This is a genomic window from Flavobacterium phycosphaerae, assembly GCF_010119235.1.
In the GTDB taxonomy this organism is placed as follows: domain Bacteria; phylum Bacteroidota; class Bacteroidia; order Flavobacteriales; family Flavobacteriaceae; genus Flavobacterium; species Flavobacterium phycosphaerae.
The window spans coordinates 1,072,915-1,995,660 of the sequence record NZ_JAAATZ010000001.1 but is presented as its reverse complement, the minus strand read 5'-3'; the positions used below and the strand labels follow the sequence as shown (position 1 = coordinate 1,995,660).

767 protein-coding genes, 16 tRNA genes, 3 rRNA genes and 26 pseudogenes (2 of these 812 cut by a window edge) are annotated in these 922,746 nt (G+C 37.8%); 399 read left to right on the top strand and 413 right to left on the bottom strand.

Going from position 1 to position 922,746, the window contains the following annotated elements:
• The 4 genes from glgB to GUU89_RS15325 all read right to left on the bottom strand — a co-directional run.
• Nucleotides 1-1,099: the 5' portion of a 1,4-alpha-glucan branching protein GlgB gene (glgB, locus tag GUU89_RS08775; protein ID WP_162127555.1), read on the bottom strand. It extends 806 nt beyond the left edge of the window; the window shows 1,099 of its 1,905 coding nt (coding positions 1-1,099); the start codon lies at nucleotides 1,097-1,099; its stop codon lies beyond the left edge, outside the window.
• A 175-nt stretch (nucleotides 1,100-1,274) separates the two neighbouring features.
• On the bottom strand, nucleotides 1,275-2,897 hold the full coding sequence (locus GUU89_RS08770) for a trehalose synthase (RefSeq protein ID WP_162127554.1): 1,623 nt from the start codon (nucleotides 2,895-2,897) through the stop codon (nucleotides 1,275-1,277).
• 2 nt (nucleotides 2,898-2,899) lie between these two features.
• Nucleotides 2,900-4,354 carry an alpha-amylase family protein gene (locus GUU89_RS08765; protein WP_317163875.1) on the bottom strand — a complete coding sequence of 485 codons (1,455 nt, stop codon included), beginning with the start codon at nucleotides 4,352-4,354 and terminating at the stop codon, nucleotides 2,900-2,902.
• 71 nt (nucleotides 4,355-4,425) lie between these two features.
• A complete protein-coding gene (locus tag GUU89_RS15325) occupies nucleotides 4,426-4,839 on the bottom strand; it encodes a maltotransferase domain-containing protein (protein WP_317163874.1) in 414 nt (137 codons plus the stop codon).
• A gap of 75 nt (nucleotides 4,840-4,914) precedes the next feature.
• Here GUU89_RS15325 and GUU89_RS08760 point away from each other — a divergent pair, with 75 nt between their 5' ends.
• Both GUU89_RS08760 and GUU89_RS08755 read left to right on the top strand, forming a co-directional pair.
• Entirely contained in the window at nucleotides 4,915-5,778 is an 864-nt protein-coding gene (locus GUU89_RS08760) for an alpha/beta fold hydrolase (RefSeq protein ID WP_162127553.1), read from the top strand.
• Nucleotides 5,779-5,788: 10 nt separating this feature from the next.
• The gene (locus tag GUU89_RS08755; protein WP_162127552.1) at nucleotides 5,789-6,433 is read left to right on the top strand and encodes an endonuclease III domain-containing protein; all 645 of its coding nucleotides are present in this window, start codon (nucleotides 5,789-5,791) and stop codon (nucleotides 6,431-6,433) included.
• A gap of 501 nt (nucleotides 6,434-6,934) precedes the next feature.
• Here GUU89_RS08755 and rrf read toward each other — a convergent pair.
• From rrf to GUU89_RS08725, 5 genes are all read right to left on the bottom strand, one after another.
• A 5S ribosomal RNA gene (gene rrf, locus GUU89_RS08750) occupies nucleotides 6,935-7,044 on the bottom strand.
• A 138-nt stretch (nucleotides 7,045-7,182) separates the two neighbouring features.
• Nucleotides 7,183-10,062, bottom strand: a 23S ribosomal RNA gene (locus tag GUU89_RS08740).
• Between the two features lie 115 nt (nucleotides 10,063-10,177).
• Nucleotides 10,178-10,251 (bottom strand) — tRNA-Ala (locus GUU89_RS08735).
• 134 nt (nucleotides 10,252-10,385) lie between these two features.
• Nucleotides 10,386-10,459 (bottom strand) — tRNA-Ile (locus GUU89_RS08730).
• A gap of 88 nt (nucleotides 10,460-10,547) precedes the next feature.
• Nucleotides 10,548-12,059: ribosomal RNA gene (locus GUU89_RS08725) — 16S ribosomal RNA — on the bottom strand.
• Together the 16S, 23S and 5S rRNA genes with 2 tRNA genes alongside form the textbook arrangement of a ribosomal RNA operon.
• 736 nt (nucleotides 12,060-12,795) lie before the next feature.
• Between GUU89_RS08725 and GUU89_RS08720 the strand changes: the two genes are divergently transcribed.
• The 10 genes and pseudogenes from GUU89_RS08720 (at nucleotide 12,796) to GUU89_RS08675 (ending at nucleotide 23,155) form a co-directional block, all read left to right on the top strand.
• The gene (locus tag GUU89_RS08720; protein WP_317163897.1) at nucleotides 12,796-13,935 is read left to right on the top strand and encodes a methionine aminotransferase; all 1,140 of its coding nucleotides are present in this window, start codon (nucleotides 12,796-12,798) and stop codon (nucleotides 13,933-13,935) included.
• A gap of 70 nt (nucleotides 13,936-14,005) precedes the next feature.
• Complete coding sequence (locus tag GUU89_RS08715) at nucleotides 14,006-15,616, top strand: hypothetical protein (protein ID WP_162127550.1); 1,611 nt, start codon at nucleotides 14,006-14,008, stop codon at nucleotides 15,614-15,616.
• Between the two features lie 143 nt (nucleotides 15,617-15,759).
• On the top strand, nucleotides 15,760-16,695 hold the full coding sequence (locus tag GUU89_RS08710) for a T9SS type A sorting domain-containing protein (protein ID WP_162127549.1): 936 nt from the start codon (nucleotides 15,760-15,762) through the stop codon (nucleotides 16,693-16,695).
• Nucleotides 16,696-16,843: 148 nt separating this feature from the next.
• Nucleotides 16,844-17,724: pseudogene (locus GUU89_RS08705) on the top strand (SDR family oxidoreductase).
• 167 nt (nucleotides 17,725-17,891) lie between these two features.
• Nucleotides 17,892-18,656: a ParA family protein gene (locus GUU89_RS08700; protein ID WP_162127548.1), complete on the top strand. Its 765-nt coding sequence runs from the start codon at nucleotides 17,892-17,894 to the stop codon at nucleotides 18,654-18,656.
• Between the two features lie 5 nt (nucleotides 18,657-18,661).
• The gene (locus tag GUU89_RS08695; protein ID WP_162127547.1) at nucleotides 18,662-19,561 is read left to right on the top strand and encodes a ParB/RepB/Spo0J family partition protein; all 900 of its coding nucleotides are present in this window, start codon (nucleotides 18,662-18,664) and stop codon (nucleotides 19,559-19,561) included.
• Complete coding sequence (locus GUU89_RS08690) at nucleotides 19,561-20,115, top strand: DUF5683 domain-containing protein (protein ID WP_235922011.1); 555 nt, start codon at nucleotides 19,561-19,563, stop codon at nucleotides 20,113-20,115. The genes GUU89_RS08695 and GUU89_RS08690 overlap by 1 nt, the downstream gene beginning before the upstream one ends.
• A gap of 1 nt (nucleotide 20,116) precedes the next feature.
• Nucleotides 20,117-20,821 (top strand): 4-hydroxy-tetrahydrodipicolinate reductase, encoded by a 705-nt coding sequence (gene dapB, locus GUU89_RS08685; RefSeq protein WP_162127546.1) that lies wholly within the window; start codon nucleotides 20,117-20,119, stop codon nucleotides 20,819-20,821.
• Nucleotides 20,822-20,889: 68 nt separating this feature from the next.
• Nucleotides 20,890-22,443 carry a signal peptidase I gene (gene lepB, locus GUU89_RS08680; RefSeq protein ID WP_162127545.1) on the top strand — a complete coding sequence of 518 codons (1,554 nt, stop codon included), beginning with the start codon at nucleotides 20,890-20,892 and terminating at the stop codon, nucleotides 22,441-22,443.
• 94 nt (nucleotides 22,444-22,537) lie between these two features.
• Nucleotides 22,538-23,155 (top strand): WbqC family protein, encoded by a 618-nt coding sequence (locus GUU89_RS08675; protein WP_162127544.1) that lies wholly within the window; start codon nucleotides 22,538-22,540, stop codon nucleotides 23,153-23,155.
• Here GUU89_RS08675 and GUU89_RS08670 read toward each other — a convergent pair whose 3' ends face one another.
• The 6 genes from GUU89_RS08670 to GUU89_RS08645 all read right to left on the bottom strand — a co-directional run bounded on the left by GUU89_RS08670 (nucleotide 23,156) and on the right by GUU89_RS08645 (nucleotide 29,241).
• Complete coding sequence (locus tag GUU89_RS08670; protein ID WP_162127543.1) at nucleotides 23,156-24,205, bottom strand: endonuclease/exonuclease/phosphatase family protein; 1,050 nt, start codon at nucleotides 24,203-24,205, stop codon at nucleotides 23,156-23,158.
• 7 nt (nucleotides 24,206-24,212) lie between these two features.
• Nucleotides 24,213-25,076, bottom strand: coding sequence for a rhomboid family intramembrane serine protease (locus GUU89_RS08665; RefSeq protein ID WP_162127542.1), 864 nt, complete (start codon nucleotides 25,074-25,076; stop codon nucleotides 24,213-24,215).
• 38 nt (nucleotides 25,077-25,114) lie between these two features.
• Nucleotides 25,115-25,876, bottom strand: coding sequence for a rhomboid family intramembrane serine protease (locus GUU89_RS08660; protein ID WP_162127541.1), 762 nt, complete (start codon nucleotides 25,874-25,876; stop codon nucleotides 25,115-25,117).
• A complete protein-coding gene (gene mutL / locus GUU89_RS08655; RefSeq protein ID WP_162127540.1) occupies nucleotides 25,873-27,720 on the bottom strand; it encodes a DNA mismatch repair endonuclease MutL in 1,848 nt (615 codons plus the stop codon). Before mutL ends, GUU89_RS08660 begins: the two co-directional genes overlap by 4 nt.
• Nucleotides 27,721-27,881: 161 nt before the next feature.
• A complete protein-coding gene (ribH, locus tag GUU89_RS08650) occupies nucleotides 27,882-28,373 on the bottom strand; it encodes a 6,7-dimethyl-8-ribityllumazine synthase (protein WP_162127539.1) in 492 nt (163 codons plus the stop codon).
• Between the two features lie 73 nt (nucleotides 28,374-28,446).
• A complete protein-coding gene (locus GUU89_RS08645) occupies nucleotides 28,447-29,241 on the bottom strand; it encodes a tetratricopeptide repeat protein (protein WP_162127538.1) in 795 nt (264 codons plus the stop codon).
• A gap of 178 nt (nucleotides 29,242-29,419) precedes the next feature.
• Between GUU89_RS08645 and recF the strand changes: the two genes are divergently transcribed.
• From recF to GUU89_RS08595, 10 genes are all read left to right on the top strand, one after another.
• Entirely contained in the window at nucleotides 29,420-30,499 is a 1,080-nt protein-coding gene (gene recF, locus GUU89_RS08640) for a DNA replication/repair protein RecF (protein WP_162127537.1), read from the top strand.
• Between the two features lie 40 nt (nucleotides 30,500-30,539).
• Entirely contained in the window at nucleotides 30,540-31,235 is a 696-nt protein-coding gene (locus tag GUU89_RS08635) for a rhodanese-like domain-containing protein (protein ID WP_162127536.1), read from the top strand.
• Nucleotides 31,236-31,237: 2 nt separating this feature from the next.
• On the top strand, nucleotides 31,238-31,912 hold the full coding sequence (locus GUU89_RS08630; protein WP_162127535.1) for a DUF2461 domain-containing protein: 675 nt from the start codon (nucleotides 31,238-31,240) through the stop codon (nucleotides 31,910-31,912).
• A 5-nt stretch (nucleotides 31,913-31,917) separates the two neighbouring features.
• Nucleotides 31,918-32,985, top strand: coding sequence for a glycosyltransferase (locus GUU89_RS08625; protein WP_162127534.1), 1,068 nt, complete (start codon nucleotides 31,918-31,920; stop codon nucleotides 32,983-32,985).
• A 2-nt stretch (nucleotides 32,986-32,987) separates the two neighbouring features.
• Nucleotides 32,988-34,835: an asparagine synthase (glutamine-hydrolyzing) gene (gene asnB, locus GUU89_RS08620; RefSeq protein ID WP_162127533.1), complete on the top strand. Its 1,848-nt coding sequence runs from the start codon at nucleotides 32,988-32,990 to the stop codon at nucleotides 34,833-34,835.
• 40 nt (nucleotides 34,836-34,875) lie between these two features.
• Nucleotides 34,876-35,889: a UDP-N-acetylmuramate dehydrogenase gene (murB, locus tag GUU89_RS08615; RefSeq protein WP_162127532.1), complete on the top strand. Its 1,014-nt coding sequence runs from the start codon at nucleotides 34,876-34,878 to the stop codon at nucleotides 35,887-35,889.
• Between the two features lie 95 nt (nucleotides 35,890-35,984).
• Nucleotides 35,985-36,536: an FMN-binding negative transcriptional regulator gene (locus GUU89_RS08610; RefSeq protein WP_317163872.1), complete on the top strand. Its 552-nt coding sequence runs from the start codon at nucleotides 35,985-35,987 to the stop codon at nucleotides 36,534-36,536.
• Nucleotides 36,537-36,684: 148 nt separating this feature from the next.
• Nucleotides 36,685-37,791, top strand: coding sequence for a glycosyltransferase (locus GUU89_RS08605; protein ID WP_162127531.1), 1,107 nt, complete (start codon nucleotides 36,685-36,687; stop codon nucleotides 37,789-37,791).
• Entirely contained in the window at nucleotides 37,782-38,333 is a 552-nt protein-coding gene (locus GUU89_RS08600; protein ID WP_162127530.1) for an RNA polymerase sigma factor, read from the top strand. The genes GUU89_RS08605 and GUU89_RS08600 overlap by 10 nt, the downstream gene beginning before the upstream one ends.
• A 171-nt stretch (nucleotides 38,334-38,504) precedes the next feature.
• Entirely contained in the window at nucleotides 38,505-39,338 is an 834-nt protein-coding gene (locus GUU89_RS08595; protein ID WP_162127529.1) for an energy transducer TonB, read from the top strand.
• Nucleotides 39,339-39,405: 67 nt separating this feature from the next.
• Here GUU89_RS08595 and GUU89_RS08590 read toward each other — a convergent pair whose 3' ends face one another.
• Entirely contained in the window at nucleotides 39,406-40,356 is a 951-nt protein-coding gene (locus GUU89_RS08590) for a PhoH family protein (RefSeq protein ID WP_162127528.1), read from the bottom strand.
• A gap of 123 nt (nucleotides 40,357-40,479) precedes the next feature.
• Between GUU89_RS08590 and GUU89_RS08585 the strand changes: the two genes are divergently transcribed.
• From GUU89_RS08585 to dnaN, 5 genes are all read left to right on the top strand, one after another.
• Nucleotides 40,480-41,304 (top strand): SAM hydrolase/SAM-dependent halogenase family protein, encoded by an 825-nt coding sequence (locus GUU89_RS08585; protein WP_162127527.1) that lies wholly within the window; start codon nucleotides 40,480-40,482, stop codon nucleotides 41,302-41,304.
• A gap of 4 nt (nucleotides 41,305-41,308) precedes the next feature.
• Nucleotides 41,309-41,605, top strand: coding sequence for a putative quinol monooxygenase (locus GUU89_RS08580; RefSeq protein ID WP_162127526.1), 297 nt, complete (start codon nucleotides 41,309-41,311; stop codon nucleotides 41,603-41,605).
• A 17-nt stretch (nucleotides 41,606-41,622) separates the two neighbouring features.
• Nucleotides 41,623-42,348 (top strand): gliding motility-associated ABC transporter permease subunit GldF, encoded by a 726-nt coding sequence (gene gldF, locus GUU89_RS08575; RefSeq protein WP_162127525.1) that lies wholly within the window; start codon nucleotides 41,623-41,625, stop codon nucleotides 42,346-42,348.
• Complete coding sequence (gene gldG / locus GUU89_RS08570; RefSeq protein ID WP_162128654.1) at nucleotides 42,345-44,036, top strand: gliding motility-associated ABC transporter substrate-binding protein GldG; 1,692 nt, start codon at nucleotides 42,345-42,347, stop codon at nucleotides 44,034-44,036. Before gldF ends, gldG begins: the two co-directional genes overlap by 4 nt.
• Before the next feature lie 144 nt (nucleotides 44,037-44,180).
• Nucleotides 44,181-45,299, top strand: coding sequence for a DNA polymerase III subunit beta (dnaN, locus tag GUU89_RS08565; RefSeq protein ID WP_162127524.1), 1,119 nt, complete (start codon nucleotides 44,181-44,183; stop codon nucleotides 45,297-45,299).
• 55 nt (nucleotides 45,300-45,354) lie between these two features.
• On the opposite strand, the gene GUU89_RS08560 is transcribed toward dnaN, so the two are convergent.
• Nucleotides 45,355-46,188, bottom strand: a complete 834-nt coding sequence (locus GUU89_RS08560) for a universal stress protein (protein ID WP_162127523.1) — start codon at nucleotides 46,186-46,188, stop codon at nucleotides 45,355-45,357.
• A gap of 177 nt (nucleotides 46,189-46,365) precedes the next feature.
• On the opposite strand from GUU89_RS08560, the gene GUU89_RS08555 reads away from it, so the two are divergent.
• From GUU89_RS08555 to GUU89_RS08540, 4 genes are all read left to right on the top strand, one after another.
• Entirely contained in the window at nucleotides 46,366-47,292 is a 927-nt protein-coding gene (locus GUU89_RS08555) for an ABC transporter ATP-binding protein (protein WP_162127522.1), read from the top strand.
• Nucleotides 47,282-49,504 (top strand): redoxin family protein, encoded by a 2,223-nt coding sequence (locus GUU89_RS08550; RefSeq protein ID WP_162127521.1) that lies wholly within the window; start codon nucleotides 47,282-47,284, stop codon nucleotides 49,502-49,504. Before GUU89_RS08555 ends, GUU89_RS08550 begins: the two co-directional genes overlap by 11 nt.
• A gap of 48 nt (nucleotides 49,505-49,552) precedes the next feature.
• The gene (gene mnmE, locus GUU89_RS08545; RefSeq protein WP_162127520.1) at nucleotides 49,553-50,950 is read left to right on the top strand and encodes a tRNA uridine-5-carboxymethylaminomethyl(34) synthesis GTPase MnmE; all 1,398 of its coding nucleotides are present in this window, start codon (nucleotides 49,553-49,555) and stop codon (nucleotides 50,948-50,950) included.
• A 122-nt stretch (nucleotides 50,951-51,072) separates the two neighbouring features.
• On the top strand, nucleotides 51,073-51,495 hold the full coding sequence (locus GUU89_RS08540) for a DUF1801 domain-containing protein (protein WP_162127519.1): 423 nt from the start codon (nucleotides 51,073-51,075) through the stop codon (nucleotides 51,493-51,495).
• Nucleotides 51,496-51,603: 108 nt separating this feature from the next.
• Here the strand turns inward: GUU89_RS08540 and GUU89_RS08535 are convergent, their stop codons facing one another.
• The 4 genes from GUU89_RS08535 to GUU89_RS08520 form a co-directional block, all read right to left on the bottom strand.
• The gene (locus GUU89_RS08535) at nucleotides 51,604-53,043 is read right to left on the bottom strand and encodes a TolC family protein (RefSeq protein WP_162127518.1); all 1,440 of its coding nucleotides are present in this window, start codon (nucleotides 53,041-53,043) and stop codon (nucleotides 51,604-51,606) included.
• Nucleotides 53,036-56,203 carry an efflux RND transporter permease subunit gene (locus GUU89_RS08530; protein WP_162127517.1) on the bottom strand — a complete coding sequence of 1,056 codons (3,168 nt, stop codon included), beginning with the start codon at nucleotides 56,201-56,203 and terminating at the stop codon, nucleotides 53,036-53,038. The genes GUU89_RS08535 and GUU89_RS08530 overlap by 8 nt, the downstream gene beginning before the upstream one ends.
• 20 nt (nucleotides 56,204-56,223) lie before the next feature.
• A complete protein-coding gene (locus GUU89_RS08525) occupies nucleotides 56,224-57,306 on the bottom strand; it encodes an efflux RND transporter periplasmic adaptor subunit (protein WP_162127516.1) in 1,083 nt (360 codons plus the stop codon).
• A 173-nt stretch (nucleotides 57,307-57,479) separates the two neighbouring features.
• Nucleotides 57,480-57,875, bottom strand: coding sequence for a hypothetical protein (locus tag GUU89_RS08520; RefSeq protein WP_162127515.1), 396 nt, complete (start codon nucleotides 57,873-57,875; stop codon nucleotides 57,480-57,482).
• 298 nt (nucleotides 57,876-58,173) lie between these two features.
• On the opposite strand from GUU89_RS08520, the gene GUU89_RS08515 reads away from it, so the two are divergent.
• The 11 genes and pseudogenes from GUU89_RS08515 to GUU89_RS08470 all read left to right on the top strand — a co-directional run bounded on the left by GUU89_RS08515 (nucleotide 58,174) and on the right by GUU89_RS08470 (nucleotide 68,554).
• Complete coding sequence (locus tag GUU89_RS08515; protein WP_162127514.1) at nucleotides 58,174-60,141, top strand: PAS domain S-box protein; 1,968 nt, start codon at nucleotides 58,174-58,176, stop codon at nucleotides 60,139-60,141.
• The gene (locus GUU89_RS08510; protein WP_162127513.1) at nucleotides 60,138-60,545 is read left to right on the top strand and encodes a response regulator; all 408 of its coding nucleotides are present in this window, start codon (nucleotides 60,138-60,140) and stop codon (nucleotides 60,543-60,545) included. The genes GUU89_RS08515 and GUU89_RS08510 overlap by 4 nt, the downstream gene beginning before the upstream one ends.
• Nucleotides 60,546-60,611: 66 nt before the next feature.
• Complete coding sequence (locus GUU89_RS08505; protein ID WP_162127512.1) at nucleotides 60,612-61,403, top strand: sulfite exporter TauE/SafE family protein; 792 nt, start codon at nucleotides 60,612-60,614, stop codon at nucleotides 61,401-61,403.
• Nucleotides 61,404-61,465: 62 nt separating this feature from the next.
• Entirely contained in the window at nucleotides 61,466-62,878 is a 1,413-nt protein-coding gene (locus GUU89_RS08500) for an MBL fold metallo-hydrolase (protein ID WP_162127511.1), read from the top strand.
• 79 nt (nucleotides 62,879-62,957) lie between these two features.
• Nucleotides 62,958-64,118 carry a TlpA disulfide reductase family protein gene (locus GUU89_RS08495; RefSeq protein WP_162127510.1) on the top strand — a complete coding sequence of 387 codons (1,161 nt, stop codon included), beginning with the start codon at nucleotides 62,958-62,960 and terminating at the stop codon, nucleotides 64,116-64,118.
• 151 nt (nucleotides 64,119-64,269) lie between these two features.
• Nucleotides 64,270-64,351 (top strand) — tRNA-Tyr (locus tag GUU89_RS08490).
• A gap of 273 nt (nucleotides 64,352-64,624) precedes the next feature.
• On the top strand, nucleotides 64,625-65,860 hold the full coding sequence (locus GUU89_RS08485; protein ID WP_162127509.1) for a site-specific integrase: 1,236 nt from the start codon (nucleotides 64,625-64,627) through the stop codon (nucleotides 65,858-65,860).
• Between the two features lie 191 nt (nucleotides 65,861-66,051).
• The gene (locus tag GUU89_RS08480) at nucleotides 66,052-66,633 is read left to right on the top strand and encodes a helix-turn-helix domain-containing protein (protein WP_162127508.1); all 582 of its coding nucleotides are present in this window, start codon (nucleotides 66,052-66,054) and stop codon (nucleotides 66,631-66,633) included.
• 71 nt (nucleotides 66,634-66,704) lie between these two features.
• Nucleotides 66,705-67,091 (top strand): annotated as a pseudogene (locus GUU89_RS15410) (MauE/DoxX family redox-associated membrane protein); the annotation flags it as partial.
• A 39-nt stretch (nucleotides 67,092-67,130) separates the two neighbouring features.
• Nucleotides 67,131-68,270 (top strand): hypothetical protein, encoded by a 1,140-nt coding sequence (locus GUU89_RS08475; protein WP_202924442.1) that lies wholly within the window; start codon nucleotides 67,131-67,133, stop codon nucleotides 68,268-68,270.
• A 17-nt stretch (nucleotides 68,271-68,287) separates the two neighbouring features.
• Nucleotides 68,288-68,554 (top strand): hypothetical protein, encoded by a 267-nt coding sequence (locus GUU89_RS08470; RefSeq protein WP_162127507.1) that lies wholly within the window; start codon nucleotides 68,288-68,290, stop codon nucleotides 68,552-68,554.
• A gap of 39 nt (nucleotides 68,555-68,593) precedes the next feature.
• Here the strand turns inward: GUU89_RS08470 and GUU89_RS08465 are convergent, their stop codons facing one another.
• The 3 genes from GUU89_RS08465 to GUU89_RS08455 are packed head-to-tail and all read right to left on the bottom strand — an operon-like array spanning nucleotide 68,594 to nucleotide 75,560.
• The gene (locus GUU89_RS08465) at nucleotides 68,594-71,143 is read right to left on the bottom strand and encodes an alpha/beta hydrolase family protein (RefSeq protein ID WP_162127506.1); all 2,550 of its coding nucleotides are present in this window, start codon (nucleotides 71,141-71,143) and stop codon (nucleotides 68,594-68,596) included.
• Complete coding sequence (locus GUU89_RS08460; RefSeq protein WP_162127505.1) at nucleotides 71,143-72,531, bottom strand: RagB/SusD family nutrient uptake outer membrane protein; 1,389 nt, start codon at nucleotides 72,529-72,531, stop codon at nucleotides 71,143-71,145. The genes GUU89_RS08465 and GUU89_RS08460 overlap by 1 nt, the downstream gene beginning before the upstream one ends.
• 17 nt (nucleotides 72,532-72,548) lie before the next feature.
• A complete protein-coding gene (locus GUU89_RS08455) occupies nucleotides 72,549-75,560 on the bottom strand; it encodes a SusC/RagA family TonB-linked outer membrane protein (protein ID WP_162127504.1) in 3,012 nt (1,003 codons plus the stop codon).
• A 702-nt stretch (nucleotides 75,561-76,262) separates the two neighbouring features.
• Here GUU89_RS08455 and GUU89_RS08450 point away from each other — a divergent pair.
• The 10 genes from GUU89_RS08450 (at nucleotide 76,263) to GUU89_RS08410 (ending at nucleotide 87,274) form a co-directional block, all read left to right on the top strand.
• Nucleotides 76,263-76,505, top strand: coding sequence for a helix-turn-helix domain-containing protein (locus GUU89_RS08450; RefSeq protein ID WP_162127503.1), 243 nt, complete (start codon nucleotides 76,263-76,265; stop codon nucleotides 76,503-76,505).
• 144 nt (nucleotides 76,506-76,649) lie between these two features.
• Nucleotides 76,650-76,775: a hypothetical protein gene (locus tag GUU89_RS15125; RefSeq protein ID WP_262886107.1), complete on the top strand. Its 126-nt coding sequence runs from the start codon at nucleotides 76,650-76,652 to the stop codon at nucleotides 76,773-76,775.
• 54 nt (nucleotides 76,776-76,829) lie between these two features.
• Nucleotides 76,830-77,339, top strand: a complete 510-nt coding sequence (locus GUU89_RS08445; RefSeq protein ID WP_162127502.1) for a hypothetical protein — start codon at nucleotides 76,830-76,832, stop codon at nucleotides 77,337-77,339.
• Nucleotides 77,340-77,523: 184 nt separating this feature from the next.
• Nucleotides 77,524-79,071 carry a type I restriction-modification system subunit M gene (locus tag GUU89_RS08440; RefSeq protein ID WP_162127501.1) on the top strand — a complete coding sequence of 516 codons (1,548 nt, stop codon included), beginning with the start codon at nucleotides 77,524-77,526 and terminating at the stop codon, nucleotides 79,069-79,071.
• Complete coding sequence (locus GUU89_RS08435; protein WP_202924441.1) at nucleotides 79,055-80,341, top strand: restriction endonuclease subunit S; 1,287 nt, start codon at nucleotides 79,055-79,057, stop codon at nucleotides 80,339-80,341. Before GUU89_RS08440 ends, GUU89_RS08435 begins: the two co-directional genes overlap by 17 nt.
• Nucleotide 80,342: 1 nt before the next feature.
• The gene (locus tag GUU89_RS08430; protein ID WP_162127500.1) at nucleotides 80,343-81,554 is read left to right on the top strand and encodes an ATP-binding protein; all 1,212 of its coding nucleotides are present in this window, start codon (nucleotides 80,343-80,345) and stop codon (nucleotides 81,552-81,554) included.
• A complete protein-coding gene (locus GUU89_RS08425; RefSeq protein ID WP_162127499.1) occupies nucleotides 81,541-84,645 on the top strand; it encodes a type I restriction endonuclease subunit R in 3,105 nt (1,034 codons plus the stop codon). Before GUU89_RS08430 ends, GUU89_RS08425 begins: the two co-directional genes overlap by 14 nt.
• A gap of 35 nt (nucleotides 84,646-84,680) precedes the next feature.
• Entirely contained in the window at nucleotides 84,681-85,586 is a 906-nt protein-coding gene (locus GUU89_RS08420; protein ID WP_162127498.1) for a DUF5655 domain-containing protein, read from the top strand.
• A gap of 3 nt (nucleotides 85,587-85,589) precedes the next feature.
• Complete coding sequence (locus tag GUU89_RS08415) at nucleotides 85,590-86,414, top strand: HipA family kinase (RefSeq protein ID WP_162127497.1); 825 nt, start codon at nucleotides 85,590-85,592, stop codon at nucleotides 86,412-86,414.
• Entirely contained in the window at nucleotides 86,411-87,274 is an 864-nt protein-coding gene (locus GUU89_RS08410; protein ID WP_162127496.1) for a hypothetical protein, read from the top strand. The genes GUU89_RS08415 and GUU89_RS08410 overlap by 4 nt, the downstream gene beginning before the upstream one ends.
• A gap of 9 nt (nucleotides 87,275-87,283) precedes the next feature.
• Here the strand turns inward: GUU89_RS08410 and GUU89_RS08405 are convergent, their stop codons facing one another.
• On the bottom strand, nucleotides 87,284-88,342 hold the full coding sequence (locus GUU89_RS08405; protein ID WP_162127495.1) for an HNH endonuclease domain-containing protein: 1,059 nt from the start codon (nucleotides 88,340-88,342) through the stop codon (nucleotides 87,284-87,286).
• 113 nt (nucleotides 88,343-88,455) lie between these two features.
• Here GUU89_RS08405 and GUU89_RS08400 point away from each other — a divergent pair, with 113 nt between their 5' ends.
• From GUU89_RS08400 to GUU89_RS08385, 4 genes are all read left to right on the top strand, one after another.
• Nucleotides 88,456-89,028, top strand: coding sequence for a DUF6088 family protein (locus GUU89_RS08400; RefSeq protein WP_162127494.1), 573 nt, complete (start codon nucleotides 88,456-88,458; stop codon nucleotides 89,026-89,028).
• A gap of 2 nt (nucleotides 89,029-89,030) precedes the next feature.
• Entirely contained in the window at nucleotides 89,031-89,984 is a 954-nt protein-coding gene (locus GUU89_RS08395; RefSeq protein ID WP_162127493.1) for a nucleotidyl transferase AbiEii/AbiGii toxin family protein, read from the top strand.
• Between the two features lie 97 nt (nucleotides 89,985-90,081).
• Nucleotides 90,082-90,429: a phosphotyrosine protein phosphatase gene (locus GUU89_RS08390; RefSeq protein ID WP_162127492.1), complete on the top strand. Its 348-nt coding sequence runs from the start codon at nucleotides 90,082-90,084 to the stop codon at nucleotides 90,427-90,429.
• A gap of 417 nt (nucleotides 90,430-90,846) precedes the next feature.
• Entirely contained in the window at nucleotides 90,847-91,680 is an 834-nt protein-coding gene (locus GUU89_RS08385) for an RteC domain-containing protein (RefSeq protein WP_162127491.1), read from the top strand.
• Between the two features lie 34 nt (nucleotides 91,681-91,714).
• Here GUU89_RS08385 and GUU89_RS08380 read toward each other — a convergent pair whose 3' ends face one another.
• Entirely contained in the window at nucleotides 91,715-92,425 is a 711-nt protein-coding gene (locus GUU89_RS08380) for a hypothetical protein (RefSeq protein ID WP_162127490.1), read from the bottom strand.
• Nucleotides 92,426-92,902: 477 nt separating this feature from the next.
• Between GUU89_RS08380 and GUU89_RS08375 the strand changes: the two genes are divergently transcribed.
• From GUU89_RS08375 to GUU89_RS08355, 5 genes are all read left to right on the top strand, one after another.
• Nucleotides 92,903-94,513: a tetratricopeptide repeat protein gene (locus GUU89_RS08375; RefSeq protein WP_162127489.1), complete on the top strand. Its 1,611-nt coding sequence runs from the start codon at nucleotides 92,903-92,905 to the stop codon at nucleotides 94,511-94,513.
• 95 nt (nucleotides 94,514-94,608) lie between these two features.
• Complete coding sequence (locus GUU89_RS08370; RefSeq protein ID WP_162127488.1) at nucleotides 94,609-94,902, top strand: helix-turn-helix domain-containing protein; 294 nt, start codon at nucleotides 94,609-94,611, stop codon at nucleotides 94,900-94,902.
• Nucleotides 94,903-94,910: 8 nt separating this feature from the next.
• On the top strand, nucleotides 94,911-95,753 hold the full coding sequence (locus GUU89_RS08365; RefSeq protein ID WP_162127487.1) for a transcriptional regulator: 843 nt from the start codon (nucleotides 94,911-94,913) through the stop codon (nucleotides 95,751-95,753).
• The gene (locus tag GUU89_RS08360) at nucleotides 95,686-96,348 is read left to right on the top strand and encodes a P-loop NTPase family protein (protein ID WP_235922010.1); all 663 of its coding nucleotides are present in this window, start codon (nucleotides 95,686-95,688) and stop codon (nucleotides 96,346-96,348) included. Before GUU89_RS08365 ends, GUU89_RS08360 begins: the two co-directional genes overlap by 68 nt.
• A gap of 12 nt (nucleotides 96,349-96,360) precedes the next feature.
• Nucleotides 96,361-97,005: a hypothetical protein gene (locus tag GUU89_RS08355; RefSeq protein WP_162127486.1), complete on the top strand. Its 645-nt coding sequence runs from the start codon at nucleotides 96,361-96,363 to the stop codon at nucleotides 97,003-97,005.
• A gap of 283 nt (nucleotides 97,006-97,288) precedes the next feature.
• On the opposite strand, the gene GUU89_RS08350 is transcribed toward GUU89_RS08355, so the two are convergent.
• Nucleotides 97,289-97,615 (bottom strand): hypothetical protein, encoded by a 327-nt coding sequence (locus GUU89_RS08350; RefSeq protein WP_162127485.1) that lies wholly within the window; start codon nucleotides 97,613-97,615, stop codon nucleotides 97,289-97,291.
• A 637-nt stretch (nucleotides 97,616-98,252) separates the two neighbouring features.
• On the opposite strand from GUU89_RS08350, the gene GUU89_RS08345 reads away from it, so the two are divergent.
• Nucleotides 98,253-98,555: a hypothetical protein gene (locus tag GUU89_RS08345; RefSeq protein WP_162127484.1), complete on the top strand. Its 303-nt coding sequence runs from the start codon at nucleotides 98,253-98,255 to the stop codon at nucleotides 98,553-98,555.
• Nucleotides 98,556-99,120: 565 nt separating this feature from the next.
• Here GUU89_RS08345 and GUU89_RS08340 read toward each other — a convergent pair.
• The 15 genes from GUU89_RS08340 to GUU89_RS08270 form a co-directional block, all read right to left on the bottom strand.
• Nucleotides 99,121-99,693: a Crp/Fnr family transcriptional regulator gene (locus GUU89_RS08340; RefSeq protein ID WP_162127483.1), complete on the bottom strand. Its 573-nt coding sequence runs from the start codon at nucleotides 99,691-99,693 to the stop codon at nucleotides 99,121-99,123.
• Nucleotides 99,694-99,695: 2 nt separating this feature from the next.
• On the bottom strand, nucleotides 99,696-100,274 hold the full coding sequence (locus tag GUU89_RS08335; protein WP_162127482.1) for a Crp/Fnr family transcriptional regulator: 579 nt from the start codon (nucleotides 100,272-100,274) through the stop codon (nucleotides 99,696-99,698).
• Between the two features lie 41 nt (nucleotides 100,275-100,315).
• A complete protein-coding gene (locus tag GUU89_RS08330) occupies nucleotides 100,316-100,753 on the bottom strand; it encodes a cyclic nucleotide-binding domain-containing protein (RefSeq protein ID WP_162127481.1) in 438 nt (145 codons plus the stop codon).
• Nucleotides 100,754-100,877: 124 nt separating this feature from the next.
• Nucleotides 100,878-101,486, bottom strand: coding sequence for an outer membrane beta-barrel protein (locus tag GUU89_RS08325; RefSeq protein ID WP_162127480.1), 609 nt, complete (start codon nucleotides 101,484-101,486; stop codon nucleotides 100,878-100,880).
• Between the two features lie 137 nt (nucleotides 101,487-101,623).
• On the bottom strand, nucleotides 101,624-104,008 hold the full coding sequence (locus GUU89_RS08320; protein ID WP_162127479.1) for a TonB-dependent receptor: 2,385 nt from the start codon (nucleotides 104,006-104,008) through the stop codon (nucleotides 101,624-101,626).
• A 289-nt stretch (nucleotides 104,009-104,297) separates the two neighbouring features.
• Nucleotides 104,298-104,936: a Crp/Fnr family transcriptional regulator gene (locus tag GUU89_RS08315; RefSeq protein ID WP_162127478.1), complete on the bottom strand. Its 639-nt coding sequence runs from the start codon at nucleotides 104,934-104,936 to the stop codon at nucleotides 104,298-104,300.
• 307 nt (nucleotides 104,937-105,243) lie between these two features.
• Nucleotides 105,244-105,564, bottom strand: coding sequence for a hypothetical protein (locus GUU89_RS08310; protein WP_162127477.1), 321 nt, complete (start codon nucleotides 105,562-105,564; stop codon nucleotides 105,244-105,246).
• Between the two features lie 41 nt (nucleotides 105,565-105,605).
• Nucleotides 105,606-106,043, bottom strand: coding sequence for a DoxX family protein (locus GUU89_RS08305; RefSeq protein WP_162127476.1), 438 nt, complete (start codon nucleotides 106,041-106,043; stop codon nucleotides 105,606-105,608).
• A 190-nt stretch (nucleotides 106,044-106,233) separates the two neighbouring features.
• On the bottom strand, nucleotides 106,234-106,836 hold the full coding sequence (locus tag GUU89_RS08300) for a Crp/Fnr family transcriptional regulator (RefSeq protein ID WP_162127475.1): 603 nt from the start codon (nucleotides 106,834-106,836) through the stop codon (nucleotides 106,234-106,236).
• A 127-nt stretch (nucleotides 106,837-106,963) separates the two neighbouring features.
• Nucleotides 106,964-119,029: a LamG-like jellyroll fold domain-containing protein gene (locus GUU89_RS08295; protein WP_162127474.1), complete on the bottom strand. Its 12,066-nt coding sequence runs from the start codon at nucleotides 119,027-119,029 to the stop codon at nucleotides 106,964-106,966.
• A gap of 255 nt (nucleotides 119,030-119,284) precedes the next feature.
• Nucleotides 119,285-121,120 (bottom strand): M61 family metallopeptidase, encoded by a 1,836-nt coding sequence (locus GUU89_RS08290; protein ID WP_162127473.1) that lies wholly within the window; start codon nucleotides 121,118-121,120, stop codon nucleotides 119,285-119,287.
• Nucleotides 121,121-121,165: 45 nt separating this feature from the next.
• Nucleotides 121,166-123,526 (bottom strand): alpha/beta fold hydrolase, encoded by a 2,361-nt coding sequence (locus tag GUU89_RS08285; protein ID WP_162127472.1) that lies wholly within the window; start codon nucleotides 123,524-123,526, stop codon nucleotides 121,166-121,168.
• A 46-nt stretch (nucleotides 123,527-123,572) separates the two neighbouring features.
• A complete protein-coding gene (locus GUU89_RS08280) occupies nucleotides 123,573-124,430 on the bottom strand; it encodes a helix-turn-helix domain-containing protein (RefSeq protein ID WP_162127471.1) in 858 nt (285 codons plus the stop codon).
• Nucleotides 124,431-124,981: 551 nt separating this feature from the next.
• A complete protein-coding gene (locus tag GUU89_RS08275) occupies nucleotides 124,982-126,391 on the bottom strand; it encodes an ABC transporter permease (protein ID WP_162127470.1) in 1,410 nt (469 codons plus the stop codon).
• On the bottom strand, nucleotides 126,388-127,254 hold the full coding sequence (locus tag GUU89_RS08270) for an ABC transporter ATP-binding protein (RefSeq protein ID WP_162127469.1): 867 nt from the start codon (nucleotides 127,252-127,254) through the stop codon (nucleotides 126,388-126,390). The genes GUU89_RS08275 and GUU89_RS08270 overlap by 4 nt, the downstream gene beginning before the upstream one ends.
• A 280-nt stretch (nucleotides 127,255-127,534) precedes the next feature.
• On the opposite strand from GUU89_RS08270, the gene GUU89_RS08265 reads away from it, so the two are divergent.
• The 4 genes from GUU89_RS08265 to GUU89_RS08250 all read left to right on the top strand — a co-directional run bounded on the left by GUU89_RS08265 (nucleotide 127,535) and on the right by GUU89_RS08250 (nucleotide 132,660).
• The gene (locus GUU89_RS08265; protein ID WP_162127468.1) at nucleotides 127,535-129,664 is read left to right on the top strand and encodes a tetratricopeptide repeat-containing sensor histidine kinase; all 2,130 of its coding nucleotides are present in this window, start codon (nucleotides 127,535-127,537) and stop codon (nucleotides 129,662-129,664) included.
• Nucleotides 129,665-129,680: 16 nt separating this feature from the next.
• Nucleotides 129,681-130,328, top strand: a complete 648-nt coding sequence (locus GUU89_RS08260) for a response regulator transcription factor (RefSeq protein ID WP_162127467.1) — start codon at nucleotides 129,681-129,683, stop codon at nucleotides 130,326-130,328.
• 150 nt (nucleotides 130,329-130,478) lie between these two features.
• Entirely contained in the window at nucleotides 130,479-131,318 is an 840-nt protein-coding gene (locus GUU89_RS08255) for a T9SS type A sorting domain-containing protein (RefSeq protein WP_162127466.1), read from the top strand.
• Nucleotides 131,319-131,391: 73 nt separating this feature from the next.
• The gene (locus GUU89_RS08250) at nucleotides 131,392-132,660 is read left to right on the top strand and encodes a T9SS type A sorting domain-containing protein (RefSeq protein ID WP_162127465.1); all 1,269 of its coding nucleotides are present in this window, start codon (nucleotides 131,392-131,394) and stop codon (nucleotides 132,658-132,660) included.
• A gap of 162 nt (nucleotides 132,661-132,822) precedes the next feature.
• Here GUU89_RS08250 and GUU89_RS08245 read toward each other — a convergent pair whose 3' ends face one another.
• The 7 genes from GUU89_RS08245 to GUU89_RS08215 all read right to left on the bottom strand — a co-directional run bounded on the left by GUU89_RS08245 (nucleotide 132,823) and on the right by GUU89_RS08215 (nucleotide 139,229).
• Entirely contained in the window at nucleotides 132,823-133,800 is a 978-nt protein-coding gene (locus tag GUU89_RS08245) for an alpha/beta hydrolase family esterase (RefSeq protein ID WP_162127464.1), read from the bottom strand.
• Between the two features lie 220 nt (nucleotides 133,801-134,020).
• Nucleotides 134,021-134,440: a DUF6196 family protein gene (locus GUU89_RS08240; protein ID WP_162127463.1), complete on the bottom strand. Its 420-nt coding sequence runs from the start codon at nucleotides 134,438-134,440 to the stop codon at nucleotides 134,021-134,023.
• 570 nt (nucleotides 134,441-135,010) lie between these two features.
• A complete protein-coding gene (locus GUU89_RS08235; protein WP_162127462.1) occupies nucleotides 135,011-135,994 on the bottom strand; it encodes an alpha/beta hydrolase family esterase in 984 nt (327 codons plus the stop codon).
• Nucleotides 135,995-136,109: 115 nt separating this feature from the next.
• Complete coding sequence (locus tag GUU89_RS08230) at nucleotides 136,110-136,949, bottom strand: alpha/beta hydrolase family protein (protein ID WP_162127461.1); 840 nt, start codon at nucleotides 136,947-136,949, stop codon at nucleotides 136,110-136,112.
• 180 nt (nucleotides 136,950-137,129) lie between these two features.
• Complete coding sequence (locus GUU89_RS08225; protein WP_162127460.1) at nucleotides 137,130-137,885, bottom strand: alpha/beta hydrolase; 756 nt, start codon at nucleotides 137,883-137,885, stop codon at nucleotides 137,130-137,132.
• Between the two features lie 42 nt (nucleotides 137,886-137,927).
• Entirely contained in the window at nucleotides 137,928-138,569 is a 642-nt protein-coding gene (locus GUU89_RS08220) for an NAD(P)-dependent oxidoreductase (RefSeq protein ID WP_162127459.1), read from the bottom strand.
• 63 nt (nucleotides 138,570-138,632) lie between these two features.
• Nucleotides 138,633-139,229: a Crp/Fnr family transcriptional regulator gene (locus GUU89_RS08215; protein ID WP_162127458.1), complete on the bottom strand. Its 597-nt coding sequence runs from the start codon at nucleotides 139,227-139,229 to the stop codon at nucleotides 138,633-138,635.
• 617 nt (nucleotides 139,230-139,846) lie between these two features.
• Here GUU89_RS08215 and GUU89_RS08210 point away from each other — a divergent pair.
• Nucleotides 139,847-140,476, top strand: coding sequence for an SOS response-associated peptidase (locus tag GUU89_RS08210; RefSeq protein ID WP_162127457.1), 630 nt, complete (start codon nucleotides 139,847-139,849; stop codon nucleotides 140,474-140,476).
• On the opposite strand, the gene GUU89_RS08205 is transcribed toward GUU89_RS08210, so the two are convergent.
• The gene (locus GUU89_RS08205) at nucleotides 140,473-141,255 is read right to left on the bottom strand and encodes an XRE family transcriptional regulator (RefSeq protein WP_162127456.1); all 783 of its coding nucleotides are present in this window, start codon (nucleotides 141,253-141,255) and stop codon (nucleotides 140,473-140,475) included. The genes GUU89_RS08210 and GUU89_RS08205 overlap by 4 nt on opposite strands.
• A 98-nt stretch (nucleotides 141,256-141,353) precedes the next feature.
• On the opposite strand from GUU89_RS08205, the gene dinB (GUU89_RS08200) reads away from it, so the two are divergent.
• The 8 genes from dinB (GUU89_RS08200) (at nucleotide 141,354) to GUU89_RS08165 (ending at nucleotide 150,357) form a co-directional block, all read left to right on the top strand.
• Entirely contained in the window at nucleotides 141,354-142,505 is a 1,152-nt protein-coding gene (gene dinB, locus GUU89_RS08200) for a DNA polymerase IV (protein ID WP_162127455.1), read from the top strand.
• A 105-nt stretch (nucleotides 142,506-142,610) separates the two neighbouring features.
• On the top strand, nucleotides 142,611-145,673 hold the full coding sequence (locus GUU89_RS08195; protein WP_162127454.1) for a DNA polymerase III subunit alpha: 3,063 nt from the start codon (nucleotides 142,611-142,613) through the stop codon (nucleotides 145,671-145,673).
• A gap of 32 nt (nucleotides 145,674-145,705) precedes the next feature.
• Nucleotides 145,706-146,350, top strand: a complete 645-nt coding sequence (locus tag GUU89_RS08190; protein WP_235922008.1) for an HD domain-containing protein — start codon at nucleotides 145,706-145,708, stop codon at nucleotides 146,348-146,350.
• A gap of 1,029 nt (nucleotides 146,351-147,379) precedes the next feature.
• Nucleotides 147,380-147,847, top strand: coding sequence for a DUF6943 family protein (locus tag GUU89_RS08185; RefSeq protein WP_162127453.1), 468 nt, complete (start codon nucleotides 147,380-147,382; stop codon nucleotides 147,845-147,847).
• 20 nt (nucleotides 147,848-147,867) lie between these two features.
• The gene (locus tag GUU89_RS08180) at nucleotides 147,868-148,047 is read left to right on the top strand and encodes a hypothetical protein (protein WP_162127452.1); all 180 of its coding nucleotides are present in this window, start codon (nucleotides 147,868-147,870) and stop codon (nucleotides 148,045-148,047) included.
• 11 nt (nucleotides 148,048-148,058) lie between these two features.
• Nucleotides 148,059-148,712, top strand: a complete 654-nt coding sequence (locus tag GUU89_RS08175) for a hypothetical protein (RefSeq protein WP_162127451.1) — start codon at nucleotides 148,059-148,061, stop codon at nucleotides 148,710-148,712.
• Between the two features lie 8 nt (nucleotides 148,713-148,720).
• Nucleotides 148,721-149,074, top strand: a complete 354-nt coding sequence (locus GUU89_RS08170) for a PcfK-like family protein (protein ID WP_162127450.1) — start codon at nucleotides 148,721-148,723, stop codon at nucleotides 149,072-149,074.
• Nucleotides 149,071-150,357, top strand: a complete 1,287-nt coding sequence (locus GUU89_RS08165) for a PcfJ domain-containing protein (RefSeq protein ID WP_162127449.1) — start codon at nucleotides 149,071-149,073, stop codon at nucleotides 150,355-150,357. Before GUU89_RS08170 ends, GUU89_RS08165 begins: the two co-directional genes overlap by 4 nt.
• Before the next feature lie 204 nt (nucleotides 150,358-150,561).
• Here GUU89_RS08165 and GUU89_RS08160 read toward each other — a convergent pair whose 3' ends face one another.
• The 5 genes from GUU89_RS08160 to GUU89_RS08140 all read right to left on the bottom strand — a co-directional run bounded on the left by GUU89_RS08160 (nucleotide 150,562) and on the right by GUU89_RS08140 (nucleotide 154,950).
• Nucleotides 150,562-150,780, bottom strand: coding sequence for a hypothetical protein (locus GUU89_RS08160; protein ID WP_162127448.1), 219 nt, complete (start codon nucleotides 150,778-150,780; stop codon nucleotides 150,562-150,564).
• A gap of 9 nt (nucleotides 150,781-150,789) precedes the next feature.
• Nucleotides 150,790-151,533, bottom strand: a complete 744-nt coding sequence (locus GUU89_RS08155; RefSeq protein ID WP_162127447.1) for a hypothetical protein — start codon at nucleotides 151,531-151,533, stop codon at nucleotides 150,790-150,792.
• A gap of 322 nt (nucleotides 151,534-151,855) precedes the next feature.
• Nucleotides 151,856-152,617: a hypothetical protein gene (locus GUU89_RS08150; protein WP_162127446.1), complete on the bottom strand. Its 762-nt coding sequence runs from the start codon at nucleotides 152,615-152,617 to the stop codon at nucleotides 151,856-151,858.
• Nucleotides 152,618-153,564: 947 nt separating this feature from the next.
• Nucleotides 153,565-154,257: an SIMPL domain-containing protein gene (locus tag GUU89_RS08145; RefSeq protein ID WP_162127445.1), complete on the bottom strand. Its 693-nt coding sequence runs from the start codon at nucleotides 154,255-154,257 to the stop codon at nucleotides 153,565-153,567.
• 51 nt (nucleotides 154,258-154,308) lie between these two features.
• Nucleotides 154,309-154,950, bottom strand: a complete 642-nt coding sequence (locus GUU89_RS08140; RefSeq protein WP_162127444.1) for a rhomboid family intramembrane serine protease — start codon at nucleotides 154,948-154,950, stop codon at nucleotides 154,309-154,311.
• A gap of 102 nt (nucleotides 154,951-155,052) precedes the next feature.
• On the opposite strand from GUU89_RS08140, the gene GUU89_RS08135 reads away from it, so the two are divergent.
• Nucleotides 155,053-155,925 (top strand): lysophospholipid acyltransferase family protein, encoded by an 873-nt coding sequence (locus tag GUU89_RS08135; protein ID WP_162127443.1) that lies wholly within the window; start codon nucleotides 155,053-155,055, stop codon nucleotides 155,923-155,925.
• A gap of 40 nt (nucleotides 155,926-155,965) precedes the next feature.
• Here the strand turns inward: GUU89_RS08135 and GUU89_RS08130 are convergent, their stop codons facing one another.
• Nucleotides 155,966-157,450, bottom strand: a complete 1,485-nt coding sequence (locus tag GUU89_RS08130) for an aminotransferase class V-fold PLP-dependent enzyme (protein WP_162127442.1) — start codon at nucleotides 157,448-157,450, stop codon at nucleotides 155,966-155,968.
• A 140-nt stretch (nucleotides 157,451-157,590) separates the two neighbouring features.
• On the opposite strand from GUU89_RS08130, the gene GUU89_RS08125 reads away from it, so the two are divergent.
• The 5 genes from GUU89_RS08125 (at nucleotide 157,591) to GUU89_RS08105 (ending at nucleotide 161,538) form a co-directional block, all read left to right on the top strand.
• Nucleotides 157,591-158,460, top strand: coding sequence for a M73 family metallopeptidase (locus GUU89_RS08125; RefSeq protein WP_162127441.1), 870 nt, complete (start codon nucleotides 157,591-157,593; stop codon nucleotides 158,458-158,460).
• Nucleotides 158,461-158,638: 178 nt separating this feature from the next.
• Complete coding sequence (locus tag GUU89_RS08120; RefSeq protein ID WP_162127440.1) at nucleotides 158,639-159,145, top strand: hypothetical protein; 507 nt, start codon at nucleotides 158,639-158,641, stop codon at nucleotides 159,143-159,145.
• 208 nt (nucleotides 159,146-159,353) lie between these two features.
• A complete protein-coding gene (locus tag GUU89_RS08115; RefSeq protein ID WP_162127439.1) occupies nucleotides 159,354-159,782 on the top strand; it encodes a PaRep2b protein in 429 nt (142 codons plus the stop codon).
• A 47-nt stretch (nucleotides 159,783-159,829) separates the two neighbouring features.
• Nucleotides 159,830-160,930, top strand: coding sequence for a sensor histidine kinase (locus GUU89_RS08110; RefSeq protein ID WP_162127438.1), 1,101 nt, complete (start codon nucleotides 159,830-159,832; stop codon nucleotides 160,928-160,930).
• On the top strand, nucleotides 160,927-161,538 hold the full coding sequence (locus tag GUU89_RS08105; protein WP_162127437.1) for a response regulator: 612 nt from the start codon (nucleotides 160,927-160,929) through the stop codon (nucleotides 161,536-161,538). Before GUU89_RS08110 ends, GUU89_RS08105 begins: the two co-directional genes overlap by 4 nt.
• 859 nt (nucleotides 161,539-162,397) lie before the next feature.
• Here GUU89_RS08105 and GUU89_RS08100 read toward each other — a convergent pair.
• Nucleotides 162,398-163,063, bottom strand: a complete 666-nt coding sequence (locus GUU89_RS08100; protein WP_162127436.1) for a hypothetical protein — start codon at nucleotides 163,061-163,063, stop codon at nucleotides 162,398-162,400.
• Nucleotides 163,064-163,351: 288 nt separating this feature from the next.
• On the opposite strand from GUU89_RS08100, the gene GUU89_RS08095 reads away from it, so the two are divergent.
• The 3 genes from GUU89_RS08095 to GUU89_RS08085 are packed head-to-tail and all read left to right on the top strand — an operon-like array spanning nucleotide 163,352 to nucleotide 164,585.
• Nucleotides 163,352-163,636, top strand: coding sequence for a hypothetical protein (locus tag GUU89_RS08095; protein WP_162127435.1), 285 nt, complete (start codon nucleotides 163,352-163,354; stop codon nucleotides 163,634-163,636).
• A gap of 24 nt (nucleotides 163,637-163,660) precedes the next feature.
• Nucleotides 163,661-164,131 carry a DUF1572 domain-containing protein gene (locus GUU89_RS08090; RefSeq protein ID WP_162127434.1) on the top strand — a complete coding sequence of 157 codons (471 nt, stop codon included), beginning with the start codon at nucleotides 163,661-163,663 and terminating at the stop codon, nucleotides 164,129-164,131.
• A 25-nt stretch (nucleotides 164,132-164,156) separates the two neighbouring features.
• Complete coding sequence (locus GUU89_RS08085) at nucleotides 164,157-164,585, top strand: hypothetical protein (RefSeq protein ID WP_162127433.1); 429 nt, start codon at nucleotides 164,157-164,159, stop codon at nucleotides 164,583-164,585.
• A gap of 31 nt (nucleotides 164,586-164,616) precedes the next feature.
• Here GUU89_RS08085 and GUU89_RS08080 read toward each other — a convergent pair whose 3' ends face one another.
• Complete coding sequence (locus tag GUU89_RS08080) at nucleotides 164,617-165,345, bottom strand: biotin--[acetyl-CoA-carboxylase] ligase (protein WP_162127432.1); 729 nt, start codon at nucleotides 165,343-165,345, stop codon at nucleotides 164,617-164,619.
• Nucleotides 165,346-165,437: 92 nt separating this feature from the next.
• Here GUU89_RS08080 and rsfS point away from each other — a divergent pair, with 92 nt between their 5' ends.
• From rsfS to GUU89_RS08045, 7 genes are all read left to right on the top strand, one after another.
• Nucleotides 165,438-165,809 (top strand): ribosome silencing factor, encoded by a 372-nt coding sequence (gene rsfS / locus GUU89_RS08075; protein ID WP_162128650.1) that lies wholly within the window; start codon nucleotides 165,438-165,440, stop codon nucleotides 165,807-165,809.
• A gap of 18 nt (nucleotides 165,810-165,827) precedes the next feature.
• On the top strand, nucleotides 165,828-167,750 hold the full coding sequence (ftsH, locus tag GUU89_RS08070) for an ATP-dependent zinc metalloprotease FtsH (RefSeq protein WP_162127431.1): 1,923 nt from the start codon (nucleotides 165,828-165,830) through the stop codon (nucleotides 167,748-167,750).
• 115 nt (nucleotides 167,751-167,865) lie between these two features.
• Complete coding sequence (locus tag GUU89_RS08065; protein ID WP_162127430.1) at nucleotides 167,866-168,471, top strand: LUD domain-containing protein; 606 nt, start codon at nucleotides 167,866-167,868, stop codon at nucleotides 168,469-168,471.
• A gap of 1 nt (nucleotide 168,472) precedes the next feature.
• The gene (locus GUU89_RS08060) at nucleotides 168,473-169,276 is read left to right on the top strand and encodes a phosphatidate cytidylyltransferase (protein ID WP_162127429.1); all 804 of its coding nucleotides are present in this window, start codon (nucleotides 168,473-168,475) and stop codon (nucleotides 169,274-169,276) included.
• On the top strand, nucleotides 169,266-169,919 hold the full coding sequence (locus tag GUU89_RS08055) for a phosphatidylserine decarboxylase family protein (protein ID WP_162127428.1): 654 nt from the start codon (nucleotides 169,266-169,268) through the stop codon (nucleotides 169,917-169,919). The genes GUU89_RS08060 and GUU89_RS08055 overlap by 11 nt, the downstream gene beginning before the upstream one ends.
• Nucleotides 169,920-169,930: 11 nt before the next feature.
• On the top strand, nucleotides 169,931-170,206 hold the full coding sequence (locus GUU89_RS08050; RefSeq protein ID WP_162127427.1) for an acyl-CoA-binding protein: 276 nt from the start codon (nucleotides 169,931-169,933) through the stop codon (nucleotides 170,204-170,206).
• A gap of 2 nt (nucleotides 170,207-170,208) precedes the next feature.
• Nucleotides 170,209-170,988, top strand: a complete 780-nt coding sequence (locus GUU89_RS08045; protein WP_317163868.1) for a superoxide dismutase — start codon at nucleotides 170,209-170,211, stop codon at nucleotides 170,986-170,988.
• Nucleotides 170,989-171,041: 53 nt separating this feature from the next.
• Here GUU89_RS08045 and GUU89_RS08040 read toward each other — a convergent pair whose 3' ends face one another.
• The 4 genes from GUU89_RS08040 to GUU89_RS08025 form a co-directional block, all read right to left on the bottom strand.
• On the bottom strand, nucleotides 171,042-173,081 hold the full coding sequence (locus tag GUU89_RS08040) for a M13 family metallopeptidase (protein WP_162127426.1): 2,040 nt from the start codon (nucleotides 173,079-173,081) through the stop codon (nucleotides 171,042-171,044).
• A 140-nt stretch (nucleotides 173,082-173,221) separates the two neighbouring features.
• Entirely contained in the window at nucleotides 173,222-173,416 is a 195-nt protein-coding gene (locus GUU89_RS08035; RefSeq protein WP_162127425.1) for a hypothetical protein, read from the bottom strand.
• A 58-nt stretch (nucleotides 173,417-173,474) separates the two neighbouring features.
• Nucleotides 173,475-173,810, bottom strand: a complete 336-nt coding sequence (locus tag GUU89_RS08030; protein WP_162127424.1) for a hypothetical protein — start codon at nucleotides 173,808-173,810, stop codon at nucleotides 173,475-173,477.
• A 74-nt stretch (nucleotides 173,811-173,884) separates the two neighbouring features.
• Nucleotides 173,885-175,306 (bottom strand): MBL fold metallo-hydrolase, encoded by a 1,422-nt coding sequence (locus GUU89_RS08025; RefSeq protein ID WP_162127423.1) that lies wholly within the window; start codon nucleotides 175,304-175,306, stop codon nucleotides 173,885-173,887.
• A 174-nt stretch (nucleotides 175,307-175,480) separates the two neighbouring features.
• Between GUU89_RS08025 and porX the strand changes: the two genes are divergently transcribed.
• The 4 genes from porX to GUU89_RS08005 all read left to right on the top strand — a co-directional run bounded on the left by porX (nucleotide 175,481) and on the right by GUU89_RS08005 (nucleotide 179,141).
• Nucleotides 175,481-177,034 carry a T9SS response regulator signal transducer PorX gene (gene porX, locus GUU89_RS08020; RefSeq protein WP_162127422.1) on the top strand — a complete coding sequence of 518 codons (1,554 nt, stop codon included), beginning with the start codon at nucleotides 175,481-175,483 and terminating at the stop codon, nucleotides 177,032-177,034.
• A 15-nt stretch (nucleotides 177,035-177,049) separates the two neighbouring features.
• A complete protein-coding gene (gene tsaE, locus GUU89_RS08015; RefSeq protein ID WP_162127421.1) occupies nucleotides 177,050-177,457 on the top strand; it encodes a tRNA (adenosine(37)-N6)-threonylcarbamoyltransferase complex ATPase subunit type 1 TsaE in 408 nt (135 codons plus the stop codon).
• A 44-nt stretch (nucleotides 177,458-177,501) separates the two neighbouring features.
• A complete protein-coding gene (locus GUU89_RS08010; protein WP_162127420.1) occupies nucleotides 177,502-178,695 on the top strand; it encodes an alanine dehydrogenase in 1,194 nt (397 codons plus the stop codon).
• A 65-nt stretch (nucleotides 178,696-178,760) separates the two neighbouring features.
• On the top strand, nucleotides 178,761-179,141 hold the full coding sequence (locus GUU89_RS08005; RefSeq protein ID WP_162127419.1) for a DUF4258 domain-containing protein: 381 nt from the start codon (nucleotides 178,761-178,763) through the stop codon (nucleotides 179,139-179,141).
• A 521-nt stretch (nucleotides 179,142-179,662) separates the two neighbouring features.
• Here GUU89_RS08005 and secDF read toward each other — a convergent pair.
• A pseudogene (gene secDF, locus GUU89_RS08000) lies at nucleotides 179,663-182,634 on the bottom strand (protein translocase subunit SecDF).
• 442 nt (nucleotides 182,635-183,076) lie between these two features.
• On the opposite strand from secDF, the gene GUU89_RS07995 reads away from it, so the two are divergent.
• A complete protein-coding gene (locus tag GUU89_RS07995) occupies nucleotides 183,077-184,300 on the top strand; it encodes an NADP-dependent isocitrate dehydrogenase (RefSeq protein ID WP_162127418.1) in 1,224 nt (407 codons plus the stop codon).
• Nucleotides 184,301-184,346: 46 nt separating this feature from the next.
• Here the strand turns inward: GUU89_RS07995 and GUU89_RS07990 are convergent, their stop codons facing one another.
• The gene (locus tag GUU89_RS07990; RefSeq protein ID WP_162127417.1) at nucleotides 184,347-185,069 is read right to left on the bottom strand and encodes a hypothetical protein; all 723 of its coding nucleotides are present in this window, start codon (nucleotides 185,067-185,069) and stop codon (nucleotides 184,347-184,349) included.
• Between the two features lie 182 nt (nucleotides 185,070-185,251).
• Here GUU89_RS07990 and GUU89_RS07985 point away from each other — a divergent pair, with 182 nt between their 5' ends.
• The 7 genes from GUU89_RS07985 (at nucleotide 185,252) to uvrB (ending at nucleotide 192,826) form a co-directional block, all read left to right on the top strand.
• A complete protein-coding gene (locus tag GUU89_RS07985; protein WP_162127416.1) occupies nucleotides 185,252-187,648 on the top strand; it encodes a TonB-dependent receptor in 2,397 nt (798 codons plus the stop codon).
• A 4-nt stretch (nucleotides 187,649-187,652) separates the two neighbouring features.
• Nucleotides 187,653-188,168, top strand: coding sequence for a DUF4249 family protein (locus GUU89_RS15320; protein ID WP_317163867.1), 516 nt, complete (start codon nucleotides 187,653-187,655; stop codon nucleotides 188,166-188,168).
• Nucleotides 188,093-188,473 (top strand): DUF4249 family protein, encoded by a 381-nt coding sequence (locus tag GUU89_RS15315; protein ID WP_317163896.1) that lies wholly within the window; start codon nucleotides 188,093-188,095, stop codon nucleotides 188,471-188,473. Before GUU89_RS15320 ends, GUU89_RS15315 begins: the two co-directional genes overlap by 76 nt.
• A gap of 93 nt (nucleotides 188,474-188,566) precedes the next feature.
• Nucleotides 188,567-189,229, top strand: coding sequence for a thiamine diphosphokinase (locus GUU89_RS07975; protein WP_162127415.1), 663 nt, complete (start codon nucleotides 188,567-188,569; stop codon nucleotides 189,227-189,229).
• 13 nt (nucleotides 189,230-189,242) lie between these two features.
• Complete coding sequence (rlmF, locus tag GUU89_RS07970) at nucleotides 189,243-190,202, top strand: 23S rRNA (adenine(1618)-N(6))-methyltransferase RlmF (RefSeq protein ID WP_162127414.1); 960 nt, start codon at nucleotides 189,243-189,245, stop codon at nucleotides 190,200-190,202.
• Nucleotides 190,199-190,780: a GDP-mannose pyrophosphatase NudK gene (gene nudK / locus GUU89_RS07965; protein ID WP_162127413.1), complete on the top strand. Its 582-nt coding sequence runs from the start codon at nucleotides 190,199-190,201 to the stop codon at nucleotides 190,778-190,780. Before rlmF ends, nudK begins: the two co-directional genes overlap by 4 nt.
• A gap of 48 nt (nucleotides 190,781-190,828) precedes the next feature.
• Nucleotides 190,829-192,826, top strand: coding sequence for an excinuclease ABC subunit UvrB (gene uvrB / locus GUU89_RS07960; RefSeq protein WP_162127412.1), 1,998 nt, complete (start codon nucleotides 190,829-190,831; stop codon nucleotides 192,824-192,826).
• 81 nt (nucleotides 192,827-192,907) lie between these two features.
• On the opposite strand, the gene GUU89_RS07955 is transcribed toward uvrB, so the two are convergent.
• Together GUU89_RS07955 and GUU89_RS07950 are read right to left on the bottom strand one after the other, a co-directional pair.
• Nucleotides 192,908-193,339 (bottom strand): Hsp20/alpha crystallin family protein, encoded by a 432-nt coding sequence (locus tag GUU89_RS07955; RefSeq protein ID WP_162127411.1) that lies wholly within the window; start codon nucleotides 193,337-193,339, stop codon nucleotides 192,908-192,910.
• A gap of 196 nt (nucleotides 193,340-193,535) precedes the next feature.
• Nucleotides 193,536-193,889 carry a tellurite resistance TerB family protein gene (locus GUU89_RS07950; protein WP_235922006.1) on the bottom strand — a complete coding sequence of 118 codons (354 nt, stop codon included), beginning with the start codon at nucleotides 193,887-193,889 and terminating at the stop codon, nucleotides 193,536-193,538.
• A gap of 106 nt (nucleotides 193,890-193,995) precedes the next feature.
• Here GUU89_RS07950 and GUU89_RS07945 point away from each other — a divergent pair, with 106 nt between their 5' ends.
• The 5 genes from GUU89_RS07945 (at nucleotide 193,996) to GUU89_RS07925 (ending at nucleotide 197,156) form a co-directional block, all read left to right on the top strand.
• On the top strand, nucleotides 193,996-194,466 hold the full coding sequence (locus tag GUU89_RS07945) for a hypothetical protein (RefSeq protein ID WP_162127410.1): 471 nt from the start codon (nucleotides 193,996-193,998) through the stop codon (nucleotides 194,464-194,466).
• Nucleotides 194,467-194,484: 18 nt separating this feature from the next.
• Nucleotides 194,485-195,285 (top strand): alpha/beta hydrolase, encoded by an 801-nt coding sequence (locus GUU89_RS07940; protein WP_235922004.1) that lies wholly within the window; start codon nucleotides 194,485-194,487, stop codon nucleotides 195,283-195,285.
• 75 nt (nucleotides 195,286-195,360) lie between these two features.
• On the top strand, nucleotides 195,361-195,780 hold the full coding sequence (locus GUU89_RS07935) for a DUF1456 family protein (protein ID WP_162127409.1): 420 nt from the start codon (nucleotides 195,361-195,363) through the stop codon (nucleotides 195,778-195,780).
• A gap of 63 nt (nucleotides 195,781-195,843) precedes the next feature.
• Nucleotides 195,844-196,809, top strand: coding sequence for a hydrolase (locus GUU89_RS07930; protein ID WP_162127408.1), 966 nt, complete (start codon nucleotides 195,844-195,846; stop codon nucleotides 196,807-196,809).
• Between the two features lie 131 nt (nucleotides 196,810-196,940).
• Entirely contained in the window at nucleotides 196,941-197,156 is a 216-nt protein-coding gene (locus GUU89_RS07925; RefSeq protein ID WP_162127407.1) for a YgaP family membrane protein, read from the top strand.
• 222 nt (nucleotides 197,157-197,378) lie between these two features.
• Here the strand turns inward: GUU89_RS07925 and GUU89_RS07920 are convergent.
• From GUU89_RS07920 to GUU89_RS07900, 5 genes and pseudogenes are all read right to left on the bottom strand, one after another.
• Nucleotides 197,379-198,265, bottom strand: a pseudogene (locus GUU89_RS07920) (bifunctional 5,10-methylenetetrahydrofolate dehydrogenase/5,10-methenyltetrahydrofolate cyclohydrolase).
• Between the two features lie 82 nt (nucleotides 198,266-198,347).
• Nucleotides 198,348-199,685, bottom strand: a complete 1,338-nt coding sequence (gene ffh, locus GUU89_RS07915) for a signal recognition particle protein (RefSeq protein ID WP_162127406.1) — start codon at nucleotides 199,683-199,685, stop codon at nucleotides 198,348-198,350.
• Between the two features lie 139 nt (nucleotides 199,686-199,824).
• The gene (locus tag GUU89_RS07910; RefSeq protein ID WP_162127405.1) at nucleotides 199,825-200,286 is read right to left on the bottom strand and encodes a hypothetical protein; all 462 of its coding nucleotides are present in this window, start codon (nucleotides 200,284-200,286) and stop codon (nucleotides 199,825-199,827) included.
• Nucleotides 200,287-200,501: 215 nt separating this feature from the next.
• On the bottom strand, nucleotides 200,502-200,990 hold the full coding sequence (locus GUU89_RS07905) for a hypothetical protein (RefSeq protein WP_162127404.1): 489 nt from the start codon (nucleotides 200,988-200,990) through the stop codon (nucleotides 200,502-200,504).
• On the bottom strand, nucleotides 200,978-201,520 hold the full coding sequence (locus tag GUU89_RS07900) for a hypothetical protein (protein WP_162127403.1): 543 nt from the start codon (nucleotides 201,518-201,520) through the stop codon (nucleotides 200,978-200,980). Before GUU89_RS07900 ends, GUU89_RS07905 begins: the two co-directional genes overlap by 13 nt.
• Before the next feature lie 103 nt (nucleotides 201,521-201,623).
• Between GUU89_RS07900 and GUU89_RS07895 the strand changes: the two genes are divergently transcribed.
• From GUU89_RS07895 to GUU89_RS07885, 3 genes are read left to right on the top strand one after another with little or no spacing between them, the layout of a single operon-like run.
• Nucleotides 201,624-202,145, top strand: a complete 522-nt coding sequence (locus GUU89_RS07895; protein ID WP_162127402.1) for an RNA polymerase sigma factor — start codon at nucleotides 201,624-201,626, stop codon at nucleotides 202,143-202,145.
• A gap of 34 nt (nucleotides 202,146-202,179) precedes the next feature.
• Entirely contained in the window at nucleotides 202,180-203,088 is a 909-nt protein-coding gene (locus GUU89_RS07890) for a FecR family protein (protein WP_235922002.1), read from the top strand.
• Nucleotides 203,088-205,610, top strand: a complete 2,523-nt coding sequence (locus tag GUU89_RS07885; RefSeq protein WP_162127401.1) for a TonB-dependent receptor — start codon at nucleotides 203,088-203,090, stop codon at nucleotides 205,608-205,610. The genes GUU89_RS07890 and GUU89_RS07885 overlap by 1 nt, the downstream gene beginning before the upstream one ends.
• A 35-nt stretch (nucleotides 205,611-205,645) precedes the next feature.
• Here GUU89_RS07885 and argS read toward each other — a convergent pair whose 3' ends face one another.
• Nucleotides 205,646-207,424 (bottom strand): arginine--tRNA ligase, encoded by a 1,779-nt coding sequence (gene argS, locus GUU89_RS07880; RefSeq protein WP_162127400.1) that lies wholly within the window; start codon nucleotides 207,422-207,424, stop codon nucleotides 205,646-205,648.
• Nucleotides 207,425-207,622: 198 nt separating this feature from the next.
• Between argS and GUU89_RS07875 the strand changes: the two genes are divergently transcribed.
• The 3 genes and pseudogenes from GUU89_RS07875 (at nucleotide 207,623) to GUU89_RS07870 (ending at nucleotide 214,752) form a co-directional block, all read left to right on the top strand.
• Nucleotides 207,623-212,236, top strand: coding sequence for a T9SS type B sorting domain-containing protein (locus tag GUU89_RS07875; protein WP_162127399.1), 4,614 nt, complete (start codon nucleotides 207,623-207,625; stop codon nucleotides 212,234-212,236).
• A 320-nt stretch (nucleotides 212,237-212,556) separates the two neighbouring features.
• Nucleotides 212,557-212,676: pseudogene (locus GUU89_RS15005) on the top strand (carboxypeptidase-like regulatory domain-containing protein); the annotation flags it as partial.
• 12 nt (nucleotides 212,677-212,688) lie between these two features.
• Entirely contained in the window at nucleotides 212,689-214,752 is a 2,064-nt protein-coding gene (locus GUU89_RS07870) for a TonB-dependent receptor domain-containing protein (protein ID WP_235922001.1), read from the top strand.
• Between the two features lie 93 nt (nucleotides 214,753-214,845).
• Here GUU89_RS07870 and GUU89_RS07865 read toward each other — a convergent pair whose 3' ends face one another.
• The gene (locus GUU89_RS07865; RefSeq protein WP_162127398.1) at nucleotides 214,846-215,853 is read right to left on the bottom strand and encodes a 3-oxoacyl-ACP synthase III family protein; all 1,008 of its coding nucleotides are present in this window, start codon (nucleotides 215,851-215,853) and stop codon (nucleotides 214,846-214,848) included.
• Between the two features lie 215 nt (nucleotides 215,854-216,068).
• Between GUU89_RS07865 and GUU89_RS07860 the strand changes: the two genes are divergently transcribed.
• Nucleotides 216,069-218,483: a S9 family peptidase gene (locus GUU89_RS07860; RefSeq protein ID WP_162127397.1), complete on the top strand. Its 2,415-nt coding sequence runs from the start codon at nucleotides 216,069-216,071 to the stop codon at nucleotides 218,481-218,483.
• Here the strand turns inward: GUU89_RS07860 and GUU89_RS07855 are convergent.
• Nucleotides 218,460-219,434 (bottom strand): ABC transporter ATP-binding protein, encoded by a 975-nt coding sequence (locus GUU89_RS07855; RefSeq protein ID WP_162127396.1) that lies wholly within the window; start codon nucleotides 219,432-219,434, stop codon nucleotides 218,460-218,462. The genes GUU89_RS07860 and GUU89_RS07855 overlap by 24 nt on opposite strands.
• Nucleotides 219,435-219,614: 180 nt before the next feature.
• Here GUU89_RS07855 and GUU89_RS07850 point away from each other — a divergent pair, with 180 nt between their 5' ends.
• Entirely contained in the window at nucleotides 219,615-221,387 is a 1,773-nt protein-coding gene (locus tag GUU89_RS07850) for a beta strand repeat-containing protein (RefSeq protein WP_162127395.1), read from the top strand.
• Nucleotides 221,388-221,477: 90 nt separating this feature from the next.
• Here the strand turns inward: GUU89_RS07850 and GUU89_RS07845 are convergent, their stop codons facing one another.
• From GUU89_RS07845 to GUU89_RS07830, 4 genes are all read right to left on the bottom strand, one after another.
• Nucleotides 221,478-222,788, bottom strand: coding sequence for an ABC1 kinase family protein (locus GUU89_RS07845; RefSeq protein ID WP_162127394.1), 1,311 nt, complete (start codon nucleotides 222,786-222,788; stop codon nucleotides 221,478-221,480).
• The gene (locus GUU89_RS07840) at nucleotides 222,785-223,459 is read right to left on the bottom strand and encodes a TetR family transcriptional regulator C-terminal domain-containing protein (protein WP_162127393.1); all 675 of its coding nucleotides are present in this window, start codon (nucleotides 223,457-223,459) and stop codon (nucleotides 222,785-222,787) included. The genes GUU89_RS07845 and GUU89_RS07840 overlap by 4 nt, the downstream gene beginning before the upstream one ends.
• A 157-nt stretch (nucleotides 223,460-223,616) precedes the next feature.
• Nucleotides 223,617-224,312, bottom strand: coding sequence for an OmpA family protein (locus tag GUU89_RS07835; RefSeq protein WP_162127392.1), 696 nt, complete (start codon nucleotides 224,310-224,312; stop codon nucleotides 223,617-223,619).
• Nucleotides 224,313-224,317: 5 nt separating this feature from the next.
• Complete coding sequence (locus tag GUU89_RS07830; protein ID WP_162127391.1) at nucleotides 224,318-224,794, bottom strand: lipocalin family protein; 477 nt, start codon at nucleotides 224,792-224,794, stop codon at nucleotides 224,318-224,320.
• A 177-nt stretch (nucleotides 224,795-224,971) separates the two neighbouring features.
• Here GUU89_RS07830 and htpG point away from each other — a divergent pair, with 177 nt between their 5' ends.
• Both htpG and GUU89_RS07820 read left to right on the top strand, forming a co-directional pair.
• Nucleotides 224,972-226,873 carry a molecular chaperone HtpG gene (gene htpG, locus GUU89_RS07825; protein WP_162127390.1) on the top strand — a complete coding sequence of 634 codons (1,902 nt, stop codon included), beginning with the start codon at nucleotides 224,972-224,974 and terminating at the stop codon, nucleotides 226,871-226,873.
• 127 nt (nucleotides 226,874-227,000) lie between these two features.
• On the top strand, nucleotides 227,001-227,414 hold the full coding sequence (locus tag GUU89_RS07820; protein WP_162127389.1) for a DUF2721 domain-containing protein: 414 nt from the start codon (nucleotides 227,001-227,003) through the stop codon (nucleotides 227,412-227,414).
• Between the two features lie 58 nt (nucleotides 227,415-227,472).
• Here the strand turns inward: GUU89_RS07820 and GUU89_RS07815 are convergent, their stop codons facing one another.
• Nucleotides 227,473-228,213 (bottom strand): hypothetical protein, encoded by a 741-nt coding sequence (locus tag GUU89_RS07815; protein WP_162127388.1) that lies wholly within the window; start codon nucleotides 228,211-228,213, stop codon nucleotides 227,473-227,475.
• A 448-nt stretch (nucleotides 228,214-228,661) separates the two neighbouring features.
• On the opposite strand from GUU89_RS07815, the gene GUU89_RS07810 reads away from it, so the two are divergent.
• Nucleotides 228,662-229,015 (top strand): helix-turn-helix domain-containing protein, encoded by a 354-nt coding sequence (locus GUU89_RS07810; protein ID WP_162127387.1) that lies wholly within the window; start codon nucleotides 228,662-228,664, stop codon nucleotides 229,013-229,015.
• 83 nt (nucleotides 229,016-229,098) lie between these two features.
• Here the strand turns inward: GUU89_RS07810 and carB are convergent, their stop codons facing one another.
• Together carB and rpmH are read right to left on the bottom strand one after the other, a co-directional pair.
• Nucleotides 229,099-231,951: a carbamoyl-phosphate synthase large subunit gene (carB, locus tag GUU89_RS07805; protein ID WP_162127386.1), complete on the bottom strand. Its 2,853-nt coding sequence runs from the start codon at nucleotides 231,949-231,951 to the stop codon at nucleotides 229,099-229,101.
• 279 nt (nucleotides 231,952-232,230) lie between these two features.
• Nucleotides 232,231-232,392: a 50S ribosomal protein L34 gene (gene rpmH / locus GUU89_RS07800; protein WP_007136275.1), complete on the bottom strand. Its 162-nt coding sequence runs from the start codon at nucleotides 232,390-232,392 to the stop codon at nucleotides 232,231-232,233.
• 156 nt (nucleotides 232,393-232,548) lie between these two features.
• On the opposite strand from rpmH, the gene GUU89_RS07795 reads away from it, so the two are divergent.
• Nucleotides 232,549-233,064 carry a DUF2892 domain-containing protein gene (locus GUU89_RS07795; RefSeq protein WP_162127385.1) on the top strand — a complete coding sequence of 172 codons (516 nt, stop codon included), beginning with the start codon at nucleotides 232,549-232,551 and terminating at the stop codon, nucleotides 233,062-233,064.
• Nucleotides 233,065-233,114: 50 nt separating this feature from the next.
• Here the strand turns inward: GUU89_RS07795 and GUU89_RS07790 are convergent, their stop codons facing one another.
• Together GUU89_RS07790 and GUU89_RS07785 are read right to left on the bottom strand one after the other, a co-directional pair.
• Nucleotides 233,115-234,008 carry a lytic transglycosylase domain-containing protein gene (locus GUU89_RS07790; protein ID WP_162127384.1) on the bottom strand — a complete coding sequence of 298 codons (894 nt, stop codon included), beginning with the start codon at nucleotides 234,006-234,008 and terminating at the stop codon, nucleotides 233,115-233,117.
• Nucleotides 234,009-234,126: 118 nt separating this feature from the next.
• On the bottom strand, nucleotides 234,127-234,792 hold the full coding sequence (locus GUU89_RS07785) for an alpha/beta hydrolase (protein ID WP_162127383.1): 666 nt from the start codon (nucleotides 234,790-234,792) through the stop codon (nucleotides 234,127-234,129).
• A 68-nt stretch (nucleotides 234,793-234,860) separates the two neighbouring features.
• Here GUU89_RS07785 and GUU89_RS07780 point away from each other — a divergent pair, with 68 nt between their 5' ends.
• On the top strand, nucleotides 234,861-235,172 hold the full coding sequence (locus tag GUU89_RS07780) for a GNAT family N-acetyltransferase (protein WP_235922000.1): 312 nt from the start codon (nucleotides 234,861-234,863) through the stop codon (nucleotides 235,170-235,172).
• A gap of 64 nt (nucleotides 235,173-235,236) precedes the next feature.
• Nucleotides 235,237-235,578 (top strand): hypothetical protein, encoded by a 342-nt coding sequence (locus GUU89_RS07775; protein WP_162127382.1) that lies wholly within the window; start codon nucleotides 235,237-235,239, stop codon nucleotides 235,576-235,578.
• Here the strand turns inward: GUU89_RS07775 and mtaB are convergent.
• From mtaB to GUU89_RS07760, 3 genes are all read right to left on the bottom strand, one after another.
• On the bottom strand, nucleotides 235,575-236,903 hold the full coding sequence (gene mtaB, locus GUU89_RS07770; protein WP_162127381.1) for a tRNA (N(6)-L-threonylcarbamoyladenosine(37)-C(2))-methylthiotransferase MtaB: 1,329 nt from the start codon (nucleotides 236,901-236,903) through the stop codon (nucleotides 235,575-235,577). The two genes, GUU89_RS07775 and mtaB, sit on opposite strands and share 4 nt — an antisense overlap.
• Nucleotides 236,904-237,048: 145 nt before the next feature.
• The gene (locus GUU89_RS07765; RefSeq protein ID WP_162127380.1) at nucleotides 237,049-238,224 is read right to left on the bottom strand and encodes a GlmU family protein; all 1,176 of its coding nucleotides are present in this window, start codon (nucleotides 238,222-238,224) and stop codon (nucleotides 237,049-237,051) included.
• 105 nt (nucleotides 238,225-238,329) lie between these two features.
• Nucleotides 238,330-238,581, bottom strand: coding sequence for a type B 50S ribosomal protein L31 (locus tag GUU89_RS07760; protein ID WP_162127379.1), 252 nt, complete (start codon nucleotides 238,579-238,581; stop codon nucleotides 238,330-238,332).
• A 225-nt stretch (nucleotides 238,582-238,806) separates the two neighbouring features.
• On the opposite strand from GUU89_RS07760, the gene GUU89_RS07755 reads away from it, so the two are divergent.
• The 5 genes from GUU89_RS07755 to GUU89_RS07735 are packed head-to-tail and all read left to right on the top strand — an operon-like array spanning nucleotide 238,807 to nucleotide 244,584.
• A complete protein-coding gene (locus tag GUU89_RS07755) occupies nucleotides 238,807-239,337 on the top strand; it encodes a DUF4199 domain-containing protein (RefSeq protein WP_235921999.1) in 531 nt (176 codons plus the stop codon).
• Nucleotides 239,338-240,297 (top strand): glycosyltransferase family 2 protein, encoded by a 960-nt coding sequence (locus GUU89_RS07750; protein WP_162127378.1) that lies wholly within the window; start codon nucleotides 239,338-239,340, stop codon nucleotides 240,295-240,297. It begins immediately after the preceding gene.
• Nucleotides 240,298-240,329: 32 nt separating this feature from the next.
• Nucleotides 240,330-242,057 carry a phospho-sugar mutase gene (locus GUU89_RS07745; RefSeq protein WP_162127377.1) on the top strand — a complete coding sequence of 576 codons (1,728 nt, stop codon included), beginning with the start codon at nucleotides 240,330-240,332 and terminating at the stop codon, nucleotides 242,055-242,057.
• Nucleotides 242,057-243,883 carry an ABC transporter ATP-binding protein gene (locus GUU89_RS07740; protein ID WP_162127376.1) on the top strand — a complete coding sequence of 609 codons (1,827 nt, stop codon included), beginning with the start codon at nucleotides 242,057-242,059 and terminating at the stop codon, nucleotides 243,881-243,883. The genes GUU89_RS07745 and GUU89_RS07740 overlap by 1 nt, the downstream gene beginning before the upstream one ends.
• Complete coding sequence (locus GUU89_RS07735) at nucleotides 243,883-244,584, top strand: hypothetical protein (RefSeq protein ID WP_162127375.1); 702 nt, start codon at nucleotides 243,883-243,885, stop codon at nucleotides 244,582-244,584. Before GUU89_RS07740 ends, GUU89_RS07735 begins: the two co-directional genes overlap by 1 nt.
• Here GUU89_RS07735 and GUU89_RS07730 read toward each other — a convergent pair.
• Genes GUU89_RS07730 through GUU89_RS07720 form a run of 3 tightly spaced genes read right to left on the bottom strand, consistent with a single transcriptional unit; the run spans nucleotide 244,581 to nucleotide 249,518 of the window.
• Nucleotides 244,581-245,294, bottom strand: coding sequence for a hypothetical protein (locus tag GUU89_RS07730; protein WP_162127374.1), 714 nt, complete (start codon nucleotides 245,292-245,294; stop codon nucleotides 244,581-244,583). The two genes, GUU89_RS07735 and GUU89_RS07730, sit on opposite strands and share 4 nt — an antisense overlap.
• A 39-nt stretch (nucleotides 245,295-245,333) precedes the next feature.
• Nucleotides 245,334-247,811: a TonB-dependent receptor gene (locus tag GUU89_RS07725; RefSeq protein ID WP_162127373.1), complete on the bottom strand. Its 2,478-nt coding sequence runs from the start codon at nucleotides 247,809-247,811 to the stop codon at nucleotides 245,334-245,336.
• A gap of 9 nt (nucleotides 247,812-247,820) precedes the next feature.
• A complete protein-coding gene (locus tag GUU89_RS07720) occupies nucleotides 247,821-249,518 on the bottom strand; it encodes a M23 family metallopeptidase (protein WP_162127372.1) in 1,698 nt (565 codons plus the stop codon).
• Nucleotides 249,519-249,706: 188 nt separating this feature from the next.
• Between GUU89_RS07720 and GUU89_RS07715 the strand changes: the two genes are divergently transcribed.
• The 3 genes from GUU89_RS07715 (at nucleotide 249,707) to rny (ending at nucleotide 252,069) form a co-directional block, all read left to right on the top strand.
• Entirely contained in the window at nucleotides 249,707-249,997 is a 291-nt protein-coding gene (locus GUU89_RS07715) for a hypothetical protein (protein WP_162127371.1), read from the top strand.
• 4 nt (nucleotides 249,998-250,001) lie between these two features.
• Nucleotides 250,002-250,295, top strand: coding sequence for a cell division protein ZapA (locus tag GUU89_RS07710; protein WP_162127370.1), 294 nt, complete (start codon nucleotides 250,002-250,004; stop codon nucleotides 250,293-250,295).
• 211 nt (nucleotides 250,296-250,506) lie between these two features.
• Complete coding sequence (gene rny, locus GUU89_RS07705) at nucleotides 250,507-252,069, top strand: ribonuclease Y (RefSeq protein ID WP_162127369.1); 1,563 nt, start codon at nucleotides 250,507-250,509, stop codon at nucleotides 252,067-252,069.
• Nucleotides 252,070-252,113: 44 nt separating this feature from the next.
• Here the strand turns inward: rny and GUU89_RS07700 are convergent, their stop codons facing one another.
• The 5 genes from GUU89_RS07700 to GUU89_RS07680 all read right to left on the bottom strand — a co-directional run bounded on the left by GUU89_RS07700 (nucleotide 252,114) and on the right by GUU89_RS07680 (nucleotide 255,482).
• The gene (locus tag GUU89_RS07700; protein WP_162127368.1) at nucleotides 252,114-252,509 is read right to left on the bottom strand and encodes a response regulator; all 396 of its coding nucleotides are present in this window, start codon (nucleotides 252,507-252,509) and stop codon (nucleotides 252,114-252,116) included.
• A 70-nt stretch (nucleotides 252,510-252,579) separates the two neighbouring features.
• On the bottom strand, nucleotides 252,580-253,479 hold the full coding sequence (gene xerD, locus GUU89_RS07695) for a site-specific tyrosine recombinase XerD (protein WP_162127367.1): 900 nt from the start codon (nucleotides 253,477-253,479) through the stop codon (nucleotides 252,580-252,582).
• Nucleotides 253,480-253,555: 76 nt separating this feature from the next.
• Nucleotides 253,556-254,140: a porin family protein gene (locus tag GUU89_RS07690; RefSeq protein ID WP_162127366.1), complete on the bottom strand. Its 585-nt coding sequence runs from the start codon at nucleotides 254,138-254,140 to the stop codon at nucleotides 253,556-253,558.
• 122 nt (nucleotides 254,141-254,262) lie between these two features.
• On the bottom strand, nucleotides 254,263-254,775 hold the full coding sequence (locus GUU89_RS07685) for a porin family protein (protein WP_162127365.1): 513 nt from the start codon (nucleotides 254,773-254,775) through the stop codon (nucleotides 254,263-254,265).
• Between the two features lie 125 nt (nucleotides 254,776-254,900).
• Nucleotides 254,901-255,482: an outer membrane beta-barrel protein gene (locus tag GUU89_RS07680; protein ID WP_162127364.1), complete on the bottom strand. Its 582-nt coding sequence runs from the start codon at nucleotides 255,480-255,482 to the stop codon at nucleotides 254,901-254,903.
• Nucleotides 255,483-255,765: 283 nt separating this feature from the next.
• Between GUU89_RS07680 and aroQ the strand changes: the two genes are divergently transcribed.
• Nucleotides 255,766-256,179, top strand: a complete 414-nt coding sequence (gene aroQ / locus GUU89_RS07675) for a type II 3-dehydroquinate dehydratase (RefSeq protein WP_162127363.1) — start codon at nucleotides 255,766-255,768, stop codon at nucleotides 256,177-256,179.
• Between the two features lie 18 nt (nucleotides 256,180-256,197).
• On the top strand, nucleotides 256,198-258,678 hold the full coding sequence (locus GUU89_RS07670; protein ID WP_162127362.1) for a DUF5686 and carboxypeptidase regulatory-like domain-containing protein: 2,481 nt from the start codon (nucleotides 256,198-256,200) through the stop codon (nucleotides 258,676-258,678).
• Nucleotides 258,679-258,962: 284 nt separating this feature from the next.
• Here the strand turns inward: GUU89_RS07670 and GUU89_RS07665 are convergent, their stop codons facing one another.
• The 6 genes from GUU89_RS07665 to GUU89_RS07640 all read right to left on the bottom strand — a co-directional run bounded on the left by GUU89_RS07665 (nucleotide 258,963) and on the right by GUU89_RS07640 (nucleotide 266,648).
• On the bottom strand, nucleotides 258,963-259,730 hold the full coding sequence (locus GUU89_RS07665) for a sulfite exporter TauE/SafE family protein (protein WP_162127361.1): 768 nt from the start codon (nucleotides 259,728-259,730) through the stop codon (nucleotides 258,963-258,965).
• Nucleotides 259,731-259,778: 48 nt separating this feature from the next.
• Nucleotides 259,779-260,228 (bottom strand): hypothetical protein, encoded by a 450-nt coding sequence (locus GUU89_RS07660; RefSeq protein WP_162127360.1) that lies wholly within the window; start codon nucleotides 260,226-260,228, stop codon nucleotides 259,779-259,781.
• 2 nt (nucleotides 260,229-260,230) lie between these two features.
• Nucleotides 260,231-261,541, bottom strand: a complete 1,311-nt coding sequence (gene murA, locus GUU89_RS07655; RefSeq protein ID WP_162127359.1) for a UDP-N-acetylglucosamine 1-carboxyvinyltransferase — start codon at nucleotides 261,539-261,541, stop codon at nucleotides 260,231-260,233.
• 84 nt (nucleotides 261,542-261,625) lie between these two features.
• Nucleotides 261,626-262,339 (bottom strand): DUF4290 domain-containing protein, encoded by a 714-nt coding sequence (locus tag GUU89_RS07650; protein ID WP_162128644.1) that lies wholly within the window; start codon nucleotides 262,337-262,339, stop codon nucleotides 261,626-261,628.
• Nucleotides 262,339-262,623, bottom strand: a complete 285-nt coding sequence (locus GUU89_RS07645) for a DUF493 family protein (RefSeq protein WP_162127358.1) — start codon at nucleotides 262,621-262,623, stop codon at nucleotides 262,339-262,341. Before GUU89_RS07645 ends, GUU89_RS07650 begins: the two co-directional genes overlap by 1 nt.
• Nucleotides 262,624-262,724: 101 nt before the next feature.
• On the bottom strand, nucleotides 262,725-266,648 hold the full coding sequence (locus GUU89_RS07640) for a BNR-repeat neuraminidase N-terminal domain-containing protein (protein WP_162127357.1): 3,924 nt from the start codon (nucleotides 266,646-266,648) through the stop codon (nucleotides 262,725-262,727).
• Between the two features lie 284 nt (nucleotides 266,649-266,932).
• Here GUU89_RS07640 and GUU89_RS07635 point away from each other — a divergent pair, with 284 nt between their 5' ends.
• From GUU89_RS07635 to GUU89_RS07615, 5 genes are all read left to right on the top strand, one after another.
• Nucleotides 266,933-267,469 carry an AAA family ATPase gene (locus tag GUU89_RS07635; protein WP_162127356.1) on the top strand — a complete coding sequence of 179 codons (537 nt, stop codon included), beginning with the start codon at nucleotides 266,933-266,935 and terminating at the stop codon, nucleotides 267,467-267,469.
• A gap of 92 nt (nucleotides 267,470-267,561) precedes the next feature.
• Complete coding sequence (locus tag GUU89_RS07630) at nucleotides 267,562-269,454, top strand: RecQ family ATP-dependent DNA helicase (RefSeq protein WP_162127355.1); 1,893 nt, start codon at nucleotides 267,562-267,564, stop codon at nucleotides 269,452-269,454.
• Nucleotides 269,455-269,456: 2 nt separating this feature from the next.
• A complete protein-coding gene (gene fmt / locus GUU89_RS07625) occupies nucleotides 269,457-270,404 on the top strand; it encodes a methionyl-tRNA formyltransferase (protein WP_162127354.1) in 948 nt (315 codons plus the stop codon).
• Between the two features lie 145 nt (nucleotides 270,405-270,549).
• On the top strand, nucleotides 270,550-270,852 hold the full coding sequence (locus GUU89_RS07620) for an HU family DNA-binding protein (protein WP_158592531.1): 303 nt from the start codon (nucleotides 270,550-270,552) through the stop codon (nucleotides 270,850-270,852).
• Nucleotides 270,853-270,971: 119 nt separating this feature from the next.
• Nucleotides 270,972-271,532 (top strand): YqgE/AlgH family protein, encoded by a 561-nt coding sequence (locus GUU89_RS07615; protein WP_162127353.1) that lies wholly within the window; start codon nucleotides 270,972-270,974, stop codon nucleotides 271,530-271,532.
• Here the strand turns inward: GUU89_RS07615 and GUU89_RS07610 are convergent.
• Both GUU89_RS07610 and GUU89_RS07605 read right to left on the bottom strand, forming a co-directional pair.
• Nucleotides 271,529-272,364, bottom strand: a pseudogene (locus tag GUU89_RS07610) (aminotransferase class IV). The gene GUU89_RS07615 and the pseudogene GUU89_RS07610 sit on opposite strands and share 4 nt — an antisense overlap.
• Before the next feature lie 49 nt (nucleotides 272,365-272,413).
• Complete coding sequence (locus GUU89_RS07605; protein WP_162127352.1) at nucleotides 272,414-272,806, bottom strand: START-like domain-containing protein; 393 nt, start codon at nucleotides 272,804-272,806, stop codon at nucleotides 272,414-272,416.
• A gap of 145 nt (nucleotides 272,807-272,951) precedes the next feature.
• Here GUU89_RS07605 and GUU89_RS07600 point away from each other — a divergent pair.
• From GUU89_RS07600 to GUU89_RS07590, 3 genes are all read left to right on the top strand, one after another.
• Nucleotides 272,952-273,025, top strand: a tRNA-Met gene (locus GUU89_RS07600).
• 294 nt (nucleotides 273,026-273,319) lie between these two features.
• A complete protein-coding gene (locus GUU89_RS07595) occupies nucleotides 273,320-278,026 on the top strand; it encodes a LamG-like jellyroll fold domain-containing protein (RefSeq protein WP_162127351.1) in 4,707 nt (1,568 codons plus the stop codon).
• A 258-nt stretch (nucleotides 278,027-278,284) separates the two neighbouring features.
• A complete protein-coding gene (locus GUU89_RS07590) occupies nucleotides 278,285-283,969 on the top strand; it encodes a choice-of-anchor D domain-containing protein (protein WP_162127350.1) in 5,685 nt (1,894 codons plus the stop codon).
• 65 nt (nucleotides 283,970-284,034) lie between these two features.
• Here GUU89_RS07590 and hisS read toward each other — a convergent pair.
• A pseudogene (gene hisS, locus GUU89_RS07585) lies at nucleotides 284,035-285,392 on the bottom strand (histidine--tRNA ligase).
• Nucleotides 285,393-285,536: 144 nt separating this feature from the next.
• On the opposite strand from hisS, the gene GUU89_RS07580 reads away from it, so the two are divergent.
• Nucleotides 285,537-286,781 (top strand): ABC transporter permease, encoded by a 1,245-nt coding sequence (locus tag GUU89_RS07580; protein WP_162127349.1) that lies wholly within the window; start codon nucleotides 285,537-285,539, stop codon nucleotides 286,779-286,781.
• Here the strand turns inward: GUU89_RS07580 and prmC are convergent.
• Both prmC and GUU89_RS07570 read right to left on the bottom strand, forming a co-directional pair.
• Nucleotides 286,772-287,629: a peptide chain release factor N(5)-glutamine methyltransferase gene (gene prmC / locus GUU89_RS07575; RefSeq protein ID WP_162127348.1), complete on the bottom strand. Its 858-nt coding sequence runs from the start codon at nucleotides 287,627-287,629 to the stop codon at nucleotides 286,772-286,774. The two genes, GUU89_RS07580 and prmC, sit on opposite strands and share 10 nt — an antisense overlap.
• Complete coding sequence (locus GUU89_RS07570) at nucleotides 287,630-288,115, bottom strand: GNAT family N-acetyltransferase (protein ID WP_162127347.1); 486 nt, start codon at nucleotides 288,113-288,115, stop codon at nucleotides 287,630-287,632.
• Between the two features lie 108 nt (nucleotides 288,116-288,223).
• Here GUU89_RS07570 and ribD point away from each other — a divergent pair, with 108 nt between their 5' ends.
• Genes ribD through GUU89_RS07555 form a run of 3 tightly spaced genes read left to right on the top strand, consistent with a single transcriptional unit; the run spans nucleotide 288,224 to nucleotide 290,480 of the window.
• Nucleotides 288,224-289,267 carry a bifunctional diaminohydroxyphosphoribosylaminopyrimidine deaminase/5-amino-6-(5-phosphoribosylamino)uracil reductase RibD gene (ribD, locus tag GUU89_RS07565; protein WP_162127346.1) on the top strand — a complete coding sequence of 348 codons (1,044 nt, stop codon included), beginning with the start codon at nucleotides 288,224-288,226 and terminating at the stop codon, nucleotides 289,265-289,267.
• Nucleotides 289,260-289,868, top strand: a complete 609-nt coding sequence (locus GUU89_RS07560; RefSeq protein ID WP_162127345.1) for an HAD family hydrolase — start codon at nucleotides 289,260-289,262, stop codon at nucleotides 289,866-289,868. The genes ribD and GUU89_RS07560 overlap by 8 nt, the downstream gene beginning before the upstream one ends.
• 3 nt (nucleotides 289,869-289,871) lie before the next feature.
• On the top strand, nucleotides 289,872-290,480 hold the full coding sequence (locus GUU89_RS07555; RefSeq protein ID WP_162127344.1) for an IMPACT family protein: 609 nt from the start codon (nucleotides 289,872-289,874) through the stop codon (nucleotides 290,478-290,480).
• Nucleotides 290,481-290,486: 6 nt separating this feature from the next.
• Here GUU89_RS07555 and GUU89_RS07550 read toward each other — a convergent pair whose 3' ends face one another.
• Nucleotides 290,487-290,885 (bottom strand): acyl-CoA thioesterase, encoded by a 399-nt coding sequence (locus GUU89_RS07550; RefSeq protein WP_162127343.1) that lies wholly within the window; start codon nucleotides 290,883-290,885, stop codon nucleotides 290,487-290,489.
• Between the two features lie 188 nt (nucleotides 290,886-291,073).
• Between GUU89_RS07550 and dnaA the strand changes: the two genes are divergently transcribed.
• From dnaA to GUU89_RS07535, 3 genes are read left to right on the top strand one after another with little or no spacing between them, the layout of a single operon-like run.
• On the top strand, nucleotides 291,074-292,501 hold the full coding sequence (dnaA, locus tag GUU89_RS07545; RefSeq protein WP_162127342.1) for a chromosomal replication initiator protein DnaA: 1,428 nt from the start codon (nucleotides 291,074-291,076) through the stop codon (nucleotides 292,499-292,501).
• Nucleotides 292,502-292,541: 40 nt separating this feature from the next.
• Entirely contained in the window at nucleotides 292,542-293,009 is a 468-nt protein-coding gene (locus GUU89_RS07540) for a low molecular weight protein-tyrosine-phosphatase (RefSeq protein ID WP_162127341.1), read from the top strand.
• Nucleotides 293,006-293,728 carry an SAM-dependent methyltransferase gene (locus GUU89_RS07535; protein WP_162127340.1) on the top strand — a complete coding sequence of 241 codons (723 nt, stop codon included), beginning with the start codon at nucleotides 293,006-293,008 and terminating at the stop codon, nucleotides 293,726-293,728. Before GUU89_RS07540 ends, GUU89_RS07535 begins: the two co-directional genes overlap by 4 nt.
• A 43-nt stretch (nucleotides 293,729-293,771) precedes the next feature.
• Here GUU89_RS07535 and GUU89_RS07530 read toward each other — a convergent pair whose 3' ends face one another.
• The 4 genes from GUU89_RS07530 to dapF all read right to left on the bottom strand — a co-directional run bounded on the left by GUU89_RS07530 (nucleotide 293,772) and on the right by dapF (nucleotide 297,779).
• A complete protein-coding gene (locus tag GUU89_RS07530; protein WP_162127339.1) occupies nucleotides 293,772-294,407 on the bottom strand; it encodes a peptidoglycan-binding protein LysM in 636 nt (211 codons plus the stop codon).
• 97 nt (nucleotides 294,408-294,504) lie between these two features.
• Nucleotides 294,505-295,419 carry a DUF2279 domain-containing protein gene (locus GUU89_RS07525; protein WP_162127338.1) on the bottom strand — a complete coding sequence of 305 codons (915 nt, stop codon included), beginning with the start codon at nucleotides 295,417-295,419 and terminating at the stop codon, nucleotides 294,505-294,507.
• A gap of 3 nt (nucleotides 295,420-295,422) precedes the next feature.
• Nucleotides 295,423-297,003, bottom strand: coding sequence for an endolytic transglycosylase MltG (gene mltG / locus GUU89_RS15310; protein ID WP_162127337.1), 1,581 nt, complete (start codon nucleotides 297,001-297,003; stop codon nucleotides 295,423-295,425).
• Nucleotides 296,997-297,779, bottom strand: coding sequence for a diaminopimelate epimerase (gene dapF / locus GUU89_RS07515; protein ID WP_162127336.1), 783 nt, complete (start codon nucleotides 297,777-297,779; stop codon nucleotides 296,997-296,999). The genes mltG and dapF overlap by 7 nt, the downstream gene beginning before the upstream one ends.
• Nucleotides 297,780-297,913: 134 nt before the next feature.
• On the opposite strand from dapF, the gene GUU89_RS07510 reads away from it, so the two are divergent.
• The 3 genes from GUU89_RS07510 (at nucleotide 297,914) to GUU89_RS07500 (ending at nucleotide 301,447) form a co-directional block, all read left to right on the top strand.
• The gene (locus tag GUU89_RS07510; protein WP_162127335.1) at nucleotides 297,914-299,302 is read left to right on the top strand and encodes a Do family serine endopeptidase; all 1,389 of its coding nucleotides are present in this window, start codon (nucleotides 297,914-297,916) and stop codon (nucleotides 299,300-299,302) included.
• A gap of 179 nt (nucleotides 299,303-299,481) precedes the next feature.
• Nucleotides 299,482-300,930: a glyceraldehyde-3-phosphate dehydrogenase gene (locus GUU89_RS07505; protein ID WP_162127334.1), complete on the top strand. Its 1,449-nt coding sequence runs from the start codon at nucleotides 299,482-299,484 to the stop codon at nucleotides 300,928-300,930.
• Between the two features lie 148 nt (nucleotides 300,931-301,078).
• The gene (locus GUU89_RS07500) at nucleotides 301,079-301,447 is read left to right on the top strand and encodes a hypothetical protein (protein WP_162127333.1); all 369 of its coding nucleotides are present in this window, start codon (nucleotides 301,079-301,081) and stop codon (nucleotides 301,445-301,447) included.
• Between the two features lie 65 nt (nucleotides 301,448-301,512).
• Here the strand turns inward: GUU89_RS07500 and GUU89_RS07495 are convergent, their stop codons facing one another.
• Nucleotides 301,513-303,777 (bottom strand): aconitate hydratase, encoded by a 2,265-nt coding sequence (locus tag GUU89_RS07495; RefSeq protein ID WP_162127332.1) that lies wholly within the window; start codon nucleotides 303,775-303,777, stop codon nucleotides 301,513-301,515.
• 165 nt (nucleotides 303,778-303,942) lie between these two features.
• Nucleotides 303,943-305,058, bottom strand: a complete 1,116-nt coding sequence (locus GUU89_RS07490; protein WP_162127331.1) for an acyltransferase family protein — start codon at nucleotides 305,056-305,058, stop codon at nucleotides 303,943-303,945.
• Nucleotides 305,059-305,078: 20 nt separating this feature from the next.
• Here GUU89_RS07490 and GUU89_RS07485 point away from each other — a divergent pair, with 20 nt between their 5' ends.
• Nucleotides 305,079-306,212: a hypothetical protein gene (locus GUU89_RS07485; RefSeq protein ID WP_162127330.1), complete on the top strand. Its 1,134-nt coding sequence runs from the start codon at nucleotides 305,079-305,081 to the stop codon at nucleotides 306,210-306,212.
• On the opposite strand, the gene GUU89_RS07480 is transcribed toward GUU89_RS07485, so the two are convergent.
• From GUU89_RS07480 to GUU89_RS07465, 4 genes are read right to left on the bottom strand one after another with little or no spacing between them, the layout of a single operon-like run.
• Complete coding sequence (locus GUU89_RS07480; RefSeq protein WP_162127329.1) at nucleotides 306,209-307,162, bottom strand: AAA family ATPase; 954 nt, start codon at nucleotides 307,160-307,162, stop codon at nucleotides 306,209-306,211. The two genes, GUU89_RS07485 and GUU89_RS07480, sit on opposite strands and share 4 nt — an antisense overlap.
• A gap of 47 nt (nucleotides 307,163-307,209) precedes the next feature.
• Nucleotides 307,210-308,637: a peptidylprolyl isomerase gene (locus tag GUU89_RS07475; RefSeq protein WP_162128643.1), complete on the bottom strand. Its 1,428-nt coding sequence runs from the start codon at nucleotides 308,635-308,637 to the stop codon at nucleotides 307,210-307,212.
• Entirely contained in the window at nucleotides 308,600-309,448 is an 849-nt protein-coding gene (locus tag GUU89_RS07470) for a peptidylprolyl isomerase (protein WP_162127328.1), read from the bottom strand. The genes GUU89_RS07475 and GUU89_RS07470 overlap by 38 nt, the downstream gene beginning before the upstream one ends.
• Before the next feature lies 1 nt (nucleotide 309,449).
• Complete coding sequence (locus tag GUU89_RS07465) at nucleotides 309,450-311,417, bottom strand: peptidylprolyl isomerase (protein ID WP_162127327.1); 1,968 nt, start codon at nucleotides 311,415-311,417, stop codon at nucleotides 309,450-309,452.
• A 253-nt stretch (nucleotides 311,418-311,670) separates the two neighbouring features.
• Between GUU89_RS07465 and GUU89_RS07460 the strand changes: the two genes are divergently transcribed.
• Together GUU89_RS07460 and GUU89_RS07455 are read left to right on the top strand one after the other, a co-directional pair.
• Nucleotides 311,671-313,260 (top strand): peptide chain release factor 3, encoded by a 1,590-nt coding sequence (locus tag GUU89_RS07460; protein WP_162127326.1) that lies wholly within the window; start codon nucleotides 311,671-311,673, stop codon nucleotides 313,258-313,260.
• Nucleotides 313,261-313,380: 120 nt separating this feature from the next.
• Nucleotides 313,381-313,548 carry a hypothetical protein gene (locus GUU89_RS07455; protein WP_162127325.1) on the top strand — a complete coding sequence of 56 codons (168 nt, stop codon included), beginning with the start codon at nucleotides 313,381-313,383 and terminating at the stop codon, nucleotides 313,546-313,548.
• Between the two features lie 146 nt (nucleotides 313,549-313,694).
• On the opposite strand, the gene GUU89_RS07450 is transcribed toward GUU89_RS07455, so the two are convergent.
• The 26 genes from GUU89_RS07450 to GUU89_RS07325 all read right to left on the bottom strand — a co-directional run bounded on the left by GUU89_RS07450 (nucleotide 313,695) and on the right by GUU89_RS07325 (nucleotide 355,627).
• Nucleotides 313,695-313,889 (bottom strand): hypothetical protein, encoded by a 195-nt coding sequence (locus tag GUU89_RS07450; RefSeq protein ID WP_162127324.1) that lies wholly within the window; start codon nucleotides 313,887-313,889, stop codon nucleotides 313,695-313,697.
• A gap of 105 nt (nucleotides 313,890-313,994) precedes the next feature.
• On the bottom strand, nucleotides 313,995-317,198 hold the full coding sequence (locus GUU89_RS07445; RefSeq protein ID WP_162127323.1) for a T9SS type A sorting domain-containing protein: 3,204 nt from the start codon (nucleotides 317,196-317,198) through the stop codon (nucleotides 313,995-313,997).
• A 39-nt stretch (nucleotides 317,199-317,237) separates the two neighbouring features.
• Nucleotides 317,238-328,742 (bottom strand): Ig-like domain-containing protein, encoded by an 11,505-nt coding sequence (locus tag GUU89_RS07440; protein ID WP_162127322.1) that lies wholly within the window; start codon nucleotides 328,740-328,742, stop codon nucleotides 317,238-317,240.
• A gap of 56 nt (nucleotides 328,743-328,798) precedes the next feature.
• Nucleotides 328,799-329,989: a fibronectin type III domain-containing protein gene (locus GUU89_RS07435; protein ID WP_162127321.1), complete on the bottom strand. Its 1,191-nt coding sequence runs from the start codon at nucleotides 329,987-329,989 to the stop codon at nucleotides 328,799-328,801.
• Nucleotides 329,990-330,221: 232 nt separating this feature from the next.
• Complete coding sequence (locus GUU89_RS07430) at nucleotides 330,222-335,858, bottom strand: T9SS sorting signal type C domain-containing protein (protein ID WP_162127320.1); 5,637 nt, start codon at nucleotides 335,856-335,858, stop codon at nucleotides 330,222-330,224.
• A gap of 691 nt (nucleotides 335,859-336,549) precedes the next feature.
• A complete protein-coding gene (locus GUU89_RS07425) occupies nucleotides 336,550-336,858 on the bottom strand; it encodes a DUF3467 domain-containing protein (protein WP_162127319.1) in 309 nt (102 codons plus the stop codon).
• A 2-nt stretch (nucleotides 336,859-336,860) separates the two neighbouring features.
• The gene (gene rpoC / locus GUU89_RS07420; RefSeq protein WP_162127318.1) at nucleotides 336,861-341,168 is read right to left on the bottom strand and encodes a DNA-directed RNA polymerase subunit beta'; all 4,308 of its coding nucleotides are present in this window, start codon (nucleotides 341,166-341,168) and stop codon (nucleotides 336,861-336,863) included.
• A gap of 247 nt (nucleotides 341,169-341,415) precedes the next feature.
• Nucleotides 341,416-345,228 carry a DNA-directed RNA polymerase subunit beta gene (rpoB, locus tag GUU89_RS07415; protein ID WP_162127317.1) on the bottom strand — a complete coding sequence of 1,271 codons (3,813 nt, stop codon included), beginning with the start codon at nucleotides 345,226-345,228 and terminating at the stop codon, nucleotides 341,416-341,418.
• Between the two features lie 258 nt (nucleotides 345,229-345,486).
• Nucleotides 345,487-345,861 carry a 50S ribosomal protein L7/L12 gene (gene rplL, locus GUU89_RS07410; protein ID WP_131476759.1) on the bottom strand — a complete coding sequence of 125 codons (375 nt, stop codon included), beginning with the start codon at nucleotides 345,859-345,861 and terminating at the stop codon, nucleotides 345,487-345,489.
• A gap of 53 nt (nucleotides 345,862-345,914) precedes the next feature.
• Nucleotides 345,915-346,415 carry a 50S ribosomal protein L10 gene (gene rplJ, locus GUU89_RS07405; protein WP_162127316.1) on the bottom strand — a complete coding sequence of 167 codons (501 nt, stop codon included), beginning with the start codon at nucleotides 346,413-346,415 and terminating at the stop codon, nucleotides 345,915-345,917.
• A 23-nt stretch (nucleotides 346,416-346,438) separates the two neighbouring features.
• On the bottom strand, nucleotides 346,439-347,128 hold the full coding sequence (gene rplA / locus GUU89_RS07400) for a 50S ribosomal protein L1 (protein ID WP_162127315.1): 690 nt from the start codon (nucleotides 347,126-347,128) through the stop codon (nucleotides 346,439-346,441).
• A gap of 3 nt (nucleotides 347,129-347,131) precedes the next feature.
• The gene (gene rplK / locus GUU89_RS07395; RefSeq protein WP_162127314.1) at nucleotides 347,132-347,578 is read right to left on the bottom strand and encodes a 50S ribosomal protein L11; all 447 of its coding nucleotides are present in this window, start codon (nucleotides 347,576-347,578) and stop codon (nucleotides 347,132-347,134) included.
• A gap of 65 nt (nucleotides 347,579-347,643) precedes the next feature.
• Complete coding sequence (nusG, locus tag GUU89_RS07390) at nucleotides 347,644-348,195, bottom strand: transcription termination/antitermination protein NusG (RefSeq protein ID WP_162127313.1); 552 nt, start codon at nucleotides 348,193-348,195, stop codon at nucleotides 347,644-347,646.
• A gap of 11 nt (nucleotides 348,196-348,206) precedes the next feature.
• A complete protein-coding gene (secE, locus tag GUU89_RS07385) occupies nucleotides 348,207-348,404 on the bottom strand; it encodes a preprotein translocase subunit SecE (RefSeq protein ID WP_162127312.1) in 198 nt (65 codons plus the stop codon).
• An 18-nt stretch (nucleotides 348,405-348,422) separates the two neighbouring features.
• A tRNA-Trp gene (locus GUU89_RS07380) sits at nucleotides 348,423-348,493 on the bottom strand.
• Between the two features lie 63 nt (nucleotides 348,494-348,556).
• The gene (tuf, locus tag GUU89_RS07375) at nucleotides 348,557-349,744 is read right to left on the bottom strand and encodes an elongation factor Tu (protein WP_162127311.1); all 1,188 of its coding nucleotides are present in this window, start codon (nucleotides 349,742-349,744) and stop codon (nucleotides 348,557-348,559) included.
• Between the two features lie 57 nt (nucleotides 349,745-349,801).
• Nucleotides 349,802-349,873, bottom strand: a tRNA-Thr gene (locus tag GUU89_RS07370).
• Between the two features lie 146 nt (nucleotides 349,874-350,019).
• A tRNA-Tyr gene (locus GUU89_RS07365) sits at nucleotides 350,020-350,101 on the bottom strand.
• A 32-nt stretch (nucleotides 350,102-350,133) separates the two neighbouring features.
• Nucleotides 350,134-350,207: transfer RNA gene (locus GUU89_RS07360), tRNA-Thr, on the bottom strand.
• Nucleotides 350,208-350,298: 91 nt separating this feature from the next.
• Complete coding sequence (hpf, locus tag GUU89_RS07355) at nucleotides 350,299-350,601, bottom strand: ribosome hibernation-promoting factor, HPF/YfiA family (RefSeq protein ID WP_162127310.1); 303 nt, start codon at nucleotides 350,599-350,601, stop codon at nucleotides 350,299-350,301.
• Between the two features lie 32 nt (nucleotides 350,602-350,633).
• On the bottom strand, nucleotides 350,634-351,530 hold the full coding sequence (locus GUU89_RS07350; RefSeq protein ID WP_162127309.1) for a tyrosine-type recombinase/integrase: 897 nt from the start codon (nucleotides 351,528-351,530) through the stop codon (nucleotides 350,634-350,636).
• A gap of 68 nt (nucleotides 351,531-351,598) precedes the next feature.
• Nucleotides 351,599-351,793: a 30S ribosomal protein S21 gene (gene rpsU / locus GUU89_RS07345; RefSeq protein WP_162127308.1), complete on the bottom strand. Its 195-nt coding sequence runs from the start codon at nucleotides 351,791-351,793 to the stop codon at nucleotides 351,599-351,601.
• Nucleotides 351,794-352,053: 260 nt separating this feature from the next.
• Nucleotides 352,054-353,226 (bottom strand): acyl-CoA dehydrogenase family protein, encoded by a 1,173-nt coding sequence (locus GUU89_RS07340; protein WP_162127307.1) that lies wholly within the window; start codon nucleotides 353,224-353,226, stop codon nucleotides 352,054-352,056.
• 16 nt (nucleotides 353,227-353,242) lie between these two features.
• Nucleotides 353,243-354,124 (bottom strand): ComEA family DNA-binding protein, encoded by an 882-nt coding sequence (locus GUU89_RS07335; protein ID WP_235921997.1) that lies wholly within the window; start codon nucleotides 354,122-354,124, stop codon nucleotides 353,243-353,245.
• A 3-nt stretch (nucleotides 354,125-354,127) separates the two neighbouring features.
• Entirely contained in the window at nucleotides 354,128-354,355 is a 228-nt protein-coding gene (locus tag GUU89_RS07330; protein ID WP_121311682.1) for a PspC domain-containing protein, read from the bottom strand.
• Nucleotides 354,356-354,358: 3 nt separating this feature from the next.
• Complete coding sequence (locus GUU89_RS07325; protein WP_162127306.1) at nucleotides 354,359-355,627, bottom strand: DUF2851 family protein; 1,269 nt, start codon at nucleotides 355,625-355,627, stop codon at nucleotides 354,359-354,361.
• Nucleotides 355,628-355,684: 57 nt separating this feature from the next.
• Here GUU89_RS07325 and GUU89_RS07320 point away from each other — a divergent pair, with 57 nt between their 5' ends.
• The gene (locus GUU89_RS07320) at nucleotides 355,685-357,334 is read left to right on the top strand and encodes a PNGase F N-terminal domain-containing protein (protein ID WP_162127305.1); all 1,650 of its coding nucleotides are present in this window, start codon (nucleotides 355,685-355,687) and stop codon (nucleotides 357,332-357,334) included.
• A 56-nt stretch (nucleotides 357,335-357,390) separates the two neighbouring features.
• Here the strand turns inward: GUU89_RS07320 and GUU89_RS07315 are convergent, their stop codons facing one another.
• The 5 genes from GUU89_RS07315 to GUU89_RS07295 all read right to left on the bottom strand — a co-directional run bounded on the left by GUU89_RS07315 (nucleotide 357,391) and on the right by GUU89_RS07295 (nucleotide 367,325).
• Nucleotides 357,391-358,752, bottom strand: a complete 1,362-nt coding sequence (locus tag GUU89_RS07315) for a pyridoxal-phosphate dependent enzyme (protein WP_162127304.1) — start codon at nucleotides 358,750-358,752, stop codon at nucleotides 357,391-357,393.
• Between the two features lie 176 nt (nucleotides 358,753-358,928).
• Nucleotides 358,929-360,860, bottom strand: a complete 1,932-nt coding sequence (locus tag GUU89_RS07310; protein WP_162127303.1) for a putative porin — start codon at nucleotides 360,858-360,860, stop codon at nucleotides 358,929-358,931.
• A gap of 95 nt (nucleotides 360,861-360,955) precedes the next feature.
• Nucleotides 360,956-362,323, bottom strand: a complete 1,368-nt coding sequence (locus GUU89_RS07305) for a T9SS type A sorting domain-containing protein (RefSeq protein WP_162127302.1) — start codon at nucleotides 362,321-362,323, stop codon at nucleotides 360,956-360,958.
• 135 nt (nucleotides 362,324-362,458) lie between these two features.
• Nucleotides 362,459-364,267: a RagB/SusD family nutrient uptake outer membrane protein gene (locus GUU89_RS07300; RefSeq protein ID WP_162127301.1), complete on the bottom strand. Its 1,809-nt coding sequence runs from the start codon at nucleotides 364,265-364,267 to the stop codon at nucleotides 362,459-362,461.
• 22 nt (nucleotides 364,268-364,289) lie between these two features.
• Nucleotides 364,290-367,325, bottom strand: a complete 3,036-nt coding sequence (locus GUU89_RS07295) for a SusC/RagA family TonB-linked outer membrane protein (protein ID WP_162127300.1) — start codon at nucleotides 367,323-367,325, stop codon at nucleotides 364,290-364,292.
• Nucleotides 367,326-367,497: 172 nt separating this feature from the next.
• Between GUU89_RS07295 and GUU89_RS07290 the strand changes: the two genes are divergently transcribed.
• Nucleotides 367,498-368,097, top strand: coding sequence for a ribonuclease HII (locus GUU89_RS07290; protein WP_162127299.1), 600 nt, complete (start codon nucleotides 367,498-367,500; stop codon nucleotides 368,095-368,097).
• A 13-nt stretch (nucleotides 368,098-368,110) separates the two neighbouring features.
• Here the strand turns inward: GUU89_RS07290 and lipB are convergent, their stop codons facing one another.
• Complete coding sequence (lipB, locus tag GUU89_RS07285) at nucleotides 368,111-368,803, bottom strand: lipoyl(octanoyl) transferase LipB (protein WP_162127298.1); 693 nt, start codon at nucleotides 368,801-368,803, stop codon at nucleotides 368,111-368,113.
• A gap of 227 nt (nucleotides 368,804-369,030) precedes the next feature.
• On the opposite strand from lipB, the gene lysS reads away from it, so the two are divergent.
• The 3 genes from lysS (at nucleotide 369,031) to GUU89_RS07270 (ending at nucleotide 371,673) form a co-directional block, all read left to right on the top strand.
• Nucleotides 369,031-370,722, top strand: coding sequence for a lysine--tRNA ligase (gene lysS / locus GUU89_RS07280; RefSeq protein ID WP_162128641.1), 1,692 nt, complete (start codon nucleotides 369,031-369,033; stop codon nucleotides 370,720-370,722).
• A gap of 109 nt (nucleotides 370,723-370,831) precedes the next feature.
• The gene (locus GUU89_RS07275; RefSeq protein ID WP_162127297.1) at nucleotides 370,832-371,275 is read left to right on the top strand and encodes a hypothetical protein; all 444 of its coding nucleotides are present in this window, start codon (nucleotides 370,832-370,834) and stop codon (nucleotides 371,273-371,275) included.
• A 257-nt stretch (nucleotides 371,276-371,532) separates the two neighbouring features.
• Nucleotides 371,533-371,673, top strand: a complete 141-nt coding sequence (locus GUU89_RS07270) for a hypothetical protein (protein WP_162127296.1) — start codon at nucleotides 371,533-371,535, stop codon at nucleotides 371,671-371,673.
• Nucleotides 371,674-371,725: 52 nt separating this feature from the next.
• On the opposite strand, the gene hemL is transcribed toward GUU89_RS07270, so the two are convergent.
• The 5 genes from hemL to GUU89_RS07245 all read right to left on the bottom strand — a co-directional run bounded on the left by hemL (nucleotide 371,726) and on the right by GUU89_RS07245 (nucleotide 377,103).
• Entirely contained in the window at nucleotides 371,726-373,012 is a 1,287-nt protein-coding gene (gene hemL / locus GUU89_RS07265; protein ID WP_162127295.1) for a glutamate-1-semialdehyde 2,1-aminomutase, read from the bottom strand.
• A gap of 34 nt (nucleotides 373,013-373,046) precedes the next feature.
• Nucleotides 373,047-373,952 carry a glucosaminidase domain-containing protein gene (locus GUU89_RS07260; RefSeq protein WP_162127294.1) on the bottom strand — a complete coding sequence of 302 codons (906 nt, stop codon included), beginning with the start codon at nucleotides 373,950-373,952 and terminating at the stop codon, nucleotides 373,047-373,049.
• The gene (locus GUU89_RS07255; protein WP_162127293.1) at nucleotides 373,945-374,847 is read right to left on the bottom strand and encodes a 1-aminocyclopropane-1-carboxylate deaminase/D-cysteine desulfhydrase; all 903 of its coding nucleotides are present in this window, start codon (nucleotides 374,845-374,847) and stop codon (nucleotides 373,945-373,947) included. Before GUU89_RS07255 ends, GUU89_RS07260 begins: the two co-directional genes overlap by 8 nt.
• A gap of 80 nt (nucleotides 374,848-374,927) precedes the next feature.
• Nucleotides 374,928-376,736 carry a T9SS type A sorting domain-containing protein gene (locus GUU89_RS07250; RefSeq protein ID WP_162127292.1) on the bottom strand — a complete coding sequence of 603 codons (1,809 nt, stop codon included), beginning with the start codon at nucleotides 376,734-376,736 and terminating at the stop codon, nucleotides 374,928-374,930.
• Nucleotides 376,737-376,782: 46 nt separating this feature from the next.
• Entirely contained in the window at nucleotides 376,783-377,103 is a 321-nt protein-coding gene (locus GUU89_RS07245) for a hypothetical protein (RefSeq protein ID WP_162128640.1), read from the bottom strand.
• Between the two features lie 31 nt (nucleotides 377,104-377,134).
• Here GUU89_RS07245 and GUU89_RS07240 point away from each other — a divergent pair, with 31 nt between their 5' ends.
• The 3 genes and pseudogenes from GUU89_RS07240 to GUU89_RS07230 all read left to right on the top strand — a co-directional run bounded on the left by GUU89_RS07240 (nucleotide 377,135) and on the right by GUU89_RS07230 (nucleotide 379,879).
• The gene (locus GUU89_RS07240; RefSeq protein WP_162128639.1) at nucleotides 377,135-377,317 is read left to right on the top strand and encodes a DUF5522 domain-containing protein; all 183 of its coding nucleotides are present in this window, start codon (nucleotides 377,135-377,137) and stop codon (nucleotides 377,315-377,317) included.
• 30 nt (nucleotides 377,318-377,347) lie between these two features.
• On the top strand, nucleotides 377,348-379,333 hold the full coding sequence (locus tag GUU89_RS07235; protein WP_162127291.1) for a urocanate hydratase: 1,986 nt from the start codon (nucleotides 377,348-377,350) through the stop codon (nucleotides 379,331-379,333).
• Nucleotides 379,334-379,349: 16 nt separating this feature from the next.
• Nucleotides 379,350-379,879: pseudogene (locus GUU89_RS07230) on the top strand (DUF4136 domain-containing protein).
• Nucleotides 379,880-380,057: 178 nt separating this feature from the next.
• Here the strand turns inward: GUU89_RS07230 and GUU89_RS07225 are convergent.
• The 16 genes from GUU89_RS07225 to GUU89_RS07150 form a co-directional block, all read right to left on the bottom strand.
• Complete coding sequence (locus GUU89_RS07225; protein WP_162127290.1) at nucleotides 380,058-382,109, bottom strand: alpha-ketoacid dehydrogenase subunit alpha/beta; 2,052 nt, start codon at nucleotides 382,107-382,109, stop codon at nucleotides 380,058-380,060.
• A gap of 121 nt (nucleotides 382,110-382,230) precedes the next feature.
• Entirely contained in the window at nucleotides 382,231-383,301 is a 1,071-nt protein-coding gene (locus GUU89_RS07220) for a branched-chain amino acid aminotransferase (RefSeq protein ID WP_235921996.1), read from the bottom strand.
• Between the two features lie 4 nt (nucleotides 383,302-383,305).
• Complete coding sequence (locus GUU89_RS07215; protein WP_162127289.1) at nucleotides 383,306-384,616, bottom strand: dihydrolipoamide acetyltransferase family protein; 1,311 nt, start codon at nucleotides 384,614-384,616, stop codon at nucleotides 383,306-383,308.
• Nucleotide 384,617: 1 nt separating this feature from the next.
• Nucleotides 384,618-385,214: an acyltransferase gene (locus GUU89_RS07210; RefSeq protein WP_162127288.1), complete on the bottom strand. Its 597-nt coding sequence runs from the start codon at nucleotides 385,212-385,214 to the stop codon at nucleotides 384,618-384,620.
• A gap of 74 nt (nucleotides 385,215-385,288) precedes the next feature.
• Complete coding sequence (locus GUU89_RS07205) at nucleotides 385,289-386,041, bottom strand: enoyl-CoA hydratase/isomerase family protein (RefSeq protein WP_162127287.1); 753 nt, start codon at nucleotides 386,039-386,041, stop codon at nucleotides 385,289-385,291.
• A gap of 154 nt (nucleotides 386,042-386,195) precedes the next feature.
• Nucleotides 386,196-388,691 carry a phenylacetic acid degradation bifunctional protein PaaZ gene (paaZ, locus tag GUU89_RS07200; protein ID WP_162127286.1) on the bottom strand — a complete coding sequence of 832 codons (2,496 nt, stop codon included), beginning with the start codon at nucleotides 388,689-388,691 and terminating at the stop codon, nucleotides 386,196-386,198.
• 25 nt (nucleotides 388,692-388,716) lie between these two features.
• Nucleotides 388,717-389,919, bottom strand: a complete 1,203-nt coding sequence (gene pcaF / locus GUU89_RS07195; protein ID WP_162127285.1) for a 3-oxoadipyl-CoA thiolase — start codon at nucleotides 389,917-389,919, stop codon at nucleotides 388,717-388,719.
• A 135-nt stretch (nucleotides 389,920-390,054) separates the two neighbouring features.
• Complete coding sequence (locus GUU89_RS07190) at nucleotides 390,055-390,462, bottom strand: PaaI family thioesterase (RefSeq protein WP_162127284.1); 408 nt, start codon at nucleotides 390,460-390,462, stop codon at nucleotides 390,055-390,057.
• Nucleotide 390,463: 1 nt separating this feature from the next.
• Nucleotides 390,464-391,612: a 3-hydroxyacyl-CoA dehydrogenase NAD-binding domain-containing protein gene (locus tag GUU89_RS07185; RefSeq protein WP_162127283.1), complete on the bottom strand. Its 1,149-nt coding sequence runs from the start codon at nucleotides 391,610-391,612 to the stop codon at nucleotides 390,464-390,466.
• Nucleotide 391,613: 1 nt separating this feature from the next.
• Nucleotides 391,614-392,399, bottom strand: a complete 786-nt coding sequence (locus GUU89_RS07180; protein WP_162127282.1) for an enoyl-CoA hydratase-related protein — start codon at nucleotides 392,397-392,399, stop codon at nucleotides 391,614-391,616.
• A 62-nt stretch (nucleotides 392,400-392,461) separates the two neighbouring features.
• Nucleotides 392,462-392,962, bottom strand: coding sequence for a 1,2-phenylacetyl-CoA epoxidase subunit PaaD (paaD, locus tag GUU89_RS07175; protein WP_162127281.1), 501 nt, complete (start codon nucleotides 392,960-392,962; stop codon nucleotides 392,462-392,464).
• A gap of 1 nt (nucleotide 392,963) precedes the next feature.
• Complete coding sequence (gene paaC / locus GUU89_RS07170; RefSeq protein ID WP_162127280.1) at nucleotides 392,964-393,716, bottom strand: 1,2-phenylacetyl-CoA epoxidase subunit PaaC; 753 nt, start codon at nucleotides 393,714-393,716, stop codon at nucleotides 392,964-392,966.
• Between the two features lies 1 nt (nucleotide 393,717).
• Nucleotides 393,718-394,002, bottom strand: a complete 285-nt coding sequence (paaB, locus tag GUU89_RS07165; RefSeq protein ID WP_162128637.1) for a 1,2-phenylacetyl-CoA epoxidase subunit PaaB — start codon at nucleotides 394,000-394,002, stop codon at nucleotides 393,718-393,720.
• A 54-nt stretch (nucleotides 394,003-394,056) separates the two neighbouring features.
• Nucleotides 394,057-395,013 (bottom strand): 1,2-phenylacetyl-CoA epoxidase subunit PaaA, encoded by a 957-nt coding sequence (paaA, locus tag GUU89_RS07160; RefSeq protein ID WP_162127279.1) that lies wholly within the window; start codon nucleotides 395,011-395,013, stop codon nucleotides 394,057-394,059.
• Nucleotides 395,014-395,165: 152 nt separating this feature from the next.
• Complete coding sequence (gene paaE / locus GUU89_RS07155) at nucleotides 395,166-396,236, bottom strand: 1,2-phenylacetyl-CoA epoxidase subunit PaaE (RefSeq protein WP_162127278.1); 1,071 nt, start codon at nucleotides 396,234-396,236, stop codon at nucleotides 395,166-395,168.
• Nucleotides 396,237-396,351: 115 nt separating this feature from the next.
• Nucleotides 396,352-396,927, bottom strand: a complete 576-nt coding sequence (locus tag GUU89_RS07150; protein WP_162127277.1) for a TetR/AcrR family transcriptional regulator — start codon at nucleotides 396,925-396,927, stop codon at nucleotides 396,352-396,354.
• A 91-nt stretch (nucleotides 396,928-397,018) separates the two neighbouring features.
• Here GUU89_RS07150 and GUU89_RS07145 point away from each other — a divergent pair, with 91 nt between their 5' ends.
• Nucleotides 397,019-397,327, top strand: coding sequence for a rhodanese-like domain-containing protein (locus GUU89_RS07145; protein WP_162127276.1), 309 nt, complete (start codon nucleotides 397,019-397,021; stop codon nucleotides 397,325-397,327).
• On the opposite strand, the gene GUU89_RS07140 is transcribed toward GUU89_RS07145, so the two are convergent.
• From GUU89_RS07140 to alaS, 12 genes are all read right to left on the bottom strand, one after another.
• The gene (locus GUU89_RS07140; RefSeq protein ID WP_162127275.1) at nucleotides 397,324-397,971 is read right to left on the bottom strand and encodes a response regulator; all 648 of its coding nucleotides are present in this window, start codon (nucleotides 397,969-397,971) and stop codon (nucleotides 397,324-397,326) included. The two genes, GUU89_RS07145 and GUU89_RS07140, sit on opposite strands and share 4 nt — an antisense overlap.
• A gap of 2 nt (nucleotides 397,972-397,973) precedes the next feature.
• Nucleotides 397,974-399,638, bottom strand: coding sequence for a tetratricopeptide repeat-containing sensor histidine kinase (locus GUU89_RS07135; protein ID WP_162127274.1), 1,665 nt, complete (start codon nucleotides 399,636-399,638; stop codon nucleotides 397,974-397,976).
• A 340-nt stretch (nucleotides 399,639-399,978) separates the two neighbouring features.
• A complete protein-coding gene (locus GUU89_RS07130) occupies nucleotides 399,979-401,889 on the bottom strand; it encodes a tetratricopeptide repeat-containing sensor histidine kinase (RefSeq protein WP_162127273.1) in 1,911 nt (636 codons plus the stop codon).
• Nucleotides 401,890-401,946: 57 nt separating this feature from the next.
• Nucleotides 401,947-402,222, bottom strand: a complete 276-nt coding sequence (locus GUU89_RS07125; protein ID WP_162127272.1) for a hypothetical protein — start codon at nucleotides 402,220-402,222, stop codon at nucleotides 401,947-401,949.
• A 37-nt stretch (nucleotides 402,223-402,259) separates the two neighbouring features.
• Complete coding sequence (locus GUU89_RS07120; RefSeq protein WP_162127271.1) at nucleotides 402,260-402,721, bottom strand: hypothetical protein; 462 nt, start codon at nucleotides 402,719-402,721, stop codon at nucleotides 402,260-402,262.
• Between the two features lie 71 nt (nucleotides 402,722-402,792).
• Nucleotides 402,793-403,335, bottom strand: a complete 543-nt coding sequence (locus tag GUU89_RS07115) for a DUF6252 family protein (RefSeq protein ID WP_162127270.1) — start codon at nucleotides 403,333-403,335, stop codon at nucleotides 402,793-402,795.
• An 80-nt stretch (nucleotides 403,336-403,415) separates the two neighbouring features.
• Nucleotides 403,416-404,834: a hypothetical protein gene (locus GUU89_RS07110; protein WP_162127269.1), complete on the bottom strand. Its 1,419-nt coding sequence runs from the start codon at nucleotides 404,832-404,834 to the stop codon at nucleotides 403,416-403,418.
• Between the two features lie 67 nt (nucleotides 404,835-404,901).
• Nucleotides 404,902-406,740 (bottom strand): outer membrane protein assembly factor BamB family protein, encoded by a 1,839-nt coding sequence (locus tag GUU89_RS07105; RefSeq protein WP_162127268.1) that lies wholly within the window; start codon nucleotides 406,738-406,740, stop codon nucleotides 404,902-404,904.
• Nucleotides 406,741-406,767: 27 nt separating this feature from the next.
• Nucleotides 406,768-407,139 (bottom strand): hypothetical protein, encoded by a 372-nt coding sequence (locus GUU89_RS07100; protein WP_162127267.1) that lies wholly within the window; start codon nucleotides 407,137-407,139, stop codon nucleotides 406,768-406,770.
• Between the two features lie 75 nt (nucleotides 407,140-407,214).
• The gene (locus GUU89_RS07095) at nucleotides 407,215-408,165 is read right to left on the bottom strand and encodes a GSCFA domain-containing protein (RefSeq protein ID WP_162127266.1); all 951 of its coding nucleotides are present in this window, start codon (nucleotides 408,163-408,165) and stop codon (nucleotides 407,215-407,217) included.
• A 36-nt stretch (nucleotides 408,166-408,201) separates the two neighbouring features.
• Nucleotides 408,202-408,993 carry a hypothetical protein gene (locus GUU89_RS07090; protein ID WP_162127265.1) on the bottom strand — a complete coding sequence of 264 codons (792 nt, stop codon included), beginning with the start codon at nucleotides 408,991-408,993 and terminating at the stop codon, nucleotides 408,202-408,204.
• 199 nt (nucleotides 408,994-409,192) lie between these two features.
• Nucleotides 409,193-411,829 (bottom strand): alanine--tRNA ligase, encoded by a 2,637-nt coding sequence (gene alaS / locus GUU89_RS07085; RefSeq protein ID WP_162127264.1) that lies wholly within the window; start codon nucleotides 411,827-411,829, stop codon nucleotides 409,193-409,195.
• A 235-nt stretch (nucleotides 411,830-412,064) separates the two neighbouring features.
• On the opposite strand from alaS, the gene GUU89_RS07080 reads away from it, so the two are divergent.
• From GUU89_RS07080 to GUU89_RS07045, 7 genes and pseudogenes are all read left to right on the top strand, one after another.
• Nucleotides 412,065-413,045, top strand: coding sequence for a peptidoglycan DD-metalloendopeptidase family protein (locus GUU89_RS07080; protein ID WP_162127263.1), 981 nt, complete (start codon nucleotides 412,065-412,067; stop codon nucleotides 413,043-413,045).
• A 33-nt stretch (nucleotides 413,046-413,078) separates the two neighbouring features.
• Nucleotides 413,079-413,411 carry a MerR family transcriptional regulator gene (locus GUU89_RS07075; RefSeq protein ID WP_162127262.1) on the top strand — a complete coding sequence of 111 codons (333 nt, stop codon included), beginning with the start codon at nucleotides 413,079-413,081 and terminating at the stop codon, nucleotides 413,409-413,411.
• Nucleotides 413,412-413,474: 63 nt separating this feature from the next.
• Complete coding sequence (locus tag GUU89_RS07070; RefSeq protein WP_162127261.1) at nucleotides 413,475-414,068, top strand: LemA family protein; 594 nt, start codon at nucleotides 413,475-413,477, stop codon at nucleotides 414,066-414,068.
• Nucleotides 414,069-414,077: 9 nt separating this feature from the next.
• Nucleotides 414,078-414,515 (top strand): TPM domain-containing protein, encoded by a 438-nt coding sequence (locus GUU89_RS07065; RefSeq protein ID WP_162127260.1) that lies wholly within the window; start codon nucleotides 414,078-414,080, stop codon nucleotides 414,513-414,515.
• A 131-nt stretch (nucleotides 414,516-414,646) separates the two neighbouring features.
• Nucleotides 414,647-415,317 (top strand): annotated as a pseudogene (locus tag GUU89_RS07055) (TPM domain-containing protein).
• Nucleotides 415,318-415,334: 17 nt separating this feature from the next.
• Nucleotides 415,335-415,748: an RrF2 family transcriptional regulator gene (locus GUU89_RS07050; RefSeq protein WP_162127257.1), complete on the top strand. Its 414-nt coding sequence runs from the start codon at nucleotides 415,335-415,337 to the stop codon at nucleotides 415,746-415,748.
• A gap of 81 nt (nucleotides 415,749-415,829) precedes the next feature.
• Complete coding sequence (locus GUU89_RS07045) at nucleotides 415,830-417,254, top strand: alginate export family protein (protein WP_162127256.1); 1,425 nt, start codon at nucleotides 415,830-415,832, stop codon at nucleotides 417,252-417,254.
• Nucleotides 417,255-417,303: 49 nt separating this feature from the next.
• On the opposite strand, the gene GUU89_RS07040 is transcribed toward GUU89_RS07045, so the two are convergent.
• Together GUU89_RS07040 and der are read right to left on the bottom strand one after the other, a co-directional pair.
• Nucleotides 417,304-420,084 (bottom strand): outer membrane beta-barrel protein, encoded by a 2,781-nt coding sequence (locus GUU89_RS07040; protein WP_162127255.1) that lies wholly within the window; start codon nucleotides 420,082-420,084, stop codon nucleotides 417,304-417,306.
• Nucleotides 420,085-420,186: 102 nt separating this feature from the next.
• The gene (gene der, locus GUU89_RS07035; RefSeq protein WP_162127254.1) at nucleotides 420,187-421,494 is read right to left on the bottom strand and encodes a ribosome biogenesis GTPase Der; all 1,308 of its coding nucleotides are present in this window, start codon (nucleotides 421,492-421,494) and stop codon (nucleotides 420,187-420,189) included.
• A 93-nt stretch (nucleotides 421,495-421,587) separates the two neighbouring features.
• Between der and GUU89_RS07030 the strand changes: the two genes are divergently transcribed.
• A complete protein-coding gene (locus tag GUU89_RS07030; protein ID WP_162127253.1) occupies nucleotides 421,588-422,091 on the top strand; it encodes a hypothetical protein in 504 nt (167 codons plus the stop codon).
• On the opposite strand, the gene era is transcribed toward GUU89_RS07030, so the two are convergent.
• Nucleotides 422,092-422,976: a GTPase Era gene (gene era, locus GUU89_RS07025; protein WP_162127252.1), complete on the bottom strand. Its 885-nt coding sequence runs from the start codon at nucleotides 422,974-422,976 to the stop codon at nucleotides 422,092-422,094.
• A 115-nt stretch (nucleotides 422,977-423,091) separates the two neighbouring features.
• On the opposite strand from era, the gene GUU89_RS07020 reads away from it, so the two are divergent.
• Together GUU89_RS07020 and GUU89_RS07015 are read left to right on the top strand one after the other, a co-directional pair.
• A tRNA-Met gene (locus GUU89_RS07020) sits at nucleotides 423,092-423,164 on the top strand.
• Nucleotides 423,165-423,224: 60 nt separating this feature from the next.
• Nucleotides 423,225-423,671, top strand: a complete 447-nt coding sequence (locus GUU89_RS07015) for a KTSC domain-containing protein (protein WP_162127251.1) — start codon at nucleotides 423,225-423,227, stop codon at nucleotides 423,669-423,671.
• A gap of 79 nt (nucleotides 423,672-423,750) precedes the next feature.
• On the opposite strand, the gene GUU89_RS07010 is transcribed toward GUU89_RS07015, so the two are convergent.
• Complete coding sequence (locus GUU89_RS07010) at nucleotides 423,751-424,605, bottom strand: leucine-rich repeat domain-containing protein (protein ID WP_162127250.1); 855 nt, start codon at nucleotides 424,603-424,605, stop codon at nucleotides 423,751-423,753.
• A gap of 204 nt (nucleotides 424,606-424,809) precedes the next feature.
• Here GUU89_RS07010 and GUU89_RS07005 point away from each other — a divergent pair, with 204 nt between their 5' ends.
• From GUU89_RS07005 to GUU89_RS06975, 7 genes are all read left to right on the top strand, one after another.
• Nucleotides 424,810-425,292 carry a DUF1761 domain-containing protein gene (locus tag GUU89_RS07005; RefSeq protein WP_162127249.1) on the top strand — a complete coding sequence of 161 codons (483 nt, stop codon included), beginning with the start codon at nucleotides 424,810-424,812 and terminating at the stop codon, nucleotides 425,290-425,292.
• Between the two features lie 54 nt (nucleotides 425,293-425,346).
• Entirely contained in the window at nucleotides 425,347-426,495 is a 1,149-nt protein-coding gene (locus GUU89_RS07000) for an 8-amino-7-oxononanoate synthase (protein WP_317163866.1), read from the top strand.
• Between the two features lie 29 nt (nucleotides 426,496-426,524).
• Nucleotides 426,525-427,727, top strand: a complete 1,203-nt coding sequence (locus GUU89_RS06995; protein ID WP_162127248.1) for a helix-turn-helix domain-containing protein — start codon at nucleotides 426,525-426,527, stop codon at nucleotides 427,725-427,727.
• Nucleotides 427,728-427,847: 120 nt separating this feature from the next.
• Entirely contained in the window at nucleotides 427,848-428,513 is a 666-nt protein-coding gene (locus GUU89_RS06990; RefSeq protein WP_162127247.1) for a GIN domain-containing protein, read from the top strand.
• A 48-nt stretch (nucleotides 428,514-428,561) separates the two neighbouring features.
• Nucleotides 428,562-428,906, top strand: coding sequence for a hypothetical protein (locus GUU89_RS06985; protein ID WP_162127246.1), 345 nt, complete (start codon nucleotides 428,562-428,564; stop codon nucleotides 428,904-428,906).
• Between the two features lie 2 nt (nucleotides 428,907-428,908).
• Entirely contained in the window at nucleotides 428,909-429,397 is a 489-nt protein-coding gene (locus GUU89_RS06980; protein ID WP_162127245.1) for a DoxX family protein, read from the top strand.
• Nucleotides 429,394-429,750 (top strand): hypothetical protein, encoded by a 357-nt coding sequence (locus GUU89_RS06975; protein ID WP_162127244.1) that lies wholly within the window; start codon nucleotides 429,394-429,396, stop codon nucleotides 429,748-429,750. The genes GUU89_RS06980 and GUU89_RS06975 overlap by 4 nt, the downstream gene beginning before the upstream one ends.
• 30 nt (nucleotides 429,751-429,780) lie before the next feature.
• Here the strand turns inward: GUU89_RS06975 and GUU89_RS15305 are convergent.
• Nucleotides 429,781-431,690, bottom strand: a pseudogene (locus GUU89_RS15305) (ABC transporter ATP-binding protein).
• A gap of 65 nt (nucleotides 431,691-431,755) precedes the next feature.
• Here GUU89_RS15305 and GUU89_RS06965 point away from each other — a divergent pair.
• Nucleotides 431,756-432,139 carry a DUF983 domain-containing protein gene (locus GUU89_RS06965; RefSeq protein WP_162127243.1) on the top strand — a complete coding sequence of 128 codons (384 nt, stop codon included), beginning with the start codon at nucleotides 431,756-431,758 and terminating at the stop codon, nucleotides 432,137-432,139.
• Here the strand turns inward: GUU89_RS06965 and GUU89_RS06960 are convergent.
• From GUU89_RS06960 to topA, 7 genes and pseudogenes are all read right to left on the bottom strand, one after another.
• Complete coding sequence (locus tag GUU89_RS06960) at nucleotides 432,129-433,172, bottom strand: NAD(P)/FAD-dependent oxidoreductase (protein ID WP_162127242.1); 1,044 nt, start codon at nucleotides 433,170-433,172, stop codon at nucleotides 432,129-432,131. The genes GUU89_RS06965 and GUU89_RS06960 overlap by 11 nt on opposite strands.
• A 62-nt stretch (nucleotides 433,173-433,234) precedes the next feature.
• The gene (gene porN / locus GUU89_RS06955) at nucleotides 433,235-434,212 is read right to left on the bottom strand and encodes a type IX secretion system ring subunit PorN/GldN (protein WP_162127241.1); all 978 of its coding nucleotides are present in this window, start codon (nucleotides 434,210-434,212) and stop codon (nucleotides 433,235-433,237) included.
• A gap of 43 nt (nucleotides 434,213-434,255) precedes the next feature.
• Nucleotides 434,256-435,806 (bottom strand): type IX secretion system motor protein PorM/GldM, encoded by a 1,551-nt coding sequence (gene porM, locus GUU89_RS06950; protein WP_162127240.1) that lies wholly within the window; start codon nucleotides 435,804-435,806, stop codon nucleotides 434,256-434,258.
• A 56-nt stretch (nucleotides 435,807-435,862) separates the two neighbouring features.
• Nucleotides 435,863-436,495: a type IX secretion system motor protein PorL/GldL gene (gene porL, locus GUU89_RS06945; protein ID WP_162127239.1), complete on the bottom strand. Its 633-nt coding sequence runs from the start codon at nucleotides 436,493-436,495 to the stop codon at nucleotides 435,863-435,865.
• Between the two features lie 54 nt (nucleotides 436,496-436,549).
• On the bottom strand, nucleotides 436,550-437,962 hold the full coding sequence (gene porK, locus GUU89_RS06940) for a T9SS ring complex lipoprotein PorK/GldK (protein ID WP_162127238.1): 1,413 nt from the start codon (nucleotides 437,960-437,962) through the stop codon (nucleotides 436,550-436,552).
• Between the two features lie 247 nt (nucleotides 437,963-438,209).
• Nucleotides 438,210-439,361, bottom strand: a complete 1,152-nt coding sequence (locus GUU89_RS06935) for a formimidoylglutamase (protein ID WP_162127237.1) — start codon at nucleotides 439,359-439,361, stop codon at nucleotides 438,210-438,212.
• Between the two features lie 3 nt (nucleotides 439,362-439,364).
• Nucleotides 439,365-441,865 (bottom strand): annotated as a pseudogene (topA, locus tag GUU89_RS06930) (type I DNA topoisomerase).
• A 636-nt stretch (nucleotides 441,866-442,501) separates the two neighbouring features.
• On the opposite strand from topA, the gene miaB reads away from it, so the two are divergent.
• The 9 genes from miaB (at nucleotide 442,502) to GUU89_RS06885 (ending at nucleotide 452,419) form a co-directional block, all read left to right on the top strand.
• Nucleotides 442,502-443,950, top strand: coding sequence for a tRNA (N6-isopentenyl adenosine(37)-C2)-methylthiotransferase MiaB (gene miaB / locus GUU89_RS06925; RefSeq protein ID WP_162127236.1), 1,449 nt, complete (start codon nucleotides 442,502-442,504; stop codon nucleotides 443,948-443,950).
• A 10-nt stretch (nucleotides 443,951-443,960) separates the two neighbouring features.
• Nucleotides 443,961-445,223: a sigma-54 interaction domain-containing protein gene (locus GUU89_RS06920; protein WP_162127235.1), complete on the top strand. Its 1,263-nt coding sequence runs from the start codon at nucleotides 443,961-443,963 to the stop codon at nucleotides 445,221-445,223.
• Nucleotides 445,224-445,263: 40 nt separating this feature from the next.
• On the top strand, nucleotides 445,264-446,103 hold the full coding sequence (locus GUU89_RS06915) for a hypothetical protein (RefSeq protein WP_162127234.1): 840 nt from the start codon (nucleotides 445,264-445,266) through the stop codon (nucleotides 446,101-446,103).
• A gap of 40 nt (nucleotides 446,104-446,143) precedes the next feature.
• Complete coding sequence (locus GUU89_RS06910; protein WP_162127233.1) at nucleotides 446,144-446,647, top strand: LptE family protein; 504 nt, start codon at nucleotides 446,144-446,146, stop codon at nucleotides 446,645-446,647.
• Between the two features lie 5 nt (nucleotides 446,648-446,652).
• A complete protein-coding gene (locus tag GUU89_RS06905) occupies nucleotides 446,653-447,477 on the top strand; it encodes a tetratricopeptide repeat protein (RefSeq protein WP_162127232.1) in 825 nt (274 codons plus the stop codon).
• 3 nt (nucleotides 447,478-447,480) lie between these two features.
• Nucleotides 447,481-447,819 carry a preprotein translocase subunit SecG gene (gene secG, locus GUU89_RS06900; RefSeq protein ID WP_162127231.1) on the top strand — a complete coding sequence of 113 codons (339 nt, stop codon included), beginning with the start codon at nucleotides 447,481-447,483 and terminating at the stop codon, nucleotides 447,817-447,819.
• Between the two features lie 136 nt (nucleotides 447,820-447,955).
• Nucleotides 447,956-448,231: a co-chaperone GroES gene (locus tag GUU89_RS06895; RefSeq protein ID WP_162127230.1), complete on the top strand. Its 276-nt coding sequence runs from the start codon at nucleotides 447,956-447,958 to the stop codon at nucleotides 448,229-448,231.
• A gap of 47 nt (nucleotides 448,232-448,278) precedes the next feature.
• Nucleotides 448,279-449,910 carry a chaperonin GroEL gene (groL, locus tag GUU89_RS06890; RefSeq protein ID WP_162127229.1) on the top strand — a complete coding sequence of 544 codons (1,632 nt, stop codon included), beginning with the start codon at nucleotides 448,279-448,281 and terminating at the stop codon, nucleotides 449,908-449,910.
• Between the two features lie 169 nt (nucleotides 449,911-450,079).
• Nucleotides 450,080-452,419: a hypothetical protein gene (locus tag GUU89_RS06885; protein WP_162127228.1), complete on the top strand. Its 2,340-nt coding sequence runs from the start codon at nucleotides 450,080-450,082 to the stop codon at nucleotides 452,417-452,419.
• Nucleotides 452,420-452,456: 37 nt separating this feature from the next.
• On the opposite strand, the gene GUU89_RS06880 is transcribed toward GUU89_RS06885, so the two are convergent.
• The 10 genes from GUU89_RS06880 to xrtF form a co-directional block, all read right to left on the bottom strand.
• Complete coding sequence (locus GUU89_RS06880; protein WP_162127227.1) at nucleotides 452,457-453,140, bottom strand: DedA family protein; 684 nt, start codon at nucleotides 453,138-453,140, stop codon at nucleotides 452,457-452,459.
• An 84-nt stretch (nucleotides 453,141-453,224) separates the two neighbouring features.
• Nucleotides 453,225-453,968, bottom strand: coding sequence for a DUF2490 domain-containing protein (locus GUU89_RS06875; RefSeq protein ID WP_162127226.1), 744 nt, complete (start codon nucleotides 453,966-453,968; stop codon nucleotides 453,225-453,227).
• Nucleotides 453,968-454,603, bottom strand: coding sequence for a carbonate dehydratase (gene can / locus GUU89_RS06870; RefSeq protein WP_162127225.1), 636 nt, complete (start codon nucleotides 454,601-454,603; stop codon nucleotides 453,968-453,970). Before can ends, GUU89_RS06875 begins: the two co-directional genes overlap by 1 nt.
• A 97-nt stretch (nucleotides 454,604-454,700) precedes the next feature.
• A complete protein-coding gene (locus tag GUU89_RS06865; protein ID WP_162127224.1) occupies nucleotides 454,701-455,042 on the bottom strand; it encodes a heavy-metal-associated domain-containing protein in 342 nt (113 codons plus the stop codon).
• A gap of 17 nt (nucleotides 455,043-455,059) precedes the next feature.
• Nucleotides 455,060-457,081, bottom strand: coding sequence for a TonB-dependent receptor plug domain-containing protein (locus tag GUU89_RS06860; protein WP_202924439.1), 2,022 nt, complete (start codon nucleotides 457,079-457,081; stop codon nucleotides 455,060-455,062).
• Nucleotides 457,082-457,130: 49 nt separating this feature from the next.
• Entirely contained in the window at nucleotides 457,131-457,523 is a 393-nt protein-coding gene (locus tag GUU89_RS06855) for an HYC_CC_PP family protein (RefSeq protein WP_162127223.1), read from the bottom strand.
• A gap of 59 nt (nucleotides 457,524-457,582) precedes the next feature.
• On the bottom strand, nucleotides 457,583-458,938 hold the full coding sequence (locus GUU89_RS06850) for an MBL fold metallo-hydrolase RNA specificity domain-containing protein (protein WP_162127222.1): 1,356 nt from the start codon (nucleotides 458,936-458,938) through the stop codon (nucleotides 457,583-457,585).
• Between the two features lie 2 nt (nucleotides 458,939-458,940).
• On the bottom strand, nucleotides 458,941-459,771 hold the full coding sequence (locus GUU89_RS06845) for an ATP cone domain-containing protein (RefSeq protein WP_162127221.1): 831 nt from the start codon (nucleotides 459,769-459,771) through the stop codon (nucleotides 458,941-458,943).
• A 47-nt stretch (nucleotides 459,772-459,818) separates the two neighbouring features.
• Nucleotides 459,819-460,265: an exosortase F system-associated membrane protein gene (locus tag GUU89_RS06840; RefSeq protein ID WP_162127220.1), complete on the bottom strand. Its 447-nt coding sequence runs from the start codon at nucleotides 460,263-460,265 to the stop codon at nucleotides 459,819-459,821.
• Entirely contained in the window at nucleotides 460,240-460,797 is a 558-nt protein-coding gene (xrtF, locus tag GUU89_RS06835; RefSeq protein WP_162127219.1) for an exosortase family protein XrtF, read from the bottom strand. Before xrtF ends, GUU89_RS06840 begins: the two co-directional genes overlap by 26 nt.
• 71 nt (nucleotides 460,798-460,868) lie before the next feature.
• On the opposite strand from xrtF, the gene GUU89_RS06830 reads away from it, so the two are divergent.
• From GUU89_RS06830 to rpe, 5 genes are all read left to right on the top strand, one after another.
• On the top strand, nucleotides 460,869-461,324 hold the full coding sequence (locus GUU89_RS06830) for a GAF domain-containing protein (RefSeq protein WP_162127218.1): 456 nt from the start codon (nucleotides 460,869-460,871) through the stop codon (nucleotides 461,322-461,324).
• A 106-nt stretch (nucleotides 461,325-461,430) separates the two neighbouring features.
• Nucleotides 461,431-461,700 (top strand): 30S ribosomal protein S15, encoded by a 270-nt coding sequence (gene rpsO / locus GUU89_RS06825; RefSeq protein WP_162127217.1) that lies wholly within the window; start codon nucleotides 461,431-461,433, stop codon nucleotides 461,698-461,700.
• A gap of 140 nt (nucleotides 461,701-461,840) precedes the next feature.
• On the top strand, nucleotides 461,841-464,018 hold the full coding sequence (locus tag GUU89_RS06820; RefSeq protein WP_162127216.1) for a polyribonucleotide nucleotidyltransferase: 2,178 nt from the start codon (nucleotides 461,841-461,843) through the stop codon (nucleotides 464,016-464,018).
• Between the two features lie 142 nt (nucleotides 464,019-464,160).
• Entirely contained in the window at nucleotides 464,161-465,024 is an 864-nt protein-coding gene (locus tag GUU89_RS06815; RefSeq protein WP_026711939.1) for a sigma-70 family RNA polymerase sigma factor, read from the top strand.
• 120 nt (nucleotides 465,025-465,144) lie between these two features.
• Nucleotides 465,145-465,807, top strand: coding sequence for a ribulose-phosphate 3-epimerase (gene rpe / locus GUU89_RS06810; RefSeq protein WP_162127215.1), 663 nt, complete (start codon nucleotides 465,145-465,147; stop codon nucleotides 465,805-465,807).
• A gap of 164 nt (nucleotides 465,808-465,971) precedes the next feature.
• On the opposite strand, the gene GUU89_RS06805 is transcribed toward rpe, so the two are convergent.
• The 15 genes and pseudogenes from GUU89_RS06805 to mraZ all read right to left on the bottom strand — a co-directional run bounded on the left by GUU89_RS06805 (nucleotide 465,972) and on the right by mraZ (nucleotide 482,349).
• Nucleotides 465,972-466,045: transfer RNA gene (locus tag GUU89_RS06805), tRNA-Arg, on the bottom strand.
• Between the two features lie 12 nt (nucleotides 466,046-466,057).
• Nucleotides 466,058-466,507, bottom strand: a complete 450-nt coding sequence (locus GUU89_RS06800; protein WP_162127214.1) for a GatB/YqeY domain-containing protein — start codon at nucleotides 466,505-466,507, stop codon at nucleotides 466,058-466,060.
• A 202-nt stretch (nucleotides 466,508-466,709) separates the two neighbouring features.
• Nucleotides 466,710-468,682, bottom strand: a pseudogene (gene ftsZ / locus GUU89_RS06795) (cell division protein FtsZ).
• 37 nt (nucleotides 468,683-468,719) lie between these two features.
• A complete protein-coding gene (gene ftsA, locus GUU89_RS06790) occupies nucleotides 468,720-470,105 on the bottom strand; it encodes a cell division protein FtsA (RefSeq protein WP_162127213.1) in 1,386 nt (461 codons plus the stop codon).
• 6 nt (nucleotides 470,106-470,111) lie between these two features.
• Nucleotides 470,112-470,834, bottom strand: coding sequence for a cell division protein FtsQ (locus GUU89_RS06785; RefSeq protein ID WP_162127212.1), 723 nt, complete (start codon nucleotides 470,832-470,834; stop codon nucleotides 470,112-470,114).
• Entirely contained in the window at nucleotides 470,831-472,171 is a 1,341-nt protein-coding gene (gene murC, locus GUU89_RS06780) for a UDP-N-acetylmuramate--L-alanine ligase (RefSeq protein ID WP_162127211.1), read from the bottom strand. The genes GUU89_RS06785 and murC overlap by 4 nt, the downstream gene beginning before the upstream one ends.
• 1 nt (nucleotide 472,172) lies before the next feature.
• Nucleotides 472,173-473,264: an undecaprenyldiphospho-muramoylpentapeptide beta-N-acetylglucosaminyltransferase gene (gene murG / locus GUU89_RS06775; RefSeq protein WP_162127210.1), complete on the bottom strand. Its 1,092-nt coding sequence runs from the start codon at nucleotides 473,262-473,264 to the stop codon at nucleotides 472,173-472,175.
• A 1-nt stretch (nucleotide 473,265) separates the two neighbouring features.
• Nucleotides 473,266-474,555 (bottom strand): FtsW/RodA/SpoVE family cell cycle protein, encoded by a 1,290-nt coding sequence (locus tag GUU89_RS06770; protein WP_162127209.1) that lies wholly within the window; start codon nucleotides 474,553-474,555, stop codon nucleotides 473,266-473,268.
• A 69-nt stretch (nucleotides 474,556-474,624) separates the two neighbouring features.
• Nucleotides 474,625-475,959 (bottom strand): UDP-N-acetylmuramoyl-L-alanine--D-glutamate ligase, encoded by a 1,335-nt coding sequence (murD, locus tag GUU89_RS06765; protein WP_162127208.1) that lies wholly within the window; start codon nucleotides 475,957-475,959, stop codon nucleotides 474,625-474,627.
• A pseudogene (gene mraY, locus GUU89_RS06760) lies at nucleotides 475,959-477,184 on the bottom strand (phospho-N-acetylmuramoyl-pentapeptide-transferase). Before mraY ends, murD begins: the two are co-directional and overlap by 1 nt.
• A 4-nt stretch (nucleotides 477,185-477,188) precedes the next feature.
• On the bottom strand, nucleotides 477,189-478,652 hold the full coding sequence (locus GUU89_RS06755) for a UDP-N-acetylmuramoyl-L-alanyl-D-glutamate--2,6-diaminopimelate ligase (protein ID WP_162127207.1): 1,464 nt from the start codon (nucleotides 478,650-478,652) through the stop codon (nucleotides 477,189-477,191).
• The gene (locus tag GUU89_RS06750; protein WP_162127206.1) at nucleotides 478,649-480,658 is read right to left on the bottom strand and encodes a penicillin-binding protein; all 2,010 of its coding nucleotides are present in this window, start codon (nucleotides 480,656-480,658) and stop codon (nucleotides 478,649-478,651) included. The genes GUU89_RS06755 and GUU89_RS06750 overlap by 4 nt, the downstream gene beginning before the upstream one ends.
• Nucleotides 480,649-480,996 carry an FtsL-like putative cell division protein gene (locus GUU89_RS06745; RefSeq protein WP_162127205.1) on the bottom strand — a complete coding sequence of 116 codons (348 nt, stop codon included), beginning with the start codon at nucleotides 480,994-480,996 and terminating at the stop codon, nucleotides 480,649-480,651. Before GUU89_RS06745 ends, GUU89_RS06750 begins: the two co-directional genes overlap by 10 nt.
• Nucleotides 480,993-481,901, bottom strand: a complete 909-nt coding sequence (gene rsmH, locus GUU89_RS06740) for a 16S rRNA (cytosine(1402)-N(4))-methyltransferase RsmH (RefSeq protein ID WP_202924438.1) — start codon at nucleotides 481,899-481,901, stop codon at nucleotides 480,993-480,995. Before rsmH ends, GUU89_RS06745 begins: the two co-directional genes overlap by 4 nt.
• Nucleotides 481,876-482,349 carry a division/cell wall cluster transcriptional repressor MraZ gene (gene mraZ, locus GUU89_RS06735; protein WP_162127203.1) on the bottom strand — a complete coding sequence of 158 codons (474 nt, stop codon included), beginning with the start codon at nucleotides 482,347-482,349 and terminating at the stop codon, nucleotides 481,876-481,878. The genes rsmH and mraZ overlap by 26 nt, the downstream gene beginning before the upstream one ends.
• Before the next feature lie 390 nt (nucleotides 482,350-482,739).
• On the opposite strand from mraZ, the gene GUU89_RS06730 reads away from it, so the two are divergent.
• Together GUU89_RS06730 and yihA are read left to right on the top strand one after the other, a co-directional pair.
• Nucleotides 482,740-483,504 carry an alpha/beta fold hydrolase gene (locus GUU89_RS06730; protein ID WP_162127202.1) on the top strand — a complete coding sequence of 255 codons (765 nt, stop codon included), beginning with the start codon at nucleotides 482,740-482,742 and terminating at the stop codon, nucleotides 483,502-483,504.
• Between the two features lie 45 nt (nucleotides 483,505-483,549).
• Entirely contained in the window at nucleotides 483,550-484,167 is a 618-nt protein-coding gene (yihA, locus tag GUU89_RS06725) for a ribosome biogenesis GTP-binding protein YihA/YsxC (protein ID WP_162127201.1), read from the top strand.
• A gap of 26 nt (nucleotides 484,168-484,193) precedes the next feature.
• On the opposite strand, the gene gldC is transcribed toward yihA, so the two are convergent.
• Both gldC and gldB read right to left on the bottom strand, forming a co-directional pair.
• Entirely contained in the window at nucleotides 484,194-484,529 is a 336-nt protein-coding gene (gldC, locus tag GUU89_RS06720) for a gliding motility protein GldC (RefSeq protein ID WP_162127200.1), read from the bottom strand.
• Nucleotides 484,522-485,484 carry a gliding motility lipoprotein GldB gene (gldB, locus tag GUU89_RS06715; protein WP_162127199.1) on the bottom strand — a complete coding sequence of 321 codons (963 nt, stop codon included), beginning with the start codon at nucleotides 485,482-485,484 and terminating at the stop codon, nucleotides 484,522-484,524. Before gldB ends, gldC begins: the two co-directional genes overlap by 8 nt.
• 97 nt (nucleotides 485,485-485,581) lie before the next feature.
• On the opposite strand from gldB, the gene nadE reads away from it, so the two are divergent.
• Nucleotides 485,582-486,388 carry an NAD(+) synthase gene (nadE, locus tag GUU89_RS06710; protein ID WP_162127198.1) on the top strand — a complete coding sequence of 269 codons (807 nt, stop codon included), beginning with the start codon at nucleotides 485,582-485,584 and terminating at the stop codon, nucleotides 486,386-486,388.
• A 73-nt stretch (nucleotides 486,389-486,461) separates the two neighbouring features.
• Nucleotides 486,462-487,091, top strand: a complete 630-nt coding sequence (locus GUU89_RS06705; protein ID WP_162127197.1) for a response regulator transcription factor — start codon at nucleotides 486,462-486,464, stop codon at nucleotides 487,089-487,091.
• Nucleotides 487,092-487,121: 30 nt separating this feature from the next.
• Here the strand turns inward: GUU89_RS06705 and dnaG are convergent, their stop codons facing one another.
• From dnaG to GUU89_RS06680, 5 genes are all read right to left on the bottom strand, one after another.
• Nucleotides 487,122-489,110, bottom strand: coding sequence for a DNA primase (dnaG, locus tag GUU89_RS06700; protein WP_162127196.1), 1,989 nt, complete (start codon nucleotides 489,108-489,110; stop codon nucleotides 487,122-487,124).
• 105 nt (nucleotides 489,111-489,215) lie between these two features.
• Nucleotides 489,216-490,238 carry a hypothetical protein gene (locus GUU89_RS06695; RefSeq protein ID WP_162127195.1) on the bottom strand — a complete coding sequence of 341 codons (1,023 nt, stop codon included), beginning with the start codon at nucleotides 490,236-490,238 and terminating at the stop codon, nucleotides 489,216-489,218.
• A 24-nt stretch (nucleotides 490,239-490,262) separates the two neighbouring features.
• Entirely contained in the window at nucleotides 490,263-491,012 is a 750-nt protein-coding gene (locus GUU89_RS06690) for a hypothetical protein (protein WP_162127194.1), read from the bottom strand.
• 12 nt (nucleotides 491,013-491,024) lie between these two features.
• Nucleotides 491,025-491,585: an RNA polymerase sigma factor gene (locus GUU89_RS06685; protein ID WP_162127193.1), complete on the bottom strand. Its 561-nt coding sequence runs from the start codon at nucleotides 491,583-491,585 to the stop codon at nucleotides 491,025-491,027.
• 146 nt (nucleotides 491,586-491,731) lie between these two features.
• A complete protein-coding gene (locus GUU89_RS06680) occupies nucleotides 491,732-492,709 on the bottom strand; it encodes a polyprenyl synthetase family protein (RefSeq protein ID WP_162127192.1) in 978 nt (325 codons plus the stop codon).
• A 107-nt stretch (nucleotides 492,710-492,816) separates the two neighbouring features.
• Between GUU89_RS06680 and GUU89_RS06675 the strand changes: the two genes are divergently transcribed.
• A complete protein-coding gene (locus tag GUU89_RS06675; RefSeq protein ID WP_162127191.1) occupies nucleotides 492,817-493,695 on the top strand; it encodes a hypothetical protein in 879 nt (292 codons plus the stop codon).
• A 59-nt stretch (nucleotides 493,696-493,754) separates the two neighbouring features.
• On the opposite strand, the gene rlmN is transcribed toward GUU89_RS06675, so the two are convergent.
• Entirely contained in the window at nucleotides 493,755-494,795 is a 1,041-nt protein-coding gene (gene rlmN / locus GUU89_RS06670) for a 23S rRNA (adenine(2503)-C(2))-methyltransferase RlmN (protein WP_162127190.1), read from the bottom strand.
• Between the two features lie 60 nt (nucleotides 494,796-494,855).
• On the opposite strand from rlmN, the gene GUU89_RS06665 reads away from it, so the two are divergent.
• Entirely contained in the window at nucleotides 494,856-495,497 is a 642-nt protein-coding gene (locus GUU89_RS06665) for an O-methyltransferase (RefSeq protein WP_162127189.1), read from the top strand.
• Between the two features lie 9 nt (nucleotides 495,498-495,506).
• On the opposite strand, the gene GUU89_RS06660 is transcribed toward GUU89_RS06665, so the two are convergent.
• The 7 genes from GUU89_RS06660 to GUU89_RS06630 form a co-directional block, all read right to left on the bottom strand.
• The gene (locus tag GUU89_RS06660) at nucleotides 495,507-496,064 is read right to left on the bottom strand and encodes a phosphatase PAP2 family protein (protein WP_162127188.1); all 558 of its coding nucleotides are present in this window, start codon (nucleotides 496,062-496,064) and stop codon (nucleotides 495,507-495,509) included.
• Nucleotides 496,064-496,387 carry a Sec-independent protein translocase subunit TatA/TatB gene (locus GUU89_RS06655; RefSeq protein ID WP_162127187.1) on the bottom strand — a complete coding sequence of 108 codons (324 nt, stop codon included), beginning with the start codon at nucleotides 496,385-496,387 and terminating at the stop codon, nucleotides 496,064-496,066. Before GUU89_RS06655 ends, GUU89_RS06660 begins: the two co-directional genes overlap by 1 nt.
• A 43-nt stretch (nucleotides 496,388-496,430) precedes the next feature.
• Nucleotides 496,431-498,665 (bottom strand): M1 family metallopeptidase, encoded by a 2,235-nt coding sequence (locus tag GUU89_RS06650; RefSeq protein ID WP_162127186.1) that lies wholly within the window; start codon nucleotides 498,663-498,665, stop codon nucleotides 496,431-496,433.
• A 59-nt stretch (nucleotides 498,666-498,724) separates the two neighbouring features.
• Complete coding sequence (locus GUU89_RS06645; protein WP_235921995.1) at nucleotides 498,725-499,108, bottom strand: DUF6702 family protein; 384 nt, start codon at nucleotides 499,106-499,108, stop codon at nucleotides 498,725-498,727.
• Between the two features lie 133 nt (nucleotides 499,109-499,241).
• Nucleotides 499,242-499,556: a hypothetical protein gene (locus GUU89_RS06640; protein WP_162127185.1), complete on the bottom strand. Its 315-nt coding sequence runs from the start codon at nucleotides 499,554-499,556 to the stop codon at nucleotides 499,242-499,244.
• A 35-nt stretch (nucleotides 499,557-499,591) separates the two neighbouring features.
• Entirely contained in the window at nucleotides 499,592-499,990 is a 399-nt protein-coding gene (locus GUU89_RS06635) for a hypothetical protein (RefSeq protein WP_162127184.1), read from the bottom strand.
• A 52-nt stretch (nucleotides 499,991-500,042) separates the two neighbouring features.
• A complete protein-coding gene (locus tag GUU89_RS06630; protein ID WP_162127183.1) occupies nucleotides 500,043-500,810 on the bottom strand; it encodes a hypothetical protein in 768 nt (255 codons plus the stop codon).
• Between the two features lie 121 nt (nucleotides 500,811-500,931).
• On the opposite strand from GUU89_RS06630, the pseudogene pepE reads away from it, so the two are divergent.
• A pseudogene (gene pepE / locus GUU89_RS06625) lies at nucleotides 500,932-501,641 on the top strand (dipeptidase PepE).
• Nucleotides 501,642-501,733: 92 nt separating this feature from the next.
• Here pepE and GUU89_RS06620 read toward each other — a convergent pair.
• Nucleotides 501,734-501,806 (bottom strand) — tRNA-Gly (locus tag GUU89_RS06620).
• 154 nt (nucleotides 501,807-501,960) lie between these two features.
• On the opposite strand from GUU89_RS06620, the gene GUU89_RS06615 reads away from it, so the two are divergent.
• Entirely contained in the window at nucleotides 501,961-502,398 is a 438-nt protein-coding gene (locus tag GUU89_RS06615) for a GNAT family N-acetyltransferase (RefSeq protein ID WP_162127182.1), read from the top strand.
• Nucleotides 502,391-503,974, top strand: coding sequence for a L,D-transpeptidase family protein (locus tag GUU89_RS06610; protein WP_162127181.1), 1,584 nt, complete (start codon nucleotides 502,391-502,393; stop codon nucleotides 503,972-503,974). Before GUU89_RS06615 ends, GUU89_RS06610 begins: the two co-directional genes overlap by 8 nt.
• On the opposite strand, the gene GUU89_RS06605 is transcribed toward GUU89_RS06610, so the two are convergent.
• A complete protein-coding gene (locus tag GUU89_RS06605; RefSeq protein WP_162127180.1) occupies nucleotides 503,966-504,673 on the bottom strand; it encodes a murein L,D-transpeptidase catalytic domain family protein in 708 nt (235 codons plus the stop codon). The genes GUU89_RS06610 and GUU89_RS06605 overlap by 9 nt on opposite strands.
• 190 nt (nucleotides 504,674-504,863) lie before the next feature.
• On the opposite strand from GUU89_RS06605, the gene GUU89_RS06600 reads away from it, so the two are divergent.
• From GUU89_RS06600 to GUU89_RS06590, 3 genes and pseudogenes are all read left to right on the top strand, one after another.
• On the top strand, nucleotides 504,864-507,320 hold the full coding sequence (locus GUU89_RS06600) for a DUF5916 domain-containing protein (RefSeq protein ID WP_162127179.1): 2,457 nt from the start codon (nucleotides 504,864-504,866) through the stop codon (nucleotides 507,318-507,320).
• 39 nt (nucleotides 507,321-507,359) lie between these two features.
• Nucleotides 507,360-508,876, top strand: a pseudogene (gpmI, locus tag GUU89_RS06595) (2,3-bisphosphoglycerate-independent phosphoglycerate mutase).
• Between the two features lie 70 nt (nucleotides 508,877-508,946).
• A complete protein-coding gene (locus GUU89_RS06590) occupies nucleotides 508,947-509,309 on the top strand; it encodes a hypothetical protein (protein ID WP_162127178.1) in 363 nt (120 codons plus the stop codon).
• Nucleotides 509,310-509,463: 154 nt separating this feature from the next.
• Here GUU89_RS06590 and GUU89_RS06585 read toward each other — a convergent pair whose 3' ends face one another.
• The gene (locus GUU89_RS06585; protein WP_162127177.1) at nucleotides 509,464-510,732 is read right to left on the bottom strand and encodes an acetyl-CoA hydrolase/transferase family protein; all 1,269 of its coding nucleotides are present in this window, start codon (nucleotides 510,730-510,732) and stop codon (nucleotides 509,464-509,466) included.
• 146 nt (nucleotides 510,733-510,878) lie between these two features.
• On the opposite strand from GUU89_RS06585, the gene GUU89_RS06580 reads away from it, so the two are divergent.
• Genes GUU89_RS06580 through GUU89_RS06555 form a run of 6 tightly spaced genes read left to right on the top strand, consistent with a single transcriptional unit; the run spans nucleotide 510,879 to nucleotide 517,593 of the window.
• A complete protein-coding gene (locus GUU89_RS06580) occupies nucleotides 510,879-511,553 on the top strand; it encodes a TetR/AcrR family transcriptional regulator (RefSeq protein WP_162127176.1) in 675 nt (224 codons plus the stop codon).
• A 2-nt stretch (nucleotides 511,554-511,555) separates the two neighbouring features.
• Nucleotides 511,556-513,223, top strand: a complete 1,668-nt coding sequence (locus tag GUU89_RS06575) for a peptidase domain-containing ABC transporter (protein ID WP_162127175.1) — start codon at nucleotides 511,556-511,558, stop codon at nucleotides 513,221-513,223.
• A 2-nt stretch (nucleotides 513,224-513,225) separates the two neighbouring features.
• A complete protein-coding gene (locus tag GUU89_RS06570; protein WP_162127174.1) occupies nucleotides 513,226-514,572 on the top strand; it encodes an HlyD family secretion protein in 1,347 nt (448 codons plus the stop codon).
• On the top strand, nucleotides 514,572-515,957 hold the full coding sequence (locus GUU89_RS06565; protein WP_162127173.1) for a TolC family protein: 1,386 nt from the start codon (nucleotides 514,572-514,574) through the stop codon (nucleotides 515,955-515,957). The genes GUU89_RS06570 and GUU89_RS06565 overlap by 1 nt, the downstream gene beginning before the upstream one ends.
• A gap of 47 nt (nucleotides 515,958-516,004) precedes the next feature.
• Nucleotides 516,005-516,823 (top strand): type I methionyl aminopeptidase, encoded by an 819-nt coding sequence (map, locus tag GUU89_RS06560; RefSeq protein ID WP_162127172.1) that lies wholly within the window; start codon nucleotides 516,005-516,007, stop codon nucleotides 516,821-516,823.
• On the top strand, nucleotides 516,823-517,593 hold the full coding sequence (locus tag GUU89_RS06555; protein WP_162127171.1) for a class I SAM-dependent methyltransferase: 771 nt from the start codon (nucleotides 516,823-516,825) through the stop codon (nucleotides 517,591-517,593). Before map ends, GUU89_RS06555 begins: the two co-directional genes overlap by 1 nt.
• A gap of 51 nt (nucleotides 517,594-517,644) precedes the next feature.
• On the opposite strand, the gene GUU89_RS06550 is transcribed toward GUU89_RS06555, so the two are convergent.
• The gene (locus tag GUU89_RS06550) at nucleotides 517,645-520,449 is read right to left on the bottom strand and encodes a M16 family metallopeptidase (protein WP_162127170.1); all 2,805 of its coding nucleotides are present in this window, start codon (nucleotides 520,447-520,449) and stop codon (nucleotides 517,645-517,647) included.
• A 185-nt stretch (nucleotides 520,450-520,634) separates the two neighbouring features.
• On the opposite strand from GUU89_RS06550, the gene GUU89_RS06545 reads away from it, so the two are divergent.
• From GUU89_RS06545 to GUU89_RS06525, 5 genes are all read left to right on the top strand, one after another.
• Entirely contained in the window at nucleotides 520,635-521,885 is a 1,251-nt protein-coding gene (locus GUU89_RS06545) for a type IX secretion system plug protein (RefSeq protein WP_162127169.1), read from the top strand.
• Nucleotides 521,886-521,959: 74 nt separating this feature from the next.
• Nucleotides 521,960-522,346, top strand: a complete 387-nt coding sequence (gene apaG, locus GUU89_RS06540; RefSeq protein WP_162127168.1) for a Co2+/Mg2+ efflux protein ApaG — start codon at nucleotides 521,960-521,962, stop codon at nucleotides 522,344-522,346.
• A 139-nt stretch (nucleotides 522,347-522,485) separates the two neighbouring features.
• Complete coding sequence (pruA, locus tag GUU89_RS06535; RefSeq protein WP_162127167.1) at nucleotides 522,486-524,114, top strand: L-glutamate gamma-semialdehyde dehydrogenase; 1,629 nt, start codon at nucleotides 522,486-522,488, stop codon at nucleotides 524,112-524,114.
• Between the two features lie 134 nt (nucleotides 524,115-524,248).
• Entirely contained in the window at nucleotides 524,249-525,472 is a 1,224-nt protein-coding gene (locus GUU89_RS06530) for a T9SS type A sorting domain-containing protein (RefSeq protein WP_162127166.1), read from the top strand.
• A 124-nt stretch (nucleotides 525,473-525,596) separates the two neighbouring features.
• A complete protein-coding gene (locus GUU89_RS06525) occupies nucleotides 525,597-526,604 on the top strand; it encodes a T9SS type A sorting domain-containing protein (protein ID WP_162127165.1) in 1,008 nt (335 codons plus the stop codon).
• 29 nt (nucleotides 526,605-526,633) lie between these two features.
• On the opposite strand, the pseudogene rsmG reads toward GUU89_RS06525, so the two are convergent.
• A pseudogene (gene rsmG / locus GUU89_RS06520) lies at nucleotides 526,634-527,262 on the bottom strand (16S rRNA (guanine(527)-N(7))-methyltransferase RsmG).
• A 108-nt stretch (nucleotides 527,263-527,370) separates the two neighbouring features.
• Here rsmG and GUU89_RS06515 point away from each other — a divergent pair.
• From GUU89_RS06515 to GUU89_RS06460, 12 genes are all read left to right on the top strand, one after another.
• Entirely contained in the window at nucleotides 527,371-528,465 is a 1,095-nt protein-coding gene (locus GUU89_RS06515; RefSeq protein WP_162127164.1) for a fatty acid desaturase family protein, read from the top strand.
• Between the two features lie 57 nt (nucleotides 528,466-528,522).
• A complete protein-coding gene (locus tag GUU89_RS06510; RefSeq protein ID WP_162127163.1) occupies nucleotides 528,523-529,710 on the top strand; it encodes a pyridoxal phosphate-dependent aminotransferase in 1,188 nt (395 codons plus the stop codon).
• Between the two features lie 11 nt (nucleotides 529,711-529,721).
• Nucleotides 529,722-530,063 carry a DUF6370 family protein gene (locus GUU89_RS06505; RefSeq protein WP_162127162.1) on the top strand — a complete coding sequence of 114 codons (342 nt, stop codon included), beginning with the start codon at nucleotides 529,722-529,724 and terminating at the stop codon, nucleotides 530,061-530,063.
• A gap of 58 nt (nucleotides 530,064-530,121) precedes the next feature.
• Nucleotides 530,122-530,697: a Crp/Fnr family transcriptional regulator gene (locus GUU89_RS06500; protein WP_162127161.1), complete on the top strand. Its 576-nt coding sequence runs from the start codon at nucleotides 530,122-530,124 to the stop codon at nucleotides 530,695-530,697.
• Nucleotides 530,698-531,032: 335 nt separating this feature from the next.
• Nucleotides 531,033-531,749: a pirin family protein gene (locus GUU89_RS06495; RefSeq protein WP_162127160.1), complete on the top strand. Its 717-nt coding sequence runs from the start codon at nucleotides 531,033-531,035 to the stop codon at nucleotides 531,747-531,749.
• Between the two features lie 52 nt (nucleotides 531,750-531,801).
• Nucleotides 531,802-532,086, top strand: a complete 285-nt coding sequence (locus GUU89_RS06490; RefSeq protein WP_162127159.1) for a GNAT family N-acetyltransferase — start codon at nucleotides 531,802-531,804, stop codon at nucleotides 532,084-532,086.
• A 35-nt stretch (nucleotides 532,087-532,121) separates the two neighbouring features.
• Nucleotides 532,122-532,529: an OsmC family protein gene (locus GUU89_RS06485; RefSeq protein ID WP_162127158.1), complete on the top strand. Its 408-nt coding sequence runs from the start codon at nucleotides 532,122-532,124 to the stop codon at nucleotides 532,527-532,529.
• 1 nt (nucleotide 532,530) lies between these two features.
• Entirely contained in the window at nucleotides 532,531-532,734 is a 204-nt protein-coding gene (locus GUU89_RS06480) for a (4Fe-4S)-binding protein (RefSeq protein ID WP_394350908.1), read from the top strand.
• 61 nt (nucleotides 532,735-532,795) lie between these two features.
• A complete protein-coding gene (locus tag GUU89_RS06475; protein ID WP_162127157.1) occupies nucleotides 532,796-533,326 on the top strand; it encodes an NADPH-dependent FMN reductase in 531 nt (176 codons plus the stop codon).
• Between the two features lie 38 nt (nucleotides 533,327-533,364).
• A complete protein-coding gene (gene fabD, locus GUU89_RS06470; RefSeq protein WP_162127156.1) occupies nucleotides 533,365-534,234 on the top strand; it encodes an ACP S-malonyltransferase in 870 nt (289 codons plus the stop codon).
• Nucleotides 534,235-534,320: 86 nt separating this feature from the next.
• Nucleotides 534,321-535,757, top strand: coding sequence for a peptidoglycan DD-metalloendopeptidase family protein (locus tag GUU89_RS06465; protein WP_162127155.1), 1,437 nt, complete (start codon nucleotides 534,321-534,323; stop codon nucleotides 535,755-535,757).
• Nucleotides 535,758-535,769: 12 nt separating this feature from the next.
• On the top strand, nucleotides 535,770-536,021 hold the full coding sequence (locus tag GUU89_RS06460; RefSeq protein ID WP_162127154.1) for a hypothetical protein: 252 nt from the start codon (nucleotides 535,770-535,772) through the stop codon (nucleotides 536,019-536,021).
• A gap of 50 nt (nucleotides 536,022-536,071) precedes the next feature.
• Here the strand turns inward: GUU89_RS06460 and galE are convergent, their stop codons facing one another.
• Genes galE through GUU89_RS06445 form a run of 3 tightly spaced genes read right to left on the bottom strand, consistent with a single transcriptional unit; the run spans nucleotide 536,072 to nucleotide 538,362 of the window.
• On the bottom strand, nucleotides 536,072-537,085 hold the full coding sequence (galE, locus tag GUU89_RS06455) for a UDP-glucose 4-epimerase GalE (protein WP_162127153.1): 1,014 nt from the start codon (nucleotides 537,083-537,085) through the stop codon (nucleotides 536,072-536,074).
• Between the two features lie 2 nt (nucleotides 537,086-537,087).
• Nucleotides 537,088-537,228 (bottom strand): hypothetical protein, encoded by a 141-nt coding sequence (locus GUU89_RS06450; protein WP_162127152.1) that lies wholly within the window; start codon nucleotides 537,226-537,228, stop codon nucleotides 537,088-537,090.
• 3 nt (nucleotides 537,229-537,231) lie between these two features.
• Nucleotides 537,232-538,362, bottom strand: a complete 1,131-nt coding sequence (locus GUU89_RS06445; protein ID WP_162127151.1) for a DegT/DnrJ/EryC1/StrS family aminotransferase — start codon at nucleotides 538,360-538,362, stop codon at nucleotides 537,232-537,234.
• 96 nt (nucleotides 538,363-538,458) lie between these two features.
• Here GUU89_RS06445 and GUU89_RS06440 point away from each other — a divergent pair, with 96 nt between their 5' ends.
• The 3 genes from GUU89_RS06440 to GUU89_RS06430 all read left to right on the top strand — a co-directional run bounded on the left by GUU89_RS06440 (nucleotide 538,459) and on the right by GUU89_RS06430 (nucleotide 542,254).
• Complete coding sequence (locus GUU89_RS06440; RefSeq protein WP_162127150.1) at nucleotides 538,459-539,694, top strand: 3-deoxy-D-manno-octulosonic acid transferase; 1,236 nt, start codon at nucleotides 538,459-538,461, stop codon at nucleotides 539,692-539,694.
• Nucleotides 539,695-539,731: 37 nt separating this feature from the next.
• Complete coding sequence (locus GUU89_RS06435) at nucleotides 539,732-541,879, top strand: S46 family peptidase (protein WP_162127149.1); 2,148 nt, start codon at nucleotides 539,732-539,734, stop codon at nucleotides 541,877-541,879.
• A 156-nt stretch (nucleotides 541,880-542,035) separates the two neighbouring features.
• Nucleotides 542,036-542,254, top strand: a complete 219-nt coding sequence (locus tag GUU89_RS06430; protein WP_162127148.1) for a hypothetical protein — start codon at nucleotides 542,036-542,038, stop codon at nucleotides 542,252-542,254.
• Nucleotides 542,255-542,320: 66 nt separating this feature from the next.
• Here GUU89_RS06430 and GUU89_RS06425 read toward each other — a convergent pair whose 3' ends face one another.
• From GUU89_RS06425 to mutS, 4 genes are all read right to left on the bottom strand, one after another.
• Nucleotides 542,321-542,671: a DUF1508 domain-containing protein gene (locus tag GUU89_RS06425; protein WP_162127147.1), complete on the bottom strand. Its 351-nt coding sequence runs from the start codon at nucleotides 542,669-542,671 to the stop codon at nucleotides 542,321-542,323.
• 57 nt (nucleotides 542,672-542,728) lie between these two features.
• Nucleotides 542,729-542,814: transfer RNA gene (locus GUU89_RS06420), tRNA-Leu, on the bottom strand.
• Nucleotides 542,815-542,825: 11 nt separating this feature from the next.
• A tRNA-Gly gene (locus GUU89_RS06415) sits at nucleotides 542,826-542,898 on the bottom strand.
• Between the two features lie 142 nt (nucleotides 542,899-543,040).
• Nucleotides 543,041-545,647, bottom strand: a complete 2,607-nt coding sequence (mutS, locus tag GUU89_RS06410; RefSeq protein WP_162127146.1) for a DNA mismatch repair protein MutS — start codon at nucleotides 545,645-545,647, stop codon at nucleotides 543,041-543,043.
• 153 nt (nucleotides 545,648-545,800) lie between these two features.
• On the opposite strand from mutS, the gene GUU89_RS06405 reads away from it, so the two are divergent.
• Both GUU89_RS06405 and GUU89_RS06400 read left to right on the top strand, forming a co-directional pair.
• Nucleotides 545,801-546,265, top strand: a complete 465-nt coding sequence (locus GUU89_RS06405) for a DUF1573 domain-containing protein (protein ID WP_162127145.1) — start codon at nucleotides 545,801-545,803, stop codon at nucleotides 546,263-546,265.
• Nucleotides 546,266-546,343: 78 nt separating this feature from the next.
• Nucleotides 546,344-546,874, top strand: a complete 531-nt coding sequence (locus GUU89_RS06400; protein WP_162127144.1) for an RNA methyltransferase — start codon at nucleotides 546,344-546,346, stop codon at nucleotides 546,872-546,874.
• On the opposite strand, the gene folK is transcribed toward GUU89_RS06400, so the two are convergent.
• The gene (gene folK, locus GUU89_RS06395; RefSeq protein ID WP_162127143.1) at nucleotides 546,871-548,007 is read right to left on the bottom strand and encodes a 2-amino-4-hydroxy-6-hydroxymethyldihydropteridine diphosphokinase; all 1,137 of its coding nucleotides are present in this window, start codon (nucleotides 548,005-548,007) and stop codon (nucleotides 546,871-546,873) included. The genes GUU89_RS06400 and folK overlap by 4 nt on opposite strands.
• Nucleotides 548,008-548,185: 178 nt before the next feature.
• Between folK and GUU89_RS06390 the strand changes: the two genes are divergently transcribed.
• Nucleotides 548,186-550,774, top strand: a complete 2,589-nt coding sequence (locus GUU89_RS06390) for an AsmA-like C-terminal region-containing protein (RefSeq protein ID WP_162127142.1) — start codon at nucleotides 548,186-548,188, stop codon at nucleotides 550,772-550,774.
• 34 nt (nucleotides 550,775-550,808) lie between these two features.
• Here GUU89_RS06390 and GUU89_RS06385 read toward each other — a convergent pair whose 3' ends face one another.
• Nucleotides 550,809-551,603 carry a DUF2797 domain-containing protein gene (locus GUU89_RS06385; protein ID WP_162127141.1) on the bottom strand — a complete coding sequence of 265 codons (795 nt, stop codon included), beginning with the start codon at nucleotides 551,601-551,603 and terminating at the stop codon, nucleotides 550,809-550,811.
• A 96-nt stretch (nucleotides 551,604-551,699) separates the two neighbouring features.
• Between GUU89_RS06385 and GUU89_RS06380 the strand changes: the two genes are divergently transcribed.
• The 3 genes from GUU89_RS06380 (at nucleotide 551,700) to GUU89_RS06370 (ending at nucleotide 556,573) form a co-directional block, all read left to right on the top strand.
• Nucleotides 551,700-553,226 (top strand): GH3 auxin-responsive promoter family protein, encoded by a 1,527-nt coding sequence (locus tag GUU89_RS06380; RefSeq protein WP_162127140.1) that lies wholly within the window; start codon nucleotides 551,700-551,702, stop codon nucleotides 553,224-553,226.
• A gap of 163 nt (nucleotides 553,227-553,389) precedes the next feature.
• Nucleotides 553,390-554,271 carry a DMT family transporter gene (locus GUU89_RS06375; protein WP_162127139.1) on the top strand — a complete coding sequence of 294 codons (882 nt, stop codon included), beginning with the start codon at nucleotides 553,390-553,392 and terminating at the stop codon, nucleotides 554,269-554,271.
• Between the two features lie 100 nt (nucleotides 554,272-554,371).
• The gene (locus GUU89_RS06370; RefSeq protein WP_162127138.1) at nucleotides 554,372-556,573 is read left to right on the top strand and encodes a TonB-dependent receptor domain-containing protein; all 2,202 of its coding nucleotides are present in this window, start codon (nucleotides 554,372-554,374) and stop codon (nucleotides 556,571-556,573) included.
• Nucleotides 556,574-556,845: 272 nt separating this feature from the next.
• Here the strand turns inward: GUU89_RS06370 and clpX are convergent, their stop codons facing one another.
• The 6 genes from clpX to GUU89_RS06340 form a co-directional block, all read right to left on the bottom strand.
• Complete coding sequence (gene clpX, locus GUU89_RS06365; RefSeq protein ID WP_162127137.1) at nucleotides 556,846-558,078, bottom strand: ATP-dependent Clp protease ATP-binding subunit ClpX; 1,233 nt, start codon at nucleotides 558,076-558,078, stop codon at nucleotides 556,846-556,848.
• Nucleotides 558,079-558,163: 85 nt separating this feature from the next.
• Nucleotides 558,164-558,820, bottom strand: coding sequence for an ATP-dependent Clp endopeptidase proteolytic subunit ClpP (clpP, locus tag GUU89_RS06360; protein WP_162127136.1), 657 nt, complete (start codon nucleotides 558,818-558,820; stop codon nucleotides 558,164-558,166).
• A 153-nt stretch (nucleotides 558,821-558,973) separates the two neighbouring features.
• Entirely contained in the window at nucleotides 558,974-560,302 is a 1,329-nt protein-coding gene (tig, locus tag GUU89_RS06355; protein WP_162127135.1) for a trigger factor, read from the bottom strand.
• 89 nt (nucleotides 560,303-560,391) lie between these two features.
• The gene (locus GUU89_RS06350) at nucleotides 560,392-560,736 is read right to left on the bottom strand and encodes a phage holin family protein (protein ID WP_162127134.1); all 345 of its coding nucleotides are present in this window, start codon (nucleotides 560,734-560,736) and stop codon (nucleotides 560,392-560,394) included.
• Nucleotides 560,737-560,741: 5 nt separating this feature from the next.
• The gene (locus tag GUU89_RS06345; protein ID WP_162127133.1) at nucleotides 560,742-561,503 is read right to left on the bottom strand and encodes an alpha/beta fold hydrolase; all 762 of its coding nucleotides are present in this window, start codon (nucleotides 561,501-561,503) and stop codon (nucleotides 560,742-560,744) included.
• A 41-nt stretch (nucleotides 561,504-561,544) separates the two neighbouring features.
• Nucleotides 561,545-562,258, bottom strand: a complete 714-nt coding sequence (locus GUU89_RS06340; RefSeq protein ID WP_162127132.1) for a pyridoxine 5'-phosphate synthase — start codon at nucleotides 562,256-562,258, stop codon at nucleotides 561,545-561,547.
• Between the two features lie 115 nt (nucleotides 562,259-562,373).
• On the opposite strand from GUU89_RS06340, the gene GUU89_RS06335 reads away from it, so the two are divergent.
• The 9 genes from GUU89_RS06335 to murI all read left to right on the top strand — a co-directional run bounded on the left by GUU89_RS06335 (nucleotide 562,374) and on the right by murI (nucleotide 570,640).
• The gene (locus tag GUU89_RS06335; protein ID WP_162127131.1) at nucleotides 562,374-563,033 is read left to right on the top strand and encodes a CBS domain-containing protein; all 660 of its coding nucleotides are present in this window, start codon (nucleotides 562,374-562,376) and stop codon (nucleotides 563,031-563,033) included.
• Nucleotides 563,034-563,036: 3 nt separating this feature from the next.
• Complete coding sequence (locus GUU89_RS06330; RefSeq protein ID WP_162127130.1) at nucleotides 563,037-563,918, top strand: NAD kinase; 882 nt, start codon at nucleotides 563,037-563,039, stop codon at nucleotides 563,916-563,918.
• A 165-nt stretch (nucleotides 563,919-564,083) separates the two neighbouring features.
• On the top strand, nucleotides 564,084-564,770 hold the full coding sequence (porG, locus tag GUU89_RS06325; protein WP_162127129.1) for a type IX secretion system protein PorG: 687 nt from the start codon (nucleotides 564,084-564,086) through the stop codon (nucleotides 564,768-564,770).
• Between the two features lie 3 nt (nucleotides 564,771-564,773).
• Nucleotides 564,774-565,514, top strand: a complete 741-nt coding sequence (locus tag GUU89_RS06320) for an isoprenyl transferase (RefSeq protein WP_162127128.1) — start codon at nucleotides 564,774-564,776, stop codon at nucleotides 565,512-565,514.
• Complete coding sequence (gene bamA, locus GUU89_RS06315; RefSeq protein WP_162127127.1) at nucleotides 565,447-568,242, top strand: outer membrane protein assembly factor BamA; 2,796 nt, start codon at nucleotides 565,447-565,449, stop codon at nucleotides 568,240-568,242. Before GUU89_RS06320 ends, bamA begins: the two co-directional genes overlap by 68 nt.
• 35 nt (nucleotides 568,243-568,277) lie before the next feature.
• Nucleotides 568,278-568,832, top strand: coding sequence for an OmpH family outer membrane protein (locus GUU89_RS15300; protein WP_317163865.1), 555 nt, complete (start codon nucleotides 568,278-568,280; stop codon nucleotides 568,830-568,832).
• Between the two features lie 56 nt (nucleotides 568,833-568,888).
• Nucleotides 568,889-569,266: a hypothetical protein gene (locus GUU89_RS15295; RefSeq protein ID WP_317163864.1), complete on the top strand. Its 378-nt coding sequence runs from the start codon at nucleotides 568,889-568,891 to the stop codon at nucleotides 569,264-569,266.
• Nucleotides 569,267-569,295: 29 nt separating this feature from the next.
• Entirely contained in the window at nucleotides 569,296-569,796 is a 501-nt protein-coding gene (locus GUU89_RS06305) for an OmpH family outer membrane protein (protein WP_162127126.1), read from the top strand.
• A 64-nt stretch (nucleotides 569,797-569,860) separates the two neighbouring features.
• Nucleotides 569,861-570,640, top strand: coding sequence for a glutamate racemase (murI, locus tag GUU89_RS06300; RefSeq protein ID WP_162127125.1), 780 nt, complete (start codon nucleotides 569,861-569,863; stop codon nucleotides 570,638-570,640).
• A gap of 97 nt (nucleotides 570,641-570,737) precedes the next feature.
• On the opposite strand, the gene GUU89_RS06295 is transcribed toward murI, so the two are convergent.
• The 4 genes and pseudogenes from GUU89_RS06295 to GUU89_RS06280 all read right to left on the bottom strand — a co-directional run bounded on the left by GUU89_RS06295 (nucleotide 570,738) and on the right by GUU89_RS06280 (nucleotide 578,934).
• Nucleotides 570,738-571,253, bottom strand: a complete 516-nt coding sequence (locus GUU89_RS06295) for a gamma carbonic anhydrase family protein (protein WP_162127124.1) — start codon at nucleotides 571,251-571,253, stop codon at nucleotides 570,738-570,740.
• 37 nt (nucleotides 571,254-571,290) lie between these two features.
• Nucleotides 571,291-572,288, bottom strand: a pseudogene (locus GUU89_RS06290) (PorP/SprF family type IX secretion system membrane protein).
• A 5-nt stretch (nucleotides 572,289-572,293) separates the two neighbouring features.
• On the bottom strand, nucleotides 572,294-577,069 hold the full coding sequence (locus tag GUU89_RS06285; protein WP_162127123.1) for a T9SS type B sorting domain-containing protein: 4,776 nt from the start codon (nucleotides 577,067-577,069) through the stop codon (nucleotides 572,294-572,296).
• On the bottom strand, nucleotides 577,063-578,934 hold the full coding sequence (locus GUU89_RS06280; RefSeq protein WP_162127122.1) for a choice-of-anchor L domain-containing protein: 1,872 nt from the start codon (nucleotides 578,932-578,934) through the stop codon (nucleotides 577,063-577,065). The genes GUU89_RS06285 and GUU89_RS06280 overlap by 7 nt, the downstream gene beginning before the upstream one ends.
• A gap of 130 nt (nucleotides 578,935-579,064) precedes the next feature.
• Here GUU89_RS06280 and GUU89_RS06275 point away from each other — a divergent pair, with 130 nt between their 5' ends.
• From GUU89_RS06275 to GUU89_RS06260, 5 genes are all read left to right on the top strand, one after another.
• Nucleotides 579,065-579,961, top strand: coding sequence for a NifU family protein (locus GUU89_RS06275; RefSeq protein WP_162127121.1), 897 nt, complete (start codon nucleotides 579,065-579,067; stop codon nucleotides 579,959-579,961).
• A 148-nt stretch (nucleotides 579,962-580,109) separates the two neighbouring features.
• On the top strand, nucleotides 580,110-581,417 hold the full coding sequence (locus tag GUU89_RS15290; RefSeq protein WP_317163863.1) for a thioredoxin domain-containing protein: 1,308 nt from the start codon (nucleotides 580,110-580,112) through the stop codon (nucleotides 581,415-581,417).
• Nucleotides 581,418-581,425: 8 nt separating this feature from the next.
• Entirely contained in the window at nucleotides 581,426-582,130 is a 705-nt protein-coding gene (locus GUU89_RS15285) for a hypothetical protein (RefSeq protein WP_317163862.1), read from the top strand.
• Between the two features lie 46 nt (nucleotides 582,131-582,176).
• Nucleotides 582,177-582,407, top strand: a complete 231-nt coding sequence (locus tag GUU89_RS06265) for a hypothetical protein (protein ID WP_162127120.1) — start codon at nucleotides 582,177-582,179, stop codon at nucleotides 582,405-582,407.
• A 191-nt stretch (nucleotides 582,408-582,598) separates the two neighbouring features.
• Nucleotides 582,599-583,432, top strand: coding sequence for a mechanosensitive ion channel family protein (locus GUU89_RS06260; RefSeq protein ID WP_162127119.1), 834 nt, complete (start codon nucleotides 582,599-582,601; stop codon nucleotides 583,430-583,432).
• A gap of 57 nt (nucleotides 583,433-583,489) precedes the next feature.
• Here the strand turns inward: GUU89_RS06260 and GUU89_RS06255 are convergent, their stop codons facing one another.
• From GUU89_RS06255 to GUU89_RS06225, 7 genes are all read right to left on the bottom strand, one after another.
• Nucleotides 583,490-583,879 (bottom strand): hypothetical protein, encoded by a 390-nt coding sequence (locus GUU89_RS06255; RefSeq protein ID WP_162127118.1) that lies wholly within the window; start codon nucleotides 583,877-583,879, stop codon nucleotides 583,490-583,492.
• Entirely contained in the window at nucleotides 583,876-584,538 is a 663-nt protein-coding gene (locus GUU89_RS06250; RefSeq protein WP_162127117.1) for a hypothetical protein, read from the bottom strand. Before GUU89_RS06250 ends, GUU89_RS06255 begins: the two co-directional genes overlap by 4 nt.
• Nucleotides 584,539-584,543: 5 nt before the next feature.
• Nucleotides 584,544-586,931 carry a DUF5686 and carboxypeptidase-like regulatory domain-containing protein gene (locus GUU89_RS06245; RefSeq protein WP_162127116.1) on the bottom strand — a complete coding sequence of 796 codons (2,388 nt, stop codon included), beginning with the start codon at nucleotides 586,929-586,931 and terminating at the stop codon, nucleotides 584,544-584,546.
• A gap of 13 nt (nucleotides 586,932-586,944) precedes the next feature.
• Entirely contained in the window at nucleotides 586,945-588,078 is a 1,134-nt protein-coding gene (locus GUU89_RS06240) for a hypothetical protein (protein WP_162127115.1), read from the bottom strand.
• A 444-nt stretch (nucleotides 588,079-588,522) separates the two neighbouring features.
• The gene (tsaB, locus tag GUU89_RS06235; RefSeq protein WP_162127114.1) at nucleotides 588,523-589,188 is read right to left on the bottom strand and encodes a tRNA (adenosine(37)-N6)-threonylcarbamoyltransferase complex dimerization subunit type 1 TsaB; all 666 of its coding nucleotides are present in this window, start codon (nucleotides 589,186-589,188) and stop codon (nucleotides 588,523-588,525) included.
• 12 nt (nucleotides 589,189-589,200) lie between these two features.
• Nucleotides 589,201-590,529 carry an efflux RND transporter periplasmic adaptor subunit gene (locus GUU89_RS06230; protein WP_162127113.1) on the bottom strand — a complete coding sequence of 443 codons (1,329 nt, stop codon included), beginning with the start codon at nucleotides 590,527-590,529 and terminating at the stop codon, nucleotides 589,201-589,203.
• A 3-nt stretch (nucleotides 590,530-590,532) separates the two neighbouring features.
• Complete coding sequence (locus tag GUU89_RS06225; protein ID WP_162127112.1) at nucleotides 590,533-591,978, bottom strand: TolC family protein; 1,446 nt, start codon at nucleotides 591,976-591,978, stop codon at nucleotides 590,533-590,535.
• A 197-nt stretch (nucleotides 591,979-592,175) separates the two neighbouring features.
• Here GUU89_RS06225 and GUU89_RS06220 point away from each other — a divergent pair, with 197 nt between their 5' ends.
• Complete coding sequence (locus tag GUU89_RS06220) at nucleotides 592,176-593,567, top strand: DUF4403 family protein (protein WP_162127111.1); 1,392 nt, start codon at nucleotides 592,176-592,178, stop codon at nucleotides 593,565-593,567.
• 11 nt (nucleotides 593,568-593,578) lie between these two features.
• Here the strand turns inward: GUU89_RS06220 and GUU89_RS06215 are convergent, their stop codons facing one another.
• The 29 genes and pseudogenes from GUU89_RS06215 to GUU89_RS06075 form a co-directional block, all read right to left on the bottom strand.
• Entirely contained in the window at nucleotides 593,579-593,836 is a 258-nt protein-coding gene (locus tag GUU89_RS06215) for a hypothetical protein (protein ID WP_162127110.1), read from the bottom strand.
• On the bottom strand, nucleotides 593,826-594,428 hold the full coding sequence (locus tag GUU89_RS06210) for a DUF420 domain-containing protein (RefSeq protein WP_162127109.1): 603 nt from the start codon (nucleotides 594,426-594,428) through the stop codon (nucleotides 593,826-593,828). The genes GUU89_RS06215 and GUU89_RS06210 overlap by 11 nt, the downstream gene beginning before the upstream one ends.
• Nucleotides 594,421-595,106, bottom strand: a pseudogene (locus GUU89_RS06205) (SCO family protein). Before GUU89_RS06205 ends, GUU89_RS06210 begins: the two are co-directional and overlap by 8 nt.
• Nucleotides 595,107-595,118: 12 nt before the next feature.
• Nucleotides 595,119-595,775 carry a TlpA family protein disulfide reductase gene (locus GUU89_RS06200; RefSeq protein WP_162127108.1) on the bottom strand — a complete coding sequence of 219 codons (657 nt, stop codon included), beginning with the start codon at nucleotides 595,773-595,775 and terminating at the stop codon, nucleotides 595,119-595,121.
• A gap of 77 nt (nucleotides 595,776-595,852) precedes the next feature.
• Nucleotides 595,853-596,209 carry a cytochrome C oxidase subunit IV family protein gene (locus GUU89_RS06195; RefSeq protein ID WP_162127107.1) on the bottom strand — a complete coding sequence of 119 codons (357 nt, stop codon included), beginning with the start codon at nucleotides 596,207-596,209 and terminating at the stop codon, nucleotides 595,853-595,855.
• A 20-nt stretch (nucleotides 596,210-596,229) separates the two neighbouring features.
• Nucleotides 596,230-597,261, bottom strand: a complete 1,032-nt coding sequence (locus tag GUU89_RS06190) for a cytochrome c oxidase subunit 3 (RefSeq protein WP_162127106.1) — start codon at nucleotides 597,259-597,261, stop codon at nucleotides 596,230-596,232.
• A gap of 43 nt (nucleotides 597,262-597,304) precedes the next feature.
• Nucleotides 597,305-597,895: a cytochrome c oxidase subunit 3 gene (locus GUU89_RS06185; protein WP_235921993.1), complete on the bottom strand. Its 591-nt coding sequence runs from the start codon at nucleotides 597,893-597,895 to the stop codon at nucleotides 597,305-597,307.
• A 1-nt stretch (nucleotide 597,896) separates the two neighbouring features.
• Nucleotides 597,897-598,799, bottom strand: coding sequence for a heme o synthase (cyoE, locus tag GUU89_RS06180; protein ID WP_162127105.1), 903 nt, complete (start codon nucleotides 598,797-598,799; stop codon nucleotides 597,897-597,899).
• A 128-nt stretch (nucleotides 598,800-598,927) separates the two neighbouring features.
• Nucleotides 598,928-604,831: an SdrD B-like domain-containing protein gene (locus tag GUU89_RS06175; RefSeq protein ID WP_162127104.1), complete on the bottom strand. Its 5,904-nt coding sequence runs from the start codon at nucleotides 604,829-604,831 to the stop codon at nucleotides 598,928-598,930.
• A 701-nt stretch (nucleotides 604,832-605,532) separates the two neighbouring features.
• Nucleotides 605,533-606,261, bottom strand: a complete 729-nt coding sequence (locus GUU89_RS06170; RefSeq protein WP_162127103.1) for a hypothetical protein — start codon at nucleotides 606,259-606,261, stop codon at nucleotides 605,533-605,535.
• A 32-nt stretch (nucleotides 606,262-606,293) separates the two neighbouring features.
• Nucleotides 606,294-608,411, bottom strand: a complete 2,118-nt coding sequence (locus tag GUU89_RS06165; protein ID WP_162127102.1) for an energy transducer TonB — start codon at nucleotides 608,409-608,411, stop codon at nucleotides 606,294-606,296.
• 16 nt (nucleotides 608,412-608,427) lie between these two features.
• On the bottom strand, nucleotides 608,428-609,171 hold the full coding sequence (gene deoC, locus GUU89_RS06160; protein ID WP_162127101.1) for a deoxyribose-phosphate aldolase: 744 nt from the start codon (nucleotides 609,169-609,171) through the stop codon (nucleotides 608,428-608,430).
• 51 nt (nucleotides 609,172-609,222) lie between these two features.
• Nucleotides 609,223-609,576: a VanZ family protein gene (locus GUU89_RS06155; RefSeq protein WP_235921991.1), complete on the bottom strand. Its 354-nt coding sequence runs from the start codon at nucleotides 609,574-609,576 to the stop codon at nucleotides 609,223-609,225.
• Between the two features lie 15 nt (nucleotides 609,577-609,591).
• Nucleotides 609,592-609,972, bottom strand: a complete 381-nt coding sequence (gcvH, locus tag GUU89_RS06150; RefSeq protein ID WP_162127100.1) for a glycine cleavage system protein GcvH — start codon at nucleotides 609,970-609,972, stop codon at nucleotides 609,592-609,594.
• Between the two features lie 77 nt (nucleotides 609,973-610,049).
• A complete protein-coding gene (gene sov, locus GUU89_RS06145; protein WP_162127099.1) occupies nucleotides 610,050-617,354 on the bottom strand; it encodes a T9SS outer membrane translocon Sov/SprA in 7,305 nt (2,434 codons plus the stop codon).
• A gap of 3 nt (nucleotides 617,355-617,357) precedes the next feature.
• Nucleotides 617,358-617,939 carry a Holliday junction branch migration protein RuvA gene (ruvA, locus tag GUU89_RS06140; protein WP_162127098.1) on the bottom strand — a complete coding sequence of 194 codons (582 nt, stop codon included), beginning with the start codon at nucleotides 617,937-617,939 and terminating at the stop codon, nucleotides 617,358-617,360.
• A gap of 83 nt (nucleotides 617,940-618,022) precedes the next feature.
• Nucleotides 618,023-620,314 (bottom strand): NADP-dependent malic enzyme, encoded by a 2,292-nt coding sequence (locus GUU89_RS06135; protein WP_162127097.1) that lies wholly within the window; start codon nucleotides 620,312-620,314, stop codon nucleotides 618,023-618,025.
• Nucleotides 620,315-620,390: 76 nt separating this feature from the next.
• Entirely contained in the window at nucleotides 620,391-621,317 is a 927-nt protein-coding gene (gene queG / locus GUU89_RS06130; RefSeq protein ID WP_162127096.1) for a tRNA epoxyqueuosine(34) reductase QueG, read from the bottom strand.
• A 34-nt stretch (nucleotides 621,318-621,351) separates the two neighbouring features.
• A complete protein-coding gene (locus tag GUU89_RS06125; RefSeq protein ID WP_162127095.1) occupies nucleotides 621,352-622,668 on the bottom strand; it encodes a hypothetical protein in 1,317 nt (438 codons plus the stop codon).
• Nucleotides 622,665-623,066, bottom strand: a complete 402-nt coding sequence (locus GUU89_RS06120; protein ID WP_162127094.1) for a hypothetical protein — start codon at nucleotides 623,064-623,066, stop codon at nucleotides 622,665-622,667. Before GUU89_RS06120 ends, GUU89_RS06125 begins: the two co-directional genes overlap by 4 nt.
• A 59-nt stretch (nucleotides 623,067-623,125) precedes the next feature.
• Nucleotides 623,126-624,148 (bottom strand): Holliday junction branch migration DNA helicase RuvB, encoded by a 1,023-nt coding sequence (ruvB, locus tag GUU89_RS06115; protein ID WP_162127093.1) that lies wholly within the window; start codon nucleotides 624,146-624,148, stop codon nucleotides 623,126-623,128.
• A 287-nt stretch (nucleotides 624,149-624,435) separates the two neighbouring features.
• A complete protein-coding gene (locus tag GUU89_RS06110; protein ID WP_162127092.1) occupies nucleotides 624,436-626,235 on the bottom strand; it encodes a cytochrome c oxidase subunit I in 1,800 nt (599 codons plus the stop codon).
• A gap of 26 nt (nucleotides 626,236-626,261) precedes the next feature.
• A complete protein-coding gene (locus tag GUU89_RS06105; RefSeq protein WP_162127091.1) occupies nucleotides 626,262-627,443 on the bottom strand; it encodes a cytochrome c oxidase subunit II in 1,182 nt (393 codons plus the stop codon).
• A 19-nt stretch (nucleotides 627,444-627,462) separates the two neighbouring features.
• Nucleotides 627,463-628,788, bottom strand: coding sequence for a quinol:cytochrome C oxidoreductase (locus GUU89_RS06100; protein WP_162127090.1), 1,326 nt, complete (start codon nucleotides 628,786-628,788; stop codon nucleotides 627,463-627,465).
• Nucleotides 628,789-628,815: 27 nt separating this feature from the next.
• A complete protein-coding gene (locus tag GUU89_RS06095) occupies nucleotides 628,816-629,376 on the bottom strand; it encodes a c-type cytochrome (protein ID WP_162127089.1) in 561 nt (186 codons plus the stop codon).
• 8 nt (nucleotides 629,377-629,384) lie between these two features.
• Nucleotides 629,385-629,912 carry a DUF3341 domain-containing protein gene (locus tag GUU89_RS06090; protein ID WP_162127088.1) on the bottom strand — a complete coding sequence of 176 codons (528 nt, stop codon included), beginning with the start codon at nucleotides 629,910-629,912 and terminating at the stop codon, nucleotides 629,385-629,387.
• 8 nt (nucleotides 629,913-629,920) lie between these two features.
• Nucleotides 629,921-631,330 (bottom strand): NrfD/PsrC family molybdoenzyme membrane anchor subunit, encoded by a 1,410-nt coding sequence (gene nrfD, locus GUU89_RS06085; RefSeq protein ID WP_162127087.1) that lies wholly within the window; start codon nucleotides 631,328-631,330, stop codon nucleotides 629,921-629,923.
• A 39-nt stretch (nucleotides 631,331-631,369) separates the two neighbouring features.
• On the bottom strand, nucleotides 631,370-634,414 hold the full coding sequence (locus GUU89_RS06080; protein ID WP_162127086.1) for a TAT-variant-translocated molybdopterin oxidoreductase: 3,045 nt from the start codon (nucleotides 634,412-634,414) through the stop codon (nucleotides 631,370-631,372).
• 32 nt (nucleotides 634,415-634,446) lie between these two features.
• Nucleotides 634,447-635,792 (bottom strand): annotated as a pseudogene (locus GUU89_RS06075) (c-type cytochrome).
• Between the two features lie 219 nt (nucleotides 635,793-636,011).
• On the opposite strand from GUU89_RS06075, the gene GUU89_RS06070 reads away from it, so the two are divergent.
• The gene (locus GUU89_RS06070) at nucleotides 636,012-636,401 is read left to right on the top strand and encodes an SPOR domain-containing protein (RefSeq protein WP_162127085.1); all 390 of its coding nucleotides are present in this window, start codon (nucleotides 636,012-636,014) and stop codon (nucleotides 636,399-636,401) included.
• 37 nt (nucleotides 636,402-636,438) lie between these two features.
• On the opposite strand, the gene infB is transcribed toward GUU89_RS06070, so the two are convergent.
• Genes infB through rimP form a run of 3 tightly spaced genes read right to left on the bottom strand, consistent with a single transcriptional unit; the run spans nucleotide 636,439 to nucleotide 640,972 of the window.
• Nucleotides 636,439-639,216, bottom strand: coding sequence for a translation initiation factor IF-2 (gene infB, locus GUU89_RS06065; RefSeq protein ID WP_162127084.1), 2,778 nt, complete (start codon nucleotides 639,214-639,216; stop codon nucleotides 636,439-636,441).
• A gap of 38 nt (nucleotides 639,217-639,254) precedes the next feature.
• Nucleotides 639,255-640,496: a transcription termination factor NusA gene (gene nusA, locus GUU89_RS06060; protein ID WP_162127083.1), complete on the bottom strand. Its 1,242-nt coding sequence runs from the start codon at nucleotides 640,494-640,496 to the stop codon at nucleotides 639,255-639,257.
• A gap of 8 nt (nucleotides 640,497-640,504) precedes the next feature.
• Nucleotides 640,505-640,972, bottom strand: a complete 468-nt coding sequence (gene rimP, locus GUU89_RS06055) for a ribosome assembly cofactor RimP (protein ID WP_162128632.1) — start codon at nucleotides 640,970-640,972, stop codon at nucleotides 640,505-640,507.
• Between the two features lie 174 nt (nucleotides 640,973-641,146).
• Here rimP and GUU89_RS06050 point away from each other — a divergent pair, with 174 nt between their 5' ends.
• Complete coding sequence (locus tag GUU89_RS06050; RefSeq protein ID WP_162127082.1) at nucleotides 641,147-641,971, top strand: universal stress protein; 825 nt, start codon at nucleotides 641,147-641,149, stop codon at nucleotides 641,969-641,971.
• Between the two features lie 145 nt (nucleotides 641,972-642,116).
• Here GUU89_RS06050 and GUU89_RS06045 read toward each other — a convergent pair.
• Nucleotides 642,117-642,187, bottom strand: a tRNA-Gln gene (locus GUU89_RS06045).
• A gap of 223 nt (nucleotides 642,188-642,410) precedes the next feature.
• Here GUU89_RS06045 and GUU89_RS06040 point away from each other — a divergent pair.
• Together GUU89_RS06040 and GUU89_RS06035 are read left to right on the top strand one after the other, a co-directional pair.
• Entirely contained in the window at nucleotides 642,411-645,689 is a 3,279-nt protein-coding gene (locus GUU89_RS06040) for a glycosyltransferase family 117 protein (protein WP_202924437.1), read from the top strand.
• Nucleotides 645,690-645,759: 70 nt separating this feature from the next.
• Nucleotides 645,760-646,395, top strand: a complete 636-nt coding sequence (locus tag GUU89_RS06035) for a polysaccharide deacetylase family protein (protein ID WP_162127081.1) — start codon at nucleotides 645,760-645,762, stop codon at nucleotides 646,393-646,395.
• Between the two features lie 188 nt (nucleotides 646,396-646,583).
• Here the strand turns inward: GUU89_RS06035 and GUU89_RS06030 are convergent, their stop codons facing one another.
• Nucleotides 646,584-647,138: a helix-turn-helix domain-containing protein gene (locus tag GUU89_RS06030; RefSeq protein WP_162127080.1), complete on the bottom strand. Its 555-nt coding sequence runs from the start codon at nucleotides 647,136-647,138 to the stop codon at nucleotides 646,584-646,586.
• 347 nt (nucleotides 647,139-647,485) lie between these two features.
• On the opposite strand from GUU89_RS06030, the gene GUU89_RS06025 reads away from it, so the two are divergent.
• Both GUU89_RS06025 and GUU89_RS06020 read left to right on the top strand, forming a co-directional pair.
• Nucleotides 647,486-648,031, top strand: coding sequence for a hypothetical protein (locus GUU89_RS06025; RefSeq protein ID WP_162127079.1), 546 nt, complete (start codon nucleotides 647,486-647,488; stop codon nucleotides 648,029-648,031).
• 31 nt (nucleotides 648,032-648,062) lie between these two features.
• The gene (locus GUU89_RS06020) at nucleotides 648,063-648,398 is read left to right on the top strand and encodes a hypothetical protein (protein ID WP_162127078.1); all 336 of its coding nucleotides are present in this window, start codon (nucleotides 648,063-648,065) and stop codon (nucleotides 648,396-648,398) included.
• A gap of 95 nt (nucleotides 648,399-648,493) precedes the next feature.
• Here the strand turns inward: GUU89_RS06020 and GUU89_RS06015 are convergent, their stop codons facing one another.
• From GUU89_RS06015 to GUU89_RS05990, 6 genes are all read right to left on the bottom strand, one after another.
• Nucleotides 648,494-648,790, bottom strand: a complete 297-nt coding sequence (locus GUU89_RS06015; protein WP_162127077.1) for a thioredoxin family protein — start codon at nucleotides 648,788-648,790, stop codon at nucleotides 648,494-648,496.
• A 75-nt stretch (nucleotides 648,791-648,865) separates the two neighbouring features.
• Nucleotides 648,866-650,098 (bottom strand): metallophosphoesterase, encoded by a 1,233-nt coding sequence (locus tag GUU89_RS06010; RefSeq protein WP_162127076.1) that lies wholly within the window; start codon nucleotides 650,096-650,098, stop codon nucleotides 648,866-648,868.
• A gap of 155 nt (nucleotides 650,099-650,253) precedes the next feature.
• Nucleotides 650,254-650,499: a hypothetical protein gene (locus tag GUU89_RS06005; RefSeq protein ID WP_235921990.1), complete on the bottom strand. Its 246-nt coding sequence runs from the start codon at nucleotides 650,497-650,499 to the stop codon at nucleotides 650,254-650,256.
• Nucleotides 650,500-650,599: 100 nt separating this feature from the next.
• Nucleotides 650,600-651,976, bottom strand: coding sequence for a sensor histidine kinase (locus GUU89_RS06000; protein ID WP_235921989.1), 1,377 nt, complete (start codon nucleotides 651,974-651,976; stop codon nucleotides 650,600-650,602).
• Complete coding sequence (locus GUU89_RS05995; protein WP_162127075.1) at nucleotides 651,936-652,610, bottom strand: response regulator transcription factor; 675 nt, start codon at nucleotides 652,608-652,610, stop codon at nucleotides 651,936-651,938. Before GUU89_RS05995 ends, GUU89_RS06000 begins: the two co-directional genes overlap by 41 nt.
• Before the next feature lie 273 nt (nucleotides 652,611-652,883).
• On the bottom strand, nucleotides 652,884-653,078 hold the full coding sequence (locus GUU89_RS05990) for a hypothetical protein (protein WP_162127074.1): 195 nt from the start codon (nucleotides 653,076-653,078) through the stop codon (nucleotides 652,884-652,886).
• Nucleotides 653,079-653,249: 171 nt separating this feature from the next.
• Here GUU89_RS05990 and polA point away from each other — a divergent pair, with 171 nt between their 5' ends.
• From polA to GUU89_RS15275, 13 genes are all read left to right on the top strand, one after another.
• Nucleotides 653,250-656,102: a DNA polymerase I gene (gene polA, locus GUU89_RS05985; protein ID WP_162127073.1), complete on the top strand. Its 2,853-nt coding sequence runs from the start codon at nucleotides 653,250-653,252 to the stop codon at nucleotides 656,100-656,102.
• Between the two features lie 93 nt (nucleotides 656,103-656,195).
• Nucleotides 656,196-657,098, top strand: a complete 903-nt coding sequence (locus tag GUU89_RS05980; protein ID WP_162127072.1) for a nucleotidyltransferase domain-containing protein — start codon at nucleotides 656,196-656,198, stop codon at nucleotides 657,096-657,098.
• A complete protein-coding gene (locus GUU89_RS05975) occupies nucleotides 657,091-658,554 on the top strand; it encodes a B12-binding domain-containing radical SAM protein (RefSeq protein ID WP_162127071.1) in 1,464 nt (487 codons plus the stop codon). Before GUU89_RS05980 ends, GUU89_RS05975 begins: the two co-directional genes overlap by 8 nt.
• Nucleotides 658,544-659,320 carry a class I SAM-dependent methyltransferase gene (locus GUU89_RS05970; RefSeq protein ID WP_162127070.1) on the top strand — a complete coding sequence of 259 codons (777 nt, stop codon included), beginning with the start codon at nucleotides 658,544-658,546 and terminating at the stop codon, nucleotides 659,318-659,320. Before GUU89_RS05975 ends, GUU89_RS05970 begins: the two co-directional genes overlap by 11 nt.
• A complete protein-coding gene (locus GUU89_RS05965; RefSeq protein ID WP_162127069.1) occupies nucleotides 659,317-660,687 on the top strand; it encodes a B12-binding domain-containing radical SAM protein in 1,371 nt (456 codons plus the stop codon). The genes GUU89_RS05970 and GUU89_RS05965 overlap by 4 nt, the downstream gene beginning before the upstream one ends.
• Entirely contained in the window at nucleotides 660,687-661,811 is a 1,125-nt protein-coding gene (locus GUU89_RS05960) for a hypothetical protein (RefSeq protein WP_162127068.1), read from the top strand. The genes GUU89_RS05965 and GUU89_RS05960 overlap by 1 nt, the downstream gene beginning before the upstream one ends.
• Nucleotides 661,801-662,547 (top strand): glycosyltransferase family 2 protein, encoded by a 747-nt coding sequence (locus GUU89_RS05955; protein ID WP_162127067.1) that lies wholly within the window; start codon nucleotides 661,801-661,803, stop codon nucleotides 662,545-662,547. The genes GUU89_RS05960 and GUU89_RS05955 overlap by 11 nt, the downstream gene beginning before the upstream one ends.
• On the top strand, nucleotides 662,544-664,097 hold the full coding sequence (locus tag GUU89_RS05950) for a glycosyltransferase family 87 protein (RefSeq protein WP_162127066.1): 1,554 nt from the start codon (nucleotides 662,544-662,546) through the stop codon (nucleotides 664,095-664,097). Before GUU89_RS05955 ends, GUU89_RS05950 begins: the two co-directional genes overlap by 4 nt.
• The gene (locus GUU89_RS05945; RefSeq protein ID WP_162127065.1) at nucleotides 664,094-665,251 is read left to right on the top strand and encodes an MATE family efflux transporter; all 1,158 of its coding nucleotides are present in this window, start codon (nucleotides 664,094-664,096) and stop codon (nucleotides 665,249-665,251) included. The genes GUU89_RS05950 and GUU89_RS05945 overlap by 4 nt, the downstream gene beginning before the upstream one ends.
• A 3-nt stretch (nucleotides 665,252-665,254) precedes the next feature.
• Nucleotides 665,255-666,730, top strand: a complete 1,476-nt coding sequence (locus GUU89_RS05940) for an aryl-sulfate sulfotransferase (RefSeq protein WP_162127064.1) — start codon at nucleotides 665,255-665,257, stop codon at nucleotides 666,728-666,730.
• Nucleotides 666,723-668,246, top strand: a complete 1,524-nt coding sequence (locus GUU89_RS05935) for a B12-binding domain-containing radical SAM protein (protein WP_162127063.1) — start codon at nucleotides 666,723-666,725, stop codon at nucleotides 668,244-668,246. Before GUU89_RS05940 ends, GUU89_RS05935 begins: the two co-directional genes overlap by 8 nt.
• A complete protein-coding gene (locus GUU89_RS15280; protein ID WP_317163861.1) occupies nucleotides 668,247-668,504 on the top strand; it encodes a class I SAM-dependent methyltransferase in 258 nt (85 codons plus the stop codon).
• Nucleotides 668,505-668,533: 29 nt separating this feature from the next.
• Nucleotides 668,534-668,908 carry a methyltransferase gene (locus GUU89_RS15275; RefSeq protein WP_317163860.1) on the top strand — a complete coding sequence of 125 codons (375 nt, stop codon included), beginning with the start codon at nucleotides 668,534-668,536 and terminating at the stop codon, nucleotides 668,906-668,908.
• Here GUU89_RS15275 and GUU89_RS05925 read toward each other — a convergent pair.
• Nucleotides 668,889-669,914: a LacI family DNA-binding transcriptional regulator gene (locus GUU89_RS05925; protein ID WP_162127062.1), complete on the bottom strand. Its 1,026-nt coding sequence runs from the start codon at nucleotides 669,912-669,914 to the stop codon at nucleotides 668,889-668,891. The two genes, GUU89_RS15275 and GUU89_RS05925, sit on opposite strands and share 20 nt — an antisense overlap.
• 270 nt (nucleotides 669,915-670,184) lie before the next feature.
• On the opposite strand from GUU89_RS05925, the gene rplM reads away from it, so the two are divergent.
• The 6 genes and pseudogenes from rplM to GUU89_RS05895 all read left to right on the top strand — a co-directional run bounded on the left by rplM (nucleotide 670,185) and on the right by GUU89_RS05895 (nucleotide 674,306).
• Nucleotides 670,185-670,640, top strand: coding sequence for a 50S ribosomal protein L13 (rplM, locus tag GUU89_RS05920; protein ID WP_162127061.1), 456 nt, complete (start codon nucleotides 670,185-670,187; stop codon nucleotides 670,638-670,640).
• Entirely contained in the window at nucleotides 670,640-671,026 is a 387-nt protein-coding gene (rpsI, locus tag GUU89_RS05915) for a 30S ribosomal protein S9 (RefSeq protein ID WP_162127060.1), read from the top strand. The genes rplM and rpsI overlap by 1 nt, the downstream gene beginning before the upstream one ends.
• 176 nt (nucleotides 671,027-671,202) lie before the next feature.
• A pseudogene (gene rpsB / locus GUU89_RS05910) lies at nucleotides 671,203-672,011 on the top strand (30S ribosomal protein S2).
• Between the two features lie 120 nt (nucleotides 672,012-672,131).
• Nucleotides 672,132-673,100 (top strand): translation elongation factor Ts, encoded by a 969-nt coding sequence (gene tsf / locus GUU89_RS05905; protein ID WP_162127059.1) that lies wholly within the window; start codon nucleotides 672,132-672,134, stop codon nucleotides 673,098-673,100.
• Nucleotides 673,101-673,329: 229 nt separating this feature from the next.
• Nucleotides 673,330-673,845: a leucine-rich repeat domain-containing protein gene (locus GUU89_RS05900; protein WP_162127058.1), complete on the top strand. Its 516-nt coding sequence runs from the start codon at nucleotides 673,330-673,332 to the stop codon at nucleotides 673,843-673,845.
• A 20-nt stretch (nucleotides 673,846-673,865) separates the two neighbouring features.
• Nucleotides 673,866-674,306 carry a T9SS type A sorting domain-containing protein gene (locus tag GUU89_RS05895; protein ID WP_162127057.1) on the top strand — a complete coding sequence of 147 codons (441 nt, stop codon included), beginning with the start codon at nucleotides 673,866-673,868 and terminating at the stop codon, nucleotides 674,304-674,306.
• A 41-nt stretch (nucleotides 674,307-674,347) separates the two neighbouring features.
• Here the strand turns inward: GUU89_RS05895 and GUU89_RS05890 are convergent, their stop codons facing one another.
• Nucleotides 674,348-676,465 carry a M3 family metallopeptidase gene (locus tag GUU89_RS05890; RefSeq protein ID WP_162127056.1) on the bottom strand — a complete coding sequence of 706 codons (2,118 nt, stop codon included), beginning with the start codon at nucleotides 676,463-676,465 and terminating at the stop codon, nucleotides 674,348-674,350.
• A 172-nt stretch (nucleotides 676,466-676,637) separates the two neighbouring features.
• Here GUU89_RS05890 and GUU89_RS05885 point away from each other — a divergent pair, with 172 nt between their 5' ends.
• The 3 genes from GUU89_RS05885 to GUU89_RS05875 all read left to right on the top strand — a co-directional run bounded on the left by GUU89_RS05885 (nucleotide 676,638) and on the right by GUU89_RS05875 (nucleotide 679,297).
• The gene (locus GUU89_RS05885) at nucleotides 676,638-677,999 is read left to right on the top strand and encodes a fibrobacter succinogenes major paralogous domain-containing protein (protein ID WP_162127055.1); all 1,362 of its coding nucleotides are present in this window, start codon (nucleotides 676,638-676,640) and stop codon (nucleotides 677,997-677,999) included.
• 97 nt (nucleotides 678,000-678,096) lie between these two features.
• Nucleotides 678,097-678,747 (top strand): queuosine precursor transporter, encoded by a 651-nt coding sequence (locus GUU89_RS05880; RefSeq protein ID WP_162127054.1) that lies wholly within the window; start codon nucleotides 678,097-678,099, stop codon nucleotides 678,745-678,747.
• The gene (locus GUU89_RS05875) at nucleotides 678,737-679,297 is read left to right on the top strand and encodes a DNA-3-methyladenine glycosylase I (protein WP_162127053.1); all 561 of its coding nucleotides are present in this window, start codon (nucleotides 678,737-678,739) and stop codon (nucleotides 679,295-679,297) included. Before GUU89_RS05880 ends, GUU89_RS05875 begins: the two co-directional genes overlap by 11 nt.
• 3 nt (nucleotides 679,298-679,300) lie before the next feature.
• On the opposite strand, the gene aat is transcribed toward GUU89_RS05875, so the two are convergent.
• The 4 genes from aat to GUU89_RS05855 all read right to left on the bottom strand — a co-directional run bounded on the left by aat (nucleotide 679,301) and on the right by GUU89_RS05855 (nucleotide 684,385).
• A complete protein-coding gene (aat, locus tag GUU89_RS05870; RefSeq protein ID WP_162127052.1) occupies nucleotides 679,301-679,942 on the bottom strand; it encodes a leucyl/phenylalanyl-tRNA--protein transferase in 642 nt (213 codons plus the stop codon).
• Between the two features lie 122 nt (nucleotides 679,943-680,064).
• On the bottom strand, nucleotides 680,065-680,442 hold the full coding sequence (locus tag GUU89_RS05865) for a DUF3127 domain-containing protein (RefSeq protein WP_162127051.1): 378 nt from the start codon (nucleotides 680,440-680,442) through the stop codon (nucleotides 680,065-680,067).
• A 2-nt stretch (nucleotides 680,443-680,444) separates the two neighbouring features.
• Nucleotides 680,445-681,320 carry a flavin reductase family protein gene (locus GUU89_RS05860; protein ID WP_162127050.1) on the bottom strand — a complete coding sequence of 292 codons (876 nt, stop codon included), beginning with the start codon at nucleotides 681,318-681,320 and terminating at the stop codon, nucleotides 680,445-680,447.
• Between the two features lie 122 nt (nucleotides 681,321-681,442).
• The gene (locus tag GUU89_RS05855; protein WP_162127049.1) at nucleotides 681,443-684,385 is read right to left on the bottom strand and encodes a T9SS-dependent choice-of-anchor J family protein; all 2,943 of its coding nucleotides are present in this window, start codon (nucleotides 684,383-684,385) and stop codon (nucleotides 681,443-681,445) included.
• Between the two features lie 32 nt (nucleotides 684,386-684,417).
• Here GUU89_RS05855 and GUU89_RS05850 point away from each other — a divergent pair.
• A pseudogene (locus GUU89_RS05850) lies at nucleotides 684,418-685,571 on the top strand (sensor histidine kinase).
• Here GUU89_RS05850 and GUU89_RS05845 read toward each other — a convergent pair.
• The 4 genes from GUU89_RS05845 to greA all read right to left on the bottom strand — a co-directional run bounded on the left by GUU89_RS05845 (nucleotide 685,572) and on the right by greA (nucleotide 687,651).
• Nucleotides 685,572-685,934: a hypothetical protein gene (locus GUU89_RS05845; protein WP_162127048.1), complete on the bottom strand. Its 363-nt coding sequence runs from the start codon at nucleotides 685,932-685,934 to the stop codon at nucleotides 685,572-685,574.
• The gene (locus GUU89_RS05840) at nucleotides 685,889-686,710 is read right to left on the bottom strand and encodes a transglutaminase domain-containing protein (RefSeq protein WP_162127047.1); all 822 of its coding nucleotides are present in this window, start codon (nucleotides 686,708-686,710) and stop codon (nucleotides 685,889-685,891) included. Before GUU89_RS05840 ends, GUU89_RS05845 begins: the two co-directional genes overlap by 46 nt.
• A gap of 72 nt (nucleotides 686,711-686,782) precedes the next feature.
• Nucleotides 686,783-687,172, bottom strand: coding sequence for an HIT family protein (locus GUU89_RS05835; protein ID WP_162127046.1), 390 nt, complete (start codon nucleotides 687,170-687,172; stop codon nucleotides 686,783-686,785).
• 2 nt (nucleotides 687,173-687,174) lie between these two features.
• Complete coding sequence (greA, locus tag GUU89_RS05830) at nucleotides 687,175-687,651, bottom strand: transcription elongation factor GreA (protein ID WP_162127045.1); 477 nt, start codon at nucleotides 687,649-687,651, stop codon at nucleotides 687,175-687,177.
• 163 nt (nucleotides 687,652-687,814) lie between these two features.
• Here greA and GUU89_RS05825 point away from each other — a divergent pair, with 163 nt between their 5' ends.
• Nucleotides 687,815-688,234, top strand: a complete 420-nt coding sequence (locus GUU89_RS05825; RefSeq protein ID WP_162127044.1) for a hypothetical protein — start codon at nucleotides 687,815-687,817, stop codon at nucleotides 688,232-688,234.
• Nucleotides 688,235-688,270: 36 nt separating this feature from the next.
• Here GUU89_RS05825 and GUU89_RS05820 read toward each other — a convergent pair whose 3' ends face one another.
• The 6 genes from GUU89_RS05820 to GUU89_RS05795 all read right to left on the bottom strand — a co-directional run bounded on the left by GUU89_RS05820 (nucleotide 688,271) and on the right by GUU89_RS05795 (nucleotide 694,564).
• Complete coding sequence (locus GUU89_RS05820) at nucleotides 688,271-690,391, bottom strand: TonB-dependent receptor (protein WP_162127043.1); 2,121 nt, start codon at nucleotides 690,389-690,391, stop codon at nucleotides 688,271-688,273.
• 220 nt (nucleotides 690,392-690,611) lie between these two features.
• Nucleotides 690,612-691,013: an alternative ribosome rescue aminoacyl-tRNA hydrolase ArfB gene (arfB, locus tag GUU89_RS05815; protein WP_162127042.1), complete on the bottom strand. Its 402-nt coding sequence runs from the start codon at nucleotides 691,011-691,013 to the stop codon at nucleotides 690,612-690,614.
• Nucleotides 691,013-692,605 carry a DUF4301 family protein gene (locus GUU89_RS05810; RefSeq protein ID WP_162127041.1) on the bottom strand — a complete coding sequence of 531 codons (1,593 nt, stop codon included), beginning with the start codon at nucleotides 692,603-692,605 and terminating at the stop codon, nucleotides 691,013-691,015. The genes arfB and GUU89_RS05810 overlap by 1 nt, the downstream gene beginning before the upstream one ends.
• The gene (pnuC, locus tag GUU89_RS05805) at nucleotides 692,572-693,189 is read right to left on the bottom strand and encodes a nicotinamide riboside transporter PnuC (protein WP_162127040.1); all 618 of its coding nucleotides are present in this window, start codon (nucleotides 693,187-693,189) and stop codon (nucleotides 692,572-692,574) included. The genes GUU89_RS05810 and pnuC overlap by 34 nt, the downstream gene beginning before the upstream one ends.
• Nucleotides 693,183-693,935 (bottom strand): geranylgeranylglyceryl/heptaprenylglyceryl phosphate synthase, encoded by a 753-nt coding sequence (locus GUU89_RS05800; RefSeq protein WP_162127039.1) that lies wholly within the window; start codon nucleotides 693,933-693,935, stop codon nucleotides 693,183-693,185. The genes pnuC and GUU89_RS05800 overlap by 7 nt, the downstream gene beginning before the upstream one ends.
• On the bottom strand, nucleotides 693,935-694,564 hold the full coding sequence (locus GUU89_RS05795; RefSeq protein WP_162127038.1) for a 4'-phosphopantetheinyl transferase family protein: 630 nt from the start codon (nucleotides 694,562-694,564) through the stop codon (nucleotides 693,935-693,937). Before GUU89_RS05795 ends, GUU89_RS05800 begins: the two co-directional genes overlap by 1 nt.
• Before the next feature lie 140 nt (nucleotides 694,565-694,704).
• On the opposite strand from GUU89_RS05795, the gene ahcY reads away from it, so the two are divergent.
• From ahcY to GUU89_RS05780, 3 genes are all read left to right on the top strand, one after another.
• The gene (gene ahcY, locus GUU89_RS05790) at nucleotides 694,705-696,021 is read left to right on the top strand and encodes an adenosylhomocysteinase (protein WP_162127037.1); all 1,317 of its coding nucleotides are present in this window, start codon (nucleotides 694,705-694,707) and stop codon (nucleotides 696,019-696,021) included.
• A 114-nt stretch (nucleotides 696,022-696,135) separates the two neighbouring features.
• Nucleotides 696,136-696,411 carry a hypothetical protein gene (locus GUU89_RS05785; protein WP_162127036.1) on the top strand — a complete coding sequence of 92 codons (276 nt, stop codon included), beginning with the start codon at nucleotides 696,136-696,138 and terminating at the stop codon, nucleotides 696,409-696,411.
• Nucleotides 696,412-696,519: 108 nt separating this feature from the next.
• Complete coding sequence (locus GUU89_RS05780) at nucleotides 696,520-697,230, top strand: hypothetical protein (protein WP_162127035.1); 711 nt, start codon at nucleotides 696,520-696,522, stop codon at nucleotides 697,228-697,230.
• Nucleotides 697,231-697,295: 65 nt separating this feature from the next.
• On the opposite strand, the gene rpmA is transcribed toward GUU89_RS05780, so the two are convergent.
• Both rpmA and rplU read right to left on the bottom strand, forming a co-directional pair.
• Nucleotides 697,296-697,556 carry a 50S ribosomal protein L27 gene (rpmA, locus tag GUU89_RS05775; RefSeq protein WP_131474614.1) on the bottom strand — a complete coding sequence of 87 codons (261 nt, stop codon included), beginning with the start codon at nucleotides 697,554-697,556 and terminating at the stop codon, nucleotides 697,296-697,298.
• A 24-nt stretch (nucleotides 697,557-697,580) separates the two neighbouring features.
• Nucleotides 697,581-698,000 (bottom strand): 50S ribosomal protein L21, encoded by a 420-nt coding sequence (rplU, locus tag GUU89_RS05770; protein ID WP_162127034.1) that lies wholly within the window; start codon nucleotides 697,998-698,000, stop codon nucleotides 697,581-697,583.
• A 214-nt stretch (nucleotides 698,001-698,214) separates the two neighbouring features.
• Here rplU and GUU89_RS05765 point away from each other — a divergent pair, with 214 nt between their 5' ends.
• Both GUU89_RS05765 and GUU89_RS05760 read left to right on the top strand, forming a co-directional pair.
• Nucleotides 698,215-699,543: a M16 family metallopeptidase gene (locus tag GUU89_RS05765; RefSeq protein WP_162127033.1), complete on the top strand. Its 1,329-nt coding sequence runs from the start codon at nucleotides 698,215-698,217 to the stop codon at nucleotides 699,541-699,543.
• Nucleotides 699,544-699,553: 10 nt separating this feature from the next.
• Nucleotides 699,554-701,608, top strand: coding sequence for a M16 family metallopeptidase (locus tag GUU89_RS05760; protein ID WP_235921988.1), 2,055 nt, complete (start codon nucleotides 699,554-699,556; stop codon nucleotides 701,606-701,608).
• Nucleotides 701,609-701,659: 51 nt separating this feature from the next.
• On the opposite strand, the gene GUU89_RS05755 is transcribed toward GUU89_RS05760, so the two are convergent.
• Entirely contained in the window at nucleotides 701,660-702,526 is an 867-nt protein-coding gene (locus tag GUU89_RS05755; RefSeq protein ID WP_162127032.1) for a DMT family transporter, read from the bottom strand.
• A 120-nt stretch (nucleotides 702,527-702,646) separates the two neighbouring features.
• On the opposite strand from GUU89_RS05755, the gene GUU89_RS05750 reads away from it, so the two are divergent.
• A complete protein-coding gene (locus tag GUU89_RS05750) occupies nucleotides 702,647-703,030 on the top strand; it encodes a heavy-metal-associated domain-containing protein (protein ID WP_162127031.1) in 384 nt (127 codons plus the stop codon).
• A 46-nt stretch (nucleotides 703,031-703,076) separates the two neighbouring features.
• On the opposite strand, the gene gldD is transcribed toward GUU89_RS05750, so the two are convergent.
• From gldD to mutY, 4 genes are read right to left on the bottom strand one after another with little or no spacing between them, the layout of a single operon-like run.
• Entirely contained in the window at nucleotides 703,077-703,595 is a 519-nt protein-coding gene (gene gldD, locus GUU89_RS05745; RefSeq protein ID WP_162128627.1) for a gliding motility lipoprotein GldD, read from the bottom strand.
• 55 nt (nucleotides 703,596-703,650) lie between these two features.
• Complete coding sequence (locus tag GUU89_RS05740) at nucleotides 703,651-704,946, bottom strand: gliding motility-associated protein GldE (protein WP_162127030.1); 1,296 nt, start codon at nucleotides 704,944-704,946, stop codon at nucleotides 703,651-703,653.
• A gap of 25 nt (nucleotides 704,947-704,971) precedes the next feature.
• A complete protein-coding gene (locus GUU89_RS05735; protein WP_162127029.1) occupies nucleotides 704,972-705,409 on the bottom strand; it encodes a single-stranded DNA-binding protein in 438 nt (145 codons plus the stop codon).
• 41 nt (nucleotides 705,410-705,450) lie between these two features.
• Nucleotides 705,451-706,536 carry an A/G-specific adenine glycosylase gene (gene mutY / locus GUU89_RS05730; RefSeq protein WP_162127028.1) on the bottom strand — a complete coding sequence of 362 codons (1,086 nt, stop codon included), beginning with the start codon at nucleotides 706,534-706,536 and terminating at the stop codon, nucleotides 705,451-705,453.
• 103 nt (nucleotides 706,537-706,639) lie between these two features.
• On the opposite strand from mutY, the gene GUU89_RS05725 reads away from it, so the two are divergent.
• Nucleotides 706,640-706,963 carry an HU family DNA-binding protein gene (locus GUU89_RS05725; RefSeq protein ID WP_262886121.1) on the top strand — a complete coding sequence of 108 codons (324 nt, stop codon included), beginning with the start codon at nucleotides 706,640-706,642 and terminating at the stop codon, nucleotides 706,961-706,963.
• Nucleotides 706,964-707,354: 391 nt separating this feature from the next.
• Nucleotides 707,355-708,898, top strand: a pseudogene (locus tag GUU89_RS05720) (Rne/Rng family ribonuclease).
• Between the two features lie 76 nt (nucleotides 708,899-708,974).
• Here the strand turns inward: GUU89_RS05720 and GUU89_RS05715 are convergent.
• Entirely contained in the window at nucleotides 708,975-710,300 is a 1,326-nt protein-coding gene (locus tag GUU89_RS05715; protein WP_162127027.1) for an O-antigen ligase family protein, read from the bottom strand.
• A 417-nt stretch (nucleotides 710,301-710,717) separates the two neighbouring features.
• Here GUU89_RS05715 and GUU89_RS05710 point away from each other — a divergent pair, with 417 nt between their 5' ends.
• The gene (locus GUU89_RS05710) at nucleotides 710,718-712,367 is read left to right on the top strand and encodes an O-antigen ligase family protein (RefSeq protein ID WP_162127026.1); all 1,650 of its coding nucleotides are present in this window, start codon (nucleotides 710,718-710,720) and stop codon (nucleotides 712,365-712,367) included.
• Between the two features lie 2 nt (nucleotides 712,368-712,369).
• On the top strand, nucleotides 712,370-714,067 hold the full coding sequence (locus tag GUU89_RS05705; RefSeq protein ID WP_162127025.1) for a T9SS type A sorting domain-containing protein: 1,698 nt from the start codon (nucleotides 712,370-712,372) through the stop codon (nucleotides 714,065-714,067).
• A gap of 30 nt (nucleotides 714,068-714,097) precedes the next feature.
• Here GUU89_RS05705 and GUU89_RS05700 read toward each other — a convergent pair whose 3' ends face one another.
• Together GUU89_RS05700 and GUU89_RS05695 are read right to left on the bottom strand one after the other, a co-directional pair.
• Nucleotides 714,098-714,850 (bottom strand): SIMPL domain-containing protein, encoded by a 753-nt coding sequence (locus GUU89_RS05700; protein ID WP_162127024.1) that lies wholly within the window; start codon nucleotides 714,848-714,850, stop codon nucleotides 714,098-714,100.
• 85 nt (nucleotides 714,851-714,935) lie between these two features.
• Nucleotides 714,936-715,379, bottom strand: coding sequence for a nucleoside deaminase (locus GUU89_RS05695; protein WP_162127023.1), 444 nt, complete (start codon nucleotides 715,377-715,379; stop codon nucleotides 714,936-714,938).
• Nucleotides 715,380-715,417: 38 nt separating this feature from the next.
• Between GUU89_RS05695 and GUU89_RS05690 the strand changes: the two genes are divergently transcribed.
• Nucleotides 715,418-717,211 (top strand): 1-deoxy-D-xylulose-5-phosphate synthase, encoded by a 1,794-nt coding sequence (locus tag GUU89_RS05690; RefSeq protein WP_162127022.1) that lies wholly within the window; start codon nucleotides 715,418-715,420, stop codon nucleotides 717,209-717,211.
• Here GUU89_RS05690 and GUU89_RS05685 read toward each other — a convergent pair.
• The 4 genes from GUU89_RS05685 to GUU89_RS05670 are packed head-to-tail and all read right to left on the bottom strand — an operon-like array spanning nucleotide 717,208 to nucleotide 719,769.
• Nucleotides 717,208-718,542: a deoxyguanosinetriphosphate triphosphohydrolase gene (locus GUU89_RS05685; RefSeq protein WP_162127021.1), complete on the bottom strand. Its 1,335-nt coding sequence runs from the start codon at nucleotides 718,540-718,542 to the stop codon at nucleotides 717,208-717,210. The two genes, GUU89_RS05690 and GUU89_RS05685, sit on opposite strands and share 4 nt — an antisense overlap.
• Nucleotides 718,543-718,588: 46 nt before the next feature.
• Nucleotides 718,589-719,038 (bottom strand): GNAT family N-acetyltransferase, encoded by a 450-nt coding sequence (locus GUU89_RS05680; protein ID WP_162127020.1) that lies wholly within the window; start codon nucleotides 719,036-719,038, stop codon nucleotides 718,589-718,591.
• A gap of 1 nt (nucleotide 719,039) precedes the next feature.
• Entirely contained in the window at nucleotides 719,040-719,543 is a 504-nt protein-coding gene (locus GUU89_RS05675) for an RDD family protein (RefSeq protein ID WP_162127019.1), read from the bottom strand.
• A gap of 4 nt (nucleotides 719,544-719,547) precedes the next feature.
• Nucleotides 719,548-719,769 (bottom strand): hypothetical protein, encoded by a 222-nt coding sequence (locus GUU89_RS05670; protein ID WP_162127018.1) that lies wholly within the window; start codon nucleotides 719,767-719,769, stop codon nucleotides 719,548-719,550.
• Between the two features lie 116 nt (nucleotides 719,770-719,885).
• On the opposite strand from GUU89_RS05670, the gene GUU89_RS05665 reads away from it, so the two are divergent.
• Nucleotides 719,886-721,436, top strand: a complete 1,551-nt coding sequence (locus GUU89_RS05665; protein ID WP_162127017.1) for a glycosyltransferase family 2 protein — start codon at nucleotides 719,886-719,888, stop codon at nucleotides 721,434-721,436.
• 56 nt (nucleotides 721,437-721,492) lie between these two features.
• Here the strand turns inward: GUU89_RS05665 and GUU89_RS05660 are convergent, their stop codons facing one another.
• The 7 genes from GUU89_RS05660 to GUU89_RS05630 all read right to left on the bottom strand — a co-directional run bounded on the left by GUU89_RS05660 (nucleotide 721,493) and on the right by GUU89_RS05630 (nucleotide 732,172).
• A complete protein-coding gene (locus GUU89_RS05660; protein ID WP_162127016.1) occupies nucleotides 721,493-723,928 on the bottom strand; it encodes a ribonucleoside-diphosphate reductase subunit alpha in 2,436 nt (811 codons plus the stop codon).
• 219 nt (nucleotides 723,929-724,147) lie between these two features.
• The gene (locus tag GUU89_RS05655; RefSeq protein WP_162127015.1) at nucleotides 724,148-725,125 is read right to left on the bottom strand and encodes a ribonucleotide-diphosphate reductase subunit beta; all 978 of its coding nucleotides are present in this window, start codon (nucleotides 725,123-725,125) and stop codon (nucleotides 724,148-724,150) included.
• Nucleotides 725,126-725,466: 341 nt separating this feature from the next.
• Nucleotides 725,467-726,027: a hypothetical protein gene (locus tag GUU89_RS05650; protein ID WP_162127014.1), complete on the bottom strand. Its 561-nt coding sequence runs from the start codon at nucleotides 726,025-726,027 to the stop codon at nucleotides 725,467-725,469.
• A 68-nt stretch (nucleotides 726,028-726,095) separates the two neighbouring features.
• Nucleotides 726,096-729,494, bottom strand: a complete 3,399-nt coding sequence (locus tag GUU89_RS05645) for a hypothetical protein (RefSeq protein ID WP_162127013.1) — start codon at nucleotides 729,492-729,494, stop codon at nucleotides 726,096-726,098.
• Nucleotides 729,495-729,577: 83 nt separating this feature from the next.
• The gene (locus GUU89_RS05640; RefSeq protein WP_162127012.1) at nucleotides 729,578-730,831 is read right to left on the bottom strand and encodes an aspartate kinase; all 1,254 of its coding nucleotides are present in this window, start codon (nucleotides 730,829-730,831) and stop codon (nucleotides 729,578-729,580) included.
• A 3-nt stretch (nucleotides 730,832-730,834) separates the two neighbouring features.
• On the bottom strand, nucleotides 730,835-731,278 hold the full coding sequence (locus GUU89_RS05635) for a GNAT family N-acetyltransferase (RefSeq protein ID WP_162128626.1): 444 nt from the start codon (nucleotides 731,276-731,278) through the stop codon (nucleotides 730,835-730,837).
• 36 nt (nucleotides 731,279-731,314) lie between these two features.
• Entirely contained in the window at nucleotides 731,315-732,172 is an 858-nt protein-coding gene (locus GUU89_RS05630; RefSeq protein WP_162127011.1) for a M48 family metalloprotease, read from the bottom strand.
• 136 nt (nucleotides 732,173-732,308) lie between these two features.
• On the opposite strand from GUU89_RS05630, the gene fbp reads away from it, so the two are divergent.
• Nucleotides 732,309-733,316 carry a class 1 fructose-bisphosphatase gene (gene fbp, locus GUU89_RS05625; RefSeq protein WP_162127010.1) on the top strand — a complete coding sequence of 336 codons (1,008 nt, stop codon included), beginning with the start codon at nucleotides 732,309-732,311 and terminating at the stop codon, nucleotides 733,314-733,316.
• A gap of 29 nt (nucleotides 733,317-733,345) precedes the next feature.
• Here the strand turns inward: fbp and GUU89_RS05620 are convergent, their stop codons facing one another.
• Nucleotides 733,346-733,777, bottom strand: coding sequence for a tellurite resistance TerB family protein (locus GUU89_RS05620; protein WP_162127009.1), 432 nt, complete (start codon nucleotides 733,775-733,777; stop codon nucleotides 733,346-733,348).
• A 150-nt stretch (nucleotides 733,778-733,927) separates the two neighbouring features.
• Between GUU89_RS05620 and GUU89_RS05615 the strand changes: the two genes are divergently transcribed.
• From GUU89_RS05615 to GUU89_RS05605, 3 genes are all read left to right on the top strand, one after another.
• On the top strand, nucleotides 733,928-734,521 hold the full coding sequence (locus GUU89_RS05615) for a HupE/UreJ family protein (RefSeq protein ID WP_162127008.1): 594 nt from the start codon (nucleotides 733,928-733,930) through the stop codon (nucleotides 734,519-734,521).
• Nucleotides 734,522-734,663: 142 nt separating this feature from the next.
• A complete protein-coding gene (locus GUU89_RS05610) occupies nucleotides 734,664-735,092 on the top strand; it encodes a deoxycytidylate deaminase (protein WP_162127007.1) in 429 nt (142 codons plus the stop codon).
• A gap of 26 nt (nucleotides 735,093-735,118) precedes the next feature.
• Nucleotides 735,119-736,687, top strand: coding sequence for a S41 family peptidase (locus GUU89_RS05605; protein ID WP_162127006.1), 1,569 nt, complete (start codon nucleotides 735,119-735,121; stop codon nucleotides 736,685-736,687).
• A gap of 1 nt (nucleotide 736,688) precedes the next feature.
• On the opposite strand, the gene GUU89_RS05600 is transcribed toward GUU89_RS05605, so the two are convergent.
• From GUU89_RS05600 to GUU89_RS05590, 3 genes are read right to left on the bottom strand one after another with little or no spacing between them, the layout of a single operon-like run.
• Nucleotides 736,689-737,297 (bottom strand): FAD-dependent oxidoreductase, encoded by a 609-nt coding sequence (locus GUU89_RS05600; protein WP_162127005.1) that lies wholly within the window; start codon nucleotides 737,295-737,297, stop codon nucleotides 736,689-736,691.
• Nucleotides 737,298-737,300: 3 nt separating this feature from the next.
• Nucleotides 737,301-737,498 (bottom strand): hypothetical protein, encoded by a 198-nt coding sequence (locus GUU89_RS05595; protein WP_162127004.1) that lies wholly within the window; start codon nucleotides 737,496-737,498, stop codon nucleotides 737,301-737,303.
• 38 nt (nucleotides 737,499-737,536) lie between these two features.
• Complete coding sequence (locus GUU89_RS05590) at nucleotides 737,537-738,112, bottom strand: MarC family protein (RefSeq protein WP_162127003.1); 576 nt, start codon at nucleotides 738,110-738,112, stop codon at nucleotides 737,537-737,539.
• A gap of 125 nt (nucleotides 738,113-738,237) precedes the next feature.
• Here GUU89_RS05590 and GUU89_RS05585 point away from each other — a divergent pair, with 125 nt between their 5' ends.
• Nucleotides 738,238-738,810, top strand: a complete 573-nt coding sequence (locus GUU89_RS05585; protein WP_162127002.1) for a DUF3109 family protein — start codon at nucleotides 738,238-738,240, stop codon at nucleotides 738,808-738,810.
• A 35-nt stretch (nucleotides 738,811-738,845) separates the two neighbouring features.
• Here the strand turns inward: GUU89_RS05585 and GUU89_RS05580 are convergent.
• Nucleotides 738,846-738,919: transfer RNA gene (locus tag GUU89_RS05580), tRNA-Ala, on the bottom strand.
• 163 nt (nucleotides 738,920-739,082) lie between these two features.
• Between GUU89_RS05580 and GUU89_RS05575 the strand changes: the two genes are divergently transcribed.
• The 8 genes from GUU89_RS05575 (at nucleotide 739,083) to GUU89_RS05545 (ending at nucleotide 746,388) form a co-directional block, all read left to right on the top strand.
• Nucleotides 739,083-740,966 carry a T9SS type A sorting domain-containing protein gene (locus GUU89_RS05575; protein ID WP_162127001.1) on the top strand — a complete coding sequence of 628 codons (1,884 nt, stop codon included), beginning with the start codon at nucleotides 739,083-739,085 and terminating at the stop codon, nucleotides 740,964-740,966.
• Nucleotides 740,967-740,988: 22 nt separating this feature from the next.
• Nucleotides 740,989-741,738 (top strand): T9SS type A sorting domain-containing protein, encoded by a 750-nt coding sequence (locus GUU89_RS05570; protein WP_162127000.1) that lies wholly within the window; start codon nucleotides 740,989-740,991, stop codon nucleotides 741,736-741,738.
• A 52-nt stretch (nucleotides 741,739-741,790) separates the two neighbouring features.
• A complete protein-coding gene (locus tag GUU89_RS05565) occupies nucleotides 741,791-742,270 on the top strand; it encodes a TlpA family protein disulfide reductase (protein WP_162126999.1) in 480 nt (159 codons plus the stop codon).
• A 3-nt stretch (nucleotides 742,271-742,273) separates the two neighbouring features.
• Nucleotides 742,274-743,953, top strand: a complete 1,680-nt coding sequence (locus GUU89_RS05560; RefSeq protein ID WP_162126998.1) for a DUF6029 family protein — start codon at nucleotides 742,274-742,276, stop codon at nucleotides 743,951-743,953.
• A gap of 43 nt (nucleotides 743,954-743,996) precedes the next feature.
• Entirely contained in the window at nucleotides 743,997-744,827 is an 831-nt protein-coding gene (locus GUU89_RS05555) for an Omp28-related outer membrane protein (RefSeq protein ID WP_162126997.1), read from the top strand.
• An 82-nt stretch (nucleotides 744,828-744,909) separates the two neighbouring features.
• Nucleotides 744,910-745,083 (top strand): hypothetical protein, encoded by a 174-nt coding sequence (locus GUU89_RS14785; RefSeq protein ID WP_202924436.1) that lies wholly within the window; start codon nucleotides 744,910-744,912, stop codon nucleotides 745,081-745,083.
• 39 nt (nucleotides 745,084-745,122) lie between these two features.
• The gene (locus GUU89_RS05550) at nucleotides 745,123-745,581 is read left to right on the top strand and encodes a 6-pyruvoyl trahydropterin synthase family protein (RefSeq protein WP_162126996.1); all 459 of its coding nucleotides are present in this window, start codon (nucleotides 745,123-745,125) and stop codon (nucleotides 745,579-745,581) included.
• A 33-nt stretch (nucleotides 745,582-745,614) separates the two neighbouring features.
• Nucleotides 745,615-746,388, top strand: coding sequence for a UDP-2,3-diacylglucosamine diphosphatase (locus tag GUU89_RS05545; protein WP_162126995.1), 774 nt, complete (start codon nucleotides 745,615-745,617; stop codon nucleotides 746,386-746,388).
• Here the strand turns inward: GUU89_RS05545 and GUU89_RS05540 are convergent.
• The 3 genes from GUU89_RS05540 to recJ form a co-directional block, all read right to left on the bottom strand.
• Nucleotides 746,372-747,121, bottom strand: a complete 750-nt coding sequence (locus GUU89_RS05540) for a hypothetical protein (RefSeq protein WP_162126994.1) — start codon at nucleotides 747,119-747,121, stop codon at nucleotides 746,372-746,374. The two genes, GUU89_RS05545 and GUU89_RS05540, sit on opposite strands and share 17 nt — an antisense overlap.
• Nucleotides 747,122-747,575: 454 nt before the next feature.
• Nucleotides 747,576-747,902, bottom strand: a complete 327-nt coding sequence (locus tag GUU89_RS05535) for a GIY-YIG nuclease family protein (RefSeq protein WP_162126993.1) — start codon at nucleotides 747,900-747,902, stop codon at nucleotides 747,576-747,578.
• A gap of 72 nt (nucleotides 747,903-747,974) precedes the next feature.
• Nucleotides 747,975-749,663: a single-stranded-DNA-specific exonuclease RecJ gene (recJ, locus tag GUU89_RS05530; protein WP_162126992.1), complete on the bottom strand. Its 1,689-nt coding sequence runs from the start codon at nucleotides 749,661-749,663 to the stop codon at nucleotides 747,975-747,977.
• A gap of 141 nt (nucleotides 749,664-749,804) precedes the next feature.
• Here recJ and ade point away from each other — a divergent pair, with 141 nt between their 5' ends.
• A complete protein-coding gene (gene ade / locus GUU89_RS05525; protein ID WP_162126991.1) occupies nucleotides 749,805-751,427 on the top strand; it encodes an adenine deaminase in 1,623 nt (540 codons plus the stop codon).
• Here the strand turns inward: ade and rsmI are convergent, their stop codons facing one another.
• On the bottom strand, nucleotides 751,428-752,126 hold the full coding sequence (gene rsmI, locus GUU89_RS05520; protein ID WP_162126990.1) for a 16S rRNA (cytidine(1402)-2'-O)-methyltransferase: 699 nt from the start codon (nucleotides 752,124-752,126) through the stop codon (nucleotides 751,428-751,430).
• Entirely contained in the window at nucleotides 752,126-753,061 is a 936-nt protein-coding gene (locus GUU89_RS05515; protein ID WP_162126989.1) for a hypothetical protein, read from the bottom strand. The genes rsmI and GUU89_RS05515 overlap by 1 nt, the downstream gene beginning before the upstream one ends.
• Before the next feature lie 196 nt (nucleotides 753,062-753,257).
• Here GUU89_RS05515 and GUU89_RS05510 point away from each other — a divergent pair, with 196 nt between their 5' ends.
• The 7 genes from GUU89_RS05510 to GUU89_RS05480 all read left to right on the top strand — a co-directional run bounded on the left by GUU89_RS05510 (nucleotide 753,258) and on the right by GUU89_RS05480 (nucleotide 761,176).
• Nucleotides 753,258-753,893, top strand: coding sequence for a thymidine kinase (locus GUU89_RS05510; RefSeq protein ID WP_162126988.1), 636 nt, complete (start codon nucleotides 753,258-753,260; stop codon nucleotides 753,891-753,893).
• A 22-nt stretch (nucleotides 753,894-753,915) separates the two neighbouring features.
• Nucleotides 753,916-756,360 (top strand): bifunctional UDP-N-acetylmuramoyl-tripeptide:D-alanyl-D-alanine ligase/alanine racemase, encoded by a 2,445-nt coding sequence (locus GUU89_RS05505; protein ID WP_162126987.1) that lies wholly within the window; start codon nucleotides 753,916-753,918, stop codon nucleotides 756,358-756,360.
• 78 nt (nucleotides 756,361-756,438) lie between these two features.
• Nucleotides 756,439-756,816 (top strand): large conductance mechanosensitive channel protein MscL, encoded by a 378-nt coding sequence (mscL, locus tag GUU89_RS05500; protein WP_162126986.1) that lies wholly within the window; start codon nucleotides 756,439-756,441, stop codon nucleotides 756,814-756,816.
• Between the two features lie 137 nt (nucleotides 756,817-756,953).
• The gene (locus tag GUU89_RS05495) at nucleotides 756,954-757,943 is read left to right on the top strand and encodes an aspartate-semialdehyde dehydrogenase (RefSeq protein ID WP_162126985.1); all 990 of its coding nucleotides are present in this window, start codon (nucleotides 756,954-756,956) and stop codon (nucleotides 757,941-757,943) included.
• A 112-nt stretch (nucleotides 757,944-758,055) separates the two neighbouring features.
• The gene (locus GUU89_RS05490; protein WP_162126984.1) at nucleotides 758,056-758,409 is read left to right on the top strand and encodes a hypothetical protein; all 354 of its coding nucleotides are present in this window, start codon (nucleotides 758,056-758,058) and stop codon (nucleotides 758,407-758,409) included.
• A gap of 57 nt (nucleotides 758,410-758,466) precedes the next feature.
• Nucleotides 758,467-760,674, top strand: a complete 2,208-nt coding sequence (locus tag GUU89_RS05485; protein WP_162126983.1) for a TonB-dependent receptor — start codon at nucleotides 758,467-758,469, stop codon at nucleotides 760,672-760,674.
• A gap of 127 nt (nucleotides 760,675-760,801) precedes the next feature.
• Nucleotides 760,802-761,176 carry a DoxX protein gene (locus GUU89_RS05480; protein ID WP_162126982.1) on the top strand — a complete coding sequence of 125 codons (375 nt, stop codon included), beginning with the start codon at nucleotides 760,802-760,804 and terminating at the stop codon, nucleotides 761,174-761,176.
• A gap of 50 nt (nucleotides 761,177-761,226) precedes the next feature.
• On the opposite strand, the gene mtgA is transcribed toward GUU89_RS05480, so the two are convergent.
• Together mtgA and GUU89_RS05470 are read right to left on the bottom strand one after the other, a co-directional pair.
• Complete coding sequence (mtgA, locus tag GUU89_RS05475) at nucleotides 761,227-761,907, bottom strand: monofunctional biosynthetic peptidoglycan transglycosylase (protein WP_162126981.1); 681 nt, start codon at nucleotides 761,905-761,907, stop codon at nucleotides 761,227-761,229.
• Nucleotides 761,904-763,016, bottom strand: a complete 1,113-nt coding sequence (locus GUU89_RS05470; RefSeq protein WP_162126980.1) for an NAD(P)/FAD-dependent oxidoreductase — start codon at nucleotides 763,014-763,016, stop codon at nucleotides 761,904-761,906. The genes mtgA and GUU89_RS05470 overlap by 4 nt, the downstream gene beginning before the upstream one ends.
• Before the next feature lie 216 nt (nucleotides 763,017-763,232).
• Here GUU89_RS05470 and GUU89_RS05465 point away from each other — a divergent pair, with 216 nt between their 5' ends.
• Nucleotides 763,233-767,141, top strand: a complete 3,909-nt coding sequence (locus tag GUU89_RS05465; protein WP_235921987.1) for a GEVED domain-containing protein — start codon at nucleotides 763,233-763,235, stop codon at nucleotides 767,139-767,141.
• Between the two features lie 528 nt (nucleotides 767,142-767,669).
• Here the strand turns inward: GUU89_RS05465 and GUU89_RS05460 are convergent.
• The 3 genes from GUU89_RS05460 to GUU89_RS05450 are packed head-to-tail and all read right to left on the bottom strand — an operon-like array spanning nucleotide 767,670 to nucleotide 778,194.
• Nucleotides 767,670-769,541: an OmpA family protein gene (locus tag GUU89_RS05460; RefSeq protein ID WP_162126979.1), complete on the bottom strand. Its 1,872-nt coding sequence runs from the start codon at nucleotides 769,539-769,541 to the stop codon at nucleotides 767,670-767,672.
• 21 nt (nucleotides 769,542-769,562) lie between these two features.
• Entirely contained in the window at nucleotides 769,563-770,483 is a 921-nt protein-coding gene (locus GUU89_RS05455; RefSeq protein WP_162126978.1) for a PorP/SprF family type IX secretion system membrane protein, read from the bottom strand.
• Between the two features lie 28 nt (nucleotides 770,484-770,511).
• Nucleotides 770,512-778,194, bottom strand: coding sequence for a choice-of-anchor J domain-containing protein (locus GUU89_RS05450; RefSeq protein ID WP_162126977.1), 7,683 nt, complete (start codon nucleotides 778,192-778,194; stop codon nucleotides 770,512-770,514).
• Between the two features lie 187 nt (nucleotides 778,195-778,381).
• On the opposite strand from GUU89_RS05450, the gene hflX reads away from it, so the two are divergent.
• Nucleotides 778,382-779,602: a GTPase HflX gene (hflX, locus tag GUU89_RS05445; protein ID WP_162126976.1), complete on the top strand. Its 1,221-nt coding sequence runs from the start codon at nucleotides 778,382-778,384 to the stop codon at nucleotides 779,600-779,602.
• 11 nt (nucleotides 779,603-779,613) lie between these two features.
• On the opposite strand, the gene GUU89_RS05440 is transcribed toward hflX, so the two are convergent.
• Complete coding sequence (locus tag GUU89_RS05440; RefSeq protein WP_162126975.1) at nucleotides 779,614-780,396, bottom strand: THC0290_0291 family protein; 783 nt, start codon at nucleotides 780,394-780,396, stop codon at nucleotides 779,614-779,616.
• A gap of 265 nt (nucleotides 780,397-780,661) precedes the next feature.
• On the opposite strand from GUU89_RS05440, the gene gdhA reads away from it, so the two are divergent.
• From gdhA to GUU89_RS05410, 6 genes are all read left to right on the top strand, one after another.
• The gene (gene gdhA, locus GUU89_RS05435; RefSeq protein ID WP_162126974.1) at nucleotides 780,662-782,005 is read left to right on the top strand and encodes an NADP-specific glutamate dehydrogenase; all 1,344 of its coding nucleotides are present in this window, start codon (nucleotides 780,662-780,664) and stop codon (nucleotides 782,003-782,005) included.
• A gap of 122 nt (nucleotides 782,006-782,127) precedes the next feature.
• Nucleotides 782,128-784,422: a type IX secretion system anionic LPS delivery protein PorZ gene (gene porZ, locus GUU89_RS05430; protein WP_162126973.1), complete on the top strand. Its 2,295-nt coding sequence runs from the start codon at nucleotides 782,128-782,130 to the stop codon at nucleotides 784,420-784,422.
• 57 nt (nucleotides 784,423-784,479) lie between these two features.
• On the top strand, nucleotides 784,480-785,193 hold the full coding sequence (gene recO, locus GUU89_RS05425) for a DNA repair protein RecO (RefSeq protein WP_162126972.1): 714 nt from the start codon (nucleotides 784,480-784,482) through the stop codon (nucleotides 785,191-785,193).
• Between the two features lie 93 nt (nucleotides 785,194-785,286).
• On the top strand, nucleotides 785,287-788,688 hold the full coding sequence (gene ileS, locus GUU89_RS05420; RefSeq protein WP_162126971.1) for an isoleucine--tRNA ligase: 3,402 nt from the start codon (nucleotides 785,287-785,289) through the stop codon (nucleotides 788,686-788,688).
• A 12-nt stretch (nucleotides 788,689-788,700) separates the two neighbouring features.
• Nucleotides 788,701-789,081 carry a TraR/DksA family transcriptional regulator gene (locus tag GUU89_RS05415; RefSeq protein ID WP_131474676.1) on the top strand — a complete coding sequence of 127 codons (381 nt, stop codon included), beginning with the start codon at nucleotides 788,701-788,703 and terminating at the stop codon, nucleotides 789,079-789,081.
• 88 nt (nucleotides 789,082-789,169) lie between these two features.
• On the top strand, nucleotides 789,170-789,805 hold the full coding sequence (locus GUU89_RS05410) for a lipoprotein signal peptidase (protein WP_162126970.1): 636 nt from the start codon (nucleotides 789,170-789,172) through the stop codon (nucleotides 789,803-789,805).
• On the opposite strand, the gene GUU89_RS05405 is transcribed toward GUU89_RS05410, so the two are convergent.
• Nucleotides 789,774-790,340: a 5-formyltetrahydrofolate cyclo-ligase gene (locus tag GUU89_RS05405; RefSeq protein ID WP_162126969.1), complete on the bottom strand. Its 567-nt coding sequence runs from the start codon at nucleotides 790,338-790,340 to the stop codon at nucleotides 789,774-789,776. The two genes, GUU89_RS05410 and GUU89_RS05405, sit on opposite strands and share 32 nt — an antisense overlap.
• Nucleotides 790,333-791,571 (bottom strand): pyridoxal phosphate-dependent decarboxylase family protein, encoded by a 1,239-nt coding sequence (locus GUU89_RS05400; protein ID WP_162126968.1) that lies wholly within the window; start codon nucleotides 791,569-791,571, stop codon nucleotides 790,333-790,335. The genes GUU89_RS05405 and GUU89_RS05400 overlap by 8 nt, the downstream gene beginning before the upstream one ends.
• A gap of 105 nt (nucleotides 791,572-791,676) precedes the next feature.
• Here GUU89_RS05400 and uvrC point away from each other — a divergent pair, with 105 nt between their 5' ends.
• The 11 genes and pseudogenes from uvrC (at nucleotide 791,677) to GUU89_RS15265 (ending at nucleotide 805,995) form a co-directional block, all read left to right on the top strand.
• Nucleotides 791,677-793,476, top strand: coding sequence for an excinuclease ABC subunit UvrC (gene uvrC, locus GUU89_RS05395; protein WP_162126967.1), 1,800 nt, complete (start codon nucleotides 791,677-791,679; stop codon nucleotides 793,474-793,476).
• A gap of 9 nt (nucleotides 793,477-793,485) precedes the next feature.
• Nucleotides 793,486-795,698: pseudogene (locus GUU89_RS05390) on the top strand (patatin-like phospholipase family protein).
• 54 nt (nucleotides 795,699-795,752) lie between these two features.
• Nucleotides 795,753-797,225: an amino acid permease gene (locus GUU89_RS05385; protein WP_162126966.1), complete on the top strand. Its 1,473-nt coding sequence runs from the start codon at nucleotides 795,753-795,755 to the stop codon at nucleotides 797,223-797,225.
• A 261-nt stretch (nucleotides 797,226-797,486) separates the two neighbouring features.
• Complete coding sequence (locus GUU89_RS05380; RefSeq protein ID WP_162126965.1) at nucleotides 797,487-798,644, top strand: homogentisate 1,2-dioxygenase; 1,158 nt, start codon at nucleotides 797,487-797,489, stop codon at nucleotides 798,642-798,644.
• A 52-nt stretch (nucleotides 798,645-798,696) separates the two neighbouring features.
• Nucleotides 798,697-799,857 (top strand): 4-hydroxyphenylpyruvate dioxygenase, encoded by a 1,161-nt coding sequence (gene hppD / locus GUU89_RS05375; protein ID WP_162126964.1) that lies wholly within the window; start codon nucleotides 798,697-798,699, stop codon nucleotides 799,855-799,857.
• A 289-nt stretch (nucleotides 799,858-800,146) separates the two neighbouring features.
• Complete coding sequence (locus GUU89_RS05370) at nucleotides 800,147-800,923, top strand: DUF3108 domain-containing protein (protein WP_162126963.1); 777 nt, start codon at nucleotides 800,147-800,149, stop codon at nucleotides 800,921-800,923.
• A complete protein-coding gene (locus tag GUU89_RS05365) occupies nucleotides 800,923-801,858 on the top strand; it encodes a tryptophan 2,3-dioxygenase family protein (RefSeq protein ID WP_162126962.1) in 936 nt (311 codons plus the stop codon). Before GUU89_RS05370 ends, GUU89_RS05365 begins: the two co-directional genes overlap by 1 nt.
• A gap of 17 nt (nucleotides 801,859-801,875) precedes the next feature.
• Entirely contained in the window at nucleotides 801,876-803,102 is a 1,227-nt protein-coding gene (locus GUU89_RS05360) for a M23 family metallopeptidase (RefSeq protein ID WP_162126961.1), read from the top strand.
• A 98-nt stretch (nucleotides 803,103-803,200) separates the two neighbouring features.
• Nucleotides 803,201-804,844 carry a glucose-6-phosphate isomerase gene (pgi, locus tag GUU89_RS05355; protein ID WP_162126960.1) on the top strand — a complete coding sequence of 548 codons (1,644 nt, stop codon included), beginning with the start codon at nucleotides 803,201-803,203 and terminating at the stop codon, nucleotides 804,842-804,844.
• 83 nt (nucleotides 804,845-804,927) lie between these two features.
• Complete coding sequence (locus GUU89_RS05350; RefSeq protein ID WP_162126959.1) at nucleotides 804,928-805,350, top strand: hypothetical protein; 423 nt, start codon at nucleotides 804,928-804,930, stop codon at nucleotides 805,348-805,350.
• 84 nt (nucleotides 805,351-805,434) lie between these two features.
• Nucleotides 805,435-805,995 (top strand): septal ring lytic transglycosylase RlpA family protein, encoded by a 561-nt coding sequence (locus GUU89_RS15265; RefSeq protein ID WP_162126958.1) that lies wholly within the window; start codon nucleotides 805,435-805,437, stop codon nucleotides 805,993-805,995.
• On the opposite strand, the gene GUU89_RS05340 is transcribed toward GUU89_RS15265, so the two are convergent.
• Nucleotides 805,996-806,463 carry a CYTH domain-containing protein gene (locus GUU89_RS05340; RefSeq protein ID WP_162126957.1) on the bottom strand — a complete coding sequence of 156 codons (468 nt, stop codon included), beginning with the start codon at nucleotides 806,461-806,463 and terminating at the stop codon, nucleotides 805,996-805,998.
• 40 nt (nucleotides 806,464-806,503) lie between these two features.
• On the opposite strand from GUU89_RS05340, the gene dinB (GUU89_RS05335) reads away from it, so the two are divergent.
• Nucleotides 806,504-807,586 (top strand): DNA polymerase IV, encoded by a 1,083-nt coding sequence (gene dinB / locus GUU89_RS05335; protein WP_162126956.1) that lies wholly within the window; start codon nucleotides 806,504-806,506, stop codon nucleotides 807,584-807,586.
• A 50-nt stretch (nucleotides 807,587-807,636) separates the two neighbouring features.
• Here the strand turns inward: dinB (GUU89_RS05335) and GUU89_RS05330 are convergent.
• The 6 genes and pseudogenes from GUU89_RS05330 to GUU89_RS05305 all read right to left on the bottom strand — a co-directional run bounded on the left by GUU89_RS05330 (nucleotide 807,637) and on the right by GUU89_RS05305 (nucleotide 812,886).
• Nucleotides 807,637-808,400 (bottom strand): annotated as a pseudogene (locus GUU89_RS05330) (Bax inhibitor-1/YccA family protein).
• Between the two features lie 31 nt (nucleotides 808,401-808,431).
• Nucleotides 808,432-809,862 carry a pyruvate kinase gene (gene pyk / locus GUU89_RS05325; protein WP_162126955.1) on the bottom strand — a complete coding sequence of 477 codons (1,431 nt, stop codon included), beginning with the start codon at nucleotides 809,860-809,862 and terminating at the stop codon, nucleotides 808,432-808,434.
• Between the two features lie 5 nt (nucleotides 809,863-809,867).
• Nucleotides 809,868-810,356, bottom strand: coding sequence for an IPExxxVDY family protein (locus GUU89_RS05320; RefSeq protein WP_162126954.1), 489 nt, complete (start codon nucleotides 810,354-810,356; stop codon nucleotides 809,868-809,870).
• Nucleotides 810,357-810,469: 113 nt separating this feature from the next.
• Nucleotides 810,470-811,210 (bottom strand): ribonuclease III, encoded by a 741-nt coding sequence (gene rnc, locus GUU89_RS05315; RefSeq protein WP_162126953.1) that lies wholly within the window; start codon nucleotides 811,208-811,210, stop codon nucleotides 810,470-810,472.
• 7 nt (nucleotides 811,211-811,217) lie between these two features.
• Nucleotides 811,218-812,471 (bottom strand): beta-ketoacyl-ACP synthase II, encoded by a 1,254-nt coding sequence (gene fabF, locus GUU89_RS05310; protein WP_162126952.1) that lies wholly within the window; start codon nucleotides 812,469-812,471, stop codon nucleotides 811,218-811,220.
• 178 nt (nucleotides 812,472-812,649) lie between these two features.
• Nucleotides 812,650-812,886, bottom strand: coding sequence for an acyl carrier protein (locus GUU89_RS05305; RefSeq protein ID WP_007137004.1), 237 nt, complete (start codon nucleotides 812,884-812,886; stop codon nucleotides 812,650-812,652).
• A gap of 176 nt (nucleotides 812,887-813,062) precedes the next feature.
• Here GUU89_RS05305 and purN point away from each other — a divergent pair, with 176 nt between their 5' ends.
• Both purN and rnhA read left to right on the top strand, forming a co-directional pair.
• Entirely contained in the window at nucleotides 813,063-813,632 is a 570-nt protein-coding gene (purN, locus tag GUU89_RS05300) for a phosphoribosylglycinamide formyltransferase (RefSeq protein WP_162126951.1), read from the top strand.
• Between the two features lie 11 nt (nucleotides 813,633-813,643).
• Entirely contained in the window at nucleotides 813,644-814,123 is a 480-nt protein-coding gene (gene rnhA / locus GUU89_RS05295) for a ribonuclease HI (RefSeq protein ID WP_162126950.1), read from the top strand.
• Between the two features lies 1 nt (nucleotide 814,124).
• Here rnhA and GUU89_RS05290 read toward each other — a convergent pair whose 3' ends face one another.
• The gene (locus tag GUU89_RS05290; RefSeq protein ID WP_162126949.1) at nucleotides 814,125-814,544 is read right to left on the bottom strand and encodes a hypothetical protein; all 420 of its coding nucleotides are present in this window, start codon (nucleotides 814,542-814,544) and stop codon (nucleotides 814,125-814,127) included.
• Between the two features lie 98 nt (nucleotides 814,545-814,642).
• On the opposite strand from GUU89_RS05290, the gene GUU89_RS05285 reads away from it, so the two are divergent.
• Nucleotides 814,643-815,569, top strand: a complete 927-nt coding sequence (locus GUU89_RS05285; protein ID WP_162126948.1) for a PfkB family carbohydrate kinase — start codon at nucleotides 814,643-814,645, stop codon at nucleotides 815,567-815,569.
• A gap of 111 nt (nucleotides 815,570-815,680) precedes the next feature.
• Nucleotides 815,681-817,579, top strand: coding sequence for an amidophosphoribosyltransferase (locus tag GUU89_RS05280; protein ID WP_162126947.1), 1,899 nt, complete (start codon nucleotides 815,681-815,683; stop codon nucleotides 817,577-817,579).
• A 602-nt stretch (nucleotides 817,580-818,181) separates the two neighbouring features.
• Here the strand turns inward: GUU89_RS05280 and GUU89_RS05275 are convergent.
• Nucleotides 818,182-818,790 (bottom strand): superoxide dismutase, encoded by a 609-nt coding sequence (locus tag GUU89_RS05275; protein ID WP_162126946.1) that lies wholly within the window; start codon nucleotides 818,788-818,790, stop codon nucleotides 818,182-818,184.
• Between the two features lie 113 nt (nucleotides 818,791-818,903).
• Here GUU89_RS05275 and GUU89_RS05270 point away from each other — a divergent pair, with 113 nt between their 5' ends.
• The 6 genes from GUU89_RS05270 to GUU89_RS05250 all read left to right on the top strand — a co-directional run bounded on the left by GUU89_RS05270 (nucleotide 818,904) and on the right by GUU89_RS05250 (nucleotide 828,139).
• Nucleotides 818,904-819,425, top strand: coding sequence for a GNAT family N-acetyltransferase (locus tag GUU89_RS05270; RefSeq protein WP_162126945.1), 522 nt, complete (start codon nucleotides 818,904-818,906; stop codon nucleotides 819,423-819,425).
• Complete coding sequence (locus tag GUU89_RS05265; protein WP_162126944.1) at nucleotides 819,425-822,574, top strand: UvrD-helicase domain-containing protein; 3,150 nt, start codon at nucleotides 819,425-819,427, stop codon at nucleotides 822,572-822,574. Before GUU89_RS05270 ends, GUU89_RS05265 begins: the two co-directional genes overlap by 1 nt.
• A gap of 25 nt (nucleotides 822,575-822,599) precedes the next feature.
• The gene (gene kbl, locus GUU89_RS05260) at nucleotides 822,600-823,790 is read left to right on the top strand and encodes a glycine C-acetyltransferase (protein ID WP_162126943.1); all 1,191 of its coding nucleotides are present in this window, start codon (nucleotides 822,600-822,602) and stop codon (nucleotides 823,788-823,790) included.
• A gap of 132 nt (nucleotides 823,791-823,922) precedes the next feature.
• Complete coding sequence (locus tag GUU89_RS05255) at nucleotides 823,923-825,317, top strand: OmpA family protein (RefSeq protein WP_162126942.1); 1,395 nt, start codon at nucleotides 823,923-823,925, stop codon at nucleotides 825,315-825,317.
• Nucleotides 825,318-825,380: 63 nt separating this feature from the next.
• The gene (locus GUU89_RS15260; protein ID WP_317163857.1) at nucleotides 825,381-825,719 is read left to right on the top strand and encodes a hypothetical protein; all 339 of its coding nucleotides are present in this window, start codon (nucleotides 825,381-825,383) and stop codon (nucleotides 825,717-825,719) included.
• Nucleotides 825,720-825,745: 26 nt separating this feature from the next.
• Nucleotides 825,746-828,139 carry a PD-(D/E)XK nuclease family protein gene (locus tag GUU89_RS05250; RefSeq protein WP_317163856.1) on the top strand — a complete coding sequence of 798 codons (2,394 nt, stop codon included), beginning with the start codon at nucleotides 825,746-825,748 and terminating at the stop codon, nucleotides 828,137-828,139.
• Here GUU89_RS05250 and GUU89_RS05245 read toward each other — a convergent pair.
• Nucleotides 828,136-828,948 (bottom strand): alpha/beta fold hydrolase, encoded by an 813-nt coding sequence (locus GUU89_RS05245; protein ID WP_235921986.1) that lies wholly within the window; start codon nucleotides 828,946-828,948, stop codon nucleotides 828,136-828,138. The genes GUU89_RS05250 and GUU89_RS05245 overlap by 4 nt on opposite strands.
• Before the next feature lie 125 nt (nucleotides 828,949-829,073).
• Between GUU89_RS05245 and GUU89_RS05240 the strand changes: the two genes are divergently transcribed.
• Nucleotides 829,074-829,466, top strand: coding sequence for a DUF1398 domain-containing protein (locus GUU89_RS05240; protein WP_162126941.1), 393 nt, complete (start codon nucleotides 829,074-829,076; stop codon nucleotides 829,464-829,466).
• 51 nt (nucleotides 829,467-829,517) lie between these two features.
• Here GUU89_RS05240 and GUU89_RS05235 read toward each other — a convergent pair whose 3' ends face one another.
• The 5 genes from GUU89_RS05235 to GUU89_RS05215 all read right to left on the bottom strand — a co-directional run bounded on the left by GUU89_RS05235 (nucleotide 829,518) and on the right by GUU89_RS05215 (nucleotide 832,841).
• Entirely contained in the window at nucleotides 829,518-830,810 is a 1,293-nt protein-coding gene (locus tag GUU89_RS05235; protein ID WP_162126940.1) for an aminopeptidase P family protein, read from the bottom strand.
• Between the two features lie 108 nt (nucleotides 830,811-830,918).
• Entirely contained in the window at nucleotides 830,919-831,416 is a 498-nt protein-coding gene (locus tag GUU89_RS05230) for a GNAT family N-acetyltransferase (RefSeq protein WP_162126939.1), read from the bottom strand.
• A gap of 70 nt (nucleotides 831,417-831,486) precedes the next feature.
• Nucleotides 831,487-831,849 carry a nuclear transport factor 2 family protein gene (locus tag GUU89_RS05225; protein WP_162126938.1) on the bottom strand — a complete coding sequence of 121 codons (363 nt, stop codon included), beginning with the start codon at nucleotides 831,847-831,849 and terminating at the stop codon, nucleotides 831,487-831,489.
• 81 nt (nucleotides 831,850-831,930) lie between these two features.
• Nucleotides 831,931-832,275, bottom strand: coding sequence for a DHCW motif cupin fold protein (locus GUU89_RS05220; protein ID WP_162126937.1), 345 nt, complete (start codon nucleotides 832,273-832,275; stop codon nucleotides 831,931-831,933).
• Nucleotides 832,275-832,841: a Crp/Fnr family transcriptional regulator gene (locus tag GUU89_RS05215; protein ID WP_162126936.1), complete on the bottom strand. Its 567-nt coding sequence runs from the start codon at nucleotides 832,839-832,841 to the stop codon at nucleotides 832,275-832,277. The genes GUU89_RS05220 and GUU89_RS05215 overlap by 1 nt, the downstream gene beginning before the upstream one ends.
• A 113-nt stretch (nucleotides 832,842-832,954) precedes the next feature.
• Here GUU89_RS05215 and GUU89_RS05210 point away from each other — a divergent pair, with 113 nt between their 5' ends.
• From GUU89_RS05210 to GUU89_RS05185, 6 genes are all read left to right on the top strand, one after another.
• Nucleotides 832,955-833,818, top strand: coding sequence for a hypothetical protein (locus tag GUU89_RS05210; protein WP_162126935.1), 864 nt, complete (start codon nucleotides 832,955-832,957; stop codon nucleotides 833,816-833,818).
• Nucleotides 833,819-833,979: 161 nt separating this feature from the next.
• Nucleotides 833,980-834,837 carry a succinate dehydrogenase cytochrome b subunit gene (locus tag GUU89_RS05205; protein ID WP_162126934.1) on the top strand — a complete coding sequence of 286 codons (858 nt, stop codon included), beginning with the start codon at nucleotides 833,980-833,982 and terminating at the stop codon, nucleotides 834,835-834,837.
• Nucleotides 834,838-834,855: 18 nt separating this feature from the next.
• Nucleotides 834,856-836,865, top strand: a complete 2,010-nt coding sequence (locus GUU89_RS05200) for a fumarate reductase/succinate dehydrogenase flavoprotein subunit (RefSeq protein ID WP_162126933.1) — start codon at nucleotides 834,856-834,858, stop codon at nucleotides 836,863-836,865.
• Nucleotides 836,866-836,872: 7 nt separating this feature from the next.
• A complete protein-coding gene (locus GUU89_RS05195) occupies nucleotides 836,873-837,634 on the top strand; it encodes a succinate dehydrogenase/fumarate reductase iron-sulfur subunit (RefSeq protein ID WP_162126932.1) in 762 nt (253 codons plus the stop codon).
• Nucleotides 837,635-837,716: 82 nt separating this feature from the next.
• Nucleotides 837,717-840,530, top strand: a complete 2,814-nt coding sequence (locus tag GUU89_RS05190; protein WP_162126931.1) for a GH92 family glycosyl hydrolase — start codon at nucleotides 837,717-837,719, stop codon at nucleotides 840,528-840,530.
• Between the two features lie 2 nt (nucleotides 840,531-840,532).
• Entirely contained in the window at nucleotides 840,533-841,303 is a 771-nt protein-coding gene (locus GUU89_RS05185; protein ID WP_162126930.1) for a nitrilase family protein, read from the top strand.
• Here the strand turns inward: GUU89_RS05185 and GUU89_RS05180 are convergent.
• The 3 genes from GUU89_RS05180 to GUU89_RS05170 all read right to left on the bottom strand — a co-directional run bounded on the left by GUU89_RS05180 (nucleotide 841,300) and on the right by GUU89_RS05170 (nucleotide 844,104).
• Nucleotides 841,300-842,901, bottom strand: a complete 1,602-nt coding sequence (locus tag GUU89_RS05180; protein ID WP_162126929.1) for an Ig-like domain-containing protein — start codon at nucleotides 842,899-842,901, stop codon at nucleotides 841,300-841,302. The two genes, GUU89_RS05185 and GUU89_RS05180, sit on opposite strands and share 4 nt — an antisense overlap.
• 90 nt (nucleotides 842,902-842,991) lie before the next feature.
• Nucleotides 842,992-843,345, bottom strand: a complete 354-nt coding sequence (locus tag GUU89_RS05175) for a hypothetical protein (protein WP_162126928.1) — start codon at nucleotides 843,343-843,345, stop codon at nucleotides 842,992-842,994.
• 75 nt (nucleotides 843,346-843,420) lie between these two features.
• Nucleotides 843,421-844,104: a ComF family protein gene (locus tag GUU89_RS05170; RefSeq protein WP_162126927.1), complete on the bottom strand. Its 684-nt coding sequence runs from the start codon at nucleotides 844,102-844,104 to the stop codon at nucleotides 843,421-843,423.
• Nucleotides 844,105-844,201: 97 nt separating this feature from the next.
• Here GUU89_RS05170 and GUU89_RS05165 point away from each other — a divergent pair, with 97 nt between their 5' ends.
• The 13 genes from GUU89_RS05165 (at nucleotide 844,202) to GUU89_RS05105 (ending at nucleotide 856,916) form a co-directional block, all read left to right on the top strand.
• A complete protein-coding gene (locus tag GUU89_RS05165) occupies nucleotides 844,202-845,743 on the top strand; it encodes a glycine--tRNA ligase (RefSeq protein WP_162126926.1) in 1,542 nt (513 codons plus the stop codon).
• Entirely contained in the window at nucleotides 845,737-847,044 is a 1,308-nt protein-coding gene (locus tag GUU89_RS05160) for a M48 family metalloprotease (protein WP_162126925.1), read from the top strand. The genes GUU89_RS05165 and GUU89_RS05160 overlap by 7 nt, the downstream gene beginning before the upstream one ends.
• Before the next feature lie 12 nt (nucleotides 847,045-847,056).
• Nucleotides 847,057-848,622 carry a DUF6770 family protein gene (locus GUU89_RS05155; protein ID WP_162126924.1) on the top strand — a complete coding sequence of 522 codons (1,566 nt, stop codon included), beginning with the start codon at nucleotides 847,057-847,059 and terminating at the stop codon, nucleotides 848,620-848,622.
• A 334-nt stretch (nucleotides 848,623-848,956) separates the two neighbouring features.
• On the top strand, nucleotides 848,957-849,847 hold the full coding sequence (locus GUU89_RS05150; protein WP_162126923.1) for a LytR/AlgR family response regulator transcription factor: 891 nt from the start codon (nucleotides 848,957-848,959) through the stop codon (nucleotides 849,845-849,847).
• 32 nt (nucleotides 849,848-849,879) lie between these two features.
• Entirely contained in the window at nucleotides 849,880-850,419 is a 540-nt protein-coding gene (locus tag GUU89_RS05145) for a response regulator (protein WP_162126922.1), read from the top strand.
• A 481-nt stretch (nucleotides 850,420-850,900) separates the two neighbouring features.
• Entirely contained in the window at nucleotides 850,901-851,278 is a 378-nt protein-coding gene (locus GUU89_RS05140) for a hypothetical protein (RefSeq protein WP_162126921.1), read from the top strand.
• Between the two features lie 211 nt (nucleotides 851,279-851,489).
• The gene (locus tag GUU89_RS05135) at nucleotides 851,490-852,968 is read left to right on the top strand and encodes a tetratricopeptide repeat protein (RefSeq protein ID WP_162126920.1); all 1,479 of its coding nucleotides are present in this window, start codon (nucleotides 851,490-851,492) and stop codon (nucleotides 852,966-852,968) included.
• Nucleotides 852,965-853,516, top strand: coding sequence for a sensor histidine kinase (locus tag GUU89_RS05130; protein ID WP_162126919.1), 552 nt, complete (start codon nucleotides 852,965-852,967; stop codon nucleotides 853,514-853,516). The genes GUU89_RS05135 and GUU89_RS05130 overlap by 4 nt, the downstream gene beginning before the upstream one ends.
• 329 nt (nucleotides 853,517-853,845) lie before the next feature.
• Nucleotides 853,846-854,103 carry a hypothetical protein gene (locus tag GUU89_RS05125; RefSeq protein ID WP_162126918.1) on the top strand — a complete coding sequence of 86 codons (258 nt, stop codon included), beginning with the start codon at nucleotides 853,846-853,848 and terminating at the stop codon, nucleotides 854,101-854,103.
• Between the two features lie 103 nt (nucleotides 854,104-854,206).
• Nucleotides 854,207-854,893 carry a hypothetical protein gene (locus GUU89_RS05120; protein ID WP_162126917.1) on the top strand — a complete coding sequence of 229 codons (687 nt, stop codon included), beginning with the start codon at nucleotides 854,207-854,209 and terminating at the stop codon, nucleotides 854,891-854,893.
• A 35-nt stretch (nucleotides 854,894-854,928) separates the two neighbouring features.
• Nucleotides 854,929-855,135 carry a hypothetical protein gene (locus tag GUU89_RS15405; protein ID WP_162126916.1) on the top strand — a complete coding sequence of 69 codons (207 nt, stop codon included), beginning with the start codon at nucleotides 854,929-854,931 and terminating at the stop codon, nucleotides 855,133-855,135.
• On the top strand, nucleotides 855,132-856,205 hold the full coding sequence (locus GUU89_RS05110) for a sensor histidine kinase (protein ID WP_162126915.1): 1,074 nt from the start codon (nucleotides 855,132-855,134) through the stop codon (nucleotides 856,203-856,205). The genes GUU89_RS15405 and GUU89_RS05110 overlap by 4 nt, the downstream gene beginning before the upstream one ends.
• Nucleotides 856,206-856,442: 237 nt before the next feature.
• Nucleotides 856,443-856,916 carry a DNA-binding response regulator gene (locus tag GUU89_RS05105; protein ID WP_235921985.1) on the top strand — a complete coding sequence of 158 codons (474 nt, stop codon included), beginning with the start codon at nucleotides 856,443-856,445 and terminating at the stop codon, nucleotides 856,914-856,916.
• 186 nt (nucleotides 856,917-857,102) lie between these two features.
• Here GUU89_RS05105 and thiL read toward each other — a convergent pair whose 3' ends face one another.
• The gene (gene thiL, locus GUU89_RS05100) at nucleotides 857,103-858,149 is read right to left on the bottom strand and encodes a thiamine-phosphate kinase (protein ID WP_162126914.1); all 1,047 of its coding nucleotides are present in this window, start codon (nucleotides 858,147-858,149) and stop codon (nucleotides 857,103-857,105) included.
• A 105-nt stretch (nucleotides 858,150-858,254) separates the two neighbouring features.
• Complete coding sequence (gene lepA / locus GUU89_RS05095) at nucleotides 858,255-860,051, bottom strand: translation elongation factor 4 (protein ID WP_162126913.1); 1,797 nt, start codon at nucleotides 860,049-860,051, stop codon at nucleotides 858,255-858,257.
• A 132-nt stretch (nucleotides 860,052-860,183) separates the two neighbouring features.
• On the opposite strand from lepA, the gene dusB reads away from it, so the two are divergent.
• Nucleotides 860,184-861,176, top strand: coding sequence for a tRNA dihydrouridine synthase DusB (gene dusB, locus GUU89_RS05090; RefSeq protein ID WP_162126912.1), 993 nt, complete (start codon nucleotides 860,184-860,186; stop codon nucleotides 861,174-861,176).
• Here dusB and GUU89_RS05085 read toward each other — a convergent pair.
• Nucleotides 861,173-862,375: an ABC transporter permease gene (locus tag GUU89_RS05085; RefSeq protein ID WP_162126911.1), complete on the bottom strand. Its 1,203-nt coding sequence runs from the start codon at nucleotides 862,373-862,375 to the stop codon at nucleotides 861,173-861,175. The two genes, dusB and GUU89_RS05085, sit on opposite strands and share 4 nt — an antisense overlap.
• Nucleotides 862,376-862,768: a 30S ribosome-binding factor RbfA gene (rbfA, locus tag GUU89_RS05080; protein WP_162126910.1), complete on the bottom strand. Its 393-nt coding sequence runs from the start codon at nucleotides 862,766-862,768 to the stop codon at nucleotides 862,376-862,378.
• 164 nt (nucleotides 862,769-862,932) lie between these two features.
• Between rbfA and mce the strand changes: the two genes are divergently transcribed.
• The gene (gene mce / locus GUU89_RS05075) at nucleotides 862,933-863,334 is read left to right on the top strand and encodes a methylmalonyl-CoA epimerase (protein ID WP_162126909.1); all 402 of its coding nucleotides are present in this window, start codon (nucleotides 862,933-862,935) and stop codon (nucleotides 863,332-863,334) included.
• Between the two features lie 50 nt (nucleotides 863,335-863,384).
• Nucleotides 863,385-863,458: transfer RNA gene (locus GUU89_RS05070), tRNA-Ile, on the top strand.
• 481 nt (nucleotides 863,459-863,939) lie between these two features.
• Here the strand turns inward: GUU89_RS05070 and GUU89_RS05065 are convergent.
• On the bottom strand, nucleotides 863,940-864,530 hold the full coding sequence (locus GUU89_RS05065) for a riboflavin synthase (protein ID WP_162126908.1): 591 nt from the start codon (nucleotides 864,528-864,530) through the stop codon (nucleotides 863,940-863,942).
• A gap of 60 nt (nucleotides 864,531-864,590) precedes the next feature.
• On the opposite strand from GUU89_RS05065, the gene pdxA reads away from it, so the two are divergent.
• The 6 genes from pdxA (at nucleotide 864,591) to accC (ending at nucleotide 869,578) form a co-directional block, all read left to right on the top strand.
• Entirely contained in the window at nucleotides 864,591-865,637 is a 1,047-nt protein-coding gene (gene pdxA, locus GUU89_RS05060; protein ID WP_162126907.1) for a 4-hydroxythreonine-4-phosphate dehydrogenase PdxA, read from the top strand.
• An 85-nt stretch (nucleotides 865,638-865,722) separates the two neighbouring features.
• Nucleotides 865,723-866,265, top strand: a complete 543-nt coding sequence (locus GUU89_RS05055; protein WP_162126906.1) for a YceD family protein — start codon at nucleotides 865,723-865,725, stop codon at nucleotides 866,263-866,265.
• 9 nt (nucleotides 866,266-866,274) lie between these two features.
• On the top strand, nucleotides 866,275-866,469 hold the full coding sequence (gene rpmF, locus GUU89_RS05050; protein ID WP_121312109.1) for a 50S ribosomal protein L32: 195 nt from the start codon (nucleotides 866,275-866,277) through the stop codon (nucleotides 866,467-866,469).
• A 157-nt stretch (nucleotides 866,470-866,626) separates the two neighbouring features.
• On the top strand, nucleotides 866,627-867,625 hold the full coding sequence (locus tag GUU89_RS05045; RefSeq protein WP_162126905.1) for a beta-ketoacyl-ACP synthase III: 999 nt from the start codon (nucleotides 866,627-866,629) through the stop codon (nucleotides 867,623-867,625).
• A gap of 24 nt (nucleotides 867,626-867,649) precedes the next feature.
• On the top strand, nucleotides 867,650-868,135 hold the full coding sequence (gene accB / locus GUU89_RS05040) for an acetyl-CoA carboxylase biotin carboxyl carrier protein (protein WP_162126904.1): 486 nt from the start codon (nucleotides 867,650-867,652) through the stop codon (nucleotides 868,133-868,135).
• Between the two features lie 96 nt (nucleotides 868,136-868,231).
• On the top strand, nucleotides 868,232-869,578 hold the full coding sequence (accC, locus tag GUU89_RS05035) for an acetyl-CoA carboxylase biotin carboxylase subunit (protein ID WP_162126903.1): 1,347 nt from the start codon (nucleotides 868,232-868,234) through the stop codon (nucleotides 869,576-869,578).
• Nucleotides 869,579-869,611: 33 nt separating this feature from the next.
• Here accC and GUU89_RS05030 read toward each other — a convergent pair whose 3' ends face one another.
• Entirely contained in the window at nucleotides 869,612-869,974 is a 363-nt protein-coding gene (locus tag GUU89_RS05030) for a helix-turn-helix domain-containing protein (RefSeq protein WP_162126902.1), read from the bottom strand.
• Nucleotides 869,975-870,339: 365 nt separating this feature from the next.
• Here GUU89_RS05030 and GUU89_RS05025 point away from each other — a divergent pair, with 365 nt between their 5' ends.
• Nucleotides 870,340-871,911, top strand: coding sequence for a T9SS type A sorting domain-containing protein (locus tag GUU89_RS05025; RefSeq protein ID WP_162126901.1), 1,572 nt, complete (start codon nucleotides 870,340-870,342; stop codon nucleotides 871,909-871,911).
• A gap of 51 nt (nucleotides 871,912-871,962) precedes the next feature.
• Here GUU89_RS05025 and GUU89_RS05020 read toward each other — a convergent pair whose 3' ends face one another.
• The 4 genes from GUU89_RS05020 to GUU89_RS05005 all read right to left on the bottom strand — a co-directional run bounded on the left by GUU89_RS05020 (nucleotide 871,963) and on the right by GUU89_RS05005 (nucleotide 878,777).
• Nucleotides 871,963-873,864, bottom strand: coding sequence for a S9 family peptidase (locus GUU89_RS05020; protein ID WP_162126900.1), 1,902 nt, complete (start codon nucleotides 873,862-873,864; stop codon nucleotides 871,963-871,965).
• A 108-nt stretch (nucleotides 873,865-873,972) separates the two neighbouring features.
• The gene (locus GUU89_RS05015; RefSeq protein WP_162126899.1) at nucleotides 873,973-875,304 is read right to left on the bottom strand and encodes a DUF5689 domain-containing protein; all 1,332 of its coding nucleotides are present in this window, start codon (nucleotides 875,302-875,304) and stop codon (nucleotides 873,973-873,975) included.
• A 3-nt stretch (nucleotides 875,305-875,307) separates the two neighbouring features.
• Nucleotides 875,308-875,940 carry a choice-of-anchor J domain-containing protein gene (locus tag GUU89_RS05010; RefSeq protein WP_162126898.1) on the bottom strand — a complete coding sequence of 211 codons (633 nt, stop codon included), beginning with the start codon at nucleotides 875,938-875,940 and terminating at the stop codon, nucleotides 875,308-875,310.
• An 11-nt stretch (nucleotides 875,941-875,951) separates the two neighbouring features.
• Entirely contained in the window at nucleotides 875,952-878,777 is a 2,826-nt protein-coding gene (locus tag GUU89_RS05005) for a carboxypeptidase-like regulatory domain-containing protein (protein WP_162126897.1), read from the bottom strand.
• 138 nt (nucleotides 878,778-878,915) lie between these two features.
• Here GUU89_RS05005 and GUU89_RS05000 point away from each other — a divergent pair, with 138 nt between their 5' ends.
• The 4 genes from GUU89_RS05000 (at nucleotide 878,916) to GUU89_RS04985 (ending at nucleotide 884,181) form a co-directional block, all read left to right on the top strand.
• A complete protein-coding gene (locus tag GUU89_RS05000; RefSeq protein ID WP_162126896.1) occupies nucleotides 878,916-880,025 on the top strand; it encodes an endonuclease/exonuclease/phosphatase family protein in 1,110 nt (369 codons plus the stop codon).
• A gap of 62 nt (nucleotides 880,026-880,087) precedes the next feature.
• The gene (locus tag GUU89_RS04995) at nucleotides 880,088-880,624 is read left to right on the top strand and encodes a 3-hydroxyanthranilate 3,4-dioxygenase (protein ID WP_162126895.1); all 537 of its coding nucleotides are present in this window, start codon (nucleotides 880,088-880,090) and stop codon (nucleotides 880,622-880,624) included.
• 158 nt (nucleotides 880,625-880,782) lie between these two features.
• Nucleotides 880,783-882,336, top strand: a complete 1,554-nt coding sequence (gene amaB / locus GUU89_RS04990) for an L-piperidine-6-carboxylate dehydrogenase (protein WP_162126894.1) — start codon at nucleotides 880,783-880,785, stop codon at nucleotides 882,334-882,336.
• Nucleotides 882,337-882,801: 465 nt separating this feature from the next.
• A complete protein-coding gene (locus GUU89_RS04985) occupies nucleotides 882,802-884,181 on the top strand; it encodes a PcfJ domain-containing protein (protein WP_162126893.1) in 1,380 nt (459 codons plus the stop codon).
• Between the two features lie 49 nt (nucleotides 884,182-884,230).
• Here GUU89_RS04985 and GUU89_RS04980 read toward each other — a convergent pair whose 3' ends face one another.
• The 6 genes from GUU89_RS04980 to GUU89_RS04955 form a co-directional block, all read right to left on the bottom strand.
• A complete protein-coding gene (locus tag GUU89_RS04980) occupies nucleotides 884,231-885,052 on the bottom strand; it encodes a hypothetical protein (RefSeq protein WP_162126892.1) in 822 nt (273 codons plus the stop codon).
• Between the two features lie 176 nt (nucleotides 885,053-885,228).
• Complete coding sequence (locus tag GUU89_RS04975; protein WP_162126891.1) at nucleotides 885,229-885,804, bottom strand: PhnA domain-containing protein; 576 nt, start codon at nucleotides 885,802-885,804, stop codon at nucleotides 885,229-885,231.
• A 22-nt stretch (nucleotides 885,805-885,826) separates the two neighbouring features.
• Entirely contained in the window at nucleotides 885,827-886,321 is a 495-nt protein-coding gene (locus GUU89_RS04970; protein ID WP_162126890.1) for a DUF6646 family protein, read from the bottom strand.
• 67 nt (nucleotides 886,322-886,388) lie between these two features.
• Nucleotides 886,389-887,126, bottom strand: coding sequence for a metallophosphoesterase (locus GUU89_RS04965; protein ID WP_162126889.1), 738 nt, complete (start codon nucleotides 887,124-887,126; stop codon nucleotides 886,389-886,391).
• Nucleotides 887,119-888,270: an ATP-binding protein gene (locus GUU89_RS04960; RefSeq protein WP_162126888.1), complete on the bottom strand. Its 1,152-nt coding sequence runs from the start codon at nucleotides 888,268-888,270 to the stop codon at nucleotides 887,119-887,121. Before GUU89_RS04960 ends, GUU89_RS04965 begins: the two co-directional genes overlap by 8 nt.
• Before the next feature lie 16 nt (nucleotides 888,271-888,286).
• Entirely contained in the window at nucleotides 888,287-889,153 is an 867-nt protein-coding gene (locus GUU89_RS04955; RefSeq protein WP_162126887.1) for an aldo/keto reductase, read from the bottom strand.
• A 251-nt stretch (nucleotides 889,154-889,404) separates the two neighbouring features.
• Between GUU89_RS04955 and GUU89_RS04950 the strand changes: the two genes are divergently transcribed.
• The 13 genes from GUU89_RS04950 (at nucleotide 889,405) to GUU89_RS04900 (ending at nucleotide 900,458) form a co-directional block, all read left to right on the top strand.
• Entirely contained in the window at nucleotides 889,405-890,409 is a 1,005-nt protein-coding gene (locus GUU89_RS04950; RefSeq protein ID WP_162126886.1) for an AAA family ATPase, read from the top strand.
• A 24-nt stretch (nucleotides 890,410-890,433) separates the two neighbouring features.
• Nucleotides 890,434-891,300 carry a DUF58 domain-containing protein gene (locus GUU89_RS04945; RefSeq protein ID WP_162126885.1) on the top strand — a complete coding sequence of 289 codons (867 nt, stop codon included), beginning with the start codon at nucleotides 890,434-890,436 and terminating at the stop codon, nucleotides 891,298-891,300.
• Complete coding sequence (locus tag GUU89_RS14975; RefSeq protein ID WP_235921984.1) at nucleotides 891,254-891,892, top strand: BatD family protein; 639 nt, start codon at nucleotides 891,254-891,256, stop codon at nucleotides 891,890-891,892. The genes GUU89_RS04945 and GUU89_RS14975 overlap by 47 nt, the downstream gene beginning before the upstream one ends.
• The gene (locus GUU89_RS14970) at nucleotides 891,877-892,329 is read left to right on the top strand and encodes a hypothetical protein (protein ID WP_235921983.1); all 453 of its coding nucleotides are present in this window, start codon (nucleotides 891,877-891,879) and stop codon (nucleotides 892,327-892,329) included. Before GUU89_RS14975 ends, GUU89_RS14970 begins: the two co-directional genes overlap by 16 nt.
• A complete protein-coding gene (locus GUU89_RS14965) occupies nucleotides 892,242-892,943 on the top strand; it encodes a hypothetical protein (protein WP_235921982.1) in 702 nt (233 codons plus the stop codon). The genes GUU89_RS14970 and GUU89_RS14965 overlap by 88 nt, the downstream gene beginning before the upstream one ends.
• A complete protein-coding gene (locus GUU89_RS04935) occupies nucleotides 892,940-893,941 on the top strand; it encodes a vWA domain-containing protein (RefSeq protein WP_162126884.1) in 1,002 nt (333 codons plus the stop codon). The genes GUU89_RS14965 and GUU89_RS04935 overlap by 4 nt, the downstream gene beginning before the upstream one ends.
• A 68-nt stretch (nucleotides 893,942-894,009) precedes the next feature.
• A complete protein-coding gene (locus GUU89_RS04930; RefSeq protein WP_162126883.1) occupies nucleotides 894,010-895,047 on the top strand; it encodes a vWA domain-containing protein in 1,038 nt (345 codons plus the stop codon).
• Nucleotides 895,048-895,806 (top strand): tetratricopeptide repeat protein, encoded by a 759-nt coding sequence (locus GUU89_RS04925; protein ID WP_162126882.1) that lies wholly within the window; start codon nucleotides 895,048-895,050, stop codon nucleotides 895,804-895,806.
• Nucleotides 895,807-895,840: 34 nt separating this feature from the next.
• Nucleotides 895,841-897,604 carry a BatD family protein gene (locus tag GUU89_RS04920; RefSeq protein ID WP_162126881.1) on the top strand — a complete coding sequence of 588 codons (1,764 nt, stop codon included), beginning with the start codon at nucleotides 895,841-895,843 and terminating at the stop codon, nucleotides 897,602-897,604.
• Nucleotides 897,605-897,612: 8 nt separating this feature from the next.
• The gene (locus GUU89_RS04915; RefSeq protein ID WP_162126880.1) at nucleotides 897,613-898,356 is read left to right on the top strand and encodes a tetratricopeptide repeat protein; all 744 of its coding nucleotides are present in this window, start codon (nucleotides 897,613-897,615) and stop codon (nucleotides 898,354-898,356) included.
• A 102-nt stretch (nucleotides 898,357-898,458) separates the two neighbouring features.
• Complete coding sequence (locus GUU89_RS04910; RefSeq protein WP_162126879.1) at nucleotides 898,459-898,815, top strand: hypothetical protein; 357 nt, start codon at nucleotides 898,459-898,461, stop codon at nucleotides 898,813-898,815.
• A gap of 80 nt (nucleotides 898,816-898,895) precedes the next feature.
• Nucleotides 898,896-899,915, top strand: a complete 1,020-nt coding sequence (locus tag GUU89_RS04905) for a phenylalanine--tRNA ligase subunit alpha (RefSeq protein WP_162126878.1) — start codon at nucleotides 898,896-898,898, stop codon at nucleotides 899,913-899,915.
• A gap of 135 nt (nucleotides 899,916-900,050) precedes the next feature.
• Nucleotides 900,051-900,458: a hypothetical protein gene (locus tag GUU89_RS04900; protein ID WP_162126877.1), complete on the top strand. Its 408-nt coding sequence runs from the start codon at nucleotides 900,051-900,053 to the stop codon at nucleotides 900,456-900,458.
• On the opposite strand, the gene GUU89_RS04895 is transcribed toward GUU89_RS04900, so the two are convergent.
• From GUU89_RS04895 to GUU89_RS04870, 6 genes are all read right to left on the bottom strand, one after another.
• Nucleotides 900,459-901,454: an NAD(P)H-dependent glycerol-3-phosphate dehydrogenase gene (locus tag GUU89_RS04895; protein ID WP_162126876.1), complete on the bottom strand. Its 996-nt coding sequence runs from the start codon at nucleotides 901,452-901,454 to the stop codon at nucleotides 900,459-900,461. It abuts the gene before it with no gap.
• 170 nt (nucleotides 901,455-901,624) lie between these two features.
• On the bottom strand, nucleotides 901,625-902,206 hold the full coding sequence (gene nadD / locus GUU89_RS04890; protein WP_162126875.1) for a nicotinate (nicotinamide) nucleotide adenylyltransferase: 582 nt from the start codon (nucleotides 902,204-902,206) through the stop codon (nucleotides 901,625-901,627).
• A gap of 1 nt (nucleotide 902,207) precedes the next feature.
• A complete protein-coding gene (gene gmk, locus GUU89_RS04885; protein ID WP_162126874.1) occupies nucleotides 902,208-902,777 on the bottom strand; it encodes a guanylate kinase in 570 nt (189 codons plus the stop codon).
• Nucleotides 902,778-902,782: 5 nt separating this feature from the next.
• Nucleotides 902,783-903,643 (bottom strand): YicC/YloC family endoribonuclease, encoded by an 861-nt coding sequence (locus tag GUU89_RS04880; RefSeq protein ID WP_162126873.1) that lies wholly within the window; start codon nucleotides 903,641-903,643, stop codon nucleotides 902,783-902,785.
• A gap of 58 nt (nucleotides 903,644-903,701) precedes the next feature.
• Nucleotides 903,702-904,583 carry a DMT family transporter gene (locus GUU89_RS04875; RefSeq protein WP_162126872.1) on the bottom strand — a complete coding sequence of 294 codons (882 nt, stop codon included), beginning with the start codon at nucleotides 904,581-904,583 and terminating at the stop codon, nucleotides 903,702-903,704.
• 13 nt (nucleotides 904,584-904,596) lie between these two features.
• Nucleotides 904,597-904,935, bottom strand: a complete 339-nt coding sequence (locus GUU89_RS04870; RefSeq protein WP_162126871.1) for an arsenate reductase family protein — start codon at nucleotides 904,933-904,935, stop codon at nucleotides 904,597-904,599.
• Nucleotides 904,936-905,004: 69 nt separating this feature from the next.
• Between GUU89_RS04870 and GUU89_RS04865 the strand changes: the two genes are divergently transcribed.
• The gene (locus tag GUU89_RS04865) at nucleotides 905,005-905,460 is read left to right on the top strand and encodes a DinB family protein (protein WP_162126870.1); all 456 of its coding nucleotides are present in this window, start codon (nucleotides 905,005-905,007) and stop codon (nucleotides 905,458-905,460) included.
• Nucleotides 905,461-905,751: 291 nt separating this feature from the next.
• A complete protein-coding gene (locus GUU89_RS04860; protein ID WP_162126869.1) occupies nucleotides 905,752-906,927 on the top strand; it encodes a cystathionine gamma-synthase in 1,176 nt (391 codons plus the stop codon).
• A gap of 64 nt (nucleotides 906,928-906,991) precedes the next feature.
• Here GUU89_RS04860 and GUU89_RS04855 read toward each other — a convergent pair whose 3' ends face one another.
• The 6 genes from GUU89_RS04855 to GUU89_RS04830 are packed head-to-tail and all read right to left on the bottom strand — an operon-like array spanning nucleotide 906,992 to nucleotide 910,866.
• Nucleotides 906,992-907,885: a DUF3078 domain-containing protein gene (locus tag GUU89_RS04855; RefSeq protein WP_162126868.1), complete on the bottom strand. Its 894-nt coding sequence runs from the start codon at nucleotides 907,883-907,885 to the stop codon at nucleotides 906,992-906,994.
• A gap of 57 nt (nucleotides 907,886-907,942) precedes the next feature.
• The gene (locus GUU89_RS04850) at nucleotides 907,943-908,452 is read right to left on the bottom strand and encodes a DUF2480 family protein (protein WP_162126867.1); all 510 of its coding nucleotides are present in this window, start codon (nucleotides 908,450-908,452) and stop codon (nucleotides 907,943-907,945) included.
• 3 nt (nucleotides 908,453-908,455) lie between these two features.
• The gene (locus tag GUU89_RS04845; RefSeq protein ID WP_162126866.1) at nucleotides 908,456-908,779 is read right to left on the bottom strand and encodes an SUF system Fe-S cluster assembly protein; all 324 of its coding nucleotides are present in this window, start codon (nucleotides 908,777-908,779) and stop codon (nucleotides 908,456-908,458) included.
• A 4-nt stretch (nucleotides 908,780-908,783) separates the two neighbouring features.
• Nucleotides 908,784-909,203: a SufE family protein gene (locus GUU89_RS04840; protein ID WP_162126865.1), complete on the bottom strand. Its 420-nt coding sequence runs from the start codon at nucleotides 909,201-909,203 to the stop codon at nucleotides 908,784-908,786.
• On the bottom strand, nucleotides 909,203-909,640 hold the full coding sequence (locus tag GUU89_RS04835; protein ID WP_162126864.1) for a hypothetical protein: 438 nt from the start codon (nucleotides 909,638-909,640) through the stop codon (nucleotides 909,203-909,205). The genes GUU89_RS04840 and GUU89_RS04835 overlap by 1 nt, the downstream gene beginning before the upstream one ends.
• Nucleotides 909,641-909,651: 11 nt before the next feature.
• Nucleotides 909,652-910,866: an aminotransferase class V-fold PLP-dependent enzyme gene (locus tag GUU89_RS04830; protein ID WP_162126863.1), complete on the bottom strand. Its 1,215-nt coding sequence runs from the start codon at nucleotides 910,864-910,866 to the stop codon at nucleotides 909,652-909,654.
• Nucleotides 910,867-910,990: 124 nt separating this feature from the next.
• Between GUU89_RS04830 and GUU89_RS04825 the strand changes: the two genes are divergently transcribed.
• Nucleotides 910,991-912,337, top strand: a complete 1,347-nt coding sequence (locus GUU89_RS04825) for a serine hydrolase domain-containing protein (RefSeq protein WP_162126862.1) — start codon at nucleotides 910,991-910,993, stop codon at nucleotides 912,335-912,337.
• Here the strand turns inward: GUU89_RS04825 and GUU89_RS04820 are convergent.
• The 8 genes and pseudogenes from GUU89_RS04820 to GUU89_RS04785 form a co-directional block, all read right to left on the bottom strand.
• Complete coding sequence (locus GUU89_RS04820; protein WP_162126861.1) at nucleotides 912,321-913,301, bottom strand: hypothetical protein; 981 nt, start codon at nucleotides 913,299-913,301, stop codon at nucleotides 912,321-912,323. The two genes, GUU89_RS04825 and GUU89_RS04820, sit on opposite strands and share 17 nt — an antisense overlap.
• Entirely contained in the window at nucleotides 913,286-913,477 is a 192-nt protein-coding gene (locus GUU89_RS04815; protein WP_162126860.1) for a hypothetical protein, read from the bottom strand. Before GUU89_RS04815 ends, GUU89_RS04820 begins: the two co-directional genes overlap by 16 nt.
• The gene (locus GUU89_RS04810) at nucleotides 913,461-914,468 is read right to left on the bottom strand and encodes a DUF2157 domain-containing protein (RefSeq protein ID WP_162126859.1); all 1,008 of its coding nucleotides are present in this window, start codon (nucleotides 914,466-914,468) and stop codon (nucleotides 913,461-913,463) included. The genes GUU89_RS04815 and GUU89_RS04810 overlap by 17 nt, the downstream gene beginning before the upstream one ends.
• Before the next feature lie 225 nt (nucleotides 914,469-914,693).
• Nucleotides 914,694-916,009 (bottom strand): annotated as a pseudogene (gene sufD / locus GUU89_RS04805) (Fe-S cluster assembly protein SufD).
• Nucleotides 916,009-916,761: a Fe-S cluster assembly ATPase SufC gene (gene sufC / locus GUU89_RS04800; protein WP_162126858.1), complete on the bottom strand. Its 753-nt coding sequence runs from the start codon at nucleotides 916,759-916,761 to the stop codon at nucleotides 916,009-916,011. Before sufC ends, sufD begins: the two are co-directional and overlap by 1 nt.
• An 89-nt stretch (nucleotides 916,762-916,850) precedes the next feature.
• The gene (locus GUU89_RS04795; RefSeq protein WP_162126857.1) at nucleotides 916,851-917,201 is read right to left on the bottom strand and encodes a four helix bundle protein; all 351 of its coding nucleotides are present in this window, start codon (nucleotides 917,199-917,201) and stop codon (nucleotides 916,851-916,853) included.
• A gap of 23 nt (nucleotides 917,202-917,224) precedes the next feature.
• Nucleotides 917,225-918,673 carry a Fe-S cluster assembly protein SufB gene (gene sufB, locus GUU89_RS04790; protein ID WP_162126856.1) on the bottom strand — a complete coding sequence of 483 codons (1,449 nt, stop codon included), beginning with the start codon at nucleotides 918,671-918,673 and terminating at the stop codon, nucleotides 917,225-917,227.
• A 9-nt stretch (nucleotides 918,674-918,682) separates the two neighbouring features.
• Nucleotides 918,683-919,011: pseudogene (locus GUU89_RS04785) on the bottom strand (HesB/IscA family protein).
• Between the two features lie 510 nt (nucleotides 919,012-919,521).
• Here GUU89_RS04785 and GUU89_RS04780 point away from each other — a divergent pair.
• From GUU89_RS04780 to GUU89_RS04770, 3 genes are all read left to right on the top strand, one after another.
• Complete coding sequence (locus GUU89_RS04780) at nucleotides 919,522-920,382, top strand: MBL fold metallo-hydrolase (protein WP_162126855.1); 861 nt, start codon at nucleotides 919,522-919,524, stop codon at nucleotides 920,380-920,382.
• Between the two features lie 72 nt (nucleotides 920,383-920,454).
• Nucleotides 920,455-922,032, top strand: coding sequence for a S8 family peptidase (locus GUU89_RS04775; protein ID WP_162126854.1), 1,578 nt, complete (start codon nucleotides 920,455-920,457; stop codon nucleotides 922,030-922,032).
• Between the two features lie 45 nt (nucleotides 922,033-922,077).
• Nucleotides 922,078-922,746: the start of a M1 family metallopeptidase gene (locus GUU89_RS04770; protein ID WP_162126853.1), read on the top strand. 1,221 nt of this gene lie beyond the right edge of the window; the window shows 669 of its 1,890 coding nt (coding positions 1-669); it begins with the start codon at nucleotides 922,078-922,080; the stop codon falls past the right edge of the window.

Here is a 922,746-nt window from a genome sequence, read left to right as displayed (position 1 = left end):
CGGCTATCGTTTGCACATCGGGGAAAGCGCTGTAAACCGCTTCGTTAAAATCTTTCAAAAAGCTAATGGTATCTAGATTTTCTCTTCCGCCATAAATGTTGGGTTCCCATTCGCCTTCTTTTCTTGAATAGTCTAAATACAACATCGAAGCTACGGCATCTACTCGCAACCCATCCACATGGTATTGGTGTAACCAAAATATCGCATTGCTTATCAGAAAAGAGCGGACTTCGTTGCGCCCGTAGTTAAAAACTAAACTTTTCCAATCAGGATGATACCCTTTTCTTCTGTCGGGATGCTCATATAAATTGGATCCATCAAAAAAGCCCAAGCCGTGCGCATCATCCGGAAAGTGCGAGGGCACCCAATCTAAAATAACACCAATTCCGGCCTGATGCAACTTATCTACCAAGACCATAAAATCCTGCGGTTTTCCAAAACGGGAGGTTGGAGCAAAATAGCCAACCAACTGATAACCCCAGGAAGGGTCATACGGATATTCCATTACCGGCATAAACTCTACGTGAGTAAAACCGGTTTCTTTTACATAATTTACCAATTGATCCGCCAGTTCAATATAAGTCAAAAAATCACCATTGCTATTTCTGCGCCAGGAACCCAAATGCACTTCGTACACCGAATACGGTTTGTCGAGTCCGTTTTTATCTTGGCGGGTATCCATCCATTTTTTGTCTTTCCACTTATAGTCTAAGTCCCAAATAATAGAAGCGGTTTCAGGCGGATGTTCACAAAACAACGCAAACGGATCGGCTTTTTCGGTAATAATACTACCGTTATTGGACTGTATTTTATACTTATACCTTGTGCCTTTGTCAATACCCGGAATAAAACCTTCCCAAATACCGGAGGCGTCCCAGCGCACGTTGAGTTGGTGCTCGCCTTGTATCCAATAATTGAAATCACCCACCACAGATACCGAACGCGCTGATGGAGCCCATACAGCAAAGCATACGCCTTTCACACCATTGACTTCGGTGAGGTGAGCACCCAGTTTTTCATATAATCGAAAATGCTTTCCGGCTTTGAATAGGTCGATGTCAAAATCGGTAAAAAGCGAATGTACTTGTACTTGGTTCATATTCTATTTTATTAAAAACCTTTTAAGTTTTATTTCTAATCAATTCAACTCCTGTTTAGCCCCGATGATTTGAAATTAAAAAGAGGACAGCCTGTGGATGTCAGGTATTTTGCTTTAGCAAAAATATGTAAAACCGAATGTCCACTGGACATTCTCCTCTTAATATCAAATGCTCCTAATACTCCATTATTGTTTGTATGCCTCGTAACGGAATCACTGCCCAGCGGGGACGTGAGTTAAGTTCGTAGCCCAGCTCGTAGACGGCCTTTTCAAGGATGCAATATTTGAGTAAAAAGTTGATTTCCTGGCTGTAGCCGATGTTCAGGTTTTCGGACTGGACTTTCTCAATATACGTTTCGAGGAAGGTGCCCACAAAATATTTGAACAGCAACTCCCCGGCTTTGAACAGTTCTTCCTGCTCAAACGGATACTTCTCAGTATTATTAAAAATCGTGGCGTAAATGGCGTAATGGAACGAGCGGAACATACCCGCCACATCTTTGAGCGGTGGTTGTTTCACCTTACGGTCGCGGATGGTACTTTCGGGCTCGCCTTCAAAATCGAGGATGTAAAAATCATCCCCATTAACTAATACTTGCCCCAAATGATAATCGCCATGAATGCGGATGCGTTCGGACTTCATCTTTGTCCAATCGAAATCAATGAAATGTTTACGGATGAGTTTTTTGTGTTCTAGGAACTGATGTGCCAAGTCGAGCGCCATGCCGTCTAATTTATGCAAACTGTTCTCGATAATATTTAACCGGTTTTGAAACTGGTACAGCAAACGGTTTTTGAGCCACACGGTATAATCACCGTTATAGGTTGTTGGCGTAAATGCAGTTTCGTGGATGTCGCTGCCCAGCGCAATGTGCATTTCGGCGGTTCGGAGCGCTAAGGTTTGCACCCTTAAGAACAAGCTCAATCCGGCCCAATCGATGATTTCGGGTGGAATTTCATTTATTTTCAATCGTTTGAACAATTCGACATTGGGCAACTTATCAATCTTAATTTTTTTACGCGACAGGTTGTCAAATACACCATCCATTTGTTCGAGCATGAACTTCCAAGCGTCACCCTGATTGGGCACCAATTCCTGCATCAATCCCAAGGTAATATTCCCTTCGGGCAACGCCAAACTGATACTTCCGGTGTAAGCCGGTGTATTTTTATATTGCATACGCTCGGTGAGGAAACGACTGATTTCGTAATCGGGATTAGTACTGACATAAATGCGGCGGAAGATTTTGAGCACAAACGAATCGTTGAAAATAATAGACGTATTGCTTTGTTCCAGCCCCATAAATTTAGAAGACTTATAAACGGTATCCGTCAGGTAACTTCCTTTATGGAAAATGAGTTTGAGATTTTTATGTTCTGTGGATTGCGCAATGTTATCAAACAACAATTGACGAAAATCATCCTGGTGCAAGGCATCGACCAAATAGCCTTCAATCGGACCGAACTTGGCCGGAGAAATAATGGTATTGGTATCCAATTCGTCAGAAGTCATAAACGCTATCGGCATAAAGTAATGCTGGTAAAAGGCTTCCTTGAAATTCACTTCGAGCAAAGCACCATAATAGGTATTCTTCTTCGACGTGATTTTAAAATGATCGACGATTTCAATATACTTAAGCGTACTCGCCTTACCGCCATACCATCGTTTGTTGATGATATAATTTTCCAAAATATCAGAAGAAAATACCTTGATAAATTCATCATCAGTGAAGGCATCCTTCCATTCGCTCTTGAATTTGAACGACGTCGCAAACGTATCTTGATTATCGTTTTTCATACTCATTTTTGTATTTTAAATAGATGGAACGGCAGCGTTGGATGCAGCTCCACAAAATTCCATTCCTTATCCCACAAGTAACTGTTCCCGGTGATTAAATCGATGACTTTGACCTGATGCCCTTCGTGTATTCCTAATTCTTTGAGTGGTAATTGCACCCAAGCTTGTTTCATATAATACGGGTCGAGGTTGCAAATCATCAGGGTTTCGTCCTGTTTGGCATCATCAAATTTATAGAACGCCAACACTTGGTCATTATCCGTATCGCAAAACTTGACATTGTTGGTTTGCTGCAAGGATGGTTGCTCATGGCGAATCTTGTTGATACGGGTGATGAGCGTGATTAATTTATTTTGAATAGTCCAGTCCCAATGAGCCACTTCGTATTTCTCCGAGTTATGATATTCCTCTTTACCCGGCATTGCTTCCGAAATCATGTATTCATACACGGGCCCATAAATTCCAACACTGGAACTCAATGTTGCTGCTAAAAAATACTTGTGCAGGTACACACTTTCATTGCTGCTTTGTAAGGCATACGGCAAAATATCAGGCGTATTGGGCCAGAAATTCGGACGGAAAAAATCGCGTTGTTCTGTCTGGGTCAACTCGTTCATGTACTCGATTAGTTCAGCTTTGGTATTGCGCCAAGTGTAGTAAGTATACGACTGTGTAAAACCTTGTTTAGCCAACTCATGCATGATTTTAGGTCTGGTAAAAGCTTCTGCCAAAAACAATACATCAGGATGTTTTTTCTTTACTTCGGCTATCAGCCAGCCCCAAAAATAAAACGGTTTAGTATGCGGATTATCCACACGGAATACGCTGATATCGCACTCTTCCACCCAAAATAAAGCTACATCGAGTAGTTCTTTCCAAAGGTTTTTCCAATCACCGCTTTCAAAATAAATGGGTTGAATGTCTTGGTATTTCTTTGGCGGATTTTCGGCATATTGTACCGTTCCGTCCGGTCGCCATTTGAACCACTGCGGAAAATCTTTTACATACGGATGATCCGGAGCCGCCTGTAAAGCGTAATCCATAGCCACTTCAATGCCTAAACTCTTGGCTGTTTTTACCAACGATTTAAAATCGGCAATGCTGCCCAATTCAGGATGTGTGGCTTTGTGACCGCCAAATTGAGAACCAATGCCCCAAGGCGAACCAACATCTCCCGGTTCAGCATTTGTGGCATTGTTTTTTCCCTTTCGATTCACTTCCCCAATGGGATGAATGGGCGGAAAATATAATGTATCAAATCCCATAGCGGCCACGCGAGGCAACAACTTTTCACAATCTTTAAACGTACCGTGTTTCCCTTTTTCCTGAGCAGCCGAACGCGGAAAAAATTCATACCATGTACTGAACAAAGCCTTTTTCCTGTCGACATACACTTTCAATTCGTGTGAGCTATTGGCTAAGATTCGGGTTGGGTAATTAGTAAAAATATGCTGCAATTCTTTAGATAAAGCTACACTAATAGCTTTGTCATATTGTTTGGTATCTTGAAAAGCTTTGATGGCTGCTGTCAGGTAATTTTTTCATCTTTGTTTACTTCTTTTAGAATCGCCTGACAATATTCTGCACCTTCTAAAAGTTCCGATTTTACTTGTTGATTGTCTTGTATTTTTCGCTCAGTGCCGTGCTGCCAGTTCAAAGCATAATCCACCCAGCCTTCAACAAAATAGGAATAAAACCCTTGCTGGTCTACTTTAAATTCGGCTATCCATTCATCATTCCCGGTTTCAGTCATTCGCACTTCCTGCCATTTCTTTTTCTTCTCATGTTTATATTTCACGCAACACGCCACTACATCATGACCATCAGAAAAAACATTGGCTTTTACCACAACAGTCTGTCCAACAATTCGTTTAATAAAAAAAGCACCTCCATCTAATTGTGGCGTAACATTTTCAATAATTATTCGGGTTTGATTTTGCATTTTGAATTATATTTATGAAGTTGAAATTTAGAAAAAAATTGGATTGCCTTATAAACCGTATGAAAATTTAGTGAAATGTCAAAAAAAGCCGTAATACCGAATCAATCTTTGCAAATTCCGAAAACAATCCTGCTAACGGCTACACTTTTACAAGCTATTTCTTCAAAATTAGCCACAAGGTTTGCTGCTCAATTATTCATAACGCCATTAAAACATAAAATTCCGAAAAGGGAATTACACATGGAAAAAGAAAGCCGGCAAACCAAATTATCTATTCCAAAAATCAAGAAAAAAATCACCGTTTATGAATACGGTTCCGGCGAAAAGAAGGTTCTTTTAGTGCACGGTTGGTCCGGCAGGGGAACGCAATTGGTAAAGATTGCCGATGAGTTGGTTGCCTTAGGCTATACTGTTGTAAGTTTTGATGCCCCGGCACACGGCAAATCGGACAGTAAAACCACCTTGATGCCTGAGTTTATTGCGGCTATTTTAGAACTCCATAAAACAATGGGGCCTTTTGAAGTTGTTATCGGGCATTCGCTTGGCGGTATGTCAATTCTCAATGCCATTAAACAAAATTTAAAAGTAAAAAAGGCCGTGATTATTGGCAGTGGCGATATCGTAAGAGACATTATTGCCGATTTCATCAAAGCCCTTGGACTCAAACCCAAAATAGGCCCTATGATGAAAAACTATTTTGAAAACAGGTACGGTGAACCCATGGAAAGTTATAATGCGTCGGGAGCGGCCATATTTGTAGCCAATCCGGTATTGGTCATTCATGACACTGATGATCCTGAGATTTCGGTAAGCGCAGCCCACAACATTCACAAACACCTGAAAAACGGGGAATTGTTTATTACACATCAATTAGGTCACCGAAAAATATTGGGAGACAAAGCCGTTATCGAAAAAATAAAAGCGTTCATAACCAACTAAAAGCACAACCATGGAAACATCATTATTCAGTCAGCAATGGCAGGAACCTTTAGAACCTCTATTGAAAAAATACAAAGGCAAAAAGCATCCTTTAGACTATAATAACATTTATGAGTTACTAATTATGGTTATCCTCTCGGCGCAGGATTCTGATGCCAATATCAATAAAATAGCACCGGCTCTTTTTGAAGTCTATCCCAATCTCGAAAGTTTAGCCGTTTCAAACACAGAATCCCTACTCCCGTTTGTTACCAAAGTCAGAAACTATAACACCAAAGCCGGTTGGATAATTGAAATCGCACAAACACTCCAAAAAGACAGCAACATTCCCACTACTATGGACGAATTAGTGGCTTTAAAAGGCATCGGAAGAAAGTCGGCCAACGTAATCATGCGCGAAGCCAAAGCTCCCGCTGAAGGAATCATCGCCGACCTACATGTCATCAGAGTAGCACCCCGCATCGGAATCATAACCGAAGCCAAAGACGGCAATAAAGTAGAAAAGCAATTAATGCAGGCATTACCCAGAGAAATTTGGGGCGAAATAGGGATGGCTATATCATTTCTGGGCAGAGAAACCTGTAGACCAAGCAATCCAAAATGCTCGGAATGTCCCGTTCAAAACCATTGCCACTATCCTTTAAAAACTATTTAATTCTTTTGGGCGTGTCCCTTTATCCTGAAAAGGATTTCAGGATAAAGGGCCGGGCTGTCCGGGCTACACGGTAGCCTCTCCCATCCCTCACGCGATAGCTTACAAAACAAAAAACCGTTACTTCTCCACCCCCGAAAGCATCCTCTTTCTAACTACTGAAGAAGTCTTTATAAGAAAGACTAGAGCTTTTTACAAATTCGTCCTGATGACTTTTACAACTGATCAGGACGAGTTGACCAACTCTTCAGGACGAGTTCAAAAAGTCATCAGGACGAATTGACGAAACTTTTCGTAAACTAGATACAAAACTAAGATATAGAGGAGCAAGCCCAGTGGACTTGCGGTACGCGAGCTTTAGCTCGCCAATACTATTGATACAAAACAAAAAACCCCATCCGTTAGGATAGGGTTTCTAAAAAAAAGGCGGCGGATCGACCAAAGGGACACGCCGCACCTATAAAAAAATGAGTCCTGACTATATTAGTCAGGACTCACTGAAAAAAAAGGCGGCGACATACTCTCCCACATAACTGCAGTACCATCTGCGCAGGCGGGCTTAACTTCTCTGTTCGAGATGGGAAGAGGTGAGCCCCGCCGCAATAACCACCTTAAGAGGTTTTGCAAGGGTGATTGTTTCCAATCAACATTACATAATATCTTAACATACTGAGATAAAGAAAAAAACAAAGATTGTCATTCCCGCGTAGGCGGGAAACAAAGAGTGCCGCTCCCCGAAGGGAGCTGGCGACGTACATAAGCTTACGGGTTATTAGTACTACTCGACTATGACATTACTGCCTTTACATCTATAGCCTATCAACGTGGTCATCTTCCACGACCCTTAAAAGAAATCTCATCTTGTGGTGGGTTTCGCGCTTATATGCTTTCAGCGCTTATCCCTTCCAAACGTAGCTACTCTGCGGTGCTCCTGGCGGAACAACAGATACACCAGAGGTTTGTCCAATTCGGTCCTCTCGTACTAGAATCAGATCCACTCAAATTTCTTGCGCCCACAGTAGATAGAGACCGAACTGTCTCACGACGTTCTGAACCCAGCTCGCGTGCCACTTTAATGGGCGAACAGCCCAACCCTTGGGACCTTCTCCAGCCCCAGGATGTGACGAGCCGACATCGAGGTGCCAAACCCCCCGTCGATATGAGCTCTTGGGGGAGATCAGCCTGTTATCCCCGGCGTACCTTTTATCCTTTGAGCGATGGCCCTTCCATGCGGAACCACCGGATCACTATGCTCTACTTTCGTACCTGATCGACCTGTATGTCTCTCAGTCAAGCTCCCTTATGCCATTGCACTCTACGCACGGTTACCAAGCGTGCTGAGGGAACCTTTAGAAGCCTCCGTTACTCTTTTGGAGGCGACCACCCCAGTCAAACTACCCACCAAGCAATGTCCCCCACATATGCGGGGTTAGACCTCAGATAAGCAAAGGGTGGTATTTCAACAATGACTCCACAACGCCTGGCGACGCCACTTCATAGTCTCCCACCTATCCTACACATCACTTATCCAAGACCAATACTAAGCTATAGTAAAGGTGCACAGGGTCTTTTCGTCCCACTGCGGGTAATCGGCATCTTCACCGATACTACAATTTCACCGAGCTCATGGCTGAGACAGTGTCCAGATCGTTACACCATTCGTGCAGGTCGGAACTTACCCGACAAGGAATTTCGCTACCTTAGGACCGTTATAGTTACGGCCGCCGTTTACTGGGGCTTCAATTCAATGCTTCTCCGAAGATAACATCTCCTCTTAACCTTCCAGCACCGGGCAGGTGTCAGGCCCTATACCTCATCTTACGATTTTGCAGAGCCCTGTGTTTTTGATAAACAGTCGCCTGGACCTTTTCACTGCGGCCAGCTTGCGCTGGCGACCTTTCTCCCGAAGTTACAGGTCTATTTTGCCTAATTCCTTAGCCATGAATCTCTCGAGCACCTTAGGATTCTCTCCTCGACTACCTGTGTCGGTTTACGGTACGGGTACTGTTAATCTAAGTTTAGAGGTTTTTCTTGGAAGCCCTTAGGCGCACTATCTCTTTGCCCGAAGGCTCCGAGTACTATCGTATTTCCCCAAGCCGCGTGGATTTGCCTGCGCAGCTTATAGGTAGGTACTTCAACGAACTATTCCGTCAGTTCGCGGCGCTTTCATCACTCCGTCACCCCATCACAATTAACAGTAGTACGGGAATATTAACCCGTTGGCCATCGACTGTTCCTTTCGGATTCGCCTTAGGACCCGACTAACCCTCAGCTGATTAGCATAGCTGAGGAAACCTTAGTCTTTCGGTGTGCGGGTTTCTCGCCCGCATTATCGTTACTTATGCCTACATTTTCTTTTCTAACCAGTCCAGCATGCCTTACGACACACCTTCAACCCTGTTAGAATGCTCCCCTACCACTTATACTTACGTATAAATCCATAGCTTCGGTAATATGCTTATGCCCGATTATTATCCATGCTCGTCCGCTCGACTAGTGAGCTGTTACGCACTCTTTAAATGAATGGCTGCTTCCAAGCCAACATCCTAGCTGTCTGGGCAGACAAACCTCGTTTTTTCAACTTAGCATATATTTGGGGACCTTAGCTGATGGTCTGGGTTCTTTCCCTCTCGGACATGGACCTTAGCACCCATGCCCTCACTGCTGGTAAACATTATATAGCATTCGGAGTTTGTCAGGAATTGGTAGGCGGTGAAGCCCCCGCATCCAATCAGTAGCTCTACCTCTATATAACTTAAATCCAGCGCTGCACCTAAATGCATTTCGGGGAGTACGAGCTATTTCCGAGTTTGATTGGCCTTTCACCCCTACCCACAGGTCATCCGAAGACTTTTCAACGTCAACCGGTTCGGACCTCCACTATGTGTTACCACAGCTTCATCCTGCCCATGGGTAGATCACACGGTTTCGCGTCTAACACTACTGACTAAAGCGCCCTATTCAGACTCGCTTTCGCTACGGATCCATGACTTAATCACTTATCCTTGCCAGCAACGTTAACTCGTAGGCTCATTATGCAAAAGGCACGCCGTCACCCCACTAAAGGGCTCCGACCGCTTGTAAGCGTATGGTTTCAGGATCTATTTCACTCCGTTATTCACGGTTCTTTTCACCTTTCCCTCACGGTACTGGTTCACTATCGGTCTCTCAGGAGTATTTAGCCTTAGCGGATGGTCCCGCCAAATTCAGACAGGGTTTCACGTGCCCCGCCCTACTCAGGATACCACTATCCTTATCTTCTCTTACTTATACGGGACTATCACCCTCTGTGGTTAACCTTTCCAGGTTATTCTAATTCAATCCGCAAGAAATGTCGTGGTCCTACAACCCCAGCATTGCCGTAACAACACTGGTTTGGGCTAATCCGCGTTCGCTCGCCACTACTTACGGAATCACTTTTGTTTTCTTCTCCTCCGCCTACTTAGATGTTTCAGTTCAGCGGGTTTGCCCATCTATCGATGTACTATGTCTTCAACATAGTGGGTTGCCCCATTCGGATATCTACGGATCAATTCGTGTGTGCCAATCCCCGTAGCTTTTCGCAGCTTATCACGTCCTTCTTCGCCTCTGAGAGCCTAGGCATCCCCCATACGCCCTTATTTTGCTTATTGTACTTTTTAGCTTTTGGCTAACAGCTAATAGCTATCAGCTAAAGCAGTGTTCTTTCTACTTTGTTATTATTTTCTTATCTCAATATGTCAATGAACTTTTTCCGTTTCCGGATCGTGGAGAATATCGGAGTCGAACCGATGACCTCCTGCGTGCAAGGCAGGCGCTCTAGCCAGCTGAGCTAATCCCCCAATCTAATTATGAATTGTGAATTATGAATTATGAATTGGCTATCCATAACCCCTCAACCCTAGAATTTCCTTTATAAACTCAAACAGCCCTTCTTAATGCGTAATTACTAATTCGTAATTCCTAATTTAAAAAGTAGTCCCGCCCAGACTCGAACTGGGGACCCCTACATTATCAGTGTAGTACTCTAACCAGCTGAGCTACGAGACTCTGTTTTTTTACTTATTATAATATTTGAACTAACAGCGAGAGTAATTGAATTGTCTAATCTAAGACCTATCCTTCTTTTTGTCTCTAGAAAGGAGGTGTTCCAGCCGCACCTTCCGGTACGGCTACCTTGTTACGACTTAGCCCCAGTTACCAGTTTTACCCTAGGCAGCTCCTTACGGTCACCGACTTCAGGTACCCCCAGCTTCCATGGCTTGACGGGCGGTGTGTACAAGGCCCGGGAACGTATTCACCGGATCATGGCTGATATCCGATTACTAGCGATTCCAGCTTCACGGAGTCGAGTTGCAGACTCCGATCCGAACTGAGAACGGTTTTATAGATTCGCTCCTGGTCACCCAGTGGCTGCTCTCTGTACCGTCCATTGTAGCACGTGTGTAGCCCAAGGCGTAAGGGCCGTGATGATTTGACGTCATCCCCACCTTCCTCACAGTTTACACTGGCAGTCTTGTTAGAGTTCCCGACCTTACTCGCTGGCAACTAACAACAGGGGTTGCGCTCGTTATAGGACTTAACCTGACACCTCACGGCACGAGCTGACGACAACCATGCAGCACCTTGTAAATTGTCCGAAGAAAAATCTGTTTCCAAATCTGTCAATCTACATTTAAGCCTTGGTAAGGTTCCTCGCGTATCATCGAATTAAACCACATGCTCCACCGCTTGTGCGGGCCCCCGTCAATTCCTTTGAGTTTCATTCTTGCGAACGTACTCCCCAGGTGGGATACTTATCACTTTCGCTTAGCCACTCAGATTGCTCCGAACAGCTAGTATCCATCGTTTACGGCGTGGACTACCAGGGTATCTAATCCTGTTCGCTCCCCACGCTTTCGTCCATCAGCGTCAATCCACTGGTAGTAACCTGCCTTCGCAATTGGTATTCCATGTAATATCTAAGCATTTCACCGCTACACTACATATTCTAGTTACTTCCCAGTAATTCAAGTCTGACAGTATCAATGGCCGTTCCATCGTTGAGCGATGGGCTTTCACCACTGACTTATCAAACCGCCTACGGACCCTTTAAACCCAATGATTCCGGATAACGCTTGGATCCTCCGTATTACCGCGGCTGCTGGCACGGAGTTAGCCGATCCTTATTCTTACGGTACCGTCAAGCTCCTACACGTAGGAGTGTTTCTTCCCGTACAAAAGCAGTTTACACACCATAGATGCGTCTTCCTGCACGCGGCATGGCTGGATCAGGCTTGCGCCCATTGTCCAATATTCCTCACTGCTGCCTCCCGTAGGAGTCTGGTCCGTGTCTCAGTACCAGTGTGGGGGATCTCCCTCTCAGGACCCCTACCTATCGTAGCCATGGTAAGCCGTTACCTTACCATCTAGCTAATAGGACGCATGCTCATCTTATACCGTTGGAACTTTAGTTATCAAATGATGCCAGTCAATAACACTATGAGGTATTAATCCAAATTTCTCTGGGCTATCCCTCTGTATAAGGTAGATTGCATACGCGTTACGCACCCGTGCGCCGGTCTCTAGTATTGCTACTATACCCCTCGACTTGCATGTGTTAGGCCTGCCGCTAGCGTTCATCCTGAGCCAGGATCAAACTCTTCATCGTATATTGTTTGCTCTTTCGAGCTAATTATTTAGACAAAGGCTAGGCTTTTCAAATCTTCCGATTCTCTTACTCTCTTTTATTTGTTTTAGAATCTCTTCTAAAACGGCTGTCAATTCAATATGTCTATGAACGTTTTCTTATCTTGTTTTTCGCCTCTCTTTCGGTTAGCGGGTGCAAAAGTAAGTAACTTTTTTATTCTGGCAAGCTTTTTTGAAAATATTTTTAATTTTATTTTCCCTCCACTTGTATTCCCAAAACTTTCAATGAACTCCCTCTCTTGCGGGGTGCAAATATAAAAACTAAATTCTTCCCAATCCAAATAAATCTCGCCCTTTTTTTGTCTTTTTTTTAATCCACTGATTTAAAGTTTTTTGCAATCACCGTTGGTCGATTATTTTTTTAAACCAATACCAAAACACTTGTATACCCCAAATAACAATGTCCACTTTTGTCCACTTTGACTTCTTTTTTGAGGGTTTTGTTCGGTAATGCTTCGGTATTGCTTCGGTAACGCTTCGGTAAAACGGCTATTTTACCGAACAACTACCGAACAAAGTACGAAGGAAACCCTAAACAAACAAAAACCGAAACAAACAAATTCGCCCAAATAGCCCCGATAGGAGCCAGCTACCCTGTAGCGCGGATAGCGGGACTACACATACTGACAAAACCAAATGCTACGCTCCTGATTTTGAAATTCAAAATTATGCTGTACTTTTAAACTTTTAAAACCTACATTATATATATGTCTAAACTTCCTCATATTGGCACCAGTATCTTTACAGTGATGTCGCAACTGGCAGCGGAGCACAATGCTATTAATTTGTCGCAAGGGTTTCCGAACTTTTCGGTGGATGAACGCTTGACTACTATAGTTGCCCGATTGGTTAAAGATAATGTGCATCAGTATGCGCCTATGGCCGGGTATCTTCCGTTGTTGGAGAAACTTGCCACGCTTACCAAGCAGTCCTATAACAGAACGGTAAATTCGAAAACGGAACTACTGATTACGGCCGGAGCTACGGAAGGTATCTTTGCCGCTGTTCAAGCTTTGGTCAAAGCCGGAGAAGAGGTAGTGATTTTGGATCCTTGTTATGATTGTTACGAAACACCTATATTATTATGTAATGCAAAACCGGTGCATATTTCCTTGCATGATGATTTTAGGCCGAATTGGGAAGCGATTGCCGCAGGTGTAACTTCAAATACCAGGATGCTGATTATTAACAATCCACATAATCCGACGGGAAAGACTTGGACGCCGGATGATTTTGACCGTTTGGAACAACTTGTGGAAGTTTATCCTAACCTTATTATAATGAGTGACGAAGTTTATGAATACATCACTTTTGAAAGGAAACATATATCAGTACATGACCGCCCTAAACTTTGGGAGCGTAGCATTAGTGTGTCTTCATTTGGGAAATCGTTTCATATTACCGGTTGGAAGGTAGGTTATGTCATTGCATCGGAGTTTTTGATGCAAGAGATCAAAAAGGTGCATCAGTTTTTGGTTTTTAGTGTAAACAGCATTTCACAAGTGGCGATTGCGGAGTATTTGGATGTTGTGAACGTAAACGAGCTTGGGAAATTTTACCAACAGAAGCGGGATTTCTTTAGAGAGTTGATGAAAAATTGTCCGTTACAACTACTCCCTTGTGAGGGAACCTATTTTCAGGTGGCCTCCTATGACGGAATTTCGACTGAAAGCGATTTGGATTTCACCCAACGACTGACTAAAGAGTATGGCGTAGCCACAATCCCGATTTCGGCTTTTTATCCGGATGGCAAAGACCATAAGTTGATTCGGTTTTGCTTTGCTAAAGACGACACTACTTTGACTGAAGCAGCCAAACGGCTTGAAAAACTCCGATAAACAAAGGATGTTTACTTGATGTCAACCTTGTTTTGCATAGCATCACTCCAAAAAAAACTATTTTTGACGCATGAATGTATTCAAATCCTTAGTTGTTGTTCTTTTAATCCTTACTCTTAACGGAGTGAGCGCACAGTCATCGGACAATAAGCTAATCCAAAAAGGTTGGTCCGAACTCATCAAGGATAATGAAAATGCAGCGTTCAAGTATTTTTGGGAAGCCAATGAAATAGCTAAAAAGCAAAACAACACCAAAGACAAAGCAGAATCTTACCTTTATCTCGGCATTTGCTCGTTTGGTTCGAGTTTGGAAAAAGGCCTACAGTTTGCCACAAAATCGTTAAACGAATACCACACACTCGAAAAAACGGATAAAGAAAAAGCCACCATCGGCAGGTATAAATGCCTGCAACTCATCAGTACTATTTACAGTCGGCAAAAAAAATACGATGATGCTTTGCGCTTGAGTAAAGAAGTTATTGCTGAATTGGAAAACAAGAATGACACCTCAGGCACTTTGGGTTTGGCTTACAACAGCGTTGGCGGTATTTATGAATTAAAAAATCAGGATGACGAGGCACAAAAGTACTACCGATTGGCTTTGATTGAATTTGAAAAAGCAAAGAATGTAGCCTACCTACCCACCTCATATTGCAAAATTGGGGAGCTTTTCAAAAAGAAAAAACAAAAAGAAATCAGCCTCACCTATTTCAAAAAAGCGCTAGCTCTAGCCGAAAAAACCGAGAACAGACAGGGACAAATCATAGCTTTAATCGCTTTGGGTAAATGGTATCTGGACTTTGACCGAAACTTTAGCGTAGCGGAACATTACTGCAATAATGCCCGAATCATCGCTATTGGTTTGAGCGATAAATTATTTGAAATAAAAAGTATTGAGATGCTGATTGACATTAAAAAAAGTCAAAGCAACTTTAAAGAAGTAAGTCAGTTGCAAAGCGAAATCATCACGCTTAAAGACAGTTTTTATTCAGCCGAAAAACAACAAATAGAAAAGAGTCTGGAAGTACAGTTTGAAGTGTCTGAAAAAAACCGAAAACTGAAACTCATCTCTGCTGAAAAAGAAGTCACGAAGTTAACCAATTATCTTTTAGTCAGTGTTTTAGGGATTTTGATTGTTGTGTTTTCGTTTTTATATTACTTTTTGAAAAGAATTAACAAACGAGACAAACAACTGCTCACTGCGAAAGAAGAATTAGTACAGTTGATGGAAGAGCAAAAAATGCTGAAAGAACAGCAATTTCAAAATGATTTGGAGCACAAGGAAAGTCAGTTAAGCGCTATTACCATTCAGATGTTGGAGAAAAATGAGCTTTTAGATGAAATTAAAACTATCCTCAACAAGAAAGAACCGAATGCTGAAAACGAACTCAAGAAACTGGTCAGCAAATACACTATTCAGGATAACAATTGGAAAGATTTTGACAACTATTTTGAAAGTGTCAACAAGAATTTCTACACCCGATTAAAACAAAAATACCCGGATATCAGCACTAATGATTTGAAAATTTGTGCGCTGATTAAGTTAAACCTGTCCATCAAAGAAATGGCTTCCATTTTAAATATTTCGCCAGACAGTGTCAAAACCGCACGCCACCGTTTGCGCAAAAAACTACAACTGAATACAGAAGAAAACTTAACCGACTTCATTCTTTCTGTCTAAAAAAGCGCTTAACCTCAATAAAATTGGGAGTTGTACACCTATTGTCAACCTGAAAAATTATTCTTCTACCCAGGTTCTCTGTACTTTTGGTTTCAGAAATTGCTATGAAAAAGAATTTCACTGAACCATCAAAAAATTACCTTATGAAAAAAAATTATTTATTTAGTACCGCTTTAGCTCTTTTGATAAGTAGCGTAAGTTTTTCACAAGTGGTCAATGGCGACTTTGAAAATGTCAAATCTAATTTCCTGCCTTCCAACTGGGGAATGACTTTTATACAACAAGTTGGTTTTGATCCTGAAACCGGAGAAAGCTTTGGAGATGAGATGCAATATACTTGGTGTATTCCCTCTATGGTATATGCTTCTTTTGAACCGCAAAGCGGCGATTATGCTATGGAAATTTCAAATGCTTTTAACATTACACAAGGTGTTGTTGTGCCGGGAATGGCAACTATTTTCAGCGACCCAGAGCAAGACAGTCCGGGTTGGAATCCGGGCATTCCGGTAGAACCGACCGACAATATCTCGATGATTGGTTTTTACTATAAATTTATGCCTGCCGGAGATGATATTGCTCAAGCCAGAATTCAAGTATCGGATAGCAATGGCATTGAAATTGGTCATGCTTTTATTGATATTTCAGGCATACACAACTCGTTTGAATATGTCTACGAACCCATTACATATACTTCGAACGCAACGCCGGCATCTATCGTTATTTCATTTACCATGGCCAAAGAAAATTCTACCCCAACCTTTGGAAGCCGATTAATTATTGACAATGTAGTGACCAATTTTGCCGCATTAAATCTGGACACCAACGAACTTAATGCCAAAGTGACTGTTTATCCAACGTTTGTTGAAAACGAATTGAATATAGATACCAAAGGACTAACAGAAGGGCAAGTTGCTTATAAAGTAATGAATACCGAAGGCAAAGTGGTAAAACAAAATGTAGTGACCGAAAATGCTAATTATATTTATACTATGGATGTCAGTCAATTAAGTTCAGGCCTATATTTTATAAAAATCGATAGTTCTTTGGGACCAATCACTAAAAAGTTTATCAAAAAATAGAAAATCGGGTTGTTTAAAATTAGTTAATTGTGGAAACCGGATTATAGTTATACTGTAGTTCGGTTTATTTTTTTGGGAGCATTTAGTTTTATATATTTACACTTCAGACTTTCGGTCAAACCGAACGAAGGTAAAAAAAGAAAACACTATGAATTTTTCAGCTAAAATGCTTCGCGATAATGCCCTAGCCGATAAAGTAATTGTAGTAACCGGTGGAGGAAGTGGCTTAGGTAAAGCCATGACCCGTTATTTCATGGAATTGGGGGCCAAAGTTGCTATCACTTCCCGTGATTTAGAAAAACTAAAAACTACAGCGACCGAATTGGAAAAAGAAACCGGTGGCAAATGCTTACCCTTACAGTGCGACGTTCGTCATTTTGACCAAGTGGAAGCCATGTTGGCCGAGGTTTTAAAAGAATATGGCAAAGTGGATGTGTTGCTAAATAATGCCGCCGGAAACTTCATTTCACCAACCGAAAGGTTATCCGCCAATGCCTTTGATACTATCATCGATATTGTACTGAAAGGCTCCAAAAACTGTACACTGGCGTTTGGTAAACATTGGATAGCCCAAAAACAAACCAATTGTAATGTCTTAAATATTGTCACCACTTATGCCTGGACAGGTTCCGGTTATGTAGTACCGAGTGCCACTGCAAAAGCAGGCGTGCTGGCCATGACCCGAAGTTTAGCAGTAGAATGGGCCAAGTATGGCATCCGTATGAACGCCATTGCTCCGGGGCCTTTCCCTACTAAAGGAGCCTGGGACCGTTTATTGCCGGGCGATTTAGCCGAAAAATTTGACATGGCTAAAAAAGTTCCTTTGAAAAGAGTGGGCGACCATCAGGAATTAGCCAATTTAGCTGCTTATTTAGTTTCTGATTTCTCTTCTTATATCAACGGAGAAGTGGTAACTATTGACGGAGGTGAATGGTTACAAGGGCCGGGCAATTCAATATTCTGGAAAAAATTCCGCAAGAAATGTGGGATATGCTTGAAATGATGATTAAGAACAAAGGAAGTAAATAGCTGTTTTAGCCATTCAAAAAGCTCGTAATTACTCATTAAAAACCTTATCACTAATCCCTTTTTTCTTATCCCTCTATTCTTCAAAACTTTACGAGAATGTTAACAAATAAGCCTTGACAAACCCATAATAAATTGTATTTTTACCGCTCAAAATCTACGAAAAACAAATGGGTAAAATCATTGCTATTGCTAACCAAAAAGGGGGTGTCGGAAAAACAACAACCTCTGTAAATCTTGCAGCATCACTGGGTGTTTTAGAAAAAAAAGTACTTTTAATTGATGCCGATCCTCAAGCTAACGCCAGTTCCGGTTTAGGTATTGATGTGGAGAGTGTGGAGATTGGCACTTATCAAATTCTGGAACACAGCAATACACCCGAAGAAGCTACTATCGCTTGCACAGCACCCAATGTATCGGTAATCCCGGCGCATATCGACTTGGTAGCCATCGAGATTGAATTGGTTGACAAAGAAAACCGCGAGTATATGTTGAAACAGGCTTTGGAAAACATCAAAGACCAGTACGACTATATCCTGATTGACTGCGCCCCATCATTAGGTTTATTGACTTTGAATGCGTTAACAGCGGCAGATAGTGTGGTGATTCCGATTCAATGTGAATATTTCGCATTGGAAGGATTAGGCAAATTGCTGAACACCATTAAAAGCGTACAAAAAATACACAATCCCAACTTAGATATCGAAGGTCTTTTACTGACTATGTATGACTCGCGATTGCGTTTGTCAAACCAAGTGGTAGAAGAAGTTCAGAAGCATTTCAATGATATGGTATTTAAAACCATCATTCAACGTAATGTGAAATTGAGTGAAGCGCCAAGTTTTGGTGAAAGTATCATTAACTTTGACGCCACGAGCAGAGGAGCCACAAACTACTTAAGTCTGGCACAAGAAATTATCAAGAAAAACAGTTAACCCCTATGGCAAAAGCTATAAAGAAACAAGCATTAGGAAGAGGATTATCGGCTTTGTTGAAAGATCCTGAAAATGATATTAAAGCCGTTGGTGATAAAAATGCCGACAAAGTGGTTGGGAATATTATCGAATTGGATATTGAAGCCATTGAGATTAATCCGTTTCAACCGAGAACCAACTTTAACGAAGAGCAGCTGCAAGAGTTAGCTTCTTCTATCAAAGAACTGGGGCTTATCCAACCGATTACCGTTCGTAAATTAGATTTTAACAAATACCAATTGATTTCGGGAGAGCGTCGTTTGCGAGCTTCCAAATTAGTGGGACTGACTACTGTTCCTGCCTACATCCGTATTGCCAATGACAATGAGTCGCTGGTAATGGCCTTGGTAGAAAACATTCAGCGTCATGACTTAGACCCTATTGAGATTGCGCTTTCATACCAACGTTTGATTGACGAAATCCAATTGACACAAGAGCAAATGAGCGAACGTGTGGGTAAAAAACGTTCTACAATAGCGAACTACTTGCGATTGTTAAAATTAGACCCGATTATCCAAACCGGAATCCGTGATGGGTTTATCAGTATGGGACATGGTCGTGCAATTATCAATATAGAAGATCAAGACGTTCAAACTGATATTTATCAAGAAATCGTTAGCCAAAACCTTTCCGTTCGTGAAACCGAAGCGTTGGTAAAAAACTACCAGGACAGCATAAAACCGGCTCCGGCTAAAGCAAAAAAAGGAACAGCTTTTACTATTGCTGACGATCAGAAAAAAGCATTTGTCAATTTCTTCGGTTCCAAAATTGATGTAAAAGTAGCCGGAAACGGTAAAGGAAAAATCACCATTCCGTTTCATTCGGAGGAAGATTTTAACCGTATTATCAAATTAATCAAAGGTTAGTGCATCGTTTTATTTACATAGCTATTCTGTTTTTTCTGTTTGGAAAACAAACTGTTTTTTCTCAGGAAATCAGTAATGCTATTGTTGCCAAAGACACCTTAAAAACGGAAGAAATCAATCCGTTAGCTCCTTCAAAGGCCGCTTTTTATTCGGCTATAGTACCGGGTTTGGGTCAGGCCTACAATAAAAAATACTGGAAGATTCCCATTGTTTACGGAGCTATCGGAACCAGTTTGTATTTTTATATTTCTAACAACAAAAAATATCACAAATACCGCGACGCCTACAAACAGCGTTTAGCAGGTGAAAAAGATGAATTCGATTATTTGGATGACAATCGATTGATTCAGGCACAGCGTTTTTACCAACGCAACAGGGATTTATCCTTATTAATCACTGTAGGTTTTTATGTCCTCAATATAGTGGATGCCAATGTAGATGCCCATTTACTCCAGTTCAATGTGAGCGATAAACTTTCTTTTCAGCCTGAAGTATATCAAAACGATATCAACTACAAAACCAATCTTGGCTTAACTTTAAACTACAAATTCTAAAATGAAAATAGCACTGTTGGGATATGGGAAAATGGGAAAAGTAATCGAAAGCATTGCTTTGGAAAGAGGACATGAAATTGTATTAAAAAAAGACGATACCACTACTTTTGACGGTTTAGAGAAAGCTGATGTAGCTATTGATTTTAGTGTTCCAACAGCCGCCGTTACCAACATAACTACTTGTTTAAACCAAGGTATACCGGTAGTTTCCGGAACCACCGGCTGGTTAGACCATTATGAAGACATGGTAAAATTATGCCAAGAAAAAAAAGGGGCATTCCTTTATGGTTCTAATTTTAGTTTGGGCGTTAATCTGTTTTTTGAACTGAATGCTTATTTGGCCAAAATGATGGCAAAATTCAGCAACGTCTACAAAGTATCGATGGAGGAAATTCACCATACGCAAAAACTGGATTCTCCGAGCGGTACTGCTATTTCGTTAGCCAAAGGCATAATCGAGAATTCAGCTTACCAATCATGGACTGAAGAAAAAGCTAACGACAACCAAATTCATATTGATGCCAAACGCATTGAAAACGTTCCGGGCACCCATAGTGTTTACTATAATTCTGAGGTAGATTTTATCGAAATCAAACACGTAGCACACAATCGTGAAGGGTTTGCATTGGGTGCTGTACTGGCTGCCGAATGGATTATTGGCAAAAACGGCGTGTTCTCGATGAAAGATGTTTTAGATTTGAAGTAACAAATCCAATACTAATTATACCTATAACCAAAAACAAAATAACCACATAACCAAATACATTTAGCATAATGACACTAATACAATGGTTTATATTTTTCCTCGCTGTTCAAATCATACATGGTTTAGGAACTTGGAAATTATACGAAAAAGCAGGAAGACACCGATGGGCAGCTTTTATTCCCGTATACAATTCTATCGTTTTGATGAAGATTATCAATCGACCAACTTGGTGGACTGTTTTACTGTTTATTCCAATTATCAACCTAATTATGTTTCCGGTAGTTTGGATAGAAACCTTAAGAAGTTTTGGCCGAAAATCTACCGCTGATACTTGGTTGGGCATTTTTACTTTCGGACTTTACCTTTATTACATCAACTATACTCAAGAGGTTACTTATATTGCTGACAGAAGTTTAGTCGCCACCACTAAAACCGGCGACACTATCAGCTCGTTGCTTTTTGCTGTTGTTGTGGCCACTTTGGTTCATACTTATGTGATGCAACCGTATACGATTCCAACTTCTTCGTTGGAAAAATCATTGCTGATTGGCGATTTCCTTTTTGTGAGTAAATTTCATTACGGAGCCCGAACTCCAATGACTACTGTAGCGGCTCCAATGGTTCATGACACTTTACCGGTTATCAAAACAAAATCTTATTTGAGCTGGCCGCAATTGCCTTATTTCCGCTTTCCGGGATTCCAAAAAATCGAAAAAAATGACATTGTTGTTTTCAACTGGCCGGCTGATACGGTTTACAAGTTTTTCGACACTTCGGGAAGAAGCATTCTAAAACCGGTAGACAAAAAATCGAACTATGTAAAACGTTGTCAAGGTACACCTGGTGATTCGTTACAAATTAAAAACGGTACGGTTTTCATCAACGGAAAAGAATTGATTTTGCCGGAAAGAGCTAAAACACAGTATTCGTACTATGTTACGTATGATATGAATACGCCAATGGATTTTGAGTATTTATTAAAACAAGTTGGTTCAACAGACGGAGCCGGTTTTAAAAGCGAAACTCGCGATACACTCTACCTGAGAGCATTAACCGCTGAAGGAGCAAAAACATTACGAACCGTTCCCGGAATCAAATCGGTTACCCAAATCATAAACAAAGACCCTGAATCCAATATTTTTACGCATAATCCGAAATGGAATGGTGACAACTTTGGTCCAATTTACATTCCGGAAGCAGGAAAAACAGTGGCTTTGAATTTACAAACCTTACCTTTTTACAAACGAATTATTTCAGTTTACGAAAAAAATACGTTGAAAGTGGTGGGCAATGACATATATGTAAATGATAAAAAAGTAACCAGCTATACCTTCAAACAAAATTACTACTGGATGATGGGAGACAACCGTCACAACTCGGAAGACAGCCGTTATTGGGGTTATGTACCCGAAGACCACATCGTAGGAAAACCGGTTTTCATTTGGATGAGTTGGGACAGCAATGGTGAAGGTCTTGGCAACAAAATTCGTTGGGAACGTTTGTTCACCACCGTAAGCGGAGACGGGCAACCACAGTCTTATTTTAAATACTTCTTAGGGTTATTGATTTTATACTTTGTTGGTGATTATTTTTGGAAAAAGAAAAAAGCGAATAAAAGTTAATTGTAAAATTTGAAGATTAAATAATTTGAAAAGGTAAAAGTCATATAGTCGTAACAGGCTTTATGGCTTTTTACTTTAAATCTACTACTGAATCATGAGCAACAATATCATTATCCATCCGAGTTACTTTCCTTCTATCAGTCATTTTGTAGCGATGGCTAAAGCCGATATCGTAACCTTTGAAATGGAGGATAATTTCCAGAAACAAACCAACCGAAACCGTATGTATATATACAGTCCCAATGGTATTCAGTTGCTTAATATCCCGATAAAACATTCTAAAGTAGCCCATCAAAAAATAAAGGAAGTTAAACTCGAAACGGCTTTCGACTGGCAGAAACAGCATTTCAAATCATTGGAAGCGGCTTATCGAACTTCGCCCTTCTTTGAGTATTTTGAAGATGATATCCGTCCTATCTTTGAAAAACAACACACTTTCCTGATGGATTTAAATTTGGAAACCATGTCTGTTGTTTCAAAATGCTTGGGCTTTGAATTTGATTATGATGAAACTTCGGAATATTTTCATGATGTAAATGACAAAACCGATTTTCGAAAGCTAATCAACGGAAAAAAAGACACTTCCCTATTCGAACCTTACACTCAAGTTTTTGGTGAAAAACATGGCTATCTTAACAACCTTAGTATATTGGATTTGCTATTCAACGAAGGCCGCTATGCTTTGGATTATCTGAAAAAACAGCCGCTGTAACTATTCAATAAATGAAAGCCTGGTCATGATCGGAAAATGATCGGAATTTTCAAATTGAGAAAAACTGGTAAAACTTTTAATTTTCATTTTCTTATCAGCAAAAATATAATCGATACGAGCCGGATAATACTTGAATTTATACGTTTGACCAAAACCATTCCCCGCTTCTTCAAAACAATCGTGTAAATCGCCTTTGATATTGCGATAAATGTATGAAAACGGACTGTTATTCATATCGCCGCAAATGATAAGCGGGTAATGACATTCTTTTTTGTGTTTGACTAAAATCTCCGCTTGTTGTTCCTGTTTTTTGAATGCATCCCGAATGCGTTTAAAAACTTGTTGAGATTTGCTTTGATTGATTGCATCTACGTGCTCCTGAATTTCATTCACATCGGGAGAAATTTTTATAGATTGCAAATGAATATTATAAACTCTGATGGTGTCTTTTCCTTTTTTAATATCGGCATAAATCACGTTGTTACCTGCTTCGGGAATTTTGAAATCGCCTTGATTAAAAATAGGGAATTTAGAAAAAATAGCCTGTCCGGTCTTGATGTGATTGCCTTCCATAAAAATGGCTTTGTACTTGTAGGCCCGCAAATCTACTTTGGCATTTTCCGAATACTCCTGAATACACAAGACATCCGGGTTTTGTTCGTTGATAAACGTTAGTATAGCATCGCCAACATTTCTATCCTTAATCCAATCGAACAGGTTGAACAAGCGAACGTTGTAGCTCATCACGGTAAAATCTTTCTCTTCCCGTTCTATATCATTCGAAGAAAACTTATAAAATTTACTGATAAACGTAATACCTAGCAATAAAACCAAGCCCGATAAAATCACTTGGCGCTTTACTTGGAGTAACCAATAGATAAAAAATAAGCCATTTAGAATAAGAAACAAAGGTAAAATCAGGGTCAATACCGAAAGTAACGGGAACATTTTAGGAGCCAAAAAGGGTAAAATGTAGGCCACAAACGTCAACACAGTCACGACTATATTACACGCAAAAACGATTTTGTTAAACAATGAAAGTTTCTTCATTTATCCTTTATTTTCCGGCTTTAAAGAGAAATTCCTTCTCCTGAGCGGTCAGACTGTCATAGCCCGATTGACTGATTTTATCCAAAATTTCATCCAACTGTTGCTGGGTTTTATCTTTGGCTACAATTTTACTTTCTCTTTTTACAGCAGGTCTTTTGGGGTTAACGTGCACTTTTTTAAACGGGGTAGATGGCTTTTTATCAAACAGCGAAGCAAAAAATCCGAAAACCGAGTTCACTCCCCGACTCAAATCAGTACCGTTTTGCAACAATTTGATGTAAATATAACCAAAAAAGGCTCCGCTCAAATGCGCAATATGACCACCGGTATTATCGAGCTGAATCTGTAACAAATCCAACAACAGAATGACAGCGGTAATATGCCATAGCTTTACATTACCAATCAACAACAATCGAATATTCATTAAAGGTTGGTAAGTGGTTGTTGCCACCAGTAAGGCCATAATAGCAGCCGAAGCACCGACCATAGCAGACGATTGATGAAGCAAATAAAAGCTCAACACAAAGCACAAACCGGCAAAAACAGCACTCAACAAGTATACTCCTAAATATTGTTTTTCAGTAAAGAAAGTCAGGAACAAACGACTGGAGAAATTCAGCACCATCATATTAAAAAACAAATGCAGAAAACCATAATGAAAAAAAGCATAGGTCAATAATGTCCATGGTTTTGTAAGCACTTCCATAGGTTCGGAAGAAACTGCCAGCCAATTAGGATAATTAAAAAAACCCAGCTTAAATTGATAGAAAAAAAGTATCGACACCAAAAAAACGGCCACATTCCAATAAATCATTTTATTGGCTATGCCTCCAATTTTATATTGCCATTTTAAATCTTCTATTATACTCATACCTTTAACAATAAATAAAGTTTACTGAATACTACTTTCTAATTCCAACGATTTTTATTAAACTGATTTTTCTTCCAATACCACATCATTAAGAAACCGGTAATGGCTCCGCCAACGTGTGCAAAATGGGCAATACCTGTACCGCCACTACCAAAAAGAGAGCTGCCTTGAAAGCCTAAAAATAAATCTACCGCAATTAATCCCGGCACAAAATATTTGGCTTTAATCGGAATAGGAATGAACATAATCCCCAATTCTGCCATTGGAAACATAAATGCGAAGGCGGTTAACAATCCGTAAATAGCTCCTGAAGCTCCGAGTGATGGGACATTGAATGAAAAATAAAATTGCTCTAATGTTGACAACGGTACCATCTCAACAATCTTTTCGTTATACTTTCCTTCTTTTAAAATCGTAGCAATAACATCATTAGGAATATGAGCATTTTGCAACGCTTCCAAAGCATGTTGATACTGAAAATAATTGAATCCGGTGTGCAGCAAAGCCGCTCCTAAACCACAGGAAATATAAAAGAAAATAAATTTTTTTGGTCCCCAAAAATGTTCCAAAGCCGAGCCAAAGGAAACCAGCGCAAACATATTAAACAAAATATGGGTAAAATTGGGCATAGCCGCATGCATAAACATACTGGTCAAGGGTTGCCAAATCCTGAAATTCGGGTGACTTGGATAATACAGTGAGAACAACTGATAAGCAACATCGCCCACTATATTGGAACCTATATAGAATATAATATTAATAATCAGTAACTGCTTTACAGTATCGGTCATGCGCATCATAAGCTGAATTTTTTATCTAAATCTTCCACACTCATCGTGATGAAAGTAGGTTTTTGAAAAGGCGATACATTGGGTTCTTTGCAGGCAAAGAGGTTGTGTACCAAGTTTTCTTGTTCTTTTTCGGTTAAATAGGTTCCGGTTTTTACGGCCAAACTTCTCGCCATCGACTTAGCAATGGTATCATTTTGGCAAAAACTACTGTCCGGAATGCCGTCTTGTAAATCACTCAATAACTCTTCCAAAACGATAGAAATTTCACTTTCGGTCACATTGACAGGTAATCCTGAAATCACAATACTATCCTGGTGTATGGCTTCAAAAAGAAAACCGGTATTTTCTAACGAGAGTTGTAGTTCTTTGATTAAATCAATCTCTGCACCCGAAAAATACAACTGCAACGGAAACAGCATTTGCTGACTCGAAGCCTGATGCACGGTCATATTCGTTAGAAATTCTTCATACAATATGCGCTCATGAGCCCGTTTCTGATTAATAATCACCATCCCCGATTTGATAGGGCTGACAATGTATTTTTTATGAATTTGGTAAGTGCGTTTAACTTCTTGTTCTATTTCATTTTCTTCAAATAAAGAAGATGACACAGCTCCGTCGTTTTCAAACGTCATTTCTGCAATCTCCTGCCCGGCTTGTTTTAAGCCAACATATAAACTCTCCCAATTGGGTTGAGCTTCCGGTTTTTTATAATTAGAAGAAAAGGATTTATTGGGTTTATCTTCAGAAAATGGATTATAACTTCTATCCACCTGAATGGTAGGATATTCGGCTTCTTTATTTTGGTATTGGTAAGGAGTGTCTAAATTGGGATCGCGATCAAAATCGAGTACCGGAGCTACATTAAATTGCCCTAAACTGTGCTTGATAGCCGAACGTAAAATGGCGTATATGGCATGTTCATCATCAAACTTAATTTCAGTTTTTGTCGGATGAATATTGATATCAATGGTGTGAGGCGGCACATCCAAATAAAGAAAATAACTGGGTTGTGCTCCATCTTTGAGCAAACCTTCGTAAGCAGCCATCACGGCATGATGCAAATAGCCACTTTTGATAAAGCGATTGTTGACAAAAAAGAACTGTTCCCCACGATTTTTCTTGGCAAATTCAGGCTTTCCTATAAAACCTTGCAGGTTGACAATTTCAGTTTCTTCTTTTACAGGAACCAATTTTTCATTGGTCTTTCCGGCAAAAATATTGACGATGCGTTGTCTGAAATTTGAAATGGGCAAATTAAACATTTCACTACCGTTGTGGTACATCGTAAAATGGATATTCGGATGCGCCATGGCTACGCGCTGAAATTCATCCACAATGTGACGTTGTTCTACGGTTTCCGATTTCAGGAAATTGCGGCGTGCCGGTATGTTGAAAAACAAATTTTTGATGGCAAAAGAAGTTCCTTTGGGTAAAACGGCCGGTTCTTGGGAAACAAATTTAGACCCTTCAATGATAATATGAATCCCCAATTCCTCTTGGTCTTGTTTGGTTTTCATTTCCACATGAGCAATCGCTGCTATAGAGGCTAAGGCTTCGCCCCGAAAACCTTTGGTATGCAATGAAAATAAATCTTCGGCCTGACGTATTTTGGAGGTAGCATGACGCTCAAAACACAAACGCGAATCGGTTACGCTCATTCCCTTCCCATTATCAATAACTTGAATCAATGATTTTCCGGCGTCTTTGATGATTAATTTGATGTCGGTTGCATTGGCATCTACGGCATTTTCTAACAATTCTTTTACGACTGAAGCCGGTCTTTGCACTACTTCACCGGCAGCTATCTGGTTGGCAACGTGATCTGGAAGTAATTGAATTATGCTTGACATTTATTAGTATTCAGTGTTCAGTAATAAGTAAACTGTGGTAAAACCAAAGTAAGCAAATTTAAGGAAAAAGTAATCGGATTTAGCGTTAATCATTGGCTAAAAATAAAAAAACCTATTCAAAACGAAATAGGCTTTTATTTATATCAGAAACAACTAATCGACTACATTGTCTTCTTCCTTAAGTCAGCCATTTTAATGGCAGCAATGGCGGCTTCTGTTCCTTTGTTGCCGTGAACTCCTCCACTCCTGTCAATAGATTGCTGTTCGTTATTATCGGTCAGTAAACAAAAAATAACCGGCACATCAGTTTGCACGTTTAAGTCTTTGATGCCTTGCGTCACACCTTCGCACACAAATTCAAAATGCATCGTTTCGCCTTTAATCACACAACCAATAGTAATCACAACATCCACTTCTTGCGTAACAATCATTCTTTGAGCGCCATAGACTAATTCAAAGCTCCCGGGAACATTCCATCGAATCAAATTTTCCGGCAAAGCCCCACAATCTAGTAAAGCGGCTTCTGCCCCAGTATAAAGTCCGTTTGTGATGTGATCATTCCATTCTGAAACTACAATTCCAAACCGAAAATCTTTAGCGTTTGGTAGTGTCTTTTTATCATAGTTCGACAAATTTTTATTTGCAGTGGCCATAAGTTGATGATTTAAAATAAAAAAGGATTAAAGATACTATCCTTAATCCTTTTATAAAATATTATTTTTTGAATTATTGTGCTAAACCAATCAAAGCATCAATACCTTGTGCTTCCGGTGAAGCATCGTAGTTGTCTTTGATATCGGTAAAATATTTTACTGCGTCAGCTTTATTACCTAGAGCTAAAGCGGTTTTACCGGCTTTTAACAAAAATCTTGGTCTTGTGAAATCGTTTTTGTTAGCATCAGCTGCTTTTAAATAAAAATCTAAAGCTTCTTTTTGCTTGTTTTGTTGCGCGTAAGCATCTCCGATAGCACCTTTAGCCAAAGTACTTAACATGATATCATCCGAAGAGAATTTTTCTAAACTCGTGATAGCTTCTGCATATTTCTTTGTATTCAAATAAGCGATACCCGCATAATAATTAGCTAAGTTACCGGCATTAGTTCCTGAATATTCTTCAGCAATTTTCACTACTCCGAATTTTCCTTCTGAACCTTTTAATACTAAATTATATAATGAATCTGCTTTGGCACCACCTTCAACCGCTTTTTGGAAGTTTTGTTGTGCTACAAATAATTCTTCAGCAGCTTCTTGTTGTTTTGGCTCAGCAATGAATTTTTGATACATCAAATAACCAACAGTTACAACTGCAACTGCGCCAAGGAAACTCAAAATGTATTTTTGATTTTTAGCTACAAAATCTTCAGCTTTAGAAGCCGTTTCATCTAAAGTATCGAATGCTTTTGCCGTTGCGCTGTCTTTGGCATCAACGTCAATTTTTTCAATATCTTCAACGAAAGTATTTACGCCTTTTTCTTCTTTTTCTTTTGGTGCTTTATATCCTCTTTTGTTAAAAGTTGCCATCTATTTTTAATTTAGTGTGCGCAAAAATAAAATTTTTATTCATATTTAAAAGCTATTTTTGTCGATATTTTTGAATAATTTGCACCTCTTTACTTTAGAGATTGAGATTAACAACAATAAATTAACCTTTTTCTCTTATATACAAGGCGTTTAAGCATTAATTTTAAACAAAACCAAATTGTTTTTAAAGCGAATTTCAGTACTCAATTACAAAAATTTTTCGGAAGCCACCTTCGAATTTGATGCTAAAATCAATTGTTTCGTAGGCAAAAACGGTATTGGAAAAACCAATATCCTCGACGCTATTTATCATCTGGCCAACGGAAAGAGTTATTTCAATCCGTTGGCAGTTCAGAATATCAAACACGGAGAAGAGTTTTTTGTAGTGGATGGGGAATTCGAAAAAAATGACCGCTCCGAACAAATTCTGTGCAGTTTGAAAAAAGGCCAAAAGAAAATCCTGAAACGCAACAGCAAACTCTACGAAAAGTTCTCTGACCACATTGGTTTTATACCTTTAGTGATTATTTCGCCTGCCGACCGGGATTTAATCATTGAAGGCAGCGAAACCCGTAGAAAGTTTATCGACAGCGTTATTTCGCAATTGGACAATACTTATTTACAGCAATTAATTCAGTACCAAAAAATCATCAGTCAACGTAATGCTTTGCTGAAGTATTTTGCTTTAAACCATGTTTTTGAGAAAGACACCTTGAGTATTTACAACGAACAATTAAACCAACTCGGGCAAGCTATTTTTGAAAAAAGAAAACAGTTTTTAAACGACTTCATTCCGATTTTTAATCAATACCATCAGGAAATTACCAACTCTGCCGAAACTGTGCAGCTGGTTTACCAAAGTGATTTGTTTGAAAATGACACTTTAACTCTGTTGGAAGAAAACATCGCTAAAGACCGAGCTCTGCAATACACTTCTGTGGGAGTCCACAAAGACGATTTGTCTTTTGAAATTGACCATCATCCGATTAAAAAGTTTGGTTCCCAAGGCCAACAAAAATCATTTCTTATCGCACTGAAATTGGCTCAATTCGACTTCGTTAAAAAACAAAGCGGCGAAAAACCCATTTTACTGTTTGATGATATTTTTGACAAACTCGATGAATTTCGCGTAAGCAAGATTATTGAAATGGTCAACAACGAAGAATTTGGACAATTATTCATCTCCGACACCCATCCGGAACGAACCGAAAACATAGTAAAAACCACCCATCAGAGTTATAAAATATTTAATCTTTAGTATGCTGCAAATTTGTAATTTAGCATCAAATTTTTCAACCATGAAATCGAAATTCCTATCCTTATTATTACTGACTTTTTTATTTGTAAGTTGCCAAGGACAACCCTCAAAAACTATTAAAACCGTTGATGTAACTGCTTTTTCTAATAAATTAAAAGCAACTGAAAATCCCCAATTAGTTGACGTAAGAACTCCCGAAGAATTCAACGTCGGACATATCGAAAACGCAACCAATATTAATTGGTTCGATGCTGATTTTGCCAACAGGGTATCAAAATATGACAAGTCAAAACCTGTTTTTGTGTATTGTAAAGTAGGTGGTCGTAGCGCCAAAGCAGCCGATAAATTAGCCGAATTAGGCTTTTCCGAAATTTACAATTTAGATGGAGGTTATATGAAATGGGAAGCGGCCAATAAAAGCAAACCCAGTGACAAAATCATCGGAATGTGCGACCAGGAATATGGTGAATTGATAAAATCAAGTACCCGTGTAATGGTTGATTTTAATGCCAAATGGTGCGCTCCGTGTCAAAAAATGAAACCTTATATTTTGAAATTTCAGTCCGAACTGAAAGAACAAATAAAAATTGTACAACTGGATGCCGATGAAAACAAAACGCTGGTAGATCAAATGAAATTAGACGGTTTACCAACCATCATCGTATATGAAAACGGCAAAGAAGTGTGGCGTAACGTTGGCTTTATTTCAGAGGAAGATTTAAAAAAACATTTGTAATTATGATTACCAAAGAAGCCTTGCAGTTCTTGTCCGATTTAGTGGCCAACAACAATACCGAGTGGATGCATGCCAACAAAAAAAGGTATGAAAATTATAAGAAAGACTATCATAATTACATAGCATCGCTTTTGGCGGAAATGAAACCATTAGACAAATCGTTGGAGTCTTTGGAAGTCAAAAACTGTACTTTTCGTATCAATCGCGACATCCGTTTTTCTAAAGACAAATCGCCTTATAAAACGAATATGGGCGTTTGGTTTACCCAAAATAAATTCCGAAAAAACAGTCCGGGCTATTATGTTCATTTCGAAAAAGGAAATTCGTTTATTGCCGGTGGCGTTTGGTGTCCGGAGCCGGAAGAACTGAAAAAAATCCGTAAAGAAATTGCCTTTTTCCACGAAGATTTAGAAGCGATTGTTACTGACAAAAAATTCAAAAAAGAATTCAACGCTTTGACACGCGACGAAACTAATACCTTGAAAAAAGCACCAAAAGATTTTGAACCCAATCATCCGGCTATCGAATTCTTAAAACTGAAAAGCTTTACGGCTTCCGAAAAAATTGATGATGCTCTTTTTACAGACCACAATTTCAGTAAAGTTATCGCGCAAAAATTAATGGTATTAAAACCTTTGAATGACTTTTTAAACAGAGCGTTGGAAACCGAAGAGTAAACCTAATGACCAAAAAAAGAATACTGTTTCTGGGAGAAACCTATAGAGCTGACGCCATCACTTGGATGAATGGTCTCAAGGAGTATGGCGATTTCGAAATTGTCACTTGGGAACTGCAAAAAAGTAGTGTAGGTTTTAGCAGAGTAAGTCGATTAATGGAACTTTTGATGGCCTTTTTTACCATTCGGAGAATTGCCAAAACATTCAAGCCCGATATGGTCATTGCTGAACGAACAACTAGTTATGGTTTTTTAGCAGCCCTAACCGGTATCAAACCGGTAGCAATTGCTCAGCAAGGAATCACTGATCTCTGGCCACACAATTCCCCTTTGTATATTTTTAAAAAAATGCTGCAAGATTATGCTTTTAGAAAGGCCGATTTAATTCACGCCTGGGGAAAAGTAATGGCGGATCATATGGAAAAAAGCAAGGTTGATATGGCTAAAGTCATGGTAATGCCCAAAGGAATTAATCTGGAACATTTTAAATTCAAAGACAATCAGGACAAAACATCCATTGAGGCCATTGTAACCCGCGCCTTGGAACCCGAATACAAACACAACAAAATCCTAAAAGCGTTTGCCATTCTGAAAAAGAAAAACATCCCGTTTCGCTTAACCATTATTGGTGACGGAAGCATGCGGAAATCACTCGAAAAACTTGCTATCGATTTAAATATTGAGAACGAGGTCGTTTTTAAAGGTCGAACACCTAATAATGAAGTGGCGGTTTTACTCCAAGATTCCAATTTTTATATCAGTATGCCGGCAACCGAAGGCGTTTCGGCTTCCTTGTTTGAAGCTATGGCCAGTGGTTGTTTTCCAATTGTGACCGATTTACCGGGTAACCGCAGTTGGATTCGAAATGGGGAAAACGGTATTTTGATTCCGAATGGAAAATTTAAACTTTTGGCTGAAGAGCTACAATATGCTTTTGAAAGAAACCTTTGGAGAAAAACAGTCGTAAATAGAAACAGAAAATTTATAGAAGAAAATGCCAATTACGCTATCAACATGAAAGCAATTGCGGAAACCTATCACCAATTAATAACTAAAAAAACAAGTGCAAAATAACCATGTGTGGCATTAACGGCATTTTAAAATTTAACCATACTAAAGTTGACGAAAAGCAACTATTGAAAATGCGGGATGCCTTGGAACATCGGGGTCCGGATGATGCCGGATATTTCATTCAGGACAATATTGGCTTGGGCCACCGACGCTTATCTATTATTGATACCAGTGCTGCGGGTCATCAACCTTTTATCTCCGAAAACAAGCGTTATGCTCTGGTTTTTAATGGTGAAATCTACAACTACAAATCTTTTTATCCTGAATTAAAAAACAAAGGCATAGTCATTAAAACCGGTTCAGACACCGAAGTTTTGTTGCATCTTTTTGAGCATTACGGCATGGATTTCCTGAAACGACTCCATGGGATGTTTGCTTTTGCCATTTGGGATACTTTGGAAAAGAAATTGATTTTGGCACGCGATAGAATGGGTGTAAAACCTTTGTATTATGCATTTTACGAAAACTCCATTTATTTTGCTTCCGAACAAAAAGCCTTGTTTACCGCCGGTGTTCCGTTAGAAATTTCGGAAAATGGTATGGATGAGTATTTTTTTAACCGATTTGTAGGAGGCGAAAATACCTTGTACAACCGAGTGAAGAAAGTATTGCCCGGACATTATATGGTGCTCGAAAACGATGGCTACACCACCAATACCAAATGGTGGAGTTTACAATCGGAAATTGAAAATCATCCCACTATTCAAAAACCAAAAGAATGGTTTGAAGAAACCTTCTTCGAATCAGTAAAACTTCGCATGGTTAGCGACGTTCCGGTTGGTGTGCTTTTGAGTGGCGGACTGGACTCTTGCTCTATCCTATCCTCCTTATATTATCAGGATTTTAAAAACATCAATACTTTCAATATCGGCTTTTCGGAAGAAGAGCATGATGAATCATTTTTAGCCAAAAATATTACAGAAGCTTATCATTATAATTTTCATCAAACCCGATTAAACAACGAATCGCTGTTTTTGAACATGATGGAATCTACCTATTACCAAGATGAACCCTTGATGCACCTTAATGAACCTCATCTTTTAGCTGTTTCTAAAACGGCCAAACCCAAAGTAAAAGTATTGCTTTCGGGCGAAGGTGCCGACGAGTTAATGGGCGGTTATGTGCGCTACAAAGCTTTGAAAAATCCATCATTGCTAAAAGTAGTTTCGGGACTGAGTTTAATGGAGCGGTTCAACAAAAAACCAAGATTTGACAAATTGTTCCGCTATTCACAAATTGATAATGTGGACGATCTAGTTATTTTTAATGGTTCCAATGTCTATCCGGAAGATATTCAGCAATTTTATGGTAAAACCGAAATGCCTTATAACATCTATCGACACAAAATTTTAGCAGAAGCCAAAACATTATATCCCAACAACCCGCAGCGTCAGGCGTTGTATTTTGACCAACATACTTATATGTGTTCGTTACTTGACCGAAACGACCGTTGTACTATGGGAACTTCTATTGAATGTCGGGAACCCTTTTTAGATCACCGATTAATTGCCGGTTTAGGAACTTTGGATGACAAATGGTTTTTTACCGGGAAAAAAGGAAAATTCATTCTCAAAGATACCATGAGAAATAAACTTCCTGAAGAAATTATCAATTTCAGAAAAATAGGTTTGAGTGCTCCTTGGTATACTTATTTAACCGAATACCCCGCCTTTAAAGAAGAACTTGATGCCTTTGCAATAAGTCCGATTTTTGAAATGTCCTTTTTAGAAAATCTGGATGGCAAAAAATTAGTAGCCGAATTGCGTCAAGGAAATTCAAAGTTGATGCCTTATATCATGCCTATTTTCATGCTGCACGTTTGGTATAAAAACTATTTTAAGAAATTCGTTTAAAATCTTTGCCTTACTTTTGTGAAGCTCAATTTCGTTTATCATGACAATCCAAGATAATTTTTCATTAAAAAAACACAACACTTTCGGCATTGAAGCCAAAGCCAGACAATTTGTAGCGGTGCATTCGGTTGAAGAACTGAAAACGGTTTTACAGCAAAATCTAAACGAGAAAAAATTCATTTTGGGTGGCGGCAGCAATATGTTACTCACACAAGACATTAACGCTTTGGTCATCCACGTCGATTTAAAAGGCAAAAAAGTGCTTAAAGAAGACGATGATTTTGTTTGGGTAGAAAGCATGGCAGGTGAAAATTGGCATGAGTTTGTATTGTGGACAATAGATCAAAACTTTGGCGGATTAGAAAACATGTCACTGATACCGGGCAATGTTGGCACCACACCGGTACAAAACATAGGAGCTTATGGCACCGAAATTAAAGATACATTCGTGTCTTGTGAAGCCATGCAAATTACGACTCAGGAAATGAAAACCTTCAGTAAAGAAGCGTGTCATTTTGGGTACCGTGAAAGCGTTTTCAAACACGAAGCTAAAGACCAATTTGTTATTACTTCCGTAGTTTTTAAATTGACGAAGCGTAATCATAAAATCAATACTTCTTACGGTGACATTACCAAGGAATTAGAAAAACAAAACGTAGTCACGCCAACATTGAAAGACGTCAGCAACGCGGTGATTGCCATCAGACAAAGTAAATTACCCGATCCGAAAGAGCTGGGCAACAGCGGTAGTTTTTTCAAAAATCCAATTATTTCAAAAACTGATTTTGAAAAAGTTCACGCTTTGCATCCTGAAATACCCCATTACATAGTATCCGAAACAGAAGTTAAAGTTCCGGCAGGCTGGTTGATTGAACAAGCTGGTTTCAAAGGCAAACGTTTTGGTGACGCGGGAATTCATAAAAATCAAGCGCTGGTTTTAGTGAATTACGGCAACGCCACCGGACAGGAAATTTTAAAGGTTTCCAAAGATATACAGGCAGCCATTTTAAAAGAATTCGGTATCACCATTGAAGCTGAAGTGAATGTGATTTAAAATAGTAATAAGGGATTAGGAAAAAGGGATAAGTCTCTAATCACTATATCAAAACTTATCCCTTATCCCTTATCTCTTTTAACTTATCCCTAAAAATGTACATCCCCGAATTATACAAAAACGAAAATCAGGAAGACATTCAAAACTTCATTCATCAGAACGGTTTTGCCATTTTGGTAAATCAAACAGATGGAAAATTATGGGCAACACACATTCCACTGGTTTTGGATGTTAATGCCGATGGAAAGCAAGTTTTAGTTGGGCACATTTCCAAACTAAATCCGCAAGGCGAAAGTTTTAAAGCTGATGATTCTGTTTTGGCTATTTTTTCGGGAGCACACTCTTATATTTCTTCTTCCTGGTATGACCATGAAAATGTGCCTACTTGGAATTATCTAGCGGTTCATGTGTATGGAAACGTAAAAATCTACACGCATGAACAAGCCGTAAATTCGCTTAAAAAATTAGTCGATAAATACGAAGCCAACTCAGAAAACCCGGTCCGAGTGGAAAAGTTATCCGAAAAAACCATGCGCGAAGCCCGTGGCATTATTGCTTTTGAAATTGAAATCACTTCAATAGAAGCGCAAAAAAATTATCCCAAAACAGAGATGATAAAAACTATAAAAATATCATTTCCGAATTAGAAAAAACCAATGACAATCAAGCAATTGCCGTTGCAGAGGCTATGAAAAAAAACAGGCAATAACTCCAGTAAAAATTCACAACTCATAACTCATAATTCATAATTGATTTTGTACATTTGCAGACCTTTTTAAAAGACGAAAAAGCACTATGTTATTATCAATTTTCTGTTTATTCATTGCCGTTGTTGTTGTTCAATTCTTGTATTATATTGTCGTTTTTGGTAAATTTTCATTTGCTAAACCGCAAGTAGCTACACCTAAAAGAATCCCGATTTCTGTAATTGTTTGTGCCAAAAACGAAGAAGAAAATGTAAAAAAGTATGTGCCGTTATTAGCCGAACAAGACTATGCTACTTTTGAAATCGTTTTGATTGACGATGCTTCAAGCGATAATACGTTAGAAATTTTTGAAGAATTTGAAAAACAATATGCCAATGTAAAATTGGTAAAAGTGGAAAACAATGAAGCGTTTTGGGGGAATAAAAAATTTGCTTTGACCCTTGGTATAAAAGCCGCCAAATACGATTATTTGTTATTTACCGATGCCGACTGCCATCCGGTTTCCAAAGATTGGATTTCGAGTATGAGTTCACAGTTTGCGATGAACAAAAACATTATTTTGGGTTATGGTGCTTATGATAAAATAGCCAATTCCTTCCTGAACAAAATCATTCGTTTTGAAACTTTATTAACGGCTACTCAATATTTTGCTTGGGCTAAAATGGGCAAACCTTACATGGGCGTTGGTCGTAATATGGCTTACCGTCGTGATGAATTTTTCAAGGTAAGAGGGTTTATGGATCATATGAAAATCCGTTCCGGAGATGATGATTTGTTTATCAATCAAGCCGCAACCGGTGACAATACAACGATTTGCTATTTGCCGGAGAGTTTTACTTACTCAGAACCTAAAACAACATTTAAAGATTGGTTTACTCAAAAGCGCCGTCACGTTTCAACGGCCAAACATTACAAACTTTTTGACCGAAACCAATTGGGGCTGTTTTATGCGTCACAATTATTATTTCTTTTGTTGCCAATTGTGCTATTAGCTTTTCAATTTCAATGGATTGCTGTGGTGAGCATTATTGGTTTTCGCTACATTTTTGCTTGGCTTACGATGGGCTTTGCTGCTGGTAAACTAAAAGAAAAAGACGTAATGTATTGGTTTCCGATTATTGAAATCATTTTGATTTTCACTCAATTAAATGTATTCATCACGAATACCTTTTCAAAACCGGTACATTGGAAATAAACAACTACATAGAAAAAGCCAAGAAAGGAGATCAAGTAGCCTTTACTTTTTTGCTCGACCATTATTGGAACGAAGTGTATGGCTTTATGCTCAAACGCACCGAAAATGAAACCGATTCGGAAGACATCACCATCGAAACGTTCTCTAAAGCTTTTGATAAAATTACCACTTACAATCCGGAATTTCAGTTCAATACTTGGTTGATTGCCATTGCCAAAAATGTACATATCGACTTGCTTCGTAAAAAAAAATCAACCCTTTTTGTCGAAATCACTGATGAAGAAGACCAACAGGCTTATAATGTAGCCGACAGTTCGCCCTCTGCCGAAGACGAATTGATTACCGAACAAAACTTATCGCGTTTGCTCCAATTCATAAAAGAATTAAAACCTCATTATCAGGAAGTCATTCAACTGCGTTATTTTCAGGAAATGAGTTATCAGGAAATAGCTGAACAACTTGGTGAACCTTTGAGCAACGTTAAAATCAAATTGCTTCGCGCCAAAAAACTGTTGGCCGAAATCATCGAAAGCAAAAATTAATTCTCCTTTTTTTTAGTATTTTAATTAAGACTTTCCAACCTTTTATCTGAAATTGTTATCTAAAATTAAAATAGTTAACAGTGACCATACTATTTTGACGTTTGCTGCGTTATATAATTAAACTCACTCTCTTATGTAATACAGATACTTAACTCTAAAACAATTTTTATCATGTCAAACGTTAGTATCTATGACAAAAACTGGATTGATCTGGTTTTTGAAGACAAAAACAAAGCTTATGGCGCTTACCAATTGCGTCAGGAAAATTCAAAAACATCTCTCTTAGCTTTACTTAGTGGCGCTTTATTTTTCTTAACTACTATTGGCTTAGGCTTATTTCTCACTTCATTTGGAGAAAAACCGCTTGCTCCCTCTGTAACAGATAAAGGAATCATTATTAAATTATCAGAAATTCATCCACCTAAAAATGATAGCCCAAAGAAGGACATCATTATACCCAACACGAAAAAACCAACTCAAAAAATTGAAAAAAAAGAATTAAAAAACCCAATCATTGTTAAAGCAAATAACAATCCGGATGAGGTGAAAAAAAACAGCGAACCGAAAAACGATCTCACTGACAATCCGAATCCGAATGGCACGAATACAACAGGATCTGTGGTTTCCACAACCGTTGACACCGGCACCAAGTTTGGAGGAACAGATAGCGGGGAGAAAAAAAGCAATACCGTAAACACTACGAACGAACTGGACAGACTTCCTGAATTTCCGGGTGGCATCAAAGCCCTTCACAAATATATTGGTGACAACATTGACAAACCTGAAATTGATGAAAATGTGGGTTCTGTTACTGCAATAGTTTCGTTCGTAATTGAAAAAGACGGTAGCATGACAGACATTAAAGTTTTACGTAGCACCGACAAAGAGTTGGAAAAAGCCGCAGTGAAAGTTTTAAAATCCTTAAAAACAAAATGGGCTCCCGGCTTTAAAGACGGCGAAAAAGTACGGACCTTATATGTGCAGCCTATCAGAGTTAATTTGTAATTCAAAAAAGGTTAATTATAAAAAGAAACCCTGTCAACTTGAAACTTGACAGGGTTTTAATTTTGTTTTAATCATTATTTTCAATGCTCTTATACGCATCAATTACTTTTTTCACTAAGCGGTGACGAACAATATCTTTGTCATCCAAATAAATAATTCCGATACCTTCAATGTCTTTTAATACCAACAACGCTTCTTTCAATCCGGAAATGGTGCGACGTGGTAAATCTACCTGCCCCGGATCACCGGTAATGATGAACTTGGCATTTTTACCCATACGCGTCAAAAACATTTTCATTTGCGAATGCGTAGTATTTTGCGCTTCATCTAAAATCACAAACGCGTGATCTAGTGTTCTTCCACGCATGAAAGCCAAAGGTGCAATTTGAATGATACCTTTCAGTATATAATCTTCCAAAGTTTGTGGCGGAATCATATCGCGCAAAGCATCGTATAAAGGTTGCATATACGGGTCAAGTTTTTCTTTCATATCGCCCGGTAAGAATCCCAGGTTCTCCCCTGCTTCTACAGCCGGTCTTGTTAAAATAATACGTTTTACCTGCTTTTCTTTCAGTGCTTTTACCGCCAATGCCACACCGGTATAAGTCTTACCGGTTCCTGCCGGGCCGACAGCAAATACCATATCGTTTTTGGCTACATAATCCACCAGTTTTTGCTGGTTAGGCGTCATCGCTTTGATGAGTTTACCACCAAGGCCGTGTACCAAAATTTTGTCATGATCCGGCATACGTTGCTCTTCGTGCGAATTGCTTTGTATCACACGGTCAATTACGTTGTCATCAATGTTGTTGTAACGGGTAAAATGTAACATCAAACGATTGAAGCGATTTTCGAACTCATCTAACTCTTCTTTCTCTCCGAAGGCTTTAAGTGTGGTGCCTCGGGCTACGATTTTGAGTTTAGGGTAATATCTTTTAATAGTTTCAAGATGGGCATCTTGAGCGCCCCAAAATTCTTTGGGTGCGATGTCGTGTAATTCAATGATACGTTCGTTCAAAAGCAGTAGTATTAAATTAAAAAAATTCGCTAAAATAAATTAGCTTTGTATCCAAATTTAATCAAATAAAAGAATAGGTTTTACAATTTCAGATTCCTATTTCAACCAAGTTATAAACAATCTATGTCAATAATCACCTTAACGACCGATTACGGAGTAAAAGACCACTTTGTCGGGGCTTTGAAAGGTAAATTACTATCGGAGTTTCGCGAAGCTGCCATTATTGATATTTCCCATCATATTGATCCGTTCAATGTAGCTGAAGCTGCTTACATCATCGGAGCCGCTTACAATAGTTTTCCAAAAGGTACCGTGCACTTAATTGGTGTGGATATCGAATTGAACACAGAAAACCAGCACGTGGCCATGCAATGGAACGATCAGTACTTTATTTGTGCAGATAACGGCATTCTGAGCATGTTGATTCAAAAGATAATGCCGCAAAAATTAGTAGCCATCAATATTCACGACCGATTGCCAAATGATGCTACCGATTTGGATGTGTTTGTAAAAGTAGCCTGCCATTTAGCCAAAGGAGGATTGCTGAATGTCATTGGCAAAGAAATCAAAACCATAAAAGAAGTCACCGAATTACAGGCCGTAGCGCAAGACAACCAAATTAAAGGGTATGTCATTTATAGCGACCATTTGGGCAATGCCGTGACCAATATTTCCAAGAAGTTGTTTTTAGAAATGGGCAAAGGCCGTCCGTATGAAATCAAATTTAAAAATCAAACCATCAAAACCATCTTACCGAAATATTCGGATATAGGAATTTCTGAAAAATACCCATTGAAGTATTATGAAGGCGAAAAGTTGGCGATATTCAACGAGGCGGGCTTTTTGGAAATTGCCATTTTCAGAAGCAATCCCGAAACAGTGGGTTCCGCTTCTTCCTTATTGGGATTGAGTTATAGAGATGGTGTTACCATTGAGTTTAAAAATTAGAAAGATGTTTGTCAGAATAGTTAAAATGAGTTTTCACGAAGAACACATTCCAAAGTTTTTGGAAAATTTTGACGTGATGAAAGAAAAGATACGCGGTGCCAATGGCAATCGTTTTTTAGAATTGTATCAGGATAAAAACAATCCGTGCATTTTCTTTACGTACAGCTTTTGGGAAACCGAACAGGACCTAGAAAATTACAGAACATCGGCTTTGTTTGATGATGTATGGACTTTCACTAAAAAACTATTCAACGACAAACCCGAGGCATGGAGTGTGGATAAAGTAGTTTCACTACCTTAAATTATTAATTATAGATTATGAAATCAATCGCATTACGAGAAATAAAATCCTTTTTTGGTTCGCCCATTGGGTATTTGGTGATTGCTATTTTCCTATTGCTCAACGGCTTGTTCCTTTGGGTTTTTGATGGTGAGTACAATATATTGCAAAGCGGGTTTGCCGATTTAAGTCCGTTCTTCACTTTGGCACCATGGATATTGATTTTCCTCATACCGGCTGTGACGATGCGCAGTTTTTCTGATGAGAAAAAACAAGGTACAATTGAACTTTTGTTAACCAAACCCTTATCGATTTGGCAAATTGTAAACGGAAAATTCCTAGGTTCATTCCTATTAATTGTATTAGCCTTACTTCCTACCCTAGTCTATGTGTATGTCATTTACGGTTTAGGCATGCCCGAAGGAAATATCGACATGGGTAGCACTATGGGGTCTTACTTTGGGCTGTTGTTTTTAATCGCTGCTTATACCGCCATCGGAATTTTCACTTCAACGCTTTCCGAAAATCAGATTGTAGCTTTCTTGCTTTCGGTATTTTTGTGCTTTGTATTTTACTATGGCTTTGAAGGAGCTTCCATTTACATCAAAGGTTTTGAAGACACCATTGCCCGCATCGGGATGGATTATCATTTCAAAAGCATGTCACGCGGCGTTTTAGATACTCGCGATGTATTGTATTTTGTGAGTGTGGCTTTCTTGTTTTTATCGTTTACTGTGTTTAAATTAAAATCTTTGAAATCATAATGAGCGCGCCAAAAAATAACTTCAAAAAAATACTGACCACCGTTGCTTTAATTGTGGTGCTGAACTTGGCCGGACATTTTGTTTTTAAACGTTTTGACCTTACGGCCGATAAAAGATATACGCTTTCGCAAACCTCCCTAACCATTGTAAGCGAAGTCAAAGAACCGCTTTATATTGATGTTTTCTTGGAAGGGGAATTTCCGGGTGAATTCAAAAAACTACAAACGGAAACACAGCAATTGTTAGAAGAATTCAAAGCTGAAAACCCCAATATCATTTTCCAATTTGTCAATCCGCTGGAAGACGAAGAACAAAAAGACAAAACCATGCAATCTTTTGTTGACCGTGGGATGACTCCGGTTAACGTTACAGTTAATGACAAAGGCCAGCAAACCCAAGAAATGGTTTTCCCATGGGCAGTGGCTACGTGTGGCAATCGTTCGGTAAAAGTGCCTTTGTTGAAAAACATGATGGGTGCGTCAACGGCTGAAAAAGTGGTAAGCTCAGTACAACATTTAGAATATGCTTTTGCCAATGCCATCAATACTATAGCCAAAACCAAACAAAAGAAAGTAGCCGTAATCAAAGGCAATGGCGAATTGCACGACATCCTGATTGCCGACTTTGTAAAATCCGTCCGTGATAATTATTACATCGGAACCTTTACTTTAGACTCGGTTGCCAAAAACCCGACGGAGAGTTTAAAATACTTGAAGAAATACGATTTAGCCGTTATTGCCAAACCAACAGAAGCCTTTACCGATGAAGAAAAAGAAGTCTTAGACCAATTTATTGTCAATGGCGGAAAAACACTTTGGCTGGTGGATCAAGTCAATATGGAAATGGACAGTTTGTACAACCAAAACGGTTCCAATTTGGCTTTTCCAAGAGATTTAGGCTTGACCGATATGTTCTTCAAATACGGCATTCGTTTGCGTCCTGATTTGATAAAAGACATCATGGCCACTCCAATAGCTTTAGCAACCGGCGAGCAAGGAAGTGCCACACAATACACACAATATCCGTGGTTTTTTTCGCCACTGATTTATCCTTCACAGGGCACTAAACATCCGATAGTGAGTAACCTTGACGGTATCAAATTTGAATTTACCAGTCCGATTGAACCTTTGAAAAACGATATTAAGAAGACCGTTTTATTGCAGTCGTCTCCATATTCCAAACTTATCGGGACGCCTTCGGAAATCAATTTAAAAATGGTATCAGAACGACCGGAACAAAAAGATTTCACCGGAACGGGTAATTTTCCGGTAGCCGTTTTATTGGAAGGTCAGTTTCATTCGATGTATGAAAACCGAGTGCTTCCTTTCAAAGATTCAACCTGGAAAAGCATTGGTAAAGACAATAAAATGATAGTCGTTTCGGATGGCGATATCATTAAAAATCAATTGGATAAAAACTTTCAACCGCTGGAATTGGGCTATGACAAATGGACCAATAATTTATACGCCAACAAAGAGTTTATGATGAATTGCGTGAATTATTTGCTGGACGACAACGGACTTATTAACATTCGCAGCAAAGAAGTAGATTTACCGATTTTGGATAAAGAAAAAGTCTATGCCAATTACACTTCGTCGCAAGTCGTAACTGTAGCAGTTCCAATTATTATTCTGTTGGTATTTGGCGTCGTATTTACCATTTTGCGCAAGCGTAAATACAGCAAGTAATGTTGATAAAAAACTTTTTGAAATCTATTAGTTTAAGATATATTTGTAAAAAATAATTTAAAATGAAATGCCTCCTGCGAGGTGCCTCATTAAATGATAGTGGATGGGCATTCCATCTTCCAATATAAAAAATAAAAAATTCAGATGAAATTCATTGTATCGAGTTCATACTTATTAAAACAACTACAAGTCTTAGGTAGCGTTATTAACAGCAGTAACACTTTGCCTATTTTAGATAATTTCCTATTCGAATTAAACAACAAAACCTTAACGGTTTCGGCTTCTGATTTAGAGACTACCATGTCGGCTACTTTAGAAATTGATTCCACCAGCAAAGGCAGTGTGGCTGTTCCGGCAAAATTGTTATTAGATATTTTAAAAACATTCCCAGAACAACCGCTAACCTTTACCGTAGAAGAAAACAGTACGATTGAAATTAGCTCGAATTCAGGGAAATATGCCATTGCTTACGCTCCGGGAGAAGAATTCCCAAAATCAGTAAGTTTGGATGATCCTTCTTCTACAATAGTGCCTTCTGAAGTTTTAGCCACGGCTATCAGCAAAACTATTTTTGCCGCCGGAAATGACGATTTACGTCCGGTAATGAGCGGAGTGTTTTTCCAATTCTCTCCGGAAGGATTGATATTTGTAGCTACCGATGCGCATAAATTAGTGAAATATGCCCGTGCTGATGTAAAAGCCTCTCAAGTAGCGGATTTCATCATGCCAAAGAAACCTTTGAACATCTTAAAAAGCATTTTAGGAGCATCTGAATCTGATGTGACTATTGAATATAACGATTCTAATGCGACTTTCTCTTTCGACAGTTATGTATTGACTTGTCGTTTGATTGACGGTAAATATCCAAATTACGAAGCGGTAATTCCGAAAGAAAATCCAAATAAATTGATGATTAACCGAGTGTTGTTATTGAACTCTGTTCGTCGTGTTGCGATTTTCTCTAACAAAACTACACACCAGATTCGCTTAAAAATTGCCGGTGCCGAATTGAATATTTCTGCCGAAGATATTGATTACTCAAACAAAGCAGAAGAGCGTTTGACTTGTGATTACCAAGGCGACGACATGCAAATCGGATTCAACTCCAGATTCTTATCTGAGATGTTGACCAACCTGCAGTCTGATGAGATTATGTTGGAAATGTCAATGCCAAACCGTGCCGGAATCCTAACACCAATTGATGGTTTAGATGAAGGCGAAACAGTAACCATGCTGGTAATGCCGGTAATGTTGAACAACTAATATAAACTAACCTTTATACCGAGAAACCGTAATTTCGAAAGAGATTGCGGTTTTTTTATTCATGCAAGGCCAAGATGGGTGTTTTTAAACTTTGTGATAGTTTTTGGGTAGTGGTAGTGGTAAACAGTTCTACAAAGAAGTTTCTTTTGTACGTCAACATAGACAGCATATCCACTTGCTGATTCACTAAGAAGTCTTCGATGGTCGTTTTAACGTGTTCGCTTGGCAGAACAAAAAACTGGTTGCTATCCTCATCTTCAAAATGGGATTCCCAACGTTTTACCGTTTCATCCGTAACATCAGAAGAAGGCGTTTTTACATACAAACATTTCACTTTGGCTTTCAGTTTCTTTGCCATTTTCACCACGTCTTCCAAGGCCTTAATGTCTTTTTGACGGAAACGGGTGGTAAAGGCAATGGTCTCTATTTTAGTATACTTTGCTCCAAGCGGAACACTCAACACCGGTACGGACACATCCGAAATCACACTGCTGGTATTGGTTCCGATGAAGGAATCAAGCCAACCGGTGGCTCCTCGGGTTCCCATTACTACAAAATCAGCATGCTCTTGTTTGACTACTTTTTTAATGTTGAACACCAAATCACCATCCATCAAGATATGATTCATCACAACATGCTCAGCATTTCGGGCTTCGGCCATCGTTCTCAGGATTGGCATTTTATCTCTGAAATGTTCAAAATTGGTTAACTCAATAGCATCGTAAATCGTGGCATAATTAATCGGCATCGACTGACTGTCAACAATGGGCAAATCAAAAGTGTGCAACAACACCAATTCGGCTTTAAACAGTTTGGCCAATTCAAGCGCATATACAAACGCATTATCCGAAGTTTCAGAGAAGTCTAAAGGAACGAGTATCTTTTTCATAAAATAGGATTTAACAAATTCAAAATTACAATTAAAGGTACTCATTTTCAATGATATTTATCAGGTAGTTTGGTTTAGTTAACTAAAATTTAATCTGACCCATGCGCCATAACTCTTTGCCTTTTTAAATACACTCCTATATTATTTTCCTTACTTTAGCGAAACTAAACACTAATCATGGCTGACTATATAATCCAAACAGAGGCACTGAATTTTCAATATTCGAAGTATAAAAAAGTATTAGAAAACATTTCCATCCACGTTCCCAAAGGTTCTATCTACGGTTTTTTGGGACCTAATGGCGCCGGTAAATCAACCACCATGCGATTGCTCACCGGAATCATCCCTGAACAGGGCAACGCCATAAAACTCTTTAACCAACCTCTACAGGAACAACTCCCGTTAGTATTTTCAAAAATTGGCTCTTTGGTTGAATCGCCGGCTTTATACCTGCATTTGAGTGGTATTGACAATTTGAGATACATTGCCAAACTCCGCAACATTCCCGAGGAAAAAGTAATGGAAACTCTGGCGTTAGTCGACTTAGCCCGAGACGGTAAACGCAAAGCCAAACAATATTCCTTGGGGATGAAACAACGTCTTGCGATAGCCATGGCCTTGCTTAGTGAACCCGAATTGCTGTTGCTTGACGAACCCGTAAACGGCCTAGACCCTAATGGGATTATCGATATCCGAAAACTGCTCATCAAACTCAATCAGGAAAAGGGCGTGACTATTTTTGTATCGAGCCATTTACTCAGCGAAATAGAAAAAATGTGTACCCACGTGGGCATTATCAGTAAAGGCAAACTGCGTTTTGAAGGAACCATGCAGGAACTTTCTAAAGCAGCGAGTATGTGTAAAATTCAGGTTACCGTTGACGATGCCCCAAAATGGCAAGCAACACTTAACACGCAATACAAAAATGTAAATCTGATTGCTCAAAACCAACTCACCTTGGATATTGGTAACAAAGACCAAATTCCGGAGTTTATTAAAACCTTAATCTCCCAAAATGCCACCGTATATGAAGTCAAGATTCTAGACGGATTAGAAGAATGGTTCATGACTATAACCGATGAAAAACATACCGATGAAAAATAATATCAGCCACTTTATCACCGCGCTAAAAGCCGAACACATCAAAAAAAGAGGCACCGGATTTTACTGGACCAGCGCTATTTTAGGAATCATTTCTCCTTTGTTGTTCTGCATTGTTACGATAGTTACAACTACTGACGAAATAAAAACAGAAATCCCCACTAACTTTTACCTGAAGTTTATAGAGAACTGCTTACTGCCGTTTGCCGATTTCTTTTTCCCGTTACTGATTATTATTATAGTGAGTCGCATTACCCAGTTAGACCATAAAAATGGCGGCTGGCAGTTGATGGAAACGCAACCTACCTATAAGTTTTCAATTTATTTCTCCAAGTTCACTACCATACTAATCGCCAATCTAATTTCGATACTGTTGTTTATGGCGGTTTCTTTATTGGGTGCTTGGCTATTGAGTTTTATTGTCACCATTCCTAAAATGGCCATAATGGAATTCCCCTTTACCGGAGTCATTCATCTCATTGCCCGTCTTTTTGTGGCTTCGTTATTGATTACCGTGGTGCAGTTTGTCATATCAGTTTTGATTCCGAGCTTTATTTGGTCAATTGTCATTGGTTTTTTCGGATTGCTGTTAACTGCTTTCTTGGCTCCGTTTGATTTAGTACCCGCTTGGTATCCTTATGAAATTCTGTCCAAAATAGCAGCAAATCCTAAAGGCAGTGACTTAGGTTATTGGTTCACTTTTTCCGACTATGTGGGCATCACCATCAGTATTGTCTTGCTCTACATTGGCTTTCAATGGTATCGTTTTAAATCGTTGCGTTGGGCTTTTAACAACAAGTCTAAAATACTAAGCTTAGTTGCTGTGGTGCTGGTTTTTGGTGGACTAACATTTTGGTTACTGCGACCGAATCAAATGCCTAATTATGAAAAAACTGTGTTTTGCGGCAAGATTGACAGCAAAGAAAAAATGAAGACCGTTTATATTGTTGACAACACCGTTCAGGATACTATTGCCAGTATTCCGGTCAAAGACAATGCGTTTCATTATGTATTCGACAAAAAAATCATTACCGATAACTACAGTTTTATTATCGATCAGAAATACAATGGCAATGTGTTTTTCGGAACCAATGACAGTATTTATCTGGAAGGAAAAATTTATGGGCCAAAATCTGATTTTACCCTAAAAGGCACCCGACTGGCCGAAAACCAAATGGGCAATGGAGAAAAACCAAGTTGGAGCATGGTTTCTTATTACTTAGAAGAAAATGTAAATCTTGACAAACCCGAAATCATCATCAATGCGTTGTATAAAGATTGGAAAGAAGAAATGCAGGCTTCAGGCAAGTTCAAAACCGTTGACAACTATATTGCGAAAAACGACTATACCGAAAGAAACCAAAAGTTAATCACCACGCGGTATTTGAATATGTGGAATGAATTTTTGAAAAAAAGAGCTGCTTTATATCCTAATCAAAGCACACCGGAAGGAGCCTCTATCAAAGAAATCAAAGCCAAGCTATCATTAACCGATGAAAGTTTGCTGAGCACCCAAGAGTATTTTGCTTACCTGACCAGCCAATTGATTGCCAACAACAAACAGGAAATTGACGATAACACCAAATCTATTTTGGCTATAGCCCAGATGAAGAAAGGCTCGTTTAAAGACAAAATGCTTTTTTGGCAAATGAATAAAAGCATCGAAGAAGCCTCAACCAGCGAGGAACGAAATCAGTTTGTAGCCAAGTATATCGGGCAATTCAGCAGTGAGCGTTACCAAAGAAAAATTAACAACATCAATAAAATTGCCGAAAGTTTAGGCAAAGGCAAACAGGCACCGGCTTTTGAAGCTACAAGTCTTGACGGCAAACCGACAGCACTGGCTAACTTAAAAGGAAAATTTGTCCTTATTGATGTTTGGGCAACTTGGTGCGGGCCTTGCAAACAGCAATCGCCTTACTTTGAAAAATTTGCTTTGAAATACAAAAAAGAGAAAATCCAATTTGTAGCACTCAGTACCGATGAAAACATTCAAAAATGGTACATCGCGGCGCAAAGCAAATCTAAATCGGTGTTGCAATGGCATGCCAATGATTTAGACGGATTTAGCAAAGCCTATAATGTAATAACCATTCCAAGGTTTATCCTTATTGACCCGAACGGCAATTTTGTGAATGCTAATCTACCGTTTCCGGCAGAAGCTTCGTTTGAATTATTGTTGCGAAAAGCCATGCATTTGCCCGAAGAAGAATAGCAAAATAGCTTTTATAGATTTAGTATCTTTGCCCCAAATGCGTAACAAATGATTTCACAGGAAACTATCGTGGCACTAGCCTCACCTTCGGGTGCCGGTGCCATTGCGGTCATTCGAATTTCGGGGGTAGCTGCTTTGCCTATAGCCGAACAGGTTTTTCAATCGGTTTCAGGAAAGGCCATCAGCAAACAAAAAACGCATACCATTCACTTAGGGCACATAGTTGAAGACGGCAAAGTGTATGACCAAGTGCTGGTGTCTGTTTTCAAAAATCCGCATTCGTATACCGGAGAAGATGTGATTGAAATTTCATGCCACGGGTCGGCCTACATTCAGCAACAAATCATACAGTTGTTGTTGCGCAAAGGCTGTCGTATGGCTCAAGCCGGTGAATTTACCTTAAGAGCTTTCTTAAACGGCAAACTCGATTTGTCGCAAGCCGAAGCTGTGGCCGACTTGATTGCTTCGGATAACGAGGCCAGTCACCAGATTGCCATGCAGCAAATGCGCGGTGGTTTTAGTAATGAAATTGCCAAACTCAGAGAAGAACTATTGAATTTTGCTTCCCTAATAGAATTAGAATTAGACTTTGCCGAAGAAGATGTTGAGTTTGCTGACCGCACCCAATTTAGGGAACTGCTTAGCCGCATTGAATTTGTTTTAAAACGATTGATTGATTCTTTTGCCGTGGGTAACGTCATTAAAAACGGAATTCCCGTAGCTATTGTGGGCGAGCCCAATGTGGGAAAATCTACTTTGCTCAATGCATTACTTAACGAAGAACGCGCCATAGTTTCAGAAATTGCCGGAACAACCAGAGATACCATTGAAGACGAGTTGGTCATCAACGGCATTGGTTTTCGTTTTATAGATACTGCCGGCATCCGCGAAACCAAAGACGTGGTAGAAAGCATTGGTATCAAAAAAACTTTTGAAAAAATTGAACAAGCACAGGTCATTATTTACCTGATTGACAGCTCACAACTGGCTTTAGACAATGAAAACCTGAAAGAAGTGCAAGTAGAATTGGAAAAAATAAAAAACCAGTTCCCTTTGAAAACTTTAGTGGTACTTGGCAACAAAGCCGATAAATTATCGGAAGCTCAAGTAACCAATTTGAAAACCAATATCCCCAACATCTTATTGCTCTCGGCCAAAGAAAAAAGAGGGATTGACGAGTTAAAAAACCAACTCCTTTCCTTTGTAAATACCGGAGCCTTGCGCAATAACGAAACCATAGTAACCAACACCCGCCATTATGATTCGTTGTTAAAAGCCTTGGAAGAAATACAAAAAGTACGCTTCGGACTAGACAGCAACCTGTCATCTGACTTAATGGCTATCGACATCAAACAAGCCTTGTATTACTTTGGCGAAATTACCGGAGAAGTGACCAACGATGAGTTACTGGGTAACATTTTTGCCAACTTTTGTATCGGGAAATAACTTACCAACACCGGCGGTTTTGTATTACCTGGTCGGTAACCTACCCAGTTCAAATTTTTACTATCTTTAGACGTCTTTTGGTGATAATAATGTCACTAAAGTATGTACCCTAATTAGTTGATATGAATGTACAAGAACAAATTGAGACCTACCTCAACAGTCAGTCCGAACCCAAACGGGGCGATATGCAAACCCTGCATCACCTCATCTTGAAACTAATGCCAAACTGCCAAGTATGGTTTTTGGATGGTAAAGATGATAATGGTAAAACGGTTTCCAATCCCAATATTGGCTACGGACAGCAAACCCTACACTATGCCGGTGGAAAAACCAGAGCATTTTATAAAATAGGCCTCAGTGCCAACACTACCGGAATCTCGGTTTATATAATTGGTCTTGAAGACAAAAACTATTTGGCTCAAACTTTCGGAAAGCAACTGGGCAAAGCCAGTGTGAGCGGGTATTGCATTAAGTTTAAAGCGCTGAAAGATATAAACCTTGAGGTGCTTGAAGCCGCCATACGCTACGGAAGTGAAGCAACCTAAGACCTCCTCGCCTAGCCGGTAAAATTGTAACTCTTTAGAATGCACAAAAAAAAGCCGCTCATTGCTGAGCGACTCTTTTCAACTAATCATAATTTAACCCAAATTAAATTATTTCCATCCGCCACCTAAGTCGCGGTAAACGTGAACAGCAGCATTGAGCTGTGCTTTTTTGGTTTCAATTAACTCCAATTTTGATTCGAGGGCATCGCGTTGTGTCATCAACACTTCAAAGTAATCGGCACGGGCTGAGCGGAATAAATCATTGGCCACTTCAATTGAGCGGTTTAAAGCCTCAACTTGTTTTGCTTTCAAGGCATAACTTTTATCCAAGTTACTGATGTTAGAAAGCTGATTAGACACTTCAACATAAGCATTCAAAATGGTACGGTCGTAATTATACAACGCCTGAAGTTGTCGGGCATTGGCACTGGCAAATTCTGCTTTAATGGCATTTCGGTTAATTAAAGGTGCCGCAATATCACCGGCCAACGAGTACAATACCGACTCGGGTGTCTTAAACAAATACGATGCTTTAAAAGCCTGCAACCCATACGAAGCCGAAATTCCTAAAGACGGATAAAACTCGGCACGCGCCACTTTTACATCCAACTTAGCCGCTGCCAATTCCATTTCAGCTTGTTTCACATCCGGACGATTGGCCAACAATTGCGAAGGAATCCCTGATTTCACCTCTGAAGGCAACAAACTTAAGAAGTCGCTGTTGTCTCTTTTAATTTCCTGCGGATAACGTCCTAACAAGTAGTTGATTTTGTTTTCCGTTTCTTTAATTTTTTGCAAGGTTTCAAACTCCATACTCTGTGAGGCCAATACTTCGGCTTGGAATTTTTGCACGGCCAATTCGGTAGCACGAGCGGCTTCTTTTTGCACTTTTACCACCTCCAAAGCATTAGTTTGCAATTGAATATTTTGTCTGATGATGGCCAACTGACTGTCTAAAGCCAACAACTCGTAATACGAATCGGCTACCTCAGCCACTAAGTTGGTCAACACAAAGTTCTTCCCTTCAATAGTAGACAAATACCGACTTACAGCAGCTTTCTTGGCATTGTGAAGTTTTTTCCAAACATCAACTTCCCAGTTGGCATAGGCTGCTAAAGTAATATCGGTTAATGGGTCGGGCATTTCTTTACCCGGTTCAATTTCGGTTGAAGCATCTCCGGCTCCTTGGCTGGTATAGCGTCCTACTTTTTCCACTCCGGTTCCGGCTTTCACCCCTACGGTAGGCAACAAAGCTCCTTTTCGTAAGCGGATGTCGTTTTTAGCAATTTCAATTTCCTGCAACGTAATCATTACCTCCTGATTGTTCTTTATAGCAGTATCAATTAAAGCTACCAAATTAGGATCTTTGAAATACGTTTTCCACGGTAGTGTGGCCATATTGGTGGTATCTTTTGCAGCAATAGCCCCAAAGGAATCGGGTACAGCTGCCGTCGCTTGGGATGGCGTTATCGCTGGTGTTTTACAACTTACCACCGCTAGGCAAAGGCCCAGCGGGATAAGATATTGATAGATTTTGAATTTATACATTGTTTTCTATTTCTTCGGTTAATGGATTTTCGTCTTCTTTTTTGACAAACTTGGTTTTTTCGGATATGCGACCAAATACATAATACAATCCCGGTATCAGCAATACTCCAAATACAGTTCCGAGCAACATTCCTCCGGCTGAAGCTGAACCAATAGTACGGTTCCCGACAGCACCGGGTCCTGAGGCAAACACCAGCGGAATCAATCCGGCAATGAAAGCAAAAGAAGTCATCAAGATAGGACGGAAACGAACCGCAGAACCTTCGATAGCGGCATCAAGCACTGATTCGCCTTGGGAATGTTTTTGAGCCGCAAACTCTACAATTAAAACGGCATTTTTACCCAACAATCCGATAAGCATTACCATGGCTACCTGAGCATAGATGTTGTTTTCCAACCCAAATAATTTCAGGAATAAGAACGCTCCGAAGACACCCACTACCAGGGAAAGAATTACCACAAACGGGAGTATAAAGCTTTCGTATTGAGCGGCCAGAATTAAGTAAACAAATCCCAAACAAATCAAGAAAATATAAATAGCCTCGTTACCACGCGCCACCTCATCTTTAGAAATACCTGCCCAGTCGATGGCATACCCACGCGGAAGCGATTTTGCGGCTACTTCATTAATGGTGTTAATAGCTTCTCCACTACTGTACCCATTGGCCGATTGTCCGCTGATTTCTGATGCAGTGTACATATTTTGTCTTGTAATCTCCGACAATCCGTATACTTTATCCATTTTCATAAAAGCAGAGAAGGGTACCATTTCGTCACGATTGTTTTTTACATACAACTTCAAAATATCCTCAGGCAATGCACGATACTCGGGAGCAGCCTGCACCATTACTTTATACTGACGTCCGTACTTGATAAAACTGATTTCGTAATTACTACCGATAAGTGTTGACAATGTATTCGTCGCATTTTCGATAGTGACTCCTTTTTGTTGAGCCAAATCATTATCAATATTCAGCATGTATTGCGGGAAACTGGCGCTAAAGAAAGTAAACACCGAAGACAATTCCGGACGCTTATTCAGTTCTTTCACAAAGTCATTACTCACCGCTTCCATCTTCTTGTAGTCACCCGTTCCGGTTTTATCTAACAATCGGAGTTCGAACCCTCCAGCCGCTCCATAGCCCGGTACGGCCGGTGGTTGAAAGAATTCAGTCGTAGCACCTGAAATATCTCTAGACTTTTCTTCGAGTTCTTTCATGATTTCCTGGCAAGAATGTGAACGGTCTTCCCAACTTTTCAGGTTGATAAGACAGGTTCCTGAGTTCGCTCCGGTACCTTCGGTAAGGATTTCATATCCCGCCAAAGACGACACCGATTGTACACCGGGAATATCTTCGGCAATTTTTTGCAACCTTTCAGAAATTTGATTGGTTCGTTCCAAAGTAGATCCCGGTGGGGTTTGGATTACCGCATAGAACATTCCTTGATCCTCATTTGGGATAAACCCGGAAGGCACGCTGCTACTCAACAAGTAAGTCCCAATACAGAACCCAATCAACATACCGAATGTAATAGTTCTTCGGTTTACAATACGTACCAATAAGTTTCGGTATCGATTAGAAACACCACCAAACCAGTTGTTAAATCCTTCTACTATGCGGTTAACCGGTGTTTTCTTTTTAGGTTGGCCGTGTGTATTTTTGAGCATCATAGCACAAAGCGCCGGTGTCAGTGTTAAGGCTATCAAACCGGATAGTACAATTGAAGTAGCCATCGTAATAGAGAACTGTCGGTAGAAAATACCCACCGGTCCTGACATGAACGCCACCGGAATAAACACCGCAGCCATTACAAAAGTGATAGCAATAATAGCTCCGCTTACTTCATGCATTGCTTCTTTGGTGGCTTTACGTGCCGAGAGGTGCTTGGTTTCCATCTTAGCATGGACCGCCTCGATGACGACTATCGCATTATCTACCACAATACCAATGGCCAATACTAATGCAAACAAGGTGATTAAGTTTAAGGTAATACCAAAATATTGCATGAAGATAAAGGTACCGATAAGCGACACGGGAACTGCAATAGCCGGAATTAAGGTTGAGCGCCAATCGCCAAGGAATAAGAACACCACTAATCCTACCAAGATAAAGGCTTCAATTAGCGTGTGAATTACTTTTTCGATAGAAGCATCTAAGAATTTAGAAACGTCATAACTGATTTCATAATCCATTCCTTTAGGGAACGAGCTGGCTTTGATTTCTTTCAGTTTGGCTTTTACATCTTTGATTACCTGACTGGCATTACTACCGTAAGATTGTTTTAATACGATAGCCGCTGATGGTTTTCCGTTCAAGTTCGAATAAATATCATACATCGAGCTACCAAACTCAACATTGGCAACATCTTTCAGGCGCAGCATTTCGCCATCGGCACTAGATCTCAGGATAATATTTTCGTATTGTTCTTTAGTGGTATATCTTCCTGAATATTTCAAAACATATTCAAAAGCTTGTGAACGTTTTCCGGAACTCTCTCCGGTTTTTCCCGGTGAAGCTTCTAAACTTTGTTGTGCCAACGCTTCCATTACCTCATCGGCTGAGATTTTATAAGCCAACATTCTGTCGGGTTTTAACCAAATACGCATGGCATATTCGCGGTTTCCTAAGATATCGGCAACCCCAACTCCGTCAACTCTTTTTAATTCTGAAAGAATATTGATATCGGCAAAGTTGAACAGGAATTTTTGGTCGGTGTTTTTATCTGTACTGTACAAATTAATGTACATCAACATATTGGATTCCTCACGCGTAATCTTTACTCCTTCACGCACTACCAAAGGCGGCAATTTATTTACTACCGAAGCTACACGGTTTTGTACGTTAAGTGAAGCTTGGTTAGGGTCGGTTCCTAAATTGAACACAATTTGAATGGTTCCTTCTCCGTCATTACCGGCATCGGACGCCATATATTTCATACCGGGTACTCCATTCAACGCTCTTTCAAGCGGTAGGATGGCCGATTTAATCATTAATTCGTTATTGGCTCCCGGGTATTCAACGGTTACGTTTACTTTGGGAGGCGATATACTTGGGAATTGCGTAACCGGCAGCGAGATAAGCGCCAGTGCCCCAAGAAATACTATGATGAGCGATATTACTATAGATAATACCGGTCGTTGTATGAATCTGCTAAACATTGTCTTTTTTTGATTTAGGGTTACTCCGCTTTTAGTTTCAGATTGGCGATAACCTCTTCAGGTTTTTGATACACATAGGTTATCTTCTCGTCGTCTTTTGCTTTTTGAACCCCTTCCAACAATACTTTTTCGTTGGCTGCAAGTCCTTTTTTCACCACATACAAATCGGGCAATTCACCTATAATTTCAAATTCTCTTGATTTGAGTTTATTGTTGCTGTCTACCACAAAAACATACATTTTATCCTGTATTTCGTAAGTAGCTTTTTGCGGAATAATCAAGGCATTTTTCACTGGCAATGTCATTTCCACTTTACCGGTTTCACCATTTCTTAAAAGCTTGTCGTTGTTTGGAAATTTAGCACGGAAGGCAATATTACCGGTTTCAGGATCAAACTCACTTTCGATAACTTCAACTTTCCCTTTGTATTTTAAACGATCGCCATTGGCTAAAATCAAACTTACCTCGCTGTCACCACGGCTTTTCACATTGGTTTGGTATTGCAAATATTCAGGCTCAGACACATTGAAATAAGAATACATTTGGCTGTTATCTGAAAGGCTCGTCAATAATTCACCTTCATCAATAAGACTTCCCAACTTTTTAGGAATACGGTCAATGGTTCCGGCAAATGGGGCTCTGATTTCGGTAAAAGACAAGTGTAATTTTGCCATGGCTACCTCGGCTTTGGCTTGCTCTAGTTTGGCTAGTGCCATAGCTTGTTCGTTTTTAGACACTACATTTTTGTCGGCTAATGTTTTCGCGTTTTGCCATTCGATAGAAGCGGCTTTGGCTTCAGCTTCGGCTTTTTGCAATTCGGCTTCATACAATTGCGGCATGATGCGGAACAGCACCTGTCCGGCTTTTACATACTGCCCTTCATCAACATAAATATTTTGCAGGTATCCTTTTTCCTGCGCACGGATTTCGATGTTGCGCACGGAACGAATCTGTGAAACATACTCCTTGGTAAAGGAAGTGTCAATTACTGCGGCATTGGTTACGGTAAATTTACCGGTTTCCTCTTTTTCTTCTTTTTTAGTGGTGCAGCTTGTTAGGCACAACAGGGCAATACAGCCCGCGAATAGAACATTTCTCTTCATGGTTTTTTAAATGAAATTGGAGCGATTAAACGCGTTGAATTCAGAAATTGTTGGATGTAAATGATAAAAACAATCAAGACAAACCAGATTGTTATTCAAGAGTGAAAAGGCTACAGCATATCCGTGAAGACATGTTAGAACATGCCTGACCGTAACCCACAGTTAAGCAGGAATCAAATTCTTAACGTTCTGTTTTTGATGTAAATCGGAGCTGAATTGTCGCTAAAGAAGTGCGGACTGGCAAACTCGTTATTGTAGTAATTTAAATGGACATAAGTAGTAAATGTTGTCAATCCGTTTTTATACAAACCGTACTTTCCAACAAAAAAATTACTATCATTTCCTTTTTTAGCCTCATCGCTACTGAGGTGTTCTTCTTCAATATCAATATCTGTATCTTCGATTACGATACTGAATGAGTCATCAATTGTGAATTTTAATTGACGGTCTTCTGATAGTTGTTGAGGGGAACAAATATATGTAGTACTAGGTTGCGTATCGGCATAAAAATTATGACTCCCGCCGCAAAGCAGTAAACACAAGTATCCTATAAAAGCAACTATTCTCATATGGAGGCCAAAAGTACTAAAAAATTGAGACGATAAAAGAAAAAAACATAGCTGTAACAAGTAAAAACTTACGAAAACGATTTCGATTATTTTAACAGACTCAATTAAATCAGAAATGCATTTAATAAAACAACCGGTAAATCCCTAACGTTCAAAAAAATATAGTTGACAGGAATAAAAAGTAGACTATTGAGCGTATTGGGAAGTGAATTCTGAAATTTATATTCCTTTACTATTATTATATTTTTATTATCTTTATGAACCTATTACTCCCCCACTAACCCGAAACAACTTCTATATGAGTTTCAAAAGAACTTGGATAAAACTTTCGAAATGGTTTTTAACAAGACCTAACACTACAGGTGCTCTTGTTTTTTTGGCCTTGATGCTATTACTCAGTTTTGTTGTGGGCTTGCGTTACAAGGTTGTTAAAGAAAACCAGCAGCGGGAAATGTCTAACATTATCAATGTAGTACATCAAAATTTTCAGCAAGTCTTGAAAAACAGTTATACTACTACCCTAACACTGGCCATGACTATTAACGATGAGGGGATCCCTGAAAACTTTGATAAAATTGCGCCTAAACTGGTCAACACTAATGCCAGTATTGATGCCGTTCAATTGGTACCAAATGGAGTGATTAAATATGTTTACCCATTAGAAGGCAATGAAGCAGCCTTGAATTACGATATTTTGAATGCGCCAAAAGTGAAAGAAGAAGCGCTGAAATCGATTAAAACCAAATTAATTTATTTTGCCGGACCCTTAAAACTAAAACAAGGCGGAATTGGTGTAGTAGGCAGATTACCGGTCTATAAAAACAATAAATTCTGGGGGTTTTCGGCCGTAATTATTAAACTGAATACCTTGTTGGAACTTTCCGGAATAAAATCAATAGATGACAGTAAATACTATTTTCAATTTTCAAAAGTAAATCCGGACACCCAAAAAGAGGAATTTTTCCTTCCAAAAAAAGAAAATTTCTCCAAAAAATTCTATCAAACCGTTATCATTCCTGATGGTGACTGGAAACTGTATCTCATCGCCCAAGATAAAAACGGTTTGCTTTATCAAATAACTACATCAATTGTTTTAGGCTTTTTATTGTCCTTAATCTGTGGTTTGTGGGTAGCTTCTATCATGAAAAAACCAGCTAAACTCCAATTGCAGATTTATGAGCAAGCGAAAAAAATACTTCACAGCGAAATCGAATTTAAAACCATATTCGAGCAAGCTCCGGTTGGTATTGCCCGAGTTGAAATGAATACCGGAAATTTTTTAGCCGTAAACGATGAATTTTGCCGGATAGTAGGGTATGATCAAAAAGAATTGAATAAAATTAATTTTCAAAAAATAACTCACCCCGATGATTTGGCTCAGGATGCTCTTTATATGGAAAAACTAAAAGACGGCAACATAGACGAATTTACACTTGAAAAAAGATACATTCACAAAACCGGAAGAACGGTTTGGGGAAATCTTATTGTATCTCGCTTATCAAAATCTGATGGAACGCCTACCAACAATATTGCCATTATAGAAGATATTACCGAAAAGAAAAGAGCCGAGGAAGAATTGAAACAATCTTTTGAAATTGTATCCGAACAAAATAAAAGGCTATTAAATTTTTCCTATATCGTTTCACACAATCTGCGCTCACACACCAGCAATATTGAAACCATTTCCAGCTTTTTAGAATCAGCCGAAACCAAAGAAGAACGAGACGAAATGATTGGTTTGCTGAAAAAAGTCTCTGCTTCATTAAATGAAACCATGAGTAATTTAAACGAAGTAGTGAGCATTAGAACCAACATTAATCTAACCATTGAACATTTAAACCTTCATGACTATATAGAAAAAGCCAAAACGGTTTTAACCGAACAAATTGTCAAAAAAGAAGCCGTCATTCATAACGAAGTGGCCACTGATATAGCGGTAGATTACAATACAGCTTATCTTGAAAGTATACTTTTAAATTTTATATCTAATGCCATACGCTATAGTCATCCCGACCGAAAGCCGGAAGTTTTTATTTCCTATGACGGAAAAACAAAAACACTGAAAATAAAAGACAACGGTATTGGTATTGACATGGTCAAAAATGGTGATAAATTATTCGGTATGTATAAAACCTTCAATGGCAATCCCGACTCAAAAGGTATTGGCTTATTTATTACCAAAAGTCAGGTGGAAGCTATGGGCGGCAAAATAGAAACCGAAAGCGAACTAAATAAAGGAACCTCTTTTACTATTTATTTCAAATGAAAAACAAGGTAATTTGCATAATCGATGACGATCCTATTTATCAATTGTTGATTAATAAGATTATTGCCATGTCGGAAACCGAATATGATGTTATTTCTTTTAAAAATGGGAAAGAAGCCATCGAAAGCTTCAAAGCGGATTTGGAAGACAATAAAGAAATGCCGGAAATTATTCTGCTAGACATTGAAATGCCTATCATGGATGGTTGGGATTTTATGAATCAAATTGAAAAATCACTTTCGGGCAAAACCAAGAAAACAGCCATTTACATTGTAAGCTCTTCTATTGCCTATGAAGATAAAGAAAAGGCCAAAACATTTCCTGAAATCATGGGATATTTTTCAAAGCCGATAGATAGCAGCAAAATCATGGAAATCACTAAACATGTCACTAAAAGTAAGTAACCTATCCTCAAATAAATCCCGATTTTATTTCGATTTATACTATTTTTACATCGTTAATTATACTCGATGCTTGAAATTTTAGGATATATCGGAGCTTTATTTATCGGATTAGTACTTGGCATTACCGGTGGCGGTGGTTCTATCTTAACAGTTCCGATATTGGTTTACGTTTTACATTTAAATCCATTAATCGCAACAGCTTATTCTTTATTCATAGTAGGTACTACTTCAACTTTTGGCACAATCAGTAATTTTAAAAAAGGGCTGGTAGTCCCAAAAACAGCAATACAATTTGCTATTCCTTCGGTAATTGGTGTTTATCTGACTCGAAAATTTGTAGTGCACCATTTACCCGATGTCATTTTTTATTTTGGAGCTGTCCAACTGACCAAAGCTACTTTTTTGATGCTCATTTTTGCTGTGGTGATGTTTTTAGCTGCTTATTCGATGCTGAAACCACCAAAAAAAATTGAAGAGAGTGAGTGGAAAACCAAAGGACCTGTTATCATCATCATACAGCTATTCTTTGTTGGTATTTTAATAGGATTAGTGGGAGCTGGTGGTGGTTTTTTGATAATTCCTGCCTTGATACAATTGGCCAAATTACCTATTAAAAAAGCCATTGGAACTTCGTTGTTAATCATTGCCTTCAACTCACTGATTGGTTTTATGGGCGATGTGCAAAATATTGCTATTGACTGGACTTTTCTACTAGTTTTCACTGCAATTTCAATTACCGGAATTCTTATTGGTTTGCGAATTCAGCAATATATAAATGAAAGATTATTGCGTAAGATATTCGGTATTTTCGTTTTAGCCATGTCAATTTTGATTTTGTATGAAGAAGTATTTTCATAAAGTATTCTAAATACAAATCGTTTTAAACCACTATTCTTTAATTTTGTACAAATTATTTTTTTATGAAAATCGAACAAATATATACCGGATGTATTGCCCAAGCTGCCTACTATTTAGAAAGCAATGGAGAAGCTGCTATCTTTGACCCTTTGCGTGAAGTGCAACCCTATTTAGACAAAGCGCAAAAAGATAATGCTAAAATAAAATACATTTTTGAAACGCATTTTCATGCCGATTTTGTTTCAGGTCATATCGATTTGGCACAAAAAAGCGGAGGAAAAATTGTTTATGGTCCAACAGCTGCACCTGAATTTGAAGCCATCATCGCTACCGATAATCAGGAATTTAAAGTAGGTGACTATACCGTTAAAGCCATTCATACGCCGGGACATACTTTAGAAAGCACCTGTTATTTACTAACCGATGCTAACGGAAAACAACACGGCATCATCACAGGAGACACGCTTTTCATTGGCGATGTGGGCCGTCCCGATTTAGCACAAGCCCTAACCGAAGAACTCACTCAGGAAAAATTGGCTTCTTATCTTTTTGATTCATTGCGCAACAAAATCATGCCCTTAGCAGATGATTTAATTGTATACCCAAGTCATGGTGCCGGCAGTGCTTGTGGCAAAAACATGAGCAAAGAAACTACCGACACTTTGGGAAATCAAAAGAAAACCAATTATGCGTTGAGAGCTGATATGACTAAAGAAGAATTCACTAAAGAGTTGTTAGACGGTTTAGGCGCGCCACCGGCTTATTTTCCTCAAAATGTGATGCTGAATATCAAAGGGTATGAGAGCCTTGACACTGTAATCAAAAACAGTAAAATAGCACTTTCTGCTGCTGAATTTGAAGCGGTGGCCAATCAAGGAGACGTTGTCGTTTTGGATGTTAGACATGAAAATGATTTTGTAAAAGCACATATTCCAAATTCGATTTTTATTGGTATACAAGGTAATTTTGCCCCATGGGTAGGGTCATTACTCAGAGATGTGAATCAAAAATTACTATTAGTTATCCCCGAAGGAAGAGAAGAAGAAACCATCACGCGTTTGTCTCGTGTTGGATTTGACCATGTGCTTGGTTACTTAAATGGTGGCATCGATGCTTGGACCACTGCCGGTTTTGAAACGGATGCTATAGCTTCTATCTCTCCGGAAACTTTTGCCAATCAATTAAAGGCCGACAGTATAGTGGTGGATGCCCGTAAACCGGGTGAGTTTGAAGCAGAACATGTAGAAAACGCTATCAATCTTCCGTTGGATAATGTCAATGAAAATTTCCAAAGTGTACCAAAAGACCGGGATTTCTTTTTGCATTGTGCCGGCGGATATCGCTCCGTGATTATGGCATCAATTCTGAAATCAAGAGGCATTCATAACATGATTAATGTAGAAAAAGGAATGAATGGCATCAAGCAAACATCAGTAAACTGTACCCAATTTGTTTGTCCTTCAACTCAAAAATAAATCATAAAAAAACAATAATAACACTTTGTTCACAAGGCAAATTAGATACATTTGCACAAAATTTTTTAATAAATATAAAATGAAAAAAGTACTTCTTTTAGTAACCGTAGCTATCGCGCTGTTTTCGTGTAGTAAAGTAGCCGATGGTGAATATTTAATTACAGGAAAAGTAAAAGGATTAAAAACAGGTTTGGTTTTTTTACAAAAAGAAAATCCAAATGGCATGGGATTATTAACTGTTGATACAGTGAAAATTGTAGATGAAAAATTTGAAATCAAAGGTAAAGCTGACGAACCTGCTATCAGCTTAATTGAAATACAAAAAGTAAACGGTAAAGTACCTTTTATTTTAGAAGAAGGTGAAATTTCTATTGAAGTAGATAAAGACAGTATTTTTAAATCAAAAATTGGCGGAACTTACAACAATGATGAGTTTTCTAAATTCAATGAAGAATCGGGTAAGATCAAAAAAGGCTTGCAGAAAAAAGTAATGGATTTCCAAATGAAAAACATGGCTAAAATGAATGAAGCCAGTCAAAAAAAGGACACCGCTACCATAAATTCGCTTAGAAAACAATACGACGAACTTCAAAAAGGCATTACTGATTATACTTTTGATTATCCAAAAACACACCCAAAATCATTCATTAGCGTTTTGATTGTTCAGGCCATGTTCAGTAATCCTAAGTTTAAACCGGCTGATATTGAAGCGATTTACACTACTTTGGATGAATCATTGAGAAAAACAAAACCGGGTAAAAAGATCAAAGAAAACCTAGAGAACATAAAAAAACAGGAAAAAGCTAAAACTACGGTAGCTGTTGGTGATGTGGCTCCTGACTTTAAAGCTCCGAATCCGGAAGGTAAAATGGTTTCTTTAAAAGAAAGTTTAGGCAAAGCTACTTTGGTTGATTTTTGGGCTTCTTGGTGTGCCCCATGCAGACAAGCTAACCCGGAAGTAGTTGCCCTTTACAGTGAACTACATGCAAAAGGGTTAAACATTATCAGCGTTTCATTGGATAATGATGCTGCTAAATGGAAAGAAGCTATAGCTAAAGATAAATTGACTTGGACGCAAGTTTCAAATTTAAAAGAAATGGATGACCCGATTGCTCTTCAATATGGTGTTACACAAATTCCTTCAACCTTCTTATTGGGGGCTGATGGTAAAATTGTAGCCATTGATTTGACTGGTGAGGCATTGAAAGCTAAAATCAATGAACTTTTAGCTGCAAAATAAAATGCTTTTCAGAATTACTATTGAAAATCTCCTTCGGGAGATTTTTTTATTTTACTCAAAACCAAACCATTAAAAAAACCTTGAAGAAAATACAGTTTTTTTATTTGTGAACATCAAAAGTGTTGTTATATTTGCAACCGCGCCAAGCGATGGGGAGATACTCAAGCGGCCAACGAGGGCGGACTGTAAATCCGCTGATTACATCTTCGCAGGTTCGAATCCTGCTCTCCCCACATAAATAAAAACAAAAAGTCTCAAAACCCTGCAAATCTTAGGATTTGCAGGGTTTTTGTTTTTCTGGTACCTCCAAAATATTCATTCAATCTTAAATCTTAGGGAGCAAAATCGAGACCCTACATTTAAACCAAACTTAGGGTCTCGCTAAATCTTCTTAAGCCTTACAAACACTGTACTTTTAGCCTGTTCACTAACCCGTTCAAAAGCTGTACATCTTGTTTGTTATTACTCAGGAATTTAAATTGAATAATAATTAAAAGGTTACCACCATGAAAACAAAAATCACTCTGCATTTCTATGCCAAGAGCACTAAAATGAATGCTGACGGCAAATTACCAATTTATATCAGACTAACTGTCGATGGACAAAGAATGGAATTTAGCACTAAAAAGTTTATTGATAAGTCGAAATGGTCCCCAGAGCTAGCCAAAATGAAAGGACAGAATGAAGAAGCCCGTTCAATTAATAGTTATCTGGATATGATGAGATCTAAAGTTTTGGGAGCTGAAATGACATTGTTGCATAAGGAAGAGCCGGTAACTGTTGAAAACGTGAAATCAATAATAAGTGGTATATACAAAAACCATAGGACGTTGGTAAAAGTATTTGAAGACCATAATAATAAAATGCGTGAATTAGTTGGAAAGCAATATGCCTGGGGAACATTGCAGCGCTTTGAAGTAACGTTAAATCATTTACAAAATTTTCTCTCATGGAAAAGTAATGACGACGATATTGCCCTAATAAAAATTGACCACGCATTTATAACAGAATTCGAGTTCTATCTAAGAAGCGTAAAAAACTGCGCCAATAACACCGCGGTAAAATACGTTAGGAATCTTAGAAAAATAGTTAATATCTGCCTGAATAATGATTGGTTAGAGAAAGACCCTTTCAGTAAATATGAAGGCAAAGTTTACGAGGTTGATAAAGAGTTTTTAACTGAAGACGAACTCAAGAAAATTTACTCCAAAAAATTCATGAATACCCGTTTGGAACAAGTGAGGGATATTTTCATTTTCTGCTGTTTCACAGGCCTTGCCTATATTGATGTGCAACAATTAAAAAGGGATCATTTAGGAATAGGTATAGATGGTAATAGATGGATATTCAAGAATCGTCAAAAAACGGACACAAGTTCAAAAATACCATTGCTGCCAGTAGCAGAGGAATTGATAAAAAAATATGAAGAGCATCCAAAATGCATAAATGAAGACAGAATACTTCCGGTGCTCAGTAACCAGAAAATGAATAGCTATTTAAAGGAGATTGGGGATGTTTGCGGAATTAACAAGGAAATTACTTTTCACATGGCACGCCATACATTTGCTACCTCTGTTACTTTAACAAATGGGGTTCCCATTGAAAGTGTTAGTAAAATGCTTGGGCATAGAAGTTTGAGAACTACACAGCACTATGCCAAAATCGTTGACAAAAGAGTAAGCGATGATATGGCTATTCTCAAAGAAAAATTATCCGGCAATTTGCTTGTAAAAAGTTCATAATCCATACAACAAAAAATAGAAATAACATTTTACCAAAATAATTTTTAATTAGTCAAGCACCGCCATAAAAGGCGGTGCTTTTTTATGAAAATCAAAACAAGAATCAGGGTGTGTAATTCCCGAATCGCACACTATAGTTCTTGAATCTCTTATATGCAATAGATAACTTCGCATCACTACAACAACTACAAATGGATCCACAAATACATGAATCAAGAATCCGGGCACTTTACAAAATGCTGTTTGAAATCATCAGCGGCAATCTCGCGCACAGGGTTCCGGCCGATACGGATGATGAACAGTTTAATGAAATAGCAAAATCTTTAAATGAGTTTGCATCAAAGTTGCAAGACGCCAATTATGAAAATCCATTCACTACGTCAAGAAAGTGGGAAGCTTCAGAATTAATCGAGCCGGTGGCGTTGATCCAAAAAGTACAGGAATACATCCTTACCCATCTTGACGAAGAACTTCCTTCCTCAAAAGAACTAGCGCAAATGTTTGGAACAAACGAATTCACTTTAAAACAAAGCTTTCGCAATTGGTCCAAAACAAGCATCTACCAATTCTACAATGACGAACGGTTAAAGAAAGCCCATTTGATAATAGAGCAAACCAGAGTTCCTTTGACCAAAATTGCCCTTTTAAGCGGCTTTAATAATTACACCAACTTCTATAAAGCTTTTAAGAAAAAGTATGGTGTGTCGCCTGCAGATGTAAAACGGAGTACCACATCTGAAACGAATAAGGACACTGACTCCAATATTGAGTAGTAAACTATTCCCAAATAACAATCGGTTAAAAATTTCATTTACAGAATTTTACTGCTCCAAAAGCGCACAAAATGAAATGCAAAGTACTCAAATCCAGTGCAATTTATAGTATAGCTATGCTGCACATACTGCTTTTTACCTACGCAGCTACTAGCAAGGTGTTGGATTTTCAGAATTTTCGAATCCAACTCGGTCAGTCGCCATTACTAAGTGCCTTTGCAGACTCAACTGCAATAGCAGTTCCTGTTGTAGAAGGCGTTCTGGTGTTTCTGTTGCTATTTCGCAAATCCCGGCTGATAGGACTTTACGGCAGTTTTGCACTAATGACCATGTTTACAGCCTATATTGTAATCATTCTCAACTTCAGTTCCTTCACCCCTTGCTCCTGTGGTGGCATCTTAGAAAAGATGAGTTGGACGCAGCACCTTGTTTTCAATATAGTATTCGTGCTACTTTCAGGGATGGCAATTGTGTCAAGTACTCCCAAAAGGATTACAATGGGCTACCTGACTCTACTCGCAACCTCAGCTATTGCCTTTATTACAGTGCTATTTCTTCTGTCAGAAGATATCATTCAGCACCGCAATAACTTTGTCAGAAGATTACCGGAGCAGTTCTCTAAAGAACACGATATCGACCTCGGATTCAATTCCTATTATTTCGCCGGAATCACCAACGGAAAAATATACCTGGGCAACACGACAGCACCTTTATTGCTTACGGAGGTTGATACCTTACTGAAAACCAAAAAGGAAATCGCCGTTCAGTTAAATAAGGTAAACTTCCCGTTCCGTTCAGTACAACTACAGGTGCATTCCAAATACTTCTTCGCCTTCGATGGTACGGTGCCGGTCGTGTTCCGGGGCAAAACAGGGCAATGGAGTGCCACACAACTACCGGGTATAAGTAGTAAGTTTTCCAATCCGGTCTTTACCGATTCAGTCTCACTGGCCTTTCGCACGCACAAACCCAATGCGGAAAATGTTTTGGCTCGTTTTGACCAGAAGAAGTGTCGAATCATAACGAATCCGGGGCTACTTCAAAAACAAATTGACGGTATTTTTGATACCGATGGCATCTTAAACTACGACCCCAACACCAACAGAGTAGTCTACCTCTACTATTACCGCAATCAGTATATTGTAGCCGACCCAACCCTCAAATTAATCCATCGTGGCAATACGATTGACACCATCAGCAAGGCACAAATCAAAGTAGCATTTAATAAAGACCGTAACGAAAAAAAACTCTCGGCCCCACCATTAACCGTCAACAAGAATGCCTATCTGTACAAAGGCTTACTATTTGTTCATTCGGCACTCATGGGGAAATTTGAAGATGCCAAAATGTGGAAACAAGCGAGCCTTGTCGATGTATATGACGTAAATAAACGCTCTTACGTAGTGAGCTTTTATATTTACAATATAGATGGCAAAAGGTTAAGCCATTTTATGGTCGAGGGAAATAGGTTTTACGGACTAATAGGCACCCATCTGGTCAGTTACCAAATGAGTCCTCTGGTAGTAAAGAGGTATGCCGCCCAGCCATTAAATACGTACCAAGACGAATCACATAACAATATAACAGGCCTGTTATCAGGAGAAGATCGAAAACCTGTGAACAGAGTAGATCAGTAACATTAAATGTATTAATCATGAAAAGATTGAGTAAATTCATTCCAATGGCCGTACTGGCCTTGGGATTGGTAGGTGCGTTAAGCTCGTTCACCTCGAGCAACAATGCCAAAGACACCGTCAACATCCAAGGGTACCTAAAAGCGAACCCTTTCGGAACGGTGTGTAACACCTCTATCATGTGTTCCGATGATATTGGACCACTTTGCACCGTTGGCAGCACCCAGGTTTGGGGTAAGGATGCTAATGGAAATTGTGTAGTTGAATTAAAACGCAACCACCAGTAGCCAAAAGCAAAGCAGTTCCCAAGGGAACTGCTTTGTTATTTAAAAAGTATCCGGTGTTAACCAATCCGGTTTAGGTCCTCCTTTCAGGTAGTAGTCCCACCACTGACTCATGCGCCGGGTTAAATCCACTTGATGTTCTGCTTTGGTCAGGCTGTGCCCTCCTCCCTCATACAGCAACAATATATTAGGTTTTCCAAGCCTACGCAAAGCCAGATGGAATTCCAGACTTTGGCGATAGTTTACCGAGTTATCCTTTGTCCCCGACCACAGTAAAAGTGGAGTTTTTACTTTGGGAGTATAAGTAACCGGAGAATTCTGCAAATACCGGTCAAAAGCATCAAAAAGCGGCACACCCATCCGCAATTGATTGGATTCATAACGCCAAGTCTCCTGTTTCAGATTGCCATCACCTACGGAAAGATAACAGCTGATACTATCGGCAAAACCGGAACCCGAAACAGCCGCGGCAAAAATATTTGTTTGAGTGACAATAAAATTAGTTTCATACCCCCCAAACGAATGCCCCACAAGGCCTATTCGCTTTTTATCCACCGATTCGTGCGCCACTACTTCATTCACAGCAGCGGTAACGCACTCTACCGCCGATTGCCCCGTTTTCCCTTCCTCATAAGCGATATCGGGCAGCAGTACAAAATAACCCTGCGACGTGAGATTGCTGATATTAAAACCATCCTGATTGCGCAGGGACGGATTAACATACTCATTGTAATACTGGGATAACCGCTCATAAATATACACGACCATCGGATAGCTTTTATCGGCATCATAGCCAGCCGGATAGAAAAGGGCTCCGTGAAGCAACTGTCCTTTAGAATTCTCATAGGAAATGCGTTTCGAGAATCCCCAATCATAGTGTTGCTGTTGCGTGTTACTTTGATACACCAACATTTGATTACCCCCCGGATGCTGCACTACCAATTGCGGCGACAGATGGTAATGCTCCCTAAGGAATGCATACACCCCGTTCGCCGTTTTGGTAATGGCGCTAATCCTGTTACTTTCAAAAACAATAGGGGTCGCACCATTTTTAGGAGTCCAGTTAAAGTAGCCGCTTTTCGACGGGCTTACCGCCCTCAACACAAGTCCGTTATTCAAATCGAGCCCGTTGTCTGAACGTGAGCCGACAGTTTCATAAGCCTTTGGGGGAACAACCCTAAAAACAGTGCTTGTTTCCCTGCCTTTGGTCAGACGATCGGCACCGCTTCCATTCGTCTTAAGACTCCAAATATCATACGCATCATAAACCAAAACGGCATCGTCATTGGGCGTCCATCCGGCTATGCCGCAAACCTGTACATCACCCGAACGGTCGTACAGCGGGTCGGTAAACGATGATCCAAGCGAAGCGGTAAGGTTATGATGGGCGGCCGTTTTGATGTCATAAACCCACCAATCCTTATCCTTAAAATAAGCGATGTAGTTCCCTTGCACCGATATTCCCATTTTTGTCCTATCGGGACTATGCTTTTCCAACACTAACCGTTCCGCACCAGTGGCAACATCCTGCAAATAAAAATCAACCGGTGCATCATAGTCAAATTGGGGTTCATGTGCCATCGGATCATAAACCAAAGCCAATTGCTGACCAGCCAGCAGTTCCTGATAAGGGAAACGAACCGAAGTCACCATCCTTAACTGTTGCGTTAGCGGTTGCCACACCGCCAGCTTGACCCTATCGTTCCAGCCGTTAATGGCCCGTTTGCGGGGGTAGGGCAATTTATCTGCGGTATTCCAAAGTTGTACACCACCAGTATCCTGCGAGGGTTGTTTTGGCTTCACCCCAAAAAACACCCTTTGCCCATCATCAGACACCGAAAGCTCCGTTACTGAAGCATGGTAAAGCTCCCCATCTTTTGGGAAATCCTTAAACTGATTCCGGTCAAAAACATAATGCTTCTTTTCGGCCAGCTGATAAAATCCAACATAAGCCTCAGCCCCTTCGGTAAGATAGGCCAAAGAAGCACCATTGGCTTGCCAAACTATGCCTTGGTATATTTGGGGTTTCACGTCAATAAGCTGTGGCTGCTCCACGCGGTTCAGGTCCAACAGCAACAGTTGGCCCTCGTAGTCGCATACCAATTGGCTACCCGCCGGATTCATCGAAAACAGCGACGCTTTGGGAATCCTTTTCAGCACCTTCCCATCCATAGCCACTACTAATAAATCACCAGCGGTTGTCCCCACATTTTCCAACAATACCAACAAACGCCCACCTAATGCCAGGCGATACTGCCCACTGTTGGGGAACTGTGATTGTGTGCCTAACTTCAGGTTTACCAGCACCACTGCCCCATCAGGATTGCGAAACACAAAATGACCGTTGGCAGCAAAACGCCCCTCCGTGCCACCGGCAAAAGAATAGGTTTTGTCCGTCCTGGTGCTTTTTACCATGAGCGTATCGACACCGCTTTCATAGGTAAGCGTGTAGCACGCCCATCGTCCATCCTCGGAAAGCTGCACTTGTTCCAACGTACTCCACAAACCATAGTCAGCTTCAGTCAACTGTTTTTTAGCCACCTGACTCCATACCGGGCAGGCAGCCAATAGTACGAATAACCACTTCTTCATTAGTAGCCGGTGTTTTGAGGTTCGAGATTTGGATTCAGTAACAACTCATTTTGAGGTAACGGGAACAAGACCTCGTGCGCATCCCAACCGGGTTTTGCCACATCGAGTACGGCGTTGGCCTCGCCCGCACGTTTTAAGTCAGCAAAGCGGTGACCGCCTTCCGTAAAGAATTCCACCCGTCGTTCCTTTACAATGGCGGTAAGTACTTCCTCCTGCGTGGCAGCAGTGGTATTCGGCAAACCCGCCAAATTGCGAATGGCATTCAAATCATCCTTCGCCCCACTCAAAAACCCCTGCTTTGCCCGGGCTTCCGCCCGAATCAAATACAGTTCCGGCAAACGCAGTACAATCGAATACTCGGTACTGCTTCCGGTAAAACTTTGTTGCTTGTATTTATAAGCATGGTACCAAGTGGTGCTCCCATCAGTTACCCCCTTTACCCAATGCAACTTGCGCAAATCACCCGGCTCAAAAGCATCCAACAACGACTGGGTCAGTGCCACAAACGGCGGCGGTCCGGCCGTAAAAATAAAGTTGGCTCCCTCCGCCGTACTGGCTCCAGAATTCTGCGGAATAAGCTGCCACAGGGTACTCGGGCTGTCCTTCAAAAAGGCACTGTCAAAATCGGTCACAAGCGCATAGGTTCCCGTTTCGTTCAGCACAGCAGAAGCAGCATTAGCCGCCTCCGCAAAGTTGCCGTTGTACAAATACACCCTGGCCAATAATGCCGTAGCGGCCCACTTATTGGGGCGCACCCGGCTCCCTCCAAAATCAGTGGTAGGCAATAAGGCCTGCGCCGTTTCTAAATCGGCAATGCAACGGCTATACACTTCGGCAACAGCTACTTTAGGTGCCATCTGGTTCTGCTGATAGTCAGTAGTGGTAATATATGGCACTGCGCCAAACAGATTCGCCAGGTTAAAATGCACCAGCGCCCGCACGAACAAAGCTTCTCCCATCAACTGGTCTTTATCGGACTGCGCCAGTTTGGTGGCATTACTCACTCCTTCATATACAGTATTGGCCGCATAAATCTGGTTGTAGCTCCTGCTCCACCATTCGGCAACAATACCGGTGGTCGGCAACACACTGTTGGTATACAGGAACTGGGTGTCGCCCGAACTGATGCCATAGTAATCCAATTCATCCGCATAGGCACCCAAGGCAATAGACATGCCCGAGGCACCACCCGATAGTAGGCCGCTATCTCTCAGCTTGGCATAAATATTCGTCATAGCAGCGTTGGCCGTAGCCCGCTCTTCAAAAACACTGCTTGAGGTCAGTTGCGAAGACGGAAGATCCACCTCTACAAAAGAATCACAGCCCGAAAACAATACCGCCAGTACCATAAGCAGTCGCACCGGCATTCTATAATTGAAGTTTTTCATAATTAAATCGTTTTAAATTAAAAGCTAAACTGCACTCCTGCCGTAAACACCTTTAAGGGTGGCAGGTACCCATACGCGGAAAATTCAGGGTCTCTGCCCTTATACCCGGTAAATGTCAACAGGTTTTGCCCCTCAAGGCTAACCTTGCAGCTGGCCCCAAAGAGCCAGCGCTCCGGAACTTTATAGCTGAGGGCTACATTTTTCAAACGCACAAATGAGGCATCGCCAATCACCGCATCACTCTCGTAATAGTTGTAGTAGGCATCCACAGCAGCACCGTTATACCCTGCCGTAAAAATTTGATACCCTGAGGTGTCACCTGCGCCTTGCCAGTGCTGCAGTATTTCGGTGGGCTGATTACCAAAGGTTCCCGGTACACCCGTCATCGCGGCAGCAGTGTAGTTGTCCTGCTTCACAAACTGAAACAGTACGTCAAGCGACCACCGTTTATACGTCAACTGGTTGCCTAGCCCGCCAAAAAAGGCCGGATTGAAATCCTTCACCACCTGCTTGTCCAGTGCAGAAAGCATCCCGTCACCGTTCAAATCGGCAAAAGTAAAAACACCCGTGGCCGGGTCAAGCCCGGTATAATGATAGACTTTCTGAATGTTTAAGGCCTCTCCTATCACAAACTGGTTGCGGTACGTCGAGGTAGCCAAATCGGGAAAGGACACCAGCTTGTTTTTCGAAAAAGAAATGTTGAAGTTCGTAGTCCAACTGAAATTCCCGTTTTGGAAATTCACGGTACGCAGGGTTATTTCAGTACCGCGGTTTTGTACGGTCGCATCGAGATTGCCTTGAATGGAAGGAAAACCGGTAGTGGCGGGCATCGGAATCCCTACCAATTGGCTCGACGAACGGTTGTTGTACCACCCCAGTGTCAAGAATATTCGGTCTTTAAAAAATCCGGCTTCTACCGCCAGCTCCAATTTTTTGTTGGTTTCCCAACCAAAATTCGGATTATACAACCGCGTAGGTTCCAACCCAATCACGCCATTATAGCTCACACCCGAAGACAAAAAAGTATCCAAAAACTGGTAATCGCCAATCAGGTCGTTCCCGGTGGTGCCATAACTTGCCCGCAGCTTTCCAAAACTGAGTATGCTGTTATCCTTCAGCAACGTTTCGTTGCCAAACAGCCAGGCCGCTCCTACCGCACCAAAGGTCGCGAACTGCCTGCCTGGTCCAAAACGGCTGCTACCGTCACGGCGACCGGTCAGGTTCACAATATATTTATCCTGATAGGAATAGTTCAACCGGCCAAAAAAAGCCTGGTAGCGATAGTCCGTTGGCTGATCCTGCAAGGTCTTTACGCTAAAAGCAGCACCCAGGTTATAGATGAGGCTGTTGTTCACAAACCCGGTACCCTCCTGCAACAGCTTGGTGCCTTGCTGCTGCTGAAAAGTACCTCCGGCCAACAGTTCCGTTTTACCATACTTCCATTGCTTTGACCAACTCAATTGCGGTTCGGCTATCCACGAACGTCGGGTCACGGTATTCACAAGCAAGCCCGAGAATTCAGGACCGGCTCCATACACAGGGTCGTAAATCGTCGAAGGTGTGGTTCGGGTTTCATCGTGCCGGGTATCGGTAATCCCAAAGGCCGATTTCACTTCCAATCCTGGCATCAGGCTGTAACCTACAGTCCCATTAGCTATAAAATCGTAAGTCTTGGTACGGTACTTCCCTTCCAAAGCCGCCAAAGGATTTTCCCAGCTGCTGCCGGCCCAATTTAAACTCCCATCATCATTATATAGCGCCGGAGCATTCGGAGCCAACAACATCGCCGTACGGGTCAAATCAACAGCCGGTTGGTTATTGTCCTGTACGGTATACCCCGTTGATAACGACATACGGAATTTTTGGTTTTCCGACTTGTGGTTCAGATTGCTGCGCAGCACACCCCTTTTATACCCAAAATCGCCCGGAAAAACCGTAGTCTCCTCATGAAACGTTCCACTCACCAAAAACTGGGTTTGGGCACTGCCTCCGCTTACCGAGGCATTGGCATCCTTATAGTGCACGGTGCCGCCCAGCAGTTCCTTTTGCCAATCCGTATAGCGGTTGGGGTCCCAGGTACCATTTACATCATAATCCATAAACGAAGGGGTAACCCCATCATTAGCAAAGGCCTCATTCCGCATCGCCAGGTACTGCTCCGTGTTCAGCAGGGTCATAAACTTAGTGGCTTGGGCTACACCCTGCGATACATTCGCAGTAAAGCGGGTCTTGCCCTGCTTCCCTTTCTTGGTGGTAATTAGCACCACCCCATTGGCACCACGCGAGCCGTAAATGGCTGTAGCATCCGCATCTTTCAACACTTCAATACTTTCAATATCCTGCGGATTAATGCTATTGAGCGGATTCGCCAGAGTGGGCAGTATGCTCGTCGTTCGGGAGTTCCCTACCGATTCTGACGAATAAGGCACACCATCAATCAGGTATAACGGGCTATTGCCTTCCGCCCTCAGGCTGTTCTGCCCCCGTATCTTTAGGTCAAACCCACCACCGGGCACGCCACTGGTTTGGGTAATACTAACACCAGCCATTCGGCCCTGCATAGTCGAGAGGACGTTGGTTACGGGTTGCTTTTCAATGTCTTTTGAGGTTATTTTGGCAATGCTACCGGTACGTTCCTTGTCTTTTACGGTGTAGTAGCCCGCATTCACGGTAACTTCTTGTAAGGTAGTGGCATCTTCAGTCATGGTAATGTTGATCACGCTGTCCGTCGCGATGGTGACGGCGACTTCCTTATAGCCTACAAATGAAAAGATAAGAATATCACCTGCAGCAGCACTAATGGCATAGCGCCCCTTGTCGTCGGTAATGACACTCTTGTCACCCCCAACTTGATTGGGGGTCCTTTTTTGGGTTATGGTAACGCCAGGTAGCGCACCATGGGCATCGGTTACGATTCCTGTAATTTGTTGTGGGTTGTTTTGGGCAAAGCAGCCGCTGCTGTAGAGCAGGCAGTAAAAAAATACCAAGAGTAAAGGCGCTCGTGCCTTGTACAATGAATTTTTATTCATAATATTGGATTGGTTAAATGAAACATTAGTTTTGTTTGTCTACCGGTCCTCTGTTCAACCGCCAAGAAGATGCAGAGGGCCTTTTTTTTGCGGATTTGTTTGAAGTTTAGATTTTGTTTGTTATACCATAGGCTTTAGGGTTTACTGATTCATAATTGTTTTGTTTTTGTTCCTTGTCTGTCATTCCCGCGAAGGCGGGACACGAGCGCCAGCAAACTGGCAAAGCAATCTAAAAACCTGCGTGGACATAGCATTATAACCCAACTCAATAAAAACTCAACTATCGCTCACACGCAGGCTGTGTAAGTAGTTGTTCAAATAGTGAATAGTGCAAAGCGAAGAAGCAAAAACTACCCGGACCAAATGGCGAACGGAGAGAAGCTAATCCCTTATCCCTCTTCCCTTTTAACTAATAAAAAAATGGTTGAACCTAAGAGCGGAGTAAACACAAAAAAGGCGCGGAACTCAGCTTATATCGACCTAAGGTACTGGTATACCTGTACACGAATAAGTGAGCCCACGCCAAAGGACGTGAGCATCTTACTTATCATCCCGTGTACTTAAAATTACCAGTTTTCTGATACGAGATTCAAAGCGAATGCTTCAATATTGTTATTTGAAGAATCGCAAATTTAATTAATTCGGTGCTAATATAAGAAAAATAATAAACCAAACATATATGTGTGCTTTTAATTTGTGGTAATGATAGAATTTTATAATGTGGAAAATGAACAACAAAATAAAGCTATCATAAAACTTGGTTTAACAATCAGAAAAATAAGAGAAGAGTCAACAGACTTTTCTCAAGATAAATTAGCTTTGGAAGTAGATTTATCAGAAAACCAAATTCGTAGAATAGAAAAAGGTCAAACTAATCCAACCATTAAAACTCTTCTTAAGATAGCCAAAGCACTAAACGTAGATATTAAAGATTTGTTTGGATAAAGAACAACTAACCAAATACCACACTGAAGTAAGATGCTGATAGGCATCTTTTTTTTATTACCAATTTGAAATACTAAATACTCCCGAATTGCATACTTTTTTATAATAGCACTTTCTATTTTGAGTTCATATAAAGCTCAAACTATGAAATGGTATGAAATTTTAACGGCTGTTCCTGTAATTGCTATTGGCGTTTTTATTGGTATCAAGATGAAAGAATTCAGAAAAGAAATTTACCATAATGATAGTTGGAAAAGTAGGAAAAAGTAAAAAAACTTACATATATTTGAATGTAGTAGATTTCAACTAAGATAATTTAAAATTATGAGTGAACAAATTAACCAATTCATTAAAGAAGTTGAAGAAGCAAAAGTGTTAATTGAAAATGAACTATCTATCAATTTAAAATTTCTTGATATCCAATTAGCATTGGCAGAAAAGTTAGGATACGAGCCTGAAGATAGTACTCGAACAGCTTCACATAATCTTACTGCAGTTCAAATATTTGAAATGCTGATAGATTTTAATTTCCCTAGAGAGACAGAAACTGTCATATTAGAAAGTTCAATTCTTCCCGAAGATGCTATAAGGAGAATTGATGAACAAAGGATTAAAAGTAAAGGTGAAATTTGGGTTATCTACAAATATGATAAAGATCCGTTGCCATCCAATCCGCATGCTCATAATGAAGCAACTGGTCAAAAATTAGATTTAAGTAATGGGAATTTATATGACAGTAAGAACAATTATTTAGGCACTAATATTTCAAAAAAAAATCTTGAACTACTACGGGGTAAAGTTATTAATATTAGCCTCCCTAAATTAAAAATCTAATTTTGGTTAGAGTTCATATCATTTTTGTTTAGTAGCTGGTTGATTAGCGAACTTGACTATTTTCTTCGCAAAAAAACTATACCTTTAACCCGCTAAATAGTCTGTTTACATCTTTACTAGTCAGAATAAACAGTACTAAAAAAAATGAATAACAGCTTTAAACAAATCACTATATAAAAACAAAATGACAAGCGAAACACAAAGATCAGAATTACTAGCTAAAATATGGAAAATTGCCAACGAAGTCCGTGGCGCCGTTGATGGATGGGATTTCAAACAATTCGTATTAGGAACGCTTTTCTATCGCTACATTAGTGAAAACTTTACTAATTATATAGAGGCTGGTGACGACAGCATTGATTATGCTGGCTTATCGGACGGTGTTATTACACCGGAAATAAAAGATGATGCCATTAAAACAAAAGGATATTTTATTTATCCAAGTCAACTATTTGTAAACGTCGCGAAAACGGCCAACACCAATCCCAACCTGAATACCGATTTAAAAGCCATTTTCACTTCAATTGAAAGTTCTGCCAATGGGTATCCTTCAGAAGAGGATATCAAAGGATTGTTTGCTGATTTTGACACCACAAGTACGAGGCTGGGTAACACTGTTGACAATAAAAACAGTCGTTTAGCGGCTGTTTTGAAAGGTGTTGAAGAATTAAATTTTGGTAATTTTGAAGACAATCACATTGACCTATTTGGTGATGCCTACGAAATTCTCATTGGCAACTACGCCGCTAATGCAGGTAAGTCAGGTGGAGAGTTTTTTACTCCAACGCATGTTTCCAAGCTTATTGCGCAATTGGCTATGCACAAACAAGAAAAAGTAAATAAGATTTATGACCCAGCGGCGGGTTCGGGTTCACTCCTGCTTCAGGCAAAAAAGCATTTTGACGCGCATATCATTGAAGAAGGTTTCTTTGGTCAGGAGATCAACCATACTACGTATAATCTGGCTCGTATGAACATGTTTTTACACAACGTAAACTACGACAAATTCAATATTGCGTTAGGCGATACACTTCATCATCCTCATTTTATAGACGACAAACCCTTTGATGCCATTGTTTCCAATCCGCCTTATTCGGTAAAATGGGTTGGTGATGATGACCCAACACTTATAAACGATGACCGTTTTGCTCCTGCCGGTGTTCTGGCTCCTAAATCTAAGGCAGATTTTGCCTTTGTATTACACTCACTGAGTTATCTATCCAGCAGAGGAAGGGCAGCGATCGTGTGTTTCCCCGGTATTTTTTACCGTGGTGGGGCAGAACAGAAAATCAGAAAGTATTTAGTTGATAATAACTTTGTAGAAACTATCATAGCGGTAGCACCCAATTTGTTTTACGGAACTTCTATTGCGGTAACAATTCTGGTACTATCAAAACATAAAACCGACACTAAAACGCAATTTATTGATGCAAGTGGTGAAGGTTTCTTTAAGAAAGTAACCAATAACAATATGATGACTGATACTCATATTGAAAAAATAATGGATTTATTTGATAGCAAACAAGATGTGAAGCATGTAGCGGTTTCTGTTGACAATACTATAATTGCCGAAAATGACTATAACTTATCGGTGAGTTCCTATGTAGAAACTAAAAACAATCGGGAGGAGATAGACATTGCAGCATTAAATAAAAAAGTTTCAAAAACTGTGGAAAAGATAAATATCTTACGTACTGAGATTGATGCCATTATAAATGAGATTGAAGCATGAGTTACTTAGAAAAATTATTGGATGGCGTTACTGTGGAATGGAAGGCGATTGGGGATATTGCTATAATATATGGGGGCTTACCGGAAAAAGTAAAGCCGATTTTGAAAACGGCAATGCTAAATATGTCTCATATAAAAATATTTTCGCAAATATTGAAGTCAATTTTGATATTCTTGAAAGTGTAGAAGTTTCTTCAAATGAAAGACAGCACGAAGTAAAATATGGTGATATTTTATTTACTGGTTCTTCAGAAATTGCAAATGAAGCTGGAATGTCTTCCGCTGTTACAACAAAATTCAATAAGAAAGTTTATCTAAATAGTTTTTCATTTGGATTAAGATTTAATAATGATATCGAAATAGTACCGGAATTTGCAAAGTATTTATTCCGTGCTGATTTTATGCGAAAAGAAATAGCAAAGACTGCCAGTGGTGTAACACGCTTTAATGTTTCTAAAGAGCGTTTCAAAAACCTCAAAATACCCATTCCTTACCCAAATAATCCCAAAAAATCTCTTGAAATGCAACAAAAAATAGTTGGCATTCTCGATTCTTTTACTGAGCTTACAGCGGAGCTTACAGCGGAGCTTACAGCGGAGCTTACAGCACGAAAAATGCAATATAGTTATTATCGGGAGAAATTGTATTCACAAGATAAAAATAAAGTGCAGCATTTACCTATGGGTGATGAAAATATTGGAGTATTTCAAAGAGGTAAGCGTTTTGTAAAAACAGATTTAATCAGTGAAGGCGTTCCTGCAATTCATTATGGTGAAATGTACACGCATTATGGTACATGGGCGGATAAAACCAAATCCTTTCTGAGTGAAGAACTTGTTAAAAGTAAAAATCTGCGTGTAGCTCAAAATGGGGATGTTGTTATCGTTGCAGCAGGTGAAACAATTGAAGATATTGGAATGGGAACGGCATGGTTAGGTGACGAGGGAGTAGTAATACATGACGCTTGTTTTTCATACAAAACTTCGCTAAATCCTAAGTTTGTGGCTTATTTTACAAGAACCAAACAGTTCCATGACCAAATTAAGAAACACATATCTTCTGGTAAAATTTCCGCTATTAACTCAAACGGCTTAGGAAAAGCGATAATTCCGGTTCCTTCTGCAGCGGAGCAAGAACGTATAGTAAGCATTTTAGACAAATTTGACATTTTAACCAGCTCCATAAGCGAAGGTTTACCAAAAGAGATAATGTTACGTAAAAAGCAGTATGAGTATTACAGAGATTTGTTATTAACCTTTCCAAAAAAATAACATGGCACAGTCATTAACAGCAACAGCGCAATCGCTTATAAATGCCAATAAAAAAGTGCAATTGATTTATGCGTTCAATGGTATTGGTAAAACAAGGTTGTCCCGTGAGTTCCGCCTTTTAGTGGCTCCAAAACAAGCGGAAGGTGAAGAAGAATCGGAGGAAGAAACAGGAATTAAAATTCTCTATTACAATGCATTTACCGAAGACTTGTTTTATTGGGACAATGACTTAGATGCTGATGTTAACAGAAAACTACTCATCCGTCCAAATGGATTTACCAATTTGGTTCTCGGTTTCCTAAAAGACCAGGGGCTTGATGAAAATATTGCTACTAATTTCCGACACTATACAAGTGATAAATTAACACCCCGCTTTAATGAGCAATATACAATCAAGGATGCAACTGATAAAGAGATTGTTGTTCCTGCCTATTCTGAGATTACTTTCTCAATCGAAGCCGGGAATGAAGAACCTATTCACAATATAAAGATTTCAAAAGCGGAGGAAAGCAACTTTATCTGGTGCGTATTTTATAGTTTATTAGAACAAATAGTTGAAATTAGAAATCTCGAACCAGAAGACCGCGCAACTCTTCAGTTTGATGATTTAGAATATGTGTTCATTGACGACCCTGTAAGTTCGTTAGATGATAACCATTTAATTCAACTTGCAGTTAATTTGGCAGACCTCATCAAGAAATCTAGAGATCTGAAATTTGTAGTTTCAACACACAATCCACTTTTTTACAATGTGCTGTTTAACGAAGTGGGAAACAAAACCTGCTACATGTTTACTAAACTTGAAGACGCTACTTATGATTTAATAGAAAAACATGGCGACTCAAACAAAAGCTTTTCCTATCATCTTTTTTTGAAGCAAACCATTGAAGAAGCAATTATTGACAACAAAATTCAGAAATACCATTTTATGCTGCTGCGCAATCTTTACGAGAAAACAGCAAATTTCTTAGGTTATCCTAAGTGGTCGGAGTTATTACCAGATGATAAACAAACATATTACAACAGAGTAATTCAATTCACAAGTCACTCCACATTATCAAATGATGTGGTTCCCGAACCTACCGAACCTGAAAAACAAACCGTAAAATTCTTATTAGATCATTTGGTAGACAATAATTATTGGAAAGAAGCAATAGTAGCTGCACCAGCGGCTCAAGTCCCAACAACAGAAACAGAACATGGCACAGTATAAAACCATAGCGGAATCTAACAATTTTATTGTTTTAGATAAATATACCAAGTTTTCAGAGCTTAATGACGCACCAACGGTTTATCAAACAGAGGCTGCTCTTGAGAAGGAATTTGTTCAGGATTTAATTAATCAAGGATATGAAAACCCCAAACTAAATTCTATCGAAGACATGATGGCTAATGCAAGAGTACAATTGCAAACATTAAACAACATGGAGTTTTCAGACAGCGAATGGACTCGTTTTGTTGAGGAGTATTTAGATAAACCAAGTGATAATCTGGTTGAAAAAACAAGAAAGATTCATGATAATTATATCTACGACTTTGTTTTTGATGATGGCCATATCCAAAACATCTACTTGATAGATAAAAATAATATCGCCCGTAATAAAGTTCAGGTAATTTCACAATTTGAGCAAAAAGGCACTCATGCTAATCGTTACGATGTTACTATTTTGGTAAACGGATTGCCTTTGGTACAAATAGAACTAAAAAAACGTGGAGTCGCTATTCGCGAAGCATTTAATCAGGTGCACCGCTACACTAAGGAGAGCCTTAACAGTTCTAATTCTCTTTTTAAATACATACAGATTTTTGTTATCTCTAACGGTACGGACAGCCGTTATTTTGCAAATACCGTGGAGCGCAACAAAAATAGCTTTGACTTCACGATGAACTGGGCAAAAGTTGACAATTCATTAATTAAAGACCTTAAAGATTTTACGGCAACCTTTTTTCAAAAAGATACTTTGCTAAAAGTGTTACTCACCTATTCCGTTTTTGATACTAGCGATACATTACTCATTATGAGACCTTATCAGATAGCAGCTACAGAACGGATGCTATGGAAAATTACAAGCTCCTATCACGCTAAAAATTGGTCTAAGGTAGAAAGCGGCGGCTACATTTGGCACACGACCGGTTCGGGGAAAACTTTAACCAGTTTTAAAGCGGCTCGTTTAGCAACACAATTAGATTTTATTGACAAAGTTTTTTTTGTGGTAGATCGTAAAGATTTAGACTTTCAAACCATGAAAGAGTATCAAAAATTTTCCCCAGACAGTGTAAACGGCTCAGAAAGTACGGCAGGTCTAAAGCGAAATATTGACAAAGAAGATAATAAGATTATTGTCACTACCATTCAAAAGCTAAACAATCTCATGAAAACCGAGGCTGATTTAGACATTTATCAAAAACAGGTGGTCTTCATTTTTGATGAAGCACACCGGTCACAGTTTGGAGAAGCACAAAAGAACCTAAATAAAAAGTTTAAAAGATTTTACCAATTTGGTTTTACCGGAACACCGATATTCCCTAAAAATGCAACTGGTGCTGACACGACTGCAAGTGTTTTCGGTACAGAATTACACTCCTATGTCATCACTGATGCCATTCGGGATGAAAAAGTACTAAAATTCAAAGTCGATTATAACAATGTCCGGGCACAGTTTAAGAGCTTTGAAACAGAGGTCGATGAAAAAAAACTAACTGCAGCAGAAAACAAAAGAGCATTTTTGCACCCAGCTCGAATTAGAGAAGTTTCCCAGTACATTCTAAAAAATTTTAGAATAAAAACACACAGGAATCAGGGAGGCAATAGGGGTTTTAACGCCATGTTTGCAGTGAGCAGTATTGATGCTGCAAAATGTTATTATGAGGAATTGAACCACCTTCAAATAAACATTGAAAACCCTTTGAAAATTGCAACGATATTCTCATATGCTGCTAATGAAGAACAAAGTGCCATTGGCGAAATTATGGATGAAACCTTTGAACCCTCTGCAATGGATCAAAGTGCCAAGGAATTTTTAACTGCGGCAATAAAGGATTACAATACGATGTTCAAAACTAGTTTTGGCGTGGACAGCAGTGAGTTTCAGAACTACTATCGTGACCTTGCCAAACGCGTAAAAAATAAAGAAGTAGACTTAATTATCGTAGTCGGTATGTTTCTTACTGGCTTTGATGCACCAACACTTAATACTTTATTTGTAGACAAGAACCTGCAATATCATGGTTTGATGCAAGCGTTTTCCCGAACCAATCGTATTTACGACGCTACAAAAACTTTTGGCAACATTATTACCTTCCGGGACTTAGAAGCAGCTACCGTCGAAGCCATAACTTTATTCGGCGATAAAAACACTAAAAATGTAGTACTCGAAAAAAGTTACAGAGAATATTTGGATGGGTTTACTGATGTAACCACAGGAGAAGCACGTAGAGGATTCATAGATATAGTGAAGGACTTAAATGAAAAGTTCCCGAATCCTGACGATATTGTAACGGAAAAAGACAAAAAAGAGTTTTCTAAAATATTTGGAGAGTATTTGCGGGTAGAGAATATACTACAGAATTACGATGAGTTTACTAAGTTAAAAGCGCTTCGGGAAATTGATAGTAATAGTCCAGAAGCTATCGAGGCATTTAAGGAAGCTTACAATGTAACTGATGAAGAAATGGTGACGATGCAGAAAATTGACTTGCTGCCAGAACGAAGCATTCAGGATTATCGCTCCACTTACAATGACATACGTGACTGGTTAAGACAACAGAAAAACGGCAAAGAATCAGAAGAATCTACTATAGATTGGGATGATGTTGTTTTTGAAATTGACTTACTTAAATCCCAAGAAATCAATCTTGATTATATTCTTGAATTGATTTTTGAGCACAATAAGAAGAACAAGGATAAAGCAACCTTGATAGAAGAAATCAGAAGGGTAATTCGTGCGAGTATAGGCAATAGGGCTAAAGAAAGTTTGGTTGTAGATTTTATAAATGAAACAGACCTTGAAATCATTCAAGATAAAGCTAATATTCTAGATTCATTTTACTCGTATGCACAAGCTAAACTGAAAACAGAGGCTTCAGAATTGATTTTAGATGAAAACTTAAATGAGGAAGAAGCAAAAAGATATATTTCTGTTTCTTTAAAGCGTGAATTTGCGACCGATAACGGAACAGACCTAAATACAATATTACCTAAAATGAGTCCATTAAACCCTCAGTACTTAACAAAGAAACAAAGTGTTTTTCGGAAGATTGCCTTATTTGTAGAAAAGTTCAAAGGCATTGATAGACAATTATAATATCTTATATTTTAACACTTTAATGATTGCATCGAATGAATTTATACAACCTTACCAAAAATAAATTAGCACAGTTAAAAGAAAAACCTTTTAAACTAGAGCGTGAAATTCAACATTTTTTTGAGCAAAATATGCTTGAAATAACTGGCCTAAAATTGGTAAAAAGTGAGTTTGTCATCAAAGGCAAACGAATTGATACATTGGCTTTTGACAATCAAGCAAACGCATTTGTGATAATAGAATATAAGCGGGATAAGAATGTAAGTGTGGTCGACCAGGGCTTTACTTACTTAAGCTTAATGCTAGAGAATAAAGCCGATTTTGTTCTAACTTATAATGAAACATTAACAAAATCATTGCACAGCACTAAAGTTGACTGGTCCCAAACCCGGGTTATTTTCGTATCGCCAAGCTTTACCGAAAATCAACGGTTGGCAACCAATTTCAAAGATATTGCCATTGAACTATGGGAAATCAAACGTTTTGAGAATGATATCATCAGCATCAGCCCTATCAAAAAAACACGCGCTGCCGAGAGTATTAAGGCCATCACACAACAAGATAGCAAAATAAAGTCGGTCACCGCCGAAATTAGAGTATACAGCGAAGAGGAGCATTTACAAGGTAAGAGTGATGATACCGTTGAATTGTACCACACTTTTAAAAATGCAATTCTCAACTTGAAAGATGATTTGGATATTAAGCCAAAAAAACAGGAAATCGGGTTTACCAATAGCGGTAAAATTTTTGCCGATGTATGCATCCTCAAAAACAGCCTAAAATTTTGGATTAATCTTAAAAAAGGACAACTGGACGACCCTAAAAAAATGTCCCGTGATGTCACTTCTATAGGACATTGGGGCAATGGGGACTATGAGATTGTTACAAATGACACAAATAATATTGAATATATCTTATTTTTGATTAAACAAGCACTATAACTATTGAGTATCCAAAACAAAAATATCATTTCAATCATCAAAAAATTTCCAACCGATGGACATAGTCCCTATTTGGCGCTTAATGATGAATTTGAAGAATTTGTAGTGAAACCACCCCAAAGCCAATATGATTTCGGTGCAATAAAAAAGGAATTTTTGTGCGCGCTATTGTTACCTCATTGGTCTTTATTGACACCTCCATTTTTTAGTTGTAACGTTTCGCAAGATCTACTTGCAGCTACATTAATGCATGATAATAGGTTTAAATTAACTGATTCTTATTTTGCATCATTATTTATAGAAGACGTTACTGAGTTAAACCAGTTATTTGAATTTAAAGGCAAAGTTGCCCTAAAAAGTATTAGAATCAAAGAAGATTTAATACGGTTGGCGTTATTTGATGTGTGGGTTGAGAATGATGACCGCAAACCGACAAACTCCAATGTGCTGCTAAAGTCAACCGAAAATCAATTCGATATTTATGCCATTGACCATGCCTTTACATTTGCTTCAGTAGCCTTAGATAGTTTATACATTGGCATTCTTAGTTTTAGTGATAATGATTCTATACTTTACAGTGAATTGGGTAAAGAACTGGTTCGCAATTGTGAAATAAATGATAATTGGCTAAAAGAGTTTGAACAATATTTCTACCTTTGCATACAAAATTGCAGGGAGAATTTCAAGGACATTATAAATAAAATCCCTGAAACTTATCAACTAACTGTTAACGAAATCAATTGTTTACAACAGTTTTTGTTTGATGATAAAAGAAATAAAGAGGTATTAAGTACGTTATTTTATATAATTAACGATATAAGAAAATGAAAACATTTTATAGTTTAATAAAGATTAGAACAAATCAATTGTCCGACGATACCGTCACTATTGGTTTGCTGCTTTACAATGAAATGGATTTCAATATTGCCTTTTCAAAAAACAAAGTGGCAGTTGCAAAATCATTGCTAAAATCAAACAATAAAATAGTTGATACAATTGTAAAAGAAATTACAAGCAGTATCAAAAATTTTAGTTCAAACAAAACCAGATATGATAATAGTCTTTGGCATCTGGAAAACAAATTCAATGCGAAATATTTTGATTATCTTTCAAAATATTCAAATGGTTTCTTGAGTTTTACTGCACCAAAATTTATTGACACTAATAATTCAACAAATAGTTTCAACAAAATGTTCACACTTTTTGTAGATGAAAAGTTTGGTTTAGAAACTTTCAATGAAGAAAAAAAGGAAATAGAACACCGTTTTAATGAGCGGGTACAGCTTAACTTAATTCAAAAAGTTGTCGAAAAAGTGCACACTAATTATTCGTTTGACAATCATATAGTACCAACCCTCTTCAATCCTTTCAACATGGATTGCATTGGTAAAAACGGTGTACTAATTGGCGCCAAGTCCTTATCGTTTACAAACTCTAAAGAGACTTTACACAAAAACATAAACACCTTTGTAAGTGTTATTGCACATTTGTCTTCAAAATACAATAAAGACATAAAAGACAACCAGTTTTATTTAATAGCCGATGAACCAAAATACAATTCGGAGGAACACAAAATTTGGAAGCAAATTCACGATGCTGATAACATCATAAAATTGATTAATTCAGACGAGTCAGAGCAAGTAGCGGAATTAATCATAGCTAAAAGAGCTACTACTTTTATAGAGTAATACTTCGGGTTATAAATACCCAAATCCATTATTATGCGCTATTGTAACTAGTGGCTGAATGCATTCTTTGTACTTACTATAGTCAAAGCTGTTGGCACTACTCAAATCCGGGTAAATAGTCAAATACTCTTCCAGCAATTTACTCTTAGGGCTTTGATGGGTTATAATTTCAAAAGCCCTTTTTTGCAGTTTAAAAAAAACATCAAAATGAGTTTCCATATTGGGCAGCTTATCGCTCTTGGTAGCGTTAAAACTGGTATCAATTGGCAGCAAATTCCATATCAAATCATGTGATACAAAGGCATGGGGCACAAAATGATCTAAGGCATATTTGTCAAGTGTCAAAGCAGTATTGGTAAAAATGCAATCTAGGGTTCCAAGTTCTTTAAAAACAATATCCCAGTAATTCTTGCGTTGGTTAGTAAGTGAGCCTCTAAATGGAGGGCGTATCAACTTATTGGCAATATCCGGCACATTCGGGTTGCGCACCTGCAAAAACAAGGTCAGGTTCCAATAAATAAAATCCTTCAGTATCCTGGCATTGGCTTGTAGGTACCCAACCCATTTAGGATTTATGACAATATGGTCATCATAAAGTGCATACAAACAATCATTTTCAAATACCTGAGAAGAAGCATAAATCCGCTTCCGGTAGGCAACATCATTCTCCCCTCCCACTTTGGCAAACCACGGAGACAAAAACCAATGCGGCACATTCTTATTAAAATGGTAAAGGGTTTGTTGTGTGGTCTTGAGTTCAGAGTTTTCTAAAACAGACAATAATAGACTTTTTTTAGTATCTAGAGTCAATCGCTCTTGTTCCAAAATAGCCTTTACCGCCTGCTGTATCAAATCCTGCTTCCCAAAAGACACATGAAAATAATTCACAGTATACCAGGCGTTGCCAATCATACGCGCAAACAAATGCCGCTTCGGTATGCTTACCTGCCCTTCTTCAACCAGTTCCAAAACAGCCAGTAACCAATAAAACTTATAGGTCGCCGAGGTATTGCCAAAAGAAGCCGCTAATTTAGCTATGGGTAGTTTATCCGAATGAGGAAGATGCATATATAATGAATTGTGGTTTTGCTAAGATAGTAAAATATAATTTTATAAAGCATTTTGCATGAATTTTTAATAAAAATATATGCAATAATAAATATTATTACTAACTTTGTCTCATGAATAAGTTACAGGAACTAAAAAAACATTTAAAACGGGGTAAGGTATACCGCAGGGCAGATTTGGCCAAATGGTCAAAATCAGTAGACCGTCATGCCGATGAATTGGTAAAGGACGGTACTTTGCAAAAGCTCGCGCAGGGGCTATACTTATATCCCGAAGTTACTGTTTTCGGAGAAGCACCTCCCGAAGAGGAAGTACTGGTTCGTTCTTTTCTTAAAGACAGTCGTTTTTTGGTAACATCCTTTAACGCTTATAATTCCCTTGGAGTGGGTACTACACAACTCTATAATCAAAAAACAGTGTATAACCACAAACGCCATGGTGACTTTAAGCTCGGGGGAAAAATATATTCCTTTAAAATGAAACCGCACTTTCCAAAAAAAGCAACTCCCGAATTCCTTTTAGTGGACATGCTCAATAACTTGGATAAGCTGGCAGAAGATCCAAACGAAGTGCTGGCCAAAGTGAAGTTCCGCGTTACTGAGATGAACAGTAAAAAATTAAGGAAATCCCTGGAGGAGTATGGTAGCCTCAAAGCAAAAAAATTATTGGAACCATTAGTAGCTTAATTATGCCTGACTACTTACACAACCACAAAGATTTTCCGGCACTGCTCCGCATCGCCGGCAAAGAATTAGGCATTGAGGAAGGCCTGGTCGAAAAAGACTATTGGATTATGCATGCCTTGTTTGGGCTCAAAAAACAGGGATACCAATTTGAATTAAAAGGCGGTACTTCCCTGTCCAAAGGCTACGGCATTATCCACCGCTTTTCCGAAGATATAGATATCCATATTAAGCCACCGGCAGAATTGGGTATCAATGAAAACCCTAACAACAGTAAGCCAAACAATGTCCAAAAAAGAAAGGATTTCTATGATGTGCTGGCAAACGAGATAAAGATTGACAGTATAATAGCAGTTGAACGCGATGAAGCTTTTGATGACACTAGGCATTATCGCAGTGGTGGTATAAGGTTGCATTATAAAAGTATTACCGATGTAGTGGATGGTTTAAAGGAAGGGATTTTGTTGGAAGCAGGATTTGATACTGTTACTCCCAACAATGCACTCACTATCTCGTCCTGGGCATTTGACAAGGCAATCCAGATGGAGGTCGTTAACTTAATTGATAACAGGGCAATTGATATTGCTTGTTACCATCCCGGATACACTTTTGTCGAGAAGCTGCAGACTGTCGCTACCAAGTTCAGGCAGGAACAGGAATCAGGTGTAGAAAGACAAAACTTGTTGCGTCAGTACTATGATATTTACAGCCTGTTAAAAGAAGAGCAGGTTAAAGCATTTATCGGAACAGCTGAATATGCTGAACATAAAATGGCACGCTTTCCGAAGATAGATTATGAGATACCAATTTCAGAAAACGAGGCGTTTCTGTTAAATGATAAAAACCTTCGCACACGTTTTATCGAACGGTATAAAAAGACAGCAGCATTATATTATAATGGACAACCCGATTTTGATGACATGCTTACTGAGATTGGCAAATGGGTAGGAAAGCTTTAAAAAAACAAAATGTTCATTATTATGAACATAAACGCGTATTTTGTATATAATAATGAACATTTTCAAGTAACACAATCCTCCCGCAGTCACACAAACAATGAATAACAAAATTCTCTTTATCTGTTCCGCCAACAAGCAGCGCTCCAAAACAGGTGAAGATTATTTTAGTATCCTCTACCCTGAACGGGAATTCCGGTCCGCGGGAACCAATCTAAAACTTTGTCAAGCTGAGGGAACAAATCCTCTCACGGAAGAAATGCTTATTTGGGCGGATACTGTTTTTGTGATGGAGAATAAACACGCTCAGCTTATAAAACAAAATACTGCAAACAAGTATCGAAATAAAATAATAGTATTGGGGATTGAAGACATTTACAAATACTATCAAAAAGAACTTATTGATCTTCTGTTGGGCAAAATCAATCCCTATTTGACAGGCAACTGACCTATTTCTCTTTTAAAACGCTCCACTTCTTTAAGTATATGTTCATCTGCCAACCGGTGCTCCTCCAAAAATCGTTTACGGTCTAATTTTACTTCTCTAAAGAAAAGAAGTATACAACTGATAAATAATAATACTGCTGGCATAAGTGCAATCATACGCATTAATATTAGTAAGAATTAAAGGTAACTATTCCGGTTGTATTATACTATGCAATTCGGGAATTACCCACCATGCAATTCGGATTTGATATTAAGAGGAGGACTGCCAGTGGCAGTCAGGTACACTAGCTTTAGCTCGTTAAGATATACTATGCGATTCGGGAATACACTATATGCAATTCGGGAATAACATACTCTACCATTTGTCGTATGTCATCCTCTCAAATAGATTTGCCCCACAACCTCAACCCAATGGCAAATGAAATTAGTTTCCGAATCCCTAATGTCTGAATTAGAGCACCAGTTAAAAATCATCCATTCCAAAACTGAGGACCCGATCCAATATGCAGAGCAGGCGATAAAAATAATAATTACTATATTGGAAAAACTAAAAACAAAATTTTTAAATCATCAATTCGAAAATAAGGCGGAAGAAGTCGATTTTTTCCGGAATATAAAACCCCGCTTTGCGGCCAAACTCATTTACTATAATGAAATCTACAATATAGAAACGGCCAAACCCTTTGGCACTAGAAAGGCAATTCGAAAACACTACAAATTAGAACTGACAAAACTGGAAAAGTACGGCAATGAAAATATCGAATTTTATAAATACTACCGCACTGGCAACAACAACCTGGATAAAAAATACTTCATTCGAGGCAAACACGATCTACGACATACATTAGACAGCTTTTACTTTCAGGCCGACCAGCGTTTTTCAACCTCGCACGACTATAAAGTGGCAAAAATTTTGGCCAATGATAATCTTAAGGTCTACTTGGAATCCGAAATTGCAAAACTGGATGATAAACAAGTTCAGAGCACCTTTAAAAAAACGCAAAAATGGACCGGTTCTAAAGTGGCACTGATAGAATTGATTTACGCACTACATGCGGAAGGCGTATTTAATAATGGTCAATCAGAATTAAAAGAAGTCGTAAAGAGTTTTGAATCTGCTTTTGGGGTTGAGTTGGGGCAGTTTCATAGAGTGTTTTTAGAAATTCGCGCAAGGAAATCCGAAAGGACAAAGTTTCTGAACTCTTTAAAGGAGAAATTAATCTTGCGAATGGATGATGCAGATGAAATATAGGAAAGTCCCTCTCGTCAGAGGGACTTATTGTTTCTTACTTATTCGAAACAATTCCTGTTACCAGGGCTGCTACTATAGCTTTTGCTTCGTTCTCTTCTGCGCCTTCTTCTGCACCATATACATGCGTTACCCAAATAAGCCAATCGGGATCTGTATTCTTTTTAGGTTTCTTTTTTGCCCTATAGGCACTAAAACGAAGTATAGATGTACTCGTCAAAATCACACGTTCGTCCTTTTCACTAAATAAAGTATTTCCTATTACTGTTTCCTCATACTTGATTACAGCATTAGCTATCTTGGCCGCATCCATTTCTGCCTCATAAAGGGTTACCATTGTAATCAGGAAATTGCTGAAACTGGTTTTTGCAATGGGAGACAAGTTACTGGCTCCGATAATTGCTCCAATATCTACACTCCTTTTTTCAGCAAGATATTGAATTCGCTCAGGTTCTAAAGGTGAGCCGATAGCATCCAATGAAACAAACGAAGTATTGGCATTTGCAAGGGTTTCTACTTGCGTAATTACCGATGCTGCATCCTTAGGCCTGTTGCTTCCATCATAATAAGCATCAAAAATTGCATCATATATCCTTCCGGCGTTATCGTGCGGATTAGCATTATTGCTGGGGAGTGTACCGCTTCCTTTCATCAGTATTGCGGAGCTCGTTTCCTGTTGGCTATTTTCTTCATTAGTACAGGAAGCAAAAAAAGTCAAAATTAGTAGGCATGAATATAAATTTTTCATGGTTCATAAATGTTTAAAATGTTACTGATTACTTTTTTTCATCAGTTCATTTCGCCCGGGGTAATCTGAACAGTGTGTAGGTTTGCTCATAACAAAACCGCTTGAATTCGAACGCAAATCTAAAAGGGCTTTTTGCTCTACACAACCCAACAACTATGGCATTCGGGAACCGCATGGTAGGTGATTCCCGAACCACATACTCAAGTTTTTTTTTAATTCTCCATCGTTCAGACGATTAAGTTGTAGTGAGGTAATTCATCGAGTTTTAGTTTTTCGAACCGATGTATTCCAGTAATTTTTTTACATTTATTCGCAAATTGCCATGGTAATAATTCGTGCGTAATGGTATAACAATGTCAACACTCAGGAATGGTTCAGAAGAAGTATATAGTTATTTTACTATTGACAGTAAATTGTGTTTTCTCGCAACGCACTAATTCGTGTTTCGACACACTTTCAGACAAAAGCTTTGAGTATTTGAAAACTAAATTTGAAGAAACACTCTATGACCGTAACAAATCAAATATTTATGTGCATTTCTGGCTTCTGAAAGCCAAGTCAAAAAGAGATAACTACCTGCAGTTAGCTCTTGCTTACAAGGCCTGCCTTATCAATGCCGACAAATCAGCTCGACCGTTTTATGCAGATAGCATGATCATTAACGCAAGAAGGACTAATGACATTGAATTAACTGCATCTGCCTATCTCACCAAAGGAATAGTCCATTACGAGCGTATGGAACATAGTAAGGCACTTGATAATTATCTAAAAGCCGATCAATATGCATCACGTACAACCAAGCCGATACTGATTAACAAGATTAAATATGGAATCGCACAGATTAAATATTACCTAGGCTTTTATGACGAAGCAATTTCGTTGCTTCAAGAGTGTGTTAATTACTTTAGGGAGGAAAATGACCGTGCATACTTAAATTCATTGCACGCTCTCGGATTAGCTTATATGAAGATTGGAAAATATGATTTGGCTTCAGAAACCAATCAGTTGGGAATTGACCAAGGGAAATTATTTGAAGACACTTCTATGGAATGCTATTTTAAACATTCCGAAGCAATCAACATGTGCTACAAAGGAAATTTCAAGTCAGCTGTAAAAAAGCTCAATCAGCTAGTACCCGATATCATTCGAATAAAAGATTATGGTAATGAATCAGCTACTTACTATTACATCGGAAAAGCATACTGGTCATTACAACAGCCGGATAAGGCAATTAATTACTTTAAAAAGGTCGACAGGATATTCGAACTAAAAAGCTACATCCTCCCAGATTTGAGAAGTGCTTATGAGTACTTAATCGACTATTATAAAGAGAAGGGCGATAGCAGAGCACAGCTTCGCTACATTAATCAGTTACTAAAAGTAGATAAGCTTTTGGCTCATGATTACAAATACCTTCTAAAGAAAATTGTAAAGGAATATGATACCAAAGAACTTATCAACGCCAAAAATGATATAGAGGATGCAATTCTGATTACACGCGTTACTGCCTGTATAGTTGTTGTATTAATGGCAATAATTATCATTCATCTTACTCATAAAAACAGGCGCAACAAAAAGTTATTTGAAGAATTAATGAATCGCGATACGGCGAATCATTTAGTCCCATTCGAAGCGACTTTCGATGAGTCAGAGATTGATTTTCAGGAATCAACAGAGACAGATAGCAAGGATAAACGCGCTCGGACTATAAGCCCCGACATCGAAGCCGCAATTGTCAAAAACCTAGAAAAGTTTGAACGTAACAAAAAATATTTGGAATACGATATGAACCTTTCAAAAATGGCTGCAATACTACACACCAATTCCAAATATGTAACACAGGTTATTGCAAAGCATCGCGGCAAAGGCACAATCGAATACATTACTGAACTAAAATTAGATTACATAGTCGAAATGCTTAAATCCGACAGCCGATTCAGGAACTATACGCATAAGGCACTGGGTGAGGAAGCAGGATTTCGTACCACACAAAATTTCACGCGTGCTTTTAAATCGCATACAGGAATCACGCCATCTTATTTCATCTATAAATTAAAGAAGTCAATAAACACAGACAGTTCGACTTGATTTACTTTTTTTTCTTTCACAACTTGTGAACGACTTGTGAAATAAAAATTTCCAAATCACACAATTTTGTGCCATAACAATGTAAAACATAAATTATGGCAGTTGAAATTCTAACAAAGGAAGATCTGAACGATTTTAGAATATTACTTTTAGATGATATTAGAGAAATCTTGCAAGGCAAAACAGACCATACCAAGCAATGGCTAAAGTCTAAAGAGGTTCGTAAACTACTCAACATTTCTCCGGGAACATTACAAACCTTACGAATAAACAAAACCTTGTCATATACTAAGATTGGTGGCATAATCTACTATGCACACAAGGATATTGAAAAATTACTTGATGAGAATAAGGTAAGCTCAGAAAGGACGCTATTTAACTCAAAGTAATTCAAATCATGAATTACATCAAGCACTTAACAGGTTTTTTCGAAAAAGTAGCAACAGATCGAAATCTAAATCCCACACATGTTAGCCTCTATATGTCGCTTTTCCAATTCTGGAATTGCAACCGGTTCAAAAATCCAATCAGCATTTCTCGTGACGAAATCATGAGAATTAGCAAAATCAGTTCAAAAGCCACCTACCACAAATGCCTTAAAGCATTACACGCACAAGGCTACATTAATTACGAACCCTCATACAATCCATTCAAAGGCAGCCATGTTTTCTTATTCAATTTTTCCGATGATTTAAAGCCTTTGCCAAAAAATACCAGTCCAAATTTTAAACCTGTCGTTGAACAGGTTGCAGACAAGTTATGTACTAGTACTGAAACAAGTCGGGAACAGCTTGATGAACAAGTCGTAGTACCTTATATAAACAATATAAACAATACAAACGATTCAAATTTTACAAAGAGTTTAAACAGCGATGAACAAACAAAAAAAAATGAAGAAGAAATTTTTGATTTTAAAACAGAGCGCGATACCAGCAAAGAAAAAAAGTTGCGCCAAAAAAAGAAAGAAGATGCTATACCATCATTAATAGTTATTCCAAGACTGGAAGAAGTGAATTACTATTTCGCACAGCAAAGCTTTCCGGAAGCGGAAGCGGTAAAATTCTTCAATTACAATAACAGCATTGGATGGATTATCGGTGGTAAGTCACCAATAACCGATTGGAAATCTGCAGCAAATAACTGGATCCTAAACGCACCAAAATTCATTTCAAATGAACGAACAGACCGAACAAAACAACTCAATACCTCCGCAGATAAAGACTATTCAGAGCCACTTTGATTATAGTGATATTTTGATTTGGATAGAAAAGAAAGGTCAGGAGTTATACGGCTCCCATTTTAAAATAATGGATAGTGACCAACCGGTTGTATACCGTTTAATTGCTTATTTCCTGAAAGACGAGCAAACGGCCTTCAGGTATAATCTAGATTTGAACAAAGGAATCATACTTTCGGGCCCGGTCGGTTGTGGCAAAACATCATTACTGACTATCATGAAACACCTCACCCCTATTCCCCATAAATTTTCTGTAAAGCCCTGTCGTGATATTAGCTTTGAATTTATTAAGGATGGCTACGAAGTAATTCATCGTTACGCTAATGGCAAACTCTACATTTCAGAGCCAAAGATATTCTGCTTTGATGATCTAGGGATAGAGAACAATCTGAAATACTTCGGCAACGAATGCAATGTAATGGCAGAAATACTCTTGAGCCGCTATGACATTTACATTGCTAAACGAATTCCAACGCACATTACAACAAATCTATCAGCATCAGAAATTGAACACCATTATGGAATTCGAGTACGGAGCAGGTTAAGGGAAATGATGAACTTGATTAGCTACGACAAAAACACTAAAGATAAACGCTAATACAGTACAAAAATGAACAATAAGACAACGCCGTTTTGGAAATGGTTCCTAGAACACAAAAACAAACTAAAGAACCTCATGAGTATAAATCATAAAGAACAAAAACATTATCTGTTTTGGCTGAATTGGCACCTCCAATTTTATTTTCCAGGACTTGAGTATATAGTAGTGCTTCCAAAAATGAAGAAAAAAAAGTCGCAGCTAATAATATCCGCAAATGGGCAACAGAAACTTTTTCAGGAAGCCATTCAACTTGAAAAAACCTCACCCAAATTATGGGATTGGAAATTCACTGCTATTATTCAGCCGCAGCAGGACATCGAAGATATAGTAGCAGGAGTTGACGAACCCTATGTATTTCAGGATATAACCCTCAAGGCAAGCGAGCTTAAATTCATTCCTTTTGAGTATGATGGTAAAAAAAAAATAGACATGATTGTTTACATGAAGAACTTTACTATCTATTCTCATAACAAAAGTCTACCAGCTTTAATCAATATAATGCTGCAGGATTTGCTCGGCGATAAATCTATGGCAGAAAACATCAACTTAGTGCAACTAGCCCAAATGCCGGCAGAGGAAGATGATGAAATGATTTACTTATATGATCTTCAGTTTTACCTAGATGATATAAATTATAACAACAAGCAAAATTAAAAAGTGAGGCTCTTGAATGCGAATAGGAAGAAATCAGTAAATGGAAAAAATCTGAAAAATTTAAAAAATAAATCACCATAGCTATCCATCTAGCCGACTAAAAGTAGTTTTATTTATTTTGAAAGGAACTACAAAATGGGGCAACACCATTCTTGGGGGCAAGGGGTGTTATTAGTAAAGTCCCTGAAGAAGTATTTTGTTTTTTCAAAAAAGTAACTCTTTTTAAAGTCTAATTTCTCTGTTTCAATTCAATGCCTCACTTAAGATTTAGCACAGTCTATAGTTAACGCCTTTCGCTACGCCGCGCTTTTTTGGACCATAGGGGCAGAAAAGCGCTAATGTTAAAATTAAAAGTACTGGTATAACCGGAAGCTTTTGCATGTGAAGGTACTGGAGGATTATTGTATAAACCGTTATATTGGAAAGCAAACGAAGCATTTATAGCATTGGAAAAGCCTCCCACTGCTACACTCCGAATACCATGATTTAAAGGAAAAGGCAGATCATCAAATGCAACTCCACAATATGGCGCTGAAGATACTGTTTGTGCAATTACATTGTTAAAAATAGTGATTGCAATAAATGTGATAAAAAGGACAATTTTAATCATAATTAATACAGTTATTCATAATGCTGGTTAACAATAATCAAAGGGACAACATCTAATTTTAACATATTTTTACTCCATTAAAAAGGCAAACATTCAACAATGCGATACAATTATTTTACTTAAAGCTTGTGCAAATTAAACTTGTAATACTAATTAAATACTGACACAAAAGCGTCAAAAATTAAATAACAAGCTATTTCATTTTTTTTAAGTAGTCTGCTAAACTAGGATTGACAAAAAATAAGCCAGCTCTTCAACAACAATCTGACCGCAAACCAATATATAAGGAAGTTAAAAGACCAATCATTTGCAACAGTTTTTAAGCATTAAAATCAAGATTACGCAACTGTAGCTACAGAATTACTGCTTGTTAAAAAATGCGTTTGAGAATTTTCCTCATAGCACTAACTTATGCGTTTAAGGATAATCTTTAAACTTACTTTTGTTAAAAGTTATTATGAAACTAGAGAAGTTGTAAATCAATTATTCTAATTTTGAGTAATGCAAAAAATAAAGCTACTTTTACATTAGGGGTCTTAAATACACTTGACTTATAAATTTATTTTTGAAGATGATGAAGTAGCTCTTCTTTTTTATTGATGAATCTTTTTTTACAATCCATTTAAAATTTTAAATCATGAAGTATAAAATTTATTTATTGTTGTTCTATACAGTTATTTTCATATCGTGCTCCAATAAGAAGAATTCAACTACGCAGGAATATACGTATGCTACTTTTAAGAATAACTTAAAAGCTGATATGAATTACAGTTCAATTATAGCAAAATTTGGTGCACCTTCAAAAGACATTGGTAGTGGCATTCACATATACGTTTATAAATTAGCGGATGACTCAGCAATTTGGATTGGCTATACTGATAAAATTATATATGCAAACCATCTAGATAAAAATCATCAGCTAATTGAGAATATTCTTTAACGATTGTGATGAATAGGATTTACCAATATTCAATTGTTGCCAGAGGCGAATAAAATAATGAAATTGGCTGTTTAAAAAATCGTAGGGAACTTTGTAATCAAGATGTTTTGAGCGCTAAACCTCATTTTAGCAGCAGGTCTTAGTACAATTTTTAAATTACAAGCATAGAAATACTAGTCAGTGACGAAAATTTTCACATCGTTGCCAATACACTAGCAGAACAGTCAATCAAAATTCATTTCAGGGTTGTACTACTTCAAAGTGTGCCAAAACTCTAATTTTTAAACCCGAAATCACAAAAGTCAGCATCGTTAACCTAAATAGTGAAAATTGCGAAAGAAATGTAATAAATGGATTCATAGTAATTTATAACGCTAGTTTACCAAGAAAAAGAATACCGCAAGTAAATGGAAAGAATAAAATGCGCCTTTTTAAAACTACCCCACACACACAAAATAAATTCTTTCGGAAAAAAAATATAATTTAAAAAATACAACTTTTTGAATCTATTTATAATTAATGCAGTACCACTAAATTAAGTTAGTAAGATAATGGCATAAAGCTTTTAAAGATTTTTACTGCCTTTTCGAATTCTGCTAAGTGTTTCTGGTTTTACTCCTAAAAATGAAGCGATGTATTGCAACGGAACTTGCTCAAGTATTTTTGGGTTTTCTGCGATCAAATCAGTATAACGCTTTGCTTGCGAGTCAATCATAAAAGAAACCTGCCTTTTCACTCCAGTCATGTAAATATTTTCATAAAGCTTTAGAAACAGCCTTCTTATACCTGGATGATGAATCATTAACCGTTCAATGGCAATAAAATTGGCTTTATAACATTCGCAATCACTCAACGCTTGAATATTTAAAAAAGTAGGTTGATGTTTTCGAATTGAAAAGAGTTCAGCATAAATGGTTGGCCCAAACAAAAACTTTGTCGTAAATTCTTCACCATCTTTCAATGCATACGCCCTAAAAACACCACTATCAAAAAAAAACAATTCAGTAACATAGGAGCCTGCCGCGAAAACATGATCCATCTTTTTTACTTTTATAGGCTGAAACACTTCTTGTAATAAGGAGAGCTCATTTTCAGACATCTCAACAAAATTTGTGGTAAACATTTTAAAATTCTCCATAATCACAGACTTTTAAAGATACGCTTCCTAATACGACTCAAAGTTTCAGGCTTTATGCCTAAGTAAGAAGAGATATACCGTTGCGGAATTTCTGCGACAACTTTCGGACGTTCTCCAAACAATTTCAAATAGCGCTCTTGTGGCGTATCAAAAATGAAGGAATGTTGTCGCATAACACCAAACAGATAGAGATGCTCTAAAAATTTAAAAAAAACTAACTCTATGTTAGGATATTGCTCTACCAATTGATCAAGGTCAGAAAATTGAGCAACCATGCAATTTGAATGCTGCAAGGCCTGAATATTCATTAGAGTGGGTTTTTTAGTACGTACCGCAATCAAATCGGTAATCATTGTTGGCCCAAAGTAGAAGTTGGTGGTAATCTCGCTATTATCTTTATTGTAATACCCTCTCATAATACCATCGTTAGCAAAGTATATACTAGATACCATATCATTCTCTAAAAAAAGATGGTCCAGTTTTTTTATAGATATCGGGCTAAAAATTGCTAGGAATGCTTCTAATTCTTCGTCAGACAACAGAGCAAACCTGGATAAAAATATTCTTAAATTATGGGTCATATACTTACTCTCTTTGAGGTTTTTAGCAGGGGTATTAGATTCTAACCGAACATATAATGGTCGTCAAAAATCATCTTAAAAAAAAGTTTATGCTTTTCTGATTTTGCACTTAGCTGAACAACATCTTCAAAATAAGCTCTAAATACACTAGCTTTTCTAACTGGAACAAAACATCTCCTGGTCTCTTTTCCATTGCATATAGCATCTAAATCGGAAAAGAAGATTGGTTTGAAATAAAATTTCACATTACAGCATCTTCCATTTTTATCAAGATATGATTTTAAAACGCCATAGTCTAAAAAGTAAATAGAGGTAACAATCTCACTTCTCTTGATCACCATCTCATCCTGCTTTAAATTCATTGGTTTAAACAAACTGGCCAAAGCAATCAATTCGGCTGCGGTAAAATTAACATATTTTCGGGAAAATTCTTCTAAACTATATAACATAGCAGTATTAAAAAAATGAGTTTGTATCATAGAAAACTATGTACAAACTCACAGTCAAACAAAACATCAAACCAATTCTAATTAAACCTAAAAAAAAGATCTTGTTAACCAAACTACCGTACTTTAAAAAATAAATAGAAATTTAAATCTTATCTCAATTACTTTTAAATGAATATCTAATACCAACATGGAGTAAACCTAAATCGCCAGTCCAAACTTCCTTTTTACCATAAGAGTCACTAAAGTCAAATTGCGCCGAAAGAACAAGATTTTCGCTTACTTTTTTATTATATCCTAATCCTATAAGATAACCAAAATTATCGGTAAAAACTTCATTGTCGTTGTTTGATGAAGTAGCAATTGTGCTTTTTGAAAACAAAATACCACAACCTACCTTTAGAAAGATTTCAGATTTATTAGAAAATGGTAAAAACACCATGGGACTTAAAATTACATTTGAATGCTTTGCTTCAATTTCCACTTTTCCACTATTAATTACCAAAACACCTTCAGCACTGATGGGAGTAATCATTGTCGAACCGTTTAATTCCAACCCAAAATTTTTGTTATACCTATACCCAACTCCAACATTAATCATTGGTGACCACTGCTTAGCTGAGCCATTAACCAGAAACGCTAAACCATCTTCCGAACGAGATAGTCCTGATGAAAAATTAAAATATACTGCATTTTTTTTTACAGTTTGACTTTGAATAATACTTGAAGTGATTATTAACAAAATTGTAAAAATATTTTTTTTCATTTTATTTAAATTTTATTTCCGTAAACAGAATAGTACAATTTATCGATGTAAAATGGATTTGTAAAAATTTAGAGTTTGCGTTGCATTTTATTGCTTACAAACTCTAAATCACCAATCAAACATGAAACGTATTACTCTTAAAACTGATATCGATAACCAAAATCGGGTTGAAAACCAATCTGGTCAATTTGGTTCACTTGCTGAGTTAAGCGGTTGTAGTCTTTCGAGAAAACATTAGTATTGTTAGTTACATTCTGAAAATCGACATAAAATTGATGTGATCTTTTCTTTTTAGAACTATTAAATTTGAAACCAAACTTTAGATCCAATCGCAAATAAGGGTCATATTGTTCACTATAGGCCTTGGCGTCATCACGTATTTCATATCCAGCAGCAACTGAGGCGGCTAAATCAACCGGCGTATAGTAACGTCCACCAGCGGTCGTAAACTTCGTATTTATCGAGAAAACATTTTTCTTAGCGCTGCCCATTTTGAATTCTTTTCCGGCCAAAACATTTACAACATAACCATTATTAAAAGGGGAATTTCGCTCTATACCATCACTACCTTCATATTTACTTTCGAAAAGCGACGAGGTAAAAAGCAAATTATATCCTTTACTGAAAAACTTTTCCAACGTAAACTCTATACCTTGGTTAAAACCTTTACCGGTGCTCACTAATGAGTTTTTATCTATCGAAAATCCAAAATCGGCACCTTCGGTCAGAGAAGAATAACTTGACGGTGTATTTTCTACTGCTGCTTTATCAATGGCCTGGTAGTAAACTTCAACTTTTGCCCTCCATTTGTCTGCAAATCTAAGATCATAACCTAAAACATAATGAGAACTTCTAACCAAATCAAGCTCTTTATTACTTTGAACCAAATTTCCATTAATGTTTTCATTTAAAAATAGTAATGGTGCAGCTACGTTTTGATGATGTAAACCGTATCCTATATTCACTGAACTCTTGGTATTGATAGCATACGTCAAAGCGGTTCTTGGCTCAAAGACAAATTCTTCATTTAAAGAAAAATATTGTCCGTGTAAACCTGCGTTAAAGGTTAACTTATCTGTCAATCTAAACTGACCCATAGCATAGGGTTGAATGATTGAGAAAGAACCATCATTATTAATTAGATTGACGAAATCAGGCTGTCCATCTCCGTTATTATCGTCTTGTCGGTCTCTGTCAAATAGCGTATTCTCTAGTGAAAAGTTTTCCAGTAATAATCCTGTTCTAAAAGTAAATTTTTTAGATATTTTAGAATTGAAAAGTGTCGAAAAGGTAAACCTGTTTTCAGTATTTTCAACTTCTGTCCATCGCAATTTAAATTCGGTAGGAGTTTCTAAATTAAAATACCTGTCTCGCTCAAAAGTTTCCCCCGAAGTAGAACCACTTAATATAGTTTTTAAATAGGATTTTGAACCAATTTCAATGGTGTGTTTTAAACCAAAAACACTAAAACCTGAGGTCACAAAACTATCTTCATCCCTTGTTGCAAAAAGGTCATCACTACTTAACTCAACATCCTTTCCAATCAGATCGATATTTGAAATACCAACAATTCCAAAAACTGAAAAATTACCTAATTTCCCTTTACCAAAATCAACATTAAATGAAAAGTCACTATAATTAGGTTGAGCTGTTGTACCAGCCAATCCTAGTGAACCAACTATTCCATAACGACCAGCTACAAGAAACGAACCTCCTTTTTTTCCCAATGGCCCTTCTGCCATTAATTCCGCTCCAGGAAATGCTGCTACACCTACAGAATATTCATATTCTTTGTTATTACCTTTTCGTAGTCCTAAATCAAACACCCCTCCAAGTGCATTACCATATTCAGCAGGAAATGCAGAAGTTATAAAATCTGAATTAGCCAATAAATTTGGATTCAATGCAGAAACTGGACTCCCTGTTGTTCCTAATGTTGAAAAGTGATTAGGGCTTGGTATAGGAATTCCTTCTAATCGCCAAAGTAAACCTGTAGGCGAGTTACCACGAACAACGATATCATTTCTACTATCATCAGCAGTAGAAACACCTGCAAAGTTAGATGCCAATCGCGCAACATCACTTCTTCCTCCGGCATATCGGTTAACTTCTTCGGGAGAAAATTGTCGAACTGATACCGCTGCTAACTTATTGATGGATTTTGCTTTGTTATTACCATCACTAACAATAACAACCTCTTCCAGCGTATCAAACTTTTCTACTAGTGATACTGAGATAATTACTTCTTTTCCACTAGTTACATCAATATCTGGCACCGTCGAACTTTCATAACCTAGAAAACTTATTCTAACAGTTTGTCTTCCCAAAGGAACATTTAATAATTCAAAACTCCCCTTTTCATCGGTAGTACATGTTTTATTCGGGTCACTTAACAAGGATATTATGGCACCGGCAATTTCTTTCTCAGACTGCTTATCAGTTACAGTCCCTCTTATTACTCCAGTTTGTGCAAAAGATACTGCACTAATAAATAATGTAAATAAAATTAATAACTTCTTCATTTGTTGTATGTTTTAGATTAGTGCAAAGTAATTTGAAACAGAAATGGTATAAATTGATGAAAGTCAATAAAACAATTTTCACTTTAAACAATACTTTTACCAGTCAATCGCAATAAATAAATCAATACTCTGACGGGAAACATTTAAGAATTATAAAACAGGTACTACTTCAAGACTTATCAGGTATCTGTAATATTTAGTAGCATCGCAACAATTACTTATTGACAAATACCGCGAAAAAAATTGAGATTCAAAATAAACAAACAAAACAACAGATTCTATGATTCAATCAAGGAGTAAGATCAGCTGTTTTTATAGACTCTCTTGAATCAAACAACCCAGTAACAGTCATCCTCTTTCTTATACGGGTTAGCGTTTGCCGCTCAACTCCAAGGTAAGACGCCAAATTGGTTATGGATATTCGCTCAAGTAAATCAGGATGCTCTTTCATAAACTTTAAGTAGCGCTCTTCAGCTGTATCAAAGAGAAAGCCTTCAATACGACGATGATGAATTTTCAATGCCTCCTCTGCAACTAACCGACCATAGCGCTCTAAAACCGGAAACGTTTCATAGCCTGCTTCAATGTGGCTAAAAGGGATTTTAACTATGATACTCGACTCTATACATTGAAAGTAATATTTAGTTGGGTTTTCCGTAATAAAAGCTGAGAAGTGTGTTGCAAATTCATTTTCCTTGATGAATTTTACAGAAATTTGATTTCCAAAATTATCGATATAATATACTCTAATCAATCCCGAATACAAAAATCCAACTTCTTTTTGCATAGTATTCGGAGAACTATAAAGTTCCCTGGCCGATACTTTAGAAACTACCAAGCCACTCTCAATATAATCCAGTGCGATTTGCGTAACTTGCGGACAAACCACTTTAATTGAATGCAAGTAAGTACGAATAGCTGTTATCAATTTTCAATAAGTTAATAATTACAAATGCTTTAAAGTGGTCCTGTTTGCGCCTTGAAATCCTTTAATAATGAAGAAACAGAAATCAAAAAAACGCGACTTGCTTTATTGAATTAATTCTAACAAAATAAATTGAAAAAAGTTTGATCAAAATTGACGAAAGTCAATAAATTGGAGTTGATAAAAAACGTAACCTTACTAACACTTTTCAATCATTAAATCCAGGAAGCAAATTAGTTAAGCAATCGTAAGTGCTGTAATCGCGCCCACAAAGTAAAAATCCCGCACTACTACTGGTCAAATAAGTGAATTATGCTCTCAATTTTTTTACCGATATCGTACTTAGTATCACGAAAATCAAAAAAGCTATATCTTCTTTCTCCTGTTTTAAATGATCAATTATCTCCTTAGAAGAAGTGCCTATGATAACATTTTTATGGTATTTGGTAATTGTTATTAACTCAAATAAATCGACTTTATCATAAACAATTAAAATACACGCCAAATAGGACTCTGCCATCATCTCAACCTTGTCTCTACTATATTTTTCGATGGTGAACAAATGTTTCAACCTCGATTTAACATAATTGGCTAAAGCTTTATTCTTATCACATATTAAAATTTTTTTCATACACTGATGCTCCATTTTACTTTATTTATGGGTTTATGGTCTTACTTGTAATCTTTCTTATATATAAGCCTATCTAGAGAGTATTCGCCTGGGCCCGTAAAAAATAGCGCAGCATAGAGTAGCAAATAGAGTATCGCATGTTCTCGGTCTGCTATAGGCTCGCCCTTGTGAATGAATAAAACAATCACCAACAGAAGAACGATAAGAGGAAAAAGAGCAAAACGGGTAAACAGTCCAAAAACTAAGAAAAGCGTGCAAACTAACTCGCAAAAAACAGTAAAGGAATAACTAAACGTTGAACCCAAATTAAATGGATCAGGCCATTCAGCACTGTCCTTTGCAAAATTGTTAAATTTTGACCAGCCGTGAAATAACATTAAAGCACAGTTGAACCGCAAAAATAGCAGGCCTATATTATACGACCAGGCCTTTGGTAATGCAACCTTTTTTAAAAATCGTTTACTTTTAAATAAAATCATAATTAGTATTATTTGAAATTTGTTGACTTCCCCTTGGCAGAATTTAGATTCTTACAGGATTTTTTTTAGTAAATGGTATAAACTACAATATATAACGTTCCTTAGCTAGCCTTTAAAAATTTCATGCAAAAGATCCGTAGGTGCATTCAAACGGCCCTACACACTTAAAGTGATGAACTGAAAATAATTTTTAATGTTGAGAACCGCTTTCCGCAATTCGTTTTCTAATTCGTGTTAATGATTGCCGCTCAATACCAAGAGATGTGCATAAGTTAGATAGGGATACTCGATCAATCAAATCAGGATACTCTTTTAAAAATTTCAAATAGCGCTCTTCGGCTGTCTCAAAAAGGAAACTCTCAATACGCTTTTGCAGTATCTTTAAAACCTCCTCGGCAACCAATCTGCCATATCTTTCCAAAATCGGAAACTTTTCGTAACCTCCTTGTATATGCTCATAGGGTATGTTAACTATGATGCTTGGCTCAATACACTGAAAGTAATATTTACTTGGGTTCTGAGTAATAAAGGCAGAAAAATGTGTTGCAAACTCGTTTTCACGTATGAATTTAACTGAAATTTGATTGCCATTGTTATCTATGTAGAAACCGCGTAGTAGTCCGGAATAAACAAATCCAATATGTCTTTGAACACTGTTTGCATCTATATAGATCTGCTTGGCTTTTAATTTAGAAATTGTTAAGCCACTTTCAATGTAGTTCAATTCATTAGCTGTTACTTCTGGGCAAAGCGCCTTCACTGAATGCAAATAGGCTTGAATAGCTTCGGTCATTTATAAATAGTATTATATAACAATGTAATTAATTTAATTAAGATCATTTGTTGCTGGAAAGCAAAACATTCATGAACATGATTGATTTCTGTTTGAGCTTCTCTACACTTTAAAATAAATTCCAACATTATTTTGCCAGTATCTTTTTCGTGATTATTCCTCCATCAGTAATGACTTTGATGATATATGTTCCTGTGGCTACGTTACCAACTTGGAGCTTTATATTAGACTGATCTTGGTCGTCTAGCTGCCACTCGGTTATTTGCTGTCCTAACAGATTATACATGGATACAGACTTAACAATCACTTCTTGAAGTACATTTTTAATGGTAATAACATTACTGGTCTGCGCATGTGTTATCGAAACACCATAAAGACCCTCATTTTCACCAACTCCAAGTGAAGAACCATCAGTAAAACGTAGTGAGAATCGTGAGTCATAAGTTCCTGAAGGTAAATAAACCTGATACGCTTGAGATTTAATGCTGTTGTATGTATCCGATTCATTATCGTAGATAAAAATATCCTGACCCTCATCAAAGTTTTCTTTATTATCAACTACAAATGTCACTAATCCCGATGTTGCATTTTTAACACCAAGGGGATAGATAGCATTGACATTAAAAAATCCTTCGCCACTAATATTGAGTTTTTCAGTACCATTAATAAAATACATATCGTTAGAAAGTGTTTCAATGCTAATACCATCATATCCATTATCGTATCCTGAAGTAGCGTGCTCATTCATAAAACCGAGTAAGATTTGGCGGTGTAGGTTATCTGTCGCATTGAATCCCAATCGAATTTTCATGAATTGTTGTTGCTCAAAATCATCCTGCGCATTATTCATTAATGGGTCAACATTGTCTGCACTTGCTCGATTTATAGTTTTAAACAGTGTAAAAGAATTAACTGTATCGTCCTCCTTGATAAACAATCTTTGCGCATTGTTAAAGGTTATTGTACCTCCACTTGTTGATCCCGTAACAAAAAAACCTTGACCTACCGGTATAAATCGCTTAGCCACCTTACTACTAGATCCTAATCCACTAATACCGGAAGGGGCAACCGGAGGCGTACCGCCAGTTTTGGTATATGTTCCATATCCTCCTTGATATTGTATCGTATAATGGGACGAATTCGTAGGATAGTGCTCCCAAAAGTATAGCGTTCCTATTAGACTGGAAGCGTTGTCATCTATGAACTTATCGGCATCAATAGCAGATGCATAGGGATTACCACAAAGATTAAGGTTACCAGGACCAACAATTGACGTAATCGTGCCACTATTAGGCTTTCCAACAAAAGTATAGTTTTGGTTTAAAGTGGAACTTCCGCTACCCTTCAAAGTGTAACCCTGACCTGCCAATAAAGTTCCATTCTGACCTACAGGTGACCAGTTTGCATAGGAATTCGTCGAATTTTGGAATTTATAAATCCAATAACTACTCAAGGTTAAAGGAACTGTAGGTGAACTATTAACGCCTGTTGTCCATGATAGATTCTGAGGCAAATTTGTAGTTCCGTCTTTCATTACACCTGCTACGGTAAACCCATGATTAATAGTACTATTATTAATTGAACTCACAGGGGAAGACCAATAATTGTAATTGAACTTATTGGATTGACCTTGTTGATCTCTTTCTAACGATCCTGCACTTGTTGCATCAAGTTCAGACTGAGCAGTCTGCACCAATTGTGATTTTCCAACTAAATCAATCTTACCATCTAATTTTAAGTACCAATCATTCTGTAATTTTGTATCGTTGGTCATATTCACGGTCAATCCTGGATCAATAAACAGACCTAAATCTGTGCTGTTTGCCGTTTCTGTTATATCATGCTTCACTTGAATGATTGCAAAATCAGAATCAAATACATCCAAACCTCTGATGTCCTTGGTAGGATCATCAACGGCGGTAGCAAAAGTACCAGTCCTTAAAGTGGTAAACGGCATCGGTGCTTCTTGAACAGCAATTACTTTATGGTTATACATTTTCATTCCTGAACCCACATCAATTGTACTTGTCGTTAGATCATCAACAATATCATCTTTGTAGGTATCCATTCTATAATAGCGGATTACATTAGCAAATGGTAGCGAACCAACATCCTTAGGCACTATTGATCCACGAACCTGTGTAGAAGAATTTTGTATCTCTTGATAAACCATTCTTTGCACCTGTAGTGCTGTCAGTGCAGTATTGAACACTCGTACTTCATCTATTTTTCCCTTAAAATAGTCGGTACTACTCAAAGGATTTTTACCAATTGTAAGTTTACTTGTATCCGAGGCAATACCGCCTCCAACTGCTTGTGAAGCAACCAACTTGCCATTTAAATAAAGTGCAAGGGTACCGCCTCCATAGGTGGCTGCTAAATGATACCATTGTGACTTGTTAAGTGCTGTACTATAAGTTAATGTTGAGCCATTAACAAGTACTTGTAAAGTTCGACTGCTAGTAACTCTTACCTGGAATTTATCTTGGCCCACAACAACACCAGTAGTGCTGAAGTTTGAATTTAAATCAACCCAAGCCATTAATGTCGCATTGGATAATCCTCCTAAAACCGAAATATTTTCAGCGTAGTCATTTCTTCCATCAAAATCCAAATAAAGTTTGCGATTCAAGTCTCTAGGTGAGCCCTTAACAGCATCATCGGTATCCAAAACATCCAAAATACCATCACTATCTGCATCTCCTGAACCATCCACCTTTCCATCACCATTGGCATCAAAACTGGCATAAAGGCCAGTTTGAATATCCTTAATGCCGTCACTGTTGGAATCCAACTGAAGATAATCAGAAATACTGTTCGCGTCCGTATCCTGAGCATAAACTCTAAAGTTAGTTCCAAATACGGTGGTGTTGTCAAAAAGATCGAGTATACCATCGGAATCTGTGTCCACCCCATCACCTTTTCCGTCACCATTAACATCGCCATCTCCATTGAGAAGACCTGCCTCGTCAACATCCCAAAAGGAATCATTATCGCTGTCCAAATCTAAATAATTGGGTATTCCATCGCCATCAGAATCAACTATCATATAGGTTGATGCACTGATCATTGTATCGATGGAATCACTTATTCCATTAGTATTAGAATCCGTCCAGTTTGCAGCATTGGATATATCCATTGTAGCGGTATTATTACTATACTGCTTAAATCCAGCTTCTTCTATGTCCGGAATACCATCATTATCAGAATCCAAATCTAAATTATCGGTAACCCCATCACCATCCGAATCTTTACAACTTTGATTAATGGTAATTTGTATATCATCAATAAAATTCCCAAAGTTTACACCACCAGTCGAAGAAATAGGAGAAAAAGCAATAACTAAAGAAGTTTGACCAGTTGGTATAACATAAGTCCCTGCATAAGCCCCCCAAGCGCTTATTCCATCAGACAATGTTGCAATAGTTGAAACAGAACCTATTGCAGCACCGACTCGAACAGCAGCCACATCAATACCTGCTCTTCCTCTGTGCTTAACACTCCAATTTATAGTACCTCCTGCTCCATTCAAACAAAATGTTTGATAAATAGTGCCGGCATTTAATTTAACAAATTGATTTCCTGTAGCAGCTGGCACACCATTAAATCCGGTGCTCCAAACTTCAAAAGAACTCTCAACCGAGTTCATCCACCCCGACATATTTGCCAGCGGTACCATACTTGACGAGGAAGTAGCTATAACAGGCGTTTCAAAATTACCATTCATAAAAGAGGCATTACTACATAAGCCGCACTCCAAAACATCTGTAATTCCATCATTATCATCATCACCATCTAAGGCATAATCCACACCATCACCATCAATATCACTTTTAACAGTTATCGTACCCGTTGCCGTTGCTGAACCACAGACACTAAGTAGTGAAATACTATAATTAAAGACACCCGATACCGTTGGAGTACCAGCTATGGTAATCGTATTACTCGACCATGTAGCAATAACCCCTGCTGGTAATCCTGATGCTGGAGCTATACCAGTAGCACCGGTTGTCAAATGAGTAATCGGTGTTATAGAAGCATTAACATTCACGGAAGGAGTCGCGGAAGCGGGTCCCACTGTTGGAGTCGGTAAAATAGCAACAGTAATTACATTACTGGTAGCACTCGAAGTAGTGGTGCACAACGCGGTGCTTGTCATTACTACATCCACCGTCTGGCCGTTGCTAAGTGTACTGGTTACATAAGTGTTTGAATTAGTGTTTTGAACCGATACCCCATTAACTCTAAAATTGTAAGTAGGAGATACACCTCCATTAGTCGGGGTAGCTGTAAATGTAACTGCACTTCCGGCACAAATTCCACTTATAGGACTAAGGGCCAATGCAACACTTGGCGTGACTGTAGTAATAACATTCATCACAACTGCATTTGAACTTGCTGTCGGATTACCACAAGAACTACCGGTCACAGAAATGCTACAACTAAAACTAGTACCATTAGAAATTGAACTTGTAGTATAAATGTTTGAGGAGCCCGTCTGAACTATTACGCTGTTTCTTCTAAAAGTGTACGTAATTGTCCCTCCACCAGTATTGTTGGCAGTAGCGGTAAAAGTAACACTAGTTCCTGAACAAATTGTATTTGCACTCGGAGTGATGCTCACTGTAGTATTAAGGGCATTAATTGAAATCGGATTTGAAGTAACTGAAACAACATTCGAACAAACACCACCGCTCACACTGAGAACACAATCAAACACATCCCCATTGGCATAAGTACTTGTAGAATAAGTACTTGAAGAGCCACTTTGCACCGTTACTCCGTTTCGCTGAAAGATATAAGTAATGCTTCCAACTCCAGAAGTATTAGAAGCCGTTGCTGTAAAAACAACATTGGCTCCTGTACATAAAGTCGTTCCAGAAGATGTCAATACAATAGTTGGACTAGTAACATTAAAGTTAAGCGTATTAGAACCCGCTACTGTAGAAGTTAAACAACTTCCACCACTAACCGTTATATTACATTTTATAGCTGATCCATTTGCAATAGTGGAACTGCTATAAACATTCGAAGCGCCACTTTGCATGATAGCTCCATTGTTTAAAAAGGTATACGTAACTGTACCGCCTCCGGTATTCATAGCAGTAGCGGTAATAGTTGCTGAATTACCAACACAAAAAGTTGTTGCAGATGAAGTGATGCTAACAGTGGGAGTACTATTTGCTCCTATCGATAATACAATCGAATTTGAAGTTGCAGTAGTACTAGATAGACAAGTTCCGCCAAGAACCGAAATATCACAACCCACTACAACACCATTGGCAGGATTTGTTAGCACATAGGAATTGATGGTTCCGTTTTGAACACTTACTCCATTTACTCTAAAATTATACGAAATAACTCCGCCACCCGTATTACTCGAAGTTGCTGTAAAAGTTGCTGAACTACCACTACAATTTGTGGTTGATGGCGTACTTAGTACTACAGAAGGTGTAGAAACTGCGTTAACCACCATGGCGATTGAATTAGAAGTAGCTGTTGTTTGTGCCAAACAAGTACCGCCACTTATACTGATTTGACAAGTCACGATATCACCTTGTAGTAAACTAGTCGTTGTAAAAGTAGAAGAAAACCCACTTTGAACGCTCACCCCATTGATCTTGAAAGAATATGAGATTGCTCCTCCTCCGGTTTGTAAAGCTGTTGCATTAAATGTTGCACTGCTTCCTAAACAGATATTTGAAGAGCTTGTTGATAAGGTAACAGTAGGTGTAAAGTTATTCACAGTTATCATTACAACTGCGTTACTACTGCAAGAACCACTAGTTACTGTGTAGGTCATTGTTGCAGTTCCTGCTGCTAAGGTAGTAACCAATCCAGAAGCATTAATCGTAGCTACTACTGCATTGCTACTTGACCAAACACCCCCAGGCGTACTATTAGATAATTGCGTAGTATCCCCTAAACATACGCTGGTACTTCCAGAAATCGGTGCAACAACAGGGTTGCCACTCGATAAAACAGTAACTAAGTTAGACTGATAAGTTGCTGTATCACATCCTGAAGCATCAGGTGTCACAACACAACTTACCACATCATTAATTTGTAAATTAGTATTAACATAGGTGCTGGAACTTGTCCCCACATTTGCGCCATTCACCTTCCATTGGTATGTGGGTGACGCACCAACATTAGATGCAGTTACAGTATAAGTTCCTGCGTTAGTATTAACAACTTTAGCGTTGGAAATTGTTCCATTGACATTGTTAATAGAAACATCAACCAAAAGCGGAAGTGATGGCGTCAGGGCACTGGAATAAAACAAAGTTCCGTTTCTGTAATACCGTACAATATTGCTTTCTACTGCTACTCTAAAACGATCACCAGCATTGTAAGAACCGAAACTACCTCTTAATGATCCTGACTCATAAACTTGGCAGGTGCCATTATTCCTCAGATTGATGGCATATTGTATAGTGTTGAAATTAGAATTAACATTTGAGGTACTTAAACCACACATTCGTTCGGCAGTAGTTTCTGTTGCAGTAAACTCCAAATATCCGTTGTTACCAACAGCGTTGTAGGAAGCGGCACCACCATTCCAGTTACCATTGGACTGTGTTTTTAGTAAACTACTTCCTAAAGCACTCACATTCTGTAAAGAAGCTGTATTCCAAACTACATCCTCAGAAACTACGTTAGGACAGGTTGCTGTAGCGACTGTTCCACGAACTACTATATCTGAACCTGTTAAATTGGCAATCGCCTTATTTACAATAGCATTTGATGCAATATTACCAGAAGCAGAACATCCAGTTACACTTGGAGTGAGTATACAGGACACTACATCATTTGGTGCTATTGATGAATTAGAATACACTGCACTATTTGTCCCTACATTTAAACCATTTAATTTCCATTGAAATGAAGGAGAAGTACCTGCATTGGTCGCAAGAGCACTAAATAAACCAGAATAGTAGTTAGAAATAAAGGCATTTGTAACCGTACCATTCACGTTGTTAATCGAAACATCCACTAACAATGGAAGAGTTGGGGAAATAGCACTTGTAAACGTTAGAACATCATTTCTGTAATACTTTACAATAGCACTCTCAATGGCGATTTTAAAACGATCACTGCCAGAAAAAGCACCAAATGATCCTCTACTTGTTCCAGATTCAAAGATTTCACAGATCCCATCGTTACGCAGATACCATGCATATTGAATAGTATTATAATTGGCATTTGTATTTGTAGAACTTAATCCAACCATACGAGCCTTGTCGGTTTCTGTGGCTGTAAATTGAAAAAATCCATTGTTTTTAACAGTATTCCAGGATGAAGCTCCTCCATTCCAGCTCCCATTTGATTGTATCTTCTGTAAGCTATTACCACTAGCCGATACATTTAATAATGAGGCAGTTTGCCAAACAATATTCTCTTCCGCAGTTTTACAAGCAGCAATATCGGCATTGGCTTGTATATAAAATTCAATTGGGGTCTGTCCGATAAAGTTATTGGAAATGGCATTTGATAGTACAGGACTTACACCAAAACAGCCACTAATAGTAGGAGTCAATTGACAAGTTATGATATCATTATTAGTCAAATTGGTATTAGTGTAGGTAGCACCACCACTTCCAACATTCATCCCATTCAATTTCCATTGAAAAGTTGGATTCAAACCAGCATTGGTAGAGGATGCTGTAAATGTACCACTGTTAAAATTTGAAACAATGGCATTGGTAATTGTACCATTAACATTATGAATTGATACATCAACCAAAAGTGGCAGCGCGGGAGCAATTGCACTAATGTATTGAAGCGAGCCATTTAGATAATATTTTACAACTCCTGCTTCAACAGCAATCTTAAATACTGAACCAGCGGAATAAGCGCCAAAATTTCCTCTAGTAGTTCCAGATTCATAGATTTCACAAATTCCATCATTACGCATATACCAGGCATACTGAATGGTATTATAATTAGAGTTAATATTCGTTGCACTTAATCCAGCCATTCTAGCAGTGTTCGTTTCAGAAGCGGTAAACTCCAAATAACCATTGTTACTTACCGTGTTGTACGAAGCAGCGCCACCATTCCAATTCCCATTGGACTGAATTTTTAGTAAACTGTTACCCGTTGCAAGCAAATTAGAATTTTCTGAACCCTTCCAAACAACATACTCGGAGGATATAATGCAACCTGTATTTACGGCAGTCCCTTGAATAAAAAATTCAATCCCTACTGGATTACTTACTTGCTGATTCACGATAACATTAGACTCAATTTGAGCATTAAAACATCCAGATAAGTCCGGTGTTAAAATACAGGAAACAACATCCCCACCACCTAAAGAAGAATTGGTATAAGTGCTACTGTTAGTACCAACACTTGCTCCATTTACATACCACTGGTAACTCGGTGAAGCGCCAGCATTCGTGGAACTTGCAGTAAACACACCAGCATTATAATTCGTAATTTTAGCGTCAGTGATGGTACCACCAATATTATGAATGGAGACATCTGCAATCATTGGCATACTTGGAATAATGGTGGAGGTGTAACGCAATACATTATTCAGGTAATATTTTACTACCATTTCTTCGACACTTACTTTAAACACAGTACCCGCGGTGTAAGCACCAAAATTTCCCCTAGTAGTTCCAGATTCATAGATTTCACATATACCATCATTACGCAAATACCAAGCGAACTGTATGGTATTATAATTAGCGTTGGTATTGACTGAACTTAAACCGGCCATTCGAGCAGTCGATGTCTCTGTAGCCGTAAACTCAAAAGAGCCATTGTTTGAAACAATGTTACGCGATGCCGCTCCACCATCCCAATTTCCATTAGACTGAATTTTAATAAGGCTGTTATCTGAAGTACTTAAATTTAACAATGAAGATGTGAGCCAACGAACATCCTCTTTGGCCACATTACAGCCGGTGTTGGCTGGTGTTCCTTGGATAACAAATTCAATTGAAGTTGGTGCTCCTACTTGAACCGTAGTGATGGCATTGGAAGCATAATTTGTGGTACCGCATCCCCCAAAATCAGGAGTTAATAGACAACTTACCACATCTCCACTGGTTAAAAAAGCATTGGAATAGGTACTGCTGTTTGAACCTACATTTGACCCATTAAGTAGCCACTGGTACGACGGGTTGGGTCCCGCACCGCTAGAAAATGCAGTAAAGGTATTATTACTTAAATTAGATACTATCGCATTTGAAACCGTTCCCAAAACATTATGAATAGAAACATCAACTAGTAAAGGTAACGACGGAACTACTGCACTTGAATATACTAGGGCACCGTTCAAATAATAATTTACCACTCCAGCTTTGACTGCTATTTTAAAAATGGAATTGGCAGCATAGGAACCGAAAGTACCTCTACTACTACCCGATTCATAAATTTCACAAATACCATCATTACGCAAATACCATGCAAATTGAATGGTGTTATAATTTGAGTTGACATTACTTGAACTCAACCCTACCATCCTAGCAGTATTAGTTTCTACACCTGTAAATTGGAAATAACCGTTATCGCTTACCCTATTCCAAGAAGAAGCACCACCATTCCAATTCCCATTAGATTGAATTTTTAAAAGACTATTAGTTGTAGCTTGAACATTTTCTAAATCTGAAATTTTCCACTTTACTTGCTCATCAACAGTACTACATGATGATGAAGCTATACCACCAGTAATATAGAAATCAATGGATGCATCCGTACCTATCGACTTATTCGTAATCGCATTGGAAGTATATGGTGTAACATTGGAACAACTAGGCAGATCAGGTAGTAAAGTACAGGTTACCACATCATTATTAGATAACGCCGTATTGGTATAGGTCGGACTGTTTGCTCCAACATTAATCCCATTTAGCTTCCATTGATAAATAGGAGAAATTCCGGCATTAGTAGCTGTAGCAGTAAACACCCCATTGTTATAGTTGGATACAATTGCATTTGTTATCGTACCACCTACAGAATTTATGGAAACATCAACCAGCAATGGTAAACTAGGAGCAATTGTACTGATATAGCGCAAGACTCCGTTTTGGTAATATTTAACGACATTAGCTTCAACCGTAATCTTAAATATATTATTAGACACATAGGCCCCATATACACCGCGACTACTCCCCGATTCAAAAACTTCCCATTGACCATCACTTCTCAAATAAATCGCATACTGAATCGTATTATAATTTGAATTTACATTAGAAGTACTCAATCCTATCATCCGAGCACTATTGGTTTCTGAGGCGGTAAATTGAAAATAACCATTATTACCTACAGTATTCCATGAGGAAGCTCCTCCATCCCAATTATTTGATTGAATTTTACGCAAACTATTTCCCGTTCCGGTAATTTGAGTGTTTGTCAATTCAGCAATTTTCCACCGAACTTCTTCGTCAGATGTGTTACAAGCTGTAGTCCCAACTGTGCCTTGAATATAAAAGTCAATACTAGTGGGTGAAGAAACTGATTTGTTGGTAACAGAATTGGAAGTCAAACTAGTAGGGGAACCACAAACGCCAACATAGCTTAATACGCACGAAACAACATCATTGTCAGATAACGCAGTAGTGCTATAGGTTGTGCTGTTTGTACCTACATTGTTCCCGTTTAATTTCCATTGATAACTCGGTGAAGACGCTACATTTACAGCGGTAGCCGTGAATGATCCTGTAGCATAATTGGATACAATGGCATTAGAAACAGTACCATTAACATTATTGATAGAGACATCAACCAATAAAGGTAGATTTGGGGCAATTGTACTGATGTATCTTAATGTATTATTTTGGTAGTACTTTATGACATTTGCTTCAACCGAAATCTTAAATACATCGGTGGTTCCATACGAGCCAAAAGAGCCACGACTGGTTCCTGATTCATATATTTCACATGTACCATTATTTCGCAAATACCAAGCATATTGAATAGAATTAAAACTAGCATTAGAATTGGTAGAACTTAAGCCAACCATCCGTTCTGTATTGGTTTCTGAAGCAGTAAATTGAAAATAACCATGATTAGACAAGGTATTCCAAGAAGCAGCACCGCCATCCCAATTGCCGTTGGAGTTTACTTTGATTAAGTTATTTCCACTTGATTGAGTATTAACTAAATCTGATAATTTCCAAACGACTTGTTCATCGGCTGAACTACAAGCTGAACTTGCTGCGGCATTTTGAATGTAGAATTCAACTCCGGATGGAACAAAAGGAATTGAAAAGTAAGCACTTTGGTTACACTCTAATGCTTGTCGATTGGCGATTGAAAGTGCCGAGGGAAAAACCAAAACCTCACCAAGATGACCTGTAGTAAATCGACTTACCGTACCACCATTAAACCAAGCTCCAATTACAAAACGGTTTTGAAGTGTATAATTGGTTCCAGAAATAGACGCAGTGGGCAAAGCAGTTCCCTCTTTAAAACCAGAAACTGTCGTGCTATTTGCAACAAATGTAAAAATTCTAGTAGTACCATTGCCAGAAAGGAAATTATCCTGAACCCCAGCTCCACTTGGGTTTGCTGCAATTCCAAAGGTCAAAGGTCTTCCAGATAAATCAGGTCGGTCTTGAATGTCAAATCCTTGCGTTGCATTGTGATTATTATCTAATAGTGTTTGAATGGTAGCCTGACTCGTACCCGTTGTTGTCCATCGTGCCACTATATTGGCCGTAAAACCAGTAAATCCAGTAGTTGGAAAAGAAGTATGGGTTAAAAAACTTGAACCGGTAAAATAAACAGACGGAACTCCATTTTGTCGCTCAATCACCCCAGCATTGACAATTCTTGGTTGGCTTGCCAATGTACTTTGTGTAACATGTCGGTTAAACCCGCTCTGATCATACCAAGTCTGAACAAAGCCATTGCCGGAACCCACGAAAGCCAACAACGTAGTTTCATCAAGCAAACCAGCAGGTGTAAAACCAATATTTTGTGTAGTATTATCACTGCTTCGGCGCACCAATATGGCATTACCGGTATAAGCGCTACTTAATTTCCTTAAACTATAAGCTCCTCCAGAGGAAGCCACTGATGTCATCCCAACATTGTTGAGCGTGTTTTGAGCATACAAACCAAAGTTTAATCCTGATAAAAACAGAAACAGTGTTGCGATTAAACTTTTAACCAATTGATACTTCTTTGTAGAAAATGAATAATTTTGTTTCATAATTCCTAGTAATAGTTTTTTCATAAGTTTTGGGGCTTATTATTTAAGTAAAAATGCTTGTTGAATTCTTTAAATTAACAGTCATTACTTTACTAAAATATATTATATGCAAAGTTGTAATATGATTTTACAACTTACCTGACACAAATGTGTCAGTACTAAAAACCCAAAAATTAAAACCATTAGTTAATTTCACGGCAGTAATTTCTCAATCAATAAATGCACAAGTGTAGAATGAATAAATTAAATTACAGTCCTAATGACAATCGTTCCACGGCACTATCCTTTTAACCAAGCGTTCTTTAGCGTTTCTTTAGTGAGATCTGTTGCTTGATAGCCTTCAATATTCTCATAATAAAGCCCTACTTTACCGGTTAATAGCTGTTCTGTTCCGTCTCGTATTATCTTTACGGTAATGGCGTCTCCATCTTTCCACTCTTTACTTTTTGTTGACAATTCAGAAATAGTTGTTGTGTCGTAATTTATTCCATTAAATGCTTTTATAATATCACCAGCTCTCAAATCCAATGCTTTCATGAACGCAGTTGTTTTACTGTTAGGGTCAATCATTAATTCATTTTTACTCTGATCAAGACTTAAACTAAACTTAGCTTCAGGTACTTTAACCGATGTTCTAGTTACCCCTACTCTAGCAAAATAATCATCATAATTAATAGATTTTGAACCTGCCACATAATTAGCTAGAAAAGTGCCAACTTCCGGAAAGGTCAACGCAGTAATTTTATCAAAAAGTTCGTCATCAGTAAACGCTCTTTTACTTCCGTATGCAACAGATAGCTTTTGCATTAAGTCTAAAATACCATTTTTACCATTACTTTTATCCCTTATAATGAGGTCTAGACACATTGCAATTAAAGCCCCTTTTTCGTACACATTTGTATACTGGTCTTTATAAGGATCCTCCAAAACATTAGTACTCATAATTGTGAAAGGCAAAGTATCATTATAGGCTTTGGCATGTTCTATTTTATCATTGAGTCTTTTGTAAAAAGCATCTTCACTAATCAAACCTTGATTAACTTGAAATAAGTTCGCAAAATATTCCGTAACTCCCTCATACAACCACAAATGTTTAGACATTTTAGGGTTATTAAAATCAAAATCTTGAATCTCTTTAGAGTGAATAGTCAAGGGGGTCACGATATGGAAAAATTCATGAGAAATCACATCCTTTAAAGTTTCCACCAGTTGTTCTCGGCCCATAACTTCTGGCATAACCACTGTAGTTGCTGTTGGATGTTCCAAGGCTCCAAAACCTCTTGCGTCCGCTTTACTCAAATCGCACAAGTACAACAAAATACTGTACTTTTTTGTCGTATCAAACGAGCCTAAAAATGTTTTTTGAGCGGTCATTACATCTTTAACTTCAGGCAAGATACTTTCGGCAGTTATTGTTCCGTTGGATGCATAGACTGATAAAAGGATTTGCATTCCATTCACAGTAAAAGAACTGTAGTTGGGTTTTGAATACATTATCGGATTTTCAACAAGTTCAGCATATCTCGATGTGTAAAAAACATCTTTAGTCTTGCTATCATCTGTATCTTGCATTGATGTTGCGCCCCATAACGCTTCAGGGTGTGTGATGGTAACTTGGTATGGTGTTGATAATAAACCAGGAAAGTATCCAACAAAGCCATGCGTATTCACCATAAAGTTTTTCCCCTCCTCAATATTAGTGCCTGCAGGAGAAAAAACATCTCCCTTTCCATGCCCTTCTCCTTTCTCAATATCGTAAGTATCGTTTACTGCATATGTAATTTTTGTGAGCTTTCTAGCATTTACTATTTTCCATGAATTAATATCGCTTTTAGTAACATTCAGTTCGTTCCCTTTAGCATCGAAAGCCCTAAACCCCTCAATAAATTGACCATAATTATCTGCTGAATAAGTACCTGGTACAATTTTTGGCAGTTGATATAGGACTACGTTTGAGGTTATTTTCGGAGGGCATACTGTAACTATAACTTTATCCTCTTTAACATTTAACAAATCAATGGCGACTTTTACATTTGAACTTGTGTTCTTTAGTTGCGCATTTACAGAACTCATAATAGAGCAAAGTAGTACTAGCGAATAAATTGATCTTTTCATAATTTTTTTTTCTAAGATTAATAGTTTATTTTTTTACTGTAAACTTTAAAATTGACCCTTCAACACATCCACCCCAATTGCGTACCCATAGGTTTTTCCAGTGGCATCTTTGTAAATTCTGATTTTATTGCAAGCCATTCCTAAATTGACCTTAGTCCAGGTTTTACCACCGTCTTTGGTTTCGTAGCCTGTATTCATGGTGCCTACAAAGCCGTGGTTTTCATCTATAAAACCAATACCAAATTCTCTTGCTCCAGCATCTTCCACTAAGTTGATTTCATTCCAAGTTTCACCGCCATCAGTTGTTTTGGCAATGCGTTGTTGTTTTACGTTGGGATCGGGATTATAGGATTGTATAGTTACATAGCCAACCTCCTTTGTTGGAAAAGAGGCCTTCCAAGTACCTTCAAATGGACGATTGGATTGGTATACCTTTTTCCATGTTTTTCCGCCATCGCTGGTTTTCAAAATCAAGGCATTCGATTTTTGTATATCTCCATCAGAGGCAGCGCAAACAAATCCATTGTCTTTGTCAAACATTTTGATATCAAAGAGCATTTTACAGTCGTTGTTCATACTATTGGAAGTCCAAGTTGCGCCACCATCGTGTGATACCATCTTATTAGCAGGAGAACCTACACGACCTACGGCATAGATATGTACTTTATAATCTATTTTTCCGTGATTAATATATTGCTCTTTAACAATATCAATGGCACAAAGTCCTTTAACATAAGGGCCTTTATAGTCAACAGGCTTCCAAGTTTTGCCACCATCTCTGGTTCCATACAAAGGAATAGAGTCCGTTACGTTTGGGAAATAATCAGTCCCAACAGTACCCGCAAAACCAACTGAACTATCCACAAAAGCAATGGTTCGGAAAAAAGTTCCTTTTTTTTCTAATTGTTTTTCCCAGGTTTCGCCGCCATTTTTTGTACTATAAATGCTTCCGTAACCATTTACATACCAACCTTCGTTTTCATTAATGAAGGTGATATCATCTTGTTTCCCCGGATAGCGTGCTGTATTCAATTTTTTCCATCCTTTTTCAGATAATGTCATTTCATCCTTTTTAGAAAGCACTTCGTTACTCCATTTTACTGCTGAAAGACCTACCTCTTGATTGTATTCATCAAATAATTGCTGAATCTGACCATTTGAAAATTTGTTGTATGCCTCCTGCATGGTTCCAGATTTAGCATAAAAATGATCTGTCGAAGGATAAGTCATCAATGTAGCATTACCTGGATGAAAGTAATTTACTACGCTAACAATTTGTTGATGGTCAGCTTTAGAAAACGCCTCAAAATCTGACTCTCCATATTGCACCAATACTTTTGCACTAGTATTTTTCCAATTTTCTAAATGCGGATAATCCTGAATTTGTCGCCAATATTCAGCATTCCTGGAGTAAATTTTACCTTTTCCATCGTATTGCCAAGTGGTTCTTAAAATACGATCTGCTGCAGGATCTTTAGCAATATCTTCCAGCTTTTCTTTTTTTACATAGAAGCGATAATTCAAATCATACTGAGCTATTACTGATTTTTCAACTTCTATTGGATTCATTCCTGCGAGAGCGTTCTGTACTCGATACATATCAAGCTGATATTCAAACCATGATCTAGCCGTAGTACCATAAACAACAACACCTGCTACTTGATTCTTAGCACTTAATGCAGGTGCAATAATTCCCCCCATCGAATGACCAACAATAATTATTTGATTAGAATCAACATACGGTAGTGATTTTAACTTTTTTAATGCGACTTCAAAATTTTCAACTTCATCCAATAAATCACAGGACTCGCAGGGTGGTGTGTCCTTGCTGTCGCCTAATCCGCTTTTCTCAACGCGGACTGTCACATAACCGGCATCAACATAAGCATCCACTATACGCTTATAGGGGTGGTTATTTGGCAAATCATCGATACTATTACATGTATATCCCGGAATAAACAACATAGCAGGCATTTTACTCTTATTGAAGGGCTTGTTGATAATTATACGAAGCTGTCCTGATTTGTATGAAACTTCATCATAAATCACCGTGGAGTTGTCATCTTTCTCATAAGGTCGGGCAATCACTTTTCCTTTCAAATTGAGTTTCTTCTTTCCTCGTAACACGGTAAGTTGAATTTCTTTTTCTGGCTCGAAGTCCAAAAAATGAGTAATGAATTCATCTACAGACAGAAAACTCTGGCTTCCAATCTTGAGAATAAGATCATTTTCTTGAAGCCTTAAGGCAACGCTTGTACCTCTTATGACTTGTAAAACTTTACAGCCGGAATTACCATTTTCAGAAACGTATTCAATTCGAGCACCCAATAGTGGTTTGCGCTCAAGTTGCGCACTTACATTCATAGAGATAACACCCAATAAAAGCAATAAAAAATTTCGAAACATGTGATTTTTTACTGCAAAGAAAGCAGGTGTTTTTATGAATAAATTGTCAAAAGTTGCTTTTTCTAATCAATCCAGGAGTTTGTCCGAATTGCTGTTTGAATGCTTTGGAAAAAGTTGGAACATCGGCAAAGCCATAGCTTATTGCTGTGAACAAAATTTCATTTCCTCTCAATAAATCCAATTTGGCGAGCTCAAGTCGTTTCCACTTTTGATATTGATATGGAGAAATGCCAAAAGCTGCTTTAAACACTCGAATAAAATGATATTTTGAAATTCCAATCTGCGAAGTAATAACTTCCAAAGAAAAATTCTCAGTTATATGTTGATCGATAAATGATTTAGCATCTAAAACTGTTCTCACAACTTCTTTGTTAGTTATAGTCTTTTTAAAATCCAACTTATTCAAATGATCAAATACAAAACGCTGATCTGAAATGATAGATTCTGCAAGGGTATAAAACAATTCGTTCTGCTGAAATTCGTTAATACATGTTCCCATTTTAATTTTTTGACTGACTTCATTTAGTCTAGGCCCGAGAAAAGTACTCTTAATATAGTAGCGATTGACCAAGAATTGATCAGAGAGCAAAAACTCAATTAAATCCGTTTCATTCAAGTCATGAAATTCAGCAACATCAGAGATAATCTTAGCGGAAATATCTATGCAAAGACCTTCAACAGCCTGCTTTTGATTGATGCATACTATCGATGAAGTATAATCATTACCGATTATATATTCTCCTTCTTTTACAGTGAATTTCTTATTATTCGCGTAGTAAGTTTCTTCACCTGATGAAACATACTTTATTCCTAATCCGGTAAAGGGCATTTCACCTTCAATTTTCGCAATTTTCGAAAACCGAACGGCATTTCCCTCGTTGTCTTTATATATAGTTTGATTCATTTCCGAATAACCGTCATTCTATTTGTATAAGTAAACTTAAGCGACGACTAATTCTACAATATCCAATCATGATTATAAAAACAAAATTGCTGCATAATACAATTGTAGTAATAGGATACTGGCGAAGATCTTTTAAGTAATATTGAATTCTCTTTCTTTGTTGAATACAATTGGCTGTTTAATATTTCATTTATCAGATAACTTTATTAATCACAATAATAGATTGCCAAACCTATATTGATTACAATTATAATTTAAGAATTAAGCTAGTAACATTTACCTCCAAAAATATTACACCTTGAACGTCTCAACTTGGTATATAAAATTTAACATCCTTATTAACCTTCAATATAACCTATCAGATTATTTTCAAAACCAACAGAAATAACAACTAGGTTTCTAATTTCGTTTTAACTTAACACTCCTAATCCAAAAAGATGCAATTAAAAAAAAGAGAATCAATACTATCTGAAAAAAAATATATCGTTGTTGGTTAACTGCGTGAATTATAAAACTAGTATTGAGTCCTGTCGAAACTAGTACGTAAGTTATCAGTAAAAAAGAAAAATCAAAAAAACGCTTACCTCCAAAAATATACCTGTAAAAACACTAAAAGAAACCAATAAAATAGCTGCTAATACCACATTAATGGCCTTTAAAAACTGCATAGAAATAACCAACCTAAACAGAATTGGTAAAGCTAGTAATACAGCTAAAGAAATTGCTGCGATTATCTGTGACACCAATAACCGTTGTAATGGTTTATAAGTACAGTATATAAAAGCATCTGTTCTAAAATCCCTCTCTTTTGTACAAAGATCAGCCCATCGGTTAACCTGCAAATACCAAAAAAGCGGCAGACCTATATGCAATGCACTTTCAAGAGGTAAAATAAATAATCCTATAAAACAACCTAAATTTAGGATCCAAAATCGGATAGGACCTTTTCTAATCAACATTAGAAACTCAAGTTTAATTAAGGGTAGTATACCAAAATCAATTTCGGATTTTATCATTTTATCCCAATATATCTTTCGTGCATGCGATTCAACTCTCGAAATTTTAGTTGAATGTCGACTTACTTTTTTTGAAGAAATAAACTTTGTATCGAAGCGATGAAAAATTATTGAACTCAGTTTAATCAACAATAAAGCCAAAAAAATCCATAAAAGTCGGGAGATGTAATAGTAACAACTTAAATCTGATCCATGAAATAGAAAATACCTCACATTTGAATGTTCGTTATAATTTATACCAACCGAAATTTCAGTAGAACCCGAAGGAAGAGTCTGCGGTACCACAGAAAGAATTTCATTCACCAGGAATTTTATCCCTAATGGATCAATCCAATCAAGATAACTTTCAGTTAATAAATTAGTGACACTTATCATTGCAACAAATACAATGAAGAAAACTAAATTCATGTAGTTTGTCCTTTGACCAAATTTTACTTCAAAAAAAACGGTAAGAGCAGATAAAAAAAAGATGCTTGGAATTGTTGTAAAAATATAAGGCGCTGCAAACTGAAAAAAATCAAAAGGATACGTATCAAACCTAAACAAGGAAAGACCCAACCCCATAAAAAAAATGATTGCAACTATAAAGAAAAGTAACAAAAAATGGCTTAATGCTTTCGCCAGTAAATAGAGAAAATTAGTGACTGAAGTGCTCGCAATAATTTGCCCCACACCAGTTTCCACATCACGTCTAATGCTATTATTAATTACATAAAAACCAATAAACCACAAAAAGAAGCTGGCCAATATCGCTGTCGAATGTCCTATCCAAGCCGCATTATTCAATCCGGTAAAGTCCCCTATTCGTATAGTGGTATAATTATCTTCTGGTAATGGTACAAATTTATATGCTGCAGCCACACTAACTAAAGTCAGAATCATGAAGGTATTGCTCCTGAAACGCTGTACGAAATCAGCACGTACAATACTAAAAACTTGGCTCATAAGTACGAATTTGACAAATATAGAAAAGCATCTTCAAGCGTAGGTTCACATGAAATTGCATGAGTTAAAACGGTGTCTGATACAACTCGTACAAGTACTCCCTCTCTCTTCTGTATTGTACTAATTACTAAAAACTTATCTTTAAACGACTGCAAATTATCTTTCGAAACTTCCAGTTCAAAGACCTTATTTTTTACGGTATCAATAATTTCTGACTGAAAACCCTTTTGCACTAGTAATCCATTTTTCATTATGACAACCTCATCAGCAATCATTTCAATATCAGCTAAAATGTGAGAGGAAAGAATAACAATACGTTCATCAGCAAGCTGAGAAATAAGATTCCTAAACCGAACACGCTCTACTGGATCAAGTCCAACAGTGGGTTCATCAAAAATCAAAACTTTAGGATCATTTAGTAATACTTGTGCAATTCCAAGCCTCTGCTTCATTCCGCCTGAATAAGTGCTAATAGGTCTATTAGAAACATCCATAAGATTTACGCCTTCTAAGAGTTGAACAACCTTTGTTTGTAAACCTTTACCACCGATACCCTTCAAGGCAGCTATATATTTCAAAAATTCATACCCAGTTAAGTTAGGATAAACACCAAAATCTTGTGGCAAGTAACCCAACACTTTACGCATACTGTTCGGATACTTTAAAATATCTTTGCCATTCAGTTTTATTGTTCCAGATGTTGGATTAGAAACAGTGGCAATTATACGCATGAGTGTCGATTTTCCAGCGCCATTGGATCCAAGCAAACCTACAATACCATTTTCTAATGTCATTGAAAAATCAACCAAACCAAACTTATCTTTAGCGTATTGCTTTGTTACATTACTAATTTTGAGTTGCATGAAAAAGGAGGTTAATTTAAAATCAGTTCCTGAAAATATATGCTAGCAAAAATAAAAAGTCAACTAGCAACCACATGACACAATTGTGTCACTAAAAAAACCTATTGTTCTATACATTTGGAAACAATCGAATACTAAAATAAGGTTTGCTTTGTTAGTTTAAATAACTACTTTCTGCCGGTAGAAATAAACTAAAAAATTGATATTATACTGTTTTTAAAACAATTAACTCAATTTTAAAAAAAGGAAGTGAATTATGAAAAGATGATAGTAACTAAATATGATGTACCCAAAACAATTTTTTTTTACAGTACTTTTTTTGGCTTTTAACATACCGTCATTTTACGGACAAACCAGTAAAATAGATAGTTTAAAAGGTGCTGTACTAAAAACGACAAATGATACATCTATCACAAAACTCTATATCGCCATCGGTACCGAATTTGAAAAAAGCAATGCCGATTCAACGTTTGCTTACTATACTAAGGCACTAATTAAGGCAAAAAAAGAGAACTTACAATTAGAGATTGCAAATACTGATATTGTCTTAGCTAAGTATTTTATAATGCATTTTAATGACTACAATAAAGCTTATGTTTATACCACTGACGCTAAAAATATTTTAGAAAAGCTCTTGCTAAAAGAGAAATCAAAAATAGAAATCAAAAAAATTCAAGAAAAATTGATAAGCGTATACAGCGGATTAAGCATTTATTATTCCAATATAGGTCAAAATGATACCTCAGTATATTATACTAAAAAAGGTCTAAGGTTAGCCAAAATCATAAATAATAAAAATCTTATTGCAAGATCTTTCTACAATTTAGGCATTCAATCGCTTAATACAAACAACTACACAGCCGCATTAAATTGGTTCTTATCGTCTTTAAAGATTAAAGAAAAAATCGATAGTAAAAATCTTCATGAAGTATACATTGCCTTGGGAGATGTTTATTCTAACTTAAAAAAATATTCAAAAGCAGTAGAATATTACTCAAAAGTTTTTACGCTACCAAATACAAACTATGATGCTAATGTTAGAAGTTATATCGCCACAGGAAACATTTATCTAAAACAAAATGAAACTGCAAAAGCATTAGCGTTTTTCACAAAAGCAGAAGTGTTGGTTGAAAAATATCATTTAAAAAGGTCTCAAGTGATGCTATACAATTCATTAGGCATCTATCATCAAATTATGGGTAATAATGATTTAGCACTTCAATATTTTTTTGAATTGCTCACAATTGGAGAACAAACTCAAAAAAAAGAAGTTATTGCAATTACAAAGCTCTCTATTGCTTCCATTTATGAGAAAAAAAATAACGACAAAATGGCCATTCAATTTGCCTCAAGCGCTTCTCAATTAGCAAAAGAAATTAGCAGATTTAATACCTATTGGGCATGTGAGCAATTACTGAGTACTTTGTATGAAAAGCAAAAACTACATCAGTTGGCACTACATCACTATAAAAAATTTATAACCACAAGAGACAGCATCGAAAATAAAATAAATACTGAAAAAATTGTTAAAGCTGAAATGAACTATGAATTTGAAAAGAAAGAAATAATTGCAAAAGCAAAACAAGACAAAGCAAGAGCCGTTGCGCTACAAGAGTTAAACAAGCAAAAATTAATACGAAACTGCATTGCAGGATTTTCATTATTGATAGTTATATTATCCATAATAATAGTTCTCAACTACAAAAAAAGAGCCAAAATTAGTAAAGCTCTCGCCCAAAAATCAGAAGAATTATACCAGCAAAAAGCAGTAGAACTGATCAAAAACGAACAAGTAAAATCGATGCGCAATTACATCAAAGGGGAGGAAAACGAAAGAAGTAGGATTGCCTCTGAGTTGCACGATGGCATAGGAGGTTCGCTCTCGGCTATTAAACTAAAATTAAGTAAAATTGCTGAAGAAGATAAAAATGAACAAATAGAAAAAGTTATAAAAAATGTAGATGTATTGTATCACGATGTGCGATCCATATCCCACAACTTGATTACTCCACAACTCAAAGATTCTATTTTTATTGAAGTTATCAATAATTTAGTCAACGACATCAAGGAGGCTACCAGCCTTGAAATTACCTTAGAATATTTAGAGGAAGATAAAATAAACCTATTATCAGAAGAAATTCAAGTAACCGTTTATAGAATGATCCAAGAATTGCTTAAAAATTCTATCGCTCATTCTAATGGAACAAAAATTGAAATTAACGTAACTAAGTTTGAGCATGAGTTAAATTTAGTAATTGAAGATAATGGAGCTGGATTTGACACTTCGAAAAAAAAATTAGGTATCGGATTGCGAAATCTAGAGGCTAGAACAAAAGCATTAGGGGGAAAACTTATTATAGACTCGGTTATTGGTAGAGGCTCAGCATTTAATATTACAATACCTTGTTGATTAGTAAAGGAAGAAAATGAAGAAAATAAACATTGCCATAGTAGATGATCATTCCCTTTTTTTAGAAGGGCTATCTTCAATTTTAAAGGATGTTGACAATTTCAATATTCTAATCACTGCTTCTAGTGCAAAAGAACTATTAAATCAACCCAATTTAGCAACTATTGATGTTTTAATAAGTGATATCAGTATGCCGGAAATGGATGGCATAGCATTAAGCCAAATGATAAAAAAACAGTATCCAACTATAAAAATCCTTATCGTATCGATGCACGAAGAAATTCAAATTATTAAAGCATTGATTAAAACGAAGATTGATGGCTATCTTTTTAAAAACGCTGATAAAAAATTGTTAGTTAGCGCAATAACAAGTGTTGCTCAAGGAAATCTTTTTTTTAGCGAGGCGATTAAAAATAAACTCATCTTTACAAATGAAGAGGAAGATGAGTCATCTACGAAATCCATTTTACCAAAACTATCATCTCGTGAAAAGGAAATTTTAGAGCTAATTGCAAAAGGATTAACCATCAACCAAATTGCAGATACGCTGTTTATAAGTCACCATACTGTAGTAAGTCACAAACAAAAACTTTTTTATAAGTTTAATGTAGATAAGATAACTAGTCTTGTTAAGAAAGCTCTAGATTTAGAAATCATCAATTAGAATTCTACCATCCCTTTTTTATATGATTTTTTTAAAACCCATCAAAAAGGGGATGTTTTATTTGGTAGTTAAAAAGTAATTTCGAACATGCTATTTCAACATCAGTTTGTTTGAAATAAAAAACGCAAAAAACTAACTAACAAATAAAAAATGAAAAAAAATTTACTCTTAGCTTTTGGGTTCTTAACCAGCATTACAAATTTTGCGCAATCAACGAACCCTGCGCCTTATTGCGCTGCCGGCTTTAAAAATGTCGCACCCTTTAACCTACCCGACCGACTTATATCAAATGTTAGTTTCGGTACTCTCTCTAATAATTCAGGTAATACAAGATGGCCAGGAGCTGCTTATGTTTTTTACAATAACCTTGCTATACCTAATATTGTTAAAGGAAATGGGTTTACGCCATTGACTGTAAATTATAATAATAACTCTACACACAGGGTTCTAGCTTTTATAGATCTCAATAGAGACAATGATTTTAATGATGTTGGTGAAACTGTTATGGATGTAATTTTCCCATTTAACACAGGCACTACTGTCAACGTTACCATTCCCAATACAGTAACTAACGGGCAAACCAGGCTAAGAGTTCTTCTATATGAAGATGACTTATTTACAGGAACAAACGGACCAAACGGACCTGTTACTCCGTGCACCAATGTCACCATAAATGGCACACCTGAAGTACTAGCCGTAGGAGAAACCGAGGATTATACGATAAACATTGTTTCAAATCTATCTTTGGACGATTTGAATCAAGACCAGTTTTCAATCTATCCTAACCCTTCACAAAATGTTGTAAATATTGAGTCTAAAAATAACTTAATCATTGAATCTGTTAAAATAGTAGACCTTTCTGGAAAACTAATTATTGAAAAAAATCAAAATACTAACCAAGTTGACATTGAAAATTTATCAAATGGTATGTACATTGTTGAAGTTGCCTCTGAAGGTAGAATTTATAAAAAGAAGCTCGTCAAAAATTAGTGAAGTAAATCTATCGTCAATAGATTAAAAAGCCCCTTTAACTATGCTGCAACTCAATTTAAAAAAAATGAAAATGAAGAAAAATGTTTCAAATTTAATTTTGAGTGTCACGCTTTTGTTGCTTTCAATCACTCAATTGCAAAGCCAAACAAAAAGAGTGCTGTTTATTGGAAATAGTTATACCTCTGTAAATAATTTACCCCAAACGATTGCCAGTGTAGCTTCATCTGTGGGAGATAATTTAATTTTTGATAGTAATACCCCTGGAGGATATCGATTTATGGATCATGCAACCAATCCCACAACATTACAAAAAATAGGAATTGGCAATTGGGACTATGTGGTTTTACAAGAGCAAAGTCAGTATCCTTCATTTCCAGATTGGCAAGTTGAACAAGAAGTTTACCCTTATGCGCAATCTTTGAATAATGCTATACTGAATGCAAACCCATGTACTGAAACTATATTTTACATGACCTGGGGACGAAAAAATGGAGACGCACAAAACTGTCCTATTTTACCCGACGTTTGTACCTATTTAGGTATGGATAATCTGCTAAACGCAAGATATAGAACGATGGCACAAGATAACAATGCTATTGTTTCACCTGTTGGAGTCGTCTGGCGGTATATTAGACAAAACTTCCCTTCAATTGAATCATATCAAGCCGACGAAAGCCATCCCTCTGTGGCAGGAACTTACGCAGCTGCATGTGCTTTCTATACCGTAATCTATAGGAAAGACCCAACGCTTATTACATTCAACTCCACGCTTTCTGCTACTGTAGCTCAAAATATTAAAAATGCGACTAAATTAGCAGTATACAACAACCTAGCTGAATGGCGCGTTGGCACGTATGATCCAGTCCCTCAGTTTAATTTTACGATTTCGGGAGGACAAGTTACCTTTAACAACACTTCTTTAAGAGCATCATCCTATATTTGGGATTTTGGAGATAGTACCTCATCTGTTGAAAGTAATCCAACCCATACTTATGCAACTACAGGTACTTTTGCTGTAAAATTAAGAGCATCCAAATGCGGAATAGAAACACAGTTGATCCAAAATGTAACTATCTCACAACTAAATACTGAAATTCCAGCAAATAATGACGCAAATCTGATGATTTATCCAAATCCTACAAATGCAACACTAAATATCCAACTGGCAAATGACCTTACAATAAACAGCCTGAAAATCTATGACATCTTTGGAAAACTAATTATTGAAGAAACTCAAAACTTAAATCAAATAAATGTTGAAAATTTCACAACAGGTGTTTATATAATTGAAGTAGTTTCAGATGAAAAAATCTACAAGAATAAGTTTATTAAAATTTAACGATAAAAACCAATAATTTAATGAGTGCTTTTGTTTAATTCTTTAAACCGTCATTTGTTTTAAATTGGATTAAAAACTATACCATTTGCAAATAAAAACTTCTTTGTAAGTATTGGCTTTACTGTGTAGTAAATTATGATACATATACTCTGTAGTACAAAATTAAGGTAAGCTCTTAAAAAAACTCCAAACTTCTTCCGCAAATTCAATATCTCGGTTTTGTACACCTTGTGCAGGAGACGAATTGGAAAATACTGTTTTGCTTGGAGCTTGATGTCCTGCATTATTTAATATGTAATAAACTAATGGATTTGCACCATTATATATTCTTTTTTCTACGTTTCCTGCATCGCTAGTGTTAAGGTCAAATGTTGAAGTTGTTGGTGTGACATTTTGCAAACCGTTTCTTTGTAACCAATAACTTAAAGTCGCTGACTGCGAAATTACTTTTCCACGATTACAATTTCCACCTACATTAGCAACACATCCACCATTTGCTGGCATTGCTGGGTCACTTGTTCCATGTGTTAGCAAAATTGGAATGGGAAGTGTGGAGCCATTTGTGCAAATTCCACTTTCAGGAAACTCAGGTAAATTGCCACTACCCACAGCTATTGCCTTAATTGTTTCTGGAAATTGAAAAGCATAAGAAAAAGTCATTAAAGCTCCATTACTTCCACCTGTCAAATACATTTTTGATGAGTTGATATTCAACTCAGCCATTAGTTTTGCATTTAATTGTTTCAAAAACGTAATATCGTCACCTTGACTGCCGGAAATATCATCACTTCTACAATCATTCCAACCAGGATTTCCTAGGTTATCAGGCGAACCTTCAGGATATACTACTAAGAATTTATCGATGTCTGCAAGTGTTCTGAAAACAGAAAGCGGATGCTCGCCAAGGTTTGAAACTCCTAATCCTGTACCACCACCACCGTGTAAAACTGTTACAACAGCATTTACAGCAGTCATTCCTGTTGGTCTATAAACTAAATATTTTCTGGTAATGTTGTTAATTGTTATATAATTTGTTGTCAAACCTTCTTGGTAAGGAATAACATTAGGATTTTGATTGTCGTTATCCTTGTTACAACCAAGGGTAAAAATTACGACAAATAATAAAAATGTTCTTTTCATATTTTTTTATTTTGATAGTTATACTTTGTTAGATATTATTTTCATTGATAGATTTAATCTTGGTACATTTTTGTGAAATAGCACACAACGTGAGTATTTGCGTTCTGGAGGGGCTTTCGAAGCCGCTTCCTTTTCCCGACACCGAACGGAATAAAGAAAGGAAAAACGTTGGATTACAAGTCAACCCCGCTTGACACAAATACAGTGTTGGTGGCAGTTTTTATTCTCTAAGCTTTCTAACAAGTTCAATTACATCATCTGCTATAGATGCCGGACAGCCCCAATAATCAAAAATTCCACCTCTTCTTGTATTTTGTCCGCATACTACAAATACACCTGTACCTAATTCTCTTTTTATAGTGCTTGCCAACCATCCAACAAAGCCACTATTGTCTAGTCCATCTTTGAAATGAAAACTAAAAAGTTTAAAGTTTTCTGTTTCTGAACTTTCTGAGGGAATCAAAAAACTCCAAACCTCTTCATCTCTGACAATTGCAAGTGCTCTCTCGTCTAATTCAAATTTTTCAATAGGGCACTCTTTAAAGAAATACTCCATGTCATATATTTTTAGTTCCGAAGTCTCAATTACTTTTCTTAACCTATTATCGGTCTGTTCTGGTGTTTCTGAGCTTATGTACATATTAAACTATTTATAATTCTTTAAAAATATTAAATCCATGTTCACCATTTCTTGATGTCCAAATAAATTGTTCTACTAATTTTATCTTTCCATTCTCAACAGAAATATCGCTTTCTTAGCTTCCATTGGAATGGAATTCCTATTTCGAAAGAGAATGGTTACCTGATAATCTTGAGATAAAGCTTTTTTAGAATTGCGTGCCCCGAAAAACCACTTGAGCCAAAAATGACTACTTTCATAGGTAATATTAAATTTCATTTGTTAAACAAAGTCGTTTTCTAATATAATTGTAAAAAAAATGAATTTTTTGGAAGGCTGTCTGTTACAATATCCTCTGAAAATAAATTAATTATTGATGTCAATTCGTTTATAATAGTGAATGAAATTATTTAATTTTCCAAATAATGTTAAAAACAGAAAACTAACTCTATTATCACTTTCTCTAATAAAATAAAAAAACTTTCGGTAAAGTATCGTAATGCCGCTTGGTGAAGTGGCTGATTTTTAATCACTTAAATTCAATTTAGCGCTGAACCCGCCATTTTGCTAAACCGCTATTGTATGCTGTTTTTATTGAAGTCCCTTAAAAAAACTCCAAACTTCTTCTGCAAATTCAATATCTCGGTTTTGTACACCACTAGCAGCCGATGAATTACTAAAAACGGTTTTACTTGGAACTTGATGTCCTGCGTTATGCAATACATAATACACAAGGGGATTCGCTCCATTATATACCCTTTTTTCAACATTCCCCGCATCGGTAACATTAACATCAAATTGTGAAACAACAGGGATCTCATTTTGCAATCCATTCCTTTGCAACCAATAGTTAATAGTTGCAGACTGCGATATAACTTTTCCTCGATTGCATTCCCCTCCCAAATTAGCTACGCAACCTCCATTGGCTGGCATGGCAGGATCACTGGTACCATGTGTAAGCAATATGGGCAAAGGAATTGAGGAACCTGTTGTACATACCCCACTTTCAGGAAACTCTGGAAGATTTCCACTCGATACTGCAATCGCTTTTATAGTCTCTGGAAATTGAAACGCATAGGAATAGGTCATCAATGCACCATTACTTGTCCCTGTTAAAAACATTTTAGAAGCGTTGATAGTTAACTCTGAAACCAATTGTGCATTCAACTGTTTTAAAAAAGTAATGTCATCGCCTTGACTACCTGAAAAATCATCACTTCTACAATCATTCCATCCTGGATTTCCCTGAATATCAGATGACCCTTCAGGATAAACTACCAAAAATTTTTCTTGATCTGCCAAGGTTCGAAAAACGGATAAGGGATGGGTACCAAGCTCGGAAACGCCCACACCAGCGCCACCTCCTCCATGTAAAACCATCACCACAGCTTTAACCGAAGTCATTCCCGCCGGGCGGTATATCAAATACTTACGTATAACAGAATTGACTGTTATATAATGAGTCGTCAAGCCCTCTGGATAAGGAATTAAAGCAGGGCTTGTAATATTCGAGTGGTCATCCTTATTACATCCAAACAAAGAAATTAACACCAATAACAGAAACGATCTAATCATTTTCTAAAAAATTTAAAATTTATACTGATTAGATAGCAATTTCAGAGAAAAGTTTAATCTAACACTTTTTTTAATCAACATTAACACTATAAATTTAAAAGAAATAATCGCTTTATTAATGACTTCCAATAAAGGAATTAAAAGCAGACTTCCCTTGAACGCTATCAAATAGTGAACCATGTTCACCTCCAAGAATCTCAACAAACTGACGGCTTTGACAATCTGTACAATTAAACACCTCTTGTTTAAAAATGGGCCAAGAATACATCTGAATTGGTGAATCATTTAGACCCTGAACAAACAAAATATCCGATTTAAATCCATTTGTAAAATTAAGTAAAGACCGTTCAAAATAAGCATTGCCATTTTCCGAAGTTAAACCATATACATTTTTTAGTTTTGTACATACTGCACTTTGCTGAACTTGCCCGCGCTCTTCAAATTGACAACGATAAACCAGATTTAAAGGTCCCGGAGCATTGGCAATTACACCATTGGTTCTGTGCATTGTATTAAGTCGGCTGACCATATGTCCGCCTTGAGAATGACCTGCCAAAAATATTTTACCTACTGTTATTCCTAATTCTTGGTTAGCGGTATTTTTTAACCACAACAGAGCGGCTTCTGCCTGAAGAATTGAATCACCTAATAGTACATTTTCTTGAGGGTAAGCTACACTAATGACCATCATATCATTTCGATCCAAAATCCCCTTGAATTTGTCAAGTGTAGTATTGGCCGCAGTCAAAATATCTTGATCACTAGTAACAGTACCGTGAAAAACCATCAAAACATCAACATTTTTCAAATTAGGTTGATCGATAATTACAGTAACAGAAATACCATCATTTTGTATGTTTTTAGTTGTACGTTCCCTTAGTTTGGTGGGAGTAAAATGGTCCTTACTACAGGAGGAACAAATCATAATTAAAAAAAGGCAGAATAATCGAGACATTCAAATAGAGATTAATAATTTAGTTTTAGACACGTTTAACCATAAAAGGTTTGTGGTAGCTGGACAATTCCAGTTACATATGAATTCAAAAAGTAAATTTTTAGATCTCAAAAATTCTGCATTAAATTAATATAATTGGTGTTTTAAATAAAATTTAGCCTAAAAGTCTCTCAATCATTTTTAACACCTCTTGTGGTTTTTCAAGGGACTTACATGGCCGCCTTCAACAACAATTATTTTAATTCGAGGAGGTATCGGAACATAATCTTCTTTACCTTTTATGGCAATTGCCTTCACTGTCAAGTTCCTTATCAAGTCAGTAACGTCTTTTGCTTTTATGATGACCGCTTCATCAATTTGAATGATCTGTTGCTTTGTCAGGACACCCATAGTCCGTTTCAGTTGGTTAAGAAGCATAGGATTATTTTTTAGCGATGATTTTCCGAACAAAAATTTTGCGGTCTGTCGGGTATAAAAATTCCGGAACATCAGTAAAGCATGTTGCATTGCAAAAATAGACTCCTGCTTTTTTGACGCAGCCAAAAAAGGCATATTACAAAAACCAATTGACGAAAACCGCTGCGGAAATTTACTCGCGGCTCGCAAAATTGTCATGCTTCCCCACGAATGTCCGACAGCTATAACCTGCTTCAAATGCAGGCTATCCAAAATCTCAAGCAGCATTATCGCACAATCATCTAGCGTCCAATTGGACGATATTGAAGTCCTGCTATTACCATGAAGAGGCATATCTATTGCTATTGTGGTACGATGATTTAGGTGTTCAATCTGATGGTCCCAAAGATGATGATCGAAATACACGCCGTGAAGAAAGATAATAGGCAAGTCTGTTGTCGCTACTTCATTTATGTAAACGGCAATATTGCCGATAGAAGTGGTTATAAATTGATGCTGTTCTTGAGCAGGATTGTTCATTCAATAAAAATTAAGGATAATTGAGTAATGATTTATTTGATACTAATTGCTGATTAAAGGAGTCAGCTTTAAGTGTGTATTTAATGTAATCTGACTAGCTACAAATGATGCCATATCTTCTGCCGTAATTGACAGTTTAAAACCTTTACCATCTAGTGTTGCTCTGCAATATCCTTTAGCAGGTTTATCAACAATAGCAGGGCAGCGAATAATCGTCCAATCTAGTTTACTGCTCATTATAATTTGCTCCATGCTGTATTTGTCTTCGCGAATTACTTTAGACCTTTTTGCAAAATAAGATAGGATAAGTTTATTAAAAAACCACGACTGAGAGGCACTGCCGTTTCCTAAATCCGCATTACTAATTGCAATTAAATGACGAACATTCCTCTTTTCCATAGCTTCAACAATTACTTCAGTAGCAAACGAAACTAAAGATGTTGAACTGCAATAACAGTTGTCTCCAACACCTAAACACTGAATAACAACATCTTGATTATGCAAAATGGATCGTATCGCTCTTCTGGAAAATTCACTTCCTTCAACAATGATGAGGTTTTTATCTTGTGGACACAAAAGATTACTGTTACTTACTAAAATAGTTACCTGATGGTTTTGTGCTAACACTTCCATTAAAATTGACCTGCCAGCGTAACTGGTAGCTCCAAAAATAACTACGTTCATTTTTACATTAAATTTTCAATGTAAAGTAAAGGTGTTTGAAAATACGCAACTGACACAAAAGCGTCAAATTGAATTTTGGAATATTTTTTTTCGAATCCGAGTAAGAGATTGACGTTCAACACCAAGATAGGTAGACAATGAGGATATAGAAACTCTATTGTACAGATTAGGGAACGTTTTCATAAAGTCAAGATAGCGCTCTTCGGCATTTTCAAACAAAAAACTTTCTATTCGTTTTTGATGGTGTTTTAAAACCTCTTCTGCAACTAATCTCCCATATCGTTCTAAGGTTAAAAATTTCGAGTAAGAATTCTGCATATGTAAATAGGGAATATTTACAATTTCGGAGGGCTCGATACATTGTATATAAAACTTGCTTGGCTTTAAGCTGATAAAGGCAACATAATTGGTAGCAAAATCATTTTCAGCTATGAAACGAACAGTAATTTCTTTGCCCTCTTCGTCAATATAAAAGGATCGAAGTAATCCTTTGGAAACAAACCCTACACTTTGTTGAAGCTCATTTGCTTCAATATAAAATTGCCTCGCTTTTAAATTAGAAACCGATAATCCGGTCTCTAGATAACTTAATTCAACATCCGTCACTTTGGGGCAAAGTGAGCGCACTGAATTTAAATATTTTTGAATAGAATCTGTCATTTTAACCTTCAAATACCAGTTTGCTAATTTAGATAAATTATTTCATTGTAAGATTTGTAGCTTCATTGACATCAAATTAGTAGTAGTCTAGAATTTTATAAAAATAGTAAGTGTTGTGGAAGATGTCTTCGTAGTAAATAAAGTAACATAGTTTCTCCAGCCTCTTGGTATCCTTCTAGGACATTTAAGTCCGAGCCTGTGGCGGACTGCCAGTCTTTCGTAGTGATTTACAACAATAAGCTAAGTCTAAATCGATTCTTTCATACTCGTCGTTTTTTATCGATAAGTACGCAAGGAAATAAGTAGTGTATTTTGCAAGTGCTCGCCATAGTGTAACTTTAATGCAATATTGATATCAAACCATAAAAACTAGTAAGAATAAATACTTAGCCGCTTTTTTGTTGAAGCATTTCAAGCTATTTAAATGTTCATGAAGTTTCCGCTCTTTAATATTCAATCATACTGTATCCAACAGAATACAAAAAAATTATTACAATAATGGAACATTATATGATGTACAAACGACAAAAAAGAAAATACCATTAATCAAAATGCTCTAAAATTTACGAGGACCGTTGCTTTTTTAATAACTTTACAAAACACTAAGTAATGGTATTATGTGCTACTACACCCAACAAGGCAAAGCGGCCGCTGAACTTACCGACTATTACAGCCGCAATATTGATAATCCTGGCAATGTACTACAATCCGATTTCATAAATGGTTTCAGCTATCCCAATCTCCCGATTGTACTCGACACTAAACCGGATATAATCACAACCAACTATACATGGGGCCTGATTCCAACCAATCGTGACAAGGACTTCAGAAAAAGCACCCTAAATGCTCGTGTCGAAACCCTGCAAGAAAAAGTATCCTTTGCCCCTTCCATAAACAACCGTTGTTTAATAATTGTCTCCGCCTATTTTGATTGGCATTGGAACGACCCTGCTGGTAAATCCAAAACAAAATATCAAATACATTCGAATACAGATGAAATCTTTTTCTTAGCTGGTATATACAATAGTTGGCAGGACAAAAACGGAGAAATTTGGAATACCTACAGCATTGTTACCACAGAAGCCAATGACTTTATGAAATACGTGCACAATCGCAAAGAAGCTGAAGGTGACCAGCGCATGCCTATTCATATAAAAAGAGAAGATGAAAAAGCATGGCTCGATGCCAAAAACAGTACTATGGATTTTGCATATCCTAACTATAATCCTCCATTGATAGGCTTTTAATTAGGCTTTTTCCGCTGTTCAAACTCAGCTCTCAAAGCGGTAAAATCATTCCTAAGACCCTGCATTACATCTTTAACACTCAGTAAACTCAGATCATCGTGCTCAAATTCCTTTGTAGCAATACTTGAGGCAAAACGCCATAGTTCAAGTATTTCAGATGCTTTAACTTCATAGGGTTCATAAATGGTATTATCAGATTTAACCTCTATCAAATCCCCCCCTCTTTTTGTAAGCCGCTTATAGGCTATGCCATTGGTTTTGGTAACTAGGATATAAGTCTTTCCATCAATTATATCGTCAAGTTTTTCCACATATTCACCTACTATAAACGAGCCTTCTTTATGTGGAGGCATCGAATCTCCCGTTACCGGGAAAGCTCTATATTTTCCATTTCTTAAAAACGGTAGCGAAATATGTTGCAATGCTTCTATAAACTCTGGATCACTGTAGCCAGAAAGATATCCCGCCTGTGCCTTTTCAGACAAAATCTCAATCTTGTTTTCCCCACTGCTGTCAACAGTAATAGGAAGCAAAATTCTGTTTTCCTCTAATTGTATCAAATTCTCATAAGGCACTCTGCGGATATCAAAAGACAACAACAAATCGATACTAACATGATAGTAACGTGAAATCTTCTGCAGGCAATCCAATGGCGGATCAGTGGTTCCTTCATACTTGGCATAACGCTCCCGCGGAATCCGCAATTCATCCGCTATCTTTTGCTGCGTCATACCACTTTTGACGCGTAGGTATCTCAGGTTATCAGAAAATATAGACATGTGTTAATGTGAATTTAATTCACAACAAATATAATAATCTTTGGTAATATGATTCTACTTTTGTAAAATATAATTTCACTTCAAAATTTAAAAATAGTATGTCACGCGCTATTGTCCACATGGATTTAGACACCTTTTTCGTCTCTTGCGTAAGGTTAGAAAACTCGCAATTAAACGGAATTCCGATTATCGTTGGTGGAGGAGAAAGAGGCGTCGTGGCATCATGTTCTTATGAAGCAAGGTATTTTGGTGTCCGTTCAGCAATGCCGATACGAATGGCAATGCAACTTTGCCCACAGGCAAAAATTGTAAAAGGTGACATGGAATTGTTTTCCAAAAAATCACACGAAGTAACCCAAATAATCGAAGAGAATTCTCCATTAGTTGAGAAAGCAAGTATCGACGAATTCTATTTAGATATTACGGGCATGGATAAATTTTATGGCTGCTACAAATGGACAAATGAATTGATACAAACCATCACAAAAGAAACGGGACTCCCAATAAGTTTTGCACTTTCCGTTAACAAAACGGTTTCAAAAATTGCTACAGGAGAGGGCAAACCAAAAGGCAATTTAGAAATTCCACAGAACATGGTTAGACCATTCCTAAATCCATTATCAATCCGTAAAATTCCAATGGTAGGCGAAGTAACTTTCAATCTACTCTCCAGACTCGGAATTCGGAACATCGAAAAGTTATCCGAAACTCCTGCCGAGGTTTTGCAAAGCATGATTGGAAAAAACGGAATTGAATTATGGAAAAAAGCCAACGGAATTGATAACACTCCAGTCCAACCCTATACCGAAAGAAAATCCCTTTCCACAGAACATACCTATCTTCAAGACACCATCGATATCAAAAAAGTAGAATCATTGATCTTAGGCATGGTCGAAAAACTCTGCTATCAGGCAAGATCAGAACAGTGGCTAGTTTCTACTCTTTCAGTAAAAATAAGATACGCCAATTTCGATACAGAAAATCAACAAAGAAAAGTAGCGTATACGTCATGTGATCATATTCTGGGAAAAGTGGCTTTGGAACTATTCAATAAATTATACAATCGTCGCATGCGCATCCGATTGGTTGGAGTAACATTTACAGGCTTAGTCCGAGGCACCTATCAAATTAACATGTTTGAAGACACCGAAGAAATGTTAGCATTATACCAAGCATTAGATAAAATGAAAAACCGCTATGGCTTCGATTCAGTCGGTCGTGCTAATGCCATATTAAAAAACAGAACTTAATAATAAAACCATTGTCACCCTAAGCTTAAACTGCCCTGAGCCCAGTCGAAGAGCACAACTAACAACTCAAAATTCACAACTCACAATTCACAATTCACAATTAAAATGTACCTCAACTGCCACTCCTTCCACTCCCTCCGCTATGGCACCATTCCTTTAGAGGATTTGGTAACACAAGCCGTTGGTTGTAGTGTTACGGCTATGGCACTAACCGATATCAATACCGTAACAGGAATCTATGATTTTATAAAAGCATGCAAAGAAGTAACCATAAAACCACTAGTGGGCATTGACTTCCGAAACAACGGTAAGCAGCTTTATATCGGACTGGCAAGGAACAGAAACGGAATTGCAGAAATGAACCGCTTAGTAACAAAGCACAATTTTGAAAATACATTACTTCCGGAAGTAGCACCAAATTTTGAAAACGTTTTTGTGATATATCCATTTGATAACGTACCGGAAGAACTCAAGGAATATGAATTTATAGGCATCTGTGCAGAACAGTTACCAAAGTTGTACAATTATGTTTGGAAAAGAAGAATTCCTAAAATGGTGGTATTACAATCCGTAACATATCGGACCAAAAAAGAATTCAACCTTCATAAAATACTAAGAGCAATCGACTTGAATATCATTGGCTCAAAATTGAGAGATACTGATTATTGCAAAGTATCAGAAGTGATGATTCCAATTAATAAACTTATGGAAAGATTTATTGACTTTCCTCAGATAATTCAAAACACCCAAACAATAATAACTGCATGCAATTTCGAATATGATTTTTACACTCCAAAAAATAAAAAGCACTACACTACAAACAAACACGATGATATCGATTTACTAACTAAACTGGCATACGAGGGAATGATTCGCCGCTATGGTGAACACAATACTGACGCCAAAGCAAGAGTGGAAAAGGAATTAAAAGTAATAAACGATTTAGAGTTCAGCGGTTATTTTCTCATTACATGGGATATTGTGCAGTACAGTATGAGCCAAGGTTTTTTGCATATTGGTCGTGGTAGTGGTGCCAACAGTATCATTGCGTATTGCCTCGATATCACCAACATTTGTCCCTTAGAACTCGACCTCTATTTTGAACGCTTTCTAAACGTGAACCGAAAAACACCTCCCGATTTCGATATTGATTGGTCTTGGCGCGAACGCGATACCATCTTAGAGTATATTTTTAATAAATACGGTAGAGATCATGTAGCCTTTTGTGGCACCAATGTCGAATTTAAATACCGCTCCATTTTTCGGGAAGTAGGCAAAGTATTTGGACTGCCCAAAGAAGAACTAGACCAGTTAGCTAAAAACCCAATAGTAAAGCATTACAAAAATGAAGTAGTCAAAATGGTTCAGGAGTATGGTATGATGCTCGAAAAATATCCCAATCAAAGAAGTATGCATTCTTGTGGTATTATCATCTCAGAAGAACCCATAACTAATTTTACCGCTTTGGAAATGCCACCAAAAGGCTTTCCCATAGTACAATTCGATATGCATGTCGCAGAAGATATAGGCTTTGACAAATTCGATATTCTTAGCCAGCGTGGTATTGGTCACATCGATGACACAGTAAAATTAATCAGAGAAAATCAAGGTATCGAAGTCGATATTCGTGATACTTCCATTTCCAAAAACGAACAAACCTGCAACAATCTGTTAAGCCAAGGCAAAACCATTGGTTGCTTCTATATAGAAAGTCCTGCTATGAGAGGTTTGCTAAGAAGATTGAAATGTGACAATTACAAAGTCTTGGTAGCAGCTTCATCCATTATCCGTCCCGGAGTAGCACAATCCGGAATGATGAAAGAATATATATTTAGACATAACTTTCCTGACCGATTCGAATATTTTCATGATGTTTTTAAAGAACAATTAGGAGAAACATACGGTATTATGGTATATCAGGAAGACGTTATCAAAATCGCATTGCATTATGGCGGGCTTCCGGCAGCCGATGGTGATATCCTTCGTCGTGCTATGAGTGGTAAAGGACGCTCTAAAGCCGCCTTGCAAAAGGTAAAAGACAACTTCTTTGATTCTTGTGCAAAACAAGGGCATCCAGTACAGTTAAGTCAGGAAATCTACAGACAAATTGAATCATTTGCCGGGTATTCGTTTTGCAAGGCACACTCGGCATCCTATGCTGTAGAAAGTTACCAAAGCCTATATCTCAAAACCTACTACCCTATTGAGTTTATGACAGCTGTAATCAACAATTTTGGAGGTTTTTATCGAACCGAAGTCTACATACACGAGGCCAAAATGTCCGGTGCAAAAATCCACAATCCATGCGTAAATAAAAGTGATTATCAAACTAAGGTATATGGTAAAAACATTTACCTAGGCTTTCAGCATCTAAAGAGCCTAGAATCCAAAATGGCTGAACTAGTTGTCAAAGAACGGCAAGAAAATGGATTATTCATTTCCCTTGAAGATTTTATCAACCGAATACCCATCGGAATCGAAGCCATACAAATACTAATCTTCATTGGCGCTTTTCGTTTTACAGGTAAACCAAAGAATGAATTACTGATAATAGCAAGATTGATTTTAATTAATTTCAAACCCGAGAACCGCAACTTAATGCTACTTCAGGAACCAGTCAAAGAATATAAATTACCGGTATTGGAGCGCTCCCCATTCGAAGATGCATTTGATGAAATCGAATTATTGGATTTTCCGGTTTCAGTTACCCCATTCAATTTATTACAGACCAAATACCGCGGCGATGTTATGGCAAACGATTTGACAAAGCATCACAAGAAAACCGTAAAAATGTTAGCCTATCTAATTTCAAGAAAACATGTTCCCACCAAACGTGGTGATATGTATTTCGGAACTTGGATAGATGCTCAAGGCGAGTTTTTCGACACAGCCCATTTTGCCGATTGCTTGCAAAAATATCCATTCAAGGGCGGAGGATGTTATCTATTGTTGGGTCAGGTTGAGGTAGATTATCATTTCCCAACCATCACCATATCCAAAATGGAAAAAATGCCATTCATCCCCGACCCCCGTTATTCTGCCACAGATGAAAAGCGTTTTCAAACCCAACATCAAATACGTGAAGATGTGAGTATGACCCATCGGGCACCCTATCCGCAGGAACATGAGATTAATCTGCCAAGGCAAAAAATGCAAAACATTCAATAAATGTAGTTGACCTGTTTTTAATAGCCAATAAATTGACTAATTTTACAAATTCTGATACACCAATGCTAACAGATACTTTCCTTCAACTCGTTAAAAAATACTCCAAAGACCACGAATTGGCCAATAACCTTTGGTTAGAGATATTCACAAAATATTCCGAACCCAAAAGACACTATCATACTATTGCTCATTTAGAAGCAGTATTTAGCGATTTAAAAGAAGTAAAAAGCAAGGTTAATGATTGGGACACAATGTTATTTGCCGTTTTTTATCACGATATAATCTACAAAGCATCAAGTAATACCAACGAAGGAGATAGTGCAAAAATAGCCATGCAAAGGCTTTCTGAAATCGGCTACCCAGCAGAAAAAGTGGCAAAATGCGCCAACATGATTCTAGCAACCAAAAAACATGAACTTTCTGAAGACAGCGATACCAATTACTTAATTGATACAGATTTAGCAATCTTGGGTAAATCATCGTATGACTATCAAAATTACACCGAGCAAATAAGAGAAGAATATGCTATATACCCCGATTTTATGTATGCCAATGGCAGAAAAAAAGCGTTACAGCATTTTCTTCAAATGGAGTCTATTTACAAAACAGAGTATTTTTCAAAAAAATACGAAAAACAGGCAAGGGTTAATATTAAGAACGAACTCGAAACATTGTAGAAATAATAACATGTCGCTTTCTGTTGCCACTCCTTGCCAACGCTCCTAAAAAAATTACCGTCACAATTATTGATACAATAATGCGTACACTGCGTGACTTGCGCCGGTAATTTTTTCTCCCAAGCTTCTTTACATAATGTGGCATTATAGCTCTAAAGAGACTATAATAACATTATGTAAAAAAGCCGCGCACCCAACGCACATTGGTTTTATAAGTGCCATTCCAATTTCAAAGCAAATACCTTTTATGAGTTTCACTCTTGCTTTTCTAAGGGAAAACTTGGCACCCATAAAACCAAAAAAAGCCAGCAAGAGTATTACTGTTTTATTTGCCTGGCACCCGCCTTACATTGCTTAGCGGCTAGCAGAAAAATTACTACCCAAATATTTAGTTGGTATACACCCTTGCTGTACAATACCATCTCTTCATCTGCTAGCCACAAAAGCAATCAGAACATCCCAATTAGCAAATAAAAAGTAATACCCTTGCCCGCGCTACTGCCCCCGTCACACTAGGTAGTAACATTTGTTGTTTTTTGAAGATGCCTGTCATTCTCAAAAGCACCATCTATTATATTGAGACATCTCTAATACTAAGAAATCTTAGCATCCTCAAAAAATCAACCCTAAGAAAGAGTATAAAATTTCAGTGCCTACTGAAAGTGTTTTTACTTTTTCTGGATATTTCAGCAGTCCCAGAAATTTTATACACTTTCCGAAGACGATCGGATATTTTATCAAAATAAAAAAGAGATAAAAAAGACTGCAAAACTAAGTTCCAGGTATTTAAAAAAGCAAGTTCAAGCCCTCCGGGTTTCAGATAAAATCTCCACCCTTAAATTTCCAAAACATCTCCTCTATATTGTTCCACACATGCATTTCAAATCTCGCATCGGGTAGTATTTTATCTGAAAAACTTGCTTTTTTAAAACCCTCCACTTCAACAGACGGCTTTCTTTTTTCTCTTTTTTTCTTTTGAAAAATTATGTGTGCGAAGCATAGCGGAGCACTTCACGTTAAATCGAAGCCATGAAATCGAAGATTCACGAACACAAAAAAAACAATGTTGAAGCTGTGAGTAAAAACTACATCATCAAAACCCACAAAAAAGGTACTACTTACCTTAAACCACATTTGTTTATCCTGAACAAAGGATTGAACAGCGGCAAGCCACAAAAAGAGCCATTCACCAACAGTTTTGTTGTCATTTTCGAAAATGAACAGGATTGCGATAGCATCTATTGGATAACCTACAGCCTTTGGCAATCCAAATTTTGGCATCGAAACCTCGTTGGCTCTGTTATTCCATTTTTGCGAATCCACGATTTTGTGAAGGAATTTTCAAGTAAAGCCGACGAAATGCTAGCCGATTTTGAACAACATCAAAAAGATGTTCACGCATTGCGGTTGCTTGAATTACAAGCTAACAATTTCCAACAAAACATCAACCTTATTAACGATATGCGCAGGGTTATCCTTCACCGCTACAGCAAATAATAATTTAAACGCCAAATATTATGACTCTATTTATTCTCTACCAAACAGACCAATGGAAAACCAAATCCTCAAGGGTTTTCTTCGGTGTATTCGATAGCCGTGTTAAAGCAATGGATTGCGCAAAATACCACAAATTAAGCGATAACAACACCAAAATTGTAATTGAAGAAGTTACACTCAATCAATGCCAATGTCAATAAACTTAAAAGTCATGAAAAACTTAGAAAAGCAATTAATAGCCGAACAACTTAAATCAAAGAAGAATAGTTTATCACTTATAAAAAAAGTCGATACCCCTAATACTAACGAATTGGATTGGGCTTTACGTTCACTACTTCCAAAAGCCAAAAGGAAATATACATTCGAAAATATTGCGATTCTCAAAGCATATTTAATAAAAAGATTGGATGCTCAAATCACTACTGAAATTCAGAGGCAAGTTGCTAAGTTAATATTCAGTGATAAACTAGAATCACTAAATGAAATTACTATTACTGTAGTATGGAGAAAGTCAGTAATGTGGGGACACAACCCAACTGCCGAATCCTATGTCAACGGAATTGGAGCTTTAACAAGTGGCTCAATCAGTGGATGCGGTTATTGTAAGCTAAGTACCGCCGTTGCTGAAGTATTGAATCAAATTCCGCAGTTTCTAAAACTAATGTACCAACTGAAGAACAAGAAATTCAAAGTTAAAAATCATGAATTATTTGGCTATGGTTCCGGCTATGGCATCTTGCCATATTTTGAGGGCGGTGTAGGCGTTAGCTGTTATGGCAAAATATTTAATGCTATAGGCTATCAATTTAGGACTATTTCAAGTGGGAAATTATTCGATGTTTTTTCAATAACCAAAATAAACTAGTACAAGCCATGGAAGAAATCAAAGACCCTTTCAAAGAAGCCATTAAGGGCTATTTAGACCAATTGGCAATCCACGATGAATTATTCGCTAAAACATTAGAAAAGCCAAATAAAAATATAGACGATTGCGCTACGTACATTTTAAACACCGTGAAGAGAAGCGGTCGGCAAGGTTTTGCCGATGATGAAATTTACAGCATGGCAATACACTACTATGACGAAGATACAATCGTGGTTGGCGAAAAGATTTCTGCTCGGGTTATAATCAATCAACCGCTTGCGGCTCCTGTTCAAAAAGGAGTTTCAAAGCCAAAATCCACTTCGAAAAATAGCAATGCCAATCAAACCACCTTATTTATATGAAGCCAAAATCCAAATTAGAGCACGAAATTGTTGCCGTTAGCAATAGTCTTCCAGCTATTGCGCACAACCAACATAAACCTGCATTTAGTAAATGCTTTTCACATTCTGCAGTCTTATCCCGAAATACTGCTTTTTGCTTGGAATGTGGTCATAATTGGAAACAAGAAATCCAAATTAAAAATCAAAAAGTAACTTGTCCACATTGTCTGAAAAAATTGGAATATACCAATAAGTATAGTAATGGTTTAAAAGAAACCGATTACTATCAGATTGTAACAGCCGTTAAAGATTTCCAAATTATTCGCATGGTTTGTATCAGTAAAACGATGAAGAAGCTACAGAAGCCTTCGTACTTTGCTCACGAGGTGATGCAGATGTTCATAACGGCTGATGGAAGTATGCGGTATCTGTCGAAGAATGTAATGGGACTGTCTATGTATATTGATCAATGGATTACCAGCAGTGATTTAGAATTAAAATCCAACTACAACACACCGCGATTAAGGTTAACACCTTCTTTTATACAGCCTAGAATTAAAGTACTGCCAATTATTAAACGTAATGGATTTTGCGGCAAGTTTTACGGGATTGCACCACAAATACTATTTCGGGAAATTCTGACGGACAGCATTGCTGAAACCTTGATTAAAAGCAACCAAATGGATTTATTGTATTACCATTTAAGGAATACTCCAATTAAGAGAGACGGCAAAATTTGGGGTGCTCTAAAAATCTGCATCCGGAATAACTACATTGTCAACGATGCTAAATTATGGGTTGATTATCTCGACTTACTAGAGTACTATTGGAAGGACTTAAAAAGCGTTAAGTATGTTTGTCCGGCAGATTTAAGAAAGGCACACGATAAACTGATGTCGAGGAAACAAAAGGAAATTATGAAAAAAACATTTGAGGAAAATAAAAAACAGATTGGGAAGAATCAAAAGCATTACCTAAAAGCTAAACAACACTTTTTCGGGCTTACTTTTAGCGAAAAGAATATCTCAATAAGTGTAATCGAATCTGTTAAAGAATTTCTTGAAGAAGCATGCTATCATAACCACTGCGTGTTTACAAATGAATACTATAAAAAGCAAAACTCGCTTATATTATCTGCAAAGGTAGATGGCATCCCAACAGAAACAATTCAACTTTCACTTGAAAATTTTGAGATTCTTCAGTCAAGGGGAAGGGGAAATAAGGCATCCAAACACAACAAGCAAATCCGCTCTGTCATGATTAGGAATTTGCACCACATTCAAAACCGAATGAAAGCTGCATAAACTAAAAAAGCCAGGTCTTGCGACTTGGCTTCCTATTTTATTTATTTTTTGTGCTTTTTAACAATACACTTGAGGATTAATGAAATTGTAAAACTGACGACTGCTCCAATAGAGGCTAAAAGTATTGTTTTCACAATATCTACCGACTGGATATTTGGCAATACGCTCAAAAATGTCCCTCCGGCGGTTCCTACTGCGGTATGGTTATCTGTTGACATTGTCATTGATTGTCGTTAACTGACTTACTGCCGAGGCAACACCACCCGCTACAACCAAATAACCACCAACTGAGGTTACTAAAACTGGTAAAGCTACAGGTGCAGTCAGGATTGTTCCACCAACGGCTGCCAATACCAAGCCAACATTTCGAAGTACTTTAAAAAATTTCGGAGTGGGAGCTTTCGCTCTGCTAACAAGTTTCATGACACAAACTTAATTGGGCAGGTTGTCCCACGAAAATAATTCGTAGGATTCAGCAGTAGTTCCCATAGAATTGCGACCGCCCGTATCATCATCATTTCCATAATCACCACTGGTTGACGTGCCCGTACCTCCATTTCGACCTCCTGTATCGGCAACGGTCCTCAAACCTGATCCCGTGTCTGAACTCTTTCCGCCTCCGATATCGGCGTTCTGATTGCTTAGCAATCCACCTCCAGAATTACGTGCGCCGGTGCCAAATGTGCAAACCTGTCCTGGAATGTATTCCAAAGATAAAACGGCAAGGTCGCCACTGCGAATATCTATAACACGACCGCCTGTATCATCATCTGAATCATCAAACGGATTGCTTCCTAAACTTCCTGGACCAAGATCACCCGGAGTATTTTTTCCACCAATTTCATAGGATAAAAACTCTCCTGTTCCAGTTCCAGTATTTGTACCACGTCCACCGATATAGTGAGGATCAAAATCATCATTTACCTGTCCAGTGTCAGATGAAGTTCCCTTTCCGCCACCACTAGAACCATTTACTCCAATTTCGATAAATCCGTAAAGACCTCCTAATCCTCCATCGCTACTTTTTCCACCACCAGTATCGTATAGATCAAAATCGTCATCGTCAAACTGCCCTGTATCACTGGAAGTACCGCGGCCTCCTGTATTTCTACCGCCAATTTCGTTGGGATATGTAAATATGTAGTTGGTTTTATTGTCGAGTGAAAGTACAATCATTCCACCGCTTGTATCACGAGGTGTACCTTGACTACCGCCAATATTTAAAAGGAAATCTCCGAACGGATCTGTACTTGGAGTTTTACTACCACCAATTGATGGATTTTGCGTTGACTGTGAATAGCCAACAAATGCGCCTAAAAAGGCGAGAGCAAGAAACGCACAGTGTTTCAAATTTGATATGAAATTTGTTTTCATGATAATAAAAATTAAAATTGATATTGATTAAATTCCAGTTATCGGACGGTGGGCCCACCTGTTACCGATTTACAACTGACCTAAAAAACGTTTTAGGATTTTTACTTTTGGCTACAAATAACCGTTAAACACCACTGTCAACTTTTGAAATTGACAACGGGTTGAATGCACCGTTTTTAAGTGGATACATCTGACCATTGACTTCCTGATAAAACTCAATTCCCAAGGCAAGGAATAAAGGTTTGGTGCTCGCCGCCGTAACCTGATTGGTCTGAGCGATTGCCGCGGTTGCCGTAGCGTCCCATGGCAATATTGCAGTTTCCGAAGTGTCCGCAATAAATGTCTCTGCCTCGAAGTCAATTTCGGCACCTCCCGAAATAATCTTAAAGTGAGTGGTTCCCGACGGCGCTGCAATCATGTTAACCGGAATAAACGATGGAATATCCACTGTTATCTCTCCTGTGGCGCGATCAATTGCACTGGTAAAGGGAGCATAAAGGCTTGTACCCAATTTACCCCGGATGTTGAATTCAAATCCAACAAGTAATTCCGCCTCTCCGTCAATCACATTTCTCAAACCACGCTCACTGACTAAATCAGCCTGAATCACTTTTACCATTTCACGGGTTAGTCTGCTAACCATTCTACCGTCGGCAGAATTCAATAGTAGAGCTCTTAGTGCAGTCCGAAGCAATTTTCCCGACTTCCCAGCCCTTCCAAACTCCGAACCGTTCTCACGTGTTCTTTGAAACGCAGGATCACTTTCTATCCTACTTTTTTCGATACCTCCTTTCTCGCGGGCGAGGTGCCCGTCTTGCGAAGTCTTGTAAAAGGTAATACCTCCGATAGTACCTTTCAGTTTAATTATGCCTTTCTGTCTTGCCATAATTTCTAAAACTTTGATTAATAATTTCGTTTTGTTACTCCCTCATTTTTCAGAATTGTTGCAACTAATTTTCGAATGATTTACACAAAGTTTCCAGTAATAGCAGGACATTTCAAAGGCTTGCAATCAAAACCCACCAATATTCGACCATAACCGCCAATAATAATTAATGGCGATTTCCTGAAATTTTATAGTTTTGTACTATGGTGTTTGAGTATGGTAACCCCATACCAAAGGCATACATAAAGTATCAATTGTTGAAATGGGAGCAAGTACTACAAGAGTGTGCATGTATCCGAAAGATGTTCAACGCATAATGGGAAAAGAATACACCCAGGCACGGTTGTATTTAAAGAAGATTAAGAAGCATCTCAATAAAGAAGATCATCAATATATTTCCGTAGAGGAGTTTTCCAGATATACTGGACTTCCATTAGAAGAAGTTTTGCGTTGCATGGTGTAGGATAAAACTTGAACAGCTTAAAGACTGTCGAACAATTGAAACTGATGGAAACCAGTTCAATTTATGGTACGAAATCACTAAATATGTTTGGAAACATCCCTGATAATTCTTAAATTTACATCATAAGATTTGATGATTTTTGCAGTACAGATGCAAAATCGAGACCCTAGTTTTTAAGGTTTTTGAAACCACCGTAAATAAAGGGGTTAGCAGATTGGTTCGAATCCTGCTCTCCCCACGAATAAATGAATTTAAAAAGAAAAACGCCAAACTTGTTTGAGCGTTTTTTTTATTTGAATTCATTTTCAGAGCGTAGCTCTGCAGGATATTGCGAAGCAAAATCCTGTTTGCAATAAGCAGAGTAATTACACAATCACAAAGTAATCCTGCCTATTTTCAGAACGTTGCGAAGCAAAATCCTCTAAAAAACAAAAAAAGCCCTTATTTTCATAAAGGCTTTTTCATTATAATTTTTATTCTTGTTTTATTCTAAAGCGAAAGTCACACTGACATTGGTATTAATCTCCAACTCGCCTACCGCCAAGGTTTCTCTACTTTGAACTGCATCGGCAGCCATTGCCATCATTCCTCCTTTATACATAGGCTGTGGCACATACACTTGTGAATTATCGGTAATCAGCAAAGCTTTACCCACTTTTTGTCCAAGTACCGAAGCATAGTCAGTTGCTTTTTGTTTGGCATTCAACATCGCATTTCTTCGGGCGTCTTTTTCATATTCCTCCATTTTAGACGACTTGAATTCCACCCCTTGTATAGTATTAACTCCGGCATCGTTTAGACCCATCATAATGGTATCGTATTTTTTCAAATCTTTTAACGTTATACTCAAGGTTTGACTCGCCTGAAAGTTGTATTTCTTTTTGTCATAGTCGTAAGTTTTATAAAGGCTCACATTATTCGTTTTATAATCGGTAGCCGGGATGCCGCTACTTTTTAAGAATTTAATCACTTTGTCTACCACTTCATCGTTTAGATTTTTAACTTCTTTGGCATCTTTGCCCGAATTTTGAAATCCAACAGTTACTACTGCCTGATCGGGGGTGATTTTTACTTTTCCTTCTCCGGTAACCGAAATTTGCGGTACTTGAGGCTTCTGCTCTTGGGCTTGAACGGTGATAGCTAAAATTAGGGCTACCAATACAACTGCTTTTTTCATAATTTATTATTTTTAATGATGATGCTTTTGAGGTTTCAAAAGTTGTGCCAATTATAATTTTCCGGCTTTGGCCATGACAAACAAAATAACAATCGGAATGGCTAATAAGATAACCATAAAAGTACTATATTCAAACAAGGCAGGCTCTTTTAACAATGTGATCGCATATCCGCCAATAGCTCCGCCAAAATGGGCTGTATGTCCAATATTGTCGCTCTTGGATTTCATTCCGTAAATGGAATACAGCAAATACCCAATTCCGAAAACATACGCCGGCATAGGAATTACTCCAAAAATACCAATGGTCATATCCGGATATAATAAAATGGCTGAGTAAATAATTCCGGTAACAGCACCCGAAGCACCTACAGCTCTGTAACTATAATCATTACCATGAAAAACCATAGTGAGTAAACTACCAAAAATGAGGCTACCGACATAGATTAAAAGAAACGTAAAATTACCAAGACCTTCATACACGACAGGTGCAAAAGAGTAAAGCGCAATCATATTAAAGGCCAAATGAAAAAAATCAGCGTGCAAAAAAGCAGAGCTAATCATCCTGAATTGTTCTCCGGCTCTAATACTGCCTACATGGAACTGGTATTTCCGAAAAAAATATTCATCGTTAAATCCTTTAAGACTGATAAGAACGTTGGCCAAAATAATGCCTATTAAAAACAGGTTGAGCATAATTGAAATATTTCCGTAAAAATAATAATACTTCTTGTAGGTTTTGTTAACGGCTGTCGATTAAAATAACTTTTAACTTTATATTTGCATAAAATTTTACGAATGCAACTTCTTGTCTTTATTCTGCTCTACCCTATTCTTTGGTTAATTTCGATACTGCCGTTTCGATTGCTTTACCTTTTTTCAGATGGCATTTATGTATTGGTATACCACGTAATTGGGTATCGAAAAAAAATAGTTCGCAACAATATAGCTATCGCCTTACCTCATTTATCTGAGGTGGAACGCTTACAAATAGAAAAAAAATTCTACCATCATATGTGTGATATGTTTTTGGAAATGATAAAAACCATGACCATTTCAAGAGCAGAGTTGGATAAGCGATACACTTTTACCAATATTGATTTGTATTTGGATTTGGAAAAAAAGCAGAAAAGCATTGCGGTATTGATGGCGCACTATGCTTCTTATGAATGGGCCATTTCTATGAACAACATCATCAATTTTGAAGGTTTTGCCATTTATAAAAAAATTGCCAATAAGTATTTTGATAAATTGGTTAGAGACATTCGTTCAAAATTCAAAGCGACTTTAATCACCAATCGGGAAACGATTAGAATCATTGAAAAAAATGCTAAAAATAAACATCTCGGCGTGTATGGTTTTGCCAGCGATCAATCGCCACAATTGAGCAAAACGCATCATTGGTCTACGTTTATGGGGGTTGAAACGCCGGTTCATACCGGAGCCGAAATGCTGGCCAAACGATTTGACATGAATGTGATATTCCTAAAAACCCGAAAAGTAAAACGAGGGTATTATGAAGGTACTTTTGAATATTTGGCCGAAAATCCTAAAGAAGTGCCCAATTATCAAATTTCGGATGAGTTTTTAAAACGGGTGGAAAAGCAAATTCTCGAAGCTCCCGAATATTATTTATGGACACACAAACGCTGGAAACACCGTAAAAATTAATTTTCAACATTTACCACATTGTTCCGTTTCAATACTCGTTCTATAATTTGAACCAGTTTTTCACCATATTTTTTTCACCTTGTAAAGCTTGTTTATGTACAAATTCATTGGTTTTGAAATTGTATTCATAATCAACGCCCCATTCTTTATGATTTTTAGCCAAAGCTTTAATGCTTTCACACACCATTTGAATTTCTGCAGTAGTAGTAGTTGGATGAATTGACATTCTGATCCAACCCGGTTTTTTGATTAAGTCACCGGAAGTAATTTGGCACACTAAATCGTTAGAAGTTTCTTTATCAACGTGCAGTAAATAATGACCGTACGTTCCGGCACAGCTGCAACCGCCACGGGTTTGGATACCGAATTTATCGTTCAGTAATTTCACGCCAAGATTAAAATGCAACTCATCAATATAAAACGAAATTACACCCAAACGGTCTTGATGTTGATTTGCTAAAATGTGAAGATTTTCAATGTTATTCAATTCAGAAAAAATATAGTCAACAATTTCATGTTCTCTTTTTAAGATATTGTCAACGCCCATTTGTTCCTTCAACTGTATGGCTAAAGCAGTTTTAATAACTTGTAAAAAACCGGGAGTTCCGCCGTCTTCTCTGTCTTCAATATTGTCTATATATTTATGTTCTCCCCATGGATTGGTCCAACTCACGGTGCCTCCCCCGGGACAATCGGGTATGTTATTTTTGTATAAATTTTTATTAAAAATCAAAACGCCTGAAGTTCCGGGACCACCCAAAAACTTATGTGGTGAAAAGAAAATAGCATCTAAATAACATTCTTCATCCGGATGCATATCAATGGCGACATAGGGTCCTGAACAAGCAAAATCCACAAAACAAACGCCATTATGCTGATGCATTAGTCTCGCAACTTCATGATATGGAGTTCTAATTCCGGTTACATTAGAACAAGAGGTTATGGAGGCTATTTTGAAACTGCGATCGTTGTATTGCTCGAGTAAGGTTTTAAATTCATTCAGGCAGAACAAACCATCTTCTGTTGCCGGTATAACAATTACATCGGCAATCGTTTCCAGCCATGAAGTTTGGTTCGAATGATGCTCCATGTGAGAAATGAACACTACGGGTTTTAGTTCTTTTGGAATTTTGGTAAACTCTTTTAAGTTTTCCGGAATTTTTAAACCGAGAATGCGCTGAAACTTGTTCACCACTCCGGTCATGCCGGTACCGGTATTGATTAAAATATCATTTTCATTGGCATTAACGTGCTTTTTGATAATATGCTTAGCTTCATGATACGCCATGGTCATGGCCGTTCCGGAAATGGTAGTTTCAGTATGTGTATTGGCTACAAACGGTCCAAATTCGTTCATCAGTTTTTCTTCAATCGGACGGTACAATCTTCCACTGGCTGTCCAATCGGTATATACCATTTTCTTTTTTCCGAAAGGAGAATCAAACTCTTGGTTTATCCCAATAATATTATCACGAAATGGTTGAAAATAGTGCTCTAATGCTGTTTTGGTTTCTGTAGTAATCATTTGGTAATCATTTGCGCCCAAAGATACATTATTTTTAATTTGGGCTAAAACAAATGACCTTTCTTGTGAAATTCATAAAAAAATCTTTTCATTTAAACCTTATCTTTGTTAGAAAGTCCAAGCATCAAATTTAAAAAGCTATGAAAAAAATTGTTGCCTTACTATTCCTTGTTTTTGGAACAACAACCAGTTTCAGTCAGGAGAATGAAAATCCTGAAAACACCGGAGTTAATTTTAGTTTAGAAGGAGCTTTGGCTATGTTTAAAAAAGCCAATTCGCTTAAAAACTTTGAACGCATCATTAATGACAAAAAGAACAATGTCAATAATCTTGACCTTAACGATGATGGAGAAATTGATTATATCAATGTAGATGACATTAAAAACGGAGATAGTCATATTCTTGTTTTAAGCACGTATCTTTCTGAAACCGAAAAGCAAGATATTGCTACGATTTCTATAGAAAAAACAGGCGAAGCACAGGCGGTTCTTCAAATTGAAGGAGACAATAACTTGTATGCCGAAAATACGATTATTGAACCTACTGAAGAAAAAGAAACGCTCAAAGAGTTAAAAGATGGCGGGCCAAATGCACCCGTTGTTGAAATTCAATCTCTAGTGGTTAATGTGTGGTTTTGGCCATGTGTAAGTTATATTTATGCCCCTCAATATGTAATTTGGAAGTCGCCATACCGTTGGAGTTTTCGTCCAAATTGGTGGAGACCTTGGCATCCTTATGCCTATAAAATTTTCTATGTTCGTTGCGCTCCTCATCGACTGTGGTACCGTCCGGGAGCCAGTCGCAGAGTGGTTGCTGCCAGAAACTCTTATACAGCAGTAAGACACACTTCAACTTTAGTAGTTCGCAATCGAAAAAATACCACTATTGTCCATGAAAAAATACGTGGAGCGAGTGTTAAAACCGTTCCTGTAAAAAGAATCAAAATAAAAAGTCCCGCTGTAAAAAGAGGTTCAATTAAAGGTATTCAAAGAGGAGGAGGCAGAAGATAGTTTAAAAAAACATAAGTTATTCTTTTTTTGGAGGACTATGATAAACGGTTATCAATCAAGACAAATGCTCTTTGTAGTATTTAAATTTCAAAAAACACATAAAAATCCCCATTGTTGGGGATTTTTTTTATAATTTAATTCCCCAAATTTGAATCTCTAATTATAAACCAAAAACAACATGAACAATCAGACTTACACCGCCACCGGTTATCTAGATTTAGGCAACCATCTTATCGCTTTAGACATTGCATTACCCAGTCCGCCAAGACGAGAGGATTTTTCAATATCTTATTATAACCTCACTAGACGATCGGAGTACAATGGTGTAAAAATGAATGTCATCTTATGTGAATTCACATATGAAAATGACCCCGGAAATCAATTTGATCCGGAAACAACTGATCGTTATAAAGTATCTGTAGATTATACAACGATTCAGAAACCAAGAGAAATACCAACGGTTGAAGATTTTAATTTTGAAGAAAACCCTCAATGTCTTTTTTTATTCTTCCACAGCACTGCAGCGGATGAATATGACAGACAGACATTTTTTGACGATTTGGAAAAATTATATTTCGGAGCTATAAAATCTTCGTATGTCTTGAGCACGGCACCATTGATGAGAACCGCTCCAATTCCTATTGGTAGGCCAAGAACCTTAGGTACTTCTTTAATCCTTAGGTAATCTTTTTAATGGTTAATTTATATAACAATAAAAGCATCCTGCTTACTATATTTTTTATGGTAAGTCAGGTATGCTTTTCTCAGTCAATTGATTTGAAAAAAATCAGCGATTTAATCCAAAAAGGTGAAAATCTAAAAGCCCTTAAGCTATTAAAATCAATTGATGAAAAAAAATTACCAAAGATAAAATTGCCAGAAAATATTTCTTGATGGGAAAAGCTTATGGCAATGAAAACATTAATGATTCAAGTTATGCTTCTTTTTTAAAAAGCGAAAAAATATACATATCTATAGACAGTATCCCCAGTGCCATGGAAGCTAAATTGGAAGTGGCCTATGGATTAAGTGTAGAAAAAACAAAATATGCAGCCTCTAAAAGATATTACACAGAATACCTGAAGTACACCTATGACACTAAAAATCCTAGGTTAATTACAAAAGGAGACTATGAAATGGCAAACTTTCTTATGGACATGGAGCCTATACTGAGTAGACAGTATTATTTCAAAGCACTAAAGCAAAACAAAATTACCAGAGATGAAAAAATGTATGGCACTATTGTCTCAGGTTTAGCTGTACTTTACAACCAAAGACTAAACCAAAGAGATTCAGCACTTTATTATTATGAAAAGCATTAGCCATTTCAAAAAAATATAAAGACCCTAACGCAATTTGTTCAAATCTTATGGAACAAGCAGGCGTTTTTTACAATAAGAAAGAATACAAAAAAGCCATTCAATTGCTAAAGGAAGCAGACAAAGTACCAATAACTATTTATGTTAAAAACATAAAAAGTCGCATCCACATGTATCTTTCTAATAACTATTCAGAAATTGGCGACTTTGAAAAAGCTTATAATGAATTAATGGATTATCTTGAAACAAACAACCAAGATGTATTTGAAAAGCAAAATCAGCAAATTACTGACCTCCAAACACGATATGAAACCAAAGAAAAAGAACTCGAAAATCTTAATCTGAAAGTAAAAGACAAAAATAACCGCTTACTCATTTTCATGTTTTTAGCACTCTTTGTCATAGTATCATTTATAGGTTTCTTCAGAATAAAAATCCTAAGCAAAAAGAAACAAATAGCCGAACAAGAAAGACTAATTGAATCTCAAAAACTGGAAAATGTTCTTCAACAACAAGAACTCAAAGAAATTGACAAATTACTGGAAGGACAAGAAAAAGAGCGCATTAAAATTGCCAATGAACTGCATGACAATTTGGGTAGTTTAATGGCTACTCTGAAACTCAATTTTCAAAATTTAAAACTTAGAGCTGATTCCAATGAAGAATCCAATCAGCTTTTTGATAAAACTGATGACTTACTTGAGGAAGCCTATCAAAAAGTAAGAGGGATAGCTCATGCCAAAAATGCCGGAGTAATTGCCAATGAAGGCCTATTACCCGCTATTTTAAACATTGCCAAAAAAGCCTCTGTTACAGGGAAATTAAACGTACAGGTTATTCCATTCGGATTGGATGAACGGCTAGAAAACACCATTGAAGTTACAATTTTCAGAATGATTCAGGAAATCCTGACCAATGCCATAAAACATGCTAAAGCCACTGAAATAACCATACATTTAACCCAACATCAGGACAGTTTAAATATTATTGTCGAAGATAACGGTAAAGGATTTAATGCGAAAAGCATAGAAAAAAATGAGGGTATGGGATTACCTAATATAGAAAAGAAAGTAGAGCACATGGGCGGCACCTTTACTATTGACAGTGCAGTAGGAAGAGGCTCCTCTATAATAATTGACATACCGTTATGATAAGATTAGCAATTGCAGAAGATCACCAAGCACTGATTGACGGAATGAAATTGTTCCTTAAGGAACAACCCGACATTGAAATTATCGGGGAAGCTAATGATGGTGAAGCTCTTATTGAGCTGGTTAGAACAAAACAACCCAGTATAGTTGTTACGGACATTCGAATGCCAAAATGCGATGGTATTTCTGCTACCAAAATCATCAAAGAAGAATTCCCTGCCATCAAAGTAATCGCATTCAGCATGTTTGATCAAGTAGAAGCTGTCGAACAAATGAAGCTAGCTGGTGCCTCGGGGTATATCATGAAAAATTCTTCTCTTCAAAAAGTATTGGAAGCTATAAGAACAGTGGACAAAATCGGTAAATATTTTGATGACGCCATCTTAACGGTTGATGATTTTACCAAAGAAGTAGTGATTCTTAGCGCAAGAGAAAAAGATATCCTGCGTCTCATTGGCGAAGGACATTCCTCTCAAGAAATTGCCGATATTCTTTCTATTGGAAAAGCTACTGTAGACACCCATCGCAAAAACATCATAAAAAAAATAAATATTCACGGTAAAACTGATTTGATTCGGTTTGCCATAGAACGAAAGTATGATTTTTAGTTAATGAAAAATATTTAAAAAAGTAAGAAAAAAGAGAAGTGAAAATCCCCATTGTTGGGGATTTTTTTTTGAAATTCATTATCGACCTTTGAACTATCAAATCATAAGAAAAAGCATAATTCAGAATGACAACCCCATAATTCATTCCGAATAGAACAAAACACAAAGCCCCGTGTCTGTATATGAATTCTGAATACAAAAGCTATACAAGCAATTTGTATTTTTTTTAAAATAAAAATTTGGTTAGTTAAGTAAGAATCCTGCCCGAGCGTAATCGTAGTTGTTTGATAGGGCAGGTTTTTTATCACAAATAATATAGGTTGGCAACAGAAGATATACCTACCTCCTCACGCCCTCTTGCAAATTTGAGACTTTTAGTAAGGGGGATAGTGAGGTGATTAGTAAAAAAGAAACAAAACTAAAATACAAAAATTATGAGTTGGAATAACGTAGACACCCAGTGCAGAATAATGTATGGAGAACAATTAACCTTAAGTTCAAAACCACAAGAACGTAAATTTATCATCCGCACCATCGCCGATGAATTTCCACATTTTTCAAGAGTAAGAATAGCGGCCACAGTAGATCATTGCTTTAAAGTTAACCAAGGCCCCATTCCACGCAGGACTTTTTTAACCTTTGTCCAAAATTTTCTTAGATAAGGAGTAAACTAATCGAACAAACCGCAATTTTAGATTTAGTTATCAAACCAAAGGCATTTGAATAAAACTAACAAGCCTAGATCAACAACTTAGTACAGCTCAAAAAGCACGTAAGTTTTGGTATAAATCAGTACTAGTTCATTAAATGCCACAATAAAGCCGATAATGTTATATTATCGGCTTTTAAATTATTATTTCTATTTTTTACTCTCAAAAAGCCTCATCATCTCATTGGCTTTATCCACTTGATTGATTGCCATTAAGGATTTAGCATACCGATAATAATATACCGGTTCTAAATCGGTCGTTATTTCAAACAATTGACAATACCATTCTGCCGCCATAACTAAATCATCATCAAAAAAGCTTCGATCTGCTACTTTTTTAAGCATTTCAACTGATTTGTATCCTTTATTTAAAACCCTTTCATAGGTATTTAAAATATTAATTTTGACAGAGGTCTTTCTTTCTTTTGAAACAATAGTGTCAATTTTAATGGGTTTTATAGTTTCATCACCAACTATTTTAGTAGAAGCGTTTGAAAAATTGTCAGCTACAATCGCCACTTTTTCTCTTACAAACTTAGGGGTTACAACCCTAACATTGTTAGGTCCCAAATCATTGGTATTGACTAAACTTAAATTTGAAACCGTATAGGTACTGGTACTGCTGCCAAAAGTTTGGTTGATCTTTTCTTCGACGTGATAAGACACAACCTTAAACTGATTATCAGATATTTTATCCGACTGTACTATGGTATTTTCCCATTTCGCGTTAGTCGCAACGCCTTCGTTGTGCTGGGCAAAACAATTAAAAGAAAAAATACCTGTAACTGCTGTAAAAAGAAGGGTATAATTTTTCATATTAACTTAAATTAAAGGTTATTACAAAAAATTTAGGGTTACATAAAGGTACTTAAATTTAGTTTTTAAATTGGATATTTTTTAATTTATTTTACTGAAAATCAATCTAAAAATTACTAAAAAGCAATACGTTATGAAAATTCCCCTAAAAACACTTTGTCGGTTTTTCACTATGCTATCTGATTATATTACAAATAATTATTAGTTTAGTGTTTAATTGCCAAAAAGTCGTAGGCATGGGCGATAAAATCAGCATCAAATTAACTGTTTGAAATTAAAAACCATTAAATGATAAAACCAACGGCCACACTAAATTTTAATGTTATTGAACATGTGATGACTGAATCAAAAATTGCTGATTTAATCATCGCACGAGATAAACAACCGCAAACTCTCGGAATGGAAATTCGTTGTCGGATTATACCGGAAAAATCAAATCCAGTCAGCCTATTTTATATTCTGGAATTCATATATAAAGCTCCTGAAAACATGAGTCATCATGATGATATCGCTGTTTTGGTAGAGGTTACTGAAGGGCCTTCTATTCAAATTCTCGAATTTAAAATCAATTAAAAAAGCCTTATAAAAACTATGATTATGACAGTAACAGCACAATTGTCCAAAAACCTAAGAGATGTTCACTTTGGTGGCAACTGGACTTGTTCAAACCTAAAAGAACAGCTGGCTGATGTAACTTGGCAGGAAGCGACCAAACAAGTATATTCGTGCAACAGTATAGCAACACTAACCTTTCATGTGAATTATTTTGTTTGTGCTGCTATGAAAGTACTGCAAGGAGGGCCACTTGATGCCCATGATAAATTCAGTTTTGATCACCCACCTATTCTTTGTCAAAAAGATTGGGAAACATTTTTAGAAAAAATTTGGAATAATGCCGAAATTTTTGCCCAATTGATAAAACAATTGGACGATAGTAATCTTTCGGAGCATTTTACAGATGAAAAATATGGCAGTTATTACCGAAATATTAGCGGTATAATTGAACACATGCATTACCACTTGGGACAAATTGCAATACTTAAAAAAATAATACGATTAGCAAATTGAAAAAAATAATCTAAAAAGAAACGATATGAAAAATATAATCTATGTGATGGTTTTACTCATTTCATCAACCTTAACACAAACCGTCAAGGCACAAGAACTAAAACTAAAAGACAACGTTGTCTTGCTTGGTGACAAACCTGCTTTTTCGTTTGACAAAAAGGCTATGAACAATGAGTTTCATCTGTACAAACTTAATACACAAGAAGAATTGGTGGTATTGAAACACCAGCATGTAGGAGCCGATACCGGTGCCCAAGATGACTTTAAAAAAATAATTTTTGCCAAACAAAATATAGTTATTGAATCGAAAGTGCTGCAAAAACGGAATTGGAAGTTCCTAATTCAATTGCTGCTCGACGAAAAAGTACTCGATCCTTCGACGGGAACGGTTGATGTTAAAAACCTAGAACGTTTTGCCGGTAAGTATGATGAAAAAATAACCCCTCGAAAGTAAAAAAAAGCCTCTAATTTCAGGGGCTTTACTTTTAAAACAACATTTTAATTTCTTTGACTTCGTAATGCATTATGCTATCATCCTCCAACAGAACGGCCAACTTACCGTCTCGAGTTACCTCTTTAATAATTCCCATAAACCGATTTCCGGTTGTGTCTTCAAAAGGCGATGGATAATCTCGTTTAAATAACATTTCATGATACGTTTCCCAGAGGGTTGTCGAATTTTGCTCCATAGTCATAACATAAGTTTCGATACTTTTTCCAAACAAAAGAGCCATTTCTTCTGGATTATACTCTTCTCCAGTTATACAAGCCAAAGAAGTCGCTTGAGGCAAGTCTTTAAAATTGGTTTGATTCAAATTGAGTCCTAAACCAACTACTGAAGTAAAACTACCATCAAACTTTAAAGTATTTTCAATCAATATGCCACCCATTTTCTTTGTGCCTGCCATAATGTCGTTGGGCCATTTTATTTTTAAGTCAGGGATTTTCAGTACACTCAAAACGTTCATTACACCAAGTATTACAGCCACATTAAAGTCGAAAAGGCGTTCGCCATCAAGTCTGATACCTTTAGCCAAAACACTCATTGTTAAGTTTTTACCCGGTTCGCTAAACCATTGCGCTCCCATTTGTCCTCGGCCTTTAGTTTGTTCTCGGGCTATGACAATAGTGTAATTTTCAAGCTCATTTTCTTTAGTCAATTGCTTAAGATAATCATTTGTTGAATCTATGGCATCGAGTTTGATGATAGGCATTAGAGGAAAGTTTTTAATAGTAAATTTTAAACTTTTGTTAAGCAAAAATAATGACAAAAGTAATACCTTTGTCCAACATACATAAATACTACATGGCGAAAAAAGCAGTTCAGACAGATGTCCTCTTAGCGAGCATCATCAAAGGCATAGAAGAAGTAAAAGGAAATGATATTGATATCCTAGATTTGAGAGACATTGACACCGCAGTTTGTGATTATTTTATCATCTGCAATGGTAGCTCAAACACCCAAGTTAACGCCATCGTTAACTCCATCCAAAAACTGGTTTCTAAAGAATTAAAAGACAAACCTTGGCACGTTGAAGGTACTGACAATGGCGAATGGGTTTTAATGGATTATGTGAACATCGTAGTACATGTTTTCCAGAAACAAATTCGTGAATTCTATAACATTGAAGGGCTTTGGGGCGATGCTAAAATCACAACCATACAAACCAATTACTAAAAAAGTTCATACTAAAAAATGGCTGACGAAAAAAAATCTAATAATTTTAAATATAGTCCGTGGTGGATTTATGCCGGTTTAATCGCCATATTTTTCGCCCTTAATTATTTTGGAGGTTCCAGTTTTCAGGATGCAGCCAAAATAACATCCTCTAAGTTCAACGAGTACCTTGAAAAAGGACAAATTGAAAAAGTGGTAATCTACAACAAAACCGAAGGAGAAGCTTATTTAACCAAAGCGGCTCTTAAAGATAAAGCGCACAGCAAAGTGGCCAAAGATATGTTAGGCAATCCTAGCAAAGGACCTCATTATTCTTTTGATATTGGTAACGATGAAGTTTTTCAGAACAAAATTGAAAAAGCTAAACTTGACGGCAAGCTTAAAGATTACGATTTCAAACCTAAAAGTAATTGGTCTGAACTATTAATCAGTTTATTGCCAATCGTTGTTATTATCGGACTATGGGTACTCATCATGCGACGCATGTCGGGCGGTGGTGCCGGAGGTGGCGGTGGCCAAATCTTCAATATCGGTAAATCAAGAGCGAAACTATTTGACGAAAAAACCGATGTAAAAATTACGTTCAAAGATGTAGCCGGATTAGAAGGTGCCAAAGAAGAAGTACAGGAAATCGTTGAGTTTTTAAGAAACCCAGATAAATATACTAATCTAGGAGGAAAAATTCCGAAAGGAGCTTTACTGGTAGGTCCTCCGGGAACCGGAAAAACGTTATTAGCCAAAGCCGTAGCCGGTGAAGCTAAAGTACCGTTCTTCTCGTTGTCAGGTTCTGACTTTGTCGAAATGTTCGTTGGTGTTGGAGCTTCTCGTGTTAGAGATTTATTCAAACAAGCCAAAGACAAATCACCTGCTATTATTTTCATTGATGAGATTGATGCTGTGGGTCGTGCCCGTGGCAAAAACAATTTCTCAGGATCAAATGACGAACGCGAAAACACTCTAAATCAGTTATTGACTGAGATGGATGGTTTCGGTACCAATACACACGTAATTGTATTAGCCGCTACCAACAGAGCCGATGTATTAGACAAAGCTTTAATGCGTGCCGGACGTTTTGACCGTCAGATATATGTTGATTTACCGGACATCCGTGAGCGTAAAGAAATATTTGAAGTGCATTTACAACCTTTGAAAAAAGTAGCTGATTTGGATGTTGACTTCTTAGCCAAACAAACTCCGGGATTCTCGGGGGCTGATATTGCTAACGTATGTAATGAAGCTGCGTTGATTGCTGCTCGTAACAACAAAACGGCAGTTGACAAACAGGATTTCCTAGATGCAGTAGACCGAATCGTTGGTGGATTAGAAAAGAAAAATAAAATCGTTACCACTGAAGAAAAACGAGCTATTGCCGTTCACGAAGCCGGTCATGCTACTGTGAGTTGGATGTTAGAACACGCAGCCCCATTAGTAAAAGTAACTATTGTTCCTCGTGGACAAAGTTTAGGTGCCGCTTGGTATTTGCCTGAAGAACGTTTGATTGTTCGTCCGGAACAAATGCTCGATGAAATGTGTGCTACCATGGGCGGACGTGCTGCCGAAAAAGTAATGTTCAATAAAATTTCGACAGGAGCCTTGAGCGATTTGGAAAAAGTAACCAAACAAGCGCGTGCCATGGTCACTATTTACGGTTTAAATGATAAACTCGGAAACGTAACCTATTACGATTCATCAGGCCAAAGCGAATACAATTTCTCGAAACCTTACTCAGAAGAAACGGCTTTAACCATTGATAAAGAGATTTCGAATTTAATCGAAACCGAATACCAAAGAGCCATTAAAATACTGGAAGACAACAAAGATAAACTAGAACAATTGGCCAATATTTTAATTGAAAAAGAAGTCATCTTTAAAGATGATTTAGAAACCATTTTTGGTAAAAGACCTTTCAATATTTCGGCGGAAGAAACTGATATAGTATAGTCAAACCGACATTTTAACATTTTTTTAAAATCTTAATTCAAAACATGCTTTTGAATTAAGATTTTTTTATCTTTGAGGGATTTCAAATTCTAAACTAGATTATACCCATACAAGCATGAGTCTTTTCAGAAAATTTTTTGGCGCTGGTAACGATGCCTCTGACGAAGAAAGTCAAAGCGAATTCAACAATACTCCTTCCAGCTTTTCGCTACTGCCTGTAGATGAAAAGTTTACTTATAATTTCAAAAAAAATGGCGGTAAGTTTTTATATTGTGAAAACTTAAACGAAGTAAAAGACCAGTTTTTAAACATACTCGAAGAAAATGATTGGTTCGAATGTGAAGCACTTTGTTATGAAACTAAATTGTTCAGCATGCTCGATGAAAATAAATTGAGTTATGACAAACCTGAAAATCCAAAATTTTTATTTGCCAGTTGTGAAAACTTAATTGCTGATGAAGGTTCGGTGCTGTTTTCTTCGAATCAAATCAAACAAAACAAACCGAATGATTTGCCGATAAACATTATAATTTTGGCCACTACCAGTCAGATTTTAGAAACCAAAAGCGACGGACTTCGTGTCATCAAAAAGAAATACGATAAAGATTACCCAACCAATATTACTACCATAAAATATTTCGAAAAAGCAAAAGACGAAGATTTCCTGCAATACGGAAGCACAGCCAAAAATTTATATCTTTTGCTGCTAGAAGATTTATAGTATGAACACAACTTTAACCAGAGCCCTTTCGGGAGCCGTTTATGTCCTCCTTCTAGTTGGCGCTACGTTATACTCTCCGTATAGTTTTTTATTGCTGTTTGGTTTGCTGCTTATTTTTTCTGTGGTCGAATTTTGCAAACTAATTCACTTAAAACCTATAGTTCCGTTGGTAATTGCTACTGGTGCTTTTATCCTTTTCAATTTAAACAACACTATAAAAACCAATGAAATCTTGTTGCTTATAGCGGCATTATTGGTCTCGTTCAGATCGTTGTTATTTCTTTTTGAAAAGCAAAGCAAACTCTTAGACCGCAATTCCAAGTATGTTTTCCTGATTGGTTATCTTATCATTCCCATCATCATTTTTACCAAAATTCCGTTTATTGCCAATGAGTATCATCCACAGGTTATCATAAGCATACTGACGATAATTTGGACCAATGATACGTTCGCTTATTTGGTGGGAAGAAGTATTGGTAAGAATAAACTTTTCGAAAGAGTATCCCCAAAGAAAACCATCGAAGGTTTTGTTGGCGGACTGATTTTTTCAATGATTGCCGGTTTTTTATTGGCTCAATTTTATTTAGACGAATCCATCATACAATGGATATTGATTGCCGTCATCGTAAGTGCTTTTGGCACATTAGGAGACTTAATCGAATCAAAATTCAAACGCAATGCGGGCGTTAAAGACAGTGGCAACATTATGCCCGGTCATGGCGGTTTTCTAGATCGCTTGGATAGTATTATATTTGCAGCACCATTTGTCTATTTGTTTTATCAAATTTTATATTATGTTTCATAAAGAAGGCGGAAAAATTATTGCAATAGCAACCTCGTTAACGGTTATTATTTTTCTTTTATCACACAAATTCGTTTCCGATATTTTCTGGTTGGAAAAAGGAATTCAGGTTGTTACCTTATTTTTCTTAATCATGATTTTACAATTCTTTCGAAATCCGAAAAGAACAGTTGAAATTAATGACAATCACATCATAGCTCCTGTGGATGGGAAAGTAGTAGTAATTGAAGAAGTTTTTGAAGAAGAATATTTCAAAGACAAACGTTTGCAGGTTTCCATTTTTATGTCGCCAATCAACGTCCATGTTACTAGATACGCTGCTAACGGAAAAATCAAATTCAGCAAATACCATCCCGGAAAATATTTAGTAGCCTGGCATCCGAAAGCCAGTACTGAAAACGAAAGAACTACGGTAGTAATCGAGACCAAAGAATTTGGTGAAATACTATACCGCCAGATTGCCGGTGCTTTGGCCAGAAGAATTGTTAACTATGCCGAAGAAGGACAACAAGTTGTGCAAGGAGAAGATGCCGGATTTATAAAGTTTGGTTCCAGAGTAGATATCTATTTGCCCTTGGGAACTAAAATAAATGTACAGTTGAATGAAAAAGCTATAGGAGGAAAAACCATAGTAGCTACCACATAAATCTTTTCAAAATGTCTGAAAAAGAATTAGAAATTCGTTTTCAGGAAGCGGTAGAAATTGCTTCCAAAATGACACAGTCATCACTGCCACAAGATGTACAGTTGCGGTTGTATGCCTATTACAAACAAGCCACTTCAGGGACAATTGATCATAACAACACGGCAAATTTTGATTTAAGAAATGCATTTAAAACCAATGCGTGGATGCAAATCAGTCATTTGAGTATTGATGAAGCTAAAGAATTATACGTAGAAGCCATCAACGAGATTGCAAAAAATAATAAATAATTATGAAGAATATTTTTTCATTTGCCTTGTGCTTTTCTTTTATTTTTTTGATGCCTTCCTGCAAAAGAAAAAAACTGGAAGAAGTAGTAGAAGTACCGCTCCCATCGGCAGAAGAGAAAGTAACTATTGGCCAACCCGATGATGTAACTGCTGATGAAGGTCAGTTTCCTTTAGGCAAATTACCTTATGAATACAATGCGCTGATGCCGAGCATTGACATCCTTACAATGGAAGTGCACTATTCAAAACATTATTTAACTTACACCAACAATTTAAACAAATTAGTAGCTGCTGATGCCACGTTAGCCGACTTGTCTATTGAAGACATCCTGAAAAAAGCAGACATGACCACCAGTAATGATTTACGAAATAATGCCGGTGGTTATTACAATCACACCTTGTTTTGGGAAGGTATGGCACCTAAATCAGGCGGGCAACCCAAAGATACTTTGGCTACGATTATTGACAGAGACTTTGGTTCTTTTGATACTTTTAAAAATCAATTTGTTGATGCAGCCGAAAAACAATTCGGTTCCGGTTGGGCATGGCTTGTTGTTGATAAAGCGGGGAAACTCGTGGTAACTAGCACACCAAATCAAGACAATCCGTTGATGCCAAAACAAACGATTTCAGGCACACCCATTTTAAATTTAGATGTTTGGGAACACGCTTACTATTTAGATTATCGTTACAAACGGAAAAAATATATTGAGAATTTCTTCAAAATCATCAATTGGAAAAAAGTTTCCGAGCGTTATGAAGAAGCTACTGCAAAAAAATAAACTCCAAAAAAAAATCCCTATCAAATTGATAGGGATTTTTTTGTGTTCCTAAATTACCAAATAACTACTCTCAAGTTATCCGGTTGGTACATTTTACTACCCGGTTTGATGTTAAACGCTTTGTAAAACTCCGGTATATTCATCAACGGCCCATTAATTCTATACTGTGCCGGCGAATGCACATCGGTCATGATTTGACGGGCTAAGGCTTCGTCTTTGGCATGAACCATCCAAGCATAACCATAAGCCAAGAAATATCTTTGTTCCGGTGTTAACCCGCTTATTTTTTCTTTGTTTTTGTACTGAAGCGATTTCTTGAAAGCTTCAAAACCCATTACCACACCACCCAAATCGGCAATGTTTTCACCTTGAGTAGCATCTCCGTTTACGAATTTCCCTTTCAAAGGTTCAAATTTGTTGAACTGCTCCACTATCAGTTTTGTTTTTTGTTGGAACTTGGCTAAATCTTCAGCCGTCCACCAGTTTTTCAAATTACCATTTTCATCATATTGACTTCCTTGGTCGTCAAAACCATGAGTGATTTCGTGCCCAAAAGTAGAACCACCAATAATTCCATACAAGATAGCATCATCCGGCATTCTTCCTTCGTATCCCGGAACCAAAATGTTACAGGCCGGAACTACAATTTCGTTGTTACTTGGGTTGTAATAAGCATTGTAAGTTTGCGGATACATGCTCCACTCGGTTCTGTCTACAGGTTGCCCGAATTTCTTCACCATATAATTATAGCTCCATTTATTAGCCGCCATAACATTGGCACAATAAGTATTTCTGTTGATTACCACTGAACTCATGTCCTTCCACTTGTCAGGGTACCCCACTTTCATTACAATTTTGCTTAATTTTTTCAACGCTTTTTGTTTAGTGACATCGCTCATCCAATCGAGTTTTTTGATATGCTCGGCATAGACATCTCTGATGTTATTTCCAATTTCTAACAGTTTTTCTTTAGAACCTTTTGGTAAATAATCAGCAACATAAACCTGCCCAACTAATTCTCCTAAAGCACCATCCGTTTGCTCTACAATGCGTTTCCATCTTGGCTTTTGTTCTTTCACCCCATTCATTACAGTTGAATAAAAGGCAAAATTTTGTTTCTCGATAGCATTGTTCAAATAAGAAGCATAACTGTTAACCAAATCCCATTTTAAATAGGTTTTCCAATCTTCGATGGAGTAATCTTTAACCATTTTATTCAATCCTTTATAAAACTCAGGCTGACCAACGATTACTGTATCGGCTGTTGCAATGCCCAATTGAGGCAATACATTTTCCCAAGCAATATTCGGAGTTGTTGCTTTGAATTGTGATAAAGACATTTTGTTGTAATTCTTAACAGGGTCACGAAGTGCTTCCAGTTTTCGACTTATCTTAGCCAAATCAGTTTCTAAAGTCAAAATGATATTAGAAGATTTTTGAGATAAAGCTGCATCCTCACCCATTAACTGCATCATTTTTTGCAAATGCTTTACATATTCCGATCTGATTTTTAAAGTTTGTTCATCAGTATTGAAGTAGTAATCTCTATTGCCCAATCCTAAACCTCCTTGACTAAAGAATATTGCATGTTTAGAACTGATTTTATCATCTTGGCTCACATAAAATGAAAACGCCGGGCTGGCTCCAATAGTATGAAGATAGCCAATGGTATTCATCAATGAAGGCACATCTTGTATGGCTTGGATTTTAGCAAATTGCATTGCCAATGGTTTTAATCCTGCTTTTTCAATAGTTAGCGTGTCCATTCCGGAAGCATAGAAATCACCGATTTTTTGTTCGTTACTTCCTTTAGCTGCATCTTCATTCTTAGCCGATTTTTCGCAAATATCTTTGATTTGAGCGTTAATGGTATCGCCAATCATTCTGAAAATTCCGTTACTGCTTTCGCTGTTTGGAATAGGATGTTTTTTAAACCATCCGCCATTGGCATAATGGAAGAAATCATCCGCAGGACTAACGGTGGTATCGCGATTGGTGATTAATGGATCTTCAAATTGTATTTCTTTTTTGCTGCAGCTAACCATAAGTAAAGCGGTCAGCGCACTGATTGTAAGTTTGGTTTTTAATTGCATATGATTTTTGTTTTGATGATTATTTGACTAAATAAAATAAAAATGTTACCAAATGTATACTATTATGTTTAATCTTTTAAAAATCAAATAAAAAAAGTGCCTGATTTCTCAGGCACTTTCAAAATAAATTAGGTTGCAATTTATTTTTTCTCTTCCATTTTTTTAGCAGCACAACATCCTGCTTTTTTCTCAGTACTGCAAGATTTTTTTTCTGCCGCAGTGCATGTTTTTTCTGTTTTAGCTTTTGCTTTTTTAGCTACAGGTTTTTCCTGTGCATTAACATTCATTGAAAATAAGAAAGCTACTAAAGCTACTGTTGAAACTAATTTTTTCATTTTTATAAGTTTTAAATATTATTATTTTTTTGAATTTAGTTATTCTGATTAATGATTTTTAAGCAACCTCTTTCAACTCCGGTGGCTGCCAAATTGTAACATTGAAGTTGGCTATCAAGTTATTATGATATTGTGTTTTTTCTTTAGCAGAGTAATCGAAAACAGCACTCAATAGTTGATAATTGGTATCAAAAACTAAAAAGGTTGCATTATTGAAATTAATATTCAACACGCACTTATCTTTTTGACAACCATTAGGCATAGCTTTATCCATTCCTTTTCCGCAACATGAATTATGGCAATTTTCAGCGAGCGTCATCTTAATCACTTTGACTGTCGGTAAAGCGGTCAAGGCGGTAAAGTAAGTACATAAGATGATTACAAAAAATTTCAAACGATTGTTTATTAGGTTACCAAATGTAAATAATATTTTGGCATATGGAAATTCTTTAACATTCTATTGGTATTTCACAACAGTGTTATCGGACAAACGTAAGCTGTTATTGGTATATCGGTTAGTTTGATTTCATTAAATCCTCCTATAACATCCGAGAAATTCTCAAATCCTCGCTGTTTTAAAATGGAAGCCGCAATCATGCTTCTGTACCCTCCGGCACAATGAATAACAAAATACTTGTCTTTTGGTATTTCAGAAAGATAATCACTAATTCTATTTAAAGGAATATTAATAGCACCAACAATATGTTCGGATTGAAATTCACTTTCTTTTCTCACATCAAAAATGGGGGTTTCATGAATTTCTTCTAAAATAACTAAATCATCCGGAGTAATTCTGTTTACGTTATCAATTTCTTTTCCCGCATTTGCCCAAGCTTCGAAACCTCCTTCGAGATAACCAATAGCATAATCATACCCTACACGCGACAACCGTATAATGGTTTCCTGAACCTTTTCCTGATTTTCGGCTACAATTAAAATCTGTTGTTTCAAATCGGGAATCAACTCGCCAACCCACATGGCAAAATTACTTTCCAGTCCGATATTGATGCTGTTTGGAATAAATCCTTTGGCAAATTCTGAGGCTTTTCGAGTATCCAAAATCAAAGCCAGCGTTTCATTGGCAACAATTTCAAAAGTTTTTACATCAAAAGGCTTTTGACCGCGATGGATAACGGTATCCAACGATTCATACCCTTGGATATTCATCAAGACATTTTTTGGAAAATATTGTGGTGGTGGTGTTAATCCGGTTAAGATAGCTACAACAAATTCGTCTTCAGACAGTTTGGGGTTTAAGGCATAATTGGTTTTCTTTTGATTCCCGAGTGTATCTGTTGTTTCTTTACTCATCATTTTGCCACAAGCACTTCCGGCACCGTGATTGGGATAGACTATCAAATCATCAGAGAGTGGCATAATTTTATCACGTAAAGAGTGGTATAAATGTCTAGCCAGTTTATCCTGCGTTAAATCGGCAATAACGTGTTGCGCCAAATCAGGACGTCCTACATCTCCAATAAATAAAGTGTCACCGGTTATGATTCCGCGTTCTTCCTCATCTTCATCAATGATTAAAAAACAAGAACTTTCCATAGTATGTCCGGGCGTATGTATGAGTTTAATTTGCATACCGCCTAAATTGAAAATTTCTCCATCATGTCCCACATGCATGTCAAATCCTGTTTGCATATTTGTCGGTCCATAAACAATTGTAGCTCCCGTTTTTTTGGCTAAATCAACATGTCCTGAAACAAAATCGGCATGAAAATGGGTTTCAAAAATGTACTTCAACTTTACGCCGTCACGTTCAAGTCTTTCCAAATAAGGTTGGGTTTCACGAAGTGGGTCTACTATGGCAGCTTCCCCTTGAGAAGTAATATAGTAAGCGGCTTCGGCTATGCATCCGGTATAAATTTGCTCTAGTTTCATGATAAAATTTTTATCAAAAGTAAATTTTACGACAGTGATTACATATGATAAATATCACTTCGTTGAGATTTTGCTTTTGCCTTGTCGGATTAGAAAACTTTTTTTAACATTTATAATAATTTTAATATTACTCCGTTTTATAATGTAGTAATTTGCGATAAATAAGTAATAACTATGGACAAGATCAAAATACTTTGGGTTGATGACGAGATTGATTTGCTCAAACCACACATATTATTTTTAGAAAACAAAAACTATAAGGTAACGACCTACAACAATGGTCGTGATGCCATTGACGCTTATGAAGACGGCAACTTCGACATAGTATTCTTGGATGAAAACATGCCCGGAATGAGCGGATTGGAAACCCTTTCGGAAATGAAAGAAAAAAAATCTTCAACCCCGGTAATTATGATTACCAAAAGTGAGGAAGAATATATAATGGAAGAAGCCATAGGTTCTAAAATTGCTGACTACCTCATTAAGCCGGTAAATCCGAATCAAATTTTATTGAGTTTGAAAAAAAATCTGGATCATTCCCGTTTGGTTTCGGAAAAGACGACTCTAGATTATCAAAAAGAATTCCGCAAAATTGCTATGGAAATGGCGATGGTCAACAACTATGAAGACTGGGTTGAATTGTATAAAAAATTGATTTTTTGGGAATTAGAACTCGAAAACATCAACGACCAAAGTATGGTGGAAATTTTGGAAAGCCAAAAAGTGGAAGCCAATGTACAATTTGGCAAATTCATTGAGCGCAATTATGAAGATTGGTTTGAACCCAAAGCGAATAAACCAATACAATCTCACACCTTGTTCAGAGAATTGGTCGTACCCGAATTGGTTAAAAAAGACAAACCCGTTTTATTTATAGTGATTGATAATCTTCGTTATGACCAATGGAAAGCCATGGAAAATACGGTGTCAAATCATTATAAACTGGAAAAAGAAATTCCTTATTTTGCCAGTTTACCTACAGCAACCCAATACGCCAGAAACTCTATTTTCTCCGGTTTAACACCATTAGAAATGGAAAAACAGTTTCCTCAATACTGGAAAAATGACGTGGAAGACGGTGGAAAAAACCTTTATGAAGCTGAATTTTTAACAGCTCATTTAAAACGTTTAGGATTAAACATCAAACAGGATTATTTCAAAATTACCAATTTGGCCAGTGGAAAAAAATTGGCGGAAAACTTCAAAGGACTTAAAGATAACAACCTGGTTACCGTGGTCTATAACTTTGTGGATATGCTTTCTCATGCTAAAACCGAAATGGATGTCGTAAAAGAGTTGGCTTCGGATGACAAAGCTTATCGTTCGCTGACCTTGAGTTGGTTTAAAAATTCACCTTTACTGGAAATTATTCAGCAAGGACAAAAATTAGGTTTTAAATTGATTATCACCACTGATCACGGAACAATAAACGTTAAGAATCCATCCAAAGTGATTGGAGACAAAAACACCAGTTTAAATCTTCGTTACAAAACCGGACGCAGTCTTACTTATGAAGACAAAGACGTTTATGCCGCAAAAGATCCTAAGAAAATTGGTTTACCAACCATTAATATGAGCAGCTCTTATATCTTTGCCAAAAATGATTTGTTCTTGGCTTACGTAAACAATTACAATCATTATGTGAGTTATTACAGAAACACTTATCAGCATGGAGGCATTTCGCTGGAGGAGATGATAGTCCCATTTTTAGTTTTTAACCCAAAATAGCATAGCCAAACACCAATGGAAATTATATTTTCAATTGACGAAATACAAGACGTTGCGCGTAAAATTATAGCCGAAAACCCTAACAAAGTAATATTGTTTCATGGTAACATGGGCGTTGGTAAGACAACGTTAATCAAAGCTTTATCTAAAGAACTTGGCGTTCATGATGCTACCAGTAGCCCAACATTTTCACTAGTAAATGAATATGAAACCGATGACAAGCAGTTTGTGTATCACTTTGATGTGTACCGCTTGAAATCGGAGACGGAAGCTTTGGATATGGGAATAGATGAATACTTATATTCCGGAAACTGGTGCTTTATTGAATGGGCCGAGAAAATTCCGAATCTGATTCCGGAAGCCCATTCCGTTATTAATTTGACGCAAACCGTTGATGGTAAAAGACATTTAAGATTGACATAATTGGATAAATTTTTGTAATTTGTGACAAAATTCAATTGCGCATCATGTCATTAACCCCATTCACCAAGCAGCAACTTTTACCTCAAGAGGAAAAATTAGAAGTTTACCGTCACAAAAGCGAACTTTTTATCGGCGTTCCCAAAGAAACTTCTTATCAGGAAAGACGCATTTGCTTAACGCCTGATGCTGTAAATTCGCTTACTTCGCATGGTCATAAAGTCATGATTGAATCGGGTGCCGGATTGAGTTCGAGTTATACTGACAAAGAATTTAGCGATGCCGGGGCTACCATTACAAAAGACACTAAGAAAGTTTTTGGTTGTCCAATTATATTAAAGGTAGAGCCTTTGACTATGGAAGAAATTGAATTGGTTAATACCAATGCCATAGTGATTTCGGCCATACAATTGAAAACCCGAAAGACAGCTTATTTTGAAGCGTTAATCAAGAAAAAAGTAACGGCGCTTGCCTTTGAATACATCAAAGATGAAGATGGCTCCTACCCTGCCGTAAAATCGTTAAGTGAAATTGCCGGTACCGCTTCAGTGCTTATTGCTGCCGAACTGATGATTAACAATCAATTCGGAAAAGGATTATTACTAGGTAATATTACCGGTGTTCCGCCTACCGATGTGGTTATTCTTGGAGCCGGAACGGTGGGTGAATTTGCTGCCAAAACCGCATTAGGGTTAGGTGCCAGTGTCAAAGTATTTGACAATTCGATTACCAAATTACGCCGCTTGCAAAATAATTTGAATCAAAGAATATTTACTTCTACCATACAACCTAAATCATTATTGAAAGCCTTACGCCGCTGTGACGTTGCTATTGGCGCAATGCGTGGCAAAGACCGTTGTCCTGTTGTCGTAACGGAAACTATGGTGGAGCATATGAAAAAAGGCGCCGTCATTGTAGATGTGAGCATTGATACCGGAGGTTGTTTTGAAACTTCGGAAGTGACTACACACGAATCGCCAACGTTTATCAAAAATAATGTAGTTCACTATTGTGTTCCTAATATTCCGTCGCGATATTCAAAGACCGCATCGCTTTCTATCAGCAACATTATTACGCCTTACTTATTACAAATTGCCGAAGATGGTGGTTTGGAAAGTGCCATTCGTTGTAACAAAGGTCTGAAGAACGGAGTTTATCTTTATCATGGCATTCTAACCAATAAAGCAATTGGTGATTGGTTCAATCTTCCGGACAATGATATTAATCTGATTGTTTTCTAAAATAAATCTATATTAAATTTATTGAATCTCTAACATTGATTACTTTTGCCAAAAATTAATCTACTATGAAATTTTACCAACGATTAGCCTACTATCTGGTAGGTTTTGTTATAGGGATGTTTTTTGTGGCTATGGTTCTTAGCGGAAAAGATACCCGATGTAACTACTTTCCCAACGCAAGAGTGCTGAATGACATTAGAAACAAACCTTTCCTCTACGACATTGAAGCCTCCAGACGACTGAGTGAAGATTGGGTAGATACTATAGATGTTAAAAATACTTTGACTGAGGGAGATGTAGATTTTGACAGAAGTAACAAACCCATAGACGGCGGCAAATTATACATCGTTTATGGTAAGACTAAAAAGAATAAAGAAATCACCTTAGAAATCATTAATTATCCTGAGAAAGCTGTTTTAAGAAACATTATTAAAAAGGATAAATAAAAAACATCGATAAAAAGAGTAGTCAAATTGGCTGCTCTTTTTTTTGCTATCAATATAATTTTAATATTAAACCGCTTTGGCACCCCAATAATTACAAGCACTGAGCTTCATTGGGTTGTTTTGTTGTGCTCTTTAGGTTGTTTGGACAGAATACTTAGCTATTCAGACGACACACTTGCCTATTCAGAAGATGCACTTGCCTATTCAGACGACGCACTTACCTGTTCAGGAGACGCACTTACCTGTTCAGACGACACACTTACCTATTCAGACGACGCACTTACCTGTTCAGGAGACACACTTACCTATTCAGGAGATACACTTACCTATTCAGACTACGCACTTACCTGTTCAGGAGACATACTTGCCTACACAAAAGGAACAAAACCTTGGACAGTGGTAAGACTAAATAATCAATTACCTTGAGAAAGTTGTTTTGGAAAAGATTTTAAAAAAGTAAAGCGCAATAAAAAAGGGTTGTCTAATGGACAACCCTTTTTCTATATGCAGTAACTACTAAATTAGTTTCCGTGTCTTTTTTCGATATCTTCAATATCTCCTTTACCCATAGTATCCACTAATACCGGAGTAGCGATGAATAATGAAGAGTAAGTACCGATTACGATACCAATCAACATGGCAAAGATGAATCCTCTGATTGATTCTCCACCAAAGATGAACATGATTAACAATACCATAATCATCGTTAATGACGTATTTAAAGTTCTTGATAAAGTTGTATTAATCGAAGCGTTTACTACATCTTTAAAGTGACCTTTTCGGTCTCCGGCCAAGAACTCACGGATACGGTCGAATACGATTACGGTATCGTTCATCGAGTATCCGATTACGGTTAAGATAGCCGCGATAAAGTGCTGATCCATTTCCATGTGGAATGGGGCGTATTTGTAGCCTAACGAGTAAACTCCTAATACGAAAATAACGTCGTGTACCACAGCAGCAAGAGCTCCTAAAGAATACTGCCATTTACGGAATGAAATCACAAGGTATAAACCTACCACTAACATAGCTCCTAAAACAGCCCAGAACGAGTTGGTTTTGATATCGGCAGAGATTGCAGCACCTACTTTAGAAGCTTGTAATACTCCTACCGTTTTACCATCGTAAGTATTGATGAATTTTTCGTAAGTCACATCAGCATTGAAGTATTTTTTCAAGCCGTTGTATAATTTTTCGTTTACTTCTTTATCAACCTCAACACCTTCTTCTTTGATTTTGTATTTAGTTGTAATTTTCAATTGATCGTCATCACCAAACACTTTGGCTTCAACACCTGTACCAAAAGCAGCAGACAATTCATCTGACACTTGTGTTGGTTCAACCGGTTTTTCGAATTTCACTTGGAACGTTCTTCCTCCAACGAAATCTACACCTTCATCTAATCCGTTGAAATAGAAAGAAACACAACTTACCACTACTACTACTGAAGAGAACAAGTAAGACCATTTTTTAACTCCGATGAAATCGAAATGGAAACCGGTAAACCAGTTTTTAGTCAAGTTCGTAGTAAATGTTAAGTTTCTGTTGGCAGCAATATCTCTGTCGATAAAGATTCTGGCAATAAAGATTGAGGTGAACAATGAGGTGAAAATACCAATCAACAATGTAGTAGCAAATCCTTGGATTGGTCCTGTACCAAAGATGAATAAGATAGCTCCGGTTAATACGTGCGTAACGTTAGCATCGATGATAGAACGCATAGCCCCTTTCCAACCGTAAGATGTTTTCACGGCATCGGCCAATGATTTTCCTTCACGTAATTCCTCTTTAGCCCTTTCGTATATAATGATGTTCGCATCAACCGCAGTACCTAAAGTTAACACAATACCGGCAATACCAGGCAATGTTAATACAGCACCTAAGCTGGCAAGAATTCCGAATAAGAATAGTAAGTTAACCAATAAGGCTACGTTAGCATACCAACCGGCTCTTCCGTAATAGAACATCATCCATAAACATACTAATAACAATCCCACTAATGATGAAGTAGTACCGGCATCAATAGCTTTTTGTCCTAAGGATGGACCTACTACTTCTGATTGTACGATTTCAGCAGCGGCAGGTAATTTACCCGCTCTTAATACGTTAGCTAAATCTTTAGTTTCTGTAATATCAAAGTTTCCTGAGATTTCAGATCTTCCTCCGGCAATTGGTCCTGAAGTTACACCCGGTGCTGAATACACCACATCATCTAAAGCAATGGCGATATAACTTTTTTGAGTATAAGCTCTTCCGGTTAATTCTTCCCAAGTTTTAGCACCTTGGCCGTTCATTTGCATTGACACAGCCGGTTTACCCATTTGGTCAAAAGTATCTCTGGCATCCACAATTACACCACCACTTAATGGAGCTGCGTTGTCTCTGTTTCCTTTTAAAGCATATAAATCAACGGTTTCCGTTTCTTTTTTAGTTTTTTCGTCAACATTTACGTTTGGTTTTCCCCAAACAAATTTAGCATAACGTTTGTCAGCCGGTAATAAAGAACGGATTTCGGGTCTTTTGAAATACCCGTTGATTGCTGCAGTATCTTTTGGAGAAGCGATAACTAAAATCGGTCCGCCTCCTTGAGAAATGAATTTATCAAATAAAGGATTGTTTCCTTTTTTAGTAGCTGTAGAATCTTTGTCTTTGTCAGTTAATAATTTACTGATAGAATCCGTTGGTTTAGCTGTAGCTGCTTTTTCTTCCGGTTTAACCGTAGCTTTCAACGCTTCGTTTGCTGAGCTTAGGAAGCCCATCATCTCTTCTGCTTTGTAGGTTTCCCAGAATTCTAATTCTGCTTTGCTTGACACTAATTTTTTGATACGGTCAACATCTTTCGCCCCTGGTAATTCGATTAAGATTCTACCGGTTTGCCCTAATTTGGCAATGTTTGGTTGTGTTACACCGAATTTATCGATACGACTTCTCAATACACCAAAAGCAGATTCAACTGATTCGTCAACTTTTTTGTTAATACTTTTTTAACTTGAGCATCAGTCATGTTAAAATCAATTTCACCTTGAAGATTTCTGTTAGCAAAAATTTCAGGAGACGCTAATTTTACCGTTCCGTTAGAGTTTTTATCAAAAGCTTCAAAGAAAGCATCTAAATACGATTGATTTCCTTGTCTGTTTTGCGTAGCATCTACTAATGCTTTGTTGAATACAGGATTTTTGGAATTGTTTGATAATTGTACCAAAACATCTTTCACAGAAATCTGAAGAATCACGTTGATTCCTCCTTCAAGGTCAAGTCCTTTGTTGATTTGCTTGTCTTTTACTTCGTTATAGGTAAACTCGGTAAAGCCTAAATTGAAAACTTTTTCTTTTCCAATAGAGTCAAGATATTTGATTTCTTTTTCAGGATGTCCTCCTGCAAAAGCTTTCGCATCATTTTTTACTTTATTGGCCACAAAAGTGAATGAAAGTTGGTAGATGCTCACCAATGCAAATAGAATTGCGAAAAATTTAACTAGTCCTTTATTCTGCATTATTACTAAAAATTAATTAATTCTTGTTTTGTTAGTGCTCGTACAAAAAATAAAACCGTTGAAATTCAAAACATTATAAGCTAAAGCATTGAATTTACAACCATTCTATTTTTTTTGAAACGTGCAAATATATAATTCTATATAAGATTAACCAATTATTTGCTGATTAATATCAAAAAAAAGAGAGCAAAACATCATACTACTATAATATGACAACTAATATTAAAGAATAGTTAAAATTGAATTGTTAAAATTACCATATACCTAATTTTTTAATTTTAAAATAACAAATTCACAATTCAATCGATTTCGCCTGAGTTATCACCCAATTTTCTATCATATTAATTATATTTGTCGTCGTTAATTTTTATTTAAAAAACCTAATCAACACCCTAAGCGTAGCTGAATTATGAGGCACGCAGCGGAATAAAACCTCAATACTATGGCAAAAATTAAAGTAGCTAATCCGGTGGTAGAAATCGATGGCGATGAAATGACACGAATTATTTGGAGCTTCATTAAAGAACAATTAATCCTTCCTTATTTAGAGTTAGACATTAAATATTATGATTTAGGCATTGAAAGTCGTGAAGCTACCAAAGACCAAATCACTATTGATTGTGCTGAAGCAATTAAACAATATAATGTAGGAATCAAATGTGCTACCATTACTCCTGATGAAGAAAGAGTAAAAGAGTTCAACCTTTCGGAAATGTGGAAATCCCCTAATGGTACCATCCGTAACATTGTAGGCGGAACCGTTTTCCGTGAACCAATTATTATGAGCAACGTGCCTCGTTACGTACAAGGCTGGACTAAACCAATCGTTATCGGTCGTCACGCTTTTGGTGACCAATACAAAGCTACCGATAAAGTAATCAAAGGAAAAGGAACTTTAACGATGTCGTTTACCAATGAAGCCGGTGAAACTACGGAATGGAAAGTGTATGATTTTAAAGGTGACGGTGTAGCGATGTCTATGTACAACACGGACGAAAGCATTTATGGTTTTGCACATTCATCGTTCCAAATGGCATTAACTAAAAAATGGCCTTTATACCTTTCAACCAAAAACACAATTCTTAAAGCCTACGACGGGCGTTTCAAAGATATTTTTGAAGAAGTATACCAACAGCACTATAAAGCACAATTTGAAGCTATCGGAATTACTTACGAACACCGATTGATTGACGATATGGTAGCTTCGGCTATGAAATGGAACGGCGGATTTGTATGGGCTTGTAAAAACTACGACGGTGATGTACAATCGGATACGGTAGCTCAAGGATTTGGTTCTTTGGGATTAATGACTTCTGTATTAGTAACACCTGACGGAAAAACCGTTGAAGCCGAAGCCGCTCACGGTACTGTAACCCGTCATTACAGAGAGCACCAAAAAGGAAGAAAAACATCCACCAATCCAATCGCTTCCATCTTTGCTTGGACCCGTGGTTTGGAGCACAGAGGAAAATTAGACAACAACCAAGAATTAATCAATTTCTGTTTGGCGTTAGAAACGGTTTGTATCGAAACGGTAGAAAGTGGTAAAATGACGAAAGACTTAGCCATGTTGGTAAAACCAGAAGGCTTAACCGATGCGGATTATTTATCAACAGAAGATTTTCTTCAAGCATTGAAAACAAACTTGGATAAAAAACTGGCTTAATTTTTTAAGACCATAACAATAAAAAAGCGACCAGATGGTCGCTTTTTTATTTCTCTTGCTTTAACTCAATTCCTTTTATCTTTCTGATTTTGACAATAGCTTTATATCCTGTATTCAAAGCCCATTGTTGATTGGTCACCACTACTTCGTGTCCATCATAAAAAACAAATTGTCCGGTATTGGGGAATAACTCTCCTGTGTTTAAAGCTTCTATCCGAATGGTATTCAAGCCTTCTTTTAAAACCAGCTTGTATTTTTTTAAATTGGACTCTAAATAAATGGACGGTATCACCAACTCATCATTGAGCCAAATGCTTACATTGTCACCATCAATGGCACCATAATCCCGACAAGCAATACTGATGTCAAAAGTGGTAACCGTAAATTCACCCAAAAACATATCGCTGTTAACAATCTCTCTCGACACCCCTTCCTGCTTCATCCTATCGTTCATTTTTTCGGTATAGGCTTTGGCAGGATTTTCAAACTGCTGTTCTTTTTCCATCACGCCTTTTTCCGCTTCGGGTTGCTTTTTCAGCAACGAAACACTTTCTGCCAGCTTGTCTTTTTTGTCAAAAATACTCGGATAGGTAATGGCTTTAGAAGAAGTAGGGGCTATTTTTCCGGAACTGTTGGTAACCGGAGCAATATTGATAGTCCTTTTGGGCAACTCAAACTGAGAAAACCCCTTGAAGGCAAACAATAAACATAAAACCAAAATCCCTGAACTTCTCATCATTAGTAAAGTTGACGGTGTAAAAGTATTCAATTTATAAACATCCTAACTTTTTAATTAACCAAAGCTTAACAGATTTTGAATTACAAATATATGCCTTGGAACCGCAACCATACATTGACTTTTGCATCTAAGGCAAAAAACTTAACATGAGTATCGTAACATTTGACAAATCAAATCGTCAAACGGGCAATCAAAACAAAATCATCAATTAAATGCAAATCAAAATCAAACTGTTGTTGCTACTCTTAGTGACAACTTTTTCTTTTGCTCAAGGTACTAGTACCAATGAGTTGCTAAAGGAAAAATTCACACTCAGCGGCACTATCTCAGATGCCAAAACCAACGAAACCCTTATTGGAGTAAACATTTTCATCCCGGAAAAAAAAGTGGGAATCGTGACCAACGAATATGGTTTTTATTCGATTACCCTTCCCAAAGGAACTTACCAAATTCAAATTAGTTATGTAGGGTATCAAACGGTTGAAGAGACCATTGCACTGACTCAGGACCTCAAGAAAAATTATTCCCTAAATGAAACGGGGGAACAGTTAGAAGAAGTGGTCATCAATACCGAAAAAACAGCAACCAACATCCGCAAACCGGAAATGAGCGTAAACAAACTTTCGGTGGCTACCATCAAAAAAATTCCGGTAGTTTTAGGCGAAGTAGATGTTTTAAAAGCACTCTTAACGCTACCCGGTGTAACCAATGCGGGTGAAGGACAATCAGGCTTCAATGTACGTGGCGGTGGGGCTGACCAGAATTTAATTCTGTTGGATGAAGCCACAATTTTCAATTCCTCACATGTTTTTGGTTTCTTCTCGGTCTTCAATCCTGATGCCATTAAAGATTTAAAACTGTACAAAGGCGGCATTCCTTCGCGCTTTGGCGGACGAGTTTCTTCGGTTTTAGACATTTATCAAAAGGACGGAAACAGCAACAAATTCAGTATGAACGGAGGTATCGGAATCATTTCCAGCCGTTTATTGGCGGAGGGACCAATTGTAAAAGATCGAGGTTCGTTTCTTTTTGCCGGAAGAGCTTCTTACGCTCATTTGTTTTTGAAATTAGCCAACAATAAAAATTCAGCCTATTTCTATGATTTGAACACCAAAATGAATTACAAACTGAACCCAAACAACAATTTGTTTCTTTCGGGTTATTTTGGCCGTGATGTGTTTAGTTTAAACAACAGCTTCATTAATACCTACGGAAATGCAACATTAAACCTGCGTTGGAATCATTTATATTCAGACAAATTATTCTCGAATCTTTCAGCGATTTACAGTGATTACTATTATGGTTTAGACTTGAATTTATTAGGCTTCAAATGGAATTCGGGTATCAAGAATTACAATCTTAAATACGATTTCAAACATTATGTAACCGATAAAATCAAGTTGAATTATGGTGTAGGTGGTATTTATTACGACTTCAATCCGGGAACTATTGAGCCATCTGATGCTGACTCCGGAATTAATTACAAACAATTAGAAAAAAAATATGCTTTTGAACCTGCTGTTTACATTGATGTAGAACAAAAAGTTTCAAAAAATCTATCCTTGTCTTACGGTTTGCGCTACAGCCAATTTTACCGTTTAGGAAGCTCTACTGTAAATCTGTATGCCAATGATGAAGCTGTTGTTTTCAATCCCGAATTACAGATTTACGAAAAAGGAACGCCTATTGATACTAAGTATTACGGACGCAATAAAGTCATGGAAAGTTTTGCCAATCTGGAACCGCGTTTTGCAGCTTCTTATCAGTTAGATGAAAATCAATCGGTCAAAGCCAGTTACAATCGCATGACACAATATTTACAGTTAATTTCAAATACCGCTTCGCCAACGCCTTTGGATGTTTGGACACCCAGCGATAAGTACATCAAACCACAAATTGCAGACCAAGTGGCATTGGGTTATTTCCGAAATTTCAAAGAAGATAAATATTCATTGGAAGTAGAAACCTTTTACAAAAAAATCAAAAACCGAATTGATTATATAGACGGTGCCGATTTAATTGCCAACGAAGCCCTCGAACAAATTATACTGAACGGAGAAATGCGAGCCTACGGTTTAGAAGTTTTGCTTCGAAAAAATACCGGAAAATTAAGCGGCTGGATTTCGTATACGCTGTCCAAATCCCAACAAAAAACTCCGGGAAGAACGGCCTCAGAAACCGGAATCAACAATGGCAGTTGGTATAATTCAGGCCATGACAAATTGCACAATCTTTCAGTAACGAGTTCGTATAATTTCAATCCTAAATGGGTTTTCGGAGCCAACTTTGTGTTACAATCCGGGCAACCGGTCACTTACCCTAACGGGCAGTATGAATACGAAGGGATTACGATTCCAAGTTATGGCTTGCGAAACAGCGACCGCCTTCCGGCCTACCATCATTTAGATTTATCTGCCACCTACACGCCTAAACCCAATAAGAAAAAAGGATGGCAAAGCGAATGGGTATTCAGTTTATACAACGTTTACGGGCGTAAAAATGCCGCATCCATTTCGTTCCGCCAAAATGAAACCACAGGTTCCAATGAAGCTATTCGATTATCGATATTCGGAGTAGTTCCGGGTGTTAGTTATAACTTTAAATTTTAATCTTATGAAAACCTTATTATATATATCCGCTATTATCATGGCTGTTTTACTAACCAGTTGTGAGGATGTTGTCAACGTTGATTTAGATACTGCCGCACCCAGATTAGTGATCAATGGCTCAATCCAATGGCAAAAAGGCACTTTGGGTAACGAACAAAAAATAAAATTAACCACAACTACCGGGTATTACGACACCGTGATTCCGTCCGTTTCAGGAGCCGTGGTTGCTGTGACCAATAGCGACAATGTTACTTTTACTTTTACCGAAGAAGTACCAAATTCCGGTATTTACTTGTGTCATAATTTTATTCCTGAAATTGACAAAACTTATGTCATGACCGTAATATTAAATGGAGAAACGTATACCGCTACTGAAACATTGAAAGGAGTATCTCCGATAACTACAATTGAACAAAATGATGAAGGGGGTTCAGTGGAACGGACATCGAAATCAAAACCTTTTTCAACGACCCCGGCAATGCTGACAATTATTATTTATTTAAATACAAAGCCAGTATAAATGCGGTGCCGAGTTATGAAGTAAGCGATGATAAATTCTACCAAGGCAATGAGTTTTTCGGATTTTATACGAATGAAGACATAGGCAGCAATGATACGCTTGACATTACTATTTACGGTATTTCAAAACGTTATTACGAATACATGAACAAATTGATTTTAATCTCCGTAGGAAGTGGCGGTCCATTTTCAACGCCACCGGCTACGGTTCGCGGGAATATCATCAATCAAACCCATCCGGATAATTATGCTTTGGGCTATTTCAATCTTTCGGAAACCGATATCAGAAATTATGTAATCCAGTAAAAGTACGCGGTAAGAGGTTCGGAGTACGAAGTTTTTTTATTTACTTTTACAAAATAACTTCGTACTCCAAACTTTTAAACTACTTACCCAAGCATGTCATCACATCATATCGTTCGCGACGACCAGGAACCGGCCTTAATCATTGCCAATGGCGAAGCTTGCAGCCCGGAATTACTAGGCCAATTGCTGGAATGGTCACCATTAGTCATTGTCTTAGATTCTGCCATCGAGCGGGTATTGGACTTGGGTATAAAAGTAGACGTGCTATTGGGCGATTTTGATCGAGGATTTGATGCCGAATACTACAAAGAAAAACAGTATCCGATAGAAATTGTCTACGCACCTAATCAGGAAAAAACCGATTTGGAAAAAGCTTTTGATTATTTAATCGAAAAAGGACACAAAGCTGCCAATGTCATTTGGGCCACCGGAAGACGTGCCGATCACACCATTACCAACCTGACCAATATTGTAGCATATCGCAACCAACTTAAAGTCGTTATTTTAGACGACCATTCTAAAGTGTTTTTATTGCAAAACCATTTTGAAAAATGGTACACGGCCAACACCATTCTGTCTTTAATTCCTATTGGAAAAGTAACCAGCATTACGACTCAAAATCTTTTTTATTCTTTGACTAATGAAGAGCTAACCATAGGCTACCGCACCGGAAGTAGTAATCATGTTACCGAGGACGGTATGGTTTCCATCACCCATGCGGATGGCGATTTGTTATTAATGGAATGTTGGGATTAAACTAAAAAACACCTTGAAAAAAACGCAAAATACCCCCGAAAAAACAGGCTTACATTCCAGAAATCCACACCGATTCCGATATGATTTTGAAGTTTTACTAAAAGCTTGTCCCGAGTTAAAAAGTTTTGTATTTGTCAATGAACATCAAACCAAAACCATAGATTTCAGCAATCCGGAAGCCGTAAAAACATTGAACAAAGCCCTGCTGATGGCGCATTACGAAATCCAAAACTGGGATATTCCAGCGGGTTATCTTTGTCCGCCCATTCCCGGAAGAGCTGATTATATTCATCACCTCGCCGATTTATTAGCCGAGACCAATAACGGAATCATACCCGAAGGCGAAAAGATTATGGGGTTAGACATTGGTATGGGAGCCAATTGTATTTATCCTATCATCGGAAATTATGCTTATGGCTGGAGTTTCGTTGGAACCGACATTGATGAAAAAGCCCTGCAGAATTGCAAAAAGATAATTGCCGATAATTCAAGACTAATAGAAGCTATAGCTTTGCAACTGCAGACAGAACCTCGGTTCATTTTTAAAAACATCATTTTGCCGGAAGATAAATTTGCGTTCACCCTATGCAATCCGCCATTCCATGCCTCACCGGAAGAAGCCGCGAAAAGTACGCTACGAAAAGTCAATGCTTTAGAAACAACCAAAACCGCTAAACCTGTTTTAAATTTTGGCGGACAAAATGCGGAGTTATGGTGCAAAGGCGGCGAGTTGGGTTTCATTACGCAGATGATTTATGAAAGCGTCAAATACCCAAAACAGTGTTTGTGGTTTACCACTTTGGTTTCCAAAAAAGATAATCTGAAAAACATTTATAAACTCCTGAATAAAGTGGGTGCCGCAGAAATTAAAACCATCGACATGGCGCAAGGACAAAAAATAAGCCGAATCGTCGCTTGGACTTTTCTTTCACCCAACCAACAACAAGATTTTATTACCCATTTAAACTCATGAAGAATCCAAAAATAGAAATTCTAAAAACTGAAATCCTTTCGGATAATTGGTATACCTTACGCAAAATCACCTACAACTATCTCAAGAAAGACGGCCATTGGGAAACGCAATCCCGTGAGGCTTATGACCGCGGCAATGGCGCTACTATTTTGCTTTACAATAAACATTCGAAAACCGTAATACTGACGCAGCAATTCCGGTTACCGACTTATGTCAATGGCAACGAAACCGGCATGATGATAGAAGCTTGTGCCGGATTGTTAGACAAAGACAATTCGGAAGAATGCATTAGAAGAGAGACCGAGGAAGAAACCGGTTATAAAATTTCGGCAGTAGAAAAATTGTTTGAAGTGTATATGTCACCGGGCTCAGTAACAGAAATCGTGTATTTCTTCGCCGCTGAATATACCAAAGCGATGAAAATAAATGAAGGTGGCGGTATACAAGAAGAACAAGAAAACATAGAGGTATTGGAACTCGATTTTGACAAAGCGTATGGCATGATTGCTTCGGGTGAAATCAAAGATGCTAAAACCATTATGTTGTTGCAATACGCAAAAATCAATGGTTTGATTTAGAAAGCATTCTTCTTATCTTTACCCATCTGAACTTTTGCTGCTATAAAAATGAAATTCCAAGTCGTATCCGAATACCAACCTACCGGCGACCAGCCACAAGCCATTGACAAATTAGTCGCGGGCATCAATAATGGCGAAAAATACCAAACGTTGCTCGGTGTAACGGGTTCGGGAAAGACTTTTACGATGGCCAATGTCATTCAGGAAGTTGAAAAACCGACTTTGGTTTTGGCCCACAACAAAACTTTGGCCGCTCAGCTATACTCAGAGTTCAAGCAATTTTTTCCTAACAACTCGGTGCAGTATTTTGTATCGTATTACGACTATTATCAACCCGAAGCTTATATTCCGGTTACCGGTGTTTTTATAGAAAAGGATTTATCCATTAATGATGAATTGGAAAAACTGAGACTAAGCACTACTTCGGCCCTATTATCTGGACGTCGTGATGTGTTGGTGGTGGCTTCCGTTTCTTGTTTGTATGGCATCGGGAATCCGGTGGAATTTCAAAAGAATGTAATTGCCATCGAAAAAAATCAACAAATTTCGCGTACCAAATTATTACACCGTTTGGTACAAAGTTTATACTCAAGAACCGAAGCTGAATTTACCCCCGGAACGTTCCGAATCAAAGGCGATACCGTGGAAATCTTTCCGAGTTATGCCGACGAACCGTTCCGTGTGCATTTTTTTGGCGATGAAATTGAAGAAATTGAAGCCTTTGACGCCAAATCTTCAAAGGTTATAGAGCGCTACGAAAAACTAAACATTTATCCCGCCAATATGTTTGTAACCTCACCTGATGTGTTGCAAGCAGCTATTTGGGACATCCAGCAAGACTTAGTTAAACAAGTGGATTATTTCAAAGAAGTGGGCAAACACCTTGAGGCCAAACGCTTGGAAGAGCGCACCAATTTCGACTTGGAAATGATACGCGAATTGGGTTACTGCTCCGGAATTGAAAACTACTCTCGCTACTTAGACCGCAGACTTCCGGGAACACGACCGTTCTGTTTGTTGGATTATTTTCCTGATGATTACTTGATGGTGGTAGATGAAAGTCACGTAACGATTTCACAAGTGCATGCCATGTATGGCGGGGACAGAAGTCGAAAAGAAAACTTAGTGGAATACGGATTCCGATTACCGGCTGCTATGGACAACCGTCCGTTAAAGTTTGAGGAATTTGAAAGCATGCAAAATCAAGTGGTCTATGTTTCGGCTACTCCGGCAGATTATGAATTACAGAAGTCGGAAGGGATTTATGTGGAGCAAGTCATTCGCCCGACGGGGTTATTAGACCCTATTATAGAAGTGCGTCCCAGCTTGAACCAAATTGATGATTTGATAGAAGAAATTCAGGTGCGATGTGAAGCGGACGAACGTGTTTTGGTCACCACTTTAACCAAAAGAATGGCCGAAGAATTGACTAAATATTTGACTAAAGTTTCCATTCGTTGCCGTTACATTCATTCGGATGTGGACACTTTAGAGCGCGTAGAAATCATGCAAGATTTGCGTAAAGGGCTGTTTGACGTTTTGATTGGTGTTAACTTATTGCGGGAAGGATTGGATTTGCCTGAGGTTTCTTTAGTAGCCATTTTAGATGCTGACAAAGAAGGTTTCCTAAGAAGCCATCGTTCCTTAACCCAAACCGTTGGTAGAGCCGCCAGAAATGTAAACGGAAAAGCGATTATGTATGCGGATAAAATAACTGCTTCGATGCAGAAAACGATAGACGAAACCAACTACCGTCGCGAGAAGCAAATGGCTTACAATACCAAACATGGTTTAGAACCAAAAGCGTTGAATAAAAGTTTAGGCAATGCGTTGAGCGGCAATTCGGTTTCAACCCAATATTTTGAAGATAAAATAGCCAAAGCCGCCGAGCCGGAAAGCCTCTATTTATCAAAACCTGAGATAGAAAAGAAAATCCGGGACATTCGCAAAGCCATGGAAAAAGCCGCTAAAGATTTAGACTTTATGCAAGCCGCAAAATTTAGGGATGAGATTCAGGCGCTGCAAACTAAATTGGCTGCCACCTAAACCAAGATTTTGAAAAGTATAGTTACCGATAAAATACTAAAGCTAAAAAAAGCGCCCTATCAGGACGCTTTTTTTATTTAATTACATTATATCTATCAATCGTTTTGGCTTTGGCAAGGCTTCTTGTTTTTTCGGCAAGGTAATATGTAATACTCCGTTTTCATAATTGGCATTGATGTCTTCTGTATTAACTGTCTCCGGTAATGTAAAAGCTCTACGGAAAGAAGTATAGCTAAACTCTCTTCTGGTGTATCTTCCGGCAGCTTCTTTTTGTTCGTTTTCCGTTTTGGTTTCTGAGGCTACGGTCAATACGTTGTGGTCAACTTCAATCACAAAATCATCTTTACTTTTTCCAGGGGCGGCCAACTCTAAAGTGTAATTTGTATCGGTTTCTTTAATATTAACCGCCGGGACAGTAGCCTGAAAATTTTGAAGTCCGCCAAACCAGTCAGGTTTTAAAAATTCATCAATAATAGATGGAAAAGTGCTGTAATTTTTTTTAACTAAGTTCATGGTTTTACAATTTAATGTTAAACATTTTTTGATAGTAAACCCAAAAAAACAAATGGTGTACCAAGACTCTTTTTAAGTCATTTTGGCAACTTGGTAAAAGAAAAAAATGAAAATTTGACGGATTTAAGAAATTATTAACTGACTAAATATCAGTTCAATTGCTCTTGAAAAACTTCCAATAAAAACTCAGGAGAAATCATCTTGTTGGGGAAGTTTCCATCGCTTTGAGTACCCGTTTGATGGCGTGTGGGTTCAGGCCCATATTGATTCCTATTTCATGGATTTTGTTTTGCTCTCTTTCGTGCAACACACCGTCACAGTGCATTAATAAAGCTAAACGATAAAACTGTTGAATGCGTTCAAACTCAGATTTGATAATGACCGGATATTCTTCATGATGAAACAAAGCTTTGAAATCTTCGTTTGTTACCTGAAGTTCTTGGGCAATCATCGTCAGAAACAAATATTCTCTCTCGTGCAATCTTCCGTCAATTACAGAAAAAGAAATCATTTCAGCCAATAGCGCTAATTTTTCTTCGTATTTTTCCATCCAAAGCTTATTTTTTAGCTAAAATATAATTTTTTGTGAAATTGTGCTACATTATTATTTTGAAAATCATTTTTGATTTAATTTTACCTGCTTAAATTTTTGACTTATGAATGCTTTTAAAGTTTTGTTTTTGGGAGTGCTCCTTTATGCGACTAATGCAACCGCGCAATATGGTAATAACTATGGCTACGGCTCACGAAACAACAATATGCCTGCTGTTCAGCAAACCCCTGAAAAAGCCACTCCTGCCGAAATTGAAAAGGCCAGAAATGAACGCGTTGACAAAATAATGACCCGATTACAGTCGGAATTAATCCTTGATGAGCTTCAGTTTATTGCTATAAAAAACGACATTACCAGCAGTACCAAAAGCATAGACATTGTCATGAAAAGTGAAAACTCTGACGAAGATAAAAACAAAGAAATAAAAGCCATTCAGGACAAAACGGAGAAAAGTATTCTGAGTTACCTCAACCCTTCTCAAAAAGAAAAGTATCAAAAGATGAAGGAAGACCGGGCGGTTGGGAAAAGCGAAAAGAAGAAGAAAAGAAAAGACAAAGAAGAAACAACCGAATAAAATTCAACCTCACTTATTTTGAAAAAAATACTGCTTCTCAGCTGTTTCCTGTTTTTCAACAAAGCCATTACCCAAGAAAGTACGGCCAGTAAACAAGTGACTACTTTTACCCTTGAAGCACCTCAATTAAAAAGCAGCAAGAAAATTTGGGTGTATTTACCCAAAGCCTATACCCTTTCCACCAAAAGATACCCGGTGATTTACATGCACGACGGACAAAACCTGTTTGATAGCAAAACGGCCGCTTTTGGCGAATGGAATATAGACGAAACGTTGGACAGTCTAAACGCTCAAGTCATTGTCATAGGCATTGAACATGGAGGCGATAAACGCATAGCTGAATTAACACCCTATCCCCATCCAAAATACGGTGGCGGCAAAGCGGACGACTATTTAGACTTTATCGTCAAAACGTTAAAACCCAAAGTTGATGCTGCCTACCGAACAAAAGCCGGGGCCAAAAATACCTGCATCATGGGGAGCTCATTAGGCGGATTGGTTTCGTTTTATGCCGCATTGAAATACCCCGAGGTCTTCGGCAAAGTGGGTTGCTTCTCGCCTTCTTTTTGGTTTAGCCGAAATGACATGAACAAGTTAATGTCCCAAACCGAAACTTTCAAAACCAAAGTCTATTTTTTGTGTGGCGATAATGAAGGTGATGCCGATGTGATTCCGGATATGGAAGCCGTAGAGCATTGGGTCAATACCAAACGCTGTGAATGTAAAAAACTAAACAAAAAAGTAATTGTCAAAGGAGGACAGCACAACGAAAAATTGTGGCGGGAGCGTTTTAAAAAGGCGTACCTTTGGCTGTTTTGAATTGTGAATTGTGAATTGTGAATTGTGAATTGTGAATTGTGAATTTGAAACAAGAACTTTTAACTTAATAAGATTATGAATAACAACGATATCTTTAAGAAACTACGGGTAGCCTTGCAACTGCGTGATGACCAAATTGTGGAAATTATGCAATTGGTGGATTTCCGAATTTCTACCGCCGAAATTGGCGCTTTTTTCAGAAATGCCGACCATCCGAAGTACATGGATTGTGGTGACCAAGTGTTGCGTAATTTCTTAAACGGATTGGTGATTCACTTGCGAGGCACCAAAGAAAATCCAAAGAACGCCATGGACGTCATCAAACAAAATCAGGCTGAAGTTAAGAAAAACATAGCCGACAAGCCTAAAGCTACTGCCAAAACGGCTCCGACAAACGACTTTAAAAAGAAGCCCGCTTCTAAACCAAAAAGCAAAAAACCGGAACCTAAAATTCAAGTAGTTGAAAAAGTTAAATTCAAAAACGGAAAAAAATAATTTTCGATTAGGGTAAATGCTATAGTAGTTTGTTATCACAGTCATTAACCAACAAAAAACCAAATGAAATTAATTAGTTACTTATGGGTTGCCGGTATGGCAATTATGGCTGTTTCGTGCAGCTCTGATACTGAAAAAGAAAACAGTACCGCTTCAAGAATAACCACAACTACTACGACACTCGCTGTCACTCCGAAGAAATTTTTATTTGATGCTACTAAAGCTGAAACCGCCGGGAACGCGGATTGGGTTTTAGATGCTGATACCTCACCGCAACGTTTTCCGACTCCGGCACAATCAAACATAACAGCTACTACAACCGAAAATTTCTGGAAAGGTGGTTTATCGGCTTGGGGTGTAGCCTTGGTTAAATTAGGTCACACCGTTGAAACTTTGCCTTCGGGAACAGCCATTACCTATGGTGGAACGGGTGCTCAAGATTTGAAAAATTATAACGTTTTTGTAATTGATGAACCTAATATCCGATTTACAGCAGCTGAAAAAGTTGCCATTCTTAATTTCGTAAAAAATGGCGGTGGCTTGTTCATGATTTCTGATCATACGGTTTCTGACCGAAATAATGACGGATGGGATTCGCCGGCGATTTGGAATGACTTGATGTCAAACAATACGGTACAAACTAATCCTTTTGGTATTGCTATTACCTTAAACAATTTCTCAGAAACTACTACTAATAGATTAGCCACTACCACCAACCCTATTTTGAATGGTTCACAAGGAACGGTATCTAATTTGAAATTTTCAGCAGGAGCTTCTATGACTATCAATACCACAGCAAATGCAACGGCGCAAGGTTTAATTTGGCGCGGCACTTCGGCACAAGGTACTTCTAATATCATGTGTGCTTCGGCTACTTATGGCACTGGTAGAGTATTTGTAATTGGAGACAGCTCACCAGCCGATGACGGAACAGGCGCTACAGGTGATACCCTTTATCCGGGTTGGACTGAGTTGGTTTCACACTCTCGCTTGCACATGAACGCCTCACTATGGTTGGCTAAGTTATAAACCGCAAAACATTATAGAAAAATCCCGAGTGAAAGCTTGGGATTTTTTATTGCCAAAACATGACATATATCAGTAAAGATTTGATTTTCAATAGCTAAATTTGATTACATTAACCATAAACACTATTTATCATGAGAAAAAACATGGGTTCATCTGATAGAGTAATCCGAGTGCTGGTGGCAGCGGTGATTGCTTTCTTATACTACAACAATACAATTAACGGGATAGTAGGCATTATCCTGCTGGTTTTTGCCTGCGTGTTTGTACTAACCAGCTTTATGAGTTTTTGTCCACTCTACGTCCCCTTTCGCATCAATACCTGTAACGTCAAAAAAGGAATAAAATAGTTTCAAGCCTAAAAAACCTGTGTTAGCACTCAGGTTTTTTTAGCGTTTTAACCTAATTCATGGGCGCAATTTTGCTTTGCTCATTATTTTTCAGAAAAAAAATTTTGACCATTTTTCTGCTCATTATTTTTTTTTGAAAAAATTTTGATCAAATTTATTTAAAAACGCACTTGTCAATCTTTACAGTAACAAAAAACCTGAGCTTTCACTCAGGTCTTTCTATTATTCCATTTTTAATCGTTTCTGTTCTCGTGCCAGTAGTGTGTTTTTCAGCAACATCGCAATGGTCATAGGACCAACTCCGCCCGGCACCGGTGTGATGAAGGAGGCTTTTCTAGAAACCATATCAAAATCCACATCTCCTGTAATTAGGTACCCTCTTGGGTCTTTATCGTCAGCCACACGAGTGATGCCTACGTCAATTACAACGGCATCGTCTTTAATCATTTCAGCTTTGAGGTAATTGGGAACGCCCAATGCGGTGATGATAATATCGGCTTGCGTAGTGATTTGGGCAATATTTTAGTATAACTATGGGTAAGCGTTACCGTTGAATTTCCGGGAAATCCTTTTCTTCCCATAAGGATACTCATGGGTCTGCCTACTATGTGACTTCTACCGATAACCACCGTATGTTTTCCTTGGGTTTCTACACCGTATCTTTCTAATAATTCCAAAATACCAAAGGGAGTGGCCGGAATAAAAGTCGTCATATCTAACGCCATTTTCCCGAAGTTCTCCGGGTGAAAACCATCTACATCTTTACTGGGATCAATCGACATGATAATGTGTTGGGTATCGATTTGTTTGGGTAACGGTAATTGTACTATGAAGCCATCAATGGTATCGTCTTCGTTGAGCTCTTTGATTTTTTTCAGCAACTCGGTTTCCGAAGTGGTGTTGGGCATTTTAATTAAAGTCGATTCAAAACCAACACGTTCACAGGCTTTTACTTTGCTGCCCACATACGTCAAACTGGCCCCGTCATTCCCCACAATGATGGCGGCTAAATGAGGTACTTTTTCGCCGTTGGCTTTCATCTTTTGGACTTCGGCTGCGATTTCGTTTTTAATGTCTTCCGAGACTTTCTTTCCGTCTAATATTTGCATGTGTAGTTATTTTGTGTGTTGTAGTTATTTTGTGTGTTGTAGTTATTGCAATAAAAAAGACGCGATAAATCGCGTCTCTACATTATTTCATGCCTTTCATGCCGCTCATCATGCGCATCAGGTTCTTACCGCCACCGCCTTGCATCATTTTCATCATTTTGCTCATTTGGTCAAACTGTTTCAGCAATTGGTTTACCTGTTCAATTTTGGTTCCTGAACCTTTGGCAATTCTGGTTTTTCTTTTGGCATCAATGATAGCCGGCTTGGTTCTTTCTTTTGGGGTCATCGAGTGGATGATGGCTTCAATATGCTTAAAGGCATCGTCTTCAATTTCTACATCTTTTAATGCTTTTCCTGCACCGGGAATCATACCGACTAAGTCTTTCATGTTCCCCATTTTTTTCACTTGCTGGATTTGCGCTAAGAAATCATCAAAACCAAATTCATTTTTGGCAATTTTCTTTTGAATTTTTCGGGCTTCTTCTTCGTCGTATTGTTCTTGGGCTCTTTCTACTAAGGAAACCACGTCACCCATACCCAAGATTCTGTCCGCCATACGTGAAGGATAGAATACATCAATAGCTTCCATTTTTTCACCGGTTCCGATGAATTTGATTGGCTTATCGACAACTGATTTAATCGAAATGGCAGCACCACCACGAGTATCACCATCTAATTTGGTTAAAATCACTCCGTCAAAGTTCAATCGGTCGTTGAATGCTTTTGCTGTATTAACCGCATCCTGCCCTGTCATAGAGTCAACCACAAACAACGTTTCCTGTGGTTTGATGGCCGCATGCACATTGGCAATTTCGTTCATCATTTCTTCGTCAATCGCTAAACGACCGGCCGTATCGACAATAACTACATTGTAGCCATTGGATTTGGCGTGTTGAATAGCATTTAAAGCAATTTGAACGGCGTTTTTATTTTCCGGTTCTGAATAAACCTCTACTCCAATTTGGTCACCCACTACATGCAACTGATTAATCGCTGCCGGACGGTAAATATCACAGGCTACCAAAAGTGGTTTTTTGTTCTTTTTGGTTTTCAGGTAGTTGGCTAACTTTCCGGAGAAGGTAGTTTTACCCGAACCTTGCAAACCTGACATTAAAATGATTGATGGCGAACCCGCTAAATTAATTCCGGTTGCTTCTCCACCCATCAACTCGGTTAATTCATCTTTCACGAGTTTAACCATTAATTGTCCCGGCTGTAATGTGGTTAATACATTTTCACCTATGGCTTTGTCTTTAACTCTAGTGGTAAAGTCTTTGGCAATTTTAAAGTTAACATCGGCGTCAAGTAGGGCACGACGCACTTCTTTCAACGTTTCGGCTACGTTAACTTCGGTAATTTTCCCATGTCCTTTAAGGATGTGGAATGCTTTATCTAGTTTATCACTTAAATTATTGAACATAATGGCAAGCTTTGTTTTTTAATGAAGTGGCAAATTTAAGGATTTGATTTTGAAGTTTTATAGTAAACCAAATAAAAAAACCACCCGCGTTGGCGAATGGTTTAAAAAGAGTAAAGCAATTATTTCTTTTTCAAATGGGTTAATTCTTGGTGAAAATCAAAATGTCGGTTTCGCCATTGCCGCCGCTAACATCGATTAATGAAATGGTGGTTGACGAATAAGTTGTCACATCCCAATCATCGGTCAAATCAAAGAAATCGGCCGGTGAACCAAAAGCAATATTAAAATCTAAATCACTGCTTGGATTGTCATCGTTACTATCATCTGTACTAACAGACCACGACCCTTGATAAGTATTGGTCCCATTGGTAGCGGTTAAAACATTGTTACTGCCAAACGTAAAATTATAGCCGGTAAAATGATTGGTTTCATCAGTCCCTGAATCGATGTAACTGGTTACTTTCCAAGTGCCCTGTGTGGCCGTATTGATTACAGGCGTTGGATCGGATGATGAGGAAGAGCTGCTGTCAGAGCTACACATTGAAGCCGTGTTCATAAAAAACACCATAGCTAAAGCCGGGTAAATAAATAGTCTTTTCATTGCAAATTGTATTGAGGGTTAATTGTTTAAAAACTTTGTAACTAAAAAAATAACAACAAAAATCAAGATCCATATCAGTACCTGATTCAGCAAATAATTGATTCTGGTTTTGTCAAAAGTAGCCATGTCGAGCCTAGTGTCTCTAAATTCATTCTGATTTAGAAACTTCTTATTAAAGATTTTCATGCCGGTAAAAGGTGGTTAAAAAATGATGGTTAGTTTTTGGTGAAACTCAGGTAATAATACAAACCACTACTACTGCTGTCGCTTTTGAGTCTGACGTAAGTACTAGTAACTTCTAAGGCCCTCCAATTGGTTTCTAAATCCTCTAAGGCTGAGCCGTCAAAATTCAGGTCTAATCGGACCGGGCTATATTCATCATGAACATCCCAATGCCCGTAAGTGGTCACATTATTTTTAACAGCAGTAACGGTTTCATTGCTGTTAAAAGTAAAACTGTAATTGGCATAATAAGAGGTCTCATCATATGAATAATAGCAGTAAGACACATGCCAAGTGCCGCTGGCTAAAACGTCCTCTAATTCGAGCGGCATTGGACCGGTGGTACATTCACTAACCGCATTATCAATGGCATCTTCCAACTGATTATTATTAGTAACCGTAACAGTAGCTGTACTGTTTGTTTTTTTGAGTGACAGCGGATAAACCATTCCCACTACTGTATTGGCATCTAAATCGTGCAAAAAATTATAAAGCTCAGTATCATTAGTAATGCTAACAGTACCCCTACTTGATTGTTGATGTTGTATTTATTGATGGTAAAAGGATAAACAAAATTAATACAATCAATTTCATGGTAATTAGAATCGTCACCAAGGGTGGCTATTATAGCATTGTATTGACTTTCGGTTACAGTCACTTCCTGATGATTTGGGTAAACCAAAGTAATAGGGAACTGAAAATGCACCACATCATCCCCTGCATAATTGTCTTTATAGTACTGAACAGTTTGGTAATTGGCATCCGAACTTACATTACAATACTGTGAATTCACGGTTACATGAACCGGCAATTTTACACTGAAGTTGCTGGTATTGTCTAAAACATTATCACAAGTGGTTTCGTATTGTGACACTCTCAAAATTAAAGAAGATATAGCAGAAGATTTACCAAAACTATTGGTTGGACTTTGTGTTATCGACTCTTCTTCATCCTGACAGGAAGAAAAGGATAACGCTATCAAAGCAAAAACAGACCAAATAAAATTTCTCATAATTGTTACATCAATTCAAAAGGGTAAACAAAGTTGCAATAAAAAACCCTACTTTCGAAAAATATTTTAAATTTAAACACTCAAACAATTGAAATAAATCAAAATGGAGAACACCGATTCTAACGGTATTTGTGAAGAATTAATTTTTTCCCGTTTTTTCAATGCCAATGTTAAGTCATTGCGGAATTATCTATATTATAAATTCGGTAACGAAGAAAAGGCCAATGACGTCACGCAGGAATCTTTCATAAAACTTTGGGAAAACTGCAAGAATGTTCCGCTTGAAAAAGCCAAATCTTATATCTATACTATCGCCAATAACGCGTCGTTAAATGAAATTGCGCATCAAAAAGTGGTCTTGAGATATGCTCAAAGCCATACTCAAAATGACCGAACCAATTTAAATCCGGAATTTTTAATTGAAGAAGAACAATTCAAACAAAAACTGGAAAAAGCCATAGCCGGATTAACAGAAGCCCAAAGGACCGCTTTTTTGTTACACCGTATTGAAGGCAAAAAATACCATGAAATAGCCGATATTTTAGCCATAAGTGTTAAGGCAGTCGAAAAAAGAATTCACGGAGCGCTAGTTACATTACGAACCGAAATTGAGCAGTTCAAGTAGGGTTTTTTACTATGCGACTGTTTAACCAAACATCATGAATACAATGGAAGAAAATTACGAATTAGCCAAATGGTTGGCAGGAGAAATGAGCGAAGCGGAATTACGCGCGTTTCAAAGTACTCCTGAATATACCACTTATGCCAAAATTGCCGACTATTCAAGTCAATTGAAAGCCCCGGATTTTGACAGCGATTTGTTGTATCAAAATACTATGGCTAATGCCAAAAAAGCACCAAAAGTAATTCCGTTCTATCAATCCAAATGGTTAAAAATTGCGGCGATTTTTGTCGTGTTTTTGAGCTTAACTTTATTTTTAAGAACCACTGTAACTTCAACCGAAGTGGCCGAAAACGGAAAGCAAACCCGTTTTTCACTGCCTGATGAATCTCGGATTGTATTAAACAGCGGTTCCGAAATACAATACAAAAAATGGGATTGGGACAACAACCGAAAATTACATTTAGAGGGTGAAGCTTATTTCAAAGTTGCCCATGGTAAAAAATTTGAAGTCAATACTCCACTGGGAACCGTAACCGTTCTCGGAACCCAATTTAATGTTAAAGCCCGCGAAAATCGTTTTGACGTAACTTGTTATGAAGGGCGTGTGAAAATAGTTCACAACCATCAAGAAGTAATTATTACTAAAGGAACTTCAGTAACATTTGATGCCGATACTTTTGAAAAACAATCAATTGAAAATACAAAACCGGAGTGGACGAACAGCCAAATTGTTTTCAAAAAAGAAAGTTTAAAGCACATTTTAGACGAATTACAAAGACAATATAACTGTGAAATCGTATTAAATGCTAAAGAAAATCTACAGTTATTCTCAGGAACTTTGCCTGCTAACGATATAAAAACGGCATTAAAGATAGTTTCCTCCACATATCATTTAAAAATTTCTAAATTTGAAACTGCAAAAGTCATTTTAGAAGATTTTTAATGTTAAACCAAAACAAGCTGTTTTTACTGGTATTGTTGTTTCTCTCCTTAATTGTTGCCAACGCACAAGAAGGTCAGAATGCAGTGCCATTGAAAACCGTTTTAGAGCAAATAAGCACCCGGCACCATATCAAGTTTAATTACATTGATTCGGAATTGGTCATCTACAAAATAATTCCGCCAAAAGAAACCGCAACCCTTGCCGAAAAAATAGCTTACCTCCAATCGAAAACCGGCTGTAAAATCAAACAGATTACGGAGAACTATTACTCTGTCATCAACAACCGAAACTTAGACAAACCGCTTTGTGGTTATCTAACCGATGAAGAATCCGGGCTTCCTGTTGACAATGCCAAAATTGCCATTTCAGAAACATCTGTTTTGGTTTATTCTAATGACAAAGGTTATTTCGAATTACCTCTGGTTTCTCCAAATACCATTGAAATTTCGCATTTGAGTTTTGAAAAAAAACAAATCAGCCCAGTTGATTTATATTTGTCCGATTGCCCAAAAATAAAACTGACATCTATCGTTCAAAAACTCGACGAAGTGGTAGCACAGCGGTATTTAACTACCGGTATTTACAAAAAAAATGACGGAAGTTTAGAAATAAAACCTAGCAAGTTCGGTATCCTGCCGGGGTTAATTGAACCCGATGTTTTACAAACCATGCAACAAATTCCGGGCATTTCATCGGTTGACGAAACGGTTTCCAATATTAACGTTCGCGGCGGCACGCATGATCAGAATCTCTTTCTTTGGAATGGTATTCGGATGTTCCAAACCGGTCATTTCTTTGGGTTAATTTCAGCCTTCAATCCGTCATTGGCACAAACCATTTCGGTGACTAAAAACGGAAGCTCTGCCTTTTTTGGCGAAAGTGTTTCCAGTTTGATTGACATCTCTTCGCACACCAAATCTATTGACAAAACCGGTTCAAGTATTAGCTCTAATTTGATTAGTGCCGAATTTTATACCAAAATCAAAACTTCAGAAAAAGCCAATTTTATTCTTTCAGGCAGACGCTCACTAACAGATTTCTTTGCTTCGCCTACCTATAAAAATTATCGAAATAAAGTGTTTCAAAATACGGTAGTTACCAATTTGAACAACAACCAAACGGTAGATTTTAAAAGCGATGAAACCTTTTATTTTTATGATTTCACAGCACAATACCAACAAAAAATCGGGCAAAAAAATGAGCTCACCGCTGATGCCATTATGATTCGGAATTCGCTTTTGGTAAATCAATTCACAACAAATGCCAGTAAAAACAGTGATTTGGCACAGGAAACTCTCGGCGGCGTGTTACATTGGAAAACCAATTGGAATAAAAACAATTCCACTGCAATACAATTTTATGGCACTAAATACGGTTTAGAATCCAAGAACGAAGCGATAGAAAGCAACCAGGTTTTGCAACAAGAAAATAGTGTTTTAGCGCTGGGAGTTCAAGTAAAAAATTCAAATAAAATTTCGAAAACCATAACTGTAAATCAAGGATATCAATTTGACGAAACGGGAGTGACTAATTTTGATGAAGTCAATTCTCCGTTCTTCTCTAGAAAAAATATTGACGTATTAAAAAGCCATGCCTTAATTGCAGAAGGGATTTTTGAGACCGAAAGCAAAAAAACGTTCCTCAAAATGGGCGTGCGCGGAAATTATTTCAGCAAGTTCAAAACCACTTTGATTGAGCCACGATTGCAGTTTAATCAGGCTTTGAATCAAAACCTTCGTTTGGAAATTTTGGGCGAACAAAAAAGTCAAACCCTATCTCAGGTAATCGATTTGCAGCAGGATTTTTTAGGTATTGAAAAACGCAGATGGACACAAGCAAACAATAACACTATTCCGATTCAAAAGAGTCAGCAGCTTTCGCTTGGCTTTAGTTATAAAAAGAACAATTGGTTGGTAACCTTAGATAACTTCTATAAAAAAATTACCGGCATTACGACAAGCAGTCAGGGTTTCCAAAACCAATTTGAGTTTGTCAAATCAAGTGGTGATTATGAAGTATTGGGCTTGGAGTTTTTGATTCAAAAGAATTTTGGCCGTTTTTACACTTGGATGAGTTACAGTTATAACGATAATAAATATTTCTTCCCATCACTTACGCCACCAGAATTTTATAATAATTTCGAATTGAAACATTGTGTTTCCTGGGCCGGAATTTATGAATGGAATGCCTTGAAATTGGCTTTGGGTTGCAAATGGCACACCGGAAAACCTATTACTACACCAGCGTCGACCACGGTAGATGCACAGAATGCCATCGTTTACAATTCGCCTAACAATGATAAACTGCATGACTTTTTTCAAATAAATTTTTCTGCTTCGAAAGAATGGAAATTGGAAGGCAATATGGCATTGGAAACCAATATTTCCGTTTTAAATATTTTGAATACCTCAAACAGCATCAACCGGTTTTATCGAGTAAATGCTGCCAACAATACTGTAGAAAGTGTCAATACTTATGCACTTGATTTGACCCCAAACCTTAATGTAAAGTTGCGGTTTTAGCCAAAAAAAGGTTGAAAAACTCCAACCTTACTTTTTTACATCCTTTCCGGAACTTCGATCCCCAGTAACTTGAACGCTGCTTTTATTGTTTCGCCCACTTTTTTAGAAAGCTGCACTCGGAATGTTTTCTTAGTTAAATTTTCTTCACCCAAAATAGACACTGCTTGGTAGAACGAATTGTATTCTTTTACTAAATCATAAGTATAATTAGCAATCAGTGCCGGACTGTGGTGGTTTGCCGCATTTTGAATTACTTCCGGGAAAAGCTCGATTTGTTTTAACAGCTCTTTTTCTTTTTCGTGAAGTTCAATATCAGTCACTGCAACGTTTAGGTCGAAATTGGCTTTTCGTAAAATCGATTGAATACGAGCATAAGTATACTGAATGAAAGGCCCGGTGTTTCCGGCAAAATCAACCGATTCTTCCGGATTGAACAAAATTTGTTTCTTCGGATCAACTTTTAAGATGTAATATTTCAGTGCACCAAGACCAATCGTTTTAAATAGTTGGGCTTTTTCGTCTTCAGAATAGCCGTCTAATTTTCCTAGTTCAGTAGCAATGTTACCTGCAGTGGTAGTCATTTCTTCCATTAAATCGTCAGCATCTACAACCGTTCCTTCGCGGGATTTCATTTTTCCGGACGGCAATTCCACCATACCATAAGACAAATGGAACAAACTTTCCGCCCAATCAAATCCTAGTTTTTTCAGAATCAGAAACAACACTTTAAAATGGTAATCCTGTTCGTTCCCCACGGTGTAAACCATTCCGCCCACATCAGGAAAATCTTTTACGCGTTGGATAGCCGTTCCGATATCTTGTGTCATATAAACGGCCGTTCCATCAGAGCGCAGTACAATTTTTCGGTCTAAGCCTTCTGCTGTCAAGTCAATCCAAACGGAACCGTCAGGATCTTTTTCGAAGATGCCTTTTTCTAAACCAAATTGGACTACATCTTTTCCTAACAAGTACGTATTACTTTCGTAATAATAGCTATCGAAATCAACGCCAAGATTTTTATACGTTTGAGCAAAACCGTCGTAAACCCATTGGTTCATGGTTTTCCAAAGTGATAAAACTTCCGGCTTTCCGGCTTCCCAATCCAAGAGCATTTGTTGGGCTTCTATTATGATGGGCGCTTGTTTTTTGGCTTCCTCTTCAGTATTGCCTTTAGCCATTAGCTCGCTGATTTCGGCTTTGTGTTTTTTATCAAATTCGACATAAAAATTCCCAACCAACTTATCGCCTTTCAATCCTGTTGATTCCGGTGTTTGACCGTTACCGAATTTTTGCCAGGCTAGCATTGATTTACAAATATGAATGCCTCGGTCGTTGATGATTTGCGTTTTGTATACTTTTTTACCCGAAGCCTTTATGATTTCGGCCACTGAATAGCCTAATAAATTGTTACGAACGTGACCAAGGTGTAAAGGTTTGTTGGTATTTGGCGAAGAATATTCTACCATTACCGCTTTATCCGTTGGTGAAATTGTACCAAATCCAAAGCGGTCATTGCTTTTAATTTCAGTGAAAAAATTAAGATAATACGCATCGGAAACCACTATATTCAAAAAGCCCGAAACCACATTGAAACGAGTTACTTCGTTCACATTGGCGACTAAATAATCTCCAATTTTGGTTCCGATTTCAATAGGATTGCCTTTGATGATTTTCAATAACGGGAAAATAACCATAGTAATATCGCCTTCAAAATCTTTGCGTGTCATTTGAAATTCAACTTTATCGGTTGAAACATCAAATAATGTTTGAATAGCGATTTGAATGTGTTGCGTGAGCAATTGTGAAAGCTTCATGGTATTTCTTTTTGGTGGGCAAAGATAAGCATTAGAATACAAATTGTAAAGGCAATGATTATATATAAAAAGGTGAATTTAAAATATATTTTTGTAAGTATTTTACTTTTTAAAATAAAAATATAATGCTTTTCATCGATTTTTTTTGCGTTTAAACGATTTTATATTCAATATTTGTTTCGTCAAAATCCCCGAGTCATGAAAAAGATACTACTATTAATCATTTTGTTATTTTCGATATTAGGTTTTTCGCAACCTATATCGGTAAGTGCAACCAGTCACACCGTACCTCAATTAGTTAACGATGTGCTTATCAATTCTCCGTGTGTATCGGCAACGAACATCACTTGGAGTACCGGAACTAATTTTGGTTCCTCTAACGGAATTGGTTTTTTCCAAAACTCCAATCCAAATTTCCCAATGAACAGCGGTGTTATATTGAGTACCGGTAACATTATGAATGCAGCGGGACCTAATACTTCCTTACTAAATGATGGTGCTGTTGCTTGGCCGGGTGATACCAGTTTAGAAGCTACTTTAGCTGCCGCCGGAATCCCAATGGTCTCCAAAAATGCGACGGTTTTAGAATTTGATTTTACACCACTTTCTCCTAACTTTAGTTTTGACTTCGTCTTTGCTTCTGAAGAATATGGAAATTTCCAATGTCATTATTCAGATGCCTTTGCTTTCTTATTGACCAATATGAATACCGGAGTTACTACCAATTTAGCCGTTGTACCCAGTACAACTTTACCGATTTCAGTAGTAACCATTAGAGATTTTCAATATAACTCTTCTTGCCCGTCGGCTAATGCCCAATATTTCGGTAGCTTTAACGGCGGATCAGCAGCGGCAGGCTCTGCAACCAACTTTAACGGTCAGACCAAAGTAATGACAGCTGCTTCTTTATTGACTCCAAATGTACCTTACCATATTAAACTAGTAATTGCCGACCGTTTAGATCCACAATCGGATTCAGCTATTTTCATTTCATCTGACAGTTTTAATATTGGACAGGATGTATTGGGCCAAGATTTAACGGTAGCGCAAAACACGGCGCTTTGTTTTGGTACATCTAAAACCTTAACTACTGGTTTAAGCACAGCGGATTATAATTTTGTTTGGAAAAAAGATGGTGACGTTTTACCTTCAGAAACAGGGTCAAGCTTAGTTATCAATCAGGCAGGAACTTACAGTGTAACCTATAATAACATCTCCAATTTTTGTCAACCTATTACTGACAACATCACGGTAGACTATTACCCAGAAATCATTACAGCAGACCCAACCACTATTTACAAATGTGATTCGGGGGCAGCTACTTATAATTATAATTTAGATATAAATACACCTGTGGTTAAAGCAGGATTAGATGCTTCTGCCATCGTAACCTACCATAGTTCACAAGCCGATGCTGATAATGGTGTAAACCCGCTACCCTTAGTATATAATACTGCCAGTGGAGCAACTATTTATGTTAGAATCAAATTACCTGCTACAGGTTGTGCTATTGTTAAATCGTTTCAACTAATGGTGTCTCCTGGGCCAATAGCTAATAAACCGGCTGATTTTGTAAAATGTGCTCGTTCACAATATTTTAACAATGCTTATTTTAATTTAACACAACAAAATGATGCCATATTGAACGGACAATCAGCTGCTGTAAATATCATTAGTTACTATACATCTCAATTAGATGCCAATACCGGAGCTAATCCGATTGAAAATGTTTTAAACGGATTGTATTCCAATACTACTATTTATGTTAGAGTTCAAAACGTAAGTGATCCATTATGTTACAGTCTTACTGATTTTAATTTAGTTATCACACCGGCTCCGATTGTAGATGATTTGGAAGATGTTGTGGCATGTTACAGCTACATCTTACCTCCTTTGGTAAACGGGAATTATTTTACCGCTCAAAACGGAAACGGAATTCCATTATTTGCCGGAAATGAGATTATAGAAACACAAACTATTTATATATTCAACCAACCTGATGGTCCGGGAACTTGTGGTTCTAATAGTTCATTTAAAGTTAAAATTATTGACCCTTCTACTTTAAGTCCTTCACACGTAACCCGATGTGGTAGTTATACCTTAACTAATGCGCCTTATGGTGGTTATTTTACAGAACCGGGCGGAATGGGAACACCGGTAGCTCCGGGGACTGTATTTACTTCTTCCCAAGTTATTCATTACTATTACATGACCGAAATTGAACCATTTTGTGTTATTGACACCGATTTTAATATTACCATCTTTCCCTTAGTTGAAGTAGGCGAAAGACCAGATGTTTTTGAATGTACTTCTTATACTTTACCGGCTTTAACTGTTGGCGATTATTACACAGGTCAAAGCGGAACCGGTACTTTATTACATGCCGGAGATGTCATTACAAACAGTCAAACTATTTATGTATATGCTTCGACCAATGCCAGTACTACTTGTAGTGATGAAGATAGTTTTGAGGTTATCATTGGTATGGTTCAGCCGGCTGATGTAAACCAATGTAACGGTTTTACACTTCCTGCCTTACCAATTGGAAATTATTTCACAGGGCCTATGGGAACCGGAACAATTATTCCGGCCGGAACAGTGATTAACGCAAGTACAACGGTGTATATTTATGCTCCTACAACCAGTGGGCTCAATAATTGTACCGATAATATGCACTTTACTTTAAGTATAGCGCAACCTGAAGTGGATGTGTTAAGTGATGTTTCTGTTTGTGAAACGTATACCCTTCCTGAATTAGTTCACGGAAGCTATCGCACCGGTATTGACGGGACAGGGATAATTTTATATCCGGGTAACGTAATTTTATCTACACAAACCATTTACATTTTTGAAAGACTAAACGCTACCTGTTTTAATCAATCAAGTTTTACGGTAACTATTAATCCTTTACCTAATATTGATTCCCGTTCGGATATTGATATTTGTGATCAATATATCTTATCTGCTTTAAATGTGGGTAACTATTACACAGGTCCGGGAGGAACAGGAACCTTGTTGGCTCCGGGAACAGTAATTACTACTTCTCAAAAAATTTATGTGTATGCCGTTTCAAATACTACACCACCGTGTACGATAGAAAACAGCTTCCAAATCAACATATTCTCAACTTCATCGGATACTCCGGCTGACGTTACTGCTTGTGACAGTTATACTTTACCGGCTTTGACTGTAAACAATAAATATTACACGTTATCAGGTGGAGCTGACGGTGGCGGAACCGAAATATTACCGGGTACTCAAATCACAACTACGCAAACGATTTATGTTTTCAAAGAATCTTTGATCAGAACATCATTCTCTTGTGTTAATGAACATATCTTTACAGTAACCATCAACAACACGCCTGTAATTCCGGCTGTTGCTAATATTACGGCTTGTAATTCTTATACTTTACCGGCTTTAATCGTTGGCGATTATTACACCGGAACTAATGCTTCTGGCACTTTATTGCATGCCGGTGATGCCATTACCAGTACGCAAAAAATTTATGTCTTTGCTCACACAGCCACCTCGCCGGATTGTACCAGCGAAACCAGTTTTGTGGCCACTATATACAATGTTGACGATTTGCCGAATACAACCATTTGTGAAAATTATACGCTGCCAGTCTTAACTGTTGGTAAATATTACACCGGAACCGGTGGAACCGGAACGATGCTGGCTGCCGGAACTGTACTTTCAAATTCACAAACCCTTTACATTTACGGAACATCTCCTTTCACACCGGGGTGCTCAGATGAAAGTTCATTTACAGTTACTATAATTGATACCCCTTTTGCCAATCCGACACCTATAATAATGAGAACGGTGTGTGATGAAGACGGAACCAATGATGGTAAAACCTTATTTGACTTGACTACTTTATCTACAACCATTCTTGGTACTCAAACAGGAAGTGAATTTACAATAGCTTATTATGAAAGTCTTACCGATGCAGCCAATCAGACCAATGCTGTTACGGCTTCTGCAAATCCGCTGGTATATGTAAGAGTTAGCAATACTTTAGCGACTAGCTGTTATGATATAAAACCAATAGCTATTGTGGTAAATAAATTACCTTCGCCTACTCCGATTGACGGAATTATATGTATCGATAGTGAAACAGGAACTCTTCTGAATCCTTATACTATGTATAGCAACTTGCCTGCGAGCGCCAACACTTTTGTTTGGACAAATGAAAGCGGTCAAACTGTAGGCACCGGAACTTCTTACCAAGCTATTTTACCGGGAGTCTACACCTTAGTAGCTACGAACAAAGTAACAGGGTGTTCTTCTGAACCGGTTACGGTTACGGTTACTCCATCAGAGCCTGCTATTGTATCTTACACGGTTAATGAAGATTTTGCCGATTCACAAAGTATCACAGTGGTGGCTATCGGACAAGGAAATAATTTTGAATATCAGTTAGACAACGAACCTTTTCAGGACAGTCCGGTATTTGACCATGTCTTTTCGGGCATGCATACTATCACGGTAAGAGATAAATACGGTTGCGGAAGCACAACTGTTCAGGCATTAGTGGTTAATTATCCTAAATTCTTTACGCCAAATGGTGACGGGTATAACGACACATGGAATATCAGAGATTTAGCAGACCAAAAAACCGCCATGATTACCATTTTTGACCGCTATGGAAAAGTATTAAAATATTTAAGACCAAACAACAGCGGTTGGGACGGAACCTATAACGGAAGCCTAATGCCATCTGATGATTATTGGTTTAGTGTTAGCTACACAAATAAAGACAACGAAGAAAAAGAATTCAAAGCCCATTTCGCAATGAAGCGATAACTATCAGCCTTAACCTACTATTTGAACTCCCAAGCCCCAACTTGGGAGTTTTTTTATGTTAATGTTTGTAACATATTACCTTCTTTTATGTCTACTAGGGCATAAAACAAAACTCCATCAATCACAAAAACAAAAATGAGATTCAAAGCATTACTAGTAGTCCTTTTGAGCAGTATCACTTTTTTACAGGCTCAAAATTCGGTTCCCAACCCTATCAATATAGGTAGCATTTCAGGGAAAGTCGTTGACAAAAACAGCAAACAGCCCATTCCTTATGTTAACGTTACAATCAAACAAAGCAACAAAATTATTACCGGGGGATTACACAAGACAATGGTAATTTTTCTATTAAAAACTTAGCTTTAGAAAGCTATACTGTCGAATTCCAATTCATTGGCTACAAAAAACAAACGGCAGCCGTAACCTTAGACAACGCTTCAAAAAGCATCAACATGAATACCGTTTTGTTGGAGGAAGAAGCCGTTCAACTAGAAGGTGTTGAAATTGTAAAAGAGAAATCAACCTACGAACAAAAAATCGACAGAAAGGTGATTAATGTTGGAAAAGATTTGATTTCATCAGGAGCCACTGCCGGTGAAATCATGAACAATATTCCTTCGGTAAGTGTGGATGCGCAAACCAATGCCATCAGCTTAAGAGGAAACGAAAATGTTCGAGTTCTGGTAGATGGGAAACCAACCAACATCGACCCATCACAATTATTGAAACAAATTCCGTCAGCTTCAATCAAGCAAATCGAGTTAATTACGAATCCTTCGGCCAAATACAATCCGGAAGGAATGAGCGGTATCATCAATATTGTTTTACACAAAAATGCCGGTCAGGGCTTTAATGGCAGCATCAATAACGGCGTTACATTTGGAAAAACGCCTAAGGTAAATTCGTCATTTGACATGAATTATAAAGTGGGAAAATTTAATTTCTACGGCAATTACGGCTTCAATCACGGGAACCAAAAAAACCGTGGTTTTGTCAACAGCCATCAGCCTAATGCCGAGAAAACGGTTGATTTTAATTTTCAAAATAAAAACACTTCGCATTTGTACAAAATTGGCGTAGATTATTATATCAACGACTTTAATACTTTTTCGGTTTACACTACGCAGAATCAGTTTTTATCCAAAGGAAATAGCACAACTGAGGTAGATTATGAAGACATTACGCTTTCCGACATTACACAAAACAACAATAGCCGAAGCAACAATCCCTCAGGAACTTATAATATAGATTACAAGCACAAATTCAAAAAAGAAGGCGAAAATATTGAGTTAGAATACAACTTCAACCGTAATAAAGGAACTGAGAATTCAATCTTCAGAACCTATACTAATAACACCACCACTACCGATCCGAATGACATAACTAATATTAACAACAACACTAAAATCAATTTAGATTATACCAATCCGTTGCCAAAAGATGCGCGTTTGGAAGTCGGTTTGGAAACACGTATTGAAAACACCAACAATACTTTCAACCGAAATTATGCGTACAACTCCGATTTTAAATACGAAAGACAAATTCATTCCGCTTATGTGACCTACGGCCGACAATGGACAAAATGGGGCTTTCAAGTGGGTACGCGCTTTGAAAATTATAAAGCTGACGCTAAATTCAATGCTTTAAGTTCAAGTGAAGAAAAATTCAATGACCAAATAAATACTTTTTACCCGAGTGGTTATGTTTCGTATAAATTATCCGAAAACAACTCGTTTAACTTTAACTATTCCAGAAGAGTGGATCGTCCCAGCATAGGGCAGGTAAATCCTATCAGAGAGTGGAGTACCCCAACCGTATCATCAGTAGGTAACCCTTATTTGAAACCACAGTTTACCAACTCTTTTGAATTAAATTATACTCGAAAAACAAAAATAGGTTCGATATCCACCGTGGTATTTTACCGAAAAATTACGCAGGAAATCACCCGTTTGGTAGAAATTGACCCGAATGATCCTAACCGAAACATTTTGTCTTACGACAACTTTAAAGACAACAGTTCTTATGGTGCCGAAATTTCCGGAAACTTAGATTTTACCAAATGGTGGAGTGCCAATATCGGCACTGATATTTATTTTAAAACCATCAGAGGAACAGTTTCTTCGGCATTTATTGAAAAAGACATTTCGATTTTCAACGCCAGAATCAACAATACGTTCAAAGCTACTAAAAACCTGCGATTCCAGCTTTTCGGAATGTATCGTGGGCCAGAACAAGGTTTACAATTTTTAAGAAAAAGCATGTACAAGACTGATCTTGGTGCAAGCTACAATATCCTAAAAGGAAAAGGAACCATCAGTGCCAGAGCAAGTGACATTTTCAACACTATGAATTTTAGCTTCGACGGCGATTTACCGTACAAACAAGAAGGCGCCTTTTACTGGGAAAGTCAATCAATTTATTTAGGATTCAACTATCGTTTTGGTGGAGGTAAAAACGCTGCGCTTCAAAGAAAGCAACGTGATAAAAACGAAACCCAAGGCGGTGGAATGATGTAATAACGCGTTACCGTATTCTATTTAATTTGGGTTAATTAGTGAACGAAAAAGCCAAGCAAATGCTTGGCTTTTTCTATTTGTATCATTATCCTTTTACCATTTTATAATAGCACTGCCCCAAGTAAAGCCGCTACCAAAAGCCGCTAAGACAAGCGTGTCACCATCTTTAATTTTTTCTTGCTCCCAAGCTTCAGTCAAGGCAATCGGTATAGAAGCCGCCGTGGTATTGCCGTACTTTTGAATATTATTAAAAACTTGGTCATCGGTCAGTTTAAATTTTTGCTGAATAAACTGTGATATTCTCAAATTAGCTTGGTGCGGAATCAGCAAATCAATATCGGAAACTTCTAAATTGTTCGCTTTCAATCCCTCGTTAATGACTTCGCTAAACCGAACGACTGCATTTTTAAACACAAATTGTCCGTTCATATGAGGAAAATAACTTTCATCTTCCGGATTATTATCAGCCAAAATATCGGTCACCCATCTTCCGCCCATGCCCGGAGCCAATACCGCAAGTTCTTTGGCGTGTTCCCCTTCGGAATGTAAATGTGTTGAAAGTATGCCTTTGGTAACATCTTCTTCTCTGCTTAGCATAGCTGCTCCTGCCCCATCACCAAAAATAACAGAAACGCCTCGGCCTCTATCGGTCATGTCCAACCCGAGTGATTGTACTTCAGAAGCCACCACCAAAATATTTTTGTACATGCCGGTTTTGATATATTGATCGGCAATGGATATAGCATAGATAAATCCTGAACATTGATTTCTGATGTCCAAAGCACCAATTGTTGACAGTCCCAGTTCTTTTTGTAATGACACTCCCGGTCCAGGAAAATAATAATCGGGCGAAATGGTGGCAAAAACTATGAAATCAATCGCTTCATTGGCAACGCCGGAACGCTCAATGGCAATCTTGGCAGCCTTTACTCCCATTGACGTTGTGGTATCTTCGCCTCTAATTATGTGACGTCTTTCTTTGATACCTGTTCGTTCTTGAATCCATTCGTCATTAGTATCCATTATTTTGGATAAATCATCATTGGTTACAACATTATCAGGGACATAAAATCCTAATCCGCTTATTTTTGAATGGTACATAGAGTTATTGTTTTACTAAAATCGATAACACAAATTTAGCAATCTTATATTGCTAACCGTCTTTTTTGTGTTCCTTTTTAAAAATCAATAAAAAATCAGGATTCGCTATTTTTTTGCTTTAGGGTAAGTTTAACAAAATCTTTACTTAATTGTAACCATTACCGCTTATTTTAGACCAACATTTATCAAAAATAATCAAACCTAATTTTTAGCTTATGAAATTACGTTACACCCTACTGCTTTTATTTATCGGGCTTGGATTTTCAGTCAGTGCCCAAGAAAACCTGACTTACCAGAAACCTTCAGCAGAAATCTTGGCATTAGCCGATTATGAAAGAGCGCCAAGCGTTAGTATGGACTCTAAAAAAGAATACATGCTTTTTACCTATCGCAGCACTTATAAATCACTCGATGATTTAAATCAGGAAGAAATGCGTTTAGGCGGTTTGCGGATCAATCCCATAACCAATATTTCGAGTTCGGTTACGTATATCAATAATTTAAAAATCAGGAAAATAACCGACAAAACGGAAACCCAAGTTAGTGGTTTACCCGAAAATCCCAGAATTACCAATGTGTCTTGGTCACCCAACGAAAAGAAAATCGCTTTTACCCACACCACGGCTACCGGTGTTGAACTTTGGGTACTTGATGTCCCTTTGGCAACCGCAAAAAAAGTTACGGAAGCCAATCTGAATGCCAACTTGGGCAATCCTTTTAACTGGATGAAAGATAACGAAACCCTACTGGTGAAAATGTTACCCAAAAACCGTCCGGCGCTAATTGACCTGAAAAAAGATTTACCTAAAGGACCAACCGTTTCCGTAAGTGATGGTTCAAAATCACAAAACAGAACCTACCCCGATTTATTAAAAAACAAAACCGATGAATTCAATTTTGAAGCTTTGGTGACTTCTGAATTGTATAAAGTTTCGTTGTCCGGTAAAACGGAATTATTTAAACCCGCTGCCATTTATGCCGGAGAAAGTTTTTCGCCTGACGGTAATTATTTAATGCTGTCTACCATTCAAAAACCATTTTCGTACATCGTTCCGCTGAGTCGTTTTCCTCAAAAATCAGTCGTTTATGATTTGACCGGAAAAGAAATAAAAGTAGTTAACGAAGTTCCGTTAAATGAAATTATGCCCAAAGGATTTTCTTCCGTAAGAAAAGGAAAAAGAAACATGAATTGGCGCGCTGATAAACTGGCGACGCTCAATTATGTTGTAGCATTAGACGAAGGAGATCAGGCCAACAAAGCTGATTTCAGAGATGAAGTTTTTAATTGGGAGGCTCCTTTTACCAATGAACCTAAAACCATTTTAAAAACACAACAACGTTTTTCAGGCATAACCTGGGGGAATGACAATGTCGCCATAGCTTATGACGAATGGTACGACACCAGAAATGGTAAAGTTTATTTAATCAATCCGTCCAACCCTAGTCAGGCTCCTAAAATTATTTCAGACAGAAATTCACAAGATATTTATTCTGATCCGGGTAATTTTGAAACCAAACGAAACCAATACAACCGTTATGTTTTAGCTATTGAAAACGACAATATGTATTTAATTGGCGATGGCTTTACTAAAGACGGACAGTTTCCGTTTATTGATGAATTCAGTTTGAAAACCTTAAAAACAAAACGCCTCTACACCTCAACTTACAAAGACAAGAAAGAAGATTTACTATCGATTGAAGATTTTAAAAAAGGAGAGGTTTTAGTTCAAATTCAATCCAAAAATGACTATCCGAATTATTATTTCAGAAATATCAAATCGAATAAGCTAACTCAAATTACCAACTTCAAAAACCCTTTTGAAAGCATCAAAAATGTGTACAAAGAGGTTATTAAATACAAACGTAAAGATGGTGTGGAATTGTCAGGCACCTTGTATTTGCCGGCCGGATATGACCGAAATAAGAAAACAGAGAAATTACCTTTATTGATTTGGGCCTACCCAGCGGAATTTAAAGATAAAAACTCTGCCGGACAAAGTGATAAAAACCCTAACGAATTTACTTTCCCTAATTATGGTTCGTTTGTTTATTGGGTAACCAAAGGCTATGCCGTGTTGGATGACGCTTCGTTTCCTATCATTGGTGAAGGGACTACGGAACCCAACGATACTTTTATCACCCAACTTGTTGACGATGCCGCATCGGCTATTGATGCCGTAGCTGATTTAGGCTATATCAATCGTAAAAAAGTGGCTATTGGCGGGCACTCTTATGGTGCTTTTATGACGGCAAACTTACTGACACACTGCAATCTTTTTGCTTGCGGTATTGCCCGAAGTGGCGCTTATAACCGAACATTAACACCGTTTGGTTTTCAAAGCGAGCAACGAAATTATTGGGATGTTCCTAAGGTATACAATGAAATGTCTCCTTTTATGAATGCCGAAAAAATGAAAACGCCATTGCTTTTAGTTCATGGAGATGCCGATAATAATCCGGGCACTTTCACCCTGCAATCCGAACGTTATTTTCAAGCTTTGAAAGGACTCGGCGCTCCGGTTCGTTTGGTTTTATTGCCAAAAGAATCACATGGTTATGCTGCAAAAGAAAACATATTGCACCTACTTTGGGAGCAAGATCAATTCTTAGAAAAATATTTGAAAAACTAAAAAAAAAGCCCTGAAATTAAACTGTTTCGGGGCTTTTTTTTCAAGAAAGACTCTAGTATTTAAAGGAATCGCTGTGGCATGTTCAAAAAAAAGAATCTGATTGTCATAACGTCCTTCCAACAAATAATGACTGCCACGATAATAACTTTTAAGCACTTCAACTTCCCATTTTGATTGGGCCACTACTTTGAATTGGTTCGGATAGACAAAGTGGGTTTTTCCATCAATGATAATTTCATTTACATCACCAAAAAGCGAGGCAATGTATTTATTTTGGGGCTGATGGTAAATAGTTTTCGGAGTTCCGTTGGCAATAATTTTACCTTGTTGCAATACTAAAACCGCATCGGCAAAAGATAAAACATCAGTGCTGTCATGAGTGGCGATAATGGTGGTAATTCCTTTTTCTTTGAGATAACCGAACAATTTTCGTCGCAGACTGTTTTTTCGAAAATTGTCAATATGACTAAATGGTTCGTCTAACAAAAGCACCTCCGGTTCTAAGGCTAAAACTCGAGCAATAGCAACACGCTGCATTTGTCCGCCACTTAAATTTTTTGCTTTGATATTGGCAAATTCTGTCATTTCCACCACCTCTAATAACTCGGCGATGCGTTTATCTTTTTTTTCAGGATAAAAATTAGAAAGATATTTACCTACATTCTCTGCCACGGTGATGTAAGGCATTAAATCAAAATCTTGAGCCAAATACTTCATATAATCCATACCGGGAATCAAATGGAATTTTGGTCCCAACACCTCTTGTTCATTCCAAAAAATCTGCCCTTCTGTTAAATCATACAAACCATAAATTAACTTAAGCAAAGTACTTTTACCGCAACCGCTTTCGCCTATAACAGCTAAGTTCTTCCCTTTTTCCAAAGAAAAAGAAAGTGAATCCAGTGTCACATCGTTTTGATAAGAAAAAGAAATATTTTGAACTTGTAACATGAGTGATTTAAAGTTGCAAAATTGAACATTCTGCCAAGAAATAAAAAATATATTCGATAATACTGCGTGTTTCTTACCGTGATTTCTATAAAACTTATCGATTTTGACTGTTTATCATTCGTTTTTCAGTCAAATAAATTTACATTTGCTTAACCCCTAGTCTGTAAATTGCTCGAAATCATGAAGGTAAAAATTTACTTTAGACTTTTTCTATTTTTATTGTTTGTACCGGCTTATGCACAAGTTGGTGTGGGTACTATTACGCCCAATGCCCAATTAGAAATAGCTTCAAGCAATCAGGTTACGCCTGCGAATACCGATGGGATTCTGATTCCTAAAGTTGATGCATTCCCAATTACCAACCCAACAGTGGCACAGCAAGGCATGTTGGTATATCTTACTACCACATCCGGGACTAATTCTCCGGGATTTTATTATTGGAACAACCCTTCTACCAGTTGGATAGGCCTTCAGACAACGGCTAATACAGATTGGACTATTTTGGGAAATACCGGAACCAATTCGGCCACTAACTTTTTAGGGACTATCGACGATAAAGACATCGTTTTCAAAAGGTATAATATAAGGGCCGGTTTTATTGGAAATCCGGATACTTCCATTGGTAATATGAATACTTCTTTTGGAGCAAACACCTTAAATCCTGCTACAACCGGAACCCGAAACACTGCTATCGGCACCAATGTAATGCCTTCCAATACTACAGGAAACATTAATGTAGCCATAGGAGAACGCGCACTATTTACCAATACAATTGGTGTGGAAAATGTGGCAGTTGGCGTTGGCTCTCTTTTCTCGAATTCAAGTGGTAATTATAATACAGCAGTTGGGCGTAATGCCCTAACCAGTAATGCCAGTGGAGCCTCAAATACCTCAATAGGATATGCCGCTCTATCTTTTAACACCAATTCTTTTAATACCGCTGTTGGTAGAGATGCCTTAAGAACAAACTCAACCGGAAGTGAAAATACCGCGACCGGAGTTAATGCTTTATATGCCAATGTTGGTGGTATCGGTAACTCAGCTTTTGGTGTTAAAAGTTTAAGAAACGCAACCGGTAGTTACAATGTGGGTATTGGTTATGAAAGTTTGTTCTCTAACAGTGCAGGTGGTTACAATGTAGGCATAGGATACCAAGCCGGTTATAACGAAACCGGAAGTAATAAATTATACATTGAAAATTCCAATGCAGATGCCTCCAATGCTTTGATTTATGGTGAATTTGACAACAATATTGTTAGAGCTAATGGTACTTTGCAAATCGGGAATCCGGCCACAACAGGTTATGCCTTTCCAACATCGAGAGGAACTAGCACTTATGTATTGCAAACCAATGGTAGTGGGAGTACATCTTGGGTTGCTCCTTCAACATTAACTGTTACAGAAACCGACCCGCAAGTATCTTCAGCAACTACCTATGCTATTCCCAAATGGAATGGCACCACACTAGTTGACGGAGTAGCTGTTGATGACGGCACTAATGTTGGTATTGGTGTTAGCCCATCGGTCGGAAATAAATTGGAAGTAAACGGTAAAACCAAAACTACCAATTTTCAAATGACTAACGGAGCGGCGGCCAATTATGTGCTGCAAAGTGACGCGGCCGGAAATGCCAGCTGGAATAGTCTTCCGGTAAATACCGTTTTACCCTACACAACAACGGGGGCTTCAACCGGAATTTATACGGTTGCATTAACGGAATATACCGTCAGAGTGTATGGCGGCGTTTCAGAAGTCAGATTACCTAATGCCGTTGGAAATATCGGAAAAGTATATATTATTATAGGAAGTAATGGCATCGGTTCTAAAACGCTGTCTACTAACGGCGGTACCATTTATGATGATGTTACCAATACAACGATTACCACTATCAGCGGAAGTCAGCGGTATATGATTCAAAGTGATGGAACCGGCTGGATAGTCATTGGCAATTAATATCCTCTTTTTATAAAAGAAAAGAGCCAAACTCAAACGTGGAGTTTCGCTCTTTTCACCCTAACCAATAAATAAACAATCTATTTTTAATTATGTAATATATTTTTCGAATGACTTAGTGTCTATTCGGGCTTTTAAGTCGTGTAATAAATTATACAATCCGAAAAATGTTCTGTTGATGTATAAAAAATGCTTTGAACCTCGGTTGCCATTCATTTTTCGGAGCTGAGTATCTTTGGAAAACTCCTCTCCCATTTGAGCTATTTGTCCAAAAAAAACTTCTTCCGAAAAATCAAAAGTAGCACCATGAAACGGTTTGGTAAACAAACTCAGCAAATCATGAAATAGTTGCGTAAAATAGGCTAATTCTTTCTCAGAATCATCGGCTCTCAAAATCTCGAGTTCATATAATTTTTCGACAAATAATTTCGGATTATCGATAACTTCAGGTCTTGCCAATTCAAAATAAGGAACATAAAATTCTTCCGGAACCTGCTTCATACAACCAAAATCAATGGCCACCAAAGTATTATTGGTATCAATCAAAAAATTTCCCGGATGCGGATCAGCATGCACTTGTTTTAAATGATGCATTTGATACATGTAAAAATCCCAAAGTGCCTGTCCAATTTTATCACTTTTGACTCTATCTTCATTGTGTGCCGTAAATTCGGAAAGATGCTCCCCATCAATCCATTCCATAGTTAAAATCTTTTCCGAGGATAATTCAGGATAGTATTTTGGGAAGCGCAAATTTTCAATCTTTTGACACCAAGCTGAAACCTCTAAACTTTGTTTCAACTCTAATACATAGTCGGTTTCTTCGAGTAATTTGTCTTCAACTTCTTTGAAATATTTCTCCGAATCTTTGCCTTTCAAATTAAACATTCGAGTAGCAAAAGGTTTTACCAAAGCCAAATCTGAACTAATACTATCCGACACTCCCGGATATTGGATTTTCACAGCAAAAATTTTCCCATCCTTAGTTGCCTTGTGTACCTGACCGATACTCGCCGCATTCATAGCTTCCGGGGTGAAAGTGTCGAATATAGCTTCGGGGTATTGCCCCAAATATTTTTTAAATGTTTTTCTAACCAAAGGCGCAGATAATGGCGGGACTGAGAACTGAGACAACGAAAATTTATCCACATACGCTTGTGGCATAATGCTTTTATCCATACTCAGCATTTGGGCTACTTTCAAAGCACTGCCTTTCAAGTTTTTCAAACCGTCGTAAATATCTTCGGCATTGTTTTCGTTTAGTTTATCTCTATTTAAAGAAGGATTCACCATTTTTTCGCCATAATAGGCAACATAATTTCCTCCTACTTTAATGCCGGTTTTAACTAATTGTCCGGCGCGTTCGAGTTTTCCTGTTGGAATTTTATCTAATGTTTTCATGATTGCATTTTTTCTTTCCAAAGGAATTTCCCCAAATCGAATAAACTTTCCAAGGGTTTTGTATCTAATAAATCTACTACGGTATTCACCGATTTCTCAATCAGTACATCTGTTTTTTCAAAACCTTTTGAGGTGTCTTCTATCCAAAACTTCAATAAAAATAAGAACTGAAGCCAAGCCCCTTCAGAGAAAACAGGTTCGGTTACTTTCGCCACTTTCCCGAATACCTCTGATGGTTTTGACTTTATTTTACTTACGATATAGGCTTTAAAATGGTTTCTGAAAAGGGTTAAATTTTTCAAATTCTTCAATCCTTCTTTATTTTCCTTTAAAGAAAACAGCACATAGCTTCTGTTCAGCGTCAGTATTTCAAACAAAGTAAAATACAACGTGAGTAACTTATTTTTATCTGAATAAGTTTCAAAAGCAGGCTCTTTTTCAATAGTAGCTACTGAATTTTCAAAAAACTTTACCCATATCTCTTGCCTTAAAGCATTTAGCGATCCAAAAAAACTGTAGAAGTCACTTTCATCAATAGCATGCTTTTTGCAAAAAATAAAAACATTCTTGGGCGCTTCATGCCTTTCTAAAACATCATTCATGTACAACGAGATAATCTCAAGATCATTCAGCAGTTTTTTCTTTGCTTTGGTAGTTTTTGTTGTTGCCATACTATTTTTTTTATTGGACGATAAAGTTACAAACTGTTTAATAATTACAATAAAAACATAAACAAAAAGTTTTGTTAAATGTTATTCAAAAAAAATGAAAACAAAAAAAAGCGCTCACTTTTGATGAACGCTTTTAAGTTATAATATGATAGAAGATTTATTTTCCGGCTTCTTTTTTAGCCTCTTGTACCATTTTCTCATTGGCTGTGATGGCAAACTCCACACGACGATTCTGACTTCTTCCTTCTGGAGTATCATTGGTTGCAATCGGATCGGCTATACCTAATCCTGTTGTAGTAAATCGACCTGATGACAACCCTTTTCCGGCTAAGTAAGCTTTTACCGAAGCAGCTCTTTGGTCTGATAATTTCAAATTATATTCGGCTGTTCCTGTACTGTCAGTATAACCATAAATTTGAATATTAGTATCAGGATATTGGTTAAACACCGGTACTAACTTATCTAAATTAGCTTTAGCCGCAGCTGTTAAGGTAGATTTATTAGTATCAAAACGAACAGCATTTTCCCCTAACACTAAACGAATCCCTTCGCCTACTCTTTCTACTTGAGCACCTGGTAAAGCCGTTTCAATTTCGCGGGCTTGTTTATCCATTTTATTTCCGATAACTCCACCGGCAACACCACCAATGACACCTCCAAGTACAGCACCTAAAGCACCATTACCGCCTTTACCGATATTGTTTCCTAAAATCCCGCCGATAACAGCACCCCCAACAGCACCAATAGCAGCACCACGTTGTGTTTTGTTAGTATTTTTTACCGCCTCACAACTGGTGAAAACCGTAGATAAAAGCAGAACGCTTCCTAATAAAATTGTACTTATCTTTTTCATTTTTTTTAGTTTAATTTTTCAAATTGATATACTACGTCGGTCATATTTCCGGCTACGTTAATTCGGTCAATCAGTTGAAATGATGACTCTGTTTGATTGGCTACTCGCAATACATAGCCGGCTTTTACCGTTTTAGCTTTGGCTTCATCCAAAATCTTCATAACAAATTGTCCTTCTTTATTAATAAACCAAGTAATTGGCGTAGTGTAAGCGGTACATTTCGGACTTTCTAAAGCCAATATTCCTTTGTTGTTGTTAGATACAAATTTCCATTTGCTGCCAATAAAACATTTCGAATCCGCTAAGTCAAAGGAGGTTACTTTTATAACATCCGAACCGGGATAAGTTACTGACGAAATCATCCAATTTCCTTTAATGGCTACTTCTGATTGAGTGTCCAGTTTAGTACTGGTAGCCGAGTTTTTTGATTTACAGGAAAAAATCAAGAGCGATAAGAAACTAATTAAAATAATTTTTTTCATGCTTGTTAGAATTATGTTTTTATAAACACAAATATACGCTCATTTTTAAAATGTCATTTACATTATCTCAAAGAATTATTATAGAATTATTACTACGCCAATTTGTCATAAGTTCTACAATTGGTATTAGTTTTGACTGATACATTTCCAAATCGTTTAACATAAAAAAAGAACCCTATGACAACAGGAAAAATTAATGTATCAGTAGAAAACATCTTTCCGCTAATCAAGAAGTTTTTATACAGCGACCACGAAATTTTCTTGCGTGAATTAGTATCCAACGCAACGGATGCCACTCTAAAATTAAAACACTTAACCAGTATTGGCGAAGCCAAAGTAGAATACGGCAATCCCATCATCGAAGTTAAAATTGACAAAGAAGGCAAAAAGCTTCACCTCATCGACCAAGGGTTAGGGATGACAGCCGAAGAAGTAGAAAAGTACATCAACCAAGTGGCCTTCTCAGGTGCCGAAGAGTTTTTGGAAAAATATAAAGACTCTGCCAAAGATTCAGGCATCATTGGTCATTTCGGTCTTGGTTTTTACTCTGCCTTTATGGTAGCCGAAAAAGTAGAAATCATCACGAAGTCCTATAAAGAAGAACCGGCAGCGCATTGGACTTGTGACGGTAGCCCTGAATTTACGTTAGAACCGCATGACAAAACCGATAGAGGAACCGAAATCATCCTGCACATTGCTGAAGATTCCTTAGAATTTTTAGAAGAATACAAAATCCGTGAACTGTTAACCAAATACAACAAGTTCATGCCGGTGCCCATTAAATTCGGTACCCGTAAAGAAAAAATCGAACAGAAAAAAGGAGAATCAGTTGACGAAGCTGACAAAGACAATATTTTTACCGAAGTAGAAGTTGACAACATCATCAACAATCCTAATCCGGCCTGGACGAAACAACCGGTAGATTTGACTGAGGAAGATTATAAAAATTTCTATCGCGAATTGTATCCAATGCAATTTGAAGAACCGCTATTCAACATTCATTTGAATGTAGATTATCCGTTCAACTTGACGGGGATTTTATATTTCCCGAAAATGTCAGCCGATTTACAATTGCAAAAAGACAAAATTCAATTGTACCAAAATCAAGTTTATGTAACTGACAACGTAGAAGGAATCGTACCTGAGTTTTTAGGTATGCTAAAAGGAGTGATTGATTCACCGGACATTCCATTGAATGTGTCGCGTTCATACTTACAAGCGGATGGCAATGTGAAGAAAATTTCCAACTACATCACGCGTAAAGTAGCCGACAAACTAAAATCGTTATTCAATGAAAACCGCGAAGACTTTGAAAAAAAATGGAACGACATCAAAATCGTTTTGGAATACGGAATGTTATCCGAACCTAAATTCTACGAAAAAGCCGGTGACTTTGTTTTATATCCAAATGTAGCCGACAAGTATTATACTTTGGCCGAATTAAAAGAAGCCATCACAGCGAACCAAACCGATAAAAACGGGAAATTAGTGGTATTGTATGCTTCCAATAAAGACGCGCAACACGGTTACATTGAAATTGCTAAAGACAAAGGCTACGAAGTGATTTTATTAGATTCTCCTATCGTTTCGCATTTGATTCAAAAATTAGAAAGCGATAACGAAAACATGACTTTTGTTCGTGTTGATTCGGATCATATCGATAAATTAATCCAAAAAGAAGACACTCAGATTTCAAAACTATCGGAAGAAGAAGCCACAAAACTGAAAACGGTTTTAGAAGAGATTGTTGCCAAAGCCAACTATTCGGTACAATTAGAACCGATGGACAGCACTGCGGCACCATTTATTATCACGCAACCTGAATTCATGCGAAGAATGAAAGAAATGAGTCAATCTGGTGGCGGAGGTATGTTCGGCATGGGCAATTTCCCCGAAATGTACAACCTGGTTGTGAACACCAACTCTGATTTGGCCACAACCATTTTAACCGCTTCGGATAAATCAGCTCAGGAAAGTTTGGTAAAACAAGCCTTAGATTTAGCCAAAATATCCCAAGGTTTATTAAAAGGCGAAGAACTAACCGCTTTTGTAAAAAGAAGTTTTGAACTCATAAAGTAAAGACGTCATTAATCGCGTCTCAACGATAAAAACCTGCAAATAAGACTTGCAGGTTTTTTTATGAAATTATTTTCCGAAATTCGTAATTCGTAATTCGTAATTCGTAATTCGTAATTCGTAATTAAAAATGACCCTCCACATCGAAACTCCCGCGCTCCTATTCTCTGCCACCTCATTAATATTGCTGGCCTACACGAACAGGTTTCTAACTATAGCCCAAATTGTCAGAAGTTTGAAAAAACATTACGACGAAAACCACACCAAAAGTATTTTACTTCAAATCAAAAACCTCAACCTCCGATTGTCATTAATACGGTACATGCAACTCTTCGGTGTACTGTGTTTGTTTCTTTCCGTCTTTGCCATGTTATCCTTATTTTTAGAACAACAAACCATGGGCATTTGGCTTTTTGGTGTCAGTCTACTTTCGCTTTTGATTTCGCTGGGAATTTCTTTCTGGGAAATCAGCATTTCAGTTACAGCCCTGCGTTTTCATTTAAGTGATTTGCTGGAAGAGGAAGAAAAAAAACCTAAAAAATAAAGAATAAAAAAACGCCCAAGCTTTACCTTGGGCGTTTTGGTTTGAAATAAACTCTATTTTAGTTATAAAAATACTGAACCGAATTAGAATGGCTTCCCTCATTCCAATCCTTAGTTGCCGGGAAATTCTGCCCATTGTAAGTATAGGCATAGGTAATGGTCGCCGATGGAAAACCTTCATGAGTTTCGGTTACTATGTTATGAAAAACGCCCAACGGGTCACCATCAACAAAATTGATTTTATCAACGCCGGTTACATTTTTAAACGGACTGTTTTTAGTATCATAACTATACATATACATCCCATCTGAACTCGAATCTATCATACTAACGTCACCATTTACAAAACTGATAGTCCCTGTACCTGAAAAAATACTTTGAACATCAGCATCTCCATATAACTTAGTTACCGAAATAGTACCGTTACTATTGTGAGTATACAACTCCCTGCTACCATAATCATTCGTGATTTCTATCCACGCATAATTGATTAATTGATTATTGCTATTATAGACATAGGTTTCCTCATAAATTTTCACATCCGAATCATCATAGTATTCTACTTTGGTCAACAAATCACCTGTATAATAAAACTTCTGATAATAACCGTTAGAAGCCATCCCTTCCTTTATCTTTTTTCCATCATAAGTAAAAGTGGTTGTAACCGGAGTACCGCTATCATAGGTAGCAATGGTCTTTGTCATCAACACATCATTTTCAGCCGCCGGAGAGGAATCACTCGAGGAGCAGGAAGCCAACAACAAAGACGATAAAGCTGTAAGCAAAAGTATTTTTTTCATAAGTAGCGTATTTTATAATTTAGTGGAGCAAGTATAAGAAAAATTAACAGTTAACGAATCATAAATCCGAACCAAATCAAAAAAACATCCATTTCTTTCCCGAAACGCTATAGTAAAAACACTGGTTATTAGGATAATCCCATATCCCTTTGGGGTAATACCATATCTCTTTGGGGAAATCCAATATCCTTTTGGGAGAATCCAACATCCCTTTGGGGTAATACCATATCTCTTTGGGGAAATCCAATATCCCTTTGGGAGAATCCAATATCCCTTTGGGAGAATCCAATATCCTTTTGGGAGAATCCAATATCCCTTTTGGAAAGTCCCAAACTTTCTTAGGCTTTTCTTAAATTTTCTTGGGTTTATACCAAATTCAGTCAAAATTGCACACTATTTGTTAGTATCCAATAAAAGAATAAGAAGGTCTAATCAAATAACAATCAATATGAAAACATACCAAAACACCACCGCCGAGCTACCACACATGGGTACTTTTATCAAAAATAAAATCGAAGAACACAACATAACCTATGCCCAACTATCCCGCAGGATGAATATCCATCAGTCCACCCTCTACGGCTATTTCGTTCAGGAAACACTGCAAACAAGAATCATCTGGAAAGTATCGCAAGCCATCGGATACAACCTCTTCACCGATTTAATTCAACTCCTTCCCGTAGAACTCCAAAACACCAATAAAACCGTCTTTCAACATACCATCGAAGCCCAACAACAGGAAATAAACGACCTGAAAAAAGAAATCTCCATCTATAAAGAAATCCTAATCAAAAAATCATAAAAAAACCGCCCCAATAAAGAGGGCGGTTACTATATAAAAAAGGAATAACTTGTAACTCGTAATTCGTAACTCGTAACTTAAAACTATTTGCTCAAGTACATTTTACGTCTCGAGTACAACTCATAAAACTGGTCATCCTTCAAATCATCAATAAACAAAATACTCTCTCCCGTCGATTTCATTTCAGGGCCCAAAGCCTTATTCACATTAGGAAACTTACTGAACGAAAACACCGGTTGCTTTATAGCATATCCTTTCAATTGAGGATTGAACGTGAAATCAGTTACTTTATTTTCACCCAACATGACTTTGGTAGCATAATTTACATAAGGCTCACCATAAGCTTTCGCAATAAAAGGCACCGTACGAGAAGCTCTCGGATTGGCCTCAATAATATAAACGATATCATCTTTAATGGCAAACTGTATATTGATTAACCCGACGGTTCGCAAGGCCAAAGCAATTTTCTTAGTATGATCTTTGATTTGTTGCATTACAAATTCGCCCAAGTTAAAAGGAGGCAAAGTCGCATTACTGTCTCCTGAGTGTACCCCACAAGGTTCAATGTGCTCCATGATTCCTATGATGTAAACGTTTTCGCCGTCACATATCGCATCGGCTTCCGCTTCAATCGCTCCGTCTAAATAATTATCCAAAAGCAATTTGTTACCGGGTATGTTTTTCAGCAAATCAATCACATGCTCTTCCAACTCCTGCTTGTTGATAACAATCTTCATCCCTTGACCACCCAATACATACGAAGGACGAACCAATAACGGGAAGTCGAGTACATCTGCCAAAGCCGAAGCTTGATCGGCATTCTCAGCTACACCAAACTTAGGAAATGGTATGTTTAATTCTTCTAATAGTTCAGAGAATCTTCCGCGGTCTTCGGCTAAATCCAAAGCGTCAAACGAAGTTCCTAATATCTTGATACCGTAACGGTCTAATTTTTCAGCCAGTTTTAAAGCGGTTTGTCCACCCAATTGCACAATAACACCTTCCGGTTTTTCATGTCGAATGATATCATAAATGTGTTCCCAAAATACCGGTTCGAAGTACAACTTATCAGCCGTATCAAAATCAGTAGAAACCGTTTCCGGGTTACAGTTAATCATGATGGTTTCGTAGCCACACTCTTTGGCTGCCAACACGCCATGTACACAAGAGTAATCAAACTCAATCCCCTGCCCGATTCTGTTTGGCCCTGAACCTAAAACGACTACTTTCTTTTTATCAGTAACAATACTTTCGTTATGAACGTATCGTTCGCCATGGGCCGTCTGAATCTCAGCTTCAAAAGTAGAATAATAGTACGGAGTCATAGCTTTAAACTCGGCCGCACAAGTGTCAACCAATTTATAAACCCGCCTAATGTTCATTTCGTCGCGCAACTTATACACCTGACTCTCCAAACATCCCATCATGTGGGCAATTTGACGGTCGCCGTAGCCTTTTTGTTTGGCTTCAAGCAAGAGCTCTCTTGGTAAAGTATCGACTTTATAATTGGAGATTTCTCTCTCTAATAAATATAATTCTTCATATTGTTTCAAGAACCACATATCTATCTTAGTGATTTCGTGTATTCTGCTCAATGGAATGCCCATCGCGATAGCATCATAAATCACAAAGACTCTGTCCCAACTCGCAAAAGTCAGTTTCTCGATAATTTGTTCGTAATTCTTATACCCTTTTCCATCCGCTCCGATTCCGTTTCGCTTAATCTCTAACGATTGAGTGGCTTTGTGCAACGCCTCCTGAAACGAACGACCAATTCCCATTACCTCACCTACTGATTTCATTTGCAAGCCTAAAGTTCTGTCCGAACCTTCAAATTTGTCGAAATTCCAGCGCGGTATTTTTACAATCACATAGTCCAACGTAGGTTCAAACAACGCCGAAGTGGATTTGGTAATCTGATTTTGTAATTCATTCAAATTATAGCCTAAAGCCAATTTGGTGGCAATCTTAGCAATAGGATATCCTGTAGCTTTAGAGGCCAAAGCCGAAGAACGAGACACACGCGGATTGATTTCAATGGCAACTATATCTTCTTTTTCATCGGGGGAAACAGCAAACTGCACATTACATCCTCCGGCAAAATTCCCGATAGAGCGCATCATCAAAATCGCCATATCACGCATCTTTTGGAATGTTGTATCGGATAACGTCATGGCAGGCGCCACGGTAATTGAGTCCCCGGTATGAATCCCCATCGGGTCCATATTTTCGATGGAACAGATAATGACTACGTTATCATTTTTATCGCGAAGTAATTCTAATTCGTATTCTTTCCATCCCAGTAAAGCCTTATCAATTAAGACTTCGTGAATGGGTGACGCTTCTAAACCACGGGTTAGCAACTCATCAAAATCTTCTTTCTTGTGTACAAAAGCCGCACCGGTACCGCCCAAAGTAAACGACGGACGAATCACCAACGGAAAACCAAACTCTTGCGCAATTTCTTTTCCTTTTAAGAAAGACGTAGCGGTTTTGGCCGGTGCCGTGGGAACATTTATTCTTTCTAATAGTTGTTTGAACTGTTCACGGTCTTCGGTAATGTTAATCGCATTAATATCAACACCAATTAATCGCACTCCGAAATCCTGCCAAATTCCTTTTTCATCAGCTTCCAGACAAAGATTCAAAGCCGTTTGTCCTCCCATGGTGGGCAACACCGCATCAATTTGCGGATGCTCTTTAAGGATTTGAATGATGGATTTAGTGGTTAACGGTAACAAATACACATGATCCGCCATAGAGGGGTCAGTCATGATGGTGGCCGGGTTGGAGTTGATTAAGATTACTTCGATTCCTTCTTCTCTTAAGGAGCGAGCGGATTGGGAACCGGCATAGTCAAATTCACAGGCTTGTCCGATAACAATAGGTCCGGAACCAATAATTAAAACCGATTTGATGGAGTTGTCTTTAGGCATTGTAGTTAGTTTGTTGTTGCTTGTTAGAGACAAGTCGCGACTTGTCTGTACGTTGTGTTGTTGTGTGTTGTATTTTATGCTTGGCCCTAGCCCCGATAGCAGTGGACCCAAGGCCCCTGGACGAACTGGCGCAGCAAATCCTTTTTGCTTTTTAAAAGTAAAAAGATTGCAACGAACAGCGGGAAATAGCTCCTAAAAATTATCATTAGTTATAAACAGGTTTAAAAAAAAGCCGCTACTAATAAAAGTAACGGCTTGATATTGATTAATTGCTAATCATTATTTTTTGTGTCTTGGTTCGCAAGATACGGTCAATTTATGTCTTCCTTTAGCTCTACGACGCGCAAGGACTTTTCTTCCATTTGCAGAAGCCATTCTGTCCATAAATCCGTGTTTATTTCTTCTTTTTCTTTTCGATGGTTGAAACGTTCTTTTGCTCATTGCTTTGTATCTTTAAAATCGTGTATTAATTTCTTTGGTAAACGGCTCCTTTAAAACCGAGTGCAAATATACAAACCTTTTTTTTTCTGGCAAGTAGTTTTATAAAAATATTTTCAATTCCTTTTATTACCTTTGCGACCATTAAAATATACAATTATGTTTCACAGATTTATTAAATTAATTATAGCGGCTCTTATGGTGGCAGCAAGCGTTTGGCAATTTTCGGAAGGAAATATCGGAAACGGGATTTTCCTTATTTTATTAACTGCCATTCCTATTTTTCTTTACTATAAAAACGAATTTATTCTTTTGGCCTTCTTGAAATTGAGAAAACAGGATTTCGCGGGAGCCAAAGTGTGGTTAGATAAAATCAAAAATCCGGAAACGGCTTTGGTTAGAAAACAACAAGGTTACTACAACTATTTACATGGTTTAATGTTATCTCAAACCAATTTACACCAATCAGAGAAATTCTTCAAGAAAGCCATCGAATTAGGGTTGAGTATGGATATGGATTTAGCTGTGGCCAAATTAAACTTAGCCGGAATCGCCATGTCAAGAAGACGTAAAATGGAAGCAACTGCTTTGTTGAACGAAGCTAAAAAGCTGGACAAACAAAACATGTTGAATGATCAGATTAAGATGATGAAAGAGCAGATGAAGAAAATCTAATCTTTTTTGCAATCATAAAAAAAGCCCCAACATCTTGGGGCTTTTTTATTTTAATATCCTGCTAACGGAATTTTGATTTCGTATTTTTTCTTGCTTTGATTGAGCAACTTTTTGTCGCGCAACCATGGATTGTGAATTTTCAGTAATTTATAGTTAATACCTTGTGATTGAGCAAAGGCGGTTAAATCGCTGATGGTGGTGTCAACTTCCACTTTTTTTGTTGGAATGGGCGCATACAAATCGGTTGGATAGATACTGAAACCGTATTTAGCAGGTTGCTTCATGATTTCTTTAAGAGCCAGAATCCTGAAAACATAGCGAGAGGTTTCTTCTGTTAAGCCCAAATCATAATAATTTGTAACTTTTTGCTCTTCTATTTTTTTACTCAAACCATTCATGCCACCATTATACGATGCTGCTGCCATAGTCCAGGAACCAAATTTTTCCTTAGCGACCAAGAAATATTTACAAGCCGCTTCGGTTGATTTCTCTAAATGATAGCGTTCGTCTACAATATCGTTTACTTCCATACCTCTTTCTTTAGCGGTATCGGGCATAAACTGCCAAACTCCTTTGGCTCCTGCAGGAGAAGATGCATTAACCAGACCGCTTTCTATTACGGCCAAATATTTAAAATCATCCGGCACTCCGTATTGTTGTAATATAGGTTCAATAATAGGAAAAACACGATTGGCGCGTTTAATAATCAAAGCGGTAGTAGCATCCAAATTAGCATTAATCAGCAACTCTCTGTCTAATCTTTCTTTCACATCAATGATTTGTAACGGAGCGTTCTCCCCAGCAAAATCAATAGCTTCCGGGAAATACATTGCAGTGCCTTCGTGCAGGAGTTTGTCTTTGTTATCTCCGGCTATGCCAAAAACCAACATTCCGGAAATCAGTACCACGGCTAGGGTTGATAAAAGGGCTTTATTCGTTTTCATAATGAAAGATTTTGTTTTTTTAGTGGTCATTATGGAATCACAAAAGTGATTTCATAATCATTTATTTTAACGTTGTAAAACTACAACTTTATATTGTAAAGCTACAAAAAATGAGTCGTTACGCCTTTTCTTCTAACATAATTTTAGGTAAATTATCATTCAACCAGCGGTATTTTGTCAGTATCATAATATGGGTACCACCTTTGACAATTATGCAGTTTTTAATGTGTTTTATCGGAAAAACTTCATCAGCATCACCGTGAATGTGAATGACGTCAGCATCTATTGCTGTTCGTTTCCAGTTAATGATATTTTCTATCGACCAGTCCAGATAATTTTTATCGCGAACCGACAGAAATTTTTCATACAGTTTGAATCGTTGTTTGGCATAATCTCCAAAAGCAAATTTGGCCAGTTTTTCGACGTTTTCAAACAACCTTGTCGGAATGAGTTTGTAGGCTTTGGTGGCTTTGGCGACTTTCATCCGTCTTGGTAATTCTGTATTTGACTTCACGCTGGAAATGATAATCACTTTTTTGGGATTTAAAAACGGTTTCATTTCCTGAACTAAAATACCACCAAAAGAAACTCCTACTAAAATAGCATTCTCGTGTTTGACTTTTTTAGCCATACGCTCTGCATACGCTTCTAACGTTTCGTGGTTCTCAGGAAGAAACCATTCCAGCAAATGCATTTCAAACGTATCAGTAGGCAATTGTATTCGCTCAAAAATGGTGGAACTGGCCGCCATTCCGGGCATAAAATAAACGTGAATTTTAGTCATTATATAGCTGGAAGCTCGTTATTTATTAGTAAATTTGCATAAAAATAATCCTTTTATTTTACTTGATTATGAACACAACTGTTTTTTCGGAAAAAATAGAAATCAAAGACAATACTTTTGCCCGCCAATTTGAAACTTTAGTAGATGGCAAATTGATTTCTGTAGAATATTCATTTCAAGAAAAGAAAATATTCCTAACAAGAATAAACACTTTCGATGGTTTTGAAGATGAAGAATTTATCACTGATTTGTTAAAAAACATTATGGAAATAGCGTATGAAAGGAAGTTGAAAGTCGTTCCTATTTTACCAAAAATTGCGCTTTTCTTCAGAAAAAATACGACTTACCGCGATTTACTTCCTCCGGGAATTAAAATCTAAGCAGTCCTACTGTATAAAAAATCGCCCCGAGCAATCAGGGCGTTTTTTTTTCTATATTTATAAAATGAATACAGACGCCTTTCGCCAAGACATTATTTCTTTTTTTGAACACATCGATAAATATTATGGTTCCAAAACCGAAATTACCGAAGGGTTGTGTACTGACATGGAAGCTCTTGATGCTAATCTGACTACATGGAATTTATCCGAATTTGAATTGATTCGTTCTGCTTATCGGAAAAACGGAGAAAAATTCATGATGGAAGGCTCCAATATGTATTATGAAATTTCAGCAGACAGAATTGCTAATTTCAAACAATTAGGACGAAATCAATTTGAATTTATCGAACAATATAGTGCAACCGTATTCCGAATCACCAAAATCCGATTTCATTACAAATATTAGGCTTCAACGTTCAAAAACTCTATACGAACAGCCCCATCTTCATCAATTTTAGTCAAGTGAATATCATGCAAGGTATTTACCAATTCCGGATTCCAAGGTGTTTTTACTTTAACGTAGTTTTCGGTAAATCCGTGAATATAGCCTTCTTTATTTTCTCCTTCAAAAAGCACGGTTCTGTTGGTTCCGATTTGACTTTCATAAAATGCACGACGTTTTTTTACCGATAAACCACGAAGCATTTTACTTCTTTTATTCCGCACATTCATTGGCACGACATCAGCCATTTCAGCCGCTTCGGTATTGTCTCTTTCAGAATAGGTAAAAACATGCAAATAGGAAATATCCAATTCGTTTAAGAAATTATACGTTTCTAAAAAATGCTCATCCGTTTCTCCCGGAAAACCAACAATCACATCCACACCAATACATGCATGCGGCATAACTTGACGAATGGTCGAAACCCTGTCGGTATAGACTTCACGCAAATAACGACGTTTCATTTTCTTTAAAACTTCGTTGCTTCCGCTTTGCAATGGAATATGAAAATGCGGTACAAATGTTCTACTTTGCGATACAAATTCAATGGTTTCATTTTTTAAAAGATTGGGCTCGATGGATGAAATACGTAATCTTTCGATGCCTTCAACTTCATCAAGAGCTTTGACCAAATCCAGAAAAGTGTGTTCGTGTTTTTTGTTTCCGAATTCACCTTTGCCATAATCACCAATATTGACACCGGTCAACACAATTTCCTTGATGCCTTGTTTGGAAATATCAGACGCATTTTTCAATACATTTTCTAAAGCATCACTTCTGGAAATGCCACGCGCTAACGGAATAGTACAATAAGTACATTTATAATCGCAGCCATCTTGCACTTTCAAAAAAGCTCGGGTTCTGTCGCCAATCGAATAACTGCCCACGTAGAAATCAGCCTCTTCAATTTCACAAGAATGCACTTCGCCCATATCGTTTTTGGACAAATCATTAATATAATCGGTGATTTTGAATTTTTCAGTAGCTCCTAAAACCAAATCAACTCCGTCAACCGCAGCCAGCTCTTCCGGTTTTAATTGTGCATAGCAACCCACGGCAGCAACGAATGCTTTATCGTTACTCTTCATGGCTTTTTTAACTATTTGCTTGAATTGTTTGTCGGCATTATCAGTTACCGAGCAAGTATTGATGACATAAATATCGGCGACTTCTTCAAAATCGACTCTGTCAAATCCTTCGTCCTGAAAATTTCGGGCGATGGTAGATGTTTCTGAAAAGTTCAGTTTACATCCCAGCGTGTAGAACGCTACTTTTTTTCTGTTTTCCATAAATAAACTCAATTAATGAAATCGTTGTCAAAAATTGAGGATGCAAATTTAACTACAAATTTTGTGATATTAAAAATAATAAACCGCAGATTCGCAGATTTCCAATTAATTAAAAAAATCTGCGAATTTGCGGTAAACTATGTAATTATTCTTTTCTATACTTCTTGGTAATTTCGAAAACGTGTTCCAAGATTTTGGCGTCTTGCTCTGAAAATTCCACCTGACGTCTTGCCATCACAATTTTGGCGGTTTGAAATGCTTTAGAAGTTAAATAAGTTGTGAAACCTGAAGCTCCACCCCAAGAGAAACTCGGTACAAAATTGCGTGGAAATCCGGCTCCGAAAATATTGGCGCTTACTCCTACTACCGTTCCCGTGTTGAACATGGTGTTGATACCACATTTACTGTGATCGCCCATCATCAGTCCGCAGAATTGCAAACCGGTTTTGGCAAAACCTTCTGTTTCATAGCTCCACAAACGCACTTCTTCATAATTGTTTTTTAAATTGGAATTATTACTATCGGCACCAATATTACACCATTCACCCAAAACAGAATTACCCAAAAAACCGTCATGTCCTTTATTGGAATACCCCATCAAAACAGAGTTACTCACCTCTCCGCCAATAACAGAGTGAGGTCCGACAGTGGTAGCTCCATAAACTTTAGTCGCCAATTTCACTCTCCCCGATTCACATAAAGCAAAGGGCCCGCGAATGACAGAACCTTCCATAATTTCGGCATTTTTCCCGATATAGATTGGCCCGTTAGAAGCGTTTAAAGTGACGAATTCCAACTTGGCGCCTTCTTCGATAAAAATGTTTTCAGGCGCAATGACATTAACACTTTTGGGAATTGGTTGCGAATGTCTGCCTTCAGTGATTAGTTCGAAATCTTCGCGAAGAGCTGCATCATTTTTAGCAAAAATGTCCCAAGTGTTTTGAATTGTTAGACAGTCTTCACTAAATTCAATTATATCATAACTATCGAAATCCACTTCTTCCTGAGTGTCATTGGTATAAAAAGCAATAACTTCATCACTTTGAAAAATAGCTTGGTTTTTTTCCAAGCTTTTTACCATTTCGACTAAAATATCATTGGGCAAAAACGAAGCATTAATCATCACATTGTCTTCCATTTCTACCATGGGAAATTTTTCGGAAAGGTATTCTTCTGTTAATGTTGTTGTGGTATATCCCAAATACTTTTCCCATTTTTCGCGAATAGTCAAAATTCCGACACGTATATCGGCCACCGGCCTTGTAAAAGTAAACGGAAGTAAGGCATTGCGAACCGTACCGTCAAATAATATGTAGTTCATTGTAGTGAGTTGTTATAAGATGTGGACCAAAGTTACAAAGTTTATTGTATAAAAAAACCACTCACTTTAGTGAATGGTCTTTCTAAAATTTGAACACTATAACTATTACTTAGCGTGTTTAGCGTATTTGGTTTTGAATTTATCAATACGTCCTGCAGTATCGATAAGTTTAGATTTACCTGTGTAAAAAGGGTGAGACGTTCTAGAAATCTCCATTTTGTAAACTGGATATTCAACACCTTCGTGTGTGATAGTTTCTTTAGTTTCTACTGTAGATTTAGTGATAAAAACATCTTCATTCGACATGTCTTTAAAAGCAACTAATCTGTAATTTTCCGGGTGGATTCCTTTTTTCATGATAATTCTTGTTATTGTTATGAAGTAGTTTGTTTTGAAGCTTCCACTCTGGAAGGTATAAACTGGCTACAACTTTTAATTAATTCTTTTTTAATTTGAGTGTGCAAAAATACAACTATTTTTCAAAAATCAAACCAATCTGTAACTTTTTTTAAATGTTTCGCACTTAATATTGAGTAATAACGGAATTACTTATATTTGTTAAATAATTAAAACCAAAAAATCATGAACGAAATTATTAAGAAAAATGCAGTTACCTATGGTCTGATTTTGGGCCTAATCTCAATTGTTTCCACAACTCTTCTTTATGTTATTGATATAAAGCTGTTTATGAATTGGTGGGTTGGCGGAATCAGTCTTCTGATTAATATTGTTATTGGTGTTATGTTAGTTACAAAAACTAAAAGTCAACTAAATAATGTTATCACTTTTAAAGAAGCCTTTTCGGTTTATTTTATTGCCGGAGTCTTAGGAAGTACTATTTCTGCACTGTATAACTATATCTTATTTAATTTCATCGACCCTCAGGCCAAAGAAACCCTGAAGGAAATGACCATCAAATATACCGTTGAAATGATGCAAAAGTTCGGAACACCGACTGATGTATTAAATCAAACGATAGCCGAAATGCAAAAAGCAGACAATTATTCCTTAGGAAATATTTTCATGGGACTTTTAACCGTATATGTTGTGGTTGCCATTTTTGGTTTAATTTTGGCCGCTATTTTGAAATCAAAATCGAATCAAGGATTATAAATGAATTTATCCATAATAATTCCGCTTCTAAACGAGCAGGAATCTTTACCCGAATTACACCAATGGATTGTCAAAGTAATGACAGCCAACCACTATACTTATGAAGTAATTTTCATAGATGACGGAAGTACGGATGATTCGTGGCAACTAATTGAAAATCTTTCCAAAGAAAACCCCAATGTAAAAGGGATTCGTTTTCTGAGAAACTTTGGGAAATCACAGGCTTTACATGCCGGATTTGCTAAGGCAAAAGGCGATGTAGTCATCACCATGGATGCTGATTTGCAGGACAGTCCGGATGAAATCCCTGAATTATACACTATGGTCATGAACCAAAATTACGATTTGGTTTCGGGTTGGAAAAAGAAACGGTACGATTCAGTGGTTTCAAAAAATCTGCCTTCAAAATTGTTTAATTGGGCTGCTCGAAAAACTTCCGGCGTTTATTTGAATGATTTTAATTGCGGATTAAAAGCTTATAAAAGTATTGTAATCAAAAACATCGAAGTTTCGGGAGAGATGCATCGCTACATACCGGTTCTGGCCAAAAATGCCGGTTTCGGAAAAATTGGCGAAAAAGTAGTCATCCACCAAGCCAGAAAATATGGCGAGTCCAAATTTGGCATGAGTCGCTTTATCAATGGTTTTCTCGATTTGATTACCATTTGGTTTTTATCCAAATACGGCAAACGTCCGATGCACCTTTTCGGAGCACTTGGCGTGGTAATGTTTATCATTGGATTTATTGCCACATTTTTAATCATTGCCATCAAACTTTTGAAACTATTTGCTTTACATGAGCCTACCATTTTGGTAGCGCAAAATCCATTATTCTACATAGCCCTAACCGCTATGATTATTGGTTCTCAATTATTCTTAGCCGGATTTTTGGGCGAAATTATTCTTCGTACCAAAAACAATGAAGAGCGCTATAAAATATCCAATGAAGTCAATTTGTAATCAAATTACTTCCAAGTTAAATTAAGTTAAAAATGCATATTGAACATAACATATTAGACAAAGTAAACGAATGGCTTACGCCAACTTTTGACGTTGAAACCCAAAACCAAATCAAAGAAATGATGACTACTTCTCAAAAGAATTTGGAGGAGAGTTTTTATAAAAATTTAGAATTCGGAACCGGTGGAATGCGTGGAATTATGGGTGTTGGAACGAACCGTATCAATAAATACACTCTGGGTAAAAATACTCAAGGTTTATCCGATTACCTTAAAAAATCATTCCCGGGTGAACAACTGAAAGTGGCTATTGCATACGATTGCCGTCATAATAGTGATACGTTAGCCAAAGTGGTTGCCAATGTTTTTTCGGCCAACGGAATAAAAGTATTTCTATTTTCGGAAATGCGTCCTACACCGGAATTATCTTTTGCCGTAAAGCATTTGAACTGTCATGCCGGAATTGTTTTAACCGCTTCGCACAACCCCCCGGAATACAATGGTTATAAAGTATATTGGCAGGATGGAGGACAGTTAGTACCGCCACAAGATGGTGAAATCATTCAAGTCATTGAGGATTTAAAATACAACGAAATTAAGTTTGAAGCTAACGAAAGTTTAATCGAATATGTAGATGTAGCTGTTGACAATGCTTTTATTGATTCTACAGTGGCTAATGCGAGTTTTAATACTTCGGCTGAGGCTCGAAAAAATTTAAAAATTGCTTACACCTCGCTTCACGGAACTTCTATCAAAATGGTTCCTAAAGTATTGGAAAAAGCAGGTTATACCGATGTCAACATCGTTCCTGAACAAGCTGAACCGAATGGTGATTTCCCAACCGTTATTTCTCCAAACCCCGAAGAGCCGGAAGCTTTGACTATGGCTTTAGCTTTGGCCGATAAGATTAATGCTGATATTGTTTTTGGAACCGACCCTGACAGTGACCGTTTAGGGGTTGCCGTGAGAGACAATAACGGCAAAATGATTTTGCTCAACGGAAATCAGACGATGACCGTGATGACACATTATTTGCTAGAGCAATGGCGTAAAGCCGGAAAACTTGATGGCAAACAATTTATCGGTTCCACTATAGTTTCTACACCTATGATGCTGGAGTTAGCTTCAGCTTACAACGTAGAATGCAAAGTGGGATTGACCGGATTCAAATGGATTGCCAAGTTCATTAAAGATTTCCCTGAACTGAAATTTATTGGCGGTGGTGAAGAAAGCTTTGGTTTTATGGTAGGTGATGCGGTTCGCGATAAAGATGCCGTAGGTGCTATTTTATTGATGTGCGAAATTGCCGCACAAGCCAAAGAAAAAGGCAGTTCGGTGTATAAAGAACTGCAACAAATGTTTGTTGACTTTGGTTTCTATAAAGAACATTTAATTTCTATTACTAAAAAAGGTATGGAAGGCGCCAGTCAAATCAAGCAAATGATGATTGACTTGCGCGAAAAACCGGTTTCCGAAATCAACGGACAACGTGTGATTATGGTAGAAGATTATCAAAATTCCACCGCACGAAATTTATTAACTAATGAATTGGAAACTTTATCGGTTCCTAAATCAGATGTGCTGATTTATTATTTGGAAGACGGTTCTAAAATTTGTGCTCGCCCAAGCGGTACTGAGCCTAAAATAAAATTTTATTTCAGTGTAAATACGGCTATCGAGAGTTTGGATGAAATCCCGGCAGCAGAGGCTCATTTGGATGCCAAAATCAAAACCATAATTTCTGAAATGCAGTTGAACTAATGAGTAGTTTTAAGAAAATAATTCCATTTATCAAGCCGTATAAAAAGTACGCTTACCTGAACATCTTTTTCAACATATTGTATGCTTTGTTCAGTACCCTGTCGTTTATGGCTTTGATTCCCATGATGCAGGTATTGTTTGACCAAACCAAAAAAAACACAATCAAACCCGAATTTCAGGACATTGCCCATTTCAAGCATTATCTGGAAGATTTCCTAAGCTATTACATTACTACAACAACCAATGAAAAAGGAGTTAGCTTCACATTAGCAATAATGGTAGCGATTATCATTTCAATCTTTTTACTGAAAAACTTAAGCGATTATTTTGCCATGTTTTTCATTAATTTCTTGCGAAACGGTATCATGCGTGATTTGCGAAATGCTATCTATAAAAAAACACTCGATTTACCACATTCGTTCTTTTCCGAAAAACGAAAAGGCGATTTGATTTCTCGTATATCGGGGGATGCTAATGAAGTACAGACTTCAATGCTATCTATGCTGGAATTGATTGTAAAGGAACCCTTGACGATTATTTTCACCATCATCATGATGTTTACCATTAGTGTAAAACTGACTATTTTTGTGTTTATCTTCATCCCGGTTTCTGGCTATATCATTTCCTTAATTGGAAAACAATTGAAGCGAAAATCAACCCGAATGCAGGAAGAACAAGGTACTTTTCTTTCTACTATTGAAGAAACTTTGGGTGGTTTGAAAGTCGTTAAAAGTTATAATGCTGAAAATTATTTTAACAAAGTATTTCAAGGCTCAACCAACCGTTTTTTTAACTTATCAGTCAACATCGGAAACCGTCAAAACTTAGCCTCTCCCGTGAGTGAGTTTATGGGCATTATGGTTATTGCTATTTTACTTTGGTATGGAGGAAATATGGTCTTAATCGAAAAAACCTTGAATGGAGCAGCTTTCATAGCCTACATGGGATTGGCCTATAATATTTTAACTCCGGCCAAATCCATCTCCAAAGCCTCTTACAGTGTGAAAAGAGGAAATGCAGCCGTAGAACGTATTTTTGAAATATTGGAACAAGAAAATCCAATCGTCAACAAAGAAAATGCCGTTAAGAAAGAAACCCTTGAAACCGGGATTTCCATCGAAAATATTAATTTCCGCTACGAGGAAGAAAATGTACTGAAACAATTCTCACTACAAATTCCAAAAGGAAAAACAGTGGCTTTAGTAGGACAATCCGGAAGTGGAAAAAGTACGATTGCCAATTTGTTGACTCGTTTTTACGATGTAAATGAAGGCAACATCAAAATTGACAACGTTGACATTAAAGATATTGATATCAAATCACTACGCACCATGATGGGATTAGTGACACAGGATTCTATTTTGTTTAACGACACCGTGAAAGCCAATATTGCTTTGGGAAAACAAGACGCAACAGACGAAGAAGTAATCGAAGCCTTGAAAATTGCCAATGCTTACGAATTCGTTAAAGACTTACCGGAAGGCATTTATACCAATGTAGGCGATAGCGGAAACAAGTTATCCGGGGGTCAAAAACAACGTTTGTCTATTGCTCGTGCAGTATTGAAAAATCCGCCGATTATGATTTTGGACGAAGCTACCTCTGCTTTAGATACAGAAAGCGAAAGATTGGTGCAGCAGGCGTTGGAAAATATGATGCAAAACCGAACTTCTGTCGTTATAGCACACCGTCTTTCAACGATTCAAAAAGCAGATATGATAGTTGTTATGCAAAAAGGAGAAATCGTTGAACAAGGCACTCACGAAGCACTTTTAGCCAAAAACGGCATGTATTCCAAATTAGTTTCGATGCAATCTTTTGAATAATGTATCTTCACAATCCAAATATCAAATTACCTGAAGATCCAGATACAGTGGTTTGGAAATATTTGGACTTATCAAAATTCTTGGATTTACTGCTTTCGCAAAAGTTATTCCTATCACGTTCCGATAAATTTGAAGACCAATACGAAGGTACTTTCAGCGAACCTACTTATGAGGAAATCAAAAAACTCTCGGAAAATAACCCTGAATTTTTAGCCTATTACAAAACCCACCGCGAGAAAGTTGTCGTGAGCAGTTGGCACATCAACGAATACGAATCGTTTGCGATGTGGCAGATTTTTACCCAAAACAGCGAAGGATTAGCGATTCAATCCACTATAGGTCGTTTGCAAAAAGCACTTGAGGCAGAGAAAGAGTTTAATCAATACATCGGTGAGGTGAATTACATTGATTATAAAAAAGAATACATTCCGTTTGACGATATGTTTTTCCCATTTTTATTCAAGCGAAAAAGTTTTCAGTACGAACGTGAAGTTCGTATCATTGCTGATATTTCTTCCGAAAACATTAAGATTAATGATGGTTTAAAAATAGATGTTGATATCAATCAATTAATTGAAAAAATCTACATTCATCCCAAATCCGAAAATTGGTACAAACGATTGGTAATCGAATTGGTTTCGAAACTAGGCTTTGATTTTGAAATCGAAAAATCAGATTTAGAAAGTGATATCCTGATTTAAATTGGCTTGTACTCTTGAACTTTCCAATCTTTGTCTAATAAATTTACAAAGTGGTATTGCAGTTTATCTTCGGCATCAAACTCCCCGTTTTTGTTGGTATCTTCAATAGCTCTGAAGTATAAAAGGTTTTTTGATTCAATAATTTTCCAATCTACCAATTCCTGAAAATCGGCAGAAAGTTTGGTGAATTTTTGGCCGGAAACCGTACTGATGTACAACGATTTGATATCGCTTGAATCTAATTTCCCGTCTTTATTGGTATCCATATCCGACAAGGAATACACCATCAATTGCTGTTTGGTTTTATCGGCAAAGATTTTTAAATAGGTAGCCGTTTCAATTAAAATTGGTTTATCGGTCAAGGCATATAGAGTGTCCTTTCCCATTTCTTGAAACATAAGATTCTTTAAATAACCGGTAATTTGGTATTCTCCGTAGTTAGAAACGGTAAAACCTTCTCCTGATTCTCCGGAAGACTTGAATCCTCTACCCTTTCCTGATACCACTCCTATCGGATGAATCAAGAAATTAGTGCCCTCCATATTGACGGGTAAATCGGCAATCAAAATTTGATTCGTATCAACCGGCACTTCGGTTTTTACTTTTGAAGTAGCATCATAAATTACTTTGGGCTTTTCTTCTTCCTGCTTTTTGCAACTAATAAAAAGCACGACAAGCATTGCGGATAGGTAAGGAAGATATTTTTTCATTGCTACTAAAATTAGACACTCAAAAATAGTGAAATATTTCTACAATTTCGCCGTCAGTTTCACATTGAAAACTCGAGTGGTCATGTAATTTGGAATTCCGTATTGGTTTTTGGTATACACGTCGCGCACCCATGTATTGGTAATGGCGTTTTGATTGTTGAATAAATTGAAAATCTCAAATCCAATTGACAAGTCTTGGAATTTTTTTAACCAATGTCCATCGCGTCTTTCGTTATTTTTTTCAGTAAACACATAGGAGAATCCCACATCGGCACGACGGTAATCGCGCAAACGGGTTTGGTAATCGTACGAATCAGCATAAGAAGGTGAACCTCCCGGCAAACCTGTGTTATAAACCAAATTCAAGTACAATTTCATATTCGGGATATTAGGCATATAATCCTGGAATAAGATTCCGAATTTCAATCGCTGATCTGTTGGACGCGCAATAAAACCTCTGCCGTTTTGATTTTCTTCGGTTTTCATATAACCAAAACTCAACCAAGATTCTGTTCCCGGAACGAATTCTCCGTTCAATCTCATATCTAAACCGTAAGCATAGGCGGTAGCATCATTATTGGCGCGATATCGGATTCTGACATTTTCTAATGTATATGTATTCACGTCAGTCATCGACTTGTAATACCCTTCGGTAACCAATTTAAACGGGCGATTATTCATTTTAAAATTGTAATCATTACTCAATACAAAATGAACCGATTGCTGTGCTTTTACATTTGGATTAACGACACCATCTTCATCTCGTAATTCACGGTAAAATGGTGGTTGATGGTAAAGTCCGACAGCAAATCGGAATACCATATCTTTTTCCCAATCAGGTTTTAAGGTCAATTGAGCTCTCGGACTGAAAACGGTTTGCATTTTCCCGCCGGAAATTCCTTCTGCTGAAACTTTCCAACTGTGAAAACGGGAACCGGCTGTAATCCACAATTGATTTTCGCCTAATTTGGTTTTAGTACTCCACTGAGCATAGCCGGAAAAACGATCAATATCAACAAAATTTGTCGCTCTCACATTTTTATAAGGCACTAAAGGTCCAATATAAGAATGGGCAGGTTGTTCATTTGGCACATGAAATTCAGGTGGATTGATGGAGAAACCTGCTGAGTCAATTACTTCCCACTCCACAATTCGGTCGCGGAAATTTTCACGAGTGTATTTAAATCCCCAATCGATTTGGTGTTTTTTATTGTTTATTTGGTGCGTTCCTTTGACTTCGGCATTAATAATCAGGGCATCTAAATCGTTACGCGCATGGTTTAACTGGCTTCCGATTCCTTGGTTGTACGTTACCTCTCCTAAAGTTTCTGAGCCAACATTGGTATCTACTGCTCCCAAATAATAGGCAGCAAGTATGTCGTAATACTCTTGTTCTTGTGTATGGTAAATCGAAGTGATTAGCTTATACGTATTATTTTCATTGGCGGCATAAGTGGTTTTAAAAGCGCCGAAAAGCGTTCGGTATTTATCATTTTCTTGTCCTTCATAAAAAACTTGTAAAGCTATAGGCTCATCAATCGTTCCGAAATTGGTTTGACGCGTCAAAGGTTGATAATTGTATTTGTTTTGAGAAGCATTGCCCAAGAAACTGAATTGCCATTTTTTATTGGGACTGAAATTCACATTGGTTTGCACATCAATAAATGTTGGTCTGAAGTTGGTCTGCGTTTCCTGACTGTTCACCAAAAGTGAATTATCGCGGTAACGTATTCCGGTGATGGCAGACCATTTTTTGTTTTTGGAAATCCCTTCTCCGGTTAAGCTTCCGCCTAGGAAACTGGCTTCGGCAGTGATACCGTATTTGGTTGGTTTTCTGTAGGTAATATCTAAAACAGATGATAATTTATCGCCGTATTTAGCCTGAAATCCACCGGCAGAAAAGTCTACATTCTGAACCATATCGGTATTGGTAAAACTCAACCCTTCCTGTTGCCCGGAACGAATTAAGAACGGACGATACACTTCAATTTCATTAACGTAAACTAAATTTTCATCATAATTTCCACCGCGAACGTTGTACCCTGAGCTCAATTCATTGTTAGCATTTACACCCGCAAAAGTTTTCAGCACACTTTCCACGCCGGGCATAGCACTGGTATTTCTGCGAATAGTTTCCGGAGAAAGAGTGGTAATTCCTTGAACTCTTTTTTTATTGTTGGTAATAATCACATCATTCAACTGCTCTGCTTTATCGCTCATGACCACATGAAATTCAAAATTTTCTCCCGCTTTCAATTGCAACGTTGCGGTTATATTTTTCAGAGAAGTATGGGTAAAGACCAACACTACTTTTTGATTCGCCGGAACCGTAATTTGGTAAAATCCGTTAGCGTCAGTTGTAGCCGATTTGGTTTGGTAACTAACATTTACATCAGCGACCGGTTTGTTATTTTCATCGAGTACCACACCAGCCACTTTAGCGGTCTGATTTTGAGCAAAAGCGATGACACTAACAGTTATGAAAAGGAGCGTAAAAAAGAATTTTGTTGTTCTCAAAGGGTATGATTAAGGTTTTTGACTTCTAAAAAATTGTGTTTCAAAGATAGTAGAATTTCCAACATTATCAGTAACTGTGATTTTTAAATCATTTTTGCCTTCAGCGACGATACCATCAGCAAAACGGTGAATGAGTTTTTTGGTTTTAGATTCATATTCCAGCAAAATCCATTTGCCGTTTAAAGACCCTTCGTAACTCTTAATCCCTGATAAATCATCGGAAACAGTGAATTGCAAAGTGTTTAAATTGCTAATCCATTTGCCACCAATTCGTTTATCGCTTTTAATTTTGGGCGGCATGCCATCTCTCAGTAATTTGTAATCTCCCAAATATTTGGTATAAATGGTAAACGAATTTTTATAGCGTTTAGTATTGTAGAAATACGTTTTTTTTCCGTCAACAAGTCCGATAAACATCTTTTCCTTCGCTTTTTCTGTTGAAACAGAATCTTCAAAAGTGACCGAAAAATTAGAAAAAGCCGGCACTACGTCATCGTGAATAACAGCTAAACCGTTTTTTACTGAGAAATTCATATAAAAATCGGCTAAGAATGTATTGGCCGGAAACGAAACCGTTACATTATCTAAAGTAAAAATATTGTCCTTTTTGGCTTTGACCAAATAATTTGAAATTATGGGTACTTCATTGACTTTGGCAGGCAAATTAGCATATTGAATTGGGATAAATATTTTAGTACTATTTCCGCTAAAATCGGCCACTTCTATGCGATATGATTGAGAAACATTTCCGGCAACACTGATAATTCCGTTAGCCATTCCGGGTTTTATAATACTTAACGGATACAAATTTTCCGTAAACAATCTTTGTACCCGTTGTCCCAGTTTTTTATAGCGACCATAATCGATTAAAGCATTGACATAGCGGGTTTCATCAAAAGCAAACGTATCAAATTGGTAACTGAAATCGGGTTTGCCGTTTAAGAAAGTCTGTACACTGAAAACCCCATTGGCATTCCAAGAAACATTATCATAATCAATAGTGGTAATTCCGAAACCTATTTTTCCTGTGGCGGCTATGGTTTCAGCGATATAACTGCCATCATCTTGCAATGACAAATTCACTGAAATCGGTCTTTTAGATTGGTTCACAACAGTATTCCCATCCAAAGGATACACCCATAAACTATTTACAATGGGGCGTTTATCATCGGGAATCAAAGCATCAAAACCAAAATACAACGGATTAATAATTTTCTCCGATTGCGTATCACGGATTTCAAAATGCAAATGCGGCCCGTCAGAACCGCCTGTATTCCCTGAGATTCCGACAATATCACCTTTTTTAATAATCAAATCATTTGGTGCAAACGCAACATCAATTTCATAAGATTTGGCTTTATATTGTTCTTTTTTGATTAGCTTTTCAACTTCGCCAAAACCCGATTGCAAATGGCCATAGACAGTAGTAAAGCCATTAGGATGTGTGATATAAATCGCTTTTCCGTAACCTATTTCAGAAATTTTTATTCGGGACACATACCCATCGGCAGCGGCATAAACATTCAATCCTTCTTTTTGCTGAGTTTTAAAATCGAAACCGGAATGAATATGATTGGAGCGCAATTCCCCAAAATTACCTGCCAATTGCAAAGGAATATCCAAAGGAGAACGAAAATACTCTTTCGGATATTGAGATTGTCCCAATGCCAAAGCCGTAATCAGTACTATAAACCAAAAATTCTTCATAAAATAAGTTGTCAGGCTAAGGTATAAAAAAGTGCGTAAAAATTTACAATCAAATTATTTTTTTTGTAACCCATTAAAAAACAAAATATTATAATTCTCTCGGAAAAAGAAATAAATAATTGACAAAACTATTGTGCAAACAAAATAGAATCCTAACTTTGTAGAGTAAGTAATGAATAAATCATTTCATGAGTGAAATTGCAGAAATAATTGATTCTCTTGAAAATAGAATTGAAAAACTCTTTATAAAAATAGAGCGTTTAGAGCAAGATTCTATTGGATTAAAAACAGAATTAGAAAATGCAATGGCTGTTATTCAAAAAAAATCTGATGAGATTGTAACCTTGAAATCAGAATGTGAATCACTCAAAATGGCTAATTCATTATTAGGCGGTGAAGAAAACAAAAGAGATACCAAGCTTAAAATAAATTCATTAATTCGGGAGATAGATTACTGTATAGCACAGTTATCAGACTAAAACCATGGAGGATAAGCTTAAAATAAAACTATCAATTGCCGACAGAGTTTATCCGTTAACGGTTGACATGTCACAGGAAGAAGGCCTTAGAAGCGCTTCCAAAAAAATTGATGCTATGATTAAGCAATTCGAAGAAAACTATGCCGTTCGCGACAAACAAGATGTATTAGCCATGTGTGCTTTACAGTTTGCTTCTCAAGTTGAACAAAAGCAAGTTGACAGTTCCATGGATAGTAAAGATTTGGAGCGATTGAAAAAAATTAATGATTTATTATTCGATTATCTCGAAAAAAAATAACGTTCTTACCTATAGATTACAATACCGCCTACATTAGATTTTAATTGGTAAACTCAACACTAACAAATTAGAATGAGCAAATCATCGTTACTAAAGCATGCCTTTCATTTGACTAGGAAGCTTGACCAACGAGTTAGCTCAAAACTTGTCCTTACGAGTTTATGCATTCACCTAATGTAGGCTTTTTTTATATATAAACACTAACAAAAACATGGGAACTATACTAATTATAATTGCTTTAATCGCAGGAGTCGGCGGAGGTTTTGGAATTGCAAAATACCTCGAAAAAAACAACGTCTCCAATATGATTAAGAATGCTAAAAAAGAAGCTGCTTCTATTTTAAGAGATGCTAACGTGGAAGCCGAAAACATTAAAAAAGACAAGCTACTTCAGGCCAAAGAAAAATTCTTGGAGCTGAAATCGGAACATGAAAAAGAGATCTTAAACAAAGACAAGAAAATTGCCGAAGTAGAAAAAAGAACCCGAGACAAAGAATCTCAAGTTTCAAGCGAATTGGCCAAAGCTAAAAAAGTAAACGATGATTTCGAAGCCAAAACCAATGAATACAACTCAAAAATTGAGCTGTTAGACAAGAAACAACAAGAACTTGAAAAACTGCATAAGAGTCAGGTGGAACAACTAGAGGTAATCTCTGGTCTTTCAGCTGAAGATGCTCGAGAGCAATTGGTAGAAAGCTTAAAAGCAGAAGCCAAAACCAAGGCAATGTCGCACATTCAAGACACCATTGAAGAAGCTAAATTGACGGCTCAACAAGAGGCTAAAAAAGTAATCATCAACACCATTCAACGCGTCGGAACAGAAGAAGCAGTAGAAAATTGTGTATCTGTTTTCAATATTGAATCAGATGATGTTAAAGGAAGAATCATTGGCCGTGAAGGAAGAAACATCCGTGCTTTGGAAGCGGCTACAGGAGTAGAAATTATTGTAGACGATACTCCGGAAGCTATCATCCTTTCCTGTTTTGACCCGGTTAGACGTGAAATCGCCCGTTTGTCTTTACACAAATTGGTAACTGACGGCAGAATTCACCCGGCCAGAATTGAAGAAGTAGTAGCCAAAACGACCAAACAAATCGATGACGAAATCATTGAAGTAGGTAAACGTACGGTAATCGATTTAGGAATACACGGTTTACATCCTGAATTAATCAAAGTAGTCGGAAGAATGAAATACCGTTCTTCTTATGGACAAAACCTATTGCAACACTCGCGCGAAGTTTCTAAGCTTTGTGGTATCATGGCTGCCGAATTAGGATTGAACGTGAAATTAGCGAAACGTGCCGGTTTACTTCACGATATCGGGAAAGTGCCGGATACGGAAAGTGATTTACCACACGCTTTATTGGGAATGCAATGGGCTGAGAAGTATGGCGAAAAAGAAGAAGTTTGTAACGCCATCGGAGCGCACCACGATGAGATCGAAATGAAATACTTAATCTCTCCAATCATTCAGGTGTGTGATGCTATTTCAGGAGCAAGACCGGGTGCAAGACGTCAAGTTTTAGATTCTTATATCCAACGTTTAAAAGACTTAGAAAACATTGCCTTTGGCTTTAACGGTGTTAAAAATGCTTATGCCATTCAAGCCGGACGCGAACTACGCGTTATAGTTGAAAGTGAAAAAGTAAGTGACGAAAATGCCGCTAATCTTTCCTTTGAAATTTCGCAAAAAATTCAAACTGAAATGACTTATCCGGGACAAGTTAAAATTACAGTAATTAGAGAAACAAGAGCAGTTAATATTGCTAAATAATAGCTATCTTAATAAATAAAAAAGGCGACCAAATGGTCGCCTTTTTATATGGAAAAAATTGATTTTATAGCTTCAATGGTTACCGGTTTCAAGTAGTAATCCTTTACCTCGTCTTGAAAATCTTTAGCTCTGTCTTTATCAACCGTATTGTCTGAGGAGCTAATAATATAAATGATGATATCCTTTTCAATTTTATCTTTAAGAAGCTTATACTCTTCCAAAAACTGCCATCCATCAAGAACCGGCATATTAATATCAAGCAAAATTAAATCCGGTGGTGTGTCACCCTTTTCAATTTTATCCTTTATACCCTCAATAGCCACCAACCCGTTTTCAAAAAAAGACAGATTTAAATTTATATTATTGCTGGTTAGTAATTTCTTGATAAGAAAATGATAAATCTTATCATCATCTACTACAAAAACGTCGTTAAACTTCATTATTTTAAAAGAGATTTGGGATTATTCTTTTGTTTAAAACCGATGCTAATGTAATTAAAAATACTTAAAATTACTTTTTTCGAGGATGAAATGTATGCATGATTTGTGTTAAATGTTTTCTATCCAAGTGAACATAAATCTCTGTAGTGGTAATCGATTCGTGACCCAACATCATTTGAATTGAACGCAAGTCCGCTCCGTTCTCCAACAAATGCGTAGCAAAAGAATGCCTTAGTGTATGAGGGCTAATATTTTTATTCAGATTTATTTTCACCGCTAATGTTTTGATTATAGTAAAAATCATAGCTCTGGTAAGCTGTTTCCCTCGTCGGTTTAAAAACAAAGTATCTTCAAAACCTTTGGCTATATCGAGATGAGACCGAATGCTGTTTTTATATACTTCAATGTACTTTTGTGTGGTAGTAGCAACCGGAACAAAGCGTTGCTTATTTCCTTTTCCGGTAATTTTTATAAAACCTTCCTCAAAAAACAAATCAGAAATCTTCAGGCTTACAATTTCAGAAACACGAAGACCGCAACTATAAAGCGTTTCAAGCATAGCCCTGTTACGTTCTCCCTCAGGAGTAGACAAATCGATAGCGCCAATAAGATTATCGATATCAGCAACCGATAAGGTATCCGGTAGTTTTCTTCCGATTTTGGGCGCCTCAATTAACTCCATTGGATTATCAACCCGATAATCTTCAAAAATCAAATAGGCAAAAAAGCTTTTTAATCCTGATATAATTCGGGCTTGCGAACGGGCATTAACTTCTTTGGAAACGGCATAAATAAACTGTTCAATAGTAGCTTCATTTATTTTTTCCGGAGCTACATTAATGTTATTCTGCACTAAGAAATCACACAATCGCTCTAAATCAAAGGTATAATTGGCAACTGTGTTCGTTGACAAACCACGTTCTAATTTTAAATAAGTTTGAAAGCTTTTTATATAGCCACTCCAGTTCATAGTGCAAAGTAACAAAATGATTTATAATAAAAAAACCACGTCAATGACGTGGTTTCTATAGCTATCTTAAACTGTATTATAATTTAAACACACAACCAACATCAAAACTGCCGTAAGCATTTTTTATATTAGTAGATGAATCTTTTGAAACATCGCTAAGTCCGGTCATTCCTTGATAATCAATTAAAATACTGATTTTATCAGATACTGCAATTTTATAACCAATTCCATAATTTAAACCTATTTGAGTAGTGTTTGCCAAATCTTTGATATCTTGACTATTATCTTTGGCTGACATAAGAAAACCAAAGCTTGGCCCAAAATTTAAATTCCATTTTTTAGTACTTCCAAAGTGCCAATTAGCATTAACCGGAATTGTCAAGTAATTTAATTTTTCTTTAAGTCCGGGCAATTCTGTTCCCATTGTCTGGAATAACAATCCGGAACGTAAACTCCATGTTTTGTTAAAAAAATAATCTCCCGCTAGTCCATAAGCGACTGCAGAAAGCGAAGAGTTAGCCGATCCTGTGTCAGCTCCATAATAATTGGATGTTGAAAAACCAAGATATGGGATAAGTTCAATCGTTCCTTTCTCTCTGGCTTGGGCATTGGCAAAAGTTGCAGTTAGAACAACTGCCATTGTTAAAATAATTTTTTTCATGATATATTCTTAAAATTAGTAGGACAAATGTAACAGAATATATCAAAAAAACAAGTAACAGAGTTTTATATAATAAAAAAACCACATCATTGACGTGGTTTCTATAATATATTTGGAGGATCTTAGAATTTATAACCTACTCCAACTAAGAAATGGTTAACTTTTGAATCGCCTGTTAATCCAATAGAGTATCTTGCCTCTACTAAGAAATTTTCAGTGATGTCATAAGAAGCACCTAAATCAAGATTAAACGTAGTTTTGTCCTGAGCTTCAGAATCAGTATTGTAATACAACGATGGACCGGCTAATAAATTGAATTGTTCTGCCACTTGGTATTTTACCAAAACGGGCACACTCAAGAAATTAGCTTTGATATCAAAACCATTTACGGTTTTAGAAGCAGAGTGATAACTAATACCTGGTTGCAGTACAAACTGGTCAGCAATAGCAAACTCGGCAAAACCTCCCAAATAAAATCCGGTCAATGATTCAGAACCACCACCGGCAATCTTTACCGATATCATATCTAAACCGCCTCTTACTCCAAATCTCATGTCATCAGAGCCACCCTTTTTTTGCGCAAATGCAAAAGTTACCGCTAAAGCAGCAACCATAGTCAAAATAATTTTTTTCATGTTTTGTTGATTTTAAAATTAGTACGACAAATATAAAATTATTAAGTAAAGAATAAATAAGGCAAATGACGTATATAAAAAAACCGCGCCATTGGCGCGGTTTAAATTTTGAAGTTCTACAAAAATTATAGTTTGTAGATTAAACCTAAAGTGATAGTTGATAAATCACCACCTAATTTAATAGTGTTTGTAGCTTCAGCACCTGTAGTATCAGCTTTCTCTGAAGTGTAGCTTAAACCAGCCCACTCAGTAGTGATAGCGAAACTATCAGATACGAAATAATGTAAACCTACAGGAACATTAAGTCCGATAGTGTTAGTTTTTACATCAAAAGCATCTTCTTTCTCAGTCATGTAAGATAATTGACCTCCTAAAGAAAGAGAAAATTTGCTAGCAGGAGTCCAGAAGTATTTAACACCAGCTGATAATCCAAAACCTGTAGTTTTAACTTCAGCAGTATTTTTAGATGAACTGTACTCTAAAGATCCAACAAGCGCTAAGTTTTCAGTTAAGAAATAACCGATACCTGGAGCAATTGTCAAACCGTCAGATTTTAAATCACCTTGTTTTTCATTCATAAAGTTAACAGTACCTGTAAGGTAGATGTCTCCTTTACCAAATCCTTCTCCTGAACCTTCTTTTTTGTCTTGTGCGTTAGCAAACGATAAAGCGAATACTGCAGCAACTGTTAAAATAATTTTTTTCATGTTTGTTTAATTTTAAAATTAATAAAGCAAAAGTATAAGTAATATAATACTAGCGCCAGTAAGGGTTGTTACAGTTATCAACAATTTTATTAACAAAATATTTCTGTAACTTATTTAAAAACAAACAAATAACCTGATATCAACAAAAAAACACGATTGTCGCATTTTTTGAAAACTGACAAAATTCAATCAATTTCAGGCTGTTTCTTACAAATAGTTCATTTTTTTGCCACTATTACTATTGTAAAAGATTATTTATACATTTACAGAAACATAGAATTGTATGAAAATTATAATAATAAACGGTCCAAACCTGAATTTATTAGGGCAAAGAGAACCCGAAATATATGGCAGTCTGTCGTTTGACACCTTTATCAAAGGCCTGAAAAGAAAATATACCTCAACCGATATACAGTATTTTCAAAGCAATATTGAGGGGGAACTTATTAATAAACTTCAGGAAGTAGGCTTTTCTTATGACGGTATTATCCTTAATGCTGCCGCTTATACACATACCTCTATAGGTATAGGCGATGCGGTAAAAGCCATCACCACCCCGGTTATCGAAGTACACATCTCTAACACTTTCTCACGAGAGTCTTTTCGTCACCAATCGTTTATTTCGCCTAATGCTAAAGGAGTCATTATTGGTTTCGGATTAAAAAGCTACGAACTGGCCCTACAGTCTTTTTTATAAAATTATATCACTCTCTATATGCTATCAAAAAAAACACTTGCGCTTTTATGTTTCTTAGTAACCTTTGGTGCTTTGGCCCAAATCAAAGGAACTGTTACTGACGCCAACGGAAAACCGCTGCCTTTTGTAAACATCTTTGAAGAGAACACCTATAACGGAACGACCACTAATGACCTAGGGAAATTTGAATTGAATGTCAAAACACCCGGAACCCATAAAATCATTTTTCAGTACCTGGGATTTAAAACCGCCAAGCAAGTAGTTGAAGTAGAAAAAGCACCGATAGTAGTTGATGTGGTAATGCAGGAAGAAAACATTACGCTAAGAGAAGTAGTAATCAATCCAAAAGACAATCCGGCAAATGAGATCATCAGAAATGCCATTAAGAACAAAAAGGAAAACTCCGAAAAAACAGCCCGCTATAAATCTGATTTTTATTCACGCGGCATTATCCGTTTAAAGGAGGCTCCCAAAACCATCATGGGTCAAAAGTTTGATTTTTTTGATGAAATATTAGACTCCACCCGAAGCGGTATCATTTACCTCTCGGAAACGGTTTCGCGAATCACGTTCCAAAAACCGGATAAGATGAAGGAAGTCATCGTGGCTTCTAAAGTAAGCGGCAAAGACAATGGCTTTAGCTTTAACAATGCCGCTTCGGTAAATTATGATTTTTATGAAAACTATCTGCCTTTTGAAGTGAATGTGGTCTCCCCTATTGCCGACAATGCTTTCAACTATTATAAGTACAAATTTGAAGGGTCGTTTTTTACCGAAAACCGCCAGCAAATTAACAAAATCAAAGTGATACCGCGACGCGAAAACGAACCGGTGATGGAAGGCTACATCTATATCGTAGATGATTCGTATGCCATTTATGCTACTGATTTGTCTATCAAAGGCAAGCAAATGCAAGTTCCCATTATTGATAATTTAACGCTCAAACAAAGCTTTAGTTATAATACCAATAGTAAGATTTGGGTAAAAAACACCCAGACGCTCGACTTTGTAGCCGGGATGCTCAGCATTAAAGTCAATGGTAGGTTTACTTATGTGTATTCTAATTTTGAATTTGAAACCACCTTTGCCAAGCGAACCTTTACCAATCAAATCTTATCGTTTGAAGAAAACGCCAATAAAAAGGAAGACTCATTTTGGAACACCATCCGTCCGGTGCCTTTAACAGAAGAAGAATCTACGGATTATCTCAAGAAGGATGTGCTGCAAACCAAAAAGAAATCGCAGAAATACCTGGACTCTATTGATGCCAAGCACAACAAATTTCGTCCGATGGATATCTTGAGTGGCTACAGCTATAAAAATTCGTTTAAAAAATGGTCTGTTAATTACGATGGCCCATTATTTTTCCCTTCGTTCAACACGGTGCAGGGTTGGCGCATTAATGCCGGGCTGTCTTACTTTAAACGCAATGAAGAAAAAAGAAGTTACACCAGCATCAGCACTCGTTTTGACTATGGCTTTTCGGAAGAAAAAATAAGAGGGACGTTCAACTTTGCTCACAAATTCAATAACATCAATAACAGTTTGTTATCGGTAAACGGAGGAAGCATGGTCAGTCAGTTTAACCGCAGCAATCCTATTTCTAACATCGTCAACTCGGTGAGCAGTTTATTTTTCAAAAACAATTTTATGAAGTTGTATGAAAATAATTTCGCCGCCCTTTGTTTCGAAAGAGAAGTGGTTAATGGGTTTCATTTGTATACCAATGTAGAATACAGCGAGCGCAAACCACTTTACAACACCACAGATTATTCGGTTGTAAAAAGCGATGATCTGTATAGTTCAAACAATCCGCTTTCGCCAAATGACGAGACAACCGCCGCTTTAACCAAACACAATTTAGTCAAAGCCAATGTAGCGATGCGATTTAATTTCGGGCAAAAATACTTATCCAGACCGGATGGCAAATACAACATTCCGAATGACGATTATCCGACCGTAACGTTAGGTTTCGAAAAAACGATGGCAGCTACGGACAAAGCCTATGAATACGATTTTGTTTCGGCCAAAGTAGGCTATGATGTAACTTTGGGCAATAAAGGATACTTGCAACTGAATTTAAAAGGAGGCAAGTTCTTTAATGCCGAAAACATTTCGTTTGTAGATTACCGTCATTTTAACGGCAACCAAACCCACATTGGGCAAGGCGATAGTTATACCAATGTGTTTAATCTTTTACCTTATTATGCTGCGAGCACCAACGACCGCTTTTTTGAAACCCATATGGAGCATAACGACAAAGGGTATATTATGAATAAACTGCCGTTGCTAAAATATTTGCAATCACAGTTAATATTGGGCTTTCACAACTTAGCCATCCCTGACCGGAAACCGTATCAGGAATTCTCAGTAGGTTTAGACAATTTAGGTTTTGGAAAATTAAAGGTACTACGAGTTGATTACGTTCGTTCGTATCAAAACGGTTATCAAGGGGATGGTGTAATTTTTGGCTTGAAATTTTTAAATGTATTGGAGTAAGTTTTCGGGAATGGTTCATTGCCCTTAAAAAACCAACTTTTGAGCATTTCCAAGCCTTCCCAGCCTAAGAACGGGCTTCTAAATGATAAAAACGAGTTTCTAAATGGTAAGATTGAGCTTCTGAATCTTAAAAACCGGTTTATAATTAGTTAAAACCGGTTGCTGATTTATAGGGATGTCCTTCAGAAGCCTAAAACCCGTTATCGATGACCTATTCACTTGCTTCGAAAGACTACAACCCTACTTCTTATTCCTTAGATTGGTTATTTGAAGCGGTTTGTCTTTTATTTAAAAAACACATCGTAGCCAAAACGAATTAGCGTACCAACAATCACTATCAAAAAGAAGATTCTAATGAATTCGTTTCCTTTTTTGATGGCCAGCTTGGCGCCTACCCAACCGCCAACGGCATTGCAAAGAGCCATAGGGAGCGCAATAGCCCAAATGATTTTGCCTTTCAATACAAAGAGGCAAATAGAACCGAAATTGGTCGCCAGATTTACCATTTTGGCATTGGCAGAAGCGTGTAGAAAATCGAAACCCAAAACCGTTACAAATCCTAAGACCAAAAAGCTACCGGTCCCGGGACCAATGAATCCGTCATAAAACCCGAGGCAAACGCTCATTAGGACAGCCAGCAACAGTTGAGTTCTTGGAGTATGTTCTTTGGCTTGATGCGCACCGAAATCTTTTTTGGTAAACGTATAAATGGCAATCAAACTCAATACAATGAGTAGTAAAGGCTTCATGAAATCGTTGTGCACCAACGTTAATAAATTAGACCCTAAGAAGGCCGCACTAAAAGCCACCACTGCCATTACCGCCAGCAATTTCCAGTTCATTTGTACCTTTTTCAAATACTGATAGGCCGCAAAACTGGTTCCGCTGAAAGCCGGAATTTTTAAAGAACCTATGATGGAAGCCACGGCATAATTGGGCAACAATATCAAAGCCACCGGGGTTTGTATCAAACCACCGCCGCCCACGATAGCATCTACAAACCCGGCAAAGAAAGCGGCTACACAAAGCAGTATGATGATGTAAGTTTCCATGCTTTTATTAAAAAAATCCCAACGGGTTGAAGTCCATTGGGATTTTGTTTATTTCTTTCTGTAAGGTTCGTATTTGTTCTGCCAAGTCTCGCAGATGATTCCCTGGAATTTCCCGTCAGTTCCCAGCCAAATCCTAATCTCCCTGACTATCTCATTGCGTTCAAAATTGGCCTTGTATCGGAATATTTTTGAATTACTCGTAGACGTATCATCAATAACTTCAATGAGTTTCATATCAATGAGGTTGCCGTTGGTTTTATCCAAAACATCACAAGCACTCAATACTTTATCAGACGTTAGTGCAACTAAACCATTCTTACCAACTTCTTTTTCACTAAGCGGAACAAACTGCCTTGTTTTGCAGCTTCCCATAACCCTCATGCCAAAATCATACACTTTTGCTTTCTCCTTTTCAGAAATGGAACTGATGTCGGTTCTGCGGTACGTCGTTTTACACGATACCAAAAGCAGTAACAAACAAAAGGATACGGCTCTCAAGATTATACTCTCACAATATTAGCCCCCAATGCGCGAAGTCTTTCGTCAATGCGCTCATACCCACGGTCAATTTGTTCAATGTTTTGAATGGTTGACGTTCCTTTGGCCGAAAGGGCTGCAATCAATAACGAGATTCCGGCACGAATATCAGGTGAAGACATGGTCGTAGCTTTCAACTGTGATTTGAAATCATGTCCCATAACTACCGCACGGTGCGGATCACACAACATAATCTTAGCTCCCATATCAATTAGTTTATCCACAAAGAACAAACGGCTTTCAAACATTTTTTGGTGGATGAGCACATCGCCATTGGCTTGGGTAGCTACTACCAACACTATACTCAACAAGTCAGGCGTAAACCCGGGCCATGGCGCATCGGCAATAGTTAAGATAGAACCGTCGATATCTGTTTTAACGGTGTACCCTTTGGTATGTGCCGGGATGTAAATGTCATCTCCTTTTTTCTCTAACGTAATTCCCAGTTTTCTGAATACATTCGGAATAACGCCAAGGTTTTCCCAGCTTACATTTTTGATGGTAATTTCGCTTCGGGTCATGGCGGCTAATCCAATCCATGAACCTATTTCAATCATATCCGGCAGGATGCGGTGTTCGCAACCTCCTAATTTGTCTACTCCTTCAATCGTTAATAAGTTTGAACCTACTCCGGTGATTTTGGCACCCATGGAGTTCAGCATTTTACACAATTGTTGCAAATACGGTTCGCAAGCGGCGTTATAAATAGTAGTGGTTCCTTCAGCTAAAACAGCGGCCATTACGATATTGGCTGTTCCGGTTACCGAAGCTTCATCCAACAACATGTGAGCGCCTTTCAAACGGGTTTTGGTTTCCACTCCATAAAAATGGTCTTCTCTTTCGTAACGGAATTTAGCACCCAAATTAATAAAGCCTTCAAAGTGGGTATCCAAACGACGACGACCAATTTTATCGCCTCCCGGTTTTGGAATATACCCGCAACCGAATCGGGCTAACAACGGCCCCACTATCATAATAGATCCTCTTAAACTTCCGCCTTCTTTTTTAAAAGCTTCGGTTTTTAAATAGTCAATATTTACCTCATCGGCTTGAAACGTGTAGTCTCCTACTCCGTTCTTTTGGATTTTAACGCCCAAATTACCTAATAAAACGATTAGTTTATTGACATCTATAATATCCGGAATATTGGTAATTCTAACTTTTTCTGAGGTTAATAATGCAGGACACAAAACTTGTAACGCTTCATTTTTTGCCCCTTGTGGTTGTACATCTCCTTTTAGTTGAATGCCACCTTCTATTTTAAAAGTTCCCATTTTTTATAATGTATGATTACAAATGAATTAGGAGTTTGAGCAGTTATGGCTTTGCACTCATAACTTATAACTCACAACTCATAACTATTTCTGATTGTTATTATTGTTTTTCTGAAAAGGTTTTTTACCGTTCTTATTGCTTTTTATTTTAGCATTTTGTGGCGGCATATTTTTGTTGGATATTTTTTTATTGGTCCGCATCAAATCGTTGGTGTTCAACAATTCTTCCGAGCTTTGCAACAGGTTTAGTTTGCCTGCTGACAATTCAAACAAATGCTCAAAAATCACGGTATCGGTTACCGTGTCTTTGTTCCAACTCAAATAGGATTTTTTCATATGGTTGGCAATGACTTTTACCAAAGCATTTTTCATTTCGCCGTCTTCCCAACTGTTGGCCACATCAATCATGTATTTGATATTGTTACCATAAAAGCGGTATTTCGGATTTTTTTGAGGGTAAGCCAAACGTTCCGGTTTCAGATGAATTACATCTTTGGTTGGAATCGGATAAGGAGAATCGACATCCAATTTGAAATCGGACATGATAAAAATCTGATCCCATAGTTTGTGCTGAAAATCGGGCACATCACGCAAATGCGGGTTTAAACTTCCCATGACCTGAATGATGTATTTGGCGGCTTTGTTGCGCTCTTCCTTACTCTCGATTAAAGTAGCTTGGTCAATCAATTTTTGTAAATGGCGACCATACTCCGGTATAATCAAATGGGTTCTTTCGGCATTGTATTCCAAATGATGCACTACATCATTGGCATTTTCTTTAATATATTTTTCCGCCATCATAATGATATAATCCCTTCAATATTTGAAACCTCGATGTATTTTTCAACCACTTGTTCCGGACTCTCCATCATTACATTGATAGAAAGACTGGTGTATTTTCCGGTTTTTGATTGTGTAGTTTGTATCACGGCACCCAGGTTGTCAAAAGCATTTTCTACTTCCTCAACTTTTTTAGGATCTGTGGGTACAATAAATTTATATAAGTATTCGCTGGGCCAGGTTGACGTATTGTTCAACTCTTCTCGCAAGCGGGTATAAAATTCTGTCGTTTTCTTGTCCATTCCTTCAAAAATAAAAGCAAATATACAGTAATGATTTTAAATTTTAGAGACAAAAGCAGACAGAAGTTTGTCAAGCGATTTTTAATAAATCGAATTCGTTTTTAAGGATGAACTGATTCAACACCACCGTCTGAATTATTAAACAGAAAAGGGAAATCCAAAATTTCAACAAATCCGTCTCCATTTAAATCAGTTGCCTGATATCCTTCAGCTCCGGCATCACTGCTATTGAATAATGGTGAAAAATCCTGAACTTCAATAAATCCATCTTGATTGAGATCTCCGGAATAAAAACCATAAACTCCGGTTTCCAACAATTTCATGTTACTTCCATAGGCTTTTGAAGCAGCATCACTAAAATTATAAGTTGCCGGTGTCGGACCAACCGTTATAGGATTGGCACTCCAAGTTTCTATTGCATTCCTGTGTTTAATCGCAACATAAAAGAACCCATTAGGTGCCGAATTGAAATTAGCAACGGCATTACCGTTTGTTTGTAACATAGCAGTAGTTGAAGTAACTAAGGCATGAGTAGTTGTATTATGTAATTCAACAGTAATATTATCCACATTGGTTGTACTTACCCCTACTCCTTCATTTAACAATACTGATCGCATAGCATGTGTTGCCGTATTATAATAACCTTCTATATCCATTTTAAGATTGACGACCGAACTGCAATTGTATACAAAAGTAGCACTGACAGTATGAGGCACAGAGACATTAGTAAAGGTAAAAGTTCCTGTACTTACAGCCGCTGGATTATTTACTCCGTCTATCAAAACAGTAGCAATTTGATAGCAGGCATTAGGTGTTATAGTATAGGATTGGTTGGCACCACAGCTTACAGCAGTAGAACCATTAGGAGAAATACTTCCATTGGTTCCTGCAGAAGCGGTAATGGTTTTAGCATCAAGAGCCGTGGTAACTGAAGCGCTGGCGGAACAGCCATTAGTTCCTGTAACAGTAACAGTATACAAACCTGCTGAACTTACTGATATACTTTGAGTAGTAGCTCCTGTTGACCAACTATAACTCGAAAAAGCTCCAACGGTAAGCGTAATAGCATTTATACAAATAGGGGCATTTCCTGTAATAACCGGATTGGGGGCGGGATTAACTATAACTGTTACGTTTTGAGTATTACTGCATCCATTTGAAGTGAGTGTAAAAACATAGACAACGTTTATTGGATTCGTGGTAGTATTAATTAGTATTTCATTAGGCGCCGAAATTTGTGGGGTAGTAACAGCAGCGTTACTTATCCCTACCACTGCTGCTCTTGTCCAAGTGTAAGTTGCTGTTGCCGGAGCAATAACCGGGGTATATGTGAAAGCAACATTGCTACAGCTAGCATTTGGTGTCAATGAACTGGTTAAATATGGTGTTGGTGTAAATGAAATCGGGTCGGAAGCTATACCATTGGCAGTAACTACAAGTGAATATGTTGCTATCGGTAATCCGGCAGGTAATGTAAATTGAGCACTATCGGCAAGATTTCCTCTTCTTACTCCGGTTGAGTTCCAATTGAAAGTACGACAATAATACACATTTGCCCCATTAGTCAATCTGATGACCGGGTAATTGGTTGACATTTGCCAATCGTCACCATAGTTAGCTCCTTGTGAAATACCATTGAATTTTGTCCCGGTTATTTGATAAGCATTACAAGACGTTTGATTAACAGCAGAAATAGTCGGTTTCCCGGCTACCGTTGAACTGCCTGTTGGCTTATAAATGTAGTAATTAGAAGAGTTGCTACTCTGATTTTGAGCATACATCACAGAACCATCAGGCAAGTCCAGAAAATTGGTTTGATAACAGGCAATATTCAAAGAATATCCACCACCCGGAGCATGAATCTGTGTAAATGCATTGGTCAAATAATCAAACTCATAAAAATAAGTTGGTGGGATAAACAATGTTGCAGAAGACGTTGGCGATGGCGAAACAGCACAAAGTACTTTCCCGTTTGCCATCATAGCCATTGGGGCATCCGGTGCTCCGGTAGCGTTAGGCAATGATGGTCCGACGGCCCAAGTTCCCGGGCTCGAAGTTCCTGAAGGTGTATAAAAAGCGGAAGTTCCCTGAGCACCAAGGAAGAAAGCTCTACCATCAGGCAACAAAATAGCACCACCCGTTTCATCTCCAAAAGAATCATAAAGAGATACCGGCACTGTAGCATCAGCCACCCAAGTATTGGTTGCAGGTATATATCTTTCAGAATTTGTACTCAAACGATCCACAAACAAAATACTGTTGTCGGGTAATTTAATCCATGCTGATTCATTATGTATCCCTATGCATGTTGGTCCTGCACTGAAGGTATTTGTGGTCGGATTGTATATTTGATTGCCTTTAAGCGTGCCGGCAACTAAGGCTTGCATTACTCTACCATCTTCCAAAATTTCAGAATTAGCATCACTAATATTAACTCCGGGTGATGGTGCGGCAGTCCAAGTATTAGCAACAGGATCATAAACTTCTGCCTTTTGCAAACCAGTTCCGTATTCTCCTCCTGCAACATAAACACGTCCGTCTTTTAAAACCTGAGAAGAAAAAAACAAACGGGTATCAGCCATAGCGGCAGTAGTAGTCCAAGTTCCGTTTATATAACTACCGTTAGCATCTGGTGTAAGTTTGTCCCACAAAGTTCCATTACCATCAGTACCTCCGGAATTAGTATGACAAATAACACTACCGTCCGAAAGTAATAACATAACCCCATGATTGGCATGAGGTGCTGTTGCAGTAACTTTTGTCCAAGTTCCTTCGTCAATAATAGTTTGAGAACCTGTAGGACAAGTAACAGTTGGTGTTCTAACGCCCATAGTCCCAGAACCGGTTATTTGAGTACAGCATCCTTTTAAAATATCTCCAAGTGTTGCGGTAGCTTTTGTATCATAAGTAATCCAAAAGTAATTTGTCCCTTCAATTAGAGTTGCTGAACCTGTGACTGAGAAAGCCCCATTCGGACTTGTTGTAGTGGTTCCGAACTGGGTAGAAGTTGAAAAAGTGCTACTACCTCCTGTAAAAAATACTTTAGCATTGGTTATATCATTAGTCGGGCTGGTACTCCCTGTTGTGGAAAGAGCAAGATTGCTTATCGAAAATGGTGTAGTAGTTCCTGCAACTACTACCTGAACCTGAATTACAGCGTTATTGGTAGCGCTTCGTACTACACCCCTTGCATTATTAACAAATGTAGTGGTACAAGAGGTAAAAGTCATAGGCGAAGCAACCGGAGGTGTCCAAGTATAAGTCAAACCTGATGCTGGAATATTAGTGGAAGACAAGTTGCCAACAGCACTAATAGTAGTTCCTGTTACCGAAGTAGCCCAAGTATTAGTTCCGTTTGTAATACTTCGAAGGTTAAAATCCTGAGTAGAATTACCCAACAAACCAATATTACCGGACTCAGTTGCGCTATCTGCACAAGCATTAGCTCCCATAGTGGTGGCTGCCGTAACCGTTCCCCAAACCACTTGAACCGTATTCGAAGTTTCATTTAAAATAATTTGAAAAGTATAACTATCTCCTGCAGCACCTCCATAATGTCTACATTCTGTCCATTGAATTATAAACTTTCGGTTAGGAGACGAACCCGTTACACCATACTTAATAGAAGAGGTAGCTGTGCCTCCAATTAAATCAGTCCCATAACCCGCAATAGAATTGGCCGCACTTGTCTGAAGTCCGCAATAAAAACCGGCTGTTGAAACTGCTCCCATGGTAATAAAACCATTAGCATTAATTCCCAAAGTTGTGTAGGCTACATTATTGTAAGTAAAACTAAACGGAATTGTTATTAAAGTAGATACCTCATCGTCCCATGTCGTTCCTGACACTAATGTGGTTCCTCCGGACAATGCCGTGTAAGTTCCTGAAGAAGAAGCAAAAGAATAATTGCCTACTGTCGCATTCGAATGATTGGAAAATAAAACAAACAGTATTAATATAAAACATGATTTATTTAGGGCTTGCCAGAGAGTTCCTAACTCCTCTTTAGGATAAAATTGCTTCATTTTGGTTGGGTTGGTTGGTTATATCTATTTCAAATGTAGTTATTTATGTTAAATTTTAACATTTTTTTATAAAAACTATTACTCCATTACAAAATTTTCTTTTACAACTCGTTTCCAGTCTGTTACATCTCTTTTAAAAACAATGTTGTTATACTGTATAATCTCATTACAATGGTTACTTTGGTGTAACAAAAAATTAATTGAAGATTGGGAAGAATAAAATCTCAAAACACTTTCGGTATTCTAATTTGTTTCAATAAATTTGCGCCTTATTTCAAAAAATCTTGAAAAAAGAACTCATAGTCATAACTGGTGGTCCCGGTACCGGTAAAACCACTATAATCGATGCACTCATCGAACAGGGCTATGCGTGTTTTCCCGAAATTTCGCGTCAAGTAACCATGGAAGCCAAAAAACAAGGCTTTGAACAACTGTTTTTGGAAAAGCCATTGCTATTCAGTGAATTATTATTGGAAGGCAGAAAAAAACAACACCAACAGGCTACTCAGGACCAAGCCGAAATTGTATTCTTAGACCGTGGCATTCCGGATATTTTAGCCTATATGCATTATATCGGCGATAGTTACCCTGCTTTTTTTGACCAAGCCAGTAAGGAACATAATTACTCCAAAGTATTTGTACTGCCGCCTTGGGAAGAAATCTACGAAAGTGACGAAGCCCGTTACGAAAACTTCGAGCAAGCCAAATTGATTTTTGATCATTTAAAAGAGACTTATCAAAAATACGGTTACGAACTAATTGAAGTGCCAAGAGGTACTGTAGAAGAACGTATTCAGTATATCTTAAACCAACTCGCATAATTACATTTTTTGTGTAAGAGCAGGACAATTCTTTTTTATACTTTTATAAAAAAATTGGAGCAGTTCATGATTCCTAATTGACCATTCATCCTTTGAATACAGCGATAGAAATTCTTCAAAAGTATTGGAAACACGATGCTTTCCGCGAGCCGCAAGCTGACATTATTGCTTCGGTGATTGACGGCAAAGACACTTTTGCTTTGATGCCCACGGGCGGCGGAAAATCAATTTGTTTTCAGGTACCGGCTATGATGCAGGAAGGAATGTGTTTTGTCATATCGCCACTGATTGCTTTGATGCGTGATCAAGTACAAAACCTGCAGAGTAAAGGCATAAAAGCTATTGCTTTGACCGGTGGCATCCATCAAGATGAGATTATCGATTTGCTGGACAATTGCCAGTTTGGAAATTACAAATTCCTTTATCTTTCTCCGGAGCGGTTACAAAACGATTGGATTTTGGAACGCATCAAAAACCTTCCGATTAACTTAATTACTATTGACGAAGCGCATTGTGTTTCCCAATGGGGACATGATTTCCGTCCTGCTTATTTAAAGATTGCACAGCTTAAGGAATTCTTTCCAAAAGTTCCTTTTTTAGCTTTGACCGCCTCGGCAACACTACGAGTTAAAGAAGATATTATCGCTCAATTAAAACTCGACAATCCGCAAATTTTCTCGAAATCATTTTACCGCGAAAATATTGCTTACATGGTTTTTGAAACCGAAGACAAGCTGCATCTTTTACAACAAATTCTGAAAAAAAATCCACAACCGTCTATTGTTTATGTAACCAATCGGAAGTCATGTTTAGAAACGGTTTACCAACTGGAGAATATGGGTTTTACCGCAACTTTTTATCATGGCGGTTTGACCAACAAAGACAAAGCCAACCACATGCAACTTTGGATGGAAGAAAAAGCGCAGGTCATGGTTGCCACCAACGCATTTGGAATGGGGATTGACAAAGCGAATGTCAAAACGATTATTCATTTGCATTTGCCACAAAATCTCGAAAATTATTACCAAGAATCCGGGCGAGCCGGGCGCAATGGAGAGAAAGCCTTTGCCGTTATGCTCAACAATCCGTCAGATGTGTTACATGCCGAAGCACAATTCATCAGCATTTTGCCCGATAAGACTTTTTTGAATTTGGTGTTTTCTAAATTGTGCAATTACTTCCAAATAGCCTATGGTGAAGGGATTGATGAGCAATTTGGTTTTAATCTGAATCAGTTTTGCACTAAATATAATTTCCCGATACTCAAGACCTATAATGGTTTACAGTTTTTAGACCGTCAAGGTATCATTACTTTGTCTCAGGAATTCTCCGAAAAAATCAGCATTCAATTTATAATTCCTTCCAAAGAAGTGATTCGATATATGAGTCTGAATCCGAATGACGAAGAAATCATGCTAACGATTTTGCGAACCTATCCCGGAATTTATGACATGCAAACGGCTTTCAATCCGCAGTTGATTGCCAAAAAATCAAATAACCTTGACACCGCAGTGCTTTCTCTTTTGCAAAAACTGAAAGAGAAAGGTATTATTGAAATGATTGCTAAAAACAATGATGCGACAATTACTTTTAATGAAGTCAGGGAAGACGAGCGCACTATCAACAGAGTTTCCAAACACCTGGAAGCTCAAAACAAATTAAAAATGGAGCAATTGCAGGCCGTACTTAATTATAGTAAAGACACCAAATCCTGCAAACAAAAACTCTTAATGCACTACTTCGGAGAAAAGCTGAAAGAAAACTGCGGTAGTTGCTCTTATTGTATTGCCAAAAACAAGAAACCTCAAAACCCGGAGTCGGTTACTGAGAAAATTATTGAATTATTAAAAATGCAAGACTTCAATTCGAGAGATATTCAAAAGTTGACTAAATTTCCGAAAGACGATGTTATCTTTGCGCTGCAAAAGCTATTGGAAGATGAAACCATCAGTATCAAATCAAATAATTTATATTCCTTAAAATAAGAATGGAAAAATTGCGCATTGTTTTCATGGGAACGCCTGAGTTTGCCGTGGGTATTTTAGACACAATTATCAAAAATAATTACGAAGTGGTTGGTGTTATTACGGCGGTAGATAAACCGGCCGGTCGTGGCCAAAAGATAAAATACTCTGCAGTAAAAGAATATGCTTTGGAGCACAACCTGAAATTACTGCAACCTTCCAACCTAAAAGAAGAAACTTTTTTAGAGGAATTAAAAAACCTGCAGGCCAATTTGCAAGTCGTTGTTGCTTTCAGAATGCTACCGGAAGTCGTTTGGCGTATGCCCAAATTAGGCACCTTTAATCTGCATGCCTCTTTGTTGCCTAACTATCGAGGAGCTGCTCCAATCAATTGGGCTATTATTAACGGAGAAAGAAAAACCGGCGTTACAACTTTTTTTATAGATGATAAGATTGATACCGGTGCGATGATATTAAGTAAAGAAATTGAAATCAGCGATAATGAAAATGCAGGACTACTTCATGACCGATTAATGGTTTTGGGAAGCGAGGCTGTTACGGAAACTTTGGACTTAATAGCAAAAGTAAATGTATCAACTACAATTCAAATAGATAATGCTGAAATAAAAACAGCCTACAAACTCAATCGTGACAACTGCAAAATAGATTGGACAAAATCGGCTGCAGAGATTCACAATCTAATTCGTGGCTTATCGCCTTATCCTTCTGCTTGGTGTTTCTTTAAAGACAATGGTGAAGAATGGAGTGTAAAAATATACGATGCCAAGATTATTTCGGAAAGTCATTCGTTTCAAACCGGTCAAATTATTACCTCAAAAAAAGAAATTAAAGTAGCCGTAAAAGATGGTTTTATTCAAATTATAAGTTTACAACTTCCCGGAAAGAAAAAAATGCAGGCAAATGAGTTGCTAAATGGTGTTACCTTTTCCGAAAAAGCGCAAGCAGAATAAGGTCTCAAGCGGTTTTTGAATAAAAAAATCGATGAAAAGCACGGGTTTATCAACAAATAAATCAAGTTATCAACAAAATTTTGAAAAAAACACCAAAACGCTTGTGTAGTAAGCAATTCCTATTAAATTTGTTATCATTAACAAAATGTTTAACCAACAATTAATAACTAACATTATGAACAAATCAGAATTAATCGATGCAATTGCAGCTGACGCTGGAATCACAAAAGCGGCTGCAAAATTAGCTTTAGAATCATTTTTAGGAAATGTAGGCGGTACCTTGAAAAAAGGCGGAAGAGTATCTTTGGTAGGATTCGGTTCTTGGTCAGTATCTAAAAGAGCTGCAAGAGACGGAAGAAATCCTCAAACTGGTAAAACTATCAAAATTGCTGCTAAAAATGTAGTTAAATTCAAAGCTGGTGCTGAATTAGACGGAGCAGTAAACTAAAAATTAGTTCATCTGATATACAAAATCCACATCGTTTGATGTGGATTTTTTGTTTTTAGACTAAAAAAAATTAGCATTTTTAAATACTTTTTCTTAGTTTTAATAAAAATTTTATTGCAATGATCTCAGAAAAATTAAAAAAAGGTCAATTATTAATAGCCGAACCGTCTATTATAGGTGATTTGTCTTTTAACAGATCTGTGATTTTATTGGCCGATCACAACAAAGAAGGTTCGGTGGGTTTTATCTTGAACAAACCTTTAAAATATGCCATCAGGGATTTACTTCCTGAAATTGATTCCAAATTCAAAATTTATAATGGTGGTCCTGTAGAACAAGACAATTTATATTTTATTCACAATGTACCACATTTGATTCCGAATAGCGTTGAGATTTCAAATGGGATTTTTTGGGGAGGCGATTTTGAATTAACCAAAGAATTAATCAACACCGGCATCATCAAGAAAAAAAACATTCGCTTTTTCTTAGGCTACACCGGCTGGGATGCAGAGCAGTTAGAAAATGAAATGCAAGCCAGCTCTTGGATTTTATCCAAAAATATTTATGAAAACAATATTTTAGGCAAAGCTTCAGTACATTTCTGGAAAGAAAAAATCATTGAATTAGGTGGTGAATATCTAATTTGGTCCAATGCACCAGAGAATCCTATCCTCAATTAAGCTTCAATAGAGCTCTTTAATCTGTCTGACAGCTGTTGAGACAACATAACTTCAAACTCTTTTTTACGGTATTTTGTTATAGGTTGAATACCCATAATAACATTTGTTATGAATAATTCGTCTGCCTTTTGCAAATCAAATGGTGAAATAGGCTCTTCGACTACGGTTATAGTATCCATTTTTTTGGCAAGGGCTAAAACTTGTTTTCTCATGATTCCGTTCAAACAACCTTCGGTAATTGGCGGTGTAATTAACTTATCCCCATCCGCATGAATAGATTCCCATTTGTAGCTTCAACAACATTTTTATCTTCATTGATAAGCAAACAAGAATCCAATTGATTTTCTTTGGCAAAAATACCGGCCGTAATCTGAATCATTTTATTGTTGGTTTTCAAGGTAGAAAGCAATTGCTTAGAAATACTAAAGTCTTTATACAAATCAACCTCGAAAGGGGCTTTTGAAAATGGATACTGTTTGTTGTCCAATTCAGAAGCTACAATAACAAAAGAAACCGTATTGTCTGTAGGCGTATAAAATCCACCTTCATTTCTGAAAACCGTAAACCGAACACGGGCAGCATCAAGTAAATTGGAAACAGCTGCCAGATTTAAAATTTGTTCTTCCAAATATTCCATAGTAAATGACATTGGAATTTCCATTCGAACAATACGCATGGAAGCCATCAGTCTGAAATAATGATCTTCAAAAAATAAAATTTTACTATTTACAATTTTCAATGTTTCAAAAACACCGTCGCCATAAAGAAACGAACGATTTGAAACACTCAATTGCAGCTCAGTATCCAGTATAGTTCCATTAAAATTTACCATAAAAAAAGTCCCGTTTTTAGCGGGACAAATATACTGTATTAAAAAATATTTATATAGAACCTATGACGTGTTTTAAATCGGAAATTTGATTTTCCCATAATAATTTCGCCTCATCAACTTCATCTTCTTCGGCAAAATCAACTACCATTAAAGACACATCTTTGGTGATCTCGTCTTCCAAAATTCGCAATTCAAAATAATAGTCGGTATCCTTTTTGGTATCATCAACCCATTTGAATTTTACCTTTTCTCCCGTTTTTTTTGAAGCTAAGCGTGCATTTTCCTCAATGTCATTCCAAATAAAAGTAAAAAATTCACCTCTTGAATTTACGTTATCAGCAAACCACTCCTGTAAGCCTGAAGGTGTTGAGATGTATTGGTAAAGTAACTGAGGTGACGAATTCAAAGGAAACTCAAGCTCATAACGAATTTTATTATCCATAATCAGAACAAATTTTTTGGAAATATATAGAATATAAAATCAATAAAAAAGTGTTTTTTAAAAATAAAAAAAATAAGTGTTTTAAGTTTGTAACCCTAAATTTTAATTTTATATTTGCACCCGCATTCAGAGGATGCCGACTATTGGCGAGGTAGCTCAGTCGGTTAGAGCGCAGGATTCATAACCCTGAGGTCGGGAGTTCAAATCTCCCTCTCGCTACAAAAATTGAAAGGTTTGGAAATTTCCAAGCCTTTTTTTATTTCCGTTTTTTTACACTCTCTTTCCATTTTTTCAATTTACTGATTTTCAACTACTGAAAAATACCATTCGTCGAAATATTCATTAATATTTTGTAAGTTTTTTATGTTTTAATATTGTATATAATTGCATTTCATCGATTTTTTTGTGCTTTTTATCGATTATTTGAAATGACTTTCTACTTTTGAAATGTCAAATAATCAAATGAAGCATAATGCTCTTCATTTAAATAATAAAATCATAAATCCCCGAGTTATGAAAAATTTATTAGTTAAATTAAAAAGAAACTATTCCCTGGCTATTGCAATCCTACTAAGTGCAATAGCAAACGGTCAAACCAGTCCGCAAACTTTTACAGCCACAGGAACCTTTACTATTCCATCTGGTGTTTTCCAAATTACTGTTGAAGCCATTGGCGGTGGTGGTAAAGGCGGAACCTGTTTATCTTCTGCTGGCTTTAATGTTGGTGGCGGTGGCGGTGGCGGTGCTTATGCAGCAAAAACAATTGCTGTTACTCCAGGCCAAATCTACACTGTTACTGTTGGTACTGGCGCTACAACCAATACAAGTGATGGCAAAGATTCATATTTTAAACTTCAAAGTGGCACCACTACTTTAGTATTAGCTAAAGGAGGTAAAACAGTACCTAACAATACCATCACCGGGGGCTTAGGTGGTAGTGCCAGTGCTTGCATTGGAGATGTTATTGCCAGTGGAGGCAATGGAAGCGACGGTCTTTCCAACTCATATGGAGGTGGCGGAGGGGCTAGTGCCGAATCAGGAAATAATGGCGTAAGTGCCACAAGCTATTTAGGAGCATTAGCCTCTTGTACCGGTGGTAAAGGAGGAGATGGATATAATAATCAAAATGGTAATGGTAATGCAGGAAGCACCTATGGAGGTGGCGGAGGCGGTGCCAGAAGAAACCAAAATGCAGGATCAGGAAATACCCGAAATGGTGGTAATGGGGCAAACGGAAAAATTGTTATCAGTTGGGAAACTATCCAACCCAACAACTTAACTAAAGGTCCGGGCGGGGTAACCGCTGATTTGCAATTATGGTTGCGTTCTGATTTATTAGACGGAACAACAACTGTTGCCGATAATACTAATGTGAATACTTGGTATACACAGGCCAGAGGATCAAATGCGGTAAAACCAGCTTCTGTTGGTGCGCCAATCTATAGAAATAATGCAGCCTATAACATCAATTATAATCCGGTAGTTGATTTTACCAACAATTATAATTCACCTTCTCAATCCTATAATGACAACGACCCAAACAGACAATATTTAAAAGGAACTTCCGGATATTATTCGCAGGAAACCTATGTAGTTATGATTCCGGATGTAACGCTGAACTCAAGCACAAACTCGATGGATATATTCACCGGTGAAAGTCTTCCATGTCAGGAAATTGACAGAACCGGATTGACTTTGGGCAACGTTGACACCCGCTTTTCTAATGAAATCATATCCAACAATGTTGGGGTAAGTACCAGCTATGGTACTGCTCACACTAGTACTACGGCGCAGTACAACAGTGCCTTTATCCTAAATGCGAGAAATAATTCTGATTCCAGTCCAACAGGAAATGAATTGAATTTTAACGGAAACAATCTTTCCACTACCGAAGCCAATAGCACTTCATTTAGAAATGTAAACAACAGTCCATTTTGGATTGGGAGAAGTGAAGGTTATGATGGTAGTTTAGACGGCAGAATTGCTGAAATAATTACCTTCAACAAAAGAAAAGACGATACTACCGAAAGAACTAAAATTGAAAGCTATTTAGCTTTGAAATACGGAATTACATTAGGCACTAACGGTACTTCTCAAAATTATGTAGATTCAAACGGAACTGTAGTTTGGAACACAACATCCAACTCAGGATACAACTATAATATTGCGGGAATCGGACGAGATGATACCTCCAATTTGAATCAAAAACAATCCACCAGTATCAATACCAATCCCATAGTAACTATCGGATTAGGCAGTATTGATTTAACCAATAGCGCCAACACCTATACTTTTGGCGGAGACAGAAGATACCTTGTTTGGGGTGACAACAATGGTAATATGAATGATTCAGGAAATGATTTGACAGTTACCTTTGGCGGAGCTACCAACGTTACAACTTCAACCGATTTGCCTAACAAAAAATGGAAAATAGTAGAAACAGGAGGTGATGTTGGAACTACAAAAATTGCTATAGCCACTTCAGATTTGGCCAACTTACCCGCATTAGCAGGCAATGACGCTTACGTTATGATTGTAGCCAGTGATGCGGCTTTCACTACCAATGTGGAAACTGTATTTTTAACTGCTAACGGCACTAAACAAGAAACCACCTATGACTTTGATGGCGTACAATATTTCACTTTTGGAGTGGCTCACGAAACGATACTGTCCAGAAGTTTAACTTTTGACGGAACGGATGACGTAATGAAAATAGGTAACACCTATGATTTACCATCTAATTTCTCCTTAATGGTTTGGGTTAAACCAAACGGACAAAACAATTCGTCAAACGACAGAACCATAGCGTCTAAATACGACGGAACCACAGGATTCAAAATTTATTTATCTGCTGACAACAAAATCAATGTTTATTGGTCAGGCGGAACAATAGTTACCTCTTCTGTAGCATTGCCTAACTCAGAGTGGCGTAATATTGCTGTAACCTATAATGGCACAAACACGAAGTTGTATATTGACGGAGTGTTGGATGCCAATATAGCCTCAGCTGGACCTACAACCAATACCTCAACTTTTTCTATCGGTGCTGAATACCGTGACAAATCAGATATTAGAAATTATTTCAAAGGGGATATAGATGAATTCCGACTTTGGAACAAAACCATTTCGCAAACGCAAATCAGATTCATGATGAATCAGGAAATCACGCTTGATGGTACAAAAACAGCAGGAAGCAGCCTTCCGAATACAATAACCCGAAACGATGTGAGCTCCTTAAATTGGTCTACTTTAGAAACGTATTATTCGATGAATTCTTTTATTGGAACCCACATCAATGACGACTCAAACAACTGTAACCGAGGAAATGTATTCACCCCTGGAAAAGTATCGGTGGTCTATCAAACCGCTCCAATGCCCTATCAAACAGCAGCTGACGGCTTGTGGTCTGACAGTACCAGTTGGGTAAATGGTGCTACTCAACCATTACCTTACAGTCTTTCAATTGTTGACGGAACGCCAATCGAATGGAATATCGTTAAAACTTCACACAATATTACAACCACCGGAAATAAAGTAGTAATGGGCTTATTTGTTGACAGTAATACTTTATCAGCCACTAATGATACTAAAATCCAAATATCTCATTATTTAAAATTGGATGGTAAAATTGACTTGGTAGGTAAATCGCAATTAGTTCAAATAAACAACAGTGACCTAGATGAAAACAGTTCAGGCTCTTTAGAGCGCGATCAGGAAGGGCAATCTAACAAATACAACTTCAATTATTGGTCTTCTCCTGTAAGTTCAATAAATAGCACTACAATTAATCACGGGTTTACTGTGTCTGGAGTTATGAAAGACGGAACCGATCCTGATAATATTCAAAACATCTATTGGTCAAGTGGTATTGACGGCTCTGCAACCAGTCCGATTACTTTGAGTAATTATTGGATATTCAAATTTCAAAACCAAAATAACAGCGGTGCCAACTGGGCCCAAGTAGGACAAAACGGAACTTTACTTCCCGGCCAAGGCTATACATTAAAAGGAAGCAATTCAAGTGCTGACCATCAAAATTACACCTTTGTTGGAAAACCAAATAACGGAACGATTACTTCTTATGTTGCAGCCAACAATTTAAATTTATGTGGGAATCCTTATCCTTCTGCTATTGATGCTGATGATTTTATTAATGACAACATTACCTCTATTACCGGCTCGCTATATTTTTGGGAACAATACAGTACAAACATTTCGCATGTAGCCATCCAGTACCAAGGAGGTTATGCCACTAGAACATTAGTTGGAGGTACACCACCTGTTTCCCCATCAGGCGTAAGTGGTTTAGGCACTAGCACTAAAACACCCGGAAGATATATCCCAGTAGGGCAAGGCTTTTTTGTCACTGGCTCTTCAACTGGAGGAAATATCGTTTTTGGCAACAATCAAAGATCATTTATAAAAGAAAGCAGCAGTAGTTCCTATACTTTATTTAAAGCTGCCAATCCTACTACCACTGACCCTTACAGTCATGAATTCAATAATCATAACGACAGTTTTTCTCAGGAATCGTTCATGAAACTACGTCTTGGTTTCAATTCGCCGGATAATTACCATCGTCAAATTTTGATTGGCTTTATGAACCAATATGCCACAGCAGGTTTCGACAAAGGGTATGACGCGGTTAGCATAGAAAACCAACCTATTGATATGTATTTTATAAACAACAACAGGAATTTGAATATTCAAGGCGATGGTTATTTTAATGATGCTAATATATACCCGTTAGGGATAAAAACAGCAACCGCTGGCGTTGTCAACTTTATTGTCGATGCTAAAGAAAATTTTAATCCGAATCAGGAAATCTTTATTTATGATAATGTAACCGGATTGTATAACAGCATCAAAAATCAAACTTTCCAAATTAATTTACCGGCCGGAACAGTGGAAAACCGATTTTCATTACGCTTCAAAAGAACTGATGCATTAGGTATTACTCAAAACGAAATCACAAACGGAATTTCGATTGCTCATTTACAAGCAACAAAAACGATTAGCATCCAAAACACTACTTTAGATTCCACAGTAAAATCAGTATTGCTTTTCAATCTTGTTGGGCAAAGTGTAATGACTTGGAAAATTGAGAGCCAAGACCAAACTGACATTCAATTACCGGTGGCCAACCTCAGCACCGGAGCTTATATAGTAAAGGTAATCACCGATAAAGGCGAAGTGACCAAAAAGATTTTGATAAAATAATTCACAATGCTTTTTTAATTATTTGACACGAAAAACTCTCCTCAAGGGGAGTTTTTTTATTTAGACAACTCATGTATCAAGAATTTAAAAATATGTAATCCTTTTATTGATATAAATTAAATTTAACTGTATTTAATCGATTATATAAATCTCTTTATCGATGATTAAAATGAAAAACTTTAGCTTTGAAATATTAAAAATTTGAAGGGAATTTTAAACTTCATTTAAATAATAAATCACAAACTAAAGCCCCAAGCTATGAAGAATTTATTACTTAAATTACAAACCTACTATGCCTTTTTTGGAGTAATCCTAGTGTCAAGTACGGGTTACAGTCAAAACAAATCGCAAACATTTACAAGCACAGGTACCTTTACGGTTCCCGCAGGAGTAACCCAACTCACTGTAGAAACTTGGGGCGGTGGCGGAAGAGGGAGTACGCTAACTACGAACATTGGCGGTGCTGGTGGCGGTGGCGGAGCCTATATGAAAGGGATCTTAACCGTAACTCCCGCAAACAATTATACCGTGACTGTTGGAGCAGGAAGCACTACAACAGCTGCCGGCGGTGACTCTTGGTTTAGTACTAATACAACGATTATAGCTAAAGGAGGCTCAAGCGCGGCCGATAACACTTCTGTTGGGGCTATTGGAGGTTTAGCAACTGTAGCTTGTATTCCGTGTACTTCTTTTGTTTCTTATAATGGTGGAAACGGAGCCAATGGTTCTAACGGAAGTTATGGTGGCGGTGGCGGTTCATCTGCTGGAACGGCTCAAGCAGGAAATACAGCTACCTCTTTTACCGGAGCAACAGCCCCAACAGGTGGCGGAAACGGTGGAAGCGGAAGAAACAGCTCACAAGGTAACGGAACTACAGCTACCGGTTTGGGCGGAGGCGGAGGCGGAGCATTACGAACTTCCAGCAGTACAAGAAATGGCGGAAGTGGTGCCAACGGACTAGTAATTATAAGTTGGGATGAACCGGAGATTAATATCACAGGCAATGCTATTTCAATTAACGATGGAGATATAACGCCTTCTACTACTGATGCAACTGATTTTGGTTCAATAGCAGTAGTAACGGGAACTATAACAAAAACATTTACCATTCAAAATACAGGAACCTTGCCTTTATCCATTGGTGCCATTACACTTAGTGGAGCCAATGCCTCAGATTTCAGTATCATAACAAATCCAAATGCTACTATTGTTGCCGGTGGAAATACTACTTTCACCATTTCATTTGATCCAAGTGCCGGCGGAACCCGGAGTGCTACTTTTTCAATTGTAAATGGTGACACGGATGAGAATCCTTATGATTTTTCTATACAAGGAACCGGACTGGAACAGGAGATTGATATCAAAGGAAATGCTGTTACTATTGTTGATGGCGACACAACAGCTTCCACTACAGATTGGACAGATTTCAGCTCTACCAATACCACCAGAACATTTACCATATACAACACCGGAACCACCGATTTAACACTTGGAACAATCTCGTTAAGCGGCACCAATCCCGGAGATTTTGCTGTAACTACTGCTCCGAGTGCAACGGTAACACCGGGAAATAGTACCACATTCACTGTAACTTTTACACCAAGTGCCGCCGGAACCAGAAGCGTTACCATTTCTATAATCAATAATGACAGTAATGAGAATCCATATGATTTCAAAATTCAAGGAACCGGTGTGGCGCCTTCAATGACTGTTAAAGGAAATAATGCTGCCATAAGTGATGGAGACACTACTCCAACCATTACGGACTGGACCGACTTCAATTCAACCAATATTTATTCGCCAATTACCCGAGTATACACCATTGAAAACAGTGGTAATATGAATTTAAATCTAACCGGAGCCCCTTTGGTAACAATTTCAGGAAGCAGTGATTTTACAATAAGTGTTCAACCCACTACTCCCGTCCAACAAAATAATGCTGTTAGTTTTACCGTTAGTTTTTCGCCAACCGTTACCGGTATAAAAACAGCCGATATCAGCATAGCCAATAATGACAGCGGAGCAGGAAAAAATCCATACACCTTCAGAGTAACGGCCACTGCTGTACAAACTTTCATTGACAGTGATGGTGACGGCGTTTTTAACAATATTGACAATGATGACGATAACGATGGAATTCCGGATAACATTGAGCAAAGCTACGCTTCAGGTTCGGTATTAAGTTCGCAGGTAAACATTACATTGCTCAATGAAACGTTTGGCGCTGGCGCAGGAAGAACCCGTATTTATTCTTTCGTTCCTACCGCTTCTACAACGTATTGTTATGAAGACGGAACAACGACTCAGAATTCAGATGAATGTGATACCGTTTTAGATTTAAATGACGGACAATATACCGTAAATAATATCGCCGGAACCACAGCTGTCGCCTCATGGGCACCAACCTATTGGTATCAAGGTCCTGACCATACCCCTTCTGACACTAATGGCCGAATGGCATTATTTAATGCAACCAATAACATTACGGATGAGTTTTACAGAACTACTATTCAAGGTGTAATTACCAATGCTCCGCTAACGTACAGTTTTTATGTTTTAAATTTAGACCGCACAGATGCTCCCGGAATTGCCACGCGAAACCGTCCAAATCTTACGGTAGAATTCCGTGATTTGAGCAACAATTTGATAAGCACGCTAAATACCGGAAATATAGCACCTACAGCTGTAGGCAATGCAACCGGTGATTGGTACCAATTTTCAGCCTCCTTTACTCCTACTACAACTGGTTTTTCCATTGTTTTCAAAAACAACCAGCCCGGAGGTTTGGGAAATGACTTAGCCTTAGACGATATTAAAATCATACAAACCATTACCGACACGGACCAAGATGGCATTGGTGATGCTTATGATTTAGATTCCGATAATGATGGAATTGGTGGCATTATTGAAGATGGTTGGGCCAGTTTAAGCAATGGCAAAGACCGAATGGATTTATCGCCTTCAGTATGGATAGATGCGGATGGTGATGGCTGGCACGATACCGTTCAGGCTTGGTACAACACTCACATGCCGGCTAATTTTGATGGCGATGCGGTTCCTAATTACATCGATTTGGATTCAGATAATGATGCTCGTTTTGATGTAGATGAAGCCGGTTTATACAACGGGGATGGCGATGTAAACGGCGATGGTGAAGGCGAAGGAAGCGACCCGGATGCCGATGGTATCGTTGGTATTTTTGATGTAGTAAATGGGTATGGAAATTCAGGAAAAACAACGCCTGTGAATTCCTATGGAGCTGAAAATCCTGATTATTTAAACACCATGTCAAAACCCGGAGTGAATGATATTTCCACCACATTATATGCCAGTTTAGACACTAATTATGATGGTATTATTGATGGCACAACAGATGCAGATCGAGACGGAATTTTAGACGCTTTTGATACCAGCATAACGATTTATGGTTCACCAAGAGATTTAAACAGAAAACTGCTTTTAGATTTTGACGGAAGAAATGATTATGCCGAAAAGACAGCCATTTTAGGTGGATTATCCACGGCTTCCCTGATGGCATGGATTGACCTAAACAGTGCTTTCAGCTCGGAAGGCGTGGTTGTAGGTCAAGATAAATTTCAACTAAAAATTAACAGCATTAAAAAGTTAACAGCTGTAGTAAACGGAACTACCCTTACATACGATACTGTTCTAAACACTTCGCAATGGTATCATGTGGCTGCTATTTATGGCGATGGTTCTTTAAAATTATACCTCAACGGAAATTTAGTGGCCACGCAATCGCTTTCCGGAAGTATTGCAGCTGATGCTACTAAACTGACTTTGGGCAGAAACCCTAACGGAACAGATAAATATTTCAAAGGAAAAATTGATGAAGTGAGAGTCTTTAATGTGGCCTTAACCGACACCCAATTGCAAAGAATGGTGTATCAGGAAATTCAGAATAACAGTTCTCAGGTAAGAGGTGCTATTATTCCGAAAGACGTAGGTTCCTTACCTTTTGCCAATTTGTTAGGGTATTTCAGAATGGATACTTATAAAGACGACATTGTTGACGATTTAACTACTCCAACCGTAGATATCGGCACCGGAATGAAAATGTACAATCACAAAAACATTTACGTACAGCAAGCACCCATGCCATTCCTGACCGAACGAACCGGAAACTTTGCTACTGCGGCCAACAGCCCAACCAAAGATATTCGCGGATTGGATATTATGGAACAAGATTGGTCTATCGTTCAAGTAAAACACGACATTGACGAAACTGCCAATAATGTTGATTTAGGCATGTTACTCGATTCGGGAGTAACGGTAAACATGAGCAATGATACCAAAATTCAGAATGATTGGTACTTATTACTAAATGGTAAAATCGATTTAAAAGGAAAATCACAATTGGTACAAACCACCGAAAGTGATTTGGATGTAACCAGTTCGGGCTCTATTGAACGCGACCAACAAGGACAATCCAACAAATTTAATTACAATTATTGGTCATCTCCGGTAAGCACCCTGAACAACTCCACTATCAATCACGGTTTTACAGTGGCCGATGTTATGAAAGACGGTACCGATGTAGACAATATTCAGAACTTGCTTTGGACTAGTGACCTTAACAGCACAGCCACCAACCCGATTATGTTGAGCAGCTATTGGATTTTTAAATTCCAAAACCTCAACAATAGTTATTCCAACTGGGCTTCTGTAGGACCAAATGGCACCCTGCTTGCCGGACAAGGCTATACTTTGAAAGGAAGCAATGCCTTATCATCTAATCAAAATTACACTTTTGTCGGCAAACCTAATAACGGAACAGTTACTTCGAGCGTTTCGGCCAATAATTTAATTCTGTGTGGTAATCCCTATGCTTCGGCGATTGACGCCAATGCTTTTATAACCGAGAACTCGACTGCTATTACCGGCACCCTTTATTTTTGGGAACATTACAGCACCAATAGTTCGCATGTTACCATTCAATACCAAGGGGGTTATGCCACTAGAAACTTAGTTGGCGGTACACCTCCGGTTGCTCCTGCGGGAGTCAGCGGATTGGGGTCGAGCAGCAAAACGCCGGGAAGATTTATCCCTGTTGGAGAAGGATTTTTTGTAACCGGCTCGGCCACGGGAGGAACCATAACCTTCAATAACAGCCAAAGAAGTTTTGTAAAAGAAGAAGACTCGCAATCCAATACTTTATTTAGAACGGCTAATCCAACGGTCAGCCGAAAAAACAAAAACCATAACAATGATGAAGATGATTATACCGAAGAAGAAGAGTTCATGAAATTGAGATTGGGCTTTACTTCGAGTGATAATTTTCACCGTCAAATTTTATTAGGTTTTATGAATGAACATGCCACATCCGGAATTGACGTTGGCTACGACGCGGTGAGTATTGAAAATTTAACTAATGATATGTATTTCGTTAATGGCACTGCCCAATTAAACATTCAGGGAGAAAGCTATTTTGATAACGATAATATTTATCCGTTAGGAATTAAAAATGCTTCTGCCGGCTGGGTATCTTTCACGCTTGATGCCAAAGAAAACTTTCAACCAAATCAAAAATTCTTTATCTATGACAATGTGACTAAAAAATACAACAATATCAAATCAGAGCCTTTCGTTATTGCTTTACCTGCAGGCACTATAGAAAACCGTTTCTCATTACGCTTCAAAAAAGAAAACGGTAATGGTAACCACAACCGTATGGATGATGCAATAACCGTGACCAATGCTACTGCTGCCAAAATGATTACCATCAATAACAACCTGAAGGAAACCGAAGTAAAATCGGTGCTGCTTTATAATTTATTAGGGCAAGAAATTGTAGCTTGGAGCGTAGCCGATCAGGACCAAACTCATATAGAACTCCCAACCAACAACTTGACCACCGGAGCCTATATTGTAAAAGTAATCACCGACAACGGTGACCTCAGCAAAAAAATTCTAGTTAATTAAATATTGTTTTGAAATGAAAAACTCCCACTGGTTTGGGAGTTTTTTTTATGGGTATCTTTTAAATCTTAAGCCAGTTTCTCAATCATTGCTTTTAAAGACAGTTGCTTTTGTTCACCTGTATTTAAGTCTTTCAGCGTGACTAAATCCCATCGATTTCTTTAACAACGAAGGGTATCATCCTGCGCTCAGCATGTTTAAACTGTTTGTCTATTTTAGCCGCATCCGGATAAAGTTCGGATTTGATATTGTGGTTGCGCAACTGAGTAATGACTTTCATCGCATCAAAAGCTTGGGATTCACCAAAATTCAAAAACAACACTTTGGTGGAAGTCGTAACGGTATCGGGGAAAAGATTCAGTTCTTCCAAGACCAAGTAAATTCGGTCTAAGCCAAAAGAAATCCCTACACCGCTCATATTTTTCAATCCAAAAATTCCGGTCAAATCATCGTATCTTCCACCGCCGCCAATAGAGCCCATGGCAACACCTTCAGGAGCCGTCACTTCAAAAATGGCTCCGGTATAGTAATTCAATCCGCGGGCTAAAGTCACATCTAAATCTAAATGCGCTTTTTGCAATCCAAGTTTGGTTACGTGGTCACAAATAAAACGCAGTTCCTCGATGCCTTTTTTTCCTTCTTCGGAAGCGGAAAGCAAGCTTGATAGTTGCTCTAGTTTCTCGTGTATCGTTCCGGAGAAGTGAAATAACGGTTGTACTTTTTGCAAAGCACTTTCGGAAATTCCTTTTTCCAACATTTCTTTCTTAACGCCGTCCTCTCCTATTTTGTCGAGTTTATCTAAAGCTACAGTAAAGTCAATCAGTTTATCCGAAGCGCCAATCACCTCAGCAATTCCGGATAATATTTTGCGGTTGTTGATTTTAATAGTAACCCCGTTCAACCCCAATGCAGCAAAAACCGAATCGTATAATTGAACCAACTCTACTTCCTGCCATAATGAAGTCGACCCAACAACATCAGCATCACATTGATAAAACTCACGGAAACGCCCTTTTTGCGGACGGTCAGCACGCCAAACCGGTTGTATTTGGTAGCGCTTAAACGGAAACTCAATCTCGCCTTGGTGTTGCACTACATAACGCGCAAACGGCACAGTTAAATCATAACGCAGAGCTTTTTCGGAAATCTTTCCGGTCAGTTTTTTGTAATTTATGGTCTGTAATTCCTCAGCCGGAACTTTATCTAAATAATCTCCCGAATTCAATATCTTAAAAATCAATCTGTCTCCTTCTTCGCCGTATTTCCCCATTAGGGTTTCGGAGTTTTCAAACGATGGCGTTTCTATGGGTTGGTAACCAAATTTCTCAAAATGCGATCGCATCACAGCCATAATGTAGTTACGTTTAGAAACCTCAGCGGGTGAAAAATCTCGAGTGCCTTTAGGGATACCTGGTTTTTGTGCCATTTTTGATTAAGGATTTAGGAATTAGGATTTAGGGATAGGCTTGATTTAGCAAATCCTGAATCACCCTGCAAATATCTATTTTTTTATGGATTTAAAATAACTATTCTTGTAACAAAAACCGTAATTTCGTGTCAAATTGCCGTCATGATTGGATTATTCAGAGAAAACATAAAAATTGCCACCGGTTCGATACGAACGCAATTGCTGCGTACCATTCTTACCATTTTAATTATTGCGTTGGGAATTTGGGCATTGGTCGGGATTCTGACTGTAGTTTCTGCTTTGCAAAACACACTCTCTTCCAATTTTGCTTCCATGGGTTCTAATACCTTTAACATCAATCAATATACAAACACCAATCGTCGTCATGGCGGTGGTGAAGTAGAAAAGATAAATCCAATCATCTCTTATCCTGAAGCCAAGGCTTTCAAGGAAATGTATGATTATCCGCTGACGCATACTTCTTTGTCATTTACCGCAACTTCAACGGCAGAAGTGAAATATGAAAATCAAAAAACAGATCCGGAAATTACGGTAATGGGAGTTGATGATTATTTTTTGGTCAACTCAGGTTTAGAAGTTACACAAGGCCGAAATCTCAACACTTTTGACATTCAAAACAACACTTATTCTTGTATCGTGGGCTCTGATTTTGCTACCAAAGGTTTACTGAAAGATGTCAACCCGATTGGTAAAACCATTTCAGTTCGAGGAGCTAAATTTAAAGTTATTGGAGTTTTAAAAGAAAAAGGCTCTTCGTTTGGCAATCGTCAAGATTTGCGTATGCTGATTCCGATTCAGGTAGCGCGTTCTATGTTTTCTATGCCCAACATCAATTACACCATCAGCACTATGGTTGACAAGACCGAATTGCTTGACGAATCAGTAGATCACGCCATTATCACAATGCGTAAAGTCAGAAAACTGAATCCGGTAGAAGAAAATAATTTCGGAATTTCCCGAAGTGATGATTTGATTAATAAAATTGCCGAAATCACAGGTGTTTTAAGTATATCCGCATGGATTATTGGTATCATTACCATTTTTGGTTCTTCAATTGCGCTGATGAATATTATGTTGGTTTCTGTAACAGAAAGAACACGCGAAATTGGGGTTCGAAAAGCATTGGGAGCCAAAAAAAGCACCATTGCTTTTCAATTTTTTGTAGAAACTTTAATCATAGGGCAGCTTGGCGGCTTAGTTGGAATCATACTCGGAATCATTACCGGTTATTTTATTGCCATTGCCATTGATTTTAGTTTTGTAATTCCGTGGCTGGCCATTATGGCGGCGGTGATTACTACTTTTATTGTAGCAGTGGTTTCCGGTTCGTACCCGGCCATAAAAGCGTCACAACTCGATCCTATTGAAGCTCTTCGCTACGAATAAGTACAACTTATCATTCGGTCATTCCCATAAATATCTTGGTGAAGTTCAACAGTTTTGAACCCTAAATCCTGAAGTAATTCGACGGTTTCTTTTCCCAGATACTGATTGATTTCAAAATACAATTGTCCGTTCGGATTTAAATTCTTCTTGGCTAATCGGGCAATTTTTCGGTAAAAAAGCAAGGCATCATCGTCTTCCACAAATAAGGCCAAATGCGGTTCATAATCCAAAACATTAGGATTAATTTCGGCTTTTTCCAAATTTCGAACATAGGGCGGATTGGAAACTATAATGTCAAATGACTGATCTAAGTCTTCGGTTTCCAAAATGTTTTGCAACATAAAAGTCACTTTCACATCATTGAGTTCTGCATTTTTTTGGGCTGTAGCCAAAGCCTTTTCCGAAACATCAATCGCATAAACTTCAGCATTCGGCAAATTCTTTTTTAAAGCAATGGGAATACAACCACTACCCGTTCCGATATCCAGAATTCGGAGTGGATTGACAGCGGCGCGGAGTTGGTTATCTGATAAAATCAATTCAACCAATTCTTCGGTTTCCGGTCTTGGAATAAGTACATTTTCATTGACTAAAAAGGGTAAGCCATAAAACTCGGTGGTTCCTAAAATATATTGAATGGGTTTGTATTTTTTCAATTCGGCTAAAACACTTTCCCAGCGCAATAACTGTGTGTCATCCATTTCCATCTGAGGATTGAGTGCTAAATCGATTCTTTTGATGTGATGAAAACTTTCCAACACCAGATAAAAAAAGCTATCTATTTCCTTTTCGTCATATAATGAAGAAAGTTCCTGAAGAAAAGTAGTTTTGTAATTTTTAAGTAGCATTTATAAATTCTTTAGCATCCAAACCGGGCAAGTGGTATGACCGGTTGCGCCCATCGGTTCGCAAAGGTATTCAAAACCAACTTTTTTGTATAAATTTTGTGCAGCTATCATTTCGGGCAAGGTTTCGAGATAGCATTTTTCATAGCCGAATTCCGTGGCTTTGGCCAAACATTTTTCTATCATTTGCAAGCCTAATCCTTTACCACGAGCTTCTTGTAAAAAATACATTTTTTGTAATTCGCATATATTTTCGGTAGAATTTTCTAATTGACTCACTCCGCCTCCACCTATAATTTTACCATTTTCTTCCACCACAAAATAAGCGGCCCGAGGTTGGTCGTAGGTTTCAAACATAAAATCCAATTGACTATCCGCAAAAGCAGTCCCGGTTTTGGGATAATTATCAACTATAAAAACTTCCCTTATTACCGTTGCAATTTGGGGATTATCAGTCTTTTGAATTTCTCTGATTTGTATGCTGCCCATTCTAAAAGTAATGTCTTATTTTTGTGAGGTGAAGATACATGAAACGCCAACGACTAACAAGATTTATAACAATAACTTCAAAAGCGTTCCTGACGACCTTAGACAAAAATGAAATCAACGGAAGAATTTTACATAAAGCGTTGCATTCAATTGGCCAAAAATGGCTTAGGTACTACCTATCCTAACCCTTTGGTAGGCAGTGTAATTGTGTATGACGGAAAAATTATTGGTGAAGGCTGGCATCGAAAAGCCGGCGAACCCCATGCGGAAGTCAAGGCCATAAATTCAGTAAAAGACAAGTCCATATTATCAAAAGCCACCATTTATGTTTCGTTGGAACCTTGCAGTCATTTTGGTAAAACACCTCCTTGCTGCGATTTGATTATTAAGCATAAAATTCCGAATGTTGTCGTAGGCACCGTTGACCCCAACAGCAAAGTAGCCGGCACCGGAATTAAGAGACTTTTGGAAAACGGCCACCATGTTACGGTTGGTATTTTAGAGAAGGAATGCAACGAACTGAACAAACGCTTTTTTACTTTTCACAACAAAAAACGCCCCTACATTATATTAAAATGGGCTGAAAGTCTTGACGGATTTATAGCGCCTTTGACAAAAGAGAAACAAGAACCGGTATGGATTTCCAATGTTTTTTCACGTCAATTGGTTCATAAATGGCGAAGTGAAGAACAAGCCATTTTGGTCGGAACACAAACGGTTTTAGATGACAATCCAAAATTAGATGTGCGCGATTGGAAGGGTGAAAATCCGATTCGAATAGTTTTAGACCGCAGCGGTAAAATCACAAATGACTTTCATGTGATGGACAAAAAAACCAAAACAATCGTCATTACCGAGCAAGAAAATTTAACATTTAGTGAAAATGGTATAGCTGAAAGTGTTATCTTTGATATCCAGCTAACCAAAAAAATTGCCGATATTTCATATAAATACGGTATACAATCTGTAATTATCGAAGGAGGCAGACAAACCTTACAAAGTTTTATAGAGGCAAATCTTTGGGATGAAGCTAGAGTTTTTATCGGGACTGTTTCATTTAATAACGGAGTAAAAGCTCCTGTAATAAATGGGATTCCGAAAATAAGGCAACTAAAAGAAGACCAACTTAAACTTTACACCAACCATGATTAATACGATAATTTTCGATTTTGGAGATGTTTTCATTGATCTTGAGAAGGAAGCCTCGATTGAAGCGTTTAAAAAATTAGGTTTGAATGGTCCTAACGAAGATTTGTTGGCAGTTAATGATTTATTTGAAAAAGGGAAGATTTCAGAAATGCAATTCATCGAAACTTTTTTTAAATACATTCCCAATGCCACAATTCACGATGTTCGCCATGCTTGGAATGCCTCTATTGGTGATTTCCCATTGCACCGATTAGAATTTCTACAATTGCTTTCTGCCAAATACCGATTATTCCTTTTAACGAATACCGACTCCATACACATCAGTCGATTTGAACATAAAGTCGGCATGAGCTTTTACAGTGATTTTTATCGTTGTTTTGAAAAAGTATACTACTCCTACGAAATGGGCATGCGTAAACCCGATCCCGAAATTTTTAATGCCCTAATCCGCAAACACGATTTATCACCCAAACGAACTTTGTTTGTAGATGATAAAAAATCCAACACTGATGTAGCAGAAAGTTTGGGTTTGCATGTATGGAATTTGCAGGTTGGCACTGATGATGTTATACATTTGTTTGACCAAAAGCAGCTGCCTTTTTAAGTTTTGAATTCAAACGACACCTATAAAACCTTAACGCAACCTTCACCTGAAATACTGTTTAAAGAAAAAAACAGTAAATTCTTTGGCTATGCCTTTCCGGTAACTTCTGAAGAAGAAATCAAATCACATTTAGAGAAATTAAGAAAACAGCATTTCGGCGCCGTTCATTTTTGCTACGCCTTTCAACTCGGGACCGACACTATTCAATACCGTACCAACGATGACGGCGAACCAAGCAATTCAGCCGGTATGCCGATTTACGGCCAAATTCAATCTTTTGCTCTGACCAATGTTTTAGTAGTGGTGGTTCGATTTTTTGGTGGTATAAAATTGGGTGTCGGCGGATTAATCTCAGCTTACAGGACTGCAGCACAATTGGCTTTGGAAGAAGCGGATATAATTGAAAAAACCATCGACATTCACTTTCAGCTTTTATTTGATTACAAAAACATGAATAAAGTGATGCGGGTAATCAAAGAAAAAAACCTGGAAATCATTTCCCAACAAATGAACGAAAGCTGTGAAATTGAAATTGCCACACGAAAAAAAAATGCCGATATGATATTCGACATTTTCACCAATTTGTTTGAAATTGAAATAAAAAAACTATAGCCGTTTTTAGTTTTCCATTATATCCAAAATGTATTTTGGCGGCGCAATAGGTTTACCCAAATTTATATCTACAAAAACCAACAAAAAATGTGCAGTTGTTAATAACTCATCGTTTTCGTTGCGAATTTCACAATCAAATTCTATCTTAACTGAGGACTGACTTTTAAACTTCGTTATGACTGTAAGTAAGTCATCATAACGTGCTGGTTTTTTGTAATTTATCGTCATGGACACAATTGGAAGCGCAATCCCGCTTTCTTCAAGTGATTTATACGAAATCCCTTTGTTTCTAAGCCATTCAACGCGTCCCATCTCAAAATAGGGCACATAATTTCCGTGGTAAACCACACTCATCTGGTCGGTTTCTGAGTACCGAACTCTAACTTGAATCTTGTGTTCTTTCATCTATCTTTTTAAGCAGTTAATCTAGTTTTTAAAATCTCTTTACGACAATATTTTTAAAAAATCAATACGATATAAATTTTTTTTAACGAATTTTATTCACATATTTGTTATCCCGAAAAACAGGACTGTTTTCACCAATTTTCCTGTCTAAAAAACCTATAAGTAATTACAATAATTTTAAACAAAATATGAGCAAAACTGCGCAATCGGTATGGGAAAACTGTCTTTTATTCATAAAAGACAATATTCAAGAGCAAGCTTTTAAAACTTGGTTTGAGCCGATTAAATCAGTCGAACTTACTGACAATGCACTTTACATTCAGGTTCCAAGCAAATTTTTTTACGAATGGTTGGAAGAACATTATGTTAAATTATTGAAAGTGGCGTTAACTAAAGAACTTGGTAAAAACGCAAAGTTACTCTATAAAATCAAAATGGAAAACACTTATGGCAATAAACAACCGTTTACGGAACAATTGCCAAGTGCACACCGCAGTCCGATAAAATCACAAGATGTTGATGCTCCGTTCAAAAACCTGAATCCGGAACTTAAGAATCCGTTTGTTATTCCGGGCATCAGAAACTTGAAAATTGAGTCCCAATTAAATCCGAATTACAGTTTTGACAATTTCCTTGAGGGTGATTCTAACCGTTTAGCGCGCTCAGCAGGTATGGCTGTGGCTAACAAACCGGGAGGAACATCATTCAACCCACTATTGATTTTTGGTGGTGTTGGTTTAGGAAAAACCCATTTGGCACATGCGATTGGTGTTGAAATTAAAGACAAATATCCTGAAAAAACCGTATTGTATATTTCCGCTGAAGTCTTCACGCAACAATATATTGACTCAGTTAAGAAAAATAACAGAAATGATTTTATTCACTTCTACCAACTGATTGATGTATTAATTATTGATGACGTTCAATTCCTTTCCGGAAAATCAGGAACGCAGGATGTTTTCTTCCATATCTTTAATTATTTACATCAAAATGGAAAACAAGTAATCCTTACTTCGGACAAAGCTCCTGTTGATATGCAAGATATCGAACAACGTTTGTTGTCTCGTTTCAAATGGGGATTATCCGCTGAGTTACACCAACCGGATTACGAAACCCGAATTTCAATCCTAAAAAACATTCTCTACAGAGACGGTGTCGAAATGCCGGAAGAAATTGTAGAATATGTGGCTCGAAACATTAAATCTAATGTTAGAGAATTGGAAGGTGCCATCATTTCATTGATTGCCCAGTCGTCTTTCAACAAAAAGGAAGTGACTTTAGATTTGGCTAAAAGTGTAGTAGAGAAATTTGTTAAAAATGTGAAACGAGAAATCTCCATTGACTACATTCAAAAAGTAGTTTCTGATTATTTCCAGTTAGATATTGACACTTTACAATCTAAAACCAGAAAACGTCACGTGGTACAAGCCCGTCAGTTGGCTATGTTTTTTGCTAAGAAATTTACCAAATCCTCTTTAGCCAACATTGGTTCCCAAATTGGCGACAGAGATCACGCCACCGTTTTACACGCCTGCAAAACAGTGGACAACTTGGTTTCAACTGACAAACAGTTCAAGAAATTTGTAGAAGATATTCACAAAAAACTATCGCTATAATTTGCTTTTTGACTAAGTTTGCAGCTTAGAAAAACACACTATGTCCGTTAAAATTTTAATGGTTTGCTTAGGAAATATTTGTCGATCTCCATTGGCAGAAGGCTTACTAGCGTCAAAACTTCCAAAAGATAAATTCTTTGTAGATTCAGCCGGAACCGGTGCTTATCATATTGGCAAACAGCCGGACCAACGTTCTATTCTGGTAGCAAAAAAACATGGTTTAGACATTACCTTTCAAAAAGCCAGACAGTTTTCCTCCAGAGATTTTGAAGATTTTGATTATATCTATGTGATGGACAGTTCCAACTACGATAATGTGATTGAACTAGCCAAAAATGAAGAACATAAAGCCAAAGTAGACATGATATTAAACCATCTTTTCCCCGGAGAAAATGTTGATGTCCCTGATCCTTATTTTGGATTACAAAATGGTTTTGACATGGTCTACGAAATGCTGAATGAAACCTGTGATATTTTGGCCAAAAAATTAATCGAAAAACATTCATGAAGCCGGTAACCCTCAAAGGAAAACTCTATTTGATTCCAACCACTTTGGGCGATATGAATCCTGATGATGTATTGCCTCAAACGGTAAAAAGAGCCATTGATTTCATTGACTATTACATTGTAGAAAACGAAAAAACAGCCCGAAAATTTATCAAGGCCATTTATCCTGAAAAAGTTCAGGCGAGTTTAAAAATCTCTACCCTTAATAAGCACACCGAAATAACCGAACACAATTCAATGATTACTCCTTGCTTAAACGGTGTAAACGTCGGATTGATGAGTGAAGCCGGGTGTCCGGGAGTAGCCGATCCGGGTGCGGCCATAGTGAAAATTGCGCATGAAAAAGGAATACAAGTAGTGCCTTTAGTTGGTCCATCTTCTATTTTATTAGCCCTGATGGGTTCAGGAATGAACGGACAAAGCTTTGCCTTTAACGGCTATCTTCCTATTGATAAAGGCGAAAAGAAATCGGCGTTAAAGAACTTTGAAAAACTATCACACGATAAGAATCAGTCACAAATTTTTATCGAAACCCCTTATCGGAACAATAAGTTGCTGGAAGATTTTTTACAAGCATTGCAACCGAACACTCACCTGTGCGTTGCGACTGACATTACATTACCTACGGAGTACATCAAAACACTACGTGTAGCAGATTGGAAAAAAACAAAGGTCGAACTGCATAACAGACCGACCATTTTTATAATTCATAAGTTTTAACAGAAAAGAATTCTTAATATTCTCCTGATATTCTCCTCTTTATTTATTTCACTTTAGCGTTCTTAATAGCTTTGATACCTTGTGTTTCAAAACCGCCAAAATCCCTAAGATAGGTACGTACCGAAGTCCCATAATCATCTTTACATTGCTTCTCGCCATTCGAATTCAGAAAACGTTTTACAGAGCCTGAACCTCCTAAATGTGCCGCTGCTAAAATTCCGGATTCAGTAATTTTAACCCCATCAACAACTTTACCTTCAAAATAATTGATGTAGTATCTCAACTCATACTTGTTTTTAGACAATAAAGCAACAAAAGCTTTTTCCTGAAGTTTTGGATTGTTTATAAAGCTAGTACTATCATTAATTCCGATAGACTTTAAAGTTTCCATACCAAATTGGTATTTCCCTAAATACCCTAACGTATTTATTTTTCTGTATTTACCTTGGGATTCTTTGTGTGCTATAGCTTCTTTGTAACCAATAAAATATTTGCCCATGTATGGGATTTTAAGGTTTACATAATCTATATTGTTTTGAGAAGGAAAGACATATAAAAGTCCTTCGGTTTCATCAAGACGAAAACCGTCATTGATTTGGGAATTATAAGGTTTAAAACCAGAGCTTATGAAAGCTACAGTGAGTAGGATTGCGATGTAAAAAATTACTTTTTTTATCATTAATTGTTATTTCTCAAGCGCTGTCACCGACATGAAATTTCCGAGTGCAAATATACAACTAAATTTATAAAATTGAATATCAAGTAGTTAAACTACATTAAAAGTAGATTAAATGCAATTTCGTCCCGCCGGAACCCTTGATTTCAAACGTGGGAGCAGGAATCTTAATAGTATTGAAAATTGTTAAAATTGTCTTAACAAAATGTGATTTAGTTTCAATTTTCGTCAAATCAACGTCGAGACTGAGGTAAAATTGACGGTATCTTTGACTCTCCGGAAGCGAAATTGTAGTGTCTGTTTCATCTTCATTTCCGGTAATCATTCCATCGGCTCCATAACCGATAGCTACATTTAGCCATTTCGGGATTTTAGTAGTTTTGGCAAACGAATGAAGATTGACCGACAACCAATACGTTTGCCCGTTATAATCTTTCAGAATCTGTTCTGATAATGAACTTCCTAAGACTTCAGGGCGAACTTTGGCATAAGAAGTAGTGTGAAAAGAAAATTTAGGAATAATTCGCTGCTCTTTCCAAAGTAATTCTTGTGAAACAAATAAGGCTGTTCCAGAAATATTTGCAGCAACATCGCCCATTGAGGCTCCCCATTTCTGTGAATAACCGTCAAATACCTCAACCGTTGTTAAAAAAGCTAACCCAAGTGTTGAACCATAAAGTAATTGATTTTTTCTATTAGCCCCTGACCATTTCAAAGCATTGGCACCATAACTCCCTAAATGGTAAGAAGAAAAAAGATGACCCATTTTATCCATTTGCATCCATTCATTATTATCATTTATGAAATGAAAATTCGAACGGGGATAATCGGCATACCATAATTGATTTAAACCAATCAAAGTAGCGCCACCAATCACTGTTTCAGTTATAACAAGAGTTTTAAGTCTGCTTTTATTTAAGGTATCAGCAGGCTTTAAAAAACGTTCAAGAGAATTTTGCCCCAAAACAAAACTCGAAAAAAAAAGCAATAGGATTATGTAGTTGCTGGTTCTCAAGAATTACCGTTTAGTTCCTTGAGCATTCAACCAATCAGCATATTTCTTGGCATTAACATCATGTTGTGCCATAGTGGCCGCAAATTCATGGTATCCGAATTTTTCAACACTGGCACAGAAGTACAAATAATTGTGTTTTTCCGGATTCAAAACGGCATCAATAGCATCTATATCAGGCATAGCAATTGGGCCCGGTGGCAAGCCTTCTTTTTGATAAGTATTATAGGGGGAATTAATAAACAAATCGTTATACAAAACTCTTTTAATGATTTGATCGAAATTATTATCTCTCAATTTCAGCGCATAAATTACCGTTGGGTCGGCCTGCAATTTCATTCCTTGTTTTAATCTGTTCAAATAAACGCCTGCTACGGTTGGTCTTTCGCTTTTTTTAACCGTTTCTTTATGAACAATGGAAGCTAAAGTTATCACTTGAACCGGCGTTAAATTTAAAGCTGAAGCTTTGGCAATTCTTTCTTTGGTCCAAAAACGATTGTATTCCTCCAACATTTTATCTCTGAATTTTTCCGCTGAAATATTCCAATAAAACTCATAAGTGTTAGGCAAAAACATAGCAAAAACATTTTCCTTAGTGAAGCCATTCTTTTGAAGAAAAACAGAATCGCGGAACGTTGCTAATAATTTTGTGGTATCCGGTTCAATTTGAGAACTAATGCGTTCACATAAGTTTTCTAGTCTTTCCTGATTGTTAAAGGCCAATTTCACAGGAACATTTCTTCGCATGGCGGACACCAATTGAAAAGCACTCATTCCTTTTTTCAATAAAAACCTACCGGGTTTTACATTATCTGGATAGGACCGGCGATTCGCAATAAATTCAAAACTACCCATGCTTTTCACATAAGGAGAAAGAATTTTTTCTACATCCTGATAGGTTGAACCAGTTGGAATTTGAACATAAACTTCCTCTTGTTCAAAACTAGTATCCGAAGTAAAAAATTTAACAAAAACTATAATAACAGCAAGCAAAAAAACTGCTGCCAGCACTTTAAAAATCGTATTTCTTTTTGTGTTCAAAACCGAAAATGTATTTAGTTTATTTTTTATTAACTGAAAAAGGGCTTCATCTTTGAAGGAATTATTAATGAAATTCCAATCTTTTTTAACCCCTGCTTTTTCAAATCCAAATGTAGTAAAAAGCGCTAAGCTTGCTGTGTTTTCTGTTCCGATATTGGCATACAACTGATGTAATTGTAATTGCTGAAAAGAATATTCGATAACCAATTTCAAAGCTTCTTTACCAAAACCGGAATTCCTATCTGTTTCATTTTGAATGATAATCCCAACCCCGGCACGCTTATTTCTAGGATCAAAATCAAACAAATCAATTAGTCCAATAGCTTCCGAAGATTCTTTTTTACAAATCGCTAAACGCAATTGCTTCGCTTCATAAATATCCTGATGCGCATTTTCAAGGTATTGTCGAATCAGGAATTTGCTGTAAGGCGTTTGAGTATTACTCACTTCCCAAATAGTTTCGTCATTTTCTATATGATAGATAAACTCCAAATCTTCCGGTTCGAGCGCACGCAAGTAAATCGTTGGTCCTTGTAGTGTTACCATGCTATCTCTCCTTCAAAAACAAAGGTTGCCGGTCCTTTCAGAAAAACGTTGGTATAAGTATCCCCTTCTTTAACGAAAGAAACTTCCAACTTACCGCCTTCTACGTCTAACATAATGTGGTGGGATTTCGTTTTACCAAGAGCATGCATAGCTATAGCGGTGGCTGTAGCACCGGTTCCGCAGGATAATGTTTCGTCTTCTACCCCACGTTCGTATGTTCGCAAAGCAAAATGATTATCGCCAAGTTGTTTGACAAAATTGACATTACTTCCTGCCTTTCCATACAAATCAGAATAGCGGATTCTGGCACCATTGGTTTTAACATCAAAAGTTTTTAAATCATCAATCATCATCACGTGGTGTGGTGAGCCGGTATTCAAAAAAACGTAATCGCTTTCTATTTTCACTTCCAAAACATCTTTCATTTGGAGCGAGATAGTTCCATCGCTAATAATGGAAGCATGATGTAAACCATCCGTGGCTATAAAATCAGTTTCATCTCCAATGGCATTCAAACTTTTGGCAAAAGCCACCAAACAACGTCCGCCGTTACCACACATTGAACTTTCTTTGCCGTCAGAGTTATAATACACCATTCGGAAATCAGTTTTGCTATCATTTTCGAGTAAAATCAAACCATCAGCGCCAATTCCAAAACGACGGTCGCACAGTTTTTCAATAAGTTGAGTATCCTTTTTCGGAAAAATGTTTTGACGATTGTCAATCATCACAAAGTCGTTTCCGGTGCCTTGGTATTTGGTGAAATTGATTTTCATAGTGGTGTTTACTGACACAAAGATAACAAATATTAAGATTAACTTAAAAATTGTTAAACGAGCGTTAAAGGGTGTTTGACAGAAAATTGAAAGTTTATAATTTTACTAAAACTAATTTAAAAATGTTAATGACTATGAAACGATTATCCGGTTTATTCTTGGTTTCTTTACTAAGTGGTGCCGTTACTCTTGGTGCCTACAAATTATTTATCGAAGGAAAAGACAGTCGCAATTCGATTGTCACTACAGCCTCAAACAATTATAACAGAACAGTCGGTTTTAATGGAGAAGCGGTTGACTTTACTGCTGCGGCCGAAAATGCGGTTCACACAGTTGTTCACGTTAAGAACGTTTCGGTAAGAACGGTTTCCAATCCTATCATGGAATTTTTCTACGGACAACGCGGCGGTCAGCAACAAGAACAAATTGGAACCGGTTCAGGCGTTATTATTTCAGAAGATGGCTATATCGTAACCAACAATCATGTGATTAAAGACGCTACAGAACTTGAAGTCACACTCAACAATAACAAATCATACAAAGCAAAACTCATTGGAACCGACTCTAAAATGGATATTGCTTTACTAAAAATCACTACCGATGAAAAATTACCTTACACCACTTTTGCCGATTCAGATCAGGTAAAAGTAGGCGAATGGGTTTTAGCCGTTGGTAATCCGTATAATTTAAATTCAACCGTTACAGCGGGAATTGTTTCGGCAAAAGCCAGAAATCTTGACACAAACGGGCTTCAGTCATTTATCCAAACTGATGCTGCTGTAAATCCGGGAAACAGTGGTGGTGCCTTGGTTAACACTCGTGGGGAATTGATTGGAATTAACACCATGATTTCTTCTCCAACCGGAAGTTACACCGGATATTCATTCGCCATCCCGTCAAATATTACTCGAAAAATCATTGAAGACATTATGGAATTTGGCGGAGTACAAAGAGGAATTTTGGGCATCGAAGGAAACGAATTAAACAGTAAAGCTTCAGAAGAATTGGGAATTAAAGACACTGAAGGTTTTTACATTAATAAAATAACTAAAAACTCCGGGGCTGAAAAAGCCGGTTTGAGAAAAGGTGATATTATCAAAAAATTAGATGCTCAAAAAATAAATTCATTTGCCGAATTAACCGGTTATATTAACACGAAAAGACCAAATGACAAAGTTCAGGTAACATTTATCAGAGACGGGGAAACCAAAACAGTTCCGGTTACTTTGATTAAAAACGATGTGTTCACTACGGAGTTTAAAGGGTTGGAATTAGAAAACATTGATGCTTCAGACAAAAAGAAATACCGAATAGATTATGGGGTCCGTATCAAAGACGTCAATAGCGAAAATCTCGCTCCTTATGCAGACCAACTTAAAGGAAGTATCATCTTATCCGTTGACAATGTAAAAGCTACTGACGTAGAAAGCATCTCCCGATTTTTAAACAAAAAAGATGAAAATCAAAGCGTTAACATACAAATGATTAACCGTATAGGGCAAATCATTCAGATCATATTATAATTCATTCTTACTTACTTTTTTTCAAAGCCAGTCCGTAATAGGATTGGCTTTTTATTTAACAAAAAATTTAGCGAAATCGTTTTCGTTAAACACTTCTATTTTATACTTTTGCGCCAAATTAATAAGCTTCTGAAATTAATTCAGAATTAACAACACAACTAAATCTTATTCCCATTTTTATGAACAGCAACACTTTATACGAAAAAGAATTGTCTTTTCAGGCCGACAGACGAAAGGCTGGCGTAGAATTCATCAAAATTATCAGTGATTTATGGTATGACAAATCCATCGAATTGGTTCTTTTCAGAAATCAGTTAATCGACAGAAATGTTAGTGACATTATCAACCTGCATGAATATGCCGGTGAATTTGTTCAAAAACCGATTAACATTTTTGACTCTGTAGAAATTGCCAGAGCTATCGAAAATTTAGACTTACCACCTTCCCGAATTGATATCGGAAAATTAACTTACGAATACCATTTAGAAGATAACAAATACCATGACTGCAAAGCCTTTGTTATTGATAAACTGAAAAATGCCAGAGACTTCAAAAACATCAAACCTAAAGATGTAGTATTATATGGTTTTGGCCGAATTGGTCGTTTATTGGCTCGTGAAATGATGAGCAAAATTGGAAAAGGTCAGCAATTACGCCTTCGCGCCATAGTAACTCGTGACCGAAATGATGCTTCTTCGTTAGAAAAAAGAGCTTCCTTATTGCGTTACGATTCTGTTCACGGTGATTTTGAAGGTTCGGTTCAAGCTGATATTGAAAATAATGCCTTAATCATTAACGGAACAACTGTTCATGTTATAACCGCCAACTCTCCGGAAGAAATTGATTATACCCAATTTGGTATCGAAGATGCTTTGGTTATTGATAACACAGGAGCCTTCACTACCGAAGAAGCATTGAAACGTCATTTGGTTTCTAAAGGAGTAGATAAAGTGCTACTAACCGCTCCCGGAAAAGGGGTTCCGAATATTGTGTATGGCGTAAATCACAACGATTACAATCCGGATGAAGTACATATTTTCTCCGCTGCCTCTTGTACAACCAATGCGATTACCCCAATTTTAAAAGCGATTGAAGATACACTAGGTGTTGTAAAAGGACACTTAGAAACCATTCATGCTTATACCAATGACCAAAACTTAGTAGATAACATGCACAAAAAATACCGTCGTGGTCGTGCCGCTGCTTTGAATATGGTAATTACTGAAACCGGCGCCGGAACTGCTGTTGCTAAAGCATTGCCAAGTTTAGCAGGTAAACTAACATCAAACGCGATTCGTGTACCTGTGCCAAATGGCTCTTTGGTCGTATTAAATCTTGAAGTTAGCAATGAAACTTCAGTTGAAGAAGTAAATGCTATCATGAAAAAATATGCGCTTGAAGGCGAATTGGTAGAGCAAATCAGATATTCATTAAATAACGAACTGGTTTCTTCTGATATTGTCGGAACAGCTCAACCATCTATTTACGACAGTAATGCTACGATTGTTTCCGGGGACGGAAAAAATATAGTGTTGTATGTTTGGTACGATAATGAGTATGGCTATAGCCACCAAGTGATTCGTTTGTCAAAATACATTGCTAAAGTAAGACGTTATACTTACTATTAATAGTTATATTACTTCAGAAAAATCCGTTTAATTCTTGCACTTAGACGGATTTTTTGTTGTTATTAACAATTTTTTGTTAATAAACATACGGCAGTAAATAATAAATCACTATTTTTCGCGTTCTAATTAAGTCCTCAAATCTTGATTTATGAAAAAAGTATTTTTTAGTTTACTACTAATGACTTCTTTTGCCTTCTCTCATGAAGAGCCGAAGACTCAGACCTACAATTATGGTCAGAGCGGAATGGAGCTGGTCGCCCGTTCCAAAAAAGGAACTGTAATCGTGAGCACATACAATTCAAAAATGACCATTCGCAAAGATATCGCGAGTAAAATTTATGACTTGTACTTGGCTAACAAATTAGAGACCAACAAGAAGATTACCATTAACGGCCATGAAGCAAATGTAACAGGTAAATGTGTAATTAGAAAAAAGAAGGATTTAACCGCTGTCGATTTCTACTATGAAACGGTAGATTGGAACAACGGACTTAAGGAAGTTTATAAAAGGGTTTAATTCAAAAAGAAAAACGCTCCGCAAAATAGGCGGAGCGTTTTTTTATGTAATAATTTAAATGATCGTTACGCCTTCCCGGCAGCAATCAAATTCAAAGCTGAACCGGCTACAAACCATCCGATTTGACTTTCATTATATGTATGGTTAGCCAAGATGATATCTTTTGAACCATCAGTATGAACAAACTCTAACGTCAATGGTTTGCCTGGAGCAAATTCCGTTAAATCTAAGAAGTTGATACTATCGTTCTCCTGAATTTTATCATAATCCGCTTCATTAGCAAAGGTTAAGGCTAACATTCCTTGCTTTTTCAAGTTAGTTTCATGAATACGAGCAAACGATTTTACCAATACGGCTATCACACCTAAGAAACGTGGTTCCATAGCGGCATGCTCACGAGAAGAACCTTCTCCGTAATTTTGGTCTCCCACTACTATAGAGGGAACACCGGCAGCTTTATAAGCTCTTTGTACAGCAGGAACAGCATCATAAGCACCGGTCAATTGGTTTTTAACTTTATTAGCTTCTTGATTAAAAGCGTTAATCGCTCCAATCAACATGTTGTTTGAAATGTTATCTAAATGACCACGGAAACGCAACCACGGGCCGGCCATAGAAATGTGATCGGTAGTACATTTTCCGTAGGCTTTGATTAACAATTTAGCACCGGTAATGTTTTTTCCGTCCCAAGCCTCAAAAGGAGCCAGTAATTGCAAACGGTCTGAAGTGGGTGAAACCGCAACTTGAACCGAAGAACCATCAGCAGCAGGAGCTTGGAAACCGGCATCTTCTACATCAAAACCTCTTTTCGGTAATTCATCACCAACTGGTGGTAATAATTTCACTTCTTCACCATTATCATTCAATAACGTATCAGTTAACGGATTGAAAGACAAATCACCTGAGATAGCTAAAGCAGCCACCATTTCAGGTGAGGTTACAAAAGCATGAGTATTCGGATTACCATCGGCACGTTTAGAGAAGTTTCTGTTGAACGAGTGAACAATAGTATTTTTTTCGCCTTTATCAGCTCCGGCTCTATCCCATTGCCCAATACAAGGTCCGCAAGCATTCGTAAATACTTTAGTTCCCATTTTTTCAAAAGTAGCAATGATACCATCTCTTTCGATAGTATAACGAATCTGCTCTGAACCCGGATTGATTCCAAATTCAGCTTTTGGAGTAATCCCATGAGCCACTGCTTGTTCTACAATAGAAGCTGCGCGAGCCATATCTTCATAAGAGGAATTGGTACACGAACCAATTAAACCCCATTCTACTTTTAACGGCCAACCGTTAGCAGCCGCTTCTTCTTTCATTTTAGAAACCGGAGTTCCTCTGTCCGGAGTGAAAGGGCCGTTAATGTGTGGCTCTAATTCCGAAAGGTTAATTTCGATTACTTGATCAAAATAATTAGACGGATTAGCATACACATCAGCATCAGCAGTCAAATAAGACGCGACTTTATCAGCCGCATTTACTACATCCTGACGACCTGTAGCCGCTAAGTATCTTCTCATTGAATCATCATAACCAAAAGTAGAAGTAGTGGCACCAATCTCAGCACCCATATTACAAATAGTACCTTTACCGGTACAAGACATCGAAGTAGCCCCTTCGCCAAAATATTCAACAATAGCACCCGTACCACCTTTTACGGTAAGGATATCGGCTACTTTTAGAATTACATCTTTGGGAGCGGTCCAACCGTTTAATTTTCCGGTCAACTTTACTCCGATTAATTTTGGAAATTTCAATTCCCATGACATGCCCGACATTACATCTACGGCATCAGCACCACCAACACCAATAGCCAACATTCCTAATCCACCGGCATTAACCGTGTGTGAATCGGTACCTATCATCATTCCGCCTGGGAAAGCATAATTTTCTAAAACGATTTGGTGAATAATTCCTGAACCCGGTTTCCAAAACCCGATTCCGTATTTATTAGAAACCGAAGAAAGGAAATCGAAAACTTCTTTTGACTGTGAATTGGCTACTGCCAAATCAGTAGTAGCGCCAACTTTTGCTTGAATTAAGTGGTCACAGTGCACCGTTGTCGGTACCGCTGCTTTGTTTTTTCCGGCGTGCATAAATTGCAATAACGCCATCTGAGCCGTAGCATCTTGACAAGCAACTCTATCAGGTGCAAAATCTACATAATCTTTTCCACGGGTGAACGATTGAGAAGGCATTCCTTCCCATAAATGTGCATATAAAATCTTTTCAGATAAAGTAAGCGGACGACCAACCAGCTCTCTAGCTTTGTCAACACGAGCAGCCATAGTGGCGTATACTTTTTCAATCATTTCAATATCAAAAGCCATATATATTGGGTTTAATTTGTTTGCAGAGCAAATTTACGAAAACGTTATACTTCTAAAAAGTTTTTAATAAAATAAGTTGTTTGATGAGAATGTTTTGTGAAAAGCGGATTTTTGGTACTCATTTTTTGCCAATTCCTTATTTATATCAATAAAAATTGAAAATTATTAACTTTTATCTCTTAAATTCATCATTGGTTTTTCATAAAAACGGTACAAGAGATAACTCAAAAGGAATGTGATGCCAACATACGCCGCCACAAAACCATACAATTCAAAAGGATTTTGTGAATCATATTGGATATAATGCTTCAAAAGTTGTAACACCACACTATAGTGCAAAAGGTAAACAGAATAAGAAATGAGGCTAATAAAAACAACCGGCTTACGAAGTACTGATTTTTCTTCTTTCCATTCAGATAAAAAAGGGAGAAAACAGGCAACAGCAACAGAAATCATTGGCAGGTAAAATACATTCCAAAGCACCGGATGACTTTCAATCAGCAACCCAAAATAACCAATAGCAACAAATTGAAATAAAAAAATCAGTGTGCCTAAAACAAAGAAAATGTATTTGTTCTTTTGCCAAAAAGAGGTGAAATTTAAATAAATCCAACTGCACAAAACACCGATAAAAATACTGTCCAAGCGATAAAGTACAACCGCTTTTAACGACATATTCCATTGGGTTAAAGTGGTGTTGGCTGTGGTATTTTGATAATAAATTTTGTTACAAAAGAAAATCAGTATCAGTGTCAAAACCGCTAACGCAAAGAATCGCGATTTGTTTTTCGGTTTAATGCAATAGGTGACAATCATTAGAAAAATCGGCAAAACTACATAAGCAAACTCTTCAACGGAAAGACTCCATGATTCAGGGAAAAACGACAGCATGGTGGTGTTCAGGTTTTGCAAAAAGAAAAAATACTTCCACAAAAAAAACAACGGATACCCAACAATCGTAGCTACGCCTATATTAATTAGCAATACCAGATAATAATTGGGCAGAGTTCGGAACCATCTTCTTTTCAAAAAATAAAAAACCGTTTGCATCGAAAAATCCTCTTTGAGATAGAGTTCGTAAAAAATTTTCCCGATAAGAAAACCACTCAACACAAAGAAAATTTCAACACCAAAAAAACCCGAAAGCACCAACAACTGATGAAAAAATCCATTCGTAACAGGGAAAATCCAAACACAATGTCCGAACACCACCATCGAAATGGCCATGGCTCTCATTAAGTCTAATCCAAATATCCTTGGCCCGCTTTGATTTCCAATCATAGAAAATGTACTTTTGTGGTATGTTGAAATCAAAGATATATAAAATTTCAGGAGTTCTAATCCTAATCGGACTATTGACAGGCGGAATTTGGTATTGGCAAATGCCGAACCGACACAAAGCCATTGTCAAATCATTTTTATTTGAAAAACTAGGCATCGTTGATAAAGAATGGAAAGTTGCTAACCGGTCGGAAACGTATAAAATGATTTCGCCCGAATTTTATATTGATGGAATCTACAAATCAATGGAAGGACCAAAATCGTCTAACTATGTGCAACTTTCTCAAGACTCTACTCTGCTTTGGTTAACCGGATTTCACGTAAAAGCATTAGCTGCGAAATCGCTGAAAACCGTTTCAAAGGATTTTATTTGTCATACTAATGTGGATTTTAACGATGTGAAATATTACAGTTCCTTTCATTTAGAAAAAAGAATTGGCACCCAATACCCTCGCTTGACTTCGCTTTCGCATGGCATGGAAAATTTCAGTTTTCCGAAAGGGTATGGCGTTCCGATGAAAGGAAATGAGTTGCTCTATGTTACCACTGAATCTTTAAACCACAATCTTCCGGAGGCTAATTTTTGGATTCGCCATGAAGTAGACATTGACTATTCTAAGGCTAAAAATTTAAAACCTTTGATGAGTCGCACCGCTTTTATCATGTTGCCTTACGACAAATCAAATCCTTATAAACAACCTACTGACCCAGGGACAAATCAATGCATTCCGGTGGAAACCAAAAATCACAGTTATGATGACGGGAAAGGAAATAAATTATCGGGGCATTGGGTAATTCCTGTTGGCAAAAACACGTATCGAAGTGATGTAAATGAGCAATTGCAACTTCAGGACAGCCTCCGATTGCATGCTGCCGCCATACACGTTCATCCTTTTGCGACACGTATTTCTTTATTTGATAAAACGACACACCAAGCCATTTTCAACAGCAAAATCACAAATCACATAGGAAAAACAGGAATAACCGGTATTGAGCCTTTTTCATCAGAAGTAGGCATTTGGTTATACAAAAATCACAAGTATGAAATTGTGTTGGAAGTCAACAATACAACCTCCGAAAATCAAGACATGATGGGAAGCATGTTTTTGTTTTTTTACGATAAAGAGCTGGATGAATTACTTCAAAAAAATTAAAGCAACTTAGCAATAATCATTTCTTCCGAAATACCTTCTGCGTCAGCTTTGTAGTTTTTGATGATTCTGTGGCGCAAAATACCAACGGCTACTGCTTTTACATCTTCAATATCGGGAGAAAATTTACCATTAAAAGCTGCATTGGCTTTGGCTGCTAAAATTAAGTTCTGTGAAGCTCTTGGTCCAGCACCCCAATCTAAATAGTTGTTGACATATTCTGAAGCCAAAGCGCTTTTTGGTCTGGTTTTACCCACTAAAGTCACCGCGTATTCTACTACGTTATCAGCTACCGGAATACGGCGGATTAAATGCTGGAAATCGATAATTTCCTGTGCTTGGAACAATGAATTTATAACCGGCTTTTCATCGGAAGTCGTGCTTTTTACTACTTGAACTTCTTCGGCAAACGAAGGATAATCCAATTTGATGGCAAACATAAAACGGTCTAACTGTGCTTCCGGCAAAGGATAAGTTCCTTCCTGCTCTATTGGGTTTTGAGTTGCTAAAACAAAATAAGGCAGCGCTAATTTATAATTTTGTCCGGCGATGGTTACCGCTCTTTCCTGCATGGCTTCTAATAAAGCTGCCTGCGTTTTTGGTGGTGTTCTGTTAATCTCATCGGCCAAAATGATATTGGCAAAAATAGGCCCTTTGATAAATTTAAATTGACGATTTTCGTCCAAAATTTCACTTCCCAAGATATCCGACGGCATTAAATCGGGTGTGAACTGAATACGCTTAAAATCCAAACCTAAAGCCTGAGAAATGGTGTTTACCATTAAGGTTTTGGCCAAACCGGGAACTCCGACCAGCAAAGCATGTCCGCCCGAAAAGATACTGAGTAAAATTTGATCAACAACATCGTCTTGACCCACAATAATTTTCGAAATTTCTTTCTTAAGTTCAACTCTTCTTTGAACTAAATTTTGAATGGCAACAACATCAGACATTTTAATTAGGATTTATTAGTAAGGGATTTAAATGCTCTAAACTACAATTATTTTTTCAACCAATTATTAGTAAACATACAATCTCTGTATTCACCGTTTATTTTGATATAGGTTTCTTTTATTTTCTCATCACTCCACTTGCCAATGGCTTTGATTTGTTTTTCTTTCAACGCTAAGTCCTTGATTTTGGTATAATCTTTAGCATAATCGGCAGTGTGTTCGTCAATTCTGTTGGTCACCGTTATGATTTTGTATTTCTTTCCGGTTCTTGGGTCGTCATCCAAAATTGGTGCTGTTACGGCTCCATTTTTCAAATTAGACACTTCACTGTATAAACTTGGATCCATTTTCGTCAATTCGAAGTGGGTATCCTGTGTTTTTGGATTGATTAAAGTTCCGCCATTGGCACGAGTTTCTTTTTCGTCTGACATGGTTCGGGCAGCATCAGCAAAAGTAATCTCGCCGTTTTCGATACGCTTTTTAATCAAGGTAATTTTCTCTTTAGCATCTTTCAAAGCTTGATCCGATACTTTTGGCATCATTAAAATATGACGCAACTCTACTTCCTGACCTAGTATCTTTTCAACCATAATAATGTGGTATCCGTATTCGGTTTCAAACGGCTCTGAAATTTCACCTTCGCTAAGGCTAAAGGCCACATCTTTAAATTCTTTTACGAACTGTGTCTTTCGGTTAATTTTATAAAAACCTCCATTGGCTGCTGAACCTCGGTCATCAGAATAAATAACCGCACGGGTTTTGAAACTGGAACCGGCCAATACTTCGGCTTTGATTTCTTTTAATCGGTTGATTACTCTTTGCTTTTCTTCATCACTTATTTTGGGACTGACCACAATTTGGGCTACCTCCATTTCGGCACCAAAAACCGGTAAGTCGTTTTGAGGAATAGATTTGAAAAAAGTACGAGTTTCTTCCGGTGTAATTTCTACGGCATCAATGATTTTCTTTTGCATTTCGGCACCCAGCTTATTCATTTTGATAATATCAAACAATTCACTTCTGAATTCTTCTTCGTTATTTTTCTTGAAATACTGCACCACTTTTTCCATAGAACCCAACTGCTCTACCATATAGTTCAACTGGTCGTTCATTTTTTCTTTAACCTCTTCATCTTTTACGATGATACTGTCTTGAACTGCTTGATGGGCGTACAATTTGTCTTCCAGCAATTTCCCAAGCATTTGACAACGGGTGATATCTTTTATTGAATTTCCTTGGCTGGATAATTCTAAAAACGTTTTATCAATATCAGAATCTAAAATTATATAATCACCGACAGTTGCTATAACGCCATCCACTTTTTGCTTGCGAAGTGAAGCAACCGGTGTTTTGGTTTTCACCGAATCTTTAATGATTTCCTGGGCATTGGCAAAAAACACAGTACAAATCGTGGTGATTATCGCGACTGTAAATTTGCTACTTGTATACTTCATAATCCTTGTTTTTAATGGCATCATTCGTGATTTCTTTTTCAAATTTCTTTATCAATTCTAATTTTCTCTTGTTCAATATAACTTCTTTCAGGGTGGGTTTAATGTATTCAAAAGGCGCCCTTTGGTTTTTGTCAATCACATTGGTGACTTTTATCAAATACACATCGTCTTTGTCCTGTATTTCAACTTTTTTGCCCGAACGGATAAGCTCATCTCTGTTGTCAGGATTGATGACCGGCAGCTTTACATACACTTGGCTCATATCAATCCAAACACTATCATTCAAAGCAAAACTCTTGAACTGCAAAGCATAAGTGTCCCAGAACTTTTTGTCTTTTTTATTGTAATCAAAAAACTTGCTTCTTATAGTGGCAAACTTCGGATTGTCTTTAGCCAAATTGACGAATCGCATTCGCACTAAAGTTCCGTTGGTTTTAAAATTATCTTTGTTTTCTTTATAATATTTTTTTAATTCTTCCTCACTTACCAGCGTATCCACTGTGCTTTTGACAACTTCGTCAATGTAAGCTTTAGTATATAAATCTATTTTATACTGCCGGATTAGGGCATTGAATTCTTTCTTTTTGTTTTCGCTCAGATTTCTTTCGGCGGCATCTATCAGTAATTTTTGGCTAGCCCAACGATCAATAAAATCTCTGACGATTAACAGGCTGTCTTCTTTTGAAGTTCCTACCGGAACCAGTGTAGCCAAATCACTTTTGTATAAATAATTTTTCCCGACTCTGGCAATTGATTCCGGTTTTTGCTCCGGTTTGAAATAGTTACAAGAACAAATCATCAAAAACAGTAGGAAAAAACTATTTCTGATCATGTTATGGATTTAATTGTTTTTTGACATGTTCAAAAACCTCCTTATTGGTTTTGACGGTGTACTCTTGTTTCAAGTCATCAACCCAACGTTGTTCTAAATATTGCTGGTAATCGTTTACTATTTTGCCTTTGCATTCGTCAAAGGTTTTAACCTCTGCCGGCAATACTTTATCCACTTTGGTTACAAAATAATATTCTCCTTCTTTGAAGATTTCCGAAATGCCTACTTCATATTTCATTCCCTTTGGCATAGCATCATTCCCTTCTTCAAAGGTACCGCTGTTGGTCATCACATTAACCACATTCCCAACATTCAGTTTGGTTTTGATATCCTGTGGCTCTGCTTTTTTCTTCAACATGGCCAATGCTTTTTTTATCTCTTCCATTTTGGTTGAAGATATAATAGTAGCTTGAACTCTTTTTTTCCACATGTGTTCCATTTTGTGGTCGTTGTAGAATTTCTGCAAGCCAATGGTATCTGTTTTTGAACGATCCCAAATTTCTTTTTCCATTAAATCAAAAAGCAATAACCCATCGCGATACTCTTCCATCACGTTAGCGAAATCAGGAAATTCATTTTCTAGATTGTCATCATAGTAGGCTTTCAATTGTTCGTCTAAGAACTTTTCGTATAAAGCGTCAACTAATTTTGAAATCGGCTTAACGTTTGGACTTGTTTTTTGTTGTTTCTCTACAAATTCTAAAAAAGTTTTACCGTCAATTTTCTTGTCATTGATGGTTAATAAAGGAGCGGTAAAGTCTTTGGCATTGGCAGGAATGGTCCATTTGGCGTCATAAAATGCGTCGGTAACCAATTTTGAGACCAAAGCATATTGTTTTGCATCCTTTTTATACGTGTATTTTTTTCTCAATTTTTCATTAAGCGAAGCCACAATTTTTTTGGAACGGTCGTCTTTACCAATTTTGCTTTCCAACTCACCTTTCATTTCATCCATTGTTTTTATTGGATTTTTTTCTATCAGCTTCACGATGTGCCAGCCGAATTGAGATTGGAATGGTTTGGAAACTTCATTAGGTTGTGTCAAAGCAAAAGCTACATTTTCAAATTCTTCAGAACTTAACTGACCCGAACCGAATTTATTCAGCACCCCGCCTTTGGAGGATGAAGATTTATCTTCTGAAAATTGCTTGGCTAAATCTTCAAATTTTTCGCCTTGCTGTATTTTTTTGTAAATATCGTTGATGGTGTTTTTAGCTTTGTCTTGGTCAGCATCCTCCGGTTTTGGATTCAAAATCATGATGTGTGCTACGGTAACTTCGCCTCTATTGTTTCTGATATCATCCACTTTTATGATGTGGTATCCGAAACGGGTTCTGATGATTTTAGAAATCTTTCCCTTTTGAGTATTGTAAGCAGCGCTTTCAAAAGGATATACCATTCGGAAAGCAGAGAAATAACCCAAGCTTCCTTTGTTTTCTTTGGCTGATGGATCTTCCGAATATTGAGTGGCTAAATTAGCAAAGTCTTCTCCGGCCAAAGCTCTTTTATAGATATCTTCAATTTTTTTGTAGGCTTTCAAAGTATCCGCCGGAGCGGCATTTTCATCCACTAAGATTAAGATGTGGGATGCTTTGATTTCTTTTTGCAGACGATTGTAGCCTTCTTCTATTAGCTCTTGTGTGATTTTAGTGTCGTTGAAATAGTTTTTGGCTAATTGAGTTCGATAGGATTTTAATTCGCTTTGGTATTGCGGATTGTTTTGTAACCCTAATTTATAGGCTTTATTTACTTTTAATTTATAACCAATAAACAGCTCTAAATATTGATTTAAATCTTTCTGCGATTCGTCTTTTACTAAGTCCAGGTTTTTTTTGTAAACTCTGGCAAACTCATCAGTATAATAGGATTTTTCGTTGATGGTGAATAAAACTTCTTTAGTATTGTTTTGAGCAAACCCGTTATAAGTTAGGGCTACTAATAATCCGAAAAACAAATGCTTTATATTCATTGCTTACAATTTTCTTCTTTAAAATGAAACGGTTAAAAATTTATTTAAATTAATGATAACTGATAAATAAAATGGGACGTTACAATCAACAAAAGTAACAATTCAATCACATTATACAAGTATCGGCGCTACTATTAACAAAATTTTATTAACACTTCATCCTGCATCAAAAAAGGATAAAAAATTAGTTGAATCATTCCTATCTGAATAATGAGTAAATAATAGTATTTTTGCAACCTATTTATTGAAAATCATGAGTTTTTTAAAAGAAATACAACGTCGCAGAACCTTTGGAATTATATCGCATCCTGATGCCGGGAAGACCACTTTAACCGAAAAATTATTGCTTTTTGGAGGGGCTATTCAGGAAGCCGGAGCGGTAAAGAACAACAAAATCAAAAAAGGAGCTACTTCCGATTTTATGGAGATTGAACGACAGAGAGGGATTTCGGTTGCTACCTCGGTGTTGGCTTTTAATTACAAAGACATCAAAATTAATATCCTCGATACTCCGGGTCACAAGGATTTTGCTGAAGACACTTTCCGAACGCTTACGGCTGTTGACAGTGTTATTGTGGTAATTGACGTAGCCAAAGGGGTTGAGGAACAAACGGAAAAGCTGGTTGAAGTGTGTCGCATGCGAAATATTCCGATGATTGTTTTCATCAACAAATTAGACCGTGAAGGAAAGGATGCGTTTGATTTGATGGATGAAGTAGAACAGAAACTGGGATTAAATGTTACGCCTTTAAGTTTTCCTATCGGAATGGGATATGATTTTCAGGGAATTTATAACATTTGGGAACAGAACATCAACCTTTTTAGTGGCGACAGCCGTAAAAACATTGAGGACACTATAGCTTTTTCAGACATTGACAGTCCGGAATTAGAGAAAATAATTGGCGAAAAACCAGCCGTGAAACTTAGAGAAGAACTGGAACTCATCAGTGAAGTGTATCCCAATTTTGATAGAGAAAAATACCTTAATGGTGATTTACAACCCGTGTTTTTTGGTTCGGCTTTGAATAACTTCGGCGTTAGGGAATTGTTAGATTGTTTCATTCAAATTGCCCCGGCTCCCCGACCGAAAGAATCGGAAACGCGATTGGTTAGACCCGAAGAGGAAAAGATGAGTGGTTTTGTATTTAAAATCCATGCCAATATGGATCCTAAGCACAGAGACCGATTAGCTTTTGTTAAAATTGTTTCCGGAACCTTTGAAAGAAACAAGCCTTACACGCATGTTCGATTGAATAAAAATCTGAAGTTCTCGAGTCCAAATGCTTTTTTTGCTGAGAAAAAGGAGATTGTAGATATTTCGTATCCCGGCGACATTGTTGGATTACACGATACCGGTAATTTTAAAATTGGCGATACGTTGACCGAAGGTGAAGTAATGAGCTTTAAAGGTATCCCGAGTTTTTCACCGGAACATTTCCGTTATATCAATAATGCTGACCCGTTGAAGGCAAAACAACTTGACAAAGGGGTGGATCAATTGATGGATGAGGGTGTTGCTCAATTATTTACTTTAGAAATGAACAACCGAAAAGTTATCGGGACGGTTGGTGCCTTACAGTATGAGGTTATTCAATACCGTTTGGAGCATGAGTACGGTGCTAAGTGCAGCTATGAGAACTTCCCGGTACATAAAGCCTGTTGGGTTAAACCGGATGATGCTAAAAGCGAAGAGTTCAAAGAATTCAAAAGAATAAAACAAAAATTCCTGGCTCATGACAAGTACGGACAGCTAGTATTTTTAGCCGATTCAGAGTTTACTATTCAGATGACACAGAGTAAATTTCCAACCGTTAAACTTTTCTTTACCTCTGAGTTTGATTAAATAACAGTAAAATAAGCATTACATTTCTTTTAAGTTAGAAAATGATTGCTATATTTGCAATACGAATAGAATCCCACTATGAAGAAATTTTTTAAATTTTACCTACTAGCATTTATCCTGATGACGGATTTCATGATGTATGCGCAACCAGGCGATGAGACCGGAGGCGGTGGACTTGAAGACAATGACCCACCACCTGCACCTATAAACAGTCAATTAATATTATTAGTCATTTTAGGTATACTATTTGTTTTTAACACTTACCGACTAAAAAACAAAGAAGCATAACAAAAAGCCTTTAACTCACGTTAAAGGCTTTTTTATTTGTCTTATCTTTTATCTTGTTTTAGTCTTTCCCCTTTCTTTACTAATTCCACGGAGCACGAGCCAATAGGATTTGCTGTGACTCTTCTTCTCATTGCAGATTTAGTATTTTATGTAGCAGGTTGGATTTCGGACGCGGCAGGTTGGATTTCGGACACGTCAGGTTGGATTTCGGGCATGGCAGGTCGGATTTCGGAGCGTGCAGGTTGAATTTCAGGCAGAGCAGGTTGAATTTCAGGCAGAGCAGGTTGGATTTCAGAAACGGCAGGTTCTATTTCGGAGTGTGCAGGTTCGATTTCAGGCAATGGAGGCCTCATATTGTTTGTGTGAGGGTTAAACAGTTTATTTAGTATCATAAAAAAAGCCTCTCTGTTTCCAGAGAGGCTTTCTATTTTTAGAATCTAATGTAATTATCTTTTAACTACACGAAGTGTTTTCACTTCACTTCCTTGTGTTACCACAACGTTGTAAACTCCTGACGCGAAACGGTCACCGATAGATAATTCTGAAGCTTCTGTAGCTCCAACTTCTCTCTTATCAAGTAATTTTCCTGTCATGTCATAGATAGATACTCCTACTCTTTCTTCACTTGATGTAGTCAAGTTTAAGTGGAAGTTATCACTGTATGGGTTTGGATAAGCTACTACTGCAAATGGTACTGCAGTTGAAACTTTAGCCGGAGTACAATCTTTGTAGTATACCGCAACGGCAACACCGTTAACTGTAACACCACAACTGTTAGTGAATGTAGCTCTGAAGTAGTTTACGCCTACTACAGGGTCAGTTACAGTATAACTTACTTGGTTAGCACCAGCGATATCTGTGAATCCAGTTGTAGCTGATGAAGTTGAAGTCTGCCATTGGATATTTCCAACATAACCTGAACCAATAGTTAATACTTTAATATCACTATCAACACAGATAGCTGTTAAAGCAGTTTTTCCTGTTGGAGAAGTAGTGTTAGGCACTACAGTTTTAGCCACTGGTTTAGCCACAACAAGCACGTACGCTAAATCGCTGTATACTGTAGAACAAGTTCCGATAGTTACTTTAGCTCTGTAAGCTGTAGAAAGTGTTAAGTTACCAGTTGGGTAAACTAAGCTATGGTTAGTAGTTGCTGTCCAAGTTGGAGCCGCAGTAGCATAGTTAGTTGATTTTTCCCAAGTGATAGTACCTGTAGCATTTGACAATGTTAAAGTAGTTCCGGTTGTAGGACAAACTGTTGTTCCTCCTGCAATAGTTCCAACAATAGCTTCAGTTCCGATTATGTATTGAACAGGCGCAGTATAAGCTGAAGAACAAGCTCCGCTGGTTACTTTTGCTCTGAAATATAAATCAACTGTCATGTTAGTTGGTACATAGCTAGTAGCTGTACTACTAGTAGAAGTAGTGCTGAAAGGTAATCCTACCGGAATTGCTGAAGCTTTTGGTGCAGCAAAATAGTTCACACCGTCTTCTGAATACTCCCATTGGATTTTTCCAACATAACCAGCAATTTTTAAACTTCCTGAACCACCTTCACAGATTGTTCCACCACCAACTGTAATAGTACCTGCTACTGATAGAGGATTTACAGTGATTGTTTTAGTAGCTGAAATAGCTGTAGTATTGTTACAAGCGTTATAAGCCACTACTCGGTAAGAACGGTTTGAGTTCAACTGAGCGTTAGTAAGCGTATAAGTTGTTCCTGTAGCTCCATCAATATCAGTAAACACACCTGGTGCTGTTCCGCTTGAGAATGGAGAAGACTGCCATTGGAATGAAGTAGCTGCATAGTTAGTCAAAGTGAAAGTAAGATCACTTCCGATACATACATTAGTAGAAGGAACTGTGATAGAACCTGCTTTGATTGTTGATAGGATAGTAACCACTACAGCATTTGACTCAGCAGTTCCACAAGCACCATTAACAATTACTCTGTACTGAGTTCCTTTAACCGGTAACGCAGAAGTTTTAGTTATTGTTAATGTATTGGTATCAACACCTGAGTAAGCAGCAGAGTTGGCAGTGATGCTAACCCAAGCCGGGTTAGGATTAGTAGCCGTTGGCACTCTGTACTGCCAAGTGTAACCTGATGCAGTAGCATTAGCAGCTACAGTTAAGCTAGCTGTTGAACCTACTGTACTACAGATATTAGTAGCAACCGGTTGAGTTGTAATACCAAAAGTAGTGATTGTTAAATTCAATACTTCTGTATGACATCCGCTAACTACTGAGTAACTTCCTGAAGCACTATAAGTTTGATCATTAACTGACCAAGTATAGCTACCACAAGCTGAAGCTGTAGTAGTGTTAGTAGTATTTGGCGTAATAGTCAAGACTAACTTCTCAGTAACACAATTGGTTGTAGTACCTGTGTACGTTCCAGAAGCTGAATATGATAGACCAGTGTTTGGCCAAGTATAGCTACCACATTGTGAAATAGTAGTAGTGTGCTCAGATGAAGGAGTAATAGTCAACACTAAAATTTCAGTATGACAATCACGCTCTTCAGTATAAGTACCTGATGCTGTATAGTCTACATCATTAACTCCCCAGTGGTAAGTACCACAAGCCGAAGCTGTAGTAGTATTACTTGTAGCCGGAGTAATAGTTAAATGAAGTGTTCTTTCCACAGGACAAGCACCTGAGTTATCAGTATACGTATAGTCACCTGATGCTGTATACGTAGCTCCGTTTCCGGCTGACCAAGTATACGTACCGCAAGCGGCAGCTGTAGTTGAACTAGTTTGTAATGCTGGCTCAGTAACGGTAACAGGAACTGTTATATTACCACAACCTTCATTAGACACTACTACTGAATAAGTACCTGCAGCTAAACCGGAGATAGTGAAAGCACCACCTGCTGTTAAAGTAGCTGACCCTGAACCCGCTCCTGTGTAAGTAACCGCAGTTACTGAAGGCGCCGGAGATAAAGTAATAGTAGCTGAACCTGTACCACCAAAACAAGCGGCATTAGTTACACTAGCAGAACCTGAAGTAGCACAAGTTTGTCCTACGGTTAAACTGTATGGAGCCGCTGAAGAGTGACTCAAAACAAGACCAGGTCCTGGGTTACCTGTTGTAGTAAGGTAAGTAAAAGTACTTCCTCCACCAAAAGGCTGAGCATTAACCCCTGAGTTTGTTTTACCAGTTGCTAAAACATTTTGCAACCATAAATTGGCATTACCGGCAGCCCAAGGCTGGGTATTGGTAATTCTCCAAGTACCAAGACTTACTACAGTACCCTGTGGCATATCTACAGGTGTAGGCATGTTGGCAGTAGTAAGACGAATACTTCCGGCTGTGGTTAAAATAAGCGGATTAGCTGGTAAAGACGACACTAACTCACTCTTAGTATTTGCCACATAAGCCGCACTTATGGTACCACCATTAATAATGGCAGTATTAAAGTTGATACTAGTGGAAAATGCCGAAAATCTCATTCCCGCAGTAGGACCAACAACAGTAAGTGTCAAATTCACATCCATGGTATTGGTCGTGGCCGAGGCCGTCGAAATACCCATAGCGAATTGTGCGCCTACAACAGCTTGAGCTTTCCCTGCGATGGAATACATCGCAAGGAAAAGCATCAATCCAAATTTGCAACACGTGCTTTTAATTGATTTTTTCATATTATTAATTGTTTTAAATTTATTTAGATTCATCGGTTCTTATGGACGTAATAATTCAACACCAGAGGCAGAGTTGTCATCCAAGAAAGGATAATCCTGAATTTCTACGAATCCATCTCCGTTCAAGTCAGTTACATTGTAACCTTCAGCTCCATTAGCACTATCAGTATCTAGTGGTGCATAGTCTTGAATTTCGATAAATCCATCCTGATTAACATCTCCTGAGAAGATTCCGTAAACTCCTGATTCTAACATTTTCATGTTGTTACCGTAAGCTTTAGAAGCTGCGTCAGTGAAATTGTAAGTAGCCGGTGTAGCACCAACAGTTACTGGGTTTGCACTCCATGTTTCCATTGAATTTCTATGTTTAACTACTACGTAGAATGAACCACTTGGTGAAGAGCTATAAGTAGCTACTGCCGTACCATTTGTTTGTAGCATAGCTGTAGCTGTAGCAACTAAATCATAAGTACTGGCATCGTGTAATTCTACTGTAATCTCATCCACATTAGTTGAACTAGAACCAACACCTTGGTTAGCTAATACCGGACGCATAGCATGAGTCGAAGCATCATAGTAACCTTCAATGTTAGCTGTAACTGTAACTACTGATTCACATGGGTTGATAGTTAATACTAATGTTTTCACATCAGGACAACCAGAAGCATTTGTTGAAGTGTAAGTATACGTTCCTGAAGAAGTATAAGTAACACCATTCACAGCCCAAGTGTAAGTACCACAAGTTGGAGAAGTTACTGTTTCAGTAGATGCTGTACTATTATTGATTGTTAATACTAATGTTTTAGTATCTGTACAACCACTAGCATTAGTACCTACAAAAGTGTAAGTTCCGCTTGTTGTATAAGTAGTACCGTTAACTGACCATAAGTAGCTGTCACAAGCTGTAACCGATTGTGAGCTGCTTGTAGTAGCGTTAACTGTAATTACCGCTGAACCTGTTTGTGCTTGAGAACAAGCTGTAGAGCTTGAATCTGTAACACTTACTAAAGCATAAGTAAATGCACCTGCAGCAGTTGTTGGAGCAGACAATGACACACTGTTACCTGATGTAGTTGTAATCGTTTGATTAGAACCACCGTTAAGTGTATAAGTGAATGTATAAGGTGCTGTTCCGTTAGCTCCTGTGAAGGTAACTGATGGTTGAGCATCTCCCTGACAAACTGTAGCAGTACCAGAGATACTAGCTGTTGGTAATGGATTAACTGTTAATGTAGTTGAACCAACATTAGTACATCCTGCAGCAGTTGTAGCTGTAGCAGTATATGTAGCTGATGAAGCTGTTTTTACATAAGTAGTTGCACCTGTAGCTGTATTAGCTGTAGTAGTACCGGCAGCATTAGTAAAGCTGTTAGGTTCTGATGAAGTCCAAGTTACAGTTTCAGTTCCAGGAACTGAAGCAACTTTAACATTATCAATCACCCAGTAGTAACCCCAAGTTGACACATAGTTATATCTAATTTTAACATTAGATTGACCAACATAAGCATTTAAGCTTACCGTTGCTGCAGCCGGAGCTGTAGAAGTACCTACTGTTGTTCCTTTGTAGTCTACTAATTGAGACCAAGTTGAACCACCGTTAGTAGAGATTTCTAATTTAACAGTAGTATCACCACTTGACCAGAATCTGTAATAATGCTCGAAAGTTAATGATGCATTAGGTAAACCAACTAAACTGAATGACGGTGAAGTCAATGTAGTAGTAGTAGTTGAACCAGAACCTCCGGTATCAGCATTAGCCATTGCAAATTTACCTCCATTAGCGGTAGAGTATACTGTACTGCTGTAAGTGTAAGGAGAAGTTTGATAAGCAAAGTTAGATGCTGAGTTTGTAGAAGTACCATTAATTGTCCATGTAGGAGCATTAGTATTGAAGTTCTCAGAAAGAACTGTAACATCAGTACCTTGAGTAGCAGTTAACAATACCGCAGCTGAATTAGCACAAACTGTACTGTTTGCAGGAGTAACAGTAACTGCTTGAGGCAGTGGGTTTACGGTTACTGAGAAAGCAGTAGTAGTAGAACATAAATCACCTGAACTTTGAGAAGCAGTTAAAGTATAAGCCGTAGATACTGAAGGGTTAAAGGTATAACCATCCGCAGCATTTCCGCTAACACCTGTAGCCGGGCTCCAAGTATAAGTATCATAAACTGTTGTTGGAACAGGAGAAGTAACAGTTACTAAACCTGAAGTCTGACCAGCACAAATAGAAGCAGTAGAGCTGCTTAATGTTAATGCAGGTGGTGCAGTTACTGTAGCAGTAACCATCGTTCTGGCTGAAGAACAACCAGCAGACACAGAGATGTTATGGAAATAACTATACGTAGTAGAGCTTACTCCACTATCATAACCACTTGTAATAGTACCTAATGGTGCCATATTGTTATAAGTAGATGATGCATAGTTAACACCTGTAGCAATTCTGTTTACAGATTGAGAGAAACCTGCCAATAAACGGTAAGTTGTACCGGCAGTAACCGGTAAGTTCAAGTCCATAGTGTACCAACCAGCGGTAGCACCTTGAACAATTGACAATACTAAATTAGAACCAATTTGGGTTCCAGTTGCATGATCAACTAATCTTACAGTTACAGTATTAGTCACGTTTGTAGTTGGTGAATAATATTGTGCAGAAACAACTGTTCCTGTATTAGTAGCTGTAAATACAATACCTCTTTCAGCAGAAGCACCTGTAGTTTCAGGGATAGCCGTAGCATCTTTTCCTAAACCAGATGCACTTCCTGCTCCAATAAGTGCTTCAACATAATAATCAGTTGTAGCCGTAATAGTTGGAGTGGTAAATGGAGAACCTGTACCAATAGCAGTACCGCCTGTTGGAGATGTAAACCATGCTAAAGAAGTACCAGCTGAACCAGTAGCAGTTAAATCAACTGTACCTGTACCACAACGTGAAGCTCCGTTTGAAGCTGTAACTGTTGGGTGGTTCACTGTAAATGTGATAACATTACTATCATCAAAAGATTCCGTAGTTGCACAATTCATTCTTAATTTGAAATAAGTTGTGGTCGTTAAGAAACCTGAAGTATAAGAAGATTCAGTAGCTCCATCAACAACAGTAAAGTCAATTCCGTTTAAGGATTGATACCATTGGAATGAAGTTCCTGTTACTGCTGTAGTATAACCTGCAGCTGTTAAAGAAACTGAACCAGTTTCACAAGCAGTAGTTGATGATGCTGTAATAGTACCTGCATCAACCACACTACATGTAGGAGCTGCTGTTACTGTAACTGCAAAATCTAAAGTAACTCCGAATGAACCAGAGAAACATGGATTTGGAGTTGCTTGACCAGAGTCAGCAGTACCAATTCTCATACGGTGTGTACCAATAGTAGCACCTAATGGCATTGTGAATGTCATGTCAAGAGTTGTTGGATTGGTTGACAATGATTCAGCTGACTTAAGTAATTCTGATGAATCAAATACTAAATCGTCATTAAAGTCAATCCAAATATTACTATTGTATGTAAATCCAGTTGCAAAAGTAAGACTAACCGGAACAGTAGCTAATTGTGTAAAGCTAAGTCCTGTAGTAGCTGTATTGTCTTGGAAAGTTACATCCGGAACAGTAAAGCTGGTAGTACCAACTACAGCAGTTGTAATACCTAAACCATCATTGCTGGTTGGTATAGAAGTACAGTAATTAGTAATAGTCAATTCAGCTGCAGTTGAAGTTACCGGACAACCACCAGAAGTTACTAACGCTCTGTAGAAACGATTGTTAGCACTTGCAGCAGTATTACCTGAAATAGCAACACCTAAAGAAGCTGAAGTAGCATTGGTATAAAGCACACCTGTTGGTGTATTATTAGCTACAGAAGTCCATCCAGTTGTACCATTGGTAGAATACTGCCATTGGTAAGTAGGACTTGAAACTGATGTAGCTACCGTAAATGTAGCAGTACTTCCGATAAGACCTGATACTGAAGCAGCAACCGGGTTAGTATCGATAGTTGGTACATTAAATAACAATTGAGCAGGGTCTGAATTTACAGCAAGACATGGAGAAACTCCATTTAATACTGCTCTATAGTAATAAGTACCTGTAGTAACTGTTGCAGAAGTAGTGGTTACACTTAAAGCACTTGTAGACGCATTTGCATACGTTACATTAGCCGGTGTATCATTAGCCACTGCAGACCAATCAGTACCGTTTGCTGAATACTGCCAAGAATAACCTGTAGTATTAGAACCGTTTGTAGAGAAGATTACAGTGCTACCAGTACCACAAGCCGTTTGGTTTGTTGGTTGTGTAGTTACAGCAGGAGCTGCAAAAACAGTTATAGTAGCCTGACCTGAAGTAACAAAAGTTTCAGGATCAGAGATAACAGCAACCGCTCTGAATTTCCAAGTGTTTTGTGCTGTTGTTAAACCTACTACTCCTAATGAAGTTGTATTTACATCGGTAAATGAAACCCCACTGATAACAGTAGATTCTTCAATAAATACTCCTTCTTGGAATCCAGAACCTGAATCTACTTGCCATAAAATTGCATCTGGCGTCGGACCGGTAGTTGTAACCGTGAAAGTAGCTGTACCAGGATTAGTACAAGCTGTTTGGTTCGCAGGATTCGATACAGACAATAATTGAACGCTTAATTGAGCGCTATCAGAATCTACAGAAGTTGTACATGGAGCGTATCCTGCCACAGTACATCTATAATAAAGACCATTCAACGCAGTTGTTGCAGCTGTAATATTTAAAGTAGCTGTAGTAACATTGGTGTATGGAGTTGGATCTTCAGTTGTAGAATTTACTAAAGCAGTAAAGTTCACATTATCAGCAGAAGAATACCATTGGTAGCTTCCGGTTGTGTTAATAGAACCTGATGCAATAATTGAGAATGAAGCATCTCCACCCGGCACAATACTTTGCGCAATTGGTTGAGATGTAACAGTAACTGTAGAATATACATTTAATGTAACTGTATTAGGAGCGTAAGAAGTACAACCTAACACTGTATCTACAATTCTGGCACCAATAACTGTTGAACCTGCTGTTAAAACAGTAACAACACCGTTGGCATCAATAGTAGCTACCGCTGGGTTAGATGAAGTCCATTCAACCCCTTCTGTAGCATTATCAAAATCAATAGTTGCTGGTGCAGTTAAACATGCACTAGTTGCACCACCTGTAATAGCAGCGATAGTGATTCCGTTTTGCGTAACTGTAAGGTTAGCCGAATCATTATAACAAGCACTATTAGCAGCAGCATAAGCTCTGGCTACATAAGTTCTGGTAGCTGTTGGTTTAGAATATACTTTAGCAGCTCCTCCTCCTGTATATGGAGTAGTAGCAGCAGCATCAGTATATAAATCCGTTGAAGGAGACCAAACACAAGTAGTACATGGGTTTGACACACCAAATGTAGCTAAAGGTCTATTAGCATAAGTAGTTCCACCAGTTGTTGCAGTACAAGCTCCTGAAGAACCTAATAAATTGGTATTTCTCAAAGCACTAGGAGTAGTAGCCGCCAATGTAGACGAACCTCCAGTTGAACTGATGTTATAACAAATATCCACTAATAAATCTGAAGTACCATTCCAAGTATATGGAGTAGTAAATGTATGAACATTATTTCCTGATACAGCTGTATAAGTTGAAGCTGTGTAAACAGTAGTTAATGTTGGTGATTGGAAACCAGTCGTAGCAGTAGAAGAAGTAGCGGCACCTAATTTAATAGTGTAATTATTAGCCGAACCACTTCCTACAGAAGTTACGTTAAAGGTAATAGAGGTTAAATTACCACCTGTTATTCCTGCAGCTTGTAATTCAGCAGCGGTATAAATTAACTGATGTCTAAAATCACCTGTTCCAAATCCATTTCTATAAACTCCTCCTCCAAACTCAGTTGTTGATTGAGTTCCGATAGTAACATTTCCTGAACCTGCTGATGCAGCAGTTAAAGTACTTATACCATCATTACAAAGAGTTGTCGGTGTTGCATTAACTGTCGGAACACCAGGGTAAGCAGTAACCACCACTGAAACTGTGCTTGAATTCACACAACCATTTCCTGAACCAGTAAGAGTGTACACATAGGTACCTGCAGCTGTTGGAGTAATAGTTTGAGAAGCACCGTTTAATGAAGTAGCGATGCCGCTTCCTGCAGCCGGACTAGCTGTCCAAGTATAAGTTGGATAGTTACCTGCCGTTTCTGACAAATCAACTGTACTTGATAAACAAATTGCATTTGTACTTGCTGTAGGAGCAATAGCAAAAGGAGCTGTTACATCAGCTTGAACCATTGTTCTGGCACTTTCACAACCTGTAGTTGGATTAACAACTGACACATAGAAAGTAGTTGAAGTACTAATACTAGAAGTATACGTAGTTGAAGTACTTGACTGTACTGCTGTACCATTAGTAGATACTGTATACCATTTGAATGTTGGAGTAGTAAATCCGTTAGGATCTGCAACAGCAACAGTAGGAACACCATTTCCACATTGAGTAGACGGTGAATTACTAGTAGTTGGCGCAGTTGGTAGTGGATTAACTGTTACTGTAACATCTTTAATTCCTGTACAAGCACTTGCTGAATCATATCCAGACGCTCTATATACAGTTGTAGTAGATGGAGAAACGGTCAATACATTTCCTGTAGCTCCTAAACTTGTTGAAGGAACAGTATCCCATGCATAAGTTAACGAACCTGCAGCTAAAGTTTGAGCCTGTCCACCAAATTTAACATTCAAACGTTGGTTAGAGAAACTAGCCGCGTTTGTTGAAGCAGTTGAAGTATAAGCTACGGTATTACCTGTTGTAGCAGTGTAATATGTTATTGAGTTATTAGTTGCATCTGCTCCATTGTGAATTACTTCTACAATAATGTTAGAAGTTCCATTCCAAGAATAAGGAGTAGAGAAATTAATAGTTTGTAATCCTGTAGCTGTATGAGTATACGTCTGTGATGGATAAACAGTTGTAAATCCGGTTGTAGACACAAAATCACCTGAAAGTGTAGATGAAGTTGTTGAACCAATTTTCACTGTGAAACCAGAGTTAGTTGCACCATCCCCTAAAGTAGTAATATCATACGCCATCGAAGTAATATTTCCGGCGGTTAAACCAGCAGCCGTTAATTCAGCAGCAGTATAAACCGTTTGCATACGGTATGATGGCCATCTGTTACAGAAAGCTGTTGGTTGCGCAGTAGCACTTGTTAGAGAAGTTCCAGTACCAATTGTTGCAAAACCTGCTCCAATTACTGACTGCAATGCAGTAAGTGTAGTAGAAGCACCACTACAAATAGCAGCTGGTGTAGCTACTGAAAGTACCGGAGCCGGAGTGATAGTTACAACAATAGTATTAGTATTGCTACATCCTAAGTCTGCATTTTGACCAACACCTGTTACAGTGTAAGTATATGGACCTGTTCCTGATGGAGTTACGTCAACTGAAGCACCATTTAATGAAGTAGCAATACCACTTCCTGTTGGTGTGTTAGCGGTCCATGAGTATAAATAATCTCCTGTACTAGAAGCACCTAGAGAGATAGTACCATTTTGACAAACTGTTCCGGTAGCTCCAGGAGAAACCGTAATAGTTGGTGCAGTATTTACAACAACCTGAACTTCTGTTCTGGCACTTTCACAACCTGTAGTTGGATTAACAACAGATACCCAGAAAGATCTTGAACTTGCTACTGTACTTGTGTAAGTAGTTGAAGTACTGGTTTGTAAAGCAGTAGTTGTAGTATTATCAGCATACCATTTGAATGTAGGTGTAGTAAACGCGTTAGGGTCAGAAACCTCAACCGTTGGCACTAAAGTACCACATTGTGTTGATGGGCTGTTACTTGAAGTAGGAGCTGTTGGTAGAGGATTAACCGATACGGAAACAGCATTTGTATTAATTGTACATCCACTAGAAGTTATAGTACCAGTGTAAGAAGTTGGATCTACAGTTGGAGAAACTGAAGCATTATTTCCACTGTAAGTATTGGTACCATCAGACCAAGATACCGAAGTAATTGGAGCTGCAACAACACCTGCAAAAGTGAATTTAGGGCGACTAGTACCTGTACCAGAAGTTCCGAAATCAGCAGCAGCAGAGAAAGGACACATAGTTGCAGCAACTGTACTGTCTTTTTGACCATAAGCTGTACATGTAAATCCTGGGCTATCAACTTTTACCGTTGTAGAAGTTGTAGATGTAGCCGTAGGATTCTTAGCCCAACAGAATGATAACACTATATTAGAAGTACCATTCCATGTAAATGAAGAGGAGAATGTTAGAGTATTAACCCCTACTGTTGTAGCATAAGCACCATTGGTACCTGAACCAGAATATACCTGAGTTAAGCCAGAAGTTATTAATGGTAATGCTGCTACAGTTGCGCTAGTATGCCCAATATTTAAAGCAAAACCTTCATAACCACTGAAAGCAGTGGTTGCTTCGAAAGCTAATGAAGTAATTGGTCCAGCTGATAATCCGGCTGCTGTTAATTCAGAAGCTTTAATTATGTATTGAGTTTTAGCACCACCCCAGTTTCCTGGGAACATACTTCCACCTGAAGTTGAGCTAGTTGAAGCGCCCGTTCCAAGACTTGTAGTCCCTGTTTTAGTTAATGTAGCCGTTAAAACAGTAGGAGTAGCCGAACAAACGGTGCTCAATGAAGCGGTTGCTGCAGCTGTGTAACCTAATAAAGGCTCATCAGCATAAGCTGTTCCTGTAGTAACTTGCGTAGTAATAGGATCAACAGCGGTTACATTCCAAGTAACATTGGCGTTAGTTGGAGAAGTAGCAGCTGGGATAGTTCCTGTAAAATCAGAAGTTGTTCCTGCCGTTAAGGTTCCTCCTGTCATAGTGATTGGCGTTTGAGCCACACCGTTGAAAGAGTAGTTTAAAGTAACTGAAGTGATATCATTTCCACCTGCAGTAATATTAGCAGTAATAGTTCTGCTTGAAGCAGTACATGCATTTCCAGTTGGAGAAGCAGCAACACTATTAATCACAACAACAGCAGCCGGTGTACCTGTAAACTCATCTGCTCCAATATCTGGAGTAGTAGCATTACGAGTATCTCCATCGTAGTCATCTGTAAAAGTTGCAATAGTAGCACCACCACTTTCAATTTGAGTAGCTACAGTAGTATCAACATGCAAGAAAGTAGCATCAGAACCTGTAGTACTTAAGAAAGGAGGAGTTGCGCTAACTGAAGCCGCGTCTCTAGGAGTAGCTCTTGTTTTGAAAGCTGCAATTGTAGCATCTGTATTTGTACCATCAGTAAAAATAGTTGAACCACTGAACAAGTTATTGTTAGAGGTAGATGCATAAGTAGTTAAAGTTGTAGATGATCTTCTGTAAGCAGCTGCTAAACCAGCACCTGTAGTTGAAGAAGCATTTGCAAAAATGTTATTACGTAAGTTTACGGTTGGCGTAGAAGAAGCATTAATAGCTGAAGAGCCAAATAATGCACCTGAACTTGAACCGGCAATTCTTACAGTATTGTAGTAAGCATTAACAGTAGTACCACCAGAAATGTTAATACCATTGATAGCATTAGCAAGGTTAGCAGTAGTTGATGTTAAATTACCAATAAGGTTGTTGTAAGCTGTAACAGTAGTACCACTAGTAATAGCTAAACCGGTAACTACAGATGCAGCACCAACAGCACTTAAGTCATAAATTTTATTTTTAAACACTGTTACTGTTCCACCTGCTCCAGATGACAAACCAATAAGGGTTGCTGATCCGGTAGATGTATTAGCAAATGAAAGTGAATAAATAGCGTTACCACTCATACTTCTTGTTGAAGAAGATGAAGTATTGGCAACGATACCTGTTATTGCATTTGAAGTCGAAGTGTTAGCACCGGCAATACTTAAATTATAAACTTGGTTATTAGTAACGGCTTCACCCACCGGAGAAGATGCATTACTAATACCAAATAAAGATGAAGTAAAAGTACTAGCGTTAGCCGAAACTGACATATCACGTATAACGTTTCCGCTATAAGTATAAGTAGAAGTTACCCCTCTTACACCATACATAGTTGTAGCAGCAGCAGTTCCAGTAGCAGTATTAGTATTAACAGTATTATTGTTAACATTAACCACTGTCGTTGAACTGAAAGCTCCATTGTTATCATAAACCCCTACAAACGTTCCCGCTTTTAAAGAGTTATTACGAACTGTGTTACTATTCATATTTACAGTAACCGCTGAAGTTGAACCTGTATAATAAATACCGTATAACAATGAACTTGAACCAGTACTATTATTAGTTACGTTATCAACTGTATTACTATTGATATTAATCGGAGTTCCTGTAGAAGCACTTTGTACACCAATAGCTGAAAGCGTTGCAGTAGTAGTACCTGAAGTACCTAAAGCAATAGCGTTAGCTGTTGAACCTCCAATAGTGTTGCTCGAAATAGTAAAGATACCTGAACCTGTAGCCTGAACACCAGCAAAAGTTGGCGCAACAGCTGCAGTAGTACCAGTAGCAGTAATAGACGAAACAACGTTATTTTGAATAGTACTTGTACCTCCTGAAGTTGTAGCGGTATAAATACCGGTTACAAAAAATCCGGTAGTTGAACCCGTTACAGTTACAGCACCAGTACCTGAAGCAGCACCAATAGTATTACCTGTTGTTGTTCCAACATTTACCGAACCTCCTAAAACCATAATACCACCAAATACTGGACCCGTTGCAGATCCACCACTTGAAGAAGTTATACTAAATCCTGAAATGGTGTTTCCTTGAATACTGGAAGCAGCAGTTGTATTAGCCGTAATCTCAATACCAACAAAACGGTTAGTGACTGCACCCGCATAAGTAGTAACTCCTGTTCCTGCAGCATTAGCAAAACCAATTGTATTATTACTTACGGTATAACCACCTCCACTAGAAGTTAAGATTTGAATAGCTCTATTCTGAGTACCTGTAGTAGCAGTTCTTGTAGCCGTTTGGAAAAATTTGTTACCTGTAATTGTCCAAGCTGAACTGTTACTGGCTACGAAAATTCCGTTTGAAGCTGTAGAAGCACCGAAATAGTTAGAAATAGTATTGTTTGTAATACTGTTACCGCTATTATCAATAGCTACAGAAGTACCTGCTGAATAAATTGCATTCAAAGCATTAGTTGCACCTGAAGTAATATCACAGTTAGTAATAGTATTGTTATCATTACCTGTTGTTCCTGTAGCAGCTGTTGAGAAAACAATTGTACCACTGGTTGTTGAAGTATTCACACTTCGAACGTTACAATATTGTAATGTATTATTTTTAGCATCATTAATAAATTGTACTGCATAACTAGTACCAGCATTGGTATTAGCAATAATTAAATCAGCAGTACTACCAGTTTGGTTAACACGTCCATCAAACGTTAAGTTACCAGCACCATTTAAATTTAAGGTACCGGTTGTGTTAGCACTTGTAATAGATAAACCTGAAACTGTTGGATATACTTTAATAGTATAAGCGCCGGCAGCAGACGCAGTTGAACTGGCAATAGGATATGTTTCAGCAGCTGCAGGATATCCTGTAATCAACTGTAATTCAACATCTCCGGCAAGACCATTAGCGTTGATAGCAGCAAAAGCTGTTGTTAAGTTGGTATAATCCCGCTAGTACCTACAGTTTTAACACCGCTTAAGGTACCGGCAACTGTTGCCTGAGAACCGTCAAGACCTGAACTTGCACCACCTTCGTTAACAGCAACTACTCTCCAATAGTAAGTAGTACCGAAACTAAGACCGGTTTGTGCAGAAGTTACAGTATTGGCAGCTAAAGTAGCTCCAACCTGAGTATAGCTTACACCATCTAATGAACGATAAATTTGATATCCGGTTTCACCCGTAGTATCCGTCCAGTTTAATGTAGTTGTTGAACCCGTTACAGCCGTAAAGTTTAAAGCTGTCGGTGCCGCTGGCGCTGCCGGAGGAGTAAATCTAAATACTCTTCTAGAGCCATCAGCAGTTGAATTTAAATTAGCCATATCTGAACTAGCAGCATATGTCGTAGTAGTGAAAGAAGTAGCTGCACTACCATAAGTAGGTGTTGTATTCAGTGTTGTATACTGACCAATTGTTCCGGCAGTATTTGACGAAGCAAAACCTATAGCCGTAGTTTGTGTCGATGAATTGTTATTAAACATTCTTCCATACACATACTCAAAAGTACCATTTTCATAAATTCTAGCCTGATATGTGGAGAATGTTGTGGTCGTGGTATTCCAGTAAATCCAAACATCTTTCCACTCAATAATCAAAACTCTGTTAGGAGCTGTCCCCTGAACTTTGTAATGAACTTTACCTGTCGTATCAGTCTTACCATCCGCATTGTTAGCAATAAGGAAAGCAGTAGAGGCAGCGGCAGTTTGAGTATGACTCGAAATAGCAGTGGCTCCTAGCCTGATTTGACCATCGGGATTACAACTAAACTGTGAGTACGTAGTACCCATCATAGTAAAGTTAAAACCAATGTTGGTTACTGTGGCTGTAAAAGTGTCAACGAGACCTCCATAGAGCTGGGTAGTACCCGTGCTCATGTCGATAGCATTACCATCTTTGTCCAATACCAATGAACCTGTAGTACTTGTAGAAGGTGTATAGTTGGCTGTACTCTGCGCCCACGTCTGCTGACTGACCGTCAACGACAAGAACATCAGAATCATAACCAACCATGACACTTTCGTGACCTTGGATGTGGAAATAGGCGGAGAACCGTCTGAATTTCCAATACCATTTTTGAATCGAGTTCTCGAACTGCAATTCAAAGAATTGTAAAAATTCATCATAATTAAAAAAATTGGGTTAAAAAATAAGGTGTTAATATATATAGAATGTTAATTATATTATAATTTAATAATAACTTAATCGACGAAATACCTTTATTATCGGCAAAAAGAAGTGTATAATGCTAAAATACCTATGTTTTAACAAACCTTCTTAAAATAAAAAACAGCTGTAAAACCAAAAAAACTAAAAACAAGCGTATGTTTTTAGTTTTTTTGGCATTCCTTTATGACTTTAGTAAACCACTTTTTTAGTCACTGTTTTACCGTCTTCTGCTTCTATTTTCACCAATAAAATTTGATTCGTATTTGGCAATGTTGTGAATACAGTTTCTGTAGAATTTATCTCTTTTTTGACTGCAATTTGTCGGCCTCTGATATCAAAAATAGTTACATTTTTCATCGCTTTAGCACCCGAATTTATGTGCAATCCTTTGTTGTTATGATATACAATCACAGAATTTTCATCAAAGTTCGGATTGTCAATTCCAAGTGATGCATCAGTATATCGTAAGACAAAACGGTCTTCGAATGTACCCATTTCAGTAGTGAAATTGTAACCGGATTGTTTTAAATTATGAACCACATTTAGTAATTTATCTTCTAAATAAATATCCTGATCCATAAACAATCCGTCAAAGTTCGTTAAGGTTATTGTATAACTACCATTTATAGTTGATTTATAACCAACCGGCACTGTATCATTAATATCAAATGGTAATGGTCTTCCTTGAATTCCTAATTTTTTAGGAGCTACCATAGTGTACATAGTTACTACCCCACCAATATCCAGCATTTCTCCATCAAATAAACGGTCTAAGCCCATAGTGGCGCCTTCCGCATATCCAACTAATATACCTTTATAAGCCCCTTCTGTATTGGTCATTTCCAACCAATAACGGTGTTTTTCAACTCCGGAAACATCCTGACTGGCAGGAGTACTAGTTTTAAAGAACTGAGTATTTGCTCCGGCTTTACGCATGTCATTATTAAAGGTAACTGTTCCGTCTGAAAGACCGTGAACAAAGAAAGCAACTCCTGAACCAATATCACCGGTTGGAGCCTGTCCGCCTGAAGCTGAAGGCAAGCCGCCCAAAGTGGTATAAGTAGAATAATCTGCTGGGGTATATTGACCATTTACATCAATATCTGTATTATGAGTCCAAAAATATAACGTACCATCTATACTGCCATTAGCCGGATCAGTCAAAAATTTGATACCATCAATAGCACTTGGGTATGGATTTCCGATTAAATTTAATTGATTAGTAGTTCCTTTGATTGGATAAGTTAATGTTCCGTTATTTGGTGTACCGAAAAAATTAGCGGTAAATTGTTGTGGTGTTGAAAAACTATTAGGTGATCTAATGATGTACCCTCTACATACTTCCATTGGATTAATTGGATCAATCCAAGCCCAATTTGGAGTTGCTACAGTTGCATCATATTGATAAAAACCTAAATAAGGTGTATTAGGAGATAAGACCACCAATCCTTGAGCATAAATTGGTGAGGACCAATAGGTATAGTCATACAATCGTAGAGTACCTGTTTTTCTGGTATAGGTAATCTGTCCTGTATTTTTTCCTGAATAAGGGGTATCTCCACTAGATGGATTGGTAATATTAGCCACCTGGTATAAACTGGCCGTATCAGCAAAATTCAAGGTTCCACCGGTTACTTTTACTTCATTTTGTACTGTTAATGTTTGACCGGCAGCAAATGACACTGTTCCACTGGTAACTAAAACACTACATGTAGAAAGACTTCCTCCTGACCAGTTGCCTTGGAATTCAGCCGCTTTTGTACTATCAGGGGTTCCATTAGTCCAAACAGCACCATTCCAGATTGTTTTATTGAAGGTAATCGTAATAATATTGGAATAAGTTGTACAAGTACCATTAGTAATCACCGCTCTGAAATAACGAGGACCTGTTGTTATAGTGGCCGCAATTTGTGCTGCGGTTAAAGTAGCCGAGGCACTCGAAGCAATATTATTAACTCCTGAAGAGAAAGTAGCATTGGTAGAATGTTGCCATCCGGTTATCGTTCCGGAATAACCTGTCAAGGTTAAGTCGGTTATCGAACCCAAGTTACAAATAGATTGATTACTTGAAGCCGTTCCTGCAACAATTGGCGTTACGGTAACGGTAACGGTAGTATCTCTGGAACAACCCACTAATGAGCTAGCCTCAGCGGTATAAGTCCTTGTTGTGGTCGGTTTAGCATAAACTGTTGAAACGGTTTGACCTGTATAAGGAGTTGTTCCAAGTGAATCCAAATACAAACCTGTAGTTGGTGTCCAAGTTATTAAAGAAGTATTACTTCCATATACTCTAACATTGTCTACTGCCCAATAATAACCATAATTGGCACTATAAATAAATCGGATTACCAGATTTGTTTGTCCTACATAAGCGGTAAGGTCAACCGTTACATTTTTAAAATTGGTTGCTGATCCTTGAGTGGTTGTTGTCCATGTACAATTTGGTAAAGTGGTATATGTGCTACCTCCATTGGTAGATATTTCAACTTTAGCACTTCCGTTATTCCATTGTCTGTAGTAATGCCAGAAATTTAAGGCCGCATCAGAATAACCTGCCAAACTAAATACAGGAGAAACTAATTCGGTTAATGTTGTTCCGGTACTTCCTTGATTATCACTATCAGAGAAGTAAAACTGTGAATTATCAAAGCTACTTATACCACGGAATGCATATGGACTAGGACGTAGCGTCCAAGCAGCATTGGCAGGCGTACCTGATGTTGAGCTGTTTATGGTAGTAAAAGTAGTACTGGAACTATTAAAATCTTCAAACAATACATCCGTTAATATTCCTTGTACAATACCTCCTGTAGCAACAAGCGGCTGATAAGTAGTATCACTTTGACAAATTGTTGGTGCCGAAGGAGTAATCGTTATAGGTGATGGTTTTGGATTTACATTAACAGTATAAGTTGCCGTATTGGAAGAAAAATTACCGCTGGTTTGTGTAGCTGTTAATATATAAGTAGTAGTAACTGTCGGATTAAACACTACTGTACCTGTAGCTATATCGCCTGTCACTCCGTTTGTTGGTGACCAAGTGTAAACTTGAAAATCCAATGGATTTGAAGAAAGGCTAACCGGTGCTCCCGAAGTATCTTCTCCTTCACAAATAGTATTGCTACTACTAGCCGGAATACCATCAGAAAGTGTTAATGCCGGCGGCGGTACAGTTACATAGATAGAGTAATCTTCAAAAGTACCGTAACTACCATTGTAACATGGTCCTTGGCCTGCACCTGAACCTGTCAGCGTATTTGAATCTGCACCACCAATTCTAACGCGGTGTGGTCCTAATGTACTATTTAAATTTGAATCTAAACTTGGCACAAAGAAACTTAACACTAATGTATTTGGACTAGTACTTGAAGACAAGCCATAAGCAGTCATTTCACTCTCACCCGGATCTAAAGTATCAGTATCAGCATTTAAATCTACGGCATCATAAAAATCGCCGTCATTATTCCAGTCAATCCAAATTCTGGTATTGTAATCAAAAATAGAAGTGTTTAAGGTAATAGATACATTAACCGTAGCTCCTTGTGCCACATTGGTAGACAAGTTGGTATAATTGCCATAACGTCCTGCTTCACTACCGGTGGTATTATTAATAGACCCAAATGATACATTGGTTATACCGGTGGCATCAACACTGGTAGGTGCCGGGGTACAATAAGTTATAATAGGAGTGGTTGTAAACATATTGGGTACAGACCACGGACTTACATCTCCTGCCCCACAACTGGAACGAGACCAAAAATAGTAACTGGTAGAAGAGGTCAAACTTGATAAATTAGCAATAATAACTCCGGCTGCGGTTGAACCTGATACGGTTTGTGTACTTAAAGGTTGGGTAATTAATCTAACCACACCCGTTCCTGCCCCTACTCCTGTTGCAGTAAAGAAAGACCCGACCGTGTTAGCCCCACCAATAGTTGTAAAATCAGTAGTTCCTATTGCTATCACCTGATACACATTACCGGAAACTGTGGCTGTTACCGCTGCTGTAGTAATTAGTTGGGCGGTTCCTGTTCCTGCTCCTGCTCCGGTAGCTTGGAATATAGTTCCTATTGTATTAGCACTAGCTCCTATTAAAGTATAGTTAGTAGTACCTATAGTTAATATAGTATAATAGCTACCAATAACAAAAGCACCCGCAGTGGCTGTTGTACCGGTAACCGGTGTATAATAATATTCATAACCACTGGCAGGCGCTGAAGCCGGAGGTGTCCAAGTGATCAGTGCTGACGATGGCGTTATTTGTCCTGACGTAAGAGCTGTAGGCGGGAAACAAGTACTGTAGCCTAAAGAAATGTCATCCAACTGTAAGTACCCTTGCGTAGCCGAAGCATAACCATTGAATCCTATATAATAGGTACCCGGCGCTGTGATACGGAAATTGATTACGTTAGTATTTGGTGATGTTTTAATTTGATCATGGTCGGCCAAAGTTGTGGTCATACCCGCTACCGAAGCTACCGTACCAAAAGCTACTTTCATTTTTTGAACAAAGAAAGCCTGCTCTCGTGTACTACCATATTTATAGGAAAGACGGAAATAACCTCCCGAAACCAATAAGTCACCAGCAGTTACCGTTATTCCTTGCGTAAAGTACCAAGTATTTTGTGCTAAGTTACCGCTGGTAATTAAGTTTTTACTATTAAACCCATAATAAGCAGTGGCTGTATTATTGACTGTCACCATATTTGCTCCCGAAACCATAACAATACTGTTACAGTTTGGAATAGCAGGAACATTCGAGGTTTCAAAATTTTGAGTATAAGGAATGCTAGCAAAATTACAAGGTATTGTAAGCGTGCCCGGCATGGCCACCCAAACATTTTTACAGTTAGCTTTTACCCATATATAATAAGGTACACCCGTAGCTAAACCGGTATAAGAAACTGTAGTCCCTACAACTCCTGTTCCTGTAGCAAGACCTGAGTTAGCAATAGTAGCTCCTCCCGCATCGGTAGTGATTTTCCAATCATACCCTGAACCCGGTACTACTGTAGGAGCAGTCCAACTGATATCTGCGGTGGTTAAGTCAGCCTGATAAGTGGCCGTGACTGAACTTGGAGAAAAACAAGGTGTCCAAACTAATCTGGAAAGTGCTTTGAAACCGGTAACTACTCCAGGCCCCGGACTTACTCCTTGAGTTAGCAATACAGAGTTATTAGCAATTCCTGGATCAGAATTTGGCCAAATATTAGTTGAAGGCGTTACTCTATTTAATATATCGGTAGCAAAAGTATTTGTCGTCCCCCTTAAACCAACTTGTCCCCCTATAGAAGTTGCTGAGGTTGATGAGAAAGCATCTCTAAATAAAACTTCAACCACCCCTGTAGTTTCATAAAAACGAATTTGCATATTTATCAAACCACTTAAATACAAACCATTATAACGTTGCATATTTTTATACTGCACCACAAAAACCCTATTAGGAGAAGACCCTAACAAATCATATCTTACTTCACCAGCACTAGCAACATTACTACCCAAGTTAGCTCCAAAGCCTGCAGCAGCTCCTATATAGTTTGCCGCTGAATAAACAGTTGCATCTGACAAAGGTGTAGTAGTATAAGTTGAAGCTGAAGAAGCTGCCGAACCAAAAGTAATAAAACCATTATCTGAAACATATATTTTAGATACGGCAATGTTATTAAAATAAAAATAGGAAGGGGTTGGCAAAGTATAGGATGCCAAAACACTACTTGGTAAGACATTAAAAGCAGTTACTGCTGATGTAGCGAGTTGAGTTCCCGTTGTTAAATCAGTATAGGTTGCCGAACCGGCAGATTCAGCATACGTATAGTTATTAGCCACGTTCTGACTGAGCGCTGAAAAACACGAGCCTATACTAAAGAGTATAATTAATAAAAATTTCGAAAATAAGGTACAACAATTACTCGGGGGTTAAGTAAAGTTTTTTTCATAGTTTGTTTTTTTGTGGTATTCTATTTTTATACATTATATAAGGAACAGCTCGCTATTCATATTCCCTAGGGTTAAGATGTTAAATTTACATCTTATAAACATTCAACTAACTTTAGCTTTACCAAAAAACATAGCTTTTCGATAAAACGTAAAAAGTGCCGACCAATAGTACTTTAACAAAGCTAATGCGTCGGTAGTGCTTGCCAATAAATAAGTATAGTATTACGATTTCAGGGGTTAGCTGACGAAAACTGTTCTAAAAATAACGTTTTCTTTTTATAATCGGCACGCTAAATTAACAATTTATCAAAGAGTTACAAGAAATGTTAATAAATTATTATTAAAAAGCAAACATTCCTTACGTAATCGCTAAGAAAGCGGTAAAATTCAAATCAATATTCTCTTATAAAATCAAAAACAGCACAAATAAAGTCAACTTTCAGTATTTCAATCAATTAGAAAAAATGAATTCTACATACAAAAGCTATTTAACAAGCAACTTAAAGTTGTTGAGATACCGACATAAAACAACAAAGCCCCTCCTATAAAGGAGAGGCTTGTTTATACTGGAGTAACCTTATTAGGCTTGTCCTGCAGGACCAAAGTTTAATGGCACCTGTGGTTGCTCGGTATCTTTGATTTCACCATTGGTCAACTCGTAACGATGAATGTTTTCACCCAATGCTTTCAAAAAACGTTTAGCATGTTGCGGTGTTAACACTATTCTCGATTTTACCTTGGCTTTGGGTACACCCGGCATAAGGGTTACAAAATCTACCACAAACTCAGAAGCTGAATGATTGATGATAGCTAAGTTGGAATAAATTCCTTCGGCTACTTTTTCATCAAGCTCTATGTTGATTTGTCCTTGTTGATTGTTATCACTCATGATTAATAGATGTATTCTTCTTTGTTAGCCATGATTTCGTTGTAGTCTTCTTTTGAACCTACAATAGTGTGATCGTAATCTCTCATACCAGTTCCGGCCGGAATTCTGTGACCCACGATAACATTTTCTTTCAATCCTTCTAAGGTATCAACTTTACCGGCTACTGCGGCTTCGTTTAATACTTTAGTAGTTTCCTGGAACGATGCTGCCGAGATGAATGATTTGGTTTGAAGCGACGCTCTGGTAATACCTTGTAGTATTGGCGTTGCAGTAGCAGTGATTACATCACGAGCCACAACCATATTTTTATCATTACGTTTCAATAAGGAGTTCTCATCTCTTAATTCACGTGGCGATACAATTTGACCCGGTCTCAACACTTCTGAATCACCGGCATCTTCTACCACTTTCATTCCGTATAGTTTATCGTTTTCTTCTAAGAAATCAGCCGTGTGGATTAATTGCTCTTCTAAGAACAACGTATCTCCCGGATCCTGAACTTGTACTTTACGCATCATTTGACGGATAACCACCTCAAAGTGTTTATCGTTAATTTTCACCCCTTGTAAACGGTATACCTCTTGGATTTCATTTACCAAATACTGTTGAACAGCAGAAGGTCCTTGAATTCTTAAGATATCATCCGGTGTAATAGCACCGTCAGACAATGGCACACCCGCTTTTACGAAGTCATTTTCTTGTACTAAGATTTGACTTGATAATTTTACCAGGTATTTTTTAACCTCACCAAATTTAGATTCGATAACAATTTCACGGTTACCTCTTTTGATTTTTCCAAAAGAAACAACTCCGTCAATTTCCGAAACTACGGCAGGGTTCGAAGGATTACGAGCTTCTAACAACTCGGTAATTCTTGGAAGACCTCCGGTGATATCGCCTGCTTTAGAAGAACGACGCGGAATTTTTACCAGGATTTTACCGGCTTTAATTTTCTCGCCATCTTCTACCATAAGGTGAGCTCCTACCGGTAAGTTATAAGAACGGATTAATTCACCGTCTTTACCATATACCAATAAGGTTGGGATTAATTTTTTATTTCTGCCTTCCGAAATTACTTTTTCTTGGAATCCAGTTTGCTCATCAATTTCAACTTGGTATGATTGACCTTGTTCTAAATCTTCGTAAGCAATTTTTCCGGTAAACTCAGAAACGATAACTCCGTTATATGGATCCCATTTACAGATGGTAGCACCTTTTTCAACTACATCACCATCTTTCACACTGATAACAGAACCGTAAGGAATGTTGTGAGTGCTTAATAAGATTCCGGTTTTAACATCAGTTAATTTCAACTCTGTTGAACGAGACACTACGATATCCACTTTGTTGCCATCGCCATCTTCTCCTACTACCGTTTTCAAATCTTCGATTTCCAGTTTTCCGCCAAATCTTGCAATGATGCTTGATTCTTCAGAAACACCTCCGGCAACCCCTCCAACGTGGAAGGTACGTAGGGTCAACTGTGTACCCGGCTCCCCAATAGACTGTGCTGCGATAACACCGACAGCTTCACCTTTTTGAGTCATTTTTCCGGTAGCTAAGTTTCTTCCGTAACATTTAGCACAGATTCCTTTTTTAGCTTCACAAGTTAATGGCGAACGAACTTCTACTTTTTCAACAGGAGATTCTTCAATCGCTTTAACAATAGCCTCAGTGATTTGTTCCCCTGAGTGAACTAAGATTTCATTATTCAATGGGTTGATTACATCTTGTAATGCCACACGTCCTAAGATTCTTTCACCTAAAGTTTCTACAATTTCCTCATTTTTCTTTAAAGCCGAAACTTCAATTCCTCTTAAGGTACCACAGTCAACCGAGTTTACAATTACGTCTTGAGAAACGTCATGTAAACGACGAGTTAAGTAACCGGCATCCGCCGTTTTCAAAGCGGTATCCGCAAGACCTTTACGCGCACCGTGCGTAGAGATAAAGTACTCTAAAATCGAAAGACCTTCTTTAAAGTTAGAAAGGATTGGGTTTTCAATAATTTCACCACCACCAGCGGTTGATTTTTTAGGCTTAGCCATCAAACCACGCATACCGGTTAACTGACGAATCTGTTCTTTAGAACCCCTCGCCCCTGAGTCAAGCATCATGTATACCGAGTTGAACCCTTGTTGGTCTTCTCTAATATTTTTCATGGCCAACTCTGTCAATTGCGCATTAGCAGAAGTCCAAATATCAATAACCTGGTTGTAACGTTCGTTATTGGTGATAAGACCCATGTTATAGTTCATCGAAATTACATCTACCTGTTCTCTGGCATCAGTAATCAATTGTCCTTTTTGATCCGGAATTTTAATATCACCTAAAGAGAAGGACAATCCACCTTTGAAGGCGAATTTATATCCCATATCTTTCATGTTATCAAGGAAACCAGCCGTAGTAGGAACATCAGTTACTGCCAAGATTTTTCCAATGATATCACGCAATGATTTCTTAGTTAATACCTCATTGATATAACCTGCTGCTTGTGGCACTACTTCGTTAAATAATACTCTACCGGCAGTAGTTTGAATAATTTTGTATACTAATTCACCGTTTTCGTTAAAATCTTTAGCTCTGATTTTAACACGGGCATTCAATTCTACTCTTCCTTCGTTTAAAGCAATGTTACATTCTTCAGCCGAATAGAAGGTTAATCCTTCTCCTAAAATTTTATGCTCAGGGGTAGACAATCTTTCTTTGGTCATGTAGTACAGACCCAATACCATGTCCTGTGAAGGTACAGTAATAGGAGCACCATTAGCAGGGTTCAAGATATTGTGTGAAGCCAACATCAATAATTGAGCTTCAAGGATTGCTTCTGGTCCTAATGGCAAGTGAACCGCCATCTGGTCACCATCAAAATCCGCGTTGAACGCCGTACATACTAACGGGTGTAACTGGATTGCTTTTCCTTCAATCAATTTTGGTTGGAATGCTTGAATACCAAGTCTGTGTAACGTAGGAGCACGGTTAAGCAATACCGGGTGACCTTTGATTACATTTTCAAGGATATCCCAAACTACAGGCTCTTTTTTGTCAATGATTTTCTTGGCCGACTTAACAGTCTTAACAATTCCTCTTTCGATTAATTTACGAATAACGAATGGTTTGTACAATTCAGCAGCCATATCTTTTGGCAAACCACATTCAAACAATTTCATTTCCGGTCCAACAACAATTACCGAACGAGCAGAATAATCTACACGTTTTCCTAATAAGTTTTGACGGAAACGACCTTGCTTACCTTTTAACGAATCTGATAAAGATTTAAGTGGTCTGTTTGATTCTGTTTTAACGGCAGAAGCTTTACGCGTGTTGTCAAATAATGAATCTACGGATTCTTGCAACATACGTTTTTCGTTTCTCAAGATTACTTCAGGAGCTTTAATCTCCATCAATCTTTTCAAACGGTTGTTACGGATGATTACTCTTCGGTACAAATCGTTCAAATCTGAAGTGGCAAAACGACCTCCATCAAGCGGCACCAACGGACGTAATTCTGGTGGGATAACCGGAACTACTTTCATAATCATCCACTCCGGACGATTTTCTCTGTTTAGGTTGGCTTCACGGAATGATTCAACAACTTGTAATCTTTTTAACGCTTCTGTTTTTCTTTGTTTAGAAGTTTCATTATTAGCACTGTGTCTTAAGTCATAAGACAAGGCATCCAAGTCAGTTCTAGCCAATAAATCCATAATACATTCCGCACCCATTTTGGCGATGAATTTATTTGGATCATTATCATCTAAATATTGATTTTCCATCGGAAGGGTATCTAAAATATTTAAATACTCTTCTTCAGTTAAAAAGTCTAAACGTTGCAAAGATTCTCCCTCTGCATTTTGAGCAATACCGGCTTGAATTACTACGTATCTTTCGTAGTAAATAATCATGTCTAATTTTTTAGACGGCAAACCAAGGATATACCCTATTTTGTTTGGCAAAGAACGGAAGTACCAAATGTGAGCGATAGGCACCACCAAGTTGATGTGTCCTACTCTGTCACGACGTACTTTTTTCTCCGTAACTTCAACCCCACAACGGTCACAAACGATTCCTTTATAACGGATTCTTTTGTATTTTCCACAAGCACATTCGAAGTCTTTTACCGGCCCGAATATACGCTCACAGAAAAGCCCGTCACGCTCTGGTTTGTGGGTTCTGTAGTTGATAGTTTCCGGCTTCAACACCTCACCTCTTGACTCAGCCAAGATAGATTCAGGTGATGCCAAACCGATAGAAATCCTATCAAATCTTTTGATAGTATTCTTATTGTCTTTGTTATTTCTATTCATCATAGTTTTTACTATTGATTTATTTGCAATTAAAATTAGATTTATGATTTTCATCTCAAAAAAGAAATTAAATCATTCAGCTACTACCTCGAATTACTTCTCTAAACTTCAGGCCTCTTTCATCCTGGAGTGCTAATTATAAAACCTAAAGGTTCAATAAAAAATCGGAACGGGTTACGGGCATAAATCTTTAAAAACTTATAATAAGTATTCAGTCTCAGTTAAACCGAGACTGAATACTGCATCCTCTTTATTCTTCTAATCTGATGTCTAATCCAAGACCTTTCAATTCATGCATTAATACATTGAATGATTCCGGCAATCCTGGTTCCGGCATAGTTTCACCCTTAACGATAGCTTCGTAAGTTTTAGCTCTACCAATAACGTCATCCGATTTAACAGTCAAAATTTCTCTAAGCGTACTTGAGGCCCCATAAGCTTCAAGTGCCCAAACCTCCATTTCTCCAAAACGCTGACCTCCAAATTGAGCTTTACCACCCAATGGTTGTTGTGTAATAAGAGAGTATGGACCAATAGAACGTGCGTGCATTTTATCATCAACCATGTGTCCTAATTTCAACATGTAGATAACCCCTACCGTTGCCGGTTGGTGGAAACGCTCTCCCGTTCCTCCGTCATACAAATACGTATGACCGAAACGTGGAATGCCTGCCTCATCAGTAAACTCATTGATTTGGTCTAAAGTAGCTCCGTCAAAAATTGGTGTAGCAAATTTTCTACCCAAGTTCATACCGGCCCAACCCAATACCGTTTCATAAATCTGTCCGATGTTCATACGAGATGGTACCCCAAGTGGATTCAATACGATATCTACCGGTGTTCCGTCTTCTAAGAACGGCATGTCTTCATGACGAACGATACGAGCCACAATACCTTTGTTTCCGTGACGTCCTGCCATCTTATCCCCTACTTTCAATTTACGTTTCTTAGCAATATATACTTTCGCTAATTTTAAAATTCCGGCAGGTAATTCATCTCCAACAGTAATGGTGAATTTCTCTCTTCTTAAAGCACCTTGCAAGTCGTTCAACTTGATTTTGTAGTTGTGAATTAAGTCGTTAACCAAGTGGTTCGTTTCTTCATCCGCAACCCATTGTCCTTTGGTTAAGTGAGCGAAATCTTCTACGGCATGTAACATTTTTTGAGTGTATTTTTTACCTTTTGGCAATACTTCTTCACCCAAATCATTCATTACACCTTGCGATGTTTTTCCGTTAACAATAGTGAATAATTTCTCTACTAATTTGTCTTTTAATTCAACAAATTTCGTTTCGAATTCCATTTCCAAAGACGTCAAATCGTCTTTATCTTTGGTACGTTTCTTTTTATCTTTTACCGCTCTTGCGAATAATTTTTTATCTAAAACTACACCGTGTAATGATGGAGAGGCTTTCAATGAAGCATCTTTCACATCACCGGCTTTATCCCCGAAGATTGCACGTAATAGTTTCTCTTCCGGAGTTGGATCTGATTCTCCTTTTGGTGTAATTTTTCCGATTAGAATGTCGCCGGGCTTAACCTCGGCACCAATTCTGATCATTCCGTTTTCATCTAAATCTTTAGTAGCTTCTTCAGAAACGTTAGGGATATCATTAGTCAACTCTTCGTTACCTAATTTAGTATCTCTAACTTCTAAAGAATAATCATCTACGTGAATAGAGGTGAAGATATCGTCACGAACTACTTTTTCAGAAATCACAATCGCATCCTCGAAGTTATACCCTTTCCAAGGCATAAAAGCTACTTTAAGGTTTCTACCTAAAGCTAACTCTCCGTTTTGCGTAGCGTATCCTTCACAAAGTACTTGGCCTAATTTCACTCTGTCCCCTTTTCTAACGATTGGTTTCAAGTTAATAGAAGTACTTTGGTTCGTTTTTCTGAATTTAATTAAGTTATACGATTTCTCATCCGGATCAAAACTTACCATTCTTTCCTCTTCCGTTCTGTCGTATTTAATAGTAATCATGTTGGCATCAACGTACTCTACAGTTCCGTTACCTTCCGCATTGATTAATACTCTTGAGTCAGAAGCTACTTGACGCTCTAAACCGGTTCCTACGATTGGTGCTTCAGGACGTAACAATGGTACAGCCTGACGCATCATGTTGGAGCCCATCAACGCACGGTTCGCATCATCATGCTCTAAGAACGGAATCAAGGATGCAGAAATCGAGGCGATTTGGTTAGGTGCTACGTCGGTATAGTGAACTTGTCCTGGATCAACTACCGGGAAGTCACCTTCCTCACGGGCAATAACTTTATCCGCCGTAATTTTTCCTTTGTTATCCATATCGATGTTTGCCTGTGCAATCATCTTGCCTTCTTCTTCTTCGGCGCTTAAGTAAATCGGTTCAGAAGTTAAGTCAACTGTTCCGTTAGTTACTTTACGGTAAGGTGTTTCAATGAATCCCATTCCGTTTACTTTGGCGTAAACTCCAAGCGAAGAAATCAAACCAATGTTTGGTCCCTCAGGCGTTTCAATCGGACAAAGTCTTCCGTAGTGGGTATAGTGAACGTCACGTACCTCGAATCCGGCTCTTTCTCTTGAAAGTCCACCTGGTCCAAGGGCTGATAATCTTCTTTTGTGTGTAATCTCAGCCAATGGATTCGTTTGGTCCATAAACTGTGATAACTGGTTCGTACCAAAGAAAGAGTTGATTACTGATGATAATGTTTTGGCATTAATCAAATCAATTGGTGTAAACACCTCGTTATCTCTAACGTTCATTCTCTCACGGATGGTTCTGGCCATACGAGCTAAACCTACACCAAATTGTTGAGACAATTGCTCACCAACGGTTCTTACACGACGGTTAGATAAGTGATCAATATCATCAATCTCAGCTTTAGAGTTGATTAATTCGATTAAATATTTTACGATAGTGATGATATCTTCTTTGGTCAAGACTTGCTTTTCCATTGGGATATCCAGGTTCAGTTTTTTGTTCATTCTGTAACGACCTACTTCACCTAAGTTGTAACGTTGGTCAGAGAAGAACAATTTATCTATAATACCACGAGCCGTTTCTTCATCAGGCGGTTCAGCATTACGCAACTGACGGTAAATGTGCTCTACGGCTTCTTTTTCTGAGTTGGTTGGATCTTTTTGAAGCGTGTTGTGGATAATCGCATAATCAGCTTGATTGTTATCCTCTTTGTGCAACAAAATAGATTTTACATTAGAATCGATGATTTCTTCTACATTGTCTTTGTCAATGATAGTGTCACGATCTAATATAATTTCATTACGCTCGATAGAAACTACTTCGCCGGTATCCTCATCCACGAAATCTTCGTGCCAAGTGTTCAATACTCTCGCGGCTAATTTTCTACCGATGTATTTTTTAAGTCCTGTTTTAGACACTTTAATTTCTTCTGCTAAGTCGAAAATCTCTAAGATATCTTTATCTCTTTCGAAACCGATAGCACGGAATAAAGTGGTTACAGGTAATTTTTTCTTTCTATCGATATAGGCATACATTACGCTGTTGATATCGGTAGCGAATTCAATCCATGATCCTTTGAAAGGAATAACTCTGGCAGAATATAACTTCGTACCGTTAGCATGGAAAGACTGTCCAAAGAATACCCCTGGTGAACGGTGTAATTGTGAAACTACTACACGCTCGGCACCATTGATAACAAAAGTACCACTTGGTGTCATGTAAGGAATAGTTCCAAGATAAACATCTTGTACAATCGTTTCAAAATCTTCGTGCTCCGGGTCGGTACAATATAGTTTTAGTCTGGCTTTTAAAGGCACACTATAGGTTAAACCTCTTTCGATACACTCTTGAATAGAGTAACGAGGTGGGTCAACAAAATAATCTAGGAATTCCAATACAAATTGGTTTCTTGTATCAGTAATTGGAAAGTTTTCCATGAAGGTGTTATATAAACCTTCGTTGCCTCTCTCGTCAGATTTCGTTTCCAATTGGAAGAAATCTTTAAAGGATTTTACCTGTACATCCAGAAAGTCGGGATATTGAGGTATATTTTTAGTAGAGGCAAAATTCAATCTTTCAGTCTGATTTGTTATCATCAATGGACAAAATTTTGATTTAAAAAAAGTAATTTTTGTGTGTAAGCACACGCGGCTTGATTCTACTTTTCCTTTATTTGATAACCAACACCTCTTAAAAACAGACCAGGAAAATTAGTTTGTTTTTTTCTTCGTATGGGTTAAAAGCTTCTCGTATTTAGTTTTATTTAAGACAATAATTTTATTATACGAAAAATGGTTTAGGCCCTTGGACGCGTTTGTCCAAGGCCTAAACCTAGTTCTAAAACCGGTGTTGGATTATTTTAACTCAACAACAGCTCCAGCTTCTTCTAAAGATTTTTTCAAACCTTCAGCTTCTGCTTTAGAAACTCCTTCTTTGATGTTTGCAGGTGCACCATCAACGATGTCTTTTGCTTCTTTAAGTCCTAAACCTGTTAATTCTTTAACAGCTTTAACTACTGCTAATTTAGAAGCACCAGCATCTTTCAATACTACAGTGAATTCTGTTTGCTCTTCTGCAGCACCACCGTCTCCAGCACCACCAGCAGCAACTACTACAGCTGCAGCAGCTGGCTCGATACCATACTCATCTTTTAATATTGTAGCTAAATCATTAACTTCTTTTACTGTTAAGTTAACTAATTGTTCTGCGAATTGTTTCAAATCTGCCATTTTTTCTATCGTTTAAAATGTTCTTTAATTATTATTTTTTTAGTCTGCTCTACTTATTCTGCGGCTTCGCCTTTTTGTTCAGCATTGTTTAATAACGCTGAAATAATACGTTGCGCAGGGGATTGAAGTAATCCGATGATTTCACCGATAACTTCTTCTTTAGATTTCAAGGATGCCAAGCTATCTAAAAGGTTATCTCCGATGTAAATTTCACCGTTGATGTAAGCCCCTTTGAAAGATGGTTTATCTGATTTTTTTCTGAAATCTTTAATGATTTTAGCTGGTGAATTTGCAATCTCAGCCATAAATACTGATGAGTTCCCTTTTAAAATAGTAGGTAAGTCACCATAATCATTAGATGAAGCTTCCATTGCTTTTCCAAGCAAAGTATTTTTAACTACTTCTAATTTGATTCCCGCTTTGAAACAAGCTCTTCTTAATGAAGAAGTAGTTTCTGCGTCTAATCCTGAAGTATCTGCAATGTAGATTACATTAGTTTCAGCCAACTTTGCAGTTAAATCTTCTATCGCGATTGATTTTTCTTCTCTTGTCATAATAAAATTTGTTTAACTACCAATTATACGGCTTTAGGATCTAAAGCGATAGCAGGGCTCATAGTAGAAGAGATGTGAATACTCTTGATGTATGTTCCTTTAGCTGCAGTTGGTTTTAATTTAAGTAATGTTTGAATGATCTCGTGAGCGTTATCTACAATCTTATCTGCTTCGAAAGAAATTCTTCCGATACCAGCGTGAACGATTCCAGTTTTATCCACTTTAAAGTCGATTTTACCCGCTTTTACTTCAGCAACAGCTTTTCCTATCTCCATAGTTACTGTTCCTGTTTTAGGGTTTGGCATTAAACCTCTTGGACCTAACACACGTCCTAACGGACCTAATTTACCCATGATAGCCGGCATAGTTATGATTACATCAACATCAGTCCAACCATCTTTAATTTTTTGAAGGTAATCGTCTAATCCTACGTAGTCAGCACCGGCAGCTTTTGCTTCTGCTTCTTTATCCGGAGTAACTAAAGCTAATACTTTAGTATCTTTACCGGTTCCGTGAGGAAGGGTTACAACACCTCTTACCATTTGATTTGCTTTTCTTGGATCAACTCCTAAACGAACAGCAATGTCTACAGACTCGTCAAATTTTGCAGAAGCAACAACTTTCAATAAAGACGAAGCGTCTTTTAAAGAATATAGTTTGTTTTTCTCAATTTTTGCAGCAGCCTCTTTTTGTTTCTTTGTCAATTTTGCCATGTCTTACGCTTGTTTTAACGGAGAATCTCCAGTTACAGTTAATCCCATTGATCTAGCTGTTCCAGCAACCATGCTCATAGCAGATTCGATAGTGAATGCATTTAAATCAGGCATCTTGTCTTCCGCAATCGTTTTGATTTGGTCCCAAGAAACGGTACCAACTTTACGACGATTAGGCTCTCCAGAACCGGATTTAATTTTAGCAGCATCCAATAATTGAATTGCAGCAGGTGGAGTTTTCACGACAAAATCAAACGATTTGTCTTTGTACACGGTAATTTGTACCGGTAACACTTTGCCAGGTTGATCTTGTGTTCTAGCATTAAATTGCTTACAGAACTCCATGATATTAACACCAGCAGCTCCCAGAGCAGGTCCAACCGGTGGCGATGGGTTCGCGGCACCTCCCTTAACTTGTAGTTTAACTACTTTACTAATCTCTTTAGCCATTGTTTAAAAAAAAATTGCAGCGGTCTGTGGAAGCAGACGTTTGCGGTTTATAATAGTGTAACGAATTATACTTTTTCAACTTGCATAAAGCCTAGTTCCAATGGTGTTTTTCTTCCGAAGATTTTCACCATTACTTCCAGCTTACGCTTTTCATCATTTATTTTTTCAATAGTTCCATTGAAACCGTTGAAAGGACCGTCAACCACTTTGATGGTTTCACCAATGTTGAACGGAATATTTTGAGTATCTGTATTGACAGCTAACTCATCTACTTTACCAAGCATTCTGTTAACTTCAGACATACGTAAAGGAACAGGATCACCACCTTTGACCTCACCCAAGAATCCGATTACTCCGGTAATTGATTTGATAATATGTGGTATCTCACCAACCAAATTAGCTTCAATCATTACATAGCCCGGAAAATAAACTTTATCCTTAGCTATCTTTTTACCATCTCTTACTTGAACCACTTTTTCAGTCGGAACCAAGACTTGAGAAATGTAATCCGCCATTCCCAATCGGTTAATTTCGGTTTCGATGTAAGCTTTGACTTTATTTTCTTGTCCGCTTACGGCTCTAACCACATACCATTTTTTCACATTATTATCAGCCATCCTTAGTGAAATTATGATTTTATTAAATTAAAAATCCCGGCAATTGCTTTAGCACAAAGCTCATCAACGCCCCATGTAGCTAAAGCAAAAATTACTGAAAATAAAGCCACAACAACTGTGAACTTTTGTACTTCAGCCCATTCTGGCCATGTTACATTTGTTTTTAATTCTTCAAATGCTTCTGATATATAAGTAACAATCTTTGCCATTGTAAATATTTTTATTTGCACGGGCGGAGGGATTCGAACCCCCATCAACGGTTTTGGAGACCGCTATTCTACCCTTGAACTACGCCCGTTTCATTATAAAAACCAGCAGAGCAACCAATAGGCTCTCTGCTGGAATTTTATTTAATTTAAATTTATTCTACGATTTCAGTTACCTGACCAGCACCAACTGTTCTACCACCTTCACGGATAGCGAAACGTAAACCTACGTTCATTGCAATTGGGCTTAATAAAGCTACATCAATAGTTAAGTTATCACCTGGCATTACCATCTCTACTCCTGCTGGTAAAGAAATAACTCCTGTTACGTCAGTTGTACGTACGTAGAACTGTGGACGGTAGTTATTGTGGAATGGTGTGTGACGACCACCTTCTTCTTTTTTCAAGATATAAACCTCAGCTTTAAATTTAGAGTGTGGTTTAACTGAACCTGGCTTAATGATAACCATACCTCTTTTGATATCCGCTTTATCGATACCTCTTAAAAGAAGACCTACGTTATCTCCAGCTTCTCCTCTGTCAAGGATTTTACGGAACATCTCAACTCCAGTGATAGTAGATGTCAATTTCTCAGCACCCATACCAATGATTTCAACTGGATCTCCAGTATTAGCAACTCCAGTTTCGATACGACCTGTAGCAACAGTTCCACGACCTGTAATAGTAAATACGTCTTCAACCGGCATCAAGAATGGTTTAGCTACGTCACGTACTGGCTCTTCGATCCAATTGTCAACAGCTTCCATTAATTCAATGATTTTTGGCACCCAAGCAGGATCATTATTCAATCCTCCTAAAGCTGAACCTTGAACTACAGGACCATTATCTCCATCATATTCGTAGAAAGACAATAAGTCTCTGATTTCCATTTCAACTAATTCTAATAATTCCGCATCATCAACCATATCCACTTTGTTCATGAATACAACGATTCTTGGAATACCTACCTGACGTCCTAAAAGGATGTGCTCACGTGTTTGTGGCATTGGTCCGTCAGTAGCAGCTACTACTAAGATAGCACCGTCCATTTGAGCAGCACCAGTAACCATGTTCTTTACGTAATCCGCGTGACCAGGACAGTCAACGTGTGCGTAGTGACGGTTAGCAGTTTCGTACTCAACGTGTGATGTATTGATAGTAATACCTCTTTCTTTTTCTTCTGGAGCATTATCAATTTGATCAAATGATTTTGCTTGACAGTAACCTGCATCAGATAATACTTTAGTGATTGCAGCAGTTAATGTAGTTTTTCCGTGATCCACGTGCCCAATTGTACCAATATTAAGGTGTGGCTTGTTACGATTAAAATTTTCTTTTGCCATTTTAATTAATTTTAAACTTAGTTATATATTTATTAGTGTTCAAATTTTACAATATTGAGCCAACTACGGGAATTGAACCCGTGACCTCTTCCTTACCAAGGAAGCACTCTACCCCTGAGCTAAGTCGGCAAGGAATGTTCTGAATCTATATCAATTCAAAACAAAAATGGATTACAAGCAAGCTTGTGATCCTGATAAGGCAATGCCTTATCCAAGCTTTTTGAATTTCATTTTCTCGAAAGCAAGCTTTCAGAAAATGCCCTTCAAAAATCTTGTGGGGAGAGCAGGATTCGAACCTGCGAAGACGTAGTCAGCGGATTTACAGTCCGCCCTCGTTGGCCGCTTGAGTATCTCCCCCACTTTTTTTATCTTAAAACCATTGCTTTTTGAGCCGGCGGAGGGACTCGAACCCACGACCTGCTGATTACAAATCAGCTGCTCTAGCCAACTGAGCTACGCTGGCATACACAATAAAAAAAGTCCGCTATTTCTAACGGACTGCAAATGTATGGATTTTATCTTTTAATCAAAACATTTTTAGAAAAATTTTTATCTTATATGTGGGTTCTGATTTTTTCCTTTCTTTTTACCAATAATCTTTCGAGAGATTCGGACGATAACTCCACTGCTTCCTCAAATGTTTTGCATTGTTTCTTTACCATAAAATCATCTCCCGGAACGTGAATTTTCACCTCTACAATTTTATTTTCTTTCTCACTTGTTTTTTCTACCTTCAAAAAAACATCTGACGAAACTACTTTGTCGTAATATTTTTCAAGTTTACCTAATCGTTCTTGGATGAAATCAACCAGCTTTTTGTCGACAGCGAAATTTACTGCATGAACATTTACCTTCATAATCATATTTTTATTGGTTAAACATTGTTGAATTATTTTTGGCTTCGGGGATGGGCACTACTGTATACTTTTTTAAGTTCCGCTAAGCTGCTATGCGTATAAACTTGGGTAGAGGCCAAACTGGAATGTCCTAATAATTCTTTAACTGAATTTATATCTGCCCCGTTGTTTAGTAGGTGAGTCGCAAATGTATGTCTTAATATATGCGGACTCTTTTTAACCTTCTCTGAGACATTACTAAAGTAATAATTTATTAAACGATACACAAACGAATTGTTCAATTTAACGCCTTTTAACAATAGAAAAAAATACGCCGCATCCGTAATGCTTTGTAATTGTGTTCTTTCGAACAAATACCTTTTTATCTGATCGACTACAATGGGCAAGATTGGAATTATTCTCTCTTTATTTCTTTTCCCTAAAACTTTAAGGGTACTGTTCGATAAATCAACGTTTTGGATTTTCAAATTAATTAATTCATCTCTACGAATGCCGGTAGTATAAAATAAGTCAACGATCAATTTATCGCGAATACCGTCAAAATCATCGGTATAATTAATTTGATTTAAAACCAAATCGAGTTCTTTTTCAGAAAAAGGAATCTGTAGTTTTTTAGGCGCCTTTAAGGCTTTGTGCTTTAACAAAGGACTGGAATCAATCTGCTTTGTTTTCAGCAAAAATTTATAAAACGATTTTAAGGAAGCTATTTTTCGATTAATCGATGAATTAGAGAGACCGTCATCCGAAAGCGAAACTATCCAAGCACGGATTTGATTGTAATTTACAGATATCAAATTAGCATCATCAAAGGCATTAGCTAAAAACGATTCAAAAAAACCAATATCATTAAGATAAGCAGAAACGGTATGCAAAGAATAATTTTTCTCTAGCAAAAGATACTCCTGAAACTTATTTTTAAAATTTTCCATAAAAAAACCGCTGACACCAAAGTTAGGAAACTTTAATTATCAGCGGCTCTATCTTATAAGGAATTTAACTATCCTTCTAATCCGTCTCTTAAGTTTTGAATATAAGCAGCTTTTTGAATTTGCGCTCTTCTTACTACAGATGGCTTAGTAAACGCTTGACGCGCTCTAAGTTGTCTTACAGTTCCGGTTTTATCGAATTTTCTCTTGTAGCGCTTTAATGCTCTATCAATGTTTTCTCCGTCTTTAATTGGTATAATCAACATAATTTAGACACCTCCTCTCATTTAGTGGGTGCAAAAGTAATATAATTTTTGAATTACGAATTACGAATTACGAATTATTTTTGGGCATTCCTCATTGGGTCGCGCTTTCCGCAGTACACGGTACTTGCTCCAATCGCTAATATTTGATATTAAGAGGAGAATGTCCAGTGGACATTAGGCTTTATTCCATTTATAAAATAAAAAACCAAGAAACAATCGCTCATCTCTTGGTCTATACTATTCTATCAAAAATAATCTTTCTATTTTTTTACCGCCGGCTGATAGTTTTGTTTGTCTATAATCATTTTCGACAAAATCTCTCTCAAGATCTCAGAAGTACCACCTCCTATTGGCCCTAATCGACTGTCTCTTAACAATCTTGCCAAAGGATATTCTTCCATATAACCATAACCGCCCAGCATTTGCAAACAACTGTAAATGGTTTCATCGGCTACTTTAGTCGATTTTAATTTAGCCATCGTTGCTTCTTTAACCACATATTCGCCTTGGTTTAATCGGGCAACAGCAGCGTAATTGAACACTTTACAATGCTCCACATCGGTGGCATGATCAACCATCGTATGTCTTAAAGCTTGAAACTTATTGATGGTAGTTCCAAAAGCTTCACGTTGCGTCATATAATCAATCGTATACTCTATAGCATATTCGGCTCTGGCATGGGCGTTAACCGCCATTATCAAACGTTCTAAAGCAAAATGCTGCATGATATATGGAAACCCTTTTCCTTCTTCTCCCATTAAATTGGCAGCAGGAATTTCAACATTATCAAAAGAAATCTCAGCAGTATCCGAAGCTCTCCAACCCAGTTTGTCCAATTTGGTTGCAGAAACACCCTTTAAATTGGTATCCATCAAAAAGATACTGATTCCTTTATTCCCAAGCTCCGGACTAGTTTTAGCAGCCACTACATAGTAATCGGCATAAACACCATTGGTGATGAATGTTTTAGAACCGTTGATGATATAACTATCTCCTTTTTTAACAGCGGTGGTTCGCATACCGGCCACATCGCTTCCGCCAAAAGGCTCCGTAATACACAAAGCACCTATTTTATCACCGGAAATACTTGGCGCTAAATAGTCTTGTTTTATGCGTTCATCTCCTTCGGCATTTAAATGTGTCATAGCCAAATAAGCGTGCGCCCACATGGCAGCGGCAAAACCCGAAGATTTGATTTTTTGCAGTTCTTCTAAAAAGATTACCGTATAGAACAAATCCAAATTTAATCCGCCGTAAGCTTCAGGATAGGCTAATCCGAAAAAGCCCATATCGCCAAACTTTTTCCAAATAAAACGTTCTATTGTCCCAGTCTTTTCCCATTTCTCAATGTGCGGTACCACTTCTATCTGCAAAAAATCTCGTAAACTCTGTCTGAATAATTGGTGTTCTTCTGTAAAGTATGTTGAATTCATATACTAGGGCTATTTTTTAGAAGTCCAAATATAAGGCAATTATTTGTATCTTATCAACAGGAAACCCTTTAATTTTCGACAGATTCTCCATTCGAATATCACCCTGCATGCTTCGGTAAGTGACAATTTCTTTTGCCAAAGCATACCTGAAAAAAGGAAACTGAGAAAGTTCCTTAACCGAAGCGTTATTGATATTAATCTTTTTGAGATTAGGTGTAGATTTTACGGCAAAGGAAGTCTTTAGTTTTTCAACTACTTCGGGCGACAGACCCCAAATATCCTGCATTTGTTCCATCGAGACAAAGCTTCCTAATTTTTCTCTTTGCTCTAAAATACGGTCCGAAATTTTATCCCCAATGCCATACACTTTCATCAAATCTTCTTTAGTCGCTTGATTAATATCGAGAATGGCGATTTTTTCTTTCTTTGGCAATTCAGTTTTGGAAAATGGTGATGCGTATTGTTTTTTATGCTGAACCCAATCCGGAAATTTGAAATAAGGCGCTATAGTTTTCAGCAAAGAATCAGAAACTTTAGTCACTGCCTGAAACTCAGCTGCCGAGTTGACAAACTTGTTTTGCTTTCTGCAGGCTAATAATCGGTCGATTTCTTCTACAGACATCCCCAACTTGTAGCCTTTAAAATCGGTGATAAAATTGGGATTGAAAGGATAAATGGTTGGCTTGAAATTTTTGTTTTGAAATTTTAAACTATCAATATCCTTTTGTTTAGACAACCAGACCGCTTCTTCTTTACTGGTTTTAGCTGTAGTTTTGAAATCAATAAAAAAATAAATTCCCTGCAGCACCAAAACTATCCCGAAAAGCAAAATGATTCCTATTCGCTGACTTTTCGAATAGACTAAAACCGATGATACTATGGATTTCTCTCTTTCCAAATGCTATAAATCAAATACAGAAGTTCGTTTGCCCCGAATTAAATCTTTTAATTTAATCCAAAAAGCCAAAGTAAGATAGACACCAAACCATAAGCCTGCGGTCACAAAAGTGATATAAATAAAAAACAAACGAACATTCGACGCCCTCATCCCAAGCTTATCTGCCAATCTTGAGGAAACATGAAATCCGTGTTTTTCGAAAAAATATTTTAACTGAATGACTGGTGACATAGCTTACGATTTTAAAAGTTGGATCCCAATAGCACATTGCAAACATTGCTTTGGGTTGCAATAATCGTTTTTTAATTGCAGCAACGATTGGGTTTCAAAAGCATTTTTGGCTTTGACACCAAAATTAGCAAACTTTTCAATGATACTATTCTTTTCGGGCACAATAGTTTGCAGGAGGGCTAATGTGGTTTCCGTGATTTCCTTCCCAAGACTTTTGGCATAGGCAAATTGAACCGGAACGATGGCATTAATAATCAACAAGTCAATAAACGACTTAGAAAACTGTTTTTTCTTCTTCGGGCTTTTCTTCTCAAATTGGTAATGAGTTTGCCAGTACTCCGAAACAGCAACATCAAATAAATGGTAAAATTCCTCGAGTGTCTTTGCCTCAATAATTTTGGAAAACAAATTTTGCTGTTTGTGATACAACATGGCCAGTTGAGCCAAACGAATCGTCGGGAAATTATCAGGGCGATGCTTAAAAAACTGAACCGGTTCAATGGCTGTTGCTTCTAACTGATGCTTTTGTGAAAGATAATCATATCGGCGGCTTAATTCTTTGGCATAAACATCTTCTGCTTTTAAAAACAACAAATCAGCTCTGCCAAAAAATAAGGCTTCTATATTTTCCACTTCAGTGCTTTCCTTTCGAATTATAGAAAATGGTATCGATTTAGCCAGTTTAAAAAAAGCTTCACCATTGGTATTTAAACCAAAATTTTTAGCCATCATACAAAACAGCACAGCCTCCCAATAATTTTCAGTTTCCAATAAAAGTCGCTCAATAGGAATTGATTTACGCTCCAATCGCTCAAAAAACAAGCGTTCCTTCCAATGCTGTAAAATAAATGCGTCTATGGTCTTTATTTCGTTTTCGCAGTAAATCCAGGTTTTCGTAACCATTAAGGCCCGATAACTTTCTAGGCTCTCTTTGGCGATATATTCTTTGAGTTCTAAAACCGGGATTTCCGAATTGTCTTTTCTGAAAACCGGTGTATCATGTTCCCAAACTACATGCAAAATGACGTTATCATAATGAGGGTCTTTTTCGTGCTGATGCAAATACCAATCAGAAGATTTTACATGTATCTCAACATTGCCAGCCCATTTCTGATGATTAATACTGATTTGAGCATTAAAAAAATCGGGACCGGATTGCTTCAAGTATTGCCCGCTGTTTGTAATAGTAAGCGGTTCTCCTGAAACCGTTGTTAGGTTGGAAAAGTCAAACTTCTTATATTGCCAAGCATAATGAAGGAAATCTTCTTTCACGGATCTTAATTTTACAACTAAAGTAAGAAAATTACTTTTATAATAAAAATTATTGTAATGAAAAAATTACTAGTTATTGGTTTGCTATTGCTTTTTGGGGTTTCTTATTCTCAAAAGTATAAAATCACTTACCTGAAAAGTTCAAATGGTACTTTGATAGAAAACCAAGATCCGGTTTGGGTTTTTACCAATGTCAATCACACCCTGCTGAGTTCGGAAAAGATTAGAAATCAAAAAACCGATTATCCTTATGAAGAAACGACTATTGACAGAAGTACCAATTCTTTTTATCAAACGGCCTTTTTGAATAGTTCGGAAATCATTGCTACCAAAGACAGTATTGCATTGGCAAAACAAACCTTTGAATACTTAAATGAAACCAAGAAAATCTTAGGCTATAATTGCAAAAAAGCCAAGACCGTTGTCAACTCCAATACTATTGAATTTTGGTTTACCGAAGATTTGAAAGTAAAAGGTTCGCCAAGCGTTTTGGGACAAAATTTAGGTTTGGTTTTAGAAATGGTACGCAACGGAAACTTTGTCATCAAAGCCACCCAAGTGGAAAAAATTGATGCCCTTCCCTATTTTCGAAAAGTAACTAGATTAGTTGACGGGCTAACATATAAAGATTTGTTGTGGAAAAGTCGGTTTACCACCATATCTGTTTTCAAAGACCAAATCATTAATTTTTCAGAGGAGTCAAAATCCAACGACAGTATTCTTCGTTTTGCTAATGGAACGATTGCCGTTCGAAAAATCAAAATTCCCGAAATCAAATCCGGCAGTCAAATTTTTGTTGATGTTACCGAGCAATCCAATGGCGATGCTTATGACCGCACCGGGTCGTTTTTTATTATCCCAACCAACAAATCAATTTCATTTTTGGACGGCTTGCAAAACGGCTTAAAATCGTTACCAATTTACAATAACGGAAATGGCAAAGAATATCAAGGGGTAACCGCAACCGAAAACTACAATCCCGTGGTGGAGTTGATGCGCTTTTACACCCCGTTTGGCGTAAAGCAATACAACACTCTCCAACTGAAAGATAAAACTTGGGCTGAAAATGTTTTGTACCGACAAGATGTTTCTAATTTGAGAACGCTGTTGAGCGGGAAAGAAGTTTGGGTTGGAATTTTCATCGGCAATTATGACAAAGGCGGTCATAAAGTTTCAGCCAACATTACCATTCATAACGAAGAAGAAACAAAAAAAGTTGCCACGCAAATTGTTCCGTTGTTTTGTACCAATAACATTATGGAAATGGCCGGTCAGGAATATGGCACGATGTTTAATAACGAGAAGGGCCTGCAAGTAACTTTCCGATTGGACAAACCCATAAAAAACTGTAAACTGAGATACATAACTACAGGCCACGGCGGTTGGGAAAACGGTGATGAATTTGTGCCAAAGAAAAATACGATTGTACTTGACGGAAAAGAAACCTTCAGCTTTACACCTTGGCGTCAGGATTGTGGCTCGTATCGATTGTCAAATCCGGCTTCAGGGAATTTCCCGAACGGCTTATCTTCTTCTGATTACAGCCGTGCGAATTGGTGTCCGGGTACGGTTACCAATCCAATCAATATTGATTTAGGCGACTTGGAAGCAGGAAATCATTCGATACAAATAAAAATTCCGCAAGGTGCTCCGGAAGGCACGAGTTTTAGTTCGTGGAATGTTTCGGGTGTTTTGATAGGAGAATAAAAAAAGGGATAAAACAACAACTTTTGCCTTATCCCTTTTCCCTAATTCCTTATCTCTTATTTTATAGAACTGATAATATCGTGTTTGGTAATAATATGATGTTTCCCGTTCCCCAAGTCAACCAAAACCGCTTGGTTGTCTTTGTTGAATAATTTTGATATTTCTTCTATCGGTGCGTTGGCATTTACAATAGGATACGGTTTGCCCATAATTTCACGAATTGGTTTGTCAGCAATGTTTTTATCTTCTACATAGCTTCGGAACAAATCGGTTTCGTCAATGCTGCCTACAAATCCTGTCGTATCAATCACCGGGATTTGTGAGATGTTGTATTTTTTCAAACGCTCGATAGCGTGTGATACCAATTCCTCTGTTCTAACAATCACCAAAGGTTTGTCTTTATGGTCTTTGATAACGTCTTCAGCTTTGGTGATTTCTTCGTCTAAGAAACCTCTTTCGCGCATCCAATCGTCGTTGAACATTTTACCTACATAACGGCTTCCGCTATCGTGGAATAAAACCACTACCACATCATCTTTAGTAAAGTGCTCTTTTAATTGGTGCAACCCTTTGACACAAGAACCGGCTGAGTTCCCAACGAATATACCTTCTTCCAAAGCAATTTTACGGGTGTACACTGCCGCATCTTTATCTGTTACTTTGGTGAAACCGTCAATCACTGAAAAATCAACGTTCTTAGGAAGGATGTCTTCTCCGATACCCTCAGTGATATAGGAATAGATTTCGTTTTCGTCAAAAATTCCGGTTTCATGGTATTTCTTGAAAACAGAACCATAAGTATCGATACCCCAAACTTTAATATTTGGATTTTTTTCTTTCAAATATTTTCCGATACCGGAAATCGTACCGCCTGTTCCTACACCAACTACGAAGTGGGTAATTTTTCCTTCGGTTTGTTCCCAAATTTCGGGACCGGTTTGTTCGTAGTGTGCCAAGGCATTGCTTGGATTATCATATTGGTTTACGTACCACGAATTTGGAATTTCGGTGCCTAATCTTTTAGAAACCGAATAATACGAACGCGGATCGGTTGGTTCTACATCGGTGGGACATACGATTACTTTGGCGCCCACAGCACGAAGAATATCCATCTTCTCTTTGGATTGTTTATCGGTAATTACAAAAATACATTTGTATCCTTTTACAATGGCGGCCAAGGCCAATCCCATTCCGGTGTTTCCTGAAGTTCCTTCGATGATGGTGCCGCCCGGTTTTAATCTTCCGTCAGCTTCGGCGTCTTCTACCATTTTAAGTGCCATACGGTCTTTGGTAGAGTTGCCCGGATTGAAGGTTTCTACTTTGGCCAATACCAAAGCGTCAATTCCTTCTACCACTTTGTTTAGCTTTACTAAAGGAGTGTTTCCGATAGTTTCTAATATGTTTTTTGCGTATTTCATTAGTCTATTCTCGAGATGAATTTTGAATTTATTTTTTACAAATGTATGCCTATTTCGGATGTTTCCAAAAAAACAAATGGTTTATTCCTTAACCCTGACAGGAGCTGGCTACCGTGTAGCGCGGATGGCAGGAACTGTGCCAACTGATAAGGCCCGAACCTTTCGTTCCTGAACTTCTATTGGAAGAAATTCCACACCAGCCCGAAGCGAATCATGAAATCGCGGTACGGGTAATTAGGAGCCGTGTAGAAATTGTTCCCGGTCATTTTGGAATTAAAGTGCTCGGCTTTCAGAAAGATTCTCGTTTGGCGGATGCGAGCGTTGACAAAGAAATCGACCATAGGGAAATCGCCAATCTTTCTTTCGTTTTGCACAAAAGACTCAGCTGTTACCGGATTGTAATCATTGATGTAGAACTTGGTGAAATAGTTGAGGGTAAAACCGGTTTGCAAGTACAATGCTTTTTTGAAAAAGTAGTTGGTAAAATACAACGAGTTTCGGGTGACAATTTTAGGCACGTTTAGAACGTCATCGTTTTGATCAACTTGTTGATAAAGCACGGTGTTGTCAAGAGCCAATTTCCACCATTTGAATTCGCGTCCGACTTTTACCGACAAATAGTTGATGGCTTTGTCGTATTGTTTGGGCGAAATGATTTGTTGCTGCGGATCGTTGGCTTCATTGCTGAAATAGAGATGATCGTTGAGCGACGTGATTTGCAGGGAAGCGTCCAGCCATTGGGTTTTAGCGGTGGCTTCGAGGTTATTGATTTTTTCGTTTTTGAAGTTGTGGTACCAATTGTAATCTACATAACTGCTTTGGTACAAGTTGTAAATATGGTCCGGAATTTTGTTCAGCATTTGGTACTGAAAGACAAATTCGTTTTTGTCATTCAACTTATATTTCAGTTTAGCATCAAAATTAGACAGCGATTGGTTGGAAACCGAATTGGAATATACGAAAGTCCCGTTCCATTTGTTTTTGCGGTAATCGTATTGCCCGCCAATGGTGTTGATGTTATCGTTGAGCGAACTGGGCACTATGCCACTAACTAAAATCAGCGTTTTGTTGTAGTAATAATTATAGCGGAAGTCTTCGGCAAAAAACTGAAACTTACCCAACAGTGCGTTCTCATAGATAGCGCCGACTTTGTTGTACATTCGGTTATAGTGCGTTTGGTCATTGATATTGGCGCTTACATACGATTCGCCGAATCGCTTTACCTTATCGTTGCCCACTGTTGACAATACTGTTTTTTGGTTGTATTCGAAAAATTTGTTTTCGTAATTGAATTGGTGCGTCAGGTAGAGATTATTGTTGCCTTTTGTGCCATTGATTCTGAAATTGTGGTCAAAGAAAACCCGTTTACCTTTCATGAACGTGCTGGCATCGGTTAGGTAAACCTGTAATCGAGCCCGGTTGTCATAGGCAGGATTTTCACTTTCAAAATCTTCGATGGTGGTGATTCCGCCGTTTTCGCCGTTTAGGAAATCTTGTCCGGTGAAATGGAAGTTGAGATAGTATCTTTTATTTAAAGTATTGTAACTTGAAGTAAAACGGAAGTTTCCTGTACTGGACAATTGGTTGATATATTTCCCCAAAGAGCGCAATCCTTTGAAAGCAATAGAGAAATTAAAGCGCTCAGAAGTGTTTAATGCAATTAAAGCATCCAAAGACTGCCCTTGCTCCATAACGGTCTTAAAATAAAGCTCTGTTAGCGGTGTGGCTACCGAATAGTACTTAATATCCTTAACGCCCATGTAATTGTATTGCTTTCCGGAGAAACCAATTTCGGGAAAAGCGGCGAAGTTTTTTAAACCGTAATCCAGCGTGGTGTAAGTTTGTCCTTCGTTGGCAAAAGGAAGAAGACCAAATATATCCTTACGCAGGTAGTTGTATTCGTATTCTTTTTTTATAGACAGTGAAGTGTCAACATATGTGGTATCACGCTGAAGTGTTATGATACGGTATTGATCAAAAGCGGCTTTTTGTCCTTTCTTTGGTGTTACTTTGGGAGGTTGTTTCCCATTGGGTTTCTCAACTGTTTTGTTTTGAGAAAAACCTAATGAAAAAGACAAGAGTAAGAAAACAATAATCAGGTTTCGCATTGGAATAAATTTCGAAGCAAAAATACACAAAACTATTTGTAATAAAATCATAAAAAAACCACCCTGAGGTGGTTTTAAAATTGTTGCTGAACGAATTATTCTTTAATGAATTTCTTCGTTGCGGTATTCTTATCGGAATTAAATGTTATAAAATAAACTCCGGCAGACAAGTTAGACACATCGATTTGTGTTGGATTGTTGCCAACATTATTCCTAAAAACTTCTTTTCCTGAAATATCATTGATGGTAATGGTAGAAATCACAAAATCATTTTTAATAATATAATTCAATACATTACTGGTTGGATTAGGATAAATATTTACTGAATTAGAAAAGTTTTGTTGGGTAACACTCAATGGTGCTTGGCAGGCATTAGAGGTTTTCAATTCTTTTCTTCTGATAGAGTTTGTCATTACGGCTACAATTCTCGCTTTTTGATCAAGGGTAAATGTATTCATACAAGCATCATCACTATAGTCCATATAATTTTCAACCATATCTTGTTGTCCTGCATCATCAAAACAACTATCGTCACCAACCTGACAACCCCAGTGCTGATAGCCGGCTACCGGAGTATCATTACAATAGTCGGTTGCTGAACAATCAGCTGTCTGTGTTTGAGGATCACCGTCTCCATCACCCCAAATATGTCTTAACCCAAGACAGTGGCCTATCTCGTGAGTGGTTGTTCTACCACCGTTATAAGTATCGTCATAAGGTCCTACATTGGAAATGAGTTTTGAACCGAAAGAAGTGTATTTAATAACAACACCATCAGTATTGGCGGCACCGCCATTTGAATTTAGCCCTGATAAGCCTGATGTACTAGGAAATTGAGCATAGCCTAATAAATTACCCAAGCCTCCGGAAAAATTAACTACCCATATATTAAAATACTTTGTTGGATCCCATTGCGTAGTTGTTTTCATAGTTTCAACATCTTCTCTGGCTGTAAATGCCGAGAAAGTGGTAGTTACTCTATCAATTCCGTTTGTAGCACTTCCATCAGGTTTTCTTTGTGCCATACAAAATTCAATTTCCACATCGGCTCCCACTTCATTTTCATTGTAACCCGGCGTATCTAACATTCTTCTGAAATCCTGATTTAAAGATTCGATTTGGGCAAAGGCTCTTACATCAGCTAAGTTTTCATTAACACCAATGGCGTCACCATTGCTAAGAATATGAACAACTACCGGTATAGTAATAATGGTGTTGACGTTTTGCGTAGTCTCCTTTTTAGATTCAGAAATTTTTTCGGACATCCATTTTTCAAATTCTGCTGTAGTCTCTCTATCCGGGTATTTACTTCTAAGAATTGATTCATTCTCAACAGTAGCACAACGAAAGACTCCTGTTGGTGAAGCTTTTAATTTTGAAAATTCCTGGCTATATACAGCGCTTCCTATCGTAAAAAAACAAATGGCTGCAAAACTAGAATTAAGTCTGATTTTCATTTTCATAATGGTATTACTGTTTTAAAGTGTTGTTGGTTTATGTTGCAAAAATAAAGTATTAACTAGTTAATAGTCAACAAAAGTAAAAAAATAAATCCCGATTTTTTCAAATCGGGATTTAGTATACTAAGTCGCTAGATATTAATATCCAGGATTTTGATTAGCTTTTACAGAAGCATTAACATTAGTTTCTGATTGAGGCATTGGTAATGCAAAACGATAGTCAGAAACCGGTAGTGTACAAGCTCCGTTAAATTCACAGTCTCTGGCATCTCTTGAAATACCTTCACCTGCTAAAGCACCTAATCGTTTTAAATCAACAAAACGGTATCCTTCAAAAGCGAATTCAATTCTTCTTTCTTTTAAAATATCTTTAAAAGCAGCAGTAGCATCTGCATAGATAGGAGCCGGCTGTTGTCTGTTAGGATTGCAACGAGCATCACGAACCGCTTTTATTGCATTAGCAGCACCCGCTAAGTCACCAGCACTAGCCAAAGCTTCAGCTTTGATAAAGTACATTTCAGATATTCTACAGATTTTGATATCATTAACAAAGTTACCAGAATCAGCTCTACCAGGATATTTTCTTGTAGTAATCTTATCTGTGTATAAAAAGTCAACAACAGTCTGATAATTAGGATTAATAATAGACGTTGGGTGAATATTTACAGAATAACGAATATCACCATAATTTGACTTAGCCGTTAATGGGAAAGGAGCAGAATTAGCTGCAGAGAATGAAGCAGTAGCCGGAGTAGCAATAGTAGGATCCGGTGTTAATGTAATAACTCCGGTGGCAGAGTTAGATGATTTCACATAGTACACTTTACCTGCTACTATAGCATTCGATGGACTTGTTGATGTTCCATTGCTATTCAAAACAGCTGTAAGCGGATAAGAAGTATTAAATACAAACATATCGCCAACCAATAAGCTGTTACCAGGAATGGTAATATTAGAACCAGAAATTGCAGTAATATTCCAATTACTTGCTGAAGCAAAACTTGTAGTATTCATTGAATTAAACAATGCTCTACCTACTTCATAAAAAGGAGAACCGGTTACTGATGTATTTACACTGGCCCATAAGCCACCTGTTCTTGCTTCACCATTATTTTGCTTTAATTTAAAAAGCACTTCTTCAGTGGCAAGGTTATCATCGGTATGGAAAACATTTTTATATTTTGCATATGACGCTAAGTTAACACCAGAGTTAGCAATAACATCATCAGCGTACGTTAAGGCATTAGCATAATCCCCACGTAGGGCATTAACTCTAGCCTGCATAGCAATGGCAAAATATTTATTAGCATAAACATTACTAGGTGAAGTGCTCAATGTATTAAACAAAGTTATAGCATTAACTAAATCAGCATCAATAAAATCATAAAGCACACCGTTAGTTTCTCTAGGTTTTAAAGCTGTACTTGGATAAACATCATTTGACAACATTACACCTAAAGCGTTTCTATCTTTAGGATTGGTAGAAAAATAGGCAATTAATTGGATATGACAATAAGCTCTGATAGCTAAGGCTTGCGCCAAAGCACTATTAATTACTTCTTGTTCATCAGCATTTTCAGCCACTATATTATTAGAAAACTTAATAACTCTGTTGGCATAAGACAAAACAGCATAGTGATTTGACCAAATTCCTTCTGGTGCACCTGATGAAGGATTCAATAGAAACGCTAAGTAACTATCTTTTCCTTGACCTCCTGTATTGTAACCTACCCCTACTTCATCGGTAAAAACGGAACTGAACCCAATTTCTGAACCTGGACCCATAACCCCATAAGCAGTATTCATCAATCTCATTAAATCATCCGGTGTTTTGATAGCTTGCTCTTCTGTCAGATTCCCCGGAGTGAATGGCTCTAATAAATTATCATCACATGAAGTGGTAAATAAGATACTGGCCAAAGACAATATTGAAAGTATTTTTTTCATATTTTCTGTTATTTTTTTTTAATTAGAATCTTAAATCTATACCAAAAGAAATAATCTTAGGCGTAGGATATTGGTTTTGGTCACCTGCACGTGGGCTTTCTGCATCAAAACCTTGCCATCTTGTCCATGTTTTTAAATTCTCACCTTGCGCATAAAGAGAGGCACTGCTTAAGAAGGTTTTTTCTAAAAACTTTTTAGGCACTCTGTATCCCACTTGCAAGTAGCGTAATCTAACATAAGAAGCGTCTCTTAAGAAACGATCTGATCTGGCATCTTCTCCTTTGTTTGTAGCGTTTAAACTAGGTATGTTTGTGTTAGTATTCGTTGGAGTCCATGCATCTAACAAATCACTTGACACATTGAAGTTACTGATACCGGTTGGATCGTATAGTCCATCCATATCAAAATCAAAACGCCATACTTTTTGAGCAAAAGTAAAATTAGAGGTTACAAAAAATCCTTTGTAATCAATATCAAATCCAAAACTACCTTGGTAAACCGGCTGCTCTGATTTGTGCGTTATTCTTCTGTCGCCTTCAACTGGTGATTCTGTCAACGAACCATCAGCAGCAGTAAATAACAAATTACCATTTACAGGGTTTACACCAGCGTAAGGAATAACATAGTATTCATAAACTTGATTCCCGTTGGCAGTAATATAATTACCATCTATTCTTTGACCGTTGTTAACATCGATATCATAAACTCGGTTGTCGTTGTATGCTCCTGTACCTTTAACCGTAATTTTTAAGTTTTGATTTCTTACGACATCATAAGCCAAAGACAATTCCACCCCTTGATTCACAACATCAATAATAGAATTTCCTTTAATATCTTGTTGACCTGTAATTGGTGAAATTGGTGTTCTATCAAAAATATCAAATGTTGTTCTAAGGTACCAGTCAAAAGTACCTCTTAATCGGTTCTTGAACATTTCAAAATCCAATCCTAAATCCAATTGTTTTGTAGTTTCCCAACGGGCATCTACATTTCCTAACTGAAAGGCATACCCATTAGTACCATTGTAAACATTTGGCACAGTACTGTAGGTATCTAGGAATAAACTAGGGTTTAATGATGCATATATGGTTCCATCATCTACTCTTTCATTTCCGGTCGCTCCGTAAGAAGCTCTAAGTTTTAAAACATCGAATAAATTGTATTTCTTGATAAATGATTCGTTACCTAAATTCCATCTTGTTCCGATAGACCAAAAATTACCCCATCTTCTCTCTTTACTGAATCGGCTTGAACCATCTCTTCTTGCAGTTACAACTACTCCAAATCGCTTGTCAAAATCATAATCTACAGTAGCAAAATAAGAAATCAAATTCTTTTTTAATTTTAACGCACTAACATCGGCCGTATAATAATCATGAGCCAAGATATCGCTTAAATAACCAGTTCCAGCCCCTGGAACAAACGTAGCAGGATCCAAACCATTTTGACGGAAATTATTAGTATTCAACTGATTAAAGTTGTATTCTGAATTCAACATAACGTTAAAAGTATGTTTTTCAGCAAAAGTTTTTTCCCAATCCATTTGCCACAATTGTGAAAAAGCAAAATCTCTTCTGTAATTGATATCTTCAAATCCACCAAACTCCTGTCCTGGGTTTAAGAAAACCAACGCATTGAAAGATATTGGATTCTCAGATTGATTGAAACGAGTTTCAACAACCTCAGAAGAAGTTCTTGAAGTGAACGTAGTATTCTTAAAAATCTCATAACTAGCTTCTATCGAACCTTGTAATCTCATTTCATCCGTATTGTTAACATACGTTTTTTGTTTGTCAATAAGGAAAATTGGCGTATATAATAACCCACCTGCACCATATTGATCTAAAGCCGTTACTGAATCAACATAATCATCAGGGCTTAAATATGGGGCCCCTTGATAAGCACCAAGCACATAGTTTCTGTTTACTGCAGCAGTTCCCAAACTACCGGCATCATTACTCTTTGAAAAACCTATAGCTACGTTAGTACTGTAATTAAATTTACCATCTGTAGATTTTCCGTCTATGTTATTTCTAAAAGCAAATCGTTTTAATCCGGTTCCTTTCAAAATACCATCTTGGTTCAAATAATTCACAGAAGTATATGAACTTATTTGTTTTCCTTGAGTTTCCACACTAAAACTATGTTCTGTTGAAGCGGCTGTTCTAAAGAAATATTTAGACCAATCGGTGTCTACATTGTAGGCTGCAATTTCAGCATCCGTCAATGTAGCTCCTAAACCTTGTCCGTAATTTTTCTCTAAGGTAAGTAACTGTCTGGTATTTGCTTTTCTGTAATGCGCAGTCTGCAATTCAGTAAACCCACTGCTGGTAGCATAACGGAATTTAGTTTTTCCTTCATCTTTACCACCTCGTCTGGTTTTAATTACAATTACCCCGTTAGTACCTCTGTTACCATAAATTGCTGTAGCCGACGCATCTTTCAATACCGTAGCCGATTCAATATCATTAGGGTTAATACTACGGAAGTTATCGGCATTGGTTGGTATCCCATCAATAACATACAATGGGTCAGAGTTAGCAGTTAAAGTCGCTAATCCTCTAAGCAATACTACACTTCTTGAACCTGGTTGACCAGAACCTGTTGCAATATTCAAACCGGCAACTTGACCTTGCAATGTTTGAATAAAGGAAGCATTAGGTCTGTTTTCAATTGTTTTGGCATTAACTGTTGATTGGGCAACCACTGTAGTTGATTTAGTAGTATTTCTATACCCCTCTACAACAACTTCTTCCAATTTCACGCTACCTTCTACAAGGGTAACATTATAAGTAGAAGCAGCTCCCACAGTTACGTTTGAATTCGTGTAACCAGTAAAAGAAAACACTAAAACCTCACCGGCTTTAGTTTTGATGCTGTATTTTCCATCAAAATCTGCTTGTGCACTGCGAGTTGTTCCTTTAACAACAACATTCGCGCCAGGAAGTGGTCCAGATTTATCTGAAACAACCCCAGTAACAGTTTTCTCTTGTGCAAACGAAAACTGCATTGTAAACGCTAATAAAAGCGTAAAAATCCATTTGAACTTCGATCTCATATTAATTTTATTTGAGTTAGTTATTTTGCAAACTTCTTAATTATTTATTAATTAACCAAATATTAACAGTTAATTATAAAACACAAAGAAGCGTACTATAAGTAAACTATTCAATGATGATGAATAGTTTAAATAGTTGCGCTGGTTTTTATATTTTTATCAAAAAAATTAAATGTTAGCTCTAAAATACTCTGATTTTTTATTCGAAGCCGGCACCGATGAAGCCGGAAGGGGTTGCTTGGCTGGTCCTGTAACAGCGGCAGCCGTTATATTACCCGAAGATTTCAAATTAGACTTACTCAATGATTCGAAACAACTTTCTGAAAAAACAAGAGAAAAATTAAAACCAACCATTGAAGCAATGGCAGTTTCTTTTGCAGTTACACATCTTGACCACCAAGTTATTGATGAAATTAATATTCTCAATGCTTCGATAAAAGCCATGCAAGAGTGTATTATTAAGCTAAACCCTACGCCAAATTACATCATTGTTGACGGAAATCGATTCAAAGCTATAAACGATATTCCTTTTTCAACTATTGTAAAAGGTGATGGCAAATATTTGAGCATTGCAGCGGCCTCGGTTTTAGCTAAAACGTATCGGGATGACTATATGAATAAAATCCATGAAGAATTCCCCATGTATAATTGGAAAAAAAACAAAGGGTATCCCACTATTGAGCATAGGGAAGCTATCAGAAAATATGGCGTGACTAAATACCACAGAATGTCATTCCGCTTGTTACCGGAACAACTAAAGTTAGAGCTTTAGAAATCTTAGTTATTTACACAAAAACAGAATCAAAAAGTGCAGTAAAGTGACGAATGATTTTGGCTTTTACTTCTTTCTCTTCTATTGCTCTGCCCAGTTCAACATGAAGTGAAGTTACCGCCTTCCCTTTGATACCACACGGAATGATGTTATCAAAATAACCTAAATCCGCACTGACATTGAGAGCGAAACCATGCATCGTTACCCAACGACTGGCACGCACTCCCATAGCACAAATTTTTCGAGCAAATGGCGTTCCAACATCCAACCACACCCCTGTTTCTCCTTCGCTTCGAGTTCCTTGTAAACCATATTCAGCAAGAGTCAAAATAATAACTTCTTCTAAAAACCGGAGGTATTTATGTATGTCGGTAAAGAAATTTTCCAAATCTAAAATTGGGTAACCAACAATTTGTCCGGGGCCGTGATAAGTAATATCGCCTCCTCTGTTGATTTTGTAAAAAGTAGCGCCTTTAGCTTCCAACTGTTTTTCAGAAAGCAGCAAATTAGATATATCACCGCTTTTCCCTAAAGTATAAACATGCGGATGTTCTACAAAAAGAAAATAATTCGGGGTTTCAATTTCGGGCTGGCTTCTTTTCTGAATTTTCAAATCAACAATTTCTTTAAAAAGTTCCTCTTGGTAATCCCAAGTTTCTTTATAGTCTTTGTTGTTTAAATCCTGAAGTTGTATTTGTTTGTTCATTTTCTGTATTGAAAAGGCAAAGTTACAAAGATTACCAGTTAACACAACGTTAATCTTTAACCCCGATTGCAATGGAAATCCTCGTAGAGATTGCAATGGAAAGCGGGAAAACGGACAACTGATAAAGCCCGAACCTTTCGTTCCTAAAACATTACAATATTTTCAAATTCTCAAATTAGTACATTTTCAAATTATACCTATCTTTGCACGCTAAAATACAATACGATATGCAACTTTCGGAACAAGAAATCATCAGAAGAGACAAACTAAACGCTTTGCGTGAATTGGGAATCAATCCTTATCCGGCTAATTTATTTCCGGTTAACCATACTTCAAAACAGGTTAAGGACAATTTCGAAGAAGGCAAGAAGGTGGTTTTAGCCGGTCGTGTGATGAGTGACAGAGACATGGGAAAAGCTTCTTTTGTAGAATTACAAGACAGCGAAGGCAGAATTCAATTGTATTTTAACCGTGACGTACTTTGTCCCGGCGAAGACAAAACATTGTACACACAGATTTTCAGAAAACTAACTGACCTAGGCGATTTTATTGGCATAGAAGGCGAAATGTTTTTGACCAAAGTAGGTGAAAAATCTATTCGCGTAGACAAGTTTACGTTTTTAAGCAAAACACTTCGTCCATTGCCACTACCAAAAGTAGACGACGATGGTAAAGTCCATGATGCCTTTAACGATGCAGAATTAAGATACCGAATGCGTTATGTGGATTTAGTAGTAAACCCACATGTAAAAGAGGTGTTCATCAAAAGAACCAAATTATTCACGGCCATGCGTAACTTTTTCAATGCTGCCGGATATATGGAAGTAGAAACTCCGGTACTTCAATCGATAGCCGGTGGTGCTGCAGCGCGACCTTTTATTACACACCACAACAGTCTAGATATTCCATTATACATGAGAATCGCCAATGAATTATATCTCAAAAGATTGATTGTAGGTGGTTTTGATGGCGTATATGAATTCTCTAAAAACTTCCGAAATGAAGGAATGGACCGAACCCATAATCCGGAATTTACCGCTATGGAAATTTATGTAGCTTACAAAGACTACAACTGGATGATGGAATTCACCGAAAATTTATTGGAACATTGTGCCAAAGAAGTTAACGGAACTACCGAAACCACTTTTGGCGAACACAAAGTAAATTTCAAAGCACCTTACGCTCGTGTTACTATGACCGACGCTATTAAAAACTTTACCGGATTTGACATTTCGGGCAAAAGTGAAGCTGAATTATTCACTGCCGCCAAAGGCATGGGTATCGAAGTAGATGAAACAATGGGGAAAGGCAAATTAATCGATGAGATTTTTGGAGCCAAATGTGAAGGCAATTTTATACAACCCACCTTCATTACAGATTATCCTAAAGAAATGTCGCCACTTTGTAAAGAACACCGTGACAATCCTGAGTTAACAGAGCGTTTTGAGTTGATGGTTTGCGGAAAAGAAGTAGCCAATGCCTATTCCGAACTAAACGACCCTATCGACCAACGTGAGCGTTTTGAAGCACAATTACAATTAGCAGAGCGTGGTGATGATGAAGCAACTCAATTTATAGATAACGACTTTTTAAGAGCTTTAGAATACGGTATGCCGCCAACATCCGGTTTAGGAATTGGAATGGATAGATTAATTATGTTTTTAACCAATAACGCCTCTATTCAGGAAGTACTTTTCTTCCCGCAAATGCGCCCGGAGAAAAAGCAATTGGAATTAACTGAAGACGAAAAGTTAATCATTGGCTTATTGAAAGCAGAAAACAATCAGGCATTAGGAGAACTCAAAGATAAATCAGCCTTAAGCGGCAAGAAATGGGACGCTGCCATCAAAGGGTTAGCCAAACACGGACTTACGAAAGTAGTCGTTGAAGGCGATAACAAGACAGTAGTTTTAAATTAAACTAAGGGAACTCAATCGAGTTCCTTTTTTTATAATTTTTTGTTAAAGATTAAACCTTTTAAACCCATCTTTGTCATATTGCGACATAAACTTAAAAAACAATAAAAAAATGAAAAAAGTATTTTTAGCCTTAGTAATGTTAGTTGGCTTAACTGCATTGGCACAAGAAAAAGAAACCAGAAAAGGAGACAGAAAAAATTTGACTACGGAGCAAAAAGTTAATTTACAAGTAGAAAAAATGACCAAGGATTTAGATTTGAATGAAAAGCAAGTTAAAGACATGAGAGCATTTGTTACTAAGGAGGTAGAGAAAAGAGAAGCCAAGAGAGAAGAAATGAAAAAACTCAGAGAACAAAAAGAATTAAAAAGAGATGAAATGAAAGCGGAGATGGAGAAAGAACAAGCCGCTACCGCTACTGAAATGAAAAAAATACTAACTCCGGAACAGTTTGCTAAATGGGAGAAAATCCGTGATGACAGAAAAGCCAAAGTCAGAGAAAAAATGATGGAAAGAAGAGATAAAAAATCAAATCCGGAGGAAAAACAAAAATAAATTTTGAAAAGAGATAAAAAGACCTTAGTTTTGAGGTTATTATTTCACTAAAACAACTTCAAAATGAAAAAATTAATTGCTGCTTTAACTTTATTGTTAGCATTTACAATAAATGCCAATGCACAAGACAAAAAGTAACCCAATATTCATCAAAAGAATTAGGACAAAAAGATGCTGATGATCTAACTGCTTTAGTTGGTTTAAGCGAAACGCAAAGTGCAGATTACGCAAGACTTTTTGAGCACAAATACAAAACTTTGGAAGATAAAAATCTTTCTCAAGAGCGTAAAGATGTTTTAGCCAAAGTTATAGAAGATAAAGTAAGAGCCGGTTTAAATGCTGAGCAAACTGCAAAACTTGAAAAAAATAAAGAGCTATTCAATAGATTAACTCATTAATCTTTTCCAATAAAAAGCATAAAAGAGCCTCGAAATTTCGAGGCTTTTTTGTTTATAGTGTTTTGGCAACTTTGTTTATGGCATTTATGGTAAAATCTAAATCCTCATATGTTAAAGCATCAGTAATAAACCAGGTTTCATAAGCTGAAGGGGCAATATATACTCCTTCATTCAGCAGTCCATGAAAGAACTTTTTAAACCTCTCATTATCGCCATGCTTAGCCGTTTGAAAATCAACAACGGGATTAGCATCAAAATGAACCGAAATCATTGACCCCACTCGATTAATAGTAAATACAATAGAATTGTCTGTTAAAACTTTTTGAATTCCTTTGTGCAAATACAATGTTTTTTCTTCCAATCGTTTGAAGATATCCGCATCGTTATTTAATGTCTCCAACATAGCCAATCCAGCTGCCATAGCTAAAGGATTTCCGGACAAGGTTCCCGCTTGATAAACAGGACCGAGTGGTGCTAAATAGTTCATGATTTCATTACGAGCTGCAAAAGCCCCTACCGGCAACCCTCCTCCTATTACTTTTCCGAAACAAACAATATCAGCCGTTACTCCGTACAATTGCTGCGCACCGCCTTTGGCTAAACGAAAACCTGTCATCACTTCGTCAAAAATTAACAAAGTGTTATTTTCATCACAAAGTTGGCGTAAAGCTTGTAAAAAGCCATCTTTCGGAGGCACGCAACCCATATTTCCTGCGACAGGTTCAATGATAATGGCTGCAATTTCATTTTTATTGGCTTCAAATAATGCGGCTACATTTTCAATATCATTATAATTAGCCAGCAGAGTATCCTTAGCCGTTCCTTGTGTCACGCCGGGACTATTTGGCGTTCCAAAAGTACTGGCGCCGCTCCCCGCTTGAATTAAGAACGAATCCGAATGACCATGATAACAACCTGCAAATTTTATAATCTTGTCTCTTTTGGTAAAGCCTCTTGCTAAACGAATAGCACTCATACAAGCTTCTGTTCCTGAATTCACAAAACGAATCTTGTCAATATTAGGCACCATTGAAATGGCCAATTCAGCAATCTTAGTTTCTAATTCGGTAGGCATTCCAAAAGAAGTTCCGCTTTTCGCTCTTTCGATTACAGCATCCACCACGGGTTGAAAAGCATGACCCAGTATCATGGGCCCCCAAGAGTTAATGTAATCAATTAGTCGATTATCATCTTCGTCATACAAATAGGCTCCTTTGGCACTTTTGGCAAAAATGGGCGTACCACCTACTCCTTTGAAAGCTCTAACCGGAGAGTTCACGCCACCTGGAATTACTTTTTCAGCTTCAGCAAACAACTGACTGCTTCTTTGATAAATCATGTAATGAGATTTTAATTTAGTATTCTTCAGAAACTTATTTGACAATGATGCTCTGTCCCAATGACAACGTATTATCGGCCAAATTATTTTTCTTTTTCAATTCTTCAATTGAAATGTTGAATTTTTTAGAAATAGAATAAAGTGTATCACCTTTGACAACAGTATATTTAGATGTATCATCATTAAATACTATTTCTTTATTGGTGATGGTTGTTGCAGAAACAAATGGCTTTCCTAATACTTCAGCATCAAATTTATTAAGCTGATAGCGCTCTATCAAAGCAATCAATTTATCAGGATATTTAGGATCTGTGGCATAACCTGCATTTTTCAATCCTTTAGCCCAAGCCACATAATCATCTTCCCCTAATTGGAAAAGCGGCACATATCGTGGTCGGCTAGTCAGGAAATAGGAATGATCGCGAAAAGACTCGCTGGGATCCTGATATTTTCGGAAACATTCATTTTCTTCATCATCAGTATAGCTAATGCTTGGTCCTGTCCATTCTTTATGACATTTGATACCAAAATGATTATTCGCTTGCACACTCAACGGTCCGGTTCCGGCACCCGATTCTAATATGGCTTGTCCCAAAGTCACACTGGCAGGAATCTTGGTTCTTACCATATTGTCTTTAGCCACTTCTTTGTATTTTTCGATATAAGCCAAAACCATTTGTGTAGTCACTTTAACTCGAGTAGTAGCCTCTAATACCACTGTAGCATTAGAATCATTTACATTCGTTGTTGTTGGTTTTTTTTGAGCCACCACTTCAGGTTGCTTTTTTGCAATTGGTCTGTATATTGGCTTTTTAACTCTTTGCGCTATTGGAGTGTTTGTTTTCCTTGGATCGGGTTTTGTAGTTCTAACTACTGACTTATTGCTGCTGCACGAAGCAACAACAAGCATAAGGAGCAACAAAAGGAGTTTCTTAATCATTGATAATTATTTCAGTTAGTTTTTTTTGTCGTAAGCTGTTATTCATTCCGGCTATGCCTTGTAGCCCTCCGGTGTGAATCATCAGTATTTTAGCGTTGTTTGAAAATTTCTTCTTTTTAATCAAATCTAAAACACCAAAAACCATTTTTCCTGTATAAATAGGATCTAAAGGGACTTTGTATTTTTGATAAAATTCATTTATAAAATGAATCAATTCCACGGAAACTTTGGCATAACCTCCAAAATGATAGTCTGAAATCAGCTCCCAATTTTTATTCTTAGCAAAGCTACAAATATCTTCCTTTAAAAAATCACCCTTTAACGCCGGAAAACCCAAAACTTGTTGACTACTTTTTGAACAATTAATAATCCCGGAGATAGTTCCTCCCGTTCCAACGGCACAGCAAACATAATCAAAAGCGGCATCATCCTCAGTCAGGATTTCTTCACAACCCTGCACCGCTAAATCATTAGTCCCGCCTTCGGGGAGCAGATAAAAGTCTCCGAATTTGTTGCTTAACAATTCTATAAAAGCTGAATCATTTTTGTTTCGGTAGGCTTCTCTGGTGACAAAATCAAAAACCATTCCAAGTTCGCTTGCCTTTTGAAGCGTTGGATTTTCGTTTATTTTATCTTTCAGCTCTTCACCGCGAATAATCCCTATGGTTTTAAAACCATGTTCTTTTCCTGCGGCAGCCACTGCCAAAATATGATTAGAAAAAGCACCGCCAAAAGTTAACAAGACTGACTTATTTTCTTTTTGAGCCTGATCTAAATTGTATTTTAATTTCCTGTATTTGTTGCCCGAAATAAGAGGATGCAGTAAATCTTCCCGCTTAATATAGAGCGTGACATTGGTGTTTTCTAAAGCTATTTTTTGATTAAAACTTTCCAAAAAAAGGTTTTTGCAAAGGTACGAAATGCGTGCTTTTTGAAGTTAAAAAAGCGATTTAAAAATCACTTTCAATTGGCTGATTATTTTGTAGAGACAATAATTTTTTGCACCGTTTTTCTATTATCATTGGTCAAAACTTCTGCTAAATAAACAGCTTCACTCAGCTCTTGTGTTGAAAACTGATAACTTTCCTGAATGGCTGGTTGTTGCTTATCAAACAGCAGTTTCCCATTTAAATCATATAGTTTTACTGATTTCAGTTGAATTAAATTGGGATTCGAAATGATTAACTGCTGTGCAGCATGATTGTGCAGTATCACTATTCCGTTAATTGCAGTATCATTTACCTCTAAATTCACTACACTATTTTTGAATGTTATTTCAAAACGGTTGTTATAAATCCCTGTTGGTAAAGTTACTTCATAAGTGCCGTTTTTTATATCATGATAACTCCCGTCTTGCGCATCATACATATAAACCGCCTGAGTGGAATCAAAATTAACTATGGTCGAGGCATCGAATTTAAACGTAGTGTTGTTGGTTGACTTAATACCTATCGAAATTCTTTTGTTGATATCAAATTTCACCCCCTGAATCACATATTTATCATTATCCAAAAAGAAATACACATCATTAGGCAAAGTATCCTCTTCCGGACTCATAGCATCAATTCCTCTGTCAACGCCATCAGTTGCATTCGATACAAACGCCAAAGCAATCTGTTTGGTAAATTGATTATTTAAGACCGTATTTAAACGCAATTGCGATACCGTTTCTATCACAAAATTGGGAGAAGCCGTTACATCAGCTTCACTGATCTGATTTGGATTGACCTGTCTCTCAAATTGAGAATAACTCCCCTCAATATTGTAGGCACGATGTGCATTTTTAAGGGTCAATGCACCACCAACGCCATTCCCTTTCACCATAAACCCCTGACCAATTGGCGCATATTTTCTTTCTATAACCAAACCGGAAGAAGGGCCTGTCGTATTAATAGTTCCGTCAAGGTTATATGTATTAAAAGTAGCCGGCACATAAACTCCGCTTGATGCTAAACCAACCGGAGAATAAACTCCATAACCTCCTTGATAATTCAACAAAAGATGTGAATTTACCGCTTTGTTTTGTTCCCAATAATAAGCAACTCCTGTACACGCTGAATTAGCCCCATCCAACAAAAAAGCGTTGACATGCAAAGCTGACGGATAAGGATTCCCTGTTAAAGTAAAACTATTGGCTCCAACACTAACGGTTATATCCCCATCGTTGGGCTTCCCTCTAAAATCATATCGCTGTGCACTTCCGGGATTATTTACTGCGGTTTCACCTACGTCGGTAGCATCTGAACCTATGGTTCCTTTCATAGTAAATCCTTGTCCGGCACTTATATCCGTATTCGAAGCGGATTGAATCCATTGAGCATAAGTTGTTGAGGACAAAAATTTCCAAATCCAATAAGAAGCGATACTGAGTGTGCCAGTGCTGGAAAAGCCATCGTAAGTAGTATTGGCAATTGTAGCCGGTATACTGGTCGAATTTGATGTAGGAAGGTGTAACATCGTAATTCCAAAATCTTCATTTCCTGAAGCTGTTGAGGCATTTCCAACTGGTGAACACCAATAATTGTAAGCATAATTATTTACGGTACCTTCCTGAAAAACAGAAAGTTTTCCGGTTCCTTTATTAGCAGACACACCTGAAGTTCCTTGTAAAAACTGTCCTTCGTTTCTTAAATAAAAATAGCTGTTCGCTCCGTTCAATTCTATATTCCCGGTTGAATAAACCACATTTCCCTTGTTGTAAACAAAACTGTTATTGCTCACAAATAATTGGGCATGTACATAGGCCGCATAGAGCATCAATAAAAGAAGTGCTAACCGCTTCATTTAGAAATAATTTTAATAAAAATAAGAAAAAGAATTGTGTGATACTTTATTTGTTGACAAAATTAAAAAAAGGTCTACCTTTTAAGTACTCAAAATTACTCTCATTATCATAAGCCTCTTTTTCAAACAAAATGGCTCTGTAAGCTGTATTCCGATTTCTGCATTTAAAATAACGAACTAAAAACTCAATACCATACCAAATAAAAAAAGGAACAATCAACAATTCTAATTGCTGTCGAAGGTGTATTCTTTCATGATTCAGCAAAACCCTATCCTGCTTAAGCCCTTTGTCATTTAAAATCACAAACGGAAAAACCGTAAAAGCTTTAAAGCCTTTCGGAATTAAATATTTAGAAACGATGAGTATCATTACTGATAAAGTCTTTAAATTTGTAGCTATGAATGACCAAAATAACGAAAATAAACTAATCGAAGGCGAAGATTATTATCTGACCCCCGAAGGTTACAAAGTTTTCACTGAAAAATACCATCTCAAAAGGGGCTATTGCTGCCGAAGCGGTTGTCGCCATTGCCCTTATGGGTTTGATAAAAAAACCGGTACCATAAGACCTAAAAAATAACAACAAACTAAAAAATATAATCTCCAAAAAATGACATTTCAAGAACAGATTTTAGCAGGAATTCCGAATGTATTACCACAGCCGAAACCCTACGAAACCGAAATAAATCATGCGCCAAAACGCAAAGAAATACTAACCGAAGAAGAGAAAAAATTAGCGCTGAAAAATGCCCTGCGGTACTTCGAACCGCAACATCATGCAACTTTGCTTCCTGAGTTTAAAGCCGAATTGGAAACTTACGGACGCATTTACATGTATCGTCTTCGTCCCGATTATAAAATGTATGCCCGTCCTATTTCGGAATATCCGGGAAAATGTGAACAAGCTAAAGCCATCATGCTGATGATTCAAAACAATCTGGATTATGCCGTGGCGCAACATCCACATGAATTAATTACTTATGGTGGAAACGGTGCCGTATTCCAAAACTGGGCTCAATACTTGTTAACCATGCAGTATCTGGCCGAAATGACTGAAGAACAAACGTTGGTCATGTACTCAGGACATCCTATGGGATTGTTCCCTTCCCACAAAGAAGCACCGAGAGTGGTAGTCACTAACGGAATGGTTATTCCAAACTATTCTAAACCGGATGATTGGGAAAAAATGAATGCACTCGGAGTATCTCAATACGGGCAAATGACCGCCGGAAGTTATATGTATATCGGTCCGCAAGGTATCGTTCACGGAACCACCATCACCGTTTTGAATGGCTTCCGAAAAATAAAAAAATCACCAAAAGGAGGGTTATTTGTTACTTCTGGATTAGGCGGTATGAGTGGGGCTCAACCCAAAGCCGGAAACATTGCCGGTTGTGTAACGGTATGTGCCGAGGTCAATCCAAAAATCACCCACATCCGCCACTCACAAGGCTGGATTAACGAAGTCATTGAAAACATTGACGATTTAGTTCCGAGAGTTAAAAAAGCGTTGGACAACCAAGAAACCGTTTCTATTGCTTACCTTGGAAACGTAGTAGATATCTGGGAGCGTTTTGACCAAGACGGGCTACATATCGATTTAGGCTCTGACCAAACTTCATTGCATAATCCATGGGCAGGCGGTTACTATCCTACCGGCTATACTTTCGAAGAGTCAAATGATTTAATGGCCAACCAACCTGAAAAATTTAAAGAGGAAGTTCAAAAAACATTGCGTCGTCATGCCGCAGCTATCAACAAACATACTGCCAAAGGGACTTATTTCTTTGATTACGGCAACGCCTTCCTATTAGAAGCTTCTCGTGCCGGTGCTGAAGTTATGAACGAGCACCCAACTTTAGGAAGAGAATTCAAATACCCAAGTTATGTACAAGATATTATGGGCCCAATGTGTTTCGATTACGGTTTTGGGCCTTTCCGTTGGGTATGTGCTTCGGGGAATCCTGAGGATTTAGCGAAAACCGACAAAATTGCTTGCGATGTTTTAGAAGCAATGATGCAAAATTCCCCGGAAGAAATTCAGCAACAAATGGCGGATAATATTCAGTGGATTAAAGGTGCTCAGGAAAACAAACTAGTGGTAGGTTCTCAAGCCCGAATTCTGTATGCCGATGCCGAAGGACGTATCAAAATTGCCGAAGCATTTAATCAAGCTATTGCTCGTGGCGAAATTGGCTATGTGATATTAGGTCGCGACCACCACGACGTTTCAGGAACCGATTCTCCTTATCGTGAGACTTCTAACATTTACGACGGTTCTCGTTTTACTGCCGACATGGCCATTCACAATGTTATTGGCGACAGTTTCCGTGGAGCCACTTGGGTTTCTATTCACAACGGAGGCGGTGTTGGCTGGGGCGAAGTAATCAACGGTGGTTTCGGCATGGTGCTTGACGGCAGCAAAGAGGCTTCAAGACGTTTAGAATCGATGTTGTTTTGGGATGTGAATAACGGAATCTCCCGAAGAAGTTGGGCTCGAAATGAAGGCGCTATTTTTGCGATAAAAAGAGCCATGGCCACGCAACCTTTATTGAAAGTGACCATCCCTACTATAGTTAATGACGATTTGTTATAACTTTAAATTGAATACCATGAAAAAATTAATTTTTATTCCGGTTTTATTTCTCATGTTAACCTCTTGCTGTGCTGTGAGAGTGAATTCAGATTATGACAAGAAAGTTGATTTTTCACCATACAAAACTTTTGCCTTTTACAAGACAGGTATCGATAAGGTGGAAATATCCGATTTAGACAAAAAAGAATTCTTCGCTCTATTGATGAAAGCCTGACAGCAAAAGGGATGACCAAAAGTGAAACGCCCGATTTGCTAATTAACTTTTTCACTAAAGAAAGAGAACAGGTGAATGTTAATCAATTCAATGCCGGTTGGGGTTATGGCTGGGGCTATGGTTGGAATCCTTATTTTTGGGGAGGCAACACCTCCGTTAATCGCTATACCGAAGGCACTTTGTATATTGATATAATCGATGCCAAGAAAAAAGAATTAATTTGGCAAGGCGAAGGCGAAGGTGCTTTAACCAAAGACACCAATAAAAAAGATGAAGTTATCAAAGAATTTGTCACCAAAATTCTGGAACAATATCCTCCGCAAAATAAGTAATCGACTATAGATAATTCACAAACCGTAGCAGAGATGTTACGGTTTTTTTTTATGCTTTTGAATAAGTCGTGGCATTTTTTATTGTGGCAAAAAAAATTGCCACAGCTTTTATTGCCACAAAATGATGAAAAAAATCCACAACTTTGATGTTGTGGATGCTATCATTTATGCTTGTTATTTAATATCGTAACAATTCTTCCATCTTTGCTTTCACTTTATCTGCATTCGGAATCATGGTAAACTCCAACGTACTGTTGAGTGGTATGGCCGGCATATTTTCCGACCCGATAACCATCACAGGAGCATCTAAATAGGTAAAACATTTTTCCTGAATCAATCCGGCCAAACTGCGAGCAAAGGAGTTGTTGGTTGGCTCTTCTGTTACTACTAAACATTTCTTGGCTTTTTTAACCGATTTCAAAATCGTTTCTTCATCCAACGGATATAAGGTTCTCAAATCCACAATTTCAACTTGATTTTTCATCTTCTCCGAAGCATTTAATGCCCAGTGCACTCCCATTCCATAAGTAATAACCGTAATCGTTTCCTCGGTTTCCTGTTCCCAAATTTCCTGAACCACATTGGCTTTGCCAAAAGGCAAAACGTAGTCTTCACTTGGTTCATTAACACGAGCCGCATCGGTTCCTTTTACTTTACTCCAGTATAAGCCTTTGTGCTCTAGAATCACCACCGGATTCGGGTCGTAATAAGCGGCTTTCATAAGTCCTTTCAAATCGGCACCGTTACTTGGATAGGCTATTTTAATCCCACGTATATTCGTCAGCACACTTTCTACCGAAGAGGAATGATAAGGGCCACCACTACCATAAGCGCCAATTGGCACACGCAATATCATGCTTACCGGCCATTTGCCATTCGACAAATAACTCGAACGGCTCACTTCGGTAAATAACTGATTCAGTCCCGGCCAAATGTAATCAGCAAACTGTACCTCCACTATCGGTTTCAACCCAACAGCAGACATTCCCACCGTAGAACCTACAATAAACGCTTCCTGTATCGGCGTATTGAATACACGTTCGTCACCAAACTTCTGTGCCAAGGTTGCAGCTTCTCTAAACACACCTCCTAAACGTCCGCCCACATCCTGACCGTACAACAAACATTCTTTGTGGTTGCGCATCAATTCTTCCACAGCAAACAACGCACAATCCACCATCACGACTTTGTCTTCGCGTTGCGGGTTTCTTTCTCCCGCTTCTTCCGTAATCGGAGTAGGAGCAAAATCATGGGTGAATAAATCTTCAGGCGAAGGATCTTCGGCAACCAAAGCTTTCTCGTAATCGGCTTTTACTTTAGCAACAGCCGTAGTTTCTATTTTATGAATTTCATCAGCCGTAAATCCGGCATCTACTAATTGTTGTTTCAATACCGGATAAGGATCTCTCGATTGCGCTTCATCCAAATCATCGCGGTACCATTCCATACGAACCCCCGAAGTGTGGTGATTCAGCAACGGTACTTTGGCATGCACCAAAAACGGACGACGTTCCTCACGCATGGTTTTCACCACTTGTTGAACTGCCAAATAGCTTTCGGAAAAGTTAGCTCCGTCAATCGAAATCGCTTCAATTCCGTGAAATCCTTTGGCATACTCAAACGCATTTTGGGCTCGGGTTTCAGCGGCATTCGCCGAAATATCCCAACCGTTATCTTGTACCAAATACAAAATCGGTAATTGTTTCAAGGCAGCCATTTGCAAAGCTTCGGCAATCTCTCCTTCCGTAACTGAGGCATCCCCCAGCGAACAAACCACAATTGGCTTTTCTTGATTGGTATCTTGAATTCCAACGTTTTCTTTGTACCAAAATCCCAACGCTGCTCCGGTAGCCGGAATCGCCTGCATCCCCGTAGCCGAAGACTGATGCGGAATTTTAGGCTTATCGGCATCCTTTAAACTCGGGTGACAGTAATAGGTTCGCCCGCCCGAAAACGGATCGTCCTTCTTAGCCATCAACTGCAACATCAAATCATATGGCTCCATCCCAATACCCAGCAACATCGCATCATCCCGATAATACGGAAATGCATAATCCTGAGGCAACAACTGCATCGCCATGGCAATCTGAATGGCTTCGTGCCCACGCGACGTAGCATGCACGTATTTGGAAACGGTTTTAAAATTATCTTCATACAAAGTCGCCATAGCCTTGGCGGTTGCCATGGTTAAAAACGCTTTTTCGAGTATCTTTTTATCTGGTAAATTCATTTTTAAATTTTAGGAGCGAGTGGCTCGGGCTTTATTTGGAATCCGTATTCCCGCTTTCCACACTACACGGTAGTTGTTGCAATCGGGGCTAAACGGCAAACCATTTGTATGCTTGTATTCTTTATTTGGCGGCAACTAACCAACCAAACTTATCTTCTATTTCTTGAGTTTTAATGCCGTTCAAGGTATCATTCACCATCACCGAAACCGGATTATCACTTGGTAATGTAATACTCAAATCATTGTTCCCGATTTCTTCAATCATGGCAATACCAACAGCGGTTCCGGCACCAAAAGCTTCCTCTAAAGTTCCATTCTTATCCGCTTCAATAATTTCAGAAATGGTAATCGGTCGTTCCGTCACTTCAAAACCTTTATCGCGTAACACATCAATAACACTCATACGCGTAATTCCGGCCAAAATAGAACCGCTCAAATTGGGTGTAATAAACTTGCCTCCTATTTTGAAGAAAATATTCATCGTACCCACTTCCTGAATTTCTTCAAAGTTTTGCGCATCCAACCATAATACTTGGTCGTATCCTTTAGCTTTGGCGTATTCCGTCGGACGAATGGCTCCGGCATAATTCCCGGCAGCTTTGGCTTCCCCTGTCCCTCCGTTTACGGCACGAACGTATTTTTTCTCGGCATACAATTTTATTTTTCGACTAAAGAACGGACCGGCCGGCGAACCCATAACAATAAATTTGAAACTCGTAGCCGCACGCATCCCAATGAAAGGCTCATCGGCATACATAAACGGACGCAAATACAAAGCGCTTCCTTCTTGCGTCGGAATCCAATCTTTTTCCAAAGCAGTGAATTGCTTTAAGGCTTCCACAAACAAATCTTCCGGAAACAAAGGCATTCCCATACGATCGGCACTGTGATTCATACGCTTGGCATTTTCATCGGGACGGAATAACAAAGGCGTTCCGTCTTTCCCTAAAGTAGCTTTCATCCCTTCAAAAATAGCTTGTCCATAGTGCAAAGCCATTGCCGCAGGGTGCGTCGGAATCAATGCCAACGGTTCAATTCGGGCGTTGCTCCATTCACCATTTTGGTAATCGCACACAAACATGTGATCGGTAAACTGGGTTCCCATCACGATGCTGTTGTTCAGTTCTACCTGACTGACTCTGGACTGTGCGACTTTGTTTATTTTAATTGAATGTGTTATTAAATCTTGCATGATATTATAAAGTTGTAGTTGTGTCAAATTGTTCTAAGTAATCGCCTACTTTTCGCAGGAACGAACCTCCTAAAAATCCGTCTACCACACGATGGTCAAACGAAAGAGAAAGGAACATCATGCTGCGAATGGCAATTTCATCACCCTTAGAAGTCGTAATAACTTCGGGGCGTTTTTTGATAATTCCGAGGGCCAAAATAGCCACCTCGGGTTGGTTAATAATAGGGGTTCCCATCAAACTGCCAAAGGTACCCACATTAGAAATGGTAAACGTACTGCCCTGAATTTGTTCGGGTTTTAATTTGTTATTTCGAGAAGCATCAGCCAAAGTATTTACGTCTTTTGCCAAAGCAACTAAATCTTTTTCATTGGCATTTTTTACCACAGGAACAATTAGATTCCCGGAAGGCAAAGCAGTTGCCATTCCGATATGGATATCTTTATGTACAATAATATTCTTTTCATCCACCGAAACATTTATCAGAGGAAAGTCGACAATGGCTTTGGCTACGGCCTGCACAAATACCGGGGTAAAGGTTAGTTTCTCGTTGTATTTTGCCTGGAACTTGTCTTTATTTTCATTGCGCCAATTCACCAAATTCGTCACATCCACTTCAATGTAAGAAGTCACGTGAGGCGAAGTTTGTTTCGAATACACCATGTGGTCCGCAATCATTTTACGCATGCGATCCATCTCCACGATATGGTCTTTGCCCTCCACAAAATTGATTTTGGGTTTTGGATAGGTTGAAGTGGTTGGTTGTTGGTTATTGGTTGTTGGAATGCTTTTAAGAGGGTATTTACGGTTTTTCAAATAATGAAACACGTCACTCTTTTGCAGACGGCCATCAGTTCCCGAACCCGGAATGCTTTGCAATTCTTCTATCGACAGGTTTTCTTTTTGTGCAATGGAAATAATCAACGGGGAAATAAAAGCATCTGGATTGGCTTTATGGGTTATGCTTTGTATTACGGGTTTAGAAGGCATTTCAACTCTACTCGTCTCTACAAGCTCTGGCTTCTTGGTTAGCTCCGCTCCTTTCGCCTTAGGCTCAGATCCAGCTTCTTGAACTCCTTTAGAATTAATCAAAGCTAAAACAGTACCTACCTCCACTACGGCATCTTTGTGAAAACGAATTTCAGTAATGGTTCCCGATACCGGAGACGGCACATCGCTGTCTACTTTGTCGGTAGCCACTTCTAAGATAGTTTCTTCTGCTTCCACAAAATCACCTACGTTTTTCAACCAAGTAATGATGGTTGCTTCGGATATACTTTCGCCCATCTTGGGCATTTTGAACTCGATTATCGGCATTTTATTTCTTTCTAAATTCTTCTAATGTTTTATAAAACGCTTCCTGCGTTGGTCGGTCTTTCGGAATTTCCCGTAACGGTTCTACGGCTCTCAAAGTTTCATAGCATTCCTTGGGCAATTGTTGGTATAAGGCTGTTCCTTTGGTCTTCCAATCCAACATCTCATCCGAAACCTCTTTGACAACCACAGCCGGATTTCCGACTACAATTTTACGATTCGGAATCACGGTTCCGGCTTTGACAAAACTCAAAGCTCCGATAATGCACTCATCGCCTACGGTAACATCATCCATGATTACGGCATTCATACCAACCAAACAATTGGCACCAATGTTGGCTCCGTGAATAATCGCACCATGACCGATGTGCGCTCCGGCTTTCAACACCATCGTCTTTCCTGGAAACATATGAATAGTACAATTTTCCTGTACGTTACAACCGTCTTCAATAATGATTTCACCCCAATCGCCACGAATAGCAGCCCCGGGACCTACATAGACGTCTTTCCCAATAATGACATTACCCGTAACCGCAGCCTGCGGATGGATAAAACTACTTTCGTGTATGACCGGAATAAATCCTTTGAATTCGTATACCATTTTTATGAATTATGAGTTATGAATTATGAATTATGAGTTACCCATTCATAACTCATAATTCATAACTTATAACTTTACTTAAACTTCTTCAATGTTTCTTTTGTAAAATCAGACAGCACCAATCTTCCGCTGATGGCGGCTCTTTCGGCTAATAGATTGTCCCAATCATCAGTCCCTCTCCAGAAAACCTTTTTCATTTCAGTCATCGCTTCCGGATTGTAGGTGCATAGATGCTTAGCAAAGGCCAGCACGGCAGCATCCATTTCCTCAATACTTTCATATACATGGGCAAACAACCCTTTTTCTTTGGCCCAAGAGGCTTCATAAAAGGTATTGGCATCAATGGCTATTTGTGACATGGCCGAAACGCCCATTTTACGTTCAATTGCCGGTGATACCACAAAAGGTCCGATGCCGACATTCAATTCGCTTAACTTAATCGCGGCAAATTTGGTGGCCATACAATAATCGGTTGAAGCGGCAATTCCGACCCCACCACCAACTGTTTTCCCTTGAATACGCCCGATGATGAATTTCGGACATTTTCGCATCGCATTGATTACGTTGGCAAATCCTGAAAAGAATACTTTTCCGGTAGCGGCATCATCAATGGCGATTAATTCTTTAAAACTGGCGCCGGCACAAAAAGTACGGTCGCCTCCGCTTTGCAAGATGATTACTTTGACATCGTTGTTGTTCCCAACTTCGGTTATCGTGTTGGCCAATTGCGCCAAAATGTTGCCAGGCAATGAATTTTGTTCCGGATGGAAAAACTCGATGGTGGCGATGTTGTTTTCTATCTTATGTTTTACGTATGCTTCTGACATAATTCTTTTTTTTAGCCACGGATGACACAGATTTAACTGATTTACGCGGATTTTCTTTTTATTTTGTCTAGCCCCGATAGTAGTGGAAATCCTTTTATTTTTTTCTTTAAAAAATAAAAGATTGCAACGGATAGCGGGAAATAGCTCCTAATTATTATAAAATTCCGAATTGCTCGAAATGATGATTCAAATGTTTTCGTTCTAATAAATACGATTCGTAACGGTTCAATTCCCCGAAAACCATGTTTTTCATAACCGCTTCCGGATTCTCCTTGAAGAAGACTGTATAGCTTTCTCTGACTTCGAAAAATTTCACTTTGGCTGTTTCAAAATCAGGATGAACTAAATCTTCCAGTTCATCTTTCTTCATCGTTGGAAACTTGGTACCTCGTGGGAACTTTTCGTAATTGTATAATGAATTATGCACCTTGTCTAAAATCTTCTCCGGGGTGGCAATGTCAAAATCTTGAATTTCACCCGACATGATGCGATAGCCTTGCTCCAAATGTTCCAACAAATGTTGTGGGGTTAAAATGCCCCATTGCGGTTTAGCATCAGCGGTTAATTTGTTGATACATTCTGCTATTTTTTCATCGGTCATTTCTACTAAAACTTCTTGCTTTTTCTGAACCATGGTCAAAATAGTTGCTACTGCTACTAATTCGTCATTGGTATCAAAAACTTCTACGAACCATTTTACAATGCCGCTCGGATGCTCGGCTGAAGCGACATCTCTATCGACTTTTTGTTTGCACGTTAAGCGAACATACACCGTGTCATTATGGTAAATCGGGCGTAAGAATCGACATTCTTCCAAACCGTAATTAGCAGCCACCGGACCTTTATTTGGGTATACAAACAACCCCGCCGCAGCGGCTAAAATAAAATACCCGTGTGCCGTCCGTTTTTTGAAAATACTACCATCCAATGAAGTGATATCGGTATGGGCGTAGAAATGATCCCAAGTGATATTGGCAAAATTGATGATATCGGTATCCGTCACGGTACGGTTATGAGTGCGTAAAGACATACCCGGTTGAATATCCTCCCAATGGTATTGGAACGGATGCTGAGTGATTTCTTTATAGGCTGAATTTGGTTGGTAAATACCTGTGATTTCAGTTAGTGTCGTTGGTGAACCTTGGATTGCACAACGTTGCATATAATGTTTAATACCTCGAACACCACCCATTTCTTCTCCGCCTCCGGCACGACCCGGACCACCGTGAACTAACAATGGTAGTGGCGAACCGTGACCCGTACTTTGTTTGGCATTTTCACGATTCAATACCAAAATTCTTCCGTGATGGGTGGCCGCATTGACCACATATTCTTTTGCTGTTTCATCTGAATTGGTAACAATAGAAGACACTAGCGATCCTTTCCCCATTTGGGCCAGTTCGATGGCTTCGTCTAAGTTTTTATAAGGCATCAGGGTGGAAACCGGACCGAAAGCTTCGGTTTCGTGCACAGCTATATTTTTGAACGGATGATCTTCACGCAACAACATCGGGCTGATAAAAGCCCCTTTGTCATCGGCTCCGATTAGATTTAATCGGTCAAAATCACCGTAAACAATCGAAGCTGTTTTGGCAATTTCCGAAACCCTGCTTTTAACTTCGGTTACTTGGTCTTTAGAAACCAAAGCACCCATGCGGACTTCTTTTTGTCTTGGGTCACCAATGGTTACTTTGTCTAACGCTTTTCCGAGTGCCATTTGCACCTCATCCATTAAGTTTTCGGGAACAATCATTCGGCGGATAGCGGTACATTTTTGACCGCATTTTACCGTGATTTCACTTCGAGCCTGACTGATGAACAAATCAAACTCGGGTGTTCCCGGCACGGCATCTTCTCCTAAAATTGAGGCATTTAATGAATCCGCTTCCATATTGAATGGTACCGCTTCGTTGATGATTCTTGGATGCGCTTTTAACATGCGTCCGGTTGATGCTGAACCCGTAAACGTAACTACATCCTGGCTCTCCACAGTATCAATCAACGTATTGGCTGAGCCGCAGATTAATTGCAAGGCGCCTTCGGGTAAAATATTCGAAGCTATGATTTCTCGAACGACAGCTTCAGTTAAATAGGATGTCGATGTTGCCGGTTTCACTACGGCCGGCATCCCGGCCATCCAGTTCACCGCACATTTTTCCAACATGCCCCAAATCGGAAAGTTGAAGGCGTTGATGTGCACCGCTACTCCTCTTTTGGGAACCAAAATATGATGCGCCATAAAACGACCGCCTCGAGACAAATCGATAGGGTCGCCTTCTACGTGATAGGATTGGTTGGGGAATAATTTTCGCAACGAAGCGTTGGCAAACAAGTTTCCGAAACCGCCTTCAATATCAATCCAACTGTCTACTCGTGTCGCTCCGGTTCTATAACTAATTTCGTAGAATTGTTCTTTGCGTTTGGTCAAATACATGGCCAAACTTTTGAGCATGTTACCGCGCTCCTGAAAGGTCATTTTACGGAGTTTCTCACCGCCTTTGGTTCTTCCGTAATGCAGAATTTCGGCGAAGTCCAAGCCTTGCGTAGAAGCATGTCCTACGATTTCACCCGTTACCGAATCAAACAACGGCACTCCTTCTCCGGCTCCTGAAGTCCAATTTCCTAAAACGTAATTTTGTATTTTATTCATTGTGCTGAATTTAGTTCAGTAATCTTTATACTCTTTCAATAATAGCTGCATAGCCTTGTCCCACTCCGATACACATCGTAATTAAGGCATATCGTTTTCCTGTCAACTGTAATTCCAACGCAGCAGAATAGGCTATTCTGGCACCAGTTACTCCAAGTGGATGTCCAATAGCAATTGAACCTCCGTTTGGATTCAGTCTTGGGTCGTTATCGGCAATTCCCCATGCTCTTGTACATGCCAAAGCCTGTGCGGCAAAGGCTTCATTTAATTCGATAATATCAATTTGGTCTAAGGTTAAACCGGCTTTGGCTAAAGCTTTACTTGTGGCTTCAACAGGACCGATACCCATGATTCTGGGCTCTACTCCTACCACAGCCGAACTTACAATTCGGGCCAATGGTTTTAGATTATATTTTTTTACAGCTTCTTCGGATGCGATGATGGTAGCTGCTGCTCCGTCGTTTAATCCGGAGGCATTTCCGGCAGTTACGCTTCCTTCTTTTTTGAAGGCGGGACGCAGTTTAGCCAAACCTTCCATTGAAGTGATTGGTTTGATAAATTCATCTTTGGAAAACTGAATCGCATCTCCTTTGCGTTGCGGAATTTCAACTGTAACTATTTCTTTGGCTAATCTTCCTGAGGCCTGAGCTGCGGCAGCTTTTTGTTGGCTGTTTAATGCAAAAACATCTTGATCCTCTCGGGTGATGTTATATTTTTCAACTAAGTTTTCGGCGGTTTCACCCATAGCATCGGTGCCGTACATCTCATGCATTTTTGGATTGATGAAACGCCAGCCGAAACTACTGTCGTACATTTTACTGTCGGTTCCATAAGCAGCAGATGGTTTTGAAACAACCAATGGGCCACGCGTCATGTTTTCGATACCACCGGCGATGAACACATGCCCGTCTCCGGCTTTGATGGCTCTGCTTGCATTGATTATAGCTGATAAACCCGAACTGCACAAACGGTTTACGGTTTCTCCGGGAACGGTATACGGTAATCCTGCTAAAAGTAGCGACATACGGGCTACGTTGCGGTTATCTTCACCGGCTTGATTGGCACAACCCATGATGACATCGTCATAAGCATCTTTTGGGATGTTTGGATTGTTATCGGTTACGGTTTTAATAACCAAAGCTCCTAAATCATCGGGGCGAACCGATGCCAGTGTGCCTTGATAACTTCCGATGGGAGTTCGAACTCCGTCTATGATGTATGCTTCCATTTGTATTTTTATTGTGACTGAATCACTTTGTTTATTATTTCAATTCGTTGGCTTTTTAGCCCCGATGGGAGCGAGCTACCGTGTAGCGAGGACAGCGGGAATTACCATTACTGAAACTGCCCAAGCCTTCCGCTCCTATTCTTCCCATTCTTTTTGAGTGCGATACACCACGCCTTTGAACAAGGCCACCATTTCGTTACCGCGTTTAACTTCGATGATATTGAATCCTAATTTGTTGTTTACTTTTTCTATGACGGATTCAGCTGTTAAATAATCGCCTTCACTAACCGCTTCGATATGGTTGATGGAGGTTTCGATGGAAACCGCAAACCTGCCGTGCGTGTTGGCCGCAAACCCGAATGCCGTGTCGGCTAACGAATAAGTAATTCCGCCGTGGGCTTTATACATGCTGTTGAGCATTTCTTTTCGTACGGTCATGCCTACTTTGCAACGCCCGATTTCACACTCGAGAATTTCGATACCCAGCCATTGGCTGTAGGCATCTTGGCTTAACATTTTGTATGGGATTTTGGTTCCTTCCATCTTAGAAAAAGGTTTTATTGGAGGCGCTCATTCTTCTTAACAACGCACTGCAACGGTACCGGTCTTCGTGGTATTCGTTATACAATTCGTCTAATTTTTCTACACACCACTTGATTCCGAGTTCGTCAGCCCAAGCGAGTAATCCTTTTGGGTAATTTACTCCTTTGGTCATGGCATTGTCGATATCTCTGGCTGAGGCGATGTTTAAAAATAAAGCTTCGGCCGCTTCGTTGACCAGCATAACAATAACTCTGTCGAATATGCTTTTGGCCAAAGTCAAATCTTGGGTAGGTTTTGGCAATTCGGTATTGTAATTATAAAATCCTCTTCCTGATTTTCTTCCGAAGAAACCAGCTTCTGCTAAACGTTTTTGGGTGAAAGAGGGTTTGTATCTCGGGTCGAAATAGAATGACGTAAACACACTTTCGGTTACGGTATAATTGACATCGTTTCCAATAAAATCCATAAGTTCGAAAGGTCCCATGCGGAAAGCACCGATGGTTTTCAAAGCCCAATCGATAGTGGCAAAATCAGCTACGCCTTCTTCGTATATTCGCAAACTTTCGCTGTAAAACGGGCGTGCCAAACGATTTACGATAAAGCCCGGCGTGTCTTTTACTACGGCTACTACTTTCTTCCAATCAGTTATTGTTTTTACTGTAGACTCTAATACGGCTTCGCTGGTTTGCACGGCCGGAATTACTTCGACCAATTGCATTAAGGGAGCCGGATTAAAAAAGTGAATTCCGATAACGCGTTCCGGTTTTTGACAGGAAGCCGCTATGAAAGCTATTGATAATGAGGAGGTATTTGAGGCTAATATCGTTTCTGGTGAAACGTAGTTTTCTAATTCTGAGAATAATTTTCTTTTGATTTCGGCATTTTCCACAATGGCTTCAATAACCAAATCCGAATGCGACAAATCGCCCAAGGCATGAGCATAGGAAATATTACTGATGATTCGGAATTTTTCGCTGTCGGTGATTTTTTCTTTTTCCACCAATTTGGACAGCGTGTTTTCTAAAGCAGTTTTGCTTTTGGCCAATGCTTCCTGATTGGTATCGTAAATTTTCACATCGCAACCGGCTGTGGCCGCTACTTGCGCAATGCCACTTCCCATAGTTCCCGAACCTATTACTGCTACTTTCATACTATTCGCCTTTAAATTCGGGTTTTCTCTTTTCTACAAAAGCAGTAACGCCCTCGTTATAATCGTAGGATGAACTGGCTTCAATTTGTAAATCGCTTTCTAGTGTCAACTGTTGTTCCAACGAATTGTTAATGGACTGATTCAATAATCGTTTGGTCAAACCAATTGCTTTGGTTGGCATGGCAGCTAAAGTTTCGGCTAAAGCTTGTACTTCTTCTTCAAAGGTGGCCGTTGGATATTCTTTGTAAATCATTCCCATGACCAAGGCTTGAGCAGCACTTACTTTATCGCCCAACATCATCAAAGCTGAGGCTCTTTGGAAACCGATTAATCTTGGCAGAAAAAATGTTCCGCCACTATCCGGCACCAAACCAATTTTGCTGAACGCCTGAATAAAACTGGCATGTTCTGTAGCTACTACGATATCACAGGCCAAAGCGATATTGGCTCCTGCTCCTGCAGCTACTCCATTGACAGCAGCAATGATTGGCTTTTCAATGGTTCTAATTTTTTGAATGATGGGATTATAATGTTCTTCCAAGATTTTTCGGAAGCCCGGGTTTAATTCCGGTGTGGTGACTTCTTTTAAGTCTTGCCCGGCACAAAATGCTTTTCCGTTTCCGGTGATTACTATGGCGCGAACATTACGATCAACAGCACAGTCGTCTAACTTAGCTTGTAACGACAAAGCCATTTCACGATTGAAACTGTTAAACACATCGGGGCGGTTAAGATAAATCCACGCGATATTGTTATCAATTTTTATTTCAATTGAATTGTTGCTCATACCTTATTTTAATTGAAACCTACAAGTCCCGAATGTTCAGGATTGAATACTTTATAGGTTATTTATTTTAAACATTTGAAGTAGTCAAATGGTTCCTGACAGTCTTCACATTGAAACAAAGCTTTGCAGGCGGTTGACCCAAACTGGCTTATTACTTTTGTATTCAATGATCCACACTGCGGGCACTTTACTACTTTTTTATTTCCCAATAATGCTTCTTTGTCTGCTTCAGCAGTTAACGGGGAAGCAATCCCGTATTTTTCTAAGGCCGCTCTGCCTTTAGGTGTAATCCAATCGGTGGTCCAAGCCGGTGAAAGGACTAAATCTACTTTGGCTTCGTAACCTTTTGCTTTGAAGGCGCTTTTGATATCATCTCCAATCACGTCCATGGCTGGGCAACCGCTGTAGGTTGGTGTAATTTCCACCTCAACTAGGCCATTTGCTATTTTTGCTGAACGCACTACGCCCATTTCCATAATCGACAGAACCGGAATTTCCGGATCGGAAACCGTTTCCAAAATTTCGAACAATGATTGGTCAATATGAAGTTCGGCTGTTGTCATTTTACCAAGTCATGTTGGGATAGGTGCGTTGCATGTATTGTAAATCAGCTAACAAATACCCCATGTGTTCACTGTGTATTCCTTCTTTTCCTCCTTTTTGAAAATATTCAATCGCCGGCACTTGTAAAGTTGACTCTTCTAAAACAGCATTTACTTTTTGATAATAATTGGCTTTTAAAAGGGTCACATCAACGCCTATTTCTTCAGCAACCATGGCTTTATCGACCTCAGTTTGGTGGAATAGCTCATCGGTAAAAATCCATAAATCGTTGATAGCGGTCTGGATTCGGTTGTGACTTTCTTCTGTACCGTCGCCTAATCTTCTGATCCAATCGGAAGAGAAACGGGTGTGGTACAAAACTTCTTTGATGCTTTTTTTGGCAATAGCTGAAAGTGTTTCGTCTTTACTGTTTTGCAATTCTTCTAATAAGGCCAAATGGAAGACATCAAACAAAAACTGTTTGGCAATGGAGTAGCCAAAATCAATATTAGGTTGTTCGACTAAAAGTACATTTTTATACTCTCTTTCAATGCGCAGAAAAGCTACAGTATCTTCGGTAGCTTCGCCGCCTTGCAATTTGGCTACATACTGGTAATAACTTCTGACTTGTCCCAATAAATCGAGAGAAATATTAGTCAAAGCAATATCGGTTTCCAAGCTGGGACCATGGCCGCACAACTCCCCCAAACGCTGCCCTAAAATCAGGGAGTTATCTGCAATTCCGTAAATGTATTGAATCAGTTTTTCTTTCATCTTACATGTGTTTTAGTTCGTCAGGCAGTTCGTAAAAAGTTGGATGACGATAGGCTTTGTCCATGGCCGGTTCAAATGTTTCTCCGTTGTTTTCCGGATTGGAAGCGGTGATTTGATTGGATGGTACCACCCAAATACTTACCCCTTCCATGCGACGGGTATATACATCACGGGCATTTTCCAGTGCCATAGTGGCATCGCTGGCGTGAAGCGAACCGCAGTGACGGTGCTCTAATCCGTTTTTACTTCTTATAAATACTTCCCAAAGTGGCCAGTTTTTCATAATTATGAATTTTAAATTAAGAATTATGAATTAAAACAGTTCATAATTCGTAACTGATTATATTGCTTTCTTTTCTTCTTGATTTGCTTGTTTTTCGGCGTAAGCCATAGCGGCATCTCTAACCCAAGCCCCATTATCCCAAGCGTCTTTCCTTGCAGCTAAACGCTGTTTGTTGCAGGGTCCGTGTCCTTTTACCACCTGCCAAAACTCTTTCCAATCGATATCGCCCCAATCGTAACGTTTCTTTTCCTCATTCCATTTTAGTTTATCATCGGGTATGGTTAGTCCTAAGATATTGGCTTGCGGTACGGTTTGGTCAATGAATTGTTGACGCAACTCATCGTTCGTTTTACGTTTTAATTTCCATTTTACCGATTGCTCGGTGTTTGGAGATTCGGCATCAATAGGACCAAACATCATTAAAGACGGCCACCACCAGCGGTTTAAAGCATCCTGAGCCATGGCTTTTTGTTCGGGAGTTCCGTTGCAAAGCGTTAACAGAATTTCGTAGCCTTGACGTTGGTGAAAACTTTCTTCTTTACAGATGCGAACCATAGCGCGAGAATAAGGTCCGTAAGAGGTTCCCATTAACGCTACCTGATTGATAATCGCGGCGCCATCAACCAACCAACCTACAGCACCCATATCGGCCCAAGTTACCGTTGGGTAATTGAAAATACTGGAATATTTTGCCACCCCGGTGTGTAGTTGTTCGTATAATTGTTCTCTTGAGATTCCGAGGGTTTCGGCGGCGCTGTAAAGGTACAAACCGTGTCCGCCTTCGTCTTGAATTTTGGCTAAGAGGGCTACTTTTCTTCTCAAGGAAGGAGCTCTGGTTATCCAATTGGCTTCAGGCAGCATGCCGACAATTTCGGAATGAGCATGTTGTGAAATTTGACGGATGTGTGTCAATCGGTATTTTTCCGGCATCCAGTCTTTGGGTTCGATTTTTTCATCGCGGGCGATGCGGGCTTCGAAAATTTCTTCCAGGTTTTTAATTTCTTTCTCTGACATAATTTTAGTAATTAGTCGTTAGTAATTCGCTTTTACTTTACAGTTATTTTGATTCCTTTTGTTTCTTTTTTAGCCCCAATGGGAGCGAGCTACCGTGTAGCGCGGACAGCGGGAAAATGGATTCCTAAAAGGCCCAAGCTCTTCGCTCCTGCTTACAATCCGAAATCGACTACCACTTTTTTGGAGGTAGGTACGGCTTGACAGCTCAGGACATAATTCTTGGCCAATTCGTCTTCTTCGAGCGAATAGTTGAGTTTCATTTCTACCGTTCCGTCTACCACTTTGCAACGGCAGGTACTGCATACGCCCCCTTTGCAGGCAAACGGCAAATCGGCTCCGGCGGCTAAAGCGCCATCGAGAATGTTGTCAAAATCTTCACCCATAGTGAAATGAAATTCTTTTCCGCCATCGATAATAGTGACTTCGGTTCCTTCGACTTTTTTCTCTACTATTTTGTTTATTCGTTGTTTGTCTTCTTCGGATATACCGGTGTTGAACAACTCGAAATGTATTTTTTCTTTGGGCAAACCGGCGGCGGTTAATTCGTCGCGCAGTAGATAAATCATTTCTTCCGGACCACAGATGAAACATTCGTCGGTTGAAGGAATATCGATGATTTTATCGGTTAGCAGTTGTATTTTTTCTTTGGTAAAACGACCGTTCAACAGCTCAATGTTTCTGTGCTCTTTGGTTAAGAAATGAAAGATTTCGAAACGTCCGAAATACTTATTTTTTAACTGTTCAATTTCTTCTTTAAAGATAATGGATTTTACGGTTCGATTTAAATAAAACAGCTTAAAAGTGCTGTTGGGCTCGGCCGCTAAATGGGTTTTGATGATAGACAAAATGGGTGTGATTCCGCTACCGGCCGCAAAGGCGATATAGTTTTTGGCCTGACTTGAGGTTTCGGTAAAGAAGGTTCCGTGAGGCGGAATTATATCTAACGAATCCCCTTTTTTCAAAGTGTCATTAACAAAAGTGGAGAATAACCCTCCGTTGATTTTTTTTACCGCTACTTGCCATTTATTGTCCATTGAACACGAGCATAACGAATAATTTCTTCTGACTTCGTTACCGTCAATGGTGGCTCTCATCGTTAAATGTTGGCCTTGTTTGTATTGAAATTCGGCTTGCAATTCCTTTGGAATATCGAAAGTAATTACCGAACAGTCTTTGGTTTCTTTATAAATATCAGCGACTTTGATGCTATGAAATTTTGCCATAAATCTTATTTAAAATAAAACTAACAACTGTTAGTTTACTAGGCAAATTTAAGTATTATTTATTAAAATGGTACTACAACGTTTGAAAATTTAACACCGATTGATTATCAATAATTTAACCCGTTACAATTCCGTACAACAGTACCTGAATCATATTGGATTTCAGCACAGCCGGGTCGGGGCTTTTTTTCTTGCCATACCACAGATACAGCGTACGTAAAGTGGAAAGTGTGGAAAAAATAATCACCTCCAAATTGAGGTTTTTGATTTCGCCGTCGGCAATTCCTTTTTTGATAATGGTTTGAAATTTTTCTTCGTAATCTTCTCGCATTTTGATGAAGTACGCCAATTCGGCATCAGACAAATGCATCCAATCGTTGTTCAGGCAAGCCAAGGCGTTGGCATCCCGCAAGGTAATGTCAATATGCAACTGAATGATTCTTTCTATTTTTTGGATGGTGGATTCTTCGGAACGCACCACATCGTTCATTGTTGTGGTAAATTCTTCGGCAATTTCGATAATGATTAAGACCAGAATTTCCTGTTTGGATTTGATGTGATTGTATAAGCTCGCGGCTTTGATATCCATGGCTTGGGCAATATCGCGCATGGTTACGGCGCTATAGCCTTTCTCTTTGAAAAGTTGGGCAGCCACGGTAATGATTTCGGTTTTTCTATCGGTAATCTTCATAGGATTTCAAATATACAGTAATTTTTGAATTCGTGACTTTTGTCATGCCAATTGTCTGTGGGTATCTTTACCTTTGGCCAAAAATAACATCATGGGATTATTCAGTTTTTTAGGATTGGGAAATAAGGGCAAGGATATTAAAGAATTTGTATCCAGAAATGCCGTCATCATTGACGTGAGAACCATCGGAGAATTTCAAAGCGGACATATTAAAGATTCGAAGAATATTCCTTTGGATACGGTTTCGAGAAAAATAACCGAAATCAAAAATTGGAACAAACCGGTAATTGTTTGTTGTCGTTCAGGAATGCGCAGTGCTCAGGCAGCTTCTTTACTGAAAAGCAATGGAATTGAAGTATTGAACGGCGGGGGTTGGCAAAGTTTGGAAAGTAAGCTTTAAATCAAATTGTTGTTTTTGGCTTTTTGAATGGCTTCCAGTTTGTTGTGCACTTGCAGTTTGGTATAAATATTTTCGATATGTTTTCTAACCGTAGAAGGCGACAGGAAAAGATTATCGGCAATGATGTTGTAATTTAACCCTTTGCTGAGTTGCTCTAAAACTTCTACTTCTCTGGTGGTCAATTTAATTTCATCATCGCATTTTTGTTCAAAATCAACCGGATTTCTGAGTAGTTTCAATGTTTTTAACGCTATCGAAGGATTCATAGCCGCACCGCCATTTAACGTTTCTAGAATGCCTTGATGCAACTCTTTCGGGTTGACTTCTTTTAGCAAATAACCGTCCGCTCCGGCTTTGATAGCATTGAAAATATTTTCATCGTTATCAAAAACGGTCAGCATGATGATTTTGATTTGCGGGTATTTGGTTTTGATGATTTTGGTGGCTTCGATGCCGTTGCATTCGGGCATTTCGATATCCATTAAGATCAAATCGATATTTTTATTTTTCTCTAATTTTTGCTGTAAATCATTGCCGTCAACGGCGGTAAATTTCAACACTAAATCCTCAAAAAAGGACAATTTTTCGGCAACCGCTTTTTGCAAAAAAATATTATCATCTACTATGGCTATTCTTACTGACATTTTTATGGCTTTTTAAAACACAAAATAACTGTAGTTCCAGATTGTTCTTGTGACGTTATGGTAATTTCTCCGTTTAATTCTTTAGCGCGTTTTTTTAAATTGTTCATTCCGTTACCGGATAATATTTCAGCTTCATCAAATCCTTTTCCGTTGTCATTAATCGTGATTTGGAAAGTATCTTTTTCTTTAAAAATCGTTACCGTTATCTTGCTGGCACGAGCGTGTTTCAGGCTATTATTTATGGCTTCTTGTATGATTCTGTATACGTTCATTCCTTCTACCGAACTGAAGACATTGGCTTTGAGTTGGTCGTCACAGTTAAATTCAAATTCGATGTCTTGGGAAGCCAATTTGGCTTTTCCGATAAAATTAGAAATACGGGATTTTAGGTCTTCAAAAGTGATTTCATCTTTGTTCATCGCCCAAATGGTATCGCGCAATTCATAAATGGTTTCCTTAGTAAATCCGCTGATTGAGGATAATTTTTCTTCCAACCTTTCATCGGTTATATGGAAACCATATTTCAAATTATCTAAAGAAGAAATGATAAACGTGAGTTGTGCCCCGATATTGTCGTGCAAATCTCTGGAGATTCGGAGTCGTTGTTCCTGTAATTTAGTTTGGGTTTCAATTTTCAGCAACGCATCTTTTAATTCGTTGTCTTTTTGCAATTGAATCGTTTTTAGCTTTTGACGATTGAAAAAGATAAAGCCTATCAAAATCGCAAAAAGTGCTAAAGAGAAAGCCCCCAAAATCCAGATGTTTTTTTCCGCAATTTGGGCCCTTTGCAGCAGGATTTCCTTTTCTTTTTGTTCGGTTTGGTATTGTGTATCTAACTCGGCTTGTTTGGTTCTGATATCGGTATTCATGATGCTGTCTTTGCTCAGTACATGATTTTTGTAATTGACTAAAGCATTTTTAAAGTCGTTATTGTTTTCATAAACTTCAGACAATCCTCTATAATTATCTTCTAACAAGGATGGATAATGATTTTTTTGGCTCCACAGTATGGCTTTTTTAAAATAAACAATGGCTTCTTTATCTTTTCCTATTTCTTTGAAATAATAGCCATAAAAATTTAGGTTTTCAGCAATACCGAAAATGTCATTTATCTTGAGCCGAATTTGGTAGGCATAATCAAAAAGCCGCTTGGCGTCTTCCGGTTTCTTTTGCATTAACTTTACAAAAGCAATTTTGTTAGCACTATACGGAATGCCGATTTCATCCTTCCTTTTTTCTTTTAAAACCATAGCTCTTTGGTAGAAAAACAAGGCGCTATCCAGTTCATCTTTCATTTCTTTCAAAACACCATAGTTGTCATAAATAGCCATCAGCGCGCCTTCATCACCATTGGCTTCAGCCATTTTCATGCCTTTTTGCATATTATACAACGCCATTTTCATGTCGCGTTTTTTGAGCTGATAGCCATATTCCGCATAAGCTCCCGCTAATTTTTTTGTTAGCTTCAACTTGTCGTACCAACGAATCGCATGGAGCATGCAATTTGTATTCTTATCATACTTCCCTTGAAAGTAATAAACCAAACCTAAGTTAGCGTAAGAGTCGGCAATGCCTTGATGGTATTTTAGTTTTTGAGCATTGATTAAATTTTGTGTAAACCAGTTAACGGATTGGGTGGTGTTAGCAATTTTAACATCGTACTGCATGTTGTTGATAGAATCAATTTGGTCTCGAGTTATCTTTTTTGAGCACAGACTGAAAGCCCCGTCAGGAGCAGAAAGAGGAAAACGAAAGTTATTTTTGCTTTATTAAAATGCACTTAAAACCAAATTATTTAATAAATTTAAGTAATTCAGATGAAAAAAAGTCCTTTCCAAACAAATTGATTTTGCTTGACGAAATCAAAGTTTGAAAAGGACAACAATAAAAACAACCTGTTTTTAAATTTTAAAATCGATCATGGATTGCTTTTACAAATGTGATGTCTTACACTCAAAAAAAAAATACGACAGATGCCGTATTTAATTCTTTTCTACTTCCCAAACTTTATCCCTTTCGATTAGGTAATGTAATGGCAATACTGGTACCGGCATCCATTGCAGCATGTATTTCGAAAGTGCCGCCAACATCAGCAATTCTTTTTTTCATATTGGCGATTCCGTTACCCAATTCAATGTTTTCTATATTAAATCCTTTGCCGTTATCTTCAACGAGAATCTTAATCGCATGGGCATCCGGAACAATTTTAATTAGGATTTGAGAAGCTTCGGCATATTTTATACTGTTGTTGATTCCTTCCTGAATTGTACGGTAAATATTCATGCCTTCCAGGGAAGTGAAGGTTATATTTTTCAAATCGGGATCAATTTCAAAACGAAACTGAATTTCTTCTTTGGCTTCTTTTGCTTTATCGATAAAATTATGAATTCGGGTTTGTAAATCTTCAAACGAAATTTCGCTTTTGTTCATTGCCCAAATAGTGTCTCGAAGCTCTATAATCGTGGATTTGGCAAAGGTACTGATGGTACTCAATTTGGTATCGAGCTTGGCATTTTGCAAATCAAAAGCATATTTGATGTTATCAACAGAGGATATAATGAACGTCAATTGCGAGCCGATATTATCGTGTAAATCTCTTGAAATTTGCAATCGTTGTTCCTGCAATTTATTTTGCGTTTCGATTTTGGTAATCGCCGATTTGAGTTCAAATTCCTGTTGCTGCTGTTTGTTTTTGAGTTTTTGGCGGTAATAAACCAAATAGGACACAATCAGAATACCCAAGATTATGCCGGTCAGAATAATGAACTGAATATTTTTCTTGCGGATTTCGTTTTCCTTCTCCAGAATTTTTGTTTTTGATTTCAGGAGTAGTTTTTCTTTCTTTTCGTTTTGGTATTTGGCTTCGAGTTCGGAGAAGCGTTGTTCGCGTTCTACATCAAAAACAGAGTCTCTGAGCTTGATATAATTTTCCTGTTCTTCAACCGTTTTTTCTAAATTATTGCGTTTCTTTTCAAATTCGGCTTTCTGAAAATAATAATCTCGTAATTTTTCGGCACTGTTGCTTTTTTTGGCATATTCATAAGCCGTTTTAAATAGTTTCTCTGCCTTGGTAAAGTCATCCAATTGGTAAGCAATGGTAGCCAAATTAGTGTAGCACGTAGCTCTTTCGTAGTAATAATTAAAATCTTTGGTTTCGTTACCATTAACAAAATTGACATCACATATTTTAAGCGAAGTGGCAATCCATTTTTGAGCTTCTTTGTATTTTTTTTGTTTTAATAAAGTGTTCCCAATATTGTTGTAAGTATCCGAAATATTGAGTGTATCTTTGCCTTTGATGTATTTAAAAACTTTTTTGTGATAATACAAAGCGCTGTCCGGTTTTTTCCAGTCATCATAATTTATAGCTATGGCATTGAGTGTATTGCTGATATATTGAGGGCTGGTTTTTTTATTTGCTAACCAAATATTCAATGCCTTCTTACCATAATAAACGCCTTTCTTATAGCTCTCAAAATCGTGATAGGTGAGTGATAAATTGGTATTAAAGAAAGCAATCCAATTGTCTTTTTTGTTGGCTTCGGCTAATTTTAATCCATCAAGAGAATAGCTGATAGCTTTATCGTATTGGCCATTTTTACGATACACTTTGGACATGTTATTATAGAGCGTCAGTAAGGCATCTTTGCCTTCTGTTTTTTGGAACATTCCGATGGCTTTTTCTCCATAATAAATAGCACTATCGGGCTGACTGTAATCTCCGCAACGGGCATTTTTGCAGAAATAATATTCGGCTTCATCGGCGGTGGATTTAATGTTCTTTTTGGCTATTTTAAAATAGTAATCAGAAGAATCCTGTGAAGTATAGGCCTTGATTAGTATTTTTTTTATTTCTTGTGCTTTGGTAAATGAAATACAACAAAACAAGAAATAGCCACAAAGTAAAATTCTGTTCATTTGAAGATTTTATAGTATAAATATAGCATAAATGTTAAAATTTTCAACATTGCTCTTTTATTTTCTTGAGGCTAACTCTTCAAACAATTGGTAATTCAAATCAAATAGTTCTTTATTGAGTGTGGTATTAATCACTTTCATTTTTTGTTTTAATTCTTCGGTAACTTGTAATTGATTGTTTTGAACCCGATGTTCTTTACTGATATGCACAATAAACTCTTCCAAAACTTGAAGCTTCGCCTGATATTTCAATCGGTCTGTTTGAATTTTATCTAACAGATAGACTATCAATACCAAGAAGAAAATGGCTAAAAGAGTAATTATATAAATCATTAAAAAAAGTTCAAAACAATCAATTAGAAATAAATTTTTATTGGTGCGTAATTCCGCTGATATTCAGACTACCTTCAGTAATCGTTTTATTTACAGTTGAATTGTTTCCGACAAAATTAAAGGTGGCTACTATTTTATTATTAATCGTATCGCAAGTCGTAACATTAATAGTTCCTGAAGTGGAATTAAAATAATCTCCCGGAAAATTAGCCCCATCATTCGTTAAATAAGTCAGCCAAGAAGTAGTCATATCAAACGATTGTTGCGCGGCAAAATTCCCGATTTTAGCCGGAAAGTGGAACTCTAAGATTTGGTCCTCTCCTTGAAATCCGTAAATGTCAATATATCTTCCTCCGGCTACAACATTGGTATAAAGTGTTGCCTGTACAGTTTCTGCAGTTGTTGCGGTTCCGTCAACTTTAAAGGTTACTCCTGCCGATGAACTGGAACTACTGCTACTGTCACTGCTACACGATGACACCATTACCATAGTTGCCATAACAAATAAAACTACTCCTATTTTTTTATTGTTTTCATTTTGTTTAGTGATAAAAGTTAAACAAGGTTAGATTATAATTCTAAGCGAAATGATCCTTCGGTAACACTTTTGGTGCCTCCGGAACAGTCGTCATTTTCTTTAACCTCTTTTCCGTTAAAACTAAAGGTTCCTTCGATTTTGGTATCATCTACAAAAGTAATTTGCACCGAACCGGTTGAAGAGGAACAAAAATTGGAACTATAAGTAGTAGAGGACATTGTACTGGTATTAACATCAATGAGCGACAAGCCTCCTACTACAACATCTTCTGAATTGGCTTCGCTCAAATCATAAGTTCCCACGTCCAATGTTCCGTCAAGGGCATAAATTTGAATGTTAACCGATTTCCCTTCTAAGGAGAACCCTTGTAAAACTAAATTACCGCTATTGTATCCTCCGTTGGCAAATTGACCTTCGGCTAAAACGGCTGACCCATCTACTTTGGCTTTTACAAAAGTTCCTGTAGCCGGACCACTAAAACCCCCACCTCCTGAACTATCGCTGCTGGAGCATGATGTCACTAAAGCGGTTAAAGAAAGTAAAAGGGCTAATCCAAATTGTTTACTTGTTTTCATAATTATTTAAGTTTAAGTTATGGGACAAATTTGTCTCTTAAACTTCTTGTAATCAATACGGCACATGTCGTATTTAACCGTTATTGCTTGTAGAGAAGCTTTTCTTTTGAAATAGCAATGGCCTTAATTACTTGTTTCCCTTCTATTAATGAAGTAAAATAGAGCACTTCGGCTTTTTCATCATAAAATGGATTGCCATCGTAATCATTAGAATTCACTTTACTCCCGAGATTTATTGGTGCTGACCATTTTTTCCAGGTATCATCCAAGCGGTAAGAAACATAAATATCATTATCCCCTATAGAACTGAATCCGTCACTACTAAAAAGCAAAGTGCGTTGGTCGGACAGTAAACAAGGCGAAGCTTCTTCTCCGGCTGAATTAACTTGTTTTCCCAGATTTTGCAAATATGTATAAGTTCCGTCTTCCTTTTTTGTCGCAAAATACAAATCGTGTCCGCCTTGAGTCATATCCGTTTCAATTCCCATCACAAGGGTTTTGGCATCTGCTGTCATAGAAACAGAAGAGGTTTCATCGTAATTGGCATAGGCAGCAATTTTCAGCAAGCCTATGGGTTGGTAGTTTTTATCCAAAAATTCATAGCCGGTTTCTCCGGTTCCTTTGGCAAAACTTTTACCGCTTTTTAAGAAAAAATCCGTTTGGCAGGCTGCTAAAAAATTATAGCTGTTATTGGTATTCAATAAATCGCTTTCTGCTACCGGAGCGGACCATTGCCCATTTTGTTTGCTACAGGAATAGATAATTTCTTTGTCATTTGTTTCATCGGTGAAAAAGAGTTTTTGTCCATTGGGTGAAACCACAACGCAGGACGGAATTAAATTACCGACTGAAACTACTTCGGCTGAGGCTAACGTTTCAAAAGCCGGTATTGTATTGATTTTGGCCTCCAATGGAATTTCGGAATCAGAAATACCTATAGCGTCTATTTGCTTTTGGCCCGGCAGGAGCGCAAAATTAAATTCAACCCGAACCGCCACAACGCCTGAAACAGCTTCCTCCAATATTGCATTTTCAATACCGGGATTGAGTACTTCGGGAGCTTCTTGTATTTTTCTTCTTTTGCGTTTGAAATAATATTTTCTGTCCGCCGGAATAGCGGCTTTAAATGTGGGCGTTTTGTAATTAACTTTACGTGACCAAACGGTTTGGTATTTTCCGGAACCGTTATCTACAGCTATTCTGACTACACAGCCTGCATTCAAGTTTTCAAAAACAGCAACTTGTTTTACCGTTTGTGGATTCTCAAAACCCACTTCTACCCATTCATAGCCTTTCAGAGCATCTTTCGGCATCCAGGCATTGGGACTTAGACCGCCTTGCGGAAAAGCATCGGGTCTTCCTAAAATTCTTTTAACACCGTTTTGTTTTCCACCCAAATCAGAAGAAAATTTAATGGCTTTACTGGCCCATTGTACTTGCTGAGCATTCAAAGAGAAAAGAACTAAAAGCAAGGAACTAAGAAATAGTATTTTTTTCATAATTATACTGATTAAAAAAGGGCTACAAATACAATTCATAGCCCCAATCCAAAAAATCCACAATTATTTAGTTATTCACTTTAATCTTTTCTACTTTTTTGCCTTTGAACGCAAAAATGTATTCTCCATCTGAAGTGATATCAATACCGGCACCGTATTTTGGGCTACCACCTTTTCCTTTTGACTGTACAGATCCTTTAGTTTCTCCGTTAGTCATATCAATACCATAGATGATGTTTTTGCTGTTTCTTTGATCTCTTAAGAAATAATTATCCCCGATGTGGTAGAAATAATCAACTCCTTTTATTTTCTCAGAAGCATAAGCGCGGGAACCGTCTTTTTTGTTGTAGGCCGCTAATCCTTTTTCGGAAAGCACTACCACTTTATCATCAAAATCAATAACATCAGTAGCTTTACCTACTCTGGCATCGTTGTGTTTTACATCGTACAATTGTTTTCCGCTGGCAATATCATAGCTGTAAAATTCGTCGCCATCCCCAACGAAAACCGTTTTGTTATCATCTAAAATCAAATCCGTAATTCTTTTATCAAACTTCTCTGAACGCCAAGCGGTAGTTCCGGTTTTATCATCTAAACACAATACAGAGTTCTTTTGAGCTTTGTAATCCCAGTAGATGTAAGGCACCCATTGTTTAGCAGTACCGCCGCCAAAACCACCAAGTGCTAATCCTGCTGATAGTCCGCTGGAAGTTTCTTCTAATCTATACTCTTGCACTTGCACTTTACCTCCAACTTGCACCAAAACTTTATCACCGGCCAAGTAGATATTTGGCATACAAAATGCGCCTGTTATTTTTTCTGAAGCCCAAATTAGTTTTCCGGAATTTAAGTCATGTTTCTCTACATATTTGGTTCTGTCTCTTGTTCCCAAGATTACAATGTAAACAGCATCATTAGTAAACAAAGGATCGGCAATAGTTCTGTAAATTTTAGAACGTTTTCCTCCACTGAACAAACCGCCATTGGCACCGGCCATATCGTTTTCGTAGTTCACATTCCAAATTTTTTGACCCGTGTTGTAGTCGTAAACATTCATACCGTCTAAGTACATGAATATTTTATCGCCTTTTATCCATAAATCAATAATGGCACGACGGGTTACCAACTCTTTCTCAATAGTACCAAGGAAAGTAGCGTCCCAAAGCACATCTCCGTTAGCCGCATTGATTCTTACCAATTGGTTTTTAAATCCGGAGAACAAAGCGCCCAGAGCCGTTGGTTTGAAATTGACCATGATGATTTCATTGCGTTTGGCATCGTATACATATTTACCCACGCCACCTTTGAAACGGTTGGTTTCCCAAATTTTCTCTCCGGTATTGGCTTTTACCAAAATCACAGAATTTCTTTGTGAGATTAAAAACGAGTCTAATTCATCAATGTATTTTACTGTTTCTAATTCGCCTTGATCGGTTCCTTCTTCCGTTTTAGTACCGCCTTTCGGAATTAAATCCTGGTACAATTCGGAGTTCCATAATTCTTTACCGGTAGCTAAATCAAGTACTGCAACTCTATCGGTTCCTAAACTTCTTTTGTCAAACAGAAATAAATAACCGCCTTTTTCTTTCCAAATGGTGTATTGGTATTCTGAATTGTTGGTTTTGTTGGTCGTTAATTTTTTATAATCACCGTTCCAAATGGCTTTACCGTTGGCATCAATCACTGAAGCCGAATTGTCATCGGTTCCGATTATGTATTGACCATCGCCATCACACAAAGCCAAACGAGTTGCTTTGTTATCAAACTCAGATTCCCAAACGGTAGCAAAACTTCCTGATTTTTTTCCGGCTGATTTGCCTTTGCCTAATAGTTTCCCAAATTGGGCATTTGCCGGTAATGTGACCGCTAAAACCAGTGTCATCATTACTAAAGTACTTTTTTTCATGTTCTTATTGTTTTTATTGTTAGGTTGTTAAAAAGTAGCGGTATAGCGTATTTTATACCGTTGTTGTTTTTGTAATTTGAATTGAAATTTGTGTTGCAGAATGTAATCCGACATGAAATTGATGAAGTCAATGTTCTTGATGTCGCTGTCAACTTTAAAGAAAGAAGAGACCTTTCCGTTTTGTACTATGCCAATGTCAATGACCATGGTGCCTTTGACATCGGGAAATTTTTTGTTTTTCCTTTTGGTAAAATCTTCGGCATGAAATACCTCATCGATTTCTTTGATTACGGTGTTTGAAACTTCTTCTTCATCCGTAAGTACCGGCCTTTGAGCTAAGGCTGGAGTAGCGCACATCACCAGAAAAGTGATTACTACAATGGTTTTTAAAATTTTCATGATACAGGTTGTTAATTACTTAGCAAACCTATATTTAAAACCTACAGTAAGAAATACGGCAAATGACGTATATTGTTAAAATTGAAGCTGTGGAAACTGCTCTTGAAGCTTGATAATCTTTTGGTTAAGATTAGTCAAAAACTTTTGATGGCTTTCGGTATTGGGATTGAAAGGACGATGTGCTAAAGCTTTTTGAATAGTGTCCACTTCAGCCATAACCGGAATACAAGTATCAGCGATATGAGTTGAGGCGAAGCGCTCCCATATGTAATCAATAGCAGTTGGATTAGGATGCAACATGTCTTCGGTATAAAAACGGTAATCCCGAAGTTCGTCCATTAGAATTTCGTAGCTGGGAAAATAATTCAGGAATGAGGAGTTAGGATTTAGGATTTGTTGAATTGCCGTAATCAAGTGGGCTTTACTGCGTTGGTTTTCGACAAAACCGTCTTTGAGATGACGCACCGGTGAAACAGTAAAAATGATTTGACAGTCTGGGTTTATTTTTTGAATTAAACCTACAGTATTTTGTATCGAATTTTCAATAGTGGTTACTGAAAGGATTTCTTTATCGAATTGGTTCTGCGCCACTTTATGACAATTAGCCACAACTTCGTTGGATGTTTTTAGTTTATAAACCCACGAGGTGCCATAGGTAATTAGACAATGAGTTGCTTTGGAAATTTGAAGCTGAAAATCAGAAACTTTTTGATTCAAATTTTTTAAAAAAACTTCTTTATCCGGGTGACTTAATGCTGAATGAACTTCGTAGCAATGCCACAAATCGTTGTGAAAAAAAACATCCTCGTTAGTGAATGGCTGTTGGTTAACATCCCGGGACAGCAGTTTTTCGATAGAAACCGGATTGAAGATAATACCAAAAGGATTAACCGAATTTTGAAATTTAAAGTGGTGGAATTTGGCTCCGATATTTTCGGCAAAGCAAGAACCTAAAGACACTAATCTTGATTGATAATCAATAGGATGATGGCTTTTAGAAATAGGAACTTTGGTAGAAAACTGCATACTAATTCAGATACTTTACTACAAAGCTAACTGAAATTAATTATAAAAAAACTGTGTTTTTAAATGATTTGAATTTTCAGTGCCAAAAAGCGGTTTTTCTGAAACTATTTCTGAAGGATAGTTGTCCGCATCGTATTTAAAAGCACTTTCGTAAAGATCATTGGATGAAATAATTTGATCGGTATCTGTATAAATAACCGTTGAAGCTTTGTTAATAGCAGCAATATTGTTGGCTGACATTGTAGCAGACTGATCTAACAATTTATTAAATCCCAAGATGTTAACTAACGGATTGCTTTTTGAATCATATTGATACGTTACTTTTTGTGTCGAATTTACGTTAGCTGCAGTATCATCAAACGTTCTTTCGTCTTTTGTAAGATTTCCGTTTTGAAAATATAAAACGCCGTGATAAAGTTTTACTTCATTGTTAGCTGAATCTTTGGTAGTTTTTTCATAAGTCACCGTACCGTTAGCATTGTGACTGTAATGCATTTCATAATTGGTTGAAGAAACCACTTTTACCAATTGATTATTATCGTACGTATAGTCTAATTTGTTTTGAACTAGTGTAGCATTGTCAACCTCAACAATCGTTGTAATCAAATTATTGGTATAAGTAAACTCGGTTGTTTTGGCATCACTGTTACTGCTTATGATTTTGTTTCCGTCATAAGTAAATACCGTTTCCGTAGAAGAACCATCATTGGAAACCTCCACTAGTCTTTTAAGTAATTTTGATTGATTACCATCACTATCGGTTGAACAAGAAGCAAAAGTTAAGCTTACGATAGCAACAATACAAAGTAATTTTATAGCATTTCTCATAGTAGGTCTATTTGTGGCACAGATAAATTTGGGATTTCTCTAATACAATCCAAATGTATAGAACCACTACAGAAACAAAAAAGTATTTCGATATACGGCAAATATTTCTGTTCTATAGCACTTTACGAACGTATATACTACAACAAAACCCTTTCAATTAATGCTTGAAAGGGTTTTTTATATTACAGTTTACTAAATATTATTTAACGAAATCTAGTGCTTTTTCAAGGGCCTCTTTGATTCCGGCTACATGCTTTCCACCAGCTGTAGCAAAATACGGTTGTCCGCCTCCGCCACCTTGAATGTATTTGCCCAATTCGCGAACTACTTGTCCGGCATTTAAGCCTTTGTTTTCAACCAATTCTTTTGAAATATAGCAGGTCAACATAGGTTTATCGTCTTCGGCGGTGGCCAAAAGAAGAAATAAATTAGTGCCTAAGGTTCCCAGTTCATACGCCAAGTCTTTAGCACCTTCCGGATTCAAATCAACTTGAGTCGCTAAGAATTTTACCTCATTGATTTCTTGTAGTTGAGCTGCCAATTCTCCTTTAAGTCCTTTAGCTTTTTCTTTTAGCAATTGCTCAATTTGTTTTCTCAACTTAGCATTATCATCCTGTAACGACACTACTGCTTTCAAAGCATCCTGAGGGTTTTTCAGGGTTTCTTTGATTTCCGATAAAATGGTTTCATGTTGCGTAAAGTATGCTTTCACAGCATCACCGGTAATCGCTTCTATACGACGGATTCCTGCCGCAACCGCTCCTTCCGAGATGATTTTGAAATGCCAAATCTCACCCGTATTTTTCACATGAATTCCACCGCAAAGTTCCTTGCTGTCGCCAAACTCAATCATACGAACTGTATCACCATATTTTTCACCAAATAATGCCATAGCGCCTTGCTCCATAGCTTGCTGAATCGGGATATTTCTGTATTCAACTAATTGCAATTGCTCTTCGATTCTGGCATTTACAAAAGCTTCCACTTGCTGAATTTCTTCCTCAGTCACTTTGGCAAAATGAGAAAAGTCAAAACGTAAATAGTTTGGATTTACTAACGATCCTTTTTGCTCCACGTGCGTTCCTAAAATGTTTCTCAAGGCCAAATGCATCAAGTGCGTTGCGGAGTGGTTTTTAGATGTAGAGGTTCTCAAATCGGTATTCACTTTGGCAACGAATGTAGCATTTACATTTTCCGGCAATTGTTTGGCAAAATGCAAAATCAAGTTGTTTTCTTTTTTAGTGTCGATGATGTCAATGATTTCATTGGCCGATACTAATGTTCCTTTATCGCCCACTTGTCCTCCTCCTTCCGGATAGAAAGGGGTGTTATTTAAAACGATTTGGTATAAAACACCGTCTTTTTTACTATCTACTTTACGGATACGAGTAATTTTTACTTCGTTTTCAGTTTGATCATAGCCCACAAAAGTTTCTACATTGCCCGGAATCAGTACTGACCAATCTTCCGTAGAAACTTCAGAAGCAGCCCGAGAACGATTCTTTTGTTCTTGCATAGAAGCATCAAATTCGCTTTCGTTGAACGACATGCCTTTTTCTTTTAAAATCAGAGCTGTCAAATCTTTCGGGAAACCGTAAGTATCGTACAATTCGAATGCTTTGGCACCGGAAACTTCATTGCCTTTGGTTTGAGCCACTACATTTTCCAGCAATTGCAATCCTTGGTCTAAGGTTCTCAAGAAAGAAGCTTCTTCCTCACGGATTACATTAGTAACCAACTGCTGTTGCGATTTGATTTCGGGGAAGAATTCGCCCATTTGATTAGCTAAAACTTCCACCAACTTGTTAATGAAAGGCTCTTTGGTATTCAAAAAAGTAAAACCATAACGAATCGCACGACGCAAAATTCTACGAATAACATAACCGGCTCCGGTATTGGAAGGCAACTGCCCGTCAGCAATAGCAAAGGCTACCGCTCGAACGTGATCCACAATTACGCGAATGGCAATGTTGGTTTTGTTTTGTTCTTCTGATATATTTTTTTCTTCGTTAGAAGTGTATTTTAATCCTGTGATTTGCTCAATTTTGGCAATCAGTGGCGTAAACACATCGGTATCGTAATTAGAGGTTACGTTTTGCATGGCCATACACAAACGCTCAAATCCCATTCCGGTATCTACGTGTTGGGCCGGTAATTTTTCTAAAGAACCATCGGCTTTACGGTTGAATTCCATGAATACGTTGTTCCAAATTTCCACTACTTGCGGATGGTCGGCATTCACTAAGCTTCTTCCTGAAACAGCTGCTCTTTCAGCATCAGTTCTTAAATCGATATGGATTTCGGAACACGGACCACAAGGACCTTGATCGCCCATTTCCCAGAAGTTATCTTTTTTGTTCCCCAAGATAATTCGGTCTTCGGGAACATATTGTTTCCAAATATCCCAAGCTTCCTGATCAAACGGAACATTCTCATCGGGGTTGCCTTCGAAAACAGAAACATACAAACGGTCTTTGTCTAACTTTAATACTTCGGTCAAAAATTCCCAAGCCCAAGCCAGCGCTTCTTTCTTGAAATAATCACCAAACGACCAGTTACCCAGCATTTCAAACATGGTGTGGTGGTAAGTATCAAAACCTACATCTTCTAAATCGTTGTGTTTTCCTGACACTCGAAGACATTTTTGCGTATCAGCTATTCGTTTGCTTTTGGGAGTGCCATTGCCTAAAAAGTATTCTTTGAATTGCGCCATACCCGAGTTGTTGAACATTAGGGTTGGGTCGTCTTTTAAAACGATGGGAGCCGAAGGAACAATTAAGTGTCCTTTGCTTTCAAAGAAATTGAGATATGCTTTACGAATGTCTTGTGATTTCATTTTAGATTGTTAGATTGTAAGCACTTAAGACTGCTTAGATTTTAAAAAATGGTTTACTAACTAGCCCTGATCGCAGCGACACCTTGTATAGCGGAGAGCAGGAAAATGGTCTACTGAAACCGCCCGAACATTTCGCTCCAAAAATAAAATTAGATTCGGAATGAAACATTTGTTAAATTTGTTCGTATAACCATTGTTTGTTAAAAACCAGCACAAAAATAGTATAAAATAAAAAATGGCGAAGAAAGTAAAGTATTATTTCGACCCCGAAAGTTTGGCTTACCGGAAAATTAAACCAAAACTATCAAAAAAATTGGGGTATGCCGCATTGTTTATAGTAGCTTCTGCTTTATTTGGCTTTTTGTGTTTTGTGGTTTTACTGAATTCATCCTTTTTAGAAACTCCGAAAGATCGTTTACAGGCTCGTGAAATTGAAACCATGAAATTGAAATACGCCCTTTTGAATAAAAAGATGGATCAGATTGACGAAGTTTTGGCGGATGTAGAAGACCGGGACAACAACATTTACCGAGCTTATTTCAACACCTCTCCTATTCCAACTGAGCAAAGAAAAGCTGGTTTTGGGGGAGTGAATCGATACAAAGAACTGGAGGGTTTTGACAATTCGGAGTTAGTGGTCAATACTTCCAAACGCGTTGATGTCATTTCGAAAGAATTAGCTATTCAGTCTAAATCGTTGGATGAAATTTTGAAACTGGCTAAAGAAAAAAACAAATTATTGGCTGCGATTCCGGCGATTCAACCGGTAAAAAACGAGCAGTTAAAAAGAATTGCTTCGGGGTTTGGTTATAGAAGTGACCCTTTTACCAAGGTTCGTAAAATGCACGAAGGCATGGATTTCACAGCCTCAACCGGAACACCCATTTTTGCTACCGGTGATGGTATCGTAAAAAGTGCAGACAACTCGAAATCGGGTTACGGTAACCACATTGAAATCAGTCATGGTTATGGGTATCTGACTTTATACGGTCATTTGAGCAAATACAAATGCCGCGCCGGACAAAGAGTAAAACGCGGTGATGTTATTGGTTATGTAGGCAGCACCGGAAGAAGTGAAGCCCCCCATTTGCATTACGAAGTACATAAAGACGGGAAAGTAGTAAACCCGTTGAATTTTTATTACGGCAACATATCGGCTGCTGAATATACAGCCATATCTAAAGTAGCTAATCAGGAAAATCAATCGCTGGATTAATCGTCGGTTGATTTACCATAAAACGCAAACACTATGCAGGTAGAGTTAAAAGAAGGAAAAAGATATTACAGTATTGGGGAGGTCGCCAAAGCTTTTGGTGTAAACGCTTCATTAATTCGTTTTTGGGACAAAGAATTTGACATTCTAAAACCCAAGAAAAACGCCAAAGGCAACCGAATGTTCACTCCCGAAGATGTAAAAAACCTGCAACTTATTTATCATTTGGTAAAAGAGCGCGGCTTTACTTTAGATGGCGCCCGAATTCATTTGAAAGAAGGCCAAAAGAAAACCCTTGACAAGTTTGAAATCATCAGCAAACTGGAAGGCGTAAAAATGCAATTAATGCAAATCAAGAATCAACTTTAGTTTGATTTTTTGTAACATTCAAAACAATTCAAAAACAAATAACAAATCTTAAATTAAAACAAAATGAACTTTAAAAAATTTTTACCTTGGATTATTGCCGTAGTTGTGATTTTTGGAATTTACAGCTGGGTGAAAGGAATTAATAATACGGCTGTAGAATTAGGCCAAACAGTAGAACAATCTTGGGGAGATGTGCAAACGTCTTACCAAAGAAGAAACGATTTAATCGGTAATTTAGTGAACACTGTAAAAGGAGCAGCAGACTTTGAAAAAAGCACTTTAACAGCCGTAATTGAAGCTCGTGCCAAAGCCACCTCAGTAACCGTTGACCCAACTAACATTACTCCGGAACAACTGGCTGCTTTTAATTCCGCACAATCCGGAGTTTCATCGTCATTATCAAGATTATTGGTTTCAGTAGAGCGTTATCCTGAATTGAAAGCCAATCAAAACTTCTTGAAATTACAAGACGAATTGGCTAGCACTGAAAACCAAATTTTAACCGCCAGAACTCGTTTTAACGAAGCAGTTAAACCATACAACACACACATCAAAACATTCCCAAACAACTTATTTGCGGGCATGTTTGGTTTCAAAGAGAAAGCTTATTTCCAATCAGTGGAAGGAGCAGAGAAACCGGTAGAAGTAAAATTCTAATTGACTACCATGTCTAAAGTAGAAGATTTTTTGACTACGGCAGAAGAGCAGGAAATTGTGGCTGCCATTGGTATGGCCGAGAAAAATACTTCCGGAGAAATCAGAGTACATATAGAAAAAGAAACTTCCATGGCTCCTATTGAAAGAGCTGTGGAGGTTTTTAATCAACTCCAAATGCAGCAAACGCAGGAGCGCAATGGCGTATTGATTTACCTTGCTGTTAAAAGCAAACAATTTGCCATTTGTGGTGATGAAGGGATTGATCAAAAAGTACCGACTGATTTTTGGGATACTACTAAAGACATCATGGTATCCCATTTCAAAAACGGAAATTTCAAACATGGTTTAATTGATGGCATTTTAAAAGCCGGTGAACAGTTAAAAACCCATTTCCCTTATCAAAGTGATGACACCAACGAACTTTCCAACGAAATATCAAAAGGATAATGAAACAGTTATTTACTATACCCAAAATACTGACGCTTTTCGTTTGCCTTTTAGTGTCGCACATCAGCTTTGCACAATTTACAATTCCTGAAAAACCGGATTTTCAAACTGCTGTTTACGATTACGCCAATCTGTTAAAACCGGAAGAAAAAACACAACTGGAAGAAAAACTGATACGCTATTCCGATTCGACTTCCACTCAAATTGTAATTGCTACTATAGTTGATTTAAAAGGCGAAAGTATTGATGTGGTTTCAACCAATTGGGCCCAAAAATGGGTGTGGGTCAAGCCAAAGAAGACAACGGTGTTTTTATTTTAGTCTCTAAAAATGACCGAAAAATCAGCATCCGCCCGGGTTATGGTTTAGAAGACCGACTCGTAGCTGGGATTTGTGGTGAAATTATTCGAAATGTAATTGTACCCGAATTCAAAGCCGGCAGCTATTATAATGGTTTAGACAAAGGTGTCGATACTATTATTGAAGTAGTCAAAGGAAAATACAAAGGCGAAAGAAAACAAACCAAGAAAAAAGATAGTTTTCCTATCATTCCCCTTATTGTCATTTTTATCGTCATCATTATTATCATTGCTAAAAATAAAAATAACGGAGGCGGCAACAATTCAGGCGGACGAAGTGGCGGTCTTGACTTAGCCGATATTATTCTGTTAAGCAGCCTAGGCCGTGGTGGTGGCTTTGGCTCATCAGGCGGTTTTGGCGGTGGCTCATCCGGTGGTGGTGGCTTTGGCGGTGGCTTTGGCGGTGGCGGATTCTCCGGTGGTGGTGCCAGCGGTGGTTGGTAAAATAAGTACTATAAAAGATGTTATCACAAAAAGCAAAATATGCTCTCAAGGCTCTACTCTATTTAGCCGAACAGGAAGAAAATACCATTTCCAGAACGGTTGAAATTGCAGAAGGCGCTAATATTCCAAAGAAGTTTTTGGAACAAATTCTGCTTGATTTGAAACGAAAACACATAGTTAGTAGCAAACAAGGAAAATTTGGCGGCTACTATCTTTTAAAATCTAAAAACGACATCACTTTAGCCGAAATTCACCGCATGTTTGACGGAGCCATTGCATTACTGCCCTGTGCTTCTCCTAATTTTTATGAGCCTTGTTCGGATTGTAAGACAGAAGTCAGCTGCCAGTTACGACACGGATTGGTCATAGTCAGAAATGAAACTTTAAAGGCAATGGAAGCTATTTCCATTGCCTCTTTATTAAAAAAATAGTTTTTGTTTAAATTCTACTTATTTTATAGAATTTATATACATTTGATCTGAAGTAAAACAAACTATTCTGACCAAATACCTATGAATTCAAAAAAAATACTCTTTATTATTACTTCCTTTTTTGCCTTTAGCCTCGCCTCAGCCCAATCGAGTGATGACATTTTAAATTTATTAATCCAGAAAGGAGTAGTAAAACAAGCCGATGCTGATTCCATTAGAGCTGATTATGCCATCAAACAACAAGAAAAACCAAAAGACAAATCACTGACCATAGACTTGATGTTGAAAAACCGGTTTGAAGTCAGAAACGGTTATGCCTCAATTCCGAGTGAAAATTCAGCAGCAGCCTTATTTGTCAATCAGAGAACCCGCCTAAGTTTAAATTATCAGCATAATAACCTATTCAATTCCGTGGTCTCTTTTCAGGATGTCAGAGTCTGGGGAATGCATGACCCGAGGGGTTTAAACGGAACCGTTCAATTATTTGAAGGCTATGTAGAACCTTTTTTATCCTCTTCATTTTCAATTCGAATAGGTCGTCAACGCATTATTTATGACAACCAACGTTTATTTGCTGAAAATGAATGGCAAGTAAACGCCAGAGCGCACGATGCGATAACTTTCAAATATCATAACAATAAACTTTCCGTTGAATTGGCCAGTGCCTTTAATCAAGCGAACGAGAGAGTTTTTGGGACCGATTTTACGCCTTCAGAACCAAGTATTACTCCGGCAAATGCGTCCCCATCATCATGGACAAACTACAAGGCACTTGGTGTAAATTACATCAAATACGATCTTACCCCAACTATTACAGCGACCAGCATTGTGGTAAGTGATGGCTATCAGGACACCGCAAACACTGAAAAAATATTCTGGCGATTTACCTATGGTGGCCGATTAGAATACACCAAAAAGAATTGGTATGTAACCGCTAGTGGCTATATACAATCGGGCAGAAATGCCACCGGAAAAACCATTGAGGCATGGTATCTTCAACCGGAAGTAAAATACTCGCAGCCTGATAATTTCATGTTTCGATTAGGTGCTGAAATTTTTAGTGGCGATAAAGGAACCATTGGAGAGAAGGACCACAACTTTGTACCTCTTTATGGAGTAGCTCACCGTTTCAATGGCTTTATGGATTTGTTCACCAAATTTCCTGGTGATTTGAATAACGCCGGTTTGGTAAATCCTTATTTGTTTATTATCAAAAACATAACTTCAAAATTAGAAATTGGCTCTTATAATCACTTATTTTTTACACAGCGTAATTTCGTGGATACCAATGAAAACCAATTGACAAAATACATGGGGTACGAGCATGATTTATTGCTAACCTACAAACCGAACAGTTATTTCAATTTGGAAGGCGGCTTTTGTTTTGCCTTACCAACGGAGACAATGACCACCATCAAAAAATCGGGAGAAGCAGCTCGTGTACCCACTTGGTTTTACCTGCAATGCAAGTTTACTCCTCGCTTGTTGAAAAACGTTTTTAATTAATAACAATCACTACATAAAAAATCCCGATCAAATTGACCGGGATTTTTTATTAATCCTCTATAAAAATACCGCCTTCTTCTTTCTTTTTTCCAGCAAATTTTTCCAATTTATACGTTAGCGAAAACATTACATAGCGTTTCAACACCGTGTTTTCGGAATCAATAATCGCGGTAGACGTAACATTTCGTGTAGTGTTTTGATTTTGATTGAGCATGTCATACACTTTGACTTTGGCCAACAACTGATCCTTGAAAAAATTGTATCCCAAGCTCACATTCCACAGATAAAAATCCTTTTTAAACCCTTCGGCTATACCTGAATTATAGGTATATCTGAAATCACTTCCAATTACAAAATTCTTGGGAAAATATGAGGTAATTTCAATTTTACCGTTATGTTTAAACGTATTGGCATTGTCTATAATATAATTTTTATAATCGGTAGTAGTGTAAACATAAGTGTAGCTTGGCGCAATGGTAATGAGCTTATCAATACTCCAACTCAGACTTAGTTTGGGGCTGATTTCCAAGTTTCGTGATTCATACAAAACAGCATTGGTCAAACCTTGATCTAAATTATAATTAAAGTTGATGCCTGAACCAAAACGCAACGTACGTTTTTCTTTCTTAAATGATTTGCTCCAGTTGGCGCCCATATAACCCATAATCCCTTTGTCAACGTTTTCGTAGGTGGTAACCGATTTAAAATTCGCATCAAACACTGTGGAAGACACCACCGCATTTTTTGTCCAATAAAACCCAGAATACAGGTAATAGCCTGACCGGCTTGAATAATCATAATTATTAAAATTGAAATACACAATGTGGCGTTGCAAAGGTTTCAAATTTTCATTTCCAATAATAGTATTTAACGGATTGGCCAGATTTTCAAATGGTAAAACCTGATTGGCTTCGGGAACTTCCATTTTATATTCGTAATTGGCGTAAATTGATTTTGATTTTCCGATAGTATGACTGATATACCCTTTCACCCTCGGAAACACATAGTTTCGATTTCGGATGGTGTTAATACCGGTATAATTGGATTGCGCTTCAAAATTGACAAATTCAGGTCCGAAATTAATGCGCCCGTTAGTCTTTGCTTTACTAAGAATAATACCGGTAGATGGAAAATAGCTGTTCACCTTTCCTTCTGTTGAACTGGATTGCTGCGCATTAAAATTGGTATAATCATTGCTTCCTGAATCAAAATCGAATGTATTGACATTATTCCTATCTCTCTTTGCCGAAACTTCTGAAGTCAGACTCAAACGCAAGGAATCAGTTAATGGTTCTCCGTAGCGAACCTCAAGACTTACATCATCTATTTTATCTTTTCGAAAGCGGTTTTGCTTACGAATATCATCCGGAGTCGAATCGGCAAAAAGCGTAGCCGAGTTAGTATTGGTGAAATTGTCTATTCTGTTGATTTCTGTATTAAGGTTGACAACTATCGCCCGGTTTTTTTTATTGAATTTCTTAGTGTAACTGGCTTCTAACTCAAAATTGCGGTTTTCGTTTTCGCTATAGTCGTCATTTGAACTACTGTTCAATTCGGCTGCCGCTTCGTTAGTAGTGATTTGTGTTTTATGGTATCTGCTTTTAGCAAGACTTCTGGAAAACTTAGGACTAACGTATACGGAGGAAGTTGAATCAATTTTGACTTCAAAATCCAGATTCATCGTATGTCCGTTACTGTCTCTTTTCGTAAACGAATCTGAATTGGTAAAGGTACTTCCTGTGGGCAATAAGTTGATACGGTTGGTTCGATTGGTATTCTCGTTAACCGCATTTGAAAAATAGTAACTACCACTTTGATCAACTTTTTTAAACCATTTATCCTGATAATTGATGCCGATCAAATTGGATTTTGTAATCCCTTCTCCGCCACCAAAGCGCATATTATTAACCCCAAAACTTCCATCATCATTATAATAAACAGAGCTGTTGCGACCACCGCCCATGTTATCAAAAATCTCATCCATTGAAAACCCAATAGAATTGATATTATTGGCTGATGCCAAAACACTGACTTTGCGTTCTCCTTTGAAATAATTGAGCAGCAAGCTCGATTCATACCGTTTATCAGAGCCTCGGCCGGCAACCACTTTGCCAAAGAACCCTTTGTTTTTATCTTCCTGAATGGTGAGATTGATGGTTTTATCTTCTGAGCTTGATGCTTCTCCGGTTAGCGCTTCGGCTTTGGTTTTAGTATCAGTTACCTGTACCTTATCGATGATTTCGGCAGGAAGATTTTGAGTAGCAATTTTACCGTCTTTGCCAAAAAAGGGCTTACCATTTACCAAAATATTGCTAACTTCTTTTCCGTTAACGGTAATCTTACCTTCGGGGGAAATTTCAACACCGGGCAATTGTTTTAACAGAGCTTCTACATTGGCATCGGCGCCTACTTTGAACGAGGAAGCATTAAATTCTAAAGTATCTTTTTTAATTCTAATCGGAGGGATTTCAGATTTTATTACTACTTCGTTTAAAGCATTGACTGCTTCTTTCATTTCGATAGTGCCAAAATCTTTATCCGAAGTTAATGAGGAAATATCTTCTTTAAAATCCTGATAACTGATAAAAGAAACTTTAAGAAAAACCTCTTTTTCCAGTTTTTTAATTTTGAAGGTAAAGGCGCCCAACTTGTTAGTAATCGTATAATCAACTACTGAAGAATCTCTGACTGAAGTGAGGTAAACCGTTGCCGATTCAATGGGCAGTTTAGTTGTTCCATCAATTACTTTCCCTTTGAGCGTGATGGTATTTTGAGCCAAGGAAATTGAAGTAACAAAAAGAGTGAGGAATAGGTAGAATGATTTTGGCATAAAAAAATTAGCAGTTACTATTTGGTTAAAAAAAATAATAACGGCTAATTTCTGATTTTAGTATGTAATGCTAAAATTTTCTTACTTAATTTAACATTTTGATTACTTCTCTCTGATGTAAATATCAATCGGAACTCCTGAAAAATCCCAGTGTTCACGGATTTTATTTTCTAAGAAACGTTTGTACGGTTCCTTAACATATTGTGGCAAATTGGCAAAAAACACAAACTGTGGTGTTGGTGTTGGCAACTGCATACAGTATTTGATTTTCACGTACTTTCCTTTCAGTGCCGGTGGTGGATAGGCTTCAATCAATTTCAACATATAGTCATTGAATTTTGAAGTTGGGATACGTTGTTTTCTGTTTTCGAAAACTTTTACGGTTTCTTCTAAGGCTTTCAGCAAACGTTGTTTGGTTAAGGCAGAAGTAAAGATAATCGGCACATCGGTAAACGGTTGCAACTCTTCACGGATTTTGGCTTCGTAATCTCGGGTGGACATGGTATCTTTTTCGACCAAATCCCATTTGTTCACTAAGATGATTACGCCTTTACGGTTCTTTTCAGCCAGCCAAAAAATACTCTGATCCTGTCCTTCAAAACCGCGAGTAGCATCAATTAAAAGGATACAAACATCTGAATGTTCAATAGCTCGCACGGAACGCATAACAGAATAGAATTCTAAATCTTCTTTAACTTTAGCTTTTCTACGGATTCCGGCAGTATCTACCAAGTTGAATTCAAACCCAAAACGGTTGTAGCGAGTATCGATAGAATCTCTTGTAGTACCGGCTATGTCGGTCACAACAAAACGATCTTCTCCAATTAAAGCATTGATAAACGAAGATTTTCCGGCATTGGGCCTTCCTACTACGCAAAATCTAGGCAAAACTTCTTCTTCCGTTGTTTCCGGCAATTCGGGCAACACTTCAACCAATTTATCTAATAAATCTCCTGTTCCGCTTCCGCTGATGCTGGCAATGGTGAAATATTCACCTAATCCTAAATTATAAAATTCGACCGCGTCTTTTTCACGCATCGCATTATCTACTTTGTTTACGGCTAAAAGTATCGGCTTAGTCACTTTTCTTAGAAGTTTGGCCACTTCAGCATCCATTGGCGTAATGCCTTCTTCCACATCTACCACAAAAATAATGGCATCGGCTTCGTCTATCGCCAATTCTACCTGACGACGGATTTCCGCTTCAAATATATCATCCGAACCTTTGATGTAACCTCCTGTATCAATTACGGAAAACTCTTTTCCGTTCCACTCACTTTTTCCATAATTTCTGTCACGCGTAACACCACTTACCGAGTCGACTATGGCTTCTCTTCTTTGGATTAAACGGTTAAAAAAAGTAGATTTCCCTACGTTGGGTCTTCCTACTATGGCTACAATATTGTTCATAATCATTTTAAATATGGTGCAAAGGTAGTATTAAAGAGCACAAATTCAATTATTTTATTATTTTAGTGTATAATTCCAACCCATTCTTCTATTATGGAGACACACAATGAGATACGACTGAGACCTCGATTTTATATGGACATTGAGGAAAATATTGATTTGGTCAGACAAAAATTTGTGGATTATGCCAAGCATGTTCCTCCCGGATTTTTAATAAAAATAAGACCTAATCATATACAGTTTAGTATCCAGGGTGAAAAACAAAAATATTGGTCACCCCATTTGTCAATTGAGTTTGAGGAAAAAGAAATCAATAACAAGACCGTTACACATATCAGGGGATTATTCGGACCGGCGCAGACTTTGTGGACTTTCTTCGTTTTTCTACACTTTATTATTGCCGGAATATTGTTGGTGTTTTTAATGTTTGCTTATTCCAATTGGATGTTGCACCAATCCTTAAAAGGTGATCTTATGGTAATTCTGCTAATGGTTATCAGTTGGGGGCTGTTGTATTTTATTGGCAGACAAACCCGAGCCAATGGTTATGGTCAAATGGAGGAATTGGAAAGGGAATTTTATAAAATAATGAAATAATTATTTTTGATTGTATCCAAATCTTCTTAACTGATAGGCGTTACTTCTCCAATCTTTGTTAACTTTTACATACAATTCGATGTGAATTTGTTTGCCAAAAAATTTCTCTAATTCTTCCCGCGATTGCATTCCGACTTTCTTTAACGCTGCTCCTTTGTGACCAATGATGATGCCTTTCTGGGTATCGCGTTCTACCATGATTACCGAACGTATTCTGATAATCTTTTCGTCTTCCAAGAATTCTTCGGTTTCTATTTCAACCGCATACGGAATTTCTTTGTCGTAGTTCAATAAGATTTTTTCGCGGATGGTTTCGTTTACAAAGAAACGTTCCGGTTTATCGGTCAAAGCATCTTTTGGATAATATGGTGGCGAGGCCGGAAGCAATTCCAAAACCCTTGCAAAAACTTCTTTTACATTGAAATTCTCTAAAGCTGAAATCGGATAAATCTCAGCATTCGGTACTTTGTCTTTCCACAAAGCTATTTGTTCTTCTAATTGTTCTTGGTCAGACTTATCGATTTTATTCAACAGCAGCAGCACAGGGATTTTAGAATGAATGATTTTATTGAAAAAGGCTTCATCTTTTAATTCCTTCTCTCCTATTTCGACCATATATATCAACACATCTGCATCTTCAAAAGCCGACTTGACAAAGTCCATCATCGATTTTTGCATTTCATAGGCCGGTTTGATAATTCCAGGTGTATCCGAAAGAATCACCTGAAAATCCTCGCCGTTCACTATTCCTAAAATTCGATGACGGGTAGTTTGTGCTTTGGATGTAATGATTGATAATCTTTCTCCAACAAATGCATTCATCAAAGTCGATTTCCCGACGTTTGGATTACCAATAATATTTACAAAACCTGCTTTGTGTGACATGTAATCTGATTTAATTTTTGCAAAGGTAGTCATATCAGTCCAATAGAAGAAAAAAGATTTTTTACGTTTTTTGTTGCATTTATTGATTATCGTTGTATATTTGCACTCGAAACATCGCGGGATAGAGCAGTAGGCAGCTCGTCGGGCTCATAACCCGAAGGTCACAGGTTCGAGTCCTGTTCCCGCTACTAAGCGAAGCCATTCTGAAAAGAGTGGCTTTCTTTTTTAGCAAAAGTATTTTTATGAACATGAAAAAAATTGTCGAGTACAGAGCGTTACTCGGCGTTACTAAGACGGCCACTTTAAAAGAGCTGAAAACCATTTACCGCAACAGCATGAAAGACATCCATCCGGATACCATTGCGGATGATGTAGAGCGTCATTTGGCGGAAGAAAGAAGTAAAGAGATTATTGCGGCCTACCATTTCTTGGTAAGCATTGCTCCGGAAACCATAGAAAAAGACAAAGCGGAATACACAAGAATTACAACCAGTACCAACATAGCTGATTTTTATTATGAAAACAGTGTATTGTATATCACGTTTTTGGATGGTAATTCTTTTGAATACTTTGGTGTACTAAGACCCATTTATATTAAAATGGTAAATGCCGAATCACCAAGTCGTTTTGCCCGAAGACATATTTATAATGAGTTTATTTACCGAAGTACTTCTAAGTTAGTGGCGGCTGAATAATACTAAAACATAATAAAAGAAAAAAGGCTTGAGAATATCTCAAGCCTTTTTTTAACCCAACAAAATTAATAAACATATATTATTCGTCTGCAGCAAAAGCTGAGTTTTTATCTATATTTACTTTTAATGTAGTAGCAACTCCTTGCTCATTAACCATAGTCATATTTAGGGTATCCAACTTGGACAAGTTTTTTGAAACAAATCCGTTGAACATATTATATGAAATGTTCATTTCTTTTAGGTTGTGTAATTTTTCTAAATCGAATGGCACTGTACCTTCCATTTTATTCTCAAACAAACTCAAGGTTTCCAATGAAGATAAATTAGCCACTTCTTTATCCAATTTACCGGTAAGCTTGTTACTGTTTAACAACAACTCTTTTAATGATTTTAATTGGTAGTATGAAGTTGGGATTGATCCTTCAATTTCGTTATTAAATAATGAAAGCACTTCCAGACTGGCTAAGTTTCCGATGCTAACCGGTAGTACGCCTGTTAGTCTGTTCATGTGCATTTCAATTGATTTTAATTGTGTGGCATTACCCAATGTTTCCGGCAGAGCACCTGACACTTGATTAAACGCTATGTTTAAAGTGGTAAGGTTTTTCAAATTACCAATCGTGGCCGGTAAAGAACCCGTAATGCTATTTCTGAAAAGATTTAATACTTTTAACGATGTCAAGTCACCCAATTCAGCAGGCAATTGTCCGACAAGGTTGTTATTAATCAATTTAATGGACACCACTTTGTCATCTTGGATGCCAACACCGTACCAACTAGTAACCGGTGCTTTTAAATCCCATTTGTTGGTCCACTGCGATCCTTTGGTAGCTTTGTATAACTTTACCAGAGCATTTTTTTCGGTGTTTGATATTTCAGCTAAGGCCGAAACCGAAACTAAAAGTAATAAGGTGTAGGTAAAAATAGTTTTCATAATGATTCTGATTTGAGGTTTATGACGGAGTAAAACTATAAGAATGTCCGTTTAAAAACAAATATAATCGACAAAATGCATTTTATTATGATTTTTTTACATTTTTATCTTACAAAAAGATGAAATTCTTGTTAAAATGGTCAAGAAAAAAGGAATTAAATATTTTTTTTTACATTTGGTAAACTAATCAATAAACGTATTATTATGGAAATCAACTGGATTGCTCTTTTACTTGCTGCTGTATCAACATTAGTTGTTGGATTTATTTGGTATAACCCAAAAGTTTTTGGAACTATTTGGATGAAAGAAGCCGGCATTTCACACGAAGATGGCAAAGATTTTAACATGATTAAGATTTTTGGGCTTTCCATCGTGTATGCCTTTCTGATTTCATTTGTATTGCAAATGTGTGTCATTCATCAATTTGGTGCTTTGGGCATGGTAGGTGGTGACCCTTCTATTGCCAAACCCTCCTATGCTGCTTTTATGGCAGATTACGGAACGGCATTCAGATCTTTCAAACACGGAGCTTTGCATGGTTTCATGATGGGATTATTTATGATATTTCCTGTTATTGGAACCGGAGCCTTGTATGAAAGAAGAAGTTTCAAATATGTCATGGTAACCAGTGGTTTCTGGATGGTTTGCTTTATGATCATGGGCGGAATCATCTGTATGATGCAATAATTAACATTTTATTATAACCCAATCGCTCTACATTTGTAGGGCGATTTTTTTATTTTGACACATTCCTTTATCATTTATTCTTCTATTGCACAACTTCCCACTTCTTGGGATACAGTTGCCACTGATAATGCGTTTTTGCAAACTCCTTATTTAAAAGTTTTAGAAGAGTCGGCTCCCACCAATATGCAATGTTTTTATATTGGTATATTCGAAAAAGAGGCTTTGATTGGTGTGGCTTTAGCACAATATCTTGATTTGAACAAACTGGAATCATTTGGCGAAAGGGATAAATGTCTGAAAACATATATTCGAAATTTTGTTTTCAAGAACTTTGCTTCCCATGTATTGTTTTTAGGCAACAACATGATTACGGGACAAAATGGTTATGAATTCAATAAAAACATAGACCATAAAAGCATCAGTGAATTGCTATTAGAGTGTGCCAATGCAATAACTCGTTATTTCAAAGAGCAAAAAATTACAATCCATATTGTTTCGTTTAAAGACTTTTATCAACATTGTGCCGATGAGCTTAAATTGTATGCGTTTGCTGACATGTATGATTTCAATACACAACCCAATATGATTTTTGATTTATGCGAAAGTTGGAAAACCAATGACGATTATATTGCCGCATTTTCCAAAAAATACCGTGACCAATACAAACGATCACATAAAAAAATGGAAGGCATAACAACCCGAGAATTATCTTTAGCCGAAATACTCTCAAATGAAAATCGCATTTATGAGTTGTACTATCACGTGGCCAAAAACGCACCATTCAACACCTTCTTCTTAGCCAAAAATCACTTTTCTACTTTTAAAAAACAATGTGGTGACCGATTTGTGTTGTGTGGTTATTTTTTAAATGAAAAGTTGGTAGGCTTTCACACTCTGCTTTTAAACGGTGAAGTTTTGGAAACTTACTTTCTGGGGTATGATGAACAAGTACAGAAAGAAAAAATGCTGTACTTGAATATGCTATACAACATGACTAAGTTTGGTATTGAAAATAAATTTAAGAAAATCATCTTTGGCCGAACGGCATTGGAAATCAAAAGTTCTATTGGTGCGAAACCTATTTTCATGACCGGTTTTATTTACCACACTAATAAATGGATAAACCAATTGATGCCGAAAATTTTTCCGAAATTAGAACCAACCTTAGTTTGGCAACAAAGACATCCTTTTAAAGAAAGCTAAACTTTTATATCTTTAAACAAATTTGATGTATGCTTTTCCAGTTTGGCTTTTACAGTTCACTCCTACTAATTACTTTTTCCCAAGGCATTATCTACAGTGTTTTGCTTTTGTTAAAAGCCATTTGTACAGCAAACAAATCTAATTATTGGCTTAGTGTATTTATTTTTCTGTGCAGTTTATTTATAGCACCCTGGATGCTGGGGTTTGCCGGTTGGTATGACAATCAACCTTATCGAGACATTCTTTTCTATGTACCGTTTCAGCATTTGTTTTTTATTGGTCCTGTAATATATTTCTACACTCAAAGCTTACTCAATCCGTCATTTCTTTTAACAAAGAAGAACTTTTGGCATTTGATTCCGGGTATCTTTTATGTGCTCTATATAGTAGCAATATGGATTTACGATAAGTATATTTTTCATGGTTATTACTTCTATAAAGACGGAATGGATAAGGATTTTGAGAATTGGTATCATAACTGCGGAATGATTTCTATGGTAGTCTACTTTATAGCTTCTATCCGCTATTATAACTTATACAGAAAATTAATAGTTCAAGTCGTAAGTTATGCTGATCGTGTTTTATTTAAATGGATTAAAACCTACTTGTACAGTTTTTTAATCATGCTTTTGCTGCCATTGGTTTTTGATGCTATCTCCATTTTTTATACTGAACTGAATTCCTATACCGGAAGCTGGTGGTTTTTTCTGTTCTTTTCAATTATTATGTATTACATAGCTATTATAGGATATGCTAATCCAATCATAACCAAAATACCCTTTGAAATATCTGTTTTCGATAAAAAACCTGCCTTACTATTATCGGGTTCGATGAATACTGAAGCGACTGTAATTGATATTGAACACGAAGTTTTCGAAGAACAACCATCACCGGAAATTGACCTATGGAAAACAAAAATAGAAATGATAATTTCAGATCAAAATCTGTATCAAAATCCGGAATTAACTTTAACAGATTTGGCCAAAAAACTAGAAACCAATGCTTCCGTCATATCAAAATCAATCAACCAAGGCTTCGGATTAAACTTCAACGACTTCATTAACAACTTCCGAATTGAAGCCGTAAAAACAAGTTTCCAAAAAGGCGAATACAAAAAATCTACCTTACTCGGAATCGCTTTTGACTGCGGTTTTAACTCGAAAGCCACTTTTAATAGAGCATTCAAAAAAAGCACAGGACTTTCTCCAAAAGAATACATCGAAAAGCTATAATCTCAAGAATAACAATACTTCCCGTTTAATTAACACTTGGTCTCAAATCATGATTTGAAGCGATTGATTATGCTGTATGTTGCAATTTTGCCTCAGTAATAATCACTAAAATTTCATCTCATGAAAACAATCGTATTTACAATCTCAATGGCAATTACAAGCCTTTTGGCTTCAGCCCAATTAAAAGGTTCCGGAAACATCAGTACTAAAACCTATGACTACAAAAACTTTGACAAAGTCTATTTCGAAAATCTAGACGGAAAATTGGAAGTCGAAATAGGAAAACCATTCAGCATCAATGTTACCATCGATGAAAATTTGGAAAACATTTTTACTATTAAAGAAAATGCAACAGCACAAGAATTAACCGTAAGCTTTATAGACAATTGGAATAATAATAAATACATTGAAGACACTAATTTTAAAATCAAAATCACTATGCCCGAAGCCTCTGTAATTAAAAATATCGGGAATAGTGATTTGATGGTCAAAAATGTTTTAGGACGCTACTTCAGAATAGAAAATACCGGAAACGGTAATACCAAAATAACCGGAATGACCGATGGCTTTGAGGTTGTTAAAAGTGGTAACGGCAACATAGACGCAGCTAAACTTTCTGTCAAAAAAGCTAAAGTAAAAAATACCGGAAACGGTGATGTAATCGTAAACACATCTAAAGAACTCAATGCTTCCCTCAATGGTAACGGCGATATCAAAAACATCGGAAAAGCCAAGTTTGACAACAATTCAAAAAAAACAGGTAACGGCGATTTCATCAATCTATAGTTTCAACCATCATTCAAAAACTCACAATAAATCACCAATCTAATCATTATGAAAAATATTTTTAAAATTACCTTTGCACTTGCCTTAATCTTGCTTCAACTTTCTTGTAAAACCGTAGACATCTCTCCAAAACAAGGTACTATAACGGTTCCCGCAAATAACGAAATAAGAGCTTGGAAGAACCTTGAGCACAGTTCCTTTTCGCTTCATTTAGAAAATAAAAACGCTACAAATTCTTGCGAAGCATACACCATTAAAAACAATACCGAAAATTGGATATCTCCTTCCCTTTTAGCCAATTCATCTATCGACTTTATTGTACCAAGGGACGGAGAAGTTGTATTGAAAAATTTCAGCAACGAAAATCTAATTATCAACTACACAATCAACTAATTATGAAAATCCTAAAACAAATAACAAAACCCACATTATCACTACATTGGTCGCAAGATTTACTGTTAGCCATCCCTCGAATTATATGTGGCTTTCTTTTAACCGCTAACTTTGGCGCAGCGAAATTTGGCTTGCCTTGGTCACCAGCGGATAATAACCTTGGCTATTTTGAAGTTGCCTTTTGGTTTCCCAATGATGTAGCGGCATATGGCGGGATATTTGCTCTTGCTCCGGCTTTCTTTGCATGGATGGGTGCCTTTAGTGAAGCTGTCGGCGGTATCTTTTTATTGCTAGGGTTTCAAACTCGAATTGCTTCTTTTTTAATAATGGGAACCATGTTAGTAGCCATCTTTATGCAACAAATTCAAAACGGATTATGGAATTGTTTGCCTGCAATGGGATTCCTCTGGATAGGTATATTCTATATGATTTTAGGTTCGGGCAGATTTGGAATTGATTATGTCGTAACTCGTAAAAAAACATCTCTATGAAAACTATCTTAAAAACAACAGCAATTCTGATATTGATGGTCAGTTGTGTTCAAAAATCATATAAACGAGTAGTTGTGGTAACACTCAACGTTTCTAAAGTTAAAAATATTCAATCTGTAGGCATTCGAGGAGAAGGCAAACCTTTGAGTTGGGAAACCGATTATCCTATGCAAGAAGTGGTAAAAGACAGTTTATACAAAGCAGTAATCACAACAAATACCGGCTATCTTTTTATGGAAGGCAAATGTACCGTCAACAGTAACTTCGAATTGCAAAACAAACCCAATAGACGTATCATTTTTGATACTAAAAAAGACACTACTTTTATCAATTTAGTTTTTGATAAAGAATAAAAAAGAGTTCCTAAAAGGAACTCTTTTCAATTAAAAATTATCTATCTCTTCCTGAACTTTTTCCCAATCCTCGAGTAGTTTATCCAGTTCTGATTTTTTTCTGTTGTACGCCATAAAGAAATTGGCATTTTCTATATGTTTATCATAATTGGAAGCCAGCTCTTTGTCATCGTTTTGAATATCGATTTCCAGTTGTTTGATTTGACTTTCTATTTTGCTTAAGCGATTTTGCAACGATTTGCTCTTCTTCTGATCTTCATAAGAAACATTTTTGTTTTCTTTAGCAGCATTAGAATTAACTACTGTATCCTTCTTCTCAATTTCACGCATATTTGCTGCGTTTCGTTGCTCTAAGAAGTAATTGATATCGCCCAAATATTCTTTGATTTTTTGGTCTTTGAATTCATAAACCAGATTAGACATTCCTTGTAGAAAATCCCTGTCGTGCGATACCAAAAGTAAGGTGCCTTCATACTTCTGCAAAGCGGCTTTCAATACGTTCTTTGATTTTATATCTAAGTGGTTCGTTGGCTCATCCATTACCAAAACGTTAATGGGTTGCAATAATAATTTACAAAGTGCCAAACGGTTTCTTTCTCCTCCTGAAAGTACTTTTACTTTCTTTTCTACATCATCCCCCTGAATAAAAACGAACCTAGCATATCGCGAACTTTAGAACGATTACTATCCGTTGCGGCATCAGTCATCGTTTGTAAAAGTGTAATTTCGCCATCCAGATATTCTGCTTGGTTTTGGGCAAAATAACCCACCTGCACGTTATGCCCTAATTTTATAGAACCCTCATATTCAAATTCGTTGACAATAGCTTTGATAAAAGTGGATTTTCCCTGACCATTTTGTCCCACAAAAGCAATCTTGCTGCCGCGTTCTACCAATAATGAAATGTCTTTTAAAATGGTTTTATCGCCATAGGATTTGGTCACATGTTCAGCTTCAATAACAACTTTACCGGGAGTCATTGAAACCGGAAAAGATATATTCATTACCGAATTATCGTCTTCATCTACTTCAATGCGTTCAACTTTATCCAGCTTTTTGATAAGCGATTGCGCCATGGAGGCTTTGGAAGCTTTGGCACGGAACTTTTCGATTAGCTTCTCGGTTTCTTCTATTTTTTTGGCTTGATTTTTTTGCGTGGCCAATTGCTTTTCACGGATTTCTTCGCGCAACACTAAATATTGTGTATATGGCTTGTTAAAATCATAGGCTTTCCCCAATGAAATTTCGATAGTCCTGTTGGTTACATTATCCAAAAACATTTTATCGTGCGATACTATCACGACAACGCCCGGAAAGTTTCTTAAAAATCCTTCTAACCAAATGATACTTTCAATATCTAAGTGGTTGGTTGGCTCATCCAGCAAAAGGATATCATTAGATTGCAGTAATAACTTAGCCAATTCGATACGCATACGCCATCCACCCGAAAAAGTATCCGTTTGATTTCCGAAATCTTCTCTTTTGAAACCAAGTCCTAAAAGGATTTTCTCCGTATCGCCAACATAATTATAACCGCCAAGAATTTCATAATGATGGGTTACATCGCTCAATTGCTCAATTAAATCGGAATAACTTTGGCTTTCATAATCGGTTCTAGTGGCTAACTGGTGATTGATTTCGTCAATCTTAGTTTCGGCGTACTTGATTTCTTCAAAAGCCTGATAGGCTTCGTCAAGAACCGTTCTCCCTTTTACAAAATCGATATCCTGACGAAGAAATCCTATTTTCACTTCTTTCTCAGTAGCAATACTACCGCTATCGGGTTTAAAATCTCCGGCCAAAATTTTCAGCATCGTGGATTTACCGGCACCGTTTTTCCCCACCAGTCCTACTCTATCTCCTGAACCCAATCGAAAAGTCACCTCTTCAAAAAGATAAGTACCCCCAAACGAAACCGATAAATTGTGTATGTTTAACATAATGAATGTTGCAAAAGTTATAGTAAAAACATTCTATCAAGTATCTTTGTAGAAAATTTTTGCAAATGTTAAAAAAAGGATCCAAACTAAATAGTATTTTAACAGGAACTTGTCCTCGATGCCAAGAAGAAAGCATGTATGTGGACCAAAACCCATACCATCTTAAAAACATTTACACTATGCATGAAAATTGCAGTCAGTGTGGCTTGCATTATCAGATAGAACCTTCCTTTTTTTATGGCGCGATGTATGTCAGTTATGGTTTGACTGTTGCCATTGGTGTTGCCACATTTATTATAGCAAAAGTTATTATAGGTTTGAGTTTATTATACTCTTTCATTGCCATTATTTTGGCGCTAATTGCTCTAATGCCAATAACAGCGAGACTCTCGCGTAACATTTACATCAATATGTTTGTGCATTTTGATAAAAAGGCTGTTAAGAAGTAGTATATCTTTTTATATTGACAGATTTCTCCAAAGGTTTTTCCTTTTCGATATAATCATATAAATCAATGGCCATGGCAGGGGCTAACATGACACCCCGTGTTCCAAGTCCGTTAAGGATATGGATGTTTTTATGTAAATGATGTGTTCCTAAAAGTGGTCTTCGGTCTTTAACCGTTGGTCGTACTCCGGCAAGGTGTTCAATAATTTCGAAGTCGCAAGTCAAGATTTCTTTTATACGGTCAATAAGTTCTTGTTTCCCTTCTTCAGTAGGTGAAGCCGTTTTGTCATCCCAATTATAAGTTGCCCCTACTTTGAAAAGATTGTGTCCGAGTGGCAAAATAAAAATACTGGTATTTACAATAACGTCTAAATCTAAATCAGCCGCTTTAATGATGAATAACTCCCCTTTAGTACCATCTAACGGTAAATAATTAAAAAACGGATTAGCGTGTATTCCAAAGCCTTCTGCAAAGACAATATGTTTTGCTATAAGGTTTTGATAGGCTAAATGAGTTTCAAAAACCTGCAATTGATTATAATCAAAAGCTTCCTCAAGCAGTAACTTTTTATTCTTAAGATACGCTTGATAAGCATTCAACATAACATTTGTATCGACATAACCGGTATGCAATACTTCACCATACCCAAAAGGAGAATCTATAGCGGAATATTTATTATGGATGATGGTACTGGAAAGAAACGGAGACAAATTAGGCTTATCTGAAGCGGCAAACCAATTATTTTGCTCCTCAACAGAAAAAAATTTCCTGTAAATAGGCACTTTAAAATCAACCTGAACAGAAAGTTTTGCTTCAATCTTTTTATAAAAATCTTCGGCAAGTTGCAATTGCTCGTTAGCATTCCAAACTTGGCTAAATCTTTTTAATATAACCGGATTGTATAAACCGCCGGCAATTTTAGAAGAGTTTTGTGAATGATTATCAAAAACCACGAATGATTTATTATGTTGCAAAAGTGTTTCTGCAAAAGCAATACCTGCCAAACCTGAACCTACAATGATATAATCGACCATATTTTAAACTAAAAAAACTCCCACCAAAGGTGAGAGTTTTTTATTATTTATAATACTATATTTTAGTAATTCCACATATCAGACTCAAAGTTTCGGATTTTTTCTTTGATTCTTTCCGATTCTAACAGTTGATTTTGGGCATTATCTTTCATATAATCTGCAACTTGTCTGTCGCCATAAACATTTTCTTCTTTGTAAATCTCACCATTAAATCTGCGAGAGTTTAACAAATGGTCAAATGTAATTGGCATTGCTGAGTTTTTATCATTAAAGGCTTTGGCTTCGTGTAGAATGTCTCTAATGGCCGGGAAATACACCCAAAACAATTCGATAACATCACCATTTTCTTTACCAATGTCACGGGCTTCAGGAGCTACCGGACAAATAGCCAATAATCTGTATTTTAACTCACCTTGACGTTTGTCAAAGTACCAATACCCTTTAATTTTATATCCTGAAATATCCTGAGCTGACAACTCTCTTTTGTCAATATATTGAGGATCTAATACTGCACCTCCTGTAGCAGGAACAGTTTCAGTAACCCATTTACCATTAACTTTCGTTTTTTTGGTAGTAGCTTTTGGATAAAACTCATCATAATGATCATTGATATAATCTTTACCAGCAGGAATAGTATCCACGAAAGTAAAAGAAGAACTCATATCAGTGAAGGTCTTTTTAGTATTAAAATAATCATCGGTATACACCTCAGTTATTTTTCCACTTTTAATATTTTTTAATAAAACATCAAACAAAGATCTTCTGTCTTTACCAACAAAAGCCGTGTCAATAGGATAATATAGCGGAAAATTAATTCTTTCATCTATATCAATCATCTCCCAAATTGCTTTACCCATCAATACATCTCTGTCGTGAACATAACCGTATGGTAATGGCTTATCATTATCAGAAATTAATTGCGCAGGTGTCTTTTTACCAATCTCGTCAGGAGTTTTGGCATTAAGCAAATTAGACTGAGCCATAGAACTAAAGCTCATCACTAATGAAGCAGCCGCGAATAAAAGATTTTTAATTTTCATAATTTTCAAAATAAGTTATAGTAGGTATTAATAACTCAAAATATTATTGGATTTCGTAAGCTACCGGTGCTGCATCTTTTGTTACAACATTAGCACCACCTACAATTTTAGTTTTGATTTCAGAAATAATAATTTGATCTCCTCTTGTAGCTCTGGCTAATGCCGCTTTACATTGAGCGTTAACTCTGTCTCCATTTACAATGATAGCAGGTTGTCCTGGTACTTTGAAAGTAAAACGAGTTACTTGGAAATTTAAATCATACAAGAAATCTTGTAATTCTGCAGTAACCTGAGAAACTTCTAAACGTGATTTAGCGCCTTTGATAACACCAACTTGTTTTCCGATAGCTCCGGCTGGGGCAGGAATATTTTTAATTCTAAATACTTTTTTGTCTGATACTGGTTTGCCATCAGGTAAAGTAGCAGTAACGCTTACCGTAACCTCTGTTCCAGACCCAGGACTCATGTTGTATTTTCCAGGTCCGCCGGCAGATCTTAATCCAGGTGCAGAAGCTTTCACTTTATCATCTGAAATACCTGCAAATGAAATAGTCATTGGATTATCTAAACCTCTGTATACTACGTTCATTTTGTCAGCAGAAATGTTAGCTGATTTTGGTTGAGGAACTACAACGTATTTATCACTTATGTCGATTGGCACTTGTTTACCATCTTCCATGAAAGTAAATTTACCTTTGATATCATGTTCTCCAACAGCACCGGCACTTAATTTGAATATAGCCTGACCGTTTTCCATAGAAACACTTCCGCCACCAACACTTACGCTAGTTGGAACTGTTGATTCATCATATCTTCCTAAAACTACTCTACCAGTAACAGTTTCTCCTTGGAAGAAAGCTGATTTATCCATGATAACCATAGCTTTGTAGTTTTTCATCGAAGCAGCTTGTGCTGTAGTATTTCCAATTAAAGCATTGTAAATATCTTGCTCAGTAGCTTCAACATCATTTTGCATACTTGTTAATTTAGCTACTGATGCAATAGCCGGGAAACCTTCAAAGTGGTAAGATAAGTATTTTTTAGAAACACCTTCTTTGTCTTTCACATTGCTTAAATCAAATTTTTCTTTGATTTTATTAACGATAATTTGATATTTAACATCATTACCGAAAACTGCAATTAAATCACTTTTGTATTTTTCAATCTTCTCGATTATTTCTTTACCTTTTGGAGAATATCCATCTCCTTTGAACCAATGCTCATCGATATAACCACCTTTGTCCATGGCTTCGTAAGGAAGTTTTCCATTTTTTTCTCTTTCAAATTCTTTAGAAACATCATCTTTTAAACTACCTAAGTAAGTGTAAAGTTGTTTTGATATTACTTGAACTTGTTTCGCTTTTTGAAAAGGAGCACCAAATTGTGCGGCATTATCACTTGCCTTTGATTCTAATGAAGTGAACAAACTTTTGTTGTAGTCTTCAGAAAATTTATTGACACCTTCAAATTTTTCATTCATTAAACCAAAAGCGGTCAATACTTCTTTTGACATGTTTAATGCCAACATTGCGATGAAAACCAGGTACATCAGGTTAATCATCTTCTGTCTAGGGGTTAGTTTTCCTCCTGCCATTTTTTCTAATTAGTTTATATTATTATTTTGTTTGTAAAATATAGTTGAAAAACTAATTATCCTTTGTTACTCATTGCAGAAAGCATTCCACCATATACATTGTTTAATGTAGACAAGTTAGATGTTAAAGACTGCATTTGATCTTTTAATTTTAAGTTGTTTTCAGCAACCTCGTTGTTAATTTGAGCATTTCTCTCAGCACTTTGTAATTGAACTTGGTATAAACCGTTCAACGTTTCTAATTGAGAGGCTGCTTTAGTCATTTCTTCAGCATATTTCTTTTGTCCGGCAATTGAATCTACAGTTGGAGAAATTGCTTTTGCTGCTCCTTCAAAGTTTTTAATGCTATTTCCTAAGCTTTCCATCAATTGACCATCGATTTTAGCTTCTTTTAACATATTATCTAATTTCTGAGACAATAAACCTTGTGCATCTTTTGGATCTTCTTTTTTATCTCTTGGTTTGCTTTCGCCTCCTGCTAATTCTGGGTATACTAATGACCAGTCCAATTCTTTATCTACTGGATCAAATGCTGATAATCCAAAAATCAAAGCTTCAACCGAAAGACCAACAATAAGCATTAAACTAGCTCCTGTCCAGTGTTGTATTTTAAATAATGCTCCAACGATTACAACAGCCGCTCCCATACCGTAAGCGAAATTCATTGTTTTTTTGCTTAATAATGCCATAATAATAAAAATTTTTAGTTAGTTAAGTTAATATAATTTAAGTTGGTTTTGAAATTACTTTCTAGGTGCTTTACCGTTTTTGGTTACTTGTGTTCCCATGTAATCCTGAACTGTACGGAAGCCAATATAACTTCTTGCTGTATCAGCATATTCAAAATCTCTGGTTCCCACTTGTAAGAAGTAAGCAACGTCTTTCCATGATCCGCCACGAACTACCTTTCTCATGTTTTTCAAGTCAGGTACGTTTGGATTCATTGAAGAAACGTATTCGTAAGCAGCTGCATCGTATGATGAATCTGTCCACTCGGCTACGTTACCGGCCATATTATACAAGTTGTATCCGTTTGGCTCATATGATTTTGCTTCTACAGTATACAAAGCCTGATCCGCAGCATAATCTCCTCTATTTGGTTTGAAGTTAGCCAAGAAACAACCTCTATCGTTTTTAGCATAAGGACCTCCCCATGGGAATGTTCCAGACTCTAGACCACCTCTTGCAGCGTATTCCCACTCTGCCTCCGTTGGCAATCTGAAAGCATTAATTAAATCATGATGCTTTTTCTTAGATTTTATATAAGTATTTTTATTCAAAGTTCTCCAAGCACAAAATGCTTTAGCTTGTTTCCAGTTAACCCCAACAACCGGATATTCTCCATAAGCTTGGTGCCAGAAATAATCATTGTGCATTGGCTCATTGTATGAATAAGCAAAATCTTTAATCCAAACCGTAGTATCAGGATAAACCTCTTGTTGTTCCGTTCTGATGAATGAACTTCTTTTTCCAACTTTAGCTTTCGCTGCAGCTTGAATATCCATCCAAGAATATCTGAATTTTAATTTTTTAACATCAATAGTTCTCAAACCGTTAAAAGATTCAGCTACCGGCAAATACATAGTATCCATTACTTCTGTATAATATTCATCCGGATATTTACTGGTTTCTTTAATAAGCTTAACTTTTCTGTTTAATCTTCTTCCGGCGTAAGGATCATCATCTGTTCCAACACTATAGTAATTCTCATACATATACTTGTCATACGGAGTCATTTTAGCAGGATCAGTATCGTTGAAAGCAAAATCTCCAATGCTTCCACCTTTTCCGCCTCCTTTTCCACCTTTACCAGTAGCGGTTTGACCTACTTCATCTGCAAGAATAGCCAAACGTACTCTAATAGTAGAGTCTTTTACCCATTCCACAAATTGACGGTATTCACTATTTGTGATTTCAGTTTCATCCATATAGAATGATCTTACAGTAACCGTTTTGGTTGGTGCATCTTGAATATTGGCAGGATCATCATCTGATTTACCCATAATGTAAGCACCACCAGGTATTAACGCCATACCGAAAGGTTTTTCCGGATGCCATTTTTTTCCTTTAACTCCTACTAACTCACCTTTGTCGCTTGATCCTCCACAGCTCGTTAATAAAGCTAAAAATGATGCAAATGCAATGAACTTCTTCATATAAATTGGGGTTATTTGAATATTCTATTTTTTAAGGGCGTAAACCTATTTATTATTTTTCAAAAAAACAATTATAAAATCAAAAATTAATTAACAAGCCAAAGCTAAAATTAATTCTTCTAAAAAAAAATAATTTACCGATAAAATACATTAAAACATCGATAAAGTGCGCTTTTTTATTTTTTTTGTAAGTTTTTTACAAATATTTAAATTGTTTTTACGCTTGTTTTCTTATTGTTTTTTATTTTTAAAGGCTATTCTTTCGTTGTGCTTTCCACCATCTTTCCGGTATTTCCTGATTGCATGCGATTAAATATTCTTCGTGCGAACAAGGTAATAACGTGTTTTTTTTCAATTTATTGTGTTGGCCTGAAAAAATATTAATTTCTATCCACCATCGGTCTGTTTTGTTGCTCTTGTAAAACACCAACTCTTCACTTTCAAGGGGCACTATGTATTTTAAATAATTCTCTCTGGTACCAAATGGATACTCATTGGAACGATAATTAACACCTTCTATAAAATACCATATGATTTGTGATATAAGAACGGATTCCTCGCTCTTGTTGTTGTGATTGAAAATCCCAAAAGAACTAACCTTATCACTGATTCCGGCATATCGGGACAAACTGCAAATCTCTTTTCCGTCAAAACCGTTAGGCGTAAAAGTAATAAAATTTCCTGAATATGAAGACTTTACCGCATTTAAATCAATACTAACGATATCGGCATCACGAAAAACCGGTTCAGCTAATTCAATGTTGTTGGAAATTTCTCCTAATCTGTAGGCATCGAAATATAATTTCTCAATTAAATCAATTTCTTCCTGAGAATTATAATAGGTTTGATAACCAATATTACAATAATTAAAAAGATTGTTGGGTTCATCTAAAATGATTTTTGACAAATAGGAATTGGCGGTAATCCCTTCTTCCTGCTTACCAAAATCAAACTTACTGTCAATGGAAACCAAGTTGACCATTTGCTCTGAATTATCATATCCTCTATATAATGGATAAGTCAAATCTTGAGTCCCTCCTATTATTATAGGTATAATTCCTTTTCGGATTAATTTGGCGGTAACTTTTTGCAAGGCAAAATAAGTATCTTCCAAAGAATTTCCCGGAAGAATATCGCCTAAATCAGCAATGGAACTTTGCCAATTGCCCGGAAACAAGGTGTACAACTCTTTACGAATTGGATTCAAATCTACATCTTCGAAAGTTTTAGCATCACCGCGATTTTCTAAAACACCAACGATAGCTATCTTAATCATATCGGTATCCGGAAAATCTTTATCAGTGTGGAAAGCGACTTTACTTCCTAAATGTTGCGAAGAAAGTCCTTTTATATATTGAATAATTTCGTCGTCAACCGGGGACAAAAAATCAAATTCCATAGTTTATTTCTTTTTAGCAGGTGCTTTTTTGGTGGTGGCTTTTTTAGCTGCGGTTTTTTTCTCAGGCGTCTTTTTGGCAATCATTTCTTTGACTTCCTCCAATGTTAATTTGGCAGCATCAACATCTTTATTTAATTCGATTTTGATTTTACCTTTGGTGATAACTGATTTTCCCCAGCGGGCTTTTTCTACCAGAATTCCTTCTTCTGACCAATTGTGAATTACCTTATCAATATCCTTTTGTAATTTCTCTTCTATTAGTTCGGCTACATCGGATTGTGACAGATTATCGAAATTGTATTTTTTGTTTACATTAATAAAAATGCCATTCCATTTTAGGAAAGGACCAAAACGCCCCACTCCTTTTTGCACATCCATATTTTTATAAACTGCTATCGGAGCATCTGCTTTAGCTTTCTCGTTAATCAGTTCCTGAGCACGTTCCATAGTTACATCTAAAGGATCCTCTCCTCTTGGCAACGAAATGAATTGTTTACCGAAACGAACATACGGACCGAAACGACCGTTGCTTACTTCAACTTCTTCTCCTTTATATTCTCCTAATGTTTTTGGCAACAAGAATAAATTCAATGCTTCTTCTAAAGTGATGTTCCCAATATTTTGTTCCTGACGCAAACTGGCGAATTGTTTCTCTTCATCATCAGCTTCACCAATTTGAGCCATAGGACCAAATTTACCTAAACGAACGGAAACCGGTTTGCCTGTTTTAGGGTCGGTTCCTAATATTCTTTCACCACTTTCACGATCGGCATTCTTCTCTACTTCTACTACATTCGGATGAAACTTATTGTAGAAATCCTGCATCATTTTGGCCCAATCAATATTTCCCTCGGCTATTTCGTCAAAGTCTTGTTCTACTTTGGCCGTGAAATTATAATCAAGGATAGCAGCGAAATTTTTCACCAAGAAATCGTTCACAATCGTTCCAATATCAGTGGGTACTAATTTCCCTTTATCGGAACCGGTGTTTTCTTTTAATATTTTTCATCAACTTTATTAGAAGCCAATGTTAACTGCACATATTTTCTTTCTACACCGTCTAAGTTTCCTTTTTCGACATAATTTCTATTAATAATGGTAGAAATCGTTGGTGCATAAGTGGATGGACGACCAATTCCCAGCTCTTCTAATTTCTTTACTAAAGAAGCTTCGGTATATCTTGAAGCCGGACGGGTGTATCTTTCCGTAGCGACAATAGTGTTGTTCAACAATTTTTCGTTGACTTTTAAAACCGGCAACATACCTTCTTGTTCTTCATCGTCATCGTCATTGCCTTCTAAATATACTTTTAAGAATCCTTCAAATTTGATAACCTCTCCAGTGGCTTGAAAAACTTCACTGTGATTGTTGGCTTCAATCTTGACGTTGGTTCTTTCTAATTCCGCATCGCTCATTTGTGACGCCAAAGTTCTTTTCCAAATCAATTCGTATAAACGGGATTGGTCTCTTTCAACATTGACTGTGTGGCGCGACATATCCGTTGGGCGAATCGCTTCGTGCGCTTCCTGTGCTCCTTTTGATTTGGTATTGAAATTTCTTGGTTTGCTGAATTCGGCTCCGTAGTAACTGGTAATTTCTGCTTGTGCTGCACCCATGGCTTCCTGCGAAAGGTTCACACTATCTGTTCTCATATATGTGATGAGTCCGGCCTCATATAAACGCTGGGCGATTTGCATGGTGATACCCACGGGTAAGTATAATTTACGGGCGGCTTCCTGTTGCAACGTGGAAGTTGTAAAAGGTGCGGCCGGTGATTTTTTGGTAGGTTTGGTTTCTAAATCGGCTACTTTATAGGTAGACCCGATGTTTTTATTTAAGAAGTCTTCGGCTTCTTTTTTGGTGGCGAAGTTTTTCGGCAATTTGGCTTTCACCGTTTTCCCGGCTTCGTTGGTAAATTCGGCAGTAACAGAATACGATGCCACAGGAGTAAACTCTTGTATTTCTCTTTCGCGTTCTACAATTAATCGAACCGATACGGATTGTACACGACCGGCCGACAAACCGCCTTTAACTTTTTTCCAAAGCACCGGTGACAATTCATAACCTACTAAACGGTCCAAAACTCTTCGGGCCTGTTGCGCATTGACTAAGTTATAATCAATACCGCGTGGGTTCTCGATGGCTTTTTGAATGGCTGTTTTGGTGATTTCATGAAAAACAATGCGTTTGGTTTTGTTTTTATCGAGTTTTAATTCTTCCGCTAAGTGCCAAGAAATGGCTTCTCCCTCGCGGTCCTCATCGGAAGCCAACCAAACCATTTCGGCATTTTTAGCTAATCCTTTTAGTTTGGTGACCAAAGCTTTTTTATCGGAGGAGACTTCGTATTTAGGCTTGAAACCATTATCAACATCTACTCCAATTTCTTTAGACGGTAAGTCGGCAATGTGTCCGTAGCTGGACTCCACCTGATACTCACTCCCCAGAAATTTTTCGATTGTTTTGGCCTTTGCCGGTGACTCCACGATAACTAAATTCTTTGCCATATGCCTTTTTGATTGTTAGTTTGAAACAACTATTATGATAACTCAGACAGCTAAAAACGAACTAAAGTTCGTGTCCTGATTGCCACTGGCAATCCTCTTCTTACTATCAAATATGCGGACAAAAGTAAACGTTTTTTTTAAAATACCGATTTAGTGTTACTTTTTAACGGTAAAATGCCATTGAATGCTAGATCGAATGGTTATGCTATACTTTGAAAATTTTGAAATACTGAAGCAAAAGCAAGATAAGGTAAGGCTGTTGTAAAATGAGGGGCGCCAATCGTAAAATGAGGAATGTCAATCGTAAAATGAGGAACGGCAATTGTAAAATGAGGAACGGCAATTGTAAAATGAGGAGACGCGTGAAGAAAATTAGCCTCTGCTCAATAAACATGGAGCTTTGCAGTGATTATTTGAGTTAAAAAGTGTTTCTTTTTTGATGTGAAACAGGGATACAAAAGACGATCACTCTTTAGCCCCGATGGGAGCAACTACCTTGTAGTGCGGACAGCGGGAATAGGGATTCCAAGTACGCCCGACCCATTCGCTCCAAAACTTTTGTTAAACCCGCTCTGCCATCTTGTCAGATATTCATTTTTAGTATTATCTTTGCTGTCCCGAAAGCGATATATTATTATGGAAAAGGAAATCGACGAAAAAAAACAAGGTACCTCAATGGTACTGGAACACAAAGAAGGCAATCAAAAAAAACTATTTATAGAGAGCTACGGCTGTGCGATGAATTTTTCGGACAGTGAGATTGTAGCGTCTATCCTAACGGAGCAAGGGTATAATACAACCCAAAAATTAGAGGAAGCCGACTTGGTTTTGGTGAACACCTGTTCGATCAGAGACAAGGCAGAACAAACCGTTAGAAAACGTTTGGAGAAATACAATGCGGTGAAACGCAGTATTAATCCGGGTATGAAGGTGGGCGTTTTGGGCTGTATGGCGGAGCGTTTGAAAACACAATTTTTGGAAGAAGAAAAAATTGTTGACATGGTGGTGGGACCTGATGCTTATAAAGATTTGCCCAATCTATTGAAAGAAGTAGAGGAAGGAAGAGATGCTATCAATGTGATTTTATCGAAAGAAGAAACCTATGGCGATATTGCACCGGTTCGTTTGAACAGTAACGGCGTGAATGCATTTGTTTCTATCACTCGTGGTTGCGATAATATGTGTACGTTTTGTGTGGTGCCATTCACCCGTGGACGTGAGCGTAGCCGTGAGCCGCAAAGCATCTTAGAAGAAATTCAGGATTTATGGAACAGAGGCTTTAAGGAAGTTTGTCTTTTGGGCCAAAATGTAGACAGTTACCTTTGGTATGGCGGTGGTTTGAAAAAAGACTTTGACAAAGCTACCGAAATGCAAAAAGCTACTTCGACTGATTTTGCGATGTTATTAGAACAATGCGCGGTGGCGTTCCCAAAAATGCGTTTCCGTTTTTCGACTTCAAATCCGCAGGATATGCACGAAGAAGTGTTGCATGTGATTGCGAAGTATGACAACGTTTGCAACTACATTCACTTACCGGTACAAAGCGGCAGCACAAGGATTTTGAAAGAAATGAATCGCCAGCATACCCGTGAAGAATATATGGCGTTGGTGGATAAAATCAAGAAAATTATTCCGGATTGTTCAATTTCTCAGGATATGATATCAGGTTTCCCAACAGAAACCGAAGAAGACCACAAAGACACTCTGACGTTGATGGAATATGTGGAATATGACTTTGGGTATATGTTTGCCTACTCCGAAAGACCGGGTACATTGGCCGCCAGAAAAATGGAAGATGATGTGCCGGAAGAAGTGAAGAAAAGACGTTTACAAGAAATTGTAGACTTACAACAAATACTAAGCGAAAAAAGAACCAAGCGTTTCTTGGGCCAAACGGTTGAAATTTTGATTGAAAAAGAATCAAAAAAATCAGACAAACACTGGAGCGGCAGAAACTCAGAAAATGTAGTGGCTGTTTTTCCGAAAGGAGATTATCAAGTGGGCGATTTCGTTATGGTAAAAGTGACCGATTGTACGACTGCCACTTTAATTGGAGACGCGGTTGGTTATAGCAGCATGCAATAAGTAAAAAAATATGGAAACCGTTCAAAGCATCAAACAGCGATTTGAAATTATCGGGAACGACCCGAAACTGAATCGTGCCATAGAAAAAGCAATTCAAGTAGCTCCTACTGACATATCCGTATTGGTGGTTGGTGAAAGTGGTGTGGGAAAAGAGAGCATTCCGAGAATTATTCATTCGCTTTCGCATAGAAAACACGGGAAATACATTGCGGTAAACTGTGGTGCCATCCCGGAAGGAACGATTGACAGTGAATTATTTGGACACGAAAAGGGCGCTTTTACCGGTGCTACCAATACTCGTGAAGGGTATTTTGAAGTAGCGGATGGCGGAACCATTTTTTTAGATGAAGTGGGTGAATTGCCCTTAACGACACAAGTCCGTTTGCTGCGTGTTTTGGAAAACGGGGAATTTATCAAAGTAGGTTCGTCACAAGTACAAAAAACCAATGTCCGAATCGTAGCGGCTACCAATATCAACATGTTTGACGCCATTGAAAAAGGAAAATTCCGTGAAGATTTGTATTACCGTTTAAGCACGGTTGATATTCCGTTGCCTCCCTTACGCGAACGAAAAGACGATATTCATTTATTATTCAGGAAATTTGCAGCTGATTTTGCCCATAAATATAAAATGCCTCCTATCAAACTAAGTGAAGAGGCTATACAGTTTTTACAAAAATACCGTTGGAGCGGTAACATCCGTCAGTTGCGAAACGTGGCCGAGCAGATTTCGGTTTTAGAAACCAACCGCGATATTTCATTGACTACTTTACAATCTTATCTTCCGGTAGAGGGTAGTACTTTGCCTTCTGTTATTGGAGGCAAGAAATCGGATAGTGATTTTTCTACAGAGAGAGATATTTTATACAAAGTGCTATTCGACATGAAAAGCGACTTAAATGATTTAAAAAAATTGACTTTGGAGCTGATGAAAAACGGGTCCAAAGTACAAGATATTAATCCGAGTTTGATTCAAAAAGTTTATGGAGCTACTCCAACCGAAAGTGAAATAGCTTATGAAGAAACGCCAAGAGTTAATGTGATGCCAACCCAAAGCCAAGTACATCAGGAGGAATTTGAAGATGAGGATGACCACAATTACCTGATGGCTGAAACTGTAGAAGAGGAAGAGGTATTGAAATTGGAGCAAAAAGAAATAGAACTCATCAAAAAATCGCTGGAGCGTCATAAAGGCAAACGAAAAGCGGCCGCAGATGAACTTGGTATTTCCGAAAGAACACTTTACCGAAAAATAAAGCAATTCGATTTGTAAAACTATTTTTATTTACTTTTACGTTGCTAAACCATTCATTATGAAAAAGTTTCTGTTTCTTTTATTTACAACCCTTGTCATAACATCTTGCAGTAACGATACTTCAAACGAGGTTATCCCAACGCCAACACCGAGCAATGGTAAATTACAAAGAGTTGATTTTCTGCCCGGGAATCCTAATGAAAGACGTTGGCTTTTTAACACGGAGGGTTTATTGTCGGCGATAACTAAAGCGGATGGCACCTTGCTTGAAACCTTTGCTTATGACTTAAACAATGAATTGATTCAAAATGTAAAGTACAACGGCACAAACGCTACTACATATAACATTAGCTATGAGTCGGGATTCATTGCCGAGATAAATGGTGAAAACTACAATTACAGCTATGTTGACCACAAATATTCCTTCTCGAGTGGCTTTACCAGTTTGGAATGCAAGCTCGGTTCGAACGATTTTTTAAAAGAAGCACACAGTATTTATGATGACGATGTCGATTTTTATGAAGACCAATATTTTTGCGGATATGATGCTAACGGCAATTTAATCCATTTGTTTTTTCATGGGCCGTTTATCGGAGACCCTGAAAACACTTATAGCTATGACGAAAACCACATCAATCCTATAAGAGAAGGCATTTCATCTATAGCTAAGGCAAAGTCTATTTATGACCCGTGGTTTTTAAAAGATGGTAATTCATCTGTAAACATTATGACTACTATGCATTATGCTGCAGAAGATCCGGAAAGTGCTGTTTACACCTATGAATTCAACTCCGATAATTTACCGATTAGTCAAACTAAAAACAATTATTATTCGGGCGTTTTTGAAAACAGCTATGTTGCTGTCAAATACTACTACCAAGGCGATGTCATTCCATAATTCAAAATAAAGAAGTACTTTAGCGCCTTTAATCAGCAGCATGAAATTTTTAAGATTCCTTTTTCTTATCCTACTTGGGTTCAGTATCAACAGCTGTTCGGTATACAACTTTACCGGAACAGGAAAAATTGATGCCAAAACATTTCAAGTAAACTATTTTCAGAACAATGCCGACATCATAGAACCGGGTATTGACAGGACTTTCACCATCAAATTACAGGAACTTATTCAAAATCAAACCAATTTGAATTTGACCAATTCCAACGGTGACTTGCTGTATGAAGGTGAAATTGTTAGTTATAATGCAACGCCCATGACGGCTACAGCCGATCAAAAAGCAGCACAAACCCGATTGACGATTGCCGTAAACGTTCGTTTTGTGAATAAAAATAAAGAAAGTGATAACTTTGAAAAACGCTTCTCTTTTTACCGAGATTATGATGGAACTGAACTACCTACAGGAGCAACACTCAAAGGTTATATTGATGAAATTTTTGAACGAATAACGCAAGATATTTTTAACGAGTCACTAGCCAAATGGTAGTATAAATGAACCTAACTGATTTTACATTTTTACTCAACAAACCCGATGCCATCAACGATCGGTATGCGGATACATTAGATAATGTATTGACGGCATTTCCGTACTTTCAAAGTGCTCGTGTCTTGCGATTAAAACATTTGTACAATCAGGACAGTTTCAATTACAACTATGCTTTAAAAGTTGCTGCCGCTTATACTACAGACCGTAGTGTTTTGTTCGACTTCATTACTTCAGATTCGTTTGTTGCCGTACAAAAAGGGCTATACGAAAAGAAACTGGAAGAGTTGATGAACATGAGCGTTGTGGGAAGCGAAATCCTGGTGGTCGAAGCAAAACAAACTACAGTTGATCCTTTAGAACAATCAATACTGACTTCCATCAAAGAAGCTACAACGACTGAAGAACAAAAAGCGGAAGAAAAATTAGCTTTGGGTAAACCATTAGAATTTTCTAAAAATGAAAAACATTCTTTCCAAGAATGGCTTCAATTATCAAGATTAAAACCTATCGATAGAGAAGAAACGACAAAAGCGGTTGCTCCTATCGCAGAAGATAAAAAGAAAAAACTCGACTTAATTGATAAATTTATCGAGAACAATCCGAAGATTTCTCCCATTGCCAAAGACGCCACAGTGCCCGTTATTGAGCCAATTGCCGACGACACTACCTATCTGATGACCGAGACCTTAGCCCGAGTTTATTTGGAACAAAAAAAATATTCCAAAGCAATTCAGGCATATGAAATATTAATTTTGAAATATCCGGAAAAAAGTAGTTTCTTTGCAGACCGAATTTCGGATATTAAAATAGTACAACAAAATAATAATTAAATAATGAGCACATTTTCAATCTTTTTAGTATTAATCACAATAGTTTGTTTTCTATTGATTATTGTAATCATGGTTCAAAACCCTAAAGGTGGCGGTTTATCATCTTCATTAGGTGGATCAACACAAATGGGAGGCGTTCAAAAAACAACTGACTTTTTAGATAAAAGTACTTGGACACTAGCCACTATCCTAATCGTTTTGATTTTATTATCAAGTTTAAGTTTCTCCGGAAGTTTGAGCGATGCTAATTCAAAAATCATCGACGAAAAAGAAACAGTAGCACCGGCTAAACCAACCACTACTACTCCGGCAAAACCAATTACAGAGCCGGTAAAAAAATAAATAAAACATACCAAAAATATAATGCCAGCGCTGACATGCTGGCATTTTTTTTAGGAAAAAATGTCAGTTTACAAGGCTTGGCACAATTTCTGAAAAACCGAAACCAAACATTCTAATAACATAAATACATATAATTATGGCATTAAACATCAAACCGCTTTCAGACAGAGTTATTGTGGAACCTGCAGCAGCAGAAACCCAAACAGCATCTGGAATTATCATACCGGATACCGCAAAAGAAAAACCACAAAAAGGAACCGTTGTTGCCGTAGGAAACGGTAAAAAAGACGAACCATTAACGGTAAAAGTTGGTGATACCGTGCTGTACGGAAAATATGCAGGAACCGATTTAAAATTCAACGGTAAAGATTATCTGATTATGCGTGAGGACGACATCCTGGCGATTATCTAATTCAAATAACCGAAGTAAACAATTATCAAAATACACAATTAAAAATTATGGCAAAAGATATAAAATTCGACATTGAAGCACGCGACGGTTTAAAACGCGGAGTTGATGCGTTGGCCAATGCAGTAAAAGTAACTTTAGGACCAAAAGGTCGTAACGTAATTATCGGAAAATCATTTGGCGGACCTAATGTAACCAAAGACGGTGTTACCGTAGCCAAAGAAATTGAATTAAAAGACCCATTAGAAAACATGGGGGCTCAAATGGTAAAAGAAGTCGCTTCTAAAACCAATGATTTAGCGGGAGACGGAACTACAACTGCAACTGTTTTAGCACAAGCCATCGTTAAAGAAGGTTTGAAAAACGTAGCGGCCGGTGCCAATCCAATGGATTTGAAAAGAGGGATAGACAAAGCGGTGGAATCTATCGTAGCTGACCTTGGAAAACAAGCTCAAGTTGTTGGAAGTGATTCAGAAAAAATCAAACAAATTGCCTCTATTTCGGCCAATAACGACGAAGTAATTGGAGAACTAATTGCTACTGCTTTTGGCAAAGTAGGCAAAGAAGGGGTAATCACCGTTGAAGAAGCCAAAGGAACCGATACTTATGTTGATGTGGTAGAAGGAATGCAGTTTGACAGAGGATATTTATCACCTTACTTCGTGACTAATCCTGAGAAGATGGAAGTTGAATTAGAAAGACCATACATTCTTTTATATGACAAAAAAGTTTCCTCTTTAAAAGAATTATTACCCATCTTAGAACCGGTAGCACAATCAGGAAAACCATTATTAATTATTGCTGAAGATGTAGATGGCGAAGCGTTATCCACTTTAGTTGTAAACAAATTGCGTGGTGCCTTAAAAATTGCAGCAGTAAAAGCTCCTGGTTTTGGTGACCGAAGAAAAGCGATGTTAGAAGACATTGCCATCTTAACCGGAGGAACTGTAATTGCTGAAGAAAGCGGTTATACTTTGGAAAATACTACATTAGAAATGTTAGGAACAGCCGAAAAAGTGACTATTGATAAAGACAACACTACTATTGTAAACGGTGCCGGAGATGCGGACATGATTAAGAATCGTGTGAACCAAATTAAAGCCCAAATGGATACAACCACTTCGGATTACGACAAAGAAAAATTACAGGAACGTTTGGCTAAATTGGCTGGAGGTGTAGCTGTACTTTATGTTGGTGCTGCTTCTGAAGTAGAAATGAAAGAGAAAAAAGACCGTGTTGATGATGCATTACACGCCACAAGAGCTGCTGTTGAAGAAGGAATTGTTGCCGGCGGTGGAGTAGCTTTATTAAGAGCCAAATCGGTTTTAGACAAACTTAAAGCAGACAACGCTGACGAAGCAACCGGAATTCAAATTGTATCCCGCGCTGTAGAAGCTCCTTTAAGAACTATTGTTGAAAATGCCGGTTTAGAAGGTTCAGTAGTAGTCGCTAAAGTAGCCGAAGGAAAAGCTAATTTTGGTTACAATGCCAAAACCGATCAATATGTTGACATGCTAAAAGCCGGAATTATTGATCCTAAAAAAGTAACGCGTGTAGCCTTGGAAAATGCGGCTTCAGTAGCCGGAATGATTTTAACTACCGAATGTGCTTTGGTGGAAATCAAAGAAGAAAACGCAGGTGGAGGAATGCCAATGGGTGGCGGAATGCCAGGTATGATGTAATGCAAAATAGAGAATCTTGCGTAGCAATGTTTCTATAAAAACAAAAAACGCCTCAAGAAATTGGGGCGTTTTTTTTATTTGTTTTGTAAATAAATATCTATACTTTTAAAATCGATTTAAAACCTTATCGGATGCGAAAGTGTAACCTTCTTTTTTATTTATTGCGTTTTTGCTTATACAAAATTTATACTCTCAAAATGCAATTGATGAAAACAAAGACAAAATATCAGCGGTACTTGAGAATTATTTTGATTTGGAACGTGAAGCCATACATCTTCATTTAGACAAAACAACTTTTATTACCAATGAGGCCATTTGGTATCAGGGCTACATTATCAACCGAAAAACCAGTAAGCCTTATTTCACCACCAATGTTTACATTGTTTTATATGATGAAAAAGGAACTCAACTTTCAGAAAAATTAGTTTTTGCCAGCAATGGGACATTTTCAGGAAAGATTGACCTTAAGCCAGCGATGCATTCCGGGAACTATTACATTCAAGTTTATACCAACTGGATGAATAATTTTAGCGAAGACGAATCAACCATTACCAAAATCAATATCATTAATCCGGAAGAAGGCATAAAAAACTCCAAAAAAGCAAACTCGGAAACACTCGAAATTCATCTCAAACCCGAAGGAGGTAATCTTATCAGCGGCATTTCCAACTCGGTTGGTGTTCAAGTAAAAGACTGCAGAGGCAATAGCCCTGAGAATTTGGAAGTTTCAATAGAAAATGGCAGTGGTACCGTTTTAAAAACAGCTAAACTAAATCGATTTGGTTTAGGAAAATTCGAAATCACACCAACAGAAGAACCGCTAAAAGTAATGTTGCGCTACAGTAACAAAACCTATGAAAAGCAGTTGCCAAGTCCGGAAAAAATGGGATTTGCATTAGCCGTAAACAACTTCTCGATTGAAGGGAAAACCATTATTAAAATCAAAACTAACAGTACTACTTCCAATTTGTTAAATTCAAAAAAGTTTTATTTGTTGGTACATCAAGACCAAAAATCTATCTTATATGATATACAGTTCAATGCCGAATTGGAGCAAGTTATCGCGATAAACAATACCGAACTCTTTGAAGGCATCAATACATTACGAATTATAGACAGCGATTTGCAACAGTGGAGCGAACGCTTGATTTATACCCATCCGAATTTTAAGGACACCGCAACAACCTTAGTAAATAAGAACAAAAACAATGGCAAAATAATATTAACCGGCAATAGTCCTTTTCAAAACACCAGCATGAGCATTACTATTTTACCCGAGAACACTAAAAGTTATGACAAGGACAACACTATTTTTTCCGGATTAACCATTAATCCCTATTTAAATGAACCATTACAAAATACCGGTTATTATTTCAACTCGCCGGGAAGAGCCCAATATTATGAACTTGATTTAGCTTTATTAAATCAGGAAAAGTCAAAATATATCTGGAATTACCTAAAAACAACTACGCCATCAGCCAATTACAGTTTCGATATTGGTGTAAATTTAAAAGGCACTATCGACCCCAAGATCATTAACAAACCATACCACAAAGTAAAGTTGGTCTCTTATAAAGATTTCATTATGATGTCAGCCGATGTTACTGAAAAAGGAGATTATCTTTTTGAGCACATCCTTATTGCTGATTCAACTTTTGTTACAATGTCTTTACAAAAGCTTCCCAATTTTGATATCATTAAAACCAAACTAAATCCACAAGTACTCAATAGGAAAAAACCATTTTATAAACCCTTCAAAATAAACATTCCCGAAGGCTGTACAGAAACTGAAAGTGACATTTTGGTTATGAACGACTTTGACATTCCTAAGTTTGCCGCAAATGTTATCCAACTGAAAGAGGTTAAAATTAAAGCTCCTGCTAAAAAAAGTTTAACCTATGAAAACAAGTTAGGAAACGGAAGTCTCAGAGCTTTTAAAGTAGATGAAACTATGGAACGTCAGGATTTATTGGTTTTTATACAATCTAATGGTTTTGATGTAGCCAGAAGCGGTCTGCATATAACGGTTTACAGCAGAAACCGCAATTCTTTACACGCAGCACAACCAACACCTGAAATCACTATAAATGGCAGAGTACTGATGTCTCACGACGAATTAGGTATAATGGACATGAGTGAAATTGACGAAATATACCTTAGCCCGTATGCTATTGTGCCGAGCATAAAAAACAACATGGGCGTTATTAAAATTTATACTAAAAAAAATATCCCTAATGCTGTTGTCAAACAGGACATCAACTCCTTTTATTTTAAAGAAGGTTTTGCTCGATATTTTGGTTTTAAAAATGCCGATTATGAAAACAGTCAAAGCAGTGGCTTTAACAACTATGGATTATTGCATTGGGCTTCAAGCATAGTTACTGATGAAAACGGTCAATTTACTTTTGAAATCACCAATTACAATAAGCCAAAAGCTAAAGTTATCATTGAAGGAATAACTAATGACGGACAATTATTTCAGGAAGAAAAAACAATTGATTTACAATAAAAAAGCGCCTCAAGATTTGAGGCGCTTTTTTTGTGCTCTATTCTGCTTGTTTCGGGGTTTTCTTTATCATTTTAAGAAATACCGGAAAAGTTGAAATCAATATGATTGCGATAACAATTTTCTCTATATGGTGCTTTAAATCGATATCAAATTTCTCTAAAAACATTCCGTATAAATAATGTCCTGAAAAAATCAAAACAAACGACCAAAGGAAAGAACTCACAATATTATAGAACATAAATTTCTTTTTATCCATTGTCACAATTCCGGCAACAATTGGCGCAAAAGTTCTTACAATTGGTAAAAAACGAGCGAATATGATAGCTTTTCCGCCATATCTTTCAAAGAAATCTTTGGACTGAATTAGGTATTTTTTCTTAAACCAAAAACTATCTTCTTTTTTGTATAAATAATAACCACTTTTAGAACCAAACCAATAACCCATCATATTGCCAAATATTCCTGCCACAGCCACTAATACTGACAACAAGGTCACGTTTACCAAATCACTTGGTATAAACGTAAAATTCTCTACTAAATCACGGCTGTAAATTCCGGCTAAGAAAAGTAAACTGTCTCCCGGCAAAAAGAAACCGGCAAAAAGACCTGTTTCGGCAAACACTATAAACAACACAATCCAAAGACCCACTTGTACACCGCCAATAGACATGGTAATGTAAAATTCAGGATTTAGCAATTGCATCCAATTAAAGTCATTCATGGATTATAAAATTAAAATAGATAAAATTCGAGCGTGAAATTAAGCTTTTTTTGGGATAACCGCATTTTAAAAAGTTAAACTCTGCTATTGTTTTTGCAAATTTAGGTTCTGAATTAACGAAATAGAAATCGTGTGATTCATCACGTCAGCTTTGGCATTAGAATTCACAAAGTGATTCATATAGCCTACCTCCAAACGGATGTGATTATTATAATTCAGTCCCAAACCAATCAAAAAACGGTTTTGGTCAACTATATTGGAATTGACTTTATTATCACCCAAAGTGACAAAGAACTCATTTTGCAACACGGCATAAATTTCTTCATCGGTAGCTTTCAAATTGGTGATGTGAAATAAATTCCGATTCAGATAACGCAATCGGTTTTGGCAATTACTCCCTGTTGAAACCGGATTTCCGTCAACCATTCCAATCGAGCCTACCCAGCGCTGTTCCAACCGCAATCGATGTGTCATGACATTTTTGTTTTCGTGCCATTTTTTATTGTATTGAAACTGTTCCCAAAGCCTATTTTCTTTAAAGAAACGTTCAGTCGCTGCGTCAAACGTATTAACTAAAGCATATCCGGAGGTTAGATTTTTAGAAGGTGAAATAAAATAAACCGCTCCGATTCGGTAGATGTTTTGTACATTCTGTTCCAATTGATTGTCCATTCTGAATTGCGCTTCAATATGATAGCCCCAGTTTTTGGAAACCTTATATTGTCCGGAATAAGCAAACCAAACCCGCTGATTTTGGGTCATGCCCTGAGCATTCAAATACTGATTTGAAATAAAAAGAAAGCTGATTAGTAGTAGAACTTTGCGCATTAAAATTCTAATTGATAAACATCGTCTAAGTCTTTATTACTGCTGAAATTTACATTCAAATCCGTCACAAAGCCCGAATTTAAACCATAAACCCAACCGTGAAGCGTTAATTCTTGACCATTCATCCATGCAGATTGTACGATAGAAGTTTTGGCCAAATCAAAAACTTGCTCAATAACGTTCACTTCTACAAAACGATTAAAACGATCGGTTTCATTTTCAATAGCATTCAATTCCTGATGATGCAAACGATAAACATCTTTAATATGACGAATCCAATTATCAATAATACCGATAGAAGTGTTGCCCATAGCTGCTTTAATCCCTCCGCAACCATAATGACCACAAACAATAACATGTTTAATTTTCAAAGCATTCACAGCATAATCCAAAACGCTCAGCATATTCATATCCGAATGCACCACCATATTGGCAATGTTACGGTGCACGAAAACTTCTCCCGGTTTGGCCCCTATAATTTCATTGGCCGGAACGCGACTATCAGAACAACCAATCCACAACAAAGGCGGATTTTGACCTTGTGATAAATCTTTGAAATAATTAGGATCAATCTTCAATTGGTTCTCGACCCATTGTTTATTATTGTCCAATATCTTTTTATAAAAATCGCTCATAGCAAAGACGGTAATTCGTTAGTTGGTGTAAAGATAAAATTATTAGTCGAAAGTATTTCAAATAAAAAAAGCCCCTCAAAAAGAGGAGCTTTCAACATTATTTTCTTTCGTATTTGCAGCACGAATGCAGTTTTTCATAAACAGTATCTTCTGCTTTTGTATCATCGGTATCGTGACCCACTTTGGCAATGGCTTTTTTTACATCTGAAACCGAACATTTTTCTTCGTTCAAAAATACCGTCAAATTGTGGCTTTCAATATCCCAAGTCGCCGATTTAACCCCGGGAACTGAATAGGCTGCTTTTTGAATTCGTTTTTGGCATTGTTCACAATTACCATTGACTTCAAATTGGTATTTGGCATTTTTATTTTTCTTTTCTTGAGCTTGTGTAGAAAGTGCTACAAACAGCAACATCATTCCTAAAATTATATTCTTCATCGTATTTATTTTTAACATTATTTTATTTTAAATCGCAATCCGGCGTAATACATTTGGCCAAAAATAGGCGCATACACAATTGAGGTATCAAAAGTTGGTCCGAATGGATTTTCGCTACCCAAAACGGCTTTGTGCTGACTGTAATTTCCAATATTTTCGCCTCCGATATACATTTCAAAAGTACTCGAAAAAGTTCGGGTAATTTGAGCGTTCATCACACTAAATGACGGAGAAAACTCGGGCAACTGGTCATGATGCGGATTACTTGCCGTGTTGGGTAATTGCTGTTTCCCTAACCAATTGAATGTATAATCAAATTTCCATTGTTTTCCTTTTTCGGCTATGTGCGTTTCATATTCTAAGTTCGCAAAGAAACGGTGCTTTGCCTGTAACTGGCGCTGATAACTCCCCGAAAGATAATCGGTCGAAATATCATAATACTTATAAGCCGTTCTCAGATTGAGGTGTTCGATAATTTCTAAATTGAAATCCAATTGCAAACTATTAGCATACGATTTCCCTTTTAAGTTATAAAACAAGACTTGTTGCGGCGAATTCATCACATCCACCACGGCTTGATTTTGAAAATCAGTGCGATAAAAATCAACCGTTGTATCGGCATTCATGCCAAATAATTTAAAGTTCTGAGTAAAACTGATTCCGTAATTCCAAGCAATCTCCGGATTCAATCCATAAATTTTCCCATTAGTATCTAAAACCGAAAAGGTTCGGGAGCTGGCAAATAGGTTTTGGTTTTCGGCAAAAATATTGGCGGCGCGCTTGCCTCTTCCGGCTGAAAATCGGAGTACGGCTTTTTCCCAAGGATTGTATTTTACGTGCAATCTCGGGGTGAAGAACCCTCCTAACCTATTGTGATAATCGAATCTTCCACCCAAAATATAACTGAACTTGTCGCTATCATCATAAGTATATTCAAAAAAAGCACCTACTGAATTATCTATTCGACTAACATTGGCAAGGTTTACAAACTCGGCATATTTATCATACGTGAAGTTCAACCCTGTTGCAAATTTGTGCATTGTATTGCTGATAATCGAATTGAAAATCAGGTTGGAGTAATAGCTTTGTTGCTTGATGTCGTATTGATTCAAACCAAAATAGGATCCTTGATTGTGACTGCTGAAAGCATTTTGAAAGCCAATGCTTTGATACGGCATATCCTTGAAAACATAACCCACTTTAGAAGTAAAATCCAATCGTTCCGTATTGATTTCAGAACCCCAATAATTGGTTGTTCCTTTATCTCTGTTAGGATCAAAATTAAGCTGACCGGTTTGCTTTTCATCTTTCATAAAACGAAGATTTAAAAACGCCACCCAACCTGTTTCCGGATTGGCAAATTGCCAACGGTTGGCTACATTAAACTGTCTTCCCAACGGATTGTCAAGAAAGCCATCATCATTCATATCGTTTTTTGACACTCGGGCATTGCCGTGTACAAACAAACTGGTAGCCCAATAATCTGAAACTTTCTTATTGAAATGGGTATTTAATTCAAAACGGGAATCGGTCGAGCCGTAAGCATTCAGAAAAAAGGGAATGTCTTTCATGGGTTTGATTAACTCGGTGTTAATTTGACCCGAAATACTCTCATAGCCATTTACAACGCTGCCGGCTCCTTTGGTAATTTGGATACTTTCTACCCAAGTTCCCGGAGTAAAAGACAACCCATAAGCTTGAGAAGCGCCGCGCACTGAAGGAATATTTTCTTCGGTAATCATGATGTAGGGACTGGTTAACCCGAGCATCTTTATTTGTTTGGTTCCTGTCAAGGCATCCGAAAAATTCACATCGATAGACGGATTGGTTTCGAAGCTTTCGGCCAAATTACAACAAGCCGCTTTTAGTAATTCTTTGCTGGTAACTACAGTTGTATTGGCGGTTCCTGAAAGTGATTTTTTTAACCCTTTGCGTTTGGCTTCCACTGTCACTGTTTTTAAGGAATCTTGTTGAATCGTTTCCTGTGAAAAAGTGATGACTGAAAACAATAGCGCTAAGAGTAGCAGTATTTTTTTCATTATAATAGATTTTAATATTCGTATAAATTAACTTTTATCGAATATTAAATCAGGAGTAGAAAGTATATTGGCTGTACAAGAGATAAAACGGCGGCGCATTGGCATCGCAATAGTATGGCGTAATCTCTGTTTTTTTGAAAGTAAAATTAGATGTAAAAACGATAGGTTTCCAATCGTTATAAACCGGAATGTAATCAGCCGCGAACGTTAAACTTTTGACGATAAGCTGCTCTGATTTAATTTCAGATTTTATGATTTTGTTTTTGCAACATTTGGATTCTTGCTCAACAGCACCGCAACAATTCTTTTCTGAACCTTCAGCAGTGGGCACATGCAAAGTAACCGAAGCTACTTTACCTCCGCAATAATGCACATTAAACGCCAACCCCAAGTTGGAAACCAACAGGAAAAAAGTCAGCAAAATACTTATGTGCTTTTTCAAATTCATGATGCAAAGCTAGTAAAATCGAATTAGGAAAAACTTAAAATCGTATTAAAACTTTACAGTTCAAACTCTTGCCCCATCATAGGAACAGAACAAATAAACCCATAACGCTCCTGAATCTTGATGCGCAACTCATCCGCCGGTTGGTTTTCGCCATGGACTAAAAAAACTTTTTGGGGTTTAGACTGCAGTGCTGAAAGCCAATTGAGCAAATCGTTTTGATCGCCATGTGCTGACAAACCTTCTATTTCCAGAATTTTGGCTAAAACAGGATAATATTTTCCGTAGATTTTTAATTCAGTGGCTCCTTCGAGTAATTTTCTTCCACGAGTTCCCTCGGCTTGATAGCCCACAATGATAATGGTGGTTTCGGGCAAACTGATGTAGCGTTCTAAATAACTTAAGACTCTTCCGCCGGTAATCATTCCGCTGGCAGCTATAACTACTTTAGGTTGCGTATCATAAATTGTATCAACTGTTTCCTGATAATCAGTGTTCATCGTAAACATTTTACACATTGCTATGCAATCACTTTCGGAAAGTTTGTGCCAATTTTTATTTTTCGTAAAAACCTCCAAAACACTTATGCCCATGGGCGTATCAATAACATAAGGGATATCAGGGAGTTTGTCTTCTTCCTTTAGTTGCCATAGCAAATACATAATGCTTTGTGCTCTTTCAACAGCAAAACTCGGAATGATCACGGTACCACCTGCTTGAAATGCATTGTTGATATAGGTTTCTAAAGAAAGTTTGACGTCTTCTTCCTGATGAATTCGGTTACCGTATGTACTTTCCAGAAAAATATAATCGGCGATTTTGGGTTTGGTTGGAGGATACATCAGCACATCGTCATCTCGGCCAATATCTCCGGAAAAAACCAACGTTTTGTTCTCCAGTTTCAATTCGATAGAACAGGCCCCGATAATGTGTCCGGCATTACTAAAAGTGGCTGTTATTTCGGCATCCAGTTGCACTTCTTCATTCGGTTTGATTACTCGAAATAAGGGAAATACCTGCTCGGCTTGTGTTAAATCATACAGTGGCTCAGCTTTTTCATGTTTGGAAAACTTTTCTTTATTGGCGCGTTCGGCTTCTTCTTCCTGAATTTTAGCACTGTCTAACAAAATCAATTTAGCTATGTCTTTGGTTGGAGAAGTACAATAAATTTTACCTTCAAAACCTTGATTGACTAACCTTGGCAGCCAACCGCAATGGTCTAAATGGCCGTGCGTCAACAAAACAAAATCAATGGTGTTGGGCAAAATCGGAAGAGGCTCCCAGTTAAGTTCTCTTAGTGGCTTGATTCCCTGAAATTGTCCGCAATCAATCAAAATTCGAACTCCATTGCTTTCAACTAATGTTTTGGAACCTGTCACGGTACCTGCTCCTCCCAAAAATTTAATTTTCATTACTACATATATTTACAAAGTTCAGCAACTTCTTTTAGTACATTTTTTATTCGGATAGTGCTAAGTCCAATTTTTACTAAGACTTCAGCATTATCGCTTACTTCTTTGGCCAAAATAATATCGAGCACCAACAGTTTATCTTTTTCAACAGCCGTTAAAGTAGTCAAACACGTTACCGGATATAATCTATCTTCATCTATTCGTTGTCGCAGACTGCCTTTTTGAGGATAATCCCAACTGAGTAATTTCAAACCGGAACAAGTGGCAAAAGTCATGGCATCAGAAGTAAAACGATTATTAGTGACAATCCAACAAGCTGATATTTTATCTTTTTTAGTAAAAATGGTATGGTTTCGGTCTTTAACATCATTGAAGCGTGAGAGGATGTATAACGGCACTTTCACATCCGAGTTGGTTTCGCTACCGGCGTGAAACTTACATTCAATCATTTCGATGTAATTATTTTTCATAACAGCTACATCTATTTCATGACCGACACATCGGCCCGATAGGAAGAGGTTGGTTTGAGCCAAATAACCTTCGGAAATAAAAAGACGGGCAATGTATTTTTCGAAAAAGAAACCCGCCGGCCCCAACATTTGAATGGCAGCGCGAAGATTGTAACGGGCGGCATGCGAGTTGGATGATTTTTTGAGTAAGCTGAAGGCTAATTTGTATATTTTTTTGGTTGTAATGCCTTCGTAGATTTGGCTGTCAATGACATTTAAAACCTCTTCAACCACTTGAGTACCGGCTCCCGACTTGAGCAAAGAACTCTTCAGTTTGTCACGATTAAACTCAACTATACTTCCCGAATGCTTTACTATTTTCATTTTTTTATCAGCTTATAAAACACTAGTAAAGTTACGGAAAAAGTCGGTTACTTTTTGAGTTGTTTCTGATAATAAAAAGCAGGAATAAAGAGCAAGATAAATATTGGCTGAATCAAAAATCTTCGGATATAAAAAAGTGTCATTTTACTTTCTTCGCCAAAAAAATTGAGTGTAAAGATAAAGCTAATCATCAGCACCGAGCCCAAAATCATATAAAGCAACATCGAAAATTTGACAATTTTAGTATCCTTAAAAAGGACATACAATAAGAACAACGAAATCACCGAGTTGATATAAAACCGAATCCCCAAGCTAAAAAATAATTTAAAAATATTGATTTTCGGAAACGGCGAATGGGCATATTCGGTTTTGTAATAGGCTAAGAAAGGATCATAAAACAGTTGGTTTTCAAAAAGCCGGATGCAGATTAGCAATCCGATTAAAACCAATGACCAAAACAATTTTTCTTTATTTTTTTGTAGTAACTGTAGCATGTAATGAAAATTTATTAACCCAAATTACCCATAATAAAAATACTATCCCATAAATAACCAGCGGAAAAATAACCCCGTGAAGCAATTGTTCATATAGCGGAAAATGGTATAAGGCAATACTTAATAGCACTATTCGGCCTACATTCAGCACATGGATTAAAACACTTCCGGACAAAATAAATAAAACCGTAGGCTTAAATTTACCGGTGAAAGCAATGATAAAAGCAACGAATAGTATAATTACACTCAACGCATTGCAGCCTTCAATAATTCGGGAAACGTATTTATGGTGGTAAAATATCTTTATGCTGGGTTCTTTAAGATGTGGCATGGTGTAAGATTGGGAATCAATCCATGATAAAACAGTTCCGGTTTGCTGGGCTACCATTTGGGTAAATGAATCCACTTCTGATTTAGAAGCATCAAACCTATTTAAATAAGATTGGTATAAAATGGTCAGGAGCAGGTATGTCAATAAAAATTTCCCCAGAAATAGTAAAAACGGTTTGTATTGCAGGAGCAGATTTTTCAAAGTGGAATTTTTAACAAATTTATATAAAATAAAAAAAGTGCAGTCGTTACTTTTGCATAAAAAAATTGAAAATGAATTTCGAGAACTTAAAACCACAAGTGACGGCTATCCTTTCGGAAGCCAATATTGAGCGCGAGGTAAAACTGAAAGCCTTATGTCAATTCCTTTTTGACCATGTAGATTATTACAATTGGGTTGGTTTTTATTTTGCTGATCACGAAAACAAAACATTACATCTTGGTCCATATGTTGGAGCCGAAACAGACCATACTGTGATTCCGTTTGGAAAAGGTATTTGCGGGCAAGTGGCTGAATCAAATGCTAACTTTGTCGTGCCCGATGTTGCCGCCCAAGACAATTATATTGCTTGTAGTTTTACGGTAAAATCAGAAATTGTGGTGCCACTTTTTGTAAATGGTAAAAACATTGGTCAAATTGATATTGACAGTCATGTGCTAAATCCGTTTAGTACTGCGGACGAACGTTTTTTAGAGTTTGTAAATGAGGAAGTTGCCAAACTATTTTAAGTTCGTAACAGATTTTTATTTGCCTAATCAAAAAATAAAATTACCTTTGCACACGAATTAGGAAAACCTTAATTCATACATAATAATCATTTAAAATAATATTAGCATGTACTTAACTAATGAAGTTAAAGCAGAAATCTTCGCTAAACACGGAGGAAAAGCAGAAAACACAGGATCTGCAGAAGGACAAATCGCTTTGTTCACATTTAGAATCTCTCACTTAACTGAGCACTTGAAAAAAAATCGTCATGATTACAACACTGAGCGTTCGTTAGTACTTTTGGTAGGTAAAAGAAGAAGTCTTCTTGACTATTTAAAGAAAAAAGATATCAACAGATATCGTGAGATAATCAAAGAATTAGGTATTAGAAAATAATACATATCTAAAGAGGTGCTTGCGCGCCTCTTTTTGTTTTATAAATAAAGAAGAAAAGTTTCGGTTTTTCATTGGGTTACAAACAACTACTACAACAACTACAACACAACTAACCTAATAGTTTAAACGAATTAATTTTTATGATTCCAAAAGTAACCCAAGAAACAATCGATTTAGGTGATGGAAGAAACATCACAATCGAAACCGGTAAATTAGCCAAACAAGCAGATGGTTCTGTTGTTGTTAGATTAGGCGACTGTATGCTTTTAGCGACAGCAGTATCTGCAAGAACGGCCAATCCAAATGTTGACTTCTTACCATTAACGGTAGATTACCGTGAAAAATTTGCTGCTGCAGGACGTTTCCCTGGTGGCTTTTTCAAAAGAGAAGCGCGTCCAAGCGACAGCGAAGTATTAACCATGCGTTTGGTGGATCGTGTTTTACGTCCATTATTCCCGGATGATTATCATGCAGAAACACAAGTTATGATTCAATTAATGAGTCATGACGAAAACGTGATGCCGGATGCATTAGCCGGATTAGCTGCCTCAGCTGCTTTGGCAGTTTCAGACATTCCTTTCTACAATTTAATTTCGGAAGTACGTGTAGCACGTATCGACGGTAAATTTGTAATCAATCCAAGCAGAGCACAATTAGAATTATCAGACATCGATATGATGATTGGAGCTTCTTTGGATTCAGTGGCGATGGTTGAAGGTGAAATGAAAGAGATTTCAGAAGCCGAAATGGTAGAAGCTATCAAATTTGCACACGACGCAATTAAAGTACAAATCCACGCTCAATTAAGATTGCAAGAAGCTTTTGGTAAAAAAGAAATCCGTACTTACGAAGGTGAAGTAGAGGACGAAGAAGTTTACAAAAAAGTAAAAGCAGCCGGTTATGACAAATGTTATGCGATTGCACAGGAAGCTTCAGGAAAAAGCGAAAGAGGTGAAAAATTTGCCGCAGTAAAAGAAGAATGTAAAGCTTTGTTTACTGAAGAAGAATACGCTGAAAACGCTGACCTAGCCGGATTGGTTGGAAAATATTTCTATAAAACCAACAAAGAAGCAGTTCGTAATGTAATCCTTGAAAAAGGAATTCGTTTGGATGGAAGAAAAACAACTGAAATCAGACCTATCTGGTGTGAAACGGATTATTTACCTTCTGTTCACGGTTCGTCTTTATTTACCCGTGGAGAAACACAAGCTTTGGCTACAGTAACTTTAGGAACATCTAGAGAAGCTAACCAGATCGATTCTCCATCAGAACAAGGTGAAGAAAAATTCTATTTACACTACAATTTCCCACCATTCTCAACCGGTGAAGCCAAACCTTTAAGAGGAACTTCGCGCAGAGAAGTTGGTCATGGAAACTTAGCACAACGTGCTTTGAAAAATATGATTCCTGCTGATTGTCCTTATACTATCCGTATTGTATCTGAAGTTTTAGAATCTAACGGTTCTTCTTCTATGGCTACAGTATGTGCCGGTACTATGGCTTTGATGGATGCCGGAGTTCAAATGGTAAAACCGGTTTCTGGTATTGCTATGGGATTGATTACTGATGGTCAAAAATTTGCCGTATTGTCAGATATCTTAGGAGATGAAGATCACTTAGGCGACATGGACTTTAAAGTAACCGGAACCAAAGACGGAATCACAGCTTGTCAGATGGACATCAAAATCGACGGATTGCGTTATGACATTATGGAGCAAGCTTTGAACCAAGCTCGTGACGGTCGTATGCATATTTTAGGCAAATTAGTGGAAACTATTGCAACACCAAGAGCTGATGTTAAGAAACATGCTCCAAAAATCATTATGCGTACCATTCCTGGAAACTTTATTGGTGCTTTGATTGGTCCTGGTGGAAAAGTGATTCAAGAATTACAAAAAGCAACCGGAACTACTATCGTTATCAACGAAGTGGATGAACAAGGTGTTGTTGAAATCTTAGGAACCGATCCAGATGGAATTGCAGCTGTATTGGCGAAAATTGATTCTATCATTTTCAAACCAACTGTTGGTGAATCTTACGAAGTGAAAGTAATCAAAATGCTTGACTTTGGTGCTGTTGTTGAATACACAGCCGCTCCAGGAAACGAAGTATTACTTCACGTTTCTGAATTGGCTTGGGAAAGAACTGAAAACGTTGCCGATGTTGTAAAAATGGGCGATGTGTTTATGGTGAAATACTTAGGTATTGATCCAAAAACCAGAAAAGAAAAAGTGTCGAAAAAAGCACTTTTACCTAGACCTCCTAGAGACGAAAACCGCCCTCCTAGAGAAGATAAGAAAGACGCTCCACAAGGTTAATTCAGTTTTATATTAATTCATAAAAAATCCCAACTCGAGAAATTGAGTTGGGATTTTTAAATTAAAATTAAAAAATTGTAACTTTTTTGATTTACTTTACGTATAACCACCTGAACACTTTAAAGTAAAGGAGACAAATTAAATGAGACAGCTCAAAATCACCAAGCAGGTAACAAATCGTGAAACTGCATCCCTAGACAAATACCTACAAGAGATTGGAAAAGTTGATTTGATTACTGCCGACGAAGAGGTAGAATTGGCACAACGTATCAAAGCCGGAGACCAAAGAGCTCTGGAGAAGTTGACAAAAGCCAATTTACGTTTCGTGGTTTCGGTAGCAAAACAATACCAAAATCAAGGTTTGACACTTCCCGATTTGATTAACGAAGGTAATTTAGGATTGATTAAAGCTGCACAACGTTTTGATGAAACACGTGGTTTTAAATTCATTTCCTATGCTGTTTGGTGGATTCGTCAATCCATACTACAAGCTTTAGCAGAACAATCCCGTATTGTGCGTTTGCCTTTGAATAAAATCGGTTCTATCAATAAAATCAATAAAATGTACGCCTTGTTAGAACAATCTAACGAGCGAGCTCCTTCAGCCGAAGAAATTGCAAAAGAACTTGATATGACTGTAAATGACGTAAAAGAGAGTATGAAAAACTCCGGGCGTCATTTATCAATGGATGCTCCACTTGTAGAAGGAGAAGATTCAAACCTTTATGACGTTTTACGTTCAGGAGAATCACCAAATCCGGACAGAGAGTTAATCCATGAGTCTTTAAGAACCGAAATTGAACGTTCTTTAGAAACTTTAACACCAAGAGAAGCCGATGTAGTTCGTTTGTATTTTGGTTTAGGCGACCAACATCCAATGACTCTAGAAGAAATTGGAGAAACTTTCGATTTAACTCGTGAACGTGTTCGTCAGATTAAAGAAAAAGCCATTCGCAGATTAAAACACACTTCAAGAAGTAAAATATTAAAAACATATTTAGGATAATCCTAATGAACGATAACAACAGTCTGATTAACTGTTCGTTTTTTGATTGATGATTGAAACTCCGGCTGATTACCGGAGTTTTATTTTTTATAATTATCTTTGTCGAAACAACACTACCCCATGAAAAACACACTTATTGCCCCCTCTGTCCTTGCTGCTGATTTCGCGAATCTGCAACGTGATATTGAAATGATTAACAACAGCGAAGCTGACTGGTTTCATATTGATATTATGGATGGTGTTTTCGTTCCAAACATTTCTTTCGGAATGCCTGTTTTAGAAGCTATTTCCAAACACGCTAAAAAAACAATTGATGTGCACCTGATGATTGTTGACCCAGACCGCTACATCAAAACTTTTGCCGATTTAGGGGCTAATATTTTGACTGTTCACTATGAAGCTTGTACTCATTTACACAGAACGCTGCAAGCTATCAAAGCAGAAGGCATGAAAGCCGGTGTAGCTTTAAACCCTCATACGAATGTAGCCCTCTTGGAAGATGTAATCAATGATATTGATTTGGTTTGTATGATGAGTGTCAATCCCGGATTTGGCGGACAGTCTTTCATTCAAAACACTTATGAAAAAGTAGAAAAACTAAAAGAATTAATTATCCGAAAAAAGGCAAGAACACATATTGAAATTGACGGCGGGGTAACCGATAAAAATGCAAAAGCATTAGTTCAATCCGGAGCAGATGTTTTAGTAGCCGGGAGCTTTGTTTTCAAGTCAGATGATTCAATGAAAACTATTTCTGATTTAAAAAAATTAGTTACTTCTTAATTTACAATACTAAATAAAAAAGCCTGAAGATAAACTTCAGGCTTTTTTTGTTACCGAGAAGGGATTGACTTGGTCTTTCCCTCAAAGCTCGGCTTTGAAAGAAGAGAAGGAGAAAAAAATGCTCAAGCAAGCTTGGACATTTTTTCTCCTTCTCTTCTTATTCGTGACCGCGAAGGGATTCGAACCCCCAACCCTCAGAGCCGAAATCTGATATTCTATCCAGTTGAACTACGCAGCCTTATTTATTGATTTAAACTAATAATTTTTTAACTATAGCCGAAATGGTTTTCCCTTCAGCAGTTCCTCCTATTTGGGCCGTAGCTAATCCCATAACTTTACCCATAGAAGCTATTCCTGAGGCTCCGGTTTCGGCAATAATTTTGGCAATGATGGCTTCTACTTCAGCTTCTGAAAGTTGGGCCGGAAGGAATTTTTCAATTACTCCAATCTGAGCCAATTCTGGTTCTGCTAAATCGGGACGGTTTTGAGTTGTAAAAATCGCAGCACTGTCTTTACGCATTTTTACCAATTTTTGCAAAATCTTGATTTCATCAGCTTCGGAGATTTCTTCTTTAGATCCTGAAGAAGTTTGTGCTAATAAAAGTTCTGATTTGATGGCACGAAGCGCTTCCAAGGCAATGGTGTTTTTTTCACGCATGGCATTTTTCATTTCGTCCATTATTTGGGCAGATAAACTCATATGTTGTATTTTATTTTGTTAGACAAAGCTATGATTTGCTTTTTAGCCCCGATGGGAGTGGCTACCTTGTAGCGCGGACAGCGGGAAAATGGATGACTGAAACAGCCCGAACCTTTCGCTCCTAAAAAGCACTGCGAAGGTAAAAAAATAACCCGAAAATCGCAATGCAATTTTCGGGTCATTAGATTAGAAAAATGGCAGACTAATCTACATTATCGTGCAGAAATGAATTGTTGGTACGAATTTGCAAATCATCGTTACTATCAGTACCCAAAGACATTCTGGAATTTGTATTAGTGTCGGCGTTGTTTGACAGATCAAGGCCTAAGCGTTTGTATGCCGGTTCTTTTTCTAATTCCTCAATTCGTGACGGATTGTTGTGGAACTTGTAATTGAACTCTTTTAATTTTTTTCTGCGTTCGTCAGCTCTGTGTTTCAAAGTCTCTTCAATGGTCATTTCTACCGGAGAAACGTCTTCAAAATGCATTACCGGTTGTGGCTTTTCGATTTCTGCTTGTGGTTTCATCGTAATGTTTAACTCTTCAGCAATTGGCTCTTCCACAACTGCAACAGCGGCTGGTTTAGAGTTTAATAAGTCGTTTTCCAACTCCATGTACTCTTCCAACGAATATTTGATAACGCCTTCTTCGTTTAGTTCAGTCACCGGAACAAATTGTACCGGTTCGTTTACTACGATATCATTGGCATTCGACAAGTCGAAAACGATTTTGCTTTCTTCAACAGCCTCTACCGTTTCTATTTTCTCAAAGATTGGCGTTGCAGCAGGCATATCGAAGGTGAACGTGATTTGTTCCTCTTCTATGATGCTTTGCGGCTCAACCACTTTCATTTCGCGTACCTCAGGCGTAGTTACTTTGTAATCGATGTCCATGATTGGCGATACGATTTCGAAAGTCACATCCAAGTTGCGGATGAATTGGTTCATCGCGATTAATTCGTTATCATCAATAGCTGCTGTAGCTACAGCTACTGCTGGTGTTTCAATTGGAGTTTCAATCTCGTCTTCTATTAATTCGAATACGATTTCTCTTCTTTGGTTTCTGTTTTTGGTGTATCAATGGCTTGGAAAACCTCTACCGGTTTTTGGGTTAAATCGCGCACCAATTTTTGTTCGTCACCCAAAGTGTGAATAATTTTTTTTACTTCGGTATTTACGATGCCGTTTTGTTGTTCTACATTAAACCCTGTAGCAATAATAGTAACTGCAATAGCTTCACCTAACGTTTCATCTTCACCAACTCCCATAATGATGTTGGCATTGTAACCGGCTTCCGATTGAATGTGGTCATTAATTTCTCCGATTTCATCAATAGTAATTTCGTTAGAACCCGAAACGATAAGCAACAATACGTTTTTGGCTCCTGAAATTTTATTATCATTTAATAACGGAGAATCTAAAGCGGTAACGATAGCCTCTTTAGCACGGTTATCACCTGTAGCAACAGACGAACCCATGATGGCCGTTCCACTGTTAGACAATACCGTTTTAGCATCTTTCAAGTCGATATTTTGCGTGTAGTGGTGTGTAATTACCTCGGCAATCCCACGAGAAGCCGTAGCTAACACTTCATCTGCTTTGGAGAATCCGGCTTTGAAACCGAGATTTCCGTATACTTCTCTCAATTTATTGTTATTGATAACAATTAAAGAGTCAACTTGTTTTCTTAATTTTTCAACCCCTAACAAGGCTTGTTCCGAACGCACTTTACCTTCGAATTGGAAAGGAATTGTTACGATTCCAACCGTAAGAATATCACGTTCTTTGGCCAATTGTGCGATTACCGGAGCAGCACCTGTTCCTGTTCCTCCACCCATACCGGCTGTGATAAAAACCATTTTAGTATTGGTATCTAACATTTTTTCAATGTCGCCCACACTTTCTAAAGCAGATTGTTGTCCTACGTCAGGATTTGCTCCCGCGCCAAGTCCTTCGGTTAAGTTTACCCCTAACTGAATCTTATTAGGCACAGGACTGTTTTGAAGTGCTTGTGAGTCTGTGTTACAAACTATAAAATCAACTCCTTTAATGCCCTGTTTGAACATGTGATTGATAGCGTTGCTTCCGCCGCCACCAACTCCGATTACTTTTATCACATTTGATTGATTCTTTGGTAAATCAAATGAGATGCTTCCAAATTCTGAGTTGCTTATCATACTATTTTGGTTTTGTTAGGTTTTATTCTGTTTATGCTTATTCTGCGTTATCTAAAAAATCTTTAATCTTGTCTACATAGCGGTCAAAAAACGATCTTCTGATTTTGCTTTCTGTAGTTTCGTTTTCAATTTTGCTTACCGGCAATTCAATTTCATTCAACACTTCCTCTTCTACTTTTTCTTCGGCTACCGGTTGGAAGACTACTTGTTTTGGCGCTTCGGCAACTACTTCTTTCAGTTCAATTTTGTAGGCACTGTTCGAATTGTTTTCGATACTGTTCATTACCAATCCTACTGCTGTAGCAAATAATGGACTGGAAATTTCTTCACTCGAATTGCCTGCCAAATGTTCGTTTGGATAGCCAATTCGGGTATCCATGCCAGTAATGTATTCCACCAATTGCTTGATGTGTTTCAATTGTGAGCCACCACCGGTTAAAACGATTCCGGCAATTAATTTTTTGCGCGGGTCTTCGTGTCCGTAGGCTTTGATTTCGGTGAAAACTTGCTCAATGATTTCAACTACTCTTGCGTGAATTATTTTCGACAAGTTCTTTAACGAAATTTCTTTTGGATCTCTCCCTCTTAATCCCGGAATGGATACAATTTCATTGTCTTTATTTTCGCCCGGCCAAGCTGAACCAAATTTTGTTTTTAATAATTCTGCTTGCTTTTCAATAATCGAACATCCTTCTTTGATGTCATCTGTAATTACATTTCCTCCGAAAGGCACCACTGCTGTGTGACGAATAATACCATCTTTGAAAATGGCTAAATCCGTAGTTCCACCGCCTATATCAATTAAAGCTACACCGGCTTCTTTTTCTTCCTGACTCAGAACCGCATCGGCTGAAGCCAATGGCTCCAAGGTTAATCCTGACAATTCAATGCCGGAACTTTGGATACATCTTCCAACATTACGAATAGAAGACGCTTGTCCTACCACTACGTGAAAACTGGCTTCTAAACGAGCCCCGTACATTCCAATAGGCTCTTTGATTTCGGTTTGTCCGTCAATCTTGAATTCTTGTGGCAATACGTGAATAATTTCTTCTCCGGGAAGCATGGCCAATTTGTTTACTTGGTCAATCAACAACTGAATATCTCTGCCGCTGATTACTTCTTCCGGATTGGTTCTGATTACGTAATCCGTATGTTGAATGCTGCGAATGTGTTGCCCGGCAATACCTACCACCACATCGTTAATTTTATAACCTGAATTATTTTCTGCTTCGATTACTGCTTGTTGAATAGACTGAATAGTTTGCGTAATGTTGTTTACCACACCACGAGCCACGCCAAGACTTTTGGATTTACCTACCCCCAAAATCTCTAATTTTCCATACTCATTTTTCTTGCCAATCATGGCAACAATCTTGGTTGTTCCAATGTCTAATCCGACTGCAATATTCTCTTTTTCCATAATCTTCTATTTTATGCACACCACTTGCTTGGTAAACTTCAGGTTGATTCTTTTGTATTTGTTCAATGTACTGTCTGAAACAGCCTTCTGAAAAAATGCTTTATAGTTCTTAAATTTGGTCTCGATGTTAATAGTTCTACCGAAATCGATTTGGTAATCGTAATTTCGGTTCGCCATAATCAGGCTTCCGTTAGGCAAAACTTGTACACCAATGATATTTTTTTTCAAAAAATCATCTTCAGCAATCATCCTTAAAACTTCAGATAATTTTTCTTTTTTTACTACTGTAATCTCCCCCGATAGTAGCGGCACTCTGGCTGTATAATTATCCGATAACGGCATACTATTCCCTTCATTATCAATATAGAAAGAACCCGTTTCATCAAACACTCGTCCGAGAGGTGTTTTTTGTTTCACCACCGCTTTTAAAACCCCATCAACACTGACAAACACATCAGCTTTCTCAATCAATTTTTGTTGGTTGATGGACTTTTCCAATTTATTCAAATCTAACCCATCTTTTTTTAATGTTTTTAGGTCCTGATTTTTTTCTATTAACAATTTATTAACCGTTTCCGGCTTCAAAAAAAGGTTCTTTTCTCCAACAAAAACCACCTCCGTTTTCTTGATTTTTCGCATGGCATTTCGCTGCGAAGTGAACGAATACAGGAAGATTACGACCGCAATCATCAAGACCAATCTTATATTTGTCCAAGTGAAAATTTTCATAGCAACGCCTTCTTAATGTTAGGAACTAATTCACCAATATCTCCCGCACCGATAGTTACAATTATTTTAGCGTCGTTAGCCAAAATTGTCGGAATTAAATCGGCTTTGGAAATCAACTTTTTATTTGGATTTTCCATTTTGGAAAGCAGCCAACTTGAGGTAATTCCTTCCATTGGTAATTCTCTGGCCGGATAGATATCTAACAACAAAATTTCGTCAAACTGTGATAACCTTTTAGCAAAATCATCGGCAAAATCTTTGGTTCTGCTGAATAAATGCGGTTGAAAAATGGCCAGTACTTTTTCGTTTGGATACAATTCGCGAACCGCTTGGTGCACGGCATTAATTTCGGTGGGATGATGCGCATAATCATCGATATACACTAAGTCATCCGACTTAATTTGATAAGAAAATCTGCGTTGAATTCCTTTAAATGATGCCAAGGCTCTAGTAATGGACTCGGTTGGGGTACCATAAGTTTTAGCCATCGCTAAAGCCATCAAGGCATTCATTAAATTGTGTCTTCCGGGCAAACCGAATTGCAGATTTTGTATTGTTTCCGAAGGCGTTTGCACATCAAAAACATAAAACCCGTTTTCAATTCGTATGTTGAAAGCTTTATAAGTTGCTTCTTCTTCAATTCCGGTGGTCATTCCTTCTAACGGTAGACCTTTAGGAACGAATAAATTATTTTTATTGGTTACTTTGGCTGCAAATTCACGGAATGAATCTTCTATGGCATTTTTATCACCATAAATATCCAAATGATCGGCATCCATCGAAGTTACACAGGCAATATCCGGATGCAAATGCAGGAACGAGCGGTCAAACTCATCCGCTTCAACAACCGTAACTGTTTTTCCGTTTCCGATTAGATTGGAGTGGTAATTTTCTACAATTCCGCCAAGAAATGCAGTCACATCGGCACCACTTTCATAAAGAATATGACCCAATATACTGGAAGTTGTTGTCTTACCGTGTGTACCGGCAACGGCGAAACAAAAGGTATCTTTGGTAATAATACCCAATACTTCGGCGCGTTTTTTTACCGTGTAATTTCTTTCTAAAAAATAATTCCATTCCGAATGCGTAACCGGTACTGCCGGCGTGATAATAACCAAAGTATTTTCAGTATAATAATCGGTGGGAATTAAGTTAATATTATCTTCAAAGTGAATGGACATACCTCCGGCTATCAGTTCGTCCGTCAACATGGTTGGTGTTTTGTCGTAACCCGAAACATTCTTTCCTATGTTTTGGAAATACCGAGCCAAAGCACTCATTCCGATGCCTCCGATGCCGATGAAATAGACGTTATGGATTTGGTTTAAATTCACTTTATTGTAGCAATTTTATTATTTCTTCTACGATGTCTTTAGTGGCATTGGGTTTGGCCAATTTTTTTATGTTTTGGCTCAAGATTAACTGCAAATCATCATTGGAAATTAAATCTGAAAAAACAGTTTCAAACTGTTCATCCAATTCACTTTCTTTTAAAAGAATAGCCCCTTTTTTATCTACAATGGCCTTTGCATTTTTTGTTTGATGGTCTTCGGCTACATTGGGTGACGGAATAAAAAGGGTTGGTTTTCCCACCAAACACAATTCCGAAACCGAAGAAGCTCCGGCACGGGAAATCACAAAATCGGCAGCGGCGTATATTAAATCCATTCGATCAATAAACGCTACGACCTGTACATTTTCTTTTTCGTTGAAATGTTGGTATTCATCGAAATACAATTTACCGCATTGCCAAAAAACCTGCACTCCACTAACTAAAAGAAAATCAAGTTCTTTAGCTATTAATTGGTTTACCCTTCTGGCTCCTAAGCTTCCGCCTAAGATTAAAAGTGTTTTTTTATTGGCATCCAATTTGAAATAAGCAGTCCCTTCTGCTCTTTTAGAATCTACATCCAGCAAATCCTGACGAACGGGATTACCCGTAAAAACGATTTTATCTTTTGGAAAAAAGCGCTCTAAATTTTCATAAGCCACACATATAGCATTAGCTTTTTTGCTCAAAAGTTTGTTGGTAATACCCGGATACGAATTTTGTTCCTGAATCACCGTTGGAATATTAAAACTATTAGCCATTTGCAGTAACGGTCCGCTGGCAAAACCACCGGTTCCTATTACAACATCGGGCTTGAAACTTTTTATTATTTGGCGTGATGTCCATAAACTGCTTATCAGTTTGAATGGAAACATGGCGTTTTGGAAAGTCAGTTTTCGTTGTAAACCGGCAATCCATAACCCTTTAATTTGATAACCGGCTTGCGGTACTTTTTGCATTTCCATTTTGTCTTTGGCTCCTACAAAAAGAAACTCAGCATCCGGAAACCGTAGCTTTAATTCATTGGCAATCGCCACCGCCGGATAGATATGTCCGCCTGTGCCACCACCGCTTAATATGAATTTTAGTTTGTTCATGCTAACTTCTTTTTAAAATAGGCTCCATTGGATTGGCTTTGTCTTCAATTGAAAAATCTTCTTGTTCAGCTTCTTCGTCCTCTTTCAATTGTTTATCAATAAGCTTTTGCAAAGCATCTTCACGTTTTTGTTTTTCGGCTTGCTCTTCGGCAATTTCTTCATCTTTTTTGGTTACACTCAAAATGATTCCAAGCGCAATACAAGTCATCCAAATCGAACTTCCTCCCGAGCTAATTAACGGCAAGGTTTGTCCTGTTACCGGCAATAATTCCACCGCTACCGCCATGTTGGTCATCGCCTGAAAAATGATGGGAAATCCTAAGCCAATGACGACTAGTTTTCCGAAAAGCGAATTGGCTTTGTGTGCCGCTACGACAAATCGGAACAACAACAATAAATACAATCCTAAGACTAATAATCCCCCGAAAAGACCGTATTCTTCTACGATAATGGCATAAATAAAATCGGAAGACGATTGTGGCAAGAAGTTTTTCTGCACACTTTTCCCTGGACCTAAACCATAGACTCCGCCTGAAGCAATAGCAATTTTTGCTTTCTCTATTTGATAATCATCTTCATCGGGTTTATCGCTGGTGAAATTATCAATACGTGCAATCCAAGTATCTACACGATTAGGGAAAGCATCAGGAAAGGCTTTAGCGACTAAGATGAAAAATGTCAATCCAATAATCCCGGCACCAATGATGATTCCGATATATTTCAAAGGGTATTTACCAATAAAGGCCAACATCATGACCATAGCAAATATTAAGGCTGCGGTAGATAAATTGGCAGGAAGTATTAATACTAATGTAATAAAAACCGGCGTCCATAATTCCCATAGCGAAGATTGGAAGGTGATTGGTGTTTCTCTGGTTTTAGATAAATACCTGGCCACAAAAACATACAGCACTATCGAAGCTAATGTTGACGTTTGGAACGTAATCCCGATAAACGGAATCTGGATCCATCGGCTGGCATTGGCGCCTTCGATTACGGTTCCTTTTAGCAACGTATAAATCAACAACAACCAAACAACCGGTAATAAAAACCTTGATATGGTTCTGAAATAATGATAGGGAATTTTGTGGACTTTATATAAAATAAAAAAACCAACAAATACTTGTGCTCCATGTTTCAGCAAATAGGTTAATGCATTTCCTGAGCCGTGGCGCATGTAGGCCAAATTACTACTCGCACTAAACACCGGCATAAATGAAAATAATGCCAAAAGGGCCACGAATGCCCAGATGACTTTATCTCCTTTTAAACTGTGAATTAGTTCTTTCATATTCTGATTTAGGATTTGAGATTTAGGATTTGGGATTTAGATAAATCCTTATTCCTCAATCCAAATTTTTTATAAATTTTGTACGGCTACTTTAAACTGTCTTCCTCTGTCTTCGTAGTTTTGGAACAAATCGAAACTGGCACAAGCCGGTGATAACAACACTGCATCTCCTTTTTCGGCAATATGGCTGGCAGTGTTTACTGCATCACGCATGTTATCTACTTCAACCATCATATCAACAACATTTCCGAAAGCATCAACGATTTTTTTATTGTCGACACCCAAACAAATAATCGCTTTTACTTTTTCGCGTACTAATGGCATTAGTTCATTGTAATCATTCCCTTTATCAACTCCACCAACAATCCAAACCGTTGGCACTGTCATACTGTCTAAAGCAAAGAAAGTTGCATTCACGTTGGTCGCTTTACTGTCGTTGATATACTGAACATTTTGAATTTTGAGTACTTTTTCCAAACGATGCTCCACTCCTTGGAAATTGGATAAACTCTCACGGATGGTTTCCTTTCTGATTTTCATTAATTGAGCCACCGATGTAGCTGCCATAGCGTTTTTCAGGTTGTGTTTTCCTTCCAATGAAACCTCTCCGGTTTTCATTTCAAATTCTTCGTTGTTAATGATGATGTCCATAGTTTCGTTTTTTATAAAGGCTCCGTTTTCAAAGGTTTGGGTTAGTGAAAAAGGAATTAATTTTGCGTTTGTTTTGTTTTGTTGTAACCAGGCTGAAATCGCTTCATCATCAGCATCGTAGATGAGATAATCGCTCTCGGTTTGGTTCATGGTTATTCTGAATTTTGATGCTATATAGTTTTCATATTTGTATTCGTATCGGTCTAAATGATCCGGGCTGATGTTGGTAATAATGGCAATTTCCGGTTTGTACTTTATAATCCCGTCTAGTTGAAAACTGCTCAACTCTAACACATAATAATCGTAATTTTCTTCGGCCACTTGCCAGGCAAAACTTTTTCCGATATTGCCTCCTAATCCCACATTCAACCCTCCTTCTTTCAGCAAATGGTAGGTCAACATGGTTGTCGTTGTTTTTCCGTTGCTTCCTGTTATTCCAATTGTTTTTGCTTTGGTAAACGGGTAAGCAAATTCGATTTCGGAAATAACCGGTATGCCTTTCTCCAACAGTTTTTTTACTATGGTAGATTTCTCCGGAATTCCTGGGCTTTTCATTACAACATCCGCATTCAGAATCAACTCTTCCGTATGCTGATTATCTTCCCATTTAATTTCATATTGTTTAAGAACTTCTCTATACTTATCTTTTATTTGCCCGTAATCGGAAACGAAGACATCAAATCCTTCTTTCTTTCCTAAAATGGCCGTTCCCACGCCACTTTCTCCTCCGCCAAGAACTACTAACCGCTTCATTATCTTAATTTCAAAGTCACTATAGATACGATGGCCAATAGTATAGCTACAATCCAAAAACGAGTTACGATTTTACTTTCGTGATAGCCTTTCTTTTGGTAATGGTGGTGCAATGGCGACATCAGGAAAATGCGTCTTCCTTCGCCAAAGCGTTTTTTGGTGTATTTGAAATAGGAAACTTGGAGAATTACAGATAAGTTTTCGGCAAAGAAAATGGCGCACAATACCGGCAACAACATTTCTTTTCTAACAGAAATGGCCAATACGGCTATGATTCCTCCGATAGTCAAACTACCTGTATCCCCATGAATACAGAAGCCGGATAGGAATTGTACCAAAGAAATCCGATTAATGCTCCTACGAAGGCCGAGATGAAAACCGTCATTTCTCCCGAATTGGGGATGTACATAATGTTGAGATAACTCGACAAAATAAGGTTACCCGAAACGAATGTAAAAATACCAAGTGCCAGTACTGAAATAGCGGAAGTTCCTGCGGCTAAGCCATCAATTCCGTCCGTTAAATTGGCACCGTTAGAAACTGCAGTGATAATGAAAATTACTATCGGAATGAATACCAACCATGCCCATTTTTCGTAACCATCGCCCGTCCATTCAATGATTTTGGCATAATCCAATTCATTGTTTTTCATAAACGGAATGGTTGTAACGGTTGATTTACTTTCTACCGGTGATTCATAAATTACGTTTTGTGTTTGGTTAAAAGTTATTGGTGTAGTAGCTCTTTCTCTAACGGTAACTCCCGGATGAAAATATAAAACCGAGCCTACAATAAGTCCTAAACCAACCTGACCGATTACTTTGAAAATCCCTTTTAATCCTTGTTTGTCTTTTTTGAAGATTTTGATATAATCGTCAATAAACCCTATGGTTCCCATCCAAAGTGTGGTTACTATCAGAAGGATGATGTAGATATTATTCAGTTTGGTTAACAACAAAACCGGAATCAACGTGGCGGTAATGATAATTAATCCTCCCATAGTTGGCGTTCCTGCTTTTTCATTTTGTCCTTGCAAGCCAAGCTCTCTTACGGTTTCTCCCACTTGCTGATTTCTTAGAAAGTTGATGATTTTTTTACCGTAAATGGTGGAAATCATCAGCGACAGAATTAACGCTAAAGCCGAACGAAATGTGATGTACTGGAAAACTCCCGTTCCCGGAACATCCATGGTTTTGTCGAGGTATTCAAATAAATAATATAGCATAGGTTTATTTATTTAGTTGTTCTAAAAGTTCTTTTACAATGGCCATATCGTCAAAATCGTGGCGTACGCCATTAATTTCCTGATACGTTTCATGCCCTTTTCCGGCAATCAAGATGATATCATTTGGACCGGCCAACTGACAAGCCGTTTTGATAGCTTGTTTTCTGTCGACAATGGACAATGTTTTTCTTTGATTTTGCGGCTCTACTCCTTTTTCCATATCGGCGATAATATCAATTGGGTCTTCCGTTCTTGGATTGTCCGAAGTGATAATTACTTTGTTACTCATAGAAGTAGCAATGTGAGCCATGATTGGTCTTTTGGTTTTATCTCTGTCGCCTCCGCATCCTACAACAGTAATGAGTTGCTCATTTTTGGTACGAATGTCATTGATGGTGTTCAAAACATTTTCTAAAGCGTCCGGAGTGTGGGCATAATCGACAATAGCAGTGATTTTGTCATTGGAAACTATAAATTGGAAACGTCCGGAAACGCTTTCCAGTTCCGACAACAATCGTAACACTTCTAATTTATCTAAGCCTAATTCAACCGCTGTTCCGTAAATCGCCAATAAATTGTAGGCATTGAAAGTCCCAATCAATCTTACCCAAACTTCATTTTCATTGATTTTCAACAATAAGCCTGACAATTGATTTTCGAGAATCTGTGCTTTGTATTCAGCGTAAGTTTTTAAAGCATAAGTCAGTTTTCGTGCCGATGTATTTTGCAACATTACCAAACCGTTTTTGTCATCAATATTGGTTAGGGCAAAAGCTGTTTTTGGCAAATGGTCGAAAAATGATTTTTTTACATCACGGTATTCTGCGAAAGTCGGATGGTAATCTAAATGGTCGTGGGACAGATTGGTGAAAACACCTCCGGCAAACTGTAAGCCTTCGGTACGTTTTTGATGAATCCCGTGTGAGCTCACTTCCATAAAGCAATATTCGACACCCACAGCGCTCATTTCAGCTAAATAATAATTAATCGTCAACGAATCGGGTGTAGTGTGTGTAGCTTTATATTCAACATCATCCACCAAAATTTTCACGGTGGAAAGCAATCCAACTTTGAAACCAGCTTTTTTGAACAATTGGTATAAAAGCGAGGCAATTGTGGTTTTACCATTCGTTCCTGTAATGCCAACTAACTGTAAATTTTGTGACGGATTGCCATAAAAATTGGTGGCCATAATAGCCAAAGCCGAATTGGTATCTTTTACCTGAATATAAGTAATACCGGTCACGATAATTTCCGGCAAAGTATCGCAAACAATAGCAACAGCTCCAAGGTTAATCGCTTTTTCTATAAAGTCATGTCCGTTTGAAACTGTACCGCGAATCGCCACAAAAACATCATTCTCCTGAACTTTTCGCGAGTCGAATTCAATTTTTTGTATAGTCATTTCTGTCGAACCCTTTACGACTTCGATAGCGACTTTGTATAATATATCTTTTAAAATAATCACGATAATTCGAGTATGATGATTTTGTTTTTATCTATAGCTTCTCCGGGTTGTACCGATTGTTTTTTTACTTTTCCGACACCGATAACTTTCACTTTCAGTTTTAAATTTTCCAAAAGTGCTACCGCATCCATCCCGCTCATTCCTTTAACATTTGGAACTCCTTTGGTTTCTTCTTGCGATTTGATGGCATATTCGTTATACGCTTTCTCTTGTTTACCAACTTTTCGGTTCAGATTTTTAATTTCATTGGTGGATGGTGCGTCAGTGAAAATCTTTTGCGCAATGCGTTTGAAAACCGGTCCGGCCACATCGGCTCCGTAATAATTATTGCCAGAAGTATTGGGTTTATGCACTACAACTATGCAAGAATATTTTGGATTCTCTGCCGGAAAAAAACCAACGAAAGAAGAGATATAATGTTTTTCAGAACCCCCATTTTTAGCATAATTGGCTTGTGCTGTTCCTGTTTTCCCTGCCATGGAAAAATCTTTAGAATACAGTTTTGAGCCCGTTCCTCTTTTCACCACATTTTGCATTACGGCTTTTAGTTTCTTGATGGTTTCCTCGGAACAAATTTTTGGATTGATGACTTGCTTATCATATTTTTTGATGGTTTTGTTCCATTCTTTGATTTCAGAAACGAATTGTGGCTTTACCATTTCGCCATTATTGGCCACCGCATTATACAACGTCAAAGTTTGCAAAGGCGTCACGGCAACACCATATCCAAAAGCCATCCACGGCAATGAAATAGCGCTCCAATGCTTATCGTTTGGTTGTGGTATATATGGTTTTCCTTCTCCTTGAAATGGCAATCCCAGTGGTTTGTTTAAACCCATTCGGTCAATTCGGTCTACAAATTCTTGTGGATTGTTTTTATAATTTTCATATACCGCCTGTACCATTATAGTATTAGAAGATACTTCAAAACCTCGGGCTAAAGAAATTCTTCCGTAACCACCTTCGTGCGAATCGCGGACTTTTTTTCCACGGTAATCAATAATACCTCCTTTGCTATCATATACTTTATTGGTGTCAATTTTATTATCATCCAACAAAGCAATCATGTCGATTAGCTTGAACGTTGAACCCGGTTCATGAGCTTCGGCTATAGCGTAATTAGTAGTTTCAAAATAAGTAGAATCGCTTTCTTTTAGTTTTCCTAAATTGGAAATCGCTTTGATTTTCCCGGTTTTGGTTTCCATCACCACTACACAACCGTGTTCGGCTTTGTAATCTTTTAATTGTTTTAACAACGCGTGGTGCGCAATATCCTGAATGTAAACATCAATAGTAGAAATCACATCGTAACCATCTTGAGGATCAACTTCGTTCACATCGCGAATAGGTTTCCATTGGCCTTTGGCTATTTTTTGTTTTAATACTTTACCGTCTTTTCCGTTCAAATATTTTCGAAATGACCACTCAATTCCTTTCCCGTCAGGTTTTCCTTCCGGTGTAATTCTTTCGTAGCCGATGGTTCTTTCGGCAATTTTACCAATAGGGTGTTCACGAACCGTTTCTTGTTCGGTAATCATACCCCCTTTATTGGCTCCCAAATTGAATAGCGGAAAACTTTTGATTTTCATGTATTGGGTATAACTCAAATCACGCGCAATTAATAAATACCTGTTTTTATTGGCTCTTGCCATGCGTAATTGCGTATGGTAAAAGCTACTTGGTTTACCCAACATCAAAGACAGGGAATCCGACAAAGGCTTAACATTTTTTTCAAACGAATCCCCTTTGGGCGCTACGGCATCAAATCGGATGTTGTAATTTGGAATAGAAGTTGCCAACAAACTGCCGTCAGCGGAATAGATATTTCCTTTATTAGCAGGAATCACGAAGTTCTTTACCGTTCTTTCTTTAGCTAATTTTCTATAGTGATCACCTTCCACCCACTGAATTTTAGAGAGTTTGAAGGTAATCGCCATAGCCATCAGGAAGATACTGAAAGCCACTAGGTAAATGCGGTAAGAGATATGTTTATCTTCTATTGCCATAGTTTTTGAAAGAAACTTTTTTCTGCCGGTTTTTTAACTTTTATCTTTTGCGGAGGTACCGAAGAAGGGAAAATTTTTCGTTCTTCCATTTTTTCGGAAACCGTTGATTCCATTTTTAATTTCATTAATTCAGAGCGCTTGTCTACAAATTCAGAGCGCAATTCTTTTACTTCATTGGTCAATTCGCTTATTCGGTAAACCTTTTCATCATAATTATGACCGTAGGCAATCATCAGAATGGCTAAAAAAATGCAAAACACTATGAATCGCCAGTTCTTGGTAGCATCTTCATTGACTAAAAATCGAGCTTTTAATATGCCGTAAACTCCTTTTTTCATCGCTTCTCTGCTATTCTTAATTTGGCACTTCTTGCTCTGTTATTGCTTTTAATTTCAGCATCGTCCGGAACAATTAGTTTACCGATCAATTTGAATGGCACCGAAAAGTTTCCGAAAAAATCGCGTTCCGGCTCACCTTCAAACATGCCGTTTTTCATGAATCGTTTTACCAAACGGTCTTCAAGTGAGTGATACGAAATCACGCTTAATCTACCTTCGGGCTTCAATATTTCAAGAGACTGTTCTAAAAACTCTTTTAAAACATCCATTTCTTGATTCACTTCTATTCGGATAGCCTGATAAATTTGGGCCAATATTTTATTCTTGAATTGTTCCGGTAAGAACTTCGCCAAAATCAATTTTAGTTCATCGGTGGTGCTGATGGCTTTTCTTTCTCTGGCTTCGATTATAGTTCTTGCCAAGGCAGGTGCTGCTTTCAATTCGCCATAATCCAAAAACACTCTTTTTAGATTAGCTTCATCGTATTCATTAATCACTTTGTAAGCATCCAAATCATTTTTCTTGCTCATTCTCATATCCAAATCGGCATCAAAACGAGTAGAAAACCCTCTTTCAGGAACGTCAAACTGATGAGACGAAACACCTAAATCGGCTAAAATACCGTCTACACTTTTTACCCCGTGAAATCTTAAAAAGCGTTTGATATATCTGAAATTTTCCTGAATTAAAGTAAATCGTTCATCAGGCAAAGCATTCGCCCAAGCGTCTTCGTCTTGATCGAAACCAAATAACTTTCCGTTAGGACCTAATCGATTCAAAATCTCTTTGGAATGCCCTCCTCCTCCGAAAGTCACATCCACGTAAATTCCATCGGGCTTAATATTCAAACCATCAACTGTTTCTTTCAACAAGACAGGATTATGATATTCCATTGTCATCATCATTTATATTTCCCATTACATCTTCGGCCAAATCAGCAAAATCAATATCCTCTCCGGCAATTGATTTTTCATATAAGTCTTTATCCCAAATTTCTACGATGTTCACAGCAGATGAAAGCACGATGTCTTTAGAAATCTTACCGAAAGCCACTAAATCTTTTGGAATTAACAAACGACCTAAATCATCTACTTCTACCACTTTCACACCAGCCGTAAAACGACGAATGAAGTCGTTATTTTTCTTAACAAATCGGTTGAGTTTGTTGATTTTTTGCATCATCAAATTCCATTCAGTCATCGGATATAATTCGAGACACGGTTGAAAAACAGAACGCTTCAAGACGAAGCCATCTTGAAGAGAATTAGCCAGTTGCTTCTTTAAAGCCGAAGGAATCATGAGTCTTCCTTTGGCGTCAACTTTGCATTCATATGTTCCGATTATGGAGTTCAATTGTCGTTTGTTTTGATTAACAGCAAAAATATAAAAATAATTACCACATTTTACCACTAATTACCACTTTGTTAATAAGTTTTACCACTTTATTTCCATTTTGGTCGAAAACACAACAACAACACACCACTGCTTTTTTTAACAAATCATTAAGTAAAACGGGAAGACTATAAGAAAAAAGCACAAAAACCTGATTTCAAATACTTTTGTTACGAAATATTGATTGTTGAGCAATTAAGAAAGAAAGTGTAATTTTCTAAAACTATTCACCCTGATTTTGAAAAATTGTTGATGAAATTCTTGCTTTTTAGTAGTAAATATTCCTGATAGAAAAGTGTTTTTAGCTATAAAATCATATATTTGTTGCCGATGTAAAAGTCGAAAAATTATATGGACGGAAATTTAAAAAAAGAAGGTAGGTATTCTTATTATGAAGTGGGCGAAGGCACGCCAATTGTCGTTTTACACGGTTTGATGGGGGGCTTGAGCAACTTCAGCGGAGTGGCTGATTATTTTTCAACAAAAGGATATAAAGTGGTTGTTCCCGAATTACCGATTTATACCCAAAACATACTAAAAACCAACGTCAAGGCTTTCGCTAAATACGTAAAAGACTTTATCACTTTCAAAGGATATGACCGTGTGATTTTACTTGGCAATTCGCTTGGAGGGCATATCGCTCTGTATCATTCTAAAATGTATCCCGAAAAAGTGGCCGGACTTGTAATTACTGGAAGTTCAGGTCTTTACGAAAGCGCGATGGGTGACAGTTATCCAAAACGTGGCGATTATGAGTACATTAAGAAAAAAGCAGAAGCTGTTTTTTACGACCCAAAAGTAGCCAGTAAAGAAATTGTTGATGAAGTTTTTTCGGTAGTAAACGACAGAATTAAAGTGATTAAAACTTTAACGATTGCAAAAAGCGCAATTCGTCATAACATGGCCAAAGATTTGCCAAAAATGCATGTAAAAACCTGTATTATTTGGGGTAAAAACGACCAGGTTACGCCTCCGGAAGTAGCTGAAGAATTTCACAAATTGATGCCTAATTCTGAATTATACTGGATAGACAAATGTGGACATGCAGCCATGATGGAGCATCCTGACGAGTTTAACCGCTTGTTACACGAATGGCTAAAAGAAGTACACTTATAGACTAAAAGTCCTGTTTGGGGACTTTTTTATTTTAAATAAAAACCAATGAAAATCAATTCAGCCGAATTTATCATCAGCAATTCCGATGTGAGTAAATGTCCGAAAGACCCCTTGCCGGAATATGCATTTATTGGTCGTTCCAACGTGGGAAAATCTTCTTTGATTAACATGTTGACAAACCATAAAAATTTGGCCAAAACTTCGGGAAAACCCGGAAAAACACAATTAATAAATCACTTCAAAATAAACTTAAATTGGTTTTTGGTTGATTTACCAGGTTATGGTTATGCCCGTGTTTCTAAGAAAACAAAAGAAGTTTTCCAACAATTCATTACCGATTATTTTGAAAAAAGAGAGCAATTGGTTTGTGCTTTTGTCTTAATTGACATCCGTTTGGAAGCGCAGAAAATTGATTTGGAATTCATTAATTATTTGGGAGAAATAGAAGTGCCTTTTTGCATTATTTTTACCAAAGCAGATAAAATCAGTAAAACTAAAATTGATTCACATATAGCCGCTTACCGCAAAGCCCTTTTGGCAAACAACTGGGAAGAAATGCCCCAACACTTTGTAACTTCGGCACTGGAAGCCACAGGAAGAGACCAAGTGCTCTCCTTCATTGATGGCGTAAATAATGAAATGTTCAAGAGTAATTCATTATAAAAAAGGTGGTCAATTGACCTCCTTTTTTATTTCTTTAATTCTAACTTTTCTGCAAAATAATCGCAGAAATCCTTCATAGTGTCAGCCATTTTTTCATCTTGGGTAGCGCGCTGAAATGTATCTGTCATCGCGACCAATGTTTGATGGAAGAATTTTTTCATCTCATCAACCGGCATATCTTTCGTCCACAAATCAATGCGAAGCGTTTCTTGCACTTTACTGTCCCAAATGGAAAGCATTATTGCTTTAGCTTCTTCTTTTTCAACACCGCCGTCTTGCGCTGTCCAGGAAAGTTTTTCGGGTATGCGGTTTTCATCTAATTCAACAAGGAATTTTATTTCGGATTTTGTGGTTTTACTCATTCTTTTTGGGTTTGTATTTTGATTTTTCAAATAATTGTTTGGCGTCCATTTTCAACATATCCTGCAAACTGACCTCGTTGTTTTCCATAAACGAACGAACTATTTGCCAGCCGACCCATTGCCCGACTCTACCCGGAGATTCGTTATCAATTTCGAGATAGAATTTAGAAAAGGGTGCTACATTTATAAAGCGATTCGGCAATCTGGAATCGGAATCAAACAGCAGGTTTTCGTCTATAAAAAAGCGCCACATGTAGCTTTCGTTTTCCTTACACCAAGTGATTTGTTCGGGTTTATACCCAATTTTTTCGGCATCGGTATAGTCAGGCAACATTATATCTTTTAAATAAAGTTCTTTTCCATAATAAACCATACTTGACAACAAGGTTTTATCACTTGGAGGCGGCACTTTTCGCATAGCAAAACTCGACACAATATCAGGCATCATTTGACGCTCTTCAAAGTTTTGTCTGAGATATTCCGGGAAAGTATAAAACTTTACATCTTTTCCTAAATACAATTCCAAGGCAATGATTAATTTATCGTTAGCATATATCGCTTTAGTATTATAATCCATTTCACCTATAACTGTATAAATTTTAGGCATAATTGTTTCGGGGAAATAGTATTTGAAATGTTTGAACAAGTCTTCAATTTCATTGGTTTGCTTGCCAAAATCAGGGTATTTCTTTTCTACTTCAGCGTACAAATCTCGCCAGTCTTTGTTTTGCATTTTTTCTATCCAAAGCTTATCCTCAACTCCTTGAGGGAAGAAAAAAGGATACTCGGCTTTCAGATTAGGCAAATCTTTTGGTGTAGCTTCAAAAAAAGCTTTGTCAAATCGATCCACTTTTAGTTGTACGGGAATTTGTTCTACGGCTTTTTCCACTTTAGATTTCTTATCGCAGGAAGCAAAAGCTAAAACTAAAAAAAGGGCCAAAATTTGTTTCTTCATTGTTAAGAAATTTATACGGTGAAAATCAGCTTAAAAGGCACCTGATTTTTTTACTTTTGCAAATATACATTGCAGTTTTCAAAAAATTTCATAACAAATGACTAAAAAAAGTAAAATCAAGGTAGGGGAAGTGAACACCTATATTGTTACATGGTTGAAAGATTATTCAGCCAAATCTAAAACAAATGGATTTGTAATTGGAATATCAGGAGGTGTAGATTCGGCCGTAACCTCCACCCTATGTGCTCAAACGGGTTTAACAACTTTATGTGTTGAAATGCCAATTCATCAAGACATTACCCAAGTGAGCCGTGCCAGAGAACACATTGAGCAATTGAAAAAGCGTTTCCCTAATGTACAGCATGCAGAAGCTGATTTGACAGCCGTTTTTGAAACATTTAAAAGCAAGGTACCCGGGAGCAATGACAACACTAGATTGGATTTAGCGTTGGCAAATACAAGAGCCCGATTGCGAATGACAACTTTGTATTATTTTGCCGGAATCGAAGGTTTATTAGTTGCAGGAACAGGAAATAAAGTTGAGGATTTCGGGGTTGGATTTTATACCAAATATGGTGATGGCGGTGTTGATTTAAGTCCGATTGCCGATTTAATGAAAAGTGACGTGTATGCCTTGGGTGAATATTTGGAAATTCCTCAATCAATTCAAAATGCTGCGCCCACGGATGGTTTATTTGGCGATTCGAGAACAGATGAAGAGCAAATTGGCGCGAGTTATGACGAATTAGAATGGGCTATGTTGGAAACGGAAAACAACAAAAAAAGTGAGGATTTTTCAGGAAGAGACAAAGAAGTGTTTGGTATTTACAAAAAATTAAATACTATAAACCAACATAAAATGAATCCAATTCCTGTATGTTTAATCCCAAAAAAATTGAAATAATTAACCTTTTTTACAATATAATTATTTAACTTTACAGTAAATTTCTATTAATTTTTTATCAAATACCACAATTATGATAAATGTATGTATTGCTGATAACTTTCCAGTTGTACACTTTGGAATGAAGGCTTACTTCAAGGATCACCCTGAAATAAGTATTGTATCCAACGTAGGAAATTTTTTTATGGTTCCAGATGCTTTAAGAAACAAAGAAATTGACGTCTTAATCATCGATTTAGAACTTGAAGGACTAAAAAGTATTTACGAAGTCAAGTCAATCATCAGAAATTTTCCAAAAACTAAAGTTATCGTTTTTAGTAGCTTGTCTGAACACATTTACGCCCCTAATGCTATTAAAGCAGGATGTGCAGGATATGTTCATAAGACATCAAAACTTGAGAATTTAGGTATAACCATTGTCAAAGTAAGTCAAGGGCAAATTATCCTGAATGAAGAAATCAAGAGAAACTTAGCACTTATTGCCAAACAAAACAAATCGGAGCGTTTGTACCGAAAACTTTCTAACCGAGAGATTGAAGTTTTGCGTTTCTTGAGTGATGGCAAGAAGAACAACGAAATTGCTAAAATTTTAGCCCTTAACGAAAAAACCATTAGTACCTACAAACTTCGTCTGTTGACCAAGTTAAATGTAACCAACTTGGTTGATCTCGTTAACAAAGCTAAAACTTTGGAAATCGTTTAAAAAGTAAAAACCCGCTTGATGCGGGTTTTTTTATAAGTAAGTAGAACGTATTCTCCCAATTTTATTCGTCAGACTGACTTTAAGCTTATTATAATCATTGATTGTAGCTTTTACTTCTTCCAAATCATTCTCTGCTTCACTGTTGTAATTTTGCATTAAATCAACTATCAACTTATTGATTAGGTATTCACGTAATGAAATCAACGTTTCGGTCACTAAATTAGTAAGCACTTCTTCGGACTCTTTTTCTTTAACAAAAACCTGCTTTTTTTCTAACCAGCCCGCAAGTGTATAACGCTCATTTTCCATTATTAAATTTGAAATAAAACTTGAATGAGCCTCTTCTAGAGTATTCATATAAGTTACGATATCAAAACCGGAATTATTGACATAATTATGAATCAAATCGTTGTAAATTTCCTGAAATAATGGATTGGTAAAGCTTATTTCATCTTCTTGAAGGCTCAAAAAAATTCGTTCCGAAATTTTACATTTTATTTTTTCTTTAACCTCAACTTCATTGCCTTCTTCATCAAAATTGATATAGATATTTTCAAAATCAGTTTCCAAATTTCCATACAAAACCAACATGCTTATGATGCTGATTTCCAGACTGGAAAGTATGTCCAATTTTTTTCTTGAAACCTCAACATCATGTTTAACCACCTCAAAAGCTTTTTGTTCGGTCTTGAGTTTTTTACCGGCCTCTGAAATATCTTTCTGAACCAACTGCGCCAATGTATTTAGCAGCACTTGCTCAGAAATATCCATGATGCGGGCCGTTTCCTGAATGTAGATTTCTCTTTTGATTCGGTCCGGAATCTTCGAAATACTAACTACCATATCGCGAATCAACTCCGCTTTCTTGATGGGATCATCATTGGCTTCATTCATCAAGAGAGAGGCCTTAAACTGAATGAAATCTTTAGCATTGTTTTCTAAATAAAATACTAAATCTTCATAAGATTTCTTTCGAGCAAAACTATCGGGATCATCACCATCAGGGAAAGTACAGACTTTTACATTCATTCCTTCTTCCAAAATCAAATCGATTCCGCGAATGGAAGCTCGCAATCCGGCGGCATCACCGTCAAACAAAACGGTAATATTTTTGGTCAATCGGTTAATTAATCGAATTTGATCCGGTGTCAGAGCGGTTCCCGAAGACGCTACCACGTTTTCTATACCCGCCTGATGCATTTGAATCACATCAGTATAACCTTCTACTAAATAACAATTATTAAGCTTAGCAATGGCTTGTTTAGCATGAAAAATTCCGTAAAGAACTTTGCTTTTATGGTAAATGTCGCTTTCCGGTGAATTTAAATATTTAGCCGCTTTCTTTTCATTAGTCAAAATTCTTCCGCCGAAACCTAAATTCCGACCCGATAAACTTTGAATAGGAAACATTACTCTACCTTTGAAACGGTCAAAATGCTTACCATCTTCTCTGGTAATTGTCAAGCCAACTTTTTCTAAAAATTCTAGTTGATATCCTTTTGCTAAAGCTTCTTTGGTAAAAGCATCCCAGGTTTCGGGCGAATAGCCTAATCCAAATTTAGTAATCGTTTCATTGGTAAATCCTCTTTCTTTAAAATAAGACAAGCCAATCGCTTTGCCTTCTTCTGAGTTTAAAAGTGTTTCGTGAAAATACGTTTTGGCAAATTCAGAAACCAAATACATACTTTCCTTTTCATTGGCCTCGATTTTATCTTCTTGGGAAACTTCGGTTTCTTCAATTTCGATATTGTATTTGTTGGCCAAAAACCGAATGGCTTCAGGGTACGTGAAATGTTCATGCTCCATCAAAAAAGTCACAACACTACCGCCTTTTCCCGAACTGAAATCTTTCCAAATTTGTTTTACAGGCGATACCATAAACGAGGGAGAGCGCTCATCCGAAAATGGGCTCAATCCTTTGTAATTGCTTCCGGCACGTTTAAGCTGAACAAAGTCGCCAATGACTTCTTCCACTCTGGCGGTTTCAAAAACTTTATCGATGGTTTCGCGGGTAATCAAGTTTTGATTTTTAAAATTTGAAAGAGGGTAAAAATACACAAAAATAAAAAAAGATGCTCCATTACTGAAGCATCTTTTTGAAGTATAAAATTAACTCAAACAAACTTAGTTTAAATCAAAACGCACTCCCAACGAGATGTTGTTTTGTTTGATTGCATTGTCTTTGAACATTGGGTTTAAATCATATTTCAAATACAAACTGGTTTCTTTGTAACCTATGTATGCACTCACCCCGTAAATAAAATCATTTACATTGAAATTCCCTTTGGTTTTTTGTGTCACATCTCGGCCACCATCTTCGTATTTTAAAATTTGTTTTGATTTAACTCGCACACCGGCATACCCTCCTATTCCGAAGCGTACACTTTCATGAGTTCTGAAGATTTTTTTCCCATCTTTATCTTTGGCTTTGGTAAAATCAAACTCTAAATGCACCGGCACAGAAAGAAACACATTTCTAAAACGAGAATCTTCTAAATGAACTGGGCTGTTTACCAAATCGGTTTGATCACCATTTACCACAAAATAACGATTGTCTGTAGCACGAAGATTATTGTACATTAAAGAAAGACCATATTTCAAGTGTAGAAAATTATCATTTTTTAAAAGACGAGTGTTTGCGGTAATTCCCCATTCGTAGAAATGAGAACCCCAATATCTGAAGTCAGAATTAGCAACACTTCCGTCAGTCACCACGTTATTTACTCCGGCAGCAAAAACAAACTGAGAGGTAGTTCTTAATTCACCTCTATGTCTTCTCAAGGAATCTTTCTTGATAGAAAAGGAAAAATATTCACTTTTCCAATCCTTGATTTTCCCGTCAACTTTTTGTTTTACTAAATCTTTTAATTCTTCTTGTGCCTGTCCGATGCGGGTTTCAATGTTGCTGGAGCGGGTTTCAGCTAACAGCATTTTTTTGGCATCAGCCTGCTCTTTAGTGATGGTTCCGGCTTCCAATTCTTTGTTTACCGTTTCTAATTCGATCTTCAAAGCCGCTTTTTCTTCTTTGGTAATATTTTCTATTTTATCGGCTATGGCTCTGGCCTTTCCTTCAAAGGTTTCCTGTGCTGTTGCTTTGCTTAGAATTAGACTCAACAATAGCGCTGCATAAATGGTAAAATTCTTCATGATTTTTGATTTATTGATTAATGATTATTCTTTGTTTCGGTTGGCTAATGCCACTTTTACTTCTTGGTAATTTTTATTCACTTTATTGATCATTTTTTCTCTGAATGTAAGCTCCAGCTCACCATCTACTTGGGAAAGAAGATTTTTGGCATCCACTTTCATCGTTGTTTTTTTTCCGATAAATTGTTTCGCTGTTTTATCTAAATCGGCCAATAAAGCATCGTCTGATTTGATTTCCTTTTTACTTTCAATAACGATTTCTTTTCTGGTTTCTATCCTTGGCAAATCTTTCAGTGCAACATCTGATGAATTTTGATATTCGATAGCTTTGTCTTTAATAATTTGATTTTGATTGTCATTCTCTTTTTGATTTACTGTTGTTTTTTGATTGATGATTGATTTTTTAGTTATTGGTTGTCGGTTGTTGGTTGCTGGTTGATTATCGACTACAACTTCATTTTGCTTTTGGCTTCCAATGATAGGGTTCTGAATTGTCTTTGATGGATTTTGAACTGTGTCGTTTTTAGTTTCAGTACCAACTACATTATTTATTGGTTTAATCGCTGTACCGTTTTGTGTGAAAAAAAATAGACCAAGCGTTACTAAAACCAAAATGCTGGCAGCAATAAACAAAAAGCCAAAAGGTCGTTTTGTTTTTTTTTCTTCGGCTACCGAAAGCATCGCATCCAATCGGTCCCACGCCTGAGCTGAAGGCTGAATCACTCTGGCATTCAACTTTGCTCTGAACTGTTTTTCTATTTTATTCGGTTCCATTATTATAGTTTTTTAATTTACTGCGTCAGTTCGCTGCGCTCGTGTGGTAATATGCTCCTGCAACATCTTTCTGGCATGAGATAGTTGTGATTTTGAAGTGCCTTCGCTTATCCCAAGCATAGATGCAATTTCCTGATGTTTAAATCCTTCAATAGCATATAAATTGAAAATCATTTTATAGCCTTCAGGTAAACTGTCAATCAGAAATTGAATTTCTTCCACCGAAAACTGACTTTCTATATTATTGTGTCTTTCTTCGAAGAAATTTTCATCTTCGATAAACTTTACTTTTTTATCTACTCTGATAAACGAAATGCATTCGTTAACCATAATTCGGCGAATCCAACCTTCAAAGCTTCCTTTGTGTTCAAAATTTTTCAATCCTGTAAACACCTTCATAAAAGCTGTAATCATTATGTCTTCGGCTTGATGCACATCTTTAATATATTGGCGGCAAACACTCAACATTTTAGGTGCGAATTTGGAATAAATCTGATGTTGTGCATGGCGATTGTTTTCGACAGCCAGTTCGATTAATTCCTTTTCATCTTTATGTAAATTGATAACTTTCAAAACCTATTGTTAGAGTTCTATGAGCATAGACGAGTGTCGTTGGAAAATGGTTGCATGACATTTTAAAAAAATCATGTTTAGAGACATAAAAACAAACAACCTTAACAAAATCAAGGCTTTGAATCTGAAAAAATAGTTGAAAAAAATTATTTTTTTCTTTCAATTACATAATTCACCATGAGCGAAAGAGCCTCTCTGTATTCTGATTGGGGGAAATTTTCTAAGATCTGAATAGCTTCTTGTTGGAACTGCACCATTTTTTGTTCGGCATAACGCAAACCGTTTTTGTCTTTTACAAATTGAATAACTTCTTTGACCCTTTTTTTGTCTTTGTTGTGGTTTTTAATTGAATTAATACACCAACTTTTTTCGTGAGTACTACAATTATTAAGGGCGTAAATCAAAGGCAGTGTCATTTTTTGCTCTTTGATATCAATTCCGGTTGGTTTACCTATAGCATCATCGGTATAATCAAACAAATCGTCTTTGATTTGAAATGCCATTCCGATGAGTTCACCAAATTTACGCATAGCTTCAACTTGAACTTCATCTTTAGAAACCGACTTAGCACCAAGTGCACAACAAGAAGCAATTAAAGTTGCTGTCTTTTTCCGAATGATTTCATAATAAACCTCTTCTACTATATCTAACCGACGGGCTTTTTCGATTTGCAATAATTCGCCTTCACTCATTTCACGAACAGCAACCGATATGATTCGAAGTAAATCAAAATCGCCATTATCAATAGAAAGCAACAAGCCTTTTGACAATAAATAATCGCCAACCAAAACGGCAATTTTGTTTTTCCACAAAGCATTGATAGAGAAAAATCCTCGGCGACGGTTGCTATCATCCACCACATCATCGTGAACTAGAGTGGCTGTATGAATAAGTTCAATAACACTGGCACCACGATAAGTTCTTTCATTGACATGGCCATCAGACAGCATTTTAGCCGTCAGAAAAACAAACATTGGTCGCATTTGTTTTCCTTTTCGATTGACAATATAATAGGTAATTCGATTGAGGAGAGCTACCTTTGATGTCATGGATTCGTAGAACTTTTTTTCAAAAAGTTCCATTTCCTGCTGAATGGGTTTTTTTATTTGTGAAGTGATATTCATCGCTTTCAAATATACAACAAAGCCATCGTTTGCAAAAAAAAATTACAGCTCATTAAACCATTTCGTTTTAACAAGGTCTTAACCAAAAACTAAAAATACTATACATTATGAAAACAAGAAATTTAATACTGGGATTGGCCCTTTCATTAAGCATTTTAAGCTGTAGTAAAGATGACAGCAATGACAACGGCACCGTGAGTGCTGATGATGCAAAAGCAAGCGCCAAAATTGACGCTATGAATGATGATGTTACCAATATAGTGGAAGAACAAGAATCTAATACTTATTTGAGCAACGGAAATGGAAAAACAACTCAATTTGGAAATTCAATGTTTTCCGATTGTGCAACCATCACGTTAAGCACTCCGCCTCCATATGCATCCGGGGATACAGTTACCAAAACTATTGATTTCGGAACCACCGGCTGTACTTTAAACAATGGGAACGTTCTAAAAGGAAAAATCATAATATCATTTGTATACCAACCGACTGCAACATCACATACCATCACTTATACTTTTGAGAATTTCTACCACAACGCAATTAAATTTGACGGGACCAAAACATTCACTCGTGTGATAATAGCAGCCAACGGAAATGTTCCTGCGCATCCAAAAGTTACTATGAATATGGATATGACAGCTACTTTTCCAAATGGTGATGTATACCACAGAACCGGCGAAAGAGTAAGAGAAATTATTGAAGGAATCGGCAATGACGATTTTTCAGATAATGTATATAGAATTACAGGAAACTGGTTAACTACTGGTCCAAACGGCGGAACACAAACCAGTACTATCACAACTGAGCTACATGTAAAAATGAGTTGTATTGCAGTACACAAACCGCTTATTGTTTCAGGAGTAATTACTATTGTGAGAGGAAACAACACAGCCACTTTAGATTATGGCAATGGAGCTTGTGATAATTTAGCGGTGCTGACGGTGAACGGAAATAACAGCTTCGATATCGTTATTGGAAATTAAAAATTGTTAATTATAAAAAGGAAAAAGTCCCGGTACTGAATGTAGTATCGGGACTTTTTTTATGATTTATTAGCCAATTGGCCGCAGGCAGCATCTATGTCTTTTCCGCGACTTCGCCTTACTTTAGCCACTATATCGTTTCGTTCTAAAGCTTTGATGTAATTATCAATAGCTTCATCAGCAGCTTGTTGGAATTCGCCGTCATCAATCGGATTGTATTCAATTAAATTAACTTTACAAGGCACGTATTTACAGAATTTCACCAAAGCGTCAATCGAAGCTTTATCATCATTGATGCCTTTCCAAACCACATATTCATAGGTTACTTTACTTTTGGTTTTTTGATACCAATATTGCAATGCTTCTTTCAATTCGGGCAATTGAAAATTTTTGGTGAATGGCATAATTCGGTTTCTGGTTTCTTCCACAGCGGAATGTAATGAAACAGCTAATTTGAATTTCACCTCATCATCGGCCATTTTTTTAATCATTTTGGGAACACCTGAAGTGGAAACCGTAATGCGTTTTGGCGACATCCCCAACCCTTCTTCTGACGTAATCATAGCAATGGCTTTCATCACATTGTTATAGTTCATCAACGGTTCGCCCATACCCATAAAAACAATATTAGAAAGCGGACGGTTATAATACAACCGACTTTCTCTGTCGATAGCCACCACTTGGTCGTAGATTTCACCGGGCTCCAAATTGCGCATTCTTTTTAATCGGGCAGTAGCACAAAAATTACAATCCAAACTACAACCTACCTGACTCGAAACACAAGCTGTAGTTCTGGTTTCGGTTGGAATCAAAACACTTTCCACTATCAAACCATCGTGCAAACGAACTGCATTTTTCACTGTCCCGTCCTCGCTGCGTTGCATGGTATCGACTTTGATATGATTAATCACAAAGTTATTTTCGAGCATGGCACGGGTTTCTTTAGACACATTGGTCATGTCTTCAAAACTGTGCGAGGCTTTGCTCCACAACCACTCATAGACTTGATTGCCCCGGAAGGCTTTATCGCCATTGGCCACAAAAAAATCGCGCAATTGTGCTTTGGTTAAACTTCGAATGTCTTTTTTCTCAATTTCCATGGCGCAAATTTAGGGTATTTTGGTTAGTTCGTAATTTGTATTTTTGTAAAAAATAAAACTATGCATTTCCTTTCTGAAGAATTAGACCAATATGTTACCAACCATTCCGAAAACGAACCGGATTTATTGGTACAACTGAATAGAGAAACTCATCAAAAAATACTGCAACCTCGCATGCTGAGTGGTCATTTTCAAGGTAGAGTATTGAGTATGCTTTCTAAAATAATCCATCCAACCAACATATTGGAAATTGGGACTTATACAGGTTATGCAACACTATGTTTGGCCGAGGGTTTAGCCGAAAACGGAACGATTGACACTTTGGATATTGAAGAAGAGTTAGTAGATTTTCAGCGAAAATATTTTGATAAAAGTCAGTGGGGAGCCCAAATAACACAACATCTTGGTGATGCTTTGGAGATTATTCCAACCTTGACTAAAAAATACGACTTGGTTTTTATTGATGCGGATAAAGAAAACTACATTAATTATTTTCATTTAATACTCCCTATTATGAACAAAGGAGGCATTATTCTTTCAGATAATGTTTTGTGGAGCGGCAAAGTTTTAGAAGAAGTAAAACCCAGCGACATTACCACCAAAATTATTTTAGAATACAACGAACTATTAAAAAACGACGAAAGAGTAGAAACAGTTTTATTACCAATACGAGATGGTTTGACCTTTTCTAGAGTGAGATAAAAGTGTGACTTACGAAGTACGAAGTATGAATTTTTTATACAACTTATAACAAGCAAATCCAAAAACGGCACCAAAAGCATAACCAGTCAATATATCACCCGGAAAATGCATGCCCAGATAAATTCGGCTATAAGCAAATATCAGCGGAAACAAGAATAATAAGTAAATGTGCTTGTAGTGTTTCCTCAAAATTAAAAATGTGAAAACCGTTGTTGCCATCGAGTTGGTAGCATGCCCCGAAAAGAAACTGAACGTGTCACTCGATTTTATAATTCGGATGACATGCTTAATCTCTTCGTCATTACAAGGGCGTAATCTTTGAAAATAATCCTTAAAAAGATTGGCCGTTTGATCACAAACAAAAATTAAAACAGCCGTAAAGAGAATATAAATACCAAAGTTTTTCCAGCCCAATTTTTTTTGGAGCAAATAGAAAATAGCTAAAAAAAGAGGAGCCCAATAAAACTGTTTTGTAATGGTTAACCAAAAACCATCAAACGTTTCAGAGCCTAATCCGTTTAAGAAAACAAAGAGTTCTTTATCTAAATGGATGATTTTTTCAAGCATTACATTTGGCGTTTAATAGGCCCTGATAAATCGTCGATATCTTCGCTAATTTTTTGAACAGGTGCCGATAAATTGCTATCCAAACCTTCTTTTACCTTATCAACTTCGGTACTGAAAGTAGAGGTCAATTCTTTTACAGAAGTATCAATACCATGCGTTTTTACTTCTTTCTGGATTTCAGATTTTATTTCGTTTGTAGCATTTTTCACTTGTGCCATTCCTTTCCCAACCGCTCTGGCTATATCCGGAATTTTATCAGAACCGAAAAGCATCAAGGCAATGAAAAGGATAAAGATTAATTCGCCACCACCAATTCCAAACATAGTTTTAATTTTTCTAAATGAGTTGCAAAGTTACAAAGTTCTCTTAATCAAATTTTGATTTTTCTTCGGTTTTTGGCCAAGAATTATTCGTCATATCAATATCGGCCGTTTCCAGTTTTGGATCGACCACAATTTTGGAAATTACTTTTTTGGTAGCAAAGGTTCGGCTAACTTCTTCATCATTCATTCGCCAAATCTGCGCCGGAAAATGATGATTTTCTTTGGTTCCGTCTTCAAAAGTGATTTCAACCAAAATTGGCATTACCAATCCACCCGGTTTGTTAAACGTTACTTGATAAAAATATTTAGGTGTGTCCAACTTTGCTTGCTCTTCTTTGGTAAAGTGCGATTGAATATAATCGTTCAATGTTTTAACTTCTTTACTGTCGAAGGGTTTATTCATTTCGGGTGTAAAATCATCACTTCCATCGGCAATCATGTAAACCATCGGTCCCGGATTGGCATTTCTGCGTTTTCTTCCGGTAGTTGAAATTCTTTTCGGAGGATCATTACTCACAAAATATTTTTTTACTTCTTTTATACCGATATCATTATAGTCAGTGGTATAAAACCAGCCTCTCCAAAACCAATCTAAATCAAAAGCAGAAGCATCCTCCATCGTTCGGAAAAAGTCTTCAGGAGTAGGATGTTTAAACTTCCATCGATTGGCATAAGTTCTGAAAGCATAGTCAAATAAATCTCTTCCCATAACCGTTTCGCGTAAAATATTCAAAGCAGCAGCCGGTTTGCCGTAAGCATTATTTCCAAATTGACGAATGCTTTCTGAATTGGTCATAATGGGTTCTAAGCCTTTTTGGTCACCACTCATATAAGGAACAATTGATTTTGCCGGACCTCGGTCTGCCGGGAAATTCGGATCCCATTCCATCAATGCTACATATTCTAAAAACGAATTCAATCCTTCGTCCATCCAAGTCCATTGACGCTCATCTGAGTTGACAATCATCGGAAAGAAATTATGTCCAACCTCATGTACAATAACACTAATCATTCCGTTTTTGGTTCGCTCTGTATATTTTCCATCTTCATCAGGTCTTCCCCAATTCCAGCAAATCATCGGATATTCCATTCCCTGATCCTGAGCATGTACTGAGACAGCTTTTGGATAAGGATAATCAAAAGTATGACTCGAATAACTTTTTAAAGTATGCGCCACCACTCGAGTTGAATATTGTTCCCAAAGCGGATTTCCTTCTTTCGGATATACTGAAATCGCCATCACATTTTTACCTCCCAACTTCACCGCCATCGCGTCGTAAATAAATTTTCGGGAGGTAGCAATTCCAAAATCACGTACATTTTCGGCTTTGAATTTCCATGTTTTTTTGGCTGTTGAAAATACTTTTTCTCTGGCTTCCGCCTCAGCTTGTGTTACTACTATTACCGGTTTGTCAAAAGATTTTTCTGCTTGAGCATATCGAGCTAATTGTTCCGGGGTGAAAACGTCGGCTCGGTTCAATAAGGTTCCGGTAGCTTCCATAATATGGTCAGCAGGAACCGTAATATTTACTTCGAAATTACCAAAAGGCAAGGCAAATTCTCCTGAACCCCAAAACTGTTGGTTTTGCCAACCTTCCACATCATTATAAACCGCCATTCTCGGATAAAACTGAGCAATGATATAAAGATTATTACCATCTTTATCAAAATGCTCGTAGCCCGAACGACCTCCATCTAATAAAAAATCATTGATATTGTACCACCATTTAATCGAGATAGCAATCTTTTCGCCATGCTGTAAAACTTTGGGCAATTCTACACGCATCATCGTTTGGTTGATGGTATAGGACATTGGATTTCCTTTGGCGTCTTTTACATAATCAATCTTAAATCCGCCGTCAAAATGTTCTTCTAAATATTTTCTTGAAAAGGTTTGTGCCGGTATAGCCGGATTGGCCTTGTCGCTGTCAATCAGCTGAGATTTAGCATTTTTAGCTTTCTCATTTTGGTCGAGTTGCAACCACAAATAATCTAAAGATTCTTTCGCGTTATTGGTATAGGTTATGGTTTCGGTACCATACATTTTTTGGTTTTTATCATCCAATTCCACATCAATCTTATAATCGGCTTGTTGCTGATAATACTCGGGACCCGGAGCGCCGGAGGCTGTACGATACATATTGGGTGTTGCCAACAAATCATACATTTGTTTGAATTTATCGGTATTTCTCTCGTCAGATTTAGGTGGTTTCGGAGTTTCCTGAGCTTGTAAAAAACTCGTCATCAACAACAAAAAACCAATAGTTATTCCTCTCATGCACTTTATTTTAAGGCTATAAAAGTAAAATAATTTTACAGAAAGAAAGGGTTTGGGAATTATTTTAACGTTCCTTTAGTGGTTTCATTGGTCAGCAACAGACTTTGCTTTTTACCATTATTGTTAAACTGAATGATATTCTGCTGTTCTGAATAGACTTCTGTAAGGATGGAATTCTCAACTTCTAACGAGGTAACTTTACTTATATCCCTAACGTTCAAATAACAAATAACAACATTGTTCTCCAACTCATTGCTTAGATAATTCATAGCTTTAGGCTGACCGTTGATGGTTACTTTAAACTTTTCAGACATATATTTTTTCATTAAAACCACGTCTTCAGGAGTTTCTCTTTCAGTACCGATAAAGGTTTTTTTATGGTATTTGTTTCTTAATGCTTCGTTCAAATCATCAATAAAAATTCGGGTAGTGATTTGCACCATTTTTTCTGTGGCACAAAATTGATTTGATAAATAGCCGCATAAAAACGATGCACGCTCATAGCCGTTAGTCCAGTAAACAACACTATCAAAAAAGCAACTTGCCACAATCTTTTCATACTTCAAAAATACTAAACTATTTAGTTTCGGGCTTTTGGATTTCTAAAAATTTTGTAGCTAATTCAGCAAAAACAAAGGTAGCCATCGTTTTATTTTTGGCATTCAAAGCGGCTACCAAGCGGTCATCTTCAACAGCATAATACCAAAACCCTCTTACCTGATTTTCGGGAATTTTTAATTTTTGAGTAAAATAAGCAGCATCAAATTGGTTTTCAATTTTAAGCAACAGTTTTTCCTTTTTCTCTATTTCAAGCTCCTTCTTCAACATGGCGGTTCTTCTGCTAATGGAGTTTAATATTCCGTCAACACTCATTCCGCCTAACGGAATCAACAATGGACTATACCAATGAAATTCTTCAGCTGTTCTTAATTTTCTTTCGGCTGGTGTATATTTTTGGCCGGTTTGTCAAGAATTCCGAGAGACACCGCGTTAATATTTTTATATTCTTTGATTGTTACTTCGTCTAAGGCAATGACTTTTGGGGTCAGTGAGGTTACAAAAAGAGATTTTTTTACATCTTCCTGCTCAATAATTTGTGTTTTGGTTTCAATTTGCAGTCCGGTAAATTTCAGTGTGTCACCAACTTTAGCAAAAAGAGTATACTCGCCATTTTGATTCGTCACTGTTGAAGATTCAGAACGAAGATTAAACACATTCACTTCCGGAAACTCTTTGGCAGGACAAACTATTCTTCCCTTCAAGAAAAACAATTCCTGCGATTGACCCAAACCGGAATTTTGAATTAAGATAAATAGTAAGAGCATGAAATACTTCACAGAAATGATATGGATTGGTTTTAACTCTAAAGTACTAAAACTATTTCTTTTCAGGCTTTTGGATTTCTAAATATTTTGTGGCTAGTTCAGTCAAGACAAAGGTAGCCATGGTTTTATTTTTGGCATTCAAGGCCGTAACAAAACGGTTTTCTTCAACTACATAATACCAAAATCCCCTAACATATTCTTTTGGAATCTTTAATTTTTCGATAAAATAATCCACTCCAAACTGATTTTCAATTTTTTGAAGTAAGGTCTCTTTTTTCTCCACTTCCAGTTCTTTTTCTAACATCGCTGTTCGTCCTGACATCCAATTGAATAAAGGATCTAAACTGGCTGAGGCACCCAAACTACCATCTACATTTCCTTTCAAATCAGCTCCTGCTGCTGCCTTAAGTTTCCGCTCAGCCGGTGTATAATGTTTAGTGTCCGCCGGAATTATCCCCAAAGAAACCGCATTTATATTTTTGTATTGTTTGACAATTACCTCATCTAAGCGATTAATCATGGGGTCCAATTTTACCATCATCAGTTCTTTGTCAAAATCTTTATCAGTAATAGCTATTTTTCTGCCTTTGATTTGAATAGCCGAAAACATTAAGGTGTCGCCAACCGCTGCTGCAATAGTAAAATAACCTCCTTTTTCGGTTGAAGTTGTCGCTTCCGATTTTAAATTGATTACATAAATTTCATCTAAATCAATTGCTTCCGAAATCACCTTTCCTTTAATGGTTTTCACCAATCCGGTTTGTGCCGAAAGTACATTCGTAACCAGCAATAGTATCATTATGTTGAAAATATATCTCATTCAGCAGCTTTACAGTTGGTAAAAATATCTTACCCCTTTCCTAAATAAATGCCAAAGGCTTGGTAATTTTTTGTTAAATAAAAGGAGCAAAAACAGTACATTTGGTCAAAGATTTATTGAAATGAAAAAACTGATTATTGCCAGTACCTCAACGATTCACGGTGGCAACTATTTAGAATACTTATTGCCCACATTAGAAATACACTTCAAAGACTGTCGCGAGCTATTGTTCATTCCTTATGCGCGTCCGGGCGGGATTTCGCATGAAGGTTACACTGAAACTGTGCGTGCGGCTTTCGCCAAAATAAATAAAACAGTCAAAGGGTTACACGAATTTGCCAATCCGACTGAAGCTATACAAAAAGCGGAGGGTATTTTTACCGGAGGGGGAATACCTTTTTATTGGTTACCCAATTGTATCAAAACAACGTAATGGCTGTTTTAGCCCAAACGATTGAAAACGGAACCCCTTATTTGGGCTCGAGTGCCGGCAGTAATATTACCGGATTAACGATGCAAACCACCAATGATATGCCTATTATATATCCGCCGAGTTTTACCACTTTGGGCTTGATTCCGTTTAATTTGAATCCGCATTACTTAGATCCTGATTTGCAAAGCAAGCACATGGGCGAAACCCGTGAAACCCGTATTAAAGAATTTCATGCGTTCAACATCACTCCTGTTTTAGGATTGCGAGAAGGCAGTTGGTTAGAAGTTAACGGGGAACAAATAATATTGAAAGGAAATTTAAGCGCTCGTTTGTTCAGACAAAACCAAACTCCGGAAGAATTAGGACCTGAAACCGATTTGGCTTTTTTAGGAAAATAAAAACTATCGTTTGTGACTTTAGTGCGGAAGATGAACTTCTCACTTTATTACATAAAAAAAACCTCTAATATTACTTAGAGGTTTTTTTGCAGAGCGGAAGACGAGGCTCGAACTCGCGACAACCAGCTTGGAAGGCTGGAGCTCTACCAACTGAGCTACTTCCGCATTTGTGAGTGCAAATATATAGAATAAGTTTCCTTTGATGCAAATTTTTTTAAAAAATTTTTCGTTTCTTTTTTATCACAAAAGAATCGACTCACAATCGTTTTATAATGAAAATGTTATACATTTAACTGCCTTAATTTTTTGACTAAATCAAATGTTTACCATTAAAGAAATAACCGCTAACGACACTTTTTCTGTTCGTCATCCGGTGCTTAGAAACGAAAAACCTATTGAAAGTTGTCATTTTGAAGACGACACTCTTCCCACTACACATCATTATGGGATTTTTGACAACAAAGAACTCTTGGGAGTGGTTTCGCTGTATAAAAAACAACATTCGCTTTTTCAGGATGAAATTCAGGTACAGCTTCGCGGCATGGCCGTTTTACAAGAATTCCAAAGAAAAGGATTGGGCGAAAGGCTAGTCAGTCATTGCGAACAGCAATTAAAAAACGAAACGAATGTTTTGCTTTGGTTCAATGCTCGTGAAACGGCAGTTTCTTTTTATGAAAAAATGGGTTATAAAACTATTGGCACTGCTTTTGAGATAAAGGATGTCGGTATTCACTTTATAATGTATAAATATGTATAGACTTTTATCTTTCTTTCTTGTTTTATCGCTAATCAGTTGTAAGGACGAAGTGCCCAAGACCAAAGTAGTACCCAAGATTAAAATCATCAAAAGAGCTCCCATTACCGAAGGCAAAATCCTGAAAATTGACACTACATTATATGCCGGTTTTGAAAGCCAAGATTTGACAACTTTTTATAAAAGTTATGCTAATGAAACCGTTTGGCAATCTTCAAAAACGAGAAAAATTATTTTAGCCGAATTGACACAGGCAACACAAGAAGGCCTAAATCCTGAGGACTATCAGATAAAAAAACTGACTGTGTTTGAAAAAAAATTCAGCTTACTTTCGGATAAAGAAATGGTGACTTATGATTTGCTGTTAACATATAATCTGCAAAAATACATTGAGCATATCAGCCAAGGAAAATTGAATCCTAAAGCATTGTATGAGGATTGGGAATTGAGTCCAAAACAAACCGATGTAAATAAAATTCTGTTTAACACTTATAAATCGACTGACTTTGCCGCTTCAATTGACAGTTGTAAACCGCAGCATATAGTATACAAAAAATTAAAAAAAGCATTAGCTCTTATCAACTCCTATCCGGACGATACTTTGAAAAAAATTGCTTTTGACACTAAAATTATTCCCAATGACACCAATTCAGCACTGGTAAAAATAAAACAAAGATTGCTGTATTGGAAAGATTTAAAAGCACGGGACAGTTTAACCAATATTTACGATGCTAAAACCGTTGTAGCGGTAAAAAAATTCCAAACCCGTCATGGGCTGGCAGCTGATGGCGTTATTGGTAAAGGAACCGTTGCCGCCTTGAACTTTACCAAAAAACAAAGAAAGCAGCAAATTATAGCCAACCTCGAACGCTGGAAATGGTTTCAGCAAGATTTAGGCAAACAATATATCATCGTTAACATTCCTGATTACACTTTACATGTAGTCAAAGAAAATGACACCGTTCGCACGCACAAAGTCATTGTAGGTTCGGCCAAAAGAAAAACACCGATTCTGACTTCTAAATTGAGTTATGCGGTTTTTAATCCCACCTGGACAGTTCCGCCCACCATTATTAAAGAAGATGTTATTCCGGCAACGATTAAGAATAAAAATTATTTAGCTGAAAAAAACATAACGGTTTACGATGCTAATGGAAATGTAGTTACAGCTGCCGACTGGAAAGCATCAAGAGCTAAAGGCTATCGTTATGTTCAAAGTCCGGGCACTTATAATTCGCTAGGCATGGTGAAGATCATTTTCCCTAATCGGTTTTCGGTTTATCTGCATGATACCAATCACAGGGATTACTTTGACAAAACTTTTCGTTCGCTTAGTTCGGGTTGTGTACGTGTAGAAAATCCGTTGGAGTTAACCGCTTATCTTTTAAATGATACCATTCAATATTCGAAAGACAAAATTGCGGAGATTTTAAAAAGTGAGAAAACCCAAAGCGTAAAAATAACTACGCCAACTTACCTGTATTTGTGGTATTGGACCGCTTGGAGCGATAATGACAAATTGATTTTCAGAGATGACATTTACCAGCTCGATGAAGACTTGTACAAAAAATTACGATAGTATCTTTTGGAAAGAATTTATATTTCTGGAAGGATGAAAAATGAAAAGACAGGATTTATCTTTAATCACATTGATGATTTTTTCATTCATTTCAACCGGAATGGCCGGACAACCCTGACTTCTTCCTAATCGTTTGTTCCCTTTGATAAACGATTCCGAAACATAATCAGCCCCATGAACCACAACGGCTCTTTCACGGGCATTGTCGTTGATTCCTTTTTCTAATCCGTCTAATTTTAAAGACAAACCGTGCTTGCCATTGTAAATCTCTCCGGTGGCATAAAATCCTAAACTGCTTTTGAAAGATTCAGCAGCATTCGAAAAAGCTTGGGCATATTCTTCACCGGTATTTCTGCCGTGTGCTACCAAAGTATTAAACAAGATGGTATTCGTTTTTAAATCAATCACCCATAGACGTTTAGTATTGGCGGATTTCGAAAAATCGATTAATGTAAGGATGTCTTTTTGAATTATTCCTTTATTTTTCAAGGCATAAAATCCTTCCAACGCTTCTGAAAAACTTTCCAGATTTGGCATCGCAAACGAATTCGCATTCAACCTATCGTAAACAGCTGCTGCACCGGCGACAGATTTTGTTGCTGTAATCAAGGGTAAAGCTTTTGATGTATTAGGAATTGAAATAGTACTGAAAGAGCTCAGCAATACAAAAGCGAAAAGAAATAAAAATCTGTAATTCATTGAATTTTAAAAGTTTGAATGTTAGACTCGGGACGGCAAATCTATGCAAATTTTATTCTGAACAAAATTTTTGAAGCAATCTTAACCAATTCTTAACCATAAATAATAACGAAAAGATTGTTTTTTTATTGTGTGCTTCCTTGTGACAATCAATTAAATAATTATTTTTGTTCGACCAAGCATATCATTTATGTCTAAAAAATCTTATTGTTTTTTATATACTTTTCTTTTTGTTACAGTTTTGTCTTTTGGTCAGAAGAAAACGTTGCAGACAAACTCTACCGAAGAGAAAATTATTATTGACGGTAAGTTTAATGAAGACGCTTGGAAAAATGCCTCAATTGCCAGTGATTTCATCATGATTGCTCCTGATAACGGCAAACCCATTCCTGAAGGAAAAAGAACCGAAGTCAAAGTGGTTTACAATAATGAAGGCATTTATGTTGCTGCCACACTTTATGATGACGAACCCAATAAAGTTTTAAAAGAATTAACCTCAAGAGATAATTTCGGAATAGCGGACCACTTTGGCGTTTTCTTTAATGGCTATAATGATGGTCAACAGGAGTTTCGCTTTTTTGTGAGTGCTGCCGGAGTTCAACAAGATGGGGTGTATACCGAAGCCGCCGGTGAAGATTTTTCGTGGGATGCCATTTGGGATAGCCATGTAGAACTGACCGATTTTGGCTGGGTAGTGGAAATGAAAATTCCTTATGCCGCGCTGCGATTTCCCTCTAACAAACAACAAACTTGGGGATTGAATTTTTATCGTGAAATCAGACGGTTCCGTCATCAGTATTCCTGGAATTTCTTGGATAATAAAATAGTAAACGAAAGTACACAAGCCGGTATTTTGGAAGGCATTGAAAATGTAAAAACGCCTACCCGTCTCTTTTTAATTCCTTATGCATCGCAATACTTTTATGCTAGTAAAGAACAGAAAACCTATGGCGAATTTAAAGGCGGTTTAGACATCAAATACGGAATTAATGATGCCTTTACACTTGATGCTATATTGATTCCCGACTTTGGCCAAACCAAATTTGACAATGTGGAACTCAATCTTAGTGCTTTTGAACAACAATTCAGTGAAAACAGACCCTTTTTTACCGAAGGTACTGACTTGTTTAACAAAGGTGGTTTGCTTTACACCCGAAGAATTGGTGAGACACCCAACATTGCCACAGCAAGTAGTGAAGAGGTTATCGACCAGCCCGGGAATATAAAACTGATTAATGCATTAAAAATTTCGGGAAGAACCAAAGGAGGTTTGGGCATTGGTGTTCTGAATGCTGTTTCTGAAAAGACCAGTGTGGAAATCAAAAATACTGATACGGGTGCTACCCGAGCGGAAATCCTTTCGCCCTTGACCAATTATAATGTGCTTGTGCTGGACCAACGTTTTAATAAAAACTCCTCTGTTTCGTTTATCAATACTAATGTGACCCGTAATGGTGAATTTAAAGATGCTAATGTTTCGGCTATGGTTTTTGATTTAAACACCAGAAAAAACAGTTACAACACGAATGGGAGCATCAAGTACAGCTACATCAATGAGTTGCCTGATTTGAAGGACAGAAAAGGATTTGCTGCTGAACTTTATCTTGCAAAAACCAGTGGCAAATACCGTTTTGGTTTAGGTGGTGAATATTATTCAAGGGAATATGACATTAACGATTTGGGTATTAATTTTCAAACCCATTATCATACGGCATATGGTAATGTGAGCTATCGAATTTTAAATCCTACTAAAACCTTTAATACCTTTCAGGCTAATTTGAATTTTTATTCTGAGTTTGACAACCTAACCGGACGAATCCAAGCCGGGCAGCTTAACCTTAATATTAACTCGAATGATACTCAAAATGATTATTATGGTGGTGGCTTTAACATAAGACCTTTGAAGATTTATGATTTTTACGAGCCTCGCTCCTTTAATGAAATTCAATATGTAACCTTGCCGGAGAGTCTTAACCTTTGGTTTTATTATTCTTCTAATTACAATCGGAAATTTGCTTGGGACCTTAATCCTTCTTATAACTTTTTAAATGAAAAAGGAAGAGTGAATTATGGTTTCGTATTTAGTCCGAGGTATCGTTTTGACGATCATTTTTCATTGACCTATAATTTTAATTTTTACCGACAAAACAAAAATATCGGCTGGGTTGATTTTGACAGCAACGACAACACCATTTTTGGAAGAAGAGACCGAATTACTTACACCAATACGTTGCAGGGGAAATATTCATTAAACAATAAAATGAACTTAACCCTTTCGGTTCGTCATTATTGGTCTTATGTAACGAATCATAACTTTTTAACCCTTCAGGATGACGGCAGTTTGCTGGAAAATACCAGTTACACTGAAAACAAAAACTTTAATTTGAATCTTTGGAACTTCGATTTATCTTATTCTTGGTGGTTTGCGCCGGGCAGTCAGGTTTCTGTTTTATACCGAAACAATGCAGCGCTGTTTAGTCAGGATTTCAGTCGACAGTTTGAGCGTAATTTTAGGGATGCTATTGACAATCAAAACCTCAATCATATTTTCTCTATTAGTGTTCGGTATTTTATTGATTACAATTCAATCAAAGGGGGTAATTTATCTAAGACATTTACCAAACCAACCGAAAGAATCCGTTTCTAAAATTAATTTTTGGGTTATCTTTGTTTAAAATAATTCCCGATGAACAAGAAAGTAATCCTCATGATTTTGGACGGTTGGGGCAAATCGCCTGACCCGAAAGTCTCTGCCATTGACAATGCCAACGTACCCTTTATCAACAGCCTTTATACTAAATATCCTAACGCACAATTGCGAACGGATGGTTTGAATGTGGGCTTACCGGAGGGGCAAATGGGAAACTCAGAAGTGGGTCACATGAACTTGGGCGCCGGCAGAATTGTGTATCAGGATTTGGCCAAAATTAATCTGGCGGTGGCACATAAAACGATGCGTAATGAGCAGCCACTGATTGACGCCTTTACTTATGCAAAAGAAAATAACAAAGCCGTTCACTTTCTTGGTTTGGTTTCGGATGGCGGGGTGCATTCGCATACTTCGCACTTGCGCGGTTTGATTGATGCTTCACAGGATTTTGGTTTGCAAAACGTCTTTGTTCATGCTTTTACGGATGGTCGGGATGTGGATCCTAAGTCGGGGAAAGGCTATATTGAGGAATTGGCACTTTATCTTCAAAATACTACCGCTAAAATTGCTTCGGTCGTAGGTCGTTATTATGCTATGGATCGTGATAAACGTTGGGAGCGCGTAAAACTAGCTTATGATTTAGTGGTTAACGGCACCGGAAAGTACAGTACCGATTTGGTTCAAAGCATAGCTGAGAGTTATGCTGAAAATGTGACCGATGAGTTCATCCTTCCTATTGTTTCGGTGGGTGCTGACGGGCAACCTTTGGCTACCATTCAAAATGATGATGTGGTTATCTTCTTTAACTTTAGGACAGACCGCGGGCGGGAATTGACTGAGGCGCTTTCGCAAAAAGATTTTCATGAGCAGAACATGCACAAGCTTAGTTTGTATTATGTCACCATGACCAATTATGACGATACCTATGAGAATGTTCACGTAATTTATGATAAGGACAACATCACTGAGACATTGGGTGAAGTTTTGGAAAAACACCATAAGACCCAGATTCGTATTGCGGAGACCGAGAAGTATCCGCATGTTACTTTTTTCTTTTCGGGGGTCGTGAGATTCCGTTTAGAGGAGAAACCCGCATTTTGAGAAACTCACCCAAGGTAGCTACTTATGATTTGCAACCTGAGATGAGTGCTTATGAGTTGAAGGATGCTTTGGTTCCTGAGTTGCAAAAAGGAGACGTTGATTTTGTGTGTCTTAATTTTGCCAATGGCGACATGGTGGGACATACGGGCGTTATGGCTGCTGCTATTAAAGCTTGTGAGGCTGTTGATGTGTGTGTAAAGGAAGTGGTGGAAACTGCTTTGACTAATCATTATACTACTATTATTATTGCGGACCATGGCAATTGTGAAACGATGATTAATCCGGATGGTACGCCTAACACGGCGCATACTACTAACCCGGTTCCTATTATTTTGGTGGACCCTGAACTGAAGCATATCAGCAATGGGGTTTTGGGTGACCTTGCTCCTACTATACTGGAGCTTATGGGTATTGAAAAGCCCGAGGTAATGACCGGAAAGTCATTGTTGTAAAACCGTATTATCGCTATTACTATAAGAAAGCTGCTCATTTGGGGAGCTTTTTTTGATTGTGCCAACGAGCATGGTTACAAAAGGTGGGCTTAGTGACTCTTTACCATTGATAAGGAGTGCTTTGCCTTTGAACAGTAGCCTTGTGGACAAAGCATTATCCCTTAAAGTATCGGAACGTTTGATAAAAGTAAAGGCAAGAAAGGCTGAACCAATGGCAAGGGAGGCTATACCATTGGCAAGATTGACTAAATCAACGGCAAGGAAGGCTATACCATTGGCAAGATTGACTAAACCAACGGCAAGAGAGGCTATACCATTGACAAGATTGACTAAACCAATGGCAAGAGAGGCTATACCATTGACAAGATTACCTAAACCAATGGCAAGGGAGGCTATACCATTGGCAAGATTGACTAAACCAATGGCAAGATAGGCTATACCATTGACAAGATTGACTAAACCAATGGCAAGAGAGACTATACCATTGACAAGAGAGGCTATACTATTGGCAAGATTGACTAAACCGATAGCAAGGGAGGCTATACCAATAAAGATAGCCCCTTAATACTGCTTTTTGTTTGGTTTATTTACCTCAGCATTTCATAATACCCTCTTTCGATGCTTTCCTGATGGGAAGGATGGGCAATTTTGACCATTTCGTTGAGACGTTGCTTCAGGGTTTTGCCATAGAGATTGGCTATACCGTTTTCGGTAATAATGTATTGCACGTGAGAGCGGGTAGAGACCACGCCGGCTCCTTGTTTCAAGTAAGGCACGATTCTGCTTTCGCCTCTTTTGGTGATTGAGGGTAGCGCTATGATGGCTTTTCCGCCTTCGCTTAGGGATGCTCCTCGTATGAAATCCATTTGACCTCCTACGCCGGAGTACATTTGGGCACCAATAGAATCGGCACAAACCTGCCCGGTCACATCTACTTCTATGGCAGAATTGATAGCCACCATTTTAGGGTTTTTACGAATACGAGCGGTATCGTTAACCATTGAGGATTCTTTCATTTCTATGAACGGATTGTCGTTGACAAAGTCATACAAACGCTTGGAACCGATTAAAAAGGTGGCTAAAACTCTGCCGCGCAAGGTGCCTTTATAATTACAATTAATTACGTCACTTTCAATTAAATCAATCACGCCATCGGAGAACATTTCGGTGTGCAAGCCTAAATCTTTGTGGTTTTTGAGTTTGCTCAGGGCGGCATTGGGGATGGAACCGATACCCATTTGGAGGGTGCTTCGGTCATCGATTAAAGAAGCTACATACTCGCCTATTTTTTCTTCCTCTTTAGAGAAAGGCGTTGGTTCATGACCATAAATCGGCACATCGACTTCGACTAGATAATCAATTTCATCCACGTGTAAAATACCGTCACCAAAGGTTCGCGGCATTTGTGGATTGACTTGGGCGATTACTATTTTCGCATTTTCTATAGCGGCTATTGTGGCTTCTACCGAAACCCCGAGAGAGCAATACCCATGCCTGTCGGGTGGCGAAACATGAATAAAGCACACATCAATAGGCAATACATTTTTTCTGAATAAATGCGGTAATTCACTTAAAAAAACCGGGGTATACGAACCATTACCGGCGGATAAAGTATGACGCACATTGGCACCAATAAAAAAAGAATTCACATGAAAACTCTCTGCCAGGGCAGGATTAGCATAGGGTGCTTCCCCTTCGGTATGCAAATGACAGATTTCTACATTGTTTAACTCAGCAGCTCTATCGGTGAGGGCTTTGGTTAAAATAGTGGGGGCTGCAGCGGCGGCTTGAACATAAACCCTATCGTTCGATTTCACCACTTTTACAGCTTCGGCTGCGGTAACATATTTGCTCATAACTAAAATTTTGGACAAAATTAGAATAGAACCTTTTATAAAAACATGACATTGCTCATAGTCCGGAAGTATAACATTTTATAAATAAAAGTTAAAATTTCATATTTGATAGTATTACTATTATATTTGCGGAAAATAATATCATTATGGATACTATACTGTCGCATTTAAAAATACAGGTTAACGAAAAGATTTATGTAAAAGACCCTGAGAGTTCCGTACTTGGCAAAAAAATCATTCAGGAAAGCATCGTGTTGATTGATGAAATCGGCTTTGAAGATTTTACGTTTAAGAAGTTAGGCGAACGTATCGGTTCTAATGAAAGTTCGATTTATCGTTATTTTGAGAGTAAGCACAAACTTTTGTTGTATTTGTGTTCGTGGTATTGGGGATGGATGGAATACCGTTTGGTTTTTTCGACTTCCAACATGAGTGATCCTATGGAGAAGTTGAAAAAGGCCATCACTATTGTCACTGAAAAAATTGTAGATGACAGCACTACACTTCACATCAATGAATCGATTTTAAACCGAATTATCATTATTCAATTCACCAAAACCTTGTTGACGAAAGAAGTTGATGAAGAAAACAAAGAAGGCTTCTTCTTAGTATACAAAAGAGTCATCAATCGAATAATTGACATTATACACGAGGTTAATCCGGAGTATTTATTTGCTAAAAGTTTGGCCTCCTCGGTGGTAGAGGGTTCGTTGCATCAACATTTCTTAAAGGATCATTTAACAACCATCACCAATTGTAATGAGAGTAATTCACCCACCGATTTTTATCTTGATTTGGTACAAAAAACAATAAGCAAATAAGTATGGCACTCACTACCTCACAAAGACTGATTAATTTACTTAAGTTAGACAAAAAAGACATTTCACAAATCTTTTTCTATGCCATCTTTGCCGGTTTGATCAGCTTGTCGCTCCCTTTGGGCATCCAGGCTATTATCAACTTAATTCAATCGGGCAGAGTGAGTGTTTCGTGGATTGTTTTGGTATTTATAGTTATAGCCGGCGTGGCATTGGTAGGTATATTATCGTTGATGCAATTGAGAATAACTGAAAACTTACAGCAAAAAATCTTCATCCGGTCCTCTTTTGAATTTGGCTTTCGATTACCTAAAATCAAAACAGAAGAATTGTACAATCAGTATCCTCCTGAGTTAGCCAATCGTTTTTTTGACACCCTCACTATTCAAAAAGGAGCGACAAAGCTGTTGCTTGATTTTTCTTCGGCTTTGCTGCAAATAACATTGGGAATAGTACTGCTCTCGTTGTACCATCCGTTTTTTATTTTCTTTGGTATTTTGTTGTTGATACTACTGTATATTATTTTGAAGTTTTCGTATCACTCCGGGCTTTCGACCAGTCTTAAAGAATCAAAATACAAATATAAAGTAGTCAGCTGGCTTCAGGAAATGGCTCGTAACAATTTCAGTTTTAAGAAAGCTTCGAATTTTGATTTTGCTTTAAGCAAAAACGACCGGTTGGTTTCAGAATACCTTTCGTATAGAGAAAAACATTTCAGCATCATCAAAAGACAATTCACCCAACTGATTGTTTTCAAGATTATCATTACAGCCGGATTGTTGTTTATTGGTGGGTATTTGGTATTGAATCAAAAGATGAATATCGGTCAATTTGTGGCTGCCGAAATCATTATACTGCTTGTGATTAATTCAGTCGAAAAAATTGTAATCGGTTTAGAAACACTGTATGATGTTTTAACTGCAGTAGAAAAAATAGGCCAGATAACTGATTTAGAAATTGAAGAAACCGCAGCAAAACCGACCGATTATTGCTATACCAATATTCAGTTAGCTGCCGAAAATATGAGCTATAAATTTCCGGATGCCACCGATCATGTTTTGGAGAAAATCAATTTGACCATCAATCAATCAGACAAAATCTATTTAGAAGGCACCAACGGTTCGGGGAAGACCACACTTATTCGAATTTTATCAGGTTTACTCCAACCTACTTCGGGTTCGCTTTATATTAATGATGACACGTATCGCAAGATTGATTTGGAGCAATTCCGTTCGCAAATCAGCACTATTATAACCGGTGAAACGCCATTTGAGGGAACCATTTTAGAAAACATTACCTTCAACAATCCGATGGTCACGCAAGAAGACATTAAGTGGGCTATTGACAGTGTCAAATTGGGAGAATTCATCAAATCGTTGCCAAAAGGTTTGGACACCAAAATATTTCCTGAAGGAAAACAACTTTCTTCTTCCAATGCTCAAAAAATTCTTTTGGCCCGAAGTATCATCAATAAACCTAAAATCCTTTTCTATGAAGATGCTTTGGATAAAATGGATGACGATGCTGCTAATGAGATTATTGATTTTATCACCTCTGATGAAAACAAATGGACCGTAATCGTATCCTCAAAAAAGGAGTATTGGAGACAAAAATGTACTCGAATCATAACCATGCAAGAAGGGAAAATCAGTAATGAAATCAAACACCAATAACCATGCTTAACATTTCAAATAAAAACAGCATCGGCGAAAGCATTCAGCACTATACCACATTCAAAACCTTGAGTGAGCGACCACACTATCGTATCCTGAATAAAATTATAGTTATTGTGTCTTTGTTGGGGATCGTAATTCTTTTTTTGCCCTGGACACAAAACATCTCAGGAAGCGGAGCCGTTACCACCTTAAAACCCGATCAAAGACCGCAAACGGTTCACTCTGCCATAGCCGGAAGGATTGAAAAATGGTATGTTAAAGAAGGTGACTTCGTAAAGAAAGGCGACACCATACTATACATTTCTGAAACCAAAGAAGACTACCTTGATCCCAACTTAGTTACCAACACAGAAAGTCAACTAAAAGCCAAAGAGATGGCCGGTAAATCCTATGGCGGAAAAGTAAATTCGCTTGCAGCACAAATTGCAGCCATTCAAAATGAACGGCAATTAAAACTACAACAAGCCCAAAACAAAATTCGTCAATCGTTGCTCAAAATCAAAAGCGACAGTATGGATTTGGTGGCGGTGCGCACTCAGATTAAGATTGCCAACACTCAGTTTAATCGTTCTTTAGCCTTAAATAAAGAAGGATTAAAGCCAATGACCGATGTGGAAGAAAAACGACTGAAACTTCAAGAAGTAGAGGCTAAAATTATCACTCAGGAAAACAAATTATTGGCCAGTGAAAACGAATTGATTAATGCCAAAGTTGAAGTCAATAGGATTGTTGCCGAATACAACGAAAAAGAACAGAAAGCACGAAGCGATCAATACACCGCACTCAGCAGCCAATACGATACGGAAGCACAAGTAAACAAACTCAAAAATCAATACACTAATTACCAAATCCGCAACGGTATGTACTATATCAAGGCTCCGCAAAGTGGCTATGTCAATCGTGCTTTGCAGTCCGGGATTGGAGAAACCATCAAAGAAGGAACACAAATTGTAAGCATCATGCCTTCAAAATATGACATAGCTGTGGAAACTTTTGTAACACCTACCGACTTGCCCTTACTACACAAAGGGGAAAAAGTAAGAGTTTGGTTTGATGGTTGGCCTACAATCGTCTTTTCGGGTTGGCCCGGCATGTCTTATGGAACCTATGGTGGGAAGATTGTTGCCATTGAGAACTTTATCAGCGATAACGGAAAATTCAGAGTTTTAATTGCTCCGGATGAAAGTGAAGCCGCTTGGCCGAAACAAATCAGTATCGGTTCGGGAGCTCAGACATTGGCTTTGCTGGACAATGTACCGGTTTGGTTTGAACTTTGGCGAACGTTAAATGGGTTTCCGCCTAACTATTACCAGCCCAAAACTAACCTTCAAAAAGACAAAAAGTAATGAAGTCGATAATGCTATGCTTACTGTTTTTAGGCTTTTCGGGTTGGAGTCAAAATACTGTTCCCAACGAACTTACCTATAATGAGTATTTAGGTTATGTCAAAAAATACCATCCCTTGGTGAAAAGTGCCAATTTACAACTAAGCGCAGCTCAAGCCAATTTGATGATGGCCCGAGGGGGCTTTGACCCAAAAATTGAAGTCGATTTTGAACAGAAGCAATTCAAAGACAAAACCTATTATTCCATCCTAAACAGTAGTTTCAAAATACCAACTTGGTATGGCATCGAAATCAAAGCCGGATTTGACAACAATGAAGGAATTTATCTGAATCCTGAAAACACCATTCCGAATCAAGGCTTAACCTCGTTGGGAATTTCAGTTCCATTAGGACAAGGCATGCTGATTAATCAAAGAATGGCCGATGTGCGGAAAGCCAAAATCCAAATCAAATTAAGTCAAGCCGAACGAAATCTGGAAGCCGTAACCGTACTCTACGATGCGTCAAAAGCTTATTTTAAATGGAAAAGAAACTTTAGCGAAGTGCAGTTGTATCAAAAGTATTTAGCCAATGCTAAAATTCGTTATCAAGGTATTTCAAAATTAATTGAACAAGGTGATAAGCCCGCTATAGATAGTGTGGAAGCCGGAATCATTTTAAGGAACAGAATGTTGAGCTTGGAAGAATCTAAATTGAAATTGGCTAAAGCTAAATTAGAATTATCCAATTTCCTGTGGTTGGAAAACAATGTCCCGCTTGAATTACAAGACAATATCATCCCGGAAGAAAAAGTAACCGCAACGATTAAAGAAACATTGCGCACCAACGATTTGATGATAGTTAATCCTTCTCTGGAAAAGCACCCTAAAATTAATGCCTTAGAAAGTAAAATGGAGCTGCTTGAAGTTGAGCGCAAACTAAAAGCCAATCTATTGTTACCCAAAATTGATTTAGGCTACTCCTATTTGTCCGAACCGAGTTACATAGATAATTACCGACTTCAAGATTATAAAATTGGAGTTAACTTTTACTTTCCGCTCTTTTTGCGAAAAGAACGAGGGGCTTTACAATTGAGCAAGTACAAACTTCAAGAGGTTAAGTTTGATTTAGATTTGGAACGCGTGCAATTGAAAAATAAAATCAAAGCCCAACAAACTGAAATCAGTTCCTTAGAAAAACAAAAGGAACTGATAGCAAGACTGGTCAAAGACAATGAAACCATGCTTAGCTCAGAAGACCGTTTGTTTTCGTTTGGAGAAAGTTCTGTTTTTTTGATTAATTCCAGAGAAAACAATTTGGTTGCCGTACAATTATCCCAACTGAATATTGAAAATCAATATTTGGAATCAAATGCTGAATTATTTAAAATCATGGCTAATCCTTAGCAAATATTACTAAAATAACTACTTTTGCCAATTGAAATTTACAGCAGATGATTATCCAAAAAACGAGAGAAGAGATTGAATTGATGCGTGAAAGCGCGTTAATCGTTTCGAAAACCTTAGGCATGATAGCCTCCGAAATCAAACCGGGCGTTACCACTTTATATTTAGACAAACTGGCGGAAGCCTTCATCAGAGACCATGGTGCTCAGCCGGGATTCTTAGGAATGTATGGTTTTCCCAACTCACTTTGTATGAGTCCGAATGCGCAAGTGGTACACGGTATTCCGAACAATGTTCCGTTGCAGGAAGGCGATGTGATTTCGGTAGATTGCGGTGCGTTGAAGAACGGTTTTTATGGTGACCACGCCTACTCTTTTGAAATTGGTGAGGTAGCTCCCGAAGTGAAAAAATTACTTCAGGTTACCAAGGAAAGTCTGTATGTTGGGATTCGTGAATTTAAAATCGGGAATCGTGTGGAAGATGTAGGGAATGCTATTCAAAAATATACCGAAGCCCATGGTTATGGTGTCGTTCGCGAATTGGTAGGTCATGGCTTGGGTCGTGTTATGCACGAAGAACCTGAAATGCCGAACTACGGTAAACGCGGTCGTGGGAAACTGTTTGTAGAAGGTATGGTGGTAGCCATTGAACCGATGATTAACATGGGAACCAAAAACATCAAGCAACTTAAAGACGGCTGGACCATCCTAACCGCTGACGGCAAACCAAGCGCTCACTTTGAACATGACGTTGCCTTGATTGACGGGAAACCGGAATTGCTTTCCACTTTTGCCTATATCTATAAAGCCTTAGGGATTGAGAGTAATGAGGAAGATGAGTTCAGAAAACAACCTTTGGAACTGTAATGAAAAAACTATTCAAATTCATCTTAAATACTATCCCAAGACCCATCCTTATTCGGTTGAGTATTGTAGTGCGTCCCATATTGGCTTTGTTGTTGCGAGGTAATCGCTTTACCGATCCTATTGATGGGAAAAGTTTCCGTATGTTTTTGCCTTATGGCTACGGAAATCAAAGAAACAACGTATTATCACCGAGTACCCTTTCGTTAGAAAGACACCGTTTGTTGTGGTTGTATTTACAAAAGGAAACCGATTTTTTTACGGCAACCACCAAGAAAAAAGTATTGCATTTTGCTCCTGAGCAAGAGTTTTACAAACGCTTTAAAAAGCAAACCAATATTGAATATACCACTACCGATTTGCTGTCTCCCTTAGCCGATGTGAAAGCTGACATTTGCAACTTACCTTTTGAAGACAACACTTATGATGTTATATTTTGCAATCATGTCTTAGAGCACATTCCGGATGACACCAAAGCCATGCAGGAACTATATCGTGTGCTGAAACCTGGTGGTATGGGGATTTTTCAAATTCCGCAAGACTTGTCAAGAGCCACCACTTTTTCGGATGACAGCATAGTAGACCAAAAAGAGCGTGCTAAAATCTTTGGGCAATACGACCACGTAAGAGTATATGGCCGTGATTATTTTGACAAGCTGAGAAGCATTGGTTTCAAAGTAACGGAAGAAGATTACACCCACAAGATTGCTCCTGAATTGGTCACCCAATATTGTTTGGCTCCGGGAGAGATTATTCCGGTTTGCTTTAAATAAAAAAGCCACCCTACTTGGAGCAGGATGGCTATTCTTTAAGCAGGCATAAACCTATTCCGGCATTAAAATTCCGATAACTTTATCTTTGGTTAAGTATTTTGCAGCCACATCCTGAATGTCTTTGGCCGTAACTTCTTTAACTTTTTCAGAAGCTACTAGAATGTCTTCAGGGCTTGTTCCTTTCACGAAAGAACTAGTAAAATTGGTCATCCAATAACGGTTTTCTTTCATTTTCTTTTTGTACTCTAAAGCCTCAGCTTCTTTGTATTTATTAACATCTTTTTCCTGAGGTCCGTCTTTGATGATTTTATCCAACTCTGCCAAGGCCGAAGCAGTTAATTTCTCAGCATTTTCAGGTCCGCAAGGGAAACCGATATTGAAATTATAGTATCCATAAGGTACTTTGCTTATGCTTCCGCGGGCACTTACGCCATAAACACCACTTTCATTTTCTCTTAATTCCTCAATTAGTTTTATGGTTAAGACTTCACCCAAAGCAGTTAAAGCAACAGCTTCTTTGGCAGAATAAGTGGTATCTCCGTAAAACATAATGGTAACATTACTTTTAGGATCTTTTCCTTTGTTGACTACTTTTTTAAGATCCCCTTTTAAAAGTCGGTAGCCTAAATCTTTAGCCGTTTCCTTTGTAGTATTAGAAGGCAATGAGGCGATGTATTTTTTGGAAAAATCTTCCATTGCGGCATCATCTACATTTCCAACGAAGAAAAATTCGAAATCAGCGGCATTGGCAAAACGCTCTTTGTATTTCTTATAAGCCAACTCATAGCTGGTTTCTTTCCATTTTTCGGCTGTAGGTACTATCCCATTCCATCTTGGGTTTTCTTTGTTCAAATAGGTATAAAACTCTTGTTGGAAATAGAAATTCGGTTGCGAAATCATATTATCAAAAAAGTTAGCCTGTTTTTGTTTGTAGCCTTCAAAAGCGGCGTTATCAAAGTTTAAATCGGTAAAATAAGCATGTAGCATTTGAAACGCATACTCTAAATCTTTTGGCGTAGTACTGCCTCTGAAACCTTCGGTAACATTTGAGATGTAAGGAGACACATTCGCAATTTTCCCGGCCATGAACTTGTCAATGTCATTTTGATTTAATGCTGAAAAACCGGCTTCCGCTAAACCACTGTTGGCGAATTGTGTTTTCTTGATTTCTTCATTAGTGTACATATTGGTTCCGCCAAAACTAACGGCTTCTAATAGAATTTCATCGTTTTTGAAATCGGTTTTCTTGTAGGTTACTTTGGCTCCGTTAGATAATGTTAGCGTTGTAGTCCCTATTTTACTATTGGTATCTTTTTTAACAATGGTTCCTGCTTTCACCGGATTACGCAACAAACTGGAAGCAACCGCTTTGTCTTCATAAGGTTTTAAGTCATTAACGTTTACCGCTATGGCATCCAGTACTTCTTTTTCGGTTACTTTTTTCAATCCGTCTTTTTCCGGCGAAGTGATTACTACCACTCGGTTGTCATCTTTCAGATAGTCTTTAATCAAACCATTCACATCGGCTAAGTCAATTTTAGGCAATATCTTTTTGGTTGTATTAAAAGACCATTCTGTATCAGGAGTCGGCGCTTGTTCTAAGAAATTTGACTGATAACGCCATACATAATCTTCTGATTCTTTTTTGTCTCTGTCTTTATAACTACTTTCGCTTCGGGCCAAAATTTCGGCTTTAGCTCTTTCTAATTCACCTTCGGTAAAACCGAATTTTTTAACTCTTTCGTTTTCCGAAACTAACACTCTTAAAGCTTCCAACTGTTTGGTTTCATCAATCATGGCAAAAGACTGAAAAGCTTCTTTATTACGGGCAAAAGTTCCCCCATGATAAGTAAACCCGTAAGTAAACGGTGGGGTTGGTGAGTTGGTTAATTCATTCAATCGGTTGTTTAACATGGTCGAAAACAAACCTTCAATCAAATTCTCACGGTAATCGGTAACGGTTTTTACTTTTTTTGGTAACCCATAGTCTTTATACAACAATTGCACTTGGGTTTGCGAAGCTTCTTTATCGCTCTCAATGGCTACAAAAGTTTCTTTGTGATTCGGAACATCAAAAGTTTTTCTTGGCTTTTCGTTTTTAGGGTTTTGATAACTGCCGAAATGATCTTTGATTTTTTGCTCCATCGCCGCAACATCAATATCGCCCACTACAATCACGCTCATTAAATCCGGACGGTACCAGTCTTTGTAAAAGCTAACCAATCGGTCGTATTTAAAATTCTCCAGAATTTCTTTTTTACCAATCGGCAAACGCTCTGCATACTGTGAGTTATACATCATTTTCGGAATGTAACGGTCTTCCATCCTCTTGTCAGCTCCAAGTCCGAGACGGTACTCCTCAAGAACCACGCCTCTTTCTTTGTCAATTTCTTCCGGAGTCAGGTTGGCATTAAAAGCCCAATCTTCAATAATCTGAAATCCTTTCTCCAATTTTTCTGGATTGTCTGAAGGAATAGGTAAAAAATAAACGGTCTCATCAAAACTGGTGTAAGCATTTAAATGCTGTCCAAATTTTACGCCGATACTTTGCAGGTAATCTACCAATTGATTTTTAGGAAATCGTTTGGTGCCATTAAAACACATGTGCTCCATAAAGTGGGCTAACCCTCGCTGGTCATTTTCTTCAAGAATTGAACCGGCATTGATAATCAGCCTTAAATCAACCTTGTTTTCGGGTTTCGCATTTTTTCTGATGTAATAAGTTAATCCATTTTTCAGGACTCCTTTTTTTACATTAGCATCAAACGGAATTAAATCTGATACTTTGGATTCCTGCGAAAAAACAGAAACCGGAAGTAAAAAGAGCAGCAGTACCGACCTTAAAATTTGTTTCATAAAATTTAGTTTTGATTGTTTATAATAATTATTAACGGACTTTTATTACAATTATTGTGAAAGTACTAAAAAAAAGCTTTACGAAATTGCAGTAAACAATTTTTTAACACAATTTACGTTATTAAAAAAACGGCATAATTAATGTGGCAATAATTGCTATCTTTACTTTTCGAAATTTATAAACCATGCTCAAAAACAGTCTTTTTGCATTTGTACTGCTCCTATCGGGAACGCTTTTTTCACAAATTGAAACAGAAGTCCCTCCTCCATACAACATCAAAACAGTAACGTTTGTTCAAAACGGACAAAACACTATTCCGGTATTTGGTTTGGGCGATAGTTTTCAGCTGCAGTTTGATGATTTGTTTGGCAACGAAGCCAACTACTATTACACTATCACCCATTGTGATTACGACTGGAAACCATCGCAATTATCCCGAAACGAATACCTGACCGGCTTTGACGACCAACGAATTCAGGACTACACTAATTCCTTTAATTCGCTTCAGGTGTATTCCCATTATCGGGTGTCGTTCCCCAACAGATTAACCCAGCTGAGAGTCAGCGGCAATTATGTGCTGAAAATTTTAAACGATGATAAAGAAGTCGTTTTTTCTCGAAAGTTTATACTCTATGAAGATTTGGTTTCAGTACCGGTTCAGGTAAAAAGAGCCCGAAACCTAACCTACTACAACCAAAAACATAATATCGAATTCGCTATAAAATCGCCAACACTTAATTTTCAAAGCCCGTTGACCAATGTAAAAGTGCTGCTAATGCAAAACGGCAAATTTGACAACGCCATAACCAATGTAAAACCACAGTATACCATTGGCAATGATTTGATTTATAAATACGATGGGGAAACTCAGTTTTGGGCCGGCAATGAATTTTTATTTTTTGAAAACAAAGACATCCGTGCTGCCAACAACAGCATAGCCAGTATTGACTCTAAAGGCGGTTTGTACAATGCCCATTTGTATCCTCATGAAGCTCGAGCCAATAATCCTTATACTTACTATCCTGACATCAACGGAAATTTCATCATCAAAAAAATTGATGCCGAAAACAACGATATCGAAGCCGATTATGCTTGGGTTTTCTTCACCCTGTCAGCTCCGAATTACTATGGCTCAAAATCCATTTATGTCAACGGAATGTTTAACAACTATGCCATCAATACTGAAAACAAGATGGATTACAATGCCGAAAAAGGAATCTATGAAAAAGCCATAATGATCAAGCAAGGCTTTACCAATTTTCAATATGTAATTGCCGATGCTAAAGGTAAGGTTGACGAAGAAAATGCCATTGACGGCAATTTCCATCAAACGGAAAACAATTATTTCGTCTTGGTGTACTACCGAGAAAACAACCAACGCTACGACAGAGTTATCGGAAAAGGAATAGCTACTTCGGTTGATATTACCAATTGATAAAAATTAACATCAAAAACATACATCAAATTGTATTTTTCGTAAATTTGACAACGTAATACAATCGATTCCAAATGGTTTCACAAATAACAAGAGGTATAAAAATTTCGGTTCTCACTAGTTTTGAAGGCACTTACTTCAAAAACTATAAGATTCACTTTGCCTTCAGTTATGAGATTACCATTGAAAACCACAGTAAAGATTCCGTACAGTTAAACTCACGCCATTGGGAAATTCTCGATTCCCTCAATGATGTCGAAATTGTAGACGGCGAAGGTGTAATCGGCAAAAAGCCGGTATTGAAACCCGGTGAAAAACACACTTACAATTCAGGCTGCCTGCTTTCCTCTCCCTTCGGAGCCATGAGCGGTTATTTCAATATGATTAATTTTACGACCACCAAAACATTCAAAGTCATAGTGCCGGCATTCAAGCTAAGCGCTCCTTTTGCTTTGAATTAAAAGTCTTGTTAAGAGCAAACTAATCTTTTCCTTCCCACATTAAAAATTCAAAAATTCCTTTGTACTTTTGTGCAGCATTTTGAAATTCTTTAAAAGAATTTTCAAATTTTCAAATTGTTTAATTCTCAAATTAAAAAATATGCCAAAAGGATTCTTTCATGTCCCAAAAGCGGTCAATGAACCCGTAAAATCATACGCTCCTAATTCGCCTGAAAAAGTAGCCGTATTAGCAGCCTACAAAAAAATGTGGAACGAAACTATTGATGTTCCTAACTATATCGGAAGCGAAGAAATCCGCACCGGAAACACCCGCAACATGACGGCGCCTCACGACCACCAACATGTAGTAGGAAAATACCATTTAGCCGAAAAAGCACATATCGAAAAAGCTATCGCAGCAGCTTTAGAAGCCAGAAAGAAATGGGCCAACATGGCGTGGGAGCAACGTGCCACTATCTTTTTAAAAGCAGCCGAATTAATCGCCGGGCCTTACCGCGCCAAGATTAATGCCGCCACTATGATTGCGCAATCCAAAACTATTTTCCAAGCCGAGATTGATGCGTCTTGTGAGTTAATCGACTTCTTGCGCTACAACGTAGAATTCATGACTCAAATTTACAACGACCAACCGAAATCAATTTCCGATGTTTGGAACCGAGTAGAATACCGTCCGTTGGAAGGTTTTGTGTATGCTATAACTCCTTTCAACTTTACCGCAATCGCTGCCAACCTTCCGGCCAGTGCTGCCCTAATGGGGAACACTGTAGTTTGGAAACCAAGCGACAGCCAAGTGTTTTCTGCCAAAGTAATTATCGATGTTTTCAAAGAAGCCGGCGTTCCCGATGGCGTAATCAACGTCGTTTTTGGCGACCCGGTAATGATTACCGATACCGTTTTGGCCAGTCCTGATTTTGCCGGAGTCCATTACACCGGTTCTACTTTCGTATTCAAAGAAATCTGGAAGAAAATAGGAACCAACATCCACACGTATAAAACATACCCAAGAATCGTTGGAGAAACCGGAGGTAAAGATTTTGTCTTAGCACACCCAAGTGCCAATATAAAACAAGTCGTAACCGGAATTACCCGTGGGGCTTTTGAATTTCAAGGACAAAAATGTTCTGCAGCTTCAAGAGGCTATATTCCTCAAAGCTTGTGGCCTGCCGTAAAAGAACAACTAATCACCGATGTGAAATCCATGAAAATGGGCTCTCCGGAAGATTTCGGTAATTTCATTACAGCCGTAATCCACGAAGGTTCATTTGATAAATTAGCCGGTTTTATCGACCAAGCTAAAAAAGACAACGATGCTGAAATCATCGTGGGAGGAAACTACGACAAATCAAAAGGATACTTCATCGAACCTACCGTTATCGTAACGACCAATCCAAAATACGCCACGATGGAAACCGAACTTTTCGGACCGGTGATGACTATCTATGTATACGAAGATGCGAAATGGGCCGAAACACTACAGTTGGTTGACCAAACCTCTGAATACGCCTTGACAGGAGCTATTTTCAGTCAAGACCGTTATGCTATTCAAGAAGCTACATTGGCATTACAAAACAGTGCCGGTAACTTCTACATCAACGACAAACCAACCGGAGCGGTAGTAGGAATGCAACCTTTTGGTGGTGCCAGAGCCTCAGGAACCAATGACAAAGCAGGTTCTATGCAAAACTTATTGCGTTGGGTTTCACCAAGAACCATCAAAGAAACCATGGTAACTCCGGAAGATTATCGCTATCCGTTTTTGGGAGAATAAAACAAAATACAACTACAATTATAAAAAGTTCAATCGGTACCGGTTGAACTTTTTTATTTAGAAAAAGACCGAAGAAAGTATTTATAAAAAAATAACTTACTTTTATTGACCGCCAACCACTTAATGATGTCAATATGAAAAAAATTATACTCACTATTCTTCTTTTAAGTACTATCCCATTTTACGCTCAGTGGTGGACACCACAAACATCAGGGGTAACGCAAAATTTAAATGATGTATACGGTATTACAGGAACCACGGTGGTTATCGTGGGGAACGGAGGCACAATCCTCAAAACTATTGATGGCGGTGACCATTGGATGCCAAAAACATCGGGTACGACAGCCAATTTAACCAAAGTACAATTCGTAAATCCTACTGTTGGGTATACCGTTGGCGAAAGCGGAACACTGCTCAAAACTACTGACAGTGGCGAAAACTGGTCTCCTATTTCCTCCGGCACTACTACCAATCTTTATGGCCTATCGTGTTTAAGTGAAAGCGTATTCTTTATCTCAGGCAATGATGGCTTAATTAAAAAAACAAGTGATGGAGGTGCTACTTTTGACACCATAAACTACGCCGGAAATTATTCTTTCTCCACCCTTCAGTTTCTGAATGACCAAGTTGGATATGCCTGTAGCTATCAATACTTCGGATCGGATAGTAACGCTTTTATCAAAACCATTGATGGCGGTGCGACATGGACCTTACTTTCAACTGAAATAGCCTCCTGCTTCTTTCTGAACGAAACAGTTGGTTTTACCAAATCGATAAGCGGGCCAGTATCCAAAACCATAGATGGGGGTGTGAATCTGACTTATATGGGCGATTCCTATGCCCCTTCTGCCGATTTATTTGCTTGGAATGAAAATGTGGTTTGGAGTGTTGAAAACAACTTTACCCTTTGCAACTGTTCCTACTTTTGTATTAAAAAAAGAGAAATCACAAACACTGAACTTCTTGACCCTATAGAAAACTGCTACGCAGAAACCCTTGGCAATCCCCCTTTTGAAGCCATTACTTTTGCCGACCCAACAAACGGGTATGTCGTAGGCGATTACGGGATTATCTATAAAAACGGCACCGGCAATATGGAAAACTTAGACCGCAATGACTTAAATAAAAAAGAAAACGTTGTCATCTATCCCAATCCGGCCTCAAACTTGATAACTATAGAAAACAACAGCAATACTCCCTTAAGTGCGGTCACCATTACCGACCTCAACGGAAGAAAAATCATGACAAGCACCAACGGCAACTCCGGTATTGATATAAGTTCATGGGCAAAAGGAGTCTATCTAGTACAGTTAGCAACCGATAACGGAATCATAACTAAAAAAATAGTAAAAAAGTAACGCTATTACCCCTGCTCAAAAACCCATGTTTGCTGTTACTACAGTCCGAGTTACAACTTGGCCTTTTTTATTATGCTGAAAATGAAATTTTTGTATCTTCGAAGCTCTATTTAACTGTCAAACTATGAAAACAAAACTACTTTTACTTTTATTGTTCTCTACCATCATCTCTCGGGCACAAAGCATCCCGGTTTTTCACGGGGATAACAATTCGACTTTTGCTGTATTAACTTCAGCAAGTCCTTTAGACCATAGCCCTACCGGCGCTAATCAAACTTGGACGTTCAGCAACCTTTCTTTGTTAGGGAATGTCGTATATACTTATGTGGCGCCCACAACTCAAGAAACTACCACTTACCCAAACTCGACTGAAGTTATTATTGGAACCAATGCTAACGGGGCTACAAAAATGTACACCAAAACAGCGGCCAATGTTTTATCTATTACCGGATTAACAGGTACCGATTTAAATATCAATTTTTCAACCAATAATGCTACTCTTGGCGCTTTCCCGATGGCTTATGGGTTCTCCAATACAGATACCGTAGCCGGAAATTATACCTACACCACTTATTCGGGTACTTTTAGCGGAACATTAGTAACCACCGTAGATGCCAGTGGCACCCTAAACTTGGCCGACCCCACTTTCTCCTTTTCAGGCAATGTAGTTCGTTTGAAAACAGTACTGAATATTAACTTGAATTACAGCTTTCTTACCAATGTCGGAACCGTTACCCAAACATCCTATATTTATTACGTAACAGACAACAGTATTTTTTATAATCCTATTTTCAGAAGCATCACCACTGCGGCGTTAGTCCCTTTAATGTCAATTGATCAAACCGACACTACGCTAGAAAAATTTCAAGCGATACTGGATACTCCCGACAAGGCATTGGATAAACTATGGGTAAAAAATCCGGTAGCCAATACCATAGAAATTAATGCCCCGACACCTATTGACAGAGCCACCATCTCTGTTACCGACTTGTTAGGGAAAACCATCTATCAATCCGAAAACAACACCATTGACGGCACGCTCGAAATCCCGGTTTCCTTGCCCAAAGGAATTTATCTGATTACCATTGGCAACGACAAAGGCAGTACTACCAAGAAAATTAGTAAGAGTTAATAAAAAAGTCCCTGTTTCGGGACTTTTTTTTATGCTTTAAACTTCAAAGGCAAATGAACTACTTTCTTGGTCTCAAAGAACTCGTCTGTAAAAAATGCAGCAATCGGATATTCGGTGGCTTTCGGAAAATCTTTTAACTCTTCCGTCAAATCACCTCCCTTTAAGTAAAGGATACCATTTTGCAATTCGTGCTTGTTTTGCTTTTTGATTTTATCTTTAATCCAAGAAACAAAATCAGGCATATTGGTCACGGCTCTGCTGACAATAAAATCAAAATCGCCCTTGACATTTTCGGCTCTCATTTGCTCGGCTTTTACATTCTTCAGTTCCAAAGCATCAACCACAGCTTGCACCACTTTTATTTTTTGGCAATCACATCAATCAGATAAAAACGCGTTTCCGGAAACAATATCGCCAACGGGATACCCGGAAATCCGCCACCGGTTCCCACATCTAAAACAAAGGTTCCCGGTACAAACGGCTGAATCTTGGCAATCGCCAACGAATGCAACACATGTTTAGTATACAATTCGTCAATATCTTTACGAGAAATCACGTTAATTTTGGCATTCCAATCCTGGTATAAAGCTTCCAGCTTTTGGAATTGGAGTATTTGATTATCAGTAAGATTAGGAAATTGTTTGATAATTTCTTCCATGAATAGAATTTTCAACAAAAATAATGTTTTAGTTGATAATTATGATGGGTTTATAATCTTTAAAAAATTATAATAATTATCTTTGAGCAAAATTTTGAATTACAATTAATGGATACTACAACCCCAATATTTTCTAAAAACGATAGTCTGAAATTCTTCCGAACCTTAAATTCAAGAGTCAACAACTATTTCAAAGAAAACAACCTCAACCGAACCGGAAACTGGAAACTGCATTTAAAAACAGTGGTCATGTTTTCTATTTTCTTAACCCCCTATTTCATTTTATTAGCCATGCACATGCCTATCTGGGCCTACCTTTTACTGAACGTAGTAATCGGTATCGGAATGGCCGGCGTTGGAATGAACGTAATGCACGATGGTAATCATGGTGCTTACTCTTCTAAATCATGGGTCAATAAAATGATGGGCGGCAGCATCTACATCCTCGCCGGAAATGTATACAATTGGCAAGTACAACACAATGTGTTACACCATACCTATACCAATATTCTCGGACACGACGAAGACTTAGAAGCCGGCAGAATCATGCGTTTTACCAAAGAAGCCAAATGGTACCGCTTCCACAAATTCCAACAATACTATTCTATTTTCCTATACGGATTATTAACGTTCAACTGGGCCATCACTACCGATTTCCTTCAAATGAAACGCTATTTAAAAAGAAACTTATCGTATGGCGAATTCAAAAAACCGGTCGTACGCTGGACCACCCTAATCATCACAAAAATTATTTATTTCTCTATTTGGATAGTAATCCCAATCGTGTTTAATGTCGTTTGGTGGAAAGTGGTTTTAGGCTTTTTAGTAATGCATTACACCGCCGGAGTGATTCTAAGCGTAGTGTTCCAGTTAGCGCACGTAGTAGAAGAAACCGAAAATCCAATCCCGGATGACAATGGTGAAATTGAAAACACTTGGGCCATTCACCAATTGTTTACCACGGCCAACTTCGCTCCGAAAAACTGGTTGGTAAACTACTACACCGGTGGCTTAAACCATCAGGTAGAACACCATTTATTCCCAAACATCAGCCACATTCACTACGATAAAATTGCTGAAATCGTTAAGCAAACGGCCAAAGAATGTGAATTACCGTACTACGAATTCAAAACTACAAGAGAAGCCATAGCCTCGCATTTCCGTCATTTAAGGGAATTGGGAAGACAGCCTCAATTAGCCTAATCATTTGTAAAGACGCGATTCATCGCGTCTCTTCATTTAATAAATCTACACAACATAATGAACAACGTTTTATCAAACCGAATCAACAATTTATCTACTTCTCAAACTTTAGCCATGGCGGCCTTAGCCAGAGAATTAAAAGCTCAGGGGAAAGACATCATCAGTTTAAGTTTAGGCGAACCCGATTTCAATACGCCTGATTTTGTCAAAGAAGCAGCCAAGAAAGCGATAGACGAAAACTACAGCACCTATACCCCGGTTGATGGATATGTAGAACTGAAAGAAGCTATCTGCCGCAAATTCAAAAGAGACAACAATCTGGACTATAAACCGGCCAATGTGGTAGTCTCTACCGGAGCCAAACAATCGCTATACAATGTAGCACAGGTCATGTTAAATGAAGGCGATGAAGTGATTTTGCCGGCACCTTACTGGGTTTCTTATTACGAAATCATCAAATTATCAGGAGGGGTTCCTGTAGAAGTACCTACTTCGGTGGAAACCGATTTCAAAATGACAGCCGAGCAATTGGAAAAAGCCATCACACCGAAAACCAAAATGATGTGGTTCAGCTCCCCTTGCAACCCTAGTGGTTCAGTGTACAATCGCGAAGAACTAACTGCCATTGGTAAAGTATTAGACAAATACCCTAACATTTATATCGTTTCTGACGAAATCTACGAACACATCAATTTCTCAGGCACGTTTTGCAGCATCGCATCCATCCCTGGCTTGTTCGACAGAACCATTACCGTAAACGGAGTAGCCAAAGCCTTTGCCATGACCGGTTGGAGAATTGGATACATCGGTGCTCCTGAGTTTATTGCCAAAGCTTGTACCAAAATGCAAGGCCAAGTAACTTCAGGTGCCAACTCAATTGCGCAAAGAGCCACAATCACTGCCGTTGACGCTGACCCAAGTGTATTAAACGACATGGTAGCTGCTTTCAAGAACCGCAGGGATTTGGTCGTAGGTTTAGCCAAAGCCATTCCCGGTATCAAACTCAATGTGCCGGAAGGCGCTTTCTATGTGTTCCCGGATGTGTCCTCTTATTTCGGCAAAACGTTACGCGGAAAAACCATTAATAATGCTGACGATTTCTCGATGTATTTATTATCCGAAGCCAATGTAGCAACAGTAACCGGCGACGCTTTCGGAAACCCTGACTGTATCAGAATTTCCTACGCTACCAGCGAAGATTTATTAACCGAAGCGTTCAAAAGAATTAAAGACGCTTTATCATAAACAACACTATCATGAAAAAACTAGCATCATTTATCTTGCTTTTGGTTTGCGTTTCAATAAACGCCCAAGACAAACCTAAAACCCAAACGGTAGAAGCAGCCTGTGGTCAATGTCAATTCGGAATGAAAGGAAAAGGCGGTTGTGACTTAGCCGTGCGCATCGACGGGAAAACCTATTTTGTTGACGGTACTAAAATCGACCAACATGGTGACGCGCATGCTGAAGACGGGTTCTGTAACGCCGTTCGCAAAGCCGAGGTGGTAGGCGAAGTAAAAAACGGACGCTTCGTAGCAAGCTCTTTCAAACTACTTCCTTCCAAAGCGCACGACGAACACGAAGGACATCATCATTAAAAAGTAAAGCGGAAATAATTTCCGCTTTTTTTATGCATTGGAAATCGTACTTTTGACTATGACTTCAATTATTCAAAACATAAGCAAGCACATTGCCTTAACCAACGAAGAAACAGCGCTCTTCCTGTCTAAAACCGAAACTAGGCACTACAAAGCCAAGACCCTTATACTCCAAGCCGGCGAGGTTTGCAAACATTCGTATTTTGTCAACTCAGGGCTCCTCCGAAGCTTTTCCGTCAATGATAACATCGTTGAACACATCTTGAGCTTTGCCTGCGAAGGCTGGTGGATTGGCGATATGTACAGCCTGCTTTCCCAAAAACCGGGCAACCTTTTTATAGAAGTGTTGGAAGATGCCGAAGTGGTTTTATTATCCAAAGAAAATCAGGAGCAACTCTATATTGAAATCCCAAAACTGGAACGCTTCTTCCGCATCCTAACCGAAAACTCGCTCGTAGCCAACCAAGAACGCCTGATGGACAACCTAAGTTTATCCGCCGAAGAACGCTTCGACAAGTTCTGCAAACGCTATCCTACCCTCATTCAAAAGGTGCCTCAAAAACAAATTGCGTCCTACATTGGCGTTACTCCCGAGTTCTTTAGCAAAATGAAAAGCCGTTGGTTACATAAGTAATTCGTAATTCTTCAGTAGTGTCTCTATAACATACTCGCCTCTTTATTGCCATACCCTAGTAAACTGCCTGCTGTTTGCCCGGGTTTTCATTGCCCTTGTGTTCGGACTAAGAGCTATTTACTTCCGATGTGTGTCCGATGAAAATACCTAAAACATCGGACACACATCGCACACACATCGGACACACCCCCTCCAAAAACAGTACAAACTACCTTCCTAAAAACACCAATAAACGCCATTTTAATAAAACAAATTCATTTCTTAACCTACATTAAGTGCGCTTCACCTTTCATGATGGTAAATTTGTATCATAATAATTAGTAAATTTATACATCATGAAAAATACAATCTTACACAAAGCTAATACTAGAGGACACGCTGACCATGGTTGGCTAAACGCACACCATACTTTCAGTTTCGCCAGTTACTACGACCCAAACCGCGTACAGTTTGGCGTACTTAGAGTCTTAAACGATGATATTGTAGCTTCAGGCATGGGGTTCGGAACGCATCCGCACGACAATATGGAAATCATCACCATTCCGCTTGAAGGCGATTTGGCACACAAAGACAGCATGGGCAATACCGAAGTAATCAAATTTGGTGATGTGCAGGTCATGAGTGCCGGTACCGGAATCCAGCATTCGGAGTTCAACCCGAATCACGATAAACGAACCAATCTCTTGCAGATATGGGTTTTCCCGAAATACCGCAATGTGGAACCACGCTACCAACAAATTACATTAGACACCACCGACCGTCATAACCAATTGCAACAAATCCTTTCACCCAACGCAGATGATGCCGGGGTTTGGATTCACCAAGACGCATGGTTCCACATGGGTAATTTAGACAAAGGGGTAACCTTAGACTACAATCGTAAAAAAGAAGGCAACGGCTTATACGTTTTTGTAATCAAAGGAAGCGTAAAAGTAGACGGTCAGGAATTAGAACAACGCGATGGTTTAGGCATCACCGATTTTGATACCGTAACCTTTGAAGCTACTACTGAAGCCGAAATCCTTTTGATGGAAGTACCAATGATACAATAATTTAAAACCTGCAAGGGCATAAACACTTGCAGGTTTTTTTAAACCCAACAACATGAACAACGAAGTACAACTAAAAATCGACGGCAATAAAGGCGTTTTCTATATTGATGTCGATGGCAAACACGAAGCCATGATGACCTTTGTCTTTGCCGGAGAAAAACAAATCATTATCGACCACACCGAAGTAAATCCAGGCAACGAAGGCAAGGGTTTCGGCAAAAAAATGGTCACCAAAGCTGTAGAATACGCCCGCGAAAACGGCATCAAAATCATTCCGCTTTGTCCCTTCGCCAAAAGTGTACTCGATAAAGTTCCCGAATTTAGAGATGTTTTATAATCAACCCGGGAAAGATTAATTTATTAAAAATAACTATGGCTAATCTTTTAGAAAACAATGTGGAAGGAAAAATAGGCATGCAAAAATACTTGTGTACCATTTCCTGGCGTAACGGCACTCTGCTGATGGATGAACCGGAAAGTGTGGGTGGGCAAAATATAGGCCCCGACCCCTTTTCGACATTCTTGGCTTCTTTGGCGGGCTGCACTTTATCAACCTTGCGGATGTATATTGACCGCAAAGGATGGGACATACCCGAAATCAACATCTCACTCAATTTGGCTCAGGAAATGAATCCCGAATTACTAACGAGCATTTCCAGAACCATCACGTTTTCGACCAATATCAGCGACGAGCAAAGAGAACGCTTGCTCCTGATTGCCGAGAAATGCCCTATTTCAAAGATTCTGAAAAACAATATAACTATTAACACCACCATTTAACATGAATCCAAACGACCTTACCAAAGAATACACCAATGGCGAAGTAACCATAGTGTGGCAATCGGGCAAATGCATCCATTCGGCCAATTGCGTAAAGAACAATCCCGATGTGTTCAAACCCAAAGAGAAACCTTGGATTACCCCGAAGGTTCGACCACCGAAAAGATCATCGAAACGATTAACAAATGTCCGTCCGGGGCTTTGACCTATTATTTAAACGGGGAAAAATAAAAACCCGCTTTCACAAACGCATAAAACACGACACTATGAGTAAAAAGATACTGGCTTTTGGGGCTTCCAACAGCAGCGACTCCATCAATAAACAACTGGCTTCCTATGCTTCTAAGCAGTTTGAAAATACTACTGTAGAACTGTTGGATTTGAATGATTACGAAATGCCCATCTATTCCAAAGACAGAGAAAGAGACAATGGGATTCCACAGCCGGCAAATGATTTTTACGATAAGATTGGCGGTGCCGACTTAATTCTGATTTCTTTTGCCGAAAACAACGGCGCCTATACGACCGCTTTCAAGAACATACTCGATTGGATGTCGCGCATCAACGGCAAAACCTTTCAGGAAAAACCCATGCTCTTGTTGGCCACTTCTCCCGGAGCCCGAGGAGGTAGTGCTGTTTTGGATATAGCGGTAAAGCGAATGCCCTTTCAAGGGGGAGTCGTAAAGGGTAGTTTTTCGTTGCCAAGCTTCAACGAAAACTTTGAAAGTGGCAAAGGCATCACCAACCCCGAACTCAACAATCAGTTGTTGGCGATTATCCGTGCTATTGAAATTTAATTCCTATTTTTGTCGTTCAAAATAATAAAACCAGTACAATGAAAGCATACGTTTTCCCTGGACAAGGGGCACAATTTACCGGAATGGGTAAAGACTTATATGAAAACTCGCCTCTGGCCAAAGAACTTTTTGAGCAAGCCAATGAAATATTAGGTTTCCGCATCACCGACATCATGTTTGAAGGCACTGCAGAAGAATTGAAAGAAACCAAAGTAACCCAACCGGCCGTATTTTTACACTCGGTAATCTTAGCCAAAACGTTAAACATACAACCCGATATGGTAGCCGGTCATTCACTGGGCGAGTTTTCCGCTTTAGTTGCCAATGGCACACTATCCTTTGAAGACGGATTAAAACTGGTATCCCAACGTGCCTTGGCCATGCAAAAAGCCTGTGAAATCACTCCCTCAACCATGGCAGCCGTTTTAGGACTAGACGATACAATAGTGGAAGAAGTTTGTGCTGCAGTTGACGGCGTAGTGGTGGCAGCCAACTACAACTGTCCCGGTCAATTAGTAATCTCAGGAGAATTCAAAGCTGTTGAAGCAGCCTGCGAAAAAATGAAAGAAGCCGGCGCCAAAAGAGCCTTATTATTACCTGTAGGTGGTGCTTTTCACTCTCCTATGATGGAACCGGCTCGGGAAGAATTAGCCGCCGCTATCGAAGCGACTACGTTCAACACCCCAAGCTGCCCGGTATATCAAAACGTAACCGCCAGTGCCGTGGCTGACGCCAACGAAATCAAAAAGAACTTAATCATCCAATTGACCGCTCCGGTACGATGGACACAATCGGTACAACAAATGATTAAAGACGGCGCCACTAGCTTCACTGAAGTAGGCCCGGGAAAAGTATTAGTAGGCTTAGTCAATAAAATTGACCGTGAAGTAGAAACTATTTCAGCTTAATAACTTCCAATAAAAATTTAAATCCTCATGACGAAAGTTGTGGGGATTTTTTAATTACATTTACTTGACAATTAAACAGATAAACTATGAAAAATATACCCAAAATATTCAAAGTAGTAGGTTTTAATTTCATGTTGATGGCTTCCTTCCTACTCCAAGCCCAAAACAACACTACCGATTTTCAAGTGGATGGTGGCTATGCTTTTCCGAAAAATGACGCGCAGCACCCCTGTATCAGCGCTCAAGACTATGCGGTTTTAAACCAAGAAGTGAGTAATAACCTGAAGAGATTCTCCTTTGATAACAAAGCCAACAGAAACACACTAACCACATCATTAAGTTGGCCCCTGAAACCCGCCAGTGGATTCACCCAATGTGCTTACCACTTTATCGGGGCTTATGTTGACCAAAATACCGCTACCACTTCCATTCAAGATTTTGATTGTGGCACCAATACCTACGACGGACATCACGGCACTGATATTGCCATTTGGCCCTATGCTTTTTATAAAATGGACAACAGTCAAATTGAGGTCATTGCTGCAGCACCCGGCACCATCATTCAAAAAGCCGATGGGAACTTCGACCGTAATTGCTCCAGCAATACGCTGACAGCCAATTCAATTATCATCCAACATGCCGATGGAAGTTATGCACTTTATTGGCACATGAAGAAAGATTCGGTCACCGGTAAAGCAGTAGGACAAACCGTCGTTGCCGGCGAATACTTGGGTGTAGTGGGCAGTTCAGGCAGTGCTTCGGGACCACATCTTCATTTTGAAATTTGGTCAGGCAGTTCCAATACCACTTACAAAGATCCTTTTGCCGGGGCTTGCAATACCTTAAACGCTACTTCTTGGTGGGCGGCTCAAAAACCACATACCGACCCGACCATTATGAAAGTATCAGTCAATACCACCGACAATGTAATGCCGGGTTGCCCAACTACTGAAACACCTAACGAAAGTGACACCTATGTAATTCCGTTTCAAGGTGATGGTTTGCCGGCCGGTTATGCTAAGTTTTATGTTTTTCTAAGAGAAATTCCGGTCAGCTCAGTACTAACCATGCGAATTGTCAATCCTAACAACACCACTTTCAACACCTGGACCTATACCGTACCCACTTTAAACAAAATAAGCTATTTGGGCTTTTCAAAACTATTACCCACCACCGACGGCAACTATACTTTTGAAGCAACATACAATGGAGTTACTTGTTCCAAAGGGTTTACCATTACCCATTCGTTAGGAACGAATGATGTTTCTTATACCCGAACACTCAAGGTATTTCCCAATCCAACCTCTAATGAATTTATGTTAATTGGAAACGATTTAGAAAACGGAAAGTACACCTATCGTTTGAGTACCGTTACCGGGCAAGTTATCGGGACAGAAAATATCAGTATTGAAAACAACAAACTTGAAAAGTCTTTTTCAGTAGCAGGGCTTTCAAATGGCATTTATTTTTTAACTTTGGATAATGCTATAGCACGAATTACCGAAAAGATTATTAAAAATTAAATCAATCATACTATGAAAAAAACAATCTTAACAGCGGCCTTTATCGCCGTTGCCTTAGTTTCCTGTCAGGATAAAACCAAAGAAAAAATAGAGGATGCCAAAGACGCTATCGGTACCGAAGTAGAACAAAAAATTGATACCGTAACCGAAAAAGCAGAAACTGCTATTGACACCGCAAAAGCCAAAGTCAAAGATGCCGTGGCCAAAGGCGCTGAAAAAGTAGAAGAAGGAGCCAAAAAGGTTCAGGAATCCGTTAAGAAATAAACAAAAAAGCCCTCAATGATTGAGGGCTTTTTTTATGGTAAGTCTGAAGGTTAACTTCTTATTTTTTGTTCCCATTGCCAGGCAGAAGCTAAAGCCTCTTCTAACGAAGTTTCCGCTTTCCAACCCAAAACTTGGTTAGCTTTATCCGTATTGGCATAAGCCGCAGTAATATCGCCTTCTCTACGGGCCACTATTTGATAGTTTAATTTTTGTCCGGATACTTTTTCAAACGCCTGAATCACTTCCAAAACAGAGCTACCGGTGCCGGTACCCAAGTTAAAGGTTTCTACTTTTGCTGCGTTTTGTTTAGTAAGCAATCGCTGTAAAGCCACTACATGCGCTTTGGCTAAATCCACGACATGAATATAGTCTCGAATACAAGTTCCGTCCGGCGTTGGATAATCATTACCGAAAACTGACAGCTTTTCGCGTAACCCCATAGCCGTTTGCGTAATAAAAGGCACTAAGTTTTGCGGAACTCCAATAGGCAATTCGCCAATAATGGCACTCGAATGGGCGCCAATCGGGTTGAAATAACGCAACAATATAGAGTTTAAATGAGTGGCTTTGGCAGTATCTGTAATGATTTCTTCCCCTATTTGTTTGGTATTCCCATAAGGAGAAATGGCCGGTTGTATGGAGGCATCCTCGGTAATCGGCATGGTTTCGGCTTGACCGTAAACCGTACACGACGAACTGAAAATGAAGTTGGCTTGTGGCAAAGCTGTTAACTCCTGCAACACATACACCAAAGCATTGATGTTGTTTTCGTAGTACAACAATGGGTTTTCGACACTCTCTCCCACCGCTTTAGAAGCAGCAAAGTGAATAACTCCCACCGTATCATTGTGTCTTTTGAAAAAATCATGAACGACTGCTTTATCTCTTAAATCAATATTTTCGAAGAGCGGTTTGGTTCCTGTGATCTTTGCTATTCCGTCTAAAACCGTTATAGACGAATTAGAAAGATTGTCGACAGCCACTACATCAAATCCTTGATTTTGTAATTCTACTACCGTATGCGACCCAATAAAGCCCAGGCCTCCGGTTACTACTATTTTCATTTCTATTTTTTTGGTTCGTTTGTTTCTACACCGGCTTTTGCCTTAAACTGTTTCATAACATATTGCGTTCCTAAAAAAGCAACGGCAAAAACTACAATAAAAATCACTATCTGGGTATATAACTTTTTGTTTCCTTGTTCCATTTTTTAGTTGAAAAACGCTAAAACGCTATCGGTAATAAATTTAATTTGCTCGTCGTCTAATTCGGTGTGCATTGGCAACGAGATAACTTCTTTTACCAATTGGTTCGTTACAGGAAAATCTTCTTCCTTATACCTTGTATCAGCATACGCTTTTTGGGAATGCAACGGAATCGGATAATAAATAGCACACGGAATACCTTGAGCTAATAAATGTTCCATCAAGCCGTTTCTGTCAGCATCAATAATTCTTAAAGTATACTGATGGAATACATGGCAATCACAGTTGGCGCAAATGGTTGGCGCTATGATGTTTTTATGTCCTTCAAACGCTGCCGAATATTTACGAGCAGCATCCTGACGGGCTTTTCCATAGGCATCCAACAATGGTAATTTGGCATTCAAAACACCGGCTTGTATACTATCCAAACGGGAGTTCACACCTACTACATCATGGTGGTAACGCACATACATACCGTGATTTACAATCCCTCTGATTTTGTGTGCTAAAGCATCGTCATTGGTAAAAATAGCCCCACCATCACCATAACATCCTAAGTTTTTAGAAGGGAAAAACGATGTTGAAGCCACATGACCGATGGTTCCGGCTTTCTTTTTCGTACCGTCTGAGAATTTACAATTGGCGCCAATCGCTTGGGCATTATCTTCAATTACGTATAAATTATGCTCTTTAGCAATGGCCATAATTGCTTCCATATTGGCCGCTCTTCCGAATAAATGCACCGGAACAATGGCTTTGGTTTTTGGCGTAATTGCTTTCTTAATAGCTTCTATAGAAATGTTCATATTCACCACATCCACATCCACTAAAACCGGCGTTAACTGCAATAAAGCAATCACTTCTACCGTAGCCGCAAAGGTAAAATCAGCAGTAATCACCTCATCGCCCGGTTTTAAGTCCAAGCCCATCATGGCAATTTGAAGTGCATCGGTTCCGTTAGCACAAGGAATAACGTGTTTTACGTCTAAATAGTCCTCTAAATTCTTTTGAAATTCGTGCACTAATGGCCCGTTAATATAAGTGGTGGTGTCTAAAACTTCCTGAATCGAAGCGTTAACAGTGTCTTTTATTTTATCGTATTGACTTTTTAAGTCAACCATTTGAATCTTTCTCATGTTTTTAAAAATTATGAGTAGCAAAAGTAACAAATTCTAAAGTAGAATATCCTATTCCATAAAAGAAACGTATTTTAGCGCATCAAAATTTTGTGGATGTTTTTACTATACAATCTATTGCTGGTTTTGGCTTCGCAGCTTGTGAAATTGTTGGCGCTTTTCAGTCCCAAAATCAAGCTGTTTGTTGACGGTCGAAAAAACGTTTTTGAAACATTGGCCAACCAAATCAACCCGGGAGACCAAACCATATGGTTTCATGCGGCTTCTCTGGGCGAATTTGAACAAGGCTTACCCGTAATGGAAGGCATCAAACAAGCATTCCCCACTCATAAAATTATACTGACTTTCTTTTCGCCTTCCGGATATGAAGTCCGAAAAAACAATACTATTGCTGATGTCACGGTGTATTTGCCTTTAGATACTAAAAGTAATGCGACACTATTTCTAAAACTCGTTCACCCTGAGTTGGTGTTTTTCATCAAATACGAATATTGGCCTAATTATTTGAACGAATTGAAAAAAGCTGCCGTCAAAACCTATTTGATTTCTGGGATTTTCAGAGAGAACCAGGCCTTTTTTAAATGGTATGGTGGTTTTTACCGTAACGCTTTGAAAACCTTCGACTACTTCTTTGTACAAAACGAAAGTTCCAAAAAACGACTGCAATCTTTAGGCTATCAAAATATAAAAATCTCCGGAGATACGCGTTTTGACCGGGTTGTTTCCATCTTAGAAAGAGACAATTCCTTGGATTTCATCCAACAATTCAAAGCGGATTCGACTACTATTGTTATAGGAAGTTCATGGCCCAAAGACGAATCGTTGTTGGTGAATTTCATCAACCAAACGAATAAAGAGGTTAAATTCATCATAGCGCCGCACAACATCAAAGCAGAACAAATTCAGGAATTGAAAAATTCGATTACCAAGAAAACCATACTGTTTTCGGAAAAAGAAAATCAAAGCCTGGCCGATTTCCAAGTTTTTATCATCGACACCATTGGTATTTTGACCAAGATTTACAGTTATGCCGACATTGCGTATGTGGGTGGCGGATTCGGAAATCCCGGAGTGCACAATATTTTAGAACCGGCTACTTTCGGTATTCCGATTGTGGTAGGACCCAATTATTCCCATTTTGCTGAAGCCACTGCTTTGGTAAATATGGAAGGCTGTATTTCCATTAGCCGACAAACCGAATTAGACGATGCGTTTAACAACTTGATTTCCAACACAGACATTCGACATGAAAAAGGACACATTTGTGAAACTTTTGTACAAATGAACAAAGGTGCCACGGATATAATTCTGAATCATATTCGTAACAATTAAACCAAAACAAATACCTACATCCATAAACATTTTGCATATGAAATTTTTAAAACTATTAGTCTTATTCGTTTTTGTTCAAGTCAATGCCCAACAAGGCGGCATGTGGATTCCTTCACTTTTAAAAGGAATGAACGAAAGCGAGATGAAAACCTTGGGGATGAAAATCACCGCCGAACAGATTTATTCCGTTAACAAATCCAGTTTAAAAGATGCCGTTCCTCAATTTGACGGGGGCTGTACGGCTGAAGTGATTTCAGACAAAGGGTTGATTTTAACCAATCACCACTGTGGATTTGATGCCATTCAAAATCATTCTTCTGTTGATCATGATTATTTGACCAATGGCTTTTGGGCTTATAAAACGGAGGACGAATTGCCTAATAAAGGAATGGTCGTAACCTTCATCGCCAGAATTGAAGACGTTACCACCAAAGTTTTAGACGGAGTTGCTGCTATCACCAATGAAGCTGATAAACAAAAGAAGATTCAAGAGAACATCAGTAACCTGAACAAATCTTTACCCAAAGAAGCTTGGCAAGAAAACAGCATCCGAACCTTTTATGACGGAAACCAATACATTCTTTTTGTAACTGAAACGTATAAAGACATTCGTTTGGTAGGAGCACCACCAAGTTCTATTGGAAAATTTGGTTCCGATACCGACAACTGGGTTTGGCCTCGTCACACCGGAGATTTTTCTATGTTCCGAATTTATGCGGATAAAAACAATCGTCCTGCCGAATATTCAGTTGACAATGTTCCGTACAAACCCAAGTACTTCTTTCCAATCTCCATCAAAGGCGTAAAAGAAAATGACTTTACGATGGTCATGGGCTATCCGGGAAGAACGCAGGAGTACTTACCTTCTTATGCAGTTGACCAAATTGTAAATACTTTAAATCCGGCAAAAATTGAAATTCGTGACGCCGCTTTAAAGGTTCAAGATGGTTTTATGCGTAAAGACAATGCTATTAAAATTCAGTATGCTTCCAAATACGCCAGCGTGGCCAATTATTGGAAAAAATGGATTGGAGAAACCAAAGGATTGAAGAAATCAAATGCTATCGGTATTAAACAAGCATTCGAGAAGGATTTTCTTGAAAAAGTGGTTAAAGCCGGCAAGCAAGCGGAATACGGTAGCTTACTAAGTGATTTCGAAAAAAATTACGGGGAAATAAAAGATTATGCTTTGGCTAGAGATTTATTTACAGAAATTGCCTTGCGTAACACCGAAATACTGACCTTGGGCTACAAATTGTACCAATTAGAGCAAATATACAACAACAAAGGAGAACAAGCTTTTAATGACCGAAGAAATGCATTGATTACCGGTTTGGGTGATTTTTATAAAGATTTCAATCCGAATGTCGATCAGAAAGTCTTTGAACAATTAATTGGCATTTATGCTAAAAAGTACCCTAAACAATTTCTTCCTACTGCTTTTGAAAATGTTAATACCGAAACTTTAGCTGCTGATGTTTTTACTAAATCACAATTGGTTACTTATGAAAAAATAAAAGTATTGTTGACCGGTGATTCTAAAACAGTATTAGAAAACATTAATAAAGACAATGGTTTTCAAGTTATCAAGGCCATGGCGGATGGTTATCTGAAAAATGTAGCCCCAAAATACGATGAGCTTAATTTAAAAAACTTTGCTACACAACGCACCTACATGAAAGCCATATTAGAATTGAGTCCGAAATCAGCACGTATTTTCCCTGACGCCAACAGTACTTTACGGGTAACCTATGGAAAAGTAAAAGGCTACAAACCTAATGATGGAGTAATATACGAGCCGTTTACTTACCTTGATGGTGTAATAGAAAAATACATACCGGGTGATTATGAGTTTGATGTTCCTAAAAAACTAATCGACTTATATAACACTAAAAACTATGGTGCTTATGGCTCAAAAGGTAAAATGCCGGTAGCTTTTATTGCAACCAATCACACTACAGGAGGAAACTCGGGAAGTCCGACTTTAGATGCCAATGGGAATTTAATTGGATTAAATTTTGATAGGGTTTGGGAAGGAACCATGAGTGATATCTATTATTCTCCTGATATTTGCAGAAACATAATGGCAGACATTCGTTATGTCCTATTTATTGTAGATAAATTTGCCGGTGCTGAAAACCTAATCAAAGAGATGAAAATAATAGCTCCGGAGAAGAAGAAATAATTTTTAACGCTATTTCTTTGTTTTGGCACGATTATTGCTAAGTAAAAACAGAAGCGAAATATGGTTTTTTAAAAAAAGTTAAATAAAAGTTTTTCCGAATAAAAAAATTTATATCTTTGCCTCGAATTAATAATTAACCTTTTATAATTAAGTAAGATGAAAAAAGTATTTTTAAGTTTAGCTGTTGTTGCTGCATTAACTGTAGTATCTTGTAAACAAGCTGATGCTAATGCAGAAGCTACTACTGATTCAACAACTGTTGAAGCTGTTGACACTGCTGCTGCTGCTCCAGTTGCTGACACTACTGCTGTTGATACTGCTGCTGCTAAAACAGAAGCTGCTCCAGCCGCTGCTGCTCCAGCTGAAAAAAAATAATTAGAAACTAATTATTTTTAAAAAGATTTAAAGCCACGCTATGCGTGGCTTTCTTTTTTAATATACTTATATATCTGAAAAAATTGAATCTCCTGCTGAGAAATCCAAGACTTCAGCCTTTGATGCGTATTTGATTATTTCCTCAATTCCCTTACGCATCATCAATTCGGTTGAATATCTTCTACTGGTTGCAATTATCCTTTCCCCCAGCATCATTTTAAAAAAGCACTTCCCTTTGCTTGTTTTAAACCTAAGATAATTACAACCCCCTAAAGAAAGTCTCAACACCTCAATATCTTCTTCGCACTCAAACCGCAACTCATAACCGGAACTAACCAGAATCGTTTTTCCCTTGCGAGAAACGAATTCAAATTTATATTCATCATTATTTTTTCGGCTTATAACGAAAGTCCCCATAGCATTTTAGAAAAGAATTAAAACAAAAAAGCCTCTAACATATGTTAGAGGCCTTTGTACTCAGAGCGGGACTTGAACCCGCACGAACATTGCTGTTCACTGGATTTTAAGTCCAGCGTGTCTACCAATTTCACCATCCGAGCGTATGATGTTGAGCGAAAAACGGGGCTCGAACCCGCGACCTCGACCTTGGCAAGGTCGCGCTCTACCAACTGAGCTATTTTCGCATTTCAAATTTTATAAGAGCAACAATACTTGTACCGTATTGCGGATGCAAATGTAATACTTAAATTGAATTATACAAACCTTTTTTTGAAAAAAACTTTTTGAAAATCTAATTCCCTGATTAGCAAAATCAACCGATAAGCGTTATTTTTTCAAAAGCATCCTTTTCAACTCATTTAGCTTCATTAAGGCTTCAACCGGCGTCAAAGTATTAATGTCTAAATTCAATATATCTTCTCTGATTTCCTCTAATAACGGATCGTCCATACTGAAAATATTGAGTTGCATTTCATCTTTAGAAGACTTGATGGTGTTTAGCGCATCACTAGAGTGATTTTTCTCGAGTTTCTTCAAGAGCTTTTGTGCTTTCTGAATCACCATTTGAGGCATTCCGGCCATTTTTGCGACATGTATACCAAAACTATGGGCACTTCCGCCTTTCACCAGCTTTCTGATAAACAAAACAGTATCCTTAAGCTCTTTTACCGAAACATTATAATTCTGTATTCTCGGCAGCAATTCGCTCATCTCGTTTAACTCATGGTAATGCGTTGCAAAAAGTGTTTTAGGTCGGGCCGGATTTTCATGCAAAAATTCTGCAATCGCCCATGCGATAGAAATTCCGTCATAGGTACTTGTTCCGCGTCCGATTTCATCCAACAGCACCAAACTTCTATCCGAAATATTATTCAAAATAGAAGCCGTTTCATTCATCTCCACCATAAAAGTAGATTCACCCATCGATATATTGTCACTGGCTCCAACACGGGTGAATATTTTATCGACTACTCCCATCCTCACCTTTTCTGCCGGAACAAAACTTCCCATTTGAGCGAGCAGTACAATCAAAGCGGTTTGTCTTAATATGGCTGATTTACCGGACATATTCGGCCCGGTAATCATAATCAACTGTTGGGTTTCTCTATCCAACCAAACATCATTGGCTACATAAGGAACACCAACCGGTAATTGCTTTTCTATAACCGGATGACGGCCATTAGTAATTTCCAATTCAAAAGTATCATCTAAAATCGGACAAACGTAATCGTTCTCAATGGCCAATTGTGCAAAAGAAGTCAAACAATCCAATTGAGCTACCAAATTGGCATTCAACTGCACTTGTTTAATATAAGTACCAATCCAAATTACCAATTGTTCAAACAAATGACTTTCGATTTGATGGATTTTTTCTTCGGCACCAAGGATTTTGGTTTCGTATTCTTTCAGCTCTTCGGTAATATAACGCTCCGCATTAACCAAGGTTTGTTTCCTTATCCATTCCTGCGGTACTTTATCTTTATGCGTATTTCTTACTTCGATGTAATACCCAAAAACATTATTAAACGAAATCTTCAACGAGGTGATTCCGGTACGTTCGGATTCTCTTGCTTCTATCCCTTCCAAATATTCCTTCCCGGAAAATGCAATGTTTCGCAATTCATCCAACTCGGCGTGAACCCCTATTGCAATGGCATTTCCTTTGGCAATAGCCACCGGAGCTTCCTGATTCAGTGTTGTTTTTATCTTTTCGCGAAGCAAATCACAAGCATGCAAACTGTCCCCAATTACACGAACCGCCTCCTGTTTGCTCTCTAAGGCTATACTTTTAATTGGAATGATGGCATCCAACGATTCCTTTAAATAAATCACCTCACGAGGAGATATTTTACCCGTAGCCACTTTGGAGATCAAACGCTCCAAGTCGGAAATTTGTTTGATTTGGTATTGTATCTTTTGAAGTATTTCTTGATTTTCTTTTAAATAAGTAACCACTTCATGACGTCTTCTAATCTTATTTATATCTTTCAAAGGCAAAGCCAACCAGCGTTTCAACAATCTTGCTCCCATTGGCGAAAGCGTTCTGTCAATTACATCCAGCAGCGTTACGGCATTTTGCGAATGACTATGATACAATTCCAAATTGCGAATCGTGAAACGATCCATCCACACATAAGCATCTTCAGCAATACGATTGATACTGGTGATGTGCTGTACTTTATTATGTTGTGTTTCCGACAAATAATACAATATAGCTCCTGAGGCGATAATGCCATCCGGCAATTCTTCTACACCAAAACCTTTTAAAGAATTGGTTTGAAAATGATTCATCAACGTTTCTAACGCATAGTCTTCTTTATATACCCAATCCTCAAGATAAAACACATTAAAATCTTCGCCGAAAGCTTCTTTAAATTGTGCTTTATTGTTCTTTTGAATTAAAATCTCACTCGGGATGAAATTTTGAAACAACTTATCAATATATTCTTCATTGCCTTGTGCCGTTAAAAATTCGCCGGTAGAAACATCTAAAAAAGCTACGCCTAATTGTTTTTTACCAAAATAAATAGAAGCCAAAAAATTATTCGACTTGGAGTGCAAAACCTCATCATTCATAGACACCCCGGGCGTCACCAATTCGGTCACACCACGCTTCACGATGGTCTTGGTCATTTTAGGATCTTCGAGCTGGTCGCAAATCGCCACTCTTAACCCTGCCTTTACCAATTTGGGCAAATAGGTATTTAAAGAATGGTGTGGAAATCCGGCCAAAGCGGTTTCGGTTTCTGAACCGGCGCCTCGTTTTGTCAAAACAATGCCAAGAATTTTAGACGCTCTGATAGCATCTTCGCCAAAAGTTTCATAAAAATCACCCACTCTGAACAACAAACAAGCATCGGGATATTTTCGTTTTATCTCGTTGTACTGTTTCATTAAAGGGGTTTCCTTGGCTTGACTTTCTTTGGCTGACAATGGATTTCGTATTAAATTTATAAGAAAGCGAATTTAAAATATTTTAAGTGGAATAGGATACTGAAAAAAAATTAATTTAATATTAAGATAAAAAAAATAGGACCGTTTTAATTTTTAGATAGATTTGTCACAGAAACTTAAAAACTTTTAAAAATGAAAAAAATAATTTTATTAGCTGCAATTACTGTTTTCGGTGTTACAGCAAATGCTCAAACAACAAAAAAAGCGGTAAAAAAAGAGCCTGCTAAAGTAGAAACTCCAAAAGTTGACGGAGCCGGAATGGTTTTCGAAAACGAAACTATCGATTACGGTACAATTCCTCACAACGCTGACGGAAAAAGAGAATTTGTTTTCACTAATAACGGAAACAAACCTTTAGTTATCGAAAGTACTCAAGGTTCTTGTGGTTGTACTGTTCCGTCAAAACCGGAAAAACCAATCCAACCAGGAGAAAAAGGAGTAATTGGTGTTAAATATGCAACTGATAGAGTTGGTCAATTTACCAAAACAGTTACTGTAAAATCTAACGCTGTTGGTCAAGAAACTAAAGTAATCACCATCAAAGGAAACGTTTTGCCAGATGCCCCTGCTGAAGGAGCTACACCAACTAAAAGTTAATTAGACTTAGTTATAAATTCTGAAAAGTCCCGATTCGTTCGGGATTTTTTTTTGAATATATTTGCCAAAAAATAAACCATGCGCAAGCTCGAAAACAAAGAACTGGAAAGAAAATCAGTAGCCGATTTTAAAGAAGCTGAAAAAACACCTTTAATCATAATGTTGGATGATATCCGGAGTTTGCACAACATAGGTTCGGTTTTTCGCACAGCAGATGCATTTTTGATTGAAAAAATTTATCTGTGTGGAATAACAGCCATTCCGCCAAATAAAGAAATACACAAAACCGCTTTGGGCGCTACCGAAACCGTAACATGGGAATACCAAAAAGATGTTTTGAGTGTTATCGAAAAATTAAAACAGGAACAAACCGCCGTTTATGCTGTTGAACAAGTAGAAAAAGCTGTTTTTCTTCAAGATTTTAAAGTGGAAAGCAATCGAAAATATGCTTTGGTTTTTGGCAACGAAGTATATGGGGTTTCACAAAAAGCTATTGAATTGTGTGATGGCGCTATCGAAATTCAGCAACTGGGAACAAAACATTCCTTAAATATTTCGGTAAGTGCCGGAATTGTAGTTTGGGATTTGTTTCAAAAAATGAAGTACTAATTCGAGATTTTTTTGCGAATTTCTTCTAAAACAAAAATGTAATCATCCTGTTGGTTTAAAAAATCTCGGTTGGTCACATCTATAATCAGCACATTCAAATTTTGTTGTGATTTGATATAATCCAAATACCCATTATTGATTTTCTCCAAATATTCCGCCGGGATTTCCTGTTCGTAGCTACGTCCTCTTTCTTTGATGTTTTTCAAAAGACGCTCCGTACTTTGGTACAAATAAATATACAAATCAGGCTTTGGCATTTCTTTATAGATGATGTCAAACATCGTTTTATACAAACGGTATTCGTCTTCGGCCAGAGTCACTTTAGCAAAAATCAACGATTTGAAAATATGATAATCGGCAACGATAAAGTCTTTAAACAAGTCGAATTGCGCCAAATCATCCGAAATTTGCTGGTACCTGTCGGCCAAAAATGACATCTCCAACGGAAACGCATAACGGGCTTGATCATCATAAAACTTCGGCAAAAACGGATTATCTGCAAAACGTTCCAATACCGTTTTGGCATTAAAATCTTCTGCTAATTTGTTAGTCAAGGTGGTTTTCCCAGCACCAATATTTCCTTCTATGGCAATGTAATTGAAATGATCTAATTTGATTTTCGAAATCGGAACTTCCAAATTTTGAATCACCTTGCAATTGCTCTTGTCTTCGGAAAGCACCAGCAATTCGTGTAAATACTTTTGCAAAATAGGATGACGCCAATCCAAATTCAAATCGCGCATCGGCAACAACACAAACAAGCGATTCTGCATTTCCGGATGAGGCACTTGCAACTTTTCGGAAGCTATGATTTCTTCATCAAAAGTAATCACATCAACATCAATAATACGCGCTTGATAACCCTCCAAATTCTCGCGAACTCTACCCAAGGCTTCTTCCAACAGCAAGACTTCCTCTAAAACTTGATGCGCTGATTTATGGGTATTCATAATCACCGCACAGTTGTAAAAAGGAGCGCTCTCAAAACCCCAAGATGGTGTTTCATAAAGCTTAGAAACACGGATAATGGTACCTATTTCTTTGTGCAAACTGTCAATGCAACGCTCTATATTCTCGAGTCGGTTGCCCTGATTGGTGCCTATTGATAAAATGACTTGATGCTGCTTATTCATGGAAGCACAAATTAACTAAAACTATTTCAGAATAAAGACAAAAAGAAACAGACTGTTAATAACAATTTCTCAACAATTGCCTTTTGATAAAATCATAAAATTGCTATAAATAGTAACTGCTTTGTAACGAAAAGGCATTATTTTTGTTCAGTCGAAGCGTAACTAAATCTATCATACCATGTTGAAGAAAATTTTAAAAATAGTTGGAATCGTTTTATTGTTGTTAGTGATTTCAGCTTTCGCCATTCCGTATTTCTTTAAGGATCAAATCAAAGCCAAAATTTTAACTGCTATCAATGAAAAAGTAGACGCGAAAGTGGCTTTTGCCGATGCTGATTTGAGCTTATTCCGAAACTTTCCTAATGCGAGCGTAACGGTGGAAAAGCTATCCATCATCAACAAAGCACCATTTGAAGGCGACACCTTAGTAGCTTTTGACGAATTAAATCTGAAAATGTCTATCAAAGAACTGTTCAAAGGCGATAACGAACCGATGAACATTGATGGGGTTTCTTCTAAAAACGGTTTGATTAATATCATTTTCAACAAGGACGGCGTGGGCAATTACGACATCGCCCTGAAAGACAAAGGCAAAGAAGACGACAGCAAAAGCAAACCGCTATCCTTAAAAATAAAAGAATATTCGGTTGAGAATTTCAAGTTCAAGTACTACGATGAAAAATCCAAAATAAAGATGGTGGTCGACAGCATTAACCATGAAGGAACCGGCGACTTTGCGGCTTCCAAATTGGATTTGACAACAAAAACAACGGCAAAGGTTTCCCTCGACATGGACAAAGTAAACTACATGAATCACGTAGCCATTGCGTTGGATGCTGTTTTGGGGATTGACTTAAACAAAAGTCAATACACTTTCAAACAAAACAAAGCCAAAATCAATGAATTGCCTCTGGAGTTTGATGGTTACATCCAAATGGTCGAGGCCGGACAGCAATATGATTTGACCTTTAAAACACCGACCTCTTCTTTCAAAAACTTCTTAGGATTGATTCCCGCAAAATACTCGAGTAATTTAAAAGACGTAAAAACCAGTGGTGACTTCACTGTCGGCGGTTTTGCTAAAGGCTTGTATTCAAGCACTTCGGTACCGAAATTCAATATCGAAATTGCTTCCAATAATGCCTCGTTCCAATACCCGAACTTGCCGAAATCCGTTCAAAAGATTATCATCGATACCAAGATCATCAACGAAACCGGCGTGATGAACGATACTTACGTCAACTTAGACAAGCTTTCGTTCCAAATTGACCAAGACGTTTTTAACGCCAAAGCCAATATTAAAAACATCTCCGAAAATGCGTTAGTCAATGCAGCACTGAAAGGCACTATCAACTTGGCTAACCTTACCAAAGCTTATCCGGTAAAGTTAGACAAACCCTTAACCGGCGTTATGGTAGCGGATGTGACTACCGAATTTGACATGCAATCAGTAGAAAAAAGTGACTACGCCCGTATTAAAAATGCCGGAACCATCGACTTAACCGGTTTCAACTATACCGATGAAAATGGCAAAACCATGAAAATCAGTAAAGCTTCGGTAGCGTTTGACCCTAGCCGAGTGAACTTAAAACAATTCAATGCCACCACAGGAAAAAGTGATTTGGCGGTAACGGGTGTCTTAGAAAATTTCTACGGCTTTGTATTTAAAAACCAAGAGTTGAAAGGAAACTTTACGCTGAATTCAAATCAATTGGCGGTAAACGACTTCATGACTACCGAAACAGCAGCCAAGAAAGAAACCAAAGCCAGCGAGCCTATGAAGATACCGGCGTTCCTAAATTGCTCGTTAACCGCAAAAGCCAATACGGTTTTGTATGATAATTTAACCTTGAAAGACGTTTCCGGAAAAGTCATCATCAAAGACCAAAAAGTAACCATTGAAAATGGAAAAACCAACATCTTCGGTGGCTCTATTGCTTTCAACGGTGATGTTTCGACCAAAGAAAAAATCTCAAAATTCAATATGGATTTAGGGCTAAACGGGGTTGACATTGCCCAAACGTTTACGCAATTAGAGATGATGAAAAAAATCGCTCCTATTGCCGGAGTGATAAACGGAAAACTGAATTCCAAGATTAAACTATCGGGGAATCTGAAAGACAAGGAAATGACACCCGACCTAAACAGCCTGTCCGGTGATTTATTGGGTCAGTTACTTTCTACCACCGTAAACGCGAGCAACTCTACCATGTTAAACGCCTTGGATGACAAACTGAGCTTTATCGATTTGAAAAAACTAAACCTCAACGATTTAAAAGCAGCCTTAACGTTTAAAGACGGAAAAGTGAACTTAAAACCGCTTGATTTAAAATACCAAGACATCAAAGTAAGCTTGGGCGGAACACACGGCTTTGACCAAAGCATGAATTACAACATGAAGCTGGACGTGCCGGCCAAATACTTAGGCACCGAAGCGAATGCTTTGTTGGCCAAACTGTCGCCGGCAGATGCTAAAAAAATAGAGAACGTTCCAATCAATGCTATCCTTACCGGTAATTTTAAAAGCCCTAAAATCACTACCGATGTCAAACAAGCTACTACAAGTTTGGTCACTTCTTTAGTGAAACAACAAAAAGACAAACTGATTCAGCAAGGAACTTCGGCTTTGGGCAACATCATCAAGAACAATACTAAACCAAAGGACTCTACAAAAACAGAAACCCCAAAAACAGATGTAAAAACACAAGCTAAAGACTTACTCAACGGCTTGTTCAACAAACCGAAACCGGCCTCCACCACAAAATAAAAAGAAACCCTTTCTGAAGAGAAAGGGTTTTTGTTTAAATATTGATTTTGACTACATAACCTTCAAAAGTGCGGACATTGAAAACCGTTCCGTCTTCAAATAGGAGGTATTGCCCTTTGACTCCCGTAAGTTTTCCGGAGTAATTAGGTGATTTGTCTAAGTTTAAACTGTTCACTTTACTCGGATACTGCAACACCGGATAGTGCAACTCGTATAAATCTTCCTTAGTAGTATAATAAAACTCCTGAACTTCATTCGGGAGTAACCCTTCCAGTTTCAATCGTTCCGCCAATAAATCAACTTGAGGCACTTCATTCTTCAGCATTTTTTGCCAATTGGTTTTATCGGCATAATGGTTTTTCAAAGCCACCTCGGTAATGCCCGCCAAATACCTATTCGGAACTTCTACAATCGGAATGGCCTGCACAGCCCCTTGGTCTATCCATCTTGTGGGCACTTGGGTTTTGCGGGTTACGCCCACTTTCACCTCACTCGACAAAGCCAAATACACTATATGCGGTTGCAATTGTACTTTTTTCTCATAGTCCAAATCACGGTCTTCAATATCAAGGTGTGCCGTACTCAATTCGGGTTTCATAATCCAGTCGCCGGCGGCCGCACTGCTCATAAAACAATCGTAACAAAACCCCTGGCGGAATATCTTTTTCTTTTTGCCGCAATTCAAACATTGGTACCCGGTGAAATTAATTTCCAATGATTTGTCCAACAACTGATTTAAGCTCAAAAAACTATTTTCAAACACCAAATAATACTGAATAGGATTCGAAAATTCGGTTTGCATTTTGGTTAAAACACCTTCGTATGTCATTATTATTTGGGAATTAGGATTCAGGAATTAGGAATAATTGCTATTTTAGCGTAAAGTTATAAATCCTAAATCGTAATTCCTAAAACCTAAATCAAAATGCCTTTTCCAATCATCAATTCTATTGCTTCTTGGGTTTTGAAACAACGCATTCATCAGATTGAGTTGTTTTTAAAATACCCGCATGAAGTACAAGAAGAACTGATGATGAACCTGATTCGCTCAGCCGAAGACACGGTAATTGGACAGAAATACGACTTCAAAAGCATTAAATCCTATCAAACGTTTTCAGAAAGAATTCCGGTTTCTTCTTATGAAGATTTGGAACCTATGATTGAACTGACACGAAAAGGAGCGCAAAATGTCTTTTGGAACACGCCCATCAAATGGTTTGCCAAATCAAGCGGCACCACCAATGCCAAAAGCAAATTCATTCCGGTAAGCAATGAAGCCCTTGAAGATTGTCATTACAAAGGCAGCAAGGATTTATTGTGCATGTACCTGAACAACAATGAAAACTCCGAAATGTTTTTGGGGAAAAGTTTACGTCTCGGCGGCAGCTCGCAGATCTACGAAAACAACAACACTTACTTTGGCGACTTATCGGCTATACTGATTGAAAACATGCCTATTTGGGCCGAGTTCAGCAGCACCCCGAGCAATAAAATTTCGTTGATGAGCGAATGGGAAACCAAATTAACTGCCATTATTAACGAAACCAAAACCGAAAATGTAACCAGTTTTGCCGGCGTTCCCTCGTGGATGCTTGTTTTGCTGAACCGCATTTTAACCGAAACCGGAAAAGATAATCTATCCGAATTGTGGCCCAACTTAGAAGTGTACTTTCACGGGGGTGTAAGTTTTGAACCCTATCGCGAGCAATACCAAAAGATTTTACCGCAAAATCATTTCAAATATTACGAGATTTACAATGCTTCAGAAGGTTTCTTTGCCATACAAGACTTGAATTATTCCAACGATTTGCTGTTAATGTTAGACTATGGCATCTTCTACGAATTCATACCGATGGATACTTTTGGCACGCCGAATCAAAAGGTAATTCGCCTGGCCGACGTGGAATTGTTTAAAAACTATGCCGTAGTCATCTCTACCAATGCCGGTTTGTGGCGCTATTTGATTGGCGACACGGTTCGGTTTACTTCATTGAATCCGTACCGAATCCGCGTTTCCGGAAGAACCAAACATTACATCAATGTTTTTGGAGAAGAGCTGATGGTTGAAAACACTGATATGGCTTTGGCCAAAACCTGCTCGGCCTTGCATTGTGAAGTGACCGATTATACCGTGGCACCCATATTCATGAAAGACAAAGAAAAAGGGGCACATGAATGGATGATTGAGTTCAAAAAACAACCGGAAGACCTGCTATTGTTTCAAAAGACACTCGACGAAAACCTGCAAACGGTCAACTCCGACTACGAAGCCAAACGCTACAATAACATGACGCTCAATCCGCTTAAAGTTAATGTGGCCCGAGAAAATTTATTTTACGACTGGCTCAAAGAAAACAACAAACTGGGCGGTCAGCATAAAATTCCGAGACTCTCCAACGAAAGAGATTACTTAGAACAGTTATTGAATATGCAAATCCAAGTAAACCGATAACACTATGAAACGACGAGGCATCCTACTGTTGTTATTGATTGGCTTGCTAACTTCCTGCGGACCACACCGGATGAAATGCGGACCGGGCAGACGCTGCTTGGTGGAAACCGCAATAAAAGAACCCCTTATTCCTAAACACAACACCTAATTATTTCCAGCTTTTTTGAAAACTAAACTGTACCTCGCCCTATTTTGTGTAGCTTTCTTTTGGGGAACTACCTTTTTAGGCATCCGCATCGGCGTAGAAACAATTCCACCTTTTATCTTAGCCGGCATCCGAAACTTTATCTCCGGGTTTATCATATTGGGCTACTTAATTTATCAAAAGCAAGTAGAACAAGTGAATGCCCGACAGTTTGCCCGAGCCCTTATCCTTTCGATTATGATGATTGTTTTGGCGAACGGACTGACCACTTATGCCGAAATGTACATCAGTAGTGGCTTGGCCTCGCTAATCTCTACGCTAAATCCTTTCTTTGTGTTGTTGCTGAATCTGTTTTTGGGCTACGAAAAGCTATCGTTCAAAACCATAATTGGTATCGTACTGGGCATGATGGGCATCTTCCTCATTTATCAAAGCAGCCTTGCCGACTTGGTAAATCCTGAGTATCGGGGCGGCATTTTGGCCATACTTATAGCGGTTTTGATGTGGGCCGTTGGTACTATCATTACCAAAAAAGGAAGTGCCAACTCGCTGACCATGCTGATGAATGTGAGTTTACAAATGATACTAGCCGGTGTGATTTTAACACTGATTCAGTGGTATTTAACACCCGATTTCAACACGGAAAACTGGAGTCTCCGCAGTATACTGGCTATGATTTACCTGGCGCTGTTTGGTTCGGTAGTGGGTTATGTGGCTTTCAGTTACCTGATTACACAATTGCCCTCAACCAAAGTAACGGTCTTGTCTTATGTGAATGTAGTCGTAGCGTTGTTCTTGGGCTGGCTCATACTGGATGAAGTCATTACCGCCCGAATACTATTGGCCGCAACACTGATTATTAGTGGCGTCATTATCGTAAATTATAAAAGAATCAAATAATTTTCTTTTGGGTTGTAACAATTGATGGTGAGGGAAGTCTTATGGGCAATCATCAATCCATTGGGCTTCGGGCAACCGAAGCTCACTAAATCAATCACAAATGAAATCAGTATGCATTACCTTATGCTTGCTTGTCACGAGCGTAATCTTCGCCCAGGAAACTCCTAAAAATCAGGACAACTCTTCCACTACCACCGACAAAACCAACGAGCTTTCCGAAGTTACTGTTTATGGCAACAAAAAGCAGTATCTCAAAGTAGAATCAGACAAAACCACTATCAACGTTAGAGATAACGCCATGTTAAACAGTGGCAGCAGCTTGGAAGCTGTGAAAAAAATTCCGGGGGTTATCACTTCGCCTTCAGGAAGCATTACTTTAAACAGCAAAGGCGTTACCATTTATATTGACGGCGCACCGAGCTCCTTAAGCGGTACCGACTTACAAAATTACTTGGCCACTTTACCCGCCAATGCCATTGAAAAAGTAGAGCTGATATACAATCCGGGGGCTTCTTATGATGCTAACTCGAGTGGTTCTATCATTAACATAGTGACCACTACCAAAAGGAAAAAGGGTATTAACGCCAGTTTCAACATCAATTACAATTTTAACAAATACCAAAAACCAAGTCCGCAGATTTTGCTGAACGGCAAGGTAAAAGACCTGAGCTGGCAAACCATGATTGGCTACAATTATATTGACGGCGAAAACAAAACCCAAAACGACCAAATCTTTACTTCCTTCACTCCGAATGAGCGGCTGGTACAAAAGAATTTATCGGTTACTACCAATCGTAATTTTTACTTCAGAACGGGTACTAATTATAAGCTGAGCGAAAAATCGAATTTGCTGTTCAACTACAATCTGAATGTAGCCAATGATCGTTTTGTGAACGAGTCAAGCACCGTGGGAAGCAGTATTGACTACACCAACAACAGCTTAGCCAAAAACAAAAACAACAATCACGAACTGAGTTTGCAGTATAAAACCAAGTTAGACACGATTGGAAGAACCCTTGACATCACGGCGTTCAGCAACTTTTTTGATAAAAGACCAACGACGACCTCTTCGGGACAAAATAATGGTGATGCCACGTTTTATAACGGAAAAACAGACTTCAAATTGGCCAATCATTATTTGAAATACGACTTTGCTATTCCGTTCAATAAAATTGATTTCTCTTTGAATACCGGTGGAAAATTCAACTCCATTGATGTGACTGACAACGGGATTTACAATTTAAACACGGCAACCAATTCGGTGACCGATTTTGATTATAAAGAAACTAACCTGGCGTTTTATGTGGAAGCCCGAAAGAAAATCAAGAAGTTCAACTTCACGGCGGGCGTTCGTTTTGAGGATTATAAAGTAAACCGAACTGCGGTTCAGGATGGCGATGAAACTAAAATAAATTTCAAAAACACCAACTTTTTCCCGAATGTGAGTGCTTTGTATGAAGTAAATGAAAACATCAATATCGCGGCTTCGTACTCCAAAAAAATCAGACAGGCCGATTACAATTTATTAGACCCTAATAACTTTGCCAACTTCGACCAATACAACACTTCTAACGGAAACCCCTTTTTAGACCCCACCTTTTTTGACAATTTTGAGCTGAAAATGACGGCTTTTCAGTTTGTCCAACTGGGCGGTAATTATACCATAGCCAAAGACGCCAGCTATTTTATCTTTAATGCCAAAAGCGGCGAAACGGTGAGCAACCAAACCTTCCAGCAGTTTGACCAAATGAAAACGTTGAGTTTGTTTGCTTCCTTCCCGGTTCCGTTGGATTATTTCTTCAAAGGCAAAGAAGAGTTCCAAAAAAGAATGAACAACATGGACAAAATGAATTATATTTTCTTCAATGTGAATTATATCAAATATACTGCAGAAGGGTATGATTTTTCGTTTAACACCAAGCCTATACTGAATTATTCGGCACAGGCCCAGTTTATTTTGCCTTGGGAAATCAAGAATACGATGTCCTATTTTATTCTACCCAAAGGGACTTGGGAAATCTATCAAATCACCAAGCCGATTCAGCAATTTGATATTTCATTTAGCCGAGACTTCCTGAACAAAAACTTGAAAATCGGGGTGCATTGTTTTGATGTTTTCAATACGAATGAAGTGAATGCTTTGGTTTCTTCGCCTAATTTGGAAACCAAATTCTACCAAAAACAAGACACGAGAACCTTCCGTCTTTCGTTGACGTATAACTTTGGTAACTTAAGTTTGAAAAAGGAAAACACCGAAATCAACATCGAGAAGAACCAATCCGGTGGTGGTTTTGTGAAATAAGATGTAAACCAAAAAACCCTCAGCTGAGGGTTTTTTTTATGCTTAGTCCGTAAGTTAATTCGAAATGTTGCTGACCATAAAATCAATTGGTAAGGAACAACCACTTAAAAGATGTACATGTTTCGGGCAAATGATGTACATGTTTTAGGCAAAAGATGTACATCATTTTGAAAACTCCTGCTGAGGAATTACTTTTTTCATCAGGAGCTATTAAAAAAAGGGAGCGCTTCTTTACAGAAACACTCCCTTTTATGGGTTACAACCGGTTGGGCTTAAGAAGCGATTTCCAGTCGTTTTAATAAATTTTTGGTTAACGCATCGTGCGTATAATCCAAGTCGATGTGCAGTTCTTTTTCTTCTGAGCTTGGCAAATCGTACATGGCATCGGTTAGTATGGCTTCGCAAAGCGAGCGTAAACCACGGGCACCGAGTTTGTACTCTAACGCTTTGTCAACAATATAATCTAAGGCCTCGTCGGTGATGGTAAACTTCACGCCATCCATCCCGAACAGCTTTTCATATTGTTTGATTAAGGCGTTTTTCGGCTCCGTCAAGATAGCTCTTAGCGTGGCTTTGTCTAACGGGTCCATGTGAGTTAGTACCGGTAAACGACCGATGATTTCCGGAATCAACCCAAAGTCTTTAATGTCTTTCGGGATGATGTATTGCAACAAATTGTCTTTGTCAATTCCTTCTGTATTTTTAGAAGTGCTGTATCCTACGGCCTGACGGTTCAGTCTTTTGGAAATGATTCTTTCGACACCGTCAAAAGCTCCACCGGCAATAAACAGGATGTCTTTGGTATTGACTTCTACAAACTTTTGGTCCGGATGTTTTCTTCCTCCTTTTGGCGGAACATTGACCATCGTACCTTCCAATAATTTCAACAAGGCCTGTTGTACCCCTTCACCTGAAACATCACGCGTGATGGACGGATTGTCGCTTTTACGGGCAATTTTGTCAATTTCGTCAATAAAGACGATGCCTCTTTCCGCTTTGGGCACATCATAATCGGCGGCTTGCAGCAAACGGGTCAAAATGCTTTCCACATCTTCTCCCACGTAACCGGCTTCTGTTAGTACTGTAGCATCCACAATAGCCAACGGAACGTCTAACATACGGGCTATGGTTTTAGCCACCAATGTTTTTCCGGTACCGGTTTGACCCACCATAATGATGTTGGATTTTTCTATCTCTACGTCTTCTTCATGTTGCAACTGCATCAATCGTTTGTAGTGATTGTATACGGCTACCGACATTACTTTCTTGGTTTGCTCTTGCCCGATAACGTATTGGTCAAGGAAAGCTCTGATTTCTTTTGGCTTTTTCAATACCAAATCTGCTGAAGGCTTCATCCCGCCTGAGCTTTTTAATTCTTCTAAGACTATTCCGTGTGCCTGCTCAATACATCGATCACAAACATGCGCATTTATTCCGGCTATCAATAAATTGGTTTCCGGCTTTTTTCTCCCACAAAAGGAACATTCTAAAACTTGTTTTGCCATTTTATTTGGTTGATGGTAACGGTTGGTAGTTATTGGTTAGTGACCTATTTGCCAACACCCATTAACTAACAACCAACACCTAAATTTATCTTCTTAATACTTCATCAATCATTCCGTACTCTTTAGCTTCGTCGGCTATCATCCAGTAATCGCGTTCTGAGTCTTTGTGTACTTTTTCAAACGTTTGTCCTGAGTGGTGGGAAATGATTTGGTACAATTCGTCTTTCAGTTTCAACATTTCTTTTAAGTTGATTTCCATATCCGTGGCAACGCCTTGTGCGCCTCCTGAAGGTTGGTGAATCATTACTCTCGAATGCGGTAATGCCGAACGTTTCCCGGCGGCTCCGGCACAAAGTAAAACGGCTCCCATAGAAGCGGCCATTCCGGTACAGATAGTGGCTACATCCGGTCGAATATACTGCATCGTATCATAAATTCCTAAACCGGCATACACGCTACCGCCCGGAGAGTTGATGTAGATTTGGATGTCTTTCGAAGCGTCAACACTTTCCAAAAACAACAATTGTGCTTGGATGATGTTCGCCATATAATCGTCAACGCCGGTTCCCATAAAGATGATTCTGTCCATCATCAAACGCGAAAACACATCTAATTGCGAGATATTCAATTGACGTTCTTCAATAATATAAGGTGTCATGCTACTCACGATTTTGTCGTAATACATGCTGTTTACGCCGTGTTTTTTGGTAGCAAATTTTTTAAATTCTTTTCCGTAGTCCATTTTACTAGTTATAAGTTAAAAGTTATGCGTTTATAATACTGTTTTGGTTAAGTCAAAGTTCGTGCCTTATTATTATGCCTGACATAGTGGCAAAAAATAAAAAAGCGCCAAAATCATTTTTGACTTTGACGCTCAAATATACTAATTTTCTAATTAAATCTCACCGTACATTGCTTTGATGAAATCGTCATAAGAAACTTCTTTTGACTTCGCTTTTACTTTGTCTTTAAACAAGTTTAACATCTTTTCGTTCATTACCTGCTCTGACAAACGACGTACTTCGTCTTGGTTTGACATTACACGAGCAACGATTCCCTGAACATCTTCGTCAGAAGGATCCATTTGCCCGAATTGTGCCATTTGTTTTTTGATTAGCTCGGTAGTGTAAGCTTTCAAGTCATCAAAGGTGATTTGCAATCCGTTTTCCGTAATGATTTTTCCTTCGATTAATTGGTAACGCAATCCATTTTCCGATTTGGTGTATTCTGCTTCAGCTTCTTCAGCGGTTAATGGGTTTTCCCCTGCTGACTGAATCCATTTTTTAAGGAATGCTGCCGGCAAATCAAATTTGGTGTTAGCGATTAAGAACTCGGTCACATCGTTTAAGAATTTTTGATCCGCTTGTTGTGCAAATTGTTTCTCCGCGTCTTCTTTGATTTTGGCTTTCAACTCGGCTACCGAAGTGATTACTTTTGGCCCGAATAATTTATCGAATAATTCTTGGTCTAAAGTCGCCAATTCATGACCTACTACTTCGTCAATAGTAAAGGTTACTTCAATATCCAACCCATGTACGTCATCGTGACCAACGGCAAGGAAGTCCATCAACTTGTGATCATCATCAAACAAGCCTTTGGTTTTTAACGTAACTACATCACCTACTTTTTTACCGATGAAAGCTTTCGCCGTTTTTTTGTCTTTGAATACGTCTAACGATAAAGTGGTTCTGTTGTTGATGCCTTTTTCTTCGTTGGCAAAAATTCCTGACACATCGTTTCCTTCTTCAACCGTATCTTTAGCGATTAACTTTCCGTATTGTTTTTGGATACGCGCCACTTGATCGTCTAACATTTTATCATCGGCAACGATTTTGTATTGTACCAAACTGTTTTTAGCCGCAAGGTCAATGCTGAAATCAGGCGCCAAACCTAATTCGAACTCGAATTTATAATCTTCTACATCCCAGTTGAAATCTTCGGTTACTTTTGGTAGCGGGTTTCCAAGGATATCTAATTTTTCTTCTACTAAATAGTTGTTTAAATTGTCTTGTAACAATTTGTTTACTTCATCCAACAAAACGGCTTTACCATATTGTTTGTGGATTAAACTCATCGGCACGGCTCCTTTTCTGAATCCCGGTATTGCAGCATTTTTACGGTAATCTGCTAAAACTTTCTCTACTTTTTCTGCGTAATCCGATTTTGACACTTCTACAGTAACTACTGCATTTAAGGCGTCTACATTATTTCTTGTGATGTTCATTTCTTGTGTTTTTTACATACTAAAATTGGGTTGCAAAATTATAACATTTCTACAACCCAAGCAATTTTATTTTATTGATTTCTAAAGTTTTATTTTGCCTCGCCGGTGATTTGGTAAACCAATGATTGTGAAAGCGATAAAATGATACTGAAGAGCATTGCTGTCCAGAACGAATTGACACTGAATTCAACAATAAAATAGTCGCAAAGCATGATGATAATGGCGTTAATCACCAATAAAAACAAGCCCAGCGTAAAGAAGGTTACCGGCAGCGTGAACAACACCAAAACGGGTTTTACAAAAAAGTTAAGCAACCCTAAAACGATAGCTACCGTTAAAGCGGTGGTGAATTCTTTGACATATACCCCTTTCATAAGGTAAGCAATAGCCATGACCAAAAGTGCGGTAATTAATATTCTAATGAGTAGTTTCATAGTTCTTATTTTAAAAATTGAATGGTTGCTTCAAAAAAAGCTTTCGGATTCTCGGCATGCAACCAATGGCCCACATTGGGAATCGTTGCTAATTCAAAGTTAGGAAAATGCGTTTTGATTTCGGGCACATCGGTATCTAAAATATAGCGCGAATTACCGCCTCGAATGAACATTGTTGGTTTAGTAAAAGTATTTCCTTGGGGCAGCACCTCACCGATGGTTTCAATTTTAGCATTGAAAACCGGAAGGTTGAATCGGAAGGCCAATTGCCCGGGCTCAACCCAATAGAGATTTTTCATTAAAAACTGTCGGGTACCGAAGTCGGGAATAAACGGATAGAGTGTTTCTTCTACTTGTGCTCTGTCGGGTTTAGTCGAAAAGTCAACGGCATTCAACCCAGCTAAAATGTCCTGATGGTGCGGGGCATAATATTTCGGGCCAATATCGGCAACGATTAATTTTTCTACTAATTCGGGATAAGTTGTAGCAAAAAGCATAGCTACTTTACCACCCATTGAATGACCGATTAGGGCTATATCCTTTAAATTATGATGCTGGCAATACTCCAACAAATCATTAGCCATCACTGAATAACTAAAATCTTCCGAGTGAAAACTGCGTCCGTGATTGCGCAAGTCGAGCAGGTGCACCTGAAACCCTTCAGCAGCGTAGAGCGAACCAAACGATTTCCAGTTGTCACTCATACCGAGAAACCCGTGGATGATGATCAGTGGTTTGCCTTCGCCTTCTATTCTGGAGTACAACATGTTGATTTAGGATTTAGGAATTAGGATTAAGGATTTGGGATTTATTTTAATCGTTGTAGATACATGTTTACTACATTGTCTAAACCTAGGTATAAGGCTTCGGAAATTAGGGCGTGTCCTATGGAAACTTCTAACAATCCGGGGATGTTTTCTTTGAAGAACTTGATGTTATCCAAACTCAAATCGTGTCCGGCGTTGATGCCTAACTCCAATTCATTGGCCAGCACGGCGGCTTTTACATAGGGCTCGATTCCGGCTTTGTTTCCCAAACCGTATTGATGGGCAAATTCTTCGGTGTATAATTCAATTCGGTCGGTACCGGTTTTCTTGGCTCCTTCAATCATAGTCAAAATCGGGTCAACAAAGATGGAAGTGCGAATGCCGTTGCGTTTAAACTCGGCAATCACATCGGTTAAATAGTCTTGGAACTTAATGGTGTCCCATCCTGCAGAGGAAGTGATGGCTCCAATCGCATCGGGAACCAAAGTCACTTGTTCGGGTTTGCATTCCAAAACCAAATCGATAAAGTTATGCTGCGGATTGCCTTCGATATTAAACTCGGTGTAGACAATGGGTTTTAAATCGCGCGCATCTTGGTAACGAATGTGTCTTTCATCCGGTCTGGGGTGAATGGTAATGCCTTGGGCTCCGAAGCGCTGTATGTCTTTGGCTACCTGTAATAAATCAGGCACATTACCGCCGCGGGCATTCCGTAAAGTGGCTATTTTATTGATGTTTACACTTAATTTTGTCATGACGGTCTCGAATTGGGATTCCTTTTAAAAAATTTGATTACAAAAATACAAAGTAAAACTAAGTCGGCATGTCCCAAAATTTGATTATTTTGCAGTCGCTAAAAGAAAAGAATAAATGAGATTACTTTCCGATTATATCAACAACGATTTTAAACCCTTTTCAGCTACAGAATCAGTGGCTGACATTCAGGATTTTTTTGCAGAGAGCACCTTTTCGCACTTCCCTATTTTAGACAATGAGGTCTTTATGGGTTGTGTTTCGGCTGTGGATGCGGAGACTTTTGAATTTCAGAAAACCATGACCGATTACCGTTATGCTATGGAAGGTTTTTTTGTTAGAAACACCATGACTTGGCTGGATGTGCTGGAAGTTTTTGCTCGAAACAATGCCAATTTGGTTCCGATTTTAGACGAGACCAACAAGTACATCGGTTATTATGAGATTACGGATATCATTAAATTTTTAAACGAGACCCCTTTCTTAAAAGAAACCGGAGGCATCATTGTGGTCGAGAAACCCACCGCTGATTATTCGATGAGTCAGATTACGCAAATTGTAGAAAGCAACAACGGCAAATTGCTGGGTGTTTTTGTTTCGGAGGCGGATGCGGAAAAAGTACAAGTAACCATCAAAGTAACCTTGGGTTCACTAAATGAAATTATTCAAACGTTCCGTCGATACAACTACGAAATTATTTCGGAACACCACGAAGACAATTATTTAAACACGCTGAAAGAACGTTCGGAATATTTGGATAAATACCTTAATATGTAACATATGAAAATTGCCATCTTCGGACAATATTACCAAAACGACACCCGACCGATTATCAAGGATATTTTTGTTTTTTTCAACAGGAATAATGTCGAATTGGTTATTGAAGAAAAGTTTTTGGAGATATTGTATGAAGAAAAAATAATCGAAAAAAAATACAACACTTTTGCTTCTTATGCCGATTTGAACAACAGTTTTGACCTTCTTATTAGTATTGGTGGTGACGGAACCATTTTGCGAGCTACTACTTTTGTTCGCGATTCGGGCATTCCGATCTTGGGCGTTAATGCCGGACGATTAGGATTTTTGGCCAAAGTGCAAAAAGAAAACATCGAATCGTTTTTACAGCTCGTCTTAGAAAAAAAATACACCATTTCCGAAAGAACCCTGTTGACAATGGACTGTTCGCCGGCAGAATCTAAAATCGAGATTAACTTTGCCATGAATGAAATATCCATCAATCGAAAAGACACTACCTCGATGATTACTATCGAAACCTATTTGAATGATGAATACCTGAATTCCTACTGGGCGGATGGTTTGATTATTTCTACGCCAACCGGCTCAACCGGTTATTCTATGAGTTGTGGCGGCCCTATCTTAACTCCCGACGTAAAAGCCCTGATAGTAACCCCTATTGCACCGCATAATCTTACGGCACGACCGCTGGTAATTCCTGACAATACCGAAATACGCCTCAAGGTTTCGGGCAGAGAAGAGCAATACTTGGTTTCTTTAGACTCGAGAATTACCTACATTAGCAATCATTCGGAATTAAAAATCAAAAAGACCCCTTTCAATATTAACATGGTGGAAATTCCCGAAGAAACTTTCCTGAAAACCCTTCGCAACAAACTGCTGTGGGGAGAAGACAAGAGAAATTAGAAAAAAATCATTTCAAATTATACTACAATTCTAAAAAAATCGTTTTAGAATATAATCCGTGCCAAGAGCTGTAATTGTCAGTACGTTATTTTATTTAGCAGAAATCCTGATTTCATGTTATATAAGTACTGAGAATTATTATATTTGCACGCTATTTTCAATTTGATGAAAAAGGTTTTAGTTTTATTTTTTTGTTTGATTTTCCATACTATTTCGAATGCCCAAATTCATGAAATCGGGGTATTCTTGGGTGGCAGTAATTATATTGGAGACGTGGGTAAAACCAATTATGTTTCTCCCAACGAATTGGCCTTTGGTATTTTATACAAATGGAACAGAAGCCCGAGGCATTCTTGGAGATTTTCCTATACGCAGTCTACTATATCAGGCAACGATTTAGATTCTGAAATTCCGGGAAGGTATTTAAGAGGCTACAAATTTAAAAATAGCATAAAAGAACTTTCGGCCGGATTAGAATTTGATTTTTTCGATTTTAACCTGCACGAAGTATTAAAAAGAAAGATAACGCCTTATGTTTATTCGGGGCTTGCCTATTTTATTTATGATGAGTTGTATGTCATTGGCGGCAACACCAAAAAAGACTACACTTCAAGCAAAATAGCCATTCCAATGACGGTGGGTGTTAAAACGAATATTTTAGAAAACTTTATTCTCGGACTTGAAGTGGGGGCTCGATATACTTTCACGGATAATCTGGATGGCAGTTTGCCTAAAAACGAAAATTTAGCGCCATTGAAATTTGGCAATGTAAACAGCAAAGACTGGTATGTATTCACAGGGTTTACCCTAACGTATACTTTTGGAGACAAGCCATGTTATTGCGCAGATTAAAAAATGAATTTACTCGATACTATAAATAAAGACAATTTACCCAAACACCTAGCCATTATCATGGATGGCAACGGAAGATGGGCCAAACAAAAAGGTCTCTTAAGAGCCTTTGGTCACGAAAACGGCACCAAATCGGTTAGAATTACGGTTGAAGCCTGTGCCAAATTGGGCATCGAGAACCTCACGCTTTATGCTTTTTCTACTGAAAATTGGAACCGTCCTAAATTAGAAGTCGATACCTTGATGCGCCTTTTAATTTCATCTTTAAAAAATGAGCTGGAGACTTTAGCCAAAAACAACATCCGACTGAACTGCATCGGCAATATAGATTTGCTTCCTGCAAAAGCCAAAAAAGAACTTTTGGCCGTGATGGAAAAGACAAAAAACAACAGCAGAATGACTCTTACTTTGGCGTTGAGCTATGGCTCCAGAGAGGAATTGTTAAATGCTGTTAAAATTATAAGTGATAAAGTTAAAAATAATATAATTTCGATAGACACGCTTGATGAATCAATTATTAATCAGCATCTTTACACGCACAATTTACCCGATGTAGATTTAGTGATTAGAACCAGTGGCGAGCACCGAATCAGTAATTTTTTGTTATGGCAGATAGCCTATGCAGAATTTTATTTTACCGATGTATTGTGGCCCGATTTTAAAGAAGACGATTTATATGAAGCCATTATCAGCTATCAAAAAAGAGAACGAAGATTTGGAAAGACAAGTGAACAAATTAAATAAACCTTCAGTGCAGTTAAACCCCATAAAAATACTTCTGAGTATTGTATTATTTGGAAGTATTTTTCAATTACAAGCCCAAGACAGAATCCCGTTTGAACAAGGAAAAAAGTACATTTTAGCCGAAGTTAAAGTGAATGGCAAAATCAGCTACAACCAACAAACCGTGGTTACTTTTGCCGGTTTGGAAAAAGGACAGCAAATCACGGTTCCTGGAGAAGAAATCAGCAATGCCATCAAAAAATTAGGAAAGCTGGGATTATTCAGTGATATTGATTTTTTTGTAAACAAAGCCGAGGGCGACAGCATTTGGCTTGACCTTAACATTGCCGAATTGCCAAAGCTAAAAGAGGTAAAATTCAAAGGTGTTAAAAAGTCGAAAACAGAAGCCTTAATCAAGGACAACAGTTTAACCAAAGGAAAAATTGTTAACGAAAACCTGATTACCACCACCCGAAATTATATCGAAAACAAATACAAGAAAGACGGTTATTTTAAGACCAAAGTGTATATCACTACCGTTGCTGATACCACCGAAGGAAATCAGGTAAACATGTTAGTGAATATTGACAAAGGAGACAAACTGAAAATTTCCAAAATCACCTTTGAAGGCAATGAAAAATTCTCGGATGTCAAGCTGAGAAAGACCATGAAAAACACGAAAAAAATCAATCCGATTCGAATTTTCAAAGCTTCCAAATTCATCAAAGAAAAATACAAGGAAGACTTAACGAGCATCATCGACAAATACAAAGAAAAAGGATACCGTGATGCCAGAATTCTTGATGATTCAGTAACTTTAAATGCTAAAAAAAATAAATTAGCCATTAATGTAAAAATTGAAGAAGGTCATAAATACTATTTCGGAAACATCAAATTCTTAGGGAATTCTGTTTATTCCGATCAGTTGCTTGGCAGAATTTTGGGCATTAAAAAAGGAGATACCTACAACGGTGTCTTGCTAGAAAAAAGAATTGCCGATAAGTCAAAACCCGATGCTGATGACTTAACCAATCTATACCAAAACAGTGGTTATTTATTCTCTAACATCAATGCGGTAGAAGTGAAAACAGCCAATGACACTATCGATTTCGAGATTAGAGTTACCGAAGGTCCTATAGCTTATTTCAATAACATTACCGTAGTAGGGAACGACAAAACGAACGACCGAGTAATCTACCGTGAGTTAAGAACCCAGCCGGGACAAAAATACAGTAAAGAAGATTTGGTAAGAACCATTCGTGAAATTGGGCAATTAGGTTTCTTTGATCCGGAAGCTATTGACCCAAAATTCAAAAACGTTGACCCTGCTGCCGGTACCGTTGACATTGAATACCATGTAGTCGAAAAAGGCTCCAGTCAAATTGAATTACAAGGAGGTTACGGCGGTGGCGGATTTATCGGAACGCTTGGTTTGTCTTTCAATAACTTCTCGGCACGAAACATGTTCAAAAAAGAAGCCTACAAACCGCTTCCAATGGGGGATGGTCAAAAAGTAGCCTTGCGTTTACAAGCCAGCTCGTATTTCCAAACTTATAGTTTATCGTTTTCTGAACCTTGGTTTGGCGGTAAAAAACCTATTAGTTTTTCTTCTTCGATATCACACAGTAAACAATTCTTATACTCCGGAAGCTCGAGCAATGTAGACCGAAGCAAAAGCTTTAACATTACCTCTCTTTCGGTTGGAATTGCCAAAAGATTAACTATACCGGATGACTATTTTGTTTTCTCCAGTTCGGTTTCTTTTCAATACTACGACCTGCACAACTACAACACCGGATTATTTACTTTTGGTAACGGGGCTTCGAGAAACTTAGCCTATACCCTTGGTATCAGTAGAAACAACAAAGGGGTCAACCCAATATTCCCAACCTATGGTTCCGAATTCAGTCTTTCCGCTAAATTCACCTTGCCTTATTCCATGTTTAACGGAATTGATTATGGCAACTTAAAAAACCTACGCGAATACAAACAGACCTATACTGCTTCAACCACAGGTCAGAATTTCGGAATTGACAATGTGGCTATTAATGATGGTGATTTTATTAAAACCACTACTATTACTGATGCCAGTGGTAATGCTGTTACAGGAATCGTACACGTTGACGATGCTGATTATTTGCAAGCCGACACCAACCGTGGTAAAGTGGATCAGGAAAAATTTAAATGGTTAGAATACTATAAGATAAAATTCAAAGCCGATTGGTATACCAAAATTGCCGGACCTCCTTCAAAAGCCTTAGTATTGCGATCATTAGCTGAGTTTGGTTATTTGGGTGCATACAACTCATCCCGAGGAACGAGTGTTGCTGACCCGGATAAAGGAGTAGTGCCGTTTGAACGTTTCTTTTTAGGTGGAGATGGTTTAGCCAACTTCTCACTTGACGGCCGTGAAGTAATTCAGTTGAGAGGGTATCCAAATCAGTCTTTATCGAATCAGGATGGAGATCCGATTTACAATAAATTCTCTTTAGAATTAAGATATCCGTTAACTTTGAAAGCCGCGGCATCTATTTATGCCCTGACCTTTTTGGAAGCCGGTGGATCATATGACAGTTTTAAAAATTATAACCCATTTGTGTTGCAACGTTCAGCCGGATTTGGTATAAGAATCTTTATGCCGGCATTCGGATTACTCGGAATTGACTTTGCTCACGGATTTGACGCCGTTCCTGGTTTAACACAAAAGAATGGTTGGGAAACACATTTTATAATTGGTCAACAATTTTAATTATATTTGGTACCATATTTCTAAATCATAATCGTATGAAAAAATATTTTGCAATATCACTTCTTCTTTTATCCCTAGGATTTAAAGCCAATGCCCAATCAAGAGGGATAAAAATAGGTTACATTGACATGGAATATATTCTACAAAATGTGCCGGATTATGCCGAAGCTAAAAATCAATTAGAACAAAAAGCTCAAAAGTGGAAGCAGGATATTGAAGCTAAAAAAGTAGAAATTGCAAAATTAAAAGATGCGTTAAAAACAGAAAGAGCCTTACTTACTAAGGAACTTATTGACGAACGTGAAGAAGAAATTAAATTTCAGGAAGACGAACTTTTAGATTTTCAGCAGCGAAAATTTGGCCCTGATGGTGATTTAATTACCCAAAAAGCCGTATTGGTAAAGCCAATTCAAGATCAGGTTTTTACAGCAGTGCAAGATATTGCCGAAGTAAAAAAATACGATTATGTATTTGACAAGTCTTCGGATTTGACCATGTTGTTTGCAGCCAAAAGACACGACATCAGTGATCAAGTGGTAAGAGCGATAACAAGAGCTGAGAAGAGAGAGCAGTTAAGCAAAAACAATTAAAAGAGCAAGAGAAAAAAGAATATCAGGAAGATGTAGAAGACGAAAATCCAACCTTGGTGGCTCGTAAAAAAGCATTAGACGAAAAGAAAGCAGCTCGTGAAAAACTAATTGCTGATAAAAAAGCGGCAGCCGAACAAAAGAAAGCTGATCAAGAAGCAAAAAGACAAGCGTTGTTAGATGCTAAGGCTGCGAAAAAAAATGGCACGGTTCCTGCTAGTGATAAAACAACGGAAGACAAAACACCTTCTGAAAATAAAAAAACAGCCGACACCACCAGTGCCGAAAACACTAAAGAAGCTAAAGCAGCCGCAAGAGCAAAATTGCTTGAAGACAGAAAAAAAGCGGCCGAAGAAAAAAGAAAAAAAGTCCTAGAAGACAGAGAAGCTGCTAAAAAAGCCAAAGAAGAAAAAAGCAGCACACCAAAAACAGAATAAAATAATAATTAATTAATACTTTTAAAACAATGAAACGATTGAAATCATTACTAATAGCTACTGTATTGTTTTTAGGAACATGTCATACTATCAATGCGCAAGCTAAAACGGCACACGTAGATGTAAATGAGTTAATTTCTAAAATGCCAGCGATGTTGGATGCTCAAAAACAATTGGAAAAATTAAGCGCTACTTATGATGCCGAATACAAAACCATGGCAGAAGAATATCAAAATAAAATTAAAAAATACGACCAAGAAGCTTCAACTGTAACTGACGCCGTTAACCAAACCCGTCAAACAGAAGTTCAGGATTTGGTAAAGCGTATTACCGATTACAGAGATAATGCTCAAAAAGAATTGCAAAAGAAAGAAGCTGATTTAGTAAAACCTTTAATGGATAAAATCAAAGCTTCTATCACTAAAGTAGGTAAAGCGAAAGGATACCAGTACGTATTAAACGTTGCCGATTTACTTTTAGCTGACGGTCCGGACTTAACCGCTGATGTAAAGAAAGATTTAGGATTCTAATTTGAATTGAAATACTATATAAAACTGCTCAACGACTTGAGCAGTTTTTTTTTACTTTTGTTTTATGACAAACAATAATCCCATTGGCCTTTTTGATTCGGGCATCGGCGGCACTTCCATCTGGTCTGCCATCCATGAATTACTTCCCCACGAAGACACTATTTATTTAGCCGACAGCAAAAATGCTCCCTATGGTCAAAAATCAAAAGAAGAAATCATTGCACTCAGCATAAAAAATACTGAGTTCCTTTTGCACCAAAATTGTAAAATCATAGTCGTAGCCTGCAACACGGCCACCACCAATGCCATCAAAGAATTACGCGCCAAATATGACATCCCCTTCATTGGCATCGAACCAGCCATAAAACCCGCCGCCATTAATTCACAAAAACATGTCATCGGAATTTTAGCCACGCAAGGCACTTTAAACAGTGAACTATTCCACCAAACTGCCGAAAAATTTCAAGACACCAAAATCATTGAACAAATTGGTCACGGTCTTGTCCCTCTGATCGAAAACGGAGGCATCAATTCGCCCGAAATGAATGAACTGCTCCACTTGTACCTCCAACCGATGATAGCCGCTAATATCGACTATTTGGTGCTGGGCTGCAGCCATTACCCTTATTTGATTCCGCAGATACAAAAAATCCTGCCCAAAGACATCAAAATTATCGATTCAGGCGAAGCCGTAGCCCGACAAACCAAAAATATATTACTGGAAAAAGCTGGTCTGCATGCTGAAAATCATTTGGCAAAAACAACATTTTATACCAATGCAGATCCAAAAGTATTGAGTGAAATATTGGAAAATAAATATCCCGTTATAGTAAACGATTTTTAAGAGCCAATCGTTGAGGCATTCTTTAAACCATTTTCCCGCTGTCCGCGTTACACGGTAACTGCTCCCATCGGGGCTAGAATCAAACTGAAGGCATTCTTTATTCGTCTTTAAACCAACCGGAATACATCACATAATTATTGGAAATACGGGCAATCTCTCCGGCAAAATCTGATTGGTCAATAGTTTTAACCTTCTTAGCCGGAATCCCCGCATAAATACTCCCCGATTCAACCACTGTATTCTGCGTAACCACAGAACCCGCAGCCACAATCGAGTTGCTCTCAATTACACAATTATCCATCACTATGGCTCCCATTCCAATTAATACGTTGTCATGCACTTTACAACCGTGAACTATCGCATTATGTCCAATAGAAACATTGTTCCCAATCTCTGTCGGATGTTTTTGATACGTACAATGTATAATGGCACCATCCTGAATATTGACTTTATCGCCAATTTTAATGTAATGAACATCACCTCTAATTACAGCATTAAACCATACACTGCAAAGCGACCCTAAAACGACATCGCCAACAATGGTAGCATTTTCAGCCACAAAACAATCTTCCGGGATTTGCGGAGTTTTTCCGTTAACAGATTTTATTACCATAAAAAATTGTCCCGATAAATCGGGACAAGTATTTGAATTAATTAATAGCAGGACAATTACAGTGGTATTTCTCCTGTTTACAGAATAAATTAATACCTAATGTTATTTGATGAAAACCTCCCTTATCAAAGTTTACATTACCTAGTAAATATGAGTAAGTATAGGCAAACATATAATTTTTAAAATTAACCCCAAGAATCGGAGTAACATACTGTAGTTTTTGATCGGCAACTGAATTTCCTTCTACATATTGAGCTCCGTCTAAACTTCTACGGTAGGATATTCCACCCATAGTCTCCCAAAATCCAATTCCTTGTATGCTTTCAAATTCAAATCAATCGTTTTCTCTTGCGTTTGTGTAACCAATTGGAACATCATAGAAGGCTCCCAAAGTATAGCATCCGGGTCACCAAATGTATATCCGGCATTAAGGATAGCTCTTCTTAAATTAACCGGTTCTTTATCGGTATATAATTTTCTGTCACTCGCCAAAGCATTCTTAACTGTGAAATGAACATAAAAATCAAGGAAATTATAAGAAGCACCTATATCAACATTGAAATAAGAAGCCTTTTGAATTGAGCCAAAAACATTTGGGTCATACGTTGGATTATTTTGATAAAATGTACTTTCATCTAAATTACTTTGTACAAAACCGGCACTCATACCAAATGACAATTGATTTAAGTCAACATTATCACGAGAAAACATAATATGATGGGCATAAGTCAATTTTAGTCCTGTTTGCGAATGGTAACCGTTTTTATCATTAAAAACAATAATTCCAGCTCCGGAACGTTCCCCTACTGAACCGTTCATACTAATGGTTTGTAGCGCAGGAGCATCCTCCTGTCCAAACCATTGTTGTCTGGCGGTAAGTCTTAGCTTTGCACAATTGGCTGCTCCTGCCATAGAAGGATGAAGTAAGTAATAATTATCAGACAGATAATCGGAATAGACAGGCAATCCTTCCTGTGAATATGAAAATTGTGCTACTATTAGAACTGCGAATAAATAAAATTTTTTAAAATTCATTTTAACTATCTTTTTAATGAGAAATGGGCTTTAAATTGTTTGGCTGATACTTGTTCAAAATAATCTACCGTAAACCAGTAATCGTCTGCCGGCATAAGATGACCGTTGAGCGTTCCGTCCCAACCAGTACCTTTAGAACTGATTTGTTTCAACAGTTTACCATAGCGGTCAAATATATAAATTTTTGCGTTACCTTGAAAACCTAATCCAGTTATATTCCAAGTATCATGATACCCATCGCCATTCGGGGTAAAATAATGTGGGTAATCTATCGTTTGTACGTCTTTGATAAACTCTACTCCACAAGAATAGCCATTCGGGTCTCTTACATCCCAAACATACACTGTATGGTTCCCTAAGGAAACATTCTCAAAGATTGGGCTGGTTTGTCTCGGGCCGTCATCCAAACTGTATTCATACACTCCATAACCGTCATTGGTGATGGTTATGATTTGATTCTCCGCAAAGGCATTGGTTACCGTAGCGGTGATATTATCCGCAGGGCCCGACTTAATAACATCAAAGGTAGAAAGCGCCGTAATGTCCGAAGTACAACCCAACATTGGAGATAAACTAACCGCCTCAACCGTATACACCACATGGGTATCGGTAAGGGCTATATTGTTTATATTTAGTGTACTGGCGTGCTCTCCAACCACCGGTTGATTATTGGCATACCAGTTAAAGGTATAGCCCGGTGCCGTGATGCCACTGTTCAAGATTAAATTGTTGTTCACTGTCGTCTGGTTCCATCGTACACAAGCAATATTGCTGCCCGTGTTGCTGGTAATCACCGGCTCGGCCAGTTTCTCTATAACTACATCAAATGAATCCAGTTCATAACAACCCGTTAGAGTATTCTCAACACGTACCCAATAGGTACCTGTTTGTACTTCATACGTATCTAAATTAGTCAAAGCACTACCCGAGTTCCCTGCCTCAGCATCTGCCTGACTGTTGTAATAGAACTCTACGATATACGTCGGCGCTGTTTGTGTTGCCCCTAAGATGTCGGCTTCATAACCCGCTAAACTAGCTAGTGGGCTTGTTGGGTTCTGTGTATACAGCATCGTGCCGTTGTTATTCCCGTCATAATCACACTCTTTCATGTCGGCCATGGTGTAGTTAATCGTTGGTTTTGGATTAACCAAAATATTGAAACTGCCCATACCGCTCTTACAACCTGTGGTGGTATTGGTAATCTCCACATAAATCGTCTGAGGGTTAGTCAGGTTAGTATACGCATTTGGCGTTGTTATCGGTATTGTTAAGGCGGCATCTTCATAAAACGCAACACTGTAAGCGGATACCGGTGTGGTTTGATTCCCTTGCAGTAAAGCAGCACTTTGAGTCGTTAAATCAAAAACCTCTATACCGTCATTCACTCCCGATGGGTCGGCCTCACAGATTTGATAATCCGCTATGGCACTGATACTCGGTAATGGGTTAACTATAAAGCCTTGTTGTACTTCTTTGTAACATTTTCTACCGGTGTAATCCGTAGAGACATCACTGGTCACTGCTACATAGACATACTGCACCTGATTGATGGTCGTTCCGGCTATACTTGGGTCGCCCACTATGGCCGTAGTCGGATTTAAAATCTCACTAGTATTGGCTTCCAAATCAGCATGACTTGGGAAGTAATGGAAATCAACATGGGTATCGCCATTGGCTATATAAGCCTCATTCAGGGTTAAATCAAACTGAGCCACACCACTACCCGGAGCATCCTCACACTGCGCGGCCAATACCGGAATATTGTTGCTCTGTGGCGTAGGTACCGGAAGTACTCTGATGTCTAAGGTGGTGATGCTTTTACATCCTGCTGTGGTGGTGACCAAAACGCCAAGGGTTTGTACTGCCGCAGAGGTATTGGTATACGCACTCGGGGTAGTAATCACATTGGTATTGTTCTGAGCATCCACAAGGCTTGGGTAATACGTAACCGTATAGCCTGTATTTTGATTAATCTCGGTGTTTTTTACCGTTAAATCAAAAGTGTAATACAAATTGTTCGATGCCGTATCATTATCACATTTGCTCAGTGGTTGCGGTGTGATTAACAATAATGGTTTGTTGATAACCAATTGGAAGGAACCTAAAGCGTAACAACCCGTTGCATTATCCTCTATTCTAACCCAAATAACTTGGGTGTCACTACCAAAATACGTAGCGGCATTAATAATCGGGGAAGTGCCGGCATCGGCCAAGCCTTGGCTGAGATAATACGTAACGGTGTAATTGCTTGCCGGGTTTGGTGCCTGAAGCAGCAGGATAGCGGCCGTTTTGCTGGTTAAATCAACAATAGTACTGCCGCTCTGTGGGTTGTTGTCTTGGTCGCAAGTCACCAAATCCGGGATAGTAACCGGTTTAACAGGGCTTGGATTTACGTTAAGCTCTATTGGAATAACACTGTAACAGCCTGTGATTGGGTCTTCTGCACGCACATAAATAATCTGCACAAAGTTAGTGATGTTGCAGTAACTTGACGGATTAGGAATGGTAGTACCTCCAATCTCGGCATCAGTCTGGGTCTCATGGTAGGTTATATCATAATCCGCTCCTTGTAAGATATCCGGAGTTAGGCTTGTTAAATCGATATCACAGGTTATACCATTTTGGTTATCGTCACAAACCGTTAACGGCTCTGTTGGTGGAACCGGTGTCGGTAGTGGGTTCACGCGGATATCCATCGTGGAGATAACATAACAAGTGGTGGCTTGGTTGGTAATGCGAATACCTAAGGTCTGAACACAAGGCAATACATTCTCATACAACAAAGTGCTGATGGCATTGGTATTGTTCTGAGCATCGGTTAAACTCGGGTAGAACGTAACGCTCATTCCCGTTTGTCCGTTCAAGATATCGGCTACCTTAGAGCCTAAATCAAATACCTCTTTACAATTGCCCGAATTGTTATCATCACAAAGCGAATACTGAGGATAACTAATCGGAGGAACAATCGGTAGCGGATCAACCACTAAAGTTAAGGTTACAATATCAAAACAACCCGTAGCAATAGTCTCTACTCGAACATACAACATTTGGGTATCTATCGTACCATTGATGTAATTGGTCACATTCGAGATAGCACCCGTAGCGGTTTCAGCAGCCGTTTGTGAGGTATAAAAAGTTACCGAAGTCAAAGCAGGGTTAATACTGCCCAAAATCTCAGGTACTTTGGTCGTTAAATCAAAGGCCTCATACCCTACGGCACCTGTGTAATCACACAAATGGTAATCCGTTGGACTTACGGCCTCAGGTGTTGGATTGACAATTAGTTGGAGTTGAACATAATTCGCACAGCCTGTTAAGGTGTAAAATACTCTAACATAAATGGTTTGTGTCCAGTTAAAGATATTACTGTAAGGAATCAATATCGGGTTGGCGCCTGTTATGGCATCCGTTGGGGTTTCGTGATACGTTACCGTCACTCCTAAGCTCGAAGGATTTGGTGTACCGGCAATAAAAGCAGTAGCATCTTCTAAATTGAAAACTACAATACCGTCATTGTTCGGATCACACAGCTGTAATGCCGGTGGTGTATTGGCCACAGGACCCTGGGTAACTCGTAACAATTGAGTTGTGGTAACATAACAACCAGTGGCTGTATTTTCTACTCTAATGTAAATCGTTTGGTTGTCGGTTCCTAAATAATTGGCCGGCGAACCAATAGGGCTCACTTCGCTTTGAGCATTGGCCAAAGTAGTATAATAAGTAAAGGTCACTAAGCCTGAAGCATTAACATTACCTTCATTTAGTGTTAAATCAAATAACGCCTGATTGGTAGCGCCATTGCTACACTCATAAAGCGTTGGTGGTGTCGCAGCAATCGGCAGTGGATTCACAATCAGGTTAAACGAACTAACCGCATTACAGCCCGTAGCCGTATAACGGATGTTAATCCATATTTGTTGTGTACCGGAAGTATATAAATTAGGCAGTGGACTCGTTTGACTTAACGCATCGGCCTGAGTAAGATAATAACTTACCACTACCCCGCTCTGTCCATTGGCTATCTCTAAATCTTTACTGTTAAGCACAAACTGCTCTACATTATCGCCCGAAGTAGTGTAATCACACAATACATAATCCGCAATAACAGGATTTGGAATTGGATGAGGATTCACAATCAACTGCAATGTGGTGGTCGCATAACAAGATGGAGAACTGACATCATAAACTTTAACATATAAGGTTTGAGCATCCGGCACAATATTACAATAAGTCCCTAATGGCAATACAATACCACTAGTCGGGGTTTCATAAAAGTCAGCTACAAGATTAGGATTTCCTCCGGTAATTTCATTTACTTTAGTGCTTAAATCAAATGCACAAGAAATACCATCTTCATTATCATCACAAACTATATAAGGAGTTGGATTAGTAATAACAGGTGGCGTTGTAATAGTTATTGCAGCTGAACCGGCTTGTGGCTGTGAACATGATGGTGTTCCAGTTGTTGTTGCACTAACTAATGTATAAGTACTCGGAGTAGTTAATACCGGAGTGATAATGGTAGCAGCACCGGCACCATCCAAACTTATAACTTGATTTGGTCCACCGTCAACCGTATAAGTAACATCGGCATTTGGTGTTCCGGTAAAAGTAATTGTTGTTGTAGTTCCTGAACAAATAGAAGTTGTTCCTGAAATACTTACCGTAGGCAGTTGAATAACTGTAACAACAGCAGAACCTAAAGCAGATTGTGTGGTAGGACCGGCAGCAGTTGTTTGGGAAACACTAACTAAGTCATAAGTACTAGTAGCAGTTAACACAGGGTAGGAAGAGTTGCCGTCCCTGCACCATTCAAAGTTATGGTTTGATTTGGGCCGCCATCAACCGTGTAAGTAACATCAGCATTTGGTGTCCCGTTAAAAGTAATAGTGGTTGTAGTTCCTGAACAAATAGAAATCGTTCCGGAAATCGAAACCGTTGGCAATGCAACTACTATTAAGCTAAAACTTGTTGTAGCATAATAGCCCGCTGGCGCGGCATTTTCTTCTAATCTGATAAAAATAGTTTGAGGGTTAGATCCGTTTATGTAATCCACACTAAGATCAATGGGATTCGTTCCGGCATCAGCATCAGCTTGTGTAAGATAATAAGTAACTGTATAATCCGCTGGGTTATAAGATCCTAAAACAGCTGCGGTTTGCGAATTTAAATTAAAAGCTGAAACACCTGAATTTAACGTTGTTTCATACTGAATCATATTGGGTGGTGTCCCTGCGGTTGGATTAGTGAAACAATTTTGTAGGTGTAATGTAAATTGTGTTGTTGTAATACATGGGGTGGAAGGATCTTCAACAGCAACATAAATTACTTCACCATCATATCCAATATAATTTGCGGGATTTGAAATCGATCCTGACAAATTTTGAGCGTCAACTAACGAATGGTGATACGAGAGATTGGTACTCAATCCATTTAAAACAGGAACTGTGTTTTGTGTTAAATTAAAAGTAGGTGATGAAGGACAAGCATATAAATCATCCGCACTACCAATTGCAAGACTAGGAATATGCTCTACCAGCGTACAATCGGTTTGAAAACAACCTGATGGATACGTTAAGGTAACACAATAATTCCCAGCATCTGTCATAGTATAACTATAGGTAGTAGCTCCAACAATTGGGTCACCGTCTAATGTCCAACTGTAAGTTACACCGGAAATTGGCACAGCACCGGCTTGCACCGTAACTGCTGCAGAACCACAAACCGCATCAGGACCTGAAAAACTATTTAAACCTGCATAATCTCCAACCCCATCAATAGTAGGTGAACCAATATTAAAACTTCCTCCTCCTAAAAATACCGCAGAGTCATAATTGTTATCATTTCTGTCTGCAATAACCAATTTAATATGATAAACATTATTTGGTATTACTGTTGAACTAGCTGTCATCAAAACCGTTTCTCCATTAAAATTGGTCGCTGCAGAAGCAGCATTGGCTCCTCCATTATAGTTACCAAAATATAAAGGATTTACTGAACTACAACTATTATTATAGGCATTATCTCTTATGGTAACTACCGAAATAGGTGTAGTACTACTAGGGATTAAAGCTAAATTTGTTGGCGGTGTCGCTGCCGTTACATTAGTTAAAAAGAAAGCAAAAGCATCCGAATAGGAACATTGAAACGTACCATACTCTTCTGAAGCAAACAAAAAGTCAAAACTCATTGTATTAGTGAGTGGCGTAAAGTCAAACTCTAGAACAGTCGCATCATTATAATCGGTCAATCCGGTATCTATGTTCAACCCATCAATATAATTAAACAAGTCATTATCTGTCCCCCATATTCCATTGCCTTGAGTTGTTGTATTGGGTCCTGGAGCATTAGCAACAAATCCGGTACTCATGATAATCCCTTTACTTAAAGGGAAATTGGGATTCGTATTTTGAAAATAACCAATACTCTTGTTATTATTTGGCAAGTTGGTTCCCGCATCTGTTCTCCAGGTTATATTACTAACCGTTCCCACACAAGCTGAGCCTCCATCATCCGGCGGAGCGGCAAACAAAACATCTTGAACAAGCTGAGGAATAGTATAGGTCGTTGTATTAGTAGTAATAGGTTGAGCGAAGGAATTATATCCTATCAAGAATAAAAAAAGGGGAAGTAGTATTCGCTTCATGTGTGCAATTTTGTTAGGACGTTTTCTGTTAGTAAAACGCTTCAATATGTTAATTTGTTGTTTAAATGTCCAAATATAAGTATTCATAGAAAATAAGTTTGTTAAATTTGCAAAAAAATATACTATCGCTATGAAAATCACTATAAAAGAAACTCAAAATCCAACTATTCTTAAATTTGAATTCCCCGATTTTATAACGCAGAACGAAAGCTTTGAATATAAGAACATTGACGAAGCTAAAAACTCTCCTTTGGCTCAGCAACTATTCTATCTTCCTTTCGTAAAAACCGTATACATTTCAAGTAATTTTATCGCCATCGAGCGCTTTAGTATAGTGGAATGGTCTGATGTTCAGGAAGCTGTTGCCGAACAAATTGAAAACTATGTAAACAACGGTGGTGTAATTGTGTTGCCAAATGAAAATCCAATTAAAAAACAACCGATAACCGTATACGGCGAAACCACACCCAACCCGGCTTCATTGAAATTTGTAATCAACAAAGCATTAACCAAAACTGCGGCCGAATTCAAAAACATTGACGAAGCCAAAGCCTCCCCGTTAGCACAAGAATTATTTAAATTTCACTTTGTTAAAGAGATTTTTATTGCCGAAAATTACATCTCAGTCACTAAATACGACAGCACTTCGTGGGATGAAATTACGCTTGAGCTAAGAACCTTTATCAAACAATTTATTGAAAACGGCGGTACTGTTTTAGATGACACCCTGATTGAAAACGACAGCAAACAGGAAAAACAACAAATTAAAAACTTTGACCATCTCGACACCACTTCCCAACAAATCATCAATATTTTAGAAGAATATGTAAAACCAGCCGTAGCTGCCGATGGCGGGAACATCCTTTTTGATTCCTATAACGATGCCGACAAAAGAGTAAAAGTAGTATTGCAAGGAGCTTGTAACGGTTGTCCTTCCTCAACATTCACCCTGAAAAGCGGTATTGAAAACATGTTGAAAGATATGTTAAATGATAAAGACATCATAGTAGAAGCCTTGAACGGATAATCCACATTCAAAATAAAAAAGTATCTTTAAGCGCCCTATTTCGGGCGCTTTTTTAATCAATTTTAGGAGCTATTCCCGCTTTTCGTTGCAATCTTTTTGTCCAAAAACAAAAAGGATTTCCACTACAATCGGGGCTAAAAAAACAATCATGAACGAACTACATCTTGAAACCAGTCCATACCTGTTACAACACGCCAAAAATCCGGTGCATTGGAAAGCCTGGAACACAAATGCCTTGGCACAAGCCCAAAAAGAAAACAAGCTCATCATTATTAGCATTGGATACTCAGCCTGCCATTGGTGCCACGTTATGGAACACGAAAGTTTCGAAAACGACGAAGTAGCTCAAGTGATGAATGCACATTTTATTAACATCAAAATTGATCGCGAAGAACGTCCTGACATTGATGCCGTTTATATGAAAGCCGTACAAGTCATGACCGGTCAAGGCGGTTGGCCTATGAATGTAGTGGCGCTTCCGGATGGCAGACCCATCTGGGGAGGTACTTATTTCCGAAAAAACGATTGGATTAATGCCCTCGAAAAACTTCAGGAGCTATACCAACATGACTTGCAAACCATTTTAGACTACACCGAAAAGCTGCACGACGGCTTACAATCCTTGAGCATAATTCCAACACACAAGGCTACCCCATTTAACTTTGAAATTTTAGAAAGACTCATAGAAAAATGGCAAAAAAGTTTTGATTGGGCATTCGGCGGCATGGCTCGTGCTCCCAAGTTTATGATGCCCAACAATTACGAATTTTTGCTTCGTTACGGTCATCAAACCAACAATCAGTCGCTATTGGATTTTGTTGATTTGACACTTAGCAAAATGGCTCATGGCGGATTATTTGACACGCTTGACGGCGGATTTTCGAGGTATGCTGTTGATATGAAATGGCATGTACCACACTTTGAAAAAATGGGCTATGACAATGGCCAACTGCTATCACTTTATGCCAATGCTTACAAATTAACTCGTAACCCATTGTACCAAGAAGTCATTGAAAAAACCTTGTCTTTCATCGAAAAAGAATGGCTCACTAAAGAGGGAAGTTTTTATTCCGCGCTTGATGCCGACAGTTTGAATGCCGAAAACCATCTGGAAGAAGGCGCTTTTTATGTATGGACAAAAGAGGAATTGCAAGCTATTCTTTCGGAAGATTATGATTTGTTTGCTATCGTTTTTAATATTAATCCTTTCGGGCATTGGGAACACGGGAATTATGTATTAATTCAAAATCAATCTTTAGCAATAATTGCTCAACAGCAAAATATTTCTTTGGAAACCCTTGAACAAAAGAAAAAATCCTGGGAACAAAAACTGTATAAAGAAAGAGAAAAACGCAGCAAGCCGAGATTAGATGACAAATGTCTGACGTCATGGAATGCCATTATTCTCAAAGGTTTTACTGAAGCCTATAAAGCGTTGAACGAAAAAAATATTTAGACATCGCCTTGCAAAATGCTGACTTTATCATAAAAAAAGTATGGAGCGAAGAAGGCCATTTATTCCGAACATATAAAAACGGCACTCCTACCATCCAAGGATATTTAGAGGATTATGCTCATGTGATTCAAGGATTCATCACATTATACGAAGCTACTTTGGATGAGAGTTGGCTGCAACATGCCAAACAGTTGACGGATTATTGCTTTGATAATTTTTATGATGCAAAGGCTCAATTTTTTTCCTTTACTTCCCAAAAGGAGGAGAACTTAATTACGGCTCATTTTGAAGTGGAAGATAATGTGATTCCGTCAGCCAATTCGGTTATGGCCAGCAATTTGTTTCATTTGAGTATTTATTTTAATAATGCTTATTATGAAACCATCTGCCAACAAATGACACAAAACATAATCCCGACGATTGATTATCCTTCCGCTTATTCGAATTGGCTAAATGTGTATTTAAATTTTTCGGAACAAAATAAAGAACTGGCGGTTTGTGGCGATACTGCTTTCGATTATTTGGTAAAACTCAACCAAACCTATTTACCTAATCTCATCGTTGCCGGCTCAACAAAGCAATCAAAACTTCCGTTTTTGGAAAATCGCTTTTCGGAAACTGAAACTTTATTTTACTTGTGTCAAAACAGAACCTGCAACCTTCCAACGACTGATTTTGAAGAAATTATAACTAAAATCCAAGCGAAATCTTAGAAAAAATTTGTACTATTGTTATTATTAATCCATAAAACTAACAATCATGGGATTTGGAGATTTTTTTAAAAATTTATTCGGCGGCGCCAAAGGAAAAGCTGCTGATACTGCTGAAAATTTTGCAGAAGAAGCCATAGAAAAAGTAAAAGAAATGGCAGAACCAATGATGGACAAAGTAGAAGAATTTGTAGAAACGGCCAAAGAAAAAGTAAGCGAGTACGTTCCTCAAGCTGCTGATACCATAGACAACGTGGTAGAGAGCGCTAAAGAAAAATAAGCGAACTAACCGATAACGCTGAAGAAACTGTAAAAGAAAAAGTAAGTGCCTTTGCTGACGATGCTTCTGAGAATGCTGAAGAAGCTGTTAAAACTGTCACAAATCGCGTTGAAGAAGACGCTGATTAATTACTTAAATCATTATTTTTGCACCCTAATTATCCCGATTCGTCGGGATTTTTTTAGTAGTATATGGAAAAGAAAGAACTGCATTATATTCATTCGTTCGGAGAATATATAGATCGATTTATCAGAGCGTTAATTGATTATTCCCCCAAATTGATTTCGGCATTTATCATCCTTTTTGTTGGGTTGTATGCTATCAGAATCATCAATCGTTTGGCCAAAAAGATTATGCTGAAAAGAGAACTCGACCCTACTTTATCTAAGTTCTTAGCCGATAGTTTACTTTGGGCGCTGCGAGTTCTGTTGTTTGTAACTTTCATTTCAAAATTAGGCATCGAAACTTCTTCATTTGTTGCCATACTAGGGGCGGCCGGTTTAGCGGTAGGCTTATCATTACAAGGTTCGTTATCTAATTTCGCCGGTGGCATGCTTATTATTTTGTTCAAACCCTTTCGTGTAGGTGATACTATTGAAGCGCAGGGAGTTGTTGGAGTAGTCAGCGAAATTCAAATTTTTGTAACCAAATTAATTAACGGAAACAACCAAACCATTTTTGTTCCGAATGGCAATTTATCCAACGGAACGATTATCAACTACTCGATGGCAGGAATGAGACGAGCCGATTTGCTATTTTCGCTTTCTTATGAAACCAATATAAAAACGGCCAAAGAAATTGTTTTACAAGTGATGGAAGCCCATCCAAAAGTTTTAAAAACGCCGGCACCAACAGTATCGGTAAGAGATTTGAGTGATTCTGCTATACATTTATCTATTAAACCTTGGTCAAAAAACGCCGACTTTGGCGATATGTGCTCGGATATTTTAGAAAACTGTAAAGAAGCTTTTGATTCGGCCGGAATTGTGATTCAGCCTTATGTTAGAGAAGTAACCAAAGAATAAATTAAAAAAGCTCATTATTTAAATGAGCTTTTTTTAGTTGTGGTTTTACATAACACTTTACTCGTCTTTTTTGATGGTAATTGTTATGTCTTCATCGAACTTATACTCGCCTTTTTTAAAAGTATCTTTATTTGCCAGTATTACTTCGTAAGTGTATACCCCTTTTGGTATTTCGAAGAGGCATTCTTTGCCGTTGTTTTGTATGACCATATCTTTTTTAACATCATTATCTTCTTTGTCCTTTCCGGTTATTTTAAATGTAATCTTATCGGACAATTTGTTTTTAATACACAGCATCAAAACGGTTTTATTGTCTGAAGATTTATTCCCTTTTAAAAAACTCAGTCCATTAACTAAGACACTTCCGGCCTGAATGGTTTTCTCGAAATCAGACTGTGAAAATGACACCAATGGCAATACTATAAGTAATAAAAAATATTTTTTCATGTTTTTTCTGCATTAAAATTAGCTTCAAATATTTTTGAAAAAAGTTTACCTTCCTGAAAAAAATCAACCGGATAATAGAGTAATTCATCTCTGCTCAATACGGCTCTGTAAAATGATTCCAGCTTCATTTTTTTGGGATGGAAGTTGAATTTAGTTGAATTGATAACCTTAAGTACTCTTGAGCAAAATTCCGAACAGTATAAAATGTTGTCTTTTTCATTAAGTTTAAACGAATAATCGAAATACACTTTCCTACTGCTGTACTCATGACATATTTTCTTTAATTTCAAAAACTCTTGTTTGTTGCTTTTGCATTTCCAAATACTCAGATAATATGCTTTTTCACAAACAAATGACTTCAAATTATCAATTACCAATGCGGTCTTGGTCGTATCACAATCAATCACGTTGTAGATTCTCATCTTATTGTTTTCGACAAACCCTATGCCTACGTGAGTTATGTAACGATCATTTGAATTGAATTTTTTAGCAATCAAACCCGACTTTGTCTTGGTGCCTCTGCTGAAAAGATAAACAGTATTGTCTTCAAATTTTAAATTATCAATACTGTTTTGAGAAATGGCGTCGAAAGTAAAAAGCAATAAAAGTGTCAGCAAACAACAGCAAGACTGTTTTGCATTTATAAAATCCGGTTTCATGATTTTTATTTTATGGAAAAATTTAATGTGAATTTGAAAACAAGATTGTCTTTAAATTCCGGATTAGCATAATAACCATACCTGTAATAAGTTCCGGCGCCAAAGCCTATATTGGCTATGTTAAGACAATTTATCTTAATCAAATTATCCACCTGAAGTCCGGTTTCCAAAAAGAGTTTGGTTTTGGTTTTAAATGCGACAAATTTGTGATGCGTTAAATCAGAAAGTGCTCCCCAACCCAAATTGTTATGCCAGGATAAAATTGGTTGAAATTTATTTTTCTTAAAAAGCAATCCGCCAAAATTATGTGAGAGAAACAAATTAACGTATTTGTCAGATAAAAACTCATACGGTGTCATCGTTTGGAAAGTATTTTTCATTATCAGCACAACACTTTTATCATAACTCCCTTCTCCTGTAAACAACAATCCATAAGGTAGTGATTGATCAACATATCCTGCTTCAGCCCTGTAAGTTGTTGTTCCCAAATTTTTAGTAAATACCGACTGTTCTATAGCCAACTCTATTTTATTGTAATTAAGATTGCCCTCGAAAAGATTTTTGAAGCCTCTAGAGTAAGAAATAAAAACCACTGGGTATTGGGTTCCGATGCTAATATTTTGATTTAAAGAACTAATAAATTTTTCTTTATAAGCAAATCTTAGATTTAAATCTAAAGTGCTGTTTTTGTATCCGGTATAACTTTGACTGCCATTGTTGAATTCATAATTATATTTCGGATTCGTTTTGGTTTGATTCAACCTTAAATCCCAAAGAAAATAATTAAAACTTCTGAAATGAATGGAAACTCCAATCTGATTAAATTGATCGTATTGATAGCCAATAAACTTTCTGAAATTAAAGAAATCGTTCAGGGATGATTGAATCCCCAGATACCCGGTTTCAATTAAATTATTTTGATATTGAAGCCCAAGATTGAATTCATTTTTTTTGGAAACTTTGACAATAACTTCGCCTCCGTATTTTACTTGTTCATCCTTTATCCCATACCCCAAAAAACCACCTATACTGATTTTTTTAGCAAAACGATCATTGGTATAAAAACCTGTTCCAATTCTTAAATTTTCATATTTATTGACCATCAAAGTTTTTGATAAATCAATATCTACATATTTCAGAGGAAATCTATTCTGCATCAGCTTTTCCATAATAGACAAATAGGAGTCAAAATTCATTTTCGCACCTATACTGTCAATGACGCGGTAAGTCTTCTTGTCAATACTGCTCAAACTTTCAACACGATGTTTGTCCCAAAACACTGAATCTCTGGCAGCAGCATGCTCGTCTAACACCACAACTTGATTGGAGAATTGCTTTTTATCCAGAGGCAAATTCAGTTTAACATTGGTTATATAAGTTTTCCCGTCAAGTGTTAAGGGTCTTTTTGGATTTGGATAATCGTTGAGTTGTATAGCAAAATTTAATTGTTCCGGAAACCAATATTCCTCATCGTTTAAAGCATATTTCTGTTGAATCTTAATATCAATCCTCCCTTTTTCAGCAGGCGATGCTATGACATTTTGAACAGCATATTTTTTGGTATTTATGTATAACAACCCTTTTAAACCATCAAAATTCTTGTGAGCCCTTGGTTTATAAGAAATGATATAAATGGTGTCTTTTTCATTAGTTAAAGTATCTTCAATATGAAATTTATACTTCTTTATACTGCCTTTACTGATGGGATTAAGATAATTCACATTGAAAAATTTAATATTATCATTATAAAAGGAGAACGGCTGAAAATCGGTAGCAATAGAAGCAAAGGTAGGATCTTTAAATCCTGACACTCTTGTAGCTATTACTACTTCATTACTCAAATCAGGGCTCATGAACTTCCGCTCCGTTACTGATTCCATCATAAAAAAATGACTTTCTTTTATTTTTTTCCTGAATTTTATACTGTCATTTTTATTCTCCGATAACGATTTATAATCACAAATGATTTTGTTATAGCTTGAATATTGGAATGATTTTAAATGCTCGGGATTATTTTTTTCTTTATTGGCAATAACCTTAGTTATAATTTGATTGGCAAGATAATCCGTAGCATTTACAACAACTACAGGCAATTCATTATGAGATAATGTTAATTCAAAAACCACCTTTTTACTGTTTTCTTCATTAACTTGAAATTCGCCTATTTCGTATCCGACATAGCTACAAACTATGACTTCATTTTTTGAAACATTGGTAAAAGTAAACTTACCATTAACATCAGACATCACATAGATGTTGGTGTTTTTTATACTTAAGTTAGCAAAAGCTAAAGGCTGTTTTGTTTCTTTGTCTACAACAGTACCTTGAAGCAAAGCTTGACCATAAGATATATTCAAAAATAAATAAACGAAAAAGGCGAATTTATACTTCATAAAAACTAAAGAATTAATCTTTAAAAGAGCCAAAAACAGCTCCTATTATTGATCCTGCAATGCCACAAAGTGGACCACATATAGCATGTCCTACTATTAACCCGGTGATGGCTCCTGCTGCTTCACAAGGATTTGGCCCTGTTCCACCATTCACCGTACATCTACTCAAGGCAGATGTTTGGTTTAAGTTTTCGGTTATTGCCAATGAAGTTAAAACCAATTGACTTTCCGTTTCGGGTAATTTAGTATTCTTAACTTTTTGAACTAAACCTGAAAAATCAGGAGAGTTGGTTTGGGATGCTAATAAAATCTCTTTTGAAAATTCGCTTAGCTTTGAGTTCATCACCACTTCTTTAAAATTAGATGTCTTGATTGCATTAACTGTTGCAGCTGTAACTTCCTCATTAATTTCAGCTTTCAGAGGTAAGACCCCAAGATAATAATCAGTAGTCTCTTTATCAATTGATTTAATCTTACCTTCATTATAATCTTTTTTCAAAATCTTAACAGAGGCAACAAAATCAACTCCCACTTTATTATATGGATTACTCTTATCGGATTGTGTATCCTTTTCATGACCTCCAATAATGGCTCCAATACCTCCTCCAATTATTGCACACGGAATTCCACAAATCACATTTCCGATAACGGCACCAACAGTAACCCAACACACCCAACATCTATTAGCGTCGTTTGAAAATACTTGTGGATTTGTGTGTACAGCATTCAAGATTGCTAAAGTGGATAAAACCGTTTCTTTTTCAGCTTTTGAGATATCACTTTTGTTTACATCCTCAACAAGATCTTTAACGTCAGCTGTCTTTAAAGATTTCAGTAAAATCTCTTTTGAATAGTCTGATAAGTTTGCTTTTTTTATAACCTCTTCACTATCAGAATTAGTAACATTTCGGACAATTTCTGAAAAGTTATCCAACGAAACTGAATAACCTAACGATAACTTTTCAGAATAATTATCTAACAATTGCTGGTTAATGTCTGTAATTTTTCCATTATTGTAATCTGTTGATACAACTTTATAGGCTCCTAAAAAGTCATCTCCCACTTTATTATATGGGTTATTTTCTTGGGCTAATGCACTAAAGGCAAAAGAAACTGTGGCCATTATGCCGAGTATTGATTTTTTCATACTTTTGTTTATAATTTTTTAATTATTTGCAGTCTTATCTTTTGTCTTCCAAAACATGTTAAGGTAAGGCTGCTTTTTTTGTTTGTTTGATTCCACTGAAGCTTACCAACAAACTCTCTAAATAAACTTCAGAATCTGAAAATGTCACAACAAAAGAGATTACTTTTTGTTGCGTGTCACATTGTGGAGGTAAACCACAGCAATACCAATTATCTTTCTTTTGGGATTTGTATTGTAAATTTAATAAGTTACGATTGAATTTTACTACACAAAAAGTGTACATTTTGTTAAAATTTCAAAAAAAAACAAAAAAAACAGCTAAATAAGTAAACTATTTAACTGTTAGAATAATTTCAGCAAAGATCTGATATAGAAGAGAATTAAAATAGGTTGATTAAAATATAATCATTCAATCCCATGTTTAAGTGAGGGAAATAATGATTATTATTTCTTAGTCGGGAGCATAAAATCTTTCAGATAAAAGGGTTCAAAGTAGGCCACATCTTCAAATTCATTTTGGAGGAATTTGGCAAAACTCAAAGCGCTCATTTCTTTGGCGGAAGGAAAGATAACTTCAGGAAGGAAGTTGAAATTAGCCGCTGTCAAGACTGTTTGGCATTTCTCCTGACAATCGCCAACAATATATATAGTTTCAGTGATGTCGGCATAGCTTTTATCGGTTAAGACTTCGGCCTGGACTTCCATTATTTTATGATGATTACTGTCAAAAACAGCACTGTAGACTTCCATTCTTCTTGCATCCAGCATGGGAACAATTAAACCGTTTTCAACCGAAACCTGTTGGGCTAGAACCTGCAACGTATCTACCGAAATCAACGGAATTCCCAAAGCATAACACAAGCCTTTAGCTGTAGAAACACCAATACGCAAACCAGTATAAGAACCGGGCCCTTTACTGACGGCAATGGCTTTAATCTCCTGAAAATTGACTTGTGATTTTTTTAAAATATCTTCAATAAACACATGCAATTTTTCGGCATGCGAATACCCTTGTTCGGCAATTTCCTGATACAAAACCGTTATTCCGTCTTTAGCCAAAGACACCGAGCAATTTTTAGTTGCCGTTTCTATATTAAGAATGTAACTCAACTTGCGATTAAATTAATTTGTTGAAACGGTAATCGAACTGTCGCCTTTTTTATCTTTTTTCTCCGATCCCTTTTTTGAGGTTACCTTGTCGCCCGAATTTAAATCTTTGGTAACCGTGGTATAAGGCCCTGTAATAACAACATCGCCTTTCTTTAATCCGGAGATGACTTCAATATTCGTATCGTCCTGAATACCGGTTTTAATCACTCTGATTTTAGCTTTGTTGCCCACTTTTACAAAAACACATTCGTATTTTTTATCACTTTTGGCTTTGACTTTTTCGCCTTCGTTTACCTCTTTTACTTCAAATTTCTTCGTAGCAGCAGTGTCTGATTTTACAACAACCGAGCTGATTGGCACACCAATAACTTTTTCTTTTCTTTTGGTAATGATATCCACCGTAGCAGTCATTCCGGGACGGAACGGCGAATAACTGGCCGGTTTACCTTCCACTAAGTCCTGATACGATTCTTTTAATATTCTGACTTTCACTTTAAAGTTAGTTACCTGATCTGCACTAGTAGCGGTACTGGCTGAATTGGAAATACTGGTTACAATTCCTTTAAATTCTTTTTTCAAATAAGCATCTACCTGAATTTTAGTACTGTCGCCCACGCTGATTTTTACAATGTCATTTTCATTCACATCCACTTCTACTTCCATATTGTTCAAATTGGCTACACGTAATAATTCGGTTCCCGTCATTTGTTGGGTTCCTAAAACACGCTCTCCCAATTCAACTCCTAAAGAAGAAATTGTACCGTCTGCCGGTGAATAAATAGTGGTTCTGCCTAAATTATCTTTAGACTCTTTTACCGTTGCGGAGGCGCTTTGCACATTAAAATAAGCTGATTCTTTACTGGCTTTAGCTACTTCAAAAGAGGCAATAGCTTTGTCCCAATCCGATTTTGAAATGATGCCTTTGTCGTATAATGTTTTGTTTCTTTCGTAGTTGGCTTTGGCTTCTTTGAAATTGGCATCGGCCTGACTCAAACCGGCTTTACTTCCTGAAAATTCAGAAACCGAACGATTCAATCCTGAAGTATAAAGCATCGGATTGATTTTTACCAGCAAGTCTCCTTTTTTAACTACTTGACCTTCTTTTACCGGCAAGGCAATAATTTCACCGGAAACTTCAGAAGATATTTTTATTTCTATTTCGGGTTGTATTTTTCCGGTAGCCGAAACCGTTTCCACTATTGTAATTTCATCTGCCGCAGCAGTTTCAACAGCTACGCCTTCATCGTTATTACCGATAGTTCCATTTTTTTTCAGCACGATTAAAACTGTAATGGCTACAACCAGGATACCTACTAACCAGTATATTTTCTTTTTTGACATGATTTATTGTTTTTGAATGATTGGGATTCCAAAATAAAGTTCGACTACTTTCATTTTAAAGATGTAGTCGTATTTGGCACGAATAACATCCGATTGTGCTGTGGTGTAAAGTGTTTGCGATTGATTAAAATCAAAAGCATTCATCATGCCCACAGCGTATTTTTCTTTGGCATAATTAAAAGCCTCTTGTCTGGCTTCTGCCGTAGTGAGAGAGGCTTCATAAGTATTCAAAGCGCCTTTAGCATCAGTGATAGCTTTGTAAACATTGGTTTCTAAATCCAGTTTAGCTTGGGTAAAGGCATTTTTAGTTTTTTCATAATTGACTTTGCTTTTCTCCACATTGCCTCGGGCTGAAAAACCATTGAAAATTGGAACATTCAACTGTAGTCCGAAATTATGCCCTTTGTTGTCACTGAATTGTTCAAAGACCGGAGCGGCTTTACTGAAAACCGGTAAATAATTAGGTTGCAATACATTTTGTCCCGTACCTTCCACTTGTCCGATTATAGAAGTTGGCGAAGCAGCATCGATTGTTGCCCCGGTAACTCTGTCCGAATAACTGGCTCTGGTACTAAAACTGTAGAAACCGGTTAAAGTAGGTTGCATTGCCCCTCTGGCAATTTTGATATCTTTTTCGGCTATATCTAAATTACTTTGTGCAATTTTGATTTCCACACGAACCTGATTTGCTTTTTCTACAATAGCTTCCGGAGTTTCAGCCATTACAGCACTGGGCTTGGCTTCCATATCTACATCGGCTATGTCAAAATTTTGAAAGTCTTCTAAATTCAGCAATTGCGCCAAACTTAATCTTGAAATCAGCAAACTGTTTTCTGCCGCTACTGTTTTTTGCTTATCAGCAGCCACGGTTGCTTTCATATCTAACAAATCTCCGCGAGGCACCACACCGGCATCTACTAATTCCTGTGAACGAACTAATTGTTTTTCGTCGTTAGTTAATTGTGCCTGCTGAACTTTTAAATTCTCTCGATTGAAAAGGATATCCAAATAAGCATTGGCTACATACAAAGAGATGTCATCCTGCATTTTGGTCAATTGGTATTGAGCCGCCAATTGTGATAATTTGGCTCTTCGTAAACGGTTTTGATTTTGCAAACCGTTATAGATAGTAATGTCCGAATTCAGACTGGCTGAAGTATATTGAATCGTTTGATTCTCTAATAAACCGGTAGTGATGTTTTGATTTAAACCGATATTCCAAGAGTGAGAAGCACCGGCATTTAAACTCGGTAAAAAATTTCCAATGGCTAGTTTTTTATCAATATCGGTAGTTCTGGCATCCAGTTCCGATTGTTTGATGGAGATATTATTTTTGAGGGCATATTCCACACATTCCTGTATGGTCCATTTCTTGACTTGAGCTGAAACAGTGGCTCCAAAGAGCAAAACAAAAAAGAGTAAAAAGGAGTTTATTTTTATTTTTTTCATAGTAATTCTGTTAGAAATGGGCTCTTTCTCTACTAAACAAAGATATAATTTTTGTCTTTTAATTATTACTTAAAGAAGCACAAATCTTAGACTTTACTTTTTTAATTATGTTACACCATTATTGTTATTTTACGTTTATTTTTGTCACCCGAAACCTTTAGGTTGAATTGTACAAGTAAAAATTTCAGTACCAATTTATGTCATTCTTAAAAACAACGTTATCTATTGCATTACTGGCTGTGCTTTTGAACAGCTGCTCTACCACTCAAAAAATCGAAGCTTTAAAACCTCTGCCCACAGATGATGCCCCAATGGTGTACAAAACCAAAACTTCGTTTGTGAATATGCCTTTGGAAATTACGCTGAAAGAAATTGAAAACCAATTAAACAAAACGCTGACCGGACAGATTTATGACGATTCCAATTTGGAAGATGATAAAACTGAAATGAAAATTTGGAAAACTGCGCCAATTAAATTGGTTGAAAAAAACGGCAAAATCCAGACGATAATTGCTTTAAAAATTTGGGCAAAATTCAAATACGGAACTGATTTCATGGGACTGAATGACACTCGAGAAATCAATTTGAACGGTGTTTTTACTGTCTTAAGCGATGTAAAATTATCAAACTGGAAACTCTCAACCCTTTCCAAAATTGAAGATTTCAACTGGTCGGAAAGCCCATCAATAGTTGTTGCCGGAAGAAACGTCCCGATTACTTATATCATCAATCCGACACTCTCTATTTTTAAATCCAAAATGTCTAAGAAAATTGACGATGCTATAGAAGATTCCTGCGATTTCAAGCCTTATGTATTAGATGTTTTAGAAAAAATGAGTACTCCGTTTTTAACCAGCGAACAATACCAAACCTGGTTCAAACTGATTCCGGTAGAAGTATATGTTACCGATGCTGTTTTAGAAAAAAATGAGATTAAAATGGATTTGGGACTCAAATGCAATATGCAAACGATGGTGGGTTTAAAACCTAAAAACACCTTTGAGAGAAGCGCCATCGAATTCAAAGCAGTAACCAAAGTTCCGGATAAAGTGACGGCAAATGTGGCGGCTATATCCACTTATGAAAGTGCGGCGCAACTAATCACTTCCAACTTCAAAGGCAAAGAATTTGCAGCGGGCAGCCGAAAAATTGTAGTGCAAAATGTAGGTTTATGGCAGCGAGACGGCAAAATTATCATAGCGCTCGACATGACCGGAAGCATTAACGGCACCATTTATCTTTCGGGGATTCCGAATTACAATACCATTACCAAAGAAATCTATTTTGACCAAATGGATTATGTTTTAAACACCAAAGGTCTATTGACTCGAACGGCCAATTGGTTGTTGCAAGGTGTGATTTTGAAAAAAATTCAGGAGAATTGTCGCTACTCTATCAAAACTAATTTGGAAGAAGGGAAGAAGAGCTTAACACCTTACTTAAATAATTTTTCACCTATGAAAGGGGTCTTTGTAAACGGAACGATGAATGATTTTGAATTCGAAAAAGTAGAAATCACCAATAAAGCCATCATTGCTTTTATAACCACTACCGGAAAAATGAGTGTGAAAATTGACGGAATGGAGTAAAAAGCCTTTCGTTAAACCGCTTTCTTTTTAACATACATTTTATAGACTACCAATCCGATAACAGCCACCAAGATATAAGGAATGGCCATCAGGAAAACGATACCGTCATTCACGGCTTCTACTTTGGTTTTATTTCCTGAACTTTCTAAAGCGGCACGGCACATAGCACATTGCGCCGAAGAGACAATAGGCGTTAAACAATAGGCAATAAGCAATAATATTATTCTACTTATCCCTTTTCCCTTTTCTCTTTTTCCTTTAGTTAGCATAATAAGGTGAAATCATTAAATAGACGATTACTCCGGTGACAGCCACATAAAGCCATATAGGAAAGGTTATTTTGGCCAACTTCTTATGTCTGTCAAATTGTTCCGCCATGGCTCTCACGTAAGTAAACAGTACCATCGGAATGATAATAATTGACAACAGTATATGGGTAAGCAAAATGAAATAATACACAAACCGAATCGAACCTACTTGGATCTTTTCGGCAGCATCTAAAATTCCGTCACCATTGGCATCACCGAATTTGGTGTCACTGGCCGTCATATGATAAGCCACATACATCACCAAAAAAATCACCGAACAACCTATAGCCATCGTCATTAGTTTCTCGTGACGAACTCTGTTCCCTTTCTTAATCGACATTACGGCCAAAATCAAAAGAATAGCTGTAATTCCATTAATCGTAGCATAGATTGGCGGTAAGAAAGACAGTGGCTCTACCTGAAACCCAAAATCCTTTAGCTTTACTGAAAACAAAACAGCAACTGCAATCGGAATTATTATGGATACGGCAATAATGGCTCCTCTGAATTTTTTCTCTAAGGTTGGGGTTGATTGTGCGTCTGAATTACTCATTTAATAGTTTTTTAATATCTTCTGTAATGGCTTTCACTCCTTTTTTTTCCAATCCGTCGTAATATAAAATTGGATTGCCGAAATCATCTTTTCTACAACGAATGTTTCCTTTTTGTCAATAAGTGCAAAAAGACCTGAATGTTCAAATCCTCCGCTTATGTTTTTATTTTCGCCGGCATACAAATTGAATCCTTTATTGGCTATATCAAAAATGTATTTTTTATCTCCTGTTAATAAATGCCAATTCGATGATTTTACTCCAATTTTCTTAGCATGTTCTTTTAGGATATCGGAGGTGTCGTGTTCAGGATTAATAGATATCGAAGCAATTCCGAAATTTGGATTTCCGAAGAATTCATTTTGAATATCGACCATGTTTTTATTCATAATCGGGCAAATAGAGGGACAGGTTGTGAAGAAAAACTCCACCACATACACTTTACCCATATAACTTTTATTGGAAATTTTAGCCCCATTTTGATCGGTTAAAACAAATTTGGGCGCCGGACCAATTTTCATCAAACCGGTTTCAGGATTTTTGTGATTGGAAACAGCATCCAAACGGTCGCCTTGTACCACAGTATTATTGGTGATTCTATCAACTATTCTCGGTATGAAAATGATTCCGAAAACTAAAACTATAAAAGCTAATCCGATATAGGAGTATGATTTTTTCATCTTTGTTAAACTCTAAATTTTTCTATCAGCGTTATTTCTTTTCAAAGCCAAACGGTATTCAGCCAATATAATTTTGACGTCATCCATCATGTCGTTGTGCAATTCGGCTGCCGAGGTGGTATTGTATCCTTCTTTGTATTCCGGTGCTCCTTGAACGCTTTTACCCTTTCGACCGCGCAGGTTTCTTTTCTTATCAATAATGTAAACCATGGGTGTTCCTGAGTTGGAATCTAACTTGCCTAACAGTTTCAAATTGGCAAAATAAGATTGAATGTCAGAAGTTGGTGCAAATACAAAATGATAGCCCGAAACATTGGTCAGACCGCTTAGTTCTTTCAGCAGTCTTTTGGCTTGTTCCTGAGTACCATCAGGAGCAATAAACACAAACTGGAAGTCTTTAAATTCTCTGTATTTGTTATAAATCTTTTGATTCAGCGTAAAAAAGTTACCGCTGTTTTCCATCAAATTTTGACCGGCAAAACCTAATATGGTTATTTTTTTATTGAGTGTTACCGTTTCCCCGTTCAGCGATTTCCATTGGGGATTAACATCCGGAATTGTTTTGGTAATGGTAGGCAGTGTGATAAAACTGTTGACGCCTGATGCAAAGAAAAGATACGCTACAATTGGCAAAATAAACAGTACAAAAAGGACAATATTTTTTTTCATTTTAATTACGAAAAACAGATGTACAAAAATAAAAAAATCCCGATGGAATCGGGACTTTTTGTTGAATTAATATAGTGTTAAAAATTCCATTTAATGGTAGAGTTTTTAAAAACCTCATAAATGTAATCGGCTTCAACCAATAATATAAAAAGTAAATATAATACAAGGAAAATTACGGTGGCTACTACAGCCCAACGCAAACTGCTTTTCTCACCTTCCATGTGCATAAACGCCCAAACAATGTAGTACGCTTTATACAAGGTTAATATGATGAAAACCCAGTTTAATAAGTTCATGCTAATGAAATTGTGCATGAATAAAAAATCTGGTCTTACGATCCCTAAAAATACCTCAACTGTAGTTACAACAGACAGCAAGGCAAAAACCATCCAGATTCTTTTTGTATTTGATACGTGTTCGTGTGCGTGTGACATAATGTAAGCTTTCTAAAAAATTAAACTAAGTAGAAGAATGTAAATACGAATACCCAAACTAAATCAACAAAGTGCCAATAAAGTCCAACTTTTTCTACCATTTCATAAGTTCTTCTTTTCTCATAAGTTCCTAAAAGAACGTTCAAGAAAATGATAAAATTGATAACCACTCCCGAGAATACGTGGAATCCGTGGAAACCTGTAATGAAGAAGAAGAAATCAGCAAACAATTTACTTCCGTATTCGTTTCTTTTTAAGTTAGCTCCTTCTACTACTATATGAGCGTTTCCAACTAACACTTCCGATTCGGCTCTGTTAACAATCTCTCTGTGTTTGTTTTTGTTTAAGCCCGGTTGTAATTTAGTATTAGCTTGGTCTTCTTTAGTGTCTCTGTAGATTTTCTCTGTTCTTACTAATAATTCAGGATGTGCTTTGAATCCTGCTTGTACTTCAGCCACTGAATAACTGGCTAAAGACTCTTCGCTTTGCATAAACCATTTACCATGGCTTCTGGTTAACTCTTCTCTTTGTTCCGGTAAGTGAACAGCAAAATCTTCTAATTTTACTCTTTCACCTTCTTTGTTTACGAATTGAATGATACTTCCGCCTTTCGTTTCAACAGCACCAAACTCTCCTTTGATGAAGTTTTTCCACTCCCAAGCTTGTGAACCAACGAAGATTAAACCTCCAACAATCGTCAGCAACATATAAAATGCCACTTTCTTTTGTTTCATCTGATGTCCGGCATCAACGGCTAATACCATCGTTACCGAAGAGAAGATTAAGATAAAGGTCATTAATGCCACGTAATACATTGGTGCTTCCACCCCATGCATAAACGGGAAGTGTGTAAACACCTCATCGGCGATTGGCCAATTGTCTATAAATTTGAATCTTGAAAATCCGTAAGCAGCAAGGAAACCGGAGAAGGTTAAAGCATCCGATACGATGAAAAACCACATCATCAATTTGCCATAACTGGCACCCATTGGTTCATTTCCGCCGCCCCAAGTATTTTCAGTTTTATTTGCAGTAGTAACTGTCGCTCCCATAAAAGTTATTAGTTAAAAAGTTCCCAAATTTAGATTTTTTTTCTTATTTAAAGAAATATAAAAACAAAAACAAACAAATCCACAAGAAATCAAGAAAGTGCCAGTACATTGCACCTAGTTCAATTCCAAGCAATTGACTTGAATTGTATTTTTGTTTAAAATGATTATAAATTATGATTAAAAGTGAAATCAGCCCTCCGGCAAGGTGAGCCAAGTGCAACACAGCGATTACATATAAAAACGTAGTGGCAATGTTACTCTCCGGTCCGGTGAAATAATAACCGGCTTCAACGATTTGTCCGAAGCCTTTAAATTGCAATACTACAAATGAAATTCCGAGGGCTAACGTTAGTAAAAGGAAATTGGTGGTTGCTTTTCGGTTGTCTTTCTGAATGGCTTTTTTGGCCAAATGAAACGTAACACTACACAAAATTATCGCTAACGAACTAAGGTAAAAAGCGGATGGCAATTGAAAATCTTTCATCCAGTCCTCTCTTGATTTGCTAACTACAAAAGCACTGGTAACTCCTGCAAACATCATTGTCATACTCATCATAGCGAACCATAACAGCAATTTGTATGAACGTGCGGTTCTTGCTTTATGTTCTTCGGCGGTCATGGGTGTTGTGGCCATATTATCTTAAAAATTTATCTATTATGTAAACCAATTGTAACAAACTGATATAAGAAACACTTACCAGCATCAGCGTGCGAGCTGCTTTGGCGGTTCTCAATTGGTATAGTTTTATTGCGTAAAAAATCATCCAAAGTCCCAGTAAAAAAACCAATCCTGCCGCTACAGGCGAAAGAAATAATCTTCCGGTATAGCCCAAGCAAGGTAGTAAAGAAGCCACCAACAACCAAACAGAATATAGTATGGTTTGCAAAGCGGTCGAGGTATCTTTTTTGCCAGTAGGCAACATAAAGAAACCGGCTTTTTCATAGTCTTCGTAAAGAAACCAACCGATGGCCCAAAAATGAGGAAACTGCCAAAAAAACTGTATCAAAAACAAGGTGCCAGCTTCGATACCAAAATCATTGGTAGCCGCAACCCAGCCCAACATAAAAGGAATAGCACCGGGAAAAGCTCCGACAAATACCGAAAGTGGGGTGACTGTTTTTAAAGGAGTATAAATACTGGTATATAAAAAGATAGAAATCGCACCAAACATGGCTGATTTCGGGTTTATCAAATACAATAAAATTAAACCGATGATGGTTAGCAAGCTTGCCACAAACAAGGCATGATTGGGCGACATTCTGCCCGAAGCCACCGGACGGTTTTTTGTTCTGTCCATCAATGCATCCAGATCCTTTTCGATAACTTGGTTAAAAGCGTTGGAAGCGCCCACCATACAGTATCCGCCCACGGCTAACATCAATAAAGTGGTTACTTTTAAATCGTGAAAATCGAGAACGCCGAGCAGGTACCCGGCTATAGAAGAAAACACCACGCTAATTGCCAAACCTGCTTTGGTGATTTCTTTAAAATCAATCGCAATTTGTTTGATAGAAAATGTAGATGCGGTGGCGTCCATTAGTGGTTTTTAAAACTGGCGCAAAGGTACTTTATAGAAAATGATTTGACAAAAAAAGAATTGATAAAAAATGCAAATAAAAAAAGGGCTCCATAACGGAGCCCTCTTCTATTGAAAATTGGGTTAAATTATTTTTTTACAGAAACAATTTTCTTCACTTCGCTACCTTGGTTAGTAGTTACTCTCATTAAGTAAACTTGTCCTGATTCGTTTAAGAAATTAACATTCATCTTAATTTCTTTTTCGTTATAACCATTGTCATCCGTTAATGTTTGAACTAAAACACCTCTGATGTCAAAGATTTCAATAGTAACCGGTGACTGCTGTTCGAATTTACATTTCACTGTCAATTCATCTCTGAACGGAACCGGGTACGCATCAAATGTTGATGCCATTCTAGCGGTAGTAGTTGTAGTAGCAACCGGATCGGTTACCGAACAACCTGAAACTAAATCAATACTAGTTTGCGAATTAGGAACTAAAGTAAAGTTATTAGTAATACCGTCGTTTAGATTATCAATGCTAGTTGAGAAATTGTAAGTCACTGTTGGAGCTACACTTCCTGAATAGGTGTTTCCTTGTATTGATTTAGGATTATATTTCACTGACAATACATAAGTAGCACCAGGTATAGCATTGGTAATGGTCAAAGTTCCTTGTGAGTTATTTGTACCACTCAATACACCAGCATCCGATTTTTTACCACAATTAGGATCCCATAAGGTAATTTGGTTTGAACCGTGAATCGCCATCAATCCATACTGATTAGCTGATGATGAACTGCCTTTGCTTTCCGTTACTTTAATGGTAAAGTTAGCACTTGGTGCTACGATAGCAGTAAAGTAGAAGAATACTCCCGGAGTTACTACTCCAATTTTACCTCCATTTGCTTTATAACAAAGGTTATCTAATTCTCTTCCGTTTCCACCTTGTTTGAAATCACTACAAGTGGTTCCTGTGTGGTACGTATCTGCTACCAAACATGTTTTAACAACATTTATTGTAGCCGCTTTACTGTCACATCCGTTGATGAATTGTTTCACAGTATAAACACCAGTAGCATTTACAGTTATTGACGCTGTAGTTGTACCTGTACTCCACAACAAGCTTCCGGTATAATTACTAGCTGTAATAGTCCATGTTCCGTTACAGTTATCTACAAAATTAACTGTTGGAGCAGCAGCTTGTGTTCCTGTTACATCCCACTGACATGAAGTTGTGTTGAATGTTGCAGTCTCATAACAAGCTGTGGTTGGTTTAACCGGTTGTGTACCTATTACATCCCACTGACATGAAGTAGTGTTGAATGTAGCTGTCTCATAACATGCTGTTGTTGGTTTCACTGGTTGTGTTCCTGTTACATCCCACTGACATGATGTAGTGTTGAATGTAGCTGTCTCATAACATGCAGTTGTTGGTTTAACCGGCTGTGTTCCCGTTACATCCCACTGACATGAAGTAGTGTTGAATGTAGCTGTCTCATAACATGCTGTTGTTGGTTTAACCGGTTGTGTTCCTGTTACATCCCACTGACATGAAGTAGTGTTGAATGTAGCTGTCTCATAACATGCTGTTGTTGGTTTAACCGGTTGTGTTCCTGTTACATCCCACTGACATGAAGTAGTATTGAAGGTAGCTGTCTCATAACAAGCTGTTGTTGGTTTCACTGGTTGAGTTCCTGTTACATCCCACTGACATGAAGTAGTGTTGAATGTAGCTGTCTCATAACAAGCCGTTGTTGGTTTCACTGGCTGTGTTCCCGTTACATCCCACTGACATGAAGTAGTGTTGAATGTAGCTGTCTCATAACAAGCTGTTGTTGGTTTCACTGGTTGAGTTCCCGTTACATCCCACTGACATGAAGTAGTGTTGAATGTCGCAGTCTCATAACATGCAGTTGTTGGTTTCACTGGTTGTGTTCCCGTTACATCCCACTGACATGAAGTAGTGTTGAACGTAGCTGTCTCATAACAAGCTGTTGTTGGTTTCACTGGTTGTGTTCCCGTTACATCCCACTGACATGAAGTAGTGTTGAAAGTTGCAGTCTCATAACAAGCTGTTGTTGGTTTCACTGGTTGAGTTCCTGTTACATCCCACTGACATGAAGTAGTGTTGAATGTTGCAGTCTCATAACATGCTGTTGTTGGTTTCACTGGTTGTGTTCCCGTTACATCCCACTGACATGATGTAGTGTTGAATGTTGCAGTTTGGTAACAAGCAGTTTCTGGTTTTACTGGCTGAGTACCTGTTACATCCCACTGACATGAAGTAGTATTGAAGGTAGCTGTCTCATAACAAGCTGTTGTTGGTTTCACTGGCTGAGTACCTGTTACATCCCACTGACATGAAGTAGTGTTGAATGTAGCTGTCTCATAACAAGCTGTTGTTGGTTTAACCGGTTGAGTTCCTGTTACATCCCACTGACATGAAGTAGTGTTGAATGTTGCAGTCTCATAACAAGCCGTTGTTGGTTTAACCGGTTGCGTACCTGTTACATCCCACTGACATGAAGTAGTATTGAAGGTAGCTGTCTCATAACAAGCTGTGGTTGGTTTAACCGGTTGCGTACCTGTTACATCCCACTGACATGAAGTAGTGTTGAACGTAGCTGTCTCATAACAAGCTGTTGTTGGTTTCACTGGTTGTGTTCCCGTTACATCCCACTGACATGATGTAGTGTTGAACGTAGCTGTCTCATAACAAGCTGTTGTTGGTTTCACTGGTTGTGTTCCCGTTACATCCCACTGACATGAAGTAGTATTGAAGGTAGCTGTCTCATAACAAGCTGTGGTTGGTTTAACCGGTTGTGTACCTGTTACATCCCACTGACATGATGTAGTGTTGAATGTTGCTGTCTCATAACAAGCCGTTGTTGGTTTAACCGGTTGCGTACCTGTTACATCCCACTGACATGAAGTAGTATTGAAGGTAGCTGTCTCATAACAAGCTGTGGTTGGTTTAACCGGTTGCGTACCTGTTACATCCCACTGACATGAAGTAGTGTTGAACGTAGCTGTCTCATAACAAGCTGTTGTTGGTTTCACTGGCTGTGTTCCCGTTACATCCCACTGACATGAAGTAGTGTTGAATGTAGCTGTCTCATAACAAGCTGTTGTTGGTTTAACCGGTTGTGTTCCCGTTACATCCCACTGACATGAAGTAGTGTTGAACGTAGCTGTTTGGTAACAAGCCGTTTGTGGTTTAACCGGTTGTGTTCCTGTTACATCCCACTGACATGAAGTAGTGTTGAATGTAGCTGTCTCATAACAAGCTGTTGTTGGTTTAACCGGTTGAGTTCCTGTTACATCCCACTGACATGAAGTAGTGTTGAATGTTGCAGTCTCATAACATGCTGTTGTTGGTTTCACCGGCTGTGTTCCTGTTACATCCCACTGACATGAAGTAGTGTTGAATGTAGCTGTCTCATAACATGCTGTTGTTGGTTTAACCGGCTGTGTTCCTGTTACATCCCACTGACATGAAGTAGTGTTGAAGGTAGCTGTCTCATAACATGCTGTTGTTGGTTTAACTGGCTGTGTTCCCGTTACATCCCACTGACATGATGTAGTGTTGAATGTAGCTGTCTCATAACATGCTGTTGTTGGTTTCACTGGTTGTGTTCCTGTTACATCCCACTGACATGATGTAGTGTTGAATGTTGCTGTCTCATAACAAGCCGTTGTTGGTTTAACCGGTTGCGTACCTGTTACATCCCACTGACATGAAGTAGTATTGAAGGTAGCTGTCTCATAACAAGCTGTGGTTGGTTTAACCGGTTGCGTACCTGTTACATCCCACTGACATGAAGTAGTGTTGAACGTAGCTGTCTCATAACAAGCTGTTGTTGGTTTCACTGGTTGTGTTCCCGTTACATCCCACTGACATGATGTAGTGTTGAACGTAGCTGTCTCATAACAAGCTGTTGTTGGTTTCACTGGTTGTGTTCCCGTTACATCCCACTGACATGAAGTAGTATTGAAGGTAGCTGTCTCATAACAAGCTGTGGTTGGTTTAACCGGTTGTGTACCTGTTACATCCCACTGACATGATGTAGTGTTGAATGTTGCTGTCTCATAACAAGCCGTTGTTGGTTTAACCGGTTGCGTACCTGTTACATCCCACTGACATGAAGTAGTATTGAAGGTAGCTGTCTCATAACAAGCTGTGGTTGGTTTAACCGGTTGCGTACCTGTTACATCCCACTGACATGAAGTAGTGTTGAACGTAGCTGTCTCATAACAAGCTGTTGTTGGTTTCACTGGCTGTGTTCCCGTTACATCCCACTGACATGAAGTAGTGTTGAATGTAGCTGTCTCATAACAAGCTGTTGTTGGTTTAACCGGTTGTGTTCCCGTTACATCCCACTGACATGAAGTAGTGTTGAACGTAGCTGTTTGGTAACAAGCCGTTTGTGGTTTAACCGGTTGTGTTCCTGTTACATCCCACTGACATGAAGTAGTGTTGAATGTAGCTGTCTCATAACAAGCTGTTGTTGGTTTAACCGGTTGAGTTCCTGTTACATCCCACTGACATGAAGTAGTGTTGAATGTTGCAGTCTCATAACATGCTGTTGTTGGTTTCACCGGCTGTGTTCCTGTTATAACCCAAGCACAAGTATTAGTGTTGAATGTTGCCGTTTGGTAACATGCAATTGTTGGTTTTAGAGGCAAATAATATCCAGCATCAACATAACTAATATTTTGTCCAATGGCTAAATTAATATTAGCCACTACTCCACCTACAGCATCACTATTGGTTGCATTAGAAATAGGAGTTGAAGCAGGAGAACTCAAATAACAAGCTGGCGCTCCAAAAGTAACCATGTAAGTTCCTTGTGGTAAATTAGAAAATAAATATTGTCCACCTGAATTCGTTGTAGTGGTCATAGTAATAGCATTACCAAGACTGTCAGATCCTGTAAGTGTAACTGTTACACCCGCGATTCCTGTCTCTCCACCGTCCTGAACACCATTAGCATTGGTATCATTCCAAACGAAATCACCAATTGAACCCAAACCGGTTAAGGCAAAGTCAACGGTTACCGTACTGTTTGTTAATGAAAATACCGAAGTTCTTATCTCTCCTCCGTTAACCGCAGTACCATCGTTTTGATTATCAGTGATTATACTTGTTCCTGAGGTAAAACTATTGGTATACCCTGCAGGAATTACAATTCCAACACTATAATTTCCAGCCGGAAGATTGGTAAACAAATAATATCCGTTGGCATCAGTCACTAATGATGATCCTGTATAAACACCGGCACCATCATATAATTTTACAACAACCCCACCTAAAGCAGGCTCATTGGTATCCTTGATTCCGTTATTGTTGTAATCAAACCAAACTTGGTTTCCAAGCGTGAAAACCGTAATCTGTTTAAAACATAAATCGTCTAAAGCCAAAAAGTGGCTTTTCCCAAGCGCACCATCATTTCCGGCATTCGGATCGGTAATAGCAACTTCCATGCTCGTTACTCCGGCAGGAACTGTGTATTGTCCGCATACCTGAGTGTAAGCTGCGTTAGTTTGTGATGTTGTAATCACTTGCGAAGTTACGACCACGCCGTTCATTATAATGTTCAATGGTAAACTTGTTGGGTTTGCTTTAATATTAGCAGCATAAAAACAAAATTCATAAGTAGCTCCCGGAGTTACTGAAATTGTTTTATACCATAATCTGTCGTTGTTTGCTTTCGGGTGAGCGAGTAGCAAATAACTTCCGGAGTTAGGGCCAATACTGGCTCCTCCGCTGACATTGTTTCCATTGGTTCCGACTTTTCCTTGTCCGGAACTTAGATTACCACTGGCAATAATGACCAAATCTGTTGAAGCATTGGTTCCAAAATTACCTGTGCCGTTTTCAAAACCGCCATAATAACCGGTCTGACTTGAAGAACTTCCTCCAAGATTACATCCATTGTACTGCGTTTGCGCCTGTACCATGGTTGTCAATAAAAACAGCTGAAAAACAAAAAATAGCAAAACCGATTTTGGCTTAAACTGTTTTAAAGTGCATGTAAATTTTTCCATAATAGTTAATTAAATTAAATAACAATTTCAATTAAAATAAAAGGCAGCTTGGGGCTACTTATTTTCAAAAATCAAAAAATCAAACGAGTCTTAAATTTTTGAGAGGGCAAACTAAACACAGAAAAATATGTTAAAAAAAAAATTTTTTTCATTTTAGTTAAGACGCAAATAAAATCCGTTGAACAGCATAAGCACTAATAATGAATGATTTATTATTCACGAAAAAAACTACAAAAAAAATGCCGACCTAAAAAAAAACGCTGTTATTTGGGCGATTCTTTTGGCATTACATCGATAGTGCAAAAAAATAGTGGCGTTTAGTGTTTCCGAATTTCTCTTCTAACAATCAATTAAAAAACATCGTATTCCTACAGAAAATAAATTACTTGCCTTACCTACTAAAATAGTTATCAAAAAAAGGATGCAACAAAAAACAATGAGAGTCTCTATTTTGTCCTTTCCTGTAACTTCTGCTTTTGGCGCAATTTTTTTTCTGTTTAAAATTTCGAACCAACTTTTGGCGCAATTTTTTAAAATGGATTTTTTTTGGGACAGATTTTCGTCTGTAAATATGGTCACAAGTATTGATTTACCACACGAGAGGATTTGTGTGATAGCAAAGAAATCAGTAAAAAGTCATGGGATGCGCTTGGAAACCATTTTCTGTACAGTAGGTCGATGTCGGAACTAAAAAGCGTAGGCTAAAAATGCCATTGAAACCCTAATCCATTAGTGCTGATTAGCATTTTAAGCTCCGATTTTTCAAAAAAAGCAACTTGTTTTTTAGGCAGATTATTATAATCTTTTACGGCTTCTTTTATTTTTTTAACACCACCAAGCCTAACAGGAATACCCACCACACTAGTGACAATCCCCACTATAAGCAACGCTGGTCCACCTCCGTTAGTTTGAGATAAATTACTTAAGCCGCCGCCAATAAAGAGTCCTATTCCGCCGCCAATTAAAATACTCCCCAGCGACGCTCCACTTTTACCTCTTTTGTAATCATCATATAGGTTAGGCGATGGTTTTAACAGTCCTTCTACCTGCTCACCGGTAAGTAATTGCCCATTTTTGTATATTTTGGAAGCCGACTTGTACTCTAACAACTCTTCTTTTGATTTATTAAGTATTACTGTTTTCTCTTCATCCTTTGCCGTAAGCTTTTTGATTGCGGCTTTGTTTTCCGATTCGTAGACTGTTACTCCACTACCGTCAACAATTTTCTTTATACCACCTAAGGCAAACTTCATTTGAGATTTGGTTACATCATTTTCATAAGACACACTGTCTTTGGCAATTTCCAGATTTTTAAATTCCAGAATAGAGTTACTATTAAACGTTATGTAGCCACTTTTGACGCTCTTTTTTTCTTGTGAAAAAGCAAATACACTACAACAAAGGAATAGAAGCCAAATAGAATTTTTCATTTAAAAAAAATTAAGAAGGGTTATAAAAAATTTTAATAATCAAAATACCAATTAAAGATATCACAACGCAATCCTATAGAGAACCAAGTAGTGCTTTCTTTGATAGCTGTGGCCGTTTCGGTAGTTGGATTAAAATCGCGGTAAATAAAACTACCAAACAATTTCATGTTGGTAGCCGGATTAATCAAATAACCGGCCTGAATATCAGCAATAAATACTTTGGTTTTATTTCCTTGTCCGATAGCTACCCCTTCGTCGTACGGGCGATTTAAATCATAATCTTTGTAGATATCGCTACCATAATTAAACGTATCGGTAGCATTGTTAAAATCTAATCCGCGCTCGCCAATGGTAAGTTTGGCATCCGCAAAATAGCGTCCTTGATGGTAACGGGCTATGGCAATGAATTCTTTGAAGTTTCCGCCCCATTGGTGTCCTAAACTTTGATTGTTGTGTCCGTAATTGGTAATCGGTTCGCTGTGTGCATAAACATAAGGACGTACATGATTGTATTCAGCCTGTAACAATAGATTTTTGATATGAAAAGCGTTATAGTATTTAACTCCCAATTGGTAGCCGTATTTGTTTTTCCAGCTTTTTTTACCGGCTTTCATATCGCTTAACGAAAACTCATCGAGCAGGAACTGTCCGTAAAAATTCACCTGATTGCTGAACTTGAATTTGGTAGTTAATCCCAACATAGCATTTCCGGTTCGGGCCGAAGATTCAAACTCTACCGAACGATAGAAAATAATGGGATTGACAAAACTCATGTCAAAGCCACGATTGTTTTTGTTGGTCCAAATCACAGACTCAAAGAAACCTAAGTTCCAACGATTGGTTACATTCAAACTCAAATAATGACTTGCCGCAAACTTGGTAGCATAAGTTCGGTCCACCGTCACATCGGGGCGAACATCTTTAAGCCAAGTATAAATATTGGTGTATTTTATCTTCCAAAAAGTGGTGTTCAATTTAAAATAAGGATACGGGCTGGCCCCATCTCCAAGTAGTAAAGAACGATAACCGTCACCAATAAAGTTCTTGCCATATCCCAAATTCATATTGATGAATTTACTTGGTGTATAAGCTAAATTGGCTTCAGCCATTGGAAAATCATAGGCGTCTGATTTGAAATCTTTAGCAATTCCAATCCCGGGAATAATCGCCGGATTACCTCCATCGGGTGCTATAGATTCGGCATAGCGATTAAAGTAATCGGCAAAACGTCCTTGACTTTCATAAATGGTTGTGGTGAAGTTCAATTCTTTTCCTAAACCTCCGTTAAACTGAATTCCACGGGTATTGATGTAGGTATATTTGGCTTCGCTGGGATCGCTTTTCCCAAATTGCAAATCAACAATCGGATTTAGTGTAAACCAATAATCGTCGCCTTGAATTTCGACTAAATTTTCATTCCAAAGTTTTCTGCCCCACCAGCCTTGTTTGTTTTTGGCCAGTTTTTGATTTTCTTCTTTGAGGTTATAATATTTTGCAACATCGGCATAAGCATAAGGCTTGGAAGCAGTATGATTGTTAGCTCCAAGTTGATTCATTTCGTCATCAAATTGGGCATAATAACTATGCGAAAACGGAATGTTCAAATGGCTCTCCAACTGTGGATTGTTGAACTTTTTATAGTGTACATTGTCCAATTCTGATAGTTGCTTATCATTTGGTTTGTACTCCATGGATGCTTTTTCTGCTTGTTCTTCTGCTTCTTTTTGGGCCTGCATCTCGGCTACGCTTTGTAACGGAATAGCAATTTTAATGGTATACTTAGCATACGTGGCATTACCGTTATAGGTGGCCGGTTTTATTTTGGGAAGTTTGCCAAACACTCTTTTGCTTTCAGCCACTAAAGCTTCATCAATGGCATCAACATAAATCACTTTAAAATTTCCGGAATCGGTTACTTCAAAAAGCACTATAACGCTGCCTTTATAATTGCTTTGCTTCAAATTATCAGGCACTTTAAAATTGTTGTATACAAAATCCTGCACCTCGTTATGAAAACAAGTTTCGAGTGCGTGTTGTTGCAATCCTTCGCAAGACGGAAATACCGGGACTTTTTCTATTTCTTTTAAAACCTGCGCCTTGGAACTAAATACAACAAACAACAGCAATAAAAAGGATACTATTTTTTTCATTTTTGGAAAGACTAAATTAATAACTGCCGGTAGCGGTTTCGCCGTTAGCAATAGTTTTGGCTGCCGAAGTACCAATTCGTTTAACCCCTAAGCGAATCATTTCCTCCGCTTCTTCATAGGTTCTGACTCCGCCGGCTGCTTTCACCGGAAGTGGTGAAGCATTTTCGAGCATCATAATGACTGATGGAAATGTAGCTCCGTTGGGCAATCCGTTTTCGGTTTTAAAAAATCCGGTGGAAGATTTAACGAATACATTAGGAAAACAATCCTCTTTGAAATTGGTGATGATTACATTTTTTATCAAGGCCGAAAACTGTATGATTTGGGCATCGGTCAAAGCAGCTACTTCAATAATCCATTTGACTACTTTATGGTTATCAAAGGCCAAGCGAGTTCCGCTGTAAATTTCTTGTTTTACCAACTCAATATCGCCTTTTTTAAAAGCTTCATAATTGCAGACAAAATCCAATTCATCGGCTCCATCTTCAATGGCTTGAAATGCTTCGTCCAGTTTTTCATCAAGAGAATTGGTTCCTTCTGGAAAGGAAATAACCGTTCCTATAAGGACTTTTGACTTGGCTTTGGTGATCATTTCTTTGGCCAACTTTACTTTGTCGGGCCGTATCATGATTAGTTTAAAACCTTCATCAATGGCTTCTTGAATAAAGCCTTTTACAATAGAAGTATTATCAGCTTCTGACAAACCGCTTTGTTCGGCTGTTTTCAGATAAGTGGAGTCGAGGTATTGCTTTATATTCATGCTATAAAAGTAAAAAAAAATCCCGATTAAAATCGGGACATTTTTTAGTAACTATTGTGGAGATTGTTTTAGTTTTTTCAGCAAAAGGAAGAATCCTATTGCTGTGGCTGCTCCGGTTGCATTGGCCATTACATCATAGATGTCGGCATGGCGGGTTGTGGTTAGTGTTTCTTGTAAAAACTCTATAAGTATTCCATATAACAAGGAAACGATAAACACTTTTACAATAAGTTTGAGTTCGGTTGATTTATTTTTTAGCCAAACATAATTTCCCCAAAGCAGGGTAAAAACAAAATGAAAGGTAAAATGAACGTATTTATCGGCTTCTTTAACAGGAATGGCCGGTAATTTACCGAACTTAATTAAACACAAAACAGCAATCAAAACAGTCCAACCTAAAGCCAAACCGTAAAGTGTTTTTTAAGCACCAATAAGTTGTTTGTAGGCATCACTAGAAAGCAATTCGTCAATCTCAGCGGTGTTGGCAATTTTTACTTTAATCATCCACCCTTTTCCGTAAGGGTCAGCGTTCACCTCTTCCGGGGTTCTTTCTAAATCGTCGTTGAATTCGATAATTTCACCTGATAACGGCAAGAATAAATCGGATACTGTTTTTACGGCTTCTACGGTTCCGAAAACTTCGTCTTTATCCAAAGTTTGATCTAAGGTTTCTACTTCTACATATACGATATCGCCTAATTCTTTTTGGGCAAAATCAGTAATCCCTACAGTGGCAATATCGCCTTCAATTGAAACCCATTCGTGATCTTTGGTATACTTTAAATTACTTGGTATGTTCATTAGTTTGTTGTTTATTAATTTTCTCCAAAAGTATAATTTCTATACAGATTATTAAAAAGATTGGGTCAAAACTTTAGTTAATTTCCAAAATTATATCGCATAGTAAATCCGGTTCGGATGTTGGTTAACGGGAATGATGTTGAAATAACCGGTTTTGAGAACGAATGGTCGTAGAAGAAAATAGCCGTTAGGTTTTTACTCAACGAATAATCCGCTGTTAATTTGGCTGACCAAATGTTTTGTCCGCCACCCAATTGATTGTTGTTATAATCCAAATACCTTACAATGGTTTTATTATTTCGTAGGGAGAAATCAATTTTAACATTCAAATCACTTTTGATAATTCCGGTTGGATTGTCAGCCAATTTTGAAGAGAAGATTACGTCTTTAAAGCGATAGCCTAATCCTACTATAAATTCTTTACCTTGTACTTCGGTCAGCAAGTTATTGTCAAAACTCATCGATAAGCTTCGGTCTTTTTTCATTTCGGCCAAGAACTTGAACGAGTTTTTCATTTCAAAATCAAAACGGATTAACGGATTGAATTGCTCCACTAAGTTGATGTTACCGATGATAATTTTGTTGTACACATTTCCGGTATTCGGATCAATGCCGCCCGGATTTTTGTCATAATCAAAATTAGAACGGAAAGAGTTAATGGTATACGACGCGCGGTAAGCGTGCTGAATAGAGAAACGTTTGAAGGTATCTTTAAAGAATTTGTAACGCATCAATCCGCTGTACTTGATTGTCCAGTTTGGAACGGGAATGTTACGGAAGGCATCCAACGAAATGCTTTTGGCTCTTGTGCTTGTGGCCTCATCAAATTTGAAACCGGTACCATCAAGCATACCAACACCCATTCCGGTATAAGCGGCTAATAAGGACGGAATTAATACCGCTTGACTGTTTTTACCAAATCCTACAGGATAGCCCTCAGCATCCGTAGGGAAACCTGAGCCTCCATAATATTGAGTGGCCAATCGGTTGGCAACAATGATTCGGTTGTTTCTGAACTCATCAAAAGTCGAAGATCCGTTTTCATCACTTCGTTTAAAAGAAGATTTCAACATCACAGTAGATATCGCGAAGTTTCCAGTTGTATAAGGTGATCTCGAATTGTATCTACTGGTGATTGGGTCAACATCATATTGTTCCGAATAACTATCGGCATACGTTCTGTTGGCTGTAAAATCAATTTTAAAGTCCGGGAATAAATCCATATTGGCTGTAAAATCGAGCGTTTTGGTAACTACCTGTGTGTAGTTTTGGTTAAAATTCGGGTAAGTCGTCAACCAGCCTCTTTTAGCCGCTTCATAACGAACGTCGTCCTGAGCTCCGAATACAAATCCTAAAGACGGTTTAGTAGAACCGAAGAAGCCTAAGCCCGGAAGGAATCCCGGCAGTACCGTTCCTTCGTTTTGGGTATAATTAACCTGAATATTTTTAACACTGGTCAACACGCCTTTTAATCCATCAAGGAAGACATTTGAAGAAGCTGCCGGTTGTGTTTTAGCAGTGGTAATTTTTTCGCCCGGTTTTGGTAAAGCTGCCGGTTTTGCCGGAGCCGCTTTTGGTTTTTTACCTAATCCGACATACTTATAGAAAGTCTCCATGTTGAACGTAGCATTCAACTTGTGAGAGCTTGAATTCTGAATAGTGTTTCCTAAATTGTATTTGGTTCCATCCGTTGACTCAATGGTTCTCAACTGCAACGAGGCACTTTGCCAATTATAATCTCCCGTATAAGTATAACTTGATTTCACAAAAGCTAAGGCCGGAATCTTATTGATTGGTAAATCATAATTCACCACGATTTGTTGGTTGTGTTGATTTGGTGTACCAATATTCCAGAAATCGGTCCAAAGTGTGTAGCTGTTATCCGGAATATTATCCTCATTCAAATAACTTCTGACGATGTTGTGGGTGGCAGCGGTATAATTTACTTTTAAAGATTTAGTCAAATTATAATTGAATCCGTATTGGTAGTTAAACATATAGTTTCTTCTGAACAAAGGATCCAACGGCAATCCTATAACATCAACCTGTCTGAACTGTTGTCTGTTGTATTGTCTGATGATGTTGGTGCTGAAAGAAATGTTGGTCGGCAGGTAATTAAAGTTAAAATCGCTCAACAATTTCCAATAGTCGCTTTTCTTAAAATACTTGCTTTTCTTGAACGGTTCTACCGGTTTCGGTTGGAAAGCAAAGGTATAATCAACACTGGTGCTTACTTGCTGATCAAGGTAACTTTCAATTTCATAATTGTGTTTTTCTACCTGATTGAAGGAATACGAAAGCGTTAAGTTTTCCGGATCATAAATATGTTGTTTTTGATCCTGACTTCTTTCTTTTTTAACCCCAATAAAATTGATGCTTTTTCTTTTAGTATAATCAACTGCTCTGTTTTTGATATTATCTTTTTCAGCGCTGCTTGGTGTATTGTCTAACAACTGTTGTAATCTGATATCCTGATTGAACGGATCATATTCCGGTGTAATGGTTTCCTCGCCGATTGCATAATTGAACGGCAAATTGATTCCCCATTTTTTCGGCAATAATTTACCTAAGCTGATATTGGTTACTATGTTGTATTGTTGGGTATCTTCTCTGCTTCGTTCTTGCGGTCCTTGTTCCAAAGCTCCAAAACCTATGGTGCTCTTTCTTCCGGTAGCCGAAATGGTAGCAAAATCGGCCATATTGGTATCCATATTCAATACCGCAGCCATACCGCCTTTATTGTTCATATCGGCCAAACGCAATTCGTTGAACCAAACTTCTCCTCGTATCGGGTCGTTATTATTTCTGTTTCTGACCCCTACCATAAGAGTTCTGACTAAACCAAAGTTAGGCGTTCCTTTTATGGCTAAACGCAATGAACCGCGGGACGTATTTGAAGCTAACGAAGGGTCTAACTCGAAATCATCTTTGTAAAGCACTCCATCGACAAAATCAGTAGAAGGGGCACTCATGGCAATTACTTTTAATTGCGTTAATAAAGCAGTTGGTAAATCGATTTCATTTATTTCCGGCCAAATCTCTGTTTGTGTTTTTGAGGTCAACGGCGATACTTTTAGCGGAATTTCAACTTCATAATAATTGCTGGTAAAATCATTACCAAAACGAATGAAAGCTGACATTTGATTATCTGTCAGAGGAGATGTGTCCGTTTTTAATGCCTCGGCATGCAAGAACATTTTCAGTTTGTTGTATTGACGCATATCTACGCTCACGTTTTTGAAAACAGCTCTTGAATCTCCTTTTTCCAAACCACCTTGAGAAATTCTTAACGACAAGGATTGCTCATTTTGATTGATTATCTGGTTGTTGCTTGCTATTTGTTCTCTAACTACGCCCGGTGGAGTCACATAAGGAATAGGGTCTCTTTTAGAATTTTCCTGTATATTAACCGAAAGTACATCTAAGTTGGTATCATCATCAGCCGGATTAGGATCACTGGCCTGTAAGGTATTGTCATAACGTCTCCATTCGCCACGTACTAAATCCAAAGCTCCGAAACGTACGGTGATTGGCTTAGTAAATCCGGTCATAAAGACTCTCATAAAACGGATGGAACGGAAATCCGAAATACTTCCAATCGTTTTCTTTAAAGGAGTAGTTACCGGTATTTTAAATTGAATCCATTTCGCCGAACCAAGATCTCCATTTGGTAACGGAATTTTATCAACCGGTACCACATCGGTAATAAAATTGGTTCCGGATATCATGCCTGGTTTAATGTCAATGCCGTATTCGTAATAAGCATTAACGGTATTCATGGTATTGTCACGGTTAATATCTTCTACATCAGGAAGCGTTGTTGAACCTCGATTGTTATCTGAAACTCCAACTGGTGAATTGCCTTCAACACCATTGTAATTTTTGTAACGATCAAAAACACTACCTGAAGCGTTTAAAAAATATTGGTAATTATCCCCTGCTGGGTCGGTCAAAGCAGCAAATCCTGACTCAGGCCCTGCCAATAAAGCTCTTTCAGCGTCATCATTTACCCCATCAAAACCGATATCTTGTGCTGCTCTATTGGAACCGTCAGCGTCAAAAGCATAGATTAGCGATTGTGAAGAAGGCACTTTCCCCCAAACCGTTGAACTGGTTAAGGTTTGTGAAGTAACATCTTGAGGCAATCCATTTTCGTATTGCTTGCGTTCATCTTTAAGTACGTCTTCGGAGATTTCTCCAAGGTCAAAATAAATTTTTCCGACATTGTTAGGGTCAGCCTGTCCCGCCGGATCCGGGTCGGTATATGGATCTAACACCCAAAATTGAATATATTCTACGTTACTTTGCTCAAAATTAGTCGAGTTAATTGGTCGCATTATCCCTCCAAAATTATCTTCCGGCGTGGTAAATCCTGTTGGACTAAGCGCTTGAGGGTTAAAGTTATAAGGACCTCTTTCGTTAGGATAAAAAGATAAATCTAAAGTGTTGATTACTTGTGATTGTCCGATAGGAACATCTAAATTCGGGAATAACTCTTTGCTGAAAACTCTTCGGGTACTATTTAAAGATAAATCATCGTCTGAAATATCTCCCGGCGTTTGAACATAAATGGTTGGATCTATGCTGTACCAACTCAGTTTGGCTCTTTTGTATCCGTAAGTTCTATCAGCGGCTAAGGCTCCAAAGTCATTATAATTCGCATCGGCCTGCCATTTTGGAACACTGGACAAACTCCATGACAAAGGAGAACGCATGTCAATAGTGGTTTGCGACCCTTCAAAATCATCAACATATACGGTTGATTCGCCTTCAAAACGGTCTTGCTTTGGCGTATCCGGTTTTAAGAACGCAATTTCACCTCTTAAAGAAAAATTAGAAGGTGCATCGGTATCAACGTTTGGCAGTTTGTTTACCAATCGGGTTAGGAAAGGCACTTCTGTAGAATAGGCTCCATTAAAACCGAAGATTGTATTGTTAACCGACTCTTGTCCGTAATTGGATTTACTGGTAAAAGGTCGCTCGGTCATTTTTATGAAAGTAGCACCAAGCAACAATTTGTCTGAGAATTTATGCTCAACATTAACCCCCATGAATCGTCTGGTTTGTTGTCCGAACGCAGAATTATTTTCAACGGAAACCTGAATGGGAGTATTAGATGCCTGAAGAGACGGATCTAAAATTTGCACTCTTCCTGCCTGATAATTTACACTATAATCAATTCCTTCTTGTAAAACTCTTCCTCCGGCTGTAACAACAACAGAACCTCTTGGTACGTTATAGGCCCCAATCGGAATACCGTCACCGCCTACTGATTTGAATCTTCCTTTTAATTGAAATTTATTTCTTGTAGCATCCTGTAAAGCTGCAGCCGGCGTTCTTCGGTACATTTCACGAAAAACATATTTAGCCTGATTAGGGTTAAAGGTATTGGTGGTTGCAATTTGGTCTGCATTATAATCTTCGTAATAATTCTCAGTCGGCAGGTTTTTTAATTTGTCAAACAAGAATTTACCGAAAGGCTCTACCGTGGTGAAAATTATTCTTCCGTTTTGTTGGTCAACTGTTAAGCCCGGTAAAAAATCGAAGAAACCATCACCCCCATCCTGTGGGTCATTATTGTAATTCAGTTTATCTACATTAAATACTTTTAACAAAGCGGTTTCGGCTACATTGGCAGGAAGCTGCAACGGAATGTTTCCGGAAGGATCTTTATAAGGTGTAATATAATTTAAAGGAGAAGGATCGGTGTAAAGAATGTTGAATTTAAAATCTTCTTGTTGCAATTGAAACGCCCCGGGAATTTGGTAGATGTTTTTCATCATCAGGTTCCAAACCGGTTTTTGAACGTTGGTCAAATTACTTTTCAGCATTTTTAAAATCAAACTTTGCGAAGACACCGTCTGATTTGACGGATTGGTATTGTCTACCACTGTGGCGTCAACTCCGTCTGTTCCGAATTCTCCCACCTGATACACTTTATCACCAATGGTATATTGGTAAGCTACGGCTAACACTTCATCATTAGCCAATCGTTGTTGCAACGAAATGTATCCCAATTGCGGATGAAAGGTAAATTCATTGGCCGTTAATTTTCGGGCATTTTCTAATTTGGAATAATCGGTACCCTCATCCACCACATTATTAAATCCAATACTCGACGTAACTATATCTCTAATTTCAGGCTTAAGCAATCCGCCTCCGGCTATAATTAAAGCCGGGTCGTATTTATTATTGGTGTTGTTGGTTGGCGTATCTGTAGCCGTGCCAAGGAAGAAGTTATTAGCGGTTATTTGTGTTGGGTCGACGGCCACTACTTGTTGGTCCGTAAGCCCTGTTAATTGAGCTTCACCTAAATCCTGAAGCGCAATAATATTTCTTAAGTTGTTGTTCGTATTGGTAACACGGTTTTGTTTGTTGGTAATCCAAACTTCGATACGGGTAATTTGGACGCGGCTGTCAATAAACGGGTATCTTCGTAAGGCTTCGTCATATTTGTTTCTGAAGTATTGGGATAAGAAAAAGTGTCTGTCATTATCGTAGTCTAATGCAAACAATTCAAAATCCTGTATGGTGCCACCGCCTTGTGCTGTAACCGATTTGGTTTGTGATTTTTGTTCCGAGAACACGCCGGTTACGGTAGTCTTTCCGAATTGCAATTGGGCTTTAACTCCAAACAAACTTTGAGCTCCCCGAATTAACGAATTCGTCAATGGCATGCTCACGTTTCCGACCTCAATTTTCTGAATGATATCATCTTCTGTCGGGGCGTATTCTAATTTAATAAGATTTTGAAAAGCAAAAGTAGACTGGGTGTCATAATTAGCATTTACGCTCAGTCGGGTCCCTACTTTTCCCATCAAACTCATGCTGATTCTTTGATTAAAATCGAAAGTGGTCTGCGCTCTGTTCCTGGGTGAAAGGGCCGGATTATCTTGCTTGGTATAGCGTAAACCCAAATCCATTTCAACTGAACCGGTGGGTTTTACATCAATGGTATTGCCTCCAAAAATAGTTTCAAAGAAACCGGAATTCACATAATATCTTGGCAACAAATCTTTTTTAGCGGCTTCACTTCCGTCTTTTTTTCCGTCGATGGCATCCGATTTTTTCTTAAAATAATCACGCATCGACTCACGCAATACTAATTCTTCGTATTCTTTGGGCGTTAAAATAATGGGATAGTTGATATTAAACCCTTCAAAAGTGCTGGAATATATGTATCGGTCAGTAGCCGGGTCGTAAGTATAAGCATTGAGAATGCTATTCGGGTTTTTAATTTCTACTTTCCCTTTTGAATAGCCCGTGCTGTCAACAACCGTTGGATTTACCTGTGCAAAAGTCGTAGCGCTAAGCAATAAGACTAGTACAAAAAGTATTCTTTTTAGGTTTAAAAATGATTTTGTCGCGTATAGTGTTTCCAAGAATTATAAATTTTTTAATGCTTGTTTGATAATTGTTTCAACGGTTGCTTCTGGGTTGTCTTTGATGATTTTATCCACCACCTTTTCTGCATTCTTTCTGATATAACCCAAAACCTCCAAAGCAGATAACGATTCTTCTCGATTAATATTGTGTTGTGACGTCGATATTTCGCTTAAATCATAGATTTTTAACACTTTGTCCTTTAAATCCAAAATGACGCGTTGGGCTGTTTTACCTCCAATTCCCTTAATCGATTGAATGGTGCCAACATCGCCGCTGCCAATGGCCTGAATGATTTGTTTCGGATCTAAGGAAGACAGCATCGTTCTGGCAATACTGGCGCCTATACCTGAAACCGACAACAAAAGTTTGAATAATTCTCGTTCTGATTTTTCGACAAAACCGAACAAAGAATGAGCATCTTCCTTAATTTGGAGATGAGTAAACAACTTAATAAAATCAGCATTGGGAAGTAACGAAAAAGTATGCAGCGAAATATTGATATGATAGCCAACGCCATTGCAGTCGATAACGACTTCTGTAGGCGATTTTTCCACTAATTTTCCTTGAATGTGTGCTATCATTTTGTTCGAAATCTAATTCCAAATATAGCAAAATTCTTTAATTGACAATGTCTGAGTGCTATATCTGTATAATATTACTAAATCTATTTGGCTTGCATATTATTCCTTTTCTCCTTTTCCTGAGCATCTACTACCGAAACGGCTACCATATTCACCATTTCTTCAACACTCGCTCCCAATTGAAAAATGTGTGCCGCTTTTTCCATACCGAGCATAATAGGCCCTACAGAATCAACTTTGTAAAGCTCTTTCAACAATTTATAAGTAATATTGGCCGCTTCCAGGTTTGGAAAAATCAAGGTATTTACTTTCTTGCCGGCTAATTTTGAAAACGGGAATTTAGCTTTCAACATCTCCGGATTTAAGGCGAAATCGGTTTGGATTTCTCCATCCACAATTAAGTCCGGATAATATTTATGCAAATAAGCTACCGCTTCTCTTACTTTGGAAGCACTTTCATGCGCTGAAGAGCCAAAATTTGAAAACGACACCATAGCAATCACCGGCTCCATACCAAACATTCTGGCGGTTTTGGCGGTCATCAAAGCAATTTTTGCCAATTCATCAGCTGTCGGATTGGGGTTGATGGCCGTGTCTGATAAAAACATCGGACCACGATTGGTCATCATCATATTGGTGGTTGCAATCAACGTAATTCCGGGCGCTTTTCCAATTAACTGCATCAAAGGTTTCACCGTTGACGGATAGCTTCGGGAATATCCTGAAACCATCGCATCCGCATCGCCTTCATTAACCATCATCGCCGCAAAATAATTGCGTTCTCGCATCCATCGTTGGGCATCTAACTGCGAAATTCCTCTTCGTTGACGGGCCTTCCAATAGATTTCGCCGTACTTTAATCGGCGTTTGTCTTCTTCTTTTGTTTTAGGATCTATGATGGGCACTTCGGCATCAAAACCTAATTCTTCTTTGAGTTCTAAAATCAACTCTCTGTTTCCTAAAAGTATAGGGCGAGCGATTCCTTCTTCGTATGCAATCTGTGCTGCTTTCAGTACATCCAAATGATCTGCTTCCGCAAAAACAACTCGTTTCGGGTCAGTCTTAGCGCGGTTCATAAGCAAACGCACCATTTTATTATCGGAACCTAAACGCTCTAGTAATTCTTCTTCATATTTTTCCCAATCGGTAATCGGATGGAGTGCTACGCCCGAATTCATTGCCGCTTTCGCCACAGCTGGCGCTACTACCGCAATTAATCTTGGGTCAAAGGGTTTGGGAATGATATAGTCTTTTCCGAAATTCAAACGGGTTTCCCCATAGGCAATATTTACCTGTTCCGGCACCGGTTCTTTAGCCAGTTCAGCCAAAGCGTGTACGGCTGCCATTTTCATTTCTTCATTAATTTTGGTAGCTCTCACGTCAAGTGCACCACGGAAAATGTAGGGAAACCCAAGTACATTATTCACCTGATTAGGATGATCGGAGCGACCGGTAGCCATGATGATATCTTTTCGAGTGGCAATAGCCAAATCGTAATCAATTTCAGGAATAGGATTTGCCATAGCAAACACTATAGGATCATTGGCCATGCCTAAAAGCATTTCCGGAGAAAGTATATTACCGGCCGATAATCCGAGGAAAACATCGGCATTGACTAAGGCTTCTTTGAGCGAAATCCCGGCTTTACCGTGAGTATATTTTTTTTGCAAATCAGACAAATCGGTTCGGTCTTTTGAAAGCACTCCGTCTTTATCGAACATGATAATATTTTCGGCTTTCACCCCCAACAGCATGTACAAATTGGCACAAGCTAAAGCGGCTGAACCTGCTCCGGAAACCACAACTTTGATATCCGTTGTTTTTTTCTTAGCCAATTCAAGTGCGTTTAACAATGCCGCAGAAGAAATAATAGCAGTACCGTGTTGATCATCGTGCATCACCGGAATATTCAGTTCTTCTACCAAACGTCTTTCGATTTCGAAGGATTCAGGAGCTTTGATGTCTTCTAGGTTGATTCCGCCAAAAGTGGGCGCAATATTTTTTACGGTTTGGATAAACTCTTCTATATCTTTGGTACCGACCTCTATATCAAAAACATCGATATCGGCAAAGATTTTGAATAGCAATGCCTTTCCTTCCATTACCGGTTTTGAAGCTTCGGGACCGATATCTCCCAGTCCTAAAACCGCAGTTCCGTTGGTTATAACAGCAACCAAGTTACCTTTTGAAGTATATTTATAAACGTTGTTAACGTCTTTAGCAATTTCTAAACAAGGCTCGGCCACTCCCGGCGAATAGGCCAACGACAAATCTCTTTGGGTAGCATATTTTTTAGTGGGTACCACTTTAATCTTTCCCGGTGTTGGTTTGGCGTGGTATAAAAGTGCTTCTCTTCGTTTACTGTATTTATTCATTTTAGACTTTTCTTTGAGTTACAAAGGTAGAAGACTCGCTGTAATATTGAAATATTTAAGGGTTTCTTTTTCAACATTAAATTTGCTTCAGAAAATCAATATTTCTTTTTAACCCGTCCAGTTTGGCTCGTTTCAGTGGCGAGTTGGTAAAGACTTTTTCAAAAGTTTCCTGAGTGATGTCTTCCCAGTCTTTTTTGGTATAGGAAAGCAGTTCCGGATAGGGTTTAAATAAAGGTTCGCTGTGAGCTTTTGAAAATTTATTCCACGGGCATACATCTTGGCATATATCGCAGCCAAACATCCAATCATCTAGTTTGCCTTTCATTTCGGCAGGAAGATTATTTTGTAATTCAATGGTGAAATAGGAAATGCATTTACTGCCGTCAACTATATAAGGCGCAACAATAGCCTGGGTCGGGCAAGCATCAATACAAGCAGTGCAAGAACCACAATGATCTGTGGTGGCATTATCATACTCTAAGTCCAGGTCGATAATCAGTTCGGCAATAAAATAAAAAGAACCAACCTGTTGCGTCAACAAATTACTGTTTTTCCCAATCCATCCTAAACCGCTTTTGGCCGCCCAAGCTTTATCCATAACCGGTGCAAAATCAACAAAAGCTCTACCATAAACATCTCCAATTTCGGCTTTGATATGATTTAGCAGTTTCTTTATTTTTTTCTTGATGACATTATGATAGTCTTTTCCGTAGGCATATTTCGAAATCTTATAACTGCCTTCAACCTGTTCTTGAGGCGGGTAATAGTTGAGCAAAAGTGAAATTACACTTTTAGAATCATCAACCAATAAAGTGGGGTCTAACCGCTTATCGAAGTAGTCTTCCATAAAGCTCATTTCTCCATTGTAATTTTGCTTAAGCCAATGCTCTAATCGAGGGGCTTCCTCTTCTAAAAAACCGGCTTTGGAGATGCCACAGGACAAAAAGCCGAGTCGTTTGGCTTCGGTTTTGATGAGTTGTGTATATTTTTGTTTGTTGCTCATTTGGGGTAAACTTCTTATCCTTTGTGGAAAAAATTTATCTTTTCAGTTTGAAAGAAATAAGCCGTTTTACCGACCATTTTTCGCTTGCAGAAAAAAACAAGGAGTACAACAATACAGGGAATACCTGATGGATAAGTCTGTATAGCGAAGTGGTTAGATGCCAAGTCAAATCATTTGGCGTCAATACATAAGTAAAGAAGTAAACGGTTAATAATCCAAAAATAACAACAAAAGTTAACGAAGTATAATACCTGTAATTAATAACTAGCATTACAACTATGGTATACATCAGGAATTTACAATTTTCTACAATATAGTTGCTGGCAAAATCGTATATGGTTTTGTATCTGCTGAAGTCAAAAATTTTAGTCGCATACTCATTATGCCCATTGACAAGATCACTTGATGGTGCACAGGTAAATTTAAAAACCAACACCACCAACAAGGGTAATGCAGCTCCGGCAAAGAAATACTTAATCCAATTTTTTTCTCTGAAATACTTTATTGAAAAACAGAAAGCGAATAATGCAAAAAATGCCAATCCCTCATTTTTTATCCATCCGCAAGTGGCCGCGAAAAAACCAATAAGCAACAAGTGAAATACGGGCTTATCATTTGGCAAATGATTCAGCAAAACTATGGTTATTAAAATGAAAGTTCCCAAAATAGTATCGGCCTGTTGTGTCGTTACAAAAGGGAAAAGTACTGACGTGCCACTCATTATCAAAAAAAGGCTTACGCCCAAAACGAAAAACTTCTTTTCAAAGAATGAGGCTAGTATCGTCAGCACTAATGATACCGCAATCAGATAGGCAAAAACAGCAGGTACATAGGCTGAATAAACGCCAAGTGACTTCCAAAAGACAGCTATAATTGAGGACACCAACAACGGATAATCAGGATGTGTCCAGGCAAGATCCTCCGTAAATAGGTTTTGAAAATATGCCCCATCTGCTAAAAATTTTGCATGCTGTGACCAGATAGCCCAAGCATCCCAATCACCCCACCTAACCGAAAGATTGAAAAACCTATAACTAAAAACGGATAAACCCGCCAAGATAACAACCAACAAAGGGGTTGATACATTTGAAATGTGCGCCGTGGTAAAGGCTATTTTTTTGGCTTTCTTGATTTCTGAAATTATATAGGCTAATGGAACCAGCGTAAAAACAGCCTCAAACAAAGTAAAATTGATTCGTAAAAAAAGAAAAACTACAAAAACAAACGACAGCATCGCAATGGTAAACAAAAAAGCTAAAACGCCTTTCAGAACTATATTTTTAATGGCCGTTTTTTTATCCATCAGAAGATAGGACGCTATAATCCCGAGCAATAAAATGAATACCATCATAGTTTTTTCTTTAAAAGTGTGGCTTCAAAAAATTCATTTCCGTCGGCTAATAGATACTCTTGTGCTGAGTATCCCATAATTGTTTCACTTGCGTTATGTTTATCCCGAAGCTGAAGCATATAACTGCCTGTTGGAACGTCTTCATATTTTTGAGTTACAACAACCCTTGGTGCCAACAGGAATTGTGCTTTATAATAAATTTCCGGATTGGCTTGGATATCGCTCCGGGTAAGAAAGTAAATTTTTGAACTTGACGGAACAGTTTGCTTTACTTTTGAAAATGCCTTTTCCATCTGATCAACATTATTTTCTTTATCAATATTTGGCACCAAATAATGGCTAAACATCATACCGTTAATTAAAAAAAACAGCAGCAATACTATAATGTTTCTCATCATTTAATTTTTGTTTGTTGGCCAAAAGTGATACGTCATAAAACCAGACTCAAAGCGAACGGTTAAAACAATCCGCCTTGGATGTTAGGGTTAATTTTTCCTAAGTGTTTATAGGCTTTCTCTGTTACTTCTCTTCCGCGGGGCGTGCGAATGATGAACCCTTCCTGAATTAAGAACGGTTCGTATACTTCTTCGATGGTTTCACCACTTTCGGAAACTGCCGTCGCTAAGGTTGATAACCCAACCGGCCCTCCTTTAAATTTATCGATAATAGTATTCAGAATCTTGTTATCCATTTCATCTAAACCATGCGCATCCACATGCAAGGCTTTCAAGGAAAATCGAGCAATTTCTATATCAATCTTTCCATTGCCTTTGATTTGGGCAAAATCGCGAACACGACGCAGCAGTGCATTGGCGATACGAGGCGTTCCTCTGCTTCTTCCGGCAATTTCAATAGCCGCTTCCATTGTGATAGGCATTTTTAAAATACTGGAACTTCGTTGGACTATCGTAGTTAACAGTTCGGTGTTGTAATATTGTAGTCGACTTTGGATTCCGAAACGAGCCCGCATAGGCGCTGTCAGCAATCCTGAACGGGTGGTAGCTCCAACCAGCGTAAACGGATTCAAGTTGATTTGAACAGTTCGGGCATTTGGGCCTGATTCAATCATGATATCAATCTTGAAATCTTCCATGGCAGAGTATAGATATTCTTCCACTATCGGACTTAAGCGATGGATTTCATCAATGAACAAGACATCTCTTTCTTCAAGATTAGTAAGCAACCCGGCCAAATCTCCCGGTTTATCTAAAACAGGACCGGAAGTAATTTTAATTCCAACGCCTAATTCATTGGCCAAAATGTTAGCCAAAGTCGTTTTACCCAATCCCGGCGGACCATGAAAAAGCGTATGGTCAAGTGCTTCATCTCTCAGATTAGCCGCTTCCACAAAAACCTTCAGATTGTCCAACACTTGTTCTTGCCCTGTGAAATCATCAAAAGACAAGGGTCTTAACTTTTTTTCTAAGTCGAGCTCTTCAGGATTAAAATTGGAATTGGTGGGATTGAGGTTTTCGTTCATACCGAGTCTCGGGTTAGCGTCAGTAGTGGCGCATTTAAATAATTAGATGTAAATATATGAAATTTTCCGGTTTTCGATTTTTTCAAATCCTGATAATTGAAACCAAAATTGAGCAAAGTATTGATAGCGAAAAAGTTTTTCAATCAAGTTTGTGGCACAACTTTATGTGGCAATTTTTTTGCCACACTTCTTTTTGCCACAACTAGGTAAATAGAAAAATAATTGGAAGGCTTACAAATAAAAATGCCTTTCGATAGGAAAGGCATTTTTTATATAGTAGTAAAGGATTAGTGGTGTAACACTTCTTCTCCTTCTTTCATAGGTACGTTTTGCGGAACGAAGTCATCATCGTGACCCGGTTTGCTATAGTCATAAGGCCATCTGTGTACGTGAGGAATTTCACCAGGCCAGTTTCCGTGAATGTGCTCGATTGGTGCTGTCCACTCCAATGTATTAGATTTCCATGGATTTTGAACAGTTCTTTTTCCGTAGAAAATACTACTGAAGAAGTTGTATAAGAATACTAATTGGAACGCACCTCCTACTAAAGCAAACGTAGTAATAATAACGTTTACGTTTTGTAAATCGTCAAATAACGGGAAGTTGGTGTTGGTATAATATCTTCTTGGTAAACCTGCCATTCCGATGAAGTGCATCGGGAAGAATACTCCATAAGCACACACTGCCGTTACCCAGAAGTGAACATAACCTAAGTTTTTGTTCAACATTCTTCCGAACATTTTAGGGAACCAGTGGTAAATACCGGCAAACATTCCGTAAAGTGCAGAGATACCCATTACCAAGTGGAAGTGAGCAACCACAAAGTACGTATCGTGAACGTTAATATCCAGCGTACTATCTCCTAAAATGATTCCTGTTAATCCTCCGGTAATGAAGGTAGAAACCAATCCGATAGAGAACAACATCGCAGGGTTTAACTGTAGGTTACCTTTCCATAGCGTTGTGATATAGTTAAAGGCTTTTACAGCAGAAGGAATCGCAATCAATAAAGTTGTGAAAGTAAACACAGAACCTAAGAACGGATTCATACCTGAGATAAACATGTGGTGACCCCATACAATTGTTGACAAGAAGGCAATGGCTATGATTGACATAATCATCGCTCTGTAACCAAAGATAGGTTTACGAGAGTTAGTAGCAATAATTTCAGAAGTGATTCCTAATGCCGGTAACAATACGATGTATACCTCCGGGTGTCCTAAGAACCAGAATAAGTGTTCAAACAATACTGGCGAACCTCCTTGGTAATGTAACACTTCGCCGGCAATATAGATATCAGATAAGAAGAAAGACGTTCCGAAACTTCTGTCCATGATTAACATCAAGGCGGCAGAAAGTAATACCGGGAACGAAATAACTCCAATAATAGCTGTAATAAAGAAAGCCCAAATTGTAAGTGGCAATCTTGTCATCGACATTCCTTTTGTTCTTAAGTTGATTACCGTTACGATGTAGTTCAATGAACCTAGCAAAGACGCTGCAATGAATATCGCCATAGAAACCAACCATAAAGTCATACCGGTACCTGAACCTGAAATAGCTTGTGGTAAAGCACTCAAAGGCGGATAAATTGTCCATCCTGCAGAAGCCGGTCCTGACTCTACAAATAGTGAGATAACCATAACCACACTAGACAAGAAGAATAACCAATAGGAAATCATGTTAAGGAAACCTGAGGCCATATCTCGTGCTCCGATTTGCAGCGGAATCAACAAGTTACTAAAGGTTCCGCTCAATCCTGCTGTTAATACAAAGAATACCATGATGGTACCATGAATGGTCACTAAAGCCAAATAGATTTCATTTGACATTACTCCGTTTGGAGCAAATTTATCGCCTAAAAGGAAATTAAAAATCTTGAATGATTCTTCCGGCCAAGCCAATTGCATTCTGAAAAGCATTGACATTCCAACACCAATAACTCCCATGATGATACCAGTAATCAAATACTGTTTAGCAATCATTTTGTGATCAATACTAAAAATGTATTTAGTAATGAACGTGTCTTTATGGTGGTGTTCGTGTTCGTCGTGACCGTGATCGTGGTTGTGAGCTTCTGCTGACATATGGGTTAACTTTTAAATTTTATTTATTATTTCATTTCTGCTTGAGCAACAACTGTGGTGTCAGTGCTTTTTGCTGAAGTTGTATCTTTAGTTGTAGCCGGTTTTTCAGCAGCTTTTGCTTCTGCCGCAGCTGTTTTTACTGCCTGAGCAATAGTTTTTGGTGCGTTTTCTTTTAACCAAGCTTGGTATTCTTCCGGAGTATCTACTACTACTTTCATTTGCATGTTGTAGTGAGAAGCTCCACAAATTTTGTTACACAATAACAAATAGTCAAAAGTGTATGGGTCTAAAGCTGTTTGTCCGCTAGCTACTAAAGCTTGGCTTTTCTTAGCTCTGATGGCATTAATTTCAGCTACTTTTTCAATCATAGCCGGTTTCTCTCTCATCTCAGCTGTTGTTACCGTTGGGATGAATGAAAAATTAGTTACCATACCCGGTACACAGTTCATTTGTGCTCTGAAGTGAGGCATATAAGCTGAGTGCAATACGTCTTGTGAACGCATTTTGAAAATGATTCTTTTTCCTTTAGGGATGTGTAATTCTGTAGAAGTGAAATCATCCTGTGCATTTGGATCAGATAAATCAACCCCAAGGTTGTTTACTCCTTCAATATACCTAACGTTTGCTTTTCCTAAAACATCGTCAGCACCTGAATATCTGGCTTCCCATTTGAACTGTTGTGCATAAAGTTCGATAACAATAGCATCTTCTTTATCTTTATCATCAACAAACATAATGTTGGTCCAAGCGTATAATCCGTAAAGAATCAAACCTGCTAAAACAACAGCCGGGATAACACTCCAAATAAATTCTAAGCGGTTATTATCGGCAAAGTAAAGTGCCTTTTGTCCTTGTTTCCCTCTATATTTAAAAGCGAAATAGTGTAATAAAGCTTGTGTAATGGTTTGAACAAAAAAGATCAAAACCAAAGTAATTACCATAAGATTGTCGATTTCCGGTCCATGCGCTGAGGCCGAATCTCCAATTAAAGGGAATTTGCTATAGTTCCAAAGACAGAAAATAGTGGTTAGATAAATAAAACCAAGGAAACCAAACATCAGGTAACCGTTAACTTTATTATCGTTATCATTAGCCACTTGAGTGTCATTCACATTTCCACCAACTTGTGTTAAGTCGAATATTTTAGTTAACTGCCATAGGGCAACTGCCAATAAAACTACAACTATAAGTACCAAAAGAGTTGTCATTTGTAATCTACTTTAAATATTAATAATGAAAATGTTTACTTTCTTCGATGAACGGATTACGTTTTGGAACCAACGGTGCTTTTGTTAAGGCGCTGAATACTACAAAAATGAATAATCCTAAGAAGAATAATACTGCTGCTATTTCCGGTATACCGATGAACCATTGGTCACCAACTGTTCCCGGCATAATCATATTGAAGAAATCAATATAATGTCCGAATAAAATAATCGTACCTGCCATAACGATAATCCAGAAGATACGTTTGAAATCGGTGTTGATTAATAACAATATTGGGAAAATAAAGTTCATCACAAAGGCACCCCAGAAAGTAATACCATAATCGTTAATTCTGGTAACAAAATAAGTTACCTCTTCCGGAATATTGGCATACCAAATCAACATGAATTGAGAGAACCATAAGTACGTCCAGAATACACTGATACCAAACATGAATTTTGATAAATCGTGAATATGGCTTGAATTTACGTTTTCTAAATAACCTTTAGTTTTAAGATAAATTGTTACCAATTGGATAACTGTAATACCACTCACAAAGAAACTGGCAAATACATACCACCCGAAAAGTGTACTGAACCAATGTGCGTCAACTGACATAATCCAGTCCCAAGACATGATAGACTCGGAAACGATAAAGAATACTAAGAATGCCGCTGAGATTTTAAAGTTCTTTTTGTAGAATGAGTTGTCAGTAGCTTCATCTTGTGCCAAACAGTTTTTTCTGGATAAATGTCTGTATAAATTCCATCCTCCTAAAAATATAGCGGCTCTGATAATCCAGAATGGGAAATTCAAGTAACCAGCTTTTCCGGCAATCATATGATCGTAGTTGGCGCTTCCTTTAGTTGTAATTCCTTCGGCCATCCAAGAAAACAAATGATTGAAATGCAAACCGGATAAAACTAAAATAAAAAAGAAGATAATAGAGCCAGGAAGTACATACGAAGTGACCCCTTGCATTACTCTGAATAATACCGGAGACCAACCTGCTTGTGCTACTTGTTGAATCGCATAGAAAGCTAAAGCTCCCATGGCAATCAACATAAAGAAGATACAAGCTACGTAAAGGGCAGCCCAAGGCTTATTTTGTAATTGATGAAAAACGTGTTCAACATGTTCTTTGTGCGCAGCCTCTGCTTTGGCATCGTGTTTTTCAACAGCATGTGCATTATGAGCACCTTCATGCCCATGACTTTCAGAAGCAAGTATTGTTTCTACGTCTTGAATTGTTTTTGGTGCGGTCAAAAAACCATACCCAATTCCCAATACTCCAACGAGCATTAAGACGAATGAAAAAGTTTTTAATTTACTTGAAAAGGTATACATATCTATAACAATCAGTTTATTCTACAATTATAATTTGCTTCTAAGATCCATCACGTAAGCAGCTACCATCCATCGTTCTTCTTGGCTCAATTGATTCGCATAAGAACCCATTGAATTTAAACCATACGTTTGCACATGGAAAACACTTCCTTCTGTAATTTGTCTGTCTTTGTAATTAGGAACTCCCAAGAATTTTTGTTGTTTCACTAATTTTCCTTGACCGTCACCAGCAGTACCGTGACAAATAGCACAATAAATATCAAAAAGCGCTTTTGCTTTTTCCATATCAACCGCTGTTGAATCTAACGGTGATTTTAAAGTAGCTTTCGCCAAATCATATCCTGCTGTTGTGTTTGGTATATCATAAGGAACAAATCCTCTTTTGATAGAACCATCCGGTGACAATTGTCCTTCTTTTCCTTTTAATCCTGTAGGCGAGTTGAAAGCATCAGATGCTGAATAGGTTTCGTAAGCCACAGATTCATACATGTTTGGCATGTATTGGTAGTTTGGTTTCGCATTATCTTTACAAGAGGATAAGGAAACGATGATACCTAATAATACTGCTGTTTTAAGTAAACTTTTCATATCTATTATTAATGCTTATCAATTACTTTAACTTCTACTGCGCCGGTGGCTTCGAAGAATTTTACTAATTCGGATTCATTGTCTTTAACGGCAACTTCCATTAAGAAGTGGTCATCAGTAGTTCTTACATCCGGATTTTCGGCTTGTTTGAATGGCCATAATTTACTTCTCATATAAAAGGTAATTACCATTAAGTGAGCGGCAAAAAATACGGTCATCTCAAACATTACCGGAATAAAAGCCGGCATGTTTTTGTAGTAGGCAAAACTTGGTTTACCTCCAATATCTTGTGGCCAATCCTGAATCATGATATAATTCATCATGGTGGTTGCTACTGTTAAACCGATACATCCATAAATGAATGCACAAATGGCTAGACGTGTAGGCGCAATTCCCATAGCTTTATCCAATCCGTGAACCGGGAATGGCGTAAAGACTTCTTCAATGTGATGATGAGCGGCTCTTGTTTTGTGAACTGCATCCATCAATACATCATCATCATTGTATATAGCGTGTATAACTTTATTACTACTCATAGCAATTATTAATGTTTATCTGAATGATTATGACCTTCTAATTCTCTTTGTCTTTTGAAATTTTCTCCTGACGATTTCAAAATTGTTTTAACCTCTGCTTGAGCAATCACTGGGAATGTTCTGGCGTATAAAAGGAATAATACAAAGAAGAAACCAATGGTACCGATGAAGATTCCAATATCGATGAATGTGGGTTGGAACATCGTCCATGATGATGGAAGATAATCTCTGTGTAATGAGGTTACGATGATTACGAAACGCTCAAACCACATCCCAATATTTACTACAATCGAAATGATGAAAGAGAACATGATACTGGTTCTTAATTTTTTGAACCACATGAACTGAGGTGAGAATACGTTACAAGTCATCATCGACCAGTAAGCCCACCAGTAAGGACCGGTTGCTCTGTTCAAGAAGGCGTATTGCTCATACTCTACTCCTGAATACCAAGCTACAAATAACTCGGTGATATAAGCCACCCCAACAATAGAACCTGTAATCATGATTACAATGTTCATTAACTCGATATGTTGAATGGTGATATAAGCTTCTAAGTTTGACACTTTTCTCATGATGATCAAAAGTGTGTTTACCATCGCAAATCCTGAGAATACCGCTCCGGCAACGAAGTACGGCGGGAAGATAGTGGTATGCCAACCCGGGATTACCGAAGTAGCAAAGTCAAAGGATACAATAGTGTGTACCGAAAGTACAAGAGGAGTTGCTAAACCTGCCAATACAAGAGAAACCTCTTCAAAACGTTGCCAGTCTTTTGCTCTTCCGCTCCATCCGAAAGAAAGGATAGAGTAAATTCTTTTCGTGAAAGGAGTCACGGCTCTGTCTCTTAACATCGCAAAGTCAGGTAATAAACCAGTCCACCAGAATACTAATGATACCGAAAGATACGTTGAAATCGCAAACACGTCCCATAACAATGGTGAGTTAAAGTTTACCCACAAAGAACCAAATTGGTTAGGAATAGGCAATACCCAGTAAGCTAACCATGGACGACCCATGTGAATGATTGGGAATAAACCTGCCTGGATTACCGAGAAGATGGTCATCGCTTCTGCAGAACGGTTAATCGCCATTCTCCATCTTTGGCGGAATAATAATAGTACGGCAGAGATAAGCGTTCCGGCGTGACCGATACCTACCCACCAAACGAAATTGGTGATATCCCAAGCCCAACCTACTGTTTTGTTTAATCCCCAAGAACCGATACCGGTTGAGACGGTGTAGACAATACAACCAATTCCCCAAAGGAAAGCTATTAATGCGATAGAAAATACAGTCCACCACTGTTTATTGGCTCTTCCTTCTACTGGAGCAGCTACATCTACAGTTACATCGTGATATGATTTATCACCTATAACTAAGGGTTTTCTAATGGGTGCTTCGTAATGAGACGACATAATCCTTTATATTGTTTCTTAATTAATTATTTTTTGATACTAGGTATTTCTAACTTTAACGTGGTAGAATACATTTGGTTTGGTACCCACATGCTCTAACAAATGATACATTCTTTTATCTTCTGCTAGCTTAGCCACTTTGCTTTCTTTGTTATTAACATCTCCGAAAACCATAGCTCCTGTTGTACAAGCTGCAGAACAAGCGGTTTGGAATTCATCCACATTAACTTCTCTTCCTTCGCGTTTAGCGGTTAAGATAGTCAACTGCGTTTTTTGGATACACATAGAACATTTTTCCATAACCCCACGAGAACGAACGTTTACATCCGGGTTAACCACCATACGACCTAAATCATCATTCATGTGGAAATCAAACTCGTCATTGTTGTTGTACAAGAACCAGTTGAAACGACGTACTTTATAAGGACAGTTGTTGGCACAGTAACGAGTACCTACACAACGGTTATAAGCCATTTGGTTTTGACCTTGACGACCGTGTGATGTTGCTGCCACAGGACAAACCGTTTCACAAGGAGCGTGGTTACAATGTTGACACATTACCGGTTGGAATGCCACTTGAGGATTGTCAGCCGGATTTTCCATTTGACCAAATCCACCTAATGAGCCTTTTTCACCGAACAAGCCGTTGAAGCTTTCTTTTTTCTCATTGTCTTCCGCAAAAGTATCTTGTGAAGAATAGTAACGGTCGATACGCAACCAGTGCATATCACGACTTCTTCTTACTTCTGATTTTCCAACAACAGGAACGTTATTTTCAGCATGACAAGCGATAACACAAGCGCCACATCCGGTACAAGCATTTAAATCGATTGACAAGTTAAAATGATGTCCGACTGAACGATCAAATGATTCCCATAAATCAACTTTAGTAGCTTCTACTTCTTTGTGATCTAAAGATACCATTGGCACTTCATTCCACTCTTTGCTATCTTTAGTATTGAAAATGGTTAAAGTAGTTTCTTTAATAATATCACCTCTACCCATTAAGGTTTTTTGTGACTGTACACAAGCGAACTCATGTTCCCCACCAGCTTTAGCAATAGAAGCGGATTGAACATTATTAAAGTTGTTATAAAAAGCGTAAGCGTTAACACCTACTTGCATTTCTTCTTTTAAAGCGGCTTTTTTACCGTATCCTAAAGCTAAACCTAAAGTTCCGATAGCTTGTCCAGGTTGAACAATAACAGGAACCTCCTTTTTAACTCCGTTAACCGTAAGGGCAGCATTACTTCCGTTAAGACCACCGTTAGCTACGATTTTATTTTCTAATCCTAATTTCTTAGCATCCGCCGGAGAAACGGTAACATAATTATCCCAAGATACTCTGGTGATTGGATCCGGGAATTCTTGTAACCATGGGTTGTTAGCTTGTTGACCATCTCCTAAACCGGTTTTGGTATACAATACTAATTCATATCCGTTAGCTGGTTTTGAAGCAGCTAAAGCATTAGCCGCAGCAGCGAAATCAGCAGAACCTGAAATTGAGGCAGCAGCCACACCAAGAGCGATACCATCATGAACTGTTTTGTTCCAAGTAGCCCCATTAGTATAGTTAGCTGAATTAGCTTTTAAATAATCATAAAAAGACCCTCCATTACCATTCCATGACATCAATGCTTCTTGGAATTGTTTTGAACTGAATAACGGACGGATGGTTGGTTGAACCAAAGAATAAGTTCCTTTAGTCAACATTAAGTCGTTCCATGACTCTAAGTAGTGAGGAGCCGGAACAGCTATATTGGCAATCGAAGCCGTTTCATCTTCTCTCAAAGAAAACGCTACCGATAATTTTACTTTTTTCAATCCGTTCACAAATTTAGCGCTGTCGGCCAAAGTGTAAACTGGGTTAACGCCACTCATGATTAACGTATGAACACTTCCAGCATTCATATCAGCAACCAATTGAGCCACTTTTGCATCAGAACCTTTTCTAATTTGACGGGTTCCGATAGTTGAAAATGCCTCACTTGCTAATTTCTGGTTGATAGCCAAAACCAACAATTGTGCATTTTTATCCTGAATACCTGAAACCAAAACTCCTTTGCTTCCTGCAGCCGCTAATTGTTTAGCCGCTTTTGTAGCATCAGCATTACCAGCATCTCCAGCACCATTAACAATTACGTTATAAATACCAGCTAGTGCTTTTTTCTGATCAGCTACAGTCATTGGCACACGTTTATCAGCAGCAGCACCCGACAAAGTCATGTTAGCTTCAAACTGATAGTGTTTTGACATTTTACCGGCTTGTGGAATTCTTCCTTGAGCATAACCCGAGTCAAATCCGCCACCCTGCCAATCGCCTAAGAAATCAGCTCCAATAGAAACGATTGTATTTGCTTTTGAGAAATCATAATCTACTAAAGCTCTTTCACCATACACAGCTTCGAAAGCATCTAACGCTGCTGACTCAGAAACTGAATCATAAACAACATGCTTAGCGGTTGGGTTTTTGGCGATAAACTCAGCAATCAATTTTTCAGTTGACGGGCTGGCTAACGTTCCGGTAAGTAAAACTACTTGCCCGCCTTTAGCTTTAGCATCTGCTATACTGGCTTTGATTTTTAAGTCAGCTTCTTGCCAATTAGCGTCTTTTTGAGCAACCTTAGTTACTTTAAGACGCATGCTGTCGTATAATGACAATACCGAAGCGTGAACTCTGGCATTGGCAGCAAACTTAGCCCCGGCTATAGTATTGTTTTCAATTTTAATTGGACGACCTTCACGTGTTTTTACCAATAAGTTGGCAAAATCAAAACCGTCAAACATAGTTGTTGCATAATAATCAGCAACACCAGGAATGATTTGTTCCGGTTGTAAAACGTAAGGAATTGATTTGTGTACCGGACCTTCACAAGCAGCCAAAGTTGCAGCCGCTGTACTGAATCCTACGTATTTCAAGAAATCACGACGAGTAGTTGATGAAGAAGATAATGATTCTTTATCTGACAGGAAGTCTCCGGTCGGAATTTCTTCCACGAATTCATTATTTCTAAGCGTCTCAACAATAGAACTATTTTCGTTTAGCTCCTCAACACTTTTCCAGTATTTTTTGTTCGATGACATCGTATATAAATATTAGCTTCTTAATAATTTTATTAGTAGTGACACTTACCACATTCTAAACCTCCCATTTGTGCTGCAGTCAATTTGTCTACACCATATTTTTAGAAAGTTCAGCGTGAATTTTGTCATAGTAAGCATTGCCTTCCATTTTAACATCGGTTTCACGGTGACATTTAATACACCATCCCATAGTTAAAGGAGCGAATTGCTTTTGAATTTCATAGGTTTGAACCGGACCGTGACATTTCTGACACTCAATACCCGCTACAGTTACGTGTTGTGAGTGATTGAAATAAGCAAAGTCAGGTAAGTTATGAATACGAACCCATTTTACCGGCTTAGTTTTTCCGGTGTACTTAGCACCATCCCAACCTACAGCATCGTATAATTTTTTGATTTCTCCGTCGTAGAAAGCTTTTGAATGCTCAGGAGTCGCTGTCGTATCAGAAACTTCAGAAATGTTTTTGTGACAGTTCATACACACATTCAAAGAAGGAATACCGGCATTTTTACTAACTCGGGCGGCAGAGTGACAATATTTACAATCAATACCATTGCTTCCGGCGTGGATACGGTGTGAATAGTGAATTGGTTGAATTGGTTCATAATCCTGATCCACTCCTACTTGCATCATCCATCCGTAAACAAAATAACCACTTGCCAACAACAAGAAAATTGAAGTTACAAGTACCAAAAATTGATTTCTGGCGAACGCTTTCCAAATAGGCAATGTTGCTTCTTTATCAGCTACTTCAATCCCATTAGCTTTAGCCACTTTAGCCAACACATTGTTCACAAAGAACAACATGATAACCAACATTAGCATCACTAAAGATAAGGCTCCAAGAATTACATCGTTAGAAATCCCTCCTTGTTCAGCACCAGTTCCGGGTACACCTGCTGTTCCAGTAGGTTTTGCAGGTTCCGGTTTTGGCTCATCGGTATAAGCCAAGATATTATCCACATCTTGTTTTGACAATTGAGGAAACCCTGTCATTACAGCCTTATTGTTTTCATTAAACAATTTAACCGCATCAGGATCACCCGCTTTGATCATCGCAGAACTGTTGGCAATCCAACCGTAGAACCAGTCTTTGGCATGGCGCCCAGTTACGCCTCTCAATGCCGGCCCTGTCATTTTCTTATCTAAGGCATGACACGCCGCACAGTTAGCATTAAACAAAGCTTTCCCTGCTACTGCATCACCTCCGCCAGTTGCAGCAGGTGCGGCCGGAGCAGCAGTTGCCGTTGCAGGAGTGGCTGCCGGAGCAGCTGGAGTAGCATTTTGAGATAATGAAGTTAAGGAGAATGTTAGCGAAAGCGCTAAACCGAAGAATATTTTCCTTGAAATCGAATTATGGTTACCCACCTTTTTCATATAATATAATGATTATCGACTAATGTTGGCACGATTTTTTCTGAGTTAAAATTCAGTTAAAAATCCGCTCTTTATTAAAAACTTGGACAAAAATACGACTTATGAACTATTCTCAAAACCTTAAATATATCTTAAATACCAATTTATATTAATTCTAAATAGCGTTTAGGCTTTTGTTTAAATTATTAAGTTTTACATTTGTATAAAAATCAAACTCTTATGAAATATTTATCCCAAATCAAACCTGTCACTGCCCTATTTTTACTGTTGTTTTTATCGCAAAAAATGGCAGCGCAAGACGCCAAAGTAACGGTTAGCCAAGACCCAAAATTCGAACAACTATTAAATGAAAAAAGAAAAATAAACAGTTCGATTACTATTAATGACCGTTATAAAATTCAGATATTCAACGGCGATAGTGAAAACTCCAAAAAAACACTGTTGGATTTCAAAAAGGAAAATAAGGACATGGATGCCACGGTAGTTTTCAGCACACCATTGTATAAGGTTTGGGTAGGCAATTTCAAAACCCGAATAGAGGCCGAAAAAAACCTAAACGATTTGAAGAAAAAATATCCGAATGCCTTTTTGATAAAGCCTAATAAATAAAAAAAGTCCCGAATGATTCGGGACTTTTTGTTTGGTATTATTTCAATTTTTTCTTCACTTCTACTTCCTGGAAAGCTTCGATGATATCTAATTGTTCAATGTCATTGTAATTCTTGATTTGCATACCGCAATCGTATCCTTTTGACACTTCTTTCACATCGTCTTTGAAACGTTTTAAGGTAGCCAATTCACCAGTGTATATTACAACCCCTTCACGAATTAAGCGGATTTTAGAGTTTCTGAAGATTTTACCGTCCGTAACCATACATCCTGCGATAGAACCTACTTTAGACACTTTGAATATCTCTCTGATTTCGGCTGTACCGGTGATTTCTTCTTTCATTTCCGGTGACAACATACCTTCCATCGCATCTTTCAAGTCGTTGATAGCATCATAGATGATAGAGTAACTTCTGATGTCAATTTCTTCTTTCATGGCCAATTGACGGGCATTACCGGCAGGACGCACGTTGAATCCAATGATAATAGCATCTGAAGCAGAAGCCAACATTACATCGGTTTCGGTAATCGCTCCAACCCCTTTATGAATGATATTGATTTGAATTTCTTCAGTAGACAATTTAGAGAACTCACTGGAAAGTGCTTCAACAGAACCATCCACATCTCCTTTAAGGATAATATTTAATTCTTTAAACTGACCTAAAGCAATACGACGACCAATCTCCGCCAAAGTAATATGACGTTGTGTTCTTACCGATTGTTCACGCATTAACTGAGTACGTTTAGCGGCAATTTGTTTGGCCTCTCTTTCGTCCTCAAACACATTGAATTTATCGCCCGCAGTTGACGCTCCGTCTAATCCTAAAATAGATATAGGTGTTGATGGCCCGGCTTCTTTCACATTGTGACCTCTTTCATCGTGCATGGCTTTTACCTTACCGTGATTTTTTCCGGCCAATACATAATCCCCCACTTTTAAAGTTCCTGATTGTACCAATATCGTTGATACATATCCTCTTCCTTTATCTAATTGGGCTTCAACCACAGTTCCTACTGCCGGTTTATTTGGGTTGGCTTTTAAGTCGAGGATTTCGGCTTCCAGCAATACTTTTTCTAATAATTCTTTAACACCGGTTCCTTTTTTAGCAGAGATGTCGTGGGATTGGTATTTTCCACCCCAGTCTTCTACCAATAAATTCATGGCGGCTAATTTTTCTTTGATTTTTTCAGGATTAGCTCCTTGTTTATCAATTTTGTTGATGGCAAAAATCATCGGAACACCAGCCGCTTGAGCGTGACTGATAGCCTCTTTGGTTTGTGGCATGATATCATCATCCGCCGCTACCACAATAATGGCGATATCTGTAACTTGAGCTCCACGAGCACGCATAGCAGTAAACGCTTCGTGACCCGGGGTATCTAAGAATGTGATTCTTTGACCGCCTTCTAAAGTAACCGCATAAGCACCAATGTGCTGCGTGATTCCTCCTGATTCTCCGGCGATTACATTTTCCTTACGGATATAATCCAATAACGAGGTTTTACCGTGATCTACGTGACCCATTACCGTTACGATTGGCGCACGAGTAACCAAATCTTCCGGTCTGTCTTCCACCACTTCCAAGTTTTCTTCTATATCAGTAGTGATAAATTCTACTTCATAACCAAACTCATCCGCAACGATAGAAAGTGTTTCCGCATCCAAACGTTGGTTCATGGTTACCATGATGCCTAATGACATACAGGTTCCAATCACTTTAGTAATCGGCACATCCATCATGGTGGCAATTTCACCAACCGTAACAAACTCGGTTACTTTGATGGTTTTACTTCCTTCTTCCAGCGCTTGCATTTCGTCTTCCGTTCTTTGACGGTGCGAATCACGCTTGTCTCTTCTGTATTTGGCCGCTTTAGATTTGTTTCCTTTTCCTTGTAAACGCTCTAAAGTTTCTTTGATTTGGTTTTTAACTTCTTCTTCGGTAGGCTCAACTTTTTGAACTATAGCAGGACGGGCTCCTTTTTGGAATCCTCCGCCTGGTTTGTTGCCAAATTTATTAGCACCACCTTGTGCATTATTTCCGCCACTGGTGATAGCCGGTTTCCCGCCTTCACCCGGTTTTCCCGGAATTCTTTTTCTTTTGTTTTTATTGGCCGCATTTTGTGCCGCTTGTGCCGCAGTTTGTCCGCCGGCAGGAGTCGCAGGTTTGTTAGCATCCTTTTTGAACTCCTCTTTTTTCTTTTTCGGTTTATTGAATTGTGATAAATCAATTACTTGACCGGTCAGCGTAGCCCCTGATAATTTTTGGTATTGTGTGGTGATGGTTTCATCCATCGGAGCTTCGGCTGCTGCAGGTTCTTCCTTAGCTTTAGCTACTTTTTCTTTAGGAGCTTCCACCGGAGCTGTTGGAGCTTCTTCTGCTTTTTTAGCCACCGGTTCCGGTTTTTCAACAGCAATTTTCGGAGTTTCTGCCGGTGTTGGAGTAATAGCAACCTTTGGCTCTAAATCGATTTTACCTACCTGTTTAGGGCCGGTAACCACTGCTCTGGCTTTAACTACCTCTAACTTTTGGCGCTCTTCTTCTGCTTTGCGCTTGTCTTCAATTTCTTTTTCTCTTTCTAATCGAAGCGCTTCTTTTTCTTTTCTGATTTCTTCACTTACGCCTTTAGAAGCTTCTTTGTTTCCTTTGTCTCCGGCAAATTGACCACAAAGAATATTATACACATCATCGGAAATTTTTGTGTTGGGACTGGCTTCAATAGCAATGCCCTTATCTTTAAGATAATCCACAGCTCTTTCCAAAGAAATATTTAATTCCCTTAAAACTTTATTAATTCTAATATTTCCTTCAGACATAAAATCTTTTTAATGTTTATCTATTGTTGGCGAAAGAATTAGTCCTCAAACTCTTCTTTCAAAATTTTAATTACTTCTAAAATCGTTTCTTCTTCTAAGTCGGTTCTTCTCACTAAATCGGCTACATCTTGGTTCAGTATACTTCTGGCGGTATCCAATCCGATTTTAGCAAACTCGTCAATTACCCATCCGTCGATTTCGTCTGAGAACTCTGTTAATTCAACATCATCTTCCTCAGCTGTAATGCCTTCTCTGATAACATCTAATTCATAACCTGTTAACAAACCGGCCAATTTGATATTGTGTCCGCCACGACCGATGGCTTTAGAAACTTCTTCTAATTTCAAGAACACTTCGGCTCTTTTTTTCTCTTCGTCAATTTTAACGGAAGATACTTTAGCAGGGCTTAATGCTCTTGTGATATACAACTGTAAGTTGCTGGTGTAGTTGATTACGTCGATATTTTCGTTACCTAACTCACGAACGATACCGTGAATACGCGACCCTTTCATACCCACACAAGCTCCTACCGGATCAATTCTGTCATCATAAGAATCTACGGCTACTTTTGCTTTTTCGCCTGGAATTCTCACTACTTTTTTAATCATGATTAAACCATCAAAAACTTCCGGAATTTCTTGTTCGAATAATTTTTCCAAAAATTTATCTGCCGTTCTTGACATGATAATTTGCGGTTTATTCCCTTTTAATTCCACGCTTTCAATGATACCGCGAACGTTATCTCCTTTACGGAAGAAGTCAGACGGAATTTGTTTTTCTTTCGGCAACACGATTTCGTTTCCTTCATCATCTACCAAAATTACAACTCTTGGACGAACATGGTGCACTTCAGCGGTATAAATTTCGCCAATTAAATCTTTAAATTGTTTGTAAAGATTCGTATTATCGTGTTCGTGGATTTTAGAAATCAAGTTTTGACGCAAAGCCAAAATCGCTCTTCTTCCTAAATCTATCAATTTCACTTCTTCAGAAACCTCTTCACCGATTTCAAAATCAGGCTCAATTTTACGGGCATCAGTCAACGTGATTTCTTCGTTTTCTAAATCTAAATCGTCATCAGCAACAACAATTCTTCTTCTCCAAATCTCCATATCACCTTTATCAGGATTGATAATGATGTCAAAATTATCATCAGAACCGTATTTCTTTTTTAATGCGTTTCTAAATACATCCTCCAAAATCGCCATAAGCGTTACTCGATCAATAAGTTTATCATCTTTAAACTCTGAAAATGACTCGATTAATGCAATATTTTCCATGCCAAATTTTAATTAAATATTATAATAACAATTGCTTCTTTTATTTCTGAATAAGGAATCTCGCGTTGGTGTGCTACCGTTTCTTTTCCTTTTCCTATTTTTTTGGGTTCTCTTGCCGTCCAGCTAAGCACTATGCTATCCTCGGAAGCGGCTTCTAACTTTGCTTCTATCGTTTCGGTAGCCGTTTTTACTTTCAACGTTCTGCCAATATTTTTTTTATATTGTCTGACTAGTTTTAGTGGTGTTGAAACACCGGCCGAAGCTACTTCTAAAGAGTAATCCTGTTCTTCGCGGTCTAAATTATTTTCGAGCGTCCGACTTACATCAATACAGTCCTGCAAATTTACACCGTTATCGCCATCCAAAGTTACGGTAATTTTGTAACTCTCTGAAATGCTTAAATCTACCAAAAACAATGAAGGCTTTTCGAGTAATCCTTCTTCTAATAAATTCGCAACTTTCTCTTTAAATGTCATACTTGTATAAAAAGAGGGAAGCAGTGCTTCCCTCATTATTTAGTTTTTAAATGGTAAATAACGCTGCAAATATAGTTATTTTTTTATAAATCAAAAATCATTGCGGTATCAAAAAAAAATAATACCTTTATTGTCTTAATAAATATATACAATCCAAAATTTATTTTTTATATCATGAAAAAAATATTAGTCCCAACTGACTTCTCAGAACACGCCGGATACGCTTTAAAAGTTGCCGCTCAAATTGCCCGAAAAAACGGCGGTGAAATCTTCCTTCTTCACATGTTAGAATTACCTCATCAAGCCAGTGACGCTATAGGAAGCGGTCATGATTTACCTGAAATCATGCTTTTTAAAAATGCGGCAATTAACAAACTGGAAGATTTAATGGATGATGAAAGTTTGGCTGACTTAAAAGTTTCAGAAATTATACAATTCGAATTGGCTTTTGACGGTATCATGAATATCAGCAAAAAGAATGATGTTGATTTAATCGTAATGGGCTCTCACGGTGCCAGCGGTTTCAAAGAAATGTTTGTCGGTTCTAATGCAGAGAAAGTAGTTCGTAATTCTGATATTCCTGTGCTAATCATTAAGAAAGAAGCCGGAGATTTTGAAGTAGATAAATTTGTATTCGCCTCCGACTTTGCAGATGAAATCAAAAAACCATTTGCTAAAGTAGTAGAGTTTGCCAACAAATTTGACGCCGAACTGAATTTGGTAATGATAAACACACCAAGCAGTTTCAAACCCACTCATATCGCAAAAGACATCATGAACAATTTTGTTTCAGGCTTTACCATAAACAAATATTCTACTCATATCTATAATGATGTTAATGTAGAGAGCGGTGTGTTAAATTTCACCAACTCTATTGATGCTGATTTAATCGGAATGTCTACACACGGCAGAAAAGGTCTTTCTCACTTCTTCAACGGCAGTGTTAGTGAAGATTTAGTAAATCACGCTGTTAGACCGGTAGTTACTTTTAAAATCTAAAAGAGATAACACTATAAAACAAAAAAGCCTCTCCCTATGGAGAGGCTTTTTTATTGGTCTGCCGGAACTTTCCAAAAAATAAAAGTCAGGATAAACTTCTTTCCCAACATAAAACAAAAAATCCCGCTAGTTGCGGGATTTATCGTTGGTCTACTAGGACTCGAACCTAGAAAGACGGCACCAAAAACCGTAGTGTTACCATTACACCATAGACCAGATTTGCTTAATGCGAGTGCAAATTTAGAACAAATTTTATTTTACACAAACAATTACACAAAAAAATTAAAAACTATCCTTGAATTCTTTCCCGGTAACGGCATAATAAACTTGTAGTTAATTCGTTATCATTTTGAGAAAAATTTGTTAATACGCGTTTACTTGCGTTAAAAAAATAGTTTCTTTGTAGCATCAAAACAAAACCCTTTCATTTCATACTTATATGATGAATTTTAACTTCAATAAATGGAACACCATCATCGGATGGACAACATTTACCATTGCTTTAATCACTTATTCTTTAACGGTTGAACCTACCATGAGTTTTTGGGATTGTGGCGAATACATCGCAACCGCTGCCAAGCTAGAAGTGGGCCACCCACCGGGAGCGCCGTTGTTTCAAATCTTGGGTGCTTTCTTTGCCATGTTTGCCACCAGTAAAGAAACCATAGCCTTGATGGTCAATATGATGTCAGTGTTCTCGAGCGCCTTTACCATATTGTTTATGTTTTGGTCGTCTTCGATTATATTAAAAAAAATAGTTTCCTCTTATACCGAGGTAGATAACAACAAAGCCATTGTTATACTCGGAAGTTCTTTTGTTGGCGCGCTGACCTTTACTTTCTCGGATAGTTTTTGGTTCAATGCCGTAGAAGCCGAAGTATACGCCATGGCCTCCTTATTTATTGCCTTATTGTTTTGGCTGGGCTTACGTTGGGAACAAGACATGCATACACCAAGAGGAAACCGATGGTTGTTATTGATTTCGCTGATTGTCGGACTATCCTTCGGGGTGCACTTTATGGCCTTGCTTACCATTCCGGCGATTGGGTTTTTATATTTCTTTAAAAATTACAAAAAAGTTACCGTCAAAAATTTCCTGTTAGCCAATGTGATCATCGTAGCGGTGTTACTTTTTATCTTCAAATTATTATTGCCTTACACGCTGGCTTTCTTCGGAAAAATGGAAATCTTTATGGTGAATAGTTTTGGAATGCCATTCAACTCCGGAACCATATTCTCGGCCTTGTTAATGGTGGTTACTTTCTATTTCGGACTAAAGTATACCCGCGAAAAAGGACACCCGCTGTTCAATACCATATTATTATGTATCCTGTTTGTATTAATAGGATTCTCTACCTGGATGATGTTGCCGATTCGTGCCAATGCCAACGTAGTGATTAATGAAAACAAACCTTCTGATGCTGCCGAGGTTTTGGCGTACTACAACCGTGAGCAGTATGGTGTTAACCCATTATTCTACGGACCACAGTATACCGATACTTTTGCCGGATTAGACAAAGACCAACCTTATTTAGACAAAGCGCCTAACTACGAAAGAGATTATAAAACCGGTAAATACGTGATTGTAAACAACTACAAAAACGCCGATCAAAATACCGATGACAATCAAAAAGCAATCCTTCCGCGTCTTTGGAGTACCGACCACATCGACAATTATGTACAATTTACCGGCGTTCCTAAATTCAAACTGAATCAGGATTATCCTTATGAAGAGGACTTGGCGCAATACGGTGTTGATATTGACAGTCTGAGCGAAGATCAAGTAGCACAAGCCGTTGGACAGTTGAAAGAAGAAATGCAAAAAAACATTAACGAATTTCAAACGGCCTACAATCAGAAAAAAATTGACAACGAAGATTATATTTCGTTCCTGAAAAAATACAGCGATTATTTAACCATCGAAAAACCTTCTACTTGGGACAACCTGAGCTTTATGATTGAATACCAATTTGGGTATATGTACGGCAGGTATTTGTTGTGGAATTTCGTGGGAAGACAAAACGACATTCAAGGAAAATACGACAACCTGGACGGCAACTGGATTAGCGGCATTAAGTTTATTGACCAAGTGCATCTCGGCAAAGGAACACAGGAAAACCTACCGGATGACGTGAAAAACAACAAAGGCAGAAATGTGTATTACTTCCTGCCGTTTATCATTGGGGTAATCGGACTTTTATACCACGCGCAAAGAGACTTAAAGAGTTTCTACGTATTGCTGGTTTTATTTTTATTCACCGGTTTGGCACTCAAAATTTATTTAAATGAAAGACCATTCGAACCGCGTGAAAGAGACTATGCTTTAGTTGGTTCGTTTTATGTGTTTGCCATTTGGGTTGGGTTTGGCGTCTTTGCCATTTATGAAATCATAACCGATTATGTGAAATCAAAACTGCTTGGCCCTATAGTGATTGGCGCTTGTCTGTTGGCAGCTCCGGTACTTATGGCGTCTCAAAACTGGGATGACCACAGCCGTGCTCAAAAATACACTTCTATCGCGATGGCTAAAAACTATCTCGAGTCTTGTGACCCTAACGCTATCTTGTTTACCATTGGCGACAACGATACGTTCCCGCTTTGGTACGCTCAGGAAATTGAAGGCGTAAGAACCGATATTAAAATCGTAAACACCCAATTGTTTATGACCGACTGGTATATTGACCAAATGAAATTCAAAACGTATAAATCAGACGGGTTGCCTATTTCTTTTACCCACAACGAATATGTGGGCGACAAGTTGGATTATGTTTTACATTATCCTAAAACCGAAGCCCGTTGGGAGTTAAAAGATTTCATTGCCTTTATCAAAAATCCGAAATCGACTATTGATGCGCAAAACGGACAAACGATTCACTTCTATCCGACGAACAAAATCAGAATTCCGGTAGATAAGAATACCATCATTAAGAACAAGGTGGTTAACGCTAAATACAACGATTCGATTGTTCCTTACATTGATTTAGACATCAAAGGCAGCGCGATGTATAAAAACCGATTGATGATGTTAGACGTGTTGGCCAACAACAACTGGAAACGTCCTGTGTATTTTACCGGTGGCAGCTTTGGGGACGACGATTATCTTTGGATGAAAGACTACCTGCAGTTGGACGGATTGGTCTACAAATTAGTACCGGTAAGAACGCCAATTGACAAAGAAAACCCATACGACATGGGTGATATCGACAGCGATAAAATGTACAATCTAGTGATGAACTGGAGTTGGGGTAACGGCGATTTAACGACCATTTACCACGATCCGGAAACGCGTAAAAACAGTATCTCGTATCGTACCAATATGGCGCGATTGATGGAACAGCTAATCAATGAAGGGAAAACCGAAAAAGCTAAAAAGATTATTGAATTGGCCTTAACCAAAATGCCGATGGATTATTATGGCTACTACACCATGGTAGAACCTTTTGTGAGCGGGTATTACGAAATTGGTGAAAAAGCCAAAGCTCGTGAGCTGTTAGAACGATTAATGACCAAATACAAACAAAGCTTGACGTATTTTGCCGGCATTCAACCTTCTATTCAAAACGGTATTGCTACGGATATTATTACGGATATTGAACGCTACCGCAGTTTATTGATAGTGATGAAAGACCGTGGCGATATGGAGTTTTACAACAAAAACAAACCAACATTCAACGCTTTTGTACAACGCTTTGAACGCTTTGGCAGAGACAAAGAATAATACCCTTTACAATTTTAAAGATGTGCCAATACGAAGATTCATATTGGCACATTTTTTTTATATTTAGCCTATGAGTTTTTGGGTCAAAACAAATCGGTGGATCAAATGGGTATTTCCTAACTATGTGTGGGATAGCCCCAATCAGAGAAATAAAGTGTTCCTCACTTTTGACGATGGCCCTACGCCCGAAATTACCGAATGGGTTTTAGACCAATTAAAACAATACAACGCTCAAGCGACTTTCTTCTGCATTGGCAACAACGTTGAAAAACACTCCGAGATTTTCAAAAAAACCATCGAAGCCGGACACGCCATCGGCAACCATACATTTAATCATCTGAAAGGCTGGAAAACCCCCAACCCAACCTACATTAACGATGTCCAACGCTGCAATTCACAATTCACCATTCACAATTCACAATTCACAATTCTGTTTCGCCCTCCCTACGGTAAAATCAAACCCTCACAATCCAGAGTCTTGCGTCGAATGGGGTATCGCATTATCATGTGGGACATCATCAGCATGGATTTTGACCGCAGCATCACCCCGGAAAAATGCCTCGAGAATGTATTGCAAAATGTAACTCCCGGCAGTATCATTGTTTTTCACGACAGTGTAAAAGCGGAGCCAAACCTGAGGTATGCCTTACCCAAAACCTTAGCCTTCCTGAAAGCAAAAGGGTGGGTTTGTGACAAGCTGGAGTAAGCTGTCCTAACACTAAATACAATAAGAAGCACATTGTCAACTGTCCCGATAGCTATCGGGAGTCGAAGTGCTTTTTAAGCAAAAACAATCAAAACAAAGGTCTTCGACAAGCTCAGACTGACAGTCGTAATGCTAATTGCATCTTCATAAAAAAACTAACTAAACAAAACACAATTAAAACAGTAGTGTCACACTGAGCCTGTCGAAGTGCCCGTACTCTCCAGTTTAGACAAGGCCCTTTCAAACACCTGCTGTTCTGCTTGCAGTAGCTCCAAGTCCAGTTGCAGTAAATCTACTTCTTGAGTATATTTTTTAAAGTTCCTATTAACCAATTCCGTTATAATAGGCACTGCTTTCGGGGCTAAAGCTTTTTCCATTTGAGCTGGCTTGCTTAAAAAGTACATCAGGTGAGTTGCTTTTTGGTATTGCACCCATTTTTCCTTTGCTCTTTCTATTTTTCGGGTAATTTTACTCTGCCGATAATCGTTCCCCTTTTGTTTTTTTTTCAACATTTTTTTTAGGGTTTCCTCCTCTTGTTGGATGTCGGGCAGGTTATTAAGAGCTTTGCCTTCCGGCGAGAGCATATAAATCATCATTTCAGCTTGTCTTAAACCAGCTGTTGGAGGTAAATTTCTTAACCCAAGCTCAAAGAGCGACCAATTGCTGCGACTAACTTTTAACAGCGATGCCATTTGTTGTTGGGTAAGTCCTAAGTAGTCTCTATCGGTTTCCTTTCTTACCATAGTTTTATTTTTATAAATTAAATGTAGCACAATTTATTGTAGCAAAATATTTTGCTACAGATTTCTTTGCTACACCTTTTTTTTATGCAAAAATGTTGCCAAAGTTTTCATGCCTTTTGGTGGTTAGTATTCCTTAGCTAACCGGCAGTGGTAACCGTGATTTTAAAAAGACTGACACCTGCCTTACCCTAAAATAAAATCTCAAACAACATCGTTTGAACTTACTGCTGTATTTTTATTACATTTGAGTTTATAAAGGCAACTTTACCTTATTGGGCGTATCCGAAATTATTGGTTGGTTGGGTGTATTAATAAGTTAGGCAACATTTTACAACATTAAATAAACTATGACAAATTCTAGAAAACCTATTTTTATAAAAGGGAGTATTGCAAATATTGTTATTATCGCATTTGGCATTCATATCTATGCAAACAGTTTAAAATCTAAAAGTGAATTTGAAACAGTCAAAGGTAAAATTGATTATATCGGAGATAGTTTTGAAAATCTTAATCCAAGAGATACTAGATATATACATATAGAAGGATATCCATTAGTATTTCAAGTTTTTATTGGAAAAGAAACTGGTGATTTCAGTCCCAAATTTGAGCAATTAGATAAATTAAAAATTGGAGATGAAATAATTGCTTATCATTCTGATATTACACCTTTACAAAAAAATAGAGATACGAGGCTAGATAAAAATTTAGAGTTTATAGACAAAGACAATAAACCATATTTTGTAAAAGGAAACAAAAATAAAATTGGAGGAATCTTTTTTATCAGTGTTGGGCTATTTTTAACTATTGGGCTAATTGTTTTAAAAAAATTAAAAAAATATTATAAACGTTGCCTAACAGCGGTTTCAAGCAATAACCAAACCCAATTCCCGTAACCGAAAAACTGCAATATTCAATACCCACCATATGAAAAGTAGTGAAGTAAAATTCCAAAATCATTTTAAACTAGATGTTCCGTTTAAAGACATTATAATTTTTGAATCCGAATTAGAAAAATATGGTATCCAATATTATTATGAGGAAAATGAACCTTTTATTTCAGATGGTGTAAAGTATTTTCTTTTAGATAGCGATAGAGAAAAAATAGATCAACTTCTCCTTAGAAACGACTTAATTGCCAGCACAGAAACTATCCATGTTTCGGATTACAGAGAAGAAAGAAAAATTCAAAAGCTGTATTTGAAAACCTTACTAATTGCTGTTTTAATTATACTTATAGTTTCAATTATAGTTAGTCTATAATTGAAACTGTTCAACACAACTAAGCCATTTCACACCCATAAAAACAAAAGGCGAGCCAAATGAATGGTTCGCCTTTTTATATAGGTAAATACTAATTACAATTGTTCTTGTACCAAATTGATAATGGTATTGGCATCCAGCTCCCCGGATTGTCGCCACACCATTTGGCCTTCTTTATAAATCATCAACGTTGGCAATCCTTTAATGCGAAGGGCATCGGCCAATTCCTGATTTTTATCTACATCGATTTTGATTACTTTCGCTTTATCACCAAGCGCTGCCGCTACATCTCTGATAACAGGATGCATAGAAACCGAAGATTCGTTCCACTCTGTGTAAAAATCAATTAACACAGGCACTTGAGCATTGATTAATTCTCCAAATTTTGACATAAAACCAAACTATTTTTAGTTCTTTTTAATCGTTTAAAAGAAATAGTAAAGCACAAATGTAGCATTTTTAACTAATTATGCTACATTATTCCCTTTTTTTAGTTCAAAAACCGTGATTTCAGGCCAAATCCCCACTCGACCGGGATAAGCATGAAACCCAAAACCGCGATTTACATACACGTGACGGCCCAATTCAGTATACAATCCGGCCCATTGTTTGTAAACGTATTGCACCGGACTCCATTTTACAACTCCCGGAATTTCAATCCCAAATTGGAAGCCGTGGGTGTGTCCCGAAAGCGTTAACTGAAAATTCTTCGGATGTTTTTTTACTTCATACTCCCAATGGCTTGGGTCGTGACTCATTAGGATTTTAAAATCTTCGGGACGCAGGTTTTCGGAAGCTTTATGGATATCGCCGGCTTGTTTAAAATTATGCCCCCAGTTCTCTACGCCCACCAACGCAATTTCGTCGTTGCCTTTTTTGATTTTCACGTTTTCATTCAACAACAGCTTGAAACCAATTTGTCCGTACAAATCTTTAATAGCTTGAAAGTTCTCGTCTTTGGCTTTTTGCGAAGGCCAGCTTACATATTCGCCGTAATCGTGATTGCCCAACACTGAAAACTTGCCGTATTCGTGGTGGTCTATCTTGTTAAAAGCGTCAATCCAAGGATGCATTTCTTTGGCGTGGGTGTTTACAATATCACCGGTAAACAACATCATATCGGTTTTTTGTTGGTTAACCAAATCAATAGCGTAGTGAATCTTTTCAGGATCGTCAAAACTACCACTGTGCACGTCAGAAATCTGAGTGATGGTAAACCCGTCAAAAGCATCGGGCAAATCAGGGAAGAAAATGGTTTGCTTAATTACTTTGTAGTTGTATTTTCCTTTGGTCATCCCATACACCAATCCCATAAACGGAATAGACGCTATACCCAAAGCAATTTGACTGACAAACTTTCGCCTTTCGGGTAAAAAATCACCATTGTTGTTATCGCCCATAAAGTAAGTCACCGAACCCGAAAACACTCTGAAAATATCTTCCAGCATCAAGAAAAAAGTCGCTATAACTTTCGGAATCAACACCAATAACAACAGCCCTAAGGTAAATAAGGTGGTTTTGGTTTGGCCCACACTTCGGTCAAATTGTGTGAATTGGTAAGCTATGAATACAATTACGGCCAAGGAAATCAGCTGATAAAGGTATAAGGCCCATTTTATTTTGGTCACTGTCCTAAAGGCCTGAAAAGCATAAAACTCTATTATAGAGATTATTATAATAAAAATAACCCAACGAATCATCGATTTTAATTTTTAACAAATTAACGAAGAAAGCAGTTCCCCTAGGGCGGTTTTGGATAATTTTAACTTTAGTCCAACAAAAAGACCGGCAAATTACTTTACCGGCCTCTTTCTTCAATCACATTTTGCTTGACTTCCCTATGGTATTCAATAGGTTATTTTTTTGCCGGAGCTGCTGGTTTGGCCGGAGTAGCTGCTTCTACTTTTTTCTCTGCTTTTACCATTTTCTTTTCAGCTTTTTTAACTGCTTTTACTTCTTTAGCCGGAGCCGCTTTGGCTGGTTCTTTTTGTTGAGCGTTTACCATGGCAGTGGTTCCTAAAACTAAAGCGGCTAACATAAATACTTTTTTACTCACGCGAAACAATTTGTTTGGTCGGAGTTCGTGAATCTTTGATTTCATGATGTTTAAATTTTTAAAATTAAATATTATTTACACTTCAAAAGTATATAGGCTAAATGAAGATAAAATGAAGATTTCGGGTCAATGGAAATTTTAACTTTTAATTACGAAGTTTCCCGGTTTGGAAAACAAATTCAAAGGTGCTGCCCTTTTGCAATGCTGAAGTAACCGTAATGTCAATATGATGAAAATCGGCTATGCTTTTTACTATGGCCAACCCTAATCCTTGTCCTTCTTTGTGTACGTTAAGTCGGGTGAAGCGGTTAAAAATTTCGTCTATTTGTTCCTGAGCCATCCCGCAACCATCGTCTGTAACCGTGACAGCGTATTGCGATTGGGTTTTAGCATCTGCCACGGTAATACGGCCGCCTTGCTCTGTGAATTTGATGGCATTGGTAATCACATTGTAAAACATAATATGAATCAGTGTTTTATTGCCGGTGAACTGATAGTTTTCGGTTAAATGGATTTGGAAATCAATTTCTTTTTCCTCTATTCTATCCTGAAGTTCTTCCTTAATATCATTTAAGACATTTTTACAATCAATAGCTTCATCAGTAATGTATTGGTTGTTTTCTATTCGGGAAATGAGCAGCAGGTTGTTGATGATTTTCTTCAGCAAATCCAAGGTGCGAAGTGAACTTACGATCTTATTGACCGCCTCTTCATCCAATGATTCGTTTTGAATTAAGTTTTCAAAGCGGTTCTTCAGCATAGCAATGGGCGATAACAATTCGTGCGATACATTGGCAATAAATTGTTTCTCAATGCTGAACAACTCCTGTATGCGTTTCATCATTTGGTTCAACACCTCATCCAATTCCTGAAAATCGGTTGAATGTGATTTTATCGGGGTATAGTTGAACTTTTCGGGTTCATTAACATGACGGATTTTTTGATTGACAATTTGGTGAAAAGGCTTTACTAAATATTCGATAAAAAAGGCATCCACCAAAAACGTAAAGACAATAACAATGCTCAAAACTATTAAAATAAACACCCTTATGGCAAACGTCAAGTCTTTAATTTCACTCAAGCTGCTCCCGATTTCGAGTTTGTAATTCGTGTTTTCATACACAAAATCATAATACAACACGCGGTAGTCACTTTGCTCGCCTTCTATAATTCGGGGTTCATTTTTAAAAAAAGAATCTGTCTTTTTGGTGGTTTTTTTGGCTTGGTACAGCTGCAGAAATTCATTGTGTAACGTCGAAAAACTAGAATAGGTTTCCGTGGCGTCATTCCGGTTCAAAAAGTCATTGATTTCCTGTTTGTCGAGGTGCTCGGTGAATTTTTCTTTTTTCTCCAGCAGGGTTTTGTCAATTCTTTTGTAAACTACTTTTTCAATAAGAATAGGCAACGACAACCAAATCACCAAAATGATTAAAAACCTTGTCAAGGCGTTGAAGATGGTCAATTGATGCTTGATTCTCATATTACATATTGATGCGGTAGCCCACATTTCTGACGGTTTCAAACCAGTCTATTTTGGCAAATTTTTCGAGTTTCTTTCTCAAATTCCGAACATGTACATCGATAAAATTAGAATCCGAATTCAATTCGAGTATATCGCCCCAAATGTGTTCAGTGAGTTGTAATCTTGTTATCACCCGGTTTTTATTCAACACCAAATACTGAAATATATCAAACTCTTTTTTAGTCAAATTGATAATCTCTTCAGCAAAAGTCACCCGGTACTCCTGCAACTGAATTTTGAAATGGTGAATTTCTATTTCATTGGTAGCCACGCCATGGGTTCTTCTGATTACAGCAAATAATCGAGCGCCCAATTCTGTCAAGGCAAAAGGCTTAGTTAAGTAATCATCAGCTCCGAGTTGCAATCCGTCAATTTTATCATTGAGTTCGCCGCGGGCCGTGATGACGATAACAGCGGTTTTGGCTTGCTTTTTTCTGATGTCTTTTAAAATGTCAAATCCGTCGCCATCGGGCAAACCCAAATCCAAGAGCATGGCGTCATATTCATTAACGCTAATTTCTTCCAAAGCTTCTGCCTGGCTCGAAACCCATTTGCACAAATAACCGTTTTTAGATAAAAAATCGATGATTTCTTTGGCTAATTCCTGATAATCTTCAACAAGCAATACGTTCATAAGCGATAGTAAAAACCTAAAGTAAATGTAAACAAAAAGCCGGCAAATCCCTTCACCGACTTTTCAAAATTAACAATCAATAAAAACTAAACTTTTAGCCCTCTCTTTTAGCTAACCCAAAACTACTACAGTAAAATGAAGACAAAATGAAGATTTGATCATATCGCTTGGTTTAACGAATCTTTAACTCCATGATCAATCGCAAAAAAAAGCCGATAGAACTATCGGCTTTAAACAAAACAATCAATTACTCCTCTTCATCATCAATCGGAACTATTTTTTAGCCGGGGCAGCTACAGGTTTTGCTGTGCTGGTGGTTTTTGCAGCTACTTTTTTAGCTCTTTTGTGTTTTCTGATTACTTTCGTTTTAACTTCTTTTGCGGTGGCCGCTTTTCTGTTGATAGTGTTAGCATTTGCCATAAATGTGGTGCCCAAAAGCACGGCGAGTAACATTACAATTTTTCTCATGATTTCTAAATTTTTTGAATTAATAATTTATTTTTAATGAAGTAAAATTACAACGGTCAAGTGAAGACAAAATGAAGAAACGGCCGTTTAAAAAAGTTTAACTTTCCTTTAAGTTTTGCCAAAAGATAAGGTGCAAATCCCTACTTTTACATTCTTATAAAAATTGATTTCATGTCACAAAAACGCCTTTTTCTGCTTGATGCTTACGCTTTAATTTTCCGCGGCTATTATGCTTTTATCAAAAATCCCCGTATCAATTCCAAAGGCATGGACACCTCCGCCATTATGGGATTTATGAATTCGCTGATGGATGTTATCAAACGGGAAAAACCGGATCATTTGGCCGTAGCTTTTGACAAAGGCGGCAGCGATTACCGTTATGAAATGTACCAAGAATATAAAGCCCACCGTGACGAAACACCCGAAGCCATTAAAATTGCCGTTCCTTACATACAAGAACTATTAAAAGCGATGCACATTCCTATTATGGAAAAAGCCGGTTTTGAAGCCGACGACTTAATCGGTACTTTGGCCAAGCAGGCCGAAAAAGAAGGGTATCAAGTATTCATGGTAACGCCCGATAAGGATTTTGCGCAATTAGTTTCCGAAAATATTTTTATGTACAAGCCCGCTCGTATGGGCAATGATATCGAGATTTGGGGGATTCCTGAAGTTTTGGCCAAATTTGAAATCGAAAATCCGCTACAAGTGATTGATTTCTTAGGGATGATGGGCGATTCTGCCGACAACATTCCGGGGTTTCCGGGTGTGGGGGAAGTGACCGCTAAAAAATTACTGAAAGAATTCGGTTCGATGGAAAACCTTTTAGAAAACACCGATAAACTGAAAGGCGCTTTAAAAGATAAAATTGAAAACAATAAAGAACTCGGAATTTTATCCAAAAAACTGGCTACTATTTTACTGGACTGTCCGGTAACTTTTGATGCCACTGACTTCGAATTGTCCAAACCGGATGTTGACAAAACCGATGCCTTGTTTCAGGAACTGGAATTCCGCCAAATGAAAGCCCAATTTGACAAACTCTTCGGCACCGGAAAAGAATACGACGAAATTGATTCTAATGGCACAGAAACTGAAGCAGCTCAAGTCACCAAAAAAGCTCCTGTCAAACAAAGCAATCAGGACCAGTTTGATTTATTCGGCTTCTCCGATGAAGAAAGCGATGAGCCGAAACCGCATTCCTATTATGCTACTTTAGAAACTACTAATCATAATTATACTATCATTCAAGGTGATTTAGGCACCAAATTATTTTTGCAAAATCTGATGAATCAAACTTCGGTATGTTTTGATACCGAAACTACCGGAATTGATACACTTCATGCCGAATTAGTAGGCATGTCTTTTTCTTGGACAAAGGGAGAAGCTTTTTACGTTCCGTTTCCGGAAAATCGTGAAGAAGCACAAACGTTAGCGGATAAATTCAAACCTTTTTTTGAAAATAAATCCATCGAAAAGATTGGCCAAAACATCAAATACGATTTGAAAATCCTTTCAAATTACGGCATTCAGGTCAAAGGCAAATTATTTGATACCATGATTGCGCATTACCTCATCAATCCGGACATGCGTCATAATATGGATGTATTGAGTGAAACCTATTTGAAATATTCCCCAAAATCTATAGAAACCTTAATTGGTAAAAAAGGTAAAAACCAACTCTCGATGCGGGAGGTGCCTTTGGAAGACATTAAAGAATATGCTGCCGAAGATGCTGATATTACATTGCAATTAAAAGAAGTCTTCAGTCCAATTTTAGACAAAGCCGAAACCAAAAAACTGTTTGAAGAAATCGAAATTCCGTTGATTTCCGTTTTAGCCGCTATGGAGACAGAAGGCATTCGCTTGGATGTTGATTATCTAAAATCGATGTCCAAAGACATGCAAAAAGAGATTAATGAATTTGAGCAAAAAATATACGAAACTGCAGGGGAAAAATTCAATTTAGCTTCGCCAAAACAACTCGGAGAAGTCCTTTTTGACAAACTGAAAATAGGCGGTGCCAAACAAAAGAAAACCAAAACCGGTCAATACGCTACCGGCGAAGAAGTGTTGAGTTATTTGGCCAATGAACACCAAATTGTGAAAGACATTTTAGATTGGCGTCAAATGGTAAAATTGCAAAGCACTTATATTGAAGCCTTGCCTAATCAAGTAGATACCAAAACCCAAAGGGTGCACACCGATTACATGCAAACGGTGGCCGCTACGGGGCGTTTGAGCTCAAACAATCCGAACCTGCAAAACATTCCAATTCGAACCGAACGCGGACGTTTGATACGAAAAGCATTTATTGCCCGTGACGAAAACTACACCTTGCTTTCTGCCGATTATTCTCAGATAGAGCTTCGCATTATTGCCGCTTTATCGGGCGAAGAAAACATGATAAAAGCCTTCCAAAACCACGAAGACATTCACCGAAGCACTGCGGCCAAAGTATTTAACGTGCCTTTGGAAGAAGTGACTAAAGAACAACGAAGCAATGCCAAAACGGTGAACTTCGGAATTATTTATGGGGTTTCCGCTTTTGGATTGAGCAATCAAACGTCGTTATCCCGTTCGGAAAGTGCCGCATTGATAGACGCCTATTACAAAACCTACCCGAAACTAAAATCGTATATGACCGAACAAGTTGATTTTGCCAGACATCACGGGTATGTACAAACCGTACTGGGAAGACGCCGTTATCTGAAAGATATCAATTCGGCCAATGCGGTAGTTAGAGGCGGAGCTGAACGAAATGCGGTTAATGCTCCTATTCAGGGAAGCGCTGCGGACATCATCAAAATAGCGATGATTAACATCCATAAGAAGCTGACTTCGGAAAATTGGCGATCAAAAATGCTGTTGCAAGTGCATGACGAACTTGTTTTTGATGTGCACCTGTCGGAAGTAGACAAAATAAAACCGATGATTAAGCACGAAATGGAAAATGCCTTTATCATGACGGTACCGCTGGAAGTAGAGCTGGGATTGGGCAAAGATTGGCTCGAAGCGCATTAGTCTTTTAAGTATACAAGAGGTAAACATGTCCATAAACATGGGGGTGATTCAAAATTAATTGTTACTTTTAAATACCAAAAAAAGCTATGAATTTTGGAAGCACTAAAAACCATTCTTTACTTTTCTATCTTCAGGTATCCGCTGAAAATTGACGAAATCCACAGTTACACTAATTATAGTGACTTATCGGAAACGTCAAACGAATTGGAGCATTTGATTAACCAAAACATACTCACCAAAGTGGATGAGTTTTATGTGTATGGCAGTGATTTGGATTCGGTCATCAAAAGAATGCGCGGCAATATGTACGCCAAAAGGGCCTTAGTAAAAGCTAGAAAAAAAGCCCGGTTCATTGCTAAATTTCCTTATGTGGAAGCTGTAGGTATTTCGGGCTCTTTATCAAAAGGGTATTATGATAACGGAAGTGACATCGATTATTTTGTCATTACCAAACCCAACAAATTATGGATTTGCCGTACCTTATTGATGTTGTACAAAAAAATATTCCTGCTCAATTCGCGAAAGTATTTCTGCGTCAATTATTTCATTGCTTCCAACCAGTTGGAAATTGAAGAAAAAAACCGTTTCACCGCTACCGAGTTGAAAACACTGATTCCATTACAGGGCAAAGAGGTTTTCAAGAAATTCTATCAAAGCAATCGATGGGTGAATGATTATTTTTCAAAATTTGAACCTGAAATCGACGCCATTCAAAACGTAAAGAAGACACTTCTTTCCAAAGGAATTGAATTTGTTTTTGATACTAAAATAGGTACCGTAACCGATTATCTGTTCAAAGGGATAACCCTTAAAAAATGGAAACTCAAATTCCGTTATATGACCGAAGACGATTTTAAAATTGCACTGAAGACCACTAAAAATGTTTCCAAACATCATCCGTCTAACTTTCAAAAAAAAGTCATACTTTCATTGAACTCAAAAGTAGAAGAAGTGCACAAAAATTTTAATATCGAATTACAAAAGGAATATGTCTAACCTGCTTTTTTCGCATTCCTACTATTACCGCCTCGACCCGAAGCAATGGAAAAACAAAACACCGTTTCCGCCTTTGGGAACTTTGTATGCGGCTTCGTTACTGCGGGAAAATGGTTTTGAGGTTGCTCTTTTTGACACCAATCTGTTAGACAGCCCAAAAAGTATTGAATCCGTTTTAAAAAAACAGCACCCCAAGTATTTGGTGATTTATGATGATGGCTTTAATTATCTAACCAAAATGTGCCTAACGACTATGCGCGAAGCTTGTTTTGAGATGATTCAATTGGGGAAAAAACACCAGTGCATTGTCATTGTATGCAGTTCTGATGCTACCGACCATTATCCTGATTATATCAAAATGGGCGCCGATTACATTTTGCAGGGCGAAGGCGAAATCACTTTATTGGAATTGGCAAATGCTTTAGAAAACGAAACCTCACTGCAAACTATTAAGGGGCTTGTTTTTAGAAAAGAGAACCAAATTCAGGTCAATCCAAAACGGGAAGTGCTACAAGATTTAGATGAATTGCCCTTGCCTGCTTGGGATTTGGTGGATATAGAAGGATATAAAACCATTTGGAAACAAAGCGGTCAGGAATTCACTTTAAACATTGCCACCACCCGTGGCTGTCCGTATAAATGCAATTGGTGCGCCAAGCCCATTTACGGCAACCGTTATAATGCCCATTCTCCGGAATATATTGTCAATGAAATACAGTTTTTAAAGGCAACTTTTGGCGTTACCCGTTTTTGGATGTGCGATGATATTTTTGGTTTGAAGCCCAATTGGGTTCAGGAATTCAATGCTGAATTACAAGCAAAAAATCTGAAAATCAGCTATTATATCCAAAGCCGCGTCGATTTATTATTGAAAGAAAACACCATTGACTGCCTGGCCGCATCAGGATTGGAAGAAGTTTGGGTGGGTGCCGAAAGTGCCTCGCAAAAAATCCTCGACGCCATGGACAAAGGCACAACGGTAGAACAAATTTACGAAGCCACCAAGCTTTTAAAAGCAAAGAAAATTCGAGTAGCGTTCTTTTTGCAATTTGGTTATTTAGACGAAAATCAGGAAGACATTACCAAAACTATAGCCATGGTCAAAGAACTGATGCCCGACAATATTGGGATTTCGGTTTCCTATCCTTTGCCCGGAACCAAGTTTTATGACAAAGTCAAAGACGATTTGAAAGGCAAAGCCAACTGGACCGACTCAGATGATTTTGAAATGCTGTTTCACGGAACTTATAAATCGAATTATTATCGAAAATTGCAGCGATTTGTTCACAAAGAATTTAGAAAGCAACAAGGCTTTTATAGTTTGAAACAAGTTTTTATCAAACCATCTTCACTTTCAATGGCCAATTTGAAATCAATTTTAAAATTGGGGTATTACATTCCGAGTGCTTTTTTGGATACACTTTTGCTAAAAAAACTGCAGCAAAATGGAAGCTAGTTTTGACAAAGCAGCCGCTACCTACGACCAAACATTTACCCATACCGAAGTTGGGAAAATGCAACGCACTATGGTTTACACCGAATTATCGAAGCACTTAGCTTCCGTTCAAAACCTACTCGAAATTAACTGCGGAACCGGAGAAGATGCCATTTGGTTGGCTCGGCAAAATTTCAATGTTGTTGCCACAGATATTTCTTCAAAAATGATTGAAGTAGCCAAAAACAAAGGAAATTTCAGCAACCTCAACTTTAAAGTGGCTGATATTAATGCTGTTGCCACGATTTTTGATGGCGAACATTTTGATTTGCTGTTTTCCAACTTTGGCGGTTTGAATTGTTTGTCAAAACCGGAATTGGAAAATTTTTTCAAAAATACGGGTGCAATCCTTGCAGAAAAAGGCAAACTGGCTTTGGTTATTATGCCTAAAGATACGCTTTGGGAACGTTTATATTTTTTGGCGAAAGCAAATTTCTCTATCATTTCAAGACGAAAAAAAGAAAACACCATTGCCCACGTTGACGGAGAAAATGTACCAACTTACTACTATAACCCAAAAGATATCGTAAATTTATCAGAAGCTAATTTTGAAACCGTTGCTGTAAAGCCTATTGGTTTTTTGGTACCGCCTTCCTATTTGGATGGTTTTTTTAAAAACAAAAAAGGTCTATTACGCTTTTTAAAGGCTGTTGAACAGCGAATAAAAGATTGGTCATTCCTTTCAAGATTCGCTGATCATTACATTATAGTATTGCAAAAACGATGAGTATTTTATTTACCCACGCTTATTATTTATCCGATGACCCTAAGGAGCAAAAGATAATGAAACCCTATCCGCCATTAGGGTTGCTCTATGTTTCGGCCTATTTGAAAAGTAAAAATATTGACAATGCCGTTTTTGATACTACGTTTTCTTCCCAAAAGGAACAGCTCGATTTTATTTTAGCCCAACAACCCAAAATCATTTGCATCTACACCAATTTAATGACCAAAATTGAAGTGATTAAATTGATTAACATTTTAAAAACTGAAACATTTGGTTTCCCGAAAATTGTTCTTGGCGGACCGGATGTAACCTATAATATTGAAAATTATCTAAAAGCCGGTGCCGATTTTTTAGTCATAGGCGAAGGAGAGGAAACTACGTTTGAACTCTATCAAACCATTATGGCAAATGGCGATTTGCATCAAATAAACGGCGTTGCCTTTTTGGAAAACGATACAATCATTCAAACTACTGCCAGAACCAAATTCAAAGAACTAGACGAATTGCCTTTACCCAATAGAGAAGCCATCAATATGCAAAACTATTTGGATACTTGGAAAACCAATCACGGGCAAAGCTCGATGACGATTTCTACGCAGCGCGGTTGTCCTTATACCTGCAAATGGTGCAGCACAGCGGTCTACGGACAAAGCTATCGCCGTCGACCGGCAAATCAAGTGGCAACAGAAATGAAAATGTTGAAAGAAAAATACAATCCGGATGCGCTTTGGTTTGTGGATGACGTATTTACTGTGAGTCACAAATGGTTGTTGGCGTTTCGGGAAGAAGTGTTGAAACAAGACGCGGTCATTCCGTTTGAATGCATAACGAGAGCGGAACGATTGAACACTGAAATTTTACAATTACTGAAAGAAGTGGGCTGTTTCCGCATCTGGATTGGTGCCGAAAGCGGTTCGCAAACCATCATTGATGCCATGGACAGAAGAGTGGATGTTAATCAGGTAAAAAAAGTGATTCAAGAAACGAATTCTATGGGCATTGAAACCGGAACTTTCATCATGCTTGGTTATCCGGGTGAAACCGAAAAAGACATTACCGAAACCATTCAATATTTAAAAGATGCCAATCCGACTTTGTACACCATAACCGTCGCTTATCCTATCAAAGGAACGAGCTTGTACACCGAAATTGAACACAAAATCACCCAACAGCCCGATTGGGCAACTTCGACCGATAGGGACATCGATTTTAAACGTACCTATTCCAGAAAATATTACCAATACGCTGTGAGTAAAGTGGTTAATGAAGTCGAATGGCACAAAACCCATTCCAAAACCAGTTTAAAAGCCTTGACATTAAAAACTAAGTCGTTGCTTGCCAGCGGACTAATGAAAATCAGCAAATAATGCGAAACGGTATTTATATTTTAATGGTATTGTTGTTCATTTCATGTGAAAGTGACACCTATTATGATTTAATCGAAACCGATACCTCAATTCATTTAAAATGGAACAAAGCCTATGCTGATGATTCTGTTGATAAATCAATAATCGGTTTAAAATGGGCATTATCCTATGTCGGGGCTACTTTGCCCAATACTACTATTGGAGTTACCAATGCCGACAATATCATTACCATCAATATAAAAACCCTTGGCTTTTCCGAAAAGGCACAACAAAAACTACTTCAATTATCAAAAAAAATTAAAGCCACATCAGAATACAAAATAAACAATACAATAGATTTAGGAAGATACGTGACCTTATTGCTGGGCGCTTCCGAGCATTATTATGAAATCATTGGAACACCAAAAACATTGGATGCCATTTTAAACAAGTATACTTTGCTACCTCAAAAAGGGTATGTCAACAATTCTGAAGTTTCATTAGAACATCGCATCATCCAGTTTTCGGAACAAAACGGATTCAACCAAGTGTTTCTTGCCGAAGAAGTTGATCCGGTTACGGGTGAAATTTATGAATATGAAACCCTTGAATTATTGCCAAACGGACAATTGCGTTTCGGAATTTTTGATGTCAATGGCAATCGTAAAAACAATGCCGACTCCTCGCATTCGGCTGCAGGAAAACCTGCCAAGTGCCTGTGGTGTCATGAATCGGTCATTCAACAACTGTTTCAACCGCAAGACAATTATTCGGGCTATTTAAATCCTGCCGATTTGCAAAATACTTTAATTAATTACCGTGAGAGCAATCGGGCAAATAAATTAGCCTTAACTGATGGTGTTGATTTTTCACAAACTCAGCAACACACTTTAACCGAGTTGTTGTATATTTCGTTTATGGAACCTTCAGCCGAACGCTTAAGTCTGGAATGGAGCATGTCTTTGAGTGAAGTTCAATCCAAATTAGCCAATTTACCTACTCACACCTATAGTGAATTTCCGTTTTTAGGCACTTTATACGATCGTAAGGATTTAGAAAATTTAGCGCCGTTTCAAGGTTTATCTGTTTCTACAAGTGTTCGAGAAGCCTCAACTCAAGAAGTCAATCATCTAAATGATCAATAACAAAAAAATAATCGTCGTACTGCCTGCCTACAATGCGGCCAAAACACTTCAAAAAACGGTTGAAGAAATTCCGTTTGATGTGGTAGATGAAGTTATTTTGACCGATGATTTTAGCAACGACGAAACAATTCAAGTTGCCCAAAAAATTGGCATTAAACACATAATTGCCCACGACAAAAACAAAGGCTATGGGGCCAATCAAAAATCATGTTACCAGAAAGCCTTGGAGCTTAATGCGGACATTATTGTGATGTTGCATCCTGATTACCAGTATACACCCAAGCTTATTCCGGCCATGTGTACTTTGGTGGCGAATGATTTGTATGAGGTGGTTTTAGGCTCTCGCATTTTAAGTAAAGGCGCACTCAAAGGCGGCATGCCGTTGTATAAATATATTTCTAATAGGGTTTTGACTTTTATTCAAAACATATTGATGAATCAAAAAATATCCGAATACCATACCGGTTATCGTTGTTTTGATGCTAAAATTTTGCAGCAAATCGACTTTAATAACAACTCGGATGATTTTGTCTTTGACAATGAAATCATAGCTCAATGTTGTTTTATCAAAGCCCGAATTGGTGAAATCTCGTGTCCGGCCAAGTATTTTGAAGAAGCCAGTTCCATCAATTTTAGACGAAGTATCACTTACGGTTTGGGGGTTTTGCGGGTTTCCGTTGCTTATTTTTTACAACGAACCCAACTGATGCGTTTTTCTATTTATAAAAATTTATGAAAAAGGCTTTGCTCAAATATTATGGTTTCCTTCCACTGCTTTTGCTCTGTGGTTTTTATTTGTTCAAAGCGATGACCTTTCCCATTCATGATTTTGCCAATTACTATTTCGGCGGACATTTTTTAGCAGAAGGACATTTCAACTCCACGATTTATTTCCCCTACGAATTCAACAAAGCGATTGCTGATTTGGGTCATCAACATATTTTTGCCAGCTATGCTCCCAACACTCCTTTTCTGGCGGTGCTGTTTGCTCTTTTTTCTTTTTTGGCTGTAGCCAAAGCCAAGCTGCTTTTCAATATTCTTTCGATTGTTTTATTTGTGATTTCAATTGTTCGATTGTTTTCGCATTACAAACTAAATTCAAACTACGCATTACTGATTCCGTTGTTGTTTTTGGTTCCGATAAAAAACGAATTGCTGTTTGGACAAGTTTACTTTTTATTATTTTTCCTATTGGCGGAAGGCTGGCTGGAGTATGAAAAAAAACGTTGGAAAACCATGGCTTTGTTTTGGAGTTTGGCCATTTTACTAAAAGTATTTCCGGTGTTACTCGTGTTTCTTTTACTATTTAAAAAAGAATGGAAACCTTTGTTTTATTTGATTCTGTCTAGCTTATTGCTTTTCGGGATGTCTCTTTTATTCACCGGGTTTGACATTTGGGTTTTCTATCTTAAAGAAGTGTTGCCAAAAGCTTCCCAAGGTGAAATCGCGACAGCCTTTGTAACTAACTACCAATCGGTTTTTATGTTTTTGAAACAACTTCTGGTGTTTGATGCCGTTGAAAATCCGGGAGCAATTGGTAATCAACCTATTTTGTTTACAGCCCTTATGGTGTCTTTTAAAGTGGGACTATTGATTATTGGCTTTTTCATTTCCAAAAGAGTGCCTAATTTGCTTTATGTTTTGGCTTATTGGATTTTGACTATGATTCTGCTTTCTCCCTACGGAAGCACCTATACCTTAATTTTGTTGCTTTTCCCTTTTTTGGCTTTATTGAAAAGCGAAATAGCAACCATCAAGAAAGCGGTCTGTATCAGCTTGTTGTTTTTGATAAATAATCTCCCTTTATCCATTTTTATTGACAATACATTTCCGTTTTCTTATTTGAGATTGTTGGGATTGTTGCTATTTTTCGGAATACTGATTTCGTTTTTTTACAAAACTATCCGTTGGAAAATGGTGGCTCTGCTTGCTATTTCTTCTATGATTTTAGTATTGGTTTTCCAAAAAAAAGACTCCGAGAATTCAGTAACATTGCTGCAAAAAAGCCCGATTTTGATTTATGATTACAAAATAGAAAACAACTTATTAACGTATTACTTTTGGGATGAAAACGGAAGAGAAAAGAAATCAATCCCTTGTGGCTTTTTCTCTTTTAAACATTTAGACATAAAAAACAACCAAGTATTTTATAACACTAAACAACTGACTTTTGATCGGAGTCACAAACTTAAGCCGATACTGATTGATAACAATATCGTCATTTATCTTTCTGATTTAGGCAGAGGTATTGGGTTTTATACGTTAAGAAAAACAGAATTACATTGAAAAACAAGTCACTCAAAAGATTTGGTTTAATCACCAACAATACCATTCGCCAAATATTGATTTCTGTATTTAGTGCCGTTATTCCGTTTTTGGTTATTCATTACTCTTCTAAAATGATTTGGGGCTCTTTCGTTTCTTTATTTCTGTATTCATTATTGGCGGTACAAATCATCAATTGGGGAAATAAGGAGTACTTGCTCCGTCAGTTCAGCATGTATCCAAGAGAAATAGCAACTAATTTTTCGGAAAACATAACCACTCGATTTCCTTTGGTCATATTGTTTTCAGTGATTGGACTGTTCTTTTTTCCTATTTCTTTTGGGTTTTGGGTTTTGATTTGGCTTTTAGGAAGGTACTTAAATCATTCTGTTGAGGCATTGGTACTTTACCAAAAAAAGTTCAATGCTTCCATACTGATTGAAGTCATTAGTTTTTTTGTTTTTGGAGTTACTTTCTACTTGCTAAAAGAAAACATTAGTGTTTATATCCTTCTGGTACTCTACAGCAGTTATCAATTACTAAAGGGCTTACTGTATTTCATAGTATTTAGAAGTTATTTTTTGATGAAAAAGGCGGTTGTCAAAATATCTTTTTTTAAAGCTTCCTTTTCTTTCTTTGTATTGTCGGTAATGGGGTTTTTAGTTTCCAAAATTGATGTCTATATTATCGAGAAATTTGGTGACACTATTATCACGGCCGATTATCAAATCATTAATAGTTTATTGGTTTTTAGCATGTCGGTAGCAACATTTGTGTATGCTCCTTTCACCAAAATGATTTATAGGAACACGGATGATGTGATTGCAAAATCTAAGAAATCTATGGCGTTAATAGGTTTACTAATAGTTCCCGCAGCCTTATTTTGTATATTTTTTATAGTCGAATGGTATTTAAAAACCCATTTACCCTTCTTTTTTTACTTGATTGCTTTCCTATATATTTATCCGTCATATGTTTATGGATTAGATATTGTAAATTTGTTTAAACAACATCGGGAAAAAACGGTTGTAAAATACCTTTTTATCGGAGTAATCATGAATGCATTGTTGAGTTCTCTTTTTTTACAAATGCATTGGGGTATCACGGGAGCGTTATTGGGCAGTGCGGTTACTCAACTTGTTGTTTTAGTTTTATTCAAGTCAATTAAAAACTAATCTATGGAACTAGCAAAAAAAATCACTGTTTTTACCTTATCCATTTGTTGGGTTCTTTTTTTATTTTCATGTTCCAACAACGAATACGTTGATCCCGATAACAAACTAACTGCTATAAAAATAGCAACCGGTGAAATATATCCGGCATTTAATCCCGAAATCAAGGATTACTATATCACTTCTATCAACACACTAAACCCTATTGAGATAACCCTGGATGACTTTGACCCAACTAAAAACATCTACATAAACAATGTAAAAGTGTTGAGCAAAATCACAACTGTCAAATTGCAACCTGGGGAAAATATTATTATCAAATCCGGATATCATACTGATACCACCGTAACCTATACCATTCATTATCTTCCGGCGGACATGCCTAAAATTAATGTGATAACCAAAAACAATCCTTCAGAGGGATATATCCTTATAAATCTGTTTGATTTATCACCGGTTATAACTTACGACTACAGTTATATTGCTATCCTGAACAATGATGGATATCCGGTTTATTACAAGAGACTGCCGTATCCCGGAGTAATTAATTTCAAATATTTTGACATCGGTAACAACCAAAAAAGATTCAGTTATAATGTAAACGACATAGGTAAAATTGTAGTAATGAATGAAAAATTTGAAGAAATAAAACAGCTGGATTTACTTCCGAATAATAACCATGGAAATTATCCGACTGACAATCATGATTGCCTTTATCTGGATGACAATCACTATATTCTTCCGGCTTATATTACTCGGGAAAATGTAGATATGACAGCTTTTGGCGGAAGTAATTCGGTAAATTTAGGTGAGTTTGTATTTCAGGAAATACAAAACAATCAGGTTCTATTTGAATGGAATACCGCAGACCATACCGAATTGTTGAGCGCGACAGACCCTATTTATTATGCTCAATATGCTACTAGTCCGAAGGTAGATTATTTCCATTTCAATTCAATTAACATTGACCCAAACGATAATAATTTCATCATTTCTGCCCGACACACCAATCAGGTTTATAAAGTAAACCGAAACACGGGAGCTATTATGTGGCGTTTTGGCGGTAGCAGTGATGATTTTAATCTGACTGAAAATGAAATCATTTCTCACCCTCATCATGCAACTATGCTTCCTAATGGTCATTTACTGTTGTTTGATAATGGTGTAACCAAAAATCCGAAACAAACACGTATCGCAGAATTTGCCCTTGACGAAGTAAATTTGACTGCCGATTTGGTTTATGAATACAAAGACATCGGCCGATATTCTGACATAATGGGTTCCGTTCAAAAAATGCCTAACGGGAACTATTTTATCGGTTGGGGCGGCAACATAACATCACAGATTAATGCCAGCAAATCAGACATTACAGAAGTTGATGCCAATGGCAACATTGTATTAGACATAAGTTTCAGCAATAATCCCAACAGTTTTACTTACTCTTACAGAGCTTTGAAATACAATATTAACTTTAATGAATAATTCAAAAATCATCCTCTTCAATCCCAAAAGTGCCAACTGCAAGCACCGTATACCCAATTCTATTTTGCAGGTGGGCGCTTCTGTTCATGGCCACTATGAGTATGTTTTTGTGGATGGCAATTTGGAAAAAGATCCTTGGCAAACCATTGAAAATTATTTAAAAACGGGCGAATTCAAATACTTTGGTTCAACCGTAATGCCCGGACCTCAGTTGCGTCAAGCGATTCCGTTTACCAAAAAAATAAAAGAATTGTATCCGGAAACCATCACTGTTTGGGGCGGCTATTTTGCAGCCAATCAGTATAAAGTTTCCTTAGAATCTAATGTTGTTGACTATATAATTAACGGTCCCGGCGATGTGGCGTTTCCTTCATTGATTACTGCTTTGGAAGAAAACAACAAGGAAACCATTTTCCTGATTAAGAATCTCATTTATAAAGACAAGAAAGGTGAAATTATCAAAACAGCCGTAGAAGCTTTGCTTGATCAAGACACCTTGCCGAAGTTTCCGTATGACTACTTGAACTCGTTTTATCCAGTGCAACAGTATTTGGCCAAAACTTTTATGGGAAATAAAACCCTGTCCTATCACTCTAGTATGGGCTGTCCGTTTTCTTGTTCGTTTTGTGCTGTTGTTCCGATTTACAATGCCAAATGGAAAGGCATGTCAGCTGCCCGAATTTATGAAGACGTGAAATATTTCAAAGACCAATACAACATTGACGCCGTTGAATTTCACGACAATAATTTCTTTACTTCCAAAAAAAGGGTCCTTGAATTCTCGGAACTGATTATGGATGACAACCTCAGTTATTGGGGCGAAGGCCGTATTGATACTATTAATATGTATAGCGATGCCGAACTGAAGTTAATGCGAAAAGCCGGCTGCAAGATGATTTTTTTGGGTGCCGAGACCGGTAACGATGCCGTGCTTAAGCAAATGAACAAAGGCGGAACCCAAACCGGTCAAATGATAAAGGATTTTGTCCTCCGAATGAAAAACGCTGATATTATTCCGGAACTTTCTTTTGTACTAGGCATGCCGGCTAAAACCGAGAAAGAAGTGTATGATCAGATTTTGTGGGACATCAATTTCATCAAAGAAATTAAAGTCATCAACCCGAATGCTGAGATTATCATTTACCTTTTTAGTCCGGTGCCTACAGAAGGTTCCGAACTGTACCAACAAATTCTTGATGCCGGGTTTTCGTTTCCGCAGCAGTTGGAAGACTGGATATCGCCGAGTTGGGAAAACTTTGATTTGCGCAAAAATCCTTTGACACCTTGGTTAAAGCCTTATATGATTGATACTATTAAAAATTTTGAAACAGTGTTGAACGGTTATTACCCGACGGTTTCTGATTTTAGGATACGCGGATTTAAGAAAACCATCCTGCAATCGGTTTCCAGTTTTCGTTACAAAACAGGATTCTATCATTATCCATACGAAATAAAAGCATTACACAAACTTTGGAAATACCGACAGCCGGAGATTGAAGGATTTTATTCAGAATAGATGAGAACATTTTTAAAGAAAATAACACATCCTTTTTTGAAATTGGGTTTGAATGCCTACTATTCCAAACCCAGGAACTATACCTATGACGGTATCCAAATCAAAATACACCCTGATGTTTTTCCGCCACAACTGACATTAAGCACCAAAATTTTATTGGATTTCATAAAAGAATCCGAATTGAAAAACAAGACCTTTTTAGAATTGGGTTGTGGTAGTGGTATTATTTCGCTTTTGGCAGCAAAGAAAAAGCAGTAGTCACCGCTTCAGACATTAATCAAATTGCTTTGGATTTTTTGGAAACTAACGCTTCTAAAAATAATTTAACCCTGAAAGCTGTTTATTCTGATTTGTTTCAAAGTATAGAAAGCCAACCTTTTGATTACATCGTTATCAATCCGCCCTATTATCCCAAAACCGCCCAAAATGTAAAAGAGCAAGCTTGGTTTTGCGGCGAAAATTTTGATTACTTTGAAAAACTCTTCCAACAACTGCCCAATCATATAACCATTGACACTAATTGCTTTATGATACTTTCACAGGATTGTGCAATAGAAAAAATAAAAGCCATAGCCTTAAAAAATGCCATAGCTTTTACTTTGGTTCTGGAAAAAAAGGAATGGGTGGAAACCAATTATATTTTTAAACTAACTTCTTTGTAGATTCTCTTTGTCGCAATTCGGTTTTAACGGTAGTTGTTGAAAAGGTGAACGTTTCTTCCTGACTTTCCAATTTATCAATTAACAATTGTGCTGCCACTTCACCAATTTCGGGACCGTGTTGACTGACCGTTGATAAGCTCGGAGTCATACGGCGCGACCAAACGCCATCGGCAAAACCAATGATGGATAAGTCTTCGGGGATTTTCAAACCTGCCTTTAGCCCCAATTTCATTGCCGCAATAGAAGAATGTTCGTCAAGAGCAAACACACCATCGGGCTTGTATTTGGTAAAAAAATCAGCCGCTTTTTTATCGAAATCGTCTGTGTTGTCTGTTAGAATAATCAGGTTTTTATCAACGGCAACCCCTTTGCTTTCTATGGCTTTGTAAAACCCTTTTTCTCTGAGTTTGCCAACACTTAAATTATCGATGGTAGAGAGTAACGCAATTTTTCGGCAACCAGTTTTGATTAAATGTTCAGTAGCATTAACGGCCGATTCAAAATCATCCACCACTACTTTATCGCAATTTACCTCATCGGCTATGCGGTCAAACATTACTATTGGAGTACCTTCGTTGATGATGGTGGTAAAGTGATTGAACTTATGCATCTTTTGAGATTCCTCCGCAATGGAAAGAATAAAACCGTCTATAGTTCCGTTACTCAGCATTTCGAGCGCATTGATTTCTTTTTCTAAAGATTCATTCGAGATACAAGTAATTACTTTATACCCTTTGGCATCAGCCACCTTTTCAATACCGCTGAATACTTTAGCAAAAAAAGAGTTTAATATATTCGGAATAATAACACCTATCGTTTTGGTTCTCCTGTTCTTAAGGCTCAAACCAATCACATTCGGCTTATAATTTTTCAATTTGGCATATTCTTGTACGCGTTGCTTAGTAGGCTCACTGATTTCAGGGCTTCCATTTAGTGCTTTGGAAACAGTGGAAACAGAAACGCCTAGTTCTTTGGCAATTTGTTTTAATGTCGCTTTCGATTTCATTTTATCCGGGTTAAAGCGTAAAAATAGCAAAAATATTTCTGTCCCTCGGCACATCGAAATCAAAGTTGAGCGCAAATGGGGGAAAAACTTTGGTTTTATGGCCTCAAAATCAAGTTGCTTTTGGGTTGTTAAGTGCATTCATTTAAAGGATTTTAAGCAAAACTAGTCGCTTTATAAAAAAATTTAAAAAATCGTATTTGCTTTATTAATAAATAATTGTACTTTTGCACTCCCTTTATTGGGAATGGAATGTTTAATTAAAAAAATATTATGGACGCATTAAGCTACAAGACACAATCTACAACCAAGGCCACTTCTGGAAAAGAGTGGATCATTGTAGATGCTGAAGGTCATAACTTAGGTCGTTTTGCTTCAAAAGTTGCGATGCTTTTGAGAGGAAAATACAAGCCAAGTTACACCCCTCACGTCGACTGTGGAGATAACGTAATTGTTATCAACGCAGAGAAAATCAACCTTACCGGTAACAAGTTGGATGACAAAACGTACATCAGACACACAGGTTACCCAGGTGGGCAAAGAAGTTTGACTGCAAAGGTTTTGCAATCAAAAAACCCTGCTTTACTAGTGGAGAAAGCAGTGAAAGGAATGTTACCTAAAAACAAATTAGGAGCAGAACTTTTCAGAAATTTAAATGTTGTTGTAGGAACTGAGCACAAACAAGGAGCTCAAAAACCTAAAACAGTTAACCTAAACGATCTTAAGTAATGGGAGTTATTCACAAAATCGGTAGAAGAAAATGTGCAGTAGCACGTGTTTACGTTTCAGAAGGAACTGGAAAAATTACCGTTAACAAAAGAGAATTCAACAACTACTTCCCAACAGCTACTTTACAGTACAAAGTATTACAGCCAATGTCTATGACAAACAACGCTGACAACTTTGACGTAAAAGTAAATGTATACGGTGGTGGTTCAACAGGTCAAGCAGAAGCTGTGAGAATGGCTATTGCTAGAGCAATGTGTGAAGTAGGGGATGAAAACAGAAGCATCCTAAAACCAGAAGGATTACTAACCAGAGATCCAAGAATGGTAGAACGTAAAAAATTCGGTCAGAAAAAAGCGAGAAAGAGATTCCAATTCTCGAAACGTTAATATTCGGTATTTACCAGAATATATTTTCAGATTATTTTTTACAATTAAATTAGAATTTAAAACAAAGTTGTCGATATTCCTTGTAAAAAGGGAATTAGTTTAGCATCTAAATTTTCAAGACAAACGCAAGTGACTACTTGAAAATTGCTATAACACGGAACGTAAACTATTACACAATGGCAAACAAAATTGACGTTAAAGAATTATTAGAAGCAGGTGTTCACTTCGGACACATGACTCGTAAGTGGGATCCGAACATGGCCCTTACATCTATATGGAGCGTAATGGAATTCACATTATCAACCTATACAAAACCGCTGCCAAAATTGAAGAGGCTAATGAAGCCATGAAAAAAATTGCAGCATCTGGTAGAAAAATACTTTTCGTAGCTACCAAAAAACAAGCAAAAGATATCGTATCTGAAAAAGCATTAGCTTGTAACATGCCTTACATCACTGAAAGATGGCCAGGTGGTATGTTAACCAACTTCGTTACTATCCGTAAAGCCGTTAAAAAAATGGCTTCTATTGATAAAATGAAAAAAGATGGTACTTTCATGACTTTGTCTAAAAAAGAAAGATTACAAGTTGATCGTCTTCGTGCCAAATTAGAGAAGAACTTAGGTTCTATCGCTGATATGTCAAGATTACCTGCTGCACTTTTCGTGGTAGATATCAAAGCGGAACACATCGCAATCAAAGAAGCACAAAAATTAAACATTCCAGTTTTCGCCATGGTTGATACTAACTCTGATCCACGTGAAGTAGATTACGTTATCCCAGCCAATGATGATGCTTCAAAATCAATTGATAAAATTTTATCTTTAGTAACTGACGCTGTAAAAGACGGATTAGCTAACAGAACTTCTGATGCTGCTCCTGAAGTTGATGCTGAAGAAACTGTAGAAGTAGTTGCTGCTGTTGAAGCACCGGCTGTTGAAGCGGCTCCTGAAGTAGAAGCTACAGAAACTAAGACTGAAGAATAAAACAAAAAAATAATTACGAATTATGAATTAAGAATTACGGATTATTTTAACTCGTAATTTGAAACTCGTAATTCGTAATTTACTTTTAAAAGAGATTTTTAATTAAAAAAATAAAATATTATGTCAACAATCACAATCACTGCTGCAGACGTAAACAAATTAAGACAAGTTACAGGTGCCGGAATGATGGACTGTAAAAAAGCTTTAGTTGAAGCGGAAGGCGATTTCGATAAAGCTATACAAAACCTTAGAGAAAAAGGGCAAAAAGTGGCGGCTAATCGTTCTGACCGTGAGTCTTCTGAAGGAGCTGCTGTTTCTTTCATCAATGCTGACAACACTAAAGGAGCGATCATCACTTTGAACTGCGAAACTGACTTCGTAGGTAAAAATGAAGCTTTCGTAGCTTTAGCCAAAGCTTTAGTTGAAAAAGCAATCAATTTCTCTTCAAAAGAAGAATTTTTAGCTTCTGATTTCAACGGAATCACTGTAGCTGAAAAATTAATTGAGCAAACCGGTGTTATCGGTGAGAAAATCGAAATCGGTGGTTTTGAAATCTTAGAAGGCGCTTTTGTTGGATCTTACGTTCACGTAAACAAAATTGCTGCTTTAACGGCTATTTCTGCAAAAATTGACAACGCTGAAACACTAACTAAAGATGTTTCTATGCAAGTTGCTTCAATGGGAGCTGATACCTTATCTTATAAAGATTTTGATCCTGCTTTCGTTGCTTCTGAATTGGCAGCTCGTATCGCAGTAATCGAAAAAGAAAATGAAGAAGCAAAACGTTTAGGAAAAACATTGAAAAACGTTCCTAAATATATCTCTTACTCTCAATTAACTGAAGAAGTGATCAAACAAGCAGAAGAAGATGCTAAAGCTGAATTAAAAGCGGAAGGCAAACCAGAGCAAATTTGGGACAAAATTCTTCCTGGAAAAGTACAACGTTTCATCTCTGATAACACTACTTTAGACCAAGAGAAAGCCTTATTAGATCAAAACTTCATCAAAGATGACAGTAAAAAAGTAGGCGATTATGTTAAAGGTTTCAACGTTGAAATTACAGGTTTCAAAAGAGTAACTTTAGGATAATTAAATCCTTAACAAGTATAAAAAAACCCGGTTCAGTACGAATCGGGTTTTTTGTTTTTAGAAGCAGAACTATATTGCTTTTCTTCATCCCTCTCCCGCTGTCCATTACAATCTCTTCGAGGATTTTCATTCCCATCGGGGCTATGATTCACGATTTTCTTGTTCAGGATAATAAAACGAGTAATCATCAAATAGAAATAGTTATTTTTACTTTATCGAATGAATTAAAATGAAAAGAATACTAATAACCGTATTGGTTTTAACATTGAGTGCCTTGAATGCGCAGGTCATTAATTTTCCTGACCTAGCCTTTAAAGCCAAATTACTTCAAGCGGACACCAATAATTATATTGCAGGGGGTGTAAAAATTGATGCCAATAATGATGGAGAGATAGAGCAAAGCGAAGCTTTAACAGTTTATACTATTTCAATCACAGCTGGAAACATCGTTGACTTAACAGGAATAGCATATTTTACAAATATATTTGACATAACTATTGTAAATAATAATCTTCTAACTGCTAATTTAGCAAGTTTAACCAATCTTCAAACACTAGGATTAGGAGGCAATCATCTAACCACTGTAAACCTGAATGGATTGAGTAATTTGTGGTTTCTCCTTTTGGAAGGTAATCAATTGACAGAAGTAGATTTTTCAACATTAGTCGCTCTTAAAATACTTATTATTGATCAAAATCCATTAACGCATCTGGACTTTAGCAACAATCATTTTTTGAGCAATTGAGGTGTTACGAAAACCCCAATTTGAGCTGGATTAACATTAGAAATAACCACGCGCAAACCTTTACACAGACCGCTTATAACGGTTGCTGGAACAACCCTAATCTTACCTCAATTTGTGTAGATGATAATGAAGTGGTACCCGCACAGAATTTTATAACTAACTGTGGCATAACACAGCCTATAAGTATTGTTACTGATTGTTCGTTGAGCACCAATGAGCCGGAGACAACTACTCTTGCCCTAGCGCCTAACCCTACTAATGGAAAGGTTTTCTTTAGTAATCCTAAAGGCCTGTTTACTACTATTTCGGTGGTTAATCAGCTTGGTCAGTTAGTCATCAACTCTTTTGACTGTGTGCAGGGTGACAATAGTGTTGATTTGAGTGGTTTGCCCAAAGGGGTTTATTTGATACAACTTGAAGGTGGCGGAGTCATCAAAAATGCCAAAGTGATAAAAGAATAATAAAAAAACCCGATTCAGTTGAATCGGGTTTTTTGTTGGTCTTATTTCTTAGTAATCGGGAAATTACGAGCGCGCATTAACGCATCAGAATTGGCCTCACGTCCTCTGAATTTTTTATAAGCAATCTCGGGGTCAACCGTGTTTCCTATGCTGAATACATTATCATATAGTCGTTTGGCCACGTCTTTATCATACAATCCTTTGCCGTCAACGGTAAAGGCTTCTGTAGCATCAGCACTAATCACATCGGCCCATAAATAACCGTAGTAGCCCGCAGCATAATCATCACTTGAGAAAATATGCCCAAACTGAGGAATACGGTGGCGCATCACAATTTCTTTTGGCATATTCAAGGCCGTCAAGGTTTCTTTTTCAAATTGTTTCGGATCAATGCTGGGGTTTTCCAGCATGTGCAATTTCATATCCACCAAAGCACTGGAAATGGTTTCAACGGTTGAAAAGGCTTCGTTAAAAGTAGCTGCTTTTTCAATACGGTTTACCAAAGACATTGGCATTGGCTCACCGGTTTTATAGTGCAAAGCGAATTTATTCAGCACTTCTGAAGTAGCTAACCATCGTTCTAAAATTTGAGAAGGGAATTCGACATAATCCCTTGGCACATTGGTTCCCGACAAACTAGGGTAAGTCACATTTGAATTCAAGCCGTGCAACGCATGACCAAATTCGTGGAATAACGTACTGGCATCTTCCCAAGAAATCAAAATGGGTTCGTTGTCGTTTCCTTTAATGAAATTACAATTGTTGGACACTATCGTAATGACATCGCCGTTGACTTTGCTTTGCTCTCTATGGGCATTCATCCAAGCACCGGAACGTTTTCCTTTGCGGGCGTAGGGATCAAAATACCAAACCCCAACTACTTTATTGGTAAGTTTGTTACTCACTTCAAAAACGCGCACATCTTGATGCCACACCGGCACATTATAGACTTGTTTGAAACTTAAATTAAAAATCTCTCCCGCTACCCAAAACATACCTTCGCGTAACTTTTCTAACTGAAGATAAGGCTTAACATCATTTTGGTCTAAATCATATTTTGCCTTTCTGACTTTTTCAGAATAATAACGGTAATCCCATGGGGCAATGGTAAACTTACCTCCTTCAGCATCAACCATTTTTTGCATCTCGGCTACATCTTGGTGCACTTTTTCAACGGCAGGATTCCAAACCGACAGCATTAACTCCATTGCTCTCTCAGGTTTTTGCGCCATCGTGTTAGACAAACTCCAATCGGCAAACGATTTAAATCCAAGTAATTTAGCTTTTTCGGCACGAAGTTTCAAAATCTGAACCAAAGTAGCATTGTTGTTATTGGCATTATCATTATCCCCGCGGTTGACAAAAATTTGAAATGCTTTTTCTCTTAAATCTCTTCGATTGGAAAAAGTTAAAAACGGCTCAATGGAAGAACGCGTATTGGCAATACAACCCATAAAGGCCAAGTTTCTTTCTTTGGCCTCAGCCATAGCGGCATCTTTTAGTTCTTTTGGCAAACCGTCAAAATCAGCTTCGGTCTTTAACTCTAAGTAATAATTGCCTTCGTCAGCTAATTGGTTTTGACCGAATTTAGTAAACAGTCCGGCTAATTCTTGGTTTATTTTTCCAACACGTGTTTTACTTTTGGCATCCAGCTTGGCTCCTTCTCTAACAAAATTATTGTAATACAACCACACCAAACGCTGTTGCTCACCGGTCAGTTTTTTCTTTTCGGGCGCATTGTACACTTTAGAGATTCGGGCAAATAATTTTGAATTCTGATAAATTTTATTGCTTAATTCAGAAAACTTAGGCGTCATTTCGGTTTCAATAGGTTCAAATTCGGGACTATTCATATTAGAACCGTAAATCCCGAAAACCGTAGAAATCTGACTCAGGTTTTTACCTGTTTTTTCCATGGCAACGATGGTATTGGTAAACGTTGGCGGCTTAGGATTGTTGGCAATTTTATCAATTTCCTTCAATTTTTCACGAATCGCCGTTTCGATAGCCGGTTTAAAATCTTTCAATTTATACTCCGTAAACGCCGGAACACCACCATAGGGACCGGTCCAATTATTCAAAAGCGGATTCGGATTGGTTTGAGCATTTACAGTTACTAAGGGAACACTCATAATCAAGGTTAAAATTATTTTTTTCATTAGTGATATGTATTTCATCAAAAGTAATTAAAAAAGGGGTTGAATCCTTAGTCTTTTATTTAAACAAACGGATGATTAATCATTTATTTTTCTATTTTTGTTTGCAATTTTATTTTTCCGGAGAATTGATGCCTGAAAGGTAAATAGTCACAAATTATAAATTCCTACGTTTATGAAATACATTAAACACTTATTAGCAGTATTGACTATCATTTCATTCACTAATTGTTCTACGGATAGTGAATATGCCAATCCGGTTCCGGATATTTCTATACATCCTACGGTGCCGACTTTGGTTACCAATACAATTACAGCTATAACTATGAATACGGCAGCTGCCGGTGGTAACATTACTACTGACGGAGGTTCACCGGTAACTCTGAGAGGAGTAGTTTGGAGCATACTACCAACACCTACCATCCAATTGGCCACTAAAACTTTAGACGGTCCGGGAGCAGGAGCTTTTGACAGCGCTGTATTGAATTTAAATCCGAATACAACTTATTATTTACGAGCTTATGCTACCAATGCTTATGGTACTGCTTATGGTAATGAAGTAACTTTTAAAACCCTTGTTAATCCTGCTGATTTACCGGTTATCACAACTACAGCACTAACCGATGTTACCACTAATTCAGCGGTTTCAGGAGGTTCAGTAACCAGTTCGGGAGCATCACCGGTTACCAGTCGTGGGGTGGTTTGGAGTTTAAATACTGATCCAACCATACTAATCAATACCGGGATTTCTTCTAACGGAATTGGCTTAGGGTCATTCATTAGCAATGTAACTAATTTATTGCCGGATACTACCTACTACATCAAAGCTTATGCTACCAACTCACATGGAACCGGTTATGGTGCTGAGTTTTCGTTTACTACAAGTCCTTTGCTTTATACCATTGGTAATGGTGTAAACGATATAGACGGCAATCATTATGGTTCTGTAATTTTGAGTAATAACGAATGGACTACTTCCAATTTAAATGTTACAAAATATACGGATGGGACTCCAATTCCACAAGTGCAAAGTGCTACGGATTGGGCAGCCTTAACTACCGGAGCTTGGTGTTATTATGCTTACCAAACCAGCTATGGCGTGGTGTATGCCAAATTATACAATTGGTATGCAGTAGCAGGAATCTGGAATAATGCTTCAAAAACAGACGCTTCTTTAAGAAAAAAATTAGCGCCAAACGGATGGCATATCCCAACTAACAGCAACTGGAGTTCATTAACCAATTACCTTGGCGGTACTGATACAGTGGGTGGTCTGTTAAAAGAAACAGGTTCTGCACATTGGCAAAGTCCAAATACAGGCGCTGTTAATTCGAGTGGCTTTACTGCTTTACCGGGAGGGAATTGTTTACCTGACGGAACCTTCAACAGCATCGGAACTTTGGGCTATTGGTGGGCTTCAGATGAATACAACTTAAGCAGCTCTTGGTGTGTCGGATTGTTTAACAATAACGCCACTATTTCCAGAGCGCCAATCCATAAAAATTATGGTTTTTCTATAAGATTAGTTAAAGACTAATTGGTCAAAAAATATTTTAAAAATCTTAAACCTCGTTTTTAACGGGGTTTTTTTGTAAAATAATTTATCTTTGAAAGTACCGTAAAATTTATTGCTTATGTTTCAATCTAGGAAAGATACCGTATATGTTGTTTTGGCCGGTATATTTATTACCAATGCCGTAGTAGCCGAGCTGATTGGGGGGAAATTGATTGATGTGGGTCCGGCCGTTATGAGTATTGGAATTCTTCCTTGGCCAATTGTTTTTGTCACTACCGATTTAATCAACGAGTATTTTGGTGAAAAAGGAGTTCGTAAGCTCTCTATAATCACAGCCTGTTTGATTGCTTATACATTCATAGTTTTATTTTTTGCGATGAAAATTCCATCTACAGGAATCAGCACCGTTTCTACCGCTCAGTTTAATGCCGTTTTTGGGCAAAGCCAATTAATCATTGTGGGAAGCATAACAGCTTTTTTAATTTCCCAGTTAATTGACGTTAGCATTTTTCATTTTTTTAAAAGAAAAACAGGACACAAAATGATTTGGCTGCGAAGTACCGGTTCCACTGTGATTTCACAATTATTTGACAGTTTTATTGTTCTCGGCATTGCTTTTTGGTTGCCCGGCATCATGGATACTAAAACCTTTTTCCTTTCGGCTATGACCGGCTATTCGATTAAACTTGCCATTGCCGTTTTGATGACCCCGATGATTTATTTGGGCCATAATTTAATTGATAAATACATTGCCAAAGATGGAAAATAAAATACGTTGCGCTTGGTGCGAGAAAGACGATATGTATCGTGATTATCATGATAACGAATGGGGAAATCCGGTTTATGATGACGACAAATTGTTTGAATTTTTAGTACTCGAAACGTTTCAGGCCGGATTGAGCTGGTACACCATTTTGAAAAAAAGAGACAATTTCCGCAAGGCCTTTGACCAGTTTGATTATAAAAAAGTAGCACAATACACTGATGAAAAAGTAGCCGAGCTGATGCAGGATGCCGGCATCATTCGCAATGGTCTGAAAATAAAAGGCACGATTGCCAATGCTATTGCTTTTATGAATGTACAACAGGAATTCGGCAGTTTTTCGAAATACATCTGGGGATTTACCGGTGGAAAGCCTATTGAAAACAATGTTAAAATGATGAGCGATGTTAAAGCAACCACACCACTTTCGGATGAAATCAGTAAAGACTTGAAAAAACGCGGATTTAAATTTGTGGGCTCAACAGTTGTTTATGCACACATGCAAGCAACGGGAATGGTAAACGATCATGTGGAAGCTTGTTGGAAAAGAAAATAGCACTCAAGTAGCCGATTTAAGTACTTTCATAAATACCTCTCTTGAGATTTCAAACGCACCCAGTTTTTCTAAATGGTCGTTATGAACTTGGCAATCTAAAAGTTTATAATCCTTCTCTTTCAGGTGTTGAATTAGCGTTACAAAAGCAATTTTGCTAGCATTAGACACTTTTGAAAACATACTTTCGCCACAGTATATATGGCCTAAGTCGATGCCGTACAAACCGCCAACTAGTTCCCCATTTTGCCATACCTCAACCGATTGGGCAAAACCCATTTCGTGCAATTTTGTATAGGAAGCAATAATATCATCGGTTATCCATGTTCCTTCTTGTCCTACGCGTTCAATTTGCTGGCAATTCATAATTACTTCTCGGAAGTTTTGATTGAATGTAACTTGAAATTTATTTTGATTCAATAGATTTCGGATGCTTTTGGAAACTTTGTACAAGGACGGAACAACCACCATGCGTTCCGGCGGTGCCCACCAAAGTATGGGTTCATCTTCGTTAAACCACGGAAAAATACCATTCCGATAAGCCAATAGCAAACGCTCGGTAGACAAATCACCACCAACAGCGAGGACTCCTTCATAAGAAGCTTCGTCTACGGGCGGAAAGTATAAATCTTTCGTTAGGAAATGCATTGAAAAACAGGATTTATGAACTGTAAAATACCAAGCTAGATGAAGATTGATTTAGCAAAAAAGTCAGAAACTAGAAAACAATTCTAACTTCTGACTCTTTATTCTTTTTCTAATTCTATTTACTAGAAAGGCAAATCGTCGTGCTCTTCTTCGTTAAAGTTGGTTGCCGGTGCAAAAGCTTCTGCCGGTGGCATTGGAGCCATTCCAGGAGCAGCTGGTGCTTCTGCTTGAAGTTTTTCGATTCTCCAACCTTGAATATCGTTAAAATATTTGGTTTCTCCTTGTGGATTTACCCATTCTCTTCCTCTCAGGTTAATAGAAACTTTTACCGCTTCACCTGCATTATAGTTGTTTAACAAATCACATTTATCTTGTACAAAATTGATGCTGATAAACTGTGGGTATTGCTCTTCTGTAGCCACAACTAATTCTCTTTTTCTAAAACTGGCACTTACTTGTTGCTCAGGATTAATCACTTTAATTTTTCCGGTAACTTCCATAATTATTGTTTTGCTAAAAGTACTTTCCAGGCAGATAGTACTTCGTTAGTATTCAAATATTCTTTTGCTTTTTGGTGTATTTTTTGTTCATCGTCTGAACTTAAAACACCTTTTACAGCAAAATTTTGTTGTACAAATATAGTAATTTCTTCTTGTGTTGGCAAGGCTTCCACATTTCCTAATTTACCTAAATCATTCCCATCAAAAACGGGACTTTTCTTGATAAAATCGGGAATCATATCTACTCCAATGCCCAATGTGGACAGCGGTTTTTCGACTTCAAACAGTCCTTGATTGGAACGAGAATACCAATTACCTCCTAAACGGGAAACCAAATCAATCTTGCTTTGGTCTATCGCTCCTTTTTCGTCCAAAATGGTTTCATGAATGTGAATTTTGAGTACTTCACAAATGATTAAGTTACCCGCACCTCCTTGATTTCCTAAAGCAATAATTTCGTTGACTTTGCATTCCAGTTGCACCGGACTTTCGGCCACGCGATAGGGTTTTACCATATCCGATGGCAACATGGTTAAGCCTGATTTTAAAAACTCGTTTACCCCATCAGGATATTCAGTGCTCGATAATGAGGCTTGTTGCACTATGTCATAATTCACCACATTAATTACCACTTGTTTGGTTGCTTGGCAGTTTTCAAGCGTGTGTTTGGTGGTATTGTTTCTGACACGTCTGGCCGGAGAAAAAACCAGTATGGGCGGATTGGAACTAAAAACGTTAAAAAAACTAAAAGGGGACAAATTGGGCTTGCCGTTTTCATCCATCGTGCTGGCAAAAGCAATAGGTCTTGGTGCTACGGCGCTTTGCAGGTAGCCTTGTAATTGTGCGGGGGAAAGGGTATGGGGTTCGAAGCTGAGCATTGTTTTTTGTTTTGGTAAAAATAGCTAAATAACTGTTGTATTCTGAAGCCTAAATTTAAACAAATAAGTTAAAAAAAGTCCCGCATAAGCAGGACTTTCTTCTTCTATCAAATGTGAATTAATTATTCTTTGATTACTTTAATTGTTTTTACTAAATCATCTGAAGTGACTTTAACCATGTAAGTTCCTGAAGCTAAATTAGCAACATCTATCTGCCCTTGAGTGGCATTTAGTGATTTAGTCAATATCACTTGACCTAAAAGGTTGGTGACTTGAACTTTGGTAATGTTTTTCTCTGAAGATAAATTCAAAACGTCTTTTACAGGATTTGGATACACTTTGAAATTAGTGGTGCCAAATGTTGGCGTTGCTAAATCTCCTTGACATACTATAGAGCGGTATCTTTCCAGATTATCCGTTCCGCATTGGTCATCTGTATGAGTATAGAAACGAACCACACCATCAGCTGTTGCTGTCCAAGTTAATGGACTAGCCCCATAAGCGGCGGCTGTAGCTCCATCATCTGTACTAAGCGTAATCCAATCGGTAGCTATTGAACTGCTGAATTCATAGGTAAATCCGGCGGTAACGTTAACATTTGAATACTCTCCTGAATATCCATCACCATCAGGTGTAATATCTTCAACTGTTGTCCCGTCACATGAATTTACTGTATATGTATCTGTTGGCCATGGATCAACAAATGCATCTAAACAATAACCCGGAGAGGCCATAGTAGTAAAACTAAAGGTGGCACAACCTGTAGCTTCACCTCCTAAATTTTTAGGTACTACCATCCAATAGAATGTGGTATTGAAAGTCGTTAAAGTGAAATCGGCAGAAGTTGTAGTGAAATTAGCAATAAAATCTGCTGCTGTTAACGGCAGTGCTATACCTCCGTAAACATCATAACTATCAGGAGCGTCTCCGGTAGTTGGTGCGTCCCATGTAAAAGTAACAGGTGTGTTAACCGGTACATCAATGGCTTCATCTGCCGGAAAAGTCATGGTAGCACAGTCAGGTGCTGAAATGGTTGCTCCGCTACACATTACCAATCTTGATCTAAAATCAGTATTGGCAGCACACTGATCGTCAGCATGGGTATAGAAACGTACTACTTCATCGGCTGTAGCTGTATAGGTAACCGGAGTTATTCCGGAAACTAAAGAAACCGTACCGTCAACATCACTAATGGTAATAAAGTCGGTAGCAATAGAACTGCTGAATTCATAGGTATACCCAGCGGTTACCGCAACACTAGAATACTCCCCTGCATAACCATCTGGAACTATTTCTTGTGCTGTTGCACCATCACAAATGTCATTTGTGAAAATATCCCCAAATGGATATTCACCACTAGGCGCATCTAAACAATAACCAGGTGACATTACCGTAGTAAAAGTAAATGGTGTACATCCAACAGCTTCACCAGCTAAGTTTTTAGCAACAATCATCCAATAAATAGTAGTGTTATAGGTGTCAAAAATAAAATCAGCGGAAGTAGTTGTATAATTAGCAACAAAATCAGCTGAAGTTAATGGCAATGCAGCACCACCATATAAATCATAGCTAACAGGAGCATCACCGGTTGGAGCCGGCTCCCATGTAAAAGTAACCGCCTGATTAAGAGGAATATCATTAGCCCCATCGGCAGGGTATGTCATTACAGCACAATCAGGAATGGTAGCTGTAGACCCGCTGCAAATTATAGAACGGTTTCTAAGTTCTTGCTCACTTCCGCAAGCATTATCTATATGTGTATAAAAACGAATTTCGGTATCAGAACTTGCTGTCCAAGAAACCGGTGTAGTTCCTGAAGCGTACACAATAGAAGCATCAGCAGAACTGATAGTAATATAATCAGTAGCCACTGAACTTATGAACTGATAAGTAAGTCCGTTAGTCACATTCATTGATGAATATTCTCCGGCATAACCATCTGCAAATTCAGTCAGATTTTCTTCTGTTGCCCCGTCACAAACTTGAGGTGTATAAACAACATCCAGAGGATATTGCCCATAAGGCGCACTAGTACAAGCTGAGCCTGAAGGCGATTGTGTAGTAAAACTGAAGGTACTGCAACCGATAGCCTCTCCCGCTAAGTTTTTAGGAATAACTGCCCAATAACTAGTGGTATCATAAGCCGTCAAAACAATGTTTGCCGATGTTGTGGTATAATTCCCGTAAAAGTTATCAATCGATGTTAATGGTAAAGTGTCTCCAAACAACACATCATAGCTGGCCGGTGCATCTCCGGTAGTTGGAGCATCCCATGTTAAGGTAACTTCAGGTCCAACGGCTATACCGGTAGCTTCATCGGCAGGAAAAGTCATAGTGGCACAATTTGGAGCATCTACATCTGCTTGTAATGAAACATCATCAATCGCCCAATCATCCCCATCATCTTGTGACATGACAAAAGCAACATAGATTGTTTGGCCAAGATAAGCACTTAAATCTACTGCTCTTTGTGTCATTAAATCTACTGGCAAATCGTCTTCCGTTTTAGTATCAATCGTGACAAACGAAGAAATATCCGTAGCCGAAGTTGTTGATACTCTTATGGTATATTCTGTACCATAATTAAATGAATAGTTTTGTGATTCATAAAAAGCCAATAAAACATTAGGGGCTGTTACGGTAAACTGTGGTGTAACCAACCAGTCTTCGTTAACACCTCCGCTTCCTGATTCATAGCTTACATAAGCTGCTTGGGAGCCTGAAGACACATAAGTTGGATCAGTAGTTAAATCCCAATTAGCATTAGTCCCAAAACCATTCTCACCAATAAAGCTTGTCCAACCCGGTGGTGGAAAAGTAGCTCCTTCGAATCCTTCCGAAAGTTGAGCGTATCCTTTTGAGAAAACGGCCAAAAAGAGAAAAGCCAGTAAAGTAATTTTTTCATAAATTATAGTTTTAATTGAATTGATTCGTAAATATAATAAATTTACTATTGAAGCAATATTATTTTTTATAAAACCAAGACAATCAAAAGTTTTCTCTAGTAAACAAGAAAATGATTCTTCTTTTTTCATCATTCCCGAGCGAACTTTAGCAATTATCATTTTTTCATTACTTTTAAACCAAAATAAACTACATGCAGTTTTCGGAGAAGAGAAACATTACCCGTTGGATTATCATTTTGGCCTCATTTGTCATAGTGAGCCTGATATTGTGGAATACTTATTCTTTTTTTCAAATCTTTAAAAATGAGGAACGCGTTAAAATGCAGAATTGGGCGCTGGCTCAAAAAAAATCAACAGTGCCGATCCTGAAGCTAATGTTGATTTAGAGCTTCCGTTTCAAATTATCACAGAAGCCACTATCCCTATTATAGTAACCGAAAAGGATTCGATAATCAACACGATTAATATTGATAATGACATTTTAAAAGACAAGGTTAAACTAACGGCATTTTTACAAAAATTAAAAAACCAGAATGAACCTATTATCATGCAGATAGCTGAGGGCAAAGCGCATAGTTTGTATTATGGCGATTCCTCCTTACTAACCAAACTAAAGTATTATCCTGTTGCTCTATTATTAATTATCTTCTTGTTTGGTGCTGTAGTATATAATTTCTACAAAAGCACCAAAATGGCCACTCAGAATAAGCTTTGGGCCGGAATGGCAAAAGAAACGGCGCATCAAATCGGAACTCCTTTATCGTCTTTGATTGGTTGGCTGGAAATCATGAAAGCCGATAATGTGGATGCCACCACCGTGCATGAAATTGAAAAAGACATTACTCGTTTACAAACCATAACCGATCGTTTTTCAAAAATTGGTTCAGAGCCTGTACTGGAAGTCAAAAACATTGTGGAAGAAACGGAACTATCCTTTGACTATTTACGATCGCGCTTTTCAAAACAAGTAGAGTTTTCTTTTAAAGCACCTAAAAAACCCGTTATGGTTTCTCTGAATGTAGCCTTGCACAGTTGGACCGTGGAGAATTTAGTCAAAAATGCTATCGACGCTATGAAAGGTAGAGGAAAGTTATCTGTTGTTATTGAAGAGGATAATCATTTGGTAAAAATTTTAGTGACTGATACCGGAAAAGGGATTCCTAAAAATCAGTACAAGCGCGTTTTTGAACCCGGCTTTACTACCAAAAGAAGAGGTTGGGGCTTAGGCCTTTCATTGACCAAAAGAATAGTAGAAGAATACCATAAAGGCAAAATCAAAGTACTGCATTCCGAAATAGGCAAAGGCACTACGATGCAGGTTTCGTTTAAAAAAGCAACTAACTAACTATTTGCGTTTTACCATAAAAGCTTTGGCTCTTTCTGCCGGACTTTTGGAAAGATAGTCGTTTACAAAATTCAATTGGGCATCAAATCTTTTTTGGGCAAAAGCTACTGCCTTTTTTAGCGAATTGAAATTTAGCAGATTTTCTTTGCTGACATCAACAATTTTAGCCAATTCCTGTTGACAAAACAACCATTTATCATAAGGAGTTTGTACTTTTTCTTTAATTTTTTGATCTGAAAGCATGGGTGTAAACCTACTGTTTCGGTAAAGAATAAAATCATTCAGCAATTTATTGGCCAGGTTAAATTCGGAGACGATTAACTGTAATTTTGGAATACTGCTGTTGTTTTTATACCCTTCCAAATTCTTTTCAAGGCATTATATTTCTCTTTGATGAAATCATTTTTTAATCCGGTTTTTTCCATCCGCTCTAGTTGCTTACTCATTTTGTCGGGTTCAGACAAAGTTTCAAATTCGTTGATGGCGGCCGCAAAATCATAAGAAGTGCTGCTGTCAACAGACTCCGTAATATCATTATAAAAATCATCATTGGCAATGGGTTTTTCATTGAGCTGCCACATATAATCAAAGGGCATGTGTGTTTTTAAAAAGTCGGCTGCGCTGGGTTTAAAATAAGCATCGTTCTGTTTTTTATAAAACACCTCTTCATTCACATAGCCGGAGCCCCAAGTGGGATCAAACAAATACCACTTTCCGTTTATAGTACAAACATTCCACGAATGGGACAATCGGGCTATTTTGCCGAACTGTTTGGTATAGCCGTCAACCACATATGATTTCATACCCATTTGATTGACTATTGCATTGAAAACTTCGGCATAGTGCATGCAAACTCCCTTTTTGGTTTTTAAAGCGCTGTTTATTTTTTCTTCGGTAGTTTGAATTTTGGGCTTATACATGCTAGCCACGTCATAACTTATAGTACTGGTTGTCCAATAAAAAGCAGCTCTGATTTTGTCCTCCTCCGATGTGAAATTTTGATTGATGTAATCAGCAATGGCTGTGATACTGTTTTCATACTGCTTTGGCATGTCATCCATTTTTTTATCAATCATTTCATATTGACTGAAAAGAAAATTGGAAAACAATAAAATAAAAAGTTGCAGCGTTTTTTTCATAAACATCAAATAAAAAAGTTCCACTAATTTAATTAACTAAATTAACGAAACTTATTTTAAGGTTGTAGTAAACTATAAATTTTGTGCAATAGCAGCGGCTAAAGCTTCAAAATCTTCTTTAGTCAAAGTAACTTTGCGCTGAAAACGCATATCATCCATATCATGAAGCGGAATTAAATGTACATGCGTATGTGGCACTTCCAGCCCGATAACTGCCATTCCTATTCGCTTGCACGGAACTGTTTTCTCAATGGCTTTGGCCACTTTTCTTGCGAATTGCATCAAGCCCAAATAAAGTGTTTCGTCCATATCAAAAATCTTATCGATTTCCTGTTTCGGAACACAAAGTGTATGGCCTTTCGCGTTGGGATTTACATCTAAAAAAGCGATGTATTTTTCGTCTTCCGCTACTTTGTAACAAGGAATTTCTCCATTGATTATTTTAGTGAAAATACTAGCCATGATTAGTCTCTGGATATTTCTAATATTTCGAAATTTAATTTTCCGTTAGGAACACTGATTTCAGCAACTTCACCCACTCTTTTACCCAACAATCCTTTTCCGATTGGTGAGCTCACCGATATTTTTCCGGATTTTAAATCTGCTTCGCTTTCGGCTACCAAAGTATACTTCATTTCCATCCCGTTAGCTTGGTTCTTAATTTTTACATTAGAAAGCACCAAAGCTTTTGATAAATCAAGCTGTGATTCATCAATCAATCTTGCATTTGAATACACTTCTTCCATTTTGGCAATTCTCATCTCCAACATCCCTTGTGCTTCTTTGGCGGCGTCATATTCTGCATTTTCAGATAAGTCGCCTTTATCTCTGGCTTCGGCAATAGCTTGTGAAGCTTTGGGTCTTTCTATACTTTTAAGTTGATCTAACTCGTCTTTCAATTTCTTTAATCCTTCTGCGGTATAATACGATACTGTACTCATGTTTTCCTGTTTTATATAAATAGAAAAAATCCCATCGCAACGGGATTTCTTTTTGCAAAGATACTATTTTAATTTATTTCAAATTTTGTTAACGCATATTAACGTTTGTCAAAGTTAATTAATTTAAATTTGTTTACCTATAGTATTTCAAATAAATTTGAACATGAAAAAGATTTTAGCTTTGTTGTTTTTAACCCTTTTTGCCTTTGGTTGTGAAAGCGGTAGTATCAACAACAACAATCCCAATATCCCGAATTACCCGATTAATTTGCAAATAAATCTGAGTTTGCCTGAATATAGTTCATTGACTTTTGCCAGTGGTCACTATGTATCTCCTTTTTATGGTGCTCGAGGGATTGTGATTTTTAATACCGGGAGTGGCTTTGTAGCATTTGATTTGGCCTGCCCTAATCAGACATTCGATTCTTGCTCGAGTCCCATGCAAGTAACCGGCGTTGAAGCAAAGTGTGTGTGTGATGATAAAGCCTACCTATTGTTTACCGGGCAAAGTGCCGGACAGCAATATCCGATGAAACAATACAATGTACAGGTTTCAGGAAATTCACTAGTAGTATACAATTAAAAAAAGCCAGTCATAATCGACTGGCTTTTGATTTTATTAAAACTTCAGGGTCAATCCGGCCAAGAAGTTGATACCGGCCTGCGGATAGTAGTAAGGATAAACATCCCACATATACCCATTGGAAACATACTGTTTGTCTAAAATATTATTCACCAAACCGGTTAAAACTACCGATTTAAAAATCGATTTGGGTTTAATTTCATAAGTCACATTCAAATCATTTACAAAATAATCGGGCAGTTTAGCCGAAGACAATTCAATGTTGTTCATATATTGCTCCCCGACAAATTTAGAAAACCACGAAATTTGCATTCCGGCCATTGGCTTGTATACCAAAACATTTCCGGCAATTAACCCCGGTGAATAAGCTATCGCTTTAGTTCCTACATTTTCTCCCGAAACATTTAAATCCAAATTTTTATTTTGGCTAATGGTGAAATTTGGACGAATGATAAACTTAGCAGAAAGGGCAAAAGTAGCATCAACCTCCAATCCTAAACGGTAACTTTTTTCACTGTTTGAGCGAATGGGATTCCCGACATCATCTAAGTTTCCGGTTAAGATTAACTGGTCTTTATAGGCCATATAATAAATATTGGTATTGATTTTGACCTTCGCTGCATCATACCGCCAACCCAATTCAAAGTCATCCAGTTTTTCCGATTGGGCATTACCCCCTTCATAATCGGTTCGGTTTGGTTCACGATTGGCTTTGGCATAAGAAAAATAGAAAGTGTTTTCAGCATTGGCACTATAATTCAAACCGGCTTTAGGATTCAAGAATTTAAAATGGTCATTCACATAAGTAACTGCTCCTGAGGCTATTTTATAGCTCACATTTCGGTATTGCAAATCACCAAACAGGCTCCATTGTTTAGTCAATTGATAATTGGCTTTTACAAATATATTCCCGTCGGTTTTCAAACCAATATCATCATAATAATGATCTCCCAATTCACCGGTTGAAGCAAACCTTGCCCAAATCACTTTCCCATAATGCAAGCCTTCATATTTGTTCCAACCGCCTCCAACAATTAAATCGAGTTTGTCTTTTTTGTAATTGGCCGAAAAAGTAGTTCCGTAAAAATCATTGTCTAACCATTTTTGTCGAATCAAATCCGTAGTGGTTTCCGAAGCAACGGGAGTTAAGCCGTAGTCGGCAAAATCAGCGTCTTCTTTATAATTTTCATAATACCCTTTGCCTTTGGTGTAATGCAATGCAATAGTAGTACTCCAATGCGCAGTTAGCTTTTCATTCCAATGCAATTGAAAATGGTCTTGCTGATAGTTATCGGTTTCATTGCTGTAAAATCGGGTATTACCAAATTCATCGGTAAACATCCCGGCCGAGTTGAAGGTTCTGTCCGTATGTAAAGTTTCGCCATCAATACCATTCCAGGATTGGTATGTTTTTTCGGTTCCGCCAAAGACCAAAGCTTTGATTATGGACGTTTTTCCCACATACGTTCCTTGCAGAAAATAAGATTTCAAATCAGAAGAAGCTCTGTCAATATAACCGTGTGAATTAATATTTGATAATCTTCCGGCCAATTCAAAATGATCATTCAGCAAACCGGTACTGAATTTAACGGTGCTTTTTCGGGTATTAAAACTCCCTCCCGAATTTGAAATCTCTCCTGAACTTTGTTTCGAATAAGAATCGGTAAGCATATTCAAACTCGCTCCAAAAGCACCGGCACCATTAGTAGAAGTTCCTACGCCACGCTGCAATTGTAAACTTTCGACTGAAGAAGCAAAATCGGGCATATTTACCCAATAGGTCCCACTGCTTTCCGCATCATTATACGGAATGCCATTGATGGTGATGTTAACACGCGTCGCGTCGCTGCCACGAACACGAATCCCGGTATAGCCCACACCGTTTCCGGCATCAGAAGTAGTCACGACCGACGGCATAAAGTTCATTAAAATAGGAATGTCCTGTCCAAGGTTTCTCGATTTGATTTCTTCTTTGTTCAAATTGCTGAACGAAACCGGCGTTTTAGTGGTCACTCGAACCGCCGAAACCAAAACTTCATCTAGTTGATTGACTTTGGTGGTGTCCTGTACTTTTTCTTGTGAAAAGAGAAGTGCAGGCAAAAAGCATAAAGCAAACAGTGCTGTCTTCGTGCTTGGTAAATGGAATAAAGTTTTCATTCGTAAATAAGGTTACGAATAAAAGGGGCAATTACTCTTTGTTAAAATTAAAATTGATGTTCCTATGACAACACAACGACGTGCACTTCGTTTTTGTCATTTTTCCCTTGGCAGCATTACCCGCCCAGGTTCATTGGGTATAATCTCAGCTCGTGATTTGAGCACCCCTTTGAGACGGTGCAAAGATATAACTCTTTAGTTCAAAGTTCCTAGTTAAATTTTAAATTTGAGGTTTTCGCCTGTTCTGTTTGATTTCCGAGAGATTGCGCTTGGCTTTAATTCGTTTTTCAATCACCGACCGCGGAATACGGGTTGCTTTTCTTTTCTTCTGAATAATCAGAGCCGTTTTAATCAATGCTAAAAAGCGTTTGATAACGATTTCTTTGTTTTTGAGTTGGCTTCGGTCTTCGTCACAGTTTAAAATCAACAAGTTTTCAGAAGATAATTTGGTAGCTAATTTATGCATCAGCAACGCTTTTTCTTCTTCGGTCAATGCTTTTGAAGCGGTTAAATTAAAAGTCAGCACCACTTTAGAAGAAACTTTGTTGACGTTTTGACCGCCCGCGCCGGAACTCCTGACGGCTTTAAAACTCAGTTCCGAAATGATTTTATCCGTTTCCATTATTGAGGTTGGTGAGCCGGTTTTAATAAGTCGTTTACCGTTTTTACCGGATTGAAAGTCACCAAAGGTACTTCTACAAAAACCGTAATCCACTTGGCCATGGCGCCATTCCAAAGTCCGGGCAATTCATAGGCTTTTAATTCTTTACCACTTTTGTTTTTGCTAACGATAAAACCGGTTTTGTGATCTATAAATTGGCTTAAATCGAATTTAGTGCCTTTATAATTTTTGGTAGCACAAACTAAATCTACCGGATTGAAATGCGTTGATTCGGCCAAGATTTGAGCCTGTTCGTGATTGTGTGTGTCTACTTGAGAGCTTTCTACAATTTGCAATGACAAATGCCCTTTGGCATCACGAACCCAAAACGGCCCGCCACCCGGTTCACCTTCATTTTTTACCATTCCGCACACACGAATTGGTCGGTTGAGTTGTTCTTTGATGAAGTCGATTTTGTTTTCGAGTGTATACTTTGAAAAGCCTTCAATAATGTCAATATTCAGCTTTTGCTGCATAAAATCAATGATTTTTTCGATATGAATATCTTCGATTTTTTGATGCTCTATCGCTGCTAATATCTCGAAAATCTGTTGTTGCAAATCCAGCAAAATTCCGGCCAATCCCTTTTTATACAAGGTGATTTCCTGAATATGGTCCTGAATGACATTGTCAATGTTTTTAATAAAAATAACATCCGCATCCAGTTCATTCAAATTGTTTATCAAAGCACCGTGGCCGCCCGGACGAAAAACTAATGTTCCGTTTTCATTGCGAAAAGGCTCATTGTTAGTATTCACGGCAATAGTATCGGTACTTTTATCCTGATGCGAATAAGTGACATGAAGCGTGGTTTTGGAAGCTTCCTCTACCTTTTGTTTGACCTCATTAATAATTTTTTCAAACAAATCTTCATGGTGGTCTGAAACTGTAAAGTGCAGATGCGAAACCGAATTAGAAGCCGCATAAAAAGCACATTCGTTCAAATGCTCTTCCACCGGAGTGGCAATATGATCGTTGTATTTATGAAAATCTAATACGCCTTTGGGTTTGTTGGCAAAATCAAAATGCTCTGGCGACAGCATGATTTTTATAAAATGATAGCTCTTCTCATGCCCTTCCATTTCGTAGTAATCGTCATGAAGCAATTTCAATTTCGATTTAACCTGTTCGTAAAATGGGAATTTTTCAATCCCGGCCAGGAAAGTCGGCAGGTTTTTATCTTTTCTTCGGTTGATGTAAGCGTTAATCGTTTCGTTTTCGTGGTCGAAATCATTCAGGAACTCATTCAAAAATTTGAACATTCGGCTGGCAGCACCTGAGGCCGGAACGAATTTTTTTAGTTTTAAATCACTCTTTTTCGAGTCAAACAAACCTGCAAACTGTTGAAATTCTGCAATGCTGTATTTAAGAATCCCATCATCAACTAATGCCGGTTTAGCCAAAGTAATCTTAGGAATCCCCGATTCAAACAAGGCCAATTCCTCGGCAATTTTAGCTAATGAAATACCATGCGATTTGATTTGCTCAAAATCAGCCTCTGAAAATCCGTGTGTGATAGTTAAACTGTCTTTTGTTGTAAAATTCTTTTCCATTCTAAATAGCCAAAAACGGCAATAAGGGTAAAAATTAAATATTGGATACTCGTAAAAGAATAACCTTTGACATAATACATCGGGATGGAAATTATATCTCCAATAATCCACAACAGCCAGTTTTCGATTTTTCTTTTGGCCATGAGCCACATCCCCACAAAGAAAATTCCGGTAACCAACGTATCGACATAAGATGTCCAATGGGTAAATTTATCAAAAATTGTGTAAACTGCCACTACAAAAAGTATCGTTATCACAAAAATGCCCAGCGACCATTTCTTTTCCGGCAAAGTCATTCGCGAAATTGGGAACTCTACTACATCATCTTTCTTACGGGTCCAATGGTACCATCCGTAAATACTCATCACCACATAGTAAAAGTTAATCATCATATCGCCCAACAAAGACCATTTCCAAAGCAAATACACATAAATCGCTGTATTGATAATCCCCGTCGGAAATACCCACAGGTTGTCTTTTTTGGCAAACCAAACACTCAGCAATCCAAATAAGATGGCCGTAACCTCCAACACAATTTCATAAGTCGGATAGTTTTTATATTGTGAAAACAGGAATTCTAACATTTGGAATTCGGGATTTGGGAGGTACTCCAATCATTTTCAAAAAAAGCACTGTCATTTTCAAAGGCGGTCCCTATAACAACTATATCAGCACCAGCAGTAAATGCCTCTTCAACACCTGCTTTAGAACGAATACCACCACCTACAATAAGCGGAACCGAAATCCGCTCAGCCACCTTGGCAATCATAGCTAAAGGAACGGCTTGTTGCGCTCCGCTACCGGCTTCGAGATAAATTAGTTTGTTTCCGACATATTCTCCTGCTTTGGCGGTTTGTGCCACATAATCAAAATTATTTCGATCTAAGGGTTTCGTTTGAGTTACCAGTTCCACTGCAGTTTCACTCCCGCTTTCTATTAAAATATAACCGGTAGATATGATTTCTAAGTTCGTTTTTTCCAAAATAGGCACCGCGTCAATTTGATGCTCAATAAGATAGTCAGGGTTTCTTCCGGAGAGCAATTGTAAAAATAAAATACCATCGGCTTCTGCCGTGATTTGTGATGGATTTCCGGGAAACAACAGTATCGGTAAAGTCGTTTTTTGTTTTAACAAAATAACAATCTCCGCTAAATGACTCCCTTCAAAAGAGCTGCCGCCCACTAAAATATGTGTCGCCGGCGATTGATTTATTTTTATGGCTAAATCAGAAATCGAATCCACAGCCAATTTATCAGGATCCAAAAGTATCGCTAATAGCTTTTGACCTCTGGCCTTAGCTTCAAGTATTTGCAGATAAAGGTTTCTCATTATTTTTTCTCGAAAGCACAAACAAAAACATAGTCTTCAATAAAATCAAAAACAATATCAAACCGTTCTGTTGTATTATTAAATTGCAACGACACACCGCATTGCCGGTCTTCCAAATTAAAATCGTCTTCAAAAATATGATCCTTAAAGCTAATCCCAACTTCGTTTTTAATTTTAAAAACCGACTCCTTAATCCCCCAAACCACCGTGGCTTTTCTCAAGCGGTCTTCTTCTGATAAATGATGCAGATGGGAAATATCCATGAATCGCGGCGCGAGTTTCAACGTCTTCTCTTTCAAGATTTCCAAATCCGCTCCAATGTTTTCTTCACTCAATACAATAACCGAAAAATCATTAGAATGCGATATCGAAATGTGCCTTCCATCTTTCAAATGTGGCTTCCCGAATTCATCATAGTACAAATCAAAATCGGTATACCCGGCTTCCATTAATAATCGCCTCACACCCAAAAACCCTTTTTGGTGACTCTCCGACTTCATACCATCCAACCGCGCCAAAGAAACATCCTTTAAGGCAACACTACTAAAAAGTGCTTCAAAAGTTTCCGTTATTTTCCACACCAACAATTGGGTATGACTATTTAACGCAGTGATTCTTAGTAGCGGCATGAGTAATTTTTAAATTATCTATTTGTTTTTCAGAAATTTAAGAGGCTTAACAATTCATAAAAAAGTAAAAAACGTTTTTTTAATTCTATCCTATGTTGTAATTTTGCGCCACAATTATAAAAAACAAATATACATAATAGATGAGTACACAAACATTACCTTTTGTAGCTTACAAAGTTAAAGACATTAACTTGGCAGCTTGGGGAAGAAAAGAAATTGAATTGGCAGAAGCCGAAATGCCGGGATTAATGGCACTTCGTGCTGAGTATGGAGCAAGCCAACCTTTAAAAGGAGCGCGTATTGCAGGATGTCTTCACATGACCATCCAAACGGCCGTTTTAATTGAGACTTTAATTGCTTTAGGAGCCGAAGTTACTTGGTCTTCTTGTAACATTTTCTCTACTCAGGATCAAGCTGCTGCTGCTATCGCTGCTGCCGGAATTCAAGTATACGCTTGGAAAGGTCTTGACGAAGAGTCTTTCGACTGGTGTATTGAGCAAACTTTATTCTTTGGCGAAGACAGAAAACCATTGAACATGATATTAGATGACGGTGGTGATTTAACCAATATGGTATTCGACCGTTACCCGGAATTGATCCCTGGCATCAAAGGATTATCAGAAGAAACTACAACCGGAGTTCACCGTTTATACGAAAGAATGAAAAACGGGACTTTATTCATGCCGGCTATCAACGTAAACGACTCGGTTACTAAATCAAAATTCGATAACAAATACGGTTGTAAAGAATCAGCTGTTGATGCTATAAGAAGAGCGACTGATGTAATGTTGGCTGGTAAAAGAGTAGTAGTTTGTGGTTACGGTGACGTAGGTAAAGGAACTGCAGCTTCTTTCCGTGGTGCCGGTTCTATCGTAACTGTTACCGAAATCGATCCAATCTGTGCTTTACAAGCTGCTATGGACGGTTTTGAAGTGAAAAAATTAAATACTGTTGTTGGAAATGCTGATATCATCATCACCACCACAGGAAATAAAGATATCGTAATGGGTAGCCACTTCGAGCAAATGAAAGACAAAACTATCGTTTGTAACATTGGTCACTTTGATAACGAAATCGATATGGCTTGGTTAAACAAAAACCATGGTGCATCTAAAGTAGAAATCAAACCTCAAGTTGATAAATATACTATCGCAGGAAAAGATATCATCATCCTTGCAGAAGGTCGTTTGGTTAACTTAGGTTGTGCTACAGGTCACCCAAGTTTTGTAATGAGTAATTCATTTACTAACCAAACGTTAGCACAAATCGAATTGTGGACCAACTCTGCAGCATACAAAAACGAAGTGTATATGTTACCAAAACATTTAGATGAAAAAGTAGCTGCCTTACACTTAGCCAAATTAGGCGTTGAGTTAGAAACTCTAAATGATGAGCAAGCCGCTTACATTGGTGTAGAAGTGCAAGGACCATTCAAACCTGAGTACTACAGATACTAACTGTCATTCCCGCGAAGGCGGGAACCCAAATAATAAAAAAACCCTCGCAGCACTGTGAGGGTTTTTTGTTCCCATCTTTGTCATTTCGACTCCGATAACACGGTTTTACACTCCGTGCATTTTTCATCCCAAAAAACCACCCCAATCCCAACACCCATAAAGGCTGAGTGCCAATTTGTAACTACACCTGCTACTCCTGTAACTCCTATTGCTACTCCTATAACAAGACCTGCTACTCCCATAACTGCTCTTACTACACTTATAACAACACTGGCTACTCTTGTAATGATACTTGCTACCCTCGTAACTTCATCGGCTACTTTTATAATAACGGAAGCTACTTTTGTAAAAGCATCCGCTACCTTTATAATTACGATTGCTATTCCATAACCTCCTAATAGTCAATTCTTAAATTCATCTTAAGAGGGTTGTTTCTTACATTTTTGGCATGCTACTTGATTTCTCAATTGCATTATTAATTCATAAAAAATAGAAATCATGAAACATTCAAACTCAAAAGCTTCATTTAGCTCACGTTTAACAGAAGGAGAAAAACTAATTGAATTCCTCAACACGCTATCCGGTTATGACCCTGGGGATGAAGCCCTTACCGCTACAGCTTTCCAGGCACAAACCAATGCACTGCGTGTAGTGCAGGAACAACACACCTCAAAACATCACGACTATTCAAAAGCAGCACTCGACAGACGCCGCTTATTCGAAAAAGAAGCCAATTCCATTTCAAAACTACTCCCTCCCATACGCGCCAATATCAGCGCCAGATTAGGAGCCACTTCCCAGCAATACCACGACATAAAAACCTTGATACTAAAAATAAGAGGACAAGGAAGAAGAATAACCATCACCGAAAACTCCACAGAAAACACCATCAGCCGCTCCGAAAAATCATTTGGTAGCCAACTAGTCTACTTCGGTGATATGATAACACTCTTAACCAATTTTGGCCCAGAGTATGCCCCAATCAATGAAAGCATAAAAATTTCAAAACTGCAAAGTTTGTTATCAAGTGCAACCAACGCCACAAACAATGTATCCCAAAAATTGGCCGTTTATAAACCCTTAATCGCCACCCGAAGAGACGGCTTCAAACAACTCTCCGCTACAGCCAAAAGAATTAAGGATATGGTCTTATCACAATACGGCATCGACTCCCAAGAGTACAACCTCGTCAAAGGATTGAAAATCTAAAAAACCCCAAAACAAAAAACCCGCTCATCACTGAGCGGGTTTTGTATTTTGATAAGAGTATGTTCTTATGCCTCGAACGGAAGGATAGAAACAAATGACTTGTTATCTCCTTTTTTCTGGAATTTTACAATCCCGTCAACCTTTGCATGTAAAGTATGATCTTTACCCATGTAAACGTTTTCTCCCGGGTTGTGTTTTGAACCTCTTTGTCTAACGATGATATTACCAGCAATTGCAGCTTGACCACCATAAATCTTAACGCCTAAACGTTTCGATTCTGATTCTCTACCATTCTTAGAACTACCGACACCTTTCTTGTGAGCCATGACGTTTTAGTTTTTAAATGTTAATTATTCTTCTGTAGTTTCTGCTTTTTTTGCTTTCGGAGCTTTTGGCTCTGCTGCTTTTTCAGCTTTTGGTTCTGTAGCTTTCTCAGCTTTAGCCGCTTTTTTACCACCGGTAGCGCTGATACTTTCAATTACAATTTGAGTAAGACACTGTCTGTGACCGTTTCTTTTCTTGTAACCTTTTCTTCTTTTCTTTTTGAAAACGATTACTTTGTCTCCTTTTAAGTGTTGTAACACTTTGGCTTCTACTGAAGCACCTTCTATAGCTGGGGCGCCTAAAGTAATGTTACCATTGTCGTCTAATAAAAGAACTTTATCAAAAGAAACTTTTGATCCTTCTTCATTAGCCAAACGGTGAACATAAACCTTTAAGTCTTTGCTTACTTTAAATTGTTGCCCTGCTATCTCTACGATTGCGTACATAACAATAATGTTTAGTTAATTTTTTTAAGTCCGCAAATATACGACTATTTATCACACACACAAGTCTTCAGCAAAAAAAGTTTTATCTTAAAAATCAAGCCCTTAGCCAACCGAAATATTTTTATAGAAATAAAGAAAAAAAGATACCTTTGGTGTAACAAAATTTAAGGTTAGTTAACTAACTGAACAATCAACGAAAAAATTTCAATTTTTTATGAAAAAATCACTAATCGCTTTAAGTTCAATGCTTATGCTTGGAGGAATAGCTAATGCCCAAAAGGTAGCTTTTGAGGAGTACGATTTACCAAACGGTCTACATGTTATTTTACACAATGACCCGTCTGCACCGGTTGTAATTACCTCAGTTATGTATCACGTAGGTTCTAAAGATGAAAATCCGGAAAGAACAGGTTTCGCTCACTTTTTTGAACACTTATTGTTCGAAGGAACCGAAAACATCAAAAGAGGAGAATGGATGAAAACCGTTACGTCAAACGGAGGAACCAACAATGCCAACACTTCAGAAGACAGAACGTATTATTTTGAAGTATTCCCTTCTAACAACACTGAACTGGGCTTGTGGATGGAATCTGAAAGATTAATGCACCCGGTAATCAACCAAATTGGAGTAGATACCCAAAACGAAGTAGTTAAAGAAGAAAAAAGACTACGCGTTGACAATCAACCATACGGTCAATTGATTGCCGAAGTAAAGAAAAACATGTTCAAAGTACACCCTTACCGTTGGGCAACTATCGGTTCTATGGATCACTTAGATGCTGCAACTTTAAAAGAGTTCCAAGATTTCAACAAAAAATTCTATTCGCCTAACAATGCCGTTTTAGTAGTAGCCGGTCAAATCGACATCGCTCAAACTAAAGGATGGGTTGAAAAATATTTCGGACCAATCCCAAGAGGCGTTGAATTGAAAAAACAAACTTTTGTAGAAGCACCAATCACCGAAACGATTCATGCTACTTACGAAGACCCGAACATCCAAAAACCAATGGTAGTGGCGGCTTACAGAACACCATCTATGAAATCTCGTGATGCTCGTATCTTAGACATGATTTCTACGTATTTAAGCGACGGAAAAAGCTCTAAATTATACAAGAAAATTGTTGACGATAAGAAAATGGCATTGCAAATCGGAGCGTTCAGCTACAGCCAAGAAGATTACGGTCAGTACATTCTTTACGGAATGCCGCAAGGTGATTTCACTTCAAATGATTTAATCAAAGAAATCGACGAAGAAATCGTAAAATTACAAACCGACTTGATTTCTGAAAAAGATTTCCAAAAACTACAAAACATCAACGAAAACAACTACGTTGACAGCAATTCTAACATTGAAGGTGTTGCCGAAAACTTAGCTACATACTACTTATTGTATGGCGATGTAAACCTAATCAATACTGAAATCGACATGTACCGTTCTATCACTCGTGAAGAAATCAGAGCTACTGCTAAAAAATACCTTAACCCAAATCAACGTTTGATCTTGGATTATGTACCTGCCAAAGACAAAGCTGAAAACAAATAAACTTACAACAATGAAAAAATCAATTATAGTATTATCAAGCTTGTTTTTAACTTTAATCATGCAAGCACAAGACAGATCACAACCAAAACCAGGCCCATCACCGGTTCTTAATATCAAAAAACCGGAAACTTTTTCGTTACCAAACGGATTAAAAGTGTTAGTGGTTGAAAACCATAAACTACCAAGAGTTTCTTTTAGCTTATCTATTGACAATGCTCCTTATGCCGAAGGCAATAAAAAAGGAGTAGATGATTTAACCAGCAGCTTAATAGGAAATGGTTCTGTCAAAACATCAAAAGACGCTTTCAACGAAGAAATCGATTTTCTTGGAGCCAACATCAACTTTTATTCTTCAGGAGCTTCCGCCAGCGGATTATCAAAATACTCTGGAAGAATCCTTGAATTAATGGCAGAAGGGGCTTTAACGCCTAACTTTACTCAAGAAGAATTTGATAAAGAAAAAGACAAATTAATCGAAGGGTTAAAAACACAAGAAAAAAGCGTTCCTGTAGTAGCCGGAAGAGTGGAAAACGTATTGTCATTTGGTAAAAACCACCCAAAAGGTGAATATTTATCAGAAGAAACAATCAACAATGTTTCTTTGAGAGACGTAAAAGACAACTACAGAACCTATTTCGTTCCTGAGCACGCTTATTTAGTAGTCGTTGGAGATGTGAAAACAAAAGACGTGAAAAAAATGGTTGAAAAACTATTTGGTTCATGGGTAAAAGCTACAGCGCCAAGATTAGAGTACTCAAATCCAAGCAATGTACAATACACTCAAATCAACTTTGTAGACATGCCAAACGCCGTTCAATCTGAAATTTCGTTGATTAACACGGTAAACTTAAAAATGTCAGATCCTGATTTCTTCCCGGTAATCTTGGCTAACCAAGTATACGGTGGTGACTTCAACAGTTATTTGAACATGAACTTAAGAGAGAAACACGGCTGGACTTACGGAGCTCGCTCAAGTGTAGGTTTCGACAAATACGCGTTCAGTCAATTCAAAGCAAATTCTCAGGTAAGAAATGCAGTTACTGACAGTGCTGTAGTAGAAGCTATAAAAGAATTAGGCCGAATCAGAACTGAAAAAGTATCTGACGAAATGTTAAATAGCGTAAAAGCAGGTTACATCGGACGCTTCGTAATGCAGGTAGAAAAACCGGCAACCGTAGCGCGTTATGCTTTAAACATTGAGACTGAAGGTTTACCGGCTGATTTCTATGAAAACTACATCAAAAACATCAACGCTGTTACAGTTGATGATATCATGAGAGTGGCTAACAAATATTTCTTAGCTGATAACTTAAGAATCGTAGTAACCGGAAAAGGTTCTGAAGTAATAGCAGGATTGGAAAAATTAAAAATTCCAATGTTCTACTTTGACAAATTTGGTAATCCAACCGAAAAACCGGCTATGAAAAAACCGGTTCCTGCCGGAGTAACTGTAAAATCAATTATTGATGGTTATGTAAAAGCAATTGGTGGTGATAAAGCACTTAAAACTGTAAAATCTATTTCAACGGTAGGTACTACTAAAATACCACAAGCTCCAATGCCTTTGGATTATAAATCAAAGTCAGATGCTAAAGGTAAAATGTTGGTAGAATTATCAATGCAAGGAATGAGCATCATGAAACAAGTGGTGAACGGTAATACTGCCTACATGGCACAACAAGGTCAGAAAAAAGTTTTAGAAGGAGAAGAATTAGCAAAAGCAAAAGAAAGCGCTGTTTTATTCAACGAAACTTTATTGACAAACAAAGCCGGAGTTAAAGTTACTGCTGTTGAGCCAATCAATGGTAACGATGCCTATGCTGTTGTTGACGGAGATACTACTTATTACTTTGATGTAAAATCAGGTTTAAAAACAGCCGAAGCTACTTCTGACGAAGACGAAAGCGGTAAAAAATCAAGCCGTGTTAGTTATTTCAATGATTACAGAGAAGTAAAAGGAGTGAAAATTCCTTTCAACACGATTATGAATGTTGGTATCGAATTAGATATTAAAATTTCTGAAGCAAAAATCAATGAAGGGGTTTCTGATGTAGATTTTCAATAATTGAATCTCCCTATAGCTTAAATAAAAAGTCCCGATTACTCGGGACTTTTTTTATTTCTTATTCGCCAAATAAACACCGACCAAAATAATAAACGCTCCGAAAAACTGCAACGGGGTCAACATTTCGTTATCCAGCATGCCCCACAAACAAGCCACTATCGGAATCAAATAAGTAACCGAAGAAGCAAAGACCGGAGAAGAAATTTGTATTAGTTTATAAAAGATAACATTAGCCACTCCCGTTCCTACAACGCCCAAAATCAGCACAAACAACATAGCGTGTTGTGTAACCGGTAAGTTCACTTTAGCACTGAAATCAGTACAAAATAAAATAACAACAGCCGGAACCAACATCACTACAAAGTTGCCCGTAGTAATGCTCAAGGGTTTTACATCAGACAAATATTTTTTAATCAAATTCACATTCGTTGCATAACAAATAGTAGCAACCAATACTAAAACAGCATAGTAGTAATTCTCACTTCCTTGCTGCGTATCGCCACTGAAAATCAAAACCGCTGTTCCGAGCAATCCAATTAAAACACCCGCAAACTGGCTTCTTTTGAAATTCAATCCAAAAACTATTGAACCTAAAATTAAGGTATTCAAAGGCGTCAACGAATTCAATATAGAACAAACCGAACTACTCACTTTAGTTTCAGCTATGGCAAAAAGATACGCCGGTACAAAGGTTCCGAACAACGAAGTCAACGCAACGTATTTCCATTGACGTTGTGGAATAGCCGCTAAACTTTTAAAACCAACAATCAAAAGAAATACAGCACAAAAGATAATGCGCAACGAGCCCAACTGAAATGGATTCAAACCAATTAATCCTTTTTTTATCAATATAAAAGAGCTCCCCCAAATAAGAGCCAGTACGATTAAGATGAACCATTTCAACTGTTGTGATTTCATAGGCAGATTTTTACACTCCAAATTTTGTACTTTTTTTAAGAACTAACGATTTTATTTTTCACTAATTTTGTTCCAGATTATAAGAGATTTTACAAATAAAGACATATAAACTTAAGAATTATGAATTTCACCAAATCACTATTAGCCTGCGGTCTTGCTTCAACTATGTTGTTAAGTTGTAAAGACACAGCCAGCAAACCTACAGCTGAAACTAAGGAAACTACAGCAACAGAAAAAAAACAAACCGTAGCGGTAAAACCGGAAACCGCCAGTTTCAAAATTGACGGAATGACTTGTGCCATTGGTTGTGCCAAAACCATTGAAGAAAAATTATCAAAAATGGACGGTGTGCAAAAAGCCACTGTTGATTTTGACAAAAAAGAAGCTACTATTAACTTTGATGCTTCGGTACTTACTCCTGAAAAATTGGTTCAGGCCGTTGAATCTACCGGCGATGGCGCTACTTACAAAGTGTCAAATGTAAAGACAAATAACAAAGCTTAATACTATTTCAATTTATACTAAAAAGGAACTCAATGAGTTCCTTTTTTTATTTCCACTTAATGGTTTCCATCAAATGCTGCATGTCATTTTTAACATAACTTTCTGCCGGCAATATTGAATCATAATTGGGCTTGGCATAAAAGTAAACGGAACCCGTTACAAAATGCTTAATACTGTCGGTCGCATAAAAAAGAGAGTTGGTTGCCGCATTACCGGTAACATCATAAAAAGTACCAAAAACCCTTTTCTCTTTGTTGATAAAAGGTAATTCTATAATTTCATCTGCTTTTAAAGTATGCAACTTATAGGTCAGGTTTTGGGCATCTCGCAACAAATTGTCTATATCATTGTTAACCGTTTTATAGGTAAGGTAGATGGTTGCCTTCATTTTGGGGTAATGAATTGAAAACTCGCAATTTTTGTCTTCCTTAATGACTGCATCTTCATTGATTTCAAATTCAATTGGGCAATGATTACTAAACGAAGCATATTTGGCTACTGGATAATCCAATCGGAGCTGGCTTGCAGGTTTTGGCAACACATCATCTTTGCAACCTATGATCATTGTCAAAAGGAATGCTATTGAAAAACCCCCAATTATTATTTTTTCATTGCTTAAATTATTCAAGTGTTACTTTGAGTTGTTTTATTCTTTTTTTGTCTACGCCTTCAACGGTGAAATATACATTCGAAAAATGAATTTTTTGCCCTTTTTTCGGAAAGTTTCCCAACAGTTCCAAAATGAATCCGGCCAAAGTTTCCGCCTCCCCTTTTCGGTCTTCAAACGTATCTTCGTCTACATCAACAATTCTGTAGAAATCTTTTAAATTAATTTTGCCTTCAAAGAGGAAATTCTTATCGTCTATCTGTGAAAAATTGATGTTCTCATCATCAAACTCGTCCGAGATATCACCCACAATTTCTTCGATTACATCTTCTAAGGACACCAAACCCGAGGTTCCTCCGTATTCGTCTACCACTATCGCCAAATGGCTTTTCAACCGCTGAAAATCTTTAAGCAAATCATCCAGTTTTTTATTTTCGGGCACAAAGAACGGCTGTCGCATCAATTTATTCCACTCGAATTCTTTTTTGTGAATGTGTGGAATCAAGTCTTTCACGAACAACACGCCTTCAATTTGATCTATGCTTTCGCGGTATACCGGAATTCGGGAATAGCCTTTGTCAATTATTTTGGGATAAATTTCGGCAAAAGTTTCTTCAATTTCCAAAGCAAAAACATCAATCCTCGGACTCATGACTTGTTTAGTATCGGTGTTCCCAAAAGAAACGATGCCTTCCAGGATTTTTTGTTCTTCTGAACTGGTGTCATCTGTTGACGTCAACTCCAAAGCCTGTGACAATTGATCTACGGATATATTGGTTCTTTGCTTCCCGAGTTTTTCATGCAAAAAAACCGTCACTGCCCGCATGGGCAAACTGATTGGAGACAACAATTTGTCCAAGACCAAAATAGGATTGGCTATAAATTTTGAAAATTTGATGTTGTTTCTGCTTGCGTATACTTTGGGTAGTACTTCACCAAACAGTAAAATAAGGAAGGTTACCAAAAGTACCTCAACTAAAAACTTCAATAAGGGTGATGTTATGGCTGCAAAAAGATTATTACCAACAAAGGAAAAAATAATAACCACACCTATATGACTGAAATTATTGGCTATTAAGATAGTGGCTAAAAGTTTTTTGGGACGTTGCAGTAATTTTGAAATCAAATTGGCTTTGACGGTGTCTTCTTCGAACAACGTTTTGATATCTTTTTGGGTAAGCGAAAAAAGAGCTACTTCTGCGGCAGAAACCATAGCTGAAGAAAACAAGAAAAAAGCAATTCCAATACTTCCAAAGAGTAAATTGGTATCAACTGACGCTAAAAAGGTAAGACTGGGCTCCGGGTCCAAGGGGTATTGGGTTAGTTAAACAATATTAAAACGGCAAATCATTTTCAGGACTTGCAGCACTTGGGGCTTCTATACCAGTGTTTTTAGGTTCTAAATTCTGGGGTGTTTTTAAACCTTCTACTTCTTTTTTAGTGGTTAAAAAAGTGAATTCGGTAACTTGAATTTCAGTAGTATATTTTGTAGTACCGTCTTCGGCTTGCCATTGGCGTGATTTAATTCGGCCTTCAATATATATTTTATCGCCTTTGGATAAATATTTTTCACAAATCTCTGCGGCTTTGTTTCTTACCACCAAATTATGCCATTCGGTAGAAGCAATTCTCTCGTTAGTTTGTTTGTTAATATAAACTTCGTTAGTTGCCAATGGGAAACGACCGATGCAATTTCCTCCTTCAAAATAATGCATCTTGACATCATCACCAAGATGACCAATTAACATAACTTTATTTAAAGTACCATTCATCTTTTCTGCATTTGTTTTTATTCCGCTGCGCTCCAAACAATTCAGTTGCGCTTCGGGTCTTTCAAATTTACTACTTTTTTTGAAATCTGAAACGAATCTTTTTCAATAAAATTAAAAATCACAATCGGAAATGGCATTTTTTGCATTGATTCCCAAGAGATTCCGTTTTCAAGACGACCCGTTACCGTTACTTTCCAAAACTTGATATTCAAATGTTGGTGCGACAATTTGTGAACAATCGTTTCCGGAGAACCCAACTCAATTTGGGTAATAGCATTACTAACAAAACTTTGATTTTGAATTAATGTTAAAATAGCAGCATCGGTTGTAGCGGTTTCGGTTTCGAGTAATGGGAATTCATATAAATTGTGCCAAATTCCTTTTTGAGTTCGCTGTTGAATAATAGTATTAGCCTGTTCATCTGAAAAAACCAAATAATTAAAAAACCGTTCTCTCACTTTCAATTTCTTCGATTTGACCGGGAGCTGTGCTACTTTTTTCTTTTGCAAACCGGCACAACTGTCGTTGAAAATACAGTTTTGACAATCGGGACTTTTGGGTACACATTGTAGGGCACCAAACTCCATTATAGCTTGATTGAAAAGATTGGCTTTGCCTTTGGGCAGCAATTCAGCAGCTAATTGTGTGAATTCTTTTTTGGCTCCGGCCGAAGCGATATCCGTATCCACATCAAAATAACGCGATAAAACCCTGAAAACATTTCCGTCTACCACAGGAACATTTTCGTTATAAGCAAAAGAAGCAATGGCTGCTGCGGTATACTCGCCAATACCTTTTAAAAGGAGTAACTCTTTATAGGATTTCGGAAATACTCCGTTGTATTCAAACGCTACTTGTTGAGCCGTTTTATGCAAATTACGTGCTCGGGAATAATAACCCAAACCTTGCCACAGTTTCAGTACTTCTTCTTCAGAAGCGTTTGCCAATTCAAAAACCGTTGGAAAGCGTTCGGTGAAACGCAAAAAATAAGGCAATCCTTGTGCTACTCGAGTTTGTTGAAGCATAATTTCGGAAAGCCAAATCGTGTACGGATTTGTATTATGCCGCCAAGGCAAATCACGCTTATGCTGTAAGTACCATTGAATTAATAAGTTGGGAAATTTCATAGCTAAAATGTGGTCTGCAAAAATAAATCTTTATGTGATTAAAATTTAATAGATTATGCTTGAAATATTGTTTTTTTAATTCCTATATTTGCAACCTCAAAAAATTACACATAATATTAAAATACGAAAGAAAATGACGAAAGCAGATATCGTAGCGAAAATTTCAGAAAAATTAGGTCTTGAAAAAGGAGATGTTCAAGCCACTGTTGAAGCGTTTATGGAAGAAGTAAAAACTTCTTTAGAAACAGGAGACAATGTTTATTTAAGAGGTTTTGGTAGTTTCATTATCAAAACAAGAGCTGAAAAAACAGGAAGAAACATTTCTAAAAACACAACCATCAAAATTCCTGCTCACAATATTCCGGCATTCAAACCTGCAAAAGTATTTGTAGAATCAGTAAAAACAAATACTGAAGTAGCAGTATAAAACTTATTTATTAATCACAAAAAACCTAACTTATGCCAAGTGGTAAAAAAAGAAAGAGACATAAGGTAGCTACTCACAAACGTAAAAAGAGAGCGAGAGCTAACCGACACAAAAAGAAAAAGTAGTTCTAAACTACTTTTCTTTTTTTAAACGTTCATTGAAATTGAATTTTGATTCAGGAATTAGGAAATGGGAATTAGGAATTAAAATCCTAAATCTAAAAATCCTAAATCCTAAATCTTTATTCGTCGGGTAAAACAATACCTGTTTAAAATGTTTAATCCATCCCTATTGTTGATTTAGGAATTAGGAATTAGGAATTAGGAATTACAAAATCCTTAATCCAGAAATCCTTAATCCTTAATTGAAAATATGGATAAAAATTTACAACATGAATAAAGAATTAATCATCCGTAGTGGTGAAGATGCTGTAGATTTTGCCTTATTAAAAGATGGAAAACTAATTGAATTACACAAAGAAGAAGAAACCAGCAACTTTCAGGTAGGCGATATTTTTATTGCTAAAATCAGAAAGCCTGTTGCCGGACTTAATGCTGCTTTTGTAAATGTAGGCTATGAAAAAGATGCCTTTTTACATTATCATGACTTGGGTCCTAACTTAGCTTCTTATTTGAAATTCATAAAACTTGTAAGCGCAGGTAAACTAAAAGATTTCTCCCTAAAAAACTTCCAGTTTGAGAAAGAGATTGATAAAAACGGTGCTATATCAGATATTCTGAGTGCCAATCAATCAGTACTGGTTCAAGTAGTCAAAGAACCTATTTCTACAAAAGGTCCGAGAATAAGCTCTGAGCTTTCGTTCGCGGGTCGTTATGTGGTTTTGGTTCCTTTTTCAGATCGTGTTTCTATTTCTCAAAAATAGAATCGAAAGAAGAAAAAGACCGACTTAAGAAACTGGTACAGGCTATCAAACAAAAGGGGTTTGGGGTTATTGTGAGAACAGTAGCCGAAGGCAAAAACGTAGCCGAATTAGAAAAAGATTTGCAGAACTTAATGAATAGATGGACTGCAATGTGTAAAAAATTACCAACTGCTCATCATCCGTCCAAGATTTTGGGAGAGCTTAACAAAGCCTCTTCTATCCTGAGAGACGTATTCAACGATACTTTTACCAGTATTCAAATAGATGATGAAGAGTTGTACCAACAAACCCGGGACTATTTAGCCGAAATAGCTCCTGACAAACAAAAAATCGTTAAACTTTATCAGTCGAAAGACACGCCATTGTTTGAGAAATACCACATTGAGCGACAAATCAAAACTTCCTTCGGACGCACCGTTTCGATGAGTAAAGGGGCTTATTTGATTATTGAACATACCGAAGCATTACACGTTATTGACGTGAACAGCGGGAACCGTTCAAACAAAGCCACCAACCAAGAAGACACCGCGTTGGAAGTAAATATGATTGCCGCTGCCGAGATTGCAAGACAATTGCGTTTGAGGGATATGGGAGGTATTATTGTAGTCGATTTTATCGATATGCAAAATTCAGACAATCGTCAAGTGTTGTTCAACTTCCTTAGAGAAGAAATGAGCGATGATAAAGCCAAACACAAGATATTACCGCCAAGTAAATTTGGCTTGGTTCAAATTACTCGTCAAAGGGTAAGACCTGAAGTAAATATCGAGACAAGGGAAGAAAATCCTAACAACCTGGCCGGTGATGTAGATGCACCGATTCAGATTATTGATAAGATTGCTTTTTCGCTTGAAAAAATTATCAAAGACCACAGTGGTGTGAAATTAAATGTTCATCCTTTTGTGGCAGCATACCTTAAAAAAGGTTTTCCATCCTTACGTTCGAAATGGTTTTTCGAGCATAAGAAATGGGTGAAAATCATACCACGTGACGCTTACACGTATCTTGAATATCATTTTTTTGACAACCAAGGAAATGAGATTAAGGAATAAATAAAGAAAACCGCCTTTCGAAAGACTGGCGGTTTTTTTGTGGGGTTAAATTATAATGCGGGAAGTTTTAAAGTAATTATTTACCATCAACACCAACTTCTTTCTTTTCAAAATTAATTTGCAAGAGCGTTAGTGCATAGAGGAATAATGGCGCAATGGTACGTGTGGCCGAATGGTTTATGGTTAGCACCCAAAAAATAAAGAAAGGCAGCAAATAAAAGTTTCGCAAATCATTATAATAAAATCGGAGTGGGAAAAAAATCAAGATTAATAATGCTAACAAACCTAAAACACCATGTTCTGATAACAACCTAGTTATTTCATTGTGGGTTGTAATGTCTCTACCATAATTGGATTTTCTGACCTCTCTACTAATTCCGGGACCTGTGCCTATGATTGGCTTTTCAGTAAAATTTTCAATATCCGATTTAATCTCTATATACCTGCCTCTTGTTGTGACTTTATGAGATTCCAATATTTCTAAATCTGCATATCTCTTAAACAAAGAATTGTCTGTTTGATAGGATGTAAGCCCAAAAATTGATATGACTGCAAACAATAACAAACTTACTTTCCTTTTCAAATTGTAATATCCATTTCTACTTATATAAAGCGCCAAAAAAAATATCAACGCTACGATGACCCCGGTTACAATACCTCCACGGGAAAAAGTCAGCAATCCTCTGTGAAAAATGAGGCAGAATATAATTATATTGGGATAAAGGATTTTTCTATTATCTGATTCGATTACTATTTTAAGTAAATAAATAAACATACCAAGGCCTAATACTGTTGCCATCTGATTAGGAGCGTAATTGCCTGAAAAATAAAAATTAGAATTATGCGAGTAAATCTTATGACCGTTTTGTGGGTATTTTAAAATTAAATAAATACACGAAGTGAGTATAGGAAGTGCTATTAAATTTAAAACCATGTTGATTTGTGCTGCTGAAATTTTTCTTTTATAGGTATATAAAGCTAAAAAGCCCATGCAAATGGGGCCTAGTATTTCGAAGCAAATTTTCCTCCTTAGGTTACCGTCTAAATACATAAACGACAGAAAAACGGAAGGCAAAAGCAATACTAAATAAATCCAATAGGGATTTTTTATTTTGGGAAAACCGCTGTAGTAAAACCCTAAAAAAGTAAAAAACAACATCGAGTACTTGCCAAACTCATGAACCGGATTCCCATTAGTTGCTCTGAAAAAAACTTCACTCCCGGCGATGTAGGCTATGACATAAAGTACTTCGTTGTTGCTGTTTTTGTTTTTAATGACAAGATAAGCGCCTGCTAAAACAATTAAAAACAGATAACCCTTAGACCACTGATGATTAAATACCAGTAAAGCACCTATGGCTATGTGAAGTAATGTTAGGTTTATTTGTTGTTTCTCGTTCATCGAAATGTATTATAAAACAAATATATTTAAAAGATATTCTTATTAAATGTAATTTTGAAAAGCTTTAAAAATTTAATTTTTATGGATTTATTTACTAAAAACAAAAGTTTCAATCTCATTGTATTACTGTACTTTGTTTTACTTCCTTTTGTTTTTTTTAGTTCAATATTAGATCCTTTCTTATTAGCAAGACAGTTATTAACCCTTGTTTTTTTATTTTTTGCCCTATCATTTTTAATAGCACAACAAAAAACTAATCCCTTTTTCACCGTAGACAAGACCGTTATATTGTTTTTAGGCTTTATTATTTTTTGTTCATACTCTTTTTCAAAATCTCAAATCCCCGATTTAAGTCACGCTGCATTTGCCAAATATTTAATCTTTTTGGTGTTTTTTATGCTTATCAGGCATTCAATATTGAATGATTTAATTGAGGTTGACCGCATAAAATCAAGCGTAATCCTATTCGGTTTGTTATCCATAACCATTGCCTTGCTGGCTTTTATCAACAAAACTATCAATGGCCAAAATATATTCAGGCAGGTAGATTTTATGAGTGGCACATTTGGCAACAAGAATTTTTTATCCTCCATTTTATTTTTTTGCATACCGTTTTATTTCATTGGAATTTCAAGATCAAAAAAGATAAAAGCAGTTTCTATTATTGCCATTATTCTCACCATCATTCTGCTTTTGCTTTTAAGAACACGAACGGTATTAATAGCATTGAGCATTTATTTGTTTTTAGTACTGTTACTTCATTACAGAAGTAAATTTTCCTGGAAAAAGCTCCTTTGGTTGCTAGCCTCAATTATGGCAGTGGCAGGTATTGGTGTTTGGTATCTGCTTTCAATTAAAGGTGATTTTCATTCTTCATCAGATATAAGAATCCAATATTTTTACAGATTGTTTTCATCAGGCACTTTTTTCTTCAGGGTAGAATATTGGCAACAAGCCATTTATATCATTCAAGATAACTTATTTACCGGAATTGGTGTTGGAAATTGGGTGAGCACTTATCCGAAATATGGATTGCATCACTTTTCTGATCCCGCTATTTTAAATGGTCGAATGGTGGTGAGCAATCCTCACAATGACTTTTTGTTGGTACTTTCAGAGATAGGGATTTTTGGGTTTCTATGTTATCTGGGTCTTTTTACAACATTACTATATCAAGCCTATTGGCTTTCGAAAAATGAAGCGGAAAGTAATGAGCGGAAAAATGCGGGTTATTTGCTGGTTTTTATTATTTCTTATCTAATCATTGCTTTTTTTGATTTTCCTTTAACCCGAGTTGAGCATCAAATCCTTTTGTTAGTGGTATTTGCCATCATCAATGCCCGATTTTTAAAAGTGAAGAGCATTAAAGGATTTAAAGTTTCCTCGCATTGGCTTCACCTATTCAGCTTTATTTTATTAGTATACTCTTTGACCATCATATTATACAGAATCAATGGTGAAAAACATTTATTTACAGCTTTAGAAGCGGAAAAGAAATCCGATAATACCACTGCTGCTTTTGAGTTTAATAAAGCCAAAAGTGACCTTTTTTCAACTGATAATTATGCGTTTACTTTAGCTTGGCATATTGGCAAATCCTACTATAATAATGGCAATTTTAGTGAGGGTTTGAGTTCTTTTAGGGAGGCGTATAAAGTCAACCCAAACAACATCGTCGTTAATAATGATTTAGGTTCTGCCTATATAAAAAACGGAAGCATTACCGATGGAATAAAGCACTACAAAGAAGCATTAGCTATTTCTCCTAAATATGAAGATGCTCGGATAAATTTAGCGGCAACATACTATAACAGTGCAGCGTATGAAAAGGCGTTTGAAACTATAGACCAATGCAATACGACTTCTAAAAATGCCTCATATAAGCAAATACTAATGCCTATTGTGGAGAAAAAATTAAACATAATACTTACAAGCCTAAATAATCCAAATCTAAACCGTTACCTACAATCAAAAATAAAAACGGAAGCAGACTTGTTGGCATTATATTTTGATTACAGAAAAAATAATACTACCTTCGATGTATACATCCAATCATTAATCAATTGAAAATGAAAAAACTACCACTCCTTTTCGCCTTCTTTTTTTACAATTTTATGATAGGTCAGTCTATTATATCGGTGACCCCAAATAATGGAAATCGAGGTCAAAATCTTTATGTTACCATTACAGCTCAAGATGTTGATTTTTATGAGACCAGTACAACATTAAATGTGTCCTTTATTGATCAATTTTCTAATGTGTTGCCCACTTCATTTTATTTTGGAAATAATTCAAATGACTTGTATGTTTATTTACCCATAGCCGGCTATGCTATTCCCGGTCTGTATAATGTACATGTGTATGATACTGATGGCGCTTATGACATGACTTTAACTGATGGCTTTACCGTAAACAATGCATACACCTACAGTATAAAAGGTAACATTCGCTATGACAGTAACAGTAATGGTTGCGATACTTCTGATCCCTATGTACCAAACCAAAAGATAACGTTTACTAATAGTTCAATCACCGGGAATCTAATTACGGATCAATCTGGATTTTATACTTACTATGATGTCAATGCCGGCAACAATAGTTTTACGCCTTTTCTTGAAAACCCCTCTTATTTTACTGTCACTCCTCCGAGTGCCAGTGTATCTTTATCGACGGTAAGTAATTTGTTTGTCCAGGATTTTTGTATTTCTCCAAACGGCACACATAACGATTTAGAAGTAAGTTTTGTTCCTATTTCAAACGCTCGCCCGGGCTTTGATGCTGAATATAAAATAATATATAAAAACAAAGGAACAACGGTTCAAAATGGCACAGTTAGTTTAAGTTTCAATGATGCTGTGATGGATTTAGTAGGAGCAACCCCAACAACTGATAGTCAGAGCTCCAATACCTTAAACTGGGTTTTTGGAAATTTACTGCCTTTTGAAACCAAAGAGATTCTGGTAAAGATGAATATCAATTCGCCAGCAGAAACGCCTCCAATCATTGTAGGCGATGTATTAACTTATACTGCCTCTATCAGCGGAGCTACAGATGAAACACCAACAAATAATAGTGCCACTCTAAACCAAACCGTAATTGGTGCCATCGATCCAAATGATAAAACCTGTTTAGAAGGTACCAGCATCTCACCGGCTAAGGTTGGCGATTATGTACACTATGTTATTCGTTTTGAAAATAGCGGAACGGCAAATGCTGAAAATATAGTAATTCGTGATATGATTGATACCAGTAAGTTTGATATCTCCTCATTAAGACCTATATCAGGCAGTGGATTATTCACTACAAAAATTACAAATACCAATAATGTTGAGTTCATATTTGAAAACATCAACCTGCCTTTTGACGATGCTAACAATGACGGGTATGTAGCTTTTAAAATCAAAACGAAACCAACTTTGGTTGTTGGGAATACCTTTAGCAATAGTGCCGATATTTATTTTGATTATAATTTACCGATTACCACCAATACTTATACTACCACCGTTCAAACTTTAGGAGATTCTGATTTTGATTTTGGTACCGTTTTTAGCTTATCGCCGGTGCCGACTAAAGACAAGTTGACTATTACCTCCAAACAAACTATGGCAATCAGTTCTGTTAGTATATACAATATCCTTGGTCAAGTGGTTCAAGTGACTACTAATCCAACTGAAACTATAGATGTTTCAGGATTGAAAACCGGAAGTTACTTTATCAAAGTACAGAGCGATAAAGGAAGTGCTACGAGTAAGTTTATAAAAGAATAAATAAAAAAGCCCCGATTCCTCGGGGCTTTTTTATTCTAACTCATATTCCAACCGCACCGTAATTCGGGCGGTTTTGTTTTTACTGTAAGTGTCGTTAATCCCACCATAACTGTCTTCTTCCGTAGAGCCTTGCCCGGTGATTTGGAAAACTCCCATGCTGGCATTTTTGAGTTTGCCAATACGGCCATCAGCGGTTTTTACAATTTTATTGGCCCTCTCACTGGCGTCTTTGGTTGCTTTTTCAATAAGGCTTTGCTTTAAACTGGGTAAATCAGAATAAGTATACTGCATGGTGTTTGACGACAATTCAATGCCTGAGTTCACCAATTCAGAAGTTTTGCTGGAAACACTTTCAATTCGTTTCATCAAATCGGGATTCTTTTTGGCCGAAAACGAAATGGTCTGTGTAGCTTCATAGCCTTCAAAAACTTGTTCGTAACGAGTTCTGTTTTCGCTGTCTTCGCTGCGTACTTCTCGGAATTTCTTCTGAAAATTAACGGCCCCGAAACTAAATTCGTTAGCTTTAAATCCCTTATTCAAAAAGAAATCTGTCACCGTCTTTTGGTCGGAAACGATTTTGTTGTAAGCCGTTTTAATATCAGTACTGTTGGCACTGAATTGACCTGACCACAAAATTTCATCGGAAACAAAATCCTTAGTACCCAGCCCGATGACGGATATAGAATCTAAGTTTTCATTTCGGTCGCGGAATGATTTCCCAAAAATCCAAGCAGTGATAATTATGGCTACTCCAATAATTACCGACGATTTAATTTTATCCATTTTGTTTCTATGGTGTTGGTTTACAAAGTATATAACGAAGAAAACTGCAATTTAGTATAACCTTATTTGATTCTTTACAGCTGAATTATTTTCTTCTGGAAGCAAAAAAAAGAAGCATCAAATCAGCGGCTTCCTGAGCTAAAATTCCTTTAACTACTTGGGTTTTCGGATGCAGCTTAGTACCCAATTGTTCAAATCCCCGCTGGTCATCAGTGGCCCCGAAAACTACTTTGGAAATCTGACTCCAATACAACGCTCCGGCACACATCTGACAAGGTTCTAAAGTAACATAAAGCGTACAACCCTTTAAATATTTCCCACCAATGAAATTGGCTGCCGAAGTAATGGCTTGCATTTCGGCATGCGCGGTTACATCATTAAGCATCTCCGTTAGGTTATGGCTTCTGGCAATTACTTTATTATCAATAACGATAACAGCACCCACCGGTATTTCCCCTTTTTCAAAAGCCAATTCGGCTTCCTGCAGGGCTTTCTTCATAAAATATTCGTCGGTGAAAGGGTTTTCCATAAAACAAAAATACAATTTCAATTCGTTACCTTTGTGGCATGTCAAAAAAATTGCTAGAACATATAGTCAACCCCACTGACTTACGAAAACTAAGCGTTTCGCAATTGCCTGAATTGGCTAAAGAGTTGCGCAGTTTTATCATCGACATTGTATCGGTAAAAGAAGGCCATCTTGGAGCTTCCTTGGGTGTGGTAGAATTGACGATTGCTTTGCATTATGTTTTTGACACTCCCCATGATTTATTAGTTTGGGATGTAGGCCATCAAGCTTACGGGCATAAAATTTTAACCGAAAGAAGAACTAAGTTTGACACCAACCGTCAACTGGGTGGGATTTCGGGTTTTCCGAAACGGAATGAAAGCGTTTATGACACCTTTGGCGTTGGGCATTCCTCAACCGCTATTTCAGCCGCATTGGGCATGGCATTGGCTTCGCAACTCAAGGGCGAAAACAAACACCATATTGCCGTAGTAGGCGATGCATCCATTGCCAGCGGAATGGCGTTTGAAGGTCTCAATCATGCCGGCGTAACCAAGGCTGATTTATTGGTTATTTTAAATGATAACGCTATTGGTATTGACCCTAGTGTGGGCGCCTTGAAAAATTATTTAACCGCTGTTAAAGAAGGCAAAAACCCTAAGCAGAACAACATGATTAAGTCGCTGAATTTTGATTATTCAGGTCCGATTGACGGTCATGATTTACCCACTTTAATCAAAGAATTAGAACGACTTAAGACTGTAAAAGGCCCTAAGTTTTTACATATCATTACCACCAAAGGCAAAGGATTGCAGCAAGCCGAAGAGGATCAAGTAAAATACCATGCTCCAGGAAAATTTGATGCCTCTACCGGAGAATTGATCAAACAAGCCACCGACAATTTAGCCCCTAAATTTCAGGATGTGTTTGGATTAACTTTAGTAGAATTAGCTAAAAACAATCCGAAGATTATTGGTATCACACCGGCTATGCCTTCGGGAAGTTCGATGAAATTTATGATGGATGCTTTCCCCGAAAGGGCGTTTGATGTTGGAATTGCAGAGCAGCATGCTGTGACACTTTCAGCCGGAATGGCCACGCAAGGGATGGTGGTTTTTTGCAGCATTTATTCTACCTTTTTACAACGGGCCTACGACCAAGTGATTCACGATGTGGCTTTGCAGAATTTGCCGGTAATCTTTTGTTTAGACCGAGCCGGATTAGTGGGTGAAGACGGAGCAACGCATCACGGGGTGTTCGACATAGCTTATTTGCGCTGCATTCCGAATATGATTATCTATGCGCCGAAAGACGAAATGGATTTGCAAAATATTTTATACACCGCTTCTTTAGGATTAAAACATCCGATAGCCATTCGGTACCCGAGAGGAAGAGGAAAAAACAGCGATTGGAAATTCCCCGCTGATTTCCAGAAAATCGAAATCGGGAAAGCCCACAAACTCAAAAAAGGAAAGAAGATAGCCGTTTTATCCACCGGTACCATTGGACACAATGTAACTACTGCGCTCAACGAATTGGAGGAGTCAAACGAAATTGCCCATTATGATTTTGGCTTTATCAAACCGTTAGACGAAAAGAAATTACACAAAATCTGCGATAAATTTGCGACTATTATTACCGTAGAAGATGGGGTTACCACCGGCGGTTTTGGTAGTGCCGTATTAGAATTCTCGGCCAAGAACGATTATGTCAATGAAATCTTCCTTTGCGGGGTGCCCGATTACTTTATAGAACACGGTACCGTTGATGAGCTGCAACAATTTTGCAACATTGATGTAGATGGCTTAAAATCACTTTTCTCCGGACTCTTAGAAGAAGAGGAAGAAGATTAAGCCGTTACGATTTTGTTTAACTGCACCGCTTTACCATCCGTTAGCATGGAGATGAAATGACAGATATGAAGCAATCGGTCGTACAAACTTTCTTTCTCCAAATGGTGCTTTTCCGGAAGGATTTTCATCAACAATTTATCGTAATTCGTAGCATTACCGCTATACGTATTGTTGTAGGCCGTGATGAATTTATCGAGTAAATTATTGATGATTTGGTAGCCCGAAAGTTCTTTTTCAATCACTTCTCGACTCTGGTAAATATTCTTTACACTTAGTTTAATGATGTCATCCATTTGCGCTTTGTACTTGCTCTTATCGGTCAAAGCAAAATGAAATTTACCTTGCAAAATGGCTTCTTCGTTTTCAATAAAAACCTTTACGGCATCATTGATTAAATTGCCGATAGCCAACGCTCGCAAGTAACTGATTCGGTCTTCCTTGGTTGTTAAGGTTTGGTATTTGGCCGTATCAATGGTATCTTTTACCAATTTGATTAAATATTCTAAAGCAAAATCTTCGGAAACCAAGCCTAAATTGATACCGTCTTCAAAATCGATAATGGTGTAGCAAATATCATCGGCAGCTTCGACTAAAAACGCCAACGGATGGCGCTCATAACCCACATCATTGCCGGTTTTATTGGAAATCATGCCCAACTCTTCAGCTACTTCTTTAAAGAAAGCCACATCCGACTGGAAGAAACCGTATTTCTTATCCGCTATATTTTTGGTGGGCTTTTTGGGCAAACTTTCTTTCGGATATTTGGTAAACGCTCCCAAGGTAGCATACGACAAGCGCAAGCTGCCTTCAATGCCGGGACGCGAGCTTGTAAGCACTGAAAAACCATTGGCATTTCCTTCAAAATCAATCAAATCCTGCCATTGTTTGGGCGTTAATTGGTCTTTGTATTGTTGGCCTTTCCCGATGGAAAAATATTCGCCTATAGCCTTTTCTCCGGAGTGCCCAAAAGGCGGATTACCAATATCATGTGCCAAAGCAGCGGCAGCTACTATAGCTCCGAAATCGTTCATGTGGTAGCCGTGCACTTCTTTCAAATAAGGGTATTTTTCAATGATTTTTTTACCTACCAATCGCCCGATAGATCGTCCTACTACCGATACTTCTAAACTGTGAGTCAAACGCGTGTGTACAAAGTCGGTTTTAGACAACGGAATCACTTGGGTTTTATCTTGTAAACTTCTGAAAGCAGACGAAAAGATGATGCGATCGTAATCGACTTCAAAGCCCAAGCGGGTGTCATCTTGTTCGATGCGTAATCTTTTGCTGGTATCGCCTTGGCGTTTTAAAGATAAAAGTTGTTCCCAGGTCATGGTGATTTAGGATTAAGGAATTAGGATTTGAAACCAAATATACGTTTTAAATGTTTTTCTTCATACAAACACTATTCTCAACACCGACATACTGACCAAAATTATCAATGATTTTGTATCCCAATTTTTGATACAATCCGATGGCGTCTTTTTGCAGGTATCCGGTTTCGAGGATGGCATTATTGTAGTTCTCTTCTTTGGCCCAAAGTTCTAATGCTGCTAAAATGGCTTTGGCGATGCCTTTTCCACGGTATTCTGGCAACGTATACATTCGTTTGATTTCGGCGGTTTCCGAATCGTATTCTTTGTACGCACCAATGCCCACAGCAACATCATTTTCATAACAAATCAAAGCGTTTTTGAGCAAACTGGTTTTGTTGAATTGAGCATAAAATTCGTGGTCTTCTCCGTCTAGAATTCTCAAATAAGCATCGAGTTGGATGACCAAATCTCCGAATTCTTTATTATCCGAAGTTGTTCTTACAAGCTTTATCATGTTATTTGTTTGAATTTGTTTGTTGCAACGAGTAAAAAAGTTGCTTCTTTTGATCTAAGGTTTTTTTGTTGACCACATAGGTTTTTGAAAGGCTGTCGTGCCAACCTCTGGGCGGCATTCCCAGTAAAGAGAAACCGTAAAGCGGTATCAATCGGCATAACGACCGCACTAAAATGGTTTGATGATCGGGTGTATTTCCGTTTTCATCCACCACTATGGTTTGGGTGATGAATTTACCGATAGTTCGGGCAAAAGCAATTTCAAAAATATTGTAATACAGTAAAACTATACTACTGGTAAGGGTGTACTGCCCAATAGTATTCATATTCATCAAGTAATTTTGGATGGCTTTATTGCTGTTAGCCTCGGCAAATGCGATAACAAAAACCAGAATAATGAATAACAAGATTACTTGCATACACATATCAATCAACCAGTTTAGAAACCGTTGGGCGTGCGAGGCTAAAAGTTCTTCGGTAACGGTAAATGGCTTTTGTGATTCCATTTTGTTATTCTTTTTGATTGGCCAAAAAGAAATTTCTTGATTTCTTCGGATACTGGTTATAGCTCTTATCGCTTGGGTTGGCAATGACCGATTTGATATTGATTTCGTCACCCAGTTTAAAACCGGCTTCTGTATATTTATAATCCAATAAGTATTCCCCACAGAAATAATTGCCGTTTTCGTCTTTTTCGATAATGCCGGTATAGACTCCTTTTTCCTTTGCCATTGCTTTTTTATTTTGAATTCAAAGGTAATTAAAAGCAAACAGTCCTCAAACGATGTGCTTTATCTTTTGGCAATTAAATTTGCCCTCTTTTTTTGCTTTGGCTATATTTGAGCCTTATGATTGTACTTTTCCATAACAACAAATCGGTTACCAAAGTCAGTTCCTCAAAAGGGTTGACGATTTCTTTTTCTAAAAACAATACTATTGCCTCAGCGTTACTAAATCTGGCGGCAACCTACCCCGAAGAAAAAATTGTTTGGTGCCATGTTGCTTTTGAAACTCAATTAAACATTGATTTCATTCAAAAAAAGGAAACGTATGTCAATACGCTTTTTTCGTTCAATCCTTACCCGAATGATTATTTAACTAAGGCTATTGGTTATGTTGACAACAGTGTTTTTATCAACATCAACAAAGCTCGCACTTATCCTAGCTGGCTGATGTCGAGTGCTGTGGGTTATGCTCATGCGTCGGTTTTTTTAAACGCCAAAGTTTCCGGCAAGCCTTCCGCTGATTTGGATTACTTTTTAAATTCATTGGCTAAGAAGTACATGCCCTTAGGCTTATTTTGTTATTCAGAGCCTCAATTGCTCCGAGGTAATTTAATTTTACCTAATGTAAAGCCACCCAAAGCTTCGCGTTATACCCTTTTTAAATTTGTCAAAACGCATTATCGAACCCGTTGGATTTTCTTGTTGCTGTTGGATTTTTTGGTGTATGAAAAAAAGCTGCCTTTGTTGCCGTTTCTTTTTTCGCTCAAGGATAAAAAAACTGCGGTTGGACAATATGATCTTGCCAAAGTGCCTTTTGTACAACATTCCGGAATTACTGCTGAAGACACTATTGATGTTTTGATTCCGACCATTGGAAGAAAAAAATACCTTTATGATGTGTTGCTCGATTTAAAAAACCAAAGCCAGCTTCCTAAAAACGTCATTATCATTGAACAAAATGGCGATCCGACAGCGGCGTCAGACTTGGATTATCTTACTGCAGAATCTTGGCCGTTCACCATATCACATACCTTTACACACCAATTAGGCGCTTGCAATGCCCGAAATATTGCTTTAGATCAATTGAAAAGCCAATGGGTTTTCTTTGCCGATGATGACATTCGAATTGAGGCTGATTTTTTGAAGGACTGTTTGTTGAATTGTAAAAATTATGACCAGAAAGCGTTGACCCTCTCTTGTTTGCAGGAAGGTGAAACGTTTACCGAATTTCAGCCTTTCCAATGGATTAGTTTTGGTACCTGCAGCAGCTTTGTAGCCCGTGAAGTGCTTACCGACATCCGATTTAGTAAAGGCTTTGAATTTGGTTACGGAGAAGACACCGATTTTGGAAAAAAGATACGCAATTCAGGAACAGATGTGGTCTTTTTTTCGAAACCGAAATTATTACATCTCAAAGCGCCCATGGGTGGTTTTCGTACCAAGTTTGAGTTTGAATGGCAAAACGAAACATATCAGCCCAAACCTGCTCCCACCGTAATGCTGTATAAATTACTTCACGAAACCCAGGAAGAAATCAATGGCTATAAGACCGTATTGTTTTTCAAATTTTATGGAAGACAAAGCCTGAAAAATCCGTTTGGTTATTACACCGCTTTTAAAAACCATTGGAATACCAGTGTTTTTTGGGCCAAGAAATTAAAGGAAAGAAAGTAAACTATAAAAAAAACAGCCATCATTTGATGGCTGTTTTTTATTTGTTTTTATGCTGATTACGATCCACACATTTCGCAGTCGTCTCCACCGTTTCCGGCAGCGTTGCGCGCGCGTTCTACCATGGCGGCAAAATCTTCGGCAGTCATTTCTCCGTTTTCAACAGGCGCTACTACTTCAACGGCTGTCGCTACCGGTTTATCGGTAAGGGTTGGTTCTGCTTTTTTATCGTTATTTAAAGTAAACTTGATGGCATCAACTGCTGATTTGGTTCTTAGATAATACATTCCCGTTTTTAAGCCGCTTTTCCAGGCGTAGAAGTGCATTGACGTTAGTTTCGCATAATTGGCATCCTGCATAAACAGGTTTAACGACTGCGATTGGTCAATAAAATATCCTCTGTGACGGCTCATATCGATGATGTCTTTCATCGACATTTCCCAAACCGTTTTGTATAGTTCTTTCAAATCTGCAGGGATTCTTTCGATGTTTTGTACCGATCCGTTGTGGCGCATGATTTCTTGTTTCAAGTCTTCGTTCCAAAGACCTCTTTCTACTAAGTCGTTCAGCAAATGTTTGTTTACCACAATAAACTCTCCCGACAATACACGACGAGTGTAAATGTTAGACGTGTATGGTTCGAAAGCTTCATTGTTTCCAAGGATTTGCGAAGTAGAAGCCGTTGGCATTGGCGCTACCAATAACGAATTGCGAACTCCGTGTTTTACCACCTCTTTTCTCAAACTTGCCCAATCCCATCTTCCTGACAATTCCTCGTCTTTGATGTTCCAAAGATTGTGTTGGAATAGCCCTTCTGAAATTGGAGAGCCTTTAAAGGTTGAATAGGATCCTTCTTCTTTGGCCATTTCCATCGAAGCGGTTACAGCAGCAAAGTATAGGGTTTCGAATATTTCCTGATTTAATTTTTTAGCTTCATCGCTGGTGAACGGCATTCTCAATAAGATGAAGGCATCTGCCAAACCTTGCACGCCCAATCCTACCGGACGGTGGCGCATGTTAGAGTTTTCGGCTTCTTTTACCGGATAGTAATTTCGGTCGATTACTTTGTTTAAGTTTCTGGTTACTCGTTTGGTTACGTTGAATAACAATTCGTGATTGAATTGGTTGTTTTCAACGAACATTGGTAACGAAATCGAAGCCAAATTACATACCGCAATTTCGTCATCCGAAGTGTATTCCATAATTTCGGTACAAAGGTTTGACGAACGAATCGTTCCCAAATTCTTTTGGTTCGATTTACGGTTTGCTGCGTCTTTGTACAACATGTATGGCGTTCCCGTTTCGATTTGTGATTCCAGGATTTTTTCCCAAAGTTCACGTGCTCTAACTGTTTTTCTTCCTTTGCCTTGTGCTTCGTATGAAGTATATAAAGCTTCGAATTCATCGCCGTAAACATCATACAATCCGGGACATTCGTTCGGACACATTAACGTCCAATTGGTGTCTTCTTCAACGCGTTTCATGAATAAATCGGAGGTCCACATCGCGAAGAATAAATCACGGGCGCGCATTTCTTCTTTTCCGGTGTTCTTTTTCAAATCTAAGAAATCGAAAATATCGGCATGCCAAGTTTCTAAGTAGATAGCGAAACTTCCTTTACGTTTTCCGCCTCCTTGATCAACATAACGTGCCGTGTCATTAAACACACGCAACATCGGAACAATTCCGTTCGAAGTTCCGTTGGTGCCACGAATGTATGACCCTGTCGCGCGAACATTGTGAATTGACAACCCGATTCCTCCCGCAGATTGCGAGATTTTCGCAGTTGATTTCAAAGTATCATAAATTCCGTCAATACTGTCGTCTTTCATGGATAGTAAGAAACACGAGGACATTTGTGGTTTTGGCGTACCGGCGTTGAATAACGTTGGCGTGGCGTGCGTAAAGAATTTTTTCGACATTAAGTCGTACGTTTCAATTACCGCTTCCAAATCGTTTAAGTGAATTCCAACAGCGACACGCATCAACATTTGTTGTGGGCGCTCAACGATTTTGCCGTTAATTTTTAACAAATATGAACGCTCTAAGGTTTTGAAACCAAAGTAATCGTAGTTAAAATCACGGTTGTAGATGATGTGGGAGTTTAAAAACTCGGCATTGGCTTGAATCACATTGTGTACTTCTTCAGAAAGCAATGGGGCAGCTTGGTTGGTTCTTGGATTTACATAATGGTACATTTCGTTCATGGTTTCTGAGAACGATTTGTTGGTGTTTTTGTGCAAGTTAGAAATGGCTATTCTTGCCGCTAATTGTGCATAATCAGGATGCGCGATGGTCATGGAAGCTGCAGTTTCTGCGGCCAGATTATCCAATTCTGAAGTGGTAACTCCATCGTACAATCCTTCAATAACTCTCATTGCCACTTTAACAGCGTCTACCAAATCGTTTAAACCATAACATAGTTTTTTAATTCTATCCGTGATTTTGTCGAACATTACCGGCTCTTTGTGGCCGTCTCTTTTTACTACATACATACGCTTTTGTTTTAAGTGGTTAAAAAACAGACAATCCCTTCTCTGTTTTTGGGTTATTTGTGATTATTTATGCTAATGATTGTTTTAGCGCCATGCTTTACTTCCTAGCCCTGATGGAAGTGGAAATCCTTTTTTGGATTGCCCTATAGGGGAAATCTAAAAAAGATTGGAACGTACAGCGGGAAAATGGATTCCCTAAAATGCCCGAACGATTCGCTGTTAAAAATCGGCGTCGAAACTAATTTTGCTAGATTCTGAATCGGAATTCATAACTCCGGCTTTTTGGTATTCGGCTACACGTTTTTCGAAGAAATTGGTTTTTCCTTGCAATGAAATCATCTCCATGAAATCGAACGGATTGGAAGAGTTGTATACTCGTTTGCAACCCAATTCTACCAATAATCTGTCGGCAACAAATTCTAAATATTGTGTCATCAAAGTGGCGTTCATCCCGATTAAACTTACCGGAAGTGACTCGGTAATGAACTCTCTTTCGATGTTTAAGGCATCGGTAATAATTTCGGTGATACGCGCTTTGGATACTTTGTGTATCAAGTGGTGGTTGTGTAAGTGCACGGCGAAATCGCAGTGAACCCCTTCGTCACGGGAGATTAACTCGTTAGAAAAAGTAAGCCCCGGCATTAATCCACGTTTTTTCAACCAGTAAATCGAGCAGAATGCGCCCGAGAAGAAAATACCTTCTACGGCAGCAAACGCGATTAATCTTTCGGCAAACGAGTCGGAAGAAATCCATTTTAAAGCCCAATCGGCTTTTTTCTTGATGGCCGGAAAGACTTCAATGGCGTGGAATAATTCACTTTTTTCGGCTTCGTCTTTTACATACGTATCGATTAACAACGAATACGTTTCGCTGTGAATGTTTTCCATCATGATTTGAAAGCCGTAGAAAAATTTGGCTTCCGGATATTGTACTTCGTTTACAAAGTTTTCGGCTAGATTTTCATTCACAATTCCGTCAGAAGCGGCGAAGAAAGCCAAAATATGTTTGATGAAGTATTTTTCGTCGTTATTCAATTTGTTATTCCAATCCGACAAATCTTGGTGTAAATCAATTTCTTCGGCAGTCCAGAAACTGGCTTCCATTTTTTTGTACCATTCCCAAATGTCTTGGTGTTTGATAGGAAAAATCACGAAGCGATCTTTGTTTTCTTTTAAAATGGGTTCGATAGTAGCCATGTTGAATTTATTTTGAATTTTAAGACGATTTTTAGTGAAATCTGTATGTTACAAAGATTGGCAAACCAAACGGAAAAAGAAAGTCAAACTTATTCACAATCGGGTCTAGTTTTTAACAAATGAAGCGATTGGAGTGGGGTTTTTAAAATTTTATATCAAATTGATTTTCAATTATTTAAAAAAATCAAAAATCAAAAAAAGCCCTAAAACAAAGGAAGTTAGGAATTTACTGATGGTGAAATTTTAACATTTTTCGTCTTCTGAAAACGGACATTTGGGGTATAAAAAAAGAGCGGTTTTCTATTGAAAAAACCGCTCTTTGAAAAGTGTACTATTACTTCTTATTTGTCATCCGAAATATAGGTTTTATTACCATTAGAGTTAATATAATATCTTCCTCCTCTTGGCCCGGTATACACTTTTTTACCTTTATATTCTCCGGTTACTTTGTCCGGCGATCTTGGCGCTTTTTCGCTTGAAGTTCTTTCCTTTATTTCTTTTTTGGCTTTTGCTTCTGTTTTATTGGCGGTTGCTTTAGCTTTACCTTCGGCTGATTTTGCTTCTCCTCTTGCTGAGGCGCTGTTTTCTTTGGCATTTTTATAACGCTTGTCTGGCGTTCCGTCTTTTTTCAATGGCCCTTTAGCATCATCAGCGTCTTTGAAACGTTTGTCCGGTGTTCCGTCTTTTTTAAGCTTGGTAGCTTTTTCTTTGGCGGTTGTCGTTTCCTTCTTCGCTTTCTTTTCTGCTTTTTCTTTGGTTTCCTTGGCTTCTTTGGCAGCATTTGCTTTTTTGGCTTTTGCGGCTTTCTCTGTTTTTGCTTTAGCTTTTTCAGCTTTTGTTTCCTGAGCGTTTGTATTAGCTATAAAAACAAAAAGGAAACACAATAAAAATAGTTTTTTCATGGTTGTTAATTTAATTATTTAGTGGATTAAAAGTAAGAAAAAAATAAATACGCCGTTGTTGAAAATCACTAAAAATATGCTCGCAATTGCACATTTCCGGTATGGATGGTTTGACTGGTTTCGGTCTTTCTGCCTTGGTAATTGATATTGATATCTAAAAATTCCGTCAAGTTCTTTTGCAACAACAAGCGCCAAGTCATATTTTTTCCGGGTTGCAATCCTTCCAACATCTGGAAAGCCACTGGAGATTGGGCATCGCCTGTAAACTTGTTTTGATACAAAGAAAATTCCCCGTTCATCGTCAGCTTCTTTTCGCTGGCATAAGAGAAGGAAGTTCCGAAACGGTTTTGCACTAATGTTTCCGAATCGCCTAATTGATTTTTCTTGTTTTGGTATTCGTAAAAAATGTCCCAACTCGCATTTTTATTGAATAAGTAAGAAATTTTAGGGTTGATTTCATAAGCCTGGACTTCAAAGTTTTTACCCGAATAATTTTCCGAATATAGTGAGGTAAACACCGTTTTTGAGGCCATTGAAAACAACCAAGTCTTCTGAACTAAATGCGCGTACTGCAGTTGATGTGAATTGTTTTTGCTTTCCTGAGAACCTATAGAAAGTAAGCTCTTCACTTTGTTTTGTGTAAAAGTATAGGTGACCGAATGCCTTTGTTTTCCGCGATTATAGAACAAACTATTTCTGAAACTGGTGTTCAATCCTAATAAATCGGCATCAGAAGTGGAGAACGGATTTAAATCAAAGTTATCGCCGTTGCGCTGAATTTTGCGTTCAATTAAATACGATGACTGATTGTAAAAATGCGACAATAATTTTCTGAAACCGGTTTCATTTTGCCACTGTGCCGGATTCAATGTCAGCGCTTGTGAGAATTTATTCTGATGCGTTTTGATAAAAACCTGATTCGGCAAAAACACTCGAACATATTTTGCTTGATCAGGAAACGGTGCAATTTCAAACTCTTGTAATTCCTGAATTCCGTTGGCATTGTAGTCATTCCAAGTGTACACTCCTTGCCCCGGTTGCACTTCGAGATAGGTATATTCCTGTTGGGCAATCCTTCCCGAAGTCGTTTCATAGGCGGTGGTGACTTGCATCAACTGCTTAAAATATTGGTCGTTGTATAACAACCTTGAATTAAGTGAAGGTTCACTTGGCCGGGTGTTGTCAACATATTTTAGGTTTCTGTAATTAACAAACAGAGACAAATCGCTTTTATCGGTTTGAAGTATTTTTGATTTCAAATAATAGGATTGTGACGTATTTACTTTTTTCAACAACCCGTTTTGCAAACTGTCATTCACCCGTTGCAGATAGCCCAATTCTACAAAAACTTTGGTGCTGTCACCCCGACCAACAAAAGCTCCATACTCGGTAAATCGTTGGCTTAGTATTGATAATTGATTGGTGGCAAGCAACTTTTCTTTATTGTTTTCTAATCGCAAACTGCCTCCAACCCAATTCTTTTTGAAATTATAGCGCGCTTGTGATTGGTTTCTGATGAAGGTAGAAGTGGCATAATCCCCGTCACTTTTTAAATAACTGCCGGTTTCCTGAAGGTTCCAATTATTTAGCTTAAACAATCCATTAATGAGATGACGGTTTCCGGAAAAACTTTTGGAGAAATCCAACTTTTCAAACTGATAGGTCAACTTTCCTTTTTCTGGCAAAATGAAATCCAAGCCATTAACCAACAAACTCTGGTTGCCTTCAAACGCAGTTAAATTCCAGTCGCGATTGAACTCAATATTGAATAAACGCTCAATGGTTTTGAAATTTTGCTGCACATATTGGTAGTTTCCGAAGACATCAACTTGCCATTTTTTGGTAAAAAGTCTTTGCTTGAAATTCAGTTTCCCGGCCACGCCTTTGTTGTCGTTGTCATCTATAGCCGAAAACAAATTCAAATCGTTGTTACTCACACCCACTTCAAAGTCAAGAGCCGTTTTTTCACTCGGATTGTATTTTCCTAAAACGGTCGCAATTTGGATTTTGGTTGGTGCTACCAAGCGAGTAATCGGTTCGTAATTTCGGTTTGGTTCAGTGCTGGTCAAACCTACATACTTATAAATTTTACCATTGGCATTGGAGTTGGTCAAAATATAACTCCCTTGGTTTAGGCCAACAAACGTAAATTTCACATTGTACAATTCTTCGTTAGGGTCATTCGAGTTTTCATAGACCTCAACCCCGCTGATGATTGTTTTTCGGTACAAAATTTTATTTTCTGAATAGGTATCCAAATAGGCTGATGGTGCGTTCATCAAGTTAACATTATCTCCGGCATTGGCCAAAATCGACACTTGTTCCGGCGATAAATTTTGTTGTAATGGTTGATTTTTGACATCATTTTCAGAATACAAATACCCTCCTAAACTCCAAGTTTTAGCTTCGTGATTGGCTCCGGCATAAGTCACAAAACGCGTATAACTTCGGTCTGAATATTGGTATTCTACCACGATACGCATTTCGGAAGTGATAGGAAATAATGAAGTAAATGTGATTTCTCCGGCATTATAATCAATTACATAATCATTGTTTTCACCCCGTTTGCGAAGAATACCATTCACATAAACTTTCTCCGAGCCCGAAATCACCAATACATACAACTCGCCATTATTGCCTTTTAACTTATACGGCCCTTGATTGCCTTCCTGACCGGTAAACGGACTTCTGGCATATTGTCCGCGAACCAAAGCACCCGCTGCAAAAATATCCGTTTTGTTTTCTTCGCCGCCAAAGGTGAAATGTGTGGAAAGTCCTTGTACTTTTTTATTGAAATTCAGGAAACGGGATTGCCGATTTTCGAGAAATAAATCTCCGGCGCGAATATTCCATTTATCGGTAAATAATTCGATGAAAATTTGGTCGAATTCATCTAACTTTTGCGAATAACCACCTTCCTGCAGCGGAATATTAGAATCTTGAATCGAAGCACGAAGTGAGACTTTATCGGAAATTTTTCCTGTGATTTGTAAATCTAAATTGGATGTAACCGAAGCATTTTGATTGTTGCCAATCGTAACACCGCGCGTGATGCTTCCTGAAGTATTCAATCCGTCAAACGGAATAAATTTTTTCACAGAACGATTGACTTTATAAAGGTTGCCGGCTTCGTTGGGAACGACTTTATCTTGGTCGTAAATACTGTAGGTTCTCGTTAAATGCTCCGGATAATTGAAATAACGAACTGTAATGCTGTCTTGAGAAGTGAAGCCGTTTTTAAATAAAAGCTTCCCGGTTTTAAAATCGATTTTGTAAAAAGTACTGTCAATGACGGTGCCGTCTTCTTTTTGCAATTTGAAGAAACTGGGGCTGATGCTTACTTTTTCAAGAGAAATGGTATCGGCAGTCACAGCCACTTTTTTTGTTTGGTACAACGATTTGATTTCCTGAGCCGAAAGCCTGGAAAACCCAATGAAGACCAACAATAAAAAAAGTTTTTTCAGCATATTTAGTATAACGTAAAAATATGCTTTTTAATATAAAAAAAGCCGCGAACCCTATCTATTTTTCAGCATTCACGGCGTTATTTTTACTCTTTGGTTACAATCTGCATGGTCTCTCTCGAGATTTGTTTCAATAGTACGGTTTTATCTTTTTCAACCATTTCAGCGGCCTCTTTGGTGAAATGACGAATGGTATACAACGACACATTTTCATTATAAGACACTTTGAATTTTTTAGACAAAATAGCTTTCAGTTCGTTGAAATTCCCAAACTTATCTTCTACACATACTGAAAAACTGATGGCTGAGTTTTGAATTAAACTTACTTTGATTTTGAATTGATGTAACAACGCAAAAATCTCACTGATGTTTTCTTCCATAATGAAAGAGAAATCTATTGATGATAATGAAATCAACAATTGGTCTCTTTTTACAATATAACACGGGGCTTGCGGCTCTAAATCTTTTCCTTTGGAAACACTGGTGCCCGGCAATAGCGGATTGATGAATGATTTTACATGCAACGGGATTTCTTTTTTCTGAAGCGGTTGCAATGTTTTCGGGTGAATGACAGTGGCCCCATAAAACGCTAATTCTATGGCTTCGCGATAGGAAATTTGATTTAACAAAATCGCATTTTCAAAATACCTTGGATCAGCATTCATCACACCGGGTACGTCTTTCCAGATGGTTACACTTTCGGCATTCAGGCAATAAGCAAAAATAGCGGCGGTATAATCAGACCCTTCGCGCCCTAAAGTAGTGGTGAAGTTATTTTCATCGGAACCTAAAAACCCCTGGGTGATGTTGAGTGATTTTTTCTTGATTCCTTTAGAGATGAACTGTTGGGTTTTCTCCCAATCCACATTGGCATCGCGATAAGTATTATCGGTTTTGATGAAACTACGAACGTCAATCCAGTTGTTTTTTAAACCGGCATGATTAAAATAATGGCTGACAATAGTGGTGGAAACAATCTCTCCGTAACTCACAATTTGGTCATAAACAAAGTTATAATTCGGGGATTTATTGCTTCGTAAAAAGTATTCCAAATCAGCAAAATGACTATTCACGGCGTAGAAAACATCATGCTCTTCGTCGTCAAACAAATCTAATAAAATTTGGTTGTGGTATTTCTTGACGTCTTGCAAAGAAGAATGTAATTCATTGGATTTTTCGAAGTAATTCTTAATCACCAATTCCAAAGCATTCGTAGTTTTTCCCATAGCGGAAATGACTAGCAGTGTGTCTTCGTGACCCACTTTTTCCAATACACTGTAGACGTTTTTGATACCGTCGGCGTCTTTCACTGAAGCGCCACCAAATTTGAAAATTCTCATTAGTTATAGTTTACTTAAAAATTCGTTTATTCCTGTTTCATCCATTTGTGCTACCCGCCAATCGTCCAGAATTCGGGCTCCTGATTTGATATAAAAATCGATGGCCGGTGTGTTCCAATCTAAAACATTCCACTCCACTCTTCTGACATTGTCTTTTTTGCCTTGTTTCATAATCTCGGCGTACAATGCAAATCCTAACCCCGAGCCTCTCATTTTTTCTTTGACAATTAAATCTTCGAGGTGAATGGTTTTGCCTTTCCAAGTCGAATAGCGGTAATAATATAACGCCATGCCTACAATTTCGCTATCAACTTCAGCGATAAATGTATGAAACAAAGGGGTTTCTCCAAAACCATCTCGCTCCAAATCGGCAACATTGACCACTACCGCATCAGGTTCTTTTTCAAAAGTGGCCAGCTCCTGAATCAAGTCAAGAACGGCTTTCATATCTTTCTTTTCGCCTTTTCGGATTAACGTTGCCACTTATTTTTTCTTCTTTTTGGTGGTTGTTTTTTTCGTAGTCGTGGTGGTGGCTTTGTTCGAAAATTTCATTTGAACATAGGATTTGTATAAACCATCCGCTGTAGCTCTGGCTCTGGCTTTGTCAGCTCTGTCTTGGGGGTCCGGGTGCGAACTCATCATTTTACTTAAAAAATCAGCACTAGTCCCTCCACTCATATTGGCTAAAATAGCAAAAGCCGATTCCTCTGCATTGACATTGTATTTATTGCGTTTCAAAAATTCATAGGAGAAATCATCTGCTTCAGATTCTTGTTTGCGGCTGTATTTACTGTCAACAATAGCACTGGCTAATTGGCCATATTGACTATCCGTCAATTTCGCCACTTTATCCGATTGAGAAGAAATCGCACCAACTAGTGCTGCTTTACGCAAAGCTACTTTCATGGCATCACGGGAATCATGATTGGCAACATGCCCAATTTCGTGACCAATAACCGCCAACAATTGATTATCATCCATAATATCCATTAAACCTGAGAAAACTCTAACACTTCCGTCTGCCGTAGCAAAGGCATTCACGTCTTTGGTTAAGTACACTTTATAATTCAATTTTAGTCCGTTTTCATTCGCGTGTTTCCCAAAAATTCGATTTAAACGCAAAGTATACCCATCTTTGGGACCGGCAACCGTATTGGTCGAATCCATTTTTCGAACCGCTTCTTTTGAAATAGCAGCAGCATCTTCATCACTAAACGTGAAACTGGCTACTCCCGATTGTAGCGCGCCCATAGCTTTTTCGCCCAAATTAATTTGTGCATTTATTTTAGTAAAACTGAATGTTGTAACTACAAGGGCGACAACTAGTACTTTCGCTTTCATGGTTTTTAATTTTAAGAATTATAAGCAACAAATATAAAACAAGTTTTGCTGAGATTTGGCCAGACATTTTTTAAAATTTCGGTAATTTTTTAATAAAAAAAACGATATTTGCACCCACAACTACAACGATTTCGCAATGGAAGAACGCAATAAAACGCTCGGTGAATTTATCATCGAAAAGCAATCCGAATTTCAATACTCTTCAGGAGAATTATCAAGAATCATCAACTCCATCCGATTAGCCGCTAAAGTGGTCAACTACAAGGTAAACAAAGCCGGACTAGTGGACATCGTAGGTGCTGCGGGCGACCAAAATATTCAAGGCGAAGACCAACAAAAACTGGATGTTTACGCCAATGATATTTTTATTCAAACGCTTATCAATCGGGAAATTGTTTGTGGTATTGCCTCGGAAGAAAATGATGATTTCATTACCGTAGCCGGTTCTGATAATAGTCACAACAACAAATATGTAGTTTTGATGGATCCTTTGGATGGTTCTTCTAACATTGATGTAAATGTTTCGGTGGGTACTATTTTTTCGGTTTACCGAAGAGTAACTCCCGTTGGAACACCGGTTACCCTTGAAGATTTTCTGCAACCGGGAACGAGTCAAGTGGCTGCCGGTTATGTGATTTATGGAACGTCAACTATGTTAGTTTATACAACAGGGCACGGCGTAAACGGATTTACGTTGAACCCGGCTATCGGAACGTTTTATTTGTCGCATCCGAACATGCAGTTTTCTAAAGACGGAAACATCTATTCGATTAACGAAGGTAACTATGTTCACTTTCCTCAAGGCGTAAAAGATTATTTGAAATATTGCCAATTAGAAGAAGGAGACAGACCCTACACCTCAAGATACATCGGAAGTTTAGTGTCCGACATCCACAGAAATATGATTAAAGGCGGAATTTATATTTATCCGACCAGCTCCAAATCACCAAAAGGAAAGTTGCGTTTACTTTATGAATGCAATCCAATGGCTTTCATCGCGGAACAAGCTGGTGGTAAAGCTTCGGACGGTTTTGGCAGAATTATGGAAATCCAACCCACCGAATTACACCAACGCGTTCCGTTTTTCTGCGGAAGCTACAATATGGTTGAAAAGGCAGAAGCCTTTATGGCAAAATACAGTTAACAAAAAAGCCCCGAGGAATCGGGGCTTTTTTATTTATTCATGTGAGTCATTTCGTAAACGAATGTATCTAAATCTACATTCAATACTAATAACGATAAAGCTTTATCAATGATGAAAGGTACATTGCCCGGAGTAAATCCTAAGGCCAAAGCAAACTTGGTCAGAATTTCTTTTTGTCTTGGTCCTAATACGTGATCGGCATAAACCATTCTCGATAAATCATACAAACGCTCTATACGTTGGGTATGCAAATACGGAGGGTTGATTGGGTATTTTAATGGATTTTCCAAAATCTCTTCATATTCTTCTTTAGAAATCTCCAAACGAACCGCCAGTTTGTCTAAGAATTCTTTTTCTTCTGAACTCATATCACCATCAGCTGTGGCAACACGCACTATAGCTGAAAAATGACCTTTATTTCTACTTTTAAATTCGCTATCAAATAAATCTGAAAATGACATAATTATACGGGTTTTAATGCTGCAAATATAAGGCAATTTCCCGTTTTCAAGAAACCTATTTGAAAAATGTTTTTCATCGATTTTAGCACTAATTTTAAAAGCCCGATAAAAATAAATTGTAAGTTTACGTTCCAAAACCACCAAATTACCATGTCAGATTTCTGGATTTACTTCTCTATCGGGCTAAAACACGTGCTCAACATTTTTGCCTACGACCATGTTTTATTTTTGCTGGCCTTAACGGTTCCCTATGAATTCAAATCCTGGAAACGCATCCTGATTCTGGTATCGCTGTTCACTTTAGGTCATACCTTGGCACTGATGCTTTCTGTTTTTAATATAGTCACTATTAAAGCCCATATTGTCGAATTTTTAATCCCGATTACCATCCTCATTGCAGCAATGTATAACATTATTGTCTCAGGTAAATCAAGCAAAAAAGACGGCATTACGTTTGTGGGCATCGTAACCGTATTCTTCGGAATCATTCACGGATTGGGCTTTTCCAATTACTTCAACAGCATTCTCACCGGAAAACCAACCGACAAACTCTTACCGCTTTTTGAATTTGCCGTCGGAATTGAAGCGGCGCAAATCATAGTCGTACTTGCTGCTCTACTCTTAGGGTACATGGCTCAAACGCTATTCAAATTCTCCAAACGCGACTGGACACTAACCATTTCGGCCTTTATTGTAGGAGTAGTCATTCCTATGATTTTACAAAGTGAAATTTGGCCTAAATAATTGTTCAGAAGCGAAAGGTTTCGATATATTTGCTATCCATGTTCCTGCTGTCCGCTCTACTTCGGTGCCGCTCCCATCAGGGCTAGATGAAAAACCATTTGATTATCAGTTATCTTTGAGAGACTGAAAAGTTCAGTACAAAATGAAAGAAGGAAAACAAAAAAAATACGACGTAGCCTATTTGAGGATTGCCGCCGAGTGGAGTAAATTGTCTTATTGCAAACGCAAACAAGTAGGTGCCATCATCGTTCGCGACCGTATGATTATCTCCGATGGATATAACGGAACCCCATCCGGTTTTGAAAACTGCTGCGAAGATGACGAAGGCTTAACCAAATGGTATGTTCTTCATGCCGAAGCCAATGCCATTTCAAAAGTGGCCCGTTCCACACAAACCTGTGAACATGCTACCTTGTATATTACTCTTTCTCCTTGTAAAGAATGCAGCAAACTCATTCACCAATCGGGAATCAAACGCGTAGTGTATCAGCATGGCTACCGCGACACTTCGGGCGTTGACTTTTTAGAAAAAGCCGGCGTTGAAGTGCGTCAAATTGAAAATTTAGAATAACTTTATACCGAGTCTCTCTCCCCTTAATGAAATCGAAGGAAAAATACTTGCCCCTTTTACTATTCTCATGCGTTGCGCTGGGGATTGTCATTGGCGGCATGCTTAATTTTCCGACCCGTACGTTGTCCAAAAAAAGTGCCAGCAAGGCTAAAATAGAACGATTAATAGATTTCATAAACGATGAATATGTTGACGATATCAATTCAGACTCCATAGTCGAATTGACCGTAAACAGCATTTTAGCCAATCTTGACCCGCATTCGGTTTATATTCCGCCCAGCGAGCAATCATCGGAAGCCGAAATCATGAAAGGTGATTTTGTAGGCATTGGCGTGAATTTTTATATGTATAATGATACCGTTACCGTAGTCAATCCGCTAAAAGACGGACCGGCTGCCAAAGCGGGAATCTTAGCCGGTGACCGAATTTTATACGCCGATAAATCCAAACTTTTTGGCCGAAAATTACCTTCCGACAGTTTATACAACAAACTAAAAGGCGAAGAAGGTTCAACTGTAACGTTGACCATTTTCCGAAAAAGCACTAATAAAAAACTAACCATTAAGGTAGAACGTGAAGTTGTACCTATCAAAAGTGTCGATACTTATCTGATGCTGAATAAAACTACCGGATACATCCGAATTAATCGCTTTGCCGAGAACACCTATGACGAGTTCTACACCGGATTGGAGGCACTGAAAGAAAAGGGCATGAACACCTTAGTCATTGATTTGCGTGACAATGGTGGCGGTTATTTGGAAAGAGCAGTAGAGATTGCCGATGAACTTTTGAAAGACAAAGAGCTAATCGTATTCACTAAAAACCGAAAAGGCAAAATCGATAAAACCTATGCAACCAAAGAAGGGATTTTTGAAACCGGAAGAGTCTTTGTTTTGATCGATGAAAACTCGGCATCTGCCAGTGAAATTTTGGCCGGAGCAATTCAGGATAATGACCGTGGGACGATTGTAGGCAGACGTTCTTTTGGCAAAGGACTGGTACAGCGTGAAATGGATTTTGAAGATGGTTCTGCCGTTCGATTAACCACTTCTCGCTATTATACCCCTAGTGGCCGTTCTATTCAAAAACCTTATACCAAAGGCGAAAGCGAAGAGTACAGTCAGGATTTTGAGAAACGTTTTGAAAGCGGTGAATTGTATGCCAAAGACAAAATAAAAGTAGCCGATTCGCTAAAATTTAAAACTAAAAAAGGGCGATTGGTTTATGGCGGCGGCGGTATTGTTCCGGATATTTTTGTACCGCTTGAAGTTAAAAAAGGCGAAGAAGGATTGGCTTACATTTTAAACTCGGGTGTGGTTGGTCACTTTGTTTTTGAACAATTAGATAAAAACAGAAATACGTTCAAGGGAATGGAATTTGGTGCGTTTTTAACCAAAATGCAAAATGACGAGAGCTATATTCCCAAATTTGAAAACTACCTCAAAGAAGCCGGTTTGGAAATGAAATTAGAAAGCAATAAGGTCTTGGTTAAAAAATACATCACAGCTGAATTGGCCCGACAATTGTTTGGTGAAAACTACTACTACCAAATTATTTTGAAAGACGACACGATGCTGAAGGCCGTGTTGAAGTAATTTATTTTCGGATGCTGTCATGTACTTGCACATGAACACCATCATTCCAAAGTGTTAGGATATCTGTTGCCACTGCGGCGCCACTTCCGGCAGCTATAGCCAGTTGACTTCTCCAGCCTGCCAAGGTTCCGGTTACATAAATTCCTTCCGCTACTTTGTGGTCAACGTTTCTTAATTGAATTCGGTTTTTCTCGGCTATCACTTTTTGATGAGGCATTACAAACGCCTCTAATCCTTCAATGGTGAAAGGATTTCCGGCACCGATACCAATGACTACTATTTTGGTTTGATAAGAATCTTTATTGGTCATTACAGTAAAATTTCCGGCTTCTCCTTCTATTTTCATTACTTTTTCATCAGCAATCTGAATGATATGCGGATAGAGTTGCTGCAACTGGTCAACACTTTCTGTCAGTAACTCGGAGCCTAATTTACCCGAAGGAACGCCATAAGCATTATAAAATAAAGCATCTTGCAAGGAAGATCCTTTTTGGTGTGTGATGATTCCAATTTTTTTATCGGCAGCAAAAGGTTTGTTTTGGGCAGAACCTAAAATCAAAGCACAAGACATGCCCGAAACGCCACCGCCAATTACAAGAACATCAAACATGATTTAGTGTTTTAATTGGTCTTCGATTTTTTTTGACATTCTGAAAATCATCAGAATCAAAACAGCACAAAAAGACGCTGCTATACCAATCAGAGCAATCATACTGTTGCCTTCGAAAGGTTTGTTGAAATCAAGGAGGAAAATGTTTACTACTATTAAAGCAATAGCAATAAAGAGAAGAATATTGGTGAAAATTTTCATGTACTACATTTAGACGACAAAAATACTAAAATATGCTGTTATGCAAAGAGTCCTTTAACATTAGCAGCAAATAATTTAACAGCAATGGCCAAAAGCACAATGCCAAATACTTTTCGGATGATGCTCAGCCCGTTTTCCCCTAGCATTTTTTCGATTTTGGAAGATGATTTCAGTACCAAATACACCAAAACAATATTTAAAAATATAGCCACAATAATATTGGCCGTTTGAAATTGGGAGCGCAACGAAAGTAAGGTAGTCATAGTTCCGGCACCGGCCACTAAGGGGAAAGCTATTGGCACAATAGAAGCCGAACTCGCTTTATCTTCTTTATACAACCGAATGCCGAGTATCATTTCTAAGGCCAAAAAGAACAACACAAACGAACCGGCCACGGCAAACGAATTGGCATCTATCCCAATTAATTTCAGGATTTCTTCTCCGACAAAAAGAAAAGCAATCATGATTCCGGCCGAAACCAGCGACGCTTTTTCCGATTGGATGTGACCAAACTTAGCTCTCAAATCAATAATTACCGGAATACTTCCAACTATATCGATAACGGCAAAAAGCACCATGGTGGCGGTGGCAATTTCTCTAAAATCTAAATTCATCTCCTTACATTTTTTGACAAAATTAGGTTTTTAAACTTTTATAATTCATTTAACCCAAATTGATTTTTACCTTTGCATCGGAATTTAAAATCCTAAATCGCAAATCCTAAACCCTAAATTCATCCATGTTTCAATTAGGCAAAACCATAGTATCTGAAGATATCCTCGAAAAAGATTTTGTATGCAACCTTTCGGCTTGCCGCGGTGCCTGTTGTGTTGACGGCGATGCCGGTGCTCCTTTGAGTTTGGAAGAAACCAAAATCTTGGAAGAAATCTATCCGAAAGTAAAACCCTTTTTGCGCAAAGAAGGTATCGAAGCTATCGAGAGATTGGGCACATGGGTAGTAGGAACCGATCAAGATTTGGAAACCCCTTTGATTGACAATAAAGATTGTGCTTACGTTATCTTTGACGGAAAGACAGCGCTTTGCGGGATTGAACAAGCTTATAATCAAGGCATCATCAACTGGAAAAAACCGGTTTCCTGTCATTTGTATCCCATTCGGGTGAAAGATTTCAGCGAGTTTGCCGCCGTAAATTATGACCGTTGGGACATTTGCAGCGATGCTTGTACATTAGGGAAAGAACTTCAAGTGCCGGTTTACAAATTTGTCAAGGAAGCTTTAATTCGAAAGTTTGGAGCTGACTGGTATGCTGAATTGGAAAAAGTAGCCGAAGATTTAAAAAACGGAAAATAAAAAAAGCCGAAATCTAAACGATTTCGGCTTTTTTGTGGAGAAGATGGGACTCGAACCCACGACTTCTTGCCTGCCAGGCAAGCACTCTAACCAGCTGAGCTACATCCCCTGAATTGACATTGCAAATATATACTTTTTGTCAATATGTTTCAAAATTCACGAAAAAAGAAATAGTCACTTAAAATACAATTAATTAGACGTGATTATTTTCACTATACTTGCATTAAATTTTTTAAAACAAACTATTCAACAACTACAAATTAACTTTATTTATGAGAAAAACTACTTTACTACTAATGCTTTTATTTATTTCATCGCTCAGTTTTGCCCAAAACACTTATTACTCTGAAGATTTTGAGTCAGGTGATTTAAATGGTTGGACAAGTACTGACTTAGATGCTGACGGATTAGAATGGTCAGTGTTGAATGCCTCAGGCATCAGCAGTGCATTCGGCACCGGTTCACTACTTTCTTTTTCTTACGATGACGCAACCACATCTCCTTTAACTCCTGACAATTTGGTTACTTCTCCTGCAATCGATTTGAGCGTTGTAACCGACCCTAATGTTTATTTATTTTACGACTATCAAACCAGTTCAAGCTGGCCAAACGAGCATTATGCTGTATATGTAACAACATCGGCCGACCCTGCGGTAATTAGTGCGGCAACACCTATTTTCCAGAGCACTATAGCCAATGGCACTTTAGCCACGAAATTCATCAATTTGACCAGTTATATTGGACAAACTGTTTATATAAGTTTTAGACATTATGATTGTACGGATAATTATTTTCTAGTTGTTGACAATGTTAAACTAAAAAGTTTAGCAGCAAATGATGTTCAGTTAGTTTCTGCAAAATTAAATCGTTATGGTTTATTAAACTCGACCAACGCCTTGACTTTTACAGTTAAAAATGCCGGAAGTAATCCAATAACCAATTTAACCATCAATTGGAATGACGGAACAGATCACAGCATTACAGTAAACAAATCATTAGCGGTAGGAGCTACCAGTACCGTAATTCACCCTACCACTGTTCAATACGGAACTATCGTAGAGAAAAATTTAGCCTTAAGTATTACGGCTGTGAATGGTAACCCTGATCCTGTAATGACTAATAATACCGGCTCAATCAAGTTTAACACTGTGAGTCAGGCCTCTCCCAAAAAAGTTTTATTTGAAGAAGGTACGGGAACATGGTGTGGTTGGTGCCCAAGAGGTGCTGTTGCTATGGCCTACATGGACACTACCTATCCAAACGAATTCATCGGAGTAGCTGTTCACAACGAAGACCCAATGATGATAGACGATTATGATGGCGGAGCAGATTTTTCAGGTTTTCCTGGAATGAATGTAGATCGTGTTGTAAAAGGAGCTGATGTAAGTCAAACTACTATGGTAAACAACCTGAATACTAGAAAACTATTGACAACTCCTGTGAGTTTAGAAGCTACAGGTGACGTGAATGGTTCTGATGTTACTATTACTGCTAATGCTACTTTCAGAACCAATTTTGCTAATGCTAATTACCGTTTAGGGGTTATTATTTCAGAAGACAATGTAACCGGAACTATAGCGGGATACAAACAAACCAATTATTATTCTGGTGGCGCCAACGGTGCTATGGGAGGATATGAGTCATTAGCCAATCCGGTACCGGCTGCTTCAATGGTATACAACCACGTAGGAAGACAATTATTAGGAGGTTATGACGGTCAGGATGGTTCAGTACCTACAACTATTACTGATGGCCAAACTATAAGCTATACGTTTAATTATACCGTACCGGCTACTAGTGCTCTTGACAATATGCATGCTGTTTTGGTTTTGATTGATCAGGACAATGGCGAAATTGTTAATTCAAAATCAGTTGAAATGAATACACTTGCTGTAAGTCACAACCAAATGGCTACCAATATTCAGGTATATCCTAACCCGGCCAGTGATTTTATCAATATCAGCAATTTAAAAAGTGGTGATTATAAAATCACTATTTATGACATGTTAGGCAGAGTAGTTCAATCCAATGAGAGCAAAAACGTTACTGAAAATCAACTTTTGACTGTTCCGGTAAAAGGGATTGCCAAAGGAGAATATGTGGTTACCATTGCTACCGGAAATACTTCTTACAGCAAACAATTATTGGTAAAATAAATCTTTATTAAAAATATATAATATGAAAAAAGTAATTATTGCAATCGTTTGTCTTTGTTCAGCCTTGTCGTTTTCACAAATGACAATGAAGAAATTAGACGGTACCGCTATTAATAACGGCGATGTATTCACTTATACCTCATTGGCAGACCCGGATAATCCTTCGTCTTCAGACCCTGCTTATTTGGGCTTAAAAATTTACAACAGCTCAGCGAGTAATATCAATGTAAAAATGAAACTAATCAGTATGACTAATGCTACCGGCAGTAGTCTTCAGTTCTGTATCGATCCTATTTGTGTAGGAACACTTACAGTAGGTAACTCTTACCCATCCAGCAGTTCTTCCATAATCCCGGCAAATGGTCAAAACGGAAACTTTGATCACTTTGTTAATGGTTATGCCGGTAACGGAATAGACAATGTAGAGTATGTTTTGAAGTTTTATATGGTAAATTCATTTGGTGCCGAAATAGGAAACTCAATCACAATTACTTACCGTTACAGTCCAAACCTAAGCACTCCGGGCTTTACTAGTGTGAAAGATGCCGGAATTAACATCAAATCAACATTAGTTACTTCTCAAATTGAATTTGATGCCACCACAGGAGGAAGAACCGAATTATTTGATTTAACCGGTAGATTAGTTAATCAGACTAGTTACATTTCAGGATACAACACTATTGATGTATCTAATTTGAATGCAGCGGTTTATATTCTTAATTTCACTACTGAAGAAGGGAAAAGAGCAACTTTAAAAGTGATTAAAAAATAAATAGATGATCTTTTATAAAGTTCATCAACTGATGCAAACAATTTAAACTAGAATGAAAAAACTACTAAACCTACTACTGCTTTTTGTCGGATTCGCTTCATTTTCACAAAAACAATTGCCCAATATTTCATTGTCAGATATTGACGGTAAAAAAATGTCCGTCACTACTGATTTCATGGAAAAGGACAAAATTTACATCTTTTCTTTTTGGGCAACATGGTGTACCCCTTGCATTAGCGAATTAGACGAAATGAATGACGTGCAGGAAGAATGGAAGAAGACACTACCTATCGAAATTGTAGCCGTGGCCACCGATGACTCCAGAACACAAAAAAGAATAAAGCCTTTGGTTAACGGAAAAGGGTGGGATTATAAAGTCCTTTTGGATAGCAACCAAGAGTTGAAAAGAGCACTGGGAATTGTAAATATTCCCTATACCGTGGTTGTGAAAAACGGCGCAATTGTTCATATTCAAAATGGGTATGTTCCCGGAAATGAGAACGATTTGTTGGCTAAATTAAAGACCTTATAATCCATGAAGAAAATTGTTTTTATGGGTTTGTTGGCCTTTTCGTCAACCGTTTTTGCTCAAGAAAAAGAAAAAGGAACTGTTTCGGGAGGTTTTGAAACCAATGCCCAATGGTACCTGAATGATAAATGCTTATTTGACGAATTTCATAATCCGGTAGTACATCCCGAAGATCCTTTACGTTCCAACAGTTATTTATTTGTAAACTATAAAATAAAAAACTGGACATTCGGAATTCAGGGAGAAGCCTATGAGCAACAAGCGTTATTGAATTACAATCCTAAATATGAGCATGCCAACGTGGCGACTTATTTTGCCCAATTCAAAAATGAACAAGTTGATATCACAGCTGGGTATTACTATGAACAATTTGGAAGCGGGTTATTGCTGAGAAGTTGGGAAGACCGCGCTTTAGGAATTAACAATGCTTTGCGTGGTTTGCGTTTTATTTACAAACCTACCAAATACTTTACGTTAAAAACTCTTTACGGGCAGCAACGAACCGGTTTTGATGTGTCAGAAGGAAAAATTTATGGTGCTGATGCCGAGTTAGCCCTTTCGGATATTTTCAAATTTGAAAAAGACGAATTGACAATTGGCTTTACCTATGTGGGTCGTGACGAAAAAACGGATATAGTTAATCCTAAATTTAATAATTGGACCAATGCTTTTGCCGGAAGAATTAATTACAGCCATAACGGGTATTATGTTTCCTCAGAGTACGATTATAAATCGAAAGATGCCGTAGTACAAGTTAAAAACCAAATTGACAACAACCTTATCAAACCGGGAAGCGCCTTTTTGCTGAACATGGGGTATTCTGAAAAAGGATTTGGTGTTGATGCTACCTTCCGTCGATTGGAAAACATGAGTTTTTATTCAGAACGATTAGCTAAAGGAAACCAGTACAATGATTTAATTATGAATTACGTACCCAGTTTAACCAAACAGCATCATTACAATTTGGCCAATATATATGTCTATCAGGCACAGCCAAATGTGATTCTTAATGATGTTAATATGGTGAAAGCGGGCGAAATTGGCGGACAAATCGATTTGTTTTATAATTTTAAAAAAGGAACTGCTTTGGGCGGTAAATATGGTACCAAAGTGGCATTGAATTATTCGCAGTATCATGGTTTAGGCGGAGAGTTTTATATTTTCGCTCCACAGGATTATCATACTGATTTCCTTGGTTTCGGTAAAAAATATTTCACAGATGCCAATATTGAAATTACCAAAAAATGGAATGACAAATGGCAATCCGGATTTACCTACATCAACCAATATTATAACAAAAAGTACATTCAGGAAACCTATGGCGAAGTAAAATCCAATATTATCGGAGCTGAATCTACCTATAAATTCAGCACCAATAAATCCATACGGGTACAGGCTGAACATCTTTGGGCGAACAGTGATAAAAAGAATTGGGCCAGTTTGTTAACCGAATTTAATCTGGGATCTAAATATGCGTTATACGTTTCGGATATGTACAATTATGGCAATGATGATGCTAAACTGCAACACCATTATTATTCCATCGGAAATTCATATCGCGTTAAATCTACCCGAATTGCTTTGGCTTACGGAAGACAAAGAGGCGGTTTGGTTTGCGTAGGAGGTGTATGTCGATATGTTCCGGAAAGCACCGGCGTTTCATTGTCATTGAACACTAGTTTTTAATCCCATTTCACCAAAAGTCTTACCTTAAAATAACCATAACTAAATGAAAAAGAGTAATTATTTATTTTTAATGCTGATGGCAGTTGCCTTTTTTTCCTGCAGCGATACCAAAGTAATTGAAAATTTACCCGATGACACAGAAACTGCGGCACCTGTTCCCGGTTATTTCAAAAAACGCGTTTTAATTGAAGATTATACCGGCTCATGGTGTGGCAACTGTACCCGAGTGGCCTATGCTATTGACCAAATGTATGCTCAATCGGATAAGGTGGTTTCTATTGCCATTCACAACGGTAATGACCCTTATCATTTTGCCAATTACCAACCATTGAAAGACCTGATTTTACCCAATTCTGATTTAGAATTACCTCAGTCTCGCTTAAACAGAACCATCGTTTGGGCTTCTCCTGAACCGTCTAACATTGCACAAGCTAAAGCCTTAACCGGAAATAATGCAGGATTGGGATTGGCTTTAGCTTCAACAGTAGCTAACGGCACCATTAACTTGGATGTGACTATGAAGTTTGCACAAAATTACAGCGGTTTAAAACTGGTAGTTTATGTGCTTGAAAATCATTTAATTCATTCTCAAACCAATTACACTTCCTATTACGGCAATATCAATCCGGTGCCTAACTATGAACACAATCATGTGTTAAGACACAATATAACTGATTTATTGGGTGACGTCATCACCGAGAATACTGCTGCGGGGCAAACGATTACCAAATCATTCACTCTTCCGATACCGGCTAATGTTTCTAATCCGGATAACATCAGTTTTGTGGCTGTATTGGTAAATGCTGACAATTTAGCCTTAAATGCCCGTGCTGCTGAGGAAAATGAAATTCAGGAATTGGAACAAAATCCATAATACTATCACACGATAAAAACAAGGTTGCCCCAAAGGCAGCCTTTGTTTTTTTACGTAAATTTGTTTGACTAAAAAAATCAGTATGAGCCTTATATTCTTATTGCAGCAAGTTGACGTTAACGAAAAAATCAAACACGCCCCCGACAACGGCTACCTCATTGGGGTTTGGATTGGCAACATCCTGCCATTTGCTATAATTGTTGGCGCCGCCTGGTGGATGTATTCAAAAGCTAAAAAGAGACAAAACGAAGAGTAGTTATATTTTACTAAATTTGCAACGCAAAAAGGCCTACTTATGAGTAACATCAGAATCACTAAACAATTTTCTTTCGAGACCGGACACGCACTTTATGGTTATGACGGTAAGTGTAAAAATGTACACGGCCACAGTTACAAGCTATCAGTAACGGTGATTGGAAAACCTATTACGGATACCACTAATGTGAAGTTTGGAATGGTGATTGATTTTTCGGATTTGAAGAAAATTGTAAAAGAAGAAATCGTTGACCTGTTTGACCACGCTACGGTTTTCAATAAAAATACCCCTCATATCGAATTGGCTAACGAACTGAAAAGCCGTGGACATCATGTTATTTTGGTAGAGTATCAACCAACGAGTGAAAACATGGTGACTGATTTTGCCAAAAAAATAAAAAGCCGTTTGCCGCACGACATTCAATTGCATTCGTTAAAATTACAGGAAACAGATACCTCTTTTGCCGAATGGTATGCTTCCGATAATCAAAATACGTAGAGACAAGTCGCGACTTGTCCCTACAATAAAAACATGACAATATCTCCTAACAAAAAAATATATTTTGCCTCTGACCAACATCTTGGTGCGCCAACGCCTGAGCTGAGTTTTCCGCGGGAACAAAAGTTTGTCGCTTGGCTTGACGAAGTGAAAAAAGATGCCGAATGCCTTTTCCTGTTGGGAGATCTATTCGATTTTTGGTTTGAATATAAAACCGTTGTGCCTAAAGGATTCGTCAGAGTTTTAGGCAAACTGGCCGAAATTAGAGACAGTGGAATTCCTATTTATTTCTTTGTGGGCAATCACGATTTGTGGATGAGTGATTATTTTGAAAAAGAACTCAACATTCCGGTGTATCATGACAATCAAGAGTATGAATTTAACGGCAAAAAATTCTTAATAGGCCACGGTGATGGTAAAGGCCCGGGTGATAAGGGTTATAAGCGAATGAAGAAGGTATTTACCAGTCCGTTTTCAAAATGGCTCTACCGCTGGTTGCATCCGGATATTGGCATGAAACTAGCCCAATACCTATCGGTAAAAAACAAACTGATTTCGGGCGAGGCTGACGTGAAATTCCTAGGTGAAGACAACGAATGGCTGGTGCAATACTCAAAACGCAAACTCGAAACCCAACATTATGACTACCTAGTCTTTGGTCATCGTCATCTCCCTATGATTATTAAGGTGGGAGACAACTCGGAGTATGTGAATCTGGGCGACTGGATTGGCTATTTTACTTACGGCGTTTTTGACGGAGAAAAGTTTGAGCTGAAGGAATACCAGTCTGCTACTCCTCATAAATAATATAATCATTATACTTTGCCACATCGGAAGTACTCCAAATAAACAGCCCGGTATGGGTATATTTTAGCAAAGTACTGTAAATGCTATTAGCCGTTGCTATCCTAATTTCCTGCTGAATATCACGATCGCCCATAGCGGTTTTCATCGCTAGTATCAAACTTTCCACCTCATCTCTAAGTTGGCTAATGTGGGTTAACATGGCCTGAGTTACTCCATTGGGCACCAATTCATCAACTACTTGCTGGGCAACATGCACTACATTTTTAGCCATGACCAATAATTCAGCATCCGATTGTTGGGCTAAGGCTTCGGTGCCAAATTTTCGGTATTGAGCCGTATTGGTTGGGAATTTCAAAGCAACCCGAGCCATTAGTCCTCTGATGGCTACCCGCAACACTTCAGCTTTCTCCTCTTTTTGAGTGGTAATAGCGGTTTGTGTGTAAAGAGCTTCCCCATCCGTTTCGGCATTTTCAAAATCGATTGTCATAGTTTCCAATGCCGAAAACTCAGATTCCGTCAGCCCATAATCCGAAAATGCCGTAGCATCTCTGCGCATAAAGGCTAATTTTTCATGAGCCAATTGTACCAACTTGCTGTCGGCAAAATTAAAGTTTCGAATGGTGGTTTGCTTTTTCATAACAGTATCATTTAAAGAAATAAACAACTTTTCACATTCCGAAGCAGCTTTCAGGCGTTCCGAAGTGTATTTCATTCCCTCCAAAAACTGTTCCATTCCTTCCTAAGACTGATATTGTGGCTCCGAAGTATCGACTTTGTATTCAGCAGTTTACACCCTGCATTCCGAAGACAAGTATAGCCACTCCGAAGACCGTTTCACGCACTCCGAAGACCGTTTCACGGCATAAAAAAACCCTACAGAAGGGCTGTTAGGGTTTATAAAGCATACGTTGGAGTGTTCTGACCGGGATTTCTTTAGTAATGACAAAAAACGATTTACTTTAAATCCTTTAATCGCAACTACTTTTTGTTTGAATGGCGTTATGTGATTTCTCCTTTGTCGAAATGACAAGTAAGTCTTTACTTTAAATCCTTTAATCGCTATTACTTTTGTGTGATTAGTGTTATGTGATTTCTCCTTCGTCGAAATGACAAAAAACGGTTTACTTTACTGCTTGTCATTTCGACGGAACTACTTGTCATTTCGACAAAGGAGAAATCACATACTCTTAGGCCGGCTTGGCAAAGTGATGATTTAAAAATTCAAACGTTGGATTAAACTCCCTAATCAAATTTAATTTCTTCTCCCTTCTCCATTTTTTCAATTCTTTCTCTCTGCCAATGGCTTCTTGAACCCATGTGAATTTTTCATAATACACCAAAAACTCCAAATTATATTTTGAAGCAAAGGTCTTATTCCCCAGTTCAATATTTTCTTTATGTTGTTTCAATCTTTCTTTCAAATTATTTGTCATTCCAATATAGAACGTAGACCGATATTTATTGGTGATGATGTAAACATAATAAGAATGAAACCCTTCTTGAGTATTGAACATGGTGTTGTTTTTTAATAATGGGTGTTACTAGTGTTATGTGATTTCTCCTTCGTCGAAATGACAAGTAAACCATTACTTCAAATCCTTTAATCGCAACTGAATGGTGATGTTGCCGTTGAATTCGTTTTCATCGATGCTATACACGGCGTCAAAGGACGTTTGGTTTTTAACTAAGGGTAGCTTATTCCCCAGTCCGAACCCTATGGCTCCAAAGCCTTCCGAGCCATTTTGTTTCACGAAGAGTTTGAGGTGATCTTCATCGGCTCCAATACCTTTGGCGTAGCCGGTATCTTTTAGTCCTTTGGTCATAAAAACAGGCGTCATATTCTGCGGGCCGAAAGGTTCAAACTGGTTGAGAATTCTGATGAGTTTTTCGTTAATGTCGGTCAGGTTGATTTCAGCATCAACAGAAACTTCAGGGGTAAGTAAATCAGGATGTATTGTCTCTTGAACTACCCTTTCAAAGGCTTCTTTAAAGGCAATATAGTTTTCCTCTTTTAAGGTCATCCCTGCCGCGTACATGTGTCCGCCAAACTGTTCGAGATGTTGAGTGCAGGCTTCGAGGGCATTGTAAATATCAAAATCTTTTACAGAACGGGCTGAGGCAGCGAGTTTGTCACCGCTTTTGGTAAAGACAATTGTCGGACGGTAATGGGTTTCGGTCAATCTTGAAGCTACAATACCGATTACCCCTTTGTGCCAGTTTTCGCTGTAGACTACGGTGGTGAATTTTTGTTGCTCGTTGTTTTCCTGTATTTGTGAGAGGGCTTCCACCGTGATTTGTTTGTCTAAATCTTTGCGATCGCTGTTGTATTTTTCAATTTCGGAGGCAAATTGTTCGGCTTGTTGCAGGTCGTATTCTGTCAACAAAGCAACCGCCTCGTTCCCGTGTTTGATTCTGCCCGCAGCGTTGATACGAGGGGCAATGATGAAAACCACATCGGTTATGGTCAGCACTTTTTTCTTTACATTTTGCAATAAAGCTTTGATACCGGGACGCGGATTGGCATTTATAACCTCTAGTCCAAACTTAGCCAAGACCCTGTTTTCACCGGTCATCGGAACTATATCAGCGGCAATAGCAGTGGCTACCAAATCTAAGTAAACCATCAAATCATTTGTCGTTTGATTTTTATTTTGAGCCAAAGCCTGTATCAATTTGAAGCCTATACCACACCCGCAAAGTTCATCGTACGGATAGGAACAATCCTCACGCTTGGGGTCGAGCACAGCCACGGCTTCGGGTAAACTATCGCCCGGGCGGTGGTGGTCGCAAATGATAAAGTCGATATTTCTTTCATTGGCATAAGCTATATGATCGACTGATTTGATACCACAATCCAAGGCAATAATTAGGGTAAATTCGTTGTCTTCGGCAAAGTCGATACCCTGATACGAAATACCGTAACCTTCATCGTATCGGTCCGGAATGTAAGTGGCCACATTAGGATAAAAGCTTTTCAAATAACTCGATACCAAAGAAACCGCGGTAGTTCCATCGACATCATAATCGCCAAAAACCAAAATATTTTCATTGTTAGCAATGGCCGTTTCAATTCGCGTAACCGCTTTGTCCATATCTTTCATCAGATAAGGATTGTGCAAATCGTCTAATGTAGGTCGGAAGAATTGGCGCGCTTGGTCAAACGTTTCAATACCGCGTTGCACCAAAAGTGTGGCTATAAGCTCGTCAACATTTAACTGAGAAGCCAAGGCTTTTACTTTTTCGGGAGCGGGTTTGGGTTTTTGAGTCCAGCGCATGTTTTTGAGTTATGAATTATAAATTATGAGTTATGAGTTGAAGTGATAAAAGTAGGAAAAATATTTTAAAAACAACACTTTCATTCCTTTTGAAAAATTGACTTTATATTTAGTACTTTTGGGATATAAAAGTACTATAAAATGCAAATTCAAGGACAGATTGTTGATATTGAAAACAAACGAATTTATTCGGGAGAAATTACTGTGGCTAACGGGAAGATTGTTTCCATAGTGGAGAAAAATCACGACGTGAAAGACTATATACTTCCGGGGTTTATTGATGCTCACATTCATATTGAAAGCTCGATGCTGGTACCTTCAGAGTTTGCTAAGATTGCTGTGTTACATGGTACCGTGGCTACCATTTCGGATCCGCATGAAATTGCGAATGTGCTTGGAAAAGAAGGTGTGCATTATATGATTGACAATGGGAAGCAAGTGCCTTTGAAGTTTCATTTTGGCGCGCCTTCTTGTGTTCCGGCTACGTTTTTTGAAACGGCAGGTGCAGTGATTGATTCGGAACAAATTAAAGAATTGATGGCGTTGCCTGACATTTATTATCTGTCGGAAATGATGAATTATCCGGGCGTATTGTTTGATGATGAAGAGGTATTAAAGAAAATTGCTTGGGCGAAACATTTTGGCAAGCCGGTTGACGGTCATGCGCCTGGTTTGCGAGGAGAACCGATTAAAAAATACATCTCAGCCGGAATTACAACCGACCATGAGTGCTTTACTTATGAGGAAGCTGCTGAGAAATTATCCCTTGGGATGAAAGTCATCATTCGCGAAGGCAGTGCCGCCAAAAACTTTGAAGCCTTGATTGATTTATTGCCGGAGCATTATGATAATATGATGTTTTGTTCGGATGACAAACACCCGGATGATTTGATTTTGGGTCACATTAACCAACTTTGTGCTCGTGCGGTGGCTAAAGGCATTGATGTTTTCAAGGTATTGCAATCGGCTTGTGTGAATCCGGTGCAGCATTATAAAATGGATGTGGGGTTACTTAAAGAAAACGACGCTGCTGATTTTATTGTGGCTGAGGATTTAGTGCATTTCAAAGTAAAACAAACCTATATTAACGGTGAGTTGGTAGCTAAGGAAGGCCAATCGTTTGTGAAGCACGTTGCTTTTGAAACACCTAACAATTTTAATACTTCCGCCAAGACTGTTAGTGATTTTGAAGTGCCGAGTTCTGCCAAAACGATACGCGTGATTGAAGCTTTGGAAGGCCAATTGATTACCAATGAAATTCATCATGCTTCGCTATTACAAAATGGAAAATTAGTGGCTGATGTTGAAAATGACATCTTGAAAATGGCTGTCGTTAACCGCTATGCTAATACCCCTCCGGCTGTGGCTTTTATTAAAAACTTTGGCTTGAAAAAAGGTGCAATTGCCAGTTCGGTAGCCCACGATTGTCATAATATTGTTGTGGTTGGTACTTCGGATGAAGAAATTTGCAATGCAGTCAATCTTTTAATTCAAAACACCGGTGGAATTTGTGCTGTGAATGGTAGCGATAAAAAATCGTTAGCGCTTCCGGTTGCGGGCATCATGAGTGATAAAGACGGTTGGGAAGCCGGGCGTTTGTATCAGGAAATTGACGGGATGGCCAAATCATTAGGCAGTAATTTAAAAGCACCATTTATGACGCTTTCGTTTATGGCTTTGTTGGTAATTCCTGATTTGAAACTATCAGACAAAGGTTTGTTTAGCGGGAATAGTTTTTCTTTTGTGGATTTGGAAGTGGAGTAATTATTCCTTCTCTTTCTTTTCTTTGGTTGAAATCTTACCGCCCACCACTACTACAATTTCTCCTTTAGGCGGCTTGGCTTCGAAATGTTTGAGTACTTCTTCGGCAGTACCACGAATGGTTTCTTCGTGCAGTTTAGATAATTCGCGGGAAACCGAAACCGGTCTGTCAGCTCCGAAGTATTGAACGTACTCGGCTAGTGTTTTAACCAATTTATGTGGAGACACATAAAAAATCATGGTTCTTGTTTCTTCGGCTAATGCCAAATAGCGGGTTTGTCTGCCTTTCTTTTCGGGCAAAAATCCTTCGAAGACAAAGCGATCATTGGGCAAACCACTGTTGACCAAAGCCGGAACAAAAGCCGTAGCTCCGGGCAAACAATCGACTTCAATATTATGTTCAACACAAGCGCGCGTGAGTAAAAAACCGGGATCGGAAATGGCCGGCGTTCCGGCATCGCTTATCAAGGCAATGGTTTCTCCGGCTTGCAACCGCTTGATGAGATTTTCCACCGTCTTGTGCTCGTTGTGCATGTGGTGGCTGTGCATGTGGGTGGCAATGTCAAAGTGCTTTAAGAGCTTGCCGCTGGTTCGCGTATCTTCTGCCAAAATCAAATCGGCTTCTTTCAAAACGGTAATGGCTCTGAAAGTCATGTCTTCGAGGTTGCCGATGGGCGTAGGAACGATGTACAGTTTACCCATTACTGGAATTTATTCTCGATTAGCTCCATGAAGCGTTCGGCATAGTCTTCATTGCCTTGCCAGTTGTTATAATCGGGTTTTACCATGTCATCAATAAAATTTTTGGCTTCTTCAAAAGAATCAAAAGTGTTTAATTGCGATAAGACACGGTTAAAATCTTCGTTGCTTTCGTCAAAAAGATGCTTCACAAAACCAATTCGGTCGTTCAAACCAATGGCTATAGATTTGCTTGAAGCTTCAGCCTCTACTGCTGATTTTGGTTCGGGAGTTTCTTCGGCAAACAAGGATACGTCATTCGGTTTTACAAAAACAGGGTCAGTATAGTTTTCGCCTAAAAATTCCTCAATGACTACTTTTTTGGTTTCCGGAGTGAATTCAGTTATCGTTTCTGCCGGTTCGATTTCTTCCTCTTCTTCAGCCACTTCTTCTATTTCATCCTCAACTTCCAATTCAAAGATAGGTTTGAAAACAGGCTCTTCTTCATCAATGGTTTCCGGTTCGTTTTCAACTACTGTTTCTTCTTCTACTGTTTCTTCTTCTATTGTTTCCTGAATATCATCTGCTTCTTGAGCAACAACTGCTTCTTCCACCACAACTTCCGGTTCTGCTTCAATTTCAGCTTCTTCTGAAACTTCCTCTTCAACAACTTCTTCCGCTTTTGGGGTTTCTACTATTTCGGGCGTTGGCTCAGTTACTGTTGCTGTTACTTCTAGCAGAGCTTCTTCTTGTGACTGTTGCTCTAATTTTTCTTCTAAAACGTCTTCCGCCACATCCGCTTTCACCGATTCGAAATTATCCTGATAAAATTTTAAAACAGTTAGCGTTTCGTATAATTTCTGGGTTTCTTTATACAATTGATCCACTTCCGATTTGTTTTTCAATTTCAAAATTCGGTGGGCAATGCTGATTAATTCGGCTTCTAATCTTTTTTTCATAAGTTTTGAATTATAGTAACTCGGCGTTTCTTTTTACTAAATTTCTTCCGAGCATTTTATTTTGCCTGTGGAAGAAGTAACCTTGGTTAAAATTTTCTACATTTGAATCGACGTAAAAATAGAAAAATTTTAAGTCGGTTTGTTTGCGTTACAAAGTAACAAAAGTATTCAAATTTTAAAGGTTGAAAATTACAAAATGTTTCTCGAAAATACAGTAAATCATAAAGAACAATTTGGTTGGATTGAAGTCATTTGCGGATCGATGTTTTCGGGCAAAACCGAAGAGCTGATTCGCCGATTGAAAAGAGCCCAGTTTGCCAAACAAAAAGTAGAAATTTTCAAACCTTCTATCGATACGCGCTATGATGAAGAGATGGTCGTGTCGCACAATAAAAACGAAATCCGTTCCACTCCTGTCCCGGCCGCTGCCAATATTCGCATCTTAGCACAAGGTTGTGATGTGGTAGGTATTGATGAAGCCCAATTTTTTGATGACGAAATCATAGCCGTTTGCAATGATTTGGCCAATTCCGGAATTCGAGTAATCGTAGCCGGATTGGATATGGATTTTAAAGGCAACCCATTTGGCCCGATGCCGGCATTGATGGCCACCGCCGAATATGTAACCAAAGTACACGCGGTTTGTACCCGAACCGGCAATTTAGCACATTACAGTTTCCGAAAAAATGACAACGACAAACTTGTAATGTTAGGTGAAACCGAAGAATACGAACCTTTGAGTCGGGCAGCCTATTTTAATGCCATGCGTGAAAACATGATTGTAAAAGACGCCGAAAACTTGTCTAAAGAAGACCCGAGCGCAGCGAACTGACGCAGTAATAACACCCCATACCTTGACACAAACTATCCGAAATATTGTCTCCATCATCAAAGCCAATTGGGTTGGCCAAAATGATGTAGCGGTGATTGATACTATTTCTATCGACAGCCGTTCGTTGCAAAACGGAGCAAACACCTTATTTTTTGCTATAACAGGACCCAATCATGACGGTCATGTATATATAGAAGAGCTTATTACCAAAGGCGTACAGCATTTTGTGGTAACGCATATTCCCGAAAACGCCTTAGGAAAAGCAAACTTTTTGGTGGTAGAAAACACGCTGGAAGCGCTACAGAAATTTGCGGCCTACTATCGCAGTTTGTTTGAATTTCCAATAATCGGCATTACCGGAAGTAACGGAAAAACCATCATTAAGGAATGGTTGAATTTCCTGTTGGGTCCTGATTTTAATATCATTCGCAGTCCCAAAAGTTACAACTCTCAAGTGGGTGTGCCGCTTTCCATTTTGGGTATTAACGAAAAACACAATCTCGGAATTTTTGAAGCCGGAATTTCTATGACCAACGAAATGGAGAAGCTCCAAAAAATTATTCGTCCTACGATTGGTATTCTTTCCAACATAGGTTCGGCGCATGATGAAGGTTTTCCGAGTGTGGGTGAAAAAATCAAAGAAAAATTAAAGCTATTCTCTTCGGTGAATGTGTTGATTTTAAATAAAAACAAGACTATCAATGCTTTTATCAATCCGAAGATTAAAACCTTTAGTTGGTGTTCGGATGACAAAAGTGCCGATGTTTATATCACCAAGAAAAACAATGGCGAGCTAACCGAATTGCAAATCACTTACCGAGAAGACACCTTCCCGATTACGATTCCGTTTCAGGATCAGGCTTCGGTAGAAAATGCCATTCAGTGCATGATGGTGATGCTTTATTTTGGTTACAAACACGATGTGATTCAGACCCGAATGGCGCAATTGTATCCGGTAGAAATGCGCTTAAAAGTAAAAAAAGGGATTTACAATTGTACGCTTATTGACGACAGTTACAGTTCCGATTTCCAATCGCTGAAAATTGCTTTGGACTTTTTAGAACATCAAAAACAGCACAAGAAAAAAACCATCATTCTTTCCGATATTTTTCAGAGCGGATTGAATAATGAAGAGTTATATTCGCAGGTTTCGCAATTGATTATATCCAACAAAATTACGCGTGTGATTGGTATTGGTGAAACGATTTCGCAATACAAGAATAAATTCATTAACGGAATTACGTTTAAAGATGTAGCCGAATTTGCCAACGCATTTGACCAGCTGAATTTTGAAAACGAAACCATTCTGATTAAAGGTGCGCGCGATTTTCACTTTGAACAAATCGTATCAATGCTCGAAGAAAAAACCCATGAAACGGTACTCGAAATCAACCTCAACGCCATCAGCCACAACTTGAATTTCTTTAAATCAAAGTTGGCTCCCAAAACCAAAATGATGGTGATGGTCAAAGCTTTTGGTTATGGCAACGGTGGTTTTGAAATTGCCAAATTACTCGAGCATCACAAAGTAAATTATCTTGGTGTGGCTTTCGCCGATGAAGGAATTTCTTTGAAAAGTGCCGGTATTACTGTACCCATTATGGTGTTAAATCCGGAAACTACCAGTTTTGCTGCTATTATTCAGCATCAGTTGGAACCCGAAATTTATTCGATAAAAGGATTAAAAGCTTTCCTCAAAATTGCGGAACAAAGAAAACTGAAACACTTTCCTATTCATATCAAAATTGACACGGGCATGCACCGATTGGGTTTTGAAGAAGAAAATCTGCAGGACCTTATTCGAATCCTTCGTGGGAATGAAACGGTACAAATCAAAAGTATTTTGTCGCACATGGCCACTAGTGATGATTTGAATCACGATGCTTTTGCCAAATCGCAAATTGCCTTGTTTGAAAAATTGTCTTCGCAACTGCAAACCGAACTCAACATAAAACCGATTCGTCATATTTTAAACACATCGGGCATTACCAATTATCCGGAAGCGCAATATGATATGGTTCGCTTAGGCATTGGTTTGTATGGCATTTCCAACGATGACGAAGAGCAAAAACAATTGGAAAATGTGGGTACTTTAAAATCAGTTATCTCTCAAATCAGAACTATAGATGAAGGCGAAAGCGTTGGCTACGGCCGAAGATTTATAGCCGATAAATCAACCAAAATAGCCACTATCCCAATTGGTTATGCTGATGGCATCAGAAGAAGTTGGGGCAATGGCGTTGGTTATGTAACTATTAATGGTAAGCAAGCTAAAATTGTAGGTAGCGTTTGTATGGACATGCTCATGGCCGATGTGACCGATATCGATTGTAAAGAAGGAAATAGTGTTGTCATTTTTGGCGAAAACCCCACGGTGAATTATATGGCCAAACAACTGGGAACGATTCCTTATGAAATTTTAACCGGCATTTCACAACGGGTTAAACGGGTCTTCTTTAGGGAATAATTTTTTTACTTGAAATGTTAAAATGTTAAAATTTTAGCTATCTTAGTTCTATTAATTAACCAAATAAAACAAATAATTATGGGAATGATTTCAGAATTTAAAGACTTTATTGCAAAAGGAAATGCAATGGATTTGGCAGTTGGAGTAATCATTGGAGCTGCATTTGGCGCTATTGTAAATTCATTAGTATCAGATGTTATTACTCCTGCATTATTGAATCCGGCATTAAAAGCAGCACAAGTTGAAAACTTAGCCGATTTAAAAACGGATGGAGGAATACTTTATGGAAAATTTCTGGCGGCAGTAATTAGTTTTCTTGTTATTGCCTTTGTAATCTTCATCATGGTTAAAGCTATTAACAGCATGAAAAAGAAAGAAGAAGTTGCACCTGCTGCACCGGCCGGTCCTACTCAGGAAGAATTGCTTACTCAAATCAGAGATTTACTGAAAAAATAATACCGCTACATTATATATTCTAACTAAACCGCTTCTTAAATGAGGCGGTTTTTCTTTTTTTATAAAAATGATAAACCAAATGAATTTCTCTATACTTTTGTACTTCAAATTTTTATAAATCGAATAAACATTAATATATGAAAGTTGCTGTTGTTGGCGCAACCGGAATGGTTGGCGAAGTGATGCTTAAGGTTTTAGCAGAAAGAAATTTTCCTGTTACCGAATTAATTCCTGTGGCTTCTGAAAAATCGGTGGGAAAAGAAATTGAATTCAAAGGAAAAAAATATAAAGTGGTTGGATTACAAACAGCAGTGGATATGAAAGCTGATATTGCTTTGTTCTCAGCCGGTGGCGAAACCTCTCTAGCTTGGGCACCCAAATTTGCTGAAGCAGGAACTACCGTAATTGACAATTCTTCGGCTTGGCGAATGGACCCGACAAAAAAATTAGTCGTTCCGGAAATCAATGCTTCCACCTTAACCAAAGAAGATAAAATTATTGCTAACCCTAATTGTTCAACGATTCAGATGGTTATGGTTTTGGCTCCGTTACACAAAAAATACAACATCAAACGCGTTATTGTTTCTACCTACCAATCCATCACAGGAACAGGAGTAAAAGCAGTACAACAATTAGAAAATGAATACGCCGGTGTGCAAGGTGAAATGGCTTATAAATACCAAATTCATCGCAATGCCATTCCTCAATGTGATGTTTTTGAAGACAACGGCTACACTAAAGAAGAAATGAAACTGGTTCGTGAGACCAAAAAAATAATCGGCGATGACAGCATCAACGTCACAGCTACTGCTGTTCGTGTTCCTATTGTAGGCGGACACAGTGAGGCTGTAAATATTGAGTTTTCAAATGATTTTGATGTAAATGATTTGCGCAACATTTTACACCACACAGACGGAGTAACTGTTCAAGACAATACAGACACTTATACTTACCCAATGCCATTATATGCACAAGGAAAAGACGATGTGTTTGTTGGTAGAATTCGTCGTGATGAAAGTCAGGCTAACACCTTAAACATGTGGATTGTATCTGACAATTTAAGAAAAGGCGCTGCTACAAACACCATTCAAATTGCCGAATATTTAGTGGCCCATAAATTGGTATAGATCCTCTCTCCTTCTCGGAAATGACAATAATTAGGGACCGTTTGGTTTTGCAAATCATAAAATTTGTTAAAATCAAACGGTTTTTTTTTGGGCATACCTTACATTTGCTGCAATGAAAAGAAAGTTGCACATCCTGAATGCTTTGATGGGGTTGGTGGTATTGTTTGCCATTTTAATCCAATCAATTGATGCTATTGGGCACTTGGAGCAACAATTTTCAGCCAAGCACTGCAACCACAGCTACCATCACAACCAAACCGAAGTAGGTCATGCCCATGAAGGCTTTGATCATTGTTTTGTTTGTGAATTTGCTTTCAGCAGTTTTATTTCGACACCAACTACCGTTTTTACTTCGCAAAAAGTTGATGTTATTACCAAATATTCATTTTGCTATTCCAAAGAAATAACGCAGTTTTTCCGCGGAAGTCTCTTCGCGCTTCGGGCGCCCCCAAGTTTTATTGCTTAAATCGTTTTAGAGCCAAAATTCCTTTTGGCCTTTATTCATTAACATAAAACTATATCCATGAAATTAGTATATCTAACGCTGTTCATAGCGTTTTCACTATTGGCTACCGGCCAAAACAAAGTCTCAGGAACTATATCCGACAAAGACAACAAAGCCCTTCCGAACGTCATTATTTCATTACCGGAACTTCACAAAGAAACCCTTGCGGATGCGGAGGGCAAATACGCTTTAACCAATTTGCCCAACGGTACTTTTACTGTATTGTTTTCTGCTATGGGCTATGCAACTAAATCTATTCCTACTACACTTTCGGAAAAAGAAATAATCCTGAATGTAACTTTAGAAGAAAATATCATCCACATGGATGAAGTCATTGTATCTACAGCTTTTAACAAACTGCAATCCCAAAACGTGATGAAAGTAGAACATGAAAGTTTGAAATCATTGCAACAAAAAGGAGCAGCCACACTCATTGAAGGTTTGGCAACCATTCCCGGAGTGGCTCAGGTTTCAACGGGAACTTCTATCGGAAAACCGGTTATTCGGGGCTTAAGCGGCAACAGAGTTTTAGTATATTCACAAGGCGTTCGATTGGAGAATCAACAATTTGGTGAGGAACACGGACTGGGGTTAAACGATGCCGGAGTGGAAAGTGTAGAAGTCATCAAAGGTCCTGCCTCATTGCTTTATGGTTCGGATGCGCTGGGTGGTGTTCTGTATTTTAATCCTGAAAAATTTGCTAATGCTAACGAATTCAAAGCCGATTTCAGTCAGCGTTTGTTTTCGAATACCTTGGGAAGTAACACCTCTTTGGGTTTAAAAACCTCTACAGACAATTGGAAATTTTTAGCAAGGGGCAGTTACAACACCCACGCCGATTATCAAATTCCGAATGGCGACCGAGTGACTAATACGCGGTACAACGAAAGTGATTTGAAAACCGGTATCGGTTACAGCAATTCCAGTTTTTCGAGTGTATTGCGCTATAATTTTAACAAGTTGGATTTAGGCATTCCGGAAAATGGCATCGCTAAACAATCAACCAGTCATGAGACCGAATTTCCCAGACAAGCGGTTAACAATCATATCCTTAGCCTGCACAATAATTTCTATTTCAAAAATTCTAAACTCGATGCTGATTTGGGTTATATTTTTAATGACCGTAGTGAATTTGAAGACAGCAATGTGGCCAGTTTGCACATGAAATTGCGAACCCTTAATTATGACTTGAAATATTATTTCCCAAAATTGGGCAAAGTAGAAACCATCATTGGCGTACAAGGCATGCATCAAACGAATACCAATTCGGGAGAAGAACTTTTGATTCCGGATGCTGTAACTAATGACTTTGGGGTTTTCGGAACGGCGAATTACGAATTCGGGAAAAATGTATTACAGGCTGGTTTGCGTTTTGATAACAGAAAAGTTAGTACCGAAGAACATGGCACAGCGAACACTGAAGGGTATTTTAAAGCCATCGATAAAAGTTTTGACAGTTTCAATGCTTCTTTGGGCTACAAAACCCATTTGGCTGATGATTTCACCTTGCGTTTAAATGTAGCTTCCGGATTTAGAGCGCCCAATTTAGCCGAATTGACATCGAATGGAGTACATGAAGGCAGCAACCGATATGAAATTGGGAATGCTGATTTGAAAAACGAACAAAACCTGCAAACCGATTTGAATTTGGAATACAAAAGTTCCCATTTCGAAATTTTTGCGAACGGATTCTATAATCACATCAACCACTACATTTTTATTTCGCCAAACGGTACTATCATTGACGGAAATAATGTATACGATTATGTTCAGGCCAATGCCAAATTATATGGCGGTGAAGCAGGGATACACTTTCATCCACACCCGTTAGATTGGTTGCATTTCACGAGTAGTTTTGAAACTGTAATCGGCAAAAAAGACAACGGTGACAACTTGCCGTTAATTCCGGCCAACAAATGGAACAACACTTTTCGTGGCGAATTCGAACTGAAAAACTGGTGGAAAGAAGGATTTGCCACCTTGAATATCGAAAGCACTTTGGCGCAAAACAACCACAGCGAATTTGAAACCAAAACCAATGGATATACGCTGGTAAACCTTGGGTTAGGCGGAAAAATAATTCTAAATAAAACCATCTTTAATTTAAATCTGAATGCCAACAATCTTTTAGACAAAACCTATGTTTCGCATTTGTCTCGATTGAAATCCGACGGTATTCCTAATGTGGGACGCAGCATTGTTTTGGGAATTAACTTTGCTATTTAGTCCTAATTGTTTTTCATTGATTTTTAACATTGTTTATAATTAAGCTAAAACTTTAAGAATTTCTATATTTATTTAATAAATAATTAATGCTATTTTTACCTTATTACTAATCTAAAAACCGCATTATATGAATTCAATGTTTACTAAAATCGTTCGAATTGCTTTAGGTTTGGCTCTCGTTATTTTTGGTGCCAATAAGTTTTTACATTTTATTCCAATGGAAGCGCCCACTGGTTCAGCAGGCGATTTTATGAATTCACTAGGCGCAACCGGTTATATTTTCCCGGTGGTTGGTGTTTTGGAAGTTATTATCGGCATCATGCTTTTGATGAAAAAATGGGTGGCTTTTGCGTTGATCCTCTTGGCACCAATATCTATTAACATCTTGTTGTTTCATTTGTTTTTGGACATCCCCGGATTATCATTTGCGTTATTGGTTACAGTCTTTAACGGCATACTAATCTACAAACATTGGCAACAGTACAAACCGCTATTTTACTAAACGAATTCAATATAAAAACAAAAAAGCCGACTAGATGCAGTCGGCTTTTTTTAATACTTTATACTTCCCATATGACGCATTGAGCGCATAATACGGTCTTTCCGTTTGTTGATATAAGAGGAAGAATTAGACGCTTTAAACTTTCTCGGATTAGGCAAAATAGCAGCGATTCCTGCGGCTTCCCTTGGTGTTAACTCAATGGCTTTTTTGCTGTACCAATGACGGGCAGCTTCTTGTGCCCCATACACTCCATTGCCCATTTCTATACTATTTAAATACACTTCCATGATGCGTTCTTTGCCCCAAATGAGTTCAATTAGAATTGTAAAATAGGCCTCCAATCCTTTACGAACGTAGCTTCTGCCTTGCCACAAAAAAACATTTTTAGCTGTTTGTTGCGAAATGGTACTTCCTCCTTTGAGTCTTTTCCCCTTTTGATTGCTTTTAAATGCTTTTTGCATTGCTTTAAAATCAAACCCGGAATGGTTTAAAAAATTGGCATCTTCACTGGCAATAACGGCTTTTTGTAAATTGGGCGAAATGTTTTCCAAAGGCTCCCAATCATGACTGTATATAGCATCATTCCCATCAAGCTTAAATTCGATTATTCTCGTAACCATTAAAGGCGTAAACGGAATAGGTACCCATTTAAAAATAATAACCGACACTATAGAAAGCCCAAAAAACCAAAGCATAGCTTTCCAAACCCAGCGAAAAATTTTCTTTATCATACTAAATCTGCTAATTCTTTTCCTATCAAACTACCAATGGCCACTCCCATACCGCCCAACCTGACACCACAATAAACATGTGCCGAAAGCGGTTCAACCATAGGCCTTTTACTGGCTCCCAATCCCATTATCCCACTCCAACGATGAGCGATAGTATAGTTAGTGTCAGGTAAAATTACATTTTTTAACAACCATTCCAAACGATCTTGAATTAATTCAGTTTGACCAAACTCCGTGGTGGTCTCACCTTCAAAATCTAAATTCCGGCCGCCACCTAACAAGATTCTGTCATCAATATTTCTGAAATAATAATACCCTTTGTCCAAATGAAATGTTCCTTTAATATCAAGATTAGGAATAGGCTCCGTAATCAACACTTGAGCCCTGGCCGGTTTTACTTGATTATTGGTCAACTCCCCCGCAAAGCCATTCGTAGCAAAAAGTAATTTTTTAGTCTCAAAACTAAAATCCCCCAAAGCTACTTGAACTCCATCAACCTTTTCCTGATAAGAAGTAACTTCAACCTGATTGAGAATTAAAACACCATTGACCACTGCTTTTCTCAGCAGTGCTTCCATCATGTTACCGGTATCAATTTGTGCCTCATACGGATTAAAAATCACATAATCCTGTATCCTCTCAAAAGCAAAACGATCCACTTCTTTGGCAAAAACATCATTCCTAAAAAGCGGTTTCAGTAGCTCATTGATAAACGGCAGTTTTTGTAAACATTCCGCATAAGCACTGTCATCATCTTTTAAAAATAACTCATACCCGCCATAAGGTTTGAAATCAACTACAGCATCGCCAAGGTTTTTTCGCAACAATTGCAAGCCTTGCCAACGCTTTTGAATGAGTTGAATTACTTCTTCTTCGCTATGGGTTTTTAAATCATCTATGATTTCGGAAAGACTGCCAAAACAAGCAAAACCGGCATTTTTGGTACTGGCACCTTGTGGCAAAAGCCCTTTTTCTAAGACCAAGATTTTACTCTCCGGAAATCGTTCTCTCAACTGTAATGCACAATGCAGTCCGACTATACCGCTGCCAACAACAGTATAATCAACTTCTGTAAACCAATTTTTGAGTTCCCAATAACTTAAATGCATCGGCTGTTTTTTTTCTAAAAATACTTTTTTAAGTCAAATGATTATTCAAAAAATATTAAAATTATCATTTTCATACGAATTATTCTTAATTTTTGTCAATGTATTAATAATTAAGGATGTAGTTTATCGATTTAATCTCGATTTTAGCAAAAACAACCTCTTTTTCTCAAAATTAATTTTACTTTTGAGGCACCATTTTAATTAATTCTATACACTATGAAATTTAAATTACTTTCTATTGCTTTTTTGGCAATATCTAGTGTGGGTTTTGCCCAAAACAAAGCCGCACTTTGGAAGTCGACCACCAAAAAAAGTGACTTAATCGCACTTGACAGTCGAATGAATTTACCCGAAAACTATTTGTTTCAACTAAATCTTTCAGACTTACAAACTGCTTTGCAAGGTTCGGCACAAAGGACCACCGCAAAGGCTTACTCTCAAAATGTTATTTCCATTCCCAATGCCAACGGAACTATGGAACGCTTTCGTATTTACGAAAACTCCATCATGGATCCGGCATTAGCGGCAAAATATCCTGAAATCAAATCTTACCTGGGCACCGGAATCGATGATTTGAGCGCTAAAGCTTACTTCAGTGTTTCCCCATTAGGATTTAAATCAATGGTATTGCGTGCCGATAAATCGGCCGAATTCATTGAGCCTATTTCTCAAGATTTGACGACTTACACCGTTTATCGCAAAGCGGACAAAGCTATTTCATTAACGCCTTTTGAGTGTAAAGTCATTGACGTAGCAACCCCTCAGATAGAAAGCAGCACGGCAAGACCTAATGCTGATGACGGACTTTTACGTACTTTCCGTTTGGCTATGTCATGTACCGGAGAATACGCCGTGTACTTTGGAGGCACCAAAGCTTTGGCCTTAGCGGCTATAAACGCTTCGATGACTCGTGTGAATGCTATTTTTGAAAATGATTTCTCGGCCAGAATGGTCTTGATTGCCAATACTGATTTGGTAATTTATACTAACGCTTCAACCGACCCTTATTCAGCAGCAGCAAGCATGTCGCAATGGAATGCACAATTACAATCTACCTTAACTTCTGTAATTGGCGAGGCTAATTATGACATCGGACACTTATTTGGAGCTACCGGTGGCGGTGGTAATGCAGGTTGCATCGGTTGTGTATGTGTTAATGGTTCTAAAGGAAGCGGTATCACTTCTCCAGCAGACGGAATTCCATCCGGCGACAACTTCGATGTGGATTATGTAGCGCATGAAATGGGCCATCAATTTGGGGCCAACCATACGTTTACGCACAGTAACGAAGGTTCGGGCGTTCAAGTGGAACCGGGTTCAGGCTCAACCATTATGGGATATGCCGGAATTACTTCGCTTGACATTCAACCACACTCTGACCCTTACTTCCATGCCGTAAGCATTCAGCAAGTTACTAATAACATTAAAGCCAAAACTTGTTCCGTAAATACGTCAACAGGAAATGCTATCCCAACGGCCAGTGCCGGTTTAGACTATACTATTCCTAAAAGCACTCCGTTTATGCTAACTGCCGTTGGTACTGATGCCAATGGTGATGCGTTAACTTACAACTGGGAACAAATGGATTCTCAGACTACCTCGGCAGCACCAAGTGCTACTAAAACTACCGGAGTTGATTTCAGATCATACAATTCAACTACCTCACCAACGCGTTATTTCCCAAGAATGGCCTCGGTATTAACCGGTGCTACTACAACTGCTGGTGCTGAAATTACTGTAGAGGCGTTACCATCTGTAGCCCGTACGCTAAATTTCAGAGTAACGGTTCGTGATAACCATGCCGGAGGCCCTGCTAATAACAGTGATGATATGATTGTAACCGTTAATGCAACTGCAGGTCCGTTTTCAGTGACTTCACCAAATACTGCTGTTTCTTATGTGGGTGGTACTTCGCAAATGGTAACTTGGGCGGTAGCCGGTACAACAGCCAACGGAGTAAACTGTGCCAATGTAGATATATTATTATCCACTAACGGCGGAACAACTTGGTCAACTTTATTAGCCGCTACTCCAAATGACGGAACAGAGGCCGTTACCATTCCGAATACACCGGGAACGACTAACCGAATCATGGTAAAAGGAACCAACCATATTTTCTTCGATGTATCTAATGCCAACTTTACCATTACATCGGGTTCAACAGATACCGTAGCTCCAACAGCACCAACATTGGTGGCTTCAGGAACTACACAAACTGCAACTGTATTGTCTTGGTCGGGTGCTACTGATAACGTAGCGGTAACCGGATACGATATTTATAAAGATGGCGTTTTACTAACATCAACTACAGCTTCTCCTTTTACCGTTGCAGGTTTAACGGCTTCAACAACCTATGCTTTCACAGTTAAAGCAAAAGATGCCGCAGGAAATGCTTCTGCAGCCAGCAATACCGTTAGCGTAACTACATTGGCACCGGTGGTAGATACAACCGCGCCAACAGCACCAACATTATCAGCCTCAGGAACTACCGCTTCATCAACTAATTTATCATGGTCAGGTGCTACTGACAACGTGGGAGTAACCGCTTATGATGTCTATCAAAATGGTGTTTTCAAAGCTACTACAGCTTCAACAACGTATGCGGTTAGTGGCTTAAGTGCCAGCACAACTTACTCTTTCTATGTTATCGCCAAAGATGCTGCCGGAAATTCATCCGTAGCCAGCAATACCGTAAGCGTAACTACTTCAGTGGCTTCATTAACCTACTGTACTTCATTGGGAAGCAGCACGGCCGATGAAAAAATTGGTAAAGTTGTATTCGGTACTATCAACAATACTTCTACCGGAACTGCGGGTTATGAAGATTTCACAGCCCTTTCAACTAACGCAACAGCAGGAACGGCTAATACCATTACCATAACGCCGGCCTGGACCAGCACTGCTTATGCAGAAGGCTATGCCGTATTTATTGATTACAACAAAAACGGAGTGTTTACGGATGCAGGAGAAACCGTATGGACCAAAGCTGCTTCTACAACTACTCCGGTTAGCGGAACCTTTACCATTCCAACCACAGCTACTTTGGGCGCTACCAGAATGAGAGTTTCTATGAAATACAACGCTGTTCCAACAGCCTGTGAAACATTCTCTTATGGTCAAGTAGAAGATTACACCGTCAATATCCAAGCTGCTGTTGTGGATACAACCGCTCCAACGGCTCCAACTTTAACGGCTTCAGGCACTACTGCAACCGGAACTAACTTATCATGGTCAGGTGCTACCGATAACGTAGCGGTTACCGGATATGATGTTTATAAAGACGGAACTTTATTAGCTTCAACTGCTTCCACAACTTATGCCGTGAGTGGTTTAACCGCTTCAACTACTTATGCTTTTAACGTAAAAGCCAAAGATGCAGCCGGAAATGTTTCAGCAGCCAGCAACACCGTTAGTATTACTACCAGCGCCGCTACTTCTTTAACTTACTGTACTTCTCAAGGTAATAGTACCGCCGATGAAAGAATCAGCAAGGTTGTTTTCGGAACCATTAGCAATACTTCCACAGGAACGGCCGGTTATGAAAACTTCACAGCACTAACTACCAATGCAGTTAGAGGAACAGCAAATACTATAACCATTACCCCAACTTGGACCGGTAGTGCATTCAGCGAAGGCTATGGCGTTTGGATTGACTACAATCAAGATGGTGATTTTGCCGATGCCGGCGAAACCGTTTGGACCAAAGCCAAATCAAAAACAACACCGGTTAGCGGAACCTTTACTATCCCGGCTACGGCTGCATTAGGAGCCACCAGAATGAGAGTTTCGATGAAATACAACGGAACCCCTACTGCTTGTGAAGCGTTCTCTTACGGGCAAGTAGAAGACTATACCGTAAACATCACTGCTACAGCTAAAGAAATCAGCAGCAACAATGCGATTTCGTTCACATTATATCCAAACCCGGTTAAAGGGGATATGTTGAACATAGCCAATCTTTCTTCGCCATCAACATTTAAAATCTTTAATATGATGGGACAAGAATTAGGTAAAGGTAAAATTGAAAACGATGCCATTTATGTGGGTTCACTAAGAACCGGAGCTTACTTAATTGAGGTAAGCAACGAAAGCGGTACAACTTCAAAACGCTTTATCAAAGAATAAATCAATGCTTTAAAAGGCATCAGCCAATACACAAAAACCACTCTCAAAAGGAGTGGTTTTTTTTAGATTATAACTTTTGTCCCAAGCTAAAACTCTTTGTCCCGAACTTACTAAGCCATGTACCGAGTTGACTAGACTATGTACCCAACTTACTATGCAATGTACCAAGCTGACTAGACCATGTGCCGAACTCACTAAGCCATGTGTCGAGCTTACTAGACTATGTTCCAAACTTACTAAGCAATGTACCGAGCTTACTAGACTATGCGCCGAACTTACTAAGCCATGTGCCAAGCTTTTACTTTATGCGCCACACTATTTTCTTTGCTTTGCACTACCATCGTTGTAGTTATAGTTGATAAAGAGGCTGTCCAAAAAACTGTGTTCAAGTTATGAATTGATTAAAATCTTTATGTTATAAAAAGACAGCAGAGTCTTTAAAGTAATCCTGATAGCCTGAGAATGGATTGTATAAATAAAAAAAAGCCTGAGCGATGCTCAGGCTTTTTATATTTGGTTTAAGTAAAATTACTTCTTAACAATCAAGAACTCTGAACGTCTGTTTTGAGCGTGTTGTTCTTCGGTACAATCTTTACCACAATCAACTTTAGGTTCTAACTCACCCATTCCTTTTCCGGAAATACGGCTCGCATCAATACCTTTAGAGATAATATACTGTACGGTTGATTTAGCTCTACGGTCAGATAAGTTTAAGTTGTACTTATCACTTCCTCTGTTATCTGTATGCGCTTTGGCATAAATAACCATTTTGTCATTGTTCTTCATCACCTGAACTAATTTGTCTAACTCAAAAGCACCTTCCTGAGTAATGTTGCTTTTGTTAAATTCAAAATAGATTGGTTTTAATACCACTTCAGTTTCAGTTACGATAACATCAATAGGTTGTAAGGCTGCATCCACTTTAGCAGTTGGCCCTTTGCTTTTGTTAACCGCAAAAGTATTGCCCTCGAAACCATCTTTGGTAGCTTGCACTACATAAGGACGGTCACACTCCACTTTATAAGTAACTTCTCCTTTGTCATTTGACATTTCAGAAGTGATAATGTTTTTCTTATCGTCCATGATGCTTACACCGGCGTTAGCTAAAATAGCTCCCGTTTTAGCATTAGTAACTACGATAGTCACATCAACAGCACATACCGGAGTTACAACAAAAATATCATCGTTTCCGCTACGGTTACTCGAAATGAAACCAATGTCTTTAGTTCCGTTAAATGAAAATCCGAAATCGTCTTTTTCTGTATTAACCGGTTTCCCTAAGTTGTTAGCTTCACCCCCTTTTGATAAATCAATTTGGTAGATATCAAAGCCACCTAAACCTTGTTTACCACTAGAAGCAAAGAATAAGTTCTTGTTATCGTCAGCAATAAACGGGAAACTTTCATCACCTTCGGTATTCACTTTATTTCCTAAGTTTTGAGGGTCACCATAAGTTCCGTCAGCATTGATGCTAACTTTCCAAATATCTACACCACCAATACTTCCTGGTCTGTTAGAAGAGAAGTAAAGAGTTTTGCCGTCACGACTTAAACTTGGGTTGCTAGTTGAAAATTCTTTACCATTAAAAGGTAAAAACTCAATATTCCCCCAGCTATCGCCATTTTTAGTAGCTTTATAAATACTATTTCTACCAAGTTTTAGATTATTCTTTTTATCTTTTTCAAATTTCTTATCTCTGAAACTATCGCTTGAAAAATAAACTGTGTTCCCATCAGCACTCATAGTCAATGGACCATCATGGTACTTTGAATTTAATGAGTTAACCGTTGCTGCATTGGTGATTGTACCATCCGCATTATAATCAGCTTTGTAAATATCAAGATAAGGTTCGTCTAAAACCCCATAATTTTTGCGTGATCCGTTACGTGCACTGGTAAAATATAACGAGTTATCATACAATATGGCTCCAAAATCAGATTTATCACTACTGATATCAGAAGGGTTGATGTTGTACAATTTAGTTTTATCTAACAATCTCGGAACATAATTAGGATTGTCTCTGAAAGCTTTGGCTCTGGTATCTGAAGGTGCAGCATTAGCGAATTTTTGCATTTGCTTATTAGACTCTTCGTATTTACCATTGGCTTTCAACATTTGTGCGTAACGGTAATATGTTTCGGCATCCTGAGTCATCTCAGTTGCTTTGGCATACCATTTAACCGCTTCTGTTGAATTAAACATATTATAATACGTATCGGCAAGCTGCTTATAAACATAATCAGTAGCTTTTCCGTTTTCTACCAATTTTAAATATTCTTTGGCAGCATCAACATATTCATATTGATTGTATAATTTATCCGCTGCTTTGGTGTCTTTATTTTGCGCCGACATAGTAAAACTAATGGCAACAAAACTTAATGCTATATATAGATTTTTCATTTTATGGATTGCTTTATTAGGTTAGAAATATCTAGGCGATTGTGATACTTTTTTCGGGAAATTCAAATCAAATAATAACATTACCTCGTGTGAAGCCGGTGTTACTACTTTTAAATCTGAAACAATATGGTCGTAAGCATATCCGATTCTTAAGCTTGGTGTAATGGCAAAGTTTACCATAGCGCCAAACGAGTCTTCTAATCTATAGGTGGCTCCTAACTCCAATTTGTCATACAGCATAAAGTTGGTAGACACATCAAACGATGTTGGTGCATTCACCGAGGTCTTCACCATAGCAAACGGTTTGAATTTCAAATTCGGATTAATGTCAAATACATATCCTCCGGTAAAGAAATAATGCAACACTTCTGTTCCGTACTTTCTTCCGTCAAAATCTAAATACTTTGATTTTAACATATTTGGTACCGAGAAGGCTAAGTAATATTTATCCGTATAGTAAAATACCCCGGAACCTATATTCAAAAAGGAAGCACTTGGATTTCCACTACCAAAAACATCATCACCTAAATCCGGAAGCGTTGGATAAATGGTGTTGAAATCAATTTTGTGCATGGTTAAACCGGCTTTTAAACCAAAAGCCAGTCTGTGCTCTCCACCTAAGTTTAAGGTATAGGAGAAGTCACCATAGAAATTGTTTTCTTCAACCGGTCCAATCTTATCGGAAACCACCGAAAGACCTAACCCAACATTTCTGCCAACCGGGCTGTGAATAAAGAAAGTTCCTGTTGAAGGAGCATCTTCTATTTCTACCCATTGTTTTCTGTATAGTAATCCACCTGAAACACTTTCTTTAGAGCCTGCATAAGCCGGATTGATCACACTCATGTTGTACATATACTGTGTATAGTGTGGATCTTGCTGAGCTTGTACTTCTGATAGTACCGATAAAGCTACTATTGCAATGAAATATATTTTCTTCATTTTGTTTTATTTTATTTTGAATCCAAATTTATTGTGCTCTATTAATATAAATCCAATTGGTTATGTTTTCCCCATTATTACGTTCTATGACATAATAGTAAGTTCCATCAGGTAATTCATCTCCTTTATCCGATTGTCCACCCCATTCGTTAACATAATTAGCTTTAGAGTAAACTTTCATTCCGTAACGGTTGAAAATAGTCAGCTTTTTAACATTCATACCGCTAAGGTCAAAGAAGTCATTTTTCCCTGGTGAGCTATTAGCTGAAATTCCTTTTTGAATTTGACACAATACACTGCTAAAGGTATCGGCATCAGAACCATCACAACCACCGGTATTAACCGTAACTGAATATAATCCAGGTGTAGTAATTACAAGTGTTTGGTCAGTACCAACTGAGGCGCCTCCTGCATCTTCCCAATTGTATGTTGCTGCAGTCGGAACAAACGAATTGTTTACCGGATTTGCCGTAAGGGTGAACTTATTATTAACACATTCTCCTGTTATATTAACCGCAATTGGATCAGCAATTACGATAGTAGCAGAAGATGGCGCACCAGCTTTTTGACAATTAGGAGCAGTAACATTTATTGGCAAATCGTAGTTTACAGTATACGTTTGACCTGATGTAACCGATGATAAATCGATTTCACCAGTATTTGGATCCACCGTTAGTTGTGTTGATGAGAATATTCCACCTGTAACAAAGCCTGCATCTAAAATAGGCATTGGGTTTACAGTAATACCCGCACATATTGGCGAATTGTAATGGAAACCAACTACCGGAGTAGTTCCATCAATTATGGTTATTGAGAACGGTGATGATGTTCCGCCTTTAATACAATTAGTTCCATTCGTATTATCAGCAACAGTGTAAGTAATAGCATAAGTGTTAGGAGCTGAATTAACAACATCAATAACACCATTAGTAAGGAATACTAATCCAGCAGGTGTAGCACTAAATGTACCACCCGTTTCAAAACCTGCATCCAGTATCGGGCTAACTGTAGCATAAGCCGGATCAATTTTACAAACTGTTGTTGGTGTGTAAGTAAAGCCTACAATAGCCGGTGTAGATGGATTAATTATCACTTGTGCTGCCGGAGAGGTTGTTGCTTTTTGACAAATGCCTAATGCAGCATTAAAGTCATCATTCACAGCATAGTAAACATCGTAAGTTCCGTCAGGAGTCAAGGCTAAATCAATTACCCCTGTTGAAGCATTAATCACAAGACCTGCAGAACCACTGAAAGTACCTCCGCTCACAAAATTAGGATCTAATGTTGGTGCTAAAGTTGCCGCAGCAATTTTACAGAAAGGTGAAGTATAACTAAAAATGACGTTAGCCGGTTGTGGATCTAAAATCTCAATCGTTTCTGTGTGATCAGCTTGAGCCTGACAAGTAATTGGGTCAAATGCATACTCATATTTAACATAGTAAATACCTGGTGTTGAAGTGGCTAAGTCAATTTCCCCAGTTGTTGTATTTAATGCTAATACCGCTGTAGCAGGAGTTGTAGGTGCAAGCGTATACGAATATGCACCGCCAGCAGTAAATCCTGTAGCTTGAATAGGCATAGGGTTAGTCGTATCTAAGTTACAAACCTGAGCTGAAGGATAAGTAAAGTCAGCTACAGATGGAGTTTGTCCCACTACGTTTAATGTTATTGAGTACGGAGCTGAATAACAGTCTGTGATTGTGTTGTGAACTGTTATAGTATGGTCACCAGGGGTTACATTATTAAATGTAGTACCTGATTGATATGGATTTGAATCTAAAGCATATTCAAAGCTAGAAGCTACATAAGTATAACTTCCCACATTAGAATAATCTTCAGGATCTATTGCCGTCCAATCTGCCGGATTCCAAGTTAAACTTGGATGTGGTGCAGTAGCTAATCTTCTATATGTGTAGCCCGTTTGATTCGCAGGAGTGAAGACAGAACCATCTGTTTTCCCCCATAAATCAATTTCAACACCTGCAGCAGTAGTCAATCTGATGTTATCATTGTTATTAACTCCTCCGCATCCTGGGAAAGATTGGTTAGGTACTACACCCCCTTGGTTAGGGTTTGCACTTACCTTAATAACATTAACTGCATTATTAGCGATTGTTCCTGACAATAGTAAATCACAAGCTGGTGGCCCGGTGACAGTAGTATAAAACTTCAATCGGTAACCATTTAAGTTTATCGGAGCACCAGTACCGTTGTAAAGCTCAACATAAGTTAAAGAACCGGCATCACTATCAGTTACTTCAGATATGAATAAGTTAGCTGGTACAGGTAATGTTACTGAGGCCGGAGGGGTAACTGTAACGGTTCCTGTAAGCACTGTACATGTAGGATCTACAATAGTAACCGGGGTTGGTTGATCAACTTTATTGATAGTTACTGTAAATGACTTTTCTACTGTACAGCCATTAGCTGTAATTCCGTAGGCATAAATCACTTGAGTAGTTGTAATTGGAATAGTAATATCCAATGGTGTTGAAGCAGGTCCGGTTAATTGTGAATTAGCATAATAATTCCCTTCCGGTAATGCCGGTAAGGTATAGGTATCACATTTAGTTATTGGTCCCTGATCAGGAATATTTGGCAATCCGTAAATTTGAACGGTAGTTGATGGATTAGCTCCTGTACATGGAGAACTAGGTAAACCATAACTAATAGTATAGATACCCGGTTGACTCAAACTAGGGTTAATATCCCCAGTTGTTGTATTGATATATAATCCTCCGTTTGGCGATACTGAGAAAGATCCTCCTGTTGTACCTGTAACAGTTACAGGCTGCAAAGTAGTGATGCTTTTACAATAAGCTGCTGCACCGTAAGCAATAGTAGCGCTCAATGGTTCTACAATACTAATGGTATAGCCTCTTACAGCTTCAGCACAGTTAGTGGTAGGATTTGCCGCAACGGTATTTTTGATAATGTAATTACCTGGTGCACTGGCAGCCAAATCTACTTCTCCGGTAGCAGTATTGGCAAATACCAATCCTGTAGGTGAAAGCGGATCTAACGAGAACGTTCCGGCCAATGAACCTGCATCAATTGTAGGAATTGGGTTAGTGGCTCCTGATGATTTACAATAAGTAACCGGAGTGTACTTGAAGAACGCGTCCGGACAACAGTTATAAGTTCCTGCTCCAGGTTGAGAAGGGTCATTGGTTTGAGTCAAACTAATAAACCCAGGATCATCAGAGTAATTCGTAATTAAAATCACATAAACTTGACCAATAGTAGCGTTTGCAATATTAAGGGTTTCCGTAGAAGCCGGTGAAAAACTACACCCTGTAGTCTGGCTTACAGGAACACCAATACCCGGCGCTAATGTTGGAGGGTTTCCAATGGCAGCACAAGCAGCAGCCTGACTAGTAAATGGTCCCCAAGCAGCATAATCAACATCTAAATTTGGTGGTCCCCCTTGCGTGGTAGACTGTGTCAAAAGCAAGTTAATTGGTCCGTCTTGAGAAACGTTGATAGTATAATAAGTAGGGTTTGGTGAACTTGACAAACACCCGATTGTTCCCTGACTGTTAACACCCGTTGTATTTTGGTATTGTAAGTTCTGACAAGCCGAAGTACCCGACAAACAACTTGAAGGAGTAGTGATACATAAATCAAAACTTGCTGTTTGCGGTGTATTACCGTTAGAATAAACTCTAATAAAATAAGTTTGTCCAAGAGTTAAGTTATTTACAGTACCACTAGTATCGTTGGCAGTACTACAATATACTTGTGTCAAAGGACCACCACAACTTCCTGAATATATAGCAAAGTTTAAATTAGTAGTAGTTCCGATGATATTTTGTAATTCAATATTCAAATAAGGATTGGTTGCTAAAAACGTAAACCATACATCATCATTGGCGGTACCAATACAAGCGGCTGGAACTCCCGTTGAAGCAGTAGCTCCGGTTATAGTTCCTGGTGTTGATTGTTGGCAAATTTGTGATTGGTTAACTACAGCAAAAACAGCCCCTATACAGTTGTCGTTCACAATTAAAGTAGTGAAGTTAGCCCCTAAAGACCACTCACTCTTATCAGTCGATGAACAAACCGATCTTACATAATAAGTATAAGATGTTCCCGGTAATAATCCGGTCATAAGTGCCGGGTTGAAAGACACTAACTCTCCGACATCTGATGGTAGTGGTTCTGGATCTCCTTGCGGAACAAAAATTACTTCCCATTGCGTAGCTAAGGGTGTATTAGTATCTGTCCAACCTAATAAAGCAGAAGTTGCTTCTATATTTGAAACGGTAAGGTTGATAGGTGGGAAACATGTCGGTAGATTTTCAACAATAAATTTATCAATGTATAATCTCCATCCGTCAGCTCCTCCAGCAGGAACATGGAAAGCAATATTCGCGTCTCCTGTAATTCCTGTTAAATTTACAATCTTTTCAACATATGTAATATTGCTATAAGTAGCGAGCGGAACTATAGTAGTTGTAAAACTTGCCGGAGCAGTACCGGTAGTAGAAAGCATTACTCTAAAATCATTCGGCTCTGTAGCTGATTGTACTCTATAGCGGTAACGCAATCTTTGATTTCCGTTTAAAGTAATTTGTGGTGAAATTAACCAATCATTATTGGCTCCTGCATTGAAATCGGTAAACATCATGGCCGCCTGATTTCCTTCATAAGGATTGGTAGCATAGTTCATATCCCAAGCATCAGTATCACCATTAACGTTCAATACGGTCCAACAAGACTCTGTTGTTGAAGTACTGTTAAACCCTTCCTGAAATGGTACGGTAAATGGAAGACAAAGTGTATTTATAGTTACAGCTGAAGTCCATATACTTTTGTCAGTTGAGGAACATACCGCTCTAACATAAATATCATAACATTGATTTGGATTCAATCCTGTCAAAGTAAAAGGATTTGAACCTGCAGCAACATATCCTGTTGCCGAAGCTGTTGGCGGTGTTGTAGCACATGGTAACGCCAACACTTCCCAAGCTGTTTCGGTATTTCCGTTTGTCCAAGTTAAATCAACAGTTGACGAAGATACGTTACTGGCTATAACAGCATCAGGCTCTGTACATGCCGGTAAATTTTCAACAATAACATTATCAATATAAACTCTCCAACCGTCTAATCCTCCCGGTACTTGCCAAGCTATATAAACCGGTCCTGAATAAGCACTGATGTTTACTTTTTTCTCTATATATCCAGTGTTACTATATGTAGTTAACGGCACTAAAGTTTCTGTAAAATCAGCCTGATTAGATCCTGTTGTTGACAGCATCACTTTAAACTGATTAGGTTCTGCTGCTGATTCTACTCTGTAGTGGAATTTCAATCTTTGATTTCCAGTTAAAATAATCTGAGGTGAAATCAACCAATCATTATTAGCATTTACTCCGGCTCCATTTCCGTCAGTTAACATTACCGCTACCTGATCTCCTTCAAAAGGATTCGTAGCATAGTTCATATTCCATTGATCAGCATCGGTATTTCCGTTGATTACTTTCCAACATTGCTCTGAAGTTGAAGTAGAGTTAAACCCTTCTTGGAAAGGTACAGTGTAAAAAGAACAAGGAGTAGTTATTGATATAGGTAATGACCAAGGACTCACACCACCTGATGTAGAACTACAATCACTTCTAACATATAAATTATAACAAGTTGTTGCATTAAGACCTGTAATAGTAAATGGGTTTGTACCTGCAGCCGTCCAACCTGTAGTTGAAGCTGTTGGTGCAGGGTCAGTACAAGGTAATGCTATCACTTGCCATGATGTAGCACTTCCTGTAGGTGTCCATTCCAATGAAACAGAATTAGCCACCAAGGCCGATGTAGCTAAGGCAACAGGGGCTGTACAAGTTACCGCTGGCGGTGCACAAGTAATATTGGCAACCCAACCTGCAGCCACTACTGACGCATTTGAAGTAAACACAAACGTTAAACTTCCGTCAGGAGCACTTGAAGTAATTACCGGAGGCAATGTAGTTCCTGAAAAGGTACCAATTAAATTGGCAGCAGAAACAGCTCCGTTGTATATTTTTATAACGTCATTATTAAGCTCTGTATTAAATGAAGTAAAAGTAACCGTTACCACATCACCTGGTGTGGTAGGAATTATTGGTGTTGTAACATTTGAATTGTTGGTATAGTTTCCTGTCAATCCTCCTCCGTCTACGTAATTCCCACCACAGGCTGGCGGTAATGCCGGAGTCGTAATGGATATAGGCCCTGCCCATTCACCAACACCACCTGCTCCACAATCACTTCTTACATATAAATTGTAACAAGTACCGGAAGTCAATCCTGTTATAGTGTATGGATTATCAGTTGTTGAAACCCAACCTGTAGTTGCAGCCGTTGGTGCAGCAGCACTACAAGGTAATGCTAAGACCTGCCATGTAGTGGCACTGCCGGTAGCAGTCCAACCGAAAATAACCGAATTAGATAACAAGGCACTAGTATTCAAGGCAATTAATTTTGGACAAGCCACTGGTGGTCCACAAGTGATGTTTGAAGTCCAACCCGCAGCTGTTATAGATGCATTAGAAGTAAATACAAAAGTTAAACTTCCATCAGCAGCACTTGAGGTAATCACCGGAGGCAAAGTAGTTCCTGAATATGTACCAATCAAATTGGCAGGAGAAACCGCTCCGTTGTATATTTTTAAAACGTCATTATTAGGTTCTGTATTGAATGTTGTAAAAGTAACCGTCACAACTTCACCTACGTTAATAGGATTAATAGTTGTTGTCCCGGAAGCTGCCGTTATGTTATTACTATAATTTCCGGCTAACCCACCCGAATCAATATAATTACCCCCACAAATTGGTGGCGCTACTAAAGTTGTGAAATTTGCAGAAGGCCCAACCCAAGCACTCGAGCTATTAGTACATAAAGCTCGCACATAATAATTATAAGTAGTATTAGGTTGTAAACCTGACACAGGAAAAGGCGGTGCCCCATTATATATTGTACCCGAACCTGTTGGAGTAGCGGTAACAGGAACAACCTCAATTTCCCATGAAGTAGCCCCACTAGTGTTATTCCAGTTCAGAGTAGCGCCGAAAGAGTTAATTCCGGAAATCGTTAAATTAGTTGGATCAATACATTTCTCAACAACACTTACTTTATCCAGTAACCAACGGTCACCCCCTAAAGCAGTAGTAGGCTGAGTAAACACTTGCACAAAGGCAATATATACATTTTGTCCTGCAAACGCTGATAAATTTACCACCTTTTCTTCATACACATTGAAAAGGGTTGATAATTGCGCCTCACTATAGGTCTGTACTATGGAATAAGCAGCTGGGTCATTTTGTGAAGCAGTCCCGGGAGCAACTCTAATTTGAAAGATAGTCCCTTGTTGTCCGCTGGCAAATGTTCTGGCATAAAAATGCAACTCTCCATTATTAGGAACAAGCACTGAAGGCGTCGCCAAGAAATCTTCCGAAGTATTTCCTGCTCCGATGTTTTCTCTGTTCATGTAAGCCGCATTGGCTCCTTCATAAACATTTGCAGCAAGAGTATTTATACTCCATCGCTGAGTAGTGGTTATCCCTGAAGCGGCATCGTTATCAAAAACGGCCCAAGTTCCGGTTCCTAAATACCAGTCAGTTGAGGGCGGAACTTCTGGTCCTGCTGTTGACTCGAATCCTTCTACAACTGGCGTAAACTGAGAATAGCCACTTAAAGAAACGAAAAACAACAGTAATAATAAAGTAATTTTTTTCATGAAATGAAAATTTAGTTGTTTGATTATAATTTTTTGGATAATGAAGCCCAAATTTAGTAAAAATTCTGAAAAAATCAGGAAATATATTTTTTTTGGCAAAATAAACAACCTTATTCATCCATTTCTTATAGTATTAACACGTTTTTTTAAATTTCAAATTCCTAATTTTGCCAATCAATCAGACCCAATGTTAGAAAAAGAAATTATAAATTTCGAAAGAACCGTAATTGTCGGCATCGTAACTCAAAATCAAAATGAGGAAAAACTAAAAGAATATCTCGATGAACTCGAGTTTTTAACTTTTACGGCCGGCGGTGAAGTCATCAAACGCTTTTTTCAAAAATTAGAGCGTCCTAATCCTAAGACTTTTTTAGGTACCGGGAAAATGGATGAAATCAATTATTATATCCGAGAAAACAATATCTCTACGGTTATTTTTGATGACGAATTATCGCCTTCTCAACAAAAAAATATTTCTAAAATTTTAGATTGTAAAGTACTCGACAGAACTAATCTCATCTTAGATATTTTTGCCCAAAGAGCCGAAACCTCTTATGCCAGAACTCAGGTAGAATTGGCCCAATGTCAATATTTATTGCCGAGACTTTCCGGAATGTGGACACACTTAGAACGTCAAAAAGGAGGTATTGGTTTACGTGGTCCGGGGGAAACTGAAATTGAAACTGACCGAAGAATTGTGCGTGACCGAATTGCATTGTTAAAAGACAAAATCAAAACCATCGACAAGCAAATGTCAGTACAAAGGAGCAATCGAGGCGCCATGGTTCGAGTAGCTTTGGTTGGCTATACCAATGTGGGCAAATCCACTTTGATGAATGTCATCAGCAAAAGCGAAGTTTTTGTAGAAAACAAATTATTCGCCACTCTTGACACTACGGTTCGCAAAGTAGTCATTAAGAACTTGCCGTTTTTATTATCGGACACTGTAGGATTCATTAGAAAATTACCAACTCAATTAATAGAGTCTTTCAAAAGTACTTTGGACGAAGTTCGCGAAGCCGACTTACTATTGCATGTGGTAGATATTTCACATCCGGATTTTGAAGAACACATCGCTTCGGTAAATCAAATTTTACTGGACATTAAAAGCAATGACAAACCCACGATTATGGTTTTCAATAAAATTGACGCCTACAAACATTTGGTAATAGAGGCAGATGATTTGATTACAGAAAAAACCACTAAACATTATACACTGGAAGAATGGAAAGCTACTTGGATGGGCACCGTTGGCAAAAAGAATGCTTTATTCATTTCTGCAACTAATAAAGAAAACTTTGAGGAGTTCAGGGAAAAAGTATACGAAGCGGTTAGAGAAATTCACATTACGAGATTTCCTTACAACAAATTCCTGTATCCGGATTATAAAGATGCTATAGAAGAGTAACTTCTTATCTACTATTGAAGATAATAGATATAGCCGAAATTAAACCAAACATTCCAATCGTTTGCTTTGTTTTCAGGATATTTTTTCGGGTCAGGATTCATCCCGTCTACCCAGTTAGAAAAGTAATACTGCCATCTCAAATCTACCATTAAATCTGAAAGCGGCGTTAATTTATAACGACAACCTATACTGGAAACCACTGACCAAACCGTACCTCCTTGATTGGTTGTAGCATACATATATTTATCAGGAGTTGAAATAGGAGAATTCATGGGTCCTAAATCAGAATGCACTTCCGGATCATAAAAACTAAATTGCCCTCCTAAACTGAAAAAAGGGGCAAACGAACCGACAGTTGCCGTAAAATCTCTGATACTTAATGGAAAAAATTCCAACTGCATTCCAATATTAGTAACTGCAGTACTTCCTTTCATAGCTCTTAACTGCTGAGCAAACAATGATGTTTTTTTAGAATCAACCCATTGCCCGAAGTGCTGTAAGTTAGTCTTGTTGTACGAAAGCTCACTTCTCAATTTAAAGTGATCATTAAAATAGGTCTCAGGAGTGTAACAATTACAATCCGCTTTGTATGAAAAATTCAAGTAGTGAATAAGCCCAATACCATACCCTGTGTTTCCGGCATTTGTAGCAAAATCATGGCGCTCACCATAATCTGACTGAAAAGCAACGGGACCTGCTATAACACCAATTTCATGAGAAAAGCCAAACTGAGCATAAGTACTACTTGCAAAAACAAATAGCAATAGTGAGGTTATGATAAATTTTTTGGGCATTTGCATACTAATAAGTTCAATTCTCGACAAATATATAAAAACATCAATCAGTTATAAAATAAAATAAAAATTTGTTGATTTATATACGAAAAAAAGCAAAGAAAGATTTAAATAACGAGAATTAGTGTAGACTTCTGCAAAATTTCTTAACATAAACATAAAATTTCTGAGAATTTTAAAAAAATTAACCACGCATTTTTAATAAAATGTATATTTGTGCGATTTTACGAAAACGATTTCTTAAAAAACAGTAATAGTATAATTTATGTCACAAAGTATCAACTCATTTATGGAATTGGTTGCAAAAAGAAATGGTCATGAACCAGAATTTATGCAAGCAGTTATGGAAGTTGCTGAAACAGTAATTCCATTTATTGAACAAAATAAAAAATACCAAAACAAAATGCTTTTGGAAAGAATGGTAGAGCCGGAAAGAGTAATCATGTTCCGCGTTACTTGGATTGATGATGCCGGAAATACGCAAGTAAACCGTGGCTACAGAATCCAAATGAACTCAGCCATCGGACCATATAAAGGAGGAATTCGTTTCCACCCTTCGGTAAACTTGAGCATCTTGAAATTCTTGGCTTTCGAACAAACCTTCAAAAACAGCTTAACTACATTGCCAATGGGTGGTGGAAAAGGAGGATCTGACTTTGATCCGAAAGGAAAATCAGATATCGAAATCATGAAATTCTGTCAAGCCTTTATGACGGAATTGTCTAAACACATCGGTGCTGATACTGACGTACCTGCCGGAGATATCGGTGTAGGCGGAAGAGAAGTAGGCTACATGTTCGGTCAATACAAAAGATTAAGAAACGAATTTACAGGAGTATTAACCGGAAAAGGAATCACTTTTGGTGGCTCTTTAATCCGTCCGGAAGCTACCGGTTATGGTGATGTTTATTTCGCCCAAAACATGTTAGCTACAAAAGGACAAAGCTTCTCAGGAAAAACTGTAGTGGTTTCCGGTTCAGGAAACGTAGCACAATACGCTATCCAAAAAGCAACTGAGCTTGGAGGAAAAGTGGTAACCGCTTCTGACTCATCAGGATATATTTATGATGCTGACGGAATTGACGCTGAGAAATTGGCTTACATTATGGAAATCAAAAACGTAAACTACGGAAGAATTTCGGATTACGTTGCTAAATATCCATCTGCTAAATTCGTAGCCGGAAAACGTCCATGGGAAGTAAAATGTGATATTGCTTTACCATGTGCTACTCAAAACGAATTAAACGGTGACGAAGCTAAAACGCTTATTGCTAACGGATGTATCTGTGTAGCAGAAGGAGCTAACATGCCATCTACTCCGGAAGCAGTTACTGAATTCTTAAACGCTAAAATTCTTTTCGCACCAGGAAAAGCTTCTAATGCAGGAGGGGTTGCTACTTCAGGTCTTGAAATGTCGCAAAACTCTTTACGTTTAAGCTGGACTTCAGAAGAAGTAGACCAACGCTTAAAAGACATTATGGCTAACATTCACGCGGCTTGTGTGAAATATGGTACTGATGCAACAGGATATACTGATTATGTAAAAGGCGCTAACATTGCCGGTTTCGTAAAAGTGGCTGACGCCATGCTTGCTCAAGGAATCGTATAAACTAAAATTAATCCAACCAAAACCGGAAAAATGTCCTCAGTAATGAGGGCATTTTTTTATGTCAAAATACCAAAAGTATTTTTTTTGCGTTTATACTATATTTGTAGGCATAATTTTTTTAAATGAGAAAATGTTATTTGTGGTTTTTGCTATGCTGTATTCAAATTGGTTTTGCCCAACAAAATCAAAATTGGAAAGGCTACTTTTCATACAATCAAATCAAAGATGTTTCCGAATCAACTTCAGCCCTCTTTGCCGCTGCCGAGAATGCAGTTTTTGTCAAAAATACAAGCACCAGTAACATCAAAACCATTAATACCATTGATGGCTTATCCGGACAAACCATTTCGGCTATGTACCACAGCAATACTTTCAATAAAACGATATTAGGTTATGATAACGGTTTAATGATTGTAATCAATGATGCTGACGGAAGCATGCTGAATGTAGTAGACATCATCAATAAAAACATTCCTTCCAACATCAAAAAAATAAATCACTTTATGGAATACAACGGCATTGTCTATGTTTCCTGTGATTTTGGTATTGTGCAATACAAATTGGCCACTTTAGAATTTGGCGACACTTATTTCATAGGACCAAACGGTGCCGAAATTAAAGTATACCAAACCACTGTTTTCAACAACGATATTTATGCGGTTACCCAAAATAACGGTATTCGAAAAGCAGCGGTAACCAACCCCAACTTAGTCGATTTTGCACAATGGCAGGTTTTTGATAACGGTTTTTGGAGCGGCATTACAACATTCAACAACCAACTCATTGGACTAAATACGGATTCAGGCATCTACAAACACAACGGCTCTTTCTTTCAGCAAATCGGAATCGTTGGTGAAACTGGATTAGACATTAGAGCCAATGCCGATCATCTTATTGTAACCTCTCAGCACCATGTTTTTGTTTTTAATCAGACCTTAAGTCAAATCGTTCACATTACCAACAATCAGGTTCCAACTATTTCGGTAACCTTTACTTGTGCTACGACAATCAACGGTACTATTTATATTGGCACCAATGAAAACGGAATAGTAACCTCAACTATTTCAAATCCTTTTGCTTTTGATTTCATAATGCCCAATGGTCCAGTGAGAAACAATCTTTTTTCTATAAACACATCGTCAAGCAATCTGTGGGCAGTATATGGTGATTATACTTCGCAATACGACCCTGATCCTTTATTATTTCAAGGAATTAGTAAATATGCCGACAATCAATGGTTAAATATCCCTTACAGTGATGTTCATCTTTCAGGTAGTGCCTCTCCTGATTTGGTTAGAGTTACTGTGAACCCTTCCAATGAAAATCAAATTTTTGTCAGCTCCTATTTCGCAGGGTTATTAAAATTTGAAGACGACCAATTGGTTGCTGTTTACAATGAAACCAACAGCGGGTTAGAATCCGTATTTCCAACTGATGCTCCGGATTCTAATCTCAGAATTGAACAGAGTGCTTTTGACAAAGCAGGTAATTTATGGATGACTGATGGTTTAGTTAAAAATGCTCTTAAAGTGCTCAAATCAAACAACCAATGGCAATCATATGATGTGACTCCCATTTTGACTAATTATTTTGATGCCCGTTTCGGCAGAATGGTAATTGATAAAAGCGGCACAAAATGGATTTGCACCACAACTGATGGTGTTGTTGCGTTTAATGAAAATGGTAATGTTTTCAAAAAAATATCGGCCGGAGAAACACTCGGTAATCTTCCCGTAGCAGATGTCCGAGCACTCGCTATTGATAACCGAAACCAACTTTGGATAGGAACCTTGCAAGGATTAAGAGTGTTACCAAGCGTTAATAGTTTTACCTCTGACGAACAAATGAAAGCTAATGCCATAATTATATTGGAAGACAATTTAGCACAAGAACTTTTATACGAGCAATTTATAACCGATATCGTGGTTAACGGCTCCAATCAAAAATGGATAGGAACGGCTGACTCCGGTGTCTTTCTTTTTTCTTCCGACGGACAACAAACTATTTATCATTTTACTAAAGACAATTCACCTCTGCCCAGCGATGTAATTAATGATATCGATATTAATGCTGCTACCGGTGAAGTTTTTTTTGCCACCGATAAAGGAATGGTTTCTTTTCAGGGAACCTCAACAAAACCGGCCGATGATTTGAGCGAAGTATATGTATACCCCAATCCGGTGCGCCCCGAATTTGTGGGAACAGTTAAAATTGCCGGACTGGTTTCAAAAGCTAATATCAAAATCACCGATATTGAAGGTAATTTAGTTTATGAAACTACTTCAGAAGGCGGAACCATTGAGTGGGATACCACCGCTTTTGGCAAATACCGCGTAGCTTCTGGAGTGTATATGATTTTTGTTGCCGCCGAAGACGGAAGCGATACCACAGTTAAAAAAGTGATGATAATAAGATAAATTACAAATTATGAATTAATAACTCGTAATTCATAATTCTAAATTCGTAATTAACTAATGCTAGTCAAAACTAAAGCTATCGTCATTTCTTCATTAAAGTATCAGGAAAAAAGCCTGATAGTAAAATGCCTGACCCACTCCGACGGCTTGAAAAGTTATTTTGTTCCCAATGCCTTTTCGGCCAAAAAATCAAATCAAAAAATCGCTTATTTTCAACCGTTGACGATACTCGAAATCGAAGCCAATCACAAAAACAAAGGGACACTCGAGCATTTCAAGGAAATCAAACTGGCTCATGCTTACCAAACCATCAGCAACGACATTGTTAAAAGCACTATCGTAATGTTTCTTTCCGAAATCATGCACCACAGCATACACGAAGAAGAGAAAAATGAAAACCTTTTTTTGTTTCTGGAATCGGCTTTGCTTTGGCTCGATGCACATGATGACATGGCTAATTTTCATTTAATTTTGATGTTGGAAATGACTAAATTTCTTGGTTTTTATCCCGATACAACAGAAACAGACGGTAACTTTTTCGAAGTTAAAGAAGGTTTTTTTACCTCCACTTTAGGAACCGGTTGCTTAAGCGAACATGAAACCCATCTGTTTAAAAGGCTAATCGATTTAAAGTTTGACTCCGATCAAAAAGTCTTTTCCGGTGTGGAACGCCAGATCTTGCTCAAAATCTTGCTCAGTTATTACACTACACATCTTGCCGGATTTAAAAATCCCAAATCACTCGAAGTTTTGAAAGAGGTATTTGCTTAATTTTTTAGTAAAAATCTATTCCTTTTGTCTATTTTCTATTCTCTTTTATCAAAATTCCTTACTTTCGCAAACTGATTTAAGAAAACGACAAAAATGAGTACTAAGTTTACTGAATACAAAGGACTTGACCTGCCAACGGTAGCGTCTGAAGTTCTTGATTTTTGGAAAAAAAATAACGTCTTTGAACAAAGCATAACCTCGCGTGAAGGGGCTACGCCTTATGTGTTTTTTGAAGGGCCTCCGTCTGCCAATGGATTACCCGGAATTCACCACGTGATGGCGCGTGCCATTAAAGATATTTTTTGTCGTTATAAAACCCAAAAAGGGTTCCAAGTAAAGCGTAAAGCAGGCTGGGACACTCACGGTCTACCGGTAGAATTGGGTACCGAAAAAGAATTAGGCATTACCAAAGAAGACATCGGAAAAACCATTTCCATCGAAGAATACAACGAAGCGTGTAAACGAACCGTTATGCGTTATACAGATGTGTGGAATGACCTGACCGAAAAAATGGGCTACTGGGTAGATATGGAGGATCCGTATGTGACTTACAAATCCAAATACATGGAAAGTGTATGGTGGTTGCTGAAACAAATCTATGACAAAGGCTTGTTATACAAAGGCTACACCATTCAACCGTATTCGCCAAAAGCCGGAACCGGATTATCCTCACACGAAGTAAACCAACCGGGAAGTTACCGCGATGTAACTGACACCACCGTAGTAGCACAATTCAAAACAAAACAAGAAACATTGCCAAGCTTCCTTCAAGGATTTGGCGATATTCACATATTAGCTTGGACCACCACCCCATGGACGTTACCAAGCAACACCGCCTTGACAGTTGGGCCAAAGATTGAGTATGTTTTGGTAAAAACTTTTAACCAATACACGTTTGAACCCGTGAATGTAGTTTTGGCTAAGAATTTAGTCGGAAAACAATTTGCCGGAAAATATGTTGTGGCCGAAAGTGAAGCTGATTTTGCCAATTATAAAGCCGATGACAAAAAAATACCGTACCAAATTTTAGCAGAAGCTAAAGGAATTGATTTAGTCGGAATACGTTACGAACAGTTGATGCCATTGGTTTTGCCATACCAAAACCCGGAGAATGCCTTTAGGGTTATCTCGGGAGACTTTGTTACTACAGAGGACGGTACCGGTATTGTACACACAGCCCCAACGTTTGGTGCCGATGATGCCAAAGTAGCCAAAGAAGCAACACCGGAAGTACCGCCAATGTTAGTCTTGGATGAAATTGGAAATGCTGTACCGTTAGTTGATTTACAAGGTAGATTTATTCAAGGTTTGGGTGATTACTCCGGGAAATATGTAAAGAATGAATACTATGAAGCAAGCGAAGCACCGGAGCGTTCCGTTGATGTGGAAATTGCTATTCAGTTAAAAGAAGAAAATAAAGCGTTTAAAGTTGAGAAATACGTGCACAGTTACCCACACAGTTGGAGAACCGACGAGCCGTTGCTTTACTATCCGTTAGATTCGTGGTTTATCAAAGTAACCGATGTTAAAGACCGAATGTTCGACTTAAACGATACTATTAATTGGAAACCGAAAGCCACCGGTGAAGGCCGTTTCGGGAACTGGTTGAAAAATGCCAACGACTGGAACTTGTCGCGTTCAAGATATTGGGGTATTCCGTTGCCTATTTGGCGAACCGAAGACAAGCAGGAAGAAGTGCTTATCGGTTCGGTAGAAGAACTGTATAATGCCATCGAAAAAGCTATCGCTGCCGGTGTTGAAACTACCAATCCTTTCAAAGGTTTTGAAATCGGGAACATGAGTGAGGAAAATTATGATTTGGTGGATTTACACAAAAATGTAGTTGACAATATCACTTTAGTTTCTCCATCAGGTAAACCGATGAAACGCGAAAGCGATTTGATTGATGTTTGGTTCGATAGTGGCGCTATGCCTTATGCACAATGGCATTACCCTTTTGAGAACAAAGATAAAATTGACGAAAACAAAGACTTTCCGGCCGATTTCATTGCTGAAGGTGTCGACCAAACTCGCGGTTGGTTTTATACTTTACATGCCATCGGAACATTGGTTTTTGATAAAATTGCTTATAAAAATGTAGTGTCGAATGGTTTGGTGCTTGACAAAAACGGACAAAAGATGTCCAAACGTTTAGGCAATGCTGTAGACCCGTTCACCACATTAGCAGAATATGGTCCTGATGCGACCCGCTGGTACATGATTGCCAATGCGAATCCTTGGGACAATTTAAAATTTGACATTGAAGGTGTTGCGGAAGTGCGTCGTAAATTCTTCGGAACACTCTACAATACGTACTCGTTCTTTAGTTTATATGCTAACATTGATGGATTTAAATACGAGGAAGCAGAAATTCCTTTAAACGAAAGACCCGAAATCGACCGTTGGATTTTATCTGAACTACACACCTTGATAAAAGTGGTGGATGAAGCTTACGCCGATTATGAACCAACCAGAGCAGCTCGTGCCATTTCTGATTTCGTTCAGGAAAACTTGAGCAACTGGTATGTGCGTTTATGCAGAAGAAGATTCTGGAAAGGCGAATACGCCGCCGATAAAATCGCGGCTTATCAAACATTATATTCTTGTTTGTTAAACGTAGCAAAACTATCTGCGCCTATAGCTCCTTTCTTCATGGACAAGTTGTATCGCGATTTGGTTAATACTACTGGAAGCGAGGATTTTAGCAGTGTTCACTTGGCTCAATTCCCGGTTTCGGTTGAAAACTTTGTTGATAAATCGCTCGAGAGCAAAATGATGAAAGCGCAAACCGTTTCGTCATTGGTTTTATCCCTTCGCAAAAAGGAAATGATTAAAGTACGTCAACCGTTGCAAAAGGTAATGATACCAATACTTGACGAGAATCAACGTGCTGAAATCGAGGCGGTTTCCGACCTGATAAAAGCCGAAGTAAACGTCAAAGAAATTGAACTTTTAGACGATGCTTCAGGGGTTTTAGTGAAGCAAATTAAACCCAATTTCAAAGCATTGGGACCGCGTTTCGGAAAGGATATAGGATTGATTTCCAAAGAAATACAAAACTTTATACCGGAACAAATTAACGAGTTAGACACAAAAGGTGCCATAACGCTTGTTATTTCAGGAAAAAGTATAATTTTATCCTTAGAAGATGTTGAGATTACCTCTCAGGATATTCCGGGTTGGTTGGTGGCCAATGCTAATGGCATAACTGTTGCTTTAGATATAACCTTGACCGAAGAATTGAAAAACGAAGGAATCGCCAGAGAATTAGTTAACCGAATTCAAAACCTTAGAAAAGACAGCGGATTTGAAGTAACCGATAAAATTAAAGTGCAATTACAACACAATACTATATTAGCCAAAGCAATACAGGAAAACGAAGACTATATCAAATCAGAAACATTAACTGAGACTTTAGTTTTAGAAAATGAAATAGCAAATGGTTCTGAAATAGAATTTGACGAGATAAAAACAAGAATATTAATTTCTAAATAATTAAGAAAGATTATGGTAGAAGAAAAATTAAGATACTCGGATGCTGATTTAGCAGAGTTCAAAGAAATTATTTTAGCAAAAATTGAAAAAGCCAAAGCCGATTTAGATTTGATAAAAAGCGCTTATATGAATGACTTAAACAATGGTACTGATGACACATCGCCAACGTTTAAAGCTTTTGAAGAAGGCAGTGAAACGATGTCTAAAGAAGCCAACTCTCAGTTAGCAATCCGTCAGGAAAAATTTATCCGCGATTTGAAAAACGCGCTCTTCCGTGTAGAGAACAAAACCTACGGGATTTGTAAAGTAACCGGAAAACTGATTTCGAAAGAAAGATTAAAAATCGTACCGCATGCTACGATGAGTATCGAAGCAAAAAATTTGCAGCGATAACCACTTTACTATAAATAAAATAACGCTCCTGAACGGAGCGTTATTTTTTTAGAAAAAAACACTATTTTTGCGCATCAAAATCTGAAAAATGTCATTACGAAATTCCGTTTTAATCATCGCTATTATTTTATTGGTGGACCAATTCGTCAAAATTTACATCAAGACCAATTTTGTTTATGGCGAAGCCGGGCAGATTGATGTGGCCAGTTGGTTCAAAATACTACTGATTGAAAACGAAGGAATGGCGTGGGGTGCTAAAATACCGGGCGCCTATGGCAAATTAATTTTAACGGTTTTCAGAATTTTAGCGGTCTTCGGCATTGGGTATTGGTTATATGATTCGAGCAGAAAACACAGTTCCCGCTATTTAATGGTCGCCATAGCTTTGATTTTTGCTGGAGCGGTAGGTAATATTATCGATTCGGTTTTTTACGGAGTTATCTTTGATGACAGTTATGGTCATTTATCAACTGTTTTTTCTGAAAAACCATATGGTACTTGGTTTCACGGCAAGGTGGTCGACATGTTATACTTTCCTATCTGCGAAGGCAATTTCCCGGAGTGGTTACCAATTTGGGGCGGACAACCCTTCAAATTCTTTAATGCGATTTTCAATATAGCCGATATGGCGATTTCGACCGGCGTGGGTATTTTAATTGTATTCAACAAAAAGGCCTTCCACAAAAAAACGGCTATTGAAAGCTATACACCATCGCAGGAGTAACACAATAATCTAAGCGAATATCCCCGGCAAAAACATCATCAATAACCGCTTCCGGTTCAAAAAATGACAAGCCTATCATGATAACATCGGCTTTGCATTGGGATAAAAATTTATCATAAAATCCTTTACCATACCCTACTCTATTGCCTTGCTTATCATAAGCTAATAAAGGCACAAACACCACATCAATTTTGGTAACAGGCACTTCTATTCCATCTACAGGTTCGTAGATGTTGTATTGGTTTTTTTGAAATTTGGTATTATCAGTCAAAAGATAATTTGTCATTTCGAGTGTTTCAAAATTACTTTTAGCGACCACAATTTCCTTGTCTTTTCCGGCTAAAATTTGCAGAATAAATTCGGTATCAACTTCTTTGTGCTCTTCAATAGTAAGAAACAAATGAAAATAAGTTCGCTCCCAAATAGCTAAAGACAAAAGCCTATTGGCCATAGCCATACTTTTATCTTCTATTTCCGCAGGGGAGAGCTGACTTCTAAGTGCTTTATATTTAACGCGTAACTCTTTTTTATACATAAATGGTGGCCTTCAAATCGTGTATAAAAGTAGTCAATTGTTCTACTTCTACATGATCCATCAGGACAATTTTGTACCAGTCATTAGCACCGTGATGGCTTTGAGGCACCAAATCGTATTTTTCGACCAAAGCCTTTGAAATATGAGTTGCTCTAATCGTTACAATATTCATAAACGGCTCCCGGAAATACTGAATATTGAGTTCGTCTAATTGTTTGCACAAGTATTGGGTTCGCATTTGCAACACACTTACTTTTTCAAACCAACCGTTGGGGCCATAAGTAAACAAAATCATCCAAACGGCTACTGCATTGGCACCGCTTCGGCTACCGCACAAAGTTAAATCCATGCCCTCAACATATTCTGCCTCTTTGGTCAACACATTTTCGATATAGCCTTTTCGGCAAATAAAAATACCGGTGCCATAAGGTGCCTGCAACATTTTATGCGCATCAATAGTTGTAGAACTAATCTTGGGATTGCTGAAATTAATCACCGATTCCTGGTTACTGAACGGGTATACAAAACCACCATAAGCACCATCAATATGCAATTTATACACCACGTCGTGCTTTTCTAAAACCTCAATATAATCTTCAGGGTTATCTACCGAGCCAAACATAGTGGTTCCCATATTAGAAATTACAATAAAGTATTTCTTCCCTTCCACTTTGGCTTTTTCTACCATCAGTTCTAATGATACTTTATCAATCACCCGGGTATCAAAATCTACCGGGATTTTCAGCCAATCCAATTGCAGCAAATTGGCCGCTTTGGGGATAGAATAATGGGTGTCTTCTGAAGCCAAAATGACAATTTCAGCACTTTTAGCATCATAATTATTCATAAAATAGTTGCGAAACATCCAAATAGCTTGGATATTGGCCTCTGTCCCTCCGGGCGAAATATACCCGTCAAACGAATCGGGGGCTGCTTTGAAAATATCTACGGCAATCACATTTAATACTTCTCGTTCTATTTCGTGAGTGCCTTGAAACGCCCTTTCTGAAGCGCCAAAAGTATGACACCCTATATTATTAGGATTAGCCACATAGGTTTGCAAAATAGGAGCGTCTTTTAAAAAGGGTGCATCATCATTAAAAACTTTGTCATCGAGTTTTGAGGCCGGATACCCCAAGGCATTGTCTTTAGCAAAATTGATATTATCCAGTAAAGCTTTCTGAATTCTAAACTTACGCTCATTACCGGTTATTTTTTTCCAGTATTTCATACCTAATTTTTTTTCAAAACTAAGGCTTCACGAACTGAAAAAATATGATAAATGTTAGGTATAGCACTTCTTGTATTTATACCAATTTCAATTAACTTTGTTTTTATGGAAATCCCCTCAATAGCACTTCAGTTACAAACCCTGCCCGACAGCCCCGGAGTGTACCAGTATTATGATAAAGACGGGAAGATACTGTATGTAGGCAAGGCCAAAAACCTGAAGAAGCGGGTGCATTCCTATTTTAACAAACTGCACGACAATGCCAAGACCAATGTTTTAGTCAAAAAGATTGTGGTGATTAAACACATTGTGGTGGCCACCGAAGCCGATGCGCTTTTGCTAGAGAATAACCTCATCAAAAAACTGCAACCCCGCTACAATGTACTGTTGAAAGACGACAAAACCTATCCATGGATTTGCATCAAGAAAGAACCCTTTTCTCGAATATTTCCCACCCGAAGAATGGTGAAAGACGGCTCCGAATATTTTGGCCCGTACACCAATTTCAAAACGGTGAATACCATTTTAGATTTGATTAAAGAACTCTATCCGTTGCGCACCTGCAATTATGATTTGAGTGACAGCAATATCAAATCGGGCAAATACAAAGTGTGTTTGGAATACCACATTGGCAACTGCAAAGGGCCTTGCGAAGGGCATGAACCTTTGGCACATTACCAAAAACAGGTAGATGCCATTCGCGAAATACTAAAAGGCAACTTCAAAGACAGCTTGCGCGATTTTAAGAAAATGATGCAGGAATTGGCTGCCGATATGCATTTTGAAGCTGCCCAAAAAATAAAAGAAAAAATCGAAGTGCTCGAAAATTACCAGTCGCGTTCCACGATTTTGAATCCGAAGATTTCCAATGTAGATGTGTTTTCCATTGTTTCTGATGAAGCTATGGCCTATGTTAATTTCCTTCAGATTTCACACGGTGCCATTATCCGTTCGCATACTTTGGAACTCAAAAAGAAACTGGACGAGACGGATGAAGAGTTGTTGGAACTTGCCGTTGTTGAGCTAAGAGAACGTTTTCATCTAACAACAAGAGAAATCATTCTGCCTTTTGAATTGGATTTTGGCGATAAAATAAAAGTCACCGTGCCACAGCTTGGCGATAAAAAACAAATTCTTGAACTCTCGCAACGCAATGCCAAATACCAACGACTGGAACAACTGAAACAAATTCAGATTGTTGACCCAGAGCGGCATACCAACCGCATCATGGCACAGATGCAAAAAGATTTAAGACTTTCAACCGAACCACGCCACATTGAATGTTTTGACAACTCTAACATCCAAGGCACCAATCCGGTTTCGGCTTGTGTGGTTTTTAAAGACGGTAAGCCCAGCAAAAAAGACTACCGCCATTTCAACATTAAAACTGTAGAAGGTCCTAATGACTTTGCTTCGATGGAAGAAGTAGTGTACCGAAGATACAAACGCCTGCTCGACGAAAACCAGCCTTTGCCCCAACTGATTATCATTGATGGTGGTAAAGGGCAATTATCATCAGCCCTGAAAAGCATTGACGATTTGGGATTACGGGGTAAAGTGGCCATCATCGGTATTGCCAAGCGATTGGAAGAACTTTTCTACCCAGGCGATTCGGTGCCTTTGTATTTAGACAAAAAATCAGAAACCCTCAAAGTGATTCAACAGTTGCGTAACGAGGCTCACCGTTTCGGTATTACGCATCATCGGGACAAACGAAGCAAATCGGCCCTGCAAACTACTATGGAAACCATTCCGGGCATTGGTGAAAAAACCATGTTGGCACTGATAAAACACTTCAAAAGCGTAAAAAGATTAAAATTAGCCACAGAAAAAGAAATTTCTGAGGTTGTGGGTGTATCAAAAGCCAAAAAAATTTCCGAATTTTACAACATTAGTAAATCCTAGCGCCTTTTTATGAAAAAAACAATTGTTGCACTTCTCTTTCTGTTTTTGCTACAGGTTGTTTCAGCGCAGGAACCCATACCCCAAAAGAGACCCAAAATTGGTTTAGTCCTTAGTGGCGGCGGTGCCAAAGGGTTTGCCCACATTGGTGTTTTAAAAGCCTTAGAAAAAGCCGGCGTAAAGATTGACTACATTGGCGGTACCAGTATGGGCGCTGTGGTTGGCGGATTGTATGCTTCGGGGTATAGCGCTTCACAAATCGACTCTATTTTTTACAATACTGATTTTGATGAATTGTTGCAGGATTACATTCCACGCTCCTCCAAGAGTTTTTACGAAAAACGTAATGACGAAATGTACGCCCTTTCATTGCCGTTCAACAAACTGAAAATCGGGATTCCTATTGCCCTTTCAAAAGGAATGTACAACTACAATTTGCTTTCTAAACTGACTCACAAAGTAAGACACGTCAAAGATTTCAACAAACTTCCCATTCCGTTTTTGTGTGTGGCCACTGATATTGAAAAAGGCGAACCGGTAATATTGCAAAGTGGTTATTTGGCGCAAGCTATGTTGGCCAGCTCGGCATTTCCATCATTGTTTTCACCGGTTGAAATTGACGGAAAATTATTGATTGACGGGGGTGTGGTGAATAATTATCCGGCGGAAGAAGTACGCAAAATGGGCGCTGATATTATTATTGGGGTTGATGTGCAGGACGATTTAAAAGACCGAAAGTCATTGAAAGACGCCACACGAATCTTGGTTCAGATTACCAATTTGGACATGATTAAAAAGATGAAAGAGAAAATCAAAATCACCGACATCTATATCAAACCTGACATTTCCAATTACGGAGTTATTTCCTTTGATGAAGGGCAGGAAATCATCAAAAAAGGCGAAGAGGCCGCCATGCTTCAACTAGATGCCATTACTAAATTAGCCGATTCTTCAAAACCTTATCAACTCCAAACTTTTAAAGTAAAGCAAGATACTTTACAAATAAAAAGTGTTACCCTAAACAAATTAGATAATTATACCAGAGCTTATATTTTGGGAAAACTTCGCTTCAAAAATGGCTCCATCATCAAATACGAAGATTTGAAAAAAGGAATTAATAACATTAATGCTACGCAAAACTTCAGCCGCATCAGCTATACTTTAGAGCCCTATCAAGGCGGTGATGAATTACAACTGAGTTTAACCGAAAACCCAACCAAGACTTTTTTGAAGTTTGGTCTTCATTATGACGGCTTGTATAAAAGTGCCATTTTAGCCAATATTACACAAAAGAAAACCTTGTTTAAAAACGATGTGGTATCACTTGATGTGGGACTTGGCGACAACATTCGATATAACTTAGATTATTATATTGATAATGGCTTTTATTGGAGTTTTGGTTTAAAATCGCGTTACAATGCTTTCAACCGAAATGTGCCTACCGATTTTAAAGACGGTGAGTTACTGACTCAACTCGGATTGAACAGCATCAATATCGACTTTTCCGATTTGACGAATCAGGCCTATATGCAGACCGTTTTTATTCAGAAATTTTTAATCGGTGCCGGTATTGAGTACAAATATTTAAAAATCAAATCGGATAATTTAGGTACCATTTCACCCACCTTTGAAAAAAGTGATTATGCCAGTGTTTTGGTTATGTGAAATACGATTCGTTCGATAATAAATTATTTCCCAAAAAAGGTTGGTTGTTTACCGGCGACATTCAATCTTTCCTTTATTCGTCTGATTATACCAATGAATTTCAACGGTATTCTATTGCCAAAGGCGAAATCGGTATCGTTAAAACATTTTACAAAAAATTTACTTTAAAAGTCCAGTCAGAAGTTGGATTCACTATTGGAAATGACAGTGTGCATTTCTTCGATTTTATTTTGGGCGGTTACGGGTTTAATATGATTAATAATTTCAAACATTTCTATGGCTACGATTTTCTTAGCGTTTCTGCCGATAGTTATATCAAGTCTTGTTTTACTTTAGACTATGAAATTTATAAAAAAAACCATATCAATTTTGCCGCAAATTATGCCAATATTGAAGACGACTTGTTTAAAACCGGCGATTGGTTTTCGAAGCCTAAATACAACGGATATGCTATTGGCTATGCTTTAGAATCAGCTGTTGGTCCCGTAGAAGTAAAATACACTTGGTCTCCGGAACTAAACAAAGGCTACACTTTTATCAGTGTTGGATTTTGGTTTTAATTTTATTTAAAATAAAAAACTATATTTGAAAATCTATTAACTAAACTCTCTTTTATGTCGATTTGGAAAAGAAAACCTATGGCGCAACTCTTGGCAGAAGCGTCAGAATCTGAAAAAGGATTAAAAAGAACTTTAACCGCTTGGTCCTTGGTTGCCTTAGGAATTGGTGCCATCATAGGTGCCGGGCTATTTGTTAGAACCGCCACTGCCGCTGCTCAAAACGCCGGTCCTTCTGTAACTATCGGGTTTATTGTAGCCGCTATCGGTTGTGCTTTGGCCGGATTATGTTATGCTGAATTGTCTTCTTCCATTCCAATTGCGGGAAGTGCTTATACGTACACCTATGCTACCATGGGTGAATTCCTTGCCTGGATTATCGGTTGGGATTTAATTTTAGAATATGCCGTTGGAGCCGCTACGGTAGGTATTGCTTGGAGTGAATACCTCAACAACCTGCTGGTCAATGTGCTCCATGTGAGCCCCATACCTTATGAATGGTGTCATTCGCCTTTTCAGCATTCCGCAGATGGGGTTAACGGAATTATCAATATTCCGGCTTTCTTTATTGTAGCAGTTATCAGTTTGCTTTTAATCAAAGGAACACAAGAATCGGCGTTTGTAAACGGAATTATAGTGGTAGCTAAAGTTTCGATTGTGGTTATGATTATTATTTTCGGTTGGCATTTTATCAACCCTGTAAATCATACCCCTTATATTCCTGAAACAGCAACCTATACTGATGATCAAGGTATTGGTCACAGTTATGGTGGCATTATGGGAATTTTGGGTGCAGCAGGAACCGTTTTCTTTGCTTTTATTGGCTTTGATGCCGTGAGTACCGCCGCTCAGGAAACTAAAAATCCAAAACGAGATATGCCAATCGGAATTCTTGGTTCTTTGGCTATTTGTACAGTTTTGTATATTTTATTTGCCCACGTTTTAACCGGGGTTGCCACTGTAGAAGATTTTAGAACCGGTGGTAAAGAAGCTTCGGTAGCTTTTGCTATTCAAAAATATATGATTGGCTATGAGTGGTTGGCGCAATTTGTAACAGTGGCTATTTTAGCCGGATTCTCCTCGGTAATTTTAGTAATGTTGTTAGGACAGTCAAGAGTGTTTTACTCGATGGGTAATGACGGCTTGCTGCCTAAAGCCTTTAGCGAAGTACATCCAAAATACAAAACTCCTTATAAAGCTAACTTAGTAATCTTGGTAATTGTGGGTCTTTTTGCCGCTTTCATCCCAGGGGATATTGTTGGTGATATGACCAGTATCGGAACTTTGTTTGCCTTTATTTTGGTTTGTATTTCGGTTATGGTTTTAAGAAAAACAGAGCCGGATATGAAGCGTGAATTCAAAACACCTTTCGTGCCATTGGTTCCAATTTTAGGAATCGTTGTTTGTCTTGCGATGATTTATGGTTTAGGCTGGACAAACTGGTTGAGATTAATTGGCTGGCTGGCTATTGGGTTTGTCGTATACTTTGGCTACAGTAAAAAAAGAAGCAAGCTGAATAATCCAAAATAATTTGGATACTACTATATAAAAAGGATTAGAGGGTTCAAGGCTCTTTAATCCTTTTTTGCTTTTATAAAAATTGACAATTATCATTTTCAGCGTTTATATTTTTCCGATATTTGTGTACATGAAAAATTGGGATAATTTATTGGCACACTTAAAATTCCTCATCAAGAGAAATCCGGAATGAGGCTTACTTCTTTTAAATAATTACTAATTTGAATTCATTTTCAAATTATCTCATTTTTTAAATTTCAAATCTTACAGATTATGCCACTATATCATAAATTAGGGAACATTCCACCCAAAAGACACACCATTTTCCGCAAACCTAACGGCGATTTGTACTACGAACAATTGTTCGGAACGGTAGGTTTTGACGGTATGTCAACCAACTCTTATCACGAACATCGGCCAACACAGGTTAAAGAAATAAGAAATCAATACAGTATTGCGCCTAAAATTTCTAAAGCCAACAATATTCAATCCTATCGCCTTCGCGGTTTTCAGGTCAATCCGGAAAATGATTACTTGGAAAGCCGAAAAATTGTACTAACCAATTCCGATTGTCATATTGCTTTGGCCGCACCAAAACACTCAACTAAAGATTATTTCTATAAAAATACCGATTCTGACGAGCTGCTTTTCATCCATCGCGGCAGCGGAAAATTGAGAACCATGTTGGGCAATCTTGATTTCAAATACGGAGATTATCTTTTGATTCCACGGGGTATCATTTACAAAATAGATTTTGATACCGAAGATAATCGTTTGTTCATTGTAGAATCTCACCGACCAATTTACACGCCAAAACGCTATCGCAACTGGTTTGGGCAATTGTTAGAGCATTCCCCTTTTTGCGAACGTGATATTCGTCGTCCGTACGAATTGGAAACCAATGATGAAAAGGGAGAGTTCATTATTAAAGTCAAAAAGAAAGATGAAATTTTTGATATGGTATACGCCACCCATCCTTTTGATGTGATTGGTTATGACGGTTACAATTATCCGTATGCTTTTTCAATTCATGATTTTGAACCGATAACAGGACGTATTCATCAACCGCCGCCGGTACACCAAACCTTTGAAACCGATGCCTTTGTAGTGTGCTCCTTTGTCCCTCGTTTATACGATTACCATCCTGATGCTATTCCGGCACCTTACAACCACAGCAATATTGATTCTGATGAAGTCTTGTATTATGTGGATGGTGATTTTATGAGTAGAAATGACATCGAAGCCGGTCACATTTCTTTACATCCGGCAGGAATCCCGCATGGTCCACATCCGGGAGCAGCAGAAAGAAGCATTGGTAAAAAAGACACTCAAGAATTGGCCGTTATGGTTGATACATTTAAGCCATTGATGGTAACTGAAGAAGCCATGAAAATTGCCGATGACAAGTATTTTCAATCTTGGTTAGAATAAAAAAATAAACACAACTTTTGGGAAACGACATTCCCTTTTAAACAACAATAGTATGTCAAAAGAAATAAAATCCGTTGAATACGGACTCGAAAAAATATTTGAAGGAGCACAAGACTTTCTGCCGCTATTAGGAACTGATTATGTTGAATTTTATGTGGGCAATGCCAAACAAGCTGCTCATTTTTATAAAACTGCTTTTGGTTTTCAATCTCATGCCTACGCCGGATTAGAAACCGGTATGAGAGACAGAGCTTCTTATGTTTTGAAACAAGACAAAATTCGTTTGGTATTAACCACTGCACTAAATAGTGATTCTCCCATTGGCGAACATGTAAAAAAGCATGGCGATGGAGTGAAAATAGTTGCCCTTTGGGTTGAAGATGCCCGTTCCGCTTTTGAAGAAACCACAAAACGTGGTGCCAGAGTTTTCATGGAACCAACAGTTGAAAAAGACGAACACGGTGAAGTAGTTCGTGCCGGAATTTATACTTATGGGGAAACTGTTCACATGTTTGTAGAGCGTAAAAATTACAAAGGTGCCTTCTTACCGGGTTATAAAGAATGGAAATCAGACTACAATCCAACTTCGGTTGGTTTAAAATATGTTGACCACATGGTTGGCAATGTGGGTTGGAACGAAATGAACACTTGGGTAAAATGGTACGAAGACGTAATGGGATTTGTAAACTTCCTATCGTTTGATGACAAACAAATTACTACGGAGTATTCGGCATTAATGTCAAAAGTAATGAGTAACGGTAACGGAAGAATCAAATTCCCCATCAACGAGCCGGCAGAAGGAAAGAAAAAATCACAAATTGAAGAATATTTAGATTTTTACGAAGGTCCTGGTGTACAACATATCGCTGTAGCTACTGATGACATCATCAAAACGGTGGCCGAAATGCGAGCCAGAGGAATCGAATTTTTAACAACTCCTCCTCAGGCCTATTATGATGCAATTCCGGAACGACTAAAAGATCATATGAGTAAGTTTAAAGAAGATATTAACGAACTTCAAAAACTGGGAATTATGATTGATGCGGATGATGAAGGCTATCTGCTTCAAATTTTCACCAGACCCGTTGAGGATCGTCCAACCTTATTCTTCGAAATTATTCAAAGAATGGGTGCCAAAGGATTCGGTGCCGGTAATTTCAAAGCATTATTCGAATCTATTGAAAGAGAACAAATGTTGCGAGGAACATTATAAAACAGCACATTTGTTAAACATAATTTAAAATTAACCCCTTAAAAGACCAATATTTTATTAATTTAATGTTAAAGTTGATTTTTTTGTTGTAATTCCGCAACAAATGTAATTATCTTTGCAGTATCAAAAATGAGGGGTGGTTCCCTCAACTTTTTGGATAAATTTTCATAATTTATAGTTTTTTGGTTGGTTAATAGCATAAAAACTCAGTCATTAATTTGACTGGGTTTTTTTGTTTTAATACTTTTGGAACGGATATTGCAACAGCAGTATAAAAACAAATAAAAAAATGAAAAAATATTTCTTCTTATTGTTGCTTTTTATCACTGTAAGTTTCGATTCGCAAAAACCCGATGCTTATGATGTAGGCGAATGGTTCAAATTCAGAATCCACTATGGTTTTATAAATGCCGGTTATGCGACTCTTGAAATTAAAGAGGGCGTAAAAGAAAATAAAAAAGTATACCATGCTGTTGGTAAAGGATATACTGTCGGTATGTCACGATTGTTCTTCAAAGTGGATGACAACTACGAAAGTTATTTTGATAAAGTCACCAACAAACCGTATCAATTCGTACGTAAAATTGACGAAGGTGGTTATACCAAAAATCAGGAAGGTTTTTTCAGTCAAGACGACAATAAAGTTTTGATAAAAGATTACAAGAACAAAACTGAAAAAACATTCTCTGTTACCGAAAACGTTCAGGATATCGTTTCCACTTTTTACTATCTGAGAAATCATCCAAATGTTGACAAACTAAAGGTTGGTGAATCAATAGTGGTAGACATGTTTTTTGACGACGAAACCTATAAGTTTAAGTTAAAATTTATAGGCAAAGAGAATTTAAAAACTAAATTTGGAACCGCTCCAACCATGATTTTCAGACCTATCGTCCAATCCGGAAGGGTCTTTAAAGAAGAGGAAAGTTTAACGGTCTGGATTTCCGACGATGATAATAAAATACCGTTGCGAATAAAAGCCAGCCTTGCTGTAGGCTCCATTAAAGCCGACTTAGACGGATTCAAAGGATTAAAAAATCCGTTTATGGTAAAATTAAATGACTAATGAACACTAAAACAACACAAACTGAACAATTGCTTGACGCTTTAGAAGAAAAATTTGAAGCCATTAATCAAAAAACCGATACGCATCTTGAAGGACTGTTATGGTCAAAACCAATCACATACTGGGATTATATTCAAACCGATGCGCTTTTAAATTTACAAACTCAAAGAACCATTTTGCCCGACGAAATGGTTTTTATTATGTACCATCAGGTCAACGAATTGTTATTCAAAATGATACTTTGGGAAATCAACCAATTGTGTCATACCGACCAACCTAAAACCGATTTCTTTACCGAAAAATTACGCCGAATCAGTCGCTATTTCGATATGCTTACCACCTCTTTTGATATCATGGGAGATGGTATGGAAGTAGAACAGTACATGAAATTCAGAAATACTTTAACGCCGGCCAGTGGGTTTCAAAGTGCACAGTACAGACTGATTGAGTTTTCATCTACTGACTTAATTAACCTAATCGATTACCGTTTCAGAGCTACGATTGACCGAAACACACCTTATTCCCATGCGCTTGAGCATTTATATTGGCAAGCAGCCGGGAAAGACCATAAAACAGGCGAAAAATCATATCTGATTTTAGAATTTGAAAAGAAATACAGAGAAGAATTTCTTCGTTACATGGAAGAATACAACACCATCAATATTTGGCAAAAATTCAAACAATTACCTGATGCCGATCAAAAAGATGAGAACTTAATAAAAGCCATGCGCCATTATGACCATACCGTAAATATTACTTGGGTAATGGGTCATTTAAACGCCGCCAGAAAATATATCGAAAGCGGTCAAGGCTCCGGCGAAGCTACCGGCGGAAGCGATTGGAAAAAATACATGCATCCCAAATACCAAAGAAGGATATTTTTCCCGGAATTGTGGAGTGAAGAAGAATTAAAAAATTGGGGCGAAGAAGCCTAGCATGAAACACCAGAAGTTTGAAAAGAGTACTCCTTTTATTTATTGCCTTTGCAACGTTATTTTCTTGTGATAAAACCGAAAAAAAATCGGCACCAAAACACAAGACAATGCCTGTTACTATTGACTTTGGATTTAAACTAAACGACTATAATGTTGTTGAAGACACCATCCAATCCGGAGATACTTTTGGCAGTATTTTAGACAAGCAAAATCTAAACGGACATCAGGTATATGATATTGTTGCCCAAGTAAAAGACACCTTTGACGTGCGTTCCATCCGAAAAGGAAAACCCTTTCTTTTACTGCGAACCAAAGACAAAACCAACAAACTTCAGGCTTTTATTTACCAGCCGGACCGCCTTAATTACTACATAGTCGATTTGAGAGATTCGGTGGTAGCACACAAAAAAACCAGACCGGTAAAATTCACCACCCGAACTATAGCTGGAGCTTTAAACGGCTCTCTGTCTGAAACCTTACAAAACTTAAAAGTAGATCCGGCATTGGCTCCAAAAATTGCCAAAATCTATGCTTGGTCTATCGATTTCTTCAAGCTACAAAAGGGAGATAAATTTGCCATGACCTTTACCGAAAGATTCATAAACGATACCATTTACGACGGTGTTGATAGTTTAAAAGCTACCTATTTTGAATACAAAGGCAAAAAAATATACGCCTTCCCTTTCTCTCCTGATGGCAGTAAAGGCAAACAACAATATTATGATGATGAAGGAAAAACATTGAAAAACTTCTTCCTGAAAGCACCATTGAAATTTGTGAACATCACTTCCCGGTACACCAAAAGCAGATTCCATCCGGTACAGAAAATATGGAAAGCACACAATGGAACCGATTATGCTGCCCCAACCGGAACACCAATTATGACAACGGCCGCCGGTGTCGTTGAACAAGCGGGGTATACAGCCGGAAACGGAAACTTTGTCAAAGTAAAACACGACCGAACCTATTCGACACAATACTTACACATGTCAAAAATCTTGGTACGCCGAGGACAACGAGTAACTCAAGGACAGGTTATTGGAAAAGTAGGCAGCACCGGTTTAGCTACCGGACCTCATGTTTGTTACCGTTTTTGGAAAAATGGCGTTCAGGTGGATGCTCTTCGTTTGAATTTGCCAACTTCAACACCAATGGATTCCAAACTAAAACCAAAATTCATGGAACAGATGCGTCCGCTGAAAAAAGTTTTGGATAGTATTTCCGATTTGAAATTCAGAAAGTAATTTTTTTTAAAATTAATTACTAACTACAACGTTGGCGTAAAATATTCCTCTTTTTTTCCCAATCAATAGTTGTAAATTTGTCACTCAAATGTAAAAAAATGGCATTACCAAACACAAATCCAACAAGCACCTCCGCTTGGCAAAAGCTAAATCAGCATTTCACTCAAATGCAACATGTTTCGATGCCCGAAATGTTTGCCCATGATAGCACAAGAGCAGAAAAATTTCATATTCAATGGGACGATTTTTTGGTGGATTATGCTAAAAACATCATCAATCAGGAAACACTTGATTTACTACAAGATTTAGCAAAAGAAGTAAACCTGAAAGAAGCTATTGCTGCTTATTTTGGTGGAGAAAATATCAATAGAACTGAAAACAGAGCTGTACTTCACACCGCCTTGCGTTCACCGGAAAAGGCTTCTGTTTTGGTTGACGGTAAAAATGTAATGCCCGAAATTTTTAAAGTCAAAAGCAAAATAAAAACCTTTTCTGATGAAGTAATTGATGGCACAAGAAAAGGATTCACAGGAAAAGCATTTACCGATGTGGTCAATATCGGTATTGGAGGTTCAGATCTTGGCCCAGCCATGGTGGTAGAAGCTTTACAATTCTACAAAAATCACCTGAATGTTCATTTTGTTTCCAATGTAGATGGCGACCATGTGAATGAAATCATCAAAAAACTAAACCCGGAAACCACACTCTTTGTAATTGTTTCTAAAACTTTCACTACCCAGGAAACCCTTTCCAATGCAGAAACCATTCGTGCCTGGTTTTTGAAATCGGCTAAACAAGAAGACGTGGCAAAACACTTTGTAGCGGTGTCTACTAATCTTCAAAAGGTAACAGAATTCGGTATCAATCCTGACAACGTTTTCCCCATGTGGGATTGGGTTGGCGGACGTTTCTCGCTTTGGAGTGCCGTTGGTTTATCCATCAGTTTAGCGGTTGGTTTCGAAAATTTTGATGATTTGCTCAAAGGCGCTAACGAAATGGACGAACATTTCAAAAACGAATCCTTTGATAAAAATATACCGGTAGTTTTAGCCTTGCTCAGCATTTGGTACAATAATTTTTTTGGGGTCGAAAGCGAAGCCTTAATTCCCTATACACAATACCTGCAAAAACTGGCGCCTTACTTGCAACAAGGCATCATGGAAAGCAACGGCAAAAGCATTGACCGCAACGGAAATCCGGTAAATTACCAAACAGGAACCATCATTTGGGGCGAACCGGGTACCAATTCGCAACACGCCTTCTTTCAGTTAATTCATCAAGGAACTAAATTGATTCCGACAGATTTCATTGGTTTTGTAAAACCGTTATACGGCAACGAAGACCACCACAATAAACTGATGTCAAACTTTTTTGCCCAAACCGAAGCATTATTAAACGGCAAAACAGCAGCACAAGTTAAAGCCGAATTCGAGCAACAGAACATAGCTGAAGCAACAGCTTCTTTCCTATTACCGTTCAAAGTGTTCGCCGGTAATAAACCTACCAATACGATTTTGATTCAAAAACTAACGCCAAAAACACTGGGTTCCTTAGTAGCTATGTATGAACATAAAATCTTTGTTCAAGGCATTATATGGAATATTTTCAGCTATGACCAATGGGGCGTTGAACTGGGAAAACAATTGGCCAATTCTATTTTAACCGAAATTGACTCGGGCGTTGTAAAAAAACACGACAGCTCTACCGAATTCCTTTTAAATCATTTTTTAGCAAAGAAATAATACCACTTAACAGAAAACCTCACCACAACGTGAGGTTTTTTTATGCCTTTTTCTCTATATTTGTTATTCCAAAACAAAATACCATGTACCACTTTATTCAAAAATTCCACTCAGGCTGGGCCTATATTGCACTTTTATTATTAGTCGTTGCCGTAATCAATTCCTTTATGGGCATGTCTTCTAAAAAAGAATTCACAGCCAAAGACCGAAAAATTGCACTCTTCGGATTGATTGCTACGCACATACAATTACTAGTAGGACTGATTCTTTATTTTGTTTCCCCTTTGGGTTCGGCTGTTTTTGGCCAAATGAAAGATGCAGCGCTACGATTAACATCATTAGAACATCCTTTAACCAATATCATCGCGATAACACTGATAACTATTGGTTGGTCAAAACATAAAAAAGCAGAAAACAGTACCGCAAAATTCAAATCGATTGCTGTTTTCTTCGGACTGGGATTGCTTTTAATTTTAAGTAGAATTCCTTGGAGCTTGTGGTTCTAAGTAAAAAAGTAAAGTCCTGCAAAGGGCTTTTTTTATCTAAGGTATGGTTTTTGCAAAACCTGTTTACAAATTAAAATGCTCCGTATGAATACCAAAATAGTCACCTTTTTTTTCTCTTTCATAACCCTCGTTTTTTCTGCTACGCTATTGGCTACCAACCCACCGCAACAAAAAGAAAAAAACAAGGCAAAAAGCAAAGAGACTAGCGTAACACCAAAAGAAGCCAAAGAGAAAACCAAAGCACTGCCTTTAGCAACTAAAGTTGACACGCTTAAAACTAAGCCGGCAACCGAAATCCTTCAAGTGACAGATACGGTTAAAACCGATATGAATTTAAAATTTAAATTCTATAAAAAAAACGCGCATGCTTCTTATTATGCTCAAAAATTTCATGGCAAAAGAACGGCAAGCGGTATTCGGTTTGACAATACAAAATACACCGCAGCACACAAAAAATTACCCTTTGGAACCAAAGTCAAAGTAACAAACGAAGCCAATGGCAAATCGGTAGTGGTTGAAATCACTGATCGTGGCCCTTTCTCTAAAGTCAGAGAAATTGACTTATCCAAAAAAGCCTTTATGGAGTTGGTGGACAATAAAAACTCAGGAGCGGTAATAGTAAAACTGGAAGTAGAAGACAACTAATTACCAGCTGGTAAAAGGGTGATTGCTCAAATAAGCATTGTAAAATCGTTTGTCATTGGTAACTTCCTGACCCAGCCAATAGGGTTTCACAAAAAATTCATCTTCTGATTTCAGCTCAATTTCTGCCAAAATTAACCCTTGGTTTTCTCCTTCAAAAACATCCACTTCAAAAAGATGTTTCCCTATTTTTATTTCATACCGGGTTTTTTCAATAAGCCCTTCTTCACAAAGCAATAGTAATTTATCAGCATCCGCAACGGGGATTTCCGTTTCCCATTCCAATCGGGTAGTTCCGGTTTCATTCCCTTTTCCTTTAATAGTCAGGTAGCCTTTATCTCCTTTGATTCTGATGCGAACAGCTCGCTCCGGATTCGAATTTAAATAAGCCTGAACAATTCTCTTTTCGACATAAGTTTCATTTAAAAAATCATTGGAAAGGACTAAAAACTTTCGCTCTATTTCTATCATACTGCATAAATTTTATCGAAAGATACTATAAATTTGTGATATGACGGAACCGGTTGCTTATCGAAAAATTATTCACATCGACATGGATGCTTTCTATGCTTCGGTGGAGCAAATGGACAATCCTGAATTAAAAGGAAAGCCCCTGGCTGTAGGCGGTAGTGAAGTTCGCGGTGTGGTTTCGGCGGCCAGTTATGAGGCTCGTAAGTTTGGAGTTCGCAGTGCCATGAGCGGCATTCAAGCCAAAAGAAATTGTCCCGATTTACTATTTGTTCGACCCCGTTTTGATCGCTACAAAGAAATCTCTAAAAAGATTAGAAAGATATTTCATGAATACACTGATTTGGTAGAACCGCTGTCCTTAGACGAAGCCTACTTAGATGTTACCCAAAATAAAAAAGGAAATCCCAGCGCATCCTTACTGGCACAGGAAATCAGACAACGAATCTTTGAAGAAGTAGGATTAACCGCCTCTGCCGGAATTTCAGTCAATAAATTTGTGGCCAAAATTGCCAGCGATTACAACAAACCCAACGGGCAAAAAACAGTAAATCCCGAAGAAGTAGAGTCCTTTTTGGAAAATCTTGACATCAAAAAATTCTATGGTATTGGCAAAGTCACCACCGACAGAATGTACCACTTAGGCATTTTCACCGGAAAGGATTTGAAATCAAAATCAAAAGAATTCCTCGAAGAACATTTTAATAAAAGTGGTCTCCATTTTTACAATATTGTTCGCGGCATTCACAACAGCCCAGTAAAACCAAACCGAATCACCAAGTCGGTCGCTGCCGAGCATACTTTTTTTGAAAACCTGACGTCTGAAATCTTTATGGTGGAAAAACTGGAACGCATTGCCGGCGAATTGGAGAAACGTTTAAAGAAGTACAGCATTTCGGGAAAAACAATAACGCTCAAAATCAAATACAGCGATTTTACGACCCAAACCCGAAGCAAGACACTGCCTTACTTCATTTCGGATAAAGGATTGATTCTCGAAACCGCAAAAGAGCTATTATATCAAGAACGAATGAAAGAATCCGTTCGATTACTGGGCATTTCTTTGAACAACCTAAATACCGAAGTCAAAAAAACGGTGGTAGTGCAATTAAAGTTTGAGTTTTAACCATAAAAAAACCAGCCCGAAAGCTGGTCATTTGCACAGAAAAAATCTGCTTATTTTTTAGAAAGTTTAGAAAGCAATCGCAAGAATTCGATATACAACCAAACCAGTGTAATCATTAAGCCCATCGCTCCGTACCATTCCATATACTTTGGCATTTTTTGTTGCACGCCTTTTTCAATTTGGTCAAAATCTAAAAACAAGTTTAACGCAGCAATTACAATCACAAAAGCACTAATTCCGATGCTCATCATCGAATTACCGTAATGCACCGGCTGAAAACTGGTGAACATTGACAATAACCAAGAAATCAAATAATAGGTTCCGATAGCCAATGTAGCCGCAATAACAACCGATCTGAACTTATCGTTTACTTTTACTATTTCATATTTGTATAAACCGAAACATACCATAAACGTTACAAAAGTGCAACTCACAGCCTGAATCACAATACCCGGGTACATTACTTCAAAAATGGCTGAAATACCACCTATGAAAAGACCCTCAAAAATAGCATAACCCGGTGCTAAAATCCTGAATTTTGTGGTCGGAAAGTAGCTATAAGCACTAAAACCAAACCTACTACAGCGCCGCCAATCGTCAATATCATTGGGTTTTGACCGTTAAAAGTCATCATCCAAGTAACCGCAGCACTGGCAATTAATAAAATTAACATCAGGAAACTTTTATTGATAGTTCCCGACACCGTCATCGTTTGATTGTAGTCAATAATTACAGCTTCATGCGTGGTATCGGCTGAGTTACGACTGGTTTCTGTAAACGATTTTGATTTAAAAAATGGATTGTTTGAATTCATATTGTTTTTATTTCAAAAATAATAAAATTATTTATTCTATTTCAGATACTCTCAATGTGTTGACCATTCCTTTGTCAGCCACCGGCATCGCAGCCAAATTGATAAGCATATCCCCTTTTTTCACATACCCATTGGCTTTGGCAATTTCGTTCACATCACCAACGGTATCGTCAGTACTTACGAATTTGTCATAGTAAAAAGCATTCACTCCCCAAAGCAAATTCAACTGAGTCAAAATTCGTTTGTTGGATGTATACACCAAAATGTGTGCTTTTGGTCGCCAAGCCGAAATTTGAAAAGCCGTATACCCACTGTTCGTTAAAGTAGAAATAGCTTTAGCTTTAATATCATTAGCCATAGTAGCGGCATGATAACAAATAGATTTAGTAATAAAACGTTTCGTTCTAACGTGAGGCGGATTTTGTGGCACTATGATTAGCGGAGAATCTTCTACCGCTTCAATGATTTGAGTCATTTTTTCAATCACTTCTACCGGATAATTCCCAACCGAAGTTTCCCCCGAAAGCATTACCGCATCGGCACCGTCCATAACAGAATTGGCCACGTCATTTACCTCAGCACGGGTTGGAGTCAAACTGGTAATCATGGTTTCCATCATTTGGGTAGCCACGATTACAGGTATTCTGGCTGTTTTGGCTCGGTGAATTAATTTCTTCTGAATCAACGGTACTTCGTGTGCGGGAATTTCTACTCCAAGATCCCCACGAGCTACCATCAAACCATCACAAAAGGCTACAATTTTATCAATATTTTCAACCGCTTCCGGTTTTTCTATTTTGGCCACAATCGGAATTTTATAATCCGAATGTTTAGCAATTAAGTCTTGTAATTCTTCTAAATCTTTTGGAGTTCTTACGAAAGAAAGCGCAATCCAATCTACTTTTTGTTCAATGGCAAAAAGCGCATCTTTAATGTCTTTTTTAGTCAAAGCCGGTAAGGAAACTTTCGTATTCGGCAAGTTTACTCCTTTTTTCGATTTTAACGGACCGCCCTGAATTACTTTACAAACTACCTCAGTAGTCCCATTAGTTTCCAATGCTTCAAACATTAATTTCCCATCATCCAAAAGAATTTTTTCTCCCGGATTTACGTCTCTTGGAAATTCTTTATAGTTCATGTAAACGCGTTCCTTAGTTCCCGGAACATCGTCTGCCGTTTGGAAAGTGATAATATCTCCCGGTTTTACAACCACGTCTTCTTTCATCACCCCTACACGCAATTTTGGTCCTTGTAAATCTGCCAAAATCCCGGTAGTATATCCAAACTCATCATTCAATCCTCTGATAATATTGATTCTTTCTTTTACGTCTTCGTAATCGGCATGAGAGAAATTAACGCGAAACACGTTCACTCCGGCATCAATCATTTTCTTAATCACTTCTCTCGAACTACATGCAGGCCCCAGCGTGGCTACAATCTTAGTTTTTTTTCTTGTTGGCATTATCCTTAAAAAATTAAATTATTTTTCGATTTTATTTTTTCAACCTCAACAGTGTAAACGGTACTCACCCTGTCGATTTTTTTGATACAATTTGTAATTTTTGACACATCCAGAACCGCCTCGGCATTTTCAATTTTTAAAAAGTAATCTACTTTTTTAAACTCCGGTATCAAATAGATTTTAGTCGAAAATTTGGCACTGCTCTCCGCAAACAACCCTTGATTTCCGGTTGGCGACGCTACAAAAACAGCATTTTGATTTTGAATTAAATTCCAAGAAATGTCCTTTTTTTCATCTTCAAAAATAAACCGCGTAAATTGGGTATCGCCTTCTTTACTGCTGATTTGAATGTTACAATTGCTTTTTTTGAGATTGATAGGCAAATTTTGATTGATATAATACGCCAATCGATAATCCTCTAAAGGCGAATGAATAGCAATCAACTGATAATCTATTTCGTCAAACTCATCCCAATGCAATTTGTGAATGGCCATACCTTGCAATTTAAGGTGTAAATATAGTATATCTGTTACAGATTATCATTAACACGGGATAGAGTTAACGATATTTTATGAACGAAAACGTTATAGTTTTTTGAGAATCTGTATTATTTTTTGTTAATTTTTTCTTGAAATGCAAAATACGCGCGTTGAGAGGCTTTTTCTTCTGCTTTCTTTTTGGAAGTGGCACGGGCTTTGGCCACCACTTTATGGTCGATGCTTAGCTTTACTCCAAAATATTTTTGCCCGTCATTACCATTGTCATCAAACACATCGTAATGAAACGATTTCTTTTCTTTCTGACACCATTCAATCAGTAAGCTTTTGTAACTGATGACTTTGCCTTCCAGTTTTTCAATGTCAACATACGGGGTAATAACGCTTCTTTGGATGAATTTTTCACAAAAATCATAACCTTTGTCCAAAAATATGGCGCCCACTAACGCTTCAAAAATATTGCCGTGAATGTTCTCACCAAAGTGTTGCGTAGGCACTTTACTTTCTACAAATCGGATTAAGTTTAGGTCTCTTCCCAATTCGTTTAGGTGCTCGCGACTCACAATTTTGGAACGCATTTTAGTCAGATAGCCCTCGTCACCGGCAGGTGCTTTTTTATACAAATGTGCTGCAATTACGGCACTTAACATGGCGTCACCCAGAAATTCCAGACGCTCATAATTCATCGGATTGCCTTTCAAATCGGTTCGGTTGGTCGAACGATGGGTGAAGGCTTTTTCGTAGTAGATTATGGTTTGGGGCGTAAAACCTATTACTTTTTCAATTTCTTTAAAAAAAATCCCGTCCTCAGTTGAACGGGAATTTTTAAATATTTTTTTTAGAATTCTCATCTAAAGTTTAGTCTTCTAATTTTTTAAATAGAACGCAAGCGTTATGACCTCCGAAACCGAAAGTGTTACTCATAGCAACCTTAACCTCTCTTTTTTGAGCTTTGTTTAAAGTCAAATTTAAACTCGGATCAATGTTTTCATCCACTACCGTATGGTTGATAGTTGGAGGCACAATACCGTGTTTCATCGCTAATATCGAAGCAATAGCTTCAATAGCACCGGCAGCACCTAGTAAGTGACCTGTCATTGATTTGGTTGAATTGATGTTGATGTTTTTAGCATGGCTACCAAAAACAGCACTAATCGCTTTCAACTCGGCCACATCACCTAGTGGTGTCGATGTTCCGTGGGTATTGATATGATCTACTTGGTCAGGCGACATTCCCGCATCACGCAAGGTATTTTCCATAACAGCAATTACACCAATCCCTTCCGGATGTGGAGCCGTTAAGTGATAAGCATCCGATGACATTCCGCCACCGCCGACTTCACAATATATTTTAGCACCACGGGCTTTAGCATGTTCATATTCTTCTAAAACCAAAGCACCCGCACCTTCTCCTAAAACAAATCCGTCACGGGTAGCATCAAAAGGTCTTGACGCCGTTTCCGGACTTTCATTTCGGGTAGACAAGGCTTGCATAGAGTTAAATCCACCCATACCGGCAATCGTTACCGCTGCTTCCGAACCACCCGAGATGATAACATCACACATTCCTAAACGAATATAGTTGAAAGCATCAATCAGCGCATTGGCCGAAGAAGCACAAGCGGAAACAGTAGTATAGTTAGGTCCCATAAACCCATTTCGCATCGAAATGTGAGCAGGAGCGATATCGGCTATCATTTTCGGAATAAAGAACGGATTGAATCTTGGCGTTCCGTCACCCTTAGCATAACTGATTACTTCTTCTTGAAAAGTTTCCAATCCGCCAATTCCGGCACCCCAAATTACGCCTACTCTTTGTTTGTTTACATTGGTATCGGTAATCCCTGCATCTTTAATAGCTTCTTCGCTGGCTGCTATAGCATATTGAGCGAATTTGTCCATTCTACGGGATTCTTTACGATCCATATAGTCTTCGATGTTGAAGTTTTTGACTTCGCAGGCAAATTTTGTTTTATGTTTTTCGGTATCATAATAGGTAATGGGTGCAGCACCACTTTTCCCGTTTACAAGAGCATTCCAATAGTCTTCTATGGAATTTCCAATGGGCGTTAGCGCACCTAAACCTGTTACTACAACTCGCTTTAATGCCATAATGTTTTTTTTACTAGTGTATTTAAACAAATAATACCCATGTTTTCTTCAAATTTAATCATTAAAGAGACAAGGGTATTTCAATATTTTTTAGATTGAATGTCAATCAGTTTTACTCTTTTCAGTAAAAATAATAAAAACCCCGTGAAAAATTGGATTTCTCACGGGTGAATTATTATTATTTTTTTGCTTCTTCGATGTAAGAAATAGCTTGACCTACAGTAGCAATGTTCTCTGCTTGGTCGTCCGGAATTTGGATATCAAATTCTTTTTCGAATTCCATAATCAACTCAACAGTGTCTAATGAATCAGCGCCTAAATCATTGGTGAAGCTTGCTTCTGTTACAACTTCGTTTTCGTCAACGCCTAATTTGTCTACAATAATCGCTTTTACTCTTGATGCAATGTCTGACATAATTTCTAAATTTTTAATTTTAATTGTTGGCAAAAATAAAAAACTTTATTTTAAAACAACCTTTTTGTTACTAAATGTGTTCACGAAATTAAAAAATTTATTTCAAAATCTTACATTACGATGGTTTTAATTCGGGTAATTATGCTTTTTTTTGTGCTGTCAAATTTGATTTCCCCATGAAAAAGATTTTGCTTTTTGCTTCCGGCGCCGGTTCTAATGTTGAAAACATCATTCAATACTTTAAAAATAAGGAAGATGTGGCTATAGCAGGCGTGTTTTCCAACAATCCCGAGGCCAAAGTTTTAGAAAAAGCCCAAGCACACCAGGTTCCGACTACCGTTTTCAATCGAGCTGAATTAAACGAAGGGGCTGTGCTGCAGCAAATCAGGAAAATACAACCCGATTTGATTGTGTTGGCCGGTTTTTTATGGAAAATGCCCGAAGCGATTGTGCATGAATATCCAAACCAAATCATCAACATTCATCCGGCTTTGTTACCAAAATACGGAGGTAAAGGCATGTATGGCATGAAAGTACACCAAGCCATTTTAGACAATAACGAAAAAGAAACCGGCATCACCATTCATTATGTAAACGAACAGTATGACGAAGGCGAATTCATACTGCAACAAGCCGTAAATATCGAAGATTGTAAATCTCCGGAAGAAATTGCCGCCAAAGTACATCAATTGGAACATATTCATTTTCCTCAAATTATAGAAAAACTCCTTATTACTAATCCCTAATCCCTTTTCACTTGAGTCACCAAGTCCACATCTATACTGATGGCGCCGCCAAAGGAAATCCCGGAAACGGAGGCTATGGCGTGGTGATGGAATTGGTAGGCACCTCCTATAAAAAAGAATTTTACGAAGGCTTTCGACACACGACCAACAACCGAATGGAATTATTAGCCGTAATTGTAGGTTTAGAAAAAATAACAAAACCCAATATGAAAGTGTTGGTGGTTTCTGATTCAAAATACGTGGTAGATGCCGTAGAAAAAAAATGGGTTTTCGGATGGGAAAAGAAAAACTTTGCCGGCAAAAAAAACCCCGACCTATGGATACGATTCCTCAAAGTATACCGCCAACACCAAGTCGATTTCAAATGGATTAAAGGCCACAACAACCATCCGCAAAACGAACGTTGTGACGAATTGGCTGTCATGGCTTCCATGCAGGAAAAACTATCAATAGATGCATTTTACGAAAGAGAAGAAAGCAAACTATTGTAATTTACAGCACCATTACCAAAAGACCGAAAATGGTAAAAGTCACCACTCTCACAAAAATATTTTTAAAGTATACAGCGTTCTCTCCTTCTTTTGATTTGGTAAAATTCAGATAAGAAGCAACAGCTATTGGCAAACAAGTAACAAGTCCGAAAATAAGTACCATCATGGCTCCCGTCCAATGCATGACTTTAAATTCACATCCAATAACAAGTGTTGACAACAGTAAACCCGATACAATAGAGAACCCCACGGTTTTTCCATCTATTTTCTTGTCGCTCAAAAAGTAGAATCCAAACGGAAAATACAACAATGCCAATAATGTCATTGGCAACACAGTCAAAATAGTCCCTCCCGGTATATGGAAGTTTCTTAAAATTAATCCAACAACTAAAATGGCCGCAACGATTTTTTCGGTTCTCATATCTTAATTTTTAAAAAACAAACCTACACATTCTTACATAACTTTGCAACTATGAAACTTTCGACTTATCTTTGCGCCTTTAATTTGAAACCCTAAGAATGAACAAATTACTTATAGTAGGAACAGTAGCTTTTGACGCTATCGAAACCCCTTTCGGAAAAACAGACAAAATATTGGGCGGAGCAGGAACTTTCATTGGTTTATCAGCCTCTCATTTTAACTTACAATCAGCTATCGTATCGGTAGTGGGTGACGATTTCCCACAAGAATACCTTGATTTATTAACGGCAAGAAATATTGATATTTCAGGACTTGAAGTGGTTAAAGGCGGCAAAACCTTCTTTTGGAGCGGCCGTTACCATAACGATATGAACTCCAGAGATACTTTGGCAACTGAACTAAATGTATTAGCTGATTTTAACCCGATAGTACCGGAAAACTTTAAAGAGGCTGACGTAGTAATGTTAGGAAACTTGCACCCAATCGTTCAAACAGGTGTGTTGAACCAAATGACAAAAAAACCAAAGTTAGTCGTATTAGACACTATGAACTTTTGGATGGATTGTGCTTTGCCTGAATTGTTAGACGTAATCAAACGCGTTGACGTGATTACCATTAACGATGAAGAAGCCCGTCAATTATCAGGAGAGTACTCTTTGGTAAAAGCGGCTGCTAAAATTCACACTATGGGACCTAAGTATGTAGTGATTAAAAAAGGAGAGCACGGTGCTTTAATTTTCCATGACGAACATATTTTCTTTGCTCCGGCTTTACCTTTGGCGGATGTATTCGATCCAACCGGTGCCGGTGATACTTTTGCAGGTGGCTTTGCCGGATTCATTACCCAACAAGGCGACATTTCATTTGAAACCATGAAAACCGCTATCATTCAAGGCTCCAACTTAGCGTCTTTCTGCGTAGAGAAATTCGGAACCGAAAGAATGCTCGAGCTGAAAAAAGAAGAAGTGAACCAACGCTTGAAACAATTCAAAGCTTTAACACAATTTGAAATAGAAATACAATAAATTTATGCCTCGAAACTTTCGGGGCTTTTTTTATACTAAAAAACACTAAACAAACAACTTACAACCCTGCGAACAAATCACAGTTTGTTCCTAAACAACACAACAACTACTATGAGCGACGCCATTAAACACGAATGTGGAATTGCCCTTTTACGATTAAAAAAACCGTTAGCCTTTTACAAAGAAAAATACGGCTCGGCTTTTTACGGCATACAAAAAATGTACCTGCTGATGGAGAAGCAACACAACCGCGGCCAAGACGGTGCCGGTTTTGCTTCTATCAAATTTGATGTCGAACCCGGTGAACGTTACATCAGCCGGGTACGCTCCAACCAAGCACAACCCATTCAAGACATTTTTGCCCAAATCAACGAAAGAATCAACGAAGAACTAAGTCTGCATCCGGAATACCAGGAAGATGTGCAGCTCCAAAAAGAAAACATCCCCTACATAGGTGAATTGTTTTTAGGCCATGTGCGTTACGGAACGTTTGGTAAAAACAGTATTGAAAGCGTTCATCCTTTTTTGCGTCAAAACAATTGGATGCACCGAAACCTCATCGTGGCCGGAAACTTCAACATGACTAACGTAACCGAACTCTTTAATAGCTTAGTTGAATTGGGACAACACCCAAAAGAAATGGCAGACACCGTTACGGTTATGGAAAAAATAGGCCATTTCCTGGATGATGAAGTAACCGATTTATACCAGGAATGTAAAAACAACGGCTTGTCTAAAAGAGAAGCTTCGCCGGTGATTGCCGAGAAATTAGACTTAGCCAAAATATTAAAAAAAGCCTCCAAAGGTTGGGACGGCGGTTATGCCATGGCAGGTTTGCTGGGTCATGGTGATGCGTTTGTTTTCAGAGACCCTGCCGGGATTCGTCCGGCTTATTTTTATGAAGATGACGAAATTGTTGTCGTAGCCTCAGAAAGACCGGTCATACAAACAGTTTTTAATGTTTCGTTTGAAAAGGTACAGGAATTACAACCGGGTCATGCTTTAATCGTAAAGAAGAACGGTGTCATTTCCGAAGAAGAAATCATCACCCCCACCATAAAGAAAGCCTGTTCGTTTGAACGCATTTATTTTTCTCGTGGTAGTGATGCCGAAATTTATCAAGAACGAAAAGAATTAGGAAAACTAATCCTGCCTGCCGTTTTAGAAGCCATCGATAACGATACTGACAATGCGGTTTTCTCCTATATTCCAAACACAGCCGAAACCTCATTCTACGGAATGATAGAAGCAGCCAACGATTTTTTGAATCAAAGAAAAAATCAATTTATACTGGATAATCGAAAAACTCTGACCAAAGAAAAGCTCGAGGAGATTTTATCCGTAAAAATAAGAACAGAAAAGATTGCGATTAAAGACGCCAAGCTCAGAACCTTTATTACCGAAGACAGCAGCCGAGATGACTTAGTAGCCCACGTTTACGATGTTACTTATGGTGTGGTTAAACCAACAGACAGTTTAGTCATCATTGACGACAGTATTGTAAGAGGGACTACTTTAAAAATGAGCATCCTTAAGATGATGGATCGGTTAAATCCTAAAAAGATAGTAATCGTATCCTCAGCACCACAAATTCGGTATCCGGATTGCTACGGTATCGACATGGCAAAACTGGAAGGATTAGTGGCGTTTCAGGCGGCTTTGGCACTATTAAAAGAAAGAAATCTATACCACATCGTGGCTGAAGTTTATGCTAAATGTAAAGCACAGGCAAACTACAAAGACCACGAGGTAGTAAATTATGTAACCGAAATATACAAACCATTCACCGATCAAGAAATATCAGACAAAATAGCCGATTTATTGAATTCAGCAGACATTAAAGCCGATGTAAAAATTATCTTCCAAAACGTAGCCAATCTTCACAAGGCTTGTCCGAAAAACCTAGGAGATTGGTACTTCACCGGTGACTATCCTACCCCGGGAGGTAACCGTGTGGTAAACAAGGCTTTTATGAATTTTTACGAAGGAAAAAATGCTCGAGCATACTAAAATTTTAACATTTTTTGAAGTTAAACGATTATTGTTGCCGTTTATCTGAATTTTTTGTTTTCTGGTTTTCAATGCGTTTACATTTGTCATTACCATAGCATTAGTAGGTTAAGTTTATGGTAGATTTGGGGCAAAAAGGGTGAAAAGAAATTTTCACCTTTTTTATTTTACAAAACTTTGGAAAATCCTCAAAAAAAGTTAAACGATTATACTTGCCGTTTATCTAATTTATTTTTTTAACAAGAGTCACTCCTATACATTTGAACCACCATAGCATTAGTAGGTTAAGTTTATGGTAGATTTGGGGCAAAAAGGGTGAAAAGAAATTTTCACCTTTTTTATTTTACAGCAGCCTGAAAATCATTAAAAAAAGAAGGTTACACTCTCATTTGCCTATCATCCCAATATATTTTTAACAAAAACTCTTGTTTTTTAGACGGTTGTCCTTAGTTTTGTCCTACCATAGTATTTAGTAGGTTAAGTTTATGGTAGATTTGGGGCAAACAGGTGGAAGCAATTCCGCCTGTTTATTTTTACAGCTATTCCAAAAAAAAACCGATTGCTTTCACAATCGGTCTTCTTCTTCAGAAAATTTCTTTCTTTTATTTTTCCGTAGCGTACAATCTGGCTACTTCTGTCCAATTAATTACATTAAAGAAGGCTTCTATATAATCAGGACGACGGTTTTGATAGTTCAGGTAGTAAGCGTGTTCCCATACGTCCATTCCTAGAATCGGGAAACCACCACAACCGGTATCCGGCATTAACGGATTATCCTGATTTGGTGTTGAACACACTTCCAGTTTTCCTCCTTTGTGCACACACAACCAAGCCCATCCTGAACCGAAACGTGTAGCACCGGCTTTGGCAAACAAGGCTTTGAATTCTTCAAATGATTTAAAATCTCTTTCAATAGCGGCCAATAAATCTCCTGATGGTAAACCACCTGCATTCGGAGCCATTACTCTCCAAAACAAATTGTGATTGTAATGTCCGCCACCGTTATTTCTAACAGCAGCATTCTTCATGTCAAGATTGATTAAAATATTCTCTATCGTTAATCCCTCCAAATCGGTTCCTGCAATAGCTGCATTTAAATTGGTAACGTAAGCATTGTGGTGTTTTGAATGATGTATCTCCATTGTTCTGGCATCAATATGTGGTTCTAATGCATCGTATGCATAAGGCAATTGTGGCAATTCAAAGCTCATGATATTTTTTATTTAAGTTATTTTATAAAAGTAATCCAAATTTATACATTTAACTTTACAAAATGAAATACATTTATTATATAATTATAACTTAAAATTATAGCACCTGTAAAATGAATTTTGACCGTCAACCGACACATTTGCATAACGAACAAATTCGCTTAGTTCCTTTACAGGAAAACGATTTTGAAGTCTTGTATGCGGTAGCTTCCGACCCATTAGTTTGGGAACAGCATCCTAATAAACTTCGGTATCAACGTGATGTTTTTCAGAATTACTTTGAAGGGGCTTTGATGTCCGAAGGGGCTTTCTTAATTCGTGACACAAACACCCATGAAGTGGTCGGCAGCAGTCGGTTTTATGATTATGACGAAAAAGAACATTCCGTATTGATTGGCTATACTTTCATTGGACGTAAATTTTGGGGCACCGGTCATAACAAAGCATTGAAAAAACTAATGCTCGATTATGCATTTCGTTATGTAGACAAAGTGTATTTTCACATTGGCGCTTTCAACATTCGTTCCCAAAAAGCCATAGAAAAAATCGGCGCAATAAAAGTAGATGAGTTTGAAGTCGAATATTATGGCGAAGATTCCAAGTTGAATTTTGTTTATTTAATCACAAAACCCTAATGCAAAAACCAGCTTTCTCCATATACGATGCTTCCGCCGGTTCCGGTAAAACTTATACTTTGGTAAAAGAGTATCTGAAAATTATTCTATTGTCCAAAAAACCCGATGCTTATCGCAATATTCTTGCTATCACGTTTACCAATAAAGCGGTTCACGAAATGAAAAGCCGTGTCATAGACAGTCTTTCTGAATTTGCCAAAGTAAACCCTTCCGCCAAAGCCTTGTTATTGATGCAGGACATTCAAGCAGAAACCGGATTATCCTTGGCCACCATTACCGAAAAAGCCAAGAGCATTATCAAAAACCTGATTCACAATTATGCCGCTTTTGACATTTCGACCATTGATAAATTTACGCACAAAGTTATTCGGGCCTTTGCTCACGATTTGAATTTACCCATCACTTTTGAAGTGTCATTGGATACCGAAACCTTATTAACTGAAGCCATTGACGCTATTATTGCCCAAGCCGGCGAAGATGAAACGTTGACCAATTTGCTGGTCGATTTTACCATGGAAAAAACCGATGATGATAAATCTTGGGACGTGTCGCGCGACATTATGGAAACCGGCAAGTTGATTTTAAACGAAAACAACCGCGAAGAAGTGGCTCATTTTCACAGCAAAACCATAGTCGAATTTATTGAAATCAAAAACAAACTCACTGAACTTTGCGCACAAATAGAAGCTGAAACAGTCGAATTAGCAGCGGAAGCTTTACTTTTAATAACAAAAAATGGTATCGACAGCAAATCTTTTTCAAGAGAAACTTTTCCAAACCATTTGAAAAGTATAGTAGACAAAAATTTCAATCCAAAAAACAAAACATTTCATCAGTTTGAAGATATCGCCATAAATAAAACCGCTTCTGACCGAACGATTATTGAAAGCATCATTCCTGATTTACTCGAAATCTTGTCTTCGATTTATAAAAAAATGGAGAAAAAGAATTTCTACGAAGCATTTCTCAAAAATATTACGCCTCTTTCGTTGCTGAATACCGTTAGTAATGAATTGGCCAAAATCCAAAAAGAACAAAATGTACTTTCTATTGCCGAGTTCAACAAGCTGATTAACGAACAGATTCAAAACCAGCCGGCGCCATTTATTTACGAACGCTTGGGCGAAAAGTACCGCCATTTTTTTATTGATGAATTTCAGGATACTTCTGAAATGCAGTGGCAAAACCTTATTCCATTGATTGACAATGCACTCGCCAGCGAAGATTTGAATGGAGAACAGGGTTCGTTGATGATAGTTGGTGATCCGAAACAATCTATCTACCGTTGGCGTGGTGGAAAAGCAGAACAGTTTATTGAACTTAGTAAAACCAAAAATCCTTTTGTAAATCCAAGTAAGGAGTTATTTTCATTAGGAACCAATTACCGAAGTTATTCCGAAGTCATTGCTTTTAATAATAAGTTCTTTGGTTTTTTGGCTGATGAATTCTCGAATGAAGATTATAAAGATTTGTACCAAAATCATAGTCATCAAAAGTTCAATCCCAAAACAGGAGGTTACGTCAACATTTCTTTTGTTCCCAAAATTGAAAAAGATATCTTTGAGGAAGAAGAAACTTTAGCTAAAAACGAGTTGTATTTACAAGCCACTTTACAAAAGATTGGTCAAGTTCAACAAAAGGGTTTCCGTTATAAAGACATTGTAATTCTGACTCGAAAAAAAGCACACGGCACTGCAGTCGCGAATTATTTAACCGAAAACGGTATTCCGATTTTGTCCTCGGAAAGTTTATTACTTGGTGCGTCTTCAGAAGTGCAAAGTATAATTAACGTTTTGCGTTTTTTGAAAAACAATAACGATTTACAATCGAAAGCTAATTTTCTTTACTACTTGGCTTCCCATCAAGAAGTATTGGCGATTCACGATTTCATTGCTCAAGGCATGGAACAAAGTAAAGAAGACGATTTTCAAGCATGGTTATCAAGCTTTGGAATTGATTTTTCATTTCAACATATTCGAAAAAAATCGTTGTATGAAGCTACCGAAATCATCATCGCCAAAATGATTCCAATGGTAAAACGAAACGCTTATGTGCAATTCTTTTTGGATATTGTTTTGGAACGCGATATTAAGAACCAAGCCGGAGTTTCGGATTTTCTGTATTATTGGGATAACAACTCTGAAAAATTAAGCATCCCATCACCGGAAGGCAATGACGCAGTTCGCATTATGACTATTCACAAGTCGAAAGGATTAGAATTTCCGGTAGTTATTTTCCCTTTTGCCGAAGAGGATTACAGCAAAGGTCCCCGTGAAAAAATGTGGCTCAATGCCGATGAAGAAGAGGTAGGTTTACCCAAAGCTTTAGTTGACAAAAACAGCAAAGTTGAAGCTTATGGCGAAGCAGCATCTTTGGTTTACCAACAAAAAAAGCAAGAAGAACTACTGGACAACATCAATGTGTTGTATGTAGCCTTAACTCGTGCCGAAGAACAATTACATATTATTTCCGGGATGCAGAGCAGAAGCAAAACATCGGGCGAATATCCAAACAATATGGCAACGTTTTTCATCAAGTTTTTAGCAAATGATTTTGAAGAAAACAAATTGGTTTATTCTTTTGGCAATCCTGAAAAACTATCAGAGACTAAAGAACTTCTAGACGCAACGCAAACCATTCCACAATTGGCGGCCACTTTAAATCCGAAGCATATCAAAATTGCCCAACGCGAAAGTTTGATGTGGAATACCAAACAGCAAAAAGCTATTGAATACGGGAATATTCTACACGAAATTTTATCTTTTGTTAAAACTAAAGAGGATATTGATTTGGCTCTAATTAAAGCCATAGAAAACGGATTAATCATTACTTCACAAAAAGAAACAGTAGAAAAAACAATTCGGGAGATAGTCTATCATGAGGATTTGCAACTGTTTTTCTCTAATCAAAATACTGTTTTAAACGAAAAGACCATCATTCAAAAAGAAGGAAGCTTAGTAAAACCGGACAGGATGGTTATCAATCAGAACCAAGAAATTTATTTATTAGATTACAAAACCGGAGTACATCAAGCCAAATACACTGCACAATTGGAAAATTACCAAAATGCTATTGAAAAAATGGGGTTTAAAGTCACTAAAAAGACATTAGTTTATATTGGGGAAAGGCTGGAAATAGTAAATTTGTAAGCTAAACAAACTACAAACAATTACCATGTACGGAAAAATTCAACAACACTTACAAAACGAACTGAATACCATTGAGCAAAACGGTATTTTTAAGAGAGAAAGAATTATTACTTCACCACAAGGAGCGGAAATTACTGTAAACGGCAAAACGGTTTTGAACTTTTGTGCCAATAACTATTTGGGCTTATCCTCACACCCCGAAGTAATTCAGGCAGCGAAAGATGCTTTAGATTCTCATGGTTTCGGAATGTCATCAGTACGTTTCATCTGCGGAACACAAGATATTCATAAAACATTGGAACAAAAAATAGCCAATTTCTACGGCACCGAAGACACCATTTTGTATGCTGCCGCTTTTGATGCTAATGGCGGTGTTTTCGAACCTTTATTGGGCGAAGAAGACTGTATTATTTCGGATAGTTTGAATCATGCTTCCATTATTGACGGGGTTCGTTTGTGCAAAGCAGCGCGTTATCGTTATGAAAATTCCAACATGGAAGATTTGGAAAATCAATTGAAAAAAGCGGTAGAAGCCGGACATCGTTTCAAACTTATCGTTACTGATGGTGTTTTCTCTATGGATGGCTTGGTGGCCCCATTAGACAAAATCTGTGATTTAGCCGATCAATATGACGCTTTGGTTATGGTGGATGAATGTCATGCCGCCGGATTCATTGGGGCTACCGGAAAAGGCACACTGGAAGCCAAAGGCGTAATGGGCAGAGTGGACATCATCACCGGAACTTTAGGAAAAGCATTAGGTGGTGCTATGGGAGGTTACACTACAGCCAAGAAAGAAGTGATTGAAATTTTACGTCAGCGTTCGCGCCCTTATTTGTTTTCTAATTCTTTAGCTCCCGCTATAGTTGGGGCTTCCATCAAGGTCTTCGAACTTTTAGAAAAAGACACGACCTTGAGAGATAAACTCGAATGGAACACCAACTATTTCAAAGCCGGTATGAAAGCGGCAGGGCTTGATATCATTGACGGTGACTCAGCCATAGTACCGGTTATGCTTTATGACGCTAAGTTATCACAAATCATGGCGGATGAGTTATTAAAAAAGGGTATTTACGTAATTGGATTCTTTTATCCGGTAGTGCCTAAAGACAAAGCCCGAATCAGAGTTCAATTATCTGCGGCTCATACAAAGGAACATTTAGATCAGGCCATAAATGCATTTACAGAAGTTGGAAAGATGCTAAAGGTTATTTAATTAAGTGCCTGATTTCCATAATTTATCGGAATGCTTATATAATTTCCATATTTTAACCATAACATTTTGATATTATATTAATACGTATTACTTTTGCTCTATTATAATTATTATAATCTAATCAAATTAAGTATGAAACATCTTAACAAATTATTCGTTGTTATGCTATTGTTGGCTGGTTTCAGCTCACAAGCTCAAGACAGCAACAATCCTTGGGCGATTTCGTTTGGGGTTAACGCAGTAGACACAAGAGTTAGTGCTGCATCTAAATTAGAAGATCAGTTATCACAGTATTTTAATGCTAAAGACAACTGGAACATTCTTCCTTCAGTGTCGTATGTCAACGTGTCTAAGTACGTTGGTGACAATTTCTCATTCGGTGTTACCGGATCGGTAAACAAAATTACGAAGTATGTACTTCCAAGAGTAGCTGAAGGTCCTTATGAAGTAGTAAATCCTGGTGATTTAAACTATTATGCGTTTGATGGAGTAATCAACTATAGTTTAATGAATTTGATTAAATCTAAAACTATCGATCCATCTATCCACATTGGTGGAGGTTACACCTGGTTTGGTGACGATGCTCATGCTGGTACATTAAACGGAGGTTTAGGGTTAACTTACTGGTTCACTGAAACTGTAGGTTTATCTGTTCGTTCTACTTACAAACAATCTTTCGAAGATGTACGTGAAGATATGCCATCTCACATGCAACACTTTGCTGGTCTTACTTTCAAATTTGGTGGAAAAGATACAGATGGTGACGGAATTTATGACAAAGACGACGCTTGTCCTGAAGTAGCTGGTTTAAAACAATTCAACGGTTGTCCTGATACAGATGCTGACGGAATTGCTGATAAAGATGATGCTTGTCCTGAAATCGCTGGTCCTGCTGAATTCAACGGTTGTCCTGATACAGACGGTGACGGAATTGCTGATAAAGATGATGCTTGTCCTGAAGTGGCTGGTTTGAAATCTTTAGGTGGATGTCCTGATGCTGACGGTGACGGAATCACTGACAAATCGGATAAATGTCCAGAAGTAAAAGGTCCAAAAGAAAACGCAGGTTGTCCTTGGCCAGATAGAGATGGTGATAAAGTTTTAGATAAAGATGACAAATGTCCGGATGTAGCTGGTACTGTAGCTAACAACGGTTGTCCTGAAGTATCTGACGAAGTAGTTAAAAGATTAAATGACTACGCTAAAACTATCTTGTTCAACTCAGGTAAAGCAACTTTTCAACAACAAACTTACCCAGTATTACAATCAATCACTGCAATCTTAAAAGAATACCCTTCTTCTAAATTCAGTATTGAAGGTCACACGGATAGTGATGGTAAAGACGCTGCTAACCAAAAATTATCTGAAGACAGAGCTGCTGCCGTTAAAAATTACTTAATTGAAAACGGTATCGCTTCTGACAGATTATCATCTGTAGGTTTCGGTGAATCTAAACCAATCGATACCAACAAAACTAAAGCTGGTAAAGCTAACAACAGAAGAGTTGAAGTGAAATTAGTAAAATAATTTCCTCTCAAAATACTTTCTAAAAAACGCTCCGAATTCGGGGCGTTTTTTTATTTTTATAGCATGTCTAAACCCACCTTTCTTCACCAACTTGCTCAGGAAATTTTAAAGACCCATTCTGATACCTTATCAGAATTAATTATTGTCTTACCCAATAAAAGAGCGAAAGTTTTCCTGTTAGAAGAATTCAAAAAGTTAGTGACCGGTAATAGTTTTGCACCAGACATCATCAGCATTGAAGAATTCATCCAAGACATTGCAGGCATTCGCTCCATTGACAGCGTTGAAATACTTTTCGAATTTTATGAAGTCTATCTTTCCATAACCGAAAAAACCAACAAGAATCTTTTGAAACCTTTGCCAATTGGGCCAAAACGTTATTACAAGATTTCAATGAAATAGACCGCTACTTACTTGATCCGAATCATGTGCTGAAATACCTTGAAAACATCAAAGAAATAGAACATTGGGCGGTTGACATCAACAAAAGAACGGAGCTGATAGAAAACTATTTGCTCTTTTGGAAAAAACTTCCTGAATACTATGACGCTCTTTACAACTGCCTACTTAACAAAGGCATCGGCTATCAGGGTTTAATTTATCGAGAAGCAGTTGAAAACCTGAACCATTTTTCTGAAAACAATAACAGTCAATTTGTCTTTGCCGGATTCAATGCGCTTAATCAGGCAGAGGAAAAGATTATTCAGCATTTATTAGCTTTAGATAAAGCCAAAATATATTGGGACATCGACGAAACTTTGTTGCACGATAGATTCCATGATGCTGGGTTGTTTCAACGCAAATTTAAATCGGATTGGATTTACTATAAAACACATCCTTACGAATGGATGGTCAACGATTTTACTGAAACCAAAAACATTCAGGTGATTGCTACGTCCAAATCTATTGGTCAGGCTAAAATTGCCGGAAGCATTATTGAAAAACACGCTAAGGAATCCGGCACCAATTTGCAAAATGTAGCATTGGTACTGGGAGAAGAGAATCTTTTGCTTCCGGTTTTGCATTCGTTACCCAATACTGTTGATGCTTTGAATATCACCATGGGATTCTCAAGCAAAAACAATCCGGCACAGTTGCTTATCAGCAAATTATTCAAGCTACACAACAACGCCTTAGCCAGAAACCCTATTAATTATGTGTTGTATTATAAAGATGTGTTAGACATCTTAACCCATCCGTTGATTGAGCCGTTTGTGTATGCCGGTGATTTAGTAAACAAAATCAATAAGAATAACTATTCCTTTATTAGTCATAAAAAGCTACAGGAACTCCATCCCGATGGCAACGAATTATTTCAATTGTTGTTTCAAAAATGGGACACCACTGCGGTGGCTGTTTTAGAGAATTTGTCGCAAATCTTACTTCAAATTAAAGCCAACCTGAGCTACGAAAACGAAGAAGAAAAAATCACTCATGCCTTTGTCTATTCGGTTTTTAAAGTCATTAACAAAATGACTTCCTATTTTGAGCAACATCAAATGATAGATGATCTCAAAACCCTTCACGCTATTTACAAACAAGTAATAGACATGGCAGAAGTTTCCTTTGAAGGGGAACCGCTAACCGGTTTACAAATCATGGGCGTGTTAGAAAGTCGCGTACTTGATTTTGAAACCGTTATCATCACCTCAGTCAATGAAGGAAAGTTCCCGGCCGGTAAAAGCACCAATTCGTTTATACCATATGATGTAAAACGGGAATTGGGTTTACCGACTTACAAAGAAAAGGACGCCATTTACACCTATCACTTCTATCATTTGCTACAACGCGCCAAAAACATTTATCTGATTTATAATGCCGACAGCGAAGGATTTGATGCCGGAGAAAAAAGCCGCTTCATCACCCAATTGGAAGTGGAACAACAGTCGAATCATCACTTGTCTTTTCATCATTACAATCCTGATGTACCCAATATAGCACACGAACCTATTGTGATTCCCAAAACAGAAAGTGTTTTAAATCGCTTACGCGAAATTGCCGAAAAAGGATTCTCTCCTTCTTCGTTGACCACTTATATCCGTAATCCGATACAGTTTTATTTTCAACGGGTGTTGCGTATTTCGGAAACCGATGAAGTAGAAGAAAACATAGCGGTAAATACTTTGGGCACTATTATTCACGGCGCTTTGGAAGAATTGTACAAACCCTTTATCGGAAGGCTCCTGACTGTGTCGGATATTAAAAGTTGTGTGACAAAGATTGATGCTGAAGTAGTGGCACAATTTAAAGAAGTATACAAAGAAGGTGAAATCAAAAAAGGGCGAAACTTACTGGCTTTTGAAGTAGCCAAGCGCAATGTCTTGAACTTTCTTAAACTCGAACTGGAAGCTCTGGAAAAGGGTGAAGAAGTTCAAATTATAGCTTTGGAAGCTACCTTTGAAAGGGTCTTAGAAGATGCTCGTTTGCCTTTTCCGGTATTGATTAAAGGAAATGTAGACCGCATTGAACTACGCGATGGAAAAATCAGAATAATTGATTATAAAACCGGAAAGGTAGAGTTGAAAAATGTGACTTTAAAAGACTGGAACGGCTTGACCGAAGACATCAAAAACGATAAAATTATTCAGGTGCTGGCGTATGCATTTATGTTTGAACAGCAAGCTAAAGGCCTTGAGATAGAAGCCGGAATCATTTCGTTTAAGAATTTAAAATCAGGATTCTTACCCTTTAATTGCAAGCAGGACAATGTAGCCAATGCCGTAATTACAGCTGACGTAATGGAAAACTATTTAGAGCAAATCGTTGTTTTATTGCAGGAGATTTTGGATATCAACGTTCCTTTTGAGGAGAAAATCAACTAAACTTTCTTCAAAAAATCAAGTAAGACAGATTTCAATTCTTTTTCATTTTCGATGTGGGACATGTGTCCGTCAGGAAAAGTGGTGATTGTGACTTGTGTGCCTTCTATTTGGTCGATATTGTCTTCGTAGATAAGCACACCGTCTTTTTTGCCCAACACTAAATGCATCGGATAGGGTGCAAAATGGAGTATCACTTCGCGGTCTTTGCGTATTTTCATACCTTCCAGGGAAGCTACTATACCCTGCAAAGGTGTTTTCAGCGCTTGTTTCTTTACTTTTTCAATTTCTTTGGCTAAACGCTCTCGGTTGTCTTCGCTGAATAAATTAGCGATTGATATGCTGACGAAGCTGGTGTAATTTTGTTTGACACAAACTACAGCTCGGTCTCGGTTTACTTTACGCTCGGGACTATCAGCTCTTGAGGTAGAGTTTAGGAGGAATAATCCTTTAACGTGGTCGGGATACAATTCGGCGAAAGCCAGCGCTACATACCCGCCCATCGAATGACCCACCAGCACCATCTTTCTGATTTTGAGAAACAGCATCAAGGCATACAGCATATCCGCCTGATCTTCCATCACGTGAACGTAGCCCAGACATTCGGTTTCGCCATGACCTAATAAATCAACCGTGATGACACGATGCTTCTTGGCCAACTCGGGCACAAAGGCATTCCACATGCTTTTGTTTTCGAGGAACCCGTGCAATAACACTATAGCAGTGCCTTTACCTTCATCGGTATAAGCAATTTTGGTGTTTTTGTAAATGATGTGCTTAGTCACTGAGTTAAGGAACCATATTCGTTTCAAAAATAGTATTTCGTTGCGAATGCAGGAAAGGTTGTTGATAAATAAAACACCCCGTTTTCAAAGCCGGTTTATCCATACAATTTTTTATCTATTATATTTGTCTCCTAACCCTATACTAAAATCTTATGTTCACTATTTCTCAAATTAAGGAAGCGCATGCCAAAGTAAAAAGCGGTGCCGATTTCCCTCGGTATATGCAAGACATCATAGCGCTTGGTGTTACTTCGTTTGAAACGTTTGTTTTTGATAATCACACTAAATATTACGGGGCTCAGGATTATAAAATTGCTTCTGAAGGTTTTAAAGAAACACTAACTGTGGCTCATGATTGCGATAGTGAGCAATTCAAATCCGATTTAAAAGCGCACCAACAAGGCCATACCGATTATATGACTTTCCTGCAAGACTGTGCCAAATCGGGTATAGAGAAATGGATAGTGGTTATGGCTAAAATGACTTGCACCTATTATGATAGAGAAGGGAATGCTGTGTTGGTAGAAACCATTCCGACGGTTTAGTTAAAAACAAAAACGACCCACTTTAGTGAGCCGTTTGGTATTTATGCTGTTTTAGGAATTCATGATTGATTCAATCTCCTCTACTTCTATCGGAATATTTCTCATCAAGTTGAAGGCTTCTCCTTTTTCCTGAATGACCATATCGTCTTCTATTCGAATTCCAAATCCTTCGGCAGGAATATAGATGCCCGGTTCTACGGTGAAAACCATATTGGCTTGCATTGGTTCATGCAACAAACCATAATCGTGTGTATCTAAGCCCATGTGGTGTGAGGTACCGTGCATGAAGTATTTTTTGTAGGCCGGCCAATCCGGGTTTTCGTTTTGCACATCGGCTTTGTCTATTAAACCTAACCCTAATAATTCAGATGTCATGATTTTGCCCACCTCAACATGGTATTGTTTCCAAAGTGTGCCCGGTACCAGCATTTTAGTAGCTTCGTTTTTAACACGTAAAACGGCATTATACACTTCTTTTTGACGGTCGGTAAAGCGACCGGAAACCGGCACCATACGAGTCATATCGCTGGAATAGTTGGCGTATTCGGCCCCTACATCCAACAAAATCAAATCACCGGCTTTGCATTGCTGATTGTTTTCAATATAGTGCAACACGTTGGCATTGTTACCCGAAGCAATGATAGGCGTATAGGCAAATCCTTTCGAACGATTTCTCAGGAATTCGTGAGCAAACTCCGCTTCGATTTCGTATTCCATTACGTTAGGTTTAACGAAATTCAAGACACGACGGTAGCCTTTTTCAGTGATGTCGCAAGCTTTTTGGATTAAATCGAGTTCTTCACTTTCTTTAATCGAACGCAGGCGTTGCAGAATAGGATTTGACTTTTCGACTTTATGCGCCGGATAGCTTTCTTTCCACCATTTGACAAAGCGGGCTTCGCGGGTTTCGGTTTCAATAGTGGCGCGGTAGTGCTCATTGGTATTGATATACATGGTTTCGGTATAGGCCATGACCTCTTTCAAGGTTTTGTGAAAATCCTGCAACCAGATTACTGATTTGATACCGGATACCTCGAAAGCGCGGTCTTTGGTTAGCTTTTCGCCTTCCCAAATAGCAATATGTTCGTTAGTTTCTTTCAGAAAAAGAATTTCTTTCAAGTGTTCATAAGGCGCATCCGGAAAAAGCAACAATATGCTTTCCTCTTGATCCACTCCGCTTAAATAAAAAATATCGCGATGCTGGGCAAACGGCAAGGTGCTGTCGGCAGAAACCGGATAGATATCATTAGAATTGAATACAGCTACGCTGTTAGGTTTCATTTGTGCCGTAAATTTTGCTCTGTTTTTAACGAACAAATTGCGGTCTATTTGATGGTATTTCATGATTGTGAATTGTGAATTGTGAATTGTGAATTGTGAATTGTGAATTGTGAATTGTTTAGCAAAATTACGGAAAGAAGCAAACTAACTATTAGCCAAATGGCGTTTATTTTATGTTTTTACTTTTTTGCTGTACAGCAAAAGCTTTTCGTCATTTTCTTCGATTTCTTTTTCAAAGATAAAGTCCAGCTTTTCTAAAAGTGCTATTGAATTTTGGTTTTCAGGAAGGGTAATGGCCAGCATTATCTCTTGTTTCGCTTCTGTTTCTAAATACTGTAAAACGGCACTGCCGGCCTCAAAAGCAAAACCATGCTTTCCGTATTGGGGCAATAACGAAAAGCCAAAATCAGGATAATCAAGAGCGTCTCTTTTGACCAAAGTGATGATTCCAAGAGGCAACTGACTTTCTTTTAATCTGAAAACAAAATAAGTAAAGTTAGGGTTATCGACTATTTTTTGGATATAGTCTTTGGTTTCTGCTATCGTTTTAATATTTCGGTCGCCTATAAATTGCAGCCAGCCTTTGGTATTCAGCAATTCAAGGATAAATTCAGAATCATTTAATTCTAACGGTTGTATGATGAGTCGTGGGGTGATTATTATTGACATTACTCCTAAATTATTTATATCAAAACGAAAGACGGTTTGGTTTTTCCGTATCGGGCCATATGGCACTACTTTATTCTGAATAGTGAACAATAGCTTTGTACACCTTTTGTTGCTCGTTGAATTGCATGACCTCAACCGCTTTTTTTTGAGTGGCTGTATTGAGATAATAAATGCTGATTCCGTTAACACCGGTAAGTACCTCGAGTAGTTCGAACTTTAAATCGGGGATGCGTTCCAGACCTATTGTCCAGTACTTGCGCACTTCTTCTTTTCCTGCTACCAAGCCGTTACTTTGCGGATACAGTTTTATGGCCATAGGGGTTTCGATGGTAAAATCATCCGAATAGTGCGATAATATTTGATCGAGATTGTGGGAGTTCCACGAGTCTACCCATTCTTGGGCAAACTGATGAGCATAAGCAACGTTTGTCATGATTTTTTGATTTTGATGATTGAAATTCCAATTCAAAAGTAAGCAAAGCCGCATTGTTGGAATCAGCCAAATGGCGCTATTTTAAGGCTGGGCTAAAAAATTACCGTCAATGATAAGTAGTTTGACCCCAGTTGCTGAAAAGGAGCGATGCGAGCTTAAGTCATCGGAAACAATGTAAGACATCCCTTTTTGGAGTGTGAAGGTATCGCCATCCGACAACTCGCTTTCAAATTCACCTTCTAAACAGTGAACTATGTGGCCTTTGGTACACCAATGGTCTGCCAAATAACCGGCTGAGTATTCCACGATTCGCATGCGTATCCCGTCAAACTGTAGTGTTTGCCAAAAAGAAGTACCGGTTTCGCCTTTATGGACGGTTTTTTCAATCGTTGTCCAATCAATCGCAGTAAAGTGGATCTTGTTCATTATTTAATTGTTTTTCTGATACGGCTCATGTGACGAGAAGAAATGCCAAGGAAAGCGGCTAAATAGTGCAGCGGAACTTCTTGTAACAATTTGGGCTCAGAAGCCAAAAGTTTTCTGTACCGTTCTTCGGGTGTGAGCGTCAATAAATCGATACGATAATCATCAATGAGGCAAATTTGTTTTTCGAGTATGGTATAATACAGTTGGAAAAAGGCTTTGTTGTTAGTTTTTAACTTCATGAATTTTTCCAAATCGATTACCCATAACGTAGCATCCGTAAGTGCTTTGATGCTTTTGCGAGAGGGTGTTTGATTCAGAAAACTGTAAAGCGAACTGGTGACCGTGTTTTTAAGGGCAATGTAAGTGGTCTTTTCGTTACCGTCAACTTCGAGGGCATGTTGCAAAATACCATTTTCGATGTAGCAGAAATACAGACAAACTTCTCCTTCCTTGACAAAAACATCGTGTTTCTTGAGATTCAGTTGACGGAACGCTTGAATGATTTCGGTTCTTTCGTTGTCTGAATCTTCGGTCGTGGCGGCAGTTATAAAATCGATAAACGTCATTTTGTGTTATTTTACTGGAATCAAATGTAATAAAAATAGATTTTTGGCGTTAGCTGTAACAGAAATCAATTACATTCGTTTCGTTTGCTAACCTTTTGATTAAACCTTCTGTAATGAAAAAAGTATATATCCTTTTACTACTTGTGGCTGCCGCCATTCCGTTCTTTTCTTGTAGTGAAGACACTAGTGAGCCTATGTTGATTGTTAAATTTAAGTTTGACCCGAATCAAGTACGGCTGAACAATTTGGGCGAACCAAGCACCGTAGCTGCCGGCAATGCTGCTCAGTCGCCTATTTTTAATACGATTGGGTCGCATTATATTGAATTAGCTCCTAATGCCAACACGCAAATTGGAAATGGAACCATTATCTACCATGGTGCCGAGACTACCCTTGGCGGTGCCAATGCTATAGATTTTAGTAAAGAAAAAATTGTGGCGCAAGATGAAGTGTTTATGAAAATTCCTTTGAGTCAGGTGGCTGCCGGAAATTATGAGTGGATTCGTGTTTCGTTGGCTTATCAGAATTATCAAATCAATGTTAGAAGCAATGGCGTTGACTATGCCGGTACTTTGGCCAGTTTTGTTGGATTCAATACTTATTTGACTTCGTTTAACATTGGTAATAGTATTTTTCCTGTGGATGGAAACCGTGAGCAAGGCTATTGGGCTTTTGCATTGAACAATCAGCCTTATTCTTCTTCGGGGCAGGCACCTGCCGGGTCAACAACCGTTCCTAATCCGTTGCATGCTACTTCGGGAATTCCGTTGAAATCGTGCGTAGTTACCGGAAAATTCGCCACTCCTTTAGCGATTACCGGCAACGAATCCAATGATGTAACCGTAACACTTTCGTTGTCTATCAATAACAGTTTTGAATGGCACGAGGTGAATGCTGACGGAAAATTTGAACCATCCGCAGGAGAAAATGTAGTTGACATGGGATTACGCGGTTTGATTCCGAGTTATGTGAAGTAGTTTTGTTTAGCTTTTTACGAACAAAAGAAGCATTTAAGTTGTTGATATTCAACAACTGTTAAACCCACTTTAAATTCATTATAAATTAGAACGAAAAGGTTGTAGTTAATAGCAAATAGGTGTATTTTTGTGTGATTTTTTTAAACAAATTATACACAATTATGGCAAAATCTGCACTTTTAAAGTCATCTCTTGCAAAGAAATATTGGATGGCTCTTACAGGTTTATTTTTATGCTTGTTTTTAGCGGGTCACTTAGCTGGAAATCTTCAATTAATTTTTAGTGATGCATTACATTTCAACCAGTATGCATTATTTATGACCTCTAATCCGGCGGTAAAAATTCTTTCTTACCTCACTTACCTTTCTATTTTATTCCATGCTGTTGATGGATTTTTACTAACGTATCAAAACGTAAAAGCGCGACCGATTGGTTATGCTAAAAACGATCCTTCCAAAAACAGTAGTTTTTCTTCGAGAAACATGGCGGTGTTGGGTACTTTGATTTTGGTTTTCATCGTTACACACATGGTTAACTTTTGGGCGGTGATGCATTTTGACAAAAACATGCCGTTGCAAAGTATTACTGTAGAAGTAATGGGGCAGAAACAAGAGCTATATGTTACCACCAATGGCGGTTATATGCCGGTAAGCCAAGTAGCCAAAAGCTACGAAGAGGCATTAAAAACAGGAGCTCAGACTTATGTTGAGAACAGAACAGAGTTTTACAATTCGCAAGCTAAAGTTAAATTAGCCGAAGGATATAAAGATTTGCACAAAATAACTGTGGCTTTCTTCAAAGATGCTAAGTTTGGCTTAATGGCTACTATCCTTTATGTTTTATCCATGTTTCTTTTGGCATTCCACTTATTACATGGATTCAGCAGTGCTTTTCAATCGTTGGGATTAAACAATCCAAAATATACACCGGCCATCAAAGGTTTCGGAAAAGCCTTTGCTATTCTGGTGCCGTTATTATTTGCTGCTATTCCGGTTTACATTCATTTTTTCTTAAAATAATCAACATCAGTATAAATCATGAAGTTAGATTCTAAAATACCAGAAGGTCATATTTCACAAAAATGGACCGATTATAAAGACCATTTAAAATTGGTTGCTCCCAACAACCGTCCAAAAATTGACATTATTGTAGTAGGAACAGGATTAGCCGGAGCTTCAGCTGCCGCTTCTCTAGGAGAAATGGGATATAATGTAAAAGCATTTTGTTTTCAGGATTCACCGCGTCGTGCGCACTCTATTGCTGCTCAGGGTGGAATTAATGCTGCCAAAAATTATCAAAATGACGGTGACAGTACCTTCCGTTTGTTTTATGACACCATCAAAGGGGGTGATTACAGAGCGCGTGAAGCTAACGTACACCGTTTGGCAGAAGTTTCAGGAAATATCATCGACCAATGTGTAGCTCAAGGGGTTCCTTTTGCTCGTGACTACGGCGGATTATTAGATAACCGTTCGTTTGGTGGTACGCAAGTACAACGTACTTTCTATGCTGCCGGACAAACCGGACAACAATTATTATTAGGCGCTTATTCAGCTTTATCAAGACAAATCGGATTAGGACGTGTACAAATGTTCAACCGTCACGAAATGTTGGACTTAGTAAAAGTAGATGGAAAAGCCCGTGGAATCATAGCCCGTAACTTGGTTACCGGAGAAATAGAAAGACATTCGGCTCACGCTGTAATCATTGCCTCAGGAGGATACGGAAATGTATATTTCCTATCTACCAATGCGATGGGAAGTAACGTTACGGCCGGTTGGAAAGTACACAAACAAGGAGCTGCCTTTGCTAACCCATGTTATGTGCAAATTCACCCAACTTGTATTCCTGTTCACGGGACGAATCAATCGAAATTGACTTTGATGTCAGAATCGTTGCGTAACTCAGGACGTATTTGGGTACCAAAGAAAAAAGAAGACGCGGAAGCAATTCGTGCGGGTAAATTAAAACCAACACAAATTGCCGAAGAAGACAGAGATTACTACTTAGAAAGACGTTATCCTGCGTTTGGTAACTTAGTCCCTCGTGACGTGGCTTCGAGAGCGGCCAAAGAGCGTTGTGATGCCGGTTTCGGAATTGAAGCCAATGACACCAACGAAGGAGTTTACTTAGATTTCTCTACTGAAATTCAAAATAAAGGAAAACAAGCTGCGTACGCCAAAGGAAATCATCATCCGACAGCGGAAGAAATCACTGCTTTAGGAAAACAATGGTTGGAAGAAAAGTACGGAAACTTGTTTACCATGTACCAAAAAATCACTGACGAGAATCCTTATGAAACTCCGATGAAAATATACCCTGCCGTTCACTATACCATGGGTGGTGTTTGGGTTGATTACAATTTACAGTCTACTATTCCGGGATGTTTCGTTGCGGGAGAAGCCAACTTCTCTGACCACGGAGCTAACCGATTGGGAGCTTCAGCTTTGATGCAAGGTTTGGCCGACGGATATTTTGTGTTACCATACACCGTTTCGGATTATTTAGCTGACGATATTCGTACGGGTAAAATCCCAACGAATTCCCCTGAATTTGACGAAGCAGAAAAAAGAGTAAAAGACTCCATCAATTTCTTCTTGAACAATAACGGTACTAAAACGGTGGATCATTTCCATAAACGTTTAGGATTGATTATGTGGAATAAAGTAGGTATGGGTAGAAATGAGCAAGGACTAAAAGAAGCCATTGCCGAAATTGCAGCCTTGAAAGACGAATTCTACAAAGATGTTTTTGTACCTGGAAGTGCAGATGAATTGAATCCAGAGTTAGAGAAAGCACTACGTGTAGCTGACTTTATCGAATTGGGTCAATTAATGGCTATGGATGCATTGCAACGTAAAGAATCTTGTGGAGGTCACTTCCGTGAAGAATATCAGGATTCAGAAGGGGAAACACTTCGTGATGATGAAAACTTCAAATTTGTGGGAGCTTGGGAATACAAGGGCGACGACATCAGCAAAGAAGAACTTCACAAAGAAGAATTGAAATACGAGTTTATCAAAATAGCCGCTAGAAATTACAAATAATATCATTATGTCTTCAGCAAAAAATATCAATATAAACCTTAAAATTTGGCGTCAAAAAAACGCTAAAACTAAAGGGAGCATGGAAACTTATAAATTAGATAATGTTTCTACTGCTAGTTCGTTTTTGGAAATGTTAGACCAATTGAACGAACAATTAGTAAACGAAAGAAAAGAACCTATTGCTTTTGACCACGACTGTCGTGAGGGAATCTGTGGTATGTGTTCGTTATACATCAACGGACGCGCTCACGGACCGGACACCGGAATTACCACTTGTCAGTTGCACATGCGTATGTTTAAAGACGGAGATACCATCTATGTAGAACCGTGGAGAAGTAAAGCTTTCCCGGTTATAAAAGACTTGGTGGTAGATAGAAGTGCGTTTGACAGAATCCAACAAGCCGGCGGTTTCGTTTCAGTAAATACTTCAGGAAATACCATAGATGCTAACGCTACTCCAATTAACAAAGACGACGCTGACAAGTCATTTGAAGCAGCTGCTTGTATCGGTTGCGGAGCTTGTGTCGCTACTTGTAAAAATGGTTCCGCTATGTTGTTTGTAGGTGCCAAAGTTTCTCAGTATGCTTTATTACCGCAAGGAAAAATTGAAGCTACCAATCGTGTACTAAACATGGTGCGTCAAATGGACGAAGAAGGATTCGGAAACTGTACCAACACCGGTGCTTGTGAAATTGAATGTCCAAAAGGCATTTCTTTAGAGAACATTGCCCGCATGAACAGAGAATATTTAAAAGCCAGTATCAAGTAATAAACTGCTTGTCAAATTATATAAAACGCACTCAGAAATTGGGTGCGTTTTTTTTATCTTTGATAGGCAAACCAACAACGTCGTGAAAAAACTATTTTCGTTCCTATTCGTATTCCTACCACTTTTAGCCTTTAGCCAAAATTACCATCAATATGTCAATCCTATGATTGGAACCGGTGGTCATGGTCATACTTATCCCGGTGCTACTACACCATTCGGAATGGTACAACTTTCGCCGGACACGAGAATTGACGGGAGTTGGGATGGTTGTTCGGGCTATCATTATTCTGACACCGTCATTTACGGTTTTTCACATACGCATTTGAACGGGACAGGATGTAGTGATTTTGGTGATATTATGTTGATGCCTACTATGGGAGAAACCAGTCAAAATCCTAAAGAATATAGTTCTACTTTTTCCCATGCTAACGAAAAAGCCGGTGCCGGATTTTATTCGGTAAAACTGGATAAATACGACATTGATGTTCGATTGACAGCCTCAACCAGAGTTGGATTTCACGAATACACTTTTAATAAAGCAGGAAAGGCAAATATTGTTTTAGATTTAAATCACAGAGATAAATTATTAGATGGTGACATCTATGTTGTTGATGACAGAACCGTACAGGTCTTTCGAAGAAGTGAAGCTTGGGCTAAAAACCAATATGTTTACGCCGTTATTGAATTTAATGTTCCTGTGAAAGTTACCGATAGCAGAGGGAATAGACGAGCTGACCAAGTGCCCATCGATAAATACATTGGCGGAACAGAAGCTGCCGTCAGTTTTTCGAAATTTGTTGAAAAAGGAGAAAAAATTTTGGTAAAAGTGTCGCTTTCCCCAACAGGATATGAAGGTGCTAAACTGAATAGGTCCGAAATTAAAGGTTGGGATTTTGATAAAGTCAAACAAAATACAGAAAGATTATGGGACCAGCAATTAAACAAAATTCAAATCACAGAGACAGATAAAGACAAATTAGCCGTTTTCTACACGGCTTTATATCACACAATGGTTCAACCCAATATCGCTCAAGATATAGACGGGAAATACCGTGGGCGAGACAACCAAATTCACAAAGCAGAAGGATTTGATTATTATTCCGTCTTCTCACTTTGGGACACGTTTCGCGGTGCACATCCATTATATACTTTAATTGAAAAGAAACGCACGGCCGATTTCATCAACACTTTCTTAAAGCAATACGAACAAGGAGGTCGCTTGCCGGTTTGGGAACTGGCTTCCAATGAAACCGATTGCATGATTGGCTATCACTCGGTGTCGGTAATGGCGGATGCTATGGCTAAAGGCATTAAAGGATTTGATTATCAAAAAGCATTTGAAGCAGCAAAACATTCGGCCTTGTTGGATCATTTAGGATTAGAGGCCTATAAAAAACAAGGCTTCATTTCGATGGATGACGAACATGAAAGTGTATCCAAAACATTGGAGTATGCTTATGACGATTGGTGTATAGCACAAATGGCTCAGCTTTTAAACCAAACAGCCGATTACGATTATTTCATGAAGCGTTCTCAAAGCTGGAAAAATGTCTTCGATTGGAATTCGGGCTTTATGCGACCTAAGAAAAATGGTGGTTGGGATAAACCTTTCGACCCAAAAGAAATCAACAATAATTTTACCGAAGGCAACAGTTGGCAGTATTCCTTCTTTGTCCCGCAAGACATTCCGGGTATGATAGAAGCCTATGGCGGAGCAGCAAAATTTGAAGCCAAACTCGACGAAATGTTCAACAGCGAAAGCAAAACCACCGGCCGCGAACAAGTTGATGTTACCGGATTAATAGGGCAATATGCACATGGTAATGAACCAAGTCACCACATGGCCTTTTTGTACAATTATGTTGGAAAACCTGAAAAGACAGCAGCGAAAGTACACTACATTTTGAACAATTTTTACAAAAATGCTCCCGATGGCTTAATTGGTAATGAAGATTGTGGGCAAATGAGCGCGTGGTATGTATTGAGCTCAATGGGACTATATGATGTCACTCCGGGGCAATTCACTTGGGAACTTACTGAGCCTTATTTTAAAAACACCAAAGTCAGTATTGATGGCAAAAAACCGGAGTTTATTTATCTGCCCAATGAAAAAACAAGAATCCTTCCTCAGTTTTCAATGGAAGCGATAGAAAACAAGCCTTATACTTCCATAATTCCGGTGCCGGTAATCCAAGCGGAAAGCAAATCGTTTAAAGATAAAATGAATGTTACTCTTGTATCGCAAAACCCGACGGATAAAATATACTATTGTTTTAAAACTGCTTATGATGATTTTAAGGAAAAAGTTTGGATTGAATATACAAAACCAATACTAATTGCTGATTCTATTGAGATTATTGCAAAAGTTAAGAATGAAAAAGGAGAAAGCACAGTGGTTGCTGCTCATTTCTATAAAAAACCCAACAATTACACTATCGATATTAAATCTACTTACAATCCGCAATACCATGCCGGCGGTCCTGAAGGATTGATTGACGGTATTTTGGGAACCGAAAACTGGCGCAAGGGCGACTGGCAAGGTTATCAAGGACAGGATTTTGAAGCCGTAATTGATTTGCAAGAAACCAAAAGTATAACTGATTTCTCAGCCCGTTTTTTACAAGATTCACGTTCCTGGATACTGATGCCGTCTGAAGTCAATTTCTTTATTTCTAATGACAATGTGACTTTTCAAGCTGTTGGCGGGACTGAAACGGAAGACATCAATCCGAAAGAAACTGAAATCATAATTCAAGGTTTCGGAATTAAAAAGACTTATCCCGTTAATGCCCGATATGTAAAAATTGTTGCTAAAAACTTTGGCAAACTACCCGAGTGGCACCAAGGTGCAGGTGGTGATGCTTTTATATTTATTGACGAAATAACCATCAAATAACCATGAAAATAGCTTTAATACAAACCTCACTGGCTTGGGAAAATCCAACTGAAAACCGCAGCCATTTGGCCCAAAAAATAACCGGTTTTATGGAAGACGTTGATTTGATTGTGCTTCCCGAAATGTTCTCTTCGGGTTTTACGATGAATCAGAAAATGGTGGCTGAAACCATGGACGGAGAAACGGTTTCTTGGTTGCAACACTTAGCCAAAGCAAAAGATTGTGCTATTACAGGAAGCTTAGTTATTAAAGAAAATGAGAAATATTACAACCGTTTGGTTTTTATTTTTCCTGATGGTGAAATCAAAACTTACGACAAGCGTCATTTGTTCACATTGGCCGGAGAAAACAAAATCTACACCGCCGGAACCGAAAAATTGATCATCGAATACAAAGGATTTAAAATTTGTCCCTTAATCTGTTATGACCTGCGTTTTCCGGTTTTTTCACGAAATGTAGAAAATTACGATTTGTTACTTTATGTCGCCAATTGGCCCAAACCCCGTGTCAATGCCTGGGATATTTTATTAAAAGCACGAGCTGTGGAAAACATGTGTTACGCCGTTGGTGTCAACCGTGTGGGTACAGATAACAATAATTTGGAATACGTTGGCCACTCACAAGCCGTTGATTTTCTGGGGAATTACATTTTGGAACCACAAGAAGCGGATGGTGTCTTCATTGTAGATATTGACAAAGAAAAAATGCTGGAAACCCGACAAAAATTGGCTTTTCTTGAAGATAAAGACGATTTTAAAATTCGTAATGCCTAATTCGTAATTCCCAAATTAAATGGTTGTTCAACGTCCCAATTAGCCCGGACATCAATTTCTTTCGGGAAATAAATCACTTCTTCAGATTGGCGCTTTTCCATAAAACTTCCGGGATCCCATTCCTTGTTTTTATTGTCATCATAAACAATTCGCAAGGTGTAAAAAGCCGGTTCTATAGCGTCAAAGGTAATGGTGGTGCTTTTTTCGGAGTACTCGGTTGCTTTGACTTTCCCGTCTTTATCCGTTAGTTGTACCAGTATAGGGAAACGTTTTACATTTTCTAAAATAACTTTCAAATTCCCGTAATCAGAGGCATTTTTTGTATTGATATTGTATTTCAAAGTATCGTTTTGGATGTCATAAAAATCAACTAACGCACCAGGCATTAATGTGATTTTATATTTTTCTAAGGGCTCTTTAGCAAAATTTAAATAGAATTTTTGATGAAACTCATCGTATTCAGTCTCAAACGGAACGGCAAGCGAGTCTTTGTTAAAAATGGTAATTTTTGACTTGTCAAATTTTAATAACGGGGTAGTGCTGTTCAAAGCAAATCGTTCTCGAAGCGGAAGAATTCCACTAAAATCGGTAATCACGGATAGAGTATCTGCTTTTTGGTTTTTTATTTTTACGGTAAACGGTTTGATTGTTTTTTGGTTTTGAACTTCAACCTGCAGCGAATCTACTTTCACCGGTTTGAACCAAATTTGAAGCGAATCTTTTTTAGGAAAAGCAGTAACCAATGACGGAATGACTTCGGCGCCATTTTTTACCGTAACTTTTACATCCTTTGGCTTGCCCTCATAGCCCAACAGCAGTCTGTTGTTAGAAGCTTGTGTTGGTTTAATAGCATTAAACGGAAGGGTTTCTTTGAATAATTCTACTTCAAAAATAGTATCATTCGGAATGGTAATGTATTGTTTTTGAAACCCTATTTTATCCGATTTGGGATTGTATTTGTTGTTTCCATTGTCTTTCAACGCCACTAAAAGATATTTTCCTGCTTTGATATTTTCAAGTTTTACTTGTTGTAAACTATCCAAAGTATTGGTGATGTATCGCGGGGTTTCTTTGTAAATGGTAGAATCATTGAATTTTTCATTGATTTCATACAACATAACCGAAACAAAATTATCAACCTTCTTCTCCAAAGCATCTTTAACTTTAACATTCAAGGCTAACGAATCTATAGCATTTCCCGTTGAAAAGACAAATTTGTATTGCGACAATGGATTGCCTTCATTATTGTCTTCTATACTTTGCCCAAAATTGAAACTATAAGTAGTATTAGGCTGTAACGTGTCTTTAATTTTAATTGTGATGACTTTGCTCGCAGTATATGGCAAAATTTCCGGCTGATTTTTCATTGGTGGGGAAATAATCAGCTGCTTGTTGATATTTTTCAGCTTTACATATTCGTCAAAAACCAATTTGATTTCATTGCCGTTAAAATTGGTCGAAAGATTTTTAGGAAAACTGGCTTTCAAAACCGGAGCTATCGTGTCTTTGGCACCGCCGGTAATAGTACCGCGCTTTGCACAACCTATTATGGACAACACTAAAAGCAGTAAAAGATATTTAACGTTAACTCTTGGCATAAAGCATATTTTCAAAGCACAAAATAACAATTATATTTAGTGTGAATGAAATCTTTTGAAGGAAACTTAACAAATAGTATCGTTGTGAAATTAATTAAACATATTTATTGGTCCTATAGAAGGGCCACTGTAAGCCACAATTAAAAAACCTGTGATTGTTGCTGCAATTGCTGTCGGAATTAATACAGTCTTGATTATTGAAAACTTTTTTTTCTTAGCATATGTGATTTCATTTAAAGGAATTTGCTTTTCATCAAAGTTTCTCTTAATTACAACAACAGCACTGTCGTTGATGCTTTTAACCCGTGCTTTGAATTTTTTATGATTTGTTTCAATTTTATAGGTTTTACCAACAATCATTTCGGTTGGTTTTGTATCAATTCTGTAACTAAAACAACTTTGAAATAAAAACGCAATAGCTAATAATAAGAATAGTTTTCTCATGGTACACAATTTTAAGATGAAAGGTTAATAATATACAAAACGTAATAATCTGTATTTTAGTATTTTGACTTCAAATTAACTATGAGCCATCGCCATACAGACAATGCTGATTTTTACATCTGGGATTTTCAGCAGGGCACGGCTGCAAGCTTCGAGGGTAGAACCTGTTGTAATTACATCATCAATCAAAAGAAAATGTTTGCCATGATGAGCTTCGGAAACCGCCACGTCAAAAACAGTGGAAATCACATCGGCTCTACCCAAAAGATCTTTTTTAGTTTGCGTTTTGGTATGCAGTTTTCGATATAAAAGTTGGTCATCATACGGAATGCCAAGATGCGCTGACAAGGCTTTACCAAAACCTTCCACCTGATTATAACCGCGTTCCCTGAGTCGTTTTTTATGCAACGGCACCGGAATTATGTAATCAATGTTTTTGATAGCCTGCGATTCTTTCAATTCTGAGGCATACCAAGTCCCAACCATTTCACTGATTTCTTCATGGCCCTTGTATTTCAATTGGTGAATCATTTCCTGAACAATGCCTTTTTTATGAAAATAAAACAACGCCGAACCATACTCCAACGGAATTCTGCCATAAAATTTTTGCATGACTTCGTTATGTTCAATAGTATGATGATTCGTCAGCGGAATTTCATGCCGACATTGGGTACAAATGACCTTTTCATCACTCAACAAAAAGGAATGACATCCGGCACAGGACTTTGGAAAAAATAAATTCAACAGATGGCGAAGCATAAAAAGATAATTTTCTTACATAAAATTATAAAAAAATTGTATTCAATACGATTTAAAACCCTTTTTTTACATTCCGTTTTTATATTTTTGCAGCATTATGGCAAAACAAGAAGATTTATTTAAGAACGTCGTTTCGCATGCAAAAGAGTACGGATTCATATTTCCGTCAAGCGAAATATATGACGGGTTGAGCGCGGTGTACGACTATGCGCAAAACGGAGTAGAATTAAAGAAAAACATTAGAGAATATTGGTGGAAAGCCATGGTGCAAATGCATGAAAACATTGTCGGGTTAGATGCCGCAATCCTTATGCATCCAACTACTTGGAAAGCTTCGGGCCACGTTGACGCCTTCAACGACCCATTGATTGACAACAAAGACTCTAAAAAAAGATACCGAGCTGACGTTTTAATTGAGGATTATGCCGAAAAATTAAACCTCAAAGCCAAAAAAGAAATTGAAAAAGCACGTGAACGTTTTGGTGACTCTTTTGATGAAGAGCAATACAAAACGACCAATCCGCGTGTGATGGAATACCTTGCCAAAGAAAGAGAAATTCTCGAAAGAATGGGCCGTTCACTTGGTTCAGGAGATTTAGAAGACGTAAAAGCTTTAATCGAAGAGTTGGAAATTGCTGATCCGGAAACCGGTTCTCGTAACTGGACGGATGTGAAGCAATTCAACTTGATGTTTGGAACAAAACTAGGCGCTTCGGCAGAAAATGCCATGGATTTATACCTGCGTCCGGAAACAGCACAAGGTATATTTGTGAATTTCTTAAACGTACAAAAAACCGGAAGAATGAAGATTCCATTCGGAATTGCACAAACCGGGAAAGCGTTCCGTAACGAAATTGTAGCCCGTCAGTTCATTTTCCGTATGCGCGAATTTGAACAAATGGAAATGCAGTTTTTCGTGAAGCCGGGTGAAGAAATGAAATGGTACGAATACTGGAAACAAACCCGTTTGAATTGGCATTTATCGCTTGGTTTAGGCAAACAAAATTACCGTTTCCACGACCACGAAAAATTAGCCCATTATGCCAATGCAGCGGCGGACATTGAATTTAATTTTCCATTTGGGTTTAAAGAATTGGAAGGTATTCACTCGAGAACCGATTTCGATTTAAAAGCACACGAACAATTTTCAGGCAAGAAACTGCAATATTTTGACAATGAGACCAATTCCAACTACGTTCCGTATGTAGTGGAAACTTCAGTTGGTTTAGACAGAATGTTCTTGGCCGTTTTTGCTACTTCGTTAAAAGAAGAAACTTTGGAAGACGGTTCCACCCGAACGGTTTTAAGTTTACCAAGCGTTTTGGCACCCACAAAAGCAGCCGTTTTACCTTTGGTGAAAAAAGACGGTTTACCTGAAGTAGCTCAAAAAATCATCGAAGATTTGAAATGGGATTTCAACGTGGCTTATGACGAAAAAGATGCTGTGGGAAGACGCTACCGTAGACAAGATGCATTGGGAACTCCTTTCTGTATTACTGTAGATCACCAGACTTTGGAAGACGAAACCGTAACCATCCGCCACCGCGATTCAATGAAACAAGACCGTGTTAAAATCGGAGAATTGAGAAGCATTATCAACGAAGAAGTTTCGGTTAGAAACTGGTTGATGAAATGTTAAAAATAAAAGCCATAAACAACCTCACAAAGAGCTATTCTTTTTTAGTTTTATTCTTTGTGAGTGTTAGTTATGGACAGGAAAAAGTTATTGACACCACCAATCATGACTTTAGAAAAAACTTCACCGCTTTTTATCTGGCAAAAACGGCTGAAACCGATTTGTTTATTAAGAACATTGCAGATCGAAAGGTAAGAAAAGAAATAGAAACCATTTGTCTGGAAAATAAAACTACTTTTTTAGATCAAATAAAAAAAGGCGTTTTTATTAACGATAAAAGATACACTGACTTAGCAGATAGTTTATTCGTTAAAATCAAAAAAGCCAATCCCCAAATTCACAATATAAAACTGGTATATGCATTAGGAAATGAATCCAATGCCTATAACTTTGGAGAAGACATTGTTGTTATTTATTTAAAACTGCTTCAGGCTTTTGAAAATGAATACCAGCTCGGATTTGTAATTTGTCATGAAATCGCACATCAAATGCTAAATCATACCAAAACAAGCCTGCTAAAAAGAGTGGAAACCAACCTATCAGACCAAGTAAGAAAAACAACCCGAACCATAGATAGTCAAAGATTCAATAAAGGCGAAAAAGCCCGTTCAGCACTTAAAAAAATGGTTTATGGCGATAGGGCTGAGAGCAGAAAAAAAGAAATTCAGGCAGATTCATTAGGGTTTGTATATTTTAATAATGCCTTTAAAACCCATGGTAAACAGGCTATAGCTGCCTTAAAATTACTAGATGAAATAGATGTTGAAAAGGATTCAGTAACCGAAAAAGATTTTGAAAATTTCTTTACTTCATCAAGACAACCGTTCAAAAAAGAATGGGTTACCAACACAGAATTTGACAATTACCAATATGAAAAAGCCATTAAATTTTGGCAGGTAGATTCGCTTAAAACGCATCCGGATTGTTTAGATAGAATCGAAGCATTAAAAAAATATGCTCAAAAATCCGATGACGAAGTAGTTTTGTCTACTTTAGAGTATCAAAACTTAAAAAAGGCAACAACATATGATGTTGTTCTGGGATTGCATTTTAGTAAAGATTACGGAAATTCATTGTACCAAACACTGTTATTGTTGAAAAAAGAACCTGATAACCGTTTTTTAAAAAGTATGGTTTACAATAATTTGATTAAGATTCAGGAAGCACAAAACAACTATGTTCTCGGAAAATATCTTGATAATTTAGACCCAAAACGTTCCACCAGTTACAATCGATTGCTGTTTTTCATCAGAAAATTAAAAAAAGCAGAACTCGAAAACATTATCGAAATTTATAAACAATAGGAATCCTAAGCCATGAAAAACATCTTTATCATTTTATCTCTATTGAATTTTTCCTTGTTTTTTGGACAGGAAACAAAACTAAGTCAATTATCTTCTTCAGAATTTATGGATTCTAAAATTATATACGAAGACAACGGAGAAGATATTTACGGTTATTTTATCTTGTTTAAAAAGGATGACGTCACTAAGTATCTTTATGATTTAGAATATGTTTTGTTAGACAAGAACTTAAATAAAATTGCCTCAAACAGTTTTACACAAAAGCACAGCCACAATAGCCTTGTTAATTTAAAATTGACCATTAAATACTTGAAAAAAGAAAACAATCTTTTATATATCAGTTTTATAGAAAAATTTAAGACCGAAGAATATAATGTCATCAGTGATGATATTTTTAATTACAGGACCTTAAATTTAAAAGACTATAAAATGTCTGATTTGATGATTATGGATAATGATTTTAAGGCAAAAGTACACCCCGATGAAGAATTGAGATTTGATTATGGCGGAAAATACTTTTTCCCTACAGACAGCAAGGGTTTTATAGCCTTTAACCACCGTAACGCTACTCATATCGTTTCATTTACCAATTTTAAACACTTAAATAAAGACGTAACTGAATTTTATTATTTGGATTTAAACCTGAATAAAAAATGGAGTTTTAAGTTCAATCAGGATCCAAAAGGCAAATCTTTTTACCGATATGATTACCAATATGGTGACGATTCAGATTTAGTTTTTGAAAAAAGATTTTATGAAAAGGCTTCTTCAGAAAATCCAAAACTCATGCTAACTGTTTTTGATGTAAAAACAGGTCGTAACAAATATGACATTCAACTAGGAGATGATAAATACATATATGATTTAAAGAAAACTGTTCTTGAAAAGGATAAAATAATTCTGTTTGCCAAGTTTTATGAAGGTAATAAAACAGGCTATTTTATGTTAAAAAAATCACTTGGCTATGTCAAAATTGTCATCAATCGGGAAACAGGAGCAGAAGTAAGCAGAAACGTTTTCAAATGGTCTGACTTGAGTAATAAAATTGAAATAGATGAATTTGGCCAACTAAAAGGCGGAGGATATATTCACTTTCTGGATTTTACAACAACTAAGGAAGGAAAGACTGTTATAATTGGTGAATCCTTTGAATCAGGAAGTAAAACAAAAATTTTAGACACTTACGTTTTTGAATTTGATTCAACGATGAAAGTCAACTACTTCAAGAAAGTTGAAAAATTTAAAAACACGGTGAATATAAAAGATGGGTACGGAAATTCTCTTGAAAAATATAATGCCTTCGATTTTCTTTTTTCTCAAAAACTATCAGAAGACAACTATGCCTATTTTTATGCCGATAATGAAAAAGAAGGATCTTCTAAAAGAAACCCGAATTGGACTTTAGGAATCATCACCTATGTTGATGGTAAATTTGATTATCAAAAAATGCAACTAACCACCCAAAACGGGCAAATTTATCCCATAAAGGCAAAAAACGGATATATTCTTTTACAGGAAGAATTTAATAAAGAATCTAAAGAGAAATCGGAACTGCGATTAGAAAAAATAAACTATTAAAGTATGCTGCTTTTAAGTAACTAGTGCCGGAAATTTTTAGTTCAATCAAAACAATAAAATCCAAATTCTCTCCGGAATTTGGATTTTATTGTTTTTGTAAGGAATTATCCGAGCTAAAATGCACATATTAACAGTATTAGCGTTTCTGTCAACAATTTTACCCTTTCAGCACCCAAAATTCTACTTTCGTTATAACGAAAATCAAGGCGGTTAATCGTTTTTATTTTTGTGCGAAAGTATTAATCATAATCTTCGCGAAACAAAAAATAGTTTTCCCCAAAACTACCCAAAATTTGACTGATAATGCTTTCCCTAAATCAACGGAAAAGCGTTCATGAGCCACACCTATATTATTATTGATGACAGTCAAGACGATGTCACGAAAACTCAGGCCATTGCTGAGCGTTTTCGTAATTTGTCGTTTGTGGCATCGGCCAATAGTTATGATGAAGGCGTGAATTTAATTCTGGAACACCAACCCCATTTAGTTTTTCTCGAAATTGATCCTTCCGACAAAAAGAGCAATCTTGCCCTGTCGCTTATCAATGAACTATACCGCTATTTAAGTGTGGTTCCCAAGATTATCATTACCACTTCTAAAAAAGAACTGGCCTATGAAGCGCTTAAATACGAAGTCATCGATTATTTATTGAAACCATTAGACATCAATGATTTTCGAAAAGCGATACTCAAATTTGACCGCGCCATCAAATCGGATTTGCCACACATGGAAGTCAAAAATCCGGCAGCCACTTTCGAGGTGTTAGATGAAACGGTAGCAGAAACACTCGAAAAAGAAGAAGAAACCGAGCACGATGTTACAGTAAAAACCGTTCCGGCCACCGATAGCCCTGTGATGGTACAAAAACAACAGTCGCTGATTATTTGTATCAAGTCCTATGGCGATTACCGTTATATTGATTCTGACGACATACTATATTTTGAGGCCGACAACAACTCTACCGACATTCATTTGAACAACGGCGAAATGATAACCGCTTTCAAAACCCTAAAACATTTTGAAACCGTATTGCCCGAATCACAATTCTTACGAATTCACAACAGCTATATCATCAATGTTGACCAAGTTTCTCGTATTCATACCGGTAATACCGTATGTTATATCAAAAACTCTACAACCAAACTTCCCTTCTCAAAATCCTATAAAGACAACGTTGATTTGATTATCAACAGAATAGCCGGCGGCAACTATTTGGAAATTTAGACGAAAAATAATACATTTACCAAAACTTTAGTATGGAAGTAAAGGTATTAATGGTTGATGATCACCCGCCAATTATTGAAGGTTATAAGGCAATTTTATCTTTTAATCGTTATGGTTATGATGTAAAAACCGTATCTGCATTTAATTGTGAAATGGCCTATGCAGTAATTAGTACCACTTCAATTCCATTTGATTTAGTGATGCTTGACATTACTTTACCCCCTTTTCCAGAAAGAAATTTACATTCCGGCGAAGACTTAGTGGCATTGATTAGAAAGCACTTACCAAATTCCAAAATAATTATCCTAACCTCACATTCAGAATCATTATTACTATTAAAAATTTTAAGAGAACATAACCCTAACGGATTACTCGTTAAAAGTGATTTTCAGGCAGAGGAGCTTCTAATGGCTTTTGACACCATCGTGAGAGGAGAGAATTATCACAGTTCAACCATACGAAATCTTAAAAAGAAATGCTTGAAACCACTAAAGTTTGGGATAGTTACAATCGTCAAATCATATTACTTTTGGCACAAGGAATTCAAACTAAAAACCTTCCTGAATATTTGAATCTTTCAAAAAGTGCTATTGATAAGAGAAAGTCTATAATCAAAGAATATTTTGATATAGAAAAAGGAACTGATGAAGACATTCTTAGAGAGGCTCGAAAACAAGGTTTAATATAACTTTCCCATTTTTATTCTATCTATCTTGAGATAGAAAACGCAAAAACACTTCCAAATAAATCAAATTTTAACAAAATGTACACTTTTAGTGTATCAAAATGTATTATTCCTCTTTTACTTTTACGATGTTAAATATTTAACATTATATAATGCGGTAAAAAAAGGAGACTAACCCCTCAACTATGATGTCTTTCAGAAGTGGTATTTTGAAGACAAAATTATTAGAAATTTATCTGTTTATTTTAGAGGTTAGTTATTAAGCAGAGGTAAAGAAAACTAAACTAACCCAAAAAATACAGCCCTAGCTTTTATGTTTTGGACGACAAGAAGCAGGGCTGTACTAATTGAAAATTATTCGTAAGCCTATGAAACATTTATTGTTGGGTTCCTTAACCAGTGTTCTATTTTCATTTAACGGAAATGCACAGAACGATTTTAAATCGGTAAACGGCGAGAAAACTGAGTATGCCTATATCAGCATAAAGCAGGATGACGAGATAACTAAGTATAAGTTTAGCACTCTTAAGGATTTAGTTGAATGTTCAGATAAAATTTTAGAAGACATACATGCAAAAAACGATGACAATAATAAATACAGCTGTGTGGTAACTGTAGAAATATCGATTTCATTTTCTCAAGGAATTGAGAATAGCACCGTAACCGGCATAACTAAATCTTCTTGTCAAACTATTGTTAATGCAGCAAAAAAACTGATATCACAATTAAACGGAATAAATATGTAGTTGTAAAACATAGTTTTACGAATCCAATCTATTTTCTGTTTATTTTAGAGGTTTGAATAAAAAATAAACCATACGTTTTGACAAAGAAATTTACAAAAAGAAAGAATATAAATTTGACAAAGCTATGATGATGGCTTTATAACAAAATTAATAAAAGTGAGTTTTAACCTTTATGTTAAAATTCACTTTGTTTTTTAAACAAATCAGCAATATGATTAAAAAATTATCCTTACTGTGTTTGCTACTCATAACATTCCTGTATAGTTGTGAGCAAAAAACTAAAACAGGTGTTTTAGATTCAAAAAATGATTCTATCAAGAAGTATTTGGATTTGGCCGGCAATGATACATTGGCATTCGATATAAAAACAAAATACAATGACAAAGCTTTGTCTTTTGTTGACTTGAGGAGGGATGATAGTTTAATGAAATTTTATTTGAATTCAATCGCTTTTAATTATTTGGCAACAAAAAGATGGAATATGTTCAAAAATGTGTCTAGCCTATATTTCCATAAAAGTATTGAAACCAAAGACACTTTAGGATTAGCTAGATATTATCGATATAAAGCTGGTTTTTATAGAAAAACACATATTCTAGATAGTTCATATTATTATTATCTCAAAGCAGAAAAGCTCTATAAAAAAACAAATGATAAATTAGGATTAGGACTAGTCTATCTTAACAAGTCTTATGTACAATTTGAAATGGATGATTATTTAGGCTCTGAGTTATCATCTAAAAAAGGTTATCATTTAATCAAAAACTCTAAAGAATATTTTAGCATTTATGGCTGTTTTATTAACCTTGGCAATTGTTATCATAATATGAAGCAATATAACAAAGCTATTTATTTTTTTCAAAAGGGATTAGAATTTGCAAAAAACAACAATGTACCAAACATGCCTTATGACTGCCCAAAAATTACTTGTTTAAATAATATCGGAAATGCATATAGAGAATTAAAAAAATATGAGAAAGCTATTTCATTTTTTAAACTTGCCTTAAATGACAAAAAATTAATAGAAAAAGACCCTTTAACAATTGTGTATTTGCAAAACAACATGGGATACTGTTATCTGAAAACAAAAAACTACAATTATGTCCCTTCCATCTTTTTTAAAACCGATAGTTTGTTTAATTCGTTAGGGATAAAAAATGAGCAATCAGTTAGCAATATTTATTTATCTGAATATTTTTTTCTTAAAAAAGACACTCTAAAAGCCATTCAATACTCAGAAAAAGCTTTACGATTAGCTAAAGAAGCGAAAGCACCATATTACTATCTGACAGCATTAAGTAATGCGGGAGCAATAAACAGCAAAAAAGCACCTCAATATATTAAGGAATATCATCAAAAAAATGACAGCTTACTTTTTGATGAAAGAAATGCCCGAAATCAATATTACAAAATTCAGTTCGAAACCGAAGAAATCACACAACAAAAAGAAACAGCTCTTAAACAAAATTGGATAATTGCCAGTATAGGATTAAGCGTTTTAATTGTTTTGTTTTTAGTGTTTGTAATTTATCGACAAAATACCAAGAGAAAAGAACTTGAATTGTTACAGTCACATCAAGATGCAAACGAAAAAATCTATCAATTGATGCTGATACAAAAGACAAACGAAGAAGAAATAAGACAAACTGAAAAAAAAGAATCGCACAAGAATTACATGACGGTGTCATGAATAAATTAACCAGTACCCGACTCAATCTTTCAATACTATCTGACAAAAACGATCCGAAAACTATCAAAAAATGCATCAGTTACGTTGCTGATATTTTTAAAATAGAGCAAGAAATCAGGAGTATTACACACAACATGAATCAAAATATGTTTAAAAAATCAAATAGTTACTACAAGTTATTGTTTGATTTTATTAAAGAACAAAATAGAGTCAACGAAACTAATTATTATTTGGAACTTAATCAAGAAATCGATTGGGTTAATATCTCAAGTGAAATAAAAATGAATTTGTATCGCATCATTCAAGAAGCAAGTAATAACATTAATAAACACTCAAAGGCAAAAAAAGCCATTATTAGTATCGTTTTAGACGAAAAAAATATTTGTCTTTCTATTACAGATAACGGAATAGGTTTTTGCACACTGAAAAAAAGGGATGGTATAGGTATTCAGAATATCGAACAACGCGTAAAAAAACTAAATGGAACAATTATCATTAGGTCTATTTCAAATAAAAGTACCACAATTAACATTTCAATTCCAATATAGGACTTCAACTATATTTTCATAATTCAAATTTGTCAAAGCGTTAATTATATTCTTTCTCATACTAAGAATATAAGATTAAATAAAAACTCTTACTGGCTAACAAAGCTAATTCTTAACAAAATCCCCAAAATTGCAAAAATCATCCACTCGCATTTGACCCCCATTCACTATCAAACGAGTACATTCTACCACAAACACCTTTATATATGGGGCTTCACAGAGACATCCTTTTTAGTTTTACATCGTGAAAGTGCAATAGCCTCAAATCATTTCTAAGGCACACACCACAAAAACGAAACAAAAACATTAACAATAAAAAGTCTCAAATTATGAAAAAATTAGCAACAACTTTTGGATTATTAGCTTTAATGCTTATCGTGACGTCGTTCACAACACCAAGTGAAATTGGCGGTCAAGTAGTAACTAGACCAGTAGCTGAAATTGGTGGTCAAGTAGTAACTAGACCTTTAGCATATGAAATTGGTGGTCAAGTAGTAACTAGACCAGTATCTGAAATCGGTGGTCAGGTAGTAACTAGACCAGTATCTGAAATCGGTGGTCAGGTAGTAACAAGACCTAGATTCTAAAAATTAATATACACTTTACAATCATAAAAAAAGACTTTCAAATATTTGAAAGTCTTTTTTTATTGATATTACTTTTAGTACTTTAGCAATTCATTTTTATATTTTGAAAAAAAGAGTACTTATATTAATTCCTTTCTTTTTGTTTTTATTTAATTGTACAAAAAATAAAAACGACAAGTTGGCGACCATAACACCTATTAAAGATAGCTTATCATTTTATCTGTCGTCGCAACAAAACACTAACACATCATTTAAAGAAAAACTAAAAAATAACCGGAAAGCTTTTTTAATATTAAAATCTCAAAGTAATAGTTTAAAAAACAGAGCTGATTTATTAAAAGTGGTTACCAATTTTAAATCTTTAAAACAAAACAAAGATTTTTTAAATAGCGTTAATTATTTAATTGATATATCATCTTCAGCAAAAGACACTTCTTCTATTGCTAAATCATACAGTGCACTTGCAAATCATTATATTGATATTGGTAAAATAGATAGTTCTTATATCTATTTTGTAAAAGCAGAAAAATTCTTTTATAAAACAAAGGATAGTTTAAATCTAGGAAGGAATTATTTAGAAAAAGCATATGTCCAGGTAAATATTGGAGATTTTTCTGGCTGTGAACAATCATCAATCTTATCACTAAGATACTTGTCAAAATATAAAGACTATTCGAAAGAGTATTTCGCGTATAATTATATTGCAGTAAGTTCTAACGAATTAAAAAACTATACCAACTCTATAATATATCACAAAAAAGCATTAGAAGTCGCTTCTACAAAAAAATAGGTAACAACCATAACAGAGCAGTCACATTAAATAACTTGGGGGTTGTTTATCAGAATCTAAACAATCACAAAGAGGCTATATCTAACTTTAATTTAGCTCTTAAAGAAAAAAATCTATTTGTTGATAATCCTGAGTTATATACAAAATTATACGATAATTTAGCTTACTCATTTTTCAAATTACAAAAAAAGCAGAAGCATACCGGCTTTTTATCAAAACATATAAAATTGCTGATAGTTTGAATCTTTCAACTGGGATAATAAACAAAATACATCTTTCAGAATATTTTTCTCAAAAAAATGATACAACAAAAGCTATTCAATACTCTACCGATGCTTTAAAACAAGCTAAAAGTTTAAGCTCATCAGGTGATGTTTTAGCTGCCTTAAAACAACTTTCTCTAATTGACAAAAAGAAATCGTCTTTTTATTATAGTGAATACATAAAACTTAACGATAGTATTCAACAGTCTGATAGAATCACTAAAGATAAATTCGCAAGAATAGCATACGAAACCGACGAAATCATACAGGAAAAAGACAGTTTAGCCGAAAAAAACAGACAACTGCTTTACTTTTTTGTGGTATCGTTTATTGTAGTAGTCTTGTTATTTGTAGTAAGAGCCCAGCGCGCGCGTACCAGAGAGCTGTTATACAAACAAGCTCAGCAGAAAGCCAACGAAGACATTTATAACCTTATGATGTCGCAACAGGCTATTATAGATGAAAGTCGTAACAAAGAAAAGAAACGATTGGCCCAAGACCTGCATGATGGTGTATTAGGACGAATGTTTGGGCTTCGCTTAAACTTAGACAGTTTAAATCACAATAATGACGAAGACGCTATCAAAAGAAGGTTTGAATTATTAAACGAATTAAAAACCATTGAACAGGACATCCGTGAAATTTCACACGATCTGAATAGAGAAAAACAAGTTTTAATTAATAACTTTGTTTCTATCGTGCATAATTTACTCGAAGAGCAAAAAACATCTCATGAAGCTAATGTGGTTTATACCATTGACAATGATGTTGAATGGGATAAAGTAGGTAATAATATTAAAATCAACATGTACCGTATATTACAAGAAGGGTTACAGAATATTAATAAATATGCCAATGCCAAGAACATCAACGTAGAAGTAAAAGGAGATAAAGAAAATGTATACTTGAAAATCCAGGACGATGGTGTTGGTTTTGATGTCAATAGAAAAAGCAAAGGTATCGGGATGCAAAACATGATTTCAAGAACACACGACTGCCAAGGAATTATTGATATAACTTCTAAAAAGACCACGGAACCAAAATTGTAATCACCTTACCAATTGAAACCAAACAACAACTAATTATAACAGAAGCATGACAAGCCCAATCAACATTTTAATAGTAGATGACCACCCTTTATTATTGAAGCCTACAAAAACGCTATTAACAAATACAGTCAGCAAGGTTTTGAGTTTGTTATAACACAAGCCAATAACTGCAAAAGCGGCTATGAAAACATTGTTGACCAGCCTAAACCATTTGACATCGCTTTCTTTGATATCAGTATGCCCGAATATGCCGAAAAAGGAATTTACTCCGGTGAAGATTTGGCCATGTTAATCAAAACAGAAATGCCCAACTGCAAAGTGATATTGTTAACCATGCACACTGAATTGCTTAAAATCAACAACATCATCAAAAACATCAATCCAAGCGGTTTAATTATCAAAAACGACTTAACTTTTGATGAATTATTATTTGCTTTTGATAAAATCATCAACAACGAAAGCTATTACAGTCAAACGGTAATTAAATTAGTCGGACAAGCCCAATACAATAACATCGAATTAGATGTTTTCGACAAGCAGATTCTTTTTCATTTATCCAAAGGAGTGAAAACCAAAGATTTACCACAATATATTCCGCTTTCTTTGAGCGCTATTGAAAAACGCAAACTAAACATCAGGGAAATACTGGAAGTAAAAGGAGGAACCGATATTGATTTAATCAATGAAGCCAAGAATAAAGGTGTCATTTAACGATTTTACGGGAAACCGTAACAAAATATGCGGGAAACCGTAATTACCTCCTTATCTACAATAACTACCTTAGCTGAATGATTTCAGGGTTAGTATTTGTAGATTCTAAAAAGAGGTAGTATAACTCAAAAACTACCCCTTGATTTACAAGACTTAGGGGGAAAGCGATACTTCGGTATCGCTTTTTTATGCTTCCATAGCATCCCAACCACGGGCTTTTAGTGGAATTTTAGTATTAGCTCTTGTAATCAAATGAATGCCTTCACTTTCTTTTGTCAAATGACCAATTACTGTGAAATTTGGATTAGCTTTAATTTTATCAAAATCTTCTAAAGCTATGGTAAACAACAACTCATAATCCTCACCACCATTAATAGCAACTGTAGTAGAATCAATATTAAATTCCTCACATACATTAATAAACTGAGGATCTACCGGAATTTTTTCTTCGTATAAATTACAACCTACTTTACTCTGCTTGCAAATATGAATAATCTCCGAAGACAACCCGTCCGAAATATCAATCATAGCAGTGGGTTTTACTTCTAGTTTTTCCAATAAATCTCTAATATCATGTCTTGCTTCAGGCTTTAACTGACGCTCAATTAGATAAGTATAAGCATCTAAATCAGGTTGGTTGTTCGGATTAACCTGAAAGACTTGTTTCTCTCTTTCTAAAATTTGTAAACCCATATAAGCCGAACCTAAATCTCCGGTAACCACTAATAAGTCACCCTCTTTGGCACCATTTCTATAAACAATATCTTCTGCATTTGCTTCGCCAATCGCTGTGATTGAAATAATCAATCCTTTTTGCGACGAAGTAGTATCACCTCCAATAACATCAACGTTATAGAATTTTGCCGCCAAAGCAATACCATCAAATAGTTCTTCCAAAGCTTCCAACGGAAAACGATTAGAAACCGCTACAGAAACCGTTATCTGAGTGGGTTTAGCATTCATAGCACAGATGTCGGAAACATTCACCACAACGGCTTTATAACCCAAATGACGCAACGGCATATACGATAAATCAAAATGCACGCCTTCAATCAATAAATCGGTTGAAACTACTGCTTTTTTAGCTGCAAAATCCAAGACAGCGGCGTCATCGCCAATACTTTTTATAGTAGAAGGCTGTTTAACATCAAAGTTTTTGGTCAAATGATCAATCAAACCAAATTCGCCAAGTTGGGAAAGTGAGGTGCGCTGCGGCGTTTTATCTTCTAACATAGTTGCTCAATTTTAGGTTGCAAAGTTACAAAGTTGCTGTGGTTAATGCTAAATAAAAAACCCAACAACTTTCGCCATTGGGTTTGTCTGTATTTTTATTTGAAATTAATCGTTTAGTTTCAGAACCGCCATAAAAGCTTCTTGCGGAATTTCTACATTTCCTACCAAACGCATTCTTTTCTTTCCTTTTTTCTGTTTTTCCAACAATTTACGCTTACGCGAAATATCCCCACCGTAACATTTGGCGGTAACATCTTTTCTCAAGGCTTTTATCGTTTCACGCGCAATGATTTTAGCACCAATTGCTGCCTGAATCGGAATATCAAACTGTTGTCTCGGAATCAATTCACGCAACTTCTCACACATTTTTTTACCAATATTATAAGCATTACTCTCGTGAATTAAAGCCGAAAGAGCATCCACCGATTGGGCATTTAATAAAACATCCAATTTTACTAATTTGGAAGAACGCATTCCAATTGGAGAATAGTCAAATGAGGCATATCCTTTGGAAACAGTCTTCAATCTATCATAAAAATCGAATACAATCTCTGCCAAAGGCATATCAAAGTTCAATTCTACTCTTTCCGTAGTTAAATACGTTTGATTCGTGATAACACCACGTTTTTCAATACACAAACTCATTACATTTCCAACATAATCAGCTTTGGTAATGATAGTAGCTTTTATAAAAGGCTCCTCCACTCGGTCTAATTTAGATGGTTCCGGCAAATCGGACGGATTGTTTACCACAAAACCAACTTCCGGTTCTTTTTTGGTGTAGGCCAAATAAGAAACGTTGGGAACCGTAGTAATCACGGTCATATCATATTCGCGCTCCAATCGTTCCTGAATAATTTCCAAATGCAACATTCCTAAGAATCCACAACGGAAACCAAAACCAAGAGCGGCAGAACTTTCAGGCGTAAACACCAAAGAAGCGTCATTCAATTGCAGTTTCTCCATCGAAGCACGCAAATCTTCATAATCTTCAGTGTCTACAGGATAAATTCCGGCAAAAACCATTGGCTTTACATCCTCAAATCCTGTAATCATATTTGTGGTTGGCGTTTTGGCATCGGTTAAGGTATCCCCAACCTTTACTTCTTTCGCCTCCTTAATTCCCGAAATTAAATAACCCACATCTCCTGTAGAAATCACATTTTTCGGAACCTGGTTTAACTTCAACGTTCCTACTTCATCAGCAAAATATTCATTTCCGGTAGCCATGAACTTAATTTTTTGCCCCTTTTTGATTTCACCGTTTTTCACACGGAAAATAACCTCAATTCCACGGAAAGGATTATAGTGTGAATCAAATATCAAAGCCTGTAAAGGTTCGTCTTTATTTCCTTTTGGTGCCGGAATTTTTTCAATAATAGCGGCTAAAATATTCTCCACTCCAAAACCGGTTTTACCTGAAGCGTGAATAATATCTTCCATTTTACATCCTAATAAATCAATGATATCATCACTAACTTCTTCCGGATTCGCGCTCGGCAAATCCACTTTATTCAATACCGGAATAATTTCCAAGTCATTTTCTAAAGCCAAATATAAATTTGAAATCGTCTGTGCCTGTATGCTTTGAGCGGCATCCACAATTAACAAAGCTCCTTCACAAGCGGCAATCGAACGCGAAACTTCATACGAAAAATCTACGTGTCCCGGAGTATCTATAAGATTCAGAATATAGTCCTCTCCTTTGTATTTGTATTCCATCTGAATGGCGTGACTCTTAATGGTAATCCCACGCTCGCGCTCCAAGTCCATATTGTCAAGCAATTGGGCCTTCTCTTCACGAGCGGTAACGGTTTGAGTAGCACTAAGAAGTCTATCCGCAAGGGTACTTTTTCCGTGGTCAATGTGTGCAATAATGCAAAAATTTCTAATATGCTTCATCTTCTGTATCTGTCAATTTTTGGGCTAAAAACGCTTTCGCATTTAATCGGCAAATATAAGGCAAAGTTTTGATTTAAAAGGATTGGAAGCCGAAACCAACAAAAATTAGTATTTTTGCCAAAAAATAAGAACATGCCAAAAATCGGCAACATACAATTACCGGATTTCCCTTTATTACTTGCGCCTATGGAAGACGTGAGCGATCCGCCGTTTCGCAGATTGTGCAAGTTGCACGGTGCCGACTTGATGTACTCGGAGTTTATCTCTTCTGAAGGACTGATTCGCGACGCGATGAAAAGCCGTATGAAGCTCGATATTTTCGATTATGAAAGACCTGTGGGCATTCAGATTTTTGGTGGTGATGAAGAAGCGATGGAAATGTCAGCTAAGATTGTTGACACCGTTCAGCCCGATTTAGTGGATATTAATTTTGGTTGTCCGGTAAAAAAAGTAGTTTGCAAAGGCGCCGGTGCCGGTGTTTTGAAAGATGTGGATTTAATGGTGCGTTTGACCAAAGCGGTTATTAAAGGAACCAATCTTCCGGTTACAGTAAAAACACGATTAGGCTGGGATGAAAATTCGATCAACATTGACGAAGTGGCGGAACGTTTGCAGGATATTGGTGTGCAAGCTTTAACGGTTCATGCACGAACTCGTGCTCAAATGTATAAAGGACATTCCGATTGGTCGCACATTGCTCGAGTGAAAAACAATCCGCGAATTACCATGCCTATTTTCGGGAATGGTGATATTGATTCGCCGGAAAAAGCTTTGGAATACAAGAATAAATTTGGTTTAGACGGTATGATGATTGGTCGTGCCGCCATTGGTTATCCATGGATTTTTGACGAAATCAAACATTACTTTAAAACCGGAGAACACTTACCACAACCTACGATGAAAGACCGTATTGAAGCGGCACGCAACCACTTAATCTGGTCGATGGAATGGAAAGGCGAACGTCTGGGCATAGTGGAAATGCGCCGCCATTACACCAATTACTTCAAAGGAATTCATGGTTTTAAAGAATACAAACAACGCTTAGTCACTACTGACGATCACAACGGTTTGCTGCAAATTTTTGAGGAAATCAGAGATGCCTACGCGAATTACCAGTTTGTTTAATCCAACAATTTTTTACTCACACGACTGCTGGCAATCCAACTAGAGATAACGCCTAGCGAGACTATTGTTGCAAAAACAATCAACACATTCTGAATACTAAAAACTACCGGATACGCCAAAGAATCAGTAATCATAACCAGCTGGAACTGTTGCTGTACTACGACGATTATGATTCCTAAAATCAAACCAAAAATTCCACCTAAAACACTCAGCAAACTGCCTTGTAACAGGAATATTTCCTTCAAATCTTTGATTTCGGAACCCAAATTGTAAAGTGTTTTTAAGTTGCTTTTTTTATCCAAAACCATCATAATCAACGCGCCAATTAAGTTGAAAAGCGCTATAACAATCACCAAAGTAAAAATTAAATACACAGCAATATTCTCTGTATTCAGCATTTTATATAATGTAGCGTTCTGCTGGGCTCTGTTTTTTATATCAATCTTATTTTGAAACAGTGTCTTGAGTTTTTCAATCACTGTGGCTTCATCTGTATTTGGTTTCAATTTAATTTCCACCCCTGAAATTTGATTGGATTTTAGTTCCAATAACTCTTGTGCCAATGCCAAATCACAAAACACATATTTACTATCTAAATCTTCACTAATGGCATAAATTCCCACCGGAATCAAACTCGACTTATAAAAAGCTTCTTCCTCACTTTCAATAACACCTTTGCCTTTTCGCGGCACATAAACCTCAAACGGATTATTAAAATCAAAAAGCCCCAATGATAATTTTTGTGAAATACCATAACCCAAGACCACTTGGTAGGTATTCGGTTTTAGCCATTGTCCGTTAAAAATATTGTTTTTAGAAAGGATGTTTGTTTTAGTAAAGTTAGCATCAACGCCTTTCAAATAAGTTACCATCTCCTTTCCTTTAAAAAAGAAAAGCACCCGTTCTTCAACAACTTTACTGTATGAAGCAACGCCATCAATGTTTTTTATTTGATTTTCCTGAGCAGCAGTAATAAAAAAAGATTTCCCTGAGATAGGATTGACTTTCAAATCGGGATCAAAATCATTGGAGAAAGACAAACTAAAATCACGCAAGCCACTAAACACCGAAAGCACCACAAACAGCGCCATCGCACCCACTATAATTCCAACCGAAGCAATACCAGTAATAATATTTATAGCATTATTATTGCTTTTACTAAAAAGGTATCTTTTGGCTATGTAAAGCGGGAAGTTCACTTAGAATTTCTTGCGTTTGTCTAAAAGGTCGCGGTTTTCAATAGGGTTTTCTTTACCGGCTAAAGCATTGTCAATCTTCTCAATATAATCTAAAGAGTCGTCAATATAGAAAGCCAAATTTGGCACTTTACGCAATTGCAACTTCACTCGTTGCGACAAATCATGTTTAATCAAAGGCATATTCGACTTCACGGCAGCCAAAATTTCTGGAGCTTTGTCTTGAGGAAAAACACTTAAATACACGCGCGCTACACCCAAATCAGTAGTAACACTAACTTTAGAAACCGAAATCACCAAGTTGGTCAGCCCGTTTTTACGCACTTCCCCTTGAAGAATATCCACCAAATCCTTTTGCAATACACTGCCAATTTTTTTCTGTCTGTTCGTTTCCATGCCACAAAAATACAATTTTAAATTTTTATAACACTCAGAAGCGAGAGTTTTGGCGTATCAGTTGTCCATTTTCCCGCTCTCCGCTCTACTTCGGTGCCGCTGCGATCGGGGCTAAAACAGAAACTATTTGAATTTTTGTTAACTTTGTTTCTTAATTTACACTGATGAGAAAAATAGAACATATAGGAATAGCCGTTGCCAACTTAGAAACCTCCAACTTACTTTTTGAAAAATTATTTGGTAATCCGCCATACAAGCAAGAAGAAGTAGCCAGCGAAGGAGTAAAAACCTCCTTTTTTATGAATGGCCCTAACAAAATAGAACTTTTAGAAGCCACAAATCCGGAAAGTCCCATTGCTAAATTCCTGGAAAAGAAAGGCGAAGGCATTCATCACATCGCTTTTGATGTAGCCGATATTGTTTCCGAGATAGAACGTTTGAAAAATGAAGGCTTCACGATATTGAATGAAACCCCGAAAAAAGGAGCTGATAACAAGCTGGTTGCTTTTTTACACCCAAAAGGAACCAACGGTGTTTTGATTGAGCTTTGTCAAGAAATCCCATAAAAATAGTTGCAACGAAAAAAAAATAGTAGTAATATTGCAACCTCTTAACCGGTCCTATAGCTCAGTTGGTTAGAGCACCTGACTCATAATCAGGTGGTCCTTGGTTCGAGCCCAAGTGGGACCACAAGATAAAGACCTCTTAGTTAGAGGTCTTTATTGTTTTAAAAAACACCTAAATCCAAAATCCGAAAAATCCCGTTAATAGATAATGAGATTTGGTTACGATTTGGTGATTGAAATTTAAAATAGCTTTAAAGCCAAGGCTGTCGCTAGTTTAATTTTCAATTAATTTATTGAATTTAGAAAGTAATTATTTTGGAGAATAGATTTTTTTTTTACTTTTACGCACTATGAAAATTGTCCCGAATAGAATTATAATTATTCTGGCTGTGTTTTTCTTGTCAGTAAATAACGCTTTTGCTGCACCCGGACCACCACCGCCATCTACTCCGCCACCGCCACCAGGTTTGCCTTTGGACGGGGGAGTTATTTTTTTAGCCTTGATTTCTCTAACCTATGGGTTATATAAAATAGTACAATCAAATAACAAAAAAGCTTCCAACTAATTGGAAGCTTTTTTTGTCTTTTAGTGCTTTATCTTTTCTTTACTGTTTCAAAGCATACAATCTAGCTACGTATTTTCCCACAACATCAAACTCTAAGTTTATTTTGGTTCCCAATTTAAAAGTTTTAAAGTTGGTATGCTCATAAGTATACGGGATAATCGCAACACTAAATTCGTTTGCTTTAGAATTTACTACTGTCAAACTCACTCCGTTTATGGTTATCGAACCCTTTTCAATGGTGATGTTGTTTAATTTACTATCGTATTCAAAAGTAAAATACCAACTTCCGTTAGCTTCTTCAATTGATTTACAAACTCCCGTTTGATCTACATGGCCTTGTACAATGTGTCCGTCAAGTCGATCTCCCAGCTTCATGGCGCGTTCTAAATTGATTAAATCACCGGTTTTCCATTCGCCAAGATTTGTTTTTTCGATAGTTTCTCTGATGGCCGTTACGGTATACTCATCATTATTTATAGCTACAACTGTTAAACAAACTCCGTTATGCGCAACGCTTTGATCAATTTTTAATTCGTGAGTTATAGGAGAAGAAACAGTTATATGTAGATTATCGTTATCTTTTTGCAGCTGTTTTATAATTCCGAGGGTTTCAATTATTCCTGTAAACATTATGGTTTTATTTTACTAAATTTGCACTTCAAAATTAGCAATAAATAACTTGTCCTTCTTATGAAAAAAGCAGAAAATATCATCGTTGGAATTTCAATCGGAGATTTAAACGGTATTGGAAGCGAAGTAATCCTAAAGACTTTTGAAGATTCCAGAATGTTGGAACTTTGTACGCCGGTTATTTTTGCCAATGTAAAAGTGTTGTCTTTCATCAAAAAAACATTAGAATTGACGGCACCTCTTCATGGTATTGACAAATTAGACCAATTAGTAGTCGGAAAAATAAATGTGTTAAACATTTGGCGTGAAGGTGTTGATTTAAACTTTGGTACTAATGATGAAAATATCGGGAAGTATGCGATAAAATCATTTGTAGCTGCCACCAAAGCCTTGAAAGAAAATCAAATCGATGTTTTAGTAACGGCACCTATTAATAAATACAACATTCAGTCGGAAGAATTCAAATTCCCTGGACATACAGATTATTTAGACAAAGAATTGGAAGGCAATGCTTTGATGCTGATGGTTCAGGACAATTTGAGAGTGGGATTACTAACGGATCATATTCCGGTAAACGAAGTAGCCAAACATTTGACAGAAAAACTTATCACTCAAAAAATCGAAACCATTAAACACAGTTTGATTCAGGATTTCGGAATTAACAAACCGAAAATTGCCGTTTTAGCTTTAAATCCGCATGCCGGTGACAACGGTGTGATTGGAAAAGAAGATGATGAAGTCTTAAAACCTACTTTGAAAAAGTTATTTGAAAAAGGAACCTTGGTTTTCGGTCCTTTTGCGGCTGATGGCTTTTTTGGCAACAATCAATATGAAAAATACGATGCTGTAATAGCTACATATCATGACCAAGGGCTGATTCCGTTCAAAACCTTGTCCTTTGGTAATGGCGTAAATTACACTGCCGGACTCAATAAAATAAGAACCTCTCCCGATCATGGGACTGCTTATGAAATAGCCGGGAAAGGCGTGGCCGATTATAATTCATTCAAAGAAGCGGTTTATACTGCCATTGATATCTATAATTCCAGAAATCAACACCAGGAAATCAGCAAGAATCCTTTGAAAACAAAGGAAAAACAGTTATAAACAAAAAAATGTTCATAAGGTTATTGGAATTGCAATAATTTTATATCTTTGCACTCCCGAAATGTCGGGTCAAATTGTTGTATAGATGAAAAGTACAAATGAATATTTAATTCCTTTTATAGGATTAAAATTAGGAAAACATCAGTTTGAGTTTACAATAAACAAAAAGTTCTTTGACGAATTTAGTTTTGATGAATTCGAAAGTTGTGATATAACAGTAGAAGTAGTTTTAGAAAAAAAATCTACTATGCTCGAAATCAACTTCAAACACAAAGGAACCGTAAATGTTCCTTGTGATTTAACAGGAGAGCCGTTTGATTTGCCTATCAAAGGAAAAATTAAATTGGTGGTTCAGTTTGGAGACGAATTCAACAATGACAACGACGAATTATTGATATTGCCACACGGCGAACATCAAATTGATTTGGCACAATACATTTATGAAATGATTGTATTGTCGGTTCCGCACAAAAGGATTCATCCGGGTGTGAAAGACGGAACGTTACAAACCGAAGCATTGCAAAAACTAAACGAATTACAAGTCAAAGAAATAAAAGAAGAAGCAAAAAAAGAAGATGATATTGACCCGCGTTGGGACAAATTAAAACAACTATTAACGGATAAATAATATAGTACAATGGCACATCCTAAGAGAAAAATCTCCAAAACAAGAAGAGATAAAAGAAGAACTCATTATAAAGCAACTGTTGCTCAAATTGCAACTTGTCCTGTAACAGGTGAAGCGCATTTATACCACAGAGCTTACTGGCACGAAGGTAAAATGTATTACAGAGGACAAGTAGTTATTGATAAATCAGTAGCTGTTGCCTAATTAAGTTTTTTTGACAAAACAAACTCCCACTTTATGGGAGTTTTTTGTTTTACTTAATTTTAAGAAATATCCATTTCTAATACCCTCGGTATAATTTTTTTTTGTAATTTCCACAACTTTTCGATTTCAAAAAATCGTCAAGAAAAATACCCTATTTATGACTACAATAACAGCCGCAATAACCGCAGTTGGAGCCTATGTTCCGGAATTTGTACTCTCAAATCAAGTACTGGAAACCATGGTTGATACCAATGACGAATGGATTACCACTCGCACCGGAATCAAAGAAAGAAGACTTTTAAAAGAAAAAGGAAAAGGCACTTCGTTTATGGCCATCAAAGCCGCTCAGGATTTAATTGCGAAAGCCAATATCAATCCGGCTGATATCGATTTAGTGATTATGGCTACTACTACTCCCGACATGCCTGTGGCTTCGACCGGTGTATATGTTGCCTCACAAATTGGCGCTGTTAATGCTTTTGCTTACGACTTACAAGCCGCTTGTTCCAGCTTTTTATATGGTATGTCAAATGCCGCAGCTTACATCCAATCAGGTCGTTATAAAAAAGTACTTTTGATTGGTGCCGATAAAATGTCTTCTATTATTGACTATACTGACAGAGCTACTTGTATCATCTTTGGTGATGGAGCTGGTGCTGTATTGTTTGAACCTAATACAGAAGGCTTAGGGTTACAAGATGAGTTCTTAAGAAGCGATGGTATCGGAAGAGAATATCTTAAAATTGATGCCGGCGGATCTATACTGCCTCCATCATTGGAAACGGTTCAAAACAGACAACATTATGTTTTCCAAGATGGTAAAACCGTTTTCAAATATGCCGTTTCCGGCATGGCTGATGTTAGCGAAAAAATCATGGAACGCAACAACCTAACCAAAGACGATGTGAATTGGTTAATTGCTCATCAGGCCAACAAAAGAATCATTGATGCTACAGCTAACCGAATGGGCTTAGACGAAGAAAAGGTATTGGTAAACATTCACCGATACGGTAATACAACTTCGGCCACTTTACCATTACTGTTAAGTGACTTTGAAGACAAACTAAAAAAAGGAGATAATTTAATTTTTGCAGCATTTGGTGGTGGATTCACTTGGGGTTCTATCTACTTAAAATGGGCATACAACAAACAATAAAACTAATTCTAAAACTAACAAATCATGGATTTAAAAGAAATTCAAAACCTGATCAAATTTGTATCCAATACAGGAGTTGCTGAAGTAAAATTGGAAACAGGTGATGTAAAAATCACAATCAGAACTACTTTAGAAGGAAACACACCTGACATCACTTATGTGCAACAGGCTCCTATGCAACAAGCTATGGCCGCTCCGGTTGCCGCTGCTCCTGCTCCCGTTGCTGCTGCCCCGGTTGCCGCTGCACCAGCTGCTGATGACAACTCAAAATATATTACTATTAAATCTCCAATGATTGGAACTTTCTACCGCAAACCATCTCCGGACAAACCTGTTTTTGTTGAAGTGGGTGGTACTATCCAAAAAGGAGATGTTCTTTGTGTGGTAGAAGCCATGAAGTTATTCAACGAAATTGAAGCCGAAGTATCCGGTAAAATCGTTAAGATTTTAGTTGATGATATGTCGCCGGTAGAATTCGACCAACCTTTATTCTTAGTAGACCCTTCTTAATTTGAAGATTTGAAGATGTGATAATTTGAAAATGATTTATCACATTCTTTACCAATTTTCAAATTTTCAAATTGTTTAATTCTCAAATTAAGAGTAATGTTTAAAAAAATATTAATAGCCAATAGAGGTGAAATCGCGCTTCGCGTTATCAGAACCTGTCGCGAGATGGGGATTAAAACAGTAGCTGTTTATTCTACTGCTGATGCCGAGAGTTTGCACGTAAAATTTGCTGACGAAGCGGTTTGTATTGGTCCTCCTCCAAGTAATTTATCGTACTTAAAAATGTCAAATATTATTGCTGCAGCAGAGATTACCAATGCTGATGCAATACACCCGGGGTATGGTTTCTTATCCGAAAACGCTAAGTTCTCTAAGATTTGTCAGGAGCATGGTATCAAGTTTATTGGTGCCTCGCCTGAAATGATTGACCGTATGGGGGATAAAGCTTCGGCAAAAGCTACTATGAAAGCCGCCGGAGTACCTTGTGTACCAGGTTCTGACGGTCTTTTAGAGTCCTACGAACAAGCCCTTGAATTATCAAAAGGTATGGGCTTTCCGGTAATGTTGAAAGCAACAGCCGGTGGGGGTGGAAAAGGAATGCGTGCCGTTTGGAAAGAAGAAGATTTACTTAAAGCTTGGGAAGGCGCTCGTCAAGAGTCAGCGGCCGCTTTTGGTAATGACGGAATGTATTTGGAAAAATTAATCGAAGAACCTCGTCATATCGAAATTCAAGTAGTAGGTGATTCTTATGGAAAAGCTTGTCACTTATCTGAAAGAGATTGTTCGGTTCAACGTCGTCACCAAAAACTGACTGAGGAAACTCCGTCGCCGTTTATGACTGATGAATTGCGTCACAAAATGGGTGAAGCAGCGGTTAAAGCAGCCGAATTCATTAAGTATGAAGGCGCAGGAACAGTGGAGTTCTTGGTAGATAAGCACCGGAATTTCTATTTCATGGAAATGAACACGCGTATCCAAGTAGAGCACCCTATTACGGAGCAGGTTATTGATTACGATTTGATTCGTGAGCAGATATTAGTAGCGGCGGGTGTGCCAATTTCGGGTAAAAACTATTTACCGCAATTGCACTCTATTGAATGTCGTATTAATGCTGAAGACCCCTATAATGATTTCCGTCCTTCGCCAGGTAAAATTACCGTTTTACACGCGCCGGGAGGTCACGGAGTGCGTTTAGATACTCACGTTTACGCCGGGTATACTATTCCGCCTAATTATGACTCGATGATTGCTAAGTTGATTACGACTGCGCAAACTCGTGAAGAAGCCATCAACAAAATGAAGCGTGCTTTGGATGAGTTTTATATCGAAGGGATTAAGACTACTATCCCTTTCCACAGACAATTGATGGAAGAACCGGATTATGTAGCCGGAAATTACACTACCAAGTTTATGGAGAGTTTTAAAATGAACGATCCGCAATAAATAGAAAGCCCTGCCGAAAAGCGGGGCTTTTTTTTATTCTATCTCTTTGTTTTGTTTGGATTGACTGATGAACTTGGCTACTTCTTTGAGCTCTTCTAAGGGCAAGGTTTTTAAGGTATGCTGCCAATCGAACTCTTCGTTTTTAGGGGTGAGCTTGTGTAGCGGATGGTTATCGGCTAGTATTTTGTTGCTGTCGGGCACATAGGTTAAGAGGTCGTTGGGTTCGCAATGGAGGATTTCACAAAGCTTTTCGATGTGGTCTAAGCGGTAGACACGGGAATGCGCATTGAGAATGTTGTGAGCGGAGTGTGATGACAGTCCTGCTTTGACCAAAAAGGCATGAGGCTTTTCGACTTGGCGGGTTTTTAAAAGGTTTTTGATGTTGAAGATGAGCATGGTACTTTGATTTAAAAGATGATGTGTTAGATTAAAATTAGGAAAAAAGTTTCAAAAAGCACAAAACATTATTCAAAAACTACCAACATTAATTCGTCAATAGGGAAAAGAGTTTAGTAAAGTGGGAAAATTGATTCTAAAAGTACCAATCATGTTTCGTAAAGTTGGAAAATTGATTCTAAAAGAAGTAAACGATATTCAAAAAGTACTAATAAAGTTTCGTAAACCCGAAAGTGAATTGATATAAGTAGAAAATTTATTTTCATTTCGCTTCGCTTCGTTAGGCTCACTTTATGTGTTTTTTTCATACAAAGGGCACGGAATAAGAATTTTTATATCTTTGAAAACAAATCAACTATTTAGCTATGAGAATACTATTATTTATTTTGATTGTTTTGGCAAGTTTTAGCAGTATTAGTGCAAAGCCATTGTTACCTAAAGAAAAAGATTATGTCATTACTGCTGATGAAATTCCACCATCGGTCAACATAGCATATTTTGGCTCACCCTATTGCGCTTCGTCACCATCGGTAATACCCGACATGATAGGTTCGGGCGATTATATGGGAGGGATTTTTACTGCTTCTCCCACCGGATTAGCCATTAATAGTGCTACCGGGGAAATTAATCCGGCTGAATCAGCAATAGGGAATTATATTATTACTTATACTACCCCTAGTGGGCCAGAGGGATCTGCCATGGCTTCCTATACTATAAGCATTGGATCGATTACTCCAACCTTCTCTGCTATTGCTCCTGTTTGTCAAGGCAGCAGTGTAGCACCATTACCTACTACTTCAAACAATGGGATTACCGGAACTTGGTCGCCGGCTGTTATTGACAACATGAATACGACTATCTATACTTTTGTACCCGATGCCACTCAGTGTGCTGTGATGGTTACGATGACCCTAATAGTTAACCCGCTACCAGAGCCCGTTATCACCTCTATCACCGGCAATACTATAGCCTGTGTGGATTGGGATGGTACCGAGGTTATGAATGGATTGGTTTTATCTTCGGGCATTACTAATCCCGACTATACTTTTGAATGGTATATTGACAACAACTATATAAGTGGGCAAAACGGTTCTGATTTAGTCATCACCAATGTAAGTGCAGCTCATAACATCTACACTGTTATAGCTGTTTCGAACTCTTCGGGGTGTTCTAGCCTTATTGATACAAATTCGACTTTTGATGTAGTTCGTTCCGGATCGGCTTCGGATGTCAGTTTTATTGTGACCAATTTATCCGGAGTACAAAACATTACGGTAAATTGTGCCGGTTATGGCAGTTATCAATACAGTTTGGATGGAGGGCCGTTTCAAAACATTCCGGTATTTGAAGATGTGGCCTTGGGTTACCATCTTGTTACTATAGCTGACACTAATGGCTGTGGTGACAATAATGTTACTATACTAATTGTTGAGTCGGCAGTGCCGGCACCTGATGGGCCTAATGTACAGGATTTTGCAGACGGAGACACCCTGGCTGATGTTGTTGTTTCGGGCGACAATGTACAATGGTATGCCACAGCGGTCAGCAGCAATTCGGCTAAACTGACTTCACCAGATGCTTTACCTTTAACTACTCTTTTGGTTGACGGTACTACCTATTATGCTACGCAAACCATAAATGATGTCGAAAGTGTGGCGCGATTGGCGGTTACGGTAAACGTGACATTGGGGGTGGATGCTCATGATATACTAACATTGGCTTATTCACCTAATCCGGTTAAGAACAGCTTGAATTTAAAGACCGGTAAGACTATGAGTAGCGTTACGATATTGAATGTTTTAGGGCAAGTATTGAAAACGACCTCCTATAACCTATCGGAAGTGACCGAAGATATGAGTAACTATACAACCGGTACTTATTTTGTAAAAGTGGTTTCGGGAGATGAAATGAAAGTGGTGAAAATCATTAAAGAATAAGATTCGCCACTATAACAAAAAAGCCCAACTTTTTCAAGTTGGGCTTTTTTGTTATAAGGTTTCTTTCAACCATTTGTAGAACTCGCGTTGCCATACTAAACCGTTTTGAGGCTTAAGCACCCAGTGGTTTTCTTCCGGGAAATATAAGAAACGGCTTTTGATGCCGCGTAATTGAGCTGCTTGGAAAGCTTCTTGGGCTTGTCCTATCGGCACACGGAAATCAATACCGCCTTGAATAATAAGGATTGGCGTATTCCATTTGTCTACCAATTTGATTGGGTTAAACTCATTGAATGTTTTTTGAGCTGCTGCATTGCTTTTGTCCCAATAAGGGCCGCCGTGGTCCCAATTGTTGAAGAACACTTCTTCGGTAGTGCCGTACATGCTTTCTAAATTGAACACTCCGTCATGAGCAATAAAGGTTTTAAAACGATTATTATGAATTCCGGCAAGGAAATATACCGAATACCCACCATAGCTCGCTCCTATGCATCCTAAACGCGCTTTATCGACATAATTTTCTTTGGCTACATCATCAATAGCTGACAGGTAGTCTTTCATTACCTGTCCGCCCCAGTCTTTAGAAATTTGTTCGTTCCATTCTTGTCCGTGACCGTACATCCCGCGACGGTTTGGCGCTACAATAACGTAGCCTTGAGAGGCCATTAAAGAGAAATTCCAACGGAAAGAGTAGCTTTGGGTTAAAGGCGATTGCGGTCCGCCTTGGCAGTACAATAAAGTTGGGTATTTTTTGGTTTTATCGAAGTTAGGCGGAAGAATTACCCACACTAACATTTTCTTTCCATCGGTAGTTGTAACGTAGCGTCTTTCAAATTTAGGCAGTGCCAGTTTACTGTAAGTATCTTTATTGGTATCTGTAATTTGGAACCACGTTTTTTTCTTGGTGTTATACGAATAGATTTCGAGTGCATGGTTCATATCGTTACGTGTCAGGATGAAATTTTCGCCGGTCACATCTACAATATCGTGTACATCAAAATCACCCGAAGTAACTTGTTTTACTGTAACGGCAATCTTGGTCAATCCAGGGAAGTTGACTTCAAACAATTGCTGCGTTCCGTCAACGGCGGCTAAAAAGTAAACCTTTTTACCGTCAGCACTCCATTTGAAGCTTTCTACCGAACCATCCCATGCAGCCGTTAGGTTGATATCCATTCCTTTGAAACGAACGATGATGTCGTTTTTATCGGCTTCGTAGCCATCGCGTTTCATTTGCAACCAAGTCAAATCGCCTGCCGGAGAAAAAGCCGGATTGGTGTCGTATCCTAAGTTATTTTCTGTTAGGTTTTTGGTGGTTTTAGTTTCTAAGTTATATTCGTATAAATCAGTATTGGTAGAAATGGCGTAAGCGGTACCGAATTTCTTTTTACAAACGTAGATGATGCTTTTGCCGTTTGGTGACCACACATAATCTTCATCGCCTCCGAAAGGTTTTTGCGGACTGTCGAACGGTTCGTCTTTCATGATGTCAATCGGAGTGGCTTTCTCTTTATTTTCGGCATAAAAAACGTGGTTGTGGGTACCGTTGTTCCAAGTATCCCAATGGCGGTAATCAAGACCGTTGTAGATTTGGGCATCTGCTTTTTGCAAATCGGCATAGATGTCTTTCCCCAGCACATTTTCGGTTTTTACTTCCTGAGAAGACAGGATGTATTTGCCATCGGCTGAGATGTTTTTATCAGCCAACAGGTCTTTGGTATCTTTTACTTCGGTTGGGGTTCCGCCGGTTAGCGGAATGGTGTAAAATTTGGAATTTGACTTATTGTCTTTAACTACCGGAGTGGACACTTTGTAAACGATTGATTTTCCGTCTTTGGAAATGCCTAACGCTGTTACCCGGTTGAGAGACCAAAGGGTTTCCGGAGACAACACTTCTTGTGCTGATGCTGATAAAGTCATAGTGCTAATGAATATAAAAAGTAGTTTCTTCATTGTAGGATTGATTTATTGAAAGGCTAAAAGTAGTGATTTAATAAATTTGTTGTATAAAAAAGAGCCCCGAAAATTCGAGGCTCATTTATATAAATCTTCTTTCGAAAATTATTTAACTTTTACGTTATCCACTTTCCACTCTGCAGCAGAAGTAGTTGAAGTATACTTGAATGCTATACGAACGTTAGGGTTTCCAACATAGGCATTTAAAGAAACGTTTCCTGAATCTTTCCAAGCCGTAGCTGAAGTAGATAAACTACCTCCTAATAATGTCCAAGTAGCCGTCGTCGGTAACGGTGGCGTTGCCGGATTTGGTGCTACATAATTTGTAGAAACATATACTTGAAGATTATTTCCGTTGAATGGTCTTAGTGTTTGGAAAGTTAAAGTAGCTGTTGGCGCATTGGTTAAATCAATTGCAGGAGAAATCAACCAATCTTCGTTGGCTTGAGGGCCACTGGAATAACCGTTCATATCTGCACAATTACCAGGATTTCCGGCACTGTTTAATGTCCAAACCTGTCCATTACCGATTACACTAACTTTAGCCCAATTTGGGAAATTAGTATCAAAGGTTTCCATAAACAAAGGCAACATTCTATCTTCTGTTAATTTAACATCTTCAATAGTTCTAATCATAAACTGATATGTACTACCAAATTTTGTCATAACTCCTCTTATGGTTCCGCTGTTACCGGTAACCTTGTTAGCGGCAAAAGTAGCATACTGACTTGCTCTTAGGGTTAAGGTATTTCCGGCTGCATCCTCGATAAGGTGATTCGTAGCACTTCCTAAGTTATTGATAGTAGGATCAAAATACGTTTTCCCTACTGAAATATCTGTAAACTGTACGTTATTGATTTCAATAAGTTTGTTAAGATACGAATCGTTCTTAGCCTGTTGAATCGTTACGTTGTTTACTAGTGAGTTTTCACTAACGCTACCGGTACAAGCTTTTGTTATGATATTTTGATAGCTGATAATTGAAATTCTGCCTACCTCATCATCCGTTGTAATATCAGTAGTGTTGTTGTTGTACAACGCTCCCATTACCGGTGCACCAGAGTCTTTGGTAAGGAAAAGGCCTTTTACGTTAATGTACACTTTTTTTCCAGGAGGATATTTGGTGTATAAATTGTAGTCATCAATTGGCATACTGAATCCATTGGTTCCGTCTAAAGAAACGAATGAAATGGATTTATAGAAGTTACCGCCTTCGTCACTAGATGTAACATACGCTTCGATGATATCCTCACCGGTGTACTCTTTATAATTTGGATACACCAATGCGGTAGAAGTTACATCAATAACTTGTTTTGTAGCCGTCATGGTAGCACATTCACTGCTCAAATCGGGCGTGTTGTACGTATCACTGTTTACACAACCTACAAATAATGTTGTGAAAACCGATAATGCTAAAAGTTTTACTGCGTTTTTCATAGTTTATTTATTTTCAAATAGTTTGATACCATCTAACTGAAATGTAGTTGTTTTGCTTCCCGGTTTGCTGCCAATATATTTAAAGGCAATGTAAACATTAGAGCTTTCAAATGCCGGAGCACTTAAATCAATATAACCACTGTCAACAAAAACATTATCAACGGTTGGTAATGTTGGATTTAATTCTGTCCATGTTGCCGTTGCAATTCCCGCAGTAGTACCGTTAAAATCGGTAGAAATTAATACTTTTAATTGTGCTCCGTTCGAGAATCTTGACTCTGTTTTAAATAGTAAGGTTTCGTTTGTTGTAGCTGTAAAGTCGATTTTTGAGGTAATCAACCATACTTCGTCGTTATCATCGCTTGTTGAAGCGTTGGTTGAATAAAACGAAGAGAACTCTGCAAAATTATTGTTGTCAAACACTTTGCAGCTCCAGTTTCTTAATCCCAAAGCGTTGTAATTGGTCCATCCTTCAATGGCAATAGGCACTTCATTTGAGCCACTTCCGCTAGGGCGTGATTCAAAAGACTCTGAGAAGAATACAGGCTTATACGGTGCAATTTCCGAATCTCCTGAACAGCCGGTTGCTATACTTAAAGCAAGTAGGGCAAAGCTTAAATTAACTATTTTTTTCATAGAATATTTTATTAGAAATTAATGTAAAGGTTAACAAAATAGGTTCTGCCGTATCCGTAGAAATATTTCGAACCAAAAGAAGGGGTTCCGTTGGCATTGTCTGCTTGATATTCCGGGAAGTTTGCTTTTCTTGATTGCTCAAATCCACCTGTTTTGTATTTAACATCAAAGACGTTGTTTACACTAGCAAACAAACCAAAAGTATCATTCCCTACTTTCCATGATTTTCCTCCAACTAAGTTAACTAAAGTAACCGGATCAAATTTTTCTTGTTTCAACGCTTTACTAACAGCATCTACAGTAGCTCCGTCATATCCAATTCCGTTAGCCGGATCTTCAATAACAAAGTTATCTGTTCTTAAAATACTTGAGATGTCGATATAGCTATCGGCTAAATAATTAACATTAGCACCAATCCACCAGAATTTTGGGTCTCTGTATTCTAATCCTAAAGAGTATGCTTGTTGTGGCATACCTGATTGACGGTATCCTTTTAAATAAGTTTTTCCGAAATCAGTAATTGGATTTGAGTTGGTTGCAGAAGCCTGACCGTCGTCATTTACTTTTAAGTTCGGGTTGTTATCGTACTTGTATTCTCCATAAGCTGCAGAACCTGAAACTTTAATAGTTGACGTGATTTGGTATTCGAATCCAAATTCACCGCCAATGTTCTTTTTGTTGATACCGGTAACGATTTCACTAATAAATGAATCTTCATTACCAGCTCCTACTGCTACCTCATCAAACAAACCTTCTCCGTAGAAGAAAGATACTTCGGTAGAATTCATAATTTTGGCAAAGTAAGCCGTAACTCTTGCTTTGAATTTTGGCGCTTTAATGATATAACTGGCGTCAGCACTCATTACCGATTCGCTATTGATGTCCGGTGTGATGTTATTATTGATACGGGCATTGGCGAATACATTTCTCATGCTTGGTGCTTTAGTCATGTAAGCTCCGTTGAAATCGAAATAATTACGTCCGTTCACTTTATAGGTCAAACCACCTTTGAATCCGAAGTTTTCAAAAATTTTCTTTTCACTTCTTCCGTAAGAGTTGTTAGCGTAGATACCGTTTCTGTATAAACCGTCTCTTTGGTATTGAGATCTTGAGAAAGATTCAGCCAAATAAAAGTCTATTTTTTTATAGCTGAATTTGAATTGGGTAAACCCATCAAAAGTCGTGGCTAATAAGTTATAGTTGTAACCATAAGTATCTCCTTTTTCTATATGTCTGTTCGGATTGTTTAAATCTGATTGTGTTGCATCTCCTGTATAAAAAGGATCTACGTCTAAGAAATATTGTCCACCTAATAAATCAGTCAATTTTTGGTAATTGTGAGAGTTCAATTTTCTGAAGTTAACTCCGGCGTTCATAGAAATTCTATCCGACAATCTTGAGTTGATAATAGAATTGGCATTCCATTGTTTGTCATCTGTACGGTCTTCATATAGTGCATAAACACTTTTTCCGGCATTTACACTGGCTGTGTTTGCTTCATACATAGCATTCCAGTCAATTTGCCCGTCGTTTAAGAATTTAGCTCTGGCATTATCAGCATCTTGATTAGAGTAACCAATGATAGTGGTATTATCCGGAGCGTAAATTGGGTCATAAGATGACGGTGAATTCAGAAAATAACTTGGTAAATATTTGTAATAAGTTGGGTCAGGGTTGTTGGCTAATTGATAATCCAATCTGCTGTTTCCAACATGACCAATTTGATAAGAAACACTAGTGTTTAAATTAGTGTTGTTGTTTATTTTCCAATAGTGGGTTAAGATATTGATTGGCTCCTCAACTTCTTTGTCACGGGAGTTTCTCTTTTTACCGTTTTGCCATCCCCAGTAAGAGTTGTATTGGAATCCTTTAAGGTCATTAACTTCATTGGTGTTTGGAGAGCTTTTCCCTCTTCTGTTTTGTGCAAAAATTGAGGTGAATCCTAAAGAGTGGTGGTCATTGAATTTCTTTTCAACACTGGCAAACAATGAATTGGCACTGTAATCAGTTCCTTCAAAGTACCCTTCCTGAGCCCATCTTCTTGAAGCTGAAACCACAAATGCCCATCCTTCGGTGTTCATACCTGAAGCATAAGTACCCATAGATCTCCAACTGTAATTCGTATTCGTTCCTGAAAAAGAAACTCTACCTCCTCTTCTGTAAATAGAAGCTCTTGTATTGATTTCTTGTGTTCCTAATATACCTCCGAAAGTATAATCAGATGGTGCTGAACCCGAAGTAAACTCCTGATTTCTGGTAGCATCATTCAATCCGCCCCAATTGCTGAATTGTGGTCTTCCGTCATAAATTTTATTCATAACGATACCATTAATCATAGTGGTACCATACTCATTATCTAAACCTCTTACTCTGAATCGGGCTTGTCCCCAATTGAAAGCGGCAGTTTGCTGGAAAACATCTCTGGAAGCTTGCAATAATCCTGAAGTACTTTCAGAACCACTGTTGTCATCTCCTAAATCATTTTCGGTAATCGTAATTAAACTCAATTGTTGTTCTGAAGTGATGTCTTCATCCATAACAACGATACCTAAATCTAAAATTTTTCCTGCAATTACTTCTACTGAAAGCAGCTGATCTTTATAACCGGCACTTTTAATTTGTAATAATTGACTGCCTACTGCTACTTCTTTAAATGTAAAAACACCGGCACCATCTGTCAGAGTGGTTAGGCTGGTGTTTTGAATTGAAGCAACTACATTTTGTAATGGTTTTTGTGTTTTCGAATCTAATACTTTACCAGTAAATCCAGTATTGTTTTGAGCAAAAACAAAAAATACTTGCATTACAAATAAAGTACTAATAACAAGTTTTTTCATAAATAAAATAAAATTAATTTTTCCTTAAGTCAAGCCTTAATAAAAACTTAACAGCCGACAAATGTACATCTTTTAATAATATTATATACTTTTGGCGCAAAGTTTGTATAAACTTGATATTAAATTAATATACATTTTATGAGAATTAGAAAATTAATAGCTCTTTTCTTTGTTTTTTTCGCAATTTCCGGAGCAAATGCACAAGCCAAAAAGTACATAGTGCATACGGTAGCTTTCTACAATTTAGAGAACTTGTTTGACACCATTAACGGGCCAAACAATGACGAAGAATGGTTACCAAACGGCGTTCAAAACTGGACCTCTAAAAAATACCATCAAAAACTACACAATCTGGCAACAGTTTTATCTCAGATCGGAACTAATGACCAACAAAAAGAAGCTCCGGTTTTAATTGGTGGTGCCGAAATTGAAAACCGGGGTGTTTTAGAAGATTTAGTAAAAGAGCCCGAAATGTTGGCGCATGACTATGGCATAGTACATTTTGACTCTCCTGATAAAAGGGGTATTGATGTGGCTTTGTTATACCAAAAGAAACACTTCAAACCAACAAGCTACAAAAACATTCCATTATTGATTTATAAAAACCAATTAAACAATAATGTTAAAGAGAAGAACGACAAAGATGATGCGGCTGATGACAAATCGGAAGTTGATAAAAACTTAGACCGAGTATATACGCGTGACATTCTATTGGTAACCGGTTTTCTTGATGGTGAAGAAATCAACGTAATGGTTAATCACTGGCCATCTCGTTCAGGAGGTGAAAAGAAAAGTTCACCGTTCCGTGAAGCGGCCGGAAGATTAAATCGAAAAATAATGGACTCCATCTACAAAATCAATCCTAATGCTAAAATTATTACCATGGGAGATTTGAATGACGGAAGCTACAATAAGAGTGTAAAAGAAGGCGTAGGCGCCAAACGCAAAAAAGAAGAAGTACAAGAATTTGGGGTGTACAATCCGTTTGAGGAAATGTTCTATAAAGGAAATGCTACTTTATTTTACCGTGATGCGGGAGATATTTTCGACCAAATCATGGTTTCTCAATCCTTGATTGTTCAAGATTACTCTTCTTTCCGTTACTGGAAAGCCGGTATTTGGAACAAGCCGTTTATGGTGACCACCATAGGCCAATATAAAGGATACCCCTTAAGGCATGGTATGAACGAAATAGGTTATAGCGACCACTTTCCTTCTTACATCTATCTGATAAAAGAAATGAAATAATATTTAAAGTCCTGATAATATCGGGACTTTTTTATTTTATAACTTTACCTAAAATTACTACCATGTCTATAGCAAAACCTTTCAATCTCCATCAATGGATTGATGAAAACCGACATTTATTAAAACCGCCTGTCGGCAATAAAAATTTATACATCGATTCAGATGATTATATTGTAATGATTGTGGCAGGTCCCAACGCTCGAAAAGATTATCATTACAACGAAACCGAAGAACTTTTTTACCAACTCGAAGGTGAAATCACGGTTTACGTTCAGGATAATGGGGAAAAGAAAGCCATGACCCTCGGGGCCGGTGATATGTACCTGCATCCTGCCGGTGTACCTCATTCACCCAACAGAACGGAAAGCTCCATTGGACTGGTCATTGAAAGAAAAAGGGTTGACTCGGGCGCTAAAGATGGTTTGCTTTGGTTTTGTGACAACTGTAATCACAAATTGCATGAAGTCTATTTTCTCCTCAATGATATTGAAAAAGATTTCCTTGGTCATTTCGAACATTTCTACAATTCTCAGGAGTTGAGAACCTGTGAAAAGTGTGGCACCGTGATGGAAACAGATTCTCGTTTTACAGCCAAATAAACATTTAGGAGCTATTTCCGGCTATCCACTCTATCTTTTTAGGATTCAGCCATCCTAAAAAGGATGCCGTTCCTATCCGGGCTAGGGGTCAAATATTCAAAATAAACCGTTACTTTTGCATCATCATTTTTTAAAATTAAAAACAAAAATATAATTCAATGTCAACAATTGCACAACAATTCGGCATGACCGAAGCCTTAGAAATATTGGGCGTAAAAGCCATCAACGAAGGAACCTCAACAGGAAACAACCACTTTTCAAACGGTGAAGTAATCGAAAGTTATTCTCCGGTAGATGGTCAATTAATAGGAAAAGTAAAAACTACCACTGCTGCTGATTACGAAAAAGTAATGCAAACGGCTTCGGAAGCTTTCAAAACATTCCGCTTAATGCCGGCTCCAAAACGCGGAGAAATTGTGCGTCAGTTTGGAGAAAAACTAAGAAAATACAAAGAACCACTAGGGAAATTGGTTTCATATGAAATGGGGAAATCTTTGCAGGAAGGTTACGGAGAAGTTCAGGAGATGATTGACATCTGTGACTTTGCTGTTGGTTTATCTCGTCAATTACACGGTTTAACCATGCACTCGGAACGTCCCGGACACCGTATGTATGAGCAATACCACCCGCTAGGAATCGTCGGAATCATTTCGGCTTTCAACTTCCCGGTAGCCGTTTGGTCTTGGAATACAGCACTAGCATGGATATGTGGTGATGTTTGTGTTTGGAAACCTTCTGAAAAAACACCTTTGTGCGGTATCGCTTGTCAAAATATCATCGCCGAAGTATTGAAAGAAAACAACCTTCCGGAAGGAATTTCTTGTTTGATTAACGGAGATTACAAAGTAGGTGAAATGATGACACACGACAAACGTGTTCCTTTAGTTTCGGCTACCGGTTCTACTCGTATGGGTAAAATCGTGGCTCAGGCTTGTGCGGCTCGTTTAGGAAACTCATTATTAGAATTAGGCGGAAACAATGCCATCATCGTAACTCCGGATGCTGATATCAAAATGACAGTTATCGGTGCTGTATTTGGTGCCGTGGGAACTGCAGGACAACGTTGTACTTCAACTCGTCGTTTAATCATACACGAAAGCATTTATGACAAAGTAAAAGATGCTGTAACCTCAGCTTACAAACAATTGAGAATCGGAAATCCTTTGGACCAAAACAATCACGTAGGGCCACTTATTGATACCCATGCGGTGGAAATGTATAACAAAGCCTTAGCTCAAGTAGTAGCTGAAGGCGGTAAAATATTAGTAGAAGGCGGCGTGCTTTCGGGCGAAGGCTACGAAAGTGGTTGTTATGTAAAACCAGCCATTGCTGAAGCTGACAATTCATTCGGAATCGTGCAACACGAAACGTTTGCACCGGTTTTATACCTATTGAAATATTCAGGCGATGTGCATGATGCTATTGCCATTCAAAACGGTGTAGCTCAAGGACTTTCTTCTGCAATTATGACCAATAACCTAAGAGAAGCTGAAGCTTTCTTATCAGTAGCCGGTTCAGATTGTGGTATTGCCAATGTAAACATAGGAACTTCGGGAGCTGAGATTGGCGGTGCTTTTGGTGGAGAAAAAGAAACCGGAGGCGGAAGAGAATCAGGTTCTGACGCTTGGAAAGTATACATGAGAAGACAAACCAATACTATCAACTACACTACCAGTTTGCCATTGGCACAAGGAATCAAATTTGATTTGTAGTCTTTTTTAAAAGCATAGTAAAAAGCGTCCTGAGTTTCAGGGCGCTTTTTTAGTTTAATTCTAAATTACGCTTAAAATTTTGACAATCAGTTAAAACAATTATTTTTGCCCTGAATTATAAAACAAAGCGTCATGCAATTTATTCAATCAACATACATGCCATTAAACGGAGGAATTGATTTCCTATCGTTAGGTTTTGGGTTGGATAAATGTGATTAGATAAAAACTAATTTCAAAAAAGTATGACCCGAAACACAGTGTTCGGGTTTTTTTATGCCTATATGGAACAACGTAAAACACATAGTACAACAACAGTAAATAATATGCTGAAAAACAATATCCATTCTGAACCGGAAAGGCTGTAGCACTACAGCTGCCATGACTCATATCGTGCCCGGTTCTGAAAACAGAATCGGGTTTTTTATTTATGAAAAACTCAAAAAAAGTAAATAAATGTAACATGATATGAAAACAACAGTAACAACATTGGCCAACATCGCGGTACATCCAAAATCTGCCTTTACGCAGTTGGTGGAGCGATTGTTTGCTGAAAACGCAAAAACCATAGGTAATCAAGGGACTTTGACCTCTGTGATCGGTACTTGTTTTGCGTCAATGAGTCAAGTGCAACACACCTGGAAAAGAGAAGCTTTCCGCGATGTATTGTTGCATTTGGAGGCTCAAGGTTGTTATGGTTTGTTGAGAGACACCGCCTGCATCAATGCCTTGGCCAATATCGCAAGCTTTGGTAACAAATTGGTGCGTGAAATCCATACTTGGAAAAAGGATTCTTGTGTAGTTGAAAACCAAATGAGCGCTTTAATCAAGCACTGCTTTGTACAATACGAAGTTCCGGAGTTTTTGGAAAATGCTTTCTACTACGAAAACAAAGTCCACATGTTATGGTATGTGCAATTGGGTAGAGGTGAAAGTGTTATGAGTTTGAGCGGTTTTCCGGTAAAATTTACCAAGAAGATGGCACACGAATTCAAAAACGCACCTGCCAATTATACTGTGGTGCAAGCTATACGATGGGCACAAGCCAAAGGTTACGGTGCTTCGGCAGAAATAGCCGAAACCTTGGCGTGGAGTTCGTTGACAGAGCATTTTGAACACGAAGAATTCTGGGCGACCGTAATTTGTTTTTTGGCCAAACACGAAACTTTGTCTTATGATAAGGTGCAGGAAATTTTGTTTTACATCCATAATCAGTTTGAGGAAAACAAAAACTACACTATGGAAGGTAGAAACTGGAACGCTTTGGTAAAGCAATCTGATGAATGGCATATATATTACCACAAGCGAATGGCTGCGCTAAACAGAGCTGATTGGGAAACCAGTGGTATACATGATTTTGCAAAAACAATGGTTTATGAAGGTGAAACCATCCATTACAACATCATAGAGTTGACCAATTCTGAAGCGTTGTATGAAGAAGGCTATGAAATGAGCCACTGTGTAGCTGAGTACGAATACGAATGTATTGAAGGTTCCTCAGCCATATTCTCTTTGAGAAAAAAAGTAGCTGAAACCGAAGAAATCTTAGCTACGATTGAGGTTGCTTTGGCAATCAAAACTATTGTTCAGGCGAAAGCCAAATACAATGAAAATATTTCTTTGGTAGCCGAAAACCTATTGACAGAATGGGCAGAAAAAGAACAATTGACATTGGATTATGACGAGTATTACGCCGGAGAACATCAGGTGGTTGTGCCTCAAGCTGCACCATTGTATGCGCCACAAGACAATGTGGCACATAGGACAAAAGCCCCTGAAGTCAACTGGAAATTGGTGTTGTACATCATCTTATTGTTGGCGAAAGCTTGTGCCATGATGGCGAAATAAAAAAAGCGTCCTGAATTCGGGACGCTTTTTATTTGTGATAATTGAGAAATTATTCATTAATATCTTTGAAAAATTTAGGCCCAATTTGCATTTGATTAAATCCTGTCATTACTCGGCCGTACATCAATTCACTATTTTTTGCCGCTATAAACAACACAAATTTTAAATTTTTATAATTAATGACTTTTGTGACAACTGCATCAGCGTCTTGGTCTTGAATTACTTGTTCTATTTTTTCTTTAGTTGTAATTTCAGCTCTGTAATTGTATATTTTTTTCAGTTTCTCTACCGTGTCGATGTCGTCTTTAAGATCAGAATAAGATAAATACAGTTTTTTCTCTTTTATCCTTTTCATGTTTTTTTCGCTCACCTCTTCCAGAAAATCTTTGACGTCTAAATCCTTTTTGGTGTTCAATTCAAAAACAAAATTAATTTGACTTTGCATAAGCTGTATCGCAAAAAGCATGTCTACCGGAGCCACTTTATCCAACTGTACTAAAGACAAAACTCCTTTGGGCGTGTTCTTTTTATACTCTTTAAACATGGCTAGTTTTGTTACACCGTAAGCCATATTCAAAGCTCCGGTAGTTCCTCCTTCTCTTGAAAAACTGTACTCAACCTGGTCAACAAAAAAGGAACTATCCCCTTTTAATTTTTCAATTTGATTTGAAGAAATCATTTCAAATTTGTTTACGGTCCAATATTTTGTCAAAATATCACTGACAATTTGATTGTACTTTTTGTCCGTTGACTTCACAAAATAAGTGGTTCCGCCTTTAAATGAAGCATACTCCCGGATATCTGTATTAACTTCCTGGCTGTAGCAATTAGAAATAATTAGCAAAAGAATAAGGCTTAGTTTTTTTATCATGATACTTTAAGATTGATTTGAATTTGTAATTGGTTTAACAATAAGTCCTACAAGTATATATAAATTTGATTGAAAAATAGGTTTATGGGTATAAATTTTTGTACCATTATAAAAACGATCAAAAAACAAAAAGTCCCGATAACTCGAGACTTTTTTATTTTCGGAATAATTATAGACTACTTTGTTTTCTTCACATATTGAGTCAAAATCACTATGTGCTGGCCTTCTACACGACCTTCAATTTGTTCGGCATTGTCCCAAACTAATTTGATGTTGTGCACGGCAGCTCCACGTTTAGCTGTAAAGTTGGCCCCTTTCACATCCAAATCTTTAATCAAAACTACCGAGTCACCATCGAATAAAATATTTCCATTGGAATCTTTGTGAACAATTTTGCCTTCATCATCCTGATCTTCTCCTGTGGCTTTGGCCCATTCTAAAGCTTCTTCGTCAAGGTACATCATTTCTAACAAATCAACGCTTTTTAAACGCGCCAACATGCGCCAAGAAACAATTTGCACAGGAAGATTCTCATTCCACATACTATCACTTAACCCTCTCCAATCGTTGGGATTGGTGGTATCCGGATTTTCGATTTGATCTTTTAACGATTTTGTAATCAAGATACAATTCTCGGGCGTAGCTTCTGTTTTTGGGGCTACTACATACACTACTAAATTTTCTTCGCTTCCGCTGATTTCGCATTTGGAACCGCTTCGGTCTTTTAATCTTTTTTCTGTAACAATACTCATTTTATGGCTTTTATGTAAATAATTATAAGTTGAAAGAGGCGCCGATATTAAAAACAAACTGATTGTTATAATGTTCGAAACCTTCTGTGTTTGTATCATATTTTGCGATTGGAGCTCCTCCTTCGGCATACACACCAAATCCGCTCGTGAAGAAATAACGGAACCCTAAATGACCACCGAAATTACGGGTGCCCAAACTCAATCCGGGATAAATATCCATGTTTTTCTCAAACCCGAATACGTTCCCTAAGTTAGCATTGAAACGGACTTTAAAATCAGCTCTGTCTTCAAATTTAGGTTTAATGCCTGCCGCTTCCTCTACCGAAAGTAAATAAGACGCCACAAAGCCATACGACATGTTTTCGCCTATACCAAAATCTGCCGAAGTGTTGATACCGGTTCCGTGGTCCTGAATGTTCATTCCTACCTGACCTTTAATGTCTCCTTTTCCTTTGTAGGCTTGCGCATTGGCCAAACTTACTATGACAATTGCCATTAGCGTGATTATTTTTTTCATGTTCAATTAATTAAGTTGCAAATATAGAAATTCTAAAATCCTAATTCCTTATTCCAAAATCCTAAATTTAATTCCTCCCTTTTTCGTTAAAATACAAATCATTCAAAGGCTCACTTTGCCAAAACTCCTTAGAGTCAACATCCATAATCGTCAAAGGACCTTTGAAAGCAGCTCCGGTATCAACATTCCAAATACAAGCTTTCTTAACCGGAATCGTCTGGTCAATTCGGGTAACCGGTGTGTGACCAATGTAAATCTCGTGATACAACTTCAATCGTCTTGGGTAAGACGGACTGTTTTTAGACAACATAGGGTCTAAGGCCAAAGCCGTTTCCCAAAGCGTTCTGTCCCAGTAAAATAATTTTGGAAAATACTCGTATGCAATACCATTCAAATTAGTGAACCCGGCATGAATGAACAATCGGTTTTGCCCGTCTAAATGATAATTCTGCAACGTTTTTAAAAAATTAACATGATGGCGTTTGGTTTCTGCTGTTACCTTTTCATAAGCCAAAACCGTTGCTTCACCACCGTGATGGTACCACATAGTTTCGTCTATATTTTTGGTATCACCGGCCAGCCAATCTAACAACAATTCATCATGATTTCCTCGAATAAAAACACAGTCCTGCCGGTTGTTCAACTCGATTAAAAAATCCAGTACTTGTGGTGATTCGCTCCAACCATCAACATAATCGCCCAAAAAGATAAGTTTGTCTTCTGTAGTGACTTGGGCTCGTTCTAAAATTTGGTGCAGGCCGCGTAATCCGCCGTGTATGTCGCCAATTACCAGTGTTCTATGCATTGTTTTTGTTGTATTTCATTTTTCTCAAAATGCGCATGGCTTCTTTAAAACTCAAATAAACCGTGGCATTGGGTTGTGCTTTCAAAAGCGGTTTGGCTTCAATCAGTTTTTGTTTGGCATCTTCAAAACCATTAAGATAACAAATCATTAAGGTAGAAGAAAAATTCTCTAAATCCTTTTCTTCGCGCTCTGACAGTGAAATTCCTTTTTGCATTTTCGACAGCAAAGCTACATTAGAATTGTAAATATGATGCAACATTTTTTTATTGTAAGCTGGTGGTTCAAAGAGCATTTGGGTTTCCATTTTATAATACCCATTGTCAAAAAAACGAATGGTCAATTGTTCCAGCGGATAGTAACTGGTTTTATCATTCAATCCCAACGGAACGTGCTCAATAATGGTAAAACTTTGTTGATCATAACTAATCGAAACCACATCAAGTGCTGAATAAAACAACTTAACTTGTTCGTTAATCAACTCAATATCAACACGCGAAAGATAAGTTGTGTCTCTGACTTTTTTCGGAATGCCTGCCCAACAAATTACAAACAACTCTTTGAAGACTTTGTACTTAGAAGTCATATCCTTATGGCGGTTATTCATAAAATCAATGACACCATCCAGTGTATAGGCAATACTGTTGCGCGAATTATTTTCAATACTGATAACAGTTTCTATATTTTGTTTGGAATACGGAATCTTTTCTTCCGTCGGCATAGAATTACTGCCCACACGAACAAAAACGGTATTGGCTAAAATGGTGTGGATGTTTTTCTTAAAAAAAGACGTTTTGTGTTTGGGTTTAATGGTAACCAAACCCACTACTTTGTCTTTGGGCAAATTGGGAAACGGTACATTTTCGTATTGAATTTTTGGGGGATTTTCCAGATAAGCATTCACTAAATTCTGAATCCTGCTGTCATCAAAAAAATCATCACCCAAAATTTCGTTTTCCTGATCTTCTACACCCACAACGATATAGGAATTGTTAGAAGGATTGGAATTAGACAAAGCACAAATGTGTTTCAAAAACTTGGCTTTTCCTTCTTTGGTATGCAAATTCAATTGACGCTTCTTATCATAAAAACTACTCTCATCGTTGTGAGCCAGTAAGTTTTTGACAAGTAAGCGCTTATTAATCATTGGGCTAAATTATGACTTACGGAACTTTATTTCCCATGCTTTCGGTCCAAATGGCAAACCAATCTTCTTGTTCCAATTGCAATTCAGTAGCTTTCATTAAGGCCTGAATTCGAGCAATATTTACTGTCCCTGCTACCGGAATAACTTTTGCCGGATGCTTTAAAATCCAAGCCAATAAAATCGTATCCGCTCCCAAATGATATTTTTCAACCAATTGCGCCAAAAGTTTCTTCAAACGGCGGGTTTGTTCGATGTCTTCTCTGAAAACGGTTCCCAGCGGATTCCAGCTCATCGGACGGATGTTGTGTAACTGCATATAATCAAAGCTACCATCCAACATCGCTTCGTGGTGCGTAGCCGAAAACTGCACTTGGTTGTAACTGATTTCGGTTTTTTGGCGAAGTAATTCCGTTTGAGAGGCTGTGAAATTAGACACTCCGAAATCAATAATTTTTCCTTCTTGCTTTAATTTAGCCACTGCTTCTGCAATTCCATCAGCTTCCATTAAAGGGCTCGGACGGTGTAATAACAGCACATCTAAATAATCTGTCTGTAAATTTTTCAATGAATTTTCTACTGACCAAAGGATATACTTTTTAGAATAATCATAATGCTTGATTTTATTATCCCGGCCATTGATATGTTGAATCCCACATTTGGAAATCAATTGAATTTTTTTTCTGTCAATAGTACTTTGCCCGAATGCTTTACCAAAATCAGCTTCGGTGGTATAATTACCATAAATATCCGCATGGTCAAAAGTGGTGATTTTGTTTTCGATACAGATGTGTATCAGATGCTCCATTTCGGAAGTGGTGAGTTTTTTGTCCCAAATACCCCAATTCATAGTTCCGGCCACTATAGGTGAAAGTTTTGTTTGCATTTTGTATTTCTTAAGATGTGTTTAAAAGTGTTTTTGTAGATTTTGCTCTTTTGAAAATTTTAGTATTTTGCCACCGAAAATTTGAAAAGGCTATCAGGTCTTAAAATTATAAAAAGAAAATCATAAATCATCCTTAAAATTAAGGTGTTTTGTAAAGTTTTAACGCATTATTAACATCTGGTAACCTAATAAATTTTCACTTTTGAAATGTTAAAATTATAACGGTCATTCATTAGAACAAATAGAATACTATGGAAGAAAACGGTACTGCTTTAGACATCAGAGCAATTAATGAAAAAATAGAAAGAGAAAGTGCTTTTATCGACTTACTGACCTTGGAAATGAACAAGGTCATCATGGGTCAAAAACACATGGTAGAACGATTGTTAATTGGACTTTTAGGACAAGGGCATATCCTTTTGGAAGGTGTTCCGGGTTTAGCAAAAACCTTAGCTATAAATACCTTGTCACAAGCCGTTCAAGGAAGCTTCAGTCGTATTCAGTTTACTCCTGATTTATTGCCTGCCGATGTAGTCGGAACCATGATTTACAACATTAAAGCCAATGAGTTTTCGATTAAAAAAGGGCCCATCTTTGCTAATTTCGTGTTAGCCGATGAGATTAACCGTGCCCCGGCCAAAGTACAATCGGCTTTACTGGAGGCGATGCAGGAAAAACAAGTTACCATTGGTGATACAACATTCAAATTAGACAAACCGTTTCTGGTTTTAGCCACACAAAATCCAATTGAACAAGAAGGAACTTACCCATTACCGGAAGCTCAAGTAGACCGTTTCATGTTGAAAACGGTAATTGATTATCCAAAAATTGATGAGGAACGCATGGTAATTCGTCAAAACTTGAGAGGAGCCTACGAAAAAGTAAATCCTGTTGTTAGCATCGACCAAATTCTTCGCGCTCAAGAAGCCGTTCGTGAAGTTTATATGGATGAAAAAATCGAAAAATACATTCTGGATATCATCTTCGCGACACGTTATCCTGAGAAATATAAATTAGAAAGTTTAAAACCACTTATCGGTTTCGGAGCTTCGCCTCGTGGAAGTATCAATTTGGCCAATGCCGCTAAATGTTATGCCTTTATCAAACGTCGCGGGTATGTAATTCCGGAAGACGTTCGTGCTGTAGTACATGACGTATTACGTCACAGAATCGGAGTTACTTATGAAGCGGAAGCCGAAAACATCACTTCGGTTGACATCATCAACAAAATCGTAAACGAAATTGAAGTTCCTTAGTAGAAACCGTTAACTGTTTGCGAAATGGAAACCAAAGACTTACTCAAAAAAGTTCGTAAAATTGAAATCAAAACCCGAAGATTGAGTGATCATATCTTCTCGGGCGAATACCACACGTCGTTCAAAGGTCGTGGTATGACGTTTTCGGAAGTGCGACAATATCAGTTTGGTGACGACATTCGTGCCATCGACTGGAATGTGACCGCACGCTACAACGAACCTTATGTCAAAGTTTTTGAAGAAGAACGCGAACTGACCATGATGTTAATGGTGGACATTTCGGGTTCGGAAAGTTTTGGTACCAAAAACCAACTTAAAAGTGAAATCGTTACCGAAATTGCTGCAACTATGGCCTTTTCGGCGACACAAAACAACGACAAAATCGGACTGATTTTATTCTCCGACCAAATCGAATTATACATTCCGCCCAAAAAAGGAAAATCACACGTTTTGCGTATCATTCGTGAACTGATTGAATTCCAACCGAAAAGCAAAAAAACCGACTTGTCTCAAGCCTTGAAATTCTTATCGGGAACACAAAAAAAGAAAGCGATAGTATTTGTTATTTCTGATTTTATGGTTGACGACGATTACGAGAAAACCTTAAAGATTGCCGGAAAAAAACACGATATTACCGGAGTTAGAGTTTACGATATCCGCGAAGAAAAAATGCCTAACATAGGAATGGTAGAAATGGAAGATGCCGAAACCGGAGAAATTTTAGCCGTAAATACAGGCTCTAAAAAAACGCGATTGAGCTACGAAAAACAATACCAAGACAAAGTGAATTACTTCAAAGATATCTTTTCAAAATGCGGTTCAGGAACCGTGAATACTCGCGTGGATGAAAGTTATGTTACCAAATTATTGGGTTATTTTAAATCGAGATAAAGAACATGAAAAATACATTTGCCCTTTTTTATGCTTGCTCTCGATGTCACTTTTCGCTCAACCGAAAAAAGTAACAACCACTGTTAATGTTACCAAAAACAAAATCGGAGCTGAATTCAAGTTGACCTTAAAAACCGACGTTGATACATTATCCAAAGTAAAATTCCCGGAAGCCAAAAACTTCGGAGCTTTGGAGGTGATTCAATCCTATAAAATTGACACGATTAAAAACGGTGCGCGGTATGAATTAATCAAAAAATACGGTTTAACGCAATTTGATTCCGGGAAATATACCATTCCGAGAATTCCCGTTATGATTAACGGTAAACTTTCTTTTTCCGACAGCATTAAGGTTGAAGTCAACGACGTAAAAGTCGACACGCTGAAACAAAAAATGTACGACATCAAAGACATTGCTCAAGTAGAAAGCCCAATTGGTTTATGGTGGATTTATATTTTGATTGTATTAGCCATTGCTGTTGCCGGATTTTTATTTACAAATTCATCAAAAAAAGACAAACCGGCGAAAAGCCAGAAGCGATTGTCTTCAAAACTCCGATTGAAAAAGCCACTACTTTGCTACAGCAATTAGAACGAAAAGAACTTTGGCAAAAAGGAGAAATCAAAAACTACTATTCAGAACTAACCGATATTGCCCGAAATTATATCGAAGAGGAAATTCACATTCCGGCCATGGAAAGTACCACTTCGGAACTGATTGAAGGGTTGCGAAAAGCCGCCAAACAACAAAAGTTGAAACTCTCTAATGAAACGGTGGCCAACCTGGAAAAAGTATTAATGCAGGCCGATTTGGTAAAATTTGCCAAAGTAAAACCATTGGATTTTGAAATTGAAGAAGACAAAAAACGCATCTCTAATTCTATCGTAACCATTCACAAATCTATCCCTGAAATTGTAGAAGAAAATGACGAATTGACTCTTTGGAACGAGCAACAAAAAGAATTAGCACGCTTACAGAAACTAAAAAACAGAAACGCGTTCGTATCATTACCACCATCGGAATTGTAATGGGAATGCTCCTTTTGTTTGTTTTGGGACTGATCTATTTTAAAGGATTTGATTATGTCAAAGATAATTTCCTGGGCCATCCGACGAAAGAATTGGTTGAAGGAGAATGGGTGTTCAGCGAATACGGCAATCCGGGCGTAAAAATAGAAACACCAAAGGTTCTGAAAAGAATGGATGTTTCCAATGCCATTCCAAAAGAGGCTAAAGCAATGATTAAAAGCATGAACATGTTTGCTTACGGAAGCATGATTGATGATTTTTATATAACAGTGACAACCACAAAATTCACAAAAGCCATTCAATCCGATTTAGACAAAGCAGTTGAAGGCTCTTTGAAGACTTTGGAAGGACGTGGCGCACAAAATGTCATTGTAAAGACTGAAGAATTTGATACACAAAAAGGAATTTCCGGAAAGAAAGCATATGGAACTTTCTCTTTTGTGGACAAGGCATCCCAAACCTCTCAAAAAATATATTATGAAATGTTGGTTTTTGGTCAGGAAGATGGATTACAGCAAATAATCCTAATGCACCGCGAAGGCGATAAATATGGCGAACAACTATTTGAAAGAATTTTAAATTCAGTCGAATTACAAACACCGGGACAACCATGAAAGAAGTAAGTTTTTTAAATCCTGAGTTTTTCTGGTTGTTTTTACTACTTCCGGTTGCCATCATATGGTACATCTGGAAAAGAAAACAGCAATCGGCTACGTTAAAAATCAGTTCGGTTAAAGGCTTCAAAGCGCAAACATCATTACTTGCCAAATTGAAACCGTTCTTGTTTGTGTTGCGATTATTGGCTTTGAGTTCTTTGATTGTAGCAATGGCACGCCCAAGAAAAGTGGATATCAGTAGCCAAACTAAATCTACGAAAGGAATCGACATTGTAATGGCTATAGACGTTTCGGGGAGTATGTTGGCCAAAGATTTAAAACCCAATCGAATGGAAGCTTTGAAAAAAGTAGCCGAAAATTTTGTAGAAGGAAGACCAAATGACCGAATAGGATTGGTAGTTTATGCTGCCGAAGCCTATACCAAAACACCGGTTACCAGTGACAAAGCCATTATTCAGGAAGCTATTCAAAGCATAAAATACGATAACGTTTTGCAAGACGGAACCGGAATTGGGATGGGATTAACCACCGCTGTCAACCGTTTAAAAGAAAGCAAAGCCAAAAGTAAAGTCATTATTTTAATGACCGACGGTGTCAACAACGCCGGGTTTATCGAACCGGAAACGGCTTCGCAAATTGCTAAAGAATACGGAATCAAAGTATATACCATAGGAATTGGCACCAATGGCGATGCGCTTTTCCCTTATGCTTATGCTCCGGGTGGCGGCTTTTTGTTCAAAATGATGCCGGTAGAAATTGATGTAAGTTTATTGCAGTCCATTGCCAAGAATACCGGTGGAAAATATTTCCGTGCCAACAGTAACAGTAAACTGCAAGCAATTTATGATGAAATCAACAAACTGGAAACGACCGAAATTCAGGAATTAAAGTTCTATGATTATGACGAAAAATACCGCCCGTTTGTTTGGATTGCCGGGATTTTGGTTTTAATTGAATTTGGTTTACGCAACACGGTTTATAGAAGTTTTATATAAATAATATAGGAATTAAGAATTATGCAACGAGCAATTCATAATTCATAATTCACAATTCACAATTGAATATGTACGAGTTAGAAGAAAAATGGTATTTGTATCTCCTGTTCGTTATCCCGGCGATGACGCTGCTTTTCTTGTATATTCAATTCTGGAAAAGAAAAAAGCAACGTGAATTCGGTGATTTAGATTTGCTGAAAAAGCTAAGTCCTGAAAAATCTGTTTTTAAACCGATTCTGAAATTAATCGTTATTCTTTTGGCACTGACCGGCTTGATTATTGGGTTAGTTAATCCAAAAATCGGAACGAAAATCGAAACCGTAAAACGCGAGGGCATTGATATTGTTTTTGCTATTGACGTTTCCAAAAGTATGTTGGCTGAAGACGTAGCGCCAAGCCGATTAGAAAAAAGCAAACAGCTGGTGTCCCAGATCATTAACAATTTGGGCAGCGATCGTATCGGAATCATTGCGTATTCCGGAAGCGCTTTTCCGGTCTTGCCGATTACTACGGATTACAGCGTGGCTAAAATGTTTTTACAAGGCATGAATCCGGGCATTATTTCGGCACAAGGAACCTCTATTGACCAAGCCATCAATTTGGCCACAACCTTTATCGACAAAAAGGATAAAACCAACAAACTGCTGATCATCATTACCGATGGAGAAGACCACTCTAACGAAGCCGTTGCTGCTGCGGAAGAAGCGAAAAAACTAGGTTTGAAAATTATCACCGTGGGTGTCGGCACCGAAAAAGGAGGTCCAATTCCGCTCAAACGAAACGGAGTCGTTGAAAGTTTTAAAAGAGATCAAAACGATGAAGTAGTCATTACCAAAAGAGATTCGGAAGCGTTGAAAAATATTGCCAAAGCTACCGGCGGCGGTTATGTGGATGGCAATTCTACTAAAGCCGTGTTGGATTATGTAAAAAATGCGTTGGATAATATTCAGAAAACTGAATTCGAAAGCACCCAAATGGCCGATTTCAAATCGCAGTTTCAATGGTTTTTAGGTTTTGGTTTTTTCTTGTTGCTTTTAGATATTTTCCTATTGGAAAAAAAGACGAAATGGGTGAAAAAGATGAATTTATTTAATGAAAAAGAATAAATGAAAAAGTTGTTTTTATATAGTTTGGTACTGATTTCTTTTTTGGCGAAAGCTCAGAAAAAAGAAAAGGACACCGATTTGCCCAAAGGAAACGATGCTTTTGTCGAAAAAAAATACAGCGATGCCGAAGCCGAATACCGAATTTCGGAATCTAAAAACCCTAAAAAATCGATTGCTTCTTATAATTTAGGGAATTCTATTTACCGTCAAAACCAACCGAGCGAAGCCAAATACCATTACGGCAAAGCCTTAAAAAACGCTAAAACCCGTGAAGAAAAACACGAAGCCTTGCACAATATCGGGAATACTTTAATGAAAGAGAAAGAGTATGCAGGAGCCGTAGAAGCCTATAAAAACGCTTTACGCAATAATCCGGCAGATGAAGAAACACGTTACAATTACGCATTGGCCAAAAAAATGCTGAAAGACAATCCGCCAAAGAAAGACGACAAGAAGGATAAGGATAAAAATAAAGACAAAAAGGACGATAAGAAAGATCAAAAAGATAAAGACAAGGATAAAAATAAAGACCAAAATAAAGATCAGAAAGACAAAGATAAAGACGGCAAAAACGATAAAGACAAGCAGGACAAGAAAGACCAGAACGGAAACAAACCGCAACAACAACCGGGTGGGGTTTCTAAACAACGAATAGATAATTTACTGGATGCTGTAAACAATGAAGAGAAAAAAGTACAGGATAAAGTAAACAAGCAAAAAGTACAAACTAGTCCTAAAAAAGTGGAGAAAGATTGGTAATTGATTTGAAAATGATATAATTGAAGATTTGAAAATGAAACGGATACTAATTTTACTGTTTTTAATGACGCATTCACTTTGGGCTCAAGTACAATTTGACGCCAAAGTGAGTAAGAATTCTTTAGGCATAAACGAAAGACTGCGCATCGAGTTTACCATGAATGCTGACGGGGATAATTTTCAGCCACCAAATTTTGAGGCTTGTGGCTTCAGAGTTGTGGGCGGTCCAAGCCAGTCCGTAAGCCAATCTTGGATTAACGGGAGAAGTTCATTTAACAAGTCCTACATCTACATTTTATTGCCAACACAAAAAGGCGCCTTGACAATTAAACAAGCTTCCATTGACATCAACGGTCAGATTTATAAAACATCGCCTATCAGGGTTAATGTAACTAATGCTGTTGAACTGCCCAGAGATCCAAACGAAATGCCAGCCATCAAAGCCGATGACAACCTGTATCTGATTGCCGATATTTCGAAAACCAATCCGTACCTCAACGAACCCATAACGGTAGTTTACAAACTATATTTCAGCTACAACATCGGAATTACCAATTGGAAAGAATTGAACAAACCCAAATACAATGATTTCTGGAGCCAAAACATTGATATCAAAGAATTAAAAGCTGAAGACGGTATGTTCAAAGGAGAGCGTTATCGTTATGTAGTGTTGCGAAAAACCGTATTATATCCAACAAAATCAGGAAAACTGGAAATCGAACCGTTATCGCTTGATATTGATTGCCAAGTACCAACCAACCGAAGAAATTTTTGGGGACAAGCTTTAATGACCGAAGACAGCAAACGTGTTTCGGCCGGCAGCAAAATCATCAATGTAAAACCATTACCGGAACACGGCAAACCGACAGACTTTAGCGGTGCTGTGGGTCGTTTTGATTTTAAAGTCAAACCTTCTAAAACCACTTTGAAAAGCGGAGAATCTTTAGATTTAAATATCAGTGTCATCGGTAGTGGAAATCTAAAACTGTTTACCTTACCCAAACCGGTATTGCCATCCGCTTTAGAAATGTATGATCCGGTGCATGATGAAAATGTATCGACACCACTTACCGGAATGACCGGAAGAATTTCGGATAAATACACCATCATTCCGCAATACAAAGGCAATTATCAAATCAAACCGTTGCGATTTACCTATTTCGATTTAAGTTCCAATAGCTACAAAACCATCAGCTCAGAACCCATAACCATCAATGTATTAGATGGCCCGAGTGCTGCCGGTGCCGCTCCGACTAATCCAAATGATGTGGCAAAAGCTAAAGTAGAAATGACGAAAACCTTTGCCTATAACAAACAGAAAACCACACTGCAACCTATGGAAAAAGATGATTTCTTGGGTTCAGGATTATTCTATTCTTTAGTGATGTTACCGTTTTTAGCCATTCCGTTGTTGATTGTGGGTAAACGAAGAAAAGAAGCCTCCGACAATGATGTGGTTGGTAACAAAATCAAAAAATCAAATGCTTTGGCCAAGAAATATTTATTCGAAGCCAAGAAACATTTAGGAAATAAAGAACCGTTTTATATTGCTTTGGAAAAAGCCATGCACAATTTCCTGAAAGCCAAATTACACATCGAAACTTCGGAAATGAGTAAAGAAAAAATCAGCGAGATTCTGCACACCAAAAATGCACAATCCGCTACCGTTAGTGCTTTTATTCAATTAACCGAAAACTGTGAACTGGCGCGTTATGCCATGGCATCGGAAACAGCCATACAGCAAGATTATGAAAAAGCAGTGGAGATTATTTCTGAATTAGAAAAACAACTTAAATAATGAGAATCATGAAGAAGATACTTTTTTTATTGTTGTTCCTTTCGCAAATAACATGGGCGCAAAAAGCTTTTGAACAAGGCAATCAATACTACCAAAAAGAAAATTATGAAGCGGCAATTTCCAGCTTTGAAAGTATTATAAACAGCGGAAAACAATCGGCTGAGGTGTATTTTAATTTGGGCAATTGTTACTATAAGTTACACAAAGTAGCGCCGGCAATTTACAATTATGAGAAAGCGTTATTATTAAATCCAAATGATACCGAAATCAAAACCAACTTAGATTTTGCCCGAAAAATGGCCATTGACGACATCAAAGTCATTCCGAAAGTGGTTTTCAATAAATTGCTTTCTGATTTTACTTCGAGATATTATTATGACACTTGGGCTTGGATTGCCGTGGGGTTTGCCTTCATGGTTTTACTGTTTTTCATTGGTTATTATTTCTCGCAGCAAACCGTTTTAAAACGCTTTTTCTTTTTTGGCCTATTCCTTTGGATATTGGGAATCTGCTTAAGTACTGCCTCAGGATTCTATGAAAAAAGCCGCATGGACAATGAAAAACCGGCTATTGTTTTTGCCGAAACAACTTCCGTAAAAAGTGAACCGAAAGCCTCAAGCTCAGATGCATTTGTAGTACACGAAGGAACAAAAGTCTACATCTTGGAAAGTATCGCCAATTGGAAAAAAGTCGAACTCACCGACGAAACCACCGGCTGGATTGAAGATAGCGCCATTAAGGAGATTAAATAGTGCTTGGTGTTCAGTAATTAATGTGCAGTGCGTATCTTTGCCAACCTAATTCTGATTTTGGAGTAAATCCTTATTCCTAAATCGCAATTCCTAAATTCAAACATGTCAAGAGACGAACAATTAAAAAACCGCTGGGACCAAGTAGTGCAACTCCTATCCAATCAATTTGCTGAAGGAGATTTGCTCGACTTAGATGCCATTATATATCTAATCGGAGTGCAGGAACTCGGCAAAGTTCATCAAACCTTCAAAAAGGATGAAAAACTCAATCTGATGCACATTGCCATTTGCCGTTTATTGGAACCTTATGGTTACTACGAATTCGATTTTGTAGATAAAGAAGGCTGGCCTCATTACAAAGTCAAAGAGGAATTACCACCGCTAAAAGCCGGAGAACAATCCGTTTTAATGAAAGAAGCCATCGTAAATTATTTCATCGAAAGAGAAGTAATTGATTAATTTAAAATTTAACAACAGTTGGCTGTTAACCGCAAACTTTAAACAAAAAGACTTAAATTTGCGCCTTTACTAAATGACCGATGATAGACAAGATTAAAGAATATATTGCCGAAGCCGATGCGTTTCAAACCGACAATAAAGAAACCTTAGAGCAATTCCGAATCAAGTATTTAGGAAGCAAAGGCTTGCTGAAAGATTTATTTGCCGAATTCAAAAACGTGCCCAACGACCAAAAAAAGGAATTTGGACAAGTTATCAATACCCTGAAAACCACTTGCGAAGACAAAGTAAAAACCATACAGGAAGCTTTAGAAAGTAAAGTAGAAAGTATTGGCGTTTACGGCGACTTATCGCGTCCGTCAGAGCCACTAACTATCGGTTCACGTCATCCTATTTCATTAGTAAAAAACCAAATCATCGATATTTTCTCCACCATCGGATTCAACGTTTCCGAAGGTCCCGAAATAGAAGACGATTGGCACAATTTTACCGCGTTGAACTTACCGGAATACCATCCGGCACGTGACATGCAGGACACGTTTTTCATCCAAACCAATCCGGATGTGCTATTGCGCACACACACCTCATCGGTACAAGTGCGTTATATGGAAAACAACAAACCGCCTATCCGTACCATTTCACCGGGAAGAGTTTTCCGTAACGAAGCGGTTTCGTCGCGTTCGCACTGTATTTTCCATCAAGTAGAAGGTTTGTACATTGATAAAGAAGTTTCGTTTGCCGACTTAAAGCAAACACTTTTATATTTCACCAAAGAAATGTTCGGAAAATCAAAAATCCGTTTACGCCCAAGTTATTTCCCGTTTACTGAGCCAAGTGCCGAAGTAGATATTTACTGGGGTTTAAAAACCGAAACCGATTACCGCATCACCAAAGGAACCGGTTGGTTAGAAATCATGGGTTGCGGAATGGTAGACCCGAATGTTTTGAAAAACTGTGGCATCAACCCTGAAGAATATAATGGTTTTGCCTTCGGAATGGGTATTGAGCGTATTGCCATGTTGCTATACCAAATCGGCGATATCCGTATGTTCTACGAAAACGACGTGCGTTTCTTGGAGCAATTCAAATCGAGTATATAAAAATTTAGGAGCGAAATGGCTTGCGCATTTTGGTAAGCCTTGTTCCCGCTTTTCATTACAATCTCTGCGAGGATTTCCATTACAATCGGGGCTATGAAAGGAAGCCATAGCATTCTTGAAATCTAATAATTTAAAATGAAATCAGACATCACCATCCCAAAAGTAGAAAACGTATTCCTGGCCGCCGTTCAAGAATGGAACGACGATTTTATGGAAAAGGTTTGGTACGTCTATCTGGTTAACGATTCTGACTTCGATTTAGACAGCGTAATGGTCGTTTCTAAAGCTTTTGGCACCATTGATGGGGAAATGAAAAAAACGTCGCTCCTGCGCCACGCATTCATGCAGGTACCGGCGGTTTCTGTTGTCAAAATAGAAATGGTAGAAAAAAGCGTACTGCAACTCAACAACGAGTTCATGGTGACTTACTTTATCGGCAACACTTTGTACGACAAAAAATTTACCTTCCGCAAAAACATGATCAACGAACACGCCACCGAAGAAGTGCCGATTTTGTTTGTAAACGGAGTTATCGTTCGGTAATTAATCTAATTTTTCGGTTAGTTTCTTAAATACTTTCTTAGCTTCTTTGCCTTCATACAAAATCTCATACACCGCATCAATGATAGGCGTTTTGGCTTTGTATTCCTGATTTAATTTATAAGCACTTTTTACTGCATAATAACCCTCGGCCACCATACTCATTTCCATCATAGCGGCTTGTACCGTATACCCTTTTCCAATCATATTCCCAAACATACGATTACGGGAAAAAACAGAATATCCGGTTACCAATAAATCGCCCAAATACGCCGAGTTATTAATATTCCGTTTCATCTTATGAACTTTGCGGATAAACTTCTTCATCTCGCGAATAGCATTACTCATAATCACCGATTGGAAGTTATCTCCATAACCCAACCCGTGAGCAATTCCGGCCGCAATAGCATAAATATTTTTCAACATGGCAGCATATTCGGTACCGATGATGTCATCTGAGATTTTCGTTTTGATATAATTTCCGGACAACACTTTCGCTACTGTTCCTGCTTTTTCCGAATCTCCACAGGCAATCGTTAAATAGGAAAGACGCTCTAACGCTACTTCTTCTGCATGACACGGACCGGTAATTACACCAATATTGTTATAAGGAATATCAAATTCTCTATGGAAATGCTCTCCAACAATTAGGAATGTTTCAGGTACAATTCCTTTTATGGCAGAAAAAATTACTTTGCCTTTCAAACTCACGGTTAACTTCTCCAATTCAGCACTCAAAAACGCCGATGGAATAGCAAAAATGATATAATCAGCATAAGCAATTGCTTCGTTGATATCACTGGTAAGTTTTAATTTATTAGTATCAAACTCAACGGAACTTAAGTAATTAGGATTGTGTTTATGTGTTTTTAAGTGCTCAATAGCCGATTCATTACGCATGTACCAAGCAATTTCGGGAAGATTAACACAAAGCATTTTTGCAATGGCTGTGGCCCAACTTCCGCCACCAATCACTGCAAATTTAGGAGATTCATTCATGAATATAATTATTTATATCATCCAAAAATACTCATTTTAGCAGATATGAGTCGCTTTTTAAAACAATAAAATAAATTCTGGCATAAATTTTGAAACGAACTAAAAAGAAAATTTTGGGTTAGATTACTTTTGTTGCGATAAAACCGTTTGAGAAAACTTCTTGAGCGGTTTTATTTTTTATAAAAGTTATTGTGATCAACATATTCCCATACATGGTGAGGCAATAACGGCCTGATGTTCTTCTTGTTTTTGATATTTTCCCGAATGAAGGTCGAAGAGATTTCCACTATAGGCGCCTCAACAAGATGAACCCGCGGATGATCTTTGAATTCAAGGTTTTCCACTTCATCAGAAACTCTTGGATAACAGTAAATATCGTGATTTTGTAAAATGTAATCGTAATTTTTCCACTTGTGAAAAGACTTCAAATTGTCTTCTCCCATAATCAACGAAAAGTCATGCTGTGGGTATTTTTCGAGCAAATGGGCCAACGTATTTACGGTGTAATTGGGCTGTGGCAACTTAAACTCCACATCAGAAGGCTTTATTTTCAAATATTCTTCTGTAGCCAATCTTACCAAATGCAACCGTTGATAATCATCCAACAAGGTGTTTTTTTGTTTCAACGGATTGTGCGGCGTTACCACCATCCAAATTTGCTCTAAATCGGTATGCTCGGCCAAATGATTGGCAATAATCAAATGCCCCACGTGTATAGGGTTAAAGGTGCCAAAATACAATCCGATTTTCATCTTATTTTATAAATTCTTTCACCAATTCGTAGGCTTCAGCTTTGGCAACATCTAAATCGTAATTCTTGATAATCTTGTCAAATTGTGGCGCTGTGGCCAATTCAACGTGGGCTTTAGCAATACGCATATTGATTTTATCATCGGTTTCGGTAGAACGCTCTTTTAATCTTCGCTTTAGTTCGTCAACACTGGGTGGCTTCACAAAAACAGCTAAGGTTTCTTCCGGAAATTTATGTTTAATTCGCAAACCGCCGGCCACATCAATGTCAAAAATAACATTCTTCCCTTTAGCCCAAATGCGCTCTACTTCACTCTTCAACGTCCCGTAAAAATTATCGCGGTATACTTCTTCCCATTCAATGAAATCTTCCGCCTTAATGTGCTTTTTGAATTCCTCAATAGAAATAAAGTAGTAATCTTTACCGTCTACTTCTTCTCCGCGTGGTTCGCGAGTAGCTGCCGATATAGAGAACTCTAAATTCAATTCGGGTTGCGCTAATAAATGCCTTACTATGGTGGTTTTCCCCGATCCGGATGGCGCCGAGAATACTAATAATCTTCCTTTGTTCATTGTGTTTACAATACGTTTAAAACCTGCTCTTTAATTTTCTCCAATTCGTCCTTCATCATCACCACCAATTTTTGCATTTCAGAATGGTTCGATTTAGAGCCCATAGTGTTGATTTCTCTTCCCATTTCCTGAGTAATAAAACCCAGTTTCCTTCCGTTGGCTTCAGTCCCGGCCAAAGTTTCGATAAAGTAATTTAAATGGTTTTCCAAGCGTACTTTTTCTTCGGTGATATCGTATTTCTCAAGATAAAAAATCAATTCCTGCTCAAAACGGTTTTCATCTACATTGGCTTTTAATTCTTCCAACGCTGTTCTCAATCGGGTTTTAACAGTTTCTACACGTTCCGCATCATAAGCCACGGCATTATTCATCAAAGTCATGATATTAGCAATGCGATGTAAAAATTCCTTCTCTAAAGAAACGCCTTCATCTTTGCGGAATTGCACCATGTTCTCCAAAGCTTCATCAATCACGGTCTGGATTTTCTTCCATTCGTTTTCATCAATTTCATCGCGCTCGGTTTTCAAAGCATCCGGCATTCTCACCGCCATTTTCATCAATTCGGTTTCATCGGCATCAGCAATCACAGCTTTCATTTGGTTGATATACCCTTTTACAATCGGTACATTAATTTTGGACGAAGTTTCCTCACCAGTTACCTCAACATACAACGAAAAATCAATCTTTCCGCGCTCCAAGCGTTGCGAAAGCTGGTTGCGCAATCCCAATTCCATTTCCCTGAAAACAGAAGGCATACGCGTGTTTAAATCCAACCCTTTGCTGTTGAGCGACTTGATTTCTACTGTAATTTTTTTGGTCGGTAATTGCAAAGTAGCTTTCCCAAAACCGGTCATCGATTGTATCATGCTTTTATTTTCTAATAGCTACAAATATATTCAAAATTGAGGAGTTGGGATTTAGGATTCAGGATTTCTTCTTAGTCACCAGAAAAACACCAACAAATATCAAAACCGCCGAAGCTACTTTTACCCAAGTCAACTGGTCTTTGCCCAAACTCATCGCAAAAACGGTTGCGAAAAGCGGTTGTAAATAAATAAAAACCGCCACGGTTGTAGGTTTCAATTCCCGCATCGAAACCAAGTTAAATAAGTAAGTCAAAAAGGTGGTAAACACCACAACAAACCCTATCTCCCAAAGTATCATTGGCGGAATCGACTGCCATTGAATTTCCTGAGATTCGCTCCAACCAAAAGGAAGCACCATCAACAACCCAAAAGTATAAATCCACTTAACAAAGGTGAAGGCGTTGTATTTATCCATCAGTTTTTTGACAATAATCAAGTAAAGAGCATAGGAAACCGCATTGATGAAAACCAAAAAATTCCCCAGCATTGCATTGGTAGCAGCCCCAACCGATTTGCCATACAGTATCAAAAAACCGGTACCGAAAAGCCCCAGTAAAATGCCCAAAATCTTTAATGCCTTGATCTTCTCTTTCATGATAATGGCCGACAAAATCAAAACAATGATGGGCGTGGTCACCATAATAACCGCTGCCGAAATAGGCGAGGTATAACTCAATCCTTTAAAAAAAGTAAGCATGTTAATGGCGACCCCAAACAAAGCCGCCGCCGCAATTCTCGGAAAATCCTGCCACTGAATTTTTTCTTTAGGCCCCATAAAGGAAACCATCCAAAACAACAAGGTAGCCCCAACCACGCGAAGCAAAATAAACCCGAAAGGCTTAATATAAAAAGGCATCACATCTTTGGCAATCGTAAACGAAACACCATAAATCAACGATACCATCATGGCAGCTAATAACGCCCAAGTCCTTTTGGTCATTAGCTCAAAACTTTTATAACGTCAATGATGTTTTTTGTCCGTTGCCAATGTAAATTTTATCGTCAATAATAAAAACCGGCCGACTTAAAAAGGTATAATGTTGCAATAAATACTGCTTATAATCGGCTTCCGTCAAAGTTTTATTTTTCAAATCCATCGACTTATAAAGCTGAGCCTTTTTGCTAAACAAAGCTTCATAACTTCCTGAAAGTTGATACATTTCTTCCAATTCCTGTTCCGTTATAGGATTTTGACGAATGTCGTGAAACTGCAATCGGTCAGCATTAGGAAGCGATTTTATAATTTTGCGACAAGTGTCACACGAGGCGAGATAGTATATTTTATTGGTCATGTTTTTTCTTTCTACAAAGAAAATTCATTTCCACTTATAATCTGTATTTTTATCAAAAATTTAAATCCAATGGAAGCCACTTTCAACATCCATCAAACCAGCCGAAATGTCATTTCAAAATTTTTGGAAAACTATACCTTAGAACAACTCAACACCATCCCCGAAGGCTTTAGCAACAACCTGATTTGGAATATCGCTCACATAGTGGTTGTACAACAAATGTTAGTGTACAACTTATCGGGGTTACCCATGATGGTTTCAGAAGAAATGGTAAACAAATACAAACGAGGCACAAAACCCGAACACAGCGTAACTCAAGAAGAACTTGACGAAATAAAAACACTTCTTTTTGCCACACACGAGCAAACCAAAAAAGATTTTGCCAACGCTATTTTTAAAACCTTTACCGAGTTTACCACCATGTCGGGCTACACCATGAAAAATGCCCGAGAAGCCATGGAGTTCAACAACTACCACGAGGCCGTTCACACCGGTATCATGATGCAAATTCGAAAATTTATCTAAAAAACATGGGATAATCCCACATCCCCTTGGGGTAATCCAATATCCCTTTGGGGAAATCCCACATCCCCTTGGGATAATCCCACATTCTTTTGGGTAAATACAATATCCCTTTGGGGTAATCCAACATTCCCATGGGGAAATCCCACATTTCTTTGGGGCAATCCAAAACTTCTTTGGGTTTTTCCCAAACTTTACCTTAGTTAAAGCTCCGTCTGTCAAGTGTTAAATCCAATCAAAAGCACCGCAAAATTTCAAATAAACTTGCTACATTTGTTACCTAATTTATTCAAAATGAAATTCAATACCAAAGTCATACATGGCAATCAACACCATGAAGAAGTAACAGGAGCTGTTATGCCCCCGGTATTTCAAACTTCTACTTATGCCCAAGTTTCTCCCGGAAAACCTGTGGGTGATTACGAATATTCCAGAGCGGCCAACCCAACCCGTCAAGCTTTAGAAGATGCCTTGGCGTCTATCGAAAACGGTTCACGTGGTTTAGCCTTCTCTTCCGGTTTAGCCGCAACCGATTGTTTATTAAGAATGTTCAAAGCCGGTGACGAAATCATTGCGATGGATGATCTTTACGGAGGAACTTACAGAATGTTCACCCGCATCTACAAAGACAGTGGCATCAAGTTCCACTTTGTAGACATGAATGATATAGCCAAATTTCAGTCGCTAATCAATGAAAACACCAAGCTGGTTTGGGTAGAAACGCCAACCAATCCCTTAATGAAATTAGCTGATATTGCTGAAATAGCCAAAATCACCAAAAAACACAATATTCTTTTTGCCGTTGATAATACGTTTGCCACACCTTACTTGCAAAAGCCCCTAGATTTAGGTGCCGATATCGTAATGCACTCAGCCACTAAATACCTTGGAGGCCACAGTGATGTAATTGCAGGAGCCTTAATCATCAAAGACAAAGAATTGGGTGATGAATTACACTTCAAACAATTCGCCACAGGAGGTACTTTAGGACCAATGGATAGTTTCTTGGTATTAAGAGGTATTAAAACCCTTCACCTGCGCGTACAACGTCATTGCGAAAACGGCGAAAAGGTAGCTGCCTTTTTAGCCAATCATCCAAAGATAGCTACTGTTTATTACCCTGGTCTACCTAGTCATCCTTTCCATGAAATTGCCAAAAAACAAATGAACGGTTTCGGTGGTATGGTTTCTTTCACGTTCAAATCAGGTAAAAAAGAAGATGCTATTGCCTTTTTAGAAAACCTAAAAGTATTCACCTTAGCTGAATCTCTTGGCGGCGTAGAATCATTAGCCAATCATCCGGCACTAATGACGCATGCCTCCATCCCGGAAGACAAACGAAAAGAAATTGGCATCACTGACGATTTAGTTCGCCTAAGCGTTGGAGTAGAAGATATCGATGATTTACTGTCAGATATAGAACAAGCTTTCAGTTTTGTGGAAGCTAACTTAACCGCAGCCAAAGTATAATTTGATTAGATCAAAACAAAAAAGTCCCGAGTACTCGGGACTTTTTTTATACTATTAATTCGGTTTAGAAACCATAATTCACCCCAACACCTATCACCTGTCGCGTTTGAAATCCGCTGAAAGCATTGTCGTCATAAATAGTTTGGAAAGCAAAATTGGTCGATAAATATTTGTTCACTTTCATGACAATATTCAAAGTATAATCTAAATCGACATTTTGGGCGTCTTCCAAATAATTGGTGTATAAATTCAGAATGTTTTCGGCAGTCACGTTCTCCATCAAATTAAACTTGTAATACGCGTTTACAGCGGCTCCAAACTCATATCGGGAAGCATCGCCCTGATGTACCCCGAAAGCCGGTCCAAGCTCCGTAAAATGCTTGTGAACCAAAATTACTTTCGACGTGGCCGGTGCAATATTTACTTTCAGGTTTTCGCTTTTTTTCCATAGCATACCGGGACCAAACTGGATATAAGCCGGTGAAAAAAAATGTGAAATTTTAACCGTATTATCCGCAGGATCAAATCCCGAATCAAACTGTGTCTTAAAATTGAAAAAGAAAGAGTAATACCATTCCCCGGAAGCTTTCTTACCTACCAAAGAATTGAATTCAAATCGGTCGTCTGTTTTTTGGAGGTCCTGCCCATTGATTTTAGTCAAACCGTAATTGGCAGTCAGTTTGTTGTCCCAGGTCCAAGTATCGCTTTTATAATTGAAATCGTATTTCAATCCGGCATTCCCGGAAACACTGCTTTGTCCACCGGCTAACCAATTATTGAAACTAGCCTGATTTAACAAAACCGTAAATAGGCCTTTTTTATCCCAACCGTTAGGCTTTTCTTCCATTATTTTGGCGACCGTTTCTTCTGTTTTCTTCAAAAGTTCTTTTTCACTTACTTGCGAAAAAGCTGAATTCATAGAAAAACCAACGGCTACAAGAAGTATCATTTTTTTCATTGCTGTCGAGTTTAAAATTTTCGCAGCAAAGATAGTAATAGCGTATAGGATAGAAAATTATTTTCCTTTTTTATACAAAGGAACGGCCGAACAAGCTTCGCCATACATGATACTTTTGGCCAAAGGTTGCAGTTTTTGAACGGCTAGGATGTAAGCACTTTCGGGAACCGGTTTTTTAGAACAGCCTTTAATGATTACCGGTTTGTCTTGGTAAGGAGAATAATCCAAAGTTGGTAAAATTTCCTGATACAAAGCCGTTTCCAAATCAGTAAGATTTCCAGAAATTACTTTTTGGGCAAAAGGAGCCACATAAGTAGTGACCAAAATAGTCGCCCAAGCCGGAACTATAGCATCTGTAGCGCAATGAATCGCCACAAAATGATTTTGGTATTGTGACCAATCATGATGTTTCAAGGCCTCGCGGAAGTCTTTCTCTTTGAGCAAAAAACCTTCCAACAACCATTGCGAAATATCAATTTGTGTTCGCGTTCCGACCGGATAATAATCTTCCAAATCGAACACTTCGAGCACAGAATTGGCTACTCTGTTTATGATTTCGTCTTGCATTTTTTATAACATTCCCAGCTCCAGTTTGGCTTCTTCACTCATCAAATCTTTGCTCCAAGGCGGATCAAAAGTGATTTCAACTTCACACGCTTTTACGGTATCTATTTTTTTGATTTTTTCTTCTACTTCACGCGGCAAGGTTTCCGCAACTGGACAATTGGGTGAGGTTAATGTCATTAAAACTTTTACCTCATTGTCCTCATTAATCATCACATCGTAAATCAATCCCAGTTCGTAAATGTCTACAGGAATTTCCGGGTCGTAAATGCCTTTCAGCACTTTCACTACATTTTCACCCAAATTGATATCGTCTTTAAATTCTTCCATAATCTTAATTTTTTGTATTGTATCCCAAAGCATACATTTTTATTTGTTTAATCATCGAAACCAAACCATTGGCTCTGGTGGCTGACAAATGTTCTTTTAATCCGATTTCGTCAATAAAATCAGTATTGGCTTCTAAAATATCTTTCGCTTTTTGATTGGAAAACGCCCGAATTAAAATAGCAATTATTCCTTTCGTCAGTATGGCATCACTATCAGCAGTAAAGACAATTTTATCGTCTTGTGGTTCGGCATGCAGCCAAACTTTGGACTGGCATCCTTTGATAATATTGTCATCGGTTTTGTATTGCTCGTCTATAAGCGGCAAGCCTTTTCCCAAATCGATGATGTATTCGTAACGTTGCATCCAATCGTCAAACATCGAAAACTCGTCAACGATTTCATTTTGTATTTCTTGTATGGTCATTATTCTTTTTCTTTGGCTAAGGAAACTATTTTAGTAACCAGTTTTTCAATGGCTGCCGGAGGAAAACCATGGTCAAAAGGGACTGTTTCATAATTTTTATCCTTATAGCGAATTTTAAGATCTGCTATAGCAGCACCGTCATAAAAACGTTTTTGTGTCGGATCTTTTAAGTTGGGAACTTCTTCCAAATTAATTTTTTCAAAACTGGCAACCAACTCCTTCCAATCAGCATCCGAAATCGTAATTTCTTCCGGAGCTTCCACCCCGTTTCGGTCTCTTGAAATAGTGGCTTTTTGGTTAATTACTACTATCTTTTGAAAAAAACCTCGGGTAGTTGCTGTATACTGAAGGGTGGTGTTAGCGATGTCGTTTTGTGCTTCGTTGGAACAACTTTTTCCGAGGAAAATGGTCAGTAAAATTAGGCTTATAGCTTTCATATTTTTAGTTTTTAAGATAACATCATTTGGGCTTTTTTCACAGCTGCCACCATCAAATCGATTTCTTCTTTGGTATTATAAAAGGCAAAGCTGGCTCTTATGGTTCCTGGAATTTTATAAAAATCCATAATTGGTTGAGCACAATGATGGCCTGTTCGCACTGCTATTCCCAGTTTGTCGATAATCGTACCAATGTCATACGGATGAATCCCCTCGATATTAAACGAAATTACGGAAGTTTTTTCTTTTGCCGTACCAAAAATTTTCAATCCTTCAATGGTTGCTAATTGGTTAGTAGCATATTCTAATAATTCGTGCTCGTATTTCGCAATAGTATCAAAGCCCACTTCATTCAAGTAATCAATCGCCGTTCCCAGCACTATGCCATCAGCAATGTTAGGAGTTCCGGCTTCAAACTTGTGAGGTAAATCGGCATAGGTGGTTTTCTCAAAAGTTACTGTCGCAATCATTTCACCGCCGCCTTGATAGGGTGGTAATTTACGCAACCAATCTTCTTTTCCATACAAAATACCAATACCGGTTGGACCACAGATTTTATGTCCTGAAAACACATAAAAATCGCAATCTAAGGCTTGAACATCGGGTTTTAAATGTGGCGTTGCCTGAGCCCCGTCAATTAAAATGGCTGCTCCTACCTCGTGGGCTTTGTCAATCATGTATTTTACAGGATTGATGGTTCCCAATGCGTTGGAAATATGATTTACTGTTACCACTTTAGTTTTAGTCGAAAGTAATTTGTCGTATTCCGACATGATTAATTCTCCCTTTTCATTCATCGGAATAACTTTCAACGTCGCGCCGGTTTTTTCGCAAAGCATTTGCCAAGGCACTATATTGCTGTGATGTTCTAATGCCGAAACCAAAACCTCATCCCCAACTTTTAAAAGGGAGGCAAAACCGTTGGCAATGGCATTAATCCCATGCGTGGTTCCCGAAGTAAAAATGACCTCGTGAGCCTGTTTAGCATTGATGTGTTTTTGGATTTTACCTCTGGAAATTTCATAAGCATCAGTCGCTAGCTGACTCAAGGTATGCACACCGCGGTGAATGTTAGCATTAATCTCTTGGTAATATTTAGAAATCGCATCAATAACCACTTGGGGTTTTTGCGATGTTGCGCCGTTATCAAAATAGACGAGTGGTTTGCCATTGACTTTTTGCGAAAGTATAGGAAAATCAGCTCTGATTTTTTGGATGTCTAACATTGTATTATTTAGAAAAATTCTAAATACAAAAGTAATAAAATTGAATCTGGTATTTTACCAAACACTTGTTAATAATTACTTTATTTTTTTACATTTACTAAAGCACAGTTTTTCCTTTATCCTTATGAAAAAAATCTTCAAAATCTTAGCGGTTGTACTCCTTATTGTTTTAGTTTATTTGCGAATTGCTATTTATCCGCAGCTCGATTTGCTTTCGGGTTTTTCGGCCAAAAGTATAGCTTCGGGTCATTTTATTGATGGCAGAAGTTTGGAAACCATTCAGCAAGGCGACAATGATATTGATAAAGTGAATTGGGTTACCAATAAAATTAATGATGCCGGAAAATTGGTGACGTCAACAGTCTACGGATTAAAAGAGCGAAAAGCCATTTACCGCGAAGGATTGGGCGCAACCTTAATCAATGATGATTTTGATACAACCAAACCCTATGAAGTACCTAAACGGTCATTTATAAAAACTAATTTACCATTCCCTTATGGTGATAACGAACCTAAGGATACTGTTTTCAAAGAGATTGATTATGACCAATTAAATGCTGCTGTTTCAACACTTTTTGATAAAAAAGGAGAGAAGAAAAACCGAACGCGTTCCGTATTGGTGATTTATAAAGACCGGATTATTGCAGAAAAATATGCCGATGGTTTTACTAAATATTCCAAAATTTTGGGATGGTCAATGACAAAAAGTTTAACCGCCACCTATTTCGGAATTCTGCAAAAACAAGGTAAAATTGACATTCAGAAACCCGCACCAATTGCGGAATGGCAGAATGACATACGAAAAAAAATCACCATCAACGATTTGCTGCACATGAATTCAGGCTTGGCATGGGAAGAAGATTACGGCAAAATTTCCGATGTAACTAAAATGTTGTTTCAAGCCGAAGATATGGGTAAAGTGCAAGCCGAGAAGCCGGCCGTTTTTCAACCCAACAGCCATTGGTATTATTCCTCGGGAACAACGAATTTGTTAAGTAAGATTTTGAGAAAGCAATTCAAAACGCACCAAGAATATTTAGATTTTTGGTATAGTAGTTTGTTAGATAAAATCGGAATGCACTCGGCAATAGTAGAAACCGACATGGCGGGTAATTTTGTAGGATCCTCTTATGGCTGGGCCACAACCAGAGATTGGGCAAAGCTCGGCCTGCTCTATTTACACCAAGGCAATTGGAACGGTGAGCAACTTTTTGATCCGAGTTGGGCAAAATATGTAGCCACGCCAACTAATGGCTCTAATGGCTTATACGGAGCTCATTTTTGGTTAAATGCCGGCGGTAAATATCCAGATGTGCCCCGAGATTTATACCATTGCAGTGGCTACCAAGGCCAAATGGTATTTATCATTCCGTCTGAAGATTTAGTAGTTATACGAATGGGGTTGAGCGAAGATTTGGATTATAATGCGTTTTTAAAAGCCGTAATTACTAGTCTTAAAAACCATCACTAGCACCACCGCCACTAAAGCCACCTCCACCAAAAGGCATTTTGCTTTCGGAATGCATTACCGCTTTGGTATTTATCTGAGAATTGATGATTAAGGCTTGTGCATTCAGCATTAAATTGGTGTTGCTATCCCTATCGGGTTCAAATGTGATACCGGTTGTTTTGTGTTTCAGTTTTTTGATAGCCAAAAAAGCAATACCAAAAAGCAAAAGTCCTCCCAAAACCAAAGCCATTTCGGGTGGCATTAAACTGTAATAATAACGAATCGTAAAAAATGAATAGCCTAAAGCCAACAAACCAACCGTTAGAATGGTTCGGTCTTTCTTTAGCAGAGAAAAATAAATATAGGCTAGCGGAATAAGAAAGGTTGATGCGTAAAATAAATATGCTAACGGAATATCGTTTCCTTTTTCCACTTCAAAGCCCATTAAACTCACTGAAAGCTCACGCACCACCATGTAATTAAAAGCAGCATACGCTAATACCAAGCTGAAAACTTTAATCAGCCACAAAGCATTTTGATAAATCAGCAGTTGAGTGTTTTTATTCAATCTAAAATAAACATAGTAAATTACTGCCGACAAAATCAATCCGACAAAAGGAAGATACATACTGCTGATTACTTTGTTTTCGGTGATTAACATAAAGAAAAAACCAACCAATCCGACACAAGAAAATAAAGCTGAAAGCGTGTTAACATAACGAATGCAACTGAAAAGACCCACGATAAACAACACCGCAAAAGCCATAACAGAGGATTCTGATGACATGCCGACAGCGGCACAAAAAACAACTTGCCAAGACAAAACAAAAGCATCGTCTAAACCGTGTCGATAATAGGATTGTTTGACTAAAACTTCACTGGCAACAAAACCAATAATAGCATATAAATAAATGATTATTTGAAAATGGCTGTCTAAAGCATTCAGAAAAATTAAGGAAACAAAACCGGTTAGCGCGGAATACAAAAAAAACCCAACAGAAAAAAACCAAAACGAATAAAAATAGTATTCGACTGCAACAAGAGTAATGAATGGCTTACCGTAGCTAATTGTTCTTTTGAAATGAATTTCATTTTGAATAATCGCTTGGCTTCCCCCACCAGAAGACCGTTCTCTAATGCTTCTTTATTGTATGCCTGCATGTTTTTCTCTATTAAATTTTTGAATTAGCTTTATAAACAAGAAGATAGAACCGATAACATAAAACGGGCAGCAGAAAATCAGGAATTGTACAAGATCATTGAGGTTCATTAAACTAATAAGTCTCCCCAGAAAGATATTCAGTCCGACATAACCATACAACAACGAAAAAACCAAGATAAAAGTAGAGGCTATTTGATAACTAACTCTGTAGAAATAATATATGGCAACCGCCATTATAACTACAAAAACAAACCAATAATTCCCCAGCAAACCTGAGATGCAGCACATCCCTATTAAATTCAATGCAAAAGTGAGGTAAATGATATGGAAATGCTTTTTGATGTTTTCTCTGGAAGAATATTCCATCCAAAGAAGTAGTAAAACGCCCAATACCAAACCGTAATAGCTAAGTTGCGGATTGGAATAAATCTCATTTTCCAACAATGTTTTCGGCGTTACGGTTATACCGATAAAAGTGGCCAAAGCGGTAATGGCAATAGAAAGCACGCTTTTGTTGTCAAAATAATAGGCAACCCCAAAACAAAAAATGGCCGAAAACAAAGAAACCCATCCAAAATGCTGACCAAAAACAGTGTACTGGTATTGCACGTATCCAATAAAAATACAGGCTAAAATGCTTCCTGTCAAAACCAAATAATCATACATCGGATTGTCAAAAAGAACCTCTGTTTTGGAAAACCCTTTGCTTTTTTTGAAACTGAAATAAAAGCAGGTCACCATTAGTATAAAGTTAACAGTCAAAATCGCCAGATGCCCAATGCTGTCAATGTTTTTGTACACAAATATGCCGACACCACTTGTAAAAAGAAGTACTGATAAATACACCAAAAAAAGCAATTCGCTGTGCAACGAAAAAATGCCTAGCGCTTTATGTTGCTTGATTGCTTCATGTTGTTCGGGAGCGATGAAGTCTTTCGAGACTAGTTGCTCGGTGAGTATTGTTGTTTTTTCTTTCAATAGTTGAGGCATTTTGATGACAACCAAATATATACAGAAATATAGCTAAAAACAAAAAACTGCACGTAAGATAATATGAGAAACCCTATACCGGCCTTATAAAAGGTGATTGGGTTTCACCATTTAGGCTTGCCAAAGCCATGGGTGAAGCATTAAATGATGATTAATGGGAGTGTGGTAACATAAAAAAGGTTCAAAGCAAAACTTTGAACCTTTATATCGTTAAGAATTATTCTTTTATAAATTGAATCCTAAACTCACGCCCAATTTTGTAGCAATGATTTTGGTAATTCTTTTTTTCAATTCCGGTATTTTGATGCTTTCAATAACATCGTTGGAAAACGCATACATCAATAACGCTTTGGCTTCTTTCTTCGGAATACCTCGCTGTTGCATATAAAACATTGCCGTTTCATCCAATTGCCCAATCGTACAACCGTGAGAACATTTTACGTCATCGGCAAAAATCTCCAATTGAGGTTTAGCGTTAATGGTTGCTTTATCTCCCAGTAAAATGTTGTTGTTTTGTTGGAAGGCATCCGTTTTTTGAGCTTCTTTTTCCACATATATTTTACCATTGAAAACTCCGGTAGAACTGTCGGCCAAAATGGTTTTATAGTTCTGATGGCTTTCACAGTTTGGCGTAGCATGATTGACTAAGGTATAATGATCAACATGTTGTTTATCGCCAATAATCGTAATGCCTTTTAACGTTGAATCAATTCTTTCTCCAAAATGATAGAAATTCAAATTGTTTCTGGTGATGTTACCGCCAAAAGAAAAAGTATGAACAGCAACGCGGCTTTCCTGCTTTTGGGAAATATAAGTATTGTCAATCAAATTGGCAGATAACAAGTCGTTTTGAAGTTTGTAATAATCAACAATAGCGCGCTTTTGAGCAAAAATCTCTGTGACTGAATTCGTCAATACAGGATTCTCATTCAAGCTTTGGTGTCTTTCAATAATTTGCACATGGGCGTTTTCGCCAACGATTACTAGATTACGCGGTTGCACTAGTAAAGCATCTTCTTTTCCGGTGGAGAAGTAAATGATTTCAATAGGTTTTTCGACCACTTTGCTTTTCGGAATATTGATGTAAGCGCCTTCGCTGGCAAAAGCAGTGTTTAAAGTCGTTAAACTTTCTTCTTTGCTGGCAATTTTATTGAAATATTCATCAATTACCATTTTGTATTTCGGCTTGTTTAAGGCGGAAGACATTAAGCACACATCCAATCCGTCATGCGTCGTTGCGGATAAAAACGAAGAGAATTTTCCGTCTACAAAAATGACTTTGTGGGTGTCTATTTCGTGTAAAAAATATTTTTTACATCGGCAAATTCAATGGCATTTTCATGTTTTGGAAATACCGAGTAGTCATTTTTCAGAATAGCATTCAGTGAAGTATACTTCCACGCTTCTTCCTTTTTGGAAGGGAATCCTTTGTTTTCAAAGTTTTTTATGGCTGAAGTGCGCACATCGTGTAGCTCAGAATGCACATCGATTTGTTCTTCAAACGCCATGAAAGACGAGATTAATTTTTCTTTCAATTCCATTATGCTTCTTGCTCTTGTTTAATCCAGTCGTATCCTTTTTCTTCAAGCTCTAATGCTAATGATGCCCCGCCTGATTTTACGATTTTACCATCCATCAAAACATGAACGAAATCAGGAATGATATAATCTAACAAACGTTGGTAGTGTGTAATTACTAACACTGCGTTGTTTTCGTTTTTCAATTTATTTACACCGTTGGCAACGATTCGCAACGCGTCAATATCTAAACCGGAATCTGTTTCATCAAGGATGGCCAATTTGGGTTCCAACATCGCCATTTGGAAGATTTCATTACGTTTCTTTTCACCGCCTGAAAACCCTTCGTTTAATGAACGGGATAAAAACTTGCGGTCAATTTCTAATAATTCTGATTTCTCACGGATTAATTTCAGCATTTCATTCGCCGGCATTTCCTCTTTCCCATTGGCTTTTCGGCTTTCGTTGATAGCGGTTTTCATAAAGTTGGTCACCGAAACCCCCGGAATTTCTACCGGATATTGAAACGAAAGAAAAACCCCTTTGTGGGCTCTTTCCTCTGGAGCTAATTCAGAAATGTCTTCCCCTTCCAAAAGGATTTCCCCTTCGGTTACGGTATAGTTTTCATTTCCGGCAATGATAGACGAAAGCGTACTTTTCCCGGCACCGTTAGGTCCCATGATAGCATGTACTTCTCCGGCTTTAACTTCAAGGTTGATGCCTTTTAATATTTCTTTATCTTCAACTGAAGCGTGTAAGTTTGTTATTTGTAACATGATTAATTTGGAAATTTGGAAATTTGGAAATTAGATAATTAAAGAATAAATGTTTGATTCATTTTTAAATTACCTCATTTTCAAATCTTCTAATTATTTTGTTTTGATGTTATTATTATTTTGTTGACTATTCTTGAAATGTTATGTATTTGTTCTATCAAAATATCTACGTTTGGATAATTTTCAGAAAACTTACAGAGCTCTAACCAATAACTCGTTTCTTCTATTTCTTTGGCAGCAATCTTAAATTTATGAATAAAATCTGCTTTACTTTCTGCATTTTGAGCTTCTCTGATATTGGCCCCTATTGATGTTCCTGATTTAAGAAGCTGGTTAGCAATTACATACTTCTTATCTCTCTCTAATCCTTCACAGTATTTGATAATTTCTAATGCAAACTCAAAAGTTAATTTGATAATTACGTTGTCTTTGGCTTCCATTTTCAAATTACCTCATTTTCAAATTATCCTACTGAACCTTCTAACGAAATTTCAAGTAATTTTTGTGCTTCTACAGCAAACTCCATGGGTAACTTATTCAATACATCTTTACTGAAACCGTTTACGATTAAAGCAATGGCTTTTTCCGTAGGAATTCCGCGTTGATTACAATAGAACACTTGGTCTTCTCCGATTTTAGATGTTGTGGCTTCGTGCTCTACTTTGGCGGATGCATTTTTACTTTCAATGTACGGAAAGGTATGTGCACCGCAATTATTCCCCATCAGCAACGAGTCACATTGCGAGAAGTTACGGGCGTTTTCAGCTCTGGCTCCAATTTGCACCAACCCTCTGTAGCTGTTTTGTGATTTTCCGGCAGAGATTCCTTTAGAGATAATCGTTGATCGGGTATTTTTACCCAAATGAATCATCTTGGTTCCCGTATCAGCTTGTTGGAAATTATTAGTTACGGCTATCGAATAAAATTCGCCAATAGAATTGTCTCCTTTCAAAATAACCGAAGGATATTTCCAGGTAATGGCCGAGCCGGTTTCAACTTGTGTCCAGGAGATTTTTGCGTTTTTCTCGCAGAAACCTCTTTTGGTTACAAAATTGTAAACACCACCTTTGCCTTCTTTATTTCCGGGATACCAGTTTTGAACCGTTGAATATTTAATTTCAGCACCGTCTAAAGCAATAAGCTCTACAACAGCTGCGTGTAGTTGATTTTCGTCGCGACTAGGCGCCGTACATCCTTCAAGATAAGAAACATAACTATCTTCATCGGCAATTAAAAGTGTTCTTTCAAACTGACCGGTTCCGGCTTGATTGATACGAAAATAGGTTGATAATTCCATTGGGCAACGAACACCTTTCGGAATATAACAAAACGACCCGTCTGAAAACACAGCTGAGTTTAAAGCAGCATAAAAATTGTCCTTTTGCGGCACAACCGTTCCTAAGTATTTTCTAACTAATTCAGGGTGTTCTTTAATGGCTTCGGATATAGCGCAGAAAATAATTCCTTTCTCGTTCAAGGTTTTCTTGAACGTGGTAGCAACAGAAACCGAATCGACTACAATATCCATAGCGATATTGTTCATTTTTTTCTGTTCATCAATGGAGATGCCCAACTTTTTGTACATCGCCAAAAGTTCCGGGTCTACATCGTCTAGGGTTTTATTCGGATCTGCTTTTTTTGGTGCCGAATAGTAGGATATGGCTTGAAAATCAGGCTTTTCGTAATTAACATTCGCCCAATCCGGTTCCGTCATTTCCTGCCAAGCACGAAACGCTTCTATTCGCCAATCGGTCATCCATTGCGGCTCTTCTTTTTTCAAAGAAATGGCACGAACTATTTCTTCATTTAACCCTATTGGAAACGTTTCTGAATCCAATTCAGTATAGAACCCGTATTCGTATTCTTTATTTTCTAATTCGACTTTTAAGTCTTCTTCGGTGTATTTTGACATAGTTTGTTTCTAAAGTGAGAATGATTCTCCGCAACCACAAGTTCTGGATGCGTTTGGATTATTGAATACAAATCCTTTTCCATTCAATCCGCCCGAAAACTCTAAAATGGTTCCGGCTAAGTATAAAAATGATTTTTTTTCTACGGCAATTTTCACATGGTTGTCTTCAAAAACTTTGTCGTTTTCGCCCAGTTCTTTGTCGAATTTTAATTCATACGACAAACCAGAGCAACCTCCGCTTTTTACGCCTACTCGAACGTAATCTTTGGCAGCGTCAAAACCGTCATCTTTCATCATGTCGATGATTTTTTGCTTGCTGTATCGGATACTTTAATCATAGCTATTTTGATTTTGTCTAAATAAAAGGCAAAGTTAACACAATTATCTTTTTTTCCCATCATTCGTAACATTTTTATAACTAATCAAGGAATAGAAAAAACCGATTTGCGCTAAGCAGAAACTGAAATTTTGATGGCTGATTCCCTCAACATAGCCTATAATTGATAATTTGGTCCAAATAACTGTCTAAATAATCCATTGTTTTATTCGATTTTGGTTCGGGTTTTGTTCGGGTTTTGTTCGGGGCTGTGCTACCCCCTTGTTGAGGTTAAAAAAGTTCTATTTGGGCAAAAAATTATTTTTACCGAACAAAACAGGAGCAACATAACAAGACTACAGCTCACTGTTCCGATTAGTAAGTAAAGGATTTAGGGAATAGTGCTCCGCCTGGTACTATCGCTAACGTTTGATTAGCCCATGAAAACTGCCCTTCCGGTCGGGAATCACTAAAAAAGTGTTTGGCTAAATATTATTTTACTATAAATTGTATTTTTACCAAAAATCTATCCATGAAAATCTATCCCATAGAAGCAGGAAACTTTAAGTTAGACGGTGGTGCCATGTTTGGCGTAGTGCCTAAAACCATTTGGAGCAAAACCAATCCGGCAGACGATAACAATTTGATTGACATTGCAGCCCGTTGTATGCTTATTGAAGACGGTAATCGATTAATTTTAATTGATACCGGCATGGGAAATAAGCAGTCTGAGAAGTTTTTTGGTTACTATTCGCTTTGGGGAACTCATTCTTTAGATGGTTCTTTAGCTAAATATGGGTTTCATCGCGATGATGTGACCGATGTTTTTATGACCCATTTGCATTTTGACCATTGTGGCGGCAGTGTGAATTGGAACAAGGATAGAACCGGTTATGAAGTAGCTTTTAAAAATGCCAAATTCTGGACCAATGACAATCACTGGGAATGGGCTACAAAACCCAATGCGCGTGAAAAAGCGTCTTTTCTGTCCGAAAATATTTTACCCATGCAAGAAAGCGGACAACTGCATTTCATCAAAAGACCTGATGGCGATTATTTAAGCCAATCGGAATTAGATTTCGGGATTTTCTTTGTGGATGGCCATACCGAAAAAATGATGTTGCCTCATGTGCACTACCAGGACAAGACCATTGTTTTTTGTGCCGATTTGATTCCGACCGCCGGACATTTGCCTCTCCCTTATGTGATGGGGTATGACACCCGACCTCTTTTAACCTTGCCCGAAAAATCTAAATTCCTTCACGCAGCTGTTGAAAACAACTACTACTTGTGGTTAGAACACGATGCCCACAACCAAATCATCACCGTAGAAAACACCGAAAGAGGTATTCGTTTGAAGGAAGTTTTTCGTTGTGAGGATATCTTAAGTTAGTGTTAATCCTGCTGTTAGCTGTAACAAAACCATTTAATTTTACACCAATTCTTAAATTCAAATAAAACGCAAATGAAAATCTTTCAATTCCTGTTATTATCGTTGGTTTCACTAACCATAACAGCCCAAACCGCCGATAAATCTTTAACCAAAAAAGCGCCTTTAACCGAACAGCAATTACAACGCTGGAGTCACCTTGATTTAGCAAAAGATTCCATACCGGGAATGAGCGTGGATAAAGCTTACACCGAATTACTTAAAGGAAAAAAAAGTACTAAAGTAATCGTAGGGGTTATCGACTCAGGAGTTGACATTAATCACGACGATTTAAAATCGGTAATTTGGACCAACAAAAAAGAAATCGCCGGAAATGGCATCGATGATGACAAAAACGGTTATGTTGATGATGTGCATGGTTGGAACTTTCTGGGTGAATCTAACAATGAAAATCTGGAATTGGTACGCATGTTAAAAAAGCCGGATGATGGTTCTGATGCCTACAAAGCCGCAGCGGCCGACTATGAAAAGAAAAATCAAAAGATGTTGAAAAACAAATTCCAGGTTGATTTCATCATGGCTGCTGACAGAAACGTCCGCGAATATTTAAACAAAGAAAATTATACCCTTGAGGATTTAAAAGGAATTACTTCGTCAGACAAAAAGATTTACCAAAGTAAAATGGTAATGCTTTCTATAGCTGAAGAGGCCGGTGAAGGATTTCGTGATGATATCAATGACTATAAAGAACAGGTGTACGACCAGTTAAACTACAACCTCAACAAAGAGTTTGACGGAAGAAAAGAAGTGGGAGACAACCCGGAAGACATTACCAATAAAATCTACGGTAACAATGTGGTTTACTCTAAAGACCGAAAAGATTCTTTTCACGGTACCCACGTAGCCGGAATCATTGCTCAAGTAAGAAACAACAATCTAGGTGGAGACGGTATTGCTGACAATGTTGAAATTCTGCCGGTGAGAGCCGTTCCTAATGGAGATGAATATGACAAAGATATTGCCTTAGCCATTCGTTATGCTGTAGACAATGGGGCTAAAGTCATCAACGGAAGTTTCGGAAAAGATTATTCTCCGCAAAAAGAATGGGTTTGGGATGCTATCAAATATGCCGAAAGCAAAGATGTTTTAATCGTTTTTGCTGCCGGAAATGATGGTAAAAATATTGATGTTGAACCTAGTTTCCCGGCGGACACTAAAGACAAAAAGACAGAAATCGCCAAAAATGTATTAACCATTGGAGCACTTGATAATCAATATGGTGAAAATATGGTCGCTGATTTTTCTAATTACGGTCAGAAAAACGTGGACATATTTGCTCCGGGAATGAAAATTTATGCCACTGTTGCTGATAATAAATTCAAATACGAGCAGGGAACATCGATGGCTTCACCTAATGCTGCCGGAGTAGCTGCTTTGATTCGTTCTTATTATCCTAGTTTGAAAGCCGCTCAGGTAAAACAAATCATCATGCAGTCAGGAACAGCCGTGCCGTTTGATGTAGTGGTGGGCGATACTGCTGAGAAAATGCCATTCTCCAAAACCTGCGTTTCCGGAAAAATTGTCAATGCTTACAATGCGTTGAAAATGGCCGAAACTATGGTCAAAAAGACAAAAAAGAATCCAAAATTATAATCCGATAAGGAAGGTTCCGACCTTCCTTTTTTTATTTTAGTACGTATGACAAATAAACTTTTCTTTGGTTTTATTTTCCTTAGTATCACATCTGTTTTTGGACAATCCAAAGGCTATTGGCAACAACACGTTGATTACAAAATGAATGTGACTATGGATGTCAAAACCTATCAGTACAAAGGCAAACAGGAATTAATTTATACCAATAATTCGCCGGATACCTTGCGCCGCGTGTTTTATCATTTATTCAACAATGCCTTTCAACCCGGCAGTGAAATGGATGTCCGTGCTCAAAATATCCCTGATCCGGATGCCCGCATGGCTACCCGAACTAAAGGTGCTGACGGAAAAGAAATCAGACAAAGCCGTATTAATGCTTTACAGCCAAATGAAATGGGGTATTTAAAGATTTCCAATTTCAAGCAGGATGGGGTTTCGGCTAAAATTAAAGAAGTGAGCACCATTTTAGAAGTTGATTTGGCTCAACCTTTATTACCGGGAAAATCAACTACACTGACGTTGGATTTTGACGGTCAGGTGCCTAAACAAATTCGACGTTCAGGACGAAACAACAAAGAAGGGGTGGAGTTATCGATGGCACAGTGGTACCCGAAAATAGCTGAATTTGATTTTGAAGGCTGGCATGCCGACCCCTATATAGCGCGCGAATTTCATGGTGTTTGGGGTAATTTTGATGTAACTATTACTATTGAC

What these genes read in the sequence shown, in the direction of transcription:
- der (WP_162127254.1), bottom strand. Translation starts at nt 421,494, where the DNA reads ATGAACAATATTGTAGCCATAGTAGGAAGACCCAACGTAGGGAAATCT.
- GUU89_RS05605 (WP_162127006.1), top strand. Translation starts at nt 735,119, where the DNA reads ATGAAATCGAAGGAAAAATACTTGCCCCTTTTACTATTCTCATGCGTT.
- GUU89_RS05030 (WP_162126902.1), bottom strand. Translation starts at nt 869,974, where the DNA reads ATGCTCATCTTCAACATCAAAAACCTTTTAAAAACCCGCCAAGTCGAA.
- tig (WP_162127135.1), bottom strand. Translation starts at nt 560,302, where the DNA reads ATGAACATCACAAGAAATAATGTAGACGCCTTAAATGCAGTAGTTACT.
- GUU89_RS06390 (WP_162127142.1), top strand. Translation starts at nt 548,186, where the DNA reads ATGTTGAAGAAAATTTTAAAAATAGTTGGAATCGTTTTATTGTTGTTA.
- GUU89_RS05045 (WP_162126905.1), top strand. Translation starts at nt 866,627, where the DNA reads ATGACTACAATAACAGCCGCAATAACCGCAGTTGGAGCCTATGTTCCG.
- GUU89_RS05735 (WP_162127029.1), bottom strand. Translation starts at nt 705,409, where the DNA reads ATGAATGGTACTTTAAATAAAGTTATGTTAATTGGTCATCTTGGTGAT.
- GUU89_RS06190 (WP_162127106.1), bottom strand. Translation starts at nt 597,261, where the DNA reads ATGGGAGCGACAGTTACTACTGCAAATAAAACTGAAAATACTTGGGGC.
- GUU89_RS05705 (WP_162127025.1), top strand. Translation starts at nt 712,370, where the DNA reads ATGAAAAAACTACCACTCCTTTTCGCCTTCTTTTTTTACAATTTTATG.
- GUU89_RS05630 (WP_162127011.1), bottom strand. Translation starts at nt 732,172, where the DNA reads ATGAAAGCGAAAGTACTAGTTGTCGCCCTTGTAGTTACAACATTCAGT.
- GUU89_RS07050 (WP_162127257.1), top strand. Translation starts at nt 415,335, where the DNA reads ATGTTATCACAAAAAGCAAAATATGCTCTCAAGGCTCTACTCTATTTA.
- GUU89_RS06210 (WP_162127109.1), bottom strand. Translation starts at nt 594,428, where the DNA reads ATGAGTAATTCAGACGCACAATCAACCCCAACCTTAGAGAAAAAATTC.
- GUU89_RS08710 (WP_162127549.1), top strand. Translation starts at nt 15,760, where the DNA reads ATGAAAAAAAATTATTTATTTAGTACCGCTTTAGCTCTTTTGATAAGT.
- GUU89_RS04900 (WP_162126877.1), top strand. Translation starts at nt 900,051, where the DNA reads ATGAAATCAGACATCACCATCCCAAAAGTAGAAAACGTATTCCTGGCC.
- mltG (WP_162127337.1), bottom strand. Translation starts at nt 297,003, where the DNA reads ATGGTAACACTACAAGGACCAACGATTTACTTGCGTGCGCTCGAACCG.
- GUU89_RS07465 (WP_162127327.1), bottom strand. Translation starts at nt 311,417, where the DNA reads ATGAATATAAAGCATTTGTTTTTCGGATTATTAGTAGCCCTAACTTAT.
- GUU89_RS07150 (WP_162127277.1), bottom strand. Translation starts at nt 396,927, where the DNA reads ATGAAGATTACCGATAGAAAAACCGAAATCATTACCGTGGCTGCCCAA.
- GUU89_RS08055 (WP_162127428.1), top strand. Translation starts at nt 169,266, where the DNA reads ATGTTTCATAAAGAAGGCGGAAAAATTATTGCAATAGCAACCTCGTTA.
- GUU89_RS08140 (WP_162127444.1), bottom strand. Translation starts at nt 154,950, where the DNA reads ATGCTCAACCTGTTTTTAATAGGCATTATTTTGGCCAACGTTCTTATC.
- GUU89_RS05675 (WP_162127019.1), bottom strand. Translation starts at nt 719,543, where the DNA reads ATGGAATCACAAAAGCCATTTACCGTTACCGAAGAACTTTTAGCCTCG.
- GUU89_RS08770 (WP_162127554.1), bottom strand. Translation starts at nt 2,897, where the DNA reads ATGAAAAACGATAATCAAGATACGTTTGCGACGTCGTTCAAATTCAAG.
- GUU89_RS06025 (WP_162127079.1), top strand. Translation starts at nt 647,486, where the DNA reads ATGACAAATTCTAGAAAACCTATTTTTATAAAAGGGAGTATTGCAAAT.
- GUU89_RS07115 (WP_162127270.1), bottom strand. Translation starts at nt 403,335, where the DNA reads ATGAAAACAAGTAAACAATTTGGATTAGCCCTTTTACTTTCTTTAACC.
- dnaN (WP_162127524.1), top strand. Translation starts at nt 44,181, where the DNA reads ATGAAATTCATTGTATCGAGTTCATACTTATTAAAACAACTACAAGTC.
- GUU89_RS08205 (WP_162127456.1), bottom strand. Translation starts at nt 141,255, where the DNA reads ATGTCTATATTTTCTGATAACCTGAGATACCTACGCGTCAAAAGTGGT.
- GUU89_RS07925 (WP_162127407.1), top strand. Translation starts at nt 196,941, where the DNA reads ATGAGAAAAAACATGGGTTCATCTGATAGAGTAATCCGAGTGCTGGTG.
- GUU89_RS04975 (WP_162126891.1), bottom strand. Translation starts at nt 885,804, where the DNA reads ATGAGTATTGTTACAGAAAAAAGATTAAAAGACCGAAGCGGTTCCAAA.
- GUU89_RS06405 (WP_162127145.1), top strand. Translation starts at nt 545,801, where the DNA reads ATGAAAAAAATAATTTTATTAGCTGCAATTACTGTTTTCGGTGTTACA.
- GUU89_RS07785 (WP_162127383.1), bottom strand. Translation starts at nt 234,792, where the DNA reads ATGACTAAAATTCACGTTTATTTTATGCCCGGAATGGCGGCCAGTTCC.
- GUU89_RS08345 (WP_162127484.1), top strand. Translation starts at nt 98,253, where the DNA reads ATGAAGTATAAAATTTATTTATTGTTGTTCTATACAGTTATTTTCATA.
- GUU89_RS05405 (WP_162126969.1), bottom strand. Translation starts at nt 790,340, where the DNA reads ATGTATAAAAAAGAGTTACGCGTTAAATATAAAGCACTTAGAAGTCAG.
- GUU89_RS07120 (WP_162127271.1), bottom strand. Translation starts at nt 402,721, where the DNA reads ATGGCAACTATGGTAATGGTGTCATCGTGTAGCAGTGACAGTAGCAGT.
- GUU89_RS06630 (WP_162127183.1), bottom strand. Translation starts at nt 500,810, where the DNA reads ATGAGATATATTTTCAACATAATGATACTATTGCTGGTTACGAATGTA.
- GUU89_RS06010 (WP_162127076.1), bottom strand. Translation starts at nt 650,098, where the DNA reads ATGATTCGTTGGGTTATTTTTATTATAATAATCTCTATAATAGAGTTT.
- GUU89_RS05465 (WP_235921987.1), top strand. Translation starts at nt 763,233, where the DNA reads ATGAAATTTAAATTACTTTCTATTGCTTTTTTGGCAATATCTAGTGTG.
- GUU89_RS06525 (WP_162127165.1), top strand. Translation starts at nt 525,597, where the DNA reads ATGAAAACAAAACTACTTTTACTTTTATTGTTCTCTACCATCATCTCT.
- era (WP_162127252.1), bottom strand. Translation starts at nt 422,976, where the DNA reads ATGTCACACAAAGCAGGTTTTGTAAATATTATTGGTAATCCAAACGTC.
- infB (WP_162127084.1), bottom strand. Translation starts at nt 639,216, where the DNA reads ATGTCTGAAGGAAATATTAGAATTAATAAAGTTTTAAGGGAATTAAAT.
- GUU89_RS07885 (WP_162127401.1), top strand. Translation starts at nt 203,088, where the DNA reads ATGTTAAACCAAAACAAGCTGTTTTTACTGGTATTGTTGTTTCTCTCC.
- tsf (WP_162127059.1), top strand. Translation starts at nt 672,132, where the DNA reads ATGTCAACAATCACAATCACTGCTGCAGACGTAAACAAATTAAGACAA.
- GUU89_RS08550 (WP_162127521.1), top strand. Translation starts at nt 47,282, where the DNA reads ATGAAAAATAATATCAGCCACTTTATCACCGCGCTAAAAGCCGAACAC.
- porK (WP_162127238.1), bottom strand. Translation starts at nt 437,962, where the DNA reads ATGAAGAAGTTCATTGCATTTGCATCATTTTTAGCTTTATTAACGAGC.
- GUU89_RS08505 (WP_162127512.1), top strand. Translation starts at nt 60,612, where the DNA reads ATGCTTGAAATTTTAGGATATATCGGAGCTTTATTTATCGGATTAGTA.
- galE (WP_162127153.1), bottom strand. Translation starts at nt 537,085, where the DNA reads ATGAAAATAGTAGTAACCGGAGGCCTGGGCTTTATTGGGTCGCATACG.
- GUU89_RS07700 (WP_162127368.1), bottom strand. Translation starts at nt 252,509, where the DNA reads ATGAAGTTTAACGACGTTTTTGTAGTAGATGATGATAAGATTTATCAT.
- folK (WP_162127143.1), bottom strand. Translation starts at nt 548,007, where the DNA reads ATGAATAAGCAGCATCAAGTCATTTTATCAATAGGCACCAATCAGGGC.
- GUU89_RS07320 (WP_162127305.1), top strand. Translation starts at nt 355,685, where the DNA reads ATGAAAAAATTACTAGTTATTGGTTTGCTATTGCTTTTTGGGGTTTCT.
- GUU89_RS05960 (WP_162127068.1), top strand. Translation starts at nt 660,687, where the DNA reads ATGCGAAACGGTATTTATATTTTAATGGTATTGTTGTTCATTTCATGT.
- GUU89_RS08265 (WP_162127468.1), top strand. Translation starts at nt 127,535, where the DNA reads ATGATGTACCCAAAACAATTTTTTTTTACAGTACTTTTTTTGGCTTTT.
- GUU89_RS05585 (WP_162127002.1), top strand. Translation starts at nt 738,238, where the DNA reads ATGTTTCAATTAGGCAAAACCATAGTATCTGAAGATATCCTCGAAAAA.
- GUU89_RS04925 (WP_162126882.1), top strand. Translation starts at nt 895,048, where the DNA reads ATGAAAAAGTTGTTTTTATATAGTTTGGTACTGATTTCTTTTTTGGCG.
- GUU89_RS07780 (WP_235922000.1), top strand. Translation starts at nt 234,861, where the DNA reads ATGAACACAACTGTTTTTTCGGAAAAAATAGAAATCAAAGACAATACT.
- dapF (WP_162127336.1), bottom strand. Translation starts at nt 297,779, where the DNA reads ATGAAAATCAATTTCACCAAATACCAAGGCACCGGAAACGACTTTGTG.
- GUU89_RS14975 (WP_235921984.1), top strand. Translation starts at nt 891,254, where the DNA reads ATGAAAGTTATGTTACCAAATTATTGGGTTATTTTAAATCGAGATAAA.
- GUU89_RS07045 (WP_162127256.1), top strand. Translation starts at nt 415,830, where the DNA reads ATGAATTCAAAAAAAATACTCTTTATTATTACTTCCTTTTTTGCCTTT.
- GUU89_RS05240 (WP_162126941.1), top strand. Translation starts at nt 829,074, where the DNA reads ATGTTCACTATTTCTCAAATTAAGGAAGCGCATGCCAAAGTAAAAAGC.
- GUU89_RS04980 (WP_162126892.1), bottom strand. Translation starts at nt 885,052, where the DNA reads ATGATAAAAAAACTAAGCCTTATTCTTTTGCTAATTATTTCTAATTGC.
- GUU89_RS05490 (WP_162126984.1), top strand. Translation starts at nt 758,056, where the DNA reads ATGAAAAGAAAGTTGCACATCCTGAATGCTTTGATGGGGTTGGTGGTA.
- rny (WP_162127369.1), top strand. Translation starts at nt 250,507, where the DNA reads ATGGGAACTATACTAATTATAATTGCTTTAATCGCAGGAGTCGGCGGA.
- GUU89_RS05265 (WP_162126944.1), top strand. Translation starts at nt 819,425, where the DNA reads ATGCAAAAACCAGCTTTCTCCATATACGATGCTTCCGCCGGTTCCGGT.
- GUU89_RS06035 (WP_162127081.1), top strand. Translation starts at nt 645,760, where the DNA reads ATGAGTTTTTGGGTCAAAACAAATCGGTGGATCAAATGGGTATTTCCT.
- GUU89_RS08225 (WP_162127460.1), bottom strand. Translation starts at nt 137,885, where the DNA reads ATGAACAATCCTGCTCAAGAACAGCATCAATTTATAACCACTTCTATC.
- GUU89_RS05565 (WP_162126999.1), top strand. Translation starts at nt 741,791, where the DNA reads ATGAAAAAACTACTAAACCTACTACTGCTTTTTGTCGGATTCGCTTCA.
- GUU89_RS05660 (WP_162127016.1), bottom strand. Translation starts at nt 723,928, where the DNA reads ATGTATGTAGTAAAAAGAGACGGCCACAAAGAGCCGGTAATGTTCGAC.
- GUU89_RS08145 (WP_162127445.1), bottom strand. Translation starts at nt 154,257, where the DNA reads ATGAAAAAAGCAGTTGTATTGGTAGCCCTAATTTTAGCTATCACCGTT.
- sufC (WP_162126858.1), bottom strand. Translation starts at nt 916,761, where the DNA reads ATGTTACAAATAACAAACTTACACGCTTCAGTTGAAGATAAAGAAATA.
- GUU89_RS05200 (WP_162126933.1), top strand. Translation starts at nt 834,856, where the DNA reads ATGAAGTTAGATTCTAAAATACCAGAAGGTCATATTTCACAAAAATGG.
- GUU89_RS08040 (WP_162127426.1), bottom strand. Translation starts at nt 173,081, where the DNA reads ATGCAATTAAAAACCAAACTTACAATCAGTGCGCTGACCGCTTTACTT.
- GUU89_RS04825 (WP_162126862.1), top strand. Translation starts at nt 910,991, where the DNA reads ATGAAAAAAATCTTCAAAATCTTAGCGGTTGTACTCCTTATTGTTTTA.
- GUU89_RS05795 (WP_162127038.1), bottom strand. Translation starts at nt 694,564, where the DNA reads ATGCCGCTACTAAGAATCACTGCGTTAAATAGTCATACCCAATTGTTG.
- GUU89_RS05615 (WP_162127008.1), top strand. Translation starts at nt 733,928, where the DNA reads ATGTCAGATTTCTGGATTTACTTCTCTATCGGGCTAAAACACGTGCTC.
- GUU89_RS05550 (WP_162126996.1), top strand. Translation starts at nt 745,123, where the DNA reads ATGAGTAACATCAGAATCACTAAACAATTTTCTTTCGAGACCGGACAC.
- GUU89_RS05285 (WP_162126948.1), top strand. Translation starts at nt 814,643, where the DNA reads ATGAACAAATTACTTATAGTAGGAACAGTAGCTTTTGACGCTATCGAA.
- GUU89_RS07870 (WP_235922001.1), top strand. Translation starts at nt 212,689, where the DNA reads ATGAATACCGTTTTGTTGGAGGAAGAAGCCGTTCAACTAGAAGGTGTT.
- GUU89_RS07505 (WP_162127334.1), top strand. Translation starts at nt 299,482, where the DNA reads ATGAACAGCAACACTTTATACGAAAAAGAATTGTCTTTTCAGGCCGAC.
- GUU89_RS08715 (WP_162127550.1), top strand. Translation starts at nt 14,006, where the DNA reads ATGAATGTATTCAAATCCTTAGTTGTTGTTCTTTTAATCCTTACTCTT.
- GUU89_RS07815 (WP_162127388.1), bottom strand. Translation starts at nt 228,213, where the DNA reads ATGAAAAAAATACTTTTGCTTACAGCTTTATCGTCTTTGTTGTTGGCT.
- porM (WP_162127240.1), bottom strand. Translation starts at nt 435,806, where the DNA reads ATGGCAGGAGGAAAACTAACCCCTAGACAGAAGATGATTAACCTGATG.
- ftsA (WP_162127213.1), bottom strand. Translation starts at nt 470,105, where the DNA reads ATGGAAAAAGAGAATATTGCAGTCGGATTAGACATTGGAACAACCAAG.
- mtaB (WP_162127381.1), bottom strand. Translation starts at nt 236,903, where the DNA reads ATGGAAAACAGAAAAAAAGTAGCGTTCTACACGCTGGGATGTAAACTG.
- rlmN (WP_162127190.1), bottom strand. Translation starts at nt 494,795, where the DNA reads ATGGAAATTGAGAAAAAAGACATTCGAAGTTTAACCAAAGCACAATTG.
- GUU89_RS06820 (WP_162127216.1), top strand. Translation starts at nt 461,841, where the DNA reads ATGATTCCAAAAGTAACCCAAGAAACAATCGATTTAGGTGATGGAAGA.
- GUU89_RS04835 (WP_162126864.1), bottom strand. Translation starts at nt 909,640, where the DNA reads ATGAAAGCTATAAGCCTAATTTTACTGACCATTTTCCTCGGAAAAAGT.
- GUU89_RS05970 (WP_162127070.1), top strand. Translation starts at nt 658,544, where the DNA reads ATGGAAGCTAGTTTTGACAAAGCAGCCGCTACCTACGACCAAACATTT.
- accC (WP_162126903.1), top strand. Translation starts at nt 868,232, where the DNA reads ATGTTTAAAAAAATATTAATAGCCAATAGAGGTGAAATCGCGCTTCGC.
- GUU89_RS08385 (WP_162127491.1), top strand. Translation starts at nt 90,847, where the DNA reads ATGAAATTAGTTTCCGAATCCCTAATGTCTGAATTAGAGCACCAGTTA.
- GUU89_RS07810 (WP_162127387.1), top strand. Translation starts at nt 228,662, where the DNA reads ATGAAAACATACCAAAACACCACCGCCGAGCTACCACACATGGGTACT.
- GUU89_RS06305 (WP_162127126.1), top strand. Translation starts at nt 569,296, where the DNA reads ATGAAACGATTGAAATCATTACTAATAGCTACTGTATTGTTTTTAGGA.
- htpG (WP_162127390.1), top strand. Translation starts at nt 224,972, where the DNA reads ATGACAACAGGAAAAATTAATGTATCAGTAGAAAACATCTTTCCGCTA.
- GUU89_RS08270 (WP_162127469.1), bottom strand. Translation starts at nt 127,254, where the DNA reads ATGCAACTCAAAATTAGTAATGTAACAAAGCAATACGCTAAAGATAAG.
- pdxA (WP_162126907.1), top strand. Translation starts at nt 864,591, where the DNA reads ATGAAAAAAGCAGAAAATATCATCGTTGGAATTTCAATCGGAGATTTA.
- cyoE (WP_162127105.1), bottom strand. Translation starts at nt 598,799, where the DNA reads ATGGACGCCACCGCATCTACATTTTCTATCAAACAAATTGCGATTGAT.
- sufB (WP_162126856.1), bottom strand. Translation starts at nt 918,673, where the DNA reads ATGTCAAAATACACCGAAGAAGACTTAAAAGTCGAATTAGAAAATAAA.
- GUU89_RS15260 (WP_317163857.1), top strand. Translation starts at nt 825,381, where the DNA reads ATGTCTAAACCCACCTTTCTTCACCAACTTGCTCAGGAAATTTTAAAG.
- GUU89_RS05025 (WP_162126901.1), top strand. Translation starts at nt 870,340, where the DNA reads ATGAGAATACTATTATTTATTTTGATTGTTTTGGCAAGTTTTAGCAGT.
- GUU89_RS08405 (WP_162127495.1), bottom strand. Translation starts at nt 88,342, where the DNA reads ATGCATCTTCCTCATTCGGATAAACTACCCATAGCTAAATTAGCGGCT.
- GUU89_RS05575 (WP_162127001.1), top strand. Translation starts at nt 739,083, where the DNA reads ATGAGAAAAACTACTTTACTACTAATGCTTTTATTTATTTCATCGCTC.
- GUU89_RS06135 (WP_162127097.1), bottom strand. Translation starts at nt 620,314, where the DNA reads ATGAATAAATACAGTAAACGAAGAGAAGCACTTTTATACCACGCCAAA.
- lepA (WP_162126913.1), bottom strand. Translation starts at nt 860,051, where the DNA reads ATGAAGCATATTAGAAATTTTTGCATTATTGCACACATTGACCACGGA.
- GUU89_RS07760 (WP_162127379.1), bottom strand. Translation starts at nt 238,581, where the DNA reads ATGAAAAAAGGAATCCACCCGGAAAATTACAGATTAGTTGCTTTTAAA.
- GUU89_RS08125 (WP_162127441.1), top strand. Translation starts at nt 157,591, where the DNA reads ATGAAAAAAATTGTTGCCTTACTATTCCTTGTTTTTGGAACAACAACC.
- pyk (WP_162126955.1), bottom strand. Translation starts at nt 809,862, where the DNA reads ATGCCAACAAGAAAAAAAACTAAGATTGTAGCCACGCTGGGGCCTGCA.
- GUU89_RS08500 (WP_162127511.1), top strand. Translation starts at nt 61,466, where the DNA reads ATGAAAATCGAACAAATATATACCGGATGTATTGCCCAAGCTGCCTAC.
- deoC (WP_162127101.1), bottom strand. Translation starts at nt 609,171, where the DNA reads ATGAATATAAAGCAATACCTCGACTCCACTTATCTGAAAACAGCCGAA.
- GUU89_RS14785 (WP_202924436.1), top strand. Translation starts at nt 744,910, where the DNA reads ATGAGCCTTATATTCTTATTGCAGCAAGTTGACGTTAACGAAAAAATC.
- arfB (WP_162127042.1), bottom strand. Translation starts at nt 691,013, where the DNA reads ATGGAAACGGATAAAATCATTTCGGAACTGAGTTTTAAAGCCGTCAGG.
- GUU89_RS08295 (WP_162127474.1), bottom strand. Translation starts at nt 119,029, where the DNA reads ATGAAAAAACTATTACTAGGAATTATGAAACAAAATTATTCATTTTCT.
- GUU89_RS08660 (WP_162127541.1), bottom strand. Translation starts at nt 25,876, where the DNA reads ATGATGCGCATGACCGATACTGTAAAGCAGTTACTGATTATTAATATT.
- GUU89_RS06590 (WP_162127178.1), top strand. Translation starts at nt 508,947, where the DNA reads ATGGTTACAAAAGGTGGGCTTAGTGACTCTTTACCATTGATAAGGAGT.
- GUU89_RS08165 (WP_162127449.1), top strand. Translation starts at nt 149,071, where the DNA reads ATGAAGCCAAAATCCAAATTAGAGCACGAAATTGTTGCCGTTAGCAAT.
- GUU89_RS06705 (WP_162127197.1), top strand. Translation starts at nt 486,462, where the DNA reads ATGATAAATGTATGTATTGCTGATAACTTTCCAGTTGTACACTTTGGA.
- GUU89_RS06495 (WP_162127160.1), top strand. Translation starts at nt 531,033, where the DNA reads ATGAAAAATACAATCTTACACAAAGCTAATACTAGAGGACACGCTGAC.
- GUU89_RS06440 (WP_162127150.1), top strand. Translation starts at nt 538,459, where the DNA reads ATGTTTTTACTATACAATCTATTGCTGGTTTTGGCTTCGCAGCTTGTG.
- GUU89_RS05560 (WP_162126998.1), top strand. Translation starts at nt 742,274, where the DNA reads ATGAAGAAAATTGTTTTTATGGGTTTGTTGGCCTTTTCGTCAACCGTT.
- GUU89_RS06385 (WP_162127141.1), bottom strand. Translation starts at nt 551,603, where the DNA reads ATGACATACGAAGGTGTTTTAACCAAAATGCAAACCGAATTTTCGAAT.
- GUU89_RS06185 (WP_235921993.1), bottom strand. Translation starts at nt 597,895, where the DNA reads ATGGCCACAACACCCATGACCGCCGAAGAACATAAAGCAAGAACCGCA.
- accB (WP_162126904.1), top strand. Translation starts at nt 867,650, where the DNA reads ATGGATTTAAAAGAAATTCAAAACCTGATCAAATTTGTATCCAATACA.
- GUU89_RS08060 (WP_162127429.1), top strand. Translation starts at nt 168,473, where the DNA reads ATGAACACAACTTTAACCAGAGCCCTTTCGGGAGCCGTTTATGTCCTC.
- GUU89_RS08160 (WP_162127448.1), bottom strand. Translation starts at nt 150,780, where the DNA reads ATGAAACTTGTTAGCAGAGCGAAAGCTCCCACTCCGAAATTTTTTAAA.
- GUU89_RS08275 (WP_162127470.1), bottom strand. Translation starts at nt 126,391, where the DNA reads ATGAGCCAAGTTTTTAGTATTGTACGTGCTGATTTCGTACAGCGTTTC.
- GUU89_RS05610 (WP_162127007.1), top strand. Translation starts at nt 734,664, where the DNA reads ATGAAAGAAGGAAAACAAAAAAAATACGACGTAGCCTATTTGAGGATT.
- GUU89_RS08250 (WP_162127465.1), top strand. Translation starts at nt 131,392, where the DNA reads ATGAAGAAAAATGTTTCAAATTTAATTTTGAGTGTCACGCTTTTGTTG.
- GUU89_RS07935 (WP_162127409.1), top strand. Translation starts at nt 195,361, where the DNA reads ATGAATAACAACGATATCTTTAAGAAACTACGGGTAGCCTTGCAACTG.
- GUU89_RS07185 (WP_162127283.1), bottom strand. Translation starts at nt 391,612, where the DNA reads ATGAAAGTAGCAGTAATAGGTTCGGGAACTATGGGAAGTGGCATTGCG.
- asnB (WP_162127533.1), top strand. Translation starts at nt 32,988, where the DNA reads ATGTGTGGCATTAACGGCATTTTAAAATTTAACCATACTAAAGTTGAC.
- lipB (WP_162127298.1), bottom strand. Translation starts at nt 368,803, where the DNA reads ATGAACAAACAAATACAACTTCAGGATTTAAACAACAAAGACTATAAA.
- GUU89_RS08255 (WP_162127466.1), top strand. Translation starts at nt 130,479, where the DNA reads ATGAAAAAAAATTTACTCTTAGCTTTTGGGTTCTTAACCAGCATTACA.
- rpoC (WP_162127318.1), bottom strand. Translation starts at nt 341,168, where the DNA reads ATGATGAATAGAAATAACAAAGACAATAAGAATACTATCAAAAGATTT.
- GUU89_RS08010 (WP_162127420.1), top strand. Translation starts at nt 177,502, where the DNA reads ATGTCATTAACCCCATTCACCAAGCAGCAACTTTTACCTCAAGAGGAA.
- porL (WP_162127239.1), bottom strand. Translation starts at nt 436,495, where the DNA reads ATGGCATTATTAAGCAAAAAAACAATGAATTTCGCTTACGGTATGGGA.
- GUU89_RS06875 (WP_162127226.1), bottom strand. Translation starts at nt 453,968, where the DNA reads ATGCGCAAAGTTCTACTACTAATCAGCTTTCTTTTTATTTCAAATCAG.
- GUU89_RS07260 (WP_162127294.1), bottom strand. Translation starts at nt 373,952, where the DNA reads ATGATTAAGAAACTCCTTTTGTTGCTCCTTATGCTTGTTGTTGCTTCG.
- GUU89_RS06695 (WP_162127195.1), bottom strand. Translation starts at nt 490,238, where the DNA reads ATGAAGAATTTTACCATTTATGCAGCGCTATTGTTGAGTCTAATTCTA.
- GUU89_RS08435 (WP_202924441.1), top strand. Translation starts at nt 79,055, where the DNA reads ATGAGATTGAAGCATGAGTTACTTAGAAAAATTATTGGATGGCGTTAC.
- GUU89_RS05410 (WP_162126970.1), top strand. Translation starts at nt 789,170, where the DNA reads ATGTCATTACGAAATTCCGTTTTAATCATCGCTATTATTTTATTGGTG.
- GUU89_RS08155 (WP_162127447.1), bottom strand. Translation starts at nt 151,533, where the DNA reads ATGATTGTACTTTCACTCGACAATAAAACCAACTACATATTTACATAT.
- aat (WP_162127052.1), bottom strand. Translation starts at nt 679,942, where the DNA reads ATGCATTTCCTAACGAAAGATTTATACTTTCCGCCCGTAGACGAAGCT.
- GUU89_RS06425 (WP_162127147.1), bottom strand. Translation starts at nt 542,671, where the DNA reads ATGGGGACTTTCGTTATAAGCCGAAAAAATAATGATGAATATAAATTT.
- GUU89_RS05955 (WP_162127067.1), top strand. Translation starts at nt 661,801, where the DNA reads ATGATCAATAACAAAAAAATAATCGTCGTACTGCCTGCCTACAATGCG.
- GUU89_RS06905 (WP_162127232.1), top strand. Translation starts at nt 446,653, where the DNA reads ATGAACCTAACTGATTTTACATTTTTACTCAACAAACCCGATGCCATC.
- GUU89_RS08335 (WP_162127482.1), bottom strand. Translation starts at nt 100,274, where the DNA reads ATGACCCATAATTTAAGAATATTTTTATCCAGGTTTGCTCTGTTGTCT.
- lysS (WP_162128641.1), top strand. Translation starts at nt 369,031, where the DNA reads ATGCAACTTTCGGAACAAGAAATCATCAGAAGAGACAAACTAAACGCT.
- GUU89_RS05865 (WP_162127051.1), bottom strand. Translation starts at nt 680,442, where the DNA reads ATGGAAGTTACCGGAAAAATTAAAGTGATTAATCCTGAGCAACAAGTA.
- GUU89_RS04775 (WP_162126854.1), top strand. Translation starts at nt 920,455, where the DNA reads ATGAAAATCTTTCAATTCCTGTTATTATCGTTGGTTTCACTAACCATA.
- dusB (WP_162126912.1), top strand. Translation starts at nt 860,184, where the DNA reads ATGCCAAAAATCGGCAACATACAATTACCGGATTTCCCTTTATTACTT.
- GUU89_RS05695 (WP_162127023.1), bottom strand. Translation starts at nt 715,379, where the DNA reads ATGGAAAACCCTTTCACCGACGAATATTTTATGAAGAAAGCCCTGCAG.
- GUU89_RS04995 (WP_162126895.1), top strand. Translation starts at nt 880,088, where the DNA reads ATGTCTATAGCAAAACCTTTCAATCTCCATCAATGGATTGATGAAAAC.
- GUU89_RS08625 (WP_162127534.1), top strand. Translation starts at nt 31,918, where the DNA reads ATGACCAAAAAAAGAATACTGTTTCTGGGAGAAACCTATAGAGCTGAC.
- GUU89_RS07490 (WP_162127331.1), bottom strand. Translation starts at nt 305,058, where the DNA reads ATGATTGGAAATCAAAGCGGGCCAAGGATATTTGGATTAGACTTAATG.
- pcaF (WP_162127285.1), bottom strand. Translation starts at nt 389,919, where the DNA reads ATGGAAGCATACATCATAGACGGAGTTCGAACTCCCATCGGAAGTTAT.
- rplL (WP_131476759.1), bottom strand. Translation starts at nt 345,861, where the DNA reads ATGGCAGATTTGAAACAATTCGCAGAACAATTAGTTAACTTAACAGTA.
- GUU89_RS04840 (WP_162126865.1), bottom strand. Translation starts at nt 909,203, where the DNA reads ATGACCATACAAGAAATACAAAATGAAATCGTTGACGAGTTTTCGATG.
- GUU89_RS08210 (WP_162127457.1), top strand. Translation starts at nt 139,847, where the DNA reads ATGTGCTACTACACCCAACAAGGCAAAGCGGCCGCTGAACTTACCGAC.
- GUU89_RS06005 (WP_235921990.1), bottom strand. Translation starts at nt 650,499, where the DNA reads ATGAAATCAAAGATTCACGAACTCCGACCAAACAAATTGTTTCGCGTG.
- GUU89_RS08100 (WP_162127436.1), bottom strand. Translation starts at nt 163,063, where the DNA reads ATGAAAAATTATACCCTTCTTTTTACAGCAGTTACAGGTATTTTTTCT.
- fmt (WP_162127354.1), top strand. Translation starts at nt 269,457, where the DNA reads ATGGAAAAATTGCGCATTGTTTTCATGGGAACGCCTGAGTTTGCCGTG.
- nudK (WP_162127413.1), top strand. Translation starts at nt 190,199, where the DNA reads ATGAAGAATCCAAAAATAGAAATTCTAAAAACTGAAATCCTTTCGGAT.
- GUU89_RS05780 (WP_162127035.1), top strand. Translation starts at nt 696,520, where the DNA reads ATGAAACATTCAAACTCAAAAGCTTCATTTAGCTCACGTTTAACAGAA.
- GUU89_RS05415 (WP_131474676.1), top strand. Translation starts at nt 788,701, where the DNA reads ATGGTAGAAGAAAAATTAAGATACTCGGATGCTGATTTAGCAGAGTTC.
- GUU89_RS08130 (WP_162127442.1), bottom strand. Translation starts at nt 157,450, where the DNA reads ATGATTACTACAGAAACCAAAACAGCATTAGAGCACTATTTTCAACCA.
- GUU89_RS05925 (WP_162127062.1), bottom strand. Translation starts at nt 669,914, where the DNA reads ATGAAATCGAAAGCGACATTAAAACAAATTGCCAAAGAACTAGGCGTT.
- GUU89_RS05145 (WP_162126922.1), top strand. Translation starts at nt 849,880, where the DNA reads ATGGAAGTAAAGGTATTAATGGTTGATGATCACCCGCCAATTATTGAA.
- GUU89_RS07470 (WP_162127328.1), bottom strand. Translation starts at nt 309,448, where the DNA reads ATGATCAGAAATAGTTTTTTCCTACTGTTTTTGATGATTTGTTCTTGT.
- murA (WP_162127359.1), bottom strand. Translation starts at nt 261,541, where the DNA reads ATGGGAACTTTTAAAATAGAAGGTGGCATTCAACTAAAAGGAGATGTA.
- GUU89_RS08450 (WP_162127503.1), top strand. Translation starts at nt 76,263, where the DNA reads ATGATAGAATTTTATAATGTGGAAAATGAACAACAAAATAAAGCTATC.
- GUU89_RS08520 (WP_162127515.1), bottom strand. Translation starts at nt 57,875, where the DNA reads ATGAGAATAGTTGCTTTTATAGGATACTTGTGTTTACTGCTTTGCGGC.
- GUU89_RS05020 (WP_162126900.1), bottom strand. Translation starts at nt 873,864, where the DNA reads ATGAAGAAACTACTTTTTATATTCATTAGCACTATGACTTTATCAGCA.
- GUU89_RS08245 (WP_162127464.1), bottom strand. Translation starts at nt 133,800, where the DNA reads ATGAAAAGAACATTTTTATTATTTGTCGTAATTTTTACCCTTGGTTGT.
- GUU89_RS07680 (WP_162127364.1), bottom strand. Translation starts at nt 255,482, where the DNA reads ATGAAAAAAATTATTTTAACAGTTGCTGCAGTATTCGCTTTATCGTTT.
- GUU89_RS04905 (WP_162126878.1), top strand. Translation starts at nt 898,896, where the DNA reads ATGATAGACAAGATTAAAGAATATATTGCCGAAGCCGATGCGTTTCAA.
- uvrC (WP_162126967.1), top strand. Translation starts at nt 791,677, where the DNA reads ATGGAAATCCCCTCAATAGCACTTCAGTTACAAACCCTGCCCGACAGC.
- GUU89_RS07250 (WP_162127292.1), bottom strand. Translation starts at nt 376,736, where the DNA reads ATGAAGCGGTTAGCACTTCTTTTATTGATGCTCTATGCGGCCTATGTA.
- ileS (WP_162126971.1), top strand. Translation starts at nt 785,287, where the DNA reads ATGAGTACTAAGTTTACTGAATACAAAGGACTTGACCTGCCAACGGTA.
- GUU89_RS08495 (WP_162127510.1), top strand. Translation starts at nt 62,958, where the DNA reads ATGAAAAAAGTACTTCTTTTAGTAACCGTAGCTATCGCGCTGTTTTCG.
- rplA (WP_162127315.1), bottom strand. Translation starts at nt 347,128, where the DNA reads ATGGCAAAATTGACAAAGAAACAAAAAGAGGCTGCTGCAAAAATTGAG.
- GUU89_RS05995 (WP_162127075.1), bottom strand. Translation starts at nt 652,610, where the DNA reads ATGAACGTATTGCTTGTTGAAGATTATCAGGAATTAGCCAAAGAAATC.
- GUU89_RS08285 (WP_162127472.1), bottom strand. Translation starts at nt 123,526, where the DNA reads ATGTTTCGAAATTTTTTATTGCTTTTATTGGGTGTTATCTCTATGAAT.
- prmC (WP_162127348.1), bottom strand. Translation starts at nt 287,629, where the DNA reads ATGCTACTTAAAAATTACAAAACTACTTTTCTTCAGGAACTTTCTTCA.
- paaC (WP_162127280.1), bottom strand. Translation starts at nt 393,716, where the DNA reads ATGAAAGAAAAACTGATTCAATACATTTACGGAATTGCAGATAACTCC.
- GUU89_RS08170 (WP_162127450.1), top strand. Translation starts at nt 148,721, where the DNA reads ATGGAAGAAATCAAAGACCCTTTCAAAGAAGCCATTAAGGGCTATTTA.
- GUU89_RS06260 (WP_162127119.1), top strand. Translation starts at nt 582,599, where the DNA reads ATGGAAAAGAAAGAACTGCATTATATTCATTCGTTCGGAGAATATATA.
- GUU89_RS04875 (WP_162126872.1), bottom strand. Translation starts at nt 904,583, where the DNA reads ATGACCAAAAGGACTTGGGCGTTATTAGCTGCCATGATGGTATCGTTG.
- GUU89_RS08085 (WP_162127433.1), top strand. Translation starts at nt 164,157, where the DNA reads ATGAAAAATATAATCTATGTGATGGTTTTACTCATTTCATCAACCTTA.
- GUU89_RS07890 (WP_235922002.1), top strand. Translation starts at nt 202,180, where the DNA reads ATGAATACAATGGAAGAAAATTACGAATTAGCCAAATGGTTGGCAGGA.
- pgi (WP_162126960.1), top strand. Translation starts at nt 803,201, where the DNA reads ATGGCATTACCAAACACAAATCCAACAAGCACCTCCGCTTGGCAAAAG.
- GUU89_RS06255 (WP_162127118.1), bottom strand. Translation starts at nt 583,879, where the DNA reads ATGAAAAAATATTTTTTATTACTTATAGTATTGCCATTGGTGTCATTT.
- GUU89_RS06850 (WP_162127222.1), bottom strand. Translation starts at nt 458,938, where the DNA reads ATGAAAATTAAATTTTTGGGAGGAGCAGGTACCGTGACAGGTTCCAAA.
- GUU89_RS06580 (WP_162127176.1), top strand. Translation starts at nt 510,879, where the DNA reads ATGGATACTATACTGTCGCATTTAAAAATACAGGTTAACGAAAAGATT.
- GUU89_RS06655 (WP_162127187.1), bottom strand. Translation starts at nt 496,387, where the DNA reads ATGTTTGGAATTGGTGGTGGCGAATTAATCTTTATCCTTTTCATTGCC.
- GUU89_RS07290 (WP_162127299.1), top strand. Translation starts at nt 367,498, where the DNA reads ATGTTAGCTCTAAAATACTCTGATTTTTTATTCGAAGCCGGCACCGAT.
- GUU89_RS06840 (WP_162127220.1), bottom strand. Translation starts at nt 460,265, where the DNA reads ATGCTACAGTTACTACAAAAAAATAAAGAAAAATTGTTTTGGTCATTG.
- GUU89_RS07865 (WP_162127398.1), bottom strand. Translation starts at nt 215,853, where the DNA reads ATGTACCATTCAAAAATAAGCGGATTAGGATTTTATGTCCCTGATAAT.
- GUU89_RS07550 (WP_162127343.1), bottom strand. Translation starts at nt 290,885, where the DNA reads ATGAAAGAACACAAGATTCAAGTTAGAGTTCGGTACTCAGAAACCGAC.
- GUU89_RS07425 (WP_162127319.1), bottom strand. Translation starts at nt 336,858, where the DNA reads ATGAGTGATAACAATCAACAAGGACAAATCAACATAGAGCTTGATGAA.
- GUU89_RS05220 (WP_162126937.1), bottom strand. Translation starts at nt 832,275, where the DNA reads ATGAACAAGATCCACTTTACTGCGATTGATTGGACAACGATTGAAAAA.
- GUU89_RS06175 (WP_162127104.1), bottom strand. Translation starts at nt 604,831, where the DNA reads ATGGAAAAATTTACATGCACTTTAAAACAGTTTAAGCCAAAATCGGTT.
- GUU89_RS04855 (WP_162126868.1), bottom strand. Translation starts at nt 907,885, where the DNA reads ATGAAAAAAATGATACTTCTTGTAGCCGTTGGTTTTTCTATGAATTCA.
- GUU89_RS06985 (WP_162127246.1), top strand. Translation starts at nt 428,562, where the DNA reads ATGAAAAATATTTTTAAAATTACCTTTGCACTTGCCTTAATCTTGCTT.
- GUU89_RS06750 (WP_162127206.1), bottom strand. Translation starts at nt 480,658, where the DNA reads ATGGCAATAGAAGATAAACATATCTCTTACCGCATTTACCTAGTGGCT.
- GUU89_RS07305 (WP_162127302.1), bottom strand. Translation starts at nt 362,323, where the DNA reads ATGAAAATGAAAATCAGACTTAATTCTAGTTTTGCAGCCATTTGTTTT.
- GUU89_RS07765 (WP_162127380.1), bottom strand. Translation starts at nt 238,224, where the DNA reads ATGAACTACATATTATTTGACGGTACGGTTCGCAATGCCTTACTTCCG.
- GUU89_RS08645 (WP_162127538.1), bottom strand. Translation starts at nt 29,241, where the DNA reads ATGGCAACTTTTAACAAAAGAGGATATAAAGCACCAAAAGAAAAAGAA.
- dnaA (WP_162127342.1), top strand. Translation starts at nt 291,074, where the DNA reads ATGAGCAAAACTGCGCAATCGGTATGGGAAAACTGTCTTTTATTCATA.
- GUU89_RS07640 (WP_162127357.1), bottom strand. Translation starts at nt 266,648, where the DNA reads ATGAAGCAATTTTATCCTAAAGAGGAGTTAGGAACTCTCTGGCAAGCC.
- GUU89_RS08410 (WP_162127496.1), top strand. Translation starts at nt 86,411, where the DNA reads ATGAAAACATTTTATAGTTTAATAAAGATTAGAACAAATCAATTGTCC.
- paaA (WP_162127279.1), bottom strand. Translation starts at nt 395,013, where the DNA reads ATGTCAGAGAAAGAAATTAAAAACCTGGAAGAAATTTTCGAAGCCCGC.
- GUU89_RS08350 (WP_162127485.1), bottom strand. Translation starts at nt 97,615, where the DNA reads ATGATTAAAATTGTCCTTTTTATCACATTTATTGCAATCACTATTTTT.
- GUU89_RS06280 (WP_162127122.1), bottom strand. Translation starts at nt 578,934, where the DNA reads ATGAAGCGAATACTACTTCCCCTTTTTTTATTCTTGATAGGATATAAT.
- GUU89_RS08110 (WP_162127438.1), top strand. Translation starts at nt 159,830, where the DNA reads ATGGAACAAGCAGGCGTTTTTTACAATAAGAAAGAATACAAAAAAGCC.
- GUU89_RS07135 (WP_162127274.1), bottom strand. Translation starts at nt 399,638, where the DNA reads ATGCAGTACGATGTTAAAATTGCTAACACCACCCAATCCGTTAACTGG.
- GUU89_RS07775 (WP_162127382.1), top strand. Translation starts at nt 235,237, where the DNA reads ATGAATACAGACGCCTTTCGCCAAGACATTATTTCTTTTTTTGAACAC.
- GUU89_RS06830 (WP_162127218.1), top strand. Translation starts at nt 460,869, where the DNA reads ATGAATTTCGAGAACTTAAAACCACAAGTGACGGCTATCCTTTCGGAA.
- GUU89_RS04970 (WP_162126890.1), bottom strand. Translation starts at nt 886,321, where the DNA reads ATGAAAAAAATAATCACGCTAATGGCAATTGTCATAGTAAGTTTGGCC.
- mtgA (WP_162126981.1), bottom strand. Translation starts at nt 761,907, where the DNA reads ATGATAAAGAAAATTTTTCGCTGGGTTTGGAAAGCTATGCTTTGGTTT.
- GUU89_RS15300 (WP_317163865.1), top strand. Translation starts at nt 568,278, where the DNA reads ATGAAAAAATATTTTGCAATATCACTTCTTCTTTTATCCCTAGGATTT.
- aroQ (WP_162127363.1), top strand. Translation starts at nt 255,766, where the DNA reads ATGAAAATTATAATAATAAACGGTCCAAACCTGAATTTATTAGGGCAA.
- paaZ (WP_162127286.1), bottom strand. Translation starts at nt 388,691, where the DNA reads ATGAATAAAATACAAAATTACGTTTTAGGAAATTGGACTTCAGGAGCC.
- GUU89_RS05450 (WP_162126977.1), bottom strand. Translation starts at nt 778,194, where the DNA reads ATGAAAAAAATTACTTTATTATTACTGTTGTTTTTCGTTTCTTTAAGT.
- GUU89_RS04915 (WP_162126880.1), top strand. Translation starts at nt 897,613, where the DNA reads ATGAAGAAGATACTTTTTTTATTGTTGTTCCTTTCGCAAATAACATGG.
- GUU89_RS08530 (WP_162127517.1), bottom strand. Translation starts at nt 56,203, where the DNA reads ATGTTTAGCAGATTCATACAACGACCGGTATTATCTATAGTAATATCG.
- GUU89_RS07745 (WP_162127377.1), top strand. Translation starts at nt 240,330, where the DNA reads ATGCATATTGAACATAACATATTAGACAAAGTAAACGAATGGCTTACG.
- GUU89_RS07665 (WP_162127361.1), bottom strand. Translation starts at nt 259,730, where the DNA reads ATGGAAACTTACATCATCATACTGCTTTGTGTAGCCGCTTTCTTTGCC.
- GUU89_RS06510 (WP_162127163.1), top strand. Translation starts at nt 528,523, where the DNA reads ATGAACAACGTTTTATCAAACCGAATCAACAATTTATCTACTTCTCAA.
- GUU89_RS08185 (WP_162127453.1), top strand. Translation starts at nt 147,380, where the DNA reads ATGAAATCGAAGATTCACGAACACAAAAAAAACAATGTTGAAGCTGTG.
- rpmH (WP_007136275.1), bottom strand. Translation starts at nt 232,392, where the DNA reads ATGAGCAAAAGAACGTTTCAACCATCGAAAAGAAAAAGAAGAAATAAA.
- GUU89_RS06480 (WP_394350908.1), top strand. Translation starts at nt 532,531, where the DNA reads ATGAATCCAAACGACCTTACCAAAGAATACACCAATGGCGAAGTAACC.
- GUU89_RS05400 (WP_162126968.1), bottom strand. Translation starts at nt 791,571, where the DNA reads ATGAAATACTGGAAAAAAATAACCGGTAATGAGCGTAAGTTTAGAATT.
- GUU89_RS06730 (WP_162127202.1), top strand. Translation starts at nt 482,740, where the DNA reads ATGGACGGAAATTTAAAAAAAGAAGGTAGGTATTCTTATTATGAAGTG.
- recJ (WP_162126992.1), bottom strand. Translation starts at nt 749,663, where the DNA reads ATGCGCTGGACTCAAAAACCCAAACCCGCTCCCGAAAAAGTAAAAGCC.
- GUU89_RS06050 (WP_162127082.1), top strand. Translation starts at nt 641,147, where the DNA reads ATGAAAAAAATATTAGTCCCAACTGACTTCTCAGAACACGCCGGATAC.
- murG (WP_162127210.1), bottom strand. Translation starts at nt 473,264, where the DNA reads ATGAACAAACTAAAATTCATATTAAGCGGTGGTGGCACAGGCGGACAT.
- GUU89_RS07850 (WP_162127395.1), top strand. Translation starts at nt 219,615, where the DNA reads ATGAAGGTAAAAATTTACTTTAGACTTTTTCTATTTTTATTGTTTGTA.
- GUU89_RS08700 (WP_162127548.1), top strand. Translation starts at nt 17,892, where the DNA reads ATGGGTAAAATCATTGCTATTGCTAACCAAAAAGGGGGTGTCGGAAAA.
- GUU89_RS04845 (WP_162126866.1), bottom strand. Translation starts at nt 908,779, where the DNA reads ATGGAAGAATTTAAAGACGATATCAATTTGGGTGAAAATGTAGTGAAA.
- GUU89_RS06200 (WP_162127108.1), bottom strand. Translation starts at nt 595,775, where the DNA reads ATGAAAAAAAATATTGTCCTTTTTGTACTGTTTATTTTGCCAATTGTA.
- GUU89_RS05140 (WP_162126921.1), top strand. Translation starts at nt 850,901, where the DNA reads ATGAAACATTTATTGTTGGGTTCCTTAACCAGTGTTCTATTTTCATTT.
- GUU89_RS07875 (WP_162127399.1), top strand. Translation starts at nt 207,623, where the DNA reads ATGAAAAAGATACTACTATTAATCATTTTGTTATTTTCGATATTAGGT.
- GUU89_RS05225 (WP_162126938.1), bottom strand. Translation starts at nt 831,849, where the DNA reads ATGACAAACGTTGCTTATGCTCATCAGTTTGCCCAAGAATGGGTAGAC.
- GUU89_RS06460 (WP_162127154.1), top strand. Translation starts at nt 535,770, where the DNA reads ATGAAAAAAACAATCTTAACAGCGGCCTTTATCGCCGTTGCCTTAGTT.
- GUU89_RS06225 (WP_162127112.1), bottom strand. Translation starts at nt 591,978, where the DNA reads ATGAAAAAAATAAAAATAAACTCCTTTTTACTCTTTTTTGTTTTGCTC.
- GUU89_RS05890 (WP_162127056.1), bottom strand. Translation starts at nt 676,465, where the DNA reads ATGAAAAAAATAATTTTAACCTTGATTATGAGTGTTCCCTTAGTAACT.
- GUU89_RS08595 (WP_162127529.1), top strand. Translation starts at nt 38,505, where the DNA reads ATGTCAAACGTTAGTATCTATGACAAAAACTGGATTGATCTGGTTTTT.
- GUU89_RS06650 (WP_162127186.1), bottom strand. Translation starts at nt 498,665, where the DNA reads ATGAGAGGAATAACTATTGGTTTTTTGTTGTTGATGACGAGTTTTTTA.
- GUU89_RS06550 (WP_162127170.1), bottom strand. Translation starts at nt 520,449, where the DNA reads ATGAAACAAATTTTAAGGTCGGTACTGCTGCTCTTTTTACTTCCGGTT.
- GUU89_RS05165 (WP_162126926.1), top strand. Translation starts at nt 844,202, where the DNA reads ATGGCAAAACAAGAAGATTTATTTAAGAACGTCGTTTCGCATGCAAAA.
- GUU89_RS08465 (WP_162127506.1), bottom strand. Translation starts at nt 71,143, where the DNA reads ATGAAGAAGTGGTTATTCGTACTATTGGCTGCCTGCCCGGTATGGAGT.
- GUU89_RS06935 (WP_162127237.1), bottom strand. Translation starts at nt 439,361, where the DNA reads ATGGAATTTGATTTTTTGTCCCCGGTTGACGACGAAATTATTCAATAT.
- GUU89_RS06675 (WP_162127191.1), top strand. Translation starts at nt 492,817, where the DNA reads ATGAAAACAAGAAATTTAATACTGGGATTGGCCCTTTCATTAAGCATT.
- GUU89_RS08370 (WP_162127488.1), top strand. Translation starts at nt 94,609, where the DNA reads ATGGCAGTTGAAATTCTAACAAAGGAAGATCTGAACGATTTTAGAATA.
- porZ (WP_162126973.1), top strand. Translation starts at nt 782,128, where the DNA reads ATGAGAAAATGTTATTTGTGGTTTTTGCTATGCTGTATTCAAATTGGT.
- GUU89_RS08005 (WP_162127419.1), top strand. Translation starts at nt 178,761, where the DNA reads ATGAAATTTTACCAACGATTAGCCTACTATCTGGTAGGTTTTGTTATA.
- GUU89_RS06960 (WP_162127242.1), bottom strand. Translation starts at nt 433,172, where the DNA reads ATGGTCGATTATATCATTGTAGGTTCAGGTTTGGCAGGTATTGCTTTT.
- hpf (WP_162127310.1), bottom strand. Translation starts at nt 350,601, where the DNA reads ATGAAGGTAAATGTTCATGCAGTAAATTTCGCTGTCGACAAAAAGCTG.
- GUU89_RS05655 (WP_162127015.1), bottom strand. Translation starts at nt 725,125, where the DNA reads ATGGCTACTATCGAACCCATTTTAAAAGAAAACAAAGATCGCTTCGTG.
- GUU89_RS05130 (WP_162126919.1), top strand. Translation starts at nt 852,965, where the DNA reads ATGAATAAATTAACCAGTACCCGACTCAATCTTTCAATACTATCTGAC.
- GUU89_RS07125 (WP_162127272.1), bottom strand. Translation starts at nt 402,222, where the DNA reads ATGATTTATATAATTACTCTTTTAGCCATTTTCTTCTTGGTATTGATA.
- GUU89_RS08610 (WP_317163872.1), top strand. Translation starts at nt 35,985, where the DNA reads ATGTACATCCCCGAATTATACAAAAACGAAAATCAGGAAGACATTCAA.
- GUU89_RS05900 (WP_162127058.1), top strand. Translation starts at nt 673,330, where the DNA reads ATGAAAAGAATACTAATAACCGTATTGGTTTTAACATTGAGTGCCTTG.
- GUU89_RS06230 (WP_162127113.1), bottom strand. Translation starts at nt 590,529, where the DNA reads ATGTCAAAAAAGAAAATATACTGGTTAGTAGGTATCCTGGTTGTAGCC.
- GUU89_RS06490 (WP_162127159.1), top strand. Translation starts at nt 531,802, where the DNA reads ATGAACAACGAAGTACAACTAAAAATCGACGGCAATAAAGGCGTTTTC.
- pruA (WP_162127167.1), top strand. Translation starts at nt 522,486, where the DNA reads ATGCCAAAAGGATTCTTTCATGTCCCAAAAGCGGTCAATGAACCCGTA.
- GUU89_RS07715 (WP_162127371.1), top strand. Translation starts at nt 249,707, where the DNA reads ATGAGTGAAATTGCAGAAATAATTGATTCTCTTGAAAATAGAATTGAA.
- GUU89_RS05515 (WP_162126989.1), bottom strand. Translation starts at nt 753,061, where the DNA reads ATGAAAAAAAGATTAGAAGCCGAATTAATCAGCATTGCCCACCGAATT.
- GUU89_RS06475 (WP_162127157.1), top strand. Translation starts at nt 532,796, where the DNA reads ATGAGTAAAAAGATACTGGCTTTTGGGGCTTCCAACAGCAGCGACTCC.
- GUU89_RS06965 (WP_162127243.1), top strand. Translation starts at nt 431,756, where the DNA reads ATGTTAAAAAAAGGATCCAAACTAAATAGTATTTTAACAGGAACTTGT.
- GUU89_RS05855 (WP_162127049.1), bottom strand. Translation starts at nt 684,385, where the DNA reads ATGATAATTGCTAAAGTTCGCTCGGGAATGATGAAAAAAGAAGAATCA.
- GUU89_RS05635 (WP_162128626.1), bottom strand. Translation starts at nt 731,278, where the DNA reads ATGAAAGCCGTTCTTGACTTGATTCAGGAGCTGGCCACTTTTGAAAAA.
- GUU89_RS05650 (WP_162127014.1), bottom strand. Translation starts at nt 726,027, where the DNA reads ATGAAAAAACTATTTTTATTGTGTTTCCTTTTTGTTTTTATAGCTAAT.
- GUU89_RS08425 (WP_162127499.1), top strand. Translation starts at nt 81,541, where the DNA reads ATGGCACAGTATAAAACCATAGCGGAATCTAACAATTTTATTGTTTTA.
- carB (WP_162127386.1), bottom strand. Translation starts at nt 231,951, where the DNA reads ATGCCTAAAGACAACTCCATCAAATCGGTTTTAATTATTGGTTCCGGA.
- GUU89_RS06370 (WP_162127138.1), top strand. Translation starts at nt 554,372, where the DNA reads ATGAAATCAGTATGCATTACCTTATGCTTGCTTGTCACGAGCGTAATC.
- GUU89_RS08180 (WP_162127452.1), top strand. Translation starts at nt 147,868, where the DNA reads ATGACTCTATTTATTCTCTACCAAACAGACCAATGGAAAACCAAATCC.
- GUU89_RS05350 (WP_162126959.1), top strand. Translation starts at nt 804,928, where the DNA reads ATGTACCACTTTATTCAAAAATTCCACTCAGGCTGGGCCTATATTGCA.
- GUU89_RS06215 (WP_162127110.1), bottom strand. Translation starts at nt 593,836, where the DNA reads ATGCTAACTAAAGGAAAAAGAGAAAAGGGAAAAGGGATAAGTAGAATA.
- GUU89_RS15125 (WP_262886107.1), top strand. Translation starts at nt 76,650, where the DNA reads ATGAAATGGTATGAAATTTTAACGGCTGTTCCTGTAATTGCTATTGGC.
- GUU89_RS06295 (WP_162127124.1), bottom strand. Translation starts at nt 571,253, where the DNA reads ATGGTAATAAAATCTGTTAACGGAAAAACTCCGCAAATCCCGGAAGAT.
- GUU89_RS07535 (WP_162127340.1), top strand. Translation starts at nt 293,006, where the DNA reads ATGAAGCCGGTAACCCTCAAAGGAAAACTCTATTTGATTCCAACCACT.
- GUU89_RS07485 (WP_162127330.1), top strand. Translation starts at nt 305,079, where the DNA reads ATGTTGAAATCAAAGATATATAAAATTTCAGGAGTTCTAATCCTAATC.
- GUU89_RS05965 (WP_162127069.1), top strand. Translation starts at nt 659,317, where the DNA reads ATGAGTATTTTATTTACCCACGCTTATTATTTATCCGATGACCCTAAG.
- GUU89_RS07900 (WP_162127403.1), bottom strand. Translation starts at nt 201,520, where the DNA reads ATGAGAAATTTTATTTGGTCTGTTTTTGCTTTGATAGCGTTATCCTTT.
- GUU89_RS06320 (WP_162127128.1), top strand. Translation starts at nt 564,774, where the DNA reads ATGAATTTACTCGATACTATAAATAAAGACAATTTACCCAAACACCTA.
- ribH (WP_162127539.1), bottom strand. Translation starts at nt 28,373, where the DNA reads ATGGCCACTGCAAATAAAAATTTGTCGAACTATGATAAAAAGACACTA.
- GUU89_RS06340 (WP_162127132.1), bottom strand. Translation starts at nt 562,258, where the DNA reads ATGACAAAATTAAGTGTAAACATCAATAAAATAGCCACTTTACGGAAT.
- GUU89_RS07750 (WP_162127378.1), top strand. Translation starts at nt 239,338, where the DNA reads ATGAATTTATCCATAATAATTCCGCTTCTAAACGAGCAGGAATCTTTA.
- GUU89_RS07995 (WP_162127418.1), top strand. Translation starts at nt 183,077, where the DNA reads ATGGCAAAAATTAAAGTAGCTAATCCGGTGGTAGAAATCGATGGCGAT.
- GUU89_RS04815 (WP_162126860.1), bottom strand. Translation starts at nt 913,477, where the DNA reads ATGCAGGCATACAATAAAGAAGCATTAGAGAACGGTCTTCTGGTGGGG.
- GUU89_RS06605 (WP_162127180.1), bottom strand. Translation starts at nt 504,673, where the DNA reads ATGAATTACAGATTTTTATTTCTTTTCGCTTTTGTATTGCTGAGCTCT.
- GUU89_RS05005 (WP_162126897.1), bottom strand. Translation starts at nt 878,777, where the DNA reads ATGAAAAAACTTGTTATTAGTACTTTATTTGTAATGCAAGTATTTTTT.
- GUU89_RS06105 (WP_162127091.1), bottom strand. Translation starts at nt 627,443, where the DNA reads ATGACAACTCTTTTGGTACTTATAGTTGTAGTTTTATTGGCAGTTGCC.
- GUU89_RS08080 (WP_162127432.1), bottom strand. Translation starts at nt 165,345, where the DNA reads ATGCCTATCATCAAACTCGATGCCATAGATTCAACAAATGATTATCTT.
- GUU89_RS08240 (WP_162127463.1), bottom strand. Translation starts at nt 134,440, where the DNA reads ATGTACATAAGCTCAGAAACACCAGAACAGACCGATAATAGGTTAAGA.
- GUU89_RS06090 (WP_162127088.1), bottom strand. Translation starts at nt 629,912, where the DNA reads ATGAGTAGTAATAAAGTTATACACGCTATATACAATGATGATGATGTA.
- GUU89_RS06170 (WP_162127103.1), bottom strand. Translation starts at nt 606,261, where the DNA reads ATGAAAAATTCTATTTGGCTTCTATTCCTTTGTTGTAGTGTATTTGCT.
- GUU89_RS07235 (WP_162127291.1), top strand. Translation starts at nt 377,348, where the DNA reads ATGACATTTCAAGAACAGATTTTAGCAGGAATTCCGAATGTATTACCA.
- GUU89_RS05280 (WP_162126947.1), top strand. Translation starts at nt 815,681, where the DNA reads ATGAGCGACGCCATTAAACACGAATGTGGAATTGCCCTTTTACGATTA.
- GUU89_RS07460 (WP_162127326.1), top strand. Translation starts at nt 311,671, where the DNA reads ATGAGTTTTTTAAAAGAAATACAACGTCGCAGAACCTTTGGAATTATA.
- GUU89_RS07500 (WP_162127333.1), top strand. Translation starts at nt 301,079, where the DNA reads ATGAAAAAAGTATTTTTTAGTTTACTACTAATGACTTCTTTTGCCTTC.
- GUU89_RS07065 (WP_162127260.1), top strand. Translation starts at nt 414,078, where the DNA reads ATGTCTAAAGTAGAAGATTTTTTGACTACGGCAGAAGAGCAGGAAATT.
- hflX (WP_162126976.1), top strand. Translation starts at nt 778,382, where the DNA reads ATGTTAGAAAAAGAAATTATAAATTTCGAAAGAACCGTAATTGTCGGC.
- GUU89_RS06770 (WP_162127209.1), bottom strand. Translation starts at nt 474,555, where the DNA reads ATGAAAGAACTAATTCACAGTTTAAAAGGAGATAAAGTCATCTGGGCA.
- GUU89_RS04935 (WP_162126884.1), top strand. Translation starts at nt 892,940, where the DNA reads ATGAAAGAAGTAAGTTTTTTAAATCCTGAGTTTTTCTGGTTGTTTTTA.
- GUU89_RS07100 (WP_162127267.1), bottom strand. Translation starts at nt 407,139, where the DNA reads ATGAAAATTTTAAAAACCATTGTAGTAATCACTTTTCTGGTGATGTGC.
- GUU89_RS04865 (WP_162126870.1), top strand. Translation starts at nt 905,005, where the DNA reads ATGGAAGCCACTTTCAACATCCATCAAACCAGCCGAAATGTCATTTCA.
- GUU89_RS05665 (WP_162127017.1), top strand. Translation starts at nt 719,886, where the DNA reads ATGATTGTACTTTTCCATAACAACAAATCGGTTACCAAAGTCAGTTCC.
- GUU89_RS06265 (WP_162127120.1), top strand. Translation starts at nt 582,177, where the DNA reads ATGGGATTTGGAGATTTTTTTAAAAATTTATTCGGCGGCGCCAAAGGA.
- GUU89_RS07790 (WP_162127384.1), bottom strand. Translation starts at nt 234,008, where the DNA reads ATGAAAACGAATAAAGCCCTTTTATCAACCCTAGCCGTGGTACTGATT.
- GUU89_RS08340 (WP_162127483.1), bottom strand. Translation starts at nt 99,693, where the DNA reads ATGGAGAATTTTAAAATGTTTACCACAAATTTTGTTGAGATGTCTGAA.
- GUU89_RS04920 (WP_162126881.1), top strand. Translation starts at nt 895,841, where the DNA reads ATGAAACGGATACTAATTTTACTGTTTTTAATGACGCATTCACTTTGG.
- GUU89_RS04965 (WP_162126889.1), bottom strand. Translation starts at nt 887,126, where the DNA reads ATGCATAGAACACTGGTAATTGGCGACATACACGGCGGATTACGCGGC.
- rsmH (WP_202924438.1), bottom strand. Translation starts at nt 481,901, where the DNA reads ATGATGATGACAATGGAATATCATAATCCTGTCTTGTTGAAAGAAACA.
- GUU89_RS07560 (WP_162127345.1), top strand. Translation starts at nt 289,260, where the DNA reads ATGATTAATACGATAATTTTCGATTTTGGAGATGTTTTCATTGATCTT.
- GUU89_RS08605 (WP_162127531.1), top strand. Translation starts at nt 36,685, where the DNA reads ATGTTATTATCAATTTTCTGTTTATTCATTGCCGTTGTTGTTGTTCAA.
- GUU89_RS06865 (WP_162127224.1), bottom strand. Translation starts at nt 455,042, where the DNA reads ATGAAGAATATAATTTTAGGAATGATGTTGCTGTTTGTAGCACTTTCT.
- GUU89_RS05065 (WP_162126908.1), bottom strand. Translation starts at nt 864,530, where the DNA reads ATGTTTACAGGAATAATTGAAACCCTCGGAATTATAAAACAGCTGCAA.
- GUU89_RS08555 (WP_162127522.1), top strand. Translation starts at nt 46,366, where the DNA reads ATGGCTGACTATATAATCCAAACAGAGGCACTGAATTTTCAATATTCG.
- GUU89_RS06860 (WP_202924439.1), bottom strand. Translation starts at nt 457,081, where the DNA reads ATGAAAAAAATACTGCTACTCTTAGCGCTATTGTTTTCAGTCATCACT.
- GUU89_RS05155 (WP_162126924.1), top strand. Translation starts at nt 847,057, where the DNA reads ATGAAAAACATCTTTATCATTTTATCTCTATTGAATTTTTCCTTGTTT.
- GUU89_RS05640 (WP_162127012.1), bottom strand. Translation starts at nt 730,831, where the DNA reads ATGAGAATTTTCAAATTTGGTGGCGCTTCAGTGAAAGACGCCGACGGT.
- GUU89_RS08630 (WP_162127535.1), top strand. Translation starts at nt 31,238, where the DNA reads ATGATTACCAAAGAAGCCTTGCAGTTCTTGTCCGATTTAGTGGCCAAC.
- GUU89_RS05370 (WP_162126963.1), top strand. Translation starts at nt 800,147, where the DNA reads ATGAAAAAATATTTCTTCTTATTGTTGCTTTTTATCACTGTAAGTTTC.
- GUU89_RS06345 (WP_162127133.1), bottom strand. Translation starts at nt 561,503, where the DNA reads ATGTTGTACTCCAGAATAGAAGGCGAAGGCAAACCACTGATCATCATC.
- rnc (WP_162126953.1), bottom strand. Translation starts at nt 811,210, where the DNA reads ATGAGAATTCTAAAAAAAATATTTAAAAATTCCCGTTCAACTGAGGAC.
- GUU89_RS06110 (WP_162127092.1), bottom strand. Translation starts at nt 626,235, where the DNA reads ATGTCAGCAGAAGCTCACAACCACGATCACGGTCACGACGAACACGAA.
- GUU89_RS07005 (WP_162127249.1), top strand. Translation starts at nt 424,810, where the DNA reads ATGGAAATCAACTGGATTGCTCTTTTACTTGCTGCTGTATCAACATTA.
- GUU89_RS06400 (WP_162127144.1), top strand. Translation starts at nt 546,344, where the DNA reads ATGCGCAAGCTCGAAAACAAAGAACTGGAAAGAAAATCAGTAGCCGAT.
- GUU89_RS08480 (WP_162127508.1), top strand. Translation starts at nt 66,052, where the DNA reads ATGGATCCACAAATACATGAATCAAGAATCCGGGCACTTTACAAAATG.
- GUU89_RS06220 (WP_162127111.1), top strand. Translation starts at nt 592,176, where the DNA reads ATGTCATTCTTAAAAACAACGTTATCTATTGCATTACTGGCTGTGCTT.
- ruvA (WP_162127098.1), bottom strand. Translation starts at nt 617,939, where the DNA reads ATGATAGCACACATTCAAGGAAAATTAGTGGAAAAATCGCCTACAGAA.
- GUU89_RS06335 (WP_162127131.1), top strand. Translation starts at nt 562,374, where the DNA reads ATGAGATTACTTTCCGATTATATCAACAACGATTTTAAACCCTTTTCA.
- GUU89_RS04860 (WP_162126869.1), top strand. Translation starts at nt 905,752, where the DNA reads ATGAAATTCAATACCAAAGTCATACATGGCAATCAACACCATGAAGAA.
- dinB (WP_162126956.1), top strand. Translation starts at nt 806,504, where the DNA reads ATGACGGAACCGGTTGCTTATCGAAAAATTATTCACATCGACATGGAT.
- GUU89_RS07845 (WP_162127394.1), bottom strand. Translation starts at nt 222,788, where the DNA reads ATGAAAACATTAGATAAAATTCCAACAGGAAAACTCGAACGCGCCGGA.
- GUU89_RS08380 (WP_162127490.1), bottom strand. Translation starts at nt 92,425, where the DNA reads ATGAAAAATTTATATTCATGCCTACTAATTTTGACTTTTTTTGCTTCC.
- GUU89_RS07140 (WP_162127275.1), bottom strand. Translation starts at nt 397,971, where the DNA reads ATGTCAGTAAGAATAGCCATAGTAGATGATAATATTTTTTTGCAAAAA.
- GUU89_RS07210 (WP_162127288.1), bottom strand. Translation starts at nt 385,214, where the DNA reads ATGGTATACGAATTCAAAGGATTTATTCCGGTCATACACGAAAGTAGT.
- GUU89_RS08445 (WP_162127502.1), top strand. Translation starts at nt 76,830, where the DNA reads ATGAGTGAACAAATTAACCAATTCATTAAAGAAGTTGAAGAAGCAAAA.
- murD (WP_162127208.1), bottom strand. Translation starts at nt 475,959, where the DNA reads ATGAAGCGGTTAGTAGTTCTTGGCGGAGGAGAAAGTGGCGTGGGAACG.
- GUU89_RS07315 (WP_162127304.1), bottom strand. Translation starts at nt 358,752, where the DNA reads ATGAAATACGCAAAAAACATATTAGAAACTATCGGAAACACTCCTTTA.
- GUU89_RS08535 (WP_162127518.1), bottom strand. Translation starts at nt 53,043, where the DNA reads ATGTATAAATTCAAAATCTATCAATATCTTATCCCGCTGGGCCTTTGC.
- hemL (WP_162127295.1), bottom strand. Translation starts at nt 373,012, where the DNA reads ATGATTTATCAAAGAAGCAGTCAGTTGTTTGCTGAAGCTGAAAAAGTA.
- GUU89_RS07740 (WP_162127376.1), top strand. Translation starts at nt 242,057, where the DNA reads ATGAGTAGTTTTAAGAAAATAATTCCATTTATCAAGCCGTATAAAAAG.
- rplJ (WP_162127316.1), bottom strand. Translation starts at nt 346,415, where the DNA reads ATGACAAGAGAAGAAAAATCAATCGCGATAGAAGATTTAACTGCAAAG.
- GUU89_RS05555 (WP_162126997.1), top strand. Translation starts at nt 743,997, where the DNA reads ATGAAAAAGAGTAATTATTTATTTTTAATGCTGATGGCAGTTGCCTTT.
- GUU89_RS06665 (WP_162127189.1), top strand. Translation starts at nt 494,856, where the DNA reads ATGCATTTCCTTTCTGAAGAATTAGACCAATATGTTACCAACCATTCC.
- GUU89_RS06600 (WP_162127179.1), top strand. Translation starts at nt 504,864, where the DNA reads ATGTCTAAAAAATCTTATTGTTTTTTATATACTTTTCTTTTTGTTACA.
- GUU89_RS06585 (WP_162127177.1), bottom strand. Translation starts at nt 510,732, where the DNA reads ATGAGCAAATATGTTACCGCAGCCGAAGCTGTAAAAGTGGTGAAATCG.
- GUU89_RS08320 (WP_162127479.1), bottom strand. Translation starts at nt 104,008, where the DNA reads ATGAAGAAGTTATTAATTTTATTTACATTATTTATTAGTGCAGTATCT.
- rpmF (WP_121312109.1), top strand. Translation starts at nt 866,275, where the DNA reads ATGGCACATCCTAAGAGAAAAATCTCCAAAACAAGAAGAGATAAAAGA.
- GUU89_RS08635 (WP_162127536.1), top strand. Translation starts at nt 30,540, where the DNA reads ATGAAATCGAAATTCCTATCCTTATTATTACTGACTTTTTTATTTGTA.
- rpsO (WP_162127217.1), top strand. Translation starts at nt 461,431, where the DNA reads ATGTACTTAACTAATGAAGTTAAAGCAGAAATCTTCGCTAAACACGGA.
- GUU89_RS06845 (WP_162127221.1), bottom strand. Translation starts at nt 459,771, where the DNA reads ATGAAAATAGTAAAGCATTCGGGAAGTATAGTTGAGTTTAATCGTGAC.
- GUU89_RS07180 (WP_162127282.1), bottom strand. Translation starts at nt 392,399, where the DNA reads ATGAGCAACAATTCAATTGAAATAAAAATTGATAACAATATCGCGTGG.
- GUU89_RS05230 (WP_162126939.1), bottom strand. Translation starts at nt 831,416, where the DNA reads ATGTCAATAATAATCACCCCACGACTCATCATACAACCGTTAGAATTA.
- GUU89_RS05195 (WP_162126932.1), top strand. Translation starts at nt 836,873, where the DNA reads ATGTCTTCAGCAAAAAATATCAATATAAACCTTAAAATTTGGCGTCAA.
- GUU89_RS05765 (WP_162127033.1), top strand. Translation starts at nt 698,215, where the DNA reads ATGAAAAAATCACTAATCGCTTTAAGTTCAATGCTTATGCTTGGAGGA.
- GUU89_RS04780 (WP_162126855.1), top strand. Translation starts at nt 919,522, where the DNA reads ATGAAAATCTATCCCATAGAAGCAGGAAACTTTAAGTTAGACGGTGGT.
- GUU89_RS05755 (WP_162127032.1), bottom strand. Translation starts at nt 702,526, where the DNA reads ATGAAATCACAACAGTTGAAATGGTTCATCTTAATCGTACTGGCTCTT.
- GUU89_RS06635 (WP_162127184.1), bottom strand. Translation starts at nt 499,990, where the DNA reads ATGCTCTTACTATTTATCTTAATTCAAAATTCCGGTTTGGGTCAATCG.
- GUU89_RS05290 (WP_162126949.1), bottom strand. Translation starts at nt 814,544, where the DNA reads ATGAGAACCGAAAAAATCGTTGCGGCCATTTTAGTTGTTGGATTAATT.
- GUU89_RS07620 (WP_158592531.1), top strand. Translation starts at nt 270,550, where the DNA reads ATGTTTAACCAACAATTAATAACTAACATTATGAACAAATCAGAATTA.
- GUU89_RS05940 (WP_162127064.1), top strand. Translation starts at nt 665,255, where the DNA reads ATGGAACTAGCAAAAAAAATCACTGTTTTTACCTTATCCATTTGTTGG.
- miaB (WP_162127236.1), top strand. Translation starts at nt 442,502, where the DNA reads ATGGAAAAGGAAATCGACGAAAAAAAACAAGGTACCTCAATGGTACTG.
- GUU89_RS06515 (WP_162127164.1), top strand. Translation starts at nt 527,371, where the DNA reads ATGGATACTACAACCCCAATATTTTCTAAAAACGATAGTCTGAAATTC.
- GUU89_RS15320 (WP_317163867.1), top strand. Translation starts at nt 187,653, where the DNA reads ATGAAAACCTTATTATATATATCCGCTATTATCATGGCTGTTTTACTA.
- GUU89_RS07220 (WP_235921996.1), bottom strand. Translation starts at nt 383,301, where the DNA reads ATGCAAGATTTAATAACACATTCAATTAAAATAAACAAAGTCGCACAG.
- yihA (WP_162127201.1), top strand. Translation starts at nt 483,550, where the DNA reads ATGAAAATCAATTCAGCCGAATTTATCATCAGCAATTCCGATGTGAGT.
- rpmA (WP_131474614.1), bottom strand. Translation starts at nt 697,556, where the DNA reads ATGGCTCACAAGAAAGGTGTCGGTAGTTCTAAGAATGGTAGAGAATCA.
- GUU89_RS06040 (WP_202924437.1), top strand. Translation starts at nt 642,411, where the DNA reads ATGATGAATTTTAACTTCAATAAATGGAACACCATCATCGGATGGACA.
- greA (WP_162127045.1), bottom strand. Translation starts at nt 687,651, where the DNA reads ATGAGTACAGTATCGTATTATACCGCAGAAGGATTAAAGAAATTGAAA.
- GUU89_RS07855 (WP_162127396.1), bottom strand. Translation starts at nt 219,434, where the DNA reads ATGTTACAAGTTCAAAATATTTCTTTTTCTTATCAAAACGATGTGACA.
- gldB (WP_162127199.1), bottom strand. Translation starts at nt 485,484, where the DNA reads ATGAAGAAACAAATTTTGGCCCTTTTTTTAGTTTTAGCTTTTGCTTCC.
- GUU89_RS06880 (WP_162127227.1), bottom strand. Translation starts at nt 453,140, where the DNA reads ATGAATGACTTTAATTGGATGCAATTGCTAAATCCTGAATTTTACATT.
- gcvH (WP_162127100.1), bottom strand. Translation starts at nt 609,972, where the DNA reads ATGAACATACCAAGTAATTTAAAGTATACCAAAGATCACGAATGGGTT.
- GUU89_RS08675 (WP_162127544.1), top strand. Translation starts at nt 22,538, where the DNA reads ATGAGCAACAATATCATTATCCATCCGAGTTACTTTCCTTCTATCAGT.
- GUU89_RS05715 (WP_162127027.1), bottom strand. Translation starts at nt 710,300, where the DNA reads ATGAACGAGAAACAACAAATAAACCTAACATTACTTCACATAGCCATA.
- GUU89_RS05825 (WP_162127044.1), top strand. Translation starts at nt 687,815, where the DNA reads ATGAAAAAGATTTTAGCTTTGTTGTTTTTAACCCTTTTTGCCTTTGGT.
- GUU89_RS07595 (WP_162127351.1), top strand. Translation starts at nt 273,320, where the DNA reads ATGAAAAATTTATTAGTTAAATTAAAAAGAAACTATTCCCTGGCTATT.
- GUU89_RS07295 (WP_162127300.1), bottom strand. Translation starts at nt 367,325, where the DNA reads ATGAGATCGAAGTTCAAATGGATTTTTACGCTTTTATTAGCGTTTACA.
- GUU89_RS05365 (WP_162126962.1), top strand. Translation starts at nt 800,923, where the DNA reads ATGAACACTAAAACAACACAAACTGAACAATTGCTTGACGCTTTAGAA.
- GUU89_RS07590 (WP_162127350.1), top strand. Translation starts at nt 278,285, where the DNA reads ATGAAGAATTTATTACTTAAATTACAAACCTACTATGCCTTTTTTGGA.
- mutL (WP_162127540.1), bottom strand. Translation starts at nt 27,720, where the DNA reads ATGTCAAGCATAATTCAATTACTTCCAGATCACGTTGCCAACCAGATA.
- GUU89_RS05175 (WP_162126928.1), bottom strand. Translation starts at nt 843,345, where the DNA reads ATGAGAAAACTATTCTTATTATTAGCTATTGCGTTTTTATTTCAAAGT.
- GUU89_RS05620 (WP_162127009.1), bottom strand. Translation starts at nt 733,777, where the DNA reads ATGTCATTTTCAGATTTATTTGATAGCGAATTTAAAAGTAGAAATAAA.
- GUU89_RS05760 (WP_235921988.1), top strand. Translation starts at nt 699,554, where the DNA reads ATGAAAAAATCAATTATAGTATTATCAAGCTTGTTTTTAACTTTAATC.
- pnuC (WP_162127040.1), bottom strand. Translation starts at nt 693,189, where the DNA reads ATGTTAGAATTCCTGTTTTCACAATATAAAAACTATCCGACTTATGAA.
- GUU89_RS05535 (WP_162126993.1), bottom strand. Translation starts at nt 747,902, where the DNA reads ATGTTCAATACTCAAGAAGGGTTTCATTCTTATTATGTTTACATCATC.
- GUU89_RS06505 (WP_162127162.1), top strand. Translation starts at nt 529,722, where the DNA reads ATGAAAAAACTAGCATCATTTATCTTGCTTTTGGTTTGCGTTTCAATA.
- porX (WP_162127422.1), top strand. Translation starts at nt 175,481, where the DNA reads ATGGACAAGATCAAAATACTTTGGGTTGATGACGAGATTGATTTGCTC.
- GUU89_RS06125 (WP_162127095.1), bottom strand. Translation starts at nt 622,668, where the DNA reads ATGATGGTATTCATTTTATTGCTCGGGATTATAGCGTCCTATCTTCTG.
- GUU89_RS05950 (WP_162127066.1), top strand. Translation starts at nt 662,544, where the DNA reads ATGAAAAAGGCTTTGCTCAAATATTATGGTTTCCTTCCACTGCTTTTG.
- GUU89_RS05135 (WP_162126920.1), top strand. Translation starts at nt 851,490, where the DNA reads ATGATTAAAAAATTATCCTTACTGTGTTTGCTACTCATAACATTCCTG.
- rsmI (WP_162126990.1), bottom strand. Translation starts at nt 752,126, where the DNA reads ATGGGTAAACTGTACATCGTTCCTACGCCCATCGGCAACCTCGAAGAC.
- GUU89_RS08045 (WP_317163868.1), top strand. Translation starts at nt 170,209, where the DNA reads ATGAAGAATATTTTTTCATTTGCCTTGTGCTTTTCTTTTATTTTTTTG.
- polA (WP_162127073.1), top strand. Translation starts at nt 653,250, where the DNA reads ATGTCACAAAAACGCCTTTTTCTGCTTGATGCTTACGCTTTAATTTTC.
- can (WP_162127225.1), bottom strand. Translation starts at nt 454,603, where the DNA reads ATGAGCGATTTTTATAAAAAGATATTGGACAATAATAAACAATGGGTC.
- GUU89_RS05810 (WP_162127041.1), bottom strand. Translation starts at nt 692,605, where the DNA reads ATGGAAAAGAATTTTACAACAAAAGACAGTTTAACTATCACACACGGA.
- GUU89_RS07910 (WP_162127405.1), bottom strand. Translation starts at nt 200,286, where the DNA reads ATGAAAAGACTATTTATTTACCCGGCTTTAGCTATGGTGTTTTTTATG.
- GUU89_RS06565 (WP_162127173.1), top strand. Translation starts at nt 514,572, where the DNA reads ATGAAGTCGATAATGCTATGCTTACTGTTTTTAGGCTTTTCGGGTTGG.
- tuf (WP_162127311.1), bottom strand. Translation starts at nt 349,744, where the DNA reads ATGGCAAAAGAAAATTTTAATCGTAACAAGCCACACCTTAATATTGGT.
- GUU89_RS07615 (WP_162127353.1), top strand. Translation starts at nt 270,972, where the DNA reads ATGATCTCAGAAAAATTAAAAAAAGGTCAATTATTAATAGCCGAACCG.
- GUU89_RS04880 (WP_162126873.1), bottom strand. Translation starts at nt 903,643, where the DNA reads ATGATACAATCGATGACCGGTTTTGGGAAAGCTACTTTGCAATTACCG.
- ruvB (WP_162127093.1), bottom strand. Translation starts at nt 624,148, where the DNA reads ATGAACGAAAACCTCAATCCCACCAATTCCAATTTTAATCCTGAAGAG.
- GUU89_RS06990 (WP_162127247.1), top strand. Translation starts at nt 427,848, where the DNA reads ATGAAAACAATCGTATTTACAATCTCAATGGCAATTACAAGCCTTTTG.
- GUU89_RS05700 (WP_162127024.1), bottom strand. Translation starts at nt 714,850, where the DNA reads ATGGATAAAATTAAATCGTCGGTAATTATTGGAGTAGCCATAATTATC.
- nusA (WP_162127083.1), bottom strand. Translation starts at nt 640,496, where the DNA reads ATGGAAAATATTGCATTAATCGAGTCATTTTCAGAGTTTAAAGATGAT.
- GUU89_RS07215 (WP_162127289.1), bottom strand. Translation starts at nt 384,616, where the DNA reads ATGCCGATAATCGAGTTCAAAATGCCCAAGATGGGCGAAAGTATATCC.
- fbp (WP_162127010.1), top strand. Translation starts at nt 732,309, where the DNA reads ATGGAAGAACGCAATAAAACGCTCGGTGAATTTATCATCGAAAAGCAA.
- GUU89_RS07735 (WP_162127375.1), top strand. Translation starts at nt 243,883, where the DNA reads ATGTATCTTCACAATCCAAATATCAAATTACCTGAAGATCCAGATACA.
- GUU89_RS06555 (WP_162127171.1), top strand. Translation starts at nt 516,823, where the DNA reads ATGAAAAAACTATTCAAATTCATCTTAAATACTATCCCAAGACCCATC.
- GUU89_RS07110 (WP_162127269.1), bottom strand. Translation starts at nt 404,834, where the DNA reads ATGAAAAAAATACTATTTCTTAGTTCCTTGCTTTTAGTTCTTTTCTCT.
- GUU89_RS05570 (WP_162127000.1), top strand. Translation starts at nt 740,989, where the DNA reads ATGAAAAAAGTAATTATTGCAATCGTTTGTCTTTGTTCAGCCTTGTCG.
- GUU89_RS08665 (WP_162127542.1), bottom strand. Translation starts at nt 25,076, where the DNA reads ATGAGTATAATAGAAGATTTAAAATGGCAATATAAAATTGGAGGCATA.
- secE (WP_162127312.1), bottom strand. Translation starts at nt 348,404, where the DNA reads ATGGCAAAGATTGTTACTTATATATCAGAAGCATTTGAAGAATTAAAA.
- GUU89_RS08475 (WP_202924442.1), top strand. Translation starts at nt 67,131, where the DNA reads ATGGGCTACCTGACTCTACTCGCAACCTCAGCTATTGCCTTTATTACA.
- GUU89_RS06980 (WP_162127245.1), top strand. Translation starts at nt 428,909, where the DNA reads ATGAAAATCCTAAAACAAATAACAAAACCCACATTATCACTACATTGG.
- GUU89_RS08510 (WP_162127513.1), top strand. Translation starts at nt 60,138, where the DNA reads ATGAAAAACAAGGTAATTTGCATAATCGATGACGATCCTATTTATCAA.
- GUU89_RS07205 (WP_162127287.1), bottom strand. Translation starts at nt 386,041, where the DNA reads ATGTCAGAAGCATACGTAAAACATAAGATAGAAAACAACATCGCCACC.
- GUU89_RS05545 (WP_162126995.1), top strand. Translation starts at nt 745,615, where the DNA reads ATGACAATATCTCCTAACAAAAAAATATATTTTGCCTCTGACCAACAT.
- rpe (WP_162127215.1), top strand. Translation starts at nt 465,145, where the DNA reads ATGAAAAACACACTTATTGCCCCCTCTGTCCTTGCTGCTGATTTCGCG.
- GUU89_RS08235 (WP_162127462.1), bottom strand. Translation starts at nt 135,994, where the DNA reads ATGATTAGATCGTTTCTGTTATTGGTGTTAATTTCTTTGTTTGGATGT.
- queG (WP_162127096.1), bottom strand. Translation starts at nt 621,317, where the DNA reads ATGAGCAACAAACAAAAATATACACAACTCATCAAAACCGAAGCCAAA.
- paaD (WP_162127281.1), bottom strand. Translation starts at nt 392,962, where the DNA reads ATGACAACAGCCGAACTTCATATTGACCAATCATTGTTCGAAATTTTG.
- GUU89_RS07075 (WP_162127262.1), top strand. Translation starts at nt 413,079, where the DNA reads ATGCAGGTAGAGTTAAAAGAAGGAAAAAGATATTACAGTATTGGGGAG.
- GUU89_RS08525 (WP_162127516.1), bottom strand. Translation starts at nt 57,306, where the DNA reads ATGAAGAGAAATGTTCTATTCGCGGGCTGTATTGCCCTGTTGTGCCTA.
- GUU89_RS05235 (WP_162126940.1), bottom strand. Translation starts at nt 830,810, where the DNA reads ATGAAATACCATCAAATAGACCGCAATTTGTTCGTTAAAAACAGAGCA.
- GUU89_RS08365 (WP_162127487.1), top strand. Translation starts at nt 94,911, where the DNA reads ATGAATTACATCAAGCACTTAACAGGTTTTTTCGAAAAAGTAGCAACA.
- GUU89_RS08090 (WP_162127434.1), top strand. Translation starts at nt 163,661, where the DNA reads ATGACAGTAACAGCACAATTGTCCAAAAACCTAAGAGATGTTCACTTT.
- GUU89_RS08420 (WP_162127498.1), top strand. Translation starts at nt 84,681, where the DNA reads ATGAATTTATACAACCTTACCAAAAATAAATTAGCACAGTTAAAAGAA.
- GUU89_RS08540 (WP_162127519.1), top strand. Translation starts at nt 51,073, where the DNA reads ATGAATGTACAAGAACAAATTGAGACCTACCTCAACAGTCAGTCCGAA.
- GUU89_RS05670 (WP_162127018.1), bottom strand. Translation starts at nt 719,769, where the DNA reads ATGGCAAAGGAAAAAGGAGTCTATACCGGCATTATCGAAAAAGACGAA.
- GUU89_RS08195 (WP_162127454.1), top strand. Translation starts at nt 142,611, where the DNA reads ATGTACCTCAACTGCCACTCCTTCCACTCCCTCCGCTATGGCACCATT.
- GUU89_RS07840 (WP_162127393.1), bottom strand. Translation starts at nt 223,459, where the DNA reads ATGGCAACAACAAAAACTACCAAAGCAAAGAAAAAACTGCTGAATGAT.
- GUU89_RS08455 (WP_162127504.1), bottom strand. Translation starts at nt 75,560, where the DNA reads ATGAATAAAAATTCATTGTACAAGGCACGAGCGCCTTTACTCTTGGTA.
- GUU89_RS05455 (WP_162126978.1), bottom strand. Translation starts at nt 770,483, where the DNA reads ATGAAGAAAATATATTTCATTGCAATAGTAGCTTTATCGGTACTATCA.
- groL (WP_162127229.1), top strand. Translation starts at nt 448,279, where the DNA reads ATGGCAAAAGATATAAAATTCGACATTGAAGCACGCGACGGTTTAAAA.
- hppD (WP_162126964.1), top strand. Translation starts at nt 798,697, where the DNA reads ATGTCAAAAGAAATAAAATCCGTTGAATACGGACTCGAAAAAATATTT.
- GUU89_RS06610 (WP_162127181.1), top strand. Translation starts at nt 502,391, where the DNA reads ATGTATAGACTTTTATCTTTCTTTCTTGTTTTATCGCTAATCAGTTGT.
- nadE (WP_162127198.1), top strand. Translation starts at nt 485,582, where the DNA reads ATGACTAAAAAAAGTAAAATCAAGGTAGGGGAAGTGAACACCTATATT.
- GUU89_RS05975 (WP_162127071.1), top strand. Translation starts at nt 657,091, where the DNA reads ATGTCTAACCTGCTTTTTTCGCATTCCTACTATTACCGCCTCGACCCG.
- GUU89_RS07955 (WP_162127411.1), bottom strand. Translation starts at nt 193,339, where the DNA reads ATGAACTTAGTTAAAAAAAATTACAGCACTTTTCCATCTATTATTGAT.
- GUU89_RS06330 (WP_162127130.1), top strand. Translation starts at nt 563,037, where the DNA reads ATGAAAATTGCCATCTTCGGACAATATTACCAAAACGACACCCGACCG.
- GUU89_RS07860 (WP_162127397.1), top strand. Translation starts at nt 216,069, where the DNA reads ATGAAATTACGTTACACCCTACTGCTTTTATTTATCGGGCTTGGATTT.
- GUU89_RS05990 (WP_162127074.1), bottom strand. Translation starts at nt 653,078, where the DNA reads ATGAGAAAAATTGTAATGTTACTCGCCGTGCTTTTGGGCACCACATTT.
- GUU89_RS06275 (WP_162127121.1), top strand. Translation starts at nt 579,065, where the DNA reads ATGAAAATCACTATAAAAGAAACTCAAAATCCAACTATTCTTAAATTT.
- GUU89_RS05840 (WP_162127047.1), bottom strand. Translation starts at nt 686,710, where the DNA reads ATGAAAAAAACGCTGCAACTTTTTATTTTATTGTTTTCCAATTTTCTT.
- GUU89_RS05510 (WP_162126988.1), top strand. Translation starts at nt 753,258, where the DNA reads ATGTTTCTCGAAAATACAGTAAATCATAAAGAACAATTTGGTTGGATT.
- GUU89_RS07300 (WP_162127301.1), bottom strand. Translation starts at nt 364,267, where the DNA reads ATGAAAAAAATACTTTCAATATTGTCTTTGGCCAGTATCTTATTTACC.
- GUU89_RS07475 (WP_162128643.1), bottom strand. Translation starts at nt 308,637, where the DNA reads ATGCCATTAAAAACAAGGATTATGAAGTATACAAGTAGCAAATTTACA.
- clpP (WP_162127136.1), bottom strand. Translation starts at nt 558,820, where the DNA reads ATGGACTACGGAAAAGAATTTAAAAAATTTGCTACCAAAAAACACGGC.
- GUU89_RS06485 (WP_162127158.1), top strand. Translation starts at nt 532,122, where the DNA reads ATGGCTAATCTTTTAGAAAACAATGTGGAAGGAAAAATAGGCATGCAA.
- GUU89_RS08330 (WP_162127481.1), bottom strand. Translation starts at nt 100,753, where the DNA reads ATGATACAAACTCATTTTTTTAATACTGCTATGTTATATAGTTTAGAA.
- GUU89_RS07710 (WP_162127370.1), top strand. Translation starts at nt 250,002, where the DNA reads ATGGAGGATAAGCTTAAAATAAAACTATCAATTGCCGACAGAGTTTAT.
- GUU89_RS05935 (WP_162127063.1), top strand. Translation starts at nt 666,723, where the DNA reads ATGAATAATTCAAAAATCATCCTCTTCAATCCCAAAAGTGCCAACTGC.
- tsaE (WP_162127421.1), top strand. Translation starts at nt 177,050, where the DNA reads ATGGAAATTATATTTTCAATTGACGAAATACAAGACGTTGCGCGTAAA.
- GUU89_RS06100 (WP_162127090.1), bottom strand. Translation starts at nt 628,788, where the DNA reads ATGTATACCTTTTCAAGTAAATTAAAAACTTTTTCATTCGTCTTAATG.
- GUU89_RS05160 (WP_162126925.1), top strand. Translation starts at nt 845,737, where the DNA reads ATGTTAAAAATAAAAGCCATAAACAACCTCACAAAGAGCTATTCTTTT.
- GUU89_RS07030 (WP_162127253.1), top strand. Translation starts at nt 421,588, where the DNA reads ATGGAGACACACAATGAGATACGACTGAGACCTCGATTTTATATGGAC.
- GUU89_RS05000 (WP_162126896.1), top strand. Translation starts at nt 878,916, where the DNA reads ATGAGAATTAGAAAATTAATAGCTCTTTTCTTTGTTTTTTTCGCAATT.
- GUU89_RS05750 (WP_162127031.1), top strand. Translation starts at nt 702,647, where the DNA reads ATGAATTTCACCAAATCACTATTAGCCTGCGGTCTTGCTTCAACTATG.
- GUU89_RS08310 (WP_162127477.1), bottom strand. Translation starts at nt 105,564, where the DNA reads ATGAAAAAAATTTTAATATGTGATAAGAATAAAGCTTTAGCCAATTAT.
- GUU89_RS07570 (WP_162127347.1), bottom strand. Translation starts at nt 288,115, where the DNA reads ATGGGCAGCATACAAATCAGAGAAATTCAAAAGACTGATAATCCCCAA.
- GUU89_RS05495 (WP_162126985.1), top strand. Translation starts at nt 756,954, where the DNA reads ATGAAAGTTGCTGTTGTTGGCGCAACCGGAATGGTTGGCGAAGTGATG.
- GUU89_RS08290 (WP_162127473.1), bottom strand. Translation starts at nt 121,120, where the DNA reads ATGAAAAGATCAATTTATTCGCTAGTACTACTTTGCTCTATTATGAGT.
- GUU89_RS08215 (WP_162127458.1), bottom strand. Translation starts at nt 139,229, where the DNA reads ATGACAGATTCTATTCAAAAATATTTAAATTCAGTGCGCTCACTTTGC.
- ftsH (WP_162127431.1), top strand. Translation starts at nt 165,828, where the DNA reads ATGGCTGACGAAAAAAAATCTAATAATTTTAAATATAGTCCGTGGTGG.
- GUU89_RS04945 (WP_162126885.1), top strand. Translation starts at nt 890,434, where the DNA reads ATGGAAACCAAAGACTTACTCAAAAAAGTTCGTAAAATTGAAATCAAA.
- ade (WP_162126991.1), top strand. Translation starts at nt 749,805, where the DNA reads ATGCAAATTCAAGGACAGATTGTTGATATTGAAAACAAACGAATTTAT.
- GUU89_RS08355 (WP_162127486.1), top strand. Translation starts at nt 96,361, where the DNA reads ATGAACAATAAGACAACGCCGTTTTGGAAATGGTTCCTAGAACACAAA.
- porN (WP_162127241.1), bottom strand. Translation starts at nt 434,212, where the DNA reads ATGAAAATTAAAAATCTTTTATTCGCGGCTGCTTCATTAGTGATGAGC.
- GUU89_RS04955 (WP_162126887.1), bottom strand. Translation starts at nt 889,153, where the DNA reads ATGCAAACAAAACTTTCACCTATAGTGGCCGGAACTATGAATTGGGGT.
- GUU89_RS06815 (WP_026711939.1), top strand. Translation starts at nt 464,161, where the DNA reads ATGAGACAGCTCAAAATCACCAAGCAGGTAACAAATCGTGAAACTGCA.
- GUU89_RS08280 (WP_162127471.1), bottom strand. Translation starts at nt 124,430, where the DNA reads ATGAATCAAACTATATATAAAGACAACGAGGGAAATGCCGTTCGGTTT.
- apaG (WP_162127168.1), top strand. Translation starts at nt 521,960, where the DNA reads ATGGTTTCACAAATAACAAGAGGTATAAAAATTTCGGTTCTCACTAGT.
- rplU (WP_162127034.1), bottom strand. Translation starts at nt 698,000, where the DNA reads ATGTACGCAATCGTAGAGATAGCAGGGCAACAATTTAAAGTAAGCAAA.
- GUU89_RS07130 (WP_162127273.1), bottom strand. Translation starts at nt 401,889, where the DNA reads ATGAACAGAATTTTACTTTGTGGCTATTTCTTGTTTTGTTGTATTTCA.
- GUU89_RS08515 (WP_162127514.1), top strand. Translation starts at nt 58,174, where the DNA reads ATGAGTTTCAAAAGAACTTGGATAAAACTTTCGAAATGGTTTTTAACA.
- GUU89_RS05860 (WP_162127050.1), bottom strand. Translation starts at nt 681,320, where the DNA reads ATGCTCAGCTTCGAACCCCATACCCTTTCCCCCGCACAATTACAAGGC.
- clpX (WP_162127137.1), bottom strand. Translation starts at nt 558,078, where the DNA reads ATGGCAAAACAAGTTTTAGAATGTTCCTTTTGTGGGAGAAAAAAGCCG.
- GUU89_RS06500 (WP_162127161.1), top strand. Translation starts at nt 530,122, where the DNA reads ATGACTTCAATTATTCAAAACATAAGCAAGCACATTGCCTTAACCAAC.
- murI (WP_162127125.1), top strand. Translation starts at nt 569,861, where the DNA reads ATGACAAACAATAATCCCATTGGCCTTTTTGATTCGGGCATCGGCGGC.
- GUU89_RS04870 (WP_162126871.1), bottom strand. Translation starts at nt 904,935, where the DNA reads ATGACCAATAAAATATACTATCTCGCCTCGTGTGACACTTGTCGCAAA.
- GUU89_RS08095 (WP_162127435.1), top strand. Translation starts at nt 163,352, where the DNA reads ATGATAAAACCAACGGCCACACTAAATTTTAATGTTATTGAACATGTG.
- GUU89_RS06070 (WP_162127085.1), top strand. Translation starts at nt 636,012, where the DNA reads ATGAAATATTTATCCCAAATCAAACCTGTCACTGCCCTATTTTTACTG.
- GUU89_RS15265 (WP_162126958.1), top strand. Translation starts at nt 805,435, where the DNA reads ATGAATACCAAAATAGTCACCTTTTTTTTCTCTTTCATAACCCTCGTT.
- GUU89_RS07435 (WP_162127321.1), bottom strand. Translation starts at nt 329,989, where the DNA reads ATGATGAATTTTTACAATTCTTTGAATTGCAGTTCGAGAACTCGATTC.
- GUU89_RS15280 (WP_317163861.1), top strand. Translation starts at nt 668,247, where the DNA reads ATGAGAACATTTTTAAAGAAAATAACACATCCTTTTTTGAAATTGGGT.
- GUU89_RS07650 (WP_162128644.1), bottom strand. Translation starts at nt 262,339, where the DNA reads ATGGCGGAAAAATATATTAAAGAAAATGCCAATGATGTAGTGCATCAT.
- GUU89_RS06895 (WP_162127230.1), top strand. Translation starts at nt 447,956, where the DNA reads ATGGCATTAAACATCAAACCGCTTTCAGACAGAGTTATTGTGGAACCT.
- nusG (WP_162127313.1), bottom strand. Translation starts at nt 348,195, where the DNA reads ATGGCTGATAATAATGTGAAAAAATGGTATGTGGTTAGAGCCGTAAGC.
- secG (WP_162127231.1), top strand. Translation starts at nt 447,481, where the DNA reads ATGAGCACATTTTCAATCTTTTTAGTATTAATCACAATAGTTTGTTTT.
- nadD (WP_162126875.1), bottom strand. Translation starts at nt 902,206, where the DNA reads ATGAAAATCGGATTGTATTTTGGCACCTTTAACCCTATACACGTGGGG.
- GUU89_RS07080 (WP_162127263.1), top strand. Translation starts at nt 412,065, where the DNA reads ATGGCGAAGAAAGTAAAGTATTATTTCGACCCCGAAAGTTTGGCTTAC.
- GUU89_RS06545 (WP_162127169.1), top strand. Translation starts at nt 520,635, where the DNA reads ATGCTCAAAAACAGTCTTTTTGCATTTGTACTGCTCCTATCGGGAACG.
- GUU89_RS07240 (WP_162128639.1), top strand. Translation starts at nt 377,135, where the DNA reads ATGAATGACCAAAATAACGAAAATAAACTAATCGAAGGCGAAGATTAT.
- GUU89_RS06645 (WP_235921995.1), bottom strand. Translation starts at nt 499,108, where the DNA reads ATGGTGCAAATCACTACCCGAATTTTTATTGATGATTTGAACGAAGCA.
- GUU89_RS05170 (WP_162126927.1), bottom strand. Translation starts at nt 844,104, where the DNA reads ATGCTTCGCCATCTGTTGAATTTATTTTTTCCAAAGTCCTGTGCCGGA.
- GUU89_RS08120 (WP_162127440.1), top strand. Translation starts at nt 158,639, where the DNA reads ATGAACAATCAGACTTACACCGCCACCGGTTATCTAGATTTAGGCAAC.
- GUU89_RS04910 (WP_162126879.1), top strand. Translation starts at nt 898,459, where the DNA reads ATGTCAAGAGACGAACAATTAAAAAACCGCTGGGACCAAGTAGTGCAA.
- GUU89_RS07455 (WP_162127325.1), top strand. Translation starts at nt 313,381, where the DNA reads ATGACGGATTTCATGATGTATGCGCAACCAGGCGATGAGACCGGAGGC.
- GUU89_RS07795 (WP_162127385.1), top strand. Translation starts at nt 232,549, where the DNA reads ATGTTTCACAGATTTATTAAATTAATTATAGCGGCTCTTATGGTGGCA.
- GUU89_RS08400 (WP_162127494.1), top strand. Translation starts at nt 88,456, where the DNA reads ATGAATAAGTTACAGGAACTAAAAAAACATTTAAAACGGGGTAAGGTA.
- GUU89_RS05150 (WP_162126923.1), top strand. Translation starts at nt 848,957, where the DNA reads ATGAGCCACACCTATATTATTATTGATGACAGTCAAGACGATGTCACG.
- rplM (WP_162127061.1), top strand. Translation starts at nt 670,185, where the DNA reads ATGGACGCATTAAGCTACAAGACACAATCTACAACCAAGGCCACTTCT.
- GUU89_RS07190 (WP_162127284.1), bottom strand. Translation starts at nt 390,462, where the DNA reads ATGGAAGGAACCAAAATCCCATACAAAATGTTAAGCCAAGATGCCTAC.
- GUU89_RS08560 (WP_162127523.1), bottom strand. Translation starts at nt 46,188, where the DNA reads ATGAAAAAGATACTCGTTCCTTTAGACTTCTCTGAAACTTCGGATAAT.
- mscL (WP_162126986.1), top strand. Translation starts at nt 756,439, where the DNA reads ATGGGAATGATTTCAGAATTTAAAGACTTTATTGCAAAAGGAAATGCA.
- GUU89_RS07895 (WP_162127402.1), top strand. Translation starts at nt 201,624, where the DNA reads ATGGAGAACACCGATTCTAACGGTATTTGTGAAGAATTAATTTTTTCC.
- dinB (WP_162127455.1), top strand. Translation starts at nt 141,354, where the DNA reads ATGTCACGCGCTATTGTCCACATGGATTTAGACACCTTTTTCGTCTCT.
- GUU89_RS08065 (WP_162127430.1), top strand. Translation starts at nt 167,866, where the DNA reads ATGAGTCTTTTCAGAAAATTTTTTGGCGCTGGTAACGATGCCTCTGAC.
- GUU89_RS05820 (WP_162127043.1), bottom strand. Translation starts at nt 690,391, where the DNA reads ATGAAAACTTTATTCCATTTACCAAGCACGAAGACAGCACTGTTTGCT.
- GUU89_RS07480 (WP_162127329.1), bottom strand. Translation starts at nt 307,162, where the DNA reads ATGTCTGATGTTGTTGCCATTCAAAATTTAGTTCAAAGAAGAGTTGAA.
- GUU89_RS05185 (WP_162126930.1), top strand. Translation starts at nt 840,533, where the DNA reads ATGAAAATAGCTTTAATACAAACCTCACTGGCTTGGGAAAATCCAACT.
- GUU89_RS08395 (WP_162127493.1), top strand. Translation starts at nt 89,031, where the DNA reads ATGCCTGACTACTTACACAACCACAAAGATTTTCCGGCACTGCTCCGC.
- mce (WP_162126909.1), top strand. Translation starts at nt 862,933, where the DNA reads ATGAGAAAAATAGAACATATAGGAATAGCCGTTGCCAACTTAGAAACC.
- GUU89_RS07350 (WP_162127309.1), bottom strand. Translation starts at nt 351,530, where the DNA reads ATGGAAAATTTTAAAAATAAGTTTCAGGAGTATCTTTTGCTAGAGAAA.
- mutY (WP_162127028.1), bottom strand. Translation starts at nt 706,536, where the DNA reads ATGAAATTTCCCAACTTATTAATTCAATGGTACTTACAGCATAAGCGT.
- GUU89_RS05320 (WP_162126954.1), bottom strand. Translation starts at nt 810,356, where the DNA reads ATGGCCATTCACAAATTGCATTGGGATGAGTTTGACGAAATAGATTAT.
- xerD (WP_162127367.1), bottom strand. Translation starts at nt 253,479, where the DNA reads ATGAACTGGAGTGGCTATATAAAAAGCTTTCAAACTTATTTAAAATTA.
- GUU89_RS08695 (WP_162127547.1), top strand. Translation starts at nt 18,662, where the DNA reads ATGGCAAAAGCTATAAAGAAACAAGCATTAGGAAGAGGATTATCGGCT.
- GUU89_RS05540 (WP_162126994.1), bottom strand. Translation starts at nt 747,121, where the DNA reads ATGGAACAGTTTTTGGAGGGAATGAAATACACTTCGGAACGCCTGAAA.
- GUU89_RS08115 (WP_162127439.1), top strand. Translation starts at nt 159,354, where the DNA reads ATGGGAAAAGCTTATGGCAATGAAAACATTAATGATTCAAGTTATGCT.
- GUU89_RS05125 (WP_162126918.1), top strand. Translation starts at nt 853,846, where the DNA reads ATGAAAAAATTAGCAACAACTTTTGGATTATTAGCTTTAATGCTTATC.
- GUU89_RS07835 (WP_162127392.1), bottom strand. Translation starts at nt 224,312, where the DNA reads ATGAAAAAGATAAGTACAATTTTATTAGGAAGCGTTCTGCTTTTATCT.
- GUU89_RS08670 (WP_162127543.1), bottom strand. Translation starts at nt 24,205, where the DNA reads ATGAAGAAACTTTCATTGTTTAACAAAATCGTTTTTGCGTGTAATATA.
- GUU89_RS06080 (WP_162127086.1), bottom strand. Translation starts at nt 634,414, where the DNA reads ATGTCATCGAACAAAAAATACTGGAAAAGTGTTGAGGAGCTAAACGAA.
- GUU89_RS04795 (WP_162126857.1), bottom strand. Translation starts at nt 917,201, where the DNA reads ATGGAAGCCAAAGACAACGTAATTATCAAATTAACTTTTGAGTTTGCA.
- rplK (WP_162127314.1), bottom strand. Translation starts at nt 347,578, where the DNA reads ATGGCTAAAGAGATTAGTAAAGTAGTTAAACTACAAGTTAAGGGAGGT.
- GUU89_RS08325 (WP_162127480.1), bottom strand. Translation starts at nt 101,486, where the DNA reads ATGAAAAAAAATATTTTTACAATTTTGTTAATAATCACTTCAAGTATT.
- GUU89_RS05800 (WP_162127039.1), bottom strand. Translation starts at nt 693,935, where the DNA reads ATGAGAAACCTTTATCTGCAAATACTTGAAGCTAAGGCCAGAGGTCAA.
- GUU89_RS05440 (WP_162126975.1), bottom strand. Translation starts at nt 780,396, where the DNA reads ATGCCCAAAAAATTTATCATAACCTCACTATTGCTATTTGTTTTTGCA.
- GUU89_RS06430 (WP_162127148.1), top strand. Translation starts at nt 542,036, where the DNA reads ATGAAAAAAGTATTTTTAAGTTTAGCTGTTGTTGCTGCATTAACTGTA.
- GUU89_RS06910 (WP_162127233.1), top strand. Translation starts at nt 446,144, where the DNA reads ATGAAATTTTTAAGATTCCTTTTTCTTATCCTACTTGGGTTCAGTATC.
- rpsU (WP_162127308.1), bottom strand. Translation starts at nt 351,793, where the DNA reads ATGTTGATTATACCAATTAAAGACGGAGAAAACATTGATAGAGCATTA.
- GUU89_RS07755 (WP_235921999.1), top strand. Translation starts at nt 238,807, where the DNA reads ATGAACGAAATTATTAAGAAAAATGCAGTTACCTATGGTCTGATTTTG.
- bamA (WP_162127127.1), top strand. Translation starts at nt 565,447, where the DNA reads ATGAAGCCATTATCAGCTATCAAAAAAGAGAACGAAGATTTGGAAAGA.
- GUU89_RS08175 (WP_162127451.1), top strand. Translation starts at nt 148,059, where the DNA reads ATGAAAAACTTAGAAAAGCAATTAATAGCCGAACAACTTAAATCAAAG.
- GUU89_RS07340 (WP_162127307.1), bottom strand. Translation starts at nt 353,226, where the DNA reads ATGAATTCAACATACTTTACAGAAGAACACCAATTATTCAGACAGAGT.
- GUU89_RS05470 (WP_162126980.1), bottom strand. Translation starts at nt 763,016, where the DNA reads ATGCATTTAAGTTATTGGGAACTCAAAAATTGGTTTACAGAAGTTGAT.
- recO (WP_162126972.1), top strand. Translation starts at nt 784,480, where the DNA reads ATGCTAGTCAAAACTAAAGCTATCGTCATTTCTTCATTAAAGTATCAG.
- GUU89_RS07445 (WP_162127323.1), bottom strand. Translation starts at nt 317,198, where the DNA reads ATGAAAAAATCAATTAAAAGCACGTGTTGCAAATTTGGATTGATGCTT.
- GUU89_RS05380 (WP_162126965.1), top strand. Translation starts at nt 797,487, where the DNA reads ATGCCACTATATCATAAATTAGGGAACATTCCACCCAAAAGACACACC.
- GUU89_RS05685 (WP_162127021.1), bottom strand. Translation starts at nt 718,542, where the DNA reads ATGACCTGGGAACAACTTTTATCTTTAAAACGCCAAGGCGATACCAGC.
- GUU89_RS07225 (WP_162127290.1), bottom strand. Translation starts at nt 382,109, where the DNA reads ATGAATTTACCAGATAAAAAGATACTCGAAAAAGCGTTTTTAACCATG.
- GUU89_RS06240 (WP_162127115.1), bottom strand. Translation starts at nt 588,078, where the DNA reads ATGAAAAAATCAATACTCGGCATAATGGCCACAGTTTCTTTTGCCTTT.
- GUU89_RS08305 (WP_162127476.1), bottom strand. Translation starts at nt 106,043, where the DNA reads ATGATTTTATTTAAAAGTAAACGATTTTTAAAAAAGGTTGCATTACCA.
- GUU89_RS04830 (WP_162126863.1), bottom strand. Translation starts at nt 910,866, where the DNA reads ATGTTAGACATCCAAAAAATCAGAGCTGATTTTCCTATACTTTCGCAA.
- GUU89_RS07015 (WP_162127251.1), top strand. Translation starts at nt 423,225, where the DNA reads ATGAAAAAAATTGTCGAGTACAGAGCGTTACTCGGCGTTACTAAGACG.
- GUU89_RS08230 (WP_162127461.1), bottom strand. Translation starts at nt 136,949, where the DNA reads ATGTCTCGATTATTCTGCCTTTTTTTAATTATGATTTGTTCCTCCTGT.
- ffh (WP_162127406.1), bottom strand. Translation starts at nt 199,685, where the DNA reads ATGTTCAATAATTTAAGTGATAAACTAGATAAAGCATTCCACATCCTT.
- GUU89_RS06350 (WP_162127134.1), bottom strand. Translation starts at nt 560,736, where the DNA reads ATGAAACTACTCATTAGAATATTAATTACCGCACTTTTGGTCATGGCT.
- GUU89_RS07540 (WP_162127341.1), top strand. Translation starts at nt 292,542, where the DNA reads ATGTCCGTTAAAATTTTAATGGTTTGCTTAGGAAATATTTGTCGATCT.
- GUU89_RS07275 (WP_162127297.1), top strand. Translation starts at nt 370,832, where the DNA reads ATGAAAAAAGTATTTTTAGCCTTAGTAATGTTAGTTGGCTTAACTGCA.
- GUU89_RS07975 (WP_162127415.1), top strand. Translation starts at nt 188,567, where the DNA reads ATGTCATCACATCATATCGTTCGCGACGACCAGGAACCGGCCTTAATC.
- GUU89_RS05010 (WP_162126898.1), bottom strand. Translation starts at nt 875,940, where the DNA reads ATGAAAAAAATAGTTAATTTAAGCTTTGCCCTACTTGCTTTAAGTATA.
- nrfD (WP_162127087.1), bottom strand. Translation starts at nt 631,330, where the DNA reads ATGTCGTCTCATTACGAAGCACCCATTAGAAAACCCTTAGTTATAGGT.
- GUU89_RS06165 (WP_162127102.1), bottom strand. Translation starts at nt 608,411, where the DNA reads ATGAAAAAAATAGTATCCTTTTTATTGCTGTTGTTTGTTGTATTTAGT.
- purN (WP_162126951.1), top strand. Translation starts at nt 813,063, where the DNA reads ATGAAAAAGATTTTGCTTTTTGCTTCCGGCGCCGGTTCTAATGTTGAA.
- fabD (WP_162127156.1), top strand. Translation starts at nt 533,365, where the DNA reads ATGAAAGCATACGTTTTCCCTGGACAAGGGGCACAATTTACCGGAATG.
- GUU89_RS07985 (WP_162127416.1), top strand. Translation starts at nt 185,252, where the DNA reads ATGCAAATCAAAATCAAACTGTTGTTGCTACTCTTAGTGACAACTTTT.
- alaS (WP_162127264.1), bottom strand. Translation starts at nt 411,829, where the DNA reads ATGAAATCACAAGACATTCGTAAAGCATATCTCAATTTCTTTGAAAGC.
- GUU89_RS07495 (WP_162127332.1), bottom strand. Translation starts at nt 303,777, where the DNA reads ATGGCTTTTGATATTGAAATGATTGAAAAAGTATACGCCACTATGGCT.
- GUU89_RS07685 (WP_162127365.1), bottom strand. Translation starts at nt 254,775, where the DNA reads ATGAAAAAAATTATTTTGACTATGGTTGCTGCTTTAGCGGTAACTTTT.
- GUU89_RS06615 (WP_162127182.1), top strand. Translation starts at nt 501,961, where the DNA reads ATGTTTACCATTAAAGAAATAACCGCTAACGACACTTTTTCTGTTCGT.
- GUU89_RS04895 (WP_162126876.1), bottom strand. Translation starts at nt 901,454, where the DNA reads ATGAATGAATCTCCTAAATTTGCAGTGATTGGTGGCGGAAGTTGGGCC.
- GUU89_RS05600 (WP_162127005.1), bottom strand. Translation starts at nt 737,297, where the DNA reads ATGTTTGATGTTCTTGTAATTGGCGGTGGCGTTTCGGGCATGTCTTGT.
- GUU89_RS06380 (WP_162127140.1), top strand. Translation starts at nt 551,700, where the DNA reads ATGCCTTTTCCAATCATCAATTCTATTGCTTCTTGGGTTTTGAAACAA.
- GUU89_RS07510 (WP_162127335.1), top strand. Translation starts at nt 297,914, where the DNA reads ATGAAACGATTATCCGGTTTATTCTTGGTTTCTTTACTAAGTGGTGCC.
- GUU89_RS05680 (WP_162127020.1), bottom strand. Translation starts at nt 719,038, where the DNA reads ATGATAAAGCTTGTAAGAACAACTTCGGATAATAAAGAATTCGGAGAT.
- dapB (WP_162127546.1), top strand. Translation starts at nt 20,117, where the DNA reads ATGAAAATAGCACTGTTGGGATATGGGAAAATGGGAAAAGTAATCGAA.
- ribD (WP_162127346.1), top strand. Translation starts at nt 288,224, where the DNA reads ATGAAATCAACGGAAGAATTTTACATAAAGCGTTGCATTCAATTGGCC.
- GUU89_RS07930 (WP_162127408.1), top strand. Translation starts at nt 195,844, where the DNA reads ATGAAATTAATTAGTTACTTATGGGTTGCCGGTATGGCAATTATGGCT.
- GUU89_RS08470 (WP_162127507.1), top strand. Translation starts at nt 68,288, where the DNA reads ATGAAAAGATTGAGTAAATTCATTCCAATGGCCGTACTGGCCTTGGGA.
- porG (WP_162127129.1), top strand. Translation starts at nt 564,084, where the DNA reads ATGAAAAAGGTTTTAGTTTTATTTTTTTGTTTGATTTTCCATACTATT.
- GUU89_RS05595 (WP_162127004.1), bottom strand. Translation starts at nt 737,498, where the DNA reads ATGAAAATTTTCACCAATATTCTTCTCTTTATTGCTATTGCTTTAATA.
- GUU89_RS08440 (WP_162127501.1), top strand. Translation starts at nt 77,524, where the DNA reads ATGACAAGCGAAACACAAAGATCAGAATTACTAGCTAAAATATGGAAA.
- GUU89_RS06015 (WP_162127077.1), bottom strand. Translation starts at nt 648,790, where the DNA reads ATGTCAAAATTTGGAGAATTAATCAATGCTCAAGTGCCTGTGTTAATT.
- GUU89_RS05270 (WP_162126945.1), top strand. Translation starts at nt 818,904, where the DNA reads ATGAATTTTGACCGTCAACCGACACATTTGCATAACGAACAAATTCGC.
- GUU89_RS07605 (WP_162127352.1), bottom strand. Translation starts at nt 272,806, where the DNA reads ATGGATAATAAAATTCGTTATGAGCTTGAGTTTCCTTTGAATTCGTCA.
- GUU89_RS08035 (WP_162127425.1), bottom strand. Translation starts at nt 173,416, where the DNA reads ATGAAAAAATTAGTTTCAACAGTAGCTTTAGTAGCTTTCTTATTTTCA.
- GUU89_RS05255 (WP_162126942.1), top strand. Translation starts at nt 823,923, where the DNA reads ATGAAACATCTTAACAAATTATTCGTTGTTATGCTATTGTTGGCTGGT.
- GUU89_RS07580 (WP_162127349.1), top strand. Translation starts at nt 285,537, where the DNA reads ATGATTGGATTATTCAGAGAAAACATAAAAATTGCCACCGGTTCGATA.
- GUU89_RS06680 (WP_162127192.1), bottom strand. Translation starts at nt 492,709, where the DNA reads ATGAATATCACTTCACAAATAAAAAAACCCATTCAGCAGGAAATGGAA.
- GUU89_RS04850 (WP_162126867.1), bottom strand. Translation starts at nt 908,452, where the DNA reads ATGCAAGACGAAATCATAAACAGAGTAGCCAATTCTGTGCTCGAAGTG.
- GUU89_RS08580 (WP_162127526.1), top strand. Translation starts at nt 41,309, where the DNA reads ATGTTTGTCAGAATAGTTAAAATGAGTTTTCACGAAGAACACATTCCA.
- GUU89_RS05480 (WP_162126982.1), top strand. Translation starts at nt 760,802, where the DNA reads ATGAATTCAATGTTTACTAAAATCGTTCGAATTGCTTTAGGTTTGGCT.
- GUU89_RS08135 (WP_162127443.1), top strand. Translation starts at nt 155,053, where the DNA reads ATGCAACTTCTTGTCTTTATTCTGCTCTACCCTATTCTTTGGTTAATT.
- lepB (WP_162127545.1), top strand. Translation starts at nt 20,890, where the DNA reads ATGACACTAATACAATGGTTTATATTTTTCCTCGCTGTTCAAATCATA.
- GUU89_RS05015 (WP_162126899.1), bottom strand. Translation starts at nt 875,304, where the DNA reads ATGAAAAACGCAGTAAAACTTTTAGCATTATCGGTTTTCACAACATTA.
- map (WP_162127172.1), top strand. Translation starts at nt 516,005, where the DNA reads ATGATTATCCAAAAAACGAGAGAAGAGATTGAATTGATGCGTGAAAGC.
- GUU89_RS06245 (WP_162127116.1), bottom strand. Translation starts at nt 586,931, where the DNA reads ATGAAGTATAAATTCGCCTTTTTCGTTTATTTATTTTTGAATATATCT.
- GUU89_RS08150 (WP_162127446.1), bottom strand. Translation starts at nt 152,617, where the DNA reads ATGGCAAGACAGAAAGGCATAATTAAACTGAAAGGTACTATCGGAGGT.
- GUU89_RS05590 (WP_162127003.1), bottom strand. Translation starts at nt 738,112, where the DNA reads ATGAATTTAGATTTTAGAGAAATTGCCACCGCCACCATGGTGCTTTTT.
- GUU89_RS06020 (WP_162127078.1), top strand. Translation starts at nt 648,063, where the DNA reads ATGAAAAGTAGTGAAGTAAAATTCCAAAATCATTTTAAACTAGATGTT.
- GUU89_RS06450 (WP_162127152.1), bottom strand. Translation starts at nt 537,228, where the DNA reads ATGGAACAAGGAAACAAAAAGTTATATACCCAGATAGTGATTTTTATT.
- GUU89_RS07645 (WP_162127358.1), bottom strand. Translation starts at nt 262,623, where the DNA reads ATGGACAAGAAAACGACAGAATTTTATACCCGCTTGCGAGAAGAGTTG.
- GUU89_RS05885 (WP_162127055.1), top strand. Translation starts at nt 676,638, where the DNA reads ATGAAATACATTAAACACTTATTAGCAGTATTGACTATCATTTCATTC.
- GUU89_RS08585 (WP_162127527.1), top strand. Translation starts at nt 40,480, where the DNA reads ATGTCAATAATCACCTTAACGACCGATTACGGAGTAAAAGACCACTTT.
- GUU89_RS07070 (WP_162127261.1), top strand. Translation starts at nt 413,475, where the DNA reads ATGAACTTTAAAAAATTTTTACCTTGGATTATTGCCGTAGTTGTGATT.
- GUU89_RS04960 (WP_162126888.1), bottom strand. Translation starts at nt 888,270, where the DNA reads ATGATTAATAAGCGCTTACTTGTCAAAAACTTACTGGCTCACAACGAT.
- GUU89_RS06575 (WP_162127175.1), top strand. Translation starts at nt 511,556, where the DNA reads ATGGCACTCACTACCTCACAAAGACTGATTAATTTACTTAAGTTAGAC.
- GUU89_RS07010 (WP_162127250.1), bottom strand. Translation starts at nt 424,605, where the DNA reads ATGAAAACTATTTTTACCTACACCTTATTACTTTTAGTTTCGGTTTCG.
- GUU89_RS08390 (WP_162127492.1), top strand. Translation starts at nt 90,082, where the DNA reads ATGAATAACAAAATTCTCTTTATCTGTTCCGCCAACAAGCAGCGCTCC.
- thiL (WP_162126914.1), bottom strand. Translation starts at nt 858,149, where the DNA reads ATGTTAGAAGATAAAACGCCGCAGCGCACCTCACTTTCCCAACTTGGC.
- GUU89_RS06660 (WP_162127188.1), bottom strand. Translation starts at nt 496,064, where the DNA reads ATGCTTGAAAAAATCATCCATTTAGATAAAGAACTCTTTGTTTTCTTA.
- GUU89_RS05275 (WP_162126946.1), bottom strand. Translation starts at nt 818,790, where the DNA reads ATGAGCTTTGAATTGCCACAATTGCCTTATGCATACGATGCATTAGAA.
- GUU89_RS06465 (WP_162127155.1), top strand. Translation starts at nt 534,321, where the DNA reads ATGAAAAATATACCCAAAATATTCAAAGTAGTAGGTTTTAATTTCATG.
- GUU89_RS04950 (WP_162126886.1), top strand. Translation starts at nt 889,405, where the DNA reads ATGGAAGAAAACGGTACTGCTTTAGACATCAGAGCAATTAATGAAAAA.
- GUU89_RS15290 (WP_317163863.1), top strand. Translation starts at nt 580,110, where the DNA reads ATGAACGAACTACATCTTGAAACCAGTCCATACCTGTTACAACACGCC.
- GUU89_RS06030 (WP_162127080.1), bottom strand. Translation starts at nt 647,138, where the DNA reads ATGGTAAGAAAGGAAACCGATAGAGACTACTTAGGACTTACCCAACAA.
- amaB (WP_162126894.1), top strand. Translation starts at nt 880,783, where the DNA reads ATGTCAACAATTGCACAACAATTCGGCATGACCGAAGCCTTAGAAATA.
- GUU89_RS08300 (WP_162127475.1), bottom strand. Translation starts at nt 106,836, where the DNA reads ATGACCGAAGCTATTCAAGCCTATTTGCATTCAGTGAAGGCGCTTTGC.
- GUU89_RS08260 (WP_162127467.1), top strand. Translation starts at nt 129,681, where the DNA reads ATGAAGAAAATAAACATTGCCATAGTAGATGATCATTCCCTTTTTTTA.
- paaE (WP_162127278.1), bottom strand. Translation starts at nt 396,236, where the DNA reads ATGGCAAAATTTCATAGCATCAAAGTCGCTGATATTTATAAAGAAACC.
- GUU89_RS06800 (WP_162127214.1), bottom strand. Translation starts at nt 466,507, where the DNA reads ATGAGTTTATCTGCCCAAATAATGGACGAAATGAAAAATGCCATGCGT.
- GUU89_RS04810 (WP_162126859.1), bottom strand. Translation starts at nt 914,468, where the DNA reads ATGCCTCAACTATTGAAAGAAAAAACAACAATACTCACCGAGCAACTA.
- GUU89_RS07950 (WP_235922006.1), bottom strand. Translation starts at nt 193,889, where the DNA reads ATGGAAAAATACGAAGAAAAATTAGCGCTATTGGCTGAAATGATTTCT.
- GUU89_RS06435 (WP_162127149.1), top strand. Translation starts at nt 539,732, where the DNA reads ATGAAATTTTTAAAACTATTAGTCTTATTCGTTTTTGTTCAAGTCAAT.
- GUU89_RS06785 (WP_162127212.1), bottom strand. Translation starts at nt 470,834, where the DNA reads ATGAAAATTTTCACTTGGACAAATATAAGATTGGTCTTGATGATTGCG.
- GUU89_RS05460 (WP_162126979.1), bottom strand. Translation starts at nt 769,541, where the DNA reads ATGAAAAATCTATATATAGCATTAAGTTTTGTTGCCATTAGTTTTACT.
- GUU89_RS08360 (WP_235922010.1), top strand. Translation starts at nt 95,686, where the DNA reads ATGAACGAACAGACCGAACAAAACAACTCAATACCTCCGCAGATAAAG.
- GUU89_RS04985 (WP_162126893.1), top strand. Translation starts at nt 882,802, where the DNA reads ATGAAAACAACAGTAACAACATTGGCCAACATCGCGGTACATCCAAAA.
- GUU89_RS07670 (WP_162127362.1), top strand. Translation starts at nt 256,198, where the DNA reads ATGCTATCAAAAAAAACACTTGCGCTTTTATGTTTCTTAGTAACCTTT.
- GUU89_RS07820 (WP_162127389.1), top strand. Translation starts at nt 227,001, where the DNA reads ATGACCCTCCACATCGAAACTCCCGCGCTCCTATTCTCTGCCACCTCA.
- GUU89_RS08755 (WP_162127552.1), top strand. Translation starts at nt 5,789, where the DNA reads ATGGAAACATCATTATTCAGTCAGCAATGGCAGGAACCTTTAGAACCT.
- GUU89_RS07530 (WP_162127339.1), bottom strand. Translation starts at nt 294,407, where the DNA reads ATGATAAAAAAAGTAATTTTTTACATCGCAATCCTACTCACTGTAGCT.
- GUU89_RS08105 (WP_162127437.1), top strand. Translation starts at nt 160,927, where the DNA reads ATGATAAGATTAGCAATTGCAGAAGATCACCAAGCACTGATTGACGGA.
- GUU89_RS07105 (WP_162127268.1), bottom strand. Translation starts at nt 406,740, where the DNA reads ATGAAAAAAAGTACTTTAGTAATGATGACACTGGTTTTAGCGGTCACA.
- rbfA (WP_162126910.1), bottom strand. Translation starts at nt 862,768, where the DNA reads ATGGAAACGAACAGACAGAAAAAAATTGGCAGTGTATTGCAAAAGGAT.
- gmk (WP_162126874.1), bottom strand. Translation starts at nt 902,777, where the DNA reads ATGAACAAAGGAAGATTATTAGTATTCTCGGCGCCATCCGGATCGGGG.
- GUU89_RS07330 (WP_121311682.1), bottom strand. Translation starts at nt 354,355, where the DNA reads ATGTCACCAGTCATTCAGTTAAAATATTTTTTCGAAAAACACGGATTT.
- GUU89_RS06915 (WP_162127234.1), top strand. Translation starts at nt 445,264, where the DNA reads ATGAAAAAGTTTCTGTTTCTTTTATTTACAACCCTTGTCATAACATCT.
- GUU89_RS07830 (WP_162127391.1), bottom strand. Translation starts at nt 224,794, where the DNA reads ATGAAAAAAATTATTTTAATTAGTTTCTTATCGCTCTTGATTTTTTCC.
- GUU89_RS06975 (WP_162127244.1), top strand. Translation starts at nt 429,394, where the DNA reads ATGAAAACTATCTTAAAAACAACAGCAATTCTGATATTGATGGTCAGT.
- GUU89_RS07310 (WP_162127303.1), bottom strand. Translation starts at nt 360,860, where the DNA reads ATGCGAAACCTGATTATTGTTTTCTTACTCTTGTCTTTTTCATTAGGT.
- GUU89_RS08760 (WP_162127553.1), top strand. Translation starts at nt 4,915, where the DNA reads ATGTCAAAAAAAGCCGTAATACCGAATCAATCTTTGCAAATTCCGAAA.
- GUU89_RS06995 (WP_162127248.1), top strand. Translation starts at nt 426,525, where the DNA reads ATGCTTTTCCAGTTTGGCTTTTACAGTTCACTCCTACTAATTACTTTT.
- GUU89_RS08485 (WP_162127509.1), top strand. Translation starts at nt 64,625, where the DNA reads ATGAAAACAAAAATCACTCTGCATTTCTATGCCAAGAGCACTAAAATG.
- GUU89_RS05880 (WP_162127054.1), top strand. Translation starts at nt 678,097, where the DNA reads ATGTTTCAATCTAGGAAAGATACCGTATATGTTGTTTTGGCCGGTATA.
- GUU89_RS04930 (WP_162126883.1), top strand. Translation starts at nt 894,010, where the DNA reads ATGTACGAGTTAGAAGAAAAATGGTATTTGTATCTCCTGTTCGTTATC.
- GUU89_RS06690 (WP_162127194.1), bottom strand. Translation starts at nt 491,012, where the DNA reads ATGGAACCGAATAAAATAGAAAAACAGTTCAGAGCAAAGTTGAATGCC.
- GUU89_RS05835 (WP_162127046.1), bottom strand. Translation starts at nt 687,172, where the DNA reads ATGGCTAGTATTTTCACTAAAATAATCAATGGAGAAATTCCTTGTTAC.
- GUU89_RS06445 (WP_162127151.1), bottom strand. Translation starts at nt 538,362, where the DNA reads ATGAGAAAGATTCAAATGGTTGACTTAAAAAGTCAATACGATAAAATA.
- GUU89_RS08430 (WP_162127500.1), top strand. Translation starts at nt 80,343, where the DNA reads ATGGCACAGTCATTAACAGCAACAGCGCAATCGCTTATAAATGCCAAT.
- GUU89_RS05055 (WP_162126906.1), top strand. Translation starts at nt 865,723, where the DNA reads ATGAAAAGTACAAATGAATATTTAATTCCTTTTATAGGATTAAAATTA.
- gldD (WP_162128627.1), bottom strand. Translation starts at nt 703,595, where the DNA reads ATGATCATAGGTTGCAAAGATGATGTGTTGCCAAAACCTGCAAGCCAG.
- uvrB (WP_162127412.1), top strand. Translation starts at nt 190,829, where the DNA reads ATGAAATTCCAAGTCGTATCCGAATACCAACCTACCGGCGACCAGCCA.
- murB (WP_162127532.1), top strand. Translation starts at nt 34,876, where the DNA reads ATGACAATCCAAGATAATTTTTCATTAAAAAAACACAACACTTTCGGC.
- fabF (WP_162126952.1), bottom strand. Translation starts at nt 812,471, where the DNA reads ATGGCATTAAAGCGAGTTGTAGTAACAGGTTTAGGTGCGCTAACGCCC.
- GUU89_RS06745 (WP_162127205.1), bottom strand. Translation starts at nt 480,996, where the DNA reads ATGAAAAAAGGAGTTTACGGCATATTAAAAGCTCGATTTTTAGTCAAT.
- gldC (WP_162127200.1), bottom strand. Translation starts at nt 484,529, where the DNA reads ATGAGTAAAACCACAAAATCCGAAATAAAATTCCTTGTTGAATTAGAT.
- GUU89_RS07095 (WP_162127266.1), bottom strand. Translation starts at nt 408,165, where the DNA reads ATGCAGTTTTCTACCAAAGTTCCTATTTCTAAAAGCCATCATCCTATT.
- GUU89_RS07690 (WP_162127366.1), bottom strand. Translation starts at nt 254,140, where the DNA reads ATGAAAAAAATTATTTTAACAATGGCAGTTGTTCTAACTGCAACTTTT.
- GUU89_RS08460 (WP_162127505.1), bottom strand. Translation starts at nt 72,531, where the DNA reads ATGAAAAACTTCAATTATAGAATGCCGGTGCGACTGCTTATGGTACTG.
- GUU89_RS08220 (WP_162127459.1), bottom strand. Translation starts at nt 138,569, where the DNA reads ATGAACGTAGTTATTTTTGGAGCTACCAGTTACGCTGGCAGGTCAATT.
- GUU89_RS07720 (WP_162127372.1), bottom strand. Translation starts at nt 249,518, where the DNA reads ATGAAGAATTTTTGGTTTATAGTACTGATTACGGCTTTGGCATTGGGA.
- ahcY (WP_162127037.1), top strand. Translation starts at nt 694,705, where the DNA reads ATGAGTACACAAACATTACCTTTTGTAGCTTACAAAGTTAAAGACATT.
- GUU89_RS05340 (WP_162126957.1), bottom strand. Translation starts at nt 806,463, where the DNA reads ATGATAGAAATAGAGCGAAAGTTTTTAGTCCTTTCCAATGATTTTTTA.
- argS (WP_162127400.1), bottom strand. Translation starts at nt 207,424, where the DNA reads ATGAAGCTTTCACAATTGCTCACGCAACACATTCAAATCGCTATTCAA.
- GUU89_RS06570 (WP_162127174.1), top strand. Translation starts at nt 513,226, where the DNA reads ATGCTTAACATTTCAAATAAAAACAGCATCGGCGAAAGCATTCAGCAC.
- GUU89_RS07090 (WP_162127265.1), bottom strand. Translation starts at nt 408,993, where the DNA reads ATGAGAAATGCTATAAAATTACTTTGTATTGTTGCTATCGTAAGCTTA.
- gdhA (WP_162126974.1), top strand. Translation starts at nt 780,662, where the DNA reads ATGTCACAAAGTATCAACTCATTTATGGAATTGGTTGCAAAAAGAAAT.
- GUU89_RS06195 (WP_162127107.1), bottom strand. Translation starts at nt 596,209, where the DNA reads ATGTCACACGCACACGAACACGTATCAAATACAAAAAGAATCTGGATG.
- rpoB (WP_162127317.1), bottom strand. Translation starts at nt 345,228, where the DNA reads ATGATAACAAATCAGACTGAAAGATTGAATTTTGCCTCTACTAAAAAT.
- GUU89_RS05305 (WP_007137004.1), bottom strand. Translation starts at nt 812,886, where the DNA reads ATGTCAGACATTGCATCAAGAGTAAAAGCGATTATTGTAGACAAATTA.
- GUU89_RS05205 (WP_162126934.1), top strand. Translation starts at nt 833,980, where the DNA reads ATGGCAAAATCTGCACTTTTAAAGTCATCTCTTGCAAAGAAATATTGG.
- GUU89_RS08050 (WP_162127427.1), top strand. Translation starts at nt 169,931, where the DNA reads ATGTCTGAAAAAGAATTAGAAATTCGTTTTCAGGAAGCGGTAGAAATT.
- rpsI (WP_162127060.1), top strand. Translation starts at nt 670,640, where the DNA reads ATGGGAGTTATTCACAAAATCGGTAGAAGAAAATGTGCAGTAGCACGT.
- GUU89_RS05385 (WP_162126966.1), top strand. Translation starts at nt 795,753, where the DNA reads ATGTCGATTTGGAAAAGAAAACCTATGGCGCAACTCTTGGCAGAAGCG.
- GUU89_RS05645 (WP_162127013.1), bottom strand. Translation starts at nt 729,494, where the DNA reads ATGCTGAAAAAACTTTTTTTATTGTTGGTCTTCATTGGGTTTTCCAGG.
- GUU89_RS07945 (WP_162127410.1), top strand. Translation starts at nt 193,996, where the DNA reads ATGAATGCTTTTAAAGTTTTGTTTTTGGGAGTGCTCCTTTATGCGACT.
- kbl (WP_162126943.1), top strand. Translation starts at nt 822,600, where the DNA reads ATGTACGGAAAAATTCAACAACACTTACAAAACGAACTGAATACCATT.
- GUU89_RS05105 (WP_235921985.1), top strand. Translation starts at nt 856,443, where the DNA reads ATGCCCGAATATGCCGAAAAAGGAATTTACTCCGGTGAAGATTTGGCC.
- GUU89_RS05485 (WP_162126983.1), top strand. Translation starts at nt 758,467, where the DNA reads ATGAAATTAGTATATCTAACGCTGTTCATAGCGTTTTCACTATTGGCT.
- GUU89_RS07730 (WP_162127374.1), bottom strand. Translation starts at nt 245,294, where the DNA reads ATGAAAAAATATCTTCCTTACCTATCCGCAATGCTTGTCGTGCTTTTT.
- GUU89_RS05215 (WP_162126936.1), bottom strand. Translation starts at nt 832,841, where the DNA reads ATGACGTTTATCGATTTTATAACTGCCGCCACGACCGAAGATTCAGAC.
- GUU89_RS06530 (WP_162127166.1), top strand. Translation starts at nt 524,249, where the DNA reads ATGAAAAAAATTATACTCACTATTCTTCTTTTAAGTACTATCCCATTT.
- GUU89_RS05875 (WP_162127053.1), top strand. Translation starts at nt 678,737, where the DNA reads ATGGAAAATAAAATACGTTGCGCTTGGTGCGAGAAAGACGATATGTAT.
- GUU89_RS05690 (WP_162127022.1), top strand. Translation starts at nt 715,418, where the DNA reads ATGTCAAAAAAATTGCTAGAACATATAGTCAACCCCACTGACTTACGA.
- mnmE (WP_162127520.1), top strand. Translation starts at nt 49,553, where the DNA reads ATGATTTCACAGGAAACTATCGTGGCACTAGCCTCACCTTCGGGTGCC.
- GUU89_RS07040 (WP_162127255.1), bottom strand. Translation starts at nt 420,084, where the DNA reads ATGCCAAAATCATTCTACCTATTCCTCACTCTTTTTGTTACTTCAATT.
- GUU89_RS07145 (WP_162127276.1), top strand. Translation starts at nt 397,019, where the DNA reads ATGGGATTATTCAGTTTTTTAGGATTGGGAAATAAGGGCAAGGATATT.
- GUU89_RS06920 (WP_162127235.1), top strand. Translation starts at nt 443,961, where the DNA reads ATGGAAACCGTTCAAAGCATCAAACAGCGATTTGAAATTATCGGGAAC.
- rimP (WP_162128632.1), bottom strand. Translation starts at nt 640,972, where the DNA reads ATGACATTTAAAGAGAAAGTTGCGAATTTATTAGAAGAAGGATTACTC.
- GUU89_RS06095 (WP_162127089.1), bottom strand. Translation starts at nt 629,376, where the DNA reads ATGAAAAGTTTACTTAAAACAGCAGTATTATTAGGTATCATCGTTTCC.
- GUU89_RS08025 (WP_162127423.1), bottom strand. Translation starts at nt 175,306, where the DNA reads ATGAAACTAGAGCAAATTTATACCGGATGCATAGCCGAAGCCGCTTAC.
- rsfS (WP_162128650.1), top strand. Translation starts at nt 165,438, where the DNA reads ATGGCGAAAAAAGCAGTTCAGACAGATGTCCTCTTAGCGAGCATCATC.
- GUU89_RS05180 (WP_162126929.1), bottom strand. Translation starts at nt 842,901, where the DNA reads ATGCCAAGAGTTAACGTTAAATATCTTTTACTGCTTTTAGTGTTGTCC.
- GUU89_RS05210 (WP_162126935.1), top strand. Translation starts at nt 832,955, where the DNA reads ATGAAAAAAGTATATATCCTTTTACTACTTGTGGCTGCCGCCATTCCG.
- gldF (WP_162127525.1), top strand. Translation starts at nt 41,623, where the DNA reads ATGAAATCAATCGCATTACGAGAAATAAAATCCTTTTTTGGTTCGCCC.
- GUU89_RS06250 (WP_162127117.1), bottom strand. Translation starts at nt 584,538, where the DNA reads ATGAAACCGGATTTTATAAATGCAAAACAGTCTTGCTGTTGTTTGCTG.
- GUU89_RS06120 (WP_162127094.1), bottom strand. Translation starts at nt 623,066, where the DNA reads ATGATGAGAAACATTATAGTATTGCTGCTGTTTTTTTTAATTAACGGT.
- GUU89_RS15325 (WP_317163874.1), bottom strand. Translation starts at nt 4,839, where the DNA reads ATGCAAAATCAAACCCGAATAATTATTGAAAATGTTACGCCACAATTA.